Genomic DNA, 922,746 nt, shown 5'->3' on the forward strand with positions numbered 1-922,746 from the left:
AAGTACTTTTACAATACCGATGCCTGGAAAGCATAATGTATTAAATTCATTACTTGCAATAGCGGTTGCTAAAAAATTAGATCTATCAATGGAAGAAATGGAAAAAGGAATAAGAAATTTAGAAGCAACTTCAATGAGATTGCAAATAATAAAGCAAGAAAAAATAACAATAATTAATGACTGTTATAATGCTAGTCCTGCTTCTATGAAATCATCATTAGATGTATTAAATACTTATTTAAATAAAAGAAAAGTTGCCATCCTAGGAACGATGAATGAATTAGGTGAAAAAGCAGTCGAGGCACATAAGGATATAGGAAATTACGCTTCTGATAAGGTGGATTTATTAATTGCTATCGGAGAATATAAAAATTATTTAAAAGAAGAATTTAAAGGGAATAATATTTTAACCTTTGAAACTAAAGAAGATTTTATTAATGTTATTAAGGACATTATCAAAGAAGATGATGTGATTTTAGTAAAAGCATCAAGAGGTAATAAATTTGAAAGCATAGTAAATTCATTAGAAGAGCTTTCTATATAACGAAGGAGGTGAATCTGTCATTTTTGACAGAGGTACAATATGGGGGATAAAATTTTAGAAATATTAGCATCAAATATAACAATAGGGTTGCTTTTAGGTTTTATTATTTCATTATTATTAGGACCAATAGCAATACCTGCTTTAAAAAGATTAAAATTTGGTCAAAATATCAGAAAGGAAGGACCACAAAGCCATCTAAGAAAAGCAGGTACACCAACTATTGGGGGATTAATATTTATAATTTCAACGTTAATTTCAATGATAATAATGAGATATGATATTACAGATGAAGCAATGATTGCTCTATATTCATTAATTGCTTTTGGTTTTATAGGTTTCTTAGATGATATATTAAAAATAATTAAAAAAGAAAATGAAGGTTTAAAAGCGTGGCAAAAGATGGCTCTTTTAGTAGCTTTTGCAGTTGCTATTTCAATTTATGGTTATAATTATTTAGGAACTGCTTTAAGAATACCTTTTATAGGTACAAAAATACCTTTGGGAATTTTATACATTCCATTTGTAATAATTTATTATGCAGCAACAACAAATGCAGTAAATTTAACAGACGGTTTAGATGGTTTAGCTGCAAGTGTAAGTATTTTAGTATTAACATTTTTTGCAGTAGTTTCTTATGTAATGGGTCATGAATCCTTGTGCGTATTTTCAATAATTTTAGCAGGTGGCCTACTTGGATTTTTAAAATATAATGCTTATCCGGCAAATGTTTTTATGGGGGACACTGGTTCCCTTGCAATTGGTGGTGCAATAGGTACAATAGCATTAATTCTAGAGATGCCTTTAGTACTATTTATAGTTGGTGGTATATATGTATTTGAAACTATATCTGTAATACTTCAAGTTTCATCATATAAATTAAGAGGAAAAAGGTTATTTAAAATGGCACCAATTCACCATCATTTTGAGCAAGTAGGTTGGAGCGAGGTAAAAATAGTTTCAATTTTTAGTGTAATAACAACTATTTTATGTTTTATAGGATTCATTGCCCTTTAATTAATTAATTGGAGGAATTTTATGAGAAATGAAAAGACAAGAATAAAAATAGGGGAAATTGACTATGGTATATTTTATTCTGTCATATTATTATTAGCAATTGGAGTTGTTATGATATATTCCGCAAGTTCATATTATGCCATGTTTAAAGAGGGTGACAGCATGGTATATTTAAAAAAACAAATTATATGGTCAGTTACCGGTTTAATTAGCATGGTCTTAATGATGAACCACGATTATCATAAGCTAAAAAAAATAACTCCACATTTACTTATTATTGCTATCCCCTTATTAATTGCAGTATTCTTTTTCCCAGCAGTTAATGGGGCTAAAAGATGGATACAGTTAGGTCCATTATCATTTCAGCCATCAGAGTATACAAAATATGTTGTAGTATTATTTCTGGCAATGAGTTTAGATTTAAAAGGTGATGGAGTAAAAAAATTTTGGACTGGAATTGTACCATATTTAGGAGTTTCCGGATTTTTTGCGGCATTAATATTAGCAGAAAAAAATCTTAGTATTGCGGCAATAATAATGATTGTAACATATATTATGTTGTTTGTTGCAGGAGGAAGAATTCAAGATTTAGTTGGAAAAGTTGCACCTGTTTTATTGACGGCGGTATTGTTTTTTATCTTTGGAGAGAGTTATAGAAGAGCTAGAATGTTGAATTTTTTGAATCCTTGGAAAGATCCTGCCGGCGACGGATATCAATTAATTCAATCATTTTATGCTTTAGGTGCAGGTGGAATTACTGGTCTTGGTCTTGGTCAGTCAAGACAAAAGACTTTATATATGCCAGAGCCACATAATGATTTTATATTTTCTATAATAGGAGAAGAACTTGGATTAATTGGTTGTCTTGTAATAATATTACTTTTTATTTTATTTGTATGGAAAGGAATAAAGGTTGCTATAACTGCAAAGGATAATTATGGAACTTTATTAGCTATTGGAATAACGTCTATTATAGCAGTTCAGGCTATAATAAATATCGCTGTAGTTACAGGTTCCATGCCTGTAACAGGTGTACCTATGCCTTTTATAAGTTATGGTGGTACATCATTAGTTATAAATATGATAGCAATGGGAATACTTTTAAATATATCAAGACAATGTAATAAATAATAAATTAAAAAACTGATTTCTATTAAAATAGAAATTAGTTTTTTTTATAGAAATTATTTTATTATTAAGATTTTAAAAATAATAAAAAAATAATGAAAAAATATCCATAAAGTGATATTATTATATTAGATTATAACATTATGTAAAAGTAGGAGAATTATGAGTAACAGTAGTAGTTTTATTCAAAAAAGAAAGAGAAAAAAAACAATTAAAAAGTTAACTTTAGGTTTATTTGTTATTATTGTTGGAATAATTATATTTGTGTACAAAGCACCAATATTTAATTTGAAAACTATTAATGTTAAGGGGCTCGTTACCTTAACAAATGAATCTATTCAAGAAATGTTAAAATATGAAATAGGTCAAAATATTTTTACTATAGATTATAGGGATATGGAAAACACTCTTAAAGAAAATCCGTACATAAAAAATGTAAAAATAGCAAAAAGCAGCATAAATTCCCTTAGTATTGAAATTGAAGAAAATAAGATAGGTTTTTATAGTATTAGGGAAAACACAATATTTACAATTAACAATGAAGGTACAATAGTAGAAGAAGTAACAACAATTGGGGATAAAAATTTAATTAATATTGAAGGAATAGATTTATATGATAAATCTATTGGAGATAAAATTTTGGATGATAAAAATATATCCCAAATATTGGATGAGTTTTATAGAATGGAAGAAGCTATACAAGAATATTATCAAATATCTAAGTTAAATTTAGAAAATGTAGATAATATTATTTGCTATATAGGAGATGTAAAAATAATATTAGGTAATAAAAATGATTTACAGGAAAAAATGAATTTTGCCTTAAACATATTAGAACAAGAAATTATTTCTAAAGGCTATACAAAGGGTTATATAGATTTAAGTTTTGATGGAAGTCCTGTAATGAAAGTAGAAGGTTGAAGAAAGGAGATAGCTTTGTGAAAAAGGTCACATCACAGATATTTGTCGCAATAGTTTGTGCAATACTAGGTTTTTTATTAGCACATCAATTTAAAATGCTAAATGAAAAAAATAAAGATACAGTAGGTAATCAAAACTTAGATATTATGGCAGAAATTGATGCATTAAATAAAGAAAAGGAAGAATTACTTAAGGTTAATAGTGAATTATTAGCAGAATTAAAAAAATTAGAAGAAACAGCTGCAGCTGAAGGTGCTATGGAAGCTGAAATAAAGAAACAGCTTGATAATACAAGGATGCAATTAGGTTTAATAGATGTAAAAGGGCCAGGTATAACAATAACAATAACACCTAAAACTAATATTTTTGGGGGAAATAGTACTGATACAACAAGAAATATAAGTGAAAGTGAAATTGTGCATATAGTAAATTCATTAAGATATGTAAGAGCTGAAGCTATTTCAGTTAATGATTATAGATTAACTCCGCAGACAGGAATTAAGGATTCAGGAGGATGGATTTGGATAGGAAATGAGAAAATAAATCCTAAAGATAAGATTGTTATTAAAGCAATTGGAGAGAAAGAGTCTTTAAGTTATGCAGCAAATTTTGTAGGAGTACTTGATTATGGAGCACTCCAAAATTATTATAGTGAAGTTAAGGAAAGTGATGAAATTATAATAAAGAAAACAACTCAGACAATTAGAAGTGAATTTATAAGTCCAGTTGAATAGGAGGAGAGAGATTATGATAGCAATAATCGGACTATTAATAGGAGTGCTTCTTGGATTATTATTAAATATAAATATACCACAAAGTCTATCACCCTATTTGTCAGTTGCAATTTTGGCGTGTCTTGATTCGGTGTTTGGCGCTGTTAGAGCAACTTTATCTAATAATTTTAAAGCAGATATATTTATTTCAGGTTTTTTTGGAAATGCAGCACTGGCAGCAGTTTTAGCATATTTAGGAGATAAATTAGGAATACCAATATATATTGCTGCAGTAATAGTTTTTGGAGGCAGAATTTTTGACAATTTTGCAGTTGTTAGAAGGTTATTAATTGAAAGGATAAAATCTCGTAATCGAGGTGATTAAATGAAGTTTACTAAAGGAAAATTCTTTATTCTTATTGGAGGAATTATAACTGGTTTTTTTATAACTAATAACATTGGAAAAAATGCTAAAATTACAAGTAGTTTTTTAAGTTCAAAAGAATATCAAAACGCAATAGAAGAAAGAAATAAATTATATAGGGAGATTGAAAGTATAAAGGAAGAAAATATAGATTATCGTTTTAAAATTAGTAAATATGAAGGGAACAGTCCAGAAAAAACACAAAAGCTTATTGAAGATATGAAAAAACAATTAGCTGATTATGGTCGGCTATCAGGGATAAATGCAGTAACTGGACCAGGAGTTGTTTTAACTATTCAAGATGGTGATTTTAATAAAATATTAGATTCTCAGGCAGATATATGGAGAAAAATATTTCATGAACAAGATATGGCGTTAGTATTAAATGAAATTAGAAATACTAGTGCTGAAGCAATTGCAATTAATAATCGTAGAATTCTGACAAATACTGGTGTTAAATGTTCATGGGCTTTTATTGGTTTTGAAGATGATTCTAAAGAACATCCGCCTTTTTATATTTATATTATAGGAAATCCTGATGAAATAATGGCATCATTATCAGCAGAAGATAGCTATATACAAAAGTTAATGTTAAGAGAAATTAAAGTAGAGATTGAGAAAAGAGATGAAATAGTTATTCCTGCTACTTTACAAAATACAATAGCGAAATATATGGAAATCTATGGTGAAATTTCTGAAAATAAAAAATAAACGAATTTTTTGAAGGATTTTCGCTTTTTTTGAAGAATAATTTTAGTAAGTGTAATATAATTTTATACTTCTTTAGGAGGAATTATATTGAGCATAAAAGAAGAAATAATTAAAATTAAAAATTCAATTCCAAGTAATGTAAAATTAGTTGCTGTATCGAAAACTAAACCTATAGAAGATATAATGGAAGCTTATAAAGCAGGGCAAAGAGATTTTGGAGAAAATAAGGTTCAAGAACTGCTTGAAAAAGAAATTTCCCTTCCAAAAGATATTAACTGGCATTTAATTGGGAAACTTCAGACAAATAAAGTGAAGTATATAGTAGGAAAAGTATGTTTGATACATTCTTTATCAAGCATAAAATTACTTGATACGATAGAAAAAGAATATTCTAAAAAGAATTTGACAGCCAATACATTAATACAAATTAATATTGGACGAGAAGATAGTAAAAATGGCATTTTTATAGAAGAGTTAGATGAATTAATTGATGCTATTGAAAGAAGCAAACATTGTAAGGTAAAAGGTATTATGACTATAATACCAAAGGGTTCAGATGAGGAAAATAGATACTACTTTAAAGAGGTTAAAAAGATATACGATAATTTAAAGGAAAGAAAATTTAAAAATATTTCTATGGAGATTTTATCTATGGGAATGTCAAATGATTATAAAATTGCAATAGAAGAAGGAGCCAATTTAATTAGAATTGGTCAAGGAATATTTGGAAAAAGAGTATTAGGAGGTAATAACAATGGCTAATGTTTTTGGAAAATTTAGAGAAATGATAGGTATGGGAGATGATTATGAAGAAGACTTCAATGAATTTGATGATACAGTTTTAGAAGAAGAATATGAAGAAGAGATTGAACCTATAATATCAAAGCAAAAAGGGAATAAAGTTGTAAATATTCACACTACAGCTACAACTAAAGTTATGATTACTAAGCCTAATAATTATGATGATGCTAGGGAAATAGCAGATGCAATTAAAGCTAGAAAGATAGTTTTAGTAAATGCTACAACTTTAGAAACAAAAATTGCACAACGTTTGGTTGACTTTATCAGCGGTTCATGTTATGTATTAGGAGCAACATTACAAGAAATAGAGCAAAGGGTGTATTTATTGTCACCTTCTAATGTAGAAGTGACTAATGAATTAAAAAATGAACTTAGTTCAAAAGCTCTATTTAATTGGAATAAGTAGATAATAAATTATTATGGCTCGATTAAATATGAGGAAGTACAGAAGATGATTAAAAAAGAATTATTATTAAACACCTTTAGTGAAGAAGATATTAATTTAGCTATTAAAGTTTATGAAAAATATAAACTAGCATACGAAAAAGGAATACCTGTTTATGTAAATGAGTTTATACCGCCGAGTATTTGGTATTTCTTTTTAGAAAATTCTAAGAAGTCAGAAGTTATGGTAGAAACTTCTGGTGTTTTTGAAGAGGCAGAAAGAAGAATAATATTTTTTAACAATTTTTATGATTCCTCATATCCTATTAAAGTTTTAGAAATTAGGAATAAATCTAATTTTTCAAAATTAGAACATAAGGATTACTTAGGAGCAGTACTTTCTTTAGGAATAGAGAGAAGTAAATTGGGGGATGTTGTAAATCTTGAAAATGCTGCTTATTTTCCTGTTTTAGAGGAAATAAGCGAATACATAATTAATAATCTATCTATTATTGGAAGATCACCAGTAGAGATAAAAGAAATAAAAGATTTTAATATTTTGCCAGAAATAAGATTTGAAGAAACTATAATAAATTTAGCTTCTATGAGATTAGATAATATTGTTTCAAAATTAGCTAATATATCGAGGGCTAAAGCTTCTCAAATTATTGATAATGGTAAAGTATTGATAAATTATGCAAGAGCAAAAGATAAAAGTCAGGAAATTAAAAAAAATGATAGAATTACTATAAGAGGAATAGGAAAATTTGCAATAGGAGATTTAGTAGGAACTACTAGAAGTGCTAAAGTAAAGGTTATTATAAAAAAATATAAATAGAGGTGATATTATGAAGCTTACTCCTATGGATATAAGTAATAAAGAGTTTAAAAAAGGCTTTAGAGGTTATGATATTGAAGAAGTTGATGAATTTATTAATGAAATAATAGAAAATTATGAAAGTCTTTATAAAGAGAATTCAAGATTAAAAGAAAATTTAGCTAGGGTAAATGAAAAATTAGAACATTATATAAAAATAGAAAATACAATTCAAAATACTTTATTACTAGCACAAAACGCTGCGGAACAAGCGAGAGAAAATGCTCAAAAAGAGTCAGACTTAATAATTAAAAATGCAAATGAAACTGCCAAGAAAATTTTAGATAAAGCTCATAATGATGTGGTGCAAATTAATGATGAATATGAAAAAGTAAAACAAGAATTTATTAAATTTAGAGCAAAGTTTAGAAATTTTATGAATGCACAAACAGAAACTTTTGATGAATTAGAAAAAGATTTAATAAAAAATTATAACGTTTTAGAACCACTAGAGGAAGAAAACTATAGTAATGAAATAGAGTTAACAAATAAAAATATAGAAGAAGCAGAAGAAATTTATACTGAAGATATGAATGATATAAAAAGCTTTTTCGTTAAAAACTAGTATAAAAAATCCCTTATTAGGGATTTTTTATTGCATTATTGATGTAATTATCTTATTATATTATATTATGTTGAGTAATAAATAATGGAGTTATATTATGGAAGAATTTACTATAAAAATAGAAAATGAAAGAGATGCCGGGACTAGAATTGATAAATTCTTGGCTTCTATTATGGAAGGAAAATCAAGATCATTTATTCAAGGATTAATAGATTCAAACTCTATATTTGTAAATGGAAAAGAAATAAAAAGCAATTATAAATTAAAATTTAATGATGAAATAACAGGTATAATAGAAGATACTATAGATTATGAAGTTAAGCCAGAAAAAATTGATTTAGATATAATCTATGAAGATAAGGATATAATTGTTGTAAATAAGCCTCAAGGGATGGTGGTTCATCCTGCACCTGGTAATTATAATGGAACTTTAGTGAATGGGCTTCTTTATCATTGTAAAGATTTATCAAAAATTAATGGTGAAATAAGACCGGGTATTGTACATAGAATTGATAAAAATACTTCAGGAATTTTAGTTGTAGCTAAAAATGATGAAGCCCATAAAAATTTAGCACAGCAATTCAAGGAACATTCAATTAAGAGGGAATATTATGCACTAGTTGAAGGAAAGTTTAGTAATAATGAAGGAACAATTGATAAACCTGTTGGTAGAAATAAAAAGGATAGGTTAAAGATGGGCGTTATAGAAGATGGAAAACGAGCCGTTACTCATTATGTTGTTTTGGAACAATACAATAATAATCTATCGTTAATAAAGTGTATGTTAGAGACAGGTAGAACCCATCAAATTAGAGTTCATATGGCTTCAATAAATCATCCTTTAGTTGGGGATACTGTGTATGGAAGTAAAAAACAAAAATATAAATTACAGGGGCAAGTTCTTCATGCTAAAACTTTAGGCTTTATTCATCCAATTAGTAAAGAATATATGGAATTTACTTCTGATTTGCCAGATTATTTTAAAAAATTATTAGAGAATTTAAGAAAATAAATAGGGGTGTGATTTATGAAATTAAAAGCAAATTTATTAGATGACAAGGCTATAAAAAGAACATTAATAAGAATATCTCATGAAATTATTGAAAAAAATAAAGGGACTGACAATTTAGTATTAATAGGAATAAAAAGAAGGGGTTATCCATTAGCACAAAGAATTGCAAATAATATTGAGAACTTTGAAGGAGTAAAGGTACCTGTAGGAGCTGTTGATATTACTTTGTACAGAGATGATATAACTGAAATAATAGGAGAACCTATGTTAAATAATGAAAATTTGGGTGTAGATGTTGTGGGTAAAAAGGTTGTATTAGTTGATGATGTTCTTTATACAGGAAGAACAGTAAGAGCTGCAATTGATGCGATTATGGATGTAGGAAGACCACAACAAATTCAATTAGCTGTTCTTATAGATAGAGGACATAAAGAACTTCCAATAAGGGCAGACTATGTAGGAAAGAATATTCCAACATCCAAAAGTGAAATTGTAGCAGTTGAAATTGAAGAAATAGACAAGGTGGAAGCTGTTAAAATTTACGAAGGAAAATAGAGGAGAGAATATGGATTATAAGTTAATAGCAACAACAACCTTTGGATTAGAAGGTATTACAGCTAAAGAATTAAAAGCATTGGGTTATGAAAATTTAAGAACTGAAAATGGTAAGGTACATTTTGAAGGTGATGAAATGGATATTGCTATTGCTAATATTCATTTAAGAACAGCTGACAGAATATTAATTAATATGGGAGAATTTAACGCCTTCTCCTTTGAAGAACTTTACCAAGGAACTAAGAAAATAAATTGGAGTGATATTATACCTAAAGATGGTATTATGCATGTTAATGGTAAGTCCGTAAAATCTACTCTTTATAGTGTACCTGACTGCCAATCAATTGTAAAAAAAGCTATTGTAGATAGTATGAGTGCTTCTTATGGATTAAAAAAATTTGAGGAAGACGGTCCTTTATATAAAATTGAAGTATCTATATTAAAAGATAAAGTAACTTTAACAATTGATACATCTGGACCAGGCCTTCATAAGAGAGGGTATAGAGAAGAAGCAGGAATAGCACCTTTAAAAGAAACTTTAGCTGCCGCAATGGTTTTAATCTCTAGATGGAAAGAAGATTTTACTCTAATTGATCCATTTTGTGGTTCTGGAACAATTCTTATTGAAGCCGCAATGATAATGCAAAATATTGCACCAGGACTTTGTAGAACTTTTACATGCGAAACATGGCCAACTTTCGATGAAGATATATTTGAGCAAGTTAGGGAAGGGGCTGAGAGGGCTATAAAAAATAAGGATATTAAGTTATTAGGTTATGACATTGATGGTAGAGTTTTAAAAGTTGCTAGAAGTAATGCCGAAAAAGCCGGAGTTGCCCAATATATTGATTTTCATAGAAGAAATTTTATGGACTTTTCTAGTAGTGAAAAATATGCTTTCATTATTTCAAATCCTCCTTATGGAGAGAGGCTTGGAGATAAAAAAGAAGTAGAGGAATTATATAAAAGGTTTGGTGAATATAAAGATAAATATAAAAATTGGGATTTCAATATTTTAACTTCTTTTGAAGGATTTGAGAAGCCATTTGGAAGAAAGGCTTCCAAAAATAGAAAATTGTATAATGGAAAACTAAAATGTTATTATTATCAATACTTTGATAATGAGCATATAAAAAATGAAGGAGATATGCTTATTAATCATATATAATTAATTGATATTAATACTTAATAATTACTAACTAAAAATATAGTTTTGTTATGATAAATATAAAAAATAAAAACTGCTGGAGTTTTCCAGCAGTTTTTTTGTAATAAAATATTTAATTATTATCTATTATTTCTTGGTTGCAGCTAATTATTCTGTTACCTTCAAATTTAAAATTATTAAAGTCTTGTGGTCTAACTATAATGGATGAATTTGTGTAGTAAATAACCATACCAGGTTTTGCCCCATTTGGTTTTTTTAAATTTTTAACTTTAGTATAGTCTATTTCAATTTTTGACGAATCTCTTCCCTTACTATAGTAAGCTGCTATAATAGCAGCTTCTTTTAAAGAAAGGTCGGAGGGAGTTTCGGTACACAAGATAACATGAGAACCAGGAATATTTTTTGTATGCAGCCAAATATGATTTTTATTAGCAAATTTTAGGCTTAAATACTCATTTTGAATATTATTTTTACCTACATAAATCTCTATTCCTTCTGAAGAAATAAAGTGCATTGCTCTAGAAGATTTTTCATTCTTAGCATTTTTATTAGCACCTTTTGATTTTAGATATCCAGTTTCAATTAATTCTTTTTTAATTTCATCTATTTCCTCATATGTATCACAATTATTAATATTTGTTAATACTGAAAGTAAATAATCAAGTTCTTCTTTATTTTTTTCTAACTGTTCTAAAGCAGATTCTTCAGATTTTTTTAATTTATTATATTTTTTATATAATTTTTGAATATTTTCTGAAGGACTTAAATTTTCATCTAATTCAATGGTAATATAATCATCAGTTTTTTCGCTAAAAAAGTTAAGCAAAGTAATTTCTTTCATTCCTTTATTAAGTATATATATATAAGAAGTTAATAAATCACCTTGAACTTTATACTTTTCTTTATTTTTGGCTTCAGCTAATATAGAATTTAGTTTTTTGTTTTTATTATTACATCTTTCAATATTTGTATTAATTAGTTTTTGTAGAGCTGTAGATCTACTTGAGAGTCTGTCTTGTTTATCTTTTATATAATAATATTCTTCGAGTAATTCAGATGGGCTATTAAATTTAATAATTTTATATTCAGAAATTTTTTCTGGAAATTCTATGCAATGAAAATCCTTATAAAGTCCCTTAGTTGAGTATATAGTAAAAACAAAGTTATTATTTAAATTTTCTATAAAATTTTTAAAGAAATTAAAAATAATCTCAAGATTTATGGTATTATTATCTTGTGACAATTTTTCATAAAGGGCTTTCGATAGAAATTTTCCAACACCAGTAAAAGCCTTTGAAAAAAAGTTTTCATCCAAGTTTATTTCTGAAGAAAAAGTTATAAATTCTTCTTTGTTGAAATTAAAAGGATTTAATTTATTAGAAATTGGAGGATATACGTATTCTATTCCAGGATGCAAAATTCTATAGCTATTTACATCTGAAGAAATGTGTTTTATACATTCCATAATTTTATTATCTCTTTCTCTAACAAGAGATATATTGCTATGTCTTCCCATAATTTCAATAATTAAAATATATTTACTAAAAAAACCTAAATCATCGGTATTTTCTATTTGAATCATCAGGATTCTATCTCCATTTATTTGAGAAATATCTGTTATTTTTCCACCTAATAGATATTTTCTCATAACCATTGTAAACATAGGAGCTTTAATTGGATTTGGCTTAATTATATTAGTTATATGTATTCTAGGAAATTTTGAAGAAGCAGAAATTAATAATCTAATATTTTTTCTGTCTTTGCGTAATGTTAAGATTACTTCATCTTTTTCAGGTTGATTTATTTTATCTATTTTAGCATCAATAATAGAAGCTTTTAATTCATTTACTATACTGTTTAAAAATATACCATCTAATGCCATGTATATCATCCTTTCTTTGGTAATAAAAATAGTATACATATAAAAAATAAATTTATCAATAATATAAAATTATATTGATTATGATATATAATTGAAAAGGCAGAATTTATTTACAATGGTAAAATTATATGATGTAAGAGGTGAAATAAAAATTAATAAATTACTAAAAAAGTCAATTAAGTATTTTTTAATAATTTCAAGTGTTTTTCTAATATCCTGTAATAATTCTAAGGAATTAATGGATAATCCTTTAAAAATGAATAGTGGATCTATAGTTAAAGAAAATTTGGGTAATTATGAGTTCTATGATTTAATTAATAATTCTTATAATAAGATTGAAAGTAATAATGTGCCATTATCCTATGATATAAAAAGCAATAATTATATTTTTAATGAAGAGGGAAAAATCAAAGTAAATTACTTTGGTAAGAAGGTAACTTTAGATAATGAAAAAGAAGTAATAACTCCCAAATTGTCATTGGGAGGAAATTACATATTATATTTTATAAGAGAAGATTTTTTAAAACCAGTAATTAAAGATCTATCTAATTCAAAATTTATAGAAATAAAGAGTAATGTAGCAATATCCGGTTATTTAGTAGATTGGTTAAATGAAGATACGATTATATACTATGGAATTGATAAAGAAAAAAATAATGGTCTCTTTATTTATAATATAAAAGAAAAAGAAGAAACTCTTCTTTATAAATTAGATATTGGATTTATAGAACTATTAAAAGTATCTAATAATAAAATTTCTTTTGTTCAAGTTAAAGAAAATCATGATAAAATATTAAAAGTACTTGATGAAGAAGGCAAAATAGAAAATGAAATAGGAAATGTTCTTGATATTAAAGACGTTGAAATAATAGATGATACTTTATATATTTTAGGAAAAATAGAAAATAATAATTATTCATTATATAAATATAAAAATAAAATTATAAAAAGATTGATTTATGATTTTCCTAAAATTATTAATTTAGATAAAGGGCTTTCTACAGATGGTAATGGAAATATACTCTTCATGGGAAGCGAAGAAAATTATAATTTAAACGGTATTTATCTATGTGAAGATGAAACTATTAGTATAATTAATAATATTGAAGGTAATTATTATTTTATAGAATTCAAATAAGAGTATTTATAATATAGATTATAAATATTCTTATTTTTTTATAAATTAATGTATATATTATACAAAAATGTAAATAATTATAATGGTGATGTTATGGTGAAGAATATTTTTGATATAAGAGATGTAAATTTAGACGTTGCAAGAAAAATTAATAAAAGTCGAGCAGAAAATAACAAATATCTACCAGTAGAAATCCAAAATAATAAATTAATATTGCTAGCTTCCAATAACAATATTAAGGATAATAAAGAATTAGAATTTTTATATTCTTCTAAGATTAAAGTTATATTAACAGAAGAGGACTATTTATTAAATCTAATAGAAGCTGTATTTTTAGGGCAGGAAGAAAATCTATTTGAAGAGATCCTTGGAAGAGCTATAAATCAGAATTCTTCTGATATACATTTTGAACCACAAAAGGAAGATGTATTAATAAGATTTAGAATAGATGGAATCTTACAACCAATATATAAATTAAATTATGAAGAATACAATAAATTAATTACAAAGGTAAAAGCAATGGGGAATATGGACATAACTGAAAAAAGGAGACCTCAGGATGGAAAATTGCATCAAAAGGTCCATGAAAAGAGCTATGATTTGAGATTATCGACTATACCAATACTATATGGAGAAAAATTAGTTATTAGAATTTTATATAGCGAGGTTTTTAATTATAATCTTGATTCATTAAATTTAAACTCAAAGCAAAAAGATAAATTAAATAAAATAATAAGTTTAAATAATGGACTTGTTATTATAAATGGTCCAACTGGAAGTGGAAAATCAAGTACCTTGTATTCAATATTAAAAGAAATAAATAAAAAAGAAATTAATATTACTACTTTAGAGGATCCTATAGAAGTAATAATAGAAGGGATAAATCAAATGAGTTTAAATAGAAAAGCAGGGGTAACCTTTTCAGCTGGACTTAGAAGTATTCTAAGACAAGATCCAGATGTAATAATGGTTGGTGAAATCAGAGATGAAGAAACGGCTAAAATGGCAGTTACTGCATCATTAACAGGACATAAGGTTTATTCTACAATTCATACTAAAACTCCTGGAGAAGTGTTTTATAGATTAGAGGATATGGGGGTAAAATCATATTTGATAAAGGATTCATTAGTTGGAATAATATCTCAAAGATTAATAAGAACTCTTTGTAGTCATTGTAAAGAAAAGGGAGAAAGATTTAGTTTAGAATGGGGCAGCTTTTATAATTATAGAAGTAATGGATGTACATTCTGTAATTTTACAGGATATAAGGGAAGAAAAGTTGTTAGCACAGTTGTGCTATTAGATAGAAATAATATAAATAAAGAAGAAGTTATTCATGAAATTGAGAATAAGGGTAATAATGAAATGATTGATAATTTAAAAGAACTATTAATTAAGGGTGAAATAACTATTAAGGATTATAATAATTTTATTATTGAAGAAGGATTGGGATATGAAAAAAATAAAATTACTTGCTAATAAGAGAGATAATAATAGTTTGGCGTTACTTGCAGGAAATATGGCTTCGTTATATGAAAGTGGTATTTCTTTTTTAATTATCATGGACTTATTAATAGAACTTCCTATAAAGAAAAATTATAAAGAAAGTCTTATTAAAATTAAGGAAGAGATTAAATCAGGAAGATCTTTAGAAGAGGCTTTTAGTAGCTATAAAGATTTATATCCTGAATTTTTTGTAGGAATGATATCAGTAGGCGAAAAAAGCGGAAATTTAATTAAAGTTTTAAGAGGAATTGAAAGATATTATAAAAAAATAAATTATATTAGGGAAACAATAATAAATGCTTTATCATATCCAATAATATTATTAATTTCTATCTTGATATTAGTATTAGTTAATTTTTATTATAGTTCCAAGTTTATATAGTTTCTTTATAGATTTAGATGCAGAAATACCATTTGTTTTTACAATTGCAAATAAATTAGCGAAGTTTGGAAAAGAAACTCCTATTTTATTAATTACCTATATTATCTTTTGGGGAATATTAATTCCTTATTTTGCAATAAGAAAATTTTTAGTTAAATATATAAAGAGAATTTTGACAAACTTTAAAGTTATTAAAGATTTTTATGAACTTATTTTCGTTTTGGTAGTAACTATTATTATTGAAAGTGGAGTGAGTTTGACTAAGGGACTATATTATACGGCAAATAGCTTTAAAAGCTTAATACTCAAAGAAAAACTAATAAATTTAAGCAAAAGTATAATGGAGGGAAAAAGCATTTCTGAAACTTTAGAAGATAGTAAAGAATATAGCAATTATACAATATCAATTATAAAATTAGGAGAAGAAAGTGGATCGGTTGAGGAAAGGCTAAATACTTTAACAGATTATTTAGAAAGTAAAGTAATAAAAAATATAAATAAATACCTAGCACTACTACAACCGGGGATAATTATTTTGATGGGAGGAATGATTATGATTTTTATTATAATTTTTGTTCTACCAATATTTGATTTGATTTCAGGAAGTGCTATTAGATGAAAAAAAGAGCTTTTACTTTAATTGAGGTCATTACTGTAATTGCAATATTATCAATAATCTCTAGCATTACTTGTATTGGGATAAATAATTATTATGAATTAAATAATAAATTAAATTTTGAAGCTACTGTTTCTGATGTAAGAAGATTGATAAGTTATGGGAAACAATATTGTAGAAGGTATAAAGTAATGGGAGATATTATTATAGATAAATATGGAAAATCAATAAAATTTAGAGTATCTGATATAAATCATGGCATAACAAAAGAAATAGAAATGGATAAGGATATTAAAATAACTAGTAAATTTAATAGTAATAATATAGAAGTAAATGAAGAAGGTTTTATAAAAACCTCTGGAACTATTAACATTCTATATAAAGATGAGTATAAAAAGGAAATTAAAATAGGAGTAGGAAATGACATAATTGGTGTAAAGGAAGGGGATTTAATAGATTGAAAAGGAAAAATAAAAAGGGCAGTGTATTAGTTGAGGCAATAATAAGTCTATCAATTTTATTATTAGCAGGAGTTCTATCAACAAATTTATTAAAATATATGCAAAATTCTTTTTTGATGAGAGAGGAAAGAGAAAGTGCCAATAGATTCGCTTATTCTATTGAAAATGAAATAAAATATAATCTAAAAATTGAGGATATACTCAATGAATTAGATAATAGGGACTGTTTAAAATATGAATTTTCTGAAGAGAACTTTAGAAAGTTATTAACTATGCCTTTATTTAGTTTAACTAAAGGTGAAGGAGTTGAAATTAAAATAAAAAACTCTAATGAAGATAATACAATATTATTGATTAATATTACTATAAAAGATAATAAGGGTGATACTATAAGTGAGAGGGAATTCACTAAAACAAATTGGATATAAAAAGAAGAAAAAGGGCTATACATTAATTGAGTTAATAATAGCTATTGCATTAGAATTAATAGTTTTAGGAGTATCGTACCAAATAATTTCAATAACATATAAGAGTTACAAATTTTATAATGAAAAATCCATTAGAAAGGATTCCTTTGATGACGCATTAATAACTATTGATAGATTGATAAAAGGTAAAATGATTGAAAATATTAATATTATAGATAATGATAGGGGCTTAACTAATGAAATTATTATTACTTATAGAGAAAAACATTCTGAAGATAAGGTTTATCAGAAGAAAATAAAGTTAGATAATTTTGATAATAAAATTGTACTTGAAACTTATAAAAATAATTTTAGAACAGGAATTAATGTAATTATGAGAGAGGTATCAGATTTTACCATAATAAAAAAGGGAAAATTATTTTATTTAATAATAGAAAACATATATGGAGAAGAGAGGATACAATGTTTATAAAGAAAAAGTCTAAAAAAGGATCTACATTATTACAAGCATCCATTGTTCTTATGATTGTTACTTTTATAGTTACTTTATCCTTAAAAGTAATATCAAATAATTTATTAAAGTCTAAATTATATTACACTTATGAAAATATTAATAGTTTAAATTATAAGGAAAGTGAATTCCTACAGTTATCTAATAAATTTATTAATTTAGATATATCCACATATGAAAGTTTAAAAAATGAAGCAATAAAACAATTAAAGGAAGTAAAAATTTATTCTAATGACAATTATAAGAATTATTCAATTATTCATGATGGCAGAAATTTATTTATGATAGAAATAAAAGGAAAGGGAAAAAGATATATAGGTCTTTATGAAATAATAGAGGAAGATAAAGTGTACTTAATACCAAATACTTATAAAACTGATTTTATACTATAGATAGGAGGAGGCATGGAAAGTATTATAGGAATTATTAAAGACAGATATATTTTTAAAGGAGAAGAATATAGTACATTAAATTTAAGAGATTTACTTGATAATCTTAATAAAAATAGAAAAATAATTATATTTGATGAGAATATATTAATTAAAAAATATAAATTTGAAGGAAAAAACTTAGAAAAATTTATTGATGACAAAATAAAAGATGAATTCTCAAATAGAGAAGAGTTATTATTTCATTATGAATATATAAAAAAAGAAAACATAGTTTTTTTATATTCTACTAAAAACATTTTATCTAAAGAATTATATAAGAATGTTAGAACCTTAGAAATTAATCCTATTCAATTTTGGATTAAGAATTATTTATGCAAAAATTATAAAATAAAAGATTATTTAGCTATTCTTAAATTTAATAATAATTATTATCTTATTGATGTGGCTCAAGGAATTGTTGTTAATTCCTTTTTATATAGTCATTTAGATGAATTAAAAAAGAAAATTAACGAAGATAATAAAAATAAAATTATTGTTATAGATTCTTTAGTTTCAGAATTAAAATTTAATAAAGATTTTATAGTCGGAAAGGCTGGAGAAGTATTATATGAAAAAATATATAAGAAATAAAAATTTTTTACCTTTAGATTATTTGGAAGAGATAAATGAGAGAGATGAGAGTGCAATAAAAAGACTATTAAATATTTTAATTTTGATTAATATATTTATTTTTCCTATAACATTAAGTTCCTTGAAAAAATATAAAACTGAGCCTGTTGTTGAAGTTATTTCTACAGTTGAAGAAGCTAAAAATAGGAAAAATATTTTGATTTTTATAGAAGAAATAGATAAAAATATTACAAAATTAGAAATTCAAAACGGTGTTGGAACTATAGAAACTAATAATATAGATAAAATTTATTTCATCGAAGAAGAGAATAAATTAAAAATTACGTCAATTTCTAAAAATAAAGACAAAAAATATATTTTAGGAGTAGAAATATGAAAAAAAGAAAAATTAATATAATTATCATATTGATGTTAACTTTCTTACAGATATTTTTACTAAGAAATAAGGATATCGAAAAGAAAAATTATACTTCTGAATGTATAATGGAGAAGAAAGCTGTTAAAAATATTAAGGATATGGATAGTGAATTAAGTTTAATAAAAAATTTAGAAATTATTAGTTATAGCAAAAGAGATGGAAAGTGGATTGGAAGATTAATTATTGAAGGTAGTAATAATGAAGTTTTAGAAGCTTTTAACAAATTAAAGGGATATAACATAAATAATTATAGTATTAAATATGAAGAAAATAAATTAACTTTAGATTTAGAAATTGAAAATATATAATACCATATTAATGAAGTTAATATAAATAATTGCTTTTATTATTAAATTTTGATAAAATATTTTTGTTATGTCATAGTATGTATATATTTAATCTAAGCAACAATAAGTTGTATTAAATATTGAAAAGTTTTGGAGGGATATTTAATGATATCAGCAGGAGATTTAAGAAAAGGTACTACTTTTGAGTATGAAGGACAAGTTTATACTGTTATAGACTTCTTACATGTAAAACCTGGTAAGGGAGCTGCTTTCGTAAGAACAAAGCTAAGAAACGTTATTTCTGGTGGAGTAACAGATACAACTTTTAACCCAACTACTAAGTTACAAGAAGCTGTAATAGAAAGAAAAGAAATGCAATATCTTTATTCAGATGGAGAATTATATTACTTCATGGATCAAGAAACTTTTGAACAAATTCCATTAGAATATGAAAAAGTAGAAGATGCAATAAAATATCTAAAAGAAAATATGTATGCAATAATTAAGTTTTACAAAGGAGAAGCTTTCTCAGTTGAACCACCAAACTTTGTAGAATTATTAATAACACAATGCGATCCAGCTGTTAAAGGAAATACAGCTACTAATGCAATGAGACCTGCAGTATTAGAAACTGGGGCAGTTGTTAATGTTCCAATGTTTGTTAATGAAGGAGATACTATTAGAGTAGACACTAGAACTGGTGAATACATGGAAAGAGTATAATCATTATAGTAAAGGCTAAGTTACAACTTAGCTTTTTATTATAATTTTCATAAAAAATTGCTTGTAAAGGAAAGTGGTTATGAAAAATATAAAGAACAAAATAGAAACTATAAAAAATGACATAATAAAAGTTAATAATAAGGAATATAAAGATATTTTTAATAATATTTTGTCTGTATTAGATGATTTATCAAAAGTTACTGAAGAATTAATCGTAAGACAGGAGTCTTTAGAAGAAAATATTCAATATCTTGATGAGGATGTAACTGGGTTACAAGATGAATTATTTGAGGAAGTAACTATTGAAGATTTAATTGAAATGGATGATGAGTTTGTTGAAATTAATTGCAAGAACTGTAATAAATCTTTGTTTGTAGAAAAAGAATCGATAGATAATAATAAAAATATACCATGTCCTTTCTGTCATAACGACGCAATTTAATAATAGGTTAAAAATAGGATATGTTTTAAATTATTCGAAAGAAGTAATTTAAAACATATCCTATTTTATTTTTTAAAATATTTTACATATTTAATTATAAGTATGAATATTATTTGATAGAAAGAAATAAGTTTAAATATAACCTTAGAAAAGGAAGTGATGAAATTGAGATATGAAGAAATCATGAAAGTATTACCTCAAGACATTAGCAGGCTAATAAAAAATATACTTTTAGAAAAACAAGTTCAAGAAATAAGAATTAAGATAAATAAACCAGTAATAATATATCTAGCAGAAAATGAAATTCTTCTACCTTATATAGTTAAAGAGGAGGAGATGAAACAAATCCTTGTAAAAATATCAAATTATTCTTTATATGCCTATGAAGAAGAAATAAAACAAGGTTATATAACAATAAGGGGTGGTCATAGAATAGGAATAGCAGGCGAATGTATTTTTGTAAATGGGGAAATAAGAACAATTAGAAATATTTCATCAATAAATATAAGAATATGTAGAGAGGTTATTGGATGCTCTAACGAATTAATGAAATTTATTACTTTTAATGATAGGGTTTATAACACTTTAATTGTTTCTCCACCTAAATGTGGTAAAACTACAATATTAAGAGATATAGCAAGAAACATTTCTGAAGGTATGCCTATTATAGGATTAAAAGGAAAAAAAGTTAGTATTATTGATGAAAGAAGTGAAATAGCAGCTTGTTATAATGGTGTTCCACAGCTAAATGTTGGAATAAGAAGTGATGTATTAGATAATTGCTTAAAAAGAGAAGGTATGTTAATGGCTATAAGAAGTTTATCACCTGATATTTTAATTTGTGATGAAATAGGAACAAAAGGTGATATAGAAGCTTTAAATATGGCTTTTAATTCAGGGGTAAATATAGTAGTCACAATTCATGGCTATAGCATTGAAGATATTTATAATAGAAATATTTTTAAGTATCTGTTAGAGAATAAAATTCTTGAAAGAATTATTATATTAAGTAATAGAAATAAAGTTGGTAATATAGAAAAAATATATTCAGTGGGAATGAAGGGGGAAGTAGATTGCTTAAAGTAATATCCTATATTGTGATTTTTATCTCCTGTACTTATATTGGTTATTACTACGGAGAAACTTATAAAAAAAGAAGCACACAACTAAATAATATTTTGAAGGCAACTCTATTTTTAAATAATGAAGTTATATATGCCAATACACCTATGCCTGAAGCTTTAAAATATATATCCTTTAAGGTAGATTCACCAATAAAAGATATATTAGTTAAAGTTTCTGAAAAACTTCTTTTAGGTGAAAGTAATAGTATTTATGAATCTTTTAAAGAAGCATATGAAAAAATGAGCTTTGAATTTCGTTTAAATAAAGAAGACTTAAGAATAATTAAAGATTTTTTAAAGTCTTTAGGAGAATCTGGAGTTTATGGACAAGATAAATTATTTAATTTAACTATTGAAAATTTAAAAATCAACTGTAGTTCTGCAGAAGAAATAGCAAGAAAGAATGTAAAAATGTACAGAAGTTTAGGAATATGCATAGGTGCAATGATAGTAATATTTTTAATATGAAGGAGGAGGGGAACATATGCTAGATGTGAGTTTAATTTTTAAGTTAGGAGCAATGGGAGTGTTAATCATTGTAATAGATAAGGTATTAAAGGCAAGCGGTAAAGATGATATAGCAGTGATAACAAATATTGCAGGGATAGTAATAATTTTAATTACATTAATTGGGCTTATAAGTGACTTATTTAGTGCTGTAAGAACAATGTTTATGTTTTAGGGGGAGCTATGGAAATTATTCAAATTGTAGCTTTTGCACTTTCTGCCTTATTCCTTTATTTAATATTTAAAGATAGAAGAAGTGATATTGCCCTATTAATTTCTGCAACTGCAGGAGTTCTAATATTACTATTAGTTATTGGTCAATTAAGTGAAATAATTTACTTTATCAAGAATATAAGCAGTAAAACTAATATTGATATTGTTTATATAGGAGTTGTTGTAAAAATTTTGGCAATTGCATATTTGGCAACCTTTTGCAGTGAAATATGTAAAGATGCTGGTGCATCCAGTATAGGAAGCAAGGTGGAATTTTCAGCTAAAATATTAATATTAGCATTAGCGGTTCCGATACTCATGGCAGTTCTTGATTCCATACTTCAAATATTATAGGTGATGAAATGAAGAATAAATGTATTTTAATAAAAAAAATAATAATTTTGTTGGGAGTTATTTTAACAATAATAATTTTTCCTGAAAAAAGAATATATGCAGATGAAATTAATAAAGTAGAAGTTGTAGAGGAGAAAATTGAGGATCAAGAAATTAATAATCAACTAGATTCGCTATATAACTATATAAATAATATGAAATTAGATGTTGAACTATTAAACGATTTAGATCCTGTTCAATATATAAAAAGCTATGTAAAAAATGGGGAGGGAAATATATCTTTTAAGACAATTATTAATTCAATTATATCTTTTCTCTTTAAAGAAGTAAAAACTTCATTAACTTTGTCTATAAGTATAATAGCAATTGCAATTATATGTTCTCTAATTAAAAATTTACAGTCTGCTTTTTCAAATGACAGTATAAGTAATATAGCTTTTTTTTCTTGTTACTGTATTCTAATAATTTTACTTGCTAAATCTTTTATAGTTTCTATTAATATTGCAATTGATTTAATAAATAAATTATCTGATTTTATGTCAGCCTTATTACCTGTTTTAGTTATGATGATTAGTACAATTGGAGGCTTTGCTCAAGCAGCAACTTTAGATCCTATTGTATTAGCAACTACATTATTAATTCCAAGAATATATAAAACTATAATAATTCCATTGATATTAATATCTTTTGTACTTCAATTTGTAAATAATATATCAACTGAATATAAAATAAGTAATTTATGTAAGTTTACAAAACAAATAACTGTTTGGCTTCAAGGAATAATTTTGGTTACTTATATTGGATTTTTAACTGTAAGAGGAATAACTTCTTCTACTATAGATGCTGTGGCCCTTAAAACAACAAAATTTGCAGTAGATAATTTCATTCCAATTGTCGGTAAAGCTTTTTCTGACGCTATTTCTTCTGTAGCGGGATATGCTTTAATAATAAAGAATGCCGTAAGTGCTTTTGGATTATTAATAATAATACTTATGATGTTATATCCAATAATTAAACTAATATTGATTTCATTTATATATAAGCTTTCTGCTTCTGTAATTGAGCCAATAACAGACAAAAGAATTACAAGTTCTATTGTAGCTGCTTCCGATTCTATAACCTTATTAATATCCTGCGTATTATGTGTAAGCCTAATGTTTTTTGTGATAATTGGGATAATTGCATCAGCGGGAAAATTTATAATAGGAGGATAGAGAAGCTATGGAGCTGATTAAAGACTATGTAATCACCCTAGCAACGATGATAATATTAATTTCAGCTATAGAGCTAATAGCACCAGACAATAGCATGAAAAAATATTTGAAGTTTGTATTAGGGTTAATTTTGATTGCTGTTATGATATCACCAATAATTGATATATTTTCTAATAGCGAAAATATAATAGTTAGTAATATTGCAGAATATTTTGAACTAGATAAGGAGGATGATAAAAGTATAGAGGTTAGTAGCAATAAAGAATATAGTAGTTCTACTTTGGAAATGTTTAAAGAAAATTTAGAGAAAAACTGTAATAGATTATTAAATGAAAAGTTTGTAAATCAGGATTTTGAAAGTAACATTATATGCAATATCGATCCTAAAAATATTGAATATTCTATAGAGAAAATTAAAGTAGGTGTAAAAGAAAAGGGAACTTCAAAGATAGATAAGGTAATAATAAGTACTAAAGAAGAGAAGAAAAGTGAAAAAGAGGTAAATAACAAAGATGAGATAGTAAGTTACTTGATGGAAATTTTTGCTGTTACAAAAGACAAAATAGAGATTTATAAAATCAATGAATAGGAGTGAAAAGATGGGGAATAAGGATTTCAAAAAAGAGTTAACTAAAATCGTTAACGATAAGAAATTTTTGAATGTAGTCTGCATAGCATTAATTTTAGCCTTTTTATTACTTGCTATTAGTTTTTTAAATACAACAAGAAAGAAAAATAATAAATCTGTTAGCGTAAATAGTGAAGAAACAACTAATATCAGTAGTAATGAGGATAACAATGTAATTCAAAATTATGAAGAACAGCAGAAAAGCGAACTTAAAAATCTTCTTAAAAAGATCCAGGGAGTTGGAGAAGTTGAAGTGATGATTTACTTTAAAAGTGGAGAGATTAAAGTACCAGCTACAGAAGATACTACAACACAATCATTTACAGAAGAAAGTGATAGTCAAGGAGGAAAGAGAACAAATAATCAACAGACGGATGGTACAAAGGTTGTAATGGCTGGAAATGGAAGCGCTACTGAACCGTATATCTTACAAGTTAACAAGCCTGAAATATCAGGAGTTGTTATAGTTGCTGAAGGTGCTTCAAGTCACAAGGTAAAATATGATATTCAAGTTGCAGTTTCAAGTTTATATGACATTTCAATTGATAAAGTAAATGTATATCCTATGAAAGAGTAGCATATAATTTAATTGTAAAATAGATGGGGGGAATTTAAAATGACAAAAAAACAATTTGGTATTATTTTCACGCTAATGGCTCTTATAGCATTTGTAGGAGTTTTAGCAGCAAAACTAAATGCATCTGGCCTAAATGATCCAACAGATCTTGGTCAAGTTATTTCACAAGCAAATTTTGAGGATGAAAAGGATGATAAAAAGGATGATAAGGAGACTTTAGGAACACAAGATTATTTTTATAGTTTAAGAAGTGAAAAGGAACAATTAAATTCAGCTACCATACAATCACTTAACGAAGTAATTAATAATGAAAATACTGCTCAAGAAGAAAAAGACTTAGCAAATAATGAGTTAATTGAAAAGACTATGTTAATTAATCAAGAAGGTCAAATTGAAATAAGTGTGAAAAATAGAGGCTTTGAAGATGCATTATGTTCAATTGAAGGAAATAAGGTAAGAATTGTTGTAAGAGCAGATGAATTAACAGAAGCTGATACAGTAGCAATTCAAGAAATTGCTGAAAATGTTTCTGGAATTAGCGATGTAATAATTGAAGCAAAATAATTCATTGTAATATAATTATTGATTTGCTATAATATACCTAAGAAAAATGGTGTTTAGTAACACTTAGGAGGTAATTACATGGAAAAAATGAACAATGAAGAAACTATGGGAATAGTTAAAATTTCTGATGAAGTTGTTAGCGTAATAGCTGGTATAGCTGCTGAAGAAATAAAAGGAGTTGTAGATTTACAACAAGGCGGTAATAACATATCACAATTATTAAAAGGTAAAAAACCTTCAGGTAAAAATGTTAAAGTTACTTTAAATGAAGATAATGCTGTAATTGATTTATATTTATCAGTAGAATACGGAATTAAAATACCAGAAGTAGTAAGATCTGTTCAAGAAAATGTCAAGAAAACTGTTGAAACTATGACTGGTTTAAAGGTAGAAGCTGTTAATGTAATTGTTCAAAACATTTACCTGCCTAAAAATCAAAAAGAAGAAACAAAGGAAAATTAATATCACCCTCTGATTTTTCAGAGGGTGTTTTTCTTGTGATTTAAATAATTTTAGTGTAGTATATTTATTGATTAAAAGAATATATAAAGTCAATAATATAGATACCAAGGAGGATAATATGAACAAAAATAGAAAAAGATCCAGAGAAATTGCAATGGAATTATTATTTAGCATGACTTTAAATAAGAACACATTAGAGGAAACTTTTAGTACATTTATAGAAGAATATGAAATGAAATTAGAAACAATAGATGTAGAATATATAAAAACTATTTTAACAAAGGTGGAAGAAAATAAAGAAGAAATTGATGCAAGAATAGAAAAATCTTTAAATAAATGGACAATAGATAGAATATCAAAAGTAAATTTAACAATATTAAGAATAGCTATCGCTGAGATGAATTATTTTGATGATATACCTGAAAAAGTATCTATTAACGAAGCAATAGAACTAACAAAAAAATATTCAGATGAAAAAAGTGTATCTTTTGTAAATGGACTTTTAGATAATATTTTAAAAACAATGTAATATATTTAAAGGGAGAGGTATTATGGATAATATTATAGATGGAAGATTAATAGCAAGTAAAATTAAAGAAGAAATTAGAGAATTTGTTAGATTAAGAAAAGAAAATAATAAAAGAGAACCAATGATTACTTCAATATTAATTGGAAAAGATGAAGGATCTATATATTATATAAATAGTCAAGAAAAAATTGCTTTATCATTAGGATGTAAATTTAAAAAAATACTTTTAGAAGAGGATATTGAGGAAGAACATCTAATTAATATTATTGAAGAATTAAATAATGATGAAGAAGTTGACGGAATTATTGTTCAATTACCTCTTCCACAAAGATTAAATGAAAAGAAAATAGTAAACACAATATCTCCTAAAAAGGATATAGATTGTTTAACTTATATAAATCAAGGAAAATTATTTGCTGGAGAAGGTGAAATAATTCCTTGCACACCAAAATCTGTGTTAAGCTTATTAGAAAAGTCAGATGTTAATTTAGAAGGAAAAAATGTTACAGTTATAGGAAGAAGTAATATAGTTGGAAAGCCTGTTGCACAATTAATGTTAAGTAAAAATGCAACAGTTACAATATGTCATTCAAAAACACAAACCCTTAAAGAAATTACAAGAAAAGCTGATATTGTTATAGTTGCTATTGGCAAACCCAAATTCTTAACAAAGGAATATGTAAAAGAAGGGGCAATTGTAATAGATGTAGGAACTTCTTCTTTAAATGGAAAAATAACTGGTGATGTAGACTTTGAAGAAGTTAGTAAAATTGCAAAACTTATTACAAAGGTTCCTGGTGGAGTTGGTGCCTTAACAACTACCTTATTAATAAAGAATGCATGTGAGGCGTTAGAAAGAAATGAAAATGAAAACACTAACTGTAACGGAGTTAAATAACTATATAAAAAGAATATTAGACAATGATTTTATTCTTAATAATCTTTTAGTAAAGGGAGAAATATCTAATTTAAAATATCATTCTAGCGGTCATATATACTTTTCATTAAAAGATACAACTAGTAAAATAAATTGTGTAATGTTCAAAAGCAATGCTTTAGAATTAGATTTTAAACTTGAAGAGGGAATGGAAGTAATAGCAAGCTGTAGATGTTCTTTATACCCAGGATTAGGTTCAATGCAGTTATATATAAATAAACTTCAAAAGGAAGGTTTAGGAGAATTACATATAAAGTTTGAGAATTTAAAGAATAAACTTGCAAGGGAAGGATATTTTGATCAAGAACATAAAAAAACAATTCCTAAAATGCCAAGGAGAATAGGAGTAGTAACTTCAGAAACAGGAGCAGTAATAAGAGATATAATAAATGTAACAAGACGTAGAAACAGTTTGGTTGATATTTTATTATATCCTGCTCAAGTTCAAGGTGAAGGGGCATATAAAACTATAATTGCTGGAATTGAGTTTTTTAATAAAAATAAGAATGTTGATGTTATAATTATAGGTAGAGGTGGAGGGTCTATTGAAGATCTCTGGAATTTTAATGAAGAAGATCTTGCAAAAGTGATTTTTAAATCTAAAATACCTATAATATCTGCAGTTGGTCATGAAGTTGATTTTACAATTTCTGATTTCGTTAGTGACTTAAGGGCATCAACCCCATCTCAAGCAGCAGAAATAGCAGTTCCCCTTCAAGAAGAAATATTTTCTGAAATAGATAATTATAAGATTAAGTTAAATGAAATAATAGATAAAAAGTTGTCATATGAGAGAGAAAGGCTATTAAATTATAAAAAATTTCTCTCTTTAAATAATCCAGAAATTATAATTTCAAATTCATATTTAGAGCTTGACAGATTAAAGAATGCTCTTAATAAAATAATACAAAACAAGATGGAAACAGAAAAAATGAAATTAAAGTCTTTAAGTGATATTCTTCAGGCGCATAATCCAATAAATGTTTTAAATAAAGGATATACAATTATTAAAGATAACAAAGACAATATAATTTCTTCTAAGGATGAAATAAATAATTTAGATGAAATAAATATTATTTTTAGAGATGGAAAAATAAATGGGAAATTTACTTCCTTAAATTAAGGAGTTGAGAATAAATGGCTAAGAGAGAGTCTTATGAAGATATGCTTAATAGTTTGCAAGATATTTTGAATAATATGGAAAATAGTGACTTACCTTTAGAAGAGCTAATGAAAGAGTATGAAACAGGAGTTAAATTAGTTAATAAGTTATATAAAAATTTAAATACTCTTGAAGGAAAACTACTAAAAATAAAAGAGAATATGGAAGTGGAGCTCGAAAGTGAAAATGAAAAAGTATGAAGAGTTTAAAAACTATATAAATGATAATTTGCAAAAGTATTTTCAAAACAAAGGAAGTTATAATAAAATAATATATGAGTCAGTAAGCTATAGTTTAAATATTGGAGGAAAAAGAATTAGACCTCTATTATTTTTATTGACTTATAATTTGTATAAGAAAGATATAAGTGAAGTTATTGAAATGGCTTTAGCAATTGAAATGATTCACACATATTCTTTAATTCATGATGATTTACCTTGCATGGATAATGATGATTTAAGAAGGGGGATGCCAACCAATCATAAGAAATTTGGTGAAAGTATTGCTGTTTTAGCTGGAGACACTCTGTTAAATGAAGCAGCGAATTTGCTAATGACTTTTTCCTTAAAGCATGATAATAATGCCTTAGTTGCTTCAAATGAAATATTAAAGGCATCTGGCCCAGAGGGAATGATAGGCGGCCAAGTTGTTGACATAATAAATGAAAATAAGAATATATCAAAAGAAGAACTTTTATATATGCATAATAAAAAGACTGGAGAACTAATTAGAGCTTCTGTAGCAGCTGCAGCAATTGTCGCAAATGCTCCTAAGGAAGATATTGAAGTGCTTAATGAATTTGGAAAGAAGTTAGGCTTAGCTTTCCAAATTAAAGATGATATATTAGATGTAATTGGTGATGTTAAAAAACTTGGTAAAAATACCGGAAGTGACCAAAATAATAATAAATCAAACTTTATTAGTTTATTTGGTTTAGAACATTGTGAAAGAGAATGTGAAAGATTAACAAATGAATGTATAGAATTGCTAGAAAGCCTTTCAAAAGATATTAAATACTTAAAAGACTTAACATTAGATTTGTTAAATAGAGAGTGTTAAAGAAAGAAAGGTTTAAAGTATGGGAAAAATATTAGATAAAATAATTACTCCGGAAGAAGTAAAAAAATTAAACAATGTTGAATTAGAGGTTTTAGCAGAAGAAATAAGAGAATTTTTAATAGAAACTGTTTCTAAAACAGGAGGACATTTAGCATCAAATCTTGGAGTAGTAGAGTTAACTATAAGTTTATTTAATAGCTTTGATTTAGAAAAAGATAAAATAGTATGGGACGTTGGTCATCAATGCTATGTTCATAAAATTTTAACTGGAAGAAAAGATAAATTTGATAAATTAAGACAATATAATGGTCTTAGTGGATTTCCTAAGAGAAGTGAAAGCAAATATGATACTTTCGATACCGGTCATAGCAGTACTTCAATTTCTGCAGCCCTTGGAATGGCAAGAGGAAGGGATATAAAAAAAGAAAATAATAATATTATTGCAGTAATAGGAGATGGAGCCTTAACAGGAGGGATGGCCTTAGAAGGATTAAATGATGTTGGTTTTAATAAGACAAAGCTAATTGTTGTATTAAATGATAATCAAATGTCAATATCTCATAATGTAGGAGGGCTTTCAAACCATTTAAATTCCCTACGTGTAGAACCTAAATATAATAAATTTAAATCAACTATAAATGCAACTTTAAAATCAAATAAGACAGGTGAAAAAATAGCAAATTATATTTCGAAATTTAAAGGTAGTATAAAACAATTTGTTGTTCCTTCAATGTTATTTGAAGATATGGGATTAAAATATATTGGTCCTATTGATGGTCATGACATTAATATGATGTCTAAAGTATTTAATAAGGCAAAGGAAATTGATGAACCAGTAATAATTCATGTTGTAACGTCTAAAGGAAAAGGATATGATTTGGCAGAAAGAAATCCTAAAAAATATCATGGAGTTAGTCCTTTTGATTTAGAAAGTGGGGAGGCTTTAGGTAAAAGTAAGAGAAATTATTCTAAAGTTTTTGGAGAAGCAATTTCCGAATTAGCTAATGAAGATGATAAAATCGTTGCTATAACTGCCGCTATGCCTGATGGAACTGGTCTTACAGATTTTGCTAAGAGATTTCCAAAGAGGTTTTTTGATGTTGGAATTGCAGAAGCTCATGCAACGACCTTTGCGGCAGGATTAGCTTGTTCAGGAATGAAACCAGTTTTTGCTGTATACTCAACTTTTCTTCAAAGAGGATTTGATCAATTAGTTCATGACGTTTGTATTCAAAATATGCCTGTTACCTTTGCGATAGATAGGGCAGGTATAGTAGGAGAGGATGGAGAAACCCATCAAGGAATATTTGATTTATCTTATCTATCAATGATGCCTAATATGACTATATTGGCACCAAAGCATTTAGATGAGTTGAAGCTTATGCTAAAATGGGCTTTAGATTTTAATGGACCTGTTGCAATTAGGTATCCTAAAGGAGGAGACCTTAATACTCCTTTAAAGCCAATTCAAAAAGTTAAACTTGGACAATGGGAAGAGATTGAAGATGGAAAAGGTATAGCAATAATTGCATTAGGTAAAATGGTTCAGCATTCAATTTTAGCTAAAGAAATATTAAAAGAGCACAATATTAATCCTAAAATACTTTCAGCAACTTTTGCAAAACCACTGGATGAAACAATGTTAAAGAAATTAGTCCTTCAAGGTTATGATATTGTGACTATAGAGGATAATATTATAAATGGCGGTTTTGGAAGTTATGTATTAATGAAGTTAAATGAAATGGGATTTAATAAGAAAATTAAATTACTAGGATTTAATAATTTTGTACCTCAAGGTAGTTTAGATATACTATATAAAAAAAATCATTTAGATCCAGAAGGTATTGCTAAGCAAATATTAGAATTTAAATAAAGGAGACAAAAAATCTGTGAGAAAAGAAAGATTAGATATATTACTAGTTGAAAAGGGAATATTTCAATCAAGAGAAAGAGCCAAAGCAGCAATAATGGAAGGAAAAGTATTTGTTGGTGGAATAAGAGTAGATAAGGTAGGAACTAAAATAAATTCTGATTCAGATATTGTTTTTAAAGGTAATCCCATTCCTTATGTAAGTAGAGGTGGATTAAAATTAGAAAAAGCAATTAATGAATTTGGAATAGATTTAAAAGATAAGGTATGTCTAGACATTGGTGCATCTACTGGAGGTTTTACAGATTGTATGCTTCAAAATGGAGCAAAAAAGGTATTTGCAATTGATGTAGGATATGGACAATTTGCATGGAAGTTAAGAACTGATGAAAGAGTAGTTTGCATGGAGCGAACAAACATAAGATATGTAACTTTAGAAGATACAAAGGAACCTTCTGATTTTGCATCAATTGATGTTTCCTTTATTTCTTTAAAGACAATAATGCCTGCAACTTTGAATTTACTAAAGAGCAATGGAGAAGTAGTTGCTTTGATAAAGCCTCAATTTGAAGCAGGCAGGGGAAAAGTAGGGAAAAAAGGTGTTGTTAGAGATATTAATATACATAAAGAAGTGGTTCAAAATATTATAGATTTTTTAATTGAGAATAACTTAAAAGTCATTAATTTATCTTACTCACCAATAAAAGGTCCTGAAGGAAATATTGAATATTTAGTTTATTTTTCAAAAGATATTAATAGGGAAAGCAATTTCAATCTAGAGAATATTGAAAAAGTCATAAATGAATCCCATAATATACTATAATTAATATACGACTTCAGGATTATCTTGAAGTCGTATAAAGATATTTAAATAACAATAATTGCAAGGGAATGAGGTTATGAATAGAATAGCTATTGCTAGAAATCCTTCCAAAGATAAAGATAATAAATTTATAGGGAAAGTAATAAAAAAAATCAAAGAATATTTTAGTGAGGCAGAAATTATTCCATTAAATAGTTACGAAATAGATGATTATAGCTTTGTAAATCCTTTAGACTTAATAATAGTATTGGGTGGAGACGGTACCATATTAAGTGTTGCAAGAGGGATAAATGGTAAGATTAAGGTGCCGATATTAGGAATAAACATAGGAAATTTAGGTTTTCTCACAAGTATAGAAATATCAGAAATTGATAAAGCCTTTAAAAAAATCAAAAATGGTGATTATATTTCTGAGGAAAGAATGCTTTTAACTTGTGATTTTCCTCTCGAAAATAAAAAAGATAAATCCTTAGCTTTAAATGATATTGTTATTTTAAGAGAAACTTTATCAAGAATGATAAACTTTGAAATATTTATTGATGGAAAAAGATATTGTAATTTTAAGGGGGATGGCCTTATAATATCAACACCAACAGGTTCTACAGCTTATTCCTTTGCAGCAGGTGGCCCTTTTATTTATCCGGATCTGGATGTTATAATTTTAACTCCAATTTGTCCTCATACACAAGGAATTCACCCAATAGTTTTAAATAGTCATAGTGTAGTTGAGATAAAAGCAGAGAATGGGAAGGACGGGGCCTTTGTAAATTTCGATGGTCAAAAAGCAATTAAGCTAACAGATAAGATTTTTGTAAGAGTAAAAAAAGCTGATGAATATGCAAATATTATATTATTTGATGATTATGATTATTTTAAAATATTAAGATCAAAAATTTTAAATAATTGTAGGGAATACGAAGGTGATTAAATGAAATCAAAGAGACATGAAAAGATATTAGAAATAATAAACAAAAAGGATATAGAAACGCAAGAAGAATTAGCGGAAGAGCTAAAAGAAGCTGGTTTTGATGTAACTCAAGCTACAGTTTCAAGAGATATTAAAATTTTGAAATTAGTAAAAGTACAAGGTATTAATGGACGATATAAGTATGTTGAACCAACAAAAGATGAAAAAGATATTAATAATAAATTAGAAAGTATTTTAATTAATGCTGCTGTTTCAGTAGAAAATGTAGATAAAATTGTTGTTGTAAAGACTCTTACAGGATCAGCAATGGCTGTTGCTGAGGCTATTGATAAGCTTTTTGATAAGGAAGTTGCCGGTACAATAGCAGGAGATAATACAATTTTTATATTATTAAGATCAAGTGATAAGGCTGTTGAATTAGTAGAAGAAGTTAAAAAAATGATATTGTAAAGGTGATAAATATGTTATTGCAATTAAATATAAAGAATTTTGCCTTAATTCAAGATTTATCAGTAGAATTTGCTAAAGGTTTTAACATTTTATCAGGAGAAACTGGTGCTGGAAAATCAATATTGATAGATACAATTGATTATGTCTTAGGGGGGAAGTTCTCAAAGGATTTAATAAGATATGGTGAAAATAAAACCTATGTTGAAGCAATATTTACAATAGAAAATGAAGAAATATCTAGATTGTTAAAGGAGCTAGAAATTGAAGAAGAGGATTTATTAATAATTTCTAGAGAAACAACCCTACATGGAAAAAGTATTGTTAAGGTTAATGGAAAATCTGTAGTATTATCTTGCATAAGAAAATTGAGAGAAAAGCTTTTAGATATCCATGGTCAGCATCAAAATCAAAATTTATTAGATAGAGCATCTCACATTTATTATTTAGATGATTTTATAGGAGATAATATAAATAAGCGTTTAAATGAATTTCAAACATTAAGAAATGAACAAAGTGAAATAGTTAATAAAATTAAGGCTCTTAACGGAAATACAGATAGAGATAAGCTTATAGATTATTTAAAATTTCAAATCGAAGATATAGAAAAAGCAAATTTAAAAATTGGTGAAGAAGAGCAATTAAATGAAGAATTTAATATTTTAAATAATGCCGAAAAAATATCCTTAGCATTAAATAAATCATATTCAATTTTAGATAATTATAATGAAGGAATATCTGTAATCGAAGGCTTATCAAAAGTTGCATATGAGCTTTCTACTGTTGAACAACATTTAGAAAAAATAAAAGATAAGAAAGATCGTATTGAAGAAATCTTGTATTTGTTAGAAGAAATATCTAGAGAAATAAGGGATATTTCATCAGAAATTTATTATGATGAATTTGAACTAGAAAAAGTAAATTCTAGAATTTATGAAATAAGTTTATATAAGAAAAAATATGGTGAATCAGTTGAAGCTATATTAAATTATTTAAATAAATTAAAGCTACAGTATGATGAATTAATAAATTCTGAAGAAGTAATTAAAAAATTAGAAACACAAAAAAATAAAATTGAAGAAAAAATGAAAGGACTTGCTCTAAAGCTTCACGATATAAGGGTAGAAAATGCTCTTATTTTAGAGGAAAAAATTAAATACGAATTATCTTATATAGGAATGGATAAGGCTGATATAAAAATATTAATTGAGCAAAAAGAAGAATTTAATGAACGAGGCTTTGATGAAGTTTCTTTTATGATATCAACAAATCCTGGAGAACCTTTAAAATCCTTAGAAAAAGTTGTATCCGGAGGAGAATTATCAAGAATAATGCTAGCTTTAAAATGTGTATTTATTGATAAAGATAAAATTCCAACACTAATTTTTGATGAAATTGATACAGGTATTAGCGGTTCAATTGCAAAGAGGGTTGGGGAAAAAATGTATCAAGTAGCAACTAAACACCAAGTTTTATGTATAACTCATCTTCCACAGATTGCAGCTTTATCAGACTGCCATTATTTTGTATCAAAAAAGGTTGAAAATAATAAGACCTTTACTCAAATAAAGATTTTAACTAAAGAAGAGAAAATAAATGAAATTGCAAAAATGACTAGCGGAGATGAATTAAGTAATGTAACAATAGAAAGTGCCTCTGAAATGGTAAAGTTGGCAACAGTAAAAAAAGAAGAAATCTTAAATGCTATTTAAATATAATACATAAGAATATTAAATTTTGCAAAAAATAAAATCATAGCAGACTGCTATGATTTTATTTTTTATATAAATAATTTACTAGCAAAGACTTACAGCATAATCTTAAGTATTCAGGGAAAGTTAATTATAACGAGGAGGAGATAGAATGAGAAAATCTAAGGTTAAAATTGTATATATAGCTAGCACTCTGATATTGATCCTAAGTATAATTACCTTCCTGAGTTTAAGTAAAATACCTGAAACTATATATGTTTCTAATTCAATTGAAACATCAAGCATGGATATATCTTCTAACTTTTTAATTAAAAATTGTGAGGTAAATAAAGATAAAATTGAAATAAAATTATTAGGTCTTATACCATTAAAATCAGTAAAGCTATCTAAAGTAGATGATTTAGAACTTTATCCAGGTGGAAATACTGTAGGAATAAAGTTATCAACAAAAGGAGTTCTCGTTGTTGGATATTCAGATATAAATTGTGAAAGAGGTCAAGTAGAAAGCCCAGCAAAAAGATCAGGTATTCAGCTTGGAGATGTAATAACTAAGATTAATGGAGAAGAAATTGAGAATTCGAAAGATCTTTTAAGAAAAATAAATGAACTAAAGGATTCAAAAATAAGCCTACAATATTTAAGAAATGATGTTACACAAAGCAAAGAAATAAATTTAGAAAAAGAAGAGGATGGTTATAGACTTGGGTTATGGGTAAGGGATTCAACCGCAGGAATTGGGACATTAACCTTTTATCATAAGGAAAGCAAAACCTTTGGAGCATTAGGACACCCAATCACAGACGGAGATACAAATGAACCTTTTATTATTAAGGATGGAAATTTATTGGATTCTTCAGTTATTAGTGTAAAAAAAGGTGAAAAAGGAATGCCAGGAGAGTTAAAAGGTTTGTTTCTTAATGAAAAAGTTGGAATTGCCACTATAAATAAGAATACTGAAGCTGGAATTTTTGGAGTTGCTAATAAAAATATTATTAATAAAATTTCTGATAAACCTTTAAAGATTGCATTTAGAAATGAGATAAAAGAAGGAAAAGCTCAGATAATTACAACGGTAGATGAAAGTGGTCCAAAATATTATGATATTGAAATTATTAAGTTATTACCTCAAGATGAGCCAGGTCCTAAAAGTATGTTAATTAAAGTTACTGATGAGGAGCTTCTTGAAAAAACAGGTGGAATAGTTCAAGGGATGAGCGGAAGTCCTATTATACAAGACAATAAAATAATTGGAGCAGTAACGCATGTATTAATAAATAAGCCTGATGTAGGTTATGGAATATATATAGAATGGATGTTAAAAGATGCAGGAATAATAAATTAAGAGCTCTAAGGCTCTTAATTTATTTTAATTTAATCAAAGGAAGAAAGAATTTACAAATTATATAAAAAAATTTAGAAAAAATTGTAAAAAGGAGCTGTTAATATAGAATTATTTATGCTATAATTATGGTAAATTGTTAATGAAAACATTGTTTTTTAAAGATTTATCTATATTATTAATATTAATAGGTGAATTTTAAAAAATATATAAAATATAAAATAACATAAATTTAGGAATTATTTTGGAAATATGGGGGAGAGAAGTATGAAAGACTCAAAAATTTCAGTTTTAATTGCTGACGATAATAAGGAATTTTGCAGTATTTTAAATGACTATTTATTAAATCAAAAGGATATTGTAGTTACAGGAGTAGCTAAAGACGGAAGAGAGGCCTTAGAATTAATTCAAGAAAGAAAGCCTGATTTAGTTATTTTAGATATTATAATGCCACATTTAGACGGCTTGGGAGTATTAGAAAGACTTAATTCTATGAATCTTGATAAAATCCCAAGAATAATTGTTTTATCTGCAGTTGGACAAGATAAAATAACACAAAAAGCAATAACCTTAGGTGCTGATTATTATGTGGTAAAGCCATTTGATATGGATATTTTTACAAAGAGAATAAGAGAGATGTTTAATGGAAGTACAGATGAAATAGTTAAGAAGCCTTCAACTGTTATAGACAATACAGTTAAAGTACAAAGTAAGGGAGAAATGGATCTTGAATCAGAAATAACTAGTATAATTCATGAAATTGGAGTTCCTGCTCATATTAAAGGTTATATGTATTTAAGAGAAGCAATTACTATGGTAGTAAACGATATGGAACTATTGTCAGCGGTGACAAAAGAACTTTATCCATCAATAGCAAAGAAATATAATACAACAGCTTCTAGAGTAGAAAGAGCTATAAGACACGCTATTGAGGTTGCTTGGGGTAGAGGCCAAGTAGATGCTATTAACAAACTTTTTGGATATACTATCCATAATGAAAAAGGAAAACCTACAAATAGTGAATTTATAGCAATTATAGCTGATAAGCTAAGATTAAGAAATAAAGTATCGTAAAACTAATACATGACACTTTCATTTATTGAAAAGTAAATGAAAGTGTTTTTTACATAAATAATATTGAATAATAGAATATGTAAATAGACAAACTAACTTAAGGAGATATATTATGACAGAATTTTGGGAAGTAAGTTTTAGAGAAAATCAAACCATGTGGGGATTTGAACCCTCAGATTCAGCAATTATAACAAAGGATTTTTTTAAAGAAAAGAAAATTAAAAATATATTAATACCTGGTATTGGTTATGGTAGAAACGCTAAAATTTTTATAGAAAATGGAATTAATGTAACAGGAATTGAAATTTCAAAAACTGCAATTGATTTAGCAAGAGAAAATGGTCTTGATATTAATATTTTTAAGGGTTCTGTAACTGATATGCCTTTTGATAATAAGCTTTATGAAGGAATATTTTGCTATGCTCTTATTCATTTATTAAGTAAAAGTGAAAGAGAGAAGTTTATTAAAAATTGTTATAATCAGTTGATGCCAAAAGGATATATGATTTTTACAACCATTTCAAAGGATAATCCAATGTTTGGGAAAGGTAAAGAAATAGATAAGGACTATTTTGAGATTATGGAAGGACTAAAAATGTTCTTTTATGATTCTAAATCGATTGAAGAGGAATTTGCTAAATATGGCCTAGTAGAATATTTTGAAATTAATGAGCCTCATAAAAATAAGGAAAATGTAGCTCCCTTTAAATTTATCATGGTAAAATGTCAAAAAATTTAAAATTTCATTAATAAATAAAAAAACTGTTTCATAGTATTAATTATGAAACAGTTTTTTTATTATAAATAATAAGTTTTACATATATTCAATTATGAATAATGAGCAAAGTTTAATCATATTATGTTCTATAGCTGTTATGAGGAGGAGTAATATGGATATCATAAGAAAAATCAATTCAAACTTTAGAGACAATAAAATTTTTTATTTACTAGTAGTTTCATTATTCTTTGTAGGTATATTACTGGGCTCATATACCATAAAATATATGGATGGAGTAGATGCAGATAGTTTATCAAAATATTTTACTGAGTTTATTAAGAGCTTAAATCTTCAAAAGGTAGAAAATAAGGAACTTCTATTAAGTATTATAAAAAACAACATTATAATTATTTTGCTTATCATAGCCTTGGGATTTACTAAATTTGGAGCGCCAATAATTTTAATTATTGATTTTATTAAGGGTTTTACTCTGGGATATACTTTTAGCTTTCTGTTAACGACCTTTGATGGAAAGGGATTATGGATAGCTTTAGTTTCAACTGTTCCACAAAATATTTTTTATATACCATTTTTTATTGGAATTAGCATAATTTCTTTGGAATTATCTTTTACGAAATTTAAATCAAAATTTATTAGTGGACAAGGAACTAAAATAAGACTAGAGTCTTTAACGATGAAATATGGATTTTTTCTAATTCTCTTTTCAATAGGAGTATTCATTGAGTGCTACATGAGTCCAGGATTGATAAAATTTATCTTAACAAAAGTTTATAAATTAACCTAATCTAATGAAGATAAAGAAGGATTGATAAGTTTTTTGTCGAATTAATAATATATTAGGATAGGGGAGAATTATGAAGGAAATTGTGAATGATTACAAGGAAGCATTACTCAAAAGTCATAAAAGTGAGAATACCGTATATGCATATGTAACTGATGTGAACTTATATGTAAAATATTTAACTAGTAAGAATTTGAACATTAATGAAACAGATAATTTATCAGTTTCATCTTATATTCAATATTTGCTAGGCCAAGGGAAATCAGAAAGATCAATTAACAGAATAGTGATAAGTTTAAGAAGTTTTTACAATTATTTAAAGGATCAAGAAGTAGTAGATGAGATACCTAAGATATATTATAAAAATACATCAACCTCAAAAAAACTTCCGGTTATTTTAACTGTTGAGGAAGTAGATAAAATAATAAAAGTAATTGACAAAGATTCAAATAAAGGAATTCGTGATAATGCCTTACTTGAACTCATGTATGCAACAGGAATGAAAGTCTCTGAAATCATAGGAATAAAGGTTGAACATGTAAATTTAGAATTAAGCTTTGTAAAATGTTATGATAATAAAAACTATGAAAGACTGATACCTATAGGAAGAAGTGCAGTAAGAGCTTTAGAAGATTATTTGAAAATTAGAGAGCAAATTGCCTCAGCAGGTGTGGATAACCTTTTTGTTAATTTGAATGGTAACAATTTAACTAGACAAGGAGTTTGGAGAATTGTAAAGGAGTATGCTCATAAGGCAGGAATAAAAAAGGAAGTTAATTTAAATACATTCAGACATTCTTTTGCAGTACATTTATTGCAAAATGGTGCGAATGTTAGAGCAGTGCAAAAGTTACTTGGTAATCAGGTTTTAACTTATATGGATACTTACTATGAAATAATAAATAATGATAAAATAAACATAGTATATAAAAACTCCCATCCTAGAGCATAATAATATTTGTAACTTGAAGTAATCTAAGTATTTGATAATTATTTTAAATAGATATAAATAAATTTTTATAAATTTAGATTACTTAAAATTAAAAATGAAATATATAAGAAACTACTGAAAAGTAAATTTAGGAGGAAAAATTTATGAGAATGTATGACATAATATTAAAAAAAAGGAAGGGTATAGAATTAACTAAGGAGGAAATCGAATTTTTTGTTAATGGATACACTAATGGAGAAATACCTGATTATCAAGCTTCTGCATTATTGATGGCCATCTTTTTTAATAAAATGTCAAAAGAAGAAACAAAAAATCTTACAATGGCAATGGTGAATTCAGGAGACAAAATAGATTTATCATCTATTAAAGGTGTCAAAGTAGATAAACATTCAACTGGAGGAGTTGGTGATAAAACCAGTATTTGTTTAACACCTTTAGTTGCATCATTAGGAGTTCCAGTTGCTAAGATGTCAGGAAGAGGTCTTGGACATACAGGTGGAACAATTGACAAATTAGAATCATTTAAAGGTTTTTCAGTAGAACTAACAGAAGAAGAGTTTATAAAGAATTCAAATGAAGTTGGTGTTTGTATAGTAGGTCAAAGTGCGAATTTAGTACCTGCTGATAAAAAGTTGTATGCACTTAGAGATGTAACTGCAACTGTTGAAGATATATCTCTTATTGCTTCTAGTATTATGAGTAAAAAAATTGCTTCTGGTGCTGATGCTATAGTTCTTGATGTTAAAGTTGGAGAAGGAGCATTTATGAAAACTCCTGAGCAAGCAAAAGAACTTGCAAGGGAAATGGTTGATATAGGTAATTCTCTTGGAAGAAAAACAATAGCTGTAATTTCTGATATGGATCAACCTTTAGGAAATGCAGTCGGAAATGCTCTAGAAGTAAAAGAAGCAATAGAGCTGCTTAAAGGAAATGGTCCTAAGGATTTATTAGAGCTTACTTTAACATTGGGAAGTAATATGTTAGTTTGTGCTAATAAGGCTAGTAGTTTTGAAGAGGGTAAAGCTTTACTAGAAGAAAACATAAAGAATGGGAAAGGTCTTGAAAAATTAAAAGAATTTGTTAAAGCACAGGGAGGAGACGCTTCTTATATTGACGACTTAGATAAATTCCCTAAGGCTAAACATATCGTTGAAGTTAGAGCGTTAGAAGATGGGGTCATTTCTAAAATCCATGCAGAACAAGTTGGAATAATTGCTATGAAGATTGGTGCTGGAAGAGAAACAAAAGAAAGCATAATAGATTTAGCAGTTGGAATAGTGTTTAATAAGAAAAGAGGAGATAAAGTTAAAAAAGGTGATGTATTAGCTTACATTCACAGTAATAATGAAAATAATATAGAAGAAGCTAAGAGTGAATTATTAAAGAATGTAATAATTTCAGACACTTTAGGAAAGGAAACTCCTTTAATTTATGATATAGTTAAGTAATGTTGCTTATTAAGATAAAAATATGATGTGGTATGTAAATACTATATCATATTTTTATTTTTTTGGGTAATAATAAGCTTGAAAGGAGGTAGTAAAAAATGAATAAAAAATTAATAAATAAAATTATTACTTTGATTTTAACTTTTAATATTGTAAATGCAATTCCTGCAAATGCAATAATTAATTTTAATGATGAATCTTTTGAAGATATTTTAGATTATTCCTATAGCCTAACAAATGAGGAGCCTTCAACTGAAGGAGGAATAAATGTTGATGCAAAATCAGCTTTGTTAATGGAGCCTGTAACAGGAAAAATTATTTATGAAAAAAATATAGATGAAAAATTTGCTCCAGCATCTGTTACAAAGATAATGACTATGCTTTTAACTATGGAAGCCATAGATAGTGGAAAAATATCTTTGCAAGATAAAGTAACCTGTAGTGAAAATGCAAAAAAAATGGGAGGCAGCACCATGCTTTTGGATACAGGTGAAATTAGAACAGTTGAGGAATTATTAAAAGGTGTTGCCATAGCATCTGGTAATGATGCTTCAGTTGCTTTAGCAGAGTATTTAGCTGGTACAGAAGAGTCCTTTGTAGAAATGATGAATAAAAGAGCACAAGAGCTAGGAATGACAAATACAACTTTTAAAAATTGTAATGGTCTTCCAGCAGATGGTCATCTTTCTACAGCAAGAGATATTGCAATAATGTCAAATGAATTATTAAAACATCCTACAGTATTAAAATATACGGGTACATATATGGAAACTATATCTGAAGGTCGAAAATCACCTATTGAACTTGTAAATCATAATAAGCTAGTTAGATTCTTTGAAGGATGTGATGGATTAAAAACTGGATTCACTCAAGAAGCTAAATATTGTATTTCTGCCACAGCAACAAGAAATGGAGTTAGAATGTTAGCAGTAATTATGGGGGCTCCTACATATAAAGTTAGGAATAGAGATGCAAGTATGCTAATGAATTATGGATTTTCTAAATTTGAAGGAAAAACATTATTTACTAAAGACCAAGATGTAGATACTATTTACTTAAATAAGCAAACAGATAAATATATAGTGGCTAAAGCCAAGGATGATCTTGTGGCAATAGTACCTAAAGGCACAGATAAAGAAATAGAACAAAGAATAACTTTAAATGAACCTAAAAAAGAATATAAAGCAGGAGATATTATAGGTAAATGTGAAGTGTATCTTGGTGATGAGAAAATTGGAGAGGTAGAATTATATTCAGATAGAGATATTAAGATTGGTGGTTTCTTAGAAAACTTAAAGTTTAACTTAAAGAGTATGTTCAAAAAAGGAATTTAGTTAGAGGCTGTTAATTACAGCCTCTTTTTAAAAGTGTTGTTCTTTAGTAAAAAAATTGATAATATATTCATAGAAAATATTAAAGGATGATGATTACATTGGAAATGCCAAAAATAAAAATCGCAAATTTTGAAGGACCTTTTGATTTATTATTACATTTAATCAAAAAGCATGAAATGGATATTTATAATATTGAAATAAATAAGATTACAAATCAATACATTCAATATTTAGATGATATGAAAACTATGGATTTAGAAATCACTTCAGAATTTATTGTTGTTGCAGCTACTTTAATAGAGATAAAATCGAAAAAATTATTACCAGTATTCAAGGAAGAAGAGAAAGTTGAAGAGGATTTAGAAAAAAATCTTGTAGAAAAATTAATAGAATATAAAAAATTTAAAAATGCTGCTTTATTTTTAAAGGAAAAATATATTAATACAGGGGAAGTATATACTAAAAAACCTGAGATCATAAAAGAAATTAAATTTGAAAAAAAAGAAGAGGATATATTTAAAAATTTAACTCTATTTGATTTATATAATATATATAATAAGCTTTTAGAAAATTTCCTAAATAAACAAAATAATAACAATAGTATAGAAGAAATTGAAGAAAGGATATATTTGGACAAGTTTAAAATTGAAGATAAAATGGAAGATTTGATAAGTAGAGTTAGTTACGAAAAGATCGTAAGATTTAAAAATATAATAGAACTTTCAAGTTGCAAAATTGAAACAGTTGTTACTTTTTTAGCCCTATTAGAGCTAATCAAAATGAGAAGAGTAAAAGCCTATCAGGATATCAATTTTGGGGATATATTAATTGAAGGGAGAAGGGAAGTTGAATAATATAGAAGCAAAACAATTTGAATTTGAAGAACTTTCATTAAAACCTAAAATAAAGTCTGCAATTGAATCTTTATTATTTGTTAGTGGAGATCCATTAACACTAAAGGATTTAAGCAATGCTCTTGAAGTACCTAATAAGTATTTAAAAGAAGTACTAGATGAAATGATAAGAGAATATGATGAAGATGAAAGCAGAGGAATAAAAATAATATTAATAAACGAAGAATTTCAATTTGTTACAAAAGAAAAAAATAGTGATTATATTCAGAATTTATTAAAGAAGAATAAACGTCAATCTTTGTCTCAAGCTTCCTTGGAAAGTTTGGCAATAATAGCTTATAAGCAGCCAATAACAAGAATTGATATTGATGAAATTAGGGGGGTAAAATCCGAAAGTGCAATACAAAGGTTAGTGGAAAAAGAGTTGATAAAAGAAGTTGGAAGATTAGATGTACCAGGAAGACCAATATTATATGGTACAACAGAAGAATTTTTAAGACAATTTGGTTTAAAGGAATTAAGAGATCTTCCAGATTTAGAAAATTTTGAAGAAGAATTAAGTAATGGCGAAATTGTTAAGGAAATAGAAGAAGGCTAATTAGATTAGCCTTCTTAATTTTTTATATTTAAAATAAATTATTTGAAGAAGAATCACTTTCATCAATATCATTTAAATTTGAAGGGGTTTCTTGAGTGTTTTTATTTTGATTTTTTTTATCTAAATTTAGCATTCCTTTTATATTATCTAAAATTTGTGGGATTGAATCTAATACTTTTTCATATGGATGTTCATGATCTACATTTAGAAGTCTGACTGTATCTTTGCGAACAATTAAAAATGCTACTGGCTTAACACTTACTCCTGCACCAGAGCCCCCCCCAAAAGGATGTTTAGAATCCTTTGTTACTTCATATTTTGCAGCTGTTCCAAATTCTGAACCACCAGAAGCAAAACCAAAACTTACTTTTGAAATTGGAACTATACAGGTTCCATCACTTGTCTGTATACTGTCACCTATTACAGTATTAACATCAATCATATCTTTTAAGTTTTCCATAGTACTTCTCATTAAATTCTCAATTGGATGTTGTTCATTACCCATGTAGTTTTTCCTCCTTTTTAAGAGTTCCCTCTATTATTTCAAAACTGTTTAGTATTAAAATCAATATATATATAATATTTGCTATACTTAGATAAAATATACTTCTTATGTTAAAAAATAAGGTTTTTGTGTTAAATTTAGGTTCTATTGACATATTAAAAAATTTCAAGTTAAGAAATTTACTTAGTATAACTTTTAGAATATAAGTAAAATTACAAGAAATTCCATATAAAATTGCACAAAGAGCTGCATCTTCTAAGCCAAAGGATAAGAAGCCTTGGAAATTTAAATAAGGTTTAAATTTACTATTTTTCATTTTAGTTATTAATTTTTTAGGAGAAAGTTTTTTATTTTTATAAAATTTAATTTTAGGTTCTTTTTTCTTAGTTTTGTTAGATGAGGATTTCTTTAAATTTTCACCGAAAGTAAATATTTTTTTATTATATAATTTAACTATTAATTCATTATCTTCAAAAGATATATATATTTTAAAAGGAATTGGTAAAAATAATACTATAGTTATTAACAAGAAAAACAATATAATTTTCATAAAACTCCCTTTCGTAAAACTTATGAATATTATTGAAAATTTCAAGTAAAAATAAGAATGTTTAAAAAATAACTCTATGAACAAACATGTCATAGAAATTTTTATAGAAGGTGATATTATAATGAGCAAAATAAAAAAATATCTTTTTTTGATAATATTAATATTATTGCCATTAATCTTTAATATATATACAATTAGTCCTTTAGCAGTTGAACTTACTTTTAAAGAGAGGATTATAGATACAACAAAACCCCTTAGAGTTTCTGCTAGAAATGCAATTGCCTTTGATTCAAAAACAAAAGAAGTATTATGGAATCAAAATGGTTATGAAATTGTGCCAATGGCAAGTACTACAAAAATTCTAACGGCGATTGTGGCAATAAATTACGGAAATTTAGATCAAAAGATAGTAATAAGCAAGAATGCAGCATCAATTAGAGGATCAGTTGTTGGTTATAAGGCTGGAGAAGAGATAACTATTAGAGAACTACTATTTGGACTAATGTTTAGATCAGGAAATGATGCTGCAATAGCTATTGCTGAAGGAATTGCAGGTTCTGTAGAAGCTTTTTCTAATGTAATGAATGATTATGCTAAAAGTTTAGGAGTATTAGATTCACATTTTGAATCTCCTCACGGACTTGATAGTCCAAAACATTATTCATCAGCTTATGATTTAGCCTTGTTAACTGCAAAAGGTATGGAATATGATATTTTTAGAGAAATAGTTGGTGAAAAGGTAATTAGTAAAGAAAAATATAATTTTACAAGAGATTATCAAAATATTAATAAGATCTTATATAGAATACCAAGCGCAAATGGTGTTAAAACTGGCTATACAGGAGGGGCGGGAAAATGTTTAGTATCTTCTTTTAAACATAATGATAGAAATATAATTATTGTAGTATTAAATTGTCCAAATAGATGGAATGAAACCGAGAAAATATATAATTATATAATAGAAAATCAAAAATTTGAAGATACTGCAAATTCAAATACTATTGAAAAAGAAGAAATTGCTGGTTTAGGAAAATTGATTGATGACAAAGAATTTACTTATGGCTATAAAGAAATAAATATTAATGTTATAGAGGTTGATAATTTCTTTAAAAAAAAAATATAATAGTGTCATTTTGCCAGAAAGTGCAGAGGATATTTAATTATCTTCTGCTTTTTTATTTAAATAGACAATAAAGTAACAAAATTATGCTGTAGAAAATACTCTATTATTGTATAAAAATTAATAAGAGGTATATAAATGAGAGAATATATAGATTGTATTGATGCTGGTACTGAGTATTGTCCTTGTCATCTTGCCGAGACAAATGAATGCATTCTTTGCTCCCAGCTTCATGGAAGTAAATTTTGCGATTGTTTAAATTGGAATGGGGTTTGTATATATCATGAATTCATTAATAATAATTCCAAGGCAAAGGAAGGGAGAGATACCTATAGTTGTAAGGTTGTAAAAAAGGAATTGTTTGAAGAAAATTTACTACTAATTAAATTTATTGTTCCTCATAAGCTTGCTGTAGACTTATCCAAGGCAGGCAGCTATGTATTCGTAAGAACAAATGAAAATATATATTTTGATGTGCCAATATCAATCTTAGAAGCTGATATAGAAACTGATATTGTAACAATAATGATTGAAATTAGAGGAATTAAGACTAAGAAATTATTAGAAATCGAAGAGGATGGAGAAATAACAATTAGAGCTCCTTATTGGAATGGGGTGTTTGGACTTAAAAATATAAACAATCAGTTTAATAGTAATGTTTTAGTTATTGCAAAGGGAATTGGAATGGCCCCGATGATACCTATAATACGCAAGCTATTTCTAAATAATAATCAAATATCTTTAATATTGGATAAGACCCCTTATAAGGAGAATCATGTAAAAGAGTATTTAAAAGAATATGACCATAATTTAATAGAAGAAGCAGTATTGATTAAAGGAGAATTAACAGATGAAGCAAAAGCCTTAATAAAAAAATCTGTTAAAAATGAAGGAGTTAAATATATTCATATAGCTGGAGCAGATATATTAACTGTGAAGATAATTGAGTATTTAGATGAAATAGAGGCTAAAGATGTTAGCTTATCCTGCTGCAATAATACTAAAATGTGTTGTGGTGAAGGCATATGTGGAAGTTGTACAGTTAGATTTGCTGGAAGAAGGGTAAAACGTCTTTGCAAGCTTCAAACAGATCCAAGAAATGTATTTGAAGGGAGAAGATTAATATGATTAAGGTTATAATTGTTGGCGGAGGTTGGGCTGGTGTTGCAGCAGCTATAACTGCTAAAAAAGCAGGAGTAGATGTACATTTATTTGAAAAAACCGATTTATTATTAGGCTTAGGTAATGTTGGCGGAATTATGAGAAATAATGGAAGATGGACTGCAGCAGAAGAACTTATAGAATTAGGTGCTGGAGATTTAATTGAAATTACTGATAGAACTTCAAGGCATAGAAATATAGAATTCCCAGGACACAAGCATGCAAGTTTATATGATGTTAATATCATAGAAGGGGAAGTCCGTAGCTATTTAGAAGAAATGGGAATAAATATATATATGGAAAGCAGAGTTGTAGATGTTGAGCTAGAAAAGTCAAAGATTAAAGGGATATATTTAAGTGATGGAAAATATATAGACGGAGATGTATTTATAGAAACTACAGGTACAACAGGGCCAATGGGAAATTGCTTAAGATATGGAAATGGATGCTCAATGTGTATTTTAAGATGTCCTTCCTTTGGACCTAGACTTAGTATAAGCGAAAGATGCGGCGTAAGAGATATACAAGGAGAAAGAGGAGAAGACGAGCTAGGTGCTTTTTCAGGTTCTTGTAAGTTGGCTAAGGAGAGTTTATCAGAGGAAATAATAGAAAAATTAGATAAAGAAGGAGTAGTATTATTAAGGGTTCCTGAAGAAGATATTAATTACGATAAGTTACAACAAAAGGTTTGTCAACAATATGCTTTAAAGGAATTTGCTGAAAATATAGTACTTTTAGATACTGGACATGCTAAATTAATGACTAGTTATTATCCACTTGAAAAACTTAGAAAAATAAAAGGATTAGAGAAGGCAAAATATGTTGACCCTTATGCAGGAAGCAAAGGAAATTCAATTAGATATTTATCTGTAGCACAAAGAACAAATGATATGAAGGTTAAGGGAGTAGATAATCTATTCTGTGCTGGTGAAAAAAGCGGCCTATTTGTAGGGCATACTGAAGCAATTTGCACTGGCAGCCTTGCTGGGCATAATGCTGTTAGACTAATGATGGGAATACCATTATTAATATTACCGGCTTCAATAGCTATTGGTGATTTAATTGCTTATACAAATGAAATGGAAAGTACTCGTGAAGGCAGAAAAGACAGGTATACTTTTGCTGGTTCAAAATATTTTGCTAGAATGAAAGAACAAGGACTTTACACTTTAGATAAAGAAGAAATAAAAAATAGAATAGCTAAATTAAATTTAACAAATGTTTTTGCTCAAAAATTAGTTTAATAGTATAAGAGTAAACTGATAAGGATTATTACATAAAGTTAAATGTAATAATCCTTATCAGCTTATAGAAAAAATAATAAATTAAGTATAAAAATTTTGATTTTAGTCATTTATAAAAATATAAGTATATTAAAATTACTAAAAATTATATTATAATAAAGGAGAATGGAAATGGATATACAAAAAGAAAAAATAGAAGAGATTTATGATAATACTGGTAGAAAGGTAGTTAAGTATAAGCAAAAGATAATTAATAACACCCTAAAGGAAGAAAAAGAAATAGTATCAAAAGATTTAAATAGCTTAATTAGTGAGGTAAGAAAACAATTAAATGAATGGAATAATATGAACTAGGAGGATAGATGTTTGTAGAGGTAATTAGAAAGGAAACCTTTAATAATAAAATAAAAATTAGATTTAATAATATCATAGAAGGCTTTGAGAAATTTAATTATTTTAATATAATTCCAAAGGAAAATGATGAATTAATAGAGCAAGAAAAAAAGTTTATAAAATTAATTAAGGAATTTTTTAAAATTAATTCATCGACTGTTATTATAGATTTCTATAAAAATAGATTAAATAAAGAAGCCATAAATATAATAAAAGCAAATCTAAGAAGCGAAGAATTTAATATAATAAATAAAATATTAAATACAGGATCTTCGGAGGATGTATATTTTCAAATAAATAACATAGACTACTTAGATCCTTTAGTTAAATTATGTACTAGAGAGATTTTCTTTATTACATTCTATTTTGATAAAGGAACCCTGTGGGGGAATTATAATATGACATTTCCATTTTTTTATGAAAGTAAAGAAGCAATAGCAGATTACGAAAAAGCAATAGTTAATAATTTAGAATGTAGAATTTATATTTAGAATGGTTTACTTCATAAAACAAAAAAATTAAAATAAAAAGCCTTTAATAAAAAAATCCCTAAAGGGATTTTTTTATTAATTCTACATTACTGAGTTAGCATTTCTATCATAACATCTAATGTAGACTTTGTTTTACGTAAATTATCTACATAATCAGCAATATGATTTTTATAGTATTCAACTCCCAAATCAGTTATAGAATAAATTTTTTTATTTCTCTTATTTAAAAATTCATCACCGGTCCAAGAACTTTTCACATAGCCTTTTTCCTCCAAAGAATAAAGAGTTTCATATATTGTGCTGGATGAGACTGGAAAAGGTAAGGCTGCTTCTGAAAACCTATTTTTAAATTCTTCTAATACCTTATTTCCAAAAATAACCTTACCCTTAGATAACTCCTTCAATATATAAAAACTATATAGCATTTTTGTATTAACAACATTTCTTGGAGCTATAAGACGATTTCTGTTATCCATAAAAAAACCTCCTTTTATTTATAATAACATATAAATTATTAAAATACACTTAAATAATATCCTCGTAAAAGATATACTTAACATAAAAAAAATAGAACAAAATAAATTTCTCTGTATATAATGTAATATACGAAAGAGTAGGAGTTGATAAACATGTCTAGAAGATGTTGTTGTGATAGATGTTGTAATAGAGGATGCTTTAACAGCTGCTGTAATTGGGGCTGTGATTGTTGTTCACCATTATTATGGTTAATATTACTAGGATGTTGTTGGTAATAATTTAAAAAAGGATGCATAATGCATCCTTTTTTAAATTATTAATTTTGTGGTATTATTCTTATGAGGTGAAATTATGTTTAATAATAAATATTTTTGCGAGAAGTGTAAAAAGATTCAGCCGATTTATTCAAAAAAAATTAATGAGGTTGTGGAATTAAATTTAGGAGAAATGGAATATGAAAAAGAAATAGGCTTTTGCTGCGTCTGTGGAGAAGAAATATATTCTGTTGAAATTGCAGAAAAAAATAAAAGAACTTTTAATAGAAAATTAAAAGAATTTGAGGAAAGTTATAATTTAGCAAGATTGATTGAAGCAGCAGCTGATGGAAATTTAGAAATAATAGATGGAAAAGAAGCTGTGTTTAAGAAAATTCAAGATATTTTATCTAGCAAGAATCAAAAGTAAACTTATATCCAAAAGATTAATATAATAAGTTATAATGCTATTATTTCTTTTGGAGGATTAATATGTTAGATCTATTAGTATACCTAGATGAAAACTTAATAAGAAATTTAAATTCTGTAGTATTAAATGGATATATTGATATAAGAACCTTTAAAAAAGTTAGGGATAGATCAATAGGGGGAACTGTTAGCTTATCGGACAAAGAAGGGAAAAGTTGGGATAGTAAAGAAGGAAAAGATAAAATTGAAGGTTATAAAACTAAACATAAGAGTTATGCTAATAGTTCTTATTGTGGCAATGAGAAAAGTCTTGACTTTGAAGGAAGAGATTTTGATAGAAATGAACAGGAAATTAAAAAAATAAGTACTTCTTTTACTTTTCATAGTGATTTGGTAAATTTTTTAAAAAGAAATAATAGTATAAAAAATATTAAAGAAGTTAATAATTTAAGAGATATTGAGATAGGTGATTATATAGAAATAAGGGGTAGTGTACAAGATACTTCAATTCTTTTTTATATTGATACATTATTAAAAATTTTCAATTGTTATGGATATGATTTTTTAAATAATCTAATTAATGATAAGAAAGAATATAAATTAAATTATAATATTATTGGAAATTTATTAACTGAATTAAAGAATTCAATTTCAGTAAATGAAACAAAAGATTTAATTATTAAAAATAATAATACATCATTGCTGCTTCCTGTTAATGAAAATAATTTTTTAAATAGTCATTTTAATATGTTTGATATTGTTCATTGTAATTGCAAAATTTTTGGAAAAGTTATGATGGTAAAAGAAGATAATGCTAAATGTATAAGTTTGTTAAGAAAATCTTCTCAGGAAAATTATTATGAAGATCTACTAAATTATATAGACCCATATTTAAAGCTATTAGAAAGGAATAATATAATATTGCCACAAAAGGTAGAGTGTAATATAAAAGGAAAAATGATTATGATATTACCTATAAGCATATGCATATAATTTGTATATGCTTTTTATTTTTATGTAATAATATAGCTAGTAAGATAACTTAAAGTAGTATATAATATAAATTTGGAATTATACAGTGAAAAATGAGGAAAGGGAAGAAATATGAAGATAGGATTCGACCATAAAAAATACTTAGAAGAACAATCTAAATACATATTAGAAAGAGTAAATAATTATGATAAATTGTATCTGGAATTTGGTGGGAAATTAATGTATGACTTACATGCTAAAAGAGTACTGCCAGGTTTTGATGAAAATGCAAAAATTAAACTTCTTCATAAACTTAGAGAAAAGGTAGAAGTTATAATCTGCGTATATGCTGGAGATATAGAAAGAAATAAAATCAGAGGTGATTTTGGTACAACTTATGATTTAGAAGTATTTAGATTAATTGATGATTTAAGATCATATGATTTAGATGTAAACAGTGTTGTAATAACAAGATATGAATCACAGCCTTCTACAAAAGTCTTTATTAATAAATTAGAACGCAGAGGGATTAAGGTTTATAAGCATAAGACAACAAAAGGATATCCAACTGATGTAGATACAATAGTAAGTGATGAAGGATATGGAGAAAATCCATATGTTGAAACTACTAAACCAATAGTAGTAGTAACGGGACCAGGGCCAGGAAGTGGAAAATTAGGAACTTGCTTAAGTCAACTTTATCATGAATTTAGAAGAGGAAAAAAGGCTGGATATTCAAAATTTGAAACCTTCCCTGTTTGGAATGTTCCTCTTAAACATCCGTTAAATATTGCCTATGAAGCAGCAACAGTTGATTTAAAGGATGTAAACATGATAGATTCTTTCCATTTTGATGCTTATAATAAGGTTGCAGTTAATTACAATAGAGATATAGAAAGTTTTCCATTATTAAAAAGAATAATAGAGAAAATTACTGGTAAAGAATCTATATATAAATCTCCTACAGATATGGGAGTTAATAGAGTAGGTTTTGGTATAATTGATGATGAAGTTGTTAAGGAAGCGTCAAAACAAGAAATAATTAGAAGATATTTTAAGACTATATGTGAGTATAAAAAAGGTTATGTAAATAAAGATACAGCTGATAGAGCAAAACTAATTATGGAAGAATTGAATTTAAAAGAAACTGATAGAAGAGTAGTTTTACCTGCTAGAGAATATGCACAAAATAAGAAACAATTATTAAATAAAAATGATGCATATTCAGTTGTTGCATTAGAACTTGAAGATGGAAAGATTGTAACTGGTAGAAAGTCAGAAATAATGGATGCATCTGCTGCAGTAATTTTAAATGCTATAAAATATTTAGCTAATATAGCAGATAATATCCATCTATTATCCCCAGTAATATTAGAACCAATAATAAATTTAAAATCTAAGACCTTAGGTATAAAACAAACTTCATTAAATTGTGAAGAAATATTAATTGCTTTAAGTATATGCGCAGCTACCAATCCTACTACTCAAGTAGCTTTAGAAAAGTTAACTTGTCTAAAGGATTGCCAAGCCCATTCAACTACATTAATATCATCTAATGATGAGCAAACTTTCAGAAGATTAGGAATAGATGTAACTTGTGATCCAGAATTTGAAAGTGAAAAATTATATTACATATAGTAGCTAATATTCTTAAAGAGATTATAGAGAGGATAGTATAAAACTATTTTCTCTATTTTTTTATAAAAATAATGACAAAAATAAAAATATGATATATATTATTAAATAATATTCTAATACTATAAAAAGTAAGTTTTTGAAAAACAAATGATATAGTAAATAACAATAAAGGAGGGATATTATGAAAAAGATAGCAGCATTTTTCGATATAGATGGAACAATATATAGGGAAGGCTTAATAACAGAAGTATTTAAAAAAATCATAAAATATGAACTAGTAAGTGAAGATAGATGGTATAAAGATGTAAGACCTTCTTATATTAAATGGGATAAAAGACAAGGGGATTATGATGATTACCTTTCAAAAATGGTTGATGTATATATAGAAGCAATAAAGGGAGTAAATAAATCTTATGTAGAGTATATTGCAAAAAGAGTAATTGAACAAAATGGAGATAGGGTATATACTTTTACAAGAGATAGACTTAAGTGGCATAAGGAGCAAGGTCATTTAGTAATTGCAATTTCAGGATCCCCTGTAGAATTAGTTAAGGAAATGTCTGAGAAATATAATATGGATGATTATAGGGGAACGATATATCAATTAGATTTTCTAAATAATTATAACGGAGAAGTAATTCCTATGTGGGATCATGAAAGTAAGCTTAAGGCTTTAACAGAGCTTGCAAGTAAATATAATATAGATTTAGAAAATAGCTATGCTTATGGTGATACATCAGGAGATTTTACAATGTTTAAATCAGTGGGAAATCCATATGCTATTAATCCTACAAGAGAGTTGATAGATAAGGTTATGGAAAGTGAAGAGGTAAAAGAAAAAATTAATGTAATAGTTGAACGAAAGGATGTTGTGTATAGCATCGATTTAGATACCGTTAAAATCATTTAATATCTTATGCTAAATAATAAGCTAAGGAAAAATAGTTTTCATTCATAGAAGGGGATTATAATGATAGAAATTAAAAATAAAGTTTTAGAAGAAAAAATAAAGCAGTTAAAAAAAGCGATTGAAATAGTTGGAGGAAAGAATTTTTTAGATAGTTTAGAAAATGATAATAAATTAGCTGAACTCTTAATAGAAAAATCCTTAACAAGTGAATTGGTAGAAATAGAAATAAATTGTGAAAAACATTTAGTTAATAATTTATACAAAAAGAAATTGGAATATGAAAAGAGTTATATAAAAAATAAAAAGAAAAATATAGATAAAATAGTTTATAAAATAAAAAAATATAATACTTATCTAGATTCTTTAATAAGAAAATACAAAAAAGATCAAAGCTATGAAAACTTATTAAAGATTAAAGAAGAGATAGAATTAAGATATAAAAATGATATAGATAATTTTATTTTATCCGAAATTAATAATTTGAAAGAAGATAATAAAGAGTATTATGGAGAATTTTTAAAGTCAAAGAAAGAAGACTTTATTAATCTTGTATTACATTCAATAATTTAAGAAATATTTTTTACATAAATATTAAATAATACAGACTTATTAATTAAATTGAGAAAATTCAATATTCAGTTAGGAAAAATGCATTGTAAGATCTTGTAAAATTACAATGCATTTTATTTGTTTATAATTATCAAATTGAATATCTATCAGCTTTCGATACATTATCACTTATTAAAAAATTTGCTTTATCTTGTATCCCATATTTAAAAATTCATCTTTAATTAATTTAATATGTTCTTCTCCATTTGTTTCAACAGTTGCTTCTAGTAGTACATTTTTAATTCTATTACCAGCTTTAAATTGGTTATGTTCCAATTGAACCACATTTGCATTCAATTCATATAGAGCTTTAGAAATTTTATAAATTTGACCAGGGCAATTTGGTAATTCTAAGGAAAAACAGAATAGTCTTTTTCTTTTTACTAAACCATCCTTTAATAATGAAGAAATAGTAAGCATATCAATATTACCTCCGCTAACAACGGAAACAATATTTTTATTTGTAACATTTATTTTCTTCAAGGCAGCTAAGCTGGTAGCCCCTGAAGCTTCTACAACTAGTTTTTGCTTTTCACAAAGATCTAAAAAGGACTTTGAAATTTCATTGTCAGAAACGGTTATAATATTATCAACAAAATCCTTTATAATGTTAAAAGTTTGCTTTCCTGGAGATTTAACTGCTATTCCATCTGCAATTGTATTTACCGAATTTAAAGAAGTTAGTTTTTTATTTTTAAAGCTTAATTCCATTGCATTAGCCCCTTCAGCTTGGACGCCTATTATTTGTACAGATGGATTAATTTCTTTTGCAGCAAGAGCTATGCCGCTTATTAAGCCGCCGCCTCCAATTGGGCATATTATCATATCTACATTATTAAGTTGTTCAAAAATTTCTAAAGCTATTGTACCTTGTCCATAAATAACATTTAAGTCGTTAAAAGGATGAATGAAAATAGAACCAGTTTCTTTTTCTATTTCTTTTGCTTTTAGATAAGCATCATCATAACAATCACCATAAAGGATAACATTTCCTCCATAATTTTTTGTTGATTGAACTTTCAGGAAAGGAGTATTTTTGGGCATAACAATAGTAGACTTTACTCCTAACATATTTGAAGCGTAGGCAACTCCTTGAGCATGATTACCAGCAGAAGAACAAACTACACCAAGTTTTCTTTCTTCTTCAGAAAGGGAGCTGATTTTATTTAGAGCACCTCTAATTTTATATGCACCAGTAATCTGTAAATTTTCACATTTAATATAAATAGTATTTTTTGCTTCTTTGGAAAAAAAGGGGCTATATATTAATGGTGTTTTTAATATAACCTCTTTTATGTTATTTCTTGCCTTTTGAAGATTTTTTAAATGCATACGTTTACACCTCTATAAATAATCAATATAAAACCTGTAAATATTATACCATTTTAAGAAAAATATAGATATATAAAATTTATTACATGTATATTTTGTTTTAAAGAATAGAAAATATTAATATAGTCTTTAAAAGGAGGGTTAATTAATGAATGATAATTTTCCAAAAACTTTTCCTCCCCAAAAGCAAAATGTACAACCAGGTATAGAGGAAAAGATGAATCCTAAACCTATATATAAGGATGAAACAATTCTAGGAAGTAATAGGTTAAAAGGAAAGGTGGCAGTTATTACTGGTGGTGATAGTGGAATAGGAAGGGCTGTATCAGTAGCTTTTGCTCGAGAAGGGGCAAAGGTTGCTATAATTTACTTAAATGAACATGATGATGCAAACAAAACAAAAGAGGAAATTGAGAAAATGAATGGTGAATGTTTATTAATTCCAGGTGATATAGGAGATCCTGCTTTTTGCACATCTGCCATTAGTCAGGTTATAAATAGATTTAAAGCTATAAATATTTTAGTAAACAATGCAGCTGAACAGCATGTTTGTAATTCTTTAGAGGAAATAACTAACGAGCAGTTTGATAGAACCTTTAGAACAAATATATATGGTCCTTTTTATTTAACTAGAGAAGCATTAAAACACTTAAAGAAGGGAGATTGTATAATTAATACAACTTCAATTACTGCTTATAAGGGAAATAAGAAATTAATAGATTATTCTATGAGTAAGGGCGCTTTAGTTAGTTTTACAAGATCTTTGGCTTTAAATTTAGTAGGAAGAGGAATTAGAGTAAATGCAGTTGCTCCGGGACCAGTTTGGAGCCCATTAATTCCTGCTTCAGATACTCCAGAGGCTGTATCTCAATTTGGAGGTCAAAATCCTAGCGGAAGAGCAGGCCAGCCTGTTGAACTAGCAGAAAGTTATGTGTTTTTGGCAAGTGATGGGGCTTCCTATATTACAGGAGAAACAATACATGTGAATGGTGGAGAAATAGCTAATTCATAAAAACATAGAGCTGCTGTTACATTTAATAATAGATATCTATAAGGAACATCTTTTTAATTTCATTAAGATGTTCCTTTTTATATGATATTAAACTAAATCTTTATTGCGTAAAACATAATACTAAGGTACTATTATTATTGTTATAATTGATACGGAGTGATTTTATGGAAGAAAGATTACAAAAATATATGGCTAGCTGCGGAGTAGCCTCTAGAAGAAAATGTGAAGAATATATTCTTGCAGGAGAAGTAAGGGTAAATGATAAAGTTGTAAAAGAATTAGGAGTAAAGGTTAATCCAGAAAAGGACAAAATATATTTTAAGGGTAAAGAAATAAAAAAAGAAAGTCAAAAAGTATATATAATGTTAAATAAACCTGAAGGCTATATAACTTCTGTTAAAGATGAAAAAGGAAGAAAGACTGTTTTAGATATAGTGAAGGTTAAGGAAAGAATTTTTCCAATTGGAAGATTAGATTATGATAGTTCTGGTTTATTATTATTAACTAATGATGGTGAAATTTATAATAAAATCATTCATCCACGAGTAAACTTAAATAAAAAATATATTGCTTTATGCAAAGGTATCTTTTCAGAAGAGGAATTAAAGAAATTTCAAATTGGAATTGATATAGGAGGATATATTACTGCAGAAGCTAAAATTAAGGTGTTAGAAGTTAAGAAAGATAAAAGCTTAGTAGAAATAATAATTCACGAAGGAAAGAATAGGCAGATTAGAAGAATGTGCTTAGCCTTAGGACATGAAGTTATTAAATTAAAAAGAATTTCAATTGGAGAAATAAAATTAGGAAATTTAAAAAAAGGAGAATACAGAAATTTAACTAAAAAGGAATTAGATTATATTAATTCATTATAGGGAGAGGTAATATGTTTAAATACGTAGCTAGTATAAGCGATTTATCTCATTATATAATAGATAAATTTGTTATGGACAAAAATGTTGCAATAGATGGAACCCTAGGAAATGGCAACGATACGGATTTTTTAGCAGACAAATTTGCTAAGGTCTATAGTTTTGATATACAAAAGGAAGCCTGTGAAAAATACTTATTAAAAAATTTGAAGAATGTAAAAATTATTAACGCTTCCCATCATTTATTTAATAAATATATAGAAGAAAAAGTAGATTGTATAATGTATAATTTAGGTTTTCTACCTGGAGGAGATAAAAACATCACTACAATGCATGATACATCTTTAATAAGCATTAAAAAAGGTTTAGAGTTATTAAATAATGGAGGAATTATGACAATTTGTATATATAGAGGACATAATGAAGGTAAGGTAGAGGAGTCTTGCATATTAGAATATTTAACAAAACTAGATAAAAGTAAATTTGGAGTTATGCTTCATTCTTACTTAAACAGAGATGAAAGAGCACCTATTTTAGTTGTTGTGGAGAAAAAGAAAAATTTATAAATTTATATTTTGATATACAAATTAATATTAATTATTCACAAAATGAAATTTTAATTGATGAATTATTCAAAAGATGTTAATATATATTTAAAAGATTGTTAAATTTTTCGAAAAGAAGGGATGCAGATGGATAGTAATCTAAAAGATGATTCAAAGGATCTATTACGTTTAATTAAATCTAAATTTCCTAGATTAAGTAAAGGACAAAAATTGATTTCAGAATATATTTTAAATAATTATGATAAAGCCGCCTTTATGACTGCAGCGAAACTAGGTGCTGCAGTGGGAGTTTCAGAGTCAACAGTAGTTAGATTTGCTACTGAATTAGGATTTTCTGGTTACCCAAAGCTTCAAAAAGCACTACAGGAATTAATAAAAAATAAACTTACTACAGTGCAAAGGTTAGAATTGTCTGAAGAATACTCAGATGTTGGCTATGCTTTAAAGGCTGTACTTAAGGCAGATATTGAAAATATAAGATCAACTCTTGAAAAAATTAATTACAATACTTTTGAAGAAGTAGTAAATAAAATATTTGAAGCTAAAAGAATATATATATTAGGTTTAAGAAGTTCAACAGCATTAGCTGAATTTTTAGGCTTTTATTTGAATATTATTTTACAAAATGTTAAGACTGTAAGTTATGGAATTTCAGATATATTTGAGCAAATGATAAATGTTGGGGAAGGAGATTTAGTAATTGGAATTGGTTTTCCACGATATGCTTCAAGAACAATAGATGCCTTATCTTTTACAAAAGATAGAGGAGCTGTAGTAGTAGCCATTACTGATAGTCTTTTATCTCCACTTGCTTCAAAGGCTGATTATACATTAATTGCACAAAGCAATATGGCTTCCTTTGTTGATTCACTAGTTGCTCCTTTATCTGTAATTAATGCACTAATAATTTCAGTTGGAATGAGAGAGAAAAACAATATTACAAATGTATTTAATAATCTAGAGGAGATTTGGACAAATTATAATGTATATTCATATAATAATAGAAATGTTTCGGATGACTAAATGTTAGTTTGGAGTTAGTAGTTTGGAACTAGGAGTGTTGAGTATAACTTTATACTTAGCACTTTTTCTGTTTTTCTGAAGTGTAAAAATATAAATGCTATTTTATTAAATATATAGCCAAAACAGGAGGATAAAATGAAGAAAGTAATAGTTATAGGAGCTGGACCGGCAGGCATGATGGCAGCAATATCTGCTGCAAAAAATAATAATGAGGTAATATTATTAGAAAGAAATGAAAAGGTAGGTAAAAAGCTTTTTATTACTGGGAAAGGAAGATGTAATGTTACAAATTCTAAAGATATTTCTGAATTCTTTGATTATATTATTGGAAATCCTCATTTTCTTTATAGTGCATTATATAGTTTTACAAATGAAGATACCATTGATTTCTTTGAAAAGCAAGGAATAAGATTAAAATCCGAAAGGGGAGGAAGAGTATTTCCTCAATCAGATAAATCATCAGATATTATAAAAGGTCTTATGAATGGTCTTCAAAGGCATAATGTTGATATTAAGTTAAATAGTAAAGTTACTGATATAATACTTGAGGGAAACAAAATTACAGCTGTTAAGATAAATAATAATCTGCTTTTAAAGGGGGATCATTTTATTATTTGCACAGGTGGAGTTTCTTATCCTTTAACTGGTTCTACAGGAGATGGAATAAAATTTTCAAAAAAATTAGGCCATAGTATTATAGAGTTAAAACCTTCATTAGTACCTATAGAATTTGAGGATACTGTAGAAAAAGAATTAGTAGGTTTAAATTTAAGGAATATTGAGCTTAGTGTTTATAAAGAAGAGAGCAAAAAGCCTTTGTTTAAGGAATTGGGCGAAATAGCATTCACTAAATATGGTATTTCTGGTCCTTTAGCTTTAAAAGCTTCAAGATATATTGATAATGAAAATGACTATAATGTATGCATAGATTTAAAGCCAGCATTAAAAGAAGATGAACTTGATAAAAGACTACAAAAAGATTTTAAAAAGTATATAAATAAAGAGTTTAAAAATTCTTTAGATGACTTATTGCCAAAAAGAATAATAAATTTTGTAATCTCATTATCAAATATAAAAGGAGATAAAAAAGTAAATGAAATTACAAGAGAGGAACGTAAAAATTTAGTTAAGTCATTAAAAAAAATAAACTTTCGGGTTAAAGGTTTAAGACCAATTGAAGAAGCAATTGTAACTTCAGGAGGAGTAAATACTTTAGAAATTGATCCATCTACAATGAAATCAAAGCTAATAAGTAATTTATCCTTTGCAGGGGAAGTAATTGATGTGGATGCCTTTACTGGAGGTTATAATGTACAAATTGCTCTTTCCACAGGTTACTTAGCAGGAACTAATATTTAAAATAACTTGTTAAAATTATATAAAAATAATATAATTTAATAGAAAATGTTTTTTGTTTTCTAATTTTGAAAGGTGGAATATAATTTTGAGAATATCAGTTGCCATAGATGGACCAGCAGGTGCAGGAAAAAGCACTATTGCAAAACTAGTTGCAAAAAGATTTAATTTAATGTATATAAACACTGGTTCTATGTATAGAGCCGTAGCTTTAGCAGCAAAAGAAAATAATATAGACGAAAATAAAATAGAAGACTTGTGCAAACTAATAGACACCATGGATATGGAGTTTAGAGATGACGATTTATTTTTAAATGGGGAGAACATTCAAGATAAGATAACAATGCCAGAAATTAGTGTAATTGTATCTAAGTATGCAGCAATAAAAGAGGTTAGAGAAAAACTTGTAAAGCTGCAAAGAGAAATGTCAAGGAAATTTGATGTCATCATGGATGGAAGAGATATTGGTACAGTAGTCCTTAAAGATTCAAAATTTAAATTTTTCCTTACTGCAACAGCAGAAGCTAGAGCAGAAAGAAGATATAAAGAATTAAAGATGAGAGGATTAGATGTAGACTACGATACAATTCTGGAAGATATAATTAAAAGAGATTATTACGATAGTCATAGGGAAGTAGATCCATTAAGAAAAGCAGAAGATGCAATAGAAATAGATTCAACCAATCTATCAATTTTTGAAGTAACAGAAAAAATATCTTCTATTATAGAAAAAAATCTTTAATTTATTATTAAGGGGATAAAAAAATAAATTTAAAATATAAATATATAGGAGAAATTTTTATGAGTAAAGTATTATTAGCAGAAAATGCAGGCTTTTGCTTTGGAGTACAGAGAGCTGTAGAAGAAGCTATAAAGATTCAAAAGCAGTATAATAAAAAAATCTATACATTAGGTCCTTTAATACATAATAATGATGTTGTTAATTATTTAGAAGAAAATAATATATTTGCTATAGATTATAATGAAATAGATCAGTTAGAACAAGATGATGTTATAGTTATAAGATCACATGGTGTAACTAAGAAAGTTATTGAAGATTTGGAAAATAGAGGATTAATTGTTGTCAATGCTACATGCCCATATGTAACAAATATTCAAAAGAAGGTAAATAAATTTTCTGAAAAGGGTTATAATATAGTTATTTTAGGAGATAAAAAACATCCCGAAGTAATTGGAATTAACGGATGGTGTAATGATAGTGCTATAATAACTAAAGATGGTAGTTTTGATGAGAAATTACCTAATAAAATTTGTGTTGTGTCACAAACAACAGAAAAACAAGAAAATTGGAAAAATACAGTAACAAACCTATCCTTAAAATCAAAGGAAGTATTAGCTTTTAATACTATTTGTCAGGCAACAGAAGTAAGACAAAAAAGCGCTGATAATTTATCAAAAATTGTTGATACTATGATTGTAATCGGTGGTAGAAATAGTTCAAATACAACTAAGTTATATGAAATAGCTAAGAAAAATTGCAGTAATACAATACATATAGAAAATGCTAAGGAGCTTACTAAAGAATTTATTGAATCCAATAAAGGTAAAAAAGTTGGGATAACTGCTGGTGCATCTACTCCTGACTGGATTATAAAAGAAGTCATTGATATTATGGAGGGAAATAATTAATGGAAGATCAATTAAAATTAATGGAAGAGATGGATAGAAAATTTAAAATTGGGGATGAAGTTAAGGGGGAAATTTTATCAATCAACAGAGATGAAGTTATAGTATCACTAATTGGATATAAAGTTGATGGAATAATACCTTTAAAAGAACTAACAATTGAAGAAAATTTAGAAAATTATATTTCTACAATCAAAGTTGGAGATGAAATTGAAGCAAGGGTCATTAAATTAAAAAATGAAGATGGAAATGTTGTTCTTTCAAGATTAGAATATGAAAAGAAAGAAGCACTAAATGAACTTGAAAAATTATATAACAATAAAGAAAGCTTTAACCTAAAAATTAAAGAAGCTAAGGAAAAGGGATTAACAGGTTATTATAAGGGAGTAAGAGTATTTGTACCTCTATCACAAGTTGATATTAGATTTGCTAAAGATAGAAGTGATTTAGTTGGTACAGAATTAGAAGTAAGATTAATAGATTTCTCCTTTGAAAATCCATCAAAAATTGTTGCTTCAAGAAGAGTTATTTTAGAAGAAAGACAAAAAGAAATTGAAGATAAAGCATGGAGTTCTATAAAAGAAGGCGATGTAGTAAAGGCAGAAATTAAAAGATTTACTGATTTCGGTGCTTTTGCAGATGTAAATGGAATTGATGGTTTAATTCATCTATCTCAAATATCATGGAGCCATGTTAAATCAGCTGAAAGCGTATTAAAGAAAGGTCAAATAGTTGATGCTAAGGTAATAAGCGCTGACAGGGAAGCTAATAGACTATCTTTGAGTATTAAGGCATTAACAGAAGAACCATGGAGCAGAGTAGAAGAAAAATATCCAGAAGGTTCAGTTGTTCTTGGAAAAGTAGTTAGAATGACAGACTTTGGAGCTTTTGTAGAATTAGAACCAGGAGTAGATGGCTTAGTTCATATATCAAAAATCTCTCATGATAGAATCAATACACCATCAGATGCTTTAAGCATAGGGGAAGAAGTAAAGGCCTTAATTTTATCAGTAGATTCAGAAAACAAGAAGATTGCTCTTAGCATCAAAGATGCTGAGTAGTAATAATGAAATTAGAACACGCATATTATTATATGTGTGTTCTTTTATAATATAATGTAATTTGCAGAATATTAGTAAAGGTACCGTATTTTTTCAACGCTAGAGGGGTATGAGATGTTAGAGAAAATAGGATTAAATAATATAGAAGCCTTAAGAAAACTTCATTCTAAAAGTCTAAAAAGAGTAAGTTATGATAAAGATTTTTTTGAATTATATGATAAGCAAAACTTCGTAATGAAATATTTATATAGAAAGTTTATTAAAATAATTAAAATTAATGATAATCATGTAGGATACATATGGTATGAGCCTCCTGTAGATAGATATGTTAGAGTTTGGGCTTTATATATAGAACCTGAGTTTATTCCCTTATTAAATGAAAGTACTCTAGATTTTTTTAATCGTAATATTTTATTCTATGAGGTATTTAATAAGAGTAAAAGAAATACTGAATTAATGAAATTAGGTTTTAATAAAAGCAGATATTCAATTTTAATGAGCCTGGATTTAAGATATTATAACAAGGATAAGGAAATTAACAATATATATTCAAAATTAAAGGATAACTTAGTTAAAAATAATCTTAATTATTATAGTTCTAGATTTAAAGTTAGAAAATTTATTGAGGGCAAGGACGAAGCTCTTCGTTGTGATATTCAAAATCAAATATTTGCAGATTTAAATAGAAAGCCACTAACTATTGAGGATATATATATGGATATGGGTCAGGATTATTATCTAAAGGATTTTTGCTTTTTTGGGATGTTAGGGGATGAAGCTGTTGGATATGGTCAAATAATTGATAATAGAAACATGTATACTATTGTAAATTTTGGTATTATAGAGAGATTAAGAGGTATTGGTCTTGGGAAATTACTATTGCATGAAATAATTTTAAAAGCAAAAAATTATGGTATCAAGGAATTATATATTAGAGTAGATTATGAAAATTTAAAAGCTATTAATTTATATAAATGGATTGGGTTTAAATTTATAGATAATATAACCTTATGGCAGAGAGAACTATAACAGTTAGGAGTTTGGAGTTAGTAGTTTGGAGTTAGGAGGAAAAGCTGATGTTGGATAAGAAAATAAATGAACTAAAGGATTATTTAAAAAAATATGAAAAATTAAATCAAGCTATTGCATTAATTTATTGGGATATGAGAACTAATATGCCGGAAAAGGCAGGAGAAAATAGGGGGGAGCTTCTTCAATATCTTTCAGAAGAAAGCTTTAAAATGCTTACAAGTGATACAGTAAAGAATTTTATAGAAGATTTATCTCCATACAAAGATAAAATGAATAAGTTACAATGTAGAATGTTAGAAGAGCTTGAAAGAAAATATAATGAAACTAAAAAAATTCCTCAAGAAAAATATGTTGAATTTGTGGGGATATGCAGTAACGCAGAAATAGCTTGGGAAAAAGCAAAGGAAGCTAAGGATTTTGAAATATTTAAGCCTCATTTAGAAAAGGTTGTAAAGTATACTCAGGAATTTATTGAATATTGGGGATATAATAATGATAAATATGATACATTATTAGATAAATATGAATTAGGCTTAACAACAGAAAAACTTGATAAAATATTTAATGAATTAAAAGTTGGTATTATAGAAATATTAAGTAAGATAAAAGAAAGTAGTAAAAATATAAATAGAGATTTTTTATATGGTCATTTTAATGCGGAAAAGCAAAAGGAACTTTCCTTAAGGGTTCTAGAAAAAATAGGATTTGATATGAAGGCAGGAAGATTAGATGTTAGTGTTCATCCATTTACAACAAACTTTGGCAATAAGGATGTAAGATTAACAACTAACTATCATGAAGATGAGTTTACTTCAGCTTTATTTAGTACAATTCATGAAGGCGGACATGGAATTTATGAACAAAATATAAGTGATGATTTAGAAGGCACAGGGCTTCAAATTGGTGCATCTATGGCTATTCATGAATCGCAATCAAGATTTTATGAAAATATTTTAGGAAGAAGCAAAGAATTTTGCTCTTATTTACTTCCTCTAGCTAAAGAGTATTTTGACGATTTCAAGAATGTTTCTTTAGATGAGTTCTATGAAGCAATGAATTATGTGGAAGCTTCATTAATAAGAACTGAAGCAGATGAATTAACATATGGTCTTCACATTATCATAAGATATGAAATTGAAAAAGATTTAATAAATGGAAGAATTAAAGTAGAGGATTTAAAAAAAATGTGGAATAAAAAGTATAGAGAATATCTAGGTGTTGAACCTAAAAATGATGCTGAAGGCATTTTACAAGACATGCATTGGTCAGATGGATCTTTTGGATATTTTCCAAGCTATGCTTTAGGAAATTTATATGGTGCCCAATTCTTAAATACCTTAATTAATGAAAAGCCTGATATATTTGAGGATTTAAAAGAAGGTAAATTTACAGAAATTAATGAATGGTTGAAGGAAAAAGTTCATAGACATGGTGCTCTTTATACTCCAAATGAACTTATAAAAAATATAACTGGAGAAGAGTTAAATCCAAAGTATTTTATTGAGTATTTAAAAAATAAATATTATAGAATTTATAATGTTAAATAAAGATATTGTTAAGGAATTATAGTTTAGGTTTTTTAGAGAGTAATTCTTTAAAAGACCTTTTTTAACTGATAATATTTTATAATATATTATAGTATTATTAATAAATAATAATTAAGGTGATAAGATGGGTAAATATAAAGAGTTAGATATTATATACAGCAATTTAGGGCATAAAGATAAAGAAATTATAGATAGTTATAATAATGAAATTATTAAGGAAGCCAATAAAAAAGTTCCTTTAAGTATTTATATTTTAAAATCAAAAAAAGTAATATGCCTAATAGAATCCTATGGTACTGCTCATCTTTGGACATGGTCAGAATTTAAGGAGGAAATAAAAGGAAGACTTTTAGCCTACAAAACTGAAAAGAATGTTATAACAAATCAGCTTTTTGAAATAGATGAAGAACCTAGTGAAGAAATATTAAACAAATATAAGTTAAAGAAGAAATTTGTTTTATATTAAATATAAGCTTTTGGTAAGAAAAATAATTTAAAATACATAATAAAGGAACTTTTGTAAAGCAAAAGTTCCTTATATTTGAATTAGTAATTAAAGTAGTTTCCCTTAATTATGTAATCTGCAATTTTAAAGATATTTTTTAAGTTTTCTTTTTCTTCCTTACTTGATGGTGTTCCAATAATTTCTCCGCTATTTAATATTGTATAATCTCTATTTGTGTTAACTAGAACTCGTCCCATTGAAGAACTTTCAAATTCTTTTCTTTCTACTCCAAGCAAATAAGATATGGTAGGAAGAAAATCAACTTGTCCACCAGCTTTAGATATTGTTTCTCCTTTAATTTCAGGATTATAGATAATTAAAGGTATTTTCATATCTTTTTCTTTCCACCAGTTTCCTTCTAAAGGAGCATCCTGCATTTCTTCTTCATAGAATTTATGTACCCCTGTATGATCTCCATATATCATTACTATAGTATTTTCTAAAAGATTATCTTTTTCTAATTCTTCTAAAAATAATTTTATAGCCTCATCTGTATATCTTATACTTTGAAAATAAGCTCCAAGGATATTTTCATCTAATTCCTTTGGTAAGTTTAGATATTTTTTATTTTCAGGAATTTCAAATGGCCCATGGCTAGTTAATGTAGTTACAAAAGTATAAAAGGGAGCAGATTCGCTTTTTATTTTGTGAGCTACTTGCTTTAAATAGGATTCATCTGACAAGCCAAGCCCTATTACTTCATCCATATTATAACTGTTAATATCTAAAATTTTATCAGCACCAAAAGATTTATGATTTTCTGCCCAATTCCAATTACCACCTATTTCTGCATGAGTTGAAATAGTTTTATATCCTTTGGTTTCCAGAAGTCTTTGAAGGCTGTTATATTTTGTCCAAGGATAACCTTGGAAAGCAGTACCTTCTCTTATAGGAAAAATTGATGTATTAACTAAGAAGTCAGCATCAGAACTTGTTCCTGAATTATTTTGTTCATAAATATTATTAAAATATAAACTGTTATTAAGAAGTTTATTAAGGTTTGGAGTTATTTCTTGTCCATAAACCTTTTGCCCAATTACAAAGTTTTCTAAAGATTCAACTTGAAGAGCTATTAAATTCTTACCTTCTAACATTGAAAAATAAGCATTATCTTCTAGATCTTCCTTATTATTTTCAAACCAGTCTTTTATTTCTGCAGCTTCTTTATCTTTTAGCTTATAATTTTTAGATAATGTATAAACAATATCATATCCATGATAGCCAAGAGGACTCATATCGCTATAGGTTTGATAAGGTGCCCAGGATAGGCTAAATAGTCTCAAGCCATTTATACTGTTAGTAACATCTATTAATAAATGGCTAAAATAAAGGGATAGAGTACTAATAATAAATAAAGAAGCAGCTTTTATGCATCTCATTTTTAACTGTGATAAATCTTCTTTAAATTTAAATATTCTGGTGAATTTATTTAATAGAGCAAAAACAATAAAATCTATAAAAAATAATATATCAACTAATTTAAAATTAAATAAGCTCTTATTTGAAGGATTAAATATTTCTGGATAAATAAAGTGTCTTAAAGAAATAAAAGAACCATTTGATCTGTAATACCAAATATCAAAAACAAATAATAAGCTTATAAAAATATTAATTCCTAAGCTAACTTTTAGGGCTGTTTTGGATTTAAAAATATATGTAATACTTAGAATTAACAAAATTATTAATAAATGAGCCCCTAAGGCAGGAACAGAAAAATACATTTTTGATAAACTTATAGATTTTGATCCAGGTGTTCTAAGCATCGATAGTAAAAGCATTGATTTAATTTGCAAAATTAGAAAGGTCGTGACTAAAAGCCAATTATCTAATAATAGTTTTTTTATAATTTTTTTCATTTTATCCTCCAGTTTTCATATTATAAAAAGTTATGTAACTCTTATATTATATAACAAAAAGAGGATAAGTAAAATTAAAACAATTTATTAATTGAGATATATTATCATTGACAAATAATGAAAGAAATATAAATAAATATATAAATTGGGCTGCCTCTAGCAGTCCTTTTATTTTTGTAGATCTTTATTTTTATTTGATACTCTGAATTCAAAAAGTGATATAATTAAATTACTTGGAGGGATAATAATGGATGAAAAAACAAATGTAATGAGAATATTAGATCAAAAGAAAATCAAATATAATAGCTATTCTTATGTTGATACAGATGCCATAAGTGGACTTGACGTTGCAAAAGCCCTTAATCAGGATCCAAGGAGGGTTTTTAAGACTCTTGTTACCGTAGGAAAGTCTAAGAAAAATTATGTTTTTGTAATACCTGTTGAAAAGGAATTAGATTTAAAAAAGGCAGCAAAAAGTGTTGGGGAGAAATCTATAGAAATGATAAAAGCAAAGGAATTATTGCCTTTAACAGGTTATATTCATGGAGGCTGTTCACCAATAGGAATGAAGAAATTTTTTACTACTATAATCGACATATCAGCTCAGGATTTTGATACCTTCATTTTTAGTGCTGGTAAAATAGGTTATCAAGTAGAGCTGAGCTTAGAAGATTTAAGCAAGGTTATAAGATTTCAATTAGCTGATTTGGCAGCTGTTTAAGTAATTTGAGATTATGGGAGGAAATTTATGAAAAGAATATTTGAATTAACTACTAGTGACATTGAAGGCTTAAGTAAGCAAAACTTAAAAGAAATTATAAAAAATTCTGAAGGAAGAACAGTAGTTTCAGAGAATATTGTAAGCTGTTCACCATTTATAAGGGAAGTATCTAACTTAGAGCTTTCAGCTGCTTTTGGTGCTGATATGATAACTTTAAATACTTTTAATTTTGAAAAGCCTTTTATTAGTGGAATTGATGGGGTTATAGACTTATTATCAGGTTTTGATGAAGAAAAAATAGAAAAAATAATAAAGGATAATTTAAATAATAAAGATTATATTAGAAATATAAGAAAACTAATTGGAAGAATCATAGGGGTAAATTTAGAGCCAGTTCCAGAGGGTAGTAGTTATAATAGTGGATATTGTTTAAATGATAATAATCTTTTAAAGGTAAAGGAATATGGTTTTGATTATATTGTGATTACCGGTAACCCTAATACAGGTGTTACTGAATATACAATAGAAGAAGGAATAAAGCTGGCTAAAAGTATTTTAGGTAATGGAACTTTAATAATTGCTGGTAAAATGCATGGAGCTGGCAGTGGAAACATATATGATGAAGAAACTATAAAGAGATTTATTGATGCTGGTGCAGATGTTATTTTAATTCCAGCAGCTGGCACAGTACCCGGATTTGACTTAGAATTGGCAAAAAAGATGATAAAATTAATTCATGAAAACAATGCCTTGGCAATGACAACCATAGGAACATCTCAAGAAGGGGCAAGCAAGAGTGTTATTGAAACTATTGCCTTAAATTCAAAGATGGCAGGAGCAGATCTTCAACATATTGGAGACTGCGGAACCTTTGGTATGGCCTTGCCAGAGAATATTATGACCTTATCAGCAGCAATAAGGGGAATAAGACATACATATAGAAGGATGGCTCAATCAATACTAAGATAATGAATTAAGTAGGTTAATAATAAGCATAATAATATTGAAAAATAATATTATTTATAATATACAAATAAAATAAACAATATATTATTTAGAAAACAGCCAAAGAAGCATAATAATCTATTTCTATCTGGAATGAATATAGAATTTAGCACAGGATGAAATTTGAAAAAAAAATTATTTGGTGTATTATATAATTAAAAGATAAAAAATAGACAGGGAGAGTTACAATGAAAGTATTAGTTATTAACTGTGGTAGTTCATCACTAAAATATCAACTTATAGACATGGAGACAGAAAAATCTTTAGTAAGTGGTTTGGTTGAAAGAATTGGTATAGATGGATCAATTCTTACTCAAAAGGTAGAGGGCAAGGATAAATACATAATTAAACAAGACATGAAAGATCATAAGGAAGCAATAAAATTGGTCTTAGAAGCTTTATTAAACAAGGAGCATGCTGTTATAGAATCTATGGATGAAATAACAGCTGTAGGTCATAGAGTTGTTCACGGAGGAGAAAAATATTCTGATTCTGTATTAATTGATGATGAAGTAATAGAATTAATTAAGGATTGTATTCCACTAGCACCTTTACATAATCCACCTAACATAATAGGAATAGAAGCTTGTAAAGAACTTATGCCAAACACTCCAATGGCTGCTGTTTTTGATACTGCTTTCCACCAAACTATGCCTAAGGTAGCATATATTTGTCCGCTTCCATATGAACTTTATGAAAAGTATGGAATAAGAAGGTATGGTTTCCACGGAACATCTCATAAATATGTTTCACAAAAAGTTGCTGAAGTAATGAATAGAGATATTAAGGATTTAAAAATAATTACCTGTCATTTAGGTAATGGATGTTCTTTAGCAGCTGTTAAGGGCGGTAAGTCAATTGATACTTCTATGGGCTTTACACCTTTAGCAGGTGTAATGATGGGAACAAGATCTGGAAATATTGACCCATCAGTTATAGCTTTCTTAGTTGAACAACAAGGATATAAATTAGAAGAAGTTAATGAAATGTTAAACAAAAAGTCTGGACTTCTTGGGATTTCTGGAGTATCTTCAGATTTTAGAGATGTTCAAATGGCTGCTGAACAAGGAAATGAAAGAGCTAAATTAGCTTTAGATATTTTTAACTATAAGATTCGTGCTCAAATTGCATCCTATGCTGGAATAATGGGTGGAGTTGATGTTATAGTATTTACAGCTGGTATTGGTGAAAACTCATCCTTTGCTAGAAAAGAAGTTCTAAAGGGTTTAGAATTCTTAGGCTTCAATATAGATGAAGAAAAGAATGAAGTCAGAGGAGAAGTTCAGGAAATTTCAACTAAAGATTCTAAGGTTAAGGTATATGAAATACCAACAAATGAGGAGTTAGTTATAGCAAGAGACACAGTTAAGTTACTAAATAAATAGAATTAAAATAAAACTAGACTGCTGATATTTTATTGGCAGTCTAAATTTATAATTTTAATGTTGTAAGATTATATAGAAAGGAAAAATATATATTAAATTAAAGATAATTACTCTTGAAAATAATAATTATTATTAGTAGAATATTATTATTAAAGATATTATTTTAATAAGGAGAGTAATTATGATTTTAGTTTGTCCTTCCTGTTCAGGAATAGATATTGAAATATTAGAAGAAAAGTTTGGTAAGGAAAATATTGATACTTGTTGCTTAGGAGAGTGTGGTGGAATAGAAGGATCAGTAATTGGTTACATTAATCAGAAATTCATTGAAGAAGATAGTGAAGAAAATTTTATAAAGAAAATAGAAGAAAATTTAGAACAATAAAATAAGGAAAATAATAAAGTAAAATTAATAGGGTAAGTAAAATTCATATTCTATTAATTTTATTTTATTGTAATTAAAAATCTTAAGTCAAATTATAAGGAGATAAACAATGGAGAAGTTAGATAATCGTTATAAAGGAATAATTTTTATAATAATGTCTGCCTTTGGCTTTGCAGTAATGTCTGCTTTTGTAAAATTAGCTGGAGATCTTCCTTCTTTTCAAAAGACTTTTTTTAGAAATCTTGTTTCTTGCATAGTAGCATTAACGTTTATAATTAAAAATAAGCAAAGCTATTTTGGTAAAAAAAGCAGTCAAAAGATCTTGTTATTAAGATCAGCTTTAGGAACAATAGGCATAGTTTTTAACTATTATTCAATTGATAGATTAGTGCTATCTGATGCTAATATGCTAAATAAATTAAGTCCTTTCTTTGTAATAATTTTTTCGGCTTTATTTTTAAAGGAAAAGATAAATATAAGGCAAATATCAGCCGTTTTAATAGCCTTTATAGGAACTTTATTCATTATTAAGCCTACTTTTAATATTGAAATAATGCCATTTATAATTGGAATTTTAGGAGCTGTTTTTGCGGCAGGGGCCTATACCTGTTTAAGAGTTTTAGGAAGTAAAGAAAATACTTATACTGTAGTTTTCTATTTTTCCTTATTTTCTTTAATAGTAATTTTTCCTTTTATGGCTTCAGTTTATAAAGCAATGACTTTAATACAGTTAATATATTTATTACTGGCTGGTTTATTTGCTAGTATTGGTCAATTTGGAGTTACCTTAGCCTATAAGTATGCACCAGCAAAAGAAATTTCAATATTTGATTATAGTAATATAATTTTTTCAGCAATAATAAGTTTTGCTGTATTTAATACATTGCCTGATATATATAGCTTTATAGGTTATATAATTATTTTCTCAGCTTCTTATTATATTTTTAGCTATAATAAAAGTCTAAAAAATTTATAAAATTTCACTTGTAATATATTGACATATATGTAAAACATGATAATATTGAATTATAAAAGAATATAAAGCTCATATAAGTCCCATAATATGGTTGGGATGTCTCTACGAAATGACCGATAATCATTTCTCTATGAGCGGAAGTGTGCCTAGGGTTCCGGGGTTAATAATATTACCCGCAGGTCCGAGCGGCACAGATACTAACATTGGTACTAATTTGCCACTGCTGTTTTGCACCCTTTTTTAGGCTATAAGCAGTATAAATACTAATTTGGTATCACACCGAAGGGAGAAAAGCCCAGTCGGGTAGGTTTCGCTTAACCTACCCTGACTGAGCTTTTATTTTTTTATAAATATTATATTTTAAAGGAGTGGATGCAATGGAGTTAATTTACAGAGGCAAAACAAAAGATGTTTATGAATTAAAAGACGGAAATTATATGCTTAAATTTAAAGATGACGTTACTGGTGAAAATGGAGTCTTTGATCCAGGAGCTAATACTGTAGGACTTACTATTGAGGGAATAGGGAAGTCTGGCTTGAGGCTTACAAAGTTCTTTTTTGAAAAACTAAATTTATTGGGCATACCAACTCATTATCTATCTGCAGATATTGAAAAGTCAACAATGACAGTTTTACCAGCAAAAGTCTTTGGGAAAGGTGTAGAGGTAATTTGTCGCTATAAGGCTGTAGGAAGTTTTCTTAGAAGATATGGATTATATGCCAAAGAAAGACAAGAGCTTAATGGTTATGTAGAAGTGACTTTAAAAGATGATTTAAGAAATGATCCATTAATTACTGATGAAGCCCTAGAAATTCTAAATATAATGACAAAAGAAGAATATAAAATTTTAGTTGATCTCGCAAGGAAAATTGGAGAGATAGTTAAGTCAGAGTTATTCAAAAAGGGCTTAGAACTATATGATATAAAATTTGAATTTGGAAGAATAGGAAAAGACAATCATATAGCCTTAATAGATGAAATTTCAGGGGGAAATATGAGGGCATATCAAGGTGATACATATATTGAGCCTTTTGAATTAGAAAAAATTATGTTAACTAAATAATATTAAAATATAAAGTTTAAAAGGGAGTGAAAAAATGAACTGTATACGAGTTTATGTTGAAAAGAAAAAAGAATTTAATGAAGAAGGAAAAAATTTATTAGATGAATTTAAAAATTATTTAGGCATTTCCAGCTTAGAAGAAGTAAGGGTTATAAATGAATATGATATAAAAGAAACAGAGAAAGAGATAGTAGATCAAATTATAGATAAGTTATTATATGAACCTTATACTGATTTGATGTATAAAGATTTAGCTATAAATGAAGATGAAAAAGCTTTTAGAATAGAAGCCCATAAAGGACAATTTAATCAAAGGGAAGATTCAGCAAATGAAATAATAAATAAGTTCTTAGATTTTGATGTTAAAGTTAAGCATTCAAAAATATATATTTTAAAAAATATAAGAGATGAAGAGCTTAAAAAAGTTAAATCCTACTTTATAAATCCTTTAGAATATACAGAGCTTGAGTTAAATCATATAGATGAAGATATTTATGAAAAAGCTAATGAAATAGAAATATTAAATGATTTTATGGATATGGCTGAAAATGAATTAGAGAAGCTTAAAGAGAGATATGGCTTTGCTATGGATATGGATGATTTGTTATATTGTCAATCATATTTTAGAAGAGAAGAAAGAGATCCGAGCATTGCTGAACTAAAAGCAATTGATACCTATTGGTCAGACCATTGTAGGCATACAACTTTTATGACAGAAATTACAGATATTAAAGTTGAAGAAGGTAAGTATAAGGAAATATTTGAAGAAGCAATTAAGGAATATTTAAGTTCCAGAAAGTACGTGTACGAAGAAAATAAGAAAGCAATATCCTTAATGGACTTAGCTACAATTAATATGAAGGAAGTTGGAAAGAAAGGTAAGCTTAAAGATAAGGAAGAAACAAAGGAAATAAATGCAGCTAGTATTGAAATAGATGTTGATGTAAATGGAAAAAATGAAAAATATTTATTAATGTTTAAAAATGAGACTCATAATCACCCTACAGAAATTGAACCATTTGGTGGGGCGGCAACCTGCTTAGGAGGAGGAATAAGAGATCCACTATCAGGTAGAACTTATGTATATCAAGCAATGAGAATTACTGGTTCTGCTGATCCAAGACAAAAATATGAAGATACTCTTGAAGGAAAATTAGCTCAAAGAAAAATTACTCAAACAGCAATGGAAGGTTATAGTTCTTATGGAAATCAAGTTGGATCAGCTTCAGGTTATATAAAGGAATTTTATGATGAAGGATTTGCTGCTAAACGTATGGAATTGGGAGCTTTAGTTTCTGCAGCCCCAAAGAATTGGGTTATACGAGGAGAGGCAGAAGCTACAGATTTAATATTACTTGTTGGTGGTAGAACTGGAAGAGATGGACTTGGTGCTGCTGTTGGTTCTTCAAAGGTTCAAACAGAAAAAGCCCTTGAAAAATTAGGTGCAGATGTTCAAAAGGGGAACCCATTAATTGAAAGAAAAATAATAAGACTTTTTAGAAATCCAAGAGCAACAAGACTAATTAAAAAATGCAATGATTTTGGTGCAGGTGGGGTAGCTGTTGCAGTTGGAGAACTTGCCGATGGATTATATATAGATTTAGATAAAGTACCTTTAAAATATGAAGGACTTGATGGGTATGAAATTGCCCTTTCTGAATCACAAGAAAGAATGGCAGTGGTTATAGACAAGGAAAATTTAGAGGAATTTAAGAGACTTGCAGAGGAAGAGGATTTGGAAGCTGCTGTTATTGCAGAAGTTACAGATAATAATAGGCTTCAAATGGTATGGAGAGGTAAAAGAATAATTGATATAGATAGAGACTTTTTAAATAGCAGTGGGGTTAGAAAGAAAACTAAAGTTAATATAACTATGCCGGATGAAGAAATATATTTAAAAAATAATCCTAGTCATGTAAAAAATAAAGGTATAAAAGAAGCCTTTATTGATAATATGAAAGATTTAAATATCGCATCACAAAAAGGTTTGGTAGAAAGATTTGATAATACTATAAATTCAGGAACAGTATTAATGCAATTGGGCGGTAAAAACATGGTAACACCACAGGAAGGAATGGTAGCAAAGATTCCAGTAGCTAATGGCGAAACTAGGACATGCTCTATTATGACCTTTGGATATGATCCTAAATTAGCAAAATGGAGTACATTCCATGCTGGATATTATGCTGTCATTGAATCAGTAGCAAAAGTAGTTGCCTTAGGTGGAGATTACAGAAAAATCAGGCTATCATTCCAAGAATACTTTGAAAGCTTAGGAAAAGATCCTACAAAATGGGGCAAGCCTTTTGCAAGTCTATTAGGAGCATTTACTGTCCAAAAGAATTTAGATATACCATGTATAGGTGGTAAAGACAGTATGAGTGGAACTTTTGGAGATATCAGTGTTCCACCATCATTATTTAGTTTTGCAGTAACATATGACAAGGTAGATAATATTATTTCAAAAGAATTTAAAAAATCTAATTCTAATATTGTATTAGTTAATTTAAAAGTAGATGAAAATGGGCTAATAAATTTCAATCAATTAAAAGAAAATTATTCAAAAATTAAAGAATTGGCAAATAAAAAAGAAATACTATCAAGTTCTACAATAGGCTTTGGTGGTATTGCAAGAGCAGTTGCTGAAATGGCATTGGGAAATGAAATAGGCTGTGTAATAAATAATGAAATAGTAGATGATTTGTACAAGCCTCTTTATGGATCTATATTGTTAGAAATTGATGGATATAAAGATCTTGAAAAATTATTAGAGGGTCTAGACTATAGCCTAATTGCTAGAACAATAGCTGATAAATATATAAAAATAAAGGATGTAGTTATAAATCTTAAAGAATTATTAAATGAATGGCAAAAACCTTTAAATGAAACCTTTCCAATTGATAATAAGCAAATAGAAATAAATGAAATTACACCATATATAAAGGGTTCTATTGCTAAAATTTCTAACTCAATTGCAGTACCAAGAGTTTTAATACCAATATTCACTGGAAGCCATGGAGAATATGATATGGCTAAGGCCTTTATGGATGCTGGTGCAAAAGTAGAAACTTTTGTATTCAAATCACTTAACAAAAAGGTTATAGAAGAGTCCTATAAAATTTTAGCAGAAAAAATAAAAGCTTCTCAAATTTTAGGATTACCTAATGGTCAAGTATATGGTTCAGAACCTGAGGCTTCAGGAAAACTATTAAAGCTTATATTTAATAATTCCTATGTAAAGGAAGCATTAGATGATCTTATTGAAAATAGCGACGGACTAGTGTTAGGTATTGGAGATGGAGCAATAGGTTTAGTTAAATTAGGTCTAATTGAGAATGGAAGAATATCAGAAACAAATACTAAGGCACCTTACATTACAAGCAATTCAGCTGGAAGATTTATTTCAACCATGGTAGATGTAAAAGTTGTGTCTAACTTATCTCCTTGGATGAGTGAGATGGAAGTTGGAGAAATATATACTGTACCTATAGCTACAAAAGAAGGAAGAATTATACTTGGAAATAATCCCGATAAATTATTAGATAAGGGTCAAATAGCAACACAAATTATTTCAAAAAATGTAACAGGAGCTGATAGATCAGTTGAAGCATTGACAAGTATCGATGGAAGAATTCTTGGAACAATATCTTCTATTGATAGAATAGGAAAAGATATTTATAAGAATATAGAACTAAAAGGACAACACAAAATATTCCTTTCTGGAGTTAAATATTACAAATAATGGATAATGGAGGAAGAAAGATGAAGCTAGCTATAGTTATGGGAAGCATTTCTGATAAAGAAATTGCTTATAAGGTTATAGAAATACTAGAGAAATTTGAAGTGAAATATGAAGTGAAAGTAATATCAGCTCATAGATCACCTGAATTGGCTGCGGACTTTGCAAAATGTGCAGAAAAACAGGGTATAGAAGCAATAATAGCAATAGCAGGAAAAGCTGCTCATTTAGCAGGAGTTATAGCAGCTATGACACCATTACCTGTAATTGGGCTTCCTGTTAAATCTTCTACAATGGATGGATTAGATTCTTTATTATCAGTTGTACAGATGCCTAAAGGAGTTCCTGTAGCTACTGTTGCTATTAATGGTGGAGAAAATGCTGGCTTACTAGCAGTCCAAATATTATCAGTAAAATACCCTGAGCTAAGGGAAAAGCTAAAAGACTACAAAAAGAAAATGACAGAAGATGTAATAAAAATGAATAAGGAACTCAATGAGATTTTAAAAAAATAGGAGGTACAGCATTGAGTGGAGTAGTTGGAATATATAGTTCAAATAGAAAGGATGTAGCACAGGTTGTTTATTATGGACTTTATGCATTACAGCATAGAGGACAGATAAGTGCAGGAATAGCAGTAAATAATAATGGTTTTATAGATTATCATAGGGAGGCAGGTCTTGTTAATGAAGTTTTATCCAAGGATAACTTATATAAACTTACTGGCAATATAGCCATAGGACATGTTAGATATGCTTTTAATTCAAGTAATCAGAGCCTTTTAACTACCCTGCCACTAGTAGCTGGTTATAAAAGAGGTGCATTAGCCATAACTCTTGATGGATCAATTGTTAATTCTAATATTTTAAGAGATAAGTTAGAAGAAGAAGGAGTGATTTTTCAATCTGAGTTAGATGCAGAAGTTATTGCAAACTTAGTTGCTAGAAATAGTAGGGATAATATAGAAGAAGCAGTTATAAAATCTCTAGATGAACTTTCAGGTTCTTATGCTCTAATAATGATGACAAATGATAGGTTAATAGCAGCAAGGGATCCTTATGGTATAAAACCATTATGTCTAGGTAAATTAGGAAAAGACTATATTGTATCTTCTGAAAGTTGTGTATTTGATAATATAGGAGCAGAATTTCTTAGAGATATAGATCCAGGTGAAGTAATTGTTATAGACAATGAAGCTTTAAGAACTATATCAAGAAAAAAAGCAAAAGAAAACTTATGTCTTTTTGAACTAGTTTATTTTGCCAGACCTGATAGTCTTCTATATGGTAAAAGTATTTATTCATCAAGAAGGGAAGCAGGAAGACAATTGGCAAGGGAGTCAAGAAATGATGCAGATATTATAATTGGGGGACCTGATTCTGGAACTGTTTTCGCCATAGGCTTTGCTGAAGAAGCAAATATTCCATATGCTGAAGGTTTAATAAAAAATAGATATGTCGGTAGAACTTTTATACAACCTAGCCAGGAATTAAGAGAACAGGGAGTTATGATAAAACTAAATGCCATAAAAGAAAACATTGATGGCAAAAGAATTATTCTTGTAGATGATTCTATAGTTAGAGGGACAACTATGAAAAGAATTGTGCAAATGTTAAAAAAGGCAGGAGCAAAGGAAGTTCATGTAAGAATAGCTTCACCACCAGTAATAAATGCCTGCCATTTAGGAATGGATACTCCTAGTAAAAAAGATCTAATTGCTGCTAATATGAGTTCGGAGGAAATAAGAAAGCTAATAGGAGCCGATTCACTTTATTTTATGTCTCTAGAAGGTCTAGTTAAATCTGTAGGGAAAAATAATGGATTTTGTACAGGCTGTTTCAATAACAGATATGCTATAGATCCACCAGAAGAGGAGGGAAAAAATGTCTATAACTTATAAGGATTCAGGAGTAGATAAGGAAGCTGGATATAAGGAAATAGAACTTATTAAGGATGTAGTTAAAAAGACTCATATACCTGGGGTGTTAAATGATATAGGTAGTTTTGCAGGTTTATTTCAAATTGATATAAAAAAATATAAGGAGCCTGTGTTAGTATCAGGAACAGATGGAGTAGGAACTAAGCTAAAGATTGCTTTTATGCTGGAAAAGCATGATAGCATTGGAGAAGATTGTGTAGCTATGTGTGTTAATGATATTCTCTGCCAAGGAGCCAAACCTCTATTTTTCTTAGATTATATTAGCACTGGTAAATTGATCCCTGAAAAAATGGCCAAAATAGTTGAAGGGATATCTAATGGATGCTTAAAAGCAAGCTGTGCTTTAATTGGTGGAGAAACCGCTGAAATGCCGGGCTTATATGAGAAAGAAGAATATGATTTAGCTGGTTTTTGTGTAGGTATAGTAGATAAAGAAAATATTATAGATGGCTCTACAATAGCAGAGGGGGACATAATAATTGGACTAGCTTCTTCAGGAGTTCATAGCAATGGATATTCATTAATTAGAAAGCTCCTATTAGAAAAGGAGAAATTAGATTTTAATAGATATTATGCTAGCTTGGACTCTAGCTTAGGAGAGGAATTACTAAAACCTACAAGGATTTATTATGACCCTGTATATGGCTTAATTGAAAATTTTAATATTAAAGGTTTATGCCATATTACAGGCGGTGGATTTTATGAGAATATTCCTAGAATGCTGCCTGATGGACTAGAGGCGAATATAAAAACTTGGCTAATCGATACTCCTCCGGTATTTAATTTGATACAAGAATTGGGAAATATTGATATTGATGAGATGTATTCTACCTTTAATATGGGGGTTGGAATGATGTTTGTTATTTCAAAAGAAGATCTGCCAAAAATAAAAAACTATTTACAGGAAAGAGATGAGAAGTTTTATATATTAGGAGATATTAAAAAAGGCAATAAGGGTGTTAAATTATGGCACAAACCAAAATAGGAGTACTAATTTCAGGTGGCGGAACTAATTTGCAGATCTTAATTGATAATATAAAAAAAGGCTATATAAATGGAAGTATAAAATTAATTATTTCCAATAAAGAAGATGCCTTTGGTTTAGAAAGAGCTAAGAAAGCCGATATTGAAGCAATATATATTAACCCAACTCTGTATAAAAATGCAGTAGATTATGATAGAAAGCTAATTGAGGAATTTAAAAAAAGGGATATTGAATTAATAGTATTAGCAGGATATTTAAAAATACTTTCAAGAGAGTTTGTAGTTGAATATAGGGACAGGATAATAAATATACATCCTTCTCTTATCCCTAGTTTTTGTGGAAAAAGCTTTTATGGGAAAAGGGTACATAAGGCTGTACTTGATTATGGCTGCAAAATAACTGGAGCAACTGTTCATTTTGTAGATGAAAATACAGATACTGGACCAGTGATACTACAGGAACCAGTAAAAGTTTATGATGATGATACTGTGGAAAGTCTTCAAAAAAGAGTATTGGAAGCTGAACATAAGATTTTATCAAAAGCTGTAAAGTTGTTTTGTGAGGGAAAGCTAAAAATAGAAGGAAGACATGTAAAAATAATTGAGGAGTGATATTATGAAGCGTGCGTTAATCAGTGTTTATAATAAAAAAAATTTATTTAGCTTTGCAAAAGGCTTAATTGATCTAGGCTGGGAAATAATATCAACTGGGGGAACAGCTAAGGATTTAAAAGCTGAAGGATTAAAGATAATAGAGATAGAGGAGATTACAAAATTTCCAGAAATATTAGATGGTAGAGTAAAAACTTTAAATCCATATATACATGCTGGCTTATTATATAAAAGAGATGAAGAGGAGCATTTAGAAACTATTAAGACCTTAAATATAAATTCAATTGATATGGTAGTCAATAATTTATACCCTTTTGAAGAAACTATAAAAAATCCAAATTCAACTCAAGAGGAGATTATTGAAAATATTGATATTGGTGGTCCATCTATGATTAGGGCAGCAGCTAAAAACTATAAATTTGTTACTGCAATAGTTGATCCTGAAGATTATGAAAAAGTATTAGATGAGCTCAATAAAAAAGGAGATATAAGCTTAAAAACAAGAGAATATTTAGCCTGTAAGGTCTTTAGCTATACAGCATACTATGATGCTTTAATTTCAAGCTATTTTAATAAACTAACTAAAATAAAATTTCCAGAAAAATTAACTTTAGCTTTAAATCGTGCTCAGGAGTTAAGATATGGAGAAAATCCTCATCAAGAGGCAGTCTTATATAAGGAGGTCTTTGATCTCCCAGGCTCTATTAGTTCAGGCAAGCAATTACATGGAAAGCAGCTTTCTTTTAATAATTTCAATGATGCAAATGGAGCCTTGGAAATATTGAAAGAATTTGAAGAAGCTACAGTAGTAGCAGTAAAACATACAAATCCATGTGGCATTGGAAGCGGAAAAAATTTAATTGAGGCTTATAAAAAGGCATATGAATGTGATAAGGTATCTATATTCGGTGGCATCATTGCAGTAAATAGAGAAATAGATGCTGATGTTGCAGAGATGATTAATTCGATATTTATTGAAGTTGTGATGGCCCCTTCCTTTACAGAAGAAGCTTTAAAAATACTAACTCAAAAGAAAAACATAAGATTAATCCAAATAGATGATATTAATAAAAATAATTATAATGCTCTAGACTATAAGAAAATATTAGGAGGATTATTAGTACAAGATAGAAATGAATTACTTTTAAAGGATGAGTATAAAGTAGTAACTAAAAAACAGCCAACTAGGGAAGAAATGGAAGATTTATTATTTGCCTGGAAGGCAGCTAAGAATATTAAATCTAATGGGATAATAATAGCAAAAGATAAGGCTACTGTTGGAATAGGTCTTGGAGAAGTAAATAGAATATGGGCAGCAGAAAAGGCAATAGAAAGAGGGGGATATAAAGTAAAAGGAAGTGTAGCAGCTTCAGATGGTTTCTTTCCTTTTTCAGACTGTGTTAAAGCTTTAGCCGAAGCAGGTGTTACAGCTATAATTCAGCCAGGAGGGTCTATTAGAGATGAAGAATCTATAAAAGAAGCAGATAAATATGGAATAGCAATGGTATATACAGGAATAAGACACTTTAAGCATTAAAAAGAGGATTAATTTTTGGAGGTATAGGATGAAAATTTTAGTTGTTGGAAGTGGTGGAAGAGAACATGCCTTAGCTTGGAAGATTGCTCAGTCTGATAAGGTTAGTAAGATATATTGCGCACCAGGTAATGGTGGAACTAAGGATATAGCAGAAAATATTAATATTAATCCTAATGAAATAGATAAGCTTCTTAAATTTGCTTTGGAAAAAAAAATAGATTTGACTATAGTAGGTCCTGAGGAACCTTTAGTTTTAGGCATAGTTGATGAGTTTAAAAAACATAATTTAAAAATTTTTGGCCCTAATAGGAAATGTGCACAATTAGAAGGAAGTAAAGATTTTTCAAAGAAGTTTATGAAGAAATATAGTATTCCAACAGCCAAGTATAAATCATATACAGATTATGAAAAGGCCATAGGAGATTTAGAAAATTATAAATTTCCTCTAGTAATTAAAGCTGATGGTTTATGTGCAGGTAAAGGGGTTATTATTTGTAACTTTAAGGATGAAGCAGAAGTAGCCTTAAAGGATATATTAGTAAACAAATACTTTGGTAGCGAAGGTAATAAAGTGATAATAGAAGAATTTTTAGATGGGGTTGAAGCTTCCTTATTATGTTTTGTAACAAATGGAAAGATAATACCTTTAGAAAGTGCCAAGGATTATAAAAAAATATATGAAAAAGATTTAGGGCCAAATACTGGTGGAGTTGGATGTTTTTCACCTAATCCATTATTTACAGAGGAACTTAAAGCTTCTATTAGGAAAAATATTTTGAATAAAATAATAGTGGGTTTTAATGAAGAAAGATTAGATTTTAATGGTATCTTGTTTATAGGACTTATGCTAGTAGAAGGAGAAGCTAAAGTTTTAGAATTTAATGTAAGATTTGGCGATCCTGAAACAGAGGTAATAGTTCCTAGACTAAAAAGTGATATAGTAGATATATTTTTAAAGGCTCTTGACGGAAGTTTGAGTGAGGAAGATTTAATATGGGATGATAGAGTTAGTTTAACAGTAGTTTTAAGCTCAGAGGGTTATCCGTCATATTACAAAAAAGGTCATGAAATTATCATTAATGAATTAGGGTCTTCAATAATATTATTTCATAATGGAACAAAACATGAAGGAGAAAAATTACTTACTGATGGAGGAAGGGTTCTTTCTGTAACTAGTTTAGGAGAAACAATAGATAAGGCAAAAAAAGAGGTATATAAAAATATAAAAAAGATAAAATTTCAGGGGGCATACTATAGAACAGATATAGGAGAAATATATAGATAGCTAATTTTAATGTACAATGCAGAATGATCAATATTTATATATAATGAAGGAAATTTTAAGGAAAAGTTTAAGTAATCCTTCTTGTTACATTCTTCATTGTACATTTTATATATTTTATTCAAGTATATTTTTAACCATTGGATTAACTTTTGATCTATCAAATTTACCAGCAATTTTAGGCATAATTTCTTTCATTATTTTGCCCATATCTGCTTTAGTATAGTTATTAGCAGCAATAATATCTCTTATCATTTTTTCAACTTCTTCTTCACTTAATTGAGCCGGTAAATATGGAGTTAATAGGTTAATAGCAAAAGAGCCTTCAGCTATTTTTTCTTCATCATTCAGCTGTTTAGCATATTCAAGAGTTTCTTTTAATTGTTTTATTTGCTTTTCAATTATCTTAATGACAACATCATCAGTAGCTTCTTGTCTTTCATTAACTTCATAAGCTTTAATTTCTGAGTTAACTAATCTTAATACATTTACTGTTTGTTTGTCTCTTGCCTTCATAGCTGCAATTTCGTTTTTCTTTAATTCTTCTTTTAACATGGTTTCACCTCTTTATATATTTGTTACTAGAAAAATTATATACTTTTAGGATTTTTTTTGCAAGGTAACCTAATTTAGTTAAAGCTAATATACTCTCCGACAGTAATAGCCTTAGAATTAGGACTGTGACCTAACTCTGATGTTTTTATTATTGGAATATTGGAACTTATTTTATTCTTAATCAAATCTTCTATTTTAATATTATGATTATTTCTTTCATATTCAGTAAATTCTCCAAGAATTAATCCCTTGATTTTTTCAAATGCATCTAGCTGTTTAAGTTGAGCAATATATGTAGATATTTTATTTATATCACCGCTTAGGGCTTCAAGGAAGAGTATTTTATTTTCAAAATCAGGCATATACTCTGTACCAGCAAGTTTTAATAAACAGCGAATATTACCTCCTATAACTATTCCATCCATTTGCTTTCCATTTACCCAAGAATATTTAAAATCAAATAGATCTTTTCTTCCCTCTAGAAAGGTATTTTTAAAGTTTGTTATTTGAGTGTTAGTATTATCTCTTATTAAATTCCTTATTTGATAGTTATAGCTGGGAATATTACATTTCTTATAAAGGGAATTTAGTATAACTGTTAAATCACTATAGCCGAAGAAAGGCTTATTGTTTTTAGTGATTATATTAAAGTCAATATAATCTAATATTTCATTTGCAAGATCCCCTCCAGATATATCAAAAATAGCCTTAATATTTTTATCTTCATACATTTTTATAAGATCCTTAGCCCTATAAATTGGGGCTTGAGTATTATTATTACTATCTTTAAATAAGCTGTTTGAAATAACTACATTCAGCTTCATTGAAGATAGTATTTTAATTAAATTTAATATATCATCCTTTTTATTTAAATCATATCCATTAGAGCAGGATACTAAACCTATTTTATCTTCTTTGTTAAGTATATTTTTCATTATAACCTCCATAATTTTGATTAATATTTTTGATGTATATAATTTGCTATAAAAGAAATTATATATATTAAATGTATCTTATATATATTTTAATATATCCTTTTAGAATAATTCTATTTTTATATGAATATTTTTAAGAAAGAAGAAGTTTATAATGGAGGATATATGAAATATAGACTTTATGTTAATGGGAAATGTAAAAACACAAGAAAACTGACTGGAAGCATAGGCATTGGAGGAGTAATAATAAGTGACGATGGAAAGGAAATTTCTTTTTCAAAAACTTTAGGTGCAGGAACCTGTTGTGAAGCTCAAATTTATGCTGTCTTTTATGGAATAGAAGAAATATTAAAGTTTAATGATGTAGAAGATATAAATGTCTATTTGTCAAACTTGGCCCTTGTAAATTATCTTAATGGCGAAAATAGTGAGATAAGTAATAATTCTGAAATTTTAGCAAAAAAATTAAAGGAATATATTAATAAATTAAAGGTAAGAATAATATTTGGTTACTTTGATGTCAGAGATTATCTATATGTTTCTTCTCTTGCAGAAGAAGCAATAAAATTGTAAAATAAAATAAATGGAAGAATTTAAATATTTTAAAAGGAGTGTTTATTATGATTAAAAAATTGGGAATTTATAAATGTGAGGTGTGTGGCTCCGTTGTAGAAGCTCTAAGAGAAACTGGCGGCAAGTTAGTATGCTGTGGTAAGGAAATGAAATTATATCAAGAAAATACAGTTGATGCTGCTGTAGAAAAACATGTACCTGTATATGAAGAAAAAGATGGAGTAACATATATCAAAGTTGGTGATGTTGAGCATCCAATGATACCAGAACATTATATTGAATGGATAGAAGTAATAACTAAAGATGGCAAAGTATACAGACAAGAATTAGATTCAAGCAAGAAACCAGAAGCTGAATTCAAAATAAATGGGGAAATTGAAAAAGTTAGAGAATTATGTAATATTCATGGTTTATGGACTACAAAATAATTAATTAAGAAAAAAGGGGCTGTCTTAACAGCCCTTTTAACATGAAATATTCGTATTTCATTGTGTAATTAGCAACTTTTATAGTTCAATTTTGAAATATCTGGAGGAATACAATGAAAAAATATTATAATATAAGTACATTTATTATATTTGGTTTATTTAGTATAATTGTAACTTTTTATTATCCATATTTAAATCAAAGTGTAGGGTTAGATTTAGCTGATGTTAGTAAGGTTGTAACTTTAGGAGCTTTATTTAATATTATTGGACAACCTTTATTAACTAATTTTTATTCTAAGGTAAAAGATAAAAAGAAATTTATTATTAGATATTTAATAACAGTTTTATTAGCAATAATAGGTTTAATGTTTATTAATGTACATACTGCAATATATTTTGCCATGATTTATGGCTTTATTTTAAATTCACTAGCAGGTATATTTGAGATATATATTGAAGAACTTGCTTCCCTTAGTGAATATGAATTTTCAGATATAAGAAAATGGGGTTCTATAGGTTATGCTTGCATTGTTTTTCTAGGAGGCTTAATAATAAGTAGCTTTAATTATAGAGCATTACATTTATCAGCTTTAGCTTTATTAATTTTTTTAATGTTAATAATACTATTTAAGTTTGCAAATAATAATAGTAAAAAGGAAATAAGAAAAAGTAATGAAAAAGTTGAAGTAAAAGATTTGCTTAAAAATAAAAATATATTATTTCTATTTTTAGCAGTTGCTTTAGGAATGGGTAGCTATATGGGCTTAGACTTTGCATATTCTACCTATTTAGTTGACATAATAGGAGATACTGATAAAGCTAATAGTATTTATAGTACATCTATAAGTTTGAGGGTTGTAGTAGAATTCTTTTCTTTTATGATAGTTTCTAAATATGCTGGAAAATTAAATAGTAAAAAATGTTTAATGACTGCATTAACTATTGCTTCCATTAAAGTTTTATTATTTTCAACCGGTTCAGTTATACTTATAGTTTTAGGTGATCAACTTCATGGAGTTTTATATGGAATTTATCTAACATTTTTATTTAAGTATCTTAGAGATATTGTTGAAAGTGATTTAGTAGCTATTTCTTTTTCTATCTTATCAGTATTAAGTACTGGGGGATCTAATTTTATTTATCCTTCCATTTATGCATGGCTTCAAAAAAGCTTTGGTTATTTTAGCATGTATTTAGCTGGCTTTATTTTTATTATTAGTTCAATATTTATCTTTTTTGCTATATTACCAAATCCAACGAGAAAAAATAATTAGAATAATTTTGTAGATTAAATAGTATTTACAGTTAACAAAATTTAGGTTATATTAATGTTCATAAACTATACATTACAATAAGGAGATGCAAATGAGAACAAAATATAAAAACCCAAAAGAACTAGGTACCTGCCTTAAGGATTTAGTTGATAATTATTTAGAAGATTTATTAAGCGAAGAAATTCTAAAAGAAAGAGTAATGAAGATAATTGAAGTAAATGGAGAAAGAGCATATAAGGATGGAAAAATAGTATCTAAAATATATCCATACTTAGGAGATGAAAGAGCAGAAATTATTAATAAAATAATTGAAAATAAAGAGTTAAATTAGAGGACTGTCTTTGACGGTCCTTTAATTTAAATAATAGTTTAAATTGAAAGCTTGAAGTATTGTGGAGGGGATTGTATGATAAATAATCTAATAAAAAAATTTAATAATAATATTCCATATATTAGCGGTTGGAAAAAGATGAAAAGATCAGCAGTGGCTATATTACTGCTTGAGATAGGTAATAAGTTAAATGTAGTTTTTGAAATAAGGGCTAAATCTATGAAAACTCAGCCTGGTGATATTTCCTTTACTGGAGGGGGAATAGAAAAGGCTGAGAAAGCTGAAGATGCTGTGATAAGAGAAATTAAGGAAGAAATAGGCTTAGATAAAGAGGATTTTGATATAATCTGCCCCCTAGACCTTCTTATTACTCATTATAATCAAATAATTCATCCCTATTTAGGCTATATTAAAAATCCAGAAAAAATACAATTAAATCTTGATGAAGTAGAGGAATTATTGATTATTCCCTTAGAAGAATTATTAAAAATTAAGCCGATAAGAGTGAAAAATAAGCTTGAAGTTAACAGAGATAATTTTCCTTATCATTTAATTAATGGGGGAGTTAATTATAATTTTTATCAAGGAGAATTAGAAACTCTTTTTTATGTTTATAAGGATAAAGTGATATGGGGGATGACAGCAAAAATTTTAGAAGATTTTATAAATATTTATAAAAAGTGCGAATAATAGCATATTCGCACTTTTATTAATTGAAATAACAAATTTTATTTATACTAAAAAATTAATATTATTATTTTACTTTAATAACTTATAGTGCTGAAAGTAGAAAATATATAATAAAAGTAATTGAGATAATATACATAGGAATAGAAATTTCTTCTTTCTTTTTAACTATTAGTTTTATTAAAGTGTATGATATAAAACCAAAGGCTATACCATCAATTATACTAAAGGTTAATGGAATTAAAGCAATAGTTAAAAAAGCAGGAATACCTTCAGAAATATCTTCTAAATCAATTTCTTTTATACTTTTAACCATCAAGCTGCCTAAGATTATTAATATTGGAGCTATTGCCTCATCAGGTATTAAGGTTAAAAATGGTATAAATAACATTGATGTTAGAATTAGGAAAGCGGTAACAATCGCGGTAAAACCAGTTTTTCCTCCAGCAGATATCCCAGCAGTTCCTTCTACAGTCGATACTGATGGACTTGTTCCTAAAAGACCGCAGGCAATGGTAGATAATGCAACTGCAACTAAGCTTTTATTTTGCTTTTCTGGTGCATTTAATAATCCTGTCATTTGTCCATGAAGTATCCCTATATTTTCAAATACTAAAATTAAAGTAAATGAAAAGGTTGCTATCCAAAATTGTGAAGTAAAAAAATTAGTAAAATCTAATTTAAAGAAAATTGATGAATATTCCTTGAAATTTGGCAAGGAAAAACCTGATATATTCAGCTCTGTAAGCCCTAACATAATTGATGAAATAGTAGCAACAATTATACTAATTAAAAAGGCTCCTGGAATATTTTTTACGAATAAAATTAGAGTGATAATAAAAATTATAATGAAAAATACAATTCTTGGATTATTGAAGGATTGTATTTTCACAAAAGTTGAAGGATCAGCAGCTATAAGACCACTTTTCTGTAAGCCTAAGAAAGTAATGAAAAAACCAATACCTACAGAAATAGATTCCTTTAAGGATTTTGGTATTGCTTTATCTAAGATTTTAGAAAGCTTTGTAGATGCTATTATTAAAAACAGTACACCTGCAGTAAAAACACTTGTTAAGGCCTGATTAAAATTAAGACCTAAAGTATGAATTATTGTATAAGTAAATAATGCATTTATACCCATCCCAGGCATAATAATAAGTGGAGCATTACTTACAAAAGCTGCAAGTAAACAACCGATAAAAGATGCTAAAATGGTTGCAATAATGAGGGGTTCTTGTTTTACACCTCCATCACTTAAAATACTTGCATTCACTACAATAATATATACTGCAGAGAAAAAAGAAGTTAGACCGGCTATTAATTCTGTTTTTAAACTGGTCTTATGTTTTGTAAAATTAAATAATCTCTCCATCCTTTCATTTAACCTCTTTCTTTTTCCCTCTCCCACCCGCAATATGCATTAGTATTATATCACATTTTTTTAAAAGTAAACAAACCTTTAAAATCTTTTTAGTATTTTTATTATGGAAATATTTTACTTCTGTTATTCAATATTAATTCAATATTACATAGAATATTAAGAGATTAATTTGATGAGGTGTAACTATTGAAAAGAGATAATATAACAATTAGTTTATGTATGATAGTTAAAGATGAGGAAGCTACATTAGAAAGGTGCTTAAACTCTGTAATTGATTTTGTAGATGAAATAATTATAGTAGATACTGGTTCAACTGATAATACAAAGAAAATTGCAAAGAACTTTAAATCAAAAATATTTGATTTTGAATGGATAGATGATTTTGCTGCAGCAAGAAATTTTGCTTTCAAAAAGGCTTCAATGGATTATATATTATGGCTTGATGCTGATGATTATATTGATGATATTAATAGGGAAAAGTTTAAATTATTAAAAGAAAGCTTAAATAAAAATGTAGATTCGGTTACAATGGATTATTCTTTAATTAGGGATGCAGCAGGAAATACCAGCTTTTCTTTAAAAAGAAATAGACTTGTAAAAAGAGAAAGAAATTTTCAATGGATTGGAAGAGTTCATGAGTATCTAGAAGTGTTCGGAAATATTATAGACAGTGATATAACAATTATGCATGACAAGCTTAAGGCTGCTACTGATAGAAATTTAAAAATATTTTTAAAGATGGCAGAAGATAAACTTCCTTTTAGCCCAAGAGACAGGTATTATTTTTCAAATGAACTTTATTACAATGGCCGTTATGAGGAGGCTATTAGAAATTATGAATTATTTTTATCAGAAAATAAGGGATGGATTGAAGATAATAAGGCTGCCTATAACAATTTAATAAGATGTTATAGAATACAAGGAAATGATGAAATGGCAATAAACACTATATTAAGATACTTAAAGGAATATAAACCTACAGGAGAAATATGTTGTAGTCTGGCAGATATTTTTAGCAGTCAGAATAAAATAGAAGAAGCAATTTTTTGGTATGAGGCTGCTTTAAAATGTGAGCCAGGAGAGCGTCATTTAGGTTTTAATAATAAGGCATACTATACTTGGGTGCCAGCCTTAAGTTTAGTTGTTTGTTACTCAAAGCTTCAGAATTACGAAAAAGCTTATTATTATAATGAATTAGCCGGATTACAAGGCGGAGACATGAATAAAATTAACTATAATAGAAGATATTTTCAACATAAATTTTTAGAGTTAAAGAAAGAACTTCCAAAGTTAAAGTTAGATTTAAGATTTGATATATAATAATGAGTAAAATTAAATAAAAAGTAGTAAAATAATTAGTAAAAAACGAGTAAAAAATCAAGAAAAAATATTGAAAATGTTTTCTCTTTCTGTTAAAATTATCATATAAAATGGAAAGGGGACTTTATTATGAGAGAAAATATTTTAAAGGGTTTTAAAAAATTTTTTGGCTATTCTGAAAAGGTGAGAACCTTCTTTTCACCTGGAAGAGTAAACTTAATTGGAGAGCATACTGATTATAATGGAGGTAATGTTTTTCCTTGTGCCTTAAGCTTTGGAACTTATGGTGCAGTTGCTCTTAGAGAGGACAAACTTGTAAGAATGTATTCAGAAAATTTTACTGAAATAGGAGTTATAGAATTTAATTTAGATGCTATAAAATATGAAAAAGAACATGATTGGGTTAACTATCCAAAAGGCGTACTAGATGTTCTAATGAAAAACGGTTATAATATAGAAAGAGGTTTTGATGCATATATATACGGAAATATACCAAATGGAGCTGGTTTATCCTCATCTGCATCTTTAGAATTGTTAATTGGAGTAATGATGGATGAACTATTTAAGCTAAATATTGATAGGGTTCAGCTAGTTAAATACGCTCAAGAAGCAGAAAATAAATTTGTTGGTGTTAATTGTGGGATCATGGATCAGTTTGCGATTGGAATGGGTAAAAAAGCTCATGCAATTCTGTTAGATTGTAATAATCTAAATTATTCTTATGTCCCTTTAGAATTAAAGGATTTAATATTAGTAATTGGCAATACGAATAAGAGAAGAGGTTTAGCTGATTCTAAGTATAATGAAAGAAGATCCCAATGCGAAACAGCTCTTTCAGAATTACAAAAAATATTAAATATAAAGTCATTAGGAGAACTAAGTATAGAAGAATTTGAAAGTAATAAACATTTAATAAATGATGAAATTAATAGAAAAAGAGCTAAACATGCCGTATATGAAAATCAAAGAACCTTAAAGGCAAAAGAAGCATTAAATCATGGAGATTTAGTTACTTTTGGGAAGCTTATGAATGAATCTCATATTTCCTTAAGAGATGATTACGAAGTAACTGGAATTGAGTTAGATACTCTAGTAGAACTTGCCTGGAGCCATGAAGGAACTTTAGGTTCAAGAATGACGGGTGCAGGTTTTGGGGGATGTACTATATCTTTAGTTAAAAAAGATAAAGTTGAAGACTTTATAAGTAAAGTTGGACAAGGATACAAAGAAAAAATAGGATACGAAGCCAGCTTCTATATTGCAAATGTGGGAGATGGAACTAGAGAAATTTAGGAGGTAATAGTAATGATTTTAGTTTGTGGCGGTGCAGGATATATAGGAAGTCATGCAGTATATCAATTAATAGAAAAAGGAGAAGAAGTAGTCGTTGTAGATAATCTTGAAACAGGTCACATCGAATCTGTTCATAAGCAAGCTAAGTTTTATAATGTAGACATAAGAAATGAAGAAGAATTAGATAAGGTATTTAAGGAAAATAATATTACAGAAGTAATACATTTTGCAGCTAACTCCTTAGTTGGAGAAAGTATGACGAATCCATTAAAATATTATAATAATAATGTTCATGGAACAGAAGTATTGCTTAAAGTGATGATTAATAATAATGTTAAGAAAATTGTATTTTCTTCAACAGCTGCTACTTATGGCGAAGTTGAAAAGATGCCAATAACTGAAAATGATAGAACAGAGCCTACAAATGCTTACGGTGAAACAAAACTAGCCATGGAAAAAATGATGAAGTGGTGTGATACTGCTTATGGATTAAAATATGTTGCCTTAAGATATTTTAATGTGGCAGGAGCTCATGTAAGCGGAACTATTGGTGAAGCTCACAATCCTGAAACTCATTTAATTCCACTAATACTTCAAGTGCCACTAGGAAAGAGAGAGTTTATTTCTATTTTTGGTGATGATTATGATACAGAAGATGGAACTTGTATAAGAGATTATATTCATGTAACAGACTTAGCAAATGCTCATATTCTTGCTGTAGAATATTTAAGGGCAGGAAACAGCAGCGATATATTTAATTTAGGAAACGGTAATGGTTTCTCTGTAAAAGAAATGATTGAGGCTGCTAGAAGAGTAACAGGTCATGAAATACCAGCTAAAGTTTGTGAAAGAAGGGCAGGAGATCCAGCTAGATTAATTGCTTCAGCAGAAAAAGCTAAGAAAATTTTAAAATGGGAGCCAAAATTTACAAATGTAGAAGATATAATAGCTTCAGCATGGAATTGGCATAAAAACAACCCTAACGGATTTTCTAAGTAGGTGAAATTATGGGAATTTATAGAGAGATAGAGAGACTGCTAATATATGGATTGAAAAAGGGACTAATTACTGAAGATGATAAGATTTTTGCAAGAAATAGTCTATTAGATATTTTAAATTTAGATAACTATGAAGAGTTAAGGGAAGAAGAGTTAAAGCTTCTAGAAAAGGAAGAACTTGAAACACCTACTGAAATCTTAAATAATATTTTAAATTACGCTTATGAAAACAAGGTTTTAGAATCTAACACACCTGTATATAGGGATTTATTAGATACAAAAATAATGGCTGCTTTAATGCCAAGACCTTCTGAAGTTATTAGAAAGTTTAATGAAAAATATAATCTTTCAAAAAAAGAAGCTACAGATTATTTTTATAAATTAAGCAAAGCCTGTGATTATATTAGAACTGACAGAATAGCTCAAAACATGGTTTGGAAAAGTAAAACCCAATATGGAGATATAGATATAACAATAAATTTATCAAAGCCTGAAAAGGATCCTAAGGCAATAGCGGCAGCTAAAAATCTGCCTCAAGGAAATTATCCAAAATGTTTATTATGTAAAGAAAATGTAGGATATAAGGGAAGGTTAAATCATCCTGCAAGGCAAAATTTAAGAATAATTCCTCTGATTTTAAGTGATGAAAGATGGTATTTACAATATTCTCCTTATTCCTACTATAATGAGCATTGCATAGTATTTTCAGATAAACATGAACCAATGAAAATTACAAAGAAGACCTTTGATAGACTGTTAGAGTTTGTAGAAAAATTCCCACATTATTTTATAGGCTCTAATGCAGATTTGCCTATAGTAGGGGGTTCAATTTTAACTCATGACCACTATCAAGGTGGAGCCTATGAATTTCCAATGAACAAGGCAGAGGATATTTGTAAATTTAATTTTAACGATATAAGTCTGTCTATTGTTAAATGGCCTTTAACTGTGTTAAGATTAAAAGGAAAAGACAGACAAAAAATAAGTGAATTGGCAAATAAACTTTTAGAACATTGGAGAAACTATACTGATGAGGAAGCAGGAGTTTATGCTGAAACTAATAATGAGAAGCATAATACAATAACTCCTATAGCAAGAAGAGAGAAGGACTTATTTGTATTAGATTTGGTATTAAGAAACAATAGAACTAGTGAAGAACATCCAGATGGAATTTTTCATCCTCACAAGGAACTTCATCATATAAAGAAGGAAAATATAGGACTAATTGAAGTTCTAGGATTAGCTGTTCTTCCTGCAAGATTAAAAGATGAAATGGAAATGCTAAAGCCATATCTGCTTGGAGAAAAGGTTAATATATACGAAGACGAGGTTATGAAAATTCATGGAGATTGGTGCCATGAAATACAGAAAAAACACACAAATATTAATAAAGACAATGTAGATGAAATAATAAGAGATGAAATAGGGGAAGTCTTTACTAAAGTTCTAGAACATTGTGGTGTTTTAAAGATTAGTGATACTAAGGCTATTGAGAGATATATAGATAGTCTTAAATTAATAATTAACAACTAGGGGGCTGTCGATGACAGCCCTTTAATCTAAATTTTAACCTGAATCTGACTCTATGTTGGAGGTGATAAAATATGGCAACAATAAAGGATATAGCTGCAAAGGCTAAGGTTTCAATCTCTACTGTTTCTAGAATATTAAATTTTGATTCTACTTTAAATGTTTCAGAAGATACAAGAATTAGAGTGTTAAAAATTGCAGAAGAAATGAATTATGTAACTTTAAAGGAGAGAAAGAATAAAAGTCAAAATTATACAATTGGTATAATTACTTCTTATACGGAAAGAAAAGAATTAAGCGATCCATATTTTCTGTCTATAAGAATGGCAATAGAAAAACATTGTTTGAAAAATAATGTAGAGTTTAAAACTCTATTTTTAAATAAAGTAATAACAAATAATGTTAAAGAATATAAAGATATAGATGGAATTATGGCTATAGGAATATTTCAGGAAGAAGAAATTAATGTATTAAAAAAGATTTCTCAAAATATTATTTTTATAGATTCATCTCCTGAAGAATGGGAATTTGATTCAATAGTAGTAGATTTAAAATATGGTTCAATAAAGGCCTTGGAATATTTATATGGTTTGGGTCATAGAAAGATTGGATATATAGGAGCAAAGGTTGTTCCTCATAGTAATGAAAATGGAGAGGAATTAATAAACTATAGGGAATTAGCTTATAGAAATTTTATGTTTAAGATAAATAATTTAAAAGAAGAGTGGATTTTTAAAGGATACTTTAATCCAGAGGATGGTTATAAGCTAATGAAAAAGGCTCTAAAATTAAAAAATAGGCCAACTGCCTTTTTCATTGCTAGCGATCCAATGGCTATTGGTGCATATAAGGCTATTTATGAGGAAGGTTTTAAAATTCCTGAAGATATTAGTATAGTTGGTTTTGATGACATTGCCACAACCCAGTATTTAACTCCTGCTTTAACTACAGTGAAAGTATATACAGAATTCATGGGGGAAACTGCTTTAAATACTATTATGGAAAGAATAAAGGGAGAAAGAACTTTAAGTAAGAAGATAGTTCTTCCTGTAAAATTAGTAGAAAGAGACAGCTGCAAAAAAATAAAATAAACTTTTTAATGGAGATGAGATTTATATGGTATATAGGCTTGGTATAGATGCAGGATCAACTACAGTAAAACTTGTAATATTAAATGAAGAGGACAAGGTTATATACAAAAGTTATAGAAGGCATCTAACTAAAGTTAGAGAAACTATTTTAGAAGAATTAGAAAATGTTAAGGATATTATTAAGGATAAGGAAATTAAAGTTGCAATAACAGGTTCTTCAGGTTATGGAGTTGCAAATGATTCAAATATAGCCTTTGTACAAGAAGTTTTTGCAACAACTATTGCTGTTAAGAAGAAGTTTAAGGAAATAGATGTAGTTATAGAACTAGGGGGAGAAGATGCCAAGATAATATTTTTAACCAATGGATTAGAAGAAAGAATGAATTCCAGCTGTGCAGGGGGTACAGGTGCATTTATAGATCAAATGGCTAATCTTATGGGAATTACAGTAGAAGAATTAGATAAGCTAAGTGAAAATTATAAATGCATTTATCCTATTGCCTCAAGATGCGGAGTTTTTGCAAAAACAGATATTCAGCCATTGTTAAATCAAGGAGCAAGAAAAGAAGATATTGCAGCTAGTGTTTATGATGCCATTGTTAATCAAACAATAGGGGGGCTGGCTCAAGGAAGAGAAATTAAAGGAAAAATATTATTCTTAGGAGGTCCTTTAACCTTTTCTAAAGGCTTAAGGGATAGATTTATTTTAAATTTAAATTTATCAAATGAAAATGCAATACTGCCAGAAGATGCAGAAGTTTTCGTTGCAATTGGAGCAGCTTATTATTGTGGAAATGAAAAGAAAGTATATAGCTATGACAGTTTAAGGGAGACTTTATTAAATAAAGAAGTAAAAATAAAAAATAATATAAATTTAGTTCAGCCTCTATTTAAAGATGAAGAAGAATATAGGGAATTCCTAGAAAGACATGGTAAGGCAAGGGTTAATGAACTAGATATAAATGAATTTAGAGGGGATGTATATTTAGGAATAGATGCAGGAAGCACTACAACAAAGCTATTGCTAATTGATGATGATGCTAATATTGTTTATAAATATTATGCTCATAATAAAGGAAATCCTGTAGATGTTGTAAGAGAGCAGTTAAGCTATATATATGAAAACTATGGAGCCAAAATTAAGATAAGGGGAAGTTCTGTAACAGGTTATGGTGAAGAACTTATTAAGCAAGGCTTTAATCTTGACTTTGGAATTGTAGAAACTCTAGCCCATTACATAGCAGCCAGCAAATTTAATAAGGATGTGGATTATATTTTAGATATTGGTGGTCAAGACATAAAATGCTTTGAAATAGAAAAAGGGGCAATAAAAAGCATAGTTTTAAATGAAGCTTGTTCATCTGGCTGCGGTTCCTTTATTGAATCCTTTGCTCATTCCCTTGGATATGACGTAGAAAGCTTCTCAAATCTTGGCTTATTTTCAAAACATCCTGCTGATTTAGGTTCTAGATGTACTGTTTTTATGAATTCTTCAGTTAAACAAGCCCAAAAGGATGGAGCAACTATTGAAGATATATCAGCGGGGCTTTCCATTAGTGTAGTTAAAAACGCTCTATACAAGGTAATTAGAAAGAAAAACTTAGGTAATAATATCCTGGTTCAAGGTGGGACTTTATGCAATAATGCAATTTTAAGAAGTCTAGAACTGGAACTTGGACAAAAGGTTATAAGAACTAATATTTCAGGTCTTATGGGAGCTTATGGTGCTGCCTTATACGCAAAAGAGAAAAAATTGGACAAGTCCTCTATAATAACTAATGAGGAATTAAGAAACTTTGTGCATAGCTCAAAGGCTGCAAAATGCGGCTTATGTACAAATCACTGCAACTTAACAATAAATACTTTCACAGGCAAAAGAAGATATATATCAGGAAATAATTGTTCTAGGCCCTTAGGAAAGGAAAAGTTAAATGAGCTTCCTAATTTATATGATTATAAATTTAATAAATTATTAAGCTATTCAAACAATGATGGAAGGAAGGGGACTATAGGAATTCCTATGGTTTTAAATATGTATGAAAACCTGCCTTTCTTTGTTAGATTATTTAATGAATTAGGAATAAAGGTAATATTATCTGATCTTTCTTCAAAGAAATTATATTTATCAGGCCAGCATACTATACCTTCTGATACAGCCTGCTACCCAGCTAAATTAACTCATGGGCATATTGAAAGCTTAATGAATAAGGATGTTAAAAATATTTTTTATCCAGCAATGTCTTATAATTTTGATGAGGGTATATCTGATGATAATTATAATTGTCCAGTTGTAGCATATTATCCTGAAGTTATTAAAAATAATGTAAGCAGGATAAAGTCTTATAATTTTATAAGTCCTTATTTAGATTTAAATTCTAAAAAGAGTACAGTAGAAAATTTATATAAATCCTTAAAGGATAACTTTGAATGGATTAAAAAGAGAGATATTTCTAAGGCCTATGATATGGCTATTGAAGAGTATAAAAAATATAAACAAGATATATTAAAAAAGGGAAGAGAAGCAGTAGAATATGCAAAAGCAAAGGGCTTACTCACAGTAATTTTAGCCGGCAGGCCTTATCATATAGATAAGGAAATAAATCATGGCATTTATAAGTTATTTAGTTCATTAGACATTGTGGTTTTAACAGAGGATTCTATTCCTATAGATAAGGAAAACTTAAAGGTACAAATTCTAAATCAATGGACTTATCAAGCAAGGCTTTTTAACGCAGCAAATTATGTAGTAAATCATGATAATACGGAATTAGTTCAATTAGTTTCCTTTGGTTGTGGAACAGATGCAATAATAGCAGATGAATTAAAAGGAATATTACAGAAAAATGGAAGACTATATACCCAGATAAAGATTGACGAAACAAGCAACTTAGGAGCATCTAAAATTAGAATTAGAAGTATGGTTGAAGCAATTAGAAATAGGTGATAGATATGAATAGTGAATTTAAAATAATGCCAAAAGAAATTGAAACTAATGATTATATTAGATTTACTAAGGAAATGAAGAAGAATTATAAGATCTTGGCACCTAATATGCTGCCAATGCATTTTAAATTATTGGGTAAGGTTTTAAAGGATGATGGCTTCGATATAGAGTTTTTAGAGGATGATGTAAGGAATATAATTGAAGAAGGATTAAAATATTCAAATAATGATATATGCTATCCAGCAATGATAGTTATAGGGCAGTTTATAAGTGCCTTAAAAAGTGGGAGATATGATATAAGTAAGACTGCAGTCTTAATGACCCAAACTGGGGGAGGCTGCAGGGCATCTAATTATATCCATTTAATTAGAAAGGCTTTAGAAAATAGCGGCTTTAAGGAGGTACCTGCTATAGGATTAAGTGCTTCGAAAATAGAAGATCATCCGGGTATTAATTTTTCACCAGAGCTTATTATTAAAATGTTTCATGCAATTATTTATGGTGATTTATTAATGTGCCTTTATAATCAGGTAAAGCCCTATGAAATTAGAGAAAATGATGCTGACAGAGTTTTGGAAGATACAGTAGAGTATTTGAAAAATACTTTTAATACTAAAGCTTATTTAAAAGTGGACAAGATTTCAAAGGAAGTAATAAATAGATTTAATAGTGTAAAAATAAAGAAGACTGATAAAATTAAAGTTGGAATAGTTGGCGAAATTTATATGAAGTATTCTAGAATGGGTAATAATAATCTAGAAGAATTTCTAATAAAAGAAGGTGCAGAAGTAGTTCAATCAGGTCTAATGGATTTTATCAATTACTGTATTATTGATAATATTATGGACTACAAATTATATAAAAAGAATTTTAAAAGGGCCGAATTAGCAAAAATGCTTTATAAGATAGTATTAAAAATTCAAAGAAAAGTAAATGCTAATATTGAAAAATATTCAACTTTTAGGGCGCCAACAGATTTTGAAGAATTAAGAAAATTAACTGAGGGTTATATTAGTCAGGGAGTAAAGATGGGTGAAGGCTGGCTCTTAGTTGCAAATATGCTGGAGCTGATAAATATAGGAGCTAAAAACATAGTATGTGCCCAGCCTTTTGGATGCCTGCCTAACCATATTTGCGGAAGAGGTGCCATAAGAAAGATAGTAGACAAAAACCCAGATGCTAATATTGTTGTTATTGACTATGATCCTTCCCAATCGGTAATAAATCAAGAAAATAGAATAAAGCTTATGCTTTCAAATGCGAAATTAAATTCCTACTTATAAAAGATTGGGAAGCAATCTTTTAGTTTGCAGTAACTGTGAACTAATAAAAAGTGTGAATATAAATTGGAGAAGATAAACAGGATAAGTTAAATAAGCATATAGTGAGCCTAGTACTTCTTTACGCAATTATTCGCTTATTGAACTTATCTTGTTATCTAGCCTTAATATTCGCAATCTTAATAAATTTAACTTTTAAAGTTTTCTTCAGCTTAGTTTTTATAGTTATATGCTATCTAATATTTTAGATTTTAAACTAATTAAATTGGGCAAGTTGGCTGTAGAGTAGGAGCTGGCCCAAACTTTTGGTAAGCACTTATAAAACATATGAAGGCAATAAGTTCAGATATCTAACTATCTGTAAATTCTTATTGCAAGTCAATTTAAGAGTTAGTTCAGATATACGAAAGGATTGATATATATGGAAAAAGTAAGTATGTGTCAAAGTTGTTCTTTACCATTTAATGAGGAACATGCTCATTTTATAGTAAAAGAAGCAGACGGAAGTCAGTCAATTTATTGTACAAATTGCTATAAAGATGGGAAATTCCTTCAGCCAAACTTAACTATGGAAGAAATGATTGAAATGCTTGTACCTATTTTAGGAAGATCCCTTGGGGAAGAAAAGGCTAGGGAAGAATTAAGCAGGGTAATACCAACTCTTGAACGTTGGAGGAAAGAAAATAAAGGTTTAAGAAATCCTTAGAGGAAGTGAAGAATAATGATCAAAGTAAGCTTTAAGGAATTAGGCTCTATAGAAGATAGTAAATTAAAATTTGTTGCAATTGTAACAAGATATAAAGATAAATGGCTTTATGTTAAACATAAGGAAAGAACTACATGGGAAATTCCTGGTGGCCATAGGGAAGAAAATGAAAGCATCAGCTATGCTGCTTCAAGGGAATTATTTGAGGAAGCTGGAGCAATAAAATATAAAATAATTCCAATATGCGAGTATGCTATAGAAAGCGATGAAAATCCTTACTTTACAGAATCCTTTGGAGGATTATTTTATGCTGAAGTAGAGGAATTAAATAATAAGTTTGATTTCGAGATAGGAGAAATTAAATTATTTGAAGATATCCCAGAAAATTTAACTTATCCATTAATTCAGCCCCTTGTACATAAAAAGGTGATAGAATTTTTAAAAGAATAATAATACTTAAGTAACGAAATAGTAGTTTGGAGGTAAGTTAAACCTATGATAAAGGCAGTAATATTTGATTTAGATGGGCTGTTAATTGATAGTGAAGTAATTTCCTATAAAATTTATAAGGAGCTTTTAGAAGAATTTGGACATGATTATAGTTTAGAAGAATATGCTCAAAATTATAGTGGAAAGACGGAAATAGCTAATGTAACTAACCTTATAGATAAATATAAACTTCCATTAAGCCTTGAAAGAGGATTAGAAATTGTAATGGAAAAAGAAAGTAGCTATCTTTCAAAGGGAGTAGATTTAAAAGCTGGAGCTGTAAAATTACTATCCTATTTAAAAGATAAGGGCTTTAAAATTGCTATGGCATCTTCAAGCAAGGAAGACAGGGCTTTAAATATTTTAAGAAAACATAATATTAGCGAATATTTTGATATTTTTGTTTTTGGGAATGAAGTTAAAAGAGGAAAGCCTAATCCAGATATTTTTTTAAAGGCTTGTGAAAAACTTTCCCTAAAGGCTGAAGAAGCTTTAGTTTTAGAAGACAGTGAGGCTGGAATTAAGGCAGCCTATTTTGCAAAAATCCCAGTAATCTGTATTCCAGATATGAAAATGCCAAGTAAGGAGCATTTAAGTATGACAACAAGGCTATTAAATTCATTAGATGAAGTTATTAATTATATAGAAGGATATAATTAGTAAGATAAGCATTATATAAACCACTTTTATATTGTAAATTAAATAATTTTAATTTACAGAATAAAGGTGGTTTTTAAATTGAAGAAATTATTTTAATTTTCTGTATCCTGTTAAATAAAAGTTAATAAAAATATTTTATTTTCTCTGATGATAATTAGAGGCTAATATAGTATACTTTATAGGTAAAAATAAATTAATTTAAGATTTAGATATATCACAGGAGGGAAAATGGGGTTAACTAAGCATTTCTTTGTTATAAATCCTACTGCCGGAAAAGTTGATGTTTCAGTAAAATTAACTGAAAAAATAGATAACTTATTTAAGATGCTAAAGGAAGAATATAGGATATATATAACAAAGGGAAAAGAAGATGCAAAAAATTATTGCAAAGATATATGCAAAAAGGAAGAAGGTAATTTAAGATTTTATGCTGTTGGAGGCGATGGAACCTTAAATGAAGTAGTAAATGGAGTTAAGGGACATGAAAAGGCCAGTGTTGGCGTATTACCTTATGGAACAGGCAATGATTTTATAAAAAACTTTGATAATAAAAATTTTTTTGATTTAAAGGGACAAGTCCTAGCTGAAGCTGAAAAAGTTGATTTATTAAGGGTTAAAGATACAAGCTGCATAAATATCTGTAATATAGGTTTTGATGCAAAGGTAGCAAGCAATGTAAATAAGTTTAAAAAGCTTCCCTTTATAAATGGAGGAACTGCTTATACCTTGGCTTTATTTTATTCCTTAATTCAAAGAATGCATCAGAATTTTGAAATATGTCTTGACGACATGGAAGTAATTAAAGGGAAATTTTTATTATCTACTTTTTCAAATGGACTTTCTTATGGAGGAGGCTATAAGGCTGCACCTTTAGCGCAGATAAATGATGGTCTTATGGATGTCTGTATAGTAAAAAAGGTTTCAAGATTTAATTTGGTGAAATTACTAGGGGTTTATAAAAAAGGAGAACACTTAGATAATGAGGAAATTAGAAAGTACATAATCTATAAAAAGTGTAAAAGGGTAACTATTAAGTCTAATAATAAGTTTTGCATTTCAGTAGATGGTGAAATTTTTGAAGATAATAAATTAGAGCTTTCAATAGAAGAGGAAGCGATTAATTTTTTAGTTCCAAAGGTTGAGGAAGAAATAGAAATTCCTTCGTTATCAGCAAATAATATTTAATAAAGGTGGGAAAAATGAGCAGTTATATAGAATTTAAAAATGTTACTAAAAAATACAAAATGGGTGAAGTAGATATTGATGCCTTAAGGGGAGTTTCCTTTTCTATAGATAAGGGAGAATTTGTTGTAGTGGCAGGAGCAAGTGGGGCTGGTAAAAGTACTATTTTAAATATTCTAGGAGGAATGGATAGTCCAACAAGCGGTGATATAATAGTGGAGGGCAATAATGTTGCAAAATATAATGAAAAGCAGCTGATAACTTACAGAAGATATGATATTGGATTTGTTTTTCAATTTTATAATCTAGTTCAAAATCTTACAGCCCTAGAAAATGTTGAACTAGCAACTCAAATTTCTAAAAATCCTTTAGATCCAGCAGAGACTCTAGAAGCTGTTGGTTTGACAGATAGAAAGTTCAACTTTCCAGCACAATTGTCTGGTGGAGAGCAGCAAAGAGTAGCAATAGCAAGGGCTTTAGCTAAAAATCCGAAGCTTCTTTTATGTGATGAGCCTACTGGAGCATTAGATTATAATACAGGTAAGGCAATTTTAAAGCTTCTCCAAGATACTTGCAGGCAATATAATATGACAGTAGTTATTATTACTCATAATCTTGCTATAACACCTATGGGGGACAAGGTTATTAAAGTTAAAAACGGAATGATTGAAAGCGTAACAATAAATGAAAATCCTCTTCCAGTAGAAAGGATTGAATGGTAATGTTTAAAAATGCTTTTATGAAGGATGTTTTTAAGGATATAGCAAGAACAAAGGGCCGTTTTATATCTATCTTTGCAATTATTGCTTTAGGAGTTGCTTTCTTTTCAGGTATAAAAATTTCTCCTATTGCAATGAAGAAAACTGCTGATAAATACTATGATGATTATAACTTTATGGACATAACCATATATTCAACCTTAGGTTTAACTGATGATGATATTTCTGAAATAAAAAAGCTTGATGGAGTTTTGGAGGTTTTTCCAACTTATTCTTTAGACGCTGTAATAAAGGATGAAGGTTCGGAAAAAGTTTTAAAGGTAATGGGAATTCCTCTTAAGGATGAATATAAGGTAAATCAATATAAAATTATGGAAGGAAGGCTTCCAGAAAAGGAAAATGAATGCCTTGTTGAAGAAGGAAAAATAGACAGTTTAGCTCTAAATATTGGAGATAAAATAACCCTTTCTTCAGGTACATCAGAGGATTTAAAGGAAAAATTAGCTTTGGTTGAATATGAAATTGTTGGTAAGGTAAGAACTCCAAATTATTTATCTTTTGAAAAGGGTTCTTCTTCTATAGGTAATGGTAAAATTTCAAGTTTTATTGTTGTTCCACAGGAAAACTTTAAAATAGAGGCCTATACAGAAGCTTATGTGACAGTTGAGGGAGCAAAGAAACTAAATTCCTATTCAGATAAATACTTTGATTTAGTAGATGATACAAAGATTTCATTAGAAAGCCTTGGAAGTGAAAGGGCAGATATAAGATATGATGAAATAATTGAAGAAGCTACTAAAAAATTAAATGAAGGTAAGACTGAGTTAGAAGAACAGAGGAGAAAAGGACAAGAGGACTTAGACAAAGCCAAAAAAGAAATAGAAGATGGAGAAAAAAAGTTAGAAGAGGGAGAAAAGGAATTAGCTAAAAAAGAACTGGAATATAATCTTACCATGGTTAAGGCAGATAATGAAATTTCCCTTGCTGAATATAAAATAAAAGATGGAAAGGTTGCTTTAGAAACTGCAAAGACTACTTTAGAAAGTCAGGCAGCTGTTGCAGAAAGTACCCTTAAAATAGCCAAGGAAACTCTAGAAAGCTTAAAAGATAATAGGGAAGATATTGATAAAAGAATTAAGGAAGCAGAAGATAGGATAAATAAATTAAATATATCAGAAGAAGAAAAAAAGGCTTTAAAAGCTCAATTAGAGAGTTTATATGGAAATAGAGCAGAAATTGATAAGGGTATTAATTATATAGAAAATCAAATAAAAAGCACAGAGGAGCAGCTTGCAGCTGGAAGGGCAGAAATTGCTAAAAAGGAAGAAGAGCTGGCTAATGGAGAAAGGCAATTAGAAGAAAAGAAAAAAGAACTTGAAGAAGGAAAGAAGGAAGCTCAAAAACAATTTGAAGAAGCTAAAAAAGAACTTGAAAAGGGGAAAAAGGATTTAGAAAAAGGGAAAGAAGAATATGAAAAGGGAAAAGAAACTTTTGAAAAGGAAATATCGGCTGCTGAAGCAAAAATAAAGAAAGCAGAAAATGATATTAAGGCTATTGAAGAACCAAGCTGGTATGTTTTGAATAGGGAAGGTAATTACTCCTATATGGATTATAGAAGTAATGCTGAAAGTATAGATAAATTGGCTAAAGTATTCCCAGTATTCTTTTTCCTAGTGGCTGCTTTGGTATGCTTAACAACCATGACAAGAATGGTAGATGAGCAGAGAGTGAATATAGGAACCTTAAAGGCCTTAGGATATTCAAAGGCTAAAATAGTATCAAAATATCTTATTTACTCTTTCTCAGCAAGCTTTTTAGGAAGTTTAGTTGGCTTAGCTATTGGTTATACCCTTTTCCCTACAGTAGTTATTACCGCCTATGGAATTATGTACACAATACCAGGAGTTGAACTGGACTTTAATATTCCTCTTGCCCTAATAGTAAGCCTAGTAGCTATTTTAGTTACGACTTTATCTTCATTCTTTGCATGTTATAAAGAGCTTATGGAGACTCCTTCAGCTCTAATGAGACCAAAGGCACCAAAAGAAGGTAAGAGAATATTGCTAGAAAGAATAAGTTTTATCTGGAATAGGCTTAGCTTTATAGGCAAGGTTACAGTAAGAAATATATTTAGATATAAAAAGAGATTCTTTATGACTGTCTTTGGTATTGCTGGATGTACAGCCTTAATAGTTACAGGTTTTGGGATAAAGGATTCTATAAAAACAATAATAGATAAACAGTTTGGAGAAATATTTAAATACAATTTATTGGTGAGTATAGATAAGGAAGCTGGAGACTTAGAAAAAGATGAAATCTTATCCTATATAGATGACTTATCAGAAGTTGATAACTCCCTTCTGGTATTAAGTGAAAATGCTAAGGTAAAAACTGATGATGGAGATAAGGATATTACAGTTCTTGTTCCAGAATCTCAGGAAGAATTTAAGGATTTTGTAAGCCTTCAAAATAGAAGCTCAAAGGAAAGCTATTCCTTAAATAATAAGGGAATAATTATATCAGAAAAGGCTGCAAAGGATGCTAAGGTTAAGCTTGGAGATGAAGTAAAAGTAAAAATAAATAATATAGAAGCCTCTCTAAAAGTAGAGGGGATAGCAGAAAATTATACAATGAATTATATTTATATGACTGAAAAATATTATAAAGATAGTTTTGGCTTAAATATACATTATAATTCGATATTGGTTAACACAAAGGAAAATACAAACGAAGAGGAAATCTCAAAAACAATTATGGAAAATTCAATTGTAAAGGGAGTTTCCTTCAACACCAGCATAAAGGAAAACTTTGATAACACAATTAAAAATTTAAATTATGTTGTATTAATTCTTATAGTATCTGCTGGTTCCTTAGCCTTTGTTGTACTTTATAACCTAACAAACTTAAATATTAGCGAAAGAATGAGGGAAATTGCAACAATAAAGGTTTTAGGTTTCTATAATAATGAAGTATCAGCCTATATTTATAGAGAAAATGTATTGCTAACCATAATAGGTATTTTCCTTGGAGAATTTTTAGGTATCCTTCTTCACAGATTTATAATGGTAACAGTTGAAATGGATAATATGATGTTTGGTCGTAATGTTGATTTAATAAGTTTTATAATATCAGCAGTGTTAACAGTAGTCTTTTCAGTATTAGTTAATATTGTCATGTATTATAAACTTAAAAATGTAAAAATGGTTGAATCTTTAAAATCAGTAGACTAGTTTTGGAAGATAAAGACACTCAAAAGAGTGTCTTTATTATTTTGAAATTTATATAATATTGGAATGATGATTTAAGCAGTTATTATTAGATTATTACTTTGGAAGCAGTTTTATAAATAATTTTAATAAAAATTTGTAAAAAATAAAATATTTTCCTCGAAATAATTGTAATTAATGGATAACTTTAATATAATTGGATAAGAATAATAATTAATAAGCCTTATGGCCTTGGATAATAATTGTTGTATTAAAAGTAATAAATAGAAAGTTAAAAAGCTAAGATATATTACTGCTTCCATAGAAAAACAGAATAATAATTGATTTATTAGGAAAAGAAGAGAAAGAAACAATTAGAAAGATAAAAGTATTATGAGAGAGTGTGTAGAAATGAGATTAGAAACTGATAGAACAATGCTTCGTAATTTTGAAGATAAAGATTTGGAAGATTTTTATGAATATTGCAGCCAAAAGGGTATAGGAGAAATGGCTGGATGGAAGCATCATAAAAATATTTTAATATCTAAAAAAGTATTAGAAAGAAATATTAAAAATAATAATATCTTTGCAATAGAATACAAAGAAAATAATAAAGTAATTGGACATGTTACAGTTAATAAGGATTCAGAAAATGGAAGAGCAGATACAAAAGAATTAGGCTTCGTATTAAATCGTAATTATCATAATCAGGGAATTATGACAGAAGTAATTTATAGAGTTTTAGATTATCTATTCTCAAATGGTATAGAATACATATATGCTTGCTGTTTTCAAAATAACAAGGCTTCTAAAAGAGTAATTGAAAAATGCGGTTTTAGCTTTGAACAAGAAAGTTCATTCTATTCAATTTTTCTTAATAAGAGCTTTAAATCCTATGAATATCTATATTGTAAAAATAATTGGTTATTAAAGAAGAAAGAAATAGAAACTATTAAATAAAGGAGACATAATATGAAGATAAATAATAAGAAGACAAACTAATAGCAATTCTAATAGCAGTAATTTAATTAATAACTGTGCACTTTTAACTTTAATTTGAAAAGGCAAAGCACTTTTCTTAAAGGGGGGAGAATTAGTGTATAAAAAAGGTGTAATAAATTTAGTTCCAATTTTTCATGTTATTATTCCAGTTATATTAGGATTACTAATTGCTTTTATAGATAAAAAATTCATTTTAAATAAAAAAATAAAACCTATTGGAGTTTGTTTTGCTGTAAGTATTATTTATCATTTAGTTCTAGCAATAAATACATCTAGTAAGAGTGAGATTTACCTTATTGGAGTTTTATTTGTTTGGAATTCAACTTTAATTATTATTGGATATAAGTTATTTATCTATTTCTTTAAAAATTCCCTTATATCGAGTATTTTATCTCTTTTTGAAGAATTTTTTGGAGGCAAAAAATGAATATAAATATTAGACCTGTAAAGATTGAAGATTATATTTTACATAAGTAAAATAAGAAAAATGGAAGGAGTTAAGAGGAAAGCTGCTATTAAGGAAGGTATTTTATCTGATGTGCTAATTATGGGCAGGACCATCAATTAGTTTAATGCTTTATAAAAGAGCCTATAAGAAATAGCCTATATATTTCACAATATAATTTTCTAAGAATAGAATAAATAGAAGAATAATTCTTAGGAGATTTTGATGGAATATAATAGAATATACAAGGAAATAGGTTTTAAAACCGAAATAGAAAGATTAAAAAGACAGGCTTTTTTAGGACATAAAAAAGAAATTAGAATGCTAAAAATGCTAGGACTTAAGGATAATAGCAACATTTTAGAAGTGGGCTGTGGTCCAGGATTTTATACTAAAATTCTTTTAAGGGCTTTTCCAAATTCAGAAATTACTGCCTCAGATAAGGATGAAAACTTCTTAAAATATGCAGTTGAAAAATTTGACGATAACTATATAGAAAGATTAGCCTTTGTAAATGATGATATTACAAATTCATCCTTACCAGATGAATATTTTGATTTTGTAATAGCAAGATTTGTATTTCAGCACTTAGATAAACCAGTAGAGGCCCTAAAGGAAATCCATAGGTTGCTTAAACCAGGGGGAAAAGTATTAATAATAGATGTGGATAGTGATCTATGGGGAACAACTTTCCCTAAAAATAAAATTATAGAGAATATAAATAGAAATTTAGGAGAACTGCAAAGTAGTTTAAATGGTAATAGAAAAATAGGAAGTGCATTAATTACATTGTTAAAAGGTATAGGTTATAAAAAACTTGATATAGAAGCTGTAGTAAACCATAGTGACATTCTTGGAAAAGAAAACTTTAGAATTAAAATCAATGAAGATATGGTAAAAGATAATAGAGTTTCTTTGTTATTCAAGGAATATAATAATTTTTTTGATTTAGACTATTCCTCAATAATGATATTAAAGCTTTTAATTGTCGGAGAAAAGTAAATATGGCAAGTCTGCCAATAAATACTCCTTAAGATTAAAATCTTTATGTAGTATAATGTATCTGATATGCTGGATTTAGTCTTAGGGGGGATAGGTTTGAATAAGGTTAACCCGTTAGAAGGAATAGAGAAGGGTACCATTGGTAACTACATTACAAGGTTTGAAGATAATCAATTATATTCTACTTTTTATTTAAAAGAAGATTCCCACAGTATTGAATATATATTAAGGAAATCTACTTTAGAAATGAAGGCAATGAAGTTGAAATTAAGCGGACAACCTTTTGTTTCTTTACTTTTTAAATTTGCAGGAGATAGTAAATATATTTACGGAAGGCTTTATAATACCTTAGATATAAAGGATAAAGAACATTTGGAAGTTTTATTATTTCAAAGGGAAATACCAATTTCCTTTGTAGATATAAATAATAATATTATTAAAACCGTAATGGTAGAAAATGATTTTAAGGATTATTTAAAAAAGGTATTTATAACAAAAAATATAGAAACAATTCAAATATCTAAAGATTATAATGAAGAATATAATTTAGGAAATCTTTGGAGGGAAATTCTCTAGAAGTGGCAATAGCCGCTTCTTTTTGTTATAATAAAAAGAACTGAAAAATTAGGGTGATAATAATGATAAAAGAAATTCTAATAGAAAAATTTAAAAAATCTACTAGTGGTAAGAATGAAAAGGTTGGAAAAAATGTTTTAGATAATGATTTAATCTCTGATTTTAAGGTCTCTCATAATAAAGAGATAATTAATATAGAAGCAAATGTATTATCAGAGAACTTTTTTAGCGAATATAATTCAAAGTTAAGTATAGATATTGAAACAAAGGATCTAATATCAAGCTATTGCAGCTGTGAGGATTACGAAAAAAATGAACTAAAAAAAGAAAACTATTGCTGCGGTCATTTATATGGGAGTTTTTATAAATTTTTAGATTATATAGATGAAAATGAAGAAATAAAAAACTTACTTGATAAAAAGTCCCATAATAATGAAAGTATATTTAAAAGCAATGGAGAAAGCAGCGGAATTCTAAGTATATTGCTAGGGGATAACAATAAAGAGGAGATAAAGCTAGAAGTTTATTTAAATAGATTAGGAATTAGAAATAACTTAACAGCCCAATTTAAAATAGGATTAAAGGGGCTTTCTAGTAATAAATTATATGTTGTTAAGGACATTAATCAGCTTCTTGTGGCTTATTATAATAAATTTCCAATAAATTATGGCAAGGATTTTAGCTTTAATATTAGAAATCAAAAGATTAATATAAATGAGCGCAGGATTTTTGATTTTCTACAAAAGGTAAAAGAGTTAGAGGGAGCAGCTTCCTCCTTTACTAGAAGGCAGGATAAATACATAGATGGAAAGTACCTTAGAATACCAGATTTTTTAATTAAAGAATTCCTATCAATTCTTTCAAATAATAGGGTTTATTTAGATGAAGGTTTCTTTTACAGACCTGTTGAAACTGAGATAATCTTTGATAAGCCAAATTTAAAAATACATTTAAAGGCTTTAAGGAATGAATATATTTTAGGGATAGAAGATGGTATTCCAGAAAAGCTAAATAAAGAGAGCTCTGTTTTTCTCTATGGCAGCAGCATTTATATACCAGAGGCAAAATACTGCTATGAAATTGCTCCTTATTTAGAGCTTTTTAAGGATAAAAGCCACATTTCCTTGAGTGTTAAGGAAGAAAACACAATTTTAAGTAAGCTTCTTCCTAAGCTTTACACCTTATCAGATTATGTAGAGATAAATAAAAGAATCAAGGATAAAATAGTTAAGGAAGAGCCAGAATTTAATTTTTATTTTGATAAGATTGGTAAAGATGTTGTACTAACTTTAAAAGTAAAGTATGGTAAATATGAATTTAACATTTTTGGTGATTATAAAGAGAAAATCATTTATAGAGATTTAAAAAAGGAAGAAAAGATTTTAAATCTTTTAAAATCCCTTGGTTTTGATTCTTCAAATGAAAGATTTTATTTACTTTTAGGTGATGATTACCTATTTAACTTTTTCAAAAGTGATGTAGCAAAATTACAGGAAGTAGGAAATGTTTATTATTCAGAAAATTTTAAGATAATAAAGAAGATTTCAAGTAAAAATATCTATGGTGAAGTTAAGCCAAGTAAGTATGATTATTTTGAGTTTAAGTTTAAGGTAGATGATATTTCTCCAGAAGAAATGAAAAATATTATATTAGCTATACGGGATAATAAGAAATATTATAAATTAGAAAATGGAGAGTTTTTAGATTTAGAAGAAATAGAATTTAAGAACTTTGCTAAGCTTTTAGATATATTATCTTTTGATAATCAAATTATAGGAGACAGCATTAGGTTTAATAAAAATAAATCCCTTTTTATAGATGATTATATTAAGGAAAATAAATTAAGGTACATCAAGGGAAAAAGTGAGCTAAGTAAAATTCAAAAGAAGCTAAAAGATATTCCTAAGTTAACTTTTAATATACCCAAAAATTTAAATGCAGAGCTTAGAGGCTATCAAAAGGAAGGTTATAATTATTTAAAGGCTATTGATTATTTAGGCTTTGGTGCTATTCTAGGAGATGAAATGGGTCTTGGTAAAACAATACAGGCTATAAGCTTTATCTTATCTTCCCTTCCATCAAAAACCTTAGTGGTTGCCCCAACTTCCTTAATATATAACTGGAGCAATGAATTTGATAGGTTTGCCCCAGATCTTAAATATCTAGTAGTAAATGGGCCAAGGGAAGAAAGGCAGAAAGCTTTAGAAAAGTTAAAAGACCTTGATGTTATAATAACAACCTATAACTTAATTAAAAGGGATTTGGAGTTATATGAAAAGATAGATTTTGACTACTTTTTTATAGATGAGGCTCAAAATATAAAAAATGCTTCCTCTCAAAATGCAGAAGCAGTAAAATCTATAAAGGCAAGGACAAAATTTGCCCTAACAGGAACTCCTGTTGAAAATTCTTTAATGGAGCTTTGGTCAATTTTTGATTTTATAATGCCAGGATACCTTTTTGATGAGAAAAAGTTTAGTGTTAGATATCATAAAAGGTTAAATGAATCTGATGAAATCTTAGAAGAATTAAATAAGCTAATAAAGCCTTTTATATTGAGAAGATATAAAAAGGATGTTATAAAGGAATTACCAGATAAGATAGAGAAAAAGCTTATAATTCCAATGTCTGAAGAGCAGGCAAAGGTATATAAGGTTTACTCAGATTATGCAGTTAACTTAATAGAAAAGAAGGTTAAGGAAAATGAGCTTAATACTAGCAAAATTGAGATACTATCTTATATTACCAAGCTAAGGCAAATATGTTTAGATCCTTCAGTAATAATAAACGATTATCTTGGTACAAGCGGAAAAATAGATGCCTTAGTAGAAATATTAAACCAAGGAATATCGGAAAATCACAAAATATTGGTGTTTTCTCAATTTACTTCTGTTTTAAAAAACATTAAATTAAGACTAGATTTGGAAGATATTAAATATAGCTATCTTGATGGCTCCATTAGATCAGAAAAGAGAATTGAGCTTGTTGAGGACTTTAATAATAGTGATAAATCAGTATTTTTAATAAGTTTAAAGGCAGGAGGTACTGGTCTAAACCTAACCTCTGCAGATATTGTAATTCACTTTGATCCATGGTGGAATCCAGCTGTAGAAGATCAAGCAACTGATAGGGCCCATAGGTTTGGACAAAATAATGTGGTAGAGGTAATAAAGCTTATAGCTAAGGATTCCATCGAAGAAAAAATAGTTGACCTTCAAGATGAAAAGAGAAAGCTTATTGAAAAAATTATAGATAATAATCAAGATCTTTCAACTATTAACAGCTTAACTGAAGAAGATATTTTAAGTATTTTTGCAATAAGTTAAAGTTAAACAAAGTTTACAATTTAAAAATAAAGGAAGGACTGCTTTTGTGGTCCTTTTTATTTGTAAGGATTGTACGAAGCTCAATATTAACATTAAAGCATAAATTTATATTCCATTAAGAAAATGTACAAGTTCACCTTATTATGATAAAATAAATTATTGAATTGTTTTAATTAAATTTTATAAAATAAGAATTTACTAGGAGAAAATTATGTTTTTATCATATGAATATTTTAAAAAGAAATTAGAAGATAAGATTGTTTCAGGTGAGGATTTTTATGTTCAGCTATTACAAACAGTTATAGATAATCCTAATAGATATACTGGTATTTTCAGGGTTACAAATGCCAAAACTAAGTTAGTGCAAAATGTAACCCAAAGTCATGAAATTAAGTTTGGAGATTTTATGGAGGATATCGTTACTGATTATATTGCCTTGCTTGGATATACTAATTTACAAAAAAATATAGGTGCAGATGATAATGGTGATGTATTAAATACAGATCAATTATTTTTAGATAAATCTAATAACTTATATCTAGTTGAGCAAAAAATAAGAGATGATCATGATAGTACAAAGAAAAGAGGGCAATTTCAAAATTTTATAAAAAAGGTTGAACTGTTAAAGAAAAAACATCCAGATAAAAAGTTAATAGCAGTAATGTGGTTTATTGATGATGGATTAACAAAAAATAAAAAATATTATGCTAATGAAATGGCTGCTTATTTTAAAAATGATATTGAGTTAAGACTATATTATGGTGGAGAACTCTTCTCTGACCTATTAGGTTCAAATGAAGCTTGGGATGAATTAGTAGATTATTTAACTAGAAATAAAATTAAAAGAGTTAATGATGTATTAGACATTCCAGATTTTGATACAAGTGAAGAAATGTTAAAAGCATTAAAAAAGATTTCGCCAAAACATAAGAAAAAGTTATTATCTGATAAGCCTCAGTATGTTCAATTAAGAAAAGAGTTGTTCCCTAATAATATAAACCTAAGCAAAATCTAGAGTTTTTGATAATATTTATCTACAACTCTAAGTGAAGCATAAAGGAGTGATAAACCTTGGATATAAATAGAATAATCTGTGGAGACACTATAGAAGAAATGAAGAAGTTACCTGATAAATCAATGGACCTAATCTTTGCTGATCCTCCATATTGGATGAGAGTTGAAGGAAAGCTGACAAGAGTTGAAGGTACAGATTATGATGGTTGTGATGATCATTGGGATAACCAGTTTAAAGATAATGAAGACTATAACGAGTTTACAAGAAAATGGCTTAAGGAATGTAAAAGACTATTAAAACCAAATGGTTCTATTTGGGTAATAGGAAGTATGCAATGCATATATTCAATTGGTTCAATAATGCAGGAGCTAGGATATTGGTTTATAAATGATGTTATTTGGCATAAGAAAAATCCAACTCCAAATTTTATGGGAACAAGATTAAATAATAGTCATGAAACACTAATTTGGGCAACAGTATCAGAAAAATCAAAATATACCTTCAATTATAAAACTGCCAAGGAACTTAATACAGATACTGTAAGTGAAGAGGATTATAATAAAGGGGTAAGAAAGCAGCTAGGTTCTGTCTGGAGAATTGGAATTTGTCAGGGTAATGAAAGACTTAAAAAGGATAATGGTGAAAAACTACATTCAACCCAAAAACCAGAAGAATTATTAAGAAGAATCATTGCCATATCCTCAAAAGTGAATGATATAGTCTTTGATCCTTTTGGTGGAACTATGACAACAGCAGCTGTTGCAAAAAAGATGGGTAGAAACTATATTACAATTGAAAGAGAAAAGGAATACTGTGAATATGGTCAAAGACGTTTAGATGAAATTCTTCCTATCATTGGAGACATAGAAAAGGCTGTCTTTGATATAAAGCCTTTAAAAGTTTCTATGGAAGAAATGATTGAAGCTGGCTACTTCAAGTTAGGAGAGACATTCTACTTAAAGAATTCAACTCCAGGGGGAAAGCTAGAAGCTAACGGCAAACTTTTATATAATGGAGAAGTTATAGATATGCATACTTGTGCTGCATTAGTCAAGGGCGGAAAAGCAAAAAGAGTTAATGGCTTTGATTTTTGGCATGTTCTAAGAGAAGGAGAACTTGTTAGTATAGATAAAATTAGAGAGCAGTATAGGGCTAATAAAATTCAAGCCCCAAAATAATATATTTTTTTAGTGTACTTGAAAAAGGGACTAATATGTGTAATAATTAATTTCTCAATGCTAATGCGAATTATATAAAGAGACCTTAGGAAATTATTTGATTTTCTAAGGTCTTATCTATTTTTGCTTATAATTGGAATTGATATATTGAAAGGTCTTCAAATCATGGCATTAATGGTAAAATTAATATCAGATAAAAGCTATTATTAATTATAATGAAGGGACGATTTACTATGGCTGTTTATGAATTGTGGCTAGATGAAAGTGGAAATTTTAAAAATGACGATTTAATGGAAGATTCCCCATCTTTAGTTGGGGGCATTTTTATAGCTAAAGGTGCTCTTGATGAGGATAGTGTTAAGGAAATTCTAAAAAAAGAATATGTACATAGTGTAGAAATGAAGGGTGAAGAATATGGAGAATATGCTACAGAGGTCCTTAGTAATGCTGCAAAAAAGGGAGCAGAATTTGTAGTATTTGAAAATGAAGAAAGAATAAAAATTATTGATGGTGACACTACCTATTTAAATATTATTTCTGAAGGTATAATACAGCTTCTTCAATATCTAACACTTAAAGATGATAATGTAGAATTAGATATACTAATTGCAGTAAGAAAAGTTGTAGATTCTCCATTAGATGCTAGCAGATTTGTTATTAAAAGGAAGGAATACATATACAGATTAAGAGAAAAAATTATGATAGGCATGGCTAGAAGATCTCTTAATAGAATAGGAAATTCAAAATGGAAGGTAAATTTCGGCTCAGCACGTTATGATTCAAGGCTTATGCTGGCTGATGTAGTTTGTCATTCTTGGTTTAGAAAAAATAGTAGAAAATTTAGTTACAATCATAGAGAAATATTATCAAAGCTTTATTATGAACAATACCATTTTACTGTATTTGAAAGGGAGAACACCGCAGCCTTAAATAGATTATTAGATGAAGGTAATATAGGAGATGCAATCTTTGAACTTTATGCAGCAGAAGATGAAAAATTGAAAGTTCATTTCCTAGATACAATAATGAAAGAACAAGAGATATACAATTTAAAAATTTAGTTAATAAAATTCAGATTCTTATTAATATAGATAGAAATCTTAATAAAACTAGACAAGTCCTTGAGAATATACAATTTGAATTTATTGATAAAATTAAAGCTAATGGAATAAAAGCAGATTATTTTATTCTTGATATTTACTTACTTTTATTAACTGTAGCTCAGCATCAAGGAGATACCTTAACAGAAGATAGGCAGATTAATTTATGCAATTCCCTTCTTTCTAACATGAAAGGCAGATGGGAAAGCTTAGAGTATTTTTATATGATAAAAATTAGAGAGGGAGTTCATCAAAATAACATTTATAATTATAAAGGCTGTATTGAAAATATGAATAAATTAGAAGCCTTGATAGATGACACTATGGGGCTATTCTCTCTTGCAGATGATTTCTCTAATCTTTTTAATGAAATAACTTCTGATGTAAAGGGAAAAGTACTAGGAACAAGATTACAGGCTAGAAATTTTCTTATTAGAACAGAAAGAGAACAAATAAAATTAGCAAGAAAGGACTCTGATGATGCAATAGAGCAATTTCAACTTGAAAGAGATAAAGCTAGACAGTATCAATATAGATGTCAAATAGAATGTGAAGCAGGAGAATATATTAATGCTTTAAATTGGCTATACAAATCTGTAGGATTAAATTTTAATAATCAAGAAGATTTTTATGAACTTACCGAAAAAATTAAAAAACTAGATAAAGCATCAGCCATATTTACAACTATGCATTACTTAAGAATTTTATCTGAAGCAAGCTTTAATGGAGAAATAAGTTTAGCAGATAATTTATATTCTGCATGGGTTAAATCTAAACTTGAAAGCTTAGAAATAATAAAGTGTCATAGCTTTGAAAACCCTTATGAGGTGATTTTTGCAAAACTAGCTGGTTACCTTCTAAGCAAGGGAAATGTAAAAAGTGCCCTAGAAAAGTACAAAATAGCAGTTAGTATATGTAAAAATAATGCTAAGTTTTTAACTGCAAGATCAATAGGACTAGTCATCCAAGCAGAACTAACAGCATTACTTTGCAAATTTGCTGATAAATATAATAAAGAATATAAAGAGAAAGAGGCTTATAAGAATTTAATTAAAGATTATAATGATTTTATGAATAGCAGCCTTCCAGAAACAATTATAAACACTTTTAGTCCTTGGAAGGAGACATTAGATAAGCTACAAGATGTAGCAGATAATAACAAAAAATATGAAATGTTATGGAAGATTTCACGAGCAATATTCTATTAAAAGGAGAATTTTATGAGCAATTTACAATTAGATGAAATTATTATAGAAGAACAATATTTCACTATGCAGCCACAAATAAATGAAGTTATCGAAAAATTTAATGGAGAAACTCATTCTTATTCAAAATTACATAGATTAATTGATTTAATTGAAGTTATAATAAAGACCCATTCTGCCTATGTTATTAGTAACTATTTAGAAATTGGTGAGTTTAATCCAGAAATTCAAAAGGCTTTAGCTATTCAACTTTCAAAACCATCCTTAGGCCATTGGTATGGCTTATCAAAGGTTATAATTGAGGATTTAATTATTAGAAAAAGTCTTTCAAAATATAAACTTGAAGAAATGGCTAAGTTAATTGAGAATAAAAGTCAGAGAGAAAATTTTATAAATAAATATTATTTAAAAGATGACTATTATCAATTAATAGAATGTTCAGCAAAACAAAAAAAAGCCTTATTAAAATGTTTTGAACTTACAGAATATAAATTTAGTCATAAGCTGCACTTTAAGGATTTTTATGATTATTTTTTTGATTGGAAAAAGCTTATTGATTATAGTGATGAAAAAAATGACTTATTAGATTTGATTAGTTTAAGAAATTACTATGCTCACGGAAGTACAGCAAATGAAGAGAAAAGTAAGAAAGAAATTATTAGATATCTGCCAATGGTAAAATCCTTATTAGAAAAGAGCTGGTTAAAGGAAGTTTCAGTAATTGTCTTTAGGGAAAAAAGAGAAGAATATATTTATGTAAATCAGTCCGCTAAAATAAATGGGTTTTATAATAGTTCTTTGAATGACAGCTCTTTTATTAATAAAAAAATTAAATTTAATACCCCTTATTTTTTAAATAGTAATGGACAACTATTAGAGTGTTTTCCAATAATTACATATAATAAAAGGATTGATAATAATAATGATTTATTATTCTTTTTAAATGATTGTAAAAAATTAAAGCAGGATAAGATATCTTTATTAAATTATCCAAATTCCATTCATTATGTAGATAATAAAAATACAAGGGACTTTCTAGCAAGAATGGACTTGCTAAATTGGAGCAAACTTAAAGTAGATAGGTTTCAAGAGCGTATTAATGGACTAACAGAAAATTTCTATGGCAGAACTGAAGAATTAACTTTATTATGGGACTTTGTTCAAGTTAATAAAAAAGGATTTTTTATTTTATCTGCCAAGCAAGGTATGGGTAAGTCAGCTTTAATAGCTAAATTTATTCAAGAATTACGTACTGCTTCTTCTATGCCAAAACCATATTTTATAGAGTATTTTGTTAGGGCAAATACCTTATTTTCATCTCCATCTTTTTTCTTGGATTATTTATGTGAAAAATTAAAGGAAATTTTAAAGATAACTGATTTTATACAGACTGATACCTTAGAAGAAAAGCAGGCTTTGTTAGAAGATCTTTTAAATATAGCAGCAGAAACTTTATCTGATAAAAAGTTAGTTATTATTATTGATGGTTTAGATGAGGGTGTAGAAAGCGGCTTAATTAACTGTTTAATTAATAATGTTTATAATAATATACTAGTTATATATTCTTCTAGATTAGATGATCAGCCAGAAATTAAATCCTTTTATTATAGAATAGATAAAACAGTAAAGTATGAACATAAACTTGGTCCTTTGAGCAAAAATGATATTAAAGCGGTATTATTTAATTCCTTAGATAAGTATTACTTAATACAAAATGAAGAGCTTGTTAATTTAATACAAGAGAAATCAAAAGGTGAACCGTTATATTTAAAATTATTAATTATGGCCATAGAAGATAATCAAATATCCCTTTATTCAATTGATAAAATACCAGACAGCATTAATAAATGGTTTGAAGATAATATATCTAGACTATTATCTAAAGAGTTAGGTAATGAAGTATTTCAGAATTTGATTATTTTTGCTGTTGCCAAAGATAATATTACTAAAAAGCAGCTTGAAATTTATTTAAATAACTGTAATTTAAATATCAATTCTGCTACAGTAGAAAAAATTATTAATATTCTTTCAGACTGGCTTCAGGAAAGTGATGATAATATTGCATCTTATCAATTATTCCACCATGAATTAAGACAATATTTATTAAAAAATTACTATGAAGCCTGCAAATTTGCAGAAAAATCAATTATAGATGTTTGCAGCAAATGGGATAAATATCTTTATATAGGTGAAGGTGTTTATAAATATTCACTTATTTATTTAATAAGTTTAGATTTATTTGATGACATAGCCTCTTTAATTCAAAATGAAGCTTATATAGATGAACAAATAAAAGTATGCAAGGGCTACTATGCAAGCTTTAGAATGTTGGAAAAGGCTAGGGAATATTTTAATAAATCTCCTGAAATGATTATTAAAGTTATGTTAACAACTATAAAACTCTATAAAAAGATGGATAGTGATAAGTATAAGCTGATAGAAAAAATTGAAACTTATAACTTAGATGAAATATATGCTATTATAGATCAAATAAAATCCTTTGATAAAGATAAAGAGCTTATTTATACAATAGTTCTTGATAAAATAGTAAAAAGTGAGAATGATGAAACAGAGCTGTTTAATATTATTGCGGAAGATATAAAAGGCAGTGATAACATTTGGTTGGATAATATAATAGCGGATGAATTACTTGTATATCTTTATTTAAAATTATCTAATCATAAATATAGCTATATGTCTGATGAATTTGTAAATGTTGAAGAATTAATTGGAAGCAGCTTTTTTAATATTACAAAAGAGTTAATTGATCTAGGGATTGATAAATTATTTATTCGCTACATTAATAAAAATAAAGATAGAATGCTTCAAACTGTTATACTTAATTTTTGTGAAAGCTGTATTAAACTTGGATGTATAGAAGAGTTTTCAAAGTTTATGGATTTTATAGAAAACAAGGCTATTGGAAAAACCTTTGAAGATAAGGAAGGCTTAAATACAGGTAAAAAATTTATTAATAATATTTATTTTAACGCCTTTAGTATATTAATGAAGGATAATGATATTACAAATGCAGAAATTTTCCTTAATAAGATAAGTAATTTCACCTATTATGATTTAACTGATATTATTCTTTTATATAATTCAAAGGGCTTAAACGAACAAGCTATAAGTTATTTAAATTTATTTAAAAAGGAAATTATGATTTCCTATAATGAAGATTTATATATTAGTGCTAAAAAAGTATTTAGTATTATAGATTTTTGTGAAAAAGTAGATCTTAAAGAAGAAGCAGAATTTTATTTTTCTTTTATAATAGAGTATTTAAATAAGAACAAAGATGATGATATAATCTACGCATTATTAATTGATTATATAAATAATAAAAATGATGATAATTATTTTAAATATTTACCATCAATGCATACAATAATTAATCTTGATAGTTTGGATTTTAATTATTATAGAGTTAATGCTAATAATGGAAAATCATTATTTGATATATTAGCTCACACAAATTTAATTAAGTTTTATTTAACTAGAAAAAAATATAATGAAGTGCTAAGATTTTTAGATTTATTCTCCAAAAAGAATAGGGAGATGGAAGGGATATGCTTACTTTATAGCTATTATTTTAGTTCAGATTTAGATAAGAAATTTATAAAAGAACTTCTGTTAAAAATTAATAAGTGGACTAGAAGTGAAAATCCTTCAAAATATGGAGAGTTATTTCATTGGGCTGTTAAAGAAGTGCTTTTATCTAGGCCGGAGCTTCATAAAGAGATACTTAATAATTTTAAAATTAGTGATTATAAGTTTAAAAAATATATAATAAGCGGATTTATAAGAAAAAATAATATTAATAATGCACTAGAATTATTTAAATTAAATGAAAATATAAAAGATAATGATAATTCAGATGGAGAAAAAATATCATACTTAAATTTAACAAATTATTATAAAAGTAATTCCTCCAAATTAAATTCATCAGCTTATAAAGTTCTATTAAGAAATATGTTAGAATATTATGAGTTTGTTACAAATAAAAATAAGAGCTCAAGAAAATTTTGGGATGACTACACTGATAATCTTATCTTAAGTTTAATATTAAAATATCTAAAATATATAGCTCTAGAAGAGGCGAAATTACTTTGCAGTAAAATGGAAAAACTACAATTTTCAAATAATGATGGAGAAACCTTTGAGTTAAAAGCTAATTTTGAAACAGAATTAAAGGATGCAATGATTTTAGATCTAGATTATGTTGATATAAATACATTAGATATATATTCTTTAGATGGATATAATGCGATTGAATTAATAAAGAAAAATAAATTACTTAATAATAATATAAGAAATTATTATGGTAATGTTTTTATGACTTTAAATATAATTGATTTTAAACTAGATATAGGTGAATATAGGGATGCCATTAAATTAATCAATAGTTTTTCAGAACTTGAATATAGGCTCACAGCTGGATTTAAGCTCTTGCTTCATCAATTAAAAAATAAAGAAGTTTTATATTTAAAGGAATTACTAATAATATTTGATTTAGCAGAGGATGTAGATGGTTATTATAAAGTCTATTTAGAGTTTTTATTAAATGAAGCTGAAAAATATGTAACAGAAAAGTCCTTAAAAGATTTCGCAGCAATTTTAAAGGAACATAATTTAATAGAAGTAATTTTAGCAGTTATTATCAGAGTTGCGAGAAATACAGAGAAATTTGTTGAATATTTAAATAATATTCCTCTTAAGAGAACTATATTAGAACATGCTATGGTTAGCTTTGGATATTATTTATATGAGTTTGATAAAGATAATAAATTGTTGTATGAAATTGATAAACTATTTCTACTTGAAGACATTAAGTTAAAGAAGGAGGAAAATTATTTAGATTTAATGGATATGGTTAAAAAGTTAATGGATAAGGAAATTTCCTTAGATGGATTTAAAGACTACGTTTATAAATTATAAATAATTTATTATTTAGGATGTGCTTTTTGAGCATCCTTTTTAAATACATAAAAGCTTTTGGAGAAGACAAAATAATATAATCAATCAAAAGATGGTGCCTTTTCTTTTTATAATAAAAATTAATAATACTAAATCTAATTTGCATGATAAAATTAATAATATATTTACTATGATTTATATAACAAGAAACTAGTTTTAAGAAAAAATGTTGGGGGTATAAAATATGTGGTCTGAAAAAAGAGATCTGGAAGGTGATATGATTTTTGCTATATTTCCTATAGTGTTAAATATTGGTATAAACTTTCTATATTACATTAAGGGAGCTTCCTATGAAAGCATAGAGGCTGTAAATAATATTAATTCTTCTAGTATTTTTATTATTTTTATATGCTGCCTTTTAAATTTCTTTGGAAAGAGAAAAAAGCTTTCAAAAGAAGAGAAAAAAGAGCTTATTCATGGGGGACTTTCTAAGAAGGTTATAAAAACAAGAATGGCAAATGCTTAATTATATGAAATTTTTAAAGGAAGACAGGCTGTGCTTTTAAAAAGCCTTGAAAATACATGCTTTAGAAGCTATAATGAATATGTAAGGTGGACAGAAAAAGGCCTATTTTAGCTTGTACAAATAAGTGAAAATATTAATTTTAAGCTCGTCCACAAAAGCCCTTAAAGCTAGAAAATATCAGCATTTGCGAAAAATTTGCTATTTAAGTGTAACTTCCATTAAAATAAGGATTGAAACGATACAGTAACTTGTTATATTCCTCATTTGGATATAGAATTTAAGTGTAACTTCCATTAAAATAAGGATTGAAACTAAAATAAAGAAGGTTAATAGGGATAAAATACTTCAGATTTAAGTGTAACTTCCATTAAAATAAGGATTGAAACTAATTTTAGTTCGCAATATAAATCGAATCCGTATTAATTTAAGTGTAACTTCCATTAAAATAAGGATTGAAACAAGCTTCGGATATTGTGTTATCTAATTTTCTTTTTATATTTAAGTGTAACTTCCATTAAAATAAGGATTGAAACAAAAATGAATTATTGACATACCTAGGTATTAACAATAAATTTAAGTGTAACTTCCATTAAAATAAGGATTGAAACTTAATAGAAACAGCATTTATATAGTTACCTTCATCGAATTTAAGTGTAACTTCCATTAAAATAAGGATTGAAACTTTAATGGAATAATTTACCGCTATTCGCATTAATGAATTTAAGTGTAACTTCCATTAAAATAAGGATTGAAACCTTTATAGTACTCTCATAATCTATTATAGGACAAAAACATTTAAGTGTAACTTCCATTAAAATAAGGATTGAAACAAGACATTGGCTTTTTTACAAGATAAGATTTTGTTGATTTAAGTGTAACTTCCATTAAAATAAGGATTGAAACATGTTTTTATTGAGCTCATTTTCAATAGCAATAGCTTATTTAAGTGTAACTTCCATTAAAATAAGGATTGAAACATTTCTTTTCAAGTTGATTAGCATCAGCACCATTGAATTTAAGTGTAACTTCCATTAAAATAAGGATTGAAACAAGGAAAACATTTCTCAAAAAGGGTTTGGGATAATGAAATTTAAGTGTAACTTCCATTAAAATAAGGATTGAAACAAATAGGTGGAGATGTAGGTGAATGGAATGATAACGATATTTAAGTGTAACTTCCATTAAAATAAGGATTGAAACTTAATCAATTTTTCTATTTCTTGCAATCTATCTATTATTTAAGTGTAACTTCCATTAAAATAAGGATTGAAACGTTGTTTTATGTGTTCTGATGCTTGCTCTGCAGTTAATTTAAGTGTAACTTCCATTAAAATAAGGATTGAAACATTGTAAGTTGTGGGACGTGATAGGTTTGGGGAATAATTTAAGTGTAACTTCCATTAAAACAAGGATTGAAAATGCTGGTATCAGTACTAAATCAAGAACTTCTTATTTCTATTTAAATAGTAGTTCCATTAAAACAAGTATTTAAAGACAAACTAAAAATACACCTCTAATAATTCTTTTTATTAAAAGCAGAGTTTTTTAAAAAATAATTATTAGGCCTATAGAGCTTTCGAATCTACTTGAAGATATTTTGATTCCTGAAATAGTAGAGTCCATAATAGAAAGTATAAAATCAGTAATTAGTTCCATTTATAAAAAATCTCTTTTGTTTATATAAAACTTATCTTCTTTAATCTATTGATTAAATATTGTATAAATTTTGATAATTTGTATGGTAGATTAAATAATTATAGGCAGATTTAAGTAATTGTTGTGTGGATAGATGATCATATTTCATGAGCGGATATTTTACTTAAATAAATTCTTCAAGGCCTAAATTGTATAAATACGGGTAGATAGTCCTATAATTTACATTAAGCATTGTGTTAAAGATAAAGCAGAGTATTGGAATTTAGATAAGATTATATCTAATGTCAGATAAGAGGGCTAGGTGGATAGCAGCAATTGTCCTTAGGTAGAAATCCTTAGCTGAAAAAACAGGCTTTAAAATAATAAAGATTTAACTAAAAAGTTGCCAAATAGGAGCTTTCCTAATGGCAATTTTTTTATTTTTCCTTATTTAAAAAATGAAAAAGCTTGTATATATAATAATTAAAAATAGAAAATTTATATTTAACCTTTCTTAAAAAACAGTAATAACTTTATGTTTATAATACTTAATAAAAATAAAGTAAACTAAAAAATGGAGGTTTAGGACAATGTCTATTATTAGAGTAGGAAAAAATAAGAATTATACAGTAATTCACAATGGTTTCTTAACAGATAGCAGATTAAGCTTAAAAGCTAAGGGCTTACTTGCTTACTTTTTAAGCAAACCTGATGATTGGAGCTTTTATACAAATGAAATATTTAAAAATTGCAAGGATGGAAAGGACAGCATATCAACAGCCATAAAGGAATTAATAAGCTGTGGATATGTTAAAAGATCAAGAAAGAGAGATGAAAAGGGCAAATTTGTTAGAGGGTCAGAATTTATAGTATATGAAACACCTAGTTTAATTGAAATTGATGAAGAGGAGGAAATAAATATGGATAGTCCAGAACTGGAAGAAGCGATAAAGGACAATTCCTATTCTGAAAAGCCAAATATGGAAAATCCAAAGGGCAAAAATCCAAACTTAGAAATGCCTAATGAGGAATTTCCTCACTGTGAAACTCCAAATTCGAAAAATCCGCCCCTACTAAATACTAAATCTATACTAAATACTGAAAGAGAACTAAATACTGAATATATTCAAAATACTAATACAACACCAAATACTAAATATGAGCCATTGACCAACTGTAGCATAAATACCAGGGGCATAAGTCAAAAGTCTAATAAAAATCATATAGAGAAAAATTGGTGGAGTTGTAGTAATTCAGACATATATCAAATTTATCAAGAAAATTCTTTTGGAAAGATTAACAGCATAATTAAAGAACTTCTAGACAGCTATATTAATAAATACTCAAAGGAAGCTGTAAAGGAAGCTATGATTGAAGCTATAAAAAATAATAAATATACTTTAAGCTATGTGGAAGGCATTCTTAAAAACAGGTATAAAAGGCAGAAAGAGTTAGAAGAGAAAAATTGGGGAGCTTCCACATCAGGTTATGAAGATTTAATTCTAAATCTGGATGATCTATGGGATTAAGCTTAAAACTCCTTAAGAATTTACCCTATTTTATAAAATAAAGGGATAAATACACAAGGCAATAATTCCTGCTCCAATCATCACATAGATAGGGTTTAGCTTCCATTTTCTAAGAACAAAGAAGGAAAGGAAAAAGATTAAAAGCGCAACAAAATCTATGCTTTCAATGTCAAGGGAGATCTTTTCTTCTTTCCATAAGGCTAAAGTTATTAAAGATAAGGCTGCTGATGTAATCATGGCAATAACTGCTGGCCTAAGCCCCTTTAAAACAGATTGAACTGCAGACAACCCCCTGTATTTATAGTAAATATAAGCTAAAATAAGCACTATAATGCAGGAAGGAAGTACAGAAGCAATAGTAGCAACAATAGCTCCTAAAATGCCAGCTATACGCATTCCTACAAAGCTTGCAGCATTAATTCCTATTGGGCCAGGAGTCATTTGAGAAATTGTTATTACATCTGCAAATTCTTTCATATTCAGCCATTCATTAATCTCAACAATTTGATTTTGAATAAGAGGCATGGCTGCATAACCACCACCAAAGGTAAATAGACCTACTTGAAAGAAACTCCAAAATAATTTAAGGTATATCAGTTTAATCAGCTCCTTTTCTTCTATCTTTTGAAAAGTACATGGAAGCAATTCCTATCAAGCCGCTCAGTAAAATAATAATTACAACATTAATATTCAGGAAAAAGGAAGCTATAAAGGCAGCAAACATAACAATTATAGGCATAAGCTTTCTTTCCTTAAAAATATCAGTTATCATGCTGACTGATACATCAAGAACAACTGCAGCAACTCCAGCCTGCATTCCTTTTAGTATATATTTTACAAAAATGTTTTCAATAAAAGCAGAGTAGGCTAGTGATATAATTGATAAAATAATAAGGGGAGGGAGAATGGTTCCTATAATTGTTATAATAGCCCCCAATATTCCTGCTAAGCGATACCCAACAAGTATAGAGGCATTTACAGCCATTGCACCTGGAGATGCTTGAGCTATTGCTGTTAAGTCCAACATTTCTTCTTCTTCAATCCATTTATACTCTTTAACAAACTTCTTTCTCATTAGGGGAACAATAACGTAACCCCCACCAAAAGTGAAGGCACTTAAAAAGAAAGTTGATTTAAATAATTTAAAATAAAAATTAAACTTTTCCTTCAAAATTTTCACCTCGATAGCTTTATTATAATAGTTATCAAACTATAAGTAAAATTTTTAGTTCATAATTTTTAAAGTAAGACAAGCTCTAACTTCTGAAAGACTTGAAAATACTAGTTTTAGAAACTATAATAAATATGTAAAGTGGACAGAAAAAGGCTCATTTTAGCTTGTCCTAGTGAGTAAAAATATTAATTCTAAGCTAGTCCGCAAAAGCCAATAAATCTAGAAAAAATAAGGGTTTGCGAAAAATTTGCATTTAAGTGTTAGTTCCATTAAAACAAGGATTGAAACCACGCTCTTGACCTTAAATCAAACATTAAGTCAAGGATTTAAGTGTTAGTTCCATTAAAACAAGGATTGAAACTTACCAACAAATAATAAAGCATTTCCCCTACGTTTAGGTTTAAGTGTTAGTTCCATTAAAACAAGGAATAGAAGAGGAATAATATTGATAATCAAAAAACAGTAAAAAAGATAAGATAAAAAATAATGATTACTATAGAAGGTATGTAATTAAATATAAAAAATTAAATTATATATAATTTTTTAAGTAAGACAAGCTTTAACTTTTGGAAGTTTTGAAAATACTAGTTTTAGAAGCTATAATGAATATGTAAAGGGGACAGAAAAAGATCATTTTTAGCTTGTACAAGTAAGTAAAAATATGAATTTTAAACTAGTCCACAAATATCAATAAAGCTTGAAAAAATCAGGGCTGGTGGAATTTAAGGTTAGTTCCATTAAAACAAGGATTGAAACTAACATTCTCTTATTGTAATAAAGTCTTTACATATAGTTTAAGTGTTAGTTCCATTAAAACAAGGATTGAAACATAGGATAATTCAATTAGCAAAGCAAGGTAAGGATATATTTAAGTGTTAGTTCCATTAAAACAAGGATTTATTTTAGTTATGAGAATTTAGGCATTAAAAATTTATGAAAAAATATTTTAACAAGAATGATTTTAAAAATTCAATTATTTAATTCAAGTGATAAGAAGCATTGTAATATTTCTTATCATTTTTTTATTAAGAAAAATATATGGATTAGTTATTTTGAATAATTAAGTAAAAAATTTAAAATTATGTTTATAATTAACAAACATTGTCTAGAATTTTAATATTAAGATTTATAAATGTTTATATTTGGGAGAGTGATGCAAATGGAGTTGGTTATTAATACTAATGGAGCATACTTAAGAAAAGTGGATGAAAGATTTCAAGTTACAGTTGGTGGAGTTAGGCAGGAATTTTCTTGTAAGAAAATAGACAAAATTTTAATTACAACTGCTGCTTTAGTAACAACTGATGCTTTAAAACTGGCTATAGAAAATAATATAGATGTAGTATTTCTTGAATATAATGGCCAACCATTTGGAAGAGTATGGCATTCAAAACTAGGAAGTATAACAACAATAAGAAGAAATCAGTTAAAGCTATGCGAAATGGAGCTAGGAACAGAATTTGTAAAGGAGTGGATTTCACAAAAAATAGATAATCAAATAAATCATTTAAAAAAGCTTTCTTTTAACAGAAGTTATGAAAAAGTAAAACTTATAAATGAAGCGGTAGATAAGTTAGAAGAATATAAAGAAAAAGTCATTAAATTAAAGAATGTTACGATAAATAATATAAGAGGTACATTAGAAGGATATGAAGGAGCTTCTGCAAAGCTATATTTTAAGACTTTAGGTCAATTAATACCAGAAAAATATGCTTTTGTAGGAAGAAGCAAGAATCCAGCTAAAGATAAGTTTAACTGCATGCTAAATTATGCTTATGGAATACTTTATTCTAACGTAGAAAGGTCATGTATTATTGCTGGTTTAGATCCTTATATTGGTATAATGCATACAGATAATTATAATAAAACAGCCTTAGTTTTTGATCTTATAGAAATGTATAGAGCTTACATGGATGAAGTAGTTTTTGGTCTTTTTTCAAAGAGAAAAGTTAAAGAAGATATGTTTGACAAAATAGAGGGCGTCGGTTATTGGCTAAACAAAAATGGAAAGCAGCTTTTAATAGAAGTAATTAATAATAGGTTTGAAGAAAAAGTTAAATATAAGGGAAAAATGATAAAACTCAATAATATTATTAAATATGATTGCCATAATATTGCAAATAGAATTTTAAATGAGGTGTCTTAATGTTATATTGGGTCATGTATGATATTTCCGATACTAAAATAAGAAATAGAGCTATAAAAGCATGTAAAAATAAAGGTCTATATAGAGTTCAAAAAAGTATTTTTTTAGGGGAATTAAATAAGAATGATAAGGATGAATTAAAAATAATTATGGAGAAGCTTATTGACGAAGCAACAGACTCTATATACATTTTTCCCACAAATAATCAATATATTTATGATACAGATATAATTGGAAATGGTTTTGATAGAAAGCTGGTGACTAACGAAGTTGTATCAAAGTTTATTTAATGAATTTGAAGAGTATATTACTCCGTCAGAAATTATTGAATTTTTATATTGCCCAAGATTTACCTACTTTATAAAAAATTTAAACATTAGGCAGTACGAAGAAAATAGATTTAAGGTACAACTGGGCAGGGAAAAGCATTTAGATAAAAAGGCTCATAATGACAAGCAAATAAGAAAGAGGATAGGCGGAATTAGTAAAGAGCAGGAAAAGTATTTAATTTCAAAAAAATTAGGAATAAAAGGTATTGTTGATGAAATTTATTTATTAAATGATGGGAGCTATGCTCCATTAGATTATAAATTTGCGGAATATAAAGAAAGAGATTTTGAAACTTATAAAATACAAATGGCCTTATATTCATTAATTATCGAAGAAGCATATAATGCTAAAGTAAATAAATTTTATTTAGTTTATTTGAGGAGTAAAAATTTATTAAAAGAAATAGAATTTGATGGTAAGTTAAAAAAGAAATGCTTAAAATATATTGAAGACTATAAAAAGGTATTAAAAGGATATTATCCAAAGGCCACAAAAAGTAAAGCAAGATGTATAGATTGTTGTTATAGAAATATTTGTGAAAAATAAGGAGCTGTCGCATTAGTGGATTAAAATCCGTTAGCGATAGCTCCTTTTTCTATTCTATAAATTAACTTTTTAGGTGTTATTTTTATTTGCATGTAAATCAACTAAAAATAGGCGCACTTCAATAAGCCTCAGAAAAAAAGCTTTTTTAAAATTTAACTTATGAGGCTTTCTTCAATTCAAATAAGTGCTTACCAGTGCGGCCCGCTTGTATTTTACTATGTAATTTATTTATATTGTGTGCCATTGCAAGAAGTATACTTTCTGCTAATACATTCTTTTGCCCACGACACATAAATCTTCTGAAATTCATGTCTTGTTTTATTTGTGCAAAAGAACCTTCTGCTTGAATACTTCTGTTCATTCTAAGCAAGCAACCTTCTTCGCTTAGAATTCTTTCTAAATCAGACTTTCTTTGGCGATTAAACTTTTTTGATGTTTCAAATCTTTTTACTCTTTCTTCCAAAGGAGTTTTACAATTATTCCCTTTGATGCAACTACTCTTGTAAGTGCAATCATTGCAATCTTCACAAACATAAATTGTCTTTTCACTTTCATATCCTGTTTTAGATTTTCTAATTTTTATATTTTCAGCCTTTAACTGCTTACCATTTCGGCATATGTAGAAATCTTTTTCTTCATTGTAATCCATGTTTTCTATTTTACCGATATCATTTTTATATTTTCTTGTTTTTGATATTTCATAATTAGATGGCTTAATAAATGCTATTTGATTATTTTCTTCAATAAATGAATAGTTCTCCTCACTTTCATATCCAGCATCTGCAACTATTTTTAAGTATTTAAATTTTAAGTTTTCTTCCATGCTTTTCAAGAAAGGTATTAGCGTAGTTGTATCCGTTGGTTGTGGTCCAACTGTAAGCCATGTAATATATTCTGAATCTACACCATGCTGCACATTATAAGCTGGCTTAAGTTGACCGTTTTTCATAGCATCTTCTTTCATCCTCATAAATGTAGCATCAACATCAGTTTTTGAGTAACTGTTTCTATCTCCGCAAGTGTACACTTTTTGAGTATATTCTTTAAACTTTGAAAGATATTCTTCAAGTTTTTCTATTGATCGTTGCAATGCAGTTTTTCTTTTCCCACATCCGTGAACGAATTCTATTCCTTCTGATTTCTTTAGTGCATAAAGCTTTTTTCTAAGCTTTTTTACATGTTTCATTTGAACTTCATTTTTATAGATTAACTTAATATCATAAAGTTCTTCGCACTCTTTAACAAGGTCGGCCACTTTAATTAGCAATTTTGCCATGTTTTTTGTAACTGCCTTTTTCCAGACAAAAGTATATTTATTTGCATAAGCTTCTATTTTTGTGCCATCAATAAAGATAGCATCTCCTGATATCTCACCAATTTTATAAAGAAATTTAGCTGTTTCAGCTAAGATCCTTTCAGAACATGGAGCAAAATGAAGACTTCTAAATCTTGCAAATGTTGCATGATCCGGAGCGGATGCTCCCTCAAGCAAAAACATAAAATTAATGTCTCTACGGCATGCCTTTTCAATATCTCGAGACGAATAAATCTTATTCATATATCCATAAGTCATGATTTTCAGCATTTTTCTTGGCGATACTTGATTTTCCTTTATCTTGGAATAAGTCGAATATAAATCTGTTAAATCCATCTCCTCTACAAATTGACTTAGTAATCGCACTGAATCATTAACCGGTATCATGTAATCAATATTTAATGGAAGTTTTAATTGATAAAACTTTTGGTTTAATGTATAATTCTTTTGTAAAATATTTTCTTTGTGCATAAAAATATTTTATCATAAATCCTAAACTCATGGAGTCTAGGATTTATTTTTTTGCACAAAAAGGGACTGTGCACTAATTATTAGTGCGACAGCCCCTTTTCCTTATTATAATGGAAAAACATAGATTGAAATTATATTTCAATGCTTATTATAATGCAATTTTATTATGGACAATAATATGGTAATATATACATAATAAACCAAATAGTTTTAAGATGATTTTATAAATTGATATTATTAAAGTATAATGTAAAAAACTTTGGTAATAATACTAATGAAACAAAAAATAGGAGGTGTAAAATGAGGGCAATAAGAGATATTGGTGAATTACAGTATAACAATTTTAAATCTCAAGATAAGTTATTAGAAATTTTTACTGAAGATCCTTCCGATGGAGGAAAATATAAAACTGTTTATGAGATTACATTAAATTATATAGATGATGACTTCATATTTAAAGAGATAAATCAAAGAGAATATGATAATGAATTAAAATTTAAGTATTTATATAAAGCAGGATCATCTAGAGGAAGTGATATAACCCCTACAGCTAAAATTACAGAGCCTAATAAAACTTATAAAAATAAGATATTAGTATCATTAAAGGATGGAATTAATTATTGTAATGATACAAATGAAGAGAAAAGAGAAAAAAACATTCTTACAAAGTTGTATAGAAAATTAGCCGAGGAAGAAGAAAAAAATATTAAAGCAATAACTAACATTTTTAATATTGTTCCTAAAAAAGATAGAAGAGTAATTTTAACACTTGTACTAGAGGGTATAGAAGGTAAGAAGTATATAGGTGATTTTGAAGTCTTTAAGAGAAGAGTGAGAGAAGTACCCTTAAAGAAATTTTATTATAGTGAAACCTTCAAAAAAGAGGTAGTTGGCTATGAAAATTTTTGTTCAATATGTAATTCAAAAAAAGAAAGAGTTTTTGGTCTTGCTAGCCCATATGCCTATTATACAGTTGATAAACCTGGATATATTGCAGGGGGATTTAATTATGAAAAAAGCTGGCGTAACTATCCTGTTTGCCAAGAGTGCGCTATAAATTTAGAACTGGGTAAAAATTATATTGAAAAAAATTTACTTTTTAATTTTTACGGAAGGTCATTTTATCTAATACCTAAGCCAATATATTCTAAAGATTTAGAAAATATATTGAAAAAATATGGAAGATTATTAAAAGATGAAGAAAAAAAGGCAAAGGATATTGGAAAAGTTGAAGATAGAATAATTAGAAAATTAGGAGAAGAAGAAAATAAAGTAACTTTTGATTTAATGTTCTTTGAAAAAAATAATAATGCTTTTAATATTTTACTTAATATAGAAGATGTTTACCCATCAACTTTTAATATGCTAAACAAAGCCTGGGAAGATATTAGGAAAACTGAATTCTTTGCTGATATGGACTATTTAGCAAATTTTAATTATTTAAATATGCTATATAGCAGTAAAGAATATAATAAATACTTTCTAGATACAGTAGATAAGATAATTGGAAAGGGAAAAATTGAATATAACTTTTTAATTAACTTTATAAATAAAAAATTAATTGAAGCATTTAAAAAAGAGGAAAAAGATGAATTTGTAAAAGGAGAAGACAATTATTATACTGCAACTTTTAGGGCATATACCTTTATATATTATCTTTATAAAATTAATAAATTTAGAAATAAAGGAGAGGAAGGAGTGGAAGCTATGATAAATAAAGTATGGAAAAAGGAAGACTTTCCAAATAAAATTGATGCCTTTGAAGATTTCTTCAATAAAAATACAGCTTTTTTCAATTCATACTCTAAAAAAGCTGTATTTATGATTGGTTATTTAAGTAAAAAATTAATTAACCTTCAAGCAAGTAAGGAAAATGGTAGAAAGCCATTCATGAGTAACTTAAATGGATTAAATTTAAATAAAAAAGATCTTGTAAGGTTACTGCCAAAAATTCAAGGAAAATTATCAGAATATGATGCTGAATATTATAATGAAGAATTACAATATGCCTCAGAAAATTTAATATTGAGTAATAAACTAAAAGATTTAGCTGATTTAGATATACCTTTCTATTTTTCCTTAGGTATGAATATGGTTAAAAAATTTGAATTAAATACTAAGGAAGAAAAGGAAATTTCACAAAATTAATAAATATTTTATGGGAGGAATAAAGATGATAAAAAATAGATCAGAATTAATTTTTTTATATGATGGAACAAACAATAATTTAAATGGTGATCCATTAGATTCAAATAAACCTAGAATAGACGAAGAATCAGGAATAAATCTTGTAACAGATGTCAGATTAAAAAGAACAATAAGGGATTATTTATATGACTATAAAGGTTTAGAGATCTTTGTAAGAGAAATTAAGGATGACAAAGAAAATGTTCAAGATGCTAAAATGAGAGCAAAGGATTTTGGCAAAACAAAAGAAGAAATAAAAAAGTCTGTAACAGAACAATGTATAGATGTGAGATTATTTGGTGCAACTATACCTTTAGATAAAGATTCAATAACCTTTACTGGACCAGTACAATTTAATATGGGAAGGTCCCTTCACAGAGTTGTATTAAAAAGAATAAAGGGTACAGGAGCTTTTGCTTCAGGAGAAGGAAAGTCTAATAAAACCTTTAGAGAAGAATATATACTTCCATATAGCTTAGTTGGTTTTTATGGAATAATCAATGAACATGCAGCTGAACATACAAAATTAACAGAGGAAGATGTAAATTTGTTAATGGAAGCAATGTGGAATGGAACTAAAAACTTAATTTCAAGAAGTAAGATTGGCCAATTACCAAGATTATTATTAAAGATAAATTTCAAGGAAGATAACTATCATATAGGCGCTTTACTAAATAAATTATCTTTAAATAAGGAAATGGAGGATGAAAATATTAGAAGTCCTAAAGACTATAAAATAGAATTAAGAGATTTGCTAAGGGCTATTACTTTAAATAAAGAAAAAATTGAAAATATAGAATATGTAATTGATGAAGATATAAAATTCTGCTTAGATGGGGAAGAAATAGAATTTACAGAGGCAATTAGGGATGTAGAATTAAAGGCATTAGAAATAAAATAATGAGGAGTGATATTTATGAAATGCTTAGTTTTTGATATAAAAAGTGACTATGGGCATTTTAGAAAATTTTATACTACCTCATCACCTTTAACTTTTTCTATACCTCCAAGGCCTACTGTAGCAGGTATGATTTCAGCGATTATTGGATTAGATAAGGAAGTATACCTTAAATATTTTAATAAAAAGGATGCTAAAATAGCTATACAAATTGCCAGTCCTGTAAATAAAAGCAGAATATCTTATAATTTAATAAATACAAAAACTGCCAATATGTATAGCAAGATTAAGGATAGAACTCAAGTAACCTTTGAACTTTTAAAGGATCCTAAATTCAGAATATATTTTTCTCATAATAATAGTGAAATATACAATAATCTTAAAAACTTCTTAGAAAAAAAGAAAACTTATTATACTTTATCCATGGGACTAAGTGAATATATAGCAGAATTTGAATATATTAAAGAAATAGAAGTTAATGAGGTTAATAACTTGGAGGATTTTGTTTATATTGATACTGCTATAAATTTTCATGAGGAAGTAGAAATAGAATTCGAAGATAATAAAGAATATTTCAAAGATAATATTCCTAATGAAATGAATACTAATAGGGAAATAACAGAGTATATAAAGGTTTTATTTGAACGCAATGGTTTTCCAATAAGATGTAAGTGTAATTATTACGAAGGAAGTGATGGTGAAAAGATTGTCTTCTTATAAAGTATTATCTCATCTTGGTATAAATTTAATTGAGCATTTAAAATTTGTTGGAGATAGAGCAGCTAATTTAATTGAGACAAAAGATATTAATTTTAAATATTCTAAGGAAGAACTATCTGCTGTAGCTAAGGTCATGGGTTACTGCCATGACCTTGGTAAAGCTACAAGCTTTTTTCAAAAATATCTAAATGATAAAATAGAAGAAAAAGACTCAAAGATTGATGAAAAGAAAAAAAGTCATGCATTAATATCAGCTATAATTTGTTATTTTAATCTTAAAAATAAAAATAAGGAACTAGCTATTATGGCTTACATTTCCATAAAGCATCATCATGGTAATTTTAAGGATTTTGTAGAGGAAATAGACGATATTTTAGAAAAAGAAAATCTAATAAAAGTACAATTTAACGCTTTAAATGAAGAAATTAAAGTTATTGCCAAAGAATTAAATTTAGAATTACCTTCTGAAGAGGAAATTATAGATTTGCTTAAAATTATTGATGATGAGTTGGAAGACTATAATGATGAATTAGAAGATAATAAAAATTTTGAAAAATATATACTATTTAAATTTTTATTTTCAGTTCTAATATATGCAGATAAGGAACATGCAATTTTTAGGAAAGAAAATAATATTAACTATGATATTCCTGAAAATCTTATTGATGAATATAAGCTAAAAAAGTTTGGAATTCCTGATAAAGCTAATTTAAGAAACATAGTATATGAAGATGTTTTAGCTAGTCTAAATAATGTTAATAAAAGAATTATGTCTATAACTTTGCCAACAGGTAGTGGTAAAACCTATACCTGTATGGCAGCAGCCTTAAAATTAAAAAAGATGTTAGAAAAGGATATGAAAATAATATATTGTCTTCCTTTTACTTCGGTTATAGATCAAAACTATGAAGACTATAAAAAAGCTCTAGAAGAAGTAATGAACTTAGATAAGGTAACCTCAGATAAAATATTAAAACATCATTATCTATCACCTAAAAATTATGAGAAGACTGAGCTTTATTATGAGGGTGATGAGGGAAGATTTTTAACTCAAAATTGGAATTCTCAAATTGTAGTAACTACTTTTATACAGCTATTTAATATCTTGTTTTCAAATGAAAATAGTAGTTTAATTAAGTATAATGCTTTGTCCGATTCTATAGTTTTACTAGATGAAGTTCAGTCTATACCTTATAAGTACTGGAAGATAATAAATAAGCTTTTAACTGAAATGTCAGAAAGGTTAAATATATATTTTATTTTTATAACAGCTACCCAGCCTTTAATTTTTCAAAAAAATGAAATTATAGAGCTTGCATCTAAGTCTGAAGAATACTTTAAAGCATATAAAAGAACAAAGCTTTTAGTTCATCAAGATCCTATGAATAAGGAAGAGTTTTTTGAATTTGCTGAGAAAATGATTTTAGAAAATAAAAATAAGAATATTTTGTTTATAGTAAATACAATCAAACTTTCTCAGGAATTATATAAAAGAATAGAAAAACTTGAGGATAATAGAAAATTAGAATATTTATCTACAAGTATAGTTCCAATTGAAAGAAGAACTAGAATAGAGAAAATAAGAAATTCAAAAAAGAAGATGATTGTAGTAAGCACCCAGTTAGTCGAAGCTGGAGTAGATATTGATATGGATATTGTGGTTAGGGATATAGCTCCCCTAGATTCTATCAATCAAAGTGCGGGCAGGGCAAACAGAGAAAATAGGGGAGAATATTTAGGAGAAGTTCATCTTGTAAAAATAGAAGAGAATAATAGACTTTTAGCTAGTTATATCTATTCTGATACCCTATTAAATGCTACTAAAAAGGTATTAGAGGGAAAAACTATTATTTTAGAAGAAGATTATAAAACAATAAGTGATATGTATTTTAAAGAAGTAGATAAAAATAAATCCAATAATAAATCTAATGACTTAATAAAAGATATTTATGAATTAGAATTTGAAAAAGTAAAGGATGAATTTAAACTAATTGAAGATCAAGATAAAGTTCAATTATTTATAGAACTTGATAATAAAGCTAAGAAGCTTTGGAAAAATTATTTAGAATATAAAAATATAAAAGATATAAAAACTCGAAGAAATAAATTAGAAAAAATAAAAACAGATTTTTATAGCTATGTTATTTCAGTATTTAGAAATAAGTGCAAAGAAAACGTTGATGGAAAACTAGACTATATTTCTTCTTATGAACTTAACAGTTGTTATGATAGAAAGTTTGGTTATAAAACAGAAGAAGAAAAGCAAATTATACTTTAATAATTAGAGGAGGCCTGCTTTGCAAGTAGAAATATGTAAATTAACTTTTAATAATTTAAATTTATCTCCTAGATATAGTGAGAAAATCAGAGGTTATTTAGGAAATAAATATATAGATAATAACTTAATGCATAATCATGACAATGATAAATTTATTTACAGATATCCTTTAGTACAATATAAGGTAATTAATAATAAGCCAATAATCATTGGGATTAATGAAGCTGCCCAAATAATTGCCAATATAGGAGTTGAGGAAGATAACATAATTATAAATGGAGTTAATTATGATTCCTTAGAAAATAGTATTATCAAAAAAACTTATGATTTTGGTGAAGCAGAGGATTATATAGAATATAAATTTGAAACTCCTTGGATAGCCTTAAGTCAAAAAAATAACTCTTTATATAAAGCTGCAAATGAAATAAAGAAAGAAGATCTTCTTAAAAAAATTTTAATAGGTAATATAATATCAATGTCAAAGGGATTTAATTATACAGTTAAGGAAGAAATAAAGTGCTGGATAAATTTAAAGGAAACTGAAGTAAATTTAAAGGGAATAAAACATACTGCTTTTTTAGGAAATTTTAAAGTCAATTTTTATATTCCTGATTATTTAGGCCTTGGTAAATCTGTTTCAAGAGGCTTTGGGACGATAAAAATAATATAAAGGAACAGTTATACAAAATCCCTTTTAATTAAAGTATCTTATAGTATATTTTAAGATAAATCAAAATAAAAGTAGAAAAATATTTTGTAGGGCAAATCTAATATTATGCTAAAAAAATTATAAGCTTATTTAAATTTATTAAGTCTAGGTTTGTCTTACAATTTATCTAAATCCTAATTGATATAGTTTTTTTCTATTTTATATTACTCCTGTTAAATAAAAATAATTATTCAGTCAAGATAATTTGATAATTAATAACCTGATAGGGGCCAATAGATACATAAAAAGAACTGAAATTAGAGTATTTATCTTGTATTTATAAAAATGAACTGAAAATAGTATTTTATATTAAATAAATTTACTAGATCTAATAATATAAATTTTTTATAAACAAAAGTTTAATTATATATAATTTTTGAAATAAGACAAGCTTCAACTTTAGAAAGGCTTGAAAATACTAGCTTTAGAGACTATAATAAATATGTAAAGTGGACAGAAAAAGATCAGTTTTGGCTTGTACAGATAAGTAAAAATATGAAATCTAAGCTCGTCCACAAAAGCCAACAAAGCTAGAAAAAATCAGTGTTTGCGAAAAATTTCCTATTTAAGTGTTAGTTCCATTAAAACAAGGATTGAAACAAAAAACTTTTATTTGATTTTCAAATTGCTTTTCTATTTAAGTGTTAGTTCCATTAAAACAAGGATTGAAACACGAGCTAAGCCCGGCAACTAAAGAAAATATTATAAAATTTAAGTGTTAGTTCCATTAAAACAAGGATTGAAACGAATGAGAAAAATATTTTCTATAAAAACCATATTCAATTTAAGTGTTAGTTCCATTAAAACAAGGATTGAAACATATTCCAGCTTCATCTCTATTAAATGCTCTGTACTGATTTAAGTGTTAGTTCCATTAAAACAAGGATTGAAACTAAATAAATTTACCTAGAGCTTTACCTTTCTTAACTTATTTAAGTGTTAGTTCCATTAAAACAAGGATTGAAACATGTAAGGACTTGCTTCAATAATTTGTGTCATTGCATTTAAGTGTTAGTTCCATTAAAACAAGGATTGAAACAGTACATCTATAATGGGTTGCATGCTCTGTGATATAGGTTTAAATGTTAGTTCCATTAAAATAAGAATTGAAACCTAAGTTTGATAAAGTTTTGGAGTATTAATGCAACTTTATTTAAGTTTCACTTCCATTAAAACAAGCCTTGAAGAAACTACTGAATATAATATATTTATTAAAGAACTTTTAGATTTTACATAAATTAATTAATTAAGGATGTTGTAAAATTTTTTCTGAAAAATAACTAAAAGTAAATGGATATTTCCTTGGAAATATTTGTAAGAAATTATAGGTAAATTTATCCTAACAATTATTTTGAAAAATACTTTATAATAAACTTAGTATGTATTATTCAAAATCTTAACTTTATGGAAGTGAAAAGAAATGAGAGAAAATAATTCTAAGTTACCTAGAAATAATAAAATTATATTTATGCTTTTTATTTTACTTATGATTTTACTTATGATTTTATCGTAGTTATCATGGGAACTTTCTATGGAAAAAAGCTACAAAAGGAAAATTTACTAACTCAAAAATTAGAAGAGCTTACTAATGATTTTAACAATATAAATATTATGAATATGAATGAAGATGAAGAAAAATCTTATAATGAGCTTAAAAGCAAATTTGAAAACTCAATAAATGAAAAAAATCTTGATAAAAGTGAAGAGCTATATAAGTACCTGCTAAAATTAAATGCTTCAGTATCAGCTAGGCTAGAAAAAGAAAAAAGGATGGCTAAAGAGGAAGAAAGTCTAGCAGCGGAAAAAGCAAAGGAAGAAGCTGATAAAATTCAAAATTCAGCAGCTGGCAATAATGAACAAAAAGCTAAAACAAATGAAAATATATCTGCCAGAATTGGAAATACTTCTCCAGCAGTAAATTCCAGTCAGCTTTTTTTGTTGTAAGCACTGGTGGCACTTATGCAGAAGTTGTTTTATGGCAGAAAGACAGTGAAGGTATTTGGTATGAATTTGATAGAATGTCTGGAAGACTTGGGGAAAAATAAACATTATGCTAAAATAAAGAAGTGAATATAAGGTTTTTTTGAAAGTGGAGAATATAATGAGATATATAACTGGCATAATTATTGGGATATTTGTTACATTACCAGTAGGTCCCTTAGGTCTTATGGCAATACAGAGAACAATAAAAAAAGACTGGAAAACTGGCTGCTTAGCTGGAATTGGAGCGGCTCTTTCTGATATGGTTTATTCCTCTATAGCAGTTTTAGGGGCAAGCTTCATTGATGAATTTATAAATAAAAATAAATATTTTATAAGTGGCACAACAGGAATAATATTTTTAATAGTCGGGATTAATATTTTAATGAGTGGAATAGAAAAGAGTAAGCTAAAAGAGCTTCCTAAAGAAGAAGGGATGCATCCTTTTTTTATACATTTCCTTCTAGGCTTATCTAACCCAATGACCTTTATAGTATTTATAACAGTCTTTGCAGCTATGGGGGTAAGCATAGATAATACAGAGCTATTTAAAAATGTAATTTTTGTTATATCAATTTTCATTGGTTCCTGTATTTTATGGTTAGTAACATCCAATATAGTTGAAAAGACTAAAAGCAGACTAAAATTTGAGAGTTTTATTTTTATAGACAAGCTAATAGGAGCAGTAATAGTTATCTTTGGTATCTGTGGAATTTTCAAAGGGATAGCTGGCTTATAAAAGAACTTCTATCAAAAAAGAAGAGGACAAGACCTCTTCTTTTTATTTTTATATCTTTATAAATTTTTCCTTACCAATTATGTTAAATTATTTCTATAAATTTACATTATTTAGGAATAAAGTTGTTAAATTATATTTTTAGGAGGCAGCTTTTATTAAAAGTTTACAACAGCCTTTTTTCCAAGGTCTAAAATTAACAAGGCATCTTTAAAGGAAATTTCATAAAGATCAAGCCTTTCTCCAGCCACTTCTATAATTTCCTTATAGTCTGGGTGCTTTTTAATGAATTCATCCTTTAAATCATAAATGCTTAAATTACTCTTTTTAACTATAGCCCTCTTTACCCTAATATGTTCACTGCTTTCTGCTGATAGGGGAACAGTAGTGAAGGCAACATTATTATTATGAATAAATTCAAAGGTCTTTTCAGATCCTCTAAAGGAAGCAAAAAATATTGTCCCTTCCTTATCCTTCTTATAGCAGAAGTTTACAGCTCTTACATTTGGAAAATTATCAATTGATGTTGCCAAGGCAATTCTATTAGTTTCATCTAGTATTCTATAATATTCTTTTAAATTATCCATCTTTATTCTCCTTTTCCTCTTTATTATTGATTTTTCCCACTAACTACAATCTTATTCTATCATTTAACCTTGACATCAGTATGTCATAGTTATACTATAAAATAAAAATTAAAGGAATGATGAATATGAAAACTGATAGACTAATTGCTATTATTATGCTTCTCCTTCAGCATAAAAAAATAAGTGCTTCCAAACTTGCAGAAATGTTTGAAGTAAGTACAAGGACAATATATAGGGATATTGAAGCAATTAATTTAGCTGGTATCCCAATAGTTACTTATCCAGGAGCTAACGGGGGAGTAGGGATTATGGAGGAGTTTAAAATAAATAATAAGTTTTTTACAACTTCTGAAATAGAAAAGATGCTGCTGGGGCTAGGAAGTATTTCGCAGATAATTTCAAATAATGAATTAAAAAATACCCTGGCAAAAGTAAAAAGTCTAATTCCAGCTTCAAATCTTAGGGATATTGAATTAAAATCTAACCAAATTTCTATTGATATTACTCCCTGGATAGGAAATAAGAACTTTCATCCTAATTTTGAAAAAATAAAGGAAGCCCTTAATGAAAATAAATATATAAGCTTTGATTACTTAAACAATAAAGGAGAGAAGAGTAAAAGAAAAATTGAGCCTTACAGGTTACTTTTAAAGGAAGGCTATTGGTATCTTCAAGCTTACTGCACAGAAAAAGAGGACTTTCGCACCTTTAAGTTATCAAGGATGAGCAAGGTAGAAATACTAGAGGAAAATTTTATTCCAAGAGATTTTGATTTTAATGCTTTAGCTACTATAAAAAATTCAGGCAAAAAAATTATAAAAATAAAGCTTATAGTGGATGAACTTCTTAGAGATAGAATGATAGAACTATGTGGAGAAGAAAACATAAAGCCTTGGAAGGAAAAAAAGCTTATAGTAGATTTTCCTTTTATTGATGATGAATATAGTTATAATATCCTTCTTGGTTTTGGAGATAAATGTGAGTGTATAGCTCCAGCTTCTATTAGGGAAAAATTAATTAAGAAAATAGAAGACTTATTAAAAATTTATAATAAATAAAAAACTTCCCTTTCCTTGGAGAGTACCTTCGAGGAAAAGGGAAGTTTTAATTTTTATCTATTTATATTAAAGGATTTATTTTTAGTTTCATAATATATCATATTACTATGCTTATCAAGGTAATATGAAAAATAAGATATTTTAAACAAAGTACCTTGACAGACATAATACTTTGATGTATATTATAGCTACAAGAAGAAAAACAACTTAAAGAAAGAGGCGAGGAAAATTGGACAGTAAAATATCATCAGATTTAATTAGAGGGCATACAGATACAATTGTTCTTGGAATTTTAAAAGAAGGGGACAGTTATGGCTATGAAATTTATAAAAAGATAATTGAAAAAAGCGAAGGAGCCTATGAATTAAAGGAAGCTACCCTTTATTCAAGTTTTAGAAGATTAGAAAAGGATGGCTATATAACTTCTTATTGGGGAGATGAAACTCAAGGGGGAAGAAGAAAGTATTATAAGATAACAGCCTTGGGAGAAAACTTATATAATCTTAACAAACAAGACTGGGAATTTGCTAAAAGAATAATAGATAAACTTATTTAATAGGAGGTAAATAATAATGAAAAATATAGATGAAAAAATTAATGAATATATTGATAAGGTATTTGCAGAAGTTGCTCCAAGTCAACAACTCTTTGATTTAAAGGAAGAATTAGCAACAAATATGAAAGAAAAGATTGGAGACTATACTTCTAGGGGACTAGATGAGGAACAGGCCTTTAGGGAAGCTGTAGCATCCCTCGGAGATTTAAGCGGCTTAGTAGAGGATATGAGAAAAATAGGTCAGGACAAGGCTAGAGAAACTGTTTATACAAGTATGTCCAATAAAGTTTCTATTGCTGGAATAATTATTGGTGTATTATTAATACTTTTTGGAAGTTTTTCTACTGCAATGCTGCATTTTATGAATATCCCTAAGGAAGGAGCTGTTGCTCCAGGAATATTTATAGTTGGCGGCGGTATAGTATTAACTTATAGTTTATTGACTATAGAAACTAAAAGAAAGTATGCCATGAATAAAATTAGGGCAGCCTTTTATGCACTTGCTGTTGGCTTAATACTATTTGGTATTTTTTCAGCTGTAATGTCAGGAACAGCAACTGGCGAAGTCTTTATTGCAATAGGATCCTTAATGGTTTATGTGTTAGCAGGTGTTGCCTTGATGCTATATTTATTTTTAACAGGAAGAAGTAGAATAAAATAATAAGAGGAGGGAAGATAATGTTAAATAGAGAAGTACAAAAGACAGACTTATCGCTAATTTTAGTTTTAGGGGCAATAGCCCTTATAAGGCCCCTTTCAAAGATAACAGGCATAATTGATATTTTTGGTAATAGAGCAAGGGGAAGTCTTTTAATCACCTTAATTGTTTCTGCAATTTGGATATTTATAGTAGTAAAAAATAAGTTTGAAAATCCAGTTTCAACCCTTGTTTATGCAGGATTATCTTATGGAGTATTTTCTATAATCTTAAGTGGAATTTTATTTCCTATATTAACTGGAAGATTGCAAGGACCCTTAGTTTTTCCACCGGCTATTTTTATCATCTTGATTTTAAATATAATTTGGGGTTTTATAACAGGAGTAATAGCAAAGTTATTTTTAGGGAATAGAATTTAATTTAAAAGAAAACTTCCAATATAGCTATTTTTCAAAGAGTAGCAAATTGGAAGTTATTTTTTATACAAATTTTATTTAAATTTATTATTCAAGATTTTTTCCTGTAAAGGCTAAAGGCAGCAATTCTCCTAGAGTATATTCTAAATAATCATCTGTACTTTTAGCTATAATCACTTTAAATGTTTTTAAATCACAGAATTCAGCCATTACTTGTCTGCATACAGCACAAGGGGCACAATAATCTCCTTCTCCTGGTTTTAATCCTTTTTTATTTCCTACTATTGCAATAGCAACAAAGTCCTTATGACCTTCAGAAATTGCCTTAAAAAAGGCTGTTCTTTCTGCACAGTTAGTAGGGGTATAGGCAGCATTTTCGATATTACAGCCAGTGAATACGGTTCCATCGGCGCAAAGTAAAGCCGCACCAACATTAAAATTTGAGTAAGGAGTATAACAGTACTTTTGCACTTCAAAGGCTTTTTCTATTAAATTTTTCGCATTTACCATAGCTATCATCAACCCTTCTTGAAAATTCCAAACATATAGAGATATTTGGGAATATAGTATATCACTATTAGAAAAAGAAGTAAATAAATCTTTCCAATTATTTTAGGAAAATTTATGATGTATTTATCAATTTTTATGGATTTATTTAAATAAAATATTAATACTGAAGAATGGAAGCTTCAGGATTTTTTATGACTGGTTTTATTATTAGAGAAATTGTCAATATTTTTAATAGTGATAATAATCTAGGTCTTGAAAAACTTACAACAATAGGAGTAAAATTAAATTTTAGTTGATTTTTATTTAATCTTAAGCAAAAGGCTTATCCTTTATGAAGATTAAGTATATAATGCTTATAGATAAGTTGAAAGGATGAACAATTTTGGATAAATCAAAATTTTATACAAAAAAGATAAATATAATTATACTTGCAGCTATTTGTACTTTTTTATGGGGAAGTGCCTTTCCTTCTATAAAGGTTGGTTATGAACTTTTCAAAATTGATGCTGATGATTTAGGAGGAAAGCTGATTTTTGCCGGCTATAGGTTTTTCCTAGCAGGATTATTTGTACTCTCATTGCAGATAGTTAGAAAGATAAATATTTTTAAGATAAATAAGAAGGATTTAAAGGAATTTACCTTTCTAGGACTTAGTCAAACAACCCTTCAGTATATCTTTTTTTATATTGGAATGACCTATACATCTGGGGTAAGGGGATCAATTATAAATGGAAGCTCCACCTTTTTCAGTATAATATTGGCCCACTTTATTTATAAAAACGATAAATTAAGTTTTAATAAGATATTAGGATGTATCCTAGGATTTGCAGGAGTAATTATCGTAAATCTAGGAGGAAGTTCCCTTTTAGAAGGAAGTTTTTCCTTTAAAGGAGAGGGCTTTATAACGATTGCAGCCTTTCTAATTTCAATCTCTTCAATTTATGGAAAGAAAATTAGTCAAGATAAGGATGCGTCTACTGTTACGGGCTATCAGCTGACAATTGGAGGTCTTGCCTTAATTATATTAGGATACCTTTGCGGAGGACATTTAACAAACTTTACATTGAAATCAAGCTTCCTTTTAATATATATGGCCCTATTATCCTCAGTAGCCTTTGCTTTATGGTCCCAACTAATAAAATATAACAAGGTTGGAGTAATTTCAGTTTTTAATTTCTTAATTCCTGTTTTCGCTACAATTCTTTCTGCTATGATACTTAAAGAAAATATTTTTGATTTTAAAATTTTTATAGCCTTAATTTTTGTTTGTGCAGGTATTTATTTTGTTAATAAAACTAAGGATGAAGAACTCTTCCCTTATAAAGAAATAATAAATAATGAAAAATAGTTTTTTAATAATGCAAAAGGAGATAAATATGATTTCAAAAAAAGAACTTATGGATGAAATAATAACATACGATATAATAACTTATAAAGATGAGGATGGAAAGAAAGTAGAGTATGTTGAAGTTACTTTAACAGATAGGATTATTGATGTTTACATGGATACAAGTGAAGTAAATATCGGAATTCTTGCAAAGAAAATCCTTGAAGATAATTTGTATAAATAGTATCTTTAAAAGGCTGAAGAAATTCGGTCTTTTATTTATAAATATAAGGAGGAATTTTTGTGAAACATAATAATACCAAGGAAGATAATAATAGATTAAATGTTATTAAAGAATGGGAAGGTAAAGTTGTAAAACATTTTAAAGGAGACCTGTATTTAATCCTTGATACTAATGTAATTCATACAGAAACTAATGAAAGAATGATATATTATAAAGCTTTATATGGTGACTATGGCACTTTTGTAAGACCTGCAAGCATGTTTGCTGAAAGGTGTAATTCTGAGCAGTTTGAAAAGTATGGTCAGGAATATAGATTTGAGTTAGCAGAAAATAAATCTAGGAAGAAGTAATATAAAATTTATAACAGTAAAGATTAAAGAGATATTTAGAAATAAAAAATAATAATATAATAATTAAAAAAGATAAGTATGTATAGAAGATCAGTAAAATTACTGGTCTTTTATTTTTATAAAATAAAGTCTTGAAATAAGCATTGTTTATTTCTTTTAAAGTAAAATCAAAGAAAAATAAATTAATAAAATTTTCGGAAGTAATAAATAATATAGTAGAAAAATAGATGTAATAATTAAATGAGGTGTAAAATGCATATAATTGTAATTTACATAATATTTGTAATGTTATGTATTAGATTTTTTCAAGTTGCAACAAGAGGGGATGATTAGATAATAAATTTTTTAAAAAACTATTGACTTAGAGCTAACTCCATAGGGTAAAGTATTAATAGAAGGAAATAACAAAATATTAAATAAAGTAGAAATTCATAAAAAGGAAAGGAGAATCTCTTATGAATAGTTTTGTTTATGACATTCCAGTAAAAGTGTATTTTGGGCCTGATCAATTAGGACATCTTGGAGAAGAGTTAAAAAAATATGGCAATCGCGTACTTTTAACCTATGGTGGAGGCTCTATTAAGAAAATTGGACTTTATGATAAAGTTGTTGCAGAAATAAAAAAGGCTGGGTTAGAACTATTTGAACTTTCAGGTATTGAGCCTAATCCTCGTATTACTTCAGTTAATAAAGGAGCAGAAATTTGCAAAAAAGAAAATATAGATGTATTACTAGCAGTAGGTGGAGGCTCTACTATAGATGCTACTAAATTTATAGGGGCAGGAGCTTTCTATGAAGGAGATGCTTGGGATCTAGTAACTGGCAAGGCTCCAATTACAAAATGCCTTCCTATAGTAACAATTTTAACTTTAGCTGCTACTGGTTCAGAAATGGATGCAGGTGGTGTTATCAGTAATTTAGATACAAATGAAAAACTAGGAAATGGTCATCCAACAATGCTGCCAAAAGTATCTTTCCTGGATCCAACTAATACTTATTCTGTAAGTGCTTATCAAACTGCCTGTGGTGCTGCAGATATAATGTCCCATATCATTGAAGTATATTTTAACATGAATAAAGATTTATATATGTTAGATACCGTGGCAGAAGGTTTAATGAAAACTGTAATAAAATATACGCCAATTGCAATTAAGGAACCTGATAATTATGAAGCTCGTGCTAATCTTATGTGGGCATCTTCTTGGGCAATTAATGGCTTTATTGATGGAGGTAAAAAGCAGGCATGGAGCTGCCATCCAATGGAACATGAATTATCAGCTTTTTATGATATAACACATGGATTAGGCCTTGCAATACTTACTCCACGTTGGATGGAATATACTTTAGATGAAACTACAGTATCAAAATTTTATCAATTTGGATGCAATGTGTTTGATATAGATAAAAGCATGGAACCAATGGCAGTTGCAAAGAAGAGCATAGAAATGTTATCTGATTTCTTCTTTAAGACGCTAGGTTTAAAGAGTACTTTAACAGAAATAGGAATAGATGACAGTAATTTTGAAATAATGGCTAAAAAGGCTTGTAAGGGAAGTATTATTCAAGGATTTAAACCTTTAAAACAAGAGGATATTCTAAATATCTATAAGATGTGTCTATAAAATAAAGTTTTAAGAGCATGTAGTACTTTTAAATTAATATTACATGCTCTTTTTTCACACAATTAGCAAATATTATGATAAAATTTTTATAAAGACTTTATAATATTTTCTCTAGAAGGTTTAGGGAAGAGAAGTAAAAAAAGATTGAATTTAAATTTATAGAAAATGAAAATTTATATGTTTTTAATAAAATAGTACTTGGGGATGATATAGATGATATTCAATTTAAATGAGTTTTTAATGGCAGTATCTTTTACATTAGATTTCGTTGAGATGGATATATTGGGGGTTGCTTCAAACCATGGTAAAAGAACTGCATATATAGCTTTAAGAATTGCACAGGAGATTGATTTAAAAGATGAAGAAATTCATGATGTTGTTGCTCTAGCAATGTTACATGACAATGGACTTAGTTCAATAAATGTTCATGGAAGATTTTTAAAAAGGGATCCTATGAATATTAGAAATTTAGAAAGTGTTAAGGAACATTGTATAATAGGTGAAGACAATATTAAGGACTATCCTTTTTTTACAGATGTTAAAGGTTCAATAAAATATCATCATGAAAACTATGATGGTACAGGTAACTTTAATTTAAAAGCTGAGGAAATTCCTTTAATGGCACAAATAATACGTATTGCAGATTTAACAGATGCCACTTTTAATTTTGGAAAAAGTAATAATTCAAATAAGGAAAAAATAATAAAATATATCAATGATCAAGAAAATAAAATATTTTCTCAAAAGTTGGTACAAGCTTTTAATAATATTTCTAAGGATAAAAATTTTTGGGCTAATTTACAAGATGATAATCTAAAGGAAGCCCTAAAAAAGAACACACCACAATTTTCAAAGGATTTATCTTTAGAAGAAATTAAGAAAATAACAAGTGTATTTTCAAAGATAGTTGATTCAAAATCTCATTTTACAAAAGAGCATTCAAGGGGATTGGTAGAAAAAGTTAAAATTATGGCTGATTATTATAAGAAAAGTCATGAAGAAAAAATGAAATTAATTATTGCAGCTGATTTACATGACATAGGTAAATTAGCAATTCCTAATGAAATTTTAGATAGTCCAAGGAAACTAACCTTTGAAGAGTTTGAGTTAATGAAAAAGCACGTTTATTATACAAGAATAGCCCTTCAAGAAATTAAAGGCTTTGAAGATATTAATGAATGGGCTTCAAATCATCACGAAAAATTAAATGGCATGGGTTATCCTTTTGGCAAAACTGAAAAGGATTTAGATTTTAATTCAAGGCTTATGACTTGTTTAGATATTTATCAAGCTTTAACAGAAGAAAGACCTTATAGAAAAGGACTAGTACATAAAGAAGCAATGAAAATATTATATGACATGTATAAGAAAGGATTAATTGATGGGAAAATTACTGAAGATATTGATAATGTCTTTGGAGAAAAATAGGGGCATCTAGCTCTCTTAAGGGAGGTTAAGCTTTTACAGGGCTTGTACTCACTTGGGAGAGCTACATGCTCCTTTTGTTTTAAATTATACTATGTATTACTTATATTTATTGTTACTTCTAAGATAGTTTATTTTTCTAATAATTTTAATGTACAACAATTACTTTTGGGAAATAATAAAAAAATTCTATTACTTTTAAAGAATGGTTATTATTAATTATAAGAATATAAATAATTTTGTGCAAAATTGACGTTATTTGTAGAAAAAGGTATAATGAGTATGTATATTCAATATTTTTTTGAGTGAAATGACAACGTTTATATTTTTGTAAAGGTTTGTGGAATTATAAGAAAAATAAGGAGTGTATTATATGGACGTAAATAATCATCTGCTTCAACTAGAAGAATTGAAAAAAAATATTAAGCTAATAAAAGAAAAAGATATTCAAGAAGATAATAGGAATGCTGGATATTGGATTTTTGATATTGAAAATGAAAGAATGTTTTTATCAAAGGATATATTTCAAATATTGGAGTGCAAGCCAGAAGAGTATAATGGTACTCTAGAAGATTGCTTATCTTTTGTTCATCCAGAAAATATTGAGTTTATAAAGATTTTTCGATTAGAAAGTACAGATATTAAGGAAGATATAATTAATTTTAAGATAATAAGTAAAAAGGGAAAAATTAAAGATGTTCAAACAAGTATTATGTTTTTAAAAGATGAAAATAATAATCCAATAAATATAGTTGGAATCTTTGAAGAAGTAAGGGAGAAAAATCTAAGAGATAATAGTGAAAATAAGGCCAATCTTGGCATTTGGAAATATGATGTTATTAATGATAAATTTTATTGTACTGATGAGATTTTTAATATCTATGGAGTTGGTCCTCTTGAGTTTAATAACGATTATAGAAAGGCCATTAATTTAATTCATCCAGATTATAAAATAAAAATAGAAAATGCGATAAAAAAATATTTGTTAGGAGAAAAGGCTGCTTGTGTATGTTCTGTTTCCCATTATATAAAAAATAATAAATTTGTTGTAGGAAAATTAGAGACAATTTATGATGAAAGTGGATATCTAACTACCATCACAGGTGTTTTAGAATGTGAAACAAAAAATAATATATTTGATGAATTTAAAAGATGCTTAAAGCTTATTAATCAAGTTCAAAAATTATCTACTATCGGAAGTTGGCAGGCAGATTTTGATAATAATAGATGTTATTTATCAGATGAAGCCAGTAAAATATTTGGATTTTCTACTAAAGTTACTTGTATCTCCTTAGATGAAATGAAAGAATACATACATCCAGATGATATAGAAAAAATTTATGAAATATATAGTAATCCATCAGAAGAGCCTGTAGAAATAGAATTTAGGCTTATAAATAAAGATGGCTCTGAAAGACATATATATGAAATAGTAGAATTTGCTTTTAATGATGAAAAAGAAGTAAGGTATATGTATGGAACAATTCAAGATATAACAGATAAAGTTATATTAAAGAAGAAACTAAGATTAGAGGAAGAGAAAATTTATAAATTAAAAAGAAGATTTAGTGCATTAATAAAGGATTCCTTTGAAATCTTTGAAATTTTGGATTCTGAAGGAAAAATAGTATATATAAGTGAGGCTTCAGAAAGAGTAACTGGCTATAAGATTGAAGAGCGTATTGGAAAACCAATATTTGAGTTTTATGATAAGTATGAAATTCCAAAGTTAGTTGAAATGATAGAATTTGTAAAAAATAATCCGGAGAAAAAAATTACAAAAGATATACTATTAAAAACTAAAGATGGAGAAGAGATCTATTTAGAATTTCATATGCAAAATTACTTAAATGATACAGCAATTGAAGGTATTGTGGTTAATTTTAGAGATATAACAGATAGAGTAAAAAATGAACAAAAAATAATATATCTATCTTCTCATGATCACTTAACAGGATTACCTAATAGATTATCCTTTAATAAGAAAATCAATGAATTAATTGAAGAAGCCAAAGAAAATAATAAAAGATTTGCTCTTTTCATGGTAGATATTGATAGTATAATTTTTGTAAAAAATACATTAGGTTATAAGATAGCAGAACAATATACAGTACAAATAGTTGAAAAGTTAAAACTTTATTGTGGTAATAAAAAATTATTATTCCGTTATACTGCTCATAGATTTGTAATTGTTATAGAAGGTGTACGTAATATAGATGAATATAAATTAATTTTGAAAATATTATTTAAATTATTTTCTCAGCCAATAAAGGTGGACAAGTATGAATTAGATGTAAAAATAAGCGTCGGAATAAGTATTTATGAAAATAATAAAATAGATAAGGATGAACTTGTAAGGAATGCTGAAGTTGCATTATTTTTAGCAAAAAATGAAGAAAGAAATAGATATAAATTCTATTCATCAGATACTAGCATTCAAACCTATAAATATTTTATTCTTCAAAGGGATTTAAGAAGGGCAGTAGAAAATAATCAGCTTAGAATTTTTTATCAGCCTTTTGTGAATCTCAATACTAATGAAATAATAGGAGCAGAAGCTTTAATTAGATGGGAACATCCAGAATGGGGAATAATATCTCCTAATGAGTTTATTTCCATGGCAGAAGAAACAGGATATATTATTAATATAGGCAATTGGTTATTAAAGGAAGTTTGCAGTAATTATAAAGAATGGATAGATAATGGACTGCCTAACATCAAAATTTCTATTAATCTTTCAGGAATGCAGTTATTAGAAGCAGATTTAGTTAAAAAGATTAAAAACATTATTGAGGAATATGAATTAAAGCCTAATTTTTTAATTCTAGAAATAAAAGAAAGTGCCCTTATGGGAAAAACAGATAAAATAATTTCAAGCATTAAGGAATTAAGATCTTTAGGTATTCAAATTGCTCTTGATGATTTTGGAACAGGATACTCATCTTTAACATGTTTACCTTCTCGTAATATTGATATATTGAAACTAGATGGTTCTTTTATTAACAAAAATGAAGATAGTACAATTATAATTAAACATATAATTAGAATGGCTCAGGAATTAAAAATTAAAATATCTGCAGAGAAAATAGAAAGTTGGGATCAGCTAGAATTTTTAAGAAATTTAAAATGTTATTCTGGACAAGGTTATCTTTATAGTAAACCATCACCGAAAATAATATTTGAAAAAGTATTAGCTAAGAAAAAATGTAAGCCGGTTATAGTTAATGATACAAAATTTGAAGGAGATAGACGTCAATATTTTAGAGTTAAGTTTATGCAGTCGCTAGAAGCTGAATTGACTGTTTTAGAAATTAAAGGTAAGAAAGTTAATGTAGGTAATACAAAGGTCTTAATTAAAAATATTGGACCGGGAGGTTTATGTTTTGTATCTGATATTAATTTACCTATAGATAATGATATTGTTCTTCAATTTACAACAAAATTGATGAAGACAGAAGTTAAAGTTTACGGACATTCGGTATGGGGCAAGGAAATTGATACTAATTTATATGAATATGGTATCAAATTTTCCTTAGATGAAAATAAACTAACAGAACTTGTAAGGTTATTGAATCAAGTTCAAATATCTATGAAAAAAGATATTTTATTTGCTGATGGTAGTTTTATTTCAGGTACTATTTTCTCCTATTTTGCTTTCGAAAAATAATAACAATAATATAAAAGCTATTGCAAACTAAACTGTGCTTTGCAATAGCTTTAAATATTAATCTTCTCTATATTCTAAAATATCACCAGGCTGACAATCTAAGGCCTTACAAATAGCATCCAAAGTAGAAAATCTTATAGCTTTAGCCTTTCCATTTTTTAAAATAGATATATTAGCCATTGTTATTCCAACTTTTTCTGAAAGTTCTGTAACGCTCATCTTCCTTTTAGCCAGCATTACGTCTATGTTAATTATTATTGCCACTTCCAATCACCTCAAATCGTTAAATCATTTTCTGATTTTATTTCTATGGCATTTTTTAAAATCTCTTGAAGAAGAGCAGCAAAAATTCCAATAACAACTGAAGCAAATATGATAATTAGTCCAATTAATATAACGCTTGGAGCATCATCAAGCTGAGCAATTAAATATAAAATTGGCAGTCCAGCAGTATAAAAGCCGCTGATTACAAAGGCACATTTTTTTATTATGCTTAAAGCATTTACTGACAAATTAGAAAAGGCTTCCTTTTTTTCAATATAGTTTAAAAGCTTATAGGCTTGATATAAGGCTATAAAAAAGAATGATGCTGATCCAGATAACATTATAAAAATTGAAATTAATAAAAATATACCTTTTGGAGGCATAGTAAAAAGCTCTATTATTATATTTGGTAATATATAGAGACAGGCTGCTAATACTGGAAGACCAATAAGAAAAACCGCTATCTTTAATAATAATGTTGAATATTTTTTCATACAAAACACCTCATCTATAATTTCTAATTATAGAATAATAAAATATTTATCGTTTGTCAATAAATTATTATCATATTGAGGTATATTTTTATTGTGTTATTATTTTCTTATATAAGAAATATAATAAGTAATAGGATTTTTATGGAATTATATTGAAATAGATGATATCATTGTATAAAATAATAAAACTAACTATGGGTAGGAGAACTATTATGAAAAAACTTTCACTTACTACAGTCTTTGGACTTATTGGTGCGCTATCTTGGGGTCTTACGGTATTATTAAGAGGAACCAGCTTAAATAATATCGAGCTAATTCAATTTATTTTGGGAATGATGCCTAATATCTCAGCGGCTTGGTTTTTTATATGGATGGGAGAAAGGTTTTTTGAAAAATCTAAAAAGGAGTTTAACTTTAAAGCTTGTCTTTTAACTTCTGGAACTATTTTTCTTTTGGGATTAATTTCTGAAATAATACATGATTTGTTTCTCGACAGCCCTTTTGATATAGTTGATATTATTGCAACAGCATGTGCTATAATTATGTACTTAGCTATTTTTTATATATCTAAAAAAAGAAAAATAAAGGATAGTGTATAAAAATTCATTTCTAAAGGAGTATAATAAATATGAAAGAAAAAATTAATATAAGGAAAGTTAAAAGTGGAGATGAAAAAATCTTAGCATATATACAAACAGAATCATGGAAGAATGCCTTTAATACAATATTATCTAAGGACGACTTAGAGAAATACAGCAATATTGATAAAGCAATAGAAATGTATTCTTATCTTCTTAAAGAAAATATCGCAAATGGCTATATATTATCGTTAGATGATAATCCTCACTGTATCGCTTATTGGGATAAAGCAAGAGATGAAGATATGGAAGGTTATGCAGAAATAATTTGCATTCATAGCCTTAAGAATAATTGGGGAAAGGGATATGGCTCAATTATGATGGAGCATATCTTAAAAGAAATAAAGAAGCTAGGATATAGCAAAGTTCTTCTTTGGGTTTTTGAAGAAAATAAAAGAGCTCGTAAATTTTACGAGAAACATAAATTTGTATTAGCAGATAAATCAAAAAAATTCTGTAATGCTGTTGAAGTTATGTATTGTAGAGAATTATAGATAAGGAGATAATTATGGACTTAAAAGAAAAAGTAATAAAAGACAAATTAATCTATAAAGGAAATTTTTTAGAATTTAGAAATTTAGAAGTTGAGCTGCCAAATGGAAAGGAAAGTAATAGAGATATTATAAGACATCCTGGAGCTTGTGGAATAATTGCCTTTTTAGATGATGAAAATATAATCTTAGTTGAACAGTTTAGATTAGCCTTAAATAAAGTATTACTTGAAATACCAGCAGGTAAGCTTGATAAGGGGGAAGCTATAGAAGAGTGTGCTAAAAGAGAGCTTAGAGAAGAAACAGGTTATATTGCTGGAAATATAGAATACTTAGGTTCAATTGCAACAGCTCCTGGTTTTTGTGATGAAATAATATATCTTTACAAGGCAACAAACTTAACATTAGGAAGTAAGGATGAGGATGAAGATGAATTTACTAATGTAAAGATTATGAATATAAATGAAGTTAAAGAAAAAATAAAGAAGGGAGAAATTATTGACGTAAAAACAGTAAGCATTTTTGCCTACTTATAGTTTTCCTTTTTTCTTCCTTTGAAGAAGCAAATATTTAAGATTTAGTTGAGGAAATAGGATTTTACTGTATTTAGTCCTTGAAAAGGTAATTATAATTTAAGTTTTTAGTAATATTTTTGTAAGAAAGCTTTGTAGAGCCTATTAGAAAATAATGATATTATTAATAGGTAAAAATCATAGCTAGAACTATTATATTCTTCTATAAAAATTACAAAAATATTGGAGGTCTAATTTGGAAAAGCATAAAATTAATAAATTAACTTATAGCTTATTTATAATCTACCTAATTACCCTTATTTGGATTATTGTTTTTAAATTAAATGTACCCTTTACACATATAGGAAATTTAAGAACGATCAATCTAATCCCTTTTAGTGAACCTTTAAAGCTAAATGGCAAAATTTCATATAACGAAATGATTATGAATGTTGTTGTTTTTGTGCCTTTAGGAATTTATACAGGAATTTTATTTGAAAAATGGAAGACAATTAATAAGTTATTCCTATTTTTTCTTATAAGTTTTACATGTGAGCTATTGCAGTATATTTTTAGTATAGGAGCTAGTGATATTACTGATTTAATTAATAATACTTTAGGTGGATTAATTGGATTAATAATTTATAAAGTAATTGAAAGGGCCTTTAAAAATAAGCTAAAAGCCCAAAAATTTATAAATTTAATTGCAAAAGTAGGAACTACAATAATAATATTATTATTATTATTTTTAAGAATAAATAACCGTTTAATATTTAGAATTTAATAGACTTCTTGACTAATAAATAATAAGTTAGTATAATTTTCTTAATTTAATATCTGCATAACCAAGATTTGCATATTGTGCATTTCGGAGTATAAGAAGTAAAGGCTATGATAAGAAAGAGTAGCAATCAGGATACCAAACAGAAAGTTACCGGTTGATGAGAGGTGCATGGTTAGGGATTGTGAATACATCTTGGAGCTTCGCACCGAAAGATTATATCAAGTAGGCTGCGACGGAAACCTGCGCCCGTTATAGTGCTAAAGTATCTCGCAATTAGTGACGTACTTGATAAGGTAAACAATGTGAGTTGTTTATGAACTTAAGGTGGTACCACGAGTATTAACTCGTCCTTTTGATTAAGGATGAGTTTTTTTATTATCCGCTTTACTTTCTTATAGAACTTGCAATATTAAAAATATTTCTAAAGGAGATGTTGATATGTTAAAAGCAAAGGAGCAGATGAAAATTATTAGTAAGGGAGTAGAGAACCTTATTAACGAAGAAGAATTATTAAGGAAATTAGAAAGATCTTATGAAAGCAGTAAACCATTAACAATTAAGTTAGGATTAGATCCTTCGGCACCTGATATACACTTAGGTCATGCTGTTGTACTAAGAAAGATTAAACAAATGCAGGATTTAGGTCATCGTGTAGTAATTGTAATTGGTGATTTTACTGGCAGGATAGGTGATCCTACTGGAAAGTCAAAGGGCAGGGCTGCATTATCTGATGAGCAGGTAAAGGAAAATGCAAAGACTTACTGTGATCAGATTTTTAAAGTTCTTGATAAGGAAAAGACAGAAGTTAGGTTTAATAGTGAATGGCTTTCTAAACTTAATTTTGAGGATGTTTTAAGATTGGCCTCAACAACAACAGTTGCAAGAATGCTAGAGAGAGATGATTTTCAAAAAAGATATCAAAATCAAGTACCAATAGGAATTCATGAATTCTTTTACCCATTAATGCAGGCTTATGATTCTATTGAGCTTAATGCTGATATTGAGTTAGGAGGAACAGATCAAACTTTTAATATCCTTATGGGAAGATCTCTTCAAAAAGCAATGGGGCAAGAACAGCAAATTGCAATTTTCATGCCTATCCTAGAAGGACTAGATGGTGTAGAGAAAATGAGTAAAAGTCTTGGAAACTATATTGGAGTTAATGAAGCAGCTGAAGTAATGTTTAAAAAGGTTATGGAAATTCCAGATAATCTTATTATTAGATACTATGAACTTGCTACAGATGAGCATCCTGATGAAATTGATAAGATTAAAGAAATGCTAAATAATAATGTTAATCCTAGAGATATTAAATATAACTTAGCAAAAACTATAGTGTCCCTATACCATACTAAGGAAGAATTAGAAAAGGCAATAAATTTTTATGATACAGCCTTTAGCAAAAAAGCTATTCCTGAGAATATTCCTGAATTAAAAATTGAAGCTGGAAAAGTTACAGTTTTAGATATTATTCCAAAACTAAAGGATATGTCCTATGTTTCTAGTAAAAAGGAATTTATTAGACTTCTAAATCAAGGAGGAGTTCAGCTTAATGGTGATAAATTATCATCAGAGGATATTAATATCTTCTTAAAATCTGGTGATGTAATAAGAATTGGGAAGAAGAGATTTTTAAAATTAATATTTGATTAAGTAATAAAAAGTCCAGGATCTTTGTTCTGGACTTTAATTATAAGGAACTAGTAATTTATACAAAAGACCTCTATAATTATGATATAACGAAGATAAATTACCAATTAATCACATCTAGAGATAGATAAAAGGAGGCCCTATGGATGCAGTTATTATTTAACCTTTAGTATTTCTTTTTATATTATATTTGTATAGAGAATACAAATTAAAGTTTAGCTATAAAATGAATAAATATGATAAAATTATTAAAAGAAGTTCTTAGAAAATAAAAGTATTTTTTATTTGGAAAGGTATGGTGATAATTTGAAGAAAAAAATTAAAGAAAAGATTTTAGTATTAAAAGCAGCATTTCCCTATACAATTCCAGTATTAACAGGATATATATTTTTAGGGGCCGCTTATGGAATTTTAATGAAAAGTAAAGGTTATGGAGTGTTTTGGTCAGTATTAGCAAGTTTATTAATTTATGCTGGTTCTGCTCAATACGTCACAATAACTTTTTTAACATCAATTTTTAATCCTATTTATACTTTTATAATGATATTAATGGTAAATGCCCGCCATTTATTTTACGGAATTTCAATGTTAGATAAATATAAAGAGGCAGGCAAATTAAAACCCTATCTTATTTTTGCGATGAGTGATGAAACTTTTTCTATAGTTTGTTCTACAGAGGCGCCTGAAGGAATAGATAGAAATTGGTTTTATTTTTTTATTACTTTTCTTGATTATTTATATTGGGCAGCAGGTTCAGCCATTGGAGCTTTTTTAGGTTCATTAATTTCATTTAATACAAAGGGTTTAGATTTTGTATTAACAGCCTTATTTGTATCAATATTCGTGGGACAATGGAAAGGACAAAAAGATCATAAGGCAGCCATAATTGGTCTTTTATGCTCTATAGTATCTTTATATATTTTTGGGCAAAGTAACTTTATAATTCCTTCTATGATTTTAATAATAGTAGTATTAACTTTATTCTATAAGAAGGATGTTAAAAAAGAAGAATTAAAAGAGGAGGTAGTACAATGAATTTAATAATATTTCAAGCCTTTATAATTATATGCTTAGCAGCTCTTGCTACAATGATTACAAGGTTTCTGCCTTTCATATTGTTTAAAGATGCAAAATCAAATAATTCTTACATAAATTTTCTTGGACAAGTTTTGCCTTTTTCAGCAATAGGTTTGATGGTAGTGTACTGCCTTAAGAATGTTAATTTTGCAGCAACTTCAAACTGGCTTCCAGAAGCTATTTCTGTTACAGTTATTGTAATTTTGCATTATTGGAAGGAAAATGTTCTTTTAAGCATTGGAGTTGGAACTATTATTTACATGTTTCTTATTCAAGTTGTTTTCATTTAAGCATAAATTATTTTACTAAAGCCGCCTTATATAAGGATATTAATTTTTAGGAGGGATTATAGAGTATGACAAGTATCTTTTTTGTTAGGCATGCCCAGACAGATTATGGATGGGAAGATGATAGAACAAGGCCTTTAAGTCTTGAAGGACAAGAAGATAGCAAAGAAGTAGCAATGGAATGATTTTTACTTTTGTGAAGAAGGTGGAGAATCTCTTAAAATGGTTCAGGATCGTAACATTGAAGCATTACTAGAAATTCTTAATAAATACAAAGATTAAAATTGTGAATGTTATCAAGAGATTTTTATGAAAGGTACTTGTATGAAAAATAAATTAAAAAGAATAGTAAGCAGTATGATAATAATAGGTATATTATTTATTTTTATTATTGGAATTAGCTTTATTAATCATAAAATTAAATTATCAAAGGAAGACAGAATTTTTGTTCCTAATGGAAAAATGATTGAAATAAATGGGCATAAAATGCACCTATATATCAAAGGACAGGGGAATGAAACTTTAGTATTTATGTCAGGAGGAGGAACTCCTTCTCCAGTTTTAGACTTTAAAAGCCTATACTCATTACTAGAAGATGAGTATAAAATTGTTGTAGTAGAAAAAGCAGGATATGGATTTAGTGAAATTTATGATGACAATAGAGATTTAGATATAATATTAAATGAAACAAGAGGAACACTATCTAAAGTAGGATTAGAACCACCATATATATTATTTCCTCATTCAATGTCTGGAATAGAAGCTTTATATTGGGCTCAGCAATATCCAAAGGAAGTTAAAGGAATTGTAGGTTTAGATATGGCTGTGCCAGAAGCATATGAGAATTTTAAAATAAATAATTTTCTGTTAAATATAGCTTCCTTTGCATCAAAGACAGGTATTACAAGATTTATTCCATCTATTTTTAATAACTTAGCAGCAATTAAATATGGTACGTTAACTCAAGAAGAGAAAGATCTTTATAGGGCTATTTTTTATAGAAGAATACTAACTAAATCAATGCTGAATGAAGTAAATCAAATAAAAGGAAATGCAAAAAAAGTAAAGGAAAATGGTCCACCTGATGTCCCTATCTTATTTTTTATTTCTAACGGTAATGGAACAGGATGGGATAAGGATAAGTGGAAGAGCTTTCAAACATCTTATATAGAAAATTTGGCTTCAGCTAAATATATAGAACTTGATTGTGAACATTACATTCACAATATTGAATATAAGAAAATTGCGGAAGAAAGCAGGAAATTTATAATAGAGATAATAAATATGAACATGCTAAAGATTTAGATTACATTGATGTAGAGAATAAAGAAAATTCTATTTACTATTTAGTTTATTTCAACATAAGATAGTAAACATAACTTAATTGAAATAAAGAATATTAAATGATAAAATAAAGAAAAGCAAAAAAGAGAGGCGATAATATGGCAAGAAGAAGTATAAATGAAATGAGCTTTTCAAGTGTTTTTCCCCTTTATATTGAAAAAGTGGAGAGAAAAGGGCGTACTAAAGATGAAGTTATAGAAATAATTACTTGGTTAACAGGCTATAGTCAGGAACAATTAAAAGAACAATTAGAGAAAAATGTTAACTTTGAAACCTTCTTTAAAGAAGCTCCAAAAATGAATCCTTTAAGAACTCTAATTAAAGGTAGAATATGTGGTGTTAAAATTGAAGAAATTGAAGATCCTTTCATGAAGGAAGTCCGCTATTTAGATAAGTTAATAGATGAATTGGCAAAAGGAAAAGCAATGGATAAAATCTTAAGAAGATAATTAGCTTATAAAAAGAGAATATAAAAATATCTATATTTTCATATCAAGAAAATTTTAATAACCCCTTTTAAAATTGGTAATTATATTATAATTGTTATTTAGCTAAGCTTTGTAAGAGCTTATAATATAGTGAAAATACTAAAGGGGCTATTTTAATGTCTATTAGTTTTTATTTGTGTCATTAAGATAGTTCACACATCTATTTGGATAGTTTTTTTATTGAATTTTTATATACTTCTTCCAGATAATTTATCATAGGCTTCAAGCTTCATTTTTACATTATTATCATAATCTAAATTAAAGTAGCAGGTATAAATACAATCTAAAATATATAATAAAGATAATCTTGTAGAAAAAGATGAAATTTTATTAAAATGATTTTCATTTGAACTTAAAAACAAATAGTAATCTGCATATTTACTAATAGGATTTTCATTTATTGAAGAAATTAATATAATAGGCGTTTTATTTAATTTTAATATTTCTGCTAATCTTTTTATTACCATTCCCCTGCCTTCAAAGGATACAATAATTGCCACATGATTTTCATCGCTAGTAGATGCAGTTAATCTTTGATGATATTCTTCTATTGGAACATTGACAAAGGTTCCAATTTCCTGCATTTGAAATTTAAAGTTTTCGGCAAAATATAAATTTCCAGCAGAAGTGTAAAAATCAATATGCTTAGCATTTTTTAAAAGGTGTGAAATTTTTTTTAATTGATCTAAGTTCATTAAATTTAATGAAGACAATATTGTCTGTTCATATAATTCTTTCATTTTAAGAATAATTTGATTTTCGCTTTCATTTTCTTTAAAAGGATAGTTGAAATCGATGCTGCTATTCTCCTTTAAATATTCATTTATAGACATAGAAACTTGAACCTTTAATTCAGATAGGCCTGAGATGCCAATCTTTTGACAAAATCTATAAATAGTTGAAGGTGAAATATAGCAAGCTTCGCTAATTTCACTTGCACTCATTTTCACAAAAACTTCTGAATTATCTACTATATATTTAACTAATATTTTTTCATTTTCCGTTAAGTCAGTTAATTTGTAAAACTTATTAAAAATGTTCATGAAGATCCCTCCATGAACATTATATATCATTTTATAAAATAATAGTTTTCTAAAATTAAAAATCAATATCTTTAAAGTATTGGCTTAAAGTATATGCAATACCATCTTCTTCATTTGATAAGGTAATTTCATCAGCAATTGCTTTTAAATCAGGAACGGCATTTTCCATAGCGACACCAATTCCTGCATATTTAATCATAGAAGCATCATTATGTCCATCTCCAAAAGCTATCATTTCTTCCTTTTTGTATCCCATTGGAATTAAAACAGAATCAAGAGCCTTAGCTTTATCAATGCCCTTTGCTGTAAATTCAAAGTAGAAAGGAGCTGTAAACATACAGCTTAAAGTATTCTTAAATGGTTCCATCATTTCTTTATAATGTGCCTTAAGGTATTCTGGATCACCTGCAGTTAAAATTTTGTTTAGAGGATAATCTGCAAAAGCAGCTAAATCATCCTTTTCACATAATTTAAATTTTCCTCCACGGGATTCATATTTAATTATATTAAAAGGTTTACCATTAAAGTCTATGTAGCAATCATATACATCATTAACATACATATAATCATCTTTATCAATCATAGGTTTAACCTTAAACTTTTTCATATGCTCAAGAACAGCTTGCCCTTCTTCTATAGTCATAGTTTCATTAAATAAAACTTTATTAGTTTTACAATCGACAACCTTAGAACCGTTAAAAGCAACAAGTATTCCATTATGCTCATCCATTCTTAATTCTCTAGCAAAATCTATTAAACCAGAAGTAGGTCTTCCAGAGGCAAGAACTAATATTGTTCCTTGTTCTTGTGCCTTCATTAAAGCGTACTTTGTTTTTGGTGTTATTATCTTTTCACTGTTTGTTAAAGTACCATCTACATCCATAATTATTACTTTTATTTTACTCATAATTTTCCCCCCTAGTGTTTTTTATTAATTATAACAAAAAATTCTTTTTTATATAAAGGTTTAGAGAAAATTGAATAATTTATGTCAGAAATTTAAAGTATAGATTGAAGGAAATGAGATAAAATTTTCAAATTAATTATTACTCTTAAAAAATATACTCTTAAATGATAATAATAAAATATAAATCGAGAAAATTACAATTAAAATTATATTACAATAAAAAATTATATCTATAAAGAGTAGTTAATTGTATTTAAATAAGTAAAAATATTCCTAGATAAAATTTTGGAAAACAACTATAATATGTTATATAGTAAAAAAAGATGAATGAATATATGCCATTTTTATGTAAATATATATTTATTCAAGTTTTTTTACTAAAAAATTATTTTCAAACCCTAAAAATCATATTAATGTTATGCATTTTTAAGGCAAAAATAAATTTAAATATATTTTTAAATTAAGAAATATTGTTTTCGGAATAATATAAACAAAAGTAAAATATAAAATATCATATTCAGCTAAGTTTTCCTTAGCTATAGAAGGAGTTTACATGGAGAATACAGATAATTTAAAAAAACAAATCAAAAAGAAGAAAAAAATTAAAGGAAAGAGTAAAAGTAAATTAAAAGTTATACCTTTAGGAGGAATAGGTGAAATAGGAAAGAATTTAACAGTCTTTGAGTATGAAGATGAAATAATAATTATAGACTGTGGTGCATCCTTTCCAGATGAAAGTTTGTTAGGGATAGATATAGTTATTCCTGATGTAAGCTATTTAGTTAAGAACAAAGATAAAATAAAGGGCTTTTTTATAACTCATGGCCATGAAGATCATATAGGTGGCCTTCCTTATATACTTAAAAAAATAAATGCACCGATATATGGAACAAAATTGACTTTAGCCTTAATAGAAAGTAAATTAAATGAACATGGAATAATAAATGATTGTAAGCTAAATTTAGTTAGACCTGGAGATATTTTAGAAAAAGGTAATTTTAAAATTGAATTTATCAGAACAAATCATAGTGTAGCAGATGCTGTATCAATAGCCCTACATACACCTGTTGGAATAATTGTTCATACTGGTGATTTTAAAATTGATTATACAGCAATTGATGGACAAGTTATAGATTTAGCTAGATATGCTCAATTAGGCAATAAAGGAGTTTTACTTCTATTAGCTGATAGTACAAATGCAACTCATCCTGGTTATACAATGTCAGAAAAAATGGTAGGAGAATCATTAAATAATTTATTTGCAAAAGCTGAAGGAAATGGAAGAGTGATTGTTGCAACCTTTGCCACTAGTACTCATAGAATTCAGCAAATTGTAAATGCTTCTATAAAAACTGGCAGAAAGATCGCTTTTAGTGGAAAAAGCATGGAAAGTATATCAGAGATAGCCATTGACTTAGGATATTTAAAAGTTCCAGAAGAAATGATTATTGATTTAAAAGATATTAATGATTATCCAAGTGAAGAAATTACTATTATAACAACTGGTAGTCAAGGAGAACCAATGGCAGCTCTAACAAGGATAGCCTCAGGCACACATAGAAATATTCAATTAGAAAAGGGTGATACTGTTATTATTTCTTCTAGTCCTATTCCAGGTAATAAAAAGGCTGTTTCTAGCGTAATAGACGATTTAGTAGAAAAAGGTGCAAAGGTTATCTATGGAGAAATGGAAGAAATACATGTTTCAGGGCATGCTTGTCAACAAGAACTTGAATTAATACACGCCTTATTAAAACCTAAGTTTTTTATGCCTGTTCATGGTGAACACATGCATTTGATAGCTCACAGTAGAATTGCAGAAAACATGGGCATAGAAAAAAATAATATATTTTTCTTAGAAATAGGAGATGTTTTAGAATTATCTAAAAATGAAGGTCATATATCAGGAAAAGTACCTTCTGGAAGAGTTTTAATTGATGGAATTGGTGTTGGAGACGTTGGAAATATTGTCCTTAGGGATAGAAAGAATTTATCTCAAGACGGTCTTGTGACTATTGTAATAGCAATAGATGCAGTAAATAAAATGATAATCTCTGGACCGGATATCGTTACAAGAGGATTTGTTTACGTTAGAGAATCCGAAGGCTTAATAACTGAAATAAAAGCAATTACTGCAAAAGAGGTAGAAAAATGCCTTAATAATAATATAACTCAATGGGCTGAAATAAAAAATAATGTAAGAAAAGAAGTTACAAACTTTATTTATAAAAAGATAAAAAGAAAGCCAATGATTTTACCAGTTATTACTGAAATATAGCTTATAAATAAGGTCTGTTTAAAACAGGCCTTTTAGCTAATCTCTTTTTAAGCTCTGAAGAACTACCTAGTACTCTTGTAGTAAACAAATTCAATTTTCATTAGGCAATGTCACAATACTCTGGTTGAGATATTAAAATTAATCTTAAAAATTCTTAAATATATCTTAAAAGTCTTCTTTTTTTATGATATTTTTAATAATATAAGTAAAGTAATTAATTTATAAAAAACTGATTAAATTATAAGGGGGATATTATGGAAAAGAACTTTTTAAAATTTACTGCAGCATGTGTCCTTAGTTTATCTATATTTAATATTAATGTCCAAGCCCAAAATAAAGAGAGAGTAACTTTTGGTATTGATTTAACCGATGCTCAGGAACAGGAAATGCTAAAGGAATTTGGGGTTTCTGAAGATCAAGTTACAATAGATAGAATAACAAACGAGGATATTATTGAACAATTAGGATTAGATCCTAATGATCCTTCAAATTATCAAGGAGGATGTTATTCTTCTTCTTATGTTAAACTTACTGATAGAGGAGGAATACAAGTTAAAGCTAAAAATTTAACTGAAGTAACATCACTTATGCTTTCAAATGCATTAGTTACATCAGGAGTAACAAATGCAGAAATTATTGCCAGCTCGCCTTTCCCTGTTACAGGAACATCTGCTTTATCAGGAATTTTAAAAGGATTTGAAGGAGCTAAAGGTGAAGAATTATCATTAGAAAATAAGAAAACGGCTCAAGAAGAAATAGAAGCAACTTCAGATCTTGGAGAGGAAATAGGCTATGATGAAGCTGCAAAAGTAATCAATGATATTAAAACCAAAATTATAAAAGAAGCTCCAAAAAACAGCGAAGAGATTTCAGAAATAATTAATGATGTTACAAAAGACTATACAATTGAATTATCAGAAGAACAAAAAGAACAAATAAAAGCACTTATGAGTAAAATTAATGACCTAGATATAGATTACGACAAAGTTAAGGATACACTAACCAATATAAGCAATCAAATTGCAGAAGTACTGAAAAAATCAGGTAAAGAAATTCAAGATAGTGGTTTTTTGCAAAATATTCTTTCAACTTTAAGTAATTTTTTCTCTAGTATATTTAATTTTTTGAAGGATCTATTTAATAAATAAGGATCACATAAATTAAATTTATTTTTTTATATTTATTATTATGAAATGTTTAAGTTTAATTGTTAAAAGAAAAATATGCTTTTAAAGCATATTTTTTTATTTAACCTTTTAATAAGTTCATAAATAATAGAAGTTTTATAGGGAAAGATATTGTAGTATAATAAAATAAAGAGTTCAATGTAATTGAACTCAGGTTCCTAAAAATATGCAAAGGGGAGATATATATGGTTAATGACAACAAAATTGAGAAAAAACTAACAAAGGATTACGAAAGCAATGATAAAGAAAGAATAGAATATAATGAATCTGACCTTGATTGTAAAGGTTTAACTGACAAAAAAAAAGAAATGGATAAGTTTTGGAATTGGGAATATTCTAATGAAGATAATTAATTAGGTTAATTAAATTACATGAATAAAATTACTGAAGGGCGTAACTATTATTTACGTCCTTTTAGTTATTTTTATTTACTAACAAAATTTCTTGTTTAAACAAGGTGTGATATAATAAAATAACACAAGTCTCGAATATATAAATACATAAAGAAAGGAAACATTTTTATGACAGAAAAAGAAAAAATGCTGAAGGGTTACTTATATAACGCTAATTACGATAAAGAATTAATTAAAGAAAGAGAAAAGGCTAAAGATCTTTGCTATGATTATAATAATTTAAAACCTTCTGATATAGTAAATCAAAAATCAATTATTTCAAAACTTTTAGGTAAAATAAAAGAGGAATTTTATATAACTGCTCCTTTTTACTGCGATTATGGTTACAACATTGAAATAGGAAATAACTTTTATTCTAATCATAACTTAATTATATTGGATTGCGCTAAAGTGATTTTTGGTGATAATGTATTTATTGGCCCAAATTGTTGCTTTTCAACTGCAGGGCATCCAATTGATTCAGAGCAAAGGAATAAAGGGCTCGAATTTGCTTATCCAATAACCGTAGGAAATAATGTTTGGTTTGGTGCGGGAGTTATTGTATTGCCTGGCGTAACTATTGGGAATGATGTAGTAATTGGAGCTGGCAGTATAGTAACAAAGAACATACCTTCAGGAGTAATAGCTCTAGGAAATCCTTGTAAAGTAATAAGAAAAATTACTGACGAAGATAAGAAAAAATATTGGAAAGAAGACAAATAATATTTGAAAGGGCATGATAAGTAAAATCATGCCCTAAAAACTAGAATGCTCTATCAAAGATTTTTAATAATCTAAGATAGTGATTTGCCTCTCTCAATACATGATCACCTAATAAAGGTACAATTATTGATCTAATATCACAATTTAATAAACCAGCTGTTCCTTCTGCTTTAAAGTTTCTAATATCTTTAGTAGCTTCTAAGTCTTTTTCAGTAAGCTTAGAAATACTATCATTCAATTTTATTGCTTCAGCTGTTAATTTATCAAATTCCTTTCCAAAATTATTAGCTGTTTTAATTAATTCCTCTTCTGTTGGATCCAGTAAACCTCTAATAAATTTTGCGTGTTCAGCCATAATTCTATTCCAGAATCTTTGTTGTTCAACTGCTTCACGTGCTATATCAATTTTTTCTCTATTTTGTATTCTAGATAATAATTTGTAGAAAAATATTGCTTCTCTTCTTATATGCTCTATAAGAAGCGGATAGTTAAAAGTAAATATGCTGCAATTTAAGACACCATCTAAAATCTTTGATTTATAACTAATAAATTTTTTTACAGTTGCCAAAACTTTATTATTTAATTCCTTAACTAAAGGTTCAAGTTTCTCTGGGATATCTCTTTTATCGCCAGGTATAATATTAGCTTCTGCTTTAGTAACCTCAGGATTTAAAGGAATTGTAGTAAAAAATGTTGTTGCTTTTTCAGCATCTGCAGTAAACTTTGTTACTAGTTCTCCTGATTTTTTTACATTTTGGCTAATTACACCATCAGAAAGGGCAATTGTTTTCTTTAATAAATTTGTAAATTCTACTCTAAAGTCATCACCCTTTTCAGCAAGATTGGTATTCTTTGGTGTAAAGCCTGCTTCTAAGAAAAAAGCATGTTCCTTCATTATTCTGATAAAGAATAGATTTAATTCAAGAGATTGTCTTATAAATTCTTTTGTTGATAACATTTTTATCCCCCTCGTGTACTAATAAATAGTTAAAAAGAGTATACTTTTACTAATCTTTGCAATAAAAGATATATAAAAGTAAAATAATACTCTCACTACAAGATATGCAATATGTAAACTTATGTTCATAAAAAATAATTTTAATTTTTTAAATAACTACTAATTTCCAGAATAATAAAATTTAAGTATAATAAGGATATAAATTAATATGTTTACATTTTAGAAATATCTTTTAATAAAATAGCAACAACTGTGAATTATGCTAAATACATAGACAATGATAAAAGGTGGGAAAAATGAGAGAAAAAATATTAATAATTGAGGATGATGAAGATATAAGTGAAATATTAAAATATTCACTATTAAAAGAAGGGTATAAGGTTAAAATTAATCCAAATGGATTAGAAACAGAATATGAAATAAACAACTTTAAACCTGATTTAATTTTGTTAGATATTATGTTAAATGATACAGATGGATTTAATGTTTGCAGAAATATTACTAAGTATAAAATTCCAATAATAATGCTTACTGCAAGGATTGATATATTAGATAAGATTTTAGGCTTAGAGCTAGGAGCAGATGATTATATAACAAAACCCTTTGATATAAGAGAGGTAATTACCAGAATTAGAGTTGCCCTCAGAAGAAGGGAAGAAATAAAAGATATGCTAATAAAAAAAGATGGAGAAATTATATTAGGAAAGATTAAAATTAATGAAAGTGCAAGGACCTCTTATATAGAAGATACTGAAGTAAAGTTAAAACCAAAGGAATTTGACTTATTACTATTTTTAGCCAAAAACAAAAATAAAGTGTATTCAAGGGAACAACTCCTAGATCTACTTTGGGGCTATGATTACTATGGTGACAGCAGAACAGTTGATGTTCATATTACAAGACTTCGAAGTAAATTTAAAAACAATATAAATATAGAAACTATTTTTGGTGTAGGTTATGTAATAAAGGATAATGCTTATGACAATAAGAGGTAAGTTTGGATTAGTTTTATTAATCATTTTTATTATATCCTTGCTATCTTTCAATATATTTATAGACAAACTCTTTGAAAAAAATTTTAAAAATATAATTACAGAAGATGTAAAAATAATTTATTCCTCGTCTATTAAAAATTTAGAAGACTATATTCTTTTAAATAATATAAAGAAAGATAGTCTTACAGTTAAAGATTTAAACAATAAACTTATTAACTTTATAGTCGATAGAATTGGCTGTGAAGGAGTTATATATAACTTAGATAAGGAAGTTATTGCAATAGGAATAAAAAATGAAAAACAGATAGACCTTAATAAACTATATAAAATACCAAATTCCTTTGATTTAGTTAAGGACAACAAAACAGTAGTTGATATTGAAGAAGAAGGAGAAGAAGTTTTAGGCAGGCTTAGTTATTCTATTTATGGTAAAGAAAGTGAACCTATTGGAATAATTGTCTTAATAAAAGATTATAGCAGTGAATTTATTAGAAATAATAATACAAAAAACTTAGTAAATACCATTGTTTCTATAATGTTTATATTAATTCTTACTTCCGTATACTATTTATCCTCCAATATTGTAAAACCAATTATTATTTTAAAAGATAAGCTTTCAGAAATATCAAAGGGAAAGTATCCAAACAAAATAGAAGTTAAATCAAGAGATGAAATAGGTGTCCTTGTAAATAGTTTTAACATAATGAGTGAAAAGTTAAAAAAGAAAGATGAGCAGGAAAAAAGTTTTTTTAGAAATGTAACTCATGAACTAAAAACACCCCTTACTAATATTTCAGGCTATGCACAAATTTTAGAAGATGAAAATTTTGATGATATAGAATTTAGAAAGAAGGCATTAAATAGGATAATATCTGAAAGTAATAGAATGCATGATATGGTTTTTTCTCTGCTAAATATCTCAAAGCAAAGCAGCGACTTAGAAGAATATAATTATGAGAAAATTAATTTAAAAAATATAATAAATGAATTACTTGATATAAGAACACTTGACTTAAAGGGGAAAAATTTAAAAATTAACTTTTCTTCTAAAGACCATATCCTTATAGGAAATAAACAGTATATAAAAATATTATTTAGTAATTTAATAGATAATGCAATTAAGTATTCAAGTAAAGAAACAACTATAAAAATTAAACTTGAAGAAATAAATGAATTTATCCAATTTTCAATATTATCAAAAGGAAAGGTAATCCCAGTAGACTTAAAAGATAAAATATTTGAGGCCTTCGTAAGAGTTGAAAACAAGGGCTTTTCTTCTAAAAATTCAAATGGCCTTGGATTATATATATGTAAAAATATTATAGCTGCCCATGGTGGATTAATAGAACTTAATTTAAATAAAGATGAAAGTGAGTTTATAGTTAAATTACCTAAAGGTTAACAACTTGGAAACATCCTAGTATCAATTTAAAAATAACTAATTGCTAAAATATAAGTATAGGATGGAGGGGTGAGAATGAAGAAAAAATTTTTATTATGGGTTCTAACAATTACTTCTATTATGACTATTGGATGCTCTAATAAGGCATCAAAAGAAGATGACTACATTGATAGTGTAATTATAGATGAAGATACAAGAAAAACTATTGATAGTGAAGCAGAAATTAGTGTCTCTCAAGTTGCAAAGATTAAAATAGATACCAGTGAATTATATTCTGGAACTTTCATTAATGGAATAGTTCAATATTATGAATACTCCATAGATAGAAAAACTGACCCATTTAGTCAATTTCCAAAACATTATTTAGAAACTTTAAGGATAGGAACAATAACTAATGAGAAAGATGAAAACAATTTAAATATTATTAGCTGGGAAGATAAAAATATTAAAGGACAGATGCTAGTGCCATATATGTATGGAAATAGATTTCTGATCTTTAAAGATAATAAAATATATAACTTTGGTGAAAAAGGTGACCTTATAGAATTAAAAGCTTATGAAACTCTAATTAAAGAGAATCCAGAATATTTAAATCGCTTTGAACCTCATGGAAATAGAGATATAAATTTGCATTATATTGGAGAAGAGGATAATTTAAAACTTGCCATAGTGGATATAGAAAAAGATGAGTATTATGAATTATATAAAAATGATTTTGAAATATTTAAAGATAACTCTTTTAAAATATTAGGAGTTGAGGATAATAAAATTTATATAATGATAGGAAACCTAGAAAAAGCAAATTTTACTATAGGTTATATTGAAGACAATAAATTGTATGATTTATTTCCAAAGGGAGGAGAAATAGAAATTTTAGGCCTAAGGGGATTATTTTCCGATGATAATAAATTCTTTATTTCAGATAATAAAATTTTATTTTCTGGATTAGTTGGAGATTTAAATTCTGATGCTATATGGAATTATGATATAAAAAACAAAAAATTAGTTAAAATAATAGATTTAGGTGCAAATAAAGATTTATCTTTTTATATTAATAAAGATAAAAGTAAAATTATAATTCGAGACTATGAATATAATACAAACACATATAATTTTAGAATTGCAAATATTAATGAAGAATTTCAAATATCAAATTTAACTAATTTAGCCAGCATAAAACAAGAAGAAGGAATAAAAACTGAAATTTTAGTTGAATGGGCAAGTAATGGGGAAGAATTTTATTTACGCTCCTATGATGATGAAAATGTATTCTATGATATATATAAAATAAATAATTAAGCATAAAGGGGAAAAGCTAAATGAAAAAAATTATAAAAGTCCTATTGTTTATAGTAATGTCATCCATTTTATTATTTGGATGTAACTCCTCTAAAGAAAAAGAAAATGTAGCTGATTTTATTAATAAATTAATATCTACCGAGACTTACGAAAACATTAATTTCAATGATGATGTTGAAATTCTCTTAGTTCATTTAAAATCAGCTTTTGATAACTATCTAACAGATAATGCTCTGAATCTTTTATTAGCAAATAGAATTCCATCTATCTATAGTACAGTTATTAGTAAAAATAATATTACCGATATAACTGATATGGAGATTACTCAAGTAAAAGAAAATAAATATGATAGCTATACTCATTACGAATATGAAGTTACTTATAAGTTAAAATCAAATAATGATTCAATAGATATGACTGATTATATGTCCTTTAAGATACTTAAAGATAATCTTATTGATGAAGTGTATTTACTAGATAAAAAAAGTAGTATTTTTGATGTATTTAAAAATCATTTATAAAATTAAAAAAATAAAAAAGTACTTACAGAGGAATAAAAAAGAGCTGCATACAGCAGCTCTTTGTATATCTTTATATTAATAACTAAATCCAATTCTCACTTTCATTAGCAAGTCTTTGTAATTCATTCATAAAAATACTTGCATGATAACCGTCACAAACAGCGTGATGTACTTGTAAAGAAACAGGTAATAATAATTCCTCTTCTATTTGTGTATATCTACCTGCAGTTATAATTGGTAAGAGAAAATCCCCATCATTATTAATATTTAAATTAAATGATGTAAAGGAACTCCAAGGAATCATTGATATTGGAAAATTATTTTCTGGTACAGGTTTCTTTGGAAATAATGTACCAGTACCATTGTATTTTTCAACATCTCTTTCATATTGAGAATGAAACTTAGAAAATTCAACTGAAACTTGTGACCAAATTCCAGAAAAAGTAGCTGTTTTCTTATCAAAAATTGTATAAAAGGGCAACATTTCTGACCAATATCCCAAATTACCTTCTACATCAAAACAAGTTCTAAATTCTCTATGAGAATTAACTATTTTTGTAACCATAAATATAAAAGCAGGATATAGCTTATAGTTCTTTTTCTTTAAATTTTTAATAAGTACAGTAATATTAATTTCATTAGTTATACTAAATGTAGTTTTCTGTTTTAAATAATGCTCAAAGTATTCTTTACGATACCAGTTATCACGGTTAATAATATTAAATTTCATATTTAACGCCTCCTAAAATATTTTATATTATTCTAAGAGGCTATCTTGTCTGATTTTTTCACGGTGATTATCTCCCCTCAATCTATTTTACTAGACAATATTCTAACATTTACTTATAACTTAAGTCAAATTATTAAAAGCCTATAGCAATTAAAAGTATTTGACAATATTAGTTAATTATCATATATTATATTTATAATGATAGATTTCAATAAAGAGAGGTATTTTTGTGAGTGTTTAGTATCTAAATAAAAAAATTTAATTTAATCTGAAAAATATAAGGGTAAAACCTTTTATTTGTTATGGAATAAATTAATTATTTAGATACAAGTCCAGAAATACGTCTAGGGAATTATTCCCTTTATTTGTGATGTTTTTAGCTGTGAAGATGTATCTTTACAGCTTTTTTTATTATATGAAATCTATCATAGGGCTTGTACTAGTTACAAGAAAGGAAATGAAAATGGATAAGTTGACATTAGAAAATTTAGATTATTATAAATTAAAAGAATTAATAAAAAGTTATTGTGTAAGTGGTCTTGGAAAAAATCTAATAGATAAAATAGAACCTATATTTAACTTAAAAGTAGTTAAACAAAGATTAAAAGAAACAACAGAAGGGAGAAACTTATTAAATGCCTCCTATCATTTACCTTTAGAAGGAATTTTTAATGTGATTCCTTTAATAGATAAAATTGAAAAAGGTCTTATATTAGAACCTGAAGAGCTTTATAGTATTTCAAACTTTTTAAGAGGAAGCCGAAAAGTTAAAATTTTTTTAAAAGATAAGGAAGCTTATGCTGAAACCCTTTGTGAATATGGAAAGAATATAACTGAACTATATTGTCTTGAAGAAGAAATAAATATATCTATAAGAGGCAATTGTGTAGATACTAATGCTAGCAAAGAACTTAAAAGAATAAGAAGGCATATAGAAATATGTGAAGGCAAAATTAAAGAAAAGTTAGAAAAATTTTTAAAAAATTCTGCTAATAAAGAGTATATCCAGGATAATTTTATAAGTCAAAGAAATGGTAAATATACTATTCCAATAAAAGCTTCTTATAAAAACAATGTAAGCGGAGTAATAATTGAAACTTCAGCTAATAGAAAAACTGTCTTTATTGAACCAGCATCTGTAAGTAAGTATACAGCAGAACTTGCTATATTAAAAGCTGAAGAAGCAGTAGAAGAATATAGAATTTTATCAACTCTTACAGATATGATATATCAAAGATTAAAAGAGATAAAAATAAATATAGATGTTATTGCACAGTATGATATGATTTGGGCCAAAGCAAAATACAGTAATGAAATAAATGGAATTGAACCTAAAATAAATATTCATGGTTATACAAAGATAGTAGAAGGTAAATATCCTTTAATAACTTATGCAGTACCTCTAAATTTTGAAATAGGAAAAAATTATAGAACTTTAATAATAACAGGCCCAAATGCTGGTGGAAAAACTGTCGTATTAAAAAATGTGGGATTATTAACTTTAGCAGTACAATCAGGTTTTCATATACCTGCTAAAGAAGGAACAGAAATATCTCTATTCGAAAATATATTTGTAGATATAGGAGATAACCAAAGTATTGAAAATGCTCTAAGTACCTTTTCATCTCATGTAAGTAATTTAGCAAGAATAATTAAAAACTCAAATAAATCAACCCTTCTTCTTTTTGACGAAATAGGAAGTGGTACAGAACCTGGTGAAGGAGCTGCTTTAGCTATAGCAATTCTAGAAGAACTATATTTAAAAGGATGTATAACAGTAGCCACAACTCATTATGGAGAAATAAAAGAATTTTCTATGAAACATCCTGATTTTGAAAATGCTGCTATGGAATTTGAAAAAGATAGCTTAGCTCCACTTTATAAGCTATCCATAGGAAAGAGTGGAAAAAGCAACGCCTTATATATATCAAGGAAAATGGGCATTCCTGAATCAATTCTAGATAAAGCAAAAAAATATATGTCTAATAAAGAATACAACTACTCATTAATAAAAGAAAGTAAGAAGATTAAGGAAAAGATTAATGAAGGAAAAATACCTATATATGAATTTAAGAAAGGAGATAAAGTAAAATTACTAGACAAAAATGACTTTGCTTTAGTTTATAATGGAATTAATGAATATAATAATTTAATTGTTTTATATAAGGGAGAATATCTAACTGTAAATATAAAAAGAGTTGAACTTGACTTAAAAGCAGAAGACTTATATCCAGAAGGATATAACTTAGATGAGTTATTTATAAGTTACAAGGAAAGAAAACTAGAAAAAGATATTCAAAGAGGTTCAAAAAAAGCTCTTAGGAAAATAAAAAAAGAGCTTATTAAATAAGAAAAGAAGGCTTTAGGTCTTCTTTTTATTTCTCAAAAAATACATATTTTCTACAAATATTCAGTAGCAACAGGATACTATTGTCATAACTTAGTACTATAACAATCAATAAAATGGAGAAGTGAATGATAAACGTTACGCTAACCCCTCTACACTATATTTATCTCTTCTTTATAATCATTATTATAGTGGCAATGGCAAAGAAGAAAGATATCTCTTTAATCTGTATATTAGGTATCTTTATCCTTGGCCTTATGGGATCAAAGTCTTTATATGGTTCCGCAATGGGCATATTTAACAGTTTTGTATATGCTACCAAAGAACTTATGCCTACTATATTTATCATTTCTCTAATAACAGCCATGAGTAGTATATTAATGGCCTCTGGAATAAATGATGAATTAGTTTCTCCCTTTAAAGGAATAATAAAGAACTATTGGATTGCTTACTGGTTAATAGGTATAGTAATGATGATCTTATCATGGTTCTTCTGGCCATCCCCAGCAGTAGCCCTTATAGGAGCATTATTTTTACCTATTGCTAAAAAGGCTGGTCTTCCCGCCATTGGAGTAGCTATTGCGATGAACTTATTTGGTCATGGCATTGCTCTATCGAGCGATTATATAATTCAAGCAGCACCAAAACTAACTGGAGATGCAGCAGGTATTTCTGTAGGAAGCGTTATGTCTGCTAGTGTTCCATTAGTTATAACTATGGGACTTGTTACAACAGTCTCAGCTTTTTACTTTTTAAGAAAGGATATTAAATCCGGCTCTCTTCCTATAGAATTTAACCTTGAGGAAGAGGAAGCTAATTCTGAAAGAAAAATCCTTATTTCTTCAAGGAAACTAAGAAAGTTATTAGCCTTGTTAATAGTAATACTATTTACATTAGATATTATAATAATGTTTAAGGCAAATCTACAGGGAGGAGATGCAACAGCCCTTATTGGAGGAACAGCAGTATTTATATTAAGCTTAATTTCTATAATTTCTTATAAAAAGAATGCTTTAGATAAAATAACAGAGGATTTAGTAAAGGGTCTACAATTTGGCTTTAAAATATTTGGTATCGTAATACCTGTAGCTGCCTTCTTCTATTTAGGCGATGCAGCTTTCTTTGATGTTTTTGGTAATATTTTACCTGAAACTTCTCATGGAATTGTTAATGATTTAGGAGTTGCTCTTGCAAATATAGTACCACTAAATTCAATTGTTTCTTCGGCAACTCTTATGCAGTAGGTGCAATAACAGGTTTAGATGGTTCTGGTTTTTCAGGAATATCATTAGTTGGATCTATTGCAAAAATCTTCTCAACAGCTCTTGGTGGTGGAGTAGAAATTCTTACAGCTCTTGGACAAATAGCTGGAATTTGGGTAGGCGGAGGTACCATAGTACCTTGGGCAGTTATACCAGTTGCAGCCATATGTGGAATTGATGCCTTTGAGCTTACAAAGAAAAACTTTAAACCTGTTGTAATTGGGCTAGTGGTTACAACCATAGTAGCAATATTCTTAATATAATATGTTAATAATATTAATTACAAAAGAGAAGAGTAGTTAGCCTCTTCTCTTTTGTAATAATTTCTATATTTTTTCTTGCAGTCATTAAAAATGAGTATTAAAATAGATTTATTATAAAACTGATTATTAAATAACTAAAGAATATGTGAGGTCAACAATGAAGATACGAAAACCAGATTATTTTGATAAGTTTAAATGTATAGCAAGTAAATGTGAAGATACATGCTGTGCTGGATGGGGAATTGTAATTGATGATAAATCCTATAAGTACTATTTGTCTGTAGAAGGTAAATTTGGAGAAGAATTGAGAAGCAAAATAATAAGGGAAGATGGAGAAAATATCTTCCAATTGAAAGGAAATAGATGTTCATTTTTAAATAATGATAATTTATGTGATATCTATAATAATCTAGGCCAAGAGGCTCTTTGTCACACCTGCAAACAATATCCACGCTTTTCAGAAGAATTTGGAAGTTTACGTGAAATCGGAATATCTTTATCTTGTCCCGAAGCAGCAAGAATAATACTAGGCCAAACTAGTAAAACAGAATTTAAATTAAGTGATAATGAAGAAGAAGTTAATAATTATAATGATATTAATGCAATGCTTTATATTAACTTATTGCAATGCAGAAAAATAGTTTTAGATCTTCTCCAAGATAGAAATTTAGATATAAAGATTAGAGCTGCTTTATCCCTGGTATTTATAAATGAAATTCAAGAACAAATAGATAAAAATAATATTAATGGAATAAAAAGTATTAAAGATAAATATTTAAATAAATCATTAATTAATAAAATAATAAATAGCTTTGCTGTATATGAAAGAAAAGAAGATAAAAAATATATTTATATAAAAGAACTTTTTAAGATTTTCAAAGATGAATTAGAACACATTACTTATGATCCTTTATCCTTAGAAAAGGGATTACAATACTTCTGGCAAAGTAAAGAAGATAAAGAGGTTTATTTAAAAATAAACACTGATTTTAATAATTATTATAAAGAAGAAAATTATCAGTTTGAGCATATTTTAGTTTACTTTACATATAAATACTTTTTAAAAGCAGTTTTTGATTATGATCTTATAGGGAAAATGAAGATTTCCATAGTAAGTACAATTATGATTAAAGAATTATGTGCCATAAGATTTTTTGAAAACAAGGAATTTACCTTTAAAGATTTAGTAGATATAGCTCATACTTATTCTAAAGATATTGAACATTCAGAAGAAAATGTAGAAAAATTACAGGAATTATTTGAAACGAATAAGAATTTTACCATAGATAAATTATTAACCGTACTTTTGAATTAATAATATTTAATTTTCTGCAAATTATCATATACAAATATCTTGGATAACTTTATAAAATGAAAATCGAGGTGAAATACTATGAGTAGATATTCTGCTGAAGAATTAAAAAAAGCACTACAAGTTGTTTCTTCAACTATTAAAAACTGTGAAAAAATGCAGCCAAAGTTTGATAAGGGAACTGCTCAGCATACCCTATTAAAAAATAGAATAAAAGCATTGTATATTTCAAAAGCACTAATATTAAAAGAATATGTTACAGATAAATACGCCAAAGAAGAATTAATCTGAAATAAACTATACATATAAAAGGAATGGTACAAATGAAAATTGCAATTGCAGGAGCAGGAGCTATGGGAAGTAGATTTGGAATAATGCTTCACAAAGCTGGAAATGATGTAATACTAATTGATACCTGGACAGATCATGTAAATGCTATTAAAAAATTCGGATTAAAAGCTAATTTTAATGGTGAAGATATTGTAGAAAAAATTCCAATTTTCTTTCCTGAGGAAGTTCAAGATTATAAGGACAGTATAGATGTTGTAATACTTTTTACAAAAGCGATGCAATTAGAAAGTATTTTAAAGTCAATAAAACCTATATTAAAAAAAGACACTAAAGTTCTATGCTTATTAAATGGATTAGGCCATGAAGATACTATTGAAAAATACATTGATAAGAAAAATATATTACTAGGTAATACAATTTGGACAGCCTCAATAATTGGACCTGGTGAAGTGAAACTTTTTGGTGATGGCGAATTAGACCTTCAAAATGTGCATCCTGCCGGAAAAGAAGTTGCTCTAGAAATAGTAAAAATTCTTAAAGATGCAGGCTTAAATGGTAATTATAGAGAAAATGTAAAATATTCTATATGGAGAAAGGCTTGTTTAAATGGTGCTATTAATGGAATATGTACTATTTTAGATACTAATATTATGAGCTTTGGTGCAACAAAGGTAAGTAGCCAAATTATAACTACAATCATAAATGAATTTGCTGCAGTTGCAAAAGTAGAAAACATTATTCTTGATGTTGAAGAAATAAAAAAACTAATAATATCTACCTATGATCCAAATAAAATAGGAAGCCATTATCCATCGATGCATCAAGATCTAATTCAAAATAAACGTCTTACCGAAATTGATTATATAAATGGTGCAGTGTTCCGAAAGGGGAAAAAATATAATATTCCAACCCCTTATTGCCAATTAATCACAGAACTAGTTCATGCAAAAGAAGAAATTTTAGGAGCAAAATAAATATTTAAATTAATAAAATACCAAATGCCCTACAAAATGATTATCTTAATATCTATTTTATAGGGCATTTTATTATTACTTAATTCAAGGCTTATTTCTTTTTATGAAATTATTTTTATAGTATAATAATATAGAATCTATTTAAGAAAGTATATTTTAAATTAAGTATTGCGAGGTATAAAATATGTTAACTCCAATGATGAGACAATATCTAGAAATAAAAGAAAATTATAAGGACTGTATACTATTTTTTAGATTGGGTGATTTTTATGAAATGTTCTTTGAAGATGCTAAAATAGCTTCAAGGGAGCTAGAATTAGTTTTAACCGGCAGAGATTGCGGTCTTGAAGAAAGGGCTCCTATGTGTGGTATTCCTTTTCATGCAGCCTCATCCTATATAGCAAAACTTATTAGCAAGGGCTATAAAGTAGCAATTGGAGAACAGGTAGAAGACCCTGCTACTGCAAAGGGAATAGTTAAAAGAGATGTTATTAAGGTTATTACTCCTGGTACATATATAGAAAATAATGAAGATAGTGAATATAAAAATACTTACTTAATGTGTATAGTAGAAGAGAATGGTCATTATGCCATAGCTTCTTCAGATATATCCACTGGTGAATTTAAAGTTACAAGCTTTAAAGCTGCTTTATCAAGCTTATTAGATGAAATAACTAAAATTTCACCTAAGGAAATCATTGTAGACTTAAATATAAAGAAAGAACTATTAAAGGAAATAAAATCTATAACTTCAGCCTTAATTACAAGGAGAGATATTTCTAAAAATATATGCAGTGATGAAGAACTCCTAAATCAATTTTCAGAAGTATGTGTTGCTAATTTAAATGATTTATCAAAAACTGTATCTAAGGTTTTACTAAAATATATATATGATACTCAAAAGATAGCCTTAACTAATATTAATCTTTTAGAGTATTACGATATAGTTAACTATATGACTATAGATGGTAACTCAAGAAGAAATTTAGAGCTTACGGAAAATCTTAAGGAAAAATCTAAAAAAGGCAGCTTGATTTGGGTATTAGATAAAACTGCTACTTCTATGGGCGGAAGGGCAATAAGAAAATGGATAGAAGAACCTCTAATAGTAAAGTCTGAAATAGAAAAAAGACTAGAAGGAGTGGAAGAACTATATAACAATGCCTACTTTAATGAAGACTTAAGAGATTTACTTAAGGAAATTTATGATATAGAAAGAATAGTAGGTAAAATATCAAATAAGAATGTAAATGCTAAAGATTTAATTTCCTTAAAATGCTCTTTAGAGAAACTTCCAGGTATTAAAAAGCATTTATCGGATGCAACTTCGGCTATCTTAAAAGAATGGCATAATGATTTAGATGAATTAACAGATATTAAAGATCTTTTATCTAAAGCCATATTAGATGATCCATCTATTAATATAAAAGAAGGTAACATTATAAAAGATGGTTTCAACCAAGAAGTTGATAGCCTAAGAACTGCTAAACTTCATGGTAAGGAATGGATAGCTGCTCTAGAAAATAGAGAAAGAGAATTTACAGGCATCAAATCCTTAAAGGTTGGTTACAATAAAGTATTTGGTTACTATATAGAAATATCTAAAGCAAATTATGATGCCATTCCAGAAGGAAGATATATAAGAAAGCAAACATTGGCTAATGCAGAAAGATTTATAACTCAAGAATTAAAAGAAATGGAAGATAAGATACTAGGTGCTGAAGAAAAACTTATTAGTTTAGAATATAACTTATTTGTAGAAATTAGAGATACAATTGAAAAAGAAATTCCAAGACTTAAACAAAGTGCTAGAATTATCGGTGCCCTAGATGCATTATCTACTCTGGCAGTTGTTGCTGTAGAAAATGATTATGTTAAACCTAGTATAAATGAAGAAGGTATTATAGAAATAAAAGAAGGAAGACATCCAGTAGTAGAAAAAGTTATTGGTAAAGGTGAATTTGTATCTAATGATACTTTTTTAAATCAAAAGGATAACAGATTGCTCTTGATAACCGGTCCAAATATGGCTGGTAAATCTACCTATATGAGGCAGGTAGCCCTTATAACCCTTATGGCACAAATAGGCTCCTTTGTACCAGCAAAATCTGCTAATATTTCTATTTGCGATAAGATATTTACAAGAATAGGGGCTTCAGATGATTTGGCAGGCGGAAAATCTACCTTCATGGTTGAAATGTGGGAAGTATCTAATATCCTTAAAAATGCAACTTCAAAAAGTTTAGTATTGTTAGACGAGGTAGGAAGAGGAACCTCTACTTATGACGGATTAAGTATAGCTTGGTCAGTAATAGAATATATATCCAAAAACAATAAGCTAAAATGCAAAACTCTATTTGCAACCCACTATCATGAATTAACAAAACTTGAAGGAGTTATTGAAGGAGTTAAAAACTACTCTGTTGCTGTTAGCGAAATTGATGATAATATTATCTTCCTAAGAAAAATAGTAGAAGGTGGAGCAGATCAATCTTATGGAATTGAAGTTGCAAAACTTGCAGGTCTTCCACAGGAAGTTATTAATAGGGCAAAGGAAATACTTGCTACCCTAGAAGATTCTTCAGATAATATTTCAATAGATGCATCTACTATTAAGGAAGTGGCAATAGATAAAGATAAAAATAATAATGATTATTTTAAAATTGAAGCAGAAGAAAAAGATGAAGCTATAAAAGATGTAGATTTAGAAAATACTACTACAAACAAGAGGTATAAGAAAAAAGCTGTAAATGAGCTTATTGATTATCAAATAGACTTTACAATGATAGAAAAAGATAATTTAATTAATTCAATTGCAGATATAGATATTATGGCCTTAACTCCTATGGATGCAATGAATAAGTTATATAAATTAACCTTAGAAGCTAAAAGGTTAAAATAGTTACTAGTTTAGAACTTTAAGCTTTTAAATATAACAATAGGAGGTGAAGATATTTGAAAAGAATAAACTTATTAGATGAACATACCTCTAATAAAATAGCAGCTGGAGAAGTTGTAGAACGTCCTTCTTCAGTTGTAAAGGAATTAGTAGAAAATTCAATAGATGCAGAAGCTAAGAACATCACAATAGAAATAGAAGATGGTGGCATTGTCCTAATAAGAATAATAGATGATGGTATTGGAATTCATAAGGATGATGTTAGAAAGGCTTTTTTACCCCATGCTACTTCAAAAATAAAGAGTGTTGAAGATATATATTCTATCAATTCCCTTGGCTTTAGAGGTGAAGCATTAGCTTCTATAGCCGCAGTTTCAAAAGTACTCCTTAAAACTAAAATAGAAGGAGAGGAATTTGGTACTGTAATTTCTATTGATGGTGGAGAAATACAATATACAAGTGAAGTTGGAACTAATAAGGGTACAGTAATAGAAGTAAGGGATTTGTTTTATAATGTGCCTGCTCGATTAAAATTCTTAAAATCCAGCTCCAGAGAGGGATCCTTAATTAATGATATAGTTAATAGAATAGCCCTATCTCATCCTGATATCTCCTTTAAACTGTATAACAACGGAAAGAAAGTCCTTCATACCTATGGTACTGGAGATTTAAAGGATGTAATTAGAACTATATATGGTAAAAAAATAAGTGAAGAATTAATATACTTTGAAGCTATGGGAGATGATATTTCCCTTTACGGATACATAGGAAAAGAAGAAATTGCAAGAGGCTCAAGAAATAATCAAAGTATTTTTGTTAACGGAAGATATATAAAGAATAAAACAATAGTAGCAGCAGTAGAAAACGCCTTTAAATCCTTTGCTACAGTAAATAAGTTTCCTTTCTTTGTTTTATTTATTGACGTTTACCCTGAGTTTGTAGATGTTAATATACATCCGACAAAGGCAGAAATAAAATTCAAAGAAGAAAGAGGAGTATTTAAAAAGGTCTTTGACGCTGTACATAAATCCCTAAAAGATGATGTGTTTAATGACTTCTTTATCCCTGAAGATGAAAAAATAAAACCTGAAATTGAAGAAGAAAAGGTTGAAAAGATTAGCTTCGATATAGATTTTATGGAAAAAATAAAGGAAACTACTTCTTCAAATCCATTGTCATATAACGATATAAAAAAAGAAGAAGATTTGTATGAAAGCCTAAAAACTTTAAAAGAAGAAGGAAAACTTAATTTAAAGACTAATATAAATAATAGTAAGACTTTTAATCAAGATATTATAACTGAAAGTGCTATAATAAAAGATATTACTAATGAAGTTATAAAAGAAAATAATGATTATAAGACAGCAGAAAATAGAACTCCTAAATTTCCAGCTCTAAGGGTAATTGGTCAATTTAATAAAACCTATATATTAGCTGAATATGAAGAAGTACTTTATATGATAGACCAACATGCAGCTCATGAAAAAATACTTTTTGAAAAATATTTAAAAAGCATAGAAGAGGGGGATATAATAGTACAGAAGCTTCTAGTACCAGCTCTTATAGACTTAACTACTGATGATTATATTTATTATGAAGAAAACGCTAAAGTATTTGCCAAGGCAGGCTTTACAGTTGAAAATTTTGGTGGAAATACAATAGCCTTAAAAGAAGTACCTTATTTTGTAGGTAAGTTAGATCCTAGAAATCTATTTATAAACATATTAGATAATATTAAAGCCTTAGGCAGTGGAAAAACTACCGAAGTAAAATATAATAAAATTGCTACAATGGCTTGTAAGGCAGCAGTAAAAGCAAATGATTCATTAACTACAATAGAAATGGAAAAACTAATAGATGATTTAAGATATATAGATGATCCTTTTCATTGTCCACATGGAAGACCAGTAATTATTAAATTTACTAATTATGAGCTAGAGAAGAAATTTAGAAGAATAGTATAAGGTGATTATATGAAAGATAAATTATTAGTCCTAGCAGGGCCAACAGCTGTTGGTAAAACAGAATTATCTATAAAATTAGCTAAAGCTCTAAATGGAGAAATAGTTTCTACAGATTCAATGCAAATTTATAAATATATGGATATAGGTTCTGCTAAAGTTACAGAAGAGGAAATGCATGGAATAAAACATCATATGCTAGATATTATAGAGCCTTCGCAAAAATTTACTGTCTCTGATTATAAAGAACTAGCGGAAAAAGCTATAGAAGATATTTTATCTAGAAAAAAATTACCTATTTTAGCAGGTGGTACAGGGTTATATATAAATTCTGTAACATGCAATATGGATTTTACAGAAGCTGATAGTGATGAAAAATATAGAAAAGAGTTAGAAAGATTGGCAGAAGAAAAAGGGAATGAGTATCTTCATAATTTGCTTAAAGATATAGATCCAATAAGCTATAAGGAGATACATTATAATAACAGAAAAAGAGTTATCAGAGCATTAGAAGTATATAAGCTGACAGGTAAACCCTTTAGTTCTTTTAACGTAGGAGAAGAATTTTATAATAGTAAATATGATGTAAAATACTATGTGCTGACAATGGATAGGGCAAAATTATACGAAAGAATAAATAAAAGGGTAGATATAATGATGTCAGAAGGATTGCTAGAAGAGTGCATAAAACTTAAAAATATTGGGTATAATTCTTCTATGCAATCAATGCAAGGTATCGGCTACAAAGAGATATTCTACTTTCTAGAAAATAAAATATCATTAGAAGAAGCAGTAGAACTTATTAAAAAAGGAACAAGAAATTATGCTAAAAGGCAATTAACATGGTTTAGAAGAGATCCAAGAGCAATTTTTATAAATAAAGATTTATTTGATAATGATGATGAAATATTAGAATATATTTTAAATGACTTTAAAGCTTAATATTATTGTAAAATTTATGGAGGTTATATTTTATGGTAAAGCAACAACAACAAAATAATTTACAAGACATTTTCCTAAATGGAGCAAGGAAAAATAAAATACCTGTAACTATTTACTTATCTAGCGGCTTTCAATTAAAAGGGCTAGTTAAAGGTTTTGATAGTTTTACAGTAGTATTAGAAACTGATGGAAAGCAGATTTTAGTTTATAAACACGCTATAACAACAATCACTCCAGCTAATCCAATACTTTTTAAAAATAAATCTGAAGAGTAGGATATTCCTACTCTTTTATAATATCCTTTGAAAAAATAATAAAATATGCTAATATGTTAATTATGTAATAATATTTATAGAGGGGAGAGTTTACATAATTAATTTTATGTAATAATTTATATGCTAAAAGTAACAGAAGAATTAATGATGAAAAATTATAAAATTAAATCAGGAACTTTTGAGCTTTATAAACAAGCACTTAATGACGTCAAAGAAGTTTTTGAAGCTTATGATGAAATCAGAGAATTTAATCAAATGAAAGTACTAACAGCTTTACAAGAGGAAAGAATTAGCGAATCTCATTTTACTAATTCATCAGGATATGGTTATGATGATATCGGAAGAGATTCTCTAGATAAGGTATATGCAAGAGTATTTAATACAGAAAGTGCAATAGTTAGGCCTCATTTTGTTAATGGTACTCACGCCTTAGGATGTGCACTAATGGGAAACCTAAGAACCGGAGATACAATGGTTTGCATTTCAGGTACTCCTTATGATACTCTGCATAATGTAATAGGCATAAGCGGAAAAGAAAATATAGGTTCTCTAAAGGAATATGGAGTACACTATAAACAAGTAGATTTAAAAGATGGCAAGTTTGACTTAGATAAAATAAAAGAAATTCTACTAGAAGATAAAAGCATAAAACTTGTACATATACAAAGAAGTACTGGATATGGCTGGAGAAACTCCTTCTTGGTAAGCGAATTAGGAGAAGTAATAAAATTTATAAAAGATATTAGAGAAGATGTTATTATTTTTGTAGATAACTGTTATGGGGAATTTATTGATACTATAGAACCAACAGATGTTGGAGCTGATTTAGTAGCAGGCTCCTTAATAAAAAATATTGGTGGAGGTATTTCACCAACTGGAGGCTATATAGCAGGTAAGGCAAAATATGTTGAGCAAGCAGCTTACAGGTTAACTGTTCCTGGAATAGGCGGGGAGTGCGGTTCTACTTTTGGTGTAATGAGACAATTATACCAAGGTCTATTCTTAGCTCCACATGTTGCAATGGAGGCAGTAAAAGGAGCAGTTTTCTGTTCAAGAGTTATGGAACTTGCTGGCTTTGAAGTGTTACCTAAATACAATGAAAAGAGAAGCGACATAATTCAAGCTATTAAGTTTAATGATAAAGAAAAGCTTATTCAATTCTGCAAGGGAATTCAAAAAGGTTCTCCAATAGATTCCTTTGTTGAATGCGAACCTTGGGCAATGCCTGGTTATAATGATGAAGTAATAATGGCAGCTGGGGCTTTTATTCAAGGTTCTTCAATAGAATTATCAGCTGATGCACCGATAAGAGACCCTTATATTGCATATCTTCAAGGGGGACTTACTTTTGATCATGCAAAGATCGGTGTTTTAATAGCTTTAAATAATATTATATAAAAAAGGCTGCTTAAGGCAGCCTTTTTAATTAATATAATCATAAATTTCTACATTCACTACTTCAGAATATTTTGCTATATAAACAATCACATAAAATAAATAGGAAACTGATTTTATAGTTGATGCTGAAATCGCAGCATATAAGTATATATTAAACCCATTAATAATAAAAAATATTATTGGAACTAATGATAATAAGATAACTGGTACTAATAATGCAAAAATAATTCTAGCTTCTTTGATAACTTCTTTTGATCTTACTTTTGCTGAAAAAATACTTATATACACTTTTATATTATCTGCTTTAAAAGCTTTTGGCAAAAACATGGTACTTATAAATGTGAATATATATCCTAATATTAAATACATAAAAATAAGTATAAATAAAAATTTTAAACCAACAATAATAAAATCCTTGAGAAAGTCATCAACAAATGGAAATAACAAATAACCAAAATTAAAAGCAAAAACACATGCAACTAGAACTCTTAGTATTAGAATAATATTATTATATTTATTCTTTGGAATATTGTTCTCATCTAGTAGTAGATCTTTTTCATCATCTCCTAAAGAATTTTTTCTATAAATGGAAACCTTCAAAGTGCACCTCCAAAAAAATAAGAGTCATATTATAATATATGACTCTTATCCATTTAATATGCTCTATATAAACCAACTAATTTACCAAGTATAGAACAATCTTTAACAATAATCGGCTCCATTGTATCATTTTCAGGTTGAAGCCTTATATGATTATTTTCTTTATAAAACCTTTTTATAGTTGCCTCATTTTCTATTAAGGCTACAACAATGTCTCCATTTTCAGCAGTTTGATTTCTTTCAATTATTGCATAGTCACCATTATGAATTCCTGCATTTATCATGCTGTCTCCAGTAACTCTTAACATAAACAATTCGTTATTATGCTTAATATAATCTAATGGAATAGGGAAGGTATCCTCTATATTTTCCGTAGCTAAAATCGGGATTCCTGCTGTTACTCTTCCAACCAAAGGCACGTTTAACATTTCTTTTTTATTAATTGTATTTTCCATTATTTCTAACGCTCTAGGTTTAGTTGGATCTCGTTTAATTAACCCTTTTTTCTCAAGTCTTCTTAAATGACCATGAACTGTAGAAGTGGATTTTAGATTAACAGCTTCACATATTTCTCTTACGGAAGGTGGATAACCTTTAGCTTCGGTAAATATTTTTAAAAATTCATAAATTTCTAATTGTTTATCTTTGAGTTCATCCATTATTAACACCTCGCTTTAACAATATTATATCATACAATAATGTTAATATCAAACTTACGTTCTATTTAGATAAGACTTACTATAAAATATATCAATTGATATAGTAAATATGATTTGATATAATATAGTTTATGTATAAATATCATACTATATAGGTGGTGTTAATTATGAACTTTAACAAATATACCGAAGACGATTATTGCGATATATATTCAAACAGAATATGTGATAACTGCGGTGATTGTTTAAAAGAATACGGCATAGATTTAAGAGCTATTAAAATTGAAGATATAGCTAAAACGGTTGAAGAAAATGAATTCTTAGAAAATGAATATAAAAAAGCGTTAGAAGCATCTGAGGAAGAAATTGAAAACCTTGAAGATAATACTGAAGCTTTTATCGACGATAGTTATACTTTCATTGAAGAAGGTTATAATGATGAGTACAACGACGAATACATTGATGCATTTGAAAATGTAGAATATATTGATGATTTAAATATCTTTACAGAAGGAGATTTTGAGGAATTAACAGAAGAAATATATCCTGGATTTAGAAAATACAAAGGCTAAGTCTAAACAATAATCTAAAAAGGTCTGCTAATTGCGGACCTTTTTTATAATTTTGATAACGGGTTAGATTTTACTGCATCTCTTAAGATTTCATCATCTACGTGAGTATATATTTGAGTTGTAGAAATATTTTCGTGTCCTAAAATACTTTGCAGACTTCTTATATCAACATTTCCATGCTTGTACATAAGGGTAGCAGCAGTATGCCTTAATTTGTGAGGAGTATATTTATTGTAATCAAACCCAGCCTTTTGAATATACTTTTTCACTAATAATTCTACAGTTCTTTTATTTATTGGTTGATAACGAGAGGAGAGTAGCAGGAATTCTTTTGCATCTCCTTTACATTTTGAAGTATCTCTAACCTTCATATAATTATTTATTGCTTTAAGGCAAGCTTCATTTAAATATACAGTTCTTTCTTTATTACCTTTTCCTATAATCGTTAACGTATCTCCCTTAATTTTATTTATTTTAATATTACAAAGTTCTGATAAACGCATTCCACAATTTAAAAATAAAGTTAAAATGCAATAATCTCTATAATAATTTTTATCTGTTGTATCTAAACTGTTAAGAAGTTTTAAACTTTCATCAAGAGTTAAATATATAGGATTTCTTTTATTTATCTTTGGTGCCTCAAGCTCTAAGGCCGGATTATAATCTATAATTTTAGCCTTGTTTTGCAAGAATTTAAAATAAGCCCTTAAAGTAGCAACTTTTCTAGCTCTAGCATGATAGCCGTTATCTCTTTGTTTTTCTGCATAAGATAAAAAGGCGTATAAATCTGTAAGTTTTATATTTCTAACGAAATCATTATCAATATCCTTAATATTAATTTCTTCAAATTCTATATTATCATTTTGAACTAAGCCTTTATATACTTTCAAAAATCTAAAAAATAAACTTAAATCTATTTCATAACCGCTAATAGTATTTATAGATTTTCCTTTTATCGTTTCTAAATAATTCAAAAAATCGATTGCGCTTTCTGGTAAATTTTTAATTTCAAATTGTTGAATACCATACATATTTAAAGAATTGTTTTTATTTAAATTTATTTTTTCAACAGAATTGATTTCTATTTTTGTATTATTTTTCTTAGCAAGTTTTTTAGCTTTTTTTATACTTCGGTTAAGCCCCAAATCTTTTAACCATATCTGAACATTCCTTACCCCTGTATTATATATTTCAGCAATCTTAGCAGTAGGCAACTTATGAACAACAGTTAACTTAAATAAATCCTCAATAATAGGCTCATAAACCTTCTTTGTTTCAAGTTTTTTATATTCTTCATAAACCTTATCTAATTTATTTCTTTCTTTAACTGACAAATTCACTTGTAAAAGCGACATTATTTCATCTTGATAGAGATAATTTTTATATTTATTATTTTTCGTATTTAAATTCATAATTTTTTTCACCCCCAAAATCGCTCTGAAGCCTTGATTTTATTATATCATACAGAAATTCTTTTTGCAACATAACGAATTTCACTAAATGTATATTTAGCGAAATAAATATAAATATTTTAGGTAACGAATAACTAAAATTTTTAAAAACTATTACTATTACATTATACATCGTTCTTAAATTCTATATAATAAGACATAAATCATTATATATTTTAATTATTAACTCAAAAGCTAATTATTTTAAGTTATTTTATCTAATATTGTATTTATTAAAACTATTATAAAAATATATTGGATTTTTTGCTATAAATCTTTTATGAATATTTATGTTCACATTTTTATCCACCAGTGTTATCATTTATCATTTTATCAATATATCAAATTTTTTTAAATTAAACATAGTTTTAAATATCCTTATATATTTTGAATTTAATTTTACTTCAAATGATTGCTTATTAATTTATATAATAAATATTATGTAAAGTCATAACCATAATATATATTATGTAAACTAGGCTATTAAATCATCTTTATAAGATTTAATCAAAAAACCTAAACCAAATGATAAAAAATATCACTAGGCTTAGGTTTATAACTAACTTATTTTAAACAAATTCTATTTCATAAGTTATTTTATTAAATTTTTCTCTTATCTCTTCTATTTCGTCAATTTCTATATCTTCTATTATATTTTTTAAATACTTGCTCTTAAAACCATTAATAAAGGTAACATTGCCTTCCTTTACAAGTTTAAATTTTTCATTATTTAAATTCATTATCCTTATACTTGGTTTTTTACTAACATTATTCCAAGTCTTCTCAAGGTATTCATTAATTTTTTTAGCCTTTTGCTCCAAGGAATTATGATTTAATTTTTCATAAGAGTTATTTATATACAAAATTGTATCAGGAATATCATCTACGTTTATATTCTTTCTTAATATTGTAAATAATAATAAATCTAAAGCTTCATATATTTTTCCTTCTTTGCTATTATTGCAGGATTTTATTATTTCTATATCTTCTAAGAAATCCCCTCCAATTATTTTTTTAAATTTAGGATATTCTCTAAAGTAGATAAAATAGTTTTTAAATCTGCTTGAATTCAAATTTTTATATAAAAGGGTCATCATTATAAAAATATTAAAATGCTTTTTAAATTTATTTCCTTCGTTAATGCCATTTACAACCAACGTTTCTTTCTTTGAATAGTTTTTTATACTTTCTAAATATTTATTAACTAGCTTTATATTTAAATCTATTTCTTTCTTCGAAATTCTTTCCCTATTCGATAACTCTATAATTATAGGGAGTAAATCTTTTACTTCAAAATTACCACTATCTAGATACTCTTTAAAATATATAGGATCTTCTTTTAAAAATAGACTTTTATATTTTATTATTTTTCTTGAACTAAGATTTTGATAATTTAAATTATTATATCTTTTTAAACTTAAATTTTTTTCAAATACTCCTATTCTTTCTCTTAGAAATGATAAAAGCTTTCTATATTCCTTACTTGAATAGCCAAGACCTAATCTTGTTTCTAAAGCTAATTTTTTTGTTTCCTCTGATGATGCATTTTCTGATTTCAACCATTTTCCTAAATTTGATGGTTTTTCAGCCTTTACATCTAAAGAAATCTGTTCACTAAATAATTCAATTACGTCCTTTTGTAAAGAAGTATTAAACAAAGCATATAAATCATCGTATCTTCCGTACTTAGGAATTAAAGATAAATTTTCTATTATAAAATCCGGGTTAGTATTAGCTAAATATCTTAGTAGAATTTTAAAAATCCTTTTTTCACCAAGACCATTATATTTATCACGAATAAATATTAAAAGTTTTAGAGCATCTTTATGATTATAGTTTATGCATTTTATAAATCTCGCAATAATACTACTTTCCTCTTCTTCTCTTATGGAACTTACATTATCAATAAAATCGTATATAGGATTGTCCTTGTAGCAAGAATCCTCTTCCATGTCTATTTCTGATAACTTTATCATTTCATTTCTAAATTTACTTAATAAATTCTCCATGCAAATTTCCTTTCATAATAGATATAAACAAGACACATTTTTATAATAGCTGTTAGTGTCTTAGGAGCACTAGATACATTTTTTAACCAGCTGTTTGTATCTCATTTAAATATTATGTTATTGTAATCCTTTTTAGAATAGTAAAATTTATTTTTCTTACTTCTTTTCTACAATTCTTTTAATTAATTCAGTTTTTATTAGTTCAGACTTAGAACTAGCTTTATTAAAAACTCTTATCTGTTTATATTCAACTCCCTTTAAATTAAAATCTAATATATCTATTCTATCCCCTAAATATATTAAAGGCTTATTTATTCCTTTCAAATATAATTGTATTTCCATATTAACCTCTTGCCGTTATTACTTATTCTTGTCTATTTTTATATTCTTCTATCTGCCTATTTAAAGCTTCTAAATATTCAAGTCTTTCATACTTATATAAAAGTTGTTCCTCAATTTCTTCTTTTTCCGAAAGCAATTCATTTAATAATCCATAATTACTGGAATTTTCATTCATCTTTTTATCTAATTCTTCTATACTACTTTCTAAAGCTTGTATATCCGAATAGATAGTCTCAAATTCCTTTTGTTCTTTAAAAGTAAATTTAGGCTTTGAATTTTTCTTATTATTAATATTATTCTTTTTATTTTTTTCTTTCTTTACTACTTTATCACTTTCTTCTTTTTCAGCTAACAATCTTTCCTTAACACCTAAATAATCACTATAATTTCCTACGTATTCTCTTATATAACCTCCACCTTCATAAGCAAAAATCTTATTGCATAACCTATCTAAGAAATATCTGTCATGGGATACTATAATAATAACACCTAAATATTCATCTAAGAAGTCTTCTAGAATTTTTAATGTTTCAATATCTAAATCATTTGTAGGCTCATCAAGAATTAATACATTCGGAGAAGCCATTAATACCCTTAGTAAATGCAGCCTTCTCCTCTCCCCACCGGATAATTTTCCTATAGGTGTATATTGCATAGTTCCGTCAAATAAAAATCTTTCAGCCAATTGGGAGGCTGTTATGTATTCTCCTTTTTCTGTAGGAATATATTCAGCTACTTCTTTTATATAGTCAATAGCTCTCATGTTTAGATTCATTTCACTATCATCTTGACTAAATAGACCTATTTGAACTGTTTCTCCAATTTCAATAGTTCCACTATCAATTTTTATTTTATTGGTAATTAAGTTTACTAATGTAGTTTTACCAGCTCCATTAGGTCCTATAATCCCTACTCTATCATCTTTAGTAAATATATAGCTAAAACCCTTTATTATAGTTTTATCTGCAAATTTTTTAGAAATATTATTTATCTCAATTATTTTCTTTCCAAGTCTTTTCCCAATGAAAGGTATATCTATTTCTGTATTTATTTCGTTATATTCTTGATTTACTAGTTCATCAAACCTCTGAAGTCTAGCCTTTTGTTTAGTAGTTCTTGCTTTAGCACCTCTTCTTACCCACTTTAATTCTTTTAAAATTAGTTTTTGCCTCTTCTCTTCCCTAGCAGCTTCAATCTGTAATCTTTCTGATTTCTTTTCTAGATATTTACTATAATTTCCACTGTATGAGTATAAATTACCCCTATCTAATTCTATAATTCTGTTTGTTACCCTATCTAAAAAATATCTATCATGGGTAATCATAATTAATGATCCTTTTCTATTATTTAAATATTCCTCAAGCCATTCAATAGAATCCGAATCTAAATGGTTAGTAGGCTCATCTAGTACAAGCAATTCACAAGGAGCAATTAGTGAAGAAGCTAAAAATACTCTCTTTCTTTGCCCCCCTGATAGCTCTCCCATCTTTTTATTAAAATCCTTTATACCTAATTTAGTTAATATTGTTTTTGCATCACTTTCTAAGTCCCAAAGATTCAGTGTATCTATTTGACTTTGCAATTCTATTAATCTATCACTAAGACTTGAATCATATTTAACTTTTTCTAACATATCTTCATATTCCATAAGGAGTCTCATTTCCTTTGAATCCCCTCTAAATATTTGATCTAAAATGGTAGAATTTTCATTGTATTCTGTATTTTGAGCTAAATATTCTATTCTTATATTTTTTCCCTTAGTTATATTTCCATCAAAAAACTCTTCTCTACCTGCAAGTATTTTTAATAAAGTAGATTTTCCAGTTCCATTTAACCCTATTAAGCCTATTTTATCTCCATCACTTATACTTAGATTTACATTATTTAATAGTATTTTTTCACTATATGTTTTACTTATATTTTCTAACGTAATTAAATTCATTGTATTCTCCTTACTTTTTAGACTTATATACTCATTTTAATTAAAAAGCATCATTTACACAACTCCTTATACTAAAAAAGAGCTGTATTAAACAGCTCTTTCTGTAACTTTAAAAGAATATTTTTTAAACAATTTTGACATTACAGGAACTCCTATAATAGATACCACTACAAATTCACCTAGGGCAACTTGTAAGATTGAAAGTGTTAAAGGTAAACTAAACATAAAGTTTAATTCCCAGCCAACTATAATGCCGTTAAATATTGTAGGCCATAATGACGCTATAAATAAGCTCATTTTTCCATTTTTCATATATTTAGACGTAAAATATATAGATGAAACACTTAAAAAAGTAGCAAAAGTACCTAGTCCAACATCTATTGGACCTAATGGACTATTAAAGTTTGCTACAAAACAGCCTAAAGTTAAACCTAGTATATATAGAGGATCTGCAAATGATAGCAATACCAGTATTTCTGATAATCTAAATTGAATATTTCCATAAGCAATTGGTGATATTATTAATGTTATCGCTACATAAATTGCTGCAACTAATGCAGTCTTAACTAATCTGCTTGTTAAATTATTTCTCATATGTTTTCAACCTTTCTATATAATAATTTCTATTAAAATTAAAAGGCGTCTAAATAGACACCTCACAACTTTAGTAAATAGTATTAAAATTTATTCGCAAAAACAAAATAGAAAATTCATAATAAAATGAACCCTCTATGTTATAAACAAAATTCAACGAAATTAATTTTGTACTATTACCTAGTTTTGTTTATAGACAGGAGGTTTTCGAACTGTCTTATTAAATTACTATATAATTATAGTTTCTTTATATAATCTTGTCAATTATTATATATCAACTTATTGTTTAAAAAATCTACTAATTTATCATAAGTCCTTTCCTTATTAGTCCATAAATCTCTAGTCCAAATTCTGTAGAAATCTATATTATTATCTTCTAATTCTTTCTTAATATATAGATCATCAATAAAAATAAAATCATTATAATTAGTAACATCCCCATCAATAAGGATTGCAATTTTATTTTTTAATTTAATATCATTAATTAAAATAGGTACCTTATATACTCCTATCTTGTAATTTCTTATATAGTTATAACCGAGCCCTGCTATATGCTTAGATAAGCTTTCTACAAATATTTCATGTCTATCTTTAGAATATTTCTTTATATAATCCCTTTCTAGTTCTTTTAAGTCATCATTTAATTTATGAATTTCTTCCTCTATCAAATCACTATAATTTATATATTTATCTTTCAACATTAATATTATTCTCTCTTTTAAATTTATATCTTTTATAAAATCGATATATTTACTATTAAGTTTATTGTCAAAGATAATTATTTTTTCAAAATTAGACATATACTTTTGAAAATTATCTATTTTATATAGCGAATCCAAATCTGTCAATATACAAGGAAATAGTTTTTCATAAAGCTCTTCATTATCATAATCTATTTTTTCTTTAGTTAATTTAGATACTTGAAGTTTTTCTCTAATAATATTATTCCATACAAGGTTAAGAGAATTTCTCATTAATTCATCTTTTAATTTCAAATCATTTTCTATTTCCCCAATTAAATTTTCATATTTATTAGAAGTCTCTAAAAAATCTTTATTCAATACTTCAGTATTTTCTATTTCAAAAAATAATTTTAAATAATCTATATTGTTTATTAAATCTTTTATCTCATCCTTATACTCTAAACTTGAATAACAATAATCTAGAATATCTAATTCAATTTTTTCTAAACTATCTATATAATTTATTGTTTCTTTAATATTACAACTTATATTAATAATCTTAATATAAGCCTCTAATTTTTCCTTAATATCTTCTGAAAAAATATAGCTTTTAATTAAAGCATTATATTCTTCCTCTATTAATATCTCTTTTAAGAAAACTATTTCATTTAAATAATAATTCAAATTATTTAAATTACCAATGTACTCATCTTTTATATCTTTTTCTATCTTTTTAAACTCTTCAACTCTTTTTTCATATTCAGTATCTTTAAATTTTTTATAAATAAATTTAAAGATACTTTTCTTTTCTTTTTGTTTTATCATTCCAGAATTATATTTTATATTCACAATATTTGCTAATACCTCTACATCTTCTTCTTTCATGTTTTGATTTACAAAATAATTATCCAAAAAGTCTTTTGTATATTTTGAATTAATAAGTGGTATTTTAAGATTTTCTCTTTTATTTAATTCTTTTAACCTTAATAACGCTTCTTTATATACATAAAAATTTATTTCATTTTGTAATACTTTGAACATAGAATTATCTATATATCTTCTATATCTTAAATATTTATCTATAATTTCAGAATTAATTATCCTTTCCTTTGCATTTTTTAATTCTTCATAACTATAATCCATAAAAGGTTTCTTAATCCTAAATATTTTATAGTAGTTATATAAATAATCATATTTACTAAGTTTTTTATAAGTAATATTATACTTTTCTATTAGTGATAAATTATTTTCATCTTTATTCCGAAGTAACTTTATTAATTTTAAAATAATATCTATTTTTCTTTCGATTTTTCTAGATATAACGTCAACTTTACTTATGTAAGTTTTTCCTGTAAGCTCTGGCAAACTTAATATTTGCTCCTTTAAATAATTTTTAAAATCAATATCTTCAGTAAGATTTATTACTTTTCCATTCAATAATTTAATTATTCTATTGTCTTTCAAAGTATTTAAAGAATCTTGGGAAACAATTAAAATCTTATTTTTATTGAAAATTAAATTTTGAACCAGTTTCTCAAAAATAATTAATAAATTTTCCTCTGAAATATTATCTATTAGCAGAATTTTATCTTTATATTTATTTAATGCTAAATACGAAAGATAATCTAAATTATTCTTTATATTAAGATTATTAAGCTCCTGAGTAAAAGCCATAGTACTATGAGTTGCTAATACGCAACAACCTCCTTTTTAATTACTAAAAGTATCGATACATTATATGCTTAAAATTATTAATTTATTATAAAAAAATTAATTATATTAATTTAATTGTCAATAATATAGATATCATATATATCTAAAGGAGGTTGTCTTTTGAAATATATAAAAAAATGTATCAAATTACACATCCTAACTATACTATTAACTACATTAATAATTTTAGTCTATTTAAAAGGAGCAATTTTAATTACTTTAGATATTATTTACCAGACCAAAGTTTCTAATAAAAGTATTGCAACAATTTACGAATTAAATGATTATTATCCTTCAACTAATATGGATATAAATAAATTAAAATACAAGGAAAGTAATTCTGATAATGTTTATATAGATATCTATAAATCAAAGAAACAAAACTCTCCTTCCCCTGTAGTTATATATGTTCATGGTGGAAGTTGGATCTTTGGTAATAATGGTATCCCCATAGGAATGGAGCCTGTAATAGAAGCTTTTAATAAAAAAGGCTTTACAATAATCAGTCTTTCATATGAATTATTAAGAGAAGATATACCTATCTCTAAACCAATATCTGATGTAAAAGATGCTATAAGGTGGGTATATAAGAATAAAGAAGAATACAATTTTGATACAGATGAGATCGGACTTATTGGTGTATCCTCTGGAGCACATTTATCACTTTTAGCTGCTTATTCAGATGATAAAGAATTTATAGACGATAGAAGACTTGCCGAATATCCTTCTAAGGTTAAATATGTAATAGATGTTTTTGGTCCTACTGAATTATCAACTTTAGATTTCTCAATTATAGATGAAGATATTAGAGACGATATAACGGCCTTAAAAAACATAGATATTATAAAAAATATTTATAGTCCAATATACTATGTTGATGAAAATTCCCCAAGCACTTTAATAATACATAGTAAAGAGGATGAAATAGTACCATATGAAAATGCTTTATCTTTATATCAGCGTTTAAAAAATAAAAATATTGATACAAAATTACTAACTTTGAAATCAGGAAGTCATAATTTTGAAGGTTATGAGCCTAAGGAAGTTTTTTATTTAATTTATGAAATATTTAAATTTTTAACATATAACACAAGACTGTAAAGAAAGCTGCACACAATTTACAGTGTGCAGCTTTCTTTCTAATTAGCCTCTTTTTCTAGTTCAAAGATTCTTTGTCTTTCCTCTAAAGTTAAATCAACTGAACTTTCTCTCTTTTTTATTAGTTTTTCTAATTCAGCATATTTTTCATCACCAAGTTTTTTTCTAATTACTTCTGCTTTCATATTCTTTAATTCATTTTTTTCCTTTCCTGATAAAATTCCCCCACTTTGTACTTTCTTTCTAAACTCGTTTATTCTTGCTTTCTGCGATTGATTTAAAAAACCTTCATTTTCAGGAGTCCAAAAGTTATCAAATTTTTCTTCATCTAAATTAAAATTGTAGTTATTAAAAACTCTCAGTGCATTTGACTTAGTTTCTATTTTATCGGAAGCTTGTACACTTTTCGCCTGAGTTTCCAATGAATTAAAAACTACAATATTAAATATAGATGCGAATAGTACTATTGATTTTAAAAAATAAAATTTCATCTTTTGTACCTCCCTTATATTTTATTTTTCATTATTAGTATGTTACAAATTAAAATTTTTAATTGTTGAAATATATTGTAGAATAGTTTAAATTTATTTTGGGTATAATACCATTAATAGTTGTCTAATTAAAGCCTCGATTATAACAAAAAATTTAATTTTTCTCATTAATATATCACAGCAAAATATGTAATTAAAAGAAATAAATTTATTATTATAAAAAAATTAAGTTATAAGATATTAATATACTTACAACTTAATTTTTACATTAAATAAAAAATTTACATATATTTTCTTACAAATCTACTGATTCTTTTTACAGCTTCCAATAAATCCTCCATAGAAGAAGCATAGCAGGCTCTTATATAACCTTCTCCACACTCACCAAAAGCACTTCCAGGAACTGCTAGCACTTTTTCTTCAACTAATAATTTTTCACAAAATTCGTCTGAACTTAATCCAGTAGCCTTTATTGAAGGGAAAACATATAATGCCCCTAAAGGTTCAAAACATTCAAGTCCCATACTTCTAAAACCATCAACTAAGACTCTTCGTCTTCTATTATATTCTTTATTCATTTCTCTAACACTATCATCACCATTTTTTAAAGCCTCTATTGCTGCAAATTGTGCTGTAGTTGGAGAACACATTATAGCATATTGATGAATCTTCTTTAGTGCATCTATTAAAATGCTATTACCGCAAACATAGCCAAGCCTCCAGCCTGTCATTGCATAAGCTTTAGAAAATCCGTTAATAACTAAAGTTTTATCTTTAACTTCCTCAAAGCTAGCTATTGATACGTGCTGTTTCTCATATGTAAGCTCTGCATATATCTCATCCGAAAGGATAATTATGTCCTTATCTTTTAAAACATCAACTATCTCTTTTAATTCTTCTCTTGTCATTATAGCACCAGTAGGATTGTTCGGAAAAGGAATTACTATAACTTTTGTCCTTTCAGTAATTGCTTCTTCTAATAATTCTTTTGTTAATTTAAACTCATCTTCTTTTCTTAAATTTATAGTTACTGGTTTAGCACCACAAAATGTTGTACATCCTTTATATGCAACAAAACTAGGTTCAGGAATTATTACTTCATCACCTGGCCCACATAAGGCTCTTAAAGCAAGATCAATCCCCTCACTTCCTCCTACAGTAACTAATATTTCGTCCTTTGGATTATAATTTAAGTTAAATCTTCTATTTAAATATTTTGAAATTTCATTTCTAAGTTCAATAAATCCAGCATTTGAGGAATAGTGAGTATGTCCTTTTTCTAAAGAATATATCCCAGCTTCAATAACATTCCAAGGAGTTACAAAATCAGGCTCTCCAACCCCTAAAGATATTACATCTTCCATTTCATTGATTAAATCAAAATATTTTCTAATACCAGAAGGAGGCATATCTCTAACATTCTTTAAGATCATCTTTTCTAAATTCATATAAATAATACCTCCCTATCTTCTTTTTTATTTTCTTTAAATATTGTTCCATTATCTTTATATTTCTTTAATACAAAATGAGTTGCAGTACCTGTTACAAATTCTTGAACAGCTAGTTTTTCAGATACAAATAATGCAACTTCCTTCATTGTTTTACCTTCAACAATAACGGTTAAATCAAAACCGCCAGAAGACATTAAGTAACAAGCTTTTACCTGCTTAAATTTATATATTCTTTCAGCCACCTTATCAAAGCCTACTCCTCTTTGAGGTGTAATTTTTACTTCTATTAATGCTGTTACAGTTTCCTTTCCTGTATTTTCCCAATTTATTAAAGCTGTATAACCAGCAATTATATTATTTTCTTTGAAGTATTGTATTGCTTTCTCAACTTCTTCAACAGTTTTTCCAGTCATTTGTGCTATTTCTTCATTACTATACCTACAGTTTTTTTCTAAGATTTCTAATATTTCTTCCATAACAAACCTCCATATAAAAAATAAATCTCCATCCTAAACAAGGGACGAAGATAAAATTCCGCGGTACCACCCTAATAAGTAATTATTGATTACTCACTCAGTTTGAATATACATTCAAGTCTCTATAACGTGAGAAGCACGTCAATACCTAATTAAGAATAAATATTCTTATTTTTCAGTATGAAATTCAAAGGCTGCTTCCTTTAATCTAACATGCCGAAATTCCACCAACCTTCAGCTCTCTATTATGATCAATTAAAGTACTCTTCCTTATCGCTATCTTTATTATATTTCTTTTTTTATATTATAATAACAAAATCAACATATTTCAATAGTGATTTTTATAATTTTATGAATATTATTATTAATTTTTCAAGAAATCAAAGATTATAATATAAATATTATATTTCTTATTATATTTAACAGTAAAATCGAATAATACAAAATTACTGTTAATTTTTAATTAATTGACATTATACATCAAATTATCTATAATTAATTAATCACAATATTTAATTTATTATTAATATTAAATATTATTTAATTAAAAAATTTTATAAAACTTTATATTTTTTAATAAATTTTGGAAAATTAAGGGATGGTTAAAATGAGAAAATTAAGTCACCGAATTATAACTATGACAGCAATTATATGTTTAGTTTTAGCTACTAGTCTGACTACAATATCAATATATAACAATGTAGAAAATAATAATAATTACATTGAGCAGCTTGATAATAATTTAAGGGAGGCTTTCGACAGGGAAGCAAAATGGCAGGTGGAAAACGTTGTAACCATGCTTAATGAACTATATAATAAAAGTCAAAAAGGTGAAATATCCTTTGAAGAAGCTAAAAAATTAGGGGCTGATTTAGTAAGAGAAATGAGATATGGTGAAGAAGGATATTTTTGGGTAGATACACCTGATGGGACTAATATTGTTCTGCTTGGTAATGAAACTGAAGGTACTAATAGGTATAACTCTAAAGATGCAAATGGAAAACTGCTTATACAAGAAATAATAAAAAACGGTATGCAAGAAGGTGGCGGCTATACTGATTATTATTTCCCTAAAAGCGGAGGTTCTGAACCGTTACCAAAAAGAAGTTATAGCATACATTTCAAACCTTTTGATTGGGTAATTGGTACTGGTAATTATATAGATGATATAGATGCAGCAATTGGAGTTCAAAAAGAAATTATACATAAAGAGTTAATGTCTACTATTATTCTATCAATTACTATATCAATAATAGCATTTATTATATCAATATTAATAGCAATTATAATTAGTTTTAAAATAAGTAAGCCTTTAATTTCTCTTGCAGCTTTATTCAAAAAAGCTTCTGAGGGAGACTTAACGGTAAGAAGCATGCATCAAAGCAAAGATGAAATTGGACAACTATCTAATAGCTTCAATAATATGATGGAAAATACTATGTCTGTTATATGGGTCACTAAAGATCTTAGTACAAAAGTTTCTGAAGCCTCTAATAACATAATGAATTCATCAAATGAAGTAAGTCATGCTTCAGAGCAAATTTCAATGGCCGTAGGACAATTGGCTGAAGGAACAACAGAACAAGCAACTTCTTCTGAAGAAGCAAATACTCAACTTAGTGAGATACTAGATGGTCTTAATAAAATCAATAATGATATGGAGAATTCAAATTCTTTAACCAAAAAGGCTTTAACAACTGTTCATAAAGGTGAAAAAATAGTACAAACTCATGAAGATAAAACAAGGATAACTAAGGAAATGTCTGATAATGTACGCGAAGCCATGACTGCTTTATCTGAAAAATCTACAACCATAGGGCAAATTGTAGAGGTAATTAATAGTATTTCTGAGCAAACAAATTTATTAGCTTTGAATGCAGCAATAGAAGCAGCTAGAGCCGGCGAAGCTGGTAAAGGCTTCTCAGTAGTTGCTGAAGAAATTAGAAAACTTGCAGAACAATCTAGTACTTCTGCTAAAGAAATCGGCAAAATTATAAATGAAGTTAAAGAAAGTGTAGACAATTCTGTAAATGAAATAAATAATACTACTAAAGCAATATATGAACAAGAACAAGCCTTACAAGATACTATTAATGCTTTTAATGAAATTTCTCAATCTGTTGATCTAGTTACAGAAAATATAAAAGCAGTTGCAGAAGCTTCTAAATCTCTAAGTATAAGAGCCGAAGAGGTTGCTGAGGCAACAACTAATATTGTTAGCATAACAGAAGAAACCGCAGCTAGCACCGAAGAAGTATCTGCTTCTACTGAAGAGCAAACTATAGTTACAAAAAATATCGCTGAAGAAGCTAAGATATTGTCAAAACTTGCAAATAAGCTTAAAGCAGATATAAGTCATTTTATTGTAGACAATAAATAGTAAATTAATAATATTACCACCCTAAATAGGGTGGTTTTCTTCTTTTTTATATAAAATATAAAGGATATAAGCAATTTAAATACTTATATCCTTTTAAAATTCAAAAAATTTAATAACTTAGACTTTAAACTTACCTAAACTCTTATTTAGTCTTTTGGTCATATCATCGACTTTATCTACTAAATTTGCTAACTCTTCCATAGTTTCAGTATTTTCTTCCGCTGAAGCTGAAATTTCTTCACTTGAAGCTGCAATTTGTTCAGATATCATAGCTACCTCTTGAACCTTATTAAGAATTAAATCTTGCTCTGAAAGCCTATCACTAAGAGAATTTAATATATTTTCAAATTGAGGAGTTATTATATGTACTTCTGATTGAATATTTTTAAAAGCTTCTTTTGTACTATCTATTATAGACACTTGATTACTCATTTTGGATGAAATTTCATTAGTTGTATTAGAAGCAAATTCAACACTGGAAACAACGCTATCTATTATTGTTCTAATGCTGCTTGAAGAAGTCATTACTTCCTCTGCTAACTTTCTAATCTCATCAGCTACTATAGAAAAACCCTTACCAGCCTCACCAGCTCTTGCAGCTTCAATAGCAGCATTGAGAGCTAAAAGATTTGTTTGATTTGCAACATCATTTATTACATTCATAATCTCATTAATTTTATAAGCGTCTTCATTTAAATTCTGTATACTTAATAATGTATTATTAAAACTAATTCTTAAATCTTCTATTGAATTAATTAAACTTTCCAGTTTTTCAGCTCCTAGATCAGCAGTAGTCTCAATTGTTTTACTGCTCTTTGTTGTTTCTTGCACATTATCTTGTATCTTATTAAGATTATTAATAAAATCTTCCAATACATTAGTAATTTTATTCACATTATTACTTTGCCTCTCAGTACCTTGAGCTACTTCGGAAATAACCTGCGATATCCCTTTGCTCGCTCCTACAACACTTTCACCAGAAAGCTTCATATTATTTGAGATATCAACTAATTTAGCTACATCTTCTTTTGTTTCTATTATCATATTTTTAATCATAACTATTGAATTGTTAAGGGCATCAGTTAAATTCCTTGTTTCATCTTTCTTCTTACTATTAAATTGAACAGTAAAATCACCTTTAGAAAAATAATCTAATTTACTTATTATATCTCTAATTGGATTAATTAAGTTTTTTGCAATAACAATCCCAAAGATTGTAGCAATAATCATTACTGATATAGCCGTAATTATAATTTTTTCTAAACTATCAGTAATCATGTTATTCATATCATTTAATGCAATGCCAATTCCTATTGTTCCAAGTAATTCCCCATTTTCATAAAAGGGTGTAGAAACATTATAAACTTTCTCCCCTTCTTCTGTAACAAATATATATCCTGAAGCTTGTCCTTTATTTACTGAGTTTGTATCAATATCTGCTCCTTCTGTTTCCCCATTTTCAGAAGTTTCTTTACTAGCAGATGAAACGGAATCAAGCACCTCAGAAGTGGAAGATATAGTATCCAAATTGCTTTCTGTTGAAGCAATTATTTTTGTATTTTTATCTACTAGAGATATGTATTTAATATTATTTTGACTTTCTTCTTTAATTTCTTTAAATATCTTTTCAATCTTTTCAGTATCTTTTAATACATATTCCCCAATTTCTCTATTAATGATTGTCGCTATGTTTGCTCCATCATTTTTCATTTGATTTGTTACCGTAGTTCTTATTTCATTAACCGAAATAAATGTAAAGGTTAAAGCGCAAACAAATGTAAACATTATCATAGACCCAATTATTTTTGCTTTAAGTGATTTGAACATTATTCTCCCCCTTTTGTTTATATGTATTTAATATACATTTTTATTTACCGTTTAATTATATTTTATTGTCGAAATATTGTCAATGTAGCCAATTTCAAGCATTTTCAGTAGTTTCGATGTTTTTTGCTATACTTCGCGTAAATATTTGAATATTATTGCAATTTTATATATATTTATTTATTAAATTAAATAAAGATAAAAAAATAGGTATAAGTATTTTAATACTTATACCTATTTTATAAAAATTTAATATTAATTTTTATTCTACTAAACCAATTAGTGAAAATGGTTGAGCTCTTACTATTTTAACATTAACTAGATCGCCAGCTTTTACATTCTCAGCAGTGAAATTAACTAATCTTCCGTTTCTAGTTCTTCCAGTGTACTTAGTTTCATCGTTTTTACTTAAGCCTTCAACTAAAACTTCTACTGTTTTTCCTTCATAAACTTTATTATTTCTAATTACACTTTCATTTACAATTTTAACTAATCTATCAAATCTATCATGTTTTACATCATCTGGGACTTGGTTTTCCATTTTGTCAGCCGGAGTATGATTTCTTCTTGAATATATAAAAGTAAATGCAGAATCATATCCAACTTTTTTAACTAAGTCTAAGGTATCTTGAAAATCCTCTTCTGTTTCTCCTGGGAAGCCAACAATTATATCTGTTGTTATTCCTACATCAGGTATTTCCTTTTTAATAAGATCAATTAAATCTAAATAATCTTGTCTTGTATAATGTCTATTCATTATCTTTAAGATTCTATCTGAACCACTTTGAACTGGCAAATGTATTTGTTCGCATAGTTTATCACATTCTTTAATTGCCATAATTACATCTTTAGTTAAATCCTTAGGATGAGATGACATAAATCTTACTCGTTCAAGCCCTTCTATTTCATTTACTTTTCTAAGAAGCTTTGCAAAATCTATATCTTCATCAAGACCTTTACCATAAGAATTTACATTTTGACCAAGTAAAGTTATTTCTTTATATCCTTGTGCTACAAGTTCTTTAATTTCAGCTATTATATCTTCAGATTTTCTACTTCTTTCTCTTCCTCTAACATATGGAACAATACAATATGTACAGAAGTTATTACATCCATGCATTATAGTAACAAAAGCTTTTACATCACTTTTTCTATCTATTGGAATGCCTTCTACAATTTTAGTTTCTTTGTTAAAAACTTCCTTAACTTGTACTCCTTCTGTTTGAACTCTATTTAAATATTCTGGGAATTTATATGCATTGTGAGTTCCAAATATTATGTTAACATAAGGGAATTTCTCTAATACCTTATCTGCCATCCCCTGTTGTTGCATCATACAACCACAAATTGCTATTATTAAGTCTGGATTCTTCTTTTTTAAATGTTTTAACTCACCTAAATTACCAAAAACCTTGTTTTCTGCATTTTCTCTAACACAGCATGTGTTAAAAATAATTATATTAGCATCATCTTTTGTTTCAGTTCTAGAATATCCTATATTTTTTAACATACCAGATAATTTTTCTGAATCTTCTTCATTCATCTGGCATCCCCATGTTTCAATAAAGTATTTTAAATCTTTTACTTCTTGTTTATCCATAAACTATCTAACTCCTCCATATTAATCAACTCTAGGCTATTATACCAAAATAATTAAGTAAAATAAACCATTTAATAAATAGTTCATTATTGCTTCTATTCATATAGAAAAACTGCTAAATTACAATATATACATGCTTTTAATCTTATGATGTAATATGAAAGTATTTTATAAAAATCCGTAGAAGTGGATGGCTACGGTGGTTTGTACGTTTATCCACCTTAGGCTAATGAGTATAGAATTGAAAACAACTTCGAAATCTTGTGACTTAGAAGTTAATATAAGCATTAACGGTTTTAAACTCAAATTTAAGACAAATGAAAAAAGTGCTCCGTCCACCAAACGCAAGCACTAATTTCTTAACTATCATTTTTTGATAAATCAATAGCCCAAAAACCGTAAAAACGTTCTAGGATTGGCTTCGTGTTACCAGCACTAAGCCTTTTTTCTAGAATTCTTAGAAACTTATTTCTCTAGGATTCCGCACTCCTCAGCTTGCCTGAGTAAGTTTCCTTAATCATATTTTATTAAATATTATAAAAAACAAACTCTAATTTGATTTTATTATTTTAATATATCTAAAACAAATCCATCAGAATTGATAAGGTTATTTTTTTAAAGCATGCTACTCCATTAAGCTCATTAAATATTTATATAATTCATCAGTTAGTCCATATCTTAACTGATTATTATCTTGAGAAGCATGAAAGGCAGATATGGATTCTTTAATTTTCTCATCATTCCCTATTAATCTGTCTGTTAGACTTCTCCAATAATCTACACATTCAATTGCGGTAATATCAGTTTTAGGTAATTTCTTCTTATAGCAATATTTTAATTTTGAAATAAAATTAACCCATTCTTCTGCAGCATCTACTTCTGAATGATAATCACTTAATCTATTTTTTAACTGATTAAATTCTTCCATAGTAAAAAATTTATCTGATGATAAGCTAATATACGGTATTATTCCCTTAATATCTTCAGAAGATAGGTTTTTATTATTTTTAAGATTTTCTTTTAAGTTCAGTAATTTACAGAAAAGCTGCTGCTTTTGAGCAATTTCCTCTTGTATATTAGAAATTTGAATTTCAATAATGTTAAGTATATTAACATTATTAGATACAATGAGATCTTTTATTTCATCAAGATTAAAGCCCATCTCTTTCATCGCTATAATTTGATATAGTTCTGTAACATTTCTCATATTATACAATCTATGTCCTTTTTCTGTTACCTTAGCAGGCTTTAGTAGGCCAATTTCATCATAATAATGTAGCGTTCTTACAGTTGTACCTGTCATATTTGCTAAATCACCAATTTTTATATATTCACTCAATTTATATTCCCTCTTTTACTTTTACAATTTGTTTTAAATCCTCTGCATCAAATAAATATTTTTTGCCGCATATTCCACATTCTAATTCTTCACTTATATTTAATTGAATTGATTTCTTTAATTCCTCTGTTTCAACGGACATTAAAATACCAAAAAACATTTCTCTTGTGCAATTACATTCTACTTGCACTTTATATTCTTCTATTACCCTTGTATGCAAGGAAAGCTTAGCTGGTAAATCTGTCCATTTCCCTGAAACTAATATATTTTGATTACTATCAATATAATCTATTAAATACTTAAGATTTGTTTTTTCAACAAAAGGTAATGGTTGTATCATACAGCCTCTCATTGTTCCATTGTGAACCCAAATTTTAAATATTGTTTCTAACTGCTCACTTCTAGAATAAAAATCTGTAAAACATCCTTCTATTGAATCAGCTCTTAAATCTATTGTACCAGTAAACATCCCTGCCATCCAGCTCCCCTTACTTATGGACATAGTTGCACCTTTTCCTATTAAGTCCTTAAATGTTCCATTAAATACTCTTAACTTAGGAGAGAAAGTACAATGGATATTTCCTTCTCCATCTATATTACAATAAACAAAATATCCATCTGGCTTAAATCTTATACTAATATCTAATCGTTGATCTCTTTCAGTTAATAAACCCCGTAATAAGCAGCAACATATAAATATTTTTCTGTAAAGTTCTTTTGAAAATCCTGATTTAATATTTATTATATTACTGTATTCTATTATATCTCTAGCATCAGTAATATACATCCTAATTTCATTATCCTTTGTTAATAATTTTATTAAATTTTTCTCCATTTTATATCACCTCAAAAGCATAATACATCATAACGTTACGTGAGGTTCAATAATAAAATGACAAATGTAACTACTAAAAATCTTCTATTTATTTATAATAACCTTAGAGGTGATAAAAATGATTTTAAAAATGGAAAATGTAATAAAACGCTTTAACAACCACTTAGCATTAGATTATTTAAGTCTAGAAGTGAATAAAGGCGAAGTTATTGGTTTGCTTGGGCCTAATGGAGCAGGAAAAACCACATGTATAAATTCTATTGTAGGACTACTTCCTGTAGATGAGGGAGAAATAACTGTCTTTAATATGAAGCAGGATGGAAAAAACCAAGATATAAAAAGAAAAATTGGTTTTGTAACACAGGAAATTACTATTTATGAAGATATGACTGCAAGGGAAAACTTAGCTTTTTTCGGAAGCTTATATGGTTTAAAAAAGTCAGAACTGGAAAATAGAATTAATGAAGTTGCTAAAATTATTGGTTTAGAAGATCGTTTAAACGACCGTCCTGGTCATTTCTCAGGTGGAATGAAAAGACGTTTAAATATTGGCTGCTCTATCTTACATAATCCTGAATTATTAATTATGGATGAACCAACAGTTGGAATAGACCCTCAGTCAAGAAATTATATTTTAGATTTTGTTAAAAAGATAGCTGCTGAAGGAACAACTGTTATCTATACTTCCCACTATATAGAAGAGGTTGAAGCTGTAGCTAGTAGAATATATATTGTGGATCAAGGACATGTAATAGCTTCAGGAACATTAAAAGAACTAATTGCAAGAATTAAAGGTGATTCCCACATATTAGTTGATGTTAAAATAGCAAGGGAAGATAAAAAAGATGAGCTTTTAGCACTAACAGATGTAAAAGAAGTAGTTATAAAGGATAACCAATATCACATCATTGTACCAGGAGGTATATCAATAATTGATAAAATCGTTTCAATTCTAGCTCCTTTAGGAATAGTTAATTTGAATTCTAAACAGCCAACCCTTGAAGATGTATTTCTAACATTAACAGGAAAACAATTAAGAGATGAGGTGAATTAATGCTTAAATTTTATACATTAAGATCTGCCAGAGATATTTTCTGCCATATAATTTTAATACTATTACCAATTTTATTAATAAGCTTTTTTAGCTATATTTATTCAAGATACAAAATAGCTGCTGTAACACCATTACTAACTATTGGTTTTGCCTTAACTTTTCAAATATATGGTTCAGCCCTTAGCTTTGAAACTTTAGGCCAGGATTTTCTATCGCCAATGCGTAATAGATTATTAGCAACACCAGCTAACCCTGTAAAGATTGTTTTATCAATATTATTTTCAGGCATAATAGTAAGTTTTCTACAAACCTTTGTTGTATTAATATTTTCAGCTACTATTTTAGATATAAAATTTAACAACCTATTTTTAATTTTGCTTGTAATGCTTATTTCAGTAGTATTTAATCAATTATTTGGCAGCATTATTTTATTCTTAAGTAAAAATGTTAAAACAGCTAACTCTGTTACAACTTTATATGGTATTGTTGCTCCCATATTAGCAGGACTATATTTTCCCCTTCCTGATAATATAATAATTAATTTATTTGAAAAATACCTAACACCAATGGCCTTAGCCCAAACAGCAATTTTAGGTGTTATGGATAATAATTTAAAAAATATTGCTATAGGAACAATTCCTTTAGTAATACTTAGCCTAATACTATTTTTATTAATAAAACCTCTAAGTAAGAAGGTGATACTATGATTATATTTAAACATGCATTAAAACGAAGTCTGGCGCAACCTTTTAGTATATTAATTACGCTTATACTTCCTATAGGAATAATATTTGTACCTCCTTTAACTAATAGCTATCCAAATGGGATATATCTCTATGGTCTATTAAGCTTATTTTCTGGCTTTATACTATCTAAGCCTATAGTGGAGGAACGTATCAACAAAATTGCAGTTAGAATTTCTGCTACCCCTACTAAATATATTAGTTATCTTAGCTCCCACTTAATGGCTTATGCCTCTATATTGATAGTGCAAAATATAATATTTATATTAGGATTATATCTATATTGGAAAGATCTTAACATTAACTATGGATTAATTTTCACTTTAACTTCTGCCTATAGCTTAATGGTAATTGCTTTTTCATTATGCTGGAACTCCCTATTTAGATCCTATAATCTTTCCTTTGGCTTATTTTCTGGTTTTGCTTCTCTTATGTGCTTAGTTAGTGGTGTAACTATGCCTCTACAAGTAATACCTGAGGAAATAAAAAAATTTATAGTAGTTTTACCTACTTACTGGTTACCATATGGACTAAACTCTCTACATGATGGTAATATTAAATATGTATTAATAGCACATCTTGTGTTGTTAGTTTACTCAGTAATATTATTATTAATAGGCAGCAAAAGGAGATACTAAATGACTGCAAAAATAATGTATTCATTTATTATGATAATACAGACTTTAATATTATTTATTACAATTTTTAGCCAAATAACAAATCCAATAGTATTTTTACTTTTTATAATAATAATTTTTAGCATGGTTTTAAGGTGGAGAATAAACTTAAGGCCATGCTATATGCTAATCGATTTAACCTTCTTTCTATTAGCAACAATATTTTATCCTGTTGCCACTAATTACATATTTATATTTGCCTATTACTTTTCATATAAAAACAAACTAATTTATACCCTTCCATTAATTATTGTAGGATTAATAGTTAATGATGGTAGTTATTATTTATTACTTTTACAGGGATTATTGTTTGGTACAATCCTATATAACTGGGATAAGGAAAGTAATTCAAGCAAGAATACAATTGACCATTTAAGGCAGCATATTTATGACCTGGAATTTGTACAATCAAAGCTATTATCTGACTACCAAGATACAGATAGAATATCACGTTTAACAGAAAGACAAAGAATTGCAGAGGTGCTCCATGACAATTTAGGTCACGAGCTTACTGCTGCTCACCTATCACTAAAGGCATATAAAGCCCTAATGGCAGCTAACCAATTTGAAAGAGCTAATGTAACATTAAATAAATCAGAGAAGCGTTTAGAAAATGCCCTGCATCAATTAAAAAGTTCTGTTAAAAGCATTGAACCAAATTTAGAAATTGGACTATTAGACATAAATAATTTATGCGATAATTTTATTTATCCAGTTGAATTTGTACATAGTGGAGATATTTTAAAATTAGAGCCTTATATATGGCAATTAATCTTAATGACTGTAAGAGAGGCTTTAACTAATATTACAAAGCACGCTCGTCCTAGTAAAGTTAATATATCTTTAAAGGTAACAGACTATTCAGTAAGGCTGACTATTGAAAATGATGGAATAATAAATAACTCTAGAGAAATATCTGGACATGGGTTACGATATATGCGTAATAGATTAGAGGCTGTAAATGGCAGCTTAAGTATTCAAAAACAAAATACTTTTAAATTAATTATATTTATTCCATTTGAAAGGAGTAAGTAATATATGAAAATATTAATAGTTGATGATGATGAAATGGTTATTGAAAGTCTTGATATCCTTCTATCCACTGATCCAGCTCTTGAAATTATAGGAAGGGCTTCTAACGGAAATGAAGCAATTGAATTTTGTAAAAATAATCCTGTAGATATGGTTCTTATGGATATTCAAATGCCTATTATGGATGGAATTAGCGCTTGTAGAGTTATAAAGAAAATTAATAAAGCCATAAAAATTATAATGCTTACAACCTTTCATGACTATAAAAACATTCATCAATCCCTTCAAGCAGGTGCCTCTGGATATTTATTAAAATCAGATGATACAGAAAAGCAAATAATAACTATTAAAACTGTATATGCTGGCCTTTCTATAATAAGTGAAGAGGCTTTAAAAAGTTTTTCTGAATCACAAGAGGAAAACAACTTAACTGCAAGGGAAAATGAAATCCTAGAGTTAATTGCTAATGGATTTTCAAATAAGGAAATTTCCAAGCAAATTTATATTAGTGAAGGAACTGTAAGAAATACTATTTCAACAATATTAGAAAAATTAGAATTACGAGATAGAACTCAATTAGCCATATATTATTGGCAAACTAAAAATGGTATATAGAAAACTTCCAGTTATGAATAGCGTGAGCTAATATAAACTGGAAGTTTTATTTTTATTTGCCTATTTATTATAAAATTATTTATTTAAAACCCACACTTCCAGTTTCCTGGCCTTTTGCTGGTGGTATATAATAAGGCATATGTCCTGGTTTAAGGTTCCAGTCATTATCAAAAAGTGTAAATCTATAATTTCTTATATTATTAAGCTCTTCCTCGTTAAGGTATCCATCCTCAAGGAACTGCTCAATTAGTTCTTTTTGATAACTGGTATAATCATGGGCAAATAACATAACAGTGTTTGGCTCATCTTCAACTAATTGCTGTAATTTTCTAGTTGAATCTAATTGTTTCTCTGTTTCTTCTCCACCTAAAGTAATCTGTCTAACTTCATCAATTGACATATGATTTAGGGTATATGGGGTATCTCCCATAAATAAAATATCATATTCATCTGCCTTTACTAAAACAGAAGTATGTCCAGGAGAATGACCTGGAGTTGGAAGAAGGATAACACTTCCATCATCAAAATAATCTAGGCTCTTAGGAAAGCTTTTATACTCTATAGAATCATAAGTAAATAAGTCCATATTATCTTCTGCTAGTTCGAATGAATAGGGATAAATGGATGTTCCTTTCTCCCAATCCTCTTTACTTATTATTACCTTAGCATTCGGTATGTTTCTTAGTCCACCAGCATGATCATCATGAGTATGAGTCATAAATACCATTTTTATATCTTCTAGCTTATACCCTAGCCTCTCTACCTGAACTTGTAGGTCCTGCTCTATATTAAGCTTGTACTCATCTTTTACTGTTAAAAGTCGAGATACCATATAATTGTGATTATAGAATCCATCATGATCATTAGCCTGTTCCCAGTTAATAGCAGCATCAATCATAAAAAGACCATGCTTTGGATGATCAATAAGATAGGTGTATAGAGGGATTGTAATATTATCTTTATTCACAAGAGTTTTAAAGTATCCAGTAAGTCCTTCCCATCCATCAAGGCCACCGTAAAATTGCCCATAAGTTAAAATTGTGTCCCCTACGTGAAGTGGATAGACCTTAACTTTTCCATCTTTTACAGGTGTTTTTTTAACTGAAGCTTCAATTGCCTGTAAACGCTCTTCTTCAGCCTGCTTTAAGATGCTTGTACGATAATTCTCAACTATTGGCACTGAAATGTACATTAATACAAGAAATATAATAGCCGGTACACCAAATAAACCAAAACGGAAGCTTTTGCTTTTTTTCACAAAAGATTTAGACAGTGATTCTGGGCTCTTAAAAGCTATTACCATTAGTATAATAGTTATAGCTGAAAGAATTCCTAATATTACTGGTATATCCTGAATGTAGAATATAACTGCTGCATAAAAAATAGTGAATAATAAAGTTGAAGGTATCACAAAGAACTTTAGCACTGTTCCTCTGCTTTTCTCACCATTATTAATAAACTTGAAAATTCCTGGCCAAAGAAGTCCAATATTTGCTGCAAGTGATAAGATAACATATATGATCAGCAATATAGTGTTTATTCCCTTCATATAGAATACAACACTCATAATAGCTAATAGCCATAAACTTATTATTAAAAGTAGTCCTTTTCCAAGGTTCTTAAGTGTTTTTAATAATATTGTCAAAGTTGACATCTCCTTTATTTCAAATTAAACCATTGATTCATTGTTTCATCATTAATTATCCTAAGAGTAGATTCAGGAATCCCCAATACCTTCTCTATTGAATCAGTATAGGCTGCAAGTATATTTTTCATTTGGTCAATGCAGTCTTTATCCTGTGCATCATTTATAATCATCAAGGATAACCTATCCCATAAACTTTGTATCAAAGAAAGGGTAACTTCTCCTGCCTGCTCTGGAAAAGAAGGCTTAAAAGTTCCTTCTTGAATTCCTTGAAAAATAATCGAGGATAAAAGGGGAGAAATACGTTCAATTGAATGATTTAGCATTTTCTGACGAATAATTGCATTGTCATCGCTATACCACACCCTCATAAGACTGATTAAGTAATCCTTTTGTTTAACCTTCCAATTTCCTGCTGCAGTGAAATATTTCTTCAACTTCTCTATAGCAGGAAGACTTTCATCTTTTACTATGGGAATTATCTGTTCTTCTCCTTGATCCATAAAGCGTTCAACAAGTGCATCTAACATAGCTTGTTTTGATTTAAAATAATGAAAAAAAGTTCCCTTTGAAATTCCCAATTCATTTAATATATCCTGAATTGACATCTTCTCATATCCTTTTGTATAAACAAACTTTTGAGCTGCAGAAAGAATTTCATTACGTTTTGCTTCATATTCATCTTTCTTTAATATCCTTGCCATAGTATCACTCCTTTTAATAAACCGACCGTCGGTATATTAATATCTTAAATAATATTTCCTCTTATGTCAATATTTATTTACTCGTAAGATAAAATCCTTCTAATGACAACTTTTATATGCTGTCATTAGAAGGATTCATTAGATTATTAGATTATTAAATTAGATAACAGCTTGGTAACAGAGCTGAATAACACCTGAAGAGAATTTTCTACTATCAACTAATTTTAGCTCCTGCCTTTCTTTTATGTTAACAAATAAAGGTTTGCCTCCTCCTAAAACTACAGGATGAATTGATAATCTATACTCATCAACAAGTCCTAAGTTTACAAAGGTTGTTATAAGGCTGGCTCCACCGTATAACCAAATATCCTTCCCTGGTTCATTTTTTATTTTATTTACTTCTTCTACAATATTAAAATTAATTACCTTGGCATTATCTATATTAGTTAGACTTTTTGAAAATACAACCTTCTTCTTACTATGAACCTTTTCCCACATTTCTCTATCTGTATCAGAAGCATCATTTTCTAGAGTATATTTCCCCCATAAATCATAAGATTTTCTGCCGTAAAAAATTGTATCAACACTATCTAAGAACTTAACAAAATTCATATCTTCATCCATAATGCACCAATCAATTTCTCCATTTATACCTTCAATAAATCCATCTAAAGAAACTGCTAAATCTAAAACTATTTTTCTTATTTTATTATTAAGCATATTCTTCGCCTCCTTAATAGATCTCGTTCTATATGTCATATTATAAATTGTACATCCAATTTATTTACAAAACTCGGCCTAATTTTATAATAAATATATCCATTTTTGATATAACCTATTATCACTTTGTTTATTATTATTTCATAATGCAATTGTTATTATTATAGGAAAACTGGTCTGAATTATTCAGATCAGTTTTTTAATTAATCAGTTCCTTAAAAACTATTATGAGTTATATCTGTATGATATTACTGTACACCTAGAGCTTAAAAACAGAATTTTATTAAAATTCTATTGCCTTAAGATATTTATTAAATCATAGAAGTAGTATCTTTTATTTCTTATTTTTCCATCAGAATAAATTATTTGAGCATTCTCTAATTTGTTTAAATAATTTCCTAAAGTACTACTTGGTATTGATACCTTTTCTAAGATACTTTTTTTATTAAAGACAGGTTTTTCAAACATAACATTAATAATATCTATAAGTTTATTATTAGAGATTAATTCTCTTGATTTATCTAAAACCTCATTATATAAGTTATCTATAGAATCAATTAATTTAATATTCTTATTAGCTTGTAAAGTTATCGAATTTATAAAAAATTTAATCCAAGTATTCCATTTATCTGCAAGAATCTCTTCAGTTGCTTTTTCAGGATCAACTCTTAAATCATTTAGAAGTTTATAATATTTATACTTATCCTTTTCTAGACTTTCACTAATAAAAAAGTTAGGTGCACTTACCAATTCTTTATCATATAAAAATAATGGAATTAGTATTCTACCTATTCTTCCATTGCCATCTAAAAAAGGATGAATAGTTTCAAACTGTGCGTGTATTATCGCAATTCTAATTAAATTATTTAAATCATCTGTTGGTTCATTAATATATTTTTCTAAATTACTCATATAGTTTGGAACTAATTGAGGTTCTGGTGGAATGTAGGACGCCGTTTGAATAGTACATCCTTCAGGTCCTATAAAATTTTGGATAGTTCTAAACTCTCCTGGATTTCTACTATTGCCTCTAACATCCCCTGCTAATAATATTTTGTGCATTTCTTTAATAAGCCTTGTTGAAATTGGTAATCTTTTTAATAAATCTTCTCCAAGTCTTAAAGCATTTGAATAGTTTATTACTTCTTGTATATCATTATTTTTATTACTTTCATCTACTCCATACTCTAACATATCGTCTAAAGTAACTTGAGTTCCCTCTATTCTTGTAGATTGAATAGCCTCCTGTAATGTAATTGGTGCTAACAAAAGCTTTGGATCTAACTTTGATTTATTTAATAATGTTTCATATATTCCTATAAGCTTATTTGCTTCAAGAAGTTCATTTATAAATTCATTAATATTAATTAAATTATTAATTGGTAATCTTAATGGTTCATATGGTTTTTTCATAATTTACCTCCATAACTTAAAACAAATTTAAAACAAAATTTATTCTTATATTATTAATTATAACATTTAAGACATAATTTAAACAGTTTTTGTTGTAAAAATAAATATTGCAAACTATTTTTATAAATAATTCTGTAACAACTAATTTCTTATCTATATTCATTTGTTGTTTTATCTTAAGCAACCGTTTCATATTCTAAAAACGGATATTGAGCTTCACCTTCAATGAATTTTTTCAATAACCCTGGCGTCCAAGTTATCCTTATCCTATGCTAATCCTATTAACAAATAAAAGTATTACTCATTTACTAAAAGATAAATATAAAAAATTGATAACCCACAAATAATGCTTGTGGGTTATCAACTATCTATATATCTATTTAATTTTGTCTAAGGTATAAACAATGTTACCCTCTTTTCCATCAACACGATCAGTACTATTATCTTTTAATGTTTTTGCAAAGAATGCATTTTCAACCTTAATAGGTATATTTCTTGCAGGGTATTTATCATCTGTACCATTTATAACTAATTTGCAACATTCAATAACATTATCTAATAAATCTTTAGGAGATTTACCTGTTCCATGATTTCTAATAATATAATCATATTGGTTTTCATAATTTTTTAGAGTTATTAGAGTATCTAAATATTCAGAGACACTACTAGCATATTCATCTAATAAGAGCACACTAATCCCACATCCATCACCAAATAGAATAGTCCTCTCTTCTTTTATTAAAATCATAGTCATTCCTTGTGTATGCCCTGGTGTATGAATTGCTTGAATGGTTAAGTTACCTAAATCAAATTCCTGTCCATCAGTAAGTGGCAATAACTCACCATTAAATAATGGGTTATATTCAGATTCTGGAATTTCTGCTGTTTCATTTACTACTTTTGCATATTCTTTTCTAACTTCAAAGGCAGTATGCACTTTAAGTAATTCTTTATCTAAGAGATTCATATATATTTCCTTATCTTCAAAAAGGCTTGCACCACTTGCATGATCTATGTGCCCATGAGTTAATATAACAAAGTAATCTTTATCAGTTAATGTATTAACATATTCTCTGAGATTGCCAAAACCACAGCCTGTATCTAATAAACAAGCTTTTTCATCACCTATAACTAAATATTGATAAACCCCACAAATATCGCGAATTCTTATAATATTCTCTGAGATTTTCTCACTTGTAAAATACTTCATTTCTTCACCTTCTACTATTGTTTTACTAATTTTTTAATTAACCTTTGATTCATCAAGTTTCATAAACATCATTACAGCAAATCCTGATACAAGACATACTAATAATGTAATTACAAGAGCAATATAATTTGATTTTGGTCCACCAATAAATGCAGTTAAAGCATATACTCCATTGGATGTATTTAATGTGTACGCAGATAACTTTGTAAATCCAGCAACTATACCTGAAATAAATCCAGAAATAACACCAGCATATAATGGTGTTTTATATGGAATAGATAGTCCATATAACATAGGCTCACCAACTCCACCAAAGAACCAAGTTAGCACATAACCAAAGGTTAATGACTTCTTTTTCTTTTCTTTAAACTTATAAATACATGCAAGAGCAACACCTGTACTTGCCCAGCTAGCACATAAAATACCTGGTAAAAGCATACTGTCATACCCTAAGGTTGGGAAGGTAATAAATAAGTAAGTAAATAACACCATATGCATTCCTGTAAGAACTAATATTGCAAAAGTAGCACCAATTAACCCAACACCTAATGGACCAACTAAATTGTACACTCCAATTATTCCATTACAAACATAGTCACCTAAAATTGAACCTAAAGGTCCAAGAAGACATAGTGAAAGTGGTAGCATTATTAGAGCTGTCCCAAATGGAACTAAAAAAACTTTTATTACTTCAGGAGTATATTTTTTAAATATTTTCTCAACATGTGACATCACCCAAACTGTTAGAAGCATAGGAATTATAGTTCCTGTATAATTTAATGTTTTAGATGGAATGCCGAAAACCGTAAATAAAGCATTTTCTTGTGCTAATCCTAAAAATGTAGGATGAATCATAATACCACCTAGCATCATGGCAATAGCTGTATTAGAATTTAATTTTTTAGCTGCAGTGTATGCTATAAATATTGGTAAAAAGTAGAATCCAGCATCTCCAGCAAAGGAAAATAAAATATATAAATTGCTTGTTTCAGAAATAATACCTAAAAGACTTGGACCTAACACAGCTACCAGTGTTTTAAAGAATGATGCTGCAATTAAAACTGGAATCAATGGTGTTAAACTACCTGCAAGATAATCAAATATAGCATTAACGTAGTCTTTTCCTGATTTCTTTTTACTTGGTAAATTCTTATCTAAATTTTCATCAATTGATTTTTCCTGAACTATTCCTGAAATTTTACATAGCTCATCATAAACAGTTGAAACATTTGTACCAATTATAACTTGAAGTTGTCCTCCTTTTCTCTTACAACCTAATACTCCATCAATTTTCTTAATTTCATCTTCATTTGCAATATTATCATCTTTTAAATTAAAACGAAGTCTTGTCATACAATGTGTAGCCTGAGAAATATTATCTTTTCCCCCGATTTTCTCAAGAACACTTTCTGCAATTTTTACATCTTTTACTGACATAAAATCTTCCCCTTTATATTATTTTTTCTTAAATTTTGTGATATTGTTTACAAACTAATTTAAATGGCCATTCATTAGTATAATTCTATTATAATGAGTTTAATTCCAAAAAAGAAGCAATGTACAGATTCCGTATATACAGAATCTGTACATTGCTTAGTATTTATTTCGAATTTCTGAAACAATATTCAGCTATTATTTCAGAAACATTTAACATTACATGGTATTCAACTATTATTTCCTTGCAGCCACTTACAAACAGGGTATTATTAAAATGCTTTTTATAACTTTCTTCAGGCATTTGTTGAGTAATTAGCCATGTTTTATCGCAGCTACCTTGCAGATAAGGAATAATCTCATGTTTTGATTTTAAATAATTATTATGTTGTGATAGCACAATACCTAAGGTATCTTTTTTATTATGAGTTAATGGACTATCTTTTTTAGGCACTGTTATTGTAATTATATTTTTATTTAGACGAGTTAAATGCACACGTAAATATTCACCTACAACTTTAGAAAGACATGAGCCAAATATATATACATAACGATAATTAATAATATCTTTAGCTAATTCATCTACCTTGTCCAAATCTATCACTAATAAGCTATCAAGAACTTTATTATTTACATGATCTATCCAATCTTTAAGTCCTTCTGTTCCTTTGGAATCCTTTAAAAAATCATTTCTATATACTCTCAATTTGTTGTTTAAATTAGTTTCTTCAATACATTTTTTAAAATCTGTAAAATCTAAATATCCAAGTTCCCTACAAAAACGAATTATAGATGTTGTAGATACATGGCATTTTTCTGCTATTTCAGTAATTTTCAAATTTGGTATTTCATTTAGATATGCAATAAAAAACCTTGCAATCTCTTCATTAATACTAGATTTATTACTTCCTTTTAAATAATCATTTAATAACTCAGATGGCGTATCATATACATACATTTTTATCACCTACTATTTAAATTAATATTAATTATATTTAATATTAACATATCTTTACACAAGTTACCAAATGTTAAATTCATTGGTTTAAATACGGAAATTAAAAGCAAAGAAAGCACCAATCAGATAATGATCAGTGCTTATTTCTTAATAATTATTTTTATAATTCATTAATTTCTGCTTCTATTAATTTTCTAAATCTAATAAAACTTTTTGCAAATTTATCTACTTGTTCATTAATATCTATACTATTATCAATAGCTATTTTAGTTTGAAGCCTGTACCAAGATTTATTTCTAACTCCAGCATCTAATTGAATATCTAGTTGTAATTCCTTATTAATTAAATGAATTTTCTCCTCAAATATTTTTCTTAATATCTCTGTTCCTAATTCTTTATCTGATTCTGCACCAAATACCAAAGATCCTAATCTTTTTCTATAGGTAATAGTAAAACCTATTGATTTTCCCTTTACTCTACCACCAGTTTAATTGTTATACTATCAATTTTATGTTGTAAATACCTTATTTAATAATAAAGAGAGGCATTACCTCTCTTTAAACAAATCAGCAAAATTAACTTTTCACTCCGCTTCCTATGGAAATACATATGGAATCATTAATGTCCAAGTTATCCCCGGGCATGCTGCGGGGCACTTTGTGACCCGTTTCTATAAAACTTAAATTTTATTACACTTAATATTAGTCTTATAATTAAAAACCTATAGTTTTCGTTGTAACAAAGCATTCTTCTTGCATTTTTTTATCTAATTTAATTTTCTGATTTAGAGCTTCCTGCTTATCAATTCTGTCTTTCCATAATAAATATAATTTAAATACATTTTCATAACCACTCCCCTGAACGCTACAAATTATTGGCAACAACATTTCCATAGAGTTCACGTATGTCCGTCCAACTGAAGAAAAAGCTACTCTTTCATCTGCTACCCCTGAAATAAAATATAGTGAAAAACCTTCAATTACGTTTAACACATATGTAATATCCCTAAATATTTCTTCAGGACACCTTGATACATCAAGTTTGACTGAAGCTTTAATTCCTTCGCTTGTACTTTTTATTTTTACTTCTCCAATACTTGTGATTTTATTTTCTTTGAAACACTTATCAATATCATCTAACTTAGGTATTATATTTTCAAAATAATATATACATTGTTCTGCTGATAATTTAAACGCCTCTCTTTTAGCATTAACTTCAGAAATTTCTTTAGCAACTGTTATTTCTTTCAATCCCATTATCGTAACTATAAACAATAATGGAGTAATCAAGAAATCTATCATCTCTAATATATTCCTAAAAGTTGTATTAGGAAAGTTTTTAACAACCATAACTATCTCTCCATAGTTGATAATACTATATGTAATAACTAAAAAAAATAAAATCCCAATACAAATATAAATTACCTTCTTTTTCATGCTACTCACCTCTACAACTATTTTATTTTCATTTTGTAAACTTAACATATTATACCATATTTCTCTATTAAAGAATATAATTTTACCTATATTTTATAATTAGTAATGCTATATATTATCTTCTATTCAATAGTATAAATGATGTATAGATTAACTGCTTTACCTTATTTGAAGTGCTCCACTTAATCTAAGACTCCTTTTGTTAATCGCAACAAGCTCTTTTTCCATATACCTTATAGTTTGCTTGGCCATCTCCCTTCCTGAAATCTCGATACTATTATTTATAATAGTTACTCTCTTAGTTAGTACACTTCCAACATTTTAGTTAAGATAGTATTGGTAATAAGTGCATTTTAGCCTTCATTATTTAAAGTATAACTTTCTAGAAATAAAATCTTTGACAATGCTCTTGCACTATGAAAACTTATTTGATTATTACTCCACTTAAATTTCATCATATATAAAAAAACAGCCTTATCTATATTGCTATTTAAATACTCATGGATTTCTTCATAAATAGTATCATCTGCCATAAATCCTTCTACAATGTCATAATCATGTGTTCTACCATTTCTACAATGCACCACAAAATCAAGTCATCACTCATTGTATTCTTCAAATTTTATTATTCTTAAATCAGATGTATCTTGCAGATAATAAATATTCAAAACTGGTTTTTTAAATTTTTTAGTCCATTTCTTAGCTTGTTCTTTATTTCTCGTACAGTAAAAACCATAACCAAAATCTTTAATAAATTTTCCTTTTATGATCGAAGGTTCGTCGATAGCTTTATAACTTGCATGATAAACAATAGTTATATTATTTTTATTTTCCATTTTAAAGTATATAGCTTATAAACTAGATACTTTTAATGTTTAACTAATTAACTTTTACATTAAAATATTTGCATGCTTCAACACTTGTAAATGCAATATATACTTCTAAATGTTATAAAAATTCATTACCAAAATTCTACTTCCAAATCCATCTTTATTCCCTAATTGATATTTAAATATATCCGGATTTTCACCTTTTAGTATCCATTTTCTTCTTTCTTGATTAATTTCATTTTGCAGTAAATCTAACATTTGCTTACCAATATCATTCATTTCTTTTCTGAAAAACGGTATCCATACTGAACATTTACCTTTAAACTGTTCAGTACATTCATAATAATATATTGCTCTAGCAATGGCTTCAAATGAATAAGACAACCTATAGGTATTAACTTCCGCTATAGCTACTGGATAATTATAATTTTTTATCTTAATATTACCTTCTCTAATGATCTTAAATAGATTGGGATTTCTTCTAACACTTCTTGATAGCTTTGTTCTGGTATGAATATATGCTATATCATTATTACCAACAACCGCAGCCATACATGCCATTAAATATTCATCATTATTAGATTTAGATAAATTATGTTCATCACATGATGGAACTGTAATTAAATTTTTTCGAAAATTTATATCTATAACTACTTTTATATCCTTATCTTCTGGAAATAAGCATTTTGGAGGGACATGTTCCCTAGATGTTGCATCTTTACCACACCAATAACAACTCTCATTTTTCTTACTCACTTTCTAACCCCCTTGATTTATAACAAGTATAGTTTAATATAACTTTCCTGTGTTTTAGGTAAAATTAATTTAGGTAAATTTTATTATAAAAAAGAGATTAAAATTTAATCTCTTTCTTATAATATCGATATTTTATTAATCCCATGAATCTTTGTCTTTGTAAGTATATATTCCATTATCTTTATCTTTAACTTGATTAACACCAAAATCCTTAATAGCTTTTGCTATAGCATTCATTTTAAATGGAATAAAAAGTATTTTACACTCTTTATCATTTACTATATTCTGTAATATTTTAGGCAATTTATTCTTCATTTCCGAAGTAACATTTTTTACTATTGATTTATCAGTATATGCTACAATAACAGGGAGTTCATCATGTAAAATTGCTCTTTTAATCTCATGATCTACTATATCACTAGAATTAATTGTATTTTCAGTTACAATTAACAATAATAATTTAGACGTCGCCATTCTTTCATTTAATCTATCTAATAATGTTTTTTTCGTACTACTATCTAAAACCTTATAAGTTTTTTGATGGCTATCTACAAATCTAAAATTATTATTAGGATTCTCACTCCAAGCTTTTAATAGATTAAAATACTTTATATCTGAATCTGTAGGATCTGTTGTTCCACATCCATTAAAAGCAACATAGACTCCATTTCTATATGCCATTACATCAACTCCTTTAATTTATAAAAATTTATTTTATCCTTACTGGTAGAATGTATTATTATAGTTATTTTTGATGGATGTTTAATCTTTATTCTACTTATTTTAAAAGTCCATATTAACAACTCTAATAATTCTTGTTCTAATATATCTATTTTATCTTCAATTCTAGTTTGTCCACTTCCAAGCAATGGCATTGAAACAGATTTACCAGCATACACTCTATCAATCTCACTCCAAAAATTCAGTAAAGTGTATACATAATCTTTTAGCAAAACCTTTGCTTTATTTTCATCATCAAATTTAGTTAAAGCTGTAAATAAATATTCATTTTTATATTTGCAAATCGTACCTAATGGATATTTTTTCTTCTTACCAACAACTCTATCATTGTTTACGGAATACTCATTCCCTTTTTTACTACTTAAATATTTATCAAGTTCCTTGTCAAAATCCTCTATAGATTCTTTTAGTTTACTTGTTATGAATATTCCATTTAGACTACTATTCGCAATTATATCATCATCAACTTGTGTATCGAAATATTCGTTAAAAGAAATAACTTTTAACTCTTTCTCTTCAAATATATCACCAATTTTCACTTGTATTGTTGAACCATTTATCTTTAACTTAATTGATTCCATTTTATTTGCTCTAATCCAAAGAACTAAATAGATAATCACTAAAATACTTGATACAATAGCAAAATTTATTACTTTATTTTTATATTCATCAGGAATCTCAAAGAAAATTGTTACATAAGAATATAATCCGCCAATAATACCGACTATAGCTAAAAAATCTCTTATTAAAGCTTTATCAGATAAACTTACTTTTTGCTTTTCAAACAAACTTTTATACCCCCTTTCCATATAAATAATAACACAAAAGTATTATTATGTATATTTAGGATGAAAATTCTACTTTACTGTTATTTATTACTATGAAAATAAAATAATACTTTTATATATAGATAGCTTCTGGGATAAAAGTTTAAATTTATTCAATCAAAAGGGCTCAAAAATACATTTCTATACTTCTAGCCTTTACTATAATAGATAAGTACTAAAAAATAAAATAAACTCTTTCTTATTTTTAGGTACTTTATAAAATATAAAAGATTAGCTTACTGACATTGATCCCTGGGATACTGAGGGTCACTTTGTGATCCACTGCTAATGCTGCTGCATGGCTTTTTGTTATATTTCCTCATAACTTTTCATATAATTTCTATTCCCTATTTTTACAAAAGTAACATTGGCTTTGAAAATTCTTTTGTATTTTGAAGATGCTTTTTTGTACATTTTATATGCTTCAATTTCAGAAGCATAAGTTCCCAAATAAGATTCACCTAAAGTTCCAAACCCATCAATAACAACATATTGATTATATCTAACCTCTGTTGGTAATGTGTCAAAGAAACTTTCATCTAATAACAATATAATTCCTCACTCTTTTAGTTATTTATTCATTATAGTATAGTCTTCTTCTATTTTCCCATATTATTAAAGCTATGCTACCAATTAAGTAACATAAAATATCTTTTACATCAAATGAAGTCCCCATAATTGTTGAAGCCACTTTATTACTTTCTAAGTTTAAAAGCTCTATAATTTTAAAATACTGCATAACTTCTACAAATACCATATTTCTTTATTTATTCTCATATCATTTCCTCTCCTTCAAATGTCCAAGTTATCTCCGGAGATACTTAGGATTACTTTGCGATTCCATTATAATAACTTATATAATTTCAGTTTCTCTTTCTAAATTCCATAGTAATTATTTCTATATAATTGTAGGATAAGCCTTCGCTTATCCTTATTGACTATTAACTATATCTAATTATTTTAATATGCCCATATTATTTTACTTTCATTAGGGCACTCAACTCTGTTTATTCGTAACACTTCCCTCTTATTATCCTCTGATAAATACGATACCTTTAATTTCTGAGCACTTTCTTCATGTAGTAGCTCATAGTCATATCCTATTCTTGTAAATCCTAGTGGTAATCCTTTATTCAAGTTTACACTAATCTCTACACTATATTTAGGCTTATGCTCTAACCAGGTTTTTCCTGGCTCTCGATAATATACCCTTATTATATCTAAGCCATTTACTTCTTCAAAACTATTATAAAATTTGCGTATTAATTTTTCTGAATCTTCAATTATACTAATAATGTACTGCTTATTCAGGATTGCTTTTGAGTTGTTAAAACATGTAACATTCCTACAATTAACATCTTTCGACACTTCACTTTTCCATTCTTCAATAAACGCTTCACCTAAACCTATTATGTTATTAATCTCTAAATCAATATTATAATCTTTAAACTCCATTGCTAATGCAATTATGAAATCCTCCATAGGAAATGAATTTAAACTTGTATCAAATGTCAAATAATAGTACCTTCTGATAGTTCTATGTCGTGATAACTCTATACACGCTTCTTTCGTTATACATTCTGAATATTCACCCACTCTGGAAAATGATTTCTCCCATTTTTCATAATTGTTATTCTGAAAATAAACTTTATTTATTTTTCTTTCAATAGAGTCTATTCCTTGATTAATAATTTTTTTTAATATTATTTCTTTTATCATATTATTCCCTCTTTTATAAGCCTATATTTATTTTCGTTCTCCATAGATATGTTTCGTTTCAAATAATTCTAATCTATGTTTATAAAGAAGTTCTTATAACCCTCTCTAGTTAAAAAACATAAATTGATACTAGTAATGTTAATATTGATTGTATCCGCTCTTATCTGTTATCTTAGTAATTTTAATTATTTCGGTTTACCAGTTGTTTTATTTATTAATATCCGGTCACTTAGTAAATTTCAATATCTAAAGCATGAATAAACAAATTGAAACAAAAGATATTGAAATTATTCATCTCCATTTAAAGTAATACCCTTACCCATCTTTTCATGTTCAGGCTCTCAGTCTCTTAAGTCATATTTAGCTTTAAAGACTAGTAATACTAGATTTCAAACATAAAGATTATTGATGCAAATCTGAATAATCTGCTTTCAGATATATCTTGTAGTCACTTAATTTTATATTATATTTATTTAATATTTTAACTAAAAGATTTCTAATTCCATTAGCACTAAGATTAGTTTCAACATAAATATTAGCACTTTTTATTTCTCTTGCTGCTATCATAGTTGGTAGATTTACTCTTGAAAAATAAATTCTCTTTTTACCATTCATTTTAGGATTATCAACAAAACTCCTAACCATAGATGGATCTTTTTTAGCTAAATAATTTATTGTTTGTAGTAATGCACTCTTCCAATCTTTTATATCTATTCTGTTACCTTCAATCTTAATAGCACATGGTCTTTTATGTGTTAAATCTTCATATAGATTATGTTCTATTTCTGAATCTACCAAGTACTCACTATAATTAGGAATTTCTTTTTCATTATCTTCATTAGAATTATCTTTAATGTCTTCTTCAATGTTTTTCTCATCAATTATTAAGTCTAATTGTGATATATAGTCTTGAATTTTCTGACTAATAGCATTTAACTCTTGACTATTTATGCTTAATTCAGCAACCTTTTTAAAGTCCTTATTTGAAAATGAAGTATTTACCTTCTCTCCTACCTTGTCTATTGCACTATCTATTGAAGTAGCTAATAAATCCATAGCTTCTCTTATATCACTAATAGAACTCGGAACTTCTTTTCCCAAAAACTCAAACGCCTTAAAATCCATAATATACCCCCATATATTATTATTTTTCTTCTAATTTATTTTTTCTCCATTCCCAATTAGGCATATGGACACTCATATACTCCCAAAATTGCTTACTATGATTTGGGTATTTTAAGTGAGCCAGCTCATGAAGTATTACGTATTCAATGCAGTATCTTGGTTTCTTTATTAGCTCTAAGTTAAGGTTAATGTTTCTGCTTTCTACATTACAGCTCCCCCATCTAGTTTGCATGGTTATTACTCTAATGCTTTTAACCTCTTCTTTTACTATAGCTTCGTATTTATGTACTAATTCTGTAAACTTCTTTTTTGCCTTCTCCATATACCATTTCTTCAGTAATTCTTCTTTTCTTTTTAAGTTTTCTTTATCTTTTACGCAAATTTCTATATATCCTCTATATAATCTTACTTTTTCTTCTTTAGATTCTATAACTTTTAATCTGTAATTTTTACCTAGGTATTTAAAGCTCTCTCCACTTACCATTTCTTTTGTCTGTGGTTTTTCATAGTTTTCATTGAAATGGTTCATTTGTGCTTTTATCCACTCTTCTTTATTTTTAATAACTTTCTCTATATATTCATCTGTAGCAGCTTCTGGCACTGTTAAATGTACTGTTCCATCTCTTTTGACTTTTAGTGTAACGTTCTTTACTTTCTTTTTATGAACTTGTATATTTATTTTCATATATTCTTCTCCTATATAACCTATAGAATATGCTAAAGCTTACATATATAAATTGTAAGCTTTAACAATTAATTTATCTTCCGTATTTTCTAATAGATATTTTCATTATCTCTTCTCTAACTGTATCTGTATCTATAGTTATTCCATATTGATCTTCTAAATCCCAAAGCTCCATATCTAAATCTTGTTCAATTTCATTTCTTACTACAGTATTTGTAGTCCAATCTGGTTTTAATGAATACTCTTTAATTATGTTATCGAATTTTAAGGATGTATCTGCAATAATATATTCTGCTTTTTCTTCTGAAATCTTTTCTTCCATAGATGAAGTTAAATAGCTTTTAATATTATCGTATATTACTTGGGCACTCTTATTACTTGTAATATTTTCCGGATATACATCATCCTTTGCACCTGTTCGTACATCATTCATAACATCATGCATACTGCTTAGATATTCTTCTTCTGAAATTCTTTTATTTCTGTACTCTTCGAGAACTCTATTTATTCTATCCTTAAGCTTTTCATAATAAGCAGGGTTTTCATCATATTTCATAGTAATTACTTTATCTAAAGCATTTCTAATTGTATCTGCTTTTGCTCTTTTACCTTCAACTCTTTTGATTTCTTCATCAAAGTTTTTATCATCAAATATATTAACTAATTTAGTAAGTTTATTTACTTCATTGGCACTGATATATGTGTCTAGAAGCTTTTGCATTTGCTCTTCATATTCACCAAAATCAACTTCCTCTTGATATCTTAGTCTTACACTTTTTCTAAGATTAATAAAGAATTTAAGTTCCTTCTTATATTTTTCTAACTCTTCTTTTGATAATAAATCTAATATCCCTTCTGATGCTAAGCAAATATTTAAACTTTTAGCATAATTTTTTAACCTTTCATAGAAATCTAACCTTTTACTTTCATCAGCTAGGAAGACTTCATATTCTTCTTTATCCGTTTTATTTTTTATATGATTAAATAGGTCTTTTAAGTATGAATAATTAGATTTTAACTCATTAAGGTGTTTCTTTATATCTATAACTGCTCCTTTTATATCATCTTCATCAAAGCCTTCTAAAGAGCTATATGAAGTTAGTGCTTTATCTAAATTTCCTAATAGTCCTCTATAGTCTATAATATATCCGTAATCTTTTCCTTCATATAATCTATTAACTCTTGCTATAGCTTGTAATAATTTATGTTCTTTTAATTCTTTATCTACATATAAGCCAATAGCAGCAGGTGCATCAAAGCCAGTTAATAATTTATCTACCACAATAAGTATTTCAACATCTTCACCATCACAGAATTCACTCTTTATTTTAGTTTCATAGGAATCTAGATCTCCATAATCTCTAATTATTTTTTCAAGTTCTCTTTGAACTAAAAGCTTATTTTCATCATGAATATCATCATTTCCTTCTCTATTATCTGCTGATGATATTACAAAAGCTGTTTTCACATCTCCATATTCTTCAAATATTTGATGATATCTTATAGCTTCAAACTTAGAAGAGGTTGCAAGCATTGCCTTAAAGCCTGTACCCTGCCATGTATTTTTATAATGCTCATTTATATCTAAAGCAATCATTTCTAATCTTCTTTCACTTGAAGCTACCTTTTGAAATCTTCCCCACTTTTGCTTTAAATCTTCCTTTTGCTCATCATTAAGATTTCTAGATATCATTTCAAATTTTCTTTCTAATCCGGATTCATCATTAATCCATTGATCAACTAATCTGCCTTCGTATAATAAAGGTAAAACTGCGTTATCCTCCACTGCTTGATTAATTGTATATCTGTGAATTTCCTTACCAAATTGACTATAAGTATTTTTTTCTTTCTTCATTAGTGGTGTTCCTGTAAAGCCAATATAACATCCACTAGGGAATACTTTTTTCATCTTTGCATGAAGTTGTCCGTTTTGTGTTCTATGAGATTCATCTACAAGAACAAATATATTAGGGTCATCTATTTTTGATCCAATATTAAATACCTTGTCAAATTTATTAATAATAGTAGTAACTATCTTACTTGCCTTACTTGTAAGCTGGCTATTTAAATGATTTCCACTGGAAGCTTGCACAATATCATCTGCAAAACCACTATGAGCAAAGGTGTTTTTAATTTGTGAATCAAGTTCTTTTCTATCTGTAACTATAATTATCTTTGCATTAGTAATTCTTCTTCTTAAAGCTCTTGCAAGCATAACCATAGTTAATGATTTACCACTACCTTGTGTATGCCAAATAAGTCCACCATTTCTTTTACCTGAATTATCAAAGGTATTTATTCTATCTAAGGTTTTCTTAATTCCAAAATACTGTTGATATCTAGCGATCTTTTTTACATTTTTATCAAATAAAGTGTACTCTCTTATTATTTCAAGTACTCTGTCTAAATTTAATAAAGATAATATAGTTTTATCTAGCTCAGTAGCTAATCTACCTTTAACATAGTTTTCAATTTTTAAATTCTCTTCTTCTTTCCATACAGCCCAAAATTTTTCTGGGGTTCCTGTAGTAGCATATTTAGCTTCTCTAGTATTACCGGCTATTACAAGTTGTACATACTTAAAAAGATGAGGTATATTATTTTTCTTTTGATTCCCAATCATTTGTGAAATACCTTGCTTTAAAGATACATTACTAGCCTTTAATTCGATTACGCAAAAAGGAATACCATTAATAAATAAAACTATATCTGGTCTTTTAGTTTTTTCTTTTCCAGATTGGTCTTGCTTTTCAACTGTAAATTCTTCAGTAAAATGGAATACATTATTTTTAGGTTTATCCCAATCTATATATTGCAGCGAAAACCCCTTCTTAGTTCCATCTTCTAAAAATTCATCAAAGCTTTTTTTCATTGTTATTTCATCATAAATTTTTTCATTAACCTTAATTAGACCTTCAGTTAAAGGCATATCTAATGCATCAATAGCCTTTTCAATATTACTCATGGAAAACTTTCTTATTGTGCCTTTATACTCAAAGCTATTAATCTCCATTAACTTAGCTTTTGCTATATCTCTTAATACTACTTCCTTAAGTCTATTACCACGAATAGCTTCACACTTTTCTTGTGATATATATTTATACCCCATATTCTTAAGTAGTTCTATAATATTATTTTGATCATATTCCTCTAAATATGGATTATCCATTTCTCTTCCCCCTAAATTATTACATTATAATTCAATTATACAAAAGATTTGTTATTTTATACAGAGAATGATTTCAAACTATTCTTATTTATTCAAAATAAATGGTAAAATATTATTAAATCATTTTAGTTACGGAGGTATTCTATGTCTACAATAACAATGTTACAAAGTCAGATTTCAAGACTTAAAAAGGAAATTGCTACAGAAAGAAAAAAGCTTGCAGATGAAAAAAGAAAAGAATCAAATGCGTTAATAAAGAAAACTAAAGCTGAATCACTAATAAGTAGAGCTACTTCTCAATCTACTATTTCAAGTAAAACTAGGGAAATTCAGCGTGCAAATGATGATATTATTAAGAGTCAAAAAAATCAAGCTACAATAAATAAAAAAATTGCTACAAAAGAAACTGACGTAATAAGAAAGGAGACGCAATTATTAAAAGAAGAGGAACGCGAAGCCAAGAAAAGGCAACAAGCTCAATTAATAAGAGAAAAGGAAATAGAGAAAAAACATCTTGATATGTTAAGGAATATTCAAGGTGAAACTAGTGCGTCACTTCTAAATAATGTGACTACATCAATAGAAATTAGTAATGAATATGATGTTTTTATTTCACATGCCTGGGAAGATAAAGAAGATTTTGTTAGACCACTTGCCGAAGCATTAATGAATGAAGGTATAAAAGTATGGTATGACGAAACATCAATCAAATGGGGTGCTAGCATAAGGCAAAGCATTGATAATGGCTTAGCTCATTCACGTTTTGGAATAGTTGTTATTTCAAGCATATTCCTAGAAAAATATTGGACAAACTATGAAGTTGATGGACTTTTCCAAAAAGAAGCTTTAAATGGAAACTCTGTTCTATTACCTATATGGCATAAAGTCACTAAAAATGAAGTATTAAACAAAAGTTCAACTTTAGCTGGTAGAAATGCATTAAATACAGCTATGCTTTCTATAGATGAAATTGTTGAAGAAGTTAAACAAATTCTTAATATATAAATATTTATAAATAATAAGGCTTAAGAAAATATATAATATTCTCTTAAGCCTTATTAATAGTTTACTCTGATATTCTAACTCTTACTTCTCCAGTTAGCAACCTTTGCATTAAGCCCTTCTTTTGGAGCTTTAGTGCTTCTAATTCTTTTTGTAATAGTTCTATTTCTTTATCTGCTTGTATTAAAACTTCTGCAATTTTATCTTGTTCTTCTAATGATGGCTTTGCAATTTTAATATCCTTAAAAAACTCCGTTACACTAATATTCAATAATCCATGATTTCTCGCACCTTCCTGAGCTATTTTAAAAATTTCCTTATTTAAAAATCCACTTTCAAAATATTGTTCATAAAAACATGTGCTTATCTTTTCTTTTGCTCTAAAGCATATATATAATGGAGACACTACCCCTTCATCATAATTGTTAAGTCTTTTTATTGCTCCTAAAGGATACCCTTTAGAGTAACTTTTATTATATGCAAAATCTCTTTTATTTAACAAATAATACCCTGATAAATCCTTAGAAGAAACTGACTTATTAAAGTAGTCTTCTTGATTTACTAGACCGTTTTGTGCTGAAATTGTTAAGACATTAGTACAGTTTATATTATTCTTCTGTGTTATTCTCTCGAAAATAGTTCCTAGGCTAACAAATTTCCAGTCATCATTAAATTCTTTAAATCTAACTTCTCCACTTAAAAGTCTTTGCATTAATCCCTTTTTAAACTCTTTTTTCTTTTCTATAAGTTGCTCTTGTTTTTCTATTGCTAAATCCCAAGTTGAAAGGATTTCTGCTATTTTTTCTTGTTCTTTATTAGTAGGAACTAATATAGTAAAACTTTTTATATCACTTCCACTAATTGCTTCAAAAGTTGAGCCTTGAGATAACCTACTCCATGAATTTTCGTGATGTACTAATACTTGGTATAAAAATTCACTATTAATCTTAGGCTCTATTGCACAAACACCTCTGCCAATACATGCGTTATGTACTGACTTGGATATTGCACCAGCAGGAGCTCTTACAGTCATAATAATATCACCAACTTTACATTCCTTTGTAATTTCTCTTGTGTAGATTCTTGGAAATGTTTTTCTATTTCTACAATCTGCATTTCCTTGTATTAATGGTAGTCCTATTTTCTCTTCATTATAAGAAGCTGATGACGGTGATGCTCCCATAGTTAGGATTGATACTTCATCTATTCTTTTTTGTTGCCATCCATTCGGTACAGTGTTGTTATTATTTTTAAATTTTCCCATAATGCCACCTACATTCCTAATTCAGCTAAATATTTCGCCATACTGGACTTAATTTTTAATATTTCTTCTTCAATAATTATTATTTCCTTTTTAATCAATGGCATATTTACTTTCTCTTCTTCTTCAAAAGTATCAATATATCTAGATATATTTAGATTAAAATCATTTTCCTTTATTTCATCAAAGCTCGCTATATGACAATACTTTTCTATTTCTTTTCTATTCTTATAAGTTTCTAATATCTTTTCAATATCGTTATCTCTTAAAACATTTTGATTTTTTCCTTTTTCATAATCTTTACTAGCATCTATAAACACTACAGTATTATCAACTTTATTCTTTTTAAAGATTAATATACAAGCGGGTATTCCAGTTCCAAAGAATAAGTTTTCAGGTAATCCTATTACTGCATCTAACCAATTATTTTCTATTATTTGCTTTCTTATTTTTCCTTCACTTGCAGCTCTAAATAAAACTCCGTGTGGAAGTATTATTCCTGCTGTTCCATTTTCATTCAGTGAAACTAAAATATGTTGAATAAATGCATAATCCCCCCTTGATTTAGGTGGTAATCCCATTTCAAATCTTCCATATACATCATCCTTTAACTCTTCTGCTCCCCACTTATCTAATGAGAATGGTGGATTAGAAACAATTTTATCGAATTTCATTAATCTGTCATTTTCTAAGTGAAGCGGATTTCTAAGTGTATCGCCCCATTCTATTACTGCATCATGTATTTCATGTAAAAACATATTCATTTTAGCTAAGGCATGTGTTTGACCATTTCTTTCTTGTCCATATAATCTAAAGTTTTGTGTTCCAACTTCTTTAGCAGCTTTTATTAGTAGCGATCCGGAACCACAGGTTGGGTCATATATTCTATCTCCATCTTTAGCTCCAACAAGCATTGCTAGTAATGTTGAAACCTCTCCAGGAGTATAGAACTCTCCACCTTTTTTACCTGCATTGGAAGCAAAGTTTGCTATAAGGAATTCATATGCATCTCCAATAACATCACTTCCATCTAACATACTTGGTCTTAAGTCAAGTGAGTCATCTGCAAAGTCCTCTATTAAATTCTTTAATGCTGCATTTCTTTCCTTAGTCCTTCCAAGTTCTGATTCTGAATTAAAATCTATATTTCTGAAGATTCCTTCAAGCTTTTCCTTATTATCATCTTCAATTTTCATTAATATCTTATTTATTATTTCACCAATATTTTCTGCATTTCTATTTTCATATATAACATCAAATGTACATGTAGGGTCTAATTGGAATTTTTCCCTCTTCAAGCTCTTTTGAATTCTAGCTTCATTATCTCCAAATCTTGCTTTTAATTCTTGTAACTTTTCTTTATAAAAATCAGATACATACTTTACAAATAACATTGTTAATATGTAGTCTTTATACTTTGAACTATCCATAGTACCTCTAAAAGTATCACAGGCTTTCCATACTATTTTTATGACGTCTTGCGATGTTGTCTTGTTCATTAGCAATTCTCCTTACTTTAAAGATTTTTTATTGTTAATTATATTACTTATTTATATGCTGCTCCTCAAAATTTCCAAACTGTAGAGAAAATACTTTCCCATTTATTATTATAACATTTTTTTTCTGCAATAAATATATGTATAATATTTCATTAGTATTATGTATTTCAATTCCTTATCATTCTAATTGAAACTTAATCCTTGAGTAAAGTTAGCTTCTAAAAACGAAAAATCTCCCCAAAACATAGTCTTAGGGAGTATAAGAATGCTTATTCTTTAATTAAATTTTCAATATCCTTTTCAACTACCTGCACAAAAACATAATCTTTATACTCTTCTCCACCTTGAGCTCAATCTCTTATTGAATTTATTATTTCTAAAAACAACTGTAAACACATCTTAATGACTCTCTTGAAATAATAATCTTATCTTTTTCAGATTCATATGAGATAATTTTATTTTCTGTTATTGCAATTGTTGATATATTAATACTTATTTTATAACGATTAATTAAAATTTTAATCCAATTATAAACTTCTCTTTCCTCATTGCTAAGTTTATCTAATGAGATTTCATTATAACTTACCTTATATGATTCAGCAAATATATTCTTACTGCTTAACTCTTTATCATTTTTTATATAATTATAATATCTATTGTGTAGTACTATAAGTTTTAATTTTTTATCTTTAGCTAAGTCTCTATACAATGTAGAATATTTATCCTTATCTAATGTTGAAAAGAACACTAAATTATATCGACTTTCTAAAGCATAGCTGACCACTTTTAATATAGTTTTTTTATATATAAGTTCCCCACTCATGCTCCCTTCTTTTGAGTTTAAGAAACTGTTTAAAACCTTACCTAGAGTTTCTCTATTTTTAACTTCTCCGATTATTGCCTTTAAGCTTGATGAATATACTTCCTTGCTCATATCCTTTCTTTCTCTTGTTATATTTCTTTTTAACATTTTATCTTCATATAAAATATTATATGAAAAAAAACAATTTGTTATTATGGGCAATTTTCATGCCATTTAAATATATTGTCCCATTTTTAGACTTAGTTTTTTCTAAATTACCTCTCCATAAACAGTAGATTCTATAATTCTATAGTTACCTTTTCTATATACTAGAAAAAATGATTTAGCTTCTTTATTAATAAATTCTTTGCACCCTTTAATAAAAATTTGTGTCCCTTTCCATAAATGCTTATTAGGATACACCTCAACAAAAATTGACTTATCATTAATTAGGCTACACTTATTCTTATATACTGGAATATCTTTATATTTGCTGGTAAATATATCGATATATATATATTTCTACTCATCAAAACAGCTATAGCATCTTTCATTCCAATACTAAATTTATCTATCTTACCTTTTTTATTGATTTATCTCCTTCTTTTATAACAAAATTATCCGGCTCAATTTTGGTCCCAAAATTTGTTATTTCATAAATTTCTTCAGAACGTTTTCTATAATTACGTCCTTATCAAGCTTTTCATCAATAGCATTTGCAATTAATTCTCTAATTGCTTGTGTTTCATCCATTCAGATAAATATGCTTGTTCAATATTTAAGTCTATTGACGTTTTTATATTCATAATAATTTCTTTAACATTATTTAATTAATATATTAATATTATAAATTTATTAGTTTAATAACCTATCTAAAAAAGACATCCATTAAAGATGTCTTTTAATAATAACTATCCCACAGATCTTATTGAATTATCATCATATATAACTTCATTCATTAATCTATCAAAGTTTTCTTTATAAAATTTTGCGACCTTTTTACTTTCAATGATTATTATATGTTCTTCCCTGTATTTAGCATTATCACTCCAATTATATCAACCATCAATTACGAATCAATGTTTATTCTTGTATTTAGCGCATCAACTATAGTATCTTACAAATTTTTCTCCATTTATTAAAGCCTTGATTGCAAGGTAACTTGGTCCTTTTTCCCAATATCAATAGAATAATCATATGCATCTCACTATGAGACTTATATTAATATTCTTTGACTACAAATTACTCCTGTAATATTCTTTTGTATTATATTACATTTAATTTGATTAGAAATTCTTCAAACGCCAACTCCTCCGGTTTTGCATAATCCCAAGATTGACCAAATAATATTCCATAAGACAAAAATGTTTTTATATCTTCTTTCTTTCCTTCCAAAATAATATTAAATACTACTTCTAATTTAAATTTCATAAAATCATACACCATTTTTAAATCATTATCATCCAAATTCTCTATTATTACTTTTTCTTTCTTAAATCCTTCTTCAAAAACATATAACAATGTTACGTTTACTAATTGTTGTTTTATATTATCATAATCATATGTTTCTTTTATATAATCTACTTTATCTCTGTCCAATATAAAATTGAATATAGTAGCTAGCCTGTTCACAATAAGCTTGTTTAATACTTTCATATCATCATCATATATTTTTTTATTTCTATTTGCATGCATATCTTCAATTGGCCCATTCCTATATACATAATGCGCCGTTGTTACTGATAATTTATGAATAATATTATTATCTTTTAATGGATCATTTACATTCATATAATTACTTAAAAACATATTATACTCTTCGTTCATATTCATCTTCTCCAATCTTCCATACCATAGTGATCTTCTCTCTTACAAAATTTCGAAGCCAATAATAATTTAATATCTTTAACTTAAATCATTTGTCATAATCTTTTTTTGATTTATATTAAATAAACTACTTATATTTATATGTAAGAACAAAGGAGCTAACCATTTACAACAATTGCAATTTTCTTACCTTCTAGGGCCAATTTACATGATAATACTTCTACTAAAGTAGATTTTCCAGATCCTACTCTTCCGATTAAATTAAATAATCCATCTATAGTTATATGATCCTTTTTTTCTATACCTTCATTACTTAATACATCAAAAGTTATATTACTAACTCTTTCGGTATAATTTCGATATTTAATTTTGGAATCAATAAATTTAGCTGTTTCCAATAGTTCTGATTTATTAACAATAATCTTTTCTCTTTTTATATCTCTAATTACATTTTGTTTTTCGAACTCATTTAGTTCCTTTTCACTTCTTGTAAAATTTACTCCTTCCTCACCTCCATTATTTTTAAATATTCCATACTTTTCTTTATAAAGTACTATATTACTTTTTTCTATTTCAATTTTACTCCTCAATAATTTCTCAATCATGTCCTTTCTAGATTTCAATTTGCTTGAAAGATTAACCTTGAAAGTTACTTTTTCATCTTTATCTTCTATGAAATATAGTAAATTATTTACTTCTGAAAAATTCTTATATATATCTAAATATTTTCTATATGTTGTTGATCCGCTTAAATCTATTAAAAATCCTTTGGCTTTATTTATAAATTTAATATGCTCTCTCTTTATATTTATAGTTGACTTTACATTCTTATGATAACCACTTAATAATGTCCATGCTTTGCTTATATCCATATCCTTGTATCCAAGATGCTCTAACACATAGATAAAGACCTCTGTTTTGACTATAGCTTCTATCCTTCCTTTATTTTCATTAGAAAAAAATTTTTTTATAATAATTTAATACCTCTTCAAATAATTTATTATAGTTTTTCATTATTGATTTTCTCCTTTACTTTTTTAATTAGCTCTCTCTCAATAATGTATTCAAATCCAATTGGATTCTTACTTAATAATATATCCTTATAATCCTTATTAAGAATAAATCTTTTATCAGGAATTACTATAAAGGATTTTTCACAATTATTAGGTTCAAAACTTTTCACTTTACTTACCAAAATATACGGATTACCATAATCTTTAACATCTATTGCCCATTTATCAATACTAAAACAAATTTCCAAATCATATTCATCAAAATTTGGATATAATGTTACACTCACTCCTAATTTTTCTAACTTATTATTTAAATTTATCTCAGGTATCCCTGGGAGTGATATATAACGCATTACCCCTCTTTTAATCCTTACCTTATTACTTTCGTATTGGATACACTTTGATTTTTCAATTCCCATATTAGCTTTGCAATATTCAGAAATACAGTACTTATCATTATTTTTATTAATTATTGTCCAACTACAATAATTACATACTTCTATATTGTTTTTTATTATGTAATGTTTAGGTATGTCTTCATAAAATTCATATATCTTTGCATATACTTTCTTTAATTTTGAATCATACTTACTATTTTTCATAATAAAATCATCTATTTTATCCCTTGTTGAAATTGGATTTTTTATTAAGAATGTTCTAAATAGTCTATAGTCCTCTTCTTTTCCATAAGCTTTAAAATCACTTATTACATCTAGAATAATTTTTTGATCCAATTCACCTTCAAGATCATTGGTATCAATTGCTATTTCATAACAAAAATCTGTTGGACTCCCATCTTCTATAAATTTTTCATTTTTAAATTTACTATCTTTACTTAACTATTCACAAATATTTTTTGAAAATAAATCTACCATACAGTTTCTATCTTCAATAAATATATTTTTATTTGCTGCTAAAATATTTATTGCTCTTTTTAACTCTCTGGGTAACTCTACAAAATTCTGCTTATTACTTTCATAGAGTTTTATAATTCCTTTTGATATCAAATAAATTATCTTTTCATCTTTAGAAACATTATTTTCTTCCATAATAATCACCTCAACAGTATAATAAGAATCCTATTTCATTATATTATATATTAAATACAAAAAAATACAAAATTATATATTTCTAACAAACTCCATGTAAACTAAAAGGTGCAAACAAAGTTTACACCCTTTAATTTACTACTTATTATAGTTATTTATTAATTCTCTACAAAGAAATCTAGTCACCAGTCACCTCCAAAATTAATTTATCGTCAATCATATCCTCAATTCTATTTGCATCCCTAGTATGATTAACAAAATCATAGTTTAGCAGGTCTTCATTCCATAATCGAATAATACCTTTTTCAGTAATATACTGCAGACTCTTAATTATTTTTGAAATTTTATAAAGATAACTTCCCTCATCATACAAAGAACTTTCATTTTCCCATTTTTCCAACTGATTAGAAGAATATTGTAGCATAGGTATACTTAAATTCTGTTCATTTTCAAGTCTTGTGTAATTCTTTTTCAATAATTTACATGATTTCTGTGATTCTATTAAGGATTTGAAATCCTTGTAAATAATTCTGGATTTTACATCATATGCAAAATAAGGTGTGACCTTACCATCTATTGGATTAACAAACAAGTGGCAATAAGAATATTGTTCAAAATTTCCTGGTTTCTCTACGTCTACTATGCAACCATGAATCTTTCCAGATCCGCCAAGTTTTTTTACGAACTCAGAGATTATCTTCTGTGAACCGGTGTAGAGCTTCAATAATTGCTGAACATTTTCCTTATATATATCAATAGTATCATAGTAATATTGTAAATCTCCTAGGCTATTACGTAATAACTTAATCAATTTACCCCCATTCAATAAGTAAAGATATTTATTTTTTGAGCGCTCAGAATATAAACAATAAATAAAGAACATATAGTTTCCATTTTTCTTTATCATGTAAATCTGACCACCTTCTCTACTAAATGATATTTTTACTAGCTTACCCTTATTGAAACTTAAATACTGCTCCCTCGTTATTTCATGAATTCCATCTTCTAAATATGTAAAAATATCATATTCATTATCAATATAAAAGTATTTCAGTCCTATAGTTTCTGTTTTATAACCAATTTGATTATCCGCATAAACCACCATATTATTGCTGATATCGAAGTAATTAAGATGACTATGTCCATTTACATAAATCCAGTTGGGATTATGTGGTTCTGAATTCCAATCCCATTTCTGCATATGTGTAAGTACTATAACCTTATTACGAGGAATGGACTGTAACAATTTTCGATATATATTATCAAATCTATAGGTTTCAGAGATATCCTTTCTGAGTGCCTCCTCAGCAGATACTAGTTCCTCAAAGGATTTTCCATATCTCATATTAGTTGCATTGTATTTGCTATTTAGGCCACTAAATCCAATACCTCCTAGCAAGACTATCGAACAATTCTGTGCCTTTGCCCTTAATTCTTTATTACTTAGTTCAAGAATCTCTTTTTCACTAAGTATAATTTGCTCATGTTTGTCATTCACCAGAAGTAAGTCATTTTGTAGAAATGTGATTCCTAGTCCTTTAAAGTATTTACGATATAACTGAATATTGTTTTCAATTTCATCCCAAGGATCCCAAAGTTCATGGTTACCATGGATAACTACAATATTTTGGGGCTTAAAATAAATTAATAATTCCTCATAAAATATTTTTGCTATCTCAAATTTAGAAGAAGTATCCCCAGCAATTAATAGATAGCTATCGTTAGGAAGGGTTCCTACTGATGTAATCATTTTCTGTGCTAATAATTTAATAAACCATCTTATCTCTTCCCTGGTTGCTCCTTCTTTAAATTTATGTAAAAGTCTATGGCATAGATGAATATCACTTATATAGAAAAGCGGTATTTGACTGTTATCAAATTCGTTATATCCATCCTCATCCACTGGCTTTAGATAATTAAATTCACTAACTAAACTAATTTCGTTTTTCTCAAATTCAGAAAAATCCATGCATTCTATAACTTTCCTTAACTCATCGAAATACTTGCCATCAAATAACCCTTGTTTTATCAAAACATCATGATGAATCACTGCTCCTTCTATGTTGTAGTTTTTTAAGTCTATACCTTCAAATTTATATTCTCGCAATTCAGCATCATATAAATCTTCATCTACAAAACTGTAAAATTCATCAAAATCCTGGAATTCAGCTATGACAGTATATGAACTATCAATTATTCTATCATCATCAAAAAAGAATGGCCTTCTGTCATAAACTACCTTTGTTTTCGCCATAAATAGCCTTGTTTCGGAATTATATAATTTACTAAGTACAGTTAATTTTCCTTGCGCTTTCTGGTAATATAAGATTTCTTTATTTTTCCTTATCTCCTTAGGAATATAATTAGAATTAGACAAGTCTTTCTTAATATATGCTAAACATATATCTACGCCATTCTGAGAAAAAGGCATATATCTTAACCAACTTATATCATATTTAACTATACTATTAAGAAGTTCTACAGGAGTTTCTTTATTAAATACCTCATATCTTATCCCCTCAGGAACATATGAAAAAGTCCATGGCTTCTTTGTTATTGCAAACAAACATATTTCACTCGTTTTCCATTCTTTAGGAACATAATTAAGTAAATCTGCATTAGTCTGAATAGCCAACAAGCACATGCTTTTTGTAATAAACTTATTTGGAATGTACGGAAATACATTTCCATCCTGCTGGATAGCATTCAAGCAAATTTTTGCATCAATACATTTTCTAGATGCATATTTTAAGGCCTTTGGATTTTGGCTAATAGCCACTTTACATATTTCTAGTGTTTGTTCCTTTTTGGGTATGTTTTTTAATAGAAGTCCATCTTTTTTTATTTTCTTTACAGTATTATCCATTGGAAGCCACCCCCAATCACTTATTAAAAATTTGGATACTTTCCACCCAATAAGCTCCTATATATTTTGTATTTTATTTACACACTAAATTTATATGTAACTCTATAATTGTATAAATTCTCTACTTTACTATAATGCTTTTCTTCAAATTCACTATCTGTTATTGGAAAATTATTATACCATATTCCTTTATACCTAAATACATCCGATTAATATTTATATTATTTAATAAATACTAAACCTTAGATAATACCAAATATTTGTAGAATATTAAGAATTAAAGAACCTGCTGCAACAATAGAAATCCCAATTTTCCAACCGGTTTTACTTGTTAGAGTTTCAAGGTTATCTATTCTATTTTTTAAATCTGTAAGTTTATTGTTAACTTCTTTATCTTTCTTTGAGACTTCTTCCTTTAACTCGGAAATAGTATTTATTAGCTTTTCCTCAATTGAATTAAGTTCATTGGATAAATCAGTTTCAGTTTTATGTAAGTTTTCTTTAACTAGTGATATTTCTCTATTCATACTTTCCATAAGTGAAGAAATATCATTTTTTATTGTTTCCCTATCTTTATTTGTAGTATTTGTTAAATCAGATACTTCTTCTTGTAGCTCTTTTGTTATTTCAGAGTACTTTTTATCAAAAGCATTGTTTTTCTTTAAGAATAGTTGTCCCTGTTGTTTTAATGAATTTTCAAGTTCATTTATTTTACTTGTATTATCACTAATTTCTTCTTTAAGTAATGCATTCTTTTTGTTTTGTTCTTCGAAAATTTCTTCATATTTCAATAACTTTTTAGAATGGGAGAATATTAGAGTATCCTGCTCTTCCTCTAATTTCTCAATATTATCTAGCTGTGTATTTATACTCTCAAGTTGATAATGGTGATTTTTTACCTTACCCTTTAATTCCTCTTGTTTAATCATAATATCTTCTTGAGCTTTAAGTTGGAGAATAACATTTCTTAACTCTTGCTTTGCTAAATCTGATATTTCTTCTTCTGAAGCACCTTTTAATTTTAATTCTAGTTCTCTTACAACACTTCTATTCATTGCTATGTTGCTTACACCTAGGCCGAATAAGAACTTTGTAATTTCAGTAAGTTTTGTCTGATACTCAAAAGAAACCTTTTGTGCTTCCGCTGCTGTCATTAGGCCCTCTGCTAAACCTTCAGAGGCTGATTGAAGCAAATTTATTGCTTCTTTTTTACTATAATTAAAAATACCCATTTTTACCTGTGCATCTTGGGCCTTTTCCTTGGCTTTTACTGCCGATTTTACTGCCTTTTGAACATTAGTTTCTAAAACAGTAAGCTTATCAAACTGTGATGAAAGTACAACAGGCAAATCTTCTTGTTTTATAGTATTTATATCTAGAACCTTTAATTTTCCATTCATCTTCATTACCCCCAATTAATCAAATCTAACAGTTCTTTTGAAAAATCACTGTCCTTTTCTTTTATCTTTTCAATGTATTTTCTTCTTTTTTCTGAGCCTCCTCTTATTTCACCCCAGGCATCTACAAATTCCTCAGCAGCCTTTTCCATCATTCCATAGACTTCTTCTATTGCTTTATTAGTACTTTCTGCTACAATCCACATATCAGCTTCTTTATAGAATACTTTTGCATTTAAAAGTTGTAATCCCTCTCCCCTTAAACGCATTCTTTCATTTTCCTTTTTGCTTTTCTTTATCCCCATTGTTAAATCAGAAGAAACAGCAATAGCAAAACGGCCAACACCAACGAAATTCACCCTTAATATAAAATTACCAAGGGTTGCAGGGTTGAAACCTCCAGACTTAATTACAGCTTGAATACCTGCATCGGCTAGATCTATTGCAGTAAATGTGCCCGATGCAATTGTCATCATTCTGACGATAGTTCTATTTTTAAAAGGTAATGTTTTTTTCCATTCAATATCCTTAATACTATCTTTTTCTTTTAATTGCTGTATTAAACGACGTAGGAAATAGAACCCCCTAACTAGGGCTTCATTGACCACAACTGGAATGGCTTGTCTGCCAATTTCGTGTGCCACACCCATTTCTGCCCTTAAATCAAATCTCTCAGTTAATAACTTTCCATTTGAATCCCTCATAATTTTACCATTTTCATCTCTTTTTGCTAGCAAGGTTCCATTAAACAATTTAGATATGTTAACTCTTAATTCTTGAATGGTCTTACTATTTTTAAAGATTGGAAGAGAGGACAATTCTTTTACAAGAGATAATATAGGCCCTGGTAATCCTGTTCCTTTGCCTGGATTATTGCTAGAACCTGCCATATCACTTGCCATATGTAAAAACCAATAGACAAGTCCAAATATTATCTTTTCAGGGAAGTTTTTGCCTATAAAGGACTTGTTTTTAACAGGCACAACCTGAAAATCACCTAAAGTATTTGTTCCATATGACATAGATGTAAACTGAGTAAGTAAGGAAAATATTAATCCAACAGGAGTTGGATGGTGAGCAAAGTCTCTTAAATGATGCTGCAGACCCCCACCAAATTCTGCTGTCACGCTATCACTTGGCGTTCCATAACGTTCAAGATATCTTATTGCTCCCTTAAGGTCATCTCCTTCATATCCTTTTTTCTTTGCTAAATCCTTTACAAAGTTATTAACTTTGTCATTGCTCCACTCTTTACCTCTTTCAAGTGAAAAATCACCAACATAAAGGATATCAATTGCTCCAGCTATAATACCACTTGCAACAGCTATAGTATAGTCTAAGCCGTCTGCATGACAGGTTAAATTATCAATTTCTGTATTTAGTTCTTCAACCTTTTGTTTAATTACTGCCAATCTTTCATCAATTTCATTAATTCCTTTATAAATTTCAACCTTTCTTTTGTCAGTAAAATCTACAGGAGCTATCATTTCAAATTCTATTTCTTTTAAATCAGTTAAAGATTCATCTGAATATACCTCATTAGTTATATCATTGTCGTCATTAATTTCTAACTTAATTAAAGGTATCTCTTGAGTTGTTTTTAGCATAATAAATCTCCTTTGAAAATAATTTTAATATATTGAAGCCTTTAAATGCTACTTTATATGAAAATTTAATATTTGCTTCTATTTTCAAACTAGCAAAAATATGTCTATATTAAAAATCCATATTTTATCTAATATTATAGATAATTCTACAAAATTAGATAAATTCCTTTATATTTTGAAAATCAAATATTCCTTATATATCATCACACTTATTTTTTATAGCAGTTTGTGATTTGAAGTGTCCCCTATCTTGACTATCTTTTTTTTCTCCAATTCTAAGTTAATTTCTTAACATAATTGGAACTTTTATTCCAAGTAATATACAATATTATCTATAAACTAAGATAATAAACTCAATTTAATAAAAATTTTATTTACTTTTAACCCTACTTCTCTAATCTTTTTTCTTAATTTAACAAAATTATATGCAAAAATTGACAAAAAACAGTCTTTTTTGGAAATATGATATATTTCCCCTAAAATTTACCTGGACAACCTTATGTTATAGGTTTACAATATAATTGTATAATAATTAACAAAGAGAATTTATTTATGGAGGTTTTTTTATGTTTGATTTAACAGGAAAAGTTGTTGTAATTACAGGTGCTTCTTCAGGTTTAGGTGCACAAATGGCAAAAGGATTTGCTGGACAGGGGGCAGATTTAGTCATTACTGCAAGAAGAATTGAAAAACTTGAAGCACTTGCTAAAGAAATTCGTGAAATGGGCGTTCGTTGTTTACCAATTCAATGTGACGTTACAGATTCTGATAATGTTGATGCAGCTGCAAAGAAAGCTGAAAAAGAATATGGTAAAGTTGATGTTTTAGTTAACTGTGCCGGTTCTGCAAAGAATGCCGGAGTACTTGAGATGACTAATGAAGAGTGGGATTTCACTATAGATACTGACTTAACTAGTGTATTCTATGTTACACGTGCTTTTGCAAATATTATGAAGAAAAATAACTATGGTCGTATAATTAATATATCTTCTATGTATGGATTAGTAGGTAATACTGCTATAGACACTGTTGCTTACCACTCATCTAAGGGTGGAGTTGTAAACTTCACAAGAGCAGTTGCAGCTGAGCTGGCAAAATATAATATTACTTGTAATTGTATTTGCCCTGGCTACTTTGAAACAGAGCTTACTGCTGATACCCTTAATACAGATGAATTTTCAGCTTATATGAAAGCCACAGTACCTCTAGGAAGATATGGTAATAGTGGTGAATTAAACGCAGGAGCTATATTCCTTGCAAGTAATGAGGCATCATATGTAACAGGGGTTATCCTTCCGATAGATGGCGGTTATACTTGCGTATAATGAAAATAAATATATTATTAATTTAAACATATTAATAGATAAGGGGCTGTCTCATTTTGAGGCAGTCCCTTAATTTTTGAATTTAGAAAAAATATGGCAGTTTTATATTGTATGTTATATGTAAGCATAATTTTAAAAATTATATGGGGTGATGAGAAAAATGAGTAAGAAAATATCCTTTTTTGATATTGATGGAACAATGATCAATGTACCAAATGGATTACTATATCCAACACAAGAAACCATACGTGTGTTAAATGAGTTTATTTGCTGGAACAAGTAAAAGGCCAATAGGATTATGCTATAGAAGAAATTAAGGAAGTTGCCCATTATGTAACAGATACCGTAGATAATGATGGTATTGCCAAGGCATTTAAAAAGTTTTTTAATATTTAGCTCTGTTTCAAATAAATGTTGTTATAAAACTAAGTAGTAAAGTGGACAAGTTTAATTGTCCACTTTACTACTTAGTTTGTACAATAAGAATATTATTATTTTTCAACTATTTTATTTATATGAAAATAATTATAGAGAATGTATACTGCTATAGTTAATAAAGGAATAATTATATATGTTTCAGAAATACTGAAAATTAAAAAAATTAACCCTATAAGGAAAGTTGAAACTCCTAAAACCGTATAAACTTTCCCGATAAACTGTGCAACCTCATTTTTATTTTTTACTAATTTTTTTTCAGGATATTTTCAATACTTTTTGCATAAAACAACATATACGCTATATTAAACTTTTTATATTTGAATATATATAGCCCCATACAAGCAAAAGTTATTCCTAATATCATAAAAACAATTTCAATCATATTATGCCTCCTTTAATTTATATAATTATATACTGTTTTGGATTATAATTCCAGTGAATGTGTTAATTATATTGAATTTATACAAATATAGGTTGCCTTGTTTTAAATTCCTTACCATAGTATAACTATGTACTATATTACTATGAACTATCAAATTTTTAATTCTTACGGTATCTTTTTCTGTGCTGAATATATTTATCCATTTGTGCCACTTTAAATAGTTTTCAAGGTATTTTGTAGCCACACCATTGAATCTCGACATCCATCTCTTTAAATTAGAATGTAGACTATTTATGTGATTTATATGATATATATCCTCTTTATGGAAAACTTCATCTGCTTCAACTACACCATCAACAGAGCCTACACCAAGAAACCCACTAATACAATTAAGTATCTTATGTCGCCATTAAAAGGAAGTTGCTATATTAATTTCTACTTCTTCGGCAGATTTTCTTATAGAGTAACCGCTCAACATACATTTAGCATATTTAAGGTGGTATTATAAAAAATAAAAGAGCAACAAATTTAAATTTGGTGCTCTTTTAACATAAGTTGAGCCTATCCTCCCAATGTCTTCATAAACTTATTTATAAAATATATCTGCCTCTTAGCCATTTGAATAATCTGTTTTGTCCCATATCTACACCATTTTGTTTTATTAGTTTTGCTAGCTCTCCAACAAGAATGGTAGACAGGACACAAAGTGCCCTTGCATTCTCATCTTGTTAGGGATTAAGGCTATTTTCTACAATTGTTTTTAATATAGGTAAAACATCACTTTCAAACCATGGGTTTTGCTTTAGCCAACCATAATTTAATGGAGAAGGATGGACTAATGGTAGATATTCAGGTAAATATTCCTTGAAATTCTTAACTGTTTCCGTTAAATTCTTTTTACGGCTTTTACCTAAATAATATTTTTGGGCGTAACTTCCCACAAGAATTATGGTTTCAACCTTTGGCATTTCTTTTAGTATCCTTTGATGCCATTTTTCTGCAAAGCCTTTTCTAGGTGGCTTATCTCCTGTCTTTGCTTTTCCTGGATAATAAAAATCCATAGGTAAATGACCTATACGATCAGTTTTATAGAATATCTCCCTAGATATGCCCATCCATTCTCGTAAGCGATCACCACTTGGATCATTCCAAAACAAATGTGTTTCTTCTGCCTTACGTCCCGGTGCTTGACCCACGATAACAATGCGAGCATCTTTAGAGGCTTTAAATAACGGTAGGATTCCTTTTTCTGTATAGATTGCATTCATCTCATCTTTCATTATTTCTTCTTCAATTTCTTTAAAAATTGCCATATTACCAGCTCCTATTTAGATTTCAATATCATTAGTATGCACCTACTATTGACCCTTTATTATCTATACCTCTTAAATAAAAATGGCTAAAATTTAGCTTTTTCCTTCAGGATAATTTCAATCTTATCAAGCTCTATCCCATCAGCTCCAAAGTATAGTTTAATATAATGGTTTACTCCAAAAACAAAACCTAATGTTCTAGTTTCTGTAATATATTTTCCTTCAGTTCCCCTAAAGGTAATAGTTGATTTTAAGGCGTTATCATAATATATAGATAGTGGTAATTGGGCAAGTGGTCCTAGGTCTGATTTCATTTTTATTGAAATATCATATACACCATATTCATTAACAGTAATACCAAAAATCTCTGAATTGCCTTTTTTATTGTTAAATACACTTCCATCAATAATAATATTGTTAGTATTTTTATCTGCTTTATAGTAAACTATATCATCTATTTTAATGTCATCTTCATCTCTTTTATTAATTTCCTTTAATTCTTCTTCACTAATACGACCTAGTTCATGTAGCATAGCTGGTGATTTCATTATAAACTTTAGAATGTTTTTTGCATTTCTTTGTAGGTCACTTCTTTTTAAATCGCCACTTTCTAGCTTTTCTTTAACATTATCATTTTCAGGATTTGCTTTTGAATCTGCTACGCACATATATAAATCATTTTGGGCAGCTACCATAGGATACTTATTTTCTTTTGTAGCTTTTTCACCTTCTATATTTGCTTTTCCCCACCAGTCTGACATAACTATGCCATGAAAACCCCATTCTTTTCTAAGGATTGTTGTACATAAGTCATAGTTTCCTGCAGTCCAAATGCCATTTACCGGGCCATAACTGGTCATAATAGAACGTAAATTAGCTTCTTTAACTACAATTTCAAATCCTTTAAGTAAATTTCACGAAGGGCCCTTTCTGATACTATTGAATCTGCATAATGTCTAGATACTTCTTGGTTATTGGCACAAAAATGCTTAACAGTTGGAGCAACACCTTGTGACTGCATAGCACTTACTTGGGCAGCACTTATTTTTCCCGTTAATAAGGGATCTTCGGAAACATATTCAAAGTTACGTCCATTTAATGGATTTCTATGAATATTCATTCCTGGTCCTAAAAGTGAGTCTATCTTATTTTTTCTTAGTTCTTTTCCTGTCATTTTATAAAGTTCTTCTACTAGTTCTATATTAAATGTACAACCTAATGCTGTTCCATTTGGCAGTGAAAATGCCTTAGTTCCACAATCCATACGGATACCTGAAGGTCCATCTGCACAACAGGCAATTGGTATTCCAAAACTTCTTAATTCTTCTGTAACTCCACCAAAGGCTGATGCTGTTCCTGGTGTTACCTTAGGACTACACATTCCCTCTCCCCTGAATATATGAATTAAATCATCGTCACTTAATTGGGCAACAAAACTATCTAAATCTACCTTTTTATCAAATACATCTCCTAGCTTATAGCCCTTATCACCAGTATAGGGAATTTCAGATTCACGTCTTTCTTCCATTCTTTTATATGGATTTATAGTTCTTTTAGGAACATCCTCCATTATAACTTTATAAGTGCCATCTTCACTAAGAGCTGGCTTAAAACGTTTAAAGGAAGCTGTTGGTGCACATGCCTCTTCTAGCTTTTCTAATAAAGTAAATTCTTCCTTAAACTTACCAAAAAGTTTTGCACTTCTAACATCTGACCCAATATAAAGCTTGTAAATACCCTCTTCTAATAAATAGGAGGACTTATGCCCAGTTATTCCGCTATCATCATAAGAAGCAAAATAGTATTTTGGGATTTTTATTTCTACTTTTTCCTTTTCTAATGGACTTATTATATTAGTTTTTGCAAATCCTACAAGGGATCTGGCTGGTTTTCCAAGCTTTCCTTGGGGAACTTCTATATATACTTGAACAACTTCTTTTCCTGGCAGGCTTCCTATATTGGTTACACTAGCTTCAACAACTACTTCTTTACTTGTTACATTTGAAATTTTCCCATCTATTTTAAAATTACTATAAGACAGTCCATAGCCAAAGGGATACATAACTTTATCCTTTGCAAAGGTTTCAAAATAACGATAGCCTACATAAATATCTTCTTTATAATAATTTCTTTCCATGCCACCAAAGTTTTCAGTTGATGGATAGTCTTCAATATTTTTAGCAATTGTATCTGTTAATTTCCCACATGGATTTACTTTACCACTTAGAACATCAAGAACACCATTTCCTCCCTCTTGGCCTCCTTGCCACACATAAAGAACGGAGGAAGGATTATATTTTTCTACCCATTTCATATCTATAATGTTACCGACATTTAAAATTACAACTGTTCTTTTAAAGGTCTTAGTAACTTTTTCAATCATAATTTCTTCTTCTTCAGTTAATAGGTAACTACCAGGCACATTTTTATTATCCTGGTCTTCTCCTGCAGTACGGCCTATTATAACTAAAGCTATATCTGCATTTGATGCAGCTTTTACTACTGAATCTTCTAGCTTCATTTCTTTTTGGGACCAAGGTACAGTCCCCCATCCTCTGCCTTCATCAAATGGGTTTTCTTTTATCCATTCTTCATATACTTTCAGTAAGTTTTCATCTAAAATAATATTTTTATTTGCTCTTAAAGCATCTAAAATACTAACTACATATCTTGTATTTACAAGTCCACCTGAACCTACTCCACTTTTATAGTAATTAAAGGCGCTTCTTCCAAATACAGCTACCCTATCCCCACCTCTTAGAGGAAGCGCATTATAATCATTTTTTAATAAAACACAGCTTTCAGCTGCTGCCTGCCTTGCAATGCTTGCATACTTTTTTAAATCTAATTTATAACCTCCCATATTATCCTCCACAAACTATTAATTTATTTAATTAATAAATCCCAGAGCCTATAACTCTAGGATTTATAGCGAAATAATTTTATACTAGCTAACCATGTATACATCTAATGAATTGTCCAGATTCCACTTCTCTTGCTTCCGGACATTTACTTGCACAAATTTCTCTTGCTTCTGGACATCTTGTTCTAAAAGGACACCCCTTACTTTCAGGAGTCCACTGTCTTATTTCTGTATCTTTATCTCTTATAACAGGCAAATCAATTTTTTCTTCTCTTTCTGGATCTGGAGCTGCAGCTATAAGAAGTTTCGTATATGGATGTTTTGGATTACAAATTACTTTATCTACATCTCCCCACTCAACCATATGACCAGCATATAATACTATTATTCTATCAGCAAAATATCTTGCTGTAGCAATATCATGAGTAATATATATAAAAGATTTTTTCATTTCTTTTTTGAGTTTATTTAGTAAGTTTAAAATCCCCAATCTTATTGATACATCCAACATAGAGGTGGGTTCATCAGCAAAAATTACATCTGCACCAACTGCTAGGACTCTTGCAATATAAGCTCTTTGCTTTTGTCCTCCTGAAAGTTGGTGAGGGAATTTTTCTCCTTGTTCTTTAGGTGGTGTTAGACCAACCATTGTTAAATATTCATCCATCTTTTTATACATTGTCTCTTTATCTGAAGTATGATAAAGTTGTAATGGTCTTTTAAGATGATAATATATATTAAATAATGGATTCAAAGATGAAAAGGGATCTTGAAAAATCATTTGTGATTTTTGCCTATATTCTTTAAGCTTTTCACCTTTCAATTCATGAATATTCTCATTATCAAAATACATTTTTCCATAAGTTGGCTTATAAAATCTCATGGCAATTCTACAAATAGTAGACTTACCGCAACCAGATTCTCCAACTATAGCTAATGCTTCTCCAGGATATAATTCAAAAGATATGTCATTTAAAGCACGAATAGTACTTTTCTTTGCAAATATGCCTTTTCTAGCAACTTTAAAATCCATCGTTACATTTTTTGCACTAAATATTGGCTTTCTATTTTCTTCTACTTTCATATCAAATCTCCCTTATTATTATAATGGATTATGACAAAAGAAGAATCCTTCGTCTAATAAACTTATTTCTGGTTCTTTTTCAAAACATATCTTAGTTGCTTTAAAACATCTATCCTGGAATCTACATCCTTTAGGGATACATTTTAAATCTAATGGCGAACCTGGAATACCTTCCATGTATTTTACTTCCCCTTGTAAAGAAGGGAATGAATTTTTTAAACCATAAGAATATGGATGTTGTGGTTTTTTAAGTATCTTTTTTGAAGGTGCTTGTTCAACAATTTTTCCTGCATACATAATAGCTACTGTATCACAAAATTCCATCATTAAGCTAATATCATGGGTAATAAACAAAATTGAAAAATTAAATTCTTTTTTTAACTCGTATATTTTTTGTAATATATCTCTTTGAACCACCGTATCTAAGGCTGTAGTCGGTTCATCTAATATAAGGAGTTTAGGTTTAAGGGCTAGTGCCATTGCAATTACAGCACGTTGTCTCATTCCTCCTGAGAGCTGATGAGGATAATCTTTTAAACGCTCTGGGGGAATTCCAACTATTTTTAAAAGTTCTTCAGCCATCTTTCTTGCTTCTTTTCTACTTTTAGTAATGTCATGAGTCCTATATAGTTCAAAAAATTGTTTTTCAAGAGTGACAACTGGATTTAAACAATTCATAGCTGATTGAAAAACCATACTTATCTTTTTCCATCTAAACTTTTGTAATTCATTCTCTGATAAAGATAAAATATCTTTGCCGTCCATTATTATTTTTCCCCTATTAATAAGTGCCGGAGGTCTATGCAGTCTCATTAGTGAATAGGCAATAGTACTTTTGCCACAGCCTGATTCTCCTGCTAATCCTAAGCTTTTACCTTCCTCAATGACAAAGCTTACATTATCTACAGCTCTTATGTGTCCATTTTCTGTTATATAATCAACACAAAGATTTTCTACTTCAAGTACTGCTCCCATCACTTAATCCCTCCTTTATTATTAGTAATTCCTACAACTTGTTTCCTTAATAATTTTTCTTGGGCTTTCTTTTCTTTATAATATTTTCTCATAATCCTTTGAGCCCTTAATTTTGGATTAGATAATTCATCAATTGAGAAGTTTACTAATGTTAAACCTGAGCCGAATAATATAAGAAATACACTTGGTCCTAATATTTCCCACCATACACCACTACTTAAAGCTCCTGTGCTTTGGGCATTATTTAACATTTGTCCCCAAGTCACTGACATTCTATCGCCAAAGCCAATAAACTCAATAAAAGATTGTGCCATAATGGCATATATTAGTGTACCGATAAATCCTGAAGTTATCATTGACAACATATTAGGCATTATTTCCACAAACAATGTACGTATCTTTGACTCTCCCAAGGTTTCTGCCGATCTAATAAATTCTCTATTTCTTAAACTCATAGTTTGTGCCCTATAAATACGTGCTCCCCATGGCCAGGAAGTAATTCCTATAATAATTCCAATTGCTAATGGAGAAATTCTTCCTACCATTGATGCTATTATTAATAACAATACTGTTTGAGGAATAACCATAATTATATTAATTATAGTTGTAATAATATTATCAACTATACCTCCAAAATAACCTGCAGTAATTCCAACTATTAAGCTTAAAAGAACTGCTATTGAACCTGCAAAAATTCCAACTAATATTGATACTCTTCCACCATATAAGGTTTGGGTCCATACATCTTTACCAGCTTGTGTAGTTCCAAGAATATGCTCAGCTGATGGTGCTGCACGCCATAAGCCATCAAAGGTTTCCATCGGTCCATATGGTGTAAATAATTTAGCTCCAAGAGTTAATACAAGTACAATTGATATTAAGATCAATCCAACAACAGTTTTAGGACTATCTTTTAAAAAATTAACTATTTTAGAATTTGAAAATTTCTTCACCACATTATACCTCGTACTTCCCATAATTATTCTCCTGATTGTCTTCTAATTCTTGGGTCTAAAAGAAAAACACTTATATCAGCAATAAAATTGGTTGTCAACATCAAAATAGTTGTCATAAGCAAAATACCTTGCATTAGTGGATAGTCCCTTCCGTTAATAGCCTGAATCATAAGTTTTCCTAATCCTGGATAGTTAAATATGTTTTCTATAAGTAGCTGTCCACCAAGTAAAAATCCAACTGACATAGCAAAGGAGGTTACTACTGGTAACAATGCATTTCTAGCACAGTACTTAAACATAATCTTTTTATCAGGAACGCCTTTTGCAATTCCCATAACTATATAGTCTTCTCCTAATTGATTTATCATATTAGCCCTCATACCCATTATTCCACCAAGACTACCTAAAATGATAGCTGTTACCGGTAAGAAAGCATGATATACAACATCCTTTACATATTCAAAACCCTTTGCATATAGTAATGGAGTTACTGCATATCCTTTAGGAAAAAATCCATTATATGCTAGCGTATAGCTTAAAGTTAACGCAATTATTACAGCCGGAATATTTGCTATAATTTGTCCACCAACTGTTAAAGTCGTATCTAATCTACTTCCTCTTCTCCACGCAACAAATATACCTAAAGCCGTATTAATAATAAATGATATTATTAGTGCTGTTCCACATAGAAATACTGTCCATCCCAATGGTCTTTTTATTACTTCAGTAACAGGATATAGGTTATTTGTAAAAGAGATCCCCCAATCACCTTTTAAAATATCAATGAAATTTCTAAAATAAGTTACTATTAAAGGTTCATTGCTATTTATTCCAAACATTTTTTCAATAGCTTCTATAGTAGCTGGATCTACTTTCCCACCTTGCCTTGCAAGCTCTCCTAATCTCATTTGGACAGGATCACCTGGCATAAGACGAGGAAGAAAGAAGTTTAATGAAAATGCTCCAATAAATGCCATAAAATAAAAGGCTAATCTTTTTAAAAGATATTTCATTTTTCTTCCCTCCCCTTATTTATAATTTATTTAACAGGTTTAAGTTCTAATAATTGTAATATCTTAGAATCATGAATACAGTTTGCTGGATCTGGTCCTTTACCTTCCTCAACTGTCCATCCTGTAAATCTTGAATCATTGTAAATATGCCATTTTCCATTAAATAATATCGGTACATTTATCATATTTTCTGCAAAGAATTTTTCTATTGTAGCTATTATTTCAGCTTGTCTTTCTTCGTCAGCTACTGCCAATTCTTCTATTAGAGCTGTCATTTCATCATTTTTATAATTATTTTGGCAAGTAGACCACCAAGTACTTGTTAGGAACCTTGCTTGGTCACCAATTGTATCAAAATAATATTTCCATATGTTAGTATTTTGACCATAAGCTGTGTATAACATATCAAATTCACCAGTTCCCCAAGCTTCAATAACAACTCCCAGTTCTTTAGGTGCATTAATAGCATTTATACCAATTTTTTGTAAATGTTCTGCAATTATTTGTGCACCATCATTCCAATCTGTCCAGCCAGCTGGAGATATAATTTCAAACTTAATTGGTGTTCCATCTGGATTATCTCTATAACCATCTCCATCTTTATCAACAAATCCTGCTTCATCTAGAATTTTTGCTGCTTTTTCTAAATCAAACTTAGTATAAGGATCTGAAAGGGTCTGAGCCTCTTCATTTATATAAGAAGACAACATTGATGGTAATCCTGTAACTGTTGGTACTTCATCACTTAAATAACCAAATGCCGCAGATTCATTTATAGTTTTTCTATCAGTTGCTAACGATACGGCTCTTCTAAAATCTACTGATTCAAAAGCTTTTTTATTATTTTCATTTTTAGTCATATAATTAAAGGTTAATCTCATACCGTCATTTTTACCATACCAATACTTCTTATGGGCATCTCCCTTAACATAAGTTTTTTCTATATCTGGTATCATAATATAAGCCCAGTCAATATTTCCATCTTCTAATAGTGCTAATGCAGCATCATTTCCATCAAATTGAGGTATTCTCAATTCATCTACTTCTAAATCATCTGCCTTCCAGTAATTTGGGTTTCTTCCCAAAACAACCATCTCTGGTGTAAAGTCTTTAACTTCTGAAAAAGCTCCTGTAACTACAGGCTCTTCTAATACTGCTGTTGCTGGATCTGAAATCTTAGAGAATACATGCTCTGGTACCATCCAGTTTTGAAAGAAAATATCTTTTCTATGGAAAACATTTGGAGTTGAAGCTACAATTTTAACTGTATAATCATCAAGCTTTTCAACTGATTCTAACTTAGGATTATCACCACTCCAGTTACCACTTGTATCTATATCTGGATGATCCTTTGGATAAGTAAATGTGAACACAACGTCATCAGCATTAAAATCTTCACCATCACTCCATTTAACTCCTTGTCTTACCTTTACAATAAGAGTTTTGTTATCCTCTTCACTTATAATGTCTTCAGCTAACCACATTACCTCTTTACCGCCATTATTAGCATCAAAAATAACTAATGGCTCATACATAAATCCTTCCACAAATTGAGCTGGCTTATTATATGGATTAAAATTTCTAACCCAGCCTTGGGAAGACTCAAGTAAAGTAGTTAGAACTGCTGGTTTTTCATTATCACCAGCTTGTCCTTTATTTCCTTCACTTGAATTACATCCTGCAAATAACCCTGCAGCAATAACAACCGAACAAATAAGGCTTAGAATTTTTTTAACTTTCATATTACTATCCCCCTAAATAGTTTAATTAATTATTCTACTAAACTCATTATTTAGTATACGTTTACATTAAGTGTATTTAGCCAGTATCACTAGAAATAATTTTAAGTCTCCCCCTATAATATTTGTAATCATTATATTGATATTCTAAATATTTCAAATAATTCCTATATATCGCATAAATAATCAAAATATTAATATTTGCGATAAAATACAAAAATAGCAGATTATATATATCTGCTACTATTCTTTGCCTTCACCCTTTGCTAATGCAGCTGCTAATATTGCTCCCTTAATATTTGCAGTAAAATAAATATGGTTCATTATAAAATCATCTTTGTAATTTGACTTTCCACCTGGGGTTAATAAGTCCCCTACTTTCAAATCTGCCTTTGTTCCATGATAAAAAGGTCCTTTATCAAAATGTTCATCTTTATATAACTCTGATAGTTCATAATTTCTTCTAGCATTATCATAGTCAGATAATATTTCATAACATTTTGCAATATTCAAATACAAAGTTGAATAGGCACTCTTTACATTTACATCATTTATTTTTAGAGCAAATTGTAAAGAGGTTTCCATCCACTTTAATTTATCCTCAATACTTTTTTGTACTCTAGCTAGATGATAAGCTGTTATAAATCTTTCATATTCATCTTCTGCTTCTTCCCAGGCTTTTTTAAAAATATTTATTGCTTCTTCAATATTTCCTGTCTCTTCTAAATTCATTCCATTCATGCATAGTTTAATAATATGGTTATTTGGATCAAACCTTATATCCATTTAATTTTACCTCCAAAGAATTTTTATATTATATTTTACCCATTCTTGATTTAGGTTAATATTATAATTTATTATCTTAAATTTTTTCTTTCCAAGTATATTAATATAGTCTCTATTTTTATATATATTTACATATTCCCTACTTACCTAAATATTCCTCTAAGCATACGCCTTTTTCTTTTATTTTATTAGAATGTTCAATACCAACATATCGAATATGCCAAGGTTCATAGCTATATCCAGTAATATCTTCCTTGCCTTTTATGTATCTTAGTATAAATCCATACTTGTACATATTATTGTGCAGCCATCTACACTCTTCAGTATTCTCAAAATTTATATCCATATCTGTATAATTCTCTGCTAAAACATCTACAGCAAGTCCCGTTTGATGTTCGCTATAACCTGGTTTTGCAACATATTTATCCGCATACTCTTCTCCCCGATTAAAAACCTCAGTAGTATAAACATCTTCCTGATATTCATAGGATCTATAACCTGAAACTGCAAGTAGATATATTCCCTCTTTTTCAGCATCTTTAAACATTCTTTTTAAATTTTCACTTGCTTCTTTTCTTAATAAAATTTCCTTATTTGAATTTACCTGTATAGCTTCTAAATCATCTGGCTCATATCCTTTTTCTAGTCCATATTCTTTGTTTACCAATAGAATATTCTGTTTATTATTATTCATGGAATTATTTAAAGAAATATTATTAAAGCTATTTTCTTTCTCCGATATTTTTGATTGCTTATTATTCCATATATTAAAATATCTAATTATATCATCAGAGAAAATAAAAAATATAGCCCCTAGTAAAATTAATATACTAAAAATTCTTATACTTTTGTTTTTCTTTGCCATATTAAGCACTTCCTTTCCTGCTTTAATATAAACAAAATAACTTCTAAAAAATAACTTCTAATAATTATTTAGTTTAATTAATTATCATATTTTTCATACATTGAATATTTTATATTATAATGCCTTATCTTAACCAAAATAGTTACAGAATTGTTAAAAATAAAGCTTGTCATATTTATTTAATAATTATTCTCATATTTTCTTAGAGGTGATGAGATGAAAATTGAATTTACAAAAATGCATGGCTGTGGTAATGATTATATTTTCTTTAATTGTATCAATCATGACATTAATAAACCTGAAGAACTCTCAAAATCTATCTCCAACAGACATTTCGGTATTGGAGGTGATGGAATTGTACTAATTTACAAATCAAATAAAGCAGATGCGAAAATGCGTATGTTTAATGCTGATGGAAGTGAAGGAAAAATGTGTGGAAATGCAATAAGATGCATAGGAAAATATTTATTTGATAATGAAATTATTAAAAAGAAAAATGTAACTATTGAAACTATAAGCGGGGTAAAAAATTTAACACTTCATATAATAAATAACTTAGTTTCATCAGTGACTGTAGATATGGGTAAAGCAGAATTTTTACCTTCAAAGATTCCTGTTAAACTTAATGGAGAAAAAATAATTAATAGAAAAATATCCATAAATGGTGAGGATTATAAAATAACCTGTGTTTCAATAGGAAATCCTCATTGCGTTGTTTTTCAAGATAATATAGAAACCCTTAATTTAATGAGTATTGGACCAAATTTCGAAAATTTCCCTATTTTTCCTGAAAGAATAAACACTGAATTCGTTAAGGTTATAGACAAAAACACTATTAAAATGAGGGTTTGGGAACGCGGTAGTGGTGAAACTTTAGCTTGTGGAACAGGAGCTTGTGCTGCTGCTGTAGCTGCTGTTGAAAATAGATTTTGTAATAAGGGAGAAGATATTTATGTTATTCTAAAGGGCGGAGAACTTATTATTAACTATACAAATGAAAGAATACTAATGACTGGTAAAGCTGAAAAGGTATTTGACGGTTATATAGAAATTTAATTAAAAATATTACAAATAAGGGGAAGTGATGTATGAAGATTAATAGTAATTATTTAAAGCTAGAAAATAATTATTTATTTTCTACTATAACAAAAAAAGTAGAGGATTATAAAAGTAAATATCCTAAAAAAGAAATAATTAATCTAGGTATTGGAGATGTAACCCAGCCTCTTCCAACTGCTGTAATAAATGCACTACACAAAGCTGTTTCTGAAATGAGTTCAAAACATACTTTCAGAGGATATGGCCCTGAACACGGATATAACTTTTTAAAAACTGCTATTCGCACTTATTATGAAAAAAGAGGTGTTTTTTTAGAAGAAAATGAAATATTCATTAGTGAAGGTGCAAATAGTGATTTAGGTAATATACTTGATATTTTTTCAAATGATAACACTGTATTGATACCTGATCCTGTTTATCCAGTTTACATGGATACAAATATTATGGCTGGTAGAAAAATAATATTTATGTGTGCAACAGAAGAAAACAACTTTCTTCCAATGCCTGATAAAAATATTAAAGCCGATATAATATTCATCTGTTCTCCTAATAATCCTACTGGAGCAGTATATAATAAAGATCAACTAAAAGAATGGGTAGACTATGCATTATCTTGTAATGCTGTAATTATATTTGATGGAGCATATGAAGCCTATATTCAAGATAGGAAGCTGCCAAGAAGCATTTATGAAATTGAAGATGCCAAGAAATGTGCTATAGAAATTTGCTCACTTTCAAAAAATGCAGGTTTTACCGGAACAAGATGCGGCTATACTATTGTCCCAAATGAACTAAGATTTGAAGGTGTTCATTTAAATATGCTATGGCTAAGACGGCAGACTACAAAATTTAACGGAGTAGCTTACATTATTCAACGGGCTGCAGAAGCTGCCTTTACAGAAGAAGGGCAAGCAGAAATATCAAAGTTTATTAATTATTACATGGATAATGCGAAAATAATATGTAATACATTACAGAATATGAATATCTGGTTTACTGGCGGTGAAAACTCACCATATATATGGTTAAAATGTCCTAAGGGCATGACATCGTGGGAATTTTTTGATTTTCTACTAGAAAGGGCTAATACAGTTGGTTCTCCTGGTTCTGGATTTGGTAAGAATGGAGAAGGTTTCTTTAGGCTTACATCCTTTGGAGATAGAAAAAATGTTGAAATCGCTATGAAAAAAATTTCTTCCATACTAATTTAAATTTTTTAACTTTAATAAAAACACTGATTGTTACAATCAGTGTTTTTATAAATCTATTTATAAACAATATTATCCTTCATATAATCATAAATATCAAATTTAAATTCTTCTGCAAGTAAAACTAATTCATCTTCATCTGCATTATCAATGCTCATAATAAGCGGCATAATTGATGATGGACCAACCTTCTTCAATAAATCCTCTTTTAATCTTTTATAGTCTATATTCTGCATATTATCTCTCCCCTTTTAAATATATCCATGTAATGTAATATCAAATGGACTACAAAATTATTATACCATACATTTTTTGCCATATAAATGATTTTTTTCCTCTTTACTTACTGTTAATAGTATTTAAATTAACAATTTTTTTATTAGTTCATAAAATAACTTATAAAGGTGGTGTTTAAATGAATAATATAAATGACAATCCTTCTAATGCTTTTGATTATATTGTTATAGGAACTGGTCCTGCCGGCGCTGTATTAGCTAAAACTCTTAGTGATGACAAAAGAAATTCGGTTCTTTTGCTTGAAGCAGGGGAAAATAATGATAAAAACATAGAAATCAGAGATTCTACTACAAATCTTGGAAATTACTATCCTCAATTTTTCTGGCCGGGAGTTACAGCACCACAAAAGCATTTGAATGGAAAGATATTTGAATGGACAACTGGTAGACTTGCTGGTGGCGGTTCTTCTGTAAATGGAGAACAATATGTAAGGCCTACAACCTTTGTATTGAAAAAATTAGAAGATTACTTAGGTTCTATATGGGGACCACAACAGGCAATAAGAAATTTTGTTGAGCTTGAAAATTATAATGGTAAAACCACTAATTCCGCGGCTCATGGCTACGGTGGCAGATTGGATATTAGACAAACTCCAGAAACAGTTCCAGCTATTACAAAAAAACTTGTGTTAGCAATAGAAGCTGCTACAGGTTATAAAACAATCTTAGATTACAATGATCCTAATACTCCTCTCGGTCCATTTTATAGGTGGCAATTAAGCCAAAAACCAAATGGAGAACGTGAAAGTTCTTCTACCGCTTTTCTATCTGCTGATGTCGTATGCCCAAAAGGTTATGGGCAAAATGGTCGTAAACTTAGATTACTTTATAAATCAACTGCTCTTCGAATTATTTTTAATTCTAATAAAGTAGCTACTGGTGTAGATTTCCTTAAAGAAGGAAAACTTCAACGAGCTTTTGCAAATAAGGGAATTATTTTATCTGCTGGTATAAATAGTACTCAACTTTTACTACTTTCGGGTATAGGTCCTGAAGAGGAACTTAAAGCTGCAAATATCCCAGTAATTTATAACAATCCAAATGTAGGAAGAAACCTCTCTAATCATACTCTTAATACAGCAATATTTACATTAAATGAAAATGATCTTGTAGAAATTGACAAAGATCCAAATGCTCTTTATAATGGTGGGGCATTTTTACCAATTCCTCTTCATGATGCAAATCAAGAGGAACGAAGTATTCAACTAATAGGTTCTGTATCTAATAATTCATTAATACTGATAATTCTATACTTACATCCAGAAAGTCGTGGTTCTATCAAAATTCAAAACAATGATCCCTTAAAAATAGTTTTAGCTGATGAAGGCTATCTAAATAATCCAAAAGACTTAGAAGTTATTAAAGCAGTATATCGAAATTATATTAAAAATATTGCTATAAAACTCTCAAAAATTGATTCAGCTTATAAACTAATATCTCCAACAATGGATATAATAGATGATGATGAAAAACTTGAAGAATATATAAGAAATAACTTTGGACATCCTCATCATCAGCAATCTTCTCTTAGCATGGGACCATTAAATAATGGAGGTGTTGTTGACAATTCGGGTAGAGTTTATGGAGTAAGAAATCTAATTGTAGCAGATGCTTCTATTATTCCATTTAGTGTTGATGGAAATACTGCAGCTGCTTCATATTTAGTAGGTTATACAATTGCAAAGGAACTACTAGCTAACGATACTTATGGATATAGAAAAAATTATCCTTACTATCCTATCTATCCTTGGTATATTTGGTGATTTAAAAAAATTAAGCAGGGAACATTCCCTGCTTTTTATTTAATCCCTATAAATAATCATTTTTTTAATATGACATAATCTTTGCTAGAGCAAATATAACAAACTTCCTATCATATTTTAATAGCTTCCTTTAATAATGGTGAAATTTCACCTGAATAATATATTCCTAAAACATGGAGTGCTCTTGTGCAAGCTGTATAAAGAAGAAGCCTTTCTTCTTCGCAGCTATAAACTGTTTCTCCTGCATTATATATAAGTGCTACATCAAATTCTAATCCCTTTGCTAGATAGGCAGGGATTATTAAGGTACCACTAATATATTCATCATCATCCTTCATTATAGCTTTTACCTGAATTTTATCTTTTAGATAATCAAAAACTTTCTTTGCTTCTTTAATGTTTTTTGTTATAATACCTATTGATTTAAATCCCTTTTCTTTAAACACCTTTATATCCTCAATTAATTTTTCTTTTATATCTTCTTCTCTTGAGAGATTTATAATAAAAGGTTTTTCCCCACTTCTTTCTACATATTCATCATTAATTTCTTTATTTAAAATTTTTCTTGCAAACTTTGTAATTTCCATTGTAGACCTATAACTTTTAGTTAAATTTATCAAGCAAGTTTTATCCTTTTGAAAAATATGGTCAATATTATTATAACAACCTAAATTCATATAAGGATTTATTGATTGTTGTAAATCTCCAAGAATAGTCATATTGGCAGATTTAAAAATATTGGTTAATATTTCATATTGTAAAGGTGTATAATCCTGAGCTTCATCAATAATTATATATTTTATTTCAGAAGTTCCAGAAACATCTCCCATTGCAACCTTTAAATAAAGTAAAGCAATTTGATCCTCATAATTCAATTCTTTATTTTTTAATTTATTAAGTGTATAGAATTTAATTTCTTCAATATTTGGTCCCTTATAAAAATTCTTAAATTTTTCAAAAAGCTCTTTATAAATATCTAATAAATCGAATTTTGTTATTCTATCTATCTCATTATATGCCTCTAACATTTGATCTTTAGCAATAGCTCTACTTTGTTTCTTAATTTCTTTTTCACTTGTATAATAATCAGAAGTTTCAAGTACATTAGCCGCTTCTTCTATTAGTTCTTTTTCATAAGCCTCCAAAAGAAATATTATCCTATTCTTTATTTTATCCAGCCTTCTCTTTATAGGCATATTATTATAGTCCTTATTAAACAATTCTTCTATTTCTTTGGAAGATATTATCATCTTATCATTTACAATTATATCCTTAAAATCTCTATTCTTTTTTTCTAGATAAGAAACATATTCTTTTAATATATTAATAAATTCCAAAGAAGATTTAAATCTAATATTTATAATTCTTGTCTCATAAATATTTAAATCTTTATAACTAAAAATATACTCCATCATATTACAGTAATCTTCTTTTTTAAATTCATCTCCTAAAGCTTTATTCATAAACTCCTTAAAAGTAGTTTGATACATATTTTCTTCCCCAAGCTGTGGCAATACATTAGAAATATATTCATTAAAAATATCATTAGGAGAAAATATTACTATATTTCGTGAATTTATTTTTTCTCTATATTTATATAAGAGATAAGCTATTCTATGTAAAGCTACAGATGTTTTCCCACTTCCAGCAGGACCTTGAACAATAAGATTCTTGTATTCTTCATTACGAATTACTTGATTTTGCTCTCTTTGAATAGATGTTACTATTGATTTCATTTTATTATCTGTGCTCTTAGCTAAAATCTCTTGTAACACATCATCTTCTATATTAATATCACTATCAAACATGTATTCAATTTTCCCATTATTAATTTTATATTGCCTCTTTAAGATTATCTTTCCATTAATTATTCCTTCAGGGGATTTATATTTTCCTTCTCCAATTTCATATTCATAAAACATGCTTGAAACCGGTGCTCTCCAATCATATACTAAAAAATCAAATTCCTCATTAATAAGATTAGAAATTCCTATATAAAACTTTTCAGCTTTATCATTGTCATGCTCAATAAAATCCATTCTCCCAAAATAAGGTGATAATAGCATTTGTTCATATTTTTCTTCCATTTGTCTTGTAAATTCATGATTTCTTTTTTGCATTTTAGTTGAATTGATAAATTGCATAAAATCTACAACTTGATCTAATCCATTATTTATGGCAACTGAACCGATATTATCCCACATTTCTTTATGAGTTTCTATATATTCCTTTTTAAAACGCTCTTTATAATTGCGCTTTTCATTTAGCTGTTTTCTAACTTCAGTAAGGACTTTTTGAAGCCACTCCTTTTCAGCAAACCATTCAGAATTATTATTCAAATAAATCACTCCCCTTAATAGATTAATTTTATAAAAAAGTTATTGACATTGTTTTTTGCAAGATGTATAATATAATTAGGGAATTATATTATATCTCATAAAATGTTGATATCTGTTTTATGTTATCACTTTTATTTTTTTTGTCAATAATTAAAACCATTTGCATTTTTGCAAATGGTTTTTTTATAATAATATATTAACTATCCTTACAAACATAATATTTTAACCAATTTGAAAATAATAAATTGGCATGTGCTCTCCATCTTACAATAGGTTCACTATTAGGATCATTCTTAGAAAAATAATTCTTTGGTATATCTATATTAATACCTTTTGATTTATCTCTTTCATATTCTTGCTTTAAAGTATTAGAATCATATTCAGAATGGCCAGTGGCAAAAATTTGTTTTCCATTATTAGCATAAGCAAGATATACTCCAGCCTCCTCTGATTCTGATAAAATAGTAAGTCCTGGAACCTTATAAATATCTTCTTTTAAAATATCTGTATGTCTTGAATGAGGCACATAAAACTCATCATCAAAACCCCTTAATAAACTAGCACTCTTATCATTTACTTTATGCGAGAAAATACCAAATAATTTCTTATCTAAAGGATATTTAGGAATACCAAAATGATAATATAGGCCAGCTTGGGCTCCCCAACATATATGAAAAGTTGAAGTAACATTTTCTACTGAATAACTCATTACCTCTTTTAGTTCCTCCCAGTAATCTACCTCCTCAAATTCTAAATGTTCAATTGGTGCCCCTGTTATTATAAATCCATCAAATTTTTCATTTTTTATTTCCTTGAAATTTCTATAAAAGTTTAGGAGGTGTTCTTTAGGAGTATTTTTACACTTATGCTCCTTAATATAAATAAGCTCAACTTCTACATTTATATCAGTATTTGCAAGAAGTCTTAAAAGTTGAGTTTCTGTGTTAATTTTTGTAGGCATCAAATTTAAAATTCCTATCTTAATAGTCTTTAAATCATTATTGAATTTCTCCTTATATATAACAGGAAGCTTTTCATTTGTAAGAATTTTAGCTGCTGGTAAGCCTTCTGGAATAATTACTGGCATAATTTCTCTCCTTTCCTACGCTATTTATTATAAGAATAAATAAAAAACCACTTCTTAAAATAAGAAGTGGAAAAACCAAATTCCAAAAATATATTAAAATTTTTCTATCACTTCTTATCTTTCAGGAAAACTCCTGCTGGAATTAGCACATTTCTATCTTAATTAGACAGCTGTTGCTGGGTTTCATAGGGCCAGTCCCTCCACCACTCTTGATAAGATTTAAGATTGTTTAGTTTGGATTAATTTTACTTTAATAAAAATACATTGTCAATATCTATTTAACATCATATTTACAAATCCTTTAACTTTCCTTTTTTCTTTAACTTTTCTAATAATTCATTTGGATTATCATTTATAATAAGATTTTTAGGAAAATCTATAGATTGAAGCATTTCAATAGCCTCCGAAAATTCTCCAATTTTAGTACAGAAATGGGCATCACTATTAATAACAATCCTTGCATTATGTAACTTACATAATAAAGCTATTTTTTTACAATTTGTAAAACTTCCTGGTCTAGAAGTAGTAAAGGAACTATTATTTATTTCAATTAATACATCATTTTCTTTTGCACATATCACTATTTCTTCATAATCAACTGGAACAGCTGGATTTCCTAAATGACCTATTATATCAATTTTACCTCTTTTTATTGCGTTAACAAAAGCTCTCGTATTTTCCTCTACATTTCCTACATTATATACTTCAGTATGTATACTCCCAATTACAATATCGAGTTTATCTAACATAGAATCTTCCATATCCAAATTACCATCATAATCCATTATATTAGCTTCAACGCCATACAGCATGGTAACTCCAAAAAGTTCTCTAGGTAAGACTCTGTAATTTGAAAAATACCAAATATGAGGTGAACCAGGCATAGTAATTCCATGTTCTGTAGTTCCTAAAACTTTAATTCCCTTCTCAGAAGCTGCTTTAGCATTTTCCATTAAGCTTGAATAAGCATGTCCACTAGCTATTGTATGAGTATGAACATCTAACTTAAATTTCATTTTATCACCCTTTATAATATATATTATCTTTATCAATTACTATTTAATAATATCATTAATTTTTCAAATTGCAACTTGCACCTTATTAATATTTATTATTATTAAAATCTTGATTTTTTTGATAAACTATAATTTATTTTATTATTTATTATCATTTACGAGGATATTGTTTAAGTGTATATATTTTGCTTACTCTCATTTTATAACGACTTATAATTATTACAACCAAAACTTTAAATAAAATAATAAAGAACAATAGTAAATTTAAATATAAATTTTCCTATTGTTCTTTGTTATATTTTTATATTTTATACCGTTATCTCTGCTTCTTCTCCTAATAAATCCTTGTTTTTTTCTAATATCGGCTTAACTGCTTCATTTATAAAATCTAACACTTGATTTTCTGCTCTTCCTGTAAACTTCTTAGCAGCTAATATACTCTTTGCTTTTTCTTCATCTAGACTAAAACTTGGATCATTTATTAATCTTTCAATAAGATCATTATCTAAACCTTCTTCTTTAACTTTCCTTGCAGCTTCCATAGAGTGTACCCTTATCTTTTCATGAAGTTCTTGTCTATCTCCACCCATTTTAACTTCTTCCATTAATATATTTTCTGTTGCCATAAATGGAAGCTCCTTATTAACATGAGTTTCAATTACTTTTTCATAAACTACTAAATTACTTGAAATATTCATATATAAATTTAAAACTCCATCTAAAGCTAAAAAGGCTTCTGAAACAGAAAGTCTCTTATTAGCAGAATCATCTAAAGTTCTTTCAAACCATTGAGTAGAAGCTGTAATTGCCGGATTCATTGAAGTTACCAAAACAAATCTTGCAAGGGCACTCATTCTTTCTGATCTCATAGGATTTCTCTTATAAGCCATAGCAGAAGATCCAATTTGATTCTTTTCAAATGGTTCCTCTATTTCTTTCATACTTTGAAGAATTCTTAAATCATTACTAAACTTATAAGCACTTTGAGCAATTTCGGATAAAGTATTTAAAATAATCGAATCTACCTTTCTTGGGTATGTTTGACCTGTTACACTATAACTTTCCTTAAAGCCCATCTTTTCTGTAACTATTCTATCAAGGGCTTTAATTTTTTCTTCATCACCATCAAATAATTCCATAAAGCTAGCTTGAGTTCCTGTTGTTCCCTTAACGCCTCTAAATCTTAGCTTATCTATTACAAAATCTAGGTTTTCTAAGTCTAATAATAAGTCATGAATCCAAAGGGTTGCCCTCTTTCCAACTGTTGTTAATTGGGCTGGTTGAAGATGAGTAAAGCCTAAAGTTGGTAATCCCTTATATTTTAAAGCAAAGTCTTTTAAATTCTTTATTACATTAATAATCTTTTTTCTAATTAAAAGTAATCCTTCTTTCATTATAATTAAATCAGTATTATCTCCAACATAACAACTTGTAGCACCAAGATGTATAATTCCTTTTGCTTTTGGACATTGAACACCATAAGCGTAAACATGACTCATAACATCATGACGAGTTTCCTTTTCTCTTTGAATTGCTACTTCATAATTAATATTTTCTACATTATCTTTTAATTCTCTTATTTGTTCATCTGTTATGTTAATTCCAAGTTCTTTTTCACCTTCTGCCAAAGCTACCCAAAGACGTCTCCAAGTTTTAAATTTCATCTCATCTGAAAATATATATGACATTTCTTTTGAAGCATACCTGCTGTTTAATGGGGTACTATATGTATTTCTCATTTTTATCTCCTTTTAAAATTACTATATAGATTTTCTATTAGTCTAAATTTCCTTTAAAACAATTGTTTGATCTCTCTTTGGTCCTACTGAAACTATTGAAATTGGAACTCCAGTAAATTCCTCAATTCTTTTTAAATATTTCTTAGCATTTTCAGGAATTTCATCATAGCTTCTAGCATCAGCTACGCTGTCATCCCATCCCTCAAATTCTTCATATATTGGCTCACACTTAGCTAAATCTTCTAAGCTTGCTGGGAAGTAATCTATCACTTTATCTTCAAATTTATATCCCACACAAACCATTATTTTGTCAAGACCAGCTAAGGTATCAATCTTGGTTACAACTAAATCTGTAAGTCCTGAAACTCTTGCTGATGTTTTTAATATAACAAGATCAAGCCAACCACATCTTCTTGCTCTACCTGTTGTAACGCCAAATTCTCCACCTTTTTGTCTTATCCATTCTCCTGTTTCATTATCAAGTTCAGTTGGAAATGGACCTTTACCTACTCTTGTTGTATAAGCCTTAGCAACTCCTACTGCTCCGCTTATCATCGTTGGTCCAATGCCTACTCCTGAGCAAACTCCCCCTGCAGTTGTATTTGATGAAGTAACAAAAGGGTAAGTGCCATAATCTATATCAAGTAACATCCCTTGAGCTCCTTCAAATAAAACTTTCTTGCCACTCTTTATAGCATCATATATCCTAACAGAACTATCTGCTACAAAAGATTTTAATCTCTTTCCAAGTTCAACATATTCCTCATAAATTGTATCAAAGTTTAGTTCTTCACCATTATAAACCTTAGTAATAATATCATTTTTGCTTACTATTGTTTCCTTTAATTTTTCTTTTAAAACCACTGGATTTATTAAATCACAAACTCTAATCCCACTTCTTTCAGCTTTATCTGTATAACAAGGACCTATTCCTTTACCAGTTGTTCCTATGTTATTTTTTCCTCTTGCTTCTTCTTTTAATTTATCTAGAACTTTATGATATGGCATTATAACATTTGCTCTATCGCTTACAATTAATTGCTCTGGTGAAACCTTAATACCTGCCTTTTCTAAATAATCAAGTTCTTCAAAAAAGGCTTTTGGATCTAATACTACTCCATTTCCAATAATATTTAACTTATCCTTATATAATACACCTGAAGGTATTAAATGAAGCTTATATTCATTTTCTCCAACTATAACCGTATGTCCTGCATTATTTCCACCTTGAAATCTTACTATTACATCGCTGCTTTCTGCTAGAAAATCAGTCATTTTTCCTTTACCTTCATCGCCCCATTGAGCTCCTAAAACAATAAATCCTGCCATACTTAATCTCTCCAATATCCTTTAAATTTGCGATAAAAAATATCACTTAAAAATACTAACAAAGAAAAGTTTATACAGTCAATAAATTTACCTTAATCTTAACCTATTAGAACAATAATTATTTATTATATTAGATATAAGCAAAAATTATATTTAAATATAGCAATATAAATAATAATTATATATTTTATTAATAAAATAAAAGTTCATTATTAGTATTTTTAAATAATAAAAAATAATACTGGAAAATAAAATTTCCAGCATTATTAAATCCATGAGAATTTCTATTCAAAAGGACGAACTCTTAAGGGAATTCCAATATTATCACATACTTTTTGACAAGCCTTTATTTCTTCTTCTCCAATACAATCTACAACTGTAAATACAACCTTGGGTACATACTTTTTACAGTTTACCGCATATTTTAGCATAGCATCAAAAGATTCTAGCCCAAACTTATTTCTAGTTATTCTAAGATATTCTTCTGCATTTGATGCATTAAGACTTATTGATACAGTATCAATTAAACCTTCTAATAACGGTGCAGTATCCTTTTTGTGTATCAAATCTGCTAGTCCATTAGTATTTATACGTAAAGGTATATTAGTTCTTCTCTTTAAATATTTTGCAATTTCTATAATATCATAAAGTCGGATAGTTGGTTCACCGTAGCCACAAAAAATAACTTCATTAAATTGATCTAAATCATACTTTTCAAACTCCCCAATTATTTCTTGCGCTGACGGTTCCCTTTTTAACCAAAGACTATTAGTTTCAACCATTTCCTTAGTGTCTCTTAAGCAAAAAGTACATGCGCAAGGACATTTATTAGTTAAATTCACATAAACTTTTTCTTTTTTAATTATTTTTATATCCTTTAAATTTATAAAATCACCATTCTGTAGAGTATATAAAATAACCATCTTTCTTCATCCTTTATATTTATAAATTATTAATTTCCATTTTAAATCATATATCACAAAAAATAAAGTATTTCATACTCTCTAACTTATCTTATCTCCAATACTTCTTATATGTTTTTTTATCAACAATTCTTTTAGGAATAGTTTTCTATTAAATAATTTCTCCATTTATCTTCAAAATTTTATTAAACTAACGCCAAGTATTTTTTCTATATTATTGGGAATTTTTATCAATGATAACAGGATACTCTAAAAATTTTCATTAATTATACTTTCAGAACTCATTATTCCTAAGTCCAATTTACTTCTGAAAGTAGAAACCATATAATTATTAAAATAAGTAAAGATTTTACTCTGCTCCAAAATAAATAACTCTCACTTGGTTCTAGATCTTTATATTTCCAACCTTCAGATAACTTCCACCCAAATCTAGGATTTATTAAATCTATAATTAAAAATATGCTAATAATAATCTTTATAAAAACCATATTATCCCCCTATATTAATTTATTTACTCCCAAAGAACTTCTTGCATTATGCTACTATTAGCTAACTTTTCAGCAAGTTCTATTGCTTCCGATCTATTTTTAGCTGGTGCAGCAATATATAATCCATCTTTACTAGACCATCCATAAGAATTCTCTTGGGTTTTCTCACAAACAATAATCAAAATTTCACTAAATTTATTATTACATAATAATTCACCAAAATATTTACTGCTATTATCTATATTTAACGATACTATTTTTGCAGTGTTATCTGAAAATAATAATTCTTTATCAGATAATGTCCATATATCACCATAAAGATCTATTGATATTCTTCCTATAAAACTATTTTCTTTAAATAAATATTTATTATAGATACCTATAACTTCTATTATTACTTCTTCAATATAATCATCATTACCAATATTTCTTTGAATTCCCTTTAAACTTATATTAATTTTATGTTGCGATGGTAAAAAACATAAAGAAATACTTGTCACTAAAATAGCTAATAAGAATATTATAATTTTTCTATTCATATCTATACCTTTCAATTTGGATGTTATCTGTCATTATTTTATATTATACCATTATATTCCATTAAGGCGAAATAATATATTTTTATATTTAAAAATAAAAATTACTTAGGTTAGTTTAGATACCTAAGTAATTTTATCTATTAATTCCTGCTAATATAATAAGTAAAGATAAATCCTATTATAGCAAGTATAATCCCTATTACACTTTTCATTCCATCAATTCCAGGAAAAACTGAAAAAACTGATCCTAATATAAATCCAAAAATTAATATATATGTTTGTTCAGGAAATTTTAATAACAAGATTTCAATAAATCTTGCAGTTACTAAAGTCCCAACTATCCCTCCAATTGCTATAGGTATTAATATAGGTATATTTAACTGGGCAACTGCAGTTATCACCGTATTATAAAGACCTAAAACAAATAGCATAAAAGAACCGCTAATCCCTGGCAAAATTAATGCTATAGCAACAACTACTCCACCTAAGAATAAATATAAAAAGTTTAAAGGAGTTAAATTTTGTATAACGGCTGATGCATCATTATTTGGTGTTCCCATCATATATACAATCACAAAACCAGCAATTAAATATAATATACTGCTTTTTTTAAGCCCCTTTACTGAAGCCTTTCTATACATTAGTGGTGCTCCACCTAAAATTACACCAATAAATAAATAACCAATTTGAATTGGAAAATTATCAAATAATGTTTTTACAATATTACTAAAAGCAAAAATTCCTATTACTGCTCCAAGTCCAACTTCTAGCAATAATCTATATTGATTTTTAAAGTCCTTTAATATATTATTTACAGCATGCAATAGTTTATCATATATTCCAAAAATCATTGCTATAGTTCCTCCACTTACACCTGGAACTAATTGTGATATACTTATTACAACACCTTTTAAAAAATTTTTTACTGTTTCCATCTTGCACCTCTTATTATATTTTTTATATTTTGTTACAATTTTACATATTACATTTTGATAATATTGTCATGATTATGCTATTTAAGCAAAAGTATTAAAATTTATATTTATTAATATTAATGTATTTAATTGAAAAACTATATAATATTAAATTCTTTTTCATAGTTAAAGGAGTGATCTAATGAAAAAAGTTCTTCCCTTTTTTAAATCCTATAAGAAAGAACTGATTTTAGGACCATTATTTAAGCTTATAGAAGCCATATTGGAACTTTTTATTCCAATAGTAATGATAAAAATTATTGATATAGGAATTCCGAATAATGATATTAATTATATAATTAGAATTGGATTTATTCTTATATTGCTAGGTTTAGTAGGTCTTACTTTTGCATTAATATGTCAATATTATGCTTCTATTGCTTCCCAAGGAATAGGAGCAAATATTAGGACAGCATTATTTGAACATATAAATAAACTTTCCTATAAAGAAATTGATACTATAGGTACCTCCACTTTAATTACACGATTAACAAATGATATTACATTAATTCAAAATGGTATTGCAATGTTAATTAGATTAGGTACAAGGTCCCCTTTTGTTATTATTGGCTCTACAATTATGGCCTTTGCAATTAACTTTCAGCTAGCTTTAATATTTTTAATTACAATGCCTATTATATCAGCAATACTATTTTTAATCATGAAAAAATCTGTAAAAATTTATAAAGAAATTCAAAAAAAATTAGAAAATATTTCTCTTATTACTAAAGAAAATATTGAAGGAGTTAGAGCCGTTAAAGCTTTTTCTAAAGAAAAAAGGGAAATTGAAAGATTTAGAAAGGGAAATGCTGCTTATAGTGAAGAAAATATTAAAGCATTAAAAGTTTCTTCTTTGTTAAATCCACTTACTTCAATTGTTATGAATTTTGCCATTGTTTTTATACTCTATTTTGGAGCTAATAAGGTAAACCTAGGTATTTCAACACAAGGAGAAATTATTGCGTTAATAAACTATATAACACAAATATCATTAGCTTTAATTGTCTTCTCACAATTAGTAATTACTTTAACTAAAGGATATACATCCTTAATTAGAGTTTCGGAAATCTTAGAAGTTAACCCTAGTCTGATTGAAAATAATAATGAACTTAGTATAACTTCTGTAGATAAAAGGAAACCATTAATAGAATTTAGAAATGTTTATTTTACTTATAATAATTCTCAGGAGTATTCTTTAAAGAATATTTCTTTTAAAATCAATAAAAATGAAACTGTTGGTATAATTGGAGGAACAGCTTCAGGAAAATCTACAATAATTAATTTATTATGTAGATTTTATGATACCACAAAGGGAGAAATATTAATTAATGGTATTAACGTAAAAAACTATTCCTTTAAAGAATTAAGAAATTTAATTTCTTTAGTTCCTCAAAAGTCAGTTTTATTTAGCGGAACAATAAGAAGTAACTTGGAACTAGGAAATAAAAATTTAAATGATAAAGAGTTAAAAAGAGTTTTAGATATATCTATGGCCTCTGATTTTGTGAATAAATTAGAAGATAAATATGATGCAAAAGTTTTAAAAGGTGGAAAAAACTTTTCTGGCGGACAAAAGCAAAGGCTTTCTATTGCTAGGGCTTTAGCTAAAAATTCAGAAATATTAATTTTAGATGATAGTCTAAGCGCCTTAGATTTCTCCACAGATCTACAGGTTAGAAAAAAAATAAAGGAAGAAGTTAAGAATAAAACTATTATAATGATTTCTCAAAGGGCAAGCAGTTTAAAAAATGCTGACAAAATTATTGTTCTAGATAATGGAGAAGTTAAAGCCATTGGAACTCATGACGAACTATTAGATACTTGTTATGTATATAAAGAAATTTATTATTCTCAAAGCAAAAACTAGGAGGTGACATTATGAACATTAGCTTAATAAAAAAACTCCTTAATTACATCTCTCCCTATAAAAAGTATATATTTCTCTCTATTATAAGCGGTATTATTTATATTGCTTTAAGTCTCCTTACCCCTATTATTATCGGTAAAGGAGTTGACTATATCATCTATAAAGATAATGTGAATTTTAAAAACCTAAGCAAAGTAATTGGAGTTTTAATAGCGGTTTTTTTAATTTCATCCATCTTTCAACTTATTATGACCAGAAGTACAAATCTTCTTTGTAACAAGACAATAAAACAACTTAGAATGGATATATTTGAAAAACTAAATAAAGTTCCTTTAAAATATATTGACAGTAATTCTACTGGTTCAATTATAAATACCGTTATTAATGATATTGAAACAGTTTCTGATGGATTAATTCAGAGCTTTTCTCAACTTTTTACAGGCATATTAACTATTGTTGGAACCTTTATATTTATGTTAACAATAAATTATAAAATTGCATTAGTTGTATTTTTTGTAACCCCTTTATCATTATTTACAGCCTCAATAATTGCCAAGGCATGTTATTCTATGTTTTCTAAACAATCTGAAATTCGTTCTGAATTAACAGGCCTTATAGAAGAATTAATTAGCAATCAAAAGTTAGTAAAATCCTTTAATTATGAAAAAGATGCCTTAGATAAATTTAATAATATAAATAAAAAGCTTTATAGCTATGGCCAAAAGGCCCAATTCTATTCAGCTATAACTAATCCTGCAACACGATTTGTAAATGGTATTGTATATAGCTCAGTAGGTGTCTTTGGAGGGATATTAGTAGTTAAAGGAGCTATAAGCATTGGAAATCTATCTGCTTTTTTAAGCTATGCAAATCAATATACAAAGCCCTTTAATGAAATTTCTGGAGTAATTACTGAGCTGCAAGCTGCCTTTTCTTCCCTTCAAAGAGTATTTAATATTCTTGAGGAAGAAAACGAAATTGAGGATCCTAAAAATGCAATTGAACTAGAAAATTGCATTGGTTATGTTGAGCTAAATAATGTTAATTTTTCTTATAGTAAAGCTGCTCCTCTTATTGAAAACTTAAATTTAAAAGTAAAACCAGGTGAAAAAATAGCAATAGTTGGTCCAACGGGTTCTGGGAAGACTACCCTAATCAACTTACTTATGAGATTTTATAATATTAATTCTGGCGAAATAAAAATAGATAATATTAATATAGAGAAAATTAAAAGATCGAGTGTTAGGGGCTTATTTGGAATGGTTCTTCAAGACACCTTCTTATACCAAGGAACTATAAGAGATAATATTGCCTATGGTAAGCCTTCGGCCTCTATGGAAGAAGTAATTAAAGCTGCGAAAAAAGCCCATGCTCATGATTTTATTATAAAACTTCCACAAGGTTATAATACCGTTTTATCTGAGGATTCATCATTATCTGAAGGTCAAAAGCAGTTACTATCAATTGCCAGAGTTATGCTATCCAAACCTTCTATGTTAATACTAGATGAAGCTACAAGCAGTATAGATACTCGTACAGAAATATATATTCAAAAGGCTTTTAATGAACTTATGAAAAATAAAACAACATTTATAGTTGCCCATAGGTTATCTACAATTAAAGAAGCTGATTTAATTATTGTAATGGATAATGGTAAGGTTGTAGAACAAGGTAATCATAAAGAATTACTTGAAAAAGGCGGCTTTTATGCTGACCTTTATAATAGTCAATTTGAAATAACATAAAAAGTCCAGTATTATTTGCTGGACTTTTTAAAATACGATGCATAGTTTAAGAAATTTAATACTTACTTCCAATTGAAACAGTCCATTTTACTTAAAATTCTAATCTAAATCTTATATAATCATCTTCAATATAGTAATTTAAATTCCATCCATTTTCTTTTGATATTTCATTACAAATATATAAACCTAAGCCAGAAGTAGTAATTTCCTTTTCTTTTTCTTTAATATTATTATATTTTATAAAAGGATCTAATAATCTATATTTTATTTCCTTGGGAATATTTCCCATTTTATTCTTTATTTCAAAAACTTTATTTTTATTATCATCATATAGGCTTATATAAATTTCCTTATCTACTCCATATTTAATGCTATTATCAATTAGGTTTGAAAAGATGGTTTTTACATCCTCCCTAACTAATTCAAGTTCTATATTATCAATATTAGTTACTATAACTTTATCCTTCAATCTTATTTCAAATTCTTTTATTAAGTTTAATATTAACATTTTCACATTAACTTTTTCTTTAATTTTATTATAATATAATTTTCCCCTGGATAATTCTAAAAGTTTTTCTACTAAAGAAATCATCTTATTACATTCTAAAACTATTCTATTACTAGATCTTTTTATAAAATCATCATCTATATTATTTATATCTCGTAATATTTGTGCATATGCTGATATCGAAGTGATTGGGGTTTTCAATTCATGGGTTGCATTGTTAAAAAACTCTCTTTGATTTTTTTCACTCTTAATTATTTCTGCTTTCATAATATTATAAGAATTTGCTAATAAGGATATTTCATCATTAGTATTTACTTCAATGTCCTCAGCCTCTTCTTTATTTATAAATTTATTCATAGAAGTACTTAAATCTAAAATGGGTTTTACTGTTTTATTTATAATAACGTTAATGATAATGATTAACATTATTAGCAAAACAACTTGTCCTAATGATATTATTTGAATTAATTGAATAACATCATTATACTTATCTTTATAACTATTTTGAATGATCAAATTTCCTAAATAATTATTATCTTTATATATTGGATAGTTAAAAGTAACTATATAGTCCTTATTAACTTTTTTCATAGTAATAATTGATTTTATATTGTTACTTTCAACTAAAATATTATGAATTTCTTTCTCATTTAAAAGTTCCCCAATAGTTTGATTTATTATATTATTTTCCTGTACTATGGTCACAAATCCTTTATTAATGTTATAGATCTTAGATAAAGCCTTCCAAACACTTTCTTCCTTAATAACTGCTTCATTCATAAAATTTAGAGAAGTAATTTTTATCTTTTCATAATCCTTAATAATATCCTTTTTTAATTTATTACTTAAATAAAAGGATATTAAAATTGTCAAAAATAAATTTATTAATATTGTCGTTAATACTATTCTTTTTAATAATCTCCCTTTTAAGGTTTTTTTTATCTTACTCATCTTATAATATAACCTACTCCAAAAACAGTTTCTATTATCGAATTATCCTTATCTTCCTTTAATTTATCTCTAATTCTTCTTATATGAACATCTACTGTTCTTGTATCTCCTTCATAATCATAGCCCCAAACCTTCTCTAATAAATTTTCTCTTGAAATTACAATTCCCTTATTTTTATATAGATGTAATAACAAATCAAATTCCTTTCTTCTTAAAGGAATAATTTCACCATCTTTTTTTACAGATCTATCCATAAGATTTATAATTAATTTATTTTCTTCATTTTTCTTTTCAATATTATCCCTTTCCTTCAGAATCTGCTTCTCTCTTCTAAATATGGCCTTAATTCTAACTAAAAGCTCCTTAATTTCAAAAGGCTTTACAATATAATCATCTGCTCCAAGTTCCATACCTATTACTTTATCTAATAGCTCTCCTCTTGCAGTCAACATAATTATATATACATCCTTTGATAACTCTTTGCAAATTTCAAAACCATCCATATCTCCAAGCATTAAATCAAGCAAGATTAGGTCTGGTTTTAATTCTCTAAATTTTTCTAAGGCTTCTTTACCAGTAAAAGCACTTATAGTTTCATAGCCCTCATTATTTAAGGCAAAGCTTATAGCATCATTTATTGAATACTAATCCTCTACTACTAATATTTTCTTTTTTTCATAAATACTCCTTGCTAATTTTCTTCAATATTTATTAATAGATATTTTTTATCCGCTAAAAGTAAGCTATTATTTTCATGATTATATTTTTTCAATACTGCAAAAATCTTTTTCTTATCTCCTATAAAGGCCGTAGAATCATAATTTTCTATAGCAGATAATTTATACAACAAATCAAATTCCATATTTTCATTAAGTTCTGATAAATATATTCCATCTTCTGAATATACAATAAAATAATTAGTATTACTAACTTTTTGTAGAAAAGGACTTTCATTATAGATTTTAGTTTTCCCACTATTAATATCGTAAATAAAAGTTTTATACTTACCTTCATTATATCTTGATAAAACTATATAATTTTCAGTAACATATTTATTGGTAAAATGAAAATCATGAAAGCTATCTTTTGTATATTCATCTATATTAATATTCTTATAATCTAAATAATCAATATCCCCCTCTATTAAAGCAAGCTTTTTTATTTTCCCAGTAAAATCTAAGGCCATAATGGAATCCTCTTTCTCATTAAAATAATATATATACGGTAAATCATTATTAATCTTAGTTTTATAATAAGTTTTATTTATCTTATCTATAACAATAGCTGCCTTTCCTTTCATAATTAGCGGTTTCGATGAATCTTCAGAATCTTCATATCCAACCATTTCTAATATATAATAATTTTTTAGATCATAAACTTCTTCTGCTCCTAATTTAAATTTATTCTCCATTTCATAATAAAGCTCATCTAAATCTTCTAAATAAAATTTTAGGTCCTCTTTTAAGTCATAATAAAAATATTTCCTATCCCTTGTATGAAGACCTTCACTATTAATCCCCTTAGCTTGAACCGTATAATTTTGCCTAAGGTCATTTTCCAAAAACTCATTTAAGACTTTATCATCATTTGTAACAAATTCCCCATTAGTATTAATTTTAATAGGTATATTTACCTCATCCTCTGTAAAGGCCCCCTCTCTTATTATATCTATAAGTCCTATCACATTATTATCTTTAAAATAAAGGGGGGTAAAAAACTGGTAGTCATATTGAAAATTATCTTTTATTTCCCTAACTGTTATATTGTACTTATTTAAAATCCCCTTATCTTTTGTACTTTCTTCTATAATAATCTTACTACTGCATCCTGTTAAAATAAAAATTGATAATAAAATTAAAACTATCCCTTTTTTCATTTTCAAAACTCCTATCTCCTCTTTATATAATAATACATTATATTTAGGAGTTTTTACATATTAAGTATAGTTGTTACAAAGTTGTTAACTAATAAAATTTTTTAATTATTATAATAAAAAGGACTGTTAATAAACAGTCCTCAAATAAAATTTAATTTTATCATGTAAAGAATAGTTTAATAGATTACTTAAATAGCATTTCTACATGAGGAATATCATCTTCTAAATATTCCTCTGATACTTCTTTAAATCCTGCTTTTTTATAAAGATTTTTTGCATATACTTGGGCAGATATCCTTATTTCATTTTCTTTCATAATATTTTTAATATAATCTATTGCCCTATTAATTATTTCCAGCCCAAGTTTTCTTCTTCTATATTCTTTTTTTACTACAACTCTTCCTATAGAAATTTCTTTATAGGATACTCCCTTATTTAATATTCTTAAATAAGCTACAATTTGACCTTCATCAATTGCCATCAAATGAAAGGCTTTTAAGTCTTTATTATCCATATCTTGATATACACAATTTTGTTCTACTACAAAAATTTCAGAACGTAATCTTAAAATTGAATATAGTTCCTCATTGCTTAACTCATCGAAAGTTTTAATCTTGAATTCCATTTAGCTACCTTTTTCTATATATTTTTTATTTTCTTTAGAAATTAATATTATCTGGATCCTTTACCTTTTTAAAATCATTATTTAAATTATCAATAAAGTTCATATCTTCTTCATCAATCTCGAAATCAAATATTTTAGTATTTTCTAATATTCTACTTGGAGTAACTGATTTTGGAAGCGGTAAATGCCCCTTTTGTAAGGACCACCTTAAACAGATCTGAGCTACAGTCTTATTATATTTCTCTGCAATATGATCTAAATCATTTATACTAAATATATTTCCTGTTCCAAAAGGACTGTAGGCCTCAATTAAAATATTATTTTCCCTGCAATATTTTACTATCTCTTCTTGATTTAATCCGGGATGTAATTGTATTTGATTTACCATAGGTACAATTTCACAATTATCAATTAAATTTTGAATATGATGAGGCTTAAAATTACTTACTCCTATTGCCCTAACCTTTCCATCCTTATATAATTTTTCAAAGGCCCTCCAGGTTTCTATACTTATTTTTTCCCAATTATCCTTAAAAATTTTAGGCACAGGCCAATGAATTAAATATAAATCTAAGTAGTCTAATCCTAATTTTCTTAATGATTCATCAAAGGCTTTTAAGGTACTATCATATCCTTGATCTGTATTCCATACTTTGCTGGTAACAAAAATTTCTTCTCTCGGAATATTACTATTTTTAATTGCAATTCCTACACTTTCTTCATTACCATAAATAGCAGCAGTATCTATATGTCTATATCCAACTCTTATTGCTTCTTCTACTGATGAAATTGCAACTTCTCCATCTGGACTTTGCCAAGTACCAAAGCCGATACAAGGTATTTTCACATTGTTAGATAAAACATAAACATCTGATAAGCTTTTCATTAATATCCCTTCCTTTCCATATTTAACATTGTAACATAATATTTTTTCTATTAATAGTTTAATAATCTTACTATTATTGCTTATTATTTTATAAAGCTATTATTTTATACTATTATATTAATATGCCTTATTAACATAAAAATTCTATAAGCATATAATATTTTAAAGCACTAAAAAAGTTGGTATTTATGAAACTAAAACACCAAATAGAAATTCAAGATTGTAAATTTCTTGGTTCTGGCGCAGAAGGTTCTGTATTTTTAACTAAAGACGGCTTGGCTATTAAAGCTTTTAAAAAAATAAAAAATGCCATTGCTGAAGAAGAAATACTTAAAATTACTAAAGATAGTCCTTTTTTTCCTAAATGTATAGTTCGTGCAAGTAATATTATTATTAGAGAATATGTTGAAGGCGAAAATTTATATGAATATATAATAAAAAATGGAATTTCCTATAATTTATCCAAAGAAATAATTGATTTAATAGAAGATTTTAAAAGACTAAAATTTACTAGATTAAACATTAGAAATTCTCATATATTTGTTAATAAAAATTGTAAAATTAAAGTTATAGATCCTAGAAAACCTTTTAGTAAAATAACTCCTTACCCTAGAGATATTATTGAAATTTTAATAAGGGCAAGGGTTTTTGATGAATTTTTAAAACATCTTCTTGATTATAAACCAGAATTGCTTAGTTTTTGGACTGAAGGTTATAGATATCTTGCCACTATTAGGAAAAGAAGGATTCAAAAATATGCTTAAATTTATTAAATATTGGAACAAATATTCTATAAAAAGCATATTATTAAAATAACTATAGCTTAAGAGCTACGCCATATAAATTCATCTCCTTCATTAAATAATAAATTAGCTGTGCTCTAAAATTTAGGCACAGCTAATATTTTATATTATTTAAATCTATGCAGGGCTTTTTAAAGGCAATTTCTTTATTAATTTCAAGAGCTTCTCTATCTATATATATTTTATAGATACTAGGACAATTTTCCTCTCTCCATAGTTTCATAAATTTGGCTGTTGCACTTATACTATAATAATGCTTTTCTTCAAATTCATCATAAAATTCCAAAAATTCATTAATACTTTTATTATCTAACTTTAAATCCTCCCTATTAATATTATTTATTATTGGTATTAAATATCTTAAAGGGATTTCGTAATTATATAAGCCCTTAGCCTGTTTTCCTTCCATAATAGGTCTTTTTAGAAAGGGATATTTTACAATATCTTGTTCTTTAATGCTTATTTTAAAAATAATCTCCTTTAATTTATCCTTTTGTAACTTAAATTTAATCATTTGTTTCACCTACATACTATTTTTCAAACCAAGTATCCCAAACTTCCTTTTGATACCCTACAGTTGCTTCCCTTCCATTTCTTACGATAGGAGCATTTATAACTCTAGGATTTTTTAATATAATTTCTTCTTTCATTTCAACACTTCTTATTTTATCTAGATTTAGCTGCTTATATTCCTTAGAACTTTCATTGATTAGATCATTAATTTTTATTTTTTGCTTAATTGAATTTAATTCTCCTTTACTTATTCCCTTTTCATCTAAATCTACAAACTGAAATTTTATTTTTCTTTCCTTAAAGTATCTCTCTGCTTTTTTTGTATCAAAAGATTTTTTTCTCCCAAATATTTGTATATTCATTATATCCTCCCTAGCTAATATAAACATATTTTATTTATTATTATATTAACATATTCTATTTTCCTCCGTCACAATTTTCCTTTTATTTTTCTATATTAATATTAAATACAAATAATAAAGGATGATGAACTTGAATTATATATTGCTATTCTTTAAAATTATATTTTTTGAATATATCCTTATTATTCTACATGAATTAACACATTTTATTGTATCTTTATTTTTAAAATTAAAATGCTCATATATTTATATCATTCCTTTTAAATTATATAAAAATAATGGAAAATTTAAAATCTCAGTAGTCAAATTTTTTAATCATAATATAACAAGCGAACTACATTTTAATTCATTGAACATTACAAATAAAGAAGATTATAATAATCTTATAAATAAACTTAGAATTTTTTTATATTCAGGTCCAATTTTTGATTTTATTGTTTTTATCTCCTTGTTTTTAATAGGTATAATATTTGTTGAATATGCTTATTTAGCTATTATTGCTTTATTACACTTTGGAATTTCAACGATGAATTTTTTTAACAGTGATGGTAAATATGCAATTGGAGCAAAAGAAGATAAAAGAATAGCCTTCGATTTAGTGCGAAATTTTAGCTTATGCGCTAATGGATATGTAAATCCTGATACTAAAAAATTTCTAACAGATGTTTATAAAGAAATTTCAAGTGAAATTGATTATAAAGAGTTTGATGTTAATAACCTATGGGATTTTTTAAATAATACATCCTTTTATACTAACTCTATCTTAAGTTATTTTAATAATGACCTTTATGAAATAGAGCAAAACTTTATTGAATTTTCTGAAGTATTAATAAGAGACTTTGATGAAATAATAGAACTGGATTATAGGCAAGAAAAAAAGACCTCATTATTAATTGCTTATTATTTAATTTATAATAAGCTTTATAAGCCTCATTATCAAGTTGATAAGAATTTATATGACAAAATATACAAAGGTATTAAAGAGGACTATTATCAAGCTATTTTAAGGCTTTATTTTGATGAAAAAAATGAAAATACAATCGATTATTTAAAATTCGAAAAAAATATGCCAATTGAATATAATTATAAAGAAGGTTATAGTAAATTATTTTATAATTTACTAAATCTATATAAGAATATTTAATTTTAAGGAACTATCTCAAAATAAAAATTAACTAATCTTATATTTTGAGATAGCTCCTTTTATATATACAGATAATAGCCTATAAATGCTCTTTTACTTCTTTTAGCCAACTTTTAGCTCCATTAACAGAGTTCCAAGCATCTTCACCATATTTAATATAATTAATGGCTTCTTCTTCACTTCCTAGTTTTTCAAACTTATTATTATTCTTTTTTATTTTTCTTTGTTTTAATAAAAATTCTATTACAAAAGGGTTGGAAGAATTAGCAACTCTTAAATATCTTAAAGCTTCTTCTTTTTTTCCTAGCTTATAAAAGTAAAGAGCTTTTGTAAATTTAGTTGAAGCTAAATAATCACCCTTGTATTTATCTAAAAGTTCCTCTAACTCTTTATCCATATTTTCTTCAATTAACCAAGACATTAAAGAAGATCTTACCATTAATGAATCTTTTGGAAAGACTTCAATTAAATCTAAAAATTCCTTTATAGCTGCTTGTTTTTCTTTCATATTCCAAAGTAAACTTCCTAACCTATATTTTGCACTAAAATATGTCTTAGTTAAATCAAAATCTAAGAAATTACCTTTATATTTCTTTAATATTTCTGAATTGATATTATTTGTTGAAAAATCTACAGCCTTTTTTGCCAATTCTTTTTGCTGTTCCTTAGATAAGGAATTATCAAAAGACAAAATAATGTATGCCTCTGCACATTTTTCGTTTATTTTTAGTGCTTCCTTTGCTAATCTAACTCTCTTATTAAAGCTTTTATTGTTCCAAGCATCATTTGCTATTTTATTAGCTTTTAATAAATTTTCATCAATTTCTGAATCAGCAGCTAGTTCTTCATAAATATCCGATTTATTAATATTTTCTACAAATTCTATTGACCATCTTTCCTCCTGTAAATCAATAGCACTTCTAATTTCTTTAGATTTAGATAATCCTGTACTACTGCTTACATTAAATAATTTATAAATATCAGTTACTTTTATATCGCTGTTTTTAAATAAATTATTTCTATTAGCAATAGCATGTACTATTCCACAGGCCCAAGAATTTGCTTTACCCTTATTTATTCCATCATATTTTATTTTAAATAATTCTTTACATAAATTCTCTGCAAGAAACAAATATCTTTCATCTAAACTACCTTTGCAGACCTCATTGATAGCATTCATTATTTCTATAATTCTTTCATTGTTATGTGTTTGTTGCATAAATTATGTCTCCTTATATAAATTTCTTAAAGCATAATATTTTATTATGATGGCCTACTCAAAAAAAAAGTGCCATTGGCACTTTTTTATACTAGTCTTCTAAGTTTGCTATTAAAGTTGCTATTTCTTCAACAGCTTTAGCTTCGTCATCACCGTTTGCAATAATAGTTATTTTAGCTCCCTTTGTAACTCCTAGTGAAAGAACACCAATTAAGCTTTTAACATTAGCCTTCTTTCCATTGTACTCAATACTTACATCTGATTTGAATGATGAAGCTTTCTTAACTAATAAAGTTGCTGGTCTAGCGTGTAAACCAGTTCCATTGTTAACAACAACGTCTTTAGATACCATTAAACACACCTCTTTATAAATTTTTTAAATTGTTTACTTCTAACTTCTTAATTATATCTATTATTGCTGAAAATTTCAAGTTATTATGAACTTATTCTATAATATTACTATTTAATTTTACAAAAAGGACTATAAACTAGTCCTTTTTAATCTTTTGAATTAGTATAATTCCATTATCTTGGTTGAACAATTAATTTTATGGCAGTTCTTTCTTCACCGTCTATTTGAATATCAGTAAAGGCTGGAACACATACTATGTCCTTACCACTAGGAGCAACGAAGCCTCTTGCTATAGCTATTGCTTTTACAGCTTGATTTATAGCACCCGCTCCCACTGCTTGAATTTCTGCTATATTCTTTTCTTTAATAATTGCAGCTAATGCACCTGCAACTGAATTTGGATTTGATTTTGTTGAAACTTTTAATACTTCCACTTTGTCTTTACCTCCTAGATAAAAAAATCGTTTACAATTTAATTTAAATATTATTTCATTTCCCTATATTTATATTCTACATTCTAAATAAAAATCCTTTTTTTATTTTATTTTTTTATAAAAAATAAAATGCACTTTGCTAAGCAAAATGCATTCTGTTTATTTAGCGTAATCAACTGCTCTTGTTTCTCTTATAACATTAATTTTAATTTGACCTGGATATTCTAAATTTTGTTCTATACTCTTAGATAAATCTCTAGCTAATTCTACTATTCCAGCGTCATCTAATTGATCTGGTTTAACCATAATTCTTATCTCTCTACCAGCCTGAATTGCATATGATTTTTCTACACCTTCATAAGAATTTGCAATTTCTTCAAGCTTTTCTAATCTCTTAATGTATGCTTCTAGGGTTTCTCTTCTTGCCCCTGGCCTTGCAGCTGATATAGCATCTGCTGCCTGAACTAATACGGCTTCTAATGTTAACATTTCAACATCTCCATGATGGGCTGCAATTGCATTGGCAACAATAGGAGATTCTCCATATTTCTTAGCTAAATCTCCGCCAATTACGGCATGACGACCTTCATCTTCTTTTGTTGCTACTTTGCCTATATCATGTAATAAGCCTGCTCTCTTGGCTAAATTTACATCTAAACCAAGTTCTGAAGCCATAATACCTGCTAAATAAGCAACCTCAATAGAATGTTTTAACACATTTTGTCCATAACTAGTTCTATACTTTAGTCTACCAAGTAATTTAATAATTTCAGGATGAACACCATGAACACCTACTTCAAGGGTTGCTTGTTCTCCTTCTTCTTTAATATCATTTTCAACATCCTTGGTAGCTCTTTCTACCATTTCCTCGATTCTAGCTGGGTGAATTCTTCCATCTACAATTAACTTTTCTAAGGCTATTTTAGCAATTTCTCTCCTTACAGGATCAAAACTTGATAAAATAACTGCTTCCGGAGTATCATCTATAATTACATCTACTCCTGTTAATGTTTCTAGGGTTCTGATATTTCTACCTTCCCTACCTATAATTCTTCCCTTCATTTCATCATTTGGAAGGGCAACAACATGCACTGTTGATTCTGATACATGATCTGCTGCACATCTTTGAATTGCAGTAGTTATAATTTCTCTTGCTTTTTTCTCTGCTTCTTCCTTAGCTCTTGCTTCAACATCTTTAATCATCATAGCAGTTTCATGTGTTATTTCTCTTTTTACTTCACTTAAAAGAATTTCTTTAGCTTCCTCAGAAGTCATTGCTGATATTCTTTCAAGTTCTTCTCTTCTTTTAGCGTAAAGTTCTTGCACACTAGCTTCCAGATCATTGATTTCTTGTAACCTTTTATTTAAAGATTCTTCTTTCTTTTCTAAAAAATCACTTTTCTTATCTAATGTTTCTTCTCTTTGAATTATTCTTCTTTCAAGCCTTTGGACTTCATTTCTTCTTTCTCTACACTCTTTATCTAGATCATTTCTTAATTTATGAACTTCTTCTTTCGCCTCTAAAATAGATTCTTTCTTAATAGCTTCTGCTTCTTTTTTAGCATTTTCTAAAATTTCAAAAGCTTCTCTTTCTAACCTTTCAATCTTCTTTTTAGATGCACTCTTTATAGCGTTATAAAGTATAAGACATATAACTGCCAATACAATAATTCCAACTATAATTTTTATAAGAATTTCCATATAAAACACCTCCTCCATTTAATAAACAATTTGTTTAATGAAAATGTAGAGGTATCATAATTAATCTAACTGATATTTGAAATATGATAAACCAGTATTTGTTATTATTTTATCTTAATTTTAAAATTATGTCAAGTTTAGTTGAATATTTTCCCTAACATCGTTTTCATTTTATCAAAATATAAATAGCCCATCAAAAAAAATAGCCGATGAAATTTCTCACCAACTATTATTATACACAAAATTACCAAATTTATTCAATAAAATGGTAAAATTATTCTTTAGTTTTTTCTTTCTCTTCTGATACTTCTACTGAAGGAGCTTTAGCTAATGGAAGATTATATTTTTCTCTAATTTTATTTTCAATTTCTAAAGCTAATTCTGGATTATCTTTTAAATATTGTTTTGCATTTTCTCTTCCTTGTCCTAATCTTATATCTCCACAAGAGAACCAAGCACCGCTTTTTTGTACAATACCTTCTTTAACTCCAACATCTACAATATTACCTGTTCTTGATATTCCCTCATTATACATTATATCAAATTCAGCTTGTTTAAATGGAGGAGCTACCTTATTTTTCATTACCTTAACTCTTGTTCTGTTTCCTATAATATTTTCACCTTGTTTTATTGAATCTGTTTTTCTAACATCTAATCTAACTGATGAATAGAATTTTAAAGCTCTTCCTCCTGTAGTAGTTTCAGGATTTCCAAACATAATACCAACTTTTTCTCTTAATTGGTTAATAAAAATAGCTATACATCCAGTTTTTTGTATTGCACCTGTTAACTTTCTTAAAGCTTGAGACATAAGTCTTGCTTGAAGACCTACATGAGAGTCCCCCATTTCTCCTTCAATTTCAGCTCTAGGAACTAATGCTGCAACAGAGTCAATAACAATAACATCAATTGCACCAGATCTAACTAGGGCTTCAGTAATTTCTAACGCTTGTTCTCCAGTATCTGGTTGTGAAACTATAAGATTATCAATATCTACTCCTAAATTCTTTGCATAATTTGGATCTAAAGCATGTTCAGCATCTATAAATGCTACTGCTCCTCCTTGCTTTTGAGCTTCTGCTGCAACATGAAGAGCAACAGTAGTCTTACCTGAACTTTCTGGTCCAAATATTTCTATAATTCTACCTCTTGGAAGTCCACCTATACCTAAAGCTATATCTAAATCAAGGCATCCCGTTGAAATAGTATCAATATTTAATGTACTGTTTTCTCCCAATTTCATTACTGAACCTTTACCAAATTGCTTTTCAATTTGTGACATTGCATTTTCTATCGCTTTTAACTTATCTACATTTATATTTCCCATATGGCACCTTCCTCCTCAACGAACATTTGTTCTATGTACTAATTATAATTTATTTTCTTTCTGTAGTCAACACTTATATAATATTATTTATATAAAAAGCTCCAACTTTATTAGATGGAACTTTATTATTAATTATATCCTTTTTTTCTCATTGTAAACAATTTACTCATAATCTACTTATTAAATATAAGTAATAATAAATTGCTTATTATTTTTCTCATTGCCCATTTATTGTAAACAGTTACTTATTGCTATTAATTACATTCTTATTTTTCACAAAATAATCAATTCCAGAAATTATTGTTAGTATTACAGCTAATATTAAAACATAATTAGAACCATAAATAATTATATATTTTAATATTTGATTTCCTGTCACTAAAGAATATAAATACTCTGATGATTCCACATTTACTCTAAAAAGACAAATTAAAATAGCTGTTATTTGTATAACTGTTTTCACTTTTCCCCAAATACTAGCCGCAATAACTTTTCCTTCTGATGCTGCTATTGTTCTTAATCCTGAAACAGCAAATTCTCTTGCAATTATCACAACAGCTGCCCAAGCTGGGATTATCTTTAACTCTACTAATGATATTAATGCTGCTGTAACTAAAAGCTTATCTGCTAAAGGATCCATAAATTTTCCAAAAGTAGTTATTTGATTTCTACTTCTAGCGATATATCCGTCTAATTGATCTGTAATAGATGCTATAATAAATATTATGGTAGCAATAAATGTGCCATAAGGAATATCCTTAACAGCTATAAAAACTAAAAAAATTGGAACCAATAATATTCTAAGCATTGTAAGCTTATTTGCTAAATTCATTATATACCTCTCCTATTAAATCATAATCTAGAGTTTCATTTATCTTAACTTTTATTATATCACCTTTATTAAGAACTTTATCTGTTTTAATAAGTATATTCCCATCAATTTCTGGAGCCATTTCTGTACTTCTTCCAATGAAGTATTTTCCTTTTCTTCCTTCAATAATAGTATCATAAATTTTTGAAATTTTCAATTTATTTAAATTTACTACAACTTCTTTCTGAATTTCCATAAGTTTATTGTATCTTTCAGCTTTTATTTCTTCTGAAATATGATTATCCATTTCTGCAGCAGGTGTCCCCTCTTCTTTTGAATAGGTAAATACACCAACATTGTCTAATTTATATTCCCTTAAGAATTCTTCTAACTCCTTAAAATCTTCTTCTGTTTCATTAGGAAATCCTACAATAAGAGAAGTTCTAAGTACTATATTAGGAATACTTGATCTTAATTTATTTATGATGCCTATTACCTTCTCTTTGTTTGTCTTTCTTGCCATCATTCTTAAAATTTTACTGCTTATATGCTGTATAGGAAGATCTAAATATTTTACTACTTTATCATTTGTTGCTATCTCTTCTATTAGTTCATCTGTTATTTCTTCAGGATAACAATAAAGTAATCTAATCCATTCTATACCTTCTACTTTTGAAATTTCATTTACTAAAATATGAAGTCTTTTACCATTGTAAATATCAACTCCATAATTTGTTAGATCCTGTGCAATTAAGATTATTTCCTTAACTCCATTTGCAGCAAGTTGTTTTACTTCTTTTGTAATGGATTCTATACTCCTACTTCTAAATTTTCCCCTTATTTTTGGAATTATACAATAAGTACAATGATTATCACAGCCTTCTGCTATTCTAACATAAGCTACATGCTTGTCAGTTGTTAATAACCTTTCTCCCTCATTTATATTTTCATCGCTATAATTTGCTGAAAGTATATTTCTTTCGCCCTTTATAAAATCCAATATAAGCTTATGAAGCTTCATATAATCATTAACACCCATAAGAATGTCTATTTCTGGCATAAGCTTTAATAATTCTTCTCCATATCTTTGAGTTAAGCATCCAGTTGCAATAAGCATTTTGCATTTATGGTTTTTCTTATATTCGGCCATCTCAATTATAGTATTAATAGATTCTTGCTTTGCACTTTCAATAAATCCACAAGTATTAATTATTATAATGTCTGCTTCTCTTGGATCATTTGTTATTTCATAAAATTTATTAATTGTTCCTAATATGAGCTCTGAATCAACTCTGTTTTTATCACAGCCCAAGCTTATCATACCAACTTTATATTTCTCCAAATTTCTTCCTCCTAAGTTTTTAATTACTAACATATTTATTTTAATGGAGAAAAAATGCATTTACAATATTTTTATTATAAATCCATTTCTTCTCTTGAAATTAATACTTGTCTTGGCTTGCTGCCATCTTTTTCTGATATTACTCCCCTAGCTTCTAATTCATCCATTATTCTAGAAGCTCTGTTAAAACCGATTCTTAATTTTCTTTGCAGGAAGGATGTAGATGCTTGATTATATTCTACAACTATTTTTATTGCTTCTTCTAACAGCTCATCTGCTCCTGCTTCTTCAACTTGTTTTCCTTCTTCTTTTACACCATTTTCAATATGTTCTAATATTTCTTCCTCATAGTCTACCTTATTACTATCTTCCTCTTTAATAAAGTTAACTACATTTTCTACTTCTTCTTCTGAAATAAAAGCACCTTGAACTCTTAATGCTTTATTTTCTCCTAAAGGACTATATAACATATCTCCTCTTCCTAATAACTTTTCTGCACCAACATGATCTAAAATTGTTCTTGAATCTATTCCAGAAGAAACTGCAAAGGATATTCTAGATGGAATATTAGCTTTAATAACTCCAGTTATAATATCAACAGATGGTCTTTGAGTTGCAATAATTAAGTGCATACCTGCAGCTCTTGCCATTTGTGCAAGCCTACATATATAATCTTCTACATCATTTGGACAGGCCATCATTAAATCTGCAAGCTCATCAACTATTATAACAATATAAGGCAACTTTTCTTCAACTATACCCTTTTCAACCAAAGCATTATAACCTTCAATATTTCTCACTGAAGCTTCTGCAAATAATTTATATCTCTTATTCATTTCATTTACAGCCCAGTTTAATGCTGCTGCAGCTTTTTTAGGATCAGTTACAACAGGTATTAGTAAATGAGGAATTCCATTATATACACTAAGTTCAACTACCTTTGGATCCACAAGTAAAAGTCTAACTTCCTTTGGACTGTATTTATATAATAAACTAACTATTAAAGAATTAATACAAACTGATTTTCCTGATCCAGTAGCACCTGCCACTAACATATGCGGCATCTTTGCTAAATCCCCTACAACACATTTTCCTGCAATATCCTTACCTAAAGCAAAGGCAAGCTTATTATTAGAAGTTTTAAATTCCTTAGAATCCAAAACCTCTCTCAAAAGTACTGGAGTCTGTTTTTTGTTAGGCACTTCAATTCCTATAGCTGCCTTACCTGGGATTGGAGCTTCCATTCTAACTCCACTAGCTGCAAGACCTAAAGCAATATCATCCTGAAGATTTACTATCTTTGAAACCTTAACACCTGGACTAGGCTGTATTTCAAATCTTGTTACTGAAGGACCTTTTGTTACTTGAACAACTTTTGCATCTACTCCAAAATCATTTAAAATTCCTTCAAGCTTTCCAGCACTTTCTATTAATTCTTTTTTATCTTCGCTTTTTAATTTCATTCTTGAATTAATATTTAATAGATCAACTGATGGGTGTTTATATACTTTTTCCTCTATTTTATCTTTATTTAAATGATTTTCAATTTCTTTGTTTATTACTTCTTTTACATCGTTAGAAAGCTTTTCTTTCTTTGAAGCTTTAACTTCACTTAATATTTCTTTTTCTGTTTTATTTTCACCAAGACTTTCTTCATCATAAACTTCTATATTAAAAGGATTATCTGTTTTATTAGGAGACTCTTCTTTTATATCTTCTAATGAAGAGTTTTTCATAAAATCTAGTATTTTTATTTTATTATTAATCCCCTTTATAAATTCTTCTCTTTCCTTTGCTTCAGGAACTACCTCTATTAAAGAAGATTGTTTAGAATTTTCCTTAGAAATCTGCTTTTCTTCTTTTTTTACATTATTCTTATTTAATTTCTTATTATTAATTTTTTCTTTTATATACATAATGCTGTCGTATAAAGTTATGTCCATTATTAAAGTACTACCTATAGACCAAACAGAAAAATATAATATATAAGAGCCCATAAAGCCTATTAACTTAAAAAGAGGATAAGCAATCAAATGTCCTAAAAATCCTCCATTTATTCCATCTTCAATAACAATAGCATCCCATGTTTCTTTAAAACCTTCCAGCCCTCTTAAAACATGGATACTTGCCGTAGCACATCCTAAAGTTATTGCTATAATAATTAATGTAATTCCAAAAATTCTTCTAGATATTTTAATACTTCCCTTAGAAATTATTACATTATATCCAAAATATATTAAATATAAAGGTAAAACATATGCACTTATACCTATAAGCCTATATATTATTTGTCTTGAAATTACTGACAGGCTTCCTGCTAAGCTTGTATAAACAGCAATTCCTAATAATAGTCCTGAGGCTATATATATTATTCCTTTAATATCACCATTTTCATTTTTCTTCTTGGCTTCTTTTTTAACTGTTTTTTTTCCCTTATTCCTAGGCACTAAATCACCTCTTAAGCATATTTTCCAATTTTATATTTACATAATATTATTATAAACTTTATGAAGAAAAAAGCAATTTAAATAACTTTTGTTATTTAAATTGCTTTTAATTATTTAGTATTTTCTTGTTGCTCAATTAATTCTTTTAATTTATTTAATGCATCATTTATTCCCCCAACTTCATCTATTAAACCACATTGTACAGCCTGTTCACCAATTAAGATTGTTCCCATATCGTTTAGTAATTCATCAGACCTTAACATCATTTCTTTCAATTTAGATTTTTCTATTTTTGATGTTCTAACTATAAAATTATCAATTCTTTCTTGCATTTTTTGAAAATATTCAAAAGTCTGAGAAACTCCAATTACAAAACCATTCATTCTTATTGGATGTACAATCATTGTGGCTGAAGGGCTTATAAAAGAATAATTAGATGATGTAGCAAGAGGTACACCTATTGAATGTCCTCCTCCAATTACTATAGATACTGTAGGTTTTGATAAAGAATTTATCATTTCTGCAATGGCAAGACCTGCTTCTACATCGCCACCTACTGTATTTAATACAATTAAAATACCCTTTACCTTTTCGTTTCTTTCAAAGGAAATTAACTGAGGTATAACATGTTCATATTTTGTTGCTTTAGCTTGTGCTGGTAGGACTTGATGCCCTTCTATTTGTCCTATTATCGGTAATACTTGAATTGATTCATCTTCTTCGCTTTCATTTGCAGTTCCAAATTCCTTTATTTCTTGAAACTTTTCCTTTAATTCATCCTCTTCCTTTGCTTCTTTATCATCCTTTTCATTAATTAAATTATTTTCTTTTCCATATAGTAGATGCTCATTATTTAGTTCTAATATCTCATTTTCATCTTCTTTGTTATGTTTAAGTTTTAAAATTCCAAATCTTTTCATAGCAAATCCTCCTATACAGTTCTATTTTGTACAGGAGGATATATTTTATTCATTTAACATAAAAACTTCATGGAGTAAATTTAATGCCTTCTCTAAATTTTTCTTTTCAATTAAAATCCAAATTGTCATATTGGAATCGGCTGTTTGAAGTATTTCAATATTTTCTTTCCTTAAAGTATTAATAATTTTAGCCATTATTCCTGGAACACCCATCATACCTATTCCAACTATAGCAATCTTACAACAGTCATCTTTAACTTTATATTTAATATTTAATTCCTTCAATAAACCTTCTAAAATAGTTTTTTCTTTTGAATCTATGGTAAAAATCTGTTCAGTAGGAAATATATTTATTAAATCTAAACTTATATTCTTTTGTGCAATTTTATCTAATAAACTTCTATAATTTCCATTATTATTTTCACTTAATTTTACTATTATCTGAACTCTGTCATTTAAATGAGTAATTCCAGTAATGTGTTTATCATTGCTTGAAAATGCTTTATTATTTATTAAAGTTCCCTCTGAATCCTTCATTGTATTTTTTATATAAATAGGAATATTTGATTCTTTTGCAAAATTAACTGCTTTAGGATGAATTACTTTTGCTCCTTGATTAGCTAATTGAAATACCTCTTGATAACTTATATTTTGAATTAAATTGGCTTTTTCCACTATTCTTGGATCAGCAGTCATCATACCATCTACATCTGTATATATTTCTATGCCTCCAGCCTTAAGGTAAGCCCCTAATATACAAGCTGAAGTATCGCTGCCTCCTCTTCCAAGAGTAGTGAAGTATCCTTCTTTAGTAATACCTTGAAATCCTGCAACAACAGGAACAATACCCTTTTTTATAAGCTCCCTTATATTATGGGTATTTACATAGGTTACATTAGCTTCAGTGAATTTATCATCAGTTATAATACCTGCTTGCCCCCCAGTAAGTGGAATTGCATTAATTCCTTCGTTAATTAATGCATTACTCATTATGACTGTACTAATTATTTCTCCACAACACATAAGCATATCAGTTCCTTGTAGGTTACCCTTTTTATAATTATCATCAATTAATGAAAGAAGAGTATCAGTAGCATAAGGATCTCCTGATCTTCCTATAGCAGATACAACCACCACAGGAGAATAGCCATCCTTTATTGCTTTCTTTACTTTAGCTACTACTTGATTTCTTCTTTCTTCAGTAGATACAGAAGTACCACCAAACTTTTGAATAATTATTTTCAAGTAATAACCTCCTATAAATTCTATGCTCTTGTTCTTTTTATCTTACTCCTATCCGCTGAAACTACAATAACATTTGTTCCTATTTTAGTTACATAATCCCATGGTATTTCTACATATTCTTTACTACCAAAGAAGCCAAATTTACTACCATAAACAGCAGCTACTATATACCTTAAGTTACCTTTTTCATCTATAATAAAATCTAAATCATGCTGAGTATCGTATTTTTCTGCCTCTTCGGTATTAAATATCTCATAAGTCTCTAGTTCACTAAGCAATCTATATTTATTTTCTCTAATAGTTTCCTCATCATAGTATTCACTTTTTTTTCTTTCTCCTCTTAACATAAGATCCACCTCCAGTTTACTCTTATTGTAAATCTTATGATAATTGGAGCTGTTTTATTACATAATAATATTATAATTATATTTTTTGTAAATTTAAAATATTAAAAGCCTTTATACTAGGTTCTATAATATTATTTAGCTTATTAACTTCTATATCTGGACCTACATAAGCTGTGCTTATTATGCCTGGTTTAAAGCAGGTATCTAATACATAATTTATGTCATCGTTGTTTATAGTGTTAATTTTTTCTATAACTTCTTCTTGAGTTTTTATTTTGTTCTGCAACAGCAATGATTTAGCATTTGCAAACATTCTTGAAGATGTACTTTCCAAACCTAAAATGTAACCTGCTTTAATTTTCTCCTTATTAATTTCTAATTGTTCTTTTGTTATTCCCTTTTCTACAAGCTCCTTAAGTTCTTTGTATATTGCATCTAAAGCCTTATCTGCATATTGTTTGCTTACTCCTGTATAAATATTATTAACTCCTACTCCAAGATATGGTTGCGCATAAGAATAAATAGTATAACAAAGTCCTAACTCTTCCCTTACCTTTTGAAATAATCTTGAAGAAGCTCCTCCACCAAAAATATTGTTTAGAAGCAGCAAAGCATAGGACTTATCATGAGCATATGGTAATCCTTTTAATGCTAAATTAATATGAAGCTGCTCTATAGGTTTGTTTGTATACATGGTTCCATTGATTATTTTAGGCTCTTCATAAAATGGCTTATATTCATCCTCAGCCTTCCATCCTCCAAATTTACCTTCAAGGATTTTTCTTAATTCTTTTTCATCAAATTTTCCACATATCGATACTACAGAATTATTAGGCGCATAATGACTTTTTACAAATTTCTTTAATTTACTATGATTAAAGGATCTAATATTTTTACTAGTTCCGAGTATAGGATATGATAATGGGTTATCTCCAAATAAAGCTCTTGCCTGAATATCACTTAAGACATCTTCTGGACTATCTTCACTCATGTTTATTTCTTCTATTACTACACCTTGCTCTTTTTTTATTTCTTCTTCATCAAATTTTGAATTTATAAGCATATCAGCTAGAATATCAATTGCTAAATCTACATGTGTATTTAATGCTTTTATATAATAACAGGTTACTTCTTTACTTGTATAAGCATTAATCTGTCCACCAACGTTTTCAATTTCCTCTACTATTTCCTTTGAATTTCTTTTCTCTGTACCTTTAAAGAACATATGCTCTATAAAATGAGATATACCATTTACTTCTAAATCCTCATTTCTTGATCCATTTTGAACCATTACTCCAACGCTGATAGAGTTTACATGTTCTATGTATTCTGTGACTATTCTAAGTCCATTATTTAACTTAAATATGTTATACATAATGCCTCCTTATATTTTTAATAATAAAGTATAATTATCTTAAGTGTATATTAAAAAATCTGTATTAGATTATTTATGATTATAGTTATATTTTAAATAATTTACAACAAAATATCCTTAAATATTATTTATATTTTATTTCTTATTAATATTTTAGAAAATAAAAAAAGGCAATAAATTGCCCTTTAGTACCTATCTTCTATTAATTGTCTTTATCATCTTTTAATTGCTCTAATAAAGCATCTTTTCTAGAAAGATTTATTCTTCCTTGACTGTCAATATCAGTTACCTTAACTAAAATTTCATCTCCAATAGAAACTACATCTTCAACCTTATTTACTCTTTCTTTATCTAATTTTGATATATGGCATAAGCCTTCTTTATTTGGAAGTATTTCAACAAAAGCTCCAAATGGAGTTGTTTTTATAACCTTTCCTAAATAAATTTCTCCTGATTTTACTTCTTTAGTTAAGCCTTCTATAATTGATATAGCCCTATTTACACCTTCATGATCAGTTGCAGAAACAAATACTGTACCATCTTCTTTTATATCAATCTTAACTCCAGTTTCTTCAATAATTTTATTAATTACTTTACCACCAGTACCAATTACATCTCTAATTTTTTCCGGATTAATATTAATAATTGATGTCTTTGGAGCATATTTAGAAATTTCTTTTCTTGGTTCAGGAATACATTCCTTAATTTTATCTATAATTTCAAGTCTTGCTTTTCTTGCACCATATATTGCATCATTAATAACTTTAAAGCTTAGACCTTTAATTTTAGTATCTACTTGTATTGAAGTTATCCCCTCTTCTGTACCAGCTACTTTAAAATCCATGTCTGCAAAGAAATCTTCAATTCCTTGAATATCTGTTAATACTTCTTCTCTTGTTAAATCTTCTGAAGTAATTAATCCCATTGCAATACCTGCTGCTGGTCTTTTAATTGGAACACCTGCATCTAAAAGAGCTAAAGTACTTCCGCAAACTGCAGCCTGGGATGTTGACCCATTTGAACTTAAAACTTCTGAAACTAATCTTATTGTGTAAGGAAATTCTTCTTCAGATGGTATAAGCGGTTCCAATGCTCTTTCTGCTAAAGCACCATGACCAATTTCTCTTCTTCCTGGCCCTCTAAGAGGTTTTACTTCTCCAACTGAATATCCTGGGAAGTTATAGTGATGCATATATCTCTTAGATTCTTCTTCACCTATTCCATCAATTATTTGAATATCTCCAACTGCACCTAGGGTAGCAACTGTCATTACTTGAGTTAATCCTCTTGTAAAGATACCAGTTCCATGAGTTCTTGGCAAGACTCCAACCTCGCAGCTAATTGGTCTTATTTCATCAAAAGCTCTACCATCAGGTCTTCTATGGTGATTTAAAAGCATGTCTCTAACAACTTCTTTTTGTAAATTATATAATATTTCTTTTATATCTCCAACATTATCTGGATATTTTTCTTCAAATTCAGCATAAACCTTTTCAGTTAAGGCATCTACTGCTGCATTTCTTTCATCTTTATCCATAATCCACATAGCTTCTTTTATCATTTCGCCAGCAAATTCTGTTATTTCTTTTTCTAAATCTTTGTTTGGTTCATATAATTCTGGAACTATTTTTTCTTTACCAAACTTAGCTACTGCTTCTTCTTGGAATTTTATTATATCCTGACAAGCATCAAATCCGAATTTAATAGCTTCAATCATAAGATCCTCTGGAATTTCATTTCCACCAGCCTCAATCATCATTACTCTTTCTTTTGTCGCACAGACTGTTAAATGAAGATCACTTTCTTCTCTTTCACTTGAGGTTGGGTTTATAACAAATTTTCCATTTACAAGTCCTACTTGAACTGCTCCAACAGGTGTTGAGAACGGAATGCTTGACAAGCATAATGCTAAAGATGCTGCATTAATTGCTAGAATTTCTGGTAGGTTATCTTTTTCAACTGACACTACAGTACAAACTACTTGAACATCATTTCTATAACCCTTTGGGAATAATGGTCTTAAAGGTCTATCTACAGCCCTTCCATGTAATATTGCATTTTCAGAAGGTCTTCCTTCCCTTTTTATAAATCCTCCAGGAATTTTTCCTACTGAATATAATTTCTCTTCATACTCTACGCTTAATGGGAAAAAATCTATACCTTCCCTAGGCTTTTCTGAAGCATTTACATTAGTTAAAATAACTGTATCTCCATAGCTAATAAATGCTGCTAAATTTGATAACATTCCTATGTTTCCAAATTCTAATTTTAATTCTCTTCCAGCTATATTAGTTTTTAATACATTTTTCATTAAGTAACCTCCTTTCGGTCTTCTTATAAGTTTTAAATTAATTAAAATAATAGAGCGGCTTAAAAACCGCTCTAAAGACTATCTTCTTAAGCCTAATCTTTTTACTATAGATCTATATCTTTCGATATCTTGATCAGCTAAATAGTTTAGAAGACCTCTTCTTTGTCCAACCATCATTAAAAGACCTCTTCTTGAGTGGTGGTCTTTCTTGTGTTGCTTTAAGTGACCAGTTAAAGCATTGATTCTTTCTGTTAATAAAGCAATTTGTACTTCTGGTGAACCAGTATCTCCTTCATGTCTTCCAAATTCTTTAATTATTTCTTGCTTTCTTATTGCGTCCATTTATCGCACCTCCATAATAATTATCCCCTAAATCCATGAAATGAGACAGCACCCTCATATCTTAGAATTAGGTTCTCCATTTGATATTATAACAAATGATATTTATATTGTAAATTATAAATTTACATAATTTTTATTTCTATATCTCTAGATTTAGCATAGGCTTCATCTTTTTTAAGCTGGTTTATAAGCTCATCGAGATTATTAAATTTTATTTCATCTCTCATTCTATTAATAAAATATAATCTTATTTCTTTTTCATAAATTGTTTCTTTGAAATCTAAAATAAAGGTTTCTATAGTTAATTCTTTCCCATTTACCGTTGGATTATTCCCAACAGAAGTTATTCCTTTATAAATTTTATTATTATACTCGACATTAGTATAATACACTCCTTTTTTAGGAATAATATTTTCATAATTAACCTTTAAATTAGCTGTAGGAAAACCTATAGTTCTCCCCAACTTTTTGCCATGAATAATTTCCCCTTTAATTGAATAGTATCTTGATAGCATTTTGAAAGCTTCTTCTACCTCTCCATCCGATATTGCCTTTCTTATTCTGCTGCTACTTATTATATCATCTTTATAAGTATAAGGTTCCATCACAAATAATTCATAACCATATTTATCCTTCAGAGACTCTAATAGATTTATGTCACCTAAATTTCTATATCCAAACTTAAAATTAAATCCTACTACTATTCCCTTAACATTATATTTCTCACAAAGCATTTTAATAAATTCTTCAGGTCCAATTTGCATGAATTCTTTTGTAAATTCTTTAAACACCACAATATCAATGCCTTCTTGCTCTAAGCATTTTATCTTAGTCTCTATATCCATAATTAATTTGGGTACCTTATCTGGATTAATTAAAGTTTTTGGATGATTTTTATATGTAAATACCATACTGTTTCCATTATTTTTTTTAGAAATCTCAACTGTCTTCCTTAGAAGGGATAAATGTCCATAATGAAGACCATCAAAACTTCCTAATGCAACATAATTAGGCTTTTTTTTATCTTCTTTGTTTATATCATCATCAACTATTTTCATAATATCCCCCTAAATAATAAGTAATTTTTCAATTTTAAACCCCTTAATATCACCTTTACCAAGGCCAATAAATTTTTCATTTTCATCATAAACCCTATATAGTTTTCCAATTTCCACCTTAGTATTGGTTAATCTTTTATCAAATACTTTAACACCATTTATCAAAAGCTTAGAAAATTTACTTGATATAATAAGCTTATCATATGAAGCTAAGGCTTTATCAATACTAATAAGATAATCATTTATATTTTCAGCTGTTAAATCATCAATATTTATAGCTTCTTCTTCGGAAAAGTTTGAAGTTTTTGTTCTTTTTAAATCTATCATTGTAGCACCAACTTCTAATTTTTCTCCAATATCATAACAAAGACTTCTTATATAAGTTCCCTTAGAACATCTTACCTTCATCTTTATATAAGGATTATTAATACAAATATCAGTGATTTCTTTAATCTTTACAAGTCTTCCTTCTCTATGGACTTCAATTCCCTGTCTAGCTAATTCATAAAGCCTTACTCCATTTTGTTTTAAAGCAGAATACATTGGAGGAACTTGAGAATATTCACCAATAAAAGAACTTATTGCTTCTTCTATTTCTTTTTCTCCTAAATTTGATGGATCTTTTTCCTCAGTAATTTCTCCTTCTAAATCATAAGTTGTTGTCTTAATCCCAAGTTTAAACTCAACCTCATAGACTTTATCAGAATCCATAATATAATCAATTATTTTTGTTGCTTTTCCAATACAAATTGGCAATACTCCACAAGCTTCTGGATCAAGAGTGCCAGTATGACCTACTTTTCCTGTAGCAGCTATTTTTTTTATTTTTCTTACTACATCAAAAGAAGTCATTCCTTTATTTTTATAAACATTGATTACTCCATCCATATTATAACACTTTCTCTATTTCATTAAACACTTTATCTTCAGCCTCTTCTAAATTAATATTCTTTAATGTAATTCCAGCAGCTTTTACATGTCCTCCGCCACCTAAATTCTCAGCAATTTTTCTTACATCAAAGTTATTTTTTGATCTAAGGCTTACTTTAGAACCATTTTCTATTTCTTTAATTAAAATAGCTAACTCTATTCCTTTTATTTGCAAGGCAAAGGAAATAATATCAGAAGTATCACCAATTTCTATACCCAATTCTTTTCCATAGGATATTGGAATTTTTATTAAAGCAACCTTACCATTAAATAATAATTTTATATTATTTAATGCTTTTCCTATTAATTTCATTTTTTCAAAGCTATTATTATCAAAAAGATTTTGATATATATTCATATTATTAACTCCTACATTTTTAAGTTTTGAAGCAATCAAATGAGTTCTTGATGTAACATTTGAGTGTCTAAAAGCACCAGTATCTGTTACTAAAGATGTATAAAGACATGTAGCAATTTCCCTAACATCATCATTTTCTTCTTCAAAACTTATTCCTAACTTTTCAAGCAGCATAAAAACAACTTCTGCTGTTGCGGCTGCTTTTATATCTATATAATTTATATTTCCATACTTATCATTACTAACATGATGATCAATATTTATTATTTCACCTTTATAATAGTTAAGATCAGCGGAAATTCTATCGTAATTACCACAGTCTAAAACAACAACAATTTCTGTGCCATCCTCTGGACTTAGTACTTTACCTGTAGCCTCAGAAGAACCCTTTAAGAATTGAAGATTTTCGGATATAAGGTCCTTTGAAATTAAATAAGCATCTTTGTTTAATAGTCTAAGTCCATTTAAAAGTGCAAGTGCACTACCTACTGCATCACCATCTGGTGATACATGGTAGGTAATGCCTATCTTTTTACTCTTTATTAAAGTTTTACTTATTTCTTCTAAGGAATTCACTATTTTGACCTTCCTTTTTCTATAAGTTCTTCAATTCTCATACCATAGCTTATAGAATCATCTAATTCAAAAAGTATTTGGGGTGTATTTCTTAAATTTAATCTATGGCCTAATTCCCTTCTAACATATCCACTTGCACTCTTTAATGCCTGAAATGTTTCATTTTTTTCTTCATCATTTTTTGCAAATATACTAACATATACCTTAGCATAACTCAAATCTTTAGTTACTTTAACTGATGTTAGTGATACCATTCCAGTCATTCTAGGATCTTTAATTTCGTCTCTTATTATGATGCTTATTTCTTTCTTAACCTCTTCATTAATTCTTCCGCCTCTATAATTAGCCATTTAAATCACCTCTTTTAAAGCTTTTTTCTTTCGATTGCTTGCATAGTAAATGATTCTATTATATCTCCCTCTTTTATATCATTGAATTTTTCAATGCTTAATCCACATTCATAGTTAGTTCCTACTTCTTTTACGTCATCTTTATATCTCTTAAGGGATGCAAGCTTAGACTCGAAAATTACAATTCCATCTCTTATTACTCTAACTTCTGAATTTCTGATTATCTTACCATCAATAACATAAGCACCTGCAATAGTTCCTACATTGGAAATCTTGTAAGTTGCTCTTACCTCTGCTTTTCCATGTACAACTTCCTTGTATTCTGGTTCAAGCATTCCTATCATAGCAGACTTAACATCTTCTATAGCATCATATATTACTCTATAAGTTTTAATTTCGACCTTTTCTCTTTCAGCCGCTGCTGTTGCATTAGTATCAGGTCTTACATTAAATCCTATAAGTAATGCATTAGAAGCTGTTGCCAAACTTACATCTGTTTCTGTTATTCCTCCAACTGCTCCATGAATAACTCTAACCTTTACATCTTCTGTTGAAAGCTTTTCTAAAGATTGCTTTATAGCTTGAACTGATCCTTGAACATCAGCCTTTACTATTATATCAAGTTCTTTTACATTACCTTCTTTTATTTGATTATATAAATCCTCTAAAGAAACTCTTGTGCTTGCACGGAAACTTTCATCCTTAATCTTTTCTTTTCTTGCTTCAGCCATGCTTCTTGCAGTTTTTTCATCTTTTACTACAGTAAATCTATCTCCAGCTTCAGGCACTTCTGAAAGTCCTAATACTTCTACTGGTATTGATGGACCAGCAGATTTAATTTTCTTTCCTTTATCATCAAACATAGCTCTTATTCTTCCATAAGTTGAACCTACTAATATTGAATCTCCTACATTTAAAGTACCATTTTGAACAAGTAGAGAGGCAACAGGACCTCTTCCTTTATCTAATTTAGCTTCAATTACTGTACCTTTTGCTTTTCTCTTTGGATCTGCCTTAAGTTCTTGCATTTCAGCTGTTAATAGAAGCATTTCTAATAATTGATCAATATTTTCACCAGTCTTTGCTGATACAGGAACAGCTATTGTGTCCCCACCCCACTCTTCTACTAAAACTTCTTCTTCTGCAAGTTCTTGTTTAACTCTATCAATATTAGCTCCTGGTCTATCTATTTTATTTATAGCAACTATCATTGGAACATTAGCAGCTTTGCAGTGGCTAATTGCTTCTTTTGTTTGAGGCATTAATCCATCATCAGCTGCAACAACTAAAATAACTATATCTGTAATTTGAGCACCTCTTGCTCTCATTGCTGTAAAAGCCTCATGGCCAGGTGTATCAAGGAAAGTTATTTTTTCTCCATTTAAGCTAGCTGTATAAGCACCAATATGTTGTGTAATTCCACCAGCTTCACTTGATGTAACATGAGCTTTTCTTATATAGTCTAATAAAGACGTTTTACCATGGTCAACATGACCCATTACTGTTATTACTGGAGGTCTTTTTACTAAGTTTTCTTCGCTTACTTCTTCTTCTTCTAATTCTTCAAGTTCTTCAGTTTCTTCTTTTTTAACTGCAATACATTCATATTTTTCACATACTTTTTCTGCAGTTTCAAAATCTATTTCTTGATTAATGGCTGCCATAACACCTGTAAAGATTAATGTTCTTATAACATCTGCAGCTGGTTTTCCAAGCTTTTCTGCTAATTCTTTTACTGTTATAGTTTCTCCAATTTCTATAACTTCAGAAGCATTTTCATCAGTTTTTTCTTCTTTATTTTCATTTTTCTTCTTCTTTTTCTTTTTAACTTTATTTACTTCTTCTTCTATTTGTTCTTCATATTCATCTATAATATTTTTATCTTTTTCTTCTTTCTCCTTTTCTGCAAGTAATTCCTTGATTAAATCTGCATCTTCTTCTTCTATGACACTCATATGATTTTTAACATCAATGCTAAATTCATTCATTAATAATTCTATAAGTTCTTTTGAACTTATCTTCAGTTCTTTTGCCAATTCATAAACTCTTATTTTTGACAATAAAAACACCCCCGATTAAATTTTTATTTTTCCTCTTCATAAAGGGTATAGAGTTTTTTAGCTATATTTTCATCTGAAACAGCTAAAATTTTCACTTCTTCTCTACCTATAGAAGCACCCAACTCTTCCTTTGTAAAATCCTCAATAAATTTTACATCTTTTGTTTTGCAATGATTAACAAATTTCTTCTTAGTACTATCTGACGCGTCCTTTGAAATTATAAATAGATAAATATTTTTTTTATTTCTTTGTTCATTACATTTGCTATAGCCTTCTATTAAACTGCCGGCTCTTTTTGCTAATCCTAAGAAATTAAAGAACTTATTCATTTATTATTTCTTCCTTTAATCTATTATAAACACTTTCATCAATTGCAATATCTAAGCTTCTACTAAGTCTTTTTGTCTTGAAGGCTTTTTCTAGGCAGTCTATGTCTCTACAGATATAAGCTCCTCTACCAGACTTTTTCCCAGTTAAATCTACTGAAACTTCTAATTCAGGACTTTTTACAACCCTGATTAGTTCTTTTTTAGGCTTCATTTCCATACATCCAGTACATTTTCTTAAAGGAATTTTCTTTACTTTCATAAAAAACCTCCCCTATTATTCAACTGATTCATTTTCAATTGCTTCATCAATATCTGTATTTTCTTTTAAAGATTCAACTTGTGATTTGCTTTTTATATCTATTTTCCAATTAGTTAATTTTGCTGCAAGTCGTACATTTTGACCTTCTTTACCAATTGCTAAAGATAATTGATTATCATCTACAACTACTTTAGCAGACTTAGTTTCTTCATCAGCAGTTACTTCTAAGACTTTTGCTGGACTAAGGGATGCTGCTATAAATTCTTCTGGGTTTTTACTCCATTTTATAATATCAATTTTTTCGCCCTTAAGCTCATCAACAATCTTTTGCACTCTTGCTCCTTTTGGACCAACACATGCTCCCATTGGATCAACATTTTCATCATTTGAATGTACAGCAATTTTACTTCTTGAACCAGCTTCTCTTGAAATACTTTTAATTTCTACAACGCCATTATATATTTCTGGAACTTCTAATTCAAATAATCTTTTTACAAGTCCTGGATGTGTTCTGGAAACTGTAATTTGAGCACCCTTTGATCCGTTTTTTACTTCAACTACATATAGTTTAACTTTTTCATTAAACTTATATTCTTCACCAGGTATTTGTTCATTAGGACCAATAGTAGTTTCAATTCTTCCAAGATTAATAAATACATTATTTTTATCTTTTCTAAGTACTGTACCAGTAATTATGTCATATTCTAATTCCTTTAATTCAGTATAAATAGCATTTCTTTCAGCTTCTCTTATTCTTTGAGTTACTACACCTTTAGCTAGCTGAGCAGCAACTCTACCAAAGTTTTTAGGTGTAACTTCTAAATCTACAATATCATCTAAATCATATCTAGGGCTTATTGATTTCGCCTCTTCTAAACTAATTTCTGTTATAGGATCATATACATCTTCCACAACTACTTTTTGAGCATATACGCGGATTTCTCCATTTTCTCTATTTATATTTACTTTTACATTTTGTGCTGAAGTTGTTGGTCCTGCATAATTTTTCTTATATGCTGCAACTAATGCATCTTCAATTGTTGTAAATAAAAGTTCTTCACTAATCCCCTTTTCTTTTACTATTTCTTTAAGAGCGCCAATAAACTCCTCATTCATTTTTATATCCTCCTTATTATATTTCCCCTTCTAAATTAGCTGATTTAATTTTATCTTTAGGAATTTCTATTTCCTCTCCGGCTTCCTCTAAAATAATTGAAATATCTTTTACTTCTTTAAGTATTCCTTTAAAGATCTTTTTACCGTCAAGGCCCTTTGATAACTTAACTTGAATTTCTTTTCCAATTTGTTTTCTATAATGCTCATCAATATATAGTCTTCTATTTAATCCCGGAGACGATACTTCTAAATAATAAGCTTCTGGTATTGGATCTTTTTCATCCAATATATCACTTATTCTTCTAGACATAGCTTCGCAATCTGATAAAGTTATGCCTCCGCCTTCCTTATCAATATATATTCTTAAATAATAGCTTCCATCTTCCTTTACATATTCAATGTAATAAATCTCTAAATTTAATTCTTCTGCTATAGGTCTTGCATATTGATTAATTTCTTTAACTAATAAATCAACCTTCATATTTAAACCTCCTTTTATTATGATTTTGTAGATTATAAGTTATAATAGAAGTTTTCCCAATATTCTATAAAAAAAGCAACTATTTTAGTTGCAATTAAATAGAAAGAGCGGGTATTTATATCCCACTCCCAAATTCTAGCTATTAGTAAATTACTTCTTATGTTTATCCTAACATAATTTAAATATTAATACAAGGAAAATTTAAAATAAAGATAGAGAAGGGATTATATTGAAAATTATTATATAATAAATACATTATAAATTTTCAATTTCCTTCATTAATTCTTCAATTAGATCTTCCTCCTTAACCTTCTTAATAATTTTGCCTTTTTTAAAGATTAAACCTTCACCATTTCCACCAGCTATTCCAATATCAGCTTCCCTTGCTTCTCCTGGGCCATTAACTGCACATCCCATTACAGCAACCTTAATATTCTTATTTATATTTTCAATTCTCTTTTCAACTTCCTTAGCTATTTCAATTAAATTGATTTGTGTTCTTCCACATGTTGGACATGATACAAATTCTAAACCGGTTTCCTTTAGCTTTAAAGCTTTTAATATTTCTTTAGCAACCTTTACTTCTTCTATAGGATCACTTGTTAAAGAAACTCTAATTGTATCTCCTATACCTTCTGCAAGCAAGGTACCAAGACCTATGCTTGACTTAATAGTTCCTCTGAAAGGAGTTCCAGATTCTGTTACTCCTAGATGCAATGGATAATCACATTTATCAGCTATTAATCTATAGGCTTCTATCATCATAACAACATCTGAAGACTTAATTGAAATTACTATATCACGAAAGTCTAATTCTTCTAAAATTTTAACATGTTTTAATGCAGATTCAACTAATCCTTTAGCTGTTGGTTTTCCATCTCTTGCTAATATACTTTTTTCTAAAGAGCCTGCATTTACACCAATTCTTATTGGAATATTTTTTGCCTTAGCTGCTTCAACTACAGCTTTTGTTTTTTCAACGCTTCCTATATTACCTGGATTTATTCTAAGTGCAGAAACTCCATTTTCTATTGCTTTAAGAGCTAATTTATAATCAAAATGAATATCTGCTACTACTGGAATTGGTGACTGTTTGCAAATCCATTCTAAAGCTTCTGCTGCTTTCATATCTGGAACAGCACATCTAATAATATCACAGCCTGCGATATTTAATTCTCTTATTTGTGCAAGAGTTGCTTCTACATCTCTTGTATCTGTATTCGTCATAGATTGTATTGTTATTTTTGCATCTCCACCAACATAAACATTTCCTACTTTTACTTTTCTTGTTTTTCTTCTTTCCATATCTTATCTCTCCTATAAACTTATAGGGAATAGTATATCCTTTATAGTTACTAAGATCATAACTCCAAATAAAAACATAATTCCAAAATAATTTATTGCTGCAACTACCTTTTCTGGGACCTTTCTTCTTGTAATCAGTTCAATTAGTAATATAACTGTCCATCCACCATCTAAAGCTGGAAATGGCATCATATTCATAACTGCTAAGTTTATACTTATATAAGCTAAAAAATATACTAAATTCCAAATTCCACTTTCAGCTGCAGCACTTGACATTCTAATTATAGATACTGGTCCTCCAACATCTGTTTTAAGATTTAATTTTCCAGTAACCATCATTTTTATGCCTGTAAAGGTCTGATTCACTGCAGAAATAGTTTTATTGAAACTATGTTTAAAACTGTCAAAGATGTTTGGGCTATTAATATATTTAAATCCAAAACCTATCATATATCTTTCACTATTACCATCTTTAACTAATTCTGGAGTTATGGTATATTCATACTTTTCCCCATTTCTTTCTATTAAAAAATCTACCGAATTGTCCTTTGCCATTCCTATAGCAAATTGTATATCCTCCGAAGTATAAATTTTATTTCCATCTACTTTTAGAAATTTATCCCCTTCTTGAAGACCAGCTTCCATAGCAGGAGAATTTTCTACAACACTATCTACTACTGGCAAAGCATAGCCAAATTTATTTAAAATTATTGTATACATTAGTATAGCAAATAAGAAGTTCATAGCAGCCCCTGCCACTATTACGCTTATTCTTCTTAAAGGAGACTTTGATGAGAAGCTTCTTTCATCCTGTACTTCTTCCTCCTCACCTAGCATTTTAACATATCCACCTATAGGAAACAAACCTAAAGAGTACTTTGTTTCTTTGCCCTGAGTAGAAAGTATTTTAGGGCCCATCCCTATAGAAAATTCCTCAACTTTAATTCCATTAACCTTTGCCATAATAAAATGTCCAAGTTCATGAACAATAATAAGTAAACCAAATCCTATTAACGCATAAATTATATACAATATACTTCCTCCTACTTACAATTATCTCTTACATATTTTCTTACTTTATAATCAATTTCTAATATATTTTCTAAGGTAAGTTCTTTTGATTTTTCTTCTTTAAAGTATTCTAATGCTTTTTCGATTATTGTTGGAATTTCAATAAAGTTTATTTTTTCTTCTAATAGTAAAGCAACAGCTTCTTCATTAGCAGAATTTAAAATACATGGAGCAAGGCCACCTTCTTTTCCTGCTTGATATGCAAGTTTAAGGCATTTGAAAGTTTCCATATCTGGCTTTTCAAAAGTAAGCTCACTAATTTCATAAAAATTTAGTTTACTAGCAATAGGATGCTTTCTTACCTTTTTATTTAATGCATATTGAATTGGCAGTCTCATATCTGTTGATCCAAGCTGTGCAATAACGCTTGCATCCTTATATTCAACCATTGAATGTATAATACTCTGAGGATGAATAATCACTTCAATTTTATCATAAGAACAATTAAATAAATAATGAGCTTCTATTACTTCTAATCCTTTATTCATTAAAGTTGCTGAATCAATCGAAATCTTCTTGCCCATATTCCATTTAGGATGGTTTAAAGCCTCTTCTACTGTAACATTTTTTAAATATTCTAAATTCTTTCCTCTAAAAGGTCCCCCTGAAGCAGTTAATATTATTTTACTGATATCATCTGTTTTATATCCACTTAAAGCTTGAAAAATTGCACTATGTTCTGAATCTACTGGATATATTTTAATATTATTTTCTCTAGCCTTTTTCATAATAAGTTCCCCAGCAACAACTAGAGTTTCCTTATTAGCTAATGCAATATCCTTTTTTGCTTCAATGGCCTTAATTGTTGGTCTAAGACCAATCATTCCAACAACAGAGGTTACAACCATATCTATTTCTTCAAGTGTAGCAATTTTTTCTAAACCTTCAATTGCTGAATAGACTTCTATATTAAAGTTATTTTCTATACAATATGATTTTATGTCATCTGCAGCATTTCTATCCATCATTGCAACATATTTAGGCATAAATTCTTTAATTATTTCCTTCATTTTATTTACAGATGTATTTGCACTTACCCCAACTAAGTTAATTTCTTTGTTAGATTTTCTTATTACATCTAAGGTTTGAATTCCTATTGAGCCTGTTACTCCTAAAATTGAAATATTATTCATTTTTGCCTCCTAATTTACGTAGATATATAAAAACTATCTCTTCATAAGATTTATTAGCTTACCATTAATTTTATTAAGGTTTTCCTTATTATTTTATATTATTATTTCAATAAAAACAATTATTCTCAATAGAAAAATATAATAACAAATTATTAACAAATAAAAATTATTAGTTAAAACCAATATTTATAACTATAAATAAAAAAATAACAGCTGAAACAGAATTTTTATTCAAATACTATTTCATCTGCTATTTTTAATTTATTATAATAAAAATTTAAATTTTTGCTATAAAGGTTAAATAATAAAACACTACAAGTGAATTAAATAAAATTGAATCAAATCTATCTAATATTCCACCATGGCCAGGTATTAAATTTCCATAGTCTTTTATGCCAACATATCTTTTAATAGATGATGCTGCTAAATCTCCAAGCTGTCCCATTATTCCACATAAAGCTCCTATTAAGAAAAAGTGTATCAAATTAACATTGGCAATTCTATTAATCATTATAATACCGAAAATCCCACAACCAATAGTACTTCCTAAAAATCCTCCAATAGATCCAGCTATTGTTTTATTCGGACTTATTTCTGGACATAGCTTTTTCCTGCCAAAATATTTCCCTGAATAATAGGCAAGGGTATCAGAAAGCCATGAACCTATAAATATTAACCAAATTAAATAATTACCGTTAACTTTATTACTAATAATAGGAATAAAGCTAAATAAGATTCCAACATAAATAAAAGATAATATGGTAAGAGCTGAGTCAATAAAATTATATTTAAGATTTATTATAGGAATTATAAGTAATAAAATTGATACAAGCAATAGTACATATACAAATTTCTCTAAGTTACTATTCATTAAATAATATACAATTAATAAAATATATCCTGCTATATCGATAGGATTAAATTTTTTTTCTTTTAACGCACTATAAATTTCATATAATCCTAAAACAGAGATAAGAAAAGTAATAGATTTTAACCAAACCCCTCCTAGTAAAAGAAATATGACAAAAGGGGTCATAACCAAAGCTCCAAAGTATCTGCTATTTTTTTTCATTATCACACCTCTAAACTATTATATTCCACCATATCTTCTATTTCTATGTTGGAAATCGTAAATGGCCATATGTAAGTGTTCCTCATTAAAATCTGGCCAGCATATATCTGAATACCAAAATTCTGAATAAGCACATTGCCATAATAAAAAGTTACTAATTCGTTGTTCTCCAGAAGGTCTTATAATAAGGTCTGGATCAGGTATATTGCAAGTATAAAGATAATTTGAGAATTTATCTTCATCAATTTCATCTAAATTTATTTTATTATTTTTATAATCTTCCGCTATAGTTTTTACCGCCCTTAAGATTTCATCTCTTCCACCGTAATTAAAGGCTAGATTTAAAACTATACCTTTGTTATTTTTAGTAATTTCAACAGCCTTTATTATCTCTTCTTCGGCAATCTTAGGAAGTTTAGTAATATCTCCAGATATCCTTATAACCACACCATTTTTATTTAATTCTGCTAACTCTTTTTTAAAGTACTCTACTAAAAGATTCATTAAAGCAGATACTTCATCTTTAGGTCTCTTCCAATTTTCTGTTGAAAAAGCATAAAGGGTTAGATATTTGATCCCAATTTTATCTGCTTCTTTAAGAACTCTTCTAATGGCTTCTACTCCAGCTCTATGGCCCATTGTCCTAGGAAGATTTCGCTTTCTTGCCCATCTGCCATTTCCATCCATTATTATAGCAATATGTTCAGGAATATTTTCTTTATCTAAAACTATTTCTTTTTTCTTTTTTTTTATAAAGGATCCTATCATATTTCCTTCACCCTCCAATATAAATAAGGAAAAAACCCGCTAAAGAGCAGGTTTATATTGACATTATCTCTTTTTCCTTAGATAAAACTATTGTATCGATTTCCTTTACAAATGAATCTGTTATTTTTTGAACTTTTTCTTCAGCAACTTTTAATTCATCTTCAGAAATTTCCCCGTTCTTTTTAAGAGCCTTAATTTTATCATTTGCTTCTTTTCTAATGGCTCTTATTGCAATTTTTGATTCTTCTCCAGTTTTCTTAACAACCTTTACTAAATTTTTTCTTGTTTCCTCAGTTAATTCAGGTACTACTAATCTTATAACACTACCATCATTTGATGGGTTTATTCCTAAATCTGAAGTTAATATTGCCTTTTCAATTTCTTTAATTAAAGATTTTTCCCATGGAGCAATCACTAGTACTCTTGGCTCAGGTGCAGAAACATTCGCAACTTGATTTATTGGGCAAAGACTTCCATAATAATTAACTTGGATTCTATCAAGCATAGTAGGATTGGCTCTACCAGCTTTCATTGTTGCTAAATCCTTTTTTAAAACAGCAATTGTTTTATTCATTTTTTCTTCTACTCTTTGAGTTATATCTTTAATCATATAAACCTCCCTATTTTATACTTGAAACTAATGTACCAATTTTTTCACCAGTAACTGCTTTTATAATGTTTCCTGGTGTATCTAATCCAAATACTAAGATTGGAATATTATTATCCATGCATAATGAAGTAGCTGTGGAATCCATTACTTGTAAACCTTGCTCTAAAACTTCTATATAACTTAATGTATCATATTTTTTAGCATCTGAATATACATTTGGATCCTTATCATAAACTCCATCTACTTTTTTTGCTAATAAAATTACATCTGCTTCTATTTCAGCAGCTCTTAAAGCCGCAGTAGTATCAGTTGAAAAATACGGATTTCCTGTACCAGCTGCAAATATTACAACTCTTCCTTTTTCAAAATGTCTAACAGCTCTTCTTCTAATAAAAGGCTCAGCTATTTCTCTCATTTCTATAGCAGTTTGAACTCTTGTCTTTACACCATTTTGTTCTAAAGAATCTTGAAGAGCTAAAGCATTAATGCAAGTTGCAAGCATTCCCATATAATCTGCTTGTGCTCTATCCATGCCTTCTCCACTTCTGCCTCTCCAGATATTTCCACCACCAACTACTACTCCAACTTCTAAATTCATTTTTACTAGTTCCTTAATTTCTAGGGCTATTCTTTTAATTACGTCGAAATCGAAACCAAAGCCGTTTTCTCCAGCTAAAGCTTCCCCAGAAATTTTAAGTATTACTCTTTTATATTCACTTTTTCCCATTCTTAGTACCTCCACAAATTTAATTTGGTATCTCCCTAAAAAAAGGAGAACACAACGTGTCCTCCTTTGTATTACTTAGTCATCTTAGCTACTTCTTCAGCGAAGTTATCTTCAGCCTTTTCGATACCTTCTCCTCTTTCGAATCTTACAAATCTGTTAACAGTTATAGGAGAACCAACTTCCTTTGATTTTTCTTGAAGGTATTTGATTATGCTCTTATCTCCATCTTTAACCCAAGCTTGATTTAAAAGGCATACTTCTTTAAAGTATTTTTGAATTCTTCCGTTTACCATTTTATCTACAATTTTTTCTGGTTTTCCTTCATTTAAAGCTTGAACTCTGTATATTTCTTTTTCTTTTTCTAAAGTAGTTTGATCTACATCATTTTCACTTAAGAATAATGGATTTGCAGCAGCAACTTGCATACAAACGTCTTTTGCTACTTCTCTTAATACTGCAGTATTGTCAGAATCAGAAGCTAATTCAACAACAACACCAATTCTTCCGCCACCATGGATATAGCTTTCTACTAATCCTTTTTCAACAGAGAATTTTTCGAATCTTCTTAATGTCATATTTTCGCCTAATTTTGCAATTAAAGCTGTTAAAGTTTCTTGAATAGTACTGTTATCATCATATTTTTCATTAACAAGTTCTTCTACTGTTTTTGCAGAAGTCTTTGAAGCTATTTCTGCTATTCTATCAGCAACAGCAACGAATTCTTCGTTTGCTGCAACAAAGTCTGTTTCACAGTTTAATTCAATAATTCCGGCTGTTTTTCCATCTTCTGATACATAAGTTTTTACAAGACCTTCTGCTGCAATTCTTCCAGCTTTTTTAGCAGCAGCAGCTAATCCCTTTTCTCTTAATATTTCAACAGCTTTTTCCATATCTCCATTAGCTTCTGTTAAAGCCTTTTTGCAGTCCATCATTCCTGCACCAGTTTTTTCTCTTAACTCTTTAACTGATTGAGCAGTTATCATAATGTATATTCCTCCTAACTTATTGTAAACCTTATTATTTAGGTTAAAAGGTAAATGAGAATTCTCACCTACCTTTCTATAATTATTCTGCTAATTGTTCTCCTTGTCTTCCTTCTATGATTCCATCAGCTATTTTAGCAGTTATTAATTTAACAGCTCTTATAGCATCATCATTTCCTGGAATTACATAATCTACTTCTTCAGGATCACAGTTAGTATCTACTATACCAACAACTGGAATACCTAAAATTTTAGCTTCTGAAATTGCTATCTTTTCTTTTCTTGGGTCAACAACGAACATAGCACCTATATTATTAGCATCTAAGTTCTTTATTCCACCTAAGTTCTTTTCTAATTTTTCCATTTCATTCTTTAATTGAGCAACTTCTTTCTTAGGAAGAACTTCAAATGTTCCGTCTTCTTCCATTTTCTTTAAAGCTTCAAGTCTATTGATTCTAGTCTTTATAGTAGAGAAGTTTGTTAACATTCCACCTAACCATCTATTATTAACAAAGTGCATGTTAGATCTTATAGCTTCTTCTTCAATAGCTTCTTGAGCTTGTTTTTTAGTACCTACAAATAATATGTCTTTTCCTTCAGCTGCAACTTCTTTAATAAAGCTATATGCTTCATCTATTTTCTTTACTGTTTTTTGTAGGTCGATTATATATATTCCATTTCTTTCTGTGAATATATAAGGAGCCATTTTAGGGTTCCATCTTCTTGTTTGGTGTCCGAAATGTACACCTGCTTCTAATAATTGTTTCATTGATATTACTGACATTTTCTTACCTCCTGGTTATTTCCTCCAATATCTTCTTATAAAGCTTCCTTAAACAAGGCACCGTCTTTATAAATCTGATATTGTGTGTATTTTATTACCTTTGTTAGTATAACATAAGCTAATTATAGTGGCAACATTTTTTTTACCAAATTACTTCAATTTTATTTTCATGCAAAAAGATGCCAAATAAATTGACATCCTTAATTTATGTTATTTTATTTTTTTAATTCATCTAAAAGCTTATCATTTAATATCTTTATATGAGTACCTTTCATTCCAAGGGATCTAGATTCAATAACTCCTGCACTTTCAAATTTTCTTAGAGCATTTACTATAACACTTCTAGTAATTCCAACTTTATCTGCAATTTTTGAAGCTACTAATAAACCTTCGTTACCGTCTAATTCTTCAAAAATATGTAGTATAGCTTCACGTTCTGAGTAGGAAAGAGTTCCTATTGCTAATTCTACAACAGCTTTTTTCCTTGCTTCTTCTTCTATTTCAACCTGCTTTGATCTTAAAATTTCCATACCAACTACAGTAGCACTATATTCTGCCAAAACTAAATCTTCATCAGTAAAGTCTCTATCAAACCTTGCAAGTATTAAAGTCCCAAGCCTTTCTCTATTACCTATTATTGGAACGATAGTAGTTATTTTATTATCTATAATGCAATCGCCCTCACCTTTAAAGACACATTCACCTTTATTTTTTAAATTAGCAATTGTTTCACTAATATTTAGCAAACTATCATTATAGCTTTTAGGAAATCTTTTTTCAGTTACTACATAGTTTTTCATAATATCACATTCAAAATCTTTTACAAATGTATATCCTAATATTTTTCCTTTTCTACTGGTTACATATACATTACATGCAAGAACTTCACTTAAAATTGAGCATATATCTTCAAAAGCCACAGGTTCAGTACCAGATTTTTGTAGTATTTTATTAAGTTTCCTAGTTTTGTCTAATAGTGATGACATTCCATTTCCTCCTATATTTCAAAGCTATTTTTTGAATATTTAAAATAGACTTAATTTTCAAAAAATATGAATCTTTATTAAAGAATATCATAACTATTTCCTATTTTCAACATTTTTTTATCTTATTAGACACAAACTAGTTTTCGCTCTCCTTTTCTTTAGTTAAAATAACCTCGTTTTTACATTCTTCGTTAGAGCATTGTGCATAATTACCTTTTGATTTACTATATTTTAGTACCATATAAGAATTACATTTTTCACATTTTTCCTTTAGAGGTTCATTCCAGCTAACAAAATCACACTCTGGATAATTACTGCATCCAAAAAACTTCTTACCCTTCTTGCTTCTTTTTGCAATTACTTTTCCTCCACATTTTGGACAAGGTACATCTAATTCTTCTACTATTGGCTTTGCATTTTCACATTCTGGGTAACCTGGGCAAGCTAAGAACTTCCCATATCTTCCTTTTTTAATTACCATCATTCTACCACATTTATCACAAGGTATATCAGTTGCCTCATCTTCAATAACAACCTTAGAAACCTCTTTTTCTGCTCTATCAATAGCTTCTTTTAATGGTTTATAAAAATCTCCAACGATTTTTCTCCAATCTTCTTTTCCTTCTTCTATATAATCTAAGTTTCTTTCCATCTCTGCAGTAAATTCAACATCTACTATTTCTTTAAAATATTCACTTAAAATATTGTTTACTATAATACCGAGTTCGGTTGCTACTAGATTTTTCTTATCTCTTCTAACATAATCTCTGCTTAGTAAAGTTGTAATTGTTGGAACATAAGTACTTGGTCTACCTATACCCTTTTCTTCAAGAAGTTTAACAAAGGAAGCTTCAGTATATCTAGCTGGCGGCTGAGTGAAATGCTGTTTTCCTTCTACATCAACCTTAGTAAGTTTATCACCTTCCTGTAAATCTGGTAAAGCTACATCATCTTTCTCTTCTTCTGAATTATACTCATATACTTTCATAAAACCATCGAAATTCACTATAGAACCATTTGCTTTAAACTTATAATCTCCATTATTTATTTCTATGCTTTTAGTTTTTAATTCGCAAGCTTCCATTTGACTTGCCATAAATCTATTCCATATTAACGAATATAATTTATATTGTTCTGCAGTCAAGGATTCTTTTGCGATTTCAGGCGTAATTTCTATAATTGTTGGCCTAATAGCTTCATGGGCATCTTGAGTATTTTTTTTAGTTTTATAGACCCTTTTATTCTTAGGAACATATTCTTCACCAAAATTTGAAGCAATAAATTTTAATGCATTTTCTTGAGCCTCATCTGAAATTCTTACAGAGTCTGTTCTCATATATGTTATAAGACCCACTGTGCCGTAACCTTTAACTTCTACCCCTTCATATAAGACTTGTGCTATTGACATAGTTCTTTTGGTAATAAAATTTAATTTTTTTGACGCTTCTTGTTGTAATGTACTAGTTGTAAAAGGTGGTAATGGATTTTTAATTCTTGTTCCATCTTTGACCTTTGTTACTAGAAATTCTCCCTTTTTTAATTCTTCAATTATTTTATTACTTTCATCTTCTGTATTTATTTCTATTTTCTTATTTTTATATTGAGAAAGTTTAATAGGGAATTTTTTTCTGTCTTTAACCGCAGTACAATCTACTGTCCAATATTCTTTTGGAATGAAATTATTAATTTCTTCTTCTCTATCGCAGATTAATTTTAATGCAGCAGATTGCACTCTACCAGCACTTAATCCCCATTTTACATTCTTCCATAAAATTGGGCTTATTTGATAACCAACTAATCTATCTAATATTCTTCTTGCCTGCTGAGCATCTACTAAATTTATATCTATTTTTCTCGCTTCTTTTATTGAACCTTTAACAGCCTTCTTAGTTATTTCATTAAAAACTATTCTGCATTTTTCATTTTCATCTAATTTTAAAATATTTGCTAAATGCCAAGATATTGCTTCCCCTTCACGATCAGGGTCTGTTGCTAAATATATTTTATCAGCCTTTTTTGCAGCCTTTCTTAATTTATTAAGTAATTCGCCTTTACCTCTAATTGTAATATACTTGGGGTTAAAATTATCCTCAACATCTACAGCTAATGTACTTTTTGGTAAATCTCTTACATGGCCCATTGATGCTTCGACTATGTAGTTTTTTCCAAGATATTTACTTATAGTCTTTGCTTTTGCAGGTGATTCTACTATTACAAGATTTTGTCCCATATATAAAACTCCATTTATTATTTGGAGTTTTCACCCCCTTAAATTTTTTATAATGATTTTACATAATAATTGCCCGGAAGGCAAATAATTTCGTTTTTCTTTTGCATTTCAAATAATAACCCAAATAATACCTTTCTGTCAACATTTACAGATTCTAATATTTCGTCCAAATGCTTTGGTTCATCGCTAATAATATTAAATAAAGACATTTTTAATGAGCTAATTTTGCCCTTTTCCTTGTCTTTTTTCTTAAGATTAAATAAACTTCTAAGATCCTCTAAACTCGAAAGTATATGGGCTCCATCTCTTATTAATTTATTGCAGCCATTACTATTTCTCTGAAATATTGATCCAGGAACTGCCATCACTGATTTACCTTGATAAAGAGCATAATCTGCTGTTATTAATGACCCACTTTTACTTGAAGCTTCCACAACTATTAAGCCTTCAGAAATTCCACTTATTATTCTGTTTCTCATAGGAAAATAATACGGTCTTGGATTTGTTCTTGGAATATATTCTGATATTATAAGTCCATCTTTTTTAATATTTTCATATAATAATTTATTGCTCTTAGGATAAATATAATCTACTCCACAGCCTAATACAGCAATAGTTTTTCCTGAATTTTCAACAGCACACTTTTGAGCAATAGAATCTATACCAATGGCCATTCCACTTACTATAGTAACATTATTATCACTTAGTTCCTTTGCAATAAGCTTTGCAGCTTCCATTCCATATTGACTGCAATTTCTTGCGCCTATAACTGCAATCATTCTACTTTTTAGCAAATCCAAATTACCTATATAAAATAATGCATAAGGTGGATCATATGCACTTAATAATGTTTCGGGGTATTCTTCTGAAAATATTGTAATGTAGTCAATTCCCTTTTCCTCCATATATTCTATAAGTTCTTCTATTTGACTTTCTTTTAGCTCTAAATTTAATTTATATAGTTCGCTTATTTTATTTATATTATTCCTTATATAATTAATACTCTTATATTTTTTTATTAAAGATATTTTTTCTTTATTAGATAAATTCAATAATATAAACCATAATTCATCTTTATTCATAACCTTCACCTACAACTAAATAATTTCTCCAAAGATGTTTTTTCTATAAGCTAAAGCTTCGAAAATATGATATTCATATATGTTCTCACTTTCATCTAAATCTGCTAATGTTCTTGAAATTTTAATTATTTTATCATAGGACCTCATAGTTAGATTAAATTTATCATAAAATAATTTAACTAAATCTACTGCTTCCTTGGTAATATTAAAAAATTTATTTATGTCTTTACCTTTTACTTCTGAATTATAGTTGTAACTGCTGTTTTTATATCTTTGCCTTTGTATTTCTACAGCCCTCATAACACGAGCTTTCATGGTTTTAGAATCTATTCTATCCTTTTTACAATTAATATCTTCCAACTTTATTCTTGGTACATAATTTAATAAATCTATTCTATCTAAAAGGGCTCTAGACAATCTTTTTTGATATCTTTTAATCTCTGTTTCTGTACAAGTACATCCATTCTCCCCGAAATTTCCAGAATACAGGCCACAGGGACATGGATTAAAGGCCCCTATTAGTAAAAAATTAGATGGAAGATTATAGGAATAGTTCAGCCTATTTATTCTAACAACCTTTTCTTCTAAAGGTTCTCTTAACACTTCTAAAACTTCTCTTTTAAATTCTAATATTTCATCTAAAAACAAAACTCCATTATGAGCTAGAGTAATTTCTCCAGCCTTTATTTCCTTCCCCCCACCTGCTAAAGCAACCTTCGTTATTGTATGATGAGGGTTACGAAATGGTCTATTTATTCCATGACCTTCTAAATACATGCCTGAAGCACTATATATTTTAGCGATTTCCATTTTTTCTTTATATGTAAGATTAGGCATAATTGATGGAAGAGCTTTTGCCAGCATTGTTTTTCCAGCCCCAGGAGAACCAAAAAGTAATATATTATGTCTCCCTGCTGCAGCAACTTCCATAGCCCTTTTGGAAGTTTGTTGTCCAATTATATCTGAATAATCTATATATTTATCATCATTATTTCTTTTTTTATCATCCTCACAAAATTCAAAGGGCAACAAATCTTGGTTCTCTATAAAAGATACTACTTCTTTTAAGTTTCTAAAAGGATAAAAATTTCCTATATTAAAATATCTTAATTCTTTTAAATTATTGTAAGGAAAGATAAAATTATTTTTTTCCTTGTTTTTTCCTTCAAATATAATTGGGAGAACACCCTTTATTTCTTTTAAATCTCCCGCTAGTGAAAGCTCACCAAAGATAATAAAATCTTTAAGATTTTTGGGACTAATCTGCTTTGATTCCATTAAAAGTCCTATAGCTATAGGTAAATCAAGTAAAGATCCAATTTTTCTAAGGTCTGCTGGTGCAAGGTTTATAGTAATTCTACCTAAAGGAAATTCAAAACCACTATTTATTATTGCTGATCTTACTCTTTCTTTAGCCTCCTTTATTGAAGCATCAGGTAGTCCAACAATATTAAAACTAGGTATTCCCTTAGTGATATCAACTTCTACATTTACTAATATTCCATCAAGTCCATTATATGTAGCACTTATGATTTCTATAGACATATATATCACCCCTTATTACTCTTATCTTTTAAAAATTATTGACACTAATCTTTAATTATTAATCATAATTTTAAAAATTATTAATTATTTATTTTCTGTCAATATTATTTAAGGGTGATTTATATGAAAAACTACAATAAAAATATAGGTTCTTATGGCGAAGACATAGGAATAAATTTTTTGAAAGAGAAAGGATATTATATATTAGATAAAAATTTTAGAAATAAATATGGAGAAATAGATGTAATCTGTAAATTTAAAGATATGATAATTTTTGTAGAAGTAAAAAGCAGGTATAATAACTCCTTTGGAAGACCCATGGAAGCTATTACCTGCTCAAAACAAAAGAAAATTATTAATTTATGTAAATACTACATATATAAAAGGAAATTATTTAATTATAATTGTAGATTTGATGTTATAGAGGTTTATTTTAATGCCAAAAATGACTTAAATAATATAATTCATATAGAAGATGCCTTTAGAGCTTATTAAGTATATTGTTTAAAAAGGATTTTCTATGTATTATACAAATTCCTTTTTCTTTTATTGCTTCAATATGCTTTTTAGTACCATAACCAGCATTCTCTTCAAAATCATAATAAGGATATTTTTTTGCATATTCCTTCATTAAATTATCCCTATATACTTTAGCAACTATAGAAGCTGCAGCAATTGATGCAGATTTTGCATCTCCCTTTATAACAGCCTTATTAGGTATATCTATACCTCTAACTTTATAACCGTCTGATAAAACTAAATCAGGTTTAATTTTCATAGAAGTACATGCTTCTAGAAAAACTTTATTATTACAATAGGCTATTCCTTTTTTATCAATTTCTTCATTTGAACTTTCAGCAATATAATAAGCTAAAGCCTTTTCTTTTATTATATTTGATAGCTCTTCTCTTTTTTTAGATGATAACTTTTTAGAATCTTTAAGGTCAAGAATTAAATCTTCTTCTAATACATTTAGATCCAGAATTACAGCACAGGCAACAATAGGTCCTGCAAGGGGACCTCTGCCTACTTCATCTACTCCAGCAATGTATTTAAAATTTCCTAAAGTTTTGTCAAAATCATACATTAGCTTAACTCTATTTATTTCTTTTTCTATTTTTTCTTTCTCTTTTATTAACTTATTTCCTAATAAATTAATATTCTTTCTTTTATCATTTATAAGTAAGTCAATCAGTTTTTCTAATTCTTGATTATTTTTTTCTTTATTAATATCTATTTTATCTATATATTCTTTTACTTTTTTATAACTTAATTCTTCTAAATTTATATTTGATAAACTCATTTATGTTACCCCATTTTCTATATGTTAAGGTCTTTCTAAAGAAATATTTCCTATTTTTCCTGCTCTAAATTCATCTAAAATTACAGTTGAAATCCTATCATAATCAATTTCTCCACCTTTTATTAAACAACCTCTTCTTCTAGCAATACTATTTAATGTTTCTAAAGGATCCTCATTAATTTCTTCTATTTTATATCTTTCCTTTAAATTATCAGGATAATGTTCTTGAAGTCGCTTTACTAGATTATAAGCAAGCTCTTCCCTATCCATAATTTCATCCTTTATAGCACCGGTAAAAGCTAAGTTTAATGCAGTTTCCTCATCTTCAAATTTTGGCCATAATACTCCAGGAGTATCTAACATCTCTATATCCATTTTTGTTTTTATCCATTGCTTATTTTTAGTAACCCCTGGTCTATCACCTGTTTTAGCAATATTATTCTTTGCCATTTTATTAATAAAGGTAGATTTACCTACATTAGGTATTCCCACTACCATTACTCTCATTTGTATTTTAACCAGACCTTTTTCCTTTAATCTATCATGTTTTTCCTTAAATATTAAATCAAGAGTAGGCCTTATCTGATTAAGTCCTTTTCCAGTTAAACAATTAACTTCTATAGCTTTTACATTTTCTGATGATAATTTATCAATCCACATTTTTGTTACTTTTGCTTCAGATAAATCACTTTTATTTAATAAAATTATTCTTGCTTTATTTCCACAAATTTTATCTATATCTGGGTTAGCTGAACTTCTTGGAATTCTAGCGTCTCTAATTTCAATAACAGCATCTACTACTTTTAAATTCTCCTTTATTTCTCTTTGAGTTTTTTTCATATGACCAGGAAACCAATTTATTCTTGGCATAATATCTCCTCCTTTTACTTTATTAGAGTTATTATTATCTAATTATTAGCTTTTTATATATAGAAAAAGGGACTTAAAAAAGTCCCTTAACTGCCAATGAATATTATCTATCCATTAATTCCTTAACTTTTGCAGCCTTTCCTACTCTGTCTCTTAAGTAGAATAACTTAGCTCTTCTAACTTTACCTTTTCTTACAACTTCAATTTTATCAATGCTTGGAGCATTTAAAGGGAAAGTTCTTTCAACACCGATTCCATAAGAAACTCTTCTTACTGTGAAAGTTTCTCTTAAACCGCCGTTTTGTTTCTTAATTACTGTTCCTTCGAACATTTGTACTCTTTCTCTAGTACCTTCTTTGATTTTAACATAAACTTTTAGAGTATCCCCAACATTAAATTGTGGAAGATCATTTCTTAATTGTTCTGCTTCTATTTGTCTTATTAATTCGTTCATTGTGTAGTCCCTCCTTGAATAATATTTAGCGTTCTTAACAATTTTACTTGACAGAGGACCGCTCGTACTAACACAAAGCTTATTTTAACATAACTTATTTTCTATTTCAACATTATTTTTTATTTTTTAACAATTTTAAATCCTCTTTACTTAATTTTATCTTATTATATAAATCTGGTCTTTTTTCCTTAGTTATTTCAAGTGCTTTTAATCTTCTCCATTTTCTTATATTTTCATGATGTCCTGATAAAAGAACTTCTGGTACAGCCTCTCCTTCAAATATTTCTGGTCTAGTATATTGTGGATATTCTAGAAGCCCATAACTAAAAGATTCCTCTTCAAAACTCTCACTTTTACCTAAGACACCTTCTTTTAGTCTTAAAATAGAATCAATTATTGGTATGGCTGCCATTTCACCGCCTGTTAAAATAAAGTCCCCTAAAGAAATTTCTAAATCAATATATTTGTAAACTCTTTCATCTATCCCCTCGTAATGTCCACAGACAAAAATCAATTCCTCTTCCTTCGCCAGTTCCTTTGCTAATTCTTGATTAAAGGTTTTCCCTCTAGGCCCTAAAAATATTACCTTTCCTTTATTACTTTTTTTACAATATTTTATTGAATCTACCAAAGGCTGGGGAGTCATAACCATTCCAGCACCACCGCCATAAGGATAATCATCAACTTTTTTATGTTTATTTAATGAGAAATCTCTTATATTTATTGGTTCTATTTCAACTATTTTCTTTTCTCTTGCTCTACCAATTATGCTATGGCTAAAGATATCAAACATTTCCGGAAACAATGTTAATATATTAATCTTCATCTTGCCATTCTCCTACAGGTTTAATAATAATTTTCTCTTCTTCTATATTTATATCTAAAACAATATCTAATAGCACGGGAATTAATAATTCTTTAGGCTCTTTTATCCAATAGACATCATTATTTTTTGTTTGTATCACATCATAAATTTTACCTAAATTTCTTCCTTCTGTGTCATAAACTGTACATCCTATTAAATCTGCAATAAAATATCTATCTTCTTCTAATTCAACAGCATATTCTCTAGGAATTTCTAAGTACTTATTTTTTAATCTTTCTGCTTCTTCAATAGTATTAATATCTTTTAATTTTAATATAACTCTATCTTTTTGATATTTACATCCTTCTATATTAACTTCTTTTCCATCTAGTAATACAAACTCTAAATCATCATATCTTTTTGGATCATCCGTTAAAGGCAGTACTTTTAATTCACCTTTTATTCCATGAGTATTTAGTATTTTTCCAACTCTTAAAATTTCTCTCATATTGCACCTCTTTTTATTATGAAATAATGTATATTTTAAAAAATAGAATCTTATCTAGTATTTGTACAAATTTCAATATTTATTGAAAGTTCTATAAGTACTAGGTAAGTGAATTTATAATTTCATTTATAAAAAGAGTTAGGAAAATCCTAACTCTTTGAATCAATAATTTCTACTACTACTTTTTTATCTTCTTTTATTGCTGCTGCTTTAATAACAGTTCTAATAGCCTTAGCTATTCTTCCCTGCTTTCCAATAACTTTTCCCATATCTGCAGGAGCAACCTTTAGTTCCAGAATAATTGATTGCTCTCCTCTTACTTCATTCACATGAACTTCATTTGGATTTTCCACTAGAGCTTTAGCGATAGTTTCAATTAATTCCTTCATAAACAACTGTAATTAAGAAAATTACAGAGTTCACCTCCTAAAAATTACTTATTTAATCCTGCTTTATCAAAAAGTCTTTTAACTACATCTGTTGGTTGAGCACCATTAGCAACCCATTTAGTAGCTTTTTCTTCATCAATTTTAATAGTAGCTGGTTCAGTTAATGGATTGTAATATCCAATTTCTTCTATAAATCTACCATCTCTTGGTGATCTTGAATCAGCAACAACTATTCTGTAGAAAGGAGCTTTATGTGCACCCATTCTTCTTAATCTGATTTTTACTGCCATTTATAATTCACCTCCTTTTAAATATAATCAATTAATATATTAACTTAAAAAAGGCATCTTACCAAAAAAACCTTTTTTAGATTTTTTCTGAAGAGATTTCATTTGTTTCATTTGTTTTCTCATCATGTCAAATCCCTTTATAAGTTTGTTAACATCCTGTAATGTAGTTCCTGATCCCTTTGCTATTCTCTTCTTTCTAGAAGATGATCCTGCTATAAGCTTTGGATTTCTTCTTTCTTTAGGAGTCATAGAATAAATAATAGCTCTTATCTTTCCTAATTGTTTTTCACTAGCATCAAAATCTATGTTTTTTACTTCCTTAGGGATACCAGGTATCATATCAATTATTTTACTTAAAGAACCAAGTTTCTTCATTTGATCCATTGCTACTAAATAATCATCATAAGTAAAATCATTTTCTAGCATTTTGGCACTTAGTTCTTTTGCTTCTTTTTCATCAATAGCTTCTTGAGCCTTTTCTATTAATGAAAGAACATCTCCCATTCCTAGAATCCTTGAAGCCATTCTATCTGGATAGAAAACTTCAATATCGCTCATCTTTTCGCCAACACCTATATATTTTATTGGCTTTTCTGTAATATGTCTAATTGATAAAGCTGCTCCACCTCTTGTATCACCATCAAGCTTTGTTAATATAACACCTGAAATATCTAAAGATTCATTAAAACTTTCTGCAACATTAACTGCGTCTTGACCTGTCATTGAATCTACTACAAGTAATATTTCATTAGGCTTTACTTCAGCTTTTATGCTTTTAAGTTCTTCCATTAGATTATCATCTATATGAAGCCTACCAGCTGTATCTATTATTATTACATTATTACCATTTTGCCTTCCATGAGCAATACCTGCTTTTGCTATATCTACAGGGTTTACCTTATCACCCATTTGGAAAACTGGTATATCTATTTGTTTACCAACAACTTCCAATTGCTTAATAGCTGCTGGTCTATAAACGTCACAAGCTACCAATAAAGGTTTCTTATTTTGTTTTCTTAATTTTAGTGCAAGTTTACCACTCATTGTAGTTTTACCTGCCCCTTGAAGTCCAACCATCATAATTATTGTTGGTCCTACTGAATTAAAATTAATTCCGCTTTCGCTGCTTCCCATAAGAGCTGTAAGTTCTTCGTTAACAATTTTAATAACTTGTTGAGCTGGAGTTAAACTTTCAAGCACTTCGCTTCCAACACACTTTTCACTAATACTTGAAATCAACTTTTTAACAACTTTAAAGTTTACATCAGCTTCAAGCAACGCAAGCTTTACTTCTCTCATGACTTCTTTTATATCTTTTTCAGTTAGCTTTCCTTTACCTCTAAGCTTTTTGAAAGCTTCCTGCAATTTTTCTGATAAACCCTCAAAAGCCATTTATTAACCTCCTATGATTTACAAATCTTTTAGAATTGATTTACATTGTTCATAATCTTCACTATTAATTGAATATTTTTCTCTTAATAATTCTAAAAGATTATTAATTATTTTTTCTTTTTTTATACTTTTTTCAAGTAAATTAAGTTTACTTTCATAGGATAGTAGTTGTTTATAACATCTTTTTATCAAATCATGGATAGCTTGACGACTTGTGTTATTTAATTCAGCAATTTCAGCCAAGGAAAAATCCTCATTATAATAAAGCTCCATAATTTTAAGCTGCTTTTCTGTTAGTAATGGACCATATAGATCTACTAGTAATGAAATTTCAACTCTATCTTCCATTGTTCTCACCTTACCACAGAAAAGATTTTAACAAAACTATCCTAAGGTGTCAAGTATTTTTACTTAACACCATGATTTTTTTTGTTTTTTAGAATAAAGCTTCTACAAATTCTTCTGAATTAAATTCTTGAAGATCATCAATGCCTTCTCCAACCCCAATATATCTAACTGGAATATTTAAGGTATTTTTAATAGAAATAACTACTCCACCCTTTGCAGTACCATCAAGTTTTGTTAGGATAATACCGTCAATAGGACAAGCTTCCATAAACTGTTTTGCTTGATTTACTGCATTTTGACCTGTAGTACCATCTAAAACTAGTAGAGTTTCTTTTTTAGCTTCACTATATTCTCTTTCTAAAATTCTGCCTATCTTAGCAAGTTCATCCATTAAATTTTTCTTATTGTGAAGTCTACCTGCAGTATCGCAAATAAGTAAATCTATATTTCTTGCTTTTGAAGCAGAAATAGCATCAAAAACAACAGCCGCTGGATCAGAGCCTTCTGAATGTTTTACAATATCTACACCAGCTCTTTTACTCCATACTTCCAATTGATCAATTGCAGCTGCCCTAAAGGTATCTGCTGCTGCAAGAAGGACTCTCTTCCCTGCATTTTTATTTTTAGCAGCTAATTTTCCAATAGAAGTTGTTTTACCAGCACCATTTACACCTATAATTAGCATAACTTTTTTATTGTAATCTTCATAATCTATATTTTCTGTTCCTTCTAAAAGCATTTCTTTTATTACTTCTTTTAGAGTATCGTAAACTTTATTTGGATCATTAATTTTTTCTTTTCTTATTTTATCTTTTAATCTTTCTATTATATCTATAGTTGTATCCATCCCTATATCTGCCATGACTAAAATTTCTTCTAGTTCCTCATATAAATCTTCATCTATTGTTATTGCAAGTTTAAGGGTTTCATTTATCTTATCTGTTAAGGCATTCTTTGTCTTTGTTAAACCTGTTTTTAAGTTATCAAATAATTTTCCAAACATATTTATCCTCCTAATTTCTACTGTTTAAGTCTACTGATACAACCTTTGATACTCCTTTTTCCTCCATAGTAACGCCATATAAAATATCACTAGCTTCCATAGTTCCTTTTCTATGAGTTATTACTATAAATTGAATTTTTTCTGAGAATTTCTTTAGAAATTCAGCATATCTAATAACATTGGCATCATCTAAAGCTGCCTCAATTTCATCTAATATACAGAAAGGAGTTGGCTTCATTTTAAGAATAGAAAATAATAAAGCTATAGCTGATAATACCTTTTCCCCACCTGACATTAAATTTATGTTTTGAAGCTTTTTACCTGGCGGTTGAACATTTATGTCTATATTAGCAGAAAGCTCATCCCCTTCTCCTAATATAAGTTCAGCATTTCCTCCTTTAAATAATTCTCTAAAGGTTTCATTAAAATTTTCATTTATTTTTTTAAAGTTTTCAATGAAGAGTTCCTTCATTTTTTCTGTCATTTCATTTATTACTGTAATTAATTCTTCTTTAGACTTATTTAAATCCTCTTCTTGTTTTGACATAAATTCATACTTTTCACAGACTTCATCATATTCTGATATAGCCATCAAGTTTACTACACCTATGCTAGCTATTTTATTTTTTAAATTTTTAATACAGTCTTTAACTTCTGTAATATTAATAATATCTTCTGATATCTCGCAAGCTTCTGCTAATGTTAGGTTTTGTTCTTCATTAAGTTTTTTATAACAATTCTCTTTTTCATTTTCAAGCTTAGCAGAAGCAATTTCTCTTTTATTTAATTCACTTTCTTTATATTGAATTTCTTCTACCAATTTATTAATAATTTCATTTTTTATTTTTGACTTATCCTTTAAACTTATTCTATTAATTTCATCTCTTTTAAATACTTCTTCTAATTCCTTTAATCTATTATCAATAAGTACAGTAAGTTTTAATTTTTCTTCTATTTCTTTTTCTAATTTCTCAATAGTTAATTTTTGATCTTCAATTTCTATATTTAATTTATTTATTTTTTCTTTTCTTTCTATTACTTCTTTTTCTTTGCGTTTTATTTCGCTTTGTGTACTATATATACTTTCATCTAAAGATGCCTTATTAATTTTTATTTTAACAACTTCTTCTTTTTTTGTATCATAAAGCTTTCTTTTCTCAATTATTTTTTTTTCTAATTCTGAAGCTCTACTCTTACTTTCAATGCTATTCTTTTCGAGGTCGATTAATATTTCCTTATTTTTGTCTAGTTCTAATTTTAACTTTTCTAGACTATCTTTATTCATACTTATTTCATTTTCAGCCACTTCTAAAGATGACTTAAGCTTATGTTTTTCTTTATCTAAAACTAATTCTTCGCTTTCAAATTTAGCAATATCAATATTTTTAATATGAAGCTCGTCATTATAATTTAGAATTTTTTCATCTAATTCTTTTATTTCTGATTTTAATTTATTTAAATTCTCAAACTCGTAAGTGTATTCCTTTTTGTTAGTATTAATATTTTCTTCCAGTTCTTGAAGTTCCCTTTTTCTACCTAGGATACTTCCCTTATTTTTATTATAAATACTACCACCAGTTAGAGCTCCACCTGGGTTTATTACTTCTCCCTCTAATGTTACAACCTTTACTTTATGATTATAAAGTTTTGATACTTTTAACGCTGAATCCATGTCCGAAGTGATAATAGTTTTACCTAAAGCATAATCTATAATTTCTTTATATTTTGAATCAAAAATCAATAACTCAGCGGCTAGTCCTAAAAATCCTTCTACATTCTTAATTTCTTTTGAAAGGCTTAACTTATTGCCCTTAATAATATTTAATGGTAAGAAGGTTGCTCTTCCTAGAGAATTTGCCTTTAGATAATTAATTAATTGTTTGGCCACTTCTTCATCTCTAGTAATTATATTAGAAATATTTCCACCTAAGGCTATTTCAATGGCAGTTTCATATTTTTTCTCTACTTGAAAAATTTCTCCTAGAACTTTTGTATCTTGAGCCCCTTTTATTTTACCCTCTTGTATTCTCTCCATAAGCCTCTTTACTGAAAGATTATATCCTTCATAATTTTTTTCTAAATCCTTTAGGGTTCCAAGTTTTCCCTCTAACATATTAATATTTTTAGATATTTCTCTAATTTTATTTTCACTTATGGATCTATCTTTAATTAAAATACTTAGTTTTTTCTTATCTGATAATATTTTTTCCTCAAGCTTTCTCTTATCTTCTTTACATTCAGTAATTTTTCTTCTTAAACCTTCAATAGTAGCTAAATTTATCTTTATATTATCTTTAATTACTTTTATTGAATTTTCTGAGTTTAAAGCTATTTGTTCTTTATTTGAAATCTCTTTATTTAATAAAGCAATTTTATTTTTGCTCTCAGAAATCTTACTTAAAAAATCAAATTCCTCGTCTTTAATAATTGATATTTCTCTTTCAAATTCTTCAATGTTTTTCAATATAGATTTAATATTATTTTCCATAATATTAATATCATTATCTTTTTTTACTTGTTCTTTTATCTTTTCTTGAAGATTTTCAAGAAGAATATTCCTTTCCTCTTGTAAAGAATTTAACGAATTTTCTAGCTCATTAATTTCTAATAGACTTTTATTTATTGCACCTTCTAAATTTGATATTCTTTCTTTAAATATTTCAATATTTCTATGATTTTCATTTAACTCATCTTTCTTATCATAATATTCTTCTTTTTCATTTTTATTTTTATTTTCTAAAGTTTCTATAGCCTTTTCAAAATTAATAAAATCTTTTTTCTCATTTTCTAGCTCTTCTCTTTTTCCTGTTATTTCTTTAGTTCTATTATCTATATCCCTTTTAATTTCTTCTAAATCTTTTTCTACTTTTCTAATGCTTTCAACTAAAAGGGATACTTCTTTTATCTTTAATTCATCAGCTAAAGCTTTATACTTTAAAGCCTTCTCCCTTTCTTCCCTTAAAGGTTCTATTCTTTCTTCGTAAGTATGTATAATATCTCTTATTCTGACCAAATTATTTTCTGTATTCTCTAATCTACGTTCTGCTTCTTCTTTTCTAGTTTTATATTTAACAATCCCTGCTGCTTCCTCTAAAAGTGCTCTTCTATCTTCAGCCTTTCCACTTAATATCGCCTCAATTTTACCTTGTCCAATAAGAGAATATCCTTCCTTCCCTATACCTGTATCCATAAATAAATTATTGATATCTTTTAGTCTACATTTTTGATTATTTATTAAATATTCAGTTTCACCAGATCTAAAAATCCTTCTCGTAACTGTAATCTCAGAGTATTCTGTTTCTAAAGAATTATCAGAGTTGTCTAAGGTTAAAGATACTTGAGCTAATCCAACAGGCTTCCTATATTGAGTTCCAGCGAAAATAACATCTTCCATCTTTCCGCCTCTTAAAGTTTTAGCACTTTGTTCTCCAAGAACCCATCTTACTGCATCTGATATATTACTTTTACCACTACCATTTGGTCCCACTACAGCAGTAACGCCTTCTTTAAAATTTAATGTGGTTTTATCTGCAAAGGATTTAAAACCCCTTATTTCTATGGATTTTAAAAACATAGATACACTCCCCGTCTAAATCAATGATACTAGCAAACTTGCTGTAACCATTATAATTAAAATAATAGTAATAATATTAATCATTTTTTGTCTTGTTTTTTTCTTCATAAATATCACTCCTACTCTTATTAAGTTTATATTAAAGAAAATAAAATATCAATTGGCAAAAAAGAAGATTGGCAGCAATCTTCTTTTATAGAACAACAATTTTTTCGCGCATTAAGAAATAATGCTAAATTGTTAATTTTTCTATTCTTTTTAAAACAATTATATTTATATTATCTCTATGCACTTTATCATTAATTTTAACGTTAATTTTTCCTCTATGCTTCGCTTTAAGTTTATTAAAAAATACTTTTTTATTCGCATACAGCTTACTTAAATCTTTAGAATTTAATTCAATAATAATATCTTCTTCCGGATTAACACAATTTTGAATTTTATCACATATTAAGCTTCCTTCAACTAATTCTCTAAAAGCAGGATGGAAAGGGCCGCTTATTACATCTTTTCCAAGGGTTATTGTATCTGTTGGTTGAAGTCCAATTCTTATTATATTTACATTGGCTTCTTTATAAAGCTTATATATATCTTTAGAAATTTGAACCGCTTCCTCTAATGTATATGGTTTGTAAACACCTCTATAATACATTTCTTCCATAGGAGTATCTTTTATTACGAGAGAGGGATATATTCTGCATATATCCGGCTTCATTGCAATAGATTTTTTAGCTGTTTCTATGTCCTTTTCAAAACTATCTCCCGGCAATCCAGGCATTATTTGATGTCCTAAAACAAAATCAAATTCCTTTATTAGTTTAGATGATTTTTCTACATCTTCAGCACTATGTCCTCTCCCTGAAAGTCTAAGAATTTCATTATCTAAAGATTGAACTCCCAGCTCAATTATATCAATCTTATATTCTTTTAAATAGTTTAGAATATATCTATTAATAGCATCAGGTCTTGTTGACATCCTAATTTTATCTATTAATCCCTTTTCTTTATAATCTTTCGCCACCTTTAATAATTCTTTTTGCTTATTAACAGGTATTGCAGTAAAGGTTCCACCAAAAAAGGAAACTTCCACAGTCGCATCATTTTTATTTATAGTATTTAAATATTCTTTTATTGTTTCTTCAACTTCCTCTGCAGTAACTTCCTTTTGTAAAGTTCTTGCTATTTTATCTTGATTACAAAAAACACATTGATGAGGGCAGCCAATATGAGAAATAAATATTGGAATAATATAATGTTTTTTACTCATTTCTCTCCTCCAAATTTCTTAAGGCTTCTTTTGCTGCATTTTGCTCTGCTTCCTTCTTGCTATACCCTTCTCCTCTACCTAATTCTTTATTTTCTATAATTACAGAAGTATAGAATTTTCTCCTATGAGGAGGGCCTTCATATTTTAGTAGCTCATATACTATTGAAACTTCTCCTGATTTTTGAAGCTCTTCTTGCAGTTTTGTTTTATAATCTAAAACAATATCATTTTTAATAGCCTTTTCTATTATTTCTTTAAAATGGCCTATTATATAATCTTTAGTATATTCTATCCCCTTATCTAAGTATATTGCTGCAATTAATGCCTCAACAGCATCTGCGGTAATAGAAGCCCTTTCTCTACCTCCAGTAAGCTCTTCTCCTCTACTTATTCTAATAAAATACCCTAAATCTAATTTTTTACCAATTTCATAAAGAGAATTTTCACAAACTATTAGACTTCTTATTTTAGTTAATTCTCCTTCACTTTTTTCCTTATAATTTAAAAATAAATATTCAGTAATACATAGCTGTAAAACTGCATCTCCCAAAAATTCTAACCTTTCATTATATTCTTGATCCTTATGCTGATTAGCATAGGAACTATGTGTCAAGGCTGCTTTTAATAAATTTTTTTCATTAAAAGTTACACCTACAGCCTCCTCAACTTCCTTAATATTAAATTTTCCCATTAGTTACACTCCTTGAAGTTTATTCTTCAACTTGCTTTAATGGTTCTGAGCAAATTCAAGAATAAACTAGTTTTTATATTCTTAATAAAAATCCCGCATACTTGCGGGATTTTACTATTCTTCAACATGATTTTTTAAATACTCTACTACATCTCCAACTGTTTTAAAGCCTTCTGCATCTTCATCAGGAATTTCAGTATTTAATTCATCTTCTAATGCCATCATAAGCTCAACTAGATCTAATGAATCTGCATTTAAATCATCAACAAAAGAAGATTCCATAGTTATATCCGCTTCATTAATACTTAATTTATCTGCTATAATTTCTCTAACCTTTTCAAACATATTATTCACCTCCTAGACACTTCATTTAGATAATATTATATAATATTTATCTAGTCAATATGAATATTTGCATTTATTACATATTATTTTGAAGCTCTAATTTAATCTTTTCTAATACATTATTATCATAGAACTTCTTTGTTTGATTAATAGCATTTTTAAAAGCTTTTCCATCAGAACTTCCATGAGCTTTAATGCATATTCCATCAACACCTAGGAAGGGAGCCCCTCCTACTTCAGTATAATCAAATTTCTTTTTTATATTGCTAAATACTGGTTTTAATAAAAGCGCTCCAAGTTTACCCATTAAGCCAGAAGATAAAATCTCTTCTTTTATTATCTTTAATAAAGTCATGGCAACACCTTCATACATTTTTAATAATGTATTACCCACAAATCCATCACATACTAAAACGTCAACATCACCCTTAGAAGTCTCGCGTGGCTCTATATTTCCTACAAAGTTAAGCTTCGCTTCTTCTTTTAGTAGTTTATAAGCGTTTTTGGTTAGTTCATTTCCTTTTTCTTCTTCTTCTCCAATATTTACAAGACCTATAGATGGATTATCTTTCTTCATTACTTCTTTAAAATATACTTTTCCCATCTTAGCAAACTGAACCAAATAACTTGGCTTACAATCAACATTAGCTCCAGCATCAATTATCATAAAATGACCATTTTTTCCTGGCATTATAGGTGCTAAAGCCGGTCTTTCAATGCCTTTAATTCTACCTACAACTAATGTGCAGCCAGCTAAAAAAGCTCCAGTGCTTCCAGCTGAAATTATCGCATCACATTCCTTATCTTTTACTAACTTTAATGCTTTATATATACTGGAATCTTTCTTTTTCTTTAGTGCCATTACAGGATGTTCATTTGTTGAAACTACTTCTCTGGCATCTATAATTTTTACTAGATTTTTATCATACTTATATTTATTTAGTTCTTCTTCAATTTTTTCTTTAGGACCTGTTATATAGTATTCTATTCCACTGTATTCTTTTAAAGCGCTAACTACGCCTTCGACTACAGCTTGGGGTGCATTATCTCCACCCATGCCATCAATAGCTATTTTCATATAAATTCGCCCCTTTGCTTATATATAAAGAAAAGAAAGTCAATAGACTTTCTTTATTCTTCTGATGAAGCAACTACTTCTTTCCCATTATAGAAGCCACAATTTTTACAAACTCTGTGAGCTAATTTCATTTCATGACATTGTGGACATTCAACTATACCAGGTAAGCTCGCTTTAAAAGTTTGAGCTCTTCTTGAATTTCTCTTTGCTCTATATGTTTTTCTAGCAGGATTTCCCATTACTACACCTCCTTATTAGCAAACAACTCTTGTAACTTTGCCATTCTTAAGTCTACATCATTTGACTCACATTGACAAGAACCTTCATTAAGATTTTTCCCACATTTTTGGCAAAGCCCTTTACAATTGTCTGTACAAAGTCTCTTAATAGGTAAGGTTGAAACTATAATATTTTCAACTACTTCTGCAATATCTAATATATTGCTATCTACAAAAATAATTTCGTCTTCTTTTTGAAGTTCTACATTATTTGTAAACCTTTCTTCTATATCAATATCTATTGGATAGATAAAGGCCTCTAGGCATCTTGAACAATTTAATTCCAATTTTGTTTTTATGGAAACTTTAAGCGTCAAAACATCACTAATAGAAGTTATTTCTCCAATTACATTAACAGGATCAACAAACTTAATTTCTTCTCCATCAAAAACAAAAGATGCTAAATCATATGTTACATTTATTTCTTTTTTTCTACTTTTAGCTGAGACTAAATCCGAAAATTCTATAATCATATGTATTTGCTCTAAATTTTGTCTGATTATGATTTAACTTTACTTATAAAATTAAAACATAACTTATACAGAGCTTTTTTCACTCCTTAGATAAAAATTTGCTGAATAAACACAATTTATTATATAAAGCGCATGATTAAAAGTCAAGCAATTTGTTATAAATTGCTTAAACTAATAATAATGCACTTTATAATTATTTGCTGATTAATTCAACAGTATCTCTTGCAATAACTAATTCTTCATTAGTTGGAATAACAAAAGCTTTTACTTTAGAACCTTCTTTTGAAATTTCTCTTACTTTTCCTCTTACCTTATTTTTTTCTGTATCTATTTCAACTCCTAGGAACTCTAATCCCTTTAAAATTCCTTCTCTTGATTCTGGACCATTTTCTCCTACTCCAGCAGTAAATACTATTGCATCAACACCACCCATAATAGCTGCATATGCACCAATTGTTGCTTTTACTTTATATTCAAATATATCTAAGGCAAGTTGAGCTCTATGAACACCTTCTTTAAAGGCAGCATCTTCTATATCTCTGAAGTCTGAACTGATTCCTGATATACCTAAAACTCCTGATTTCTTGTTTAATAAGTTATCTACTTCTTCAATAGTTAATCCTTCTTCCTTCATTAAGAAAGGTATTATAGCAGGATCTATATTACCAGATCTTGTTCCCATAGCTAATCCCTCAAGAGGTGTAAAGCCCATTGATGTATCAATAGAAACGCCTCCCTTAACAGCAGTTACACTTGAACCATTTCCTAAATGACAAGTAATAATTTTTAAATCTTTTATATCTTTTCCTAATAATTCAGCTGCTTTTTGTGAAACATATTTATGAGAAGTTCCATGGAAACCATATTTTCTTATTCCATGTTTTGTGTATAATTCATATGGTAATGCATATAAATATGCTTTTTCTGGCATAGTTGAATGGAAAGCATTATCAAATACTGCTACCATAGGAACATTTGGCATTAACTCTTCACAAGCTTCAATACCAATCATATTTGCTGGGTTGTGTAATGGCGCTAGTTTAAAGCATTCTCTTATATATTCTTTAACTTCTTCATTTATAACAACAGATGATTTAAACTTTTCTCCTCCATGAACTACTCTATGGCCAACTGCTGATATTTCGTCCATTGAAGATATTACTCCATTTTCTTTGTCTACTAATGCACCAAGTACTAATTGAATTGCAACTTTATGATCTTTCATAGGTTGTTTTATTATGTATTTTTCTCTTCCTTCAACCTTTTGAGTTAAAACAGATCCTTCAATTCCTATTCTTTCTACTAATCCTTGAGCTATTGATTCTTCAGTATTCATATCAATTAATTGATATTTAAGTGATGAACTTCCACAATTAATAACTAATACCTTCATTTATAATCCTCCAAAGCTTATTATTTTATTGATTGTGCTTGAACTGCTGTTAATGCAACAACATTAACTATGTCCTCAACACTGCATCCTCTTGATAAATCATTTATTGGTTTTGCAAAGCCTTGACACATTGGCCCTATAGCTTCAGCATTTGCAAATCTTTGAACTAATTTATATCCTATATTTCCACTTTGTAAGTCTGGAAAAATAAGAACATTTGCTTTTCCAGCAACTTTGCTGTTTGGAGCTTTTTGAGCTGCCACACTTTCAACTATAGCTGCATCTAATTGCAATTCTCCATCAATTAGTAAATCAGCTCTTAATTCCTTAGCGATCTCTGTTGCTTTTCTTACCTTTTCTACTAATTCTCCACCTGCACTTCCCATTGTTGAGAAAGATAACATTGCTACTCTAGGTTCAATACCGCAAAGGTTCTTTGCTGTATCAGCTGTTGCTATTGCTATCGCAGCTAATTGTTCAGCTGTTGGATTTGGATTTACAGCACAGTCTGAGAATAATAACATACCTTCTTCTCCATATTTAGCATTTGGTACCATCATTATAAAGAAACTTGAAACTACTGAAACACCTGGTGCTGTTTTAACAATTTGTAATCCTGGTCTTAATAAATCACCAGTAGTATGAACTGCTCCTGAAACCATTCCATCTGCATCATCTAATTTAACCATCATTGTTCCGAAATATAATGGATCTCTTACTATTTGATTTGATTTTTCTAGAGTCATTCCCTTATTTTTTCTTAACTCATAGAACTTATTAACATATTCTTCTAATTTTTCTGAAGTATTAGGATCAATAATTTCTATTCCTTCTAAATTTACCCCTAAATTTTCAGCTTTTCTTTTTATTTCATCAATATTTCCAACTAAAACTGGATATGCTAAACCCAATTTGTGTATTTTTTCTGCCGCTTTTAATGTTCTTTCCTCATCACCTTCTGGAAGAACTATTCTTTTTTTGTCAGCTTTTGCTGACTCCCATAATTTATTCATAAGTTCCATAATATAAACTCCTTTCAAAAAGATACGAACTTTACTCCATATACTAATATACTCCTATCAGCCTGTATTTTTCAACCTAAAGTTGTCTATTTCTTTATTTCTTTATATTCCTAATTTTCAGACAACGTTAAATTTTATACTATTTAATTTTTTAATTTCTCATATTAAATAGTTTTTATGCTATAATATTTATAATTCCCTAAAAGGAGGTAATTTATGAATATTACTGGAATAATTACTGAATATAATCCTTTTCACAAAGGACATTTGTATCACTTAAATAGTGCAATAAAAACAACTAATTGTGATGGAATTGTTTGTATTATGAGTGGAAATTTCGTTCAAAGAGGCGGCCCTGCTATTATAGATAAATATAAGAGAGCTGAAATTGCAGTCTTAAATGGAGTAGATTTAGTTTTAGAATTACCCTGCTTTTATTCTGTATCTTCTGCAGAATTTTTTGCTAAAGGTTCAGTTTCAATTTTAAATTCTATAGGTGTGGTAAATAATATTTTCTTTGGAAGTGAATGTGGTGATATAGAAAAGCTAAAATATATTGCTAACTTTTTAACAAATGAACCTAATGAATTTAAAGCCGAAATAAAAAATAATTTAAATCTAGGACTAACTTATGCAAAAGCAAGAGAAATATCCTTAAATAAATTTCTTAAAGATGATTCTTTAAAGGATATATTAAAAAGTTCTAATAATATTTTAGCTATAGAATATATTAAAGCTCTAATTAAGCTTAATAGTAATATTGTTCCTTTAACATTAAAAAGAGAAGGATCAAACTATAATGATAAAAACTTTACTTCTATCTTTGCTTCTGCAACAAGTATACGAGAATATCTTAAAAAAAATATGGAGTTAGATAAAATTAATAATTATCTTCCCATTACTACTATTAATTACCTTGAAAATTTAAAAGCTGGTAATTATAAATTTGTATTTGAAGAAGATATGTATAAGTATATTAAATATAGAATATTGAGCAATAATATAAATTTTGAAAATTTACAAGAAGTAAAAGAAGGATTAGACAATAAAATTATTAAAGAAATCTATACAAGTAATTCTTTTGACGATTTTATTTTGAATATTAAGAGCAAAAGATACACCTATACTAAAATTTCAAGATTGTTAACTCAGATTTTTCTTTCCTTTGATACTTACAATTATATGGAACTATTAGATGAGAATAATCTTTATGCAAGAATACTTGCCTTTAATGAAAATGGAAGAAAAATTATTAAAGAAATGAAGAAAAAATCTCAAATACCTATTATTACTAAAATCTCAAAAGGAAATAATAATCCTCTTTTAAATTTAGATATTAATGCAACTAAGACATATTCAATATTAAACAGTTCATTGGACCCATTAAGTGATTTTTTAACTAATCCTATAATAAATGATTAATATAAAGAAGACATATGCATATAAATACTATATGGGAGGTTGTTTTATGTTCAGTATTTATATTATATGTCTTATTATTTTTGCTCTTGTTTTATTATTACTAAAGTTATTAAATGTAAAGAAAAATTATATAATTTCTATTTTTATTACCCTTTTTATCATATTATTTGTTATAAATTTAGATTCAAATATAAAATCTGCAGTTGATGGTGTTAAATTAGTTATCACTGCAATACTACCCACAATATTTCCTTTCTCAGTTATATGCAATTTATTAATATATTATGATGGTATAGAACTATATTCTAAACTATTAGGTCCCCTAATATGCAGACCTTTAAAACTTTCAGATAATTGCTCCTTTCCTTTAGCTGCAAGCTTTATTTGTGGATATCCTCTAGGAGCAAAATATGCCTCTGAAATTTACGAACTTAACTACATAGATAAAAATGAATATGAAAGATTATTAAATATAGCATCTAATGCAGGTCCAATATTTATTTTAGGTTCTATTGCTATTGCTATTTTAAATAATATAAATTTTGGCTACCTATTATTAATTGCAAACTACTTATCTGTAATAATAATTGGTTTATTCACAAGGAAAAAGGCAACATATATTAATAAACGCAAGGTAAAAAATGCTTTTGCAAATAATAGCTTTGGAACAAATCTTAAAAATGCTGTTGAAAATGCTATTGCTACAACTATTAATGTTGGAGCCTTTGTTATTATTTTTTCTGTCGTCATTAATATGATTAAAAGCAATACCATGGTTGGTACTGCTTTTTATAACCTTGAAAAATTATTAAATTTACCATCACAATTTTTATACAATTTATTTTTAGGAACAATGGAGTTCACTAATGGATCTAAATTAATTGCAGATTCTGAAATTTCTATAATATTTAAGTTAAGTATGATAAGTGCCTTATTGTCTTTTTCAGGTTTCTCTGTAATTGGACAAGTATCTTCGATAACAAGTTCTTGTAAGCCAAATATAAAAAAATATATATTCTATAAATTTTTACAAGGAGTAATAAGTTTTGTTATTACCTTTATATTTGCTACAATATTCTTAAATTCCATTAATACTTCTTCTATATATTATTCAAGAGGTCAAATATTACTAAAAATTTATAAGCTTTATGGTATTATATTCATTTTGCTTATTTCAACATTAATCTTTCAAATTAGTTATAAGAAATATAGAAAATTACATATCCCTTAACTCAGCAATATTTTCTTTAATTCTTGAACCAGTATCACTTAAATTCTTATCAATTTCTTTGGCTGCAATTTCAAAAGCTTCTTGCATGCTTTTAATTAGCATTGCTCTTTTTTCTTCTATTTCTCTATCTATCTGAGATAATATTTCTGTTGAATATTCTCTTGAACCTAATCTAATTGCCTTAGCATCTCTTTGAGCTAGGGCAATTATTTCATTTGCTCTAACTTTAGCTTCCTTAACAATATCGTGATTTTCAACATTTTTCTTCATTAACTCTAAAGTTTCTCTTCTTATATTATCATATTCTTTTTGAGCATCTTGTAATATTCTATCTTTTTCATTCATTACCCATTCTGCTTTTTTTAATTGATCTGGTAAGGTATTAATTATTTGGTCAATAACTTCTAGAAATTCCTTTTTATCTATTATTGTTTTACCTGTTATAGGTACTTTGGGTGAGTTTTCTATTAGTTCTTCCAAATATTCTAATAGTTCAATTATATTATCCTCTATTCTCTCCATATTTTTTCCCCCTCGATTTATTCTCCTCTAAAATTTACTTTTAATTTCAGCAATTAACTCTTCTGGAACAAGCCCCTCGATACTTCCGCCAAATCTAGCTACTTGTTTTACTGCTGATGAACTTACATAAGAATATGCTGATGAAGTCATCATAAATACTGTTTCTATATCTGGATTAAGTTTAGAATTCATAAGAGACATTTGAAATTCATATTCAAAATCTGCTACTGTTCTCAAACCTTTTAAAATTACTTTTGAATTGTGAATTTTTGCAAAATCTACTAAAAGCCCGTCAAAACCCAACACTTCAACATTTTTTAAATCTTTAGTAACCTTTTTTATTAAATTAACTCTTTCTTCTATAGTAAATAAACACTTCTTATCTACATTTACTAAAACTGCCACAATTAGTTTATCATAAATTTTCGCTGCTCTTGTTATTATATCTAAATGGCCATTTGTTATTGGATCAAAACTTCCCGGATAAACTGCTATGTTCATTTTTTTCTCCTTGACTAATCTTCAAATTTATACAAACATACTGTTGTATTTCCATATTTTCTACTTTTTAATAGTCTTATTTTATTGTATCCTTCAAATATTTCTTCTATAGAATCTATCTTAGTAACTATTATTCCATCCTTATGTAACATATTATTTTCTTCTATAATTTTCATTGCTTCAGGAATCATATCTTTACAATAAGGTGGATCAATAAATATTATATCAAAAACTTTTCCCTGTTTATTTAATTTTCTAAGAGCTTCATAAGCATCCATATTTAGCGGAATACAAAAATCTTGAAATTTTAAATTTTCTATATTTTTCTTTAGAATAGGAAAAGTTACACTGCTCTTATCAACTAGGTACACTTCTTTAGCTCCTCTGCTTGCTGTCTCTAATCCAAGGCTGCCAGTTCCAGCAAAAACATCAACAACTACTGCATCCAGGATATACCCTTGAATCATACTAAACATTGCTTCTTTAACTCTGTCTAAGGTAGGTCTAGTTTCTAAAGTCTCAGGAGAAAGTAACTTTTTTCCTTTTGCTTTACCTGCTATTATTCTCATTATTTTTCCTCCTAGTATACATTTTGATTTTATCATAAGAAACAATTATATACAATTTTTTTAATTAAAACAAATATATCTGCTATATCTTTCTATTGTTTTTGATATATTATTACATAAATTCACATCTTCTTTTTCTACAGATTTTATTAAATTATTCGCCTCTAATCTAGCACATTTTAATATATCCATATCCTCATATATATCTGCAAGCAGCAATCCTAATTCACCACTTTGTCTTAAGCCAAACATTTCTCCAGCACCTCTTATTTTTAAATCCTGCTCAGATATATAAAAACCATCTGTTGATTCAGTCATTATCTTCATTCTTTTTTTAGTTCTATCATTTTTGGCTTTACCAATTAATATACAATAAGAATCATAGCTTCCTCTTCCTACTCTTCCCCTTAATTGATGCAATTGAGCCAATCCAAATCTTTCCGAATTTTCTATGATCATAAGAGAAGCATTAGGTACATTTACGCCTACTTCAATAACTGTTGTTGAAATCAATACCTTAGTTTCATTTAACTTAAAGGAATTTATTATCTCATCCTTTTCTTTTGCCTTCATTTTTCCATGTAATATTTGAACAGCAATATCCTTAAATATATCTGATTTCAATTCTTCATAAAGTTTCTCCACTGAATTTAAGGTTAATTTTTCATCTTCTTCAATTAATGGACAAACTATATAAACCTGTCTCCCCTTACTGATTTCTTCCTTTGCAAAACTATAGGCTAAAATCCTATCTTCTTCATTATAAAACTTTGTTTTTATCACCTTTCTTCCTGGTGGTAATTCATCGATAATTGATACATCTAAATCTGAATACATACATAAGGCTAAAGTCCTAGGAATAGGAGTAGCACTCATAACTAAAACATCCGGTCTTTTCCCTTTATTTATGAGCTTATTTCTTTGCTCAACACCAAATCTATGTTGTTCATCTGTAATAGTTAACCCTAAATTTTTAAATTCTACATCTTCTTGTATTAAGGCATGAGTTCCTATTACAATAATATTATCTCCCCTTTGAAGTCTTTCTTTTATCCTTATTTTCTCTTTTTTGCTGCTACTTCCTGTTAATAATTCAACATCAATATTAAAGGGATTTAATAATTTTACTGCTTCCTCATAATGTTGATTAGCTAATATTTCTGTTGGAACCATTAAGGTAGCCTGATAACCATTTTTGACAACATTAAACATTGCTATTAAGGCTATTATTGTTTTCCCGCTTCCAACATCTCCTTGTAGCAATCTATTCATAGGATAAGGACTTTTCTGATCAATAAGAATTTCTCTGACAACCCTTGTTTGAGCATTAGTTAAATTATAGGGTAAAGCTTCTTTTAAATCAGCTAATTCCTTATGCCAATTGAAAGATATTCCATTCTTTTGTTTAATTTTACTTTTTAATAACAGTAATTTCATAGAATATGTAAATAATTCTTGAAACTTAAGCCTTTCTATAGCTCTAAATAATTCTCCTTTTCCCTTTGGAAAATGTATTTCTCTAATTGCGGAATCTAAATCCATTAGATTATACTTAACCAATATTTTTTTTGGAAGATTATCAGATATAATAGTTTTATCTAACACTTGATTAATTAATTTAGGAATTATTTTTTCTGACATATCTCCCTTTAGAGAGTACTTAGGAATAATTTCACTTTCTATAGCATCTTTACATCCCACTATAGGATTAATTACTTCTAAATTATTTCCAGTTTTCTTAAACTTACCTACTAGATCATAAGTTTCATTCATCTTAAATTGATTCTTTATGTACTTTTGATTAAACCACTTTGCCAAAACAATATGATTCTTATAAGCAAACTTTATTGTAGATATAATTTTACCACTTTTTGTTTTAACATCTCTATCAAAACCGATTACTCTACAGGATAAAATATGTTTATTATTTTCATCAATTTCCTCAAACTCACAATTTGACTTTATGTATTCATAATCTCTAGGAAAATATAAAAGTAAATCATAAATTGTAAATATTCCGCATTTATTAAGTTTTTCAGCAAGTTTCGGTCCTACTCCCTTTAAGGTAGAAATCTCCATTGATATATTCATTTATTCACCTCAAATTTAAGTGACATAATAATTTATTAATAAAAGCACAAGCTATAACTTATGTAAATAAATTAGTAACTTGTGCTTGTTATTATTATTCTACTGATATTAAGAAATAATAAAGAGGTTGTGCTCCTCTATAACATTGTACATCTAAATCTTCATATTTATCTTCTATTTTCTTAGTGAAATCTTCTGCTTCCTTTTCTGAAACATCTGCCCCATAGAATATAGTGATAAGCTCACTGTCTTCATCAATCATTTCTGAAAGCACTTCCTCAGCAACATCACAGTAAGAAGTTCCTACCTTCTTTATTTTACCTTCTATAAGACCTAAAATATTTCCTTCTTCTATTTTAATTCCATCTACTTCAGTATCTCTTACAGCATAAGTAATAGATCCTGTTTTAACCATTTCTATAGCTTCTTTTAAATTTTCTACATTCTCTTCTACCTCTGCTTCAGGATTAAACATTGTTAAACATGTTATTCCCTGAGGTATTGTTGTTGTTGGAATTACCCTAATATCTTTATCTGAAATTTCTGCAGCTTGATTTGCAGACATTATTATATTCTTATTATTTGGAAGTACAAAAATATGTTCAGCATTTAATTTGGAAACAGCATCTAATATGTCTTGAGTAGAAGGATTCATTGTTTGACCACCTTCAATTACATGATCTACACCTAAGTCCTTGAATATATTACTGATACCATCTCCCATTGCTACTGATACAAAGGCATATTTTTTCTTTTCTACATCTAAAACTATTTCTTCAGTAAAAATATCATCTTGTTCTACATTAGCCTTTTTATATTCTTCCTTAGTCAAAAGCACTTCTCTATGTTCTTCTCTCATATTATCAATTTTAATTTTTGACAGCTCGCCAAGCTTTACAGCTTTTGATAAAACTAAACCTGGATCATTTGTATGAATATGAACTTTTATTACATCCTCATATCCAACAACTATTTGTGAATCTCCTAGCGGAGTTATTTCATCTCTAAATTGGTTAGCCTTTTCTGCATTTCCCATAATGATGAATTCTGTACAGTATCCAAATTTAATATCTATATCTTCTGTTCCCGATGCTCCAGCAGCTTTAGCACTTGCAGGTTTAACATCTTTAATTTCAGCTTTTATGTCATCTCTCAACGCCTCATACATAGCATTAAATATTATATATAAGCCCATTCCACCAGAGTCAACTACATTTGCCTTCTTAAGAGCTGGTAATAACTCAGGAGTTTTGTCTAACATTTTCTTAGCTTCATCTACAACAAGCTTCATTAAATCTACAATATCTTTTTCATCACTATCAATTGCTCCATCAGCAGCAGCTCTAACAACTGATAAAATTGTACCTTCAGTTGGTCTCATAACTGCTTTATAAGCTGAATTGCTACCTTCTTTTAAAGCTATTGCAAATCCTACCGAATCTACTTCATCTTTATCTGCAAGACCTTTTGAAATACCTCTTAGAATTTGTGAAAGGATTACTCCTGAATTACCTCTTGCTCCCATTAAAGCACCTTTAGCAAGTTTCTTAGAAGTTTCACCAATAGATTTAGAATTTAATCCTTCTATTTCTTTTACCGCAGCCTTAAAAGTTGCAGACATATTAGTGCCTGTATCTCCATCTGGAACAGGGAAAACATTTAAGGAATTCACATATTCACTTTCCTCTAATAATTTATTACTAGCATGAACAACCATATTATAAAAATCATGGCCATTTATTTTATGATATTTCATCTTTTAACCTCCTAGACTCTAACTGCTTGAACATTTACTGTAACAGATGAAACCTTTAATCCAGTAAAGTTTTCCACACTATAACGTACCTTTTGTATAATATTACTTGCTATAACAGAAATTTTTGTTCCGTATTCTACCATAACAAATAATTCTATTATTAATTTATTATCATCAAATTTCAATTTTACGCCCTTACTTAAATTTTCAATTCTCATTAATTCCCATAAACCTTCTGTTGCATTCTTAGAAACCATACCAACTACTCCATAGCATTCCATAGTTGATAATCCAACTATTTTAGCAAGTACCTCTTCAGAGTATTGTATATTTCCAATTTCATTTGAATATCCTACCATACAGAATCCTCCTTTACATTTCCTTACACTATATTTTATATTACTTATTTCCATTATTCAAGTAAATATTATACATATGTATTATATGATAATCTTTGTTACTATATAAATTTTTCTATAATTTAAAAGTTTTATCTTTTTTTCTTCTTTTCTATTGCTTTTATTATGGTAGTTATGTTAAAATCTATTTTGTCCTATTGAAGAGAATTTATCTTCGAAAATAAGGAGGTGTTTTCAAGTGGCAAGAAGATGCGAAGTTTGTGATAAAGGAGTTATTTCAGGATCTCAATACTCCCATTCACATCGTCAATCAAAGAGAACTTGGGCTCCTAACATAAAGAGAGTAAAGGCTTTAGTTAATGGAACACCAAAAACAGTTCATGTATGTACAAGATGCCTTAGATCTGGAAAGGTTCAAAGAGCAATATAGTTCAAATAAAAAATGCAATTGATAACAATTGCATTTTTTATTTTACGAAAATTTCTATGTCCTATCTTTCATATGTAGGTTTACTTTTTCCTTCTAAAAAATTTTATAAAGTTTGATATAAATTTAGGCAGCTTTATAGCAACTATTTTCATTTTTACCTCCTAAAAAACACTTACCTCTTTATATACATTTTATGCAAATAAAAGAAATAAGTGCCTCTTAATTTAATCTTTTGAATATAATATCATTAAAATTCCACTATCAAAAATTAATTCAATATTTTTATCCAGAAATTCATTTGAAGTTGTAATTCCATCTTCTATTTTTAAATTATAATTATTAAGTTCATATTTTGCACCTTTAATAGTTAGATTTTTTACTAATCCAGAATAAGCTTTAAAAGAAACTATTTGACCTTTTTCACCTTTTATTTTTATATTCTCCTTTGCTAAAAATACTTTATTATATTCATCTTCTATTACTACTAATACACCTTTTTCTAGTCCTTGAAGCATAAGTCCTAAATTACTTAAAGTATGATCTAATCTTGTTCCAGTAGCCCCAAGAAAAATTATGTACTTAGCTCCCTTATCAATAGCAAAATCTAAAGCCACCTTACTATCTGTATCATCTTTCTCTCTTTTTAATTTAATTTTTTCTATTCCTAGTTTTTCAAAATAATTTAAAGTTAAAATATCTGCAGAGTCAAAATCCCCTAATATATAATCAGGCTCTATTTTATATTTATATAAAATATCACAGCCCCTATCTACACCAATAATTATATCAGCATCCTCTGATTTCTCTTTTAAAAGCTCGTAACCAGGTGGATTCCCTCCGCTTACTATTAAGGCTTTCATTTTATTCTCCTCTTATAGCTTTTATATTTTCTTCTATATTACCATCTTTAAATATGGCTGAACCTGCAACCAATACATTAGCTCCAGCATTAATAATATCAATTGCATTACTTCTATCTACTCCACCATCAACTTCAATTAATAAATTAGGATTTACCTTCATACTCATTTCTTTAACTTCCTTAATTTTATCTATTGAGTATGGGATAAATTTTTGTCCTCCAAAACCAGGATTTACAGACATTATTAAAACTAAATCTAATTTACATAATATATCTTTTAATACATAAGTCGGCGTCCCTGGATTTAAAGAAACTCCTGCCTTTTTACCCTTTGATTTTATATATTCAATTGCCCTATCAATATGTTTTTCAGCTTCATAATGTATAGTTATTATATCTGCACCTGCATCTATAAAATCATCTAAATATCTTGAAGGACTTTCAATCATTAAATGCACATCAAAAACCTTAGTTGTTTTATTTCTTATTGACTTTATTACAGGTAGTCCAAGGCTAATATTGGGCACAAAGTTTCCATCCATAACATCAATATGAATAAAATCTGCCCCTGCCTTGTCTAATCGTATTACATCATCACCTAATTTTGAAAAGTCTGCTGATAATATTGATGGTGAAATTTTTACCATTTGTTCTTCCTCCTATCTTTTATTTCTTCTAAAACTCTTATATAAAAATTATACCTATATTCATTAATTTTTTCATCCTCTAAGGCCTTTTTTAACTCACAGCCAGGTTCTTTATAATGGAGACATCCCCTATACTTACATTCATTATTATATTCTTTAAATTCAGGAAAACAATATTTTAATTCCTCTTCCTCAATAAAATCAATAGTTATATTTGAAAAGCCAGGACTATCTACTAAAAATCCTTCCTCAATTTCAATTAACTCACTATGTCTAGTTGTATGCTTACCTCTTCCAATTTTTTCAGAAACTTCACCAGTCTTCATATGTGTCCTGTTTAATAGTGTATTTATTAAAGTTGATTTACCTGCTCCAGAAGGACCACATAAGACTGTTACATTGTTCTTTAATCGCTTTTTAAGCAGTTCTATTCCTTCTCCTTTTTTAGCATTAATAAAAAGTACATCATAACCGATAGCCTTTATCTTACTTTCAACTTCTTTCTTTTCCTCTTCACTAGCTAAATCTATTTTATTTAAACATACTACTGCTTTAATATTATTGTATTCACAAATGATTAAAAATCTATTTAACAAATCATAATTTAGATCTGGATTTTTTATTGCAAAAACAACAAAAGCCTGAGTAACATTAGAAACTGTTGGTCTTTCAAGATAAGATTTCCTTTCTTTTATGTCATTTATTACTCCCTTGCCATTAGAAATTTCTATTGTAACATCATCTCCAACTACAGGCTTTAAATCTTTATGTCTAAATATTCCTCTCGCTTTACATTCAATTATACCTTCATTAGTTTTTACATAGTAAAATCCACCAATTCCTTTTACTATTTTTCCTTCCATATTACCTCCAAGATTATATTTTTCTTTTCTATTTATAATAACCAAATTATATAAAAAATTGCAAATAATTTTTATAAAAAAATCAGCCATTGGCTGATTTTTTTATTGTTGTGGTTTATTTTCTTCTTGTTGATTTGTTTCTTTTTGCGTATTAAGTGTTACAGTTCCACCTTCTTTAACTGTTTCTGTGAAAGATACTACTATTGCATCATCATCTTTTGGGCCTTTAATGTCTATTCCTAAACCTGCAACTTCAAGTCTTGCCTTTGCAACTGAAAGAGTCTGTCCTTCGCTTAAACCTATTTCTTTTCGAACATCAATTATTCTCTCTTCAAATTTACCAACAATTATAGTAATTGGAGTACCTTCCTCAACTTTATTGCCTGAAATAGATTGAGATAATATTATACCATCTTCTGCTTTATCATAAGTTGTTTTAGTCTCTACTGTAACAGTTAACTTTAATGCTTGCAAATCTCCTTTTCCATCTTTTTCAGATTTGCCAACAACACTTGGTACTTCAACTAATTTTACTTCCGGTCCTTTGCTAATAATTATTTGAATTGCTGCATCCTTTTTAATTTTTGTTTTGGCTGCTGGATTTTGTCTAATTAAATAACCATATTCTACATCATCACTAAATTCTTCTGTAATAGTATAATTTGAAAAGCCCTGGGTCTCTAAAATATGTTTAATATTAGTGATTTCATAGTTTCTAAAGTCTGGCATATTATAAGTTTCTTCTCCACCAGAAACTACCGCTTTTATACTGGTATTTTTCTTAACTTTAGTACCTTCTTTAGGATCTATACTTAATATTGTATTTTCTTCCTTATCACTAACTTCTGTTTTTATTATTTCTAATCTTAAACCTATTTTCTCTAATTCCTTAACTGCATCTTCTGACTTTAATCCAACGAGCTTAGGAACCTCTACTTCACTATTTCCTCCTCCAACAGCTAAATAATAACCAACAAATAAAAGAAGAATTACTCCTAATATGGAACCTATTGTTATAAAAACCTTCTTTTTAACATTTTTCTTCTTCTTTGGCTTTTCTTTTAAATCTTCATCATATTCTTCATCATATTCTTCATCATCATAATAGTCATCATCTTCATTAGTATCCTCTTGGATATAGTTTTCTTTTTCTTTATTTTGGTTTTTCCCTAAAATAGGTGACATAACTATTGTTCTTTCATCATTTTGCTCTTTGTTATCACCAATAATAACATCTGGATTTTCTTTTATTTTATTTAAATCTTGAATTAGTTCCTTTGCATTTATATATCTTTTTATTGGTTCTTTTTGAATAGCTTTTAATATCAAGTTATTTAAACTTGACGGAATTGATGAATTTAAATTCTTCGGAGGTATAGGATCTTCTTGTATATGTTTTAAAGCTACGGTAACTGGTGAATCTCCCTCAAAAGGTAAAACTCCAGTAACCATTTCATATAGTACTACTCCAAGAGAATAAATATCAGTTCTAAAATCTATATATGTTCCTCTGGCTTGTTCTGGTGAAAGATAGTGTGCTGATCCAATAACACTAGTGGTATTTGTTATTGTTTGTGAATCTACTGATTTTGCTATTCCAAAATCGGTAACCTTTATTTCCCCTGATTCAGTAACCAAGATATTTTGTGGCTTTATATCCCTATGAATTATGTTATTTCTATGAGCACAATCTAAAGCTTTAGCAATTTGCAATGCAATGTTTATTGCTGTAGTATATGACAGTTTTCCGTTAAATTTAATTAAATCCTTTAAAGTTTTTCCATTAATATATTCCATTACTATATAATCTATAGTATCTTGAGTGCCAACATCTAAAATATTAACTATATTTGCATCTGATAGGTTAGCAATAGCTGTAGCTTCTTTTTTAAATTTCTGCGAAATTTCCTCATTATCTGCAAATTGCTTTTTAAGTACTTTAACTGCAACAAATCTATTTAATTTATGACACTTAGCCTTATATACTTCAGACATGCCCCCTTCGCCTATTTTTTCTAGGATCTCATATCTTCCACCAAGAATTACTCCTATCATATTACACCTCTCCTCCAACTAACATTACAGTTATATTATCTCTTCCACCATTTTTCTTTGCTAAGCTTACAAGATTTTCACATATATTTTGTAAGTCTCCATCCTTTGCTAATTCCTTAGATATTTCATCTAAACTTACTTCATTAGTTAATCCATCAGTACATAATATAAATAAATTATATTGTAACTTATCAATATCAAAAATATCTATATCTACTTTTTTATCTGTTCCAATAGCTCTTGTAATTATATTTTTATTCGGATGATTTTCTGCCTCTTCCTTTGAAATACTACCGGAATCAAGAAGTTCTTGTACTAAAGAATGATCCTTTGTTATTTTGTAAATTTCTTTATCCTTAATTCCAAAACAAGCACTATCTCCAACATTAGCAACCTGAATAAATTCTTCAGTTATATAGCAAGCCACTACTGTTGTCCCCATACCATTGTAGGTTGAATCTTTATAAGCTAAATCATAGACCTGTTTATTTGCATATTCTATTGCAGATCTTAAAAGTTCTTTATCTTTTCCATTTTTATAATTATTTTTTATATATTCTACTAGAGCCTCACCAGCTGTTTTGCTAGCAACTTCCCCAGCATTATGTCCGCCCATTCCATCAGCAACAACATAAATTTTAAAATCTTTGTTCTCATAAAATTCAAAATAATCCTCATTTAAGCTTCTTATATTACCTAAATCAGTTTTTACACCAACCATACATCCCACTCCCTTAATCTCTACCTTCTAAGTATTTTCTCCTTAACTGACCGCAAGCAGCATCAATGTCACTACCCATTTCTCTTCTTACTGTTACTTCAATTTTATATTTATTAAGGGTTCTTTCAAATTCTTCAATAGTTTTCTTTGAAGGTCTTCTTAATGTATTTTCTTTAATTTCATTCACTGGAATAAGATTTACATGACATAACCTTCCTTTTAATAATTGTGACAATTCAATAGCATCTTCTACACTGTCATTTATCCCTGAAACTAGAGAATACTCAAAGGTTATACGTCTTTTTGTTTTTTCTATGTAATAATCACAGGCTTTTAATATTTCGTCTATAGAATATTTTTTAGCTATTGGCATAATCTCTCTTCTTCTTTTATCATTTGATGCATGTAAAGAAATAGCAAGGGTAATACTATATCCTTTATCAGCCAACTCATATATTTTAGGTACCAACCCACAAGTTGATAAGGTTATGTGCCTTTGTCCAATATTTAATCCATAATCTGCGTTTACTAATTCTATAAACTTTGTAACATTATCAAAATTATCGAGGGGCTCTCCACTACCCATTAAAACAATATTTGATATTCTTTCACCAATTGTCTCTTGAGCTAAAAGAACCTCTGCAAGCATTTCACCAGCTGTAAGATTTCTAATTCTACCCTCTAATGTAGATGCACAAAATTTACAACCCATTCTACATCCTACCTGAGTAGATATACAAATTGAATTTCCATGTTTATATTTCATTACTACGCTTTCAATAATATTACCATCATTAAAAGCAAATAAAAATTTAGTAGTTTTATCTAGTTTAGATTCGTATTTATGAACAATTTTAGGCTTTTCTATAGAGAAACTATTATTAAGTTTCTCTATAGTAGTCTTTGGTAAATTCTTCATATCTTCAAATTTCCAAACACCTTTATATATCCATGAAAATACCTGCTTTGATCTAAAAGCACTTTCTTTATTTTCCTTCATCCAATTTGAAAGTTCTTCTAAGCTGTAATTTAATATATTATCCATTTGTTCCACCTATTTTTTCTTCTTTAATTTTGCGATAAAGAAACCATCCATTGATTCATTTGGTAATATAGTTAAACATCCTTCTTTGCTATATAAAAAGTTATTATTTTTCCCAATAAATATTTTTTCTATTTCTGCATCCTTATATTTAGATAAAAACCATTCAATATTTTCTTCATTTTCTTCTTTATTTAAAGTACATGTAGAATATATAAGGATTCCCTCTGGTTTTAAATATTGCCATGCATTTTCCATTATATCTCTTTGAATTTGAACAAGGTCTTTTAACTGCTGTCTTGTTTTATTCCATTTAATTTCTGGTTTCTTTCTTATAATTCCAAGACCTGAACAAGGTACGTCAATTAATACTTTATCAGCAAAACTAATATAGTCAGTATTTAATTTAGCAGCATCCATTTGATAAGCTTCTATATTATTTAATCCTAATCTTTCTGCATTATCTATTATAAGAGACAACTTATTTTCATGTAAATCAAAGGCTAAAACTCTACCAGTATTATTTAATAATTCTCCAATGTGGGTAGTTTTTCCACCAGGTGCTGCACATAAATCTAGTACTGTATCTCCTTCTTTTAAATCAAGTAAAGGAGCTACTAACATTGCACTTTCATCTTGGACTGTAATATAACCCTGTTGAAATAATTCATTATTTTCAATGCCCTTTCCACCTTTTATTGAAATAGCTTCCGGGCAGGCATACCCTTCTTCTATGTTATAACCTAATTCTTCTAATTTTCCATAAACTTCTTCATAGTCTGCTTTTAATTCATTTACTCTTACTGTAACCTTTGGGGTTTCATTTAAGCCAGCCATTATCCTCATGGTTCTTTCTTCACCATATTGTTTAATAAAAAGTCTTATCATCCAAGGTTGAAAAGAAAACTTATAAGCTAACTCATTAATTCTATTGCCTGGAACTACTATTTCCTTCTCGTCTTTTATATAATTTCTTAATATTGCATTTACTAATTTGGAATCTTCTTCAGAAACAGTTTTTGCATCTTCCACAGCTTCATTACAAATTGCATATTCCGGTATTTTATCTAAAAAGTATAATTGATATATTGCAATTCTCAATATATTTAAAGTAGTATTATTAATTAATTTTATATCCTTAACAAAATTACTTATTATTACATCTAATGTCCCTTTTCTTCGTAATGTACCATAAACTATTTCAGTTATAAGTCCTTTGTCTTTATCACTTATTTCATTGTTATTAAATTCATTAGATAGAATTAAATTTGAATACGCTCCTTCTTCTAAGACTCTTTGCACAATTTGTCTTGCAATTTTTCTACTGTTCATTTTAATACCTCTTTATTTATAAATTAAGCTATATAGCTAAATTATTAATTATAGCTATTTATGCTCCTATTTAGATTAAACTAGCTTTTCGTTTGTTTCAATTTTATTACCATTTATATATTGCTCAATTGTTAATGGCTTTCCGTTTGGAAATTGTATTTTCTTTATTAATAGTATCCCATCTGATGTAGCCACTTTAATACCAGCTTTAGAAACATCTATTATTGTACCAGGTTCTTTACTAGAATGCTCATTTAGTAAAACACTTTCAAAAATCTTCATGTTTTGCTCTTTATAGGTTGTATGAGCAATTGGCCATGGATTAAGTCCTCTAATTAAATTATGAATATCTTTAGCAGAATTATTCCATTCAATTTTTCCTATTTCTTTATTTAACATTTTCGCATAAAAATTTGTTTCCTCAGGCTGTTTAATAGCTTTTATGCTATTATTTAATAATCCTTCTATCGTCTTAACAACAAGGTCAGCTCCTCTATCTTTTAAAATATCATGAAGCTCCCCAGCAGTCATATTTTCTGTTATTTCTACTTCATCCTTTAAAAGCATATCTCCTGTATCTAAACCAACATCCATTAACATTGTTGTATTTCCTGAAACTCTCTCACCCTTAATTATTGACCAGTTAATCGGCGCTGCTCCTCTAAATTTTGGAAGCAATGAGGCATGTAAATTTATACATCCATATTTAGGTATATCTAATACTTCTTTTGTCAATATTTGACCATAAGCTACTACTATTATAAAGTCTGGCTTTAAACTTTTTAAATATTCAATTGCTTCCACATCTTGCTTAAGCTTAACTGGTTGAAAAATTTTAATATTATTTTCAAGGGCAACTTCTTTAACTGGAGAAAAGGACATCTTTTTTCCTCTTCCCTTTGGTTTATCTGGCTGAGTAAATACACTTTCAACACCATAGGCAGATATTAGTTTTTTTAAAGTTGGTACAGCAAATTCAGGTGTACCCATAAATACTATCTTCATATTACTTCATCCCTTACTATTTTAAATAATCAATATATAACTTTCCATCTAAATGATCATTTTCATGAAGAATTGCTCTTGCTAATAATTCTGTAGCTTCTAAAACAAACTCTTCTCCTTTTTCATTTAATGCTTTGACTTTTACATAGTTTGGTCTTTCAACTTCAGCTTCTTCATTAGGGATACTAAGACACCCCTCTGGTCCTAATTGAGAGCCAGAAACTTCTAATATTTCTGGGTTAATAAATACCCTTAATCCATTATCATCATAAACATCTATAACAAATATCCTTTGAAGAATACCAACCTGAGGTGCCGCTAAGCCTACCCCATCAGCTTCATACATTGTATCAGCCATATCTTGAATTAATTTTAATGTTCTATTTGTAATTTCCTTTACAGGCTTACATTTTTTTCTTAATACTTCGTCTCCATTTATTCTAATATTTCTAATAGCCATCTTTTACCTCCTAGCTTAAACTATTTGGATTAACATCCAAACTAATTTTAATATCATTATATACATTCTTATTTAATTGATAAACTCTATCTTTTATTTTATTGCAAAACTCTAAAGATAAATCACCTTTTAACAGTATTTGCCATCTGTAATTTTCTTTAATTTTTAATATAATACAAGGCACTGGTCCAAGCATCTCAATATTCAAATACTTCTCTGTAATCTTAAAAAGTTCCACTTTTAACTTTTTCATAAAATCTATTAGTATTTTTTCATTCTTTGATGAAACATTAACTAATAATATTTTAGCAAAAGGCGGATAATTCATCAAACCTCTCATTGTAAATTCTTCTTTATAAAATCCCTCATAATCGTATTTTTTAGCATATTCTATACTATAATGCTCTGGATTATAGGTCTGTACAATAACTTTACCTTCCTTATCTCCTCTACCAGCTCTGCCTGAAACTTGAGTTATTAATTGATAGGTTTTTTCTGAAGATCTATAGTCAGGTATATTTAAAGACATATCTGCTGCTAAAATTCCAACTAAGGTTACATTATTAAAATCTAAGCCTTTAGACACCATTTGAGTTCCAATTAGTATATCAGCCTCTCCCTTTTTAAAGGCATTATAAATATATTCATGAGAATTTTTATTTCTTGTGGTATCAACATCCATTCTCAATATTTTAGCATTAGCAAAATATTTTTTTATCTCTTCTTCAACTCTTTCTGTACCTGCTCCAAAATGCTTTACATATTTACTCTTACATTTTGGGCATAACTTTTCTTGTCTTTTAGTATAACCACAGTAATGACAGTTTAATAAACCATTTTTGTGATATGTTAAAGATATTTCGCAGTTAGGACATTTAAAAACATAACCACAGCTTCTACAAGAAACAAAAGTTGAAAATCCTCTTCTATTTAAAAATAAAATAATTTGTTCTTTTTTTCTTAATTTTTCCTTAATTTCATGCATCAATTTTCTGCTAAACATGGATATATTTCCACTATTTAGTTCTTCTCTCATATCTATTATTTCCATTTTAGGCATTGCTTTATTGTACACCCTATTTTTTAACTCAATTAATTCTATTTCACCTGATAAAGCCCTATAATAAGTTTCAATTGCTGGAGTTGCTGAGCCTAAAATAACTTTACAATCTCTTATTTGGGATATAAATTCTGCCACTTCTCTTGCATGATATTTAGGATTTTGTTCTGATTTATATGTATTTTCATGCTCCTCATCTAAAATTATTATCCCCAAATTTTTAGCTGGTAAAAACAAGGCGCTTCTTGCTCCTATTATTAACCTTGCTTTTCCTTCCTTCACCCTATACCATTCATCATATCTTTCTCCATCCGAAAGTTTACTATGAAAGACAGCAACTTCCTTACCAAATCTACCTTTAAACCTTTCTATCATTTGAGGAGTTAAAGAGATTTCTGGTACTAAAATAATTGCTGACTTTCCAGTCTTTAGTGCGTCACTTACAGCATTCATATAAACTTCCGTTTTTCCTGAACCTGTTACCCCCTTTAATAAAAAAACTCTATTCTTTGATTCTCTAATAGTTTTTATAGCATTTTGCTGTTCTAGGTTTAAAAACTTTTCACTGTAAGTATTATATTCCTTTATGTTATATCTATATACTGTTTCTTCCTCAACCTTTAAATATTTCTCTTTAATTAATTTATTGATTTTATATAAAGATAAAGAAAAATTTCTTACCAGTTCACTTTTAGTAAATTTCCCATCATTTTTTTCTATAATAGATATAACATCTTTATATCTTTCATATATATTAACATCATATTTTTCTCTATTTATTGTGATAATCATTTTATGTTTATTTTTTATTCCTTTTAATATTCCTTGAGGAATAAATAATCTTATTGCATCTATATATTTACATAAATAATTATCTTTTAAATAATTTACTATTTTCAAATCATCTTCTGTTAAAATTGGGTCAAGTATTTCAATTTTTTTAATTTTCTTTATCTGAAATTCCTTTATTTCTTCTCGTTCTATTAATTTTATTATAAAACCATCAACTGAAGTTCTGGTGCCAAAAGGAACCTTTATCCATTGACCAACCTTTACCAATCCAATAAACTCCTCTGTGATTTCATAAGTAAAAGGTTTATCTATATCTAAAGCATCACTATTTATAATAACTTCTGCATATAATTTCAAATTAATCACCCTTTTATTAGGTTATTTTCTTATAGAAGAAGAAAGCGCCTTAGCGCTTTCTTAATATAATATCAAAGATTCTTGATGCTACTTCTTTTTTACTCATCTTATCTAAATATATTTCTTCTCCATCCTTAGAAATAATTATAACTTTATTATTATCACTTCCAAATCCGGTATCAGCACTTGTTATATCATTGGCTACTATGTAATCTAAATTTTTATCCTTAATCTTTCTTTTTGCATTTTCTACTATATTATTACTTTCTGCAGCAAATCCTACTAAAATTTGATTAGTTTTCTTCTCGCCTAAGATTTTCAAAATATCATTATCTCTTTCAAAAGTCAGAGTTAAATCTTCCTCAGTCTTTTTAATTTTTTCAATACTATAATTTTTTATTTTATAATCTGCTACTGCAGCAGCTTTAATCACTATATCACTATCATTAAAATAGTCTAAAAGCACATTTTTCATTTCTTCATTAGTAAGGACATTTATAACTTTAACACAATTTGGTTTTTCTAAATTTGTAGGACCTGAAACTAAAATTACTTCAGCTCCTCTTCTCGCAGCTTCTTCAGCAATTGCATATCCCATTTTTCCTGTAGATCTATTAGTTAAATATCTTACAGGATCAATAGGTGCTATTGTTGGTCCAGCACTAATTAAAACCTTTTTCCCCATTAAATCTTTATTAGTATCGAGATTATTTATCTCTTCTAATACTTTATTTACAATAGTATCAACATCTGCAAGCTTTCCTTCACCGGTATCACCACAAGCTAATCTTCCACTTGTTGGTTGAATAAACTTATATCCATATCCTTCTAGCTTTTTAATATTATCTTGAACAATTTTATTTTGAAACATATTAGTATTCATAGCAGGTGCAAAAATTACTTTTGACTTAGTAGCCATTATTGTTGTTGATAACATATCATCAGCAATACCATTTGCAATCTTACCAATAATGTTTGCAGTAGCAGGAACTATTAAGAAAATATCTGCTTTTTTTGCTAATGATATATGTTGTATCTCAAAAGCCTTTGGTTCTGCAAACATATCTGTTACAACCATATTTTGACTAAGGGATTGAAAGGATAAGGGTGTAACAAATTTTGTAGCTGAGTTTGTCATAATAACATTAACATCTATATTATGTTTTTTTAACTTACTTACTACTTCTAAAGCTTTATAAGCAGCTATTCCTCCAGTTACTCCTACGCATACACATTTTTTATTGTTCATTTGATTCTATTACCTCTTTTTTATCTTTATTATTTAGAATATAGTAATCAATTTTACCTTCATTAACTTCATTAATTGAAATTGTTAAAGCTTTCTTTAGTTTTGTATCAATATAAGGCTTGCTGCCATCTATTATTTGTCTTGCTCTTTTAGAAGTAATTATTACTAGTGAATATCTATCATCTACTTTTTTTAATAAATCCATTATTGATGGATTAATCATAGAGTTGTTCATGAATTAAGCCCTCCTTAGATTCTAAAATTGTATTATCTTTTATTCTATCAACTCTGCATTTTTCTGCTGCTATAATAGCCTCCACCTTAGAAACAGCAAGCTCTAAAGTATCGTTAACTACAGCATAATTATATTTAGAAACATAGTTTATCTCTTTATATGCATTTTTAAATCTTGTCATTAGAGATTCCTCTGTTTCACTGCCTCTTTTAATAATTCTCCTTTTTAATTCTTCCATTGATGGAGGAAGAATAAAAATAAATACGCCTTCTTTAAAATTTTCTTTAACTTGTAAGGCTCCTTGTATGTCAATTTCTAAAATAACATCTTTTCCTTCTTCTAACATTTTATTTACATTAACTCTTGGTGTTCCATAGAAGTTACCATGAACTTCAGCATATTCTATAAAACCATTTTCCTTAACTTTTCTTTCAAATTCTTCTTTTGTTAAAAAATAATAGTTAACTCCATCAATTTCTCCTTCTCTTGGACTTCTAGTAGTAGCAGAAACTGATAAATATATATTTTTATTCTTTTCTATAAGCTTCTTACATATGGTTCCCTTTCCTGCACCAGAAGGTCCGGATATAACTATTAGAACTCCCTTATTCTTACTCATTATTCAACAACCTCATCTACTACTTCATCTTTATCAACTAATCTATGAGCTACAGTTTCCGGTTGAACTGCTGATAAAATTATATGATCACTATCTGTAATTATTACAGCTCTTGTTCTTCTTCCATAGGTTGCATCAATAAGCATACCTCTATCTCTCGCTTCCTGTATAATTCTTTTTATCGGAGCAGATTCTGGACTAACTATTGCTACAAGCCTATTAGCAGAAACTATATTACCAAATCCAATATTAATTAATTTTATACTCATTTCTTTCCTCCTAATTATTCAATATTTTGTACTTGTTCTCTAATTTTTTCTATTAAATTTTTTATATTAATGACATAATTTGTCATATTTATATCAGTTGACTTTGAAGCAATTGTATTAGCTTCTCTGTTCATTTCTTGAATTATAAAGTCTAATTTTCTACCTATTGGCTCTGTTTCTTTAAAGGTCTTTCTAACTTGATCTATATGGCTCTTTAATCTAATAATTTCTTCATCTACAGCAGCCTTATCTGCAATTATAGCAGCTTCTTGTGCAATTCTAGCTTCATCAATATCAATTTTATCTAAAAGCTCTTTAATTCTAGCTTCTAATTTAGATTTATATGTAACTGGTATTGCGTCTGCTAATTCTTCAATATTGTTAACAAAGATTTCTATATCCTTTAATTTAAGTAATATATCATCTTTTAATTTTTCTCCTTCTGCTACTCTCATCTTTTCCATTTTTTCTAAAGCTTCTTCAATTAAAGGCTTTAAAAATTCAAATTTTTTCTCAATATTATCTTCTTCTTCAACAATTTCTATTACATCGGTAAATCTAGCAATATGAGAAACAGTAATATCATTTTTTACATTGAATTTTTCTTCTATTTCTAATAAACACTTGTAATAGCTTTCTGCAAGATTTAGATTTAATCTTGCTAGTCCTTCTCCACTAGAATAGGATTTCTGATTAATATAAACATCTACTTTTCCCCTATTTAATTTTTCATTTATTAATTTTCTAATTTGCTCTTCTAATGGAATTAAATTTTTAGGTAATTTAATATTAATATCTAAATATCTGCTATTAACACTTTTCATTTCAATAGAAAATAAATATTTACTTCCCTCATCATTACTAGCTCTGCCGAAACTAGTCATACTTTTTACCATATCTGCCTCCAAAAATTAATTAACTACTTTTTTTAATATTAAAATTTTAGACATTATAAGTCAACTGTTTGTTAACAATTTATTCATATTTTATTTTTTCTCATTTTATTTACTTATAAATTGTGAACTGTAAATTATAAAAAAAGAAGAGTTCTCACACTCTTCCTTTTAAAACAACTTCTTATACTTCATTAAAAGCTTCATTTAAATTAAGATTTTCTTTACTTGATAGTACAACTAATAATTTAATTCTTGCTTTTTGACCTGGCATATCTTCTTCAAAAAATACACCTAAATCCTTTAGCATTTTTCCACCGCCTTCATAACCATAAGCCTCTCGAACTCGTCCCTCAAAACATCTTGAAACAACAATTACTGGTATCTCCTTCTTTAAGGCTTTTTTTATTCCTGGCAGCATCAGAGGAGGCACATTTCCTCTTCCTAACGCTTCTATTACTATTCCCTTATAACCTTTATCTATTGCAAATTCAACAAAATCCGAATTCATTCCAGAAACACATTTAATTAATGCAACATCACCAATTATTTTATCTAATTTATAAGTTTTGTGCTTTCGAGTTTTTCTATGAAATACTACTTGATTATTATCTACTATACCAATAGGACCAAAATTAGGCGTTCTAAAAGCATTTAGTGCCATGGAATTAGCTTTAGTGACCTCTGATGCACAATGTAATTCTCCATTAAAGCAAACTAATACCCCTCTTCCTTTTGCTTCTTCAGATATAGCTGTACAAATTGATGTTGCTAAATTAAAAGGACCATCATAACCAAGTTCTGAACTGCTTCTCATTGCACCAGTTACCACAATAACTTTTTCAGTGTTAATTGTAAGATCTAAAAAATAAGCAGTTTCTTCTAAAGTATCTGTGCCATGAGTTAATACAACTCCATCTATATCTTCTCTATTAACTAGCTCATTAATAAAATTACTTAGCCTAAACATGTCCTCTATTGAAATATGAGGTGAAGGTTTTTCTGAGAAACTATAGCTTTCTATATCTGCAAATTCATCTGCTCCAGTTACCATTGAAAGAATTTCTTCTCCACTTAAACCAGGTACCGCAGCATTTATTTTTTCATCTATTTTCATAGATATTGTACCGCCATTAAAAACTAAGGCTACTTTTTTCATAATTATCTCCTAAAATAAAATATAATTTTTATTTATAAAAATTATGGCTCTTATAAAAACCAAAAGCATTAAAGATTATAGATAGTACTTTACCTTAATAATCTTCGTTTAATAATTATATTATATATAATATATAATTTTATATTCAATTTAAATGCATTTTTTAATTTTTCCTCTATATAATTTATTATATATTTTTCTTTCAGTTATTGGATACATTGTTAAAACATTAATAAAATCCTTATTATTATCTATTTCTATTCCCATTAATATATATTCATTAAATTTTTTAATTAATTCTATATTTATAACATTATCTGTTGACTTATAAACTCCAATATAATCTGGTGCATCAATGATTTTTTTCATATATTCAATAGGATTATTTATTACTTTTTTATTTAAATGCTTGCCATGTCGTTTTCTTATATGCTGTAACACTCTATCAGATGCATAAATGGTACCAGTAAATTTAACTCCTATAGCAGTAGCCATCTTTTCTTTAAAATATCCAACTCTTTTATAGGCATTAATTCTATCGGCCATGATATCCCTCTATTCTTTATAGTATATCGAGAACTATTTTATTTACTTATTTATATTATATATTATTCAAAAGTCTATGCAATTCTACTAGAATTATATAACAGAAAAGGAGTTGTCAAAGACAACCCCTTTTTAGTATGATAGCTCTATTGTTTCATACTTCTTATAAATTTTGCGATTCTTTTATAATATTATACAAATTAATCCACCGCTACCTTCATTAATAATCTTTTGAAGGGTTTTTTGAATTTTAATTTGTACATCTTCTGGCATTTTATATAATTTATTTTGTAATCCCTCTTTTATTAAAACCTCTAGTGGTTTACCAAACATATTGCTTTGCCATAATGCTGAAGGATCCTCTTCAAATTGTTCCATTAGGGACTTAATTAATTCTTCACTTTCTTTTTCAGAACCCATTATTGGGCTTATCTCAGTCTTTATATTAGCCTTAATAAAATGCAAAGATGGTGCTGAAGCTTTTAATTTCACTCCAAACTTAGAGCCATGTTTTACCAACTCAGGTTCTTCGAATTTCATTTCAGAAAGTTGAGGTGCAACTAAACCATAACCAGTTTCACGAACATCTATTAAAGCATCCTTTACCTTATCATATTCTTTCTTTGCAAAATTAAGCTCTTTAATTAAAGATAATAAATCACTTTCCGATTTAACATCTAAGTCACAAATTTCACTTAATATGTTATAGAATATTCCTTCCTTAGGCTTCATAAATATAGTTGCCTTACCCATACCTAAGTCTACAGAACTCATTTCAGTTGGCGCTAAATTTTCTTCTTGATTTAATAAATTGATTGTGGACTTAATATCCCTAACCTTGCTTATGTTTTCAGCCATTCCCTTTATAAGCTTAAAGAAATCTTTCTTTAACCAATGCTCTGGTTCTAATTGTTCAACCCAGCTTGGCATTTCTATGTTTATTTCCTTAACAGGGAATTCTTTAAGTATATGTTGTAATACTTCTTCTATATCCTCTTCATCCATATTTGCCACATCCATAACATGAACAGTTACATTATATTTTTCTTCTAATTCTTTTTGTATTTTTTTAACTTCTGATGAGTTCGGATATTTTGTATTAAGTACAACTATAAATGGTTTGTTTATAGATTTTAGCTCTTCAATTACCCTTTCTTCTGGCTCTAAGTAATCATCTCTCTCTATTCCAGTTATACTACCATCAGTAGTTATAACTAACCCTATTGTAGAATGGTCTGTAATAACTTTTCTTGTTCCAATTTCAGCTGCATCTTCAAAAGGTATTTCATATTCATACCATGGAGTATTTACCATTTTTGGTTCTTCTCCATCCATATAACCCATTGCTCCTTTTACAATATATCCTACACAATCTACCATTCTAACTTTAAATTTAATATCCTCTTCAAGGGTAATTTCTACCGCCTCGTTTGGAATAAATTTAGGTTCTGTTGTATGGATACTTTTTCCTGACCCACTTTGAGGTAATTCATCCTTTGCTCTTTCTTTCTTATATGCATTTTCAATCTTTGGTATTACCATTAGGTCCATAAACTTTTTTATAAATGTTGATTTACCTGTTCTTACAGGACCAACAACACCTATATATATGTCCCCTTGTGTCCTCTCTGCTATATTCTTGTATATGTTAAAGCTGTCCACGGTGTACCCTCCCATTTATTTTTAACAATACATATATATTCGTTTTTTTTTAAAAGTATACAGTATTGTTAAATTTTTATATTTTAATTTATATAAAATATTATTAATATAAATACAAAAAAATACATGAAAAATAAAAATTCACAGTAAGAAGATTTTGGTTTATCTTAAAATCTTCTTAACTGTGAATTATAAACAGTTGGTTCCTAATAAATTAATATATTTCGCTCTTTTTTTCTCTTTCCATTAAATGACTTACAGCTTCTTTTACATCTACATCTTTAAATAATATCTTATAAAGAATATCTGTTATTGGCATTTCTACATCTAATTTTTCTTTTAATTCATAAAAGGCTCTGCATGCTTTAATCCCTTCAACTACCATTCCAACTTCTTTTATAGCTTCATCAGTAGTCTTTCCAGTTCCAATTAAATAGCCAGCACGCCTGTTTCTGGAATGAATACTAGTACATGTAACAATTAAATCTCCCATTCCTGTTAAACCAAGAAAGGTCTCTGCTTTTCCTCCTAATCTTAAGCCTATTCTAACAATCTCTGCCATACCTCTTGTCATTAAAGCTGCTTTTGTATTATCTCCATATCCTAGTCCATCACATACTCCAGCCGCTAAAGCAATTATATTTTTTACAGCTCCTCCAATTTCAACTCCAACCAGATCTTCATTTGTATAAACTCTAAAGGCTGGATTCATAAACAGATCCTGAACTATTTTTGCTTTATCCATATTTTCTGAAGATACTACAACAGTAGTAGGTATATTAAGAGAAACTTCTTCAGCATGACTTGGTCCTGATAAAATAACTATATCATTTTGTGGTAATTCTTCTTTAATTACCTCTGATAGTCTCAAATTAGTTCCTTCTTCTATCCCTTTTGCAATACTTATTATAATAACTTCTTTACTAATCTTATTCTTTAGCTGCCTGCTTATATCTCTAATAACATGAGAAGGAACAGATAAAACAATAAATTCTGCATCTTTTATTGCTAAATCTATATTATTATAAGCAGTTACATCATGAGGAATTAATAGATTTTTAATATATTTATCATTTCTTCTATTTTCATTAATATCTTTTACAACGTTAATATCTCTATCGTAAATAGATACTTTATTGCCGTTATTAGCTAATAATATTGCTAAGGATGTACCAAAACTTCCTCCACCTAAAAAAGCAACCTTCTTCAAAACTACTCTTTCCTTTCTCTATATTCTATTTGTATTCCAGTACCACTGAAATCAAAGCTTTCACGTAACTGGTTTTCTAAATATCTTTCATAGGAAAAATGTCTTGCACTTGCATCATTAACAAATAAAACAAATTTAGGTGGTTTAGTAGCAACTTGTGTTGCATAATATATTTTCATTCTTTTTATACCAACTAATGGAGGTTCATTCATTAATACCGCCTTGCTGATTACATCATTTAAAACTCCTGTTTGAATTCTCTTACAGTAATTGTCATAACATTCTTTTGCAATTTCTAAAACCTTATGAGTTCTCTGACCAGTTTTAGCAGATATAAATAAATACTTTGCATATTTTAAGAATTTAAGATTTGTTTGAATATCTTCTAAATATTTTTGCATTGTTTTATCATCTTTTTCAATTAAATCCCACTTATTAACTATTACCATAATAGCCTTATTCATCTCATGGGCATAACCAACTATTTTTTCATCTTGCTCTGTTACACCTTCCGTTGCATCTATCATAAGAATACATACATCTGCTCTTTCAATAGCAGCATAGGTCCTAATAACAGAATATCTCTCAACCTCTTCTTTAACTTTGCTCTTTCTTCTAATACCTGCAGTATCAACTAATATAAATTTACCTTCCTCAGTTTCTAAAACGCTATCTATTGAATCCCTTGTAGTTCCAGGAACATCTGAAACTATAAGTCTCTCTTCTCCAAGAAGTCTATTAATAAGAGAGGATTTTCCTACGTTAGGTTTGCCTATCATAGCAATTCTTATATACTCATCTTCCTCTTCTTCCTCATTAAACTTATCAAAATTTTCTACTACCCTATCTAGCATATCGCCGATATTTAATCCTTGAGAGGCAGATATAGCAATAGGCTCACCTATTCCTAAATTATAAAATTCCCAAGCATTTTCGACTTCTTTCATAGAATCAACCTTATTAACTACTAGAACTACATCTTTTTTGCTTTTTCTAAGCATATTTGCAACTTCTTCATCAGCAGCTGTAAGCCCTTCTTTTCCATCTACAACAAATATAATAACATCTGCAGTTTCTATTGCTATGTTTGCTTGTCTTCTCATTTGTTTTACAATAATATCATCTCTTTCTGGTTCAATACCACCTGTATCAATAATAGTAAAATTATAATTTAACCAATCAGCCTTAGCGTAAACTCTATCTCTTGTTACACCAGGTGTATCTTGAACTATTGAAATTCTTTGTCCTGCTAATCTATTAAACAATGTAGATTTTCCTACATTTGGTCTTCCAACTATCGCAACTATTGGTTTAGCCATTAATTTTCCTCCTAACCTTTGAGTTTATTAATTAAGAACCATTATTTATTATTATATAGTTTACCCCAAATTTATTTCTTTTTTTCTGTAATCATATTATTAATTATGAAAAGTTTGAGGACTAAAATATATAATAGATATCTTTAGTAATATTACCATTATTAATTAAATTTAGTCAACAGAAAACATCCCTAAAAATTAGGGATGTTTTGTAATTACTCATTTAAATCAACATATTTACCTTTTTTGTGGAATATTATCCATTCGCAAATATTAGTTACATGATCTCCTATTCTTTCTAAATACTTTGATACAAAAAGAATTTGAGTTCCTTGATTTATCATTGCTTCATTTGACACCATTTTCTTCAAAACAAGTGAGAACATTCCCTGATATAAAGCATCTACTTTATCATCCATATCACATATTTCATATGCATAATCAACATCGCCATTTATATATGCTTCTATAGCACCTCTTATCATTTTTGTAACTATATCTACCATTTCCCAAACTGGTGATATTTCTTCAGAGAAATTCACTCCTACAACTCTAGAAACTGCTTTTGAAATATCTACTGCATAATCGGCCATTCTTTCTAAATCTGTTACTATTTTAGAAGTTGTATATAAACTACGTAGGTCTTTTGCAACTGGCTGCTCTGTTGCAATTATTTTTATACATTTTTCCTCTATTTCTTTTTGAAAATTATCTACCTTATCATCATTATTAATAACTTCTTGTGCTAACTCATTATCTTGATTTTTTAGAGCCGTAATACTATCATATATTTGCTTTTCAACTAAAGCAGCCATTTCCATCAGCTCTGAATTGAGGGATTTTATTTTATTTCTCATTACATCTCTCATGCTCTTCAACTCCTCTTATTAATAGTCTCTAACCAAATCTGCCAGTTATATAGTCTTCAGTTCTTTTATCCTTTGGCTTATAGAAAATATCTTCAGTATCACCATATTCAACTATTTCTCCATTTAAAAAGAAGGCTGTTTTATCAGCTATTCTTCCTGCTTGTTGCATATTATGAGTTACTATTACAACAGTATAATTCTTTTTTAATTCTTCCATTAAATCTTCCATTTTACTAGTTGAAATTGGATCCAAAGCAGAAGTAGGTTCATCCATTAATATTATTTCTGGTGATACTGCAATTGTTCTAGCAATACATAATCTTTGCTGCTGACCTCCAGATAATCCTAATGCACTTGTCTTTAGCCTATCTTTTACTTCATCCCAAAGAGCTGCACCTTTTAAACTTCTTTCTACTATTCCATCCAATACCTTCTTATCTTTAACTCCATGTAATCTTGGACCATATGCTATATTATCATATATTGACATAGGAAAAGGATTCGGCTTTTGGAATACCATTCCTACTTTTGTTCTTAGAGCAATAACATCTTTACTCTTATATATATCTTCGCCATCTACTAAGATATCTCCTTCTATTCTTACCCCTTCAATTAAATCATTCATTCTATTTAAGCTACGAAGAAATGTAGATTTTCCACAACCAGAAGGCCCTATAAAAGCAGTTACCTTATTCGCTTCTAAATCTAAATTAATATTCTTTAACGCTTGTTTTTCTCCATAATATAAATTTAAATTTCTTACCTTTATTTTAGTATTATTACTCATTTTCACACCTCATATAACTAAAATTAGTAATTTGCTTTACTAAATTTTTTTGTTATTAATTTTGCTATTATATTTATTACAAATATTATTAAAATTAATACTATTCCAACTGCAGAAGCTTCTTGAATATTACCTGCTTCTTGAGTTACCAAATAAGCTTGTATTGTTAAAGTTCTGGCACTTGACATAATTCCATTAGGCATTTTGGCAACTGTTCCTGCTGTAAGCAATATAGCTGCTGATTCCCCAACTATACGCCCTACTGATAATATTATCCCTACTAAAATTCCAGATAAGGAACTTGGTAATATTACTTTATATAATGTTTGGAATTTTGTAGCTCCAAGGCCCAAGGAAGCCTCTTTATAGGAAATTGGAACTGTTTTTATTGCATCTTCTGTTGTACTAATAATCACTGGTAAAATGATAATTGCAACAGTTAATGAACCTGCCAATAGTGAATATCCTAATTTTAATACAACTACAAAAAATATTGATCCAAATAATCCATATACTATTGATGGAATACCCGCTAAACTTTGTACAGCAAATCTTATTATTCTAACAGTTCTTCCTTGCTTTGCATATTCTGCTAGGTAAATTGCTGCTAACACTCCTATAGGAGTTGCAATAGCTATTGATAATATTACTGTATATAATGTAGCTATAATCATTGGAAATATTCCACCATCCCCTGAAGCTGCATAATCATTAACGATAAAATCCCAACTTAACATAGAAAAACCTTTTACAAATATATAACCTAAAATCATAATAAGTAGGCCAACTGTTATAAAGGCAGATAAATAAACAATAAATTTTAATAAGTTTTCTTTAAATTTTCTCATACTACTTACCTTCCTTACTAGAAAGTTTACTTAATATATAATTAAGTAACAATATAAATACAAATAAAATTACCCCCGTAGCAAATAGCATTTCCTGATGGGTACCAAAAGCATATCCCATTTCCAAAGCAATATTAGTTGTTAAGGGCCTTACAGAATCCATTATTGATTTTGGCATTATAGCTGAATTACCTGCAACTAATATTATTGCCATAGTTTCACCTATTGCCCTGCCTAGGCCAAGAACAACAGCTGATAGTATACCAGATTTTGCAGCTGGTAAAACCACTTTGAAGGTTGTTTCTATATGAGATGCTCCTAAGCCAAGGGAAGCTTCCTTATAACTATAAGGAACAGCTCTTATTGCACTTTCTGAAACTGTAACTATTGTAGGCAGCATCATTATTGATAAAACTATAATAATTGCTAAAATACTTTGTCCTTTTGCTAAATTAAAGCTATTCATTATCCAGGGAACTATAACTGCTAATCCAAATACTCCAAATAAAACTGATGGAATACCAGCTAATAATTCTACAGCAGTTGATATTAACTTTCCTATTTTCTTTGGTGCTAGTTCAGCAATAAATACTGCAGTTAAAATTCCTACAGGTACCCCTAAAACTAAAGAACCTAGTGTTCCATAAATTGAAGCCACTATCATTGGAAGTACTCCATACTTATCGGAACTAGGGTACCATTCCCTTCCAGCAATAAAATCTAAAAATGAATATCCTTTTGATACAAAAGGCGTCAGACCTTTATAAAAAACAAAACCTATAATCACTAATAAACTTAATACAGCTATAAAAGCACTAGATAAAAATATTATTTTTGATATTTTTTCAGTTAAATATTTATTATTATTTCTTTTTTCATTTACATTTAACATATTATCCTCTCCTAATTAAAGTAACTTATTTAACAGGAATCAGTTTATTATCTATCACAATTTTTTGTCCTTCTTCACTTAAAATAAAATCAATTAATTCTTGACCATTTTCAGTTAATCTACTTTCTTTTGTTACAACTAAGAAAGGTCTAGAAATCTTATAATTCCCATTTCTCACTGCTTCAGCTGTAGGCTCAATTCCATCAACTCTTACAATATTTACAGAATCATCTAGGTATTCAAAGGAGACAAAAGCAACTGCATTTTTATTTCCAATAACTATTTGTTTTAAACCTCCATTACCATTAGAAATAAGTGAATTTCTAATTAGATCTTCTGTTGTATAATCTACTAACTCTTGAAAGGCATCTCTCGTTCCTGAACCATCTTCTCTAGAGGCAACTACTATAGGTGCATCCTTTCCACCTTCTATTTCTTTCCAATTAGTTATTTCTCCTGTAAAAATTCCTCTAATTTCATCCATTGAGAGGTTCTTAATTGGATTTTCCTTATTTGTTATTATTGCAATACCATCATAAGCAATTATTGTTCCCTTAACTTCTTTCCCTTCTTCTTCTTTTAAATCTCTTGATGACATTCCTATTTCTGAAATTCCATTTATTACATCCTTTATTCCTGCTGAAGATCCAACTTGATTTATTTCTATAGATATTCCTTCATTATTATCTTCATATTCTTCTGCTAATTTTTCCATTAAAGGTCCTACTGAAGTTGAACCTGAAATAGATATTAAAGTATTTCCCTTGTTATTTATCCTATTATTTATTGAACTACATGCAACAAAAATAATATTAATTATTCCAAATATTAAGAGCAAGCAAATTATTTTTGAATTTATTCTTTTCATAAATTCCTCCTTAAAAACATACAACTTTCAATATAATCTTTATAAAGCAAATACTATCTTAATAATATTAAGCCCTAAAAGTTAAGGAAATATTATTGTGAGGTAAAATAAAGTTATATTTATGTAAAAAAAATTTAACAAAAATAGAAGCTGTCTAAACAGCCCCTTCAAAATAAGTTATATGTTTTTAAGATGTTTGCCAATAAACTATATAATTCTATTAAATTTTTATTCAATAGTTATTAATTTGTTATCTTCAACAATTTGTTGTCCTTCTGTACTTAAAATAAAATCTATAAATTTTTGTCCATCCGTAGTTAAATTTCCATCTTTAGTTACTATATTAAATGGTCTAGAAATCTTATATTTACCAGCCTTTACAGCTTCTGCACTAGCTTCTGTCCCTTCAACTGTAACGACATTAACACTATCATCTAAATATTCAAAGGAAACAAATCCTATAGCATTTTCATTTCCTACAACAGTTTCTTTAACTCCACCATTACCATTTGAAATCATTGCGTCCTTCACTAAATCCTTAGATTCATATCCAATTATTTCTTGAAAGGCATCTCTTGTTCCTGAACCTTCTTCCCTTGAAACAACAACTATCGGCGAATCTTTTCCGCCTTCGATTTGCTTCCAGTTGGTAATTGCTCCTGTATATATTCCTTTTATTTGATCAATATTTAAATCTTTTACCCTATTATTTTTATTTAGTATTATAGCAATTCCATCATAAGCAATTACTGTTCCCTTAACTTCCTTCTTTTCTTCATCTTTTAGTTCTCTTGAAGCCATTCCTATTTCTGAAACTCCATTTATTGTATCCTTAATTCCTGCAGATGAACCTATTTGATTTATTTCAATTGTAATTCCTTCATTTTTATTTTCATAATTTTCCGCCAATTTTTCCATTAAAGGCCCTACTGAAGTAGATCCTGATATAGCTATTTTAATATTTCCTGTACTTTTTGAATTTTCACCATCTTTCTTACTAGCACAAGCAGCAAGACTTGTTGATATTAGCCCTAAAACTAACACACTACATATCATTTTTAAACTTTTTCTTTTCATAAATATCCTCCATATATTAATTTTATTTCTTACTTTATTTACTTTACATCTTTATGATATTTCATGAATGTTAAGCAGATATTATCATTAAGTTAAGATAAATTACATAAATGTAAAAGACCTTTAACAATTAAGCCATAGAAAAAAGGCTGTTCAAAACAGCCTTCAAACAATCCATTATATATTTCTTTTAATTTTTACTATAAACTTTGATCCTATCCCTAATTTAGATTCAACAAATATTTCACCATTAAACATCTTTACAATATGTTTTACTATCGCTAAGCCTAAACCAGTTCCTTTTTTAGCTCTAGATTTATCCACTACATAAAATCTTTCAAATATCCTTGATACTTCATCTTGTGGTATTCCAACACCCTGATCTTCTACTTCAATAAAAACATGCTCCTTTTCATCATAAGTTCTAATTGTTATATTCTTCTCGGCTTCAGAGTATTTTATTGCATTTTCTACTAAATTTAATATCATTTGAAAAAACTTATCGCTGTCTCCTAAAAGATATTTACTTCCTTCATCAACAAAATTAATAATAATATTCTTTTTTATTGCTTGAGGAGTAACCATATTAATCACATCTTCTATAACTTCAGCTATATTAAACTTTTCCTCATTCATCTTATTATTATTTTCTATATTTGATAGTATAAGTATATCATTAATTAAATTACCCAGCCTTTCTGCTTCTTTATCTATTATATCTAAAAACTTATTTTTAGTATCACTGTCTTCAACGAAGCGTAAGGTTTCAGAAAATCCCTTAATTGATGTTAAAGGTGTTTTTAATTCATGGGATACATTAGCAACAAATTCACTTCTCATATTTTCTAATCTTTTTAAATCTGTAATATCTTGCAAAGTCATTACAGTGCCTATAGGAATATTTTTATAATTTATAATTTTTGCCTTCTTGACTCTAATAATTTTTTCTACAGGATGTAATATTTTAATTTCTTTTGCCTCAATACTATTCTTACTCTTAATAAATTCATTTATATCATAATCTAAAATACATTGAGATAAATTTTTACCTAATATGTCATCCCTTAATGCAAAGATAGTCTTAGCATATTGATTAGCTAGAATTATATTAAATTTATTATCTACTGCAATAACACCGCTCTCCATGCTTTCTAGAATTGCTTCAAGTTTATTATTTTTATCCATTGAATCTTTTATTTCTGTCTGCAATTGATCTGACATTTCATTAAATGTTCTTGCTAAGGAACCTATTTCATCATTGCTATAAATTTTTACTCGTTTACTATAATCTCCAGAAGCAATTTTATTGGTCACATCTTCCATTTCCTTTATTGGATCAATTATTGACTTTATTAATCCTTTTGAAATTTGAATAGAGAAAATTATTACTAAAATAATAATTATAATATAGTATTTTAAGTAACCCTTTGTTATTTCTTTTAATCCTCCGATAGAAATAGATGATCTAATAATTGTATTATCATTGATTTTAGTTGAATAATAAACATAACTTCTACCTTCTTTTTTATTAAAGGCAATTGTATTTCCTTGCCCTTTATTAAAAGCATTTACTACATCTTCACTTTCTAAATAATTTACATCTTCTATTTTTACAGTATCGAAAAGAGAATTTCCTAGAGTATTTATAATAGTAAATCTAACTTTATCATCAAATATTTCTATATCATCAATTACTTCTTTATTTATATCTAAAGATTTTATTACGATATTATTATAAGTAGATAATATTTCTTTTTTATTGCTTATATCCCTAATATTTAGTAATACAAAGAAACAACTTGTTATTAAAACAAGGGCTATTACTACTGTTATCAATGTGGATGTTAATATTTTTTTCTTCATTTTTATATATTAGGATTAAACCTATATCCTACTCCTCTTATAGTTTCTATATACTTAGGATTTTTATCATCAGTTTCAATTTTTTTTCTTAAATATCTTATATGAACATCCACTGTTCTTGTTTCTCCTATATATTCATAGCCCCAAATCTTATCTAAAAGTGTTTCTCTTGTAAGAATTTTCCCTTTATTTTTTACTAATATCTCTAAAAGCTCAAATTCCTTTAAAGTTAAGTCTATATTATTATCTAATACTTTAACTTCCCTGCTTTTAAAGTTTATAGAAAAAGTATCTGTAATAAAGCTTTCTTCATCGTTATCTGAAACTTTGCCTGATCTTCTTAAAACTGCTTTAATTCTTGCCAGTAACTCTCTAATAGAAAAAGGTTTAGTTATATAATCATCTGCTCCCAATTCAAGACCTAGTATTTTATCTAATTCCTCTCCCTTGGCTGTTAACATTATTATTGATATATTTTTTGTTTCTTTATTATTTCTAATTTCTTTGCATACATCGAAGCCATCTTTTCCCGGAATCATTAGATCTAGTAAAATTAAAGTTGGTTTTTCTTTATTTGCAATTTTAATAGCATCTATTCCATTATTAGCTATTAATACTTGATAATTTGAGTTTTCTAAGTTATATCTTATTAATTCCAAGATGTGCTCTTCATCATCTACCACTAAAATCTTTTCTTTTGCCATAAAATACTCCTTTCTATTTTATAAAAGCAAAGGAAAATAACCTGCCATAGGTTCCTTCAGACCTTCTATAAGAAAATAACTTAATATCTTTTTGACAGTGAGTACATAATTCAAGGGAATATATATTTTCCTCTTTTATACCAGTTTCTCTAAGATCTTTTAGGATACATTCTTCCATACTAAGATTTCTATTCTTAAAAAGCTTTTCTTCTTTAATTTTTGTTTTGTTTAAGAATTTTATTTTTAATTCTTCTGAAACTTCATAACAACATTGCCTAATATGAGGCCCTATAAATACTTTAGTTTTTTTTATATCTATATCATAATTTTTTTTCATTTTTTCTATAGCATTTTTTGCAATAGAATCAAATGTTCCTCTCCATCCACTATGTATTGCAGCTATTGCTCCTTTTTCTTCATTAATTATTATTATAGGAACACAATCAGCAGTAAATACTCCAATTGCTATATTTTTTTCATCTGTTATTATTCCATCACCTTCATTATCATTTATTTCATCGCCATTATCATACTTAAAAACCTTATCACTATGAACTTGTTTCAAATAAATTATATCTTTTAAATCAAATTTTTCTTTTATACTATAAAGATTATTTATTCCTTCTTCTGTACTTCTATTAAAACTTCTACCTTTTTCTGCTGTAGAAAATACTATACATATTTTCCCTACTTCATATAATAAAAAATCTTCAATATTATTAAAATTTTTTGGTGTTAATTTATTCATAAGTCACCTCATAATTTTTATATATTTAATATAATCTTAACATTTTATATTATCAATTTCTATTTTTATATGCTTTTTTTAACCTAAATTTAACCAAAAAGGTGCAGTTGCAAAAAGGAAGATATTAAATAATCTTCTTCTTGCGACTACACCTTTAATTATTATTTTTTGACATTAAATTTTTAATTTCTTCTAAAAATGTATTAATATCTTTAAATTCCCTATAAACAGAGGCAAATCTTACATAAGAAATTTCATCTATATCTTTCAATTTATCTATTACCATTTCTCCAATTTGTTTAGATTCTATTTCTGTTATCATCCTATTTGATATTTCTTTTTCAATTTCTTCTGCAATCTCCTCTATTTGTTTTCTTGATACTGGTCTTTTTTGACAAGCTATAATAATACCATTTATAATTTTTTGTTTGTCAAAATTTTCTCTAGTTGAATCTCTTTTTACTACCAATATTGGAATATCTTCAACCTTTTCATAAGTTGTATATCTTTTCCCACAAGCTAAACATTCTCTTCTTCTTCTAATAGTTTTATTTTCATCAGTGGATCTTGAATCAACTACCTTACTCTCTTCATGTAAACAAAAGGGACATCTCAAATTTATCAACGCCTTTCAAAATTATATAACTTACGCCCTTATTATACAAGTTTTTCTATATTTTTTCTAGATATTAAAATTCAAATTCTCCACTTCAGAACTATCTATTAGTATAATTTCCATTCCTGCTTTAATAACCTTTTCCCAAGGTATTTCTATATCCTCTTCTTTACTAAACCATCCTTTTTGTAACCCCGGAAGTAATATGGAAACAACCTTACTATTTTCAATATCAACAACAATATCTTTTATATAGCCGAGTTTAGTCCCCGTTTTAATATCTATTACTTCCATAGTCCTCAAGGCATTTAATGAATGTAAAAATAATTCATTTTCCTTTTCTTCTGTAGATACATTTTCTTCTAATTTAAAATTATCAAAAAAGCCCATAAAATCCCCCCATAAATTATTTAACTTAAAAGAGCTCCTTGAGAGCCCTATACATATTTTCTCATATGCTTTAACGCTGTTTTCTCTAGTCTTGATACTTGAGCTTGTGAAATTCCAATTTCATCTGCAACTTCCATTTGTGTTTTTCCATTAAAAAATCTTAAAGTTAATATTAGTTTTTCCCTATCATTTAATTTTTTCATAGCTTCCTTTATTGAAATATTTTCAAGCCAATTTTCATCACTATTTTTTGAATCACTTATTTGGTCCATTACATATATAGCATCTCCACCATCATGATATATTGGTTCAAATAATGATACCGTATCTTGTATTGCATCTAAAGCAAAAACTACCTCTTCTCTAGGAATATTTAATTCTTCAGCAATTTGTGATATAGTAGGTTCTTTATTATTTTCTTTTACCAACCTGTCTCTTACTAACAAAGCTTTATATGCAATATCCCTTAAGGATCTACTCACTCTAATTGAATTATTATCTCTTAAATATCTTCTTATCTCTCCAATTATCATTGGAACTGCATAAGTAGAAAACTTAACATTTTGTTCTAAATCAAAATTATCTATAGCTTTCATTAATCCTATGCATCCTACTTGAAATAAATCATCTACATTTTCGCCTCTGTTATTAAATCTTTGAATAACACTCAAAACAAGTCTTAAATTTCCCTGAATAAAGGTTTCTCTAGCTTTTTTATCTCCGTTTCTTGTTTTGATAAGTAATTCTCTTTTTTCTTTTTCTTTTATTATTGGTAACTTTGATGTATTTACTCCACATATTTCTACCTTGTTAATCATCAGCTTATCAACTCCTTAGGAAGTAATAACATACTGCATTAAAAAGTATCCCCGAGAGTTAAAGCTTTTATACTAAAGACAAACTAAATCATTTTATTGATTTCTTTTTTTAATCTATTAATTATTTTTTTCTCTAATCTTGAAATATATGATTGGCTTATTCCAAGCATATCTGCAACTTCCTTTTGAGTTTTTTCCCTTGTCCCATTTAAGCCAAATCTAAGTTTTACTATTTCCTTTTCTCTATCATTCAAATTTTTCAATGCTAAAAATAATAATTCCTTATCCACCTCATCTTCAATTAAATTGTAAACAATATCATTATCTGTACCTAATATATCTGAAAGTAAAAGCTCATTTCCATCCCAATCTATGTTTAAAGGCTCATAAAAGGATATTTCAGCTTTAATTTTACTGTTTCTTCTTAAATACATAAGTATTTCATTTTCAATACATCTTGAAGCATAAGTTGCTAATTTTATTTTTTTATCTGGATTAAAAGTATTTACTGCCTTAATAAGACCAATGGTTCCTACCGAAATTAAGTCTTCTACACCAATTCCTGTATTTTCGAATTTTCTTGCTATATAAACAACTAATCTTAGATTTCTTTCTATTAATATATCTCTAATCGCTTCATCTCCATCCTTGAGTTTTTTTACTAATTCATCTTCTTCTTCTTTTTTTAATGGTGGTGGAAGAGCATCACTTCCTCCAACATAATAAATTTCACCTTTTATTATTCCTAATTTTTGTAAAATACGATTTAATAAAATTCTTATACTTATCATAACATCACCTATATAACCCCTCTTGATAATAATGCATTAAATTCATTTTCCTTACTTAACTTAGTTTTTGAGGCACAAATTATAGCCTCTACATTAACCCATTCACTATTTTTCCCTCGTATCCTAATCTTTTTACTTTTAAAGCCTTGTAAACTTCCTTTTTCTGTAATTGTATTATAATTGATATAATATTTTTCATTTTTATCTATTTTTAATGATTTAATTAAATCATTTTCAATAATTATACAAGGTAAATTTGTAACAGGCTCCCTTAACCCATTTCCTGTATCTAAAAGTCCTTTTAAATAAATTACATTATCCTCGTCCCTTATTTCAATTTCATAAATAAAATTCTTTATTAAAGATCTTTCTTTTATTAAATCTATCAGCCTATTTAATATTATATAAAGTACCATTACAGCAATTATTAAATATTTAATAGTAAAATTTCTAATTTGGAAGTTTTGAAATAAACTATATTGATTATTCATTAAAGAAAAAGAAAAACTTAACCCGCTTAATGTAAAAGATACTATAAAAAATACAGAAACCATTCTTATAATATTCTTTAACATTATCTTATTTTGACATATTATTACCATTATAAATACCATAAGTACTTTTACTATCATTGAATATAGAAAACTAATTTCTGAAAATATTACTAAAGTATATAATGCTCCTATTAGAGCTGCTATATATATTTTTCTATTATATTCATATCTTAGTAACTTCATAGTTACTAAAAGTAAGAATAAATTTATAATAAAATTTTCAATAATAAGTATATCTATGTAAACTATCAAATGCTCCCCTCCCTTAAAACTAATTATAAACTCTGTCCCTTTAAAATTTTGTCACAAAAATGTTCCTTATTATAATTTTTAATCTATTATTTGCTACATATAATTACAGTTAATTTATAAATATAATAAAAAACAACATATTAATAATAAAACTATTAATATGTTGCAAAAAAAAGACTGCCTTTAGGCAGTCCATAATCATTTTCTTGATCTTAAAAAACTTGGAATATTTACACTATCGGTTTCAAAATCTAGTAGAGGATCAACTCTTCTTTTTGGCTCATTTATTTCAGCTTCTCTATTAATAGCTTGCTCTTTATGAACTCTTTTATCAAATACTGGTTCTTCCTTTATTACTCCATTATTATCCCCTTCAAATCCTGTAGCAATAACAGTTATTCTTATTTCATCTGATAGTGTTTCATCAATAACAGCACCAAAAATAATGCTTGCATCTGGGTCAGCAGCTTCTCTTACAATATCTGCTGCTTCATAAACTTCAATTGCTCCTAAATCTACCCCACCAGTGAAGTTAATAATTACACCAGTAGCTCCATCGATTGAAGTTTCTAATAAAGGTGATGAAATTGCTTGTTTTACGGCTTCTTGTGCTTTATTATCTCCTTTTGCAATTCCAACTCCCATATGTGCTAAACCTTTATTTAACATAACAGTTTCTATATCTGCAAAGTCAGCATTTACTACACCAGGAATGGTAATAAGGTCTGAAATCGCTTGTACACCTTGTCTTAATACATCATCAGCTAATTTAAAAGAATCTAAAAGAGTAGTCTTTTTATCAGCCATTGTTAATAATCTTTCATTTGGAATTATAACTAATGTATCAACTGCCTTCATTAGGTTTTCTATACCCATTTCAGCATGTCTCATTCTTCTTTTTCCTTCAAATGGAAATGGCTTTGTTACAACTCCAACCGTTAATATGTTTAATGATTTTGCTATTTCAGCAACTATAGGCGCAGCACCAGTACCAGTTCCACCACCCATTCCGGCAGTAATAAACACCATATTAGCACCTTTTATTGCTTCTGCAATTTCTTCTCTACTTTCTTCAGCAGCCTTCTTTCCTATCTCAGGATTTGCACCTGCCCCTAAACCTTTAGTTAATTTTTCTCCAATTTGAATTTTTACATTTGCATGAGATAGCATTAATGCTTGTTTATCTGTATTAACGGCAATAAACTCAACGTTCTTTAAGCCTTCTTTAATCATTCTATTTACGGCATTTCCACCACCGCCACCACAACCAATTACTTTAATATTAGTTAATTCTTGCATATCCACTTCGAAATCTAACAAAATAATTCCTCCTTTAGAAAATAGCTACTAGTAATTTTATACTTTGATTATTTTCTTCTTAATTTCAGTTATATAATCTACTTACAATACACTAATCTTCATCATAGAATTCTTTATAACGATGCTTTAGTATATTCAAATAATTATTTCACTCTTTATTATATCGTCTTAAAATTTGGTTATTTTATGATAAATAATGTAAAATTATAATTTTTTTATAAAAAAAGTCATTATTTTTATCATAATATTTAATATTATTCAATTATATTTTATCATCTATAGCTAAATAACTCAACAGTTTACTTAATTTTATAATAAATTTGCAATAATTTAAATTATGTAAAATAAATAATTATTCTTAAAAATATATTCAACAAATTTTTTTTATTTCCTCTTAATTATTCAGAAAATTAATAAAAAAAACAGAGTGTACTCTGTTTTTTAAATCATTATAATTCTTTTTAAAGTTTCCCTATCTACAGAATAACTTAAAGCAGTATCTAAATCTATTTGTCCTGTTTTATATAGTTCAGCTAGAGCCATATCCATTGTTTTCATACCATATTTTCCACCAGTTTGAATAGCTGATTCTATTTGATATGTTTTTCCTTCTCTTATTAAATTTTGAATACCTGGAGTTGTGACCATAATTTCTAAAGCAGCAACTCTTCCATTATTCTTTTGAGTAGGAACTAATTGTTGCGATATTACTCCTTGTAAAACTGCTGCAAGCTGGATTCTAATTTGTTGCTGTTGGTGCGGCGGAAAAACATCTATTATTCTATCTATTGTCTTAGCTGCCCCTATTGTATGTAATGTAGAGAAAACTAAGTGTCCTGTTTCTGCCGCTGTTAAGGCAATAGATATTGTTTCCAGGTCTCTCATCTCCCCTACAAGGATAACATCAGGATCTTCTCTTAAAATAGCTTTTAATGCACTTTCATAAGTTCTACTATCTTTTCCTATTTCTCTTTGATTAATAATTGATTTATTATGCTTATGAAGATATTCGATAGGATCCTCTAACGTTATAATATGTGCTTCTCTTGTATTATTTATTTCATTTATTATAGCCGCAAGGGTAGTACTTTTACCACTACCAGTTGGCCCTGTTACTAAAACTAATCCCCTTTGTTTTTTTAATATTTCTTTTATAACTTTTGGATGTTTTAATTCATCTAGAGTAGGAATTTTTAATGCAATTACTCTTATTGCAATAGCATCACTATTTCTTTGTTTAAATATATTTACCCTAAATCTTCCAATTCCAGAAATTGAGTAGGAAGTATCGATTTCTCCCACTTCATTGTATTCAGCATACTTTTCTGCTAATATTTCTTTTGCAAATTCTCTTAATTCACTAGGAGTTAATTTATGATCACCTACTTTCTCTAAAGTACCATTTTTTCTTACAGTTGGAGCTAATCCAACTGTTAAATGTAAGTCTGATGCTCCTATCTCTATAGTTTTGCTTAATAGATCTTTTAATGCATACATTAATTTTTATCCTCCATGTTACTACTTGCTCTCTTTTTTAAATATTCTATAAAAAATATTTATTTCCTTCTTTTATTCAATTATATTGCAAATTCATTCATTTTTCTACTTACTGTATAATTCTTTTTTTAATTTTTTGAGAGCTTTTTTTTCAATTCTAGATACATAGGATCTAGATATTCCTAGTAACGCGGCTATTTCCCTTTGGGTACGGCATCTTCCATCAACAAGGCCATATCTCATTTTTAGTATTTTACCTTCTCTTTCAGTTAAGGAAATTCCTATTTTATTATATAACTGCTTAATTTGTAAATTACTTTCTACTTTTTCTAAGACTGAGTCCTTTTCACTGCTTAATACGTCGATTAAACATATTTCATTCCCCTCTTTGTCAACACCTATTGGATCTTGTAGGTATACTTCATTTCTTTGTTTTTTGTTATTTCTAAAAAGCATTAATATTTCATTTTCTATACATCTTGAAGCATAAGTAGCTAGTCTAGTTCCCTTTGAGGAATCAAAAGAATCTATAGCTTTAATCAATCCTACTGTCCCTATAGATATTAATTCATCAATATCCTTATTAGGAAAATTATACTTTTTCACTATGTGAGCTACAAGTCTTAAATTTCTTTCAATTAATACACCCTTAGCATTTCTATCTCCCTTTTTCAGTTGATTTAAATAATATTCCTCTTCTCCTTCATCTAATGGTTTAGGAAATGTATTATTTCCTGTAATATAACCTGTTAAAAATACAGAATTACATAATAGTTCTATAATATTAGATAAAAAAAACATAGAACTTCCTCCTAGTAGTGCTTATTATATAATATGATGAAATTCAAAAATATTGCTTGTGATTTTTTAAATAAAAGTGAATTTTATATATCGTTCATTTAATATCTTTAAATAAAAAAAGACTGCTTTACGCAGTCATAAAAATATTTATTTAAGAATTAATCATTACTAGTTAATGAATTTACAACATCTCTAAATATTGGAGCTCCAGTATTTCCACCACCTAGTTCTCTTCCATCTGGATGTTTTTCTCCAATATTTGGAGCCATTACTACAATAGTATATTTTTTATTATTCATTTCAAAATAACCTGCAAACCATCCATGATTAGTACCAGCATTACCAGTTGAAGTTCCTGTTTTCCCACCCACTAAGACATCTTCTACTTTTGCTTCAAAGCCTGATCCTTCAGAAATTACTTTTTGCAAAGATTGTTGTGCTAATTTTGCTGCAGTTTCACTAAAAATTCTTTTTTCTTTCTCCTTAAATTCTTTTACTACATTGTCATTATTATCTACAATAGCTTCAACTATAGATGGCTTTATATAAACTCCATCGTTTACTATAGTATTATATAATCCTGCCATTTGTATTGGTGTTACTAAAATAGTTTGCCCAATCGAAATATTATTCATGCTATCTTCAATTTTAGGCTTATTTCCAGCCGCTTCATTTCTATTTTCTCCCTTTAAATTTAATACAGGTGTAAACAAGCCCATATTTTCAAGGTATTTCATAATTTCGTCATAGCCTATTAAATTTCCTACCTTAGCAAACACATCATTACAGGATATTTTAAGGGCATCTTCTACTGAAAGAGTTCCATGACCATAAGGTTTTCCATTCTTTTGACATATCTCACCTGTACAAGTAAACACGTCATCTGGAGTTATCAAGCCTAAATCTAAAGCTACTGTTTCAACTATTGTTTTAAAAATAGAACCAGGTTCATAACCTAACTGTCCTATTCCTAAATTTACATTAGCCTGTGTTTCATCTTTCTGTACCATAGCTTTAATTTTTCCACTTTCTGCTTCTGATACTACAACACCTACATTATTAAGAAAAGAATATTCCTCTTTTTTTAATACTTCCCTGATCTTCTTTTCCCAAGATTGATCTATTGTTAGTTTAATATTATTATTTTTATCATTTGCTAATAATATTCCTTTATCATAAACAGCTCCATCATCCATGTAAAATTTGCCTTGCGGAAACTCATTATCTTTTATATATTGATATAAATCAAATTCTAAAGAATTTGCCACTACATTTTCTTCATTAATTTGTGATAAAAAATTACTCGTTGTCCATGCTTCTTTATTATCTATTTCATCATATACATATGTATATATTCCTTTAATATTTTTTAACTTATTTACTTTGTTGAAAGTTTCTTCATTAACAGTATAATATATTTTCCCTTCATTTTTCATTACATCTGAATAGTTAAAATCCCCTACTTCTGACTTCATAATAAAATTTAAGGCCATAAGATCTTCTAATGTTTCTTCATAATTATTCAACATAAATGGTTTTGTATCTAATACAACAACATACTTTTTATTATAATCTAAAAGATCCTTTCCATTTATATCAAATATTCTATAGTTCATTTGAGATAAATTTTCTAACTGATAATTATTCATTTCTCCTGAAACTTTTTCAGAAGGATTTAATTGAAGAAATGATAATCTAATAATTAATGCTATAAAAAATATTATATAACTTAAATTCAAAATAGTTACTCTTTTTTCACTTATTTTGTTTTTCTCTCTAAACATAAAAAACGCCTCCCTAAGCTTAATTCTAGCCTTGAGAAGCATTTTCTATACAATATTTATTTTAATATATCTTTAATTTTTGTTACAAGTATATCAATAGCTACTTTATTTTGTCCACCTTCGGGAACTATAATATCTGCATATCTCTTAGTTGGTTCAGTAAACTGCATATGCATAGGTCTTACTATATTTAAATATTGATCTATTACAGATTCTAATGTCCTACCTCTTTCATTTATATCTCTTGTTAATCTTCTTAATATTCTAATATCAGCATCAGTATCAACATAAACTTTTATATCTAACATATCTCTCAGTCTAGGATCTTCTAATACTAATATTCCTTCAACAATTATAATATTTTTCGGTTCAACTCTTATTGTTTCCTTAGCCCTATTATGTACAGAAAAATCATAAATAGGTTTTTCAATTGGAGTTCCATTACATAAATCTTTCAAATGCTTAATTAGCAAATCATTATCAAAAGCTTGAGGATGGTCATAATTAGTTTTAACTCTTTCTTCCATAGTTAGGTGGCTTTGATCTTTGTAGTACATATCTTGTTGTATCATTGCTATACATTCATTTGAGAAGCTTGAATAGATAGCATCTGCTATGCTGCTTTTCCCTGATCCAGTTCCACCAGATATTCCAATTAGTATTGGCTTTTTCATTATTTATAGTTCCCCCTTCATAGGATTAAAGATTAATAACTTTTCTTCCTTTAATTAACATGTCTTTTGCTTTTAATGGTTTATCAACCTTTATTTTAAATAACATATGTGCTCTATTTGCTACATTTGTTTTAGCTTTTTTATCTAAATCATACATATCATTTAAAGTTATTGTAAAATATGGAGTTTTTGCTCTTAATACTTCTACTTCGTCGCCTTCAAAAACTCTATTTTTTTGTAGAATAGTAGCTTCTTTTGTTTCTTCATTATAATCTTGAACTATACCAACTATTTCATAATCTCTTATATAAGAAGATTCTTCATAGCATTGTTCACCCATTCTCCCAAAAAAGAAACCAGTATGGTATTGTCTATGACTAATTTTTAATAGCATATCCATCCATTCTTCTTTAAATTCATAATTATCAGGATTCTCAAAATATGAATCAACAGCTTCTCTATAAGCCTTAACTGTTGAAGCTACATAAAATTCATTTTTCATCCTTCCTTCTATTTTAAAGGAATCAATTCCTGCTTTAACTAATTCAGGTATGTATTTTATCATACATAAATCTTTTGAATTCATAATATATGTTCCCTGATCGTCCTCAATAACAGGGTAATATTCATTAGGTCTAGTTTCTTCCACTAAATAGTATTTATATCTACATGCATTAGAACATATACCTTTATTAGCATCTCTACCTAGCATATAATTTGATATTAGACATCTTCCTGAATATGCAATACACATTGAACCATGAACAAAGGCTTCAATTTCGCAATCTTCTGGAATGTTTTCTTTAATTTTTGCAATTTCTTTTAATGTTAATTCTCTAGCTAAAACAACTCTTTTAGCTCCTGCTTCATGCCAAAACTTTGTCGCCATCCAGTTTGTTGTATTAGCTTGGGTACTTATGTGTATTTCAAGATCTGGTGCTGCTTTCTTTGCTGCCATAATTATAGAAGGATCTGCAACAATAATTGCATCGATTCCTAAATCCTTTAAACCAACAATGTATTCTTCCACACCAGTTAAATCAAAGTTCCTAGGAAATACGTTCATAGTTACGTATAATTTTCTTCCTCTATCATGGCAGTACTTTACAGCCTCTGCCATTTCTTCATTTGTAAAATTATCTGAAAAAGCTCTTAAGTTTAACTTACCTCCACCTATGTAAACAGCATCAGCTCCAAAATCTACGGCAATTTTTAGTTTATCCAAACTTCCTGCTGGCGCTAAAATTTCTGGTTTTTTCATACTATTACCTCCTTTTTGTCACTGCAATTCCATCCCCCATTGGTATTACAGAAGTAATTAAATTTTTATCTTTTGATACTATATCTAAATATTCTCTCATTCTTTTTACAATTGTTATCTTTCTTTTCTTTACTAATTCATCAGTTGCAACCATTCCTCTAAATAAAACATTGTCTGCAACTATTATGCCATCCTCTGCCAAAAGCCTTAAACAATGAGGCAGAAAGTGATTATAGTGACCTTTACCAGCATCCATAAAAATTAAATCATAAGCTTCATTTAAGCTTTCTAAAACTTCTAAACACTCTCCCTCTTTTATTTCAACTTGTTCAGTAAGTCCGTATTTTTCAAAATTCTTTTCTGCAAGTTCTATCATATTCTTATCACGTTCTATAGTAGTAATTTTAGGATTAGTTTTTGAAGCTTCATACATTAAAATTGCCGAATATCCAATTGCTGTTCCAAGTTCTAAAATTCTAAGGGGTTTTTTCATACTTACTATGAATTCTAAAAATTTTGCAGTTTCCTTTTGAACTATTGGAACCATATTCTCTTCTGCAAATTTCTCTAATTCTAAATATTTACCGCTACTCTCAGGTATAAGACTTCTTAGATATTCTTGCATATAATCATAAGTTATTCCACTCATAATTTTCCTCCAATAACTATTAGGTATAAAAAATATACCCTAATAACCTAATTCTTCTTGTTTATTTAAAAAATCCTCATAATCATTTGTGAAATAATGGGATCCAGTTTCGTTTTCTAACACATAAAAGATGTAATCTGTTTCAGCCGGCTTAAGGGCAGCTCTAATAGATGGAATACCTGGATTTGAAATTGGACCTACTGGTAAACCATAATTTTTATATGTATTGTATGGAGAGTCAACTTCTAAATCACTATGTAAAACTACTTCAGTATGATCTCCTAAAGCATATATTACTGTAGCATCTATTTGAAGCTTCATTTCTTGACTTAACCTATTTCTTATTACAGAAGAAATAATAGGTCTTTCCTCATCTAAAACAGCTTCTCTTTCTATCATCGATGCTATTGTGATAATCTCTTCTACATTTAAATCTTTTACATCTAAGCCTAACTCAGAAGTAACCTGATTTAATGCTTCTTCAAATCTTTCAATCATTATAGTAACAATATCTTTAGGTTTCATACCCTTTTTTAATGAATATGTATCTGGAAATAGGTATCCTTCTAAATTATATTTTTTATTACCATTATTTTTTACATATGAAGGCAAATCATAATTTTTAATAGATTTTATAAAATCCTCTTTACTACAAACGCCTTCACTTTCAAGCTTTTCACCAATTTCATCTATTGTATAGCCTTCAGGCACTGTAAATTTTACTATTCCTAAGGTTGATTCAGTAGTTAATAAACTAATTAATTCTTTCAGACTTAATTCACTATTTAATATATAGCTTCCAGGCTTAACCTCAATAGTTTCATCTGCTAATAAAATATATAATTTTATAAACGGTATTCCTCTTATTACTTTTTCTTTTGATAAAGAATCTATTATACTGTAAAAACTATCGCCTTCTTTTATTTCTATAGCTAGATCATCTTTACTTTTTATTGGGCTATTAACTACGTTAAAATACATCAAAAAGAAACCAAAAATAACTATAAAAATAACAATTACGGGATAAGTTTTTAATTTAATTTTTCTCATAAAAACCCCCTACATATAAAGTAAATAGCCATTAGGCTATTTACCTTATTATAATACTTTTCCTTCAAGTAATAAAGTTATTATTTAGTTATTTTTTCTTTCTGCTTATAATTTTCTTTCTTTCACTTGAATTTAATACTCTTTTTCTCATTCTGATATTTTTTGGAGTAATTTCTACAAGTTCATCATCATTAATAAATTCTAAACATTGTTCTAAAGTCATTTTTCTTGGAGGAGTTAATTTTAAAGCGTCATCTGATCCTGATGCTCTTGTATTAGTTAATTTTTTACCTTTGCATACATTTATATCTATATCTTCAGCTCTAGAACATTCACCAACTATCATTCCTTCATAAACAGGAACTCCAGCACCTATAAATAAAGTACCTCTTTCTTGAGCATTATATAAACCATATGTAATTGACTCTCCTTCTTCGAAAGATACTAATGAGCCTCTGCTTCTTCCTGGTATTTCACCCTTATAATCATCATATCCATGAAAAACATGATTCATAATACCATTTCCCTTTGTATCTGTCATAAATTCACTTCTAAAACCTATAAGTCCTCTAGCTGGAATTTTAAATTCTAATCTTGTATACCCGTTAACTGCTGATGTCATATTAACCATTTCAGCTTTTCTAGCTCCTAATTTTTCCATAACTGGTCCCATAAATTCTTCAGGTACATCTATAGTTAAAAATTCTATAGGTTCTAACTTTTTACCATTTTCTTCTTTAAATATAACATTTGCCTTTGATACTTGAAATTCATAGCCTTCCCTTCTCATTGTTTCTATAAGAATTGAAAGATGAAGTTCTCCTCTTCCTGATACTTCAAAACATTCTGGAGTTATTTCTTTTACTCTTAAACTAACATTTGTTTCTAATTCTTTAAATAACCTATCTCTTAAATGCCTTGATGTAACATATTCTCCTTCTTGTCCAGCAAACGGAGAATCATTTACCATAAAATTCATACTTAAAGTTGGTTCATCAATATTTACAAAAGGTAAAGCTTCAGGTTGTAATGAATCTGCAATGGTTTCTCCTATATTACAATCCGGTATCCCACTTAGAGCCACTATATCCCCCATTGAAGCTTCTTGAACATCAATTTTATTTAATCCGCTATATGTAAATATTGCTGAAATCTTATAATTTGATTTTGTTCCATCTTTTCTTATTAATGCTACAGTTTGATTTTTCTTTATGGTTCCTCTATGAATTTTACCAATTGCTATTCTTCCTACATATTCATTATTATCTAAAGTTGTAACAAGCATTTGGAAAGACTCATCTATATACCCCTTAGGTGCTTCTACCTTTTCTATAATAGTTTCAAATAAAGGAGTCATATCACTGTTTTCATCTTCAACTTCATACTTTGCAATACCTTCTCTAGCTGAAGCATAAACTACTGGGAAGTCTAACTGCTCATCATTAGCACCTAATTCTACAAATAAATCAAAAACTTCATCAATTACTTCTTCTGGTCTTGCATTAGGTTTGTCTATTTTATTAATAACAACAATTGGTTTAAGTTCTAGTTCTAAAGCCTTTTTTAATACGAATTTTGTTTGAGGCATTGGTCCTTCATAAGAATCTACTACTAATAGTACTGAATCAACCATCTTAAGGACACGTTCTACTTCTCCACCAAAATCAGCATGTCCAGGAGTGTCTATAATATTTATTTTTACATCATTATACATTATAGCAGTATTTTTTGATAGGATTGTTATTCCTCTCTCTCTTTCTAAATCATTTGAGTCCATTACTCTTTCTTCAACCTTTTCATTATTTCTAAATACGTGGCTTTGTTTTAAAAGAGCATCTACTAATGTAGTTTTACCATGGTCAACGTGAGCTATTATAGCTATATTTCTTATATCATCTCTTGTAATTAATTCCATTTAAATTCCTCCATTTTAAAAGTTCTAATGTAAACCTATAGATTATTTTACCCAAAATAAAATTGGATACACCTGTATCCAATTTTTTATATAACCATATTAAATACTATAATACATTGTAAGTTTTTTAAGCTAGAATGTCAACCTTCAGATTATATTTCCATAATAATAGGTAATATCATAGGCTTTCTTTTTGTTTTTTCGTAAAGATAATTTCTTAATTCATCCCTTACTCTTCCTTTTAAACTAGCCCAATCTGTAATATTCTTTTCCTCACATTCCTTTAAAACATTCTTAACTATTTCTTTAGCTTCATCCATTAATCCTTCTGATTCCCTTACATATACAAAGCCTCTTGAAATAATATCTGGACCAGCTATAACTTTTTGATCTTCTCTTGATATTGTCACTACTACTGTTAAAATTCCGTCTTGAGATAAATGCTTTCTATCTCTTAAAACAATATTTCCAACATCACCAACACCTAATCCATCAACAAAAACTTGACCTGCTGTAACATTGCCATTCTTCTTTATTCCATTTCTATTGACTTCAATTATTGCACCATTTTCAGGTATCAATACATTATTTTCTGATACTCCTACTGATACTGCAAGCTCACAGTGCTGCTTCAAATGTCTGTACTCACCATGTACAGGAATGAAAAATCTAGGTTTAACTAAACATAACATAAGTTTCAATTCTTCTTGACAAGCATGCCCTGATACATGAACTTCATCTAAAGATTTATAAATAACTTCTGCTCCCTTATGAAATAACTGATTTATTACTTTAGAAACAAGTTTTTCGTTTCCTGGAATAGGAGTTGCTGATAATATTACTGTATCTCCTTCAACTATTGCTACTTTTCTATGTTCTGCATTAGCCATTCTAGCTAAAGCTGACATTGGTTCTCCTTGACTGCCTGTTGTAATAATAACTACTTGGTTATTATTATATTTATTTATATTATCTATACTTACTAAAACATCATCTTCGCACTCTAAATAACCCAATTCCTTAGCAACAGCAACAATATTTTCCATACTTCTACCTGATACAGCAACTTTTTTATTTAAAGCTCTTGCAGCATCTAATATTTGCTGTATTCTATGAATATTAGATGCAAAAGTAGCTACTATTATTCTACCTTTCGCTTTTGAAAATAGCTTAAAGAGATTTTCACCTACAACTCTTTCTGACATTGTATATCCAGGCCTTTCAACATTTGTTGAATCTGCCATCATAGCTAATACTCCCTTTTTACCTATTTCAGCAAATCTCGCAAAATCCATAGGTACACCATCTATCGGAGTAAAATCCACCTTAAAATCTCCTGTATGCAGTACTACTCCAAGAGGAGTATGAATTGCAATTGCTACCGAATCAGCTATTGAATGATTAGTTTTAATAAATTCAACAGATACTGAATTTAATTTAATAACATCTCTTGGTTTAACTCTTATCAATTCTGTTGAGCTTAACAAGCCGTGTTCCTTAAGCTTTGTTTCAACAATACCAATTGTTAGTTTTGTACCATATACAGGTACATTTAATTGTTTTAAAACATACGGTAAGGCCCCAATATGATCTTCATGACCATGAGTTAAAAAAATCCCTCTAACTTTTTCTTTATTTTTTATAAGATAACTTACATCAGGTATGACTAAATCAATGCCATACATATCATCATCTGGGAATTTAAGTCCGCAATCTATAACAACAATATCATTTTTATATTCAATTGCAGTTATATTTTTACCAATTTCATTTATTCCTCCTAAAGGAATAATCTTAACTTTTGCTTTTTCGTGTTTCAATATGTCCCCTCCTTTTTATAATATATGTAATACAAAGGTGATCTTCTCTTAAGAGAGGCCATCCTTTATCTTATTATTCTGTTTTATCTATTTTTTACTCTGACATTTTCTACAAATTCCAAAAAACTTTACACTGTGATCTAATATTTGAAAGCCATAAGATCTTTCTACTTCTTCCTCTAATTCATCTAATAAATCATCTTGAACTTCAATTACACCTTTACATTCATTACAAACCAAATGATGATGTCTATGTCCTTCATTCTTTCTAACTAACTCATATCTACTACAGCCATCATTTAAATCAAGCTTACAAATCACACCTAGTTCTTCTAATAAAATTATTGTTCTATAAACAGTAGCAAGACCTATTTCAGGGCAGTTTTTCTTAACTTCATCGTAAATTTCTTCAGTAGTTAAGTGTTCTCCTTCGTTATCAATTATGGTATCTACTATAGCCCTTCTTTGAGGAGTTAACTTGTATCCTTTCTGTTTTAACTCTTCTTTTAAAACATTAAAATCTATAGTATTTGATTGTTCCATAAACAATACCCCTCCCTTTATTTCTTATTCTTCTGAAAAAATCGTATTATATGCTTCCTGTACAGCAGCCAATTCTACTTCATCATCTATAGGTACTAAAAGTTCATCCCCATCCTCATCTTTATCAACCTTTAAAGCAAATAAATCTTCTTCAGTATAATTATCATCATATACGATAACATATTCACTTTTTTCTTCTGTATCAGGATTTACCATATCAAAGAAAGCTACTACGTTTAGCTTTACTAAATTTCCTTCCTCATCATATAATTCCAATTGCTCTAAATCTTTATTCATAATCATTCTCCTTTTTTTAATTTTAGATTTATAATCAATGCTTGTCAATAATAATTTTCAATTAAGAATATAATATTATTTTTTACTAATTCTATCTAAATATCCTTGTAATATATATACAGCTGCTATTTTATCAACAATTTTTTTTCTTTTCTTTCTTGATAAATCAGCTTCTAACATTGCTTTATGGGCAGCCACAGTAGTTAATCTTTCATCCCACATTTGAACTTCAATATTTAATCTTTCTTTTAGAAGTTCAGAAAATTCTATAGCTTTTTCTCCTGCTTCTCCAATTGTTCCATTCATATTTTTAGGCATTCCTAAAACTATTATTTCAACCTTATATTCATCACAAATTTTTCTTATTTCTTCAATATCATTCTCTTTTTTTGTTCTTTTTATAGTTGTAACTCCTTGTGCCGTCCAACCTAATGGATCACTAACAGCAACTCCTATAGTTTTAGAACCTAAATCTAAACCTAATATCCTCATTTTTACTCCTTAAATAATATGAATTTTATAATTAAAGAGTGCCCTTTAACGGGCACTCTTTATTTTATTTCTAAATAAGATTTTATTACTTCTTCAAGAATTTCATCTCTTTCAAGTTTTCTTAGTAAAGCTCTTGCTCCGTTGTAGCTTGTAATGTAAGAAGGGTCCCCTGAAATAAGATAACCAACTAATTGGTTTATTGGATTATAACCTTTTTCTTTTAACGCATTATAAACATCGGTTAAAATTGATTTTGTTAAATCCTCTCTGTTGATGTTTAAATTAAATTGCATTGTTTGATCTAAGTTATTATTCATACAACTGCTGCTAATTGCAGCTCACCCCCTTACTTTATTTAGTTAGTAATATATAGTAATATTATCCCACTTTTTATATTATTTATTCCACTTAATAAATAATATGGACACTATTAACTCTAATTTAATTATAGACTAAATTTCCATATTTGTACACAATTTATTTTAATAATGCTTCTACAACTTCATATACCTTATTAATTCCATCTTTTATCGCTGCTGGATTTTTTCCACCGGCTTGAGCCATATCTGGTCTTCCGCCGCCACCTCCGCCAACAACCGAAGCAACTTCTTTTATTATCTTACCACAGTGAATTCCTTTATCTAACGAATCCTTTGTTGCCATTGAAACTAAATTTACTTTTCCGCCTACATTACTAAATAATACTACAACACCAGTTCCAATTTTGTTTCTTAGTTTATCTCCTAAATCTCTTAAAGAATTAGCATCAACCCCATCAATTTCATAAGCTATAACTTTTATTCCTTGAATATCTTTAGCAGAATCTAAAATATCATTTTCAGAACCTTGAGTTAACTTTTTCTTAAGTTCAGCTATTTCTTTATCTTTTTCCTTTAACTCAGAATTTAATTGAGATATTCTCTTTATAATATCCTTTTCTGAGCTTTTTAACATAGCACATACTTCTTTTAATAAATTTTGCTTTTCTTCCATATGCCTCATAGCATTTATGCCTGTAATTGCTTCAATTCTTCTTATACCTGCTGCTACACCTGATTCTGAAACTATTTTAAATAATCCTATTTCTCCAGAATTTATTACATGGGTTCCTCCACATAATTCCTTTGAAAACTCTCCTACACTTACAACTCTAACATCATCTTTATATTTATCATCAAATAAAGCCATTGCTCCTGAATTTTTAGCTTCTTCTAAGGTCATAACTTCTGTACCTACATTAAGAACTTCCATTATTTTATCATTTACTAGCTTTTCAATTTTTTCAATTTCTTCTAGTGATAAAGCTTGGAAATGTGAAAAGTCAAATCTTAATCTTTCATCATCAACATATGAACCTGATTGATTTACATGGCTTCCTAATACATCTTTTAAAGCCTTGTGAAGCATATGTGTTGCAGTATGGTTTCTTGCTATATTTTTTCTTCTTCTAGCATCTACTTTTAATGTTGCTTCTTGATTTGTCTTAATTTCGCCATTTAATACTTCTACATAATGAATAATCTTTCCACCAATATTATTTTTGGTATCATAAACAAAAGCTTCCCCTGTAGATGTAATAATATAACCTTTATCACCTACTTGACCACCCATTTCTGCATAGAATGGTGTTTTCTCAGTAACAATATAAGCCTTTTCTCCTTTGACTATCACTTCTTTAAACTCATTTTCATCTGCTAATAAAATAATATTTGATTTTAATTCTACCTTTCCATATCCATCAAATTTAGTGTTTACTGAAGATTCTATTTTATTTATAGGCTTTTCATCATTACCCATATATGAAGTTTCGCCCCTTGCACTTCTAGCTCTTTGTCTTTGTTCTTCCATTTCCTTTTTAAAGGCATCTTTATCAACCTTCATTCCCTTTTCTTCAAGAATTTCTTCTGTTAATTCAATTGGGAAGCCATAAGTATCATATAATTTAAAGGCCTTTTCTCCTTTAAGAATATTTTCCTTTGATGCTATCATTTCCTCAATATAATCACTTAAAATATTCATTCCCGAATCTATTGTTTCATTAAATCTCTCTTCTTCTAATGATACTATTTTTTCTATATATTCTTGTTTTTCTTCAAGGACCGGATATGCACCTTTATAATTTTCAACTACAGAAGCAACTATTTCTGTTAAGAATAAATCTTTTATTCCTAAAAGCCTTCCATGTCTAGCTGCCCTTCTTAAAAGTCTTCTTAATACATAGCCTCTTCCTTCATTGCTAGGTTGTACTCCATCAGAAATCATCATAGTAACTGATTTTACGTGATCAGTTATTATTCTTAAAGAAACATCCTTATCCTTATCTGCACCATACGCAACATTAGCAAGTTTTGATACTTTTCCTAAAATATTTTTTACAGTATCTATTTCAAAGATATTATCTACACCTTGCATAATTGTAGCAATTCTTTCTAATCCCATACCTGTATCAATATTTGGATGTTCTAATCTATTGTAATTTCCTTCTTCATCTTTATCAAATTGAGTAAATACCAAATTCCAAAATTCAACAATTCTATCTTCATCAGATGCTTTTAAGAAGTCCTCAACATTTGATATTGGACCTTCTCCTCTATCAAAATGTATCTCAGTACAAGGACCACATGGACCTACTCCAATTTCCCAGAAGTTATCATCTTTACCTAATCTAAAAATTCTCTTTGGATCAATATCTGTCTTTTTACTCCAAATATCAAAAGCTTCATCATCTTCTAAATAAATAGTTACATATAATTTATCCTTTGGAATCTGTAGTACTTCTGTTACAAATTCCCAAGCCCACGGAATTACTTCTTCTTTAAAATAATCTCCAAAGGAAAAGTTTCCTAGCATTTCAAAAAATGTACCATGTCTAGATGTTTTACCTACATTTTCAATGTCACCAGTTCTAATACATTTTTGACAAGTAGTAATCCTTTTTCTTGGCGGAGTTTCTAAGCCAGTAAAATATGGCTTAAGAGGCGCCATCCCAGCATTTATTAATAATAAAGATTTATCATTTTTAGGAACTAAAGAAAAACTTCCTAATCTTAAATGTTCTTTTGATTCAAAAAATTTCAAATATAATTCTCTTAATTCATTTGTTCCAATATATTTCACAATTTTCCCTCCATTTTTTAATCTAAAATATAAAAAAGCTTTCATCCCTAAAGAAAGGGACGAAAGCAATAGTTCCGCGGTACCACCCTAATTATGCAAAAATTTGCATCACTTAGTTAAAAAAGCTCCAAGATAGCTTCAATATATAATGCAAGAAGTTTACACCATCCACTTCCTCTCTGAATACACGCCTATATTTACTAGTTCTCTTCATCGCTATACAATATGAAATTTTTAAATAATTTCAAAAAAATTATAGATTATTTAAGTGTATATGTCAATTATTATTTAAAAGAGATAATCATTAATATCCTCATAAATAACTTTAATCATTACACCAATTGGTATAATAATTATCATTCCAATAAATCCACCTAATTTTTCTCCTAAAAGTAATAATATTATTATCATTAATGGATGCATATTGGTGCTGTCAGCAGTAATTTTGGGAGATAATATGTTACCTTCTATTTGTTGAATAATTGCCATTGCTATAACTGTCCATACAGCCTTTTCAGGCGATTCAATCAGAGCTATAAATATAGGAGGTATTGCCCCAATTATTGGTCCAAAATAAGGAATAATATTTAATACTCCATTAAAAATTCCAAGGATTATTGCAAACTTTACATTTAATATAAGTAAAACAATAGTTGTCAGCACTCCTATTATTAAGGATAATAATAGCTGACTGACAATATATCTTGATAATACCTTATCGAGATGACTAATTATTCTTTTGGCTACTATCCTTTTTTCTGTTGGTAAAATTAAAAGTATTTTATTGTATATTAATTCTCCATCAACTAAAAAATAATAAGTTACAATTGGAATAATTGCAAAGGAAACTAAACTCTCAAAAAAGTTTATAAGATAATCTAAAGCCTTTACAGAAAAGCTTCTTATAAATAAATTAATCTTTTCACTTATTTGCTCATATATTGTTTCAAAGGTTCTTGTATTTTCTAGATTTATTTTATATGCAAATTTATTTATATATTCATCAACATTATCAAGTATTTTGCCTATATTATGGCTTTCTTCAAATATTGAAGGTACTATTTTATATATAATTAAAATAAAGGACAATAAAATTAAGGTTAATATTATTATTGCTGATAATCTATGGGTTATTTTATATTTTTCACTTATTAAATAGGTTATTGGTTTTAATGCGTAAGCAAGTATTATCCCTGTTAAAATTAGATTAATAATACTGCTTATTGTTTCTAATTTTATATATAAGTATATAATTATTATAACAGGTAATATTATTGAAAGAGTCTTAAAAATATTTTTAATACTATCCTTCTTCATCATAATTCTTCCTTCTTGGAATACTTTTTAATCTAATTTCACCATTTCCATAATGCAATATAAAATCCTCTCCTAAAAGGCAATTTTTTATCAATAATATTTCTCGCCCTTTTATTATTCTGTCAAATAAACCTGAACTCATTATTAAACCTTTTATCATTAAAGTTTCTTTTTCAATTATTAAATCTTCTAATACCCCTTTAATTACATTTTTATTATCCTTTATTTCCATATCTTTTATACTCTTAAAAGAGACACCTGATTTTTCACTTAATTTTCTAGCAATAATAACTTCTTCAAAGGAAATAATATCAGAAGCTTTAACAAAATTTCTTTTACTAAAAAATATATAATTTGAAATAAATAACCCTTCAACTATACCTTTATAAAAATTAATGTATATATCATCTACAATCCCCAAGTACTTCCCCCTAGTGTCATAAACCTTTAACAAATTGAAATCCTTGGTCTTTAACATCTTCTTCTCCTTCCTTATTTAATAGATATTATTTCCTAAAATATAAAAAAAATTCCCATAAAATATTATGGGAATTTTTTTATAAGATTTCTTCAATTATTCCGCCGCCAACAACTATGTTTCCATCGTAAAATACAACTGATTGACCTTTTGTAATAGCTCTTTGTCTTTCCTTAAAGGATACTTTAACCCTTCCATCAGCTAAAGGAATTAATGTTGCCTCTGCAGGTCTTGCAGAATATCTAACTTTTGCCTGTACAGTAATTACTTTTTCTAACTTATCAAAAGGAATAAAATTATTTTCTTTAGAAATTAACTCTTTCTTAAAAATATCTTCTTCTGGTCCTAAAACCACCTCATTAGTTTTAGGATTAATAGAAGTTACATATACAGGTTTTCCAAGAGCTATTCCTAAGCCCTTTCTTTGACCAATAGTATAATAAACTATACCCTTATGCTTTCCTAATATATTTCCATTTTTATCGACAAAATTTCCTTCTTTTACTTCTCTAGGTCTTACTTTTGATATATACTTGCCATGATTATTATCTGGTATAAAGCATATTTCTTCACTATCTTTTTTGTTATGAACAGCCAAACCTATTTCTTTTGCAATTTCTCTAATTTTTACTTTTGTGTAATCTCCGCAAGGCATTAGAGTTTGACTTAATTGCTCTTGAGTAAAATTATATAAAGCATAAGTTTGATCCTTTGTATCGTCATCAGCCTTAATTAAGAGATATCTTCCATCTTCATTTTTTATAATTTTAGCATAATGACCTGTAGCTACATAATCTGCACCGATTTCTTTCGCCCTCTTTAAAAATTCATCAAACTTAATATGCTTATTACATTGAATACATGGATTAGGCGTTCTACCTTCTATGTATTCTTCCACGAAATTGTCTATAACTTTTTCTTTAAAGGAATCCTTAAAGTTTAATACATAAAAAGGAATCCCTAACTTATCTGCAACTCTTCTAGCATCTTCAACAGATGAAAGGGAACAACATCCTCCCTCTCTTTGTGTAAAATCTTCATCATCATCATCAAAATGCTTCATAGTTACTCCGATAACTTCATAACCTTGTTCTTTTAATAGATATGCAGCAACAGAGCTATCTACTCCGCCACTCATACCAACTACAACTCTTTTACTCATTTTTCCCTACTTTCTATAATTAATATTTTATTCTTATTTCTATAATTTTTCTCTTCATGGTGAAGAGGCACCTCTTATTCTTTCAATAATTGGAGGTAATACTTCTAAAACAATGTCTACATCTTCTTCTGTAGAATCATCTCCTAAGGTTAATCTTAGTGAGCCTTCTGCAGATGCTTTGGGTAATCCAATTGCAAGAAGGACATGAGATGGATTTAATGATCCAGAAGTACAGGCACTTCCACTAGAGGCACATATACCAGCAAAATCTAAGTTTAATATAATCGAATCTCCCTTTACATATTCAAACACAACATTTACATTTCCAGGAAGTCGCCTATCCCCTATTGGACCATTTAACTTGGTATTAGGTATTTTTAATAATCCATCTATAAGTTTATCTCTTAATTTTACTAAATGTTTACTATGTTCTTCTAAATTTTCCATTGCTAATTCAACGGCTTTTCCAAGGCCTACAATAGATGCTGTATTTTCAGTTCCTGCTCTTCTAGCCCTTTCCTGGCCACCACCATGAATTAAATTATCAATTTTTATTCCCTTTCTTATATAAAGGGCACCTACTCCTTTTGGGCCATAAATCTTATGTCCAGCTAAAGATAGTAAATCTATATTCATATCTTGTACATCTATTTTTACATTTCCTAAAGCTTGAACTGCATCTGTATGAAAGATAACACCCTTCTCTCTACATATTGATCCTATTTCTTTGATTGGCTGAATTGTACCTATTTCATTATTCGCAAACATTATAGATACTAAAATAGTTTTATCAGTAATAGAATTTTTTAGTTCTTCTAGGTTTACAAATCCCTCTTTATCCACATTTAAATAAGTAACTTCAAAACCATGCTTTTCCAGGAACTCACAAGTGTGCAACACCGCATGATGTTCTATCTTTGTAGTTATTATATGATTTCCTTTTTCCTTATTAGCGCTTGCGATTCCTTTAATAGCCCAGTTATCAGCTTCAGATCCTCCTCCTGTAAAATACACTTCGCTTGAAAGACAATTTAAAGCCTTCGCAACTCTATTTCTTGCTTTATCAAGTGCAATTTTTGTTTCTCTAGAAATACTATAAAAGGATGATGGATTACCGAACTTTTCTGTAAAGTAAGGCATCATTTCTTCAAGAACCTCATTTTTTACATAAGTAGTTGCAGCATAATCCATATAAACCTTTCTCATACTTATTCTCTCCTCTTAACTAATTTAATTTGTTGATTTAATTCATTCATTTTATTATAATCATCAACTATATCTTGAAGAGTAATACCTTGCATTACTTCGTCTATACTTTTTTTAATTTTCCCCCATAATAACCTTGTTGCACAAAAGTCCAAATTATTACAATCTGTTCCTTCTATACATTCAGCAATTTCCACTGGACCTTCTAGTATGTCCATTACATCTGCCACAGTTATATCTTTTGGATCTTTATTTAAAACATACCCTCCTTGGGCTCCTCTAATACTTTTTATCAATTTAGCTTTTCTTAAGGATGAAAATAATTGTTCCAAATAATACTCTGAAATCCCTTGCCTTTTAGAAATAGTTTTAATAGAAACCGGCTCACTTCCATAATGAATAGCAAGGTCAACCATAGCCTTTACCCCATATCTACCTTTTGTTGAAAGCTTCATTATTTATTCACCTTCTTTAATGTTGACTAATTTACTTGTATTTATATATTATCAAACGGGTATTCTAATGTCAATATTCTCTATTTCTCATAATCCGTTCAGATATAATAAACAAAGCAGCATTAATTATTTTTTATATTATCCCAATATTTTTTAATATTTTCCTCGAACTTATTATTCTGTGGTATATAATATTTTTTACTACTCAATTCTTTTGGCATATATTCCTGTTTTACATAATTATTACTATAATCATGAGGATATTTGTATCCAGAAACTCCTAGATTTTTGGCTCCACTATAATGAGCATCCTTTAAATGATTAGGAACGTCTCCTACATTTATATTTTCTAAATCAGAAATTGCCGAACTAATAGCTAAATATGCACTATTTGATTTAGGCAAGGTTGCTAAAAATATAGTTAATTCCGACAAAATTATTTGTGCCTCTGGCAGACCAGTTTTTAATGCTAACTCAATCCCAGAATTAACTACTGATAATGCATTAGGATAAGCCAATCCTATATCTTCAGCAGCAATTACTGAAATTCTTCTTATAATAGCCTGTAAATTACCACCCTTAATTAACCTTGCTAAATAGTGCACGGCTGCATCTGGATCACTTCCTCTTATACTTTTTTGAAATGCACTTAATAAATTGTAATATTCATCTCCAAAGGAATCAGATCTAATATGGGACTGCCCTAACCTTTGGATATATTCTATAGAAATATTAATCGTTGAACTCAACTGGGAATTAATGGCTAACTCTAATATATTATAAGCTTTTCTATAGTCTCCCTGAGAGATGTCGGCTATATATGATACAGCCTCATCTGTATATACTATATTCAAGTTATTTTCTTTAGCTCTTTCAATAGCCTTTATAATTCCTTCCATTATTTCTTCCCTTTTTAAAGGTTGGAACTGAAAAATGTTACACCTGCTTATTATAGCCTTATGCAATACAAAATAAGGATTTTCTGTTGTACTTCCTATTAAAGTTATTTTTCCATTCTCTATAAACTCCAATAAAGATTGCTGCTGTTTTTTAGAAAAGTGCTGTAACTCATCAATATAAATCACGACTCCATTATAACCTAACAAAGTATCTAGCTCTGAAGCTATATCTTGAATATCTTTAACAGATGCAGTTGTAGCATTTAATTTATAAAATTTCTTATCAACATAATTTGCCATTATATTTGCTAGTGTTGTCTTTCCTGTTCCTGGAGGTCCATATAATATGCAATTAGGAATTTTCTTATTAATTATTAAATTGTATAAAGGTTTCCCTTTGCCTATTATATGTTTTTGACCTATAAAATCATTTAAACTGTTAGGTCTCATTCTTTCTGCTAATGGTTTCATCCTTTGCCCTCCAATTTTATTTATCTAAACATTTCGCTTAATTCTTTAGCCTTTTCAAGATTTTCGTATTCAGTAAAGGACTTAATATAATAATTCTCCTTTTCTAAACTTAAGATAACTTCAACTGGAACATTTTCTCCTATAGCCTCATCACTGCCTTCCTCTTCACCTTCATGAACTTCTAAAGCTTCTGCCCTCATATTTAAAACTAAAGCAGCCTTATAAAGTCCATCTTTATCTTTACTGATATTTAGCATTTCACTGTTATACTCCTTTAATTCAAGTTCACCGATATATAGGCTATAAAACTCAACATAATTACAAATATAGAAATTTTTTTCACTTATATGTTTACTTACTTTTTCATCATAACCTTTATCATAAGATAAGACTAAATCAATAGTTTCTTTTATTTTTTCTTTTTCGGTTTTGCTTATTTCAGATTTATTAGATGAACAACTAACTAATAAAGTTATAGTAAAAATAATAATTAAGTATCTTAAAATATTTTTCTTCATAAATCCTCCCAATATATTTCATTCCTTTATATAATATCATATTTTAATTGTATATTAATATAAAAAAACTATATGCCAATAATTGTTGATTTATTAGCATATAGTTTTGATTTTTTTGTATTTGTATATTATTAGTTTATATATTTATTATTTTTGTTTGTTGTTTGACTTTTTAGCTTTCTTATTTCCTTCATATGCATTTATATACATTTGCTTAATTTCACTGAATAATGGATATCTTGGGTTTGCTCCAGTACATTGATCATCAAATGCTTGTTCTACCATTTCATCTAATGTTGCATAGAATTTATCTTCAGGTACTCCAGCTTCTTTTATTGATTTTGGCATACCTACTTTTTCTTTTAAATCATCAATTGCATTAATTAGTAATTGAACTTTTTCTTCTTCAGTGTTTCCACCTAATTGTAAGTAATCTGCAATTCTTGCATATCTCCAAGCTGCATTAGGATATTTATATTGTGCAAAAGCAGCTTGTTTAGTTGGTGCATTTTCAGCATTGAATTTTATTGTTTCATTTATTAATAATGCATTTGCAGTTCCGTGTGGTAAGTGATGGAATGCACCAAGTTTATGAGCCATAGAGTGACAAACACCTAGGAAAGCATTTGCAAACGCTAATCCAGCGATTGATGCTGCATGAGCCATTTTTTCTCTAGCTTTTACATTAGTAGTTCCTTCATTATAAGCTTGTGGTAAATATTTAAATACTAATCTTATTGCTTCTAATGCTAATCCATTTGTATATTCAGATGCCATTATTGAAACATAAGCTTCAATAGCATGAACTAATGCATCTATACCTGATGCTGCTGTTAATCCTTTAGGCATTGACATCATAAGTTCAGCATCTACAATTGCCATATCTGGAGTTAGTTCATAATCAGCTAGTGGATATTTTACTCCTGTTTCTTCATCTGTAATAACCGCAAACGGTGTTACTTCTGATCCAGTTCCTGCAGATGTTGGAATTGCAATCATCATAGCCTTTTGTCCCATAGTTGGGAATTTATAAATTCTCTTTCTTATATCCATAAATCTCATAGCTAAGTCTTCAAATCTTACTTCTGGATGTTCATACATTACCCACATGATTTTTGCAGCATCCATTGGTGATCCACCACCTAATGAGATAATCATATCTGGGTTAAAGGCTAACATTTCTTGTGCACCTTTCTTAGCACATGCTAGTGTTGGATCTGGTTCAACTTCTGTAAATACTCTGAATTCTATACCATATTTTTCTAATTCTCTAACTACCTTGTCAGTATATCCTAGTTTATCTAACATTCTATCTGTAACGATAAACGCTCTCTTCTTGTTCATTTCATGTAATTCTTTTATAGCAAATGGTAAACAACCGAATTTAAAGTATGTTTTTTCTGGAGCTCTAAACCAAAGCATATTTTCTCTCCTTTTTGCCACTGTTTTTACATTTAATAAGTGCATTGGGCCAACATTTTCTGAAACTGAGTTTCCTCCCCAAGATCCGCAGCCTAATGTTAATGATGGTGCTAATCTAAAGTTAAATAGGTCTCCAATAGCACCTTGAGATGCTGGCATATTTATTAAAGTTCTTGCTGTTTTCATAGCATCTTGGAATTTTTCAATTCTATCTTTTGAAGCAATTTCATTTGTGTATAGTACAGAAGTATGTCCCATTCCACCTTGAGCAATTAATTTAGCAGCTTTTTCTACAGCTTCATCATAGCTCTTAGCCTTGTACATTGCTAAAATCGGAGAAAGTTTTTCATGAGCATATGGTTCAGATAAATCTGTGGATTCAACTTCAGCAAGGATAATTCTTGCAGTCTTTGGAATAGTTATTCCTGCTAATTCTCCTATTTTCCATGGTGCTTGACCAACAATATTTGCATTTAATGCACCTTTATCATTTAATATTATGCTTCTAACCTTTTGAACTTCTTCACCTTTTAAAACGTACGCTCCTCTTGCAGCAAATTCTGCTTTTACTTCATCATATACTTTATCTAATACAATAACACTTTGTTCTGATGCACATATAACACCATTATCAAATGACTTTGATAATATTATAGAGTTAACAGCCATTTTTAAATGAGCTGTTTCATCAATTATTGCTGGTGTATTTCCTGCACCAACTCCAATTGCAGGTTTTCCTGATGAATAAGCAGCCTTAACCATTCCTGGTCCACCTGTTGCTAATATTAAATCTGCATGTTGCATTACTGCTTGTGATAATTCTAATGATGGCTCATCAATCCATCCAATTATTCCTTCTGGAGCTCCTGCTTTTACTGCTGCTTCTAAAACAATTTTAGCGGCTTCTATTGTAGATTTTTTAGCTCTTGGGTGTGGTGAAATAATAATTGCATTTCTAGTTTTAAGTGAAATTAATGTTTTAAATATTGCTGTTGATGTTGGATTAGTAGTTGGTACGATAGCAGCTATTACTCCCTTTGGTTCTGCAACTTTTGTAACACCATTTGTAAGATCTTCTTCAATTACTCCACAAGTTTTCATATCTCTGTATTGATTATAGATGTATTCAGCAGCGAAATGATTTTTTATTACTTTGTCTTCTGCTATTCCCATTCCAGTTTCTTCAACTGCCATTTTAGCTAATTTTATTCTATTATTATTAGCAGCTATAGCAGCTTGTCTGAATATTTCATCTACTTGCTCTTGAGTATAAGTAGCAAATTTTCTTTGAGCCTCTCTTAATTCTTCAAATTTCTTAGTTAATTCTTGCAAATTTGTAACTGCCATTTTCATTTCCTCCTAAAAATATATTGTACAAAAATTTTATACATTAAATTGTTATTTATTTATCAATCTCTTGTAAGTTCATTTTATTGCATTGTTTATTTTTTGTCAATCTTATTTTGGATTTTTTTTATTTTATTGATTGTTTTTGAAAAATATTAAAAATAGTGTAGGTTTGTGTTGTTTTTTAATAAATTTAATCCTTTACATTTATTAATTTTTGGTTATTTTTTTAACTATCTATGGTAGTATACATAAAAAAAGTTATTATACTAATTTATAGTATAATAACTTTCCTCAGTTTAATAATATCAATTAATATTTTCCGGTATTTTTATTCCTAATTTTGCTGCAATTTCTCTATTTATTTTTATACTCATATCATCTAAAGTTGAAATTTTAATTTCCGCAGGCTTTTTCCCTTCTAATATTTCAACAGCTTTAAATGCCGTTTCCTTTCCTAATTTAAAGTAATCTATTCCAATAGAGCATAGTCCCCCCACATCAACAACTGCTTCTTCAGCTCCTAAAATAGGGACATTATTTTCAACAGCAATTTTTCCAATTAAATCAAAGGCAGATGCAACAGTATTATCAGTCGGTGTATATAATGCATCTATACTCTTTATTACTGCAGTAAGATTTTGATTTATTTCATTTACGTTAGTAACACCAATTTCCTTAACTTCTATATTTAATTTTATAGCTTCCTCTTTTAAAGTTTCTACTTGAACTATAGAATTTGCTTCTGAAGTATTAAAAATTACACCTAATGTTTTAACTTCTGGTACCAGCTTTAATAATAACTGTAATTGCTTATCAATAGGAACCATATCTGAAACCCCAGTAAAATTTGTTCCAGAACTTTCCCAACTTTCTGCTATTCCTGCAGCTACTGGATCTGTTACTGCTGTAAAAACACTTGGTATTTCTTTAGTTGCGTTATATACTGCCTGAGCAGATGGTGTTGCTATCGCCAAAATCATATCTTTATCTTCAGATACAAATTTTTGAGCAATTGTCTGAGATGTAGCTGCATCTCCTTGAGCATTTTGATAATCGATAGTAATATTCTTACCATCTTCGTAACCTTTTTCTCTTAGACCTTCAATAAATCCTTCCCTCGCTAAATCTAGAGCTGGATGCTGAACAATTTGAGTTATTCCAATTTCTACTTTCTTATTATCTTTTATTGCTTCACCATTCTTTTGACAAGCAACAAAAGAACTCACACCTAACAGCCCTGCCAATAGCATAGCAATTTTTTTCTTTCCTACCATAATACAATCCTCCAATTTTACAATTTCTATCCTACCATTCTACTATTAAATAAATTTATTCTGAAATAATGCTATGAAAACCTAACATTATTTACATTCAGTTTAATACTTCTAAAGATAAATTATATAACAATATAATATTCTAATTGTATTATATTGTGATGAAAAATTACATTAATAATTTTTCATAAAAAGCAAGTTGCTACGCAAAATTAATAGCGTAACAACTTTTAATAATTAGTTAAATAAACTTCTGTCACTTAAACCTTCACTTACATTTGCTTTTTCAAATAGTTCCATAAGCTTCTTTGTGGTCAGTTCTTCTTTCTCTTTTTCTCCTACATCAAATAAAACTTTTCCTCCATGCATCATAAGTAATCTATTGCCTGTCTTTATAGCATGATTTAGATTGTGGGTTATCATTAATGTTGTAATTCCTGTATCTTTAACTATTTTTTCTGTAATCTCCATTATCTTCATTGATGTTTTAGGATCTAAAGCTGCAGTATGCTCATCAAGTAATAAAAGTTTTGGCTTTGACATCATTGCCATTAATAATGTTAAAGCTTGTCTCTGACCTCCTGATAATAAAGTAACTTTATTATAAAGTTTATCTTCTAATCCCAAACCAACTTCTTTTAATAGTTCCTTATAATAATCGATTCTTCTCTTATTTACACCAAAGGATAAGCCATAAGTTTTTCCTTTATTATCTGCAAGAGCTAAATTTTCTAATATTGTCATATTAGGAGCTATTCCTAAGGAAGGATTTTGAAACACTCTTCCTATTTCTCTTGCTCTTTTATATTCACTATCTCTAGTAACATCTTTACCATCTAATAATATCTGCCCTTCGTCACATTCAATAGTTCCAGCAATTATATTTAAAAGAGTTGATTTACCCGCTCCATTTGAACCGATAATAGAAATAAAATCACCTTTATTAACAGTTAAAGAAAAATCTGAAAAAACCTTATTCTCATTAATGGTATTTTCATTAAAGACTTTATGCAATGCTTGAATTTTTAGCATTTATATCACCACCTTCTTTAGAAATACCATTTGAACTATTGGACTTAGTAACCTTCATTGCTCTTTTATTTTTTTTGATACTTATAATATTTGAATTGAAACTTAAAGCTATAACTACTATTATTGCTGTCATTAATTTTAAATAGTTTGGATCTAAATTAAACTTCAAAGCCAAAGCAATTGCTAACTTATAGATTATTGATCCTATAATTACTAAAGTAGTTGTCTTTAATAATGTCAATTTTCTAAAAGCAGAAGTTCCTATAATTACTCCTGCAAGAGCCATTACTAAAATACCTGTACCCATAGTAACATCTGAAAATCCTTGATATTGAGCTGTAAGTGCCCCTGCCATTGCAATAAGACCATTACTTATCATTAAACCAATAATCTTAATAATGTCTTTATTTACTCCTAGAGTAGTAATAACCTGTTCATTATCCCCTAAGGCTATTAATAATTTTCCTAGTTTGGTTTTAAGGAATAAATCAAGAAGTAATTTTAACACTATAGCAATAGCAAATATAATATACACTTTATAATTATTATCAAAAATAATTTTTGTATTGAATAATGGCACATTAGATTTCCCCATTATCATTAAATTAATTGAGTAAAGTCCTGTCATAACTAAAATACCTGACATTAAGCTGCTTATCTTTAACTTAACATTTAATAAAGCTGATATTAGTCCTGCTAAAGCTCCTCCTATAGTAGCAACAGCTACTGCTATCCAAGGATTAACACCCTTAACTAATAAAGCAGCACAAATCGCTCCACCTAAAGGGTAAGTTCCATCAGTTGACATATCTGCTATATTCAAAATCTTAAATGTTATATAAACTCCCATTGCAACAATACCAAATAAAAGACCTTGTTCTAGTACATTAATAATTATATCCATTAATTAACGCCCCCAGTAACCTTATTGGCAATTTTATTAATATCCTCTGGTATTGTTATCCCTAACTTAGATGCAACGTCAGTATTTATTGTTATATTCATCTCACTTAATGTTGAAATTTCTATTTCTTCTGGTTTTTTACCTTCTATAATTTCAACTGCCTTATAAGCTGTTTCCTTTCCTAATTTAAAATAATCAATACCAATCGAACATAATCCACCAACACTAATGATCGCTTCTTCTGCCCCTAAAATTGGAACATTGTTCTCAAGAGCGATTTTTGTAACTAAATCATAAGCTGATGCAATAGTATTATCTGTTGGAGTATATAATGCATCTACTTTATCAATTACAGAAGTAAGGTTTTGATTTATTTCATTTACGTTTGTAACTCCAATTTCTTTAACTTCAATATTTAATTTTGCAGCTTCTTCCTTTAATTCATCAACTTGAACTACTGAATTGGCTTCAGAAGTATTAAAAACTACACCTAATGTTTTTACTTCTGCTACAAGTTCTAATAGTAATTCTAATTGCTTATTAACAGGTACCATGTCAGAAACACCAGTTAAATTTGTTTGAGAACTTGTCCAATCTTTAGCTATTCCTGCTGATATAGGATCTGTAACTGCTGTGAAAACTGTTGGTATTTCTTTTGTAGCATTATATACAGCCTGAGCCGCTGGTGTTGCTATTGCTAATATTAAATCTTTCTTTTCAGAAACAAATTTTTGAGCAATTGTTTGTGATGTCGCTGCATCTCCTTGGGCATTCTGATAGTCAATAACTATATTTTTTCCTTCTTCATAACCTTTTTCTTTAAGGCCTTCTATAAAGCCTTCCCTTGCTGAATCAAGGGCTGGATGCTGTACAAGCTGAGTTATTCCTATTTTCACATTTTCACCTTCACTTGAACTAGTTTCACTCTTTTGACATCCAATTAAACTTGTAGCTGTTATTAATCCAGCTAAAAATAAAGCTAATTTTTTTCTTCCTACCATATTGCTGTCCTCCTATTTCTTTTTTCAAAATCTCCAAGCTACTATTCTACATTTTTATTTTATTAAATAATTATATATTATATTGCTAATCTTAAAATAAGTTAACTAATATAATATTAGTTATATACACTTTTAGAGATTTTGATATTAAATTACTATTTTATAATATAATATTTATCCCATATTAGCATAACAATTTAAATTTGTAAATAAAAAAATTAACGATTTTATATAAAATCGTTAATTTTAAAATATCCTTTAATCAGGAATAGCTCTATGTCCAAGGCCTATTACTACTTCATTTAAATGCAATAAACCAACACTAAGAAAAATACACACTGTAATATGCTGACCTTTTCTTGCAATTCCTACCTTTCCACCAACACTTAAGCCGCTAGCCCTATTCCATACCTCCATCAAAGCATCCCTTGCCGCACCAACAACTGCCCCTTCATAAATATGTTCTTCTTTAACAACACCACTTCTTTTAGCTGCTACTAATGTACTTTCTAAAATTTTCAAGGTAGACTCATTAATATTTCCACCAATATTTACTGCTGTGGCTAAAACTCCTCTTTTTTTAAGATCATGCTTTAATTTTTCCTCTTCTTCTCTTGAGGAAATTGCCATTTTTATAGCGCATTTAGCAACATCAAGACTATTGCTTACCATTTGATCACCTTTTTCTTATTTTTTTACTAAATTATATTTCTCATTAAAATAATTATTTAATTTTTCTAAGGAATGGGTCAATATTTCCTTTTCTTCCTCTGTATGATTATCCATCATTGAGCTTATCATCTCTTCATGAAAGCCCTTATGATTTTCACAAGCAGCATGCCCCTTTTCTGTTAATTGTATCATTACTACTCTTCTATCTTCTTCTATTCTTCTTCTAGTTACATATCCTTTTTTTATAAGCTTATTTATTGCTGTTGTCAAAGTTCCTACAGTAATACCTAAATCTTGTGCGACTTCACTCATCATACTTTGTTCTTTTTTCCCAATACTCTCTATTATATGCATTTCTCTAATAGATAAATCTGAAAAATCACCTTTTCTTAGCATTTTCTCTTCTATTTCAAGTATATTATTAAAGATTTTAACAAGTAATTGATTAGCTACATCTTCTTTTCTTTTCATACTTAAATTATCCCATCCTTTTTATATATTTTCATTAGTTAATCATTTTCAATAATTCCTTTATATTATAATAAGCTAATCTAATAATAATTTCAATTACAACCTTTACTATTCAATGTTATTTATATAAAAATATTTTAAAAGGGACCATCAGGCCCCTTTTTTAGATAAGATTAAACGATAGAGCTGCAATTATAAGTCCTATTGTTAATATTACATAATAAAATTTCAATTCATCATGATAATCATATATTTTTGATTTTTCTATTCTTCCCTTCGGATACATTATTTCAATTTCATTACCTTCTTTATAATCTATATTATTTTCATAAACGGGCATAACTAATTTAATTTTTTCATCTTTATCTTCTACTTCTAATACCGGGTATAATGCAGGATTATATAATATATTTAAATTTGAATCTCTGTCAATAGAAACAAAACTTTCAAAACCAACTACTTTTGCTCTTTTAATTATATAATTTTTACTCTTTAAAATATTGTTGATTAATTTGATAAATGTAGAAACAGTAAGCAATACACTAAGAAAAATTAATAATAATCCCATATAAAATCCCCCTTGATTAATAAGATTTTTATTTATCCTTTATACTTATATTATATGATAAAATTTCTTAAAAGATATATTTCTTGTAATTTTTCATAACTTTGCAAGTTTCATTTCATTTTACTGATATTTTATTTGCTAATCTTGCAATTTTGTATTAATTCAATATCTCTCATTTTGCCCAAAATAATCAAATTTTTTAACAATATTATATACTATTAATAAATTATTTATTTTTCACATTCATACATTTATCTAATTTTTTATTAATAAATATAATATATAATATTATTAATGGAGGCTACATAAAATGAATTATTCAAAAGTAAAATTTGAAATATATACTTCTTCATACAATCTCAATTCCTTAAAAAGTTCCTTAAAAACCTTATTAATAGAATTTGATAAGGACTTTTATATATACGAGACTAAACTCCATTTTGATGATAATGAAAATTATAAAAGCTGTAACTCTTTTAAGCTCGAATTCATATGTAATAAGGATTTAGCTTTAGAAGTCATTACAATAATAAAAAAAATTATTAATGATAAATCACCTTACTTTAACATTATTCCAATTATTAATTAATTCTTGTTTACACAGAAATATGCCAGGTTTAATTAATAAACCCGGCATATTCCATATAATTATTATAATTAAATTTAATTTAAAGCTACTCCTGCACTTGCATAACCAGTTATAAAGAAGTTTAGAGTACTTGATACTGCTGTAAATACTAATAACAAGCGTGAATGTGCTGGTACAGGAACATTTAAATTTGATACTGTAAACCCTGTTGAAATGAAATTTTCTGGTACGGTTCCAGATAATAATGGAGATAATTGTACTACTGTACCTCTCAATGGTCTAAATATATTATTCGAAACATTATCTGTTCCTGTAGAAATATATAATAGAGCATTAATTGTAACATCTGCAGGAAGATCCACTTCATCCGCAGTACTAAAAAAGGCAGTAATTCCTGTTATTGTCCCATCTCTAGGAACAGAAAATGCCATATTTCTTAGTGCACCATTAGCATTAGTAGATAAGTCTATTAATCCCCCTGCCAATGTATCCACTGAAACAGAATTGCCAAAACCAATTAATCCTACTGTACGAGCTGAATTTAAAGCACCAGTTTCTAGGGTTACAGGAAGTCCCGATGCAAATGGGATTACCGCACCAGTACCTGGTAAGCCTTGTGGTCCTTGCGGTCCTTGTGGCCCTGCTGGTCCTTGTGGTCCTGCGACTCCTTGCGGTCCTTGCGGTCCTTGTGGTCCTTGTGGTCCTTGTGGCCCAGTTGGCCCCTGTGGTCCTTGCGGTCCTTGTGGCCCTTGAATTCCTTGCGGTCCTTGTGGTCCTGTTGGTCCTTGTGGTCCTGCCGGCCCTTGTAAACCTTGTGGTCCTGCTGGTCCTTGCGGTCCTTGTGCTCCTGTTGCTCCTTGTAATCCTCTTGGTCCCGTTGGTCCTTGTGGTCCTGTTGGTCCTTGTGGCCCCCTTGGTCCTCTTGGTCCCGGTTCACCTTGTGGCCCTCTTGGCCCTCTCGGTCCTGGTTCACCTTGTGGCCCTCTTGGCCCTCTCGGTCCTCTCTTACATTTTGGATCCGGCTTACATTCTAAATCATCTTTATCCATATTATGATCATGATTGGAAAATTCATATTCAAACTCTTCTAAATATTTATCAATATTCATTTTGTTCCTCCTCTTATTTTCTTAAGTTAACAAAAAATCACCTAAAGCTTTCATATAATACATATATATTCTAATATTTATTAAATGTTCTACTAATAAATTAACTAGCTATTACACAATTTAAAGAAAATTGATTAGAAGTATAAAAAAAGGAGCTGTCGCATTAGTGGATTAAAATCCGTTAGCGATAGCTCCTTTTTCTATTCTATAAATTAACTTTTTAGGTGTTATTTTTATTTGCATGTAAATCAACTAAAAATAGGCGCACTTCAATAAGCCTCAGAAAAAAAGCTTTTTTAAAATTTAACTTATGAGGCTTTCTTCAATTCAAATAAGTGCTTACCAGTGCGGCCCGCTTGTATTTTACTATGTAATTTATTTATATTGTGTGCCATTGCAAGAAGTATACTTTCTGCTAATACATTCTTTTGCCCACGACACATAAATCTTCTGAAATTCATGTCTTGTTTTATTTGTGCAAAAGAACCTTCTGCTTGAATACTTCTGTTCATTCTAAGCAAGCAACCTTCTTCGCTTAGAATTCTTTCTAAATCAGACTTTCTTTGGCGATTAAACTTTTTTGATGTTTCAAATCTTTTTACTCTTTCTTCCAAAGGAGTTTTACAATTATTCCCTTTGATGCAACTACTCTTGTAAGTGCAATCATTGCAATCTTCACAAACATAAATTGTCTTTTCACTTTCATATCCTGTTTTAGATTTTCTAATTTTTATATTTTCAGCCTTTAACTGCTTACCATTTCGGCATATGTAGAAATCTTTTTCTTCATTGTAATCCATGTTTTCTATTTTACCGATATCATTTTTATATTTTCTTGTTTTTGATATTTCATAATTAGATGGCTTAATAAATGCTATTTGATTATTTTCTTCAATAAATGAATAGTTCTCCTCACTTTCATATCCAGCATCTGCAACTATTTTTAAGTATTTAAATTTTAAGTTTTCTTCCATGCTTTTCAAGAAAGGTATTAGCGTAGTTGTATCCGTTGGTTGTGGTCCAACTGTAAGCCATGTAATATATTCTGAATCTACACCATGCTGCACATTATAAGCTGGCTTAAGTTGACCGTTTTTCATAGCATCTTCTTTCATCCTCATAAATGTAGCATCAACATCAGTTTTTGAGTAACTGTTTCTATCTCCGCAAGTGTACACTTTTTGAGTATATTCTTTAAACTTTGAAAGATATTCTTCAAGTTTTTCTATTGATCGTTGCAATGCAGTTTTTCTTTTCCCACATCCGTGAACGAATTCTATTCCTTCTGATTTCTTTAGTGCATAAAGCTTTTTTCTAAGCTTTTTTACATGTTTCATTTGAACTTCATTTTTATAGATTAACTTAATATCATAAAGTTCTTCGCACTCTTTAACAAGGTCGGCCACTTTAATTAGCAATTTTGCCATGTTTTTTGTAACTGCCTTTTTCCAGACAAAAGTATATTTATTTGCATAAGCTTCTATTTTTGTGCCATCAATAAAGATAGCATCTCCTGATATCTCACCAATTTTATAAAGAAATTTAGCTGTTTCAGCTAAGATCCTTTCAGAACATGGAGCAAAATGAAGACTTCTAAATCTTGCAAATGTTGCATGATCCGGAGCGGATGCTCCCTCAAGCAAAAACATAAAATTAATGTCTCTACGGCATGCCTTTTCAATATCTCGAGACGAATAAATCTTATTCATATATCCATAAGTCATGATTTTCAGCATTTTTCTTGGCGATACTTGATTTTCCTTTATCTTGGAATAAGTCGAATATAAATCTGTTAAATCCATCTCCTCTACAAATTGACTTAGTAATCGCACTGAATCATTAACCGGTATCATGTAATCAATATTTAATGGAAGTTTTAATTGATAAAACTTTTGGTTTAATGTATAATTCTTTTGTAAAATATTTTCTTTGTGCATAAAAATATTTTATCATAAATCCTAAACTCATGGAGTCTAGGATTTATTTTTTTGCACAAAAAGGGACTGTGCACTAATTATTAGTGCGACAGCCCCTTTAAATTAACTTACAAAAATATTTTTTATTGATTTTGTTGGACATTTCTTAGTACAGATTTCACAGTTTACGCACTTATTATAATCAACTAAAGCCAGATTGTTTAATACATGAACTGCATCATGAGGGCAGTTTCTTTCACATAATTTGCATCCAATACATGCATTAGAACAGTTTTCTCTTACATGTTTGCCTATTTCAGTATTATTACATTCTACTCTTACTTTACTCTCGTATGGTACAGATTCTATTAGCCCCTTAGGACAAATATCAATACATGCTCCACAGTTTGTACATTTTTCTTTATCTACTTTTGCTACCCCATTTATTACTTTAATAGCATCAAATTCACATACTCTAACACAACTTTCTAAACCTAAACATCCATAGGAGCAAGCTTTATTTCCTCCTGCTTCCATTAGACTAGCTGTAATACAGTCATGAACACCTTTCAATTCATATCTATTTTTTGCCGCATCACAATTTCCATTACATTTTACATAAGCTGTCATCTTTTTAACATTATCAACTGCAACTCCAAAAACCTTACCTATTTCTTCTGCAGTTTTTGCTCCACCTACTGTACATAGATTTAATTTCGCTCCAGACATAACCATTGCCTCAGCATAGGCGTCACAACCTGCATAACCACAACCTCCACAGTTTGCTCCAGGCAGACACTCTCTTAATTTTGGTATTCTAGGATCAACCTTAATTTCAAATTTTTTAGAAGCAAAGCCAAGTAAAACTCCAAAAATTAATCCCAGTATTCCTAATATAAGGGCTGCATATATAACGTTCATATAAATCCCCTCCTTTTAGTGTATTAATCCCTGGAAGCCCAAGAATGCGATTGACATTAATGCTGCAGTAAATAAAGTAGTTGGTAATCCTCGTAAAACAACAGGGATATTTTCATTATTATCAATCCTTTCTCTAATGAATGATAATAAAACTATTGCTAGAAAGTATCCTAATGAAGCACCCAAACCATTTACTACTGCTTGAATGAAATTATATTCTTCTTGTACATTTAATGTTGCCACCCCTAAAACTGCACAATTTGTTGTAATTAATGGTAAATATATTCCTAAAGCCTTATAAAGAGCAGGAGAATATTTTCTTATTGCCATTTCTACAAATTGAACTAAAGCAGCAATTACAAGAACAAAAGCAATTGTACTTAAGTATTCAAGTTCAAACTTTTCTAACAATTTATAAACTAACCAAGACATAACTGATGCAAGAGTAATAACAAAAGTTACTGCAAGCCCCATTCCTAATGCTGAACTCTTTTTCTTAGAAACTCCAAGGAATGAACATATACCTAGGAACTTTGATAATACAAAGTTGTTTACAAACATTGCACTTATAAAAATCATTAATAATTCCATCTATTTCTCCCCCTATATGTCCTCTTTTTTTAATTGAAGCCTATCATCAATATCACAAGTACCAGTACCGCAGCCTGAACAGCTTTCACAATTATGTTCAAGAGGCTTAAACTCTTCACCTGTTTGTGCAGATTTTTTAATTTTAAAATAATTCAAAATTATAACTAAAACTCCTAAGGTGAAAAAAGCACCTGGTGCTAAAATCATAATGGAAGCAGGCTTAAATGCTTCTGGCAACACTTTTATACCTAAAAATTTTCCTGCACCTAATATCTCCCTAAAGGAAGCAATCAAAAATAACCCCAAAGTAAAACCAAGTCCCATTCCAATTCCATCAAAAATTGAAGGTATTATTGGATTTTTAGAAGCATAGGCCTCAGCTCTTCCCAAAATAACACAATTAACAACTATTAGTGGTATAAAAATACCAAGGGATGCATATAAACTTGGTAAATATCCTTGTATCAACATATCAATCATTGTAACAAATGAAGCTATTACAACAATATAAGCTGGTATTCTAATTTTATCAGGTATAAATTTTCTAAGAGCTGAAATCATTGCATTAGAAAATATTAAAACTACAGTTGCTGCTATTCCCATCCCCAATGCATTCTCTACACTTGTTGTAACTGCTAGAGTAGGACACATAGCTAAAACCTGAACAAAAATCGGATTTTCTGTAAGCAGTCCATTTTTTAATCTTTCAACTATTCTATTCATATTTACCTCCCAATTCTAAACTAATTTGAAGTTCCTTCTGTACTTGCGCTAGTTTCTGCATCTGAGCTAGCTCCTGTTTCTACATCTAAACCTTCTTCAACACTAGAGCTAGCACTTGTTTCTACGTCTGGAGCTGCTACTTCTTCTCCCTTAATTTCAGTTAGATAAAATGCTATTGCCTCATTAACACCATTAATTGTTGCATTACTTGAAACAGTTGCTCCTGTTACAGCTTGTACTTCATTATCAGAACTAGGTTCAACTTTAACAACCTTTAAATATTCTTTAATAGGCTTATTTCTAAACCTTGCAGTAAATTCTTCTTCCTTAATCTTTGCTCCAAGTCCTGGAGTTTCATTATGAGCCATTACTTTTAACCCTGTTATCTTATCCTCTGATATCGCTATTGCAAAATCAATATCTCCATGAAACCCCTTACTAGTAAACTTAATAACATGGCCTATAATATCAGTTCCCTTCACAGCTTCATAAACTTCCTTTATGTTACTTTCTTCTTTTAATTCAACTGCTGCATCTTTTATACTATCCGCTTCTGATAATAAATAAGTTAAATCAGCTTGACTGATTTTAGAATTCTCTAATATTGCTTCTTTTGTTAAATTATTTACAGCACCAAGTAATGAGGCTGCTATTACGCAAATTACTAAAAGGATTCCTCCTAATTTAAAATTCTCTTTCATTATTATAGAGCCTCCTTCTTTACTTTTATTTTCTTTGTGCAAAAGTAATCAAGTAATGGAGCAAATAAATTTGCTAATATTATTCCATAATAAGGACCTTCAGTATTATATCCTATAATAACTATTATTGATGCCATAACACCTGCTATTACACCAAAAATATACTGACCAATTTTAGTCATAGGAGTTGTACCATAATCTGTAGTCATATAAATTGCTGCCAGGAAGTATGCCCCCGAAAGCAGTAATTCCTTATCCAAATAACTATTTACGAGCATAGCTGATAATATAAATGCAATTGGTCCCCTAAAATTAATTCTACCTCGAAATATTAAATACACCCCACCTAGACATAGCGCTAAAATTGAAGTTTCTCCTATACTTCCAGTAGCTTGACCTAATATCCTTTCAAATATAGAAGCTGTTGCTTCCACAACTGCTACAGAAGCCGATGAAACCGCTTCTGTACCAGAAGCAGCACTAGTTGCATCTGTTACCGGTTTTGCCATTGCCCCTGCCCAAGATGCTATTAGAAAGGCTTTTGTAGCAGCAGCTGGATTCATAAAGTTTTGACCAAATCCACCAAAGAATTGCTTTACAACAATGATACTAAATATTGAACCTATTATTGGTATCCATATTGGTACATATGTAGGCATAATTAATCCTAATATAATTCCTTGAACAATTGGACTTAAGTCTGTAATAAAAGTTGTTTTCTTTACGAACTTATTCCAAACTCCTTCAGCAATTATACTTGATATTACAGTAGTTAATAGTATTTTAACTGAATCCATTTTATAAAAGTATACTCCCGCTATAACTGCAGGAATTAAAGCTATAATAAAATCTATCATTATCTTATTAAGCCCTGAACCTTTTCTAACATGGGGCGCAGGGGATATTGTAAGTTTTATCTTTTCCAATCCTATCACTCCTATTTAGACTTTTTATTTATTAAAAATTTCGCGGTTTTCATAGTTTGAGCTACTTCGATTTTTGATGGACATACATAACTACATAGTCCACATTCTATACATTTCTCAAGCCCAAATTTTATTAGCTCATCATCTTCTTTAATCTTATGCAATTCTAATAATTTTGCAGGATTTAGATTTTCAGGACATACTTTTAAACATTCACCACATCTAATACAAGGAGCACTTTCTCCAATATCAATATCATTATCACTTAAAAATAATATTCCTTTTGTATTTAGTGATATTTTTTCATCTAAATCATATATAGCAATTCCATTAAAATTTCCACCATTAATAACTTTCTTTAATTTGCTAATAGTACCATTTAAACCTTCATAAACCTGCCTATAAGTAGCATTTTCATTTACAGATACTACAGTTCCTCCTTGTATAGAACTACCATAAACAGTGAAGAGGATTTCTATTTCTTTACTTACAGCTGCTTGTCCAATTTGAATCACTTCAATTAAATCAAAAATAAGTACATCCTTTTTATCTCCATAAATAATTGAAGATATTTTATCCTTATACAGATCTGTTTTTGATGGTAATTTTATAACTTCACCAAATTCTCCTAAATCCTTTTCAAGATTCTTATCATTTCCATCTACTACAAATTTAACTTCTCCAATGGATTTTATTTTTTCTAATCCTTTTATAAAATCCTCTTTTCTAGACCTTAAAATGATTCCATAACCATTTATATTGGGTTGAAAACTAAAAGCTTTAATGATAATTTTATTATTCTGATTTCCTTCAAAATAAGTATTTAGCTTTTCTATGAATTTTTTAGATTCATTTTTATCTGAGTTTGTTTCTGTAATTAGCTTTTTAATACTATCTTCCTTAATCTTAAAAAGCTTATTAGAACTCAATCTGTTACTAAAAAAATCAAAAAACAATATTTATCCCTCCTGTTAAAAAAATAACGGTAATTAATACCATATAATACGTATAATCAAACCATCATAGTAATATTACCATATATAAAAGCTATAAACAATATTTAATAACTATATTATATAAAACCATTACACATTTTCAACAAAATAAAAATCCACCAAAAATAAATAACACAAGAGGCTAAGCAGTTAGCCCCTTATGTTATTTAACAAATTTTTTAATAATATTATTTTTCATACTAAAAATACTCAATTCAATAATAACTATTAGCATGATTACAATAATTAAATTCATATTTGAATATATTGCTGTTGATGCAAGAAAAATATATAAAGCTCCTTCTACACAAGTTAATTGGCCTAAAACTTTTGAAAGTTTCTCTATCTTTTCCAAAGATTTAGCTTCCAATTCTTCGTTGATAATTTTATAACTATATAGCAAGTATTTTTTTGCAGCCTCACCTTTTCTAAAATAACTTATTAGACCTAATATTAAATCTGTAGTTCCCATAAATAATAAAACGTAATTAAAATACATAAGTTATCATCTTACCTTCCACAACATTTTTTATACTTTTTATTACTTCCACATGGACATTTATCATTTCTTCCTATATTTTTACTGCTTACAATTGTCTTACTATTAGCTTCTATCTCATTCATTTTTCTTCCTTTCAGTGTCCACTTTCTAACATTCCATGCAATTTTCTCTAATTCGCCTTTTAATATAATCCTCTCTTCTTCTGTTTCAATTTCATAGGACTGTAGAAAAATATCAGCAGCATCTTCAATTGGCACTTCATTTTTTATTGCAATAATAAATCCTTCAATTTCTTCTTTTAATATTTCTTTATCAATTATAAATAATTCTTTTAATACTTTTTCTAATTTAATTAGTTGCTTATTTTCTTCAATATAATCTGGTTTCCCAACCTTTAACAATGCTTTTCTATCAAATTTTGCATAATCTAGGCTGAATTCATTAATTTTACTTAATAATTCTTTTGGATTATCTACATCTAAATGATATATTATATTATCTTCAAATTGAAAATCATAACCAACTTCTTCTCCCATTAAAATAAAATCCAGTAACTCTTCTTCAGTAATATAAATTTCATAATTATCTTCTAATAATTTCTTTAACGTAGAACATTCAATAACGCCATAATAGTAAAGCAAACCAGAAATTAGATTTATAACTTCCGAATTAAATTTTGATTTTTTCTTGTAATTATCATCTAATTTTTCTTTGATCAGATTAAATATTTCTAATGGCATAACCGCAAATAATTTTCTGTTGTTAACTGCAGTAAATAAAATTCCTCTATTTCTAAAATAAGTTGCATTAATTATTTCTTTTGGATTATATTCTTTCTTGCCATTATGCCTTAGAACTTCCTGTAAATATTCTAATCTTTCTAAATCTAAGTTACTTAACATATGATTTATTTTTTCAAGTATAATATCTTTAATCCTAACTACTAAATCTTGCTTTTTTAATGAACTTAAACCTTTGACCTTATTTATATATCCAATCTTAAGTAATTCCTCTTTAGTCATCATAGTTAAATAATATTCTAACTTTTTATCTTTCTCAAGTTCTTTCCATATTTTATCAGCCTTTTTAGCATCTTTAATTACTATTTCTTCTTGTAGTTTATTAATATCTTTCATCAATTACACACTCCCATTAAAAATGAGAGGTATCACCTCTCATTTAATTTTTCTAATTTTGGATATTGACAATAAATTTACCCCTCTCAACATCAATCTCACATTCTCCCCCATTAGATAAATCACCAAACAATAATTCATCTACCAATAAAGGTTTTATATCTGCATTTATTACCCTAATAATTTCCCTTGCTCCATATTCCTTAGATAAACCTTTTTCACTAATAAATTTTATACATTTATCAGTAAAGTTTACAAAAACCTTCTTAGAAATTAGCATTTCTTTAAATTTATTTAACTCATTCTTTGTAATATTTATAGCCATTTCCTCATTTATTTCATTAAATATTACTACTTTATCCAACCTATTTCTAAATTCAGGAGAGAATGCTTTAGATACATCATTTTTTATATCTCCCTGCTTAGATTCATCTTTTAAGAAACCAACTGAATTTTTACTCAAGTTTCTTGCTCCAACATTTGATGTCATAATTATTATTACATTCCTAAAATCTGATTTTCTCCCCTTATTATCCGTTAATATTCCATAATCCATAACTTGAAGAAGAACATTTAATATATCAGGATGAGCTTTTTCAATTTCATCTAATAACAAAACCGAATTCGGTTTTTTTCTTATTGTATCTGTTAATAGCCCTCCTTCTTCATAACCAACATATCCTGGAGGAGATCCTATAAGTTTTGCTGCAGAATGTTTTTCACCATATTCACTCATATCAAATCTTACTAGTTCTACTCCCAAAGTCTGAGATAAAACTTTGGCTATTTCTGTTTTACCTACTCCTGTTGGTCCTACAAACAGCAATGAAGCAACAGGCTTTTCTTTAGATGTAAGACCTGCTCTTGATAATTTAATAGCTCTTGTCACTTCCTCTATAGCAGAATCTTGTCCGAAAATTTTCTTTTTCAGTTCCTCTTCTAAAGATTTTAAAGCTTCTGCCTCTGTATTTTCAATTGTTTGTTTTGGAATATTGCATGTTTTAGAAATTATTTCTTCAATAATTTCTTTATTAACTACAGCTTCTTTATATCTATCTCTGTTGATATCTACATAAGCACCAGCTTCATCCATAATGTCTATTGCCTTATCTGGTAAAAATTTATCATTGATATATCTAGCACTTAATTTAACTGCTTCTTCCAAGGCATCATCGTTATATTTAACATTATGGTACTTTTCAAAACTTTCTTTAATCCCTTTAAGTATCTCAATAGTTTCATCTATAGAAGTTTCTTTTACTTCTATAACTTGAAATCTCCTTATTAAGGCTTTATCTTTCTCAAAGTACTTTTTGTAATCATCATATGTAGTTGCCCCTATAAACTTTATCTTTCCTTCTAACAAATATCCCTTTATTAGATTTCCTCCATCTAAGGAACTACCATTCAAAGCCCCTGCCCCTACAATATTATGAATTTCATCAATATAGACTATAGAATTTTCAGATTTAGATATTTCATCTAATATTAGCTTTATTCTCTCCTCAAAATCACCTCTATATTTTGTTCCCGCAAGAATTGAACCAATATCTAAAGAAAAAACTTTAGCATTCTTTAATTTATTTGGTACTTTTCCTTCTTTAATTAATTTAACCAATCCCATTGTTATTGCAGTTTTACCTACTCCTGGTTCCCCTATATGCACAGGATTATTCTTTGTCTTTCTTGAAAGTATCTGTATTGTTCTATTTATTATATCTTCTCTTCCAATTAATGAATATTCATCAATCTCTAGCAAATTTGTTAGCTCCGTACAATATTTTCCTAATATTTTATTAGTTTCAGCATTTCCATTAGAACTCATACTTTTATATTCTAATGGATTTATTTTTATTATCTTTATTGCATCCTTAGAAGCATTTTCCATTTCTGATTGGTTATGGGACAATTCATATAATAAATCCTGTTTTTCAATTCCTTGCTTTTGAAGAAAATAAACTGCATAACTATCCTTCAAAGTATATATTGCAGCCATTATATGTTCTAAAGCAACCATATTTCTTTCACTAAAGGCTGCTTGTTGTGTTGCAAATATTAGCACATTCTTTATACCATAACTCTCTTCAGGCTCTTTATTTTCAACCTTATCAATATTATTATCTATATAATTTATCAAATCATCTTTTAATTCTTTAACATTTCCATTTAACTTGGTAATTGCATCTTTAAAAATATCTTCCTCTAAGGCACTTAATACTAAATGCTCAGGGGTTATAAATTCATTGTTATTATCATGGGCAATTTTATAAGCCCTTATTAAAACTTCTCTAACTATTCTACTTATATCCATTTTACTCCTCCTCTACTGTCAGTTTAAAAGGAAATCCTTCTTGTTTTGCAAGTTCCCTTACTTTTCTTACTTTAGAAATAGCTATATCATAAGGATATATTCCCGCTACTCCTCTTCCGTTTTTGTGAATTTCCATCATAATTCTATATGCTTCAGTGGAATTTTTATTAAATATATCTTCAAGAATAGCTACGACAAATTCCATGGTAGTAAAATCATCATTAAACATTATTACTTTATAATTTCTAGGAACTTTACTTTTTATTATTGTTTTTTCTATAACATTAGCATTTGTTTCCAAAGTAATTCCTCCAAAATAAATTTCTTTTATTATACATTATATTATTTATCTAAAACAAATATAAACCAAATTATATAATAAATGATTAAGTAAACAGCACTATTCTTTATTATATAATATTTATGATTTATCTGCCACACCTTCATAAATTTATGTCTATATCTTTTACTATTGCTTTATTAGTAATTATTTTCCTTATTCTCATCATATTTAGTTTATAATAATTTTTGTATTCAATATAATATGTTTCTAATAAAATAGAGAAGATAAACACTTAACGTGTTAGATCTTCTCTAAACCTTATGTTAACGTATTTTTTCATTATTCAGTCGTTTCAGGTCCTATTTCATCGCTGCCTGCTCCATTATTAACACCAGGTCCAGTTCCTGGCTCATCTGTTTCCATTCCATTATTTGTTTCATTGCTTTCATTTGTCTCATTTTCTTCATTTTTATCATTTGTATATGTTCCTGGTTCAACTCCATTATTTGCTCCATTTCCATCATTAACATCTGTTCCATCACTATTATCAATAACATTTTCCTCAATTGTATCTTCTTGATTATTTATTTCCTCTTCTGCTTTTGTACAACCAAAAGTTAAAGCTGTTACTAAAGCCAGCGGAGTTATTAATGATTTCACTTTCATTTTCGGTCCTCCTTTGTATCTTATCATTAATAGTTTTCCCAATTATTTTTTTATTATTTATAAGAATATTTTTAAATAAAAAAGAAAGCTATTAATAGCAAATTATTAACAGCTTTCTTATAAAAAATATTATTTTACTTGATCTAATACAGCTTGTACAGCTTCTAGGTAACGACCAACTTTAATAGTAACTCCTGATACTGCATCTGTATTTCCTTCATCGTTTGTTAAAGTTACTTTTGATAAATCAAAATTATTTTCTGCTATGAATTTTTCTAATAATTCAATTTGTTCTCCCCAGTTATGTTCTTCTCCTTCTTTCATAACATATTTTCCTTCAGCTGCTGCTTGTTTCTTCATTGAACCGTCTTCTTGTTTAACATCGATTTTAACTGCAACTGGTTTTCCATGGTTAAATACAACCTTTGTCATAATTACATCTTTCTTTTTACCAGTTGTATCATAATCTAATTCTCCAGTTTTAGCTCCTGTAAAACCTTCTTCTAATTCTTTTCCTTCTTTAACTGCATCTATAACGTCTTTTATTGCATCGATATATGCTCCAACTTTAATTGTAACGCCTGATACTGCATCAGTGTTACCTGCATCATTAGTTAATGTTACCTTTGATATATCAACTTTATTTTCATTTAAGAAGTTTTCTAGCATCTCAATCTGTTCTCCCCAGTGATGCTTTTCTCCTTCTTTCATAACGTATTTACCTTCTGCAGCTGCTTGTTTTTTCATTGAACCATCTTCTTGACGAACATCAACAGCAACTTTTACTGGTTCTCCATTTTCAAAGTCAAGATCAACAACGATTACATCACCTTTTGCTCCTGTTGGATCATAAAGTGTTTCATAAGTTTTTTTACCAGTGAATTTATCAGTTGTTTCACCAGCAGAATTATTTGGAGTTTCATTAGTATTTGATGTTTCTTTAGCTCCACATCCAACTAATAGAGAAGTTGTTATTAAGCATACAGCTAATATTTTTTTTGATATCATTTTATTTCCCCCTAAATAAATTTTATAAATTTTATTTTTTACAATTTGATTTTATTTTAAGTTAGAAATAATTTCAATATCAATTGTTAAAGGTTTGTCCAATAACTCTTAATAATTCATTTTATTTATACATTATTTATTAAAAAAAATTTAAAATTTTTCGTAAAACCTATTAAATATATCAAACATTTGGCATATTTTTTATCAATTTACTATATTTTATTGTTATCTTTTTAATTATACTGTTAATTATTTAATTATGTAAATGTTTTATATAAAACTCTATTTCCTTATATACTACATATTGTAAATATTTATAAAAAATTTTTTGCAAAAAATATCCATAAAAGGAAAGCTGCAAATTAAGAAAGGTGATAAACATCACTTAATTTACAGCTTAAATTAATACTTGTTAAATATCCTACATAGACCATTTCCTTTTTTTACTAAAGGATATGTTCATCCACTTTTCCATATTAAATTTATTTGTATTTTCATCAATTATTTCTCTTACCTTATCCATATCTTCTACAGATTTTATTTTAGAATGATTGGATAATATAAAATCAATTTCTATCCTTAGCTCTCTTCCTATTTTAGCTACCCTTGCTATTGAATCTCTAATAACATATTCCTTTTCTATTTCCTTAAGAAGAATATTAATTTCTTCATAAATACTATCACTAACATTAAAATTAATCAGCTCTTTAAATGATTCCACTATCGAATTTATTGGAATAGGTAAAAATATAATTGATGACAAAATAACCATTCCCGGATCAATATATTTTGATAGATTTCCTAGACCAATATTAACCAAAATTAATGAAACAATAAATCCAATTAATACACCTATACTAATAAGTGCATCCATAAACCATTGAGTACTTTCAGCCTTAACTATTTCTGATTTTAAGTTCTTAGATGATTTTTTCATATATAAATATACAATTATACATCCAATCGAAGATATTAAAGAATAAACTAGAGCAAAGCCAGTTTCTACTTCATTTCCTCCACTTAGAATTTGATTTAGGGATGATACTAAACTACTTGTGCACATAAACAATAATACCAAAGATTTAAAAATTACTAGTAACGGCTCTAATACAGCTTTCCCAAAAGGAAATTTTTCCATATCTTTTTTATTAATATACTTAGTAGCTTCAATTGCTAGCAAAGATAATAACAAACTTATGAAAGAATAGAAACCATCAAAAGTAATCATTTTAGAATCTATAGCTCATCCCCATGCAATACCTAATACCGCAAAAAACAATGCTCCAAGAGCAGAAAATTTTAGTATTTTTCTTTCTCTATTCATAATATCACTCCTTAATTAGAATTATCATTTCTAATTGTAACATTATGAAAAAGCTTTATTAATATATTTAAATGTTATTAAACTTTTATTAATAATACTATTTTATAAACTCAAATATTTTATAAAAAAGCGTAAATGTTCCTAATTTATTTTAAACTTATTAATTTCCATACCTATTTCTTTAGCATTTGAATTTAATTGGTTTCCAACTTGCGCAACCTCGTTTGCTATTTGATTTAATTCTTCTGTAAAAGCACTAATACCTTCAGCAGAATTAGCAATTTGCTCAAGTAACTCTTTTGATTTTTCTATAGAACTAGTAATATTAATTTTCTCTTCAGTTACTAAATCCATCTTTTTATTTACTGTTCTCATTTTTGGCATAACTTCAAGAATTCTATTTATTATATCCTTAAAGGAATATGTAGACCTATCAATAACTTCGAATTGATTTGCAAGTTTTATTTCCATAATTTTTGATGTTTCTTCAACATCATTTTTTTCACTAATTAAGGTCATAAGCAGCTTATCAATATCTAAAGAAGATTTTTTTACTTCCTCAGCCAAATCTCTAATTTCGTTTGCTACAACCGCAAATCCCTTTCCAGCTTCCCCTACTCTTGCCGCTTCTATCGATGCATTTAAAGCTAGTAAATTTGTTTGATCTGCAATTCCATCTATTAAAATTGCTATGTTCTTAATTTTTTCAAGCGAATTATATAAGTTAGCTAATTTACTATTAAAATAATATAAAGAGTTCTCTATTTCTTTCTTTGAAGCTTGAAGATTAATTAAATCATCACTACTATTCTTTAATTTATCATTTACATCTACTAAAAGACTATCTGCTTCATTTACAACTAAACTAACATCCTGAATTGAATTTTCAAAACCATTAAGCAAGTCACTTATTTGCTCCATATCATTATTTTGAATATATAAATTCGAATCTATTTCCTGTATATTAGCAGATACTTCAGAAGAGGCTTCAGCCATATTCTTGCTTGAGGTTGACAGTTCTTCTACAATTTTTATTTCATCATTCGACATATCTTGTATTTTATTTATCATTGCAGAAATTTTTAATCTTAATTCATTAATATAAGAAGCAATTAAATGTATTTCATCCTTACCATCTACATGTATCTCTTCAGTTAAGTCACCTCTTGACATTACTAATAAGCCTTGTATTATTTTTTTTACATTTTTATTGATAGTTTTTGATAATAAGAAGGACATAATACCATAAACAACAATTAGAATGATAGCTAAAATACTTGTTTGAAAAATTATTTTTTCTCTAGCATCAACTATACTAGTAATATCATCTGATACTTCTAATACAGCTATAATGTTATTAGCCGAATCATTTATAGGATAATAAATATTAATAAATGTATTTTTATCTTCTTTCAACTGATTAACTACCATTTCTCCATTGAATGCCTTTTCTAAAGTACCATCAAAATCAAAATGGTTTCCAAAGGATAATAAATTACTCTCTGTATCTACTAATATTTGAACCATATTATCAGACTTTATTAATATTCTTGAACTTGAAACATCCTCATTTCCCTTTGCACTTATAAGATCATTTTTAATTTTCTTATATTCATAACTTCCAGGTGTTTTATTATTTAGTATGTTAATAATATCCCCGCTACTTATACTTCCTTTAATGTGCTTTCCTTTAATAATGGAATTTTCTTCTATTCCTTCAAGAATATTTCTAAACATAAATATATTGGAGGTAATAAATAATAACATTGCAATCACTGTTACTCCAACTGTTATTTTAAATATCTTTTTACCCATAGTTTTTTTGAGTTTAACAGTATTATTAACATGTTTATCTTTAGTGTTTATTCTTTTTTGAACTTTTCTTCTTTTTTTATTAAATCTAATTTTCATCTTTAGCCCCCCTATTATTATTTTTCTTTAACTTATATTAACTCATTGTGGGCATTTTTGTAAATACTTCTCTTTAATTTAAAAAATGATTAATTTATTTTTTAAATCACAAATCATTATTATAAAATAATTTTTTTCGCAATCCATTTTATTACATTTCTAGTTGAAAATATTCTGTTTTACAGTTAAACTATATTTATAGGACTTATGAAAGGTGGTAATCATGGATAATAATACAGACACATCAAAAGAAACAGGACTTATAAATCAAAAATTCTTATCTCTAAAAACTATAGTAATAGCTTTAACGATAATTAGTGCTGTTCTCAGTTACTTTATTATCACCAATATGAATTTAGTTAAAAGTTATTCTAGCAAAGTCTATCCAGGAGTTTATGTTCTAGATAGAGACTTATCTAATCTATCTAAAGAAGAGTTGCACAATGAACTTACTACTTTAGTAGAAAAACTATTAAATAAAAATATAAAAGTTATCTCTGAAGGAAAAGAATTTACTATTTCTTATTCAGAACTAGAAGCTTCAATTGATTTTTCAAATGTAGAAAATGAAATAATTAATTTTGGTAAAGATTTTAATTTTTTTAAGAAGTTAAATTTAATTAAGAAGCCTGAAAGTAAAGAATTTACTTTAAGCCTTTCATATAATGAAGAGTTATTAGATAATTTTATTGCTAATATATCTTCTAACGTAGATATAAGCCCTACAAATGCTACTATCTATATTTCTGGTAATTCGATAAGTGTTTCTGATGAAATTTCAGGAATCAAGTTAAATTCTGAAAAATTAAAAGAAGAACTTTCTTCTAAAATTAAGGATCTAAACGCTCCGGAGGTCATTGAAATTACAGGAACTACAGATGTAGTTGAAGCAAAAATAAAAGCTGCAGACTTACGTACTGTAAATCATAAATTATCCAGTTATACAACCTACTTTAAAGCAGGTCCAAGCGGGACAAACCTTCAATTAGCAGCTGCAAATATTAATAATTCAGTTGTTATGCCAGGTGAAACTTTTTCAACAGAAAAGGCTATCGGTCCTACAACAATTGAAAACGGCTTTGTTGAAGCTAATACCTATGTTGCTGGTGAAGTTGTCCCTGGCGTTGGCGGTGGAGTATGTCAAGTTGCATCAACCTTATATAATACGATATTAAGAGCTGGAATAATACCAACTGAAAGAATGAATCATATGATGAAAGTCACATATGTTCCAATTGGGTTAGATGCTACATTAGCAGATAATTTGATAGACTTAAAATTCCAAAATGATTCTGATTATCCTATGGTTATTCATTCCTATGCTTATAACGGTACTTTAACTATTGAACTTTGGTCAAACGAAAGCGTAGATGATGGAATAAGATATGAAGCTGTAAGCGTTCCATTAAGCGATTTAAGTGCCGATGCTTATTTACATGGTTATGATGCAAATGGAAATTTAGTTGTAAATCAATACTTAAATAGAAGCACTTATCAACCATTTAACTAATCAAAGATTAGTTAGTGTGGAGGACTGAGTTTGGAGTTAAGGTAGTTTTTTATCTCCGATAAAGAAACTGAATATGAAAAGGCTGTTTCATTACCTATGGTTTGAAACAGCCTTTTTACACTCATCACAAATTTTCAGCATACTAACAAATCAAAAGCTAAAACTAACTCCTAACTCCACAGTACTAACTATTTAAAAGTTTACCTGCAAGATATCCTGTAGAAAATGCTATTTGAAGATTATATCCTCCTGTTTCTGCATCAACATCTATAATCTCACCCGCAAAATATAAATTCCTTATTATTTTTGATTCCATTGTAGAGGAATTTATTTCTTTAACATTTACTCCTCCACTTGTGACCATCGCCCCTTTAATGCTAATTGTATCTTCAACAGTTAATTTCATTTCTTTAATATTTTCTATTAGTTTAATTTCATCTTCCCTTTTTAAGTCAGCAGCCTTTATTTTTTCTATGGATAATCTTTTTCCTACTAATTCAATAAACTTTACTGGCAAATACCCTTTTAAATTATACATAGCCAATTTAGCTTTATTAGCTCTTATTATTTTGGCAAGTTCCTCTTTTGAAATATTTTTCAAAAAATCTAATCTAATTTCTACATTTTGCTTATCTAATATTTTATTTATATATGATGAAAATTTCAAAACTGCGGGACCAGATATTCCAAAATGAGTAAATATCATATCTCCTTCTTTTTGAATTCTCTTATTTTTTATTTTTGTTTTAATAACTACATCCTTCATGGATATCCCCTGAAGTTCTTTTATAAAGCCTTCCTTTACCACTAATGGTACTAAAGCTGGATATTGATGATTAATTTTATGTCCATACTTTTCTAAAATATTATACATAGTACCATCAGAACCTGTATTAGGATAACTTTTTCCACCTGTTGAAATTATTATTTTATCAGCATAAATTTTTTCATTCTTATCAGTTATAATTCCCTTAATTGTATTATCAGAAATTATCAGCTCTTGCACCTTTGTATTATAAAGAATTTTAACCTTTTTTCTATTTAAATCTTTTTTTAATACTTCTATTACATCATCAGCTTTATCATTTTTTGTATATACCTTATAATCATTTTCAAACTCAACCTTATACTCTAAATTTTGATTATTAAAATAATTTAATAAATCTTCATTTGTAAATGAATATAAAGCACTATAAAGAAATTTATTATTAGTAACTATCTTTTCAAAAAAGTCATTAATATTCCTATAGTTAGTAATATTGCATCTTCCACCACCAGTTAGTTTTAATTTTTTGCCTATTTCATTATTTCTTTCAACTAATACTACCTCATTTTCCTTCGCTGCAGTTAATGCTGCCATAATTCCTGCAGGCCCTGCACCTATTACAATAACTTTTAACATAATATCTCCTTAAATAAATGATTTTATTAGCTTACTAATATTATTTTGAATTTTTATTTTCGTTATTTATAACGAAATTTCTTTTTACTTTTAACAAATCTTCTAAATCATTAATAAACTGCAATAATTGAGCTCTATTTTCAAATTCTTCTCGTGTTTTAGGCAAAGCCATTATTTTAAAATCTTTTTTTAATATTTCTACATCCTCCAATAACTCTTTACAATCATTACTTTCATGTAATTGATCAGCAACTTTTTTAGTTAGTTTTGCAATCATATGAGTTTGTTCAAAAGACATATAAAATTTTTCAAAATGACTTCTTAATTTTTTTATTATATCAAATTGAGTTATTCTCATATTAATATATTCTACATAATACGAGCTCCCTTTTGAAAACCTATTGTTAGCAATTTTATATGAATTCTCTAAAGCAGAATGTAGTCTTTTTTCTATATCTTCCATTAGCTTCCCTTCGTCTATATCTATCGTATAGGTTATTAAGGATTTAGACATCTTCATTAATATTTTTTTATATCCTTCTTCAATATATTCCCTATCTTCATTAAACTTCTTCTCATAGGAAGGCATAAATAAGTTTGCTATAGAAGCTACCCCTATGGCAATAAAGGTGATTAAAAATTCATTAGTAATCCAGCTTATGTTAATTTTATCTGCCAATAGTAAATGAGTTGATAATACTGAAGCAGGAACCATTCCTTCTAAAACATTTAGCTTTGAAGTAATAGGAATAAAAATAATCAAGAATATTCCGAAAGTAATAAAATTTTGCCCAATTGTATTATATACAATAAAAGATAATAAAATTGATATTGTACAAGCAAGTATTCTCTTCTTTGCAAAATTGAATGATTTTTTTCTTGTATCTTGAATGCTTAATATAGCAATTACAGCTGCAACTGCAGAAAATTGTACATTTAACATATTTCCTATTTCAAAAGCTATTGCTGCAGATATTGACATTTTCACTGCTAAATTATCTAAGTATTTCATTAAACCCCCCCTATTTAAAATTACGCTTTGCATATCCACATCTTTTACATAGTTCTTCAACAGCTTTTCGTCTTGAAAAACCATCATAAATTTTTTTAGCCCTATCTGATTTTATAATACTTTCTAAATCTTCTTCAAAAATATTTCCAAGTTTTATAGTTCCTTCACTATCTAAACAGCAAGGTACTACTGTACCATCAACTAATATTCCAATTTGATCTCTTAAACCATAGCAAAAAACATCTTCACTTATAAGACTTAATTTTGAATTCGGCCAGCTAAATTTTTCCGCCATATTTAAATATATTCTTTCCTTAAGTTTAATTTTGTTTTTTTCTTTTAATGCTTCTTTTAATTTGAAATCTAAATCTAATTTATTTTCTATTAGCTCTAATATATTAGAGTTTAAACTATTATCAGCCTTTAACTCCTCTGTGTCTATATTCCAAAGCCTTAAAGAAAATATCGTATTGGTTCTTTCATTTCCTTCCTTTATAAAATCTAATATATCTATAAAATATTTATTAAAATCTATAATATTATCGTTTGCTTCAAAACTATGAAGGGAAATATTTATCTGCCTTATCCCACCATTAGCAAAAATAATATCCTTTACTAAATTTATTAATGTTCCATTAGTAGTTATATTTATAAATAGGTTTTCTCTTTTTGCAATTTTAATAAACTCTTCCAAATTCTTATTTAAAAAGGGTTCTCCCATAAGATGTAAGTAAATATAATTAGTATAACCTTTTATTTTATTAACTATAATTTCAAACTCTTCTCTTGTCATGAATCCTGATTTTCTATTTGTTTTAGGACAAAAATTACAACTTAAATTACATACATTTGTTGTTTCTATATATATTTTTTTAAATCTAGCCATTTTCTGCTCCATTCCACTATTTTTATTATACTAAGTTTTATAAATAATATAAAATACCTTGTCGAATTTTAATTGTAACATATTAAAGTGTAAAATTATATATTTGTAATATGATATTAATTTTAAGGATGTGAATTTATGAACCCTTATCATATACTTGGTGTAAGTCCGAATTCTTCTAAGGAAGAAATTATTGAAGCATATAAAAACATAGTTGAAAAATATAATTCTATTCAACCACAAGATATTGAAGAGCAAAACTTAGTCGAAGACGCTATTGAACAAGCAAATTTAGCTTATGATACTTTAATTAATGGAAACATCTATAGAGAAATACGATCTCTTATCGATAATGACAATATTGCTTTAGCTGAAAGCAAATTAAATATATTAGATTTAAAAGAATCTGCAGAGTGGAATTATCTTAAGGGGTTCGTTTTTCTAAAAAAAGGCTGGTTTGATGTCGGGATCCAACATATAATTACTGCAAAGGAAATAGAGCCAGAAAATGAAGAATATACAAAAACTGTAGAAACATTAAAATTGAGAGCCAAGGATATAGTTAACTTCTATAAACAACAGCAAATGCAAAATAATAGAAACATTAATAATATGGGTAATATTAACAATTTGAATCCTTGTGGAAATAATTCAAATATGATGGGAGGAGGGATGTGTTAATTCAATTCATAATTCACAATCAAGGAGATAATTCAGCCTGATTAATAAAAAATATTACATGAAAAAACATTGTATAGATAGATTTACAACTATACAATGTTTTTTATAATTATATCTTAATTGATTATAACTTTAAAATTTTTTCAAAAATAAACTTATTATTTATATTTTCTAAAATGTCAATTATCAACTTTTATTCCAGCTGCGTTAATAATCTTCTCATTACATCTTTTAATTTGTTTTCTCCAACATCTCTATGTACAGCTGCTATTACTAATTTAATATCATTATCGGAAGGATCCCATTTATAAGCCTTTATATCTATTATTGCTTCTTCTTCAAAAAGATCTTCTAAATCAGTTGCTAATTCTTCAGATAAACTAATATATTCTTCAAATAACTCGTCTTCTGATAAATCTTCTATTGAATAATCATCTTCAATAATACCCCTTAAAACATCAATATTTATACCAAGATTATAAGCAGCAGTATCTTCTCTTTTTGTACCTTTACTCATATCTTTAACTACTTTAAATTCTGAATTTTCTTCTATTTTATTTTTTATTTCCTCAGTGTCTAATATCGTTCTTCCAAAAGCTATATACATAACTATCTCTCCTATTAATAAATTTTATTATAAGCTATTATAAAAGTCATTCTTATTATATATTATATTCTATAAATGTAAACAATCTATTATATATTTATGACAGTTATTGTTATAGAAATTATTCTTTATTATAATAAATTATATTAATTCTAAAGAAAGAAGTGGTTTTAAATGTATTTTCTTAGGTCCTTATATGGCATAGATTTATTAACTTTAGTATTATTTTGTATAAGTTCCCTTTTTAATGTTTTTAATAATTATTTTCTATCTTTAATAGGTTCTTTATTTTTTATATATGGTCTTCTAAGAATCTTTTCAAGAAATAAATATAACAGAAAAAAGGAATTAAATAAATTTATATATTATTTAAACAAAGCCTTATCAAAATTTAATTTAACAATACCGAGTAATTTACCAACCTTTGATTATGATAGTTTAGATTATTATATAAAAATATTTAAAAACAAATTCTATCAGTGGAAACATTTTAAAATAGTAAAATGTCCTAACTGTAGTCAAAAATTAAGACTTCCAAGAAAAAAAGGGAATATAATAGTTACCTGTAAAAGATGCTTACACAAATTTGATTTAAGAACTTAAACCAATTAAGAGGATAATTAATAGTAGACAATTTAGGTCGTTTTTAACCTTAGTTACAAACAAAAAAGGGCTGTTACAATAATGGATTTAAATCCATTTCTGCCAACAGCTCTTTTTATTAATTTTTCATAATTCAGCAAAACTGAATCATTTCTTTAATTATCCATTGTTCCTACGGAACATCTACTCCTCTTCCTGCAACATATATTTCAAACCATTGATCTCTTGTAAGCTTAATTTTAGTTCCATCTACTGATGCCTTAATTCTATCGAAGTTACCTGAACCAACTATTGGTGCTATTTTACTTGGATGCATTAAAATCCATGCATAAACTACCTCATCAATTCCCTTTGCCCCAACTTCTTCCTTTACTTTATTTAAAGCTTTTCTAACTCTTATTGAAGTTTCATCTTGCCCTTTAAATATTCTGCCACCCGCAAGTGGTGACCAAGCCATTGGATGAACTCTTTTTTCTAACATTAAATCTAAAGTTCCATTTTCAATATGGTCTAAATATAATGGTGATACTTCAATTTGATTTGTTACAAGTTTTCTGTCTAAATAAGAATTTAACATATTAAATTGAGGAGGAAGAAAATTTGAAACACCGAAATTTCTAACCTTTCCTTCTTTATATAATTTATTAAAGGCTTCTACAACTTCTTCTGGATTAAGAAGTGGATCAACTCTATGAATAAGCAGCAAATCTATATAATCTGTATTAAAGTTTTTAAGTGATCTTTCAACTGACTTTATTATATGTTCCTTACTTGTATCATAACAATGACTTTTATTTTCAGGCCTATTTTCTGAAACAAGTTTTATTCCACATTTAGTTACTATTTCTAACTTTTCTCTTAATCCTTTTTTTAAAGATAAAACTTTTCCAAATCTTTCTTCACATAAATAGCTTCCATAAATATCTGCATGATCTACAGTTGTAATACCTAAATCATAGGTAGCTTCTAACAATTTTAAAACATCTTCATTAGACATATTCCAATCTAATAGTCTCCAATAACCATGAACAATTCTAGAAATTGATAAGTCTTCACTTAATTTAATTCTTTCCATATAAACACCTTTTCCTTATACTTTCATATTATTTATACTGTCTTTTTTTATTATAACATCTTTATTTAAACTTTTACATATTAAAAAGTCAAAAGGCGTTACATTATGTCCTGCAACGCCCCATAGCCATAGTCAAATAATAAAATTAACTTCTGACTACAATCATATTTTAAACATTAATATAAATTTTATACATAATTTTAATTTTTGCTTTAAAAATAGTAATTATACCCTATAGTATTTTTTATACTTTACTATTGCCTTTGTAATTGTTGAAACTAATATTATTCCTATTGCCAAAACTCCTGCTGAGGCTAAAGTTTTAATCCCTATTTCCAATGAAGTAATGATATTTCCAGTAATAGCTTCATACATTGTATAATACATTCCGCCTCCAGGAACCAATGGTATTAATGCAGCTACAACAAAAGTAGTAACAGGTGTCTTTAAAATTCTAGCAAAAATCTCAGAATATGCACTTAAAGCTATAGAAGCTAAAAACATAGAACTAGTATCTGTAGCTCCTAATTTTAAAGATATTTTATAAACAAACCATCCTAAAGCGCCACAACAGGATGCAAAGAATAAATTTTTGCCTTTAATATTAAATATAATCCCAAAAGCAAAAGATGCTATAAAGGCTGATATTATCTCTAAAATCATTTTATAATCCCCCAAAAGTATTAATCCAAAAACTTAAAACTACACCAGTACCAGCCGCAACACCTACTGCTATTAAAAATGCTTCTACAGCCCTTGCAATACCTGAAATTAAATCACCTGCTATTGTATCTCTAATTGCATTAGTTATGGCAAGACCTGGAACCAATAGCATTATAGATCCGATAATAACTTTATCAATATCTACTGCAATATTAAGTTTAATAGATAAAATTGCAAGAAAAGCTGATATTGCTGAGCATATTATTGTTGAAAAAAAAGAATTAAGTCCTATTTTATCTGCTTCAATATCAAAAAATTTCACTATTAGTCCTATAAAAAATGCTGCTATTGCATCTTTAAAGGAACCGCCAAATAAAAAAGTAAAACTTAAGGCCCCTATAGCTGAAAATAATATAGTAATTTTATTTGAATATCTTGATTCACTATTTATTTCTTTAAGCTTTTCCTTTACCTCTTCAACAGTGTAATTATTAGTTTTTATATTCCTTGCTAAATCATTAACCCTATGTATCTTTTCTAAATTTACAGACCTTTTTAATATTCTTACAACTACAGATTTAGTTTCTCCTTTATGGGATGCTGATGAAATTATAGCTGTAGGAGTTGCATAAGAATCTGGCTTTTCTATACCAAAAGCCTCTGATATTTTATTCATAGTTTCTTCAACTCTATATGCTTCCGCTCCATTTTCAAGCATTATCTTCCCTGCATAAGTTGATAAATGAAGTATATCATCTATATTCATAATAATGACCTTTCTGTGATTATTATATCATTGAAAATTTAACTAATTTATTAACGTATTAATTGTATATTCATTAGCTATAATTTTCAATATAAATAATTGTAGACTTATATTTCTTTAATAATTCTTTCTAAATCTTCTAATTTTGCTTCTCTTACCGTAAAAAGAATATCCTCATCAATTCTAATTTTACATTCATTCTTATTTTCTCTAGTTTTATTTAAAACCAAGCTACTGCCTCCTATTTGTTTATACTTTGTTAATGACAAATCTACATTAAAATTTTTATTATTAACCCCTGTAATTTTTATTAAACTTCCTTCTAAATTATCATAACTAACTTTTAAAGTTATTATATTATTTCCTTTTAATACTTTTATGTCCTTGGGTCTATCTATTAGTTCTACCTTTCCTGTCATAGTCATAAATCCACCAGTTAATTTAATTTTAACAAGAATATCTGTCTTATATCTTTCTGTAACCTTATATAAAAATTCCCCTAATTTATAAATATTTAAATCATACTTCATAATAATCCATCCTTTACTTTTTAATTTAATTATAACTCAAAATAATAATAATTTAATATACACAATAAATTAATTGTTTTCAATCCTTTCCTTATACATATCATCAATAAAACTAATAAAACTACTTTCCGTAAACTTTCTATTATTTAAACCATATTTATGGCTCAAAAGATAAAGCTTGCGTTTAGCTCTTGTTATTGCCACATAAAAAGCTCTTTTTTCCTCTTCTAGACTGTTATTTTTAACTGCCATATAAGAAGGAAAAGTATATTCATTAAGTCCTACAATAAAAACATTATCAAATTCTAACCCCTTAGACTGATGAACAGTTATAATAGGTATCCTTGGTCTATTAGTTTTCTTTATTATCATATTCTCCACTTCTCCATTTGAAAGACTAGTTATAGTTAATACTTCTATTAAAGAATCTCTAGAACTTTTATTTTTATCATCGATTTCTTTAAGGAGTCTATAAAAATCTCTTAGTCTTTCAATTTTTTCAGCCCCTTTTTCCCATTCTTCCTTGCTGCCAGAATATAAAGTTTTAATATTAAAATCATTAATTATATCTGCAACTATTTCATATGGCCTCTTATCTTTTGCTTTTTCAAATAAATTATTTAATGCAGTAAATATATAATTAAAATCTTTAATATATTTATTCATTTTTTCTATTCTTTCCATAGATAAGGGTCTTATTTTATTCTCTATAGCATAAATTAAAAGATCTTTAGTTGCCAAAATATCATCCATTGCATCATGACTAGGTTTATTTTTAGTTTGAAAAATGTTGCTTAAGGTTTCTAATTTATGATTTTTGATATTTGGATAAAATCTTCTATAAATATCTAAAGTATCATAATAGCTTTTATATTTAGTTTGTGGTAAATCATTTCTGCTTAACTCACTTTTTAAAATATTTAAATCATATTGGACATTATGTCCAACTATAATAGCATCTTTTGAGAATTCAATAAATTCTATTAAAACTTTTCTTTTATCCTCACCATTATTTTCTAAAAATTCATCGCTAAATCCATGTACCTTCATTGAATTTGCTACAGACTTATTATTTTTTAAGAACTTTTCAAACTTTTCAATAACTTCACCCTTATTATTTATTTTTATTGCAGCAATTTGAATTATTTCGTCAGAAGTTACATTTACTCCAGTACTTTCCACGTCAAAAACTACTATATTTCCCTTATCAAATTCCTCTATAAGCATTCCATATTTTTCGCCATATTCAATAATTCTGTTATCAATAAAATCTGATAAAGATATTCCTATCTTCCTATACTCATTACTTTCTATCACTTCCAGTTTTCTATCTCCTATTCCTGTAGGAAGCCTCTTTAAAATTCTTCTTAAGCTAACATTATCATATCTATTTATTATTAGTTTTAAGAAAGCTATTATATCTTTTATTTCCTGCCTCCTAAAGAACTTAAACTGATCAATTAAGAGAAACTCAAAATTATTGTTTTCATATTTACAAATATTTCGAAGTTCATTGCTTATTTGAATATTATATTTATTATCTCTGCTTAATATAGCCGTACTAGAAATATCTCCTTTTTGAGATATTCTTTTTATTTCATCAAAAACATATCTTGCTTCATCTCTTATATTTTCACATCTTATAACTCTAATTTTTTCTCCCTCTTCTTTTGTTTGTGATAAAATCTCTTTCTTATAAACTTTATTATAATCATCCTCATAAGCATTTTTTAAAAAACTTAGGGAGCCATTAGTTATATTCCTAGTTGATCTATAGTTTTTTGTAAATATAATTTCCTTAGGATAATATTTCTTTTTATATTCTTCTATAATTTTTTTAGGCTCCGAACCTCTCCAACTATAAATAGTTTGAAATATATCTCCACAAAGCAGAATATTATTTCCATCAAACAATTTTTCAATTATCTCATACTCTAATAAACTGGTATCTTGGACCTCATCAATATTTATAAATTTAAATTTATTTTTTAAATCCCCTACTATTTTATTGTCTTTAAATATTTCTCTTGCTTTTATTGTTAAATCTGAAAAATCTAAACCATGATTATCTTTTAATAAAAAATCATAAAGCTTCAGCAAATAAGCTCCCTTTGCTTTTAAATCTTCCTTCATTTTTACATTTATTATACTTCTATCACTACAAATGTAATTAATTTTATCATATTTATAGTTAAAAATACTCTCAATAATAACTTTATAATTTTCAATCTCTCCATTTATACTAATATTTAATTTACTGCTTTCCATTTTTACAAGTTCTATAAATTGCTGAAGTTTATTTACTGGATAATCATAAAAATTGCACATCTTAATTATTTCTTTACAGTCTTCTTCATCAAAAACCATAAAATCATTAAAAATATCCGTTTTATCTTTTCCATAGCTTTTAATTATATCAAAACAAAAACCGTGAAAAGTTTTTATAGTTATGTCTGATGCATTTTTTTCAATATCCTTTTCTATTCTTTCTTTCATTTCCTTACAAGCTTTATTTGTAAAAGTTATACATAATATTTCTGAGGGTTTTGCTTTATTATGTTCAATTATTTTGGATATTCTTTTAGATAATGTATTAGTTTTTCCTGTTCCTGCTGATGCCAGCAATAGTATATTATGATTTAATTCACTTATTATATATTCTTGTTCTTTATTAAAATTCATACTAACCCTCCTTCTAAAATTTTTAAACTACTATAATTTTATCATCTTTCTATTATCTTCTTACAATATAGATACTTTTTTTGCAAATAATATATTTATAAAGTAAGAATTTTTTATGGAGTGAGATATATGAAGAGTCATGGAAAATTAATCGTTTATGGTACTGTAATATCATATTCTTTACTAGTTTTTATAATTGGATTCATATTATTAAAAATGATTGATGCCTTTTTTCCACTAAGCCCAATAGTATTTTGGACAATTTTTATAGTACTTTCTTTATTCTCCTTTTTGACTATATTTACAAGCAAACATTTTAACATAAGATTTTATAATACTTCCTATAAAATTGGCTCTTACTGGTTAATTTTAATGCTTTATGCTACAGCTGCCTTACCAGTTATTATTTTAATTAGATTTATCCTAGGTGAAAATAAATTTGAATTTTTTACTTATAGGAATTTTTATATATATGCAATAATAATATTTTTTACCTTGTATGCTATTTTAGCTTTAACAGGTACTTTTAATGCTAGTTTCTCTAAAATAAAAAATTATGAAATTATAATTGATAAATATATTAAAGAACCAATTAATATAGTCATGATTTCAGATATACATCTTGGTAATATTATCAGAAATAAAAGACTAAAAAAAATGGTCCAGACCGTAAACTCATTAAATCCTGATATTATTGCAATAGCTGGAGATATTGTAGATAGTAATATTACTCCCTTTACAGAAAGAAATATGGCAGAAGAATTTTCTCACTTAAAAAGCAAATATGGAACCTATGCAGTCCTTGGTAATCATGATTTAATGACAAAATCTATAGATAAAATAATAAAAATATTAAGTGAAAATAAAGTTACAGTACTAAGAGATGATGCTATACTTATAGATAATTCCTTTTATATTATTGGAAGAGATGATATTACAATTAAACTATATACTAAAAAAAATCGTAAGCCTTTAATAGATATTACTAAAAACCTTGATAATTCAAAGCCATTAATTTTGATTGATCACAATCCAAAAGATATCAAGGAAAGTTATAATGCAAATATTGATTTACAGCTCTCTGGGCACACCCACAAAGGGCAAATTTCACCATTAAATTTTGTAACTAAAAGAGCCTTTGAGATTGATTATGGTCATTTACAAAAAAATAACTTTAATGTAATTGTTTCCTCTGGATATGGAACTTGGGGACCTCCAATTAGACTTGGAAGTAAAAGCGAAATTGTTGTAATTAAATTAAAAGGAAAATAACAATATGGAGTATAATATACATAATAAAAGCTGATGCAGCTAGCTTTAGCATCAGCTTTTATTTTATAATTTTTTATATCCACGAAAATCGTCAAAAATTTTTCCTTGATTATTTTAATTTTTTCTTAGACTTGGTGACTTAGTTTTATAAACTCGTCTATGTCCTCTTCTATTAATTTTAAAGAATTTCTCCAAAAGTTTTTATCATGAACGTCTATATTCATAACTTTAGTTACATCTTCTACCTTTGCTTTACCTGTAATTCTTAATAAATTTTTATATTCTTCTACAAAAGTTTCTCCTCTTTTTAGATATTCTGCATAAAGCCCTTTAGCAAATAAATTACCAAAAGCATAAGGGAAATTATAAAAGTTAGCTGTTGCATAGTAATAATGTGGCTTCCAAGTCCACATATATGGATGTAAGTAATCATTATCTAATCCATCTCCATAAGCCTCTTTTTGAGCTCTTACCATAGCATCTTTTATTTCTTCTACTGCGAGAGAACTTTCCCTTCTCTTATCAAAAACTTCACTTTCAAATAAAAATCTTGAATAAATATCTACAATAACCTGAGTACAATCTGAAATTTCTGCTTCTAAAATTGCAAAGACTTCTTCCTTGCTTGCAGTTTTTACTGCTCCTTTCTTTACCAATATTTCACAGAAAGTTGAAGCAGTTTCTGCCAAGGTCATAGGATAATCACAATTTAATATAGATTCACCTTTTAAACATTCACTATGAAAACCATGGCCTAATTCATGGGCCATTGTAACTACATCCCCAAAACTTCCTCCATAATTTAATAGTATTCTGCTTTCTTCAATATCCTTAATGCTTTCGCAAAAAGCCCCTCCAACCTTACCTTCCTTAGGCATTACATCTATCCAGTTATTTTCAAAAGCCTTAGCTGCAAAGTCTGCTAAGTCGTCACTAAATAGTCTAAAATTCTTTTCAACAAATTTCTTTCCTTCCTCAAAAGTATATCTCATTTCTTTATCTATTACTGGAGCATATAAATCATAAAATGGAAGCCCCTTTTTATGTCCTAATAATTCTGCCTTTCTCCTTAAATACTTTCTAAAAACAGGCAGACTTTCTTTAATAGCTTCAAGCATAGCCTTTAAAATATCTTCATCCATTCTTGATTCTTGTAAAGTCATATCTAAAGGAGACTTATATCCTCTCAGTTCTGATGTTGTTAATACCTCACCCTTAATTCCATTTAAGGCAGCTGCAATACCTTCTTCTATCTTTTTATAAGATTCAATTTCTGCTTCATAAGCCTTCTTTCTAATATTTGGATCCTTATCATAAGCCATATTTAATACTACAGTTAAAGGTAAAGATTCATCCTTTCCTTCAAGCTCTATATCAACCTTATGAGTTGATATTAGTAAATCTTTATAGTTAAGCCATGCTTCTGAACCTGTATTTCTCATCTTTGCAATGATAGCTTCTTCCTTTTCGCTTAATATATATTTATTTTTTTCCACTATCTCTTTTATAAAAAATACATGTTCTTTTAATAAAGGAGAGCTATTTATGATTTCATCTATATCATCTAAAGAACCTATCCATTTATAGATTTTAGTTAGAGGTTCAGCCAAATCGCTTTGCTTACTATTGATTATATCTAAATATTTTCTTCCTTCAGAATTTTTTGTATCTGTACTTAAAGTAAGATTTGCATAGTTAAATATTTTAGTAATGACTAAATTTAAACTTATTAACTTATTTATAAAATCTTCTAAATTTTTTCTTCTATCACTACTTTCATAAATACTATTTGAAAAAACTTTAAGATCCTCTATTCCATTATCAATTTTCTTTAAATCATCTATAAATTCTTTTGATTTAAAGGATTCGTATATTTCTTTTAAACTCCAATCTAATCCCATTGTTTCCTCCTGTAAATATTCATTGCTTATCTTTTATAACAATAAACTCTTATTTTTATATTCTTTCGGTGACATTCCTGTTATCTTTTTAAAGGTTCTAGTAAAATGACTTTGATCATAAAATCCTAATAAAATACTTATTTCTAATATAGTTTTATCACTAGTTAATAATAAAGTCTTTGCCCTTTCTATCTTTATTTTTCTTAAATATTGCATTATTGAAATTCCTTTTAGCTTTTTAAAACAATATGAAGCATATCCTACTGAGATATTTAACTTCTCACAAATTTTTTCTAAAGAAATCTGCCCTTCAATATTTAAATATAAAGACTGCAATATTTTATTTACAACAAAATTCTCGGTAATTTCAGTTTCATTTATTAGAAGATCAAAATACTCATTTATCATATCTAATTCAATTTTCTGTAATGATAACATACTATTACTCTTTTTAATTTCTCTGTAAAATTTATTATAAACAATGTGCAAAAACTTTTTACTTATTCCACTTCTTATAACCTCTCTTGAGAATAAGGCATTCCATATAATTAAATCATCTTTTTTATGCTCCTTATCAACATCATCTTTAATCTCAGAATCATGTTTCTTCTTTACAATATTAATTAATTCTTCTTTATTTCTAGACTCTATTAAAAATGACACTTTATTATTAAATATATTGAAATCAGATTCAAAACTTTCATAACCGTTATCCAAAGTAACACCCCGTATATACAATTCATAAATCTCAATGCACATTTCACAATTTTGGCTGATTATTATTGAAATATATTTATTTTATATTATCTAAAAAATTACTATTTAACTACTGAAAAAATATATTTCTTAAATTCTTCAAAGCTTCCTTCTACTATCATCGCACCCTTATTTATTTTGTTACTTATGAAATTATATTCAGATGATCCGTAATTAAATTTTGGACTTGCCACAATTAAACTCGTTTCTGTAGTACTATATACAACTTTGTTTAAAGCTAATTCTTTTATAAATTCAAAGAAATCATTGAATTTTTCTACATTAGCTTCTGATGCTAAAGTAAGGGCAAATTTAAACAATTTATATCCTCCTATTAAAGGAACCATAGTTCCATTATTTATATAAGATGTTTGTTCCATATTATGAAAATATTTAACATCTCCAAAGGATAAAGTTTTAAATTGCTTATTAATTTCTAAGTCTTTGATATTTAATTTTTCAAGATTAGCTACAATTTTATCCCAAGATTTAGCTTCATCACTTCTACTATATCTTACTTCTGTTTGAAATTTCTCAAAAGCATTCTCTGCATCTATATCCTTAAAAACTTCATTTCCATTTACAATTACTCTATAATCATTATCTTCATATATCAATTCAATTCTATCATTCATATAAACTTCCTCCATTTTTCTAAATTATTATTTAATAATTATTATTAGATATTATAGCATATTAATTAAAGACATTACAATATTTTTCCTATTTTTTAGTTTTTAACTTATTATTATATATTATCTTTGCACCAGGCAAAATTATTTTAAAACTATCCTCTTCTAAGGAATTAATAAATTTTACCCTGCCTATACCTGTAAAGGCCTTTTTAATTCTTGTAAAGCCTCCTCCATTATTTAAAAATCTTTTATTATTATCTAAAGTTATTAATTTTTCATAAAGCCACATATTTCTTTTAGTTATCTTATTAACTCTATTGGATTTATTTTCTTCAATTAAAGTACCAGGACTAACTATTAAAATTGAATTAAATCCAATATGAAGTTCGATTATTCTATTTATCGCAGAATACTTTCTATACAAAACAGCATTTTTTATTCCCTCAATAATTGCAGAAACAGGATATTTTTCATCTAGTATTTTTTTTACTATCTCTTCTGCTTTATCTACCATTTCTAAAATATTCCCTTGAATTATACTTACTTCATCTATATCTTTATTTACCTTATTAATTATCTTTATCATATTATGGGGAAGAAAAATACTATTCTCCTTGGAAAATAGTAATAAGCCACCTAAAGTACAACATATCTTTCCTTCCTCTTTATCCTTATATATTATTCCAGTACTTTCAAGTAAAAATTCTTTATTATCACTATTAATATCTATATTTTTCTTATTAAAATACCTTTTCAAAAGCTCATCATCTAAAAAAGATATATCGCTTCTAGGTATTAATGAAGTTTCACTAAAAAAATCTAAATTTTCTTCAAAAGCTTCTACCAATTCTTGCTTTCTCATAATATCTGTTATAGAACCGCGTCTTACATAGAATGCTCCATTTTCTCTAATTTGATAAGGTTTTTGCTCTCCTGAAAATATAGTAATGGTACAAATTTTTTTACCTTCTAAAATACAAGTATCTACCTGTATGGGAATTGGCGGTTCGCACCTTGATGATATTATTTGTTGAATTTGCTCTTCTTCTATTAAATTATTATCAGACAATCCAACAATTTTTCTAGTTTTATCTTCAATTCCTATTATTATATATCCTCTTCCTCCTTTTGAATTTGCAATTGCACATATGTCCTTTGCTAATTCCTTCTTTCCACTTTCATATTGAAGAGATAACTTAAGTTTAAAATCTAATTTTGTACCCTCGGATCTTTTTAGAAGTGATTTTAATTTCTTTACATCCAATTCATATCCACCCCCTATGTAAAAAGTACCTTGTACTTTTACAATTCTCATTTAGAATGTTATTCATAACAAGACTTAACCCATATAAAATCCATGCATTTTTATAACTACTTTAAGATTTATTCCATATATAACAATTTCATATAAAAAAAGAGTTGTTTACAACAAAACTATTGTAAAACAACCCTAAAAAGATTGCTTTGCACTCTTTTAATTCTCTTCGTGTTCAAAATCTATTCCCTTACTTAAAGCAACTCTTTCTGCAACAAGGTTTTTAAGTACTGTATTAACAGTCCATTCTTTCGAAGTTTCTGTGACAGTTGCCTTTAATACATTATTAACTCTAAATTTCTTTAAATTTTCAATAAAAACTGATATTTTAGCTCCTGGTATATTATTAAATATGATAGCCTTATTTTTTAAGCCATCTTCACAATCATTAGAAATTTTTCCTTCTAAAATATCTTTTATTATAGAATTTCCATTTTTATGATTTAATATTATTTTATCTCTAATACCAATCATAGCTGATAAATTTCCAATAGTTTTTATTTCTTTATTATTAAAGTTACAAAGTATTATACAGCTTCTACCATCCTTTACTTCTCTATCTTTTATATCTATTTGCTCAAATGACATAACTTTCTCCTTTTCTTTTTATTATATAACTATATAATAGTAAAATAATAAAAATTAAGCAACTACTAAAAATACTGCAATTACAAATAAGGTTAATACTATGGGAAGAAAATTATTTGAATTATCTTTTCTTGAATTAAATGTAAAAACTTTTAGAAACTGAACATAAATTAAAATAGGGATAAGTAAGAAAACTATATATAATCCTCTTATACTTTCTAATTCTATATGAGCATTGTTATCTTTAATAAATAACATTAATCCAATTTCCATTTCTAAAAGAATTAATATCAAAAGAGAAACAAATTCATTAACATTAAATTTTTTCATATTTTCCCCCTACATTATTGCGCTCAGCAATAATGAAAAACTTAAAATGCAAATAATAATAGCACCAATTAATTTAATAGTAAATTCTTTTTTAAAATATGAACTTATAATAACAGCATTTTTTAAATCCATCATTGGTCCTAATATTAAGAAAGCTGAAATTGCAGGAATATTAAAATGTTTCAAAAATTCCTTTGCAACAAAGGCATCTGCTTCTGAACAAAGGGAAAATAAAAATGCCATTAACATCATTATTATTATAGAGATAAACTTCCCTTTTCCTATTTTAATAAGCATATTTTCATCAATTAAACAAATAAAAATACTAGATAAAAATGAAGCATAAATATAATATTTTAATATGTTTAAAAACTCTCTAATAGAATGCTCTAAGCATATCCTAATCTTTGATTTTCTTGTAAAATAATCAATTGTTAAGCATCCACATTCGCATAAATCACTATATTCTGTCTTTCTATTTACAATATCCTTATTTTTACTTACTAAAAGGTCTACTAGAACCCCGATTATAATTGATAGTATTATTCCTCCTATAAATCTTATTAATACAATTTTCATATCATTGAAGGCATAATAGGTTGACATTATTACAATAGGATTTAGTATAGGAACAGATAGCATAAAAGTTATTGCTATTTTAATTGGAACGTTCTTTCTTATAAGACTTTTAGTGACAGGAATAATAGCACATTCACATATAGGCATAAGTATCCCTATTGTAGAGGCTATTAATAAAGAAATAATATTATTTTGGGGTAATACTTTTTCTATCATTTCTTCAGTAACAAATAATTGAATTGCAGCTGAAACTATTGAACCTATTAAAAGAAAGGGTAAGCCTTCTAAAATCATATTTATAAAAGTTATAATTATTTTATCCAAATTAATTAGCATTGCTTACCCCCTTTTTTATATATTTATTAAACAACTTATCTATAAAAGCATGTTTAAAATATTTATTAAGTTGTAAATCTTCATCTAATCTTTCAATGCTATCTATAAGTAAAATAGGTGCGGTTAAATTTATATTCTCAACTGTTTTAATTAATGTTTTTTTTCTTTCTTTATCTATTTTATTAATATTATTAAGTAATATTAATTTGCTGCTTTGAAGAAATGGTATAATTAGCTCACCCATATTTCTTATATATACATCTAAATTTTCACAATTCCCCAGGAAATAATTTCCATAGAAATTAATTTTCTTTTTAATATTTTTATCTCTTAACAAATTACCAATCTTAATTAAAGGCATTGTTCCATTCACTTCAATAATAATTCTATTATAAACATTATTTTTATTATTTTTTATTATTATGTCTTTTAATTCATCTATTTCCTTAAGATAAATTGATTTAACACTGCTATCTACCTTTTTATTCCCCATTTCTAATAAAATAATTAATAATCTTTCATTTCTACATATATCAGTTTTTATATATGAATTTATAAAAGTAGTTTTACCTGAACCTAAAAATCCCGTTACAATTTCTAATTTACACTTCATTATTATCCTCATTTAAAAAGCTTTCCAAGTTCTTCTTTATTAAGTTTTAGGCCAATAATAGAAATTACATTTTTATCATTTCCAGTTATTTCTCTTATTACAAATTCATCTTTTACAAAATCAAATTGACCGCTTGTACCATCAATTAATTTTACTATTCCCTTTGCTCTTAAGATATCACCATAGCCCTTTGATTTAGAAATAAAATTAAACTTAGAAATAAGCTCATTTTTAGATAATTCTGATTTAGGGTAAATGGCTACTGTTTCAAATACTTCATTTGCTTTTTTATCACTAGGATTATGAATATTAAATACTCCTTTAGAAAATTTACTTTCTTTTATGATAAACTTCTTTATCGGATTATTCTCTAAAAGCTCCTCTCCCTTTAAATTATTCCATGGCTCTGATAAAATTACAGCTCTACTATTTATCTTTTTAATTTTTTCAATTACTTCATTAAGCTCTCTCTGATCGATTTTTTGTGTTCTACTTAAAACTATTTTTTTAGCATTCCTAATTTGATCCTCATAAAAAGCTTTAAAGTTTTCTATATAAATATTAAATTTTTCAGGGTCAATAACAGTAATTACATTTTCTACCTTTATCTCTTCTGAAATTCTTTGATCTTTGAATATTTTTAAAATATCAGTCAGCTTAGCTACTCCCGATGGCTCAATAAGAATTCTACTTGGATTATATTTATTAATTACCTCTAATATTCCTTCTTTAAAATCCCCTGTAACCTCGCAACAAATGCAGCCTGAATTTATTTCTTTAACTTCTATATTAGCTTCCTTTAAAATTTCTCCATCAATACTAACTTCACCAAATTCATTCTCTATTATTACAATATTATTTTCATACACACCTTCATTTATTAATTTTTTCATTAAAAAAGTTTTACCTGCTCCAAGAAAACCCGAGTATATATCTGCTTTTACCTTCATAACTACCCCTTATAAAACTTAATACTTTCTTCTAAAGATTCTATGAATATTAATTAAAATATATTACTAAGCAATTAACAATTTGCTTAAGTTCAAATCAGCTAAATTCTAAATAAGAGGAAATTTATTAAAAATTAATGTTTCCCAAATAAAAAATTGGAGTACCCATATAAAATTATGAATACTCCCAACTAAAATTGATTATTTTCCCCATTGATTATCAGTTGCTGTTTTTTCTGCCTTTTTTCCCTTTTTTCCTTTTGTGTTAAATTTATCTTGATTTCTTTCTTTAGCCATTATTTATAGCACCTCCATTAAATTCATTTTAATCCTCTTCATCTTTTTGATTTTCATTTGGTTTAGTTGCATTTCTATGCTTTTTCACATGAGATTTAGGCTTTTTAGGATAAGGTTTGTTTTTACTAGGCAATGTTACACCTCCTAAAATAATTTCATTAATATTATTTACTTTATATAATTTTTAATGTTGTATAAAATATTCACTAAATTCATTATTAAGGAATATTTCGCCATTATTTACAAGTAATATGGAATTTTATTGAATTATATTGTATAATTGGAATATAACTTTGTGGGGTTATATTTATAACAAGAAAAGAACTTAAAAGTAGAGCAAAAGAAAATTTAAAAGGTGGAATGCTTTTAGCTGTATTAACAGTGCTAGTGTTTTCTATAATAACTAATACATCTCATTTCATTGAAATAGGCAATAAAATAAGTATATTTTTCTCTTCTAATGATTACTTTAAAAGTATTTTCTTCGATAGATCATTGACTGATAAAATTTTATTAAAACTAGTATCTTTAGATCTACTTTTAGGCGGCTTATTAAATACAGGTCTATGTAAATTTTTGTTGAATTATTCTAAGTCTAATATAGAAACAAAGTGTTTAAAAGAAAGTAAAAAAATGATGGAAAGTAATAAATTTGATTTTTTTATTCTTGATCTAAGTTTTATTGGATGGGACATACTTTCATTATTAACCTTTGGAATAGCTGGATTATTTATAGCCCCTTATAAAAAATTGACAGAAACACATTTTTATTTAGCTTTAAAAGATAGTTATTATTAGAAAATGAAGAAGGCTGTGTAGATTTTACACAAGCCTTTTTTGGAATTATTTAAATTAATAATCACTATTTGATTTTGTTCCTTCACAAATTGCAATTCCTGAAGAAGCCCCTATTCTTGTTGCTCCATTTTCTATCATAACTAAGGCATCTTCCCTTGTTCTTACTCCACCAGAAGCTTTAACACCTAATTCAGGACCAACTGTCTCTCTCATTAGTTTAATATCTTCCTTTGTTGCTCCACCAGTACTAAATCCTGTTGAAGTTTTTACAAAGTCAGCCCCTGCTTCTTTAGCTAATTTGCAAGCGGTTGCTTTTTCCTCATCAGTTAATAAACAAGTTTCTATTATAACCTTTGTTAAAGCCTTTCCTTTTGCAGCATTAACAACTGCTTCAATGTCTTTCTTTACAAAGTCAAAATCTTTATCCTTTAACTTACCAATATTGATTACCATATCAACTTCTTGGGCACCATTTCTAATTGCATCTTCTGTTTCAAAGGCCTTAACCTCAGGTGTTGTTGCTCCTAAAGGAAAACCAATTACTGTACAAACTTTTACATCACTACCCTTTAGTATTGATGAGGCTTTTGATACATTTGCTGGATTAACGCATACTGATGCAAAATTGTATTCTAAAGCTTCCTTGCAAAGCTTTTCTATTGCCTCAGTAGTTGCATCAGCCTTTAATAATGTATGGTCTATCATCTTAGCTAATTGTTTATTATCCATTTTATTTCCTCCTAAACCTTTAATTATTCTTAGAGTTTTATTATAATTCAATAATAATATTATTGAAAGATAATTTACATATAATAATTAAAATAAACTAAGCTGCTCTATTTTATCTTCTTTAAAAGAAGATATGGTTACTCCAATAAGCCTAATACCTACATTTATATTTTCTTCCTCTAATATTTCCTTGCAAGTATTATATATGTCCTTATAGCTGTTTGTATAATAAGTTAATGTTCTGCTTCTTGTATGATTGATGAAATTATAAGTCTTGTATTTTAAAGTAATGGTTCTTCCCTTTATATTTTTTCTTTTTAAATTTTCACTTATTTCCTTTGAGAAGTTGTCAATATATTGTAAAAGTTCTTCCTTACTTTGAGTATCTGAACTTAATGTTCTTTCCTTTCCATAGGACTTTCTATCTCTATTTTCTTTAACTTCCCTACTATCTATACCTCTTATTCTATCATAAATTTCTACACCATATTTTCCAAAGTATTCAGTATATAAATCAATAGGCATTTCATATAAATCCTTTACATAAAATATACCTATATTATTTAATCTTTCAACAGATTTTTTTCCAATACCATGAATTTTTGATATTTTCAACGGCAGAAGTATATCTGGTATCATTTCTTTATCAATAACCATAATACCATTAGGTTTATTCCAGTCTGAAGCTAACTTTGCTAGAAATTTATTATAAGATATTCCTACTGAAATTGTTAAACCAATTTCTTTTAATACCCTGCTCTTAATGTGTTTAGCTGCCACTAATCCATTATTAAATCTGCTATTAGTAATGTCTAAATAAGCTTCATCAATCGATACAGGTTCAATAATATTTGTAACATCTCTTAATATATCAAATACTTTATTAGATATTTCTCTATATCTTGAAAATCTAGCAGGTACATATATCCCGTGAGGACATAGTTTTTGTGCCATGAACATCGGCATTGCTGAATGAACGCCATATTTTCTTGCTTCATAGGAACAAGTTGCTACAACTCCCCTGGAACTAGTACCTCCGACTATAACGGGTTTACCCCTTAAATTCCTATTATCTAACTGTTCAACAGATGCAAAGAAAGCATCCATATCTACATGTAATATTATTCTTTCCATAAGCCCCACCTTTAAGCCAAGGCTTCAGCGAACATCCCCTTATTTTTAGATTTTATAAAACAATAAACGCCCAAAGCTAATAATTCATCTATATATTTTCTTTCTTCAAAGTTATTAGCAAAAAATATTATACACAAGGATATTACTGTTCTAAAGCCTTTATCCATATAATATTCATATTCACTTTCTTCCTCAATAAGTTTTTCAGTAACTTCTTCAATAAGATTTAGAGTTTTTCTTGCTTCTCTATTTGTTAGTAAGCCTATTAAAGGTAAAAATTGATCAGCAAATTTTAAACCGCTTTTTTCTAATTGCATCATAAATTCTATGGTTCTATACATATGCCCTGAAGATCCATTTAAAATTATAGCATTCGTTAAACCTTGAATACTATTTTTAGACTTTATATTAATTTCACTCATATTATCATAAATAGTATCAATAAATTCCTTTATTGTTTCTACGTCTATTTCATTTAATGCCCAAAGAGCACAAACTAGATAATCATCTTCACCAGTTATATTATAATATTTTTCTTTCAATAGTAGGTATACTTCTTTCATTTTTGAAATAATTACTTTTTTATCTTTATTCTTTCCATACTTTGCTATTACAAAAGCTGTTAAAGTCAAATAATCACACTCATTAAAATCTTCACCTTTTAGTAAATCCATAGTATTATAAATATCTTCTATGAATTTATAATCAAAATCATCATCACATGCTAATAATATTGATAATATATATAATATTTCACCTCTAAAGGAAGACATCCTAGAAGATGTTGATTTTATATATTTTCTTATTTCCTTTATTTTTTCAACAGGAATTTTCCTTTTATAATGAGCATAAATTAAAGAGGCAAAATGATTGATTAAATCACCATCATTTCTGAGTTCAACCTTTGAGCTTCTATAATTATTAATAGTCAAATAAATTCTGTCCTCGAGAAATTTCTCCATAGCCCTACAATTCCCTCACTTTTTAAAAAATTAATCTACACATTACTATTATACTATAAAATATGTTACAGTTTTATAACAATTTTATAACCATTTATTTAAAAGTTCTCCAATCATGAAATATTGTAATTTTCTTAATAATTAAGTTATTATATTTAATTTACATTAATATAATTATATTGATTAATAAATATAGGAGGATACCCATGGTAACTAAAAAATTTTCATTATTAAAAAGTTTTAATACTTTTAATAATGATTTAAAAATTAATAAAGAATCTACTACTTCTACTAATGCTGATTCTTATGATAATAATTTCTCAAAAAAAATCGATTTTCACGAAGATAATTTTCATAATAAATATAGTCCTTACCCTATTTTAGATAAAGATGTTATTACTACTGTTGCCAATAACTTTCCTGAACCTTACGATAATATTATTAATGCTCTTGTCAGTTTAAAAATTTCAATAGAAAAATCAATTGACTATATTGAAGATGCTTCTAGTTCAATAATAAAAAAAGAAAGAAATTTTGAGTTAAGTACAAAATACAGGGAAACATCTATGAAACTTTTTGAAATTAGCAATAATATTAATGATTATATAGAATGGATGAAAAATTTAACTAGCAAAAAGGAAAAAAACATTATTAAAGAAAATCCCATTAATGAAGAAGATAATATAGACATTAGTTCTAATTTAAATATTAGGAAAACAGAACTTAATATATGCAATGATTTTACAGATAAAGATCCCCTTAGCTTTAAAATTGATAATAATGAAACAAAAGTTGATGATTGGAATGATTTAGTGATAAAAACTGCTGATACATTAATTAAAAATTATAAAAAATCTAAAAACTATACTAATATAAATATTAAATTTCCAGTTATAAATTCTAAAAAATCAAAAGAAAACGATTATCGAGATACAGTTATAGAAATGCTTACTGAATATAATATTGAACCTAATAGATACTTTATTAATATAAAATAAGCTAAATCTTCATTAAAAACTGTCATAATTTAATTATTATGTTTTATTAATTTTGTAATTATGTTATAATACTCTTGTAATTATAACGTTTTGATTTTTTACAATATTTCTTATATAAAGGAGTTTTAATTATGGGATTTAAAGAAAAAATGACTGGCTACTTTCAAGAAGCCTATCTAGAAAAATATAAAGATAGAATGACTAGTACAGCCGGTACTGTTTTATCTGTAAAAATTGAAGAAAAAAGCATACTAGGAATTTTTAGAACAATTACTGCTTACCTAATAATTAAGCCTGAAGTAGGTAAGGGTGTAGTTAAAACTCAATACAAAGCTAGAAAATGGTTTAAAAAACCAACTTTTATTGACGTTAAACAAGGTCACAAAGTAATTATTATGGGAATCACAGGCATTAAAGGAAAAGAAGATTCGGAAGTTATTACAATTTCAAATATTGCTAACTTAACCACTAAGAAAGACCTACATCCTTTTGATCACTCACAACTTAAAAAAGCTAGACAACAAGCTACAAAGTTTAGAGTAAGATAGCTTATACAGTTATTTGTTTTCAGTTATCACTTTTCAGTTAGGGATGATTTTCAGTAAGCTGAAAACTTATATTTTATAAAAACTTTAAAATTAAGCTGTTACAAAATCAGCATTTTGTAACAGCTTTTTAATTTCCAAAAATTTTTATTACTTTTTAATTAAGCTGAAAAATTTCCACAACTGAAAACTTTAACTAAAGCTATGTATCTTTATTCAAAGGTTACTAATTCAGTTTCTTCTATCGCCTTATTAACAAGTTCTTCAATATCTAATACAGCTTCTGACTTTCTCATTTGATCCAGTCTAGGTTTTGTTTTGGGATGTTTTGGTACAAATATTGTACAGCAGTCTTCATATGGAAGTATTGATGTGTCGTAAGTTCCTATTTCTCTAGCTATATCCATAATATCAGTTTTATCCATTGCAATTAAAGGTCTAAATACAGGTCTATCAGCACAATCTGTACTTACAATTAATCCTTCCATGGTTTGACTTGCAACTTGACCTATGCTTTCACCAGTTGAAACTGATTGAATCCCGTATTTTTCTGATAAGGCACAAGCTACTCTCATCATAAATCTTCTCATAAGGATTGTTAATTCATCTTCTCTACATTTTTCAATAATTGCCATTTGTATTTCTGTAAATGGAACTATATGAAGATTTACTTTTTCAGTATAACCTGAAAGTATTCTTGCCAATTCCTTTACCTTATCCTTTGCTCTTTCAGATGTATAAGGATGACTATGATAGTATACACAGTGAAGTTCCACTCCCCTTTTAGCCATTAAATAACCAGCAACAGGAGAATCTATTCCGCCTGATAACATAAGCATTGTGCTTCCATTAATTCCATATGGTAAGCCTCCTACACCCTTTATTTTATCTTTTGTTGTAAATATATAAGCCTTATCTCTAATTTCAACATTTACTACTAAATCAGGATTTTTTACTTTAACTTCTAATCCATTCATATGATAAACAATAAAACCACCAATTTCTTTTGAAGCTTCTATAGAATTCTTAGGAAAGGCCTTATTGGCTCTATTAGTTTCAACTTTAAAATTCTTAGGTGCTGCTTCCCTTACCTTTTTCAAAGCCTCTTCTTTAATAGCAGCCATATTGCTTTCCACTTGTGAAACTATGCAAACTTCAGAAATTCCAAAAACCTTTCTAATTCTATCTGCTGCTTCTTCTATATTCTCTGTTTTTATAAATTGTCTTCCTTGGTCTTCAACCATTTCAAAGTCAATATCTTTTAATTTCTTTTTAATATTGTCTCTTAATTTTCTTTCAAATTTATTTCTGTTTAAACCCTTTAGAAAAATTTCTGGTGCATATTTTACTAATATTAATTTATTCATTTTTTAACTCTCCTTAAAAACTTTAATGAACTTTTTAAAATTTCTATTACCTTGTCAATTTCATCTTTTGTATTAAATTTAGAAAAGGAAAATCTAATTGCACTTTCTACTTCATCTTTAGTCAATCCTAAAGATTTTATTACATAACTTCCTTTAACTGCACTTGTTTTTGAAGTACATGCAGATCCTGTAGCTACAAATATATTATTATCTTCTAATAAATGAAGTAATACTTCTGCTCTAACGCCAATAAAAGAAACATTTAATATATAAGGTGAAAAGTTTTCTCCCATAGAACTATTTATTCTAATATTATCTATTTCTTCTAATCTTTCAATCATATATTTCTTTAATGCTGCTACATATTTATAATTTTCTTCCCTGCTACTAAAGGTAATTTCAGCAGCTTTTTTAAATCCGATAATTCCAGGTACATTTTGAGTTCCTCCTCTAAAGCCTCCCTCTTGACTTCCACCACTTATTAAGGATTTAGGAATTATACCCTTTTTTATATATGAAAAGCCTATTCCCTTTGGACCATGTATTTTATGACTAGAGGCTGTCAATAAATCAATATTCATCTTTTTTACATCTATAGCTAACTTTCCATAAGACTGTACTGCATCCACATGAAATTTTGCCCTAGAACTATTTTCCTTTATTATTTTGCCAATAGCTTCTAAATCTTGAATAGCTCCCATTTCATTATTTACATGCATAATTGATACTAAAACTGTATCTTTAGAAATCGCTTTTTTTAATTCTTCCAAAGATATTTGCCCATTTTTATCAACCTGCAAATATGTAACTTTAACGCCTTCCCTTTCTAATTCATTATAAGTCATAAGAACAGAATGATGCTCAAAAGCTGTTGTAATAACATGATGTCCAGATTTTAAAAGCCCTTTAATAATTAAATTATTTGATTCACTTCCACCAGAGGTAAAATATATTTCCTCTTTTGAAGAATTTATTGTTCTAGCTAAAAATTCTCTTGCTTCATTTATTTTTTTTTCTGCCATTAAACCAATTTTATGAAGAGAAGATGGGTTGCCATAATATTCTTCCATTCCCATTGCAATTTCTTCTATAACCTCTTTATATGGTTTTGTTGTAGCACTATTATCTAAATATATATCCAAATTTTATCACCCCTGTATATCAGTTGGCAGTTCACAATTCACAATGCACAGTTATGTAAACTGTGAATTGCGCACTTTTACTTTAATTTTTGCTATATAAAATATAACAAACTTTTATTTAATTTACAAGAAAATAAAAGAAAAGGACTGATTTGTCCAGTCCCTTTCATTACCTTATCTTTTTGTTTTTGATCTAATTAGTAAATATGTGCTGTTTACTAAGAAGATCGTTCCAGAAAAGAATAATACTATTCCCCACTGAGCTAAATTTAATGCAACAGTATCAAAAACTCTTGCTAAGAATGGAATATATAATATGCAAGCAACCATTATCATTGAAATCATAACAGCCCCAACCAAATAAGGATTTGTAAATAATTTAATTTCAAAAATTGAATGTCTCTCTGACCTACATTCAAATACATGGAAAAGCTGTGACATTACTAATGTACATAAAGCTAAAGTTCTACAAGTAGCTAAATCAAATCTGCTAAATCTTCCAATTATAAAAGCAAGTAAAGTACAAACTCCGATTAAGACGCCTCTTACAGTTATTTTAGACCACAAACCTCTTGCAAATATACCTTCTCCCTTTTCTCTTGGTGCCTGACGCATAATATCTTTATCTGGGGGATCTACACCAAGAGCTATGGCTGGAAGCCCATCTGTGGCTAGATTTACAAATAATATTTGAATTGGTGTTAATGGATTTGGAAGATAAAATAATGAAGCTAAAAACATTGTTAGTACTTCACCTAAATTACAAGATAATAAATATCTTATGAATTTCCTAATATTATCATAAATTATTCTACCTTCTTCTACTGCTGATACAATTGTAGCAAAATTATCATCCATTAAAACCATTGAGGCAGCTTCTTTAGTTACATCTGTTCCTGATATCCCCATTGCAACCCCTATATCTGCTTCTTTGATAGCTGGTGCATCATTAACTCCATCTCCAGTCATTGCAACAATATTGTTATTCTTTTTAAAGGCTCTTACTATTCTTAGTTTATGATTAGGGGAAACCCTCGCAAATACCCTAATATCTTTAACTTTTTTTGTAAGTTCTTCATCACTAATTCTTTCTATTTCTTCGCCAGTAATTGCTTGATTATCTGTATTACATATATTAATTGATTTAGCTATTGCCAAGGCAGTGTTTTTATGATCTCCAGTAATCATAACTGGTTGAATACCAGCAAGCTTACATTTTAATACAGCATCTTTTACTTCAGGTCTTGGAGGATCCATACTTCCAGCTATTCCTAAGAATATTAAATCTTTTTCTAACTCCTCATTATGAACAATATTTTTTTCCTTATATGCTGCTGCCAAACATCTTAAAGCCCGATTTGACATTGAATCCATATATGATAAAACCTGTTTTCTTTTTTGTATTGTTAAGGGCTTAATAGTACCATTTTCCAATATATGAGTACACTTCTCCAATATCCTTTCAGGGGCTCCTTTTACATAGCATATTTCTTTGCCAGCTTCTTTTATTACAACACTCATCATTTTTCTAGTTGAATCAAAAGGAATATCATATACTCTAATTATATTTGACAAAAAATCCTTCAACTTCTTTATATCATTAAAAAAGGCCTTTATTAAAGCTGTTTCTGTTGGATCTCCATAAAGAGCCTTATCTATGTTTTTAACATTAAAATCATAATTACAGTCATTACAATAGATAAGCGCCTTCATTAACATAGAATGGTTTTTTAACTCATCTTTTTCTAAATCATATATTCTTCCATTCATATATATTTCTTTTACTGTCATTTTATTTTGGGTTAAAGTTCCTGTTTTATCTGAGCAAATTACAGAAGTGCAACCTAATGTTTCTACAGCTGGAAGCTTTCTAACTAGTGCATTTTTCTTAAGCATTCTTGAAACACCTAAGGCTAAGGCAACAGTTACTATTGCCGCAAGGCCTTCAGGGATTGCAGCAACAGCTAATGAAACACCAAGTAAAAACATGTCTCCAATTTCATTTCCTCTAATAATTCCAAGAACTGTTACAATGGCGCAAATAATTAAACATAATCCTACTAAAACTTTTCCTAAGGAATCTAATCTTTCTCTTAAAGGAGATTTTTCTTCTTCAATATTATCTAGAAGGTTTGCTATTTTCCCCATCTCAGTTTTCATTCCAATGCTGTCAACTAATAATAATCCTTTTCCTTTTAAAACAGTTGTGCCCATAAAGCCTAAGTTTTTACCTTTTTTAGCTTCCTTACTTACACCAACAGATTCTCCTGTTAAAAGAGATTCATCTACCATAACTGAAGAAGCTTCAATAAAGGTTCCATCTGCTGGAATTCTATCTCCTGCTTCTAGAACAACTAAATCTCCTATGGTTACTTCAATAGAATTTATTACTTTTAGTACATCATCTCTAATAACCTTACAAGTTGGAGCAGCAAGTTCTTTTAATGCTTCTAAAGATTTTTCAGTTCTAAACTCTTGTACAAATCCCATTATCGCATTTACAAAAACTATTATAAGTATAGTAATTGCATCTGCACTATCCCCCATTAGTCCTGAAATAATAGTTGCACCTATCAATATCCAGACAATTAGATCATTAAACTGAGATAAAAATATAAATAGTGGCGATTTTTTCTTCTTATGTGATATTTCATTTAATCCATAGGTATCTTGTCTTTTTTTCACTTCCTTAGTAGTTAGTCCATGTGAATATTCTTTCTCCTGTATCACCATTTGTCCTCCTTATAATGGTTTCTATATATTATATTTAGTTAAATAAAAGTTATGAATTAATTATTTTGAAAATACTGTATAATCAATAACTTTTCTTACATAATTTTCAACATAATTCAACAGATAGTTTAAAATGATGACTTTACAAATTAATGATATAAATATAGAATATTCTTATATGACTTTAATCAACAAAAGGAGGGACAATTTTGAAGGATGTAATTTACGTAACTGGACATAAGAATCCTGATTCTGATTCTATATGTGCAGCTTATGGATATGCAGAATTTAAAAATAAAACAGGAAATATGCCTGCAATACCATGTAGGCTAGGAAATGTAAATCAGGAAACACAATTTATTCTTGATTATTTTGGAGTTGAAGCTCCAAAACTACTTACAACAGTAAAATTAAAAGTTGAGGATTTAGATTTTGATAGAATAACTCCAGTATCTTCAGATATTTCATTGAAAACTGCTTGGAATATAATGAAGGATAAAAATATTAAAACTTTACCAGTAGCAGATGAAAATGATAGATTACTTGGTGTTTTAGCAATTTCAAACTTAACATCATGTTATATGGATATATGGGATAACAAAATATTATCAAAAAGTAATACATCTTTAGAAAATATTATAGATACTTTATCTGCTAAAGCTATATATGTTAATCCTGGTGTGAACCATTTCCCTGGTAAAATAGTTGTAAGTGCAATGAAACCAGGAAGCATGGAAAACCATATTGAAGAAGGCGATATTGCAATAGTTGGAGATAGAGAGGAAGTTCAAGAAGCTTTACTTGATTTAAAAGTATCTCTTGTTATAGTTACAGGTTCTCATGTACCAAGTGATAAAATAATAGAAAAAGCTAAAGAAGCTAATATTACTATAATATCAACTCCTCACGATTCTTTTACAACTTCTAGACTAATAATTCAAAGTATACCAGTGGGTTATGTAATGATAAAAGAAAATTTAGTTACTTTCTCTACTGATGACTTAGTTGAAGATGTAAAGAAAGTTATGCTAGAAACAAGATATAGAAGCTATCCTGTTATTAGCGTTGATGGCAAAGTACTAGGTACTATGTCAAGATATCACTTAATATCAAATTATAAAAAGAAACTTATCTTAGTTGACCATAATGAAAGAGGTCAATCAGTTGATGGTCGTGATGAAGCAGAAATTTTAGAAATTATAGATCATCACAGAATTGCTGATATTCAAACTAGTGGCCAAGTTTACTTTAGAAGCGAGCCTATAGGAAGTACTTCCACAATAGTTGGTAAATGCTTCTTTGAAAATGGAATTAGACCTTCTAAACAAGCAGCAGGACTTTTATGCGGTGCAATTATTTCTGATACCCTTTTATTTAGAAGTCCTACTTGTACAAATACAGACAAATATATATGTGAAAAACTTGCAGATATTGCCGGCATAAACATTGAAGAATTTGCAAAGGAAATGTTTAAGGCTGGAACATCCTTAAAAGGAAAAACTGTAGAGCAAATCTTTAACCAAGATTATAAACCATTTAACATTGGTGACACTAAAGTTGGTATTGCTCAAGTTAATACAATGGATATTGAAGGTTTTATGCCTCTTAAGGAAGATATGCTGGCTTATATGAATAATAAAGCTAAGGAAGCCGACTTAGACATGGTAATGTTACTTCTTACTGATATCCTAAATGAAGGTTCAGAAGTACTAGTTGCTGGTGCTAAGCCAGAAATAGTAGAAAAAGCCTTTAAGGTAACTTTAAAAGACAACTCAGCCTTCCTTGATGGAGTTCTATCAAGAAAGAAACAAGTTGTACCACCAATAACTGCAGCAATAGAAACTATGTAAAAAAAAACCGTTGCAAAACGCAACGGTTTCTTTTTATTCTAATTTTAGATTTTCAGATTATCTGAAAATTATCTATAATTATCAATTTTCAACTGTACACTAATTTACCTTCTCATATTATTTATCATCTGCCACATTTCGTCTGCAGCTGTAATTCCCTTTGAAGTTAATTGAAAAGCTCTTTGAGTTACTATCATTTCTGCCATTTCTTCTGCTATATCTACATTTGAAGCTTCAAGCATTCCTTGATGAATATTGGAATTTGTTACTCTTTCAACTTCAACTCCTTCTGCTGGATAGTATAAGCTATTGCCTATAGATAAAAAAGCATTATCCCCTATAGCTTTATATAAAGGAATATCAGCAACTTTTGTAAAAGTATCTGCCTCCTTTACAAATACTTGTCCACTTGTATCTATTAAAATATTACTTGGACTAAAATTAACATTTTCTTCAGAATATCCATTAACAAAATCAAGTTCAAGAATATTTCCATTAGCATCAACTAATCTTCCTGTCACATCAATTTGAAAAGATCCATCTCTAGTATATGCTTCTTGACCATTTCTAGTAATAACTTTAAAGTAGCCTTCTCCATCTATTGCTAGCTCTGTATTTATACCAGTTTCTTGTAATGTACCTTGAGTATTATCTCTATATAATCCAGTAGTCTTTGAACCAGTCCCTATTAAAGCAGCTTTATCATTTAAAGGTACACCTTTTTTATTTAATGATTCTGTTAATAAATCCTTAAAACCAACTTCTGCCTTTTTATAGCCTGTTGTTGCAGAATTAACTATATTATTGGATATAACATTCATTTTTTCTTGATTAGCATTCATTGCTGCTCTGCTCGTCCATAATGTTCTTAACATAAGCTTCCTCCTACTATCTTACTGATCCTATTTCATTTGCTGCCTTGCCTAAGGTTTCATCTATTATTTGAACCATTTTTTGATTAGTTTCAAAATTTCTCATTGTTGTCATCATATTTATCATTTCATTAGCAATATTAACATTTGAAGATTCTAAAGCTCCTTGAGTTACATTCACAGCAGCATTTAATATTGGATTCTCAGCACTATAATAGTTATCGCCAATTTTTTCCAAAGCATTATAATCTTCAAAATCAGCTGTTGCTAAGGTATGAGTTGCAGTATTTCCTACAAATAAATTATTATCATTATCTAATACAATTTCATTATCACCAATAAAAATAGGCTCTAAAGCTCCAGTATTTTTATTTACTCCTAACACTCTATCTCCGCTTGTATTTATCAAATATCCATCATTGCCTATTTTAAAATTTCCATCTCTTGTATATACTGCTTCATTTCCTTTTTGAATTACAAAAAAGCCTCTTCCTTCAATTGCAAAATCTGTTTTCTTATCTGTATTTTTTAATACGCCTTGTGTAAAGGAAGTACTAACTGTATCAATAGCTGCCCCTAAACTTATAGTTCCTAGTTTTTGGGTTACATTTCTTCCTCCAACTACCTTATCTCTATTTTGTATCATAACTTCATCAAAGCTTTTTGTAACTAAGTTGTCAGTTTTAAAGCCTGTTGTATTAGCATTGGCTATATTATTATTTATGTTAGCTTGTTGCTTTTCTAAAGTTATCAATCCTGAAATTGATGTATATAAACTTCTAATCATTATTCTCATTCCCTTCAAATAATACTTTACATTCATCTTCAAAATGCATTCCCATTTTTCTTGCTCTTTCCTCTATTTCACTATCAGAAAGCTCTCTGTTACCAAATCCAAACATTAATAAAGAAGTAAAAATCATTCCAATTCCTATACCAATAAGAATCTTTTTATCTTTTAAAAGATCTAATATTAAATTCATTATTTTAATAATCCTTTTATTAATAATACTTCCCCCTTGCCTATTGATAACTTATTACAAATTTCCTCATCACTTAAGCCCTCTTCTATAAGCTCTTTTACTTTTTGCACTTTATCATCCTTTTTCTCTTCTTGAGAATTTTTTTCTTTTTGAAAGGTCTTATGATCTTTATGTGAAAAATTTATTTCTGAAATTACATTTTCATCTAAATTTATATTTTCTTTTTCCTTAACTTTATTGTCATCATTTTTAATTTTTTCAATATTAATATTATCGTCTAACTTATCAATTTTATTATACCTTATAAAATAATTTAAGGAAACTCTTAGTTCTTCAATTTCCTTTTGTAAATCTAATACAGTTTCTGCCATATCCCTTCTAATAGCAATTATTTCTTTATCGTAATCTCTATCATTATTTACTTTTTCTTTTTTTAATATTTCATTAAAACTTTCTCCTTCATTATTTAAAACTGTATTGTTTCCTTTAAATATTCCTCTAATATTAATTATTATAATTATTATTCCTAATAAAATAATTACCCAAGGAAGCATAATAATTCTCCTTAAATATAATTTATTTTCTGCATTATAGCTCTTAGATTTCTAATAGCCCTGCTATGTAACTGACTAACTCTAGATTCTGATACTTCTAATACTTCTCCAATTTCCTTAAGAGTTAGTTTTTCATGATAATATAAATTTAATACCAATTTATCTTTTTCTTTTAATTGATTTATTGCCTTCTCTAAAATTTCTACCCTTTCCTTGTTTTCTAAGGACTCTTCTGGTGATATTGTATCTTTATCTTCTAATGTTTCCATTATTGTTAAATCATCATCATCAGAATAAATTATAGCTTCTAAGGATGTCACTGACATATAGTTGATATAATTTTCAATATGTGAAACATCTTCAATAGTTAAATTCATATCACAAGCTATTTCCTCAAGACTAGGTTCTCTCATCAAAGTATTTTGTAGTTTCTCTATAGCTTCGTTATATTTAACTAATTTATCCATTGCACCTTTAGAAATTGGTCTATTTTTTCTTATTTCATCTATCATTGCTCCTTTTATTCTTAAAGTTGCATAAGATGAAAACTTCATACCTTTACTAGGATCATATCTATTAATTGCATCTAAAAGTCCAATAATTCCATATCCAACTAAATCTTCATATTCTAAATATTTGGTTTTTCCAAAACTAACTCTTGAAGCTAAATATTTAACTAATGGTATATATTTTTCAACTATCTGTTCTTTTTGAATTAATGGACTTTGAGCTTCCATATTTTTAACCTCCTTAAATAAGTTCCCTTTGTTTCCTCATAACCTTAAAAACAATTTTAATTATTTCTTCCCTTGTTTTTTCACTTATATCAGAGAAATTAATGCCACAAATAAATTTATTATCATCTGTTCTTTCTACCCTAACTACTTTACCATTTACATTAATTATAGAATCTTCATATATTATTTTTGAAAAAATAACATCACCCTTTTCAAGTTTTTCTTCAACTTTCATTTTCATACCGCCACCACTTAAATCAAGCAGCAGCGCCTTTTTATATTTCTCCTCAATGTTATTTGAATGTAAATAATTAATTGCCTTAACAAAATTAACTCTAACATAATCTCTTCTTTGTATCTTCTTTATATCATAAGGAGAACTTAATCTATATAATGATAAATTTCTTTCTTTTATTCTTCCTAAAACCTTACTCTTAAATTGATAAACATTACCATTGTTATCATAATAAATTTGCTCTATAATTGTACCTGTTGCCAAAGTTAAATATTCTCCATCAAATACTGGAATAGAAATTAATACTTCCTTTTCTTTTTCTCTAATATCTTGAATTACAGATTTGTAATTTTTTTTGTCATAAAAGACCTCAAGTTTATTATTAATCTCTAATTTTAATTTTTCCATTCCACTCCCCCTAATTAAAAATACTAAATAACTTTTTAAACAATCCTTTAGCGCCAACTCCCTTTATCTCGTTATCTTCTCCTAATAGTTTCTCACCTATACTCTTTATGCATCTAGCTGCATCACAATTAGGATTTGCTATTACAAATGGTTTTTGTTCTCTTACAGCCATTAATAATTTTCTATCTTCATATATATACCCCAAGTAGTTTACATTTATTGATAAAAATCTATTTACGGCTGTTTTAAATTTTGTAAAAGTATTATCTGCCTCAGTCTTATTAATTATTCTATTAACAACTATATTGCCCTTATCTTTTATCTTAAAATGATTAACTGCTTTTAATAAACTATATCCATCTGTTAGAGATGTTGGTTCAGGGGTTGTAACTAAAATAAATTCGTCAGAACATGCAATAAATGCAAGAACACTTCTACTAATTCCAGCTCCTGTATCTATGAATATATAATCAAAGCCTTCAAGCATTTCTATTTTTCTTAAAAACATCTCCCTTTGATTTTGTTGCAAATCCTCAATGTTATTAAGTCCACTTCCTCCTGGTAAAAGCTTTACTCCTCCAGGCCCTTCAACAATAACCTCTTCTATTGAAAGAGTTCCATTTATTAGATCTAACACATTATACTTAGGATAAATACCCATTAATACATCATCATTTCCCATACCAATATCTGCATCAAAAATAAGGACACTTTTTCCCATTTGAGTTAAGGCTATTGACAAGTTCACAACAAAATTGCTTTTTCCTACTCCACCTTTTCCTGAAGTTACAGTAATTATTTTTGTTTTTCTTTTATTATTGACTAGGGGCTCTCCTTTTGCTAATTTTCTTAAACTTTCAGCTTGATCTAACATATACTATCCTCCCCTAGTATTAACTTCTCTAGTTCATCAAAGGCTGGTGATTTTATATCATCTGGTACATTTTGCCCTGTTGTAATATAAGCAATAGTCTTTCCTGACTTTTTTGATATATTATAAATTGAACCATAGGCTGTGGTTTCATCTAATTTAGTTATTATTAGCTTTTCATAATTTAATTCTCTATATCCTGCTAAAATTATATCAATATCTCTATTTTTAGTAGTTCCACTTATCACAAGCATAATATTATCTGGGGTAATCTTATGAATAAAAGCTCTTAGTTCTGATATTTGCATAGTATTTTTACTGCTTCTTCCGGTTGTATCTATCAGTATAATATCACAATCTTTTAATTCTTCTACTGCATTCTCCATTTCCTTTAATGTTATTACCACCTTAAAAGGAATATTCATTATTTCTGCATAAGTTCTTAACTGATCTACAGCACCAATTCTATATGTATCAATTGTAATTAAACCAACCTTCTTTTTATCAATTAAAGCAAGTCTTCCTGCCAATTTTGCAATTGTTGTAGTTTTTCCAACTCCTGTTGGACCTACTAAGACCACCTTACCCTGTAAATTCTCATTAGATATTTTCACATTTTCTTTTATTAATTTTTTAAAATCTTCTTTAAAATCATCAAGATTATCATAATCCTTACTTAAAAGTTCTTCTACTAATTCATCTTCAACATCAATTTCTCTTAAGTAAGATAATATATCATCTTCCTCTTTTTCTTTCGCTGTATTTTTTATAACCTTGTTTAATAGTTCTTTTATTTCCTTTACTTCATCTTTAATATTATCATCTATAACAGCAGGAGTTACAGCTATTTCTTCCTTACTACCTTCTAGATTATTATTTAGTTCTTTGGTTTTATCCTTCATTAATTTCTTAATACTATTTATAGATTCATTTATATCTATTTCATCATTTTTCTTTTGTTTCCAATTTGGATCAATTTTATTATTTTCTAAAGCAGCTGTAACCTCAATCATTTTTGGCTTAAAATATCCAAAAATACCTGGTTTCTTTACTTTTCTTTGACTAATAATAATTGCATCCTTACCCATTTCATAACGAATTCTCGTAAGAGCTTCATTCATATCCTTTACTAAGTATTTTTTTATTACCATTATAATGATACAACTCCTTCGGTTCTAATTTGTACATCATTTGGAATTTCATTTAAAGATACAACCATAATATGCGGATATACCATTTCAATAAGTTTTCTAAACACTGGCCTAATATTTGGTGAAACTAATATTACTGGCTGATTGTTGTAGAAATTAATTCGATCTATCACATCTCTAATAGATTGAAAAATTTTAGTAGTTGTATCTGGGTCTACAGCCGGGAATGAACCTTGCATTGATTTTTGAGTATTTGCTGCAATAATTTCTTCAATTTGCGGAGATAAAGTTGCTACTGTTACTGTTCTATTTTCATCTATTATTTGATTACAAATAACTCTTGCTAAAGCAAATCTAACATACTCAGTTAATAGTTCAATATCTTTAGTTAATCTTGAGTTATCTGCTAAGGATTCCATAATTGTAACCATATCTTTTATTGGCACTTTTTCTTTTAATAAATTTTGTAATACCTTTTGTAGTTCTCCTATAGTCATAAGATCTGGTATAAGCTCATCAACAACAGCGCTATATCTTTCTCTTGTATTATCAACTATTAATTGAACTTCTTGTCTACCTAATAATTCGTAAGAATGGGCTTTGATTGTTTCAGTTAAGTGAGTAACCATAACAGTTGTTGGATCAACTACTGTTAAACCTTGTATCTCTGCCTCTTCTCTTTTATCAATATTTATCCAAACGGCTGGTAAATTAAAGGTTGGTTCAATTGTCCTTATACCTTCTATTCTAGTATTATCTCCAGTAGGATCCATACATAAAAGCATATTTGGCATTAATTCGGATGAAGCCACAATAGTTCCCCTTATTTTTATTACATATTCATTAGTTTTTAATTGAAGATTATCTCTAATTCTTATAGGTTGTACAATTATTCCCATTTCTATTGCACATTGTCTTCTAACAGAAGCTATCCTTTGAAGAAGATCTCCTCCAGTAGCTTCATCTGCTAATGGGATTAAACCGTAACCAATTTCAACTTCCATTGGCTCAACTGAAATTAAATTCATAACATTTTCAGGCTCTTTTCTTTCAAGTTCTGCGCTATCTTCCTCTACTTGAGCCATTGCCATTTCTTCCTGTGCTCTTTCCTCTTTAATTAAAATATATGATAAGTATCCAAAAGACATACCAGCTAAAACGAATGGAAGCTTAGGCATTGATGGTATTAATGCTAAGGAAATCATTACTGCAGAAACTATAGCCATAGCAATTGGAAAAGCTGTAAGCTGCTTAGTAAAGGTCTTACCAAAATTTTCAGAACTTCCAGCTCTTGTTACTAAAATACCTGATGCAGTAGATATTAGTAAAGCAGGAAGTTGACTAACCAATCCATCCCCTACAGTAAGTTGTGTATAAAGAGATGCTGCTTCTTGAATTCCCTTACCACTCATTACACCTATAATTATTCCACCAATAATATTTATTAATGTAATTATAATCCCTGCTATTGCATCACCTTTAACAAATTTATTAGCACCATCCATAGCTCCATAAAAATCTGCTTCTGCTTGAAGGTCTTCCCTTCTTTTTCTTGCAGTAGCATCATCAATTATGCCAGCATTTAAATCAGCATCTATGCTCATTTGTTTACCAGGCATAGCATCTAGTGTAAATCTTGCAGAAACTTCAGCTACTCTACCAGCACCATTAGTTATTACCATCATATTTATGATTACAATAATTATGAATATTATAATACCAACAACATAATTTCCACCTATTACAAAGTTCCCGAAAGCAGCAATTATATCGCCTGCATTCCCTTTGCTTAATATAAGTCTAGTAGATGAAATATTTAAACCTAATCTTAATAATGTAGTAATAAGTAATAATGTAGGAAATATAGAAAATTGTAGTACATTAGTTGTAAACATAGTCATTATTAATATACCAGCAGATATTGTTATATTAAATGCTAATAAAATATCTAAAATAATTGTAGGTAGAGGTATTATTATCATAAGTACAATACCTAATACACCAAATGCAACTAAAACATCTGTATTCTTTTTTATATCAAATTTCAACCTCATCCCATCCTTCTTTATCCTTTAGCTCTTTTTTTCTTATCTAATTTATATACCATAGCCAGTATTTCGGCAACTGCTTGATACATTTCTTGAGGTATAAATTTATCAATTTCTACCTGTTCATATATCATCCTTGCCAAAGGCTTATTTTCAATAATTGGTACATCACTTTCTCTTGCTTTTTCTTTTATTTTTAATGCAAGTAAATCTGCTCCCTTTGCAACAACCTGTGGTGCTTCCATTTTACCTTCTTCATATTTTATTGCCACTGCCAAATGTGTTGGGTTGGTTATAACAACAGTAGCATCCCCTACAGAATTTATCATTCTCCTTCTAGACATTTCCCTTTGCTTTTGTTTAATCTTTGATTTTATTTGAGGATCTCCTTCCATTTGTTTATATTCTTCTTTTACTTCTTCCTTTGACATCCTCATTTCTTTTCTATGCATAAATACTTGTACTATATAATCTATAGCTGCTACAACTACTACAAAAATCGCAATTCTATAAAAAATACCCAATAATAATGATTTAACTTCTACTCCCATTGTAGGAAGATATAAATTACCAATATTAAGTATTTTATAAAAATTATCTTTTACATAAGAATAGGCCATAAAAATAATTATGGAAATAGAAACAAGATTTTTAACTAACTCTATTGCTGATCTTTTAGAAAACATATTTTTAAATCCGCTTATAGGATTTAATTTATTTAAAGAAGGTTTAATAGCATCCTTTACTACTAAAAAACCTGTCTGCATTAAACTTGCAGCAACTCCGGCTATCATAATCGGAAGAATAATTGGCATCAAGGTTGTTGCCATTTTACTTAAAACAAATACACTTAATCCTTGAAGCGTTCCATCTGTCAGCTGTATTGAAGCTGCTTGTGAAAGAAAGTAGATAATATTCTTTTTGAAAGCTTCAACAGTGCTGTTACTTAGCAGTATTATTACAAATATTGAAGCTACAAATGTAATGGCTAACCCCACATCTTTACTTCTAGCTACCTGACCTTTTTTTCTTGCATCACTTTTTCTTTTAGGCGTTGCCTCTTCTGTTTTTTCATCAGAGGCTATTAAAAAAACAAATGGAACAGCAGTAATAATCTTTCTAATTATTTCCGGTATATAACTTATATTACTAATTATTATTTTTATAATTACTGGTAAAGATAAGCCTATTGCAATTATTCCTATAAGCATCTTGACAGGCATACCCAAAATCATTACATTTATTTGGGGAACTGCCCTTGAAATTAACCCCATACATAAATCTGTTAATATTATAATCAATACTATTGGTATTGCTATTTTCAATCCTATTATAAAATACTCCACTATTATTTGAATCATAGCTAACATTGTTTCACCAAATATTATGCTCCTACCTAAAGGTAGTAGATTGAAACTTTCTAATAAAGACTTTATTAACAAATGATGACCATCAACTATAAAAAAAATCATCAGTGCAATAGAATGGAGCAAATTACCACTTAAGGTTGTATTAACTTTACTATTTGGATCAATTATGTTAACCATACTCAATCCAATATGTAAATCTATTAAACTTCCTGCCATAATAATGATTTTAAAAGAAATATCAACAATTAATCCAAATATCAATCCAGTTAATATTTCTGATATGACATAAATAATTAAATAATAATTGCTTGTTACTTCATTCACACTAGTATAATCAATTCCTCCAAGCAATGAAAAAGAAAGGATTAATGAAACAAAAACTTTTAGTTTATTTGGAGTTCCTGTGGGAAAAAAAACATTTGAGATTCCCAAAAAAGCTGCTATCCTTAAAAATACTAGAATAAGCGCCAAGAAGTAGGCTGTATCTATCATACCTTCCTACCCCCCTAAGATATATTAATAATTATATCAAATATTCTCTTTGTAAAATCAATTATAGTTTGAGACATAAAACTCCCTAAAATTAATCCTGTTAGTGCAACCCCTATTAATTTAGGTACAAAGGTTAAAGTCTGTTCTTGAATTTGGGTTGTAGCCTGAAAAATACTTATTATTAAACCAATTAAGATAGAAACTACCAAAATTGGTCCGACTACTTTTAAAGCTGTAAATAAGGAATCTTTAACAATACCAGTAACTAAATTTTGACTCATTTTTCTGCTTATCCTCCAAAACTTGAAATTAAAGATTTAACTAATAAATTCCATCCATCCACCATTACAAACAATAATAATTTAAAAGGAAGAGCCACCATAACCGGTGGAATCATAAACATACCCATTGACATTAAAATACTTGAAACTACCATGTCAATTATCAAAAATGGTAGATAAATTAAAAATCCAATTTGAAAGGCAGTCTTTAATTCACTAATTGCAAAGGCTGGTACAACAAGCGTTAAAGGAATATTTTCCCTTGTAATTTCCTCTGAATTTAAATCTGATGTTTCAATAAATAATTCTAAATCTTTTTGTCTTGTTTCCTTTAACATAAATTCTCTTAAAGGTTTGCTAGCATTTTCAATAGCTTCTTCTTGACTTATTGTATTTTCCATAAAAGGTTTAAAAGAATTCTCGTTAATTTCATTATATACTGGTCTCATAATAAAGATAGTCAAAAATATTGCCAAACCAGTAAGAATTTGATTTGGAATTGATTGAGCAGCCCCTAATGCATTTTTCAAAAAAGAAAAAACTACTACTATTCTTGTAAATGATGTCATCATAATAATAATAGATGGCAATAAAGTTAATATAGTTAATACAATTAATAATTTAATATTATCCACATAATTTTGAGGAGATGCTGCTTCATCACCAATCGAAATATTAAGATCAGGTATATTTATGGGTTCAGCCATTACTGTTTTCTCAAAGATAAATGTTAAGGATATTATAAATATGACCATAAATATAATTCTTCTTCTTTTACTCATATTAATCTTCCTTTTAGCTATTTTTATTCTTAAGCTTTTTAAACTTTAAATTTAGTTTTTTTATAAACTCTTCATATTGTTGATTTACTTCTTCTTTTTGCTTTTCTTTATTTTTATCTATAACAGCAATTTCCTCTTCAGAAATTTCCTCTATTTTTTCTATCCCTTTACTAGAAGAACCAATTACATAACCTTTATTCCCAATTTTCAATAAAATTATGGAATTATCCTTAGATATGTTTGTCCTTTCTAGAACTTTTATATATTTCCCTTGATTAATCTTATTTAATTTACTGTTACTAATTTTTATAAGTATAAACATCAATCCAAAAACTACTATTAAAGCAAATAGTAATTTTATCATTAATACTGCTAATTCCATTAACATTCTACCTTCTATTATTGAACTATAATTTCGCTAATATAAACATCAATAAGCCTTCCTGAAGTTAACTTAGCATTTATTCTTTCTAATAATGTACCTTTTAGTATAGCTTCATTTGCCGGCTCAAAATCCTTTGCCTTACAAGATTTAAAATAAAAATTTGCTATATCCTTAATTGCAACTGCTTTTTCAGTTAATTCTGCAGCTAGATCTTTATTTAATGTATCGTAACTTATAGATAAATTAAGCTTAACATATCTTCTTTCTTTTTCATCACTTAAATTAACAAAAATCTCGCCAACTTCATAATAAGCTTCTTTAATATATACTGGTTCATTTGCAGCACTTTTATTCATTGCAAAATATGTACCAGCAAAAACTCCTCCTCCAATTGCTGCTATTATTACAAAGATTATTAAAAATAATTTTCCCATACTCTTTTTATCTTCTTTATTCTTAGCCATTATTTTCACCCTCCTGAGATGTTATTATCAAAATATTAACTCTTCTATTTTTAGCCATATTTTCATAAGTATCATTTGGCGCAACTGGGTGATATTCACCGTATCCAGAAGCACTGAACCTAGTTGGATCAAGCCCTCTTGCTTCAACAAAATATCTTACAACATTTACTGCTCTATCTGCAGACAATTCCCAGTTAGAAGGAAAGTCATATGTGTTTATTGGAATATTATCTGTATGCCCCTCTACTAAAATATCATTATCCAAATTACTTAATAAATCACTTACCTTATTCAAAATCATCTTACTATCTTCTCTTAGCTGGGAGCTAGCAGATTCAAATAATATATTATCCTTTAATTGTACAAGAACTCCTCTCTCATTATCTTCAATAGTAACAATATCTTTAAGTTCCTGGTTATTGCTTAGAAAATCTTTTGCTTCTTTATATGTCTGTTCTTTCTTTGTTAAGACACCTTCACCCTCTATGTCTGATTCTCCACCTATTAATGGAACTTCTCCATCATATAAATCAAATTGAAGTATAGAGCTCCCACCACCATTTAAAGCTTCTAAAACTACTTTACTAGCACTTTCATTATTTTGGGAAGTTATTACAAATAGTAAGACAAAAAATGTCATAAGTAATGTAACTGTATCAGAATAAGTAGACATCCACTCATTTCCACTAAGTCCTTCACTTTTCTTTTTTTCTCTTGCCATTAAATAACAACCCCTTTGTCATTCTCAACATTATTTTGTAAATACTCTAGCTTTTCTTTTGGAGGTAAATATGTAATAAGTTTTTCTTCTACTATTCTTGGGTTTACACCGGATTGTATTGCAAGAATTCCCTCTAACATCATTTCCTTCTCTTCTACTTCCTTATTATTTTTTTGTTGTAAATTTGTATATATTGGAAGACATATCATATTGGCAATAACTGATCCATAGAAAGTTGTTATTAAAGCAACTCCCATCCCCTTTGTAATATTCGCTATATCACTTACATTGGCAAGCATTTGAATAAGTCCAATAAGTGTTCCAAGCATACCAAAGGCTGGAGCGTATGCCCCCCAAGTTTGGAACATTCCTGCACCTCTTTCGTGTCTTGCTTGCATCTCTGCTATTTCTAATTCTAATATTTCTCTTATCAACTCTGGTTCCACACCATCAACAACCATTTGAAGTCCCTTTTTAATAAATGGATCTTCCATAGCATTTATTTCATCTTCTAAAGATAATAAACCCTCTCTTCTTGCTTTCTTTGAAATATCAGTAAATTGTACTATAATTTCTTTTGGAGAAGAGTTAGCTTCTTTAAAAGCCTGCATAAAAACTTTGCCAATATTTTTCACTTCAGATAATGTATAAGTCATCAATAATGCAGAAATTGATCCGCCTCCTGTTATCAATAAAGAAGCAAAATCCCAGAACAACATTAGTGGTCCTCCTTCAACTATACCATATACCACTAGTGCTATACCAAGAACCAAACCTACTCCGGTTAAAATATCTGTTTTCTTCATATAATCTGCCTCCCACTATAACCTATATGTAACAATTTTATTTTTATATTTTAGGACTTCGTCTACTACTTCTTCTACACTTTCTAACACTATATATTTCTTTCCATTTGTAAGGGTTATTAAAGTTTCAGGTACTTCTTCAATTTTTTCAATATGATCAGCATTTAATACAAATTTTTTATTATTCATAGCTGTTACTTCTATCATAAAAACACCCCATTATATCAATTGATAATTGACAATTGACAGTTGTCAATTGTCAATTATTCATTGTTTTAACTATCTTTTTAAGTTTATTATTTCTTGAAGGATTTCGTCTCCAGTAGTTATCATTTTTCCAGCCGCTTGGAAAGCTCTACTTGCTACAATCATATCTGTAAATTGTTCTGCTAAATCAACGTTTGACATTTCAAGCATACCTTGATTTGTTGAGCCGTAACCACTTGAGTTATCATCTTCGATTGTTCCAACACCACTCTTAATAACAGCTTCACCTGAGTTTACAGAAGCACTATACATATTTCCACCATTCTTAGTTAGACCTTCTGCATTTCTAAAAGAAGCTAATGCTATTTGGCCAAGTGCAGCAACTCTACCATCCTCTAAAACACCGTTAATAATACCATTTATATCTATAGTAAAACTCTTAACTCTCAATTCTTCATCTGAGCCCGGCATTTTAACTTTTTCAGGAATTCTTAAAGTTTTTAATTCACCATCATAAGCTTTTAGATCTAAAGTTGCATCTACGAAATAAACATTCCCATTATCATCTATACTTTCTGCTGGGGTACCTCCAGTTATTATTCCTGATGGACCGTTTGTAGTAATAGTATTTAAATTTGCATTATCAGAAGAAACTTTTACACTTTGTGATATTCCTGCTTTAGATAAAGCTTTATTTACTGCTACTTCAATTTGTGCAGTTGTTAAAGCATTTTCAGTTGTAAAATCTCCATTAATTGTGATTGTCTTAGTATTATTATCTACTTCTGCTGATGTAACTGTACCAGCATCTCTTGTACCTATAACAAATCTATAACCATTTAATTGAGAACCAGGTCCAAAATTAAACTTTAAACTGTTATCAACATCATCTATTGTTACTTCCCCTGGTGAAAGTGCTGTTGGAGTTTTTGAATTGTCATCATTAGTTAACGAATATCCAAGTATTCTATAACCATTAGCGGTTAATAGGTTCCCTTCTTCGTCTAATGTAAAAGCTCCGTCTCTAGTATAGAATATTTCACTAGCTGATTCTACGCCTTGTGCAACAAAATTATGTGTTCCTACCTTATGATTTACTTTCAAAGAATCATCAAATACTGTTGGCCCTTTACTTACCATAAAGTAACCTGTACCATCGATTGCAACATCTAAAGCTCTGTTAGTAGGCTGCATTGAACCTTGAGTCATAATATTAGCAATACTAGCCAATTGTACTCCAAGACCAACTTGTTTAGCATTTGTTCCCCCTTGCTTAATTGAAGGAGCCATTGCATCAGAAATATTTTGACTTAACATATCACTAAATCTTGCTGTTGAAGATTTAAATGCTGTTGTTCCTACATTTGATATATTATTACCTATAACATCTAGTTTAGTTTGATTTACTTTCATACCGCTAATCCCGGAATATAATGATTTTAACATAATTGACCTCCTAAATATTTTATTTTCTTACTTCTGTCATTCCATAAGAATAAGCTTCCTATTTTAGGTCCAGCTTATAAAAGAACTACACTATCAACATTTGTAAAGATATTCTCCTTTGATCTTTCCTTTTCAACCGCAGTAATTAAGGTCTTATTTTCAATGCTGGCTATCAATGCTACATCTTTATATAACATCACTGAATTTCTTGAGCCCTTATTTTCAGCCAGCTTAAAACCTCTGCCAATGGCCTTCATATCTTCAGAAGTAAAATTTAGACCACTTAATCTTTCTGCAGCATGTTTAGATATTGTGTAATCACTTTGAGTTTTAGTTATTTCATTTTTTAAAACATCATTGAAATTTAACTTATCTTTTTTATTTAAATTACTAGCACCAGCATCCTCTGGCAATTGAAAATTACCAACAGGATAAGCTCTGCCATTTATTACTCTAAAGCCCATGAAATCACCTGCTTTTTACTCACTATTAAATTATCAACTATAATTTTATCCCTACAGCTCTTCAACACTTCCTACAGCCTTAGTAATTTTCTCAAAATTAAATTCTTTAATTTCACCAGTTCCATCTAATTTAACTCTAACATTTATTGTGTTTCCGTCTCTTAATACTCCTAGAACTTGTCCAACTAAATTATTACCATCATCATCTTTTTCGCTTAATTCTACAAATTTATTAATAAGTGAAGTTGCTGTTAAAAAGGATGTATTTCTATTAAGATTTATTAATGAAGCTTGAGTAGTATCTTCTACATCTAATACTGAAGCAACACTGGACAAATCAAAATCCTTATATACATTTTTTCCATCTTCATTAACTTCAACAGATATGGTTGTTCCATAAGCAGTAGTTGTAACCGCCCTTACTATACCCGTATATTGAACACCTTGATTATCATATGCATTTAATACAACTCCTCTTCCAATCATTGCATTATTTGCATAATTTGTCATAGTACTATTTAAATTACTCAATTGTTCCATTTGTGCAAATTGTGCCATTTGTGTAACATATTGAGTTGAATCTACATTTCCAGTAGGATCTAGATTTGAAAGTTCTGCTGCAAGAATAGTTAAGAATGCATTTTTATTCATTTCTTCGCCTGGTTTTACAATTCTAGTTCCTCTGTCAGTTGCTCTATTAATATTATAATTATTTATACTAGTAGTCATTATCTCCCTCCTAAGCTAGGATATTTAAATTATTATCCATTATCTGAAGATCTATTTCTTCTTCTAGCTCTCCTTCTGAATATATTCCAGTAACTTTATTATCAGATTTTTTATTTTGCGAAGAAGAATTTTGCTTTTCACCACTAAAGAATGTAGTATCTTCATTGTAAATATTTATTGATACCTCTTGAATTTTTATATTTTGCTCTTGTAAATTATTTCTTATTTCTTGAAGATTTGCATTTAACAAATTATAAGTTTCCTTAGAAGTAGCTCTAAGTTCTGCCTTCATTATACCTTCTTCCGAAATAATTTTAATTGTTAGTTCTCCAAGTTCCTTAGGATAAATCTTAATACTTAATTCTTCCATATTATTCTTAATCATGTATTTAACACTTTGAATAATATCAGAATTAAAAGTATGCCTATAGATTCCCTTCGGCTCAACAATAATTTCACTAGGATTTTGAATAGATTTATTAACTGAAGCTAATAAACTAGCAAAGGAATTCTTATCATCTTCTCCTAAAATCTTTAATAATAGCTTATCTTCTTCAGCAATTTCATCCTTTAAATTAAATTCATATCCATCTTCATTAGCTTCATTATTAGAAGCTATCCTTATGGATATAGGAGACATTAACTCATGAGAATTATCAAACTTTGAAGCTTCCTCATTATTTTTAATAGAAGTTAAGGCCTTCATTAATTCTGTCTTTTCATCCTTATTCATAGAATTAACCATAGAAGTTATATCTTCTTGTGAAAGTGAATTAACTATCTCTATTAACTTATCATTAAGGTTATCAACTTTTAAATTAAATGCAGTGTCTTCTTCTAAAGAATTATTATTTTCTAATGCCTCTATTAATAAACCTTTAATTATTTCTAAATTATCAATAATGCTTGTTGCTTCATTTAAATTAGAATTTTTCTTATCTAAATTAGCTGCTATATTTATTGCATCATTTAAAACAGCACTATTCCTTTCATTCCCATAAAATAGTTCATTTAGTATTCCTTCTATACCATTATCAATAATTTGATTGTTATCATTGAAAATACTTTCTCCGTTAATATCGAAATTTGTAATAAAAGATTTATTATCATTTTCTACATTGATATCAAGACAATTACTATCACTAATAATTAAATTATTATAAGAATTTTCATTGATAGAATTGTCATTATAAAGTAAATTAGATAATAAAATTAATACATCTGAAATACTTTTTAAATCTACTTCCTCTTCATCAAAATTTTCATCTATAACCTTAACTACTTTTTCGATAACTTCTTCCAGAGACTTCTTATCAACAACAATTTCTTTTTCAACTGTATCTTGTTTTAATTCATTTTTTTCTCTAGACACAACTGCTTTTTCGCTTTTGAATTTAATCCCTCTTTCATTAACTTCCTTGTTCAATAAGTCATTAAAGCTATTTTTATCCTTAATTTCATTATTTGAGATTTTAGAGCTATTTGATTTTAAATCTGTATTTTGAATATTAATTTTAAGCTGATTTAATATATCTAAGTTCACCATTTTTTCACCTCCTTTCAAAGTTAATTGTCCAAAGACAATTAATAATTCACCCTTTAAGATGCATAATGCAAAATCATGTTAACATTAATATTTAATTGTGAATTGATTTGTTATTTCTAACGTAAGCATACAATGCCATTTCATCTAGCTGTAATTGCTCAATCCTGTCTAATTCTTTATAATATGCCACTTTCTTTTTTTCTTTCAAAATATCAACTGTTTTTCTTTCAATTTGCTTCTCTATTAATTCTTTTCTTTTTATATCAAGTTCTTTTGTTTTTGCAATAAGTTCTTTTTCTGTTTGTTCTATTCCTTTATTTAAGGCGAATAAATAATTTTTTTTAATTTTTTGATATATCAAGTCTTCACCTGGACGAATACCATTGTATTTTTCATAATTTTCTTTTAGAGCATCCAGCCTTTGCTCAGTTTCCTGCTTCTCTTTTTGAGTTTTAGTGAATTTTCTTTTACTTTCCTCTTCTTTTTCTTTTCTTATATCAAGAAGTTTTTCTAAACTGAATTTGAATTTTTGTGCCATTATTTATCACCTTTTAATTATTAAATATTGAAATTAAATTATTAATAGAAGTATTAAAATCACTCTTTTCTTCTATACCCTGTTTTAAGAATTTGTTTATACTTTCAATATACTTAATTGCTAAATCTATTTTCTTATTGCTTCCTTTTACATAGGCTCCTAAATTAATTAAATCCTCGGCATCTTTATAAGTAGCAAGTAAATCTCTCGCATAGGAAGCCGAAACTTTATGCTTCTCTTCTGCAATATTGGACATAAGTCTACTTATACTATTTAAAACATCAATAGCCGGATAATGGTTCTTGTGCGCTAAAGCTCTAGATAAAACAATGTGTCCATCTAAAATACCTCTAACAGCATCTGCAATTGGTTCATTAAAATCATCTCCATCAACCAAAACAGTGTAAAAAGCTGTTATAGATCCTTTATCCGATGTACCTGGTCTTTCCATAAGTTTAGGCAGCTTTGCAAACACAGAAGGAGTATATCCCTTTTGAGCTGGAGGTTCCCCTATTGCTAGTCCAATTTCTCTTTGAGCCATAGCAAATCTTGTTACAGAGTCCATCATAAGTATTACTTTTTTACCTTGATCCCTAAAATATTCCGCAATAGCTGTAGCTGTTAAGGCTCCTTTTATTCTAATTAGAGCTGGTTTATCAGAAGTTGCACAAACAACTACTGATTTTTTCATTCCTTCTGGCCCTAAATCTTTTTCTATAAACTCTAATACTTCCCTACCTCTTTCTCCAATTAGAGAAATAACATTCACATCTGCTTCTGCTTCTCTAGCAATCATCCCAAGAGTTGTACTTTTACCTACACCTGATCCCGCAAAAATACCAATTCTTTGTCCTTCTCCAACCGTTAAAAATCCATCTATTGCTCTTACACCAGTTGGAAGAATATCTTTAATTCTTTTTCTTTTCAAGGGATCTGGCGGCTGGTTTTCCAGGGGATATCCTACACCATCAATTATTTTTTCCTCAGTAAGAGGGTTACCTAGTCCATCTAATACTTTTCCTATAAGTTCATCAGAACATCTTACTTCAAGAGGCCTTCTTTCTGGAACAACTCTACACCCTGGTGATACACCAATAAGCTCCCCTAAAGGCATAAGTAGGACTGCATCTTCTCTAAAACCTACTACTTCACACTTGATAGGTTGATTATCTAAGTTATAAATTGTACAAAGTTCTCCAACAAAAGCCTTTACTCCTTGTACTTCTATTGTAAGTCCTATAACCTGCTTAACAGTCCCCTCCTGATATTTTGTGTAAACTTCTCCAACTCTTTTTTTTATTGAATCAAAATCTATATACATAATGCCTCACCTAAATTATTTAAATAATGCTTCTTCTAATTTTTCTAAAGCTATATCCATTCCTATAACTGCTTTTCCAGACTTCTTTTCAATAATAGCATTACCTTCTTCCATTAATGGATCCTCTAATATGAAAATCTCCCCTTTAATTGAATAAGCCTTTTTATAATATTCAATTTTATCTTCGATAGGCTTTATATGAAGCTTATTGCATCTAATTATAATATTTTCTTCATTTTTAGATTCATTTAGTATATCTTCTATTAATGGCATAATGCCTTCATCTTTTTTTAATTCTCTTCCAGCAATGGCTTTAGCCATTTCAAAGGCTAATTTAACTATTTCTTTTTCTTTTTCATTTATATATCTTTGATATTCAGCATTTGCTAAAGCTAATATTCTTTCAGCATTTTCAATCTTTTCTTTCACTTTATCTTTTGTTTCTTGTTTTACTCTTTCAATGCTTTCTTTATAGCCTTTATCAAATCCATCTTCATAACCATTTTGTTTTCCTTGAACATAGCCATTTTCATAAGCTTCTCTTTCTATTTCAACGGCATTACGTCTACTTTCCATTAAAATTGATTCAGCATCAGACTTTGCTTTTTTTATTATATCTGCTCCTAACTTTTCATAACTTGCCTTAATATCAATTTCAATTTCTTTTGATTTATCTACTTCTTCTTCTCTTTTTTTTCTCACATAATTTGTTTCAATTTGTTTATTATTACTAGCTACAGCAACCTTATTTTTAATAAGATTATAAGATAATTGCATCTTCGCCACCTCTTGAAATTATTATTTCCTGAGCATCATCCAATCTTCTAATAATTGAAACAATCTTTTGCTGAGCTTTTTCAACATCCATTAACCTAACAGGTCCTAAGAATTCCATATCTTCCTTAAGGGCAGCAGCAGCTCTCTTAGATTGATTTCTGAAAATTGCATTAGCAACTTCATCAGAACATCCTTTAAGAGCAAGGGCAAGTTCTTTACCATCAACCTCTCTAAGAACTCTTTGAATTGATATATCGTCAAGAGTAACAATATCTTCAAATACGAACATTGAGCTCTTAATTAAATCTGCTAATTCTGGATCTTCTCTTTCTAAACTTTCAGTAATATTCTTTTCTGTAGTTCTATCCACTTGATTTAAAATATCAACTAAAGATTCTACTCCTCCTAAAGAAGTCATTTCACTTCTTACTACGCTGCTTAGCTTACTTTCAAGTACCTTTTCTATTTCTTTAATAACCATTGGAGATGTATTGCTCATAGTTGCAATTCTATAGGCAACTTCACTTTGCGTTTCTTCTGGTAATTCTGCTAACACCTGTGCTGCTCTATCAGGTTGAAGATAACATAAGATTAAAGCTATAGTTTGAGGATGCTCGTACATAATTACATTTAATAATTGATGAGCATCAGCCTTTCTTGCAATTGCAAAAGGTCTATATTGTTGTGTTGCTTCAGTTATTTTTTCTAATATTTCTGAAGCTCTTTGTGTTCCTAAAGCTTTAGATAATAAAGTTCTGGCATACTCAATACCACCCTCAACTATATAATCCTGAGCCCTATTCATCTCCAAAAATTCATCTAATATTTCTGTTCTTTGTTCTGAAGTTACAGATGTTATATTAGCAATTTCATAGGTAATCTTTTGTATATCACTTTCAGGAAGCCTCTTTAAAATAGATGATGATGCTTCAGGTCCTAATGTTATAAATAATATGGCAGCTTTTTGTATTCCAGTTAATTTATTATTATCTCTTGCCATAACATCACCTACCTATCATTTTCATTTAACCAAGACTTTATAATTTCAGCTACTTGCTCTGGCTTTTCTGTAGCATATTTCTTTATTTCATTTTCTATGTGGGTTTTTGGACTAACAACATCAAGATCTAATTTTGGTAGTTCTTGTGTTTTTACTGCTGTATCATCTATGACTACATCTAAAAGATTTTTCTTTTCTTCTTCTTCATTGCTTCTTCTGGCTTTTCTTATTCTCATTATTATAGTTATAATTATTCCAATCAGTACAACTAAACCTAGTCCACCATATATCATTAATTTTTTCATTCTTTCCTGCTCTAATAATTCATTAATTGCATCAATATCATCTTGATTGTCTTCTTTACTTAAGGCGTCAAATTGCATTCCTGTAACAGTTATAGAATCTCCTCTTTCTTTATTAAGCCCTATTGCATTAGCTACTGCATTTTCAATAGCAGTTTGTACATTTTGATCTAAATTACCATCAACAAATACTGTCGCAGTTAATCTTTTTACTTCTCCTGGGGCACTTATAGTTTGAATTTCAGTTTTTCCAGTTTCATAATTAGTTGTAACTTCTTCTCTTGAGGATGTATTTTCACCTGAATTTCCATCTTCATCTATAGTATTTCCCATATTATTATCTATAGGACTCTCACTAATATTTCCTTCTGTAGAATTACTATTTTCCTTTATTGTTTGTTGACTTATTATAACCTTATTAGGATCAATAATTGTTTCAGTTTTTTGTTTTGAATCAAAATCTAAGTCAACATTAACTGAGGTTGTAACTTTATTTTTCCCAACAACAGGTTCTAATAACTTCTTAATTGAATCTTCTAATTCTTTTTCATACTTTTTCTCTAAATCAAAATGTGCTTGAATAGTCTCAGAACTTACCTCTATTCCCTCTGAAGTTTCTAGACCTTCAGTTAATAAATTCATATTACTATCTATAACTTGTACATTTTCTTCAGGAATATTTGAAGAACTTGCTGATACTAAAGCAACAATTGACTTAACTTGTTCTTTTGTTAAACTGTTTCCAGCTGCTAATTTTATGTAAACAGCTGCCTTACCTGGCACTTTATCTTCAACAAAAACAGAATCCTTTGCAGGGGTTATATGTACTCTAACTGTTTCTACTTGCGGAAAACTTTTTATAGTTTTTTCCAATTCTCCTTGATGAGCTCTTAATTGTTTTAAATTAAATTCTTCTTCTGTCATTCCAAAGGAACCACCGTTATCTAATAGTTCATATCCCACGCTTCCACCAGATAATTTAGGTGCTAATTCAAGCCTAAGCTTGTCTACTTCATTCCTTGGAACTAAAATACTTTGTCCCTCCACCTTCATATCTACACCTAAATCGGTTAATTGTGCCACAATATTCTGTGCATCAGTTGGATCTAGGTTAGAAAATAACACCTTGTACTTATTGGCAGAATTGTAAAAAAACAATGAAGCTATAGCTATTAATAAAGCAATAAGGGCAACTATTACTGCAATTCTTACACCTTTACTAAACGCTTTATATTTCTCCAATAGCTTATTGAACATTTCTTTAAGCTTATTCATCAATAGCACTCCTTACTCTTACAATTGCATGTTGGTTAACTCTTTTATCGCATCTACAACTTTATTTCTTACTTGTATTGCTAATTGAAGTGACATTTTAGCTTCTTCCATACTAAGAACCATTTCATGTACTTCTACATCACCACCTGCAATAAATTCATTAGTTATGTTGTCAGCTTCTATTTGCTTTTCATTTAGTTTATCTAAATTATCTTTTAAAATACTTTCAAAGCTTTTATTATTCCCTTCATTTATTTTTTCATTTAAATTATTTATATTGTTATTAAATATTTCCTGTGAAGGAACAAACTTATTTATTATCACTTAACTCCCTCCCCTATTTACCAAGCTCTAAAGTTTTCATAAACATACTTTTAGTAGCATTTAATGTGTCTGCATTTGCTTCATAAGATCTAGAAGCAGCAATCATATCTGCCATTTCATTTAATATATTTACATTAGGCATAGTTACATAACCATTTTCATCCGCATCAGGATGGGCTGGATCATATACTTGTTGGAGAGGCGAAGTATCTTCAACAATTCCTACAGCCTTAACTCCCTTTATTCCCTTTTCTTTATCCAAGTTTTCTTGAAAAACTGCAATTTTTCTAACGTATGGTTTCCCATTTTCTCCCCTTGTAGTGGTTGCATTTGCTATATTAGATGTAATTGTATCCATCCTTAGTCTTTCTGCAGAAAGCCCACTTGCACTAACTCTCATCGTATTGAATAATCCCATAATTATTAATTACCTCCTGATATTACACTTTTTGTCATTGTTAATTTTGAATTAGCTTGAGTAATTAAAGCATTATACATCATAGTATTTGCAGCTTGATTTACTTTTTCCAAATCTAAATCAACATTATTTCCATCTTGACGCATGCTTGTACTATTATCTTGCTCTATAGAAATTAAAGATTTATCATTCTTACCACTAATATGTTCAATATTAGTCTTCTTTAATGAAAGTTTATTTTTTTCATTTGTTAAATTTTCTTCAAATGTAACATAAGATTTTTTAAAGTTTTTTGTGTTAATATTTGCAATATTATTTGCTATAACCTTCCCCCTTAAAGAAGAAGCGCCTAGCCCTAATTTTAACATTTTATATGTGCTATCATTATTATTAATATTCATAAATTTCTCTCCCTAAAAATTATATAGTATTATAAAATATTTTGTCGTTTTCAATTATATATTATCATGTTTCATTATACTATCTTTTGTAGAATAATTGCTATTGTTTTATAAATTATTAATTAAATTTTATCATATTTTATTATAGTTTAATAGAAATTATTTTTCTATAAAAAAATACACAGAAATAATCAACATATTTTTACAATATAATGTTAATATATGTAAATTCGTTCTTTTTAGTTGAATTTTTTACATTTTTTTGATATTTTATTGCAATATTTTCTATAATTTTTATTAAAATTAAATATTTTTTACCAAAACAACAAAAAAACGTTATGCATTTTTTTGCATAACGTAGTAACTTTTTTATCTTTTACTATTAAGTTTATACTAATTCTAAATATAATCATTATTAGCATATATTATTTCATATTTTCTAAAACTCTCAAGACATCTTGAGGAAAATTGTTAGATTGATGCATTAAGGCTGTAGAAGTATCTGAAAGAATAGATGTTCGCGCAAAATCTGCCATTTCTAATGCAAGATCTGCATCACTTATTCTACTTTCTGCATGTTGTAAATTTAATGTTGTTTCTTGGATATTTTCATAACTTGTTTCCAATCTACTTTGAATAGCTCCAAACTTACTTCTAATAGAATTTACTATATTTATTGCACCATCTATGGCTTCCAAAGATTTACCGATTCCGTTATTTATATCTAAACTTCCTCCAAAAATATTTTCAGATGTAATATTATATAAAGGTATTTCCATATTATCTCCAACATTTGCTCCTACCATATGTTTTAATGTAGTCGGATTATTATTATCAGAACTTTTATTGCTTAATAATTTTACTCCATTAAATTCTGCATTTGAAGCCATTTGATCTATACTATCCTTTAACTGATTTATCTCATTTTGAATTATTTGTAAATCTTCTTCACTATTAACTCCACCTGCCTGAACTGTAAGTTCTTTTATTCTTATTAAGGACTCATTCATAGAAGATAATACTCCATCTGCAGCTTGTAACATAGATATTCCATCTTGAATATTTCTCTCAGCCATTTGTATTCCCTTAAGCTGTATCCTAAGGTTTTCCCTTACTCCCATCTTATTAGGATTATCCTTAGATGAGTTAATCTTACTTCCTGTACTTATTCTATTCATTATTTTAGATTGAACATCTAAATTCTTTTTATATCTGTTATATATATTTAGCGAATCCATATTTTGAAGTAATCTCATAATATCTATCTCCTATACTCATATTTTAATCTATTTTTATTATCGGTAAATGTATTTAATTCTTAACATATATATTAATAATTATTAAAATAAAATATCTATTTTCTAAATAAGCACCTTTAATTTCAATTTTTTTTATATGTATTCGGAAAAGCTATACACCCTATAAATATTGCAATTATTGTTGGTATTACCCATGAAAATCCTATATTGGATAGAGGAATAAAATTCAAATTTACTTCTGGAATTACAGATAATAGTCCAAAAATTAATGAAGTATATGTAGCAAGCCTAATTGCATTTATATTGTTTATTAGCTTATTTAATAAAGAAGTTACAATTAAGGTAATAGATACAGGATATAAAACATTAAGTATTGGAACAGATAAAACAATTATTTTATCGACGCCTAAGGTTGCAATAACTAAGCTTATTATAGATATTATTATAGCATTAAATTTATAGGTTAATTTGCCCTTTGATACTTTTTCAAAGAATTCTGCTCCAGAGGTTAATAATCCTATTGATGTGGTTAAACATGCTAAGCCCATTGCTACTCCAATTAATATTGGTCCTAAATCTCCCAATATATTTCTGGATATTAATATTAAAATTTCTGTTTTTCCAACATTCTTAAGTGTTAAATTTACAGTTTGTGCTCCAATAAATGTTAAACCTCCATAAACAAAAGCAAGTCCAATTCCTGCAATAATACTTGATTTTAATAACATTGAAGGCATCTCTTTATTATTATATCCTTTAACTTTTAAGGATTTTGTTATTATTCCTGCAAATAAAAGTGCTGCTATAGCATCCATCGTTTGATACCCTTCTAATAAAGATGAAGAAAACACATTAACAGCATTAGTAGAAACAATCTTGTCTATAGGAATAAGTAACCCTTTAATAATAATAAATCCAAGTAATATTATTAAGGTTGGAGTTAGATATTTACCAAGAGTATCTATAACAGAACTTTTTTTAAAAACAAAAAATATATTAATTAAAAAGTATATTACCATTGCTAATAAGGCCGGTACCTTTGGAAAAAATGGGTTTATTGCAAGTTCATAGGTTGTAGCAGCAGTTCTAGGTATTGCAAGCATAGGCCCTATTGCAACAAACAATAAAATAGTAAGTATTATCGAAAAATTCTTTCCTATTTTATTTGAAATACTATCAAAAGTTCCATCTCCCATAGAACATGAAACTATTGCTAAAAGAGGAATGCCCACTCCAGTAATAATAAAACCTATAATTCCTAATAAAAATTGGCTTCCTATTTTGTTTCCTAAATAAGCAGGAAAAATCAAATTACCTGCACCAAAAAACATCGAAAACAATGCAAATCCAATAATAGTCGCATCTTTAGTATTTTTCTTCATTTCATATTTCCTTTCTTTTTTAAAATACAGATATTATTATAGAATAATTTTGTACTAAAATATAGATAATATTTATGATTTATTATATTTAAAAAAGTTACTAAAAGCATGTATACTTTTAGTAACTTTTTTTCATTATCTTATTAATATTAAATTTTCTATTCTTATCACAAATATAATATTATTAATTCTTCAATATATTAATTTAATGCTCTTTGCATATGACACTTTTTCACTAAATTTATATAAAGCAAAACATATTTAATTTCACTTTATTATAACTAAACAATTCCTTTGCTTTTAGGATTTAAAACACTTCTTTTTATTTCTTGGTATACTTTTTCTCCACAAGTCCCATCAATATTGGCATATACTTTTGATGCTATTCCCTTTCGATTAACAGCAAGAGGATCATAGCCTTTGGCAAATTTCTTTACTAATTCATACCATGGTTCATCCTGATTATAAAAATAATAAAATGCGTTAGATGGCACTAATGAATTATTTGGTAAAGTTTTATCTAAAAATATAACTTTTTTTTCTGTTAATAAATATGATCTAAGTAATGATCCATCGCTTGAAATTAATACATCCGCAGCTTTTAACGCTGGCAAGTAATCATCAGTTTCATCTAAAATTATATTATTATACATTCCCATTTCACTTTTAATATACTTTTCTGTTAAATCAATATAATATTTTGCTAAGCCTGGAGTATATTTTAAAATAGAAACTTTAGTAAGGGGATGTGGTCTCCAAATTACTACACTATCTTTATCCATATTTGAAATATTTAAAATATTTGATAATACTGTTACTGATAAAAATGGATCAATAGCAAAAAACATACATCCAGTATTTAACAAATAAACCCTCTTCCCATCAATTTTTTCTTTCCATCCCTCAGGATAAGCAACATCTTCCTTAAGAGATTTAACCATTGCATCAATTTTGGGTGATCCAAGAGCAATAACTTTTTCCTTCGGAACACCATCCAATATCGCAGCTTCTCTTAAAAATTCATTTGCAACAATAATTTTATCTACATTATCTATAGAAGGTAACGAATATGCTAAACGCATTTCTCCTTTTTTCGGAAGTATGAATGATGAAATATGATAAGGAATATAAACTAGCATATCTGTATATTTTTTTAAATTAGTTGTAAAATAATATTCATGAACACGTGTTAGTGTATTATAATTATCATAAATATTATGAACAAATATAATATCTGGTTGCTCAACTTCAAGATTATAATCCTTAAAATAGGTTATTTCTACATCATTAGGAAATCTATCTCCTTCGTAAACAAGCCTATCTTTATCTCCCGAAAGTTCATAATATGGTATCGGTACAACATGCACAACACAATTTTTATCTTTTTTAGCAGCTTCATATACACTAGAAAGACTATCCCACATAGATGCTTTATATGGGAAAAAAACTATATTCAATTCTTCTTTAACTTCTTCCTTTAATATTTCTTTTAACAATAATACTTTATCTGTTAATTCTTTGACAGATAACTCATTTATTAAAGTATAATCCTTTAAAAATTCTTTAAAAAATACATGAATACTTTGTAATTGCATCACTGTTTTTTTAGGGTACTCATCTTCTTTATCTAATTGATGCAAAATTGCATTAACAGCAGCTTCACAATCTAAAACAGCATCTAAAGGAGATTGCAATTTATGTAAAACCTCTAACATTTCTAATACAGTATCTATTAAGTCTAAAATTCTCTTTTTTGTTTTCAAAAACATAATAATCCCACTTTCAATATTAATTAATTAGCTATACAGCGTATAAAACAGTTTCAATATCATGATTACTATAATGTCTAATATAAAACTTATAATCAGGCACTATACTTTGTAAATATAAAGGAATTTCTAATATATCTTCTGGTTTATGATAAATACAAATTGCAAGTTTAGGTCTATTTTTTACTATTATATTTTTTGCACCTTTTAATCCTTGAAGTTCAGCCCCTTCAATATCCATTTTTATAAAAGATATTTTTTCTTCTGATAATATATTATCTAAACTAACAACATGAATTTTTTCACAACCTTCTTCTGAAATTGAAGAACTACTATTTCCTTCTTTATTAAAATAAAGAGTATCATTTTCACTCCATAAGCCATAGTTATAAAGTTCTATTCTGTCAATTTTTCGTTCCTTAATAACATCCTTGCAGTTTAAATAATTTAAATAATCTGGTTCAAATGCATATATTTTTTTATAATTTTCATTACACCATTTTTTAAATAATAATGATGTATCACAATTAAAACTACCTGCATCAATAAAAATTTCGTTTTCTTCAGGTAAAATAAATGTATCATCAAAATATTGTTTCTCAAATAAAATTTTCAAATCAAAATTTATCTCATAATTAATAATATGCTTATCAGGAAATCCTTTTGAAATTAATTCATTGTACACTTCCTTAGAGTTATTTTTTATGCCTATAATAACAAAATCATTTTTATTTTTATCAATTAATTCCTCTGGTGATATTACTTTTAATCCACAAAAATTATTTTTTTGCTTTTGCATATCCTTATCACAAAAGCAGTGCCAATCTATGTTCCTAAAAATATCAAATAAATAATTACCTTGTCTTCCTGCTCCATAAATAATAAGTTTACTAGATTTATTTTCCTCTTTAATTTTCTTAATCATGTGATAAAATTTTCTTAATTTATAAACTTCATTTGTATCGAATTCAGATAAAAGTTCAATCATATCAAATAAGTAATCATAATCACCAGTTAAGTTATACAAAATTCTTAATGAAAATATTTTTTTTGATTTTTCATCAGCTAAACTATTATATACTTTTTTAGCTTTTAAAAATATTTCATCCAACTTATAATCGATTATCATCTTTTATTTTCCTTTCTTTAATTCATTTAACATATTTATAATCTTTTCTTATCTAAATACTCACTCCATAAATCTCTGTATTTAACAAGAAATTCTTAAGGAAAATATTACACAATTTAAATTTATATCTAAAACCTATTATTTCCTATTAAAAATTTCATTTGATTTCTCTATAATTTCATTAATATCAAGATATAATGAATAATAATACCAGTATATGAAAAGTACTTAAATAAATAAAACATCAATTTTAAATATAATCATCATTTATATTATTTTTTTAATATAAAATCTTTTAACCTATCTTCATAATATTTACATAAATCAAAGATTGTTTCATTAAACCTATTAATTAATGATAATATATCTTTAGAAGAATAATCTAGGTTTTCAATACTTTCAAGTGAACTAATCCATTTAATTGGTGGTATATCAATTAAAATCTTATCCAATTCTTGCTTTGTAATTACATATGGAAAGCCATTACTTAATAATTGATTTACTATTCCATCAGGAGTGCGTGTAGCTACTATTACCAAAGTATGTTCTTTATCCCTTTCAAGTTCTTTTGGAGAAATACAATATATATTCTCAAAAAGATAGCCCCATTTTTTAGAATTATTATCTGAAAAATAATCCACATTGATTAATCTTGATTTTAATTCATGGTATAATCTAGTTCCATATTCTCCTGCACAGAAAATACACAATTTATCGGCTTTATCATTAGATATTTTTTGAATATACTTTTTAAGTAATAAAATTTTCTCAGAAATATCACTAGGAATATCTGCTTCTTGAAGTTTTTTATTAGCATATCTATATGCTTCCTCCATTTTTCCTCCTTTAAAATAACAACACATTCTATTATAAAAATTATAGGGACTTCCATACATTGAAATCATTTCATCTTCAGTTAAAGTTTCTAAAAAACCTATATGCAATCTACAACGTTCTTCATTATGGCATGAAATTGTTTTACTGCCTTGATCATTATGTATTCTTACTATAATCAAAGGTTCATTTATATAAATTATTTTTTGCCATCTGAACATTCTAAACCATAAATCATAATCCTGGGTAGTAATTAAATCAGTATTAAAAAGTCCAATTCTTTCAAAATGACTTTTATGTATAAGCAAACTACAACCACTAACTAATCCTTGTAATACCGGAAAGACTGAGTTAGTTAATTTTTCTTCTGAATAAGTACTTTTTAAAAATACATGTGTTATAACTTGAGAATTGACATCCAACAAATCATATGCACTATAAACAATAGATTTAAGATCTCCATTTTTATATAGCTCTTGTATTTGTCTTTCAATTTTATTTGGATAATACATATCATCATGTGATAACCAAGAGAAGTATTCACCCTTCATATTTTTAATTGCTAAATTAAGGGCACTAGCAACTCCACCATTTTCTTTATAAAAGTATCTTATTTTATCTCCATAAGATAAAGCTATATTTTCTGTCAACCCATTATCATTTGAACCATCATTAATAACAAGCACCTCAATATTTGGATATGTTTGAGCTAATGCACTATCAATAGCATCTTTTAAGTAATTTGCTCCATTATATACAGGAATAATAATTGAAACTAATGGTTTATTCATAAAAATTTTCCTTTCAATACATTTCTTCTTATTAAAATTTCTTTATAAAGATTTATGTGCTTATTTACATATTCTTGATAATTGTAATACTTTTTAACAATTTCTTTTCCTTTCTCGCCTCTTGCCCTACACTCATTTGGATTTTTTATTAATCTTTCTACTACCTTTACTATGGAATCACTATCCTTATATGGCACTGCTATTCCACATTCAGGAGCAAATGTAATCTCAGGTAATACCGTATTTTCAAAAACTATTACAGGACATCCCGATGCCATAGCTTCAATTGACATCAAGCCAAAAGTTTCTGCTAATGAAGGCATTATAAAAATATCAGAAGCAGCATAAAAAGAATATATAACATCATTATCATTTTGCCATCCTAATTCAATTATATTATACCTCTTAAATAAATCTTTAGGTAAGGAGTAAGAACCTAAGGTAATAACGGTGATAGGAATGCTAGAATTTAATTTATTTAACATTTCTATTACATACTTTGTTCCTTTTATTTCATTATCTTCAGCACGAAAAGCAATAACAAAATTCTCATTAGGAATATTAAAATACTTTCTAGATTTTTGCTTATTATATTTTTTAAAGCAATCAGTATCAATTCCAAATGGAATTATATGCAAATTGTTAAAATGAGCTGTTAATGGACTGTTTTTTATATAATCCGCCATAAATTTAGATGGAACAACTATGTCCATATCAATTTTTTTATAAATTTCTTTCTTTATAGACCATAATTCACCAGCTTTATCAAATTGCATTGGATAAACTGCATCCGATAATTTAGGACAATTCATACATCCATTTTTCCATTTCATGCATTCAAGCGGATGAATGCAATGCCCTGTAATAACCCAAGGATCATGAATCGTCCAAACGGATGGTTTTAGATTTATTAATTTAGGAAAATCTAAGATTGATATAAAATGATTATGAATTAAATGATAATGTACAATATCTGCATTCATAAATAAATTATTTTCAACAATTTTTTTACCAAATGGATAAATTAAATTAGCCATACTTAATTGATACTCTAATTTTCTTAAAATACTTCTAACAAATAATTCATTATTATCACATATCTTAACTGTAGATTCTTCTTTTCCAAGCTTTTCCAAAACTAATTGGTGTGTTGTATGTCCTAATTTATTCAAAGAGAGTTGTAAATCATGACCATTAAACTTACGTCCAGGCAAATCAGTATTACTAACCTGAATTATATTCATATCCTTTCTCCTCTCAAGAATATATGACTAATATTTAATAATATTTTGCTAATAGATTATTTTCTCCAAATATTTTTATCTATAATTCTAGTATAACTTTGAATAATTTTAATTACAGTTGAAGATACATCTTTCTCTAAATAATCGGATACATTCGAACCATAATTCTCATTTTTAGCCATATCTGTAGCTATTTCTACAGCTTGTAATAATTGCTCTTCCGTAATTCCCCCCATAATAAAACAACCTCTTTCTAAAGATTCTGGTCTTTCAGTTGAAGTTCTTATACTTACTGCAGGGAATTTCAAAATAGCAGCCTCTTCAGGAAGAGTACCACTATCCGATACTACACAAAAAGCATTCTTTTGAAGAAAATTATAATCTGTAAAAGAAAATGGCTCAAGTTTTTTTACAAGAGGATGAAATTCAAATTTTCTCTTTTTAATTAAAGCAGCACTACGTGGATGAACAGAATATATAACAGGCATATTATACTTTTCAGCCATAGCATTTATAGAATTCATTAGACTTAAAAAATTTTTTTCAATATCTATATTTTCTTCTCTATGTGAAGAAAGTAGAATATATTCTTTCTTTTTTAAAGTTAATTTTTCTAATATTTCACTACTATTAATTTTATTCATATTTGAATATAGCACTTCTGTTATTGGAGACCCAGTAACAAAAATATGCTCTTTTCTTACTCCTTCGGATAAAAGATAACGTCTTGCATGTTCAGTATATGGAAGATTTACATCTGAAATATGGTCTACAATTCTACGATTAATTTCTTCAGGCAAATTTTCATCAAAACAGCGATTACCAGCTTCCATATGAAATATTGGTATTTTTAATCTTTTAGCAGAAATAGAAGATAATGCAGAATTTGTATCTCCTAATATTAATAAAGCGTCTGGCTTTAACTCTGTCATTAATTCATAGGACTTAAAAATAATATTTCCCATTGTTTCGCCTAAATTTTTTCCTACAACATTTAAATAATAGTCAGGTTTTCGTAATTTTAAATCATTATAAAAAATTTCATTTAAATTATAATCATAATTTTGTCCTGTATGTACAAATATATGTTCAAAATGCTTATCTGCCTTCTTTATAAATTCAGAAAGTCTAATAATTTCAGGTCGAGTTCCTACTATTGTCATTAATCTTAATTTTTTCAATACTCATATCCTCCTAAAAATAATGTTTATACAATTCCTTATGATCAACAATCCATCTACTAGTATCCAATAACATTTCTTCATATGATGGAACAACAAAATTAAAATCTTTTCTATTATTTATCAAAGATTTATTACAGTGTATTGTATCATCCTTTATTATTTCAATCTTTTCCCTTTTTATATAATTATTAAATAAATTTAACAATTCATATTTACTAATTTTTTGGTTATTAACAAGATTATAAAGTCCAGTTATATTCTGTTCTATAGCGGCCTCAATAGCTTGAGCTAATGTAATTGTTGAAACTCCTGTCCAAATCACAGAGTTAAACCCTTTTACTGGTCCATTTTGTTTTAAGAACCAATTTAATAATCCTACTCCTTCTTCTTTCATATCAGGACCAATTATTGATGTCCTTATCGTTAAATTTTTCAAATCATTAATTTCGCCTAACGATTTTGTCCTTCCATAGAGTGTATCACTGTCTTTAAAACTATCTTCATTATATTCACCATCTTTTCCTGAAAAAACACAATCTGTACTAAGATGTATAAATTTTGTATCAGTTTTACTTAAACAATCAACAATATAATGTGGCAAATAACTATTAATAAAAATTCCTTCAGAAATATTGTTATCAACATTCTTATTTAAAACACCTAAACAATTAATCACAACATCAAATTTCTTGTATGTAACTGCTTCTTTTATAACATCTTTTTGTAAAGCATCACCTATTATGTTTTCACAATAATCTAATGGCTTTCTAGAAAATCCAACAACATTATGTCCCTTTTCTTGTAGATAAATACTCATAAGATGGCCAGCCATTCCACCTGCTCCTAAAATTAATATTTCCATTCTTCTAACTCCTTCTGTACAAAATCTAGTTCTAAAAGTTTTCTTTTTACTTCCTCTAAATTTAATAATTTTGTGTTTTGAGAGTTAAATTCCTTAATTTCTGGTTCCTCAACATTTCCTACGTCAAAATACTTTGTATAATTCAAATCTCTATTATCTGCAGGAATCCTATAAAAATCCCCTAAATCAATTGTATTCATTGCTTCTTCTTTTGTAAGTAATGTTTCATATAGTTTTTCGCCATGCCTAGTACCAATATATTTTATTTCATTATCTGCATTAAAAATTTCTTTTACTGCTTGGGCCAATGTTCCAATGGTGCAAGCAGGTGCTTTTTGAACCATTATATCCCCAGCATTGGCATTTTCAAAAGCATACATAACAAGCTTAACTGCATCATCAAGACTCATTAAAAAACGCGTCATGTTAGGATTAGTAACTGTAATTGGTTTTCCTTGTTTTATCTGTTGAATGAATAAAGGAATTACAGATCCTCTTGAACCCATAACATTTCCATATCTAGTCCCACAAATTATTGTTTTATCTATAGTACGTGATTTTGCAATAAATATACGTTCCATCATTGCTTTACTTATTCCCATTGCATTAATAGGGTAGGCAGCTTTATCGGTAGAAAGACATACGACTTTCTTTACACCTTCTTCTATAGCTGCTGTTAATACATTTTCTGTTCCTATAATATTTGTTTTAACGGCTTCCATTGGAAAAAATTCGCATGATGGTACCTGTTTTAATGCGGCAGCATGAAAGATATAATCAACACCACACATTGCATATTTTACACTATGTAAATCTCTTACATCTCCTAAATAAAATTTAATTTTAGTATTATTATATTTTTTTCTCATATCATATTGTTTTTTTTCATCCCTAGAAAAAATTCTTATTTCTTTTATATCTGTATTTAAAAAGAGTTTAAGTACAGCATTTCCAAATGATCCGGTTCCTCCTGTAATCAATAAAGTTTTATCAGTAAACAAATTATTTTCACTCCTTCTTTTTGACTTTATTTCAATCATATCTTGCATCATCACAATATTTAGAGATATCTTCTCCAGAATATAGCTTCTCTATAATTTTAATCTGATCATTCAAATTATAACCAGCAGCTTCAATTAAACATTTGTTTTTTTCACGCTTGTATCCATTTTTCAACTTTATAATACTATTTACCCATTCATATACATCATTTGATAGAATTTGTATATCTTTAGTTATTTTTGCCTCACCAGGAATATTTTTACTTGTTAAACATTTTAATCCTGCTGCTTGGGCTTCAATTAAAACTAAGCCAAGACCTTCAAAATGAGAAGGTAATAAAAAAACATCCATAGCTTGCATAAGTTCTGGCACATCATCACGTTTTCCCATAAACATAACTGCATTTTCCAGACCATAGTCTTTAACTTGTTTTCTAATAGTATCTTCCAAAGGTCCAATACCTACTAGAATTAACTTTGAATTTGGAAGCTCTTTATGAACTTCTTTAAAAATTTCTATTAGCATCTTATGATTTTTTTGATAAACAAATCTGCCAACATGTCCCAATACAAAGTTTCCATCAATTCCTAATTTCCTACGATAGTCGTCTCTAATTTTCTGCGAAAAACTATATTTATCCACATCAATAGCATTCTTTAATATCTTTATTTTTTCCCTTGGAATCTGTTCCCCAAATAACCAATCTGCTGCTAATTTAGAACAAGCACAAAAATGTGTTCCATATTCTAAAGGTAAATTCTCTCTATAATAATTATGAATTTTTATGTATTCTTCTCTTTTTTTTTCATCTAATATATCAATCATTGTACTGTGAGAATGAATTATTACAATAGGGCATTTTCTCTCCATTGCTATTTTTTCTACTAAATAGCCCTTCCAAAAAGATGTATGTAAATGTATCACATCATAATCCTCATCTAAAATTTCATTTATCTCTTTAATAAATTGAGTTTCATCCTCTTCAGAAGAACATGATAGATAATGAATTTTACATCCTTGAGCTATTACTTCATCTGCAAAATCTAAAACTTTACTTCTGGTTGCAAAATCAAATTGAAATTTACTTTTGTCTATAAACTTCCAATTTTGTAATACATATTGAGTAACTCCACTACATGAATTGGTTAATGGAAATTGTAACACTTTTATTTTCTTCATATTTTCTCCTTATATAATATTTCTATAATTTAATTTCAGAAACAGGATGTGTTTTCCTTTGGTGCTCTGGTGGTAAGGTCATATAATTTCCAAACTTAAAACTTAAGTATTCATGATAATCTTTTATTCCCTTGAACGTATAATTTTCAAATTCATAATTCACGCTTTCCTCATACCATTTACGATAATATCCGAATTTTTTATTAGGAGTAGGAAACATTAATATTCTTACCATTTTGGTATTTTTTTTATTACTTCTTTTAATTAAGTTATGATAATAATTAAATACAAATTTTTCTGGAATTTTATAAAGAATTTTATAAATTAAACGTATTACTTTATTTTTATCTGCTATTCTTCCAACAGCTGACCATAGTATTTTTCTTATAATTGTACACTCTAAATTATGTAAATATCTAAAAAAATAATTATCAGGAACTCCATCTAAAGGAAAAATATCAATAAAAATCCCCTGTTCATAGGGCATATGTTCTTGATGTTCTCTCAAAAATACAGTTCCCTTTCTCCTAAGCTTTCCATACCCCCAACGGTAGCCTGTCGTATTTCTATGATCTTGAAAATAAAACCTAGTAGTATCAAGTTCAGTTTCACATGCTTCTCTAAACTTTTCATATTCTGATCTTAATAATGCAACATCTGCATCATCATCCCAAGGAATATAACCTTTATGCCGTACTGCTCCTAAAAGGGTACCAGCAATAATGTTATATTTAATATTACACTTTTTACATATTCTATCTACCTCTATTAACATTTCTAACTGAATAGACTGAAGCTTTTTAAGTTCTTCATCTTGCAATCTTATCATAAGTTTCACCTTTACCTAATTTCTCTCTAACACTTCATAAATTTAAATTTACAAAAAATTAATTGAATGATTTTTTAAAAGCTTATTCTATAATATTTGTATTTTTCCTTTTAATAAAATTTTCTATTATTTTTACTATTGAAATCGATTCTTCCGCAGTAAGTCTATATTTCTTTTTATCATTTCCATTTATCATTGAAATAAAATTACTTAACTCATATCTAAGACCTTCACCTGCGAATTTATAGAAGAATTTCTCGTTATTTTCATGATCTTCATATCTTACCTCAAAATGTTTTGTTTTCCACCAAGGTGCTTCTACATAAATATATCCCTTGGTACCTGAAATTATAAGCTCCCCTTCTGATTTAACACCTAATCCAACTTTAGCAGTAGCAAGAGAATTTCTATATTTTAAATATATTTTAGTATATAAGTCTATTCCATCTGAATTAATAAAAGTTTCAAATCTTAAATCAGTATAATTCAAACCTAATAATTTTATTATTGCAAGTAATGGATAACTTGCCAGTTCAGTAACACTTCCACCATTTTCATTTACTTTTAGTTCCCTAATATCACCTGATACTAACTTTGTAAAACCTGCTTCTACATCTTTTATCTCACCAATAATTCCACTCTTTGCTATTGACAATAGCTTTATAAAACCTGGGGTATATGCTGTTTTTATTGCTTCCATTAGGACAAGGTTATTTTGGGCAGCAATTCTATAAACTTCTTCTGCTTGTTTACTATCTAAAACAAGTGGCTTCTCACAAAGAACATGTTTATTGTTTTTTAATGCTTTAAGTATGTATTCATAATGAGTATTATGTGGAGAAGCTATATATACAGCATCAATGTTTTCTAAAAATTCATCAATTTTATCAGTATAAAAATTCAACTCAAATTTTTCTGCAAATTTCTTCGCACTACTAATATTAGGATTATAAACTCCCTCTAAGTTAGTTCCACTTACATATTTAACTTCATCAACAAATCTATTTGCAATTCTTCCAGTTCCTATAACTCCTAATTTGACAATTTTATAATTTTTCTGCCTTAGCATTGTGCTTGATACACCTTTAGTTCTTTCTAAATATACAACTTCACAATATTGTTTTAAAAAATCAAATTTTCCTTTCCAATCTGAACCCACAGTAAAAATATCTATATCATATTTTTGAATATCCTCTATCTTTTGTCCAACGTGATCTTCTATAATTATTTCATCCGCAAATCCAGTTTTTTTAACATTCTCTATTCTTTCCATCAACGAATCAACCACATTTAATTTCCCTCTATATTCATCATACTGCTCAGTTGTAATTCCCACAATAAGATAATCGCCTAATTCTTTTGCTCTTTTTAACAAGTTATAATGGCCATAATGAAATAGATCAAAGGAGCCATAAGTAATTACTTTTTTCATATAAAACTATTTCCTTTCTTATATTAATAAAAAGAATATTTCACCTACTTATAATTATTAATCTCAACATATTATTATTATCGTAAATTTTTATATAACATTTATATAATTAAACAGAATAAAACTATAATTTATTCCACAATGATTTCAAGTAAAATTATTATACTTTAAATTATGTTACTACAAAATCACAAAAAACTCTAAAGATAAAAAACATATTAATCATATAATAAAAAGAACTATCGTTAATGATTTTAATCTTTCAACAACAGTTCCTTTATGATTTCTAATTCATCTTATAATTTAAAATTATGTAATTTATTTATATTTTGTTTTCTACTATTCTACCTATTTTTTATAAAAATAAAATATAGTATTGAACTATTTTTTTGAATTAAGATACTCTATTCTTCTTAAAGCATTTTCATAATTATTGCATATCTTATAATATTTAATTGCTTTTTCTTTATTTCCCAAACATTCTAAAATTACACCAATATTATAATTAGCAAGATAATCATTTACTCCATCCATTTTACATATCTCTATTCTTTTTGCATTTTCAAATTCAATAATTGCTTCATTAAAAAATCCATTATTCATATATATTAATGCTATTAGAAATATGAAATCGGCAGAATTTTTATATTCATTATATAAATTTAGTAATTTCATTGAATTTTTGTATTCTTCTAATTTTATTAATGAGTATCCATATGTTTCAATTAAATCCTGCACATACTCAAATTTTGTATCAAGATTAAAACTTAAAGCTGTTTCAAAATTATATTTCGCTTCCTTAAAGTTATCATTCATATAATAACTTTTCCCTAATTGATAATAAATATAAGGATCTTCAGAATTTTCTCTTAATGCTTCTTTAAGCATCTCAATATTCCTAATTATTTTATTTTTTCTAGTTATTTCTTCATTATTATATCCTATATGATGAATTTCTAAAGGCAAATTATAAGTTCTAAACAGTTTACCATTTTGAGTTGTAACTTGCTCATGTATCAAACCTTTGTATATAAATAAATTTTTATTAAATAGTCTATTTACATATTCTTTATATGTAAATTTATTGCCATCTCTATAATATTCATTTTTTATAATTATACGTCCAACCTTTTCACTATTTTTATTAATTAGTTTTTCTATTTCTTTTAAGTCAATATCTATAATAACTTCATCTGCATCTAAAACTAGAACAAAATCATTAGCGGCTTTGCTAATAGAAAAATTTCTAGCCTGACTAAAGTCATTACACCATTTAAAATCATATACTTTATCTGTATATTTTCTAGCTATTTCTTTTGTATTATCTGAAGATCCAGTATCAACGATAATAATTTCAAAATTATAATCTTTTATACTTTCTAAGGATTTTTCTAATACTTTACTTTCATTTTTTACAATCATGCAAATTGATATCATCAAATACCTCTATTCCAGAAATTTAATAATTTCTAATATATCATTTTTTATATTTTCATCACCGCATAAAATTAAAGCTTCCTTATAATAGTATAAACTTTCCTTATTTCTATTTAAATTTTGTAATATTAAAGCTAAATTATATGTAGCATCAAAATCATCATTATTAAATATTTTAGAAAGACCTATATAAGTTAATGCCTGCTCATATTCACCCTTTATATAATGAACTACTCCTAACAAATTATTAATTCTACTATCAAACTTAAAACTATTTGATAGTTCTTTTAATATTTCTTCCGCTTCCTTTATTCTATTATTTTCTATTAAGATCTGTATATTATTTATAAGATTTTCTTTTTCATTAAATATTAAATTATAATTAATATTATCTAGTTGAATGCTATCTTTCAGATAATCTATTAACACTTTATATTCTGGATATTCTTTTATCATTTTTCTTAATTTTCTTATGTACATAACTGTATCAACAGAGTATATCTTAAATAAATTAAATAATTCAATAAAGAATATTTCATCCTTACTACATATTTTTTTATAATATTTATTCAAAACTTCATTATTATATACTTTTTTTATAAAGTTAATTTTATTTATAATAGTCCTATAAAGTAATCTATCATAATTTTCCTTTTCAATATTATTACTTTTTATTAATAAATCTTCTATTATATTTAAAAAGCTCAAATCTTCAAGATTATTATTTAAAAAATTATCTTTTGAATATTGATAGAATAAATCTATTCCTCTATAATCTTTATTCAAATCAATTAAATAGCTAATCATATCATTTTTGTTCAAATTTTTAATAATATCTAGAGAATTTTTCTCTTCTAAAATATATTTAGCCAATATTCTTGACTTATATGAATAGTAACAATCGAATTCTATATCTTTTTTATTTAAATCTATATTTTTGTAAATATAATTTATATAATTATCCAATCTTTTATCTAAACCTAATAAGTTTTCATATATTGTCAATATATCATTTTTCAAAGTTTCTTTAGTAACTTTATCACAAACAAAAATTATATTATTTATATTCTTATCAGATATTTCTTTATCCTTATAAATTGCAAATACTTTATCATATTTCTCTTTTCTTATAAAAGCATATAATAATATTTCCTCAATATCATCTTCATTATATAGTAAATAATTATTAATTATATAATCATAATCTTTACTTTTAAATGCAAGAACAATTCTTTCCTTTAACATTTCTTTTTTCTTTGCAAAGGATATATTAGATACACTTATATCTTCAACAATATATCCTTCTTCCAACTTCTTATGTAATTTAAAATATTCATCATAATAATATTCAGCTTTTTTGTAATCATTTAATAAACTATAAGCCTTTCCTATAAAATAATAAAAATCTAAATGTTCTTTCCTATAGCTAAGGGCTTCTTTACATAATTCTATAGTCCTTTCATATTCCCCAATGGAGTTTAAATACATTGATAGCAGATGATAAATATATAAATATTTACTTTTATCTTTTACATCTTTAATTAGTTCGAATGCTTTACTTATACTTTCATAAGCCTTATCAGGCATATTTGCCATTCCATAAGTTTGAGCCAATTGAAAATAAGTATATGGATTATTATTATCTTCTTTTAAATCTTCTAATAGTAACTTTAAGTTTCTTTCATATTTGTAATTCATGAGATTAAAGGATTCCCTTGAATAACCATAATGTATTAAAGTTATATTGGTTAATTTCGTAGGCTCTAGTATTTTAGGTTGTTCATGAACCCTTCCTGTATAATAAAATTCTTTCCTATTTCTAAACAACCTTACTAAAGTTCCAATTAAATAATCATTCTCTTTATTAGTAATCATGTTTTTGAATTTAATTGTCGCTGAATTAAACTTCTTAACATCCTTTGCTTTAAAAAACTTTATCAACTCATTAGGATTTTCTAAAACTTCATCAGCATCTAAAACTAAAATCCACTCTCCTTTGCACTTACTAATACTATAATTTCTCATTTCGGAAAAGTTTCCTGTCCACTCTTTTTTAAAAACTTTATTGGTATATTGCTTTGCAATATGTATTGTATTATCTTCACTACCTGTATCTACAATTATTATCTCGTAATCTATTTTATTTTTTAATGCCATTAAAGCTTCTAATGCTCTTGGTAAATTATTTTCTTCATTTTTTACAATCATTGCAATACTTAATAACATACTATCTCTCCTTTATTGCTTATATTTCTATTGTCGAAAACATTAGAAAAAACTTAATATAAGAGAACATTAAAAAAGAGTCAGATATTAAATCTGACTCTCATAATCATTAAAATTTTAATTATCTTAATAATTGAAGAACTCCTTGTGGTTGTTGATTAGCTTGTGCAAGCATAGCTTGTGCAGCTTGTTGAAGAATATTATTCTTAGAGAATGTCATCATCTCTTTTGCCATATCAACATCTCTAATTCTTGATTCTGCTGCTGTTAAATTTTCAGCTGCATTATTTAAGTTAGCTATTGTATGTTCTAATCTGTTTTGAACTGCTCCAAGTTTTGATCTTTCTGTTGAAACCTTTGTTATTGCAGCATTTATAGTAGAAATTGCTGCTGTTGCTAAATCTGCACTAGCAACTTGAGTTGAAATTGTATTTATTCCTAATGAAGCTGCTCCCATGTTGCAGAATGTAACAGTTATTTGTTGACCGCAGTTTGCTCCAACTTGGAATGTAACTTCTGTTGTAGCAGCTTTAAATATTGCTTGAGTATTGAACTCTGTATTATCCTTAATTCTATCAATTTCTTGAGTTAAAGCATGTAATTCTTCAGCAATAGCATCTCTATCAGCTGTTACGTTTGTATCGTTAGCTGCTTGAACTGCTAATTCTCTCATTCTTTGAAGAATATTGTGAGTTTCATTTAAAGCTCCTTCTGCTGTTTGTAGCATTGAAATACCATCTTGTGAGTTTCTTGAAGCTTGTTCTAATCCTCTGATTTGTCCTCTCATCTTTTCAGATATTGAAAGTCCTGCTGCGTCATCTCCTGCTCTGTTTATTCTTAAACCTGAGCTTAACTTTTCCATTGACTTTCCTACAGCTGTTGTATTTGCACCCATACTTCTATGTGCATTTAATGCATTCATATTGTGATTAATTATCATTTTCTTTTCCTCCTTGATTTTTATTGACATCCTTGTCTTATTTTTATAATTTGTTAAATTTTATTTAAGTTTACTACGCTATGTAATAGCGTGTAAATCTATATACTATTCTAACTAACTTCAAAATCATTCTACAATTATCTTAATAATTGAAGAACTCCTTGTGGTTGTTGATTAGCTTGTGCAAGCATAGCTTGTGCAGCTTGTTGAAGAATATTATTCTTAGAGAATGTCATCATCTCTTTTGCCATATCAACATCTCTAATTCTTGATTCTGCTGCTGTTAAATTTTCAGCTGCATTATTTAAGTTAGCTATTGTATGTTCTAATCTGTTTTGAACTGCTCCAAGTTTTGATCTTTCTGTTGAAACCTTTGTTATTGCAGCATTTATAGTAGAAATTGCTGCTGTTGCATCTGTTGCATTAGCAACTTGAGTAGAAATTGTATTTACTCCTAATGAAGCTGCTCCCATGTTGCAGAATGTAACAGTTATTTGTTGACCGCAGTTTGCTCCAACTTGGAATGTAACTTCTGTTGTAGCAGCTTTAAATATTGCTTGAGTATTGAACTCTGTATTATCTTTAATTCTATCAATTTCTTGAGTTAAAGCATGTAATTCTTCAGCAATAGCATCTCTATCAGCTGTTACGTTTGTATCGTTAGCTGCTTGAACTGCTAATTCTCTCATTCTTTGAAGAATATTGTGAGTTTCATTTAAAGCTCCTTCTGCTGTTTGTAGCATTGAAATACCATCTTGTGAGTTTCTTGAAGCTTGTTCTAATCCTCTGATTTGTCCTCTCATCTTTTCAGATATTGAAAGTCCTGCTGCGTCATCTCCTGCTCTGTTTATTCTTAAACCTGAGCTTAACTTTTCCATTGACTTTCCTACAGCTGTTGTATTTGCACCCATACTTCTATGTGCATTTAATGCATTCATATTATGATTAATTATCATTTCCTATTCCTCCTTGATTTTTATTGACATCCTTGTCTTATTTTTATATAAAATGCTCTACAATGTAGAGTGTTTCTCTATATAGAGTTTATTGCTTAAGCCTTATATTATATATATCGAATAATTTTATTTTACTTTATAGCTTTTTTAAATTTTTTTATATTTTCCTATTAAAAAAACTATTTATCTTTTTATTGTTTTCATAAGCCTTATTCGCATTTCTAATTGTATGAATTTTTCTAATTTCTTCTTTTACTTTTGCTTGTTCTTCTTCTATAGTTACTTTTAATTTTCTATCAAGATCTAACAAGCCTTTAGAAATATATATTTCTTTTATTAGCTCTAAATTTGTATTTTTTTCATCAATTAGCTCAGTTATTATTTTTTCTCTTTTATCCATAAGAGAGTTAAAGTCAACATCTTTATTACTAATATTTTTGATTATAAATTCTGTTATTTTTTTATACTCTTCTAATTTATTTTCCAACATAATTTTATACCATTCCTAATTGTTGTAACAAATAACTTTGCTGTGAATTTAATTTATTCATCATTGTCTCTAGAGTTGCATATTTTGAATATAAGGCTTGCTCCCTTTTAGCAAAATTAATTTCCATATCTTTCATTTTTCTTTCATATTCTTCAATAGATTTTGTTAAAGTATTATTATAAGCTGTAACAGTTCCTTCATATCCTACTTTCTTTAAAAAGTTAGAATTTGAAGATATAGTCTCATTATATAGAACATCTTTTATTCTATTCAATATTCCAGTTTTATTGTACTTATCGCTTGGTGACATAGACTCATCTTTCGGTGATGATTTAACAAATAAATTCATTACTTCTTCAGAATTTTCCTCTAAAGCTTTTATCAATGTATTTTCATCTATTGTAAAAGTACCATTTTTTGTTCCTTGATAGTCTTTAACGGATACTATTCCTATCTTTTCTAAATTAATATTTGATCCATCAACTATGGTTCTCATAGAATTTTTTAAGCTGTTGACAATTCTGGTTAAATCTGAATCTCTACTTAACTGACCTCTTTCTACTCTTTCATTCCAAAGCTTAATTTCATTTTCTGACATTTCTTTTTTCTGATCTGATGTTAAAGGCATAAAACTTCTATCTCTTTTTTCAGTTGTTAATTTATTTAGCTTTTCAATTAAAGTATTATAATCATTAATAAACTTTACTATTTTATCTTTTATTTCCGTAACATCTGTCTTCCCAGTAATTTTTATATCTTCGTTTTCTGGGATTTCTTCAGTAAATTTAAAAGTCACTCCATCTAATGTTACATTATTAGATATTCCTTTATGAGTGTAAATACCACCTTTACCGTTAGTAAATACTATTTCTGCATCTTGTCCACCTTCAGAAATTTTATAGGTCCCTTCTAATAATTGGATATCTATTTGAGCTTTCTCTCCAGTATTATTTGAAATAAATCTTAATTGTGTCCCATTATCTTCAACAACTATATTTAAGTTCTGATCCTTTGAGACCTTATTCAAATAATCTACAGTAGTCATTTCACCTTTTAAAGATAAATCTATTAATACACCATTAATTGTAATTTTCTTATTTTCAATTTCTGATAAATTAAAAGTTTTTTCAGCCTTTACTTTATCAAGTCCAGGGATAAAATCTTCGTTAATTTTATTATTCACACTTATACTAATTTCGTCAATATTTCCAAGTGTTGTACTTTCAAATATTATCTTATTCCCCTCTTCATTATCCTCTTCATTCTCCTCTATGGAAACTTTCAAATTATAGCCTTTTAATTTTTCATTTAAAACTTTTTCTAATTTACCTTCATCAATTTTACCTTCTTCATTCTTGAAATCACTACTATTTAAAGTTATTTTTTTATCTTCATCCCCATTAATAACTATAGTTATTACATCATCTTCGAAATCGGAAACTTTAAATCCAGTAATCTTAGCTGCTGTTGGGTCAGCATATTTTTTAGGATTAATTACCTCAAGAGCACTGGTATTTGCAGTTCCTCCAACTGTAAAAATACTATCTTTTCCTAAAATTGTAGACTCTAAAATATATCCACTTGCATTAGAATCTTTGTCCCCTGCAAAATTAGTATAAGTTGCTTTTACATTAATACCAGCTTTTTTTAGTTGATTAGTTAAGTTGGCAGCTTTCTCTTTTTCAGTACCACCAGATAATTCAAATTCTATACCATTAATAGTAATTTTATTATCTATAATTTGACTTGATGGAACAGAAATTTTTGATGCCTTTGCTATATGTCCAGTAATAGTATAATTTTCTGGTTTTGCTTCTCCGCTAGCTGTAATTATTACACTATTACTTGAAGACGTAAATTTAGTAGTAGCCCAATTTTTATTTAATAATAAACTATCAGCGTTTAATATATCAAAGTATTTATTATAAAGTTCTCTAGTTTCCTTTATAACATCCCTATAAAGTTTTTGCTTTATTTCTAATATTTCCTTTTGTTGACCCTTTTGATCAATTTTCACCCTATAAGGTTTCATAGATGCTTTTATTACTTCATCTATATCTAAACCTGTTGCTAATCCAGTTATTCTCATTTAGCCACCTCCAGTTTTTAGTTTTTTAAATATTATCTTCTCATTCCCTTAGATCTTTCATAAGCTTCATGCCATGTATTTCTAACTTCTTCTATAACAGGAATAAGCTCGTCCATCATTTTTAGATCTTTCTTTAAATTTATTTCAAACAATCTATTTTTTATAAAATCATATACACTATAAAGTTGTTTTGCCCATTCTCCTGCACTTGTATCTAAAGTTATCATTAATTCAGTAAATATATCTTGAACTTTAATTAAGTTCTTATGACTTTCCTTAATATCCTTATCTTCCAAAGCTTGTCTTGCCATTTTGGAGAATCTAACTGCACCATCTACCAGCATTAAAAGTAATTGTTCCTTTGGAGCAAAATTCACACTATTATTTTTATATGCATTTAGTGCATTACTACCATACATTCTCTATTCCTCCTATTTTTTAATATCTATAAAAGCGCCATGTTCTATAGTATTAAAATCTTTTTCTGCATTTAAAATTATTTCTGCTTCTTTTTCTTTTGTTTTAGTAGCTTTAATTATAATTTTATTTTTTCGTTTCTTTATCTTATCTTTTTCTTCTTTAATATATTCATTAAAGCTTTTATCTTTATTTTTTTCGCTATCTTTATAAATCTTGATTTTTGCCTTTCTATGAACCTTATGATCTTTTGTTTTTTCATATACTTCTCTTCTTATATCCGTATCAATTTTATTTAAATATAGATTCATAGTTTTCACCTACTTTAAGCTTTACTATCAACGATTATACCAGCCATTTCACACATCTTAGCAACTAAGTCTAATATTTTTTCTGGTGGATATTCCATAATAACTTCTTTTGTATCTCTGTTAATTACTTTCACCATAATATCACCTAATTTTTTATGGACTGAATATTCCACAAAAGTATTTTCCACCTTTAATAAATCATTTAACTTATTTATTGCTTTATCTAAATCTTCTTTCTTAAAATCTTTATCTCTATTAATATCCTTTGCTACATCCCTGTTTTCTGAAGATTGATTTACTTCAGCTACTTTTGCTACATTTAGGTTAACTTGTCCTCCTTGACTTTTAACCATTATATCCATTTTCGCACCCCCTTAATTACAATTCATAATTCAAAATGAATAATTTATAATTATGGATGAAACTCATAAAGAGTTTCTAGGTAAACTTTATATTATTTTTTACCTAGATTTTTAAGTATATCTATATTAACCTTCATCTTCGTTGCTTCTTTATTTTCTTTTTGAACTTCTTCATATAATTCTTTTCTAAGGATAGTCATTTCTTTAGGTGCATCTATCGCTAATTTAACACTACCGTCTTCAATTTTTGATATAGATATTTCAATATTATCACCTATTAAAATTGTTTCACCTTTTTTTCTAGTTATAACTAACAAACCAACACCCCGCTTTAACAATTAATAATTCCCAGTTGACAATTTAGATAAGAATGCTAGAAATTTTTATTAAAACATATTCTTATATTTAGCTTTGCTTAACTTTTCTTTAATTGTTAACTGTTAATTTGTAAAAATTTTTTCTCTTATATTATATTTTTCTTTATCTAGTATATATTGTTGCCCTTTTTTTTCGTTTATATTTATTACCAAAGGTGCTTTCAGGTTTGCTGTTATATTTTCTACTTTGCTATCTAATTTTACAATTGAATAAAGTAAAACTTCATTTTGATTTTTAATATTTAAAGTTTCTATTATTTCATTACTTAATTCTATCTCATAATCTTCTTTCACAGCAAAAGGTGAAATTATAACAAATCCAAGTTCTGCATCTTCGACAGATTGCATTATTTTGAAAGGGCTCTCCTCATCAACTTCTTTAATAATATATTTTTTTAGTTCATCAAAACCTGGTATTCCCTTTTCAAAATATATAATTTCATTTTCTTCATATATCATTTTCCCATGTACTGGTGATATTATTTCCATATTATCTACTCCTATCTTAGGAAATCTAAAAGTGTTGGTTGAATTATTCTTGCGCTAACTTGAAGTGATGCCATATATACTGTCTGCGCAACTGATGCTTCTATAGTTTTTTCAGCAAAATCAATATCTTCAGTCTTTGATAATACATCTTTTAAATTTAAGATTTGATCTTCATTTTGGGTTGCTGCTGCTTCCATTCTATTTTGTTTAGCTCCAACCTCAGACATAATCTTCAATAAATTGGATATAGTAGAATCCATTTGACTTAATAAATTTCCTGTAACTTCGGAAGAATCTTCTGAATCAAGTGAATTCGTAATGTCTGTTAATAAATTCATTACATTTACTTTATTTGCTCCCTCACCAAATTCTAAAATTTCTGTTGAACTAACATTATACTTCATTGTTACACCTTGCGAAATTTCAACTATAAGACCTGAAGCAAGCATTTCCATTTCATTACTTGTAGATGGATCTGCTATTATGGTACCATCGGAAGAAGAATAATATAATTTATTATTTCCTGTTGTCCCATCAGCCTGTACTGCCACTGGTTTACTATTAACCTTTGTTCCACCAAATATATATTTACCATCAAAATTAGTATTTAATATTTGAGCTATTTCATTCACTTTTTCATTAATTTCATCTTTGATAGCTTTCTTCTCATCACTACCATAAGCAGCATTTCCTCCAGCAACCATTAATTCCCTAATTCTTTGAAAACTTTTTTCTAGTTGTTGAAGGGCTGTATCTGTTGTATCTAGCCAGTTTGTAGTATCTTTAATATTTTCATTATATTGAATAGCTGCTTTTATATCACTGCTTAACTGCATACTTCTTGCTGCTTTATAAGGATTGTCTGAAGGTCTGCTTATTTCTTTACCTGATGATAACTGGTTATTTATCTTTTTTAAATTATTTTGATTTCTATTTAAATCCCTTAAAAAGCTTTTACTCAGCATTGAATTTGTTACTCTCATTTAATTCCCCTCCTATCTTCTTAATCCATTTATTACAACTTCTAAAAGTTCATCTATTGTTGCAATTATCTTTGCATTTGCATTATAAGCATGTTGGAATTGAATTAAATTTGCCATTTCCTCATCTAAGGAAACTCCTGAAACTGATGCTCTAGTTTCTTCAATACTATACAATAAATCTTCTTGATTTATTACCATTCTTGTTGCTTCTTGAGTTTGAACCCCTATCCTATCGATAGTGTCTTTAAAATAGGAATCTAAACTCATACCATCTTTAGAATTAATTAATCCAAGTCCATCTTCTTTTAAGTTTCCATCTAGTAATTGTAATCTAGTTTTTACTGATTCATTTATATCTTGAATTCTAAGTTTTCCATTTCTTAGTTGTGCTATTGCTAAAGCCCTTGTTCCATCTCCTTCACCTGAATCCTCTGTCTTACCTGCCTTAATCTTCATTACGTCATTTAATATTTCCTCATTTATAGTAATATTTTTAGCTGAAATTTTTTCTTCTGCTAATAAGGTATCTCCAATATTGTCAAGATTACCCGAAGCATCATATTTAGCAACATCTTTATTTACAAAGAAAGGCAATGTGTCTTCAGAAGCATCTGCTTTTCCACTATGAATACCATTTACCGCTAATGCTATTGCCTTGGCTAATTTATCGAGTTGATTCATATAATCTTGTATATCTTTTTGAACTGAATATAGACCATTGACACTACCTGCAGATGGTTCAAATAACATAAGATGTTCAAATGATACAGTATCTCCATCTTTTATTGGATGACCGTCTCCCCTTATAGCTTGCCCATCTTTATTGGACCAAATAATTCTCTTACTTAATATTTCTTCAGCTTTAGCCTCATTAATTCCTGTAATTTTTAATGTTTGCTTATTACTTTCACTGCTCATATCTCCATTTTTGTAATAAGTCACTATAAATGTTGTACCTGAAGGATCACTTTCATCTTTATCCACACTAGTTATATAAGAAAATCTAGCAACATCTCCATTAGGACTGGAATTAACTAATAGATTTGACTTTACCTTTCCTGTATCTGTTGGTTTTAAATTTATACCGTTAAACTCTTCCCTTTCAACTACAATACCAAATTTACTGCTTAACTCATCTATAAGTAAGTCTCTTTTATCCATTAAGTCATTTGGTGTATTACGAGATACCGTTACATTAATTATTTCTTGATTTACCCTATCTAATTGATTTAAAAGACTATTAATACTCGTAACTGTATGTCTTAACTGATCTTGTGCATTTAACTGCAAGGCTTCTAACTGTCTATAAGTTGAATTTAATGCATCTGTTAAAGCTAAAGTTTTTTGTGCAACCACTGTTCTTGAGTTTGAACTATTAGGCTGCTTAGAAAGTTCTTGGAAAGCATCAAAAAAACTTCCTATTAGACTTGATAAACCTGTATCAGATGGTTCATTAAGTATACTTTCTACTTCATATAGAAAGTTTTCTCTAACTTGGTACTTTCCTAAAATAGAAGTTTCATTTCTTACTTGATAGTCTAAAAATGTATCTCTTATTCTTTCAATTGTACTTATTTGTGCGCCAGTACCTATTTGACCAACTCCACTTTCAGAAGTATAAGGTGTTGACGTAACAATATTAGCTCTTTGCCTTGAATATCCTACAGTATTGGCATTTGCAATATTATGTGATGTTACATCAATACTTTTTTGCTGAACTGACATTCCTCTTTTAGCTATATTAAATGTTGAAAATAATCCTGACACTTTTTACCCCCTGCTTATCTTTTAATATTTCCATAGGAATTATACGTTGTTACATTTCTCTTTGGATTTATTAAACTAAGAATTTTATTTGTAAAACTCAATTGTTGTTTTATTAATATTTCGTTAGTATCTTTTTGAAGCTTAATTTCATTTAGTAATTTTTGAATTCTTCTATATATTTCATCCAATTCCTTATCTTGAGAATTTATAACAACATCACTAATTGAGTTGTTTCCTAACAACTTTCTTCTTTTAACTTCAGTTTCTGCTACATCTTTGTTTTTTGATATTATATCTTCCACTATAGATTCTAAAGCATAAATTTCCTTTTTAATGGTTAATTCATATTGTTTATCAAGTAAATCTAATAAACCTTTTAATTCTCGTTCTTCTTCAATAAGAATTTTCTTTAATTCTTCTACCATACTATTATTTTCCTCTCATAGTATCTAATAGACTTTGCGCCAAAAGTCTTCCGTTTATATCATAAGTACCATTTTGAAGCTTGTTTTTAATTTCTAATACTTTTTGACTGTTGTCAAATGCACTCTCATCTATGGCATAATTTTTTAATATCTTTGCTTCCTGAGACAATTCTATTCTATCAGACACTTCTCTTTTTTCTAATTTACTTATTTTATTAGAAGAAACCCTATTATATTGATTTATTCCGCTCGTATATCCTATTCCTTTAATGTTCATAGCTACCTCCTAATAATTTCTTCTTTATATTCTTATTTTCGTATTTTATCAATATAAGTTTATAGATTAAATAAAAAAAAGATTAAGCAATAAACTTAATCTGTTTTAATACTTAATCTTTTAAAGACTTTATTCTTTCAGCACTACTTACAATGCTAGTTATCCTTACACCAAAGTTTTCATCTACTACCACAACTTCACCAAAAGCTATCTTTTTGCCATTTACCAATATCTCAACTGGTTCTTCTGCTAATTTATCTAATTCAATTAATGAACCTGTACTTAAATCTAATATTTCTTTTATGCTTTTCTGGGTTCTTCCTAACACTACAGAAATATTTAAAGGTACATCTAATATTAAATCAAGATTTCTATGGGATTCACCAACAGTACCTTGTTTAAGCTCTCCAAAACTAGCTTTATGTACTTCAACAGGCTTTTCATCTTTTCTTGCGCTTCTCTCTTCCCTACTCTCTTCTTGAATTTCAATAGGTTTTTCATATATTTCAGTAGATTTATTATAAACTTCGGTTTTTTCTGGCTCTGTATGATTTTCTGTAGTAATTGCAGCTTCTTCTTGTTCCTCTCCAGTCATTATTGCCACTATTTTCTTTCCTGTTTCTATAGGTAAAATCTGCATCATACTAGAATTTAATAAACCTTCAATTGTTAAATCAAATTTAACCTCAATTATAGGATCGTCTTCTGGAATTTCTTCTGTTATGCTTTCAGTTATTGATTTCCATATTTTTGACTTTGGAGGAGAAATATTAACTTCCCTTGAAAACATGGTTGCCATTGAGGTTGCTGCTGATCCTATCATTTGGTTCATTGCTTCTTGCACAGCACTAATTTCAAGTTCTGATAATTCGGTACTATTTACATTACCATCTCCACCCATCATTAAATTGGCTATAACTGCTGCATCATTTGTTTGCATGATCAAAATATTTCGTCCCATAATACCCGAAGTATATTCAACATCCAAAATAATATTTGGATATTTAAAGCTTTCCTTAATTTCCCTTAAGGTTGTTACTTTAACTCTTGGTGTTGTTATATTTACTTGCTTATTAGTAAGTTGATAAAGAGCCGTTGATGCTGAACCCATTGATATATTTCCAATTTCTCCAAGTAAATCTTTTTCTATATCTGATATTATTTCAGGTTCATTGTTTTCCACATTACCTCCCACATTACCGTTAAGCAATGAATCTATTTCTTCCTGGGTTAAAAAACCGTTACTCAATCTCAATCACATCCTTATCTGTAATATCTAATATTTCTACTCCTAAGTTTTTTCCAATAATACCTGGTTTAGCAATAAAACATTCTTCATCCTCAACAAAAACTCTAACAGGACTATTATACTGAGTGTTTAATACTAAAACATCTCCTTTTACAAGTTTTAAGAAATCATTTAAAGTGATTTCAGTCTCTCCAAGCTCAACATGAAGATTAACCTTAGCAGGCTCAATTCCAGCCATAATCTTTTCTCTTGCATCTGTATCAACTTCTGAGTTGTCATTTTTAAACCAATATTGAACAATCAATTTATCTAATATTTTTTCCACGCTTAAATAAGGAATACATAAATTCATATATGTTGTGCTTTTGCCTAGTTCTACAGAAAAGCTAAGTAAAGCTACAGCTTCATTAGGTGCTAAGGTTTGACTAGCTGCCGGGTTAGTTTCAAGAACCTCAAATTGTGGTTTAACCTCTATAATATCCTCCCAGGCTAATTTCATTGAATTTATCATTTCCGACGTAATACTAGATAAAATATTCTTATCTATTTCAGAAAAATCTTTTAATTTTGTTTTTCTTTTTCCTTCTCCACCTAAAAGTATATCTAATATCTGATATGAAAATTCAGGATTCATCTCAAGCAATATATTACCTTGTAACGGTGGCATACTAAATATTGTTAATACAGTAGGATTAGGGATTGAATGAATAAATTCCTCATAGGTTATCTGCTCTACAGTTTGAATTTCCATCTTTACATGTTTCCTTAATTGTCCAGATAAATAATTACTTACAATTCTGGCAAAGGAATCATGTACCATTTCTAGAGTTCTAATATGTTCTTTAGAGAATTTCTGAGGACTTCTAAAGTCATATTTTTTGACTCTATGTTTTTCTTCTTTCTCTTTAAGCTGCTCTGGCTCAACATCACCTGCAGATAAGGCAGATAATAAAGCATCTATTTCACTTTGTGATAAAACCTCTGCCATCTCTCTTCCCCTTTCCTATTGGTTTAGTAACTTTTCAATATCTATTATTGTTAATAATCTATTGTCTAATTCAATAACTCCTTTTATATAATCTTCTATATTTTGAGTTTCTAGCTTTTGAAGTTTATATTCATCTATATCTATAACTTCTTCAACATCATCTACGATGATTCCAATTTCTTCTTCATTTACTTTTAGTATTATTATGTTATTTTGATTTTCATTTGCTTCTATATTCAACAGCAAATTAATATCAACTAATGATTTTATGCTTCCTCTTAAATTAATTAATCCTTTTATATGAACAGGAGCTTTAGGTACTGGTGTTATTTTCATCATATCATTTATACTTAATATCTTAGCTGTCTCAACTGCAAAATGCTCCTCCCCCAGTTTAAATACTACATATTGCATTCCATACTCCTCCTAAAATTGTTTATCCAACAACTTTTCTAATAGCTTCTAATACCCTATCCGCTTGGAATGGCTTAACTATGAAGTCCTTTGCTCCTGATTTTATTGCATCCATAACCATTGATTGTTGTCCCATTGCAGAACACATAATGATTTTTGCATTTGGATCAAAAGCTCTTATTTGTTTAACTGCTTCAATTCCATCCATATCAGGCATTGTAATATCCATTGTAACAATATCTGGTCTTTCTTTTTTATATAATTCTACGGCTTCTACACCATTAGATCCTTCTGCTACAACTTCAAATCCATTCTTTTGTAAAATGTCCTTTATCATCATTCTCATAAAAGATGCATCGTCAACTATTAAAACTCTTGTCATTATAATCCCTCCAAATTATTTTATTCCTAATGCTTCTAAAATTTTTTCTAATGATCCTGGAGTTGGTACAAAATAGAAGTGCCCTTCTATTTTGTCCTCTCCATAACCAATAAATAAAGTTTCTATATCTAAAACATATTCTTGATATTGTCCAGTTTCAACAAAGGTTGTAACTAATATAGCACTTAACATATCATTAGCTACAGCCGGAACAGAAACTGTCGCTTTTAAATTTGTAAAACTTGCAATTGAATTCATAAAAGACGAGGCAATGATATTACCTATTTCCGATATCACAGATACTCCCATTTCTGTCAAGGACGCTTCATCTTTTGATATCATTTTAGAAATCATTTTTAATGCTACATCTTTCTCAAATACATAAAGTATACTTCCTGGAATATCATCAAAAACTTTAACCAAAACTGCTACAACTTCATTTTCCTTATAACTATTGAGCAATTCTTCAAACTCTATCAAATTTATATTTGGTACTGACATATCTATTTTGGTGCCTAAAAGCATTGATAATGATGTTGCAGAATTGCCAGCTCCAATATTGGTCACTTCTTTTAAAGCATCCAACTGAAATGAAGTCAAATTTTTATACTCCATAAGATCCTCCCTTCTAGATTAATGCTGCAACGTCAAGAATCAATGTAACTAAGCCATTTCCAAGAATTGTAGCACCTATATATTCTTTTAGTGATTTTAATGTTTCACCTAAAGGTTTAATTACAATTTCTTGTTGTCCCAACAAGGAATCAACTAGTAATCCAACTACCTTGTCTCCTACTTTTACTATTATAACAAATTTCTTTTTGTTATCATCTTTATTAATACCTAATCTTTCATTTAATCGAATTAAAGGTATAATAGTATCTCTATATACTATTACTTCTTCCCCATTAGTCTTCTTAATTCTATCTTCTTTATAATCTATTACTTTATCTATGTATCCTAAAGAAATAGCAAAAGTTTCGCTTCCAACTTTAACTAATAGAGCTTGTATAATTTGAAGTGTTAAAGGTAATTTTATAATAAAGCTTGATCCTTTGCCTTCTTCACTAACTACATCTACAGTACCACCTAAAGCAGAAATCTTTGTTTTAACAACATCCATTCCTACCCCACGTCCTGATATGTCGGTAACCTCTGTATTAGTACTGAAACCCTGATTAAAAATTAAATTTCTAATATCATTATCGCTTAATCCTTCAGTATTTATACCCATTTTTTCTGCCTTAGCTTTAACCTTTGCCAGATTTATTCCAGCACCGTCATCTTCTACTTTTATTAAAGCTTTAGTTCCTTCTTGATAAGCAACTAATTTAATGGTTCCTACCGGATCTTTACCTGCTGCAATTCTTTCTTCTCTGCTTTCAATACCATGATCTGCAGCATTTCTTAAAAGGTGGATCAATGGTTCTCCAATCTCATCAATTACAGTTCTATCTAATTCTGTTTCTGAACCTTCTATAATAAAATTAATTTCTTTTTTAAGATCTACAGATATGTCTCTTATTAACCTTGGAAATCTATTAAATACTACTTCTAAAGGCAGCATTCTTATTTTCATTACCAAATCCTGCAAGTCGGAAGTTGTTCTTTCTACTTGCTCAATAGTTTCTACTAATTCTTGCGACTTATTATCAATAACAATCTGTTCTAGTCTTGTTCTATAAATTACAAGCTCAGATACCATATTCATTAGTTTATCAATTCTCTCTAAATCAACTCTAACTGACTGAGGTACCCTTTTACTATTCTTTTCTTTCTTAGTAATATTTTTTACAGGTTTACTACTTTCATTAGTTACTATGTTTTTCTTTTCTATTTCTTTTGGTTTTGGAATTTCTTTTATTTTGTTAATATTTTCCTTTAATTCTATGTATTTTGTTACTACATTTTCAACTTCAGAAATATTTTTAACCATTTCTTCAATTTCTTCTTTACTCTTAACTGTAACAAGAACGAAATATAATTCTGTATCAAATTGTTCATTTTCAATATCCTCAGTTGAAGGATAAGATTTAATAATTTCTCCTTGAGTTTCTAATTCCTGCACGATTAGAAAGGCTCTAGCTGATTTTAATAAAGTATCTTTTCTTAATGTTATTTTAATATCTATACCATTAAAACCATTTTCTTTTCCTTGCTTCAATACGGATATATCATATTCATTTAATAATGTCTTAACAGCTTCTACATTATTTTCTTCAGAATCCACTTTACTATTTTCTTCTGTTTCTGGATTAATATTTGGTTCATTAGCCACACTTTCTAAATTCTTTATTACTTTTGCTATATCAACTATCTCATCATTTCCTTGTTCAATATTACTTACCATTCTTTCTAGAGTATCTAAACATTCAAACAATATTGTTACTACATTGCTTGTTACTTCTAGCTTTCCTTCTCTGAACTCAGATAAAACATCTTCCATCTTATGTGTTAATTCAGCTATATTACTAAATCCCATTGTTGCAGCCATTCCCTTTATAGTATGTGCAACTCTAAATATTTCATTTAATTTGTCTTTATTTTTAGGATTTTGCTCCAAATCTAATAGCGCTTCATTTAATGTTTGTAAATTTTCCATTGATTCTTCAAGAAACATCCCCATGTATTGAGATACGTCCATATATTTTCACCCCTTATGCTTTTCTGTAAATAAATGTAGATACTTTTTCTAATCCAAAGTCTTTATAATTATAAATACTTTCAGTTGCACCAACAAAAAGTAATCCACCCTTTTTTAAAGAATCTACAAATTTTTCAAATATTTCTTTTTTGGTTTCATTTTTAAAGTATATAATAACATTTCTACATACAATTAAATCAAAACCTTTTTCATAATCATCTAAAATTAAATCATGTCGTTTAAATTTTACCATGGATTTTATCTTATTATCTATAATAAATTTATTGTTAACCTCTTTAAAATATTTCTTTAGATAGAAATCACTTACATTTTTCATTTCAGTAATTTGATATTCGCCAAGCATAGCTTTTTTTAATATTGTCATGTCAATATCTGTAGCTATTATATTATTTCTACCTAAGGGGTTTATTTCATTAAGAATCATTGCTATACTATAAGGCTCGCATCCTATAGAGCAAGCAGCACTCCATATCTTCAAATTATTATTAGACTGTATATATTTTTTTAGATTTTCTTCTAATTCCTTAAATAATTCTGGATTTCTAAAAAATTCAGTAACATTTATAGTTATGAAATCAAAAAAACGCTGTCTTTCATCTTCATTTACAAGAAGCAACTTTTTGTATTCTTCTAAAGTTTTAATTCCTATCCTAGACATTAAACTGTTTATTCTTCTATTTAATTGTTCAGGCTTATAAGCATGCAAATTTATTTTAAACTCCTTGTATATCCAATTGTGAAAATCATTAAAATTCATATTTCCTCCTATTAATTATTCATTAAACTCTGTATTTTTGAGGCTATTTTGTCAATCGGAACTACATAATCTACATATCCAGTTTCAAAAGCTACTTTTGGCATTCCATAAATTACACATGTTTCTTCATCCTGAACAATAGTTATTCCATCATTTCTTTTTACTTCAATAGTACCTTGCGCTCCATCTTTCCCCATTCCTGTCAATACAACAGAGATTATTCTATTTGAAAATACTGATGAAGCAGAAATAAATAGTTTGTCCACCGCTGGCCTTACTCCCCATACAGGCGGTTCCTGATTTAACCTTATAACGCCAGGTTCTTTCACCACCATATGATATCCTCCTGGTGCAACATAAACTTTATTTTTTTCTATCTTATATCCATCTCTTGCCTCAAGAACTTCTAACCTGCATTTTTTATTTAATCTTTCCGCAAAAGCTTTAGTAAAACCACTAGGCATATGTTGAACAACTAATACTGCTGCATTAATATCCTGAGTAAACCCTGTAATTACTTTTTCTATTGCATTAGGGCCACCAGTTGATGCTCCTATTAAAATTATATCGCGTATTACTTTTTTATTTTTATTATCCAATAGTGCATCCCCCTTATAGTTTCTTCAAATCATTTCCTACACTTCTTATGATAACCGACCCATTTTCACTATCGAATATCATAGTTCTTCCCTTATTACCACCAACATCCTCTGCAATTATTGGTATAGAAAGCCTTTTTATAGCCTCTTTTGTGGCAATAATATTTCTTTGTCCAATATCACTAACAATTCTTTTATCAGTGAAATTAAACATTGAAGCCCCTCCAGCTATTTTCGCTGTGATACAACATTTATTACCACCTCTGCTTAACATTTGAAAAAAAAGTTTTTCTATACCTAAATCTGCATATTTAAACGGATTTACTATTTCTTTAAATTGTTTGCTATCTGGTAACATTATATGTACTAATCCTGCGATCTTATTTTCTCTATCATATAAAGCAACTCCTACACAAGAACCAAGACCCATTGTAATTAATGTATCCGGGGAAGATACAATAGCAGCATCAGCTATTCCAACTCTTACCTCTCTTTTTTCCTGCAACTTTTTCACCCCTGAAATATTATTTCTTCCTCTTCTAAAGTTAAAATTTTATCTAAATTTAATAACATAATAATATTAGTGTCTTTTTTTACAATGCCTGTAATATATTTTACTGATATTAATGTTGAAATTTCTTTAGATGCATTTATTTCCTCTTCAGAAATACTTAAAACTTCACTTACACTATCTACTAAAATTCCAAATTTATTTTTTTCCTTTTTTACTACTATTATCTTTTTATCATCTGATTGAATTTCTTTAAATTTGAATTTTTTCGCAAGATTTATAATTGGCAATACTCCTGCTTCATAGTTAATCACACCTTCAAAGAAATCGGGCACATCAGGAAGAGCTGTAGGTTTGTCATATCCAAGAATTCTTTCAACTTCCATAATATCTGTAGCAAAAAATTCATTATCTAATTTAAAAACTAATATCTTTATCTCTTTCATTTCTTTCCTCCTATAGAAGCAATTTATTAATAACTATACTACCATCCTTATCTAAATATACATGAATATTTTTAGATGCCTTGTCCAAAATATGCTTTCTATTTCCTACAATAAAAATAGTATTTTGATAGGCTATATCAACTTTTATTTCACCCTTTTTCTCAACTTCTAGTTGTGTAACTACTCCAGATTCATTCCCAACTATCGTAGCAAAAATTCCTTTTCCAGCTTTAAGATGCCCCCCTCTACAAACTGCATTTTTACTTGTAAATTTAATATTATCTTTTGCATAAAGGTGACTAGTAAATAGTCCTTTTCCTGTAATAACAATATCACCAGCTGCCTTTATTTCTGATTCTTGTCCATATTCCATTGTTAAATCTATAGTATTTTTTGCTTCTTCATTAAGTTCCAATAATTCATTATCAATTTTTTCAATAATTTCTTTTAAGTCATCTATTCCATTAATATTAGATAGACTTGATCCTAACAATTTACTTTTTATAATACTGATAATTTCTGAATTACGATAATCCCTTGAAGAATTAGAAATTATTTTTATACAAAGCTTTGGTATATCTTTATATTTTGATTCTACTAATATTCTAATCATTAATTTCTCAGAAACATTTTCTTTAATCAAATTGTTCTTTTTTAAAAACTCAAAATTATCTAAGATTGATTTAATTCTACTTCTTAAATCGGTTAATAAATCAATTTTTTCTTGCCTGAATAAATCTATTCCTCCTACTTCAATAGTGGAGCCTACAATATTCCCTTCAATTTTGGAAGTATTATTAGCCTTTATAACTGAATTAAAAACTCCATCTTTTACAAAAAGAGAATTACCGCAGTTAATTTTCATGCCATCGCTTACTTTTCCATTCACCTGAACATTAGCTGGAAAATTTATATTTCCACTAGATAAATTCACATCATTATTAAGGATATAAATCGGCTCAACCCATACAGATTTTTTATTATAATTCGGCCTTCCTGCAATAGTTGAAATAAATTTATTATCTATAAGCTTACAACCTTGTCCAGCTTTAAATTCTATAGCCTTTTTGGATCTACTAGGTATAATTTCAGAAAACACATTAATTCCATTTACACCATCTTCTCCAATTATAATTTCGGCAAGAATTTCATTTTCTTTAACACTTGTTATATAATTAATACTTCTATAATCAATTTTATCTTTAGTTTCATCTATATCTAATTTTTTATCACAGTCAAATAATATATTGAGACTATCTTCTATAGGAGGCTTAGGTTTTTGTCCTTTTGCAATTATTACTTTATTGACTTCTCTATTATTTTTTATATAATCAATTGCAGATTGCAAAATGCCATATTTAATTCCATATTCATTTAAATATCTTATTATTTCATCATCAGATATTAATTCTTGAGTATTTTTTTTATAAAAATCCTCGCCATTATCCTGGTAAGTAATAGTTATATAAGCCTCTGTCTTATCAGAATTAAAATTAATTTTTACCTTTTTCTTAACTTCATTACTTTTATCAGGAACTTTCTCTCCCATAATATCGCCTCCGACAAAACATACCTTAATATAATAATATCATAATTAAACATTTTTTTAAATATTATTTAAATTTATAATAAAATTTTACATCATCTATAATTTTCAACATATTTTTCTATTTCTTCATCAAATTTTTTCATTAAGTATCTTAGAACTTTATTTTCCACATCCAAAATTTTGTTATCAACTGCAGATATTGGAAGAATATTAGGAGAAGTTCCAGAAATAAACATAGCATCAATATTTTCTATATCACTATATTTAATTGATTTTTCCTCAAAACTCAGTCCTATTTTTTTACTTAATGAAATTATCCTTCCTCTTGTTACTCCCGGAAGTACATCTTCTAAAGGTGAAGTATAAAGTTTATCTTTTTCTATCATAAAAATATTTGATTTACTTCCTTCGGTAATATATCCTCTTTTATTTACTAAAATAGCTTCATAAGCATTATTTTTCTTTATTTCTTCTGTTACTTTAGTTCTAAAATCATTGTCAACTACTTTAGCATTAGGATTTGTTCTTTCACCATGATAAAATATTGTATTAACCCCCTTTTCATACATTTCTTTTGAAGGATAAGAATGATTTATGCTGAAAATCTTCATGGTATCTGTCTCTATATCAAAAGTAATCTTTATATTTCCACAATCTATTTTGTTGGCTTCTATAAGTCTATCTATATATTCCTTAATTTTATCATATTTATATGAAAAAACCTTATTAGTTAAATTAAAGGAGGACTCAAACCTTTTTATATGATCTTCGTAAAATAGCGGAACTCCATGTATCACCTTAATAACTTCATAAATAATCCTTCCTTTTTCTGTTGCATCACTTGTGTAATTAATAATTTTTTCAATATGTCCATCTTCTAAATAATATTCTAAAATTGCCTCCACTTTAATGCCTCCTTGCAATTATCCCTAATCTAGAATAAGCTAATCGAGTACTTTTTATTTCTACAAGTTTTTCTAAATATTTCATTTGTTATACTTATTATACAATTTATCATTAAAATTATCCATAATAAAACAATAAGGATATAACATTACCCATTATATTCTATATTTTTATTATATAATAAAAAACTATTCACTTAAATAAATTACTACTATTTATACAAAATAATTATTTTTAAATAAAAAGGTGATAGGTTAAATATAAAATTTCACCTGCCACCTCACTAATAATATCTTAACTATTACTAATTGTTAAATATCTTATTTCAATTTATTTAAAAATCTTTCAATTCTATCTATTCCTTTATTAATAACTTCCATAGATGTAGCATAAGATAATCTAATGTAATTATCTAATCCAAATGCTATTCCAGGTATAACAGCTACCTTTTCTTCCTCCAATAGCTTTTTTGAAAAATCCAAAGAAGATTTAATTTCATTACCACTTATTTCTTTATTGTAGTATTTCCCTACATTAACCATAACATAAAAAGCACCCATCGGTTTAATAAAGGATATATCTTTTATCTTGTTCAATCTATCAGACATATAATTTCTTCTACTTTCAAATTCTTTAATCATCTTATTTATACTATCCTGACCCCCTTCTAAGGCCTCAAGAGCAGCATATTGACTTATTGAACTTGTATTCGAAGTCATATGACTTTGTATACTCTCCATAAGTTTCGCAATTTTCTTAGAAGAAGCTGAATATCCAACTCTCCAACCTGTCATCGCATAGGATTTAGAAAAACCATTTATTACTACCGTTCTATTATAAGCATCTTCCGAAAGAGAAGCTATACTTATATGCTTTTCATTATCATAAATAAGTTTCTCATATATTTCATCCGATATTATTATAAGATCATTTTCTTTTGCAAATTCAGCAATAGATTTAAGCTCTTCTTCAGTATATATACTTCCTGTAGGATTATTAGGACTATTTAATATTACAGCTTTTGTTTTACTTGTTATTACTTTTTTTAATGTTTCTAATGTATATTTAAAATCATTACTTTCTTCTGTAATACAAAAAACAGGTACTCCATCTGCCATTTTAACCAGTTCTGGATAACTTACCCAATAAGGAGTAGGAATTATAACTTCATCTCCTGGATTTAGAATAGCCATAAAAATATTAGCTAGAGACTGTTTAGCTCCTGTAGAAACCACAATTTGATCTGGACCATAAGTTAAATTATTATCCTTTTTTAATTTATCGCATATGGCTTTTCTAAGCTCAATAATACCACTGGTTTTTGTATATTTTGTTTTTCCTTCTTTCATAGCTTCAAAAGCCGCTTCTATAATATTATAAGGAGTATTAAAATCTGGCTCTCCAGCTCCAAAACTTAATACATCTATTCCTTGTGCTTTTAATTCTGCAGCTTTAGCAGTAATTTCTAATGTTATTGATGGATTAATTTGTAATGCTTTCTTGGATAGTTCCATTTTATACCTCACTTGTTCTTATAATTTATTAATTTATTTAATAATTCTTCTTTTATTCCATAACTACCAATCAAATTTTCACTGTAACATCCTTTACCATGATAATCACTTCCCCCTGTAATAATAAGTTTATGTTTTTTTGCAAGATTATAAAATTTATTAGTATCTTCTCTTAAATGAGAAGGATGATACACTTCTAAACCCATTAATCCAAAAAACTTTAACTCTTTTATTAAATTCTCCATGGCTAAACCTCTATACACTTGACCAGGATGAGCCAGAACTGGAATTCCTCCAGCTTCTCTAATGACTTTAATGGCTTCCCTATAATTTAATTTATACCCCTTAACATAAGCAGGTTTATCTTTAACTAAATAATTCATAAATGCAGTTTTATAATTATCAAAATATCCCTTTTTTAACATAGCATTTGCAATATGACTTCTACCTATTGAAGTTGACGGCTCAATATCTTCCATGGATAACTCTATTCCATTTTCATTGAGCTTTAATATAATCTTTTCTACTCTTTTTATTCTTTCTTCAGCTAATTTATTTATAATTTTAATTAAATCCTTATTTTGATAATCTATAAAATAACCCAAAATATGTATTTCTAAATTGTCAATTTCTGAACTCAACTCAATACCAGGTATAATGTCTATATCATTATATTTCTTATCTACAATATATTGTGAAGATATACAATCATGATCTGTTATAGAAATAGCTTTTAACCCAGTTTGCCTAGCTATTTCAACTATTTCTTCAGGCGATAAATTTCCATCCGAATAACTTGAATGTATATGTAAATCTGCACAGTTCATCCTTTAGCACCTTTTTCTAAATTTTTATTATTTCTTTACTACATTATTAAAATAATATCATTATTAAAATAAAATGACAATTAAAAAAAGTGCTATATCAGCACTTTTTTATTATTAATCTTCTAGTTCTTCACTATAAAATTTTGATACTCTATCAAATTCATCTTCATCAGGAATTTCTAATTCTCCATTTTCAGCTGCTCTAAATAAGTAAACTGAATCTTCATTTGGATCTTGAGCAAGTATGTATTCCTTATCTTCAAAGTCAAAAGCATCAATAATAGGACATGAAATAATATTCCCATTATCATCTTCTAGATCTACTACAAAATGTTCATGTTCATGATCGTGTCCACATCCACAATCTTCTCCATGTTCATGATGATGTAATTCATTTTTTTCTTTTTCCATAATATAATCCTCCTTTAAAGGCATCTTTCTATATAATTCTACCCTTTATTTATAAAAATTAAAAGTAAAATATTTAATTATTTTTAATTTATACTTTTATCTAAATAATATACTTATTTTATATAAAAAATAAGGAGCAAAAGCTCCTTATTTCTAAAAATTATTGTTGTTCTGCTAATCTCTTATAACCTGCTAATCTTTCCATAGCATCTTGTTCTGTCTTAGCAAATAGTTCTTCAGCTTGTTCTGGGAATGCTTTTGCTAATGAAGCATATCTAACTTCTCCCATTAAGAAGTCTCTGAAGCTTGCCTTTGGTTCCTTAGAATCTAAGCTAAATGGATTCTTAGTTCCCTTTAAGCTTGGATTGTATCTATATAGACCCCAATATCCACATTCAACAGCTTTCTTAGCTTCATCTTGGCTATTTGACATACCAGACTTAATTCCATGGCTGATACATGGTGCATATGCAATGATTAATGATGGACCTGGATAAGCTTCAGCTTCAGCTATAGCTTTAAGAGCTTGGTTCTTATCTGCTCCCATAGAAATTTGTGCTACATATACATATCCATAAGTCATAGCCATCATTCCTAGGTCTTTCTTCTTAGTCTTCTTACCTGAAGCAGCAAATTTAGCTATTGCAGCAGTTGGTGTAGACTTAGAAGATTGTCCACCTGTATTTGAATAGATTTCTGTATCTAATACAAGAACATTAACATCTTCTCCTGAAGCAAGAACGTGATCTAATCCACCGTATCCGATGTCGTAAGCCCAACCGTCTCCTCCGAAGATCCATTGAGATCTCTTAACTAGATAATCTTTTTCCTTTAAAATTTCTCTAGCATAGTCTGCATCAACATTTTGTAGAACTACTTCTACTCTCTTAGCTCTATCTCTAGTTCCTTCTCCACTATTCATATGATCTAACCAGTCTTGAAGTACTGCTTTTACTTCTTCAGAACTTTCAACTTCTAGACCTTTCCTCATATTTTCAGCAATTCTTTCTCTTATAGCCTTAACTCCTAAGAACATACCTAACCCAAATTCAGCATTATCTTCAAATAATGAGTTAGCCCATGCTGGACCATGTCCTTCCTTATTAACTGTATATGGAGTTGCAGGAACTGAACCACCCCAGATTGATGAACATCCTGTAGCGTTAGCTATCATCATTCTATCACCAAATAATTGAGTTACAAGCTTAACGTATGGAGTTTCTCCACAACCTGCACAAGCACCTGAGAATTCAAGTAATGGTTGTTCAAATTGACTACCCTTAACTGTGTTCTTATTCATAGGGTTTTTCTTTGGTTTAATATCATTTACTGCATAATCCCATGGTTCAACTTGATCATGTTGTGATTCTTGTGCCTTCATAATTAATGCTTTACCTGGAGCTGGACATACTTGAGCACAGTTTCCACAGCCTGTACAATCTAGAGGTGAAACTCCAATTGTATAGAACATTGGTTCTTCTGTCTTTAATGCCTTAGCTGGAACAGTCTTCATTCCTTCTGGCGCATTATTCTTTTCTTCTTCTGTTAATAAGAATGGTCTAATTGTAGCATGTGGACATACAAATGCACATTGGTTACATTGAATACATTTATCTTCTTGCCATTCTGGAACATTAATAGCTATTCCTCTCTTTTCATATGCTGCAGTACCTGGCATAAATGTACCATCAGTTAAATCTGCTAATTGAGAAACTGTTAATTCAAATCCTTTTTGAGCATTTATTGGCTCAACAATATTCTTAATGAAGTCTGGTTTATTTCTCTTTTCTTCTTTAACCTCATCAACAGCATCTTTCCAATCAGCTGGAACTTCTATCTTAACTAAAGCTTCTATTCCCTTATCTATAGCAGCATTGTTCATATCAACAACGTTTTGTCCTTTTTTACCATATGAAGTAACAACAGCTTCTTTTAAGTATTTAACTGCATCTTCAACTGGAATAATGTTTGCAATCTTAAAGAATGCTGATTGCATTATCATGTTAATTCTTCCACCAAGTCCAACTTCTTGAGCTATCTTAACAGCATTCAATGTATAGAATTGAATGTCATTATTAGCAATAAATCTCTTCATAGATGCTGGTAATTTTTCATTAAGTTCTTCTGGTGACCAAACAGTGTTAAGTAAGAACTTACCACCCTTCTTTAATCCTTCTAAAACATCATATTTATATACATATGCTTGATTATGACATGCTACAAAATCAGCCTTATCTATTAAATATGGTGACTTAATTGGAGAGTTACCAAATCTTAAGTGAGATACTGTTATACCACCTGACTTCTTAGAGTCATATGAGAAGTATCCTTGAGCATACATATTAGTTTTATCTCCAATGATCTTAATAGCACTCTTGTTAGCACCAACAGTACCATCTGAGCCTAATCCCCAGAACTTACATGCTTTAGTTCCAGCTGGTGTAGCATCTATATCTTCAACAACTTCTAATGAAGTATTTGTTACATCATCAACTATACCTATAGTAAATCCATTCTTAGGATTGTCTAAAGCTAAGTTTGCGAATACTGAAGCAATATGTGATGGGTTTGGATCCTTAGAACCTAATCCATATCTACCTCCAACAATAACAGGAGCATTTTCTCTTCCATAGAAAGCACTCTTAACATCTAGATATAATGGTTCTCCAATTGATCCTGGTTCCTTGGTTCTATCTAATACAGCAATTTTCTTTACTGTGCTTGGTATTACTTTTAATAATTTTTCTACAGAGAATGGTCTATATAATCTAACTTTAACTAAACCAACTTTTTCTCCCCTTGCGTTTAAGAAGTCAACAGTTTCTTCAACAACGTCTATTGATGAACCCATAGAAATAATAATTCTATCAGCATCTGGAGCTCCATAATAATCGAAACAATGATATTCTCTACCTGTCAATTTAGTTATTTCAGCCATGTAGCTTTCAACGATATCTGGAACTTGTTCATAGAATCTATTTACAGCTTCTCTAGTTTGGAAGTAAATATCTGGATTTTGAGCAGTTCCTCTTGTTACTGGATGATTTGGATTTAAGGCTCTTGCTCTAAATTCTTCTAAAGCTTCTTTATCTACTAATTTAGCTAGTTCATCATATTCTAAAACTTCAATCTTTTGTATTTCGTGTGATGTTCTGAACCCATCAAAGAAATTCATAAATGGAATTCTACTTTTAATTGCTGATAAGTGTGCAACAGCAGATAAGTCCATAACTTCTTGAACTGAACCTTCAGCTAACATTGCAAAACCAGTTTGTCTTGCAGCCATTACGTCTTGGTGATCACCAAATATACTTAATGAAGATGTAGCTAAAGCTCTAGCTGATATATGGAATACTGCTGGTAACATTTCCCCTGCAATCTTATACATATTAGGAATCATTAATAATAATCCTTGAGATGCAGTATATGTTGTTGTTAAAGCACCAGCTTGTAAAGATCCATGAACTGCACCAGCTGCACCAGCTTCTGATTGCATTTCCATAACCTTTACAGGTTGTCCAAATATGTTCTTTCTTCCTTGAGCAGCCCATTCATCAACGTGTTCAGCCATTGGTGAAGATGGTGTGATTGGGAATATAGCAGCTACTTCTGTGAAAGCATAGGATATATGAGCAGCGGCTGTATTACCATCCATAGTTTTCATTTTTCTCATCTTTTTGACCTCTCTTCCTTTATATAAAAATTTATAAATACGGCTAATACAGAAATCTATTAAACTGTATTTCATTATTTATTTAGCAATAAACTCAGGGAAAGTAACTACCTTTTTTAAAAAGGTAGTTATTTTATAATATCCCCCAATTTTACTTACTATTTTATTATATACCACTATTTTAATTTTGCAAGTTTTTACGATATTAGGTTGTTAAAAAGATAACCTTTTCATGCAAATATTTTTATTATATATTTTATAGTAATTTTTATTTTTTAATAATTTTTATTTTTTAATATTGGTCATAATAACCTCTATAATTGCATTTACTCCATTTGATACTTCACTGTTTTTCATATTTTCAATCAAATAATTTTTTTTCTCCCTTAATTCTTTTATTTTTTCTAAGATAATACCATTATTTTCTATCATTTCATCTTCATCTAAAACTATAGAATAACCTTCCTTTTCAAAAGAATTAGCATTAAGTATCTGATCTCCCCTGCTTATTTTTTTTGATAACGGTATTAAAAGAGTTGGCTTTCTTAAAGCTAAGAGTTCAAAAATAACATTTGCACCAGCTCTAGAAATAACATAATCTGCTGCTTTTAATAAATGCGGAAGTTCTTCTTTTACATATTCAAATTGAACATAACCTTTTCTTTTATTAAGGTTCTGGGCTAAATTTCCCTTTCCACAAATATGAATTATATTAAAGTTTTCTAATAATTTATCAATATTCTTTCTAATCTCTTCGTTTATACTTTTGGCTCCAAGACTTCCTCCTATGATAAAGAGAATCTCTTTATTATCATTAAAGCCACATATTCTTTTTCCTTCTATAGAATTTCCATTTAATATTTCCTTTCTAATTGGAGTTCCAGTTAAAACTCCCTTTCCATCTTTTATATATTTTAAGCTCTCTCTAAAGGTAACACATAATTTAGATGAAAATGGAGCCGCTAGTTTATTAGCTAATCCTGGTGTTAAGTCTGATTCATGAGAAACTACCGGTATCTTTCTCAAATATGCTGCTATTACTACCGGAACAGCAACAAAGCCACCTTTTGAAAATACTATATTGGGTTTTTCTTTTTTCAATATTTTATTTGCTTCAGCAATACCTTTCATTACTTTAAAAGGGTCAGTAAAATTTTTAATATCAAAATATCTTCTAAATTTTCCTGAAGAAATTTCATAATAAGGTATTTTTGCATCTTTAATTATTTCTTTTTCTATACCATTTTTACTTCCTATATATTTTATTTCAAAGCCCTTTTCCCTTAAGGCTGGTACTAAAGCCAAATTAGGAGTAACATGACCTGCAGTTCCCCCACCAGTCATTATTATTTTATATTTACTCATTAAAACACCACCCGAAATTTAGTTTATAATTGAAAATACATAATACACAATTAAATTTTAATTCTTATTTCTTACTATAACTTTATCCTAGCATCCTAGACTAACTCCTAACTCCACACTCCTAACTCCAAACTAGTTATTACTAACTCCTATTATACCCTATTTTTGCTAATATTTTAACTAAGCCTTAGATGTTTTATCATAAGCTGAATATTTCTATTCCCGTTAAACTCGTTAATTATCGGGTAATAGACTATATCTAAACTTTTATTTAAATAACTACTTTCAACTGCTTCAATAAATTCCTTCTCGCCATATTCAATTATTATCTCTTCTTTTAAATCATCTAAATTATCAAAGCTTACTCCATCTATATATATACTTCTACCATTAAATTCAAACCTAAACCTTAATTTTAAATAGTTCTTTTCTTTTCCAATTAACCATAGTCTTTCAGCAAATAAATTTTTTACTGCAAATAAAGGACTTGGATTTCCCTTTCCATAGGGCTTTAACTTGCTTATAGTATTAATAAGCTCTTCATTTAAATACTTGACTTTAAGTTCAGAATCTATTCTAACAATTGGTATAATATCTTCATCAGTTAATTTGCATATAGAATTAATTTTTCTTCGTAATGCTTCTATATTTTCTTCCTTAATAGAAAGCCCTGCAGCCATAGGATGCCCCCCGAATTTTTCTAAAAGTTCACTACATTTAGTTAATTCTTCAGTAATATTATAATTTTCAATTGATCTAGCTGAGCCCTTAGGCATTTCTTTTCCTCTTGTAATTACAATGGAAGGCTTATTAAACTTTTCCTTAATTCTTCCAGCTACAATTCCAGCAATGCTTTCGTGAATTTCTTCATCATATACCACTATTACTTTGTCCTTGGAATTTTCTTGTTCTATTTTTTCAATAATTCTTTGAGCACCTTCTTGAGTTAAGTCTTGCCTTTCTAAATTTAATCTATGAAGAGTACTAGCTAAATACTTAGCTCTCTCTACATCCTCTGTAATTAAAAGTTCAACAGATAAGGCTGCTGTTTCTAATCTGCCAGTAGAGTTTACACAAGGACCTATTATAAAACCCAAATGATATTCTTCAATTTTTTTATCTTCTAGACCTGTTACTTTATATAATTCCTTTAATCCTATATTTTCTGTTTTATTTAATAGTTCCAAACCTTTTTGAACAATAATTCTATTTTCATCAACTAGATCCACTACATCACATACTGTTGCAATAGCAGCATATTGTATAAGCTTATAAAGCTTACTTTCATCAATATTAAATTCCTTAAATAAACATTGAGACAGCTTTAAAACAACTCCAGCTCCACATAATAATTTAAAAGGATATCTACAATCAGGTCTTTTAGGATTAATTACTGCATCTGCCTTAGGAATAGTAGGCACAAATTCTCCTTCTTCATTTTGAACTAATGGTATATCATGATGATCTGTAACAATAATATCCATTCCTAATTCTTTTGCTAAATTTATTTGTTCGAAACCGGATATTCCATTATCGCAGGTTAAAATTACTTCATAACCTTCCTCTTTTAGTTTTTTAATTCTATCATTATTTAAGCCATAGCCTTCATCTTCCCTATGAGGAATATGATATCCAAAATTTGCTCCAATATATTTTAAGGCATAATAAAGTATGGTTGTACTTATTACACCATCACAGTCATAATCTCCATAAATAACTATTTTTCTATTTTCTAAGACAGCATTTTTAAGTATCTCTACGCCTCTATCCATATCTTTCATAAGATATCCATCATAAAGGTCTTTTATAGTTCCATAAAGAAACTTTTTTGCAAGATTTAGATCATCAATAGATCTATTGGCTAAAAGTCTCAATAATAGTGAATTTTCTTCTATAGAATTAGAGAGCTTTAAAAAGCTCTCTCTTTTATTTGTCATTATCCATTTTTCTTTCATATATCATACACCTATTTAAATAACATAGCCTTTTTAATTTCCTCAACCTTTGATTCTGAAATATGTGATAAGATTTCAAAGGCAAAAGGAATAGCTGCCGCTGGTCCCCTTCCTGTGATTATATTTTTATCTACAACCACTAAATCCTCTTTATAGTTACAACCTTTAATTTCATCTTCAAATCCCGGGTAACATGTCATACTTACTCCCTCTGTTATCTTTGCTTTCCCCAGAGAAATAGGCCCTGCGCAAATTGCACATATATATTTATTTTGACTGCTAAATTTTTTTACAAGATCTATAACTCTTTCATTATCTCTTAAATTAGTTGCACCCGGCATTCCTCCAGGCAATACTAGAAAATCATAGTCTTCAATTTCTGAAGCATTAATATTCTTATCTGCCTTAACTTTAATATTATGAGATGAAATCACATCTTCTCCTTCAAGAGAAAAAGTATCACAGGTTACCTTTGCTCTTCTTAAAATATCAACTACTGTTAATGCTTCTAAAGTTTCAAACCCATTTGCAAGTAAAACTGCAACCTTTGCCATACAAATACCCTCCTTAATATATAATTTCTTTTATTTCATCACCTAAGTCAATAGCCATAAAACTACTTCCCTTACCAGCTCTATTTTGAAGCTTAATAGCATCAATTTCTACTTCCTTATGTTTTTTATTTTTTGTTATTAATTTTATTATATTATAGCTTGTAATAGCAAGTTCATTATTCATATAGCCGCTTTCTACCGATACTATATTACCGTAAATAACTTCATCATTTTCCTTTAGGCTTATTCCTGTTACTCCGGCAGCTACTTTTCCCATTGGATTTATATTATCTGATAAGAATTTAATTCCCATTCCTTTTTTAGTTATCATTAAAATTTCAGCAATTTCATCCTTATGAATACTAACTGATATAACTTCATCATTTTCAAATTTAAATTTATAGGCAGTTTGGAATAAATAGTTTCCTTCAAATTCAGAAAGGTAAGTTTTCTTTACCATTCCTTTTTTAGTAAATAAGTATATTAGTTTAATATCATCATACTCTTTTAAGGATATTAATTTTATTATCTTCTCATTCTTTTCTAGATTATCAATTATTATACTTAATGGAATTTCTCTCTCAAGTACACCTTTAATCATAAAAGCTGGTATTTTTATAACATTTCCCTTATTAGTAAATAATAAAAGTTCACTTAAAGTATCTGTATTTACTTTTAAATCATCCTTAATTTTAATATTATTGTAAGACTTTAATACTCCTTTATTATTTACACCAATATTAAATTCTATATATTCTAATTTTTCGGTATATTCCGCTTCTATCACTTCATCCTTTTCGGCTAGATTAAATAATGATAAAGGTAAAATATTTCTTGGTTGATTTTCTAATTTTGGAAGTTCTAAGTCAAAACTTAAACCTAATTTTGTTTTAATTTTAATAAATTCTTTTTCTTCTTCCTCATTAAGCATTATAACATTAACTAGTTCGTCATCAGCTTTAAGTTTAAGTGCTTGAAGCTTACTATAATTCGTTTGAAAATTATCTAATGAACTTTTCTTTATTCCGCCTTTTGAAGTTACAAATTGTAAGTATCTATTCGGCATAAAATTATCTACAGAAAAGACTTCTACTATTTTTTCCTCTTCAAGATTTAAACTTTTAATGAATTCCTCAATTCGCTCTCCCTTTTCCTTCCACTTTCCTTCTACAATATTTGTAACCTTTGCTTGATACATATTTCCCTTATTCGTAAAAAGTAATAAATTATGAGTTGTATTAGATTCAATTAAAAATCTTAGTTCATCTCCCTCTCTATATTCAATAGCTTCCGCATCTGAATTTGCTCTATTATAAGCCTTTGTAGATATTCTCTTAATAAATCCTTCCTTTGAAAGGGTAATCATTACATCTTCTACAACGATAAGTTCTTCAATATCTATCTTAGCTTCCTCATCATCTTTAACAATAGCTGTTTTTCTTTCACTTCCATACTTTTCTGCTATTTCTTTTAATTCAGTTTTTATAACCTTAAATAATTCCCTTTCATCTGATAATATTTTCCTTAATTTTTTTATTAGTTTTTCTAATTCATTATATTCCTTCTTAAAAACTTTTATTTCTAAACCTGTTAACCTATAAAGCATAAGTTCTAAAATAGCTTCAGTTTGTATTTCAGTAAAATTAAACTTATTCATTAAGTTAATTCCTGCATCTTTTTTAGACTTAGATTCCCTAATAGTTTTTATTACTTCATCTAAAACATCTATTGCCTTAATAAATCCTTCAACAATATGAAATCTTCTTTCTGCATTTTCAAGTTCTTTCTTTGTTCTTCTTGTTATAATTTCCTTTTGATGATTAACATAATGATGAATTATTGTTTTAAGCCCCATTGTTTGAGGCTTACCATCAGCTAGAGCCACCATATTAAAGCTTAAATTACATTGCAAATCTGACCTCTTAAATAAATATTTTAGCACCTTATCAGCTATATCTTTATCAGCAGATTTTTTTAATTCAATAACTGCCCTTATTCCATTTCTATCTGATTCATCTCTTATATCAATTATTGCCTCTAAAGCCTTTGAGTGCTTCTTATCTCCTGTCATTTCAGAAATAGTTTGAAGGAGTTTTGCCTTATTTCTTCTAAAAGGGAATTCGGTTATTACTATTCCCCATCTTCCATTTTCTAATTTTTCTATGCTTGTTTTAGCCCTAAGGGTTACCTTTCCTTCTCCTGTTTCATAGGCAGATAACAATGACTGTTCACCAATTAAAATTCCGCCAGTTGGTAGATCAGGCCCCTTGACATATTGCATTAGCTCTTTTGTAGTTATTTCATTATTATCAATATAAGCTAGTACTCCTTCTATTACTTCTTTTAAATTATGAGGTGGAATATTTGTTGCTAATCCAACGGCAATTCCAAAAGAACCATTTACTAATAGATTTGGATATTTACTTGGTAGAACAGTTGGTTCCATTTCAGTATCTGAATAGTTTGGAACCATATCTACAACATCTTTTTCTATATCTCTAAGCATTTCTAATGCTATTGGTGATAGTCTTGCTTCAGTATATCTCATAGCTGCCGCACCATCACCATCCATAGAACCCCAGTTACCATGACCATCTATAAGTGGTTCTTTAGTAGAAAAATCTTGAGATAAAATAACCATAGCATCATAAACTGATGTATCCCCATGAGGATGATACTTACCTAAGATATCTCCCACTATTCTTGCTGATTTATAATAAGGTTTATCTGGAAAAGCCTTTAATTTATATGCACCATACAATATTCTTCTATGAACAGGTTTTAGTCCATCTCTAACATCTGGCAATGCTCTATCCTTTGCAACTTCAATAGCATAGGGTAAATAGTTATCTGGCATTGCCTCTTCTAAAAGGATTTTTATTATATTATTATCCTTCGGTATATTGTTAACTTTTTTCGCCATAACATTTCTCCATTCTAACTATTTTAAAATTCACCATATTTAGATATATAAGCTTTTCTTGGTCCAACAACATCTCCCATTAATAAAGAAACCATTTTTTCTGCTTTAGCAGCATCTTCTACAGTTACTTGAAGAAGAGTTCTTGTTTCTGGATTTAATGTTGTTTCCCAAAGCTGATCTGGATTCATTTCTCCAAGACCTTTATATCTTTGTATTAGAGCTCCTTTTCCTATTTCTTTTTTTACAGCTTCTAATTCATCATCACTATAGGCATATTTATAAATTTCTTTTCCTTTAACATTTTTATATACCTTATATAAAGGCGGCTGCGCTAAATATAAATGACCATTAGTAATAAGAGGTCTCATATATCTATAAATATAAGTCATCCATAAGGTTCTAATATGGTATCCATCGACATCGGCATCACTTAGGATTATTATTTTATCGTATTTTAAATCCTCTTCCCTGTAATTTTCTAAGGTTCCAGTGCCAATAGCTGTGTTAAATATTTTTAATTCCTCTGAAGCTAGTACGTTTTCTAATTTTTGTTTTTCTGTATTCATAATTTTACCTTTAGAAGGCATTATGGTCTGAAAACGTCTATCTCTAGCCTGCTTTGCAGATCCACCCGCAGAATCTCCTTCCACAACAATAAATTCTGCTACAGAACTATCTCTTAAAGAGCATACTGCTACTTTACCAACTAATGGCGCGGCTCCCTTACCAATTTTTCTTTTTTCTGCTTCATTTATTTTTTTAATTTTTTCTCTTCTTTGAGCTGCTTGAAGGGCATTATTTATTAACATTGCAGCGATTTCTTTATTATCTTCTATCCATTCAGTAAATTTTAAATAAGATAATTCATTCATCATAGTATAAGCTTCACTGCTGCCAAGTTTAGTTTTGGTTTGACCTTCAAAGATAGGATTACTTATCTTAATCCTAATAATAGCAGTCATTCCTTCTCTTAAATCATCCCCCTCAAATTCCTTATCCTTTTCTTTTATAAGACCAAGTTTTCTAGCACCCTCTTTAAAAGCTCTAGTCATTCCTGTTTTAAATCCTGTTTCATGAGTTCCAGCTTCTGTTGTGGGAATATTATTTACATAGCTGGCTATATGCTCAGTTGTTGAGTCTGTAAATTGCACACATACTTCACCAAACATATTAATATCATTTATAGTCTTTTCACCTTCAAAAAATATCGGCTGCTGATGTATAGGGGTTTTACTTTCATTTAGGTATTCTATAAAATCTAAAAGCCCATTTTCAGAGTAATAAGTTTTTCTAAACTCCTCTTCTTTTCTTAAGTCTACCAACTCTAAATGTATTCCTTTATTTTGGAATGCTAATTCTTGTAATCTTTCATCTATCACATCAATATTAAAATCTATAGTTGAAAAGACTTCTTTATCAGGCATAAATGTAACTTTACTTCCTGTTTCGCTTGTTTTTCCTACAATTTCAAGTTTTGTGACTGGTGTTCCTGGCATATTTCTTTTTAATTCTTGATCATAAGCATAAGCAAATCTTTGTCTATATATATTCCCATTTTGATATACTTCTACTTCAAGCCATGTAGATAAGGCATTAACTACAGCTGCCCCAACACCATGAAGTCCTCCAGAGGTTTTATAATTTTTATTATTAAATTTACCACCAGTATGTAATTCAGTAAAAACCATTTCTACTCCTGATTTCTTTTTTACAGGATGTATCCCAGTAGGAATTCCCCTACCGTTGTCTCTTATAGTTATACTTTTGTCTTTATTAATAATTACACATGCTTTATCTCCATAGCCATTAGATATTTCATCTATAGCATTATCTAATATTTCCCATACACAATGATGTAAGCCTTTTGTACCTGTAGAGCCTATATACATCCCAGGTCTTACTCTTACTGGTTCCAACTTTTCAAGGGAAGTTAAATCCGTGACATCATAATTTTTCTTTATCTCATCGCTCATACAAACCTCCAAATACTTTTACATCTTTTTCTTTAATGTTAAACATAATAATTTTTATTTTAACATAATTAAATCCTAATTAAAAATATAAACCATTTTCTTTAACAATTCAAACATTAGTTCGCTAAAACCAAAAATAAAAGTGAGGGGACTTCCCTCACTTCTACTGCATATCAAGAATTTCTACATTTCTAATATGTTTAGTTGGATTCCATTCCTTATTATTTTTCTTAATTATACCTTCTAAGGTTATTGGTACCCAAGTCAAGGTATATAAAGAATATAATAAAAATCTAATAAAGAACTTTAATTTTTCTTTTCCTAATATAGTAAAGATTGAAATTAAAAATAACAAATTAAATAATAACTCTATTAAAAATACCTCTCCTTTGTAATTTAATCTTTTTGCTAATATAGGAAGGAAAATTGTACTTATTGCATAAAATGCAAACATTGTAAAGAATCCAATTGATATCTTTCTATCTAATTTTAGTATTAATGGTGTCATTAAAAATTGTATTAATGTAATAACCATTATTACTTTGTTTCCCAATAAATAGTTCATCATAAATATATCTTCACCAATCGGCAAATAACTGCCAGCAAAACTTAATAAAGCCGAAATTGCCATCGCTATAGTAATAAAAGGTTGAATAACATATAATGCACAATCCAAAACGTATAATCTTCTCTCTTTAATGCCTTTTTTTACTAACTTGGTGAAATATCTAGAAGCTACATCAGCAAATCCCTGCATCCATCTTCTTCTTTGCACCCAAGATTGTTTCAAAGTAAGAGGTTTCTCATCATAAATTATTGCATCATGAGCCCAACCTACTTTTTCTCCGTTTAATATCATCTTGCAGGTAAATTCTAAATCCTCAGTTAAACATTTAGCTCCCCAGCCATGTTCTTTTAAAAGTCTAGTATCAATAGCAAATCCAGTTCCACCTATTTGATTAGATAATCCTAAATTAGCTCTTGCTAATTGATACATTCTATTTTGTGTCCAAAAAGCAATTGAATACGAAGATGTAATCCAAGAATCATTTGGATTTTTGCTATCAATATATCCTTGTACAACTTTATAGCCTTCTTGCATTTTTGAATTTATTTCTTTACACCAATTTCTTGAAACTATATTATCTGCATCAAAAATAGCTACAACATCATATTTTTTTTGCATTCTAAATATTTTATCAAACATCCATTCTAAAGCAACGCCCTTACCTTTTTCTACCTTGTTAAATCTCTCATAAACTTTTACTCCATATTGTCTAGCAACCTTTGCCGTGTTATCAGTACAATTATCTGCAATAATAAAGATATCAAAAAGTTCCCTTGGATAATCCTGATTCAATAAACTTTCTATTAACTTGCCAATTACTATCTCTTCATTATGAGCTGCAACTATGAGGGCAAATTTATTTTTAGGCATGTAATTCTTTTTTTCTGCTTTCCTATGTAATCCAAAAAAAGATAAAATAAAATAATACATCATTATTAAAAAAACAAGAATTTGGAATACACCAGTAACAGAAAAAACTAACTTTTCCATTATATCAACTCCTATATAAAATGCGAAATTTGCTTGTTACAAATTTACTTCACACCTTTATCTAATATATTCCTATATCTACAAAAAATCAAGTATATAAATCTTAATTTTTGCTTAATTATCTCTTAACAATTAGAAGGCTTATGACATAATGGAAAAGTTTTATATATTTAATTTTACACAATTCCTTGAGAATACATTGCTTCTGCAACTTTAAGGAAACCTGCAATATTTGCTCCCATTAAAATATTTCCTTCATCACCATATTCCTTAGCTGCATTTTTTGCATTTAAATAAATGTCTTTCATGATATTCTTTAACTTATTATCTACTTCTTCAAAGGACCAAGAAGCTCTAACACTATTTTGACTCATTTCAAGCGCTGAAACAGCTACGCCACCTGCATTAGCTGCCTTAGCAGGACCAAATAAAACTCCTGCCTTTTGGAATACTTCTATTGCATCTAGATCTGTTGGCATATTAGCTCCTTCTGATACTGCTTTAACTCCATTTTTTACAAGTGTTTCTGCTGATTCCTTATTAATTTCCCCTTGAGTTGCACATGGTAGTGCTATATCACACTTAACTTCCCAAATCTTTCTATGATCTTCAAAGTATTTAGCAGTTGGTACTTTTTCTATATATTCTTTTATTCTTCCTCTTTTAACTTCTTTAATGTCCTTTATTACTTCAAGATTTATTCCATTTTCATCGTAAATATAGCCATTTGAATCACTCATTGCAACAACTTTAGCACCAAATTGATGAGCTTTTTCTAAAGCGTATATTGCTACATTTCCTGATCCTGAAATAACAACAGTACTATCTTTAAAACTTAAGTTTTTATCCTTTAACATCTCTTCAGTAAAATATACTAAACCATAACCTGTAGCTTCTGTTCTAACTAAGCTGCCACCATAAGATAATCCTTTTCCTGTCAATACACCTTCATAAGCATTTCTTATTTTTTTATAATAACCATACATATAGCCTATCTCTCTTCCTCCAACTCCAATATCGCCAGCTGGAACATCTGTATCAGCTCCTATATGCTTACATAATTCTGCCATAAAGCTTTGACAAAATCTCATAATTTCTCTATTAGACTTTCCTTTTGGATCAAAATCAGATCCACCTTTTCCTCCACCTATAGGAAGACCTGTTAAGGAATTTTTAAATATTTGCTCAAAACCTAAAAACTTTATTATGCTTTGATTTACTGTTTTATGAAATCTTAAACCACCCTTATAAGGACCTATTGCACTATTAAATTGTACTCTATATCCCCTATTTACTCTTACTTTTCCTTCGTCATCAACCCATGGTACTCTAAAAAAGATTTGTCTTTCAGGTTCAACTATTCTTTCTAATAATCCCTCTTCAATATACTCTGGATGTTTATCAAATACTGGCGCTAATGAAATTAAAACCTCTTTTACTGCATTTAAAAATTCTACTTCTCCCTTGTTTCTTTCTTCTACTTCTTTAATAACTTTTTCTACATACTCTTTGCCTAACATACTAAATTCAACTCCCCATTTTTATATTTGCTCATTTTATGATTTTTATATCACAAATAAACCGAATTAATAATTTATCAGTATTATACATCTATAAGTATATTTTTGTAAATATTTTTTTGTTATTTTTATGTTTTGTTATAATTTTTCTTGTTTTATTAACAAATTGATATTTTAACCGAAGAAAAAACTGTGTTTCCAAAGTTAATTTAAAAAAATAATGATATTATTAGACCTAACACAAGACCACCCATATGGGCAAAATTATCTATATTGGGAATAGTTATCCCTATTAATATGTTTAACAATATAGTCTCTATTATATTTTTAATATATAATTTTCCTATTTTCTTTTTATTTTTAAATCCAAAGATAAGCATAGCTCCCAATAGTCCAAAAATTGCTCCTGAAGCTCCAACAGATATTCCTTTAGAAAATAAATAACTAAAAACAGAAGCTCCTAATAATGAAAAAACATAAATTAAAATATATTTTTTTGTTCCATATACTTCTTCTACTTCTTTACCTATAATATTTAATGCACTCATATTAAAAAATAAATGCATTATACCTCCATGTAAAAAACCTGCTGTAATAAGCCTATAAAATTCTCCATTTTCTATTAAAATATTATATTTAGCCCCCATTTCAACTAAAGTATAAATATCTATATTAAACAATCTTCTAGAATTTATTATTTCTAATAAATATACGATTATATTTATTAGTATGATAGTATAAGTAATTTTATATTTTGTTAATTCTAGCCTTTTCTTTTTTCTTTTATTATTAATAATTAAATTTATTATTGGTACATAAACTTTTGTACCTTCTCCATAATAAAGAATCTTGTTACTCTCTAATGAGAAAATTAGTTTATTATAGTTAGCTTCTATAAAATTTAGTTCTCTCTTTTTAGTTATTACTATATTATTTATAAAAAAGGGTTTATTTAAACTTTTTGATAAAAACTCAAAACATTCATTATAAGTGCTTGTATCATCTTCTTCTGTTACTATTACAGCTGCATAATTTTCACCAAGATCAAGTAATGCAACCCATCTATTTAAATTCGTAAAAGCACTATAATAGTCCTTAATAAAAAATTTTAATTCCTTTGTTAAAATATTGAAAAAATCCCTTTCAAACTGCTCCAAAAAAACACCTCGCTATATCATTTATAATTTCTTATTTAGCATTTCACCTTTATTTATTTCACAATATAAAAAGAATTGACAGTTGACAACTAGGAGTTTTCCTCAACTGTCCACTGTCATTTATTAATTATTCATTAAAGGATTATAAAAAATATCTATTCTTTAATTTCTTTTTCTAACATATCTAAAAGCTGATTAAATCTTGAAATTGTAGCCTCTAATGGTTTTGAAGTTGTCATATCCACACCTGCATTTTTGAGTATTTCTATTGGATAATCACTTCCGCCACTCTTTAAGAAACCAATATACTTAGATACTGCATCTTTTTCCTTATCTAAAATTGATTTTGCAAAAGCAGATGCTGCTGCATATCCAGTAGCATATTGATATACATAGAAATCAGAATAGAAATGAGGTATTCTTGCCCATTCACTATCTATTTCTTTATCAACTACCATTGATGGTCCAAAGTATTTTACATTCAAATCATGCCAAGCTTTATTATAATCTGTAGCAGTTAATGATTCTCCTTTTTCTATACTTTCATGAGTAAATAATTCAAATTCTGCAAACATCAATTGTCTAAATACTGTAGTTCTAATTTGTTCTAGTTCTTGATTTATTAAGAATAGCTTTTTCTTTTTATCCTCTTCCTTATTTATTAAATGATGAATTAATAAAGCCTCATTTGTTGTTGATGCGACTTCTGCGCAGAACAAGGTATATCCAGCATAAATATATGGCTGCTCTTTTCTAGAATAATAAGAGTGGATTGAGTGCCCCATTTCATGAGCTAAAGTGGATACATCATTTAATGTATAATTATAATTTAAAAGTACATAAGGCATTGTTTTATAACCGCCCCAGGAGTAAGCTCCTCCTCTTTTTCCTTTATTTTGATAAATATCTATCCAGCCATCCTTAATTCCACTATTAAATATTTGTAAATATTCTTCTCCTAAAGGAGCTAAACCTTCTGTAATTATATTTACAGCTTCATCAAATTCTATATGTTCCTTTGGCATTTCGATTACAGGTACATATAAATCATACATATGAATTTCATCTAATTCTAAAAGTTTCCTTTTTAAATCTACATATCTATGAAGTGATTTAATATTATCATTAATAGTTTTTATAGAATTTGTATATACTTCAACAGGAATTTCATTTGGCTTTAAGGATGCCTCTAAGGCAGAATTATACTTTCGTATTTTAGCACTAAAATTAAAGTTTTTTATTGAACTTGTTAATGAAGTTGCTAAAGTATTTTCTAACTTCTTATATTCGCTAAATAAGGCTGTGAATGCTTCTTTTCTAACTTTTCTATCCTTACTTTTAATAAAAGTTGAATAGTTTGCTTCTGTTAATTCTACTTTTTCTCCATCTTCATCAGTTATAGTTGGGAATTTCATATCTGCATTAGTTAACATATTGTGTATTGTACTTGGTGCGTCAAGACAGTCTGAAACTTTTGCTAATAATTCTTCCTCTTTTTTAGTTAAAATATGAGGTTTTTCTTTTAAAATATCCTTAAACATGAAATCATACATTTTAAATTCTTCATTATTATTAATAATACTTTCAATATATCCATCTTCAAAGGATAAAATTTCTGGTACAAAATAAGATGTAAAAGATGAAAACTCTGCTAAATAAGCGTCAATTCTATTCATCATTGCTTGATACTTTGTATTTGAAGTATCTTCATCACTCTTTAAATGAGCATAAATGTATATATTTTCTACTTTTATATCAAGTTCTTCACTCTTTTTTAAATATTCAAGGAGAAGCTTCTCATCTTTTAACCTTCCTTCAAAAGTTTTTAGTATTGGTGCTTCTTCTTTTACTTCTTTAAAGGCTTTTTCCCAAGCTTCATCATTAGGGAAAATCTTATTTACTTTCCATTTGAATTTTTCCTCTATTTCTTCTCTGCTTTTCAGCTTTTTTAAATCACTCATAATACTGCCTAATACTTAGGCCCTCCCTTCTACATATATTCTTCTTCTTTGCCCTTAATATCATTAAAGACCTTTTCCATAGTTAAATCAATTAAACCTAAAGCTTTTTCTATTTTTTCCTTCATAATATTATAATCCTCAACATAGTTAAATTTTATTAAAAATGTTGGATTATATTCATCTAAAACATCTTCTATTTCAAAATCATTTTCTTTAAAAATTTCATAATTAAAAAGATCATATATAGCAGAGTATTCCCATTCTTCAACATCTTTATTTGTATCAAAGTATAAATTTACAATTCCATTTAAAACAAAAAATTTTTTTACATATTCAGCTCCCTCTGAAACCTGAAAGCTGCCTAACTCTTTTGTTATAAATCCTGTTTCACTATCCTTTTCCATTAATACTAAACTTGAAAAATCCATATTTCTTCCTCCAATATACTTACTTTAGTTTTTCAACTTATCTATATTATATGTTTTATTCAGAATATAAATCAACCTATAAAAGTGCATAGAACTTATATTTAATGCATAGTTCACAAGTTTAATATTATAAATTTTCTAAATTTAAAAAACTAGGAAATAATTTCATTCTAAGCTGTGAATTATGCACTATAATCAAAAAAATTGCTTTTCAATATCTAAATATGGCAATACTATTGATAATAAAATAAAGTGTATATTATAAAGTTATTCTTGCAAGTCATTTGCATTTTCATATATAATAGAAAAAGAAATTTTAGGAGATGATTATTAAATGATTAATATAAAAAACCTATGTTTTTCATATTCTAATAAGCCACCTTATGCATTAAATAATATAAACCTCACTATTCCTGATGGTGTTTATTTATCTATTATTGGCGAAAATGGAAGTTGTAAAACTACACTAATAAAATTAATTTTAGGAATTCTAAAGCCTAATTTAGGTTCTATTGAAATAAGTACCAATAATATTGGATATGTTCCTCAGAGACTTGATTCTTTTAATTCTCAATTCCCAATTACAGTTAAGGAAGTCTTATCATGTCATAAAAAATCCTTAAAAAATAAAAATATTAATATCTTAGACATTCTTAAAATAGTTAATATGAATGATTATAAAAACAAATTGTTAGGAATGTTATCAGGCGGACAGCAACAAAGAGTTCTAATCGCAAGAGCTTTAATGGGAAATCCTGATATTATTATTTTAGATGAACCTTCTACTGGAGTTGATGAAATAAATCAAAAAGAAATTTATAGTATATTAAGAAAATTAAATAAAGAAAATAAAAAAACTATTATTTCTATTGAACATAATATTAATATTGCTTTAGAAAATTCAACTCATATATTAAGAATAAATAATGGAGAAGTTAAACTTTATACTGTTGAAGAATATAAAAAAATTAGAAATAATAATTTGGATTTAGATAATGTTATTTAATTTCTTTATTTCGGAAAGGTAGATTTTATGTTTCAATTAGATTTTATGCAGAATGCTTTTATTGCTGGAATAATTATTTCAATACTTTGTCCTTTTATAGGCCTTTTTTTAGTACTAAGACGCTATTCTACAATTGGTGACACTCTATCCCACTCTTCCTTTGCTGGTGTAGCCATAGGTCTTGTTTTGGGTATTAATCCAATATTATCAGCATTCTTATTTACTACTATCTGCGCTATAGTTATTGAATTTCTAAGAGGTTATTATAAGAAATATGCAGAACTTGTTATGTCTATAGTACTTACCCTAAGCCTTGGAATTGCAATTCTATTAATAAGCAGCGGGAAAGCATCAACTAAGGTTAACTCTTATTTATTTGGAAGTATTTTAACAGTTTCCAGCGAAGATATAAAGTTAATTTTTATTGTTGGAATTATATCATTACTTACTCTGATATTTTTATATAATAAGCTTCTTTATATAACCTTTGATGAAGAGGGTGCTAAAACTTCCAACATTAATGTAAAATTAATAAACTATATTTTCACTATTTTAGTTGGAGCAACAATTTCAATGTCTATTAGAGTTATGGGCTTACTAGTTATCTCATCAATTATGATAGTTCCTGTTGCAACTGCAATGCAATTAAAAAAGGGATTTAAAACGACTTTAATTTCTTCTATTATTTTTGGAATGATAGATATACTTTTAGGGTTAAGCTTATCTTATTATATTGATAGTGCTCCAGGAGGAACCATTGCTATTACTTCAGTTATTACCTTAACAATAGTTATAATAATCAATAAATTTTTAAATAATAAATAAAAAAATTCAAGATTAGTTTCTTGAATTTTTTTTATCCTTACACTCTTCACAAACACCCTTAAGTTCTAATTTATGTTCTGTTAAACTAAAACCTGCCTGGGCTTTAATAATTTCTTCTATTTCTTCCATAGGACATTGAATTTCCACACTTTTATTACATAAATCACATTTTAAAAGATGTTTATGTCCTTCTTTTTTTAAAACATAAAGGGCTGGACCATCTATATTTATTTTCTTGATTATTTCTTTCTCTTCAAATAATTCTAATGTTCTGTAAATGGTACTAAGATTTAAATTTTCATATTGCTTTTTACATAAATCATATATATTTTCTGCAGAAAGACCTTTATTTGAAGATTTTAATATATTTAATATTGCAATTCTTCCACTCGTTATTCTTATATTATTATCTTTTAAATACCTTTCCCAGCTCATATTTTTCTCCTAACGTAATTTAATAATTTTATTATATCACTAAAACTAAATATGTTAAACACCGAAAACTATCATCTTTAGCCCGAGACAAATTAAAATAAATCCACCTAATATATCAGCATATTTATTTACAAAGTCTATTTTCCTTATATATTTACAAGTAAAGAAACCTACCAAGCAAATTAATAATGTTACTAAACCTACTATTAAAGAATATAAAAAAATTACAATAAATTTTGTTGAATAAAGGCTAGTAAAACCAACTACCAATGCATCTATGCTAACTGAAATTCCTAGTATTATATACATTGTTTTTTTAATTAACAATGCATCATCAGTATCTTCTTTTTTAAAGGAATCTATTATCATTATAATACCAAGCAAAAATACAGTGATTCCGCCTAAAATATCAGGAATTGTTACTATGTATTCATTAAATAGCCTTCCTTGAATTCCCCCTAATAAAATAAATAAAAATTGAAAAAAAGAAAATGATAAAATAAATGCTATTTTACTCCTTCTCTTAAGCTTTGGATTTATACCAAGACTTATTGTAAGCCCCAAGGCATCCATACCTAATGCCATAGCAACAAAAAATATATCTTTTAAAGTCATTTTTTCCCTCCCTAGTTTATCATATCTACCCTTCTTTACTATTTTATTAATTAGCACCATATTTATGATGATTTTTTTTGCAAAAAAAACTTTTATTTCGACAGAAATTGTTGTATATTATTATATAGCGTATATAAATAACAAAAAGTATATCACATTTACTATTTTTAATAAAAGGAGAGTATAATAATGGCTAATTGCATAGTTGCACAATCTGGAGGACCAACTTCTGTTATAAATTCAAGTGTCGTTGGTATATTAAAAGGAAATAAAGACTTAGGAGCTTATGATAAAGTTTATGCTGGTTTAAATGGAATTGAAGGAATTTTAAATGGAAATATAATTGATTTATCAAATTTTTCAGATGATGAAATAGAGGAATTTAGATATACACCATCCTCTGGCCTTGGTTCTTGCAGATATAAAATGAAAAATATTGAAGAATCTACTGAAGAGTATGATAAGCTTATAGATATATTAAAAGCAAATAATATTAAAGCCTTCTTTTATGTTGGAGGCAATGATTCAATGGACACTATCGCTAAGCTTGGCAAATATGCAAAATTAAAGAATATAGATATTAACTTTATAGGTATTCCAAAGACTATTGATAATGATTTAATGTATACTGATCATACTCCTGGTTTTGCTAGTGCTGCGAAATTTATAGCTACTACAACCTTGGAAACATATCTAGATGCATCAGTTTACATAAATAATGGAATATTTATATTAGAAACTATGGGAAGAGATACAGGCTGGTTAGCTGCCGCTGCTTGTATGGCAAGAATTAATAATAAACCTGCTGCAGATTTTATTTATTTACCTGAAGTAGTTTTTGATGTAGAAACTTTTCTTATAGATGTAAGAAAAAAATTCCAAGAGCAAAACAAAGTATTTATAGTTGTTTCAGAAGGAATAAAAAATAAAGAAGGTAAATTCTTATCAGAAATTCCTCAATTTGGCGATGATAAATTTGGTCATGCCCAATTAGGTGGTATTGGAAATTACCTTAAGAACCTAATAGTGAATTCTGGTATAACAACTAGAGTTAAAGCTTTAGAGCTTGGTATTCTTCAAAGATGTGCAATGCATTGTGCATCAAAAACAGATTTAGATGAAGCCTTTAATGCTGGATATTCAGGCATAAAATATTCACTTGAAAATAAAAGTGGTTATATGGTAGCAATTAAAAGAGAAAGTAATTCTCCATATAAGACGTCTCACTTTTTAATTGAAGCAGATAAAGTTGCAAATAAGGTAAAATATTTCCCTGTAGAATTAGTTAATGAAAAAGGAAATCATATAAAAGAAGAAGCTTTAGAATACTTCTTACCTTTAATTGAAGGCTCTCCTTCTATTAAATTTAAAGACAATTTACCAAAATATAAAGTAATAAGATAAAAAAGTTGCTATGTTGCAGCTTTTTTATTTTTATATTTAAAATTTAATTTTCATTCTAAATTAAATAAAAATATATTAGCTTATATAATAATTATTGTTGTTTGATTGGTATAATTCCTTATAGTATAATAAAATTCAGATTATGAATTTTACATATGTTTATATAAATAAACTAGGAGGAAAAAATGATAGTTTTAAGTTGTAAATCCATATCTAAAAGTTATGGAATAAAAGAAATCTTAAAAGATGTTACTTTCTCAATCAATGAAGGAGACAAAGTTGGAATTATTGGAGGAAATGGGGAAGGTAAATCTACTTTATTTAAAATTATTTCAAAGGAATTATCTTATGATTCAGGAGAAATCTTTATTGACAAGAATAAAACTATCGGTTATTTAAGTCAAAATATAGATTTAGATTTAGAAAATACTATTTATGAAGAAATGAATTTAGTATTTAAAGAATTTATTGATATTGAAAATAAATTAAAAGAATTAGAAATAGAAATGAATCAACCTTATGATGAAGTTAACGCATCCTATTATGATAAATTAATAAAAAAATATACAACATTACAAGATCTATATACAAATAAAGGCGGCTACAGCTATAAAGGTGAAATATCAAGGGTTTTAAAAGGGCTTGGATTTTTAGAAGAAGATTTTAACAAAGTAATAGGAACTCTTAGCGGAGGTCAAAAAACAAGAGCTTCTCTATGTAAGCTTCTTCTTAGAAATCCAGATATAATTCTATTAGATGAGCCTACTAACCATTTAGATTTAGATGCAATAGAATGGCTTGAAGAATACTTAACAACTTATAAAGGTACGGTTTTAGTTATTTCCCACGATAGATTCTTTTTAGATAAAGTAACAAACAAAACCTTTGAAGTAATCAATGGACATGTTAATTGTTATAATGTAGCTTATACAAAATTTATTGATCAAAGACGAAAAAATTATGAAGCCCAACTTAAAGCTTATAATTTGCAACAAGCAGAAATAAAAAGACAAGAAGCTATTATAGAAAGATTTAGAAGCTTTAACAGAGAAAAAAGCATAAGAGCTGCAGAAAGCAGAGAAAAAGCCTTAGAAAAAATAGAAAGAATAGAAGCTCCTGATAAAGAAAAAGACCCGTCTAAAATAAAGTTTGAAACTGCTGTAAAAAGCGGTTATGATGTGCTCCATGTAGAAAACTTATCTAAAAGCTACGGAAACAAGACTCTTTTTTCTAACCTAAATATGGATATAAAAAGAGGAGAAAAAGTAGCCTTAATCGGTGAAAACGGGAGAGGAAAAACTACATTATTTAAAATAATTCTTGATAAAATTAAGGCTGATAATGGTAAAGTTATTTTAGGAACTAATGTAAATCCAGGTTACTATGATCAAGAGCAATCTGACCTTAATTTAAATAAAACAATAATAGATGAAGTATGGGATGAATTTCCTAGCCTTACTGTTACTAAAATAAGAAGTATACTTGCTTCCTTTTTATTTACTGGTGAGGATGTCTTTAAGGTCATAAATACTCTAAGTGGTGGAGAAAAATGCAGGATAAATTTACTAAAATTAATGTTATCAAAAGCTAATTTCCTATTATTAGACGAACCTACAAACCATCTAGACATCATCTCTAGAGAAGCTCTAGAAGATGCTTTATTAAGCTATGATGGTACAGTATTAGTAATATCTCATGATAGATACTTCCTAAATAAAGTAATTAATAAAATCCTTGAATTAAATGAAGATGGAATAAAGGAATATCTAGGAAACTATTCCTACTATCAAGAAAAAAAGATAAATCCTCATAGATTTGAAATTATCGAAGAAATTGCTAACGGAAAAACAAAAACTCAAATAAAAGAAGAACGTAAAAAGAAAAAAGAAAAAGAAAAAGAAGAAAAAGCTTTAAAAATAAAATTAAAAAAATTAGAAGATGATATCGCTAAATATGAAGACATGCTATTATCATTACAAGAAAAGCTATGCTTAGAAGAAGTTTATTCAAACCCAGTAGAAAGCGAAAAAGTAAATAAAGAAATTAAAAATATTGAGGAAACAATAGAAGACCTTTACGCAGATTGGGAAAGCTTAATCAATTGACAATTTCAATTAATTTTCAAATAAACTGAAAATCCAAAATAAAAAGGGCTATCATATTAACACGACAGCCCCTTTTTTCATAATTCAGTAAAGCTGAATTATTTATTTAATTTTCCATTGCAAACTGTCAATTGTCAACTGCTATTCTAAACTCCAGTAGATCCAAATCCCTTATCTCCTCTTAAAGCTTCAGAAAGTTCCTCAACTTCTTCTACATCAACTTTCCAAACAGGTTTTACTACCATTTGAGCAATTTTCATTCCCTTTTCAACTTTAAAAACTTCTTTTCCATGATTAATAAGTATTATTCCTATTTCTCCTCTATAACCTTCATCTATAGTTCCTGGAGTATTTAATACTGTAATCCCATTTTTTAAAGCTAATCCACTTCTCGGCCTAATTTGAGCTTCAGTTTGAAATGGAAGTTCTATTTTTATTCCTGTTCTTATTAAAGCACTTTCTGTAGGATTAATAACTTTTTCTTCTATAGAATATAAATCTAATCCTGCATCATTATAATGAGCATAATTAGGCAGTATTGCATCTTCATGTATTCTTTTTACTTTTAATTTAAATTCGTTCATTTTTATTCCTCCTCTATTGTATATTTTATATTTTACCATATTTTTTATTTCAAAAAAAATATATCGTACAAAATCCCATAATTAATAAAAATTCACAAATTATATTAATTTTAAATTAATATAATTTGTGAAATATAAAGCTTTATGTGTAATAATTATTATTTTTTAACTGTCTTTAATCTATTAATAACAATAATTTTAGTAGACTTATTTTCATCATCAACAGTAAACTCATTCCAAGTATGATAAATTGGTTTTTCAAAATATTTTCTATCAACTATTGATATTACCCTATAACATCCATTATCCAAATTATCAAATACTACTTTCCCATCATCATCAGTTAATTTAGATTGCTTAAGCTTCGGTGAAATTCCTTGTAATAAGTATAAATTAACTTTTGCACCCTTTAAATTTGCTCCATTATAATTGCCTAATTTTACAATAACTTCAATGGTACCAGCAGCTTCATTATCTTTATTATCAATATCAAAATCATTATTTAATATATCTTCATCTTCTATAAAGCTTTCTTTTGCAGATAAATTATCATCAATTTTAATTTTCATATATACCTCCAATCACAATATAGTTACATAATATGAACAAGCTTGTGATTTGGTGATAAAATTTAATAATTTTATAATAACATCTTTTCTGCATCAGCAAATTCAAGAGGCTTGCTAAAATAATATCCTTGTAATAAATCACAGTTTATACTTTTTAAATAATCATATTGCTCTTTTGTTTCTACTCCTTCCGCAACCACTATTAAATTTAAATAATGGGAAAGTTCTATAATAGTATCAATTATATATTCGCTTTTCTCTTCAATAACAATTCCATCTATAAAACTCTTATCTATTTTTAAAGAATCAATAGGCAATATTCTTAAATAACTTAAAGAAGAATAACCAGTTCCAAAGTCATCTAAAGCTAAAGATACTCCTAATTTTCTTAACTGCTTTAGTTTTTCTATATTTTTCTCTGGATACTTCATAATAACACTTTCAGTAATTTCAAATTCTATATAACTAGCATCTAAATCATACTTCTTTAAGCTAGCTTCTATAAAAGGAAGTATTTTTTCACTCCTAATTTGCACATCAGATAAATTAATAGCAATCTTAAATTTTTTGTTTGTTTTTAAAGAAAGTTCCTTACATTTTTTAATACATTCCTCTATTATATAATTACCTATCGGTATTATTAAACCTGAAGATTCTGAAATAGGAATGAACTCCTTAGGTGAAACCATTCCCAAAGCCTGACACTCCCATCTTGCAAGAGCCTCAAAACCTATTACTTCTTCTGTCTCTGTATCTATTTTAGGTTGAAATAGCACTTTTATTTCATTATTATCTAAAGCAACCCTTAACCTCTTTTCTATTTCAAACTCCCTATTTAATATTTCTAACATATTCATATCAAATATTTCATATCTATTCTTACCATTTATTTTTGCTAGATACATAGCCATATCAGCCCTCTTTAATAATGTGTTAATATCTTTTCCGTCAGAAGGATAGATACTAACACCAATACTTAAGGTACAAAAAACCTCTATATCATTAATAGAGATAGGTTTGCTTAATTCCTTAATTATATTATCTAGCATACTTTTAATATCATCTATTTCTAACACCTTGTATTTTACTAATAAAAACTCATCACCGCCATATCTAGAAAAAAGAGAGTTTTCTATTTCCATTCCTTTTATTATATTTGTAAATTCAACCAATAATAAATCCCCAACATCATGTCCATAAGTGTCATTAATATATTTAAAATTATCTAAATCAATAAAAATAACAGCAAAACTTTCATTAGGATTTTCTTCTATAAAATTCCCAACTTCTTTAAAAAAATATCTTCTATTAGTAATTCCTGTAACCTCATCATTATAACTTAAAAAATTATTTTCAAGTTCTTTTTCCTTTCTAATTGTAATATCAGAAAGGGCTCCAAATATAAATACATCTCCATTTTTCTCCAATGTCTTTTTTCCTTTGCTTTCAAGCCACCTTATTTCATTATTCTTATTTAAAATTCTAAATTCTATTGAATAAAATTCATCTGTTTTAGAACTCATTATTTTCATCATTTGCTTATCATACTCAGAAAGATCATCTTTGTATATATAACTTCTCCACTTTGTATAAGATATTACAATATCTTTATCTCCTTCAAAATCAATATATTCTCTAATTCTTTTATTTAATGATATAACATTTTGTCTAACATTCCACCAAAAAGCAATATCTTTAGACCCTTCAACTGCCAATCTATTTTTATTTTCAATAGCTTTATTGATATTTTCTTGCTGCTTTTTTTCAGTAATATCCTTTATCATTCCTGAAATTATAAAAACACCGTCTCTAAAATTACTTCTTATTTGAATTTCTACTGTTATTCTTTGTCCTAAATCATTAATCATATTGCTTTCTAAAGAAAAATTATCTATAATTTTATCTTTTATCATCTCATCAAAAAATAGTTTTAACTCATTTCTATCTTCTTCTGCTATATAAGAAAATAAATCTAATAACTTAATATTTTCCTTGTCTATCGATAGCAAATTTTTTATTTTAGGAGATATATAAAATTCTTCTGTTTCACTATTCCATTCCCATAGAACAGCCTCTAAAAAATCTATAGCCATGTCATATTTGCTTTTATTAGCTTCTGATACTTTATACAAATTTCTATACTTTTTATTTAAATATATTAATGAAATAATTAATATTATATTCATAAATATCATCAAATTGAAAATTATGTAATCATTTATTAAATTCTCTTTTAAAAGAAATATAAAAAAGCATATACCTATAACTACAAAAGCTAAACTTTTGTTTCTTTTCCCCAATTTTATCACCTATGCCTTCTCTACTTATTACTTTTTATTATCATTCTATCATATTTTTCCTAAAATTAACATATTTTTTAGTTTTTATATTTCTACATTACTTCCATTTATTATATACTTTATTGTTAATTATAATTGGTATACTAATTATATAATAAATTAAAATAGTGTAAAATTCATTTCATTATTACACTAACTAGGAGGGAAATTTATGAAAAATAATATTTTTACTAAGATTATAAGTTCCTCTTTAATAATTCTGCTGTTTTTACTACTTTTTCCTATAAAGACCTTTGCAACTTCTAATGATAAAGTTATTTATTTAACCTTTGATGATGGTCCTGGAGGAAAGGTTACCGAAGAAATATTAGATATTCTAAAAAAAGAAGATGTTAAAGCGACCTTTTTTATTATATCATCTCAAGTGAAAGGTCAAGAAGATATTATTCTTAGAATAAAAAATGAAGGTCATAGTATAGGACTTCATAGTCACACTCATGATAGAAAGAATTTATATTCAAGCAATGAAGCTTTTTTAGAAGAAATGTTAAAATGTCAGGAAATCCTCTATGAAGTCACTGGAGAAAAGTACTATATAATTCGTTTTCCTTTTGGCTGCAATAATAAATCTTATAAATTAGATCAATCTTTAGTTGATTTACTTCATAGAAATAATTTTAAAATATATGACTGGACAGGAGATTGTGGAGACGGAGCCAATTGTAAATTACCTATAGATATAATAATAAGAAACTCTACAAAACTTGCAAACTCAGATGGAAATATTGTAATGCTTATGCATTGTTCTGCAATAAATAAAAATACAGTTTCTGCTCTTCCTTCTATAATTAAATATTATAAAGATAATGGATATAGCTTTAAAGTAATCAATGAAAATACTGAAGAAATATATAAGTTTATAAAAAAATAAATAAAGGACAAAAAGTCCTTTATTTATTTTTTTATTAAATTTTTAACTTATTTATAGCTAATGATCTTACAATGATTTTATAAAGAATAGTTCCTATTATTAAATTTAATATTGCAGCTGGTAATACAACAGCAATAATTAATTGAATAAATTCTCCTGGTAAACCTACTAAAAAGAAAGCAGATGTTAAGAAAGTAAATCCACTAATGGCTGTTCCAAAAGGTAAAGCAATGCAAATCTTTATATTCTCCTTTACTTTATCTCTTGTTGCCAAAAAGAAAAAGAAAATAATATTCCCTGTAATAATTTTATCAATTATATTAGGTACTTGTCCTCCTGGAAACTTTGTTGTTAATGCTGTAAATATTCCAATTATTATACTAGATATTAATGTTGTTTTATAATCTTTATTTAAATATATTATTATAATTAGCAGCATTATTGCAAAATCCGGCTGCATTGGAAACCCAAGAGCAGGAGTTATTTGGTGTAATAAAGCCCCTAAAGCTAATAGTATAGCATTAATTGTCATTTTTCTAATATTATTATTTGTATTCATATTTATACCCCCAATTTTCATATATTTTTTATTGCTTATTGTTTTGCTTAATGTATCTATACTTCATGCCATAAGAATCCCCCCCTTTTCAGCTAATAACTAAAACAAATCTTAGTATAAATATTTTTATATAATAAAAAACGCCCTATACAAAAATGTATAGGACGAATATAACCGCGTTGCCACCTATATTCCTTTAAAAAGGCTCTCTATTCAGGTACTATCATACCCTATTCCTTGTATCGTAGGACTTACGGATCAGCTACTTTAATAAATTTCGCTTCACTCCTCAAAGGCCCATTCACTATTTGCTACGGTACTGAAATCTCACCACCTTCAGCTCTCTTTAACCTTGCACAATAGCTACTATTCCTTCTCAACGGATTATTCTAATGTATTTTTATTAATATTCTATGATCCTTCTTGCAAATTGTCAATACTTTTAATAAATTTTTCCTTATTCGGTGTTATTATCATAATTATAAATAAAAAGGTTAATAATAATCCTTTTACAATACTAGAACCACTAATACTCCACCAAACTCCGTCAATTCCCAAACTAGTATATTTAGTTAATAATATTGCTGCCGGTATTCTTAATCCAGTAAATACTCCCCCTACCCAAGATGGAGTAATTGTATTTCCAAAACCTGAAAAAGCACCTGTGGTAGTTATTTCTAAACACATAAATAATTGAGAGTATCCTAAAATTCTCAAATAATCTGCACCTTTTAACATAGCTTCTTTTTCAGGTATAAACAAGGTAAAAACTATATCTCCAAAGAATATAAACAATACAGTAGCAAAAATTCCAATCATAGATGATATTAAAATTGTTGCCCTATATCCTTTTAATATTCTATCCCATTTACCTGCTCCATAATTTTGCCCTATGTATACTGTTAGTGCTGCTGAAAATCCTTCAGCAGTCATCCATGAAATTGCTTCTATTTGGGAACCTACCTTTTGAACAGCAATTGCTACTGCTCCATACTGGGCGATTATCCTTCCTATTATCATTGCAAAAAAGGTAAATAAGCAATTTTGAGAAGCTGTTGGAATTCCATACTTACATACTTTATATATATACTTTTTATCAATATATTTTCTATTTTTTAAGCTTAAACTATAGCCATTTCTTATAAAGGATATACCAAATAGCAATGTAGCTATCGCCTGAGCTAAGACTGTTGCAATTGCCGCTCCTGCTACCCCAAGCTCAGGAAATATTCCTAAGCCAAAAATAAGAATTGGATCAAAAACTATATTAAATACTAATCCTACTGAATTTATTAAAAAAGGTATTTTGCTATTACCCGACGCATTAAAAATCCCAGTAAACAATGGATTTAAAAAGGTAAAAATCAGTCCTAAAGCCACAATTATTAAATACTCTTGAGAAAGTTTTATAATATTTGCATCTCCTAATTTAAAAAATCCTATTAACTGCTTATTGAATGTAATTACAATAAGAGTATAAATAATAGCCATTATTATATTCACTAGAAAACTATTATATATAAATTTATTTTTACCTTTATAATCTTCTTTTCCAATAGATTGAGACACTCCTATTTCTGCCCCCACTTTAGTTATATATACTAATGAATTTCCAAACCAAGTGAAAAATCCAGCTGTTCCTACAGCTGCAACAGCATGACTCCCAAGTCTTCCTACCCACATCATGTCTACCATATTATAAGCCATTTGTATAAAAGAAGTTCCTAATATAGGCAATGAAAGCTTAAGTAATGTACTTAAAATATTTCCTGTTACTAAATTATTAGTTTTTTTCATATGTGCCTCCTTAAATTTAATCACTCTACATTATATATTAACTTTATTTTTTTTGACAAGGAGTTTTACTATAATAAGATAATTTCACAAAAAAAAGGCATTAAATGCCTTTTTTACTTAACATATTTATTATATTATCAAATTCTTGTGGCTTGCTATAATAATAACCTTGTACTTTATCACAATTAATACTTTTTAAATATTCTACCTGTTCTTCCTCTTCAACACCTTCAGCCACAACAGTAATATTTAATTTATGTGACAATTCAATAATATTTTCTATAATATATTTACTTTTGTTATTCTTTTTCATATCAATTAAAAAACTTCTATCTATTTTTAAAACATCAATTGGAAGTTTTGTTAAATGATTTAAAGAAGAATAGCCAGTTCCAAAATCATCTAATGCTATTGAAGCACCTAACCTTTTTAATTCCATTAAACACTCTATATTATTATCAACTGATTTCATTAACATACTTTCAGTTATTTCAAGTTCAATATATTTTGGAGGTACATTATATTCTTTAACTAATGAATTAAAATAGCTAACTAATCCCCCATCTCTTAACTGAATTTCTGATAAATTGACAGCGATCTTAAAATTATCATAGCCTTCATCAAGTAAATACCTTATCTTTGAAAACACTTCTCTTAAAACAAATTTACCAATAGGTATAATGAGTCTTGTACTCTCTGAAATTGGAATAAATTCCCCCGGGCTTATAAAACCAATTTCTCTACTGTTCCACCTAAGCAATGCTTCAAAACCATCAACTTCATTATTATGTAATTTAATTTTAGGCTGAAAAACAACATACATTTCATTTTTTTCTAAAGCATTTCTTAAGCCTTTATGTATTAAATATATTCTATTTATTTCTTCTGATATTTTATCATTGAACATCTGCTTTTGATTTTTTCCATTGGTTTTAGCTTTATATAAAGCTGAATCAGCACTTTTCAAAAGGGATTCGAAACTTTGACCATCATCTGGAAAAAGCGAAACTCCAATACTTGTAGTTGTATAAATATTCTTGTCACTTATAATATAAGAATTTTCAAAAAGACTCATTATCTTTCTTGTAAAATCATTAATTTCTTCTATTGAATTAATATATGGCAGAAATACTATAAATTCATCAACGCTGAATCTACAAGCATATTTTTCATCTCTAACTAACTTTTTTAATTTATTAGAAAATTCTATTAAATACAAATCACCAGCTTCATGTCCACAGGAGTCATTTATAAATTTGAAATTATCTAAATTTATCATTATAAAAGCTCCTCTTTTTTTTAAGCGAATATGATTTCTAATTTCTTCATTTATTATTCTTTTAAAATTCTTTTTATTATTAAGACCAGTAAGTTCATCATAGGATACTAATCTTTCTAATTCAACTTCTAATTTTTTCTCTCTAGTTATATCATTTAAACAGCCAATAAATCCTACTATTTGACCCTTTTCATCTTTTATATTTTCACCTTTTATCTTTATCCATAAATCCTTTGATTTATAATTTCTAATTTTTACTTCTAAATTTATAGAAGCATTACTTAAAGCATCTATTAACTTTTCAAAATCATCATTGTAAAATAGTTTTTTAAATTCATCAAAAGTCAAAATACATAACTCTTCATTACTATTTATTATATTTTTATTGTCCCCATAAAGCATTACAAAAGCTTTTTCTATATTTATATATATATATACTCCATTGACTAATTTTATTAAAGCATCATTTGAATTTAATAAAAACTCTTTAAAATTATTTATAAGCACTTTATTATTTAAATAATAATTCTTCAGGGAAACAACATCCTTGTTTGAAAAAAAATCCTTCTTCATATTATCCCTTTTCCTCTAATTTTATATTTTTATGCTTCCTGGCTTTCTTTTTCCTTTGATTTTTTCTTTTCATCATTCAATAAAGTTACAGCTAAACTAACTCCTGCTGCAATTATCATAAAGATTTTAGCACTCTTTTTTATTTTCATGTAAATCCTCCCCTTATTTAAATTGATTTTGCTCCGCTATATATTCATATCCGAAACTTTCTAACTTCTTCTTTAACTCTTCCTCTTTTATATCTAAATCTTCACATAAAACTGATAAATTTGAATAGAAATCTCTCAATTTCATGTTAATCATGCTCACTAATATATTTGGATCCATAGCTAAAATTGTTTCTCTGTCCATAATATATCTCCTTTACTTTGTATGAATATAATAGATTTATTGTATTTTTATTAATTTCTTTAGTAGTATTATACACTATTTTTAATCTATTACATCACATTTCTGAAAAAAAGTTTTAAGAGTTAAAAATATTTTACTAAGGTGTTTTTTCTTTATATAAATTTCAATTCCTAATAATGTATTTTTTTACAAATTACATTTTAATTTTAATAATTATTACATTAAAGAAAAATAATCCTATTATTATTTTATTAAGTTATTCTAAATATTTCAATAGAAATATAAAAAATGAGCTATTATAAATAGCTCATTTTGTTAAAAATCTATATTAATCCTCATCATAAACATCTAAATATTTAGTTTTTATGCCATTTTTCTCCCAACCTAAAATAGAATCCATATTAACATTTTCTGCGGCTTTAAAAATAGATTTTTCAACACCATCAAATTTTTTCTTTAATTCCTTTATTAAATCTTTTATTTCATATCTTTTATTTCCTATTTTTTCCGCCGCAACCATACATGCACAATTTAAAGGCCATATTCCTGCATAGTTTGTAAATCTCTTTATATCGTCTTCTTCAATATAATATAAAGGTCTGATAAGTTCCATTCCCTCAAAATTCTGTGCTTTTAACTTAGGAAGCATAGTTTTAAAGTTTCCAGCATATAAAACATTTAATAAGGTTGTTTCTATTACATCATTATAATGATGACCTAAAGCCAATTTGTTGCAACCTAATTCCTTTGCTTTATTATATAATGAACCTCTTCTCATTCTTGCACAAAGATAACACGGATAATCTCTTGCCATCTTATCTACAACTTCAAAGATTTTCCCTTCATATATATGTACTGGTATCCCTAAATGATTGCAGTTTTCTATAAGCAACTCTTTTATTTGAGGATGATAACCAGGATCCATTGCAATAAACTCTAACTCAAAATTCATCTGTCCATGCTTTTTTAGTTCTTGAAAGCATTTTGCCATTAATAGTGAGTCTTTTCCTCCTGAAATTGCAACAGCAATTTTATCTCCTTCCTCAACAAGTTTATAATCTTTAACTGCTTTTACAAATCGAGTCCATATTTTTTTTCTATATCTTTTAACTATACTACGTTCTATTTCTTCTAATGATTTCTTTTCTTCAGTAGGTATCAGTCTTTCACAACCTTTACCAGCTATGCTACTCATTTTATCACCTCATTTTCTTATCCTTGTAAATTATATCATCTTTTATTCGTATTGTCAGATAATAATTCATTTGTTCCGTTTATTACTTGTGGAAATATAAAAAAATTATTTGGATCGTATTTTTCTTTTATTTCTTTTAATCTTTTGAAGTTAGCTCCAAAATACTCTTCCTCGTAATTCTTCAATTCATGTAATGGAAAATTCACAAAAGCACCCTCAGTTAATTCAGTAATTATATTATATCTAGCTAAAAACCAATCTTTGTTATTATTTTTATATTTATTATCTTCCCATACTGTTTGAAAGCCTAAAATAAATTTTGCATCTCTATAATAAAAAGCAGTTTGAGCTTTTGATATTTCCTTTACTTTACCTCCAAGACCATATAAAGTTATTGCAGTATAATAAGAACCTTTTGCTCTTTCTTTAATAATATCTAATAGACTTCTTATATTTTTTGCATCTAATTCCTTATATAAAAATCTTCCCCCAGATTTATAGCTTTCATATTCTGGATGACTATCTTGTATCCATCTATTACATTCAAGGATTGTCATATAATCAAAATCTGCTTCTATTTTCTCGCTTACTTCAGTTATGGACTTTAATATTTTTCTTGCCTCACTATCCTCTCCATAAAATAAACCTATTAATTTTATACCAATACCATCTTCCTTTGAATTATAAAGGGATGTTTTTAAATTCATTTTATAATCTAAATTTCTATATAAATTTTGAAGATTTTCTAAGATTTTAACAGCATCTTCTTCATTTATATTTTTATAATTTATTCTAATTAATGTACCCATATCAACTTTTTCTGGAAGTTTTAAGGTTAGAGAAACTACTACTCCATAGTTTCCTCCACCAGCTCCTCTACAAGCCCAAAATAAATCTCTATTAATATTTTCATTTAATATTAGCTTATTTCCTTTATAATCTATCATTTCTATTTCTAATAAGCTGTCACAGGCAAGGCCTAAATATCTGCTTGAATATCCCCAACCGCCACCTAAAATTAAACCTGCAACTCCAACAGTTGGGCAGCCTCCTCCTGGAAAAGGATATCCTTTAGCTCCCAAAGCTTCATAGGCTTCTCTATTTCTAACTCCCCCACCTAGTTTAACTATTCCCTTATCTTCATCTATACTTATTTCTTTTAAATTACTTACATCTATAACTACTAAATTTTCACCAGTTGAATAACCTTCATAGCTATGTCTGCCTGATCTAATTCTAAATTCAAGATAATTTTTTTTAACAAATTTAATAGCATTTATTACATCTATTTCATTATAACAATTAATTATTATTAATGGATTAACATCTATAGCTCTATTCCAACTTAGTTTTGCCTCATCATATTTTTTATTACTTCTTGTTATAACTTCCCCTGATATTTCATCAAAGTTTATATTCATAATTCGTCACCTTCTGTTATTTATTCATCTAATAGATAATATCATAATAAAATTAAAATTAAAATATAACAATTTTTTTAAATGATATTTAAATTTTATCACATTTTTATCTTTTTCTACATAAAGTGATAATGTAAAAACGAAGGGAAAGGAAATTTAAATGCTAAGGGGCAAAGATCAAAAAAAGGAATACAAAGACGATTTTAAAGATATTAAAGAAGAATTAGAAGACCTAATGGATGAATTTAAAGATAAGAAAAACTACAAAGATGATAAAATGGGAAGCTGTAAATCTTACAAAGGTAGTTGCAGTCAAGGAAAAAAATCTAGCTGTTTAGAAGATTGTTTAGAAAATCCTGCTAAATATTCATGTAACGTTTTTTGTAAAGATACTGATGAAAACTGCTATGAATCATATAAACTTTTCAATCCTCCTATTTATGCTAAAGCTCACATTCAACCTCAACCATACAAAAACTTTTTTAATTTAGATGATGCAATAATTTCAGGAACAATATTTAAAGATTTATATGATCCTTATTGCAATTCTGGATATGTAGGAGGTAGAAGAAGCTATGATGAATAAACATGAGCATATGTTAGAAATTCAAAAAGTGCAATTTGCATTAGTTGATTTAAATTTATATTTAGATACTCATCCTGAATCAGAGGGTGCCACTAAAGATTTCGCAGCTCTTTCTTCTGAATTAAAACGCTTAATATGGGACTATGAAAAGAAATATGGCCCTCTAACAAATTTCGGAAGCGCATATTTCCAAAATCCAGAAGCTTGGGTAAATAGTCCATGGCCATGGGAAAATGAGAAAGGAGGAAAGAGATAATGTGGTATTACGTTAAAACATTACAACACCCGGTTAACTTAAAATCAACAGACCTTAGAATGGCAAAACTATTAATTACACAATATGGTGGACCAGATGGGGAACTTTCTGCGGCTCTAAGATATTTAAATCAAAGATATTCAATGCCTACTAATAAATCAAAAGCTCTTTTAACTGATATAGGAACAGAAGAAATGGCTCATGTTGAAATAATTGCAACTATGGTTCATCAAATAATGGAAAATGCATCTATAGATGAAATAAAAAAAGCAGGATTAGATGGCCATTATGCTGACCATGGCAAAGCTCTTTTCTATGTTGATGCTACTGGAAATCCTTGGACAGCTACTTATATTCAAGCCAAAGGAGATATAATTGCAGATTTACACGAAGATATGAATGCAGAACAAAAAGCCAGAGTAACTTATGAGTGGTTAATGAATTTAACAGATGATGCTCAAATAAAAGAAATACTTGGCTTCTTAAGAGAAAGAGAGATTGTTCATTATCAGAGATTCGGAGAAGCTTTAATGGATGTTCAAGATAATACTAAAGCAAAAGATTTCTATAAATTATAAGAGCTCTCTGAAAAATAAACCTAAGCTAAAATATAGCTTAGGTTTATTTTTCAGCTTTTCATATTTAAAACTCTATTAATTCTTTCAGCAAATACTGGTCCTAATTTAATTAATTGCTCATTATTAATTACCACACACTCTCTTAATATTTCCTCAATATTCTTTAAAGGCAGTCCAATCTTCTTTCCATAATTTTTTCTCATTACATTAAAATTTAATCCTATAAAATCAATTGTTTCTACTATATCCTCTAAACTATACTGCAATTTATAAATTTTATCTGCTAATTTTACAAAAAACTCTTCATTAAAGATTTTTATATTCTTTAAAAAATAACTTTTATTGCTAATCTGCCATGTTGAATAATCTTTTAGATAAATATAGCCTTTGAATAATTCTTTTGGTATTGTCATTAACTCAATAAATTCATCCTGAGATATATTCAAAATGCTATATCTAATATCTGCCATAAATTTTTGAAACGTTTTCAAATTCCAGTTACCTGTATTAAAATCATCTCTTAAAATTATTAGTTTTCTTTTTAAATAGAAATCCATATAAACACCTAATTTCTATATTTTTAGGCTAGTCCCCTAATATAATATATTCCAATTTAGGTGTATTTGTACTTATAGAAGTCCATTACCTCCCATTTATGATTAACTTAATATGATTATTATTTAATATCTATAAGAATATCTTTGATATTTTTTAAGACGGTAAGTAAATTATTTAAATCCTCTAAAGCTTTATCAGCAAGGGTTTCTTCAATTTCCTTTATTATTAACAAGACATTTTCAAGATGTTCCTTATAAAACTCATCTTCTTCTTCAATAATATTATTCTCAAAATACTCTTCCATATAGACTTCTTTATCAAAATTTATAAAGTTTTTTATGTTATCCCTTTTACATAGAATTTCTACTATTGTGGTAATTTCTCTTTCCAAGGTATCTAAAAATTCTGTTTTTAAAAATAATTCTCTATTAGTGTCATATAATTCAATTATATTAAATATTTCCTTCAAGTCTTCTTTGTTAATACCTTCTAAATCCTTTGTTTCAATAGTTTCTTTATTCATATTTGTTAAAATTTTATCCACTTTTTCTTTTATACATAAAGCTATTTCAAAAATCGTTTTTTTATCTTTTTTATCCTCTGATATCCCTTGCATATTCTTTACTTTTTCATTCTCATATAATTCTTCTTTGACACCCTTTAACATATTCCCTCTCCTTTAATAGAATTTTTATTAAAGTAAACTTTGTTAAATTTTTAATTACTTGAAGTATGGATTCCTATAAAAAGTAATTTATTATATTTGTCCCTTTTATATAATTATAACCATAATATGGTTGAAAATCAAAAAAATATATTAAGCTTAATATTTAATTTTTTATAAAAAATCTTACTAAAACTAAAATTATTTTAAAATTTCTAAGTAATATAGAGTTAATAGTAAATTTTCAGAATATTTGTATTCAGAAGGTCAAAATTTAAGGAATTCTAGACTTGAAATTATTATCACATAAGACTATAGTAATATATATAATAGTTGATTAAACTAAATACTATCGCGGGGTGGAGCAGTCGGCAGCTCGTCGGGCTCATAACCCGAAGGTCGTAGGTTCAAGTCCTACCCCCGCAACCAAAAAAGAATTACATTTAATGTAATTCTTTTTTTATAAATTCTTATTTACTAAAAACTTTTTAATTTCAATAATGCTATATCCTTAAGTTCTTAAAAGTTTAATTTCTTCAATTCTTGTACAGGCTTTTTCTCTTGGAAATCTCCTTGTAAGTTTTTCTCCTCCTTGTATAAAAGGAAGCATTCCCTCCTCAGTATAAAATTTAAGGGTACTATAACGTGAACCTGTTAATCTTACTAATTCAACAATTGATACATAATCCGCTTCTTTAATTTTATCCATTGACCATTGTCTAGACATTTATTAAACAATTTCCTTATTTTAAATATCTCTTTAGACGAGCACCATGAATTACTATGCCACTTTCATTAATTGCGTGGGGATAAGCTTCATACAAAATATTATCAATTTTTATAAAAGGAACTTTTCCTTTTATAATAACAGTATATAAATGTCCATTTTCTTCTAATCTCTTTTTTACAGCTTATAGCCTTTGTTCTTGATTTGCAAACTACTCTTCTGTATCAACAAAAATAGATTGGGAACGTTCAATTTCAGAAAATAAAAAATTAATACCTGAAACCAAAGGAGTTTTCACTAAGTTTTTTTCATCTTTAAAAATTCCTTTATACCAATTCCAATCCCCTTCTACAATATCCTTTTTATTAAGAATTGTCCTTAAAGCAACTTCCTGATATAAAGTTATATTAGGGTTATCCAAAATACTATTTTCTAAAACTAACTTACCCTCTGTTTCTTTAAGGTAACCATCAAGGTAACTTTCAATAATTGCAGCAACAGCAATACATCTAACTGAAAATTTTTAACAACTGTCATGTTAATACTGTCTTGAGCATTTAATACAATTATTGAATATGCTTGTGATAATTTTAATTCTTTCATAATCATTTCTATCTAACCGCTTTTACCATATTTATAAACAATATTTTGATATATAAGCACTTACTACTTACAGTATGCAATGTATATCCTTATATGTTGATATATTACATAAATTTTCTTAAAAATAATATGGGACTGCCTTTTAGCAATCCCATTAATATAAGTGTAATTTATTTAATTCCTTGATTATATCTTAGTTTTCCTGCATTTAGTACTTACTGTTAGATTTCTTAGAATAAATTTTCTTTGTGAAAAATCAGCTATTTATACTACCTTAGTAGTCCAATCTTCACAGTTCCATATTTCTGTAACAACATCTCTATAGAACTCTGGTTCATGGGATACTAATAGTATCGTTCCTTTATATTCCTTTAAAGCTCTCTTTAATTCTTCCTTTGCATCTATGTCTAAATGGTTTGTAGGTTCGTCTAATATTAAAATATTTGTTTCTTTATTAATTATCTTACATAATCTAACCTTTGCTGCTTCTCCTCCAGATAATACCATAATCTTTGATTCTAATTGTTTTGTAGTTAAACCACATTTTGCTAAAGCTGCTCTTATTTCATATTGAGTTTTCCCAGGAAATTCATTCCACACTTCTTCAATACAGGTATTTGTATTTCCTGATCTATCTTCTTGCTCAAAGTAACCAATATATTGATAATCCCCAAGTTGTACTTCTCCAGATAAAGGTTTAACTATTCCTAGTAAACTTTTAAGTAATGTGGATTTACCTAAACCATTAGCTCCAACCAAAGCAATCTTTTGTCCTCTTTCCATATAAAGGTTTAATGGCTTTGTAAGAGGACTATCATATCCAATTACTAAATCCTTAGTTTCAAATATCATCTTTCCAGAAGTTCTTGCCATTTTAAAATTAAACTCTGGCTTTGGTTTTTCCTTTGTAAGCTCTATTATCTCCATTTTATCCAGCTTCTTTTGTCTTGATTTAGCCATATTAGCTGTTGCCACATTAGCCTTATTTCTCGCAACAAAGTCTTCAAGTCTTGCAATTTCCTTTTGCTGCTTTTCATAAGCAGCTTCTAATCTCTTCTTATTTTCTTCATAAAGTCTCTTGAATTCATAGTAATCACCAACATATCTTGTTAGCTTCCTATCTTCAACATGATATATTAAATTAACTACAGAATTTAAAAATGGAATATCGTGAGAAATTAATATAAAGGCATTCTCATAATTTTGTAAATACCTTTTAAGCCATTCTATATGTTCTTCATCAAGATAGTTTGTAGGCTCGTCTAGCAATAATATATCTGGATTTTGAAGAAGTAATTTTCCAAGTAGTATTTTTGTTCTTTGGCCCCCTGATAAATCATCCACATCTCTATCTAATCCTAAATCTAAAAGACCAAGTCCCTTTGCAACTTCTTCTACTTTTGCATCTATTATGTAAAATCCATTATTATCTAATAAATCTTGGATAACTGCTGTTCTTTCAAGCATTTTTTCTAATTTTTCTGGATCTACTTCTCCCATTTGCTCATATAATGTATTCATCTCTTTTTCTAAATCAAATAAATATCTAAAGGCATCTCTTAATGCATCTCTAATGCTTTTACCTTTTTCTAAAACTGAATGTTGATCCATATATCCAACTCTAACATTATTAGCCCAAATTACTTTACCTTCATCAGGCATAAGTTTTCCTGTTACGATATTCATAAAAGTAGATTTACCTTCGCCATTTGCCCCAATAAGCCCAACATGCTCACCTTTTAATAGTCTAAAGGATACATCTTCAAATATTGCTCTATCACCAAAACCATGGTTTATATTTTTTACTGTTAAAACGCTCATTTTATCCTCCTAGTTAATTATCTATTAAAAATAATTTATAAATTTAATTTCAGATTAACATACTTATTTATTATAAACTATAACCCCATAGAATTCCTACTATTTTTTATGTACATAATTATTTAATACATTGATTTTCGCTAAAATAAAAATTGACAGTTTCCAACTCACAATACACATAATTGTCCATTGCTAATTGTAAACTGTCAATTTTTTAATAAATATATTCTCTTATATTTTCACAAATAGATATTTCAAGTTGATTTTCATCATTAAGTTTTTTATAGGAGCATAAAAACTCATTTAGTTCAATATCATTTAAATCTATGTTTTTTTCACTTTTTAAAATAACATTTGTTCCCTCAGTTATTATTTCTAATTTATTTTTATCATTATTAATATAATAACTATTTACTGTTTTTACTTTTAACCTATCCTTGTACTTTTCTTGAAATCCTAATGTTTTTTTAGCCTTTTCTATATCTCCTCCGCCAGGAATTATATTTTCTATTCCTAAAGCTTTAAGTTGATTTTCTAAGTCCGAAGGATCAAAACCATACCTTTCCATAAGCTTAGTTTGCATCTTCATAAACTTATCCTGAGATATATTGTTTTTTTCCATATACTCCATGACCTTCCTTGAAAATTCAGCCATATTTAATTTACCATCGCTCATCTCATAGTATAAAGAAAACATATAAGCTTCAAATTTATCTACATCTTTTTCATTTACTCTATTTTTTATTTCATTAAAATCTATAATCCTATCATCCATAATAATCAACTCCTATATTTAGTAGATGTTATTAATATTATACTATGATTATACATTTTATTCTATTTGTTTAATTTATTATTAATAATTATTCTTATTGTGCATAAACTCTTAGCCATAACTCTTCGTATAATCCTAATTGCTCAGTCTTCATATATTTGTAAACCTCACACTTATTCATTAGCTCTTCAGATAAATATGCTGCAGGATTATTTTTAATTTCATCAGCTTGCTCTTCTATGGCAAGCTTATTTGGACTAGTATATCCTATTTCATCAGCAATTCTTAGAGCATTATCTTTTTCACTGAGAAAATTAATAAATTTTTCAGCGCTCTCTTTGTCATTTGCATTTGCTGGAATAGCCCATGAATCTAGCCAGTAATTTGCTCCTTCTTTTGGAATAACATATTCTAAATTTTCATATTCTTCACTTAAATTTAAACCTTCTCCAGACCAAATCATGGCAACAGCTGCTTCACCATGACGCATTATATCCATAACATTGTCTGCTCCCTTAGTAAGCAATAAATCTTTTTGTTTAAGTAAAGCCTTTTCAATTTCCTTTAGTTCATTTTCTTCTGTAGTGTTTAATGAGTATCCTAAGTATTTTGCCGCTGCTCCTATAGCATCTCTCATTGAATCTAATATAAATATTTGTCCCTTATATTTTTCATCAAACATAACCTTCCAGCTATCTACTGGTTCTGATACTAAATCTTTGTTATAAACAATACCTATAGTTCCATTCATATATGGTACAGTGTAATCATTATTAGGATCATACGGCTGTCCTAAATCATTTTCGCTCATTTGTTCTAAATTAGGTATATTTTCTTTATTTATCTTTTGAAGCAAACCTTCACTTATCATTCTATCTGCCATATAATCTGCAACTAAAACTGCATCATAATTTGTTTTGCCTGATGAAACTTCTATATACATTGTTTCCATTTCATCAAAAGTCTTATAATTAACCTTTATATTATACTTTTCTTCAAATTCTTCAAGTAAACCTTCAGCAATATTTTCTCCATAATTTAACACATTAATAGTCTTTTGCTCACTTTCAGCTTTTTCATTACTACAAGCAGTAAATAATGAAAGTCCTAATACAAAAGTACTTATTAATGATGATATTTTTATAAATTTCTTCACCACTATCTTCCTTTCTCTTACAAATCTCTATTTCACTTCCCCAACTATCAATTATATATCTAATTATTGGATTTGCAAAGAAAAAACCACTTTATATATACATTAAAAAAATAGCCGCTAAAAATAGCGGTTATTTCTTGTTTACTACATTTCTAATATTTTTGCTGTAACACCATCCATTGCTTCTAATTCTTCATGTAAATTCTTAATTTCTTCTTTTTCATCACTTAAAAGATTTAATAATACAAGACCTGAATTTGAACACGAATCCTTAGTGGCTTCATGTAAGCCTATTCTTGTATGTATAATACAGCCATACCTTGTTAAAATCTCTTGAACCTCTGGAGCTTTTTTTACTCTTGGTTCAATTTTTATCGCCATAACAGTAAACATAAATCACCCTCCAAAAAAATTATCCTTTCCTATAATAACCTAATTGGAGTTTATTTATTCAGATTTTTCCTTACATTTAATTTAAGGAATAAGCCCAGTTTCCTTAAACACTAACTTGAGTGTTTTATAACTCTTATTGATAAAAAACTAAATAATAATGTTTGTACAAGTATTTCCGCTAATCCACCTAATTGTAAATTCCATGCCATATTTGAAGGTTCACAGTAAATAAACTCTTCAATTGAAAATGGTGCAGTTGCTGGTGTATTAAATATTCCTATTACTATTATAATTAACCATAATTTTAACCAATCATATTTTTTGCCATGAAAAGATTGTCTTATTAATAATAATACTAATCCAAATAAAATACCTCTAACAATTTGAAAAATTGGCGATAGCTGAACCATAATATGGTTCATATCCCTAAAGCCCTCTGTAACTTTAAGTGATTCTTGATACTTAAAAAACATTGAAAATATTATTCCACAGACTATATAGGTAAGCACATGGATCAGAGTTATCTTAAATATGAACATAAAGTTTTTTTTAACCATATAAATCCCCCAAAAAATTCTTTTCTTTCTATAATATATTATAGTCTAAATTGATTTTATAGCACAGCTATTGCTTCTATTTCCACTACCGCATCCTTAGGTAATTTCGCTGCTTGAACACAGCTTCTAGCTGGTGCCTTATCCCCAAAATATTGAGCGTAAACTTCATTCATTGCTGCAAAATCATTCATATCCTTTAAAAATACCGTTGTTTTAATAACCTTATCTAAGCTGCTGCCAGCTTCCTCTAAAATTCCCTTAATATTTTGAATAACTTGTTTAGTAGCTGCCTTTATTTCAGTTTCCATTTCTCCTTTTACCGGATTTATAGGGATTTGTCCTGAAGTAAATATAAACTCACCTAATTTAATAGCTTGAGAATAAGGGCCTATAGCGGCTGGAGCATTTTTTGTAGATACAATTTCTTTATTCATTAATAACACTTCCTCTCAAAAAACATATGTAATATATTCCCAAAAAATTTATGTCTTATTACTATTATGTAATAAGACATTAGAAAAAACAATCGAAAATTAAATTCTCTATCTTTAAAGCTATATTCTATTTTAACACTTCTTAATTTACTTTTTGTTTTCTAGAAATTATGTAATATGGTATTGCTAAAAATATTACTCCTCCAATCATATTTCCAAGAGTAACAACAAAAATATTATAAGCATAACCTCCAATACTAACTACTTGACCCAAAGGAGATGCAAGTCCTATTGTTAGTAAAGTCATATTAGCGATACTATGTTCAAAACCTGTTGTTATAAAGGCAAAAAGGCACCAAAATATCATTATCAGTTTAGATACTTCCTCTTTACATTTAAAACTGCACCATATAGCTAAACATACTAACATATTACAAAATATACCCCTAAATAACAGTTCATTTACTGGCAGAGACATTTTTAAAGCACTTGCTTTTGCTATAAACTCTCCAGTTGTTCCAGAGGCTAATCCAGTTTGAACAAACATTAAGCCTGCAAGTATTGAGCCTAATAAATTCCCAACAAAACTTACTATCCAAACTTTAATTACCTCTACCCAAGAAACTTCTTTTGTTAATGCTCCTAAAGCCATAATAAAATTATTACCGGTAAACAATTCTGAGCCTGCAAAAATTACCAAGCTTAATGCTATTCCAAATGACAACCCCATAACAATTTTTGTTGCAGATGAATTAGCTGAACTTAGCAGTCCTCCAATTGTAAAAATCAACATTATTCCTATTCCAACATAAATACCTGCTAACATTGAACTAATAAAATAGCCAATTTTATTAGATTTTAATAATTCTACTTTTGATTTTGCCCCTAAAGCAACTTTCATAATTTCCTCATTAAACATCTTAATCCTCCTTAACATTATTATTTTTAACATAATAACTACCTGAAAATTATACAACTAAAACAAAATAAAAACCGTGATTATTATCACGGTTTTTATACATAATTTAACTTTTATATAATTCCTCAAAACTTTTTCATATTTCTAAAATACCTTTAAAATCTTCATCAATATCACCAGTTCTATATTTAGTGATTACTTTTATACCATAATTATCCTTATAAAAATGACTTTTCTCAATTATTAACTTTTCAATTGTTTTATAGCATTCAAATAAGCTTCCGTCTTTAATATTAATTTCCTTATTTATTAAATTAACAAACTTTAATGTCTTAAAATGAGATAAAGCTTCTAAAAATAAAATTGTTCTTAAATAACTATTTTCTATTAAATCTTCTAACTTATATTGTTTTTCATTATAACTACCGTAAAAATTATATATTATATCTGGCTCTACTGAATTTAATAGTACTTCAATTTGATCTAAATTATTATCTATTTTTACAATTACTACATCTTTCTCAATCTCATTTAATATTGGAGCTGCTTCCTCTTTACTTAAAACAAGATATATTTCAGCATTATTTAATTTAAAATATTTAATCAAATAAACTAGTATTTCATCTGATATGCCTAATAGTAATATTTTTTTACTCATATTTTCTCCAAAATAAAATATTATCTAAAATATAATATTATTTTACATTAAAAATAGTGAATTAATTAAAATTGTAATCTTATTCCCATTATTAACTTAATATATAAAAATAGCTATTTACTTTCATAAATTTTTGAATTGACAACTTGTTCCAGATTAATTATAATGGTTGAAATATCTTTCTTAATATATGCAGAGGTGGATTTATGAAAAAAGAAAATTATATTTCTCAAATAAAAGCTGCAAGCAAAGCTGATATTTGCGATTTAGTTATTAAGAATATAACTATAATAGATGTATTTCAAAATAGTTCCTTTAGAGATAATGTAGCTATAAAAAATGGCTATATCATTGGTTTTGGAGACTATGAAGGAAAAGTTGAAATTGATGGAACTAATAAATATATATGCCCTGGATTAATTGATGCCCATGCTCATATAGAATCTTCATTAGTAACGCCTAGGGAATATTCAAAGGCTGCATTGCTTCATGGTATTACAACTGCCGTTGTTGATCCTCATGAAATTGCAAATGTACTTGGCAGCAAAGGCATTAAAATAATGATGGACTTATCAAAAAATATCCCCTTTGACTTTTATTTTATGCTCCCTTCTTGTGTACCAGCAACTTCATTTGAAACTTCTGGAGCAATACTAGAGAAGGAAGATTTATTTCCTTTTTATAAAGAAAAAAAAGTATTAGGTCTTGCTGAAGTCATGAACTTTCCAGCTGTTTTAAACTGTGATGAAAGCATGATAAATAAATTATGGGATGCAAAATCAACAGGCTATATAATTGATGGCCATTGTGCAGGATTTACTAATGAACTTTTAAACACTTATGCTACAGCAAACATTTTAACTGATCATGAAGCAGTAACTGCAGATGAAGTAGTCGAAAGATTAAGAAGAGGTATGTATGTTCATATAAGAGAAGGTTCTGTTGCAAAAAATCTAACTGAATTAATTAAAGCTGCTTCAATTAATAATAGTAGAAGAATTTGTTTTTGTACTGATGATAAACATATAGATGATCTAATTTTTAATGGAAGTATTGATAAGTCAATAAAAATGGCAATTTCTTTTGGTCTTTCTCCTGAAACTGCAATACAAATGAGTACTTTAAATCCTTCTGAATGTTATAATCTAAAACACAAAGGTGCAATTGCACCAGGTTATATTGCAGACTTTGTAATATTAGAAGATTTAGAAGGCTTTAAAATCGAAGCAGTTTATAAAAATGGTAATCTAGTTGTATATAAAAATAATTTAGTTTGCGATTCTTACAATGAAGATTTTGTTTATCCTAATATATCAAATGTTAATATTAAAAATTTATCTAAAAAAGATTTAGAAATAAAGCTAGAAAGCAAAAAATTTTTAAATGTTATTGAAATAATTCCAAATAAACTTGAAAGTAACCATATTAAAATAAACATTAGCAATCTTAAAAATAGTAAATATTTCAAAAGTGATACAAATTTAGATTTATTAAAGATTGCAGTGATTGAACGACATAAAAATACTAGGAACATAGGTCTAGGAGTAATAAAAGGTTTAAATTTAAAAGCTGGTGCTATAGCAACTACAGTTGCCCACGATTCCCACAATTTAATTATTTGTGGAACAAATGATGAAGATATGCTTATGGCAGCAAAAGAAATCAAAAAAATGAATGGTGGAACTTTAATAGTAAAAGATGGCAAAGTTTTGGCTTCTATTCAACTTGAAATTGCTGGATTAATAACTGGAAGGAAATCTAGTTATGTTATTAAAGATTTGAAAAATTTACATTCTGCCATAAAAGACATTGCTCCTGATATTAACTTTAATCCATTTTTAACTCTATCTTTTTTATCATTGCCTGTTATACCAGCACTAAAAATAACAGATAAAGGTTTATTTGATGTTTCTAAATTTGATTTTATTAATATTGCAGAATAAATATTTCAAAATCTATAAAAAATGAGCAGGATAAACTGCTCATTTTAAACTATTAACTATTGATATTTAAATATAAAAGATACAAAAATGTAGCTTCTTTAAAATTTCTTATATCAAAGCCCGTTTCTTTTTTTATCTTTTCAATTCTATACATTAGAGTATTTCTATGAATAAATAAATTCTTTGATGCTTTTGTTAATGATAAATTACATTTTAACATCTCATTTAATGTTTGAAATAACTCATAATTAAAGCCTTTAAATATACCTTTATATTCATTTTTTATCTCTTCTAAATATTCTTCTTTTAAATTATATATTGACTTTTCTATATACATTTTATTTAAATAATATATTTCTGGTTTAATATTAAACTTATTACCTATTTTTAAAGCTAACACTAAATCATTATAAGCTTTTTTAAAACCATCAAAAGTTCCATTTAAATAACTGATTGAAATTTTAACTTTAACAGCTATATTTTGTAATATAGTTTCTTTTAATGAATTAGCATATTCATCTTCATATTCTATATTACCTATAATTATTATTCTATCGTATACCTTTCCTACATATATTTCTTCATCTAAATAAGTTTCTCGTACTATTTCTAAAACTTCATCTATCTTTTCGCTTTCGATAAGTAACATTTTATCTGCTTTGGCAATAATAGATTTCTCTATGGTAGACCACTGTATTTTTTCTTCTAAAATTCTTTCTATAATATTATCCTCAATATCTGACTTATTTAAAATATACTCTATTAAGGGCAAGGTTTTTATATCATCTTTTTCTAAATATATTTTATATAATTTATCATTAACTTTAATTTTTCTACATACCCTTGACGCTGAAAAAGGAAGATTATCAAATATTTCTGTGTTATTAATTTCTGTTAATCTTAGTTTTATATTTGTACTTTCTGTTAATTCCCTTAATACTACATTTATTTCTTTCATATTCTCCTCCCATCCAAAAACCCTTTTCATAAATAAATTATACAATAAATTTTCATATTTTTCTCTCTATATTAAAAAAAGAGCTTAATTCTCTTATAAGCTCCTTTAATAAGAATATATTTTTTACTAATTAATAGGGCCTCCTGCTTTAATTAATTCCTTGCTTCTAAACATATAAAAACTTTGAACCAGCATAAGAAGTCCACTTATAATTAAAAGCCAATTTATATCAATAATATCTGCCAAGGGACCAAATACAGTCATTCCTATAGGAAGAACAATACTTGAAATCATTCTTAATACACCAAATATTCTACCTAAAAACTCCTCTTCTACCTTTTGTTGAAGTAGAACAGTTGCTGGTGTATCAAATACAAGAATTGAAAAGCCAGTAATTCCAATAAAGGCTAAATAAATCCAAAATATCGGTATTACTCCAAGAATAAAAATAGATATTGCAACTATGCTAAATCCCAATACCATAGTATGAGTTTTATTTTTAAAGCCTTCCCAAATAGACATGAATATTCCGCCAGCCATCATTCCAACAGAAAATATGACTTCAAGCATAGTAAGACGCCAAATTTCTTCACCAAAATTTCTTGTTACCTGTAAAGTCGTTAAAAAAAATACTGGAGTTGAAAGAAAATAAAATACTATAGCATACAAGAAAAATTTCTTTATAAAAGAATGATTTTTTATATATTCTATTCCTTCCTTCATATCATTAAAATAACTTGAATTATTTCTTTCTAAAGCTCTTGCATGAATAGGTGTTTTTACAAAAATAATTAATATTAATATTCCTATTACTGCAGTTATAACATCTATAAAGAAAATTACTTCTATATTAGACATCGCTAGAAGTGCACCACTAAGCATTGGTGAAACTATAGTAACGAAGGAATTTATTGTTCTATCAATTGAATTTACTTTTGTAAGTTTATCTTCTGGTACTATTTGTGGAAAAAGGGACCCAATGGCTGGATTTTGAATTCCTGAACCTAATGCTCTTATTGCTGATGCAATAAAAAGCAGCCATATAGAAGTATATCCTAATAAGAATAATATTGCTAAGACTAAGGTAGCTATTGCTATCATTGAATCAGCTAATATAATTAGCAATCTTCTATTATACCTATCTGCCCAAACTCCACCAAAGGGAGAAATAAAAAATGTAGGCAAAAATCCACAAATAATTGATATTGTCATCATTATACCTGATTGAGTTTCTAGTGTAATATACCAAGTTATTGCATATTGAACTAATGCCGATCCAAATAAAGATATAGTTTGGCCACCTAAAAATAATGCAATATTCTTTTTCCAACTATTATTCATATATTAAATCCCCCTGTTCCATATTAACTTTCTAAAGCCCTATTTTCTTTATCTCTTCTATTATTGAATTTAAATTAATTTTTGCCAATTCTACGCCATTATCTTTATCAAATAAACTAATATCGTCTACCATTACATAATAGTAACAAACTCCAAGCTTTCTTTTCACTATAAGATAATAATCCCTATTATCTATTTTTTCATAATCTTTATTTGCCAAGATTACTATTTCCCTTATTTCTGCTAAACTCAAACTCCCCAACTCTATTAAATTTTTAAATATTAATAATGCAAATATATTATTTTCCCCATATATATCCTCAACTTCTATAATATTCTCAAAGTTTATAACTATTTCTTCTGATACGAAATTTTTAATATATTCCCTTGTAAGTTTTATATCCTTTTTATTATTAGAAAATCTATAAGCCAAATCATCCAAAGACAATTCATCCTTAAGCTCAATAATTGTTTGTATTCTTTCAATTATCTTATCTTTAGGGAAATAAGTCTCCTGACCTGTAGAAACACTTTTTCTTATAAACCATTCCTCAGGAATTAATTTTTTTCTTTTCCACCTATATAATTGTCCGTAGGATATATCCATTAATTCTAATAATTCTTTTTTTGATATTAACTGTTCTGACATAGTTCTTCGCCTACTTTACTATTTTTATCAATTGATATTGTTTTAGTATATTCTACTCTTTTTATATTGCAGTTTCCCAAAATAGTAATTTCTTCTCCCCTGACTATATCGCAGTCAGTGTTTTCAAGCGTTATCTTATCCCCCTCTATAAGATTTGCTTTAACTCTGCCGTTAGAGCCTTCCCAATACTTATTTTTTCTAATACATATTTCACTGCCGCCAATTTCATTTATGGTGCTATTTCCTTTTGGCACTATTTCAATTTTGTCTGCTGATAATAAGCCTGAAATATCTAATCTGCCTTTACTGAAAAATATATTTCCTTCACAATCTCCCATACTTCTTAATTCCCCCGTAACTTTAAGGCTATCAAAGAAAATATTATTTTTATTTATAACTTGCCCTACGATATTACCATCTTTTATTTTTAATGAATTTGTTATATAAAACTCACCAACAACCTTTAAATAGGATTTAACTTCTACTTCCTTTTCCGCCCTAACCTGACCTAAAATATTAAAATCTTCTGTTTCTACACTTTCTTCTAAGGTACATTCTCCCATTACCTTAAAATCTCCACATTTTAATTTACCTTCTATCCTTAAATCTCCCATAACACTTAACTTATTACATTTAATATCCCCAGTTGCATCTACATCTCCTAAAATTTGAATCTTATTAAATTCTCCACTTTTTAATGTTCCATTACCAAATATCTTAACGCTGCTTAAATCACTCATTATTATCAACTCCTATTTTTTATAATTCTCTTTTACAATTGATTTCTCATTAATTTCTAATTTATTTTTATATTCTATTTTTTCGATATTACAGCCTTCACCAATATTAATATTATTTCCTCTTACAACTTTACATTTTGTATATTCAAGATATATTTCATCTGCTTCAATTTCTTCTACTATCAAAATATATCTGCTATTAAAGAAGAGATTACTGAAAATACCCTTATCTTCTTTTCTAACTGATAGCTTTTCTCCCCCTATTTCTGTTATATTGCTTCTTCTTTGTAGAATTATTTCTATATTATCAGCACTTAGTAATCCCTTAATATTTATCTTTCCTTCAGCATAAAAATCTTCAGCTTCACAATTATTTTCTACAAACATTTCTCCTACTAAACTAATATCTTTAAAAGAAATATTCTTAGATTTTATTCGTCCGTTTACTTTAAGCTTCTCTCCACTAGCATTATCAATCCCTTTAAAATAACCACTTATGTCTAGAAAATTAGCTTCTATTTTTCCCTCACTAGTAACATGACCATTTATTTCTATTTCATCAGCTTTTACATTACCAAAGGCTTTTACTTTTCCATCAACTTCAATACTGTCTGCTCTTATATCACCTTGCATATTTGCTATACCTGAAATTTCAATATTAGCATACTCACCTGCAACTATATCTCCAATTCCATTAATATTAAGTTTATTTTTCATAACAACACCTCCAACGTAACAATGTTACGCAAAACTCCAAAAAAATATAGATTTCCCACTAATATATTATTATATTATCGTAACATTGTTACATTGTAAAGACTTTTTTTAAAATATAAAATTCACAGTTAAGAAAATAATTTCTTAACTGTGAATTTCGCTCATTGTTAACTTAATTATTCAATTGATTTAAGGTAATTATCCATTGCCTCTGCAACAAGCTTAGATTTAGCAACAGCCTTAACTACTGTTGCAGCTCCTATTACAACATCTCCAGCAGAAAATACTCCTTCCCTAGTTGTTCTACCTTCCTCATCAGCTAATATATGACCTCTATCGTCAGTCTCTAAACCTGTAGTGTTGGCTACAATATTATTCTTTGGAGCTTGACTGATTGCGATAATTATTGTATCACATTCTAAGAAACCTTCTTTAACATCTTCACCAGTTCCACTCTTAGTTTCTCTATACTTAACTCCCTTTAAAGTAAGTTCCATTGGAGCCTTATAGGTTTCAATTTTTACTCCATCTTCCAAGGCGCCTTCTAATTCTGACTTAGTTGCAGTTATTTCATCCATTCCTTTTAAGTGAAGAATTCTAACATCCTTAGCTCCATTTCTTTTAGCTGTTCTTGCTGCATCCATTCCAACATCTCCAGCTCCAATAACTATTACTCTTTCTCCAATTCTATATGTTTCTGGAGTCTTTAAATAGTCAATAGCATAATGAACATTACCTAAAGATTCACCTTTAATATTTAATACTCTTGGATTCCAAACTCCAGTACCTATAAATACAGCCTTATACCCATCTGCAAACAATCTATCTAAGGTAACTACTGGACCTATTAAAGTATTAGGCCTTATACTTACACCTAGCTCAGAAAGTCTTTCTTCATAAGTATCAATTATATCTTTTGGTAATCTAAATTTAGGAATTCCATATCTTAATACTCCACCAAGCTTTGGATTCGCATCAAAAATAGTAACTCTATATCCTTTTTGAGCTAATATAAAAGCTACTGTAATCCCTGCCGGTCCTCCTCCTACAACTGCTACCATTTTATCAATATCAGTTTCTTTTTCAAACTTTGCATTTTCAATATAAACTTTTGATACATATGCTTCTATTTCACAGAACCTTACTGGCTCAGATTTTATTCCTCTTATACAATTTCCTTTACATTGATCATCATGAGGGCATACAATTCCACAAACCTGAGTTAATGGATTATTCTTAAATAATATCTCACCAGCTTCAGCCATTTTTCCTTCTTTAAACAAAGCTATTACCTCAGGTATAGGTGTATCAATTGGACAATGCTCTCTGCATCTTGGTTTTTTGCACATTAAACATCTATCCGCTTCTAATAATAGTTCTTTCATAATAATAATCCTCCTTATTACTCTATAACTATATTATACATTTTTAATGTGCAAAATAAATACCTCTTAAAGATTATTTTCTAAAAATGGATAAACTTCTTTCTAATATTCCACTTAAATGGGCTAATAGTATTCCATAATTAGTAATAGGAATATTTTTTTCTTTAGCAACCTTAACTCTATTCACAACTGTTTTTCTGTTAATCATACATGCCCCACAATGAATTATTAAATCATATTTTTCTATATCTTCAGGAAAATCATGAAAAATAGCATATTCATAATTTAGTTTATAGCCTACATAATTATTTAGTAATTTGGGGATTTTTACCCTTCCTATATCCTCATGAGATACATTATGAGTACAGCTTTCTGCAACTAATATTTTAGAATCTTTAGTTAAATTTTTAATTGATATAGCCCCTTTTACAAATTCATCAAAATCGCCCTTTTGTCTTGCAAACAACATTGAAAAACTTGTTAATTTAATATCTTTTGGAACTATTTTATCTACTTCTTTGAAGGCTTGAGAATCTGTAACCACAAGATCTACATCTTTTAAATCTTCTAAGGCACTAGAAAGCTCCGTATCCCTAACAACATAACTCTTTATTCCATGATCTAAGCAATCCCTTATACATTGAACTTGAGGCAATATTATTCTGCCCTTAGGTGCTTCAGAATCTATAGGTACTACCATAATTACATTGCTGTTATATGGTAACAAATCTCCTAAAAGAGGAAGTTCTTCTTCCCCCTCTTTTAAAATATTAATAATTTTATTTCTAAGTTCTTCTATTCCCTCCCCTGTATAAGAGGATACAAAGATTGCTTCTTCAAATACCTTCTTAGCCTTTTCTAGATCATCATTCTTAGCTTCATCGACTTTATTTATGACAATTATAAAAGGAATATTATATTTTTTAAAATGTATTTTTGCTTCTTTAAATGCTTCTATATCTATATCTTTTATATCAAACATATAAATAGCCAAATCTGTTCTTTTTATAATATCTAAGGTCTTTTTAATTCTAAATTCTCCAAGGTCACTATTATCCCCAAAACCAGCAGTATCTATCATTAATACTGGTCCTACTGGAATAAGCTCCATTGCTTTTTGAACTGGATCTGTAGTAGTTCCTTTTTTTTCAGATACTAAAGATATATCTTGTCCTAAAAATCTATTAATTAATGAGGATTTACCTGCATTTGTTTTTCCATAAACAGCTATATGTTTTCTATTTGCATTTGGCGTAGAATTCATTTTCTCTCTCCCTTTTTATAAATATAAATCTCTTTCTCCTGATTTTAACTTTTCTAAATTCTGCTTAAGGGCTTTTTTAATATCTTCTCTCTTAATTTTTTCCATTTCTGTATTTATAACTTTTTCTGCCTTTTCTAATATTTCCTTGTCACCATAATCTATAGCAAATTCTAATAAGGTAGTCATGGCATTAGGTTCGCACATATTCTGAATTTCACCAGACTTTGCAAGCTTCATAAATTTTTCCCCAGTTCTTCCTCTTCTATAGCAAGCTGTGCAATAGCTAGGTATATATCCGTCATCTAATACAGATTTAATAACTTCTTTTGGGGTTCTTTCATCTGATAATTCAAATTGAGCTATATCTGCCCCATGTTCTTCTCTTTCTTTATAACCACCAACACCAGTACTTGATCCTGCACTAATTTGGGATACCCCATATTTTAATAATTCCCTTCTCATTTCTGCTGTTTCTCTTGTTGACATTATAATTCCTGTAAATGGTACTGCAATTCTGATTATAGCAACTAATTTTTTAAACATTTCATCATCAACTAAATAAGGGAATTGCTTTAAAGTCATTCCTTCAGCCTTTTTAAGTCTTGGCATAGAAATAGTATGGAAACCTACTCCAAATCTGTCTTCTAAGTGTTTATTATGCATCATAAGTCCTAGAACTTCGAATTTAGGATCAGCCAGGCCAAATAATACCCCTCCACCAACATCATCTATTCCAGCCTTCATTGCTCTATCAAAGGCAGTTAAATGGTAGTTATAATCACCTTTTATTGAATGTGGATGCATTTTTTCATAAGTTGGTTTGTGATATGTTTCTTGGAATAGTATATAAGTTCCTATTTTAGCTTCCTTTAACATTTTATATTCTTCTTCTGTAGTAGCAGCAATATTTACATTTACTCTTCTTATTTCCCCATTATCACTTTGGGTTTTATAGATTTTATCTAAACATTCTAGAACATATTCAATTGGCGCATTTTCTGGGTCTTCTCCTAGTTCTAAAGCAAGTCTCTTATGTCCCATCCTTTCAAGAATTCTTACTTCTTCAGCTACTTCTTCCATTGTTAATTTTCTTCTTGGGAACTTATTATTTCTTTTATAACCACAGTAAGCACAATTATTTACACAGTAGTCACTTACATATAAAGGAGCAAAAATTACAATTCTTTTGCCATATATTGATTCTTTTATTTCTCCTGCCAATTTAAAAATTTCATCTAAATCTTCCTTTTCTTCTGCTTGTAGTAAAATAGCTATATCTTCATAAGATAAACCTTCTCTTTTCTTAGCTCTTTCTAATACATTAAGAATATCCTTTCTGCTTGCATTCTTAGCTTCTTCTAAAATTCTTTCAATATATTCATGATCAATAAACATAAAAACACCTCTATTAATAATTTTTTATATATGATAATCTAAGATTAATTTTTTATCTTAGAAAAATATTTTCTGTTCTTATTTTCTTATCAACATCTTTAGCAAATATATCCTTATTTTTACCTCTCCAAGCAATATTGTCTCCCCTTGTAATTTCTACTTTAAAGCCTGCTCTATTTATTCTTCCTTCTATACAATTCCTACATTCAGCAGCTTCATCACCAGTACATATTTTCCCATCATATAAGGAATATTTATCTCTAACTGATGTTGGAGAAAGATTAGGCATTACTACATTTCCTCCAGCCTTTATGCCTTTTTCCCTTCCAGTTGGATCTATACTTCCAAGAGCAGTAGTTGCTGGCAGAAGTACATCTGGTAAAAGTAATCTAACTAAAGCTAACATTGTTGTCGTCATTTCTAAAGAACCACCTTTTTCATCCTTTAAAGGCGTATCTTTATGAGGTATAAAAGGCCCTAAGCCAACCATCGCTGGTTCTAATTCTTTTACAAAAATTAAATCATTTACCAAATCTTTATTAGTTTGACCAGGAAGTCCAACCATAAATCCTGCTCCTACTTGATATCCAATCTCCTTAAGATTTTGTAAGCATTGTTGTCTATTTTCAAAGCTTGCACCAGGATGAAGTTTTTCATATAATTCCTTCGTTGCTGTCTCATGTCTCAATAAATATCTATCTGCGCCAGCCTCAAACATTTTTTTATAAGATTCATAACTTCTTTCTCCTAAGGATAAGGTGATTGCATTATTGGGATATTTTCTTTTTATCATCTTAATTATTTCTATCATTCTTTCATCTGTATAGTAATCATCTTCTCCACCTTGAAGAACATAAGTCTTATAGCCTAACCTATCACCAATATCAATACATTCCTCAATATCTTCCAAGGTTAATCTATATCTATCAGCATTCTTATTAGATCTTCTTATACCACAGTAAACACAATTTCTTTTACAATAGTTAGTAAATTCTATAAGACCTCTAAGATAAACTTTATCCCCATAGGTTTTCATCCTTGTTTCGTGAGCCTTTTGAATCAAATATTTTTTATCTTCATCCGTTAAATTATCCAGCAAAAAATTCAGCTCTTCCTTAGTCCCATTATTTTCTAAGTAAAGCTTATCGATAATCTCTTTAACTATCATTTTTATCCCCCTAAATAACTAAATTTGTTTAGATTAATATCTTATACCTCCTTTTTAGCAATAGCTGTTTTTACAGTTACTCCCTCTATATTTCCAAGTTTACCTGTTAAACTATTTATTTCATTTAATTCTCCAACCACCACAATTGAAACAACAGATATTTCTTCTTCAAGTGGTATACCCATTCGTCCTTTAATTTTTCCCCTAAAGGATCCTATAACTTCGTTAAATTTTGCATTACATTTTGTTGGTTCTTCTAAAATAGCACTGATAACTGCAATCTTCATACTAATTTCTCCCTCTAATATAAAAGTAAATAAAAAAAGCCTATTTCCTTTAACTAATTTAAAAGAAAATAGACTCTATATACTAATAACAAAAGCTATATTTAAAAATATTTTGGCATAGTTGTTAAACTAATCTTAAAAGATTAGTTTCATAAATATAATCTTTGCTATTAATATACTTATTATCTCTTATCTTTCAAATCAGAATACTCTTTTTTGTTAGATCATTAATTTATTAAATTTTTACTAAAGGATATAAACATATAAATAAGATTTCTCTAAATTTAAATGAATATACCATTCTTTTCTATTATATCATAAATATTCACTTTTATGCTATCAATTAGATTTTAAAAAAAGGCTATAATTTATTTGTGTATTGATAATTATTTAACTTTTATTATACTTAATATCAACATTATTTTAAAACATAGCATAAAAATAAAGTCATATTAATATGACTTTATTTATTGTAAAAAAGTAATATTTTTTCTTTTTCATTAGGTGCAAAATCAAAATTATCTATTTCTCTCTCGCTTATCCATCTGCTTTCTACAATATCTTTTCCAAGAGATGGTCGTTCTTGAATTTCTCCTTTATATAGCAAGCAAGTTTCTTCCTCTGAAATTTTTACTTCCCCAACAGTTTCTAAATTGAAGATTATTGTTTTTAAATCTTCCTTTACTGCTCTGTTAATACATTTTTCGCCACTTTCTTTTCCTCTTAAGCTTCTACCCACAAGATACCAAAGTTTAGGTTCATTCCTTTTAGTTTTTTTCCTGATAATAAATATGTTGTTAAAGTAATCCTTAATTATTATTGAACTTTCTGTAATTTTAGCCATTTGTTCCTCCATCTATTATTGTAAATATTAAAACAATGTAATCCAATAAAGTTATATATTCAATAAAATTATTCAATTTCCTTTGGATATTTTTTGCATTTAAGATAATTTTATATCAATTATAAATGATTTTATAACTGCTAAGGCTTCCCTAAAATATTGTATAGGTACTAATAAACTTTCTGTTTTACTAGTGTAAAAACTTATGTTTTTATATTCTAAATGCTTTGCAAGCATATTACTTCTAAAAGCGTGAAAATCTGTTGTTATAACCGTTACTTTGTTATTTTTTATATATTTTCCTTCTATTTTTTCAATTATGTCTTTAGAAAAAGTTAAGTTTTCCTTAGTGTTAGTAGATTTATCTTCCATTATTATTAAATCTTTATCTACTCCCTTTTCAATTAAATATTTTTTCATTGCCTCAGCTTCTGAAATATCTTCTCCTTTTCCCTGCCCCCCTGAAACAATAATTTTACATTCTTTTTCTTGTTTTTTAACATATTCCACAGTCTTATCTAATCTATTTCTTAAAGTTAATGTTATCCACTCTCCCTTTAGGCCTGCTCCTAATACTATTACATAATCTGAATAAGATGTATCTTTTTTAGGAAATATTATTATAATAGATTCAATGATAATAAATGCCGTTAAGACTAAAACAATTATACATTTTATTATATTATACAATTTTTTTAAAATTTTATTTTTATATAATATTATTTTAATAAAATGAAAAATAATTAATAAAATTCCTATGCAATAAAAGATTTCACTAAAACTTATTTTCCCATATATTATATTTATAATAATAGTGTAAATAAGAATTAATATACCTACAAATATATCTATATATTTTAACAATAGCTTTCCCCCTCAAATACTCCTTGTTTTAAATCTCAATAATTTAAAAATTTTTATTATACTTCATAAATACTAAAGATTATTTACAAATACAAGATGGCTAAAATTTCAGAAATTTAATTTTAGCCACCTTGTATCTAAAGTTATTTTATTGGATTTCCTTCAAAATCTGTATACTTAGGTGGATTTTCTTTATCACCTATATTATTTTGGTTTTCATGTAATTTTTGTCTTCTTTTACCTTTTTGTAAAGCATTATTTGTTCTAGAATCTGCTTTCATATAAAACACTTCCTTTCAAAAGTATTTTATACACCAAATAAAATTTAATACATTAAACTTCAAACTCTTCTATTTCAATTGAATATGTTCCGCATTTCCTGCAAACTATTATAGTAAGTAAATAACTTTTATCTACAATGCCTTCTCTATTTAATCTTGTAAAAGATTTTTTATCGTATTCACCATCAATACTGCTTGTTATATATTTATTATTTTTTCCATATACATAAAAGTAAAACTCTAAAAAATCAAAGACTTTCTTTTTTTCTTCCTTGCCCCATCTACATTTACTACAGCAATTTTCATAATAAGCCTTTTGAAAATCTACCTCATCACTTTTATTTAATATTTCTAATACTTTTTTATAATCTATTCCTTCTAATGGTTTATTTTCATCATTTGCAAAGTATTCTAAATTCTCTTCTCCTAAAATATATTCTTTTCCTTCAAAAATAAATTTATAATCCATAATTTCCTCCAATTTTAATAGTCATTTTCTCCATTTTCCTCTTGTTTTAATATAATCTTATTAATGTTAACAAGTATTTCATTTATTTCATTACTTACTCTAGTTCTTTCATTAGTTATCCATTCCATATCAAATTCTAAATTAAATAGTTTACTAAAAGAATAATACATATTTACTTTCTGATATTGTAATTCTAACTCTTCCAAATTTCCGGTGTAACACTGAGGTTTAGTTAAGCTTTTATTTTTCTTAATAAAAACTTCTTCAACATAGTCTAAAAATGTGTTCATTAAATATTCATTAGAAGCATCAAAAGGAATTTTTAATAGTTCCCACTGGTCTATTTCTTTTAATTTAAATCTTTTTATATTCTCCAACACAAGCAAATATTCATTTATATCCATTTTTCTATAAAAATTTATCTTTTCTTCTCTAGTTGCCCATAAAGCCAATTTTTCATTCAACGGAAGACTTTTTATGTTTAATATTGCCTCAGATGGACCTAAAACTGCTTCAGTAATAACTTCATCCTCTTCTTCTAATCTTTCCTTTATAAATTTTTGCCTGTCTGCAACTGTTGCTACATATCCTACATCATATATTCCTATTCTTCCAGCTCTCCCTGATATTTGCTTTACTTCCTGGGAAGTTAGAGGCCTTATTTCTTCACCATCAAACTTTCTTGTATCAAAAAATATTATTCTTCTAATAGGTAAGTTTACACCCATTCCTATAGCATCTGTTGTCACTAGCAGCTTAGTTTCCTTATTAATAAACATATCATATTGTTTTCTTCTTACTTCAGGAGGCAAATCTCCATATATTATACTTACCTTAACTCCGCCTTCTGAATAATTTTTTGCTATTTGTAGAACCTTCTTTTTAGAGAATACTACAATTGCATCACCTTCATTTATTTGCTTTGGATCAAAATTATTTTCTTGAACTTCTAAAGGTATATTTCTATAATATTCTTTTAATTCATATTCATCATTACAATCTTTAATTATCTTTTCTACGATTTCTTTTGCATTTAATGCCCCACATATATGAATTTCTTTACATCTTAGCCCTAATAAGGCTCTAGTCCAAGCAAAACCTCTTTGACTATCACTAATCATTTGAATTTCATCTATTATTGCTATATCATATTGCTTTTTTAAATCTACTTTTTCTATGGTGCAAGTTGTATGGGTAGCCCCTTCCTTTATTATTTCTTCTTCACCAGTTTGTAAATTGCAGATTACTCCTATATCATTTAACTTTTCATAGTTTTCTAATGCTAAAATTCTTAAAGGTGATAGATATATACCATTTTTAGCTTCCTTTAATCTTTCCATAGCAGTATATGTTTTACCAGTGTTGGTTTCCCCTAAATGAAGATATATCTTTCTCTTCATATTTCTTGCTAGTTTATACTCATCCTTAGGATTATCAGGAAAATTTTCTTCAAATTCTTCAGCAATGATCTTTGGTATATGCTGCTTTGTTAATACAGACATAAAACCTGAATTTATAAAACTATTGTAGTTATTTCTTATAACCTGATAGAAATCAAAATCTGTATTATTTTTTCTATTATAGTCTTCCAATAATCTTTTCGATATATATTCTAGTAATTCTTCATATCTTTCTAATAATTCCTTATATCCCTTAAATCCTTCCTTTTCCATCTGTCTTAACTGAATTATCTTTTTTCTTAAAGAGGACTCCTGTTCAATTAATGCACCAACCTTTGAATTATGTGCTATTTCTTCTATATGACTTATTTGAGATTTCAATTTTTTAAATTCTCTTTGACTTGCATTTTTCTTCATATTATCACCTCATCTGTGGCAAAATTAATTTCAAAATAAATGTTAATAATTTATTCACTTTTATATAATTTCCTATTTCAAACTACTATCTAATATTATATAATACCTTTATCAAGGTTACTTATTATTATTCTAACTAATAAATAGTAAGTCAAAGTTAGTTTTCCTTAAAGTATTATTTTTTATTTACTTATAAGGGATTATTTAGGATATTGAAGCACTTAAACCTATTATATCCTATTATTCTATTTTTAGGGGTGGTTTAGATATGAAAAATAATTATATTTATTTAGTTTTCTCTAATACTGGTACAATTATCTCAAAATTACTCCGTCTTTGCACAAAAGATAATTATGTTCATGTTTCTATAAGTTTAGATAATAGCTTTAGTAAGATGTACTCCTTTGGAAGATTATTTGAATATTTTCCTATCCCAGGGGGACTGGTAGAGGAAAACCTGAGATCTGGACTATACAGGAAATTTACTAAAAGCAAATGTATTATATATAAAATAAATATTAATGAAGAGCAATATAAATTTCTAAAAAAAGAATTGGACAAGTTCCTGCTTAATAAGAAAAAATATAAATACAATTTACTTGGATTACTAGGTTTTTACATTAATAAACCAATAAAAAGGGACAACTATTATTTTTGCTCTGAATTTGTATCTCACCTGTTAATAAAAAGTAGAATCTATAATTGCGATAAAGATCCTGCATTGATTAAACCTAGCGATTTACTTAAAATTCAACCTAAGGAATTAGTGTACGAAGGATTTACTAATAGCTGTACCCTTACTTCATAATATTTTTAGCCAAGCTATATATCTTATATAATTTAGGATTTTTCTCTTTTTCCTCGGAAATTATTTTATATTTTGCTATTTCCATTATTGGCTCTAATAAGGATATGGTATCTTCATATCCTTCTTTTATTCTACTCTTCTTTTTTTCTTCATCTAAATTTAAGGTACCATTAATAACTCCATCATTTAAATTTTTAGGGCATATTTCTATTATTTTTGTATTTGGATATAGGGATTTGTCTATTTTTTCTTCTTTTGACAAGGTTACTACTATAATAATATCGCAGCCTTCTCCATAAATAGGTTGAATAGGCACATTATCGCAGATTGCTCCATCAACATATTTAAAACCATTTATTTCTGTTGGATCAAAAATTAATGGAAGGGAAGCAGAAGCTAAAATAATTTCTTTTGCCATAGTACTGCTATATTCATTAACTTTAAAATATCTTATTTTAAAATCAGGCAATTCAGTACAAGCTGCATAACAAATTCTTTTGTTCTTTCTTATTTTATCTACATCTATATAATTATTGGCTATTTCCTTTACAGCATCATTAGAGGCACTCTTTTCATTCATTTTTTGAGTAATATATTTCTTTGATATTGCTAAATTCTTTCCACCTATAAATAAGCCTACTCCCCTTGTAAATAATTCAAACTTACTATAGGGTACAATTGTATCAATAGTTATATTATTCCATATATACTCAGCTATTTCTGTATCCCCCTGAGCAAATAAAGCAGCATTGAAGGCTCCAATTGAAGTCCCTGAAAAATAATTAATATATTTATCTAACCCCAAATATACTAATGCCTTCCATACTCCAAGTTCATAAGCACCTTTTCCTCCACCGCCAGCTAATACTAAACCTATTTTCATAAGCCCCTCTTAATTAACATACTTCTTCTAACTATTATTTTATTAATTCATAAGTAAATTGGTTAATAAAAAAAAGCCGCTACAAATCTAAGTTTGTAACAGCCTTTAGCAAATCTAATTAAGCATTAAGTGATTTCTTTGCTAATTCTACTAAATCAGCAAATGCTTTTGGATCATTTATAGCTATTTCTGATAACATTTTTCTGTTCATATCTATTCCAGCTAACTTTATTCCATTAATAAATTTTGAATATGAAAGCCCATTCATTCTTGAAGCGGCATTAATTCTAGCTATCCATAATCTTCTAAAATCTCTCTTCTTTAATCTTCTTCCAACATATGCATTTCTTAAAGCTCTAATTACAGTTTCATTTGCAGTTTTAAATAATCTGCTTTTACCACCATAATATCCTTTAGCAAGCTTTAATACTTTTTTATGATTCTTACGAGCGTTTACTGCTCTCTTAACTCTAGCCATGTTTAATCCTCCTAAAAACCTTTCATATTAAAGGTATGGTAATAATTTCTTCATTGCTTTTTCTTGAGTAGTTGAAACATAAGCAGTTTTTCTTAAGTTTCTCTTTCTCTTAGCACTTTTCTTAGTTAATATATGACTTTTAAAAGCCTTAGCTCTTTTTAATTTTCCAGTACCAGTCTTTTTAAATCTTTTTGCTGCTCCTTTATGAGTTTTCATTTTTGGCATAATAATAAATCTCCTCTCTAGTTATGCTTTTTTAGGGGCAAGTACCATTATCATATTTTTACCTTCATGCTTTGCTGGTTTTTCAATTACACAAACATCTTCTAATTTACTCACAAAGTTATCAAGTATTTTATTTGCCATATGACTTAATTGAACTTCTCTACCTTTAAATCTTACAGTTACCTTTACTTTATCCCCATCTTGTAGGAACTTTCTAGCTTTTTTTGCTTTTATAGCAATATCATTTTCTTCAATAGAAAGTCCAAATCTTATTTCTTTAACATCAACTACTTTTTGCTTTTTCTTTGCTTCTTTTTCTTTTTTAGTTTGCTCATAGATATATTTACCCAAGTCCATAATCTTACAAACTGGTGGGTTAGCATTTGGTGAGATCATAACTAAATCTAGTTCTGCCTCATCTGCCATATTTTGTGCTTCTCTTGTAGGAATTATGCCTATTTGATTACCTTCTGAATCAATTAACCTAACTTCCTTTACTTTAATAGCTTCGTTACAAGTAAAATTTTTACTTATATTAAGTCACCTCCAAAAATTTTAAATAAAAACATAACAAAAAAGGGCGTATTTGCCGCCCTCTTTGCTTATAAAAAACTAGTTATTAACTAGTAATTAATACAATAACAATTACCCTACTAAGCTTTGCCGTAAGGTGAGAAACGGCTGTTTCTTCTTTCCTGATAATTATCTTAACATTTTATTAATTTTCTGTCAATCTTTTTATTTTTTTGAATTTATAATTTTATTATTATCATTTTAAAAAATATTATTCATTTTTTTATTATTATCTTTTTCCCGGATCAAAAGGTTGGCCTTCAGCTTTTGGCGCACGAGAAGATTTAGAGAAAAATACTAAAGCTATTAAAGTAACAATGTATGGGAAAGTTTTTAATAATATACCTGGTATTTCTGATAAAGCTGGTATAGCTTGTGATACATTGGCTATTGTTGAAGCAAATCCAAAGAAGAAAGTTGCTCCTAAAATACCTAACGGTCTCCATTGACCAAATATTAAGGCAGCCAATGATAAGAAACCAAGACCTGCTACATTACCATTAAACTCTCCTGAATATGTTAATAGCATAGTTGCTCCTCCTAAAGCTGCTAAGCCTCCAGAAGCAAGAACTCCAAAATATCTCATTTTATATACATTTACACCTGCTGCCGCTACAGCTTCAGGGTGTTCACCACAAGCTCTTAATCTTAATCCAAAAGCAGTTTTATATAATAAAAATACGCTAAGAGCTAAAATTATTATTGCAAGCCATGTTGTTGGATATGCTCTTTCAAAAAATAGTGGTCCGATAATTGGAAGCTTAGATAATACAGGAACATCTGTAGGAAGAAATCCATTTGTAACTCTAATATTACCACTTCCAGTAATGTTTCTGGCTAAGAATACTGTTAATGCACCAGCCATCATATTAATAGCAGTACCACTTATTGTTTGATCTGCATTTAAGTTTATACTTGCAAAAGCATGTAATATTGAGAAGAGAACGCCAGCTAAGAATGCTGCCAATAATCCTATCCAAAGGGCTCCAGGTACACCATTAGCCTGTAATTTTGAAGCTGTAATAGCTCCTGCAAATGATCCAATTATCATTAATCCATCTAGTCCTATATTAATAATTCCACTTCTTTCACTATAAAGAGCTCCAAGAGCTGTTAATAGCATTGGAACTGTATAGGCTATCGCATATGGAAAAATTTTCTCTATTATTGTCCACATTATTTTTCCACCATCCTTCCAGGAGTTTGAGTTCCATTTTTCTTTTTATTTTCATTTTTCTTTTTAAAAACTTTATTTATTAATTTATCCATTATCATACTTGTTGCTGCAAAGTATATTATAGTTGCCATTATTGTATCAGCAAGTTCTGGCGGTACCTTTACTGCTGCATTCATAAATCCCCTGCCTACATAAAGAAGACCAAAGAATAATCCTGAGAAGAATACCCCAATAGGGCTGCTTGCTCCTAATAATGCAACTGCAATACCATCAAAGCCTTGACTTGGCATAACACCAATCTGCATTATATTTGAATTTCCTGTATATTGAATAACTCCAGCTAAACCAGATAATGCACCAGCTATTGCCATAGATATCATTATATTTCTGTTAACCGGCATACCTGCATATTCTGCTCCAAATCTGTTAAATCCAACAGCTTTAAGCTCATATCCAAGCACTGTTTTATTTAAGATAAACCATACAGCTGCAACTGCAATTAAAGCTAAGAAAATTCCTAAATTAATGAAGGAATTATCAAATAGGTTTGTAAGCCACGAAACTCTTAAAGTTGCAGCTTCTGGAAGCATCTTAGATTCTGTTTCTAAGAAATCTCCCTTAAAGTAAGACGGAATTAGATAATATACTGACCAGTAAGCAATCCAGTTCATCATAATGGCAGAAACAACTTCGTTTACGTTAAACCTTGCTTTTAACAGGCCTGGAACCGCTCCCCATAATGCTCCAGCTAAAGTACCAAGTATAACTATCATAGGTACAAGAATAATTTTTGGTAAATCAAAAGTTAATCCGACAGCTATTGCTGTAAAACCTCCTGCCAGCATTTGTCCAGGTGTACCAATGTTAAACAAACCAGTTTTAAATGCAAAGGCTACTGAAAGTCCTGTTAACACTAATGGAGTAGCTGTAGCAATTGTGTTACCTATTCTCTCCATATTCATAAGTCCACCTTTAAACAGGTATAAATATCCTTCAAATGGATTAAAGGACATAATGGCCATTAATATTGCTCCTGCTATCATTCCAAGTATTATGGCTAAAATTGATTTTAAAAATTGATTTCTACCCATTAATTTTCACCTCTCTTTATACCTGCCATCATCAGACCAACTTTATTTTCATCTGCTTCTTTAGCATCAATTATTCCTATTAACTCTCCATTATTAACTACTGCAATTCTATCAGAAACATTTAAAATTTCGTCTAATTCTAAGGATACTAAAAGAACTGCTTTTCCATTATCTCTTTGTTCAACAAGTCTTTTATGTATATACTCTATTGATCCTACATCTAATCCTCTTGTTGGCTGTACTGCTATTAAAAGGTCTGGATCTGAAACAACTTCACGTCCAATAATAGCCTTTTGTTGGTTACCTCCTGATAAGGATCTTGCTATAGATTTTCCGCCTTCACCTGATCTAACATCAAAATTTTCTATTATATCATTTGCATGCATTGTTATTTTTTCTCTATTTATAAGTCCATTTTTTGAAAAAGGCTTATTTTTATATGCTTTAAGAACCATATTATCTTCTATTGTATAATCTAAAATTAATCCTCTCTTATGTCTATCTTCTGGTATATGAGCAATTCCTAAATCTATTCTTTCTCTAATCGAAGAATTTGTTATATCCTTTCCATTAAAAACTATTTTTCCTTCTTCAACTGGCCTCATACCTGTTATAGCTTCTACTAGTTCAGTTTGACCATTTCCTTCAACTCCAGCTATACCAACTATCTCACCTTTTCTAACTGATAACGAAAAGTTTTTTAAGCCAAGAACTTTTTTATTATTTTTAACTGATAAGTTTTCAACCTTAAGTACTTCTTCCTTTGGCTTTGCTTCTTGCTTTTCTACTTTGAAAGATACTTGCCTTCCAACCATCATTTTTGCCATTTCTGCTTCAGTAGTTGACTTAACATCTACTGTTCCAATATATTTACCTCTTCTTATTACTGTACATCTATCAGCAGCAGCTTTTATTTCCTTTAATTTATGAGTAATTAAAATAATAGATTTGCCTTCTTTTATAAGGCTTTTCATAATTTGAATTAGATCTTGTATTTCTTGTGGAGTTAAAACGGCTGTAGGCTCGTCAAATATTAATACCTCAGCATTTCTATATAGCATTTTTAAAATTTCAACACGTTGCTGCATACCAACTGAAATGTCTTCAATTTTTGCATATGGATCAACGTTTAATCCATAAGTTTTTGATAATTCAGCTATTCTGTTAGCAGCTTTCTTTATATCAACAGTTAAAAACTTCTTAGGTTCACTACCTAAGATAATATTTTCTGTTACTGTAAAATTTTCAACTAATTTAAAATGTTGATGAACCATACCTATTCCTAAATCATTGGCAATATTAGGATTAGAAATTTTAACTTCTTTTCCTTTTACCTTTATAGTTCCCTTGTCTGGCAAATACATTCCAAACAGCATTCCCATTAATGTAGATTTACCTGCACCATTTTCTCCTAAAAGAGCGTGAATTTCTCCCTTTTTAAGTTGTAAAGTAATATTATCATTTGCTACAATTCCTGGAAACTCTTTTCGTATATTTAGCATTTCTACTACATAACTCATTAAATATCCTCCCTCATTTTACTACTTTAAAAGCATTAACTATGCCTTTTTTTGTTTGGGTTGTTAAATAAATGAAATTCTCCAATAATAGAAGAAAAAGACGGATTATCCGCCTTTTTCACATAAATTTAATTATCTTTAACTATCTACTTTATTAAATTACCTTGTTCAGCACTTACTTTAATATCTCCACTCTTAATCTTTTCAAATACTTCTTTAACCTTTGAAACTGTATCTTCTGATAAGTTTGGATTTTCTTCTGGAAGACCAACACCATCATTTGATGCATCAAATCTTAATATTTGACCACCTTTGAATTCTTCATTTAATTCATCTTTAATCATATCAAAAGTAGCAATATCAATCTTCTTCATGGCAGAAGTTAATATTACTGATTTTTTTGCAGCTTCATCATAAATACCATCTGCATATTGGTCAACGTCAACACCAATCATCCAAACTTCTTGACCCTTTTGAACTCTTTGTTTAGCTTCATTTATAGCTCCAACACCAACTCCACCTGCTGCTGCAAATATAGCTTTTACTCCATTGTCATACATAGTTGCTGCTAGTTGTTGTCCTGCTGCTGAGTTATCAAATGATCCTTGATATACTACATTTTCAGCTTTAATAGTCATCTTTGTTCCTAAATTTTCATTAGCATAAGCTACCCCTTGTTGGAAGCCCCAGTTGAACTTTTGAACTGCTGGTATTTCCATACCACCTATAAATCCTAAGTCTCCCTCTTTTAATTCTGCTGCTGCTGCAACTCCTGCTAAGAAACCAGCTTGTTCTTCAGCAAAGAAGATAGCAATTGTGTTGTCTGATAAATCATAATTATTATCTCCGCTATGAGGAGCTCCATCAATAATTACAAACTTAGCATCTTCATATTTCTTTTGAGCATTATATATAGCAGTTTCAAACTTAAATCCAGGAGTAACTATAAACTTATATCCTGTATCATAAAGATTTGTGATTTCTTTTGAATAGTCTGCTTCAGTAGTACCTGCTGGTTTTAAGTAACTTGTTTCAACTCCAAATTCTTCTCCAGCTCTTAAAATACCTTCCCAAGTTCCTTGGTTAAAAGATTTATCATCGATAGTTCCTGCATCAGTAACCATTCCTACTTTAAGATCTGCGTTTTCTGAACCTTCTTTAGTAGAAGTATTTCCACATCCTACTAGCCCAGTAATCATTAGTGCTGATAGTGCTAAAGCTATTGCTCTTTTCTTCATAAAATAATCCTCCTTAGACTATATGTATATTAATTTGTTAAATTCGTCCATATCGAATTTCTATTGAGATTATACAATATATACATTTTAAATACAATAAAAAAATTCGTGAATATAAGCTTTCTTCGACATTTAATTACACCATTCTTGCTTTTTTAAATTTTATTAAACCTTTTCAAACTAACAATAGAAACTCAAATAGAACGGATAATTCATGTATATTTTTAATATTTATTTAAGTTGTGTACTCTACTTTATATAGAATATACAACTTAAATAAATTTTATAACAAACTTAAAGTAACTGCTATCAACATAGCTGGCAGTAAATTAGAGATTTTAATTTTAGTTATGTTAAGAATATTAAAAGCTAAACCTACAATAAGTAAACTTCCAACAGCTGTCATATTATTGATAGCAGCATCACTTAATATTCTAGACAATAAAGTTGCTCCAAAAGCTATTATTCCCTGATAAATAAAAACACTTATTGAAGATAACATAACTCCAATCCCTAAACTTGAAGAAAAAATAATTGAACTAACTCCATCTAAAATTGATTTTGCATAAAGAGTGCTATTGTCATTATTCAATCCACTTTCTAATGCACCAACAATAGCCATAGCTCCAACGCAAAATAATAAAGTCGCAGTTACAAAGCCCTCTGAAATTGAAATACTATTGTTGCCTTTATTGACTTTCTTTTCAATAGTTTTTCCTAAATTATTAAGTTTACTATCAATATCAATTAACTCTCCTATTAATGCTCCTAATGCAATGGAAATTATCATTATTAATGTATTTTCACCTTCTAATGCCCCTGATATACCAATATATAGAGTACACAAACCTAAACCATTCATTATATTTGCTCTTATTTTATCACTTATTCTGCCCTTTATTATTAGCCCTATAATTGATCCTATAATAATAACTAAGGAATTTATTATTGTACCAAACATTTCACCGCCCCCGACTTTTTTATTATTTGCAAATAAATTTACTATTATTTATATTTTTTTATTTTACAACAATATTATTTCCTTTATCAATTAGTTTTCTATAACCTTAAATATATATAAAATTAACATTCTATTTATTGTGAATAAAAATTAAATTTTGTATAATTAGATTAAACAAAATTAAGGAGTGTTTTTATTGTTTGGATATGTAACTCCATTAAAAAGTGAACTAAAAATAAAAGATTATGTAAAATTCAGAAGTTATTACTGTGGATTATGTATGAGTTTTAAAAAAAATATAGGTAATTTACCTAGGTTAACATTAAATTATGATATGGCTTTTCTTGCAGTATTACTTGATTCAATATCAGAAAAAGAAGCTTCAATTGAAATAAAGCGCTGTCTTCCACATCCCTTGGAAAAGAAGCCTATAATCGTAAATAATGATGCAATAGATTATGCAGCTGCAATGAATCTTTCTCTTTATTACTTTAAAGTTAAAGATGATGTTCAAGATGACAATAAATTAAAAAGTAAAATAATAGAAAAAATTTTAAATCCCTATGAAAAAAAAATAAATAAATCACTCAGAAAGATATCTAGCATAATAGAAAAAAATTTAAATGAATTAGCAAACTTTGAAAAAAATAAAAATTTTTCTAATATAGATGAAATCTCACATCCTTTTAGTAATATTGTTGGAAATATATTAAAGGAATATCCCTATCCTCTTATAGATGATAGTGAGATTTTGAGGAATAATCTTTATAACCTTGGATACACTCTTGGTAAATGGATATACCTTATAGATGCTGTAGACGATTTAAAAAATGATATAGAAAATAATAAATTCAATCCAATTAACTTTTTATTCAATAAAGATAATAAATCTTATGAAGATTTACTTACTTCAATAAAAGATAGATTAGAATTTACAATTTTAAATTGTGCATATAATTCTAATGAAATGCTATTAAAACTTCCACTAAAGAGAAATATAGATATATTAAAAAATATCTTAGAACTAGGAATGATGGATAAATATATTATGGTGACAAGTAAACCATGCGAAAATAAAGGGAGGAAAAATAATGAATCCATATGAAGTATTAGGTCTTAAACCTGGAGCAAGTCAAGAAGAAATAAAGGCCGCTTATAAAAAATTAATTAAACAATATCATCCAGATCAATATGGTGATAATCCTTTAAGAAATCTAGCTGAAGAAAAAATGAGAGAAATAAATGCTGCCTATGATCAATTAACTAAAAATTCAGGAAACAGTTCTCATAGTTATAATAATTATAACTCTAATAACTATAGTAATTATAGCAGCAATAATAACAACTATGATTTCAATGAAATAAGAAGATATATGCAAATGGGCAATTATGCTGCAGCCGAAGCAAAATTAAATAGTATCTCTAATAGGAATGCAGAATGGAATTTTTTATATGGTGTTTTATTGACTAACATGGGTAGATTTGATCAAGGTCTTAATTACATTCAAACAGCAGTTAATATGGAACCAAATAATTTTGAATATAGACAGACTTTAAATTCTTTATATCAAAGAACTAGAAGTTATTCAAATAACTATTATAGAACTACAGGAATAAATAATTCTGATGCTTGTGATATGTGTATAAATCTTTGGTGCTTAGATTCTATATGTGAATGTATGGGTGGAGACCTAATAAGCTGCTGCTAATTATTAAGGTGGTGGAAATATTATGAAAGCAAAAGAACTTACTTTGAATGCTATACTAATAGCACTTACTATTATTATTTTATTCTTAAATAATATTATGCCTATAAGTACTCTCACTTTCCTTACTATAAGCTCTTTGCTCGTACCTATTGCAATCATTAGAGGTTCTTTAAAAGGTGCTTTTCTTGTATATATAGGCTCTTCAATTTTAGGCTTTTTACTTTTACCAAAAGATATAGTACTTTTCTACTTTATCTTCTTTGGAATATACGGCATAATTAAGCACTACATTGAAAAACTAAATAAATTCTATTTAGAAGTAATATTAAAATTAATATTTTTTAATATAATCTTACTTATATCATATTTTTTCTTAAATGAATTTATTAACATAAATGAAAATAATCTTCCTCTGTATGCACTATTTATTCTTGGGCAAGCTGCTTTTTTAATATACGATTACGCTTTAACTGTTTTGATATCATGGTATTTATCTCAAATTCATAAGAGAATTTGAGAAAGCTCACAACTTAAAGCACATAATTAAAGAAATATTTAGGCAAAATGAATTATAAGAATAAAAAACTGCTGAAATTTTCAGCAGTTTTTCTAATTTTCAATTTAATGAAAAGTTAGCTAAGTTATTAATCATTAATTGATAATCGCCCTTCTCCTATTAGCTATTACTTCTTACCTTTTACTTGTTATCTCTCTGCTTTCCCTTCTTCTATCTTTCTAAGTTGAACTAATGCACAATCTTGAAAAACTTCTATGTGATTTTCCTTACAGTAGTTTAATATTGCTTCACTTTCTGCTCCTGGTTGTATTAATATATGTTTAATTCCAAGATCTTTTGCTTCTTTTATGTATTCATAGCCCTTAACTGGATTTATACAAAGATCGATTACATCTATATTATATGGAACTTCCTTTAAACTCTTAAATATAGAAGCTCCTCCAGCATAATGGATGCCAGAAACGTTAAAGCCCCTTTCTTTTAATGCCTTTAATATTTTATTAGCATATTTATTTTCATTTTTTACATCTCCTACAACAACCCAGTTCTTCATATACATTAAATCTTTAACTTCCATATTTCATCCTCCTGTTAAAATTATCTTATATACTATAATTAGCATAAATCTTTAAATTAATACAATATTTAAAAAATGCGAATATAATCACCTTTTAATCTATTATTAAATATCAAATGAAAATAAAAATCACTATTAATCTTTAAATTGAACTTTCTAATTGTACATTCTTATGTTATATTGACTTATATTTTTTAATAATATATAATTAATTCCATTATAACATAATATTTTATATCGCTATGATTAGGAGTAGTACTATAAATGTTAATCTTCAGAGAACTGTTGGTTGCTGCGAAACAGTGATTAGATTATAGGAACTTACCTAGGAGCTTACTTGTCAAAAGCAAGTACGGTAATACCGTTATAATTTCGAGTGAGAAAAATTTATTTTTTCTAATAAGAGTGGTACCGCGAACGTCCTTCGTCTCTTAATTGAGATGAAGGCTTTTTTATATATAATAATTTTGTAGGAGGATTAATTTATGGCTAAATATGGAACATCAATTGATAGAAAATGGCAAGCTAAATGGGAAGAAACAAATCTTTATAAATTCGACCCTAATAATAAGGGTGAAAAACTTTATGTATTAGAAATGTTCTCATATCCTTCTGGCAGCCAACTACATGCAGGTCACTGGTTTAATTATGGACCTGTTGATTCTTGGGCTAGAATGAAGAGAATGCAAGGATATAATGTATTTCAACCAATGGGTTTTGATGCTTTTGGTCTTCCAGCTGAAAACTATGCAATTAAGACTGGAATTCATCCAAAAGATTCAACTGAAAAGAATATAGAAACTATGGAAAATCAATTAAAAGCTATGGGTGCAATGTTTAACTGGGAAAACGAAGTTGTAACATGCAGACCTGACTATTATAAATGGACTCAATGGTTGTTCTTACAACTTTATAAAAAAGGATTAGCATATAGAAAAAATGCACCTGTTAACTGGTGTCCATCTTGTAATACTGTTTTAGCAAATGAACAAGTTCATGATGGTACATGTGAAAGATGCTCTACAGAAGTTACAAAAAAGGACTTAACTCAATGGTTCTTTAAAATTACAGATTACGCTGACGAATTACTTGAAAAACTAGATACTTTAGATTGGCCTGAAAAAACTGTTTCAATGCAAAAGCATTGGATAGGAAAATCTACTGGAGCTGAAGTTACTTTTAAAGTAAAAGATTCAGATTTAAAATTTAATGTATTTACTACTAGAGTTGACACTCTTTTTGGTGTTACATATGTAGTTTTAGCCCCTGAAAATAAACTAGTTGATCTTCTGACAACAGAAGAAAACAAGGCAAAAGTTGAAGAATACAAGGAACAAGCTAAAAAACAATCAGAAATAGAAAGACAATCATTAACAAGAGAAAAGACTGGAGTATTTACGGGTTCTTATGCTATTAACCCTATTTCAGGAAAAGAAATTCCTATTTGGGTTGGAGATTATGTTCTTGCAACCTATGGTACTGGTGCTGTTATGGCAGTTCCAGCTCATGATGAAAGAGACTTCGCTTTTGCAACTAAATTTAATTTACCTATCGAAAGAGTTATCAATAGCAAAGATGGCAGCGAAGCAGAATTACCTTACTGTGAAAGTGGTGTTTTAGTAAATTCTGCTGAATTTACTGGATTAACAACTGAAGAGGCAAAAGAAAAAATAGTACAAAAACTAGCTTCTCAAGAACTAGGCTCTAAAAAAGTTAATTATAGATTAAGAGACTGGTTAGTTTCTAGACAAAGATATTGGGGAGCACCAATACCAGTAATTCATTGTGATGACTGCGGAATTGTTCCTGTACCAGAAGATCAATTGCCAGTTGAGCTTCCTTATAATGTAGAATTTACTCCAGATGGAAAATCACCTTTAGCTAAATGTGATGATTTTATAAACACTACTTGCCCTAAATGTGGTAAAGCTGCAAAGAGAGATGCTGATACATTAGATACTTTTGTTTGTTCATCTTTCTATTATTTAAGATATCCAGATAATAAGAATTCAGAAAAAGCTTTTGACAGCGAACTTATAAATAGCCTTCTTCCAGTTGATAAATATGTAGGTGGTCCAGAGCATGCATGTATGCACTTATTATATGCAAGATTTATCACTAAAGCATTAAGAGATATGGGCTATGTAAATTTTGATGAACCATTTAAATCTCTTACTCATCAAGGATTAATTCTTGGACCTGATGGTCAAAAAATGAGTAAATCAAAGGGAAATACTATTTCTCCAAATGATTATATTGAAGAATATGGTTCAGATGTATTTAGAATGTATTTGATGTTCGGCTTCCAATATGTTGATGGCGGTGCTTGGAGCGATGAAGGTATTAAATCTGTAGCAAGATTTGTTGATAGAATGGAAAGATATTTAGAAACAGCAAGAGAAGCAATTAATAGTGGTAATAATAATAAAACTACTTTTGATAAAGAGGAAAAAGAATTAAACTTCTGGCTAAATAATGCTATAAAGGGTGTTACTGAAGATAGTGAGAAAATGCAATTTAATACTGCTATAGCAAGAATGATGGAATTTGTAAATGCCTTATCTAAGTATCTTCAAAAAGAAGTAAAAAATCTAGACTTCTTAAGAAAAGCTTGCATAGATTTCTTAAAAGTTCTTGCACCATTTGCCCCACACTTTACTGAAGAACAATGGAATTTATTCGGCTTAGACTTCTCTATCTTTAATGAGGCTTGGCCAAAATATGATCCTAATGCTTTAATTAAAGATGAAGTAGAAATTGCAATTCAAGTTAACGGAAAAATAAAAGCTAAAATAAATGTTCCTACTGACCTAGATGAAGAAGGAATTAAAGCTGAAGCTTTAGCTAATGAGAATATTGTTGCTGCAATTGGAGATAAAAATATTGTAAAAGTAATAGTTATTAAAGGAAGATTAGTTAATATTGTGGTTAAGTAAAAGCACAATATTAACAATCGACAATTGACGATTAACAGTTAAAGAATAAAAATACTGCATAAATTTTTATGCAGTATTTTTTATGTTTATTTTTTAATTTTCAGTTTACCTAAAACTCCTCCTAAATTGTCCATTATCCATTGATAATTATCCATCGATTTTAGTCTTCTTCATCAAATATTATTTTAAATTCTGCTAAAATCTCACTTACTAAATTTTCATCTAATTTTTTATAATAATTAAGTAAGCTTTCCTCTTGTAATGCAGTAAAGATTAATTTACTTCCTTCCATCCAAAGCTCTGGAACATAAACCCAAACTATTTCTTCATACCTGCAGCTTAAAAGAAAATGCTCATACCCCCAAAAGAAATACTCTTTTATATTATGAAGTTTATTAAAAATTTTATAATCTTCTACTACTTTTTTACTCAATTCATAATAATAAATATCTACATAAAAAAAGTCAAAACTTTCTTTCTTAACTTTATAAGCATCACCATAAATTATTCTTAGTTTATTATTATTATTATTAAAATTCCTTTTATATAACTCTATTATTTCTTTTTCTTTTTCATAAACTACAACTTCTTTAATATTATCTTTTTTTAATAATTCATTTACTACATAACCTAAGCCTAACCCGACTACTCCGACTTTTCCTTTAGCAAATTTAATAAAAGAATATGAACTTTCAATTTCTATAGGAGATATTCTCATTAATTCTTTATTTGCTTTAAGAAGTCTAATTATGTTAACTGATATATTATCTTCTTTTTCATACATATATCCTTTTATATATTGATTTATTGTAATACTTTTATCTATTTTAAAGTCATTAATATTATTCTCATTAATTAATTCATTGTATTCATTTATTTTCTTTAGTACATAATCTCTTTCAAAAGGTTTCAATTTTTTTCTTCCCTTCTCTTTTTAAGTATAATCTAAGTACAATTTAAATATACTAATATTATTCCACGATTTCATTATTAATTATATTGTCAATAAATTGTAATTACAATGATTATTATATTAAAATTTCCTAAATTCTTAAATCTTACTAATTCTTAAAGTAAAAAACACTTGATATTTATATATACTATGTTATACTAGTGATATAAATTATCAATTAAATTTTTATATAGAAGGTGAAAATATGGATAAAATTTTAATAAGTGAAGAAGCTTACAAAGAATTTAAAGCATTCTTAGATGAAAATGAAGTAGATAACTACAGCATAAGAATTAACCTAGCTGGTTTCGGTTGTAGTGGGCCTGCTTTTAATATAACTGTTGATGAACCACAAGATGGAGATGTTGTAGAAAAAGTTAACGATATAACTTTTGTTGTAGAAGAAAACTTAATCGATGAATTCGGCGGTTTCAAGTTACTTTCAACTGAAGAAAATGAAGGTAGAGGATTATCTCTAAAGCCAATCATTGAAGCCGAAGGCGGATGTGGATCTTGTGGTGGAGGATGCCACTAGAAAAAAGGATTGCTTAGGCAATCTTTTTTTCTATTCAAAATTCACAATGCACAATTAAGTATGAATTTCAGACAGCTGAAATTCTACATAAAAAATAGTCCTTTAATAATAACTTAGTTATTATTAAAGGACTATTTTTTTAATTAGCAATTTAAAATATATTTTAGCTTTTCAATCAAACTGAAAAGCAACTATAATTGTCCATTGTCAACTGTCAATTAATTTTATCTTGATAAAATCTCAGCTCCTGTTTCAGTAACTAAAACTGTATATTCCCATTGTGCTGAATAGCCACCATCTTCTGTATAAACTGTCCAGTCATCATCTTCATCAATAAAGACTTCATAATCTCCTTCGTTTATCATAGGCTCTATTGTGAATACCATTCCTGGAACTAATACCATTCCTTCTCCTCTTTTACCTACATGGGCTACAAAAGGATCTTCGTGGAACTTAATTCCTATCCCATGACCACCAAAGGCTCTTACCACTGAAAAACCATTGGCTTCAGCATGTTCCTGTATGGCTGCCCCTATATCTCCTAAGAACCCCCACGGCTTAACTGCTTCAAAGCCTTTATCTAGGCATTCCTTAGCAACTCTAACAAGCTTTGCATGTTCTTCAGAAACATTGCCAATCATAAACATTCTTGAAGCATCAGAAAAGTATCCATTATATATTGTAGATACATCAACATTTACAATATCACCATCTTCTAGTATTGTATCTTCACTTGGAATACCATGACAAACAACATCATTTATAGATACACAAACACTCTTTGGATAACCTCCATAATTTAAATCTGCCGGTATAGCTCCATGACTAACTGTATAATCATAAACTAGTTTATCAATTTCCTCAGTACTCATACCTACTCTTATTTTTTCTTGCACTAAATCTAAAACACCATCATTTATCTTAGCACTTTCTCTAATCCCTTGAATTTGCTTTTCGTTTTTTATCATATCTCTTGTAGGTACTTCATGCCCTTGATTTTTTAATCTATTTAATTTTTCATCAAATTCTAAGTGGCATTTCTTATACTTTTTGCCACTTCCACACCAACATATATCATTTCTATTTAAAATCATTTTTACCTCCATGTTAATAAAATTCACATTTGCATATTTTACTTGTATTATTAGTATTGCTATGAAACTATAAATATTTTATATATAGTATAACATAAATTTATCTTTTAATTTATTTTTAGTAAAAAAATAATTAGGAGTTTAATTGAAAAAACAGCTGAATATTTCAACTGTTTTTAATTTTTTCCTATTCTTTTATTATAAATTCATAAGTAAAATAAGGTTCCATTACAATATTCATATCTTTTAGAGCTTCAACCCAATGGTTCTTTTTAATTGAAATTAATTTCTTTTTCTCCTCATCTAAGTCTTTATAGTATTTACTATCAAACTCTATAAAATATTCATTTAAACTCCTACTTAAACTTTCTAACGTTGAAAAATTATCTATAGCATTACCTTCTAATGATATAACTTCCTTATCATTTTTCATTTGGTAATTCATATATTCATAAAGAAAGTTCTCAATTCTTTTAAAAACATCTCTGGAGTTTACATATGTCTCAATAGTTTTCTTTCCTATTGATATTTTCTTTTCATTATAATTTTTATATTTCAGCCATAAATTATTGAATTCCTTATCAATAGAACTAAAATTTTTATACAAAGTAAATAATTCTTGATTATTAATACTTTTAGCTTTAATGCATGTATTTAAAATATTTGATGAGCTTTCATTTTTTGTTCTTATATCTAACAAACTGTTATAAGTTTCTCTTCCAAGCGAAATTCTATATTTAGAATTCAACAAGGAGGTGTAAACGTTTAAAACAAGACTTATAAACAATGTAACTACAATAATAATTCTATTATTATTTTTATTAGATTTAAAATCTCTCATACCTATCCCCCTGACTGCTTGTATTATAGCACATTCATATAAAAATTATCAACTGCCTAAATATAATAAAAAAAGGTAATCTACATAATGTAAATTACCTTATAACTACATTTTCTCTTTGGAACTCTTTAACCATATCAAGAGCAGCAGTTCCACTTTGCTCTTCTTGTTCTTTTACTTCTATCCTCTTTATTTTACCAAAAGATTTTTTTAAAGATAAGTCATTTTTTCCTGTTAAAACCCAAATTACATTCTTTGTTATGGGTCTTACTTCTAATTCTTTTTCGCCAACTCCATCAGTAAAATAAACTAATATTTTATTTTTTAATTTGTTCTCCTGTAAATATTGGAATACAGGAGAAAATTTAGTTGATCCATTATTTGAACTTCTCTTCTTAAAATCATTTCTTGATTTAGCCTCATATACTCTTCTAATTTGGTCATCACATTCAATTACAGTGATTTTACTGCTTCTATTTTTAGCAATATCTAAAACTTCAATCATTATTTTGTGTATTTCACCTTCACTAATAGATGCACTAATATCCAAAGCTACTATTACTTCTGGTATTAAATTTGGTAAACTTCCTCTAATGTCCAGCCTATCAGGTTGTCGTCTACTCTTCCTAGTTATAGTTTTTCTTTGTCCTGCTCTAATTGTAGGAAGCATGCGTTTTAGCTCATCCTGCCAGGATATTTGAGCTAATTCCTTATAGGACTCTACTATTTTTCTAATATCTTCTGGAGCTTTATTCTTTAAGGAGCTTACAGCTATTTTTTTTGTCATTTCTTTTATTGAGTCTGAATTTAAATCACTTTCCTCCCAGGCATCATGAGCTTTAGAAATATCAATTACTGTTCCAATATCCTTATCATCAGACTTCATCTTATTTTTTAATTTCTCTTTAATGATTTTATCAATTTCTTCTGCATATAACTCTATTGAATTATCTTCTTTTAAGGAAGCATAAAATTCATAATTAAATCTTTCTAATCTATAACTTTCTGGAGGCATATTATTAATAAATTGATTTATAGATATATCTAATGCCATGTTTACAGCTGTTGTAGTATATTTATTTCTAAGCTCTTTCTCTCTTTCATGATGACCATACATTATATGGTATATTTCGTGTTTAAATAAGGCTACCATTTCTCTCTTGTTACATTCTAAAAATAGTAATGGATTAAAATATAACTTAAATCCCTTAAGCATTGGCACTGTTGCAAGAGGCCAAGTAATATCATATTTTATACCTCTTTCAATTTTTACCAAAAACTGTCCAAAGAAATTATCTTCTCCTTGAATCATAGATACAATGATACTTTCTACAAGGGAAAAAAAGTCTCTTTCAAAAGTAATATCTTCAAATCCATTTCTAATATTATAAGCTCTTTCTAATAATACTGCACGTATATTTTCAAATTCCATAACTATCATCCCTATTCAAATATAGCAAAAAAGGCATCAAGAAACTTTTCCTCATTTAATAGATCCTTATATAGTTTTTCACTTGCATCTATTTTAACTTCTTTCATTATTCCTAATCTTAAATCTTTAGGATAGGAATTTAATAAATCGCCATATAATTTTCTATTTTTATCTATATTATTTTCTTCTAAATATCTTAAAGAATTTTTTGCTAATATATATAATCTTGAATGACTTTCACTTCTTAATTCTTCTCTTAACTCTAAAGGTAAAGCTTCATAAGCAAATAATTCTTCAGCTTTCATAATTTTATTTTTAATATTTTTTATATGATTTATAAAATCTGTAGCTATACTTACTCCAACATTACCTTTAACAATATTATATAAAGTATTTAATGAATACTTATTAGGATTTTTTAGATATACATTATAAGCTCGTCCTATTCTTTCCCAGCTTCTTGGAGTTGCTTTTATTGATTCTTTAGAATTTGGAGTGCTTAAATATTCTGGGAAAGTAGATAAAAATTCTATTATATTTTCATTAATATTTCCATCTTTACTCATTGCCCAATTTATCCATTCTTTAATATCTGAAGTTAGTTCTATCCAGACAAATCTATCCTCTTGAGCACTATCCATATCTACTACTTGATAATCAGAATATTCATAGCCATCATATTTATTTGATGGATTCATAGCAGCCACAATTTTTACATTTTCAGCTAGTTTATAATTATTAATCTCCCTATTTAATATAATATTCATAAGCTCCTGCTGCACTGCATGCTCACATCTATTAAGCTCATCTATAAATAAGAGAACTCCATTATATTCATTGCTTTTTAAAGCTTCATCTATTTCTAATAATTTATAATGGGCAGCATATTTTGTTCTTCCATTTTCAACTATTGGCAAGCCACCAATTTCTCCTTCTTTTAAAAGGTTAGCATCTATATTAACTAAATAATAATTTTCTTCCTTACATATCTTTTTTACTAATGATGTTTTTCCTATACCAGCTTCCCCTATAATTAAGGGTACACTTCCTGATTCTAAAACTAATTCTATAGCATTTTTTGCTTCTGAAAATTTCATTCTGTCACCTCTTATCTTGAAAGCTCATAATCAACTAATAACATCTTAGCTTTTTTACTTCCATATTCTCTTATAAAATTTATCTTGTTCATTTCTAATATTTCTAGTTCTAAAAAGTCTATTAGATATTTCTCGTCTATTTCTTCCTGACTTACCTTCTCTATTACTATATCAACAACAAAATCTACTGTTATTGAATCAAAAACATATTTAACTATTTTTATATTATCTCCAATTAATATCTTGAGTTCATCTATATCATAATAAATATAATTTATGGCTTCTTCATTTTTTCTTATGGCTGCTCTTTTTACTTCTAGTGACGGATTATCTATAAATTTTATAGCTGCCCAATAATTTTCAATCGCCTCTAATTGTACTTTTAAAGTAGGATTTTTAATATACTTTATTGAATCATAATCCTTTCTCACTGCTAAAAGCTGAATTTCTTCACTAGGATCCTCAATAAATTGAATTGCCCATCCCTTAGTTTTAACAGCTTCCAACTTAACTCTTTCTGTAGGATTTTTAATATACTTTAGTGAATTCCAAAGTAACCTTACTGCCAATATTGAATTCTCTTCATCTAGTTCTTCAATATATTCAATTACTAAAGGATTATTTCTAATTGCATATTCCTTTACTAAATTACTTGGATTTTTTATATATTTTATTGCCAATCCATTTTTATTAACAGCTTCAATAATTAAATCTTCACTTGGATTTTCTATATTTTTAATAAAAAATGGATTTTCCTTTATCCTTTTTATATCATTTTCTACCATAAGTCTTCCCTTCTAATGTGTTAATAGTATTTTAAATTTATATTTCATATAAATATTATACAACAACCATTCAATAATTACTATACACTTTTATTTAATAATTATTATTAAATAAAAGTTAATTTTACTATTTTAGGCTAATAATTATAAAAAATAATTGGTAGTTTATAAAATAATTTAAACATTTATTTTATAACTACCAATAAAAATCTTAACTATTAATTAAATTTATTAAAAATAATAAATTTTATATTATCATATTCATTAGAGATGAATATGATCTTTTAAATGATTCATACAATAACATTTTTGCCCTTTACACTTGGAACAATATCTAAATTCCATTTTATCATCATCTTTATCTGTTATACCACAGACTGCGCATTTATGATTATATTTCTTTTCCTTGATATTACTAACAAATTTTTGTTTTCTGTTATAATTAATAATCGTTGATTTACTATCTCTTCCAATTGACTTCCCGAAAAAAATGAAATAATTAAGCAATGGGATAATTACTAAAATTCTCTCTACAAAAGAACTTGCTTCTATAAAATTTAGAAAAATAAATATCCAATTAAGAATTCCTAAATATTTTATTTTCACCGGAATAATAAAAAATATTAACAACTCAAAATCAGGAAAAAGTTTAGCAAAAGCTAAAAATAAAGATAAGTTTATATAATGACCATCTATTGGCACTTCTGTAATAAATGCAGCTACAAGAGAAGCAATAATTCCAACTAAATAATATATATTAAATCTAAATTCACCCCATACATCTTCTAAACTACTTCCTGCCAAATAATAAAAATATAAGGTGAATATCAAGAACAATGGCGAAGTACTTGGTGGTATGAAAATAAAAGTAATAAGCCTCCAAACTTCTCCTTGAAGAATTTTGTTACTATCTAATAGCAGCAGCTTTATTAGACTGTCACCATTTAGCATTGTATATAAATATACAAATATGTTCCCTAGAATAATAATTAACATTAAATTCTTTATATAAAACTTCCCAAATCTTTTTTCTAGTTTACTTAAAAAATTCATTTATTTCCCCTCTTTACTTAATTATAAATCAATTCTATATTAAGCTTTTTATATTATCAATATACCTAGTATTACTATTATTATAAATTTATTAATTTTATTTCCATTTATTTACATTTGCATTTATGTTAAGTATAATGAATATAAGAAAATAGTTAATTGAGGTATAAAATATGAAAAATTTTAATATTGCCGAAAGGAGAAGACTATTATATAAACGCAGAAAGAGGAGAAAAACAATTATTAATTTTTTATATTTCCTATCCATAATTCTTATTGTAACAACTCTTTTTACTTTACGAAAAACCGACAATCAAAATAATACTTATGTAAACAAAAAAATTGCTTCTTCTTATAATAATAAAGAAGCAATTACTGTATGTATAGATCCTGGGCATGGTGATTGGGATACAGGTGCAGAAAGCACTAAAGGTATTTTTGAAAAAGATATTGTGTTGGATATTTCCTTAAGATTAGGAAAATTATTAGAAGCTGAAAATATCAACGTAGTTTATACAAGAACTAATGATTCTATTTCCTATTTAGGCACAGCTAATGATAGTTTAAAAGAAAGAATAAAAATTTCAAAAATATTTGATGCTGATTTATTTATCTCAATACACTGCAATAGTAATTATGATTCTACTTCTTCTAGAGGAATAGAAACTTGGTATAACCCTAATATGAAAGAAAGCATTGAATTTGCAACTATATTACAAAAAAATTTGACTGCTCTCAATTACAGTGAAGATAGGGGACTAAAAACCTATGAGAATAAGGATGATGCCCTTGCTGTTCTTGAACTTAATAGCGCAACACCTGCACTAGTAGAATTAGGTTTTTTAAGTAATATTCTAGATGAAAGATACCTAACTTCTGATCATGGAAAAGATAAAATAGCTGAAGCTCTAAAAAATTCTATTATTGAATATATTAATTCAATATAAAAAGTATTATTAAATAAAAATAGTAGATAAGCTTTATTCTTAAATCCTATCTACTATTTTTATATTTAGCTTTCTAATTGACCAATGTAATACTATTTATTTCTTCAAATATTTCTATTCTTTTTTCTAAAGTAACTATAACCACTAAATAATCTCCACTTAAAAGTTGAACTTTTCCTTTTGGAATTATTTCTTTTTCACCTCTTTTTATAGAAACTAACAAGCAATCTTTTGGCCACTCTATGTCTTTTACATACTTCCCGTCAGCAATACTCCCCGCTTCAATTGGAAATTCTAAAATAGTTTTTTTTGTATTATCAGCTTCTTCTTTAATCCCTTTCCTCTTTAATAATCTTTCAAGTAGAAGCTCATAAATTGCTTCATTTTTAAAGAAGTCTGCAGTAATATAAGAAACTATTACTGTTAACCCTAATGATAAAATATGATTAAATGAACCTGTCATTTCCATTATCAAAACTATTCCTGTAATTGGAGCCTTCACCACCGCTGCAAAATAACCAGCCATTCCTAAAGCAATAAAATTAACAATAAATTCTTTATTTAATCCCAAAAATGTAAAAGAAAATACACCTGTAATATTACCTAAAATAGCACCAAGTAAAAGCATTGGAAGAAAAATCCCTCCTGGTACTCCTGAGCCAAAAGCTATCATCAACAATAAAAACTTGCTTAAATAAAGTAATATTAATATACAAATTGAATTATCCTCAACTGTTAAGTTTAATATTGTATCATGTCCTCCTCCTAATAAGGATGGAAATAATAAGCCAATTAAAGCTGTCACAAAGAAGGGAAACATTATTTTTACTTCAATTGGTATTTTTTTAAATTTTCCATAAAGATCTTGAAATAAATATATTCCTTTTGAAAATATAGTTCCTGCTACTCCAGTCAAAATTCCAAGAATTATTAATAACCAGTAATATTTTAAAGGTAATACTTGTAATCTCTCAAAATTCAAAGATGGTTCCATTCCTAGAAATCTTTTTGATACAAAATCAGCTGCGATTGCTGATGCCATTGCTGGCAAAAGAACTAAAGGAGAAAAATTTCTATGTATTTCCTCTAAAGCAAATATCATTCCAGATAAAGGGGAATTAAAAGCTGCTGCTAATCCTGCCGAAGCACCTGATGTAATCAAATATTCTTTCTTAACTTTAACTTTCTTATATGTTAAATCAGCAACTCCTTCTCCAACAGCCCCACCAATTTGAACAGAGGGACCTTCTCTCCCCAAAGATAAACCTGCTGCTAATGCTATTACTCCTCCTAGGAATTTATATATAAGTATTTTAAACCAATTTAACCTAAGTTTATTTACTACTCTTCCCTTTATTTGAGGAATACCACTACCAGATATCATTTCTTCTCTTTTTACCATAATTCCAACTAAATAACCTATAAAAGTTAAAGTTATAATCACTATTATCGACTTTATTATTGATTGATTTCCAAAATCATAAAAATTATTAAAATATCTTGTAAGATTACTTATTGCTAATCTATTCAACACTATAACAAACCCTACCAGAAATCCAATTAGTGTACCTTCTAACAATAACTTAATCTTCATATTTTTTCTACTTTTAAGAATTTCCTTTGTACTACTTGTATCCATTACTAATCTACCTCATTTCAAATATATTAGCTACCTCCTCCAACATTTTGAAATTTGTAAAATCATAATGTAATGGAGTTATGGTTATATATCCTTTTGATAAATAAAATAAATCAGTATCCTCTTGTTCAATTTTATTTCTATTAGATTTTATTTCATAAGTTTTTTCTTCAGCATCTTCAATTAACACATATTCAGATTTATAAGTTGATTCTCCTAATTTGCAAACCTTTATTCCCTTAATTTCTTCTTCTTTAAGATTAGGTATATTAACGTTAAGAACTACATTGTTTTTTAAATATTTATCCTCTGCCAAATCAACAATTTTGCTAGCAAGCTTAGCAGCTATAGTATAATCTTCATCGTATTTGTTCCAATCTACTTCCATCGAAAAAGCTATTGCAGGCACATTATAAATTGAAGCCTCTATTGCTGCAGAAACTGTTCCTGAATATAAAATATCAGTCCCACAATTAAGCCCTCTATTAATTCCTGATATAACTAAGTCTACCTTTTTACAAATTAAAGATAAACCAGCTTGTGTGCAATCTGCTGGTGTACCTATTAAGCTATAAGCTTCAAAACCCTTATCTAAATTTTCTTTTCTTATTTTTATTGGATTATGTATTGATATAGAATGACTTGATGCACTTTTTTGCTCCCTTGGTGCTACTACAGTAACTTCATGCTTTTTGGATATTTCTTTTGCTAAGTCATATATCCCTCTTGCATTAATACCATCATCATTTACAATTAAAACATTCATCTTTTCTCTCCTAAATCTTCCTATATGTAAATCATATAAAAATTATATTTTACTAGTCTAAAGCATAATAAGTACTAGCAAATAAATTATATATTAATATTTTAATTAATAAAAGGGAATTATAATTATTGACATATATCAAGGAGGTTAAATTATGAAAAATAAAAAGAAAAATATAAACTATACTTCTGATCCGACTTCTTCTAATTATGAAAAAAGAATACAAAATAAAGCTAACGAAAAAACTCCATTCGCAGATGAAGAACCATCAAATCATACAGAATATAAATAAGGTCCTAAAACACACTAGCACAAATACAAAAATAACTGAGAAAAACTTTATTAAGTTTTTCTCAGTATTATTTTTATTATTTACCTATTTCCTTTTGCTTCACAATATATACATCTATAAATCTCATCTTCTTTGTCCCTTAACTCAAATATATGTTCAAGCTCCTGTTCAGTAGATGTTATACATCTTGGATTATTGCATTTAATTAAATTTGTTAATCTTTTATGCCTTTCTGTATTTAAATTTCTAATTCTTTTATTATCTTTCATTATATTTACCATTGTATTAGGATCAACATATCCTATAAAATCAAAGTTAAAATTCATACTTTCTTTTAAAAGTTTTATTATAAGGGCCATTCTTATATATTTCCCATTTAAAACCTGTTTAAAATAACAAGCACGACTATCCTTATCTACAGAAACACTGATTTCATTAACTCTAGGAAGAGGATGCATTATCGACATATCACTTTTGGCTCCATTAAGCTTTTCAAGAGTTAAAACATAGCTATCTTTAAGTCTTAAATAATCCTCTGCATTAAGAAACCTTTCTTTTTGAATTCTTGTCATATATAAAATATCAAGTTTTGGAATAACTTCTTCAAGCTTAGTAGTCTCTTCATATGAAACATCCTTGTTCTCAAGAAGGTCCTTTTTAATATAATTTGGAACTTTTAATTCTTTTGGTGATATAAAGACCATATTGATATTATCATATCTTGTTAGGGCATTTATAAGAGAATGAACAGTTCTTCCATATTTAAGATCGCCACAAAATCCTATAGTTAAGTCCTTTAATCTTCCCTTTTCCCTATATATTGTAAGTAGGTCTGCAAGAGTCTGCGTTGGATGACAATGACCTCCATCACCAGCATTTATTACAGGTACAGATGTATTATTAGCTGCAACATACGCAGCTCCTTCCTTTGGATGGCGAATTACAATTATATCAGCATAACAACTTATAACCTTTGTAGTGTCAGCTACACTTTCTCCTTTTGATACTGACGAACTTGCCGCCTCAGAAAAACCTATTACATTTCCACCAAGTTCATACATAGCAGCTTCAAAACTTAGTCTAGTTCTTGTAGAAGGTTCAAAAAATAAGTTTGCTAGTTTTTTCCCCTTGCATATTTCACTGTATTTTTTAGGATTATCTATAATATCATTTGCAAGATATATAAGTTCATCAATTTCCTCTACTGAAAAATCAAGTATATCAATAAGGCTTTTCATTATTTCTTTACACCACCAATCCAACTCTTATCTGATGGATTATTTCTAAAAGCAATTAATCTTACTATATCCTCTTTCTTAATATATCCTTCCTCTGCTGCTACTTCAGCAATTACATCAAAATTTGTAAGGGAGATATTCTTAACCTTTGCTTCTTCCAGCCTTTCAATACTTTTATTCATTCCATATGTAAATATACTAGCAATACCTAAAACTTCTGCCCCAGCATCACGTAATACATTGACAACATCAATTACGCTTCCACCCGTTGAAATAAGATCTTCAATGACTACAACCTTCTGCCCTTTTTCAAGCCTGCCTTCAATTTGATTTTGCCTCCCATGACCTTTTGTACTTGAACGAACATATCCCATAGGAATATTTAAAAGATGAGCCGTGATTGCTGCATGGGCGATACCTGCCGTTGAAGTTCCCATTAATACTTCTGCTTCAGGATAATTTTCCTTTATTATCTTTGCAAGACCTTCTTCTACATGATTACGTACATCTATATCACTAAGAGTAAGCCTATTATCACAATATACAGGACTCTTTATTCCGCTTGCCCATGTAAAAGGCTCTTCTGGACGAAAGAACACTGCTTTTATTTTAAGTAAATCCTTTGCTATTAGTTTTTCCATTATTTCATCTCCCTTAATCAACAAATTCTTCTATACATCTCATATAAGCAGCGACCGGATCTAAAGCTGCCGTAATTGGCCTTCCTACAACTATGTAGTCTGAGCCAATTTTTTTAGCATCCTTTGGGGTCATGATGCGTTTTTGATCACCTAATTCACTATCTACAAAACGTATTCCTGGAGTTACAGTTAAAAAATCCTTTCCACAAAACTCATGTACTTTTTCTGCCTCAAGAGGTGAGCATACAACTCCGTCAAGTCCTGCCTTCTTTGCATTTTTAGCATAGTGCATAACAACTTTTTCAATAGGCTCTGATATTAATAAATCTCTTTTCATAGTTTCCTCATCTGTTGAAGTTAACTGAGTTACAGCAATTAAAATAGGTCTTGTTCCATCAGATCTTCTAAGACCTTCAAGGGCAGCTTCCATCATAGTAATAGTTCCCCCAGCATGAAGATTACAAATATCTATATCAAGTTTTGATAAAACTGCCATTGATTTTTTTACTGTATTTGGAATATCATGAAGTTTAAGATCAAGAAATATCTTATGACCTCTTTTTTTAATTTCCCTTACAATTTGCGGGCCCTCTGAATAAAAAAGTTCCATCCCAATCTTTACAAAAGGCTTTTTCCCTTTAAATTTATCGAGGAATTCAAATACTTCTTTCTTGCTTTGAAAATCACAGGCAATAATAACATCCTTTCCCATTACAATGCTCCTCCAATAATATCTTTTAAATTATCTATATTATATTTTTTCATTACATTAGGCAACTCTTCTATTATCTCCTTGCAAACATAAGGATTTACAAGATTAGCTGCTCCCACCTGAACTGCTGTTGCACCAGCAAGCATCATTTCAATTACATCTTCTGCACTTGACACTCCCCCCATTCCTACTACCGGAATTTCAACTGCTGAAGCTACCTGATATACCATTCTAAGAGCTACTGGAAAGATGGCCCTTCCTGAAAATCCCCCCATTTTATTGGCTATAACAGGCTTCCTGCTTTTAAGGTCAACTCTCATTCCTAAAAGAGTATTAATAAGACTAATTCCATCTGCACCTGCTTCTTCACAAGCCTTAGCTATGGATACAATATCCGTAACATTAGGAGATAATTTCAATATTATAGGTTTTGTTGTAACTTTTTTAACTGCCCTTGTAAGCTCTGCAGCAGTTTCAGGACAAGTACCGAAACTCATCCCTCCTCCATGAACATTAGGACAGCTAATATTAACTTCTATCCAACCAACTTGTTCACATTTATCAAGCTTTTCGCTAGTATATACATAATCTTCAATAGAAAATCCACTTACATTTGCCATAACCTTTTTATTAAAACATTTTTTAAGTTTTGGCAGTTCTTCATCAATTACCTTTTGAACACCAGGATTTTGCAACCCCACCGCATTTATCATACCAGCAGTACATTCTGCAATTCGTGGAGTGGGATTTCCAAAACGAGCTTCTTTGGTGGTACCTTTAAAAGAAAAGGTACCTAGGCAATTGATATCATAAATTTCTGCAAACTCATAACCATATCCAAAAGTTCCACTAGCAGCTATTACAGGATTATCAAGCTCTATTCCACATAAATTAACCCTTAATCTTTCCATAGTATCTCCTCCTTATCTAGAACAGGTCCCTCTTTGCAAATTCTCTTAAATCCTGTAATTGTTTTGCAAGAACAGCCCATACAAGCTCCAAAACCACAGCCCATTCTTTCCTCAAAACTAAATTGCCCACTAGTCTTACTAATTTTATGAACAGCCTTAAGCATAGGCTCAGGGCCACAGGTATAAAAATAAGAATAATCTACCTCTTTCATTTTATCTGTTACAAATCCCTTGCTGCCATAAGAGCCGTCTACAGTTGTTATAAATACCTGCGCCCCTAAATTTTTAAATTTTTCTTCATAAAAAATTTCATCTTTAGTATTGAAGCCAAGAATTACTTTAACCGTCTTTCCTTCCTCAATTAATTTTTTTGCCAGGTAATACATTGGTGGAATTCCAATTCCACCCCCTATAAGAAGAGGCTTATCTCCTGATTTTGATAAATCATAACCATTCCCTAGTTCTGTTAATATATCAAGGTATCCTCCTTGAATGTTCTTCATAAATTCAGTTCCTTTTCCAACAACCTTATATAGAATTATTAATTTATCTCCTTTTATATCGCAAACAGAGATAGGCCGTCTTAAATATAATCCTTCAAGTTGAATATTAACAAACTGACCTGGCTTTATACCTGATGTTTCTCCCAAAAGGGTCATTTCCATAACCTTATCATTTAATTCTATATTTTTAATTACTTTATACTTTTTCTTCTTCATAATTCACCCTTTATGCATCTATTGTCGAAATTATAGGTGTAGTTTCTTCAAGAACATCTAGAAGAACTCTAACTGTATCAAGAGACGTAAGTATGGTTACATTATTTTCAGTGGCACAATGTCTAATTAATTGTCCATCACTCATTTGTTTCATTGAAGCAAGATTTCTTGTATTAATTACATAAGCAATGCTTCCCTGACGAATTAAGTTCAATATCTCATTACTTCCGTCACTGATTTTCTTTACTATACTGGCATGTATTCCATACTTCTTTAAGAAATTTGCAGTACCTTTTGTTGCTTTAATGTTAAAACCTAGATTATAAAATCTACCAATAAGAGGAAGAGCTTCCTCCTTATCATTATCCGCTACAGTTACAAAGACTGTACCATAATTTTTAAGCTGCATGCCACTAGCTTGAAGCCCCTTATATAATGCCCTATTTAATTTATTATCATAACCAATCGCTTCCCCTGTGGATTTCATTTCTGGTGATAAATAAGCATCTAATCCTTTTATTTTATTAAAAGAGAATACAGGAACTTTTACATAGTAACGGTTCTTTTCCTTTGGATATATATCAAATATCCCTTCTTCTTTCAAGGATTTTCCTAGAATAACTTTTGTTGCAATATCTGCTAGGGAATAACCCGTAGCTTTAGATAAGAACGGTACTGTTCTAGAAGATCTTGGATTTACTTCTATAATATAAACATTATCCTCTTTATCAACTATAAACTGTATATTATAAAGACCAACTATTCCTATTGCTAACCCAAGCTTCTTTGTATATTCTAAAATTCTTCCTTTTACCTTGTCTGATATACTAAAAGCAGGATAAACACTTATTGAATCTCCTGAATGTATTCCTGTTCTTTCAACAAGTTCCATAATACCTGGTACAAATACATCTTTACCATCACATATAGCATCAACTTCTACTTCTTTTCCTTGAATATATTTATCAACCAATACTGGTTTGTCTAAATCTATTTCTACAGCAGTTTTTAAATACTGTCTTAACTGCTTTTCATTTGCTACAATCTGCATTGCTCTTCCTCCAAGCACAAAACTTGGTCTTACTAAAACCGGATAACCTATGCTATCAGCAGCTTTCACTCCCTCTTCTATATTTGTTACGGCTTTTCCCTTAGGTTGTGGAATATTAAGCTCCCCAAGTATCTTTTCAAATCTATCACGATTTTCTGCCCTATCTATTGCTTCACAATCAGTTCCTATAATTTTAACGCCGCGTTTCATTAAAGGCTCTGCAAGATTAATTGCTGTCTGACCACCTAGACTTGCAATCACTCCCTCAACTTTTTCAAAATCTACTATTGCCATAACATCTTCTGCAGTTAAAGGTTCAAAATAAAGTTTATCTCCTATCGTATAATCTGTTGAAACTGTTTCTGGATTATTATTGATAATAATTGCTTCATATCCAGCCCTTTTAATAGTTTGTATTGCATGAACTGTTGAATAGTCAAATTCAACACCTTGTCCAATACGGATTGGACCTGCACCAAGAACTATTATTTTCTTTTTATCTGTTGGTTTTGATACATTTTCTCCTGTATAAGATGAATAAAAATATGGAATATATTTTCCGGTATGAAGAGTATCAACCATTTTAAAAATTGGAATAATTCCTTCTTCTTTTCTTTGCTTATAAATTTTTATCTCATCACAACCCCATAGTTTAGAAATATATTTATCTGAAAAGCCCATTCTTTTAGCTTCTTTTAATATATTTTTATCAAAAGGAGTTTTTCTTATTTTATTTTCCATATCTATAATTTTCTTTATTGCTTCAAGAAATAATTTAGTTATCATAGTAAGCTTATGAATTTCTTCAATCGAAGTTCCTCTTCTTATAAGCTCAGCAATTGCATAGATATTATCATCCTTAAAATCACTTATATAATTTAATAATTCACTAATTGACATATCATCAAATTTTGAAAGATATAAATGGCAAACCCCTATTTCTAAAGAACGAACAGCTTTTAGGAAACATTCCTCCAAATTTGACCCAATACTCATAACTTCCCCTGTTGCCTTCATTTGAGTGCCAAGTTTATTGGAAGCTGTTTGAAATTTATCAAAGGGGAAACGAGGGAATTTTGCAACTATATAATCAAGGCTAGGTTCTATTGCTGCAGTTCCACCTGCCACTTCTATTTCTTCTAATTCCATACCAACTGCTACTTTTGCTGTAACTTTTGCTATCGGATATCCACTTGCCTTAGATGCTAGAGCTGAAGAACGAGAAACTCTTGGATTTACTTCTATTAAGAAATATTCACTGTTATAAGGATTAAGAGCAAATTGAACATTACATCCACCTTCTATCTTTAATTCCTTTATAATTTTAATTGCACTATCTTGAAGCATTTTTTTATCCTCTTCCTTTAATGAAAGGATAGGCGCAACAACTATTGAGTCTCCGGTATGAACACCTACTGGATCAACATTTTCCATACCACAGATTGTTATTGCATTCCCCTTTGAATCACGCATAACTTCAAATTCAATTTCCTTATATCCCTTAACACTTTTTTCAATTAATACTTGATGAACAGGAGAAAGCTTAAAAGCATTTATACCAATTTCAATAAGCTCTTCTTCATTATTTGCAAATCCTCCACCTGTACCTCCTAAAGTAAATGCAGGACGAAGTACAACAGGATATCCAATTTCCTTAGCAGCCTTTTTAGCCTCTTCTAGGTTATATGTTATCTTAGAAGGAATTACTGGTTCTCCAATAGTTTCACACATTTCTTTGAATAATTCTCTGTCTTCAGCTATCTCTATACTCTTACTGCTAGTACCTAAAAGTTCAACTCCACATTCCTTAAGTATCCCTTTCTTTTCAAGCTGTATTGCCATATTAAGACCAGTTTGACCACCAATACCTGGAACTATTGCATGAGGTCTTTCATATCTTAAAATTTTTTCAATATATTCAAGAGTTAAAGGTTCCATATAAACTTTATCAGCTATGCTTACATCAGTCATAATAGTTGCAGGATTAGAATTTACTAAAATTATTTCATAACCTTCTTCCTTAAGAGCAAGGCAAGCTTCTGTTCCTGCATAATCAAATTCTGCTGCTTGTCCAATAATAATAGGACCTGATCCAATAATCATTATTTTTTTAATATCTGTTCTTTTTGCCATTTTTACTCCTCCTTAAATTTCATCAATATAAATGATTTTATTATTACAAATTGTTGCAATACATTTCCCCATTAACTTCATACCTTCAAAAGGAGTTGCCTTTCCCTTAGAAAGAAAATCTTCTGAATTAACAACTATTCCTTCATTTAAATCCCATATTGTAAAATCATCACCTAAAGGTATTCCAAATCTTTTTCTCGGATTTATAGCCATAAGCTCTATTAACTTTTCTAAACTTATTAAATTTTCTTTTACTAATTTTGTATAAAGCACAGGAAAAGCTGTTTCAATTCCTACAATACCAAAAGCACTTTCCTCAAGTCCCTTTGATTTTTCCTCAATACTATGAGGTGCATGATCCGTTGCAATCATATCTATTGTTCCATTCTGAACTCCCTTAATGAGAGCAAGTCTATCTTCCCTACTTCTTAATGGAGGATTCATCTTAAATCTGCCATCTTCCTCTAAGTCATTTTCATCAAGGACTAAATAATGAGGAGCAGTTTCACAAGTAACGTCTATTCCATCTTCTTTTGCTTTGCCTATTAGCTCAACACTTTCTTTACAAGAAATATGACAAACATGATAAGCACAGCCAGTTTCCTTAGCTAATCTTAAATCTCTTTCAATAACCTTCCATTCACTTTCTGAACAGATGCCTTTATGATTATGCTTATTAGCATAAACTCCTTCATGAATATACCCACCATTAAGCAAACTGTTGTCTTCACAATGAGCTGCTATAATCTTTCCTAAGGATTTTGCTCTTTTCATAGCTTTTTTCATTAGTTTTTCATCCTGTATTCCCTTTCCATCATCTGAAAAACCTAGTATTTTCCCGGCCATTTCTCTCATATCAGAAAGTTCTTTCCCATCTTGATTTATAGTAATGGAGGCAAAAGGATAAATATTAATAACTGAATCTTTTTCTATTATTTTTATCTGTTCATTTAAGTGTTCTAGAGTATCAGGTACAGGATTTAAATTAGGCATTGTACATACTGCTGAATACCCTCCTCTGGCCGCTGCCCTGCTGCCTGATTTTATTGTTTCCTTATATGAAAACCCCGGTTCCCTAAAGTGAACATGTACATCACAAAAGGCAGGAAAAATAGTATATTTATTAGTCAGACAGCCTTCAATTATCTTCTTTGGCAAATTGCATTTTACATTAAACATATAGCCCCCCCCTTTTTATTTTAAAAAAAAACCTTGTCGATATCGACAAGGTATAAATATGCAAAATAAAGGTGACAAACATAAAAGCAGCACCAACATTTAAACATTGCAATTATATAATCTTATCGATATCTCTGTATCGTTTTAAAGATGTATATTTATTCATTCATTATTCATTTGTTCATTTTCAATTATTATGCCACTAAAAACATTATTTGTCAATTACTATTTTTATAAAAATCTGAAATTTTATAATTTAAAATTAAACTGACTAAATTGACTATTATATAATTCTGAATAAAAACCTTTCTGTTTCATTAATTCATCGTGAGTTCCCTCTTCTATTATTCTCCCATCTTTTATCGCAATTATCTTATCTGCATTTTTTATTGTACTAAGCCTATGAGCTATTATAAAAGTCGTTTTATTCTCCATAAGCTTCTTTAAAGCTTCTTGAATCTGAATTTCTGTTCTTGTATCAATAGAGGATGTTGCTTCATCTAATACTAAAATTGAACAATTTGATATCATTGCTCTTGCTATCGCTAAAAGTTGACGTTGTCCTTGAGATAAATTACTTCCATTATCCCTCAATACAGTATCATATCCTTTTGGAAGCTGTTTAATAAAATGATGGGCATTGGCTAATTTTGCTGCCTTTTCTACTTCTTCATCACTGGCATCCAATCTTCCATATCTTATATTTTCTCTTACAGTATCTTCAAATAAGAATGTATCTTGTAACACTATAGCTATAGACTTTCTAAGGCTTTTTAAAGAATAATTCTTTATATTTTCTTCATCTATTAATATACTTCCAGCATCTACATCATAAAATCTATTTAATAAATTAATAATAGTTGTCTTACCTGAACCTGTTGGCCCTACTATGGCAATCGTCTGTCCCTTTTCAGCCTTTATATTTATTCCCTTTAGTATTTTTTTCTTTTCAGTATATGAAAATTCTATGTCTCTTAACAAAACAATTCTTTCAACCTTTTCCAACTCTTTAGCATTTTTATTATCTTTTTCTTTTTTTTCATCCATAACTTCAAAAACTCTTTCAGCTCCTGCTAAAGCTGATTGAATTGTATTACCTATATTTAAAATTTCATTTATAGGCCTATTAAAATTCCTCATATAAAGAATAAAAGTAAATACAGTTCCAACCGTAATGTTTATATCTTTAAGAATTAATATCCCTCCAGATACAGCAAGTAAAAAGTATGTAAAATTATTTATGAAATTCATTATTGGAGCCATTGCACCAGACATTGCTTCTGCTATTATTGCACTTTTGGTTAAAGCTTTATTTTTATTACTAAACTCTTTTCTTACTTTTTCTTCTTGTCCAAATAAAAAGGTTAATTTTTGGCTAGATATCATTTCCTCTATATATCCATTTAATTCTCCTAACTCTTTCTGCCTTCTCAAGAATATCGGCTGAGTTTTATTAATAATAGTTCTTGTTATTATAAACATAAGAGGAGTACTTATTAATCCAATTAAAGTTAAAGTTGGACTTAATAATAACATTGCAATAATCATACCTACTATATTAATAAGACCCGAAGCAAACTGAATAATGCTTTGTGATAAAGTGTTATTAATATTATCAACATCATTTGTAAGTCGGCTCATTAAATCTCCGCTTGAATGAGTATCATAATAATTTACTGGCAGCTTTTGAATACTTTCAAAAAGATCTTTTCTTATTCTTGCAGATGTATTTTGAGCTATACTTACCATTAATCTATTTTGGAAAAAGGCTGAAGCACTTGATATGACATACATAACAACTAATAGGATACACATTTTGCTTAAACCATTTAAATCTCTAACAGCGATATATTTATCTACAATGTCTCCATTTAATTTGGTTCCAAGTATTGTTATTAAAGTGGTTACTATTGAAAACACTAATGCTAATATTAGAATATATTTTTTATCTCCAAGATATTTTAATAGTCTTTTAGTTGTTTCCATTGGATTATTAAGTTTTTCTTTGCTTCCAGCCTTAATATTTACTCTTCCCCTTCCTGGTGTATTTCCTATTAGCAATCCTCTGCTATTAGACATTTGAAAGCACCTCCTCTCCTAATTGCGAAACTGCTATAGTTCTATATATTTCGTTATTTCTAATTAATTCATCATGGGAACCAATAGCTGATATTCTCCCCTCATCTAATACAATTATTTTATCTGAAGCCATTACAGCAGATATTCTTTGAGCTATGGTTATAATTGTAGCTCCATCATCTCTATTTTTTATTGCTTCATGAAGCTTAGACTGAGTCTTCATATCTAAGGCACTAGATGCATCATCCATTATTAATATTTTGGGATTTCTAACTAAAGTTCTTGCAATAGAAAGCCTTTGTTTTTGACCTCCAGATAAATTTTTAGCTCTCTGCTCTACTTTTTCCTTATATTTATTTTTCTTCTTATTTATAAATTCATAAGCTTGGGCATCTTTAGCACTTTTCTCAATCTCTTTAAAAGTTGCAAAATTATTTCCAAACCTAATATTTCCTTCAATATCTCCTGATAAAAGCAAACTCTCTTGAAGAACAATTCCTATATTGTCTCTTAATTCTTTTAGTTTTAACTCTTTTACATTAATTCCGCCAATTAATATTTCTCCCTTATATATATCATATAATCTTGGAATTAAGCTTATTATGGTACTTTTTCCTGAACCCGTTGGGCCTATAATACCTATACGTTCGCCTTCTTTTATACTAAAGGATATATCCTCCAACACATTTTCGCTTTCCTCATTGAATTTAAAATACACATTTCTAAATTCAATATCGTATCCTTCTAATTTCTTAGCATCTTCCTTTTCTTTAATTGAGGAAGCCATATTTAAAATTTCATTAATTCTGTCAGCTGATGCCTTTGCTCTTGAAAAGTTCATCATAAGATTTATAACCATAACAGTAGAATGCATTATTTGAATCATATAATTTACAAAGGCCATTATCTTTCCTAGCTCTAAAGTTTGATATGAAACCATCCTTCCTCCAAACCATAAAACTACTACAACGCTTAAATTCATAATAAATTGTGTAAAAGGAGAAAGAACTAGATTCATATTTTGAGAAGCTATACTACTAACTGTTAATTCTTTATTTTTTTTATTGAACCTTTCCTTTTGTTTTTCCTCTAAATTGAAAGATTTAATAACTCTAACTCCTAAAATATTTTCACGCATAACAAGATTAATATCATCTAGCTTATTTTGAACTTTAATAAACAAAGGCATAGATTTTTTTAAAATTATTATTATACCTATAATTATAATTGGTATAGACACTGCAAAAATAGTGGAGAGATTTAAACTTAACCTTACCGCCATAATAATTCCTCCTATTGCCATAAGAGGTGATCTAACTGCCGCCCTTAATGCCATATTAAACATTTGTTGAACTTGAGTTACATCATTTGTTAATCGAGTAATCAGTGAGGCAGTCTTTAACTTATCTATCTCCATAAAAGACAAACTATTTACCTTTTTAAAAATAGCCTCTCTTAAGTCTTCTGCTAATCTCATTGAAGCTGCAGATGCAAAAAATGAACATAGCACCCCACCAATAACAGCCAAAATAGAAACAATTATCATGTAAGCTCCAACTTTTAATATATAATTTATATTAGCTTCTGCAACACCAATATCTATAATGTTTGATAATAAAGTTGGATGCAATAAGTCCATAGATACTTCTAAAATCATTGATAGTGGTGCTAATATTGCAAATATTACTGCTGATCCTTTAAAATACTTTAATAAATTTTTCAAAGATGTCTCCTTTCCTGTACTTCTACTTTTATAAAAAATTAAAAATGTACTATTTGATTTTGTCCTTTGTTTATTATACAACAAAATATTTTTAATTGAAAACAATTATTTATTGAAAACATTAATCATTTATATAATGCGATTTTTATTATATAATTAAATAGCTTTTTTATTCTTTTACACATATATTAATAATATTAATTAAAACAAGGAGTATTTTTATGTGGATTATTTACGCATTGCTATCTGCTTTTTTTGCAGCTGCAACCTCAATATTGGCAAAGGTCGGAATTCAAAATGTTAATTCTAATTTAGCTACTGCAATTCGTACAGTTGTAATTATTATAATTGCTTGGGGAATAGTATTTTTAAATGGAAGTTATAAGGAAATTCCTAACATAACTCAAAAAAGCTGGCTTTTTCTTATTCTATCAGGTGTTGCAACAGGTCTATCCTGGTTATTTTATTTTAAGGCACTACAATTAGGAGATGCATCTAAAGTAGTTCCAATAGATAAATTTAGTGTAGTTATAAGCATGGTCTTAGCCTTCCTAATATTAAAAGAAACAGTAACAGCTAATACTATTCTAGGTGGAATTTTAATTACCTTAGGAACCTTTGTATTAATACTATAAAAAGTTATACCTATTAAATAAAAGAACTACTAAGCCAGAAGTATTGGTTAAATTTTAAATAAACTCAAAAAATAAAGTTGTAACTTCAAGTTACAACTTTATTTTTAGTAAAAGTATTATAAATTGATAGACTTTCTCTAGCTATAGCTAAATGTAACTATAACTTTAAATAAATCTCCATCTAAATCTATTTTAAAACATCCTCCTTGAGCTTCTACAAAACTCTTCGCAATAGCAAGACCAAGACCAGAACCTTCTGTGCTTCTAGATTTATCTCCTCTTTGGAATCTTTCTACAATCTCTTCTTCAGTAAAATCTATTTCATTTGCAGAAATATTTTTTAATATTATCTCAACTTCATTTTCCTTATTATTAATATCAACATATACTCTTGAATTTTTCATTGAATATTTTATTATGTTGTTAAATAAGTTATCAAATACCCTAAAAGTTTTTTGACTATCTAAAGAAAGTATAATTTTTTCATCGGATATATTCCATTTTATGGTTAATCCTGCTTCATTAATTCTATCCTGTAATTCAATTTCAGCCTGTTTTATTAACTGAATAATATCTACATCCATTATATTTAATGAAATATTATTACTTGATACCTTACTCATCTCAAATAAATCTTCAATTAAAATTTTTAGTCTTTGGGCTTTTTTATCTATAATATCAATATATTGATTTTTATTTTCCTTTGATGTGTTTTCATCTTTTAATAAATCGATATAAGTTATTATAGAAGTTAATGGTGTTTTTAAATCATGAGAAACATTAGTTATTAAATCAGTCTTCATTTTTTGACTTTTCAACTCTTCATCTACTGCCTTTTTAAAGCCCCTTTGAATTTTTACTAATTCACCCTTGAAGGGTTCAAAAACTTTTAAATCCTCTTTTATTTCTACATCTAAATTTCCTTCGGCAATTTTATTTGTTGCATTTAATAAAATATTATATTTTTCTTTAATTTCAAACAAATATTTTCTTAAAATAAAGAATAAAACAATTGAATAAACTATAGTCCCAAATACTCCCACAAACCATAATACACAGCATATACTTACTATAATAAAGTTAATTCCTACTAATTTAAAAATATATTTATTTCCTTCTTCTTTAAAATCAATACTAGCAAAACTATCCAATATTTTCTTAAATTTTTCAACTAGAAATCTTGTTATTCTTCCAATTAAAGTATTTTCCTTAATATATTTAATAATTCCCTTTCCAAAGATATATTTTATTAAAGTTACACCTATAAAAAATGCTAAAAATATTATCATCCAATATAAAATATTAAAAATAACTATAGCAAATTTAACTATGTTCTCCGACACTCCAAAAGTTGCAAATCCATCAACAATAGAACTATTATTTAATGTTCTATATAATATTTCAGGAGCTAATGCTATTGAGGCTGCTGTAAATCCAAGTAATGTAATTAATATTTCAAAAGGAATATTAATTAATCTTCCAATTATAATATCTTCTATAGTTTTTTTATAAGGAATAAATAAAGCTAATAGCCCAATTACTAAAAAAGCAATAAATATGTAAAATATTAAAATAGCTGCAATCTTATTGTACTCAAATTTGTTATCTTCATATGCTATAATATCGTTTTCGTATATTAATACTTTTGGTATTCCATAAACAATCGTTACATCTTTAGGATTATCTATCTTAATATTTGAATCTATCCTAAAAACTTCATTTATTAATTTATCATTATTATCATAATAATAATCTTGATTATAAGAATAATTATTAGTATTTAAAACACTGCTTTTCCCCTCTGAAGAAAAATCAACAACAAGATAGTATCTATAATAATCTTTTAACTCTTTATTATCTACATTATTAATAAAATCTTCTAATTTTTTATCTGTATTTGTGATAGAAACCTTTGAAGATTTATTAATTATAAAATAATCTAAATTTTTTATATTTTTTAACTTATTTTCTGCCCTTCTTAAAGAACCTTCCTTAATAAGATTTCCATTTTCATATTTACTTTCTAAAATCTCATCGTATAAAGATCCATAAGATATTGGTTTCCCTTCCTCATTTTCCTTTAACATTTTATATAGAACAAAATTACTTCGATATAGTGTATCTTGAATATATTCATAATTATTATTTGAAGCATTATTTTCTTTAGATAAATTATGTATTTTATTATAATTAGTAAATATTATTATAGATATTATAGTTACTAATAAAATTATTATACTACTTATTCCTAGTTTCCTATATGAGTTATTATACTTTTTCAATTTTGTATCCAACTCCCCACACCACCTTTAAATATTTTGGATTTTTCGGATCATATTCAATCTTTTCTCTTATATTTCTAACATGAACCATTATTGTATCTGTATTTATTGCTTTTTCGTTCCATACCCTTTCATATATTTCTTCGGAAGAAAATACTCTTCCTGGATGCTTCATAAGCAAGTGTAAAATTTTAAATTCAATAGGAGTTAGCTTAACAGTTTTATCATCTACAGTTAACTCCACCTTATCAACATTTAACTCTAATCCCCCTATTGCAAATACTTCATCTTTATGTTCTTCTGCTTTACCACTATTCTTTATTAACTCTAAATATCTTGAATATCTTCTTATATGTGAATTTACCCTAGCTATTAATTCCATAGGTGCAAAAGGTTTTGTTACATAATCATCTGCTCCTATGTTAAGACCCATTATCTTATCAATCTCTTCTGATTTTGCAGAAAGCATAATTATAGGGAAATCGTATTTTTCTCTTAATTTAATTGTCATTTGTATACCATCCATAACTGGCATCATAATATCTACAATAGCTAAGTGAATAGTTTCCTTATTTATTATGTCAAACCCTTCCTTTCCATTATGCCCAACAAAGACCTTATATCCTTGATTTTTTAAATATATTTCCACTGCCTTTGCTATCTCAATATCATCCTCAACAACTAAAATATTATATGTATTCATGACTCTCTCCTTTTTTCTCGTAATACAAACATTATAGAACATTAGAATAATATTTTAAAATTTATTATGCTTTTATTTTAATCATTAATTCTAAAGAAAAGCCAATTTTAATTCTTAAGAAATTCTAAAAAAGTGCACAGCTCCTAAGAACTGTGCACCTTTTTTATTCAATTTCTATTCTTGAACTTTCTTCAATTGATTTTTCTATTTTTGGTAAAATTACTTGAAGAACTCCATCTTTATACCTTGCTTTAATATTATCTTTATCAAGGTTTTCTATATAGAAAGTTCTAGATACCTTGCCATAACTTCTTTCTTTTCTTATATAATTGCCTCTGCTATTATCTATAATTTCTTCTTTTACAGCTGAAAGTGTTAGGTAGTTATTCTTATATTCAAGATTTATATTTTCTTTATTATACCCTGGTAATTCTGCTTCTAATAGATATTCATTTTCTGTTTCTTTAATATCAACCTTAATTCCTGAAGTTTTCTTGTCAAAAACATCATTAAAGAAAGAATCTATTTTTCTGAATTCATCAAAAGTATAAGGAATTAATCCAAACATAAATAACAACCTCCTTTAATTTTTTATTAATTTAAATTTTCCTTTTGCAATTATATTATATTCCAAAAGTCAAAGAAGGTCAAAGTCAATATTGTTGATTACATCGTCCTATTTCATGAAATTTAATAATATATTTTGATATTTTATCAAAATGAATTTTTTTTACCTCTTTTAAATGTATTTCAAGTTAAACAATAAAAATAAGGGAGCTGCTTAAACAGCTCCCTTAAATTAGTTTAGTTTCCATATCTCTTTGTTATATTGTTCTATTGTCCTATCCGATGAGAAATATCCTGCTTTAGCAATATTAATTAAGGCTTTTTTATTCCATCTTTCTCTATTTTCATAGTCTTTAAATACTTTTTCTTTAGTTTTTATATAATCTTCTAAATCAAGTAAAGTCATAAACCAATCCTTATTTATTAATTCATTATATAGTCTATTTAAATTTTCTTTATCTCCAACTTTAATCATTTTATCGCTTATTAAGAAATCTACTAATTCTTTAATATTTTCTTTTTCATAATATTCCTTTGATATATAATCTCTGTTTTTATAGTGTTCCATAACTTCTTTACTTGATGCTCCAAATATATAAATATTTTCATCACCAACTAATTCATGAATTTCAACATTAGCCCCATCATCTGTTCCTAAAGTTAAAGCACCATTTAACATAAACTTCATATTTCCTGTACCAGATGCCTCTTTAGAAGCAAGGGAAATTTGTTCTGATACATCACAAGCAGGTATTAACTTTTCTGCCTTAGTTACATTATAATTTTCTATCATAACAACTTTTAAGTGCTTATTTACTTCTTCATCTTTCTCTATTATTTCTTGAAGGCATAAAATTGTGTGTATTATATCTTTAGCTATTATATAAGCTGGAGCTGCCTTTGCACCAAATATTACTGTAATGGGTCTTGCTGGAAGTTTTCCCTTTTTAATTTCTAAATATTTATAAATGATATATAAAACATTCATTTGCTGTCTCTTATATTCATGAAGCCTTTTTATTTGAATATCATATATTGAATTTTCATCTATTTCAATATTTTGAGTTTCTTTTAAATATTTCTTTAACTTAATTTTATTATTAGTTTTTATTTCATCTAATTTTTTTAAAACTTCTTTATCATCAACATATTTTAACAAATCTTCTAATTTAGTTACATCCTTTTTATAATCATCTCCAATTAACTCAGAAATAAAATTAGATAATTCATTATTGCAATGAAGAAGCCATCTTCTAAATGTTATTCCATTAGTTTTATTATTGAACTTTTCAGGATATATATCGTAAAATGCTTTTAATTCTTCTTTCTTCAATATTTCAGTGTGTAATGCTGCAACACCATTTACACTAAATCCATAATGAATATCCATATGAGCCATATGAACTCTTTCATCTTTATCAATTATATAAACTCTTTCATCACTATATTTAGCTCTTACCCTATTATCTAATTCTCTTATAATCGGCATTAATTGAGGGGCAACCTTATCTATATACTTAATAGGCCACTTTTCTAAAGCTTCAGCTAAAATTGTATGATTTGTATAAGCACAAGTTTGACTAACTATATTAATAGCTTCCTCTGTGCCAATTCCCTTCATTCCTAATAAACGTATTAGTTCAGGAATTATCATTGATGGATGTGTATCATTTATTTGTATAGTAACATGTTCATGTAAATTTCTTAGATCATAACCCTTTTCTTCTGCTTCTAATAAGATTAATTGAGCTGCATTACTTACCATAAAATATTGTTGATAGACTCTTAATAAATGTCCTGCCTCATCACTATCATCTGGATATAAGAATAAAGTTAAATTCTTCTTTATTTCTTCTTTATCAAAGTTAATTCCCTCATTTACTATACTTTCATCAATAGTATCTATATCAAATAAGTGCAATTTATTTTTGCCATTATTATATCCAACAACATCTATTTCATATAATCTTGACTTAACCTTAAATCCCCCAAATAAGACCTCAAATTGTTTATTGGTCTTGTTAAGCCAGCCTTCTTTAGTTATCCAAGGATTTTTTTCTTCTTTTTGCTTATTCCCCTTAAATACTTGTTTAAATAACCCAAAATGATAGTTTAATCCTATTCCATCTCCATTAAGGCCTAAAGTTGCAATGGAATCTAGAAAACAAGCTGCAAGCCTTCCTAGTCCTCCATTTCCTAATGATGGTTCTAATTCAATTTCTTCGATTTCACTTAAATTTTTGCCATTCTTCTCTAAAATATTTTTTATATCATTATAAATTCCTAAATTTATTAGATTATTTGATAGTAATTTTCCTATTAAAAACTCTGCAGATATATAATATAATTTTTTATTTCCTTTAATAGAAGGTGTGTTTTTAATTTTATTCTTTGTTAATTCAAGTAAAGCTAAATATATTTCCTCATTACTTGCTTCTTTTATTGTCTTATTAATTCTTTCTTTTAAAATTATTTTTAAATCATTTTCTATCATATATCTATCCCACCCTTTTATATTATTAATTAACCCTTACAGCTTTATAATATCAATTATCTTAAGGCGGATTTGTATATTATTAATTATTTTTGTATATTTTTAATATAACTTTTATCATATTTTCTATATAACACTTTTATCATATTTTCTATATAACATAAGAAACTATATATTTATATTTTGATTTTATTTTAGGATTTATAAATTTAAATTCGCCTATAACTCCTAATTCTTGCAAAGACAAATCTAAATGACATAGAGCAATTCCTATATCTATTTTATTAATATCTGTTTTTTCATTTGAATAAATATGAATAATATTCCCTTTCTTTAAAATTCTCCAAGGCTGACTATTTATTGATGAAGGCGCCAGTCTAACCATTTCAAAAGCCTTACTATACTTATCATTATTTTCAAATAAATATGGTCTATCAAAATTATTATCAAAAAATAGATCCGAATACTTTTTTCTCTTATTCTTATGATTTCCTATTAGTAAACCAATTAAAGATTTATTTCCACCTTCATAGCCCAAAGGCGAAACTATTGGTAAAACTTCATTTTTTTGAAGATTCATGGCTTTTGCAAAGTCCCCCTTACTAAAAGTTCCACCTAACCATACAGTAGCTAATCCTAAAGAAGTACAATATAAAACTACTTTTTCGAAAGTATAGCCTAAAGCTTCAAAAGCAAATTCTTCCTTATTACAAGCTGCTGCAAGAAAATAATTTGCTCCTTTAATAACACCATAAGTTCCAAGCTTAATGCTCTCTTCATTATTTTCTTTCTTTAATAATTTTATTCTAATTTTTTTATTAAAGGGATTTTCTACTTTACTAATATAATCCTCTAATTTTGTAATTATTTCCTCAGATAGTGGCTTTTTATCATAGTTCCTAACAGAATATCTTGCTTCTATTATTTCGGATAAGGGTTTATCAAAAATCATATATTTTTATCTCCTTTACATTCTGATATATTAATTATTATATAATTTAATTAAGGGATATTTTAGTAGTTTATTAAAAATTAAATATACCAATAAGTTAAATTTAATTAAATAAAAAAGAACTTTTTAAGTTTTATCCCTAAAAAGTTCTTATGTAAAGTTTAAATAATATAATCTTCTAAAGAGTTTAAATTATTTATTATGATTTTTTTAGTTCCTACAGCCTCAATTATGCCTTCACTTTCTAATAAACTTAATTTTCTGCTTAATGTTTCTCTTGCAATTCCACAATAATTAGCCATTTCCTCCCTATTAAGAGGTAATTTAATTTCTACCTTACCATTTACTTGTTCTTTCCCATATCTATCTGCAAACTCTAACAACATACAACATATCCTTGCTTCAGGATTATTATTTGATAAATTACTTGTTAGATTTTCTACTTCTATTAATCTCTTATTTAATTCTGAAAGTAGCTTTAAAGAAATAGTTGGATTCTTAAATAATAATTCATTAAAATCTTCTCTTGAAATTGTACATACTGATGTATTTTTAACGGCAATTGCTGAAACATTGCTTTCAAGAGTATCTCCTAATATATTGCTTTCTCCAAGAAAATCTCCAACAGTTAAAATATTTATAATTTGCTCCTTACCATTAGTTGTACTTTTAGTTATTTTAACCATTCCTTCATTTATTATAAATAGCTTGGATACCTTATCTCCTTCTAAAAACAAACTTTCTCCCTTTTTAAATGACATATGTTTTCTTATATTTATAACCCTTTCTAATTCTTCTTCAGAAAGAGATTCAAAAATCGGTACTTCATGGGCATATAATCTGCTTGCACATTTTTCGCAACAATGATTGCAACTCAATACAATTCCCCCTAACTAATAGTTTTATTTAATATTAATTATACTATAAAATATAATTTTTAAAAATTAATATTATTAGCTAGGAGGAATTATTCTAATTATAATTATTCAATATTAAAAACTAATTCGTTTGGTGTAAATGTACAATACCCTAAAAGATCGCATCTTTCCTTCATTTCAGCCCATTTTTCTTCGCTAGTTATAGTTTCTAAAGCTGTTGGGTATAGTATATAATTTTCTTTAAAAATATGGTCTCTTAATTCATATACAATTTCACCAGAAATTTTCTTTAATTCAGTCTTATATTCTTCAAAATCCATAGTGGCTACTGCATCACCTAATTCTCTTAAAGCTTTCTTTTTCTTTCTTAACCCCTCATGTTCCATTCTCATTATTCTTGTTGGACCAGTTACTCCCTTTGCTTCAACTTCTGGGAATAATACATTTTCTTCTCTTCTATGATGAGGTTCTGCATTTAATAAATTTAACGCTAGTTCTGGAATTTTTCTAAATTCTTCTCTGTTAGCATCATACTTATCCATAGATAGTATTTCCTTGGTGGTTTTTTCTATTTCATCTAAAAATCCTAAAATTAAATCATGTTCTTCAACCATTGTGAATAACAGGTGCCCCTTGCTTATATTACTCTTTAATTTTTCAAGCTCATCTTTTAAAACCATCATATGAATTTCGCATAATGTTCTTAATTCTGCTGGATCCATACCATCATCAATTAAGGATTGTTCTGCCATAGAAAGTTCTAATGGACTTATTGCTTTAACCAATTTTAAGCCTTTTGCCTTTAATTCATCTGTTAGTCCTTCTTTATTTAACTTTGATAAAAATGTTGTTAATTGCTTAATTTTATCTTCATCAACAGCTCTATTATGAGTTCCATCTAATATAAATCTCTTCTTTTCCATAATTATTCTCCTTTTTTATTCATAATATTATTCTCTAAAATCTTTTAAATAAGATATTGTTTTCTTTATGAATGTGAATAAATAAGTCTTTTTCAAGATCATGCATCTTTAAGTATACTAGTTTAAATGTTGTACATGCCCATTCTGGAATTCTATAATCATCTGTAATTTCTGCTAATTCCTTAAGTATATCTCCAGCCGCCTCATGTTCATCAATAAAGGACTTTATCTCTTTAGCTAATTCTTCTTTTTTCACTTCATCTTTTGAATTTTCAAATTCTATCATAGCAGGGAATAGAATTTTCTCTTCTTTTATTAAATGTTCTTCTAATTCAGCTTTTAATTGTCCAAAAAGCTTATGAACTTTAATTAGTGTTTCTGGCATATGATGAAAATGAACTTTAAATATTTTTAATAGTAATGGATCTATTTCCTTTAGTAATTGGAATGTAGCTGCATGATGTGTATTAATTATATGATAAATTAAATCTTCAGATGTTTTTTCATTCCAATCTACATATTCTTTATTATTAAATTTAAACTTTTCAAATTCTTCATTTATTTCTTCTATAAATTTTTCAACATTAACTCCCTTTTCTAATAGTGCTTCTTCTAACTTTTGACTACCTCCACAACAATAATCTAAATTCATTTCATTAAATCTTTCTACAATAGCAGGATAAATAATTACGCATTCTCCTAAACTTAAATTAGCATTTAATTTATTCATATAATACCCTCCAAACAAGTTCTTTATTCTTTATATGTATATTATATAAACATTTGACATATAAAACTGTGATTATAGTCAAATTTATTGATATAAATAAAAAGAAATACAATTGTGTAAAATCAATTGTATTTCTTTTTGATCATCTAATATTTAAATTAAATAAGTTATACTATTTGTTGAAGACAAGATTTTAAATCTTCTTCTGGTGTACTAATAGGTTTTAAACCAAAAGTATCAACTAAATATTGCAACACATTTGGAGATAAAAAGGCTGGTAATGATGGTCCTAGATACATATTTTTAACACCAACTGATAATAAAGCTAAAAGGTCTGCTACTGCCTTTTGTTCATACCATGATAAAACTATTGATAATGGTAATGAATTTACATCTGTATCAAAGGCATCTGCTAAAGAAGTCGCAATCTTCACTGCTGAATAAACATCATTACATTGACCAACATCTAATAATCTTGGTAAACCACAAACTTCTCCAAATTCTAATTTATTAAATCTATATTTTCCACAAGCAAGGGTTAATATTATACAATCCTTTGGGACTTGTTCTGCAAACTTTGTATAGTAATTTCTTCCTGGCCTCGCTCCATCACAACCTCCTATTACAAAGAAGTGTCTTATATCACCATTTTTTACTGCAGATACTATTTTATCTGCATGACTTAAGGTAGCCTTATGAGCAAAACCCACCATTATTTCTTTTTCTTCTTCGTCTTCCTTAAATCCACCTAATTCAAGAGCTTTCTCTATTACAGGGGAAAAATCTTTATATCCATTTTCATCTCTTCCAATATGAATAACTCCGTCCCAGCCTACAACTCCAGTACTAAATATTCTATCTTTATAGCTTTCTCTTGGCTTCATTAAACAGTTTGTAGTCATAAGGATACATCCAGGTATATTATCAAATTCTTTTTGCTGATTTTGCCAAGCTGAACCATAGTTACCTACTAAGTGTTTATATTTCTTTAATTTCTCATAACCATGAGATGGAAGCATTTCTCCATGTGTATAAATGTTTATTCCTTTTCCGTCTGTTTGTTCTAATAACATTTCTAAATCTCTTAAATCATGGCCAGAAACTATAATAAATGGACCCTTTTTAATATTAACGTTTACATTGTGGGGTGTAGGATGACTATATCTAGTAGTATTAGCATTATCTAGAACCCTCATAACTTCCAATGCTATTTCTCCAGTTCTCAATGTCCATCGTATTAATTCTTCTACCCCAACATCATCATTAGTTATAGCTTCTAAAGCACGGAAATAAAATTGATCTACTTGATCGCTATAAAAATTTATAAATCTAGCTTGATGTCCATAAGCTGATATACCTTTTAAACCATATAAAATTGTATGTCTTAAAGATCTTATATCTGGATTAAGGTCTTTATCATACATCAATCCAGCTTTAACTGCATCTTCTAACATTTGCTGCTTGGTTGCACTTAAATTGTATTTTGCTTCTTCTGGATAATCTCCCTTTGGTGCTTTACTTCTTAAGGCTTCCTTTATCTTTTGAGAATCTTTAAGAAGTTGTATATGTACTTCTACATCAAAATTAACATTAGTTAAAGTTGTAAAAAGTGAATTTTCTACAAACTCAACTATTGTTTTATCTATTAGTTCTCCTTTATCAATTAAAGGCTTTGCATAGCAGGCTATCCCCTTTAATTGATATATTAATAAGTCTTGCAAATTAGCAACTTCGGGAGTTTTACCGCATACACCCATTTTTGTACAGCCTTTTCCTCCCATGGTTTGCTCACATTGGTAACAAAACATTGCATTATCCATATTTTATCTCCTTTCTTTTTTCATGTATATTATTACCTGAGCAATAATGGTTTATTCATATCTATTTTCTTTATAAATAACTAAAATATGATATAAAAAAGGGACTATAAAAGTCCCTTAATAAAATTCTCTTATAATAATTCTCCATATCTTTTAATAAATAATCTTTTTAATACAGTTATTGAAATAAAATATAAAAATATTATTAAAAATAAATATATAAAATAGCTTGCAGGCATAGCTACCATATTTAATCTTTCACCAAAAACTGTATAAGGAATTATAGTCCCTATTGCTATCCCTAAAAATGTTAATATTGTAAGCTGCCATGAAGCCGTGCTTTGAATAAATGGTATTTTAGGTGTTCTAATTAAATGAATAACCATAGTTTGTGTCCATAAGGATTCAACAAACCATCCTGCATGGAAAAGTCCTATAAAACCTATCTGTTCAACTTCATTCAACATATGGAATGGTCCCCCAAATACAAATGGACAAATGATAAAGTACAATAATAAAAAAGTTATTATATCAAAAACTGAACTAATTGGTCCCATCCAAAACATAAATTTACTGATTGAACTTGCATCCCATTTACGTGGAAACTTAAGATATTTTTCATCAACATTATCCCAAGGAATTGTGATGCAAGAAATATCATAAATTAAATTTAACATTAATAATTGAAGCGGAAGCATTGGAATAAATGGCAAAAAAATACTCGCTATTAATACTGAAAATATATTTCCAAAATTTGAACTTGCTGTCATCTTTATATATTTAATTATATTAGCATAAATTTTTCTTCCTTCTATTATTCCCTCTTCTAATACCATTAAATCCTTTTCCAATAATATTATATCTGCAGATTCTTTTGCAATATCTACGGCTGTATCTACTGATATTCCTACATCAGCTTCAGTTATTGCAGCAGCATCATTTATTCCATCTCCCATAAAGCCTACAACATGTCCATTTTCTCTCAGAGCTGTTACAATTCTTGTTTTTTGATTTGGTGAAAGCTTAGCAAAGACATTGGAATTTTCAACTGCTTTCTTTAATTCTTCATCAGACATTTCATCTATGTCTGCCCCCAATAATAAGTTATTTGCCTTTATTCCTACTTGTTTGCAAACTGCTGTAGTAACAATATCATTATCTCCAGTTAATATTTTTACATTAACTCCATAATCTTTTAATGTTCTAATTACATCTTCTGCACTTTCCTTTGGCGGATCAAGGAATGCTAGAAATCCCATCAAAACCATATCTCTTTCATCTTTTTCTGAAAACTCATTAAATTCCGAAGGATTATTTTTTTGAGCAACACCTAATATTCTCATTCCTTGTTTATTATAATAAGATACTCTCTCTAATAATTCCTTCTCAATTTCTTCTGTTATTTTCTTTATTTCTCCTTTATATTCAACAAAAGCACAAACTTCTAACATTTCTTCAATTGCGCCTTTTGTAATAAGTTGAGTTTTACCCCCTATACTTTCAACTACCACACTCATACGACGACGATTAAAATCAAAAGGAATTTCATCAAGTTTCTTATAATCTCTCCATAATTCAACAATATCTAATTCATTAACATGATTAATTATAGCCTTATCTATTAAATTTTTAAGCCCAGTTTGATAATAACTATTTAGAAAAGCATGACGTAAAACTCTAATATCTTCTTCCCCATGAATATTTAAATAATATTCTAAAACTACTTTATCTTTAGTAATAGTACCAGTCTTATCAGCACAAAGTACATCCATTGCCCCAAAATTCTGAATTGCATTTAAGTCCTTAACTATTACTTTTTTCTTGGACATTGAAACTGCACCTTTTGCAAGATTAGCTGAAACTATCATTGGAAGCATTTCTGGAGTTAATCCAACAGCCACAGAAATTGCAAATAAGAAAGCTTCCATCCAATCACCTTTAGTAAATCCATTCATAAATAAAACTAGTGGTAACATAATTAACATAATCTTAATTAATATCCAAGATACAGAATTTATCCCCTTTTCAAAGCTTGTCACTATTTTTTTCCCTGATAAATTCTTTACCATAGAACCAAAAATTGAATTATCACCAACTTCAATTACAATTGCAACAGCTGATCCACTAATTACATTAGTTCCCATAAAAGCTAAATTCTTTATCTCCAAGGGATTTTTACAATTATCATCAGATATCCAACTATACTTTTCTACAGGCTCACTTTCACCAGTTAATGAGGATTGGCTTACAAATAAATCCTTTGCTTTTAATATTCTAACATCAGCAGGTATCATATCCCCCGCTGCAATATGAATTATATCACCAACTACCAATTCATTTACCGGTATTTCTTTTAATTCTTCATTTTTACGCTTTACACTTATTGTTGTTCTAACAATTTTACTAAGATGCTCAGCAGCTTTATTAGACTTAGATTCTTGAATAAATCGTAGTCCCCCACTAACTAATATCATAGTTGTAACTATAATAACTGATGTAAAATCTTTTTGATCACTTTTAACTAAAGCTACATCAGTTACATAAGAAATTACAGCTAAAGCTAATAAAATTATAGAAAATGGATTAATAAAAGCATCAATAATTTTTTTTATTAAAGATTTACCCTTTTGATAACTAATCTCATTTTTCCCATATCTTTCCTTAATTTCTTCTATTTCATTTTCTTCATAACCTTCATAGCTTGTATTATATTTTCTTAATACTCCTTCTTCTGTTAATCTTGATACTAATAATAAATTATTAATATTACCTTTCTTCTTTACTTCTTCCTTTATAACTTTATTAAAAAATAACTTTCTCATGGCCGTACCTCCTTAATCTTAAAATTTGAAAAATACAAGATTAGGTAAAGGCATAGACCCGAAAGAAGGAATGTTAAATATTAATTTTTAATCTAAAAGAGGAATGGATTTCCCCTTTTATCTAGAAAATTTCTATTTCCCTCCAAAGGGTCCATTGCCTTACTATTTCCCTCTTCCATTCCTCTTCACCTCCACAATAAAAATTAATAAAAAAACCTTACTGAAATACAGTAAGGTGAGTAAACTAATAAAATATTATATAAATTTAATGTAATAAAGCAAAATTATATTATCACTTCATCATCGTTCAAGCTTCAGCTCCATAAGGCGATGAAATTGCATTAGTCTACGCCTTGGTTTCGACATAAACTGCTAACCTTCTTATAGTGTCTCCACTATTTCGCGGCAGCAACCCTTATCCTCATGGTAACCTCACCTACCGAATTATTAACTTTTCTTTCTAGTTCATATTATAACATCTACATAAGCTTGTCAACTCTTCTTCAAATTAATAAATCATAATTTCTTAAAATATTTCCTATATTTTTTATCATTTAATAATATATTAAAAATTCTTATTAAAATATTAAATAAAACCTACTATATATTTTATAATATTTCTATCTTTAAAATAAGATTTATGTATATAATAACATTATAGATAATTCTGATCTTTCAAGGAGGTATTATGAATAAAAAAGATAAATTAAAACTAATCTCCTTTGCAGCTGGTGCTTTAACAACTAGTGCTTTAGCTTATATAGGGAACTACTTTTATAATTATGCAATAAATAAAAAAATTTCTGGACCAAAAAATGAAATGAAAGCAGAAGCTTTAGACTTAAATGAAAATATAGATATTCCTCACGAAGTAATATTAGGGGATATGCACTGGCTTAAATATGAATCAAATTATGAAAATGTAACTATTAAATCCTTTGATAATTTAACATTACATGCTTATAAAATTCTAAATCCTTCTAAAACAGATAATTGGGTTATAACTATTCACGGATATAATTCTGATGGAGCGGAAATGACTAATTATGCAAAAAAATTTTATGAAGAAGGTTACAATGTTTTAATACCCGATTTAAGAGCCCATGGTTATAGTGAAGGAAATTATATAGGCATGGGATGGCATGATAGACTTGATATTATTAAATGGATAAATTTCATCATTAAAGAAAATTCAAATGCTAAAATAATTTTACACGGAGTATCAATGGGAGCAGCAACTGCATGTATGGTTTCTGGTGAAGAACTTCCATCAAATGTTAAAGTAATAATTGCTGACTGTGGTTATTCTTCTGTTTGGGAAGAATTTACTTACCAATTAAAGCAAAAGTTTAAGCTGCCAAACTTCCCTTTTCTGCATGCAGCTTCTGTTGTTACTAGAATTAGAGCTGGTTATAATCTAAAAAGAGCTTCTGTTATTAATCAAGTTGCAAAATCAAAAACTCCAATTTTATTTATTCATGGAGATAAAGATGATTATGTTCCTTACGAAATGATGGATAAATTGTATAATGCAGCTAATTGTCCTAAAGAAAAGATTACTATACTAGGTGCTGATCATGCAAAATGCGTTATTCAAGATCCAGATACTTATTGGAATTCAATAAATAACTTTATTGCAAAATACTCATAAACTCTTCCCGGTGCAAAAATAAAATCGAAGATAAATAAACAACCTTGAATTTGATAAAAGTATTAAATAAATAGCAATCCTAGTGTATAAATAATAGAGCTCCAGTGTTATATTATTAATGGCTATAAAAATATTAAATTAAGAAAGCAGGTAAAACTATGAACGTATATGCAATATTATTTTATTTAAGGGAAGAGCATAATCACCATGAACATTCTGAAGACTGTGGATGCGGACACAATCATGAGAGTCATAATCATAGAGATAATTATGATATAGTTGCTACCATCAAATCTTTAGGTCCTTGGGCAAATTTTATGCCAGATAGTTACTTAGTGAAAAGTGAGTTTACAGCAAAGGAAATAACAGAAAAACTTCAAAAATTTATACAAACAGGAGATTTACTTTTCGTTAGCAAAATTGATAAAGATGATGTTTCATCTTTAACTCCAGAAGTTGAAAATTGGATATTATCATAATAAAACAAATAAATGAAAACACAATAGGGACTGTCAAATACAGTCCCTTTATAAAATTCACCTTATCATACTTTCCTATGCTATCTTTATATTCTTTAAAAAACTCTCCAAGTTTATATGATATTCTATTTCTTTTTCTAGCTCTCTTACTTTATTAAATCCAATTCCCTTAAATAAATTATGTGATCTTAAATTTGATTTTTTTATCTTTGCTATTACTGCATTATATCTCATTTCAAAAAAGGCCACCTTTAAAAGTTCAATCATTGCATTATGTCCTATTCCATTTCCCCAAAGTGCCTTTTCACCTACTACAATTACTACTTCTGCCTTCTCTATTTTAGGTATTAATCTTATAAAGCCAACAGATTGATATGTATCCTTAATTATAAAAAATCTACAATTATTGTTGAAAAGATGAGTTAAAATAGGCATATTTACTCTATTTATTATATTCAGCAAATTTCTTTTTACATTTTTATCTTCATTTAAGCAACTTATTATTTCCTCATCATTTAACCAATAGTATATTTTTTCAACATCAGACTTATACACTTCACTACACAAACTAATATCCTTTGATTTCACAAAGTACACTCCTTAGCTATTCTCAGTTTGCAAACTTTTTATTTTTACTAGTAATTTATATCTATAGTACTATCTTTTAGCTAAGGAGTAAAAATCAAAAAATAGGATTACTGAATTTTAACTCTTTTTATCTACATTTATCAAACAATTCCAATCTTTATCGCATTACCTTATATTTTCCATTTTTAGTATTTAATTTCCATTAAAATGAATTAAATGTTTTTTTATTCCAAAACTAGAGTGTTTTCTATTAATTACAGCTTTCTATAAATTTCTTAAATATACTATAATGCTCATCATATTTTGTATATAATAATTCTGGATGCCATTGAACTCCTAAAATAAATTTTTTCCCTTCCATATAAACACTCTCAATTAATCCATCTTCTGATATTGCAGCTTCTTTTAAAGAAGGTGCTAAAGTTTTTATTCCTTGATGATGTATACTATTAACTCCTAAAAACTCTTTATTATTTATTATTTCTCCCAATAAAGAATTTTTAATAATTTTAACCTTATGGCTCTCATTAAAAGTATTTTTCTTATCCAAGTGGTAACTATCTCTTCCATTATTTTTGTCAAATTTTATATCTTGATATAAAGAGCCTCCTAATATAGCATTTAATAGTTGAAATCCTCTGCAAACAGCAAGTAAAGGCTTTTCCTTTTCTATCACACTTTTTAAAGCTATTATTTCCATGCAATCTCTATCTTTATATGGAACTTCACAATATTCTCTTTTCTCCTCATTATATAATTTAGGATCTATATCCTGACCTCCTGTAAATAAAAAGCCATCAAATTTATTAACCAAATTTTCAATATCCTTTATATTTTTTATAATAGGCACAATAAAGGGTATTCCCCCAGCATCCCTAACCGCCTCTGCATAATAAAATATTTTATCGTTGGCTGGACTTTCATAACTAGAAAGTGAAAATACCCCTATTATTGGTTTATTCATTTTTCTCTCTCCTTTCTACATATTTTTTTCTTTTGTACATTAATATCTATTATATGATAAATCTACATAATTTGTTTTAAGAATATCATATAAAAAAGAACCTAGTATTTTACTAAGTTCATTTAATCAATAACATGTCTTTTTATTACTTGGATTGCAACACAGCCTGGTCCTCCTTGAGTAATAAAGGCTGGGCTTAAAATTCTTGTAACTATATCTGCATTTTTTATCTTATTTAATAAAATTTCCTTTGCTTCCTTTGCTAAATTTTCACTAAATCCATGAGTAATATATATTTTATAGCTGTCATCAACCTTCAATTCATGTAAATAATCACAAATTTTAGCCATGGCCTTTTTAAAAGATCTTGTTGTAGCAAACTTTTCTAAAGTTGTCCCATCCTTAGAAAGAGATAAAACAGGTACTAATTTAATAGCACTACCAATCTTTCCTACTATATGTGATAACCTTCCTCCCCTTACCAAGAAATCAAAATCATTAGGAATTAAAAAAGATTTAGATGACTCAATAAGTTCTTTTATATCTTTTATTATTCTCTCCTTTGTATACCCTTTTTCAACAAGCTTTACTGCTAAGTCTACTAGATATCGGTGAGGTCCACAAAGAGTTTTAGAATTTATTACTTCAATTCTTTCTGAATTTTCATCTAAATTTTTAGCTGTATATGCCGATTGAAAAGTTCCTGAAAGACCATCTGCCATTGAAATATTTATTATTTCATCTTCTGGATATCTTTGATAAAGTTCCAAAACCTTTCCTATAGAAGGTTGTGAAGACTTAGGAACATGTCCTTCATTTATTAGATCAATTAATTGTTTAGAATCTATATCTTCAAATTCTGTATAAGTTTTATTATTTATAGTTACTTGCAAAGGTGCTATATCTATGTTATTAGCTTGTTCCTCTTTGATTGAGTACAAAGTCGAAGAATCAGAAAGAATTTTTATCATTATTATATCCCCATCCGTATTTTTTATTAGTTTTTTATAAATATGTTCGTTCTCAGATTACCATGATATATAATAAGTGTCAACATATTTATAAACATTTCATCAGCTTTTGACAGTGTATACTATTTATTTAAAAAGGCTGCTAAAAATTTAGCAGCCAAATATGTCCTAAACTAGGCTTTCTCCATTAGTTTCAATTACTTTTTTATACCAATAAAAGCTTTTCTTTTTATATCTCTCTAAGCTACCAGTTCCATCATCATGCCTGTCAACATATATAAAACCATATCTTTTTTTAAGTTCTGCAGTTGTAAAGCTGACTAAATCTATACATCCCCAAGTTGTATATCCTATAATCTCAACACCATCTTCTATTGCTTCTCTTACTTGAATTAAATGATCATTTAAATACTTAATTCTATAATCATCATTTACCGTTTTATTTCCATTTTCATCAGTTATTAATTCATCAACTGCCCCAAGGCCATTTTCAACAATAAATAACGGCTTTTCATATCTATCATATAAGGTATTAAGTAGATATCTTAACCCCTCAGGATCTATTTGCCATCCCCATTCTGAAGCCTCTAAATAAGGGTTTGGAAAACCTGCTATTATGTTGCCTTCTCCTTCTACCTTACTTATATCTGCTGTTGCACAGCTGCTCATATAATAACTAAAGGATATAAAATCTACAGTATTCTTCAATATTTCTTCATCTTCAGGAGTTATATCTAAACTAATATTATTTTCTTTAAAGAATCTATTCATATATCTTGGGTACTTTCCTCTTGCATAGACATCAGCAAAAAATAAGCTTTCCCTATTATTTTCTAATGCTTTTAAAACATCCTTTGGATTGGGAGTTAATGGATAGATTGGGGTTCCAAGTATCATACATCCAATTTTAAAATCTGGATTTATTTCATGTCCTATTTTAACAGCAAGGGCACTTGCAACTAGCTCGTGATGCATTGCTTGATAAAGATCTTGAAGGCTTAATTCTTCCTTAGGCGTCCATATGGCTGCACTAGAGTAAGGAGCCCTTAAGGCTGAATTTATTTCATTGAAAGTTAACCAATACTTTACTCTATCCTTGTATCTAGTAAATACGGTTTTTACATATTTCTCAAAAAAACCAATCAACTTTCTGTTAGTCCAACCATTATAATTTTTAGCTAATGCAAGAGGCGTTTCATAATGAGATAAAGTTATCAAAGGCTCTATTCCATACTTCTCTAATTCATCTAAAAGATTATCATAGAATTTTAAGCCCTTTTCATTTGCTTCCTTATCATCTCCATTTGGAAATATTCTAGACCAAGCTATTGAAAATCTAAACACTTTAAATCCCATTTCTGCAAATAATTTTATATCTTCTTTATATCTATGATAAAAATCAATTCCAATTAACTTCATATTATCTTCTGTCGGTTCATCAGTAATAGATCCATATATGCCTTTAGGAGCTAAATCTTGAATTGAAATCCCCTTACCATCCTCATTATAAGCCCCTTCACACTGGTTTGCAGCTACTGCTCCTCCCCATAAAAATCCTTCTGGAAATCTTTTTTCCATAAAACTCCTCCTTATATTGCTAAAGTTTTATTACTAATTTAACCTTAATTTGATTTTATATTATAATTCTTTAAATTATTTTCTAATTTTGAAAAGAACCTATAAAAATAAAGAGCGCAAATGCGCTCCTTATTAAGGGGAATAATTTATGAAATCATCATATTTTTATAAAAAATATATGAAGATACCTATTTTTAAAATTAATATTATAATTATTAATACTTTATTTAATACACTATTAATATTATTTATTTTTTGTTAATATTGTAACAAATTATTTTTAGTAGCATTTGCTTTTTAATTATTAGCAGATTATGCTAAAATGCTTTTAGTTAAATCATTTCTATTTATACCTTATTAAATATAGATTAATTTTACACAATATAATTGTAGCTCATTGTTATTATTTTGACAATACTCTTTATTATTTTTTTATCTTTTTACATATTTTTATAAAACTAAAGAGCTGCAAATAATCAGCTCTTTATATAAGCAAAATATAAATAATTAATGGAATTGTCACTATAGATAATATCGTTGTTATAAATACTCCAACAGCAGCTTTATCTTCATTTTTGCTATATTGATTTACCATTATCATAATAGATGGTCCTGTTGGCAAGGCAACAGATAAAGTTAAATAAGCTATAATTAAATTATTATCAATAATAAGCTTAGATAAAAAATACATAATAAATGGCAATACTAATAATTTAATAATAGAAATAATATATATTTTAAAATCGATAAATATATCTTTTATATTTATAGAAGCTAAAAAAGAACCTATTAATAACATTGATAATGGTATAGTCGTTTCCCCTATCAAGCCAAAAATTCTATTAAATATTTCTGGAACTCTTATTTCTAATAGGAAAATTAAAAGTGATATTAAAGCCGCTATTACGCATGGATTTACAGCTGATTTAATATCAAATTTAATATTTTCTTTACCCTTTTGAGTTATATAAATTCCATAGGAAAATAAAACTACATTAAATGGTATATGCAAAATTGAAAATGGAAAAATCGAAGAATTTCCATACAAGGCACTTAAAACTGGATAACCTATAAATCCAGTGTTGGCAATAATTATCATAAGCTGATAAATTCCACTGTTTTCACCCTTCATTTGGAATACAGTAACAATTAATCTTCCAAACACAATTAAAAATAGATATAATCCAATTCCCAATAACAATATAGTTATTATTTCCTTCCTGCTTATTGAAGGACTTTGTCCAAGAGCAGAATTAATAATAAGGGCTGGTGTTGTTATCTTTAATATTAATTCTGAAAGTTTATTGTTTGTATTTTTGTCTAGAATCTTTAATTTATTTATAAAATATCCGAGCAAAATCATACTAAATAAGACTATCATTATTGTAAATATTTCACTAATATTCATGTTATTCTTCCTTTAATTGCTATATTATTATCTTATTTAGTAATCTTTTTTTTGCTTATATTTTTTATAATTATGTACTTATATTAATAGCAAAGATATTATAAGGGGAATAGTAATAATAGATAATATTGTAGTAATAAAAACACCTGATGAAGCAGATTTAATATTTTTATTATATTGATTTGCAAACATTACTATCATTGAAGCAGTGGGTAAAGCTGCTGATACAGTTAAAAATCCAATTATTATTTCATCTTTAAAAATTAAATTAGATAAAAAGTAAATAATAAAAGGCATTGCTATTAGCTTTATTGCAGATAAAATATAAATCTTTGAATCACTAAATACATCCTTTATTGGTATTAAAGCTAAAGATGATCCTATTAGCATCATTGATATTGGAACTGTAGCTCCCCCTACTAGACTAAAGGCATCCTTAATAACCGCTGGAAACTTAAGGTCAAATAAGAATATTATTAAGGCAATAACTGCAGATATAATACCTGGGTTTATTAAGATCTTCCAATCAATAGAGTTTTTATTTTGATCCTTTGATGAATTCGCATCTTTAGTTCTATCTTTTTGAAATTGATATACCCCATAGGAATAAATTAATATATTAAAGGGCATGTGTAATATAGAGAAAGAAAATATTGCGTTTTCTCCATAAATTGCACTTAAAATTGGATATCCCATAAAAGTTGCATTAACAAAAACGAGCATTAATTCATATATAGCTCCATTTTCATTATTCAATCTAAATACCTTTATAATTAATTTAGAAATTATGATTAAAGTCAAATATAATATAACTCCAGCAAAAAGCATATTAAATATTTCTTTCTTATCACCTGTCTGCTCGCTATTTAAAACTGAGCTAATAATTAAGGCTGGGGAGGTTATTTTTAATACTAAATCTGATAATTTAGCATTGCTATTCTTATCTAAAATTCCCTTTTTATTTGCTGCATATCCTACAATTATTACTATAAATAAAACTAGCATTGTTTCTATTAGTGCATCAATATTCATTAGTTTATCTCCTTTTCAAAAGCTATTCTTTTTACCTTTCCTTCTAAATATATAACTCCACAATATTTAAAGTTATTCTTCTTTAGCAGTCTTTGCATTGATAGGTTATCTTCATGAGTATCAATCTTAATACTTTTTATAAATCTTTCTTTGCAAATTTCTTCTATTCTTTTTAATATTATAGAAGCTATATTTTTACCTTTCATTTCTTTTGTTACAGCTATTCTATGTATAACAGCATATTCATTATCAGTTAACCAACTGCCTTCATAAATCTCATTATATGTAGGTTCTCCATCAAAAGATAAAGCAACAGTTGCAATAACCTTATCCTTATCCGTCAGAACATAACTATATCCATTTAATATATCCTTTCTAATAACCTCTTCATTGGGATATCCATTCTGCCACTGATCTATTTTCATTTCTTTTAAATATGCTTGTGCTTCTTTAATTATTTCCATAATATCCTTGATATCTTTTTCCTTTGATTTTCTTAACTTCATGATTAGTCCCTTTCTAAATTTTAAATTATATTCATTTATTATACCTTAATCACAACTATATCTAAATATTAAATATCAAATTTAATTATTTTTTACGATATATTTCTTTTTAAAGTAAATTAATCCTTTAATATACAAATCATTGAGTTATTTAAATAATTGTATTAATATGGTATTATAGCCATTATTAAGTTTGGGCGGGGTGTTTTATGAAACGTATTGAAAAAATATATAATTATATTCTTAAAAATTCTAAACATCTTACAAAGGATGATATCTTAAATTATAATGGATTTACAGCTCTTCAAATCGGCAAAGAATTAAACATATTAAGAAATAATGTATCAAAAGAACTTAATATCCTTTGTAAAAACAATAAAGTAATAAAAATAAAAAGCAAACCTGTAATTTACTATCCTAGAGAATTGTTTGAAAAAGTCTTAAGCATAAAATTAAAAGATGATATTAGGGAAATAACTAATATCCAAGCCTTAATTAATAAAAAAGAAAAAATTGAAGATCAATCTCCCTTTAACTATTTAATTGGACATGATAGAAGTTTAAAAAATCAAATTGAACAAGCTAAAGCTGCTTTAATGTATCCTCCAAATGGTCTTCATACATTAATTATAGGTAGTACTGGTGTTGGTAAAAGCTTATTTGCTAACATTATGTACAAATATGCCAAATATAAAAATCGACTTACCAAAGATTCACCTTTTATAGTTTTCAACTGTGCCGACTACTCTAATAATCCTCAGCTTCTTTTATCTCATATTTTTGGACATGTTAAAGGTTCTTTTACTGGAGCTGATTTTAATACAGAAGGAATTATACAAAAAGCTGATGGTGGAATATTGTTTTTAGATGAAATTCATAGATTACCACCTGAAGGTCAAGAAATGATTTTTTATTTTATGGATACTGGCAGCTATAATAAACTAGGCGAAACAGGGAGGGGCCATAAAGCAAAAGTCCTATTAATCGGTGCAACAACTGAAGATCCAAGTTCAACATTATTAAATACTTTTATGCGAAGAATTCCTGTAATAATAAAAATCCCTGATTTTAGCGAGAGAACCCTTGAAGATCAAATAGAATTGGTCGAATTTCTATTTAGGCAGGAAGCCCAAAGGATAAATAAACCAATAAAAATATCAGCAGAAGCAGTAAAAGCTTTTATAGGAAGTACTAGTTATGGAAATGCTGGTCAATTAAAATCAAATATTCAATTAGCTTGTGCTAAAGGATTTTTAAATACCCTTAATAGCGGAGATATAATAAATATAAACTTAGACTTACTTCCATCAAATATAAAAAAAGGGATTGTTTCTTTTTCTAATAATAAAAATAATGTTTGGAATTTAATTCCTAATACTATTACTATAGATCCTAATAATGATATGCCTTTTGAATATATACCCTTTGAAAACGATACCTACGAACCACCCTTTAATATATATGATACTATAGAAAAAAGAGCAGGCGAATTAAAAGATAAAGGTATGACTGATGAAGATATAAAGTCATGTATTACTTCAGATATAAATAATGATTTAAATAAATTCTATAATAATTTGAAAAGAAATAAAAATCTTAAAGAAGGATTGCTTAAAATAGTTGATAAAGATATAGTAGACTTTGCAGAAGAAATAAAAATTCTTGTAGAAGGAAGACTTAATAAAGCTTTAAATGAACGTTTTATTTATGCTGTAAGCCTTCATTTTAGTTCTCTATTTAAAAGGTTAAAAAGTAAAGCTGATAAACTAAATTCCTATGTTGAAATACCTATTTCTACTAATAGTAAGGAGTATAAAATAGCTAAAGAAATTCATTATTTAATGGAAAAAAGATTTAACTTATCTATTCCTAAGATAGAAATAGAATATTTAGCTATTATTTTAACCTCAATACAAGATTCATCTATACAAAAAAGAGTTGGAATTGTAGTTGCTGCCCACGGAGATAGTACTGCCACAAGTATGGTAAACGTAGCTAAAAAACTATTTGAAACAGACAATATTTTAGCTGTGGATATGCCCCTTGAAAAGAAACCTTTTGATATTCTTGAAGAAGTTATTTCAAAAGTTAAACAAGTAGATGAAGGTAAAGGGGTACTACTATTAGTTGATATGGGATCCTTAAATAGTTTTGGAGATGTTATTACTGAAAGAACTAATATAATAACAAGAAGCATTGATATGGTATCTACTCCTTTAGTTTTAGAAGCAGCCAGAAAATGTTCCTTATATGACACTGATTTAATTTCAGTTCATTCATATTTATTAAAAGATTTTAGAGCTTATACAATGAGCAGCGATGATGATAATTATATTAATGATGGCGTTATAGTTACCATCTGTTCAACAGGAAAAGGGACTGCTATCAAATTAAAAGAATTAGTTGATAATATAATAAATACAATAGCAGATTATAATATTACCGTGATTCCTGTTGGAGTTAAAGACGTTAATAGATCTATAAATGAAATATTAAAATCAAATAAAATTATCGCTATAGTAGGCATTATAAATCCAAACTTAGGTTTTCCTTTTATATCTATAGAAGACTTAATTAATGGAACAGGTGAAGCAAAATTAAAAAATATAATTAAAGGAAAAAATATTTCTTATACTGATAAAAATAATATTATAGCTTTGGAAACTCTTTGTAAACAAAGCTTAAGAGAACTTGTCACTTTCCTTAATCCAGAAAAAATATATCCACTCTTAAAAAATTTTATAGATTTTATAGAAAACTCTCTTGATATTGGATATAAAAATAATAAGAGACTTAGTATTATGACTCATTTAGCTTGTGCCTTAGAAAGAGTTATCTTAAAAAATGAACTGACCTATAACGGAAAAAGTAATCCTTTAGACAAATTATATTTTGATACACTAAAAGATGCTAATTTAATATTTAAAAAAGCTTTATCTTTAGAATTATCAGAAGACGAGCTATATTACATGGTTGATATTATTAAAGAGTATCAACTTACTGATACTTTTAATGCTTATGTAACAGAAATTCCCAAAAATTAGTATCAATTTTTATTTTATCTGTATCAAATAAAAATTTTATATTTATATAAAGTGCCAATTATGCTAGTTCAGATGAAAATTTTAACTCTGATACACATAATTGGCATCTTTTTTGCTATATATAATAGTGAAGAAATTTAAGGAAGGAGATGATATTAATTGATAGCAGTAATCATAGCAACTCATGGATCATTTTCAAAAGAGCTATTAAAATCCTCTGAAATGATTTTTGGAAAACAAAAAAATGTTGCTACTGTATCCTTTGTAGCAGGTGAAGGCACTGATGATTTAATTGAAAAATACAATAAGCTCTTAAATGAGTTGGATTGCAGTGATGGAGCTTTAATTATGGTTGATATTTTTGGAGGAAGCCCCTTTAATGCAGCTAGTATGATAGCATTAAAAAATGAAAAAATAGAACTAATAACAGGCACTAACCTTCCTATGCTATTAGAGGTTTTTGCAGCTAAAGATACTGTCACAATTAAAGAATTAGTTGAAATTGCTGAAAATGCTGGCAAAGAGTCAGTTAAAAAATTATTAAAAAGTAATGAACAAGATTTAAAGGAGGATGAATTATAATGAAAATTGCTTTAGCAAGAATTGACGACAGGCTTATACATGGACAAGTTGTTACTGTATGGTCTAAAGTGACCAAATGTAACAGAATCATTGTTTGTAACGATGATATTGCAAAGGATGAACTTAGAAAAACTATATTGACTCAAGTAGCCCCACCAGGAGTAAAAGCACATGTTGTCAGCATAGATAAAGCTGCAAGAGTACTTAAAAACCCTAAGCATGAAAACGATATAGCAATATTATTATTTACATGTCCTAAGGATGTATTAAGATTGGTTGAAGCTGGAACAGATATAAAGAGCGTTAACATTGGAGGAATGTCTTTTAAGAGCGGTAAAACTCAAATAACTGGTGCTATTTCTGTAAATCAAGAAGATATTGATGCTTTTAAAGCCCTTAATGACAAAAATATAGAACTTGAAATAAGAGTTGTTGCTTCTGATAAAAAATCTTATATCATGCCTTTATTAGAAAACCTGTAATTATTAATTATGTTTTAAATTAAAATTTATATAAAAAGGAGGACTAATTCATGGAAATTAACTTTCTACAAATTATTCTTATCTTCCTAGTTGCATTAATTGCAGGGATAGGAAGCGTTCTCGATGAGTTTCAAACTCACAGACCATTAGTAGCATGTACACTAACAGGACTTATTCTAGGTGACTTAAAAACAGGCATTATTATTGGTGGTACTCTTGAAATGTTAGCCCTTGGCTGGATGAATATAGGCGCCGCCATGGCTCCAGATGCAGCTCTTGCTAGTGTAATTTCTACTATCATTGTTATTGCTGGTAAACAAGACATCAACTCTGGTATTGCTCTAGCTGTTCCTCTTGCTGCCGCTGGCCAAGTATTAACTATCTTTGCTAGAACTATTACTATCTTCTTCCAACATCAAGCTGATAAATATGCTGATACTGGAAACTTTAAAGCAATTGAAGCTTGTCACATATTAGCCTTATTTGTTCAAGGTTTACGTGTAGCTATTCCATCTTTAATAGTTGCTATGTTTGTTGGTACAGATGCAGTTCAAAATATGTTAGCTGCTATTCCAGAAGTTGTTACTAGAGGTCTTCAAGTAGGTGGAGGCATAATAGTAGTTGTTGGATATGCAATGGTTATCAACATGATGGAAGCAAAACACTTAATGCCTTTCTTCTTCCTAGGATTTACATTCGCTGCTCTTTCTCAATTAAACCTAGTTGCTTTAGGTATTGTAGGAGTTGTTTCAGCTTTAATTTACTTAGAATTAAATCCTAAATTTAATAAAACTGCTATAGTACAAGCTAATACTGCTGCAACTGCTCAAGCTGATGATGAATTAGATGATGAGTTAGACTAATAGGAGGAGGTATAAATATGAGTGAAAAAAAATTAACACAAAGTGATTTAAAGAGTATTTTTATTCGTTCTAATTTACATCAAGGTTCTTGGAACTATGAAAGAATGCAAGCTCTAGGATATTGCTATGCAATGATTCCTGCTATAAAGAGATTATATAAAGGTGAGGATCAAAAACAAGCTCTAAAAAGACACCTTGAATTCTTTAATACTCAACCTTTCGTTACAGCTCCTATTTTAGGAATTAATGCTGCAATGGAAGAAGAAAAAGCAAACGGAGCAGATATAGATGATGGTGCTATAAATGGTGTTAAAGTAGGTTTAATGGGACCTTTGGCTGGTGTTGGTGATCCAATATTCTGGGGAACATTAAGACCAGTGCTTGCAGCTCTAGGTGCAACTGTTGCATTAGGAGGAAGCATACTAGGACCACTTATCTTCTTCATAGGCTTTAACATTGTAAGACTTGCTGTTAGATGGTTTGGTATTAAAATTGGTTATGAAAAAGGTACAAACATTGTAAAAGAAATGGCAGGTGGAGCTCTTCAAAAAATAACAGAAGGTGCTTCTATCCTTGGTCTATTTATAATGGGTGTTCTTGTTAATAGATGGACTACAATAAATGTTCCTGTTGTTGTTTCTGAAATAACTAACCAAGCTGGTGAAACTGTAACTACTACTGTTCAAAACGTATTAGATTCCTTACTACCAGGACTACTTCCATTATTATTTACCTTCTTATGTATGAAACTTCTTAAGAAGAAAGTTAATCCTATTTGGTTAATATTCGGAATATTCGCTATAGGTATAATAGGATATGCACTAGGATGGCTGGCATAGCAATTTTCAGTTAAGGAATAAACTCCACGGAGTTTAGAAAAATAAGACTGCTGTATTTTCAGCAGTCTTTTTTATTAAAATTATTCCCTTTTAACTGAAAACTATACACTGTTAACTTAATTTACCCTCCTATTTTTACCTTAATATTCATGCTCTCTCCTAATTCAATATATTTTAATAGCTCTGCTTTATTTAAATTCTTCATATCCTTATATAGGTAACTTCTTCCTAGCTGTTCATATTTATTTTTTCCTAAATTATGGAAAGGTAATAAATGTAATTCTTTAATTTTATAAGAGGAGACAAATTCCATAATTTCATTTATTACTTTATCATCATAATTAAAGTCTGGTATTACAGGAACTCTAACAATAAGTTTATCAGGATTCTTTAAAGCTATATAATTCAAGTTTTTTATTATTTTATTTAAATCTCCACCTGTTATATCTTTTAATTTATCCTTATTCAAATGCTTAATATCAAATAAGAATAAATCTATTAAGGGTTCTGCCATAATAAATTTCTCATATTCTACATTACCTGTTGTTTCTACAGCTGTATGAATATTTTTTCCTTTTATAGCCCTTAATAATTCTAACAACTCCTTATATTGAAGAAAAGGTTCCCCTCCAGATATTGTTACTCCTCCCTTCGAATCCTCATAATAATCCTTATCCTTCATAATTTCTTTAATTATTTCTTCTATGCTTTTCTCTTCTCCACAAAAAGCTATTGCATTTTGAGTACATGCTTCAGCACATTTATCGCAGGAATTACAAATTTTCCTATTAAAAATAATTTTATTACCTTTAAAATCAATTGCTTTTATCGGACAAACCTTAAGACATGCTTTGCACTTAATACATTTATTTTTATAATGCATTAAGTGTTTATTAATTATCTGAGATTCAGGATTAGCACACCAGGGACAATATAATGAACAGCCTTGTAAGAAAACTACTGTCCTTATTCCAGGTCCATCATGCAGGGCAAACCTTTCAATTTCAATTAACTTTATCATTTCTACCATCTCCACACTATTCTAATTAATCATATAAAACTCTGCTTAATACTTCCTGCTGGACATCTGGATCTAGATTCACAAATATTGCACTAAAGCCGCTAACACGTACTATTAAATTTGGATATAATTCTGGATGTATCACAGCATCCTCTAAAAGCCCCTTATCTACTACAGTTACCATTAACTGACATCCACCTTTTCTAAAGTAAGTCTTGAATAAAGATTTAATTTTTTCCCTCTCTTCTTTAAAAATTCTTGGAGTAAACTTAATATTTTGCACTGAGCCCCCATGATATTTAGGATTAAATTTAACAAGTGAATTTAAAAGAGCTGTAGGCCCTGATTTATCTGCCCCACCTTGAGGATTATTAGCAGGATTCATATACATTCCCTTAAGCCTTCCATCTAAAGATGCTGCTGTCCTTCTTCCCCATTCGGTATTTAGCTGATTATTACTAATAACAATTAAATAATAATCCATCCCAACTCTTTTTCCTCTGTCTCTAATCCCTTTAGCAACATATTCATATAAATCTACTGCTAAATTATCAACCCTATCTAAGTCATTTCCATACTTATCACTATTAAGCAAATCCTTTCTTATCCTTTCGTAGCCTTCAAAATTAGCTAGAGCAGCTTTATTTAATTCTTCTAAACTATACTTTTTGTCCTCATAAACTAACTTCTTAATTGCATATAATGCATCTGAAGTATTAATATTTCCATAAGTTTCATTGGTTCCACCTAAATATCTAACTCCACCATCTAATAGGGCTTTTCCTCTTGAAATACAGTCATCCATTAAAATGCTGCTAAAAATAAAGGAAACTTCTTTATTCATTAACTTATAAGAATAGGCTTGAGCTTCAGCTGATAGGTCAAAATAATAATCTAATAACTGAAGATATTGATTATATAAGTCATCAAAAGTCTTAAATTCTGATAAGGGTCTTATTTTAACCGGTCCTGATTTTAATTTATTATCCATTGGATCTATTCCCTGATTTAATACAATAGTTAATAATTTCAATAAATTTATACATGTATTTGGAGTTCCAGTACTTTGTCCTTGTATTACAAATTCACCACAGCCAAAGGGAACATACTGTTCTGCAGTTTTTTCATCTACATCCATTGCATACATAACTGACGGAATATTTACATCATCATTATATAAGGTTGGGTAAGTTACTCCTTCTCCCAAGCTATCCAAAGCCAAATCTATAATATCCTCTGGAGTTTCTTTAGAAAATCTTAAAGTAAATTGAGGCTCAACATACTTGCATTCTCTAGTAACCCTTATAGCTAATCTTGTAAATAAATCAGCAGTTTCAGGATTCCTTCTTCCCTTTCCTCCTACGATTATTCTCCCATTTACAGTAGTTCTTCTATTTTCAATTAAAGTCCATAGAGACCTCATATAACTTATTGCTTCTTCTTCAGTTATTACATTATTATCCAAATCATTTTTTAAAAATGGTCCTAAATAATCATCTAGCCTGCCGTAATTTATTACTCCTGCTAGAAGTGCATAAAGCCAAAATAATTGCATTGCTTGATGAAAGGATTTCGGTTTGTCTTTTTTTATTATTTCCAAGCTTTCATATATAAGCTTCAATTCTTTTTTTCTTTTAGTGTCAGCAGTTTTTATCTTTCTTTTTACCATGTCCTTTAAATATTCAACACAGTCAACAAATAAGTCTAAAGCCTTTAAGGAAGCAATATAAAAATTGTTATTCTTATCCTCTTTTAAATGCTCCTCTATTAAAGCTCTCAAGCCTCCAATTCCTAAATCTAACAGCTTATGATAATCTAACATCATTCCACTTAATCTAGCTGTTGCAATTAAGGGATATTCACAATCTATAAAAGCGCCTATTATATTTTCCTGTAGTACATCATTACAATATAAGGCTTTAGTATCATTTTTAAGCCAATATTCATAAAGCTTATCTATTCTCTTTTTTATATTTTCATCTTCAAACTTATTTTTAAAGTCTAATAATTTACTAAAGACACAGTAATGTCCAACACCACCAATAGAAGTAACTGAACCAAAGCCAATAGGAAGAAAATCTAATCTTCCTATAATTTTGTCACAATCTTCTATTTCTCTAAAAAGTGTAGGATATAATACCTTTAAACATTCAATTTCCCTTAATTCCTTTGCTAAACCGGCAGTGGCTTTATGAACTTTTGTATAAGTCTCCATTATTTCTAATTGTACTATTAAAGGCTTTTCGCAAGGAAGCTTTTTGCTTACTTCAGCATTTTGAGGTGCATTTACATTTAATTTAGTCATTAATGCTTCCTCCTTTCAGCTTCTCTCCAATTTTCCTTATAACCACTCATAAGATCAACAAAACGTTTGGCCGTTAAATGAGGTCTTGTAATTGCACTTCCAACAACAACTGCATGAGCACCTAAATACAAGGCTTTTATGGCATCTTCAGGACTATAAATATGTCCTTCCATTATTACATAAGCCCTATCTTTAAAATCCCTGCACATTCTAGCAAATTCCCTAAAGTCAGGCCCCTCTATATTTTTTGTTTCTTCTGTATATCCATATAAAGTAGGTGCTACTATATCGGCTCCTAATTCTATTGCCCTTTCTGCCTCATCATAAGTAGATATATCAGCAAAAATAATAGCTTCAGGGATTTCTGCCTTTAATTTTGGAAGTAATTCATATGCCCTAGTTTTTTCATGAGTAATTTGGCTTGTACAATCAAGAGCTATAATTTCTGCACCTGCTTCCCAAACTTCTTTAGCTGCTTCTAAAGTAGGAGTAATAAATACATCTGTATCCTCATGCCATATTTTATATAAGCCTATCACCGGTAAATCAACCTTTTCTTTAATTGCTCTTATTTGTTCTGGTGAGTTTGCCCTTATTCCAACCGCCCCTGCCCATTTTGCAGCTTCTGCCATTTTTACAACAATATCCTCAGTATATATTGGATCATCCTTTTGTACCTGGCAAGATACTATTAAACCGTTTTTTAATGCTTCTAATAATTCTTTCTTTTTATCTCTCATATTCCAATCTCCTTTGTAATTTTTTCCATTTTATATTTATATTATAATCTAATAATATTTCATTTTCAATCATATTCTTTCATTTATTTGCAATCATATTCAACTATAAACATAAAAAAAAGGATCCTTTAACAATAGGCTAAAGAATCCTTCAATTACTTTTCTTTATTTTAAATAAATATAAAATTTTCTGGTATTTCTAATTCAGTTGAAGAAGAATTACAAATAATTTTATCAAATTCATCTAAGCTTTTAAATTTAAAAAAACCTCTTTTATCTAACTTACTTGAATCTATTAGTAAATAACTATGCTTTGAATTTTCCATGGCAATAGTTTTCATTATAGGACTTTCAACTTCAGTAGTATAGCTAATTCCAGCCTCTAAATCTACTCCTGAACAGCCAATAAAAGCATGATCAAAATGAAAATTTTTCAGCATATTTTGAGCAATTGGCCCTACACTCATGCCATAATAAGGTAGATATAAGCCTCCAATAAGAAAAATTTCAGCATTTACATTATTTATTATCTTACTCATTGCCAAATTACTATGAGTAACTATCTTTATTCTCTTTTCTGATAAATACCTAATTAAAGGTACTAAGGTTGTTCCACCATCTATAAAAACACAATCGCCATCTTTAACAAATTGAGAGGCATAAATTGAAATCTTATTTTTTTCTTCGTAATTTAATGAAATTTTTTCATTCATTGTTAATTCTGCATTATCTAACAATGGATAATTTTCATCAGTTATTGTAGCTCCTCCAAGAACTCTTTTTAACTTTCCTTCTTTTTCTAACTTCTCAAAATCCCTTCTAACCGTTGCCTCAGATATATTTAATTGAGCGGCTATTTCCTTTAAATTAACAACTCCCTTTTTATTTAACTCATTAATTATAAATATTTTCCTTTCAGATGCTATCATATAATTCCCTCCCAATAAGGAAATTATAATTCATTCCTTTAACAACTTCAATCAAATAATTTCATTTATTTTCAATTATATATAATCTATTCCATGTATCCACCCTTCATTGGTGAAACAGCTCTATCTGAATATAGTTTTAATATTCCAGATTCATATTTATTTTTTCTAGCCTTCCAACTCTCTTTACGTTTATTTAAAATTTTCTCAATTTCTTCTAAAGGCATTCTTTCTCCATTTACTCCTACCATTTGAAGAATTCTATTTTCAATATCTATTTCTATTAAGTCGTTTTCTTCTACTAAAGCAATTGGCCCTCCCTCTGCAGCTTCTGGGGAAACATGTCCTATTGCTGGCCCCCTAGAGGCGCCAGAAAATCTTCCATCAGTAATTAATGCAATACTAGCAGCTAGTTCTTCATCTGAAGAAATTGCTTCCGTAGTATAAAACATCTCTGGCATCCCACTTCCCTTTGGGCCCTCATATCTAATAAATACAGCATCACCAGGTTTAATTTTTTTAGTTAATACTGCTTCTATTGCTTCTTCTTCACTATCAAAAGGCCTTGCCTTAAGTATAGCCTTATGCATCTCCTTTGGAACTGCTGAATGTTTAACAACTGCACCATCTGGAGCAATGTTTCCTCTTAATATTGCAATAGCTCCATTCTTTCCTATTGGATTAGTATATGGTCTAATAATATCTTCTTTCTTTAGTCCAGTTTCTTTTAAATATTCATAACATTTTTCATAATATCCATTTTTCTTTAGATCTTCTAAGTTTTCTCCTAAAGTTTTTCCTGTTACTGTCATTACATCTAAATGTAATAGTTCTTTAAGCTCTTCCATTATTGCTGGTACACCTCCTGCATAATAGAAATATTCTGCAGGCCATTTACCTGTTGGGCGGATATTTAATAAATATGGCGCATATCGGTGAATTTTATCAAAGGCTTCAGCATCCAATTCTATTCCAAATTCATGGGCTATAGCTGGAATGTGTAAAAGTGAATTGCTAGAACCAGAAATTGCAGCATGTATAATTATTGCATTCTCAAAAGATTTTGCTGTAACAATGTCCCTTGCTCTTAAATTTTTTTTAGCTAATTCTACTACTTGTTTACCTGCTTCAATTGCAACTTTTTCTAAATCTTCACAGTTTGCAGGCATTACTGAACTTCCTGGCAGCATTAATCCTAATGCTTCAGCCATAATCTGCATAGTTGCTGCTGTCCCCATAAAGGAACATGAACCAGCCGATGGGCAGGCATTATTTTTATAATATGTTAATTCCTCCTCAGTAATTTCTCCTCGTCTTTCCATAGCACTATAAGTTCCTATTTGCTCTAATGTCAAAAGATTTGGACCAGCTTTCATTACTCCACCAGTAACAACAATTGATGGTATATTAATTCTTCCAATTGCCATTAAATGAGCAGGAACCCCCTTATCACAACTAGTGATAAATACTCCTCCATCAAAAGGGGTTGCATTGGCATGAATTTCGATAAGATTTGAAAGGGCATCTCTTGACGCTAAGGAATAATTTATTCCATCATGTCCCTGAGCCATTCCATCACATATGTCTGTTGCAAAAAACCTTGATGCCTTTCCTCCCTTTTCTCCTACTCCCTTTACTGCATTATTTACAAATTTTAATAAATGCACGCTGCCTGGGTGGCTGTCACCAAAAGTACTTTCAATTATTATTTGTACTTTTGATAAATCTTCTGATGTATATCCCATTCCTCTACGAAGAGGATCCATTTCTGGAGCTATTTTTCTTATTTCTTGACTTATCATATTATCCTCCCATATTAAATAAGGGGCTGCTTAATTGCCCCTATATTTTTATTACTTAAGCTCTGGCCAATAACCTTTATTGGCTTCAATTAACTCATCTAAAATATCCTTTGCTACTTTAGCACTTGGTACCGTCTTTGATAAAGTTAATGCTTGCCATAATTTTAAGTAACTTCCTTCTATCCATGCTTCAACTACTAATTTTTCAACTGCTACTTGTTGTTCCATTAATCCTTTTTGGAATCTTGGTATCTCACCTTGAACTAATGGCTCAGGACCATTACTTCCTACAATACAAGGAACTTCAACCATTGCTGTTGGATCAAAGTTTACTATAGCACCTTTATTTTCAACTATGCATAACATTCTTTCATGAGTGTTATATGCAATTGCTCTTGCTAAATCAACTATAAATGTAGCATGGGAATCTATATGGAATTCTCCTCCCTTTGCTGTTCCTTCTTTAATTATTTTTTTTGCTGCTTCAAATACATTCTTTTCTCTACCATTCATTACTTCATTAGCTCTTGTAAACTCTGGATTAGAATGTTCAACAACATAATCAGGATATAAATAATATTTTAAATAAGTATTTGGTAAATAATTTGGGTCTAAGGCTATTAAATCTTTTGCTTTTTTATGAGTTTCCTGCCAGCTTGGTTCTGTATGTTGAGTATCAACTTCAATTTGATTTAAATAACCGTGTTCTTTAACATATTCTATTAATTTTGGCATTAAATCATTTCCTTCTTTATCCCTTACACTTGTCCACCATCCAAAATGATTTAATCCAAAGTAGTTAACTTCTAAATCAGCAGGAGTTAAACCAACTATTTGAGACATACGACGTAAAGTTCCTACAGGCATATCACAAATATTTAAAACCTTTGAATTTGGTTTTAAAACACGACAAGCTTCAGCAACTATAGCTGCAGGATTTGAATAATTTAACATCCAGCAATTTGGAGAATATTTTTCCATATAATCTATTAATTCTAACATTCCACCTATAGATCTCATTCCATAAGCAATTCCTCCAGGTCCGCAAGTTTCTTGTCCAACAACTCCATACTTTAATGGAATTTTCTCATCCTTTTCACGCATTTCATATTTGCCAACACGAATATGAGCCATACAAAAATCTACATCAGTAAAAGCTTCTTCTGGATCTACTGTATAAGAAAATTCTATTTCTGGTGCATTTTCCTTTAATAAGATTTCTAAAGCTTTACCTATAATTTCTTGACGTTCTTTATCATTATCATATAATTTTAATTTTCTTAGTGGAAATCTATCTAAATTATCTAGTAACATCATTACTATTCCTGGAGTAAATGTACTTCCTCCACCTGCTATTACTACTGAAAATTTTTTATCTTTATTCATAAGCTTAATCATCCTTTCTTGGTTCTTTAAAAGATTTTTAATTTCTTCTTCTTATGTGCTTATTATAGAAAAGTAATATTCCCTAGTAAACCTTTTTAAGCCTTATAAAAACATGTTACTTAAGCTTGTAACCTGTTTCCTTACTATAAATTTTCATAATAAAAGGGACCATATTTTAATGCCCCTTTTATTAATAAAAATATCCTTAATTTGCTTCTATTCCAAGATATTCATCTACACTCTTTCTTACTCCATTTACTCTTAAACCATAAACAACCTGTACATTATCCCCTTTAATAATTACTCCATTAGCTTGAGTTTCTTCTTTTAATAAAGCAATATCAACCAATGATGAATCTTTTACAATTAATCTTAATCTCGTATAACAGTTATCTACTTTTACAATATTATCAGCCCCGCCAAGTCCTTTAACTATTACGGATGCTAATTCTTCTGAAAGCCTTTCTGTTTCCTTTTTCTCTTTGTAATCTTTCTTTGTATAAAGTTTTGTTTCTCCCTCTTCTTCTCTTCCTGGAGTCTTAAGATTAAACTTAGTTATTACAGCTCTAAAGATAAGGTAATAAACTACAAACTGTCCTAAGCCTATTAAGATAAACATTGGCCAACCTGTTTTTTCTATTCCAAGAGGTACATTATATAATAAGAAATCTATAAAACCATTTGGACCTATTGCTCTAATTCCTAGTATATTTAATACAACCATTCCTGCACCGCTTAAGAATGCATGTAATGCAAATAGTATTGGTGCTGCAAACATAAATGAGAATTCTATTGGTTCAGTAACTCCCGCTAATATAGAAGTAACTGCTGCTGGAATTAATATAGCTTTAATCTTAGTCTTATTCTTTGGTAATGCAGTATGATACATTGCTAAGCATGCACCAATTAAACCAAACATCTTTGAAAGTCCTCTTGCATCCCAAATTACTGATGCAGAAAGTTTTGCTATTGTTGGATCTGCCATTTCTGCAAAATAAATATTTCTTGAACCTTCTAACACTTGACCGCCAATTTCAGCAACTCCACCTAAAGAACTATATAAGAACGGAGTATAAACTAAATGATGTAAGCCAGTTGGGATTAATAGTCTTTCTAAAGTTCCATACACGAAAATTCCTAAATTACCTGCATTTTGAATAAATGTTCCTGTGCTGTTAATAAATTTTTGTACAAACGGCCATACAAAACTAAAAACTACAGCTAATAAAACAGTTACTGGAATAAGAATAATAAATACTAATCTTGTTCCTCCATATATTTGAAATGCTCCATTGAATTCCTTTTCACAATATTTATTATGAACATATGAAACAACTATCCCTAAAATAATTCCTAAAAATACTCCCATATCAAGTACTTGAACACCTAATACAGTTGTTTGTCCACTTCCTCTTAATGCATCTGCTGGTACTAATTTTTCAGTTAAAGTTAAAAATATATTCATTGCATTTATAAATACTAAAAATACTAATAATGATGTAAATCCAGCTTCTGCTTTCTTCTTTTTAGCTAATCCTACAGATAATCCTACACAAAAAATAATACCTAGATTTGTTAAAATTGAAACTAATGAGCCTGATAGCATTTTTCCTAGTCCAAAAACTAGATCGTTTTGTAAAAATGGTAAAACTTCTGCTAACTTTGCATTTGTTAAAATATTTCCTAAAGCAATTATTATACCTGCTATTGGTAAGATTAGTACTGGCACAAACATTCCCTTAGAAAAGTTTTGTAATTGGTTCATTATCTTTTCTTTCATTTTTTTCCCTCCATTTATTTAAATAAGAAATCATTTACAAGCCATATTATAAATAGCGAAATCTTATATGTATATAGATTTTGCCTTCAAAAAAACGTGTTACTCAATTAGATAACACGTTACTCATTTTTAATACTCTTTTTTCTTTTATAATACTCATATACTAATAACTCAACTAATACCAATACCTTTGGAAAAAATGTATTTGGCATTAAATTTCTATCATCTAATTTATTAGCATCTTCAATTTTAAAAGATATATCTGCAAGTTTGCTTATACTATTTTCACGTTCATTTGTAAAAGATACTACCTTAATTCCATAATCTTTTGCAGTTATTACCTTATTTAAAACCATTGGAGTTTCCCCTGATTTTGATACTACAATAATACTGCTAATATAATCTAAATTATTTTCAAAAACCCCAATAGAATCTGTCCCATTTGAAAAAATACACCTTTTTCCCATAACTAAAAGTTTTTTATTAATATATTCAGCTATAATTCCAGAAAAACCATTTGCATATATAAAAATAAATTTATTATCATCTTGAAATAATAAGTCTACAAGACTATTAATAGCCTGTGTACTATTTTCCTTTAGTAGACTATCCATATTTAAACTATTAACAAAATCACTTTCATTTAAATTATCACTTATTCCATTCCTCTTTATAGAGGCTAAATTATACTGCATTTCTAAGAAACCTGAATAGCCAAGTTTCTTTGCTAACCTCATAATTGTTGAAGTAGAAGTAAAATTTTCTTTTGCAACTCCTCTTACCCCTAATTTATTTACTTCATTAATGTTATCTATTATATAATTTAAAACATTAATTTCTGTTTCAGTAAGATTCTTATTTTCGATAAGTTTTGATAAATCCATTATATTTCCCCCTAATCTCCCAAATTCATAGCCCCAATAAAGGCTAATAGAAAAAATTTAATTAATTTCTAAGAGCTTATATAATATTTCTTAAAAGCTGCCAAAAGCTTAATTTTAACTTGGGAACTTTTTATATTTAATTATCTCCTTTAATAGCCATAAAGTCAAAAATTTTATTCATATTATAATGTCCATAATACCAAAAATCTGCTTCTAAAGCTGCATCTTTTGGGCTAATTATTTCATCAATGATTATTTCTTCTTTGCCTTCTTTATTTCCCTTCATGAGTGAAAACTTATTATTTCTGTCTTTTCTTATAAAAGTAAATTCCTTATCACTTAGGTATTTAGGCCAAAAGTCAAATCCATCTTTAGAATTTGTAAGTTTTATTATTTCATTATTTTCTAAATTAACCTCATATATATTTTGATTATTAGATGCTTCCCACTCTTGCATCTCTTCCATGGATGGTGAGGAAGAATAAATTATTTTATTTCCATCCTCAGAAAAACTAGGTGTCATTGCTGCTTCATTTTCTTTAGTAATTTTTATAAAATTGTTATTCTCAACATTTAAGACTCCTAAAGTTTTATTTAAGTTCATAAATCTAGAGGATCCATTTATTAAAGCAATAAGATTATTCTCCTTAGGTGATACATCAATCATATCATTATAGGTAAGAACAATTATATTCTCATTTTTTATCTCTTTAAATTCTTTAGTTACAGAATCATAAATTCCTATAGGAACTCCATCTGCCGTAATTGAGGCTGAATTAGGTCTTAGCCATATTATTAACTTTGTACCATCTTTTGAAATTGCTGCAATAGCGGGATTTAATCCTAATCCATCATTCTCTAAACTTGCAGGCTTATAAGGCACAATCATATTTTCCTTTTTTGTATTTAAATCTAATTCCACAATCCCTAATGGCATTGGATAACTGTTTTCATCAGTCATTCCTTCATTTTTTAGTCCATAAATAGTATTATCTTTTCCTAAAGCTAATTGTAAATAATATTCCTTTTCTGCTTTAATATCATTAACTGATTTATTATTAACATCAAAAAGATATAAGCCTCCTGTATATTTAGAAAAAAGTAAATTTCCTTCATCATCCCATGCATAAGAAGCTACTTTATCACTTACTTTAAAACTTTCTTCATTATTTTTGAAATTTATTTTTACAACAAATAAATCATTATTTTCATTTTTAAAAGCCACATAGCCCTTCATTGATATTAAAGGAAATTTATAATTTTCGCCTTCCTTAAGCAAAACTTTTTCCTTGGGATTATTTACATTAACTGCCCAAAGTCCATCTTTTTTAACTACTACTGCAGTATTTACATTCTTATTCATTATTGGAAGGGCCAATATAAAGTTACTAATAAAAAATAATATAATTCCTAGAAAAAAAATTCTTTTAAACGAATTTTTCATTTGTAAAACTCCTTTTTAATTAAAATAACTCTTCATCATCTTCTATATTTATTATTTCTGCATCACAATTTTCCTCTATAAAACTAATAATATTTTCCATTATTGAAGATATTTGAGCAGATGATCCACAAACTGCTGCAATCCCAATAACCAAGATTTGATGAATATCCTGCTCAGCAACTTCACTTACTGAAATATTAAATTTATTTTTTAATTTTTGCATTATACTTTTAATAACCATTCTCTTTTCCTTTAAGGAGTGAACCCAGGATGCTCTTAGGGTAACGCGCATTATTAATATTCTCATAATTTTCTCCTATTCTTTTTTCAAATTTCCATTATTTTATTATTCCAAAAAATTTTTTAAATATTTATTTTATGCTTAAATATTCCTTTATTCTTATCTTTATTATATAGCTTATTACTAAATAATAATTCAATAGTTATTATATAAAAATTCTAAAATTTTATGGTTAATTATGAATAATAACTATTGAATAAGCTCATTTTATATGGACAAACTATTTATGAAATAAATTTTAAGGAGGTAAAAAACTATGGCCTATGCAATAGATAAGGATTTGCATGATAAAGCAAAGAAAATGCTAATTGCTGGAGAATCCTATGATAAAATTATGGATGAAACTCATTTAAGATTAAAAGATTTAAAAAGAATTGAAAGAAACGAAATAATACCAAACTTTAAATAATAAAAAGTTTAAATTAAACAAAAGGAAGATTTTCCATTGAAAGAAAATCTTCCTTTTTAATATATTATTTAATGGTAGAATTATATTAAATTTAAAATTTTCAATATTCTAAAAACAATCCTTAATCTATACATTTTAAACTGTAAATTTGACTAAACAAGGCTTAGTCAATAAGTCCTTCCCTTACTAAAAATTCATTAGCAACAAGCTTTGGATCTTTTCCATTTACATCAACTTCAAAGTTTAAAGCCCTCATTTTTTCATCTGTAATCCTTCCAGCTAATAAATTTAATACCTCTTTTAACTCAGGATATTTTTCTAAAGTATCAATCCTTATAAGAGGCGCAGCATAATAAGGCGGGAAGAATTGCTTGTCATCTTCTAATATAGTCAAGTCAAATTTATCAATTAAACCATCTGTTGTAAAAGCATCTATTAAGTCAGACTCCTTATTAATAAGAGCTGTATATCTTAAAGCTCCATCTACAGGACTGATCTTCTTAAAGTTTAAATCATAAACTTTTTGCAAGCCAAGAAGACCATCTTCCCTGTTTGCAAATTCAATGGTAGGTGACATTAATAAATCCTGTGAAATTCCATTTAAATCTGAAACTTTCTTAAGCTTGTATTTTTCTGAAATTTCCTTAGTTGTAGCTATAGCATAAGTATTATTAAAACCTAATGGTTCTAAAAATTGTAATCCTAATTCCTTCTTAAATCTTTCTTCAACAAAATTATAAACCTTATCTGGATTTGTCTCACCATCATTAATGTTTAATAAATTAACATAAGCCGTTCCAGTATATTCAACATATAAATCTATTCCTCCAGCCTTTAAAGCTTCAAAGGCTATTTGAGTTCCACCAAGATTTAATTTTGTCTCTACATTAATATCAGTTTTATCTTCAATTAAAATATCTAAAACATTACCTAAAATAAGCTGTTCTGTAAAATTTTTAGATCCTATTACAATTCTTTTGCCTCCTTTATTAAAAGGAAGATTAGCCGTTAATAAAGCAATAACTAAAACTGCTGCTCCTATTCCTGATATAATTAATTTCTTCTTGCTATTTTTTGAATTGCTCTTAACCTTCATTGTTCCATCAGCTCTTTTTATACCCTTTGGCGCAACTGCAAGTTCTATCTTTCCAGTAATCCAGTCCATAAGCAAGGCTAATATAGCTGCTGGAATAGCCCCAAATAATATTAAGTTATTATCAACAGTTTGAATCCCTGAAAACACAAGATATCCCAAGCCGCCTGCTCCAACAAAAGCAGCAATGGTCATAAGACCTACAGCTGTTACTGCTGAAATTCTTATTCCTGCCATAATTACCGGCATAGATAGAGGAATCTTTACTTTTTTTAGAGCTTGTCCCTTTGTCATTCCTATACCCGTTGCCGCCTCTATAATATCTGGATTAATATTAGTAATTCCTGTATAGGTATTTTTTATAATTGGAAGCATTGAATATAGCACAACCATTATAATAGCTGGCGTTGATCCAATGCCTGTTAATGGTATTAAAAAACCTAATAAAGCCAAACTAGGTATAGCTTGTACTAAATTTGCAAATCCAATTACTGCTTTAGCAAGCTTTTTATGATTTGTAATAAATATTCCTAGGGGAACCCCAATAATAACTGCTATTAATACTGCTACTATTGTTAAATTTACATGCTTCAGCAACAATGAAAATATTTCTTCTTTTCTTGCTGCAAGATTTATTAAAAACTCCCTCACTAGTTATCCCCTCCTTGTTCTATATATTGACTGCTAAGTACTGAGATTAAACTGCTTCTTGTTATTAATCCTAAAAGTTTCCTATTTTTATCACAAACTGGTAAATAACCTCTTTTTAGCTTATTAAAAATTTCTAATAAATCAGGTAAGCTTATATTTTCAGTAACAAATTCAGGATTTTTTCTCATTACATCCTTAATCAATAGAGATTTATCCTTTAAATTTTGTATATCTTCTAAAGTAATATATCCTTCCAGTTTCTTTTCTTTATCTACAATTAATAAACTATCAACCTGCTTATCCCTCATAATTTCTCTAGCTTGAAGTAAATTTCTGCTTCCTGATACTGAGATTGGCTTTGATATCATAACATCTTCCGCCCTAATAAATTCTGGTTTACTCCAAATCTTATTTTTACCTATAAATTCTTGAACATAATCTCCGGCAGGATTTTTTAGAATATTTTCTGGAGTATCATATTGAATTATCTTTCCTTTTTGTAAAATACATATTTTGTCTGCAATATTTATGGCTTCATCCATATCATGAGTTACAAATACTATGGTTTTATTAAATTCCTTTTGAATATTAAATAACTCTTCTTGAAGCTCTGCCCTAGTTATAGGGTCTAAAGCACTAAAAGGCTCGTCCATTAAAATTATTTCTGCTCCAGCAGCAAATGCTCTAGCAACTCCTACTCTTTGCTGCTGTCCTCCACTTAACTCTGCTGGATATCTGTCACTATATATTTCTGGATCTAATCCAACCATATTTAATAATTCAATTGTTTTTCTCTCTATTTCATCAATAGACATACCAATAAGCCTTGGAATTACTTCTATGTTTTCTTTTACTGTCATATGTGGAAACAATCCAGTTTGCTGAATAACATAACCTATGCTTCTTCTTAATTCAATTGGATCCATTTTATAAATATCTTTACCATTAATTAAAATTTGACCATCTGAAATTGGAATTAATCTATTAATCATCTTAAGCAAGGTAGTCTTTCCTGATCCACTTGCTCCAATTAGTACTACTAATTTTCCCTTCTCAATTGTAAGGTTAAAGTTGTCTATTACTGTATTTTTCTTATATTTCTTTTTAACATTTCTAAATTCTATCATAATACCACCCCTTTAAAACAACTTAATATTATCACCAAGTTGTTACTTTTGTCAAGTTGTTTGTTTTTTTCTGTAAATTCACTTATATTATTTGATTGACATTTCACAAAGCATTTGTTTATATTATTATTTAGAAGTAATTTATTAACCCTCGGAGGAAAAATGATGACTACAGCAATTCCTACATATAAAAAAATTGCCTTAGATATTGCAAATAAAATTAAAAATGGAGCTATTCAAGAAGGTACAATTTTACATGGCCGCTCTATTTTAGCCAGTAAATATAATGTATCTCCTGAAACCATAAGAAGGGCCATTATGCTTTTAGAAGATATAGAAGCAGTTAAAGCTATTAAAGGTAAGGGGGTATTGGTTGTTTCTAAAGAACAGGCAGTCTCCTTTTTAAAAAGAAATCAATCAATTTCAAGTATGAAAGATTATAAAACAAAAATTCAAAATCTTTTAGAAAAAAGAAAAGAAATAGAAGATGAATTATTAAAATCTATTAATGGAATTATAGATTACTCAAGTAGATTTGACGAAGTAAATGCAATTGTACCAATAGAATTTACAATTCCAGAAGATTGTATTTATATAGGAAAAACCTCAGCAGAAATTAAGTTATGGCAAAATACTGGAGCAACTTTAATTGCAATTAAAAGAGATGATAAATTAATTATATCTCCAGGTCCTTACATAACAATAGAAGGTGGGGATGTATTTATTGTAGTTGGAAATGATGAAATAAAAACTTCTGTTCCAGACTTTTTATTTGCAAAAAAATAAAACAGTTGCTAAAGGACATATGTCCTTTAGCAACTGTTAATTAAATTATTCTATTTTATGACCTGTCTTTTCTATAGATTTTTTTATATCTTCTTGGTTTGCAGGTTCATTATAAATCACTTCTACAGAACCTCTTGCCTTATCAACACAAACTTTATTTACTCCCTCTACTTTTTCAAGAGAGTTTTTAATTTGTGTTTTTATATTTTCATTTGCAATTCCATTAACCTGACAATGAAATCTTTCCATACTATATCTCCTTTCATTTTTAATTCAAATATAGTATGTCCAAATATAATTAATCTATTTCTATGAACTTTCTTAAACTAGATAGAATATTTTCCTCATTATCTTCACAATCTATTCCACCTATAGATATACTTGGTTTAGTCTTTCCATGAAAATCACTTCCACAGGTTAAAAATAAATTATGTTTTTTAGCAAAATTTTTATAAAACTCTACTTGTTCCTTGCTATGATAGCTGCTATACACTTCCATGCCCTTTATTCCTTGAGAAATAATTTCTTCTAATAATGTTTCATCTTCTTTTACATTATTTCCTGGATGAGCTAAAACTGGAACGCCTCCGCTTTTCTCAATAACTTCGATTGCTTCTTTTAAACTAATGTATTTAACTTCTGCATAAGCAGCTTTACCTTTTGCACAAAAATCCCAATAAAAATTAACATAAGGATTATCGCTTCTAGAACCATTTTTGTAATAAGGCTGTAATAAAGGATTTTTCTTATCCTTATCATATAACATTGCGGCCTCAGCAATCATTTCTCCATTTACTACACCATTTCTTGATAATTTTTCTATTATTTCATCTGAAAAATCTATGCCTAACTCACGAACTAATTTCATACGTTTTTTAGAAGCTTCTTGTTCCTGCATTATTATATCTTCTTCTATTTTATCAAAAGCTGATGTTTTATAATCTATGCCATAGCCTAAAACATGTAAATTTACTTCACCAATAGTACAATCTAATTCAATTGCCGGTATTATTTTAATTTCTTTATCAAGACAATAATCCATAGCTTCCTCAATAGCTTTAATAGAATTATGATCAGCAATAGCAAAGTATTTTTGCTTTTTTTCTAAACATAAATCAACTAATTCTTTTGGGCTAAATTCTCCATCATCACTAATATATGAATGCATGTGTAAATCAATATAACTCATCTTAATTCTCCTTTATAAAAATTATTATTCTTTATAACTTTCTAATTCCTTTAATGTAATATGCTTAATGCCAATTTCAAAATCCTTATTAATTTCCTTAGAAATAATTATTTCAGGTATCATTACTCTTTCTATTTCTGAATTGCAATTATTTGTAACTTCCTCAATTATAGTTTCATCTATCTTATCGTTATAAACTACAATAAGATCTGGATTATACATACAATTAAAAGACAATATAGTTTTCGCAATTATTTCTCTTATTTTATTGAGATTATAGTCAAAACTTTCCCAATAAATTTTGTTATGAGGAAGGTATTTTATTTCTCCTGCAAGCCCATTTCTACCTTTATGAATTTTCCCATTAATATATATGCCGGCACCAGGTGGATAATTATTAGGAAAATATATTCCTATGGCAGTTTTTTTTGTAGAAATATTATTAGAAAAACAGTAGCCGGCTATTGCTAAATTAATATCATTTTCTATTAATACTGGAATATTAAATTTTTCTTTTATATAAGAAGTGAAGAAAGTATTTTCTAATTCTTTATAATCACTAATTAACAGCCTTCCATTTACTTCTACTACAGGCATGCCAAAACTGATTATTCCTATATTAGGATACTTTATTGTCATGTCTTCTATTATATTATCAAAGCTGTAAATATCTATTTCTCTTATTACTTTTTCATACTTTTCGATTATTTCCCCATACAAATTAACAACAGCTATATAAGCAGTATTTTCTCCATTATATTCATTCATATAAATTATCAAAGCTAATTTATATTCGCTATTAAATTTATAAGATACCGCTGGTCTTCCTCCTCCAGAAGGAAGCATTTCTCCTTCTATTATTTCTCTATTTTCAAGAAGATAATTTACTAGGGAGTTAATTGTAACTACACTTAATCCTGTTAATTCTGATAGTTGAGGTTTGGTTGCTACTCTTTTTTCCTTAAGAACCCTTCTTAATATATTTAAATTACCTGCTTTTATTAGGTTAATATTCTTGCCCATTCAACACCTCCTAAGTTTATAAATAAACTTTATTAAGAAACTTTATAAAGCTTCTTAATTAAAGTATAGAAAGCATTCTATACTTTGTCAATTCTTTATTTTCCTATACATAAAATATGGGATGCCATAGGCACCCCAAAAGATATTTTATATTTACTAAATTTCTATTTTAAGCTTTTCTTCTACGGAAATATTTTTACTTTTTATTAGATAAATTGATGCAAATACACCAATTGTTCCTAATATTATAAAAGCAATATGAACTCCCCTTGTGATAATTGCTTCAGGAACTAATTCTGGTATAATACTCGATGCTAAATTATTTACAATATGCATTAAAACAGCCGGCCATATAGATTTTGTCTTATAAACTGCATATCCAAGTAATATTCCCATTAAGGTAGCATAAGCACTTTGAATTAAATTAAAATGGAAAAGTCCAAATAATATTGCTTGTATAATAATTGTCCAAAGTACTGAAAATTTTTTGATTAATGTTTTATAAATTAACCCTCTAAATATTAATTCTTCTACAAAAGGACCTATTATTCCTACTGATATTATTACAATGAACATATTACCTTGAGTTATTGGGGAAAGAGTTTCTTCCATTGTAGCAAAATGCTCTGCTAATAATCCTGCTTCTTGAATTATACTTAAAACACCCGAATCAAATAACCAAATACTTAGTCCTAATATAATTGCAATAATCATATTTAAATTATTTGATTTTATAAATTGCAATTCTTCTTTAATATTTTTCTTTCTTACCCTATAAATTATTAAAATTGTAACTGCGGTTATAATGTTATTTAATATAAAAATAATACTCATAGAACTTCCAATATAATTTTCAATTCCAAGAATATCTACTTCACTTCCACTTGATAAGCTTGTTGCTGCATATATAAAACCAATAACCATTCCAGCAATACCAGATACTACTACTTGAATTACTAAAACTAATAGCAAATATCCTATTGCTGCAAAAAAACTTTTAAATTTTCCTTCATCTTTTCACTACCTTTCATTATCATATTTATTATTCCATTTATTAAATTTGCAACTTATATTAGTATACCTTATTTTTCCATAAAATTCTATATTCTTGTAGAAAATATATTTTTGCTCAAATATCTAATTTTATAGTAAATAAAAAAAGCCCAAAGGGCTTATAAAAAATATCGATGGTATTACTACCATCGATATATAAAAACTTTATACACTTTCTAATTCTTCTTTTACATAGTTAGGCAAAGCAAAGGCGCCTATATGAAGATCTGTATTATAGTATTTAGTCTTAATTCCGAAACAATTCCACTCATCTGCTTTAAGATCAGCTACAGGATCGTATTTTTTAGAAGCAAATCCAAACAACCAATGTCCTGAAGCATAAGTTGGCATATGAAATTGATATACCTTAGCAATTGGGAAATTATTTTTAATCTTGCTATGAGATCTCTTCATTTCGCGGCGATATTCATCATAGTATGGACTTTCATGTTGATTTATTAAAATTCCATCTTCAGAAAGAACTCTATAACAGTTTTTATAGAATTCATGAGTGAATAATCCCTCTCCTGGTCCAATTGGGTCTGTAGAATCTACTAAGATTAAATCATAACTTCCTTCTTTTGCATCTCTAACAAAAGCAAGACCATCTTCAAAGTATAATTTTAATCTATCATCATTATCTAACTTACAAGCTGTACTTGGCAGATATTTTTGGCATAGCCTAACAACTCTTTCATCTATTTCAACCATATCTACTTTTTCAATTGTATTGTATCTTAATATTTCTCTAGCAGTACCACCATCACCGCCACCAATAATTAATACCTTCTTAATATTAGGGTTTACTGCCATAGGTACAGCAGTAATCATTTCATGATAAATAAATTCATCCTTTTCTGTAAGCATTATTAAGCCATCTAATGTAAAGAATTTGCCAAAGGTTTTTGTATTGAAAAAGTCAATTTTTTGAAATGGTGTTTCCTCACTATAAATATGTTCATCTACTAACATTGAAAACTTTGCACCTTCTGAAAGTTTTTCTGAATACCATAAATCTAACATTCTGTTCCTCCTTACATATCTTTCATTATTTATATAAATATTAAGGTTATAATCATATATCCTTTAATAAAAAAACTATAAAATTTACTGTTATAGGGGGGTATTAGATCCATAAAATATTTCGTCCATTTCCTTCTTAAGCTTTTTAGTTATATGATTTATCTCATTTATAGTTAATTCATTTTTAGTGTATCCAAATAAATAATTATCTAAATCAAACTCTTTTAATTTAAATTTGGTATGGAAAATATTCTCTTGATATATATTAACATCTATCATATCATACTTTTGACTTATGCTTTTAGGAATATAATTCTGTATAGAATTAATCTTATGATCTATAAATATTTTTTTCCCTTTTATGTCTCTTGTAAATCCTCTAACTCTGTAATCAACCGTCATAATATCAGAATCAAAGGAATGCACTAAATAATTAAGGGCCTTAAGAGGCGATATCTCTCCGCAGGTTGATACATCTATATCTGCTCTAAAAGTGCAAATTCCATCATCTGGATGATATTCTGGATAAGTATGAACAGTAATATGACTTTTATCCAAATGAGCCAATATAGTTTCTGGTAGCGGTCCTGGTTCATTGCTAGTATTACTAGCCTTTGTAATTTCACTAGTTTCTTCCATGGGATACTCACACACCAAAATTGTAACACTTGCCCCTTGTGGGTCATAATCCTGCTTTGCAATATTAAGGATATTAGCTCCTATAATATTAGTAACATTCGTAAGAATTTCTGTTAATTTTTCTGCATTATACTGTTCATCTATGTATTGTATATATGCTTCTCTTTCTTGTGGTGTTTTTGTATAACATATATCATACATATTGAAAGATAAGGATTTTGTTAAATTGTTAAAACCATGTAATTTTAATTTCTTATTTCTATTTATAGACAATTTATCTAATCAGCCTCCTAATTATAAATTTTTGTTAAATTAATTCTATACATACAACACTAATATTAATATGTAGATCAAAATATTTCAATAAAAATATTTTGATTATTAAACAATTTTTTGAGGAATTATTTTACTAACAAAAGGCTGCAAGATTTATTGCTTGCAGCCTTTTTATTCTAATATTCTATTATTCAGAAATTACTTCTATTTTATCTCCTGCTTTAATTCTTCCACCCTTTATAACTCTTGTAAATATGCCTTCCCTTGGCATAACACAATCTCCAACTAATTTACGAATATTGCATCCTGTATGACATTCTTTACCTATTTGAGTAACTTCTTGAATAGTTTCACCAATCTTAAGCTTTGTTCCAATAGGCAGCTCATAAAGAATAATTCCTTCTGTAGTGAGATTTTCTGCAAATTTTCCATTATAAAATTTATCTCCCTTTAAAGATTTCATCTTATTAATACTTTCAAGTCCTAAGAGACTCACTTGTCTATGCCATTTTCCTGCATGAGCATCTCCTTCTAGACCAAAGTCTTCAACAAAGTTTCCTTCAGGAATTGATCTTTTAGGAACTCCTTTAATATCGCTAATATTTACTGCTACTACCCTTCCCATTTAAAGTATATCTCCATTTCTTAAATATTCTCCTGATTTTCCACCTGTTTTCTTTACTAATCTTATGTTATCAATAATCATTTTTTTATCAATAGATTTGCACATATCATAAATTGTAAGGGCAGCTGTAGAAACAGCTGTTAAAGCTTCCATTTCCACTCCTGTTTTTCCTGTAGTCTTAGCTTCAGCCTCAATATGAATAGCAGATTTTTCTTCATCAAACTTAAAGCTTAAGTCTACTCCATCTATAAAAATATTATGACACATAGGAATAAGTTCACTTGTCTTCTTTGCTCCCATTATTCCAGCAACTTGAGCAACAGCTAAAACATCTCCCTTTTTCATATGTCCTTCTTTAACCTTAATTAAAGTTTCCTTACTCATATATATTGTTCCTCTTGCAATAGCAACTCTTTTAGTTTCATCTTTTCCTCCAACATCTACCATTCTTGCTTTGCCACTTTCATTAAAATGCGTAAACTTCATCTTATCCTCCTATTTGATACATTTCCCTATCTATTGGTTTATAATCTTCCTCATTTATATGGTGTTCTTTTGGTTTAACTCTTATTGCCTTTGCTAAAATTGGAATAATATCTTTATCTTCCCTTAGTGCTGATTTTATATCTATTTCCCTATTTGAATGAAGGCATGGCTTTATTTTCCCATCTGATGTTAATCTAAATCTATTACATTTTGAACAAAAATTATGACTTATAGGATTAATAAGTCCTATCTTTCCCTTTGCTCCCTCAAGCTTATAATACTTAGCTGTAGAAAACTCATCTTTACTTACTATAGGTATTAAATTAGGAATTTTCTGCAATACAGTTTTACTTGATAAGAATTTTTCATGAAATTTTAATCCATTTATTCCTATTGGCATTAACTCAATAAATCTTACCTCAATCTCCTTATCTATGGTTAAGTTTACAAAATCTTCTATTTCATCATCATTAAAGCCTTTTATTAATACTACATTTAACTTGATTGGATTTAACCCTGCTTCTTTAGCTGCTTCTAATCCTTCTAAAACATCAGATATTTTCCCATCTCTAGTTATATTTTTATATCTATCTTCCTTTAAAGTATCAAGACTAATATTTACTCTCTTTAATCCTGCTTCTTTTAGGGCTTTTCCCAGCTGTTTTAATAAAGTTCCATTTGTAGTCATAACTACTTCCTTTATTCCTGCTATACTAGATATTTTGTTGACTAAATCTACAATACCTTTTCTAACTAATGGTTCTCCTCCAGTAAGTCTAATTTTATTTATACCTAGTTCTGCTGAAGCTCTGACTACTTTTTCAATTTCTTCAAAAGTAAGTATATCAGAATGGCACTTCTTATTTACTCCTTCTTCAGGTATACAATATTTACATCTTAAATTACATAAATCAGTTACAGATATTCTTAAATAAGTTATTTCTCGACCTTCCTTATCCAGCATAACTAATCCCCCATTCTTATATTTACAGGACCAGGCTTTTAAATATATAAAAAACACTTAAAGGTACATATAAATTTAACCTTGATAATTACTATAATAGATATTATAGACAAGCTTCTCTTCCCTTACAATCTTTTTATTAAAAATCATCTCTTTCTAAAAACCCTATCTATTGATATAAAGTTACTTTTATATTAATATTTGAATAAATGTATAAATATTAATTTAAATTTATTTTAAGGACGGTGTTAGCATTGTTTAAGGTAGGTATTATAACTGCTAGTGATAAAGGATATGCTGGTGAAAGAGAAGATAAAAGTGCAGAAACTATTAAGGAAATCTTATTAAGAAATAATTATAAACTGTCATATTATAAAGTTCTTCCTGATGATAGAGAAATGTTAAGTAAGGAAATGATAAAATTATGCGACGATTTAAAGCTTGATTTAGTATTAACTACAGGAGGAACAGGATTTTCCCCTAGAGACTGGACGCCTGAAGCAACCTTAGATATAATCCATAGGCAGGTTCCTGGAATTTCTGAAGCTATGAGGGCTTATAGCATAGCTATTACTCCTAAAGGAATGTTAAGTAGAGGAGTTTCTGGAATTCGTAATAACACCTTAATTATTAATCTACCTGGAAGCCCAAAGGCTTGTAAAGAAAACTTAGAATATATTATTCCTACATTAAAACATGGCTTGGAAATTTTAAAAGGCAAGACTGCAAACTGCGCTGAGCCAATCCATAATTTATAAAGTGCCGCTCTCAATTAAAATTCAATCTAGATCATTTAATTTATAATAGTAGGGAGTAATTCAACTTTTTGAATTACTCCCTAAATTAAATTTTAACTAGCTAAATTCATCTAAAACTCTTCACTGTGAACTATAACTTATATAGGATTATTTGTAATCTCTTTCTCTTGCTAATGCTTCTTCCCTTATTTCCTGTCTAAGCCCCTCTAATGTTTGCTCTCTTCTTTTATTTTTTTCTCGTAAAGTTTCTTTCATTTTCTCGTCTGATGTTTTTTCAATCATTTCTTCAGCACGATGCATATTTTCGATAGTATTACTAATATTTTCTTGAAGTCTTTCAACATTATCTCTTCTATCATCTGGATTATGTTTCATTATAATTCTCTCCTTTCAGGTAAAGTTTTTAGCAGTTTTTTAGGTGATTATATAGACAACCACTTTCACTATTATTTTGGATTAAAAAATCTATATTATTCAGTAATAAGCTATTAAAAGCTTTACCTTTAAAGAGAAAATTTATATACTTAACATATTAAAGTTAATCTGCCTACTTGCTTCTTCTACTTTCTCAGGTAAAATATCAATAATCTCTTCTAAATCATCTTTTGAAATTCCTAATTCATCCATTACTTTTTTATTAAAAACGTGTTTTGTGTTAATTGCTAATAAATTTTCATAATATACATTACTTATTGAATCTGCTATGCTTAATATATAAACTTCTTCTTTATACTTCTTTGCAAGAAGAGGTCTATGATGATATTCTACTATAGATCTAATATCATCAGGTAATTCAAATCTAATACATTGCCATCTTCCAGCATCTTCATGAGTAAAACCATTCATAACTATTCTTTCGGCAATTATTTGATGCATTCCTTTCCTTTGTTTTTCCATAACCTTATCAATCAAGTCTGGAACACATACATCTAATACAACTACACCTAAATCATGAATTAATCCATAAGCAAAATATTTATATATATCTGCCTTATTTAATTTTTCAGCTATTAAATTTGCTGCAACAGAAGTTCCTAAGCAATGCTTCCAATACTTATCTCTATCAAGTTGTTTAGATTGTCCTAAATTATCTGGCATTATAGATTTAACAAGATGGGCTATCACTAATTTTTCAACCGTTTTCAATCCTAAAAATTTAATAGCATCTGATAAGGATTCTATCTTTCTTAATAATTTAAAATATCCAGAATTAATATTAATAAGTATTGCTTCTTTTAAATTAGAACATCTATTTATTACATATGAAAACTCTTCAATATCTAAAGTATCAGTATTTTTTAACATTTTTATTATTTCTGTAATTTCTTTATTAATAGTAGGTATTTTATTATTATTTTCCAAAATATCCAAAATTTCTTCAGGTCTCATGCAAATTCCCCCTCATCGCTCTTCTAAATTAAATATATCATCAATACTATAACCTTTTCAACATAAAGTATAAATATCATACATATTATTGCCGGCAACTATTTCTTGCATAATTAAGAATAGTTTTTTCACTATTGTAAAAACTATAATGAATTTTATTTTAAGGGCAGGTGATTTTGTGTTTAAAAAAATTTGTATTTTTTTAATAAGCTTTATTCTGATTTTAAATATACCTATAAAAGAAAAAGCAGCTACAGAAAAAGACTATGAAACTCAAATGAAACAAGATATTTTAATTCTTATGTTAGCTTATCCTGAACATATTGTTAATGTAGAAAAAAGTAATGATAAAGTTTTTTGTGTTACTAAGTCTGGCAGAAAAATTCTCTATGATGACAAAATAGAAAAAAGTTATGAGCAAAAACTAGCTAATCCTGATCTTCAAGATATGCTTGAGCAAAATTACCCTCTTGAAAAAAATAATACCCTAATGGATAAGAACTTTGATCCTGGTAGAATTAGACATTATGAACTATTTAATGAAGTTTATGGAAATTCAAAGAGAGAAATTGAAAAAAACTTAACCAATTTAAAATATGGATATACTAATTATCAATTTAATAGTCAAAATAATGCTAATACATCTTTAGAGGCAGCTTTGAAAGAAATAATTCCTCTAGCTAAAAGCAGAAATGATATAGGAGCAATTCTTTATCCTGCTAGTGGAACTTATAATTATAGGGTTATCGCCGGAACTGGCAGGCTAAGTCCTCACTCCTATGGAATAGCTATTGATTTAAAATCAGATAAAAAAGATTATTGGAAGTGGAGTTCTAAAGAACAAGGTGAAAAAAGATTATCCGAATATCCTAAAGAATTAGTGGAAGCTTTTGAAAGGAATAATTTTATTTGGGGTGGAAAGTGGAATCATTTTGATATCTTACATTTTGAATATAGGCCGGAAATAATTTTAAAAGCAAGATGCTTTAACGATTGGGAGCAAGATAAAAAATGGTATGAAAACTCTTATTTAGAGGAAAAAGAAATAAAAAAATATATTGATAAAATAGAAGCAGCATTAAATTAAATTGAAAAACTACTAAAATAAAAGAAGAGTATAAACACTCTTCTTTTTTAATAGCTCTTTTAGTTATCTTGTAAGTCTTCTGCTCTTGGCATTGCATCAATTGCACCATAATTAGTACAAGTAATTGCTCCTACCTTGTTAGCATAAGAAACTATTTCCTTCCATTTACTAAAACTAATATTTTTATTATCTTCTTGCTCTGATAACTGCTTTAAAACTGCTCCAACAAAAGCATCTCCTGCTCCAGTTGAATCAACTTGCTTTATTTTAATCGATGGTACTATTTCTGAAGCCCCATTACTTATTAGTGTTCCCTTTGCACCTAATGTAACAGCAACAATCTTAGCTCCCATTTTGTGAAGTTTCTTAACTGCTAATTCTATACTTTCTTCTTCCGTTATTAGCTTTATTTCCTCATCACTAAGTTTAACAAAGTCCGATAGCTTAATAAAATTCTTACAATCTTCAATAAAAGCTTCTAATTTATCTTTAGTTATTAAAGCATCCCTGTAATTAGGGTCAAAAGAAATAAATATATTATTTTCCTTAGCATACTCTAATAATTTATAGTAAGTATTTTTTAATTCTCCTTCTAAAAAACCCGTTGCTGAGCCAAAATGTATAATATCCTTATCACTTATTTTACTTAAATCAATACTTGAAAATCTATAATCCCCATCGCTTCCTCTATGAAATTCAAAATCTCTTTCTCCCTTTTCATCAATAGAAACAAAAGCTAAGGTAGTATAGCCTTCCATTTTAGTCATTTCAACATTAATATCTACCTTCTTTAAGCTTTCAATTAAGAACTTTCCAAATGAATCATTACCAACTTGACCTAAAAAATAAGCTTCGCCTCCTAACTTACATACGGAAGCAGCTACATTAGCTGGTGCCCCTCCAGCCTTCTTCTCAAAATTCACAGTCTTTGATAAATCTTTTATATTATCTTTTCCTATAAAATCTATTAATAATTCACCGATACAAAAAACCTTATTACTCATATAACATTTCTCCCAAATTCCAAAGCTTCAAATCTTTAATATTAACATTATTTTCTGCTAATATTCTTAAGCCAGTACTTCCTTCTTCTGGATAAACCCTGCTTGATATAACTGTTTCACCATCTTGAAGAAAAATCTCAACTGCTGATTTATCCACAAACATATGAACTTTAATCTTATCATTATTAAACTTAAATCTTCTAACGGAGTTTACTCCATTGATTAATTTATTGTTATCTAAAAATCCACTGCCCTCTTCAAAATTAAATACTAATGAAGAATATTCATCCTTGCCTTCAAGAAACCTTAATTCAATTTTTTTTGCTTCTAACCTATCTATTTCTAAAAGTAATTCATAACTATTAGTTTCTAATGCATCAGTATTCCATTCATTACATATTATATTCTTCGTATCTTCTAATAATTTAATCCTATAATTTTCAAACTCTTTTAGTGGAACTTGATAAATAATATCATCTTTTAAAATAAGTTCCCTAGGCATAGTAAGACAATGAAGCCATCCTAATTCTTTTGTTGGATACTTATCTTCTTCTTCTGGCATTCCCATCCAGCCAATCATTATTGTTCTATTTTTATCATCTTTAAATACTTGAGGAGCATAAAAGTCTTTTCCTAAATCTAATTCCCTAAATTCCCCATGTTTAAAATTAAGAGTTTCGAAATCAAATTTTCCTATTATATAACCTGATTGGTAAATATTTTGATATCTAAATTCCTCACTTTCTAAACCTTGTGGAGAAAAGATTAAAATATCTTTTCCATCTAAATTGAATAAAGAAGGACATTCCCACATATAACCAAAATTTTCATAATCAGTTTTAATTTCTCCCTCAAAACTCCATTTATTAAGATCCTCTGAACTATATAATAGGGCTCTGCCTATTTTTTCTTCTAATTGAGCACCTAGTACAAAATAGTACTTTCCATCTTTCTCAAAAATATATGGATCTCTAAAATGAGCTGTATATCCCTTCGGTAATTTATCTACAACAGGTCCTTTTTTAACCAACTCTCCATCCTGATTTAAACTAGCCCTGCACTGATAAGCTTCCCTGTTTCCCTTATCATCTCTTACATTTCCAGTATAAAATAGTTCTAATTTGTCTTCTATTGCTATTGCACTACCCGAATAACAGCCATCTTTATCATACCATTCATCAGGTGCAAGAACTGCCTTAGGAATAGAATAATGCATAAAATCCTTCGTTTTAACTAAGGCCCAATGCTTATCTTTATGTTCGCATTTATAGGGATTCCATTGATAAAAAATATAATATTCTCCTTTAAAATAAGCTAATCCATTTGGATCATTTAATAAACCAAAAGGAGGCTCTAAATGATAATTTAATCTCCATTTATCGCTGGAACTATTACTCATATTTTTATAATACATTTCTGAATTTAAATTTACATCAATTATCTTTTTTAAATCCTCCATTTTAAACCTCACTTCTATATTTTAAAGAAGAGACTTAACACTTTGTCTTTTTATAAGTTTTAACGGAACCTTTCTATCAATATCTATTTCTTCACCATTTATATAAGATAAAATTAAGTCAGAAGTTTTTTCTCCTAATGCTTCATAATTTATTTCTACAGTTGTTATGGTTGGATGTACAGCTAATCCAACATCATATCCACCAAAACCTGCTACAGATATTTCATCTGGTATGTTATATCCATTTTCATAGGCATATCTAATAAAACCAAGAACAATATTATCCGTAGCTCCAATAACAACTGTAGGATTATATTTCATAACTTCTTTGCTGGCTTTGTAGGCTTCATTAAAGGAAAAGCCAGTTTTTACAAAATTGATATTACTATCTATCCCTTTAAAAGCATCATAAAAGCCTGCTTTTCTTTCAACTCCTACAGCCTTATCTTCTTCTGTAACACCTAGATACACAATATTTCTATGTCCATTATCCCTTATATATTCGCCAAGTACTCTTCCTGCCTCATAATCATCTATTTTTATATAATTAACAAGGTTACTCTTTTGTCCAGTAAACAATATTGGTATTGATAATTTTCTTGATAACTCAATATGTTCCTTTGTAATATCAACAGCTAAAATTATAATGCCGTCTACACCTTGTTGATATAATTTTTTCATATGTTCTATTTCTTTTTCTTTACTTAACTCACTAGTTAATATAATACCTTGATATCCATTTTCCTCTAATCTTTTATTAATGCTTTTTAATATTTTTCCAGAAGTAAAAGAGTCAATTCTAGGTATTATTATTCCTATTAAGCCACTTTTCTTTGCTTTTAATCTTTTAGCAAAAAAGTTAGACTTAAATCCAGTCTTTTCTATAGCTTCTTCTATTTTCTTTTTATTATCATCACTTACATATCCACCGTTTAAATATCTTGATACTGTACTTTTTGATACCCCCACCATATTGGCTATATCTTGAATTGTTACCTTCATATTAACCCTCCTTATAAAGGATTATTATACCATTTGTGGAGATAAAAATAAATGTCAAAGAGGGGGCTATACCTGTCTCCCCTTTATTTTTTTATTCTTCTGATTTATAGAAGATATAGGTAAGAGCAAAGGATACACCAATTCCTATTAAGTGAGTTAATATATAACCCATAATATTACCATTTAGATATAGTAGTATTCCAGGAATAACTGTAATTCCCATACCCGATCCAGCCAAGCCTAGCATTGCTGCAAACATTCCAGCTGCTGCACCACCTACTAAGGCAAATGCAAATGGTTTTAAAAATCTTAAGTTAACTCCAAATATAGCTGGTTCTGTAATTCCTAAAAAGGCTGGTATAGCTGATGAAATATATAATGTACGTTTCTTTTTATCTCTAGTTTTAAATGCTACTGCTAAGGTTGCAGCTCCTTGGGCTGCTATTGCACCTGTAATAATTGCATTATATGGGTTTACCCCTGTATTAGCTAAAAGTTCAACTTCTAAAGCATTAAATATGTGATGAATTCCTGTAACAACAATAAGTTGATTAATTCCTCCAATTATTAATCCACCTATTCCAAGTGGTAATGCTAAAAAGCTCTTAAAGGCTGTGAAAATAACTTCTTCCAATGAGTGCATTATTGGTCCAACTATTAAAAGTCCAAGTATCATTGTTATAAGTAATGTTAAGAATGGAGTGATAATTAAATCTAAAACATCAGGTACAAATTTTCTTAAAGATTTTTCTAATTTTGCTCCAATTATTCCTAAAGCTAATGCTGGTAATACTGATCCTTGATATCCTACTATTGGCAGACTAAGTCCTAAAATATCTAAATAAATTGGCTCAGCTCCACCTGCAACGTTCCATGCATTAGGAAGTTGAGGTGCTACTAACATTAGTCCAAGTACCATTCCTACAACTGGAGTACCACCAAATTTCTTTACTGTTGACCAAGCAACAAGAGCTGGTAAGAAAATAAATGCTGTATCTGTTAGAACTTGTGACAATATATTTAATGTGGGACTTAATTCAACTCCTAAGTTTGTTACAAGTCCCCTTAATCCCATAAATAATCCTGTTGCAACTAATACAGGAATTATTGGAACAAATATATCCCCTAAAGTTCTTGAAATTTTTTGAGGCATTGACATTTCTGCATATGCATCTTCCTTAACGCTTCCACCATCTCCTGCAACACCTAGTTTTTTCATTTCTGCATATACTTTGTTTACAAAGCCAGTTCCTAAAATTATTTGGAATTGAGCTGCAGCGAAAAATTGACCTTTTACACCATCGATATTTTCTATAGCTTTCTCATCAATTAATGATTTATCCTTTAGTATTAGTCTTAACCTAGTAGCGCAATGCTCCATTGATTTGATATTTTCTTTTCCTCCTATGTGCTTTAAAATTTCTGTTGCTACAATTTGCTCTTTACTCATAAAAAATAATTCCCCCTTCTATTTGATGATTTTATGATACCAGTTCCACATTTTTTTATCAATATTCGAACTTTTATCATATTGTTAAGATTTTTATTTAATTACTACTTAAAATTAATAATTTATTGTGTATTATTAAAAAATTTTTAAATAAATAGTGTTTTTATTAAACATAAAATAATTATTTAAAACATTTACATTTATTTTTATGATACCATTCCCTCCACCTTTTTTGCTAGATAAAAAAATACGCCCTCTATTACAGAAAGCATATCTATTAAATATCATAGTTCTTAGCTATACAATTTTATAGGACTAAATTTTCTTTTGCCAATAGCCAACATTTAACCAGCTATTATTTTTAAAACCTACCTCTTTAAATTCTGCAACTTTTTCAAAACCTAATCTTTCATGCAGTTTTATACTTGCCTCATTAGGAATGGTTATTCCACTAATAATTATGTGCATATTTATTTCTTTTGCTAATTTTAGCAACTCCTCATATAATTTAGTTCCTAAGCCCTTCCCCTTATAATCTTTATGCAGATATATAGATGCTTCACAGGAATATCTATAAGATGACCTTTCTTTCCATTGACTTAAATATGCATATCCCAGTACCTTCTTATCCTCTTCATAAACCAACCATGGATATTTTTTTGTTTTTTCCCTTATTCTTTTCTCCATCTCCTTAATTGTTAATTCCTCTTCTTCAAAGGTTATATTAGTATTTAAAATATAATAATTATAAATATCTACTATGTCTTTTGCATCAGTTAATTTAACTAAACGTATCATTATTTACTCTCCATTAATTTTATTTCTTTAAAAACTCCCTATATTCTTCAATTATTTTTACTCCAGAACTTGTACCTATTCTTTCAGCTCCAGCCTCAATCATCTTTAAGCAAGTTTGTAAGTTCCTAATTCCTCCAGCTGCTTTTACTTTTACCTCCTTGCCAACTATTGATTTCATAAGCTTTACATCCTCCACAGTCGCTCCTCCGCTGCCAAAACCAGTAGAAGTTTTAATAAAATCAGGTTTTACTTTAAGAGCAATTTTACAAACTTCAATTTTTTCTTCATATGTTAGGTAGCAATTTTCTAATATCACTTTTGAAGTAACATTATTTTCTCTGCATACTCCAACTATTTCTCTCATTTCCTTTTCAATATAAGCTAAATTCCCATTTTTAAGTTCTACAATATTAATTACATAATCAATCTCATCAGAACCATTCAAGATACTATCCTTTGTTTCATAAACCTTAGCTTCTATAGTGTTTTGTCCAAGAGGAAAGCCTATTGCCGCTCCTACATTTACTTTAGTTCCTTCTAAATATTTTTTGCAAAGCTTAACTGCTGCTGGATTTATAGCAACCATTTTAAATCCATAATCCCTTGCTTCTTTACAAATTTTTTCAAAATCTTCATTTTTAACATAAGCTTTTAATAATGTATGATCAATCATCTTTGCCAATGCCTTAATACTTAATTTTTCTTCCATATACCTCTCCCCTTAAAATGAATTTATTATTTTTATTTATATTTTATCACATTAATTCCAAGAAAGTTTATTCCTCTTCTATCATAAATATCTAAGTATTTTTTATTATTAATATCACATAATAATATCGTCATCTTTCTCCACAATAAAATTTATTCTCTCACTAATTATTCCCTTAATTTTAAAACTTTTGGAGGTGCTGAAAATGAACGAAAACAACAATAAAAAAACTGCCAAACAACATGTAGAAGATGTTTATAGCAAATTAGTAGAATCAAAAGCCTGTTTAAGAGAAGCATTAAATTCAGCTGAACAGCATCGTAACAAAGAACAAATTGAAAATAATCTAGCTTCCGTTAATGATGCTATAAACTCAGTCAATAACACTTTAAATAATTATCAAGACTAATTGTTTTTATAAGATAAAAAGGCTGTTTTTCTTATATTACAGCCTTTCTTTTTAACTACCGGAACTTTCATACCTTTTTATACCCATTTTCCATATAAATTTTGCTAATGCGGATAAAATTATTATCCATACTACTTGAAGTGATAAAGCTTTTAATAATTCCATTCTATTTTACCACTGCATCAAGCCCTATTGTCGGTTCATCAAGATAAATAACCTTAGGATTATGAATTAAAGCTGCAGCCAAATCTTCCCTCATTCTTTGTCCTAAAGAAAGAGCTCTAACAGGAGTAAGCATAAAATCTTTTAATTCTAGTACTTCATTTAAAAACTCCATTCTTTCCTTATAATCTTTATCATCAATTTCATAAATATCTTTTAATAAAGAAAAGTTCTCTGATAAAGGAAGATCCCACCATAGCTGAGTTTTTTGTCCAAATACAACTCCAATATCTTTTGCATTTTTCTGCCTATCTTCATAAGGTACTATTCCATTAACAACTATTTCTCCACTAGTCGGCGTAAGTATTCCTGTCATCATTTTTATTGTAGTAGATTTACCAGCTCCATTTGCTCCAATAGAATCTAAATAAATTATCTTTTCAACTATTTTATTTGCTCCATTCAAAGGATCATTATTATAATAGCATTTTAACAACTTATTTATTATACTTTCTAGTTACTTATGTTCATCATTTAATGATATGTAACTTTTATTATTAATACTATTATTTATTGATTCTTTTAAATCTAGCAGATCTGTATTTATTTCTCTTTTCCTAAACATAATTCCCCCTTATCCTTTTAATTTATTTTAAACTTGTTCTTATACGCTATCAATAAGTTAATCATTATTAGTAGTACTTTTACAATTAATTTATTTCAACTAAATAAGAAAACACCTCTAATATTAGATATATTTTACCTAACATTTGAGGTGTACTTCACTAAAACAACCCTTATTTATATTAAATTATTCTTTTTAAAACTTAAGTATATACCATTACTCTCAGCTGTATATGTTATTTCTTTAGCTACCTTTATTAAATTTGGTCTTGCATTTTCCATTGCTACTCCATGATTAACAGACTTAAACATATCTATATCATTTTCTCCATCACCATAAGCTAAGGTATCGCTCTTATCTATATTCAAATATTTAATAACATAATCAATTGCTTTAGCCTTATTTATACCTTTAATTCCAATCTCCCCACTATTCTCACCAAATTGTGGAACCGTACTATGATATATTTCCAGCTCTCTTTTAAATGTATTATAAACTTCTTCATAAGGATGTCCATTACTAATAAAAGATATCTTATTTATATTATTATAATTTATTTCCTTATCTTTATATTGATTTAATATTTTGAAAAACCAGTTCATCTCATTCTTTGCTTTTTCATACTCACTACTATTTTCTTCAAAACCCTTAGTTACTTGTCTTATAATAGCATTTATGCAGCCTGAACTTCCGAATATTCCATCATTTGATTCAATATAGTAATCAATATTATGAAGATTAAAATACTCTATTATTTCCTTTACAGTTTCTATAGGCATTTTCTTATGAAACAATACTTCTTCATTAATTTCTATATAGCCTCCACCAGCACAAATCATTCCATCAAAGCCAATAGATGAAATATCTTCAGTTATTTCTGCTTTTGATCTGCCAGTACATAAAAGTACTAAATGTCCTTTAGATCTTGCTATATTAATTGCTTTCTTTGCAGACTCTGGAACTTGTCCATCTAAACCACAAAGAGTTCCATCTACATCTATAAAAATTAATTTTCTTTTCATTCATATACTCCTTAGGATTACTCCCCTAAATTCTCACCATTTGATGCAATTACTTCTTTGTACCAATAGAAGGAGTCCTTTCTGTATCTTTCTAAGGATCCATTTCCTTCATCATCTTGATCAACATAGATAAATCCATAACGTTTTGACATCTGTGATGTTCCACAACTAATTAAATCAATGCATCCCCAAGTTGTATATCCCATAACTTCTACACCATCTTTAATGGCTTCTTTCATAGCTATAATATGTTTTCTAATATAATCAATTCGATATAGGTCATGAATTTTTTTATCCTCAGTTAATACATCTTTAGCACCTAATCCATTCTCAGCTACGAACAATGGTAATTGATAGCGGTCATATAATTTAAGTAATGAAATACGTAATCCAGTTGGATCAATTGGCCAATCCCATTCTGTAAGCTCCAAGTGTTCATTTTTAATTGCACTATCAAAAGTACATGCTACATCAGTAGCATCTTCACGTGCTTCTGCTACATGAGACATATAGTAACTAATTGAAACAAAGTCAACCTTTCCTTCAGCAAGTATCTTCTCATCATCTTTATCCATTTTAATATTAATATTATTATCAGCAAAGAAACGAGTCATATATGATGGATATTCTCCCCTTGCTTGTACATCAGGATAAAACATATTTAATTGATTGGCTTTTAACGCTTGAAGTTGATCTTCTGGTTTAGTTGTTTTTGCGTATGATTCTATTTGATTAATCATACAGCCAATTCTTACATTTGGTGCAATTTCTCTTGCTGCTTTTACAACTAGAGCACTTGCTACAAATTGATGATGAACTGCTTGATATCCCTCTTGCATTTTATTTTCAACTAAATCACCTAAAATTCCAGCTCCAGTATAAATACTATGTAAAGACATATTCATTTCATTAAAAGTAATCCAATATTTTACCTTATCTTTGTATCTATTAAGTAATACTCTACCATACTTTTCAAACAATCCTATTAACTCACGACTTTGCCATCCATTATATTTTTGTACTAATGTAATCGGCATTTCATAATGAGACATAGTAACTAATGGTTCAATTCCATACTTAGCTAGCTCATCAAATACTTTATCATAAAAAGCTAGTCCTTCTTCGTTTGGTTCATCTTCTAATCCAGTTGGGAAGATTCTTGCCCATGAAATTGATAAACGGAATACTTTAAAGCCCATTTCTGCAAATAGAGCAATATCTTCTTTATAACGATGATAGAAATCTATTCCCCAACGTTTTGGAAACTTGTATTTTTCTGGATTAGCTAAATACTCTTTTAATTCCTTAGATGTTACATTAAAGGTAAAGTTATCAACCTTTCCTGTTGCATATGGATCTTTAAAAGCTGCCATATCTGACGTAGATAATCCTTTACCACCTTCATCAAAAGCTCCTTCTATTTGGTTTGCAGCTGTTGCTCCTCCCCATAAAAATCCCTCTGGAAAACCCTTCATTAATTCTTTCATGTATATAATCCTCCTAAAATATTGTTGTATATAAATTCTGTATATATGCTAACTTTATTTATTAAGTAAATTATTCTTCAAACTTTAAGAATAATGCTACTACAAATGCCACTACAAAGCTTAAACCTACGCCTAATAGAGCAAATAATAAATTATTAGTTCCTTGTTCAATATATGAAGGTATTGCAGTAATTCCTGGAAGTGTAAAAGTAAATGCCTTTACAGCAAATATTCCAAATGTACCACCACCAACAGCTCCTCCAATTAATGCTGCATAGAAAGGTTTCTTTAATTTTAAAGTAACTCCATACATTGCTGGCTCTGTTATACCAAAAACTGCTGAAATACCAGTTGAAGCTGCTAATGACTTCATATTTTTATCTTTACTTTTTACTGCTACTGCAAGAGTTGCACCAGCTTGTGCTAAATTACTAACTAAATTCATTGGAAGTAACATAATATCATATCCAACTGTAGCCATACTTGATAAAGCTGCTGGGAAGAATGCATAATGCATACCTGTCATTACTATTAAAGGCATAGTACCGCCAAGTAATGCTCCTGCGAATGGTCCTGCTACATTAAATAAACCTGTGAAGAACTTTTCTACATAAACTCCTATATAACTTCCTAATGGTGCAATAAAAACTAAAACTAATACTGATGTAATTAATAAAACTATTAATGGTGTAAGTATTATTTTGAACAGACTAGGTACATATTTATCTACTATCTTATAAACATAACTTAATAACCACACTCCTAAAATTATTGGAATAACTGTAGAGCTATAGCTAATCATTGGTATCTTTAATCCTAAGAAAGTTAAATAGGCTACTTCCCCTGAAGCTGCATAGTTAATAATAGTAGGATACATTAATCCCCCTGCAAGTGTTACTGATAAAACTTCACTTGTCTTAAACTTTCTAGCTGCTGAGAAAGCGATTAAAAATGGTAGAAAATAAAATGGTGCATCTGAAATAATGTTTAAAACTACATATTCTGAAGAAGTTGCAGAAATTAAATTAAATGCTGTTAATAATGCCATAACTCCTTTTAATAATCCTGCTCCAGTAATTGCTGGTAAAATAGGATTAAATATACCTGAAATAGTATCAAAAATTGTATTTATAATTCCTTTTTTGTTGTTTCCTTCCTTTGCATTAGCTACAAATTCTTTACCTAAGATAGCAGTAACTTCTTCAAAAACTTCTCCCACCTTGTTGCCAATTATAACTTGAAATTGACCATTTTGAAATTGTGCTCCCATAACACCTTCTATAACTTTAATATTTTCAATGTTTACCTTTTCAGCATCTACTAAATTAAAACGTAATCTAGTAATACAGTGCCAGCTTTGAGAAATATTTTCTTTACCCCCAATTTCAGAAATAACTCTTTTAGCTATATCTTTTTTATTCATAATTTTATCCTCCCTTATTGAAATAATTTAATAATTATCCCAAGTAAAAATATGTTGCTTTATTTATACATTAACTATACTACAGAAATATACTTTACTACCTCTGTGTAATATTATAATTCTTACTTGTTAGCTTTTCCTTTTTCTACATAGCTCATATCATTTATCGTTTCAACAGTATATTTACCATCTTCATAAACAATTTTTGTAACACTTGCATTTGATAGATTTCCCTTAAAATCTTTAAATTCCTCTGGTGCTATAGTTTTTAAAAATGTTAATAATGACATTCCATGAGATACAACCATAACTTTTCCACCACCATTTTTCTCTGTTTCTTGAGCTATGGTATCTATCCCTTGTTTCATTCTGCTTGAAACTGTATTCCAGTCTTCTGCTATTTTCCCCTTAGTCTCGTCTAATTTTGCATTTGTATTTACAAATAACTCTAAATCTAAATTTCCCATAAATTCTTCCATTGTAGTATTATTATAAATTGCTATATCATTCCAAAAAACAGGATTAAGTTCTCCTTCATAGTCTCCAAAACAAACTTCTCTTAAATCAGCATTCTCATTAATAACTAAGTTTTCTTGACCACTTTTTGTTAAAACTATTTTCGCTGTTTCTACTGCTCTTCCACTATCACTTGAATATGCTGCATCAAATTGTACACCTTCTAATTTCAAACCTTCTCCTAAATATTCTGCAACTTCTACACCAGAAGCTGTAAGTGGAGCATCTGCCCATCCTTGCACTCTATCAGTAGTGTTCAACATAGTTTTTCCGTGTCTCACTAAATAAATCTCTACTGCTTTATTTTGTTTTTCAGTTTGTGCACTTCCAGCATTACTTTTATTAGTACAGCTTATCAATCCTATTGATAATACTCCAACTAAAAATAATGATAATAATTTCTTTTTCATATTAATTCCTCCTAAATTTAAATTTATATGAATACCTTATCTCTTAGCATAATAAGTTTCTATACTAAATCATTCATAGATAATGATTGAGATAATGATAATCAAAACAATGTTATTTATTATAAACTTACTCTAAAAATTTAATTATTATTTTATATGTACTATTTTTGTTTTCTTCCGTCGTCCTTGTCTTAATATTATCATAAAAAAAACATAGAAGAGTCTCCAACATATGAAGAGCTTTTCTATGTTTAAAATATTTTTCATTTTTTGAAAACGAATTCGAAAACTGAAGATTATTTACAATATTTTTGATAATATCTATTAATTAGTATTTCAGTAAATAAGTGAAGTTTATATCTTCCTTCTGTTGCACTCTTATAATTACCAAGATAAATAACATAATCACATTGTGCAGCCATTTTAAGAGCTGGATTTTGTGTCACAAGAGCAATTTTACTTCCATTTTCTTTAAGAGAGAAAAATAGCTGGGATTTTTGTCTTAAAAAGTTTCCATCCACTGAAAAAATAACTGATAAACTATTTTCATCAACCTCCTTAGCTACTTTTTCTTGATTGCTTTCCTGTGCTACAAATTTTACATACTTCCCTGAATTAAAAAGGTTATATTGAAGATGTTGCATAAAATAACCAGATAAATGAAATCCAAAAAAATATACATCTTCATAGTCATGTATCATATCAATTAATCTATCAACTTCGCCTAGATCAAGTTTATCTATGAATTCTTTTAAAGAAATATTAATAGAGTCTACAAGGGTATTTAAAATTTCCTTATCATTTTTCAAATCAAATTTTATATTTTTTACGTTATCTGATAATATTTCTACTCCAATATTATTTCTTTCTATACATTTGGTCTTAAATTCATTAAAACTACTAAATCCTAATTTTTTAACAAATCTACTTATAGTAGAAGGTGATGTATAACATAAATCTGCTAATTGCAATATAGTTATTTCTTCTATTCCATCTTGTAAGGTTTCTAATATTACTCTAGCTATTGTAGTATATGTACCATCTTCATTTTCAGAATTCACAATAATTTGAAGCTGTTTTATTATATCTTGAACCATTATATCCTCACCCTTCATAACAATACTTGTGATAAAATAAATAAAATATTATAATCCCTTTATTATTATTTTAATATAAATTAATTATAATTTAAATGAATTTATAAAATCTCATTTAATGTATACTCTTTATATTATGGTAAAAGTAGTAATTGTAAAAAAACAACTACTACTTTTACATTATTATTTATTATAGAATATCCACCCTATGTTCATCTTAATAATAATTAAATTCTTATTATACCTTACATCTATCATTTCTATTTCTAATAAGAGAAAAATAGATAAAATGGAAAGGAATATTGATAAATTATAGGAAATACTGCTCTAATATTGTTAAAAGGATAACCTCTGCACCTAAACCTTTTATGTCTTCTCATCCTTCTACCTTTTCAATCATCCCATCTACTGTACTTCCATCCTTAATAACTATAGTTATATGATAATTCATTAAGTTTTTTCATTCATCATATAACTCCTGCAAGTTATCAAAGTCGGCTCTTTCATAATACATTTTTAACACATCCTTTCTATTTATTAGCATAATATTCCCTAAAAAATAGAAAGGACATTATTTAATTAAAATTATTATATTAATAAACTCTTTTACTATAAATTTATTTTTTACTGATAAATTTAAAATATTTTTTATTAGGCTATGTTTTAGTAGTTTGCTGCTAATTAAGTAATCTTACAAATTAAATACTTAATATCAACATTATTTTAAAACAGAGCCTTAGCATTATATTATAAACTCATTAGTCATTTCCTCTAAATTTTTAACTACTTTATTTAATTCTTCTATAGCTTCTTTAACTTCTCCAGTTGAACTTAACTGTGTATTTACAATAGCTGATACTTCTTCTGTTGATGCAGCTGACTCTTCACATATTGCAATTATTCCTTGAATAGAATTAATTGCTTCTTCCTTGCTTTTTTCAACATTATTAATATTATCAATTAACACTTCAACTTCTTTATTCATAAGTTCAAAAGAGTTTTCAATCTTCTCAAATACGTCTTTTGATATATTCATAGCCTCATTTACTTCTTTTAATGTCTCTTCTGATTTTTCCATATTATTTTTGCTATTATTTATTTCATATCTTATTTCATTTATTATTGAGGCTATTCTCCTAGTAGCATTTGCTGTTTGTTCTGAAAGCACCCTTATTTCATCAGCTACAACACCAAAACCTTTCCCAGCTTCACCTGCCCTAGCTGCTTCAATTGCAGCGTTTAATGCTAGTAAATTTGTCTGAGAAGAAATTTCTTCAATTGTATATACTATCTCTTCAATCAATTCTGATTTTTTAGCTAATTCATTCACACTATTATTAGTTTCATTTCCTATTTTAGTATTTGCATCTATCTTTTCCATTAGAGTGTTTATAGATACAATACCTTTTTTATTTTCATTTTTTGATTTTTCAAACTGATTTTTAAAATTATCTGTTATTGATATCATATTTTCTAATATTTTACTTAAATCCAATAGTTTTTGAGAGCTATTGGTAGCCTCTTCAGCTTGTTCTTGAGCTCCTTTTGCTAGTTCTAGTACAGCGTTATTTATTGATGAAGCTGCCTCCACTAACTCATCTGCTGAATTATTTAAATTATAAACATTATTTGAAGTTTCATCTGCACTATTCTTAATATTTAATAGGGTATCAGTTATTATTCTACTTAAATTTAACACAGACCTTCCTATGACTCCCGTTTCATCATCATAATTATTTATAGCTAAAAACCTTTTATCTTCCCTAAAATCAAGCTTTGATATTTTATTAACTAATTCAGTTATAAAAACAATCGGTCCACTTATTTTTTTGCCTATTACTCCAGCAAAAGCTGAAACTGCTACACATACAATTAATGTAATTATTATTGAAAATGCTATACTTGCATTTATTGATTTAAAAATATCTGTTTTACTTGCGGTAATAACTAAAATATTACCATTATGTAATTTTGAATATGCTAAAATATGTCCCTTACCATCTAATTTATAGTTTTCTATTCCCTCTTTACCTGATAAAAGATTTAATCCATTTATTACCTCTTTAACATTCTCCTCTTCATTATGTTCCTCATGAACTAAGAAATTTCCATCTTCGCTTAATAAGAATGCATAGCCATTTTCATAAACACTTAAATCTTTAATAGATTGTGCATAATCATCAAAAAACAAATCAACAGCAACTACTCCAATTAATTGATTTCCTATGTAAATTGGCTTTGTATAGGACATTCTAACACTTTCTGAGCTTGTATCTGTATGAGGATCACTCCATATCCCTTCTTTAACATTTATTGCATTATAATACCATTCCATATCCTCTTTGCCTTCAACAAAATTCTCTTTAACAAATTTATTAATTTTATAAATATCTCCACCAATATTTTTTCTCTCATAAATTAGCTGCTTTGCTTCATTCGTTATTGAAGGATCCAAAACAATTGCAACTCCAAGTAAGTCTTTTTCTTCTTTGATTATATCTTGTATATATGAATCTAATGAATTTAAGTAATTTGATATATACTTATCTTCACTATCAATACTTTTTAAATCTAAAGTATTCTTTACTAATGCTTCAAGATTATTAACAATGTAATCTGTTAAATGTAATGCTTCATTTATATTGGCAGAATAAAGCTTAGCGGTTTGGAATAGATTATTTTCAGCTTCTTTTTCCAAAGCTGATTTACTATTAACAGAACTTCCCGTTATTATTATTGTGGCTGTCATTAGACAGCATGCTACAATAGCAATTATTATTTTGTTAGATATTTTTTTACTCTTTTTTGCCATTACATTCCCCCCTTATTTTCACAATTTAAAAGCATATCATATGACTAACACAAAAATCAATATCTATATATTTACAAATTGACAATATTTTTATTATTTTCTCTATAAATTGTTATTATTCTAATATTCCCCCTTTATTACTTATACTTCCATCATTAAAATATAATAAAATTTACTAGGATTATTAACTTCATTAATATAAAATAATAAATATATTTATTGGGAGGAAAACAAAAAATTATGAAATATGAAATACTAATATTTGATGCTGATGAAACATTATTTGATTTTAGAAAATCAGAAGAATATGCAATTAAAAATACTTTAATTGATTTTAATATAGAATATAAAAGAGAAGAACATCTAACAATATACAGAGACATAAATGATACTTTATGGAGAGAATATGAAAAAGGCAATATAACTCAAAAAGAATTAAAAATTAAAAGATTTAAAATCTTATCAAACACATTAAATATTAAATTTGATGAAAATGAATTTGCAAAAGTATATATAAAATATTTGTCTAACTCTTCTTTTTTATATAAAAACAGCCTGCCTCTTGTAAAAGATCTACACATTGATTATAAACTCCTTATTATTACAAACGGGCTTAGCAATGTTCAAAATAATAGGATAAAAAAATCACCTATAGGCAAATATTTTGAAGATATCATTATTTCTGAAGAAGCAGGTTTTCAAAAACCTAATCCTCAAATCTTTGAATATGCATTAAGAAAATTTAATAAAACAGATAAAGATAAGATTTTAATGATCGGAGATAGTTTAACTTCAGACATTAAAGGTGGAATTAATTTTGGTATAGACACTTGTTGGTTTAATCCTAATAAACTAATTAATGAAACTGGCCTAAATCCTACTTATGAAATTTCTGATATAACCGAAGTTAAAAATATATTAAAAGAAGCTTAGCTCACGCTAAGCTTCTTTTATATTATTGTATTTCAAATTAACTATTTTTTAATGATACACAACTTCTTCTTCCTTTTCTTGTTCTGTTTCTTCTATATCCACTGGTTTTTCAATTACATTAAGCGGTCTCATCATATCATAATCTTCATGCTCCAATATATGACAATGCCATACATAGTTACCTGTACGTTGATTAAAGCGTACAACAATTGATGTTACTTGCTTTCCAAAGGCTTGTGAAATATCTTTTCTACCTTTTTCATAATCCAAAGGCGGAGTTAAGCTTTCAAAATCAAATTTATAATTTCCTTCCGCGTCAAATAAAGCTTCATCAAAGGATTTTCTACCTAGTATTTCAAAATGAACTAAATGAAGATGAATTGGATGAGTAAAATCAAAGTGATTTACTAAATGCCAAATTTCAACATCACCAAATTGCGGAGTTTCAGTAGCAGGATCATGCCATCTTTTATCATTTAGTAAATGCATTACCCTTCCATATTCATCTGTTGTACTATCTAAATGCAAAGTTCTTTGTTTAACTGCTAATAGAGGATTAACTTTTTTATATGGGTATAATTTTCTTGGAATAGAGCTAGTATCTTCATCTTTTAATGGAGCCTTAACTCTAAATTCCATAACAAATTTCATATCTTCTCCTGCATCAATATTAGGAATTAAAGCATCATTTAATAAAGTTATTTTTTTATTTTTATATTTCGAAAAATCTATAATAAAATCTATTCTTTCACCAGGTTCTAAATCAAAACTATCAATTTTAATAGGCTTGTCCAATAATCCTAATTCAGTACCTATTTGAATAAAGCTTCCTCCATTACTTAATTTAAAAGTATAACCTCTAGTATTAGATGCGTTTAACATTATAAATCTATATTTACGTGGCTCAACATCAAAATAAGGCCATAGGTTTCCATTTACTACTATAGTATTTCCAAAGAAAAAGGAAGCTGTTGATGGTTTAGGAAAATCAACTGGTGGTGTAGAATTATCTGGATAAAATAAAGAACCATCTTCATTAAAGGATTTATCTTGAATAATAAGAGGTATTTCATATTTTCCAGATGGTAAATTTAATTTTTTCTCTAATCTATCCCTTAAAAGATACATACCTGCTAATCCAGCATAAACATTTAATCTTGTAATTCCCATAGCATGATCATGATACCACAAAGTTCCTGAATTTTGACTATTTGGGTATTCATAAATTTTACGAGTAAAAGTCGGACCAACTTCCTTATAATTTCTAGTATACCAAGCCTCTGGATGACCATCACTATCATCTTTAACATTAGCCCCATGAAGATGAACTACCGTTCTAACTTCTGGTAACTTTTCAAGACCATGAATACTTTTATCAACAGGCAAAAAGTGTTTATCAGGTAGATTGTTTATCCATTTAACTCTAATTGGGATACCTTTGTATGCTATAATTGTAGGTCCAAGATAACTTCCATTATATCCCCAAACTTTTGTTAAAGGAAATGCCCTATGAAATCTATGCTTTATTTCTTCTGCCGCCATTTTATATAATGCTGGTCTTTTCTTTTCCTTATCATAAGGAATAACTGGTTTTGCAACCTTTGGTATTTTAAGCGGATCAACAAACTTAGGAATAGTTGCTGAATCTGCTGGATTTACTTTAACATTTTTATCATCAACTTGCTCATCAGTTTCCTCTTCAAATTTTCCCATAAATTCTTTTTCTAGTTCTTCTAATTCTTCCAAAATACTTTTTTCTATATTCTTATCTTCTTCCTTAACTTTTTCTTTATTTTTAGCTCTTCTTTTATAGTTATTTTTACTTTTAACTTCATCTTTTACTCCATACTTTTCCATAAGTTTTTTTTCATATTCATCTATATAATCTGTTTCAAGCCCATCAGAAAAATCCTCTTTAGCATTATCTATAATTTTATTTTGAATTATCTTCATAAACTTTTTTTCAAATTCATTGATTAGTTTATTATCGATTTTATCCATTGCTATCTAATCCTCCTTAGTTAGATCATTTTATATTCTTTTGTGTACTATATTTTATGAATTATGTTAACTTTTGTGTATTAATTATGAATTTTTAAGAATAATATTTTCAACAAGATATGATACAAAAATAATATTATTGCAACATTTATAAAACTGCTCATAAATATCCTTCCATATCATTAACTTAATCGGATCCTTTGTATAAATAAAAAGTTTTTTTATAGTTAGTTTATACAAATTATCAGCTTCCTCTCTTGATTTATTAATTTTTGATATTAATACATGTAAATTCTGAGATTTTTTATATTTTCGTAATTCATCTATAACTTTTCTTAATTCATTAACATACTGAAAAATTATTGCTGCAAATTCTTCTGCTTCTTTTTTTATATAAGTTATATTAAACATAAAAATTCTTTCTAAAATGTACTTCATTGAATAAGTAATATTATTAATCGAAAAGGCTAATTGAATAATATCTTCTCTTTCAATAGGTGTAATAAACTCTTTATCTAGTTTAATAAATATATCCTGCTTTTTTTCAGTTACTAATTTTGTGATTTTATTAATATTCTCTATATTTTTCTCTAGCTCCTTAACTTCAAAGTTTTCAAAAGTACTCTTAAGCAAATTCGATGCTTTAATTGAATATTCTATCAATTCAATTAAACTTTGAAAATAATCCTTTTCCTTTTGGATCATGATTTATTAATCTACTCCCCTCATAATTACATCCTTTTAATCTACATATTATAACAGTATGAATTATTTTTATCTTTTACTACTAACTTTCAAAAAAAATAGGATTGTCATCAACAATCCTATTTATCAACTGATTTTTATTTTATATAGAATTAATTCATATTATTTCTTGGTATTATTTTTTTAATAGCTTCAGCCTGTTCTTTAGTTATCACGCCTTCTTTAAGTAATTCCTCTAATATATCTTTATTATGTAAATTATTTTTTTCAATATATTCTTTTCTTTCTTTATCAGACATTCCTTTTAACTTTTTACAGTTTTCTCTTCTTTCTTTATGAGCTTCTTCTAACTTATTTAAAACTTTCTTCTTTTGCTCTTCATTTATTGTATTATTTTTTATTAAATCATCAAGCTTTTGACTTATTTCATCTTTTTTATGGACAAAAATCTTATCGCCCATTCTATCTCTTATTTTTTCTGCCAGCTCTTCTGTAACAATGTTATTTTTAACCAATTCATCAAATAATTTTTCATTTTTCGAATTATTTGTATTACTGTTTTTTGAATTACCTTTTAAATATGTAAGAATTTTATCAGCCTGTTCTTTAGTTATTATTTTTTCATTTATTAATTCATTTAATGTTTCTTCTAATACATCTCCATTTTTTACTTCATTTTCGATATATAAAGAAGCAAATTTTTTAATTTCATAGGCTGAAACTGGCTTTATATTAATGCTAGTCCCTAAAGAAAAGGCTGTTGACATCAGTGTAGCGCTAATTAATGCATAAACTTTTTTATTTCTTATCATCTCATAACCTCCTTCTTACTTTATACTTTCCTAATTCTAATTAATTATGTATATTCAGCAAGAAGGTTTTTTAAAAAATTATTACAAAAAATTTCACCATGAAATAACCTATAAGGCCACATCCAGGGAAAGTAAGTATCCATGTCCAAAGCATTTCGTTAACAACAGACCAATTAACGGAGCTTAATCTCTTAGCAGCCCCTACACCCATAATTGAAGTTGTCTTTGTGTGGGTAGTACTTACAGGTATTCCTGTTATTGAAGAAAAAAGAAGACATCCTGCTGCAGCTAGATCCGCAGAAAAACCTTGATATTGTTTTAATTTAACCATATCCATTCCAACAGCTTTAATAATTTTATATCCTCCAATAGAGGTTCCTAACCCCATAACTAATGAACAAAGAAGCATGAGCCAGGTTGGAATAATAAAACTTTCAACAGATGCTTGTCCGTGTGCTAAAAAGATTCCCAGCATAAATACTCCCATAAACTTTTGACCATCCTGGGCGCCATGCATAAAAGCCATTGCTGATCCTCCAAAAATTTGGGCACTTTTGAAAAATCCGTTAGTTTTTCTTCTATCAAATCCTCGAAAAATATGTTCAACTAATTTTACAGTTATCCAGCCCATAGAAAAGCCTAAAACAGTAGAAAGAAGTAAACCATATATTACTTTAACCCATTCTTCAATATTTATACCTCTAATCCCACCTTGAAGCGCAATAGCCGCCCCTGATAATCCTGCAATTAAGGCATGACTTTCACTTGTAGGAATTCCAAAATACCAGGCAGTTGTTGCCCAAACTACTATTGCAAATAATGCCGCACATAAAGCAACAAGCGCATTATGCGAGTCTCCCCTAAAATCAACCATATTATAGATAGTTTGCGCTACATTAGCATTAATTGAAGTCATAAAAAAAACGCCAACAAAATTAAAAATTGCTGCCATAAATATAGCAGAAGCTGGCTTCATTGCCCTAGTTGAAACACAGGTAGCAATAGCATTGGGAGCATCTGTCCAACCATTAACTAAAATTACACCTAAAGTAAGAAGTACAGTAATTAATAATGGAGGTTTATCTAGCAACTGACTTATAAATTCATCGAAGGAAATAGTCATTTATATCACCTTTCATAATGATTATAATTATATTTACTATCTTCCTCCATAAATAATACCTTAATATTATTAATTTATAATTCAAAATAATCATTTAATATAACCTTAATAAAATAATCTAAAATAATTATAATAAATAATATAGTGATTAATTACACAAGAAAGTGAGTTTGATAGAAATTGAGAGTTTTTATAGCAATAGAATTTCAAGATAAAATAAAAGATTACTTAAAGGAAATTCAAGATCTTACAAAAGCTAAAAGTGAAAAAGGCAATTTTACAATTAAGGATAATTTCCATCTAACCCTTAAATTTATTGGAGAAGTTGATTTAACACTAATTGAAAAGATTAAAGAAGCCATTGATAAAGCCGTAATAGGTCATAATAATTTTAAATTGTATTTTAATAAAATAGGTAAATTTCCTAGAGGAAGCAAGTCAATACTTTGGGTAGGATTAAAAATAGAAAAGGAACTATATTTACTTTATGATAAAATTGAAAATGAACTTGAAAAGATAAATATAAAAAAAGAGGAAAGAAAATTCACTCCCCATATTACCATTGGAAGAGAAGTAGTACTTAAAGAAAACTTTAATAATTTCTTGAAAGAGATTGAACTAAAAAAACTACCAATCTTAGTAGATAAAGTTTCTCTCATGGAAAGTACTAGAGTAAATGGAGAGTTAAAATATATTCCTCTTTATGTGAAAAACTTTAAATAAATTTATTTTATTCTACAATGAAGGTGGTTTCATCCTCCCAGTGATATTGAGGCTTTATTTCCTTAATATCATTAGCAAGTTTAAATAAAGCCACATCTTTTTCCTTACATTCCAACATAATATCTACATCTTTATGGAATTTCTTTAGAATTTCTATAAAAAAAATAAAATCATAGGGATTTATAAAATCTGCATGTTTTCTATCTACTCTTCCTTCTAAATTATCATTTTTGGGTGATGAAAAATGCATTTTAGGAGGAAGAGTTTCATTTCTCCAAGTATTTAATATATCTTCTAACATATCTTCGATATTTTCTCCATTATTATTGCAATTATGATGATGAATATCTAAAACCATCGGTATATTTAAGCTTTTACATAAATCTAAAGTTTCCTTTGCAGTATAAGTTTTATCATCATTCTCTAAAATTAATCTCTCCTTAATTTTTTTAGGAAATTTGTTGAAATTACTTGCAAATCTTTCTAAGGCAGCCTCCTTCCCACCTGTAGCACCTCCCACATGAAGAACCATTTTTCCTTCTTTATAAGCCATATCTTCAAACCATTCTTCTTGTCTTGCTAAGTTAATTAGAGTATTTTCTACTACCTTCGGATTATTACTATTAATAACATTAAATTCATCTGGATGAGTATCTACTCTCATATCTGCATCCTTAATGAGCTTACCTATATATTCAAAATCCTTTTTAAATAATTCCCTGTGCCCCCAATATCCTACATCTGGGTGAGTTACTAGAGGCATTAGGGCAGAAGTTATTCTATAAAAATGTATATTATTTTTAATATTATATCTTAATATTTCTTCTAAAGCTTTTAAATTTGATAACCCCACCACTTGTAATTTTTCTAACTTTTTTTCTTCAGATAATATCTTATTATAATTAGCAAAAGTTACTGTACTAGAACTCGTAATCTTTTTTCCTAATACATTTGAAATTGCCACGTATCCAAGTCTTACTCTCATAACTGTTCTCCTATCTTTTACTTTTATAAAGATAGTATGTCCATCTAATTTAGGAATAAACATGAAAATTTTCTCCACAAATCATTAGTTAAATTTATCAAATGTAATGAAAGTATTGGTTCTTGTAATTTACCTATACTAAGAACTAATAAAGAAAGGAAGCTATAAAAGGACATATCACTTTTATAGCTTCCTTATATAATTACTTATTATAATTAAGCAATGCTTTCATTAACTTTTAATTTTTCTCCAGCTTTTTTTCTATTTGTGAATTCAGCAACTGCAGTAAATAAAACATCAGTGGAAGAATTTATTGCAGTTTCGCAGGAATCTTGTACAACTCCTATTATAAATCCTACTCCAACTACCTGCATAGCAATATCATTTGGTATTCCAAACAAGCTGCATGCTAATGGTATTAATAGTAAAGATCCCCCAGATACTCCTGAAGCTCCACAAGCTGATGCTGTAGCTAATACGCTTAAAATAAATGCTGTTGGTAAATCAACACTAATTCCTAAGGTATTTGCTGCCGCTAAAGCTAAAACCGAAATTGTAATAGATGCCCCAGCCATATTAACAGTCGCTCCTAATGGAATTGATACAGAATAAGTATCCTTATTTAAGCCAAGTCTTTTACATAGTTCCATATTTACAGGAATATTAGCAGCTGAACTACGTGTAAAGAATGCTGTAATTCCACTTTCTCTTAAACATTTTAAAACTAGTGGATATGGATTTTCTTTTAAAAATAAGAATACAATAATTGGATTAATAACTAATGCTAAAAACGCCATAGCTCCAACTAAAACAGCAAGTAATTTTCCGTAACTTGCAAAAGCTTCTAAGCCATTTGTTGCTATTGCATCAAAAACAAGTCCCATAATTCCTAACGGCGCAAAATTAATTACCCATTGCACAATCTTAGATAAGGCATCAGCTACATTGCTTATCATTGTTTTTGATGTTTCACTTGCATTTCTTAAAGCTATTCCAAGCAAAATTGCCCAAGATAATATCCCTATATAATTAGCATTTATTAAAGCATTTACTGGATTATCTACAATATTCATTAATAATGCTTTTATGACTTCTATAATTCCTCCCGGAGCTGTTAGATTTTCTGTTCCAGTTGTTAATGTTAATTTAACTGGAAAAAGAAAACTTGCAGTTACTCCTGATAATCCTCCCATAAATGTTCCAATAATATAAAGTATAACAATTGACTTCATATTTGATTTTTGTCCCTTTTTTTGCTGACAAATAGCGGAAGTTACTAAGAAAAGTACTAGAACTGGCGCAACTGCCTTTAATGCACCAACAAATAAAGAACCAAGAATTACAACAGCCTTTGCCTGTTCAGGAACAGTTATTGCTAGAAGTACTCCAATAATTAAGCCTACTATAATTTTTTTTACTAAGCTAATTTTGTTTAATTTAATAATTAAATCTTTCATTTTTTTGCCCCCTTATTTTTGTCTTACAAATATTATTAGTTCTACATCATTAAATATGTGCCTGCCCCAATTTAACACTTTATTAGGATGATGTATGATTTAAGATAGTTTATCATAAAATCGCGAAAATTGGAATCAGGAATTAAGAATTTATTAAATTTTGTACTATTGTAAAAATTCACCTCTTAGAAAATGTTTACTAATATTAAATTATTAATTATTAAGATTTATATGTATCATTTATTATAAAAAAAGACTGTTGAGAATTCAACTGTCTTTTTTATTAATTTGTAAGACTTCGACTTAGATTACAAATTAAATTACTATCACTAAAACTATCAAGTGGAAAAAACAATCTATAACCTATGCTTTATTCAATAAGCAGATATAAAATAGTAAAATATTATATAAAAAACAAGTTATCTAAAATTTGACATACTTTTTTTTAAAATAATAAGTTTTCAATGTTTTTTTGTACATAATTTATTCACATTTTTGTTTTATAATATTAATTATTAAAAAATAACTATTATTAAATATTTTAAAATTAATTATAAAAAATAAAGGTGGTAATATTTTATGTTTTTAGCATTTAAAGAACTTAAAAAAAATAAATCTAAGTTCAGTTTAATTCTTATTATTCTAATACTTATAATTTTCTTAGTACTATTTTTAGCTGGACTTACTAAAGGTTTGGCTGCGGCAACAGGAGCTACTTTAGAAAATTCAGAAGCAAATTATTATATATTAGATGAATCATCAGACAAATTAATAACTCGTTCAAATATTTCAAAAGAAGACTTTGAAATAATTTCAGATTTTATAAAAGATTCTACTATAGTTAATCTTCAAATGAGCAATGTTACAAAAGAAGGTGAAGATAAAAAAATAAATCTAACTTATTATGCCATAGATCCTAATAATTTCTTAATGCCAGAAGTTATTGAAGGTTCTAATGAGTTACATAATAATGAAATAATCTTAAATAGTTCTCTTACTGAAGAAGGATTTAAATTAGGAGATATTTTAATAGATGCTGCTACAGATTTAGAGTTTACTATTGTTGGTTTTACTGAAAATCAAATGTATGGACATACATCTATAGGGATAATAAACCTTGATACCTATGAAAATTTATTAAAAACTGCTACTGGGAGAGATGAAGTCAATTTTCAGTCTATTGCCTTAAAAGTTAATGAAAATGATGTTTCTACATTAGAAAAATTTGTTCATGAAAATCTTGATGGAAAAGCTTTATACTCTAGTTCAGATATTATTAAGAATATTCCTGGTAGAATGGCAGAACAATCAACTTTAATTATGATGCTTGCTTTTCTATTTGTAATTTCAGCTATGATACTTGCAGTTTTCTTCTATGTAACAACAATGCAAAAAATTCCACAATTCGGGGTGTTAAAAGCATTAGGGGCAAAGATGAGTACTTTATCTAAATCCTTAATCTATCAAGTAGCAATATTATCTTTAATAGGAATATTTATAGGTAATATTTTAACATTTGGATCAGCCAGCTTATTACCAGCTAGTATGCCTTTTGTTTTAAGTTTTAAAGATGCATTTATGGTTTCATTATTGTTCTTAATAATTTCGATTTTAAGTAGTTTATTCTCAATAAAAAAAGTTTCAAAAGTAGATGCAGTTTCAGCAATAGGAGGTAATTATTAATGAAAGATTTAGCATTACAACTTAAAAACATTACAAAATCTTATATTGATGGAGAAAGTGAAAATATAGTTTTAAATAATATTAACCTTGAAGTTGAACATGGTGAATTTGTCGCAATAGTAGGTCCTTCTGGCTCAGGTAAAAGTACATTTTTATCAATTTCCGGTGCTCTTCTTTCAGCTACTAGCGGACAAGTTATAATTGGTAAAAATGACATAACTAAAATGAGTAAGAAAGAATTAGAGGATATAAGACGTAATCAAATAGGATTCGTTTTTCAATCTCATCAATTAATACCTTATTTAACTGTTTTAGAGCAACTTAAATTAATCCCTCTACTCTCTGGGAAAAATGATAAAGATAGTGAAAACTATGCTAAATCTTTACTTGAAGAATTTGGATTGTCTCATAGAACAAACTATTATCCTGAAAAACTATCAGGCGGAGAAAAGCAAAGAGTCGCAATAGCTCGTTCACTTATGAATAAACCTGATATAATTTTAGCTGATGAACCTACTGCAAGTTTAGATGGACCTCGTGGTAGAGAAGTTGTTCAAACTATTAGAGATGAAATTAAAAAGTATAATAAGGCAGCTTTAATGGTTACTCATGATGAAAGAGTTCTAGATTTAGTTGATACTATATATAGAATAGAAAATGGTAACCTAACTTTAGAAAAAAGAAATGTTGCAATATAATAAAAAATAAAGATATTTCTTAAAAGATAGTCATATGAAGGAAGCATATGACTATCTTTTTTGCTATTTTGAATGCATTAATAATTTCTCCAATTAATTATATTTTATTTATAAATATAATATATACAAAAAAACCACCAGCTTGGCTCGTGGTTTTGCATTTTCTGGCATAGCCCTTTATTATTGGCATCGCCTAAAGGCCTACCCTCGATCTGACACATGCATTCCTTTACTTGCAAACCATAAACAGGTCTATATATTCCATTGTAAGTTGTTCAGATAATTTATCTTCCTACAATGGACTAGCTACAAACTTCTGCTTCTATTATATTTGCGCCTTTCAATTCACATAATTTTCTAAGTATTGCCCTACCTCAAGTCTCTTTTCTTCTATATTTCTATGCAAATACAACATGGTATTTGCCCTTCCACTTTGTATGTGATAAACTATCTACATCATTCATTTATGATATCCTCCTTCTGATATGTAAGTGCAGTTGCCAGACTGCTATTTTATTATACAGAAGGAGTTTTTTGTCTTAGGCATAACTATAAGCCTTTTTGAACACCACGTCTAAAGCGCGGTTTTCTAAAAATAATAAACTATATCAAAGTGAACTTATCGTTACTTTGATATAGTTTATTATAAATAAGATATTAAAATTTATGCTTCTACTTGTTCAAATTGGCTGTTATATAACTCTGCATAGAAACCGCCTTTTTCTAGTAATTCATTATGGTTACCACTTTCAATGATATCCCCATCCTTCATAACTAAGATTAAATCAGCATTCTTAATTGTTGATAATCTATGAGCAATAACGAAAGATGTTCTACCAACTGTAAGTCTATCCATAGCTTCTTGAATTAATAATTCTGTTCTTGTATCTACTGAACTTGTTGCTTCATCTAATATTAAAAGCGGAGCATTTTCAACCATTGCTCTAGCAATTGTTAAAAGTTGTTTTTGTCCAGCTGAAAGATTTGTTTTATCATCTAGTATAGTATCATAACCATGAGGTAAAGTCATTATAAAGTGATGGATACCAACTGCCTTACAAGCATTTACAACTTCTTCATCTGTTACTCCAGTTTTGTTATAAACTATATTATCTCTTACTGAAGCCTCAAATAGCCATGTATCTTGAAGTACCATACAGAATAAATCATGAACATTTTCTCTTGTAATAGCTTTTGTATCTACTCCATCTATTAAAATTTGTCCTGAATTTGTTTCATAGAATCTCATAAGCAAGTTAACAATTGTAGTCTTACCAGCTCCAGTTGGTCCAACTATAGCAACCTTTTGACCTGCTTTAGCTTTCATTGAGAAATTCTTAATGATTAGCTTATCAGGATTATATCCAAATTTAACATTCTTAAATTCAACATCACCTTTAACATCTTCTAAAAGCTTAGTTTTATGTGATTCATCTTCAAGTTCTGCTTGTTCTAAGAATTCAAATACTCTTTCACCTGCTGCAGCTGCTGATTGTAAACTTGTTGCTGCCTGACCCATTTGTGATAATGGTTGTGTAAATAATCTAACATAAACCATAAAGGCAACTATTACACCAAATTCTATTTTTCCATCAAAGGCAAGTAAAGCTCCAACAACACAAACTGCTACATATCCAAAGTTACCTACAAAGGCCATTAAAGGCATCATAAGTCCTGATAGGAATTGTGATTTTCTTGCGCTATCAAATAATCTTTCATTAATTTCTTCGAATTTATTAATAGCTTCCTTTTCACCATTATAAACTTTTACTATATTATGGGCAGAATATATTTCTTCAATATGTCCATTTATTTGTCCTAGCTCCTTTTGTTGAGCTGAGAAATATTTTTGTGATTTCCCCATAATAACTGTCATAAGAATAAATCCAATTATTGTAGCTACAATAGCCGCTAAACTCATAGTTACATTATTCTTAAACATCATTATTAAAGAACCAATAAATAAGGATACGGCTGAAACTAAAGTTCCTATACTTTGATTCATGCTTTGTCCTATTATATCTACATCATTTGTAATACGGCTTAAAATATCTCCATGACTTGTTGAGTCATAATATTTTAAAGGAATTTTATTCATTTTTTCTGAAATATCTCTACGTAACTTATTAGCTACTCTTTGAGTTACTGTTGTTAATATGAATTGTTGTCCATAAGAAAGTATAGCTCCTGATACATAGAAAATAACAAGCGTCATACCCAACTCTCCAACCTTATCAAGGTTGATTTCAGTCATTACGCCTTCCATGATAACATTAGTAATTTCTTTTAATTTATCTGGTCCAATTATTGTAAATACTGTTCCACCTATAGCACAGATAATTGCTATAATTATAAATACTATATAAGCTTTTGAATATTTTAAAAGTTTAATCCATGTTCCTTTTAAGTCTTTTGCTTTTTGTGGTTTTCCCTGTGATCCTGGTCCCATGTGTTTACTCATTTTCAAGTTCCTCCTTTGAAAGTTGTGAGTATGCTATTTCTCTATATACCTCACAAGTCTTTAGAAGTTCCTTATGTTTTCCTATTCCAACGATCTTTCCTTCATCTAAAACAACTATCTTATCAGCATCCTTAATTGTTCCTATTCTTTGGGCTACTATAAGTTTAGTCTTTCCTTTAGTTTCCTTATTTAAGACTGCTCTTAAAACTTTATCAGTTCTATAGTCTAAAGCTGAGAAGGAATCGTCAAAAATATAAATTTCTGGATCTCTATGAATAGCTCTAGCTATTGAAAGTCTTTGTTTTTGTCCTCCAGAAAGATTTGTTCCTCCTTGAGCTACTTCACTTTCATATTGCTTTTCAAGTTTTTCAACAAAGTCTTTACCTTGAGCAATTTCAACAGCTCTCTTAACAGCATCTATTCCTAATTTTTCTTTTCCATTATCTCCATAAGAAACATTTGATTCTACAGTTCCACTAAACATTACTGTCCTTTGTGAAACATATCCTATTTTATTTGTTAAATAATTTTTATCATATTCTTTAACATTAACTCCATTGACTAATACTTCTCCTGAAGTTACATCATAAAATCTTGGAATTAAATTAATTAATGTTGATTTTCCAGAACCAGTAGCTCCAATAAATGCAATAGTTTCTCCCTTATTAACCTTAAAGTTTATATTTTCTAATACATAATCAGTTGAACTTTCTGCATCAGGATATTTAAAGTATACATTTTTGAATTCAATTTCTCCAACCTGAGCCTCTTCATCTGATTTACGAGTTCCATTAATTATTGTAAGAGGAGTATCTAAAACTTCATTAATACGATTTGCAGCAACTTGCGCTCTTGGAAGCATTATAAATACTATAACCAGCATCATAAATGCTATAACAACTTGTATTGCATAAGATGAGAATACAACCATATCACTAAATACTGAAAATCTATTAACAACATCAGCTGGATTCTGTATAGATACATCATTTATTAAGTAAGCACCTATCCAATATATTGATAAACTAAGACCGCTCATTATTATTTGAATAAAAGGCATTAGTATCCCCATTACTCTTCCTGTGAATAAGTTTGTCTTTGTTATTTCATCGTTTGCTTTTTCAAATTTATCTTCTTGATATTTTTCTGCGTTATAGGCTCTAACAACTCTAATACCAGTTAAATTTTCTCTAGCCACTTTATTTAAATTATCAGTTAAAGTTTGAATTATCTTAAACTTTGGTAATGCTAATAAGAATGATCCAGATACAACTATTAATAATGCTACTACTGCTACCGCTGTTGCTGTTGTCCATTGCCAACTCGTACTTGATATTTTACCTAGGGCCCAAACAGCTGTAATTGGAGCTTTTATTAATACTTGAAGACCCATAGCTATTATCATTTGCACTTGAGTTATATCATTTGTTGAACGAGTTATTAAGCTTGGAACTGAAAACTGATTAATTTCATGCATTGAAAAGCTTTCTACTTTTCTAAAGATATTAGAACGTAAGGTCTTTGAAAGGCCTGCCGCTATACCTGAAATAAAATATCCAACTATAACACTGGCTATTAAACTTCCTAAAGCACAAACAAGCATTTTGCCTCCAGCCTTCCAAATTTCAATCATTTCGGCATTTGGAGTTTGAATTAAAGCTGTTATATCTGACATATAGTCAGGTAGTTTTAAATCTAACCATACTTGACATACTATAAATAGTAAACTTATAAAAATAAAAATCCAATCCTTTGACTTTAAATATTTCAACAGTTTTATCATATTTTAGTCTCCTTTTTTATTAATTTATTTTTTATCTTTCCATAAAAAATTGTTAGGCAACATACTGTTAGTCCCCTAACAATGTAAGTATAAAAAAATTATTCCAAATTTCTTTTAAATTTATTTAAGATTTGAATAAAAATTTCTAATTCTTCTTCTGAAACATTTCTGGTAATCCTTTTTTCAAATTCCTCTATTTCCAGCATAACCTGATCATGTAAATTAATAGCTTTCTCTGTTAAAACAATTTTCTTTAATCTTGCATCATATGGTACTGTTTCTCTTATTATATAGCCATTCCTTTCCATAGATTGAAGTACGCCAGTTACTGTAGATCTCCTAATTGTAAATTTTTCTTCAATATCCTTTTGAAATACATCTTTTGATATATTACTATGTAAATATCTTATAATCAAACCTTGTATTTCAGTAAGATTTCCGCAGCTCCCCCTAACATGACAGTTACATATATGTCTTTTTATTAAATTTGAAAGAACTTTAATTTCATGACCAATTGATACATTCCTTTTCACATTACACACCTTTGTTCCTAATACAATAAAAATGATATTTAATCTCATCTAAAATAAAATACTATTAAATTATAGTTTTTTAAAAATTCAATGTCAATTCTAATTTTTAACGAAAACCTTTACTGAATTATTAATATTTTTTTAAGTTAAATTTATCCTATTTATATAGTAATGTTCACCACTTTGTTAAATTTCACATAAATTGAAATAGAATTATTTGTAGGAAGGGATATGATTGTATAAAAATAACTTATACAAAAGAGTTAATATTAGTTTCAGATCTTTCCATGGTACAATAACTGCTATTACTGATTTTATTGTAAGTGAAGATGATATTGATGCAGGCTGCTACAAACTAATTACTTTAGAAAATGACATGCAGGAAATAGTTAATTTTATTATATCTCCTGACACATATTTTCTAGATAATGAGATGGTTTTTGTGGGGGATAAAATTACTGGTTATTATGATGGTAACGCACCAGTTCCACTTATTTATCCGCCACAATATAGAGCACTTATTGTAGTAAAGGATAGCTCGCATCAAAATGTAAAAGTAGATTATTTTAATTCTAACTTAACTAGCAGTGATGGAATGTTAAAAATAAATATCTGTCCATGTACTAGGTTACTATTAAGAAATAACCAAAGCTTTTCCAGAAGTCCAGCAAATAGGAACTTAATTGTTGTATATGGTACTAGCACTAGGAGCATTCCTGCTCAAACTGCTCCTTATAAAGTAATAATTTGGTGTTAGAATAAAAAATTGCTAGGTATTTATTACCTAGCAATTTTTTATATTATCTATTGATTAACTTCAGCAATAAGCTTATCTGCTCTAAATATATGTTCAATCAGCCAGTCATTTATTAAAGCTAATAAACCAAGTAAAACTTCTCTTTGATTTTCGTCAATATGTTCTGTACTATAACTTTGTATTTTCTTAATAAATTCATCATGAGCTACTTTTTGAGATAATAATCTTTTATAACCCTTTGATACCATGTATTCTTCTTCATGCTCAAAATGATATTTTGTATAAGCCTTTAATTCTTCAACTACCTCAACAATATAGTCATACTTATCTGGTATAAATTCATTTTTAAGTAATTCATATGCCCTGTTTGCAATCGTAAATAATTGCTCATGTTCTTTATCAATAAAATCAATTCCTGTTTTATACTCTGGTTTCATTTCATACATTGCCATTTTATTTCCCCCCTTTATAAATTTATTTCTATACTTAATTTATATTATAATTTACATATTATTATTGTTTATATAATTATAGATGATAGTTAAGATTTATACAATAAGAGTTTTAAAGATATTTAGAAAATCCTAACATTTTTTACTTTTCCATAATAATCTCTTTTAGCAACTTAGGATCATCTGTAAATAATCCATCAACTCCAGCATTCCTAAACATTCTCATATACTTAGGATCATTTACAGTATATATATTTAACTCAAGATTATACTTGTGAGCTTCCCTTATAAGCTCTTCATTAACTAATTCTAAATAAGGATGTATTGCATCTGCCTTTAAAGCTTTTGCAATTTCTATTATATTTTCTATAGTTTTATAATATAATAACCCTGTTTTAATATTACTATCAATTTCTTTGCATATTCTTATTGAATCTAAATTGAAACTCGATAAAAGCACATTGTTATTTAAAGCATATTTCTTAATTAAATTTATTACATCCTCCTCAATTCCTTCATAATGTATTTCATCTGTCTTCAGCTCTATATTTAATATTATATTGCTCTTTTTTACTATATCTAATACCTCTTCCAAAGTAGGAATATGGCATTCTGGATTATCTCTAAATAAAACTCTTCTACACTTAAAAGCTTTAAGTTCTTCTAAAGTAAAATTCTTAACTAAACCCTTTCCTAAAAATGTTCTTTCTATATCCTCATCATGTATTACTACTAATTTATTATCCTTAGTTTTATGAACATCTAATTCAATACCTGAAGCGCCTGCTTTAATAGCTTCTTTAAAAGCTAGCAATGTATTTTCTGGGTAGTTAATACTATCGCCTCTATGAGCAAAATTTATCATGTTAAACCTCCCAAGATTTTAATATATTGACCATATTTTAATAGTTTGTTTCAATTAAATAATTTTATAAGAAAATTTCTTATTATAAAAACACCAAATGGTTTTGCTAGTGCAAAGCCATAAATTTTCTTATTGCTGTTAATACTTTTATAACATTATTTCCTCTATTAATAAGTTGCACTTTATACATATTATTACTAGATAACTTGTCTAAGTTTTCAGTTATATTAGCAATTTTAGAATTTTTAATTATTTCTATTATTTCTAATATTGTATCCCTGAATAATTCCATATCTTGTTGATTAATAAAATTCACGTCTATTGTATTCCTTTAAATAATAAGACAACTTTTATCTATATTTATTCTTTCCATATCTTTATAAGGAATTTTAACTGTTTCTTTAAAAGAATTATGATAATACAAATTGTTCTTAGTTAATAGGAAACCATCTTTTCCACTGCTAAAGATAGTATTATCATAAATAGCATAAATAAACTCTCCCTCTTCAATTTTAAGATATGATTTTAATGCATTTAAAACTTTTTTATTTGCATTAGCACTCTCTCCATTAATATATAATCTATTTCTTAAATCCTTAATATTTATTATTGATAAATATTCAACTAAATATTTTAATAATTCAATTTCATCTTTAAATTCTGATAAATATCTTTTTTCTTTTTGTATTTTTACTTCATCGTCTTTTATTTTCTCATTTACTTTCTTTTCTTCATCTTTATAAGGATTTATATCACTATCATATTTTATTCTAAATAAAATATATTCAATTATAAATTCTATTCTTTTTTAATTTTTCTTGAAAAATATCAAAAGCATTTCCTAATATAGTTTTTAATAATTCATTGTCTACAACATTATTAAAATTAAAATAATTTTAAGTTTATCTTCTATAATTTCTTCTTTTCCTGATAAAAACTTATTATTTTTAATAACAAATATTATATATTCAATTATATCTCTAAATATTTCAAGTTCACTACTTCCAACAAGGTTTACATTCATTAGAATCCAATTAATACACAAAGTATTTCTATTAAATTCTACTTTTCCAATATCTTCTATTTGTAATATTTAAATGCCCTCTTTAAATTATCTATAAGATTATAATTGAAATTAATTTTTTCTTCCTAAAAAATTGCATTATTTCCTAAATCTCTTTCAAATATTTTTCTACTGTCTTTAAAAATATCATCTAATTTTTTTCATAATACTATACACTTACTAAATTCTATACATTCTTCTTCCATCGCTTTAGCAAACTTTTCTGAAGATATAAATATTTTCACTTTCTTCTACATAGTCAAACTCTTCATAATAATTTTCTTCTTTTTCATAGTTTGTTTTTTGAACTAGATCTGGAACCTTTGTTCCACAATTAAAACAAAATCTTGCTTCATCAGGTAGATTTGCGCCACACTTCATACACCACATGATGTTCCTCCTAAATATCTAAGCTTATAATATATAAATACGATATCGTTTACATTGCGCTTTATAACATTTAAACTTTATTATTTAACAACTTGTCCTCTAATACGATAATATTCTTACTACTTATCCTTTTTGCACTATCTCTTATCATAATCTAATTAATAGATATACAATAATACCATATAACAAATGGTTTTTTATAGAAATTTGTAAATAAATCAATAAATTCTAATTTTTAGAAATATTATCTACTGTCCAAAAATATTTTTCTATACCTGAAATAAATTGATTATTATAATATAATTAAATCATATTATAGTTTAAATATAACAAAGAAAGCGAGATAAAAATGAACATTATAGATACATTCATACAGCATAAAAATCCTAATAATGCTGCTCCAATGAAGGCATATATGAAGAATAAATTTGAATTCTTAGGTATAAAAACCCCTTTAAGAAGAGAACTTGAAAAGCCCTTCTTTAAAAAACTAGATAAAAATTCTCCTATTGATAGGGAATTTGTAAAATCTTTATGGAAAGAAGAATATCGGGAATTTCAATATCTAGGAGTAGACTATTTAATAAAGGAAAAGAAGAAATTACAACAGGATGATATTCATTTTATTAAAGAACTGATAATAAATAAGTCTTGGTGGGATACTATTGATTTAATTGCCAGTCATTTAGTTGGAGAGATATGTCAAAAATATCCTGAACTTATTGATGAATATATATTAAAATGGAGCCAAGATAAAAATATCTGGTTAAGAAGAACAGCAATACTTTTTCAACTTAAATATAAGGAAAACACAAATACAGAGGTCCTTGAAAAAGTTATATTAAATAATAATAAAGATAATGAATTCTTTATAGAGAAGGCTATAGGCTGGGTCCTTAGGGAATATTCAAAATCAAATAAAGAATGGGTTAGCAATTTTATAGTTTCCAATAATTTAAGTAAATTAAGCATTAAAGAAGGAAGCAAATATCTGAAATAAAAATAAACTATAAAAAAATTAGTAATTATATAAAATAAGATATATAAATTTTAAGAAAAAGGACTGTATCAAAGTAATTTTTATAATTACTTTGAACAATCCTTTAATTTACAAAAAATGTATACCTTAACATTTAAAATTCAAAATAATTTTATACAACAAAATTATCTTCAAGTAAATCGTCAAATTCACTATTACTTAAATCAATTTCTTCTTTCTTATCTTTACTATCTGAATTTAAATCAATAATAAAACTTCTTCTCTTATTTCTTGATAATTTTCTTTTTTTCTTATCATCTAAAGCCATCTTTATTAACTTTATTGCCTCTGTAGGAGTTTCACATCCTCCAAGAACTACTATATTATTTTTATTATTATATGTAATATATGTACTTCTATAAACTTCAAATAATTTAGATACTTCATATGGATCATATCCATCAATTTTTAAATTAATTCCTAAATAATCACAATCATATGTATCAGGTTGAACAAAAACACTATTTTTTATAGCTAAATCAACAGCAGTTTTAGCATCCATTAGGCCATCATATAACTTTAAAACAAGGCCTGACCCTTCTGCTGTATTTATTCTTAATGAATCTCTATTATCAATACTACCTTCAGAATGAATTCCAGTTATATTATAAGCTAAATCTAAACTTTCAATTACTTCATTATTAATTTCCCTATAAGTATTTCTCTTATTGTTATCAACGAATTTAACATCATTTATTAAATCCATAATACTATTGATATCATTCCAACATTCTAGAGTATTTTTAAATGATAATTCATCTTCTTTTAAGCTAGGTAAAATAGCTACTACATTAATTTTAGCCTTTGGTAATACTTTTTTGGCTATTTGTATAAAAGTCTTTATTGCTCCTGAACCTGTTCCGCCAGCCATAGTTGTAAATACTACAATTACTTCTGTTAACAGATATTTACTTAATAATGTTCCTATTGCATTAACATTATCTAATATCATCTCCTTAGACTTATTTCTGTCTCTTCCCGAACCATCTGTCCCTGGATATAAATATACATTTTTTGACATATCAGCATTTTTTAATGGCTTAATATCAAATAGACTGCTATTTATAAACAATCCATTATACCTTGGATTCTTGCTTATAAGCCCATCAACTATATTTCCAGCACCTTGTCCTAATGAAACTAATAACATTTTACCCTTATCCATAACTGCCCTCCATTGTTATATTCTACAGATATATTATCGAAGAAAACCAGAAAACATTATATAACTTTAATATTTTTTTTAAAATAATTAAAACAACTACTTAAGTTAATTTATTTATATACGAATAGATAAAAGGGGAGGAGAATTATTGAGATAAGTTATATAAAGGGGTGACTTTATCATTATGGATAATAAAGAAAGAAATAAAATTCAAAATAAAAAAAGAGGGGAAATCTCCCACTATTCTATTAATCAGGTAGCTGATTTATTAAATGAAAATATTAATAATATAAAGTACTACACTAATATTTTTAGCGATCTTCTAAAAATAGAAATAGTAGATAAAGAATTGCGTTATACTAATAGTGATATCGATAACTTAGAACTTTTAATAAGACTAAAAAATAGAGGTATGTCTCTAAAAGAAATTCATGATTATTATAATAAATTACCTTTAAGCGATAAGGAAATTAAATATTCAGAAAGTAATTTGTTATCTGTAGAGGAACTTATTGATTCCATTAAAAAGGAACAAGAAATACAACTTAATAATTTTAAAAACCAATTCATAGATGATATACAAAAAGCTAATTCATTGTATCTACAAAATATTGTTTCAATAATTATTGAAGCCCAAAATAGAAACTTAAGTGAATTTAAAGAAAAATTTAATAAGGAAGTTAAAGAGTACATAGATTCTAAATTTGATAATATTAATGAAATAAATTCAAGTTTACATAAGGAACTTATTAGCAATACTGAAGAATTAATTTCTAATAAAATTAACGATAGAAATGAAGAACTTAAAGTTTCTCTACAAAATGACTTTAATAACTTTACTCAATCATTTTTAAATAATAATAAACTTTTAATAAAAGAAATTCAAAATTTAAAAAGGACTGTTGAAGCGTATACTATCCAGCAAGAAATAGAACTAGATAATGCAAACAAAGGTTTATTTAATAAAATACTTCATTTATCTAATTCTAAATAATAATCTGAAACTTCTAATATATTCTAAATATATATAAATTAAAATAAGAACTTACCCTTACTATAGGTGTAAGTTCTTATTTTAATTTCAACATCTCTAATATTAACTAAGACATCTTAAATTTTCTCATATATAAATCTACTGATATATAATAAAGTTTTAATTTCACTATAAAACATAATTAATAAGCTAATATATAAAAATGATTATATAATAATATATAAGAAAAGATTTAATCTAAGAATAATAAACTTAAATATTCTCTAAATAAGTAAAGAAAGGTTGATGGTTATGGAATTTATCTATTCAATGCCTACAAAAGTATATTTCGGCAAGGATGTTATTTTAAAAAACAAGGAAGTCTTCAGCAGTATAGGAAGAAAAGCTCTAATTGTTACAGGAAGAAACTCTGCTAAAAGAAATGGTTCTTATAATGATGTTGTTAAAGCCCTTTCTGATTCAAGAATAGACTACATACTTTTTGATGAAGTCGAAGAAAACCCTTCCTTAGAAACTATAGAAAAGGGCAGCATTATTGGAAAAGACAATAATGTTGATTTTGTTATTGGGATAGGCGGTGGCTCCCCCATGGATGCTTCAAAAGCCATTGCTGTTTTTATAAAAAATCCAGAAGTAAAAAAAGATAATATCTTTTCTCAAAAGCAACTAAAAAGTATTCCTGTAATTGCTATAGCTACAACTTCTGGAACAGGCTCAGAAGTTACTCAATATAGCATAGTAACTTCAAACAAAGAAAAAACAAAGAAAAATTTAGGACAATCAGTATTTCCTGTTGCAGCCTTTCTTGACAGTAAGTACACTTTTGACTTACCTTATGAAATAACTGTAAACACTGCAATTGATGCCTTTACCCATTTAGTTGAAGGCTATTTAAATACAAATAGCAATTATATGTCAGAAATTTACGGTGAAAAAGGCTTTGAATTATTTAAATACTGCTTTAAGAAACTTGTTAATAAAGAATTAGATCCTGACTTTAGAAACAAGGTTATGCTGGCATCTACTTTAGCTGGAATGCAAATTGCTCAAACTGGAACTTCCCTGCCTCATGGAATGGGATACCCCCTTACATATTTTAAGGGCCTTCCTCATGGCTTAGCTAATGGTATATTGACAATTGAATATTTAAGAAGCTTTAAAGATAAAACCAAAATATATAGAATGTTAAATCTATTAGGAATGAATAAGTTAGAGGAATTAGAAAATATCTTTAATAAATTAATTAATATAAATATCGAAATAACTGAAGAAGAAATAATAGAATATTCAAAGAACTTTGCTTCAAATAAAGGCAAATTAAAAAATCATACCGAAAAAGTAGAATTAGAAGATATAATACAAATTTATAAAAAAAGTCTTTTAAAATAGGGTCAGACCCCCTTACAATTATTGTAAGGGGGTCTGACCCCTTTCCATATTTTTTATCTTATTGTAAAATTCCTCAGTAATCTCAATTTCATCTAAATTTATCTTTCTTGGATTTGTTGTTAAAGGATATTCCTTAAGCCATATATTTCCTTCAATCAGCATTGGCTCTATAATTGGATCTGCAGGATTTTTATCATTTACCTCTTCTAATTCCTTATAAGGAGTTAAAACAAGAATGCGCCTGCAAGGTTCTTCAACTTCATCAAAAATATTAAAAAAAGGATTATAAGTATCAAAAAACTTATTTGATGTTACTATTTTTAAATATAATCCTAATTCCTTTGCTAGTTCAGATGCTTTAATCATTTTGTCTGACACTATTATATCATCTTCTTTCCTTTAAGATTTAATTTTCTATTATTATAACATCATTTTCGTATTACATCTATTTTGAATACTCTTCAAAATATAATTACAGGGATATAAGAGACAAATTTCTTTATACACCTTTATCGCCCTTATATAATATATTCTATATTATAAATCATGAAAAATAGCTTTCATTTTTTCAAAGGTACAAAACTGCTTAAAACCAAGCTTTTTTAATTCCTCTCTAACCTCCAAAATTTTGTAACCAATATCTTCTTCTTTATGAGTATCTGAACCTATGGTAATTATCGTTCCACCTAATTCTCTATATAATTTTAGTATATCCCTTGAAGGCGTTAAGTCATCTAATTTATATCTAAAGGAAGATGTATTAATTTCAATTCCCTTTCCCCTTAAAATTATATGTCTCAAAATTTCAGTTACTATATCCTTTATATTTTCAAAAGGATAAATTCCTTTCATATCGTACCTTCTAATCATATCTAAATGTCCTAAAACACTATAGTCATCATATCTTTTAATAACCTTTAATATTTCTTCGTAATATTTTTCATTATATTCTTTTTGTGTTTTTCCTCTTTGAAAGTCTTGCGTCCAAAATTCCTTATTATCTACCTGATGACAAGAAAGAATAACAAAATCAAAGTTATTTTCATTAAAATCCTTTTGAAATTCATCAATAGTATGAAGCTGCATCCCAAATTCAATTCCAAATTTTAGTGTTATTTTATCTTTATACCTTTCCTTACATCTATTAAATTCCTTGCGATATTCATAATAATTACAATTTAAATCTGTTTTTACTCCATAATCCACATGTTCGGTAAAACAAATTTCATCTAATCCTAAAGCTATTGCTTTTTTTATTTCATCTTCCATTTCACAAGTAGAATCATCACTAAAATTAGTATGCATATGATAATCTGCCAGCATAAAACTCCTCCACCCTTTACCATAATTAATTTATATATTATTGAAATTATATATCTAAATTCAAAAAAGAATTATCAAATTATAAAAATATATATAATCTTTTATTTCTTATTTCGGAAATAATATATTACTGAAGTTATAAAAGCAAATACTATTTTTACAAGCATATCTGTCATAGTATCCTCAATACCACCTTTAACCATAGAGGTTTTAAAAAAATAATCACCTAAAAACTCAAAAACTTCCCAAAGGACACCTGCTGTAATTGAAAAAGTAAAGGCAAATATTAAAATAAAAATCCTATATCTCTTTTTTGTTACTTCTCTATTTGATGTAATAATCCCTTCTTTTAAATATAAAGCAATTATAACTGCATAACTTCCGAAAATTCCATGTAAAAGTAAATCCCACCACCAAAATTTTATGTAAAACTTATTTATTTCACCAAGATAAAGGGCAAGAAAAATATATATAATCGATATTATCTCAAATGTTAGAGGTAAATTAATCTCTCTTTTCCTAAAATTTTTTTTAATTAATAAGGGGATAAGCATATTTACTATTCCCAATACTGCTAGCCCTAGCTCCTTCCAATCCTTAGCTATTATATTAGAAATTATATTAATTAAAAAAAGTGTTTCAAAAATTGCTAACATAATTATAACTAGCTTACTATTTTTATTTTTCATATAAATCATTTCCTTTCTTTGAAATAAATATTTTATTTATTAATTTAGAATAATTTTCCAATAGTCCTTGTTTAAATTACTCTTTAAAGTTATTATTACTAAATTATAAATATAATAATCTTTTCTCGCGTAGAATAATAAATTCCAGACACTGCTGCAACTATTTAAGTTTCAACAGTGTCTGGAATTTTTACATATCATTATTTTGACAATTACTAGTTATTACTTTTCTAATATTTTTATTATTTATAATAACTCTAGGAACTTTTATTTGATTTTTGCTTATCTTATCTTTAAATTCAAAATAAAATATATATCTTCCTGGAGTTATGGAATTATCCGGTTCTGTAGTATAATCAATTAAATTAATATTTAGTTTTTTCATAGTTCCTCTTATAGCATCTGTTAAATGTTCTTCATTTGTCTTTTCAGATACCATATTTAATACTTGATTTTTTCTATACATAAATTCAACTTCAGGACAATTATTATAATAACCTACAACTTTTATGACATCTCCTATTCTATATCTATAAAGACCAGCATTGTTTGTTATAACTATTTCATACTTTTTCCCAATTTCTAATTCATCTATATTAAGAGTTTTGTTTGCATTAACTTCACCTTTTTCTATAGGGATAAATTCATAAAAAGCTGTATCAAGAATAATAACATATCTTATTTTATTTATATAAGGATTAATGCCTATCATTGCTTCTGTAGAAGCATAAGAAGGAGAATAAATAGGCAATGAAGCAGTATAATAATTAACTTTATCATCATATATTGAAAAGTTTGCTCCTGTTACAGTCTCAATATACAGTAATCTTGGCCATATCCTTTTTGCTATTCCCTTAAATCCTTTATTAAATTCTTCCTCTAATTTCTCTGCCCTGCTAACATTAGGAGATAATAGTTTATTTAAAGCAGTTCTAGTTTTTTCATCTATATTTATTTTATTATTTACCCTTCCTTTTCTTATATCCCTTACTAATAATTGATACTTTTCTTCTAAAACTCTAAAAAAATCTAGTATATTTGAAATAAAAACTCCACTTATATACATCAAGCTGCTTTCTTCTAAAGCAAATAATAAATGAAGATATAAAGCTGCTTCTTTATCTGTTATCTTCATAACTTCTAGTGGAGACGTAAATAAGAAAGGGATTATATACTTTATTCCATTCATTCCCCCTGATGTAGCAGAACAAATTGGTATTCCTGATTTTGTATAATTAGTATTCACAATATCTGATATTAAAACGCCTCTTCCATAAGTCCAGTTTTCCTTAAAACTTTCATAACAAACTCTATTTGAATAAAAAGCCATATATTTTGAAGCAATTTTTCTACTTTCTTTTGTAACTGGAATCAGCTTTTGCTTCCCTGTAGTACCTGAAGTATGACCAAAATATTTTATATTTTTACTTATTAATATATTTTTTTCTCCTTCTCCCATCCTTTTTATATAATCTTCATAAAAAGAATAGTCTGTTAAGGGAAAATTCTTTTTAAAATCTTCTATAGATTTTATATTTTTAAAATTATATTTTTTTCCTATTTCAGTACTTACATTTAAATTTATAATTTTTAACAAAATCTCTTCATTTACTTTTCTAGGATTTTTAGTATATTTATCAAATTTATTTTTTACTATCCCTCCAGCTTTAATTACCACTATATAAAGAAATTTACTTATAATGCTCGTAAAAACACTTTCAAATTAATGCTATACACAAATAGTTTATGATAAATTCAAAATAATGTTAAATAATTAAGTCTTATAAATTTGGGGATTGTAATAACAATCCCCAAATTATATTTTATGTTCCACAAAAAGTTCTATAAGCTTCCTTTGATGCTTTAGGCAATTTTGCATATTCTTCCTGTTCTTCTACATAAGCAAAAGGTCTTGATAAAACATATAAAAGCTTATTCATGACACTATAATCCCCCTTTTCAACTGCAGCTTCTAATGCTTCTTCAACTCTATGGTTACGTGGAATAACTGCTGGGTTGCAGCTTCTCATAAGCTGCATTACTGAAGATTTTGACTCTGGCTGTCTTTTTAATCTTTCATGCCACTTTTCATACCAAACTTTAAACTCTTCTGTGTTAGACATTTTTACATCTTCTATTTTATCAAGAGTTAAGGCTCTAAAGGTATTAGTATAATCAGCCTTTTCTTTTTCCATAAGATCTAAAAGTTCTTCTATTAATTCTTGATCTCTCTCTTCTTCATTAAAAATTCCAAGTTTAGCTCTCATGCCAGATAGCCAGTTATCCATAAAAATATTTTCAAATTCAGCAACTGCTTCTTGTGCTGACTTAACAGCTTCATCTTGTTCAATATGTATTAAAGGCAATAAGCTTTCAGCAAATCTTGCTAAATTCCAAGCAGCAATACTTGGCTGATTTCCATAAGCATAACGGCCATATCTATCGATTGAACTAAAAACAGTATCAGAACTATAAGTATCCATAAAGGCACAAGGGCCATAGTCAATTGTTTCTCCACTAATTGTCATATTATCAGTATTCATAACTCCGTGAATAAAACCAACTAACTGCCATTTAGCCACAAGTTCTGCTTGAGCTTTTACAACAGCTTTAAAAAAAGCTAAATATTTGTTCTCATCCTTGTCCACATTTGGATAATGTCTTTGTATAGCATAATCAGCTAAAGCTTTCAGATCATCTATTGATCCCCATTGGGCTGCAAATTGAAAAGTTCCAACACGCAAGTGACTTGCTGCAATACGGGTTAATACTGCACCTTGCAAAAGATCTTCACGAATTATCTTTTCTCCTGTTTCGACTACTGCCAAACTTCTTGTAGTAGGTATCCCAAGAGCAAACATTGCTTCACTTATTATATATTCTCTTAACATCGGACCTAAAGCTGCTTTACCATCTCCACCTCTAGAATAAGGTGTTCTTCCTGAACCTTTTAGCTGAATATCAACTCTCTCCCCCTTAGGGCTTATATGCTCCCCAAGAAGGACAGCTCTTCCATCACCAAGCATTGTAAAATGCCCAAATTGATGTCCAGCATAGGATTGAGCAATAGCTTCTGTTCCTTCTAAAACCTTATTTCCAGCAAGAATATCTACACCATAATTACTTTGTAGTTCCTTAGAATTTAATCCTAAAGAAGCTGCCAAGGAATAATTAAATACAACTAATCTAGGTTTGGGTACAGAGCTTGGACTTTCCCTTCTAAAAAATATATCTGGAAGTTCAATATAAGTATTCTCTAAATTTAATCCAGTTTTTGATTTATTGTAACCCATAATGTCCTCCTTTCTTTAATCATTAATTCTAATCAATTTTAGTTTTTACTTCAAAAAATTTATTATACTTATGCATATAAAGAAAAATTATTTTAATAATTATTTTTTATTAATAATCTTTATTTAATTATACAAAAAAACTCTGTAGGATATAAATATATCCTACAGAGTTTTTTTATTTCTATATTGATTTTCAACACACTAAAAACCAACCAAAACTTTAATTATACATTTTGATTTATAAAGAAGTGCTAGAGTTTTACAAGCCTATTCTTTTCCAGTCAAATAAAGAACCCGGATCAGTTTTTACTCCTTTAGAATATTCATCATGACCTATAAAATGTTTTCTATCTTTTATTATAGATGGATTATCTTTTAATATATTTTCTATTAATAAGTTAAGAGAGTTATACTGAGCATCTGTATATCCTATTAAGGATTGATCAACTAAATCATATTGCTCTGCAGATATCATAGGTAGCATTTCTTCTTTTGTTCCAATAGCAAGAAGTTCAATACCAATAGAATAATCATTCATTTTATTTTCATAGTCAGGAAAACCCTCAAGGCTTCCTTGACCAGCATGATATGCTACCCTGTCCTCTGGTACCATAGAATATATTTCTCCATATCTTCCAATAACATAATGAGCAGACACACCATAATCTAAGAAAATATCATAAATGTCATAAATATTATAAGGATCTTTATAGTTAATTGAAACATTACTCATAAAATGTATCATTACATGAGTTATTTCTTTTTCACGAGGCCTTGAATTTTCATTAGGAAGAAACATATCATTAATTTTAAGTTCTTCCTTAAAATTTAAAGATACTTCTTGTGTTAAAGTATAATCTTGATTTTCTTGTTCTATTTTTTGATTTATAGGAAAAAATGAAAGTAAAATAATCATAAATATATAATAATATTTTCTCATCTAGTTTATCCCTGCCTATTCTTAAGTTTTTCTCACTTTATTATCCGCATTTCCATTATTTTTATGTATCAATAATAGAAATACTAAAAGATTATTATTTTAGATGTTTTACACCAGTTTCTAATATTTCCATTTGAAGCAAAATTTCTTCATCAGTAATTTTTTTATCTTTTCCATTTATAATTGCTTCGTATAAGTCATCATATACTCTTCCATAATCACCTTTTACAGTTTCCACTTTTTCTTCATGTATCTTACCTTCATTATCTACATATGTTAAAGTTCCATAATGCTCAAATTTATCAAGCCCAAAATCCTTATTATGAGGCATATAGAACATCTTAAGATGATATTCTTGAAGATCTTTGGTCTGCTTTACAAAACATCCCTTTTTACCATAAACTACAAAGCTTGGTCTTTCTTTAATTCTAAAGTAACTTGATTTTACTGAAACCTTTAAATTTCCATAATATAAATCTAAATCAAAGTAATCATTCATTCTTCCAGGCCCAAGAAGTTGCCTTACATCGTAATGAATATTATCTGGCTTTCCAAAATAGCTTATAACCTGATCCAAAGTATGACAAGCATGTCCATATAAAAAAGATTCATTAACATCATAGCTTGTAGCTCCTTCTGGGACTTCTGGTCTATAGTAATCAAAGTGCATTTCTATTTCAAGTAATTCTCCTAATTTTCCTTCTTCAATCACTTTTTGAACTGTTAAGAAATCACTATCAAATCTTCTATTTTGATAAGCCTGAACTATCAATCCCTTTTCCTTTGCTAGATCAAAAATTTCCTTTGCCTGTTGTGAGCTTTCCATAAAAGGCTTTTCTACTAGACAATGTTTATTATTTTCTAAAACCATCTTAGCATATTCGTAATGACTATCATGTCTTGTACAAATAACTATAAGTTGTATTTCTTCATCCTTTAAAAGTTCATCTAAATTTGAAGTGTATTTTACTCCTTCAATTCTATCCCATTTTTCATTCTTTGGATTTCTTTGATAGATAGTTTTTATCTTTAAGTTTTTTCTTTGAATAACAAAAGGAATATGATATCTGTTAGTGCTTTTCCCATTTCCAATATAACCAATAGTTAACATAATACTCCTCCTAGAAATTATTGTTAATTATTTTTAATTATACCTTTATTCTACAATAAAATAAAAGCAAAAATTATTATATTATGAAAAAAGAGCTCTTTCTTATGAATATCCCTTAGCTCCTTCCACTTTTAGCAAAAACAACATATTTTAATTTTATATCTTTCTATGCCGATTACTAATATTTTTATTTATCTTTAGATAGTTACTGTTATAGCTAAGCTAATAACTTTACTTATTAAAATAATATCCTTTCTTTTTTATAAATAAAATTGCTCTACCCCAGATTATATCAAAAGAAGCTGAAGCAACCTTACTTTCCTTGTTAATATACATTCTAATAACTAAAAAAGCTCCTTTTGTATACTATAATATTAACTATTAGACAAGGGTGATTTAATATTTTACAATAAAAATAATATGACCAGCTATTTTAAGCTTTTATGCTTGAAATAGCTGGTCTTTTTAACATATACCTAAGTTTAAATCCTTTTGGCTACTTTTTCATTCATATATTTTTTATTTCTTTAAGCTTTGACAATATTCATCCATTGTATCAGCCACTACTTTTGCATGTGCTACTGCATCTACAACTAACCCTGGTCCCGTAACTACATCTCCTGAAGCAAAGGTACCTTTTTTAGTTGTATTTCCCTTATCATCTGTAATAAGCAAGCCCCATTTATTAGTATTTAACTCAGTAGTATTTGAAACTATGTTATTCTTTGGATTTTGACTTACTGCAATTATTACAGAATCACATTCAAAAAATTCCTCTTCACCAGTAGTTATGTTTTTAATCTTACCTTCTTCATCAGTAATATTTTCTGTACATGCTAATTTTATTCCTTCTTCAGTAATTTCAATTGGCGACTTAAATAAACTGAAGTTTATTCCTTCTTCTTTACCCTCTTGAATTTCCTTTTTACTTGCAGACATTTGCTCAAAGCCTTTTCTATATATAATAGTAACATCGGCACCATTTTTCTTGGCAGTTATTGCTGCATCAAAGGCAACATTACCAGCTCCTATTACTGCAACCTTTTTTCCTAATCTATAAGTTTCAGGTGATTTTAAATAATCTATTGCATAATGAACATGTCCTTGAGTTTCTCCCTTAATATTTAAGGTCTTAGGATTCCACACTCCTGTTCCAATAAATACAGCATTATATCCATCCTCAAATAGCCTATCTAATGTAACAACTGGACCTATTAAAGTATTTGGCCTAATTTTAACTCCTAATTCAATTAATCTTTCTTCTATGGTATCAATTATTGATTTAGGAAGTCTATATTCTGGAATTCCATATCTTAAAACTCCGCCAATTTTACTATGAGCTTCAAAAATTGTAACTTTATAACCCCTTCTAGCTAATATAAAGGCTATTGTAATTCCTGCAGGACCACCACCTACTATAGCTATTCTTCCTTTAGTTTTTGGAATATTTTCAAAGCGTACCTCTTCTATATACCTTTTTGAGATTTCATATTCCATATCATGAAATCTTATAGGCTCTCCTTTAATTCCCCTAACACAGTTACCCTTACATTGGTTTTCGTGAACACATACTAGAGCACAAACTACTGACAGAGGATTATTTTCAAACAAAATTTCCCCTGCTTCTCTTATTTTACCTTCTTTATACAATGATATTACTTCTGGTATTGATGTATTAATTGGACAATTATTTTTACATCTTGGATTCTTACATAATAAACACCTATCTGCTTCATTTATTAACACCATTCAACAACTCCTATGTATTCTATGTTATTTTTATTAATATTATATATAATATTTATTTAATATGGTAGTTTTAATTTAAAATATTTTTATTTTAAAACTACTACATATTGTATAATGTTGATATAATATTTTAGAGGTGGTATTTTTTATGAATAATAGATTGACTATAGAAAATATGAGAAAGCTACAAGAAGAATTAGAATATAGAATGACAGTAAAAAGAGCAGAAATAGCTAAAGAAAAAATGGAAGCAGCTGCCCATGGGGATAGATCAGAAAATGCTGAGTATAAGGAAGCTTGTAGAAATTATAGGGAAAATGATAATAGAATTCAATACTTATTAAATATGATTTCTACAGCAACTATTATAGATGAAGATGAAGTAGACAAATCCGTATTAGGAATTAACAGTAAGGCTAGGGTTAGATTTATAGAAGACGATTATGAAACGGTTTTATCCTTAGTAACAACTATGGATTTAGATCCAGATAATATGTGCATAAGCATTGAATCAGATTTAGGAAAAGCTTTGGCAGGAAAAAAAGCAGGAGATATAATTGAAGTTAATGCTCCTGGAGAAAAATATTCTGTTGAAATATTAGAAATATTATAATACTTAAAATAAGGTCAGAAACCTTAAGAATTTTAAAGTTTCTGACCTATCTTTTTCTCCATCCAAGACTATTTTATTTAGAGTTCTGAATTTCAACTCCTACTTGTCTTCTTGCCTCATCTAATATTTTCATAACATTTAAAGAATGTTTAAGCTGTTTCAAATTCTTTTCATAGTCCTTATTTAATAACATATCTTTAAATGCAACTAATTCATAATATAATCTTTCTTCATAGAGATTTAAATTAAATTCTTTTTCTTCTCCTAAATTGCTTCCATAAGTAAAGTTTGACAAGACACTAGATTGATAATCACTATGAATATACCCCTTATCTCCTTGAATATTAACACTTGTAGGCGCCTTACAATCTTTTGCTCCAACCGCTACACATTTAAAAGTAGGATAATTAAGTATTAAAACTCCTGATGTATCAATTCCCTTTTCTATATTAGCAAAATAATTAATGCTTTCTGGTTCACCAAATAAACCTAGTACAAAATGAATGTTATAAACATTTAAATCCATTAATGCTCCACCAGACTTTTTAGGATCAAAAACAGGTAGTATATTTCCCTTTTTAAATTCATCATATCTTCTAGAATATTGGGAATAATTAAGCTGAACTATCTTTACATCTCCTAATTCAGGCAATAGCTCTTTTATTTTTAAATAGTTTGGATAATATTGATTTGTTATTGCTTCAAATAAATATAATCCTCTTTCTTCTGCAAGCTCTGCTAATTCCTTTGCTTCCTCATAATTTGATGTAAAAGGTTTTTCTAAAATAACATTCTTATTTTTTAGTAAGGCTTTTTTTGTAAAGCTATAATGAAGTGAGTTTGGAACAGCCACGTAAATAACATCTATTTCTTCATTATCAAGCATTTCATCATAATTTAAATAAATATGTTTAATACCATATTCTTTTGAGAAATTCTCCATTCTATCCTTAGATCTTTCTGTTGCACAAATTCCATAAAAATTATATTCCTTTATTTTAGATGCTGCAGCTAAAAAATCTGGAACTATTAAGCCTGATCCCAGTATTCCTACATTCATTTTAATTCCTCCTTATAATAACACCTTCTTACTTTAATTATATGTTATACCTTTACATTATCCAATAAAAAGTTATTATTTAATAATCTATAAAAGATAAGGTCTTAATTATTCTATCTTCTCCAAGGACAGTATTTTCAAAAATTTTTCTTGCATTTTCTATATATTCTTCTGGATTATTCATAGCAGGACTAAAATGTGTCAGCATAAGGTCCCTAACTCTTCCATCTCTTGCTAGCTTTGCTGCTTCTGAAAAGGTCATATGTTTATTCTTTATTGCTTTTTCTATATCCTTATCATCTCCATATGTCCCTTCACAAATTAATAAATCACTTTCTTTTATAAAATCAATTATTTCCTTGATTGGTCTTGTATCTGTTATTAAAGAAAATTTTATTCCCCTTCTCTCCCTTCCAAGAACCATATTAGGTTCATATTTATTTCCTTCGTATATTAAACTTTCTCCTTTTTGAAGCTTATTCCACAAAATTTTAGGTACCTTATTAGCAATTGCAGCTTCTAAATCGAAGCTTGCTTTCCTTTTAAAATAAAAACTATATCCTAAACAAGGGGCTGAATGATCTAATTCTAAGGTAGAAATACTTATATTTTCTATTAAAGTTATTGTATCCCTTGGATTTTCTATTATTTTTATTTCATAAGGAAGATAAGGCACTATTACCCTAAGTCCTTTGATTATTTCTTCAATACCAACAGGACCTATTATCGTAAGAGGGTCTACTCTTCCGCTATTTCCAATTGTAGCAAGTAGTCCTGGGAGCCCAACAATATGATCGCCATGGCCATGAGTTATACAAATTATATCAATTGCTTTAAAACCTGTACCAAGGATTTTCATTGATACTTGTGTTCCTTCTCCACAATCTATTAAAATTTTTCTTCCCATATAATTTATTAAAGTTGATGACAAAAATCTATTTGGTACAGGCATACCGCCTCCACAGCCTAATAATGATATATCTACCATTTAAAACACTTCCTTATTCTATAGATATTTATTTCTTTAATTTTAACATTAAAGGAGCTATTTAATAGCTCCTTTAATAATTTTATGTATTTATCTTTCAGAAATTATGTATGTATTTATCCAATAATTAAATGTTTTTTATTAAATTTTAAATTTATTAGATGAAGAAGATAATCTTTCTGCTAATTCTGAAGTACTTTGAGCTTGCTTTGCTACTTCTTCTACTGCTGAACTTGTTTCTGTTAGGCTTCCTAAGATCTCTTCTGAACTAGCGGCAGATTGTTGAGTTAATTCAGTTACATTAGTCATTGCATTATTAACTTCATTTATGCTAGAAGAAATTGTATTTGTTGAAATTGAAATTTCATTAGACATTTTATGTACAAACTCTGCATCATTTTGATATTGTATTCCTGTTTCTTTTAGCATTTCATAATCTGGTTTAACTTTATTATCCATAAAAGCCAATATATCATTAGTATTAACTACTAAGTTATCTATGGCATCCCTTACATCTTTAATAATTCTGCTTATATGAGTTACTGACTGAGCAGATTGTTCCGCCAATTTTCTTATTTCTTCTGCTACAACAGCAAAGCCCTTTCCTGCTTCCCCTGCCCTAGCAGCTTCTATCGATGCATTAAGAGACAATAAATTAGTCTGCTCTGCTATTTGACTTATAGCTTCAGCCATAACTCTTATTTCTTCAAGAATTTCTATATCCTTTATAGCCTTTTTAATTTTAATTTCCTTATCTTCATATAACTCATTTGCACTAGAAGATGATTCTTCTGCCTTATTTCTTATCATTAATGCCCTTTCCATAATTTCAGCAGAAATTTTATCCGCTTCTAATGCCTTATCAGCTAAATCTTTTATATGAATTTCTATTTCTTCGGTTGTTGCACTAACTTCTTCAGAAGAAGCACTTAATTCTCCATCTCCTTCTGCAATTAATTCTGCAGCTTCTTTGATATTAATAATAGTTGCTGAAATTTCTTCCATTGTTGCTGTTAACTCTTCACTTGAAGCACTCATATTTTCCATGCCACTAATAAGTTCTGTTACAAGTCCTCTCATATTTTTAGATGCCTTATTTAAAGCTATTGCCATTTTACCAAGTTCATCCTCACTAGTTATCTTTGCTTCTTGAGTAAGATCTCCCTCAGCTAAATTATTTACAAAATTAACAGCATTATTTATTCTTCTTGAAAGCCATTTAGCCATGCTATAACCTATTAAAAATAAAAATAGTGAAGCAGCTAAAATAATTATTATTTGGAGAATAAAGGAGCTTTTATATATTGCACTGTTTACATTGGCTGTATTTTCTGCCTGTATAACATTTTCTTCAATTAAATCATCTAATTCAGCAATCAGTTGATCTTTTATTTTTATGTATTCATTTCTATATGTCTTGTTTGCTTCATTATAATTTTCTTCTTTAACATAGTTAATTATTCTGTCCCTTACTTCCCTATATAAAGCCAATGTATCTTTTACCTGCTTATATTCCTCTTCTTGTTTTTCACTTGTACTCGGCAGTTTCTCATATTCTTCAAATAACCAATTATTTGAAGAAGTATTATTAGCTATATTTTTTTCATAATCACTAATATTGCTAATATTATCTTTATTAAGCATATATTCAAAATTTAATAAAGTATCATCAACATTACTTTGAATACTATAGATATATTTTAATGCCATCAAGTTATTATTATAAATATTTTGACCATTAATATTAATTTTCCACATAGATTTCAAAGCAAAGCCGCCTACAATAAGTAAAAATATTGTGCTAATGATACTTGATAAAATTAGTTTTTGGGAAATCTTTAATTTTCTTATCATACTTAACTCTCCTTCATTCTCATATTTTATTTTTTACCAATTATTTAATATTTCGTACAAAATATACTAAGCTTTAGCATATAATAATAATTTTTAAATAAAAATTATTATACTACTTAATAATATATAAAAATAACTATAATAAATACACTTTTAACATGAATAGTTTTCCTCATAATTCAAATAATAAATCAGACAAGAAATATCTATTTAAAAAATAATGAGGAGGATTATTTTAATGCAAAAGGTTATAAAAACAATGGACGGAAACCAAGCTGCCGCATATGCTTCCTATAATTTTACTGAAGTAGCAGCAATCTTCCCTATTACTCCTTCTACTCCTATGGGAGAAGCAGTAGATGAATGGGCAGCTCATGGAAAGAAAAATATGTTTAATCAAACAGTAAAAGTAGTAGAAATGCAGTCTGAAGCCGGTGCTGCTGGAGCTGTACATGGTTCTGCACAAGCTGGAGCCTTAACCACAACATATACAGCATCTCAAGGACTACTTCTTATGATACCAAATATGTATAAAATAGCTGGAGAACTATTACCAGTGGTTTTCCATGTAAGTGCCCGTGCAATCGCTACTCATGCACTATCAATATTTGGTGATCATCAAGATGTTATGGCAACTAGACAAACAGGCTTTGCTATGCTTGCCTCATCTAATGTTCAAGAGGTTATGGATTTAGCTTGTGTAGCACACCTAAGTGCAATTAAAGGGAGAGTACCATTTACCCATTTCTTTGATGGATTTAGAACCTCCCATGAATATCAAAAAATAGAAGTGCCTGATTTTGATCAAATCTCTAAGCTTATAGATAAGGATGCATTGAAAGCCTATAAAAATAATGCATTAAACCCAGAACATCCAGTGGCAAGAGGTACTGCTCAAAACCCTGATATATACTTCCAAGGAAGAGAAGTTCAAAATCCATTTTATTTAGCTATACCGGATATAGTTGAGCAGTATATGAGGGAAATGGAAAGTATTACAGGAAGGGCTTATCATCCATTTGACTATTATGGCGACCCAGAAGCTGAACATATTATTGTAGCTATTGGTTCAGTTTGTGATACTACAAGTGAAGTAATTGACTACTTAAGGGCTAAAGGCGAAAAGGTAGGATTAATCAAAGTTCACTTATACAGACCATTTAGTGAAAAATACTTCTTTAAAGTTCTCCCTAAAACTGTTAAAAAGATTGCAGTATTAGATAGAACAAAGGAACCAGGTTCTATTGGTGAACCATTATACTTAGATGTATCTAAATTATTCTACAATAAAGAAAATAAGCCTATTATCGTTGGTGGAAGATACGGCTTAGCTTCTAAAGACACAACTCCAGCTCAAATTTTAGCTGTATTTGATAACTTAAAATCTGATAGTCCAAAGGATAACTTCACAATAGGAATTGTTGATGATGTTACTTACACTTCCTTAGCTAAAGGAGATGAAATTGATACTACTCCTGAAGGCACTATAAGCTGCAAATTTATTGGACTTGGCTCTGATGGTACAGTTGGTGCAAATAAGAGTGCTATTAAAATTATAGGAGATAATACAGAGCTGTATGCTCAAGCATACTTTGAATATGATAGTAAAAAATCAGGCGGCTCAACTATATCCCACTTAAGATTTGGAAAAAGGCCTATAAAATCTCCTTACTTAGTTTATAATGCAAACTATATAGCATGTCATAATAAATCCTTCTTATATAATCTTGATGTCTTAAAAGGATTAAAGAAAGGTGGAACTTTTGTACTTAACTGTCCATGGAGTGAGGAGGAGCTTGAAACTAAGCTTCCAGCAATATTTAAGAGATATATAGCAAAAAATAATATACAATTCTATATCATTAATGCTAATGGCATTGCTAGTGAAATCGGCTTAGGAAACAGAATTAATATGGTAATGCAGTCTGCCTTCTTTAAATTAGCAAATATTATACCTGTAGAAGATGCAGTTAAACATTTAAAGAAATCTATTGTTGACATGTATGGTAAAAAAGGTGAAAAAATAGTAGATGCCAATAAGGCTGCAGTTGATAGAGGTATAGATTCCTTAGTAAAAGTTAATGTACCTGAAAGCTGGGCAAATGCACCAGATGAAGAAGCTCCAATTAAAGATGAACCAGAATTTGTTAAGAAAATTCAACGTCCAATGGAAAGACATGAAGGTGACGCTCTTCCAACTAGTGCCTTTGTAGGAATGGAAGATGGAACATTCCCATTAGGTACTACAGCATATGAAAAACGTGGTATTGCAGTTTATCTTCCTGAATGGCAGATAGATAAATGTATTCAATGCGGTCAATGTTCATATGTATGCCCTCACGCTACTATAAGACAATTCTTGGTAAGTGAAGAAGAACAAAAAAATGCTCCTGAAACCTTCTATACTAAGAAGGCTACAGGAAAAGGCCTTGGAGATTATGGCTTTAGAATCCAGGTAGCTCCTCTTGACTGTACTGGCTGCGGAAACTGTGCTGATGTTTGTCCTGCTCCTGGTAAAGCTTTAATAATGAAACCAGCAGAAGAACAAATAATAGAACAAGAGGAAAATTGGGAATACGCAATGACTTTAACTCCAAAAGAAGATTTAATGGATAGAAATACATTAAAGGGAAGTCAATTTGTTAGACCACTTCTTGAATTCAATGGAGCCTGCCCAGGTTGTGGCGAAACACCATATATTAGGCTTATAACTCAATTATTTGGTGAAAGAATGATTATTGCCAATGCAACAGGCTGTTCTTCTATTTGGGGAGCAAGTGCACCTGCTATTGCTTATACAACTAATGCTGAAGGTAAAGGGCCTGCATGGGCAAATTCATTATTTGAAGATAATGCAGAATTTGGATACGGTATGTATCTTGCAGTTAAACAACAAAGAGAAAAGCTTGTAGATTTAGTAAAAGAAGCTTTAGAGGCACCGGACTTTGATGAAGAAATTAAAGCTGGCTTCACTGAATGGCTTGATAACTTTAATAATGGTGTTGCTTCAAAAATAGCTTCCAATAAAATTTTAGAACTTCTTAATAATCCAAAATATGCTGAAAACAATATTGCCAAGGAAATATTAGAAAGAAAAGATTATCTGGTTAAAAAGTCTCAATGGATAATTGGTGGTGACGGTTGGGCCTACGATATTGGATTTGGCGGCTTAGACCATGTTCTTGCTAGTGGTGAAGATGTGAATATATTTGTAATGGATACTGAAATCTATTCAAATACAGGAGGTCAGGCATCAAAATCATCTCAAACTGCTCAAGTCGCTAAATTTGCTGCTGCCGGAAAAAGAACTAGAAAGAAAGATTTAGGTCTTATGGCTATGAGCTATGGCTATGTTTATGTAGCCCAAATAGCTATGGGAGCTAATATGAATCAAACAATAAAGGTTCTTGCTGAAGCTGAAAGCTATCCTGGCCCATCACTTATCATAGCTTATGCTCCATGTATAAGCCATGGAATTAAAATTGGAATGGGAAATAGCATGAGAGAAATGAAAAAAGCTGTAGATTCTGGATATTGGCATTTATATAGATACAATCCTTTATTAAAAGAGGAAGGAAAGAATCCATTTATCCTTGAATCTAAGCCACCTAAAGAATCTTATAGAGATTTCTTAAGTGGCGAAATACGTTTCTCTTCATTAATGAAAGTATTCCCTGAAGTTGCAGACCAACTATTTAATGAAGCAGAAAAGAATGCCCAAGAAAGATATGAAGTTTATAAACGCTTATCTGAAGCATAAAATTATCACTAAAATAAAAATCCCCAAATTTGGGGATTTTTATTTTAAGATTAAATTTATTTTTGATTTGAATCAACATATTCCTTAGCATTAGCAGCTTGAACTTCACTTGGCTCTGTTACTTTAGAAACAGGCTTAGTTTTTTCAATATTTGCCCAGGCTGCAGTTTCATGTTTTTCTATAGGCATTCCAACAAACTTTTCTTTAAATTTATTTGTCATTTGTAATCCTCCTTAAATGCAATTAGATATAATAAAAACTTATATCAATATTATTATTAACCTATAGAAAAAAACTATGACTATATTAGATTTACAATTTCTTCTTTCTATTCACTTGCAGTTAACTCTGCTTCTTTTTCTTTTAATACCTTTAATAAATCCTTATATTCATCGCCTTCTAAACTCTTAAACATTTGGATATTTTTATAATAATATTTATAAGGTTCTTTAAATTCCTTTATGTTTTCAATTTCAATACAGCAAATTTTATCTTTATAATTAAAATGATTTTTTACCTTTGATTCACCGTTAATTAACTGTATAAAAAGATTTATATTATGCTGACCGTTTCTTTGTCTATAATATTTCCAAGCCTCATCAACTGTTTTTATGCTGGTATTTCCATTAAAGCTTGCTACAGCTATAAATGCTTCTTTTTCTGTACTGTATAAGAACATTTTTCCATCCTTAGAAATAGTTTTAAAACTTTGTGGATAAGGTTTCCAAAGGTTTGCCAAATCCATATATCCATTCTTTTTAATAAAATCAAACCATTTATCCGATGTTCTTGCTAAACAATATTTCGCCATATAAATCCTCCCATTTAATAAAGATTTTCTATTAAAATAACATCTATCTATACTATATATAATTTTATTTATGTTTTTAGAACTTGTTTTTAATAATCAATTACGCTTTTAAAAAAGTAAGGTTTATATAATTGGAAAGATAAAAAAACAGAACAATATCTTAATTAGATTTTGTTCTGTATAAGAAAAACTCTATTATCTTTTTATTTCTAATAGTTTATTTTTTAATTGCTCTTCAATATTTCTTAATTCTAATTCAGCATTTTTACGCTTTTGACGTCCTTCTTCCTGTATTCGTAATATTTCATCAATAGTTGAAATTAAGGATTCATTTGTGTAACGAAGAGTTTCAATATCAACAATTCCTCTTTCAGATTCTTTAGCAGTTTCTATAGTTGAAATCTTTAAAGTTTCTGCATTTCTTCTTAAGAGTTCATTTGTCATATCTGTAACTTCCCTTTGTACCTTAGCTGCATTAGATGAATGTGCAACTCCTAGAGCCAATACAATTTGACTTTTCCAAAGAGGAATAGTATTTACAATTGTAGATTGAATTTTTTCAGACATTAGGGCGTCATTATTTTGAATTAAACGAATTTGTGGAGCCATTTGCAGTGAAATCATCTTTGTTAACTCTAAATCATGTATTTTTTTCTCAAAGCGATTGCAAAGGGCTATAAAATCATTAACTTCCTGGGCATCCTGTGGAAGACCACTGGCCTTTGCCTTAGCTTGTAATTTGGGCAATTCCTCTTGTTCTAATTTTTGAAGTTTCTTTTTACCAGCTAAGATATACATAGAAAGCTCTTTAAAGTAAACCTTATTTATTTCATACATTTTATCTAACATAGCAATATCTTTTAATAGCTGTATTTGGTGCTTTTCTAAAGTCTCACACATCTTATTAATATTTTCTTCTACCTTTGCATACTTCACTTTCATTTGAGTAATTTTATTTTTCCCTTTTTTAAATAAGCCTAAGATACCTTTTTGTTCTTCTGCATCTTCAAAATTCTTAAGCTCATATACTACATTAGAAAGGATATCACCTATTTCTCCTAAATCCTTAGTTCTAACATTGTCTAAAGCTGTTTCAGAGAAGTCTGCAATTTTCTTTTGAGCACCTACTCCATATTGTAAAATTGAATTTGAATCTCTTAAATTAATCTTTTCTACAAATTGATCTACCATTTTCTTTTCTTCATCTGTTAAAGGAATATCTTCAATCTTTTCCTTTTGTACTTCTTCTACCTTAACAACAGGACTTTCATCTTGAAAAGGTTCAAAAACTAACTCTGGCTTTATTTCTATATTTTCATTATAATCATTATTCACTCTAACACCCTCTTTGTATCTATATTACTTTTCAAAATCATTTTCGGTTAACCCTTCTTGTTTAAATAAGGTTTTTAAAACAGAAATATCAGTAGAAATATCTAAAGCCATATCTTCATATAAATCATCTAATAAATTTTCAAAAGCAGTATTTATTAAATCAATACTCTTTTCTATTTCAATTTTAGCCTTTTTAATATTATCTCCCTGAACTGGCTGATTATTTAGTTCTTTATAGGAATTAATCAATTTAATTGTCATCGGAAGATAATGATTAATGAACTTATTTACTTCATTTAACTTTTTAGGATTCTTTTCGATATAATTAAGTATTTGGTTAACTATATTTTGTAACTTACCAAGTTTTAATGAAAATTCTTCTTTATACAATTGATTCTTTACATTTTTAATCTCTTCAATATAATTTCTTCCTGTATTAATAATAGTGTTTACCTTATCATTTTCTTCTTCATTTGATCTTGATTTATTTTCTAACTTATCCTTTTCGTGCTTTTTAATATTTTGTTGTCTTTTTAAATTTAAATAATTTTCATAAACTTCATTTGTAAGCATAAAATGCGTTTCTTCATCATCTATATGACCTTCTTTAAACATATTAAGATCAATCATCTTTCTTAAATCCTTAATAACAAATTTTTCTTTTTTTCCAACAATTCTAGCTAAATCGTTAATTAAACAATAAGTGTTATCATCTAGGAAATTTACATATTTTTTAAAACGCCTTATTCTTTTTCTTATATTTATTCCATTTATGGTTACTCCTAAACTTGAAGCAAAGAAAGCTGCTATAACTCCCAATCCAACTAGACCTCCTCCTAACATATCAGGAACAACAGTAGTTACTATTGAAAAAACAGCTAGCAAGATTCCAAATACAAAGCTTCCAATTGAACCAAATATTATATAAAGAATTCCTGCAACAGTGCCAGCAGGTTTCTTTTCAATATATAATGTTATATCTTTTTTATTTGATTTATTTAAATTTGTGTACCTATTTTCTATCTTATTATTATATTCCTTTAATTTAGTTTTAAACTCATTTATTGTTTCATCAGTTTTACTGGCAATATCTCTTGTTATTGAAGCAAAATTTATAGCATTAAGTGCATTTTTTACAGTATCCATAATTTGATCTTCTAAATCAGAAAAGTCCTTTCTATACATGGTCTTGCCTCCAAATTATTTTTTATTACCATAATAATATTTTAGATTTATTATATCTTATTCTTACTTTAATTACAATTTACATAGTCTAAAATTATGGAAAAAAATAGGCTTAAGTATACTATATAAGTATACTTAAGCCTATTTTTTTGTCCTTAATATTTTTCAAAAATATAAGTTAATCTTGTAATAAAAGCAAATCATTATATTCTTTAGTTGTATTTATATTTAAAAAATATTTTTCATTTAATTCTTCATAATCTTTATCTTCAATTATTTTATAATTTGTAGTCCTAATGAAAGCCTGCAATTTATTTTGCTCTTCTATAAGTGCCTTTTCTATTTTAGGAATTAAGCTTTTAGAATATATTGAACATAAAGGCTGTAATTTCCCCTTAATTTTTGGTACCAATACTTCATATTCTCCAATTATACTGCCTATTGTGTTTAAGCTTCTTTCTGAAATTAAAGGCATATCACAGGCTATACATAATACTTTGTCATATTTTGCATTTATAAGGGCTGAATGTATGCCTGATAAGGGACCATTTCCTAAATATATATCCCTATAAACTTTCACTGGCAAAACATAGCTTAAATATTTATTATTAGAAATTACAATTATTTCATCAAAACTTTTTCCATTATTTATTATATGTTCTATAAAAGTTTTTTCTTTATAAAGCAGTAAAGCCTTATCATTATAATTCATTCTGCTGCTCTTTCCACCAGCTATAATAGCCAAACTTTTCTTTATCATGATTTTCACCTAAAGTTTTATAATATTTACTAAGTCACCTTTGTATTTCCCTATACTATCAGCTTCCATTTCAATTATACAATTAGAATTTAAAGCTGAACTAAGGATACCATTTCCTGATTTTATCTGGGTTATATTAACGTATTGCTTTCCATCAATAATTTCAAATCTACCCCTTAAAAATCTCCTTTTTGAGCCTTTCTTATTAATATCCTGAAGCAAAATTGCCTTTTCCTTTTTTATCTTTATCTCTTTAGCACCAGATAGTTTCTCCAAAGTTGCCTTTACCAATAACTCAAAAGTAGTTAATGCTGCAGTTGGATTACCTGATAGACTTATTACTATCGCCTTATTTACCTTGCTGCATAAGACAGCCGAACCTGGCTTAATATTAACTTTCCAAAATAATTTTTCTCCTTTTGCTAGATCAATAGCTTCCTTAAGAAGGTCTTTTTCTCCAACAGAAACTCCTCCTGTTGTAATTATTAAATCTACTTCCTTAGATAGTTTCTCTATATATTTAGCAATTTCATAATAATTATCATTAAGATGATTTATATCTTTTATAGTATATCCAAGTTCCTTCAGCCTAGATAAAATAGAATATTTATTGCTGTTATAAATTTTTCCTTCTTCAAGTTTATTATTTATATCTATAACTTCATCCCCAGTACTAATAAAAGCTAATTCAGGCTTTTTATATACCCATATTTCACCTATCCCTGAACTTGCTAAAATTCCTATATCAGCATAATCAAGTTTCTTCCCCTCTTTTATTAATAATGCCCCCTTAGATATATCCTCACCTTTTTCGCAGATATTTTCCCCTTTCACAACCATATTTTTTAAAATTATATAATCCCCTTCTATAATAACATTCTCCTGCTTTATAACAGCATCTGCCCCTTTAGGAATAGCAGCACCAGTCATTACTTTAACGGCTGTTCCTTTAGTAACATCTCCCTTATAAACTTCCCCTGCATATATTTTTCCTACTACTTTTAGCCTTTCTGAATCTCCTGCAATTATTGCATAGCCATCCATTGCTGATTTATCAAAGGGAGGATTATCTATTTTAGAGTAAATATTCTCAGCTATTATTCTATTTAATCCATCAAGTAATAGAACTTTTTCCTTTTCAAGATTATTCACCCTATTATTTAAAATTCCTATAGCTTCTTCTAAAGATATAAATGACTTCACTTTCATCCCCCAAATTCAAATTCCTTTTCTTTTTCTATTAAGTCAGCAAGCGCCTTAAAATTTTCTTTATCAACTATTAAAACCCCATCTAAATTTAACTTTACATCACTTGCTACAGCAATTAACTTATCTTTAGGGCTTATTACTTTGCTGCTGACTTTATTTCTATATACCTCTATTTTTCTTAAATTGCTATTCTTATAACCCTCTACTAATACAATATCCTTATCTTCTGCTAATTTAATGATATCATTTAAATCAGTTTCTTCCTTTAATTCTTTTATTACTGCCAGCCTAGACTTTGATGATATAATAACAGTTTCAGCCCCAGCTTCCCTATGCTTATATGTATCTTTTCCCTTTTTATCAATATCAAAACCATGAACATCATGTTTTATTGTTGCAACAGTTAATCCCCTCTTTTTTAGTTCTCTGATTAAACCTTCTATAACAAAGGTCTTTCCAACCTTTGATCTTTCTCCAATTATATTTATTACCTTGGGCATACTCCTCATCCTTTAAAGTAATGATTTTAATCCATTTACAATTATATTTTCTGTTAAAATTGCCATATATTCAGGGCTTTCCCTCATTCCATTCTTTAACCAGTAATCTATTAAGCCTATAGCTCCATATAATATAAATGAATAATACTTCTCAAAAAGTTCCTTATCATCAAGCTTAAAAATCTTAGACCAATCATTATAGCTTTTTTCATATATTACTGAGACTATTTTTTTTACAAAAGCCATGTCTCCCCTATCACAAAGAACAACCATACAAAAATCCTTGTTTTGAGCTATAAAAGTGAAAATATCCTGCAATATTGGTTTTGTCTCGATTTTATTAGGAGAAATTTCATAGGATAAGATCATATCTTGAAATTCTTCATAAAGCTCCTTTTCAATCTCCTCTAGCATATGAAAGACATCTCTATAATGAAGATAAAATGTTCCTCTATTTATATCTGACTTTTCACAAAGTTCCTTTACAGTAATAGAACTTATATTTTTAACTTTCATAAGCTCTATTAAATTTTTTTTTAATATAGCCTTTGTCTTTCTAACTCTTCTATCTGTATTTGTCATAAAAATATCCCTTTCTGAACATTATTATAAGATACTGTTTATTAATGAACTCTTTGAAAAACATTGATTATTGTTTTTAAATTTTAATGTAATTATAATTATTATTGCTAAAAAAAACAACACTATGTTCAAAAACTTATAGCATCTGCACTATTAAATACACTATTAAATAAAGAAGGGGTGATAACATGGAAGATGGAAAAGAAAAAAAATCACAAATATTAAAAATTATTAAGGCACTTGCAATAATAGGAATAATACTAATTCCCTCAATTTATACTACTGTTTTCTTAGGATCAATGTGGGATCCTTATGGAAACTTAGATAAATTGCCTGTGGCTGTAGTAAATTTAGACAAGTCCTGCGATTATAATGGTAAAGAATTATCTATTGGAGAGGAGCTAGTTAAAAACCTAAAAGAAAATAATGCCCTTAATTTTAACTTTGTAGATAAAGAAACTGCTCAGGAAGGCTTAGATAATGGTTCCTATTATATGGTTATTACAATTCCTGAGAATTTTTCTTATAATACTACAACTCTTTTAGAGGATAATCCTCAAAAAATGGAACTTCAATATAAGGTAAATCCAGGCAAAAATTATATTGCTTCAAAAATGAGCGAATCTGCAATTCAAAAGATTACAAACTCTATAGAAAATAGTGTAACTGAAGTTTATGCAGAAACTGTATTTGATAAATTCTCAGAAATAGGCCTTCAGCTTAAAGATGCTGCTGATGGTGCATCTCAAATAAATAATGGCTTAAAATCACTAAAGGACGGTTCTAATACTATAAGCTCAAATTTAAAGCTTTTATATGACAGTAGTTTAACCTTCAGCGATGGAATAAATAGCTATGAAAAGGGAATTAGCAAATATTTATCTGCAGTAAATGAAATTAAAGATGGCTCTATAACATTAAAGTCAGGAATAAATACTTTAAATAGTAAAGCTTCCTCTCTTTCAGAAGGAGTAAATAGCCTTAATATTGGAGCAAACAGCCTATATGCAGGCTTGCAAAAATACACTTCAGGTGTTGATTCAGTAAAGGATGGAGTTTCTAAGCTTAACTCTAATTCTAATGATTTACTAGCAGGAGCTAATAGTTTAAATAATGGCTTAACAAGTTTAAAAGAAGGAAGTAATAATCTTGTAACTGGCCTAAGAGCTTTATCTGCTTCTATAGGAGAAGATGTTAACAAAGAAAACAGCGAAAATATTAATAAATTAACTTCCTCCTTAAATAGCTTTAACAGCTCAGGTAATGCTTTAGAATCAAATTTAACCAATATTGGAACTTCACTAAAAAATTCTTCATCCTACATTACTGAACTTCAAAAAACAATAGCTGAAATCAGCAGTTCAGAATGGTTCAAGGATTTAGATAGCGAAACACAAAATAAGATTATTAATAACTTATCAGCTCCTTTAGCTGGATTAGGAAATGAACTAACTTCAATTTCTAATCAAATGACTTCTGCTAAGACAGGATTTGAAAGTCTTTCAAATAATAAAGAGCTTATTGCTTCAACAATAACTAATTTATATTCAGGCCTAGAAAAGGTACAATATAGCTTAAATAATCAAATAATACCAGGAGCTGATAGTTTAAATAATGGAATATCTGCCTTAAAGGATGGCAGTGATAAGCTAACTTATGGAATTCAAAGCTATACTTCTGGAGTTTCAAGTTTATACAAAGGTACAAATAACTTAGCTTCAAATTCTGAAAGCCTTGTTAATGGAGCTGAAAGCTTATCAAATGGAACAACTGCTTTAAATAATTCAGTTCCAGCCTTAACTGATGGAATTAATAAACTTGCAGAAGGTTCAAATGATTTATCAGAAGGATTAATTGCTTTATCTAATAATAATCTTTCACTAAGTTCAGGGATTAACAAAATAAATTCTGCTTCTAATTCCATATCAGAAGGGGCATATAAGCTTTATGCCGGCTCTAAAGAATTAAGCAGTGGAGTTTCTAAATTAGAAGAAGGTTCAGAAACTTTAAGTAAAGGTCTAGAAGAAGGTTCAGAAAAGGCATCAACTACTAAGCTTACTGATAGCTCAAAAGAAATGTTTGCTTCACCTATTGAAGGTGTAGAAGCCTTTAATTCTTATATTGCTAATAATGGTAGTGCAATGTCAGCATATATGATGTGCGTTGGTTTATGGGTAGGCTGCTTAGCTTTATGTATTCTTTTCCCTACTGAAAGAGATCTTAAGAATGGAAAAGAAAATCCAAAAACTTTCTGGCCTAAGAAAGCCTTAAAGCTTGCTTCCATGGCAATTATTCAAGCTGTAGTTATGGTCAGCTTAATTAGATTAATAAATGGCCTTGAACCAGCTTATCTAGGAAGAACTTACTTAATCGCTATAGTTGCTTCTTTATCATTTATGGCTATTGTTTACTTTATGAATTTACTTTTAGGTAAAATAGGAAGCTTTATTCTATTAATATTTATGGTGCTACAATTAAGTGGTTCTGCAGGAACTTATCCAATAGAACTTTCTGACAGTTTCTTTAATGCAATTCATAACTATATGCCATTTACCTATGCAGTAGATGGTTTTAGAAATGGACTAGCAACTGGATTATCAATAGTTCCTCAAGCATTAGTTCTTTTAGGAATAGGTTTTGTCTGCTCAATACTTTCTATAATTGTAGTTATTAAGAAAAATAAAAGCGATAGAACAAGCCTATCTCAATTAATAGAAGAAGCTGTATAAAAGTAAGTTTATATTAAAAAGTTAAAAATTATATTTAAAATAAATATATAGTTAACATTAAAAGTTATTAATAAAAATAGCTATTATGCTAAGAGTTTTAACTCTAAAGCATAATAGCTATTTTTCACTAATTATTTATTTGTAAATAATCCTGCTCCTTTAATAATTTCCTGTTCCCTAAATAAACTTTCAACAGCTTCATTATAATCAACTAACTTTTGAGCCTTCTTAATTTTTTTAGCATATTTTTTGTTATCTGAAAAAATATTTATCATATATCCCCAAAACTCTTTCATTCTAAAAATTGCATTTTTATCTTCATTAAATATCTCTCTATATTTTTGAAAAATTTCATCATGAAATTCCTTAAAAACTTTCTTATCTATAGATTTATCATATTTAATTTCATTTACTAGAGCTGGATTTGCTATTATTCCTCTTCCTAGCATGACTGCATTCACATTAGGAAAGGCTTGTATAAATTCCTTATAATTCTCTATTGTAAAAATATCTCCATTGTAGCAAACTGGATTTTTACTTAAAGATACAGCTTCCCTAAAAATATCTAGATTAGGTTTATTTCCATAAAAGTCCTGTCTTGTTCTAGGATGAATTATTAATTCTTCTAAAGGATATTTATTATAAATTTTTATTAATTCATAAAATTCCTCTGGCCTATCTTTCCCCAATCTAGTTTTTATGGAAATTTTCATATCATCTATCTTAAATATTTCTTCTAAAAACTTATCAAGCTCTTCTTTTTTAGCTAAAAATCCAGAGCCTCTCCCCTTAGATACTACTGTGCCTGAAGGACATCCTAAATTTAAGTTAATTTCGTTGTATCCTAACTTCTGAAGTTTTCTAGCCGTTGTAATAAAGCCTTCTGCATCATTTGTAAGTATTTGTGGAATAAGATTTATCCCTATATTATTTTCAGGCAAAATATCTCTTAACTCTCTTGTTTTAAGACTGCTACTATTGTTAGGCACAATAAAAGGTGCAAAGTATTTATCAAAATTATCTCCAAAATATTTTTTATAAGCATTTCTGTATATAAAAACAGTAAGACCTTCTAATGGTGCTAAATAATATTTCATTTAACTACTCCTTTGTTTAAATTATATGAAATATTATAGCATCCTCTTTTTTTCTTATCTAGATAATTAAATTATGTTAATTGATTTTTATATTGCTGATTGCTTATTTTTTCTACTTCTTCAACATAAACTTCATCATCTACTTCATAATCGTAGCCTTCATAATCATCTATTTTATTATGCCTTTGTAAGGCTTGATATGTATCTTCTAAATCAAAGCCAACTGCATCATCAGTATGATGAGTAAAGCTATGTCTAAAAGGTTCACCAATTACACTTTCCTCTATAACCCTCTTTTGAGAATTATAGCTCTTTACCTTACTAATTGTATCTTGACATTCAATACAATTTTCTGCATAAGGCAAAGCCTTTAACCTTTCAATGTCTATGTCCTTCCCACAGATTTTACACTTTCCATAAGTACCTTCTTTTATAGCCTTTAAAGCATTATCTATTTTTTCTAATAGCGCTTCTTCATTTGCTTCTAATGCCTTACCCACTCCAACTTGATAAACTTCATCTGCAATGTCTGCAGGATGATTATCATAAAAGGATAATTCACTAGCAACTTCAGCATTAAATTGAGTTACTCCATTTTTATTTAATTGATCTATAACTCCACTAACTTTTTTCTTTTCTATAAGAAGTTTATTCTTAAAATATTTTAATTTATTCTTATCCATATAAATCCTCCCTTAAAAGTTTATATAATTATATTCTTTCAAAAGATAATTTTTTTATGTTAGAGAAAATAGATATTTTTAATTTACTTACTTGCAGACTTATTTTTTGAACACTATACTATATTAAGTAGTATATTTTTTCAAAAACTCTGTAGATGAGAGGGATTTATATGAATAAAAAAGATATTTTAGAATTAAAAAGACGCTTTAAAAAAGATGACTGCAGCTTCACTAGACTAACTGGATGTTATGTTAATGGTGAAAAAAATATCGTATTATACCTTAATGAAAGCTTTTTAAACCTTGAAGAAGATGAACTGTTTAAATATTTAGAAATTGCAAAAAAGACTTTATCAGGAACAATTGGCAATAACCTTCTAGAACTTAACTTTCCTATTAATGAAGAAGAAATGGGTGGAAAGCAAAAATCTTTAATGATTTTAAAGGCAAGTAAATTAAAAGATGAAGGTCTTCTAGAAAATTTTTATCAATCAATTATAGATAGTTATGATTATACTGGTAATTTTTTAATCCTTCTTTTTCATGATGCCTATGATGTTCTTACCAAAACCAGCGATAATGGAAAATTAGATGAATCTGAAGAAGTATATGAATATATATTATGTGCTATATGTCCAGTAACCCTATCAAAACCAGCCCTTGGATATCTAGAAGATAAACATAAAATTGGAGCTCGTAATAGAGATTGGGTAGTAGGTCCGCCTGATATTGGATTTATCTTCCCAGCCTTTACTGATCGCAGCACAGATATACATTCTGTAATCTACTATACTAAAAATGCTAAAGATTCTCATCCAGAAATTATGGAAGAGGTTCTTGGCTGTTATCCAAAGCAAACTGCTGCTGAGAAAAAGGAAACCTTCCATTCTATCGTAAGTAAGGCAATTGCTGAGGATGAAGAAAAGGCAGATGAAGTATTTTTAGAAATTCAAGAAAATCTTAATAATATTGTTGAAGAAACTGATTTTATCAAGGGAACAGAAAGAGAACCTATTGCACTAACAAATGATACTGTTAAAGAAATTTTAGCTGATACTGGTGTTCCAGAAGAAGTTACAGAAAAAATTGAAAAGTCCTTTGTTGAAGCCTTTGGAGATACTCCCCCTACTGTAGAGGAATTAATTGACGACAAAGCTCTTCAACTTAATGAAAAAATAAAAAAAGAAAAGGAACTTAAGAAAAAAGTAGAATTTCTAGAAGCCCAGTTAGAAAAAGCAAAACAAGAAATAGCCTTAGATGCAGAAAATAAAGAAGCCTTAGAAGATAATAATGCTCTTATTGAAGGCTATGATGTAGTCCTTCAAGTAAAGGCTGAAAAAGTTCCTCAAATAAAATCAGAAATAATTGACGGAAAAAAATGCTTAATTGTTCCATTAGAAGAAAATGAACAAGCTAATGTTATTAGTATAGATAAATAAAAAGAAGATTCTTTGGAATCTTCTTTTTATTTATCTAATTTTTAATATTATGCAGCAATATTATCTGAAGCATTATTTATTTTAAGCTTTCCCTTTAATCTTTTGCCATTTTTAATATATAAATACCAGTAAACTGCTCCTACAAAAATGCCTCCCCCGATTATATTTCCTAAAGTTACAGGAATTAAATTGGCAGTTAAAAAAGTCCCCCAATTTAAATGATTTAGCTTTTCTGCTGTTACTCCTAAAAGGGAAGCAGCCTCTGTTAAAGCTATATTTCCTTTAGCCATAATGCCTGCAGGAATATAATACATATTAGCTATGCTATGCTCAAAGCCTGAAGTTATAAAAAGCCATATAGGAAAGAATATAGCCAATATTTTTCCAGCCATATCTTTAGCTCCATAGGACATCCATACAGCCAAACATACAAGCCAGTTGCACATAATTCCTAAAAATAAGCCTTCAGTAAATGTTAATCCAACTTTATAAGCTGCAATTTTAATTGTCACTGCTCCAAGCATATTATCTCCACTAGTAAAAAGCCCAGACTTATTCATCATATATGCTATTAAAATAGAACCAATAAAATTTCCAAGATAAACAAAGAACCAATTTTTTAACATGGATTTTAGACTGACTTTCTTATCTAATACTCCTGCAATAATCAATGTATTTCCTGTAAAAAGCTCTCCCCCTGCTATTAATACCAGCATAAGTCCAGTTCCAAAAATTGCTCCTGCAAGAACTTTGCCTAAACCATAAGTCTCGGCCTTAGCAATAAGATTAAAAGAAGCCATATTAGAACCTTCTGCCGCAAAAGCTATAAAGGCTCCTGCTAAAATTCCAAGAATAAGCATATTTATCTTAGAATTTTTTGTTTTTTTAATAGCTGTTTCTATTGTTGCTTCAGTTATTTCTGATGGTGTTAAATAATTTTTTGTACTCATGCAAATTCTCCTTAGTAATTTTATATTTTTATAATAAGTGTATATTAAACTGCAAAATAATTGCAGCTTTTTACTATTAAGTAAAATAATAATCTTTATTAATTAAAATTACCCTTTAAACTTCTCCACACAAAGAAGTTTAAAGCTATCAAAACTATTCCATACATTATAATTAGCACTGTTTTCATAGCAAAAATACCATGAATAATTGCTCCAGCACCAACTAAAAAAATTCCTAAAAATACATTTAATATACTTGAACTTCTATTTACCACATTAAACTCCTGTGAAAAAGGTACGGTAAATTTATTTATTTTATGAGTCATAGGAATTAATGCTGCTATAAACAATAAAGTTATAAGCAAATGAATTATTACCTTAGTTTTAAATAATAAAATAAATATAATACTTTCAATTAAATATATAGGCATTAATAAATTAAATAAGAAAGCTTTATAGCATCCCTTAAATATATCTCCTTTATCTATTAAAGGGGTTGACTTATATATCCAAGCAGCCTTATAAAATTGTGAATACTGTAGCATAATCATAATACTTGGTATCATTAAGGCAAAAAGATATATATTTAAATATGCAATAATATTAAAGTCGTAAAACCTGATTTCCTTCATATCCCCTTGTGAAAATATTAACATAAAAAGAAGGGGAAATACAATTGTAAATCCTAAACTTGGATAAACTTTTAATTTAAATTCCCTTTCTCTCTTCATTATGGAACTTGTTAATGAATAACAAGCCAACTCACTGTTACTTTTGCAAAATAACTTTCCTAATTTAAATAATATACTCTTTTTCTTTTCTTTTTCCTTAGAATCATTGTTATTTAGTTTTGCTAAATATACTTCAAATTTACTGCTTTTCCTAATATAAATTATTATTGATATTGCTGGTATTAGACAAGCATTTGCTATTAGTAAAGTTCTAAGTGTTGATAAATTTCCAGCTTCAATTAAATTTATTAGTGCTGAAAACCATATTGGTGGAAAAAATAAATGCCATATTTTTTCTTTGTAAACAATATTTAAATCTACTAGTTCAAAAACTCTTCCAACAAACTGATAGCCTACTGCCATAAATATTGAAAGGATTATCTGTACATAATTTATAATATCTTTTACCATTTCACCATTAAAAAATCTTAAAACTAAAAAATATAATAAAGCAGTAATTACTATCATAAAAATGCTTATAACTATTAGTTCTAGCAAAAATACAATACCAGTTAAAATACCAGATTTAAAAGAACCTATAATCGCAAGCCATCCTATAGATAAGGCAATTGAAATAACATAATAACAAATATGAGTTATCTTTGCTGCATTTATAGTTTTATCACTTACTCCCCTTGTTGCAATTAAATTTTTATCTCTTAGATCTAACAATACTGAAGAGAAATCTGAAATAAATACTGTTAAAATTATAAACATAAACATTGCAAATACCATAGTATATACATACATCTTATTTATAGGAAAAAATGTTAATACTCCAATAAATAATCCCATAAAAGCATAAAAAAATAAGCTTTTAAAGAAAATGTTCTTCTCTTCTTTTTTTACATTATTATTCTGCATAATGGTAGGTACTCGTCTTTCATCCATTGTTAGTTTAATTTTCAGTATTAACCTCATCTTCTCATAATCAACACCAAATTTCTCATATAAGCCTTTATATTTATCTAGAAATTTTAATATCTTAAATTCCTTCATAATTACACCTCATTAATAATTGATACCATAGTTTCTGCAATTTCCTTATGCTTATCAAAACCAGTTAATTGATTAAATATCTCTTCAAGAGAACCTTCCTTACAGGTTTCTTTTAACTCATTAAAACTTCCATTAGCTACTATAGTTCCATTATTAATTAAAACAATCTTATGACTTATTTTTTCAACAACCTCCATAATATGAGATGAATAGAAAATTGTCTTTCCTTCTGCTGCAAGAGAAGCTAATAATTCCTTAACTATCATTACACTATTTGCATCTAATCCGCTTAAAGGCTCGTCTAAAAATAAAATATCTGGATTATGTAATAGACTAGAAATCAAAACAATTTTCTGCTTCATTCCTTTAGAACAGGCTGATAATCTTGTATGCATGCAGTCACCAATACCTAGTAAATCCATTAAAGCTTCTGCCTTTTTATAACTTGCTTCTTCACTTAATCCATATAACTCTCCAACAAAGGTTAAATATTCCTTAGCTGTCAAGCTTTCATAAAGATCTGCTATTTCTGGAACATATCCTATACGCCTTTTATATTCTCCATTACCATCCTTTATATTTTTCCCAAATATAAGTACATCCCCATCACTATAATCGATTAACCCCAATATAATTTTAACGGTTGTACTTTTTCCTGCCCCATTTGGTCCAATATAGCCTATAATTTCTCCCTTATTTACTTCTAGATCTATTCCCTTAAGTACTTCCTTTTCACCAAAGCTTTTTCTCAAAGCTCTTATTTCTAATACTTTATTCTCCATATAATCCCCCTATCCCCACTTTGTTAATTTAATATCATTTTACCATATTTAGCCACATATTAATAGAAAAATACTAAAATAAAAACTGTACAGAGATAAACTGTACAGTTTTTTAATTAATTTTATTTCTTCATTAATCTAACATTAAACCCATCAACTTTATTACTTTTAATTCTTAATACTTCAAAAACTAATTTATCATAATTTAAATTTTCAAATTCATAATAGTAATTTCCTTCTCCAAATTCCACAATACTATTAATATTACATTTTATTTTTCCATATATATTCATTATTTCCAGTATTTCCAATAATGCTCTTTACATAAAAATACACTCTATTAAAATACTTCTCATATATTTCATCAATATTTTTTCTCATTATTCATCATCCTTCATATAGTAATACAACTAATGGATCAAATCACTCGTGTTTTTTCTTAATTTTACCATAAATAAAAAAATCCACTATAATAGTGGATTTTTTTATTTATAAAGTAAATCTTATTCATTTAAAAACTTATATTGGGTCATATATAGATCATAATAAATTCCTTTTTTCCTTATTAGCTCATCATGATTTCCTAATTCTGCTATTCTACCATTATCTATAACCATAATCTTATCACAATCTCTAATTGTTGATAATCTATGGGCTACAACAAAGGAAGTTCTTGAATAAAGGAGTTTTTCTATACCACTTTGAACTAATTTTTCTGTTTCAGTATCTATATTAGATGTAGCTTCATCTAATATTAAAATTCTTGGATTTGCAAGTAATGCCCTTGCAAAGGATACTAACTGCCTTTGTCCTAAGGATAATCTGGATCCTCTTTCATTTACTTCAGTATGATATCCTTTTTCTAACTTCATAATAAAGTCATGGGCATTAACTGCTTTCGCTGCAGCTATAACTTCTTCATCACTGGCATCTAATCTTCCATATCTTATATTTTCCATAATTGTAGTAGAAAATAAAAAGGTATCTTGAAGCATTATTCCCATTTGGCTTCTTAATGATTCTAAATCAACATACTTAATATTTTTCCCATCTATAAGAATTTCTCCTGAAGTTGGATCATAAAATCTGCTTAATAAAGAAATAATAGTACTCTTACCAGCCCCTGTTGGTCCAACTAAGGCTATTCTTTCCCCCTTATTAACCTTAAAACTTACATTTTTAAGAACTTCAGTATTATCATCATAAGAAAAACTTACATTTTTAAATTCTACAGTTCCATGAATTTTTCCAATGTTCTTTGCGTTCTTTGAATTTTTAATAACTGGTTTTACATCTAAAATATCAAATATTCTATCTGCTGCTGAAAAATTTGTAATTAAAGTATTATAGAAATTAGAAAGATTCATTATAGGTCTCCAGAACATTCCTACATACATTAAAAAGGCTATTAGGGTACCAATTTTTATTTCATTATTCGTTATTAGCTTATAACCTACAAAGAAAACTACTAAAGTTCCAGCACCCCAGGATAACTCAACAAGAGGCCAAAAGAAGTCATTTAACTTTACTGCCTTGATAAAGGCATCACCTAATTCCTTAACCATTGCCTTAAAATTTTTCTCTGTCTCCTTTTCTCTTGCAAAGCCTTGTACAACTTTTATTCCTGAAAAGTCTTCATGAGTAAAACCATTTAAGTTAGATCTTTTATTTCTATAAACTTCCCATCTTCTTCTTGAATGAATTTCAATATAAAACATAGCAATCCCTAATATAGGCAATAATATAGTGCAGGCCAATGCTAGTTTAAAATTAAGAATAAACATTATAACAGCTACACATACAAGATTTAATAACTGGGGAATAAAGGATTGAATACTTTGAGAAAATAAATTCTTTAAAGCATTAACATCTCCAACTACCCTTGCAAGTATTTTCCCTACCGGCCTGCTGTCAAAGAAATCAAAGGATAAGGTTTGAATATGACTATATAATTGATGTCTTATATTTACTAAAATATTGTTAGTTACTGAAGTTATCATAGTCCATCTTATCTTTGATAAAATCCATGCAATTAAGTTTATAATTACTAAAGCTGCTCCTATTATCATTAAACCTTCTACATTTTTATTAACCACATAATTATCTATTGCTATTTCTAATAATAAAGGATTTATTATCCCACATATCATAACAATAATCATTAATAAAATTACTATAAAGGATTTTAACTTATAGGGTTTAAGGTACTCTAATAACTTTAGGACTATTTCAGTTTTACTTCTTCTAATTACTTCTTCGTCTTTATTTATTAAATTACTCTCCAAGTTATATTACCTCCTTTTCTAGAAGATTAAAATCTTTAAACTGACTACAATATATATCATAGTATTTACCCTTAAGATTTAATAATTCTTCATGAGTTCCCTTTTCCTTTATTTCTCCATTTTCTAAATATATAATCATATCTGCATTTTTCACAGCTGAAATTCTATGGGCAATAATAAAGGTTGTACTATTATCTTCTCTTTCTGATAAATTCTTTAATAATCTATGCTCTGTCTCCATATCTAAAGCAGATGTAGCATCATCTAAAATTAATATTTTTGCCCTTCTAACTAAAGCTCTTGTAATTGAAATTCTTTGCTTCTGACCTCCTGATAATCCTATACCTCTTTCTCCTACTTCTGTATCAAAGCCATCTTCAAACTTCTCTATAAACTCTAAGGCACAAGCTAAGTCAGCAGCTTTACGTACTTCTTCTTCCTCTGCACTTTCATTACTAAATTTAATATTATTCATAATAGTATCAGAGAATAAAAAGGTATCTTGAGGAACTATGGACATATTTTTTCTTAAAAAGTCTAAATCATAATCCTTAATATCTATATCATCAATTTTTATACTTCCTTCAGATAAATCATAATATCTTCCTATTAAATTAACCAATGTAGATTTTCCTGAGCCTGTAGTTCCCATTATTGCAACTGTGCTTCCTGCTTTTATTTCTAGGTTAATATTTTTTAAAACAAGCTCATCATTATATTTAAAAGTAACATTATTAAAGCTGATATTACCTTTTATTGCCTCATTTTTATAGGCTTCTCTTTTACTTTTAATTTCAGGCTCCCTATCCATAATTTCAAATATTTTTTTTGCTGAAGCATTATTTCTTGAAAGTATATCTATTAATTCCCCTAACATTCTCATTGGCCATATTAGGTTCCATATGTAACCACTGAAAGCCACTAAAACTCCAATAGTTACTTCTTCTTTCATAACAAGGAAACCTCCAAGAACTATCATGATAACTAATGATATATTTGTTAGAAATTCTATAGGTGGAAAATAATCTCCAATTATTTTTCCCTGCTTCATATTTAAATCATAGTAAGTCTTATTCATCTTTAAAAACTTATTTATTTCATACTTTTCCCTTGAAAATGCCTTTACCAGCCTTACTCCCGCAATATTTTCTTGAGCTGTAGTATTAATTTTTGCAGTTTGATCACTTATTTCTTCATAGGATTTTCCAAAGTCTTTTTCTAGCTTTATACCTATAAAACCAATTGGTATCATTATAAGAAAACATGATAAAGCTAATTTGAAATTTAAGGCAAAAAGAATTATTGTAGAAACTACAAAGTATATAGCATTTTCTATAAATAATCTAAGACCAAAGGCTATTGTCTGCCATATATTTTCTACATCTTCTCCTATTCTAGACATAAGTTCACCAGTATTCATATTATCAAAATACTTAAACTCTAATTTTTGAATATGATTAAAAAGATCATTTTTAATATCTTCATGAACTTTAACACTTAAAAGATCATAAAGAAATTCTTTTCCATATCCAAGAATTGCTTTTATTATTGTAATAATTAAAATACCTATTAAAGCAATTTTTATTATATCTTTATTACCATTAATAATACCATCATCTATAAATATTTGCTGTAGATAAGGCATAAATAAATCAACACCAATTACTACAAGCATAGAAATAGTTCCAAGTATTAAAAAACTTTTATATCTTGAAACATATTTAAGTATTCTTGTCATAAAATTTCCCCCTTCTATTATTTAAATTTTTATTTTCTCTATTATTTCTCAAACATCCCCATCATCCTTTCTTGAAAAATAAAAAGACCATGGATTACCATAGCCTTTAAAAGTTGTTTAATTAAAATTAAATAACAAAAAGGCCATAGTTTATTAATAACCCTGGCCTTACTATCTTTCATATAAATTTATACACTCATATAAAAAAGTAATTTAATAAAGCAATTGTACATAAATTTTTAAAGCTAAAATTTACGCACCGAGGTAGGATTATTAATAAAATTCTTATATTCAATTTTCTTATTTTGAATTAATGATACAAAATTCATTGTTAAGTTTTTCATTTTTCCTACCTCCTTTTAAATTAATTTTTTAAATTTGTCTTTTACCAGTATATTCCTAAGTAATATATTTGTCAATATTTTTTTTTATTTTTAATTAGTTTATGATACTTTCTAATTTTTCTTTCCATTCATACTTCTCCTTAAATTAATATTATATTATACTAAAATTAGTATAAACTTGTTAATTAAGGATATGAGTAATTAATCTAAAAAATCATGATAATTAGGGGGAACATAAAATGATTTCAGAAAAAATGAAAGAATACGTAAAAAGTAGTTCAGCAATCAGAGCAATGTTTGAAGAAGGAAAAAGACTAGCAAAAATTTATGGGCCAGAAAATGTGTATGATTTTAGTTTGGGAAATCCAAGTGTGGAAGCCCCAGCAGAAGTAAAAGAAGCAATTATTGATATATTAAATAATGAAGATCTTAATATGGTTCATGGATATATGAATAACTCAGGCTATGATGATGTGAGGACTATCATCGCAAATTCTATTAACAATAAATTTGGAACTAAATTTACTGAAAAAAATATTATTATGACTGTAGGTGCAGCAGGAGGTCTTAATGTTATATTTAAAAGTTTATTAAATCCTGAAGATGAAGTAATTGTATTTGCTCCATACTTTGGAGAATATAGAATGTATGTTGCTAATTATGATAGCAAGCTTGTAATAGTATCTCCTAACACAGTAGACTTTCAACCTAATTTAGCAGAGTTTGAAGAAAAAATTACTAAGAAAACAAAAGCTGTTATTGTTAATTCACCTAATAATCCTACAGGAGTTGTCTATTCAGAAGAAACAATAATTAAATTAGCAGACATACTAAAAAAGAAACAAAAGGAATTTGGAACAGAAATATATCTAATTTCTGATGAACCTTACAGGGAGCTTGTTTATGATAATATTGAAGTTCCTTATTTGACAAAATATTATGATAACACTATTATAGGATATTCCTATAGCAAATCCTTATCTCTTCCTGGTGAAAGAATAGGCTACCTTGTAATTCCAGATGAAGCAACAGATTCAGACTTAATTATCTCAGCTGCTAATGTTGCAACAAGAATTCTTGGTTTTGTTAATGCACCATCTTTATTCCAAAGAGTTATAGCAAAATGCTTAGATGCAGAAGTAGATGTTTCAATATATGAGAAAAACAGAAATTTACTATATAATAGTTTAGTTGAATATGGATATGAGTGTGTAAAACCGGAAGGCGCCTTCTACCTTTTTGTTAAATCACCTATAGAAGATGATATTGAATTTTGTAATCTAGCTAAAAAACATAATATTTTAATAGTTCCTGGGACTTCATTTGCTTGTCCAGGATATGTTAGAATAGCTTATTGTGTATCCTATGATAGAATCGAAAAGGCACTGCCGGAATTTAAGAAGTTGATTGATGAAATTAGAAATAATTAAAATTTAAGGGAACTGTATTAATCAGTTCCCTTACTTCTTTATCTATTCTTCATTCATTATTCCTAATTTATCAAAAATTATAAAGGCTATGCCTAATATCATTGCTACTATAGTTGCAAGCCCCATCCCCTTAAATTCTATAGCACCTAAGGTTATCTTTATTCCACTTAAGCCTACTATAAAAATTACTGATGTAAGAATTAAGTTTCTAGATTTTGAAAAATCAACTTGTTCTTCAATAAATACTCTTAATCCTGAAGTTGCTATTGTACCAAATAATAAGAAACTTATTCCTCCAATTACTGGAGTAGGTATAGTATTTATTAAAGCCGATAATTTTCCTGAAAAGCCTAATATAATTGAAAAGATACCAGCCAAACAAACTACATATACACTATATACTTTTGTTAAAGCCATAACTCCTATATTTTCACCATAGGTAGTTGTTGGTACTGAACCAAAAAAGCCTGAAATCATAGTTGATAATCCATCTCCAAGTAAGGATCTATTAAGACCTGGATCTTTAGCAAGATCTTTTCCTAATAAGCTGCTAGTTACTCTTAAATGACCAACATGTTCTACAACAACAACAAAGGTAGCTGGCAATATAGTAAGAATTGCTCTAGCATCAAAATGAGCTAATTTTATGTTTGGTAATGAAAGAAAAGGAGCATTATTTATGATTGATAAATCTATAAGTCCCATAGATAATGCTGTTATGTAGCCAACAATAATTCCTATAAGTATTGGAATTACCTTTAAAAATCCTCTTAATAATACATTACTTAATATTACTGTTATTAATGTTACCATTGATACAATTACCCAAGTACTGTTTAATGTTGGTGAATTACTTCCGCCTACCGGAAAACCTGACATATCTGCTGCTGAACTAGCAAGTTCCAAGCCTATTATCGCGATTATTGCTCCCATTGATGCTGGTGGGAATAATTTATTAATCCAACCTATTCCAGTATATTTTACAATAATAGCAACTAGTGCAAATAGAGCCCCTGACACTACAAATCCACTTTGAATTGTTTGAAAATTATATCCTTGACTCGTAAGTAAAAATACAGGCGCAAGATATGCAAAACTTGAACCTAAAAATGCAGGTATCTTTCTTTTAGTAATAAAAGCATATAATAAAGTACCAATTCCATTAAAGACTAAAACTATAGCAGGATCAATATTAAATAAAATTGGAACTAATACTGATGCCCCAAACATGGCAAATAAATGCTGAATACTTAGGGGTATTGCTTTTCCTAATGGTAATTTTTCATTAACATCAATTGTTAACTCTTTTTTCTCTAAATTTTCTTTTTCTTGCATTTTAAACTCTCCTTAATCTTAATAGTAGCCTTAAAATTTACACAATAACCATAATAGCAAAGAGCTTATAAGAATTCAATTATTTCTTAATAAAAGCAAAAGGATCACTTTATTATTAAGTGACCCCCTTATTATTTTAATCTTTTATTAATATATTCAATAATTTTACATCTGTTAATGCCTCTAATCCATATTGAATATCCGCTTCAAGAGCAAATATTTCTCCTTCTTTTACTAGTGCTTCACTATCTTCATTATAAAGAACTTTTATTTCTCCCTCTATAATTATAAATATTGATTCCATTTCATAATATTCCTTATCAATACTTTCCCCTTTAGCAAAGGAAAAAAATCTTAATTCATGTCTATCATTATCTACTAAGGCCTTACTAGCTATTTTACTCCCTGAATGACTAACCATATCATTCATTTTTATAGCTTCAAAAGGTCTAATATTTCTTAAATATTTCATAATTATCAACTCTCTTTCACTACTATTAAAAGCATTTTCATATCTTCTTTTGCTGTTACTTGGTGCTGAATATTTGCTGGCATAACTACTACTTGACCTTCATGAGCTTCCATTACTTCATCACCAATTTTTACTGTTGCTACTCCTTTATGGATATAAATCATAGCATCTCCTTTAGCAGCATGAGGACCTACCCCTTCACCCTTTCCAAAGGCTAAAGCTGTAAGCCCTACACCCTTCTTTTGTGCCATTGTAAGAGTTTCAATCTGCCCTTCTCTACAGCTTACTAAACTGTCAAAATCTATTGCCTTTGCCTTTTCTATATTTTTAATTAATTCTTCCATTCCTATCTTCTCCTTATCTTTTTTATTTTAAAATATTTGTTTTTATTTTTATAAATATATTTTTAACTAGTGTTTCAGCTTTCTAACAGCTTTATCATAATAAATTATACATATATTATAATAAATTTACATTGATTCAAATCACAAAATTAGTTTTTCCTATAAGAATTATTTAATTCCTCCTATAATTACTAGATGTTAGATATAAAAACTATAAAAAGGTACTGAATATTATACAGTACCTTTTTAGTCAATAAACTATCTAATTAAATTAGTTTCCTCACATAATATTCTTTTTAACGAATATTAGTATTAATAAAATCCAAAATTTCATTTTTATATTTATCATTATAATCTATCCATATTTCAGCATGTTCACTATCAGGAACTGTTACTAACTTCTTATTATCATGGGAAATAGAATTATAAATATCTTCTCCCATAAAATAAGGTGTAACAAGGTCATTTTTACTATTAAATATCAAAACAGGTACTTCAGTTTTAGATGTATATTTAGTAACATCAGCATCATCATAACTAAAGCCTAGCTTTAGTTGATTAACAATATTTCCTGTAAATAATAGATAGCCTAGTGGAATTCCTGTATTCATTTCTTCCATTTCAGTTTCTAGCATATATCTCATATTACTAATTGGACAATCTAATATGGCAAGGTCAACAAGTTCATTTATTTCTTCATCTCCTAAGGCTATACCAACTGTTGCCCCTCCAAAGGACATCCCCCAAAGGATTATTTTATTGTTTTTATTTTCATTCCTAACATATTTAATATAATCTCTTAAATCCTGACTTTCTAAATACCCAAAGGTAGTGTATTTTGCAGTATTTTCTCCTGAGCTTCTTTGATCATAGGCAATTACATTATATCCTTCATCTAAGAAAAATTCTGCAAAAGGATAAGTAGTTAATCTATTTCCCCCTAACCCATGAACTAGGATTACTATATCTCTGCTTCTATCTTTTTCTTTATTATCTTTAGCATAAATATAATCTGCAGGAATAATATGTCCATCTAAAGAAGATTCTAATTCTACTTTCTCAATTTCATAGCTTTTCTTAAATAGTTCTAAATCAAAATTATTTTCTTCCCAGTAGCTGATTTGTACTGTTGCTGTACTTTCATTGCTTACTAATTGTGTACTGCCTAAAAATACTTGATGTCCTATAAAGTATGATATCCCCAATGCTGCTAATAAAATAATTAATAGAAAAATTAAAAATAGTCTTTTTATAAAGCTCTTTTTATTTTTCATTTTCTCTCCCCCCTTTAATATTATATTACTAGCTATGTAAGCAAAATCCTCTATTTTCCATTAACATTGTATTTTATGAAATATAAAATAAAAAAGCACTAAATAATAGTGCTTTTTTATCTATATTAATAAATATTTTTACTAAAATATCTATCTCCCCTGTCAGGAAATATAGTAACTATATTTCCTTTATCTATTTTTTCTGCAAGCTTTAGAGAAGCTGCTAGTGCTGCTCCTGAGGAACTTCCTACAATAAGCCCTTCTCTGCTGGCAGCTAACTTAACCATATCAAAGGCTTCCTTATCTGTTACCTTTATTACTTCATCTACCAAACTCATATCCATTGTATTTGGAATAAAGTTATTTCCTATACCTTCAATATCATAGCAGCCTTCAATTCCTCCCCCCATAGTAGAGCCTACAGGATCTAGAAGAATTGCTTTTATATTTTTATTTCTTTCCTTTAAATATTTTGCAACACCTGTAAAAGTTCCTCCACTTCCAGCTCCAGCAACAAAATAGTCAATTTTTCCTTCTAAATCCTCATATATTTCTGGACCTGTTGTTTCATAATGGGCAAGAGGATTTGCCATGTTTTCAAATTGCCTTAGACTAATTGAGTTTTCTGTTACTTCAAGGAGTTCCTCTGCTTTTTTTACAGCTCCAAGCATTCCATCTTCCCTCGGAGTATTTATTATCTTAGCTCCCAAAGCTCTCATTAAAGTTTGCTTTTCTATTGAAAACTTCTCTGGAACCACAAATATTATATTATAACCTTTATTTAAGGCAGCCATTGCTATCCCAAGTCCAGTATTCCCTGCTGTTGCTTCAATTATTGTATATCCTGCTTTTAAGCTCCCATCTTCTTCTGCCTTTTTTATCATATAAGTGCCTATTCTGTCTTTAACACTTCCTCCAGGATTATTACACTCAAGCTTGGCAAATATATTAACTCCTTCCTTAATATTTAAATTATTAAGTTTAATTATGGAAGTTTTTCCTATTAACTCTTGTATATTATCTAAATACTTCACTGCTAAAGCCTTCCTCCAATCCTTTTGCTGCATATTCCTTTGCAAGTTTTAAGGAGTGGTCTTTATAATTTCCACATTGAATTTCATTAGCTGCTGGAATTTCTTCCACTTCTAGTATCTTCTTTAGAGCATAATTAAGAGCTTCTATTACTTTTTCAGCCTCTACATCTTCCCAAACTGTCATGTAAAATCCTGTTCTGCATCCCATTGGTGAAATATCAATAATATCTTCTAACTTTTCCCTCATAAAACCAGCTAATAAATGTTCTAGTGTATGAACTCCACTTATCTCCATTGCTCCTTTATTTGGCTGAACAAACCTTAAATCAAACTTTGATATAATATCTCCTAATCTTCCTTTTTGTGTTCCACATTTTCTTACATAAGGTGCCTTTACCTTTCTATGATCTAATTCAAAACTTTCTACCTTAACCATTTTATTTACTCTCCTTTAATGCATTTTCTATATCTTCTATTAAATCATCAGAATTTTCAATTCCAGCAGATAGCCTTATTAAATTATCAACTATTCCTATTGTTTCTCTAATTTCCTTTGGTATTGCTGCATGGGTCATTGAAGCTGGATGGCAGACTAAGGATTCAACTCCTCCTAAGCTTTCTGCAAAGGTGATTATTTTAAGGCTTTCAAAGAATTTTTTATAATCATATCCTTCCTTTAAAACAAAGGATATCATTCCACCATAGCCCTTAGCTTGTCTTGATTGAACCTCATAACCTGGATGTTCTTTAAAGCCTGGATAATATACCTTTTCTATTTCTTCCCTATCTCTTAAAAACTCTGCAATTTTCTTTGCATTTTCATTGTGTCTGTCCATTCTAACTGCAAGGGTTTTTATTCCCTTTATAAGCATAAAGGAATCAAAAGGTGATAATATCCCTCCTGTTGAATTTTGAATAAAATGAACTTTCTCTCCTAACTCCTTACTGTTAACAACAACTAAACCAGATACTGTATCACTATGTCCTCCAATATATTTGGTAGCACTATGAATAACAATATCAGCTCCAAGTTTAATTGGTTTTTGAAGATACGGGGTCATAAAAGTATTATCAACAATAGTTAATATTCCAAATTCCTTAGCTATCTTAGAAACTTCCGCTATATCAGTTACATCCATTAAAGGATTAGTTGGACTTTCTATGAAAATTGCTTTTACCCTTTCGTCAATATTTTTCCTTACTTCTTCTAAATTAGAAGTATTAACTATTTTATATTTAATTTCAAAATTCTTAAAAACCTTATCTATAACTCTAAAAGTTCCGCCATATAAATTATTTGAAATAATTATTTTATCTCCAGACTTAAAAAGAGATAATACTGCAGTAGTAGCTGCCATTCCAGAGGCAAAAGCAAAGCCTCTATAGCCTTCTTCAAGATCTGAAATTAATTTTTCTAAGGCTTCCCTGGTTGGATTTCCTGTTCTTGAATACTCATAGCCCTTATTTACTCCAAATTTGGGCTGCTTATAAGTTGATGTCTGATATATTGGTACATTTACTGCACCTGTTCTTTCATCTCCATCTATTCCTCCATGAATTAATAATGATTCTATTTTCATCTCCTCATCCTCCTATTATTATTTAGCTGCTTTTGCTATAAAGATACCAGTTTCAGTGTATTCTCCTTTACTAGAGTAACCTTTGCAGCTTAAGTCTGTATTTTCTATTTCAATATTTTTAAAACCTACTTCTTCTAACCAGTTTTTTATTTGCTCATTTGAAAAACCAAGCCATTCATCAAACATTTCCTCTCTTGCCCATTCTCCATCATGCTCTAAAACATCTGATATAATCACAGCTCCATCCTTCTTTAATACTCTATACATTTCTGCTATGGCTTTTTTTGCATCTTTTATATGATGAAGGGCCATATTAATAAAAACTGCATCCATTGATTCATCAAATAATGATATATTCTCAAGAGAAGACTTTATTAAATAAATATTTTTATAATTTTTTTCTAAAGAATTCTGCTTTAGCTGTCTTAGCATATTTATTGAATTATCTACCGAAAATACAATACTAGCTTCATTTGCTAAAGCTAAAGAAACAAAACCTGTTCCACATCCTAAATCGGCTACCGCTTTGTCTTTTATATTTATTTGGGATAAGAGTTTGTATTTTAGCCTTTCTTCAAAATACTCACTACGAATAACATTCCAATTTTCAGCTATAGAATCGAAGTATTGTACAGAATTCATATAAATCATCCTTTCTTTAAGAATTTTTAATTTTTTATAAATAAAAAACTCCTGCCCCTAAAACTTAGAGGCAGAAGTATACTTCCGCGGTTCCACTCTAATTATCTAAATAATACCTAGCTTAATAAGTAATTATTTAGACATCTCATTATTCAGGTACTAACATACCCTAACGCTATAACGGGCGTTCCCGCTGAAGTCTACTATTATTTCGATTCAGGGCTCAGAGATGCACTTCAATTAATTTCCCCTTAAAACCTCTTCCACCCAAGGAGGTTTCTCTCTGTTAGCTTCCATTAATCTACTCTTCTCGTCATTGCCTACTTTTCCTATCGGATTACCTTATATTCATATTATATCATATTTCTATTTTTGTGTGATAGATTTTTAAATTTTTCTTTATTTTTATAAATCTATCAAAAATAAACCTATATAAAAATTAATTTTTAAAAATAATAAATAAAAAAAGGTTGTTTTACACAACCTCTAACTATTTATGAAAAAAATCTTTTTAAAAATCCCTTTTTCTTCTTAGCTTCTTCTTTATTTTCATTGAAATCTTCATTAGGAATATTTTCTTTTTTCTTTTCTTGTAATATTTCTCTAATTAATTCCTTCTGATCATAAGCCAAATCTTTTACTTTTCTACTTGCTCCTTGTGAAGTAATTACTTCTCCGAATTGTTTTAGGGCTTCACTATAATTTCCTAATCTTCTATGTAATTCTCCTATTAAATACATAATAGTATATTTATCCATACTGTATATAGGAAAATCTTCATTAAAATATGCATCCTTAAATCCTAGTAAAGCTTGTTCTAAAAATAGCTTTTCGTTTTTTGTATCTTCTAACAGTCTATACATCCAAGCAATTTTTAAACAATTTAATGCTTTTTTACTTGCCTTAGATCCCATTACTGTATAGTTAAGGAGTGAGATCTTATACCTTTCTATTGCTATATTAGCATCATATACATCAGGATAGTTTTTCCCACGCCATTTATTAGATATTTCACTTATGACACGTTTTTTTTCAGGCTCTTTTATTTTCTCAAAATCTACCTTCATGGAAGCATAACCGCATACATTACAAAGCCACACATCATAGAAATATGGGTTTATACCTTTATATCTTATACATAAGTCCTTGTCTTTTCCTTCTACCCTTGCAGCATTCGCCTTTACTACTCTAGCTTTAAATTTGCTGTTACATACAGGACAAGTTACATTTTTATCATATAAATACTCTTCTTCTCTTACTTCTTCCTCTTTTGCTTCCTTGATCTCTTTATTTTCTTCTTCTTTTTTTTCATAAATATTTATATTACTAATCCCCTCAAACCCAAGGTTTTCTATATCTTTAAAAATATTTTTATCTGATTCCATAATTATTTTCCTTTCAGTCAAAAAATATGCAAAATTATGCTTATATAAGTATTCTACAGTATTATTAATTTATATTATAACGTTTTCGGTATATTTTTATCAAATAAAAATATGAATTAAATTCTTCTATTTTATGTACTTTAATAGTTATTATTCTTTAATTAAAATGTCTAGCGTATGAGCAGCTGCCCCTATTAAATCCTGTCTTTCACAAGTAGACAAATGATAATTCATAAAAATATCAAAAGTTTCTTCATCCATAGAATTTAAGATAGGACGCATATAATTTGCTGGCCCATCTGCTGAAACTATTTTTATCCTCTTTAAACCTGCTGCTTCATTTATCCTATTGATGTCTTCAATTCTTACATAATCATATAAATCCTCTGGTTCAGATATAACATGGAAATTTTCATCAACTTTTCCCTTTTCAATAGAAGTTTTAATATTATTTTCTTTAAAGCCATAGGTAAGTACACTATATTCATTCATACAGTATGCAACTAATATTTTTCCCCCTATCTTAGTTACTCTTTTTGCTTCTTCCAAAGCCCTTACTTTATCATTAAATTCATATAAATGATACATTGGTCCAAAAACTAAGGTTAAATCGAAAGTATTATCTTTAAATCTAGCTAAATTTAAAGCATTTCCTTGATAAGCCTTTACACTGCTGCCCTTAGATTTTAAAACTCCTAAATTATGTTTTACAAGTTCAACTGCTGTAACATCATATCCCTCGTTAGCCAAGGCTACTGAGTATCTTCCAGTCCCGGCTCCAACATCTAATACTTTTAAGCTTTTATCCTCATTTAAATATTCATGAATATATTTCATGGACGTTATATATTCAACTTGTCCATGTTTTCTGGTTAGTCTTTTATCTTCGCAAAATTTATTGTAGTATTTCTCTAATTGTACTGTCATTTCTCTTGTCTCCATCTATATAAAATTAAGTCATTTACACAATTTTATTTTATCAGAGAAATTTAAACTAGAAAACTAATAATATTTTTAAATTTATATTTATGAAATGAGTTGCTATTCTTTTTTGAAATAATTTAAAAGTTTAACGCCTAGAAATGGCAGGTATTCAAAAGAATTGTTAATTGCTAAGGAAGAATTTTATAATGAATTTATTAATATAAGGTGAAAGCCAGGATATTTCTATCCTGGCTTATTTATGGTGGAGGCGAGGCGTTACTATTAGTACCCTCGACATACTCTTTATATTCTATTATTTTTAACTAAATTCCAATAATGAATTCCTAATGGTGTAAGTTTACAACTTTTATTTTCCATAGCTGCATAATACATATGTTCTGCTCCTACCGGAATTACTAAATTTACTCTATTATATTTCTGTAAAACACCAAATTTTTTTACATTCTCAGCATTAGGGTTTGCACTATCTGGTTCATAGGTATCATCTAACATATATTCTCTTCCAGGATCATCAAATAATTCTGTTATTTGCTTTAAATCATTTAAACTAATAGGTGGGCTTACTTTTCTTAATGACGTGAAATTTTTTACATTTGTCTTGAAAAGAGGTCTTTGTTCCCATGGTCCTAGTGATTGATCTATGTGTGCATATACACTTCCTGGTGTTATATCACCTACTAAGTTAGCAGCTCCTCCATTCAATGCATCAACTAATAATGTAGTAAATACTCCATGTCCATCTTTTTCTGATGAATACTGCCTTGCACTTGATGCTGTGAGTATGGTTACCCCTTCGTGTATTACAGCATCATTTTGATTTTCATCTGGAGTTCCTGCTATTCCGGAATGACAACTATCAAGTATTATTACCTTATTTCTACACTTAGATTGATTTACTATCTTAAGTAAATCATTTAGTGAAAAACCATCATCTCCATCTTTACAATCTGATGTGATTAAATATCCTCCTGTACTTTCAATATATCCATGCCCAGCAAAGTAAAATAACGCTACTTCACAATCATCATTAAATAATTCCTGAACAGTATCTTTTAGTTCCTTTCTAGTAATTCTAGACACTGAATCCGTGGCTACAAGTAGATTGACAGAAAAATTAATCGTACCATCCCCATTTCTTTCTAATACGTTTTTAACTGAATAAGCATCATTTACACATCCATATAACCTTTGTATATTATCATAATAATCGATACCTACAACTAATGCTTTACGCATATTACCACCTACCTATTTATTCTTTCCTTCTCCCATCATTTTGTCTATCATTTCTGCAATTTTATCCCACTCCCATTTAACTACTCTAGTTCTTGATAGACCATCTGGTAAATTACTTGTAGTATTTGCTCCACCAACATATACTCCAAATACTGGTACATTATTATTTTTTGCCATTTTAATCTCTTTCTTTACACCTGTAGCACTTGCCATATACTTTCCTACTAAAACTATAACCATATTACATTTCTTAATTTTTTCTTCAACTATAGCCTCCCATTTACTTTGGGGCATTGATGATTTCGCTGACCAATCTTGAATAGAAAATGGTGTTTTAGAATTTTTACTTTGTCCAACAAATAAAGTTTTCTCAGTTTCATTATGATCGAAATCGAAGCTAATAAATGCTCTTGGATCTGCCATTTTTTCATCTCCTTATACATACATTATTACTATATTATACCATATAAATAATTAACAATCATAGACTTTTAATATATTCAGCTTACTTTATCATCGTAATTTAAATATTAAACAAATTTTCTCTGGCTATATTACATCTATATTCAATGCCTTTTATCTGACTAATAAGATTAAAACTCACGTTGAATACTACTTCAACGTGGGTCTTATACACTACGACTTCTTTAACAAAATCTTGTATGAAATTTTTGCATTCTGGGATATTCTTAGATACTACATATTCCTTGAAACCAGCTAAAAGTCCTCTTATATCTTCTTCAGTAACTTTAGTAACTGATTGACTTGCTTCTATATCCACTAGCTTACCTTCTAAGTAAGCTTTTCGTTCTTTTAGCTCCTCCATCTTAACCTTAAACTCTTCTTGGATAAATCCATTCGTTATAGCCATTACTATATTGCCTATTTGTTTTTCAATGTCTTTAAGTTCTTTTTCTATAATTCCTCTTTTATCTTCATCTCCTTCACTTTGTTTCTTTAGCTCCTCATTAATTCCTTCTACTAATAGTGGAATAGATTTATCATTAAATATTCTTTCTTCAAGTTCTGCTAGAACATATTCTTCAATGTACTCCTTTCTTATTTCCTTATTGCTACATACATTACTACTTGTACGCTTTCTGCAGCCACATCTATAGGATACATATAGTGGCTTACTTCTAGCTTGTCTACGATTTCCATACATAGCATAGCCACATTCTCCACACTTAATTATCCCGGATAATAAATAGCTTTCCTTAGCCTTATTAACTGCTTTTGACTTCTTCCTACTTCTAAGAATTTCTTGAGCTTTTTCGTATAGTTCCTTATCTATAATTTGTGGCATACCTCCTTCGATTCTAATTATTTCACTTTGATCTTTCTGAAGATGACTATTTCTTCTTCCATATGCATCCTTTTTAGCTGATTTATTAAATATATAAACTCCAGTATATTTTTCATTAGTAAGAACACTATTAATGCTGTTGTGCTTAAAAATAGCTCCTGCTTTAGTTTTAAATCCTCTTGAATTTAATTCGTCTACCATTTGACTTAGAGTATATCTAGCTGTGTACATTTCAAATATTAATCTTACACTTTCAGCTTCTCTTTCATTTATTACATATTTCTTTTCTGCATTTACATCATAGCCTAAAGGTGGAAGTCCTCCTGTATGTTTAGCTTGATATGCAGTTTCCTTCATTCCTTTCATTACTTCTCTAGCAAGATTCTTACTGTAATATTCAGCCATACCTTCAATAACACTTTCAAGTATAACCGACTCTGGACTATCATCTAGATTTTCAGTAACACTAACTAGCTTTACCCCATTTTGCTTTAATTTTCTTTTATACTGAGCACTATCATATTTATCTCTAGAAAACCTATCTAGCTTGTGTACTATTACTACATCAAATATATCATTGGCACTATCCTTAATCATTTGCTGAAAACCTGGTCTTCTATCAGTAGTGGCTGACTTAGCTTTATCCTGATAAACCTTTACTATCTCATATCCCTTTGCATAACCAAACTCCTTTATAGCTCGTATTTGAGCTTCTAAGCTTTCATCCCTCTGATTATCAGAACTATACCTTATATATGCACAAGACCTTTTTATTTCAAGATAATTAGGTTGTCCCATTAAATCAACTCCTTATATTTATACTTCTCCTTTAGGAGAATCTAAATACATAGAGGCTAATACTTTAACTAAAGAATTATATTTTATCCTACTATTAACTTCTTGATTATATTTAATTTTTTCTGCACTATCTCTTGTATAATTCCTTTCATATAACTTTTCTCTGCTTATAGTAGTTTTAATACATTCTTTCATTAAATTTTCCTCCTTAGTATTCATTATTATGATATATACTTATTAATCTTATTTATTACACCTAACTTTGAGGTGGTTAGGTGGCTAAGTGGTCAATAATTTTAATCTAAGAAAAACTAAATCAATTAATTATCATATCTAGAAAAAAATCTTATCCACCTTAGCCACTTATCCCCCCTAATTACTAAAAGTATATTTAACTTCTTGCTTTGGTAATTTAGAGTAATCTATTTTAAAGTCCCTTAAATATAAGGTACCTGAAATTTTCTTATAAGTTAACTCATAATTTAAATTAATTTTAGTAGAGTTATTTAAAGCTCTCCAAAATCTTTGCGGTGAATCAGAGCCTCTTGCTGAGATACCTTCACCCTCTATCCAAGACTTATATGCATCTAGTACAGCTTTCTTAGTTTCACTACTCCCCTCTTCATATACAAGAACTTCATTTAAATAAGCTTCTACTGGATTTTGTTCTTCCTTATACGCCTTAGTTACTTTTTCTATAGCTTTACTTTCTGTAAAGTTATAATCATTATTAATAAGTCTTTCTGCCCCTTCAAGACACCAATTAAGTACACCACTTAATTCAGTGCATACCTTTTCTTTTAATTTCTTATCAATATCTTCTGGTTTAAATACTCTATTAAATGGAACTATCAGAATTTTTCTATAATACCCATGAGTATTATCTAAAGTATCTGGTAATGTATTTAATAAGAATATTAACTTAATTGTAGACTTATAATTGATAGCTTGTTTAAATTTTCTTGAAATGTTTATTGTATCTCCACTTATTATTGCTTTAAGATTTTCAGTGCTAATAGCTCCTCCAAGCTCATTTTCATTTGCAATATTAAGTGTTTTACTTACTATACCTTCTATTCCAAACCTTTCGGAGAATTTAGATAGTTGTATATTACTAACATTGTTGACTCCAACAATTTCAGTAAGTACCTCTGAACAGAAACTCTTCCCATTAGATCCTACTCCAGTAAAGAAGAATGCCCTTTCAGCCTTAGTATTATTAATTAAAGCATTTCCGAATATTTCTTGAAGACATGATAATAATTCATCATCATTGCATGTTATTTCTTTAATTGCCTTTTTAAATATTGGACAATCTGCATCTTTCAGATAATCTATGGGCGATTTGCTAGTAAACATATACTTTTTATCATGTGGTAATAATTTCTTAGTTACAACATTATAAACTCCATTATTAAAAGCAATTAATGTATCATCTATAATGTTAGTATCAACTCTAGGGACCTCTCTCATTAGCCCATCAATAATATCCCTTTCATAGACTTTTTTCCAACTATCTGGTATAGCTGTATTCATAAGATACCTTAGTATAGTTCCCATTAATTCATCATTAAGCTCTTGGAAAATACCTTCCTTTTGGTTATATATCATTAAAACTCCATGCTTAATAATAAATTCTGCAATCTTTCTTAGATATGAAATACACTTGTTAGTATTTAATCTAAGCTTATTTTTTTCGTCATAGTAAAATCCCAATGCTATTGCCTTACTATTAGTAACTATAGTTTTTAACTCTTCTACCAATGCATCATCAATTGGTATCTCTACTTCATCTTGAACTTGATCCTTTTTTATATCTATGCCCTTCAAAAATGCTTTCATTATAGATGAGAGTAAATTCTCATCTACAATATCACAGTGTTGTTTTAGCTTAACATATGCCATCCTATTTCCTGATTGTTTTATTTGCTCTATTAAAACTAGTACCTTATATAAGTTATCAGGACATCCCTTAACTACAATTTCTTCTGTTATAAACTCTTTTACTAATTGTTCTGATGTTTTTATTAACATTTTAATTCCTCCTAAATTAGTTAAATTTTCTTTCTACTATATTTGCATACACATTACCTTTTTCATCAGTATTATGCTTTATAGTTAATGTACATTTCTTGCCTGCTAACTCATCAATATTTATCTCATTTGGAATATTGCCATTGTATACATCCATTAAGAAGTTGAAGCATTTCGACTTTTCTGCTTGAGATACCATTATCTTTTCTTTCTTTTCCTGTTCTGTCACTCCAACACTAATGTTATAAATTACTTCAAGAAAATCTCTAAACCCCCAATCTGTTTTACAATCTCTTAAGTAAATTATTTTTTTTATTATTGCTTCATACTCACCTTCATTTAAAGTAGCCTTCGCCCCAGTTTTTCCTAATACTTCTTTGTTATTTCTAAAAATCATTTGTAATCCTCCTTTTATTTACACCAATTATTACTTACTAAACTATCAACAATAATTGGGATATCTTTGACTATAGTTTTCATCCCGTCAACCATACAACTTTCTAAAATGTTTTTTGCTTCTTTAGCCTCATCTTGTGGTACTTCTAAAAGTATTTCATCATGTACCACAGCAACTAATCTCCAAGAATCTTTCATCCTTTCAACAAGTAATGCCAAAGCTTCTTTTAAACCTTCTGCTGCTGAACCCTGAATTGGCAAATTCAATCTTTGAGTCATTGATAAACTACCACCTTGCCACCTTCTTCCCCCTAATGTCTTTATATAATCTGCTTTTAATAAAGCATCTTGAAGTTCTTTTACCTTTGGATAAACATTAAGAAATTCAATTCTATATTTCTCTGCTTCCTCCAATGATGTAGTAATACCACTTTTTCTAAGATTTTTCTGAATACCATAAGCAGTAATTCCATATACTATTCCAAAATTTAAGCTTTTAGCAACTTGTCTTTCTTCTTTAGAAATTTCATCTATTGGTTTCTTAAAGACTAAACTTGCTGTTCCTAAATGAAGATCTATACCATTGTTAAAATAACTCTTCAAAGCTTCATCCTTCGATATTGTTGCTAGAACTCTAAGTTCAATCTGTGAGTAATCTGCACCCACTAGCTTGTACCCCTTATCTGCAACAAAAAACTCTCTACTATTTCCTGGCATAGCTTGAAGTGGTGGATTATTACAAGACATTCTTCCTGAACTTGCACCCATTAATCTCCAGTCTGCTCTTATCCTCCCATCATCATTAATGAATGTCTTTAGCTTTTCACCATAGGTTTTAATCTTTGTTTGAAGTCTTCTATACTTCCTAATAAGTTTGATTACTTCGTGTTCATCAGAATATTTTGCTAATTCATCATCTGATGTTGAATGCAGCTTAATCCCATACTCTGCAATAGCTTCAACTAATTGCTTTGGCGAATTAAGATTTAACTCTTTCCTATCAAGTAAGCCTTTAATCATAATCTCTAATTCAATAGCCAATCTTCTATCATCATCTAATCTAGCATTCCATTTATCATACTCCATATTAATACCATTACTTTCAAGCATTACTATAGCTGGTAGAGCTCTTCTTTCTCTTTCATAAACAGTTAAAAGATTATTCTCTACAAGTAAATCTAAAAGTTTATAGTATAAAGCTCTAGTGTGCTCAACATCCTTTACTGCATAGTCAATATGCTCTTGAGTTATCTCAGTTTCTTGCCAGTTATCACTATGTTGCATAGACTTGTCCATATCAACATCAAGATATTTTTTAGCTAAAGCTTTTAAGCTTAACTTTTCTTCCCCTAATACTTGAGCCATAAGTAATGTGCAATGATAATTGTTTACTCTATAGCCCTTACTCTGAAAGAATCCAACATCAAACTTAGCGTTATGAAACACCTTAATAATATTCTTATCATTCAAAATACTTTTAAGTCTTTCATCTACACTTGTTGTTGTGACCACTTCATTAAGTCCCTTAGAAAAAGCTATTAATTTTATCTTTCCAGTTCTAAAGTCTAACGAATCAGTTTCTGTATCAAAAAAGAATACTTCATTATTCTTCATGTACCTTACCTCCTTAGATGCATGTTATTAACTTTTTAAAGATCATGTTTTATAGCTCGTTTGCTACAGTTAGAGTATATAATTTTTAGTAATTAATTTATCCACCTTAAAACTCTAGATTCAAAATTTAATTTACATTTTTGTAAATTAAAGTATTTTAACAAATAAAAAAAATATAGATACTTCTAATTTAAATTGAAGTATCTATATTTGTTATGTATTATATTCTGTTTCTTAATGTGCTTCTTTCTAGTAATATTTCTTTATTATTCTCAATTAAGTATTTTAAATTCTTTAATATTCTTTGCTTCATTTTTTTATCATCATTAAAACCTAAATAATTTACTACATCAACTTTCTTAATTTGATTAGCTATTTCTTCTTTAGACTTTGAGGTTATAGCATTAAAAGCCTCATCCTTCAAAGCTTTGAAATCTAAAGTTCCTACTTCTAATAAATCATTAACAATTTTATTTTTTAATATTAATAATTCACTAATCTCATTACACAAACTCTTGTATGTTTCATCTTCTTTACCAAAAGCATATATTAACTTATTAATTTCAAATCTCATTTTAGAAGGGCGATATATAACTAAATCCATCAATGCTAATTTTGAAATCTGCCTTGCCAACTCTTTTTTTGATAAATTAGCATTTTCATATAGATCTATTACTATATTTATATAAAATATCAAATTATATTTACTTTCTATATTGTAAAATTTTATCAGACCATCTATATAATGTATATCTTTGTTAATTTCATAATACAAATCTACTAATTCATCATAACCTGTTGAAAAATCTGCAAGTGTCATTTCTGATACTTTAGCATAATCCATTTTATCAAAAATAGTTTCTTTAGTTCTATTTCTAGATTTCTTATTAATTGGCATAGTATTAATCCTAGCATTGAAGTTTGTCTTTATTTCTAATAACATTTTTTCTGTGTAAATTTTAGATGGAATCTCTGCATGATTCATTTTCTTATTATATACCTTTAAAAAACCTTCTAAAAATGTATCACTATCTAAATCATCTAATTGAGATTTACCTTTCAGATTTTCTAGACATGCCATCGCTAAAGTAATGTCATCAAAATCTTCTTTATCAAATTCAAGTTTAACATTTTTATTTTTAGCCGATTCCATTATCTTAGCAAATACTTTATCTATAATATCTATTGTATCTGTTACAACTTCTTTATTTTCTTTAATTTCCTCAGGTATACCAGTTAATAAATTTTCTTTATCTTGACTTTTTACCTTATCACATATCTTATTAAACAAATTTCTATTTTCTTCATTACTTATATCTTCATCTAGTATTTGTGCCTTAGATCTCTTTATTCTTCTTTTATTATATGATTCTCCTATCCAAGCCAAAATAATTTCATCTTTAAACTCCTCAAGAGTTATTAATTTATACTTTTCCTTAAACACTCTTTCTAACTCTTTATACCCATCGCTATTATTCTTATATCCCCATCTATCTGCTACTGAAAAACTTGTTACCAGTGAAACTAATCTATAATTTATTGCATTTTCTAATCTCATAACATCTCCTACTTATATAGTTTTTATATAAGTATACTCAAATATTATTACTAAAGAAAGTATCGTGGTATAGGTGGCAAAGTAGCTATCTATAAACACTTTAGAAGTGCCAAAAAAAATTATACAAATACTTAAATAATATTTGTATAATTTTTATTAAATTCACAGAAATTTTCTTATAAAACTCTCCGAAACATTAAATGCACTACTAGCTTTGCTAACAGCCTCAGATTCACTTAATCCTTTAGCAATTAACTCTAATACCATAGCTACTATTTGTATAATTAATATTACACTCATTATTATCTTTCCTCCACAACTAATTATTTACATATGCATAGTAATATGTTTGCCCATACTTTGATTCAAACATTATCTCTGGCTCTATATCCAATACTTCTTCATATTCATCATAGTTATCTATAATTTCTCTAGCTATTTCTTCAATTGAAGTACTTTCTAAAAAGTAATCTATAATGGTATCCTTATCAAATAATCTGTCAATGTGATAAGATGAGCTAAGTATTTCACCTATCTCATCACTAACATACTCCCTTAAATCTTTTAGCTTAGAATACATAATAATATCATCAAGCTTTGAATATCCTCTGAAAGTAATTTCTTCATATATTGCCTTTGCTTCTATTATATTAATTTCCTTTATATGATTTTTAATAAAGAAATATAATTTGATAACATCATCCTCCACTTCTTCCCCTAGTTCATCTACTAAAACTAAAGTTGCATCTAAATCGTTCATTAAAGTTTCTTTTATCTCATTATCATCCACCTTTGCCACTAAATCCTCTAGCTTTTGTACTATATCTTTGTCAATGTTATTATATTTTTCAATTAACTTAGTTAAATCCTTCATAAAGAATACATTTAAAATCTTTGATTTATTTTTCAACATAACTCTGCCCCTTTCCCCCTTAATATTCCTCTGGTAGCAACATTGTGCTATAAACTCCTGAATCTATTACATATATCTTTATATCTTCATTAAACTCTAAGTCTTTTGCATTAATTTTGATGAATGACTTATACTCTGGAACCTCTTGTGTATGTTCTATATTTATAACATCTCCGGCTCTGCTTAACTTAAAAACTTGCAAATAGTCCTTTTCTATTTTCAAATTATCAACTAAACTCCATAGTAATATCTGCAATTGTAAATCTATTTTTTCATTAATGCCCCTTGTTATATATCTATTCTCTTTATCAAACATAATAAATCCTCCAAACAATAAAGATGTAATTATCATTAATACAATAATTACACCTTACTTTTCGTTAATTAATTTCTTTAATTGTTCTATAAACTTCTTACTAAACAACTTATCTTCTAATGCTTTCTTTAACAGTTGTAAAAATAATTCTTCTTGAAGATCTAGTGGTCTTACTAGCAATTTCATACCATATCGTTGCTGATCTTTGTATACACTAAATCTTAATTCTTCTCTATTTCCTTGTGGTTTAACTATAATTTTCTCTAATGCATAAGTATATTCCTCATCTGCTATTATACTTTGCGAAATCAATGAACAATACTTAGTTTCCTTAATAGCTTTCTTTGCCACCTCTCCACCTCCTACTCTTCTACTAGAATATCCATTAATTCTTTAGTGGCAACTACAACCACTGCATAATCTGAAGACAAAAGAAAAAGAGATAAACAATATTGCTTACCTCCTTCACATTCAATATTATCAACATACTCTGGAATAATATCTTTTACTATATTCTCTTTTGCTTCAATAACATCATCTTTAGTTTCTAGTATTAATACATACCCTCCTAAATCTGCATCAATATTTCTTTCTATCCCATAGCTCTCATCTAAAATATTTAATTGCTGTTCAATATTTTTTGCCACCTCACCCTCTAAACTTATTTCACTCAAATGGCTTAACTTACTAATCTTTCTCATTAATACTACCTCCATTACTTTTTATGAACCTATAGGAATTATCTATCTAGTATAGATATCCTTTCAATATAATAATATATATTTATAAATTAACTTTATTTCAAAAAAATTAGAGAGATATACGTAAGCGTAAAAAATTAAGTACCTAGATAGCATATCCTCCCAATTGATAAAATTAAGAAAAAGATTATTAATGGGAGGATATAATTATGTCTAGAAAATTAGATAATGCAACCTGGGAAGAATATATTAATAAATTTGATGCATGTAAGGGGACAATAACTGTTAAAGATTTTTGTATAGAAAATAAACTTACTAAAAGTCAATTTTATTATCATAAAAAAAGATTAGAGAAATCAGAAGTTGAGAATAACACACCTGTTTTTCATGCTATCTCTTTAGATAGTAAAGAAAAGACTATCAAAGAAAATACATTTGCTTTGAATGAAGTAAAAATTACAATAGGTAATGCTATAATAACTATACCTGTTAGTGAAGCTATTCTAATATCATCAATAGTAAAGGAGTTAGCTGCAAAATGTTAAATATAGATAAAGTAGAAACAGTTTATCTTGCCTGCGGCTACACGGATTTAAGGAAAAGTATTGATGGGTTAGTTATGATAGTTCAAAATCAATTCAAGCTAAATCCTTTTGAAAAAGCGTTATTTGTTTTTTGTAATAGACAAATGGACAAATTAAAAATTCTTCACTTTGACGAAGGTTTTTGGCTATATTATCACCGTTTAGAAGCGAATCGCTTCAAATGGCCTGCTACCACAGAAGAAGCATTGAAAGTAAATATAGAAGAATTACGGTGGCTTCTAAAGGGCTACGAAGTAAGAACAAAATCTAAGTTTAAACCTATAAAACAAAGTAATTATTTTTAAAAGTTTATCACTCCAAAACCGTTGAAAAACCTTTATTTTCAACGGTTTTTGTGATATAATAAATATATAAAATAAATCTAAAGAGGTAATCATGAATCACGAAATTTTAACTAATGAACTTGATGAAAATACAAAATTATTAATTGAAAAAATGGAAAAAGAATTAAACTCAAAAGATGAGGAAATAAGAAAGCTTAAAAACGAATTAAATTTCTTAAAAGCTGTTATAACAAATAAAAATAGAAAGATATTTGGAGTATCTAGTGAAAAGGCAGATGCTAATCAACTATCTTTTTTTAACGAGGCCGAAAAATATAGTGATTCAAAGGTGGAAGAACCTGCTTTAGAGGAAATTACATATAAAAGAGCTACGAAAAATACATATACAGGAAAGAAAGATAATCTAGCAAACTTAGAAAGAGCTGTTATTGAACATAAATTAGAAGGTGCTGACCTTAACTGTAAAGAATGCGGAGAGCAATTAGTTGAAATAGGTGTAAAATCAAAAAAAGAGATAATTAAATATATTCCAGCTAAACTTATAGTTGAAGAACACGTGATTTACAGCTACGCTTGTAAATCCTGCGAAAAAGAAACCAGTGAAAGTAATATAATTTCAGCAGAAGCTCCACAAACTATTTTTTATAATAGTATGGCTTCTAATGAGTTAATTGCTCATACTCTTATACTTAAATATCAACATGCTATGCCTCTTTATAGACAAGAAAGCTATTTTGATATGATGGGTGCTACTCTTTCAAGACAAACTCTATGTAACTGGACTATGTCAGCAGCGGAAGCTTTAAAACCAATATATAACCACATGAAAAAAGAATTACTAAGCAGAAATTATATTCATGCCGATGAAACTACTCTAAGAGTAATTAATGATAATGGAAAAGATTCTAAATCTCAAAAATATATGTGGTTATATATGAGCGATACTAATTCAAAGCCGGTAATTTTATATGATTATCAAAGTACCAGATCCAGCTCTTGTCCTAAGAATTTCCTAGGAGATTTCAAAGGCTTTCTCCAAACGGATGGTTATAGTGGTTATAACTCCGTTACAAAGGCTACAAGGGTGTATTGCTTAGCTCACATAAGAAGATACTTCCATAATATAATTGTAGACTTAGATGAAGAAGCCCTAAAAAATTCTAGAGCAATAATAGGGTTTAATTATTGTAAGCAAATTTACAAACTTGAAAAAGAGCTTAGAGAATCCTTTTCAAGTAAGGACGATTATTATGATATTAGATTTAAAATAAGAGCTGAAAAATTAGCTCCAATTATAGATAACTTTATTGATTATGTTGAAAGAGAAATAAAAGATGCTCTTCCAAGAAGTCCGCTTGGTAAAGCACTTGATTATGCTAAAAAACATTTACCAGGATTAAAAAATGTACTACTAGATGGTTCTTTAGAAGTAGATAATAATGCAGCGGAAAAAGCTATTAAACCTTTCGTTATAGGTCGTAAAAATTTCCTTTTTGCAAACACTGCTAAAGGTGCAACTGCAAGTGGCAATATTTATAGCATTGTTGAAACTGCCAAGGCTAATAAATTAGTTGTAGAAAGGTATTTGGTTTATTTATTTGATAATCTATCAAAGATAGATGTATCCGATAGCGAAAGCTTAGATAATCTTATGCCTTGGTCTAATAAGATCCCTGAAAACATGAAAATTAAAGATAGGAAATAAATTAATCCTAGTAAAGCTTAATAAATTGCCTTACTTAGGATATTTTAATGCTATTTTTGAAGTTATTAAAGGTACTAAAAATTTGACGCTTACGACAAAATGTTGAAAATAATGACTTAAAATATAAAAAAAGCACCAACCAGAGAATATTTTCTCCAAAGTTGGTACTTATAATAATTCTTTACTTTACATCTCCACCTCAACTTTCCCCTCATACTCGAAGTCTACCGTGAACTTGTCCTCATACACCAAATGCTTTCCAATCGGTATCCCTATCAAATTCATCAATAATCATTGGTACCTACTTTTAAAAGCTGGAATATGAATCTATCATTAACCCAAGTTTTGATATTATTAGCCATAAACTTTTTTTTACCCTTATTCGTGTATTTGAACATCTACAGCAGTATCTTCACTTCTTACCTCATAACGTTTTTCAGGCTTACCATATACGTTAACCAACTGATGACTTGTTGAAAATGAATTATCTTCAAGATAGGTATTACTTCCAAAAATCTTTTCTTCCATATGTTGAGATTCATATTCAATCCAGTTTTGCTGTTCCTTGCATAGTTTTTCAACTCTCTTTATCATAGTCAGATTTTCAACATTCTCTGTAGAATCATCTGGCATTACTATGAACAAATAATCTCTAGCTCTACTTATTGAAACATTTATAATATTGAGCTTATTGAGAAACATTTCTTTTGAAGCGGATATAGCTGGTGGTGGGTTAAATAATGCCATAATAATGTCACATTCATCACCTTGAAATCCGTGGATTGTCCCTACTTGTACATCGATATTTGGAGGAAGCTTGAAAGATGCTATCAATTTATCAATCAAATCAGCTTGAGCACGATAAGGTGCTATCAATCCTATACGAAAGAACTCTTCTTCATTTTCCCTTGCAAGGTGAGAAGCTATATACTTTACAAACTCCAATACAAAAAGTGCCGAATAGACCTGATAATTACTTTTACTTTGTAACCGTTTCGGACGATAAACACTCTCATATTTGCTTACAGGGAATTTTATAATATTTAATGGCTTTATATCAATAAATTCTTCTATCAGTAATTGTCGTCGCGAATTTGAGGTACGGTTATGCTGCAAGACCCCGCCATATGCAAACTGGCTAAACACTTCACCTATTTCTGGTATACTTCTATATTGAGTAGTTAGTAATTTAACAGGGTACTGATGAGGTATAGTTGTTGGCTTAGAAAATGATTTTAGTTCAACCATTGTATATATATTTTCATTTTTCCAGATACCCACAGTGGTGATTGGTTCAATTTGGAAAGGGTCTCCTGCAATTATAAATTTCTTAGGTGTCTTCTTATAAAGTGGAAATATAATGTTTACCAATGGTATCATTGACGCTTCATCTATAATTATATAGTCCCACTTAAGCTCACTCAAATGAACTCTTGTATTTGAAGCTGGAAGGAAATAGTCGTATGGAAAACGTGCAATTGTAGTAACTGTTACATTTCTTGAAAAATCCCTAATATCTAAAGTCTTGTCACGAAAAACACCGCTCTGCTCAATTACACTATCATTAGTAGCACCAAATCTAACAAGCCAATCAGCATAACTGTGATCAGTATCCATAATTTCCATAACACGACGCACAAGAACATCTGCCGCTTTGTTTGTTGGAGTGAGAACAAGGACTTTCAATTCTTCAGCTTCTTTCATAAGAGGAAGAAGGACTTCTCTTGCAAGGTGCGTTGTTTTCCCAGTACCAGGCGGCCCAAAAACAAATTCGATATTATCACAAAGATTGCGTTGCATATCATAATTTTCACTTAAGTCTAGTTTGTTGAATGCTTTCCGTAGTTCCTCTAATAGAAACACTGGATTCTTTGCCTCAATTCTCGCCTCGGTTACGAGTGATAAATCAACTCCATCAATCTGTGCATTAGTCTTTAATTTAGCTCTTAAAGTATATGATTTTACGTTAACAACTTCGACTGCTACTTTTACCATCGGCTTATCAGCAAAATGTAATTCAAGAGGAATATCCGCAAGATCTTCCATAGACTGAGGAATATATCTACTTGGATGCTTTAAAACAAGGGTTCGAGAGGTACCTTCCTCACGTTCAACCTTCGAGAAGGTTATTGAAATTTCTCTGCTATTAGCCGTGTTCTCACTACTATTTAGTAATTCTAGTTCAAGTAAAGCTTTGAACCACCCGAATGAATACTTATTTGCATTTATGGCTTTTTGAGTCAAATCATCAATATACGCGATTTCTGCTATCTCTTTTGCACTTCTTTGCTTTGCTTGCTCAATTCTCTTGCTAAAATCTATAGATGGCTTTATATAGTCATCCTCGTCAAAATCCATTTTAATTTCATTGTCACCATCATTGCTAATTTCTTTAGATTTTGGAATAGATGTAGCTCTTTTGCTAATATCCTTTACTATACGAGAAACTGAGGAGTTTTCTGAGTCAGAATTGATTTCTTCATCAGCTTCATCACCCTTAGTTTGATGAGTTAGAGCATGTTTATTAGAACGATATTGTTCGGCAAAACGCTTAAGTTCTTCGGGTGGAATATCAGAAAGAGCTTCAACTAGTTCAAGTTTTGCTCGTTGCTCATCTGTTAAGTAGTCCTCATAATGTTCTTCTTCAATACCCAAGAACTGTAACAGTTCTTTTGCTTCCTCACTGGTGGTGTCATATTGTGGAGAAATAGTTTTCAAAGTTAATTCTTTTGCAGAAACAAGACTACCTTCTGCATTAAGAAGCCACGGAATTGTTCGCAACTGGACTACAGTCCTTGATTCAAACCTATCGCTGCGTGAATAACGAAAAAAATACTCATAGCTACCACTTAAAACACTATTGAAGCCATTAAAACGGGTACAAACTGAAGAAATAACTTTGAGTAGTTGCTTCCACATAACAACCGAGTTATCTGGTGTGATATGTTCCATTATCTCTTGACATCCATCAATGTATCGTTCTATCCATTTCTGACCCCAAGTCGAACGAGGCCATGTTTTCTGTATTTTTATAGCTTCTTGAGAACTAATTTCACGTGACAGAACCTTTGGCACATTCTTTGTACCAAGCTCGGTTAAAAAACTAATCAATTCTTTTTTATCATTTTCCCCAACCAGCTTTATATATTCATCTAGCTCTACAAATCTGGTATCTGGTTTTGATTTAAACCATTGGCAAAGTAGTTCATTGGGAAAATATAACTCACTGGCTTTACCACGATAAACTGTAGCATCTTCGGTAGATCGATAACTGACAAATTCACACTCCTTGATTAAGTCTATAAAGTCTTCAATTTCTGATTGTGGACATTCTTTATAATACTTAAAAAACTTTCGAAAATGTGGGTCAGTATCAATTTTACCACCAGCCTTATACTTAGGTAGAATAATATTGTAAATCTCATCTCTAAGCGAAGGCTCCTTAATTCCTAGACCACGAATAAACTCAACTGTGTCTTCATTATCTAATAAAAGCGTATTAACAGTTTCATATCCGTTAACATCTTCAGCTGGAAAGAATAGAACAGGTTGTCCATTTTCATCAAAGGCAGCAACAGCTTTTCTATCTTGATTTAGAAAAATTGGTTTCTTCTGTACAAGTTTAATACGTTCTTTTGAAGCAGATATATACTTGTAAAATTCATGCAACCATTCAATAGTTTGCATCTCTATGAAGGCAGAATCTATTTTTGAAATAATTTTATCTTGTCCCAACCAGTCATTAGTAATCGAATCTAAGTATCCTGCAAGCTGCTTTTCATTACGCAATACTTCAGCCCTTGATAATGATGAGAAAACCCATTTGGCATCTTTGTTTCCAGTTATCCTTGCCAATTGAGAGTTTTTGAATAAATTTGTGGTTAAACAATTATTAGCCCATTGCGAATACTCAACTAAGTACGCATTTTGAGTAGACGTATAGCCATCAACGGTTGGTAATAATTCTTCGCTACCCATTTTATCCTTTATAGCTGTATAAAATGGCAGGAATGATATCTTTCTTTTATCATTTACATCACTAAACTTACTTCCATCGTAAGGAATAATTTTAAATATCTCATCATTAATAATTGAGTGACCACTTTCTTTACCAATATCTCTAAGATAAATAAGGCTATCTGCTGCCAAAGCTGACAATAACTCAATCATCTCTTTATTATGTTTCACTCCTGCACGGATACCTTCACGGCTATCTGTAAGTAGGAACGGAGCATGAAGGATGAAATTCAAACCTGTTACCTCTTTTGTTGGGAAGAAACAAAAAGCGGCGTGTTGTTTTGCAATCAGATTTTCTTTTTCATCAAAAAAGAATCCAACTGAATATACATTTCCATTTATATCTTTGCGAGAAAATAACCATAGATTATCATCATATATCTCATCCCCATCATTTTGTGTCAGGCAAACGGATTCTGCAACAGTATCGTTTAATTGAACTTTTTTCGCTACAGATTTGCCATATAACCCCACTTCATCTGAAATTTCATAAGATATCTCTTTAAGACAGGATAGAAATAAAAGCGGATAATCTAATGTACGAAGTTTCTCAGAAATATCTTCATATGCTTCTGTTGCATTTCTTTCTGAATGATCAAAGGGAAAAACAAATAGTGTTTCGTATGGCTTCCTGCCAGGGAAATCTTCGCTAATTTTTTTTGGAACAATAAAACGATCTATTCTAAAAAAGATGTTAGGGTCATAAATATGCGGTGTTAAAGTGTACTGAAACACAGATTTAAACCCTACACCAAATTTGCCAATTTTATTTGGCGCTTTATTTTTGGAAGAGTTAGCAATAGACGTTATCCCGTTTATATCTCCTAATTGGCCGTTAGCTGCATCTTCACGTTCTGTCTTTGGGTTAGAAATTGAAAATTGCCTTGCTCCATTATGCGCAAAAACTAGTTTATCTTTGTACAAAACAAACCTAGCAGCTGTAGCTTCTGCATCATCTGCATTCTGTAGTAGTTCATATACAAAGTGTGCTTGATCAGAATATTTTTCAACCACACTATTTTTAACACCACTTAAGGCAGGATCATCGAGAGCGTCTGCAAGACCCTCTCTATGACTTGATAATTGTTCAAAATATATCTCATCTTGAGTATTCATAAATACTTCCCCCAGTCTATGTTTGAATTAAATCATTTATCAATACTTTCTCTAAAACAACCTATCGATTATATCCCTAATCTTCTTAGAATCAATACCGCCATTTTCAGTATCTTCAGTTATTATAAGATTTCCACCTTCTTCTACAGGTACTATACCATTTTCCCTATAGAGCTCTTTCTTAGCTTCCCATCTTTGTCTATAATCAGTATCAAACATCATTCCGCAATGCTCCCAATAATAAGTTTCTCCTGAAGCATCATCTTCAATAGTGAAATCTGGATAACGGGTAACGCCACGTACAATTAGTGGCTTTTCGTAGGAATAATCTATGCCTTTTTCAAATAAATGATCTGCAATAATGACCTCAGATTTAGATCTAACAAGCTCTCCTCTAGCTGTACGATGTATAAGTCTTTCCTCAAGGAAAGTATTTTGAACTTCAACTATTGAAGGAGCTTCAAAGAGGTTTGTATATCTTTTAGCAGCCTCACAATAGACTTCAGAAGCATACTTCTTCAGATCAGAAATTACTCCTTGATGTAAAACTATAATTCTTTCCTCTTGTCTTGTAAGAGCTGTATATAATAATTCTCTTGATAAAAGCCTACAAGGATTAGGCAATACAAGTACAACTATACCAAACTGACTTCCTTGAGCCTTATGAACCGTAAGAGCATAAGCTAATTCAAGTGTAGCTTCTCTCTCTTCTCCAAAATCTTTATCTGAAAAGCCATAGTGATAACCAATTTGGGAAGAAAATTCAATCTTAAGTTCCCAAGGTAATCCTTTCATGTTTTTAGTCTTAAATTGTCCTTGAACAACTCCAATTTCTCCATTTGCCAAATACTCTTGCGCACCTTCTTCAGGCCATACATTATCTCTTCTGTGATTAGCAACATTAATTACTTTATCACCATACACTATCTCCTCTATACCCATAGGTTTAGGTATCTTTCTCCATTTATAATTTGCAGACTCAACAGTACTTCTCTTAAAAGTCTCATGTATAAGCCTATTTATTTGAAATACACCTTGTGGCATGGTTTTAACTGGTGATAAAATCTGCCATTTTTCTGCAGTCTTTGCTGTGCCTTTATTAAAGTAAGTATAACCATTGGCTTCAATTGCTCCTAAAGATTTATCAAAGTTAACAATATCCTCTTTATCTTTTAGTTTAAGTTCCTTCACTAAGGTTTCAAGTAAAAGACTTTCGAGTTGCTCATTGGTATCCCATTTAATAAATTGTATTCTTGAGGATGAATTGTTTTTCAAAACTTCCTCAAAGATATCATCTTCTGCAGCTGCCATTGATCTGCCGCTAAACCATTCAGCCATTCTTAAATCTGATCTATCCTCTCCTGTCTGTCTTCTAGGAATGGTTAATTCTCCATAACCTTGTGCGACTTTAGGAAATATAGTTTCTATATTACTAGGCTTCAACTTTGCTACTATATCAACAAAAGGTCTACCCGGTCCAATTGGAGGCAATTGACTTGGATCGCCTACAAGTATTAACCTATGAACCCCTTTTAAAGATTGAATCAAAGCTGCAAGCATTTCTTCTGTTAGCATGGAACTTTCATCAATTATTACTGTCCTTGGTGCCTCCTCTGCCGGTCTATCAGACAATTTATACTGTTGTGTTCTATAATCAAATCTTTTACTTTTACCTAGATGTTGTGCCAAAGTACATGCCTTAATATCAATATTGCCAGTAAGTTTTTCTCCTAATTCTTTTATTACTTCTTCTACACGAACTCTTGCTTTTCCTGTTGGTGCTAGAAGTAACACTCCGCCTGCTGCTATATCTTTTTGACTGCATAATATTGATAATAACGTAGTTTTACCAGTACCAGCTGGTCCTATTAATATTGAAAATCTTGACTGTGACAATTCCTCTAAAATTTTAGTTTTCTCTACTCTTGCTCTTTCTTCCTTATCTCGTTCCTTAATAGGCATACTAGCCAAAGATCCAAAGGCACGGTCAACTGCTGCTCTCCAGTCTTCATTTATACTAATTCGTTTACCACCTAATCTCTTAGTAATTTCCCTTCTTATAATATCATCCATTTGAGCAAGCCTTTTAAGTTGATAGGCTCTAGAGCCATCTGCCATTTCTACTAGTTCAATTGCGCCCTCAAAGTAATTTTCAACAACCTGCATAATATCACTATTAATTTGGCAAGCAGGCTCAATTGAAAGATTTCTTATTTTTTGTATAATAAGTCCTTTTGGCTGAAGTGTATGTCCTTCTAAAGCAGCAGTTTCAAGTAAGTTAATAGTAAGCGCCCTAACTCTTCTTTTATCTGTACCTGTATCAACAGCTGAAGGTTCTTGAAGCGGAAACTTCTTTTGAATACTTTCTATAGGAAACACTCCCATATCAATAGTGGATAAACTAACCTTCTCAATGCAATTTCTAGTTGACTCGTAAATTAGATAAGGATTAGCAAGTAGTTCACTATCAGTACCTTTAATTAATTTTTGCTCTCTTTCTTCTTGGACATAAAGCAGCTGTGCTTGTAGTGAGGTTAACTCAAATCTGCTCAGAAGCTTTAATAAGGACTTTCTCTCTTCAGATAGTACACTCCAGGTTTCTTGCAAGGTTTTACCTATTCTTGAGGCTAATTGTGGTGAAAGATGCTTTTTCGGATCCATAAACATTTTATCTATATATAGCCAAGGATCTTCCTCTTCTCCAATCTTCTCCATTATTTCTTTTGCAACAAACATACCAAGTTCAATTCCAAAGGCATTTAATGCTGCTCCCAAGCCAGGATAAGCTCCTCTCATCTGCCATACTTCAGAGAGTTGTTCATTTATCCAATTTAAACCTCTATCCCAAGGACCACTTATGTAGTCTTTAATCTTAGTTAAAGCACTAGCACAGGAAAGTAAAGCATTTATAGCTGCATCATGAGTAACATGTTCAGTGGCATAAGAAAACTCCTCTCTTCTTTCATCTGGTGCAAAGGCTACAACTTCATTTATATCAAAAGTTGGATTTTCTTTTGAATATTCTATAAGCTCTGCATAGGGCATAATAAAGCCTTCCTTAAAATCTGGTCTTATTGAGTGCTTTATCATGGTTTCCCACAACATAGCTTTTGTATCTCTTGCCTCTGTATAATCATACTCTTTAGCTGGAAGCATTCCCTTTACTTTTCCGATACCTATGATGACTCTTTTTGAATCCTCTACAAAAGGTACTTGTTTAGCATAAAATATACAAAGAGATTCTCCAACTTCTATTTCCGAGAAAAAGTAATTCATAATCTCTCTTTGATTATATTTAGATTGATACCAAATAGTTTTAAAGGGAAGCTCAGGCTCCTTTGAAATATCAACTTTTAGTCCTAATTCTTCTTTTAAATACTTATAATTTTCCTTCATCATCCAACCAAAAGGAACTGCTGCTGCAGAATAAGCTGGATACTTTAGCAAAGTTGGTGCAAAGTGACCATGCGTTTCTGGTGAAGAATCCTTGTAAGGATGTGATACAAACCTTTCAAATTCAAAAGGAGCCATAAAAGTTCCTCTTTCTGCAATACAGCATGGCCATTTATTTTGTTCAAGAAACTCTATAGATTTACCAGCTACCTCTTCTTCAAGTTCATCTTCTCTTTGCTCTGCTATTCTCCTTAACCTTAAGCAGGAGTCATTATGGCTTGGATTAAGACATACTGTTCCTGACCACCCATTATCATGCCAAGGCACTCTTATAGATATATGTTTAATTATCTTCTTACCCAATTTTATACCCCCTCATATTATTTAAAACTCAATTTTTAAGCCTTCTCTAGCTATAATTTCACTCCCATTATATTGCAAAGTTATCCCCTTAATGCTTAGGCCTTCCTCAACACAAGTTCTTAAAAGTTCTTTATATTCCTTATAGTAGTCGTCTATAATTACCTTTCTTACTATAGGACTAAGAGAAACAAAATAATACTGTACTCTATACCCTTTATTAAGTAGCTCTCCAAGCTTCTCTAATTGGTGAATAGCTCTCTCCATTGGTACATTAGGAAAAGTTACCTCACGTTTTACTCCGATTATTGATTTTGCCTCTATTATAGTTGTCTGTTGTATTTATCAATCTCTAAAAAATAACATCCATTCATCTTTCAGAGAATGTTCTGTAATATTATTAGCATCAATAAAATAAACATAGGTATAGTTAAGAATATCTCCTAGGTCTTCTAAATAATCCTTCGAATAAAGAACATTTCTATCTGTTGCTACTATAATAAACCTTGGTTCACCATTATATCTTTCACTGTAGAAATCCACTAAAGCATAGGCCTTGAAGCTTTTAAAATTACTTCGTCCATTATGATGTTCATACTTTTCAAATACTTCCTTAAAATCTTCAGGAAACTCCCTATTACCTGTACCATCAGGAACTAATTCAAGCTTAGCAATAAGTTTAGGAGGTTTCATTGTGATATTTCTTTGGTGTTCTACCTCTGATATTCTTTCTTCTTTTCTTGCCTCTATATCAATTAAAGCAGCATTCATTTGGTTAATTAGTATAGTATTTTTGTTGTCTATATTATCCTGCTGATATTGAGCAAGTCTTTCAAGTGTATCATTGTACTGTCTTTGGAAGGTCTTATTCAAGAAATCACTTAACTTCTCAAGCTGTTTATCTCGCTTAGCTTTTATATTTTTTTCAATTCTGCAAGTTCTTTATAAACATAAGCTAAAGCTTCCTTGCTTTCAACCTTGTCCAATTGAATACAATCTCCACTAAAATTAAATCCTTGTAACCAATAGGTATCTAGACTCTCAATTTTGCCATTACTTCTCTTAGCAAAATAAAAAACTTTACTAATTAATTCTTTTCCAGTTCCATCACCTATCCCAACTTGATAAATCTCCACTGAGAGTGAATCTTTGCAGGGATATTTAATCATACATCTATCAAAGGCAATCTTTTCATACTCAGCCCTTGTAAGTTCTATACTTAGTTTAAATAAAGGATGGTCTTGGTTAATTAATGCTACTTCCTCTGCTTCAAGGGCTTTATGCGCAGTAAATTTATAGGACTCTAGGTTATCCTGAAGGTTAATTTTATTCTTTTTTGCAAAGTCTTTTATAAACTTTGGCAGTCTATCTATTCTAATAATTTTATTATCATTAGTTTCACTAAGACGTACTCTTTTTTTAGTTAAAATATTTTTACTGAAATTACTGTAAACTCTTACAGGTGTATGTTCTACAGAAAGTTCATACTGCTCTCTTCTTAGGCTTGTTAAATCGATAGCTTCCTCGTCAATTTTTTCTTTCTTATAAAATTCTAATAACTTCTTATGTTCCTCTGAAAGCACTTTATCCATATTAATAAGCACAGACTCTAGCTTCTCCCTATTTAAAACTGCTTGCTGCATCAAGGTTGGTAAGTCAAAATCATTATCCTCTAAAACCTCACCAATAAAATCATAGACTAAATCTGTACCTAAATCTTCTCGCATTTGTTCCATCTTATCAAGAAGCCTGGTCATAACCTCTCCCTCTCTTGTATTTTTTGCTACAAGATTGAAGACAAAAACCTCATTGTTCTGACCTATTCTATGTATACGACCCATTCTCTGCTCTAATTTGTTAGGATTCCAAGGAATATCATAGTTAATCATCTGATTACAAAACTGCAGATTTATAGACTCACCACCAGCATCAGTAGCTAACATAATCTTGCAAGCCCCTCTGAAAAGTTCCACTTGTTTTCTTCTTTCTTCAATAGAATACTTACCGGTAATTTTAGCTATTATATCTACATGATTAAGGAGCTTCCCTTCAAGATATAGCAGTGTATCCACAGATTCAGTAAAAATAAGTATTTTCTCACCTTTATTTAGTAAGCCCTCTTCACCAAAAAGAGTTTTTTCAAGTTCCTCATACTTTCTTTCTACTGAGGAAAATTTAAGCACTTCTGCTTTTTCAATTAAGCCTTCTAATACTTCCAATTCTACTCTCAACTCATCGAGGTCAATATTTATTATAGCCTTCTCCATTAAAGTCTCTAACTTTTCCTGAGTACCATAGTCTTCTTCCTCATATTGTTCAACTTCAGCTTCCTCAGTAGATTTCAATAATTTCTTTCTTTCCTCAAGAGTTACATTAAGAAGTTCCTTCAATCTCTCACTTCTACGTTTTAAGGATAAATAGATAGCCTCTATTGAGGAACTTAATCTTCTTTGGAGCAACATCATTGCAAAAGCAGTACTATTATTGCCATTATTCATCGCCTTATTAAAATAAAACCTTACATAATCCGTAACCTCTTCGTATAACTCTTTCTCCTTATCAGATAAGTTATATTCAATAGTTTTAGTTGTTCTTTTAGGAAACAAAGGTGTACCGTCAAAATTTTTTAAGTTCTCTTTAAGTCTTCTAACGATAAAAGGATTACTTTTATCCTTTAAAGACTCTCTTGCAGACACATTTGCAAAGATATCATAGTCCAGCAAACTCATAAGGTGCCTAAAATTTTCGGCATCCCCCTTATGTGGAGTTGCAGTTAATAGCAAACAATTCTCTACTTGTCTAAGTAAGCTTTCACCTAATTGATAGAGTTTTGTTCTAGTTACCTTTTTCTTTACTTTACCATGAGTATAAGCTGCTAGTTTATGAGCCTCATCAATTATAACTAAATCATAATCAGCTTCACTTAAAAGTACCTTTACATCCTCTCTAATAACCCAGAACATAGAGGCCAAGCAAAAATTGTTCTCTGCAAAAGGATTATGTCTTCTACTTTTTAGAGTCTCCCTTGTAATAATATCAAAGCTTAAACCAAACTTTTCGTAGAGTTCATTTTGCCACTGGGTTAATACAAGTGGAGGAACCAATATTAAAACACGTTGTAGCAGTTTTCTTGCTAGCAGTTCCTTTATAAGCATCCCAGCCATTATTGTCTTTCCAGCACCAGGATCATCTGCTAATAAAAAGCGCAGCTTGGGCATTTGAAGAAATCTTCCGTAAACCGCTTCTATCTGGTGAGGTAAAGGCATTAAATTTCTTCCTCCAAGAGCTCGGCTCTCTGAGTACTTTTCTTCTATTAGAAAGTTTTTAAATTGAAGAAAATGTTGAAGTTCTGAGGCTGTTAACTGAACTTGCTGTTCTTCAGAAGAATTTAACTTTTCTAAGGCAAGAATTTCATTCTTGTCTATCATTAATTCATAAAATCTTTGACTTTCTCTTCCTAAGGCTTCAATTAAATAATAATCCTCACTTACCTTTTCAAAATGCTTAATTTCTACAGTTTCAGGAAATTGCACTCCTCTAATTGTATCCCCCTGCTTCAGCATAATTCTTCCCCCTTTTAAAGGCTCAACATGTACGTATCTAGACCTTGTCTGTCAATTTTTATTTCTGTTGTATCTATTTCATTTATATTCAGCTTTAAATCAAAAGGAAATAATAAGTTCAAATTACTAATCATCGTTAAAGGCATAGTTTTATATTCAGACACACTTAAGAGCACCTTCAATAACCAGTTTTTTAACTTAACCTCTTCCAAAGCTGTTTTTTTGTTTAAGGTATAAACCTGATTTTTGCCACGTTCAATAATCCCCCAGGTTTTTAAGCTCATCAGAACTGCACTAGTTGCAACTTCAACACGTCTTCTATCTCCATATAACATTTTAATCCTTCTGCCCAGCTGTTGACTGGAAACCTCATTCTGTAATCTAAAAAGGTTACCCATTTCTTCAATAACATCTTTAAAAAAAGGATACGCTAGTAGAGTCATTCCCCAATGTAAAATTAATCGCTGTTCTTCTTCTAAAATTGGATATAATTCATAAGCCTGTTCCTTAATAGACTCCTGCTCCTTATCAACTAAGTACCAAATCTTCATAAGCATAGTAATAGCATTTTTTCTAGACTTATCTCCTTTTATATCTTGTTTAAGATACTCATCAAGCTTACCATACATATCTTTTCTGTCAGAAACTCTTGCTTCTTTTATTGTTACATCTAAATGCTTTAATTCAATTTTTTGATCAAAACCTACAGGTTTATGCATATTTAATTCTCCTTTTTGTTTTTTCCTACGATTTTTATAAAAGGTACAATTACCTCTTCTATACTCATTCCACCGTGACTAACAACTGTCTTCCCTTCTGCTACAAAAGCCTCTCCAGCTTTAGCCAATAGTGGGTACATTCCTTCAGGAAGAGCTGCACTATCCCAGGCTAGGGCCTTATACTTTTCTGCCGCTTCATCCCGTAGCACCTTACTGTTATATAACCTTAAGCGTTCACCTCTTGTATAAGCTAAAATTCCCTCTGTAATTTTTCCAACACCTCTACACTCTCTATTTCCATGATCTGAAACAATATAAAGCTCATAATTTTGCTCTAATAACCTTTCAAACAGTTCTTTTAAGTAGCCTTTCTTAAGCCAAATACTTATTTCAGCCTGTATGCCCTTGTAACCTTGTGTTGCTGAATGAACAAATTCATCAAATGTATCTATAACCACAGCAAGCACCTTATTATTAGCTTTAAAAGAAATTATTTCATCTTCACTATCTAAAGTGTTAACAATCTTTTTATAATCTACATAAAACTTTAATATACCCTGATTCTCCCAGAATAGCTGCCAATAATTACTCTCCTTTGAAGTAGTATTAATTGACTTTGAATAATACACTGGTAGTTCTCCAGCAAAAATAGCTTGCCTTGATATAGAAGTTATAGTTGGTATCCAAGCAAACACTCCATTTTCTTCAAATTCAAAAAAATCCTTCATACTATCTTTTATCTGAGACCATTGGAGCAAACTCATACAATCCAAAACAACTAAAGCAATCTTCTTAGCTTTTTTACTAGCTAAATAATGAGGAATATGCTGAAGCATAACCGGTTGTGGCAAATATGGTCTGTTTACCAAACCTTCATAGTTAATAACTAACCATTCTTGAAAACTTTTATCTATCTGCAGCTGTAATTGCTTTAGATTATTATTTAGTTCCTCATCTTCCCCTTCATTGATTTCTAAATTCTTTTTTATTATATCAGCATAAATGTAAGCCGAATCTATCCAATCCCTATATGCCATTTTACTACTGAGTTTCTCAGACAAATGAAAAATCTTTTCAACCAGCTTACTCTTTTCAGCTCCAGCATAATCAACTACTACACCAAACTCTGTCCAGCCTGGAAGAGCTCCTTTTGCCTCTACTTTTACTGCTTCAAGCTTTCCCTCAGCAAACAGGTTATCGAGTAATAATCTCACATCAGTATCAAAGAAAAAAACTTTATCCTTTTCAATTGTTGTTACAAGTTCACTTTCCTGTATTTGTGTTCCTGTTTTAACCAACTCCACGATAAAAGCTCCCCAAGCCTCTTGTAAGTAGTTATAAAAATAATTAGAAGACGTGAGTAGTTCTTTTAGCGGCAATTCTTTTATAGTATTTATACTTGAAAGTTTATCTATAATATAGTTGTTTATGATTTCAGGATAATCCTTATTTTTATAGTGCTTTGATAAGAGAAATTTTATTAGTTCCTCTTTAGTTTTAATAAACTCATAATGAAACCCATATAACTTCTTTAAAACAAACTCAAGGGTAGCACTATCAGAATTAGAACTACTATAGTCTTTATAAACCTCATACAAAAGATCAAGTTCCTCTTTATCTAAAGCCCTCACTATAGTTGGTGATAAGCTTGGAAATAAATCTCCAACACTTATATGTCTTCCTACTCCTTTAACTAAAAGATCATAAGGAATAGAATTTAAAACCTCTGCTTCACAGATTACTGCTAAATTTATTTTCTTAGCCTCTACAAGCTTGCTATATTTTCTCTCATAGATATATCTAAAAAATATAGGCTCCCTATATTCTACTACTGTAATATTTTTATCTTTTAGTCTTTTTTCAAGCTCATTATCTTTTAATAACCCATCAGGGTCTGCAATGAAAGAGAGAACCGGAATCGGTTCTCCAAACAGCAGCATTATATTATCTCTCCAACTCTTCAACTTATTACTCACATCCTTGCTACATGCCAAGCCTTATTTGAGCATTATCATAATACATTAATAGTTTATCGTCTTCCTGAAGTACATTTTCAGGTATCTTTCCTCCAACTTCAACTATAGTCTTATAATCTTTCTCTCCCCAAGCCTTCTTAAAACCAGCTCTAATAGCTTCAAGCCTAAACTGCTTTAGCTTCTTCTTACTTTTTCCTATTTCCTCTACATAAGAATTAAACTCTCTAAGTAGAGATTTTTCACGAAGTTTTTCTAAGTCCGCTTGTTTATTTGGATCAGGTACATACCATCTATCCTTTGCTTTTTGTTGGAGCTTAGGATCTTCTTTACTAAGTTCACGTAAATCCTTGAAGTTTGTACTTAAATATGCATGTATCTGACTTGGCACAGGACCAATTCCATCATACTTTAAAAAGTTTTGTTCTAATAATGTATCAAGTTCTGGAAGTTTTTCATACTTAGAAATATGTTGTAGTTCCTTCATAAAGTTTGGATGTAAATCTTGCCTTGTCTGAGGTTTCTTCATAAGCTGTTGCCTTAACCATTCAATTGCAGAGTTTTCATCTGAAACATATAAACTCATTTGAACAAATTCTTTAGCTAAAATTCTTTTTTTATCATATTCAGCGACTTGATTTTCTAAAAATACCATTCCATCACGCACTGGAAAACGTTGAACTACTCCAGATTGGAATTCTGCTGAAGATATTGGCACACTATATCCATTTCGCACATAATATGCTATCATTCGATCAAATAAAACTCTTGGTGTACGTTCAACTATTAATTCTGCATTACCTTTACTACCTATAAATATAGGTAGTTGTTGCAAATGGTTTCTTATGAAACTCCATACAGAAATTTCATTATTACTTCCTTCTTTAATCTCAATAAACATTTGCTCTGATGGTTTATATGCAGATATAACTAAATCTTGCTTGACTGCAGTTGTAGTTGTTAAAGCTTTGAAACTAAGCTGTTTTTTATCAAGAGCAGCTACATTAGCTATTATAAATCCAGCATTTTCAATTGATTCCTGAATAGCATTCCAAACACTAGCTTGTGAATTACTAAATGCAACCGTCATCCATCTTCCAGGTTTTAACACATAATACATATTTTCAAAACAATCTCTCATCAATTCCTTATAATTATCTAATTTTTTTCCTTGAAACCTATTAACTATTGCCTCACGTTCGTTATTTGTATATAAGTTGAGCCAGGACTCCCATAGATAATTTAATTCTGAATACATTAAATTTGCTCCAAATGGTGGATCAGTAAAAATGTAATCTACTGAGTTCTTTTTAATATTCAAATTTGATGAAGATTGTGTTGAAATTACTGGTACCCTTCCATTATTTAATGCTTTCATAATATCCATCAATTTTCTGCTTACTTGATTTAAAGGATTATTCTCTTGGGGAGTTGAACATATGTAGTAAGTTCCAGATGTTGTTCCTCCTTTTTTATTGGCTCTCCACCTATACATCCAAGTCAAATTTGGTATAGATGCCGTGAGCAAAAATAACCCAATTTTCGAAAACTTTGATTTCTTAATTTGATTTAATAATTCACCAATAATTATATTATTTCTTCTTGACATAAATTGAAATGTATACTCTATTCCAAGTGCTGATAACCTTCCTATTTCATCTCCATTAATTAAATTATTAGTAGGATAAAAAATATCTGTTTGAAATTCTTCAATAGTGCTAATCAGTTTCAAATCATCTTGATCAGGTCTTTTTTCATACCTTTTAGAACCTACACTATAATTTATTAGAATAGGTACACGTTTTACTTGCTTATATGTTTTTTTAGACAATTCATCAAACTTCACTTCAAATGCTCTATCCATATTATCTTTAGTTAAATTGGAATTGCATTTTTTACAATAAAAACTATCTTTAACATTTTCATTTTCTAAATCTACTGCAACATCCCAAAATATTACTTCTTCTTGACAATTTGGACAAATAAATACTTCGCTCCAAACTACATAATTTATTTCTCCTTTTACAACTTCACTACCTAAATTTATGGACGTTTTATTCTCTAAAGTATGATTAGTTAAATACATCCATCCATATTTTTGATTTACATCTTCAATTAATTTTAATGCATATCTTTGAAATTCATTCAAATTTATACTACTATTAAAAGTCGATGAAATATGAGTAGCTAATGGCGATAAATCATATAAAATCGAGTTTCTTTTTCCAACTTTTGAACTTACTGCTCCTTCGCCATCAACTATATCATCATTTTCTAAAACATTAATTCCAAGACTTTCAATATATTTTTTATCCTCACAAAATTGTGCAGCAACACCAGTCATACCAGTTCCTGAAAAAGCATCTAAGACTATATCTCCTGGATTAGTATAATGTAAAATATATCGCATTATTGCTTTGTGTGGAACTTTAGTATGATAACTATGTGCAGTATATATGGGATCATTCTTGCCTTCACTCACATCTGCTGCAAAAGGTTGTCTATGATATTCTTCTTCATAACCTTCATTTAATTCTTTCTTTTCATTCTCCCAAACATTTATAAAATCATTTATAAACGGATTAGGACACGCTGTATAATATGGAGGATCTGACAAGGCGAGGATATCTTCATCCTCACCTATTGGAAATCCTTCAATTTCCCTTAATTCAGGTAGCTTTTTCCTTAGTTCCTCAGTAAAATATGATCTTCTAGCTTCATCACTTTCAAAGGTCATACCTAAACATGTTACAGGTCCTTCTTTACTAGATTTATCTTCAAATAGTTCTAGCTGTTCAGTATATTCTTTAGCCATCTTATCTCTCCTTATTGCTTTTGTTCATGCTCAAGCATAATTCTTACTCTGCTTGTTTGATTAGTTCCTACTTTCTGCTTTAGCATTTGCTCAAATCTGAATCTTATGTCCTCTACTGTCATTGGGCTTCCCTTTCCCATTAACTCCTTTAATTCTTCTATTTTTATTTCTACCTTCTCTATTCCTTGAAGTAATAGCTTTATTGCCTCAATTAATTTATTATCAATTGGCAAGGTAAATTCGCCTTTATCCAATAACTCTTTGGTCAAGTTTTGTTGCACAGGACTTAATAAACTTATATTTGCTTTTACTTCTTTATCTTTAAAGTTATTCAACAATAACTCTGTCCATTGCTCCAACATAGTCTGTAGTTGTTCTTCATAGTTTGAAAGTCTGTCTCCCTTGAATACTACCTCATCTTTAGGTCTAAATTTGCAAGATGGACAATAAGCCTGAGTGTCAAGCTGAACCTTTGTAAGACTCCAGCAGGTTTTTAAAGCTGTAATATTCTTTACCAAACTTTCAAAATGAGCTTTAGGTAGTAATTCAATAGTAGCTAACTGTCTAAGTGCTGAAAGTCTTTTATCGTTCATAAGAGCAGTTTTTCTACTATCATCAGCAGCATTTAAGCGTGCTTTACTATGCAGCTCCAGGTAAATATCTTGATATTTCTTTTTTATGTCTTGAACCCTAACAAGTTCTGTTTGATAACCTGTTTCTTTCTTTATTGCTTCTAACAAATCTTCTAAAGCTATTAAAGCTTCTTCCTGCCACTCATGGTCAGAAGCCAAATGCTGTGAAGCAGTTAGAATATAATTAGCTAGCCCTTGAGCTTCATTTACTTTTTGTTGTAGTCTCTTAACTTTCTCAAGTAAATCTAACCCTGCCTTTTGTTCCTTAATTTCTTCAATTGTAAATTTAAAATTATTCAGTTTTGCTGGTGCATTGAACACAAGTAAAGCTTCAAGGAAAGTTTTTAACTTACTTAAAAGTTCACTGTATTGTTGTTGTTCTGCTACATTTAAAACCGTTCCCTCCCAACAAGGTATACCAGTTTTTACAGTCTGTAGGGTTATAACAACCTCATTAAGCAGCTTATTTACTTTTTCATTCAGTTGAATTACTCCATAGTTTAAATTCTGCTGCTGAAGCATATATTCAGCTAAATCAAGCAACTCGAAAAGTGCCTTCAAGGCAGGCATAGGAAGTCCGCTCGGTCTTTTAATATGGCTGAAATTAATAATATCAGTTATAGATAACTTCACAAGCTGATCTAGCTTCATAGCATCATATTGAGTTCCATTTATAGTTAGCACAATATCTCCATTATAAACTAAGGCAACAAGTACAACAGCAAATAATTCAGGTTCAATTTTCAATTCTTTTACTAATTCAACATCCTCTGTTCCCTGCATAGTATAGATAACTTCTATAAGTTCATCTCTATTTACTACTTGCCCTTGACCTTTTGCTTCTAAAATATCAGTTACCCATTTTGCAAAGCCAGAATTATCAAGCTTCACCTTTTCCTCCTGAAGCATTACCAAACCTTCTAATATTGCTGCACCACTCTTAGTTTTGTTTCCAGCCAAATATTTTATAGCTTCTTGAAGATATACTGGCCTATTATCTTTAGTCATAACAGTGTTAAGTTTAGAAAAATGAGGATATAGCGGATATTTTTCATCAAAATTTGAGGATAGATATGTAGCAGCTACATTATCAATTATTTCTTTAACACTTGCCTGTGGTGGTAAAGCTTTAGTTCCTTCAACCACTTTTTTAGTCACTCCCTTATAGGTAACCTCAAAGGCGCTTAAGAAATTATCTCTAAGCCACCTAGTAAGTCTCTGTAGATACTCTTTAGCTTTTTCCTCATACAAATTTTTTGTTCCTGAAGGAGCTGAGGCTGCCATTTCTCTACTTCCAGCATAAAATTTTAGTGAACGAATAAAACTTTCATCCTTTACTTTTAGCTTAAAGAATACTTCATCAGCCTTATTCTCATCTTTAAATTTAGGAACTTCGAAAATCTGAAGCATATATATATAAAAGTCTCTTGGTGGTTGTGCAGTTGAACGATCATTTGGTGCTCCAAAGAATAAATAACCTTGTCTAGTTACTTTACAGGTCCACCAAGGTAGTTCATAAGTCCATATTCTATAGCCAGTTATATAAGTATTTTTAGATCTTTCTGTTAACTGCTCTAGCACCTCAAAATAATATCTATCTAGCTGATCTCCTACCAAACTTTCTGCTCTTTGTTCAATAAGATCATCTACAGCTATATCCTTATTTATATCTATGTAATACTGACCGTTAGCATCATTGAAGGATATGAACTGCCAGCTAACAGTTTTTAATATTTCTTTTAATATAGACTCTATTGAAGTTCTAAGAAAGTCACCATCCTCATCAGCTACACTAGGATGAAACAAAAATAATCCATCCCTTAATTCTTCTGAAGTAACACCTAGCTTAGTATAAATATCACCAGTAGTTAACCTATTTACTGATAAAGCATATACTATCCTTAAAGCAACAGTCTTATAAGTTGGTCTAGTAAAAGCATTTTCAATTCTATCCTGTAGAATTTTTGACTTAGTCATTACTTCTCTAATATCAGGATTACTCTTTAAAGAGGTATCTGCCTCAATATATTGCCAGTAGCTATCGTAAGAAATCAAACCTGGTCTATCTTCAGGCACTTCGGTATTCAGTAGCTTTTTCATTTCATTACTAATCGTCTTAAGTATTACTCTTTTTTCTGCCACTATTACCTTTTCAAAGGTTGATATATAGGAAGGATGGATAGGGAATAACGAAACATACTCTTCCATTCTTTCATTTAACTTATCATAAAACTTAGTAAACTTTTGAAGATGCTCTCTTATAATTGCCTTTTGCTTTTCATCCTTCTTTAAGAGTCTTTGGGTTACAACATAAGCTATATCTTCTCTTACTATATTAACTTGTTCAAAACGCTCTTTAACTCTTCTTAATTGCTCAGCCACAAACTGAAACTTTGGATTATCAAAAAGCATCTCCTGAACACCAGAAATAAATCTAAAGCGTGTAAACCTACAAATTTCACCTAGCTCACGTAAAAAACCTAAGTCTAGTATTAGTTCTTGTGTTCTTCTTGTTCTTAAATAATCTAGTAACTCATCCACAACTACAAGTAACCCTTGCTCTGGATACATTTCATTGAATTTACCCATCATCTCTACAAAGGCATCTTTATTACTTCTTACCTTATCCATAGGTGGAAAAGTAAAATCTATTCCCATTTCTTGAAGCTGATAACTTATCTCTTCACAGATAAAATCTCTTAAAGTCATAGTAGTAGCACCAATTTCAGAGCGTATAACTTTAAACTTACCTTCTATTTCCTTTGCTCTTTTAGCTACCCTGGCATTATTAATTCTGTCACTGGTTCCCTCAGTTTCAGCAATAGTAGAAATAACACTCATTAAGTGTGATTTACCTGTACCATAGTTACCAACTACTAATAATCCTTTATTGTCTGCAGGTTTTTCAAATTGCAATTGTTCAATAATTACTTCATCTATTAGTTCTGCCATTCTGTCTGATATTACATAAGTATCAATTAAATTAAAAGCATAATCCTGCTGAGAGGTTTCTCTTAACTGAACTATAGACTCAACAGGTTCAAAATGAATCAATTCACTGTATTTCATATAACTTCCACCTTTCAAATATTTCCTTGTACTATTATAGCATCTAAATCTTTATATTCTCTATATTCTCTATGCCAAGGCTCCGCATAATATAAACTGTTATTTTCATACCTGCCTTCCCAGACAATAAGGATAACTCTTTCTTTACTTAAGTCTTCAAAAAGTCTCATTGGGTCTTGTTTTAATTCGGGCAAAAAAAGAAGCTCATAATTACTTAAGGCTAAAGTGTTCATATTATTGCTTTTAATTAAGTCCTTAATAAAACTATCTACACTTCTACTTCTTTTACTAACAGGTATTTCTAGTAATTTTTCACTTAATAATAAATTAAGGTTTATACAATCTAATCCTATTGCCGCTATAGCTTTTTCAAAGGCTACCTTTTTAGTATTAACAATGATAAGTTTATTTCTTTTTGATTTAGCTGCAGCTACAGCATCTGTCATCCTATAAATTAATTTTTCAGCTTCCATACCTCACCTACTATCTACTTATTTATAGAATTAGTCACTTATTAATCTATATCTTGTTATATATTCTTTATTTATTTTAAAAATCCTTCCTGGAGCTAATATTTTGTTAGTTTATGTAAATATAGGTATAAAAATAACTATATTTTTATCAGATACTAAGTTTACATTATCAAAAGTACTTTTTATTTTCATGCCCAAGCATAGAAGCCTTATACTTCTACATTTAGCTTTAATACCATAAATCATTTAAGCCTGTCGGATTTGACACATTATTTTACATTCTTGACTTTTGTTGTAATGCGATTTATTATTAAGCTGCTGTATCATATTCAAAATATTATTTTAATAACCTAGGAGGTGTTTGATGACCGAATGGATTTGTAAATGTGATGCAAGCAACAATGAAGCAATAGGAATGACTATAGGCCTTCAAATAATGAACGCAAAAACATCAGAAGAGTTTCTTTTTTCTGAATGTATTGGACCTTTTGGGGATTCTAATTTCGCCGAAGGTCAAGCCATTATTAAGTCTTTATTAAAGCTTGCAGAACTTTGTAAAAAGGATGATATTATTACTATCTATGGTGACAACCAAGATGTAATTGGTAAAGTGAATAAAATAATAATTCGAGGCATGAAAAAGGCCAAAAGAAAGCCACCTCAATATGTACTTAATATCATCAATCTTATGTCTAATTTTCAAAATATAGAATTAAAATGGATTCCAAGAAATCTTAATCGCAAAGCTCACTATCTAAGCCAAGAACCATTCTTAGATAAGTACACTGAGTATAGATCAAAGAAAATCAATGTTAAATACATCAACGATAATATTTTTTTAGCTCAAAGTAGTAAAGATAAAACTATATATTATACTGTTGATTTAGATCTTTGCACATGCACCTGCCGCTTCTTTAAATTGCAACATTGGTGGGAAAGAAAAAAGTGTAAGCATATAATTGCTGCTGAAAACTATACAAATAATCTTTAGACTTCAATATATAAAGGAGAAATATTAAGTGCCAAAAAGAAATGAAAATTTTGAAACAATGTTTAATGGACACAAAAGCACTAATGGCAAATCAAGAGCAATAAAACTAAAGGATGAAGAATCTATTATAGAAATTAATAGTGTTCAACTGTAAGCGTCAAATTTTTAGTACCTTTAATAACTTCAAAAATAGCATTAAAATATCCTAAGTAAGGCAATTTATTAAGCTTTACTAGGATTAATTTATTTCCTATCTTTAATTTTCATGTTTTCAGGGATCTTATTAGACCAAGGCATAAGATTATCTAAGCTTTCGCTATCGGATACATCTATCTTTGATAGATTATCAAATAAATAAACCAAATACCTTTCTACAACTAATTTATTAGCCTTGGCAGTTTCAACAATGCTATAAATATTGCCACTTGCAGTTGCACCTTTAGCAGTGTTTGCAAAAAGGAAATTTTTACGACCTATAACGAAAGGTTTAATAGCTTTTTCCGCTGCATTATTATCTACTTCTAAAGAACCATCTAGTAGTACATTTTTTAATCCTGGTAAATGTTTTTTAGCATAATCAAGTGCTTTACCAAGCGGACTTCTTGGAAGAGCATCTTTTATTTCTCTTTCAACATAATCAATAAAGTTATCTATAATTGGAGCTAATTTTTCAGCTCTTATTTTAAATCTAATATCATAATAATCGTCCTTACTTGAAAAGGATTCTCTAAGCTCTTTTTCAAGTTTGTAAATTTGCTTACAATAATTAAACCCTATTATTGCTCTAGAATTTTTTAGGGCTTCTTCATCTAAGTCTACAATTATATTATGGAAGTATCTTCTTATGTGAGCTAAGCAATACACCCTTGTAGCCTTTGTAACGGAGTTATAACCACTATAACCATCCGTTTGGAGAAAGCCTTTGAAATCTCCTAGGAAATTCTTAGGACAAGAGCTGGATCTGGTACTTTGATAATCATATAAAATTACCGGCTTTGAATTAGTATCGCTCATATATAACCACATATATTTTTGAGATTTAGAATCTTTTCCATTATCATTAATTACTCTTAGAGTAGTTTCATCGGCATGAATATAATTTCTGCTTAGTAATTCTTTTTTCATGTGGTTATATATTGGTTTTAAAGCTTCCGCTGCTGACATAGTCCAGTTACATAGAGTTTGTCTTGAAAGAGTAGCACCCATCATATCAAAATAGCTTTCTTGTCTATAAAGAGGCATAGCATGTTGATATTTAAGTATAAGAGTATGAGCAATTAACTCATTAGAAGCCATACTATTATAAAAAATAGTTTGTGGAGCTTCTGCTGAAATTATATTACTTTCACTGGTTTCTTTTTCGCAGGATTTACAAGCGTAGCTGTAAATCACGTGTTCTTCAACTATAAGTTTAGCTGGAATATATTTAATTATCTCTTTTTTTGATTTTACACCTATTTCAACTAATTGCTCTCCGCATTCTTTACAGTTAAGGTCAGCACCTTCTAATTTATGTTCAATAACAGCTCTTTCTAAGTTTGCTAGATTATCTTTCTTTCCTGTATATGTATTTTTCGTAGCTCTTTTATATGTAATTTCCTCTAAAGCAGGTTCTTCCACCTTTGAATCACTATATTTTTCGGCCTCGTTAAAAAAAGATAGTTGATTAGCATCTGCCTTTTCACTAGATACTCCAAATATCTTTCTATTTTTATTTGTTATAACAGCTTTTAAGAAATTTAATTCGTTTTTAAGCTTTCTTATTTCCTCATCTTTTGAGTTTAATTCTTTTTCCATTTTTTCAATTAATAATTTTGTATTTTCATCAAGTTCATTAGTTAAAATTTCGTGATTCATGATTACCTCTTTAGATTTATTTTATATATTTATTATATCACAAAAACCGTTGAAAATAAAGGTTTTTCAACGGTTTTGGAGTGATAAACTTTTAAAAATAATTACTTTGTTTTATAGGTTTAAACTTAGATTTTGTTCTTACTTCGTAGCCCTTTAGAAGCCACCGTAATTCTTCTATATTTACTTTCAATGCTTCTTCTGTGGTAGCAGGCCATTTGAAGCGATTCGCTTCTAAACGGTGATAATATAGCCAAAAACCTTCGTCAAAGTGAAGAATTTTTAATTTGTCCATTTGTCTATTACAAAAAACAAATAACGCTTTTTCAAAAGGATTTAGCTTGAATTGATTTTGAACTATCATAACTAACCCATCAATACTTTTCCTTAAATCCGTGTAGCCGCAGGCAAGATAAACTGTTTCTACTTTATCTATATTTAACATTTTGCAGCTAACTCCTTTACTATTGATGATATTAGAATAGCTTCACTAACAGGTATAGTTATTATAGCATTACCTATTGTAATTTTTACTTCATTCAAAGCAAATGTATTTTCTTTGATAGTCTTTTCTTTACTATCTAAAGAGATAGCATGAAAAACAGGTGTGTTATTCTCAACTTCTGATTTCTCTAATCTTTTTTTATGATAATAAAATTGACTTTTAGTAAGTTTATTTTCTATACAAAAATCTTTAACAGTTATTGTCCCCTTACATGCATCAAATTTATTAATATATTCTTCCCAGGTTGCATTATCTAATTTTCTAGACATAATTATATCCTCCCATTAATAATCTTTTTCTTAATTTTATCAATTGGGAGGATATGCTATCTAGGTACTTAATTTTTTACGCTTACCAATGAATAGTAGCGAACTTAATGAAAAACTTATCGAGCAGTATTTAATTAAAGATATTAAAGCTATAAATGAAAAAAGTGCTAATGATCTAAAAACAATCATTAACACTTATGTAGAATCAGTTTTAGTACATGAAGATAAGGTTGACATTAACCTTATCCTCTTTTTTGTACATATCAATGGTGGAGGCGAGGGGTATCGAACCCCTGTCCGAAAGCAGATTTGTCCGACCTTCTACGAGCGTAGTTTGTGACTAAAATTTCGGTCCTTAGTTCGCTCACAAACAAACTCCTAATTCCCTAGCTTCATAAATACCCCTTTAGCTCAAAGCTTTGCTAAACTTCGTTTCCCACTCTATGACACCAGTGATCCAAGGCGTGGGCACCCTGGGCTGATGAGCAGCGTTAAATTAAGCTGCTAATGCAAAATTGTCTTCTGCGTTTATATTTAATGCATACTTTATTAACGAGGTGACATGCTTGCCTCGGCTCGCTTATCAAACTCCTCTTACCCCCGTCGAAGCCAAAACGCCCCCATGTTAGGTAAAATAGTTTAACGCGAAGTATTCAATTTTAACTATGTGTAAATTATATATTATATAAATTTTAATGTCAACTTGGATTAATTCCTGTATTACCAACTATTCCTTAAGACATTTTTTATATAATCTTTCTTGGTACTCATCTATAATATAATATATTAAGAACTTTTTAAAGTTAATCTTATTAGTATTTTTAGAAAAAATTTCAGATTAAAATTCTAAAATATAGTTCATATTTAAGGGGAAGTTCCTATGCTACTATCAAGCTTTATAGCACCAATTTTATTATTTCTTTTAGCTTTTATTCATCTTACTTTTCCTCTAGGAATTTATATATTTCCGTATAAAACAAATTCCCTATCTATTATTATAACTATTTTAACTTTAGTGGTTACAATATCAGCAATAGTTTATATGAATACTGGAAACAGATTTAAAAGATAAAAAGTAAAAAGTATCATACAAAATGTAAGATTTATGAAGTATCTATATAACTTAGCTTACTGAATTAGGTCAATTATACTCTGCCTTAACATCAAATTCTAAAAACTATTCTCTCCATCAAACTACTAACTCCTAACTGAAGCCCACTCCAAACTCCACACTCCTAACTCCTAACTCCACATTCCTAACTACTAACTCCACACTCCTAACTCCACACTCCTAACTACTAACTCCACACTCCACACTCCAAACTACTAACTACTAACTTCTTATACTGTAGGTATGTTCAAGTGGTCCGCTTCCCTTTCCAAGATCAAGACCTGCCTTTAAAGCTCCTGTTAAATAGGTCTTTGCTTTTTCTATACTCTCTGCTAAACTCTTACCATCAGCAAGGTTACAAGCTATAGCAGAAGATAAAGTACAACCTGTCCCATGAGTATTTAAAGTATTTATCTTTTCAGTCTTAAACCAATGAATATTTCCATTTTCATAAAGTAAATCTGTTGCATCCTTAGCTAAATGGCCGCCCTTAACTAATACTGCTCCTTTAAAATTTTTTGAAATTGCCTTGGCAGCTTCTATCATGTCCTTTTCATTATTAATTTTAAAACCACATAAAACTTCTGCTTCTGGAATATTAGGAGTAATAACTCTAGCTAAAGGAATAATTTCCTTCACAAGAATGTTTATTGCTTCATCACTAATCAATTTGCTTCCACTTGTAGCAACCATTACTGGATCTACAACAATATTTTTAGCCTTATATTCAGTTAATTTTTCCGCTATTACTTTAATTATTTCACTATTAGATACCATTCCAATTTTAACCGCGTCTGGATAAATATCATTAAATATACACTCTATTTGATTTGCCACAAAATCAGGAGATGCTTCTAAAATCCCATATACCCCTGTTGTATTTTGGGCTGTTAAGGCAGTTATAACACTCATGCCATACATTTTATGTACAGTAATAGTTTTAAGATCTGCCTGAATTCCAGCTCCACCACTAGAATCTGAACCTGCAATAGTTAATACTTTTTTTATCATTAAGCTTCTTCCCTCCTTAAAAAGCCCCTAAATATTATTTTGATGAGACCATTTCTTTTGAAAGTTTAAAAAGATTTTCTGTTGCTTCCTTAATATTTTTTTGAGCAAATATAGCTGAAACAACTGAAATTCCATCAATTCCACTGCCTCTAAGTTCCATAATATTATCAGCTCCTATACCGCCAATAGCCACTACTGGAATGCTTACAGCTTCACAAATTTTTTTTAGTTCTTCATAACTGACATAATCAGCATCTTCCTTTGTAGAGGTAGGAAATACTGCCCCAACGCCTAGGTAATCTGCTCCCTGCTTTTCAGCCAATATAGCTTGTTCTAAATTTACAGCTGATAGTCCAATTATCTTATTATCTCCTAGTATTTTACGTGCTTCAATTGGACTCATATCATCCTGCCCTAGATGAACACCATCGGCATCACAAGCTAAAGCCACATCTACATTATCATTAATTACAAAAGGAACCATATATTCTTTACAAACTTCTTTTATTTCATTTGCCTCTGCTAAAAATTCATCAAAGGGTAAATTTTTCTCCCTTAATTGTATAAAGCTTGCTCCACCTTCCAAGGCCTCTCTTACCACCATAGAAAGACTTTTAGCTCCAAGCCAGGCTCTATCAGTTACAGCATAGAGAAGCATTGACTTTCTATCGAACTTCAACTTTTGCAGCTTCATCTAATTTTTCACCCCTTAATTTATAAATCTCATCTATAAGATAATTTCTATAAGTTGAATTTCCTGCATTATTTTCTTCAAACTTTTTATATGCAAGTTCTCCACATAGTCCCATAGCCGCAACAGCAGCTGCTGTTGCTTCTAAATGTTTCTCTTGATTGGCTGTTATATATGCAGTTATCAATGCAGTTAACATACAGCCGCTTCCTGTAATCATAGACATCATTGGATGACCATTTCTAATTATATAAGCCTTTTCAGCATCACAAACTATATCTATAGCTCCTGTAATTGCAATTATAGCCTTTGTTTCTCTTGCAAAATTCTTAGCAAATTTCATCACATCAGCAATGTTTTCTTCAGTAACTGCATCTGCAATATCTGCATCTACTCCCTTAGTCCTTCCACTCCCTAAGGCTAAAGTTTTTATTTCAGAAATATTTCCACGAATAACTGTAAACTTTACCTTCTCTATTAATTCCTTAGCTGTATTTGTACGAAGAGTTGAAGCTCCTGCCCCAACTGGATCTAAAACAACCGGATGATTTAACTCATTTGCTTTCTTCCCAGCCAAAAACATTGATGTAATAGTATTTTTATTTAAAGTTCCAATGTTAATATCTAAGCCGCCGCAAATTGAAGTTATTTCCTCTACTTCTGAACTATCATCAGCCATAATTGGAGATCCTCCACAAGCAAGTAAAATATTTGCACAGTCATTTACTGTTACATAATTTGTTATACAGTGGACAAGGGGTCTTTTTTCTCTAAGATTTTTAAGCATTTCACTAAACATATACATACCTCCTAATATTTCTGAAAATTTAAAAAAGCGGGAAAAACCCTTAGGTATTTCCCGCATAATAAGCACTATAAACTAACACTTCCTACGTTGGCATTACCCAAATCAGGTTAAAGGGTCGAAGTTTGATTACTTCCTCTCAGCCTGCTACACAAGCTCCCCTGTGAGATATTCAATTTTAATTTTAATATATCATAATAGAAAATTCTTGTAAACACTCTTCATAATCTAAACTTCATAAACTTCCAACAAATGTAATGGGGTCAGACCCCAAACATTTTTTCTAATATTTTATTTTTTAATGTGCATACTAGAAATAGTAACTTTTATAGGAGGTTAACTATGAAAAAGGATAATGATTATAATAAAATAATTTATTCAGGAATTTATAATTTAATCTCAATCTTTTTGGTAACATTATTTTTTATATCTATAGCAAATACTTCTAATAATAAATATATTAACAATATTGCTTCTGAAAATACCTTAAATGTTGGAAGTTTTATAACAGATACAACAGCTGAAGTTTCTGATGAAAATTTAATTCTTTCTTACTTAAGAAATCTATACACAATACGTAATAAATCCTTTATTACTGGAAATGTGGAAGAACTTTATAAATTTTATGATATTTCCAATAATTTTGGAGCTTACTCCTTGGAATATGAATTTAAAAGAATTGCCTTTCTAAGAGATTGGGCTAATGGAAAGGATGTTAAAATTTTTAATATTTCCTCAACTCCAAAAATAACATCATTAAAGAAAGGTAATAATATTTATCAGCTTGTATTAACTGAAACTTTCTCCTTTGATTATGCATTTAATGAAAAACCTGAGGATATAAAAAATTTTACTGCTGATTTAGTACATAATCTAGAACTAGAAAAGCTCAACAATACTTTTATAATAACAAAAGACTATTATGAATGTGCTTTTAATTCTGGATTAGATAAATATAAGTTCGACTTAACCGAAAAAAGCATACCCTTAACAGATGTGAAAAGTACAAATTTGTAAATTAAGCAAAGCTTTATTTACACTTTATTTACCCTTCAAAAATCATATTTCATAATGCAAAATTAATATAATAATTCAGTCTAGCTGAATTATTAAAAATATAAATGTAAGCAGCGTGGCAATTTACCAAGCTGCTTATATTTTTTATTATAGATTTTCAGTTTGTGAAAATCATCCTTAATTTTACATTTTAAATTATGAAATAGATTTGCTACAGCAAATCATTTAGTGTGTATTTTGAGAACTCCTCTAAAAATTTATTCAGGGATGCTCTCATAATTCCCTTTAGCTTACATCCTCCATCCATAAAAGGACATACTTCGTTTTTGCTAAAGCACTCTGCAATATTTAAGTTGTCTTCAGTAAGTTTTAGAACCTCTCCTAAATTAATTTCTTCAGGTTCTAATCCTAGTTTTAATCCCCCGGATCTGCCCTTCATAGAAATTACATAATCAGTTTTTGCTAATTTATGAATTATTTTCTTTAAATGATGTTCTGAAATATCTAATTCCTTTGATAATTCTTCGACTGTACATATTTTTTCTCTATGATTTGCTAGATACAATAATGACCTAAAGGAGTAATCAGTAAATTTTGATAAATACATATTTATTCCCTTCTTTCGCCCGAACCATTTTACTACGTTTATTGCTTAATTTTCTACTATTTTCGTTATTTTCTACTATTTTCTAATATTATTCTACTACTTGCTTAAGTAATTATCAATTGCCTGAGCAGCTTTTTTACCAGCACCCATAGCCAAAATTACTGTTGCAGCTCCTGTTACAGCATCACCCCCTGCATAGACACCTTCTTTAGTTGTACGACCATCCTCATCTGCTATAATACATTTCCATTTATTTGTCTCAAGACCCTTTGTAGTTGAAGATATTAATGGATTTGGAGATGTTCCAAGAGACATTATTACTGTATCAACATCCATAACATATTCTGAACCTTCTATAGGAACTGGTCTTCTTCTGCCTGATTCATCTGGTTCTGTTAGTTCCATTTTAACAACCTTCATTCCCTTTACCCATCCATTTTCATCTACTAAAATTTCTATTGGATTTGTTAAAATATCAAAAATTACTCCCTCTTCTTTAGCATGATGAACTTCTTCAACTCTTGCTGGAAGCTCTGCTTCACTTCTTCTATAAACTATATGGGTTTCTGCTCCAAGTCTTAAAGCAGTTCTTGCTGCATCCATGGCAACATTTCCTCCACCAATTACAGCTACTTTCTTTCCTATTTTTACAGGAGTATAATATCCTTCCTTATAGGATTTCATAAGATTTACTCTTGTTAAAATTTCATTAGCAGAGAAAACTCCATTTGCAGTTTCTCCCTTAATACCCATAAACTTTGGAAGACCTGCCCCTGAACCTATGAAAACTGCATCAAAGCCTTCATCTTCCATAAGTTCATCTATTGTTACAGTTTTTCCTATAACAACATTAGTTTCAATCTTTACACCTAATTTCTTTATATTATCTATTTCATATTTTACTACTTCCTCTTTTGGCAATCTGAATTCTGGAATACCATATACCAATACCCCGCCTGGTTCATGTAATGCTTCAAAAATTGTTACATCATAACCCTTTTTAGCTAATTCTCCAGCACAAGTTAATCCAGCAGGACCGCTGCCAATAACAGCAACCTTTTTATTTTTCGCTTCTTCTTTAAAAGATAATTCAACATCATGTGCTCTAGACCAATCAGCAGTAAATCTCTCTAATTTTCCTATAGAAACTGGCTCACCTTTTATTCCTAATACACATTTTCCTTCACATTGAGTTTCTTGTGGACATACTCTACCACATACAGCAGGAAGGGAACTATACTTAGCAATTTCCTTTGCAGCTTCTTCAAATCTTCTTTCTTTTAAATAGTTAATAAATGCTGGTATATTAATTGAAACAGGACATCCATCTACACATTTTGGCTTTTTGCAGTTTAAGCATCTTAAAGCCTCTGATACAGCTTCTTCTTCAGTGTATCCTAGGCAAACTTCTTCAAAATTCTTTATTCTAACTTCTGGCGCTAGTTCAGCAACAGGTATTCTTTTCATTCTATCTATTTTTTCCATAACTACTCCTCCTTGCATCCACATCCACCGTGATTATGGGTATTCCCTTCTTCTAACTTTAACAATTCTCTGCCTTCTTCAGTTTTATATAAGGCTTGTCTTCTCATCGATTCATCAAAATCTATTAAATGACCATCAAACTCTGGTCCATCAACGCAGGCGAATTTTACTTCTCCACCAACAGTAACTCTACATGCACCGCACATTCCAGTACCATCTACCATTATTGGGTTTAAGCTTACTGTTGTCTTTATGTTTAATTCCTTAGTTAGAAGGGAAGCATATTTCATCATTATCATTGGACCAATGATTATTGCATGGTCATAATTCTTTCCTTCTTCTGTTACTAGATGCTTTAAAAGTTGTGTTACGTTTCCATTAAAGCCGTAGCTTCCATCATCAGTTGATATATATAAATTTTTTGCTACTTTTCTCATTTCATCTTCTAATATTAATAAATCCTTATTTCTACTTCCAATAATAACATCTACATCTATGTTATGTTCTTTCATCCATTTTACTTGTGGATATACAGGCGCAGCTCCAACTCCACCAGCTATAAAGATTATATTCTTCTTTTTAAGGCCTTCTAAATCTTCTGAGATAAATTCGCTTGGAACTCCTAATGGTCCAACAAAATCTAATACATAATCCCCCTCATTATATGTTGCTAATTCCCTTGTTGCTCTGCCTACTGCTTGGAAAACTATTGTTACTGTTCCCTTTTCTCTATCATAATCTGCAATTGTTAAAGGTACTCTTTCTCCCTTTTCATCATTTTTGATTATAATAAATTGTCCCGGATTACATGACTTAGCTACTCTTTTTGCCTCTATATCCATAAGATATATGTTGTCTGTAAGTTCCCTCTTCCTAACTATTTTGTACATAATGTTCCCCCTTACATTTTTTATACCACAATTCTATCATTTATTACCTATTTATACAATAATTTGTAAAATTGTAATCTGATTATTATACTTTATCCAAAAAAGATTACCTTTTATATTTATTAAGGTAATCTATTTTGGAACTTGTAACTACACTAAACTAAAAATCAACCTTGTGTCCATAATAAACACATTCAAATAATTTCTTCATTGTTTCAGGGTCAATTGATCTTGGATTTGAACCTGTACAAGCATCACCAACAGCATTCTTTGAAATATAATCTAAATTCTTCTTAAAGTATTCTTCTTCTACTCCATATTCTTTTAATGTATGTGGTATATTAAGTTTTGTATTTAAGTCATTAATCATGTTTACTAATGCATCTGTTAATTCTTCATCTGTTTTTCCTTCTAAATGTAGAGCTCTTGCAATGTCAGCGTATCTATCTAAAGCTTCTTTTTTGTTATATTGAATTACATAAGGAAGATATATTGCATTTGCACATCCATGAGGAATATCAAATACAGCTCCAGTCTTATGAGCCATTGAATGAACTATTCCCAATAAGGCATTTGAGAATGCCATTCCAGCTAAACATTGAGCTTCATGCATTTCATTTCTTGCATCTCTATCTCCTTCATAAGAATTAACTAAATGTTCCGCTATCATTTGAATTGCCTTTATTGCTAATGGGTCTGAGAAATTTGATCTAAGTGATGCAGTATATGCTTCTATTGCATGAGTTAAAGCATCCATTCCAGTGTGAGCTGTTAGTGTCTTTGGCATAGTTTGTGCAAGTTCAGGATCTATAATTGCTATATCAGGAGTTATATTAAAATCCGCTATAGGATATTTAATTTTTGCTTTATAATCAGTAATAACTGAAAAGGCAGTAACTTCTGTAGCAGTACCGCTTGTGGATGGTATTGCTATAAATCTAGCTTTTTTTCTTAGCTCTGGAAGGCCAAAAGGAATAACTGCTTCTTCAAATGTAAAATCTTCATATTCATAGAATATCCACATTGCCTTTGCTGCATCTATAGGTGATCCTCCACCAATTGAAACTATCCAATCTGGGTTAAATTTTCTCATTGCTTCTGCACCCTTCATAACAGTTTCCACTGATGGATCTGGTTCAACACCTTCAAAAATTTCAACTTCCATTCCAGCTTCTTTTAAATAAGCTTCAACCTTATCTAAGAAACCAAATCTTTTCATTGAACCGCCGCCAACTACAACCATTGCTCTTTTCCCTTTTATTGATTTTAGTATTTCTAGAGCTCCTTCTCCATGATAAATGTCTCTTGGTAATGTAAATCTTGCCATAAAAACCCCTCCAATTAATATATTAATTTTAAGTCAATATATGATAAAGCAAAATCCATGCCAAAATGGTTATTTTTTTAACAATTACTGTTTTAATAGATTTACATTTTTTTATTATTATAAAGATTTATTTGTGTACTAAAATCTAACAAATGTTCATTTAAATTTCCGTATTAAATTAGGACACTGTATTGTTTTAGTACATCCCTATTACATGTTATTTAATTTCTATACTTATACAGAATTTTCTATATCGATATTATATTTCTTTATTTTTAAATATAAAGTATTTCTACTTATACCTAAAGATTTTGCAGCTCTTGTAAGATTATAATTGTAATAATCCAATGCCTTTTTTATTGTGCTTTCTTCTACCTTTTTTAAATTAAATTCATTCATTCTCTTATATAATAAGTACTTTCTGCATTTATCCTTTTTACAGTACTCCATTCTTTCCTCTTCATTAAGAAGCTCGATTGACATTTTCCCATCTAAATTTACTATGTTTTCTATAATATTTTCAAGCTCCCTTACATTACCTGGCCAACTATAGCTTAATAATTTCTCTAATAATTCTTTATCTAATTTTCTAAAGGGTTTATTAAGTTTCTTTGACTTATCAACTAAAAAATAGTCTATAAGCTCTAATATATCTTCTTTTCTATCTCTAAGTGGTGGAATAACTACTGGAATAACACATAGTCTATAATACAAATCATCCCTAAATTTACCTCTCTTAACTTCTTCTTTTAAGTTTTTATTTGTTGCTGCAATTACTCTCATATTTACAGGAATTTCTTTGTTTCCACCAATTCTTATAACTTTCTCTTCTTGAAGCACCCTAAGGAGCTTAACCTGCATATCAAAAGGCATGTCCCCTATTTCATCTAAAAATAAAGTTCCATTATTAGCAAGCTCTATTTTTCCAATAGATCCACCCTTCCTGCTTCCTGTAAAAGCTCCTTCCTCATATCCAAATAATTCACTTTCAATTAAATTTTTAGGAATTGCACCACAGTTAATTGCAACAAAATTATTATTTTTTCTATTACTGTAATTGTGAATTGCTTTGGCTAGTACTTCCTTACCTGTACCACTTTCCCCTTCAATTAATATGGTTGAAGGACTATTAGCAACTTTTTTACAATTATTTATAATACTTTTCATTTCTTCACTTTTGCAAATAATATTTTCAAAATTATAACCTTCCATAGCTATCACACTTACCCTTAGAATTTATTTCTATAATATAATTCTACATCAAGATTGATAATTTTTCTACAATTAAAAAGCATATATTATAACCTTTTTAAAATATTTACAAAAAAAAGACAGTGAAAACTGTCTTTAGTATCTATATGAATTTTTCATTTCTCTTTCCATATCTCTCTTATGAGCTTTTTCTAGAAGAGCGTCCCTCTTGTCGTAGTTTTTCTTACCTCTACATAAGCCAAGAGCAACTTTTACCTTACCATTTTTTAAATAAAGAGATAAAGGAATTAATGTGTATCCCTGTTGTGACACTAGACCTGCAAATCTTGCTATTTCTCTTTTATGAAGAAGAAGTTTTCTTGGTCTTAATGGATCTACATTAAATATATTTCCTTGTTCATAAGGACTAATATGCATCCCTAATATTATTATTTCCCCATTAGATACATCTGCATAAGCTTCTTTTAAATTACATTTTCCTGCTCTAATTGATTTTACTTCTGTACCAACTAAAGCTATTCCTGCCTCTATTGTTTCTTCTACAAAATAATCATGTCTAGCTTTTCTATTTTCAGCTAGAGTATTGCTATTTTTCTTTCTTACCAAGAATATCACCACTCTACTTTTATATTTTCTTAAACTTTAAGGCTATATTTTAAATTATACACAATTGTTAATTTAAAATATAGCCTTTTTTTCTAATATATCAGAATAAGGTAAAATAAACCAATATCTATTATCTTTATTCTACTCTTAATTCATTTAATATTTCTTCTTTTATTTCCTCTTTAATTTCTTCTAATAATTCATTTTTAATTATTGATAAAAGCTCTTCTTTAATTTCATTTTTTACTTCATTAATATTATTATTTTCATCTGTTTTGGCATTTTCTTTCTCTGAAACTTCACCATCTACTAAGTCAAAATATATTTCTCTATTATCTATGTCTACTTTTGAACATCTTACTTTGACTTCATCACCAAGCCTATAAACCTTCTTGCTGCTTTCTCCTATTAAACATAGGTGGTCTTCATCATAAATATAATAATCATCATCTAAGGAAGTTACATGAACAAGACCTTCTATAGTATTTGGCAGCTCAACGAATAATCCAAAAGAAGTAACTGAAGATATAATTCCAGTAAATTCTTCTCCGATTCTTTCTTGCATATATTCTGCTTTCTTTAAATCATCAACTTCTCTTTCAGCATCTTGTGCTACTCTTTCCATTTCTGATGATTGTCTTGCTGCTACTTCTACTATATCTATTAGCTTTCTCTGTCTAGCTTCACTTAGTCTTCCATTTAAATATTCTTTAATTATTCTATGAATTTGAAGATCTGGATATCTTCTTATTGGTGAAGTAAAGTGGCAGTAATACTGAGCTGCAAGACCAAAGTGTCCGACACATTGTGGTGAATATTTTGCCTGCATCATAGATCTTAATAATAGTGTACTTACAACCTTTTCTTCTTTCTTTCCTTCAACTGCATTTAAGATTGCTTGTAGATCCTTTGGCTCTGTTTCTTCTCCACCCTTCATCTTATAACCTAAGTTATATACAAATTCCTTAAATTTTGCCAATTTTTCTTCATCAGGATCTTCATGAATTCTATATACAAATGGAATATTTTGATTAAACATATGCTCAGCTATTGTTTCATTACAAATCAGCATAAATTCTTCTATTATTTTATTAGCAATTCTTCTTTCATAAGGCTTTATTTCTATAGGCTTACCATTTTCATCTAAAATTATCTTTGATTCTTCAAAATCAAAGTCCACTGCTCCTCTTCTCATTCTTCTAGAATTTAAGATTTTGCAAAGCTCCTCCATTGCCCTAAAATCATCCACTAGATAATCATATCTTTCCATAAGTTCTGGATCATTTTCTTCTAGGATCTTTGTAACATCTGTATAGGTCATTCTTTCGCTTGTTCTAATTACACTTTCTACTATTTCATGTTCTAAAACTTTACCATTGCTGTCAATTGTCATAAAACAGCTTAAAGCTAATCTATCTACTTTGGGATTTAAGGAACAGATTCCATTTGATAATTTTTTAGGAAGCATAGGAATTACTCTATCAATCAAATAAACTGAAGTTCCTCTTTTTAATGCTTCTTTATCTAATGGATTTTTTTCACGAACATAATGGCTTACATCTGCAATATGAACTCCTAATCTATATTTTCCACCATCTAATCTTGTTATGGAAACAGCATCATCTAAGTCCTTTGCATCTTCTCCATCTATTGTTACCATTCTAACTTCTCTTAAATCTTTTCTTCTTCTATATTCCTCTTCCTCTATTTCATCGGAAATTCCTTCAGCATAATTTAAAACCTTTTGTGGGAATTCTTCTGGAAGACCATATTTTTTGATTATTGTTAATATATCTAAGCCCTTATCTCCCTTTTTACCTAGAATTTCTTTAATTACTCCTTCTGGACTTTTTCTTTTTTCTGCCCATTTTGTAATTTCACAGATAACTAAATCTCCAGTATTTGCTCCATTTTTATCCTTCTTAGATATAAATATATCTGAATTTAATCTTGGATCTTCAGGAACAACAAAACCAAAGTTTTGACTATCTTCATATACCCCAATTATTTCATTATTTGTCCTTTCAATAATTTCTACAACTTCTCCTTCTCTTTTCTTCCCATTTTTATCTTCTTTAGTAATTTCAACTAGAACAATATCACCATTCATTCCACCATTTAAAGCTGAACTAGGTATAAATACATCCTTTTCTCCTTCTAATTCTGGCAATAAAAAAGCAAATCCCTTTTGATGAACTTGTAGAGTACCTCTTATAAGTCCTAATCTTTCAGGAACTCCATATTTATCTTTCTTGGTCCTGATTATTAAACCTTCTTTCTCCATATTTTTTAACACTCTTTTAAAAGCTCTATATTCTGATTCATTTATATTAAAAATAGACGCTAATTCTTGTATATCCATAGGTCTATATGCTTCTTCCCTCATAAAACTTAACAAGGTTTGTTTTATTCCCATTATCCTTATTCCTCCGTTCATAAGAAACTTTTTATTTTTAGTTTATCCAAATTATTAATTTTATTACATTTAGATAAATTTAATATATACTATGTATTTAATTGTAATATTTTTAGTAATAATAACCCCTATATGTAAAAATAGCCAATAAAAAAGAATAAAAAAATTTCTTTTTAAGAAAGTAGATCAAAATCTTTTAAAATGTAGAATGTACATTGTACATTCTACATTAATTGATAATAGCTTGAATTTCATGTTATTTATCTAAGCAGTATTCTGCAAGTACTTTTTGTAAATCGTAAATATTTACTGAGCTATTAAAATTCTTTGTAATTGGCAGTGCAGTCCCTGATATCCATATTTTTAGTTCTGCTTCTAAATCAAAGTGCCCATTAGTTTCAATGCTAAAATGGGTTATTGACCTATAAGGAATTGAATGGTACTCTGTCTTTTTACCTGTTACTCCCTGTTTATCTACTAAAATCAATCTTTTATTTGTAAAAATGTATAAATCTCTTATTATCTTATATGCTTTTTCTATTTTCTCATCTTTAGTAAGTATTCTCTCATACTCCTTGTTAAGATTTTCTATGTTTACTTCTGAAGCATTTCCTATTAAGCCGTTTAATATTCCCATGATATCATCTCCTAGCTTTATAATAAAAGGGCTACTAAAATAAAAAGCAGCCCCCCCTTATCTATTATATTATATTTAATGCTAAAGTATTAATAGCAAATAAAGCCATAGCTATAATTGTAACTTTTAACAAAAATGCCTCTCTTGTTCTAACCTTATTTTTTGAAAAGAATGTTTCAGTTTTACTTCCTTGAATTAATCCGCTTAAGGCATCTGATTTACTTGGTTGTAATAATACTGATACGATAATAATAATTCCAAGTATAATTTGTAATACTAATAGAAAAGTTTTCATATTTCTACCTCCTATGGTAAGTCAACGCTCATATTTACATAAAGTTATATTAACACAATTAGCTAGTACATGTCAATTAACAGTTAAGAAATGTCAACTAAGAAAAACTGCTGCACAAAGTATTCTGTGCAGCAGATTTATATAGTAAACTATTTTATTACACTATTTTTTAATGTTGAAGAATGCTTTTCTTCCTCTGTATTCAGCAATTTCATCTAATTCTTCTTCAATTCTTAATAATTGATTGTACTTAGCAACTCTTTCAGATCTTGCTGGAGCACCTGTCTTAATTTGTCCTGCATTTACAGCAACAACTAAGTCAGCGATTGTAGTATCTTCAGTTTCTCCTGATCTGTGAGAAATAACTGCAGTATATCCAGCTCTGTTAGCCATTTCTATAGCATTTAGAGTTTCTGTTAATGTACCGATTTGGTTTAACTTGATTAGGATTGAATTTCCAACTCCCTTATCTATTCCTCTTTCTAATCTTTCAGTGTTAGTAACGAATAAGTCGTCTCCAACTAATTGAACTTTCTTTCCTAATCTTTCAGTTAATAGCTTCCAGCCTTCCCAGTCTTCTTCAGCCATACCATCTTCGATTGAGATTATTGGATATTTATCAACCCAAGCTTCTAAGAAGTCAACCATTTCAGCTGCAGTTAAAGTTTTTCCTTCATGTTCTAAAACATATTTTCCATCTTTGTAGTATTCTGATGAAGCAGCATCGATAGCTATGAACATATCTTTTCCTGGTTCATATCCAGCTTTAGTTATAGCTTCTAGAATAACTTCTATTGCTTCTTCGTTTGATTTAAGGTCTGGAGCAAATCCACCTTCATCACCGATAGCTGTTGAATATCCTTTTTCAAGTAATGTTTTCTTTAATGTATGATAAACTTCAGCACACATTTGTAATGCACCACTGAAAGTCTTAGCTCCTACTGGCATAATCATAAATTCTTGTAAATCTACTGAGTTATCAGCGTGTGATCCACCGTTGATTATGTTCATCATTGGAACTGGTAATACTTTTGCATTAACTCCACCAACATATTGATATAAAGGTAAATTTAATGATTTAGCTGCTGCTTGAGCAACTGCTAGTGAAACACCTAGTATAGCGTTAGCTCCTAAGTTTCCTTTATTGTGAGTTCCATCTAATTCGATAAGTAATTTATCAATATATGTTTGATCATAAACATTGCATCCGATTAATTCTTCTGCTATTGTATCATTAACATTTTGAACAGCCTTTAAAACACCTTTTCCAAGGTAAACATCTTTATCTCCATCTCTTAATTCAACAGCTTCATACATTCCAGTTGATGCTCCTGATGGAACAGCTGCTCTTCCTACAGTACCATCTTCTAAGTAAACTTCTACTTCTACTGTTGGGAAACATCTAGAGTCAAGTATTTGTCTTGCTACAACATCTACTATTTCACAATAATTTTTCATTATTTTTCCTCCTTAAATTTCGAACCTATTTATTTTTATCTATACCTTAGTATTATTTCTTCACATTGTTTTAATATTCATAATGAAGTATTTAAATACAAGGTTGTAGATATCAGAAAACTAATAATTAAAAAGGATTGTTAATTTTCTGTTTTAATTATACCACTTTCACCAATATTTACAATATGTAATTTTCTTATTTTGTCCTAACTTTTGAAAATAATAATAATTTTCCTATAGTTCTTTTAACTTTACAACTTTGTTAAATTTTTATCATAAACAAATTTAAAGAACCTTACTTTGGTTCTTTAAATTAAATTTCTACTTTCTAAATAATTATTGATCTTTTTTTCCCATTCCCTAGCCATTCTTATATCTAAAATACGTATATCTTCTAAAAAACTTTCTAAAACTTCAAGCTTATGTAGTCCCTTCATCAAATGACGAGGATAAGTAACTTTCTTACTGAAACACTGCTTTGGATCAATTACCATTATTTTATTATCATGTGTTATATATAAATCCCTGCATCTAGCATCCAGTTTAGTAAATTTTAATCTCTTAAATTCCTTAAATAATTCATATAAATTTGATGATATTTCATAACTTATACCATGTTTTTTAATATAATAATCTAATCTCATTCCTTCAACCTTATCTCTTACTATAAAATAGTCTCCCATCTTATATAATTTAGGAAAGTAAGATGAACTTCCTACTTTCTTAAGTATTTCTCCTTCTTCCTTACAGTGCTTTCTTTCTTGAAATATCTTTACAGCTTTATTTTCAGGCAATTCATATACAATTCCATTATGGCCTTCACCTAAAAACTTTGCATCTCTGAAAAGCATTTCTGTCTCTTGATCAAAATCAGCTGAATAGGCATATGTCCTAGGCATAAACTTCTCCCCTAAAAATACTATTATTATATATTATTAAATTATTAATCTAATAATGACAAATAAAAAAATAGAGTTAAGCTTAAAAAAATTTTAATCATAGCTAAAACCTATAGTATTAAAAATGCAAAAAAAGATACACTCAAAATAGAATGTATCTTCTTAATTTCTAAATTTAATTATTAAGAGTTAACAGCTAAAACTTAACTCCACACTCCTAACTCCAAACTCCACACTCCTAACTACTAACTCCACACTCCTAACTCCTAACTCCTAACTCCACACTCCTAGTTAATAGTTTCAAGTTCCTAACTAAATTATTCTATAATTACTGATGCTGGATCAACTGTATCACCAAAGGCTGGTAATAATGTTGCATCATATGCTTCTCTAAAGAAACCTTCTTGTGTTAATTTAGTTATTTCTTCATCTAACCATTCTTTTAATTCAGTGTTGCCCTTCTTAACTGCTGGTGCAATAACTGATTCATCTCCAAGACTGTCTATATAAGTTGTAAAGCCCTTATTTTCTCTAGCCCAAGCAAATAATAATGTATTATCATGAGCTAATGCTGCTCCTCTGCCATCTAATAAAGCATTGAAAGCTTCAGTATTTTGTTCATATCCTACTAATTCAATTTCTGGATAGTTTTTAGTAAAGAAAGCTTCTGCAGTTGTTCCCTTATTTACTATAAGTTGTTTTCCTTTTAAATCATCTATTGATTTTATTGGTGATCCATCTGGTGAAACTACTCCAATATCAACTTTCATATATGCCTTTGCAAAATCAACTACTTCTTCTCTTTCTGGAGTTTGTGTAAAGTTAGCTAGAATTATATCAACTTTATTTGATTGTAAATATTCAACTCTATTGGCAGCTTCAACTAAGACAAATTCTACTTTAGATTCATCTCCAAGTAAGTCCTTAGCTATTCTTTTTGCTAAATATACATCATATCCTTGATTTTCACCTTTTTCATCTACAAATCCGAAAGGCGGCTTATCGCTAAATACTCCAATTCTTACTACCCCTGCTTCTTTTATTGCATCAATTCCTGAAGCTGTTTGTTCTTCTTCTTTAGATGAACAAGATACTAATGCTCCTAATGCTAAAATTAATGTTAATAATAATGAAATTATTTTTTTCATTTATTTTTCCCCTTTCTTTTTTATTATTTATTTTAAAATTTAAATATTAACTTATTTATATAATTCAAAAGATTCTAAGAAGCTCTTTGCCCTTTCAGTTTTTGGATTTTCAAAGAATTCTTTTGGTTTTCCAGTTTCTATAATTCTTCCTTCTTCCATGAAGACAATCTTATCTGCAACATGTTTTGCAAATTCCATTTCATGAGTAACTATAACCATAGTCATTCCATTTTTAGCAAGTTCCAATATAACTTTAAGTACTTCCCTAACCATCTCCGGATCTAAAGCGGCTGTTACTTCATCAAAAAGCATTATTTCTGGATTCATGCATAATGCTCTAACTATCGCAATTCTTTGCTTTTGACCACCAGATAATTCTCTTGGATAGGCATATTTTCTATCTTTCAGTCCTACCCTTTCTAATAGTTCATCAGCTTGTTTTTCAACTTCTGCCTTATCTCTGTTTTGAGCCTTCATTGGTCCAAGTAAAATGTTATTTATGACATTCATATGTGGAAATAATTCATAGCTTTGAAAAACCATTCCTACTGTTCCTCTTATTTTTTCAAAAGCTACATCTTTTCCTAAGGAACCATAATTCTTTAATATTATTTCTCCCTCTTTAATTTTTTCCAAGCCATTTATACATCTTAATAATGTACTTTTACCACAGCCTGATGGACCTAGTATAACAACTACTTCTCCCTTTTTAACTTCTAAATCTATTCCCTTTAAGGCTTCTCTATCATCATAATCTTTTTTTACATTTACTAGCTTTAATAACACATCTTCCTTCATAAAACCCCTCCTAATTTAGTTTTTTCTCTAAAGCTTTTGCCCCCATAGATATAGGAAAACATATTAAGAAATATATTATCAATAAAAATCCATATACCCATAATGATATAAGGGGTTCTGTTACTGCTGTTCTTTCAATAATTTGCTGCCCGACTTTTACTAAATCTATTGCTCCAATTAAGGTCATTAAGGTTGTTGTTTTTATCATTCTTGTAGTTAAATTTATAATAGCTGGTATTACCCTTCTAATACTAATTGGAATTATTATATATCTATAGGTTTGAACTTTATTTAAGGAAAGGGCCTGGGCTGATTCATAATATATTTTAGGAATAGAAGTTACAGCGCCTCTTACTAAATCTCCTATTTCTGCAGTCCCCCATAAGCTAAAAACTATATATCCAACAACTATTGACTCTAGATGGATATCGAAGACATTTGGTACTCCAAAATAAAATATGAAGAGCCAAACCATTAAGGGTATAATTCTTATACTTTCTAAATATAAATTTGTTATAACTTTAATTATTTTATTTTTACTTGTCATTATAATTCCAAGGATAATTCCAAGAATTGTTGAAAGTATAACAGAAACTACTGACACCTTTAAGGTTACCACTAAGCCCTCAAGTAATCTGTTCATATTATCAGCACTAAATACTGCACTAGCTGCCAAACTCTCCATATCTTAACCTCCTCTCTATCTTTCTAGCTGCAATTGACATTGGAAGTAAAATTATTAAATAGAATATTACAACTAAAATTAATGATTCCTTTGTCTTATAGTACATACCTATAATTCCTTTAGTTACAAACATAAGCTCTCCTACTGCTATAGAAGCTATAACAGATGTTTCTTTAACTAAGAATATACAGTTTGCTGCAACTGAAGGTATTGATATGGAAAAGCTAATTGGTAATACAATATACCTTAAAATTTGAATTTTACTTAATCCTAATGCTTGTCCACTCTCCATTTGACTTTTTGAAACTGCATCTACTCCTGCTCTAAAGGATTCTGCCATATAAGCTCCTCCAAGGAAAGATAAGCCGATAACACCGCAAGCAAATCCGCTTAATTTTATTCCTAGTTTAGTTAGACCAAAATATAGAAAAAACACTTGTAATAAAAGTGGAGTATTTCTTGAAAATTCTATGTATACTTTTGATATAATTCCTATTATTTTTACATTAAAATATCTTGCCACTTCTATCAAAATCCCAAGCATTATTGAGAAAATTATTGATAATACAGAAAGCTTCAATGTCATTACTGTAGCTTTAATAAAATCTGGTATTCTATTAACCATAAATTCCAAATCTAAGCCCATACAACGCCTCCAAATCTTAATAAACTTATTTATAAAAAAACTTCGTCTCTATAAATATATAAGAGACGAAGCTATACTCCGCGGTTCCACTCTCATTGAACAAAATATACTTGTTCCAACTCAAATACGCTATAGACGGCGAACCGTTAAAATGCTAAAGACTTCACATTTTATGCTCCGAAGTGCACTTCGTACATTATAATTTTAAAGGCTCTCAGCAATTACCTTCTCTCTGTGAAAATTATTAATATACTACTCTCTTCTTCAACGCTTTCCTAGTATTCCGATATTTTTATTATACATTTAGAATAAATTTTGTCAATATATATTTTATTTCGTATATTAATATACATATAATTTCTAATAATAATATTTAAAATATTCAAAAGCTCTTAATTTTGTGAATATTTTATAAAAAAACTAGCTCAAAATTACTTTTGAGCTAGTTCATTTTCTTATTAACTGTTGCTTCTTACCTTTTATCTCCAAAGTATACAACTGCTAAAGTTCCAGGACCTGTATGAGAACCAATTACGCATCCAATATCATATATGATTACCTTTTTAGCTACTGATTCTGTTTCTATCATATTTTTTAACAATTCAGCATCTTCCTTAGCTGCTGCATTCATAATAAAAACAACTTGCTCTTTTTTATTAACTCCTCTTTCATTATAATCATTGAATAGGTATTTTATAGCTCTCTTTCTTCCTTTTACTTTATCAGCTACTACTGCCTTACCTTCATCATCTACTTTTAAAACTGGTTTTATATTTAAAATACTGCCTACAGCTGCTGCTGCTCCTGAAAGTCTTCCACCTCTTTTTAGATGGTTTAAATCATCTACAATTATGGAATGAATTACTTTTCGTTTATTTTCTTCTATAAATTTTATTGCTTCTAATAAGGGGGTTCCTTTATCTAACAATTCCTTTAAAGTATAAACTAGTAATCCTTCTCCTAAAGATGCGCTTAAAGAATCTATAGTATATATTTTAGCATTGCTATATTCTTCTAAAAGCATTTCTTTGGCCTTTACTGCACTATTATATGTACCACTTAAGGCTGAAGATAAGCCAATATATACTATTTCATCTCCTTTTTCTATATATGTTTTAAATACTTCATAAAAGCTTCCTATATTTACTTGAGTAGTTGTAGGCAGTATTCCATCCTTTAATAAATCATAGAAATCTTGACGACTTAAAGTCTGTCCTAAATCATCAGGTATGAACTTTCCATTTATATTAACCATTAGAGGAACTACTTCTATATTGTTTTCTTTTACGTAGTCTAAAGACAAGTCACAACCTGAATCAGTAATTATTTTTATACTCATTTTTTCAACTCCTAAAGCTTTATTTAACAAAATAATTTTTTAATTTATAGCTTCTTTCTTAATTTTTTTACCTTAGTCTTTATTATCATATTGTTTCTTTATTATATACTTAATTGTTTTTATTGTCAAATCTTTTGATTTTCAAAATATATTAGCTGCTTTGCTGTTTATGAAACAAATTTATATATCTGAATAGCTATATATAAAAAAGACAGATTCTAATAGAATCTGTCTATAATTATCCATTATAATTTGTTCATCGAGAATGAATTTATTTGTTCTCAATTAAAGTTTTTCCAGTCATTTCTGCTGGTACATCAAGTCCCATTCTATCTAAGATAGTTGGTGCTATATCAGCAAGTTTTCCTTCGTGTAATCCCTTACCCTCTGTATGGTTTGATGCCCAAAGGAATGGAACTGGGTTAGTTGTGTGAGCTGTGTATGGATTTCCTGTTGAGAAATCTATCATTGTTTCTGAATTACCGTGGTCTGCAGTGATAAATACATCTCCATCTTTTTCTAGAACCTTATTTACAATCTTTCCTACACATTCATCTACTGCTTCTATAGCCTTAATAGCAGCTTCTACTACTCCTGTATGTCCAACCATATCTGGGTTAGCAAAGTTTAATATAATCATATCATACTTATCTTGATCTAATCTATTTATTAATTCATCTGTTACTTCATAAGCACTCATTTCTGGTTTTAAATCATAAGTTGCAACCTTTGGTGATGGAATTAATGCTCTATCTTCACCTGGATTTTCTTTTTCTACTCCACCATTGAAGAAGAATGTAACGTGTGCATATTTTTCTGTTTCTGCAATTCTTAATTGATTTTTGCCATGCTTAGAAACATATTCACCTAAAGTGTTTGTAATGCTTTCTGGCTTGTAAGCTATATGAACTCCTTCTAAAGTCTTATCATATTGAGTCATTGTAACAAATGTAAGATTTAATCTATCTCTCTTAAATCCTGCAAATTCCTTATCATTTATAGCTCTAGTTATTTCTCTAGCTCTATCTGGTCTAAAGTTGAAGAATATAATTGAATCTCCATCTTTAATCATTCCATTTTTATCGATGACAGTTGGTAAAACAAACTCGTCAGTCTTATTATCTGCATAAGATCTTTCTATTGCTTCAACAGCTGAATTTGCTTCTTCTCCCTTTCCAAGAACCATTGCATTATAAGCAAGTTCCACTCTTTCCCATCTGTTATCTCTATCCATTGCATAGTATCTTCCAGAAATAGTAGCAAGTTTACCTAAACCTATTTCCTTCATATAGTTTTCAATTTCAATTATAAATTCTTTTCCTGAAGTTGGTGGCACATCTCTTCCATCCATGAAGCCATGTACATAAACATTTTGAACTCCTGATTCTTTAGCTAACTTTAATAGGCCCTTTAAATGGTCTATGTGGGAGTGAACCCCCCCATTAGATAAAAGTCCCATTAAATGTAAAGACTTATTATTGTCTTTTACGTTATTAATAGCAAGAGTTAGAGCTTCATTTTTAAAGAAACCACCTTCTTCTATTTCCTTAGTTATTCTAGTTAATTCTTGGTATATTACTCTACCAGCACCTATATTTAAATGACCAACTTCTGAGTTTCCCATTTGGCCATCAGGTAATCCAACAAATAATCCACTTGCTTGTAATTGTGTATGTGGGTATTTTGCAAATAAACTATCTAAGTTTGGTGTATTAGCTCTTCTTACAGCATTTCCATCTGATTCTGGAGCAATTCCAAATCCATCTAATATCATTAACATTACAGGTTTCTTAGCCATAATTACCTCCAAATTTATTTAAATCAATTTCGACAATATATACTATTATCTTTCTTTTTATATAAGCTTATTATACTATATTTAAAAAATATGCACAATAAAGCAATTTCTTGTTAAACCTTTTCTGTGTATAATTTTTATTAATTAATAATAATTTATTTATGTATAAAAAAATTAATTAATAATTGCATTTAATTTACTCAAATAATACATAATAAAATAACTCAGGAAAAAATCTTTATATAAATTATCCTGAGTTATTTATATTATTAATAGTTAACTATTTGTGCAAAATCAGAAGCAACTAAGCTAGCTCCTCCAACTAAAGCTCCATCTATATCAGACATAGCCATTTGGTCTTTAATTGTATTTGGTTTTACTGATCCACCATATTGGATTCTAATCTTATCTGCAACTTCTTTACCAAACATTTCGGCTAGTACATTTCTTATAGCCATTATTGTTTCATTAGCTTGCTCATTTGTAGCAGTTTTACCTGTTCCTATTGCCCAAATTGGTTCATAAGCTATTACTACTTTTTCAGCTAATTCCTTTGATAATCCTTCTAAATCAGCTTTAATTTGAGCTCCAACTACTTCGTTAGTTGTTCCATTTTCTCTTTGCTCTAAAGTTTCTCCACAGCAAAGAATTGGAGTTAAGTTATGAGCAAAAGCTGCTTTAACTTTCTTATTTAAAGCTTCATCAGTTTCATTGAAGTATTCTCTTCTTTCGCTATGTCCTAAAATAACATAGCTAACTCCCATAGCTTCTAGCATTCCTGGAGCAACTTCTCCTGTGAAGGCTCCTTTTTCTTCAAAGTGCATATTTTGAGCAGCAACCTTAATGTTTGATCCTTCTACTGCTTTCAATACAGCATCTAAGCAAACAAAAGGTGGGCATACTACTACTTCACATGCAGCATCTTTTACTAATGGTTTTAATTCTTCTACAACTTTTACTGCTTCTGCTGGAGTGTAATGCATCTTCCAGTTTCCAGCTATTATTGGTTTTCTCATTAAAAACCCTCCCTTAATATCAGTTCTCATTTTACAGTTAACAGTTCACAATTTCCGTAATAATTCAGCAAAGCTGAATTATTAAATTTATTGCTGCTTGCTAATTGCAAATCTTATTTATTAATTGTTAATACTTAATTATAAGTCTTATCTTTTACCACTACTTCTTACTTATTGTTTAAAGCAACTATTCCTGGTAATTCTTTTCCTTCTAAGAATTCTAGAGAAGCTCCACCACCTGTTGAAATGTGAGTCATCTTATCTCCAAATCCTAAAATGTTAACAGCTGCAGCTGAATCTCCTCCACCTATAACTGTAGTGGCATCTGCATCTGCCATAGCTTTTGCTACTGCAATTGTACCTTTATTGAAGTTTTCAAATTCGAATACTCCCATTGGTCCGTTCCATACAACTGTCTTAGCATCTTTAATTGCATCTGCATATAATTCTTCTGTCTTTGGTCCGATATCTAATCCCATGTGTCCAGCAGGAATGTTTTGATCTTCTGTAACTACAGGTTCAACATCTTTAAATTCAGTAGCTACTCTGTGGTCTACTGGTAATAAGAACTTAACGCCCTTATCTTTAGCCTTTTGAATCATTTCTAAAGCATAGTCTAATCTATCTTCTTCAACTAAAGAAGTTCCGATTTCATATCCTTGAGCCTTTAAGAATGTATAAGCCATTCCTCCACCTATTATTAAAGTATCAACTTTATCTAATAAGTTATTGATAACAGCTATTTTATCTGAAACTTTAGCTCCACCTAATATAGCAACAAATGGTCTAACTGGATTGTTAACAGCATCTCCTAAGAATTTTAATTCTTTTTGAATTAAATATCCGCATACAGCTGTATCAACATAGTCAGTTACTCCAACTGTTGAGCAGTGAGCTCTATGAGCTGTACCGAAAGCATCATTAACAAATATATCTGCTAAAGAAGCTAATTCTTTTGAGAATTCTTCAACGTTCTTAGTTTCTTCTTTTCTGCATCTTGTATTTTCTAATAATACAACATCACCATCATTCATCTTTTCTACAGCTGCTCTTGCATTAGCTCCAACAACTTCTTCGTCTCTTGCAAATACAACTTCTTTATTTAACATTTCTGAAAGTCTTTTTGCAACTGGTTCTAATGTTTTAGAAGCATCTTTACCTATATGTGAACAAAGTATAACTTTTGCACCATTATCTATTAAGTATTTAATTGTTGGAAGTGCTCCATTTAATCTGTTTTCATCTGTAATAACACCATCTTTTAGTGGTACGTTAAAATCACATCTTACTAATACTCTTTTTCCTCTTACTTCGATATCTTCAATTGTCTTTTTATTGAAACCCATTAAAATTCACCTCTACAATATTTTTTAGGTTTTAAAAATAGTCTGGCTTTATAGCCTATTACTACAAAACCAGACTTATTTACTTTAACATAAACTAAATTAAGTTTATGTAATTTACATTAAATTACTTTAAGTTAGCGAAGTATCCTAAAGTTCTGATTAATTGGTTAGTGTATGACATTTCGTTATCATACCAAGCAGCAACTTTAACTAGTTGTTCTCCATTAACTTCCATAATCTTAGTTTGAGTAGCATCGAATAGTGATCCAAATGACATTCCGATTACGTCAGTTGAAACTATTTCATCTTCAGTATATCCAAATGATTCATTTGCAGCAGCCTTCATAGCAGCGTTGATTTCTTCTACTGTTACTTTCTTATCTAAAGTACAAACTAATTCAGTTAATGAACCAGTGATTGTTGGAACTCTTTGAGCACCACCATCTAATTTTCCTGATAATTCTGGAATAACTAGACCGATTGCTTTTGCTGCACCAGTTGAGTTTGGAATGATTGAAGCAGCAGCAGCTCTAGCTCTTCTTAAATCTCCTTTTCTGTGTGGAGCATCTAATGTATTTTGATCGTTAGTATAAGCGTGAATAGTTGTCATGAAACCTTTTTGTAATCCAAAGTTATCATTTAATACTTTAGCCATTGGTGCTAAGCAGTTTGTTGTACAAGAAGCACCTGAAATAACTGTATCTTCAGCCTTTAATACTTCATGGTTAACATTGTAAACTACTGTTGGTAGATCTTTTCCTGCTGGAGCTGAAATAACAACTCTCTTAGCTCCTGCTTGAATGTGAGCTGAAGCTTTTTCTTTTGAAGCAAAGAAACCAGTACATTCAAGAACGATGTCTACGTTTAATTCTTTCCATGGTAATTCAGCTGGGTTAGCATTTGCAGTAACTTTAATTTCTTTTCCGTTAACTACGAAAGCTCCTTCTTTAACTTCGATTTCTCCATCGAATCTTCCTTGAGCTGAATCATATTTGAATAAGTGAGCTAACATTTTAGCATCTGTTAAGTCATTGATTGCAACCACGTTAAATTCTGGGTTGTTAATCATTAATCTTAATGCTAGTCTTCCTATTCTTCCAAAACCATTAATTGCTACATTTACCATTTGCAATTACCTCCTAAAAATAGTTATATATTTAAAATTTTTAAAAATTTTAAGCTTATTTAGTTTGATTATTAATAACCTGAATTATTTTATTGCCAGCAGCTTCGTCTGTAACTAACACAGCATTCTTATTATTCATCATCGCAGCCATAATTGCTTCAACTTTGCTTTCACCTGCTGCTACTGCAATATGAGTATTAATTTTTTTTGCTTCATTTATATTAATACCAATTGATGTATTTTCTGAAACTACTTCAGAATTTTTATTAAAATAACATCCAAAAGCTTCTCCTACAGCTCCAAGTGATTTTAATTTATTTATTTCTTCTTCAGAAACATCTCTTTTCTTTGCCATAGTTATTGCATTACCTATACCATAAATTAAGATATCGGCATTATGGATATCATCTATAACTTCTCTTATTTCCTTTTCCTTTAATAAAGTATCAAGAAGTTCTAAACTTAGATTTTCTGGTATATGAAGTAGTTTATAAGAACCTTTTATCTTTTTTGCTAAAGATGCAGCCAAGGTACTGGCTTGAGTTTCAACTTTTCTTCCCATACCTCCTCTTGCAGGAACTACAAGAATATTTGAAACATTATTTATTTGTGGAAATGCTTCTACAAACTCTCTGATAGTATTCCCTCCAGTTAAAGCAATTATATCATTATCCTTAATTATTTTTTTTAAATAATTTGCTGTTGCTTTACCTAGGTCTTTTAATATTCCATCATCAGTTTCTACATTTCCAGGAACAATAATTACATCTCTAAGCCCAAGAAAGGTTTTAATTATATGTTCTTTGTCTGCTAGTCCCCTAAGACTATGAACGAAATCCTTAAGCTTATCTACTATTTCAGCTCCTTCTTCAGTAACGGTCATCCCTGGAGTATTTATTTCTATTAAATTTTGGGCCTTTAGAAAATTTATTTCATTTCTAACTGCTCTTTCTCCAAGCTTTAGCTCATTAGCTAACACACGTCTTCCTATTGGCTGATTATAGTATATAGCTCTAAGAATAGAATATCTTTTTTCCAGGACTTCTACAAGTTCAGGAACTATTTTTTTCTCCAAGGATAATATTTCCTGCACTTCTTACCCTCCTTTGGTCTTAAAAGGTCCCATATAAAATCTATATGTCCCACGATTATTATTATAAAACACTTCACCTAAATTTTAAAGTATTTTCTTAATATTTGTTAAATTTTTTTCATTTTTTATCTAGAAGAAGTTTATTTATGACATTATTCCATAATTTCACTTAAAAATTCATTCTATTCTTTTTCTTTTGCTAGAGGATTTTATATTCATTTCTTCCCTATATTTAGCAACAGTTCTTCTAGATATATTTAAATTTCTTTTCTTTAATTCTGTACATATTTGCTCATCTGACAGTGGTTTCCTCTTATCTTCATTATCTATAATTTCTTTAATTATATTTTTTATATTTATTACTGCTACATCTCCACCTTCAGCAGTATTTTTACTTATTCCATTTGAAAATAAATCTTTTATTCTTAATGTTCCCTTATTAGTAAGAATATATTTATCTTTTATTGCCCTGCTTACTGTTGATTCATGAATATTGAGATCCTCTGCTATTTCTTTTAGTGTCATTGGCTTTAAGAATTTTTGTCCCTTATCAAAGTATTCTTTTTGCTTTTCTACTATATTTTCTAATATTTTTAATAAAGTGCTCTTTCTTTGTTCTATGCATTTAATTAAAAAGACAGCACTATTTAACTTTTCTTTTACATAGTTTTTCATATAAATATCTTGTTCATTATTCAATATATTTTTATAAATTTTACTGATTGATAGCTTAGGCAATACATTTTCATTCATTATTACAAAATACTGTCCGTCAATTTTTCTTATTTCTGCATCAGGAATAATAAACTTTACTTCTTCACCAGTATAAAAGCCTCTTGATGGTTTGGGTTCTAATTTTTTTATAATATCACCTAAATCTTGTGCTTCCTTTGGAGTAATTTTTAAGATTTTGGCAATTAAATTAAACTTATTTTCTGCAATAAGATTTAAATGATTATTTATTATTATTTCTAATTTTTCATTTAACATTCCCATTTTTCTAAGTTGTATTTTCAAACATTCACTTAAATTTCTAGCCCCTATTCCATAGGGTTCTAAATCTTGAAGAATTTCTAAAGCTTCCCTTCCCAAAGCAGAAGATATTTTTAATTCTTTGCATATATCTTCTAAAGGTATGTCCAAATATCCTCTATTATCTAAGTTTTCTATAAAGTATGATACAATAGATTTTTTATATTCATCTTCATCTATTTCAACTAATTGTTCTTGCAGGTATTCAGTTAAAGATTCTTTTTTACAAATAAAATTAAAAGGAGAAACATCCTCCTCTTTATCTTTAAATTCACTATAGTTGTAATAACCATAGTTATCAGATTCTAAGTATTTTATTATTTCTTTATAATTGATTTTATCTACATAACTATTGCTATCTTGAATAAAATCAAAATTTTCTTCTAAAATAGGATTTTCAGCAAATTCATTTTCTATATATTCTCTTAAATCATAAGTTGACATTTGTAATATCTTTATTGATTGCTGCATTTGTTGGGTCATAACTAGTTTTTGCTCTTGAACCATATTTAGGCTAAAATCTAACTTCATATTGCCCACCTCATTCTTCTTAGATACACTTACCATATTAATAATTTATTATTCCCAATATTAGTATATAACCTCAGAAAACGTTTTACAAGTAAATCTTATACCAAAACTTTACAGTGTGGAGTTTGAAGTGCTGAGTTAGGAGTGTGGAGTTTGGAGTGCTGAGTTTGGAGTTTGGAGTTAAAAAAGCTGATTAATACCTTCCTAATATTAATCAGCTTTTGTACTTTGCTATTTTTAATTTGATAAAAAGAATAATCCACATGCACCTTTTCCAGAATGTATTCCTACAGCACATCCAGGTGTTGTCTCTATATATCTTACATTATTATTATCTAAATATTTTTTTAATTCAGCTTTTATTTCTGGACTTTCTATTTCAATTAGCATAACCGGTTCCTCTTTATTAGGATTGCTTGATTCATAATCGCTAATTATCTTCTTAATTGCTTTCTTGCTTCCTCTAGCCTTATCTTTTACACCCATCATGCCATCTTTAAAGCCTAGAATTACTTTTATTCCTAATACTGTTCCTATTGCACCAGCAGCCTTAGAAATTCTTCCACCTCTAACTATATTATCTAAAGACTCAAAACATAAGGATGCATTCATTTTAGGAATTAATCTTTCTATTATCTCTTTAATTTCTTCTGCAGTATAGCCCTTATCTCTTAATTCACAAGCTTTTAAGACAAAAAATCCTTGAGCTGATGTTATAACTTGACTATCTATTAAAATTATATCATCTGAAGCAATCATGTCCTTAGCTATACATGCTGAATTGTATGTTCCGCTCATACCTGATGACATTAAAACCGCAACAATTCTATATCCTTGATCTAGATATTCTCTGAATTTTTCTTCAAATCTTGCAGGTGTAATTTGAGCAGTTGTTGGAAGGATACCTTCCTTTTCTATTTTTTCTTGCATATCATTAATATTTATTTCTTCTCTATCTAAGTAACTCTCATCACCAAAATTTATTAAAACTGGCATAACTTCTATATCATTTTTTTGTATTAGTTCTTCTGGAATATCAAGACAACTATCAGTAATTATTTTTATTTTTTCCATTCCTCTTCCCCCTAAATTTTCTTACTTCATTTTAGGAAAATCCATTTGTCTTAGTGCCTCATAAGCCACAATCGCCACAGTATTAGAAAGATTTAAACTTCTAGTACTTGTTTCTATTAAAGGTACCCTTATTCCTTCGTGTCTTAAATGAACTTCTTCTGGAACTCCGGAGGTTTCCCTTCCAAACATTATAAAATCCCCTTCTTTAAAAGATACTTCATGATAAGACTTTCCAGCATGAGTTGTTGCTAAATAAATTCTTTCATTTCCATATTTCTTTAAAAAATCCTCATAGCTTTCGTGTACTTCAATATTTAAATCTGCCCAGTAATCTAATCCTGCTCTTTTTACTGCTTTATCATCTATACTAAAGCCAAGGGGCTTAATTAGATGCAGTTTTGAGTTTGTTAATACACAAGTCCTTGCTATATTTCCTGTATTTGATGGTATTTCTGGTTGATATAAAACTATATTTAAATTCACTTTTGTTTGCCTCCTGTAAAGGTGCTAACGCACAATAAAAAATTTAATTCTATTTTATATATTTCACATTAAAAGGGCTGTTGAGGCAGCCCTATTATAACTATATAAAGAATCATACTATATCTATTTATTTAAGTCAAAGGCTAAAGAATTATTTTACATTTATTTAATTAAAATTTTAACTAATTCTATTTAATAAATTTATCTAATGCCTTTGCTACTCCATCATCTACATTGGTAGAAGTTATGTAATCTGCAATTTCCTTAAGGGGCTCAATAGCATTACCCATGGCAACTCCTAATCCTGCATACTCAATCATTGATAAATCATTTTCATTGTCACCTATAGCCATAATCTCTTCTCTTTTTATTCCATAGTATTCTGCTAAAGCCTTAACTGCAGTACCTTTTGATACTCCCTTATTACCTATTTCTACACTTCTTGAACCTGAGCCGAAATAAACAATTCCTTCTATATCTTTTAATTTTTCTTTTAATTTAGCTATTTTTTCAGGTTTAATTGAAAAAGCAATACACTTTGTTATTTGATTATGATTTTTTTCAAAAAATTCTTTCCATTTCTTCTTATCTTTAATTACATGATAATTTATTTTAAGATTTTCATATCCAACTTGTTTGGTCATGTATATTTTTGTGCCTACTTCAGTTATTATACTGCTTGAATAAATCCCTCCAAGAGTATAAAAATGAAAAAATACCTTCATTTCATATAATAAATCAATTAATTTTAGACATTCATTTAGACTTATAGTATTTTCATATATTACTTTATTAGTTATCTTATCCCTTACTATTGCACCATTTGCAGCAATAACTGGGGAATTTACTCCTAAAAAGTTTGAAAAATACTCTGCGTTATTATATATTCTTCCAGTAGTAACTACAATTTGAATTCCTTTATCATGAACTCTTTTTATTGAATTTTTATTTACAGTAGATATTTTTTTCCCTTTCCCAAGCAAAGTTCCATCCATATCAATACAAACCATCTTGTAACTCATAAAAGACTCCTTCAATTTGTTCTATAATATATATATAATATCATCTAAAAAGGTCTTCGACAATAAATTTAACATTTCTATAATTAATGATATCTATATTTTTACCAATATTACTTTTATAATGTTATTATTATAAAATATTAATGAAAATTCATTTCTATCATTTAATTATAAGGCTGTTTTAAAATTTAATTTCTTAAGACAAAACTTATAATTAAACAAATAAATAAAAAAGGCAGTTATTATCACACACATAGTTACCCATAATACAGAATAAATACTTTGAAATGGATTATAACTAACAGCACTTGAAATATTGTTATACCACCATGCCTGATTATTTGCTTTAAAAAAAGAAGATTGGAGATCAATCTTCTTTTTTGTAATTAATAGTTAATAGTTTTAAATTTTGATTTTCAGCCCTGAAAATCCTTCTTAACTGTGCATTTTGAATTATTATTTTTATAACTGTACGCTGCTTCTTACTGGAGATGTTTCTCCATCATAATCAAAAGCCTCAATTGAAATTATTCTTCTATTATTTACTGGAGCTGGTAATTGTGAAACATTAATTCTAAAACTTGTATCTTTCTCTGTTACAGTACCAATCCAAGATCCATTTTGGAATATATTATATCCAAGAAGGTCAACATCTGGATTCTTATCCCAATAAACTATTAAAGTATCACCACTAATAAATGCATTTAGACCGCTTACTTGCCTTGGCTGCCTTAAGTAATCTATATTATCAGGTCCCCAGTTTGCATCAACGGGATTTGATACACCAGCTACTGTTGCTGATTCACTATACTGCCAAATTCTCCAACGTGTCCAGCCTCCCACATCTGGTGGAAATGGTGGATTTGATGGAATTGCTGTGTACATAGCTATCCATAAAGGCATTGTTTTAAGAGGTTGAGTTCCTTTAGAAGTTGTAAAGTTATTATATAATTCTACAAAGAAAACACCTGTATATAACATTAACCTTCTTCTTGTTCTTCTTTCAAATCTTTCTTTAAATCTAAGTACCCAATTAATTAATGTATCTGTATTCATCTTTGGCTCTATTGGTGTTTCAATATCTAATACTGGGAATAAATCTCCATAATTTCTTGCACCAAAGCCTTCCTGCAATATATTTATAAAATCATCACATTGAGAATCTGCAGTATTTAAATCATAGGAAGGTACACCATAATGGTATGCTCCAACAGGTATTCCAAAGTTTCTTGCTTGCCTTGCAAATTCAAGGAATTTTCTATCAACTCTAAATCTGCCTGTGGCTGATCCCGAAGCTCTTAAATACAAAAAGTCTATAGTTCTTGCTAGTGTTGTGAAGTTTACATCTTGTGTGTACTCATTAATATCTATTCCAAATCTACTATTTGGGTTTCTATTTTGCATTTTTCCTCCAAGAAAATAATAATCTCTTTATTAATTTATTAAATAGAACCCTAATTGTTACTATTATTTGTATTCAAATAATTTTAACTTCACATAAAAATTTATATCATTATTTTCACATTCAGCCCAAATTTCACCTTCATGTAATTCAACAATATTTTTTGCTATTGCTAAACCAAGGCCGCTGCCCTTTACATTAGAGTTTCTTGCTTCATCAACTCTATAAAATCTATCAAATATCTTACTTAGCTTTTCCTTTGAAATATTTTCACCTTTATTATTAACCTTAATAATAACATGATTTGCTTTTTCATAAGTTAATATACTAATTTTTCCTGGTTTAAAGGAATATTTAATTGCATTAGATAATAGATTTTCGAAAACTCTAACCATCTTACTAGGATCTATATCAACTAAGGAGTTACTGTCTTGAAATTTAGTTTCGATTTCTAAATTATTTTCTTCAAAAACATAAATATATTCTTCTATAATTTGAGATAAGAATTCAACAATGTTTACTTTTCTTGTCTCTAAAGTAACTGCTCTATTACTTAGCTTTGTATATTCAAATAAATCTTCAATTAGATTTTTAAGTTGAGTTGATTTGTTAAAAGCTATATTTAAATAATCCTTCATTACTTTTTCATTTTCGTATTTCCCCTCTTTTATAAGTCCTATATATCCCATTATAGAGGTTAAGGGAGTTCTTAAATCGTGAGAAACATTTGTTATTAATTCATTTTTTGTTCTTTCAGACCTTCTTTCTGCTTCTATTCTTCTTTGAACTTCTTCAGCCATATTATTAATATTTTCAGCTAAATTTTTAATTTCATCTTTTCCCTTTGTCTCTATTCTATAAGATAAATCTCCACTTGAAATTATTCTAAGTCCAGATTCAATTTCTTCAATGTACTTCATCTTTTTATTTGTTATAATAATGAAAATTGCTATAAATATTATGACTGATAAAAATAAAGCTAGAAAGGAATTTGTATTTACATAATATTCATAGGTAATATAAGGGGTCGGTATTTCATAATAAAAAAGATATAATCTATCTTCCCCTATTTTTAAAGGATATAAGAATACCTTCTCACTTGAATAATCTTCTTGTTTATTTACCTTATTAATTACACTATAAATATCTATTTTATCGTGAACATCACCATTAACCTTAAATTTAATGGTTCCATCTAAATCAGTAATATAAATTTTTGTATTCCCATTATTATATTCATTTAAAATAGAGAATATTTTATCCTTTTCTTCTATGCTTTTTATTTCTTCATCAAAATCTCCATTTAATCTTTGAGACAAATACAAAGCATTTTGCCTGATTTCTTCTATATTGTACTCTATATTACTTATAGTCTCATCTTTAGCCAGCATCCTATTAGCAAAGCTGTAAAATATACTTGATATCAAAAAACAAATTCCAAAGACTACAACAAGCTCAAATCTTATACTTTCTTCTATTTTAGAATATATTAATAAGATTATATTTCTTAATCTTAATCCAAGGGGTGAATTAAAAAACTTTTTGCTTATCTTTAAAAATAATCTAAAAGGCCAAGTAAAAATACTCTTACGCTTTTTTTCTTCCTTTTTACTTATCAATTTTGTAGCCTACCCCCCAAACAGTTTTTATAAACTTTGGATTTCTAGAATCATCTTCTATTTTTTCTCTAATCTTTCTTATATGAACCATTACAGTATTGTCTGACTGCATAAATTCCTGCTTCCAAACACTATTATATATATTTTCTATGCTAAAAACCTTTCCCCTATTTTTAGCTAGTAAAACAAGTATATCAAATTCTGTTGGAGTTAATTTAATTTCTATTCCATCTTTAAAGACCTCATGAGTTTCTAGATTAATTACAAGGTCCTCAATTTCTAGACTATCAATTTTATTTTCTTTGTTAGTGTCATTTTTTTGACTATTATTAAATCTCTTATATCTTCTAAGCTGGGATTTAACTCTTGCCACAAGTTCAAGAGGATTGAAGGGCTTTGTTAAATAATCATCTGCACCAGTATTTAAACCTAATATTTTATCAATATCCTGAGACTTTGCCGAAAGCATTATTATAGGCATTTCTCTTTCTTCTCTTATTTTTAAGCAGGCTTCTATACCATTTAGCTTTGGCATCATAATATCTAAAATGATTAAATCAACCTCATTTTTTTTAAGTATTTCTAAGGCTTCTTCTCCATCTTCAGCTTTTAAAGTTTTGTATCCCTCTCCCTTTAAATAGATATCTATTAATTCCCTTATTTCCTTTTCATCATCAACAATTAAAATAACTTCTTCCTTCAAAATAAACACCTCAACTATACATAATAATTTTAATATACCATAAAATTATTAATGTGTTCTAATTTATAATTTATTTTAATCTCTAGACCTTAATATTAATAAATATAAATTCTTAAAAATACCTTAATATTAATAAAAAAGAACTGTCAAAGACAGCTCATGATATTTATGTTTAATCAATTATTCCTTTGATAGCACCACTGTTCCATAATCAACAATTATTATTCTATGACCTGGTTTTAATGGAGCAACCTTAAATTTTTCAGAATTTGGTTCCAATCTTATTGACTGAACTACAGCATTATTTTCATCAACAACAGTAAAATAAACAATTTCTTTCTCAGAAGTATTTTGAACAAAATTTATTTCCTCTAAAGGAATAATAAAATCGCCTACTCTATACACTCCTTCAGTTAATGGCTGTACAAGATTATCGCTAAATGCACTAATTACATTACAAGATAATAATAAAAAAATAAATAAAGTGCTTATAAGCTTTTTCATATTAATTCACCTCTAAATTAATTAAATCTTTTAAAATGTTTGTACTATATTAAATAATTTTATCTAGATAAAAAGGCCTCACCGTCACCTAATATTACAAGCTTATAACTAGGTTTTAATTCTGTTAACAAGAATTTCCCAGAGCCTGGTTTCATTATTATTGATTCAATTGCAGCTCTATTATCATCTAAAAGAGAAAAAAAAACGGTGTTATTAGGTGAAATATTCTGTATAAATTTTACGTCTCCTAATGCATTAATTATATCTCCTACATTGTATACCCCTTCTGTTAATACATTGCTAGTAATTTGAGGTGCCTTTGCTATATTAAAATTAAAAGATAAACAAATCATAATTGCAGAAATTATTTTTTTCATTATAACTACCACCTTTCCTAATTATTATGTATTTATAATTTTTTAATTATACACAAATAATTTTTGGCTGATTTTTAAAAATATTAATTTAAAAAAACTACCCTTGCTCATAAACAAGGGTAGTTTTTTATTTCATTGATGTTTTTATTATTAAATCTATAAATTCTGAGTAACTTATTCCCTTTTCTCCTGCACTTTGCGGGAAAAGACTTGTTGAAGTCATTCCTGGTAAAGTATTTACTTCTAATACATAAGGAACTCCTTCTTCTGTTAGTATCATATCTATTCTTGCATATACTGAACATTTTAAAGCCTTATAGGTTTCTAAGGCCATCTTTTTTACTTCCTCATATATCTTTTCTTCTAATTGAATTGGATAATGCTGAGCACCATTTGCTGAATATTTTTGCTCATAATCATAAAAATCTGTATTTGATTTAATTGCAAGAATCGGGAATAATTCATTATTAAATACTGGACAAGTAATTTCATCACCTTTAATAAATTCTTCAATTAAAACTTCCTTATCCCATTTAAGCCCCTCTAATACAGCAGCTTCAACGTCTTCTTTTTTGTATATTTTAAAAGTTGCAACACTAGAACCTCCATTAGTAGGCTTTACGAAAACTGGATATCCCATTTCTTCTATTGCTTCATAATCTATTTCTTCTACAGAACTAACATTTATCCATTTTGCAGTTCTAATACCTTTAGCTTTTAAAACAGTTTTAGTTAAATCTTTATCCATACATAATGCACTACTTAAAGGACCACAACCTGAATATGGTATATCTAAAGTTTGTAATACTGACTGAACTGTTCCATCTTCTCCAAACTTCCCATGTAATGCAAGCAGAGCAAAATCTAATCCCTTTACTTTCTCAATTACGTCTTCTTTTTTGTCTATTACAACAGGCACAACTTCATACTTCTCTTTATTTATATGCTCCATAATGGATTTTCCACTATTAAGGGATACTTCTCTTTCAGAAGATATTCCCCCCATCAATACTCCAACTTTCATTATAGTCCTCCACTAATTAAACTTATTTTTAATAATATATTTTTAATCAATAAAAAAATTACCTGCTCTTATTATATTTCCTAACTGATTAGATTAAAAGTATCAGTTTATATAATTTTACACACACCAGATTGCAAAAGATTGTAAACAATTTTTTGCAATTCACTTTACACTGTAACCTAATAAAAAGTGCTAGGCACTTTTTATTTTTTAATGGTTTCTTTATAATATTTACAATATTGTGTAAGTCTACATTGTGAGCATTTAGGTTTTCTTGCTATACAACAGTACCTTCCATGAAATATAAGCAAATGATGTGCTAAAGACCACTCTTTCTTTGGAAGTTCCTTGCGAAGCTGCATTTCTGTTTCTAAAACATTGTCTGAATTGGCAAGACCTAATCTATTGGAAACTCTAAATACATGGGTATCTACAGCAATAGATGGAACTCCAAAGGCATTTGATAAAACAACATTAGCTGTTTTTCTTCCTGCCCCAGCTAGAGAAGTAATTCCTTCCATAGTCCTTGGAACTTCTCCATTATACTTCTCCTTTAACTGCTGACACATCATTATTATATTTTTAGCTTTATTTCTATAAAGACCTATTTGCTTTATTTTGCTTTCCAGCTCTTCCACTGTTAAAGTTAAAAAGGCATCTAAATCAGGGTATTCCTTAAATAATGTTTCTGTTACTTCATTTACCTTTTTATCAGTAGTTTGAGCCGAGAGTATTGTTGCAACTAACAATTGAAATGGAGATTCATGATTAAGCTCACATTTTGCATCTGGATAATCCTCTTTTAGAATTTCTAATATTTCTTTAGTTCTTTTTTTCATAAAATCACCCTATTTATAAACTCCTCTATATTCTTCTGGAAGCAAGTTAGCAATTGACTTCATAATATAATTCATACATCTTTCATCATAATCATGCTTATCTTCATCTTTATTTTTTGCAGGCAATGATATAGGTTCACCAATCTTTATATTTACATCAGCATAATTAAATTTTTCTCCACCCATATCACCATCTTTAGCTATAGGGAGTAATTTCTCTGTTCCTGTCATCCCCATAGGAATTATTGCTGCCTTTGTCAGCCTTGCTATTAGAAGGATGCCTTTCTTTCCTTCAATCATTGCTCCTGTTCTGCTTCTAGTTCCTTCAGGGAAGATAACTAAGTTTTCTCCACTTTTTACAAGCTTAACAATACTTGTAATAGCTTCTTTATCTGCTGAATTGGGCTTAATATTAATAGTTTTTACCATTTTTACTCCAAGATTAGTTATAGGATCATTGCTTAGTTTTATTCCTGCAACAAAGGTTGGATCATACTTTTCTTTTAACAGCTTATTTAATACTAAGCCATCAGAATTACTTAAATGGTTGCATATAAATATTTTAGCTCCCTCTGCCTTATCTATATTTTCTAAGCCTTCTATTTTTATGTTAGCGTATTTTTTTAAATATCTATTTACAATAATTTTTGTAATTTTAAGTATTAATGCTTCTGGCATCATATTTACTACTTTAACGAATGTTGGTGATAACATACATATCCCCCTTTTTTAATTCCTATATGTAACAATTATATTTCATTATTTTTTAAAAGTCTATTGATATACCCTTTTAAATATGGTGAATCTGACTTTATTTTACTTATATCTTTATTCCTGCTTAACCTTATTATAGCATTCCTTTTTAAGACATTTTTTCCTCTCCAGCCACAGGAAGTTTTTAAGAAACTTTCCTTAAAGCCACTATTGCCTATAGCTGCTAATTCTTCAGTATTATCACTATTCATAAAATCATAAGGATAGAATTCTTTTATAGGTGAATATGCTATATTCTCATTATAAGGACAAGGTTTTTGACAGCTGTCGCATCCAAAAACTCTTCCATCTAATAATTTTATATGCTTATCTTCAAGCTCCTTTTTTTGAGTAAGATAAGATAAACATATATTACTATTTTTTCTATAAGGATTAATAGCTTTAGTCGGACATTTTTTATAACAATTTGTACATTCACCGCATTCTTCAAATTTTTCAATATCTTTAAAGCTTCTTTTTTCATCACTTTCTATTTCTAAATCTGTAATTATTTCTCCTAAAAATACAAAGGATCCGTACTTCTTAGTAATAATCAAATTATTTTTTCCTATAAAGCCTACTCCAGCCAAATATGCTATATATCTTTCAGGTAAAAAATTATTATCAACAAAAGCTGCTGCTTTTCCACCTAAACTTTCTATATATTCACATATCTTGCCTAAATAACTTTTAACAACTTTATGATAATCCATTCCCCTTGTATATACAGAAAAACCATTATCATAATATTCCACATCATGAAGATAAGGGAAAGCTATAGAAATAATAGTCTTTCCCTCCTCCATATATAGAAATGGATTTATTCTTTTTTCTATATCATCTTCTTCAAACTCATTTTGAAGACCTTTAGCTTTTCTTTCTAACAGATAATCTTTCATTTCAATAAATTTTCTACACTTTATAAAGCCTAAAGTGTCAAGACCTAATGAATTACAAAAATTTATTATATCTTCTTTTATCATATTAACCTCTATATAGTCATATTATTATATATTGTTTTAACTTTTCCGTTCTCATCAATTACTTCAATTATTTCACTTTTGCTTCTAACTATATTTCTTCCTGCACATCCAACAACTGTTCCGTTTTCAGGAACTTCCTTTAATACAACAGTATTTGCTCCAACCTTTGATCCTTTTCTTAATATTATTGGTCCAAGAATTTTAGCGCCAGCTCCGATGATTACATCATCTTCTACAGTTGGATGCCTTTTTCCTTTTTCTTTGCCCGTTCCTCCTAAGGTTACACCATGATATATTGTTACATTATCACCAATTTCAGAAGTTTCTCCAATTACAACCCCCATACCATGATCTATAAATAAACCTCTTCCTATTTTAGCACCCGGGTGAATTTCTATACCTGTAAAAAATCTTGCTAATTGAGATATTAATCTTGCTAAAAAGAAGCATCTATGCTCATGTAAGAAATGAGCAATTCTATAAGCTAAAAGAGCATGAACAGATGGATATAATAAAAATACTTCAAGCTTATTTCTTGCTGCTGGGTCAACCTCAAGTATTCTGTTTAAATCATACATTAAATTTTTAAACATATCATTCCCCCTTAATTTTAATCAAAAATTCCCATAGAAATATATTTTTCTCCACCATCAGGTGCAATTACTAAAACCTTTTTTCCTTTTCCCAATTCCTTAGCTACTTTTAATGCTGTATAAATTACAGCACCTGAAGATATTCCAACCAAAACTCCTTCTTTTTCAGCAAAGATCTTTGTAAACCTTAATGCATCTTCATCTGATACTGTTCTTATTTCATCTACAACTTTATCATCATATATCTCTGGAACAAAACCTGAACCTAAACCTTGAATTTTATGAGCTCCTGCCCTTCCTCCGCTTAAAACTGGCGAATTTTCTGGTTCAACTGCAATAACTTTAAGGTTATTTATCTTCTCCTTAAGCTTTTTCCCTACACCAGTAACTGTTCCTCCTGTTCCAACTCCTGCAATAAAAACATCTATATCCTTTAAATCTAAATAAATTTCTTCAGCTGTCGTTTCAAAGTGTTTTTCTGGATTAGCTAAATTTTCAAATTGCTGTGGCATAAAATAGCCATCTTTTTTTGCAAGCTCATTAGCCATTTTTATTGATCCATTCATTCCTAGAGCACCATCTGTTAATATTAATTCTGCCCCATAAGCCTTAATTAAATCACGTCTTTCTTTACTCATGCTGTCCGGCATAATAATTACTACCTTATATCCCTTAAGCTTTCCAATCATTGCAAGGGCAATTCCCATATTTCCACTTGTCGGCTCTACTATTGTTGACCCAGCTTTTAATAAACCTTCCTTTTCAGCTCTTTCAATCATACCTAATGCCGCTCTATCCTTTACACTACCGCCTGGATTAAATTTTTCTAATTTTACATAAACTTCTGCGGAATCCTCTTCTACTAAGTTATTCAATTTTAGAATAGGTGTGTTTCCTATTAACTCTAAAGCTCCATTATATATCATAACTTCCTCCTTATGAATTTTAAGAGAAGATATTAAAAAACTTCATCCCTCAAATATAGAGATGAAGTTAAAATTTCCTATCTCATCTTTTTTTTCCACATAGGGTACAATACCTCATCTATTAAATCAACGCTGTTTACTGTTCCTATCAGCTTATTCTCCTCATCGACAACTGGTATTGATAACAAATCATATTTAGCAATTTTCTCTATCGCCTCTTTAATATCAACATCATACCTTATGGTATCGATATTTTCTTCCATAATATCTATAATTTTTACATCATCTTTATTTAGAATTAAATCTCCTGGATTAATTGCACCTAGAACTCTTTCTTCTTCATCTGTTATATATATTCTATATAATTCATCCTCTTCAACATCTTCTAATTCTCTAAGAATATCTAATATTTCCCCTACAGTTATATCCAAGTTAAATGAAATATAGTCAGTACTCATTATACTACCCACAGTTTCTTCTTTATAACTTAAAAGTTCTTTAACTTCTTCTGCATCTTCCTTCTCTAAGTTAATAAGTATTTTTTCTCTTTCGTCATCATTTAACTCATCTAGTACATCTGCTATTTCATCATTTGGCATATTTTCAAGAAGTTCAGCTGCCTTTGTTTCACTAAGTTCCTTAATAATTGTACCTTTATATTCTGGTTCAATTTGTTCTAAAGTATCTGCAGCTAAATCTTCATCTAAAGCTTCAATAATTTGTTTTCTAGAAATTGTATCTAAGTTTTCTAAAATATCTGCTAGATCTGCTGGGTGAAGTGTTGATAACTTTTTATAAGGTACTGATATTTGAAGGTTATTTTTATTAACCATTTCTAAAGATTCAACATCATCCCACATTAGAACTCTATCGTCATATTCTTTTCTTAGAAGCTTATAAATAAATTTACCCAGCCTTTCACAATTTAATCTTCTAAATCTTGCGTGAGGACCGGTTTCAACTGCTATTACCCTATACTCTCCTGCAATTTCAGCAATTCTTAAATCATCAACTCTTACCACTCTTTTTCCGTTAATATCTACGATCTTTTTATCAAGTAAATTTTCTGATAAAAGATAAGAGTATGTTCTTGGTAGTATTTCCTTACTTCCTCTTGTAACTATCTTTACCTTATTATCCTGTTGATAAAAATTAATACTACGGAACTCATAGTGAAAAGTTGAACCATCTCTTTTTACCTTATATCCAATGACTCTTGGATAGCCTTCATCAGTAGTAACATAAATGTCCTTAAGTTCTCCTAATACTTCATCGAACTCATCGTACATTTTCTTTCCTAAAATAGTAGTATATAGGAATACTGATAGTTTCTTCATATCTACTCCTCCTTTTTTTAGGGGAGCAGACTATTTTCCTAGGCATAATTATAATAAAGCCGCATCCCCTAAAAGCTTATTCAATTTTAACTTATCCAGCTGAGGGACACCCTCCATTTTAATTTCACCCCTTGAATCTATAAATATTTATTTATCAATTCTCTCCACTAATATATTATATTAAAGTAATATTAAAAGGCAACATTTTTCACGAAAAAAATATGCCCTGCCAAAGGCTGAGCATATTTTCTATAAAATGTAAAACATTCCTCATTGTGCATTAATTAAAGGTATTAATTGCTCTAAGCAAAATGAAAAGCACTAACCCTTCACCTATTATTGGATAAGGATATAACATTATACCACCTAAATGTAATATATATTCAACTAAATAAAGCATTAGAGCCATTAACAAAAATCTTATACCTATCCTATTGCTATAAGGTTTATCATGGTTAATTAAAGTATATATAAAAGATGATGCAATAATTATAAGATATATTAAATTAGGTACTATTCCATCTGTAATAAGTATTATATAACCAAAAGATGAATCAACCTTGATATTAAAGAAATAATTACTTATTATGAATAAATAAACAATCCCAAAGATTGCAACAAATATATACATATGACTAAACTTTATTTTTTCATTTCTTAAATAAATATATAAAGATACAATAATAGCTAAAGGTATACTAAAGTAGTTTATATAATGAAAATACTTCAAATAATACATAAACTGTTGCTTTTCTATAAAAAAGCTGATTAGTAACACGCAATATTTAAGAATTAATGGCAGCAATAATATAGATATATATTTTTTTATTTTCTTAGGTGATAATGTTAAATTACTTTTACCTATATAAAAAACAAATATTAATAAAAATAACAGAAAGCATAGATAGCTAAATTCTAACAATTATTACTCCTACTCAAAACTTGTTTCTAATTATATTTATTACTACAATTTCCTATTTATTCTTCTTTTTCTTTCATACCTAAAACTTTTAAAGCTCTTCTTTTACATTTAATGCTTAATGGAAAATCTGGTCCTTTCTCACCATCTATATCAGTTAAAATTCCTTCTTCACATTCAATATAAAGTTCATCTGTTTTAAAATATATTACATTATCTGAATCTAAGTGTTCTCCCCTTAATACTTTTACAAATAGAGGAATTAACTCCATTATTGATACAGCCTTAAATATAATTACATCTAACTTTCCATCTGTAGCATCTGCTCTTGTTGCTAACTTAAAATTACCGGCTGTCTGCCCATTAAATACAAGCATAAAATACATATAACCTTCATATTCCATCTCTTTAGATTTTATTTTTATATATAATTTTCTAAAGTTAGGAAGTTCCTCTAAGCCTTTAAGATAATATGCAAGCTTACCAATTGTATTTTTTAAATTAATATCTGTCTTTTGAGATACATCTGTAAATAAGCCTGTACTTGCTACATTAACAAAATACTTCTCATTAATACAGCCTAAGTCAACAGCAGTTACCTCTGAAGATAATATTTGCCTGCAGGCTGCTTCTATGTTAGAAGGCATTCCTAAAAATTTTCCAAAATCATTTGCTGTTCCTACTGGCAGGATTCCTATTGGTACTGAAACTCCAGCCTTAGTCATGGCATTAACAACATTATCTATAGTTCCATCTCCACCAGCAATTAAAATATAACTATAATTTACTTCCTTAAAATCCATAAAAGCTTCAATAACATCAGCTCCACTATCAATTCTATAAGGTACAACAGTATACCCTGCCTCTTGATGAAGCTTTATTACTAAATCTAAATTATCTAAAATTACATTTTCTCCTGCATAAGGATTATATATAAACTTTACCTTTTTCACTTTTTCCTCCTAATTTACTTAAATTATTAATATTTAATAGTTCAAATACATAAATTGATATATAATAGTATAATACTATATTTACCAGATAAATCAAATTAACAATTAGTCAAATAAATATTAATTTTAATTGAATTTTTTTTTAATTTCTGTATTATATTATATTTTTTAAAATTGTATGTTATAATATTGATTTGATAATACATTATTAAGAAGAATAAGCTTAATAATAAAACCAGGAGTGATTTTATGAAAAGAAGTTTTATTCCTAATATTTTTACTTTTACAAACTTATCCTGTGGTATAATGTCATTAATTAATGCTTTTGATAGGAATTATTTATTTTCTTGTTTATTTATATTATTCGCAGGAATCGTGGACAGGTATGATGGAAGAATAGCTAGAAAATTAAACGTAACTAGTGAAATAGGCAAGGAATTAGACTCCTTAGCTGATTTAGTTTCCTTTGGAGTTGCTCCATCGATACTTATGTTTATTATCTATAATTTTTCTGATTTAGGTCCTTTAGGCATTATCGGTTTTACATGCTTACTACTATTGCCTATTTGTGGTGCTTATAGATTGGCTAAATATAATATATCCAACTTTGATGGAGTTTATACTGGCGTTCCTATTACTATTGTAGGGTGCTTTATGGCATTATTTGTATTATGCACTGTAAATAAAAATATTTCTGAATGGATACCAACGATTCTTATTTTTATTGGATCCTACCTAATGGTCTCTAAATTTAAATTCAAAAAACTTTAGTAGTCCATAGCTATTAAAGTTATAATCTAGAAATATAGATAAAAATAATTTACAATAAAAAGACATGTCTTCAAATTTATTTTGGGACATGTCTTTCTATTGTATAAAAATATAATATAAGTTTTCAAGCTGCTGAAAATCACTAATCATTATTACCTTCTCTGTTAGTAAAGTTAAGCTCTTCATTAATTTCTGTTAATATTATTTGCTCACTAGTATTTTTCTCAATAAATTGCTTCCTAATTTTACAGTATTCTATATATGAATTACTACATTCACCTAAAGCACTTATCACTTCATCAATAACTTTTCCAAGGGCATTTGCCCTATCTATAGCTTCTTTTACCTTTGACTTTTTGGCTTCCGAAGTGTTATTTAGTTCATTTGCCCCTCCAATTAATAACCTATATGAATTTACCATACCTGTTAGTAAATTATTTAAATTATTAACCTCATTATAATTTTCTTTAATTAAATGCTTATATTTCAATGCATCACCCCATTAGGATTAAATATAGTTATTTATATATATTGTCATTTTTCTTTGAATATACCTTGTCAGCCTTTCTATCCATGAAGTCTAAATTGTAAGCTTTAATATTTTCTCTTATTTCATTTTCTATTCCTAAAATTACTTCATCAATTAATCTTTCCATTCTTTCATATCCTTCTCTAGGGCAATCTAAAAATTCTAAACTTCCCTCATATAATCTTCTTAATTTATTAGAGAAATATTTAACCATCTCTTCTAATTCTGTATCTGAAATTTCTCTGTCCATATTTGCAATTAAATCATTATATTCTTCATATATTTCTTTAACTTTTCTTAAATTAGAATTAATAGCAGCTACATAATTAGTTTGCGTAATAGTACATCCTTCCTCTTCTAATTCTCTAATAATTGCTATTAAAGAATCTACATATCTAACTAGATAATACTGTAATCCCATATCTTCAACATTTATGATTTCTTCATGTATGATTTCTTCTGATGGTTTAATTTCAATATATTGTACGTCTTCTTCAAGATCACTTCTAAAGGCAGATCTTGAATACCAGTTTTCTCCCTTTTCTTCTTTTCCTTCTATGTTAGTTGGACTAAAATCCTCAAAAAAATTATTAGCAAAAATAATTGGTACAATAAATTTTTCTGGTATTGAAATATACATATCCTTCTCCTTTAAACAATTGATATTACAATTATATTCATAATTTATCTATACTAATTTATGCTCGTTTCAAAAAAAAGTGCAAACACTTTCCAATTGACATTGGACAATTGTCAATTATGGACAGCTTATAAGCCAACATAAAAAAATAAAAAAGAAGATTGATACAATCTTCTTTTTTTATAGGAGCTCAAATTTAATTGATAACAATATTATTGTTTTCATCACAGATAATTTCTACTTCTCTATTTTCCTTAGTTCTAGTTACAAGACTTATTTTTCCTTTAAAAAGACCTTGAATATATCTCATAGTTTCTTTAGCATAAGAAAGTTCTAACTCTCTACCATCAAAAACATGTTCTAGTTTTAATTCTTTATTTACTTTATTATATTCTACTATTTTTATCAAAGGAATAGATGCTACTCCACATGTATTTGAAAGCTCGTCCCTAATAGATTGCCATCCACTTTCATCAGCTACTTCTTCTACAATATATTCAAAATTCTTCTTTCCATATTTGTATAAATTCAATTCTTGACATAATTCTTGAGTAAGATATCTTCTATAAAAGGAACTATCTCGCTCTAATTTTCTAACCTCAAATATTTTTGCTCTTCCATATCTTTTTTCTATATCTTCAAAGATTTTAAAACCTATATAATAAGGATTTAAAGATCCTGTTGTTGGTGCAACAACATCATTATGACGCCTTATAAATTCCAAATATAATTCTGTATCTAAGTCAAGTTCCTTTAAAATATTATAATGCCAATAGCTTGCCCACCCCTCATTCATCACCTTAGTTTCTATTTGAGGAATAAAATATTCCGTTTCTCTTTTTACTATTCTTAGTATATTTTTTTCCCATTCCTCTAATTCACTATGCTTAATTAAAAAGCCTATTAGATCTTCTGATGAATTTTCTTCTTTAAAGCCTGCTACCCTTGGTATTTGATATCTTATTGAATGGGCAGCATCTAAAACTCTTTCAACCTTTTCATACCCTATATCAGGATTATCTATATAACTTTTTATTATATCTGCATCCAACTTAAACATCGAAATTACTTCTTTTGCCTTTGTAGCTTCCACAAATAATCTATTGTTTTTAAAAAAGTCATTATGACCATAAACATGAGCCATAGTCAAAATCTGCATAAGTAAGGTATTTTCTCTCATTAGATATGCTAAACAGGGATTTGAATTTATAACCATCTCATAGGGAAGTCCTGTTAAATTTAAAGAATAAAGAGTTTTATTTTTATCATAAGCCTTTCCATAACTCCAATGAGGATATTTTGAAGGCATCCCAATATAAGCTTCATAGCCAAGCATTTCATTATAATCAATTATCTCGAATTCTTGAGGGTAGAAATCAAGACCAAATTCTATTGCTTTATTTTCTATTATTTCATTCCATTTTATTAAATCTTGAATGTTATAGTCCATTTCTACTCCTCCTTTAATTCTTTAGATAACATAATTTTTATACCTTCCCATAAATCCCTTTTTTCTTTTATTAATATTGGAATAAAATTTTTATCTTTTATTTCATTATTAAACCTAAAATACATTGTTGTTGAATAGGTTGAAGGTAAAAGCTCAGCATAACCAAACATATTACTTATTTTACAAAGTTCTTTCAAGGCTTTAATAGCTCTTTCATTATCTTCACTCCAGTTATCTCCATCACTGCCATAGATAGTATAAATATTCCACTTTTCCTTTGGATATTTTTCCTCTATTAAATCTAAAGCTGCATTTAATCCACTTGAGATATAGGTTCCTCCGGATTCTGATTTATGGAAAAACTCATATTCATTTACCACCTTTGCAATTGTCGTATGAGAAATAAACTCAAAGGCTACATTATTGTATTTTTTTCTTATAAATCTGGATAATATATAAAACAAGGATCGCGCTAAATATTTTTTTGTACTATCCATGGAACCTGAAACATCCATAATAAAAATCATTACCGCATTACTATCTTTTCTTGGCTTTTTCCTGACTTTATAGTATCTAAGGTCTTCTTCTTTAAAAGGAAATCTCTCAATTTCAACATCTAGACCAGCTTCCTTCAATGCTCTTTTCTGGCCCTGTTTTCTAGTAATTTTAGATATCACAGTTTTTTTCTTTGCAAGTCTTGGTCTTATTCCATATCTTTGATATCCTCTTTTCTTACCTGTACTTTCTGTTAATATATCTGAGTACTTTTTTTTATCAAGGTTAGGGAGTTCTAAATCTTCTGTAATATATTCCATAAGCTCTTCTAAAGTAATTTCTGTTTCATAAATGTCATCTCCCTTAGCTGTACCTGCACTATTACTTCCCTTTTTATTACCACTTTTCTTCGTATCAGAAAGCTTATCTCCCTTTTTTTCTTCTCCAGAGCCAATAGCTACGCCCTTATTATTTTTTCCATAGATAAATTGATATTCTTTGATACCTCTAATTGGTATTTTAAATTTTTTATTCTTACTTTCAGCAATTATACTTTCTTCAGATAAAATTTCACTTAAATTTTCTTTAATTGATTTTTCAACAAGCTGTCTATGGCGCCTTCTATCAGCAATAGATCTATCATGCTGAATATTATTATCTAAACTATCTCTAAAAATCGCCATACTATCAATCCTTCCAAAGGTTGTTTGCAGCATATTTCAAGATTATTTCGCAGCAATGCGGACAATATCCTTTATTCTGCATTTCTTGAAGCATAGCATGATATTTATCATTTTGCTCTTTACTTCTTACTCTAGCCTTTGTTATTATCCTCGAAAGATCCTTAACAGAAGACAATAATTTCTTTTCTACTGCTTCTTTTAAAGGCTCATAGGAAGTGTATTCAATCTTTTCCCCATTTCTAATAAGATAAAACATATAGGATGTAACATCTGCCCTAAAGCCCTTTGCAGAGTTTTCAGAAATTCCTATTTGCTCTTCTATACTTCTCATAAAATCTTCATCAGGATTTAATTCTTCACCAGTAGTAGGATCTTTTACTTTACTCTTATTAATATAGGCTTCTGCATTATCTATATAATTATTAAACAAACTATCTGCTTGTTCTTTATAAGAGTGAATAAAGGCCTTTAAAATTTCTTTTTCTAAGATTTTATTATATTCCTTACGTATAGTATCTTGAATTAACTCTAGATATTTCTTTTTCTCTTCAACAGATGTATCCATTTCTTTAACTGATTTTGTAAGACTTTCTAACATATTAAGAGGATTTAGGCAGTTATATTCTGAAGTTGTAATTGCATTATCAATAGCTTTTATTATAAATCTTGTGCTTATTCCCTTCATTCCTTCATAGCTGCCAGCTTCTTCTCTTAACTCATTAATATCAATTCTCTTTGTTGTTCCTTTTTCAACTATTTCCTCACCATTATATATTCTAAGCTTCTTAATTGGATCCACTTTATTTGAAGGAGAAATTCTAGATAGTATAGCAAACATAGCTGCAACTTCCATAGTGTGAGGAGCTATATGAGCTTTAAATTTACTCTTATTTAATATCTTTTTATAAATCTTGACTTCTTCATCAAGTTCTAAGCAGTAAGGAACTTCAATTTTTACAATTCTATCTAATATAGCTTCATTGGTATGATCTGATTTAAACTTATTCCATTCTGCTTCATTAGAGTGAGCTATTATAAGTCCATCAAAGTAAAGCATAGCCCCTTTACCTGGAGAAGGTATTGATTTTTCTTGAGTAGCAGTAATTATAGTATGAAGATATTCTACATCATTCTTAAATACTTCTATAAATTCAACTAAGCCTCTATTTCCTACATTAAAAGCCCCATTTAAGGAGAAAATTCTTGGATCATCTTCTGGATATAAGTCCATTTTAGATATGTCTATTGAGCCTGTTAAAATTGAAGTATCTTGATTATTTGGATCTACTGGAGGAACAACGCCAATTCCTCTTCTCGATCTTATAGAAAACTCCTTAGTTTCAACTGGAAATCTCTCATATTCTCCATTATATTCATTTAACAGTCTATATCGGCAAATTGGACATAGATCTCCTTCAATTTCTACTCCTAAAATTTCCTCAAATTTAGATCTTAAATGTCTTGGTACTAAATGCAGTGGTTCTTCATGCATAGGACATCCCTTAAGAGCATACATAGGCTCAGATTCAACTAAGGCTTTTTTTAATGCTTCAACTATAGAGGACTTTCCAGCTCCAACTGGTCCAACTAAATATAATACCTGCCTAGCTTCTTCTCCCTTCATAGAAGCTGAATATAAATAATTTACTATCTTCATTAAAACTTTATCTATTCCAAAAAAATCATCTTTAAAAAAACCATATTTCTTTATTATTTCATTACCATGTATTCTTCTGATTCTTGAATTTTCCTCCGGCCTTAGTATTTCAACACCTTTACTTATAATCAAATCATAGATTCTTTTATGTGAAAGTTTTGCTATATCAGGGTTCTCCTTTACTTTTTCTAAATAATCTAAAAATGTTCCTTCAAATTTTTCCTTATTTCTACTTTCTCTATCGCTTTTGATAAATTCTTCAAAGTTCATTTACTCCCCCCCTTTAATAAAATATATTCCTATTGTTGTGAGATTTATTACATTAATATATTTTTAATCATTGAAAAAGTGTCTGTAATTATAATCAACAATTTAACAAGCAAGTTAAATTAATAACTTTTATCAATTAGTATCAATTATCATTTATTGTGATATAATATTAGTATATAGAAATAAACATAAGTTTTTATAAAATACATTAATAGAAAAATAAATAGTTATTTTATATAAAAATATTAATAAGGAGGATTATTATGAACGGAATTGCTTGTATGTTAAATAAGAAGTGCAGGGAAGAAAAATCTAAAGAAATAGTTAAGAATATAAATTATGAACAAGAGTTTTACGAAGATATTTACGGAAAGAAAAATAGTAAGTAAAGCAAAAAAGCCTGTTTCCCCTTAATTAAGGTGAAACAGGCTTTTTTTATACTTATTCTATTATAAAGGGTTTATTTTGATTATCTATATGTTCTCCCCCTCCATGACTCATAACTCCTCCAAAAAGGGTATTAGAAGAAAATCTATATTTATAGTAATTAATATTATAAGATATATTCATTTTATTTGTATCAAAAACATCCTCATCAAAAGTTAATCCCTTTGATATTTCAAAAGCATATTTTCTTTCTTCATATGGAGCTAAATAAGGACTAAAGTCCTCATCACTTTTTCCACTATAATTTTCAAAAAATTTTCTTTCTTCCAAATCGTAACCTCTAAAATATAGTGAACTATTAGGCATTTTACATTCAAATTGCAAGAATATTTCATTAATAGAAGTATAATATTCAGTATTATTTTTTATACTAATTATAATTTTATATAAGTCTTCTTTTTCTTCAAAGTCTTTATATTCTATTGTAGGCCTAGCATTTTCAAATAGATAATCTGTTGATTGTATTAATAAAACTTTATCCTTTAAAATAACTTTAAAAGCTAAAACAATAAAAAAAACAGAAGTTAAAATTCCAAAACTAGTTTTAATAAATTTCTTATTCATCCTAATAGCTCCCTTCTTAAATAATATCTTTATTTTTATAAACTCTTAAAGATAAATACATAGAGATTATAAAAATAATAGCAGAAAGGAAAGCTGTAATAATAAGATAAATATTTATTGAAATATTAGTAAAATCATAATTATTAAAACTAAAAAATCTATATAAAAGAATTCCTAGCTTGTGAGAAATTTGCATCAATAAGCTTTCTTTACCATGATTAATTAAGTTGGTGATACTATCGTTTTTATATACTAGATATCCTATAAAAAAAGTTATAACTGGATATAATAATCTCAATTTACTATAACCTAATTTAAAAATAAGCGGCATTATTGCAGACATGCTTAGTAAGCTAGCGACTATATTTATCTGTATATCCTGAAGGACAATTTTTCTTACCCCAATAATCTTAAAGACATCAAAGATTAAATAATCTAATATTAATGATAAGAATAAGCTTATAATTACTAAGAGGTATTTAGAATATACTATATCCTCTTTTTTATTAGGAAGACTTAATATAAAAACTTCGCTCTTATTTAAGGCATCATTATTAAAACTATTAGTTACAACTATATAAGTTAATACTATCGGTAAAATCATTGGAATTATATATGAAAAAACGTTAACAAATAATGCTATCAATAATAAGCCTAAAATCAAATACTTATATGATATTGACTTAAAAATAAGCCTTGCATCCTTTTTAATTAATTTAATCATTGCTCTTCCCCCTTTACATAGTAATATATAATCTCTTCTAAGCTTGGAATATAAGTTTTTTCATCTTCAATTCCTGCTTCATCTATAAACAAAGCTTCACAATAATATTTCTTTTCCTTTACCCATATAAATTTTTTATTGCTCCTTTCAATTTCTTCTCTACTAGCTCTAAAAATTCTATACTTGTCCTTTATCTCTTCCATATCCTTTGAAAAAACAAGCTTTCCCTTATTTATAAAGGTTACATAATCAGCTATATCATATATATCTGAAGTTATATGAGTTGATATTATTACACTTTTATCACCAGAAACTATTTCTTCCTGAAGAATACTTAATAATTCTTTTCTAACTATTGGATCTAAACCTGCTGTAGGCTCATCTAATATTAAAAGCTTTGCATCATGAGATAAAGCATTTGCCATCATTATTTTCATTGCTTCTCCCTTCGATAAATTACCAATATAGGCCTTAGGGTTAATATTAAACTTTTTTATATAATCATCAAAAACTTTTGAATTAAACCTTGAATAGGCTTCCCCCACAATCTTTTTAAAATCCTTAACCCTTAAATTAGGATAAAAATTTAAACTATCAAATACAAAGCCTATATTATCTTTTACATATATTTCATCTTCAGAAATATTCTTATCAAATAACTTTATTTCACCTTTGTCAGCCTTAATTAATCCAAGAAGCATTTTTATTAGTGTAGTTTTTCCTGATCCATTTGGCCCAATCAAAGCCATAATGTAACCTTTATCTAATTCAAAAGATATATCTTCGATTTTGAAATCCCCAATATTTTTATATAAATTCTCTAACTTAATCATACTACTCCCCCTCATAAAGCAAGTTTATCATATTAAAAATATCCTCTTTGCTAAGCTTTAATCCCCTTGATAATTCTAAAATTTCTTCCAACTTTTTTTCTATTTCTTTAAGTCTTTCTTCATAAATAAGTTCCTTATTAAAATATGAAACATAGCAGCCCTTTCCTCCAACTGTTTCAATAAAGCCCTCTCTTTCTAATTCCTCATAAGCTCTTTTTGTTGTTATTACACTTATATTTAAATCTCTAGCTAAGGCTCTAATTGATGGAAGTTTTTCATTAGGCTTTAGGTTACCAGATATTATTTCTTCTTTAATTCCATTAACTATCTGCTCATATATTGGAAGCTTTGAAGTATTACTAATAATTATTTTCATTCTAACCTCCTATTGTATCTACCGTATATTTATAGTATATACAGTATTAACAGCTTAAGTCAACATTTTTTTCCAAAAGCCTAATAATAAAAAGTAACATTTCTAAAGTGAAATACTTATAATATATATGAAATAAGATAATAGGAGTTTTTTATGTATTTCAGTAATTTTGATAATTTTTCACCTTATAGAACAGATGATTTTGATGTAAGACAACAACAGCCGCCATTTGGTAATATTCCTGGCCTTCCAATTTTCCCAGGCTTCCCTGGCAGTGGTCCTGGCTCTGGTCCTTCTCAGGGTGGAACTTCTCCAAGTACAGGCTTAAACATAGGTCCACCACCTAATATAACACCTAAAAAGAACGATCCTGGAGTTCAAAGCTTATCTTCAAGTTCTGGTCCTGCAGGAGGCCCTACTACTTTAGCAGTTAGTCCTGGATCAATTAGTTTCTGTTTATTTAAATTTACTTATATTTGGGAAAGAAGAGGAAGAAGCTATTGGGCATATATTTTAAATGTAGACAGAAGAACTGTTTCTGGTTTAAGATGGTTCCGTGGAAGATGGGGCTTCTGGGGAGTTGATTTAAGGCAAATAGATTCCTTCATATGCTATAGAGATAGCAGCACTTGTACAAATTGCAGCGATAATAGAAATTCCATAGAAGATAAATTTGAATTTAAAAAGGAATATAGCCAAAATGGTGAAAAAAATACTTATATTAGAGTTTTAACTTCTATTACTTTACCTGAGATAAAAGATGATTATACAATTGATTACTTAGGAGAAGTTGATGGTGAAGAAATAACAGCAAGAGTTCCTTGTAAGAAAGTAAGAAATAATAAATACAGAATAGTCTTAAAACTATCCTATCCTGCAAAATTCCATAGAGAGCTGATTAATGATCTAAATTCTGCTGCCTTAGATGCCTCATATAAGGCAGAAAGTGTACTAAATAGCTTTAGAGATACTGATACTTTCTATACTCCATTGGATATTTTTGATCTTTCTGTTCAAAATATTGATAAGACATTAGATATATTTGCATCAGAATTCTACTCCAAACTAAGAACATTAAGACTTTCTAAAGATACACTTAGAGATATAGATTTTTCAATTATAAAAGAAAAACTAGTGGAAGACTGGCATGTAATATAGACCAAAGGCTATATTGCAGAGGACAATTAACAATTGAGTTTAATTTTAAAAGGGCTATCACAAGACCTTGAGGTCTTATTGTGATAGCCCTTTTTCTATATCAATTGTATTTTTATTTCACTATTATAAAATTATTAATAACTAATTGATTTTTTAGGGCAAGCTGAAAGGCACTTCCCACATTGAATACAATCTGGATGGCTTAATAAATTTCCCTTATACTCATAAGCTGCTATTCCAAAATAACATTGCTTTTCACATATTTTACAGCTTACACAGCTTGTTGATACCTTTAACAGCCTTTTACCTTTTCTAATTCTTGAAATAAAAGAGGCTATGGTTCCCATAGGACAAAAATTACACCAAGTTCGACTATTATAAAAGAAAGACAGCACTATTCCTATTATGCTTGTAATAACTATCATTCTATAAAATACTAGTCCTATGCCATATAAATTACCCCAATTTTTAGAAATACCTACTGCAAAAATAGACATCATAAGTATTACTACTAAAATTCTAAAAAAATTAGATTTTAAAAACTTAGGAGCCTTTTTATTATTACTAATTTTAGATAATAAATTATCGTAAAAACTTCCCCTTGGACATATATTTCCGCACCAAAATCTTCCCTTAAAGATAGAAAGAACAACAGGCCCTAACATACAGCCAATTGCTGCTAATGCAAACCTCAAGTCAAATAAGCTTAAAATAATAAAAGCAAATAGTACAACATAAGAATACCTTTTCCAGAATTTTAATAACTTCCCCATTTATATATCTCCTCCGATTATTAATTTTTCTTTATCGTTAGTTATTATATAAAATGAGGAAGAATTAATCTGTAACAATATCACAAACTACCAACTCCACACTCCTAACTCCTAACTCCTAACTCCACACTCCAAACTTCTAACTCCTAACTGAACCTAAACTCCACACTCCTAACTCCTAACTACTAACTCCTAAATGCCTCTATTTTTTCTGAAGATTTTCCACCCTAAGTCCAATTTCCCTATTGGCCATTCTATATGCCTCATTTATTCTATCTTCATTTGTCATTTCATTACCAAGGAGCGCATCAATAGTTATTTGATTTCTGTCTGGAAAGTATTTATCTAGCACTCTATTATCTATATATTCTTGATTTTGGATTGTATAGTCATCCAATATATGTTTTACGTTAAAACCTAGCTTAGTTAATTCCCTTCCTACTAATATACTTCTATGGCATCTTATTGGATCCTGCATAGCTCCTAAAAGAACAATTTTATAGCCCTTGTTAATACCATTTTTAATCCTTTCTACTCCTCTTTTAAAAGCTTCTTCCTGAACTACCTTTTCAAAATCAGAAAAACCTTCCTCATTGTAAGATATTTTGCTAGGTCTCTTAGCTGCAAATTCTTCTGCCATATAAATATAGGTAAAACCTGCTTTAGTTAAGGAATACCTAATTGATTCTTTATCAAATTGAACATTATATTTAGAATAAGGTGTCCCTCTAATATCTACAACACAATTAATATCAAAGTATTTAAGCATATCTATAAGCCTTTCTAAAGAATAATTAGAATGTCCTATAGTATAAATATCCATCCTATCACCACCTTAATATAACTCCAAACTCCTAACTCCACACTCCAAACTCCTAACTCCTAACTCCACACTCCTAACTCCTAACTCCACACTCCAAACTCCTAACTCCTAACTCCACACTCCAAACTTCTAACTCCTAACTGAACCTAAACTCCACACTCCAAACTCCTAACTCCTAACTCCACACTCCAAACTCCTAACTCCACACTCCTAACTCCTAACTACTAACTCCACACTCCAAACTTCTAACTCCTAACTGAACCTAAACTCCACACTCCAAACTCCAAACTCCTAACTGAAGTTATGCTGCTAACTTTTAATTGAATAGTTCTAAAAGTTCTTCCTTGCTTATCTTATTTAATATATCTCCCTTTAAATTATCTTCTTCTATTATAGTATTTATTAATTCCCTCTTTTCATTTTGCAAGGCTAGAATTTTTTCTTCAATTGTATCCTTAGAAATAAGCTTTATAACCTCTACTACATTTTTTTGTCCAAGCCTATGAGCCCTATCTGTTGCCTGATCTTCTACAGCTGGATTCCACCAAGGATCAAAATGAACTACTACACTGGCTGAAGTTAAATTAAGTCCAACTCCTCCTGCTTTTAAGGAAATTAAGAAAACATCCACAGGGCCATTATTAAACTCCTCCACCAGCCTTAATCTATCCTTAGCACTGACAGCTCCATCTAAATATAAGTAATTATAGTCTTCCCTTGATAATCTATTAGATATTTTAGCCAAAACCTTTGTAAATTGAGAAAATATAATCATTTTCCTCTTTTGAGCTTTTAGCTCTTTAACTAAATCTATTACAGCTTCAATTTTAGGACTTTCTTCCTTATATTCTTCTATTAATAAGGATGGATCTAAACATAACTGTCTTAAATTTGTTAGATATGAGAATATAACAATCTTATTATCCTTATCTTCTTTAAGCTTTTGCTTGACTTCCTTCATATAGGAGTTATAAATTTGCTTCTGTTTTGGACTCATTGAAATATAATATTCTTTTTCTATTTTATCAGGAAGTTCCTCCAAAACCTCTTCCTTAACTCTTCTTAAAATAAAAGGAGATATTAGATTTTTTAAATCCTTTAAGTTTTCATCCTTTCCCCTTAAAAATTTAGCTTTAAACTTTTCTTCGTTATATAAATAGCCTGGCATAATAAAATCAAAAATGGACCAAAGCTCTAAAAGATTATTTTCGATTGGAGTACCGCTTAAGGCAAATTTACATGTTCCATTTAATTTCTTTACTATTTCTGTAGTTTTAGAGTCCTTATTTTTTATATTTTGAGCTTCATCAATAATAATAAAATCAAAGCTTTTATCTTTATAAAAGTCAAAATCATTTTTTAAAGTTCCATAGCTGGTTAAGAGGCAGTTATATTCCTTATATTCTTCCTTTAACTTATCTCTTTCATTTTTACTTCCATGAATTAGTCCAATTTTTAAAGAAGGAGCAAACTTAGTAAATTCATTTTTCCAATTATAAATTACTGCAGTTGGACAAATTACTAATGACTTTTTATTTTCAGAAGATAAAAGTAGTGCTATTGTTTGAATAGTCTTTCCTAAACCCATGTCATCTGCTAAAATTCCGCCTAAGGAAAGCTCCTCTATCTGCTTAAGCCAGTTATACCCCTTAACTTGATAATCCCTTAGCTTTGCTTTTAACTTTTTAGGAAGTTCATATTCTTCCTTTTTATTTTTAAACTTATCCATTAATTTATTTATTAACTCTTCTCCCCTTATCAAAGGAAGCCTTTCTTCATTTATCTTTTGCCCCATATGTAATAATTGGAATTTATCCACATATATCTCATTTTTGTAAACAGTTTTAAAGTTATTAAGTTCACTTAAACTGTGGAAAAATTCTACTACTTTTGTGTCTTCTAAATCTAAAATTCTATTTTTCCTAGTCTTATAAAAACTTTCTCCTCTATTTATGCTATTTATTATATCTCCTATCTCATCATAAGCTATATCATCTAGACTATATCTAAAAATATACTCTTCCTTTAGTCTTATAATCTCACTATATATATTTTCATTATTTAATAAATAATCTTCTTTTAAATTATTACTTATCTTTAAAAAAGCTATATTTTTAAGCTTATTTATTCCATACTTAAAAAATTTATATTGGGCTTCATCATTTCCTATAAAAATATATTTTTCCCCTTCTTTTCTAAAGCTTAGACCTTCCAAGATTATTTCAACTTTCTCTTTTTCCTTATAATCAATTTTTTCATTGATTTTAGGAATTTCTAAGCTGCAATATATCTTCCCCTCTATTTTTTCCAAATCAATAATAGGTTTATTTACTGTTTTTATAAAACTAATCATGCTTTCATCATAGTTTATTTTTTTAGATATTTTTTTTAGTATAAAAATTAATTTTTGTAAATTTTCCTTTGTATTGCTATAAACAAGCTTTTCCTTAACTTCTAACTTATCAAAAATTATATTATAATATTTTATCTGCTCCTGGCTTGGAAGATATATATTCTTATCATACAGCCATACTGTTCTTTCCTTATTTAATGGTACAATCTGCTTTTTTTGTCCAGATAATATAATTTTATTGTCCTTTGCCTTTAGGTTATGGACTAAGGGCATATCTTCTTTAATTATCTTTGAATTATAGATCATATAATCATGAGTTAAAGATATAATTTTATTTTCATCCACCAAAAATAAAAAATCATAAAGTTCTTCTGCTTCTATTAAAAAAGCCCTCCCATTAAAAATCCTGCTTTTACTGCCCTTTTGCTTTCTTATTAAATATTCTAAAATTTTATTATCTTCTTCTGAAAAATCTGCCTTATTAAATGAATATAGAAAGTTTACTAGCGAATCAACTGTTACTGCTCTTTCCTTTCCTAACTTTAACTCTAAATAATATTTTATTTTTCCATTTATCTTCTCTTCCTTTAATAAAATAGCTAGCTTTTGCTTGGAGGCATTAGATAAGTTATTAGATATTTTACTATTATCCTTTGCTTTCTCATTATTTTTTATTTTTACTAATGCATAATATTTATAAATTGTTGCAACTATATGTGGACAAATATAATTTTTCATATGAATACTATTTTCTTTATAATTGTCACAACTACAGCTGGCAGCCTCCAGCCTTTTATTAATTAAATTATATTTTATATGGGTCCTTTGTTCATAATTGTTATCAAACACTATTCCATACAAATGATATATATTATCTATTTTTTTATTTTCTATCTTTTTAACCTTTTTCTCTTTATGTAAAATATGACCAATTTCCTTAGAAATGCTGGAACTTAAATTTAATATTAAATCGATTAAATTCATAATAACTCCTTTATAATTAAATTTTAGTATTTTAATTATACAATATTTTATTTAATCAGGAAATTTTCAACATGACAAGTTTACTTGACACAAAAGAAAAAAATTGTTATATTTTGTGTAAAGTTAACTTTACAGGAGTGATTATTTTTGAAAAATAGATTAAAAAGTTTACGCGAACATTTGGGATTAACTCAGGAGGAATTAGGAAAGCTCGTTGGAGTATCAAGACAGACTATTAACGCAATTGAAACTGAAAAATATGAGCCATCTATATGGCTGGCTTATGATATTTCAAAAGTATTTAATAGTACTATTGAAGATATTTTTCTTTTTGAGGAAAGCCATAGGAAATCAAGATCAGAGCAAAGCAGGGGTGTTGTATAATGGCATTAAGGCAAATCAGGTTAGTTGGAGATGAAATTTTAAGAAAGAAGTCTAAGGAAGTTAAAGTCGTTGATGATAAAATAAAGCAAATATTAGATGATATGGCAGAAACCATGTATAATACAGAAAATGGTGGTGGCCTAGCTGCACCACAGATAGGAATCCTAAAGCGCTTGGTAGTAATTGATATGGGAGAAGGACTAATAAAATTAGTAAATCCAAAAATAATACAAAAAGAAGGTTCTCAAAAGGTTTTAGAAGGCTGCTTAAGTATTCCAAATAAAATCGGAAAATTAACAAGACCTGCTAAGGTAACAATACAAGCATTAAATGAAAATGGTGAAGAAATCATTTTAACAGGCACTGGAGAATTAGCAAAATGCTTCTGCCATGAAATAGAGCATCTAGATGGAATACTTTTTACTGATTTTGTAACTGAGTACTTATAAACTATTAATATATAATGCATAATTTAAGTGCTTATAAATCCACAAAAATAAAAAACTACTATCCAAGAGTTCTTGCTGTTAGAAAAAAGCAATAACTCTTGTATAGCAGTTTTTTTAACCTAATGCTCCTAATTTCTTTAGGCTCACCCTTAATAACTTTTTTTATCCGCGCTAAATTGCATTCGCTATCTCAATTATTAAATAAATTATCAATTAGCGAATTTTTAATATAAAGTACTATTAATTTTTATATGTACTGATAATCTTAAAATCCTAATTAATATGTAAAGGAAACTTTATTATAAATTCCGTCAAGTCTTTATTACTTTTTACATTTATGTCTCCCCTATATTTATTAACTAATTCTTTTACTATGTACAATCCGAACCCATTCTCTTTATTTTTATTTTCTTTAGTAGAAAATCCTTGCTCAAAGATTTTTCCAATAATATTCTTATTAATTTCAGGTCCATTATTTTGTATGCTAATTACTATACTATTATAGTCATAAAAACTTTTTATCATTAATAGACCTTTTCCCTTTAGTGCTTCAATAGAGTTTTTTACTATATTAGATATAATTCTATGCATATCTAACTCATTTACCTTTATGTGTTCTAACTCCGCTCTTTCATCTATTAAAACATCTACATCCATCAAGTCAATTGAATTAACTATTTGAGCTAAAAGCGAATCCTCTCTGCTTAAAACCTTAACTTGTGTTGAAATATTATTACCTTCTATAACACTTTTAAATAGTTCTCCTAATTTTTCATAATTCTTCATTAGATATGCTCCATACAGATAAGAAATTTGAGAACCATAATCATGTTTAATCTTTTTCAGCTCATTAATTTTGTTTTCTAATTCAATATTTAACCTATGTATTTCTTTTGCCTTTTTATCTATACTTGCAAAGTAACCAATAGTAAAAACAACAAAAATAACTAATAATAAAAATATTATTTCTTTGAATACTGGATTATCTTTATCATTAGTGATTAGGGAAAAAGATATTACAAAATCAAGAGCAAATGCACCTATACTTAAAGAAATTATGGATGAAAGCCTTGATTTAACCATTAGATTTACCTTATATACAAAGTTCTTATCCCTTAAAAATAGATATGAAATAATGTATGAAGGTAAATACATAAAAGTTATCATTACAATAAATTCATATTCCTTAGGGACATACACCATATCGGTATACATCTGCCACATACCTCCACCCATAAGGGCAAGTAATGAAAATGCTATATAGGCTATATTAAAACCTATTGTTGCCGACAATTTATCTTTATGATAAGGTACAGTTACTAAAATTAATCCTGTAATATGCATTATTATAATTGATAAACTATAATTTCCCATTTTATAAGTAATAATTATAGTTACTAATGCTAATAATAATCCCCATGCAACGACTTCTACATTCTCTTTTTTGTATTTAGTACAATAATTAATTGTAGCAATTATTATAATACTTTGAAGAATACTATTAACAACATCAAATAATCCAGTATACATTTTTTAGCTCCCTTATCTTAATTTTTTAAGTGATTCTGGCATTTCTTCTACACCAATTCCTGCAAAAGAAGCTGGTGCTACATTAACAAGAACTGCACCTAATAATAATAGGAAAGCGCCTAATGATTTTTTCATTTAAATCACCTCCTTGATATTCTTGTATTTATTAAACATTAAAATAGCTTGTACAAAAATTGTCCAAACTATTATTTGAGAAAGCCAAGTAACTTTAAACATAATAATTGATAATACGACTAAGATTAAAGAATTTGTAATACCAATCTTTCTGTTTTTATTAATAAGCTCTTCCCTTGTAATAGGCATTTTTGAATTTATTATAGGTGCCTGATTATATATAGAAAATATGCTTATTATATTTAAAATAATAGAGCTTATTAAATTTAAATAATTATTTTTATATAAAACTATTATAAATGCTACAACTATAAAAGTAGCAATAAAACACTTTACTTGAGTATCTTCATGATATCCACCAATAAATGGTTTTGTAATTGACATAATAAAAATTATAAGTAAACTTTCTTTAAAGTATCCTAATATAGAAAATATTATTAGTATCAATAACATTTTTATTATTTCATATGTTATAACCTTTAAAGAATATATAGACTGCTCAATTTGATCTTTAGTAAAATTATTATATTCTCCTATATTTTCTACGAACTTACATAATAATTTTTCTATCATTTTATATACCCTTTACCATAATTTTTATATTACATATTATATAATAAATTTGAATAATTTTCTACATTTTTGATATGATATTTTTCATTTTTTGTAAATTATTAAATTTTTGGTAGAAAATAAGAATTTTACAGAATTTTCAATCTGTAAAATCCTTACTTTTTGATAATTTAATTATAATCGCTATTAAACTTCCAAAAATTAACTATTAATAATTTTTAAAAGTTCTTCTCCATAACTCTCTAATTTTTTTGCTCCCATACCTCGAATATTTAATAATTCTTCTTTATTCCTTGGAAGCCTATTAGCTAGTTCTATTAGAGTAGAATCTGAAAATATTATGTATGGTTTTATCCTTAAAGAATTTGCCTTTTCTTTCCTCCACACTCTTAATTTATTGAACAACTCCCTATTTTCTATTTTTTCTTCTACATCATTACTTAGTTTGCATATTACTTTTTCCTGAGATTTTAAAACTCTTATTGATTTATTATTTAATTTAAGCATAGAATAAGTACCCTCTTTTAAGTTTACATATCCTAGTTCTAATAAGGTCTTTATTAAATCTCTTATAAACTTGCTGCTATAATCTCTCATTATTCCATAAGTAGAAAGCTTATTTAAATTATTTTGAATTATTTTAGGACCAGTAAAGCCTCTTAATATATCAACTAAAACAGATATTCCATACTGCTCTTTGCTTCTATAGACGCAGGATAATATCATTTGGGCTTCTATCGTATAATCCCTTAACTCCTCATTTTTTAGACAGTTGCTACAGCTATTGCAATAATCTCTAGACTTCTCTTCTCCGAAGTAATTTAAAATGAAATTTCTTAAACATTTGTCACTCTCACAAAAATCAATCATACTTTGAAGCTTTTTTATTTCAATTTCTTTTCTTTCATTACCTACAGTTGTATATATTAAATATTCCAAGGTTCTTATATCGCTTCTATTATATAAAAGATGGCATTCTGTCTTTTCACCATCCCTGCCTCCTCTTCCTATTTCCTGGTAATAGCTTTCTATGTTCTTAGGCATAGTAAAATGAACTATAAATCTTACATTTGATTTATCTATTCCCATTCCAAAAGCATTAGTTGCAATCATAACATTTTTATTATCATTTAGAAATTCCTCTTGATAGTAGTTCTTTTCTTCATCCTTCAAGCCTCCATGATATTTAGCAACGGAATAATCTCTATCTTTTAAATATTTATAAAGTCCATCTACTTCTTTTCTAGTTACACAATAAATTATTCCCGCTTCCTCTTCCTTTTCTCTTATTATATCTTTTACAAACTCAAGCTTATCATCTTCTTTATGAATGGCAATTTCTAAATTCTCTCTATCAAAACTTCCTATGTATGTATATGGATTAATTAATTCCAAAAGATTATATATGTCCTTTCTTACTTCTTCAGTTGCTGTTGCTGTAAAGGCTGTAACTATTGGCCTTATATTTAAACTTTTTATAAAGGGAGCTATTGCCCTATAACTTTTTCTAAAATCATGTCCCCACATAGAAACGCAGTGAGCCTCATCAATAGCAATTTGACTTATCCAAAGCTTTCTTAGCATTTTATTAAAATATTCACTCTCTAATCTTTCAGGTGCAATATATAAAATCTTAACTTCTCCATTGTAACATCTTTTTAATATTTCCTTTATTTCAGCTAAATTCTGGGTACTATTTATAAACTCTGCGCTTATTCCCATATCTCTTATGGAATCTACCTGATCCTTCATTAAAGATATTAAAGGAGAAATAACCAAAGTTATTCCATTTAAAATTAAGGCAGGAATTTGATAACATACTGATTTCCCACCACCTGTCGGCATAATACAAAAGGCATCACGCCCTCTCAAAATATTAGAAATCACTTCATACTGCCCTTCTCTAAAATATTTATAACCAAAATATTTTTCTAATAATTCTAATGGCTTATTCATCAATGCACCACCTTTATTTAAGACTTCTCCATAATTTAAGTAGTCAAATATTTATTTATAATTTTACTATAGAAAAAGAGTGTATTCAAAAATATTTTTAAATACACCCTTTTAGGCTATTAGAACACCTTCAACGTTTTCATTTTTCCATAGTTTAACTATTTAATTTCTCAATAATATGCAGATTTTTTTCCTTAGTTAAATTTAATTTAGTAGTTATATTCATAAGCCTTTCGAATAATTCCTCTTCTTTTATGATGCCTCTTATATAATTTGTAATTATATTATTTATTTCTAATATTATCTGAAGAGCTTCTATTCTATCTTCTTCTTTAATTGTATTGTCTTTTATTAGTCTAAATAATATATATCCATAAACTGAACATAATTCTACATAATCTTTAATCTCCCCTGAAGAAATTTTATTTATTTTATACTCTATCTCAATAGGAGAAAACATTTTATAAACATCATTATTTATATTAAAATGTAGTGCAGCATTAATAAACTCATCTTTTAAATCATCTGTTACTTTTTCTTCTATATAGTTTTGAACTAGTTTGTATATTATAACATCCATTTCATTAGTCCCCCTAAATAAATCCTCTAATTATAATTTATCATATATTTATTAAATTTTAAATTATATTGTTTGAATTTTCAAAAAAATTTTAATATATTATGTTATTTATCAATTAGACTTTGTTTAAATTCATAACTTTTCCATTTCCATATTATTTTTCTTTTTAATTAGCAATTGGAATATAATTCCATTTTTTATTAAATTATATAAACTATGAGGTTAAAAGTCAAACTTATTACTAAATATAAAAACCTATATGAAGACTTTTACATCTACAATATAGGTTTTCTTAATATTTTTTATTTTCATAAAAATTATCTTACAAATAAATAACTAATTTTAGAATATTTATTTATCTTTTCTGCATCGATATTTTCTATTTCAGTTAGAATATTTTCTATGGATAATTTATCTTCTTCAATTACTTTTTCTTCTAGAATTTTTTTTGCTGTAGTAATTGTCATAACTGCAACTAAAACCCCTTTAATCCTTTGTTCTTTTTGATATGATGATGATATTCCAACAGCAATTAATCCAGATAATATTACTACACTGTCTGTTTTTTCGTCTATTTTACTTTTCTGTTTTTCTATATAAAATTCACTAAATCCATCTGTTATATAATAATCATCTGCTTCTGCAACTACTACCAAATTATATTTTCTAGAAAAGCTCCTAAGTTGAATTCTTAAATTTAAATTATCTTTTATTTTTGTTTCACTATTTAATAGTTTACTTTTTTCTTCTCCCAACAGAGAAATAAACTCTTCTAATGTCCCCTTTACAACATCTATATTGTATCTGCCAATAAACTCTAGTACCGTCTCTTTTCTAAAAAATGATAAATTCACCTCACTAATATCTAAAACTATAGGTATTCCCCTAAAAAATGCAACTCTTATTGCTCTTTCAATTTCATTAACATTTTGCTCTGTAAGGATATCTGTATTAATCAATAAGCAATCAGCTTCATAAGTTAGCTTTTCAATATCTTCTATAGTATTAGATATTAAAGGAATACCGCAGTAACATAGAATCCCTTTAAGTAAATCCTTTATAGCTAATGAATTTGAGATACAGTGTATAAGAGGGCTTTTTCTTTTTTGTAATTCTAAACTCTCCTCAATGAACCTTTTGCCAATATTCATTTATAACATCCTCTCTTACATCCTGAAACAGTTTGTATATCTTATTCTCCATAATTTTTATCTGTTCCACATTTTTCTTATATATTTTTTATATTCCTTATATATAGCAATTGATATATTTAATTACTATTTTCCTTATTAATAAAAGTTAATTTTATCTAAATAAAAAATCCTTTAATTAATTTAAAATATAAATTAGAATTTATATATAATGATTAATATAAACAAAGGAGTTTAATTATGAACTGGATAGATAATATAAAAAATTACATTCCCTATAATGAACAAGAAGCAACGGATAAGGAGACTATGCTGTATGCAATAAATACTTTTAATAATCTTTTGACTAGAGAAAATCCTCTTGCCCATTTTAGCAGCTCTGGATACATAGTAAATAAAGATAGGACAAAAGTACTTATGATTTATCATAATATATATAATTCTTGGTCTTGGACTGGTGGACACACAGATGGAGAAGAAGACTTCCTTCATGTTGCTATTAAAGAGGCTAAAGAAGAAACAGGAATTAAACATATTAGACCTATATCAGAAAATATCTTTTCCTTAGATGTTCTACCTGTTCCTCCCCATGTAAAAAGAGGGAAATTTATTTCATCTCACCTTCATTTATCAGTAGCATATCTTTTAGAAGCAGATGAAGAAGATGAGCTAAAGATAAAGGAAGATGAAAATAGCGGAGTTAAATGGATTCCAATGGATGAGGTTAGAGTTTACTCAACAGAACCTGATATGATAAAACTTTACGAAAAGTTTCATGAGAAGATTGCGAATATGATGGAACTCAAAAAATAAATTGGATCTACTCCATAAGTAAAAATACTATAATATTTATATCAAAGAAAATTCCTTTTCATTGTTTTACAATACATTCAACTTAAGGTTTTATTTGCATAAAAAATATTTTCTGTTATGTTAAGTAAAAGGGGAGATTATACTAATGAAATATTTTGTTTATTTATATTGTATATATGTTTTATTAATCAGTTTTAAGAATATATTTTTTAATAAAAAATCAGCTAAAAGAAAAAAAATAATATATTTTCTTAATATACCTGTGTTTTCTATTGCTTTAATCTTGAATTACTATTCTGTTACAAGTTATAGTCCCTTATATATTACTTTTCTTATCTTGTGTATACCTTTATTAATAATTTCTCTGATAGATAACTTTAAGGATTAATAAATAAAGATTGCGAAACAATCTTTTAGTTTACAGTTTATAATGTGTAGTTAGCAGTTAAGGAAGAAACTACTGCGTAGTTTCTAAAATTATATTTCTATAAGCTCTTTTAGAGATTATAAATATTATAATTCAGCTTAAGCTGAATTATTTCCTCAACTGTACACTGTAAACTGTACACTGCACACTGCACACTAATAAAGATTGCTTCGCAATCTTTTATTTTTATTTTGTGCTAGTTAATAATATTATTAAATTTAATTAGAAAAATATCTTTTATCATTAATTAAAATCTTTTCTTCTATAAACAAAGCTTGCTGCTAATAAGGAAACTATTATTATAACAAAAGCTATTATGATATATTTTAATTCAAAACCATCTTTCAATATATTAGAAGGAATAAACCAGTCAAAAGGAGATAAATATAACATAAAGTCAAACTCTTCTTTTAGTTTTCCCATTATTCCTAAAATATAGGTTCCAAAAAAGCTTGCAACTCCAATACTAGTGGCTGCTTTTCCCTTTTTAAGGGCTGTTGAAATTACAATTCCTACTGCCATAAATATATATCCTAAAAGGGCCATTCCAATAAACATTCCTTTTATATCCATGATAAGTGTCATTGTTTCAAGATCTTCCGGCTTTACTGCTAAGGATATAAGGACAGTTACTAATCCAACAATAATACTAAATGCGAAGAAAGTTATAGCAATTGATAGTATTTTGCTCCATAAAATTTTGCTTCTTGATACAGGCTTAGAATATAAAAATTCTATAGTCCCTTCACTTTCCTCTTGAATAATTGAATTTACACCTAAAGTAACTCCATAAATTCCAAAAGCCATTGCTATATATTGAAAAGTATATCCCATATAATCATTAATTTTACTAAAATCTGTAATGCTTGAGAAATTAAATATTTCCAATAATGCTGGTGGTAATGCTTCTAGCTTGCTTCCTACTAGTTCTTGCATTCCCATATCTTTCATACTTGGGAATAGGGACATAAATACTACTATAGTCGCACAAGTTCCTAGGCTCCAATATATTAGTGACTTCAGATTTCTTTTAAATTCAAACTTAAAAATATTCATTTATTTCCCCTCCCCTTGGTAATAATGCAAAAAGGCATCTTCTAATTTAACTTCTTCGATTAAAAGTTTTTCTAAATTGTATTTTGAGAGTAAAGCTATTAGCTCATTTATATTTCCCTTATAAATAAATTCTATTTCTTTATCTATAACTTTTACTTCTTCAGCTGCTTTTTCTATTTCCTTTATATCTATATCATCTGATTTTAATCTAACTCTTTGCCCTAAATCTCTATTAATATCTTTTAAATCTAAAATATCTACAATTTCACCATCCTTTATTACAGCAACCCTATCGCAGAACTTCTCTACTTCAGATAAATTGTGAGAAGATAAAAAAATAGTTTTACCCTTAGCTTTTTCTTTTAATAAGATATTAAATAACTTTTGTTGTATTAAAGGATCTAAGCCATTTGTTGGCTCATCTAAAATAACAACTTTAGGATTATTAATAAGAGCCTGTACTATAGCAACCTTCTTTTTATTTCCTAAACTTAACTCACTCATTTTTTTATCTAATTCTACTTCCAACTCATCACAAAGCTCCCTGATATATTCCCTATCATAATTATTAAAAAATGACGCAGCATATTTTAATATATCTTTTACCTTAAATTCTGAATAATATCTTACTTCACTAGGAACAAAGCTTGTATATTCTTTAATTTCCTTACTTTCCACTACTATATCTTTTCCTAAGATTTCTGCTGAACCTGAAGTTGGGAAAAGAAAATTTAATAAAGTTTTTATTGTTGTTGATTTTCCAGCCCCATTAGGTCCAATAAAGCCATATATTTCTCCCTGATTTATTTCTAAATTTATATTACTTATGCCTCTATTTTTTCCATAATTTTTAGTTAAATTCTTTATCTTTATAGCCTTCATAATCTCACCCCTAAATTTTTTCTTTATATCTTAATAATTTATCATTAAATCTTTCACCAGTAATCTTTTTATAATAATAAAAATTTAAAGTTATTCCTATAAAGTAAACTGTATATATTATAATAAAAATACTAAATGGAATTCCCCAAAATTCTACCCAGTTAAAATATTTTATAAAGAATATTAATATAATTAACTGGATTATAAAGTGTGCTGCTATTTTAACTTTTACTGATATATTAGTTAATACTTTTTCATTATATAAAAGTATTTGAATAGTCCCTATTATAATTGCTAAAAGTAAAAATTCCCAAAGCAACTCTAAAGGCATTATATTATTTCCTGATATAAGACTTACAACTCCATAAGTAAAGATTATACTAACAAAATATATTGCCATTAGCCCTTTTATTTCATAACCTATATTAAAAAAATTTTTCATAAATCTCCCTCCTTAATAATCTAACTTTGCCTTAAGTATTGGTACATATTGTCTTGATACTATAAGCTTTTCCTTATTTTCTAGCAAAACCTCTATTCTTCCTCCAATTATAGGATTAATAACCGCAATCTTAGTTATATTAATAATTGTAGATTTTGAAGCTCTAAAGAAATGATTAGAAGAATATTTATCTTCTATTTCGTAAAGTCTAAGATTAGTTTCATAAACATCTTCCTTTGTATAGATAAAGGTTCTTTTATCTACAGATTCAAAATAAAGAATTGAATCTAGTTTAATAACATATACTCGACCATTTTTGGTCCCTGTTATAACATTGTCCTCTTCCTTTAATTTGTTTATTAATTTTAATACAGTATCATCAATATTTTTACAGTTTATTATTATCTCAATTTCCTTATTATTTTCATCTTCATTAATTATTACTTTCATAATAACTCCTTTCTTCTTTATACTTTTATCATATCCTTTAATAATAATATTTCAACAAAATTTAACTAAGATGCATTTTTCCCATACCAAAATACAGAAATAGTTAGAAGTTAGTAGTGTGGAATAGTTAGGAGTGTGAAGTGTGGAGTTTAGAAGGTGGAGTTTGGAATGTGGAGTTATTTGGGATGTACAAGTTCCCTAACTACTAACTCCTAACTCCACACTCCACACTCCTAACTCCTAACTTCTAACTCCACACTCCTAACTCCTAACTATATTAAATGTATTAAAAATATTAATTTATCCATACTAAGTTATATTAAAACTTTTATAGGAGGTTTATATGAACAGTAAATATGAGGATATTTTTAATAGATTAGTTAAGGCTTATTATGAAGATAGATTTGAGGAAACTGTTAATGATATAGTAATTAACCATGAAATTTCTCCCCAAGAAACTTTTAAAATAGTATGTACTCTTTGCGGAGTTTCTTTAGATTTTGATAATAATTACCTCTACAAATTAAAAAATGCCATTACAAATTATGAAGTCAATAGACGTTTTATAGAAAAACTTGATAGCTGTAATATTAAATGTAAAGCAAGTGAAGATGTAAAAACTAGCTGTCAATTAGCCTGCCCTTTTGATGCAATCTTATATGATAAGGATAATAACTCTACATATATTGACTATGATTTATGCCTTGGCTGTGGAAACTGCATTGAACATTGTAAAGACGGTAAAATAATGGATGTTGTAGAATTTTTACCTGTCCTAGATTTAATAAAAAATAATAAAAAAGTAATAGCTGCAGTTGCTCCAGCTATTGCAGGTCAATTTGGAGAAAAGGTTACTTTAGACATGTTAAGAGAAGCTTTTATAAAAATTGGCTTTACTGATATGATAGAAGTAGCCTTTACAGCAGATATGCTGACTATTAATGAAGCTGTACAGTTTAATAGATTAGTTAAGGAACCTGATGACTTAATGATAACCTCCTGCTGCTGTCCAATGTGGGTTGGAATGTTAAAAAAGGTTTACAATGATCTAGTTCCTAACTTATCTCCTTCAGTATCTCCTATGATTGCTGCAGGCAGGGTTATTAAGAAACTAGATCCTGAAGCAAAGGTAGTCTTTATTGGTCCATGTATAGCTAAAAAAGCAGAAGCCAAGGAAGCAGATATTGGAGATGCAATAGATTATGTCTTAACCTTCCAGGAACTAGATCAAGTATTTAAGGCCTTTGATTTAAATTTAGAAAGCCTAAAAGGCATTCCATCAAGGGATTATGCATCAAGAGGTGGAAGGCTATATGCAAGAAGCGGTGGAGTTTCTTTAGCTGTTTACCAAGCCATCCAGGAACTTTATCCAGAAAAGGCAAAATTCTTTAAGGCTATAAAGGCTGAAGGAGTAAAAGAATGCAAGGAAGTCCTTAAAAATGCCTTAGCTTCAGATATAGATGCTAACTTCATTGAGGGCATGGGCTGCGTTGGTGGATGTGTTGGAGGACCTAAAGCCATAATAAGCAAGGAAGAAGGCAGAAAATTTGTTGATGATTACGCCTTTAATTCTCCTATCAAGGTTTCTACCCATAGCGTAACCTTTAATGAAGTATTAAAAAGATTAAATATTAACTCCCTAGAAGATTTTGAAAAGGAAGATAAAACAGCAATATTTCATAGAGAATTTTAGGCAATTCAAAATCTCTTTAAGTTAAAATTCAGCTGAACTAAAAAAACTATGTACTAAAATACTGGTACATAGTTTTTTCACTTTTAATAAAAGATTAATATTTATTCATAGCTTTATTTTTAAATTTTCCCTATTTTTTCTGATGCTTAGCAAAAATTTAAATTATAATTATTTATATATGTTAAAATATTTATTTTTTTCAAATTTTAGGTTAAATATTATGAAAGGAGTTCTTATTTCAAAGGATAAGCTTTTACCACTTTCAATCTTTGCTTTAGCATTCTCAATTCTTATTTCATCATTTATAATTAGCAGATCAATAAATAATAATGGAACTTTCATTTCCCATGAAATGTCCAATGGATTTAATAATCTACCCAGCAATCTTTATAAAAGTTTTAATAATAATACTCAAACAAAAAAGCTTGAAGAAAAAAGTAACTTTAATCTCCGAGAAGCTGCTGAATATTTAAATATCTCAGTAACAGACCTAATTAATACTGTATATAATAAAGAATCTAAAATAACTTATGTAAAAATACATGAGGAATATATCTTTAATAGAGAAGCTCTAGATAAATGGGTTCAAGAATCAGACTTTAACATGTAGAGTTATATTGAAATAGCTATTATGCTAGGAGTTTTGCTTAATCTTACTACTTTCAGATAAAACAATAACTCTAAAGCATAATAGCTAATCTTTTACAAAAAAAATTCTAATACTTGCTATTGATTTATATTAAAATTTTCCTCTTTATATTTATTTAAGTTTAACAAGTCTTCCTTTCTGTATAAATGATAAGCTGGGTACATGGTATCTACATAAAGCTGAATTCCTAATACTGCTGCCCTTACACAAAAATGTCTGTCTTCTCCCCAGAAGGACAAATTATATATTGGATTAAAATTTACACCCTTTTCAAGAGCACTTCTTGATATTAATGTACAAGCTCCTAAACCGCCTACTTCATAAGTTCCAGGGATTCTTAATTTAGATAAAAATTCACTCATTCTAAGATTAGCTTCCTCATTAGTAATATATTCCCCCGGCTCAATATTATATAAGGTATAAGTATCTTTTAACCAAACTTGAGGATATTCTTCTGAACTAGGATTCCATTTAGTCCAAAATATATTCGATACTATTTCCTTATCTAAAGAAAGTAGCCTTTTTATTGTTTTAGGATTTAATACTATGTCTGAATCAATAAGAAATAAATAATCAAAGTTTTCCTCTAAAGCTTTGTGAATAATCTCATTTTTAAAATTAGTAACCTTTTCTATTAATTTATTAGTCCATCTATGAGTTATCTCATCACAAACATATAAAGATTTACTATCACTATTTATAAGGATAACATTATTAATTTCTTCCTTAAAGTTATTTAATAGATCACTTGATTCCTTGTTTAAATTATCATCTATAAAATAATAACTTACCTCTATATCACTTAAGTCTAATTTCCTTAAAGAAAATAGAAACTCCTTCAATATCTCAGGCTTTTGATTAATGGGGCTTCCTATTAAAAGCTTAATCATATATTCCTCCTTATTACATTTTATAAATTATATTCAATTTAATTTAAGATATGCATATTTTCTAATTTTGTTATTTTATTAGGCATTAGCAGATTCTATTTTTTTTCATATGCTATAATAAGCCAACTTAATTTGGAGGTAATTTTCTTTGACAACTATAAGCGCTTGTATCATTGCTAAAAATGAAGAAAAAAACCTATTGAGGTGTCTTAAAAGTATAACTAATCTTGCTGATGAAATAATACTGGTTGATACCGGTTCTAACGATAATACAATAAATATTGCCAAAAAATTTAATGCTAATATAATAGAATTTCCTTGGAATAATAATTTTAGCGATGCTCGAAATAAGGCCTTAGAACATGCAACTAAAGATTGGATATTAATAATCGACTGTGATGAGGCATTAGATATATCCCAAATAACAGATATCAAAAATACTTTAAGCCAAGCTTCAAATATAGGATTTTCTTTAAAGCTTGTAAATATAATAAATAATTCACCAATAGAAGGTGAATATTTATTTAGAATTTTTAAAAACTACTCTGGCTTTTATTTTAAGGGAAGAATAAACGAAAGAATTTTAAATTCATCTTTAAAAGCAGACTATGAAAAGAACATTATAAGATTAGATTATAAATTATATAATTATGGTTTTGATTTAGACAAAAAAGATATAAACAAAAGATGTTATAGAAATTTATCTATATTTTCAGAATATAAAAATTCTGACACAAGCTATATAAATTATTTTAATATTGGAAATGAATATTTTTTACTAGGTAATTATTCAAAAGCTGTGACTAACTATTCAAAAGCTCTATACTCTTGTGATGATATCTATATTTCCAGCTATATTACTTATGTTATTATAAAAACTTACTACCATGCTCAAAAATATAACTTAGGAATTTCTGTTGGTGAAGGCTTATCTTTAAAATATAATAAAATTAGGGAGATTTATTATATTATTTCCTTGTGTTATTTAGAGCTTAATGATATAGAAGCTTATAGGGAAAATTTTAAAAAATATTTAGCTTCTATGGAAAATGACCATAAATATTGTTTTGATTTAATTTTTCTTGAAAATAAAAGAATAATTCCAGAGATGTTTGGATTTAAATTAAATAATTTTGTTATATAAAAAAATAAAACATATCATTCGTTGACATGTTTTATTTTTTTTTATTTAATATTTTTTCTATTAAATCCAGCCTGCTTTTCCCTAATATTTGCTTAGGTTTCTTAGCTACCTCATTATTCTTATAGAACTTATCTTCATTTCCTTTTATTACTTTAATTATATTTGCTTCTAATTTTTCATCTTCAATATTTCCTTCGAAATAATAATCTATATATTCCCTTAATGCATAGCTAAGATCTTCTTGATTTTTATAGTATAATCTAAGCTCAGATTTATCCACACCTATCCCACCTTATATTATTCATAGATATATTTTATATCATTAAAATAAAACATACAATAACTATATAATTTTATTTACTATTATAAGAATTAATACATTGCTTTTGATATAATAAAATTAATTATAAATATACTTAAATTAGAATGGAGATAATTTATGTTAATAAAAAATAAGGCTATACAAATTTTATTTTTAGTTTCTTTAGGCTGTATAATAATGTCCTTTATAGAAGGAATTATTCAGCCTAGTTATGTTTATAAATCTTTAATAAAACTAATTACCTTTCTTTCTCTAATATTAATATACTGTCTTTATAATAAGGATTTTTCCTTTTTTAAAGTATTAAAGGTTCACGATAAAAAAGATTTATTAATATCTATAATAATTGGACTAGCTGTCTATAGCCTAATAATTCTTTCCTATTTTATTGCTAGAAATTTTATAGATTTAGAGCAAATAGCATCTAATTTAACTGAAAAAGAAAATATCTCAAAAAACAGCTTTATTTTTGTTGCCTTATATATAAGCTTTATTAATTCCTTATTAGAAGAACTATTTTTTAGAGGCTTTGCCTTTATTCATTTAAAGAAACTAATAAAAGAAAAATATGCCTATACATTTAGTTCAATAAGCTTTGCCCTATATCATGTTTTTATTATGTCTGGATGGTTTAGTCCAGCCTTATTTATACTTATACTTTTTTCATTGGTTATCGCAGGTCTTATTTTTGATTATTTTGATAGAAAAACAACTATTTATAACTCATGGCTTATTCATATGAGTGCTAATTTTGCAATAAACACTATTGGCCTTATAGCTTTTAATATAATATGAAGATTGTAAAACAATCTTCATATATTCTATACTCATCTAAATATATCATCACTTTTTTCTTTTAAATTTTCCTAACCATAATAAAATAGATCATTAAAAATTCCCCTAAAAAATATTATAAAAATAAATTTTATTATTAAGAAGGCATAACTTTTTATATTTATGCATTTTTAATAATATTCAATAAATTTTATAAATAATTGTTGCATAATTATACCGAATATCCTTATAATTATACCTAACAAAAGAATAAAACATTTTACTTATAAGGAGGAAAAAGATGCTTAAAGTAGGAGTAATTGGGGCCATAGGATATGTAGGAGCAGAACTTATAAGAATCCTTATTAATCATCCAAAAGTAAAATTGGAAGCAATAAGTTCTACAAGTTACATAGGAGAGACTATATCATCAATATATAAAAATTTTTATGGAAAAGTAAATCTTATTTGCACTGATATGGAGGAAGTAATAAAAAAATCTGATTTAGTTTTTGCAGCCCTTCCTCATGGCTTAAGTGAAGAAATAGCTGAACTGACCTTTAAAGAAAATAAAATCTTAATTGATTTAGGAGCAGATTTTCGACTTTCAAAGGAAGAAGATTATAAAAAATGGTATGGTCTTAATTTCTTATTTAAGGATCTTCACAAGAATTCTATATATGCCTTGCCTGAATTTAATAGAAGTAAAATCAAAAACTATAAGATAATAGCAAATCCAGGCTGCTATCCTACTTCCATTGAACTTGGATTAATGCCTGCTCTTAAAAATAATTTTATATCGGTGGATAACATTATATGTGATTCAAAATCAGGAGCAACTGGAGCTGGAAGAACTCTTAGTCTGAAATCTCATTATACAGAAGTTAATGAAAATCTTTCAGCCTATGCCATAGGCAATCATAGGCATACTCCTGAAATCGTAGAATGTTTATCAAAAATTTCTGGTAAGAAGGTAAGTATAACTTTTACTCCTCATCTCCTTCCAATAAATAGGGGCATACTTTCAACGATATATTGCAATTTAAAAAAAGAAATTTGCCTTGAGGAGATTCACAAAAGTTATGCAGAGTTCTATAAAAATGAGCCTTTTATAAATATTATGCCTTTAGGGGAAACTGCACAAATTAAAGATGTAAAATACACAAACAATTGTAATATTTCCCTTCATCAAGATCATAATAAAAATCAGCTCATAATTATAAGCGTTATTGATAATATGCTTAAAGGAGCAGCTGGACAAGCTGTTCAAAACATGAATATATTAATGGATTTTGAAGAAACTGACGGACTTGATTTTATAGCTTTTTCAAATTAAAAACCATTAAGCATAAAAATAAGGGGGTTTATAAATGTATTTATTAGAAAATAAAGGCGTTACTGCTCCAAAAGGCTTCTATGCATCTGGAATTCATTGCGGCCTTAAAAAAAATAATTCAAAACTTGATTTAGCACTTATTTATTCAGAAGTAGCTGGAAATGCAGCTGGAGTTTATACCAAAAATAAAGTAAAAGGAGCTCCTATTTATATTACAAAGGAACATCTTATAAATAAAAAAGCTCAAGCAATAATAGTAAATAGCGGAAATGCAAATACCTGCACTGGAGATGATGGTCTATTAAAGGCAAAGGAAATGGCTGAATTTCAAGCTAAAGCCCTTAATATTAAAACCGATGATGTTCTTGTAGCTTCTACAGGAGTTATTGGAGTTCCCCTTAACATAGATAAAATAAAAAATGCTATTCCTCTCCTAAGCAAAAAACTATCTACTGAAGGAAGCGAAGAGGCTGCCTATGCAATAATGACTACAGATAAAATAAAAAAACAGCTTGCGATTGAATTTACTATTGGGGATAAAACTGTAACCATAGGAGCAATTGCTAAAGGCTCTGGAATGATAGAACCAAATATGGGAACCATGCTATCTTTCCTAACTACAGATTTAAATATTTCTTCAGAACTTCTTGAAGAAGCATTAAGAGAAAGTACAAAAATAAGTTATAACAGGGTAAGTGTTGATGGTGATACAAGTACAAATGATATGGTATTAATTATTGCAAATGGATTAGCAAATAATGAAAAGATAGTCAGCAAAAATAATGACTATTATAACTTCCTTAATGCATTAAACAAGATAAATGTAAGTCTTGCAAAAATGATTGCTCGTGATGGAGAAGGTGCAACCAAGCTAATTGAATGTATAGTATATAATGCTCCAAACAAGGAAGATGCAGAAGTTCTTTCAAAAAGCGTTATAAATTCTCCATTAGTTAAAACTGCAATATTCGGTAATGATGCTAATTGGGGAAGAATTTTATGTGCTTTAGGCTATTCTGGAATTAATATAAATCCAAACACTATAGATTTATACTTTAAAAGCGAACTTGCTGAAATTAAGGTATGTGAAAATGGAAAGGCTATCTTCTTCGATGAATTAACGGCTAAAAAAATTCTTTCAAAAGAGGAAGTTAAAATTTTAATAGATATGAAATCTGGAACAGAGGCTGCAGTAGCTTGGGGATGTGATTTAAGTTATGATTACGTAAAAATAAATGGAGAATATAGATCTTAAGAAAGGTGATTTACTATGACTTCAGTAAAACGTGCAGAGATAATTATTGAGGCCTTACCATATATACAGGCATTAGCAGGAAAGACCGTTGTTATTAAATATGGTGGCAGTGCAATGATTAATGAAGAATTAAAAGAAAATGTTATTAAAGATATTGTGCTTATGCAATGTATTGGAATTAATCCAATTATTGTTCATGGTGGAGGTCCTCATATAAATGAATACCTAGAAAAACTGGGACAAGAAAGCAAATTTATAGACGGCCTAAGATTTACAGATAAAAATACTATGGATATAGTTCAAATGGTCCTTGGTGGAAAGGTTAATAAAGATTTAGTCAGCCTTATTGAAAAACTTGGAGGGAAAGCTATAGGAATAACAGGAATGGACTCTTCTTTTATAAAAGCCAAAAAACTTGAAAGTGATCAAGATTTAGGCTATGTAGGTGAAATAACAAGTGTGGATAGCAACTTTTTAAATAAGCTTATTGAAACAAAGCATATTCCTGTTATAAGTTCCATTGCTATTAGTGAAGATTTAAAAAGCAGCTATAACATTAATGCTGACCTTTGTGCTTCCAAAATAGCTTCAAGCTTAAAAGCTGAAAAACTTATTCTTCTAACTGATGTTCCAGGAGTTTTAATTGATCCTAAGGATAATAACTCCTTAATTTCCACTCTAAGACCTCATGAAATTAGAAAACTTAAGTCAGATGGAATATTAAAAAGGGGCATGATTCCAAAAATAGACTGCTGTGTAGAAGCGGTAAGACAAGGGGTTAAAAGGGCTCACATTATAGATGGTACCCTTTCTCACTCTATTCTTCTAGAAATTCTTTCAATTGAAGGAATTGGAACTATGATTTACTAAAAAAGGAGGTTAAATTATGATAAATGAAAATTCGCCTTTAATGAACACATATAAATACCTTCCAGTTAATTTAATTAAGGGTAATGGATGTCTTTTATATGATGATAAGGGGAAATCCTACATTGATTTTACAAGTGGAATAGGAGTAAACAGCTTAGGATATAACCATAAAGATTGGGTTTTAGCGGTACAGGAAGCTGCTTCTAGCCTTCAACATTGTTCCAATATCTTTTTAAATAAAACTGTTTATGAACTAGCTGAAAAATTAACAAAATTAAGCGGCATGAGTAAAGTATTTTTTTCAAATTCAGGTGCTGAGGCCAATGAAGGCGCCTTCAAATTAGCCAGAAAATATAGTTTTCTAAAATACGGTAAAGGTAGAAACAAAATTCTTTCCCTAGAAAACTCCTTCCATGGAAGAACCTTAGCCGCTTTAAAAGCAACAGGTCAGGAAAAATTCCACAATTACTTCTTTCCCTTTCCTGAGGGTTTTGAATATATCAAAGCTGATTTAGAAAGCTTAACCAAGGCTTTAACTAATGATGTATGTGCAATCATTGTAGAGGGAATTCAAGGAGAAGGCGGTGTACACCCCCTTGATAAAAATTTTATAACTTCCCTTAAAAAGATCTGTCAAGAAAAAGATATTCTTCTTATTTTTGATGAAATTCAAACTGGCATAGGAAGAACAGGTAAATTATTTTGCTATGAACATTTCAATATAAAACCTGATATTATCAGCTTTGCTAAGGGTCTTGGCGGAGGCCTTCCAATAGGAGGTTTTCTATGCAATAATAAACTTCAAAATGTTTTTAATCCTGGAGATCATGGAACAACATTTGGCGGAAATCCAGTAGCCTCTTCTGCTGCATTAACAGTTTTAAAAAATATAGCTAATGAAAAAGCCTTAAAAGAAATTCAAGAAAAAGGAAGCTATTTGACAAATCTTTTAAAAGATATATCCTCTCCCCATATAAAGGCTATAAGGGGAATAGGATTAATGATTGGAATAGAAGTAGATATCAATCCATCACCTTTTCAGGAAAAGGCTTTAAAAGAAGGTTTATTAGTCCTTACAGCTTCAACTAATGTAATAAGACTTCTTCCTCCACTTATTATTTCAAAAAAAGAAATAGAAAAAGCTGTAAAAATATTAAAGAATATATTAGAAAACTGGGAGGAATAATTTATGAAAAAAGACTTATTAAAGATGGAGGATTTATCTAAAGATGAAATACTGGATATATTAAATACAGCTGATCAGCTGAAATACGAATTAAAACACGGAATAGTCCATGAGCATCTAAAGGGAAAAAGTCTTGGAATGATATTTGAAAAATCTTCTACAAGAACTAGAATATCCTTTGAAGTTGGAATGTACCAGCTTGGAGGAAAAGCCTTATTTTTAAGTTCAAAGGATTTACAGCTTGGCCGTGGAGAACCAATTAAAGATACAGGAAGAGTATTATCTAGATATCTTGATGGAATTATGATTAGAACCTACAAACAAGAGGAAGTAGAAGAGCTGGCAAAATATTCATCAATTCCAGTTATAAATGGACTTACAGATGATGAACATCCCTGCCAGGTACTTGCAGATTTAATGACAATAAGGGAAAGTAAAACTAAATTAGAGGGATTAAAGCTGGCTTTTATTGGAGATGGAAATAATATGGCTCAATCCCTTGTAATTGGTGCCTTAACTGTTGGAATAAATGTATCTATTGCTTCACCAGAAAATTTTAAAATTGATGAAACTTATATTAAAAAAGGAAAAGAAATTGCTAATAAAAATAATTTAGAATTTAAACTCTATACTTCTCCTAAAGATGCTGTTATTAATGCAGATGTTGTTATCACTGATGTATGGACAAGTATGGGAATGGAAAAAGAAATAACTGAAAGAAAGAAAGCCTTTAATGGCTACCAAGTAAATAAAGAGTTAATGGAACTTGCTAAGAGTGATGCAATTGTATTACATTGTCTGCCAGCCCATAGAGATGAAGAAATAACAGAAGAAATACTAGAAAAGTATGCAAATATTATTTTTGAAGAAGCAGAAAATAGGCTTCATGTTCAAAAAGCAGTTCTTATCAAACTTTTATCATAGAAAAATTAATTTTACTGTTAAAAAACCTTCTTAAAATAAAAAGTTCACAATTTGTAAACTGTGCTACAAACTGTGAACTTCCCTACTTGTTAAATTCCTAACTACTAACTCCTAACTGTTAACTGTTAATTCCTGACCAATTTAGCTTCTTTTCTTTTTTCAGTTTCGTCTACTACTAAAGCTGATACTGCTGCACCAGTTACATTTGTTGCAGTTCTAGCCATATCGATAACTGCATCTACTGCCATTACCATTGCCATACCTTCTAATGGTAAACCTAAAACAGAAAGTACAACTGTTGTTGACATAGTTGCTGCTCCAGGAACTCCTGCTATACCAATTGAACCAACTATAGTTGTTGCTACTATTAATATATAGTGATACATTGTTAAATCTATATTAAACACTTGTGCTACAAATATAGCTACTATTGCTGGATATAATCCACCGCAAGCATTCATTCCCATTGTTGAACCTAATGATGCAGTAAAACTTGCTACTTCATCTTTAACCTTAGCTCTATTTACTAAGCTGTCTATTGTTACTGGCAAAGTACCATAACTGCTTTGGCTTGTGAATGCAAGTAACATTGCTGGGAATATATCGCCAAAGAATTTAATAGGATTTCTTCTTGCAACACCTGATATTAATGGTGTATGAACTAATAATATTTGTAGTAGGCAGGCAACATAAACTGCTGCTACAACTGTTGCTAATGATAATATTGTATCTAAACCGTTATTTGAAGCTGCTGTTGCTATTAATCCAAATACTCCATAAGGTATAAACTTAAGAACTATTCTTGTAATACTCATTACTATTTCATAAGTTGATAAAATAAAGTCTTTAAAAGCCTTGATCTTATCTGGATTTTTATTATCTTCTATAACTAATGCTATTGCTACAAATATTGAGAAAACAACAACTGGTATTATTTGACCATCTGCTATTGATGCAATTACATTTGCTGGTAAAAATCCTAAGATTACATCTGTTAATGCTGGAATTTCTCTTGCTGTAAAATCTCCTGCTCCAGTAAATACAAAGCCTGCTCCAACATTAAATATCTTACCTATAACTATTCCTATTACTGCTGCAATTCCTGTTGTTCCTAATAATAATCCTACTGCTTTAAATCCAATTGATTTTAAAGTTTCAATATTTTTAAATCTTACTAGGCTTGTAATTATTGAAGTCATTACTAAAGGTATAACTACCATCTTAATTAATGACATATAGCCTTTTCCAACTACTTTTAGGAAAGGTATATTTCCTTTAAATACTATTCCTATAATTAATCCCAATCCTAAAGCCACTAAAGTAGCAGTTGATCTTTTTCCTGTCTTTTTATTAACTATATATACTACATATACAGCAACTAATGAAGCAATAATTGCTAATATTAACTTAATATTTATATCCATTTTATTTCCTCCTAAAATTAATTATTATTTATATTATTAAAAAATTTATTAAATAATTGCTTTTAATTTTTGTACTGCTGGCCAGCAAATTCTATCGAATAAAAAAACTTCTCCCCCTATATTCAGAGGCAGAAGATACATTTCCGCGGTTCCACTCTGATTAAATGTTTATACATAGAAATATATTAACATTCATCTCATTCAAAGTATAAAAATACTTCATCTCTATAATGGGAGAACCCATAAGACCCTACTCTTATTTCAAGCCTTAAACTCCGAGGTGCATTTCATTATTATAATTTTAGGTTATCTCAGCAACTAACCCTCTCTGTGGAAAATTATTAATAACTACTTCTCCTCTTCAACGTCTATTATTCTTATCGGATTACTATGATTTAATTATATCACTGTAATTTAACTTGTCAATAATAATTAATAATATTTTGTATAAAAATATTTCCAATATAAGGGTAAACATTTTCAAAATTAATCTATTTTTGTTGAAAAAGAAAAAGGTCAGAAACCAAAGCACTCCCCTCTAGTTCCTAACCTTTTTATTTCTTACCTTTTACTTGTTACTATCAGCTAAATATATATCAACATTTTCTTTTGTTACTTTTGTATGTTGTGTTTTTACATACTTTCCATTAATACCTTGTACATTATTTACATCTAATCCCTTAGCCAAGGAATAAGAAATATCAAATATAGCTTTAGCTTGAAGCTTTGCATCACTTATTACAGTACCTGTTAAGTCTCCCTTATTAACAGCTTCTAAAGCTTCTTTTACTCCATCTATTCCAACTACTATTGGCTTTTCTGTAAATACATCTGTTGAATTTATTGAATGTAATGCTCCTAAAGCCATTACATCATTATTACTAATAACAACTTCTATTTCATCTCCATACTCTTGTATCCATTGATTCATTTTATTTACTGCCTGATCGCTTTGCCAATTAGCACTATCATCTGCTAATTTCTCTAGCTCTATTCCATAATTATCAATATCTTTTATACAATATTCTGTTCTAATGGAGGCATCTTGATGACCAGGCTCCCCTTCCAGCATTACATACTGTATTTTATTATCTTTATTTTTGTCTAATTTACTTTTATTTTTATTCCATTCTTCTATAATAATTTCTGCCTGCATTCTTGCAGACTGTCTGGCTTGAGCACCAACATAATATACTTTATTCCACCTATTTAAATCTTCTTCAACTGGTTCCCTATTAAAAAAGACTAATGGTATATTTGCATTCTTTGCTTTATCAATTATAGTTGCAGCAGCAGTTCTATCAACTAAGTTTACACAAATAATATCATAATCTTGTTTTATAAACTTATCTATTTGATTTCCTTGATTTGTAGTACTGCCCTTTGCATCAACAAAATCTAACTGTATCTTTATATTTTCCTGCTGTTCCTTTTCTTTTGATATATCTTCTAAATATGAACTTATACTAGATATAAAAGTATCATCTTGCCTATATAGGGTTACCCCAATTTTTATTTCATTCTTTTTCTTTTCACTAAATTCTCTACTACACCCTGAAATTATAGAAGTGCCAAATATTAATGCAGTAAAAACAATAAATCCCTTATATTTCTTCACAATAACCTCCCATAAATTACACCTATAATTACCTAATGATAGGAAATAGCATTCTTTGATTTTCCTCAGAATACATATTATAAATATTTATCGTAGTTGATGTTATTTTACTTTCCTTAATCTTTTCATTTTCTATCTCTGAAACCATGGCCTTCATCCCTAAATAACCTAGGTTAAATTCATTCTGCATAGCTATGGCATTAATTATTTTTTCTTCCATTAAAGAGATTATTAAACTTGTACTTCCAGTTCCATAAAGACCTGCCTCACTAAAGTAATCCTTCTTTGCCTTTCCTGCAATCTCTAATATATTAGGCTCAAAGGCAACCAATACTTTTGTATCTTGATTTTTTAATATTTCTGAAATGCTTTTGTAAATTTCAGCCTCATCCTTAGGTAAATCTATAAATTCATAGGTGTTTTGGCTTAATGAAATTTCATCGATAAATCCTTCATATTTTTCTTTTTCACTACTTATATTAAATCCACTTCTTAAAATTATTATTTTACTTCTTGTATTACCATTTTTAATTACTTCATTAGCTAATTTTCTGCCAAGTTCATAATTATCACAGGATATATATGTGAAATTTTCTTTAGTTTCTATATTAGATTCAAATAAAACAATAGGTATTTCCTTTCTTAAATCCTCTATAAGTTTAGATAGAGAACTATAGTCTGCTGGTGAAATTAATATCCCATCTGTACCATTCATAATCTCTCTCTTAATCAATTCTTTCTGTTCTTCTACACTATTATCTTCAATAAGGGTAATAAAACTAACGTTTACATTTAAATCAGAAGCAGCCTGTTCCATTCCATTTTTAACTATTCTCCAAACCTCACTGCTCTTGCCTCTAACTATCACAGAAACCTTATATACTTTCACCTTTCCCTTTGAAGCTTTAGGCAATAAAATAAGGGAAGATGATATAAGAATTATAAAGAGAAAAATAAAGATTGTCCTTTTCCTTATTACCACAGCTATTCTCCTTTATTATCAATATATTTATTAGCTGGCATATGAATTCTAATAATAGTTCCTTCATCAGGCTCACTAAAGATTTTTAATCCATATTCTTTACCAAAATAAAGCTGTATTCTTTCATGAACATTTTTTAACCCTATTCCCGAGCCTTTTCTGCTGCTATTCTTTCCTTTTTTTACAAGCAGTTCCTCTGCCACTTCTTGAGGCATTCCTAACCCATTATCAATAATATCAATATAAAGATTTTCTTCTTCTACATAAGCCTTTACTAAGATATTTCCATCTCCATACATATACTCCATGCCATGATAAATAGCATTTTCTATTAAAGGCTGTACAATTAATTTAATACATTGTAAATCTAAAGCTTCTTCTTGCGCTTCTATTTCATAATCAAATTTATTTTTATATCTTATACTTTGTATAGTAAGATAATTTCTTGCATGTTCAAGCTCATCTTTAACTGTAATAATATTTCTACCCTTGCTTATACTTATTCTAAAAAACCTAGCAAGAGAAGTAACCATTGTTATTGCTCCATTATAATTTTCATTTTCTATCATCCAAACTATAGAATCTAAGGTGTTATATAAAAAGTGCGGATTTATTTGTGATTGTAGGGCATTAAGCTCGCTTTTTCGCTTTTCTTCCTGCTCTTTTACAATATTATCCATTAAAATATTCATTTGGTTTATCATTAACTTAATAGCTTTAGCTAAATGCTGAACTTCTTGAGAGCCCGTTTCTGAAATGTTTAAATTATCTACACCATTTTCAAATTCTTTAACTGCCTTTTCTAATTCCATAATTGGATTGGCTATTCTTGAAGAAACATACATATTAATTGATATCAAGGTAAAGATTGCAAAAAGCATTATAAATATTGCAAAAGCTCTAAAATCACTTGCACCAGATAATATATCTTCTATAGGAGAAACCGAAACTATTTTCCAACCTGTATAGCCTACTGTCTTTATATTTATCATCCTTTTATTTCCCTGGAAATTTTCTAAATAGTTCCCATCTTCTAATTTTGAATTTTTATTATTTGTTTCCTCAATAAGATTAGTGTATATTAGCTGTTGTCTGGGATGATATATTATTTCCCCATTTCCATCCATTAAATATACATAAGCATTTTGCCCTAAATCAACATTTTTGCATATTTCCTCAATGCCGCTAAAACTCATATCAACTAAAAGAACACCTCTTTTAGCCTTACCATCTTCAGTTATTTCAACTGCTCTGCTTAAGGAAACAACCCAAGTATATTTATAATTTGGATCATAAAATAAGTTTTGAACATGAGGAGTTGAAAAGTGAAGGTTTTCACTTTTTTCTAAAGCATCTTGAAACCATTCATTTTCCCTTGGATCTATATTTTCTTTTAACTGTTGTACTGGATAGGAAGCTATTATATCTCCATGCTCTGAAAACAAGCTTATGCTGATTAAGAAGTCCTTATTGGCTTCGTAGAGTATATCCATTTCCTTATTAATATTTTCACTGGATAAATCCTTCTTCTTAATCCCTCTATAGTACATGGTATCAGATATTTTCATCATCTTTCTTAAATAGCTATCTAAATTTAAATTAACTTGATCTAAAATAGCTTGATTATTTTTTGCAACCATTTCCTCAGTTAAGTTGGAAAATCTTAAATATAAGGCTCCTCCTACTACTATCATTCCAAGTACTGCAACAATTGTAAAAGAAACAGATATGATATTATGAATACTTGCTTTTTTATAATAATTAATTATTCTTTCTTGAATTGATTTTAGCATATTTAATCATCATCTCTTTCTATATCTTGAAGGAGATATTCCATATTGTTTTTTAAATACATAGCTAAAATAATTAGCCTCTAAGTATCCAACCTTCCTCGCAATAATATATGTTTTATCATCTGTTGTATTTAACAGCTTTACCGCCTCTTCAAGCCTTATATTAGTTAAATAACTTACGAAATTCATATCAGTTTCTTTTTTGAAAATAGTTGAAAAATATGTTGGACTTACATGCAATTCTGAACATAACCTTTCTACAGATATTTCAGGGTCGCTATAATTTTCTTTAATATATGCTTTAGCTTTTTCTATTAATATTTTTGAAGAGTTAACTCTATCTTTCTTTATTAACTTATTTATTTTTATAGATTTTTCAATAAACCAACTCTTAATATCATTAATTGAATCTGCTTTGCTTAAATAAGAATAACAATTAAAATTATCTCCAAAAACTTCATCGAAATTAATATTATAATCTTGCAGCAATCTTAATATAGCTGTCATAATTTCCATAAGATAAACTCTATACTTATTTAAATCTACTAAATCCTTTTCAACTTTCTTAAATATTCTATTAATAGTTTCTTCTATTTCTTCCTTACTTGAAAGTTTTATTGAATTTAATAATGAATTTTCCTCTTGCTCTTCAAATTTTAACTGAATATCATAATTTGGTTCTACGTCATCTATATAAATTGCCTTTCCATTTCCTAAAATAGGTCTATAACTTAAAGCTGTTTCAGCTGTTTTATATGAATATCTAATATCCATTATATCTTCATATACTCTTCCAATACCTGAAGATATTGTATTTGCAAAAACACATTGATATACTCTGCTTACTTCATTTAAGCCCTTAAGTAAATTGTTTATTTCTGATTTTTCTTCAAAAGTTGCTAATACTACAATTTTATCTGAATAAGGAAAACTAACAAAATCACAATAATTAACAAGTATTTCATCAACCATGTTTTTAATTGAAATTAAAAGTAAACCAATATTGTTTTCCTCTTCTTCTAGGATTGTGGTTCCATCTATATTTATTAAGGCAACAGCCAGAAATCTTTTTATAAAATTTAATCCCAGCTTCCCAGCATCTTCTTCCCATCTTTCCTTGCTCATCCTACCTTCTAAAGCTGAAACTAAATATTGTTCTCTTAATACAGGAATACTTTCTAAATAATGTTTTTTTAATATTTCTACATTTCTTTTTTGATTATATTCCTTATCAAGCTTGTCCTTTAACTTTTTAAGAATTTCTATAATCTCAATTGAATTAATAGGTTTTAAAACATACTCAAAAACATTTATCTTTATTGCTTTATGAGCATATTCAAGTTCATCTGACCCAGAGAAAATTATTAATTTTGTGGACGGCATTATTTCAGATAATTTCTCCCCCAATTCTAATCCATCTAGAAAAGGCATTTTTATATCAGTCATTACTACATCAGGAGCAAGCTTTTCCGCCATTTCCAGGGCTTCTTGTCCATTTTCTGCATCTCCAACTACTTCAAAACCATATTCTTCCCAATTAACCTTATTAATTACTCCAAGTCTTATTTCTTCTTCATCATCTACAACCATTATTTTATATAGCTTCATATATAACCACTCCCAGATATATTAGCATATACTTTTTATTACTTTATAAACAATGTGCTAATCGATTACATTTGATATTATTTAAATAATTAGAATATTAACATAATTATAACACAAACTATAAAGATTGCGAAGAAATCTTTATAATTCACAGTGTGCAGTCTAGCTAATAATTCAGCAAGGCTGAATTATAATAAAAAACTCCTAGGGGCAGCCCTAGGAGTTTTATCCTTAATTGTCCATTGTCAATTCTCAATTGTAATCTGTAAAAGTTTTGCCTTTACAATACTATTCCAAAGATTAGTGATAAAATCATAGCTATAAAAAGTACAACTAAAAATTTATCCATAGTTTCTACAGAAACATCTATATTTCCGTATAAGATACTTCTTATACTTTTTTTCTCTTCTTTTTTTACTTCTTCAACATTTTTACTTTCTATAATTTTATCTTCCACTTTTTATCATTCCTTTAATTTCTATTTCTTAGCTATATACTTTCTTACGTCTAGTGATACAGCTGTTATTATAATTAAACCTCTTATAATATATTGCCAGTAAGCATTAACACCAACGAAGTTTAAACCGTAGTTGATAACTTGTAATAATACAGCACCAATTAATACTCCTGGTATTGTTCCTATACCACCTGAGAAGGAAACTCCACCAACTACGCAGGCAGAAATTGCATCTAGGTCATAGTTAAATCCTGTATTTGTAGTAGTAGAACCTGCTCTTGCTGCTTCTAAGAAACCAGCTAATCCATAAAGAACTCCAGAAATAATAAATATAATCATTATGTTCTTAACAACGTTTACTCCTGAAACAGCTGCTGCTTCTGGATTTCCACCGATTGCAAACATGTTTCTTCCAAGCTTTGTTTTATTCCATACAAACCATATTACTAATGATACTATCGCAAGATAGAATACAAGATATGGTATTTCTAAAGCTCCTAATTTTAAGGATCCATTTACAAATTTAGTGTATTTTTCAGCTAAGTTTGCTATTGGTTGGGCTCCTAGCGGAGGTCTATCTATATAAAGACAAGATAAACCATAAGCAATAAGTTGAGTACCCAAAGTGATTATAAATGCATGTACCTTTAATTTTGCAACACCAAAACCATTAATTGCTCCAAATACTGCTCCTATAGCCATAGCTACTAACATTGGTAATATTAGTGGTAACTCTGGTAAATTAGGATACATTCTTGATGCATAAGTTGTTGATTGCAGCAATGATGAGGATATAATTGCTGTAAATCCTAAAATACGTCCTGAAGAAAGATCTGTTCCTTGCAGCACTATAAGACCAGCAACTCCAAGAGCCATAATACCACGAGTTGAAGCTTGGCTTAATATATTAGTAAAGTTCTTTAATGATAAAAATCCTGGATCCTTTACTATAAAAAATATTATCATTATAATTAGAACCATATATAATGCATAATTTAGCAAGAAATCTTTTACTGTATCTTTATTTATTTTTACTTTATTCATAACTTGCACCTCTATTCTAAATATATTTTGCTGCCATTGTCATAATATCTTCTTGAGTTAAATCATTAGTTAACCCTTCTCCTGCTAATCTACCATTAGACATTACCATTATTCTGTCACAAATACCTAATAACTCTGGCATTTCAGAAGAAACAACTATAATTCCTTTTCCTTTATTAGCTAAATCAATTATTAATTGATAAATTTCATATTTAGCACCAACATCTATACCTCTTGTTGGCTCGTCCAATAATAAAATTTCAGGTTCTGTCAGAAGCCATCTTCCTATAATAACCTTTTGTTGGTTTCCTCCAGATAATGTACTTATTAATGTTTTTTGACTTGGAGTTTTTACCTTCATACTATCGATAACCCATTGAGTATCTTTTGTCATTTTCTTGTCATCTAATACTCCAAACTTACTATATCCATCTATATTAGCTAATATAGAGTTAGACTTTATATCTAATTTCCCGAATATTCCTGTTGCTCTACGTTCTTCTGTTAGAAGAGCAAATCCATTTCTTATTGCCTTTCTTGAATTTGTATTTTCTACCTTTTTACCATGTAAAAGTATTTCGCCCTCACTATGATGAGCTATTCCAAATATAGTTTCTAAAAGCTCTGTTCTCTTTGATCCAACAAGTCCAGCTACTCCTAAAATCTCTCCTTTTCTTAACTTAAAGGATACATCTTTTATAGATGGTTGATATGTAGCCGTTAAATTCTTAACCTCTAATATGACTTCCCCTGGTTTATTAGTCTTAGCTGGAAATCTATTAGTTAAATCACGTCCAACCATTAACTTGATTATTTTATCTGTAGTTAATTCTTTTGCAGGTTTTGTATCTACCCACTTACCATCACGCATTACTGTTACTTCATCCGATATTTGAAGAATTTCTTCCATCTTATGAGAAATATATATAATTCCGCAGCCTCTTGCTCTTAATTTATTAATAATTCTAAATAAGTGTTTAACTTCTTCTTCTGTTAAAGAAGATGTAGGTTCATCTAGAACCAATATTTTGGCATTATAGGAAACTGCCTTAGCAATTTCAACCATTTGTCTTTGTGAAACAGAAAGTTTAGCCATTTTTATTTTAGGATCTACATCTATTTCTAATTCCTCTAATACTTTCTTAGTTTCTTCATACATTTCTTTATCACTTACAACTCCAGCTTTTCCTGGATACCTACCAAGCCATATATTATCCATAACATTTCTTTGGAGTACTTGGTTTAATTCTTGATGCACCATGGCAACACCATTATCCATGGCTTGTTTTGGATTTGAAAACTTTACTTTTTTTCCTTCAATATAAATTTCTCCAGCATCTTCAATATAAACTCCAAACAGACATTTCATTAAAGTAGATTTGCCTGCTCCATTTTCCCCCATTAAAGCATGTACAGTACCTGGTTTTACTTTTAATTGAACATTATCTAATGCTTTAACTCCTGGAAACTCTTTACTTATACCTATCATTTCTAGAACATATTTATTGTCTGCCATACTTATTTCACCACTTTTCTATTATTTATTAAACTGCATAGTGGTAAACCACTATGCAGTCTATATTAAGATTTTTTACTATTTTAAATATGGTTGATAAGGAATACGGATAGCAACTCCTGTATCATCAAACTTGTAAGAAGTACCTTCAGTTGCACCTTTTCCAGCAGCTAAGTTTAATCCAGTTTCATATAATGCCTTAGCCATACCTTCAGCATCTTGAAGAACTGATCCTAACATATATCCCTTAGCTATATATTCTTGAGCAGCTGTTGTAGCATCAACTCCAACAACTATAATAGATTTTTCGCCAGAGTCAGTATTATATCCTTGTGCTTGTAAAGCTGCAATAGCTCCTAATGCCATACCATCATTGTTAGCAATAACTGCTTCTATCTTATCTCCATGGTTTGATAACCAAGCTTCCATAGCATTTTGTGCTAATGCTTGATCCCAGTTACATACTTGTTTAGCTAATTCTTCAACTTGCATTCCCTTATCCTTTAGAGTTGAAACTGAATATTCAGTTCTAGCAACTGCTTCTGGATTATCAGGTTCACCTTGTAACATTACATATTGAAGAACTCCATCTCCATTTTTATCAATTTTATCTTTGTTAGCTTCCCATTCAGCTGCTATAATGTCACCTTGCATTATTCCAGCTTCTATAGCATTTGTTCCAACAAAAATAGCCTTTTCATAAGACTTAACTACTTCTGCAGCTGGTTCTCTGTTAAATAAAACAACTGGTTTTTCAGCTGCCTTTATTTTATCAAGAACAGTTTGTCCAGCTCCTGTATCAACTAAGTTAACTAATAATAAATCATAATCTTTTTGTAATGCAGTATCTATAGTATCATTTTGTGTAGCTTGGTCACCTTTTCCATCAAAGAATTCAAATTCAACCTTGCCACTATTTTCATCTTGTATCTTTTGTAATGCTTGACGAACAGTTGAAATATAAGTATCATCAAATTTATATAGGAATACACCTACTTTTACTGTATCGTCTGATCCAGCATTTTCTCCTCCTGTTGTTTTTCCGCCACAGCCTACTAATGTAGCTGCAACCATAACAGTGGCTAAAGCCATAGCTAATAATTTTTTAACCTTTTTCATACTAAACTCCCACCTTTTATTAAACTTTTTAGTTTTATGATTTCGTTTACATTTATAATTATAAAGTTTTTCAAAAATAACTCCATACAAAAAACTTAACTAAATTATCAAAATTCTTTGATTTTTCAGAATATATTTTTTAAGAATAATTTGTTAAATTTGTGAAGATAATTTTAAAATAAAATAGTAATTTATAACATAAAATAATTAAATATGATATAATTATTCCAAACCTACGAAAGGAGTTGTTCTTATGAAAAAAGGATTAAAAACTTTACTAATAATAATAGCTGTAATTCTTGTTATAACTCTTCCTATTATATCTAGTTATAACAATTTAGTATCCTTAGAACAAAAGGTTGATCAATCAGCATCAAATATTGATACTAATCTTCAAAGAAGATCTGATTTAATACCTAATTTAGTTAATACAGTAAAGGGATATGCAGCTCATGAAGAAGAAATTTTCACAGATATCGCTGAAGCTAGAAGTAAGTTAGCAGGTGCAACAAATGTATCTGAACAAGCAGATGCTGATTCAGAATTAAGCAATGCATTATCAAGACTATTAGTTGTTGTAGAAAAATATCCAGATTTAAAGGCTAATGAAAACTTTATTGCCTTATCAGATGAACTTGCAGGCACAGAAAATAGAATTGCTATTGCAAGACAGGACTACAATAAAATAGCAACAGAATACAATACTAAAAGAAGAAAATTCCCTACTACTATAATAGCTTCAATTTTTAACTTCGAAGAAAAGCCCCTTTATAAAGCTGATCAAGGCGCTACCGAAGTTCCAAAAGTAGATTTTGCTGATTAAAGATGATTTAATATGAAAAGATTTATTTCAAACATTTATAAATTTATTTTATTTGTTTTCTTGGGGGTATTTTCTTTAACTAACATTGTTCATGCTGATACTACTTTTCCAGAACCTACAAATTATAAATATGTTAATGATTATGTAAATTTACTTACTATAGATGAAAAAGAACGAATAGTATCTATTGGAAAGGAATTAGAAGATAAGACTGGAGCTCAAGCTACTATTGTTATTATAAACTCTTTAGATGATGTTCCAATAGAAGATTATGCTAATAAGTTATTTAGATCCTGGGGAATTGGCAAAGCTGATGAAGATAATGGACTATTAATTTTATTAGCCATTGAAGATAGAAGCTGGAGAGTTGAAGTTGGCCGCGGCCTTGAAGGCGCCATTACTGATGCAGGCAGCGGAAGAATAATGCGTAACTTAGCAGTACCGGAATTTCAAAATGATGACTATGGTACTGGTCTATTAAATAGTTATAGTGCTTTATGTGATTTAATAGCAAAAGAATATTCAGTCACCCTAGAAAAATCCTTAAATATTGATTTATCAGGTATTGAAGATGAGGATTATGAAGATCTTGAGGCTGGTGATATGATACCTATAGTTATAGTCGGAATTCTAGTAATGCTTGATATATTCTTTAATAGAGGACGCATTATATCAGCAATATTAAGAGCTATGTTTTGGTCTTCAGGACGTGGACCAAGAGGAGGCGGTTACGGAGGTGGCGGCTATGGCGGTTTCAGTGGCGGCTCCCACGGAGGCGGTGGTGGCGGCTTCGGCGGCTTTGGCGGCGGATCTTCTGGTGGAGGAGGATCTAGTGGAAAATGGTGATACCATTTTCCACAGTTCACAATGCATAATGTTCAATTACGGTAAGTTTTCAGACGAGCTGAAAATCTTAAATAATAATAAAATAAAAGCAGTTTCTTTTATGAAACTGCTTTTTCTATATATAAATTTAATTTATTGCTAATATATCTGCTTTATTCTCAAATATTTTTTACAAATTCAAAAGACTTTAGCTCTAATTGCCTTTGGTTTGCTTCTAAAGAAAAAGAAGCAAACTAAAGGCCATAACCATCATTCCCCCGATCAACCCATAGATTGATAAATGATGTTCTCCATATTCTTTTGCTGCTGGTAATAATTCATCAAAGGATATAAAAACCATTATTCCTGCTACTAGAGCAAAGATTATTCCAGAAGTTAGATCTGTGAAGAAATTTCTTAGAAATAGGTATCCTACTAATGCTCCAATTGGTTCTGACATTCCTGATAAAAAGGAATAAATAAAAGCTTTTTTCTTATCTCCTGTTGCATAATAAATTGGAACTGATACTGATATTCCTTCTGGTATGTTATGGATTGCAATTGCCACTGCAATTGGTATTGCTACATTAAAATCTGTTAAAGCTGAAACAAAAGTAGCAAGTCCCTCTGGGAAGTTATGTATTCCTATTGCAAGAGCTGTTAATACTCCAGTTCTCATTAATTTTTTTGATTCTTTTTCTTTTCTAATCCTCTTACATTCTTCAGTGCTACAATCATTTAGTACTTCCTTAATCTCATGAGGATTTTCTTCACTAGGTACAAGCTTATCTATTAAGGCAATTAAAAACATTCCTGCAAAAAATGCTATTACTGTTATATAACTTCCTTTTTTTACTCCTAATGCATTTACTAATGAAGTTTTAGCATCAGCAAATAATTCTACCATAGATACATATATCATAACGCCAGCTGATAATCCTAAACTGACGGATAAAAATTTCTTATTTGTAGTTTTAGCTACTAAGGCAATTAAACTTCCTATTCCTGTTGCAAGTCCTGCAAATAAAGTTATTAAAAATGCTACAAATAAATTATTCATGTTTAATCCCTCCTCTTTTCTTTATTTAAACATCTATATCTTCTATCTTTCAATAACTAAAATATATCTAAATACTAATATTTTATTCATTAATAATAATTATTAGTTATTTATATCTTATACTAAATTACATAATTTTTCAATTAAAAACCTGTTTTCCATTTTACTAAATTATAACCTTTCAATTAGATTTAATTTTCTTATGCTTCTTAGAAAAAAACTTAGAGTTATATAAGATTAAGCTTATATACCATGCGATAAAATATATTAAAGAAAGGAATTCCAACTTAATAAAATAATCATATCCTGTACCTAAATCTTCTAATATTGTACCTTTTGCTGCAATATTTGAAGTAAAACTAACAAAAAAATAATCTGTTTTATAAATTGAATTTATTATTCCCATGCTTAATCCCATGACTTGAAGAATTAAATAGGCTCTTAATAATTCTAATTTGCTTATAAACCACTTATTAATTATAGATAAGTATATCGGTACTATTATTATAGATAGATGAGCCACCATAAAATAATAATATTTTAAATATCTAGAGGACATTGATTTATCCATTGATAATATACTTGATATACCACCTAATACTCCAGCAAATAATAAGAAATTAAATATCTTTTTATTTGGTTTTATTAAAATAGCTGCACATAAAACATTACAAATATAACATAAATGTAATGGTAATTTATTGATGGTTAATCCTTTTATTATCCAATTTCCTAAATAAAAAAGAGAAGTAACTATTATTATAATCCCTGCAAAAAAATATCTTAATCTTCTTTCAAACTTGTTATTTAATCTTATTTTCTTTCTAAAGATAAAAAGTAAAAATAAAATAACTATTAATAATATTATTGGAAGAAATCTTTCATAATCATTCATTATGTAATTTGGGTTTTCTCTCTCATAAATAATAAATTCTTTCATAGGCTCTCCTTTAATATATTTCAACCTTCTTTTAGTCTTTAGTACTATAACAAATTTATGCATAGAGAAAACTGAAAATGCCAGCATAATGATTTTATACTGGCATATATTATAAATTTATTATTTATAATAATTAAATTGCTTATCTTTTTTTCTTATCGTCCTTTTTTTTATCGTCCTTTTTCTTTGGTATTTCACATCTGCCAGCATTTCTTAGGCACTTAATTATTTCTCTATAAGCTTTCTTATAACCAAGTACGAAGCCTTCTTTAAGTCCTTTTTCATGTCCTTCTGCGAAGCCTTTTTGTTTTCCTTCTGCAAAGCCCTTGTCACGGCCAACGCATAATCCGTTTGAGTAACCTCTCTTGTATCCAACATCATATCCTTTTTCATAACCTGCTTGGAAGCCAATCTTGTAGCCTTTTTCATAAGCTGCTTCTGCTAACTTTTCAGCTTTGCTTAGGCCCTTCTTATATCCTTTTTGGAAGCCTTCTTTCACTCCCTTTTCAAAGCCTAGTTTCTTGCCCTTTTCTAAACCTTTTTCAAAGCCTTTAGTATAACCAATCTTTATACCTTTTTTAAGGCCCTTTTCAAACCATTTTTTGCAATCAACTATTTTATTTTGTTTTTTATCTTCTTCTTTTTCTTTGCGATCTTTATTAAATTTCTTTTCATAATCTCTTTCAAAGTCTTTTTCAAAATCTTCTTCGTAGTCATCATTTTCGTCGTCTTCATAGTCATATTCATAGTACTCTTCGTACTTGTCTTCTTGGTCATCTTCATAGTCGTCAAAATAATATGAAGTATATTCTACTTCATCTTCTTCATAATCATCATCTTCATAAACTTCTTCATAATCTTCATATTCTTCATAGTCGTTAAATTCAAATTCATAATCGTCATTAGTAAAACCATATTTTGTTTCCATCTTTTTTCTCTCCTTGTTATTATTTTTTATAATACATAGATATGAAGCTAATAATTTATTTGTTAATGATTTTTAAGAAAATTTGACTGTGTAAGCTTATTCATACAATAATGAAACTACCTCTCTTACTAGTTTTTTTACCTTTGATGGTAACTTAGATAATGCCTTCTCCCTTTTCTCTTCATCCTCAATTTGAGCTATCCTCATAACCTCTTGTTGAACTCCTGGTATGGAATTGAATTCAGAGGCTATTCTATTGAATTTAGCTGCAAAGTTAGGATCCTGCATCTTAGCCTGTAATTTCATTAATAATTCAATACCATTCATATTTTTACTCCTAATCTTACTTTAATTTTATATTATTCATAATTATTTTCTTTGTTACATAATTCTTTATCAAAGTTTATACATGACTAAGCAAAAATAAAAAGAGCTGTCCTAAGACAGCTCTTTTTATTTGCTTTCTGAATTTAATATTAATTGAATTTTATCAATTCTTTTATCATCTAATTTTAATAGCTTTAATTTAATATTACCAGATACTACTTCACAATTCTTTGTGTCTGTAGGAATTTCACCTAGTTTTTCTATAAAGAAACCTGCGATAGTATCTGCATCTTCTGATTCTAATTCAATATCAAGATAATCATTTAAATCTGATAAACTCATCAACCCACTGACAATATAATTTTGATCGTCTATTTTTTCAATATCTAAAGAATCATCATACTCATCTAGGATTTCTCCCATAACTTCTTCAATGATGTCTTCCATAGTTACTATGCCAGAAAAGCCACCATACTCATCTATTAATATAGCAATATAGGCTTTCTTTTCTTTTAATTTTTTAAATAACTCATCTATACTTTGAGTTTCTATAAAGAAACATGGTTCTTTTATTAAATCTCTTATTTTTACATTATCAATACCTTTTTCTATTATACTAGCAAAAAGATCCTTTATGTGTAAAATACCTATTATATTATCAATTTCATCCTCATAAATAGGGATTCTAGAAAAATTCTCTTCTAATATTGTATTGATACAATCTTTTAGATTTTCATTAACATCTAATAAAAAAGTTTCTGTTCTAGGAGTCATAATCATTT

General features: G+C 28.3%; 872 protein-coding genes, 1 tRNA gene, 1 other RNA gene, 13 pseudogenes, 2 CRISPR repeat arrays, 4 riboswitches and 8 other annotated features (2 of these 901 only partly in view). Of the genes and pseudogenes, 264 read left to right on the plus strand and 623 right to left on the minus strand.

The window, feature by feature from the left end; translation table 11 throughout:
• From BEN51_RS03940 to BEN51_RS04005, 14 genes are all read left to right on the plus strand, one after another.
• Positions 1–544, plus strand: partial view of a UDP-N-acetylmuramoyl-tripeptide--D-alanyl-D-alanine ligase gene (locus BEN51_RS03940; RefSeq protein ID WP_119864789.1) — the final stretch only. Its footprint begins 818 nt before the window's first position; only the last 544 of its 1,362 coding nucleotides appear in the window; its start codon lies off the left edge, out of view; its stop codon occupies positions 542–544.
• 39 nt (positions 545–583) lie between these two features.
• Positions 584–1,558: a phospho-N-acetylmuramoyl-pentapeptide-transferase gene (gene mraY, locus BEN51_RS03945; RefSeq protein ID WP_119864790.1), complete on the plus strand. Its 975-nt coding sequence runs from the start codon at positions 584–586 to the stop codon at positions 1,556–1,558.
• A 21-nt stretch (positions 1,559–1,579) separates the two neighbouring features.
• Positions 1,580–2,689: a stage V sporulation protein E gene (spoVE, locus tag BEN51_RS03950; RefSeq protein WP_119864791.1), complete on the plus strand. Its 1,110-nt coding sequence runs from the start codon at positions 1,580–1,582 to the stop codon at positions 2,687–2,689.
• Between the two features lie 159 nt (positions 2,690–2,848).
• The gene (locus BEN51_RS03955; RefSeq protein ID WP_119864792.1) at positions 2,849–3,607 is read left to right on the plus strand and encodes a cell division protein FtsQ/DivIB; all 759 of its coding nucleotides are present in this window, start codon (positions 2,849–2,851) and stop codon (positions 3,605–3,607) included.
• 17 nt (positions 3,608–3,624) lie between these two features.
• Positions 3,625–4,341, plus strand: a complete 717-nt coding sequence (locus BEN51_RS03960; protein WP_119864793.1) for a DUF881 domain-containing protein — start codon at positions 3,625–3,627, stop codon at positions 4,339–4,341.
• A gap of 13 nt (positions 4,342–4,354) precedes the next feature.
• Positions 4,355–4,705 (plus strand): small basic family protein, encoded by a 351-nt coding sequence (locus BEN51_RS03965; RefSeq protein ID WP_119864794.1) that lies wholly within the window; start codon positions 4,355–4,357, stop codon positions 4,703–4,705.
• Positions 4,706–5,455 (plus strand): DUF881 domain-containing protein, encoded by a 750-nt coding sequence (locus BEN51_RS03970; RefSeq protein WP_119864795.1) that lies wholly within the window; start codon positions 4,706–4,708, stop codon positions 5,453–5,455. It begins immediately after the preceding gene.
• A gap of 87 nt (positions 5,456–5,542) precedes the next feature.
• Positions 5,543–6,217 carry a YggS family pyridoxal phosphate-dependent enzyme gene (locus tag BEN51_RS03975; protein ID WP_119864796.1) on the plus strand — a complete coding sequence of 225 codons (675 nt, stop codon included), beginning with the start codon at positions 5,543–5,545 and terminating at the stop codon, positions 6,215–6,217.
• Positions 6,210–6,662, plus strand: coding sequence for a cell division protein SepF (locus tag BEN51_RS03980; RefSeq protein ID WP_119864797.1), 453 nt, complete (start codon positions 6,210–6,212; stop codon positions 6,660–6,662). Before BEN51_RS03975 ends, BEN51_RS03980 begins: the two co-directional genes overlap by 8 nt.
• A gap of 45 nt (positions 6,663–6,707) precedes the next feature.
• Positions 6,708–7,478, plus strand: coding sequence for a YlmH/Sll1252 family protein (locus tag BEN51_RS03985; protein WP_119864798.1), 771 nt, complete (start codon positions 6,708–6,710; stop codon positions 7,476–7,478).
• A gap of 10 nt (positions 7,479–7,488) precedes the next feature.
• Positions 7,489–8,082 (plus strand): DivIVA domain-containing protein, encoded by a 594-nt coding sequence (locus BEN51_RS03990; RefSeq protein WP_119864799.1) that lies wholly within the window; start codon positions 7,489–7,491, stop codon positions 8,080–8,082.
• Positions 8,083–8,179: 97 nt separating this feature from the next.
• Positions 8,180–9,094, plus strand: coding sequence for an RluA family pseudouridine synthase (locus tag BEN51_RS03995; RefSeq protein ID WP_119864800.1), 915 nt, complete (start codon positions 8,180–8,182; stop codon positions 9,092–9,094).
• A gap of 15 nt (positions 9,095–9,109) precedes the next feature.
• Positions 9,110–9,649: a bifunctional pyr operon transcriptional regulator/uracil phosphoribosyltransferase PyrR gene (gene pyrR / locus BEN51_RS04000; RefSeq protein ID WP_119864801.1), complete on the plus strand. Its 540-nt coding sequence runs from the start codon at positions 9,110–9,112 to the stop codon at positions 9,647–9,649.
• 10 nt (positions 9,650–9,659) lie between these two features.
• On the plus strand, positions 9,660–10,817 hold the full coding sequence (locus BEN51_RS04005) for a THUMP domain-containing class I SAM-dependent RNA methyltransferase (protein WP_119864802.1): 1,158 nt from the start codon (positions 9,660–9,662) through the stop codon (positions 10,815–10,817).
• Positions 10,818–10,929: 112 nt separating this feature from the next.
• Here BEN51_RS04005 and BEN51_RS04010 read toward each other — a convergent pair whose 3' ends face one another.
• Positions 10,930–12,699, minus strand: a complete 1,770-nt coding sequence (locus tag BEN51_RS04010; protein ID WP_119864803.1) for an Rqc2 family fibronectin-binding protein — start codon at positions 12,697–12,699, stop codon at positions 10,930–10,932.
• Between the two features lie 115 nt (positions 12,700–12,814).
• Between BEN51_RS04010 and BEN51_RS04015 the strand changes: the two genes are divergently transcribed.
• The 41 genes from BEN51_RS04015 to scpB all read left to right on the plus strand — a co-directional run bounded on the left by BEN51_RS04015 (position 12,815) and on the right by scpB (position 44,862).
• Positions 12,815–13,837 (plus strand): hypothetical protein, encoded by a 1,023-nt coding sequence (locus BEN51_RS04015; RefSeq protein WP_236906253.1) that lies wholly within the window; start codon positions 12,815–12,817, stop codon positions 13,835–13,837.
• 93 nt (positions 13,838–13,930) lie between these two features.
• A complete protein-coding gene (locus BEN51_RS04020) occupies positions 13,931–15,316 on the plus strand; it encodes a GspE/PulE family protein (protein ID WP_119864804.1) in 1,386 nt (461 codons plus the stop codon).
• A complete protein-coding gene (locus BEN51_RS13995) occupies positions 15,291–15,725 on the plus strand; it encodes a type II secretion system F family protein (RefSeq protein ID WP_236906254.1) in 435 nt (144 codons plus the stop codon). The genes BEN51_RS04020 and BEN51_RS13995 overlap by 26 nt, the downstream gene beginning before the upstream one ends.
• A gap of 172 nt (positions 15,726–15,897) precedes the next feature.
• Positions 15,898–16,344 carry a type II secretion system F family protein gene (locus BEN51_RS14000; RefSeq protein ID WP_236906255.1) on the plus strand — a complete coding sequence of 149 codons (447 nt, stop codon included), beginning with the start codon at positions 15,898–15,900 and terminating at the stop codon, positions 16,342–16,344.
• Complete coding sequence (locus BEN51_RS04030) at positions 16,341–16,802, plus strand: prepilin-type N-terminal cleavage/methylation domain-containing protein (protein WP_119864805.1); 462 nt, start codon at positions 16,341–16,343, stop codon at positions 16,800–16,802. Before BEN51_RS14000 ends, BEN51_RS04030 begins: the two co-directional genes overlap by 4 nt.
• On the plus strand, positions 16,799–17,230 hold the full coding sequence (locus BEN51_RS04035; protein WP_119864806.1) for a hypothetical protein: 432 nt from the start codon (positions 16,799–16,801) through the stop codon (positions 17,228–17,230). Before BEN51_RS04030 ends, BEN51_RS04035 begins: the two co-directional genes overlap by 4 nt.
• Positions 17,196–17,702, plus strand: a complete 507-nt coding sequence (locus BEN51_RS04040) for a prepilin-type N-terminal cleavage/methylation domain-containing protein (RefSeq protein ID WP_207652798.1) — start codon at positions 17,196–17,198, stop codon at positions 17,700–17,702. The genes BEN51_RS04035 and BEN51_RS04040 overlap by 35 nt, the downstream gene beginning before the upstream one ends.
• On the plus strand, positions 17,693–18,133 hold the full coding sequence (locus BEN51_RS04045; RefSeq protein ID WP_119864807.1) for a hypothetical protein: 441 nt from the start codon (positions 17,693–17,695) through the stop codon (positions 18,131–18,133). The genes BEN51_RS04040 and BEN51_RS04045 overlap by 10 nt, the downstream gene beginning before the upstream one ends.
• Before the next feature lie 12 nt (positions 18,134–18,145).
• Positions 18,146–18,763, plus strand: coding sequence for a hypothetical protein (locus BEN51_RS04050; RefSeq protein WP_119864808.1), 618 nt, complete (start codon positions 18,146–18,148; stop codon positions 18,761–18,763).
• A complete protein-coding gene (locus BEN51_RS04055; RefSeq protein WP_119864809.1) occupies positions 18,741–19,139 on the plus strand; it encodes a hypothetical protein in 399 nt (132 codons plus the stop codon). Before BEN51_RS04050 ends, BEN51_RS04055 begins: the two co-directional genes overlap by 23 nt.
• Positions 19,136–19,489 (plus strand): hypothetical protein, encoded by a 354-nt coding sequence (locus BEN51_RS04060; protein WP_119864810.1) that lies wholly within the window; start codon positions 19,136–19,138, stop codon positions 19,487–19,489. The genes BEN51_RS04055 and BEN51_RS04060 overlap by 4 nt, the downstream gene beginning before the upstream one ends.
• A gap of 144 nt (positions 19,490–19,633) precedes the next feature.
• On the plus strand, positions 19,634–20,191 hold the full coding sequence (efp, locus tag BEN51_RS04065) for an elongation factor P (protein WP_119864811.1): 558 nt from the start codon (positions 19,634–19,636) through the stop codon (positions 20,189–20,191).
• A 79-nt stretch (positions 20,192–20,270) separates the two neighbouring features.
• Complete coding sequence (locus tag BEN51_RS04070; protein ID WP_119864812.1) at positions 20,271–20,633, plus strand: CD1247 N-terminal domain-containing protein; 363 nt, start codon at positions 20,271–20,273, stop codon at positions 20,631–20,633.
• A 159-nt stretch (positions 20,634–20,792) separates the two neighbouring features.
• Positions 20,793–21,719: a stage III sporulation protein AA gene (gene spoIIIAA, locus BEN51_RS04075; protein ID WP_119864813.1), complete on the plus strand. Its 927-nt coding sequence runs from the start codon at positions 20,793–20,795 to the stop codon at positions 21,717–21,719.
• Positions 21,707–22,225, plus strand: coding sequence for a stage III sporulation protein SpoIIIAB (gene spoIIIAB / locus BEN51_RS04080; RefSeq protein WP_119864814.1), 519 nt, complete (start codon positions 21,707–21,709; stop codon positions 22,223–22,225). Before spoIIIAA ends, spoIIIAB begins: the two co-directional genes overlap by 13 nt.
• Before the next feature lie 16 nt (positions 22,226–22,241).
• Positions 22,242–22,439 (plus strand): stage III sporulation protein AC, encoded by a 198-nt coding sequence (gene spoIIIAC / locus BEN51_RS04085; protein ID WP_119864815.1) that lies wholly within the window; start codon positions 22,242–22,244, stop codon positions 22,437–22,439.
• Between the two features lie 8 nt (positions 22,440–22,447).
• Positions 22,448–22,831, plus strand: coding sequence for a stage III sporulation protein AD (gene spoIIIAD / locus BEN51_RS04090; protein WP_119864816.1), 384 nt, complete (start codon positions 22,448–22,450; stop codon positions 22,829–22,831).
• An 8-nt stretch (positions 22,832–22,839) separates the two neighbouring features.
• Positions 22,840–24,045, plus strand: coding sequence for a stage III sporulation protein AE (gene spoIIIAE, locus BEN51_RS04095; protein ID WP_119864817.1), 1,206 nt, complete (start codon positions 22,840–22,842; stop codon positions 24,043–24,045).
• 7 nt (positions 24,046–24,052) lie between these two features.
• Positions 24,053–24,634, plus strand: a complete 582-nt coding sequence (spoIIIAF, locus tag BEN51_RS04100) for a stage III sporulation protein AF (RefSeq protein WP_119864818.1) — start codon at positions 24,053–24,055, stop codon at positions 24,632–24,634.
• Positions 24,635–24,644: 10 nt separating this feature from the next.
• Positions 24,645–25,250, plus strand: a complete 606-nt coding sequence (gene spoIIIAG / locus BEN51_RS04105) for a stage III sporulation protein AG (RefSeq protein WP_119864819.1) — start codon at positions 24,645–24,647, stop codon at positions 25,248–25,250.
• Between the two features lie 39 nt (positions 25,251–25,289).
• Positions 25,290–25,814: a SpoIIIAH-like family protein gene (locus BEN51_RS04110; protein ID WP_119864820.1), complete on the plus strand. Its 525-nt coding sequence runs from the start codon at positions 25,290–25,292 to the stop codon at positions 25,812–25,814.
• Positions 25,815–25,892: 78 nt separating this feature from the next.
• Positions 25,893–26,276: an Asp23/Gls24 family envelope stress response protein gene (locus BEN51_RS04115; protein WP_119864821.1), complete on the plus strand. Its 384-nt coding sequence runs from the start codon at positions 25,893–25,895 to the stop codon at positions 26,274–26,276.
• A 118-nt stretch (positions 26,277–26,394) separates the two neighbouring features.
• Positions 26,395–26,805, plus strand: coding sequence for a transcription antitermination factor NusB (gene nusB / locus BEN51_RS04120; protein WP_119864822.1), 411 nt, complete (start codon positions 26,395–26,397; stop codon positions 26,803–26,805).
• Between the two features lie 22 nt (positions 26,806–26,827).
• Entirely contained in the window at positions 26,828–27,703 is an 876-nt protein-coding gene (locus BEN51_RS04125; protein ID WP_119864823.1) for a bifunctional 5,10-methylenetetrahydrofolate dehydrogenase/5,10-methenyltetrahydrofolate cyclohydrolase, read from the plus strand.
• A complete protein-coding gene (gene xseA, locus BEN51_RS04130; RefSeq protein WP_119864824.1) occupies positions 27,666–28,865 on the plus strand; it encodes an exodeoxyribonuclease VII large subunit in 1,200 nt (399 codons plus the stop codon). Before BEN51_RS04125 ends, xseA begins: the two co-directional genes overlap by 38 nt.
• Before the next feature lie 14 nt (positions 28,866–28,879).
• Complete coding sequence (gene xseB / locus BEN51_RS04135; protein WP_119864825.1) at positions 28,880–29,104, plus strand: exodeoxyribonuclease VII small subunit; 225 nt, start codon at positions 28,880–28,882, stop codon at positions 29,102–29,104.
• Complete coding sequence (locus BEN51_RS04140; protein ID WP_119866569.1) at positions 29,091–29,963, plus strand: polyprenyl synthetase family protein; 873 nt, start codon at positions 29,091–29,093, stop codon at positions 29,961–29,963. Before xseB ends, BEN51_RS04140 begins: the two co-directional genes overlap by 14 nt.
• Before the next feature lie 19 nt (positions 29,964–29,982).
• Complete coding sequence (dxs, locus tag BEN51_RS04145; protein WP_119864826.1) at positions 29,983–31,836, plus strand: 1-deoxy-D-xylulose-5-phosphate synthase; 1,854 nt, start codon at positions 29,983–29,985, stop codon at positions 31,834–31,836.
• A 16-nt stretch (positions 31,837–31,852) separates the two neighbouring features.
• Positions 31,853–32,656, plus strand: coding sequence for a TlyA family RNA methyltransferase (locus BEN51_RS04150; RefSeq protein WP_119864827.1), 804 nt, complete (start codon positions 31,853–31,855; stop codon positions 32,654–32,656).
• 76 nt (positions 32,657–32,732) lie between these two features.
• The gene (locus BEN51_RS04155; protein ID WP_119864828.1) at positions 32,733–33,584 is read left to right on the plus strand and encodes an NAD(+)/NADH kinase; all 852 of its coding nucleotides are present in this window, start codon (positions 32,733–32,735) and stop codon (positions 33,582–33,584) included.
• A complete protein-coding gene (locus tag BEN51_RS04160; protein ID WP_119864829.1) occupies positions 33,585–34,034 on the plus strand; it encodes an arginine repressor in 450 nt (149 codons plus the stop codon).
• A gap of 11 nt (positions 34,035–34,045) precedes the next feature.
• Positions 34,046–35,743: a DNA repair protein RecN gene (recN, locus tag BEN51_RS04165; RefSeq protein WP_119864830.1), complete on the plus strand. Its 1,698-nt coding sequence runs from the start codon at positions 34,046–34,048 to the stop codon at positions 35,741–35,743.
• A 151-nt stretch (positions 35,744–35,894) separates the two neighbouring features.
• The gene (gene spoIVB / locus BEN51_RS04170; protein WP_119864831.1) at positions 35,895–37,085 is read left to right on the plus strand and encodes a SpoIVB peptidase; all 1,191 of its coding nucleotides are present in this window, start codon (positions 35,895–35,897) and stop codon (positions 37,083–37,085) included.
• Between the two features lie 264 nt (positions 37,086–37,349).
• Positions 37,350–38,156: a sporulation transcription factor Spo0A gene (gene spo0A, locus BEN51_RS04175; protein ID WP_119864832.1), complete on the plus strand. Its 807-nt coding sequence runs from the start codon at positions 37,350–37,352 to the stop codon at positions 38,154–38,156.
• A 112-nt stretch (positions 38,157–38,268) separates the two neighbouring features.
• Positions 38,269–38,895: a class I SAM-dependent methyltransferase gene (locus tag BEN51_RS04180; protein WP_119864833.1), complete on the plus strand. Its 627-nt coding sequence runs from the start codon at positions 38,269–38,271 to the stop codon at positions 38,893–38,895.
• A 151-nt stretch (positions 38,896–39,046) separates the two neighbouring features.
• Positions 39,047–39,679, plus strand: coding sequence for a stage II sporulation protein M (gene spoIIM / locus BEN51_RS04185; RefSeq protein ID WP_119864834.1), 633 nt, complete (start codon positions 39,047–39,049; stop codon positions 39,677–39,679).
• Between the two features lie 70 nt (positions 39,680–39,749).
• The gene (locus BEN51_RS04190) at positions 39,750–40,628 is read left to right on the plus strand and encodes a tyrosine-type recombinase/integrase (RefSeq protein WP_119864835.1); all 879 of its coding nucleotides are present in this window, start codon (positions 39,750–39,752) and stop codon (positions 40,626–40,628) included.
• Between the two features lie 143 nt (positions 40,629–40,771).
• Positions 40,772–42,076: a pyrimidine-nucleoside phosphorylase gene (locus BEN51_RS04195; RefSeq protein WP_119864836.1), complete on the plus strand. Its 1,305-nt coding sequence runs from the start codon at positions 40,772–40,774 to the stop codon at positions 42,074–42,076.
• A gap of 98 nt (positions 42,077–42,174) precedes the next feature.
• Positions 42,175–43,410, plus strand: a complete 1,236-nt coding sequence (locus BEN51_RS04200) for a D-alanyl-D-alanine carboxypeptidase family protein (protein WP_119864837.1) — start codon at positions 42,175–42,177, stop codon at positions 43,408–43,410.
• 98 nt (positions 43,411–43,508) lie between these two features.
• The gene (locus BEN51_RS04205) at positions 43,509–44,264 is read left to right on the plus strand and encodes a segregation/condensation protein A (RefSeq protein ID WP_119864838.1); all 756 of its coding nucleotides are present in this window, start codon (positions 43,509–43,511) and stop codon (positions 44,262–44,264) included.
• The gene (scpB, locus tag BEN51_RS04210) at positions 44,257–44,862 is read left to right on the plus strand and encodes an SMC-Scp complex subunit ScpB (RefSeq protein WP_119864839.1); all 606 of its coding nucleotides are present in this window, start codon (positions 44,257–44,259) and stop codon (positions 44,860–44,862) included. The genes BEN51_RS04205 and scpB overlap by 8 nt, the downstream gene beginning before the upstream one ends.
• A gap of 28 nt (positions 44,863–44,890) precedes the next feature.
• On the opposite strand, the gene ytfJ is transcribed toward scpB, so the two are convergent.
• Both ytfJ and BEN51_RS04220 read right to left on the minus strand, forming a co-directional pair.
• Positions 44,891–45,367 carry a GerW family sporulation protein gene (ytfJ, locus tag BEN51_RS04215; protein WP_119864840.1) on the minus strand — a complete coding sequence of 159 codons (477 nt, stop codon included), beginning with the start codon at positions 45,365–45,367 and terminating at the stop codon, positions 44,891–44,893.
• On the minus strand, positions 45,360–45,917 hold the full coding sequence (locus BEN51_RS04220; RefSeq protein ID WP_164704084.1) for a DUF2953 domain-containing protein: 558 nt from the start codon (positions 45,915–45,917) through the stop codon (positions 45,360–45,362). Before BEN51_RS04220 ends, ytfJ begins: the two co-directional genes overlap by 8 nt.
• 121 nt (positions 45,918–46,038) lie before the next feature.
• Between BEN51_RS04220 and BEN51_RS04225 the strand changes: the two genes are divergently transcribed.
• The 5 genes from BEN51_RS04225 (at position 46,039) to BEN51_RS04245 (ending at position 50,326) form a co-directional block, all read left to right on the plus strand.
• Positions 46,039–47,040 (plus strand): D-alanyl-D-alanine carboxypeptidase family protein, encoded by a 1,002-nt coding sequence (locus tag BEN51_RS04225; RefSeq protein ID WP_119864842.1) that lies wholly within the window; start codon positions 46,039–46,041, stop codon positions 47,038–47,040.
• A 135-nt stretch (positions 47,041–47,175) separates the two neighbouring features.
• The gene (locus BEN51_RS04230) at positions 47,176–48,165 is read left to right on the plus strand and encodes a sulfide/dihydroorotate dehydrogenase-like FAD/NAD-binding protein (RefSeq protein ID WP_119864843.1); all 990 of its coding nucleotides are present in this window, start codon (positions 47,176–47,178) and stop codon (positions 48,163–48,165) included.
• Positions 48,165–49,442, plus strand: coding sequence for an FAD-dependent oxidoreductase (locus tag BEN51_RS04235; RefSeq protein ID WP_119866570.1), 1,278 nt, complete (start codon positions 48,165–48,167; stop codon positions 49,440–49,442). The genes BEN51_RS04230 and BEN51_RS04235 overlap by 1 nt, the downstream gene beginning before the upstream one ends.
• A 171-nt stretch (positions 49,443–49,613) precedes the next feature.
• The gene (locus BEN51_RS04240) at positions 49,614–49,796 is read left to right on the plus strand and encodes a hypothetical protein (RefSeq protein WP_119864844.1); all 183 of its coding nucleotides are present in this window, start codon (positions 49,614–49,616) and stop codon (positions 49,794–49,796) included.
• An 8-nt stretch (positions 49,797–49,804) separates the two neighbouring features.
• Entirely contained in the window at positions 49,805–50,326 is a 522-nt protein-coding gene (locus BEN51_RS04245) for a hypothetical protein (protein WP_119864845.1), read from the plus strand.
• An 86-nt stretch (positions 50,327–50,412) separates the two neighbouring features.
• Here BEN51_RS04245 and BEN51_RS04250 read toward each other — a convergent pair whose 3' ends face one another.
• Positions 50,413–50,802 (minus strand): PadR family transcriptional regulator, encoded by a 390-nt coding sequence (locus BEN51_RS04250; RefSeq protein WP_119864846.1) that lies wholly within the window; start codon positions 50,800–50,802, stop codon positions 50,413–50,415.
• A 352-nt stretch (positions 50,803–51,154) separates the two neighbouring features.
• Here BEN51_RS04250 and BEN51_RS04255 point away from each other — a divergent pair, with 352 nt between their 5' ends.
• The 5 genes from BEN51_RS04255 to BEN51_RS04275 all read left to right on the plus strand — a co-directional run bounded on the left by BEN51_RS04255 (position 51,155) and on the right by BEN51_RS04275 (position 55,576).
• On the plus strand, positions 51,155–51,487 hold the full coding sequence (locus BEN51_RS04255) for a hypothetical protein (RefSeq protein WP_119864847.1): 333 nt from the start codon (positions 51,155–51,157) through the stop codon (positions 51,485–51,487).
• 62 nt (positions 51,488–51,549) lie between these two features.
• Positions 51,550–52,479 carry a DUF6414 family protein gene (locus tag BEN51_RS04260; protein ID WP_119864848.1) on the plus strand — a complete coding sequence of 310 codons (930 nt, stop codon included), beginning with the start codon at positions 51,550–51,552 and terminating at the stop codon, positions 52,477–52,479.
• A gap of 111 nt (positions 52,480–52,590) precedes the next feature.
• Entirely contained in the window at positions 52,591–54,096 is a 1,506-nt protein-coding gene (locus BEN51_RS04265; RefSeq protein WP_119864849.1) for a DUF1846 domain-containing protein, read from the plus strand.
• A 181-nt stretch (positions 54,097–54,277) separates the two neighbouring features.
• The gene (locus BEN51_RS04270) at positions 54,278–55,006 is read left to right on the plus strand and encodes an HAD-IB family hydrolase (protein ID WP_119864850.1); all 729 of its coding nucleotides are present in this window, start codon (positions 54,278–54,280) and stop codon (positions 55,004–55,006) included.
• 60 nt (positions 55,007–55,066) lie between these two features.
• A complete protein-coding gene (locus BEN51_RS04275; RefSeq protein ID WP_119864851.1) occupies positions 55,067–55,576 on the plus strand; it encodes a hypothetical protein in 510 nt (169 codons plus the stop codon).
• A gap of 171 nt (positions 55,577–55,747) precedes the next feature.
• Here BEN51_RS04275 and ilvA read toward each other — a convergent pair whose 3' ends face one another.
• Complete coding sequence (gene ilvA / locus BEN51_RS04280; protein ID WP_119864852.1) at positions 55,748–56,947, minus strand: threonine ammonia-lyase; 1,200 nt, start codon at positions 56,945–56,947, stop codon at positions 55,748–55,750.
• Positions 56,948–57,095: 148 nt separating this feature from the next.
• Between ilvA and BEN51_RS04285 the strand changes: the two genes are divergently transcribed.
• From BEN51_RS04285 to BEN51_RS04330, 10 genes and pseudogenes are all read left to right on the plus strand, one after another.
• A complete protein-coding gene (locus BEN51_RS04285) occupies positions 57,096–57,959 on the plus strand; it encodes an SDR family oxidoreductase (protein ID WP_119864853.1) in 864 nt (287 codons plus the stop codon).
• A 164-nt stretch (positions 57,960–58,123) separates the two neighbouring features.
• Positions 58,124–58,834 carry a pseudouridine synthase gene (locus BEN51_RS04290; protein WP_119864854.1) on the plus strand — a complete coding sequence of 237 codons (711 nt, stop codon included), beginning with the start codon at positions 58,124–58,126 and terminating at the stop codon, positions 58,832–58,834.
• An 11-nt stretch (positions 58,835–58,845) separates the two neighbouring features.
• Positions 58,846–59,397, plus strand: coding sequence for a tRNA 5-(aminomethyl)-2-thiouridylate-methyltransferase MnmM (gene mnmM, locus BEN51_RS04295; RefSeq protein WP_119864855.1), 552 nt, complete (start codon positions 58,846–58,848; stop codon positions 59,395–59,397).
• 126 nt (positions 59,398–59,523) lie between these two features.
• Complete coding sequence (locus BEN51_RS04300; protein WP_119864856.1) at positions 59,524–60,420, plus strand: MurR/RpiR family transcriptional regulator; 897 nt, start codon at positions 59,524–59,526, stop codon at positions 60,418–60,420.
• Positions 60,421–60,555: 135 nt separating this feature from the next.
• Positions 60,556–61,779, plus strand: coding sequence for a BaiN/RdsA family NAD(P)/FAD-dependent oxidoreductase (locus tag BEN51_RS04305; protein WP_119864857.1), 1,224 nt, complete (start codon positions 60,556–60,558; stop codon positions 61,777–61,779).
• Between the two features lie 85 nt (positions 61,780–61,864).
• Positions 61,865–62,518, plus strand: a complete 654-nt coding sequence (gene cmk / locus BEN51_RS04310) for a (d)CMP kinase (RefSeq protein ID WP_119864858.1) — start codon at positions 61,865–61,867, stop codon at positions 62,516–62,518.
• Between the two features lie 59 nt (positions 62,519–62,577).
• Positions 62,578–64,484, plus strand: a pseudogene (locus BEN51_RS04315) (bifunctional 4-hydroxy-3-methylbut-2-enyl diphosphate reductase/30S ribosomal protein S1).
• A 114-nt stretch (positions 64,485–64,598) separates the two neighbouring features.
• On the plus strand, positions 64,599–65,513 hold the full coding sequence (locus tag BEN51_RS04320; protein WP_119864859.1) for a GNAT family N-acetyltransferase: 915 nt from the start codon (positions 64,599–64,601) through the stop codon (positions 65,511–65,513).
• Between the two features lie 47 nt (positions 65,514–65,560).
• Positions 65,561–67,063: a carboxypeptidase M32 gene (locus BEN51_RS04325; RefSeq protein ID WP_119864860.1), complete on the plus strand. Its 1,503-nt coding sequence runs from the start codon at positions 65,561–65,563 to the stop codon at positions 67,061–67,063.
• 124 nt (positions 67,064–67,187) lie between these two features.
• A complete protein-coding gene (locus BEN51_RS04330) occupies positions 67,188–67,529 on the plus strand; it encodes a hypothetical protein (protein WP_119864861.1) in 342 nt (113 codons plus the stop codon).
• An 80-nt stretch (positions 67,530–67,609) separates the two neighbouring features.
• Here BEN51_RS04330 and BEN51_RS04335 read toward each other — a convergent pair whose 3' ends face one another.
• Positions 67,610–69,424 carry an LTA synthase family protein gene (locus BEN51_RS04335; RefSeq protein WP_119864862.1) on the minus strand — a complete coding sequence of 605 codons (1,815 nt, stop codon included), beginning with the start codon at positions 69,422–69,424 and terminating at the stop codon, positions 67,610–67,612.
• 247 nt (positions 69,425–69,671) lie between these two features.
• Between BEN51_RS04335 and ybaK the strand changes: the two genes are divergently transcribed.
• The 13 genes from ybaK (at position 69,672) to purD (ending at position 85,056) form a co-directional block, all read left to right on the plus strand.
• Positions 69,672–70,145 carry a Cys-tRNA(Pro) deacylase gene (gene ybaK / locus BEN51_RS04340; RefSeq protein ID WP_119864863.1) on the plus strand — a complete coding sequence of 158 codons (474 nt, stop codon included), beginning with the start codon at positions 69,672–69,674 and terminating at the stop codon, positions 70,143–70,145.
• Between the two features lie 27 nt (positions 70,146–70,172).
• Positions 70,173–71,114 (plus strand): DUF7916 family protein, encoded by a 942-nt coding sequence (locus BEN51_RS04345; protein WP_119864864.1) that lies wholly within the window; start codon positions 70,173–70,175, stop codon positions 71,112–71,114.
• A gap of 224 nt (positions 71,115–71,338) precedes the next feature.
• Positions 71,339–72,535 carry an acetate/propionate family kinase gene (locus tag BEN51_RS04350; RefSeq protein ID WP_119864865.1) on the plus strand — a complete coding sequence of 399 codons (1,197 nt, stop codon included), beginning with the start codon at positions 71,339–71,341 and terminating at the stop codon, positions 72,533–72,535.
• Positions 72,536–72,716: 181 nt separating this feature from the next.
• A complete protein-coding gene (locus tag BEN51_RS04355) occupies positions 72,717–72,920 on the plus strand; it encodes a DUF1450 domain-containing protein (protein WP_119864866.1) in 204 nt (67 codons plus the stop codon).
• A 109-nt stretch (positions 72,921–73,029) separates the two neighbouring features.
• A complete protein-coding gene (locus BEN51_RS04360; protein ID WP_119864867.1) occupies positions 73,030–73,896 on the plus strand; it encodes a DMT family transporter in 867 nt (288 codons plus the stop codon).
• 49 nt (positions 73,897–73,945) lie between these two features.
• Positions 73,946–74,047: riboswitch (purine riboswitch) on the plus strand.
• Positions 74,048–74,273: 226 nt separating this feature from the next.
• On the plus strand, positions 74,274–74,960 hold the full coding sequence (locus BEN51_RS04365) for a phosphoribosylaminoimidazolesuccinocarboxamide synthase (protein ID WP_119864868.1): 687 nt from the start codon (positions 74,274–74,276) through the stop codon (positions 74,958–74,960).
• A gap of 34 nt (positions 74,961–74,994) precedes the next feature.
• On the plus strand, positions 74,995–78,702 hold the full coding sequence (locus tag BEN51_RS04370; RefSeq protein ID WP_119864869.1) for a phosphoribosylformylglycinamidine synthase: 3,708 nt from the start codon (positions 74,995–74,997) through the stop codon (positions 78,700–78,702).
• Between the two features lie 20 nt (positions 78,703–78,722).
• A complete protein-coding gene (purE, locus tag BEN51_RS04375; RefSeq protein ID WP_119864870.1) occupies positions 78,723–79,214 on the plus strand; it encodes a 5-(carboxyamino)imidazole ribonucleotide mutase in 492 nt (163 codons plus the stop codon).
• An 11-nt stretch (positions 79,215–79,225) separates the two neighbouring features.
• On the plus strand, positions 79,226–80,599 hold the full coding sequence (gene purF / locus BEN51_RS04380) for an amidophosphoribosyltransferase (protein ID WP_236906256.1): 1,374 nt from the start codon (positions 79,226–79,228) through the stop codon (positions 80,597–80,599).
• Positions 80,583–81,623, plus strand: a complete 1,041-nt coding sequence (gene purM / locus BEN51_RS04385; RefSeq protein ID WP_119864872.1) for a phosphoribosylformylglycinamidine cyclo-ligase — start codon at positions 80,583–80,585, stop codon at positions 81,621–81,623. Before purF ends, purM begins: the two co-directional genes overlap by 17 nt.
• Complete coding sequence (purN, locus tag BEN51_RS04390) at positions 81,605–82,234, plus strand: phosphoribosylglycinamide formyltransferase (protein ID WP_119864873.1); 630 nt, start codon at positions 81,605–81,607, stop codon at positions 82,232–82,234. The genes purM and purN overlap by 19 nt, the downstream gene beginning before the upstream one ends.
• A gap of 4 nt (positions 82,235–82,238) precedes the next feature.
• On the plus strand, positions 82,239–83,771 hold the full coding sequence (gene purH / locus BEN51_RS04395) for a bifunctional phosphoribosylaminoimidazolecarboxamide formyltransferase/IMP cyclohydrolase (protein ID WP_207652800.1): 1,533 nt from the start codon (positions 82,239–82,241) through the stop codon (positions 83,769–83,771).
• Between the two features lie 28 nt (positions 83,772–83,799).
• A complete protein-coding gene (gene purD / locus BEN51_RS04400; RefSeq protein ID WP_119864874.1) occupies positions 83,800–85,056 on the plus strand; it encodes a phosphoribosylamine--glycine ligase in 1,257 nt (418 codons plus the stop codon).
• A gap of 114 nt (positions 85,057–85,170) precedes the next feature.
• Here purD and BEN51_RS04405 read toward each other — a convergent pair whose 3' ends face one another.
• Positions 85,171–85,608, minus strand: coding sequence for a GatB/YqeY domain-containing protein (locus tag BEN51_RS04405; RefSeq protein ID WP_119864875.1), 438 nt, complete (start codon positions 85,606–85,608; stop codon positions 85,171–85,173).
• A gap of 74 nt (positions 85,609–85,682) precedes the next feature.
• Complete coding sequence (locus BEN51_RS04410; protein WP_207652811.1) at positions 85,683–86,546, minus strand: S66 family peptidase; 864 nt, start codon at positions 86,544–86,546, stop codon at positions 85,683–85,685.
• 162 nt (positions 86,547–86,708) lie between these two features.
• Here BEN51_RS04410 and BEN51_RS04415 point away from each other — a divergent pair, with 162 nt between their 5' ends.
• The 5 genes from BEN51_RS04415 to BEN51_RS04435 all read left to right on the plus strand — a co-directional run bounded on the left by BEN51_RS04415 (position 86,709) and on the right by BEN51_RS04435 (position 89,839).
• Positions 86,709–87,116 carry a hypothetical protein gene (locus tag BEN51_RS04415; protein ID WP_119864877.1) on the plus strand — a complete coding sequence of 136 codons (408 nt, stop codon included), beginning with the start codon at positions 86,709–86,711 and terminating at the stop codon, positions 87,114–87,116.
• Between the two features lie 47 nt (positions 87,117–87,163).
• A complete protein-coding gene (locus BEN51_RS04420) occupies positions 87,164–87,544 on the plus strand; it encodes a desulfoferrodoxin (RefSeq protein ID WP_119864878.1) in 381 nt (126 codons plus the stop codon).
• A 113-nt stretch (positions 87,545–87,657) separates the two neighbouring features.
• Positions 87,658–88,818 carry an MFS transporter gene (locus BEN51_RS04425; protein ID WP_119864879.1) on the plus strand — a complete coding sequence of 387 codons (1,161 nt, stop codon included), beginning with the start codon at positions 87,658–87,660 and terminating at the stop codon, positions 88,816–88,818.
• Positions 88,819–88,909: 91 nt separating this feature from the next.
• A complete protein-coding gene (locus tag BEN51_RS04430; protein ID WP_119864880.1) occupies positions 88,910–89,149 on the plus strand; it encodes a TIGR04540 family protein in 240 nt (79 codons plus the stop codon).
• 75 nt (positions 89,150–89,224) lie between these two features.
• A complete protein-coding gene (locus BEN51_RS04435) occupies positions 89,225–89,839 on the plus strand; it encodes an NUDIX hydrolase (protein ID WP_119864881.1) in 615 nt (204 codons plus the stop codon).
• 82 nt (positions 89,840–89,921) lie between these two features.
• Here the strand turns inward: BEN51_RS04435 and BEN51_RS04440 are convergent, their stop codons facing one another.
• A complete protein-coding gene (locus BEN51_RS04440; protein ID WP_119864882.1) occupies positions 89,922–91,208 on the minus strand; it encodes an NCS2 family permease in 1,287 nt (428 codons plus the stop codon).
• A gap of 195 nt (positions 91,209–91,403) precedes the next feature.
• Between BEN51_RS04440 and BEN51_RS04445 the strand changes: the two genes are divergently transcribed.
• The 25 genes from BEN51_RS04445 to BEN51_RS04565 all read left to right on the plus strand — a co-directional run bounded on the left by BEN51_RS04445 (position 91,404) and on the right by BEN51_RS04565 (position 128,091).
• Positions 91,404–92,537, plus strand: a complete 1,134-nt coding sequence (locus tag BEN51_RS04445) for a tetratricopeptide repeat-containing glycosyltransferase family 2 protein (protein ID WP_236906257.1) — start codon at positions 91,404–91,406, stop codon at positions 92,535–92,537.
• Positions 92,538–92,666: 129 nt separating this feature from the next.
• Positions 92,667–93,830: a galactokinase gene (locus BEN51_RS04450; RefSeq protein WP_119864883.1), complete on the plus strand. Its 1,164-nt coding sequence runs from the start codon at positions 92,667–92,669 to the stop codon at positions 93,828–93,830.
• 12 nt (positions 93,831–93,842) lie between these two features.
• Positions 93,843–94,829, plus strand: a complete 987-nt coding sequence (gene galE / locus BEN51_RS04455) for a UDP-glucose 4-epimerase GalE (protein ID WP_119864884.1) — start codon at positions 93,843–93,845, stop codon at positions 94,827–94,829.
• A gap of 8 nt (positions 94,830–94,837) precedes the next feature.
• Positions 94,838–96,361 (plus strand): UDP-glucose--hexose-1-phosphate uridylyltransferase, encoded by a 1,524-nt coding sequence (gene galT, locus BEN51_RS04460; RefSeq protein WP_119864885.1) that lies wholly within the window; start codon positions 94,838–94,840, stop codon positions 96,359–96,361.
• A gap of 71 nt (positions 96,362–96,432) precedes the next feature.
• On the plus strand, positions 96,433–97,449 hold the full coding sequence (locus tag BEN51_RS04465; RefSeq protein ID WP_119864886.1) for a LacI family DNA-binding transcriptional regulator: 1,017 nt from the start codon (positions 96,433–96,435) through the stop codon (positions 97,447–97,449).
• Positions 97,450–97,474: 25 nt separating this feature from the next.
• Complete coding sequence (locus BEN51_RS04470; RefSeq protein WP_119864887.1) at positions 97,475–100,393, plus strand: acyl-CoA dehydratase activase; 2,919 nt, start codon at positions 97,475–97,477, stop codon at positions 100,391–100,393.
• 5 nt (positions 100,394–100,398) lie between these two features.
• A complete protein-coding gene (locus BEN51_RS04475; RefSeq protein ID WP_236906258.1) occupies positions 100,399–101,676 on the plus strand; it encodes a 2-hydroxyacyl-CoA dehydratase in 1,278 nt (425 codons plus the stop codon).
• 418 nt (positions 101,677–102,094) lie between these two features.
• The gene (locus BEN51_RS04480; protein WP_119864888.1) at positions 102,095–102,379 is read left to right on the plus strand and encodes a zinc ribbon domain-containing protein; all 285 of its coding nucleotides are present in this window, start codon (positions 102,095–102,097) and stop codon (positions 102,377–102,379) included.
• A gap of 15 nt (positions 102,380–102,394) precedes the next feature.
• Positions 102,395–102,829 carry an NUDIX hydrolase gene (locus BEN51_RS04485; protein ID WP_119864889.1) on the plus strand — a complete coding sequence of 145 codons (435 nt, stop codon included), beginning with the start codon at positions 102,395–102,397 and terminating at the stop codon, positions 102,827–102,829.
• Positions 102,830–102,874: 45 nt separating this feature from the next.
• The gene (locus BEN51_RS04490; protein ID WP_207652801.1) at positions 102,875–103,528 is read left to right on the plus strand and encodes an HAD family hydrolase; all 654 of its coding nucleotides are present in this window, start codon (positions 102,875–102,877) and stop codon (positions 103,526–103,528) included.
• A gap of 228 nt (positions 103,529–103,756) precedes the next feature.
• Complete coding sequence (locus tag BEN51_RS04495; protein WP_119864890.1) at positions 103,757–104,713, plus strand: diacylglycerol/lipid kinase family protein; 957 nt, start codon at positions 103,757–103,759, stop codon at positions 104,711–104,713.
• A gap of 14 nt (positions 104,714–104,727) precedes the next feature.
• Positions 104,728–105,432 (plus strand): ABC transporter ATP-binding protein, encoded by a 705-nt coding sequence (locus BEN51_RS04500; protein WP_119864891.1) that lies wholly within the window; start codon positions 104,728–104,730, stop codon positions 105,430–105,432.
• Positions 105,426–108,659 (plus strand): ABC transporter permease, encoded by a 3,234-nt coding sequence (locus BEN51_RS04505; RefSeq protein WP_236906259.1) that lies wholly within the window; start codon positions 105,426–105,428, stop codon positions 108,657–108,659. Before BEN51_RS04500 ends, BEN51_RS04505 begins: the two co-directional genes overlap by 7 nt.
• A 369-nt stretch (positions 108,660–109,028) precedes the next feature.
• Positions 109,029–109,595 (plus strand): GNAT family N-acetyltransferase, encoded by a 567-nt coding sequence (locus BEN51_RS04510; protein ID WP_236906260.1) that lies wholly within the window; start codon positions 109,029–109,031, stop codon positions 109,593–109,595.
• A gap of 136 nt (positions 109,596–109,731) precedes the next feature.
• The gene (locus BEN51_RS04515; RefSeq protein ID WP_119864893.1) at positions 109,732–110,064 is read left to right on the plus strand and encodes a hypothetical protein; all 333 of its coding nucleotides are present in this window, start codon (positions 109,732–109,734) and stop codon (positions 110,062–110,064) included.
• 243 nt (positions 110,065–110,307) lie between these two features.
• On the plus strand, positions 110,308–111,084 hold the full coding sequence (locus BEN51_RS04520) for a class I SAM-dependent methyltransferase (RefSeq protein ID WP_119864894.1): 777 nt from the start codon (positions 110,308–110,310) through the stop codon (positions 111,082–111,084).
• 96 nt (positions 111,085–111,180) lie between these two features.
• Positions 111,181–111,660, plus strand: coding sequence for a hypothetical protein (locus BEN51_RS04525; protein ID WP_119864895.1), 480 nt, complete (start codon positions 111,181–111,183; stop codon positions 111,658–111,660).
• 62 nt (positions 111,661–111,722) lie between these two features.
• Positions 111,723–114,986, plus strand: coding sequence for a DEAD/DEAH box helicase (locus tag BEN51_RS04530; protein WP_119864896.1), 3,264 nt, complete (start codon positions 111,723–111,725; stop codon positions 114,984–114,986).
• Between the two features lie 211 nt (positions 114,987–115,197).
• A complete protein-coding gene (locus BEN51_RS04535) occupies positions 115,198–116,001 on the plus strand; it encodes an HpyAIV family type II restriction enzyme (RefSeq protein ID WP_119864897.1) in 804 nt (267 codons plus the stop codon).
• 56 nt (positions 116,002–116,057) lie between these two features.
• Positions 116,058–117,179, plus strand: coding sequence for a DNA-methyltransferase (locus BEN51_RS04540; RefSeq protein ID WP_207652802.1), 1,122 nt, complete (start codon positions 116,058–116,060; stop codon positions 117,177–117,179).
• Positions 117,180–117,394: 215 nt separating this feature from the next.
• A complete protein-coding gene (locus tag BEN51_RS04545; protein ID WP_123962159.1) occupies positions 117,395–118,240 on the plus strand; it encodes a hypothetical protein in 846 nt (281 codons plus the stop codon).
• Between the two features lie 227 nt (positions 118,241–118,467).
• Entirely contained in the window at positions 118,468–119,487 is a 1,020-nt protein-coding gene (locus BEN51_RS04550; protein ID WP_123962161.1) for a hypothetical protein, read from the plus strand.
• Between the two features lie 12 nt (positions 119,488–119,499).
• Positions 119,500–124,422, plus strand: a complete 4,923-nt coding sequence (locus BEN51_RS04555; RefSeq protein WP_119864900.1) for a P-loop domain-containing protein — start codon at positions 119,500–119,502, stop codon at positions 124,420–124,422.
• A 223-nt stretch (positions 124,423–124,645) separates the two neighbouring features.
• Positions 124,646–124,927: a hypothetical protein gene (locus tag BEN51_RS04560; protein WP_119864901.1), complete on the plus strand. Its 282-nt coding sequence runs from the start codon at positions 124,646–124,648 to the stop codon at positions 124,925–124,927.
• 200 nt (positions 124,928–125,127) lie between these two features.
• Positions 125,128–126,346: direct repeats of the CRISPR family, unit length 37 nt; unit sequence ATTTAAGTGTAACTTCCATTAAAATAAGGATTGAAAC.
• Between the two features lie 806 nt (positions 126,347–127,152).
• A complete protein-coding gene (locus BEN51_RS04565) occupies positions 127,153–128,091 on the plus strand; it encodes a DnaD domain protein (RefSeq protein WP_119864902.1) in 939 nt (312 codons plus the stop codon).
• Positions 128,092–128,121: 30 nt separating this feature from the next.
• Here BEN51_RS04565 and BEN51_RS04570 read toward each other — a convergent pair whose 3' ends face one another.
• Entirely contained in the window at positions 128,122–128,688 is a 567-nt protein-coding gene (locus tag BEN51_RS04570; RefSeq protein ID WP_119866577.1) for a chromate transporter, read from the minus strand.
• Position 128,689: 1 nt separating this feature from the next.
• Positions 128,690–129,271, minus strand: a complete 582-nt coding sequence (locus tag BEN51_RS04575; protein ID WP_335621846.1) for a chromate transporter — start codon at positions 129,269–129,271, stop codon at positions 128,690–128,692.
• A 1,153-nt stretch (positions 129,272–130,424) separates the two neighbouring features.
• On the opposite strand from BEN51_RS04575, the gene cas1 reads away from it, so the two are divergent.
• From cas1 to cas4, 3 genes are read left to right on the plus strand one after another with little or no spacing between them, the layout of a single operon-like run.
• On the plus strand, positions 130,425–131,411 hold the full coding sequence (gene cas1 / locus BEN51_RS04580) for a CRISPR-associated endonuclease Cas1 (RefSeq protein WP_119864904.1): 987 nt from the start codon (positions 130,425–130,427) through the stop codon (positions 131,409–131,411).
• Entirely contained in the window at positions 131,411–131,701 is a 291-nt protein-coding gene (gene cas2 / locus BEN51_RS04585) for a CRISPR-associated endonuclease Cas2 (RefSeq protein ID WP_119864905.1), read from the plus strand. Before cas1 ends, cas2 begins: the two co-directional genes overlap by 1 nt.
• Positions 131,682–132,287, plus strand: coding sequence for a CRISPR-associated protein Cas4 (gene cas4 / locus BEN51_RS04590; RefSeq protein ID WP_119864906.1), 606 nt, complete (start codon positions 131,682–131,684; stop codon positions 132,285–132,287). Before cas2 ends, cas4 begins: the two co-directional genes overlap by 20 nt.
• A 157-nt stretch (positions 132,288–132,444) precedes the next feature.
• Here the strand turns inward: cas4 and BEN51_RS04595 are convergent, their stop codons facing one another.
• A complete protein-coding gene (locus tag BEN51_RS04595; RefSeq protein ID WP_119864227.1) occupies positions 132,445–134,073 on the minus strand; it encodes an IS1182 family transposase in 1,629 nt (542 codons plus the stop codon).
• 300 nt (positions 134,074–134,373) lie between these two features.
• Here BEN51_RS04595 and BEN51_RS04600 point away from each other — a divergent pair, with 300 nt between their 5' ends.
• From BEN51_RS04600 to BEN51_RS04630, 7 genes are all read left to right on the plus strand, one after another.
• Positions 134,374–136,221: a TIGR02556 family CRISPR-associated protein gene (locus BEN51_RS04600; protein WP_119864907.1), complete on the plus strand. Its 1,848-nt coding sequence runs from the start codon at positions 134,374–134,376 to the stop codon at positions 136,219–136,221.
• A gap of 25 nt (positions 136,222–136,246) precedes the next feature.
• Positions 136,247–137,161 (plus strand): type I-B CRISPR-associated protein Cas7/Csh2, encoded by a 915-nt coding sequence (cas7b, locus tag BEN51_RS04605; protein WP_119864908.1) that lies wholly within the window; start codon positions 136,247–136,249, stop codon positions 137,159–137,161.
• A gap of 15 nt (positions 137,162–137,176) precedes the next feature.
• Positions 137,177–137,878 carry a type I-B CRISPR-associated protein Cas5b gene (gene cas5b, locus BEN51_RS04610; RefSeq protein WP_119864909.1) on the plus strand — a complete coding sequence of 234 codons (702 nt, stop codon included), beginning with the start codon at positions 137,177–137,179 and terminating at the stop codon, positions 137,876–137,878.
• Positions 137,853–140,156, plus strand: a complete 2,304-nt coding sequence (gene cas3, locus BEN51_RS04615) for a CRISPR-associated helicase Cas3' (protein ID WP_119864910.1) — start codon at positions 137,853–137,855, stop codon at positions 140,154–140,156. Before cas5b ends, cas3 begins: the two co-directional genes overlap by 26 nt.
• A gap of 19 nt (positions 140,157–140,175) precedes the next feature.
• On the plus strand, positions 140,176–140,826 hold the full coding sequence (locus tag BEN51_RS04620; RefSeq protein ID WP_119864911.1) for a CRISPR-associated endonuclease Cas6: 651 nt from the start codon (positions 140,176–140,178) through the stop codon (positions 140,824–140,826).
• Positions 140,827–141,428: 602 nt separating this feature from the next.
• A CRISPR array of direct repeats spans positions 141,429–142,053; the repeat unit is 37 nt; unit sequence ATTTAAGTGTTAGTTCCATTAAAACAAGGATTGAAAC.
• 330 nt (positions 142,054–142,383) lie between these two features.
• The gene (locus BEN51_RS04625; protein WP_119864912.1) at positions 142,384–142,809 is read left to right on the plus strand and encodes a hypothetical protein; all 426 of its coding nucleotides are present in this window, start codon (positions 142,384–142,386) and stop codon (positions 142,807–142,809) included.
• Positions 142,810–142,966: 157 nt separating this feature from the next.
• Positions 142,967–143,584, plus strand: coding sequence for a LysE family translocator (locus tag BEN51_RS04630; RefSeq protein ID WP_119864913.1), 618 nt, complete (start codon positions 142,967–142,969; stop codon positions 143,582–143,584).
• A 155-nt stretch (positions 143,585–143,739) separates the two neighbouring features.
• On the opposite strand, the gene BEN51_RS04635 is transcribed toward BEN51_RS04630, so the two are convergent.
• Positions 143,740–144,168, minus strand: a complete 429-nt coding sequence (locus BEN51_RS04635) for a pyridoxamine 5'-phosphate oxidase family protein (protein WP_119864914.1) — start codon at positions 144,166–144,168, stop codon at positions 143,740–143,742.
• 125 nt (positions 144,169–144,293) lie between these two features.
• Here BEN51_RS04635 and BEN51_RS04640 point away from each other — a divergent pair, with 125 nt between their 5' ends.
• From BEN51_RS04640 to BEN51_RS04655, 4 genes are all read left to right on the plus strand, one after another.
• The gene (locus tag BEN51_RS04640; protein ID WP_119864915.1) at positions 144,294–145,226 is read left to right on the plus strand and encodes a helix-turn-helix transcriptional regulator; all 933 of its coding nucleotides are present in this window, start codon (positions 144,294–144,296) and stop codon (positions 145,224–145,226) included.
• 229 nt (positions 145,227–145,455) lie between these two features.
• Complete coding sequence (locus BEN51_RS04645; protein WP_119864916.1) at positions 145,456–145,782, plus strand: PadR family transcriptional regulator; 327 nt, start codon at positions 145,456–145,458, stop codon at positions 145,780–145,782.
• A 16-nt stretch (positions 145,783–145,798) separates the two neighbouring features.
• Positions 145,799–146,443, plus strand: a complete 645-nt coding sequence (locus BEN51_RS04650) for a permease prefix domain 1-containing protein (protein WP_119864917.1) — start codon at positions 145,799–145,801, stop codon at positions 146,441–146,443.
• Between the two features lie 17 nt (positions 146,444–146,460).
• A complete protein-coding gene (locus tag BEN51_RS04655) occupies positions 146,461–146,859 on the plus strand; it encodes a hypothetical protein (RefSeq protein WP_119864918.1) in 399 nt (132 codons plus the stop codon).
• 84 nt (positions 146,860–146,943) lie between these two features.
• Here BEN51_RS04655 and BEN51_RS04660 read toward each other — a convergent pair whose 3' ends face one another.
• Positions 146,944–147,366, minus strand: coding sequence for a cytidine deaminase (locus tag BEN51_RS04660; RefSeq protein ID WP_418219552.1), 423 nt, complete (start codon positions 147,364–147,366; stop codon positions 146,944–146,946).
• Between the two features lie 382 nt (positions 147,367–147,748).
• On the opposite strand from BEN51_RS04660, the gene BEN51_RS04665 reads away from it, so the two are divergent.
• The 6 genes from BEN51_RS04665 to BEN51_RS04690 all read left to right on the plus strand — a co-directional run bounded on the left by BEN51_RS04665 (position 147,749) and on the right by BEN51_RS04690 (position 156,001).
• On the plus strand, positions 147,749–148,714 hold the full coding sequence (locus tag BEN51_RS04665) for a DMT family transporter (RefSeq protein ID WP_119864920.1): 966 nt from the start codon (positions 147,749–147,751) through the stop codon (positions 148,712–148,714).
• Between the two features lie 10 nt (positions 148,715–148,724).
• Complete coding sequence (locus tag BEN51_RS04670; protein WP_236906261.1) at positions 148,725–148,937, plus strand: hypothetical protein; 213 nt, start codon at positions 148,725–148,727, stop codon at positions 148,935–148,937.
• A 59-nt stretch (positions 148,938–148,996) separates the two neighbouring features.
• Positions 148,997–149,287, plus strand: coding sequence for a DUF1653 domain-containing protein (locus BEN51_RS04675; RefSeq protein WP_236906262.1), 291 nt, complete (start codon positions 148,997–148,999; stop codon positions 149,285–149,287).
• 455 nt (positions 149,288–149,742) lie between these two features.
• A complete protein-coding gene (locus tag BEN51_RS04680; protein WP_119864921.1) occupies positions 149,743–150,909 on the plus strand; it encodes an iron-containing alcohol dehydrogenase in 1,167 nt (388 codons plus the stop codon).
• 213 nt (positions 150,910–151,122) lie between these two features.
• Entirely contained in the window at positions 151,123–152,337 is a 1,215-nt protein-coding gene (locus BEN51_RS04685) for an HD-GYP domain-containing protein (protein ID WP_119864922.1), read from the plus strand.
• A 370-nt stretch (positions 152,338–152,707) separates the two neighbouring features.
• Positions 152,708–156,001 (plus strand): EAL domain-containing protein, encoded by a 3,294-nt coding sequence (locus BEN51_RS04690; protein WP_119864923.1) that lies wholly within the window; start codon positions 152,708–152,710, stop codon positions 155,999–156,001.
• 57 nt (positions 156,002–156,058) lie between these two features.
• Here the strand turns inward: BEN51_RS04690 and BEN51_RS04695 are convergent, their stop codons facing one another.
• Both BEN51_RS04695 and BEN51_RS04700 read right to left on the minus strand, forming a co-directional pair.
• The gene (locus tag BEN51_RS04695; RefSeq protein ID WP_119864924.1) at positions 156,059–156,265 is read right to left on the minus strand and encodes a helix-turn-helix domain-containing protein; all 207 of its coding nucleotides are present in this window, start codon (positions 156,263–156,265) and stop codon (positions 156,059–156,061) included.
• 11 nt (positions 156,266–156,276) lie between these two features.
• Complete coding sequence (locus tag BEN51_RS04700) at positions 156,277–156,759, minus strand: DUF2975 domain-containing protein (protein WP_119864925.1); 483 nt, start codon at positions 156,757–156,759, stop codon at positions 156,277–156,279.
• Positions 156,760–156,971: 212 nt separating this feature from the next.
• Here BEN51_RS04700 and BEN51_RS04705 point away from each other — a divergent pair, with 212 nt between their 5' ends.
• The 9 genes from BEN51_RS04705 to BEN51_RS04750 all read left to right on the plus strand — a co-directional run bounded on the left by BEN51_RS04705 (position 156,972) and on the right by BEN51_RS04750 (position 163,991).
• Positions 156,972–157,358: a hypothetical protein gene (locus BEN51_RS04705; protein ID WP_119864926.1), complete on the plus strand. Its 387-nt coding sequence runs from the start codon at positions 156,972–156,974 to the stop codon at positions 157,356–157,358.
• A 29-nt stretch (positions 157,359–157,387) separates the two neighbouring features.
• Entirely contained in the window at positions 157,388–157,891 is a 504-nt protein-coding gene (locus BEN51_RS04710; RefSeq protein ID WP_119864927.1) for a GNAT family N-acetyltransferase, read from the plus strand.
• A 14-nt stretch (positions 157,892–157,905) separates the two neighbouring features.
• Positions 157,906–158,424 (plus strand): NUDIX hydrolase, encoded by a 519-nt coding sequence (locus BEN51_RS04715; RefSeq protein ID WP_119864928.1) that lies wholly within the window; start codon positions 157,906–157,908, stop codon positions 158,422–158,424.
• A gap of 232 nt (positions 158,425–158,656) precedes the next feature.
• Positions 158,657–159,184: a VanZ family protein gene (locus BEN51_RS04720; protein ID WP_119864929.1), complete on the plus strand. Its 528-nt coding sequence runs from the start codon at positions 158,657–158,659 to the stop codon at positions 159,182–159,184.
• 98 nt (positions 159,185–159,282) lie between these two features.
• Positions 159,283–159,539, plus strand: a binding site (T-box leader).
• An 83-nt stretch (positions 159,540–159,622) separates the two neighbouring features.
• The gene (gene tyrS / locus BEN51_RS04725) at positions 159,623–160,837 is read left to right on the plus strand and encodes a tyrosine--tRNA ligase (protein WP_119864930.1); all 1,215 of its coding nucleotides are present in this window, start codon (positions 159,623–159,625) and stop codon (positions 160,835–160,837) included.
• Positions 160,838–161,140: 303 nt separating this feature from the next.
• Entirely contained in the window at positions 161,141–161,869 is a 729-nt protein-coding gene (locus BEN51_RS04730; protein WP_236906263.1) for an AzlC family ABC transporter permease, read from the plus strand.
• Positions 161,866–162,201, plus strand: a complete 336-nt coding sequence (locus BEN51_RS04735; RefSeq protein ID WP_119864931.1) for a branched-chain amino acid transporter permease — start codon at positions 161,866–161,868, stop codon at positions 162,199–162,201. Before BEN51_RS04730 ends, BEN51_RS04735 begins: the two co-directional genes overlap by 4 nt.
• Positions 162,202–162,507: 306 nt before the next feature.
• Positions 162,508–163,503, plus strand: coding sequence for an alpha/beta hydrolase (locus BEN51_RS04745; RefSeq protein ID WP_236906264.1), 996 nt, complete (start codon positions 162,508–162,510; stop codon positions 163,501–163,503).
• A 137-nt stretch (positions 163,504–163,640) separates the two neighbouring features.
• Positions 163,641–163,991 carry a DUF2200 domain-containing protein gene (locus tag BEN51_RS04750; RefSeq protein ID WP_119864932.1) on the plus strand — a complete coding sequence of 117 codons (351 nt, stop codon included), beginning with the start codon at positions 163,641–163,643 and terminating at the stop codon, positions 163,989–163,991.
• Positions 163,992–164,218: 227 nt separating this feature from the next.
• On the opposite strand, the gene BEN51_RS04755 is transcribed toward BEN51_RS04750, so the two are convergent.
• Positions 164,219–165,073: a MurR/RpiR family transcriptional regulator gene (locus BEN51_RS04755; RefSeq protein ID WP_119864933.1), complete on the minus strand. Its 855-nt coding sequence runs from the start codon at positions 165,071–165,073 to the stop codon at positions 164,219–164,221.
• Positions 165,074–165,128: 55 nt separating this feature from the next.
• A complete protein-coding gene (locus tag BEN51_RS04760; RefSeq protein ID WP_119864934.1) occupies positions 165,129–165,980 on the minus strand; it encodes a Cof-type HAD-IIB family hydrolase in 852 nt (283 codons plus the stop codon).
• Between the two features lie 553 nt (positions 165,981–166,533).
• Here BEN51_RS04760 and BEN51_RS04765 point away from each other — a divergent pair.
• From BEN51_RS04765 to BEN51_RS04775, 4 genes are all read left to right on the plus strand, one after another.
• Positions 166,534–168,258 carry a ribonuclease J gene (locus BEN51_RS04765; RefSeq protein ID WP_119864935.1) on the plus strand — a complete coding sequence of 575 codons (1,725 nt, stop codon included), beginning with the start codon at positions 166,534–166,536 and terminating at the stop codon, positions 168,256–168,258.
• 254 nt (positions 168,259–168,512) lie between these two features.
• Positions 168,513–169,406, plus strand: coding sequence for a DUF1002 domain-containing protein (locus tag BEN51_RS04770; protein ID WP_119864936.1), 894 nt, complete (start codon positions 168,513–168,515; stop codon positions 169,404–169,406).
• A gap of 224 nt (positions 169,407–169,630) precedes the next feature.
• Positions 169,631–169,798, plus strand: a complete 168-nt coding sequence (locus BEN51_RS13790) for a hypothetical protein (protein ID WP_164704085.1) — start codon at positions 169,631–169,633, stop codon at positions 169,796–169,798.
• A 168-nt stretch (positions 169,799–169,966) separates the two neighbouring features.
• Entirely contained in the window at positions 169,967–170,560 is a 594-nt protein-coding gene (locus BEN51_RS04775; protein WP_119864937.1) for a sugar O-acetyltransferase, read from the plus strand.
• Positions 170,561–170,600: 40 nt separating this feature from the next.
• On the opposite strand, the gene BEN51_RS04780 is transcribed toward BEN51_RS04775, so the two are convergent.
• Positions 170,601–171,518 carry a DUF2935 domain-containing protein gene (locus BEN51_RS04780; protein WP_119864938.1) on the minus strand — a complete coding sequence of 306 codons (918 nt, stop codon included), beginning with the start codon at positions 171,516–171,518 and terminating at the stop codon, positions 170,601–170,603.
• Between the two features lie 296 nt (positions 171,519–171,814).
• On the opposite strand from BEN51_RS04780, the gene BEN51_RS04785 reads away from it, so the two are divergent.
• The 4 genes from BEN51_RS04785 (at position 171,815) to BEN51_RS04800 (ending at position 175,735) form a co-directional block, all read left to right on the plus strand.
• Positions 171,815–172,513 (plus strand): response regulator transcription factor, encoded by a 699-nt coding sequence (locus BEN51_RS04785; RefSeq protein WP_119864939.1) that lies wholly within the window; start codon positions 171,815–171,817, stop codon positions 172,511–172,513.
• Positions 172,497–173,915: a sensor histidine kinase gene (locus tag BEN51_RS04790; protein WP_164704086.1), complete on the plus strand. Its 1,419-nt coding sequence runs from the start codon at positions 172,497–172,499 to the stop codon at positions 173,913–173,915. The genes BEN51_RS04785 and BEN51_RS04790 overlap by 17 nt, the downstream gene beginning before the upstream one ends.
• 75 nt (positions 173,916–173,990) lie before the next feature.
• Positions 173,991–175,214: a hypothetical protein gene (locus BEN51_RS04795; RefSeq protein ID WP_119864941.1), complete on the plus strand. Its 1,224-nt coding sequence runs from the start codon at positions 173,991–173,993 to the stop codon at positions 175,212–175,214.
• A 20-nt stretch (positions 175,215–175,234) separates the two neighbouring features.
• A complete protein-coding gene (locus BEN51_RS04800) occupies positions 175,235–175,735 on the plus strand; it encodes a hypothetical protein (protein WP_119864942.1) in 501 nt (166 codons plus the stop codon).
• An 82-nt stretch (positions 175,736–175,817) separates the two neighbouring features.
• Here BEN51_RS04800 and catA read toward each other — a convergent pair whose 3' ends face one another.
• A complete protein-coding gene (gene catA, locus BEN51_RS04805; protein ID WP_119864943.1) occupies positions 175,818–176,465 on the minus strand; it encodes a type A chloramphenicol O-acetyltransferase in 648 nt (215 codons plus the stop codon).
• 463 nt (positions 176,466–176,928) lie between these two features.
• On the opposite strand from catA, the gene BEN51_RS04810 reads away from it, so the two are divergent.
• The 10 genes and pseudogenes from BEN51_RS04810 to BEN51_RS04855 all read left to right on the plus strand — a co-directional run bounded on the left by BEN51_RS04810 (position 176,929) and on the right by BEN51_RS04855 (position 190,389).
• Complete coding sequence (locus BEN51_RS04810) at positions 176,929–178,815, plus strand: endonuclease MutS2 (protein WP_119864944.1); 1,887 nt, start codon at positions 176,929–176,931, stop codon at positions 178,813–178,815.
• Positions 178,816–178,940: 125 nt separating this feature from the next.
• A pseudogene (locus BEN51_RS04815) lies at positions 178,941–180,337 on the plus strand (hypothetical protein).
• A 157-nt stretch (positions 180,338–180,494) separates the two neighbouring features.
• Positions 180,495–181,652 (plus strand): flagellin lysine-N-methylase, encoded by a 1,158-nt coding sequence (fliB, locus tag BEN51_RS04820; protein ID WP_119864945.1) that lies wholly within the window; start codon positions 180,495–180,497, stop codon positions 181,650–181,652.
• Between the two features lie 78 nt (positions 181,653–181,730).
• Positions 181,731–181,937 (plus strand): annotated as a pseudogene (locus tag BEN51_RS04825) (hypothetical protein); the annotation flags it as partial.
• Between the two features lie 35 nt (positions 181,938–181,972).
• Positions 181,973–182,914 carry a 2-dehydropantoate 2-reductase gene (locus BEN51_RS04830; RefSeq protein WP_119864946.1) on the plus strand — a complete coding sequence of 314 codons (942 nt, stop codon included), beginning with the start codon at positions 181,973–181,975 and terminating at the stop codon, positions 182,912–182,914.
• 184 nt (positions 182,915–183,098) lie between these two features.
• Positions 183,099–185,816: a DNA mismatch repair protein MutS gene (gene mutS / locus BEN51_RS04835; RefSeq protein WP_119864947.1), complete on the plus strand. Its 2,718-nt coding sequence runs from the start codon at positions 183,099–183,101 to the stop codon at positions 185,814–185,816.
• Between the two features lie 53 nt (positions 185,817–185,869).
• On the plus strand, positions 185,870–187,777 hold the full coding sequence (mutL, locus tag BEN51_RS04840) for a DNA mismatch repair endonuclease MutL (protein WP_119864948.1): 1,908 nt from the start codon (positions 185,870–185,872) through the stop codon (positions 187,775–187,777).
• Positions 187,778–187,786: 9 nt separating this feature from the next.
• Complete coding sequence (miaA, locus tag BEN51_RS04845) at positions 187,787–188,716, plus strand: tRNA (adenosine(37)-N6)-dimethylallyltransferase MiaA (protein WP_119864949.1); 930 nt, start codon at positions 187,787–187,789, stop codon at positions 188,714–188,716.
• A 32-nt stretch (positions 188,717–188,748) separates the two neighbouring features.
• The gene (gene hfq, locus BEN51_RS04850) at positions 188,749–188,991 is read left to right on the plus strand and encodes an RNA chaperone Hfq (protein ID WP_119864950.1); all 243 of its coding nucleotides are present in this window, start codon (positions 188,749–188,751) and stop codon (positions 188,989–188,991) included.
• 120 nt (positions 188,992–189,111) lie between these two features.
• Positions 189,112–190,389, plus strand: coding sequence for a methionine gamma-lyase family protein (locus BEN51_RS04855; protein WP_119864951.1), 1,278 nt, complete (start codon positions 189,112–189,114; stop codon positions 190,387–190,389).
• A gap of 24 nt (positions 190,390–190,413) precedes the next feature.
• On the opposite strand, the gene BEN51_RS04860 is transcribed toward BEN51_RS04855, so the two are convergent.
• Both BEN51_RS04860 and lexA read right to left on the minus strand, forming a co-directional pair.
• Positions 190,414–190,989: a hypothetical protein gene (locus BEN51_RS04860; RefSeq protein ID WP_119864952.1), complete on the minus strand. Its 576-nt coding sequence runs from the start codon at positions 190,987–190,989 to the stop codon at positions 190,414–190,416.
• A gap of 53 nt (positions 190,990–191,042) precedes the next feature.
• Entirely contained in the window at positions 191,043–191,648 is a 606-nt protein-coding gene (lexA, locus tag BEN51_RS04865) for a transcriptional repressor LexA (protein WP_119864953.1), read from the minus strand.
• A 167-nt stretch (positions 191,649–191,815) separates the two neighbouring features.
• On the opposite strand from lexA, the gene BEN51_RS04870 reads away from it, so the two are divergent.
• On the plus strand, positions 191,816–192,220 hold the full coding sequence (locus BEN51_RS04870; RefSeq protein WP_119864954.1) for a hypothetical protein: 405 nt from the start codon (positions 191,816–191,818) through the stop codon (positions 192,218–192,220).
• A gap of 44 nt (positions 192,221–192,264) precedes the next feature.
• Here the strand turns inward: BEN51_RS04870 and BEN51_RS04875 are convergent, their stop codons facing one another.
• The 6 genes from BEN51_RS04875 to BEN51_RS04905 form a co-directional block, all read right to left on the minus strand.
• Positions 192,265–193,251, minus strand: a complete 987-nt coding sequence (locus BEN51_RS04875; protein WP_236906279.1) for a tyrosine recombinase XerC — start codon at positions 193,249–193,251, stop codon at positions 192,265–192,267.
• 989 nt (positions 193,252–194,240) lie between these two features.
• The gene (locus BEN51_RS04885; RefSeq protein WP_119864957.1) at positions 194,241–195,680 is read right to left on the minus strand and encodes a DUF2828 family protein; all 1,440 of its coding nucleotides are present in this window, start codon (positions 195,678–195,680) and stop codon (positions 194,241–194,243) included.
• A 156-nt stretch (positions 195,681–195,836) separates the two neighbouring features.
• Entirely contained in the window at positions 195,837–196,022 is a 186-nt protein-coding gene (locus BEN51_RS04890) for a hypothetical protein (RefSeq protein WP_119864958.1), read from the minus strand.
• A gap of 22 nt (positions 196,023–196,044) precedes the next feature.
• Positions 196,045–197,964 carry an ABC-F family ATP-binding cassette domain-containing protein gene (locus BEN51_RS04895; RefSeq protein ID WP_119864959.1) on the minus strand — a complete coding sequence of 640 codons (1,920 nt, stop codon included), beginning with the start codon at positions 197,962–197,964 and terminating at the stop codon, positions 196,045–196,047.
• 87 nt (positions 197,965–198,051) lie between these two features.
• Positions 198,052–198,558 (minus strand): QueT transporter family protein, encoded by a 507-nt coding sequence (locus BEN51_RS04900; RefSeq protein ID WP_119864960.1) that lies wholly within the window; start codon positions 198,556–198,558, stop codon positions 198,052–198,054.
• A 260-nt stretch (positions 198,559–198,818) separates the two neighbouring features.
• Positions 198,819–200,915, minus strand: coding sequence for a hypothetical protein (locus BEN51_RS04905; protein ID WP_119864961.1), 2,097 nt, complete (start codon positions 200,913–200,915; stop codon positions 198,819–198,821).
• A gap of 159 nt (positions 200,916–201,074) precedes the next feature.
• Here BEN51_RS04905 and BEN51_RS04910 point away from each other — a divergent pair, with 159 nt between their 5' ends.
• Positions 201,075–202,055, plus strand: coding sequence for an alpha/beta hydrolase (locus tag BEN51_RS04910; protein WP_119864962.1), 981 nt, complete (start codon positions 201,075–201,077; stop codon positions 202,053–202,055).
• A gap of 38 nt (positions 202,056–202,093) precedes the next feature.
• Here BEN51_RS04910 and BEN51_RS04915 read toward each other — a convergent pair whose 3' ends face one another.
• The 3 genes from BEN51_RS04915 to BEN51_RS04925 form a co-directional block, all read right to left on the minus strand.
• Complete coding sequence (locus BEN51_RS04915) at positions 202,094–202,543, minus strand: hypothetical protein (protein ID WP_119864963.1); 450 nt, start codon at positions 202,541–202,543, stop codon at positions 202,094–202,096.
• Between the two features lie 281 nt (positions 202,544–202,824).
• Entirely contained in the window at positions 202,825–203,991 is a 1,167-nt protein-coding gene (locus tag BEN51_RS04920) for an aminotransferase class I/II-fold pyridoxal phosphate-dependent enzyme (RefSeq protein ID WP_119864964.1), read from the minus strand.
• Positions 203,988–204,470, minus strand: coding sequence for an Lrp/AsnC family transcriptional regulator (locus BEN51_RS04925; RefSeq protein ID WP_119864965.1), 483 nt, complete (start codon positions 204,468–204,470; stop codon positions 203,988–203,990). The genes BEN51_RS04920 and BEN51_RS04925 overlap by 4 nt, the downstream gene beginning before the upstream one ends.
• A 37-nt stretch (positions 204,471–204,507) precedes the next feature.
• Positions 204,508–204,756, minus strand: a binding site (T-box leader).
• Between the two features lie 321 nt (positions 204,757–205,077).
• Here BEN51_RS04925 and BEN51_RS04930 point away from each other — a divergent pair.
• Positions 205,078–206,850: a methyl-accepting chemotaxis protein gene (locus tag BEN51_RS04930; protein ID WP_164704087.1), complete on the plus strand. Its 1,773-nt coding sequence runs from the start codon at positions 205,078–205,080 to the stop codon at positions 206,848–206,850.
• A 117-nt stretch (positions 206,851–206,967) separates the two neighbouring features.
• Here BEN51_RS04930 and BEN51_RS04935 read toward each other — a convergent pair whose 3' ends face one another.
• From BEN51_RS04935 to BEN51_RS04950, 4 genes are all read right to left on the minus strand, one after another.
• Positions 206,968–208,677: a methyl-accepting chemotaxis protein gene (locus BEN51_RS04935; RefSeq protein ID WP_119864967.1), complete on the minus strand. Its 1,710-nt coding sequence runs from the start codon at positions 208,675–208,677 to the stop codon at positions 206,968–206,970.
• A 259-nt stretch (positions 208,678–208,936) separates the two neighbouring features.
• Positions 208,937–210,274 (minus strand): tRNA (N6-isopentenyl adenosine(37)-C2)-methylthiotransferase MiaB, encoded by a 1,338-nt coding sequence (gene miaB, locus BEN51_RS04940; RefSeq protein ID WP_119864968.1) that lies wholly within the window; start codon positions 210,272–210,274, stop codon positions 208,937–208,939.
• A gap of 625 nt (positions 210,275–210,899) precedes the next feature.
• Positions 210,900–211,613 (minus strand): MerR family transcriptional regulator, encoded by a 714-nt coding sequence (locus BEN51_RS04945; RefSeq protein ID WP_119864969.1) that lies wholly within the window; start codon positions 211,611–211,613, stop codon positions 210,900–210,902.
• Between the two features lies 1 nt (position 211,614).
• Positions 211,615–212,448 (minus strand): Hsp33 family molecular chaperone HslO, encoded by an 834-nt coding sequence (locus tag BEN51_RS04950; RefSeq protein WP_119864970.1) that lies wholly within the window; start codon positions 212,446–212,448, stop codon positions 211,615–211,617.
• A 118-nt stretch (positions 212,449–212,566) separates the two neighbouring features.
• Between BEN51_RS04950 and BEN51_RS04955 the strand changes: the two genes are divergently transcribed.
• From BEN51_RS04955 to BEN51_RS04975, 5 genes are read left to right on the plus strand one after another with little or no spacing between them, the layout of a single operon-like run.
• Positions 212,567–213,502, plus strand: coding sequence for an ABC transporter ATP-binding protein (locus BEN51_RS04955; protein WP_119864971.1), 936 nt, complete (start codon positions 212,567–212,569; stop codon positions 213,500–213,502).
• On the plus strand, positions 213,502–214,209 hold the full coding sequence (locus BEN51_RS04960) for an ABC transporter permease (RefSeq protein WP_119864972.1): 708 nt from the start codon (positions 213,502–213,504) through the stop codon (positions 214,207–214,209). Before BEN51_RS04955 ends, BEN51_RS04960 begins: the two co-directional genes overlap by 1 nt.
• A complete protein-coding gene (locus tag BEN51_RS04965; RefSeq protein WP_119864973.1) occupies positions 214,206–214,883 on the plus strand; it encodes an ABC transporter permease in 678 nt (225 codons plus the stop codon). The genes BEN51_RS04960 and BEN51_RS04965 overlap by 4 nt, the downstream gene beginning before the upstream one ends.
• Positions 214,884–215,957 (plus strand): sensor histidine kinase, encoded by a 1,074-nt coding sequence (locus BEN51_RS04970; protein ID WP_119864974.1) that lies wholly within the window; start codon positions 214,884–214,886, stop codon positions 215,955–215,957.
• A 3-nt stretch (positions 215,958–215,960) separates the two neighbouring features.
• Positions 215,961–216,569: a response regulator gene (locus tag BEN51_RS04975; RefSeq protein ID WP_119864975.1), complete on the plus strand. Its 609-nt coding sequence runs from the start codon at positions 215,961–215,963 to the stop codon at positions 216,567–216,569.
• A 79-nt stretch (positions 216,570–216,648) separates the two neighbouring features.
• Here the strand turns inward: BEN51_RS04975 and BEN51_RS04980 are convergent, their stop codons facing one another.
• From BEN51_RS04980 to BEN51_RS05075, 19 genes and pseudogenes are all read right to left on the minus strand, one after another.
• Positions 216,649–218,214, minus strand: coding sequence for an N-acyl homoserine lactonase family protein (locus BEN51_RS04980; protein ID WP_164704088.1), 1,566 nt, complete (start codon positions 218,212–218,214; stop codon positions 216,649–216,651).
• Positions 218,215–218,228: 14 nt separating this feature from the next.
• On the minus strand, positions 218,229–218,918 hold the full coding sequence (locus tag BEN51_RS04985) for a TetR/AcrR family transcriptional regulator (RefSeq protein ID WP_119864977.1): 690 nt from the start codon (positions 218,916–218,918) through the stop codon (positions 218,229–218,231).
• Positions 218,919–219,077: 159 nt separating this feature from the next.
• Positions 219,078–219,638: a dihydrofolate reductase family protein gene (locus BEN51_RS04990; RefSeq protein WP_119864978.1), complete on the minus strand. Its 561-nt coding sequence runs from the start codon at positions 219,636–219,638 to the stop codon at positions 219,078–219,080.
• Between the two features lie 291 nt (positions 219,639–219,929).
• Positions 219,930–221,051, minus strand: a complete 1,122-nt coding sequence (locus BEN51_RS04995) for a Fic family protein (RefSeq protein WP_119864979.1) — start codon at positions 221,049–221,051, stop codon at positions 219,930–219,932.
• Between the two features lie 376 nt (positions 221,052–221,427).
• A complete protein-coding gene (locus BEN51_RS05000; RefSeq protein WP_119864980.1) occupies positions 221,428–222,261 on the minus strand; it encodes an MBL fold metallo-hydrolase in 834 nt (277 codons plus the stop codon).
• A gap of 33 nt (positions 222,262–222,294) precedes the next feature.
• Complete coding sequence (locus BEN51_RS05005) at positions 222,295–223,698, minus strand: PTS transporter subunit EIIC (RefSeq protein WP_119864981.1); 1,404 nt, start codon at positions 223,696–223,698, stop codon at positions 222,295–222,297.
• A gap of 163 nt (positions 223,699–223,861) precedes the next feature.
• Positions 223,862–224,653 carry a MurR/RpiR family transcriptional regulator gene (locus BEN51_RS05010; protein ID WP_119864982.1) on the minus strand — a complete coding sequence of 264 codons (792 nt, stop codon included), beginning with the start codon at positions 224,651–224,653 and terminating at the stop codon, positions 223,862–223,864.
• A 160-nt stretch (positions 224,654–224,813) separates the two neighbouring features.
• Positions 224,814–225,074, minus strand: a complete 261-nt coding sequence (locus tag BEN51_RS05015; RefSeq protein WP_119864983.1) for a hypothetical protein — start codon at positions 225,072–225,074, stop codon at positions 224,814–224,816.
• Positions 225,075–225,366: 292 nt separating this feature from the next.
• Positions 225,367–226,089 (minus strand): hypothetical protein, encoded by a 723-nt coding sequence (locus tag BEN51_RS05020; RefSeq protein ID WP_119864984.1) that lies wholly within the window; start codon positions 226,087–226,089, stop codon positions 225,367–225,369.
• 353 nt (positions 226,090–226,442) lie between these two features.
• Positions 226,443–226,925, minus strand: a pseudogene (locus tag BEN51_RS13915) (DUF3990 domain-containing protein).
• Positions 226,926–227,030: 105 nt separating this feature from the next.
• The gene (locus BEN51_RS05035; protein ID WP_119864987.1) at positions 227,031–227,675 is read right to left on the minus strand and encodes a hypothetical protein; all 645 of its coding nucleotides are present in this window, start codon (positions 227,673–227,675) and stop codon (positions 227,031–227,033) included.
• A 135-nt stretch (positions 227,676–227,810) separates the two neighbouring features.
• Positions 227,811–228,356 (minus strand): TIR domain-containing protein, encoded by a 546-nt coding sequence (locus BEN51_RS05040; RefSeq protein WP_119864988.1) that lies wholly within the window; start codon positions 228,354–228,356, stop codon positions 227,811–227,813.
• Positions 228,356–229,204 (minus strand): macro domain-containing protein, encoded by an 849-nt coding sequence (locus BEN51_RS05045; RefSeq protein WP_119864989.1) that lies wholly within the window; start codon positions 229,202–229,204, stop codon positions 228,356–228,358. The genes BEN51_RS05040 and BEN51_RS05045 overlap by 1 nt, the downstream gene beginning before the upstream one ends.
• Before the next feature lie 348 nt (positions 229,205–229,552).
• Entirely contained in the window at positions 229,553–229,792 is a 240-nt protein-coding gene (locus BEN51_RS05050; RefSeq protein WP_119864990.1) for a hypothetical protein, read from the minus strand.
• Positions 229,793–229,817: 25 nt separating this feature from the next.
• A complete protein-coding gene (locus tag BEN51_RS05055; RefSeq protein WP_119864991.1) occupies positions 229,818–230,000 on the minus strand; it encodes a DUF2809 domain-containing protein in 183 nt (60 codons plus the stop codon).
• Between the two features lie 203 nt (positions 230,001–230,203).
• The gene (locus BEN51_RS05060) at positions 230,204–230,962 is read right to left on the minus strand and encodes a hypothetical protein (RefSeq protein WP_119864992.1); all 759 of its coding nucleotides are present in this window, start codon (positions 230,960–230,962) and stop codon (positions 230,204–230,206) included.
• 402 nt (positions 230,963–231,364) lie between these two features.
• Complete coding sequence (locus BEN51_RS05065) at positions 231,365–232,087, minus strand: hypothetical protein (protein WP_119864993.1); 723 nt, start codon at positions 232,085–232,087, stop codon at positions 231,365–231,367.
• Positions 232,088–232,106: 19 nt separating this feature from the next.
• Positions 232,107–232,772 (minus strand): M48 family metallopeptidase, encoded by a 666-nt coding sequence (locus BEN51_RS05070; protein WP_119864994.1) that lies wholly within the window; start codon positions 232,770–232,772, stop codon positions 232,107–232,109.
• Between the two features lie 73 nt (positions 232,773–232,845).
• Positions 232,846–235,941 (minus strand): type I restriction endonuclease subunit R, encoded by a 3,096-nt coding sequence (locus BEN51_RS05075; RefSeq protein WP_119864995.1) that lies wholly within the window; start codon positions 235,939–235,941, stop codon positions 232,846–232,848.
• Positions 235,942–236,085: 144 nt separating this feature from the next.
• Between BEN51_RS05075 and BEN51_RS05080 the strand changes: the two genes are divergently transcribed.
• Positions 236,086–236,946 carry a toll/interleukin-1 receptor domain-containing protein gene (locus BEN51_RS05080; RefSeq protein WP_119864996.1) on the plus strand — a complete coding sequence of 287 codons (861 nt, stop codon included), beginning with the start codon at positions 236,086–236,088 and terminating at the stop codon, positions 236,944–236,946.
• Between the two features lie 61 nt (positions 236,947–237,007).
• On the opposite strand, the gene BEN51_RS05085 is transcribed toward BEN51_RS05080, so the two are convergent.
• The 11 genes and pseudogenes from BEN51_RS05085 to BEN51_RS05130 all read right to left on the minus strand — a co-directional run bounded on the left by BEN51_RS05085 (position 237,008) and on the right by BEN51_RS05130 (position 250,264).
• Positions 237,008–238,207, minus strand: a complete 1,200-nt coding sequence (locus BEN51_RS05085) for a restriction endonuclease subunit S (protein ID WP_119864997.1) — start codon at positions 238,205–238,207, stop codon at positions 237,008–237,010.
• A gap of 8 nt (positions 238,208–238,215) precedes the next feature.
• Positions 238,216–239,703: a type I restriction-modification system subunit M gene (locus BEN51_RS05090; protein ID WP_119864998.1), complete on the minus strand. Its 1,488-nt coding sequence runs from the start codon at positions 239,701–239,703 to the stop codon at positions 238,216–238,218.
• Between the two features lie 376 nt (positions 239,704–240,079).
• A complete protein-coding gene (locus tag BEN51_RS05095) occupies positions 240,080–240,673 on the minus strand; it encodes a hypothetical protein (protein ID WP_119864999.1) in 594 nt (197 codons plus the stop codon).
• Between the two features lie 1,098 nt (positions 240,674–241,771).
• Positions 241,772–242,332, minus strand: a complete 561-nt coding sequence (locus BEN51_RS05100; RefSeq protein ID WP_119865000.1) for a hypothetical protein — start codon at positions 242,330–242,332, stop codon at positions 241,772–241,774.
• 158 nt (positions 242,333–242,490) lie between these two features.
• A complete protein-coding gene (locus BEN51_RS05105) occupies positions 242,491–243,309 on the minus strand; it encodes a pPIWI_RE_Z domain-containing protein (protein WP_164704133.1) in 819 nt (272 codons plus the stop codon).
• 23 nt (positions 243,310–243,332) lie between these two features.
• Positions 243,333–243,947: a restriction endonuclease-related protein gene (locus BEN51_RS05110; protein ID WP_472298033.1), complete on the minus strand. Its 615-nt coding sequence runs from the start codon at positions 243,945–243,947 to the stop codon at positions 243,333–243,335.
• Positions 243,948–243,983: 36 nt separating this feature from the next.
• A pseudogene (locus tag BEN51_RS14180) lies at positions 243,984–244,151 on the minus strand (pPIWI_RE_Y domain-containing protein); the annotation flags it as partial.
• A 33-nt stretch (positions 244,152–244,184) separates the two neighbouring features.
• Positions 244,185–244,394 (minus strand): hypothetical protein, encoded by a 210-nt coding sequence (locus BEN51_RS05115; RefSeq protein WP_119865003.1) that lies wholly within the window; start codon positions 244,392–244,394, stop codon positions 244,185–244,187.
• Positions 244,395–244,572: 178 nt separating this feature from the next.
• On the minus strand, positions 244,573–247,260 hold the full coding sequence (locus BEN51_RS05120) for a DUF4116 domain-containing protein (protein WP_119865004.1): 2,688 nt from the start codon (positions 247,258–247,260) through the stop codon (positions 244,573–244,575).
• 242 nt (positions 247,261–247,502) lie between these two features.
• Complete coding sequence (locus BEN51_RS05125; RefSeq protein WP_119865005.1) at positions 247,503–248,660, minus strand: hypothetical protein; 1,158 nt, start codon at positions 248,658–248,660, stop codon at positions 247,503–247,505.
• 5 nt (positions 248,661–248,665) lie between these two features.
• Positions 248,666–250,264, minus strand: coding sequence for a hypothetical protein (locus tag BEN51_RS05130; RefSeq protein ID WP_119865006.1), 1,599 nt, complete (start codon positions 250,262–250,264; stop codon positions 248,666–248,668).
• Between the two features lie 566 nt (positions 250,265–250,830).
• Here BEN51_RS05130 and BEN51_RS05135 point away from each other — a divergent pair.
• Complete coding sequence (locus tag BEN51_RS05135) at positions 250,831–251,589, plus strand: SDR family NAD(P)-dependent oxidoreductase (protein WP_119865007.1); 759 nt, start codon at positions 250,831–250,833, stop codon at positions 251,587–251,589.
• A 160-nt stretch (positions 251,590–251,749) separates the two neighbouring features.
• Complete coding sequence (locus BEN51_RS14080; protein WP_257789690.1) at positions 251,750–251,872, plus strand: hypothetical protein; 123 nt, start codon at positions 251,750–251,752, stop codon at positions 251,870–251,872.
• A gap of 399 nt (positions 251,873–252,271) precedes the next feature.
• Here BEN51_RS14080 and BEN51_RS13795 read toward each other — a convergent pair whose 3' ends face one another.
• The 12 genes and pseudogenes from BEN51_RS13795 to BEN51_RS05190 all read right to left on the minus strand — a co-directional run bounded on the left by BEN51_RS13795 (position 252,272) and on the right by BEN51_RS05190 (position 264,003).
• Positions 252,272–252,409, minus strand: a complete 138-nt coding sequence (locus tag BEN51_RS13795) for a hypothetical protein (RefSeq protein WP_164704089.1) — start codon at positions 252,407–252,409, stop codon at positions 252,272–252,274.
• 77 nt (positions 252,410–252,486) lie between these two features.
• Positions 252,487–252,905: pseudogene (locus tag BEN51_RS05140) on the minus strand (IS1595 family transposase); the annotation flags it as partial.
• Between the two features lie 112 nt (positions 252,906–253,017).
• Positions 253,018–253,104 (minus strand): annotated as a pseudogene (locus BEN51_RS14140) (phage antirepressor); the annotation flags it as partial.
• 33 nt (positions 253,105–253,137) lie between these two features.
• Positions 253,138–253,722, minus strand: a complete 585-nt coding sequence (locus BEN51_RS05150; RefSeq protein ID WP_119865008.1) for a uracil-DNA glycosylase family protein — start codon at positions 253,720–253,722, stop codon at positions 253,138–253,140.
• Between the two features lie 86 nt (positions 253,723–253,808).
• Positions 253,809–256,585: pseudogene (locus tag BEN51_RS05155) on the minus strand (glycoside hydrolase family 3 protein).
• Positions 256,586–256,673: 88 nt separating this feature from the next.
• Entirely contained in the window at positions 256,674–257,669 is a 996-nt protein-coding gene (locus BEN51_RS05160; protein WP_119865009.1) for an ABC transporter ATP-binding protein, read from the minus strand.
• 18 nt (positions 257,670–257,687) lie between these two features.
• Positions 257,688–258,644 (minus strand): ABC transporter ATP-binding protein, encoded by a 957-nt coding sequence (locus tag BEN51_RS05165; RefSeq protein ID WP_119865010.1) that lies wholly within the window; start codon positions 258,642–258,644, stop codon positions 257,688–257,690.
• Positions 258,644–259,621: an ABC transporter permease gene (locus BEN51_RS05170; RefSeq protein ID WP_119865011.1), complete on the minus strand. Its 978-nt coding sequence runs from the start codon at positions 259,619–259,621 to the stop codon at positions 258,644–258,646. Before BEN51_RS05170 ends, BEN51_RS05165 begins: the two co-directional genes overlap by 1 nt.
• 2 nt (positions 259,622–259,623) lie before the next feature.
• Positions 259,624–260,613, minus strand: a complete 990-nt coding sequence (locus tag BEN51_RS05175; RefSeq protein WP_119865012.1) for an ABC transporter permease — start codon at positions 260,611–260,613, stop codon at positions 259,624–259,626.
• A 26-nt stretch (positions 260,614–260,639) separates the two neighbouring features.
• Complete coding sequence (locus BEN51_RS05180; RefSeq protein ID WP_119865013.1) at positions 260,640–262,355, minus strand: ABC transporter substrate-binding protein; 1,716 nt, start codon at positions 262,353–262,355, stop codon at positions 260,640–260,642.
• A 240-nt stretch (positions 262,356–262,595) separates the two neighbouring features.
• Complete coding sequence (locus tag BEN51_RS05185; protein WP_119865014.1) at positions 262,596–263,138, minus strand: NAD(+)--rifampin ADP-ribosyltransferase; 543 nt, start codon at positions 263,136–263,138, stop codon at positions 262,596–262,598.
• Between the two features lie 139 nt (positions 263,139–263,277).
• Positions 263,278–264,003 carry a M15 family metallopeptidase gene (locus BEN51_RS05190; RefSeq protein WP_119865015.1) on the minus strand — a complete coding sequence of 242 codons (726 nt, stop codon included), beginning with the start codon at positions 264,001–264,003 and terminating at the stop codon, positions 263,278–263,280.
• A gap of 216 nt (positions 264,004–264,219) precedes the next feature.
• On the opposite strand from BEN51_RS05190, the gene dapF reads away from it, so the two are divergent.
• Both dapF and BEN51_RS05200 read left to right on the plus strand, forming a co-directional pair.
• A complete protein-coding gene (gene dapF / locus BEN51_RS05195; RefSeq protein ID WP_119865016.1) occupies positions 264,220–265,059 on the plus strand; it encodes a diaminopimelate epimerase in 840 nt (279 codons plus the stop codon).
• A 32-nt stretch (positions 265,060–265,091) separates the two neighbouring features.
• Positions 265,092–266,273: an LL-diaminopimelate aminotransferase gene (locus BEN51_RS05200; protein WP_119865017.1), complete on the plus strand. Its 1,182-nt coding sequence runs from the start codon at positions 265,092–265,094 to the stop codon at positions 266,271–266,273.
• A gap of 53 nt (positions 266,274–266,326) precedes the next feature.
• Here the strand turns inward: BEN51_RS05200 and BEN51_RS05205 are convergent, their stop codons facing one another.
• Positions 266,327–266,506: a hypothetical protein gene (locus tag BEN51_RS05205; protein WP_119865018.1), complete on the minus strand. Its 180-nt coding sequence runs from the start codon at positions 266,504–266,506 to the stop codon at positions 266,327–266,329.
• A gap of 179 nt (positions 266,507–266,685) precedes the next feature.
• Here BEN51_RS05205 and BEN51_RS05210 point away from each other — a divergent pair, with 179 nt between their 5' ends.
• The gene (locus tag BEN51_RS05210; RefSeq protein WP_119865019.1) at positions 266,686–268,329 is read left to right on the plus strand and encodes a GMC family oxidoreductase; all 1,644 of its coding nucleotides are present in this window, start codon (positions 266,686–266,688) and stop codon (positions 268,327–268,329) included.
• Positions 268,330–268,439: 110 nt separating this feature from the next.
• Here the strand turns inward: BEN51_RS05210 and helD are convergent, their stop codons facing one another.
• The 9 genes from helD to BEN51_RS05255 all read right to left on the minus strand — a co-directional run bounded on the left by helD (position 268,440) and on the right by BEN51_RS05255 (position 278,724).
• Positions 268,440–270,668: an RNA polymerase recycling motor HelD gene (helD, locus tag BEN51_RS05215; RefSeq protein ID WP_119865020.1), complete on the minus strand. Its 2,229-nt coding sequence runs from the start codon at positions 270,666–270,668 to the stop codon at positions 268,440–268,442.
• A 196-nt stretch (positions 270,669–270,864) separates the two neighbouring features.
• Complete coding sequence (locus tag BEN51_RS05220) at positions 270,865–271,755, minus strand: homoserine O-succinyltransferase (protein WP_119865021.1); 891 nt, start codon at positions 271,753–271,755, stop codon at positions 270,865–270,867.
• A 111-nt stretch (positions 271,756–271,866) separates the two neighbouring features.
• A riboswitch (SAM riboswitch) is annotated at positions 271,867–271,974 on the minus strand.
• 71 nt (positions 271,975–272,045) lie between these two features.
• Positions 272,046–272,771, minus strand: a complete 726-nt coding sequence (locus tag BEN51_RS05225) for a phosphatase (protein ID WP_119865022.1) — start codon at positions 272,769–272,771, stop codon at positions 272,046–272,048.
• A gap of 308 nt (positions 272,772–273,079) precedes the next feature.
• Positions 273,080–274,510 carry an adenylosuccinate lyase gene (purB, locus tag BEN51_RS05230; RefSeq protein ID WP_119865023.1) on the minus strand — a complete coding sequence of 477 codons (1,431 nt, stop codon included), beginning with the start codon at positions 274,508–274,510 and terminating at the stop codon, positions 273,080–273,082.
• 42 nt (positions 274,511–274,552) lie between these two features.
• Positions 274,553–275,839 carry an adenylosuccinate synthase gene (locus tag BEN51_RS05235; RefSeq protein WP_119865024.1) on the minus strand — a complete coding sequence of 429 codons (1,287 nt, stop codon included), beginning with the start codon at positions 275,837–275,839 and terminating at the stop codon, positions 274,553–274,555.
• A gap of 284 nt (positions 275,840–276,123) precedes the next feature.
• Positions 276,124–276,762 (minus strand): TIGR04100 family radical SAM protein, encoded by a 639-nt coding sequence (locus BEN51_RS05240; RefSeq protein ID WP_119865025.1) that lies wholly within the window; start codon positions 276,760–276,762, stop codon positions 276,124–276,126.
• Positions 276,763–277,052: 290 nt separating this feature from the next.
• Positions 277,053–277,250 (minus strand): DUF6199 family natural product biosynthesis protein, encoded by a 198-nt coding sequence (locus tag BEN51_RS05245; protein WP_119865026.1) that lies wholly within the window; start codon positions 277,248–277,250, stop codon positions 277,053–277,055.
• 23 nt (positions 277,251–277,273) lie between these two features.
• Positions 277,274–277,789 (minus strand): hypothetical protein, encoded by a 516-nt coding sequence (locus BEN51_RS05250; protein ID WP_119865027.1) that lies wholly within the window; start codon positions 277,787–277,789, stop codon positions 277,274–277,276.
• A 140-nt stretch (positions 277,790–277,929) separates the two neighbouring features.
• Positions 277,930–278,724: a DUF368 domain-containing protein gene (locus BEN51_RS05255; RefSeq protein WP_119865028.1), complete on the minus strand. Its 795-nt coding sequence runs from the start codon at positions 278,722–278,724 to the stop codon at positions 277,930–277,932.
• Between the two features lie 181 nt (positions 278,725–278,905).
• Between BEN51_RS05255 and BEN51_RS05260 the strand changes: the two genes are divergently transcribed.
• Together BEN51_RS05260 and BEN51_RS05265 are read left to right on the plus strand one after the other, a co-directional pair.
• A complete protein-coding gene (locus tag BEN51_RS05260; RefSeq protein WP_119865029.1) occupies positions 278,906–280,630 on the plus strand; it encodes an ABC transporter ATP-binding protein in 1,725 nt (574 codons plus the stop codon).
• 11 nt (positions 280,631–280,641) lie between these two features.
• The gene (locus tag BEN51_RS05265; protein WP_119865030.1) at positions 280,642–282,375 is read left to right on the plus strand and encodes an ABC transporter ATP-binding protein; all 1,734 of its coding nucleotides are present in this window, start codon (positions 280,642–280,644) and stop codon (positions 282,373–282,375) included.
• A gap of 91 nt (positions 282,376–282,466) precedes the next feature.
• Here BEN51_RS05265 and BEN51_RS05270 read toward each other — a convergent pair whose 3' ends face one another.
• The 5 genes from BEN51_RS05270 to BEN51_RS05290 form a co-directional block, all read right to left on the minus strand.
• Positions 282,467–283,834 carry a HAMP domain-containing sensor histidine kinase gene (locus BEN51_RS05270; RefSeq protein WP_119865031.1) on the minus strand — a complete coding sequence of 456 codons (1,368 nt, stop codon included), beginning with the start codon at positions 283,832–283,834 and terminating at the stop codon, positions 282,467–282,469.
• Entirely contained in the window at positions 283,831–284,472 is a 642-nt protein-coding gene (locus tag BEN51_RS05275) for a response regulator transcription factor (protein WP_236906281.1), read from the minus strand. Before BEN51_RS05275 ends, BEN51_RS05270 begins: the two co-directional genes overlap by 4 nt.
• 53 nt (positions 284,473–284,525) lie before the next feature.
• Positions 284,526–285,710 carry a hypothetical protein gene (locus tag BEN51_RS05280; protein ID WP_119865032.1) on the minus strand — a complete coding sequence of 395 codons (1,185 nt, stop codon included), beginning with the start codon at positions 285,708–285,710 and terminating at the stop codon, positions 284,526–284,528.
• 184 nt (positions 285,711–285,894) lie between these two features.
• A complete protein-coding gene (locus tag BEN51_RS05285; RefSeq protein WP_119865033.1) occupies positions 285,895–286,335 on the minus strand; it encodes a GNAT family N-acetyltransferase in 441 nt (146 codons plus the stop codon).
• Positions 286,336–286,369: 34 nt separating this feature from the next.
• The gene (locus tag BEN51_RS05290; RefSeq protein ID WP_119865034.1) at positions 286,370–287,221 is read right to left on the minus strand and encodes an aldo/keto reductase; all 852 of its coding nucleotides are present in this window, start codon (positions 287,219–287,221) and stop codon (positions 286,370–286,372) included.
• Positions 287,222–287,409: 188 nt separating this feature from the next.
• On the opposite strand from BEN51_RS05290, the gene BEN51_RS05295 reads away from it, so the two are divergent.
• Positions 287,410–287,985, plus strand: a complete 576-nt coding sequence (locus BEN51_RS05295; RefSeq protein ID WP_119865035.1) for a serine/threonine protein kinase — start codon at positions 287,410–287,412, stop codon at positions 287,983–287,985.
• A 133-nt stretch (positions 287,986–288,118) separates the two neighbouring features.
• On the opposite strand, the gene BEN51_RS05300 is transcribed toward BEN51_RS05295, so the two are convergent.
• Positions 288,119–288,538: a hypothetical protein gene (locus tag BEN51_RS05300; RefSeq protein ID WP_119865036.1), complete on the minus strand. Its 420-nt coding sequence runs from the start codon at positions 288,536–288,538 to the stop codon at positions 288,119–288,121.
• Between the two features lie 16 nt (positions 288,539–288,554).
• Complete coding sequence (locus tag BEN51_RS05305; RefSeq protein WP_119865037.1) at positions 288,555–288,899, minus strand: arsenate reductase family protein; 345 nt, start codon at positions 288,897–288,899, stop codon at positions 288,555–288,557.
• Between the two features lie 124 nt (positions 288,900–289,023).
• On the opposite strand from BEN51_RS05305, the gene BEN51_RS05310 reads away from it, so the two are divergent.
• Positions 289,024–290,043 carry a site-2 protease family protein gene (locus BEN51_RS05310; RefSeq protein ID WP_335621850.1) on the plus strand — a complete coding sequence of 340 codons (1,020 nt, stop codon included), beginning with the start codon at positions 289,024–289,026 and terminating at the stop codon, positions 290,041–290,043.
• A 79-nt stretch (positions 290,044–290,122) separates the two neighbouring features.
• Here the strand turns inward: BEN51_RS05310 and BEN51_RS05315 are convergent, their stop codons facing one another.
• The 36 genes from BEN51_RS05315 to BEN51_RS05490 all read right to left on the minus strand — a co-directional run bounded on the left by BEN51_RS05315 (position 290,123) and on the right by BEN51_RS05490 (position 328,029).
• Positions 290,123–291,262 carry a DUF6398 domain-containing protein gene (locus BEN51_RS05315; protein ID WP_119865039.1) on the minus strand — a complete coding sequence of 380 codons (1,140 nt, stop codon included), beginning with the start codon at positions 291,260–291,262 and terminating at the stop codon, positions 290,123–290,125.
• Between the two features lie 91 nt (positions 291,263–291,353).
• Complete coding sequence (locus tag BEN51_RS05320) at positions 291,354–291,614, minus strand: HPr family phosphocarrier protein (RefSeq protein WP_119865040.1); 261 nt, start codon at positions 291,612–291,614, stop codon at positions 291,354–291,356.
• A 173-nt stretch (positions 291,615–291,787) separates the two neighbouring features.
• Positions 291,788–292,048, minus strand: coding sequence for a stage V sporulation protein S (locus BEN51_RS05325; protein WP_009169189.1), 261 nt, complete (start codon positions 292,046–292,048; stop codon positions 291,788–291,790).
• 159 nt (positions 292,049–292,207) lie between these two features.
• A complete protein-coding gene (gene rny, locus BEN51_RS05330; protein WP_119865041.1) occupies positions 292,208–293,749 on the minus strand; it encodes a ribonuclease Y in 1,542 nt (513 codons plus the stop codon).
• A gap of 274 nt (positions 293,750–294,023) precedes the next feature.
• The gene (gene recA / locus BEN51_RS05335; RefSeq protein ID WP_119865042.1) at positions 294,024–295,076 is read right to left on the minus strand and encodes a recombinase RecA; all 1,053 of its coding nucleotides are present in this window, start codon (positions 295,074–295,076) and stop codon (positions 294,024–294,026) included.
• A 241-nt stretch (positions 295,077–295,317) separates the two neighbouring features.
• Entirely contained in the window at positions 295,318–295,908 is a 591-nt protein-coding gene (pgsA, locus tag BEN51_RS05340; protein WP_119865043.1) for a CDP-diacylglycerol--glycerol-3-phosphate 3-phosphatidyltransferase, read from the minus strand.
• A complete protein-coding gene (gene rimO, locus BEN51_RS05345) occupies positions 295,892–297,229 on the minus strand; it encodes a 30S ribosomal protein S12 methylthiotransferase RimO (RefSeq protein ID WP_119865044.1) in 1,338 nt (445 codons plus the stop codon). Before rimO ends, pgsA begins: the two co-directional genes overlap by 17 nt.
• 74 nt (positions 297,230–297,303) lie before the next feature.
• On the minus strand, positions 297,304–299,676 hold the full coding sequence (locus tag BEN51_RS05350) for an FtsK/SpoIIIE family DNA translocase (RefSeq protein ID WP_119865045.1): 2,373 nt from the start codon (positions 299,674–299,676) through the stop codon (positions 297,304–297,306).
• A gap of 110 nt (positions 299,677–299,786) precedes the next feature.
• Positions 299,787–300,596, minus strand: coding sequence for a ClpP family protease (locus tag BEN51_RS05355; RefSeq protein ID WP_119865046.1), 810 nt, complete (start codon positions 300,594–300,596; stop codon positions 299,787–299,789).
• A 45-nt stretch (positions 300,597–300,641) separates the two neighbouring features.
• Positions 300,642–301,841, minus strand: a complete 1,200-nt coding sequence (gene dapG / locus BEN51_RS05360) for an aspartate kinase (protein WP_119865047.1) — start codon at positions 301,839–301,841, stop codon at positions 300,642–300,644.
• Between the two features lie 20 nt (positions 301,842–301,861).
• Positions 301,862–302,188: a YlmC/YmxH family sporulation protein gene (locus BEN51_RS05365; RefSeq protein WP_119865048.1), complete on the minus strand. Its 327-nt coding sequence runs from the start codon at positions 302,186–302,188 to the stop codon at positions 301,862–301,864.
• Between the two features lie 76 nt (positions 302,189–302,264).
• Positions 302,265–303,563 (minus strand): M16 family metallopeptidase, encoded by a 1,299-nt coding sequence (locus BEN51_RS05370; RefSeq protein ID WP_119865049.1) that lies wholly within the window; start codon positions 303,561–303,563, stop codon positions 302,265–302,267.
• A 202-nt stretch (positions 303,564–303,765) separates the two neighbouring features.
• Positions 303,766–305,874 (minus strand): polyribonucleotide nucleotidyltransferase, encoded by a 2,109-nt coding sequence (locus BEN51_RS05375; RefSeq protein WP_119865050.1) that lies wholly within the window; start codon positions 305,872–305,874, stop codon positions 303,766–303,768.
• A 78-nt stretch (positions 305,875–305,952) separates the two neighbouring features.
• A complete protein-coding gene (rpsO, locus tag BEN51_RS05380) occupies positions 305,953–306,216 on the minus strand; it encodes a 30S ribosomal protein S15 (protein ID WP_119865051.1) in 264 nt (87 codons plus the stop codon).
• A gap of 122 nt (positions 306,217–306,338) precedes the next feature.
• Positions 306,339–307,274 carry a bifunctional riboflavin kinase/FAD synthetase gene (locus BEN51_RS05385; RefSeq protein ID WP_119865052.1) on the minus strand — a complete coding sequence of 312 codons (936 nt, stop codon included), beginning with the start codon at positions 307,272–307,274 and terminating at the stop codon, positions 306,339–306,341.
• 9 nt (positions 307,275–307,283) lie between these two features.
• Positions 307,284–308,162: a tRNA pseudouridine(55) synthase TruB gene (truB, locus tag BEN51_RS05390; protein WP_119865053.1), complete on the minus strand. Its 879-nt coding sequence runs from the start codon at positions 308,160–308,162 to the stop codon at positions 307,284–307,286.
• A 1-nt stretch (position 308,163) separates the two neighbouring features.
• Positions 308,164–309,138, minus strand: coding sequence for a DHH family phosphoesterase (locus BEN51_RS05395; RefSeq protein ID WP_119865054.1), 975 nt, complete (start codon positions 309,136–309,138; stop codon positions 308,164–308,166).
• Positions 309,138–309,488, minus strand: coding sequence for a 30S ribosome-binding factor RbfA (gene rbfA, locus BEN51_RS05400; RefSeq protein WP_119865055.1), 351 nt, complete (start codon positions 309,486–309,488; stop codon positions 309,138–309,140). Before rbfA ends, BEN51_RS05395 begins: the two co-directional genes overlap by 1 nt.
• Positions 309,489–309,502: 14 nt before the next feature.
• Positions 309,503–311,548, minus strand: coding sequence for a translation initiation factor IF-2 (gene infB, locus BEN51_RS05405; RefSeq protein ID WP_119865056.1), 2,046 nt, complete (start codon positions 311,546–311,548; stop codon positions 309,503–309,505).
• A 23-nt stretch (positions 311,549–311,571) separates the two neighbouring features.
• A complete protein-coding gene (locus BEN51_RS05410) occupies positions 311,572–311,877 on the minus strand; it encodes a ribosomal L7Ae/L30e/S12e/Gadd45 family protein (RefSeq protein WP_119865057.1) in 306 nt (101 codons plus the stop codon).
• Positions 311,870–312,136, minus strand: a complete 267-nt coding sequence (gene rnpM, locus BEN51_RS05415; RefSeq protein ID WP_119865058.1) for an RNase P modulator RnpM — start codon at positions 312,134–312,136, stop codon at positions 311,870–311,872. The genes BEN51_RS05410 and rnpM overlap by 8 nt, the downstream gene beginning before the upstream one ends.
• Positions 312,137–312,151: 15 nt before the next feature.
• On the minus strand, positions 312,152–313,252 hold the full coding sequence (nusA, locus tag BEN51_RS05420) for a transcription termination factor NusA (protein ID WP_119865059.1): 1,101 nt from the start codon (positions 313,250–313,252) through the stop codon (positions 312,152–312,154).
• Positions 313,253–313,268: 16 nt separating this feature from the next.
• Positions 313,269–313,733 carry a ribosome maturation factor RimP gene (rimP, locus tag BEN51_RS05425; protein ID WP_119865060.1) on the minus strand — a complete coding sequence of 155 codons (465 nt, stop codon included), beginning with the start codon at positions 313,731–313,733 and terminating at the stop codon, positions 313,269–313,271.
• Between the two features lie 255 nt (positions 313,734–313,988).
• A complete protein-coding gene (gene ispG / locus BEN51_RS05430) occupies positions 313,989–315,038 on the minus strand; it encodes a flavodoxin-dependent (E)-4-hydroxy-3-methylbut-2-enyl-diphosphate synthase (protein WP_119865061.1) in 1,050 nt (349 codons plus the stop codon).
• A gap of 12 nt (positions 315,039–315,050) precedes the next feature.
• Positions 315,051–316,070, minus strand: coding sequence for an RIP metalloprotease RseP (gene rseP, locus BEN51_RS05435; protein WP_119865062.1), 1,020 nt, complete (start codon positions 316,068–316,070; stop codon positions 315,051–315,053).
• A gap of 11 nt (positions 316,071–316,081) precedes the next feature.
• A complete protein-coding gene (gene dxr / locus BEN51_RS05440; RefSeq protein ID WP_119865063.1) occupies positions 316,082–317,242 on the minus strand; it encodes a 1-deoxy-D-xylulose-5-phosphate reductoisomerase in 1,161 nt (386 codons plus the stop codon).
• Between the two features lie 277 nt (positions 317,243–317,519).
• Entirely contained in the window at positions 317,520–318,314 is a 795-nt protein-coding gene (locus tag BEN51_RS05445) for a phosphatidate cytidylyltransferase (protein ID WP_119865064.1), read from the minus strand.
• 18 nt (positions 318,315–318,332) lie between these two features.
• The gene (locus BEN51_RS05450; protein WP_119865065.1) at positions 318,333–319,082 is read right to left on the minus strand and encodes an isoprenyl transferase; all 750 of its coding nucleotides are present in this window, start codon (positions 319,080–319,082) and stop codon (positions 318,333–318,335) included.
• A gap of 52 nt (positions 319,083–319,134) precedes the next feature.
• On the minus strand, positions 319,135–319,692 hold the full coding sequence (gene frr, locus BEN51_RS05455; RefSeq protein WP_119865066.1) for a ribosome recycling factor: 558 nt from the start codon (positions 319,690–319,692) through the stop codon (positions 319,135–319,137).
• Between the two features lie 10 nt (positions 319,693–319,702).
• Entirely contained in the window at positions 319,703–320,419 is a 717-nt protein-coding gene (gene pyrH / locus BEN51_RS05460; protein ID WP_119865067.1) for a UMP kinase, read from the minus strand.
• Positions 320,420–320,490: 71 nt separating this feature from the next.
• Positions 320,491–321,402, minus strand: coding sequence for a translation elongation factor Ts (gene tsf / locus BEN51_RS05465; protein WP_119865068.1), 912 nt, complete (start codon positions 321,400–321,402; stop codon positions 320,491–320,493).
• An 82-nt stretch (positions 321,403–321,484) separates the two neighbouring features.
• Positions 321,485–322,186, minus strand: coding sequence for a 30S ribosomal protein S2 (gene rpsB / locus BEN51_RS05470; RefSeq protein ID WP_119865069.1), 702 nt, complete (start codon positions 322,184–322,186; stop codon positions 321,485–321,487).
• Positions 322,187–322,401: 215 nt separating this feature from the next.
• On the minus strand, positions 322,402–323,172 hold the full coding sequence (gene codY, locus BEN51_RS05475) for a GTP-sensing pleiotropic transcriptional regulator CodY (RefSeq protein WP_119865070.1): 771 nt from the start codon (positions 323,170–323,172) through the stop codon (positions 322,402–322,404).
• A gap of 136 nt (positions 323,173–323,308) precedes the next feature.
• On the minus strand, positions 323,309–325,402 hold the full coding sequence (gene topA, locus BEN51_RS05480; protein WP_119865071.1) for a type I DNA topoisomerase: 2,094 nt from the start codon (positions 325,400–325,402) through the stop codon (positions 323,309–323,311).
• Positions 325,403–325,449: 47 nt separating this feature from the next.
• A complete protein-coding gene (dprA, locus tag BEN51_RS05485) occupies positions 325,450–326,484 on the minus strand; it encodes a DNA-processing protein DprA (RefSeq protein ID WP_119865072.1) in 1,035 nt (344 codons plus the stop codon).
• 15 nt (positions 326,485–326,499) lie between these two features.
• The gene (locus tag BEN51_RS05490; protein WP_119865073.1) at positions 326,500–328,029 is read right to left on the minus strand and encodes a YifB family Mg chelatase-like AAA ATPase; all 1,530 of its coding nucleotides are present in this window, start codon (positions 328,027–328,029) and stop codon (positions 326,500–326,502) included.
• 123 nt (positions 328,030–328,152) lie between these two features.
• On the opposite strand from BEN51_RS05490, the gene BEN51_RS05495 reads away from it, so the two are divergent.
• Positions 328,153–328,524: a YraN family protein gene (locus BEN51_RS05495; RefSeq protein WP_119865074.1), complete on the plus strand. Its 372-nt coding sequence runs from the start codon at positions 328,153–328,155 to the stop codon at positions 328,522–328,524.
• Here the strand turns inward: BEN51_RS05495 and BEN51_RS05500 are convergent.
• The 19 genes from BEN51_RS05500 to pta form a co-directional block, all read right to left on the minus strand.
• Positions 328,511–329,332 carry a ribonuclease HII gene (locus tag BEN51_RS05500; RefSeq protein WP_119865075.1) on the minus strand — a complete coding sequence of 274 codons (822 nt, stop codon included), beginning with the start codon at positions 329,330–329,332 and terminating at the stop codon, positions 328,511–328,513. The genes BEN51_RS05495 and BEN51_RS05500 overlap by 14 nt on opposite strands.
• A 24-nt stretch (positions 329,333–329,356) precedes the next feature.
• The gene (gene ylqF / locus BEN51_RS05505) at positions 329,357–330,202 is read right to left on the minus strand and encodes a ribosome biogenesis GTPase YlqF (protein WP_119865076.1); all 846 of its coding nucleotides are present in this window, start codon (positions 330,200–330,202) and stop codon (positions 329,357–329,359) included.
• Positions 330,203–330,305: 103 nt separating this feature from the next.
• On the minus strand, positions 330,306–330,656 hold the full coding sequence (rplS, locus tag BEN51_RS05510; RefSeq protein WP_119865077.1) for a 50S ribosomal protein L19: 351 nt from the start codon (positions 330,654–330,656) through the stop codon (positions 330,306–330,308).
• Between the two features lie 112 nt (positions 330,657–330,768).
• Complete coding sequence (gene trmD / locus BEN51_RS05515; protein ID WP_119865078.1) at positions 330,769–331,482, minus strand: tRNA (guanosine(37)-N1)-methyltransferase TrmD; 714 nt, start codon at positions 331,480–331,482, stop codon at positions 330,769–330,771.
• Complete coding sequence (gene rimM / locus BEN51_RS05520; RefSeq protein ID WP_119865079.1) at positions 331,472–331,969, minus strand: ribosome maturation factor RimM; 498 nt, start codon at positions 331,967–331,969, stop codon at positions 331,472–331,474. The genes trmD and rimM overlap by 11 nt, the downstream gene beginning before the upstream one ends.
• 149 nt (positions 331,970–332,118) lie before the next feature.
• Positions 332,119–332,358: a KH domain-containing protein gene (locus tag BEN51_RS05525; RefSeq protein ID WP_119865080.1), complete on the minus strand. Its 240-nt coding sequence runs from the start codon at positions 332,356–332,358 to the stop codon at positions 332,119–332,121.
• A 44-nt stretch (positions 332,359–332,402) separates the two neighbouring features.
• On the minus strand, positions 332,403–332,648 hold the full coding sequence (rpsP, locus tag BEN51_RS05530) for a 30S ribosomal protein S16 (RefSeq protein ID WP_119865081.1): 246 nt from the start codon (positions 332,646–332,648) through the stop codon (positions 332,403–332,405).
• A gap of 39 nt (positions 332,649–332,687) precedes the next feature.
• Positions 332,688–334,040, minus strand: a complete 1,353-nt coding sequence (gene ffh / locus BEN51_RS05535; protein ID WP_119865082.1) for a signal recognition particle protein — start codon at positions 334,038–334,040, stop codon at positions 332,688–332,690.
• An 18-nt stretch (positions 334,041–334,058) separates the two neighbouring features.
• Positions 334,059–334,388, minus strand: coding sequence for a putative DNA-binding protein (locus BEN51_RS05540; protein WP_119865083.1), 330 nt, complete (start codon positions 334,386–334,388; stop codon positions 334,059–334,061).
• An 88-nt stretch (positions 334,389–334,476) separates the two neighbouring features.
• Positions 334,477–335,391 carry a signal recognition particle-docking protein FtsY gene (gene ftsY / locus BEN51_RS05545; RefSeq protein ID WP_119865084.1) on the minus strand — a complete coding sequence of 305 codons (915 nt, stop codon included), beginning with the start codon at positions 335,389–335,391 and terminating at the stop codon, positions 334,477–334,479.
• A gap of 10 nt (positions 335,392–335,401) precedes the next feature.
• The gene (gene smc, locus BEN51_RS05550; protein WP_119865085.1) at positions 335,402–338,965 is read right to left on the minus strand and encodes a chromosome segregation protein SMC; all 3,564 of its coding nucleotides are present in this window, start codon (positions 338,963–338,965) and stop codon (positions 335,402–335,404) included.
• A gap of 232 nt (positions 338,966–339,197) precedes the next feature.
• Entirely contained in the window at positions 339,198–340,232 is a 1,035-nt protein-coding gene (locus tag BEN51_RS05555; protein WP_119865086.1) for an elongator complex protein 3, read from the minus strand.
• Positions 340,225–340,923 (minus strand): ribonuclease III, encoded by a 699-nt coding sequence (rnc, locus tag BEN51_RS05560; protein WP_119865087.1) that lies wholly within the window; start codon positions 340,921–340,923, stop codon positions 340,225–340,227. Before rnc ends, BEN51_RS05555 begins: the two co-directional genes overlap by 8 nt.
• 114 nt (positions 340,924–341,037) lie before the next feature.
• Positions 341,038–341,268, minus strand: coding sequence for an acyl carrier protein (gene acpP / locus BEN51_RS05565; protein WP_119865088.1), 231 nt, complete (start codon positions 341,266–341,268; stop codon positions 341,038–341,040).
• 76 nt (positions 341,269–341,344) lie between these two features.
• A complete protein-coding gene (gene plsX / locus BEN51_RS05570) occupies positions 341,345–342,346 on the minus strand; it encodes a phosphate acyltransferase PlsX (protein ID WP_119865089.1) in 1,002 nt (333 codons plus the stop codon).
• A gap of 53 nt (positions 342,347–342,399) precedes the next feature.
• Complete coding sequence (rpmF, locus tag BEN51_RS05575; RefSeq protein WP_119865090.1) at positions 342,400–342,585, minus strand: 50S ribosomal protein L32; 186 nt, start codon at positions 342,583–342,585, stop codon at positions 342,400–342,402.
• A 2-nt stretch (positions 342,586–342,587) separates the two neighbouring features.
• Entirely contained in the window at positions 342,588–343,097 is a 510-nt protein-coding gene (locus tag BEN51_RS05580; RefSeq protein WP_119865091.1) for a YceD family protein, read from the minus strand.
• Between the two features lie 193 nt (positions 343,098–343,290).
• Complete coding sequence (locus BEN51_RS05585; protein WP_119865092.1) at positions 343,291–344,490, minus strand: acetate kinase; 1,200 nt, start codon at positions 344,488–344,490, stop codon at positions 343,291–343,293.
• Positions 344,491–344,510: 20 nt separating this feature from the next.
• A complete protein-coding gene (gene pta / locus BEN51_RS05590; RefSeq protein WP_119865093.1) occupies positions 344,511–345,512 on the minus strand; it encodes a phosphate acetyltransferase in 1,002 nt (333 codons plus the stop codon).
• Positions 345,513–345,728: 216 nt separating this feature from the next.
• Here pta and BEN51_RS05595 point away from each other — a divergent pair, with 216 nt between their 5' ends.
• Positions 345,729–346,934, plus strand: coding sequence for a nucleotidyltransferase (locus BEN51_RS05595; RefSeq protein ID WP_119865094.1), 1,206 nt, complete (start codon positions 345,729–345,731; stop codon positions 346,932–346,934).
• 46 nt (positions 346,935–346,980) lie between these two features.
• Positions 346,981–348,165 (plus strand): sporulation integral membrane protein YlbJ, encoded by a 1,185-nt coding sequence (gene ylbJ / locus BEN51_RS05600; RefSeq protein WP_119865095.1) that lies wholly within the window; start codon positions 346,981–346,983, stop codon positions 348,163–348,165.
• Here the strand turns inward: ylbJ and BEN51_RS05605 are convergent.
• The 6 genes from BEN51_RS05605 to BEN51_RS05630 form a co-directional block, all read right to left on the minus strand.
• Complete coding sequence (locus BEN51_RS05605) at positions 348,151–348,687, minus strand: ATPase (protein ID WP_119865096.1); 537 nt, start codon at positions 348,685–348,687, stop codon at positions 348,151–348,153. The two genes, ylbJ and BEN51_RS05605, sit on opposite strands and share 15 nt — an antisense overlap.
• Positions 348,688–348,714: 27 nt before the next feature.
• Positions 348,715–349,188 (minus strand): pantetheine-phosphate adenylyltransferase, encoded by a 474-nt coding sequence (coaD, locus tag BEN51_RS05610; RefSeq protein WP_119865097.1) that lies wholly within the window; start codon positions 349,186–349,188, stop codon positions 348,715–348,717.
• 14 nt (positions 349,189–349,202) lie between these two features.
• Positions 349,203–349,757 (minus strand): 16S rRNA (guanine(966)-N(2))-methyltransferase RsmD, encoded by a 555-nt coding sequence (rsmD, locus tag BEN51_RS05615; protein ID WP_119865098.1) that lies wholly within the window; start codon positions 349,755–349,757, stop codon positions 349,203–349,205.
• 60 nt (positions 349,758–349,817) lie between these two features.
• On the minus strand, positions 349,818–351,848 hold the full coding sequence (gene recG, locus BEN51_RS05620; protein ID WP_119865099.1) for an ATP-dependent DNA helicase RecG: 2,031 nt from the start codon (positions 351,846–351,848) through the stop codon (positions 349,818–349,820).
• A 94-nt stretch (positions 351,849–351,942) separates the two neighbouring features.
• Positions 351,943–353,604, minus strand: coding sequence for a DAK2 domain-containing protein (locus BEN51_RS05625; protein ID WP_119865100.1), 1,662 nt, complete (start codon positions 353,602–353,604; stop codon positions 351,943–351,945).
• 11 nt (positions 353,605–353,615) lie between these two features.
• Entirely contained in the window at positions 353,616–353,963 is a 348-nt protein-coding gene (locus BEN51_RS05630) for an Asp23/Gls24 family envelope stress response protein (protein WP_119865101.1), read from the minus strand.
• Between the two features lie 238 nt (positions 353,964–354,201).
• On the opposite strand from BEN51_RS05630, the gene rpmB reads away from it, so the two are divergent.
• Complete coding sequence (gene rpmB / locus BEN51_RS05635; protein WP_119865102.1) at positions 354,202–354,393, plus strand: 50S ribosomal protein L28; 192 nt, start codon at positions 354,202–354,204, stop codon at positions 354,391–354,393.
• Positions 354,394–354,617: 224 nt separating this feature from the next.
• Here the strand turns inward: rpmB and BEN51_RS05645 are convergent, their stop codons facing one another.
• The 64 genes from BEN51_RS05645 to BEN51_RS05960 form a co-directional block, all read right to left on the minus strand.
• Entirely contained in the window at positions 354,618–355,253 is a 636-nt protein-coding gene (locus tag BEN51_RS05645) for a thiamine diphosphokinase (protein ID WP_119865103.1), read from the minus strand.
• A 1-nt stretch (position 355,254) separates the two neighbouring features.
• Positions 355,255–355,902 (minus strand): ribulose-phosphate 3-epimerase, encoded by a 648-nt coding sequence (gene rpe, locus BEN51_RS05650; RefSeq protein WP_119865104.1) that lies wholly within the window; start codon positions 355,900–355,902, stop codon positions 355,255–355,257.
• Positions 355,896–356,765: a ribosome small subunit-dependent GTPase A gene (gene rsgA, locus BEN51_RS05655; RefSeq protein WP_119865105.1), complete on the minus strand. Its 870-nt coding sequence runs from the start codon at positions 356,763–356,765 to the stop codon at positions 355,896–355,898. The genes rpe and rsgA overlap by 7 nt, the downstream gene beginning before the upstream one ends.
• A gap of 102 nt (positions 356,766–356,867) precedes the next feature.
• Complete coding sequence (pknB, locus tag BEN51_RS05660; protein ID WP_119865106.1) at positions 356,868–358,820, minus strand: Stk1 family PASTA domain-containing Ser/Thr kinase; 1,953 nt, start codon at positions 358,818–358,820, stop codon at positions 356,868–356,870.
• A 1-nt stretch (position 358,821) separates the two neighbouring features.
• A complete protein-coding gene (locus BEN51_RS05665; protein WP_119865107.1) occupies positions 358,822–359,541 on the minus strand; it encodes a Stp1/IreP family PP2C-type Ser/Thr phosphatase in 720 nt (239 codons plus the stop codon).
• Positions 359,542–359,554: 13 nt separating this feature from the next.
• Positions 359,555–360,586, minus strand: a complete 1,032-nt coding sequence (rlmN, locus tag BEN51_RS05670) for a dual-specificity RNA methyltransferase RlmN (RefSeq protein ID WP_119865108.1) — start codon at positions 360,584–360,586, stop codon at positions 359,555–359,557.
• A gap of 9 nt (positions 360,587–360,595) precedes the next feature.
• Positions 360,596–361,915: a 16S rRNA (cytosine(967)-C(5))-methyltransferase RsmB gene (gene rsmB / locus BEN51_RS05675; RefSeq protein WP_119865109.1), complete on the minus strand. Its 1,320-nt coding sequence runs from the start codon at positions 361,913–361,915 to the stop codon at positions 360,596–360,598.
• Positions 361,916–361,990: 75 nt separating this feature from the next.
• Positions 361,991–362,920: a methionyl-tRNA formyltransferase gene (gene fmt / locus BEN51_RS05680; protein WP_119865110.1), complete on the minus strand. Its 930-nt coding sequence runs from the start codon at positions 362,918–362,920 to the stop codon at positions 361,991–361,993.
• A 16-nt stretch (positions 362,921–362,936) separates the two neighbouring features.
• Positions 362,937–363,380 carry a peptide deformylase gene (gene def / locus BEN51_RS05685; RefSeq protein WP_119865111.1) on the minus strand — a complete coding sequence of 148 codons (444 nt, stop codon included), beginning with the start codon at positions 363,378–363,380 and terminating at the stop codon, positions 362,937–362,939.
• 10 nt (positions 363,381–363,390) lie between these two features.
• Positions 363,391–365,589: a primosomal protein N' gene (priA, locus tag BEN51_RS05690; RefSeq protein ID WP_119865112.1), complete on the minus strand. Its 2,199-nt coding sequence runs from the start codon at positions 365,587–365,589 to the stop codon at positions 363,391–363,393.
• Between the two features lie 49 nt (positions 365,590–365,638).
• The gene (coaBC, locus tag BEN51_RS05695) at positions 365,639–366,838 is read right to left on the minus strand and encodes a bifunctional phosphopantothenoylcysteine decarboxylase/phosphopantothenate--cysteine ligase CoaBC (RefSeq protein WP_119865113.1); all 1,200 of its coding nucleotides are present in this window, start codon (positions 366,836–366,838) and stop codon (positions 365,639–365,641) included.
• Positions 366,828–367,073: a DNA-directed RNA polymerase subunit omega gene (gene rpoZ, locus BEN51_RS05700; RefSeq protein WP_119865114.1), complete on the minus strand. Its 246-nt coding sequence runs from the start codon at positions 367,071–367,073 to the stop codon at positions 366,828–366,830. The genes coaBC and rpoZ overlap by 11 nt, the downstream gene beginning before the upstream one ends.
• Positions 367,054–367,692 (minus strand): guanylate kinase, encoded by a 639-nt coding sequence (gmk, locus tag BEN51_RS05705; protein ID WP_418219553.1) that lies wholly within the window; start codon positions 367,690–367,692, stop codon positions 367,054–367,056. The genes rpoZ and gmk overlap by 20 nt, the downstream gene beginning before the upstream one ends.
• Positions 367,692–367,961: an extracellular matrix/biofilm regulator RemA gene (gene remA / locus BEN51_RS05710; RefSeq protein WP_119865116.1), complete on the minus strand. Its 270-nt coding sequence runs from the start codon at positions 367,959–367,961 to the stop codon at positions 367,692–367,694. Before remA ends, gmk begins: the two co-directional genes overlap by 1 nt.
• A 14-nt stretch (positions 367,962–367,975) precedes the next feature.
• Positions 367,976–368,857 (minus strand): YicC/YloC family endoribonuclease, encoded by an 882-nt coding sequence (locus BEN51_RS05715; protein ID WP_119865117.1) that lies wholly within the window; start codon positions 368,855–368,857, stop codon positions 367,976–367,978.
• Between the two features lie 181 nt (positions 368,858–369,038).
• Entirely contained in the window at positions 369,039–370,013 is a 975-nt protein-coding gene (locus BEN51_RS05720) for an asparaginase (RefSeq protein ID WP_119865118.1), read from the minus strand.
• Positions 370,014–370,163: 150 nt separating this feature from the next.
• Complete coding sequence (locus BEN51_RS05725) at positions 370,164–370,559, minus strand: PBECR3 domain-containing polyvalent protein (protein WP_119865119.1); 396 nt, start codon at positions 370,557–370,559, stop codon at positions 370,164–370,166.
• A gap of 183 nt (positions 370,560–370,742) precedes the next feature.
• Positions 370,743–372,221, minus strand: a complete 1,479-nt coding sequence (gene spoIVA, locus BEN51_RS05730; protein WP_119865120.1) for a stage IV sporulation protein A — start codon at positions 372,219–372,221, stop codon at positions 370,743–370,745.
• 214 nt (positions 372,222–372,435) lie between these two features.
• Entirely contained in the window at positions 372,436–373,431 is a 996-nt protein-coding gene (locus BEN51_RS05735) for an NAD(P)H-dependent glycerol-3-phosphate dehydrogenase (protein WP_119865121.1), read from the minus strand.
• 2 nt (positions 373,432–373,433) lie between these two features.
• Positions 373,434–374,750 (minus strand): ribosome biogenesis GTPase Der, encoded by a 1,317-nt coding sequence (der, locus tag BEN51_RS05740; RefSeq protein ID WP_119865122.1) that lies wholly within the window; start codon positions 374,748–374,750, stop codon positions 373,434–373,436.
• Between the two features lie 215 nt (positions 374,751–374,965).
• Positions 374,966–375,619 (minus strand): phosphate signaling complex protein PhoU, encoded by a 654-nt coding sequence (gene phoU / locus BEN51_RS05745; protein ID WP_119865123.1) that lies wholly within the window; start codon positions 375,617–375,619, stop codon positions 374,966–374,968.
• Between the two features lie 28 nt (positions 375,620–375,647).
• The gene (gene pstB, locus BEN51_RS05750; RefSeq protein ID WP_119865124.1) at positions 375,648–376,406 is read right to left on the minus strand and encodes a phosphate ABC transporter ATP-binding protein PstB; all 759 of its coding nucleotides are present in this window, start codon (positions 376,404–376,406) and stop codon (positions 375,648–375,650) included.
• 23 nt (positions 376,407–376,429) lie between these two features.
• A complete protein-coding gene (gene pstA, locus BEN51_RS05755; RefSeq protein ID WP_119865125.1) occupies positions 376,430–377,254 on the minus strand; it encodes a phosphate ABC transporter permease PstA in 825 nt (274 codons plus the stop codon).
• 1 nt (position 377,255) lies between these two features.
• Positions 377,256–378,146, minus strand: coding sequence for a phosphate ABC transporter permease subunit PstC (gene pstC, locus BEN51_RS05760; RefSeq protein ID WP_119865126.1), 891 nt, complete (start codon positions 378,144–378,146; stop codon positions 377,256–377,258).
• Between the two features lie 25 nt (positions 378,147–378,171).
• Positions 378,172–379,014: a phosphate ABC transporter substrate-binding protein gene (locus BEN51_RS05765; RefSeq protein ID WP_119865127.1), complete on the minus strand. Its 843-nt coding sequence runs from the start codon at positions 379,012–379,014 to the stop codon at positions 378,172–378,174.
• A gap of 228 nt (positions 379,015–379,242) precedes the next feature.
• Positions 379,243–380,091: a phosphate ABC transporter substrate-binding protein gene (locus BEN51_RS05770; RefSeq protein WP_119865128.1), complete on the minus strand. Its 849-nt coding sequence runs from the start codon at positions 380,089–380,091 to the stop codon at positions 379,243–379,245.
• A 177-nt stretch (positions 380,092–380,268) separates the two neighbouring features.
• Complete coding sequence (locus BEN51_RS05775) at positions 380,269–381,954, minus strand: HAMP domain-containing sensor histidine kinase (RefSeq protein WP_119865129.1); 1,686 nt, start codon at positions 381,952–381,954, stop codon at positions 380,269–380,271.
• Positions 381,955–381,956: 2 nt separating this feature from the next.
• On the minus strand, positions 381,957–382,658 hold the full coding sequence (locus BEN51_RS05780) for a winged helix-turn-helix domain-containing protein (RefSeq protein WP_119865130.1): 702 nt from the start codon (positions 382,656–382,658) through the stop codon (positions 381,957–381,959).
• Positions 382,659–382,671: 13 nt separating this feature from the next.
• Positions 382,672–383,406 (minus strand): peptidoglycan editing factor PgeF, encoded by a 735-nt coding sequence (gene pgeF / locus BEN51_RS05785; protein ID WP_119865131.1) that lies wholly within the window; start codon positions 383,404–383,406, stop codon positions 382,672–382,674.
• A 154-nt stretch (positions 383,407–383,560) separates the two neighbouring features.
• The gene (gene nrdR / locus BEN51_RS05790) at positions 383,561–384,022 is read right to left on the minus strand and encodes a transcriptional regulator NrdR (RefSeq protein ID WP_119865132.1); all 462 of its coding nucleotides are present in this window, start codon (positions 384,020–384,022) and stop codon (positions 383,561–383,563) included.
• A 66-nt stretch (positions 384,023–384,088) separates the two neighbouring features.
• Positions 384,089–384,412, minus strand: coding sequence for a YlmC/YmxH family sporulation protein (locus BEN51_RS05795; protein WP_119865133.1), 324 nt, complete (start codon positions 384,410–384,412; stop codon positions 384,089–384,091).
• A gap of 47 nt (positions 384,413–384,459) precedes the next feature.
• Positions 384,460–385,233: an RNA polymerase sporulation sigma factor SigG gene (sigG, locus tag BEN51_RS05800; protein ID WP_119865134.1), complete on the minus strand. Its 774-nt coding sequence runs from the start codon at positions 385,231–385,233 to the stop codon at positions 384,460–384,462.
• 80 nt (positions 385,234–385,313) lie between these two features.
• The gene (gene sigE / locus BEN51_RS05805) at positions 385,314–386,021 is read right to left on the minus strand and encodes an RNA polymerase sporulation sigma factor SigE (protein WP_119865135.1); all 708 of its coding nucleotides are present in this window, start codon (positions 386,019–386,021) and stop codon (positions 385,314–385,316) included.
• Between the two features lie 8 nt (positions 386,022–386,029).
• The gene (locus tag BEN51_RS05810) at positions 386,030–386,827 is read right to left on the minus strand and encodes a sigma-E processing peptidase SpoIIGA (protein WP_119865136.1); all 798 of its coding nucleotides are present in this window, start codon (positions 386,825–386,827) and stop codon (positions 386,030–386,032) included.
• Between the two features lie 198 nt (positions 386,828–387,025).
• A complete protein-coding gene (gene ftsZ, locus BEN51_RS05815; protein ID WP_119865137.1) occupies positions 387,026–388,147 on the minus strand; it encodes a cell division protein FtsZ in 1,122 nt (373 codons plus the stop codon).
• A gap of 441 nt (positions 388,148–388,588) precedes the next feature.
• Positions 388,589–389,644, minus strand: coding sequence for a type IV pilus twitching motility protein PilT (locus tag BEN51_RS05820; protein ID WP_119865138.1), 1,056 nt, complete (start codon positions 389,642–389,644; stop codon positions 388,589–388,591).
• A gap of 105 nt (positions 389,645–389,749) precedes the next feature.
• Positions 389,750–390,445 (minus strand): RNA polymerase sporulation sigma factor SigK, encoded by a 696-nt coding sequence (gene sigK / locus BEN51_RS05825; protein ID WP_119865139.1) that lies wholly within the window; start codon positions 390,443–390,445, stop codon positions 389,750–389,752.
• A 158-nt stretch (positions 390,446–390,603) separates the two neighbouring features.
• The gene (locus BEN51_RS05830) at positions 390,604–392,229 is read right to left on the minus strand and encodes a penicillin-binding transpeptidase domain-containing protein (protein ID WP_119865140.1); all 1,626 of its coding nucleotides are present in this window, start codon (positions 392,227–392,229) and stop codon (positions 390,604–390,606) included.
• A 56-nt stretch (positions 392,230–392,285) separates the two neighbouring features.
• Positions 392,286–392,903 (minus strand): uridine kinase, encoded by a 618-nt coding sequence (gene udk, locus BEN51_RS05835; RefSeq protein ID WP_119865141.1) that lies wholly within the window; start codon positions 392,901–392,903, stop codon positions 392,286–392,288.
• Between the two features lie 25 nt (positions 392,904–392,928).
• The gene (locus tag BEN51_RS05840) at positions 392,929–394,164 is read right to left on the minus strand and encodes a peptidase U32 family protein (RefSeq protein WP_119865142.1); all 1,236 of its coding nucleotides are present in this window, start codon (positions 394,162–394,164) and stop codon (positions 392,929–392,931) included.
• A gap of 4 nt (positions 394,165–394,168) precedes the next feature.
• On the minus strand, positions 394,169–394,813 hold the full coding sequence (locus tag BEN51_RS05845; protein ID WP_119865143.1) for an O-methyltransferase: 645 nt from the start codon (positions 394,811–394,813) through the stop codon (positions 394,169–394,171).
• A gap of 39 nt (positions 394,814–394,852) precedes the next feature.
• A complete protein-coding gene (mltG, locus tag BEN51_RS05850; RefSeq protein WP_119865144.1) occupies positions 394,853–395,863 on the minus strand; it encodes an endolytic transglycosylase MltG in 1,011 nt (336 codons plus the stop codon).
• An 88-nt stretch (positions 395,864–395,951) separates the two neighbouring features.
• Positions 395,952–397,778, minus strand: coding sequence for a translational GTPase TypA (gene typA, locus BEN51_RS05855; protein WP_119865145.1), 1,827 nt, complete (start codon positions 397,776–397,778; stop codon positions 395,952–395,954).
• 152 nt (positions 397,779–397,930) lie between these two features.
• Positions 397,931–399,598 carry a ribonuclease J gene (locus tag BEN51_RS05860; protein WP_119865146.1) on the minus strand — a complete coding sequence of 556 codons (1,668 nt, stop codon included), beginning with the start codon at positions 399,596–399,598 and terminating at the stop codon, positions 397,931–397,933.
• A gap of 87 nt (positions 399,599–399,685) precedes the next feature.
• Positions 399,686–400,141 carry a Fur family transcriptional regulator gene (locus tag BEN51_RS05865; protein ID WP_119865147.1) on the minus strand — a complete coding sequence of 152 codons (456 nt, stop codon included), beginning with the start codon at positions 400,139–400,141 and terminating at the stop codon, positions 399,686–399,688.
• A 24-nt stretch (positions 400,142–400,165) separates the two neighbouring features.
• Entirely contained in the window at positions 400,166–400,438 is a 273-nt protein-coding gene (locus BEN51_RS05870; RefSeq protein ID WP_119865148.1) for a DUF1292 domain-containing protein, read from the minus strand.
• Between the two features lie 75 nt (positions 400,439–400,513).
• A complete protein-coding gene (ruvX, locus tag BEN51_RS05875; RefSeq protein WP_119865149.1) occupies positions 400,514–400,930 on the minus strand; it encodes a Holliday junction resolvase RuvX in 417 nt (138 codons plus the stop codon).
• A gap of 59 nt (positions 400,931–400,989) precedes the next feature.
• Positions 400,990–401,247 (minus strand): IreB family regulatory phosphoprotein, encoded by a 258-nt coding sequence (locus tag BEN51_RS05880; protein ID WP_119865150.1) that lies wholly within the window; start codon positions 401,245–401,247, stop codon positions 400,990–400,992.
• A gap of 160 nt (positions 401,248–401,407) precedes the next feature.
• A complete protein-coding gene (gene alaS, locus BEN51_RS05885; protein ID WP_119865151.1) occupies positions 401,408–404,047 on the minus strand; it encodes an alanine--tRNA ligase in 2,640 nt (879 codons plus the stop codon).
• A gap of 52 nt (positions 404,048–404,099) precedes the next feature.
• Positions 404,100–404,270 (minus strand) — a binding site (T-box leader).
• 65 nt (positions 404,271–404,335) lie between these two features.
• A complete protein-coding gene (locus BEN51_RS05890; protein WP_119865152.1) occupies positions 404,336–405,367 on the minus strand; it encodes an AI-2E family transporter in 1,032 nt (343 codons plus the stop codon).
• Positions 405,351–405,842, minus strand: a complete 492-nt coding sequence (locus BEN51_RS05895; RefSeq protein WP_119865153.1) for a PRC-barrel domain-containing protein — start codon at positions 405,840–405,842, stop codon at positions 405,351–405,353. Before BEN51_RS05895 ends, BEN51_RS05890 begins: the two co-directional genes overlap by 17 nt.
• 79 nt (positions 405,843–405,921) lie before the next feature.
• Positions 405,922–407,004, minus strand: coding sequence for a tRNA 2-thiouridine(34) synthase MnmA (gene mnmA / locus BEN51_RS05900; RefSeq protein ID WP_119865154.1), 1,083 nt, complete (start codon positions 407,002–407,004; stop codon positions 405,922–405,924).
• A 54-nt stretch (positions 407,005–407,058) separates the two neighbouring features.
• Positions 407,059–408,210 (minus strand): cysteine desulfurase NifS, encoded by a 1,152-nt coding sequence (gene nifS / locus BEN51_RS05905; protein WP_119865155.1) that lies wholly within the window; start codon positions 408,208–408,210, stop codon positions 407,059–407,061.
• 2 nt (positions 408,211–408,212) lie between these two features.
• Positions 408,213–408,665, minus strand: a complete 453-nt coding sequence (locus tag BEN51_RS05910) for an RrF2 family transcriptional regulator (protein WP_119865156.1) — start codon at positions 408,663–408,665, stop codon at positions 408,213–408,215.
• A 122-nt stretch (positions 408,666–408,787) separates the two neighbouring features.
• Complete coding sequence (locus BEN51_RS05915; protein ID WP_119865157.1) at positions 408,788–410,035, minus strand: replication-associated recombination protein A; 1,248 nt, start codon at positions 410,033–410,035, stop codon at positions 408,788–408,790.
• Positions 410,036–410,055: 20 nt separating this feature from the next.
• Positions 410,056–410,553: a hypothetical protein gene (locus tag BEN51_RS05920; protein ID WP_119865158.1), complete on the minus strand. Its 498-nt coding sequence runs from the start codon at positions 410,551–410,553 to the stop codon at positions 410,056–410,058.
• A 147-nt stretch (positions 410,554–410,700) separates the two neighbouring features.
• On the minus strand, positions 410,701–413,322 hold the full coding sequence (adhE, locus tag BEN51_RS05925) for a bifunctional acetaldehyde-CoA/alcohol dehydrogenase (RefSeq protein WP_119865159.1): 2,622 nt from the start codon (positions 413,320–413,322) through the stop codon (positions 410,701–410,703).
• Positions 413,323–413,630: 308 nt separating this feature from the next.
• Positions 413,631–414,599, minus strand: coding sequence for an ABC transporter substrate-binding protein (locus BEN51_RS05930; RefSeq protein ID WP_119865160.1), 969 nt, complete (start codon positions 414,597–414,599; stop codon positions 413,631–413,633).
• A 237-nt stretch (positions 414,600–414,836) separates the two neighbouring features.
• Positions 414,837–415,631 (minus strand): ABC transporter ATP-binding protein, encoded by a 795-nt coding sequence (locus BEN51_RS05935; RefSeq protein ID WP_119865161.1) that lies wholly within the window; start codon positions 415,629–415,631, stop codon positions 414,837–414,839.
• Positions 415,606–416,535: an ABC transporter permease gene (locus tag BEN51_RS05940; RefSeq protein WP_119865162.1), complete on the minus strand. Its 930-nt coding sequence runs from the start codon at positions 416,533–416,535 to the stop codon at positions 415,606–415,608. Before BEN51_RS05940 ends, BEN51_RS05935 begins: the two co-directional genes overlap by 26 nt.
• Positions 416,535–417,536: an ABC transporter substrate-binding protein gene (locus tag BEN51_RS05945; RefSeq protein ID WP_119865163.1), complete on the minus strand. Its 1,002-nt coding sequence runs from the start codon at positions 417,534–417,536 to the stop codon at positions 416,535–416,537. Before BEN51_RS05945 ends, BEN51_RS05940 begins: the two co-directional genes overlap by 1 nt.
• A gap of 258 nt (positions 417,537–417,794) precedes the next feature.
• Positions 417,795–418,208 (minus strand): HutP family protein, encoded by a 414-nt coding sequence (locus BEN51_RS05950; protein WP_119865164.1) that lies wholly within the window; start codon positions 418,206–418,208, stop codon positions 417,795–417,797.
• Between the two features lie 15 nt (positions 418,209–418,223).
• Entirely contained in the window at positions 418,224–418,679 is a 456-nt protein-coding gene (locus tag BEN51_RS05955) for a MarR family winged helix-turn-helix transcriptional regulator (protein WP_119865165.1), read from the minus strand.
• A 163-nt stretch (positions 418,680–418,842) separates the two neighbouring features.
• Positions 418,843–419,247: a hypothetical protein gene (locus tag BEN51_RS05960; protein ID WP_119865166.1), complete on the minus strand. Its 405-nt coding sequence runs from the start codon at positions 419,245–419,247 to the stop codon at positions 418,843–418,845.
• A gap of 310 nt (positions 419,248–419,557) precedes the next feature.
• Between BEN51_RS05960 and BEN51_RS05965 the strand changes: the two genes are divergently transcribed.
• Complete coding sequence (locus BEN51_RS05965) at positions 419,558–419,836, plus strand: hypothetical protein (protein WP_119865167.1); 279 nt, start codon at positions 419,558–419,560, stop codon at positions 419,834–419,836.
• 74 nt (positions 419,837–419,910) lie between these two features.
• On the opposite strand, the gene BEN51_RS05970 is transcribed toward BEN51_RS05965, so the two are convergent.
• From BEN51_RS05970 to BEN51_RS06045, 16 genes are all read right to left on the minus strand, one after another.
• Positions 419,911–420,945 (minus strand): exosporium glycoprotein BclB-related protein, encoded by a 1,035-nt coding sequence (locus BEN51_RS05970; RefSeq protein WP_119865168.1) that lies wholly within the window; start codon positions 420,943–420,945, stop codon positions 419,911–419,913.
• A 308-nt stretch (positions 420,946–421,253) separates the two neighbouring features.
• Entirely contained in the window at positions 421,254–422,882 is a 1,629-nt protein-coding gene (locus BEN51_RS05975; RefSeq protein ID WP_119864227.1) for an IS1182 family transposase, read from the minus strand.
• A gap of 102 nt (positions 422,883–422,984) precedes the next feature.
• Entirely contained in the window at positions 422,985–423,782 is a 798-nt protein-coding gene (locus tag BEN51_RS05980; protein ID WP_119865169.1) for an RnfABCDGE type electron transport complex subunit B, read from the minus strand.
• A gap of 15 nt (positions 423,783–423,797) precedes the next feature.
• The gene (locus BEN51_RS05985) at positions 423,798–424,373 is read right to left on the minus strand and encodes an electron transport complex protein RnfA (protein ID WP_119865170.1); all 576 of its coding nucleotides are present in this window, start codon (positions 424,371–424,373) and stop codon (positions 423,798–423,800) included.
• A 12-nt stretch (positions 424,374–424,385) separates the two neighbouring features.
• Complete coding sequence (rsxE, locus tag BEN51_RS05990; protein WP_119865171.1) at positions 424,386–425,096, minus strand: electron transport complex subunit RsxE; 711 nt, start codon at positions 425,094–425,096, stop codon at positions 424,386–424,388.
• A gap of 20 nt (positions 425,097–425,116) precedes the next feature.
• Positions 425,117–425,797 (minus strand): RnfABCDGE type electron transport complex subunit G, encoded by a 681-nt coding sequence (locus BEN51_RS05995; RefSeq protein ID WP_119865172.1) that lies wholly within the window; start codon positions 425,795–425,797, stop codon positions 425,117–425,119.
• A gap of 2 nt (positions 425,798–425,799) precedes the next feature.
• Positions 425,800–426,723, minus strand: a complete 924-nt coding sequence (locus tag BEN51_RS06000; RefSeq protein WP_119865173.1) for an RnfABCDGE type electron transport complex subunit D — start codon at positions 426,721–426,723, stop codon at positions 425,800–425,802.
• Between the two features lie 11 nt (positions 426,724–426,734).
• On the minus strand, positions 426,735–427,679 hold the full coding sequence (locus tag BEN51_RS06005) for a 4Fe-4S dicluster domain-containing protein (RefSeq protein WP_119865174.1): 945 nt from the start codon (positions 427,677–427,679) through the stop codon (positions 426,735–426,737).
• A 202-nt stretch (positions 427,680–427,881) separates the two neighbouring features.
• Positions 427,882–428,217: a hypothetical protein gene (locus BEN51_RS06010; protein ID WP_119865175.1), complete on the minus strand. Its 336-nt coding sequence runs from the start codon at positions 428,215–428,217 to the stop codon at positions 427,882–427,884.
• Positions 428,218–428,228: 11 nt separating this feature from the next.
• Positions 428,229–429,356: an SEC-C metal-binding domain-containing protein gene (locus tag BEN51_RS06015; RefSeq protein ID WP_119865176.1), complete on the minus strand. Its 1,128-nt coding sequence runs from the start codon at positions 429,354–429,356 to the stop codon at positions 428,229–428,231.
• Positions 429,357–429,408: 52 nt separating this feature from the next.
• On the minus strand, positions 429,409–431,667 hold the full coding sequence (locus tag BEN51_RS06020) for an AAA family ATPase (protein ID WP_119865177.1): 2,259 nt from the start codon (positions 431,665–431,667) through the stop codon (positions 429,409–429,411).
• Position 431,668: 1 nt separating this feature from the next.
• Positions 431,669–431,968 carry an ATP-dependent Clp protease adaptor ClpS gene (locus tag BEN51_RS06025; RefSeq protein ID WP_119865178.1) on the minus strand — a complete coding sequence of 100 codons (300 nt, stop codon included), beginning with the start codon at positions 431,966–431,968 and terminating at the stop codon, positions 431,669–431,671.
• Between the two features lie 321 nt (positions 431,969–432,289).
• On the minus strand, positions 432,290–432,616 hold the full coding sequence (locus BEN51_RS06030; protein ID WP_119865179.1) for a hypothetical protein: 327 nt from the start codon (positions 432,614–432,616) through the stop codon (positions 432,290–432,292).
• 129 nt (positions 432,617–432,745) lie between these two features.
• Positions 432,746–433,624: a hypothetical protein gene (locus BEN51_RS06035; protein WP_119865180.1), complete on the minus strand. Its 879-nt coding sequence runs from the start codon at positions 433,622–433,624 to the stop codon at positions 432,746–432,748.
• A gap of 421 nt (positions 433,625–434,045) precedes the next feature.
• Complete coding sequence (locus BEN51_RS06040; protein ID WP_119865181.1) at positions 434,046–434,852, minus strand: cation diffusion facilitator family transporter; 807 nt, start codon at positions 434,850–434,852, stop codon at positions 434,046–434,048.
• A gap of 237 nt (positions 434,853–435,089) precedes the next feature.
• Positions 435,090–436,859 (minus strand): methyl-accepting chemotaxis protein, encoded by a 1,770-nt coding sequence (locus BEN51_RS06045; RefSeq protein WP_119865182.1) that lies wholly within the window; start codon positions 436,857–436,859, stop codon positions 435,090–435,092.
• 223 nt (positions 436,860–437,082) lie between these two features.
• On the opposite strand from BEN51_RS06045, the gene BEN51_RS06050 reads away from it, so the two are divergent.
• Positions 437,083–438,369, plus strand: coding sequence for a VanW family protein (locus BEN51_RS06050; protein WP_119865183.1), 1,287 nt, complete (start codon positions 437,083–437,085; stop codon positions 438,367–438,369).
• Positions 438,370–438,553: 184 nt separating this feature from the next.
• Here the strand turns inward: BEN51_RS06050 and BEN51_RS06055 are convergent, their stop codons facing one another.
• The 3 genes from BEN51_RS06055 to BEN51_RS06065 are packed head-to-tail and all read right to left on the minus strand — an operon-like array spanning position 438,554 to position 441,669.
• Positions 438,554–439,771, minus strand: a complete 1,218-nt coding sequence (locus BEN51_RS06055) for a BaiN/RdsA family NAD(P)/FAD-dependent oxidoreductase (RefSeq protein ID WP_119865184.1) — start codon at positions 439,769–439,771, stop codon at positions 438,554–438,556.
• A gap of 40 nt (positions 439,772–439,811) precedes the next feature.
• Entirely contained in the window at positions 439,812–440,783 is a 972-nt protein-coding gene (locus BEN51_RS06060) for an aromatic acid exporter family protein (protein WP_119865185.1), read from the minus strand.
• 10 nt (positions 440,784–440,793) lie between these two features.
• Positions 440,794–441,669, minus strand: a complete 876-nt coding sequence (locus tag BEN51_RS06065; RefSeq protein ID WP_119865186.1) for a radical SAM/SPASM domain-containing protein — start codon at positions 441,667–441,669, stop codon at positions 440,794–440,796.
• 138 nt (positions 441,670–441,807) lie between these two features.
• Here BEN51_RS06065 and BEN51_RS06070 point away from each other — a divergent pair, with 138 nt between their 5' ends.
• A complete protein-coding gene (locus BEN51_RS06070) occupies positions 441,808–442,350 on the plus strand; it encodes a J domain-containing protein (RefSeq protein ID WP_119865187.1) in 543 nt (180 codons plus the stop codon).
• Between the two features lie 193 nt (positions 442,351–442,543).
• On the opposite strand, the gene BEN51_RS06075 is transcribed toward BEN51_RS06070, so the two are convergent.
• Complete coding sequence (locus tag BEN51_RS06075; protein WP_119865188.1) at positions 442,544–442,957, minus strand: hypothetical protein; 414 nt, start codon at positions 442,955–442,957, stop codon at positions 442,544–442,546.
• A 174-nt stretch (positions 442,958–443,131) separates the two neighbouring features.
• Between BEN51_RS06075 and BEN51_RS06080 the strand changes: the two genes are divergently transcribed.
• A complete protein-coding gene (locus BEN51_RS06080; protein ID WP_119865189.1) occupies positions 443,132–443,560 on the plus strand; it encodes a zinc ribbon domain-containing protein in 429 nt (142 codons plus the stop codon).
• 172 nt (positions 443,561–443,732) lie between these two features.
• Here BEN51_RS06080 and BEN51_RS06085 read toward each other — a convergent pair whose 3' ends face one another.
• From BEN51_RS06085 to BEN51_RS06105, 5 genes are all read right to left on the minus strand, one after another.
• Positions 443,733–444,635, minus strand: coding sequence for an aldo/keto reductase (locus BEN51_RS06085; protein WP_119865190.1), 903 nt, complete (start codon positions 444,633–444,635; stop codon positions 443,733–443,735).
• A gap of 225 nt (positions 444,636–444,860) precedes the next feature.
• Positions 444,861–445,298 (minus strand): threonine/serine exporter family protein, encoded by a 438-nt coding sequence (locus tag BEN51_RS06090; RefSeq protein WP_119865191.1) that lies wholly within the window; start codon positions 445,296–445,298, stop codon positions 444,861–444,863.
• A gap of 1 nt (position 445,299) precedes the next feature.
• A complete protein-coding gene (locus tag BEN51_RS06095; protein WP_119865192.1) occupies positions 445,300–446,064 on the minus strand; it encodes a threonine/serine exporter family protein in 765 nt (254 codons plus the stop codon).
• Between the two features lie 107 nt (positions 446,065–446,171).
• Positions 446,172–446,594 carry a UDP-N-acetylglucosamine pyrophosphorylase gene (locus tag BEN51_RS06100; protein WP_119865193.1) on the minus strand — a complete coding sequence of 141 codons (423 nt, stop codon included), beginning with the start codon at positions 446,592–446,594 and terminating at the stop codon, positions 446,172–446,174.
• A gap of 69 nt (positions 446,595–446,663) precedes the next feature.
• Positions 446,664–449,276 carry a 3'-5' exonuclease gene (locus BEN51_RS06105; RefSeq protein ID WP_119865194.1) on the minus strand — a complete coding sequence of 871 codons (2,613 nt, stop codon included), beginning with the start codon at positions 449,274–449,276 and terminating at the stop codon, positions 446,664–446,666.
• A 129-nt stretch (positions 449,277–449,405) separates the two neighbouring features.
• Between BEN51_RS06105 and BEN51_RS06110 the strand changes: the two genes are divergently transcribed.
• Positions 449,406–450,548, plus strand: a complete 1,143-nt coding sequence (locus BEN51_RS06110) for a metallophosphoesterase (RefSeq protein ID WP_119865195.1) — start codon at positions 449,406–449,408, stop codon at positions 450,546–450,548.
• A 125-nt stretch (positions 450,549–450,673) separates the two neighbouring features.
• Here the strand turns inward: BEN51_RS06110 and BEN51_RS06115 are convergent, their stop codons facing one another.
• The 9 genes from BEN51_RS06115 to BEN51_RS06155 all read right to left on the minus strand — a co-directional run bounded on the left by BEN51_RS06115 (position 450,674) and on the right by BEN51_RS06155 (position 458,551).
• Complete coding sequence (locus BEN51_RS06115) at positions 450,674–452,449, minus strand: M3 family oligoendopeptidase (RefSeq protein ID WP_119865196.1); 1,776 nt, start codon at positions 452,447–452,449, stop codon at positions 450,674–450,676.
• Positions 452,450–452,482: 33 nt separating this feature from the next.
• Entirely contained in the window at positions 452,483–453,166 is a 684-nt protein-coding gene (locus tag BEN51_RS06120) for a helix-turn-helix domain-containing protein (protein ID WP_119865197.1), read from the minus strand.
• A 101-nt stretch (positions 453,167–453,267) separates the two neighbouring features.
• Complete coding sequence (locus tag BEN51_RS06125; RefSeq protein ID WP_119865198.1) at positions 453,268–453,840, minus strand: hypothetical protein; 573 nt, start codon at positions 453,838–453,840, stop codon at positions 453,268–453,270.
• A gap of 88 nt (positions 453,841–453,928) precedes the next feature.
• Complete coding sequence (locus BEN51_RS06130; RefSeq protein WP_119865199.1) at positions 453,929–455,104, minus strand: AlbA family DNA-binding domain-containing protein; 1,176 nt, start codon at positions 455,102–455,104, stop codon at positions 453,929–453,931.
• A 210-nt stretch (positions 455,105–455,314) separates the two neighbouring features.
• On the minus strand, positions 455,315–455,743 hold the full coding sequence (locus tag BEN51_RS06135; protein ID WP_119865200.1) for a DUF3783 domain-containing protein: 429 nt from the start codon (positions 455,741–455,743) through the stop codon (positions 455,315–455,317).
• Between the two features lie 54 nt (positions 455,744–455,797).
• Positions 455,798–456,073: a hypothetical protein gene (locus BEN51_RS06140; RefSeq protein WP_119865201.1), complete on the minus strand. Its 276-nt coding sequence runs from the start codon at positions 456,071–456,073 to the stop codon at positions 455,798–455,800.
• A 9-nt stretch (positions 456,074–456,082) separates the two neighbouring features.
• Positions 456,083–456,988 carry a permease gene (locus tag BEN51_RS06145; protein ID WP_119865202.1) on the minus strand — a complete coding sequence of 302 codons (906 nt, stop codon included), beginning with the start codon at positions 456,986–456,988 and terminating at the stop codon, positions 456,083–456,085.
• A complete protein-coding gene (locus tag BEN51_RS06150) occupies positions 456,978–457,601 on the minus strand; it encodes a GTP-binding protein (RefSeq protein ID WP_164704090.1) in 624 nt (207 codons plus the stop codon). Before BEN51_RS06150 ends, BEN51_RS06145 begins: the two co-directional genes overlap by 11 nt.
• Positions 457,602–457,609: 8 nt before the next feature.
• Entirely contained in the window at positions 457,610–458,551 is a 942-nt protein-coding gene (locus BEN51_RS06155; protein WP_119865204.1) for a GTP-binding protein, read from the minus strand.
• Between the two features lie 657 nt (positions 458,552–459,208).
• Between BEN51_RS06155 and BEN51_RS06160 the strand changes: the two genes are divergently transcribed.
• Entirely contained in the window at positions 459,209–459,646 is a 438-nt protein-coding gene (locus BEN51_RS06160; protein WP_119865205.1) for a DUF975 family protein, read from the plus strand.
• Positions 459,647–459,700: 54 nt separating this feature from the next.
• On the opposite strand, the gene deoC (BEN51_RS06165) is transcribed toward BEN51_RS06160, so the two are convergent.
• From deoC (BEN51_RS06165) to BEN51_RS06175, 3 genes are all read right to left on the minus strand, one after another.
• Positions 459,701–460,375: a deoxyribose-phosphate aldolase gene (gene deoC / locus BEN51_RS06165; protein WP_119865206.1), complete on the minus strand. Its 675-nt coding sequence runs from the start codon at positions 460,373–460,375 to the stop codon at positions 459,701–459,703.
• A gap of 87 nt (positions 460,376–460,462) precedes the next feature.
• On the minus strand, positions 460,463–461,509 hold the full coding sequence (locus BEN51_RS06170) for a DNA polymerase IV (protein WP_119865207.1): 1,047 nt from the start codon (positions 461,507–461,509) through the stop codon (positions 460,463–460,465).
• An 11-nt stretch (positions 461,510–461,520) separates the two neighbouring features.
• The gene (locus BEN51_RS06175; protein ID WP_119865208.1) at positions 461,521–462,471 is read right to left on the minus strand and encodes a DUF4003 family protein; all 951 of its coding nucleotides are present in this window, start codon (positions 462,469–462,471) and stop codon (positions 461,521–461,523) included.
• Between the two features lie 206 nt (positions 462,472–462,677).
• Here BEN51_RS06175 and BEN51_RS06180 point away from each other — a divergent pair, with 206 nt between their 5' ends.
• Together BEN51_RS06180 and BEN51_RS06185 are read left to right on the plus strand one after the other, a co-directional pair.
• Positions 462,678–463,469 carry a hypothetical protein gene (locus BEN51_RS06180; RefSeq protein WP_119865209.1) on the plus strand — a complete coding sequence of 264 codons (792 nt, stop codon included), beginning with the start codon at positions 462,678–462,680 and terminating at the stop codon, positions 463,467–463,469.
• 131 nt (positions 463,470–463,600) lie between these two features.
• A complete protein-coding gene (locus BEN51_RS06185; RefSeq protein ID WP_119865210.1) occupies positions 463,601–464,017 on the plus strand; it encodes a hypothetical protein in 417 nt (138 codons plus the stop codon).
• A gap of 209 nt (positions 464,018–464,226) precedes the next feature.
• On the opposite strand, the gene thiI is transcribed toward BEN51_RS06185, so the two are convergent.
• From thiI to BEN51_RS06200, 3 genes are all read right to left on the minus strand, one after another.
• The gene (gene thiI / locus BEN51_RS06190; protein WP_119865211.1) at positions 464,227–465,381 is read right to left on the minus strand and encodes a tRNA uracil 4-sulfurtransferase ThiI; all 1,155 of its coding nucleotides are present in this window, start codon (positions 465,379–465,381) and stop codon (positions 464,227–464,229) included.
• Positions 465,378–466,523: a cysteine desulfurase family protein gene (locus BEN51_RS06195; RefSeq protein ID WP_119865212.1), complete on the minus strand. Its 1,146-nt coding sequence runs from the start codon at positions 466,521–466,523 to the stop codon at positions 465,378–465,380. Before BEN51_RS06195 ends, thiI begins: the two co-directional genes overlap by 4 nt.
• 174 nt (positions 466,524–466,697) lie before the next feature.
• On the minus strand, positions 466,698–469,253 hold the full coding sequence (locus BEN51_RS06200; protein ID WP_119865213.1) for a calcium-translocating P-type ATPase, SERCA-type: 2,556 nt from the start codon (positions 469,251–469,253) through the stop codon (positions 466,698–466,700).
• Positions 469,254–469,465: 212 nt separating this feature from the next.
• Between BEN51_RS06200 and BEN51_RS06205 the strand changes: the two genes are divergently transcribed.
• Positions 469,466–471,106, plus strand: a complete 1,641-nt coding sequence (locus tag BEN51_RS06205; protein WP_119865214.1) for a putative manganese-dependent inorganic diphosphatase — start codon at positions 469,466–469,468, stop codon at positions 471,104–471,106.
• Between the two features lie 104 nt (positions 471,107–471,210).
• On the opposite strand, the gene BEN51_RS06210 is transcribed toward BEN51_RS06205, so the two are convergent.
• From BEN51_RS06210 to BEN51_RS06615, 82 genes and pseudogenes are all read right to left on the minus strand, one after another.
• On the minus strand, positions 471,211–471,981 hold the full coding sequence (locus BEN51_RS06210) for a flagellar hook-basal body complex protein (protein WP_119865215.1): 771 nt from the start codon (positions 471,979–471,981) through the stop codon (positions 471,211–471,213).
• Positions 471,982–471,994: 13 nt separating this feature from the next.
• The gene (locus BEN51_RS06215) at positions 471,995–472,765 is read right to left on the minus strand and encodes a flagellar hook-basal body complex protein (protein ID WP_119865216.1); all 771 of its coding nucleotides are present in this window, start codon (positions 472,763–472,765) and stop codon (positions 471,995–471,997) included.
• Positions 472,758–472,961 carry a hypothetical protein gene (locus BEN51_RS06220; protein ID WP_119865217.1) on the minus strand — a complete coding sequence of 68 codons (204 nt, stop codon included), beginning with the start codon at positions 472,959–472,961 and terminating at the stop codon, positions 472,758–472,760. The genes BEN51_RS06215 and BEN51_RS06220 overlap by 8 nt, the downstream gene beginning before the upstream one ends.
• On the minus strand, positions 472,961–473,515 hold the full coding sequence (locus BEN51_RS06225) for a hypothetical protein (protein WP_119865218.1): 555 nt from the start codon (positions 473,513–473,515) through the stop codon (positions 472,961–472,963). The genes BEN51_RS06220 and BEN51_RS06225 overlap by 1 nt, the downstream gene beginning before the upstream one ends.
• Positions 473,516–473,526: 11 nt before the next feature.
• Complete coding sequence (locus BEN51_RS06230) at positions 473,527–474,252, minus strand: FliA/WhiG family RNA polymerase sigma factor (RefSeq protein WP_119865219.1); 726 nt, start codon at positions 474,250–474,252, stop codon at positions 473,527–473,529.
• A gap of 13 nt (positions 474,253–474,265) precedes the next feature.
• Positions 474,266–474,895, minus strand: coding sequence for a flagellar brake protein (locus BEN51_RS06235; protein WP_119865220.1), 630 nt, complete (start codon positions 474,893–474,895; stop codon positions 474,266–474,268).
• 10 nt (positions 474,896–474,905) lie between these two features.
• Positions 474,906–475,769, minus strand: a complete 864-nt coding sequence (locus BEN51_RS06240; RefSeq protein ID WP_119865221.1) for a MinD/ParA family protein — start codon at positions 475,767–475,769, stop codon at positions 474,906–474,908.
• Entirely contained in the window at positions 475,763–476,917 is a 1,155-nt protein-coding gene (gene flhF, locus BEN51_RS06245; protein WP_119865222.1) for a flagellar biosynthesis protein FlhF, read from the minus strand. Before flhF ends, BEN51_RS06240 begins: the two co-directional genes overlap by 7 nt.
• Complete coding sequence (gene flhA, locus BEN51_RS06250) at positions 476,917–478,971, minus strand: flagellar biosynthesis protein FlhA (protein ID WP_119865223.1); 2,055 nt, start codon at positions 478,969–478,971, stop codon at positions 476,917–476,919. The genes flhF and flhA overlap by 1 nt, the downstream gene beginning before the upstream one ends.
• Before the next feature lie 11 nt (positions 478,972–478,982).
• Positions 478,983–480,827 carry a fused FliR family export protein/FlhB family type III secretion system protein gene (locus BEN51_RS06255; protein ID WP_119865224.1) on the minus strand — a complete coding sequence of 615 codons (1,845 nt, stop codon included), beginning with the start codon at positions 480,825–480,827 and terminating at the stop codon, positions 478,983–478,985.
• A gap of 14 nt (positions 480,828–480,841) precedes the next feature.
• Entirely contained in the window at positions 480,842–481,108 is a 267-nt protein-coding gene (gene fliQ, locus BEN51_RS06260; protein WP_119865225.1) for a flagellar biosynthesis protein FliQ, read from the minus strand.
• Between the two features lie 8 nt (positions 481,109–481,116).
• The gene (gene fliP, locus BEN51_RS06265; RefSeq protein WP_119865226.1) at positions 481,117–481,890 is read right to left on the minus strand and encodes a flagellar type III secretion system pore protein FliP; all 774 of its coding nucleotides are present in this window, start codon (positions 481,888–481,890) and stop codon (positions 481,117–481,119) included.
• A gap of 13 nt (positions 481,891–481,903) precedes the next feature.
• Positions 481,904–482,272, minus strand: coding sequence for a flagellar biosynthetic protein FliO (gene fliO, locus BEN51_RS06270; protein ID WP_119866583.1), 369 nt, complete (start codon positions 482,270–482,272; stop codon positions 481,904–481,906).
• A gap of 17 nt (positions 482,273–482,289) precedes the next feature.
• Positions 482,290–482,739 (minus strand): flagellar basal body-associated FliL family protein, encoded by a 450-nt coding sequence (locus BEN51_RS06275; RefSeq protein ID WP_119865227.1) that lies wholly within the window; start codon positions 482,737–482,739, stop codon positions 482,290–482,292.
• Complete coding sequence (locus BEN51_RS06280) at positions 482,732–483,460, minus strand: OmpA/MotB family protein (RefSeq protein WP_119865228.1); 729 nt, start codon at positions 483,458–483,460, stop codon at positions 482,732–482,734. Before BEN51_RS06280 ends, BEN51_RS06275 begins: the two co-directional genes overlap by 8 nt.
• Complete coding sequence (locus tag BEN51_RS06285) at positions 483,460–484,266, minus strand: motility protein A (protein ID WP_119865229.1); 807 nt, start codon at positions 484,264–484,266, stop codon at positions 483,460–483,462. The genes BEN51_RS06280 and BEN51_RS06285 overlap by 1 nt, the downstream gene beginning before the upstream one ends.
• Positions 484,267–484,281: 15 nt before the next feature.
• A complete protein-coding gene (locus tag BEN51_RS06290; RefSeq protein ID WP_119865230.1) occupies positions 484,282–484,473 on the minus strand; it encodes a flagellar FlbD family protein in 192 nt (63 codons plus the stop codon).
• A 72-nt stretch (positions 484,474–484,545) separates the two neighbouring features.
• On the minus strand, positions 484,546–485,919 hold the full coding sequence (locus BEN51_RS06295) for a flagellar hook protein FlgE (RefSeq protein WP_119865231.1): 1,374 nt from the start codon (positions 485,917–485,919) through the stop codon (positions 484,546–484,548).
• 74 nt (positions 485,920–485,993) lie between these two features.
• Positions 485,994–486,383: a TIGR02530 family flagellar biosynthesis protein gene (locus BEN51_RS06300; RefSeq protein WP_119865232.1), complete on the minus strand. Its 390-nt coding sequence runs from the start codon at positions 486,381–486,383 to the stop codon at positions 485,994–485,996.
• Positions 486,384–486,434: 51 nt separating this feature from the next.
• Positions 486,435–487,112, minus strand: coding sequence for a flagellar hook assembly protein FlgD (locus tag BEN51_RS06305; RefSeq protein WP_119865233.1), 678 nt, complete (start codon positions 487,110–487,112; stop codon positions 486,435–486,437).
• Positions 487,113–487,122: 10 nt separating this feature from the next.
• A complete protein-coding gene (locus BEN51_RS06310) occupies positions 487,123–488,658 on the minus strand; it encodes a flagellar hook-length control protein FliK (protein ID WP_119865234.1) in 1,536 nt (511 codons plus the stop codon).
• 91 nt (positions 488,659–488,749) lie between these two features.
• Complete coding sequence (gene fliJ, locus BEN51_RS06315; RefSeq protein ID WP_119865235.1) at positions 488,750–489,196, minus strand: flagellar export protein FliJ; 447 nt, start codon at positions 489,194–489,196, stop codon at positions 488,750–488,752.
• Positions 489,197–489,209: 13 nt separating this feature from the next.
• Positions 489,210–490,517, minus strand: a complete 1,308-nt coding sequence (gene fliI, locus BEN51_RS06320) for a flagellar protein export ATPase FliI (RefSeq protein ID WP_119865236.1) — start codon at positions 490,515–490,517, stop codon at positions 489,210–489,212.
• 15 nt (positions 490,518–490,532) lie between these two features.
• Complete coding sequence (locus BEN51_RS06325) at positions 490,533–491,294, minus strand: FliH/SctL family protein (protein ID WP_119865237.1); 762 nt, start codon at positions 491,292–491,294, stop codon at positions 490,533–490,535.
• On the minus strand, positions 491,278–492,294 hold the full coding sequence (gene fliG / locus BEN51_RS06330) for a flagellar motor switch protein FliG (protein ID WP_119865238.1): 1,017 nt from the start codon (positions 492,292–492,294) through the stop codon (positions 491,278–491,280). The genes BEN51_RS06325 and fliG overlap by 17 nt, the downstream gene beginning before the upstream one ends.
• Positions 492,295–492,302: 8 nt before the next feature.
• Positions 492,303–493,871, minus strand: a complete 1,569-nt coding sequence (gene fliF / locus BEN51_RS06335; RefSeq protein ID WP_119865239.1) for a flagellar basal-body MS-ring/collar protein FliF — start codon at positions 493,869–493,871, stop codon at positions 492,303–492,305.
• A gap of 18 nt (positions 493,872–493,889) precedes the next feature.
• On the minus strand, positions 493,890–494,195 hold the full coding sequence (fliE, locus tag BEN51_RS06340) for a flagellar hook-basal body complex protein FliE (protein WP_119865240.1): 306 nt from the start codon (positions 494,193–494,195) through the stop codon (positions 493,890–493,892).
• A 13-nt stretch (positions 494,196–494,208) separates the two neighbouring features.
• On the minus strand, positions 494,209–494,613 hold the full coding sequence (gene flgC / locus BEN51_RS06345; protein ID WP_119865241.1) for a flagellar basal body rod protein FlgC: 405 nt from the start codon (positions 494,611–494,613) through the stop codon (positions 494,209–494,211).
• Between the two features lie 5 nt (positions 494,614–494,618).
• Positions 494,619–495,014, minus strand: a complete 396-nt coding sequence (gene flgB / locus BEN51_RS06350; protein WP_119865242.1) for a flagellar basal body rod protein FlgB — start codon at positions 495,012–495,014, stop codon at positions 494,619–494,621.
• A 425-nt stretch (positions 495,015–495,439) separates the two neighbouring features.
• Positions 495,440–496,270 carry a flagellin N-terminal helical domain-containing protein gene (locus BEN51_RS06355; protein ID WP_119865243.1) on the minus strand — a complete coding sequence of 277 codons (831 nt, stop codon included), beginning with the start codon at positions 496,268–496,270 and terminating at the stop codon, positions 495,440–495,442.
• A 125-nt stretch (positions 496,271–496,395) separates the two neighbouring features.
• Positions 496,396–497,655 (minus strand): branched-chain amino acid transport system II carrier protein, encoded by a 1,260-nt coding sequence (gene brnQ / locus BEN51_RS06360; RefSeq protein WP_119865244.1) that lies wholly within the window; start codon positions 497,653–497,655, stop codon positions 496,396–496,398.
• A gap of 281 nt (positions 497,656–497,936) precedes the next feature.
• Entirely contained in the window at positions 497,937–499,424 is a 1,488-nt protein-coding gene (locus tag BEN51_RS06365) for a hypothetical protein (RefSeq protein ID WP_119865245.1), read from the minus strand.
• A 31-nt stretch (positions 499,425–499,455) separates the two neighbouring features.
• A complete protein-coding gene (locus tag BEN51_RS06370) occupies positions 499,456–500,553 on the minus strand; it encodes an FkbM family methyltransferase (protein ID WP_119865246.1) in 1,098 nt (365 codons plus the stop codon).
• Positions 500,554–500,825: 272 nt separating this feature from the next.
• Positions 500,826–502,178, minus strand: coding sequence for a glycosyltransferase (locus tag BEN51_RS06375; RefSeq protein ID WP_119865247.1), 1,353 nt, complete (start codon positions 502,176–502,178; stop codon positions 500,826–500,828).
• Positions 502,175–503,422 (minus strand): glycosyltransferase, encoded by a 1,248-nt coding sequence (locus BEN51_RS06380; RefSeq protein ID WP_119865248.1) that lies wholly within the window; start codon positions 503,420–503,422, stop codon positions 502,175–502,177. Before BEN51_RS06380 ends, BEN51_RS06375 begins: the two co-directional genes overlap by 4 nt.
• Before the next feature lie 56 nt (positions 503,423–503,478).
• The gene (wecB, locus tag BEN51_RS06385; protein ID WP_119865249.1) at positions 503,479–504,603 is read right to left on the minus strand and encodes a non-hydrolyzing UDP-N-acetylglucosamine 2-epimerase; all 1,125 of its coding nucleotides are present in this window, start codon (positions 504,601–504,603) and stop codon (positions 503,479–503,481) included.
• 13 nt (positions 504,604–504,616) lie between these two features.
• Positions 504,617–505,468, minus strand: a complete 852-nt coding sequence (locus BEN51_RS06390) for a sugar nucleotide-binding protein (protein WP_119865250.1) — start codon at positions 505,466–505,468, stop codon at positions 504,617–504,619.
• On the minus strand, positions 505,456–506,469 hold the full coding sequence (locus BEN51_RS06395) for a polysaccharide biosynthesis protein (protein ID WP_119866584.1): 1,014 nt from the start codon (positions 506,467–506,469) through the stop codon (positions 505,456–505,458). The genes BEN51_RS06390 and BEN51_RS06395 overlap by 13 nt, the downstream gene beginning before the upstream one ends.
• A 31-nt stretch (positions 506,470–506,500) precedes the next feature.
• Positions 506,501–507,649, minus strand: a complete 1,149-nt coding sequence (locus tag BEN51_RS06400) for a glycosyltransferase (RefSeq protein WP_119865251.1) — start codon at positions 507,647–507,649, stop codon at positions 506,501–506,503.
• A 22-nt stretch (positions 507,650–507,671) separates the two neighbouring features.
• Positions 507,672–508,478 carry a LicD family protein gene (locus BEN51_RS06405; protein ID WP_119865252.1) on the minus strand — a complete coding sequence of 269 codons (807 nt, stop codon included), beginning with the start codon at positions 508,476–508,478 and terminating at the stop codon, positions 507,672–507,674.
• Positions 508,479–508,560: 82 nt separating this feature from the next.
• Positions 508,561–509,910, minus strand: a complete 1,350-nt coding sequence (locus BEN51_RS06410; protein ID WP_119865253.1) for a Gfo/Idh/MocA family oxidoreductase — start codon at positions 509,908–509,910, stop codon at positions 508,561–508,563.
• A gap of 381 nt (positions 509,911–510,291) precedes the next feature.
• Positions 510,292–511,332: a glycosyltransferase gene (locus BEN51_RS06415; protein WP_236906267.1), complete on the minus strand. Its 1,041-nt coding sequence runs from the start codon at positions 511,330–511,332 to the stop codon at positions 510,292–510,294.
• 24 nt (positions 511,333–511,356) lie between these two features.
• The gene (locus tag BEN51_RS06420) at positions 511,357–513,573 is read right to left on the minus strand and encodes a glycosyltransferase (protein WP_119865255.1); all 2,217 of its coding nucleotides are present in this window, start codon (positions 513,571–513,573) and stop codon (positions 511,357–511,359) included.
• Positions 513,574–513,694: 121 nt separating this feature from the next.
• Positions 513,695–514,513, minus strand: coding sequence for a flagellin N-terminal helical domain-containing protein (locus BEN51_RS06425; RefSeq protein ID WP_119865256.1), 819 nt, complete (start codon positions 514,511–514,513; stop codon positions 513,695–513,697).
• Between the two features lie 137 nt (positions 514,514–514,650).
• On the minus strand, positions 514,651–515,469 hold the full coding sequence (locus tag BEN51_RS06430) for a flagellin N-terminal helical domain-containing protein (protein ID WP_119865257.1): 819 nt from the start codon (positions 515,467–515,469) through the stop codon (positions 514,651–514,653).
• A 157-nt stretch (positions 515,470–515,626) separates the two neighbouring features.
• Positions 515,627–515,959 (minus strand): flagellar protein FliT, encoded by a 333-nt coding sequence (gene fliT, locus BEN51_RS06435; RefSeq protein ID WP_119865258.1) that lies wholly within the window; start codon positions 515,957–515,959, stop codon positions 515,627–515,629.
• A gap of 4 nt (positions 515,960–515,963) precedes the next feature.
• The gene (fliD, locus tag BEN51_RS06440; protein ID WP_119865259.1) at positions 515,964–518,048 is read right to left on the minus strand and encodes a flagellar filament capping protein FliD; all 2,085 of its coding nucleotides are present in this window, start codon (positions 518,046–518,048) and stop codon (positions 515,964–515,966) included.
• 32 nt (positions 518,049–518,080) lie between these two features.
• On the minus strand, positions 518,081–518,467 hold the full coding sequence (gene fliS / locus BEN51_RS06445; protein ID WP_119865260.1) for a flagellar export chaperone FliS: 387 nt from the start codon (positions 518,465–518,467) through the stop codon (positions 518,081–518,083).
• Positions 518,468–518,479: 12 nt separating this feature from the next.
• Entirely contained in the window at positions 518,480–518,776 is a 297-nt protein-coding gene (locus tag BEN51_RS06450) for a hypothetical protein (RefSeq protein WP_119865261.1), read from the minus strand.
• Positions 518,777–518,790: 14 nt separating this feature from the next.
• A complete protein-coding gene (locus BEN51_RS06455; protein ID WP_119865262.1) occupies positions 518,791–519,138 on the minus strand; it encodes a flagellar protein FlaG in 348 nt (115 codons plus the stop codon).
• A gap of 92 nt (positions 519,139–519,230) precedes the next feature.
• Positions 519,231–519,455 (minus strand): carbon storage regulator CsrA, encoded by a 225-nt coding sequence (gene csrA, locus BEN51_RS06460; protein ID WP_119865263.1) that lies wholly within the window; start codon positions 519,453–519,455, stop codon positions 519,231–519,233.
• Between the two features lie 123 nt (positions 519,456–519,578).
• Positions 519,579–520,004 carry a flagellar assembly protein FliW gene (fliW, locus tag BEN51_RS06465; RefSeq protein ID WP_119865264.1) on the minus strand — a complete coding sequence of 142 codons (426 nt, stop codon included), beginning with the start codon at positions 520,002–520,004 and terminating at the stop codon, positions 519,579–519,581.
• Positions 520,005–520,015: 11 nt separating this feature from the next.
• Entirely contained in the window at positions 520,016–520,987 is a 972-nt protein-coding gene (flgL, locus tag BEN51_RS06470; RefSeq protein ID WP_119865265.1) for a flagellar hook-associated protein FlgL, read from the minus strand.
• Between the two features lie 12 nt (positions 520,988–520,999).
• The gene (gene flgK, locus BEN51_RS06475; RefSeq protein WP_119865266.1) at positions 521,000–522,754 is read right to left on the minus strand and encodes a flagellar hook-associated protein FlgK; all 1,755 of its coding nucleotides are present in this window, start codon (positions 522,752–522,754) and stop codon (positions 521,000–521,002) included.
• Positions 522,755–522,768: 14 nt separating this feature from the next.
• Positions 522,769–523,179: a flagellar protein FlgN gene (locus tag BEN51_RS06480; RefSeq protein ID WP_119865267.1), complete on the minus strand. Its 411-nt coding sequence runs from the start codon at positions 523,177–523,179 to the stop codon at positions 522,769–522,771.
• A gap of 4 nt (positions 523,180–523,183) precedes the next feature.
• Positions 523,184–523,456 (minus strand): flagellar biosynthesis anti-sigma factor FlgM, encoded by a 273-nt coding sequence (locus BEN51_RS06485; protein WP_119865268.1) that lies wholly within the window; start codon positions 523,454–523,456, stop codon positions 523,184–523,186.
• A 112-nt stretch (positions 523,457–523,568) separates the two neighbouring features.
• Positions 523,569–524,705 (minus strand): flagellar motor switch phosphatase FliY, encoded by a 1,137-nt coding sequence (gene fliY / locus BEN51_RS06490; RefSeq protein ID WP_119865269.1) that lies wholly within the window; start codon positions 524,703–524,705, stop codon positions 523,569–523,571.
• Positions 524,698–525,693, minus strand: coding sequence for a flagellar motor switch protein FliM (gene fliM, locus BEN51_RS06495; RefSeq protein ID WP_119865270.1), 996 nt, complete (start codon positions 525,691–525,693; stop codon positions 524,698–524,700). Before fliM ends, fliY begins: the two co-directional genes overlap by 8 nt.
• Positions 525,694–525,708: 15 nt before the next feature.
• Positions 525,709–526,107 (minus strand): chemotaxis protein CheW, encoded by a 399-nt coding sequence (locus BEN51_RS06500; protein WP_119865271.1) that lies wholly within the window; start codon positions 526,105–526,107, stop codon positions 525,709–525,711.
• 22 nt (positions 526,108–526,129) lie between these two features.
• On the minus strand, positions 526,130–526,489 hold the full coding sequence (locus BEN51_RS06505; protein ID WP_119865272.1) for a response regulator: 360 nt from the start codon (positions 526,487–526,489) through the stop codon (positions 526,130–526,132).
• 15 nt (positions 526,490–526,504) lie between these two features.
• Positions 526,505–527,104 (minus strand): chemotaxis protein CheC, encoded by a 600-nt coding sequence (locus BEN51_RS06510; RefSeq protein WP_119865273.1) that lies wholly within the window; start codon positions 527,102–527,104, stop codon positions 526,505–526,507.
• Between the two features lie 13 nt (positions 527,105–527,117).
• Positions 527,118–529,133, minus strand: coding sequence for a chemotaxis protein CheA (locus BEN51_RS06515; RefSeq protein WP_119865274.1), 2,016 nt, complete (start codon positions 529,131–529,133; stop codon positions 527,118–527,120).
• Positions 529,134–529,146: 13 nt separating this feature from the next.
• Positions 529,147–529,911: a CheR family methyltransferase gene (locus BEN51_RS06520; protein ID WP_119865275.1), complete on the minus strand. Its 765-nt coding sequence runs from the start codon at positions 529,909–529,911 to the stop codon at positions 529,147–529,149.
• A gap of 11 nt (positions 529,912–529,922) precedes the next feature.
• Positions 529,923–530,480, minus strand: a pseudogene (locus tag BEN51_RS06525) (CheB methylesterase domain-containing protein); the annotation flags it as partial.
• Between the two features lie 43 nt (positions 530,481–530,523).
• Entirely contained in the window at positions 530,524–531,024 is a 501-nt protein-coding gene (locus BEN51_RS06530) for a chemotaxis protein CheD (protein ID WP_236906268.1), read from the minus strand.
• Complete coding sequence (locus tag BEN51_RS06535) at positions 531,021–531,467, minus strand: chemotaxis protein CheW (RefSeq protein ID WP_119865277.1); 447 nt, start codon at positions 531,465–531,467, stop codon at positions 531,021–531,023. The genes BEN51_RS06530 and BEN51_RS06535 overlap by 4 nt, the downstream gene beginning before the upstream one ends.
• A gap of 10 nt (positions 531,468–531,477) precedes the next feature.
• Complete coding sequence (locus BEN51_RS06540) at positions 531,478–533,016, minus strand: DUF342 domain-containing protein (protein ID WP_119865278.1); 1,539 nt, start codon at positions 533,014–533,016, stop codon at positions 531,478–531,480.
• A gap of 92 nt (positions 533,017–533,108) precedes the next feature.
• Positions 533,109–533,921, minus strand: coding sequence for an aminotransferase class IV (locus tag BEN51_RS06545; RefSeq protein WP_119865279.1), 813 nt, complete (start codon positions 533,919–533,921; stop codon positions 533,109–533,111).
• A 321-nt stretch (positions 533,922–534,242) separates the two neighbouring features.
• Complete coding sequence (locus BEN51_RS06550) at positions 534,243–535,436, minus strand: pyridoxal phosphate-dependent aminotransferase (RefSeq protein ID WP_119865280.1); 1,194 nt, start codon at positions 535,434–535,436, stop codon at positions 534,243–534,245.
• 8 nt (positions 535,437–535,444) lie between these two features.
• Complete coding sequence (locus BEN51_RS06555; RefSeq protein ID WP_119865281.1) at positions 535,445–536,263, minus strand: PHP domain-containing protein; 819 nt, start codon at positions 536,261–536,263, stop codon at positions 535,445–535,447.
• A 114-nt stretch (positions 536,264–536,377) separates the two neighbouring features.
• Positions 536,378–536,674, minus strand: coding sequence for a DUF1292 domain-containing protein (locus BEN51_RS06560; protein ID WP_207652803.1), 297 nt, complete (start codon positions 536,672–536,674; stop codon positions 536,378–536,380).
• Positions 536,675–536,834: 160 nt separating this feature from the next.
• The gene (gene nifJ / locus BEN51_RS06565; protein WP_119865283.1) at positions 536,835–540,347 is read right to left on the minus strand and encodes a pyruvate:ferredoxin (flavodoxin) oxidoreductase; all 3,513 of its coding nucleotides are present in this window, start codon (positions 540,345–540,347) and stop codon (positions 536,835–536,837) included.
• 285 nt (positions 540,348–540,632) lie between these two features.
• The gene (locus BEN51_RS06570; RefSeq protein ID WP_119865284.1) at positions 540,633–541,712 is read right to left on the minus strand and encodes an undecaprenyldiphospho-muramoylpentapeptide beta-N-acetylglucosaminyltransferase; all 1,080 of its coding nucleotides are present in this window, start codon (positions 541,710–541,712) and stop codon (positions 540,633–540,635) included.
• Between the two features lie 176 nt (positions 541,713–541,888).
• Positions 541,889–543,667 carry a single-stranded-DNA-specific exonuclease RecJ gene (gene recJ, locus BEN51_RS06575; protein WP_119865285.1) on the minus strand — a complete coding sequence of 593 codons (1,779 nt, stop codon included), beginning with the start codon at positions 543,665–543,667 and terminating at the stop codon, positions 541,889–541,891.
• An 11-nt stretch (positions 543,668–543,678) separates the two neighbouring features.
• A complete protein-coding gene (locus BEN51_RS06580) occupies positions 543,679–544,221 on the minus strand; it encodes a DJ-1 family glyoxalase III (protein WP_119865286.1) in 543 nt (180 codons plus the stop codon).
• 13 nt (positions 544,222–544,234) lie between these two features.
• Complete coding sequence (locus BEN51_RS06585) at positions 544,235–547,144, minus strand: DNA topoisomerase IV subunit A (RefSeq protein ID WP_119865287.1); 2,910 nt, start codon at positions 547,142–547,144, stop codon at positions 544,235–544,237.
• Positions 547,145–547,167: 23 nt separating this feature from the next.
• Complete coding sequence (locus BEN51_RS06590) at positions 547,168–549,117, minus strand: DNA gyrase/topoisomerase IV subunit B (RefSeq protein ID WP_119865288.1); 1,950 nt, start codon at positions 549,115–549,117, stop codon at positions 547,168–547,170.
• Positions 549,118–549,280: 163 nt separating this feature from the next.
• Positions 549,281–550,675, minus strand: a complete 1,395-nt coding sequence (locus BEN51_RS06595) for a glycosyltransferase family 2 protein (RefSeq protein ID WP_119865289.1) — start codon at positions 550,673–550,675, stop codon at positions 549,281–549,283.
• Positions 550,676–550,851: 176 nt separating this feature from the next.
• The gene (gdhA, locus tag BEN51_RS06600) at positions 550,852–552,195 is read right to left on the minus strand and encodes an NADP-specific glutamate dehydrogenase (protein WP_119865290.1); all 1,344 of its coding nucleotides are present in this window, start codon (positions 552,193–552,195) and stop codon (positions 550,852–550,854) included.
• Positions 552,196–552,404: 209 nt separating this feature from the next.
• Entirely contained in the window at positions 552,405–553,352 is a 948-nt protein-coding gene (locus BEN51_RS06605) for a rhomboid family intramembrane serine protease (RefSeq protein ID WP_119865291.1), read from the minus strand.
• 155 nt (positions 553,353–553,507) lie between these two features.
• The gene (gene pepF, locus BEN51_RS06610; protein WP_119865292.1) at positions 553,508–555,313 is read right to left on the minus strand and encodes an oligoendopeptidase F; all 1,806 of its coding nucleotides are present in this window, start codon (positions 555,311–555,313) and stop codon (positions 553,508–553,510) included.
• A 29-nt stretch (positions 555,314–555,342) separates the two neighbouring features.
• Positions 555,343–555,741, minus strand: a complete 399-nt coding sequence (locus tag BEN51_RS06615; RefSeq protein WP_119865293.1) for a DUF6762 family protein — start codon at positions 555,739–555,741, stop codon at positions 555,343–555,345.
• A gap of 334 nt (positions 555,742–556,075) precedes the next feature.
• Between BEN51_RS06615 and BEN51_RS06620 the strand changes: the two genes are divergently transcribed.
• The gene (locus tag BEN51_RS06620; protein ID WP_119865294.1) at positions 556,076–556,747 is read left to right on the plus strand and encodes a metal ABC transporter ATP-binding protein; all 672 of its coding nucleotides are present in this window, start codon (positions 556,076–556,078) and stop codon (positions 556,745–556,747) included.
• Positions 556,748–556,774: 27 nt separating this feature from the next.
• Positions 556,775–557,572, plus strand: a complete 798-nt coding sequence (locus BEN51_RS06625; protein ID WP_119865295.1) for a metal ABC transporter permease — start codon at positions 556,775–556,777, stop codon at positions 557,570–557,572.
• A gap of 12 nt (positions 557,573–557,584) precedes the next feature.
• On the opposite strand, the gene BEN51_RS06630 is transcribed toward BEN51_RS06625, so the two are convergent.
• Both BEN51_RS06630 and BEN51_RS06635 read right to left on the minus strand, forming a co-directional pair.
• Entirely contained in the window at positions 557,585–558,007 is a 423-nt protein-coding gene (locus tag BEN51_RS06630) for a Fur family transcriptional regulator (protein ID WP_119865296.1), read from the minus strand.
• 54 nt (positions 558,008–558,061) lie between these two features.
• A complete protein-coding gene (locus BEN51_RS06635; protein WP_119865297.1) occupies positions 558,062–558,622 on the minus strand; it encodes a manganese efflux pump MntP in 561 nt (186 codons plus the stop codon).
• A gap of 189 nt (positions 558,623–558,811) precedes the next feature.
• On the opposite strand from BEN51_RS06635, the gene BEN51_RS06640 reads away from it, so the two are divergent.
• Both BEN51_RS06640 and BEN51_RS06645 read left to right on the plus strand, forming a co-directional pair.
• Positions 558,812–560,026 carry a 6-phosphofructokinase gene (locus BEN51_RS06640; protein ID WP_119865298.1) on the plus strand — a complete coding sequence of 405 codons (1,215 nt, stop codon included), beginning with the start codon at positions 558,812–558,814 and terminating at the stop codon, positions 560,024–560,026.
• Positions 560,027–560,211: 185 nt separating this feature from the next.
• Positions 560,212–562,131, plus strand: coding sequence for an ABC-F family ATP-binding cassette domain-containing protein (locus BEN51_RS06645; protein WP_119865299.1), 1,920 nt, complete (start codon positions 560,212–560,214; stop codon positions 562,129–562,131).
• 146 nt (positions 562,132–562,277) lie between these two features.
• Here the strand turns inward: BEN51_RS06645 and dut are convergent, their stop codons facing one another.
• The 3 genes from dut to BEN51_RS06660 all read right to left on the minus strand — a co-directional run bounded on the left by dut (position 562,278) and on the right by BEN51_RS06660 (position 565,593).
• Positions 562,278–562,715, minus strand: coding sequence for a dUTP diphosphatase (gene dut, locus BEN51_RS06650; protein ID WP_119865300.1), 438 nt, complete (start codon positions 562,713–562,715; stop codon positions 562,278–562,280).
• A gap of 158 nt (positions 562,716–562,873) precedes the next feature.
• Positions 562,874–563,284, minus strand: coding sequence for a SpaA isopeptide-forming pilin-related protein (locus BEN51_RS06655; protein ID WP_119865301.1), 411 nt, complete (start codon positions 563,282–563,284; stop codon positions 562,874–562,876).
• Between the two features lie 71 nt (positions 563,285–563,355).
• On the minus strand, positions 563,356–565,593 hold the full coding sequence (locus tag BEN51_RS06660) for a sensor domain-containing protein (RefSeq protein WP_418219554.1): 2,238 nt from the start codon (positions 565,591–565,593) through the stop codon (positions 563,356–563,358).
• 202 nt (positions 565,594–565,795) lie between these two features.
• Between BEN51_RS06660 and BEN51_RS06665 the strand changes: the two genes are divergently transcribed.
• Entirely contained in the window at positions 565,796–566,515 is a 720-nt protein-coding gene (locus tag BEN51_RS06665) for a polysaccharide deacetylase family protein (RefSeq protein WP_119865302.1), read from the plus strand.
• A gap of 34 nt (positions 566,516–566,549) precedes the next feature.
• Here BEN51_RS06665 and BEN51_RS06670 read toward each other — a convergent pair whose 3' ends face one another.
• The 6 genes from BEN51_RS06670 to BEN51_RS06695 all read right to left on the minus strand — a co-directional run bounded on the left by BEN51_RS06670 (position 566,550) and on the right by BEN51_RS06695 (position 573,693).
• Entirely contained in the window at positions 566,550–567,074 is a 525-nt protein-coding gene (locus BEN51_RS06670) for a tryptophan transporter (RefSeq protein WP_119865303.1), read from the minus strand.
• Positions 567,075–567,231: 157 nt separating this feature from the next.
• Positions 567,232–567,463: a binding site (T-box leader), on the minus strand.
• Positions 567,464–567,485: 22 nt separating this feature from the next.
• On the minus strand, positions 567,486–568,871 hold the full coding sequence (locus tag BEN51_RS06675) for an MATE family efflux transporter (RefSeq protein ID WP_119865304.1): 1,386 nt from the start codon (positions 568,869–568,871) through the stop codon (positions 567,486–567,488).
• Between the two features lie 100 nt (positions 568,872–568,971).
• On the minus strand, positions 568,972–570,723 hold the full coding sequence (locus BEN51_RS06680; protein WP_119865305.1) for a sensor domain-containing protein: 1,752 nt from the start codon (positions 570,721–570,723) through the stop codon (positions 568,972–568,974).
• Between the two features lie 162 nt (positions 570,724–570,885).
• The gene (locus tag BEN51_RS06685) at positions 570,886–571,074 is read right to left on the minus strand and encodes a DUF4250 domain-containing protein (RefSeq protein ID WP_119865306.1); all 189 of its coding nucleotides are present in this window, start codon (positions 571,072–571,074) and stop codon (positions 570,886–570,888) included.
• Positions 571,075–571,402: 328 nt separating this feature from the next.
• Positions 571,403–572,269, minus strand: a complete 867-nt coding sequence (locus BEN51_RS06690) for a tRNA 2-thiocytidine biosynthesis TtcA family protein (RefSeq protein WP_119865307.1) — start codon at positions 572,267–572,269, stop codon at positions 571,403–571,405.
• Positions 572,270–572,304: 35 nt separating this feature from the next.
• On the minus strand, positions 572,305–573,693 hold the full coding sequence (locus BEN51_RS06695; protein ID WP_119865308.1) for an FAD-binding oxidoreductase: 1,389 nt from the start codon (positions 573,691–573,693) through the stop codon (positions 572,305–572,307).
• A gap of 157 nt (positions 573,694–573,850) precedes the next feature.
• Here BEN51_RS06695 and BEN51_RS06700 point away from each other — a divergent pair, with 157 nt between their 5' ends.
• The 3 genes from BEN51_RS06700 to BEN51_RS06710 are packed head-to-tail and all read left to right on the plus strand — an operon-like array spanning position 573,851 to position 575,110.
• Positions 573,851–574,276: a spore coat associated protein CotJA gene (locus BEN51_RS06700; protein WP_236906270.1), complete on the plus strand. Its 426-nt coding sequence runs from the start codon at positions 573,851–573,853 to the stop codon at positions 574,274–574,276.
• Entirely contained in the window at positions 574,269–574,532 is a 264-nt protein-coding gene (locus BEN51_RS06705; protein WP_119866588.1) for a spore coat protein CotJB, read from the plus strand. Before BEN51_RS06700 ends, BEN51_RS06705 begins: the two co-directional genes overlap by 8 nt.
• Positions 574,532–575,110, plus strand: coding sequence for a manganese catalase family protein (locus BEN51_RS06710; protein WP_119865309.1), 579 nt, complete (start codon positions 574,532–574,534; stop codon positions 575,108–575,110). The genes BEN51_RS06705 and BEN51_RS06710 overlap by 1 nt, the downstream gene beginning before the upstream one ends.
• A 50-nt stretch (positions 575,111–575,160) precedes the next feature.
• Here the strand turns inward: BEN51_RS06710 and BEN51_RS06715 are convergent, their stop codons facing one another.
• Both BEN51_RS06715 and BEN51_RS06720 read right to left on the minus strand, forming a co-directional pair.
• Positions 575,161–575,667 (minus strand): hypothetical protein, encoded by a 507-nt coding sequence (locus tag BEN51_RS06715; protein ID WP_119865310.1) that lies wholly within the window; start codon positions 575,665–575,667, stop codon positions 575,161–575,163.
• Between the two features lie 119 nt (positions 575,668–575,786).
• Positions 575,787–576,335, minus strand: coding sequence for a hypothetical protein (locus BEN51_RS06720; RefSeq protein WP_119865311.1), 549 nt, complete (start codon positions 576,333–576,335; stop codon positions 575,787–575,789).
• 350 nt (positions 576,336–576,685) lie between these two features.
• Here BEN51_RS06720 and BEN51_RS06725 point away from each other — a divergent pair.
• Positions 576,686–576,761 (plus strand) — tRNA-Met (locus BEN51_RS06725).
• A gap of 82 nt (positions 576,762–576,843) precedes the next feature.
• On the opposite strand, the gene BEN51_RS06730 is transcribed toward BEN51_RS06725, so the two are convergent.
• The 10 genes from BEN51_RS06730 to BEN51_RS06775 form a co-directional block, all read right to left on the minus strand.
• Entirely contained in the window at positions 576,844–577,059 is a 216-nt protein-coding gene (locus BEN51_RS06730; RefSeq protein ID WP_119865312.1) for a MerR family transcriptional regulator, read from the minus strand.
• A gap of 211 nt (positions 577,060–577,270) precedes the next feature.
• Complete coding sequence (locus BEN51_RS14020) at positions 577,271–577,480, minus strand: hypothetical protein (RefSeq protein ID WP_236906271.1); 210 nt, start codon at positions 577,478–577,480, stop codon at positions 577,271–577,273.
• 446 nt (positions 577,481–577,926) lie between these two features.
• Positions 577,927–579,483 (minus strand): ABC-F family ATP-binding cassette domain-containing protein, encoded by a 1,557-nt coding sequence (locus BEN51_RS06740; RefSeq protein WP_119865313.1) that lies wholly within the window; start codon positions 579,481–579,483, stop codon positions 577,927–577,929.
• Between the two features lie 214 nt (positions 579,484–579,697).
• On the minus strand, positions 579,698–580,258 hold the full coding sequence (locus tag BEN51_RS06745) for a DUF3867 domain-containing protein (protein ID WP_119865314.1): 561 nt from the start codon (positions 580,256–580,258) through the stop codon (positions 579,698–579,700).
• Positions 580,259–580,352: 94 nt separating this feature from the next.
• On the minus strand, positions 580,353–581,414 hold the full coding sequence (locus BEN51_RS06750; RefSeq protein ID WP_119865315.1) for an ABC transporter substrate-binding protein: 1,062 nt from the start codon (positions 581,412–581,414) through the stop codon (positions 580,353–580,355).
• A gap of 144 nt (positions 581,415–581,558) precedes the next feature.
• Complete coding sequence (locus tag BEN51_RS06755) at positions 581,559–581,807, minus strand: CPF_0552 family protein (protein WP_119865316.1); 249 nt, start codon at positions 581,805–581,807, stop codon at positions 581,559–581,561.
• A gap of 110 nt (positions 581,808–581,917) precedes the next feature.
• Positions 581,918–582,364, minus strand: coding sequence for a hypothetical protein (locus tag BEN51_RS06760; protein WP_119865317.1), 447 nt, complete (start codon positions 582,362–582,364; stop codon positions 581,918–581,920).
• A gap of 56 nt (positions 582,365–582,420) precedes the next feature.
• Positions 582,421–582,798, minus strand: coding sequence for a RidA family protein (locus BEN51_RS06765; RefSeq protein ID WP_119865318.1), 378 nt, complete (start codon positions 582,796–582,798; stop codon positions 582,421–582,423).
• 142 nt (positions 582,799–582,940) lie between these two features.
• Complete coding sequence (locus BEN51_RS06770) at positions 582,941–583,717, minus strand: formate/nitrite transporter family protein (protein ID WP_119865319.1); 777 nt, start codon at positions 583,715–583,717, stop codon at positions 582,941–582,943.
• 136 nt (positions 583,718–583,853) lie between these two features.
• Positions 583,854–584,375, minus strand: a complete 522-nt coding sequence (locus BEN51_RS06775; RefSeq protein ID WP_119865320.1) for an NAD-dependent dehydratase — start codon at positions 584,373–584,375, stop codon at positions 583,854–583,856.
• A gap of 206 nt (positions 584,376–584,581) precedes the next feature.
• Between BEN51_RS06775 and ade the strand changes: the two genes are divergently transcribed.
• Positions 584,582–586,318, plus strand: coding sequence for an adenine deaminase (ade, locus tag BEN51_RS06780; protein ID WP_119865321.1), 1,737 nt, complete (start codon positions 584,582–584,584; stop codon positions 586,316–586,318).
• Between the two features lie 52 nt (positions 586,319–586,370).
• On the opposite strand, the gene BEN51_RS06785 is transcribed toward ade, so the two are convergent.
• From BEN51_RS06785 to BEN51_RS06850, 15 genes are all read right to left on the minus strand, one after another.
• Complete coding sequence (locus tag BEN51_RS06785) at positions 586,371–587,276, minus strand: PucR family transcriptional regulator (protein WP_119865322.1); 906 nt, start codon at positions 587,274–587,276, stop codon at positions 586,371–586,373.
• Between the two features lie 126 nt (positions 587,277–587,402).
• Entirely contained in the window at positions 587,403–588,617 is a 1,215-nt protein-coding gene (locus BEN51_RS06790; protein WP_119865323.1) for an MFS transporter, read from the minus strand.
• A 31-nt stretch (positions 588,618–588,648) separates the two neighbouring features.
• The gene (locus BEN51_RS06795) at positions 588,649–589,266 is read right to left on the minus strand and encodes a DUF4004 family protein (RefSeq protein ID WP_119865324.1); all 618 of its coding nucleotides are present in this window, start codon (positions 589,264–589,266) and stop codon (positions 588,649–588,651) included.
• Entirely contained in the window at positions 589,251–590,006 is a 756-nt protein-coding gene (locus tag BEN51_RS06800; protein WP_119865325.1) for a polymer-forming cytoskeletal protein, read from the minus strand. The genes BEN51_RS06795 and BEN51_RS06800 overlap by 16 nt, the downstream gene beginning before the upstream one ends.
• A gap of 12 nt (positions 590,007–590,018) precedes the next feature.
• On the minus strand, positions 590,019–590,723 hold the full coding sequence (locus BEN51_RS06805; protein WP_119865326.1) for a bactofilin family protein: 705 nt from the start codon (positions 590,721–590,723) through the stop codon (positions 590,019–590,021).
• Positions 590,724–590,899: 176 nt separating this feature from the next.
• Entirely contained in the window at positions 590,900–592,108 is a 1,209-nt protein-coding gene (locus BEN51_RS06810; protein ID WP_119865327.1) for an NAD(P)-dependent oxidoreductase, read from the minus strand.
• Between the two features lie 73 nt (positions 592,109–592,181).
• Positions 592,182–593,372 carry a [FeFe] hydrogenase H-cluster maturation GTPase HydF gene (gene hydF / locus BEN51_RS06815; protein ID WP_119865328.1) on the minus strand — a complete coding sequence of 397 codons (1,191 nt, stop codon included), beginning with the start codon at positions 593,370–593,372 and terminating at the stop codon, positions 592,182–592,184.
• Positions 593,373–593,387: 15 nt separating this feature from the next.
• Positions 593,388–594,767, minus strand: a complete 1,380-nt coding sequence (hydG, locus tag BEN51_RS06820; protein WP_119865329.1) for a [FeFe] hydrogenase H-cluster radical SAM maturase HydG — start codon at positions 594,765–594,767, stop codon at positions 593,388–593,390.
• A 52-nt stretch (positions 594,768–594,819) separates the two neighbouring features.
• Positions 594,820–595,935, minus strand: coding sequence for a [FeFe] hydrogenase H-cluster radical SAM maturase HydE (hydE, locus tag BEN51_RS06825; RefSeq protein WP_119865330.1), 1,116 nt, complete (start codon positions 595,933–595,935; stop codon positions 594,820–594,822).
• A gap of 41 nt (positions 595,936–595,976) precedes the next feature.
• Positions 595,977–596,222 carry a TM1266 family iron-only hydrogenase system putative regulator gene (locus tag BEN51_RS06830; RefSeq protein WP_119865331.1) on the minus strand — a complete coding sequence of 82 codons (246 nt, stop codon included), beginning with the start codon at positions 596,220–596,222 and terminating at the stop codon, positions 595,977–595,979.
• Between the two features lie 463 nt (positions 596,223–596,685).
• On the minus strand, positions 596,686–597,066 hold the full coding sequence (locus tag BEN51_RS06835) for a hypothetical protein (protein ID WP_119865332.1): 381 nt from the start codon (positions 597,064–597,066) through the stop codon (positions 596,686–596,688).
• 99 nt (positions 597,067–597,165) lie between these two features.
• Positions 597,166–597,930: a YdcF family protein gene (locus BEN51_RS06840; RefSeq protein WP_119865333.1), complete on the minus strand. Its 765-nt coding sequence runs from the start codon at positions 597,928–597,930 to the stop codon at positions 597,166–597,168.
• Positions 597,931–598,073: 143 nt separating this feature from the next.
• Entirely contained in the window at positions 598,074–598,211 is a 138-nt protein-coding gene (locus BEN51_RS13800) for a clostri-philic family protein (protein ID WP_164704091.1), read from the minus strand.
• Positions 598,212–598,263: 52 nt separating this feature from the next.
• Complete coding sequence (locus tag BEN51_RS06845) at positions 598,264–598,680, minus strand: DUF3785 family protein (RefSeq protein ID WP_119865334.1); 417 nt, start codon at positions 598,678–598,680, stop codon at positions 598,264–598,266.
• A gap of 14 nt (positions 598,681–598,694) precedes the next feature.
• Complete coding sequence (locus BEN51_RS06850) at positions 598,695–600,497, minus strand: helicase-related protein (RefSeq protein ID WP_119865335.1); 1,803 nt, start codon at positions 600,495–600,497, stop codon at positions 598,695–598,697.
• 268 nt (positions 600,498–600,765) lie between these two features.
• On the opposite strand from BEN51_RS06850, the gene BEN51_RS06855 reads away from it, so the two are divergent.
• On the plus strand, positions 600,766–601,305 hold the full coding sequence (locus BEN51_RS06855) for a hypothetical protein (RefSeq protein ID WP_119865336.1): 540 nt from the start codon (positions 600,766–600,768) through the stop codon (positions 601,303–601,305).
• Here the strand turns inward: BEN51_RS06855 and BEN51_RS06860 are convergent.
• The 9 genes from BEN51_RS06860 to BEN51_RS06900 form a co-directional block, all read right to left on the minus strand.
• Positions 601,295–602,188: a patatin-like phospholipase family protein gene (locus BEN51_RS06860; RefSeq protein WP_119865337.1), complete on the minus strand. Its 894-nt coding sequence runs from the start codon at positions 602,186–602,188 to the stop codon at positions 601,295–601,297. The genes BEN51_RS06855 and BEN51_RS06860 overlap by 11 nt on opposite strands.
• A gap of 118 nt (positions 602,189–602,306) precedes the next feature.
• The gene (gene rplT / locus BEN51_RS06865; RefSeq protein ID WP_119865338.1) at positions 602,307–602,666 is read right to left on the minus strand and encodes a 50S ribosomal protein L20; all 360 of its coding nucleotides are present in this window, start codon (positions 602,664–602,666) and stop codon (positions 602,307–602,309) included.
• A 27-nt stretch (positions 602,667–602,693) separates the two neighbouring features.
• Entirely contained in the window at positions 602,694–602,891 is a 198-nt protein-coding gene (gene rpmI / locus BEN51_RS06870) for a 50S ribosomal protein L35 (RefSeq protein WP_119864762.1), read from the minus strand.
• A gap of 21 nt (positions 602,892–602,912) precedes the next feature.
• Complete coding sequence (gene infC / locus BEN51_RS06875) at positions 602,913–603,425, minus strand: translation initiation factor IF-3 (RefSeq protein WP_119865339.1); 513 nt, start codon at positions 603,423–603,425, stop codon at positions 602,913–602,915.
• Positions 603,426–603,693: 268 nt separating this feature from the next.
• Entirely contained in the window at positions 603,694–604,641 is a 948-nt protein-coding gene (locus BEN51_RS06880) for an ABC transporter permease (RefSeq protein ID WP_119865340.1), read from the minus strand.
• Positions 604,641–605,732 carry an ABC transporter permease gene (locus tag BEN51_RS06885; RefSeq protein WP_119865341.1) on the minus strand — a complete coding sequence of 364 codons (1,092 nt, stop codon included), beginning with the start codon at positions 605,730–605,732 and terminating at the stop codon, positions 604,641–604,643. The genes BEN51_RS06880 and BEN51_RS06885 overlap by 1 nt, the downstream gene beginning before the upstream one ends.
• Positions 605,732–607,252, minus strand: a complete 1,521-nt coding sequence (locus BEN51_RS06890; protein WP_119865342.1) for an ABC transporter ATP-binding protein — start codon at positions 607,250–607,252, stop codon at positions 605,732–605,734. The genes BEN51_RS06885 and BEN51_RS06890 overlap by 1 nt, the downstream gene beginning before the upstream one ends.
• 146 nt (positions 607,253–607,398) lie before the next feature.
• On the minus strand, positions 607,399–608,490 hold the full coding sequence (locus BEN51_RS06895; RefSeq protein WP_119865343.1) for a BMP family lipoprotein: 1,092 nt from the start codon (positions 608,488–608,490) through the stop codon (positions 607,399–607,401).
• A 283-nt stretch (positions 608,491–608,773) separates the two neighbouring features.
• Complete coding sequence (locus tag BEN51_RS06900; protein ID WP_119865344.1) at positions 608,774–609,451, minus strand: DUF554 domain-containing protein; 678 nt, start codon at positions 609,449–609,451, stop codon at positions 608,774–608,776.
• Positions 609,452–609,647: 196 nt separating this feature from the next.
• On the opposite strand from BEN51_RS06900, the gene BEN51_RS06905 reads away from it, so the two are divergent.
• From BEN51_RS06905 to BEN51_RS06915, 3 genes are read left to right on the plus strand one after another with little or no spacing between them, the layout of a single operon-like run.
• On the plus strand, positions 609,648–610,556 hold the full coding sequence (locus tag BEN51_RS06905; RefSeq protein ID WP_119865345.1) for a DUF5685 family protein: 909 nt from the start codon (positions 609,648–609,650) through the stop codon (positions 610,554–610,556).
• Positions 610,543–611,160, plus strand: coding sequence for a J domain-containing protein (locus BEN51_RS06910; RefSeq protein ID WP_119865346.1), 618 nt, complete (start codon positions 610,543–610,545; stop codon positions 611,158–611,160). Before BEN51_RS06905 ends, BEN51_RS06910 begins: the two co-directional genes overlap by 14 nt.
• 22 nt (positions 611,161–611,182) lie before the next feature.
• Positions 611,183–611,677 (plus strand): hypothetical protein, encoded by a 495-nt coding sequence (locus BEN51_RS06915; protein ID WP_119865347.1) that lies wholly within the window; start codon positions 611,183–611,185, stop codon positions 611,675–611,677.
• A 187-nt stretch (positions 611,678–611,864) separates the two neighbouring features.
• Here the strand turns inward: BEN51_RS06915 and BEN51_RS06920 are convergent, their stop codons facing one another.
• The gene (locus BEN51_RS06920; RefSeq protein ID WP_119865348.1) at positions 611,865–612,254 is read right to left on the minus strand and encodes a CoA-binding protein; all 390 of its coding nucleotides are present in this window, start codon (positions 612,252–612,254) and stop codon (positions 611,865–611,867) included.
• A 233-nt stretch (positions 612,255–612,487) separates the two neighbouring features.
• Positions 612,488–612,689 (plus strand) — a binding site (T-box leader).
• A gap of 50 nt (positions 612,690–612,739) precedes the next feature.
• Between BEN51_RS06920 and leuS the strand changes: the two genes are divergently transcribed.
• On the plus strand, positions 612,740–615,190 hold the full coding sequence (gene leuS, locus BEN51_RS06925; protein WP_119865349.1) for a leucine--tRNA ligase: 2,451 nt from the start codon (positions 612,740–612,742) through the stop codon (positions 615,188–615,190).
• Between the two features lie 160 nt (positions 615,191–615,350).
• On the opposite strand, the gene BEN51_RS06930 is transcribed toward leuS, so the two are convergent.
• Positions 615,351–616,103: a methyltransferase gene (locus BEN51_RS06930; RefSeq protein ID WP_119865350.1), complete on the minus strand. Its 753-nt coding sequence runs from the start codon at positions 616,101–616,103 to the stop codon at positions 615,351–615,353.
• A 244-nt stretch (positions 616,104–616,347) separates the two neighbouring features.
• Here BEN51_RS06930 and BEN51_RS06935 point away from each other — a divergent pair, with 244 nt between their 5' ends.
• Entirely contained in the window at positions 616,348–616,677 is a 330-nt protein-coding gene (locus BEN51_RS06935; RefSeq protein ID WP_119865351.1) for a HesB-like protein, read from the plus strand.
• 224 nt (positions 616,678–616,901) lie between these two features.
• Here the strand turns inward: BEN51_RS06935 and BEN51_RS06940 are convergent, their stop codons facing one another.
• From BEN51_RS06940 to BEN51_RS06965, 6 genes are all read right to left on the minus strand, one after another.
• A complete protein-coding gene (locus BEN51_RS06940) occupies positions 616,902–617,771 on the minus strand; it encodes a methionyl aminopeptidase (protein WP_119865352.1) in 870 nt (289 codons plus the stop codon).
• Between the two features lie 187 nt (positions 617,772–617,958).
• Complete coding sequence (locus BEN51_RS06945; RefSeq protein WP_119865353.1) at positions 617,959–618,612, minus strand: hypothetical protein; 654 nt, start codon at positions 618,610–618,612, stop codon at positions 617,959–617,961.
• Between the two features lie 94 nt (positions 618,613–618,706).
• Entirely contained in the window at positions 618,707–620,044 is a 1,338-nt protein-coding gene (locus BEN51_RS06950) for a vWA domain-containing protein (protein ID WP_119865354.1), read from the minus strand.
• Between the two features lie 11 nt (positions 620,045–620,055).
• Complete coding sequence (locus BEN51_RS06955) at positions 620,056–621,141, minus strand: AAA family ATPase (protein WP_119865355.1); 1,086 nt, start codon at positions 621,139–621,141, stop codon at positions 620,056–620,058.
• 11 nt (positions 621,142–621,152) lie between these two features.
• Entirely contained in the window at positions 621,153–621,926 is a 774-nt protein-coding gene (locus BEN51_RS06960) for a hypothetical protein (protein ID WP_119865356.1), read from the minus strand.
• A gap of 264 nt (positions 621,927–622,190) precedes the next feature.
• Positions 622,191–622,979, minus strand: a complete 789-nt coding sequence (locus BEN51_RS06965; protein ID WP_119865357.1) for a rhomboid family intramembrane serine protease — start codon at positions 622,977–622,979, stop codon at positions 622,191–622,193.
• A gap of 173 nt (positions 622,980–623,152) precedes the next feature.
• Here BEN51_RS06965 and BEN51_RS06970 point away from each other — a divergent pair, with 173 nt between their 5' ends.
• Positions 623,153–623,926 (plus strand): N-acetylmuramoyl-L-alanine amidase family protein, encoded by a 774-nt coding sequence (locus tag BEN51_RS06970; protein ID WP_119865358.1) that lies wholly within the window; start codon positions 623,153–623,155, stop codon positions 623,924–623,926.
• A gap of 73 nt (positions 623,927–623,999) precedes the next feature.
• Here the strand turns inward: BEN51_RS06970 and BEN51_RS06975 are convergent, their stop codons facing one another.
• Complete coding sequence (locus BEN51_RS06975) at positions 624,000–625,565, minus strand: ClC family H(+)/Cl(-) exchange transporter (RefSeq protein ID WP_119865359.1); 1,566 nt, start codon at positions 625,563–625,565, stop codon at positions 624,000–624,002.
• Between the two features lie 7 nt (positions 625,566–625,572).
• Complete coding sequence (gene surE / locus BEN51_RS06980; protein WP_119865360.1) at positions 625,573–626,331, minus strand: 5'/3'-nucleotidase SurE; 759 nt, start codon at positions 626,329–626,331, stop codon at positions 625,573–625,575.
• A gap of 154 nt (positions 626,332–626,485) precedes the next feature.
• On the opposite strand from surE, the gene BEN51_RS13805 reads away from it, so the two are divergent.
• Entirely contained in the window at positions 626,486–626,623 is a 138-nt protein-coding gene (locus tag BEN51_RS13805; protein ID WP_164704092.1) for a hypothetical protein, read from the plus strand.
• Between the two features lie 80 nt (positions 626,624–626,703).
• On the opposite strand, the gene BEN51_RS14025 is transcribed toward BEN51_RS13805, so the two are convergent.
• From BEN51_RS14025 to BEN51_RS07025, 10 genes and pseudogenes are all read right to left on the minus strand, one after another.
• Complete coding sequence (locus tag BEN51_RS14025) at positions 626,704–626,982, minus strand: hypothetical protein (protein ID WP_330654167.1); 279 nt, start codon at positions 626,980–626,982, stop codon at positions 626,704–626,706.
• Positions 626,959–627,861, minus strand: a pseudogene (gene pyrB, locus BEN51_RS06985) (aspartate carbamoyltransferase); the annotation flags it as partial. The pseudogene pyrB and the gene BEN51_RS14025, both read right to left, overlap by 24 nt.
• Positions 627,861–628,502, minus strand: coding sequence for an orotate phosphoribosyltransferase (gene pyrE / locus BEN51_RS06990; protein ID WP_119866589.1), 642 nt, complete (start codon positions 628,500–628,502; stop codon positions 627,861–627,863). The gene pyrE and the pseudogene pyrB, both read right to left, overlap by 1 nt.
• A gap of 13 nt (positions 628,503–628,515) precedes the next feature.
• Positions 628,516–629,214: an orotidine-5'-phosphate decarboxylase gene (gene pyrF, locus BEN51_RS06995; RefSeq protein WP_119865362.1), complete on the minus strand. Its 699-nt coding sequence runs from the start codon at positions 629,212–629,214 to the stop codon at positions 628,516–628,518.
• Complete coding sequence (locus BEN51_RS07000) at positions 629,214–630,125, minus strand: dihydroorotate dehydrogenase (RefSeq protein WP_119865363.1); 912 nt, start codon at positions 630,123–630,125, stop codon at positions 629,214–629,216. Before BEN51_RS07000 ends, pyrF begins: the two co-directional genes overlap by 1 nt.
• Positions 630,113–630,844 carry a dihydroorotate dehydrogenase electron transfer subunit gene (locus BEN51_RS07005; RefSeq protein WP_119865364.1) on the minus strand — a complete coding sequence of 244 codons (732 nt, stop codon included), beginning with the start codon at positions 630,842–630,844 and terminating at the stop codon, positions 630,113–630,115. Before BEN51_RS07005 ends, BEN51_RS07000 begins: the two co-directional genes overlap by 13 nt.
• 10 nt (positions 630,845–630,854) lie before the next feature.
• Positions 630,855–634,028 carry a carbamoyl-phosphate synthase large subunit gene (gene carB / locus BEN51_RS07010; RefSeq protein ID WP_119865365.1) on the minus strand — a complete coding sequence of 1,058 codons (3,174 nt, stop codon included), beginning with the start codon at positions 634,026–634,028 and terminating at the stop codon, positions 630,855–630,857.
• A 12-nt stretch (positions 634,029–634,040) separates the two neighbouring features.
• Positions 634,041–635,207, minus strand: a complete 1,167-nt coding sequence (locus BEN51_RS07015) for a dihydroorotase (protein WP_119865366.1) — start codon at positions 635,205–635,207, stop codon at positions 634,041–634,043.
• A gap of 249 nt (positions 635,208–635,456) precedes the next feature.
• Positions 635,457–637,286, minus strand: a complete 1,830-nt coding sequence (locus BEN51_RS07020) for an ABC transporter ATP-binding protein (protein ID WP_119865367.1) — start codon at positions 637,284–637,286, stop codon at positions 635,457–635,459.
• Positions 637,279–639,009, minus strand: a complete 1,731-nt coding sequence (locus tag BEN51_RS07025; RefSeq protein WP_119865368.1) for an ABC transporter ATP-binding protein — start codon at positions 639,007–639,009, stop codon at positions 637,279–637,281. Before BEN51_RS07025 ends, BEN51_RS07020 begins: the two co-directional genes overlap by 8 nt.
• A 221-nt stretch (positions 639,010–639,230) precedes the next feature.
• Here BEN51_RS07025 and BEN51_RS07030 point away from each other — a divergent pair, with 221 nt between their 5' ends.
• On the plus strand, positions 639,231–639,644 hold the full coding sequence (locus BEN51_RS07030; protein ID WP_119865369.1) for an EamA family transporter: 414 nt from the start codon (positions 639,231–639,233) through the stop codon (positions 639,642–639,644).
• A gap of 137 nt (positions 639,645–639,781) precedes the next feature.
• Here the strand turns inward: BEN51_RS07030 and BEN51_RS07035 are convergent, their stop codons facing one another.
• The 10 genes from BEN51_RS07035 to mgtA all read right to left on the minus strand — a co-directional run bounded on the left by BEN51_RS07035 (position 639,782) and on the right by mgtA (position 653,815).
• Complete coding sequence (locus BEN51_RS07035) at positions 639,782–641,938, minus strand: sensor histidine kinase (protein WP_119865370.1); 2,157 nt, start codon at positions 641,936–641,938, stop codon at positions 639,782–639,784.
• A complete protein-coding gene (locus BEN51_RS07040; protein ID WP_119865371.1) occupies positions 641,913–642,629 on the minus strand; it encodes a response regulator transcription factor in 717 nt (238 codons plus the stop codon). The genes BEN51_RS07035 and BEN51_RS07040 overlap by 26 nt, the downstream gene beginning before the upstream one ends.
• Positions 642,630–642,792: 163 nt before the next feature.
• Positions 642,793–643,197: an Hsp20/alpha crystallin family protein gene (locus BEN51_RS07045; RefSeq protein ID WP_119865372.1), complete on the minus strand. Its 405-nt coding sequence runs from the start codon at positions 643,195–643,197 to the stop codon at positions 642,793–642,795.
• A 231-nt stretch (positions 643,198–643,428) separates the two neighbouring features.
• Positions 643,429–645,690: a glycogen/starch/alpha-glucan phosphorylase gene (locus BEN51_RS07050; RefSeq protein ID WP_119865373.1), complete on the minus strand. Its 2,262-nt coding sequence runs from the start codon at positions 645,688–645,690 to the stop codon at positions 643,429–643,431.
• 151 nt (positions 645,691–645,841) lie between these two features.
• Positions 645,842–646,642: a nitroreductase family protein gene (locus BEN51_RS07055; RefSeq protein ID WP_119865374.1), complete on the minus strand. Its 801-nt coding sequence runs from the start codon at positions 646,640–646,642 to the stop codon at positions 645,842–645,844.
• A gap of 161 nt (positions 646,643–646,803) precedes the next feature.
• A complete protein-coding gene (locus BEN51_RS07060) occupies positions 646,804–647,520 on the minus strand; it encodes a Crp/Fnr family transcriptional regulator (RefSeq protein ID WP_119865375.1) in 717 nt (238 codons plus the stop codon).
• Between the two features lie 104 nt (positions 647,521–647,624).
• The gene (locus BEN51_RS07065; protein ID WP_119865376.1) at positions 647,625–648,443 is read right to left on the minus strand and encodes a DUF438 domain-containing protein; all 819 of its coding nucleotides are present in this window, start codon (positions 648,441–648,443) and stop codon (positions 647,625–647,627) included.
• A gap of 34 nt (positions 648,444–648,477) precedes the next feature.
• Entirely contained in the window at positions 648,478–649,173 is a 696-nt protein-coding gene (gene ric, locus BEN51_RS07070; RefSeq protein WP_119865377.1) for an iron-sulfur cluster repair di-iron protein, read from the minus strand.
• 167 nt (positions 649,174–649,340) lie between these two features.
• On the minus strand, positions 649,341–650,993 hold the full coding sequence (gene hcp, locus BEN51_RS07075; protein WP_119865378.1) for a hydroxylamine reductase: 1,653 nt from the start codon (positions 650,991–650,993) through the stop codon (positions 649,341–649,343).
• Positions 650,994–651,124: 131 nt separating this feature from the next.
• The gene (gene mgtA / locus BEN51_RS07080) at positions 651,125–653,815 is read right to left on the minus strand and encodes a magnesium-translocating P-type ATPase (RefSeq protein WP_119865379.1); all 2,691 of its coding nucleotides are present in this window, start codon (positions 653,813–653,815) and stop codon (positions 651,125–651,127) included.
• Positions 653,816–654,104: 289 nt separating this feature from the next.
• A riboswitch (M-box (ykoK) riboswitch) is annotated at positions 654,105–654,266 on the minus strand.
• Positions 654,267–654,503: 237 nt separating this feature from the next.
• Between mgtA and BEN51_RS07085 the strand changes: the two genes are divergently transcribed.
• Both BEN51_RS07085 and BEN51_RS07090 read left to right on the plus strand, forming a co-directional pair.
• Positions 654,504–655,466: an alpha/beta hydrolase gene (locus BEN51_RS07085; protein ID WP_119865380.1), complete on the plus strand. Its 963-nt coding sequence runs from the start codon at positions 654,504–654,506 to the stop codon at positions 655,464–655,466.
• A 158-nt stretch (positions 655,467–655,624) separates the two neighbouring features.
• Positions 655,625–655,945 (plus strand): hypothetical protein, encoded by a 321-nt coding sequence (locus BEN51_RS07090; RefSeq protein WP_119865381.1) that lies wholly within the window; start codon positions 655,625–655,627, stop codon positions 655,943–655,945.
• Positions 655,946–656,020: 75 nt separating this feature from the next.
• Here the strand turns inward: BEN51_RS07090 and BEN51_RS07095 are convergent, their stop codons facing one another.
• From BEN51_RS07095 to BEN51_RS07125, 7 genes are all read right to left on the minus strand, one after another.
• Positions 656,021–656,533, minus strand: a complete 513-nt coding sequence (locus BEN51_RS07095; RefSeq protein WP_119865382.1) for a GNAT family N-acetyltransferase — start codon at positions 656,531–656,533, stop codon at positions 656,021–656,023.
• Between the two features lie 250 nt (positions 656,534–656,783).
• Positions 656,784–657,497, minus strand: coding sequence for a gamma-glutamyl-gamma-aminobutyrate hydrolase family protein (locus tag BEN51_RS07100; protein ID WP_119865383.1), 714 nt, complete (start codon positions 657,495–657,497; stop codon positions 656,784–656,786).
• 122 nt (positions 657,498–657,619) lie between these two features.
• Positions 657,620–658,468 (minus strand): DegV family protein, encoded by an 849-nt coding sequence (locus BEN51_RS07105; RefSeq protein ID WP_119865384.1) that lies wholly within the window; start codon positions 658,466–658,468, stop codon positions 657,620–657,622.
• Between the two features lie 168 nt (positions 658,469–658,636).
• Positions 658,637–660,046, minus strand: coding sequence for a glycoside hydrolase family 1 protein (locus tag BEN51_RS07110; RefSeq protein WP_119865385.1), 1,410 nt, complete (start codon positions 660,044–660,046; stop codon positions 658,637–658,639).
• 484 nt (positions 660,047–660,530) lie between these two features.
• Positions 660,531–661,454: an AEC family transporter gene (locus BEN51_RS07115; protein ID WP_119865386.1), complete on the minus strand. Its 924-nt coding sequence runs from the start codon at positions 661,452–661,454 to the stop codon at positions 660,531–660,533.
• A gap of 78 nt (positions 661,455–661,532) precedes the next feature.
• On the minus strand, positions 661,533–662,486 hold the full coding sequence (locus tag BEN51_RS07120) for an AEC family transporter (protein ID WP_119865387.1): 954 nt from the start codon (positions 662,484–662,486) through the stop codon (positions 661,533–661,535).
• Entirely contained in the window at positions 662,486–662,992 is a 507-nt protein-coding gene (locus tag BEN51_RS07125; protein ID WP_119865388.1) for a GNAT family N-acetyltransferase, read from the minus strand. Before BEN51_RS07125 ends, BEN51_RS07120 begins: the two co-directional genes overlap by 1 nt.
• A 209-nt stretch (positions 662,993–663,201) precedes the next feature.
• On the opposite strand from BEN51_RS07125, the gene BEN51_RS07130 reads away from it, so the two are divergent.
• The 5 genes from BEN51_RS07130 to manZ all read left to right on the plus strand — a co-directional run bounded on the left by BEN51_RS07130 (position 663,202) and on the right by manZ (position 668,802).
• On the plus strand, positions 663,202–666,036 hold the full coding sequence (locus BEN51_RS07130; RefSeq protein ID WP_119865389.1) for a sigma 54-interacting transcriptional regulator: 2,835 nt from the start codon (positions 663,202–663,204) through the stop codon (positions 666,034–666,036).
• A 159-nt stretch (positions 666,037–666,195) separates the two neighbouring features.
• Positions 666,196–666,618, plus strand: coding sequence for a PTS sugar transporter subunit IIA (locus BEN51_RS07135; protein ID WP_119865390.1), 423 nt, complete (start codon positions 666,196–666,198; stop codon positions 666,616–666,618).
• On the plus strand, positions 666,618–667,100 hold the full coding sequence (locus BEN51_RS07140; RefSeq protein WP_119865391.1) for a mannose/fructose/sorbose PTS transporter subunit IIB: 483 nt from the start codon (positions 666,618–666,620) through the stop codon (positions 667,098–667,100). The genes BEN51_RS07135 and BEN51_RS07140 overlap by 1 nt, the downstream gene beginning before the upstream one ends.
• A 56-nt stretch (positions 667,101–667,156) precedes the next feature.
• Complete coding sequence (locus tag BEN51_RS07145) at positions 667,157–667,963, plus strand: PTS mannose/fructose/sorbose transporter subunit IIC (RefSeq protein WP_335621851.1); 807 nt, start codon at positions 667,157–667,159, stop codon at positions 667,961–667,963.
• Positions 667,964–667,980: 17 nt separating this feature from the next.
• Positions 667,981–668,802: a PTS mannose transporter subunit IID gene (gene manZ / locus BEN51_RS07150; RefSeq protein ID WP_119865393.1), complete on the plus strand. Its 822-nt coding sequence runs from the start codon at positions 667,981–667,983 to the stop codon at positions 668,800–668,802.
• Between the two features lie 121 nt (positions 668,803–668,923).
• Here the strand turns inward: manZ and BEN51_RS07155 are convergent, their stop codons facing one another.
• The 10 genes from BEN51_RS07155 to BEN51_RS07200 all read right to left on the minus strand — a co-directional run bounded on the left by BEN51_RS07155 (position 668,924) and on the right by BEN51_RS07200 (position 681,400).
• Positions 668,924–669,823, minus strand: coding sequence for a glycyl-radical enzyme activating protein (locus tag BEN51_RS07155; protein ID WP_119865394.1), 900 nt, complete (start codon positions 669,821–669,823; stop codon positions 668,924–668,926).
• A gap of 25 nt (positions 669,824–669,848) precedes the next feature.
• Entirely contained in the window at positions 669,849–672,128 is a 2,280-nt protein-coding gene (locus BEN51_RS07160; RefSeq protein WP_119865395.1) for a pyruvate formate lyase family protein, read from the minus strand.
• A complete protein-coding gene (locus BEN51_RS07165) occupies positions 672,128–672,868 on the minus strand; it encodes an N-acetylmannosamine-6-phosphate 2-epimerase (RefSeq protein ID WP_119865396.1) in 741 nt (246 codons plus the stop codon). The genes BEN51_RS07160 and BEN51_RS07165 overlap by 1 nt, the downstream gene beginning before the upstream one ends.
• A gap of 170 nt (positions 672,869–673,038) precedes the next feature.
• On the minus strand, positions 673,039–673,797 hold the full coding sequence (locus BEN51_RS07170; RefSeq protein WP_119865397.1) for a DeoR/GlpR family DNA-binding transcription regulator: 759 nt from the start codon (positions 673,795–673,797) through the stop codon (positions 673,039–673,041).
• 86 nt (positions 673,798–673,883) lie between these two features.
• Positions 673,884–675,599, minus strand: a complete 1,716-nt coding sequence (gene ilvD / locus BEN51_RS07175; RefSeq protein ID WP_119865398.1) for a dihydroxy-acid dehydratase — start codon at positions 675,597–675,599, stop codon at positions 673,884–673,886.
• Positions 675,600–675,650: 51 nt separating this feature from the next.
• Complete coding sequence (locus tag BEN51_RS07180; protein WP_119865399.1) at positions 675,651–676,985, minus strand: 6-phospho-alpha-glucosidase; 1,335 nt, start codon at positions 676,983–676,985, stop codon at positions 675,651–675,653.
• Positions 676,986–677,190: 205 nt separating this feature from the next.
• A complete protein-coding gene (locus tag BEN51_RS07185; protein ID WP_119865400.1) occupies positions 677,191–678,765 on the minus strand; it encodes a PTS transporter subunit EIIC in 1,575 nt (524 codons plus the stop codon).
• Positions 678,766–678,884: 119 nt separating this feature from the next.
• Positions 678,885–679,649 (minus strand): MurR/RpiR family transcriptional regulator, encoded by a 765-nt coding sequence (locus tag BEN51_RS07190; RefSeq protein WP_119865401.1) that lies wholly within the window; start codon positions 679,647–679,649, stop codon positions 678,885–678,887.
• Positions 679,650–679,785: 136 nt separating this feature from the next.
• Positions 679,786–681,093, minus strand: a complete 1,308-nt coding sequence (locus tag BEN51_RS07195) for a TolB-like translocation protein (protein WP_119865402.1) — start codon at positions 681,091–681,093, stop codon at positions 679,786–679,788.
• Between the two features lie 19 nt (positions 681,094–681,112).
• A complete protein-coding gene (locus tag BEN51_RS07200; protein WP_119865403.1) occupies positions 681,113–681,400 on the minus strand; it encodes a DUF503 domain-containing protein in 288 nt (95 codons plus the stop codon).
• A gap of 250 nt (positions 681,401–681,650) precedes the next feature.
• On the opposite strand from BEN51_RS07200, the gene BEN51_RS13810 reads away from it, so the two are divergent.
• On the plus strand, positions 681,651–681,803 hold the full coding sequence (locus BEN51_RS13810) for a hypothetical protein (protein WP_164704093.1): 153 nt from the start codon (positions 681,651–681,653) through the stop codon (positions 681,801–681,803).
• A 163-nt stretch (positions 681,804–681,966) separates the two neighbouring features.
• Here BEN51_RS13810 and BEN51_RS07205 read toward each other — a convergent pair whose 3' ends face one another.
• Positions 681,967–683,547, minus strand: coding sequence for an ABC transporter permease/substrate-binding protein (locus tag BEN51_RS07205; RefSeq protein ID WP_119865404.1), 1,581 nt, complete (start codon positions 683,545–683,547; stop codon positions 681,967–681,969).
• Positions 683,547–684,674, minus strand: coding sequence for an ABC transporter ATP-binding protein (locus BEN51_RS07210; RefSeq protein ID WP_119865405.1), 1,128 nt, complete (start codon positions 684,672–684,674; stop codon positions 683,547–683,549). The genes BEN51_RS07205 and BEN51_RS07210 overlap by 1 nt, the downstream gene beginning before the upstream one ends.
• 162 nt (positions 684,675–684,836) lie before the next feature.
• Between BEN51_RS07210 and BEN51_RS07215 the strand changes: the two genes are divergently transcribed.
• A complete protein-coding gene (locus tag BEN51_RS07215) occupies positions 684,837–685,460 on the plus strand; it encodes a GntR family transcriptional regulator (RefSeq protein ID WP_119865406.1) in 624 nt (207 codons plus the stop codon).
• 45 nt (positions 685,461–685,505) lie between these two features.
• Here BEN51_RS07215 and BEN51_RS07220 read toward each other — a convergent pair whose 3' ends face one another.
• The 9 genes from BEN51_RS07220 to moaA all read right to left on the minus strand — a co-directional run bounded on the left by BEN51_RS07220 (position 685,506) and on the right by moaA (position 692,738).
• Positions 685,506–685,709 carry a heavy-metal-associated domain-containing protein gene (locus BEN51_RS07220; RefSeq protein ID WP_119865407.1) on the minus strand — a complete coding sequence of 68 codons (204 nt, stop codon included), beginning with the start codon at positions 685,707–685,709 and terminating at the stop codon, positions 685,506–685,508.
• Positions 685,710–685,758: 49 nt separating this feature from the next.
• Positions 685,759–686,649, minus strand: a complete 891-nt coding sequence (locus BEN51_RS07225) for a PHP domain-containing protein (RefSeq protein ID WP_119865408.1) — start codon at positions 686,647–686,649, stop codon at positions 685,759–685,761.
• 24 nt (positions 686,650–686,673) lie between these two features.
• Complete coding sequence (locus tag BEN51_RS07230) at positions 686,674–687,672, minus strand: ROK family protein (protein WP_119865409.1); 999 nt, start codon at positions 687,670–687,672, stop codon at positions 686,674–686,676.
• A gap of 156 nt (positions 687,673–687,828) precedes the next feature.
• Positions 687,829–688,644, minus strand: coding sequence for a CPBP family intramembrane glutamic endopeptidase (locus BEN51_RS07235; protein WP_236906189.1), 816 nt, complete (start codon positions 688,642–688,644; stop codon positions 687,829–687,831).
• 246 nt (positions 688,645–688,890) lie between these two features.
• Positions 688,891–689,748 (minus strand): polyamine aminopropyltransferase, encoded by an 858-nt coding sequence (gene speE / locus BEN51_RS07240; protein WP_119865410.1) that lies wholly within the window; start codon positions 689,746–689,748, stop codon positions 688,891–688,893.
• 90 nt (positions 689,749–689,838) lie between these two features.
• Positions 689,839–690,588: an adenosylmethionine decarboxylase gene (speD, locus tag BEN51_RS07245; RefSeq protein ID WP_418219557.1), complete on the minus strand. Its 750-nt coding sequence runs from the start codon at positions 690,586–690,588 to the stop codon at positions 689,839–689,841.
• A 262-nt stretch (positions 690,589–690,850) separates the two neighbouring features.
• Positions 690,851–691,288: an MOSC domain-containing protein gene (locus BEN51_RS07250; protein ID WP_119865412.1), complete on the minus strand. Its 438-nt coding sequence runs from the start codon at positions 691,286–691,288 to the stop codon at positions 690,851–690,853.
• Positions 691,289–691,774 (minus strand): cyclic pyranopterin monophosphate synthase MoaC, encoded by a 486-nt coding sequence (gene moaC / locus BEN51_RS07255; protein ID WP_119865413.1) that lies wholly within the window; start codon positions 691,772–691,774, stop codon positions 691,289–691,291.
• Position 691,775: 1 nt separating this feature from the next.
• Positions 691,776–692,738, minus strand: a complete 963-nt coding sequence (gene moaA / locus BEN51_RS07260) for a GTP 3',8-cyclase MoaA (RefSeq protein WP_119865414.1) — start codon at positions 692,736–692,738, stop codon at positions 691,776–691,778.
• 254 nt (positions 692,739–692,992) lie between these two features.
• On the opposite strand from moaA, the gene BEN51_RS07265 reads away from it, so the two are divergent.
• Positions 692,993–693,496, plus strand: a complete 504-nt coding sequence (locus tag BEN51_RS07265) for a MogA/MoaB family molybdenum cofactor biosynthesis protein (RefSeq protein WP_119865415.1) — start codon at positions 692,993–692,995, stop codon at positions 693,494–693,496.
• 147 nt (positions 693,497–693,643) lie between these two features.
• On the opposite strand, the gene tlp is transcribed toward BEN51_RS07265, so the two are convergent.
• Positions 693,644–693,871 carry a small acid-soluble spore protein Tlp gene (gene tlp / locus BEN51_RS07270; protein WP_119865416.1) on the minus strand — a complete coding sequence of 76 codons (228 nt, stop codon included), beginning with the start codon at positions 693,869–693,871 and terminating at the stop codon, positions 693,644–693,646.
• A gap of 141 nt (positions 693,872–694,012) precedes the next feature.
• Positions 694,013–694,885 carry an HDOD domain-containing protein gene (locus tag BEN51_RS07275; RefSeq protein WP_119865417.1) on the minus strand — a complete coding sequence of 291 codons (873 nt, stop codon included), beginning with the start codon at positions 694,883–694,885 and terminating at the stop codon, positions 694,013–694,015.
• A gap of 148 nt (positions 694,886–695,033) precedes the next feature.
• On the opposite strand from BEN51_RS07275, the gene BEN51_RS07280 reads away from it, so the two are divergent.
• Positions 695,034–695,972 (plus strand): M15 family metallopeptidase, encoded by a 939-nt coding sequence (locus tag BEN51_RS07280; RefSeq protein WP_119865418.1) that lies wholly within the window; start codon positions 695,034–695,036, stop codon positions 695,970–695,972.
• A gap of 59 nt (positions 695,973–696,031) precedes the next feature.
• Here the strand turns inward: BEN51_RS07280 and BEN51_RS07285 are convergent, their stop codons facing one another.
• The 6 genes from BEN51_RS07285 to deoC (BEN51_RS07310) all read right to left on the minus strand — a co-directional run bounded on the left by BEN51_RS07285 (position 696,032) and on the right by deoC (BEN51_RS07310) (position 702,394).
• Entirely contained in the window at positions 696,032–696,976 is a 945-nt protein-coding gene (locus BEN51_RS07285; protein ID WP_119865419.1) for a carbohydrate kinase family protein, read from the minus strand.
• Entirely contained in the window at positions 696,969–698,435 is a 1,467-nt protein-coding gene (locus BEN51_RS07290; protein WP_119865420.1) for a glycoside hydrolase family 32 protein, read from the minus strand. The genes BEN51_RS07285 and BEN51_RS07290 overlap by 8 nt, the downstream gene beginning before the upstream one ends.
• Positions 698,436–698,456: 21 nt before the next feature.
• Positions 698,457–699,437, minus strand: a complete 981-nt coding sequence (locus tag BEN51_RS07295) for a LacI family DNA-binding transcriptional regulator (RefSeq protein WP_119865421.1) — start codon at positions 699,435–699,437, stop codon at positions 698,457–698,459.
• A 91-nt stretch (positions 699,438–699,528) separates the two neighbouring features.
• Entirely contained in the window at positions 699,529–700,887 is a 1,359-nt protein-coding gene (locus BEN51_RS07300) for a sucrose-specific PTS transporter subunit IIBC (protein WP_119865422.1), read from the minus strand.
• A 315-nt stretch (positions 700,888–701,202) separates the two neighbouring features.
• Positions 701,203–701,685 carry a GNAT family N-acetyltransferase gene (locus tag BEN51_RS07305; protein WP_119865423.1) on the minus strand — a complete coding sequence of 161 codons (483 nt, stop codon included), beginning with the start codon at positions 701,683–701,685 and terminating at the stop codon, positions 701,203–701,205.
• Positions 701,686–701,704: 19 nt separating this feature from the next.
• Positions 701,705–702,394, minus strand: coding sequence for a deoxyribose-phosphate aldolase (deoC, locus tag BEN51_RS07310; protein ID WP_119865424.1), 690 nt, complete (start codon positions 702,392–702,394; stop codon positions 701,705–701,707).
• A 205-nt stretch (positions 702,395–702,599) separates the two neighbouring features.
• On the opposite strand from deoC (BEN51_RS07310), the gene BEN51_RS07315 reads away from it, so the two are divergent.
• On the plus strand, positions 702,600–702,803 hold the full coding sequence (locus tag BEN51_RS07315) for a hypothetical protein (protein WP_119865425.1): 204 nt from the start codon (positions 702,600–702,602) through the stop codon (positions 702,801–702,803).
• 51 nt (positions 702,804–702,854) lie between these two features.
• On the opposite strand, the gene BEN51_RS14155 is transcribed toward BEN51_RS07315, so the two are convergent.
• From BEN51_RS14155 to BEN51_RS07355, 8 genes and pseudogenes are all read right to left on the minus strand, one after another.
• Positions 702,855–702,968, minus strand: a complete 114-nt coding sequence (locus BEN51_RS14155; protein ID WP_119865426.1) for an ABC-2 family transporter protein — start codon at positions 702,966–702,968, stop codon at positions 702,855–702,857.
• Between the two features lie 4 nt (positions 702,969–702,972).
• Positions 702,973–703,383, minus strand: a pseudogene (locus BEN51_RS07325) (ATP-binding cassette domain-containing protein); the annotation flags it as partial.
• Positions 703,384–703,766: 383 nt separating this feature from the next.
• Positions 703,767–704,612: a Cof-type HAD-IIB family hydrolase gene (locus BEN51_RS07330; protein WP_119865427.1), complete on the minus strand. Its 846-nt coding sequence runs from the start codon at positions 704,610–704,612 to the stop codon at positions 703,767–703,769.
• Between the two features lie 17 nt (positions 704,613–704,629).
• Positions 704,630–706,099: a glycoside hydrolase family 1 protein gene (locus tag BEN51_RS07335; RefSeq protein ID WP_119865428.1), complete on the minus strand. Its 1,470-nt coding sequence runs from the start codon at positions 706,097–706,099 to the stop codon at positions 704,630–704,632.
• Between the two features lie 70 nt (positions 706,100–706,169).
• Positions 706,170–707,522 carry a PTS transporter subunit EIIC gene (locus BEN51_RS07340; RefSeq protein ID WP_119865429.1) on the minus strand — a complete coding sequence of 451 codons (1,353 nt, stop codon included), beginning with the start codon at positions 707,520–707,522 and terminating at the stop codon, positions 706,170–706,172.
• A gap of 122 nt (positions 707,523–707,644) precedes the next feature.
• Complete coding sequence (locus BEN51_RS07345; RefSeq protein ID WP_119865430.1) at positions 707,645–708,448, minus strand: histidine phosphatase family protein; 804 nt, start codon at positions 708,446–708,448, stop codon at positions 707,645–707,647.
• A 296-nt stretch (positions 708,449–708,744) separates the two neighbouring features.
• Complete coding sequence (locus BEN51_RS07350) at positions 708,745–709,563, minus strand: MurR/RpiR family transcriptional regulator (RefSeq protein WP_119865431.1); 819 nt, start codon at positions 709,561–709,563, stop codon at positions 708,745–708,747.
• A 724-nt stretch (positions 709,564–710,287) separates the two neighbouring features.
• Positions 710,288–712,357, minus strand: coding sequence for a methyl-accepting chemotaxis protein (locus BEN51_RS07355; RefSeq protein WP_119865432.1), 2,070 nt, complete (start codon positions 712,355–712,357; stop codon positions 710,288–710,290).
• Between the two features lie 240 nt (positions 712,358–712,597).
• On the opposite strand from BEN51_RS07355, the gene BEN51_RS07360 reads away from it, so the two are divergent.
• Positions 712,598–713,290 carry a YjjG family noncanonical pyrimidine nucleotidase gene (locus BEN51_RS07360; protein WP_119865433.1) on the plus strand — a complete coding sequence of 231 codons (693 nt, stop codon included), beginning with the start codon at positions 712,598–712,600 and terminating at the stop codon, positions 713,288–713,290.
• A gap of 48 nt (positions 713,291–713,338) precedes the next feature.
• Here BEN51_RS07360 and BEN51_RS07365 read toward each other — a convergent pair whose 3' ends face one another.
• The 4 genes from BEN51_RS07365 to BEN51_RS07380 form a co-directional block, all read right to left on the minus strand.
• The gene (locus BEN51_RS07365; RefSeq protein WP_236906191.1) at positions 713,339–715,291 is read right to left on the minus strand and encodes a multicopper oxidase family protein; all 1,953 of its coding nucleotides are present in this window, start codon (positions 715,289–715,291) and stop codon (positions 713,339–713,341) included.
• Positions 715,292–715,375: 84 nt separating this feature from the next.
• On the minus strand, positions 715,376–715,996 hold the full coding sequence (locus BEN51_RS07370) for a DUF47 domain-containing protein (RefSeq protein WP_119865434.1): 621 nt from the start codon (positions 715,994–715,996) through the stop codon (positions 715,376–715,378).
• A gap of 152 nt (positions 715,997–716,148) precedes the next feature.
• Entirely contained in the window at positions 716,149–716,808 is a 660-nt protein-coding gene (locus BEN51_RS07375; RefSeq protein ID WP_119865435.1) for a hypothetical protein, read from the minus strand.
• A 70-nt stretch (positions 716,809–716,878) separates the two neighbouring features.
• Positions 716,879–717,931, minus strand: a complete 1,053-nt coding sequence (locus tag BEN51_RS07380) for an inorganic phosphate transporter (RefSeq protein ID WP_119865436.1) — start codon at positions 717,929–717,931, stop codon at positions 716,879–716,881.
• Between the two features lie 180 nt (positions 717,932–718,111).
• On the opposite strand from BEN51_RS07380, the gene thpR reads away from it, so the two are divergent.
• Entirely contained in the window at positions 718,112–718,654 is a 543-nt protein-coding gene (gene thpR / locus BEN51_RS07385; RefSeq protein WP_119865437.1) for an RNA 2',3'-cyclic phosphodiesterase, read from the plus strand.
• Between the two features lie 7 nt (positions 718,655–718,661).
• On the opposite strand, the gene uvsE is transcribed toward thpR, so the two are convergent.
• Both uvsE and sstT read right to left on the minus strand, forming a co-directional pair.
• Positions 718,662–719,639, minus strand: a complete 978-nt coding sequence (uvsE, locus tag BEN51_RS07390; RefSeq protein WP_119866592.1) for a UV DNA damage repair endonuclease UvsE — start codon at positions 719,637–719,639, stop codon at positions 718,662–718,664.
• 215 nt (positions 719,640–719,854) lie between these two features.
• Positions 719,855–721,096, minus strand: a complete 1,242-nt coding sequence (gene sstT / locus BEN51_RS07395) for a serine/threonine transporter SstT (RefSeq protein ID WP_119865438.1) — start codon at positions 721,094–721,096, stop codon at positions 719,855–719,857.
• A gap of 579 nt (positions 721,097–721,675) precedes the next feature.
• On the opposite strand from sstT, the gene BEN51_RS07400 reads away from it, so the two are divergent.
• Both BEN51_RS07400 and BEN51_RS07405 read left to right on the plus strand, forming a co-directional pair.
• Positions 721,676–722,779: an ABC transporter permease gene (locus tag BEN51_RS07400; protein WP_119865439.1), complete on the plus strand. Its 1,104-nt coding sequence runs from the start codon at positions 721,676–721,678 to the stop codon at positions 722,777–722,779.
• Entirely contained in the window at positions 722,779–723,477 is a 699-nt protein-coding gene (locus BEN51_RS07405; protein WP_119865440.1) for an ABC transporter ATP-binding protein, read from the plus strand. Before BEN51_RS07400 ends, BEN51_RS07405 begins: the two co-directional genes overlap by 1 nt.
• A 377-nt stretch (positions 723,478–723,854) precedes the next feature.
• Here the strand turns inward: BEN51_RS07405 and BEN51_RS14160 are convergent.
• The 4 genes and pseudogenes from BEN51_RS14160 to BEN51_RS07425 form a co-directional block, all read right to left on the minus strand.
• Positions 723,855–723,941, minus strand: a pseudogene (locus BEN51_RS14160) (IS200/IS605 family transposase); the annotation flags it as partial.
• 200 nt (positions 723,942–724,141) lie between these two features.
• Positions 724,142–725,938, minus strand: a complete 1,797-nt coding sequence (locus BEN51_RS07415) for an ABC transporter ATP-binding protein (protein WP_119865441.1) — start codon at positions 725,936–725,938, stop codon at positions 724,142–724,144.
• The gene (locus BEN51_RS07420) at positions 725,931–727,721 is read right to left on the minus strand and encodes an ABC transporter ATP-binding protein (RefSeq protein WP_119865442.1); all 1,791 of its coding nucleotides are present in this window, start codon (positions 727,719–727,721) and stop codon (positions 725,931–725,933) included. The genes BEN51_RS07415 and BEN51_RS07420 overlap by 8 nt, the downstream gene beginning before the upstream one ends.
• A gap of 98 nt (positions 727,722–727,819) precedes the next feature.
• Complete coding sequence (locus BEN51_RS07425) at positions 727,820–728,254, minus strand: MarR family winged helix-turn-helix transcriptional regulator (protein WP_164704094.1); 435 nt, start codon at positions 728,252–728,254, stop codon at positions 727,820–727,822.
• A 235-nt stretch (positions 728,255–728,489) separates the two neighbouring features.
• Between BEN51_RS07425 and BEN51_RS07430 the strand changes: the two genes are divergently transcribed.
• Positions 728,490–729,011, plus strand: a complete 522-nt coding sequence (locus BEN51_RS07430) for a hypothetical protein (RefSeq protein WP_236906192.1) — start codon at positions 728,490–728,492, stop codon at positions 729,009–729,011.
• Positions 729,012–729,058: 47 nt separating this feature from the next.
• Here BEN51_RS07430 and BEN51_RS07435 read toward each other — a convergent pair whose 3' ends face one another.
• The 5 genes from BEN51_RS07435 to BEN51_RS07450 form a co-directional block, all read right to left on the minus strand.
• Complete coding sequence (locus tag BEN51_RS07435; protein WP_119866594.1) at positions 729,059–729,457, minus strand: bacteriohemerythrin; 399 nt, start codon at positions 729,455–729,457, stop codon at positions 729,059–729,061.
• Positions 729,458–729,605: 148 nt separating this feature from the next.
• Complete coding sequence (locus tag BEN51_RS07440) at positions 729,606–730,328, minus strand: glycerophosphodiester phosphodiesterase (protein WP_119865444.1); 723 nt, start codon at positions 730,326–730,328, stop codon at positions 729,606–729,608.
• Positions 730,329–730,434: 106 nt separating this feature from the next.
• On the minus strand, positions 730,435–730,620 hold the full coding sequence (locus BEN51_RS07445) for a hypothetical protein (RefSeq protein ID WP_123962167.1): 186 nt from the start codon (positions 730,618–730,620) through the stop codon (positions 730,435–730,437).
• Positions 730,621–731,196: 576 nt separating this feature from the next.
• Complete coding sequence (locus BEN51_RS13815) at positions 731,197–731,352, minus strand: hypothetical protein (RefSeq protein ID WP_164704095.1); 156 nt, start codon at positions 731,350–731,352, stop codon at positions 731,197–731,199.
• A 249-nt stretch (positions 731,353–731,601) separates the two neighbouring features.
• On the minus strand, positions 731,602–731,781 hold the full coding sequence (locus BEN51_RS07450; RefSeq protein ID WP_119865446.1) for a zinc-ribbon domain-containing protein: 180 nt from the start codon (positions 731,779–731,781) through the stop codon (positions 731,602–731,604).
• Positions 731,782–732,130: 349 nt separating this feature from the next.
• On the opposite strand from BEN51_RS07450, the gene BEN51_RS07455 reads away from it, so the two are divergent.
• Entirely contained in the window at positions 732,131–732,781 is a 651-nt protein-coding gene (locus BEN51_RS07455) for a DNA alkylation repair protein (RefSeq protein ID WP_119865447.1), read from the plus strand.
• A 151-nt stretch (positions 732,782–732,932) separates the two neighbouring features.
• Here the strand turns inward: BEN51_RS07455 and BEN51_RS07460 are convergent, their stop codons facing one another.
• Positions 732,933–733,985 (minus strand): FtsZ/tubulin family protein, encoded by a 1,053-nt coding sequence (locus BEN51_RS07460; protein WP_119865448.1) that lies wholly within the window; start codon positions 733,983–733,985, stop codon positions 732,933–732,935.
• A gap of 184 nt (positions 733,986–734,169) precedes the next feature.
• Between BEN51_RS07460 and BEN51_RS07465 the strand changes: the two genes are divergently transcribed.
• Entirely contained in the window at positions 734,170–734,979 is an 810-nt protein-coding gene (locus BEN51_RS07465) for a helix-turn-helix domain-containing protein (RefSeq protein ID WP_119865449.1), read from the plus strand.
• A 291-nt stretch (positions 734,980–735,270) separates the two neighbouring features.
• On the plus strand, positions 735,271–736,368 hold the full coding sequence (locus BEN51_RS07470; RefSeq protein ID WP_119865450.1) for an iron-containing alcohol dehydrogenase family protein: 1,098 nt from the start codon (positions 735,271–735,273) through the stop codon (positions 736,366–736,368).
• Positions 736,369–736,386: 18 nt separating this feature from the next.
• On the opposite strand, the gene BEN51_RS07475 is transcribed toward BEN51_RS07470, so the two are convergent.
• The 8 genes from BEN51_RS07475 to BEN51_RS07510 form a co-directional block, all read right to left on the minus strand.
• Positions 736,387–736,734: a hypothetical protein gene (locus BEN51_RS07475; RefSeq protein ID WP_119866595.1), complete on the minus strand. Its 348-nt coding sequence runs from the start codon at positions 736,732–736,734 to the stop codon at positions 736,387–736,389.
• A gap of 171 nt (positions 736,735–736,905) precedes the next feature.
• A complete protein-coding gene (locus BEN51_RS07480) occupies positions 736,906–737,691 on the minus strand; it encodes a histidinol-phosphatase HisJ family protein (RefSeq protein WP_119865451.1) in 786 nt (261 codons plus the stop codon).
• Positions 737,692–737,792: 101 nt separating this feature from the next.
• Positions 737,793–738,380 carry a DUF2238 domain-containing protein gene (locus BEN51_RS07485; protein ID WP_119865452.1) on the minus strand — a complete coding sequence of 196 codons (588 nt, stop codon included), beginning with the start codon at positions 738,378–738,380 and terminating at the stop codon, positions 737,793–737,795.
• A gap of 190 nt (positions 738,381–738,570) precedes the next feature.
• Positions 738,571–740,082 carry a GH3 auxin-responsive promoter family protein gene (locus tag BEN51_RS07490; RefSeq protein WP_472298034.1) on the minus strand — a complete coding sequence of 504 codons (1,512 nt, stop codon included), beginning with the start codon at positions 740,080–740,082 and terminating at the stop codon, positions 738,571–738,573.
• Between the two features lie 121 nt (positions 740,083–740,203).
• The gene (locus BEN51_RS07495; protein ID WP_119865454.1) at positions 740,204–741,673 is read right to left on the minus strand and encodes a protein adenylyltransferase SelO; all 1,470 of its coding nucleotides are present in this window, start codon (positions 741,671–741,673) and stop codon (positions 740,204–740,206) included.
• Between the two features lie 259 nt (positions 741,674–741,932).
• Positions 741,933–742,613 (minus strand): N-acetylmuramoyl-L-alanine amidase, encoded by a 681-nt coding sequence (locus BEN51_RS07500; protein WP_207652757.1) that lies wholly within the window; start codon positions 742,611–742,613, stop codon positions 741,933–741,935.
• Positions 742,614–742,707: 94 nt separating this feature from the next.
• On the minus strand, positions 742,708–743,724 hold the full coding sequence (locus BEN51_RS07505) for an oxidoreductase (RefSeq protein ID WP_119865455.1): 1,017 nt from the start codon (positions 743,722–743,724) through the stop codon (positions 742,708–742,710).
• 519 nt (positions 743,725–744,243) lie between these two features.
• Positions 744,244–745,473, minus strand: coding sequence for an NAD(P)-dependent oxidoreductase (locus BEN51_RS07510; protein WP_119865456.1), 1,230 nt, complete (start codon positions 745,471–745,473; stop codon positions 744,244–744,246).
• Positions 745,474–745,621: 148 nt separating this feature from the next.
• On the opposite strand from BEN51_RS07510, the gene BEN51_RS07515 reads away from it, so the two are divergent.
• On the plus strand, positions 745,622–746,086 hold the full coding sequence (locus BEN51_RS07515; protein WP_119865457.1) for a GreA/GreB family elongation factor: 465 nt from the start codon (positions 745,622–745,624) through the stop codon (positions 746,084–746,086).
• 73 nt (positions 746,087–746,159) lie between these two features.
• On the opposite strand, the gene BEN51_RS07520 is transcribed toward BEN51_RS07515, so the two are convergent.
• The 3 genes from BEN51_RS07520 to BEN51_RS07530 form a co-directional block, all read right to left on the minus strand.
• Positions 746,160–747,146, minus strand: coding sequence for a Gfo/Idh/MocA family protein (locus tag BEN51_RS07520; RefSeq protein WP_119865458.1), 987 nt, complete (start codon positions 747,144–747,146; stop codon positions 746,160–746,162).
• A 79-nt stretch (positions 747,147–747,225) separates the two neighbouring features.
• Complete coding sequence (locus tag BEN51_RS07525; RefSeq protein ID WP_119865459.1) at positions 747,226–748,134, minus strand: ribonuclease Z; 909 nt, start codon at positions 748,132–748,134, stop codon at positions 747,226–747,228.
• Positions 748,135–748,275: 141 nt separating this feature from the next.
• The gene (locus BEN51_RS07530; protein WP_119865460.1) at positions 748,276–749,988 is read right to left on the minus strand and encodes a methyl-accepting chemotaxis protein; all 1,713 of its coding nucleotides are present in this window, start codon (positions 749,986–749,988) and stop codon (positions 748,276–748,278) included.
• Between the two features lie 238 nt (positions 749,989–750,226).
• Here BEN51_RS07530 and nifJ (BEN51_RS07535) point away from each other — a divergent pair, with 238 nt between their 5' ends.
• Positions 750,227–753,748: a pyruvate:ferredoxin (flavodoxin) oxidoreductase gene (gene nifJ / locus BEN51_RS07535; RefSeq protein ID WP_119865461.1), complete on the plus strand. Its 3,522-nt coding sequence runs from the start codon at positions 750,227–750,229 to the stop codon at positions 753,746–753,748.
• Positions 753,749–753,804: 56 nt separating this feature from the next.
• Here the strand turns inward: nifJ (BEN51_RS07535) and BEN51_RS07540 are convergent, their stop codons facing one another.
• The 8 genes from BEN51_RS07540 to BEN51_RS07575 form a co-directional block, all read right to left on the minus strand.
• Positions 753,805–753,969, minus strand: coding sequence for a CDIF630_02480 family spore surface protein (locus BEN51_RS07540; protein ID WP_119865462.1), 165 nt, complete (start codon positions 753,967–753,969; stop codon positions 753,805–753,807).
• A 107-nt stretch (positions 753,970–754,076) separates the two neighbouring features.
• Positions 754,077–754,559 (minus strand): hypothetical protein, encoded by a 483-nt coding sequence (locus tag BEN51_RS07545; protein WP_119865463.1) that lies wholly within the window; start codon positions 754,557–754,559, stop codon positions 754,077–754,079.
• Between the two features lie 195 nt (positions 754,560–754,754).
• The gene (locus tag BEN51_RS07550; RefSeq protein WP_119865464.1) at positions 754,755–755,894 is read right to left on the minus strand and encodes a toxic anion resistance protein; all 1,140 of its coding nucleotides are present in this window, start codon (positions 755,892–755,894) and stop codon (positions 754,755–754,757) included.
• Positions 755,895–755,918: 24 nt separating this feature from the next.
• Positions 755,919–757,079: a 5-bromo-4-chloroindolyl phosphate hydrolysis family protein gene (locus BEN51_RS07555; RefSeq protein WP_119865465.1), complete on the minus strand. Its 1,161-nt coding sequence runs from the start codon at positions 757,077–757,079 to the stop codon at positions 755,919–755,921.
• 178 nt (positions 757,080–757,257) lie between these two features.
• Positions 757,258–757,839, minus strand: coding sequence for a molybdenum cofactor guanylyltransferase (locus tag BEN51_RS07560; RefSeq protein ID WP_119865466.1), 582 nt, complete (start codon positions 757,837–757,839; stop codon positions 757,258–757,260).
• 9 nt (positions 757,840–757,848) lie between these two features.
• Positions 757,849–759,042, minus strand: coding sequence for a molybdopterin molybdotransferase MoeA (locus BEN51_RS07565; RefSeq protein WP_119865467.1), 1,194 nt, complete (start codon positions 759,040–759,042; stop codon positions 757,849–757,851).
• A 2-nt stretch (positions 759,043–759,044) separates the two neighbouring features.
• Positions 759,045–759,548: a molybdopterin-guanine dinucleotide biosynthesis protein B gene (gene mobB / locus BEN51_RS07570; RefSeq protein WP_119865468.1), complete on the minus strand. Its 504-nt coding sequence runs from the start codon at positions 759,546–759,548 to the stop codon at positions 759,045–759,047.
• A 12-nt stretch (positions 759,549–759,560) separates the two neighbouring features.
• A complete protein-coding gene (locus tag BEN51_RS07575) occupies positions 759,561–760,130 on the minus strand; it encodes a TetR/AcrR family transcriptional regulator (RefSeq protein WP_119865469.1) in 570 nt (189 codons plus the stop codon).
• 188 nt (positions 760,131–760,318) lie between these two features.
• Between BEN51_RS07575 and BEN51_RS07580 the strand changes: the two genes are divergently transcribed.
• The gene (locus BEN51_RS07580) at positions 760,319–762,859 is read left to right on the plus strand and encodes a YhgE/Pip domain-containing protein (RefSeq protein ID WP_119865470.1); all 2,541 of its coding nucleotides are present in this window, start codon (positions 760,319–760,321) and stop codon (positions 762,857–762,859) included.
• A 131-nt stretch (positions 762,860–762,990) separates the two neighbouring features.
• Here BEN51_RS07580 and BEN51_RS07585 read toward each other — a convergent pair whose 3' ends face one another.
• The gene (locus BEN51_RS07585; protein ID WP_119865471.1) at positions 762,991–763,956 is read right to left on the minus strand and encodes a tRNA dihydrouridine synthase; all 966 of its coding nucleotides are present in this window, start codon (positions 763,954–763,956) and stop codon (positions 762,991–762,993) included.
• A gap of 71 nt (positions 763,957–764,027) precedes the next feature.
• Complete coding sequence (locus tag BEN51_RS07590) at positions 764,028–764,639, minus strand: TraR/DksA C4-type zinc finger protein (RefSeq protein WP_119865472.1); 612 nt, start codon at positions 764,637–764,639, stop codon at positions 764,028–764,030.
• Positions 764,640–764,809: 170 nt separating this feature from the next.
• On the opposite strand from BEN51_RS07590, the gene BEN51_RS07595 reads away from it, so the two are divergent.
• The gene (locus tag BEN51_RS07595) at positions 764,810–766,078 is read left to right on the plus strand and encodes a DUF4317 domain-containing protein (RefSeq protein WP_119865473.1); all 1,269 of its coding nucleotides are present in this window, start codon (positions 764,810–764,812) and stop codon (positions 766,076–766,078) included.
• Positions 766,079–766,125: 47 nt separating this feature from the next.
• Here the strand turns inward: BEN51_RS07595 and BEN51_RS07600 are convergent, their stop codons facing one another.
• The 6 genes from BEN51_RS07600 to BEN51_RS07620 all read right to left on the minus strand — a co-directional run bounded on the left by BEN51_RS07600 (position 766,126) and on the right by BEN51_RS07620 (position 773,563).
• Positions 766,126–767,028, minus strand: coding sequence for a formate/nitrite transporter family protein (locus BEN51_RS07600; RefSeq protein WP_119865474.1), 903 nt, complete (start codon positions 767,026–767,028; stop codon positions 766,126–766,128).
• A gap of 98 nt (positions 767,029–767,126) precedes the next feature.
• Positions 767,127–768,758, minus strand: coding sequence for an ABC transporter permease (locus BEN51_RS07605; RefSeq protein ID WP_119865475.1), 1,632 nt, complete (start codon positions 768,756–768,758; stop codon positions 767,127–767,129).
• 2 nt (positions 768,759–768,760) lie between these two features.
• Entirely contained in the window at positions 768,761–769,540 is a 780-nt protein-coding gene (locus BEN51_RS07610) for an ABC transporter ATP-binding protein (protein ID WP_119865476.1), read from the minus strand.
• Positions 769,541–769,662: 122 nt separating this feature from the next.
• Positions 769,663–769,833, minus strand: a complete 171-nt coding sequence (locus tag BEN51_RS13820) for a hypothetical protein (RefSeq protein ID WP_164704096.1) — start codon at positions 769,831–769,833, stop codon at positions 769,663–769,665.
• 210 nt (positions 769,834–770,043) lie between these two features.
• Positions 770,044–771,825, minus strand: coding sequence for an ABC transporter ATP-binding protein (locus BEN51_RS07615; RefSeq protein WP_119865477.1), 1,782 nt, complete (start codon positions 771,823–771,825; stop codon positions 770,044–770,046).
• A 1-nt stretch (position 771,826) separates the two neighbouring features.
• Positions 771,827–773,563, minus strand: coding sequence for an ABC transporter ATP-binding protein (locus BEN51_RS07620; protein WP_119865478.1), 1,737 nt, complete (start codon positions 773,561–773,563; stop codon positions 771,827–771,829).
• Positions 773,564–774,146: 583 nt separating this feature from the next.
• Here BEN51_RS07620 and BEN51_RS07625 point away from each other — a divergent pair.
• Positions 774,147–775,337, plus strand: a complete 1,191-nt coding sequence (locus tag BEN51_RS07625) for a pyridoxal phosphate-dependent aminotransferase (RefSeq protein WP_119865479.1) — start codon at positions 774,147–774,149, stop codon at positions 775,335–775,337.
• A 42-nt stretch (positions 775,338–775,379) separates the two neighbouring features.
• Here BEN51_RS07625 and uraA read toward each other — a convergent pair whose 3' ends face one another.
• The 23 genes from uraA to BEN51_RS07730 form a co-directional block, all read right to left on the minus strand.
• On the minus strand, positions 775,380–776,672 hold the full coding sequence (uraA, locus tag BEN51_RS07630; protein ID WP_119865480.1) for a uracil permease: 1,293 nt from the start codon (positions 776,670–776,672) through the stop codon (positions 775,380–775,382).
• Positions 776,673–776,808: 136 nt separating this feature from the next.
• A complete protein-coding gene (locus BEN51_RS07635) occupies positions 776,809–777,144 on the minus strand; it encodes a cupin domain-containing protein (protein WP_119865481.1) in 336 nt (111 codons plus the stop codon).
• 5 nt (positions 777,145–777,149) lie between these two features.
• On the minus strand, positions 777,150–777,488 hold the full coding sequence (locus BEN51_RS07640) for a cupin domain-containing protein (RefSeq protein WP_119865482.1): 339 nt from the start codon (positions 777,486–777,488) through the stop codon (positions 777,150–777,152).
• A 296-nt stretch (positions 777,489–777,784) separates the two neighbouring features.
• Positions 777,785–778,762 (minus strand): alpha/beta hydrolase, encoded by a 978-nt coding sequence (locus tag BEN51_RS07645; protein ID WP_119865483.1) that lies wholly within the window; start codon positions 778,760–778,762, stop codon positions 777,785–777,787.
• 125 nt (positions 778,763–778,887) lie between these two features.
• Positions 778,888–779,796: a PLP-dependent cysteine synthase family protein gene (locus BEN51_RS07650; RefSeq protein WP_119865484.1), complete on the minus strand. Its 909-nt coding sequence runs from the start codon at positions 779,794–779,796 to the stop codon at positions 778,888–778,890.
• Positions 779,780–780,232: an S-ribosylhomocysteine lyase gene (locus tag BEN51_RS07655; RefSeq protein WP_119865485.1), complete on the minus strand. Its 453-nt coding sequence runs from the start codon at positions 780,230–780,232 to the stop codon at positions 779,780–779,782. The genes BEN51_RS07650 and BEN51_RS07655 overlap by 17 nt, the downstream gene beginning before the upstream one ends.
• A gap of 1 nt (position 780,233) precedes the next feature.
• Positions 780,234–781,376 (minus strand): trans-sulfuration enzyme family protein, encoded by a 1,143-nt coding sequence (locus BEN51_RS07660; RefSeq protein WP_119865486.1) that lies wholly within the window; start codon positions 781,374–781,376, stop codon positions 780,234–780,236.
• 18 nt (positions 781,377–781,394) lie between these two features.
• Positions 781,395–782,018, minus strand: a complete 624-nt coding sequence (locus BEN51_RS07665) for a class I SAM-dependent methyltransferase (RefSeq protein WP_119865487.1) — start codon at positions 782,016–782,018, stop codon at positions 781,395–781,397.
• Between the two features lie 63 nt (positions 782,019–782,081).
• Positions 782,082–782,344: a binding site (T-box leader), on the minus strand.
• 168 nt (positions 782,345–782,512) lie between these two features.
• Positions 782,513–783,403: a DUF2225 domain-containing protein gene (locus BEN51_RS07670; RefSeq protein WP_207652758.1), complete on the minus strand. Its 891-nt coding sequence runs from the start codon at positions 783,401–783,403 to the stop codon at positions 782,513–782,515.
• 150 nt (positions 783,404–783,553) lie between these two features.
• A complete protein-coding gene (locus BEN51_RS07675) occupies positions 783,554–784,330 on the minus strand; it encodes a class I SAM-dependent methyltransferase (protein WP_119865488.1) in 777 nt (258 codons plus the stop codon).
• A gap of 300 nt (positions 784,331–784,630) precedes the next feature.
• Complete coding sequence (locus BEN51_RS07680; RefSeq protein WP_119865489.1) at positions 784,631–785,584, minus strand: caspase family protein; 954 nt, start codon at positions 785,582–785,584, stop codon at positions 784,631–784,633.
• A gap of 12 nt (positions 785,585–785,596) precedes the next feature.
• Complete coding sequence (locus tag BEN51_RS07685; RefSeq protein ID WP_119865490.1) at positions 785,597–786,007, minus strand: TIR domain-containing protein; 411 nt, start codon at positions 786,005–786,007, stop codon at positions 785,597–785,599.
• Between the two features lie 100 nt (positions 786,008–786,107).
• Positions 786,108–787,688, minus strand: a complete 1,581-nt coding sequence (locus BEN51_RS07690; RefSeq protein ID WP_169867930.1) for a recombinase family protein — start codon at positions 787,686–787,688, stop codon at positions 786,108–786,110.
• An 18-nt stretch (positions 787,689–787,706) separates the two neighbouring features.
• A complete protein-coding gene (locus tag BEN51_RS13825; protein ID WP_008680122.1) occupies positions 787,707–787,883 on the minus strand; it encodes a hypothetical protein in 177 nt (58 codons plus the stop codon).
• 177 nt (positions 787,884–788,060) lie between these two features.
• Complete coding sequence (locus tag BEN51_RS07695) at positions 788,061–789,722, minus strand: DNA primase family protein (protein ID WP_119865491.1); 1,662 nt, start codon at positions 789,720–789,722, stop codon at positions 788,061–788,063.
• A 16-nt stretch (positions 789,723–789,738) separates the two neighbouring features.
• Positions 789,739–790,119 carry a hypothetical protein gene (locus tag BEN51_RS07700; protein WP_119865492.1) on the minus strand — a complete coding sequence of 127 codons (381 nt, stop codon included), beginning with the start codon at positions 790,117–790,119 and terminating at the stop codon, positions 789,739–789,741.
• 14 nt (positions 790,120–790,133) lie between these two features.
• The gene (locus BEN51_RS07705; protein WP_119865493.1) at positions 790,134–791,732 is read right to left on the minus strand and encodes a DNA polymerase; all 1,599 of its coding nucleotides are present in this window, start codon (positions 791,730–791,732) and stop codon (positions 790,134–790,136) included.
• Positions 791,733–791,952: 220 nt separating this feature from the next.
• Positions 791,953–793,290: a hypothetical protein gene (locus tag BEN51_RS07710; protein ID WP_119865494.1), complete on the minus strand. Its 1,338-nt coding sequence runs from the start codon at positions 793,288–793,290 to the stop codon at positions 791,953–791,955.
• Between the two features lie 162 nt (positions 793,291–793,452).
• Entirely contained in the window at positions 793,453–793,590 is a 138-nt protein-coding gene (locus tag BEN51_RS13830) for a hypothetical protein (RefSeq protein WP_164704097.1), read from the minus strand.
• A 19-nt stretch (positions 793,591–793,609) separates the two neighbouring features.
• Positions 793,610–794,203, minus strand: a complete 594-nt coding sequence (locus tag BEN51_RS07715) for a hypothetical protein (RefSeq protein ID WP_119865495.1) — start codon at positions 794,201–794,203, stop codon at positions 793,610–793,612.
• A 19-nt stretch (positions 794,204–794,222) separates the two neighbouring features.
• Positions 794,223–794,519 carry a DUF960 family protein gene (locus BEN51_RS07720; RefSeq protein ID WP_119865496.1) on the minus strand — a complete coding sequence of 99 codons (297 nt, stop codon included), beginning with the start codon at positions 794,517–794,519 and terminating at the stop codon, positions 794,223–794,225.
• Positions 794,520–794,573: 54 nt separating this feature from the next.
• Positions 794,574–794,870, minus strand: a complete 297-nt coding sequence (locus tag BEN51_RS07725) for a hypothetical protein (protein WP_119865497.1) — start codon at positions 794,868–794,870, stop codon at positions 794,574–794,576.
• An 11-nt stretch (positions 794,871–794,881) separates the two neighbouring features.
• On the minus strand, positions 794,882–795,220 hold the full coding sequence (locus BEN51_RS07730) for a hypothetical protein (protein WP_119865498.1): 339 nt from the start codon (positions 795,218–795,220) through the stop codon (positions 794,882–794,884).
• Positions 795,221–795,429: 209 nt separating this feature from the next.
• On the opposite strand from BEN51_RS07730, the gene tnpA (BEN51_RS07735) reads away from it, so the two are divergent.
• From tnpA (BEN51_RS07735) to tnpC (BEN51_RS07745), 3 genes are all read left to right on the plus strand, one after another.
• Positions 795,430–795,765, plus strand: a complete 336-nt coding sequence (tnpA, locus tag BEN51_RS07735; protein ID WP_106024438.1) for an IS66 family insertion sequence element accessory protein TnpA — start codon at positions 795,430–795,432, stop codon at positions 795,763–795,765.
• Positions 795,759–796,109, plus strand: a complete 351-nt coding sequence (gene tnpB / locus BEN51_RS07740) for an IS66 family insertion sequence element accessory protein TnpB (RefSeq protein WP_119865499.1) — start codon at positions 795,759–795,761, stop codon at positions 796,107–796,109. The genes tnpA (BEN51_RS07735) and tnpB (BEN51_RS07740) overlap by 7 nt, the downstream gene beginning before the upstream one ends.
• A 91-nt stretch (positions 796,110–796,200) precedes the next feature.
• A complete protein-coding gene (gene tnpC, locus BEN51_RS07745; protein WP_119865500.1) occupies positions 796,201–797,814 on the plus strand; it encodes an IS66 family transposase in 1,614 nt (537 codons plus the stop codon).
• Positions 797,815–798,192: 378 nt separating this feature from the next.
• Here the strand turns inward: tnpC (BEN51_RS07745) and BEN51_RS07750 are convergent, their stop codons facing one another.
• From BEN51_RS07750 to BEN51_RS14085, 11 genes are all read right to left on the minus strand, one after another.
• The gene (locus tag BEN51_RS07750) at positions 798,193–802,947 is read right to left on the minus strand and encodes a DEAD/DEAH box helicase (RefSeq protein ID WP_119865501.1); all 4,755 of its coding nucleotides are present in this window, start codon (positions 802,945–802,947) and stop codon (positions 798,193–798,195) included.
• A gap of 51 nt (positions 802,948–802,998) precedes the next feature.
• Positions 802,999–806,703 carry an AAA family ATPase gene (locus BEN51_RS07755; RefSeq protein ID WP_119865502.1) on the minus strand — a complete coding sequence of 1,235 codons (3,705 nt, stop codon included), beginning with the start codon at positions 806,701–806,703 and terminating at the stop codon, positions 802,999–803,001.
• 21 nt (positions 806,704–806,724) lie between these two features.
• The gene (locus tag BEN51_RS07760; protein WP_119865503.1) at positions 806,725–807,042 is read right to left on the minus strand and encodes a DNA/RNA nuclease SfsA; all 318 of its coding nucleotides are present in this window, start codon (positions 807,040–807,042) and stop codon (positions 806,725–806,727) included.
• A 3-nt stretch (positions 807,043–807,045) separates the two neighbouring features.
• Positions 807,046–807,573 (minus strand): hypothetical protein, encoded by a 528-nt coding sequence (locus BEN51_RS13920; protein WP_207652759.1) that lies wholly within the window; start codon positions 807,571–807,573, stop codon positions 807,046–807,048.
• 41 nt (positions 807,574–807,614) lie between these two features.
• Positions 807,615–810,263, minus strand: a complete 2,649-nt coding sequence (locus BEN51_RS07765; protein ID WP_207652760.1) for a DEAD/DEAH box helicase — start codon at positions 810,261–810,263, stop codon at positions 807,615–807,617.
• Positions 810,264–810,277: 14 nt separating this feature from the next.
• Positions 810,278–810,982, minus strand: coding sequence for a hypothetical protein (locus BEN51_RS07770; protein ID WP_119865504.1), 705 nt, complete (start codon positions 810,980–810,982; stop codon positions 810,278–810,280).
• A gap of 2 nt (positions 810,983–810,984) precedes the next feature.
• Positions 810,985–812,922, minus strand: coding sequence for a BREX-3 system phosphatase PglZ (gene pglZ, locus BEN51_RS07775; RefSeq protein ID WP_119865505.1), 1,938 nt, complete (start codon positions 812,920–812,922; stop codon positions 810,985–810,987).
• A 43-nt stretch (positions 812,923–812,965) separates the two neighbouring features.
• Positions 812,966–815,770, minus strand: a complete 2,805-nt coding sequence (locus BEN51_RS07780) for a DNA methyltransferase (RefSeq protein WP_119865506.1) — start codon at positions 815,768–815,770, stop codon at positions 812,966–812,968.
• Between the two features lie 11 nt (positions 815,771–815,781).
• Positions 815,782–819,471 carry a DUF6079 family protein gene (locus BEN51_RS07785; RefSeq protein WP_119865507.1) on the minus strand — a complete coding sequence of 1,230 codons (3,690 nt, stop codon included), beginning with the start codon at positions 819,469–819,471 and terminating at the stop codon, positions 815,782–815,784.
• A gap of 14 nt (positions 819,472–819,485) precedes the next feature.
• The gene (brxF, locus tag BEN51_RS07790; protein WP_119865508.1) at positions 819,486–819,944 is read right to left on the minus strand and encodes a BREX-3 system P-loop-containing protein BrxF; all 459 of its coding nucleotides are present in this window, start codon (positions 819,942–819,944) and stop codon (positions 819,486–819,488) included.
• 111 nt (positions 819,945–820,055) lie between these two features.
• Entirely contained in the window at positions 820,056–820,190 is a 135-nt protein-coding gene (locus BEN51_RS14085; RefSeq protein ID WP_257789679.1) for a hypothetical protein, read from the minus strand.
• Between the two features lie 118 nt (positions 820,191–820,308).
• Here BEN51_RS14085 and BEN51_RS07795 point away from each other — a divergent pair, with 118 nt between their 5' ends.
• Together BEN51_RS07795 and BEN51_RS14090 are read left to right on the plus strand one after the other, a co-directional pair.
• Entirely contained in the window at positions 820,309–820,935 is a 627-nt protein-coding gene (locus BEN51_RS07795) for a reverse transcriptase-like protein (protein ID WP_119865509.1), read from the plus strand.
• Between the two features lie 28 nt (positions 820,936–820,963).
• Positions 820,964–821,089 carry a hypothetical protein gene (locus BEN51_RS14090; protein WP_257789680.1) on the plus strand — a complete coding sequence of 42 codons (126 nt, stop codon included), beginning with the start codon at positions 820,964–820,966 and terminating at the stop codon, positions 821,087–821,089.
• An 89-nt stretch (positions 821,090–821,178) separates the two neighbouring features.
• On the opposite strand, the gene tnpC (BEN51_RS07800) is transcribed toward BEN51_RS14090, so the two are convergent.
• The 4 genes from tnpC (BEN51_RS07800) to ssrA all read right to left on the minus strand — a co-directional run bounded on the left by tnpC (BEN51_RS07800) (position 821,179) and on the right by ssrA (position 824,185).
• Positions 821,179–822,792 carry an IS66 family transposase gene (gene tnpC, locus BEN51_RS07800; RefSeq protein ID WP_119865500.1) on the minus strand — a complete coding sequence of 538 codons (1,614 nt, stop codon included), beginning with the start codon at positions 822,790–822,792 and terminating at the stop codon, positions 821,179–821,181.
• A 91-nt stretch (positions 822,793–822,883) separates the two neighbouring features.
• Complete coding sequence (tnpB, locus tag BEN51_RS07805; RefSeq protein ID WP_119865499.1) at positions 822,884–823,234, minus strand: IS66 family insertion sequence element accessory protein TnpB; 351 nt, start codon at positions 823,232–823,234, stop codon at positions 822,884–822,886.
• Positions 823,228–823,563: an IS66 family insertion sequence element accessory protein TnpA gene (gene tnpA / locus BEN51_RS07810; RefSeq protein ID WP_106024438.1), complete on the minus strand. Its 336-nt coding sequence runs from the start codon at positions 823,561–823,563 to the stop codon at positions 823,228–823,230. Before tnpA (BEN51_RS07810) ends, tnpB (BEN51_RS07805) begins: the two co-directional genes overlap by 7 nt.
• Positions 823,564–823,830: 267 nt before the next feature.
• Positions 823,831–824,185, minus strand: a transfer-messenger RNA (tmRNA) gene (gene ssrA, locus BEN51_RS07815).
• Between the two features lie 258 nt (positions 824,186–824,443).
• Between ssrA and BEN51_RS07820 the strand changes: the two genes are divergently transcribed.
• Positions 824,444–824,635, plus strand: a complete 192-nt coding sequence (locus tag BEN51_RS07820) for a hypothetical protein (RefSeq protein ID WP_119865510.1) — start codon at positions 824,444–824,446, stop codon at positions 824,633–824,635.
• Positions 824,636–824,896: 261 nt separating this feature from the next.
• Here the strand turns inward: BEN51_RS07820 and thiD are convergent, their stop codons facing one another.
• From thiD to thiM, 3 genes are read right to left on the minus strand one after another with little or no spacing between them, the layout of a single operon-like run.
• Complete coding sequence (gene thiD, locus BEN51_RS07825) at positions 824,897–825,685, minus strand: bifunctional hydroxymethylpyrimidine kinase/phosphomethylpyrimidine kinase (RefSeq protein WP_119865511.1); 789 nt, start codon at positions 825,683–825,685, stop codon at positions 824,897–824,899.
• A gap of 34 nt (positions 825,686–825,719) precedes the next feature.
• Positions 825,720–826,379, minus strand: coding sequence for a thiamine phosphate synthase (gene thiE / locus BEN51_RS07830; RefSeq protein ID WP_236906193.1), 660 nt, complete (start codon positions 826,377–826,379; stop codon positions 825,720–825,722).
• The gene (gene thiM, locus BEN51_RS07835; RefSeq protein WP_119865512.1) at positions 826,351–827,175 is read right to left on the minus strand and encodes a hydroxyethylthiazole kinase; all 825 of its coding nucleotides are present in this window, start codon (positions 827,173–827,175) and stop codon (positions 826,351–826,353) included. The genes thiE and thiM overlap by 29 nt, the downstream gene beginning before the upstream one ends.
• A gap of 71 nt (positions 827,176–827,246) precedes the next feature.
• Positions 827,247–827,354, minus strand: a riboswitch (TPP riboswitch).
• Positions 827,355–827,523: 169 nt separating this feature from the next.
• Between thiM and BEN51_RS07840 the strand changes: the two genes are divergently transcribed.
• The gene (locus tag BEN51_RS07840; RefSeq protein WP_119865513.1) at positions 827,524–828,198 is read left to right on the plus strand and encodes a hypothetical protein; all 675 of its coding nucleotides are present in this window, start codon (positions 827,524–827,526) and stop codon (positions 828,196–828,198) included.
• 211 nt (positions 828,199–828,409) lie between these two features.
• On the opposite strand, the gene BEN51_RS07845 is transcribed toward BEN51_RS07840, so the two are convergent.
• The 39 genes and pseudogenes from BEN51_RS07845 to BEN51_RS08035 all read right to left on the minus strand — a co-directional run bounded on the left by BEN51_RS07845 (position 828,410) and on the right by BEN51_RS08035 (position 868,099).
• On the minus strand, positions 828,410–828,805 hold the full coding sequence (locus BEN51_RS07845) for an RrF2 family transcriptional regulator (protein WP_119865514.1): 396 nt from the start codon (positions 828,803–828,805) through the stop codon (positions 828,410–828,412).
• Positions 828,806–828,901: 96 nt separating this feature from the next.
• Complete coding sequence (gltA, locus tag BEN51_RS07850) at positions 828,902–830,290, minus strand: NADPH-dependent glutamate synthase (RefSeq protein ID WP_164704099.1); 1,389 nt, start codon at positions 830,288–830,290, stop codon at positions 828,902–828,904.
• Between the two features lie 2 nt (positions 830,291–830,292).
• Positions 830,293–831,180 (minus strand): sulfide/dihydroorotate dehydrogenase-like FAD/NAD-binding protein, encoded by an 888-nt coding sequence (locus BEN51_RS07855; RefSeq protein ID WP_119865515.1) that lies wholly within the window; start codon positions 831,178–831,180, stop codon positions 830,293–830,295.
• 160 nt (positions 831,181–831,340) lie between these two features.
• Positions 831,341–832,507, minus strand: a complete 1,167-nt coding sequence (locus tag BEN51_RS07860) for an iron-containing alcohol dehydrogenase (RefSeq protein WP_119865516.1) — start codon at positions 832,505–832,507, stop codon at positions 831,341–831,343.
• Between the two features lie 234 nt (positions 832,508–832,741).
• Positions 832,742–833,710 (minus strand): annotated as a pseudogene (locus BEN51_RS07865) (sigma-54 interaction domain-containing protein); the annotation flags it as partial.
• Positions 833,711–833,854: 144 nt separating this feature from the next.
• The gene (gene smpB / locus BEN51_RS07870) at positions 833,855–834,325 is read right to left on the minus strand and encodes an SsrA-binding protein SmpB (RefSeq protein WP_119865518.1); all 471 of its coding nucleotides are present in this window, start codon (positions 834,323–834,325) and stop codon (positions 833,855–833,857) included.
• A gap of 136 nt (positions 834,326–834,461) precedes the next feature.
• On the minus strand, positions 834,462–836,741 hold the full coding sequence (rnr, locus tag BEN51_RS07875; protein ID WP_119865519.1) for a ribonuclease R: 2,280 nt from the start codon (positions 836,739–836,741) through the stop codon (positions 834,462–834,464).
• Positions 836,742–836,997: 256 nt separating this feature from the next.
• Entirely contained in the window at positions 836,998–837,378 is a 381-nt protein-coding gene (locus BEN51_RS07880) for a PH domain-containing protein (RefSeq protein WP_119865520.1), read from the minus strand.
• A 64-nt stretch (positions 837,379–837,442) separates the two neighbouring features.
• Positions 837,443–837,673, minus strand: a complete 231-nt coding sequence (gene secG, locus BEN51_RS07885) for a preprotein translocase subunit SecG (protein ID WP_119865521.1) — start codon at positions 837,671–837,673, stop codon at positions 837,443–837,445.
• A gap of 162 nt (positions 837,674–837,835) precedes the next feature.
• On the minus strand, positions 837,836–839,131 hold the full coding sequence (gene eno / locus BEN51_RS07890) for a phosphopyruvate hydratase (protein ID WP_119865522.1): 1,296 nt from the start codon (positions 839,129–839,131) through the stop codon (positions 837,836–837,838).
• Between the two features lie 308 nt (positions 839,132–839,439).
• Positions 839,440–840,030 carry a protein kinase gene (locus tag BEN51_RS07895; protein ID WP_119865523.1) on the minus strand — a complete coding sequence of 197 codons (591 nt, stop codon included), beginning with the start codon at positions 840,028–840,030 and terminating at the stop codon, positions 839,440–839,442.
• Between the two features lie 317 nt (positions 840,031–840,347).
• A complete protein-coding gene (locus BEN51_RS07900) occupies positions 840,348–841,178 on the minus strand; it encodes a cysteine ABC transporter substrate-binding protein (RefSeq protein ID WP_119865524.1) in 831 nt (276 codons plus the stop codon).
• Positions 841,179–841,229: 51 nt separating this feature from the next.
• Positions 841,230–841,976 carry an amino acid ABC transporter ATP-binding protein gene (locus BEN51_RS07905; RefSeq protein WP_119865525.1) on the minus strand — a complete coding sequence of 249 codons (747 nt, stop codon included), beginning with the start codon at positions 841,974–841,976 and terminating at the stop codon, positions 841,230–841,232.
• Positions 841,977–841,986: 10 nt separating this feature from the next.
• Entirely contained in the window at positions 841,987–842,661 is a 675-nt protein-coding gene (locus BEN51_RS07910) for an amino acid ABC transporter permease (protein ID WP_119865526.1), read from the minus strand.
• Entirely contained in the window at positions 842,642–843,307 is a 666-nt protein-coding gene (locus BEN51_RS07915) for an amino acid ABC transporter permease (RefSeq protein ID WP_119865527.1), read from the minus strand. The genes BEN51_RS07910 and BEN51_RS07915 overlap by 20 nt, the downstream gene beginning before the upstream one ends.
• Positions 843,308–843,365: 58 nt before the next feature.
• Positions 843,366–843,584, minus strand: a binding site (T-box leader).
• 195 nt (positions 843,585–843,779) lie between these two features.
• Positions 843,780–844,646, minus strand: coding sequence for a DegV family protein (locus BEN51_RS07920; protein WP_119865528.1), 867 nt, complete (start codon positions 844,644–844,646; stop codon positions 843,780–843,782).
• Between the two features lie 271 nt (positions 844,647–844,917).
• Positions 844,918–846,444 (minus strand): 2,3-bisphosphoglycerate-independent phosphoglycerate mutase, encoded by a 1,527-nt coding sequence (gpmI, locus tag BEN51_RS07925; protein ID WP_119865529.1) that lies wholly within the window; start codon positions 846,442–846,444, stop codon positions 844,918–844,920.
• 269 nt (positions 846,445–846,713) lie between these two features.
• Positions 846,714–847,460, minus strand: coding sequence for a triose-phosphate isomerase (gene tpiA, locus BEN51_RS07930; RefSeq protein ID WP_119865530.1), 747 nt, complete (start codon positions 847,458–847,460; stop codon positions 846,714–846,716).
• Between the two features lie 167 nt (positions 847,461–847,627).
• Positions 847,628–848,806, minus strand: coding sequence for a phosphoglycerate kinase (locus tag BEN51_RS07935; RefSeq protein ID WP_119865531.1), 1,179 nt, complete (start codon positions 848,804–848,806; stop codon positions 847,628–847,630).
• Between the two features lie 124 nt (positions 848,807–848,930).
• Positions 848,931–849,932: a type I glyceraldehyde-3-phosphate dehydrogenase gene (gene gap, locus BEN51_RS07940; RefSeq protein ID WP_119865532.1), complete on the minus strand. Its 1,002-nt coding sequence runs from the start codon at positions 849,930–849,932 to the stop codon at positions 848,931–848,933.
• Between the two features lie 55 nt (positions 849,933–849,987).
• On the minus strand, positions 849,988–851,025 hold the full coding sequence (locus BEN51_RS07945) for a sugar-binding transcriptional regulator (RefSeq protein ID WP_119865533.1): 1,038 nt from the start codon (positions 851,023–851,025) through the stop codon (positions 849,988–849,990).
• A gap of 177 nt (positions 851,026–851,202) precedes the next feature.
• Positions 851,203–852,588, minus strand: coding sequence for an RNA polymerase factor sigma-54 (gene rpoN, locus BEN51_RS07950; RefSeq protein ID WP_119865534.1), 1,386 nt, complete (start codon positions 852,586–852,588; stop codon positions 851,203–851,205).
• A gap of 237 nt (positions 852,589–852,825) precedes the next feature.
• Positions 852,826–853,662 carry a DegV family protein gene (locus tag BEN51_RS07955; RefSeq protein ID WP_119865535.1) on the minus strand — a complete coding sequence of 279 codons (837 nt, stop codon included), beginning with the start codon at positions 853,660–853,662 and terminating at the stop codon, positions 852,826–852,828.
• 21 nt (positions 853,663–853,683) lie between these two features.
• Complete coding sequence (locus BEN51_RS07960; RefSeq protein ID WP_119865536.1) at positions 853,684–854,145, minus strand: tRNA (cytidine(34)-2'-O)-methyltransferase; 462 nt, start codon at positions 854,143–854,145, stop codon at positions 853,684–853,686.
• Positions 854,146–854,333: 188 nt separating this feature from the next.
• Complete coding sequence (locus tag BEN51_RS07965) at positions 854,334–855,167, minus strand: HAD family hydrolase (RefSeq protein ID WP_119865537.1); 834 nt, start codon at positions 855,165–855,167, stop codon at positions 854,334–854,336.
• 462 nt (positions 855,168–855,629) lie between these two features.
• Positions 855,630–856,571 carry a glycoside hydrolase family 25 protein gene (locus tag BEN51_RS07970; protein WP_119865538.1) on the minus strand — a complete coding sequence of 314 codons (942 nt, stop codon included), beginning with the start codon at positions 856,569–856,571 and terminating at the stop codon, positions 855,630–855,632.
• A gap of 63 nt (positions 856,572–856,634) precedes the next feature.
• Positions 856,635–858,188 carry a sensor histidine kinase gene (locus BEN51_RS07975; protein ID WP_119865539.1) on the minus strand — a complete coding sequence of 518 codons (1,554 nt, stop codon included), beginning with the start codon at positions 858,186–858,188 and terminating at the stop codon, positions 856,635–856,637.
• Complete coding sequence (locus BEN51_RS07980; protein ID WP_119865540.1) at positions 858,178–858,891, minus strand: response regulator transcription factor; 714 nt, start codon at positions 858,889–858,891, stop codon at positions 858,178–858,180. Before BEN51_RS07980 ends, BEN51_RS07975 begins: the two co-directional genes overlap by 11 nt.
• Positions 858,892–859,071: 180 nt before the next feature.
• Positions 859,072–859,395, minus strand: coding sequence for a hypothetical protein (locus BEN51_RS07985; protein ID WP_119865541.1), 324 nt, complete (start codon positions 859,393–859,395; stop codon positions 859,072–859,074).
• A 59-nt stretch (positions 859,396–859,454) separates the two neighbouring features.
• Positions 859,455–859,772 carry a hypothetical protein gene (locus BEN51_RS07990; RefSeq protein ID WP_119865542.1) on the minus strand — a complete coding sequence of 106 codons (318 nt, stop codon included), beginning with the start codon at positions 859,770–859,772 and terminating at the stop codon, positions 859,455–859,457.
• A gap of 127 nt (positions 859,773–859,899) precedes the next feature.
• Positions 859,900–860,796, minus strand: a complete 897-nt coding sequence (locus BEN51_RS07995; RefSeq protein ID WP_119865543.1) for a D-alanine--D-alanine ligase — start codon at positions 860,794–860,796, stop codon at positions 859,900–859,902.
• Between the two features lie 203 nt (positions 860,797–860,999).
• Positions 861,000–861,635, minus strand: coding sequence for an endonuclease III (nth, locus tag BEN51_RS08000; protein ID WP_119865544.1), 636 nt, complete (start codon positions 861,633–861,635; stop codon positions 861,000–861,002).
• A 9-nt stretch (positions 861,636–861,644) separates the two neighbouring features.
• Positions 861,645–862,349, minus strand: a complete 705-nt coding sequence (locus BEN51_RS08005; protein WP_119865545.1) for a lysophospholipid acyltransferase family protein — start codon at positions 862,347–862,349, stop codon at positions 861,645–861,647.
• Between the two features lie 35 nt (positions 862,350–862,384).
• A complete protein-coding gene (gene queG / locus BEN51_RS08010) occupies positions 862,385–863,371 on the minus strand; it encodes a tRNA epoxyqueuosine(34) reductase QueG (protein WP_119865546.1) in 987 nt (328 codons plus the stop codon).
• 8 nt (positions 863,372–863,379) lie between these two features.
• Entirely contained in the window at positions 863,380–863,964 is a 585-nt protein-coding gene (epsC, locus tag BEN51_RS08015; protein WP_119865547.1) for a serine O-acetyltransferase EpsC, read from the minus strand.
• 17 nt (positions 863,965–863,981) lie between these two features.
• Positions 863,982–864,890: a cysteine synthase A gene (gene cysK, locus BEN51_RS08020; protein WP_119865548.1), complete on the minus strand. Its 909-nt coding sequence runs from the start codon at positions 864,888–864,890 to the stop codon at positions 863,982–863,984.
• A 77-nt stretch (positions 864,891–864,967) separates the two neighbouring features.
• Positions 864,968–866,227, minus strand: a complete 1,260-nt coding sequence (locus tag BEN51_RS08025) for a magnesium transporter (protein ID WP_119865549.1) — start codon at positions 866,225–866,227, stop codon at positions 864,968–864,970.
• Positions 866,228–866,507: 280 nt separating this feature from the next.
• On the minus strand, positions 866,508–866,957 hold the full coding sequence (locus BEN51_RS08030) for a hypothetical protein (protein WP_236906194.1): 450 nt from the start codon (positions 866,955–866,957) through the stop codon (positions 866,508–866,510).
• A 248-nt stretch (positions 866,958–867,205) separates the two neighbouring features.
• Positions 867,206–868,099, minus strand: a complete 894-nt coding sequence (locus BEN51_RS08035; RefSeq protein WP_119865551.1) for a YegS/Rv2252/BmrU family lipid kinase — start codon at positions 868,097–868,099, stop codon at positions 867,206–867,208.
• A 249-nt stretch (positions 868,100–868,348) separates the two neighbouring features.
• Between BEN51_RS08035 and pssA the strand changes: the two genes are divergently transcribed.
• Positions 868,349–868,870 (plus strand): CDP-diacylglycerol--serine O-phosphatidyltransferase, encoded by a 522-nt coding sequence (gene pssA / locus BEN51_RS08040; RefSeq protein WP_119865552.1) that lies wholly within the window; start codon positions 868,349–868,351, stop codon positions 868,868–868,870.
• Positions 868,871–869,012: 142 nt separating this feature from the next.
• Here pssA and BEN51_RS08045 read toward each other — a convergent pair whose 3' ends face one another.
• The 5 genes from BEN51_RS08045 to BEN51_RS08065 all read right to left on the minus strand — a co-directional run bounded on the left by BEN51_RS08045 (position 869,013) and on the right by BEN51_RS08065 (position 874,594).
• Positions 869,013–869,360 carry a hypothetical protein gene (locus tag BEN51_RS08045; protein ID WP_119865553.1) on the minus strand — a complete coding sequence of 116 codons (348 nt, stop codon included), beginning with the start codon at positions 869,358–869,360 and terminating at the stop codon, positions 869,013–869,015.
• Between the two features lie 28 nt (positions 869,361–869,388).
• The gene (locus BEN51_RS08050; protein WP_119865554.1) at positions 869,389–870,039 is read right to left on the minus strand and encodes a hypothetical protein; all 651 of its coding nucleotides are present in this window, start codon (positions 870,037–870,039) and stop codon (positions 869,389–869,391) included.
• A 196-nt stretch (positions 870,040–870,235) separates the two neighbouring features.
• Positions 870,236–871,489, minus strand: coding sequence for a SpoVR family protein (locus BEN51_RS08055; RefSeq protein WP_119865555.1), 1,254 nt, complete (start codon positions 871,487–871,489; stop codon positions 870,236–870,238).
• Between the two features lie 2 nt (positions 871,490–871,491).
• A complete protein-coding gene (gene yhbH, locus BEN51_RS08060; RefSeq protein WP_119865556.1) occupies positions 871,492–872,667 on the minus strand; it encodes a sporulation protein YhbH in 1,176 nt (391 codons plus the stop codon).
• 4 nt (positions 872,668–872,671) lie between these two features.
• Positions 872,672–874,594 carry a PrkA family serine protein kinase gene (locus BEN51_RS08065; protein WP_119865557.1) on the minus strand — a complete coding sequence of 641 codons (1,923 nt, stop codon included), beginning with the start codon at positions 874,592–874,594 and terminating at the stop codon, positions 872,672–872,674.
• 263 nt (positions 874,595–874,857) lie between these two features.
• Between BEN51_RS08065 and BEN51_RS14095 the strand changes: the two genes are divergently transcribed.
• Positions 874,858–874,983: a hypothetical protein gene (locus BEN51_RS14095; RefSeq protein ID WP_257789681.1), complete on the plus strand. Its 126-nt coding sequence runs from the start codon at positions 874,858–874,860 to the stop codon at positions 874,981–874,983.
• 52 nt (positions 874,984–875,035) lie between these two features.
• On the opposite strand, the gene BEN51_RS08070 is transcribed toward BEN51_RS14095, so the two are convergent.
• The 4 genes from BEN51_RS08070 to BEN51_RS08085 are packed head-to-tail and all read right to left on the minus strand — an operon-like array spanning position 875,036 to position 877,538.
• Complete coding sequence (locus BEN51_RS08070) at positions 875,036–875,605, minus strand: hypothetical protein (protein WP_119865558.1); 570 nt, start codon at positions 875,603–875,605, stop codon at positions 875,036–875,038.
• 16 nt (positions 875,606–875,621) lie between these two features.
• Positions 875,622–876,329 (minus strand): ABC-2 transporter permease, encoded by a 708-nt coding sequence (locus BEN51_RS08075; protein WP_119865559.1) that lies wholly within the window; start codon positions 876,327–876,329, stop codon positions 875,622–875,624.
• Positions 876,326–877,162: an ABC transporter ATP-binding protein gene (locus BEN51_RS08080; RefSeq protein ID WP_119865560.1), complete on the minus strand. Its 837-nt coding sequence runs from the start codon at positions 877,160–877,162 to the stop codon at positions 876,326–876,328. The genes BEN51_RS08075 and BEN51_RS08080 overlap by 4 nt, the downstream gene beginning before the upstream one ends.
• 1 nt (position 877,163) lies before the next feature.
• The gene (locus tag BEN51_RS08085; protein WP_119865561.1) at positions 877,164–877,538 is read right to left on the minus strand and encodes a GntR family transcriptional regulator; all 375 of its coding nucleotides are present in this window, start codon (positions 877,536–877,538) and stop codon (positions 877,164–877,166) included.
• A gap of 153 nt (positions 877,539–877,691) precedes the next feature.
• On the opposite strand from BEN51_RS08085, the gene BEN51_RS08090 reads away from it, so the two are divergent.
• Positions 877,692–878,696: a hypothetical protein gene (locus BEN51_RS08090; RefSeq protein ID WP_119865562.1), complete on the plus strand. Its 1,005-nt coding sequence runs from the start codon at positions 877,692–877,694 to the stop codon at positions 878,694–878,696.
• Positions 878,697–878,830: 134 nt separating this feature from the next.
• Here BEN51_RS08090 and BEN51_RS08095 read toward each other — a convergent pair whose 3' ends face one another.
• From BEN51_RS08095 to BEN51_RS08105, 3 genes are all read right to left on the minus strand, one after another.
• A complete protein-coding gene (locus tag BEN51_RS08095) occupies positions 878,831–879,469 on the minus strand; it encodes a 4Fe-4S binding protein (RefSeq protein WP_119865563.1) in 639 nt (212 codons plus the stop codon).
• 202 nt (positions 879,470–879,671) lie between these two features.
• Entirely contained in the window at positions 879,672–880,292 is a 621-nt protein-coding gene (locus BEN51_RS08100) for a DUF488 domain-containing protein (RefSeq protein WP_119865564.1), read from the minus strand.
• 316 nt (positions 880,293–880,608) lie between these two features.
• Positions 880,609–883,629 carry a DEAD/DEAH box helicase gene (locus tag BEN51_RS08105; protein ID WP_119865565.1) on the minus strand — a complete coding sequence of 1,007 codons (3,021 nt, stop codon included), beginning with the start codon at positions 883,627–883,629 and terminating at the stop codon, positions 880,609–880,611.
• A gap of 147 nt (positions 883,630–883,776) precedes the next feature.
• Here BEN51_RS08105 and BEN51_RS08110 point away from each other — a divergent pair, with 147 nt between their 5' ends.
• Positions 883,777–884,013, plus strand: a complete 237-nt coding sequence (locus tag BEN51_RS08110; protein WP_119865566.1) for a helix-turn-helix transcriptional regulator — start codon at positions 883,777–883,779, stop codon at positions 884,011–884,013.
• A complete protein-coding gene (def, locus tag BEN51_RS08115) occupies positions 884,013–884,462 on the plus strand; it encodes a peptide deformylase (RefSeq protein ID WP_119865567.1) in 450 nt (149 codons plus the stop codon). Before BEN51_RS08110 ends, def (BEN51_RS08115) begins: the two co-directional genes overlap by 1 nt.
• Positions 884,463–884,735: 273 nt before the next feature.
• On the opposite strand, the gene BEN51_RS08120 is transcribed toward def (BEN51_RS08115), so the two are convergent.
• From BEN51_RS08120 to BEN51_RS08140, 6 genes are all read right to left on the minus strand, one after another.
• Complete coding sequence (locus tag BEN51_RS08120) at positions 884,736–885,992, minus strand: sensor histidine kinase (RefSeq protein WP_119865568.1); 1,257 nt, start codon at positions 885,990–885,992, stop codon at positions 884,736–884,738.
• A 12-nt stretch (positions 885,993–886,004) separates the two neighbouring features.
• Positions 886,005–886,127, minus strand: a complete 123-nt coding sequence (locus tag BEN51_RS14100) for a hypothetical protein (protein ID WP_257789682.1) — start codon at positions 886,125–886,127, stop codon at positions 886,005–886,007.
• Entirely contained in the window at positions 886,128–886,700 is a 573-nt protein-coding gene (locus BEN51_RS08125; RefSeq protein WP_119865569.1) for an accessory gene regulator B family protein, read from the minus strand.
• A 201-nt stretch (positions 886,701–886,901) separates the two neighbouring features.
• Complete coding sequence (gene recQ, locus BEN51_RS08130; RefSeq protein ID WP_119865570.1) at positions 886,902–888,656, minus strand: DNA helicase RecQ; 1,755 nt, start codon at positions 888,654–888,656, stop codon at positions 886,902–886,904.
• Positions 888,657–888,810: 154 nt separating this feature from the next.
• Positions 888,811–889,236, minus strand: coding sequence for a hypothetical protein (locus BEN51_RS08135; protein ID WP_119865571.1), 426 nt, complete (start codon positions 889,234–889,236; stop codon positions 888,811–888,813).
• 317 nt (positions 889,237–889,553) lie between these two features.
• Complete coding sequence (locus BEN51_RS08140; protein ID WP_119865572.1) at positions 889,554–890,387, minus strand: hydroxyethylthiazole kinase; 834 nt, start codon at positions 890,385–890,387, stop codon at positions 889,554–889,556.
• Between the two features lie 240 nt (positions 890,388–890,627).
• On the opposite strand from BEN51_RS08140, the gene BEN51_RS08145 reads away from it, so the two are divergent.
• Complete coding sequence (locus BEN51_RS08145; protein WP_119865573.1) at positions 890,628–891,200, plus strand: NUDIX hydrolase; 573 nt, start codon at positions 890,628–890,630, stop codon at positions 891,198–891,200.
• A gap of 670 nt (positions 891,201–891,870) precedes the next feature.
• Here BEN51_RS08145 and BEN51_RS08155 read toward each other — a convergent pair.
• Genes BEN51_RS08155 through BEN51_RS08170 form a run of 4 tightly spaced genes read right to left on the minus strand, consistent with a single transcriptional unit; the run spans position 891,871 to position 894,457 of the window.
• Positions 891,871–892,683, minus strand: coding sequence for an ABC transporter permease subunit (locus tag BEN51_RS08155; RefSeq protein WP_119865575.1), 813 nt, complete (start codon positions 892,681–892,683; stop codon positions 891,871–891,873).
• Complete coding sequence (locus tag BEN51_RS08160; RefSeq protein WP_119865576.1) at positions 892,684–893,565, minus strand: ABC transporter ATP-binding protein; 882 nt, start codon at positions 893,563–893,565, stop codon at positions 892,684–892,686.
• 10 nt (positions 893,566–893,575) lie between these two features.
• The gene (locus BEN51_RS08165) at positions 893,576–894,007 is read right to left on the minus strand and encodes a DUF3021 family protein (protein WP_119865577.1); all 432 of its coding nucleotides are present in this window, start codon (positions 894,005–894,007) and stop codon (positions 893,576–893,578) included.
• Between the two features lie 12 nt (positions 894,008–894,019).
• Entirely contained in the window at positions 894,020–894,457 is a 438-nt protein-coding gene (locus tag BEN51_RS08170) for a LytTR family DNA-binding domain-containing protein (protein WP_119865578.1), read from the minus strand.
• A 343-nt stretch (positions 894,458–894,800) separates the two neighbouring features.
• Here BEN51_RS08170 and BEN51_RS08175 point away from each other — a divergent pair, with 343 nt between their 5' ends.
• Together BEN51_RS08175 and BEN51_RS08180 are read left to right on the plus strand one after the other, a co-directional pair.
• A complete protein-coding gene (locus tag BEN51_RS08175) occupies positions 894,801–896,150 on the plus strand; it encodes a [Fe-Fe] hydrogenase large subunit C-terminal domain-containing protein (protein ID WP_119865579.1) in 1,350 nt (449 codons plus the stop codon).
• 220 nt (positions 896,151–896,370) lie between these two features.
• On the plus strand, positions 896,371–896,760 hold the full coding sequence (locus BEN51_RS08180; RefSeq protein WP_119865580.1) for a helix-turn-helix domain-containing protein: 390 nt from the start codon (positions 896,371–896,373) through the stop codon (positions 896,758–896,760).
• A 116-nt stretch (positions 896,761–896,876) separates the two neighbouring features.
• Here the strand turns inward: BEN51_RS08180 and BEN51_RS08185 are convergent, their stop codons facing one another.
• Complete coding sequence (locus BEN51_RS08185) at positions 896,877–897,689, minus strand: glycosyltransferase family protein (protein WP_119865581.1); 813 nt, start codon at positions 897,687–897,689, stop codon at positions 896,877–896,879.
• A 148-nt stretch (positions 897,690–897,837) separates the two neighbouring features.
• Between BEN51_RS08185 and BEN51_RS08190 the strand changes: the two genes are divergently transcribed.
• Entirely contained in the window at positions 897,838–898,833 is a 996-nt protein-coding gene (locus BEN51_RS08190; RefSeq protein ID WP_119865582.1) for a glycosyltransferase, read from the plus strand.
• Positions 898,834–898,864: 31 nt separating this feature from the next.
• Here the strand turns inward: BEN51_RS08190 and BEN51_RS08195 are convergent, their stop codons facing one another.
• Positions 898,865–899,113: a TIGR04540 family protein gene (locus BEN51_RS08195; RefSeq protein ID WP_119865583.1), complete on the minus strand. Its 249-nt coding sequence runs from the start codon at positions 899,111–899,113 to the stop codon at positions 898,865–898,867.
• A 159-nt stretch (positions 899,114–899,272) separates the two neighbouring features.
• Here BEN51_RS08195 and BEN51_RS08200 point away from each other — a divergent pair, with 159 nt between their 5' ends.
• The 6 genes from BEN51_RS08200 (at position 899,273) to argF (ending at position 905,500) form a co-directional block, all read left to right on the plus strand.
• On the plus strand, positions 899,273–899,950 hold the full coding sequence (locus BEN51_RS08200) for a CPBP family intramembrane glutamic endopeptidase (protein WP_236906195.1): 678 nt from the start codon (positions 899,273–899,275) through the stop codon (positions 899,948–899,950).
• A 280-nt stretch (positions 899,951–900,230) separates the two neighbouring features.
• A complete protein-coding gene (argC, locus tag BEN51_RS08205; protein WP_119865584.1) occupies positions 900,231–901,265 on the plus strand; it encodes an N-acetyl-gamma-glutamyl-phosphate reductase in 1,035 nt (344 codons plus the stop codon).
• Positions 901,266–901,299: 34 nt separating this feature from the next.
• Complete coding sequence (argJ, locus tag BEN51_RS08210; RefSeq protein ID WP_119865585.1) at positions 901,300–902,520, plus strand: bifunctional glutamate N-acetyltransferase/amino-acid acetyltransferase ArgJ; 1,221 nt, start codon at positions 901,300–901,302, stop codon at positions 902,518–902,520.
• Positions 902,521–902,535: 15 nt separating this feature from the next.
• A complete protein-coding gene (gene argB / locus BEN51_RS08215; protein WP_119865586.1) occupies positions 902,536–903,390 on the plus strand; it encodes an acetylglutamate kinase in 855 nt (284 codons plus the stop codon).
• Between the two features lie 16 nt (positions 903,391–903,406).
• On the plus strand, positions 903,407–904,576 hold the full coding sequence (locus BEN51_RS08220; protein WP_119865587.1) for an aspartate aminotransferase family protein: 1,170 nt from the start codon (positions 903,407–903,409) through the stop codon (positions 904,574–904,576).
• 3 nt (positions 904,577–904,579) lie between these two features.
• Entirely contained in the window at positions 904,580–905,500 is a 921-nt protein-coding gene (gene argF, locus BEN51_RS08225) for an ornithine carbamoyltransferase (RefSeq protein WP_119865588.1), read from the plus strand.
• Positions 905,501–905,625: 125 nt separating this feature from the next.
• On the opposite strand, the gene BEN51_RS08230 is transcribed toward argF, so the two are convergent.
• From BEN51_RS08230 to BEN51_RS08265, 9 genes are all read right to left on the minus strand, one after another.
• Positions 905,626–906,924, minus strand: a complete 1,299-nt coding sequence (locus tag BEN51_RS08230) for a dicarboxylate/amino acid:cation symporter (protein ID WP_119865589.1) — start codon at positions 906,922–906,924, stop codon at positions 905,626–905,628.
• A gap of 121 nt (positions 906,925–907,045) precedes the next feature.
• Positions 907,046–907,298 (minus strand) — a binding site (T-box leader).
• Positions 907,299–907,492: 194 nt separating this feature from the next.
• Positions 907,493–908,542, minus strand: coding sequence for a galactose ABC transporter substrate-binding protein (locus BEN51_RS08235; RefSeq protein ID WP_119865590.1), 1,050 nt, complete (start codon positions 908,540–908,542; stop codon positions 907,493–907,495).
• Positions 908,543–908,570: 28 nt separating this feature from the next.
• On the minus strand, positions 908,571–909,524 hold the full coding sequence (locus BEN51_RS08240) for a substrate-binding domain-containing protein (RefSeq protein ID WP_119865591.1): 954 nt from the start codon (positions 909,522–909,524) through the stop codon (positions 908,571–908,573).
• Between the two features lie 2 nt (positions 909,525–909,526).
• Complete coding sequence (locus BEN51_RS08245; RefSeq protein WP_119865592.1) at positions 909,527–911,317, minus strand: sensor histidine kinase; 1,791 nt, start codon at positions 911,315–911,317, stop codon at positions 909,527–909,529.
• A 9-nt stretch (positions 911,318–911,326) separates the two neighbouring features.
• The gene (locus BEN51_RS08250) at positions 911,327–912,925 is read right to left on the minus strand and encodes a response regulator (protein ID WP_119865593.1); all 1,599 of its coding nucleotides are present in this window, start codon (positions 912,923–912,925) and stop codon (positions 911,327–911,329) included.
• Between the two features lie 280 nt (positions 912,926–913,205).
• A complete protein-coding gene (locus BEN51_RS13835; protein ID WP_164704057.1) occupies positions 913,206–913,382 on the minus strand; it encodes a hypothetical protein in 177 nt (58 codons plus the stop codon).
• A gap of 21 nt (positions 913,383–913,403) precedes the next feature.
• Positions 913,404–914,426: a galactose/methyl galactoside ABC transporter permease MglC gene (gene mglC / locus BEN51_RS08255; RefSeq protein WP_119865594.1), complete on the minus strand. Its 1,023-nt coding sequence runs from the start codon at positions 914,424–914,426 to the stop codon at positions 913,404–913,406.
• Between the two features lie 16 nt (positions 914,427–914,442).
• Positions 914,443–915,942 carry a galactose/methyl galactoside ABC transporter ATP-binding protein MglA gene (mglA, locus tag BEN51_RS08260; protein ID WP_119865595.1) on the minus strand — a complete coding sequence of 500 codons (1,500 nt, stop codon included), beginning with the start codon at positions 915,940–915,942 and terminating at the stop codon, positions 914,443–914,445.
• Between the two features lie 78 nt (positions 915,943–916,020).
• The gene (locus BEN51_RS08265) at positions 916,021–917,061 is read right to left on the minus strand and encodes a galactose ABC transporter substrate-binding protein (RefSeq protein WP_119865596.1); all 1,041 of its coding nucleotides are present in this window, start codon (positions 917,059–917,061) and stop codon (positions 916,021–916,023) included.
• A gap of 253 nt (positions 917,062–917,314) precedes the next feature.
• Between BEN51_RS08265 and BEN51_RS08270 the strand changes: the two genes are divergently transcribed.
• Together BEN51_RS08270 and BEN51_RS08275 are read left to right on the plus strand one after the other, a co-directional pair.
• The gene (locus BEN51_RS08270) at positions 917,315–917,884 is read left to right on the plus strand and encodes a LemA family protein (protein WP_119865597.1); all 570 of its coding nucleotides are present in this window, start codon (positions 917,315–917,317) and stop codon (positions 917,882–917,884) included.
• 12 nt (positions 917,885–917,896) lie between these two features.
• Positions 917,897–918,730: a TPM domain-containing protein gene (locus BEN51_RS08275; RefSeq protein ID WP_119865598.1), complete on the plus strand. Its 834-nt coding sequence runs from the start codon at positions 917,897–917,899 to the stop codon at positions 918,728–918,730.
• A gap of 214 nt (positions 918,731–918,944) precedes the next feature.
• Here BEN51_RS08275 and zupT read toward each other — a convergent pair whose 3' ends face one another.
• The 5 genes from zupT to BEN51_RS08300 form a co-directional block, all read right to left on the minus strand.
• On the minus strand, positions 918,945–919,769 hold the full coding sequence (zupT, locus tag BEN51_RS08280; RefSeq protein ID WP_119865599.1) for a zinc transporter ZupT: 825 nt from the start codon (positions 919,767–919,769) through the stop codon (positions 918,945–918,947).
• A gap of 181 nt (positions 919,770–919,950) precedes the next feature.
• Positions 919,951–920,709, minus strand: coding sequence for a TMEM164 family acyltransferase (locus tag BEN51_RS08285; protein ID WP_164704100.1), 759 nt, complete (start codon positions 920,707–920,709; stop codon positions 919,951–919,953).
• A 142-nt stretch (positions 920,710–920,851) separates the two neighbouring features.
• Positions 920,852–921,637, minus strand: a complete 786-nt coding sequence (locus BEN51_RS08290) for a FliH/SctL family protein (RefSeq protein WP_119865601.1) — start codon at positions 921,635–921,637, stop codon at positions 920,852–920,854.
• A 96-nt stretch (positions 921,638–921,733) separates the two neighbouring features.
• Positions 921,734–921,964, minus strand: coding sequence for a hypothetical protein (locus tag BEN51_RS08295; protein WP_119865602.1), 231 nt, complete (start codon positions 921,962–921,964; stop codon positions 921,734–921,736).
• Positions 921,965–922,090: 126 nt separating this feature from the next.
• On the minus strand, positions 922,091–922,746 hold the 3' portion of the coding sequence (locus BEN51_RS08300; RefSeq protein ID WP_119865603.1) for a hemolysin family protein. The gene runs 649 nt beyond the window's last position; only the last 656 of its 1,305 coding nucleotides appear in the window; its start codon lies beyond the right edge, outside the window; it ends in the stop codon at positions 922,091–922,093.

The organism is Clostridium isatidis (assembly GCF_002285495.1).
Taxonomy (GTDB): domain Bacteria; phylum Bacillota; class Clostridia; order Clostridiales; family Clostridiaceae; genus Clostridium; species Clostridium isatidis.

Excerpts from the sequence above, each read along its gene's own strand:
- BEN51_RS07915 (WP_119865527.1), bottom strand. The coding sequence starts at position 843,307 with ATGGGCTTAGATTTGGAATTTATGGTTAATAGAATACCAGATTTTATT.
- BEN51_RS04685 (WP_119864922.1), top strand. The coding sequence starts at position 151,123 with ATGATATTCAATTTAAATGAGTTTTTAATGGCAGTATCTTTTACATTA.
- cas7b (WP_119864908.1), top strand. The coding sequence starts at position 136,247 with ATGATAAAAAATAGATCAGAATTAATTTTTTTATATGATGGAACAAAC.
- BEN51_RS06520 (WP_119865275.1), bottom strand. The coding sequence starts at position 529,911 with ATGAATTTTAATGATTTTCACAATTGGATATACAAGGAGTTTAAAATA.
- BEN51_RS07795 (WP_119865509.1), top strand. The coding sequence starts at position 820,309 with ATGACCGAATGGATTTGTAAATGTGATGCAAGCAACAATGAAGCAATA.
- BEN51_RS04190 (WP_119864835.1), top strand. The coding sequence starts at position 39,750 with ATGAAGGAAATTGTGAATGATTACAAGGAAGCATTACTCAAAAGTCAT.
- ffh (WP_119865082.1), bottom strand. The coding sequence starts at position 334,040 with ATGGCTTTTGAGGGTTTATCAGAAAAATTGCAGGAAGCTTTCAAAAAG.
- ric (WP_119865377.1), bottom strand. The coding sequence starts at position 649,173 with ATGAATAAATTAAATGCTAATTTAAGTTTAGGAGAATGCGTAATTATT.
- BEN51_RS06450 (WP_119865261.1), bottom strand. The coding sequence starts at position 518,776 with ATGAATCTATATTTAAATAAAATTGATACGGATATAAGAAGAGAAGTA.
- tpiA (WP_119865530.1), bottom strand. The coding sequence starts at position 847,460 with ATGAGAAAACCAATAATAGCTGGAAACTGGAAGATGCATTACACTCCA.
- BEN51_RS08065 (WP_119865557.1), bottom strand. The coding sequence starts at position 874,594 with ATGAACTTTGAAGAATTTATCAAAAGCGATAGAGAAAGTAGAAATAAG.
- BEN51_RS06310 (WP_119865234.1), bottom strand. The coding sequence starts at position 488,658 with ATGGTGAACTTAGATATATTAAATCAGCTTAAAATTAATATTCAAAAT.
- BEN51_RS04530 (WP_119864896.1), top strand. The coding sequence starts at position 111,723 with ATGATAAAAGAAATTCTAATAGAAAAATTTAAAAAATCTACTAGTGGT.
- BEN51_RS08105 (WP_119865565.1), bottom strand. The coding sequence starts at position 883,629 with ATGAATTTAATCGATTTAATATTAAATTTAAGTTCCAGCATTTCTAAG.
- spoIIIAE (WP_119864817.1), top strand. The coding sequence starts at position 22,840 with ATGAAGAATAAATGTATTTTAATAAAAAAAATAATAATTTTGTTGGGA.
- dxr (WP_119865063.1), bottom strand. The coding sequence starts at position 317,242 with ATGAATAATATTTCAATTTTAGGAGTAACAGGCTCAATAGGAATTCAA.
- BEN51_RS05765 (WP_119865127.1), bottom strand. The coding sequence starts at position 379,014 with ATGAAAAGAATAAATTCAAAAATAATTTGCTTGCTCTTAATATTTGGA.
- queG (WP_119865546.1), bottom strand. The coding sequence starts at position 863,371 with ATGATAAAAGAAGATATAATAAATTTTTGTAATTCATTAGGTCTTGAC.
- galE (WP_119864884.1), top strand. The coding sequence starts at position 93,843 with ATGATTTTAGTTTGTGGCGGTGCAGGATATATAGGAAGTCATGCAGTA.
- spoIIIAG (WP_119864819.1), top strand. The coding sequence starts at position 24,645 with ATGGGGAATAAGGATTTCAAAAAAGAGTTAACTAAAATCGTTAACGAT.
- BEN51_RS05365 (WP_119865048.1), bottom strand. The coding sequence starts at position 302,188 with ATGTTAAGAGGAGAAAGAAAAAAAAGTGAATACTATGATGAGGAAACT.
- BEN51_RS05645 (WP_119865103.1), bottom strand. The coding sequence starts at position 355,253 with ATGAAAGCCTTAATAGTAAGCGGAGGGAATCCACCTGGTTACGAGCTT.
- BEN51_RS06140 (WP_119865201.1), bottom strand. The coding sequence starts at position 456,073 with ATGAAAAAATTTAATGTTAATGAATTTGTTTCTCTTTTGATATTAATT.
- deoC (WP_119865424.1), bottom strand. The coding sequence starts at position 702,394 with ATGGAAGAAAAATTAAGTATTAAGGCATTGGCAAAGATGATTGATCAT.
- BEN51_RS04855 (WP_119864951.1), top strand. The coding sequence starts at position 189,112 with ATGCTAAAAGTAACAGAAGAATTAATGATGAAAAATTATAAAATTAAA.
- BEN51_RS07295 (WP_119865421.1), bottom strand. The coding sequence starts at position 699,437 with ATGAAGGTAACAATTCAAGATATAGCCAATATGGTGGGGGTATCAAAA.
- BEN51_RS05010 (WP_119864982.1), bottom strand. The coding sequence starts at position 224,653 with ATGTATGTATATGATACGCCATCTGAGTTATTAAATGATTATTTAAAA.
- dapF (WP_119865016.1), top strand. The coding sequence starts at position 264,220 with ATGAAAATTGAATTTACAAAAATGCATGGCTGTGGTAATGATTATATT.
- BEN51_RS07780 (WP_119865506.1), bottom strand. The coding sequence starts at position 815,770 with ATGGCTAAAGAATATACTGAACAGCTAGAACTATTTGAAGATAAATCT.
- nifS (WP_119865155.1), bottom strand. The coding sequence starts at position 408,210 with ATGAGAAAGGTTTATATGGATTATGCTGCAACTACTTATGTAAAAAAT.
- BEN51_RS05580 (WP_119865091.1), bottom strand. The coding sequence starts at position 343,097 with ATGATTATAGAATTTTCGGATTTAGTCTCAGCTAAAAGTAGAAAAAAA.
- BEN51_RS14100 (WP_257789682.1), bottom strand. The coding sequence starts at position 886,127 with ATGAAAAAATCATTAGGCGCTTTCCTATTATTATTAGGTGCAGTTCTT.
- BEN51_RS05445 (WP_119865064.1), bottom strand. The coding sequence starts at position 318,314 with ATGAAAAAAAATAGCAGATACTTTGGAGCTTTGGTTATGACCCCTTTT.
- BEN51_RS06615 (WP_119865293.1), bottom strand. The coding sequence starts at position 555,741 with ATGGATTTTTCAAGTTTAGTATTAATGGAAAAGGATAGTGAAACAGGA.
- BEN51_RS06920 (WP_119865348.1), bottom strand. The coding sequence starts at position 612,254 with ATGGAAGTTAAAGATTTAATGTATATGAAGAACTGGGTTGTTGTAGGA.
- BEN51_RS06100 (WP_119865193.1), bottom strand. The coding sequence starts at position 446,594 with ATGAAGTATGATTTAAATATTTATAAATTAGGGGAATTTTTATATAAG.
- BEN51_RS07375 (WP_119865435.1), bottom strand. The coding sequence starts at position 716,808 with ATGATAAGAAATAAAAAAGTTTATGCATTAATTAGCGCTACACTGATG.
- BEN51_RS04735 (WP_119864931.1), top strand. The coding sequence starts at position 161,866 with ATGAATTTAATAATATTTCAAGCCTTTATAATTATATGCTTAGCAGCT.
- BEN51_RS08265 (WP_119865596.1), bottom strand. The coding sequence starts at position 917,061 with ATGAAAAAGGTTAAAAAATTATTAGCTATGGCTTTAGCCACTGTTATG.
- BEN51_RS07105 (WP_119865384.1), bottom strand. The coding sequence starts at position 658,468 with ATGATAAAAATTCTTTCTGATTCTTCGACTTTGTACTCAATCAAAGAG.
- BEN51_RS06305 (WP_119865233.1), bottom strand. The coding sequence starts at position 487,112 with ATGACTACTAGTATAAATAATTATAATATTAATAGAGCAACTGACAGA.
- BEN51_RS06625 (WP_119865295.1), top strand. The coding sequence starts at position 556,775 with ATGTTTCAATTAGATTTTATGCAGAATGCTTTTATTGCTGGAATAATT.
- BEN51_RS13995 (WP_236906254.1), top strand. The coding sequence starts at position 15,291 with ATGAAAAAAATAAAATTACTTGCTAATAAGAGAGATAATAATAGTTTG.
- BEN51_RS08070 (WP_119865558.1), bottom strand. The coding sequence starts at position 875,605 with ATGAATAAGAAATTTATTAAAACTAGTTTTGGAATTTTAACTTCTGTT.
- zupT (WP_119865599.1), bottom strand. The coding sequence starts at position 919,769 with ATGAATAATTTATTTGTAGCATTTTTAATAACTTTATTTGCAGGACTT.
- ilvA (WP_119864852.1), bottom strand. The coding sequence starts at position 56,947 with ATGCATTTAAAAAATCTTCAAAAGGCAAGAAATAACATAAAAGAGGTT.
- BEN51_RS07405 (WP_119865440.1), top strand. The coding sequence starts at position 722,779 with ATGAAAGATTTAGCATTACAACTTAAAAACATTACAAAATCTTATATT.
- dut (WP_119865300.1), bottom strand. The coding sequence starts at position 562,715 with ATGAACGAATTTAAATTAAAAGTAAAAAGAATACATGAAGATGCAATA.
- BEN51_RS04810 (WP_119864944.1), top strand. The coding sequence starts at position 176,929 with ATGGATAAGTTGACATTAGAAAATTTAGATTATTATAAATTAAAAGAA.
- BEN51_RS06230 (WP_119865219.1), bottom strand. The coding sequence starts at position 474,252 with ATGGAAGCTCAAAGTCCATTAATTCAAAAAGAACAGATAGTTGAAAAA.
- BEN51_RS06455 (WP_119865262.1), bottom strand. The coding sequence starts at position 519,138 with ATGGATATAATGGTTAAAAGTCAAGGAGGACAAGTTAACCTAAATGTA.
- BEN51_RS04115 (WP_119864821.1), top strand. The coding sequence starts at position 25,893 with ATGGAAAAAATGAACAATGAAGAAACTATGGGAATAGTTAAAATTTCT.
- BEN51_RS06555 (WP_119865281.1), bottom strand. The coding sequence starts at position 536,263 with ATGAACTGTGCAGATTTACATATACATTCAAGTTATTCGGATGGAAAT.
- BEN51_RS08185 (WP_119865581.1), bottom strand. The coding sequence starts at position 897,689 with ATGATTAAGCTTTTAATAGGAAGCCCCATTAATCAAAAGCCTGAGATA.
- BEN51_RS06365 (WP_119865245.1), bottom strand. The coding sequence starts at position 499,424 with ATGTTTTTGAAAACAAAAAAGAGAATTTTAGACTTAATAGATACTGTA.
- BEN51_RS07560 (WP_119865466.1), bottom strand. The coding sequence starts at position 757,839 with ATGATAAAGAAAAGTTTGGCTATTATAGCTGGTGGAAAGAGCAGCAGA.
- BEN51_RS06885 (WP_119865341.1), bottom strand. The coding sequence starts at position 605,732 with ATGGGTAGAAATCAATTTTTAAAATCAATTTTAGCCATAATACTTGGA.
- speE (WP_119865410.1), bottom strand. The coding sequence starts at position 689,748 with ATGTTAGATTTATGGTATTCAGAAAAACTTTCAGAAGGTGCAAAGTTT.
- BEN51_RS14095 (WP_257789681.1), top strand. The coding sequence starts at position 874,858 with ATGAACGGAATTGCTTGTATGTTAAATAAGAAGTGCAGGGAAGAAAAA.
- BEN51_RS04975 (WP_119864975.1), top strand. The coding sequence starts at position 215,961 with ATGAAAATATTAATAGTTGATGATGATGAAATGGTTATTGAAAGTCTT.
- BEN51_RS05910 (WP_119865156.1), bottom strand. The coding sequence starts at position 408,665 with ATGAAGCTTTCAACAAAAGGTAGATATGGGGTAAAGGCTATGGTTGAC.
- tnpA (WP_106024438.1), top strand. The coding sequence starts at position 795,430 with ATGTCTAGAAAATTAGATAATGCAACCTGGGAAGAATATATTAATAAA.
- BEN51_RS04490 (WP_207652801.1), top strand. The coding sequence starts at position 102,875 with ATGATAAAGGCAGTAATATTTGATTTAGATGGGCTGTTAATTGATAGT.
- BEN51_RS06550 (WP_119865280.1), bottom strand. The coding sequence starts at position 535,436 with ATGGAACTATCCAAGAAAGCATTACAAATTAATCCATCAATAACATTA.
- BEN51_RS04555 (WP_119864900.1), top strand. The coding sequence starts at position 119,500 with ATGAGCAATTTACAATTAGATGAAATTATTATAGAAGAACAATATTTC.
- BEN51_RS07090 (WP_119865381.1), top strand. The coding sequence starts at position 655,625 with ATGAACGTATATGCAATATTATTTTATTTAAGGGAAGAGCATAATCAC.
- BEN51_RS07030 (WP_119865369.1), top strand. The coding sequence starts at position 639,231 with ATGTGGATTATTTACGCATTGCTATCTGCTTTTTTTGCAGCTGCAACC.
- BEN51_RS07645 (WP_119865483.1), bottom strand. The coding sequence starts at position 778,762 with ATGAAAAATAAAAAGAGCTTTATAAAAAGACTATTTTTAATTTTTCTA.
- BEN51_RS04625 (WP_119864912.1), top strand. The coding sequence starts at position 142,384 with ATGGGAACTTTCTATGGAAAAAAGCTACAAAAGGAAAATTTACTAACT.
- BEN51_RS05970 (WP_119865168.1), bottom strand. The coding sequence starts at position 420,945 with ATGAATATTGATAAATATTTAGAAGAGTTTGAATATGAATTTTCCAAT.
- BEN51_RS06510 (WP_119865273.1), bottom strand. The coding sequence starts at position 527,104 with ATGGAGTATAAAAATTTGACTTCATTTCAGTTGGATGCTTTAAAAGAA.
- BEN51_RS08170 (WP_119865578.1), bottom strand. The coding sequence starts at position 894,457 with ATGAAAGTAATAATTAATGAAGATGAAAATAATAAGGAAATTGAGATA.
- BEN51_RS04690 (WP_119864923.1), top strand. The coding sequence starts at position 152,708 with ATGGACGTAAATAATCATCTGCTTCAACTAGAAGAATTGAAAAAAAAT.
- rpsO (WP_119865051.1), bottom strand. The coding sequence starts at position 306,216 with ATGGACGCAATAAGAAAGCAAGAAATAATTAAAGAATTTGGAAGACAT.
- BEN51_RS06675 (WP_119865304.1), bottom strand. The coding sequence starts at position 568,871 with ATGAAAAAAACTAATAATTTAGTAACAGGAAATATTTTAAGTACATTA.
- BEN51_RS06095 (WP_119865192.1), bottom strand. The coding sequence starts at position 446,064 with ATGAATATAGATGATATACTTCATTTATCAACTTATGCAGGGAAGATA.
- BEN51_RS04510 (WP_236906260.1), top strand. The coding sequence starts at position 109,029 with ATGAGAGAGTGTGTAGAAATGAGATTAGAAACTGATAGAACAATGCTT.
- BEN51_RS04965 (WP_119864973.1), top strand. The coding sequence starts at position 214,206 with ATGATTATATTTAAACATGCATTAAAACGAAGTCTGGCGCAACCTTTT.
- BEN51_RS05175 (WP_119865012.1), bottom strand. The coding sequence starts at position 260,613 with ATGAAATATCTTTTAAAAAGATTAGCCTTTTATTTTATGGCATTTATT.
- eno (WP_119865522.1), bottom strand. The coding sequence starts at position 839,131 with ATGAAAAATTATTGTGAAATAGTAGATGTTGTAGCAAGACAAATACTT.
- hcp (WP_119865378.1), bottom strand. The coding sequence starts at position 650,993 with ATGGATAATGCAATGTTTTGTTACCAATGTGAGCAAACCATGGGAGGA.
- BEN51_RS04045 (WP_119864807.1), top strand. The coding sequence starts at position 17,693 with ATGTTTATAAAGAAAAAGTCTAAAAAAGGATCTACATTATTACAAGCA.
- BEN51_RS06050 (WP_119865183.1), top strand. The coding sequence starts at position 437,083 with ATGGATAATAATACAGACACATCAAAAGAAACAGGACTTATAAATCAA.
- BEN51_RS04770 (WP_119864936.1), top strand. The coding sequence starts at position 168,513 with ATGGAAAAGAACTTTTTAAAATTTACTGCAGCATGTGTCCTTAGTTTA.
- BEN51_RS05995 (WP_119865172.1), bottom strand. The coding sequence starts at position 425,797 with ATGAAAGAGAATTTTAAATTAGGAGGAATCCTTTTAGTAATTTGCGTA.
- BEN51_RS06655 (WP_119865301.1), bottom strand. The coding sequence starts at position 563,284 with ATGAAAATTAAAATTGATGATAATTTATCTGCAAAAGAAAGCTTTATA.
- BEN51_RS06740 (WP_119865313.1), bottom strand. The coding sequence starts at position 579,483 with ATGAGCGTTTTAACAGTAAAAAATATAAACCATGGTTTTGGTGATAGA.
- BEN51_RS14025 (WP_330654167.1), bottom strand. The coding sequence starts at position 626,982 with ATGGCCCTTATAATAAAACTTTTAAAAGAAAGTATGAATTTTAACTTT.
- BEN51_RS04790 (WP_164704086.1), top strand. The coding sequence starts at position 172,497 with ATGACAATAAGAGGTAAGTTTGGATTAGTTTTATTAATCATTTTTATT.
- BEN51_RS05585 (WP_119865092.1), bottom strand. The coding sequence starts at position 344,490 with ATGAAGGTATTAGTTATTAATTGTGGAAGTTCATCACTTAAATATCAA.
- BEN51_RS06670 (WP_119865303.1), bottom strand. The coding sequence starts at position 567,074 with ATGAATACAAATAATAATATTAGAAAAATGACAATTAATGCTATACTA.
- BEN51_RS06640 (WP_119865298.1), top strand. The coding sequence starts at position 558,812 with ATGGCTAATTGCATAGTTGCACAATCTGGAGGACCAACTTCTGTTATA.
- fliS (WP_119865260.1), bottom strand. The coding sequence starts at position 518,467 with ATGTATGGTAGTAATGCACTAAATGCATATAAAAATAATAGTGTGAAT.
- argC (WP_119865584.1), top strand. The coding sequence starts at position 900,231 with ATGCTTAAAGTAGGAGTAATTGGGGCCATAGGATATGTAGGAGCAGAA.
- BEN51_RS07130 (WP_119865389.1), top strand. The coding sequence starts at position 663,202 with ATGAAACGTATTGAAAAAATATATAATTATATTCTTAAAAATTCTAAA.
- BEN51_RS04220 (WP_164704084.1), bottom strand. The coding sequence starts at position 45,917 with ATGAAAATTATATTGTTTTTCTTGTTAATAACTATAGTATTATTTTTA.
- BEN51_RS05410 (WP_119865057.1), bottom strand. The coding sequence starts at position 311,877 with ATGAATAAGTTCTTTAATTTCTTAGGATTAGCAAAAAGAGCCGGCAGT.
- BEN51_RS06060 (WP_119865185.1), bottom strand. The coding sequence starts at position 440,783 with ATGAAATACTTAGATAATTTAGCAGTGAAAATGTCAATATCTGCAGCA.
- BEN51_RS06645 (WP_119865299.1), top strand. The coding sequence starts at position 560,212 with ATGATAGTTTTAAGTTGTAAATCCATATCTAAAAGTTATGGAATAAAA.
- BEN51_RS07280 (WP_119865418.1), top strand. The coding sequence starts at position 695,034 with ATGAATTTTATTTTAAGGGCAGGTGATTTTGTGTTTAAAAAAATTTGT.
- BEN51_RS08125 (WP_119865569.1), bottom strand. The coding sequence starts at position 886,700 with ATGATAGAAAAATTATTATGTAAGTTCGTAGAAAATATAGGAGAATAT.
- BEN51_RS05845 (WP_119865143.1), bottom strand. The coding sequence starts at position 394,813 with ATGAGTGGAATAACTTATGATTATATGCAAGAATATCTAAGAAGTCTT.
- BEN51_RS06950 (WP_119865354.1), bottom strand. The coding sequence starts at position 620,044 with ATGGAATTTGAAAATATACGTGCAGTATTATTAGAAAGAGCTTATAAT.
- BEN51_RS05840 (WP_119865142.1), bottom strand. The coding sequence starts at position 394,164 with ATGAAAAAACCAGAAATTTTAGCGCCAGCAGGAAGTTTGGATAAACTA.
- BEN51_RS03985 (WP_119864798.1), top strand. The coding sequence starts at position 6,708 with ATGATTAAAAAAGAATTATTATTAAACACCTTTAGTGAAGAAGATATT.
- BEN51_RS05920 (WP_119865158.1), bottom strand. The coding sequence starts at position 410,553 with ATGAAGAAAAATATTTTAAGATACTTAATTATTATTTTTACTATAACT.
- spoIIIAA (WP_119864813.1), top strand. The coding sequence starts at position 20,793 with ATGAAATTGAGATATGAAGAAATCATGAAAGTATTACCTCAAGACATT.
- BEN51_RS06570 (WP_119865284.1), bottom strand. The coding sequence starts at position 541,712 with ATGAGTAAATATAAAATAATAATGACTGGTGGGGGAACTGCAGGTCAT.
- def (WP_119865567.1), top strand. The coding sequence starts at position 884,013 with ATGGCATTAAGGCAAATCAGGTTAGTTGGAGATGAAATTTTAAGAAAG.
- BEN51_RS06700 (WP_236906270.1), top strand. The coding sequence starts at position 573,851 with ATGCTAAGGGGCAAAGATCAAAAAAAGGAATACAAAGACGATTTTAAA.
- BEN51_RS04765 (WP_119864935.1), top strand. The coding sequence starts at position 166,534 with ATGGAGAATACAGATAATTTAAAAAAACAAATCAAAAAGAAGAAAAAA.
- BEN51_RS08085 (WP_119865561.1), bottom strand. The coding sequence starts at position 877,538 with ATGAAAATAATTATTAGTAATACTTCAAAGCTTCCAATATATGAGCAG.
- spoIVB (WP_119864831.1), top strand. The coding sequence starts at position 35,895 with ATGAGAAAATCTAAGGTTAAAATTGTATATATAGCTAGCACTCTGATA.
- BEN51_RS05160 (WP_119865009.1), bottom strand. The coding sequence starts at position 257,669 with ATGAAAGTAGAAGAAAATAGAAAGCCAATATTTAGTGCAAAAAATGTA.
- BEN51_RS07785 (WP_119865507.1), bottom strand. The coding sequence starts at position 819,471 with ATGAAATACAGTGAATTGATTCATTTTGAACCTGTTGAGTCTATAGTT.
- BEN51_RS06860 (WP_119865337.1), bottom strand. The coding sequence starts at position 602,188 with ATGAAAATAGGTTTAGTATTAGCTGGCGGTGGAGGAAAAGGTGCTTAT.
- tyrS (WP_119864930.1), top strand. The coding sequence starts at position 159,623 with ATGTTAAAAGCAAAGGAGCAGATGAAAATTATTAGTAAGGGAGTAGAG.
- BEN51_RS14155 (WP_119865426.1), bottom strand. The coding sequence starts at position 702,968 with ATGGAATTATTAAAAGCTTTATCACTTCAAGTAGTATGGATAATAATT.
- fliP (WP_119865226.1), bottom strand. The coding sequence starts at position 481,890 with ATGAGTAAAAGAAGAAGAATTATATTTATGGTCATATTTATAATATCC.
- argF (WP_119865588.1), top strand. The coding sequence starts at position 904,580 with ATGAAAAAAGACTTATTAAAGATGGAGGATTTATCTAAAGATGAAATA.
- cas1 (WP_119864904.1), top strand. The coding sequence starts at position 130,425 with ATGGAGTTGGTTATTAATACTAATGGAGCATACTTAAGAAAAGTGGAT.
- BEN51_RS13815 (WP_164704095.1), bottom strand. The coding sequence starts at position 731,352 with ATGAATGTAAACCTTGTTGGAAGTAGTGAACTTGAAATATTTAGAGAT.
- BEN51_RS05225 (WP_119865022.1), bottom strand. The coding sequence starts at position 272,771 with ATGAAATTTAAGTTAGATGTTCATACTCATACAATAGCTAGTGGACAT.
- BEN51_RS05715 (WP_119865117.1), bottom strand. The coding sequence starts at position 368,857 with ATGGTAAAAAGTATGACTAGTTTCGGCAGAGCTAGTAATGATGAGGGA.
- BEN51_RS04195 (WP_119864836.1), top strand. The coding sequence starts at position 40,772 with ATGAGAATGTATGACATAATATTAAAAAAAAGGAAGGGTATAGAATTA.
- BEN51_RS04660 (WP_418219552.1), bottom strand. The coding sequence starts at position 147,366 with ATGGTAAATGCGAAAAATTTAATAGAAAAAGCCTTTGAAGTGCAAAAG.
- BEN51_RS07085 (WP_119865380.1), top strand. The coding sequence starts at position 654,504 with ATGAATAAAAAAGATAAATTAAAACTAATCTCCTTTGCAGCTGGTGCT.
- BEN51_RS07330 (WP_119865427.1), bottom strand. The coding sequence starts at position 704,612 with ATGAAAAGAAAATTAATTTTTATAGATGTAGATGGAACTCTTTGTGGT.
- BEN51_RS07415 (WP_119865441.1), bottom strand. The coding sequence starts at position 725,938 with ATGAGTAAACACATGGGACCAGGATCACAGGGAAAACCACAAAAAGCA.
- BEN51_RS13830 (WP_164704097.1), bottom strand. The coding sequence starts at position 793,590 with ATGAGTGTAATATTAATTATACAAATAGTAGCTATGGTATTAGAGTTA.
- fliF (WP_119865239.1), bottom strand. The coding sequence starts at position 493,871 with ATGAATAAGCTTAAAGAAATGTTCAATAAGCTATTGGAGAAATATAAA.
- BEN51_RS06285 (WP_119865229.1), bottom strand. The coding sequence starts at position 484,266 with ATGAAGAAAACAGATATTTTAACCGGAGTAGGTTTGGTTCTTGGTATA.
- BEN51_RS07575 (WP_119865469.1), bottom strand. The coding sequence starts at position 760,130 with ATGACAAATACAGATAGAAGAGTTAGAAAGACAAAGGCTATATTAAAA.
- ilvD (WP_119865398.1), bottom strand. The coding sequence starts at position 675,599 with ATGATAAGTCAAGAAATAAGAAAAATAGCTCCAGAAATGGATCCTCTT.
- hydF (WP_119865328.1), bottom strand. The coding sequence starts at position 593,372 with ATGAATTCTACGCCAAATGCAAATAGAAAACATATAGCTGTTTATGGA.
- BEN51_RS05095 (WP_119864999.1), bottom strand. The coding sequence starts at position 240,673 with ATGTTAAAAAGAAATATAACAAGAGAAAGAAAGGATATGAGCAAGGAA.
- BEN51_RS05260 (WP_119865029.1), top strand. The coding sequence starts at position 278,906 with ATGAAAAAAGTTCTTCCCTTTTTTAAATCCTATAAGAAAGAACTGATT.
- BEN51_RS04950 (WP_119864970.1), bottom strand. The coding sequence starts at position 212,448 with ATGGAGAAAAATTTAATAAAATTATTAACAAAGGATAATGAAATTAGG.
- BEN51_RS07715 (WP_119865495.1), bottom strand. The coding sequence starts at position 794,203 with ATGTTGAAAAATAAATCAAAGATTTTAAATGTATTCTTTATGAAGGAT.
- rpoZ (WP_119865114.1), bottom strand. The coding sequence starts at position 367,073 with ATGAACAACTCTATGATTAATCCATCAATAATGGATTTATTAAAAAAA.
- BEN51_RS07620 (WP_119865478.1), bottom strand. The coding sequence starts at position 773,563 with ATGACAAGAATACTTAAATATGTTTCAAGATATAAAAGTTTTTTAATA.
- epsC (WP_119865547.1), bottom strand. The coding sequence starts at position 863,964 with ATGTTTAAAAATTTAATGTATGATTTAAACAGAATACTTGAGGTTGAC.
- BEN51_RS06080 (WP_119865189.1), top strand. The coding sequence starts at position 443,132 with ATGTATTTTCTTAGGTCCTTATATGGCATAGATTTATTAACTTTAGTA.
- tnpB (WP_119865499.1), top strand. The coding sequence starts at position 795,759 with ATGTTAAATATAGATAAAGTAGAAACAGTTTATCTTGCCTGCGGCTAC.
- BEN51_RS04745 (WP_236906264.1), top strand. The coding sequence starts at position 162,508 with ATGAAAGGTACTTGTATGAAAAATAAATTAAAAAGAATAGTAAGCAGT.
- BEN51_RS07055 (WP_119865374.1), bottom strand. The coding sequence starts at position 646,642 with ATGATTTTTGATAAACCCTTATCCGAAATAATAGAAGCAAGATATTCT.
- BEN51_RS06685 (WP_119865306.1), bottom strand. The coding sequence starts at position 571,074 with ATGGACAGAGAAACAATTTTAGCTATGGATCCAAATATATTAGTGAGC.
- BEN51_RS07675 (WP_119865488.1), bottom strand. The coding sequence starts at position 784,330 with ATGACAGTACAATTAGAGAAATACTACAATAAATTTTGCGAAGATAAA.
- BEN51_RS04350 (WP_119864865.1), top strand. The coding sequence starts at position 71,339 with ATGAAAGTATTAGTTATTAACTGTGGTAGTTCATCACTAAAATATCAA.
- BEN51_RS08290 (WP_119865601.1), bottom strand. The coding sequence starts at position 921,637 with ATGGAAACAAAATATGGTTTTACTAATGACGATTATGAATTTGAATTT.
- BEN51_RS04420 (WP_119864878.1), top strand. The coding sequence starts at position 87,164 with ATGATTAAAAAATTGGGAATTTATAAATGTGAGGTGTGTGGCTCCGTT.
- BEN51_RS07750 (WP_119865501.1), bottom strand. The coding sequence starts at position 802,947 with ATGAATACTCAAGATGAGATATATTTTGAACAATTATCAAGTCATAGA.
- BEN51_RS07110 (WP_119865385.1), bottom strand. The coding sequence starts at position 660,046 with ATGGAAAAAAGATTTCCAGAAGGATTTTTATGGGGAGGAGCAGTAGCT.
- BEN51_RS07345 (WP_119865430.1), bottom strand. The coding sequence starts at position 708,448 with ATGAAAAAGAAATTATTATCATTATTTTTAGTTGGAGTATTATCAATA.
- BEN51_RS04990 (WP_119864978.1), bottom strand. The coding sequence starts at position 219,638 with ATGCTTAATAATAAAATAAGAAAAATAGTTTTAGATTTAGCAGTTTCT.
- BEN51_RS04700 (WP_119864925.1), bottom strand. The coding sequence starts at position 156,759 with ATGAAAAAATATTCAACATTATTATTAAAGATAGCGGTTTTTCTTATT.
- BEN51_RS05880 (WP_119865150.1), bottom strand. The coding sequence starts at position 401,247 with ATGAATAATAACTTAGATCAAACAATGCAATTTAATTTAAACATCAAC.
- BEN51_RS06415 (WP_236906267.1), bottom strand. The coding sequence starts at position 511,332 with ATGATTGTAAAAAATGAAAGTAAAGTATTAGAAAAATCCTTAGAAAGT.
- xseB (WP_119864825.1), top strand. The coding sequence starts at position 28,880 with ATGGCTAAGAGAGAGTCTTATGAAGATATGCTTAATAGTTTGCAAGAT.
- BEN51_RS08075 (WP_119865559.1), bottom strand. The coding sequence starts at position 876,329 with ATGATTAAATTAATTAAAAAGGATGCAAGGCTTATTTTTAAGTCAATA.
- BEN51_RS06105 (WP_119865194.1), bottom strand. The coding sequence starts at position 449,276 with ATGAATTTTAATAAAGAACAAGAATATATAATAAGTGAATTAAATCAT.
- BEN51_RS04125 (WP_119864823.1), top strand. The coding sequence starts at position 26,828 with ATGGATAATATTATAGATGGAAGATTAATAGCAAGTAAAATTAAAGAA.
- BEN51_RS06975 (WP_119865359.1), bottom strand. The coding sequence starts at position 625,565 with ATGGATACAAGTAGTACAAAGGAAATTCTTAAAAGTAGAAAAAATATG.
- purD (WP_119864874.1), top strand. The coding sequence starts at position 83,800 with ATGAAAATTTTAGTTGTTGGAAGTGGTGGAAGAGAACATGCCTTAGCT.
- BEN51_RS06680 (WP_119865305.1), bottom strand. The coding sequence starts at position 570,723 with ATGAAGAAGGATTTTTTTTCAAACAAGGATGTTGTTTCCCTGAAGAAT.
- dxs (WP_119864826.1), top strand. The coding sequence starts at position 29,983 with ATGGGAAAAATATTAGATAAAATAATTACTCCGGAAGAAGTAAAAAAA.
- BEN51_RS13805 (WP_164704092.1), top strand. The coding sequence starts at position 626,486 with ATGAAAAATAAAAAGAAAAATATAAACTATACTTCTGATCCGACTTCT.
- tnpB (WP_119865499.1), bottom strand. The coding sequence starts at position 823,234 with ATGTTAAATATAGATAAAGTAGAAACAGTTTATCTTGCCTGCGGCTAC.
- BEN51_RS04240 (WP_119864844.1), top strand. The coding sequence starts at position 49,614 with ATGGATATACAAAAAGAAAAAATAGAAGAGATTTATGATAATACTGGT.
- BEN51_RS05005 (WP_119864981.1), bottom strand. The coding sequence starts at position 223,698 with ATGTCAGTAAAAGATGTAAAAATTGCAGAAAGTGTTCTTGAGAAAATC.
- nifJ (WP_119865461.1), top strand. The coding sequence starts at position 750,227 with ATGCAAAAGGTTATAAAAACAATGGACGGAAACCAAGCTGCCGCATAT.
- BEN51_RS07700 (WP_119865492.1), bottom strand. The coding sequence starts at position 790,119 with ATGATTTTTAGAAATAACAAAGAAGTATTAGGAAAAACTGGGGCGAAG.
- gltA (WP_164704099.1), bottom strand. The coding sequence starts at position 830,290 with ATGGAAAAAATAGATAGAATGAAAAGAATACCTGTTGCTGAACTAGCG.
- BEN51_RS08135 (WP_119865571.1), bottom strand. The coding sequence starts at position 889,236 with ATGGATGTTATAATATACAAACTAGTTCAAAACTATATAGAAGAAAAA.
- BEN51_RS06720 (WP_119865311.1), bottom strand. The coding sequence starts at position 576,335 with ATGTTAAAGGGTGTCAAAGAAGAATTATATGAGAATGAAAAAGTAAAG.
- hfq (WP_119864950.1), top strand. The coding sequence starts at position 188,749 with ATGGTAAAGCAACAACAACAAAATAATTTACAAGACATTTTCCTAAAT.
- BEN51_RS06430 (WP_119865257.1), bottom strand. The coding sequence starts at position 515,469 with ATGATAATTAATCATAATATGAATGCATTAAATGCACATAGAAGTATG.
- BEN51_RS07040 (WP_119865371.1), bottom strand. The coding sequence starts at position 642,629 with ATGAATACATATAATATTTTAGTTGTTGAGGATGATATTGAGATAGCA.
- BEN51_RS07155 (WP_119865394.1), bottom strand. The coding sequence starts at position 669,823 with ATGATAAAGTTAATTGAAATTGAAAGGTTTGCCCTGCATGATGGACCT.
- udk (WP_119865141.1), bottom strand. The coding sequence starts at position 392,903 with ATGAAAAAGCCAATACTAATTGGAATATCTGGTGGAACTGGATCAGGG.
- BEN51_RS06085 (WP_119865190.1), bottom strand. The coding sequence starts at position 444,635 with ATGGAAAGAATTAAATTAAGTGAAGACTTATCAATTTCTAGAATTGTT.
- BEN51_RS06730 (WP_119865312.1), bottom strand. The coding sequence starts at position 577,059 with ATGTCTAGACAATGGTCAATGGATAAAATTAAAGAAGCGGATTATGTA.
- BEN51_RS04325 (WP_119864860.1), top strand. The coding sequence starts at position 65,561 with ATGTTGGATAAGAAAATAAATGAACTAAAGGATTATTTAAAAAAATAT.
- fliI (WP_119865236.1), bottom strand. The coding sequence starts at position 490,517 with ATGTATATAGATTTTGATTCAATAAAAAAAAGAGTTGGAGAAGTTTAC.
- truB (WP_119865053.1), bottom strand. The coding sequence starts at position 308,162 with ATGGATGGAGTAATCAATGTTTATAAAAATAAAGGAATGACTTCTTTT.
- ytfJ (WP_119864840.1), bottom strand. The coding sequence starts at position 45,367 with ATGGGTAATGAACAACATCCAATTGAGAATTTAATGAGAAGTACTATG.
- spoIIIAD (WP_119864816.1), top strand. The coding sequence starts at position 22,448 with ATGGAAATTATTCAAATTGTAGCTTTTGCACTTTCTGCCTTATTCCTT.
- pgsA (WP_119865043.1), bottom strand. The coding sequence starts at position 295,908 with ATGAATTTAGCAAATAAGCTTACAATGCTTAGAATATTATTGGTTCCA.
- BEN51_RS05960 (WP_119865166.1), bottom strand. The coding sequence starts at position 419,247 with ATGGGATTATTATTAATTTTTCTTAGTGTATTGCTTACTGTTTCTACA.
- BEN51_RS04140 (WP_119866569.1), top strand. The coding sequence starts at position 29,091 with ATGAAAAAGTATGAAGAGTTTAAAAACTATATAAATGATAATTTGCAA.
- BEN51_RS06115 (WP_119865196.1), bottom strand. The coding sequence starts at position 452,449 with ATGGGATTAGATTGGAGTTTAAAAGAAATATACGAATCCTTTAAATCA.
- BEN51_RS04345 (WP_119864864.1), top strand. The coding sequence starts at position 70,173 with ATGAAAAGAATATTTGAATTAACTACTAGTGACATTGAAGGCTTAAGT.
- ylqF (WP_119865076.1), bottom strand. The coding sequence starts at position 330,202 with ATGCCAAGAATAAATTGGTTTCCTGGTCATATGAAAAAAACTCAAAGA.
- hydG (WP_119865329.1), bottom strand. The coding sequence starts at position 594,767 with ATGTTTATTGATCATGAATATATTGAAAGAATTTTAGAAGAAGCTAAG.
- BEN51_RS05500 (WP_119865075.1), bottom strand. The coding sequence starts at position 329,332 with ATGAGTTTATCAAATATAAATTTAGAAGAATTAAGTTATAAAAAAGTA.
- BEN51_RS04450 (WP_119864883.1), top strand. The coding sequence starts at position 92,667 with ATGAGAGAAAATATTTTAAAGGGTTTTAAAAAATTTTTTGGCTATTCT.
- flgB (WP_119865242.1), bottom strand. The coding sequence starts at position 495,014 with ATGAATATTAATAATAATGATAGCACATATAAAATGTTAAAATTAGGG.
- BEN51_RS05450 (WP_119865065.1), bottom strand. The coding sequence starts at position 319,082 with ATGATAGGATCCTTTATAAAAAAAAAGAAAAAAGAAATAGTTTTAGAT.
- mnmA (WP_119865154.1), bottom strand. The coding sequence starts at position 407,004 with ATGAGTAAAAGAGTTGTAGTTGGTATGAGTGGCGGAGTAGATAGCTCT.
- BEN51_RS08025 (WP_119865549.1), bottom strand. The coding sequence starts at position 866,227 with ATGAAGAAACTATCAGTATTCCTATATACTACTATTTTAGGAAAGAAA.
- BEN51_RS06185 (WP_119865210.1), top strand. The coding sequence starts at position 463,601 with ATGGGATTTAAAGAAAAAATGACTGGCTACTTTCAAGAAGCCTATCTA.
- BEN51_RS04915 (WP_119864963.1), bottom strand. The coding sequence starts at position 202,543 with ATGAAATTTTATTTTTTAAAATCAATAGTACTATTCGCATCTATATTT.
- spoIIIAC (WP_119864815.1), top strand. The coding sequence starts at position 22,242 with ATGCTAGATGTGAGTTTAATTTTTAAGTTAGGAGCAATGGGAGTGTTA.
- BEN51_RS07995 (WP_119865543.1), bottom strand. The coding sequence starts at position 860,796 with ATGAAAGTTGGAGTATTGATGGGGGGAATATCTTCTGAAAGAGAAGTA.
- BEN51_RS04955 (WP_119864971.1), top strand. The coding sequence starts at position 212,567 with ATGATTTTAAAAATGGAAAATGTAATAAAACGCTTTAACAACCACTTA.
- BEN51_RS06235 (WP_119865220.1), bottom strand. The coding sequence starts at position 474,895 with ATGGAAAAATTAAAATTAGAGATTAATAATAAACTTGAGGTCTTTTAT.
- BEN51_RS06585 (WP_119865287.1), bottom strand. The coding sequence starts at position 547,144 with ATGGCGAAAAAAGTTAACAATATACCGAAGGATAATAATATAATAAAA.
- remA (WP_119865116.1), bottom strand. The coding sequence starts at position 367,961 with ATGAGTATAAAATTAATTAATATTGGATTTGGTAATATAGTTTCTGCT.
- BEN51_RS04495 (WP_119864890.1), top strand. The coding sequence starts at position 103,757 with ATGGGGTTAACTAAGCATTTCTTTGTTATAAATCCTACTGCCGGAAAA.
- rsxE (WP_119865171.1), bottom strand. The coding sequence starts at position 425,096 with ATGAATAGAATAGTTGAAAGATTAAAAAATGGACTGCTTACAGAAAAT.
- BEN51_RS05385 (WP_119865052.1), bottom strand. The coding sequence starts at position 307,274 with ATGAAAATAGTTGATGATGATATAAACAAAGAAGATAAAAAAAAGCCT.
- BEN51_RS08295 (WP_119865602.1), bottom strand. The coding sequence starts at position 921,964 with ATGAATGGTATTGAATTATTAATGAAATTACAGGCTAAGATGCAGGAT.
- BEN51_RS05090 (WP_119864998.1), bottom strand. The coding sequence starts at position 239,703 with ATGAACAAGACAACATCGCAAGACGTCATAAAAATAGTATGGAAAGCC.
- BEN51_RS04750 (WP_119864932.1), top strand. The coding sequence starts at position 163,641 with ATGGCAAGAAGAAGTATAAATGAAATGAGCTTTTCAAGTGTTTTTCCC.
- BEN51_RS04020 (WP_119864804.1), top strand. The coding sequence starts at position 13,931 with ATGGTGAAGAATATTTTTGATATAAGAGATGTAAATTTAGACGTTGCA.
- BEN51_RS05630 (WP_119865101.1), bottom strand. The coding sequence starts at position 353,963 with ATGGTAGGATATTCAAATGAAATTGGAAATATACAATACTCTGAAGAG.
- fliD (WP_119865259.1), bottom strand. The coding sequence starts at position 518,048 with ATGAGAATAACTGGATTAGCAACAGGTTTAGATATAGATGAAGTAATA.
- BEN51_RS08165 (WP_119865577.1), bottom strand. The coding sequence starts at position 894,007 with ATGAAAAATTTTTTTAATATAGGTTATGAAATAAAAGGGCTAATGGCA.
- BEN51_RS04535 (WP_119864897.1), top strand. The coding sequence starts at position 115,198 with ATGTTTTTATCATATGAATATTTTAAAAAGAAATTAGAAGATAAGATT.
- BEN51_RS05320 (WP_119865040.1), bottom strand. The coding sequence starts at position 291,614 with ATGGTATCTAAAGACGTTGTTGTTAACAATGGAACTGGTTTACACGCT.
- BEN51_RS06850 (WP_119865335.1), bottom strand. The coding sequence starts at position 600,497 with ATGAAGAAAAATGCAAGTCAAAGAGAATTTAAAAAATTGAAATCTCAA.
- BEN51_RS08175 (WP_119865579.1), top strand. The coding sequence starts at position 894,801 with ATGAACAGTAAATATGAGGATATTTTTAATAGATTAGTTAAGGCTTAT.
- sigE (WP_119865135.1), bottom strand. The coding sequence starts at position 386,021 with ATGATAAGTATAAGAATTTTATTAAATCGTATTTTACAAAAATTAGGA.
- BEN51_RS05190 (WP_119865015.1), bottom strand. The coding sequence starts at position 264,003 with ATGGCAAAGAAAAACAAAAGTATAAGAATTTTTAGTATATTAATTTTA.
- manZ (WP_119865393.1), top strand. The coding sequence starts at position 667,981 with ATGAGTGAAAAAAAATTAACACAAAGTGATTTAAAGAGTATTTTTATT.
- BEN51_RS05165 (WP_119865010.1), bottom strand. The coding sequence starts at position 258,644 with ATGGGAGCAGTACTTGAAGTAGAAAATCTTTGTGTTGATTATATAACA.
- rpsB (WP_119865069.1), bottom strand. The coding sequence starts at position 322,186 with ATGTCAGTAATATCAATGAAACAATTATTAGAAGCAGGTGTACATTTC.
- BEN51_RS07515 (WP_119865457.1), top strand. The coding sequence starts at position 745,622 with ATGAATAATAGATTGACTATAGAAAATATGAGAAAGCTACAAGAAGAA.
- BEN51_RS05965 (WP_119865167.1), top strand. The coding sequence starts at position 419,558 with ATGAATTATTCAAAAGTAAAATTTGAAATATATACTTCTTCATACAAT.
- brnQ (WP_119865244.1), bottom strand. The coding sequence starts at position 497,655 with ATGAAGAAAAATACTAAAGATGCGACTATTATTGGATTTGCATTGTTT.
- BEN51_RS07770 (WP_119865504.1), bottom strand. The coding sequence starts at position 810,982 with ATGCATAAACCTGTAGGTTTTGATCAAAAAATTGAATTAAAGCATTTA.
- BEN51_RS05265 (WP_119865030.1), top strand. The coding sequence starts at position 280,642 with ATGAACATTAGCTTAATAAAAAAACTCCTTAATTACATCTCTCCCTAT.
- speD (WP_418219557.1), bottom strand. The coding sequence starts at position 690,588 with ATGTATGATATATGTTATACAAAAACACCACAAGAAAGAGAAGCATAT.
- BEN51_RS04500 (WP_119864891.1), top strand. The coding sequence starts at position 104,728 with ATGAGCAGTTATATAGAATTTAAAAATGTTACTAAAAAATACAAAATG.
- BEN51_RS04970 (WP_119864974.1), top strand. The coding sequence starts at position 214,884 with ATGACTGCAAAAATAATGTATTCATTTATTATGATAATACAGACTTTA.
- BEN51_RS04650 (WP_119864917.1), top strand. The coding sequence starts at position 145,799 with ATGAAAAATATAGATGAAAAAATTAATGAATATATTGATAAGGTATTT.
- BEN51_RS05085 (WP_119864997.1), bottom strand. The coding sequence starts at position 238,207 with ATGGGAAAATTTAAAAATAATAACAACACTGTACCGAATGGATGGCAA.
- BEN51_RS08090 (WP_119865562.1), top strand. The coding sequence starts at position 877,692 with ATGTATTTCAGTAATTTTGATAATTTTTCACCTTATAGAACAGATGAT.
- BEN51_RS06110 (WP_119865195.1), top strand. The coding sequence starts at position 449,406 with ATGAAGAGTCATGGAAAATTAATCGTTTATGGTACTGTAATATCATAT.
- flgL (WP_119865265.1), bottom strand. The coding sequence starts at position 520,987 with ATGAGAGTAACAAATTCAATGCTGAGTAAAAGCTTTTTAAGGGATTTA.
- BEN51_RS06960 (WP_119865356.1), bottom strand. The coding sequence starts at position 621,926 with ATGGTAGAAAATGATATAAAAAGGATAAAGGAAAATCCATTTTTTATT.
- BEN51_RS07685 (WP_119865490.1), bottom strand. The coding sequence starts at position 786,007 with ATGGCAGATCCAAGAGCATTTATTAGCTTCGATTTCGATCATAATGAA.
- trmD (WP_119865078.1), bottom strand. The coding sequence starts at position 331,482 with ATGAAGATTAATATATTAACATTGTTTCCGGAAATGTTTGATATCTTT.
- BEN51_RS08050 (WP_119865554.1), bottom strand. The coding sequence starts at position 870,039 with ATGTATATTTCAATACCAGAAAAATTTATTGTACCAATTATTTTTGCT.
- yhbH (WP_119865556.1), bottom strand. The coding sequence starts at position 872,667 with ATGGCGATTTTTAGAGATAGTTTAGATAATAATATTCAGCATGATAGA.
- BEN51_RS06795 (WP_119865324.1), bottom strand. The coding sequence starts at position 589,266 with ATGTCAGAACAGTTAATATCAAAAAAAGAATTATTAGAATTAATGGAT.
- cas2 (WP_119864905.1), top strand. The coding sequence starts at position 131,411 with ATGTTATATTGGGTCATGTATGATATTTCCGATACTAAAATAAGAAAT.
- BEN51_RS07820 (WP_119865510.1), top strand. The coding sequence starts at position 824,444 with ATGCTACTATCAAGCTTTATAGCACCAATTTTATTATTTCTTTTAGCT.
- BEN51_RS04785 (WP_119864939.1), top strand. The coding sequence starts at position 171,815 with ATGAGAGAAAAAATATTAATAATTGAGGATGATGAAGATATAAGTGAA.
- BEN51_RS06420 (WP_119865255.1), bottom strand. The coding sequence starts at position 513,573 with ATGTTATTAAGTATTGCAATGATTGTAAAAAATGAAGAAAATAATTTA.
- BEN51_RS04260 (WP_119864848.1), top strand. The coding sequence starts at position 51,550 with ATGTTAGATCTATTAGTATACCTAGATGAAAACTTAATAAGAAATTTA.
- BEN51_RS05820 (WP_119865138.1), bottom strand. The coding sequence starts at position 389,644 with ATGTATGCATTAAAAGATCTATTAAGCAAAACTATAGAGATAGGAGCA.
- BEN51_RS05180 (WP_119865013.1), bottom strand. The coding sequence starts at position 262,355 with ATGAAAGTTAAAAAAATTCTAAGCCTTATTTGTTCGGTTGTTATTGCT.
- BEN51_RS04560 (WP_119864901.1), top strand. The coding sequence starts at position 124,646 with ATGTGGTCTGAAAAAAGAGATCTGGAAGGTGATATGATTTTTGCTATA.
- BEN51_RS06380 (WP_119865248.1), bottom strand. The coding sequence starts at position 503,422 with ATGAATATAATTCAGGTTAGTAATACTGATTTGCCTGGACGTAAGTTT.
- BEN51_RS07015 (WP_119865366.1), bottom strand. The coding sequence starts at position 635,207 with ATGTTTAATGTAAAATGCAATTTGCCAAAGAAGATAATTGAAGGCTGT.
- BEN51_RS07220 (WP_119865407.1), bottom strand. The coding sequence starts at position 685,709 with ATGGAAAGATTTCATTGTCAGGTTAATGGAATTGCAAATGAAAATATA.
- BEN51_RS05355 (WP_119865046.1), bottom strand. The coding sequence starts at position 300,596 with ATGAAAAGATTTGGAATTTTAAAACTTAAACATAACAAAGAAGATGAA.
- BEN51_RS06635 (WP_119865297.1), bottom strand. The coding sequence starts at position 558,622 with ATGACTTTAAAAGATATATTTTTTGTTGCTATGGCATTAGGTATGGAT.
- BEN51_RS04225 (WP_119864842.1), top strand. The coding sequence starts at position 46,039 with ATGAGCAAAATAAAAAAATATCTTTTTTTGATAATATTAATATTATTG.
- BEN51_RS08250 (WP_119865593.1), bottom strand. The coding sequence starts at position 912,925 with ATGAAGCTATATAAAATAATGGTTGTAGATGATGAAGAAGAAATAAGA.
- acpP (WP_119865088.1), bottom strand. The coding sequence starts at position 341,268 with ATGTTTGAAAAGGTTAGAGAAATTATAGCAGATAAATTAAGTATTAAT.
- BEN51_RS04640 (WP_119864915.1), top strand. The coding sequence starts at position 144,294 with ATGAAAACTGATAGACTAATTGCTATTATTATGCTTCTCCTTCAGCAT.
- BEN51_RS07285 (WP_119865419.1), bottom strand. The coding sequence starts at position 696,976 with ATGAGTAATAAGGTTTTTTGTATCGGTGAATTATTAATAGATTTTATA.
- BEN51_RS04275 (WP_119864851.1), top strand. The coding sequence starts at position 55,067 with ATGATAGAAATTAAAAATAAAGTTTTAGAAGAAAAAATAAAGCAGTTA.
- BEN51_RS06515 (WP_119865274.1), bottom strand. The coding sequence starts at position 529,133 with ATGGACGTATCTCAATACATGGGGATGTTTCTTGAAGAATCAATGGAA.
- BEN51_RS04465 (WP_119864886.1), top strand. The coding sequence starts at position 96,433 with ATGGCAACAATAAAGGATATAGCTGCAAAGGCTAAGGTTTCAATCTCT.
- BEN51_RS06160 (WP_119865205.1), top strand. The coding sequence starts at position 459,209 with ATGCTTTTAGCTGTATTAACAGTGCTAGTGTTTTCTATAATAACTAAT.
- fliJ (WP_119865235.1), bottom strand. The coding sequence starts at position 489,196 with ATGGCACAAAAATTCAAATTCAGTTTAGAAAAACTTCTTGATATAAGA.
- BEN51_RS04055 (WP_119864809.1), top strand. The coding sequence starts at position 18,741 with ATGAAAAAATATATAAGAAATAAAAATTTTTTACCTTTAGATTATTTG.
- mgtA (WP_119865379.1), bottom strand. The coding sequence starts at position 653,815 with ATGAGAAAGTTATTTTTTAATAAAGTTATAAAGGAAGAAGTAAAGAAG.
- rsgA (WP_119865105.1), bottom strand. The coding sequence starts at position 356,765 with ATGGAAGGAAAAATAGTAAAAGGAATTGGTGGATTTTACTATGTAAAA.
- BEN51_RS05125 (WP_119865005.1), bottom strand. The coding sequence starts at position 248,660 with ATGAATGGAAAATTAAAGGTTCTAGATATAAATACTATAAAACAAGAA.
- BEN51_RS06765 (WP_119865318.1), bottom strand. The coding sequence starts at position 582,798 with ATGAATAAAGAAATTGTATCTACAAAAAATGCTCCAGCCGCTATAGGC.
- BEN51_RS06035 (WP_119865180.1), bottom strand. The coding sequence starts at position 433,624 with ATGATATCAAAAAAAATATTAGCTGTATGCTTAATAACAACTTCTCTA.
- BEN51_RS08145 (WP_119865573.1), top strand. The coding sequence starts at position 890,628 with ATGAACTGGATAGATAATATAAAAAATTACATTCCCTATAATGAACAA.
- BEN51_RS07970 (WP_119865538.1), bottom strand. The coding sequence starts at position 856,571 with ATGCAAAATAGAAACCCAAATAGTAGATTTGGAATAGATATTAATGAG.
- mglC (WP_119865594.1), bottom strand. The coding sequence starts at position 914,426 with ATGAATAAAGTAAAAATAAATAAAGATACAGTAAAAGATTTCTTGCTA.
- BEN51_RS07125 (WP_119865388.1), bottom strand. The coding sequence starts at position 662,992 with ATGAAGTTAAGAAAATCAAAGGAAAAAGATATCAAGGATATTATGGAA.
- BEN51_RS07880 (WP_119865520.1), bottom strand. The coding sequence starts at position 837,378 with ATGGGAATATTAAACGGCTTAATAGGAAATGCTTCAGAAGTAAACATA.
- BEN51_RS05495 (WP_119865074.1), top strand. The coding sequence starts at position 328,153 with ATGAAAAACTACAATAAAAATATAGGTTCTTATGGCGAAGACATAGGA.
- BEN51_RS05065 (WP_119864993.1), bottom strand. The coding sequence starts at position 232,087 with ATGGATTTTAAGGCGTTTGAGTTTTTGGGAAAAGAAGTTCCGAGTTCT.
- rplT (WP_119865338.1), bottom strand. The coding sequence starts at position 602,666 with ATGGCTAGAGTTAAGAGAGCAGTAAACGCTCGTAAGAATCATAAAAAA.
- BEN51_RS07480 (WP_119865451.1), bottom strand. The coding sequence starts at position 737,691 with ATGCTGGCAGATTATCATATGCATACTAATTTTAGTGATGATTCTACT.
- BEN51_RS05270 (WP_119865031.1), bottom strand. The coding sequence starts at position 283,834 with ATGAGTAAGATAAAAAAAACCTTAAAAGGGAGATTATTAAAAAGAATA.
- BEN51_RS07160 (WP_119865395.1), bottom strand. The coding sequence starts at position 672,128 with ATGACTAAATTAAATGTAAATGCACCTCAAAATGCTGAAGTAAGCAAA.
- BEN51_RS06225 (WP_119865218.1), bottom strand. The coding sequence starts at position 473,515 with ATGCTTCCTTGGGTAATTATTTTATTAGGAATAATAATTATAATAATT.
- mutS (WP_119864947.1), top strand. The coding sequence starts at position 183,099 with ATGTTAACTCCAATGATGAGACAATATCTAGAAATAAAAGAAAATTAT.
- BEN51_RS08100 (WP_119865564.1), bottom strand. The coding sequence starts at position 880,292 with ATGGATATTTATACTATAGGACATTCTAATTATTCTTTAGAAAGGCTT.
- moaA (WP_119865414.1), bottom strand. The coding sequence starts at position 692,738 with ATGCTGGATAAGGAAGGTCGAGAAATAACTTATTTAAGAATATCTGTA.
- sigK (WP_119865139.1), bottom strand. The coding sequence starts at position 390,445 with ATGTTTTTTTTATCTAATATTATAGAACTATTATGTAATTCTGTATTT.
- BEN51_RS06010 (WP_119865175.1), bottom strand. The coding sequence starts at position 428,217 with ATGTATTTTAATTACGTTTTATTATTTATGGGAACTACAGATTTAATA.
- deoC (WP_119865206.1), bottom strand. The coding sequence starts at position 460,375 with ATGGATAATAAACAATTAGCTAAGATGATAGACCATACATTATTAAAG.
- BEN51_RS04755 (WP_119864933.1), bottom strand. The coding sequence starts at position 165,073 with ATGAACATTTTTAATAAGTTTTACAAATTAACTGACTTAACGGAAAAT.
- BEN51_RS05555 (WP_119865086.1), bottom strand. The coding sequence starts at position 340,232 with ATGAGTAAAAAACATTATATTATTCCAATATTTATTTCTCATATTGGC.
- BEN51_RS04780 (WP_119864938.1), bottom strand. The coding sequence starts at position 171,518 with ATGTTATCAACAAAAGAATTTATAAGACAATCTCTTGAATTAAATCTA.
- BEN51_RS07530 (WP_119865460.1), bottom strand. The coding sequence starts at position 749,988 with ATGATAAGAAAATTAAAGATTTCCCAAAAACTAATTTTATCAAGTATC.
- BEN51_RS07540 (WP_119865462.1), bottom strand. The coding sequence starts at position 753,969 with ATGACAAATAAATTTAAAGAAAAGTTTGTTGGAATGCCTATAGAAAAA.
- BEN51_RS07275 (WP_119865417.1), bottom strand. The coding sequence starts at position 694,885 with ATGAGACCTGAAGAAATTTTGGATATTTTGGAAAATAATAATAAAATA.
- BEN51_RS06405 (WP_119865252.1), bottom strand. The coding sequence starts at position 508,478 with ATGATAAGATTGCAAGATGAAGAACTTAAAAAGCTTCAGTCTATTCAG.
- BEN51_RS05865 (WP_119865147.1), bottom strand. The coding sequence starts at position 400,141 with ATGGAACAATCAAATACTATAGATTTTAATGTTTTAAAAGAAGAGTTA.
- rpoN (WP_119865534.1), bottom strand. The coding sequence starts at position 852,588 with ATGAAGTTAGATTTTAGCCTAAATATGGTTCAAGAGCAAAAACTAGTT.
- BEN51_RS04710 (WP_119864927.1), top strand. The coding sequence starts at position 157,388 with ATGAAAGAAAAAATTAATATAAGGAAAGTTAAAAGTGGAGATGAAAAA.
- BEN51_RS05240 (WP_119865025.1), bottom strand. The coding sequence starts at position 276,762 with ATGGTTATTTTATATACTCTACAGAATGGTGATTTTATAAATTTAAAG.
- BEN51_RS04505 (WP_236906259.1), top strand. The coding sequence starts at position 105,426 with ATGGTAATGTTTAAAAATGCTTTTATGAAGGATGTTTTTAAGGATATA.
- BEN51_RS07485 (WP_119865452.1), bottom strand. The coding sequence starts at position 738,380 with ATGAAAAATAAAAATAGTAAGCTAGTTATAATTATGTTAGCAATTTTT.
- ylbJ (WP_119865095.1), top strand. The coding sequence starts at position 346,981 with ATGTTCAGTATTTATATTATATGTCTTATTATTTTTGCTCTTGTTTTA.
- BEN51_RS07910 (WP_119865526.1), bottom strand. The coding sequence starts at position 842,661 with ATGGAGAGTTTGGCAGCTAGTGCAGTATTTAGTGCTGATAATATGAAC.
- BEN51_RS05210 (WP_119865019.1), top strand. The coding sequence starts at position 266,686 with ATGAATAATATAAATGACAATCCTTCTAATGCTTTTGATTATATTGTT.
- rpsP (WP_119865081.1), bottom strand. The coding sequence starts at position 332,648 with ATGGCAGTAAAAATCAGATTAAGAAGAATGGGTGCACATAAAGCTCCT.
- pepF (WP_119865292.1), bottom strand. The coding sequence starts at position 555,313 with ATGAGTGATTTAAAAAAGCTGAAAAGCAGAGAAGAAATAGAGGAAAAA.
- BEN51_RS05795 (WP_119865133.1), bottom strand. The coding sequence starts at position 384,412 with ATGGGCTTTTTTGATAATTTTAAATTAGAAGAAAATGTATCTACAGAA.
- BEN51_RS07185 (WP_119865400.1), bottom strand. The coding sequence starts at position 678,765 with ATGAAAGAAAAGATAATGAACCAATTACAAAACTTTTCTAAGGGAATG.
- ftsY (WP_119865084.1), bottom strand. The coding sequence starts at position 335,391 with ATGTTTGGAAAATTATTTGATAACTTAAAAACAGGTTTAACAAAGACA.
- pstB (WP_119865124.1), bottom strand. The coding sequence starts at position 376,406 with ATGAGTAATAATACTAAAATAAAGGTAAGAAATTTAAATTTATATTAT.
- BEN51_RS06125 (WP_119865198.1), bottom strand. The coding sequence starts at position 453,840 with ATGAATGATAGAATTGAATTGATATATGAAGATAATGATTATAGAGTA.
- BEN51_RS04800 (WP_119864942.1), top strand. The coding sequence starts at position 175,235 with ATGAAAAAAATTATAAAAGTCCTATTGTTTATAGTAATGTCATCCATT.
- BEN51_RS07400 (WP_119865439.1), top strand. The coding sequence starts at position 721,676 with ATGTTTTTAGCATTTAAAGAACTTAAAAAAAATAAATCTAAGTTCAGT.
- BEN51_RS05720 (WP_119865118.1), bottom strand. The coding sequence starts at position 370,013 with ATGAAAAAAGTAGCCTTAGTTTTTAATGGCGGTACAATATCTATGAAA.
- BEN51_RS07445 (WP_123962167.1), bottom strand. The coding sequence starts at position 730,620 with ATGGAATTATTCAGGGATACAATATTAGAAATAATAGAAATAATTAAA.
- mraY (WP_119864790.1), top strand. The coding sequence starts at position 584 with ATGGGGGATAAAATTTTAGAAATATTAGCATCAAATATAACAATAGGG.
- BEN51_RS06810 (WP_119865327.1), bottom strand. The coding sequence starts at position 592,108 with ATGAAAGAACTATTATTAGAAGCGGATAGATGTTTAATGTGCAAAAAA.
- BEN51_RS07250 (WP_119865412.1), bottom strand. The coding sequence starts at position 691,288 with ATGGGAAGGGTAGTAGCAGTAAATATTAGCGATATTAAAGGAGTTCCT.
- BEN51_RS06665 (WP_119865302.1), top strand. The coding sequence starts at position 565,796 with ATGAAAAATAATATTTTTACTAAGATTATAAGTTCCTCTTTAATAATT.
- BEN51_RS06020 (WP_119865177.1), bottom strand. The coding sequence starts at position 431,667 with ATGGATATAAGTAGAATAGTTAGAGAAGTTTTAATAAGGGCTTATAAA.
- lexA (WP_119864953.1), bottom strand. The coding sequence starts at position 191,648 with ATGGATGAACTCAAAGATAAACAATTAGAAATTTATGAATTTTTAAAA.
- pyrH (WP_119865067.1), bottom strand. The coding sequence starts at position 320,419 with ATGGGAAAAAGTGAATATAAAAGAGTAATACTTAAAATTTCTGGGGAA.
- BEN51_RS07465 (WP_119865449.1), top strand. The coding sequence starts at position 734,170 with ATGGATAATAAAGAAAGAAATAAAATTCAAAATAAAAAAAGAGGGGAA.
- pknB (WP_119865106.1), bottom strand. The coding sequence starts at position 358,820 with ATGATAGGAGTAATTCTTGGTGGAAGATATGAGATCCTAGAAAAAATA.
- BEN51_RS04155 (WP_119864828.1), top strand. The coding sequence starts at position 32,733 with ATGAATAGAATAGCTATTGCTAGAAATCCTTCCAAAGATAAAGATAAT.
- BEN51_RS07165 (WP_119865396.1), bottom strand. The coding sequence starts at position 672,868 with ATGAGAGATAAAAAGAAAGAATTATTAGAAGCATTAAAAAACGGTTTA.
- BEN51_RS05115 (WP_119865003.1), bottom strand. The coding sequence starts at position 244,394 with ATGGAAGAAAATAATGTTTCTAAAGATGAAAAGATAATTTATTTGATA.
- BEN51_RS07720 (WP_119865496.1), bottom strand. The coding sequence starts at position 794,519 with ATGTTTGATAAAGAGAATAGATATATAACAAGGGGCATTAATGAAAAA.
- BEN51_RS05490 (WP_119865073.1), bottom strand. The coding sequence starts at position 328,029 with ATGTCTATAGAAATCATAAGTGCTACATATAATGGACTTGATGGAATA.
- BEN51_RS03995 (WP_119864800.1), top strand. The coding sequence starts at position 8,180 with ATGGAAGAATTTACTATAAAAATAGAAAATGAAAGAGATGCCGGGACT.
- pssA (WP_119865552.1), top strand. The coding sequence starts at position 868,349 with ATGAAAAGAAGTTTTATTCCTAATATTTTTACTTTTACAAACTTATCC.
- BEN51_RS07500 (WP_207652757.1), bottom strand. The coding sequence starts at position 742,613 with ATGAGAAAATATTATTATATATTTATGATTATTTTACTTTCATTTTTT.
- BEN51_RS07200 (WP_119865403.1), bottom strand. The coding sequence starts at position 681,400 with ATGAGAATATTAATAATGCGCGTTACCCTAAGAGCATCCTGGGTTCAC.
- BEN51_RS06955 (WP_119865355.1), bottom strand. The coding sequence starts at position 621,141 with ATGAAATTTTCAGAAGCAAAAAATGCTATAGAATTAGTTTTAGAATCA.
- gmk (WP_418219553.1), bottom strand. The coding sequence starts at position 367,692 with ATGAGTAAGAATAAGGGAGTTCTAATAGTTATATCCGGACCTTCTGGT.
- BEN51_RS06290 (WP_119865230.1), bottom strand. The coding sequence starts at position 484,473 with ATGATAGAAGTAACAGCTATGAATAATAAAAAATTTGTATTAAATGCT.
- fliM (WP_119865270.1), bottom strand. The coding sequence starts at position 525,693 with ATGGCAGAGGTTTTATCACAAAGTGAAATAGATGCTTTATTATCTGCC.
- BEN51_RS06400 (WP_119865251.1), bottom strand. The coding sequence starts at position 507,649 with ATGAAGAAAATAAAAGTGTTACAATTTCCATTAACCAATTCATGTAGT.
- tnpA (WP_106024438.1), bottom strand. The coding sequence starts at position 823,563 with ATGTCTAGAAAATTAGATAATGCAACCTGGGAAGAATATATTAATAAA.
- BEN51_RS04550 (WP_123962161.1), top strand. The coding sequence starts at position 118,468 with ATGAAAGGCAGATGGGAAAGCTTAGAGTATTTTTATATGATAAAAATT.
- BEN51_RS07455 (WP_119865447.1), top strand. The coding sequence starts at position 732,131 with ATGAACATTATAGATACATTCATACAGCATAAAAATCCTAATAATGCT.
- BEN51_RS08080 (WP_119865560.1), bottom strand. The coding sequence starts at position 877,162 with ATGATTAAGTTAGAGAATTTATATAAAAATATTGGGGATTTCAAAATC.
- BEN51_RS08245 (WP_119865592.1), bottom strand. The coding sequence starts at position 911,317 with ATGCTAAAATCAATTCAAGAAAGAATAATTAATTATTATAAAAAAGCA.
- BEN51_RS05985 (WP_119865170.1), bottom strand. The coding sequence starts at position 424,373 with ATGGAATTATTAATGATTTTTATAAGTGCAATGTTTGTAAACAACTTT.
- thiE (WP_236906193.1), bottom strand. The coding sequence starts at position 826,379 with ATGAAGCTGCAAAAGTTGAAGTTCGATAGAAAGTCAATGCTTCTCTAT.
- BEN51_RS08095 (WP_119865563.1), bottom strand. The coding sequence starts at position 879,469 with ATGGGGAAGTTATTAAAATTCTGGAAAAGGTATTCTTATGTTGTACTA.
- fliG (WP_119865238.1), bottom strand. The coding sequence starts at position 492,294 with ATGGCAAGAGATAATAATAAATTAACTGGAATACAAAAAGCTGCCATA.
- BEN51_RS07955 (WP_119865535.1), bottom strand. The coding sequence starts at position 853,662 with ATGGAAAAAATAAAAATAATTACTGATAGTTGTCTTGATATTCCAGAA.
- BEN51_RS05625 (WP_119865100.1), bottom strand. The coding sequence starts at position 353,604 with ATGAAATATCATAAAATAAATGGCCATGATTTTTATAATATGGTTGTT.
- BEN51_RS05300 (WP_119865036.1), bottom strand. The coding sequence starts at position 288,538 with ATGATTAAATTTAAGTTACAAAAGGATAAATTAAAGGAGATTATTTTT.
- BEN51_RS06940 (WP_119865352.1), bottom strand. The coding sequence starts at position 617,771 with ATGATTTTAAATAGAAATGATATATGTTGGTGTGGAAGTGGCAAAAAG.
- BEN51_RS04290 (WP_119864854.1), top strand. The coding sequence starts at position 58,124 with ATGGAAGAAAGATTACAAAAATATATGGCTAGCTGCGGAGTAGCCTCT.
- BEN51_RS06630 (WP_119865296.1), bottom strand. The coding sequence starts at position 558,007 with ATGAGCTGGGAAAGGTATTTAAAAGATAATAATATAAGAATAACGAGT.
- BEN51_RS06790 (WP_119865323.1), bottom strand. The coding sequence starts at position 588,617 with ATGAATAATAGTTGGAAAAAGAATATTGCATTATTTTTAGGTGGCCAA.
- hydE (WP_119865330.1), bottom strand. The coding sequence starts at position 595,935 with ATGATAGTTAAAGAGATTATCGATAAGCTTTACTTAGAAAATAATGGG.
- BEN51_RS06090 (WP_119865191.1), bottom strand. The coding sequence starts at position 445,298 with ATGATTTTAGAGATAATATCAGCCTTTATAGCATCTTTTGCTTTTGGG.
- BEN51_RS05290 (WP_119865034.1), bottom strand. The coding sequence starts at position 287,221 with ATGAAAAGCTTATCAGATGTTTATGTTTTATCTAACAATGTGAAAATA.
- BEN51_RS04245 (WP_119864845.1), top strand. The coding sequence starts at position 49,805 with ATGTTTGTAGAGGTAATTAGAAAGGAAACCTTTAATAATAAAATAAAA.
- BEN51_RS06280 (WP_119865228.1), bottom strand. The coding sequence starts at position 483,460 with ATGGCAAGAGAAAAAAAGAAAAGTGAAGGACTTAGTGGAAATGAGTGG.
- BEN51_RS07190 (WP_119865401.1), bottom strand. The coding sequence starts at position 679,649 with ATGGATTTATCAAAACTTATCGAAAATAAGAATCTTACTGAAACAGAA.
- rsmB (WP_119865109.1), bottom strand. The coding sequence starts at position 361,915 with ATGAACAGTAGAAAAATTGCAAGACAAATTGTGCAAAGAGTCTTAGAA.
- BEN51_RS04600 (WP_119864907.1), top strand. The coding sequence starts at position 134,374 with ATGAGGGCAATAAGAGATATTGGTGAATTACAGTATAACAATTTTAAA.
- BEN51_RS06560 (WP_207652803.1), bottom strand. The coding sequence starts at position 536,674 with ATGGAAAAAGAAAAAAATGAATTACATCATCATGAACATGGAGAAGAT.
- recQ (WP_119865570.1), bottom strand. The coding sequence starts at position 888,656 with ATGAATAAGCCATTAGAATTATTAGAAAAATATTTTGGTTATAAATAT.
- BEN51_RS05220 (WP_119865021.1), bottom strand. The coding sequence starts at position 271,755 with ATGCCAGTAATTATTCCAGAAGGCTTACCAGCAGCTAAAATTCTTACA.
- BEN51_RS04360 (WP_119864867.1), top strand. The coding sequence starts at position 73,030 with ATGGAGAAGTTAGATAATCGTTATAAAGGAATAATTTTTATAATAATG.
- uvsE (WP_119866592.1), bottom strand. The coding sequence starts at position 719,639 with ATGAGAGTAAGACTTGGATACGTGGCAATTTCAAATGTATTAGGAAAA.
- BEN51_RS05595 (WP_119865094.1), top strand. The coding sequence starts at position 345,729 with ATGAATATTACTGGAATAATTACTGAATATAATCCTTTTCACAAAGGA.
- BEN51_RS04775 (WP_119864937.1), top strand. The coding sequence starts at position 169,967 with ATGACAGAAAAAGAAAAAATGCTGAAGGGTTACTTATATAACGCTAAT.
- BEN51_RS04230 (WP_119864843.1), top strand. The coding sequence starts at position 47,176 with ATGAGAGAATATATAGATTGTATTGATGCTGGTACTGAGTATTGTCCT.
- rny (WP_119865041.1), bottom strand. The coding sequence starts at position 293,749 with ATGGAAATTCTTATAAAAATTATAGTTGGAATTATTGTATTGGCAGTT.
- BEN51_RS04435 (WP_119864881.1), top strand. The coding sequence starts at position 89,225 with ATGATAAATAATCTAATAAAAAAATTTAATAATAATATTCCATATATT.
- BEN51_RS08005 (WP_119865545.1), bottom strand. The coding sequence starts at position 862,349 with ATGTTATCACCAACATTCGTTAAAGTAGTAAATATGATGCCAGAAGCA.
- BEN51_RS07100 (WP_119865383.1), bottom strand. The coding sequence starts at position 657,497 with ATGAATAAACCAATAATAGGGGTATTTTCACTTTCTAGTTATGAAAGT.
- BEN51_RS04270 (WP_119864850.1), top strand. The coding sequence starts at position 54,278 with ATGAAAAAGATAGCAGCATTTTTCGATATAGATGGAACAATATATAGG.
- coaBC (WP_119865113.1), bottom strand. The coding sequence starts at position 366,838 with ATGAACAATAAAAAATGTGTATGCGTAGGAGTAACTGGAGGAATAGCT.
- tnpC (WP_119865500.1), bottom strand. The coding sequence starts at position 822,792 with ATGAATCACGAAATTTTAACTAATGAACTTGATGAAAATACAAAATTA.
- BEN51_RS07605 (WP_119865475.1), bottom strand. The coding sequence starts at position 768,758 with ATGAAGGAATTTAAGATATTAAAATTTCTAGATAAATATAAAGGCTTA.
- catA (WP_119864943.1), bottom strand. The coding sequence starts at position 176,465 with ATGAAATTTAATATTATTAACCGTGATAACTGGTATCGTAAAGAATAC.
- BEN51_RS08270 (WP_119865597.1), top strand. The coding sequence starts at position 917,315 with ATGAAAAAAGGATTAAAAACTTTACTAATAATAATAGCTGTAATTCTT.
- leuS (WP_119865349.1), top strand. The coding sequence starts at position 612,740 with ATGGCTAAATATGGAACATCAATTGATAGAAAATGGCAAGCTAAATGG.
- BEN51_RS04370 (WP_119864869.1), top strand. The coding sequence starts at position 74,995 with ATGAACTGTATACGAGTTTATGTTGAAAAGAAAAAAGAATTTAATGAA.
- BEN51_RS07660 (WP_119865486.1), bottom strand. The coding sequence starts at position 781,376 with ATGAAAATAGAATCATTATTAATTCATGGAGGAATAGATGGAGATGAA.
- argJ (WP_119865585.1), top strand. The coding sequence starts at position 901,300 with ATGTATTTATTAGAAAATAAAGGCGTTACTGCTCCAAAAGGCTTCTAT.
- BEN51_RS06595 (WP_119865289.1), bottom strand. The coding sequence starts at position 550,675 with ATGGAAAAGTTAGTTTTTTCTGTTACTGGTGTATTCCAAATTCTTGTT.
- spoVE (WP_119864791.1), top strand. The coding sequence starts at position 1,580 with ATGAGAAATGAAAAGACAAGAATAAAAATAGGGGAAATTGACTATGGT.
- BEN51_RS04920 (WP_119864964.1), bottom strand. The coding sequence starts at position 203,991 with ATGAATTTAGAAAAGATGATCTTAAAGAATGTTAGAGATATGCCTCCT.
- flhA (WP_119865223.1), bottom strand. The coding sequence starts at position 478,971 with ATGAGGTTGAAATTTGATATAAAAAAGAATACAGATGTTTTAGTTGCA.
- tlp (WP_119865416.1), bottom strand. The coding sequence starts at position 693,871 with ATGAAACATAATCCAGATGATAGAAGAGATAATGTTGAAAGACTTCAA.
- BEN51_RS05080 (WP_119864996.1), top strand. The coding sequence starts at position 236,086 with ATGTCTACAATAACAATGTTACAAAGTCAGATTTCAAGACTTAAAAAG.
- recG (WP_119865099.1), bottom strand. The coding sequence starts at position 351,848 with ATGAATATATCAATGGAGATTTCTACCTTAAAGGGAGTAGGACCGAAA.
- BEN51_RS07505 (WP_119865455.1), bottom strand. The coding sequence starts at position 743,724 with ATGTTAACTATTGGTTATATTGGAAATGGGAAAAGCACTAACAGATAT.
- BEN51_RS14085 (WP_257789679.1), bottom strand. The coding sequence starts at position 820,190 with ATGATTTATGGTATTAAAGCTAAATGTAGAAGTATAAGGCTTCTATGC.
- BEN51_RS05235 (WP_119865024.1), bottom strand. The coding sequence starts at position 275,839 with ATGGCAGGATTTATTGTTTTAGGAGCTCAATGGGGCGATGAAGGTAAA.
- BEN51_RS04255 (WP_119864847.1), top strand. The coding sequence starts at position 51,155 with ATGTTTAATAATAAATATTTTTGCGAGAAGTGTAAAAAGATTCAGCCG.
- BEN51_RS07730 (WP_119865498.1), bottom strand. The coding sequence starts at position 795,220 with ATGAGAAAGATTAGTAAGTTAAGCCATTTGAGTGAAATAAGTTTAGAG.
- BEN51_RS08155 (WP_119865575.1), bottom strand. The coding sequence starts at position 892,683 with ATGAATATTTTTAAGTTTGAATTTAAAAGAAATCTGAAGTCACTAATA.
- BEN51_RS07635 (WP_119865481.1), bottom strand. The coding sequence starts at position 777,144 with ATGAAATATTTAAGAAATATTAGACCTTTTGAAGCTATAAAAATGAAT.
- BEN51_RS04050 (WP_119864808.1), top strand. The coding sequence starts at position 18,146 with ATGGAAAGTATTATAGGAATTATTAAAGACAGATATATTTTTAAAGGA.
- BEN51_RS05250 (WP_119865027.1), bottom strand. The coding sequence starts at position 277,789 with ATGAATAGAAAAATTATAATATTCTTATTAGCTATTTTAGTGACAAGT.
- BEN51_RS06075 (WP_119865188.1), bottom strand. The coding sequence starts at position 442,957 with ATGTATATAGCTTTTGGAAGAACGATATTAGACACTGAGGAAATAAAA.
- BEN51_RS06030 (WP_119865179.1), bottom strand. The coding sequence starts at position 432,616 with ATGAAAGTGAAATCATTAATAACTCCGCTGGCTTTAGTAACAGCTTTA.
- rlmN (WP_119865108.1), bottom strand. The coding sequence starts at position 360,586 with ATGGATAATATATTAAATTACAGCTTAGAAGAACTTTCAAATTGGATG.
- BEN51_RS07610 (WP_119865476.1), bottom strand. The coding sequence starts at position 769,540 with ATGGAGAATAAAGTATTAGAAATAAGAGCTTTGAGAAAAAGCTTTGGT.
- BEN51_RS05975 (WP_119864227.1), bottom strand. The coding sequence starts at position 422,882 with ATGCACAAAGAAAATATTTTACAAAAGAATTATACATTAAACCAAAAG.
- spoIIM (WP_119864834.1), top strand. The coding sequence starts at position 39,047 with ATGGATATCATAAGAAAAATCAATTCAAACTTTAGAGACAATAAAATT.
- BEN51_RS05830 (WP_119865140.1), bottom strand. The coding sequence starts at position 392,229 with ATGTTTAGAGAGAAAAACAAAATAAGTGAAAAAAGAGTAACTATTTTG.
- BEN51_RS06910 (WP_119865346.1), top strand. The coding sequence starts at position 610,543 with ATGAATCCATATGAAGTATTAGGTCTTAAACCTGGAGCAAGTCAAGAA.
- BEN51_RS06145 (WP_119865202.1), bottom strand. The coding sequence starts at position 456,988 with ATGCTAATTAATTTGGATAAAATAATTATAACTTTTATAAATATGATT.
- BEN51_RS06485 (WP_119865268.1), bottom strand. The coding sequence starts at position 523,456 with ATGAACATTAAAGGAATAGGATATACGAGCGGAATAAATCAATATAAT.
- BEN51_RS13810 (WP_164704093.1), top strand. The coding sequence starts at position 681,651 with ATGGCCTATGCAATAGATAAGGATTTGCATGATAAAGCAAAGAAAATG.
- BEN51_RS04160 (WP_119864829.1), top strand. The coding sequence starts at position 33,585 with ATGAAATCAAAGAGACATGAAAAGATATTAGAAATAATAAACAAAAAG.
- BEN51_RS06935 (WP_119865351.1), top strand. The coding sequence starts at position 616,348 with ATGGATAAAATTTTAATAAGTGAAGAAGCTTACAAAGAATTTAAAGCA.
- BEN51_RS04635 (WP_119864914.1), bottom strand. The coding sequence starts at position 144,168 with ATGGATAATTTAAAAGAATATTATAGAATACTAGATGAAACTAATAGA.
- pgeF (WP_119865131.1), bottom strand. The coding sequence starts at position 383,406 with ATGAATAAATTAACACCAAAAAATTTTAATAATATTGAAGATTTTTTA.
- rplS (WP_119865077.1), bottom strand. The coding sequence starts at position 330,656 with ATGAACGAATTAATAAGACAAATAGAAGCAGAACAATTAAGAAATGAT.
- surE (WP_119865360.1), bottom strand. The coding sequence starts at position 626,331 with ATGAATGTTTTAATTGTAAATGATGATGGTATTAATGCAAGAGGGATA.
- BEN51_RS04015 (WP_236906253.1), top strand. The coding sequence starts at position 12,815 with ATGGTAAAATTATATGATGTAAGAGGTGAAATAAAAATTAATAAATTA.
- BEN51_RS05310 (WP_335621850.1), top strand. The coding sequence starts at position 289,024 with ATGAACTTGAATTATATATTGCTATTCTTTAAAATTATATTTTTTGAA.
- BEN51_RS05295 (WP_119865035.1), top strand. The coding sequence starts at position 287,410 with ATGAAACTAAAACACCAAATAGAAATTCAAGATTGTAAATTTCTTGGT.
- BEN51_RS04365 (WP_119864868.1), top strand. The coding sequence starts at position 74,274 with ATGGAGTTAATTTACAGAGGCAAAACAAAAGATGTTTATGAATTAAAA.
- BEN51_RS06505 (WP_119865272.1), bottom strand. The coding sequence starts at position 526,489 with ATGACAAGAGTTTTAATAGTTGACGATGCATCTTTTATGAGAATGATG.
- BEN51_RS13825 (WP_008680122.1), bottom strand. The coding sequence starts at position 787,883 with ATGAAAGAATGTATTAAAACTACTATAAGCAGAGAAAAGTTATATGAA.
- BEN51_RS06015 (WP_119865176.1), bottom strand. The coding sequence starts at position 429,356 with ATGAAAGATATTAATAAACTACAAGAAGAAATAGTAATTAAAGATGCT.
- BEN51_RS06715 (WP_119865310.1), bottom strand. The coding sequence starts at position 575,667 with ATGGATTTCTATTTAAAAAGAAAACTAATAATTTTAAGAGATGATTTT.
- BEN51_RS04265 (WP_119864849.1), top strand. The coding sequence starts at position 52,591 with ATGAAGATAGGATTCGACCATAAAAAATACTTAGAAGAACAATCTAAA.
- BEN51_RS07710 (WP_119865494.1), bottom strand. The coding sequence starts at position 793,290 with ATGAGATTAGAAAATGCAATAAATTATAGATTAGTTTCACTGGTAACA.
- mglA (WP_119865595.1), bottom strand. The coding sequence starts at position 915,942 with ATGGCAGACAATAAATATGTTCTAGAAATGATAGGTATAAGTAAAGAG.
- BEN51_RS08180 (WP_119865580.1), top strand. The coding sequence starts at position 896,371 with ATGAAAGGAGTTCTTATTTCAAAGGATAAGCTTTTACCACTTTCAATC.
- BEN51_RS04830 (WP_119864946.1), top strand. The coding sequence starts at position 181,973 with ATGAAAATTGCAATTGCAGGAGCAGGAGCTATGGGAAGTAGATTTGGA.
- BEN51_RS05245 (WP_119865026.1), bottom strand. The coding sequence starts at position 277,250 with ATGGTTTTTATAAAGATTATTATTAGCATATTTTTAATTATAGATTTA.
- argB (WP_119865586.1), top strand. The coding sequence starts at position 902,536 with ATGACTTCAGTAAAACGTGCAGAGATAATTATTGAGGCCTTACCATAT.
- phoU (WP_119865123.1), bottom strand. The coding sequence starts at position 375,619 with ATGAGAGATGTAATGAGAAATAAAATAAAATCCCTCAATTCAGAGCTG.
- BEN51_RS04705 (WP_119864926.1), top strand. The coding sequence starts at position 156,972 with ATGAAAAAACTTTCACTTACTACAGTCTTTGGACTTATTGGTGCGCTA.
- BEN51_RS05370 (WP_119865049.1), bottom strand. The coding sequence starts at position 303,563 with ATGTATAACATATTTAAGTTAAATAATGGACTTAGAATAGTCACAGAA.
- BEN51_RS07435 (WP_119866594.1), bottom strand. The coding sequence starts at position 729,457 with ATGTATGAAATGAAACCAGAGTATAAAACAGGAATTGATTTTATTGAT.
- BEN51_RS07005 (WP_119865364.1), bottom strand. The coding sequence starts at position 630,844 with ATGAAGAAGAAAAAGTATAAAGTAATTAAAAATATAGAATTAAATGAT.
- BEN51_RS06325 (WP_119865237.1), bottom strand. The coding sequence starts at position 491,294 with ATGCAATTATCTTATAATCTTATTAAAAATAAGGTTGCTGTAGCTAGT.
- BEN51_RS05040 (WP_119864988.1), bottom strand. The coding sequence starts at position 228,356 with ATGGCATATAGAAATGGAGTCTATGTTGCTTTTAATGGATGTGGAACA.
- BEN51_RS07335 (WP_119865428.1), bottom strand. The coding sequence starts at position 706,099 with ATGAAAGAATTAATGAAGGGTTTTCCAGAGGGATTTTTATGGGGAGGA.
- BEN51_RS04545 (WP_123962159.1), top strand. The coding sequence starts at position 117,395 with ATGAAGGGACGATTTACTATGGCTGTTTATGAATTGTGGCTAGATGAA.
- BEN51_RS04005 (WP_119864802.1), top strand. The coding sequence starts at position 9,660 with ATGGATTATAAGTTAATAGCAACAACAACCTTTGGATTAGAAGGTATT.
- flgC (WP_119865241.1), bottom strand. The coding sequence starts at position 494,613 with ATGGGATTATTCAATACGATGAGAGTTAGTGCAAGTGGGCTTTCTGCA.
- BEN51_RS05915 (WP_119865157.1), bottom strand. The coding sequence starts at position 410,035 with ATGAAACCATTAGCAGAAAGAATGAGACCTAACAGTTTAAATGATTTT.
- BEN51_RS05130 (WP_119865006.1), bottom strand. The coding sequence starts at position 250,264 with ATGCTAAAAACAACTCAAGAGATACCTTTAATTAAGTTAGAAATTAAT.
- BEN51_RS07140 (WP_119865391.1), top strand. The coding sequence starts at position 666,618 with ATGAAAATTGCTTTAGCAAGAATTGACGACAGGCTTATACATGGACAA.
- BEN51_RS04885 (WP_119864957.1), bottom strand. The coding sequence starts at position 195,680 with ATGGAGAATTTATTAAGTAAATTTAGAAATGAAATGATAAAGTTATCA.
- BEN51_RS04470 (WP_119864887.1), top strand. The coding sequence starts at position 97,475 with ATGGTATATAGGCTTGGTATAGATGCAGGATCAACTACAGTAAAACTT.
- BEN51_RS06240 (WP_119865221.1), bottom strand. The coding sequence starts at position 475,769 with ATGTTAGATCAAGCTGAAAGTTTAAGAAAATTAGCAAAAGGAGAGCCC.
- BEN51_RS06500 (WP_119865271.1), bottom strand. The coding sequence starts at position 526,107 with ATGCAATATGTAGTATTTAAACTGGGGGAGGAGCATTTTGCAGTTGAG.
- BEN51_RS04670 (WP_236906261.1), top strand. The coding sequence starts at position 148,725 with ATGCAAAAGGAGATAAATATGATTTCAAAAAAAGAACTTATGGATGAA.
- BEN51_RS05135 (WP_119865007.1), top strand. The coding sequence starts at position 250,831 with ATGTTTGATTTAACAGGAAAAGTTGTTGTAATTACAGGTGCTTCTTCA.
- BEN51_RS07845 (WP_119865514.1), bottom strand. The coding sequence starts at position 828,805 with ATGTATTTATCAAAATTTACTGATTACTCCTTTAGGTCATTATTGTAT.
- BEN51_RS05870 (WP_119865148.1), bottom strand. The coding sequence starts at position 400,438 with ATGAATAAAGATTTAGAGCAATTGGAATTATATGATGAGGAAGGAAAT.
- BEN51_RS06150 (WP_164704090.1), bottom strand. The coding sequence starts at position 457,601 with ATGAAGTGTAAATTAGAAATTGTAACGGGATTTTTAGGTTCAGGTAAA.
- BEN51_RS06540 (WP_119865278.1), bottom strand. The coding sequence starts at position 533,016 with ATGGGAGAGAAAGTTCCTGATAAAAGTAATGAAGTTAAGAAAAAGGTA.
- flhF (WP_119865222.1), bottom strand. The coding sequence starts at position 476,917 with ATGGTAATAAAAAAATACTTAGTAAAGGATATGAATGAAGCTCTTACG.
- BEN51_RS06830 (WP_119865331.1), bottom strand. The coding sequence starts at position 596,222 with ATGAAGATTGCAGTTATCAGTGCTATTTTAGAAGAACCAACAAAATGT.
- BEN51_RS04070 (WP_119864812.1), top strand. The coding sequence starts at position 20,271 with ATGAAAAATATAAAGAACAAAATAGAAACTATAAAAAATGACATAATA.
- BEN51_RS05070 (WP_119864994.1), bottom strand. The coding sequence starts at position 232,772 with ATGAAAATAAATATACAAGTTCATAAAAAGAAAGTAAAGAACGTTACA.
- BEN51_RS04200 (WP_119864837.1), top strand. The coding sequence starts at position 42,175 with ATGAATAAAAAATTAATAAATAAAATTATTACTTTGATTTTAACTTTT.
- BEN51_RS06945 (WP_119865353.1), bottom strand. The coding sequence starts at position 618,612 with ATGAGAGATTTTAAATCTAATAAAAATAATAATAGAATTATTATTGTA.
- BEN51_RS07895 (WP_119865523.1), bottom strand. The coding sequence starts at position 840,030 with ATGCCTAGGACATATGCCTATTCAGCTGATTTTGATCAAGAGACAGAA.
- coaD (WP_119865097.1), bottom strand. The coding sequence starts at position 349,188 with ATGAACATAGCAGTTTATCCGGGAAGTTTTGATCCAATAACAAATGGC.
- BEN51_RS06785 (WP_119865322.1), bottom strand. The coding sequence starts at position 587,276 with ATGAAAGAAATAAATGTAGTATTAAGGGAATTAACAGAAAGTACAAAT.
- BEN51_RS07230 (WP_119865409.1), bottom strand. The coding sequence starts at position 687,672 with ATGGGCAAGAATATTAACCTAATAAAAGCAGGTAATTTAAATATATTA.
- BEN51_RS05955 (WP_119865165.1), bottom strand. The coding sequence starts at position 418,679 with ATGAAAAGAAAAGAAGATGTAGCTAATCAATTACTTGTTAAAATCTTT.
- rpmI (WP_119864762.1), bottom strand. The coding sequence starts at position 602,891 with ATGCCAAAAATGAAAACTCATAAAGGAGCAGCAAAAAGATTTAAAAAG.
- BEN51_RS07225 (WP_119865408.1), bottom strand. The coding sequence starts at position 686,649 with ATGAGTTATATTGATTTACACATGCATTCATATATTAGTGATGATGGA.
- BEN51_RS07625 (WP_119865479.1), top strand. The coding sequence starts at position 774,147 with ATGATTTCAGAAAAAATGAAAGAATACGTAAAAAGTAGTTCAGCAATC.
- BEN51_RS04960 (WP_119864972.1), top strand. The coding sequence starts at position 213,502 with ATGCTTAAATTTTATACATTAAGATCTGCCAGAGATATTTTCTGCCAT.
- BEN51_RS07355 (WP_119865432.1), bottom strand. The coding sequence starts at position 712,357 with ATGGCAAAAAAGAGTAAAAAAATATCTAACAAAATAATAATTGCTATT.
- BEN51_RS06915 (WP_119865347.1), top strand. The coding sequence starts at position 611,183 with ATGAAAGCAAAAGAACTTACTTTGAATGCTATACTAATAGCACTTACT.
- BEN51_RS07640 (WP_119865482.1), bottom strand. The coding sequence starts at position 777,488 with ATGGAAGAATTAATTAAAAATATAGAAAAGGCAAAGGCAATAGATTTT.
- sstT (WP_119865438.1), bottom strand. The coding sequence starts at position 721,096 with ATGAAAGATTTAATTATTAAATTAAACAAAATTAGCTTAGTAAAAAAA.
- BEN51_RS05890 (WP_119865152.1), bottom strand. The coding sequence starts at position 405,367 with ATGATGAAGAAGGATAGTATTAAAAATATTTTTAAGACTCTTTCAATA.
- BEN51_RS13800 (WP_164704091.1), bottom strand. The coding sequence starts at position 598,211 with ATGAAAGCAGATTCTAGAACAAATAATGCTTTACAAAAAGGTAAAAGA.
- BEN51_RS05055 (WP_119864991.1), bottom strand. The coding sequence starts at position 230,000 with ATGGTATTTGTAGAAGTTATGCAGTATTTTAAAATTATAGAGCTTTTA.
- efp (WP_119864811.1), top strand. The coding sequence starts at position 19,634 with ATGATATCAGCAGGAGATTTAAGAAAAGGTACTACTTTTGAGTATGAA.
- der (WP_119865122.1), bottom strand. The coding sequence starts at position 374,750 with ATGGCTAAACCAATAGTTGCGATAGTTGGAAGACCAAATGTAGGAAAA.
- BEN51_RS07665 (WP_119865487.1), bottom strand. The coding sequence starts at position 782,018 with ATGAATTCTGTACAATACTTCGATTCTATAGCTGAAAATTGGAATGTT.
- BEN51_RS07170 (WP_119865397.1), bottom strand. The coding sequence starts at position 673,797 with ATGATAGCATCTGAAAGGAAAATATTTATAATTAATGAGTTAAATAAA.
- def (WP_119865111.1), bottom strand. The coding sequence starts at position 363,380 with ATGGCTATTAGAAATATTAGAATAAATGGAGACGAAGTATTAAGAAAA.
- BEN51_RS06835 (WP_119865332.1), bottom strand. The coding sequence starts at position 597,066 with ATGGCTAAAATTACAGAAAGTTCAATAATAATTAAGGATTACTTTAAC.
- fliT (WP_119865258.1), bottom strand. The coding sequence starts at position 515,959 with ATGTTGGAAAATAAATTAGAAGAGTATAAAAAAATAACAGAATTTATA.
- recJ (WP_119865285.1), bottom strand. The coding sequence starts at position 543,667 with ATGAAAGAAAAATGGATAATGACAAATAAAAGAGAGAGCTTTTTAAAG.
- purB (WP_119865023.1), bottom strand. The coding sequence starts at position 274,510 with ATGAGAAATACATATAGTACCCCATTAAACAGCAGGTATGCTTCAAAA.
- carB (WP_119865365.1), bottom strand. The coding sequence starts at position 634,028 with ATGGCAAAAAGAACAGATATTAAAAAAATAATGATTATTGGATCAGGT.
- BEN51_RS06590 (WP_119865288.1), bottom strand. The coding sequence starts at position 549,117 with ATGAGCGATGAGATAAAGAAAAATTATGATGTCACGGATTTAACTTCC.
- pstC (WP_119865126.1), bottom strand. The coding sequence starts at position 378,146 with ATGTTAAATGTAAATGAAAAAAGAAATAATAATAAATATTTAACTGAA.
- BEN51_RS07860 (WP_119865516.1), bottom strand. The coding sequence starts at position 832,507 with ATGGCAAGATTTACATTACCAAGAGACATTTATCATGGAGAAGGAGCT.
- BEN51_RS06690 (WP_119865307.1), bottom strand. The coding sequence starts at position 572,269 with ATGAGTAGCATAGCTGGTAAAGGTTGTGAAAGACTGATACCTACTGAA.
- BEN51_RS07920 (WP_119865528.1), bottom strand. The coding sequence starts at position 844,646 with ATGAGTATAAAAATAATTACTGATTCAGGTTGTGACTTGTCTTTAGAC.
- BEN51_RS05280 (WP_119865032.1), bottom strand. The coding sequence starts at position 285,710 with ATGAAAAAAGGGATAGTTTTAATTTTATTATCAATTTTTATTTTAACA.
- BEN51_RS07855 (WP_119865515.1), bottom strand. The coding sequence starts at position 831,180 with ATGTACAAAATAGTTAGGAAGAGGGAACTTACAGACAACATATATCTT.
- cysK (WP_119865548.1), bottom strand. The coding sequence starts at position 864,890 with ATGATATATAATGGAGCTTTAGAGTTAATAGGAAACACACCTATTCTA.
- ybaK (WP_119864863.1), top strand. The coding sequence starts at position 69,672 with ATGGATGAAAAAACAAATGTAATGAGAATATTAGATCAAAAGAAAATC.
- brxF (WP_119865508.1), bottom strand. The coding sequence starts at position 819,944 with ATGGAAGCTGAAAAATTAATTTATAGGATGACAGATGCTGTAGCTGCA.
- BEN51_RS07305 (WP_119865423.1), bottom strand. The coding sequence starts at position 701,685 with ATGATACGTTTAGTTAAATTAACTGATGCAAAAGACATAGTAGATATT.
- BEN51_RS06295 (WP_119865231.1), bottom strand. The coding sequence starts at position 485,919 with ATGTTAAAATCATTATATTCCGGGATTAGCGGTATGAAAGTAAATCAA.
- BEN51_RS07695 (WP_119865491.1), bottom strand. The coding sequence starts at position 789,722 with ATGTTAATAAAAACATCAGAACAATTAGTAAAAGAGTTTATAACAGAA.
- BEN51_RS05940 (WP_119865162.1), bottom strand. The coding sequence starts at position 416,535 with ATGGATATAATTATTAATGTACTAGAACAAGGTCTTTTATTTGGTATT.
- BEN51_RS07840 (WP_119865513.1), top strand. The coding sequence starts at position 827,524 with ATGAAAAAGGATAATGATTATAATAAAATAATTTATTCAGGAATTTAT.
- BEN51_RS08275 (WP_119865598.1), top strand. The coding sequence starts at position 917,897 with ATGAAAAGATTTATTTCAAACATTTATAAATTTATTTTATTTGTTTTC.
- typA (WP_119865145.1), bottom strand. The coding sequence starts at position 397,778 with ATGGAATTAATTACAAGAGATGATATAAGAAATATAGCTATAATAGCT.
- purH (WP_207652800.1), top strand. The coding sequence starts at position 82,239 with ATGAAGCGTGCGTTAATCAGTGTTTATAATAAAAAAAATTTATTTAGC.
- BEN51_RS07525 (WP_119865459.1), bottom strand. The coding sequence starts at position 748,134 with ATGGTAGATATATCATTATTAGGCTGTGGAGGCGGTATGCCTGTACCA.
- BEN51_RS04305 (WP_119864857.1), top strand. The coding sequence starts at position 60,556 with ATGAAGAAAGTAATAGTTATAGGAGCTGGACCGGCAGGCATGATGGCA.
- BEN51_RS05200 (WP_119865017.1), top strand. The coding sequence starts at position 265,092 with ATGAAGATTAATAGTAATTATTTAAAGCTAGAAAATAATTATTTATTT.
- BEN51_RS06275 (WP_119865227.1), bottom strand. The coding sequence starts at position 482,739 with ATGGCTAAGAATAAAGAAGATAAAAAGAGTATGGGAAAATTATTTTTA.
- BEN51_RS04335 (WP_119864862.1), bottom strand. The coding sequence starts at position 69,424 with ATGAAAAAAATTATAAAAAAACTATTATTAGATAATTGGCTTTTAGTC.
- BEN51_RS06580 (WP_119865286.1), bottom strand. The coding sequence starts at position 544,221 with ATGGCAAAGGTTGCAGTTTTACTTGCAAATGGGTTTGAAACTTTAGAA.
- BEN51_RS04475 (WP_236906258.1), top strand. The coding sequence starts at position 100,399 with ATGAATAGTGAATTTAAAATAATGCCAAAAGAAATTGAAACTAATGAT.
- BEN51_RS05060 (WP_119864992.1), bottom strand. The coding sequence starts at position 230,962 with ATGATAAAAGAAATAATATTAAAAAAAATTATTAATCAAGGAATAGAC.
- topA (WP_119865071.1), bottom strand. The coding sequence starts at position 325,402 with ATGGGACAAAATCTTGTAATAGTAGAATCACCTGCAAAAGCAAAGACT.
- nusA (WP_119865059.1), bottom strand. The coding sequence starts at position 313,252 with ATGAATGAGGAGTTTATTGGCGCTCTTAAAGAAATAGTAAAAGAAAAG.
- BEN51_RS07350 (WP_119865431.1), bottom strand. The coding sequence starts at position 709,563 with ATGAAGGGTGAGGATATAATGGTTCAAGATATAATAAAACAGCTTCAA.
- BEN51_RS04320 (WP_119864859.1), top strand. The coding sequence starts at position 64,599 with ATGTTAGAGAAAATAGGATTAAATAATATAGAAGCCTTAAGAAAACTT.
- BEN51_RS05375 (WP_119865050.1), bottom strand. The coding sequence starts at position 305,874 with ATGAAAAATGTATTAAAAACTAATATAGCTGGAAGAGAATTAAAATTA.
- BEN51_RS04480 (WP_119864888.1), top strand. The coding sequence starts at position 102,095 with ATGGAAAAAGTAAGTATGTGTCAAAGTTGTTCTTTACCATTTAATGAG.
- BEN51_RS06215 (WP_119865216.1), bottom strand. The coding sequence starts at position 472,765 with ATGATTAGAAGTTTATATACATCAATTTCAGGATTGATAACTTTAGAA.
- nifJ (WP_119865283.1), bottom strand. The coding sequence starts at position 540,347 with ATGAGAAAAATGAAAACTATGGATGGTAATACAGCCGCTGCTCATATA.
- BEN51_RS07115 (WP_119865386.1), bottom strand. The coding sequence starts at position 661,454 with ATGAATATTAGTGAAATATTTACAATAATGATAGTCTTATTTAGTATG.
- BEN51_RS07210 (WP_119865405.1), bottom strand. The coding sequence starts at position 684,674 with ATGATAGAATTTAGAAATGTTAAAAAGAAATATAAGAAAAATACAGTA.
- BEN51_RS03970 (WP_119864795.1), top strand. The coding sequence starts at position 4,706 with ATGAAGTTTACTAAAGGAAAATTCTTTATTCTTATTGGAGGAATTATA.
- BEN51_RS04520 (WP_119864894.1), top strand. The coding sequence starts at position 110,308 with ATGGAATATAATAGAATATACAAGGAAATAGGTTTTAAAACCGAAATA.
- galT (WP_119864885.1), top strand. The coding sequence starts at position 94,838 with ATGGGAATTTATAGAGAGATAGAGAGACTGCTAATATATGGATTGAAA.
- BEN51_RS06375 (WP_119865247.1), bottom strand. The coding sequence starts at position 502,178 with ATGAATAAACCATTAGTTTCAATTATTATTCCTGTATATAATGGAGCA.
- moaC (WP_119865413.1), bottom strand. The coding sequence starts at position 691,774 with ATGAAGTTTACGCATTTTAATGAAAGTGGCAAAGCAAGAATGGTAGAT.
- BEN51_RS07065 (WP_119865376.1), bottom strand. The coding sequence starts at position 648,443 with ATGGAAAAGAAGAGATTTATATTAGATGGAACTCATAATAGAGCTGTT.
- codY (WP_119865070.1), bottom strand. The coding sequence starts at position 323,172 with ATGTCATCACTATTAGACAAAACTAGGAAACTTAATAAAATACTACAA.
- BEN51_RS08285 (WP_164704100.1), bottom strand. The coding sequence starts at position 920,709 with ATGAAAGAATTTATTATTTATGAGAGAGAAAACCCAAATTACATAATG.
- BEN51_RS06855 (WP_119865336.1), top strand. The coding sequence starts at position 600,766 with ATGAAAAATAATTATATTTATTTAGTTTTCTCTAATACTGGTACAATT.
- BEN51_RS05100 (WP_119865000.1), bottom strand. The coding sequence starts at position 242,332 with ATGAACGAAGAGTATAATATGTTTTTAAGTAATTATATGAATGTAAAT.
- BEN51_RS05770 (WP_119865128.1), bottom strand. The coding sequence starts at position 380,091 with ATGAAAAGAAAAAGTTTAAAAATGATATGTAGTGTGTTAGTTTTAGGG.
- BEN51_RS05780 (WP_119865130.1), bottom strand. The coding sequence starts at position 382,658 with ATGGCAAAAGAAAAGATTTTAGTGGTAGATGATGAAGAGCACATCTTG.
- BEN51_RS08200 (WP_236906195.1), top strand. The coding sequence starts at position 899,273 with ATGTTAATAAAAAATAAGGCTATACAAATTTTATTTTTAGTTTCTTTA.
- adhE (WP_119865159.1), bottom strand. The coding sequence starts at position 413,322 with ATGGCAGTTACAAATTTGCAAGAATTAACTAAGAAATTTGAAGAATTA.
- BEN51_RS07900 (WP_119865524.1), bottom strand. The coding sequence starts at position 841,178 with ATGAAAAAAATAATTTCATTATTATTAACATTAATTTTAGCATTAGGA.
- thiD (WP_119865511.1), bottom strand. The coding sequence starts at position 825,685 with ATGATAAAAAAAGTATTAACTATTGCAGGTTCAGATTCTAGTGGTGGA.
- BEN51_RS04425 (WP_119864879.1), top strand. The coding sequence starts at position 87,658 with ATGAAAAAATATTATAATATAAGTACATTTATTATATTTGGTTTATTT.
- pstA (WP_119865125.1), bottom strand. The coding sequence starts at position 377,254 with ATGAGAAAATTTAAAGAAAACTTATTAAAATTTATTGTTTATTTATCT.
- BEN51_RS13790 (WP_164704085.1), top strand. The coding sequence starts at position 169,631 with ATGGTTAATGACAACAAAATTGAGAAAAAACTAACAAAGGATTACGAA.
- thiM (WP_119865512.1), bottom strand. The coding sequence starts at position 827,175 with ATGTTTAGTGAAATGCTTAAAAATCTTAGAGAAAAAAGACCCCTTGTC.
- BEN51_RS04285 (WP_119864853.1), top strand. The coding sequence starts at position 57,096 with ATGAATGATAATTTTCCAAAAACTTTTCCTCCCCAAAAGCAAAATGTA.
- BEN51_RS06180 (WP_119865209.1), top strand. The coding sequence starts at position 462,678 with ATGGTAACTAAAAAATTTTCATTATTAAAAAGTTTTAATACTTTTAAT.
- BEN51_RS05950 (WP_119865164.1), bottom strand. The coding sequence starts at position 418,208 with ATGGTAAGCAATAGTCTTGATGTTGCTAAATGCGCTATAAAAATGGCA.
- BEN51_RS07050 (WP_119865373.1), bottom strand. The coding sequence starts at position 645,690 with ATGATAGAAAATGATTTAAAAATAATTTTAAAAGAAAGAATTAATAAG.
- BEN51_RS07585 (WP_119865471.1), bottom strand. The coding sequence starts at position 763,956 with ATGAAATATTATTTAGCACCATTAGAAGGTCTTACTGTTTTTATATAC.
- BEN51_RS05725 (WP_119865119.1), bottom strand. The coding sequence starts at position 370,559 with ATGGCCGATAGAATTAATGCCTATAAAAGAGTTGGATATTTTAAAGAA.
- BEN51_RS03990 (WP_119864799.1), top strand. The coding sequence starts at position 7,489 with ATGAAGCTTACTCCTATGGATATAAGTAATAAAGAGTTTAAAAAAGGC.
- BEN51_RS04655 (WP_119864918.1), top strand. The coding sequence starts at position 146,461 with ATGTTAAATAGAGAAGTACAAAAGACAGACTTATCGCTAATTTTAGTT.
- rbfA (WP_119865055.1), bottom strand. The coding sequence starts at position 309,488 with ATGGCTAATTATAGAGGCGGAAGAATTAATGAAGAGGTTAAGAAAGAA.
- BEN51_RS07420 (WP_119865442.1), bottom strand. The coding sequence starts at position 727,721 with ATGATAAAACTGTTGAAATATTTAAAGTCAAAGGATTGGATTTTTATT.
- BEN51_RS06045 (WP_119865182.1), bottom strand. The coding sequence starts at position 436,859 with ATGAAAATTAGATTTAATAAAAAAAGAAGAAAAGTTCAAAAAAGAATA.
- BEN51_RS04060 (WP_119864810.1), top strand. The coding sequence starts at position 19,136 with ATGAAAAAAAGAAAAATTAATATAATTATCATATTGATGTTAACTTTC.
- mobB (WP_119865468.1), bottom strand. The coding sequence starts at position 759,548 with ATGCCCAAGGTAATAAATATAATTGGAGAAAGATCAAAGGTTGGAAAG.
- BEN51_RS06970 (WP_119865358.1), top strand. The coding sequence starts at position 623,153 with ATGAAAAATTTTAATATTGCCGAAAGGAGAAGACTATTATATAAACGC.
- frr (WP_119865066.1), bottom strand. The coding sequence starts at position 319,692 with ATGATTAAAGATATAACTCAAAGAGTAGAAGAAAAAATGAATAAAACA.
- BEN51_RS13820 (WP_164704096.1), bottom strand. The coding sequence starts at position 769,833 with ATGAATATATATGGAAAAATAAAATGTAATATTAATAGTATTGTGGAA.
- BEN51_RS07965 (WP_119865537.1), bottom strand. The coding sequence starts at position 855,167 with ATGAGTTACAAGATGGTTTGTATTGATATGGATGGAACTTTGCTTGGG.
- BEN51_RS05110 (WP_472298033.1), bottom strand. The coding sequence starts at position 243,947 with ATGAAAAATAGTAAGTATGATTCAAAATTAAAGAAAGTATATGCAAAG.
- fliW (WP_119865264.1), bottom strand. The coding sequence starts at position 520,004 with ATGGAAATAATATCACCAGTACATGGGAAAATGATATATGAAGAAAAT.
- BEN51_RS04760 (WP_119864934.1), bottom strand. The coding sequence starts at position 165,980 with ATGAGTAAAATAAAAGTAATAATTATGGATGTAGATGGTACTTTAACA.
- BEN51_RS04935 (WP_119864967.1), bottom strand. The coding sequence starts at position 208,677 with ATGTTCAAATCACTTAAAGCAAAAATAATTGGGTCTATGATAATGTTT.
- BEN51_RS06255 (WP_119865224.1), bottom strand. The coding sequence starts at position 480,827 with ATGATAGATACAGCCTACTTCTTGGCGCTTATTCTAGTATTTTTAAGG.
- BEN51_RS07380 (WP_119865436.1), bottom strand. The coding sequence starts at position 717,931 with ATGACTATTTCCTTCGATGAATTTATAAGTCAGTTGCTAGATAAACCT.
- BEN51_RS04905 (WP_119864961.1), bottom strand. The coding sequence starts at position 200,915 with ATGGCTTTTACTCAGGAGCTTAATAATCTTAATATAAAGAATAATTTA.
- purM (WP_119864872.1), top strand. The coding sequence starts at position 80,583 with ATGTCTATAACTTATAAGGATTCAGGAGTAGATAAGGAAGCTGGATAT.
- BEN51_RS07580 (WP_119865470.1), top strand. The coding sequence starts at position 760,319 with ATGGAAGATGGAAAAGAAAAAAAATCACAAATATTAAAAATTATTAAG.
- BEN51_RS07690 (WP_169867930.1), bottom strand. The coding sequence starts at position 787,688 with ATGGGACAACCTAATTATCTTGAAATAAAAAGGTCTTGTGCATATATA.
- rimP (WP_119865060.1), bottom strand. The coding sequence starts at position 313,733 with ATGAAGGTTGATTTATTAGTTAAAGAAATTAATCAATATGCAAGACCT.
- BEN51_RS07655 (WP_119865485.1), bottom strand. The coding sequence starts at position 780,232 with ATGGTTAAGGTAGAAAGTTTTGAATTAGATCATAGAAAGGTAAAGGCA.
- nth (WP_119865544.1), bottom strand. The coding sequence starts at position 861,635 with ATGAAAAAAAGAACTAAAGAAATATTAGAAATTCTAAAAGAGGATTAT.
- BEN51_RS08120 (WP_119865568.1), bottom strand. The coding sequence starts at position 885,992 with ATGTATACTGGATTATTTGATGTTGTTAATAGTATTCTTCAAAGTATT.
- BEN51_RS08160 (WP_119865576.1), bottom strand. The coding sequence starts at position 893,565 with ATGAAGGCTATAAAGATAAAGAATTTAACTAAAAATTATGGAAAAAAT.
- BEN51_RS07370 (WP_119865434.1), bottom strand. The coding sequence starts at position 715,996 with ATGATCCAAAAGGAAAAGGATTATTTTCAAAGTTTAATTGAATTGATA.
- BEN51_RS07510 (WP_119865456.1), bottom strand. The coding sequence starts at position 745,473 with ATGGTGTTAATAAATGAAGCAGATAGGTGTTTATTATGTAAGAATCCA.
- BEN51_RS06745 (WP_119865314.1), bottom strand. The coding sequence starts at position 580,258 with ATGGATGATAGGATTATAGATTTTAATGAAATAAAAAATAGAGTAAAT.
- BEN51_RS06705 (WP_119866588.1), top strand. The coding sequence starts at position 574,269 with ATGAATAAACATGAGCATATGTTAGAAATTCAAAAAGTGCAATTTGCA.
- purN (WP_119864873.1), top strand. The coding sequence starts at position 81,605 with ATGGCACAAACCAAAATAGGAGTACTAATTTCAGGTGGCGGAACTAAT.
- BEN51_RS05305 (WP_119865037.1), bottom strand. The coding sequence starts at position 288,899 with ATGAATATACAAATATTTGGGAGAAAAAAATCTTTTGATACAAAAAAA.
- BEN51_RS08230 (WP_119865589.1), bottom strand. The coding sequence starts at position 906,924 with ATGGATATAAATATTAAGTTAATATTAGCAATTATTGCTTCATTAGTT.
- spo0A (WP_119864832.1), top strand. The coding sequence starts at position 37,350 with ATGAAAGACTCAAAAATTTCAGTTTTAATTGCTGACGATAATAAGGAA.
- BEN51_RS04875 (WP_236906279.1), bottom strand. The coding sequence starts at position 193,251 with ATGTATGGTATTCAACAATTTGAAATTAAAAATTTACCAGAAAGCGCA.
- BEN51_RS07180 (WP_119865399.1), bottom strand. The coding sequence starts at position 676,985 with ATGAATAAAGATAAAAAATTTTCAGTAGTAATAGCAGGTGGAGGAAGT.
- BEN51_RS07000 (WP_119865363.1), bottom strand. The coding sequence starts at position 630,125 with ATGGAAAGATTAAGGGTTAATTTATGTGGAATAGAGCTTGATAATCCT.
- BEN51_RS07290 (WP_119865420.1), bottom strand. The coding sequence starts at position 698,435 with ATGGAGGATTTAAAAAAGATAATTGATGTAAATTTAAATTCAGAAATG.
- BEN51_RS07475 (WP_119866595.1), bottom strand. The coding sequence starts at position 736,734 with ATGATTAAAGCATCTGAACTAGCAAAGGAATTAGGATTATATTTAAAA.
- pyrE (WP_119866589.1), bottom strand. The coding sequence starts at position 628,502 with ATGGAAAAACTAATAGCAAAGGATTTACTTAAAATAAAAGCAGTGTTC.
- BEN51_RS06755 (WP_119865316.1), bottom strand. The coding sequence starts at position 581,807 with ATGTTTACTGTTATGGCGATAAAAATTGAACCAAGAGTAAAAAAAGCT.
- BEN51_RS04925 (WP_119864965.1), bottom strand. The coding sequence starts at position 204,470 with ATGGAAGAAATATTAGAAATCTTAGAAAAAAACTGTAGGTATAGTAAT.
- BEN51_RS07495 (WP_119865454.1), bottom strand. The coding sequence starts at position 741,673 with ATGGGTTACAATAAATCAAAAACTGGATTAAATTTAGAGAATACTTAT.
- BEN51_RS06770 (WP_119865319.1), bottom strand. The coding sequence starts at position 583,717 with ATGTTTAATGAGGAAATTATGAAAGTTGCTTTAGGGGCAAAATCAAAA.
- gpmI (WP_119865529.1), bottom strand. The coding sequence starts at position 846,444 with ATGGCTAAGAAACCTGTAATGTTAATGATATTAGATGGATTTGGAATT.
- BEN51_RS06425 (WP_119865256.1), bottom strand. The coding sequence starts at position 514,513 with ATGATAATTAATCACAATATGAATGCATTAAATGCACATAGAAGTATG.
- BEN51_RS06760 (WP_119865317.1), bottom strand. The coding sequence starts at position 582,364 with ATGGTTAAAAAAAACTTTATGTTCATATTTAAGATAACTCTGATCCAT.
- BEN51_RS07360 (WP_119865433.1), top strand. The coding sequence starts at position 712,598 with ATGAAATATGAAATACTAATATTTGATGCTGATGAAACATTATTTGAT.
- BEN51_RS06155 (WP_119865204.1), bottom strand. The coding sequence starts at position 458,551 with ATGAAGGTAAAAGCAGATATATACTCGGGTTTTCTTGGAGCAGGTAAA.
- BEN51_RS04930 (WP_164704087.1), top strand. The coding sequence starts at position 205,078 with ATGAGAAAATTAAGTCACCGAATTATAACTATGACAGCAATTATATGT.
- BEN51_RS06070 (WP_119865187.1), top strand. The coding sequence starts at position 441,808 with ATGAACCCTTATCATATACTTGGTGTAAGTCCGAATTCTTCTAAGGAA.
- BEN51_RS06135 (WP_119865200.1), bottom strand. The coding sequence starts at position 455,743 with ATGTCATTTGAGCAAATAGATATAAAAGATAGAGAAGTAAAGGATGGT.
- BEN51_RS07985 (WP_119865541.1), bottom strand. The coding sequence starts at position 859,395 with ATGAAAAAGCTTATAAGCACTTTATTTATTTTTTTATTATTATCTTGT.
- BEN51_RS07020 (WP_119865367.1), bottom strand. The coding sequence starts at position 637,286 with ATGTCTAATAGCAGAGGATTGCTAATAGGAAATACACCAGGAAGGGGA.
- rnc (WP_119865087.1), bottom strand. The coding sequence starts at position 340,923 with ATGGGAAAATTTAATATTAAGGAAGTTGAGGAGGCTGTAGGTGTAACT.
- smc (WP_119865085.1), bottom strand. The coding sequence starts at position 338,965 with ATGTTTTTAAAATCCATAGAAATAAGGGGTTTTAAATCCTTTGCAGAT.
- recN (WP_119864830.1), top strand. The coding sequence starts at position 34,046 with ATGTTATTGCAATTAAATATAAAGAATTTTGCCTTAATTCAAGATTTA.
- miaB (WP_119864968.1), bottom strand. The coding sequence starts at position 210,274 with ATGGATAAACAAGAAGTAAAAGATTTAAAATACTTTATTGAAACATGG.
- BEN51_RS08140 (WP_119865572.1), bottom strand. The coding sequence starts at position 890,387 with ATGAATATTGGCAAAAGGTTCATTGAGGAGAGTTTAGAATTACAAAAA.
- BEN51_RS05185 (WP_119865014.1), bottom strand. The coding sequence starts at position 263,138 with ATGGATATAAGGTTTGATCCAAATAACCATATTATTAAACTATGCATG.
- BEN51_RS06880 (WP_119865340.1), bottom strand. The coding sequence starts at position 604,641 with ATGTGGACAATAATAGAGAAAATTTTTCCATATGCGATAGCCTATACA.
- BEN51_RS05150 (WP_119865008.1), bottom strand. The coding sequence starts at position 253,722 with ATGGCAATTTTTAAAGAAATTGAAGAAGAAATAATGAAAGATGAGATG.
- miaA (WP_119864949.1), top strand. The coding sequence starts at position 187,787 with ATGAAAGATAAATTATTAGTCCTAGCAGGGCCAACAGCTGTTGGTAAA.
- cas3 (WP_119864910.1), top strand. The coding sequence starts at position 137,853 with ATGGTGAAAAGATTGTCTTCTTATAAAGTATTATCTCATCTTGGTATA.
- BEN51_RS07595 (WP_119865473.1), top strand. The coding sequence starts at position 764,810 with ATGAATAAAAAAGATATTTTAGAATTAAAAAGACGCTTTAAAAAAGAT.
- rpmF (WP_119865090.1), bottom strand. The coding sequence starts at position 342,585 with ATGGGAAATCCTGCTAGAAAAACATATAGAGCAAAGAGAAATTCAAGA.
- BEN51_RS05945 (WP_119865163.1), bottom strand. The coding sequence starts at position 417,536 with ATGGTAGGAAGAAAAAAATTAGCTTTATTTTTAGCTGGATTAATAACA.
- BEN51_RS06965 (WP_119865357.1), bottom strand. The coding sequence starts at position 622,979 with ATGAATTTTTTAAGTAAACTAGAAAAAAGATTTGGGAAGTTTTATATA.
- BEN51_RS06065 (WP_119865186.1), bottom strand. The coding sequence starts at position 441,669 with ATGGCTAGATTTAAAAAAATATATATAGAAACAACAAATGTATGTAAT.
- BEN51_RS07300 (WP_119865422.1), bottom strand. The coding sequence starts at position 700,887 with ATGAGTAAAGAGCAAATTGTAGCAACAGAAATTTTAAAGCACATAGGA.
- BEN51_RS06800 (WP_119865325.1), bottom strand. The coding sequence starts at position 590,006 with ATGAGTGATTTAAGCAGCGTTAAGATATTTGGTAATGGAACATTAAAA.
- gap (WP_119865532.1), bottom strand. The coding sequence starts at position 849,932 with ATGGTAAATGTAGCAATTAATGGTTTTGGAAGAATAGGAAGACTAGCA.
- xseA (WP_119864824.1), top strand. The coding sequence starts at position 27,666 with ATGAAAATGAAAACACTAACTGTAACGGAGTTAAATAACTATATAAAA.
- BEN51_RS04405 (WP_119864875.1), bottom strand. The coding sequence starts at position 85,608 with ATGTTAAAAGAAGAATTAAAGAAAAACGAAATTGCAGCTATGAAGGCA.
- BEN51_RS07340 (WP_119865429.1), bottom strand. The coding sequence starts at position 707,522 with ATGAATAAAAAAGATATAGCTAAAAGAGTTATTTCTGAAATTGGGGGT.
- BEN51_RS05120 (WP_119865004.1), bottom strand. The coding sequence starts at position 247,260 with ATGGATAATACTGTAAAGAAAATAAAAAAAGATGGACTTCTATTAAAA.
- BEN51_RS06300 (WP_119865232.1), bottom strand. The coding sequence starts at position 486,383 with ATGGGCTTTAGAGTAATAAATGGCAGAGCTTATCCTGTTGGTAATTTT.
- BEN51_RS06890 (WP_119865342.1), bottom strand. The coding sequence starts at position 607,252 with ATGAGTTATGTAGTAGAAATGCTAAATATACGAAAAGAGTTTCCAGGA.
- BEN51_RS13795 (WP_164704089.1), bottom strand. The coding sequence starts at position 252,409 with ATGATTGAAATTGTTTTTATGATATTAGGAATAACTTTTGCTTGTATG.
- ruvX (WP_119865149.1), bottom strand. The coding sequence starts at position 400,930 with ATGAGGATATTAGGTTTAGATTTAGGTTCTAAAACTATAGGAGTTGCT.
- BEN51_RS06620 (WP_119865294.1), top strand. The coding sequence starts at position 556,076 with ATGATTAATATAAAAAACCTATGTTTTTCATATTCTAATAAGCCACCT.
- BEN51_RS06170 (WP_119865207.1), bottom strand. The coding sequence starts at position 461,509 with ATGGAAAGAATAATATTACATGTAGATATGGATGCTTTCTTTGCATCT.
- BEN51_RS05895 (WP_119865153.1), bottom strand. The coding sequence starts at position 405,842 with ATGTTAAAGACCAAGGATTTCAATTTGTTAAAGGTTTATGACACTAGG.
- nusB (WP_119864822.1), top strand. The coding sequence starts at position 26,395 with ATGAACAAAAATAGAAAAAGATCCAGAGAAATTGCAATGGAATTATTA.
- BEN51_RS07680 (WP_119865489.1), bottom strand. The coding sequence starts at position 785,584 with ATGCGTAAAGCATTAGTTGTAGGTATCGATTATTATGATAATATACAA.
- BEN51_RS07215 (WP_119865406.1), top strand. The coding sequence starts at position 684,837 with ATGATGACTACAGCAATTCCTACATATAAAAAAATTGCCTTAGATATT.
- BEN51_RS04440 (WP_119864882.1), bottom strand. The coding sequence starts at position 91,208 with ATGGAGAGATTATTTAATTTTACAAAACATAAGACCAGTTTAAAAACA.
- BEN51_RS07195 (WP_119865402.1), bottom strand. The coding sequence starts at position 681,093 with ATGAAAAATTCGTTTAAAAGAATTTTTTTTCTAGGAATTATATTATTT.
- BEN51_RS04795 (WP_119864941.1), top strand. The coding sequence starts at position 173,991 with ATGAAGAAAAAATTTTTATTATGGGTTCTAACAATTACTTCTATTATG.
- BEN51_RS07315 (WP_119865425.1), top strand. The coding sequence starts at position 702,600 with ATGAACGAAAACAACAATAAAAAAACTGCCAAACAACATGTAGAAGAT.
- rnpM (WP_119865058.1), bottom strand. The coding sequence starts at position 312,136 with ATGAAAGTAAAGAAAATTCCTTTAAGAAAATGTACTGGATGTATGGAA.
- BEN51_RS05540 (WP_119865083.1), bottom strand. The coding sequence starts at position 334,388 with ATGGAAGATAGAGTTGAAATTTCATTACTAGTAGATCTATATGGTCCA.
- dprA (WP_119865072.1), bottom strand. The coding sequence starts at position 326,484 with ATGAATAAAGATGAATTATGGTTTATATTATTGAATTTATCTAATAAA.
- BEN51_RS05205 (WP_119865018.1), bottom strand. The coding sequence starts at position 266,506 with ATGCAGAATATAGACTATAAAAGATTAAAAGAGGATTTATTGAAGAAG.
- BEN51_RS04485 (WP_119864889.1), top strand. The coding sequence starts at position 102,395 with ATGATCAAAGTAAGCTTTAAGGAATTAGGCTCTATAGAAGATAGTAAA.
- BEN51_RS07600 (WP_119865474.1), bottom strand. The coding sequence starts at position 767,028 with ATGAGTACAAAAAATTATTTAACACCATCAGAAATAACTGAAGCAACA.
- BEN51_RS07470 (WP_119865450.1), top strand. The coding sequence starts at position 735,271 with ATGGAATTTATCTATTCAATGCCTACAAAAGTATATTTCGGCAAGGAT.
- BEN51_RS14080 (WP_257789690.1), top strand. The coding sequence starts at position 251,750 with ATGAGTAAGAAAATATCCTTTTTTGATATTGATGGAACAATGATCAAT.
- mnmM (WP_119864855.1), top strand. The coding sequence starts at position 58,846 with ATGTTTAAATACGTAGCTAGTATAAGCGATTTATCTCATTATATAATA.
- fliQ (WP_119865225.1), bottom strand. The coding sequence starts at position 481,108 with ATGAGTCAAAATTTAGTTACTGGTATTGTTAAAGATTCCTTATTTACA.
- BEN51_RS07935 (WP_119865531.1), bottom strand. The coding sequence starts at position 848,806 with ATGGGTTTCAATAAAAAGACAATTGAAGATATCGAAGTAAGAGGAAAA.
- BEN51_RS06040 (WP_119865181.1), bottom strand. The coding sequence starts at position 434,852 with ATGATTACTTTTGATGGTTTCTATTCTTTCATAAGTTTGTTATTATCT.
- tsf (WP_119865068.1), bottom strand. The coding sequence starts at position 321,402 with ATGATAACTGCTCAATCAGTTAAAGAGTTAAGAGAAAAAACTGGTGCA.
- BEN51_RS07555 (WP_119865465.1), bottom strand. The coding sequence starts at position 757,079 with ATGTATAGAAAGGACTTTTCTGATTTAGAAGATCAAATTATGGATACT.
- BEN51_RS04870 (WP_119864954.1), top strand. The coding sequence starts at position 191,816 with ATGAACTTTAACAAATATACCGAAGACGATTATTGCGATATATATTCA.
- spoIIIAF (WP_119864818.1), top strand. The coding sequence starts at position 24,053 with ATGGAGCTGATTAAAGACTATGTAATCACCCTAGCAACGATGATAATA.
- BEN51_RS05935 (WP_119865161.1), bottom strand. The coding sequence starts at position 415,631 with ATGCTAAAAATTCAAGCATTGCATAAAGTCTTTAATGAAAATACCATT.
- purE (WP_119864870.1), top strand. The coding sequence starts at position 78,723 with ATGAAGCTAGCTATAGTTATGGGAAGCATTTCTGATAAAGAAATTGCT.
- BEN51_RS04890 (WP_119864958.1), bottom strand. The coding sequence starts at position 196,022 with ATGGAAATACAATTATATTTGAAAGGAATAAATAAGCCTTTAATATAT.
- BEN51_RS04895 (WP_119864959.1), bottom strand. The coding sequence starts at position 197,964 with ATGAATTTAATTACGTTAGAAAATATAAGTAAAACATATAGTGAAAAA.
- BEN51_RS03965 (WP_119864794.1), top strand. The coding sequence starts at position 4,355 with ATGATAGCAATAATCGGACTATTAATAGGAGTGCTTCTTGGATTATTA.
- BEN51_RS07365 (WP_236906191.1), bottom strand. The coding sequence starts at position 715,291 with ATGGATAAAATCGATAATAAACTAATCAATGAATTTGAAAAAAAGTTT.
- BEN51_RS04415 (WP_119864877.1), top strand. The coding sequence starts at position 86,709 with ATGAAATATAGACTTTATGTTAATGGGAAATGTAAAAACACAAGAAAA.
- BEN51_RS04250 (WP_119864846.1), bottom strand. The coding sequence starts at position 50,802 with ATGGATAACAGAAATCGTCTTATAGCTCCAAGAAATGTTGTTAATACA.
- BEN51_RS06845 (WP_119865334.1), bottom strand. The coding sequence starts at position 598,680 with ATGGATTATAAATTTATTTTTGAAGGAAAAGAATATATTTTAGGAGAA.
- BEN51_RS07120 (WP_119865387.1), bottom strand. The coding sequence starts at position 662,486 with ATGAATATTGATGCACTAATAGAAACAATGCTAGTTTTATTTATAGTA.
- BEN51_RS07590 (WP_119865472.1), bottom strand. The coding sequence starts at position 764,639 with ATGGATAAGAATAAATTAAAATATTTTAAGAATAAACTTCTTATAGAA.
- BEN51_RS04180 (WP_119864833.1), top strand. The coding sequence starts at position 38,269 with ATGACAGAATTTTGGGAAGTAAGTTTTAGAGAAAATCAAACCATGTGG.
- BEN51_RS08055 (WP_119865555.1), bottom strand. The coding sequence starts at position 871,489 with ATGGACTATAACATTCAAGATTTAATAAAATGGAATGAAATAATAGAA.
- BEN51_RS03980 (WP_119864797.1), top strand. The coding sequence starts at position 6,210 with ATGGCTAATGTTTTTGGAAAATTTAGAGAAATGATAGGTATGGGAGAT.
- BEN51_RS06390 (WP_119865250.1), bottom strand. The coding sequence starts at position 505,468 with ATGGAAATATTAATTTTAGGAGCAGGTGGAATGGCTGGCCATCTTATG.
- BEN51_RS05980 (WP_119865169.1), bottom strand. The coding sequence starts at position 423,782 with ATGAACGTTATATATGCAGCCCTTATATTAGGAATACTGGGATTAATT.
- BEN51_RS05075 (WP_119864995.1), bottom strand. The coding sequence starts at position 235,941 with ATGGATAATCCATATTTAGAGGAATATGATCAAAATAATATTATAGAA.
- BEN51_RS05525 (WP_119865080.1), bottom strand. The coding sequence starts at position 332,358 with ATGAAGGAATTAATTGAAACTATCGCTAAAGCTCTAGTGGAAAATCCA.
- BEN51_RS07705 (WP_119865493.1), bottom strand. The coding sequence starts at position 791,732 with ATGAAGAATAATGAAGTATTCTTTTTTGATACAGAAACTGATTCGTTA.
- plsX (WP_119865089.1), bottom strand. The coding sequence starts at position 342,346 with ATGAAAATAGCTATTGATGGCATGGGTGGAGATAATGCACCCCAAGCT.
- BEN51_RS03955 (WP_119864792.1), top strand. The coding sequence starts at position 2,849 with ATGAGTAACAGTAGTAGTTTTATTCAAAAAAGAAAGAGAAAAAAAACA.
- BEN51_RS05020 (WP_119864984.1), bottom strand. The coding sequence starts at position 226,089 with ATGAAAAAGAAGGTAATTTATATTTGTATTGGGATTTTATTTTTTTTA.
- BEN51_RS07765 (WP_207652760.1), bottom strand. The coding sequence starts at position 810,263 with ATGCTGAAGCAGGGGGATACAATTAGAGGAGTGCAATTTCCTGAAACT.
- ade (WP_119865321.1), top strand. The coding sequence starts at position 584,582 with ATGAAAAAAGAAAATTATATTTCTCAAATAAAAGCTGCAAGCAAAGCT.
- pta (WP_119865093.1), bottom strand. The coding sequence starts at position 345,512 with ATGGAACTTATGAATAAATTATGGGAGTCAGCAAAAGCTGACAAAAAA.
- BEN51_RS06710 (WP_119865309.1), top strand. The coding sequence starts at position 574,532 with ATGTGGTATTACGTTAAAACATTACAACACCCGGTTAACTTAAAATCA.
- rsmD (WP_119865098.1), bottom strand. The coding sequence starts at position 349,757 with ATGAGAATAATAGCAGGTAAAGCAAAAGGAAAAAAGTTACTTTCTCCT.
- BEN51_RS04630 (WP_119864913.1), top strand. The coding sequence starts at position 142,967 with ATGAGATATATAACTGGCATAATTATTGGGATATTTGTTACATTACCA.
- BEN51_RS06535 (WP_119865277.1), bottom strand. The coding sequence starts at position 531,467 with ATGAAAGAGATAAAGATATTAGTTTTTAAATTAGATAATGAATTTTTT.
- uraA (WP_119865480.1), bottom strand. The coding sequence starts at position 776,672 with ATGCAAGAAAAAGAAAATTTAGAGAAAAAAGAGTTAACAATTGATGTT.
- BEN51_RS06895 (WP_119865343.1), bottom strand. The coding sequence starts at position 608,490 with ATGAAGAAAAGAGCAATAGCTTTAGCACTATCAGCACTAATGATTACT.
- BEN51_RS08220 (WP_119865587.1), top strand. The coding sequence starts at position 903,407 with ATGATAAATGAAAATTCGCCTTTAATGAACACATATAAATACCTTCCA.
- BEN51_RS04565 (WP_119864902.1), top strand. The coding sequence starts at position 127,153 with ATGTCTATTATTAGAGTAGGAAAAAATAAGAATTATACAGTAATTCAC.
- BEN51_RS05605 (WP_119865096.1), bottom strand. The coding sequence starts at position 348,687 with ATGGAGAGAATAGAGGATAATATAATTGAACTATTAGAATATTTGGAA.
- BEN51_RS06805 (WP_119865326.1), bottom strand. The coding sequence starts at position 590,723 with ATGAAAAATAAACTTAATATTAATGGAATTGGAGATATAGTTGCAGGT.
- rimM (WP_119865079.1), bottom strand. The coding sequence starts at position 331,969 with ATGAGAGAAATTTTAAGAGTTGGAAAAATACTAAATACTCATGGAATA.
- BEN51_RS04680 (WP_119864921.1), top strand. The coding sequence starts at position 149,743 with ATGAATAGTTTTGTTTATGACATTCCAGTAAAAGTGTATTTTGGGCCT.
- BEN51_RS05255 (WP_119865028.1), bottom strand. The coding sequence starts at position 278,724 with ATGGAAACAGTAAAAAATTTTTTAAAAGGTGTTGTAATAAGTATATCA.
- BEN51_RS06480 (WP_119865267.1), bottom strand. The coding sequence starts at position 523,179 with ATGGTAGAAGAATTAAAGAAAATTCTTATTGAAGAAGAACGAGAATTA.
- BEN51_RS05665 (WP_119865107.1), bottom strand. The coding sequence starts at position 359,541 with ATGGTTGGTGTAAAAACTGATTTAGGTAATATAAGAAGCTTAAATGAG.
- BEN51_RS06900 (WP_119865344.1), bottom strand. The coding sequence starts at position 609,451 with ATGTTTGGTACAATAATAAATTCCTTAGTTATTATTATAGGATCAATT.
- BEN51_RS04900 (WP_119864960.1), bottom strand. The coding sequence starts at position 198,558 with ATGAGAAATAATTTAACAAGCAGATTAGTTAAGACTGCATTAGTTGCA.
- BEN51_RS05315 (WP_119865039.1), bottom strand. The coding sequence starts at position 291,262 with ATGCAACAAACACATAACAATGAAAGAATTATAGAAATAATGAATGCT.
- fliB (WP_119864945.1), top strand. The coding sequence starts at position 180,495 with ATGAAGATACGAAAACCAGATTATTTTGATAAGTTTAAATGTATAGCA.
- ispG (WP_119865061.1), bottom strand. The coding sequence starts at position 315,038 with ATGGAAAGAAGAAAAACAAGAAAAGTAAAAGTAGGAAATGTTTATGTT.
- BEN51_RS04010 (WP_119864803.1), bottom strand. The coding sequence starts at position 12,699 with ATGGCATTAGATGGTATATTTTTAAACAGTATAGTAAATGAATTAAAA.
- pglZ (WP_119865505.1), bottom strand. The coding sequence starts at position 812,922 with ATGCTGCTGTTTGGAGAACCGATTCCGGTTCTCTCTTTCATTGCAGAC.
- BEN51_RS06775 (WP_119865320.1), bottom strand. The coding sequence starts at position 584,375 with ATGAGTAAAAAAATATTACTATTAGGCATATCAGATGAAATACTAGTT.
- BEN51_RS04355 (WP_119864866.1), top strand. The coding sequence starts at position 72,717 with ATGATTTTAGTTTGTCCTTCCTGTTCAGGAATAGATATTGAAATATTA.
- recA (WP_119865042.1), bottom strand. The coding sequence starts at position 295,076 with ATGGGAAATATAAATGTAGATAAGTTAAAAGCGATAGAAAATGCAATG.
- BEN51_RS04430 (WP_119864880.1), top strand. The coding sequence starts at position 88,910 with ATGAGAACAAAATATAAAAACCCAAAAGAACTAGGTACCTGCCTTAAG.
- BEN51_RS06055 (WP_119865184.1), bottom strand. The coding sequence starts at position 439,771 with ATGTTAAAAGTTATTGTAATAGGTGCAGGGCCTGCAGGAATTATGGCA.
- BEN51_RS06370 (WP_119865246.1), bottom strand. The coding sequence starts at position 500,553 with ATGATAATCGATTATAAGTTGGATGAAATATTTTTAAAAGCTAAAAAA.
- BEN51_RS05775 (WP_119865129.1), bottom strand. The coding sequence starts at position 381,954 with ATGAAGAAAAAAATATTAACATCCACATTGATAACAGTAGTAATAGCC.
- BEN51_RS06210 (WP_119865215.1), bottom strand. The coding sequence starts at position 471,981 with ATGTTAAGAACATTATGGACGAGCAGAGCAGCAATGAATGCTAATCAA.
- BEN51_RS04330 (WP_119864861.1), top strand. The coding sequence starts at position 67,188 with ATGGGTAAATATAAAGAGTTAGATATTATATACAGCAATTTAGGGCAT.
- cas5b (WP_119864909.1), top strand. The coding sequence starts at position 137,177 with ATGAAATGCTTAGTTTTTGATATAAAAAGTGACTATGGGCATTTTAGA.
- BEN51_RS04995 (WP_119864979.1), bottom strand. The coding sequence starts at position 221,051 with ATGAAAAAACCATATGAACCATTAAGATTACCAATTAATAATTTAATT.
- BEN51_RS04715 (WP_119864928.1), top strand. The coding sequence starts at position 157,906 with ATGGACTTAAAAGAAAAAGTAATAAAAGACAAATTAATCTATAAAGGA.
- BEN51_RS05000 (WP_119864980.1), bottom strand. The coding sequence starts at position 222,261 with ATGAAGTATTTTACAAGTGAGAAAATCTCAGAGAATATTATAAGAATT.
- rpe (WP_119865104.1), bottom strand. The coding sequence starts at position 355,902 with ATGGTAAAAATTTCACCATCAATATTATCAGCAGACTTTTCAAAATTA.
- BEN51_RS05930 (WP_119865160.1), bottom strand. The coding sequence starts at position 414,599 with ATGGTAGGAAAGAAAAAAATTGCTATGCTATTGGCAGGGCTGTTAGGT.
- BEN51_RS07905 (WP_119865525.1), bottom strand. The coding sequence starts at position 841,976 with ATGAAGGAAGATGTGTTATTAAAGCTAGTAAATGTAAAAAAAGATTAT.
- mltG (WP_119865144.1), bottom strand. The coding sequence starts at position 395,863 with ATGAGAAAAATTAAATTAAAAACTTATCCCGTAATTGTTATTTTTATA.
- tnpC (WP_119865500.1), top strand. The coding sequence starts at position 796,201 with ATGAATCACGAAATTTTAACTAATGAACTTGATGAAAATACAAAATTA.
- secG (WP_119865521.1), bottom strand. The coding sequence starts at position 837,673 with ATGAAAACTTTTCTATTAGTATTACAAATTATACTTGGAATTATTATT.
- BEN51_RS06175 (WP_119865208.1), bottom strand. The coding sequence starts at position 462,471 with ATGGAGAAATTTCTCGAGGACAGAATTTATTTGACTATTAATAATTAT.
- BEN51_RS07545 (WP_119865463.1), bottom strand. The coding sequence starts at position 754,559 with ATGGCGAAATATTGTTTAGCAAGAACATCGGATAAATGGTTTGATTTT.
- BEN51_RS04110 (WP_119864820.1), top strand. The coding sequence starts at position 25,290 with ATGACAAAAAAACAATTTGGTATTATTTTCACGCTAATGGCTCTTATA.
- fmt (WP_119865110.1), bottom strand. The coding sequence starts at position 362,920 with ATGAAGATAGTATTTATGGGTACACCTGAATTTGCTGTACCAACTTTA.
- BEN51_RS07450 (WP_119865446.1), bottom strand. The coding sequence starts at position 731,781 with ATGTGGTGTATGAAGTGTGGCGCAAATCTACCTGATGAAGCAAGATTT.
- BEN51_RS07440 (WP_119865444.1), bottom strand. The coding sequence starts at position 730,328 with ATGATAAATTTTGCTCATAGAGGCGATAGTATTAACTACCCAGAAAAT.
- BEN51_RS06410 (WP_119865253.1), bottom strand. The coding sequence starts at position 509,910 with ATGAAAAAAGTAATTACTTATGGCTCCTTTGATCTATTTCATTATGGC.
- BEN51_RS06355 (WP_119865243.1), bottom strand. The coding sequence starts at position 496,270 with ATGAGATTACTTCAAAATATGGATTCGCTAAATATATATAACAGATAT.
- BEN51_RS06220 (WP_119865217.1), bottom strand. The coding sequence starts at position 472,961 with ATGAATTTAATATTAGATCTTTTAAAAGATAAAAAGATTCTTATTGGT.
- BEN51_RS07460 (WP_119865448.1), bottom strand. The coding sequence starts at position 733,985 with ATGGATAAGGGTAAAATGTTATTAGTTTCATTAGGACAAGGTGCTGGA.
- pyrF (WP_119865362.1), bottom strand. The coding sequence starts at position 629,214 with ATGGGAAAGGATGTTATTATTGCCTGTGATTTTCAAAGCAAGAAAGAA.
- BEN51_RS05170 (WP_119865011.1), bottom strand. The coding sequence starts at position 259,621 with ATGGGAAGTACGAGGTATAATGTGGTGAAGAAATTTTCAAATTCTAAA.
- thiI (WP_119865211.1), bottom strand. The coding sequence starts at position 465,381 with ATGAATAAATTAATATTAGTAAAATATGCACCAGAAATTTTTCTAAAG.
- pyrR (WP_119864801.1), top strand. The coding sequence starts at position 9,110 with ATGAAATTAAAAGCAAATTTATTAGATGACAAGGCTATAAAAAGAACA.
- BEN51_RS05285 (WP_119865033.1), bottom strand. The coding sequence starts at position 286,335 with ATGGAATTCAAGATTAAAACTTTCGATGAGTTAAGCAATGAGGAACTA.
- BEN51_RS04595 (WP_119864227.1), bottom strand. The coding sequence starts at position 134,073 with ATGCACAAAGAAAATATTTTACAAAAGAATTATACATTAAACCAAAAG.
- BEN51_RS04030 (WP_119864805.1), top strand. The coding sequence starts at position 16,341 with ATGAAAAAAAGAGCTTTTACTTTAATTGAGGTCATTACTGTAATTGCA.
- BEN51_RS07045 (WP_119865372.1), bottom strand. The coding sequence starts at position 643,197 with ATGTTTGGATTAATTCCTTATACTTTTGATGAATTCAGAAAAATAGAT.
- BEN51_RS04985 (WP_119864977.1), bottom strand. The coding sequence starts at position 218,918 with ATGGCAAGGATATTAAAGAAAGATGAATATGAAGCAAAACGTAATGAA.
- rnr (WP_119865519.1), bottom strand. The coding sequence starts at position 836,741 with ATGGGAATAAAACAAACCTTGTTAAGTTTTATGAGGGAAGAAGCATAT.
- BEN51_RS07670 (WP_207652758.1), bottom strand. The coding sequence starts at position 783,403 with ATGGAATCAGATAAAAATATTTTTAAAGATATAGAAAACCTTGGGTTT.
- BEN51_RS07990 (WP_119865542.1), bottom strand. The coding sequence starts at position 859,772 with ATGAAAAAAATAATTTCTGCAATTATGATTTGTTTATCTTTTAATTTT.
- gdhA (WP_119865290.1), bottom strand. The coding sequence starts at position 552,195 with ATGTTAGGCAAAGAGTATGTAGAAAAAGTTATTAAAGAAGTAGAAGAA.
- BEN51_RS04300 (WP_119864856.1), top strand. The coding sequence starts at position 59,524 with ATGGATAGTAATCTAAAAGATGATTCAAAGGATCTATTACGTTTAATT.
- BEN51_RS07520 (WP_119865458.1), bottom strand. The coding sequence starts at position 747,146 with ATGAATGTAGGAATACTGGGATCAGGCTTAATAGTTCCAGATTTTTTA.
- fliO (WP_119866583.1), bottom strand. The coding sequence starts at position 482,272 with ATGGAATTAGCAGTATTAATGATAAAATTACTATTTGCTTTAATAGTA.